A 922,746-nucleotide genomic window follows, 5' to 3' on the forward strand; every position below is an offset into this window, starting at 1 on the left:
CAAATTTGAGAATAGCTAAGAATAGAGATAGCGACCTCAGAGAATTATAGTATATAAAATTGAGGTAGACTATATTGGGTTTACTGAATTGTAATTACTCAATTTAAATGCTATTCTAGTATTGAGGAAAAGGCAACATGACCTTATTTGTAGACTATAGTTAAGATAAAAACAATATGGCAAAACAAGCTAAAGAAAAAAAACAAAAATCAATCGAAGAAACATTATGGGATTCAGCTAATAAGTTAAGGGGAACAGTTGAGCCTTCGGAATATAAACACGTTGTACTTGGGCTTATATTCTTAAAGTTTGCCAGCGACAAATTCGAAGAGCGAAGACAAGAACTTTTTGCTGAGCACAAAGAGAAATATCTGGGCATGGTGGAGTTTTACACTTCTAAAAATGTCTTTTATCTTTCCCCAGAATCTCGTTGGAGTTATTTGATTGAAAATGCAAAGCAAAACGATATTTCCATTCGAATTGACACTGCCTTATTTACAGTTGAGAAAAATAATCCGGTACTTAAAGGTGCATTGCCTGATAACTATTATTCTCGTTTGAATCTTGATGTTAGTAAACTTGCCTCATTACTTGATACTATCAACAACATTGATACATTAAAAGATAAACAACAAGATATTGTCGGAAGGGTCTATGAATATTTCCTCAGCAAGTTTGCATTAGCAGAAGGAAAAGGTAAAGGAGAATTCTATACTCCAAAGAGTATAGTTAATTTAATTGCCGAAATGATTGAGCCATATAAAGGCAAAATCTATGACCCTTGTTGTGGCTCAGGTGGTATGTTTGTGCAATCCATTAAATTTATACAAGCGCATCATGGAAATACCAAAGATGTTAGTATATATGGACAGGAATACACAGCTACCACGTACAAACTTGCAAAGATGAACCTTGCTATTCGGGGTATATCAGCTAATCTTGGTGACGTTCCTGAAAACACTTTTTTCAGAGACCAACACAAAGATCTCAAAGCGGATTTCATTATGGCGAATCCTCCTTTTAATCAAAAGCAATGGAGAGCAGAAAATGAACTAATAAATGACCCTCGTTGGATGGGATATGAAGTACCACCGACAGGAAATGCGAATTATGCATGGATATTAAGTATGGTAAGTAAGCTATCAGAAAACGGTGTAGCAGGATTTGTACTGGCTAATGGTGCATTAAGTGGCGGTGGAGATGAATATAAAATAAGAAGAAAGTTAATTGAAAATAATTTGGTGGAAGCCATTTTGGTTTTGCCACGTAATCTATTCTATACTACCGACATCAGTGTTACACTTTGGTTTTTGAACAAAAACAAAAAAGCACGAACAATTGAACACAACGGTATTATTAAAAAATACCGAAATCGTGAACGTGAAATACTTTTTATGGATTTGCGACAGATGGGAGAACCCTTTGAGAAAAAGTATGTACAATTTTCAGAAACTGATATAAAAAAAGTAACCAGCAACTTCCACAATTGGCAACAAGTCGGATTTGAAAAAACGTATCAAAATACTCCCGAGTTTTGTTTTAGTGCATCGTTTGTTGAAATTGAGAAAAAGGACTTTTCTTTGGTGCCAAGTAAATATATTGAATTTATAAATAGAGACGAGAATATTGACTTTGAAGAAAAGATGAAGGCACTACAATTAGAATTTTCCAATTTACTTAAGGAAGAAGAAAGTTTTAAAAATGATTTATTAAACGTTTTCAAGGAATTAGGCTATGAAATCAAACTATAAACGTCTTGGTAACTTCATAAGGCCACTTGATATACGCAATCGGGATTTGGAAAATAATAATTTAATAGGTTTGAGTATTCAGAAGGTATTTATTCCATCGATATCCAACACAATTGGAACAGATATGTCTACTTATCGAATTATAAACCATAATCAATTTGCATATTGCCCTGTCACATCCCGAAATGGAGAAAAAATAACAATCGCTTTATATGATAAAGATAAGACAGCAATGATTTCCCAAGCGTATGATGTTTTTGAGATTACAAATTCGAGAGAGCTTTTGCCGGAATATCTAATGATGTGGTTCAGAAGACCAGAGTTTGACCGTTATGCAAGATTTATAAGTCATGGAAGTGTTCGAGAAATGTTTAGTTGGGAAGATTTGTGTGAAGTAAAATTACCAATTCCAGCCCTTGAGAAACAAAAAGAAATTGTAAAAGAATACAACATTATCACAGACCGAATTGCACTTAATAATCGACTTATTCAGAAATTAGAAGAAACAGCACAGGCCATTTATAAACAATGGTTTGTCGATATGGAGGATGGAGCTAAAGAAAAAGTACAAATAGAAAAATACTTGCTCATTAATCCCAATTTAAGTATTAAAAAAGATGCATTAGTAAGATATGTTGAAATGAGTGATCTTTCGACAGATAGTATGTGTATTAATGGTTTTATTCGAAGGCCATTTACGGCTGGTTCTAAATTTCAATTAAATGATACTTTACTTGCGCGAATAACACCTTGCTTAGAAAATGGGAAGACAGGCTTTGTCAATTTTTTAGATGAAAATGAAATTGCTTATGGTTCAACTGAATTTATTGTTATGAGAGCTAAGAATAATATAAGTCCTTATTGGGTTTATTGTTTAGCTAAAGATGAAAATTTTCGTTCTTATGCAATTAGCAGTATGGTAGGTTCATCTGGACGCGAAAGAGTACATGAAGATTATTTGAAACATTATTTAATAGGCAAATTAGACTATAAGCTCATTGCAGATTTTCACAACTTAGTTAAACCAATTTTTGAATTAGTCGCTAATAAAAATATTCAGAGGCAAAAACTGGAAATCACAAAGAATCTTTTACTTTCTAAATTGGCAACAATAGAAATTTAAATATGAAAATCAACAAGATATTAATTACAAATTTCAGACTATTAGAGAATGTATCTATTAATATTGAAAATGACATAACTCTAATTGTTGGTAAAAATAATACGGGAAAAACTTCGCTCTTTGAAGTAATAAATATGTTTACTAGTGAAAAAAACAATTTTAGTTTTCATGACTTTTCGCAATCCACCTATTCAAAATTCGAAGAATGTTATAAAATGTATAAATCGATTATTGAAGAAAAGGATGAAAGAAAAAGAGAGGAGCAAGAAATTAATTTAATAAGTTCAATGCCTTGCATTGAACTAACTATTGAACTTGAATATGACAAAGAAAATGATAGCTTAATAAATATTTCTGAATTTATTAGCGATTTAGAAGATGAACGACATAATGCGATAATTAAATTAATTTATAAACCTAAAGAAAGCGTTAGACTTTTTAATCTTTTTGTACAAAGAAAGGAAAAGGAAGACGATTTAATACATTGGCTAAATAATAATTTAACACATCACTATGAAGTAAAGTGCTATGGCGGTGATAATCTAATAGATGATAATTATAAGAAAATGTTGTTTTCTATTATGAGATTTGAATCCATTCAAGCCTCAAGAAAATTTGATGACACAAAATCGGACAACAATAAAACATTAGCTGTTGGATTTTCTGATTACTATCGAGAATCAAATAAAGATAATAATGACGATGTTAACAGACTAGAAACTCAATTAAAAGAAACAGCTCAAGTTCTCAATGAAAAATATGAAAACATTTTAAAAGAATTGCTTGAAAAATTAAAACTATTTGGTGTTGAGCCCCACATAACAATTCCTGAAATTGTATTACAGGCCGAATTTGACCCTGAGAATATTTTAAGAAAAAATATTAAGTACTTTTATAAGCAAGGCAATATCACATTACCGGAAAATTATAATGGATTGGGATATAGCAACTTAATATACCTTGTTTTAAAAGTAGTTAGTTTCATTGACAAATTTCAAAAGGATAATCCACTAAGCAAATCTGAAACGCTTACAATATTGATAGAAGAACCAGAAGCGCATCTGCATCCTCAAATGCAACAAGTTTTTATTTCGCAAATAAAAAAATCTATTATAGAAGCAAGGAATAATGATAATTTATCGGTTCAAGTAATTATAAGTACACATTCAGCCCATATAATTACCGAAGCCGGAATTGATGTTGATAGAAGTTTTGAGAGAATCAGATATTTTTCTAAGATTTATTTTACAGAACAAAAGAGATATATTATTGAAGTGAAAGATTTTAATGAATTCAAGCATAGAGAAAATGATATCGCAACTTTTCGTTTTTTAAAGCAATATATGAGTTTGAATCGGTGTGATATTTTCTTTGCTGATAAGGTAATACTTGTTGAAGGATCAACTGAAAGACTTTTACTCCCTTTAATGATTAATAAAGTCGCAATGAGTTTAAATAATGAATATATTTCAATAATTGAAGTTGGTGGAGCTTATACTGTTAAATTCAAAGAACTTATAAAATTTATAGCGGTTAAAACCCTAGTCATAACTGACATTGATTCTGTCGACCCTGACGATAATCGAAGAGCTTGTCCTACTAATAAAGAGAATGCTAGAAGCTCTAATTCTACATTAATAAATTGGTTGCCTCAAAAAACATTAATTAGTGAACTAATATCATGTCCCGATAAGGCCAAATATGACACTGAACTTATCCGTGTGGCATATCAAATTAAAGAAGTTGATTCAGAATATGTCGCAAGAAGCCTTGAAGAAGCAATAATCAATATAAATAAGGACTTCTTTAATTCCAAATATGCAACCGAAGAGGGCGATTTTAAAGTAAAGGATTCTTTTACCCTTTTTAAAGGTAAGGATCTTTCAGCAAGTCCTTATGAACTTGCACCAAATCCTGGAGATAAAACAAACTTTACATTTGACTTAATGATATTTAATGAATCTGAAAATAGTATTCAGTGGAATGTACCAAAATATATCAAAGAGGGTTTAGAGTGGCTCGCAAGCAATTTTATAGAATAATAATATGAATGCATTTGAAAATATAACTAGATATTTAGAGGAAGGAAAAAGTTTTGTACTTGAAGCCGGTGCTGGTTCAGGAAAGACGTATACGTTAATACAGACCTTGGATTATTTAATTCAAAATTACGGTGATAAGATTAGAAGATCAAATCAGAAGATTGCTTGTATTACATATACTAATGTTGCTAAAAAGGAAATAATAGATAGAATTGATAATAATAATTTAGTTCTTGTATCAACTATCCATGAATTCATGTGGACATCTATTAAGCAATACCAAAAGCAATTAAAATTAGAACTTTGCAAACTTAATGAAATAAATCATGCAAACGATATATCTAAAGGAAAGGCCGAATCTAGATATATCGCAAATCTCGCGGAAAGAATTGATGCAATAGAGAAAGTAGTTTATAACGATACTTCCTTTAATGATTTTGAAAATGGCATTCTTCAACATGATGATGTTATTGAAATCGCCAAATCAATGTATGAAAATTATACCCTTTTGACAGATATTATTGCAGAGAGATTTCCTTATATTTTTGTAGATGAATACCAAGATACGGCAAACGATACAATTTTTTCTTTAATTGAGTGCTTATTAAAGAGAAATACAAACAGCATTATCCTTGGATTCTATGGTGATTCGCATCAAAAAATATACGATTATGGTGTTGGTGACCTAGTAAAGTACTATATATCAAATGGGGGCGAAATTGAACTCGTAAAAAAAGAGGAAAATTATCGTTCATCAAAGGCAGTTGTAGGTCTTTTGAATAACTTCAGGAAGAATATTAATCAAATTCCTCAAAGAAAAGTAGAAGGTAGTTCAAGATTTATTTATTGGAAAAAGCATCCTGAAAAGCCTAAAAAAGATATTCGAAAGTTTAATGAGGAAACATCTATTGTTAAAAATGCTTTGTATGACAAGATGGTGGATAAATTGAAATCAGAAGGTTGGGTTTTTAATGGAGTTTCAGAAGATAAAATTTTAGTTCTTGCAAATCGTCGAGTAGCTCAAAGGGCAGGTTTTGGAAATTTATTTGAGATATTTTCAAATCGCTTTGGACTGGCCACTAAGGAAAGACTTTTAGATAGAACACATCCATTGATAACATTTTTTGTAGGTACGATTGACAAAAAAACATCACAAGAAAGAAAAACTGGACTTGAGCATTTGTTAGACTACTGGGTTGCAAATAATCAGAATGAAGTAATAAGGTTTATCAAGAAAAAAGGTACTGCCCTTAGTGGTGAATTTAAACATATTGACAAAAAGCGGATTTATGAATTAATTGATACTATTTCCAGGATGAGGACAAGTGATTCTGTAAAAGATTTGTTAGAAATTACGAGAGCAAATGGAATTATTTACGACAAGAGGCTTGATGAATTTATTACTAAGACAAACCTTTCCGAGGAACTGGTTCCTGAAGAAGAAAAGGAAACTCATGCAAAAAATAAGATTTTATTAGATTCATTTTTAAGTCTTCCATATTCAGAAATACTTACTTTTTGGAAGCATATTCAAAATTATACTGTATTTTCAACAAAACATGGTACAAAGGGGGATGAATATAGAAATGTGCTTGCTGTCATCGATGATACCGAATGGCCAAGTGAATATAATTTCAAAGACTTTTTTAATGATTCAGATAAAATTGAAGAACGGAAATTGAGGACACGAAATTTGTTTTATGTAGAGTGTTCCAGAGCGATAGATAATTTGGTAGTCTTATGCTTATCTGAACTTGATTCAACTGCTATAACAGCTATTGAATCTTGGTTTGGTAAAGAGAATGTATATGATATAGAGGGTTTTATTAGATAATTATAATTAAAATGAAATTCACTGAAGAAACATTAGAGCAAGCCATAATTGAACTATTTGAAGCTGAAAATTATCAGCATGTAAATGGCATTCACATTCATAAAGAAATGAGTGATGTGATTCTTCGGGATGACTTAAAGGCATTTTTGTTGAATAGATATAGTCATGAAAATATTACTATAGGAGAGATAAATGGCATTATTCGAAAATTGGAACTATTGCCTTCCTCTGCCTTATACGACAGCAATAAAGCGGTAATGAAAATTATTTCGGATGGGTTTACTTTAAAAAGAGAAGACCGTAATAAGAAAGATTTATTCATTCAGCTCATTGACTATTCTATAGTTGAAAAGGCCAATGAGTTTGCCGAAACCGAAAGCTTTAAAATCGCTGCCGAGCCAATACAAGCTTATAGCCTTGGTGGAAATAACATATTCAAAATAGTAAACCAACTCGAAATTCAAGGATACGAAAAAAGAATTCCCGACGGCATAGTATATATAAACGGTTTGCCTTTAGTTGTTCTGGAATTTAAAAGTGCCATTAAAGAAAATTGCACTATACGGAATGCCTATACGCAATTAACCTCACGATACCAAAGAGACATCCCTGAACTGTTTAAATATAATGCTTTGTGTGTAGTAAGTGATGGAGTTAATACAAAGGCTGGTTCTCTTTTTGCTCCTTATGATTTCTTTTACTCATGGAGAAAAGTAGAAGGTGATGAGCCTGTCGAACAGGAAGGCATAAATTCACTCTTCACAATGATTAAGGGATTGTTTAATCAAGAGCGATTACTCGATGTAATTCAACATTTTGTGTTTTTTCCAGACACCAGTACTAAAGAAGAAAAGATAGTGCCAAGATATCCACAATACTATGCTACTAACAAGCTTTTTAATAACATTATTCGAAATATGAAGCCGGAAGGTAGCGGTAAAGGGGGTACTTATTTTGGTGCTACCGGCTGTGGAAAAAGCTTTATAATGCTATATCTTACAAGGATGCTAATGCGGAGCCTCCACTTTCAAAGCCCAACAATTGTGTTAATAACAGACCGCACGGATTTAGATGACCAACTTTCTGGTCAATTCACAAATGCTAAAGAATTTATTGGAGATGACCTAGTGGTAAGCGTTGAAAGCCGAGCGCAGTTAAAAACATATCTACAAGATCGCAAAAGCGGAGGCGTGTTTCTCACTACTATTCACAAATTTAATGAAGATACGGATTTACTGACTGACAGATATAATGTGATTTGTATAAGCGATGAAGCTCACCGTTCACAAATTAATTTAGAACAAAAAGTCAAAATAACATCAAAGGGAGTCGAAAAAACTTATGGTTTTGCCAAACATCTTCATGATTCATTACCAAATGCCACCTATGTTGGATTTACCGGAACTCCAATTGATGCAACTATAAATGTCTTTGGAGGCGTTGCCGATTCATATACCATGAACGAATCCGTCTATGATGAAATAACAGTTAAAATCGTTTATGAAGGTCGAGCCGCCAAAGTGATATTGAACGAAGAAAAACTGAAAGAAATCGAAAGATATTACCAGAAATGTGCTGAAGAGGGAACCAATGAGCATCAAATTGAAGAAAGTAAACGAGCAGTGACTAGAATCGAAGAAATACTCGGTGATCCAGATATTATTAAGGAAATAACGCAGGATTTTATTAAACACTACGAAAAACGAATCGAAGAAGGAGCCACCATAAAGGGAAAGGTTATGTTTGTTGCTCCAAGTCGTCCAATAGCATTTGCTCTTTACAAGCAAATAGTTGAACTAAGGCCACAATGGGTTGAAATCAGAGAATGTGACGATGGTGTAGAATTAACGGAATCTGAAAGGAAAAAGGTTAAACCAATCGAGAAAATTAAAATGGTAATGACCCGCGATAAAGACGACAAAAAGGAATTATATGACTTATTAGGAACCAAGGACAATCGAAAAGAACTCGATAGACAATTTAAAAATGAAAAATCTAATTTTAAAATTGCCATTGTTGTAGATATGTGGCTTACAGGATTTGATGTTCCTTTTTTGGATACAATGTATATATACAAACCTGTGCAATTGCACTCATTAATTCAGACAATTTCCAGAGTTAATCGTGTATATGAGGGAAAGGAAATGGGTTTGGTTGTTGATTACATTGGTATCAAGAGTAGTATGAACCTTGCCTTAAAAAAATATGGTGTCGTTCAAGAGGAAAATTTCAATGGGATTGAAAAAGCTGTAAACATTGTAAAAGACCAATTAGATTTATTGACCAGACTTTTTCATGGTTTTGACAATCGATTATATTTTGAAGGAACCCCATTACAGCAATTACAGTGTCTAAATTTAGCAGTTGAGTTTGCACAGCAGACTGATGACAGGCAAAAGCGGTTTATGGATAATGCTAAAAAATTGCGTTCAGCATTTAATCTATCTTGCAGTAGTGAAGAAATTAGTCAGACAGAAAGAGATTATATTCATTACTATTCTGCTATTAAATCAATCATTCATAAAATAAGCACTGGTGAAGCACCTGATACATCACAAATGAATGAGCATGTACGCAAGCTTATACAAGAAGCATTAATAAGTGACGGCATTGAAGAAATCATTAAAATAGATGATAGCGACCCTAAAAATAGTTTAAACATATTCAGTGATGAATATCTAGCAAAGATTGAGAAAATCAAATTACCAAATATAAAAATTAAACTGCTTCAAAAGTTATTATCCAAGGCAATTGATGAGTTTAAGAAAACTAACAGAATTCAAGGAGTTGACTTTTCAAAGCGGTTAAAAAATCTAGTAGACCTTTATAACGAACGTAAGGATTTTCAAGCATTCCAAAGTGATGTACTTGATGATGTAGCTGATAAATTTGCAGATTTATTCAATGACCTAGTAAAAGAACGCAATTCTTTTGTTGAGTTAGGAATTGATTTTGAAGAAAAATCATTCTACGATATCTTAAAAGCCATCGCAGAAAAGTATCAATTTGAATATCCACATGATAAACTAATCGTACTTTCTAAGGCTGTAAAACAAATCGTGGATGACAAAACAAAATATACAGATTGGGCACAAAAGGAAGATATCAAAGCAGAATTAAAAGTGGATCTTATTTTGACTCTTGCCGAACATGGCTATCCACCAGTGCCAAAGGATGAAGTGTTTAAGGAAATTTTTGAACAAGCTGAGAATTTTAAGAAATATAATTAAACTCATAATTTAAATTATTTATTTTTACAAATGAAATTTCATAAATCTACTTAGAAATCCAGATCATGGAACTCATTGACAACGCTTTTAAACAACTTGAAAAGGTTATTGAAGAAATAAAAACCTATGACAATAGCATTTTTAGCGAACAAGATAGTCGAATTAAAATAATAGATCGTATACTTATAGAAGTACTAGGGTATAGATTTGAAGATATATTAACGGAAGCTAGAGCTGGTATCGGCTTTCTGGACTATAAAATTATCATTGATAATTTACCTAAATTAGCAATTGAAGCTAAAAAGGATGGATTAGATTTTAATATTGACCAGTCATATAGTGGAAGAGCCTTTAATTTAAATGGCCCAGTTTTTAAAGACAAAACTGTTCAAGAAGGATTAGACCAATCTATATACTATTCAGCACACAATGGAATTGAGTTATCATGTTTGACTAATGGAAGAACATGGATTGTTTTTAGATCTAATCGTTTAGGTGATGGAAAACAGGTGCTTGATGGTAAGGGTTTTGTATTTAGCACTTTAGAAAGTGTTCAACATGAATTCAAGTTGTTTTATGAGTTATTGAGTCCTGAAGGAATAAGTGATTTGAGGTTTAGAGCACTTTTCCAAGAAGTGGAAGGTGCCGAAATAAGAAAAAAAGATTTTGCTAAGTCTATCAAAGATGAATATTCTCTTAAGGTCATCCCCAAAAAACAGCACGCTCTTGATTTTGATCGTGTCATGAACGAATTTTTTTCCAAACTGACTGGTGATTCAGATCCTGATTTATTAAAAGAGTGTTTTGTGGAAACAAAGGAAAGTAAAGTAGCAGATAAGGAGCTTTTAAGAATTTCTGAGGACTTAATTAGAAGGGTACATTCACTTGAAACTGAGCAAGCAGAGCTGTTAACAGAAATTATTGAAAAAGTCAGAACTACTAATCGACACGAATTTGTAATATTAATCGGAAGTAAGGGGGCGGGTAAGTCTACTTTCATACAAAGATTTTTTGAAAATGTTATTCAACAAGACTTGAGAGAACAATGTATCGTAATTAGAATTGATCTTGGATTAAGTGATGGCAATCTTTCAACTATTGTTGACTGGTTGAATACTACTTTGCTTGAGGAGTGTGAACGCGTCCTTTATAATGGGAAGCCTTCCTTTGAAGAAATTCAAGGAATGTTTTATTTTGAGTACGATAGATTGCGAACAGGAAATTGGAATAAATTGTATGAAAGAGATAAGGATCAGTTCAAAATAGATTTTGGAAAACATATAGAAGAACGAAGAGAAACTAGGCCGTCAGAATATATAAAGCGGATGATAGGCGATATAACTAAGTCTCGACTTAAAGTTCCGTGTTTAGTTTTTGATAATACAGACCACTACAGCATCGAATTTCAAGAAACTGTATTTCAATATGCTCGATCTATATATGAAAGGGAAATATGTTTAGTTATTGTTCCAATTACTGATAAAACAAGCTGGCAACTTTCACAACAAGGAGCGATTCAATCATTTGAAAATGAAGTGTTATACCTGCCGATGCCTAAACCAAAGAAAATAATCGAGAAGAGAATTGAATTTATACAAAAAAGAATTACTACAACCGGTATCGAAAAAGGAAGATATTTTCTTGACAGAGGAATAAAATTAGAAATATCAAATATTGGTGAATTTGTCAAATTCCTTCAAAGTATTTTTTTATCAGATGAATATGTAGCAAAATGGATTGGTCATTTCGCTAATTATGACATAAGAAGATGCCTTGAATTAACCAAAGATATAATTGCATCTCCGCATCTTTCTTTAGACGAATTGTTGAAAACGTATATTACAGGGCATAGCGAAGAAAACGATAGAAAATATGAAATTAAGCCCTACAAAATTAAAAATGCCTTAATAAAAAGGGTATATACTAGTTATCCGATTAACAACCATCCTTTTATTCAAAATTTATTCTATTTGACAGGAAATCTAAATACTTCTCCAATTCTCTCGTTAAGAGCTTTGCAAGTTTTAATGGATAGAAGGAATGAAAGATCTAAGGAAGATAATTATATCAAAGTAGACCAAATACTTGATTACTTCAATGCTATGGGAATTGATAGATCTATCACTTCGAAACATTTAGATTTACTTTTGAAAAAAGGTTTAATATACTCTTATGATCCGACTATCATTAATGTTAGCGATTCCAAGAAACTAGAGATATCTCCTTCGGGCATTGAACATTATAATTGGTGCTTACATGATAATGAATATCTTTTTGACATGATTGAGGTTACACCAATAACTGAACAATCTATTTTTCAAAATATTGAAAGCAATTATTATTCGCATAACAGAAAAAATGTAATGTTGACTTTTATTGATTATATTCAAACGGAAGATCAAACTTTCTGTCAGGTGCCTTCTCATATTGCTTACAATGGTCAAGATTATATATTAAAGCGATTAAACCAAAGAAGAAAGCAAATAAATGGATGGACTTAAATTAATTCAGATAGTTTAATTCACCTTAATTTATCCAATACCAAACTAATGCCAATGATAAGGTATCAAAAATAGCCATATTCCTATCCTCACTTGTCCAGAGATTGCGTGCTTTAGGCCGACGCGTTTCAAGCTGTTTAAATTCCGTCAATAGCCATTGAGAGATTTCAAATTTTGTACTTACGCCAAAATTTTCAAATACATCCCGGATTTGGTCGCGTGAAATTTGAGCCACTTGTCGGTGGTGCGATTCGGCAAATGCTGTTATTTTATTAATGAGATTCCTGATTCTATTTCCGGTTCTTGATGATTTTGCTTCTGGATTTAATAAGATTAAGACTGTCGGTTGAAAATAATTCATAGAGTCCTTTATTTTATTAAGGATACGAAAGTTGCAAATCGGATTAATTCTAACAACTCCATAATCTAAAAGCTGACGTGGGCCATTCATATAGACATAGCCAAAGCCATTGGCATTGGGATAAATTGCGTACACAATTTTTTGTTTTTCATTTTTTACATTCATTGGATTTTATCTTGTTAATCTTTTAATAGTTTCTTCAAGGAATTTAATTCTTTGGGTGCTCTTTAATGTTATTTGCTCTTTTTTTAATTCAGGTACCAGTTTGATTATCCTCTGTATAAGTTTTAATTTAATAATCTGAGATTCCTGCTCGAAGAAGGATTCAATCGGGACATTAAACAGGTGATGATATAAAAGTAAAAGTTCAATACTAGGTGTTCTTTGTCCTTTCTCATATCTGGATATGTTAGAGTAATCTGGTAGATCCAATATGAAAGCGATATCTTCCTGGATTAAACCTGATCTTTTTCTATAAACTTTTAAATAATTTGGTGGTGAGGACATAAATTAAAATGGGCACCAGGTATGATTTCCCTGATGCCCTAAGTTTATTCCTTTAATGTTATCAATCGTAGACGGTAGAAATTGCCAATTTGTCAATTTTTTCGCCCGAGATCCACGCTTTGTTTTAAATCTATACTTCAAAGAGTATCCGGTTAAGCCAAAATGGTATAACAGGAGCTTCCGCACCCGTCGGAACCCAGATTCTGCGAATATTGAAGGTGATCGCAGATTGCAATCCAACGGTGCAAAGGCACCGTTGCCAATGATTTTAAATCCGATTACACAATTCATAATCGAAGTTAGAGAGGATGTATCTGAAGTCCCGATGTTAAACCATACAGTCCTTCTTGATACTCTTATTTTATCATAGTCAATTGCATATTGTCAAGTCGCAGTTTCCCTATATTTGCTTATTAATGCATTTTTCATTATTTGTGCTAATATAAAAAGTATGAGTCTAGGTAAACTTAAAAAGGTTGAATTAAGAGAAGGATGGAAACATGAAGCTATGGATTTCACCAAATGGTTAGCTCAAGAAGAAAACCTTTTATTATTGAGCAATGAGATTGGATTTGACATCAAGCTAATACAAACCGAAGCGAAAGTCGGTAGTTTTAATGTTGATATTCTTGGTGAAGAAGAAAATACTGGACATAAAATAATCATAGAAAATCAATTAGAAATAACAAACCACGATCATTTGGGTAAAATTATTACTTATGCTTCCGGTTATGATGCCCGAATTATTATTTGGGTTGTAAAAGATGTAAGAGAAGAACACCGACGTGCAATTGATTGGCTTAATGAAAATACGAATGAAGAGATTGGTTTTTATTTATTAAAAATTGAGTTGTGGCAAATTGCAGATTCACCACTCGCACCTAAGTTTGAGATTATCTCTAAGCCAAATGATTGGGCAAAAGCAGTAAAAAATTCTGTGGAAAGTACCGAGCTTACTGATACAAAGATTAAACAATTGCAATTCTGGGATGCATTTAAAAGCTATGCCCAACAAACAAACACAACTCTTCGTTTCCAAAAGAGCTATCCTCAACATTGGACTCACATCAGCATTGGAAGTAGTGATTGTCATATTTCACTTACAATAAATTCAAGGGAGAATCTATTTGGGGTTGAATTATATATTCCTGATAATAAAGACTTATATTCAAAGTTAAGTGGTGTAAAAAGCCAGATAGAAGCTGAGCTTAGTGAAAAGCTAGAGTGGATGGAACTTCCCGAAAAAAAGGCGAGCCGTATTAAAGTATCATATACCGGATATTTCGAACAAGAGAAAAATTGGGAAACCTACTTTTCATGGCTTCTGGGTGTTGCTGAGAAATTCAAATTAGTTTTTCCTAAATATTTTTAATTCTGCTATACTTGTCTGTATTAGTGGGTGGTGTATTAAAAGTTCGGAAACCCACACACTACGCCCGCCAGACCTTGTCAAGACGGTAGAAATTGTCAGTCTGGCAAGTTTGCAAACTTTATGGCATTTGATCAATTATCACAACAAAATAATACTGAAAAAATAAAAAGCGAAAAAATAATCCAAAAATTAGGGTTAAAGGCAGGTATGGAACTTTCGCTCCTCAAACAATCTCTGAGTAGTAATTCAGCTGTAAATGTTGGTTCTAAATTGGAAGGAAAATTAAAACGAGATGTTAGTATCGGCCTTCCTATTGAATTTGATAATAATACAAATACAAGCAATATAAAAAGCATTAGAGTAGAAAAAGGGAAATATCTAGTAGAAACAGCAACATCTATTTATGAAATTTTAAATTATATCCCTGAAAAAGAAGTCAACAACATCTTAAAATTTGACTCGTTTGAAACACAAAAAGGCTCTGTTTATAAGATTCTAGAAAATGGACAAGCTCAGAGAATTAAAAATATTTTGGATGATCCAAATTATATGGGTGAAGATAAGGGCGAGAAGAAAGAAAGAAAGAGAACCTTCAGACATAATGTTGTTTTATGACGAAAAGAAAGCCGGTAGTGGATGGCTTAACGATTTTAGCGCAACGGATGCAAAAAGTGATAAGACTGTTTCGCAGTCAATAGATATCGGGGTATATAAAAAGATTGATGAAAAAACTTACCAATTAGTCAGAAATAACACTGATTTAGATTCTTCATTTATATTTATAAGAGTAAGAAAGGACGACTCTTTTAAATTAAAGGAATCTCTTGACCTTCAAGAACTTAAGGATTTTCAAAAACGAACAATGATGGTTGAAAATAAGGGACTTGGCATTATAATTCCGAGTGAAGGAGGTAATATTACCAATATACCAGCAATAGGCTTAAACACTGTTGATTATAGGTATGGTAGTAATGGAAAAATTTCAAGTATGCATACAGGAAATAAAGTAGTTTCGTTAAAAGAAAGAATTTAAAAAGTATCTTGAAAATCATAAAGACATTAAATAGCAAAACCCCTAAGTTCTGTTATACTTATCTTTACTAGCGAATGGAGCATAATAAGTTCGGAAACCCACACACTAGACCCGCATAATGTGTGTTCGCTTCTTTCAAGAAGCTTAAATCCATTTTTGGCTTTGTATGTAAGGGTATCATCAAATAAATTGAGTTCGGAAAAGACTTTTTGCATGAGTTCTTCTTTTTCAAACGGAAGTGCATAATAATAATATAAATAAGCATCTTTTAAGAGTTCGGAAAGAATCACAAGGTCTTTGACTACTTCATCAATCGCAATGTCGGATGCGTTTTCTTCATTATGCAAATTCTGGAGACGTTCCATTAACTTTGATTCTTCCTGAATGAAGCTTTCCGGAGTGTAAACTGTGCTTTTTAGTAATGGCAATCTGTTTTCTCGAAGGTAAGCAAGGTCTTCACGGACTTTACTCTTTTGGCGTTCAGTTTGCTCTAGGGACTTTTGTCGCTTAGATTCGAGGATTTTCAAATCGGTTTTTAAAAGCTTGTCAATTTCTTCAAGTTCTTGCTCAGAATAATATAGCTTACTCATAAGTTCACCTACCTTACCTTCAATGAATTTTGCATTAATACTTTTATTTGGATTAAGGCAATTCTTTTCACATCTTGCGCCGTAATAAGTTATGCCCTTTTGTACATAGGGTGTATAAATACGCTGACAACTTCCGCAACGAATCATGCCACGATATGGCAATTTGAGTTTTTCGGTATAATGAACACTGACTCGTTTTTTCGCTAAAATTGACTGAACGCGATTAAAAAGTTCTCTGCTTACAATTGGTTGATGACTATTGCTGAGACGTAATCCATTATCAGAATCCTTGTCATTAATCATTCCAATATAGAATGGATTACTAAGAATTCGATGAATTTGTTGATATGTCGGTATTCTGCAAATCGGTTCAAGTTTTATTTCTTCATCAGATAGCATTTCTGAAGAAGTTCTTCTCCGCCTTGAAGGAGACATTGTGAGTCCTTGTTCTTTAGCCCATTCTGTTAAATCATGAAGACTCCATGTGCCTTCAGAATATTTTTCAAACATTGCTTTAATTACTGGAGCTTTAATTGGATCAATTGGTTTATGTTCCGCTTTCCCTACATTTAAATATCCAACCGGAGCACGGTAGGTACAAATTCCTTCTTGACGGAGCTTTTTATTTTGATTTGAAACTTTCTCACTTATTACTCTGGAATAATGCTGAGCAAACATTGAATCCACATCCATGTGAAGCTCTCCGGCACTGCTATCAGAATCATATTGAGCTTGCACAAATCGAATATCAACTCCTTGTTTCATTAATTTACGCAAAACACTATCATCATTTTTATTCCGACTTGCTCTATCCCAACACAGGAAAATAACTCCTTTAAAATATCCTTCCTTCAAGTATTTTATCAATCTCAAGAATTTTGGTCTTTCAATCTTATATGTGACATTTCCAGACGCATCAATTTCAAAATCCTCATCCTCTTTAAATCCAGTATGGCTCTCTCTTATGATACCGCCCTTGCAAAAGTTATCAATATCCACAGAAGCTATTGAAAGATGATTTGTCTTAGCAAATGGAATTGCTTCACTTACTTGGTATGCTAAAGAATTTTTTTGATTATCAACATCATCCGTACTTTTACGATTGTAGCTCAAGTAGTGATTTTTATATGGTTTTTCGATTTCCGTTGTTTTCATTGGCATTATTATATTATACTACATTTTTATCCGATAGTTGCCTTTTTAACTCCTCAATAGAATATCCTTCAGAAACAAGTCTATTTCGTATTTTTTGTAGAAGAGAACAAAGGCCGGAAATATTTTCCAATTCCACATCTGAAAAAATTGTTTCATTTTTGGGATTGAGTTCCATGGCTTTAAATCTTTTCATTATTGGTAATCCTCCTAATCAAAGAATTAAAATATGCTCCACGATTTTTAATTGCGGTCTTTAATTCGTGTTCTTTGAAAACACGCCATACTTTTTCTAGAGTATCTCTGCCATAGTTGTTAAAAGTAGATAAAATGAAATTTATATGTCTTTCATTAAGGCTGGAGGCAATATTTAAGCAAAGTTGTTCATCAAGATTTCGAGGTTCGAAATCCGATAACTTCGTTCTTGGCTTAATTGAAATCGATATATCATTTTCTTTATCATTATCGATATCAGAAGTTCTGCCATCAGTATTGACTGAAAAAGCTAAAGCAACAGATTTTATCTTGCTTTTTAGTTCAATAAAGTTCTGACATTCACAACCAAAGCTCTGCTCATGTTCTGCTTCACTAATGACAGATTGCAAATCAGAAGTTCTGCTTTCATCTGTTTCAAAGAATCTATCGATGGAATTAATTTGCCCTGTAGGTAAAATGAATTCACCAAAACGAACTTCAAAAGAACCTCTGCTTCCGGTTCTTCTCTTATAGTACAGACACTTCTTCTGCTTCAAAGCTAGAAGTATTTTATTGATAGAATTTTCAGACTTCCTTCCTTTATAAAGATCTGTTGAAATGTCTATCAAACTTGTAATGGTAATCCCATAAGGATTAGCATTAAGCCGGAGCCAGTTATATACCTGCATTTCACTAAGAGTAATTACTCCATTGCGAAAATCCGAAGATATTTTTCTTGGAAATGGTATCCAGTTTGAAAGTTTCTTTTCTTCATTGCTCATTCAAATAATTTTAAGCAGGAGAGTAGTAATGACTAGACGGCATTTAATGTCATTCTGGAAATTTCTGCTGTCTACATCAAGTTAAGTGTAATCAATATACTTAATTCATGGACTATGAAAACACCCCTAAAAATTTCAATCCTGAAATTACTTACATTGGAGAAACCACATATCGGAATCAGAATAAACGATTCGGGATTAAGCAAGATGATCGGCTCATGCATACCTACATGATTGGTAAAACCGGAACTGGAAAATCCACATTAATTGAGAATATGATTATGCAAGATATTCAAGTTGGAAGAGGATGTTGTTTACTAGATCCGCACGGTGATCTCGTTGAGAAGGTGGTGAAAGCCATTCCTGAAAACCGGAAGGGTGATTTAATTTATTTTAATATACCTGATGCTGGTTTAAAGTTGAAATATAACCCATTTAGAAAAGTTAGTATTGAAAAAAGATCATTAGTTGCCTCTGGTATTTTAGATGTTTTCTCAAAATTATGGGATAGTGCTTGGGGTGTTAAGTTGGAGCATATCTTAAGGCACGCAATTCTCACTTTGTTAGATCAGCCTAAAGCTACTATTGCAGACATTGTAGAAATATTATTGAACAAAGATTTCCGGACAGATGCATTAAGGTATGTCAAAAGCGAATCAGTAAAAAAATTCTGGGATCGGGAATTTAAAGAGTATCATAAATACGACCTATTGCCTGTATTGAATAAAATTGGTGGAATGCTTGTTCATCCGGTTATTAAACGAGTTTTAATTGATAATCCGGATGAAGTATCCTTAAGAAAAGCAATGGACGATAAGAAAATTGTTCTGGTAAATCTTTCCAAAGGGCATGTTGGAGCTGATGTCTCACACATACTTGGAGCCTTGTTTATTACTTCAATTGCTTCTGCTTCATTCAGCAGAGTAGATACAGAAGAAGACAAGAGAGTTCCATTTATGGTCTATGTAGATGAATTCCATAATTTTACCACCTTATCACTAATCGGAATGTTTTCTGAGCTTCGTAAGTTTAAAGTTGGAATGACAATGGCTCACCAGTATATGGCTCAACTTGATCCTGATATTAAAAGTGCAGTGCTCGGCAATGCTGGAACTATCATTTCATTCCGTATCGGAACGGAAGACGCAATGTTGATGGCAAAAGAAATGTATCCTGAATTTGATGTTGAGGATTTCATTAATCTACCCAACTACAAAATTTATCTAAAGCTGATGATTGACGGCAAGCCAAGTAGGCCGTTCAGTGCGGTTACTATAATATCTTCTTAATTTGAAGTAATAATCTACCACACTATAAAGAGAGGACAATTTTAGACAAACCTAGAGGTTGTTCAAAAAATACTGGCATAGTCGACAAATTTTTCCTTATTTTTGCGCGGTGAAAAGCTTTACGGTCATATTTAGTTTTTACTTCATGGCTTTGACATGGGTGCCTTGTTGTGATAAAGACGACTGTAAATTTGAGAGTACCGAGAAATACACTCTTGCAACGACCGACCATTCAAGCCATGACAACGACACAGAACACTGTTCTCCTTTTTGTATGTGTGTCTGTTGTGGACAATCGGTAACCAATATTTTTTACCCGATTTTTTCTACAAATCTTGCTCCTCTTTTAACACAAGAGTTTCCCATTTATACACTATCCTTTGCTTCTGAGGATTATTACTTTATTTGGCAACCGCCAAAAATCAGTTAAAGAATTCTTAAAATATTCCGGCTACGGAATATAAGCTTGAATGCTTGTTGAGCGAATACTCAACAGGTCATTTCTATATTCTTTAATTTATTTAAATATGTTAGATAAAATCATTGCTTTTAGTATAAAAAATAAATTCATCATAGGATTGATGACACTTACCCTCATTATCTGGGGAGTATGGAGCGCAAGCAAATTACCTATAGATGCCCTTCCTGATATTACGAACAACCAGGTACAAATAATAACACTCTGCCCGACACTTGCCGGACAAGAAGTGGAACAATTGGTAACATATCCCATTGAACAAAGCATTGCCAACTTACCCGATCTTGAGGAGCTAAGAAGTATTTCTCGCTTTGGCCTTTCGGTGATCACCGCTGTCTTTGATGACAAAGTAGATATCTATTTTGCCCGACAACTTATCAATGAAAAACTCAAAGAAGCAGAAGAAAAAATTCCAAAAGGAATTGGTACCCCTGAATTAGCACCAGTAAGTACCGGATTAGGAGAGGTATATCAATATATCATTCATCCGAAAAAAGGCAGCGAAGATAAATATACTGCAATGGATCTCCGCACTATGCAGGACTGGATTGTTGCACGTCAATTATACGGCACTCCAGGTATTGCAGAAGTAAATAGTTTTGGCGGTCAACTCAAGCAATACGAAGTTGCTGTAAATCCAGACCGAATGGTAGCAATGGGAATAAGCATTCCTGAAATATTTTCAGCATTGGAAAAAAACAATGAAAACACAGGAGGAGCATACATTGATAAAAAACCCAATGCTTATTTTATACGAGGAGTTGGTTTGATTGGCTCATTTGAAGATATCAAAAATATAGCAGTAAAAAATAGCCCTAACGGAATACCAATCTTAATTAAAGATGTGGCAGATGTGCGTTTGGGATTTGCGGTTCGTTATGGGGCGCTTACTTATAATGGGGAGGTAGATGCAGTTGGTGGTGTAGTTATGATGCTAAAAGGAGCAAACAGTGCGGAAGTAGTAAACCGTGTTAAAGAGAAAATGAAAACTATTCAAAAATCATTGCCTCCTGATGTAGTCATTGAGCCTTATTTAGATAGAACTGATTTAGTGAATCGTGCTATTTCAACAGTTGAAAAAAACCTTATTGAAGGCGCACTCATAGTAATTTTTATACTGGTTTTGTTTCTCGGAAATCTCCGTGCAGGTTTGATAGTCGCATCAGCTATCCCACTATCCATGTTGTTTGCTTTGGGAATGATGAATGTATTTGGAGTAAGTGTTAACCTGATGAGTTTAGGGGCTATTGATTTCGGTTTAATTGTAGATGGTGCTGTCATTATTGTTGAAAGTATTTTTCACCGAATCACTACAAGTCATTTGCAGAGTGGTAAAACAGAACTTACCACAAGACAAATGGATGAAACCGTTTTCGAAAGCGCAAGACGAATGATGAATTCCGCTGCATTCGGACAAATAATTATTCTTATTGTGTATTTACCAATTCTTTCTTTGATAGGAATTGAAGGAAAAATGTTTGGCCCGATGGCTCAAACTGTTTCGTTTGCGATACTTGGTGCCTTTATACTTTCATTGACTTATATTCCGATGGTATCTTCTCTTTTTCTTAGTAAGAAAATAGTTCATAAAAAAAATATATCCGACAGGATGATGGAATTTTTTCAAAACATTTATGCACCGCTCTTACAAAGAGCTATTAAAGCTAAAATTTATGTCGTGGGATTAACAGTAGCCATATTCTTACTCACATCTTTTATTTTTTCAAGAATGGGCGGTGAATTTATTCCCACCTTAGCTGAAGGTGATTTTGCATTTCATTGCATATTATCTCAAGGCACTTCATTATCTCAAAGTATAGAAACATCTATGCAGGCATCACGATTAATCAAAGAATTTGATGAGGTAAAAATGGTCGTTGGCAAAACGGGTAGTGCCGAAGTTCCTACTGATCCTATGCCACCCGAAGCTAGCGATATGATGATCATTCTTAAACCGCAAAGCGAATGGAAACGGAAAATTTCTTACGATGATCTTGCCGATGAAATATTCGAAAAATTGGAAAACATTCCAGGTGTTTTCTTTGAAAAAAGCCAGCCCATACAAATGCGATTTAATGAACTTATGACTGGTATTCGTCAGGATGTTGCTGTAAAAATATTTGGTGAAAATATGGATACACTTTTATCGTATGCCAATAAGGTTAATAACATAGTCCAAAGAGTGGAGGGTGCCACTGCTCCAAGTGTAGAACGGGTTGCAGGTTTACCTCAAATAGTTATCAACTATAATCGCGCTCAAATCGCCAACTACGGTCTCAATATTGAAGACATTAATCATATTGTAAGTACCGCTTTTGCAGGAGGAGAAGCAGGTGTTGTGTTTGAAAACGAGCGTAAATTCGATTTGGTGGTTAGACTGGACAGTACCCATAGAAACAATATTGAAGATGTAAGCCATTTATACATTCCTACTGCCAATGGAACTCAAATTCCTTTATCACAAGTAGCGGAAATAAAAATGGAATTGGGCCCTGCGCAAATAAGCCGTGAGGATGGTAAGCGCAGAATTGTGGTTGGTTTTAATGTGAAAGATCGAGATGTAGAAAGTGTAGTAAAAGATATTCAAAATCAACTTAATGAAAAGGTCAAATTACCTGAGGGATATTATTATACTTATGGAGGAACTTTCGAAAATTTACAAGCGGCGTCAGCCCGTTTGATGATTGCTGTACCAGTTGCTCTAGCCCTGATATTCATGCTTCTCTATTTTACATTCACATCTGTAAAGCAAGCAACTCTCATTTTCACAGCAATTCCAATGGCTGCCATTGGTGGTGTCTTCGCGTTGTTGCTTCGCGATATGCCTTTTAGCATATCAGCAGGTGTTGGTTTTATTGCCTTGTTTGGCGTGGCCGTCTTAAACGGAATTGTATTGGTCAGCACATTTAATCAATTAGAGAAAGATGGTGTAAACGATATTTTTCAAAGAATTAAAGAAGGAACTAAAATCCGTTTGCGACCAGTCCTTATGACAGCGGCAGTTGCCTCACTTGGTTTTTTACCAATGGCTCTTTCTCATGGTGCAGGTGCGGAAGTGCAAAAGCCTTTGGCAACCGTGGTAATTGGTGGCCTGATTACAGCAACTTTTCTTACACTTTTTGTTTTACCATTACTGTATTTGATTTTTTCTTCGCAACGAAAAAGAAAAGTCAACCAGGGTATTTCAACATTATGCCTACTAGTTTTTGGGTTGTTCTTTTCTCAAAATGCAAATGCCCAGATTTCTCTAAAACAATTAAGTATAGATGATGCATTAAGTGTTGCATTGAAAAACAATTTAGAGCTTCAATCTCGGCAACTCAATGTGCAATCTTCCCGCATTATAAAAAAATCTGTTTTTGAATTGCCAAAAACTAATGTAAACTTTCAATTTGGGCAATACAATAGCATTAATCAGGATAAAGCATTTCAGATCACTCAATCCATTCCATTCCCGACTTACTATACGGCAAAAGCCAGGCTATATAATGCCGAATTACAAGGAAGTCAATTTCAAATGCAAATGTCGGAAAGTGAAATTAAAGCTCAGGTGCAATATTGGTTTTATCAATTACTGTATTTGCAAAATGCAAAAAAACAATTAAAGTCATTAGACAGTTTGTATATTGATTTCGTAAGTGCTGCCGATTTGCGATATAAAACTGGTGAAACAAATTTACTGGAAAAAGCCACTGCTGAAACAAAACGAGGGCAACTATCACTTATAATTAAACAAAATGAAACAGAAGCGATAATGGCTTATGCATCGCTTAAAACCTTATTGAATACGAGTGAAGATTTTGCGATTCGTGCCAATGACAATTATCAACCGTTAATCCTAAATATTTCGTTTGATATATCACTAATAGCTAACAATCCATCACTGTTAGTTTTATATCAGCAGGCTCTCATTGCAGAGCAGAATAGAAAAGTAGAAATCTCATCCACTTTTCCAGATTTGAATGTGGGCTATTTCAATCAGTCTTTAATAGGTACACAAACCGTAAATGGAATGGAAGTGTATTATGATGGGAGCAAACGATTTCAAGGTTTCAATGTAGGTGTAGGCATACCATTAACTTTTTTTAGTAACTCGGCAAAAATAAAATCGCTGGATTACAAACGCGCAGCTTTGCAAATGGAAGCTGATAATGGAAAACTTCAACTCCAAGCTAAACTACAAAATGCTTTTGAGCTATATAATCAGAACTTGTCACAATACAACTATTACAAATCAAGTGCCTTGCCTAATGCAGAAATAATTATTAATACGGCAAAAACAGCTTACAACAGTGGGGCCGTCGGCTATATTGAATACTTACAGGCTTTGCAGACGGCTGCTGATGTCCAATTAAATTATCTGCAAGCCATCAATCAGCTCAACCAATCTATTATCAATATCAATTTCTTAATCAACAAGTAAATTTAAAAAAATGAATAAATTAATAATCATCATATCTTTTGCAACTGCAAGCTGGTTGCTTACTTCTTGTCAAAAACACAAAGAAAAAGACGGACATAATCATGGAGAAGAAGCCGTGCATTCTGAAGAATCGCACATTGAACACGAAAACGAAAATACAACAATGCTGACGGCTGAGCAAATGAAATCCATAAAAATTGAATTAAGTAGTATCGAGAAAAAGCAACTTACTGCATCACTCAAAGTAAATGGACTGCTGAAAGTGCCCAATCAAAATAAAGCTAATGCAACAGCCTTATTGGGTGGTGTAATAAAATCAATATTGGTGCAGACGGGCAATTCCGTTAGAAAAGGACAAGTGCTGGCGACAATCACTAATAATTCTTTTATTACCATGCAAGAAGAATTGATTTCAGTTTCCGCTAAAACTGATTTGGCACAATTAGAATACAATCGCCAAAAAGAATTGATACAAGGTAATGCTGGAGCATTAAAAAACTTGCAAACAACAGAAACTGAATTAAAAATATTGAAATCCCGAAAAGCGAGCTTGCAAAAGCAATTAGAACTTATTGGAATAAATTCCGCCTCACTCACAAGCGAGAACATTCAATCTGTTGTAAACATCACAAGTCCTATCAGTGGCACTATAAGTACTGTTTTGATAAATATCGGTAGCTATGTTGATGCAAGCAACCCCATTGCGGAAATAGTGGATAATAATCAACTTCATTTGGATTTATATGTATACGAAAAGGATTTGAAAAAACTCAAAGTAGGTCAAACCATCCACTTTACGCTTACCAATAATCCAGGTAAAGAATACGATGCTGAGGTCTATGCAATTAGCAATACGTTTGAGCAAAACACCAAAGCGGTTGCTGTGCACGCAATGGTGAAAGGCAACAAGCAAGGATTGATTGATGGCATGAGTATCACTGCATTGATTAGCTTAGAAAACGCTACGGTAGATGCGGTTCCAACAAATGCCATTGTAAACCACGAAGGACAGGATTATATTTTTATCGTTACTGATGCGCATAGCGAAGCAGAACACCATGAACACAATGAAGCCGGAGAAGATACGCAACAACATGATGAGCATGGCCATAAGCACAACGAAAAAGAAAAAAACGGGCATGATGAAAAAGAAGACGGAACGACATTTGAAAAAATTCCAATCCGAAAAGGTACTTCTGATGTGGGATACAGTGAAATAACCTTACTTAAAGAAATACCAAAAGACGCAAGAATAGTTACGAATGGCGCTTTTTTTATTTTAGCGAAAATGACAAATAAGGGAGAAGGACATGAACATTAATATCATTGTGAATTAAAACGAAAACAATTAAATAATTTAAACCAATTTTATGGATAACGATAGGTGCTTTTATTTGTTTATTTTTTATTAGCCCTAAATAAAAAAGGAACTCTTCCTTTAAATAAAAAGGAATATTCAATTCATTTCAATTGATCTTTAGAAAACAAAATAAATAAAAATGAAATTACCGATAAATGACAAGAAATTTTTATTTCTTCTTTTCGCAATTCTTATTGTGATTGCACTAGAGGTATTATCCATTATTGGCATAGAAATTCCCATGCCCTATGCCCCGTTTGTATTCTTAGTTTTTATTCTAGGCTTAGGTTATGGCGTAATCTGGAATGGTCTTAAAGCTGCAGCAAAACTAAATTTTAGCAATATTAACCTCTTGATGCTCATTGCAGTGATTGGGGCATTTTATCTGAAGGAATTTTCTGAAGCTGCAGTATTGACCGTTTTATATGTTTTAGGTGAACGTCTGGAAGATATTGGTATCGAAAATTCAAAATCCGCCTTAGATGATTTAGTTAGTAAAGCGCCGAAAGCTGGTTTTGTGAAGGCAGCAAACACAATGGTTTCAATTGATAAAATTTCTGTTGGAACAATTATTCAGGTAAAGCCAGGTGAAATGATTCCACTTGACGGAAGAATTATAACGGGAGAAACTAGCGTGGATGAGTCTTCTATTACTGGAGAACCCATTCCAAAAGACAAGCACAGAGGCGATTTGCTTTTCGCAGGAACACTAAACAAGAATGGATTTGTTGAAATGGAAACAACAAAACTTTCTGCTGATACTACTTTTTCTAAAATAATCCGACTCACTTTTGAAGCATCAGCCAACAAAAGTGATACGCAAAAATTCATTCAACAGTTTTCAAAGTATTATACTCCTTCCATTATTTTTCTTTCTGTTTTGATGTTAGTAATTCCTGCCTTTGTATTGAACCTTGATTTTGACCATTGGCTCTTGCAAGCCATTACTTTATTGGTAATTGCTTGTCCTTGCGCTTTGGTCATTTCTACACCCGTGGCTATATATTCTGCTATCGGTAATGCATCTGCGAAAGGAGCACTGATAAAAGGTGGAAAATATATAGAAGCGTTGGCAAAGATTAAAGTCATTGCATTAGACAAAACCAGAACCATTACATTCGGAAATCCAATCGTCTCAGATGTATTTCCTCTAAATGATACAAGTCGTGAAGAGCTTTTAGCCTGTACAGCAGGTGCAGAATTATTTTCTGAACATCCATTGGCACAAGCAATTGTAGATGCAAGTAAAAAAGAAGGTTTTGAACCTCACAAAGCAGAATCTTTTAAAAGCATAATGGGAAAAGGTGCTACTGCAAAATGTTTAGTGTGTGAGGATGAAACCATATTTGTAGGTAAACTCGAATTCATAAAAGAACACCAGCCCATAGATAAAGAAGCAGAAAAAATTGTTGAGCAGCTTTCAGCAGAAGGCAAAACAAGTGTAGTTGTTAGTTTTGGTAATGGTGTAGCAGGTATTATCGGATTGATGGACGAAATAAAACCTGAAAGCGCAGAAGCATTAAAACAGTTCGAAGCAATGAATATTGAACCCATCATGCTTACTGGTGACAATGAAAAAGCAGCTCATTATGTGGCTCATCAAGTAGGCATCAAAAAAGTCTTTGGAGGGTTGCTTCCGGAAAACAAGTCCGATAAAATCCAAGAATTATTGAAACAATATCAATATGTAGCTATGGTTGGAGACGGTATTAATGATGCCCCTGCATTGGCTTTAAGTACTGTTGGTATTGCAATGGGTGCGGCGGGTAGCGATTCAGCCATTGAAACTGCAAACATTGCATTGATGAATGATAAACTTTCACTCATCCCATTTCTTATTCGTCTCAGTAAAAAAACATTACAAAGAATAAAATTCAACACCATCGGAGCTATTGCTGTAAAACTTATCTTTATCATATTGGCTTTTAGTGGTTACAGTAATTTAGTTTTAGCCATTGCCGCTGATGTAGGGGTAACATTAATTGTAATCCTGACAAGTTTACGTTTGATGAATTACAAAGAATAAATGAAAATCACTTTATTAAGAAATAAGATTTTTTGAGACAGAGTATTCAAGTGAGGAACAGATTAAATGACATAAAAGTCGTTTCTAACAAACTCCATCAATACATGGGCTAAGCTCTATCTCAATAGTTGAATGTTCAATCGCAAATCTATCGTGAAGTATCTTCTTAACCTCTGTGACTATTTCAACTGATTTCTGTATATCAGATTTTTCTAAGGTGATATGACAACTCAAAGCAGTTTTATTTGATGATATAGACCAAATGTGTAAATCATCAACATTAGTAATTTCTGGAAAAGCATCAAAAATCTCTTTCTTTACCTTTTCAAAATCAATACCCCGCGGTGTGCCTTCAAAGAGAATATGTAGTGCATCTTTCAAAACACCCCATGCACTGAATAGAAGCATCAAACCGATAATAATACTCACGATTGCATCAATGATAAAGAAGTGAGTAAAGTAGATTATGATACCTGCTATTAATGCACCAACGGAGGCAAGAGTATCAAATGCCATACTCAAAAAAGCACTTCGCATATTTAAATCCTTTGTGCTGTTTCGGAACAGAAGTGCAATTCCTCCATTTACGAGAATACCAATGAAAGAAACAATGGCTATTAAACTACCGCTCACTGCCTCTGGGTGCAGTATGCGAGTATATGCTTCGTAGAAGATATAAATAGCAAGAGTAATAAGAATGACACTGTTTATCAAAGCAGATATTATTGTCGCTCTGCCATACCCGTATGTCTTGTCTGGTGTCGATTTTCTGCCAGACATTTTTTGAGCAAAATATGAAATAACTAGACTTAAGCTATCAGTTAGATTGTGTCCTGCATCAGAAATGAGAGCCAAACTGCCAGAAATGATACCGACTGTGAATTGAATTATTGTAAAGATAGTATTTAATAAAATACCAAACTTGAGTTTGGAATTAAGGTTAATTACTTCTTGTGAATGTGAATGTGATGACATAGAATGATTTTAGCATTTTTACAATTAAAATTCATCAAGTTATTATTTCTTATAGTTTCTTGACATTTTTTGTCGCTCCATTTGTTTCTGAATATTACAATTTATCATAAACACATCTTGCCAAATTGGCAATTTCTACCGTCTTTGTCTCAATCCTAATTCCTAATAAACTGGTTTAGAAATATTCTTTAACAATCTAAATCAGTAATTATGAAAAATTTAAATGGCGAAAGCCAAATACCTCCGTTATTGCAGGTAGCAGAAGTAAAAGTTATTTACCAATCCAAATTGCCCTTTACCTATCACCCTAGAGTTAATAGTTCAAACGATGCAGAAAAATTTTTCCGAATTAATTGGGGTGATGACATAGACTTGGTTGAAGAATTCAATGTGTTGTTTCTTAATAGAGCTAATTATGTAAAGGGAATATTGCGATTAAGTCGTGGTGGATTAACTGGAACAGTTGCCGATCCACGAATTCTTTTTGCAACAGCACTCAAAGGTCTTGCCGTGGGAATAATTGCCGGACACAATCATCCATCTGGTTCAATCAAACCAAGTTCTCAAGACATAGAGTTAACAAAAAAGATAAAAGAGATTGGTAGATTTCACGAAATAATACTGATAGATCACCTTATTCTTTCTCCACATTCCGGATTCTATTCCTTCGCTGACGAAGGAATGCTTTAAGTAAATCATTTTTCACTTTTAAAATTTATTGTAATGAAAACAACACCTGAACCTAGGGTTCAACAAACCACTATTGCATCACTTTATGATGAGGTGACAAACAGGATAATTGCCATGATTGAAAAAGGCGTAGCTCCGTGGAGAAAAACATGGAACACTTATGGCATAGCGCGTAATTATGTTTCGGGCAGACTTTACACTGGCATCAATTACATTCTTATGAACAATACCGGACATCCCATTCCATACTTTGCGACATTCAATCAAATCAAAGAATTGGGTGGAACAATTAAAAAAGGAACGGAGGCCAGTATGGTCATCTACTTCAAAATGTATTACAAGGATAGTGATGACAAGACACTTACTCCTGAAGTAGCCAAAGGCAGATACAAAAAAGGAGAAGAAATTAAAGTATTGAGGTTCATTCGGTATTACAATGTCTTTAATGTCGGAGACATCGAAGGTATTGAGATAGACCACAGCCGTTTTCCGGAGGTAAAACTCACAGATAATGAGAAAATAACCCGATGTGAGGAAATCATCATGAATATGCCCAACCCACCAGATTTGAGGCAAATTGACTCAAATAGAGCCTTTTATTCACCAGCTCAGGATTTCATCAACATGCCTTCCGTTGGGCAGTTTGAGACTTCAGAACATTACTATGCAACTTACTTTCACGAGCTGATCCACGCAACTGGTCATGCTTCCAGGCTGGCAAGGGCTGAAGTTATGGACTTTTCCGGATTTGGAACTATACCTTATAGTAAGGAGGAATTGGTTGCCGAAATGGGGGCATCATTTCTATGTTCACATACACAAATTGATTATGATTCCGTAGTGCAAAACAATGCTTCCTATCTGGCTGGTTGGCTAAAGGTGCTTAAGGAAGATTCGAGGTTTATTTTCAAGGTTTCTGCTGAGGCGCAAAAGGCTGTTGAATATATTTTGGATTTCAAATAGGGTGAACCGGATGAATCAAATTTTAATTCCTACTCAATTAGTTATTGGGTAGGATTTTTAATTGGATAAATTAGTGATGCATATTCTCTAGTTCAACCGTTTCAATGTTCACTATAGATTCAGCTTTTAAATTATCAGAAGCTCTTTCCAATGAAGCTTGCTTGAGCAAAATTTGATATTGTTTAAATTCCTGATACTCTGCATACATTGTTGCTAGAATTTCAATTCTTTTATCTTGATTATTATTTAGTAATTCGTTCCATGTTATATCCATAAAATATTAATTTACATTTTTGTTGCAATTAGTTGCTCGAGTTTATCAAAGCAAGTTGATTTATAAGTCGCAACTGTGGCTTTCTGTAATTGCATAATTTCGCCGATTTCCTCATTTGAATAACCTTCATGAAATAAGCTTATAATTTGTCTGCATTTAGGCTCCATTAAATTCAACAGGTACTCTAGATGATCCAACTCCACTTTAGATTCATGCCAATTTTTAGCTGAGTTAGCACTTGATGTATTTGAAAGATCAACTTTTGTTCTCAATCTTTCCTTTTGAGCAAAATTTAAAACATTGTTTTTGAAAATTCTATTAATAAAAAACCTATTAAAATTGGTAAGTACTTGACCTTTATTATTCATTTTCCAGACTTCTTCAAGTGATTCATTAAAAATATCATCCATAAAATGTAAAGGCAGTCCGGCATTTTGCATAATACTCGTCATGGCTCCTATGTTCCCTTTGTAAAATCTATTTACAAGATCCGTAGTGTGTAAGTTATACTGCTCCAATTTGATATATTAAAAAATCGTAATACAAATATATCAAAAGTTTGAATTACAGTATTTTATACTTTATGTTTTTTTACAAATTATTAAAAAATGTAATATAACATATTGATTATCAGAAAAAAAGAATAAAAATAATTGGCTTTTTAAATAAAGAATTGTCGTGCTCGCCGGATATAAAAAGGCTGATCCTTTTCAGAACCAGCCCAAATGTAAATTGAATCCGGACTCCATTTCTTGGCCGAAATTACCGGAATCGATTTAGTCTAGTAAAGATACGACCATTTGTTTGAAAATATACGAACGAATGGTTAAAAATAAAGTCGTTCTGACAAGGGGTTCAGCATATTTAGTAACTAATAAATATGCTTATGAATTCTTTTTACTTTCTTATTTATTTCCTGCTTCTACTCATGATCATCAAGCATGAAAAATGCATTGAAGAGTAGAAAATATACCAAGTTGTTTCATCTAAGGAATTAAAATCAGACAATTAACCTTCATAATCTATTAATTCATTTTTAAAATATTTTATATGCCTAACAATGAATTTTATTTTGGTATTCGGGTTGAATCACTCGAAAACTATATCAAAACAAATCTTACTGAGCTCAGAGAGAAAACTCTCCAAAGCACAGACTTGATAGTTCATCAAGGTCTTAAGGACACGCTTGTTATTCAACATGAAATTGCAACAGCTATTGAAGTTCTCAAGGCTCATGTAAGCAAGACCCTTAATCCAGAGATTGAAAAATTGGCTCAAGAAATTCTTCAAGCTAACCTAGAGGAATTGAAGCTTCAAACTGTACGAGAAGTTGATCTTATTGACCAGAAGATTAATAACATTGAAGTGGATATCAGAAGAATAAAAATCACTTATGATTGGCCAGCATATTATAAGGTGTGGGCTGGTATAATTGCATTGTGCTTTATTGATACAATAATGAATTATTCCAGCTACCAGGTCGTTGCAAGGAATCTTATATTAGCAATTTTGCTTTCCGCTCTAACCGCCTACGGTTTATCAACTTCTGCTGTTACAATTGGTAAACGTATGCAAAAAGCTATGACTGTTAAAGCCAAGTGGATTTGGTTTTTATCTGGTATAGTTGGTGGCGGTATTGCATTTTTTGGATTGGGCTTGCTTAGGCAAACATATTTAAGAGATAACGGCTCACTTGCTAATTCACCTTTTATCTGGATGCTCCTAAATGACTTCTTTTATGCAATCGCCATTTTGCTTGCATATACTAAGCTTCCAACGGATGCTCAAGAAAAAGAAAAGCAATTGAAAGATCAAAAGCTTCAGGAAATTGAAAAGTTAAAAGCTGAGAAGAGACATTTATTGGATAAGCTTGAGAATGAAGTAAAAAGGATTCATGAATGCAAGCAGAAGCTTGAGGGATTTAAAATTTACAGGAGCGATTTATTTAATCAATTGGATAGTGAAAGAGACCACATCGTTTCTAATTGTAATCGCGAGTTTACAATTAAAAGTGGCTCACGTTCACAACAACCACCTCAGTTATTAATTCAAAATAATCAAATGTCATGAAGACGCTTTATTGTTATTGCACACTGCTGATATTTTCAGCAGTGTGTTTTTCATCTTGTAATGAAAAACCGAAAGTTCACAACATAACCATTGTATATGATTTGACCGAAGAGCATTTTAAAGGAATTGCAATGTCAGAATTCAAAAAAGTATCAGCTCTGACTAAAAATTCTATGAATGGAGAGTTGACAAGGTTGGTACCTATAACAGAATTAGGATTTAATCGATCTTATGATGTTGTAATTCAAAAGGACTCAAACCTTTTGATGGGAAATGATTATGAAAGAACTGATTTGGTAAATGAATATTTTTCGAAGATTGATTCCTGTTTAAAATTTATAATTGGAGATAAACATGATCGTTCAGGATCTGTAATATTTAAAGTATTAACAGAAGAACTTAATAGATTAAGTGAATCTACTGCTGATTCAAAGACAGCAATTTTTAATACTGATTTTATGGAAAAGTCTTTTGTTAATTTTTATGACACAGCGACGATGAATGTAATAAGAAAGCATCCGGATGAAATGAGAAAAAGATTACTAAAAAAGTATCCGCTAAAGCAACTACAGGGAATAGATATCTACTTTGTCTATTTACCAAAGGATACCGTTGATAGTAATAGATATGAAGCCTTATCTCTGTTTTACAAAAGGATGTTTGAATCATTTGGAGCAAAAGTGCATATCGTAGGAACTATTTAAATAAATAATTTCTAGGTTATGTCTCAATCAAGTAAAAACATTTTTTTTGAAACACTAAAGTCTTTGATTGTCTCAGCACTTAAATTATTGACTTTGCTATTTGCTTACTCCTGTAAATTAACCGGAACGATCCTTTTAAAAACTGGTGAATTTTTGGAAAAATTATTAGTGAAATGATTAGGGTTATTGGCTTTATACTAGAACTTGTATTTGAAATCCTGTCTGCGATATTTACCGGATTGTTAGAATTTATTGAATCACTCATTGGTCAGGAACGAAAAACGGAGTATGATGCGGATTTCGTTCCGGCCAGTGAGATCTTAAGCAAATTTGATGAAGGATTTTGTCTTAACGGAAGTCATTGCCTGTCAATTACGGAAAGTTATAAAAATGGAGTTGCTTTTGGTGGTTCCGGTTCAGGAAAAACCTCAACCATATTAATAAATAGTGCGCTATTGATGGCGAAGGGAAATTCAAGTTTAATCTTTAATGATCCAAGCCATGAAATCCGGTTATTAGTCAGTGGAGCACTAATTGAAATAGGATATGAAATCCGAGTAATAAATTATAGCAGTTTAAATTCAGAATGTTTCAATCCATTAAAACGGTGCAAAACTATCTCAGATATTCAGAAGCTTGCGTCATTGCTTGTCAGAAACTCATTAGGTGATGCTAAAGATCCGTTTTGGAACAAAAGCGCAGAAGCAATCATCTCCCTTTTCATTAGGTACCTAATTTTTTATGCAGAGCCAGAATATCGAACACTTTACAATGTACTCCATTTAGTCAATGTATTTGCAGGTAATCCAGAAAAAATTGACAAGCTTATTGTAAAGACCAGAGATGAAAAAATGCTTTCAGAATACAAGGCATTTGTTGCATACGGCGTTAAAACCTTGTCTTCTATACTCGCTACAGTAAAAGCCTCACTAACTTTATTTACCGATGAAGTAATTGCATCCATTACATCAATTGATACGATTGATTTTGCTGAGTTTAGAACTAAGAAGGTGGCTCTGTTTATAAACAATTCAGTGCCAGACATGCACTATTATGGAGCCTTGACTTCTCTTTTTTTTCAGCAATTTTTAAATGAATTATTGGTGCGTATTCCAGATAAGAACGAAAATAATATCTTCTTTCTTCTTGATGAAGCATCATCAATGTATTTGCCGGGACTTTCAACGACAATATCAAATATTCGCAAATACAATAGCGGAATACTTTTAATATACCAAGACTATCATCAGTTGGAACATATTTATGGAACTTATGAAGCAAAGAATATTACTGCCAATTGCTACGCCAAAGTCTATCTCCCAGGTCAACCAATTGGAACTTGCAAGGAGCTTGAAACAATTTTAGGACGATTTGAATATCTGGATGAAGATGAAGTAAGACATACGAGGCAACTAATGACTGCCGATGAAATTAGGATGACGGACAAAGCAATTATATTGATTGGAAACAAACCACCAATTCATGCACAACTAAAACCATTTTACAATGACTGGAGGCTAAATTCAAAAACAAAAAGGCCTCCTTATGAACCATCAAATAAACTTTATTTTGATGTACCACCTTTAATTCAATTGGATGAAGAGAAGAAGGCTTAATACCAAAAGCAATTTATATTCCTATTTAAAATCCAGTGGAGTTCTTGAGAATGGCACGCACGAGGAAATTCAAAAGGTTAAGAAAGAATATTGGAAACAATACAAAAAGAAATGGCGTAATAATAAACGAAGACAAGACAAAGAGATTGCCGTTTCTTTTTCAAAAGATGAATTTAGAGAAATTACAACTGAATCAAAAAGACATAAATTAAGTCGTACTCAGTTCATTAAGCAATCGTGTTTTGCATATCTAAATAAATCCTTTATTGTTCCAGACATAAAAGAAGTTAGAAAAATATCTCAACTGCTTTCTCTGACATACAATTCAATTCAAGAACTAATTGAAGAAAATAAAGTCGAAAATAAAGTCGCAAGAACACTTATGGATTCCATCTATAATTTGGAAAGAGAAATACTTCCTGTTTTGAATAATCCAAAGTCATTAGAAGTATTCATAAAAGAGCATATTTCAAAAAATCCGAAGGGCAAACCCAAACTTATTGAATTCATTAATTCATTATGATCTTAAAAAATCTCACCCGTAGAAATAATACCGGACAACTTGTAAACTATCTATTCAAACAAGAAAAAGACAACAAGCCAAAACCAATACTAAAACATAATTTAAAAAGTCGGACAACCAAAGGTTGGACAAAGGAATTGGATAAGAATTTTGAATTGAGAATGCATAGGCGTATAGATAATATCCGGCTTCATCATACAATTATCTCTTTTTCAAACAAGGATAAAAAACAAATCAATCAGGATTTGTTAAAGGACATAACAAAAAAATACATTGAGCTACGTGGTAAGGAGAACCAATATTTGGTTTCAACCCATCATGATAAAGAGCATATTCACCTTCATATAGTTATGTCCGCACACAAATATTTAACCGGAGAATCTAACAGAATCTCTCGACAAGAATTCAAAGACTTAAAACTCGCTCTGGATGAATATCAAAAGGAAAAATATCCAGAGCTTATTAATAGTCTTCCCTCTCATGGAAAATCGCAAAAACTCCAGCTTACAGATCCGGAGCTAAAGCTCCAGGATCGTGAAGGAATATTATCACAAAAGCAAGAACTTTTGGAAACTGTTCAGACAGTTTATAGTCGATCTAAATCGCTTGATAATTTTCTTTCTGAGCTCAAATCCGAGGGATATAATTCGTATAGCAGAGGTGGTAAAGTATATGGAGTAGAAGATGAATCCGGAAGACATTACCGTTTCAAAACTCTCGGATTTGACCTCAATAAGCTGGAGGAATTAAACCGTCAAGCTCAAGAAGAAGCAAGGCAACTTCAAGAGCTTGCCAGTCTAAGGGATACAAAAAATCAGGAGCGCGAGCAGGATAATGATGGGTTCGAAAGGGGGATTGAAGAAGATATTAAAGATGGAAATGAACACCCAGAATCTGACGATTCAGAAGAAGAAGCCGGAATTCAAGACGAGGACGATTTAGATTCTGAATATGCCGAAGATAACTAGGCTGGATGCTATTTTGGGTAAGATGCAAGATTGCATTTCGCCATGGCGATATGAATATCTGCCTTATGGCGAAATGCAATCTTGGCGGGAGACCCGCACCCCTTAAATGCTTAGATCTGAATTCCAAATTAACCATCAGAATAACTCTCTTTAAAATCGTAATTTTGCCCATAATGGCAGACAGGGCATATATAACACCAAACGTTCTTAAATGGGCAAGAGAGTCAGCAAGAATGACAGAAGTGGATTCTGCTACTAAAGTTTCGGTGACGGTCGAGAAACTGAAGGAATGGGAAGCTGGAATAAGTCAACCAACAATTCGACAAGCACAAACATTAGCAAAAGCTTATAAAAGACCATTTGCTTTATTTTTTCTTCCTGAGGTTCCGAGAGACTTCCAACCACTGCAAGACTTCCGGAAAACTGGATCAAAAAAACTGACTACTTCTTCAATTTTTATTATTCGTGAAATACAGCAAAAGCAAGTTTGGCTAAGCGATGTTTATGCTGATGATCCTGAAGCTAAATTGCCTTTTGTTGGACGGTTTACGATTAAAGATAATCCACAAAAAGTTGCTAAAGACATACTGCTAACTCTGAACATTAATCCTGCGAATTATAAAACTGAAAACCCAATAAGAGAATGGATTGATGCTTCCGAAACAAATCGAATATTTGTATCGAGAACAAGTTTTATACACTCCAGACTAAAACTCGATTCTGAAGAACTTCAAGGATTTGCAATTTCCGATCCGTTCGCTCCATTTATTTTTATTAACTCGGAAGATTGGAATGCACCTCAACTTTTTACTCTTGTGCACGAATTAGCTCATATATGGATAGCGGAAACAGGAATTTCAAATAATATAGAACCAGAAATAAAAAATAGAGATAAGTTCCACCCTGTTGAACTTTTTTGTAATGAGGTTGCAGCGAATTCCCTATTGCCTAAAGATATAATGCTAAGTTTCAGACAAGATACTTTTGAAAGTTCCAAAGCGGTTTTCAAAACTGCAAAAATGATGGGAGTAAGTTCTTTTGCCTTACTTGTACGCGCTCTTAATCTTAATATAATTTCAACACCGGTATACAAAAACCTAAAAAAACAAGCTGATGCAGATTATTACGCTTATTTAAAGCGTGAAGCCGAAAAAAAGGCAAAACAAAAAGAAAGAGATAAACCCGGAGGCCCTGATTATTTTCTGCTACAATTAAATAGAAACAGTAGGCTTTTTACGCAGACCGTTTTAGATGCCTTCTATGGTGGTTATATTGAACCTACTTTGGCAAGTAACTTACTAAACGTTCAGGTAAATAAATTTCAAAAATTAGAAGCACAATTAATTAAGTGAGTACAAAGGGAAATAAATATTGTTTAGATGCGAATGTCCTTATTCAAGCATGGGAAAAATATTATAACCCAAAATTTTGTCCCGAATATTGGGATATCCTTAATGAATTAGGAGACGAGGAAATAATTTTTATACCAGAATTAGTTTATGAAGAAATTACAAAGACGGAAGATGAATTATTACAATGGCTAAAATCTAGTAATATACCTATAAAAAAAATCACGGAGCCGGTTACGAAATGTCTTCAAGCTATCTATGATCATGATCCGATACACAAAACTCTAGTTGACAATATAAAATCAAGATCGATTGCTGATCCATGGGTAATTGCCCATTCCATGAATGAAAAAGCAATAGTAGTAACAAAAGAAGAAAAAGTAACCGCGTTAAGTTCTAAAAGAATAAAAATCCCGAATGTTTGTGAAAATATGGGTATAAGATGGATTAATGATTTTGCATTTATTGAGGAGTTGGATATCAAATTTAATTGTACCAGGGGATAATCAAAAGTTGAAGATATTTATTACTAACTTTTAAAGCAAATAATACGCAATCTATTGTGAATTTAAACAACAAAAGAAATTGGGATGAACATATAAAGTATGTTTTAGAACAGGAAGCAATCGATAGTAAGATTAAGGATGAATATATTAAAGCGACACAATTTCTTGAACACGAATTTGGCCAAAACATTCTTGCAAGGGATAAACATGAAAAGAATAATCGAGACGAAAGAAACCCCAAATTTCATCCGCTCACAAATAAGGTTTTTAATAAAGCTGGCTGGCAAATACTTGAATTAATAGAATTTGCGAATAATTTAAAATTGCTTAAATCCATTAATTGCAATTACAATAAATTGAAAGGAAAAATACTTTCATTTGATAAATCAATTATTGAAGGATTCCCATTTGTTGCAGTTGGGAGTTCTTTACTACGTTCTAGCTTTAATGTTAAATACCTCGATGAAAACAAAACTAGAAGAACACCTGATATTGAAATTACCAATCAAGTCAATGATGATTTACTATTTGTCGAAATCACCAGTTTAGGTGAGAGCGATGAGAGGAATAAAATTTGTGGCAATTACAATTATATTAGATATTGTTTTGAATCTGGTGTGTTTTTACCGTTTACTGGAAGGCAAAAAAAGTTAATTGAACAGGAAGATTGGAAAGTAATCTTTGAAGTTATTGCGAAAGCTAAGCAAGATGCCTGTCTTTACAATGAGATAATTACCGTTTCTAACCACCCCAAATTGGAGTTTTCAGTAGCCCCACTACTTAAATTTGATGAATTGAAGAAATTATCTGAAGAAATAGGAACGAACATGAATAATGTCGATGGCCTTATTGTGCCTTTTGATGAAACAAAACGAATTCTGGCTAAGATTCAAGATAAAGCACAACAGATACCACAAAATAAAAATGGGTTGATTTATATTATGATTCATCCTTTGGCTTTTATTACAATGAATACTCCAGAGTTAATGACAACTGTAATTGATTACATTCGGAGCTTCTCTAATATTTTAGGTGTTGTATTACAGACAAGATTCACTCATGAAAGGCAGGAAGATGTATTTCAGGAGGTGGAAAATCATTGTTTGTCAATTCGAGTTATTGGAGATAGTCTATACAATCTTTCCCTATTGATTTTTAATCATGATTGCAATATGGAAATTCATGATTCTACGTTAAGGAATATCCAATCATCAATAAAGTTTTAAGATTATCAATTACAAATTGATAATTTGGGTATGGTACGCATCTACAGTATTATTTTCAAAAGAATCCAAATATACCTGAGTCATCTTTTCAGTTGTATGCCCGAGTGCTTCACTTATAATTGCGGTCGGCACTCCAAGTTTTTTTGCGTTAGTTGCGTATGAATGGCGAGCAACATAACTGGATATTTTAGATTCGATACCACAAAGTTCACCGATTTCTTTTAATGTTCGGTTATAACGTCTAAGTTCATCTCGTATTTCAACAAGCTGTTTCTTTGGATCGGTTGAGTGAATTATATTCAGGATGAATTCATTTTCCTTTTTACCCTTCATATATCCATTTAAAATAGACATCAATTGATTGGAAACAGGAATCGAGTGAAGCTTTCCAGTCTTTTGCCTTTTATATTCAATCCGTCCATTTATAATATTTTTGATTTTAAGGAAGGATATATCAATGAAGGAAGCACCCATGAGATAAAAACTGATTAGGAAGTAATCTTTTGCTCTACTATGCCATCCAATTACTGGCTTAAACTGAAGAAATTTAATTAGGTCTTCCCGACTAATAGCTCTTTTTCTTGTTTCTTCAGTTCTAATGGAATAATCTGCAAACGGATAATATTCTTGAGTAATCTTACTTTGCTTGATTGCTATATTATATAGAGATCTAAGCGTTCGAATATTTACGCTCAAACCGTTCAATGTATTTCCTCTTGATAGATACCAGGACTCGTATTTTTTTAACCAGGTGTAGGTTATTTGTTTTAAGGGAAAATCCTTGCCTTTCATATAACTAGCAATACTCCGAGATACAGTCATATAAACACGAGCATTTCCAAACCTTTTTGCTGTCTCCATTTCGTTGATAACAGAAGAAAAAAACTCAAGGGTCATAACTTCAGTATTCTTCTGCGTAATGTTATTTTTTATATCATTTGCTGAAAGACGGTTTAGATTTCCAGACTCCTCTAATTTGACAAGCTTGCTCAGTACTTTACTCTTCTCGCTCTGAAGCCAGTTATTAAATCTAGTAAGGTTATCAAAATCCTTACAGGAATTACGGACGCTCTGTAATTTGCCATTCCAGTCTTTTGGATGCAGGCTATGACCTAATGAAATTCGGATTGGGTTCCGGTTAACTACCACCAATAATTTAAGTGGGTGTCTACCGTCAGTTCTGGTATTTCTCCGATCTAATTCGATTTTTACAGAGACTGCCATAATCTTTTGTTTTAAGCACTTTTAAAATTTGCCAGCGATTTGCCAGCAGAATGTGAATAATTATGCAAAGATATGGTGCTATTTGAAAATTTAGTTATTGAAATACAGGTATTTACGCATTTACAAATACATAAAAAATCAATTTTTTAACGCCTTGCACGCAGGGGGTCCTGGGTTCGAATCCCTGATCCTCCACAAAAAGACCGGACCTTAGTCCGGTCTTTTTTTTTAACACCCTTTTTTCGAATGTATACCGTTTATATCTTATTTAGTGTTTCACTAAATAAGTATTATGTTGGATCTACACAACATTTTGATATCAGGATTGATGAACATAATCGTAGTAAATCAAAATTTACTAGTAAAGGAATCCCTTGGAAAGTGGTTAAGAAATTTGAATTAAACTCTCGCCCTGAAGCAATCCTCCTTGAAACAAAAATCAAGAATAGAGGCATTGAAAGATATTTAAAAGACATCAACTATTTTTAATTGCTTTTGCTCAGCTGGCTAGTGCATGGCGCTTTAAGCGCAAGGGGCCTGGGTTCTCCTGCTTGCAGCTGGATATGGAATCCCTGATCCTCCACAAAATATTTAATAAGCAATTTTTTAACATCCTGTCTTATATTTACTATACTTGTTGATTGTTTTAAAATTTAGTTTTTATATTCATTCCATAATATTAAAAATCAATTTCGAATGTATGTTTAGCGCACTCCTCAATAAATTGTACTGGCCCTGCTTCTTTTTAATTGCGCTGGTCTTACTGATGTTTATCTTTTTATATTTTTATCAAATTAATAACTGGTCGGATAGAAATTATTACAACTGGATGAATTTTAAACGCATCTTTTTAAGCCTGGGTATCTTAGTTGGTTCTTACTATATGAAACATATTGGGAATGATCGGGCAGCCAACCTTATTTTATACATTCCTATAGGAATCTTTATTCTCGTATTAATCGGTGGACTGATTATCTTACTTCTATTTATGCAATCCGGGAAATAATTTTTCTTTACAATTGGTTTCAAATCATTTTTTAATTGTTCAATTATAATTCCGATTCGTTAAGCAAGTAATTTTTAAAACAGTTAGCCATTATGGAGTTTATTGAAAATTTATTAATTTCCATTGGACCTATTTTAGTCTTATTGGGTACGTATTTATTAATTCTTGCCCATCAAAAAAGCAATGAAATTGCACATACCTTGTCCAAGGGTCATGTTGCTGAAGGAATAGTTATCGAAATGCGCGATGAATCCGGCAATACTGTGGAATCTTTTAATAATCATCCTGTAGCTCCGGTTGTTGAGTTCAAAACCGATCATGGAAAATACTTACATTATTCAAGAACGTTCCAAAACCCGAGTCCCTATAAACCAGGTCAATCTGTTAAAATTTATTATTATATATATAAGTCCATTCAACAGTTTGCTTTGGAAGATGATCAAACAGGAACTTTGCCCATCCGATTATATCGGTGGGGAATTGTTTTTTGTGCCGTCGGGTTTCCAGGGCTGGTAATCAAATTGTCACGACTCTTGTAATTTGGAGGCTTTAAAACGATGCCCAGAGTTATTTTATTGAATCCATTTGTTAAACATTATGCTGGCAGCGTCTTTGATTTAAATGAAGCAGTTTATCCATCTGACTGGGATGTAGATGAACGAAATTTAGAAAAACAATCCCGGTTTGCAAATAAAGTTTACCTGCTTCCAGATGCCGGAAACGGCAGATCCGCTGAATTGTCTGTGCAGGATACAACGCTTTGTCCAGAAGAAATTTTCACGAACATCCATATCAAAAATGGTCCGTGTCGGATTACAGCCGTCAAAGAACATCCAATGGATCCTGAAAATATTCAATTAATTACAACACGATTATTAACAGTACAGTTAGAAGGAACACTATATCCTTTGAATAATAACATTTTATTGCAAAGCACTGGTGAGAAGAAATTCGATACGATTGAAATTTACAATAGCTTAAGCAATCAGATAATCCAGGAGCTCGATGGATTTTCTGACACTAAAACACTTAATTTTCAAGAAGCGCATCCAGGTTTTTATCGGGTTCTGTTATTTAACAGTCAAATGCCTGTTCTGGAGTTGTCCTTATTTAAAAATTTTCCTCTCGTTGTAAGTCCCATTAAATATACAAACAAATTTCAATGCATTCCTACTGTATGGTAATTAGTAATTTATTCCATCTATTATTTATGCTTTAAAGAAAAATCCAATAATTGCATTAACATACGTGCAATTCAAGTTAAAATTCAATACTTAATATAAAGCTTAGTTATAGTTTAATTAAAATGGAATTAAAAACAGGAGTGGATTCCGAATTACTTAATCATAATTCATAGTAGAGATGTAATCAATTTTCCATACACCATTCAATTTGCTCATATCAATTTCATAAGCAAAATCACCTGGTATGGTCGCTACGGCTTTTTGATCTGAAGTCATTTTTACTTCAATTGTCAAACTGTCAATTGCATTCCATACTAACTCGGGTTCCTGGGTGATCAGCACCAAATCAAATTCAAATCCTTCCGGCGGACCTTCTGATACAGGATTCTCTTTCAAATAAGCAGCTTTGGATTCAAAATATTTATTCCACTCTTTAAGATAATCTGGTGATATCAATCCGCTGGATTCAAGATTTTTTAAATACTGAGCGCATTCAGATAAATTTACCTGATAGTTACCTGATTTATCTTTAGCTATAAATTTAACTTGATTAACCATCGTATAGTGTTCTTGATACCAATGGATAAATTTTCGAATTCCCTGTATGATTGCAGTGGTATCATTTTCCGGAGTTTTAATAACTTCAGCTTGAATGGGAGACTCCTGAACAGGAGCACTTACTGATTGCTTACAGGAAACTAATGCAATTAAATAAAGGCAACCATAATAAATTAAGTTCGTTGATTTCATTTGATGTTAAATTAAATAATACCTAATTTGGGAATTAATCGTAACAAAGATAGTTCAGCTTAATTTAACTAAAATTGAAATTGTGTTCCAAAATAAGTCATTTTACCATTTTTCTGAATGTTTGAAATTGTATTATATTTGGACTCCTAATTTATTAATTTTAATAAACCTAAAATATGCTTAGAATATTTTTATTCTTAATTTCTGGCTTTCTTATCAATGGTCTTGCTGCTCAAGGTAACACGAATCCAAACCCTTCCAAATCAAAAAAATCGACTGCCGTCAAACACCGGGTTGTCATGCAACTGACGACAAATGACACCGCATCCTGGAAAGGTTTAATGAATAATCTGAAAAATCTTCGGGAGGGATGGGGTGATGCAGTAGAGATTGAAATAGTCGCTCATTCAAATGGGATTGAATTATTGATGAATGCAAAAACAACCCAAAAAATGAAAATAGAGGAGTTTATTCATTCCGGTGTTCGCTTTGTTGCCTGTGAGAATACCATGAAACAAAAAAATATTAAAAAGGAAGAAATCTTACCTGAAGTTGGTTTTGTTCCAATGGGAATAGGCGAAATTATTATGAAGCAGGAAAAAGGCTGGAGTTATCTTAAGGCTGGATTGTAAAAACAATGCAGTTGTCCTTGCGATTTTATCGTTTGAATCAAATCCCATCTATTATTTCATGTTTGTAGCATTTGGAATGCATGGAGCAATCAGATAAAGACAAGGTTTATATTGAAATGATTAACCGACTAAGCAATTTAGTCGGCTTGCTTAGCATTGCATTAATCGCTGCCATTTTAATAATAATTTTTGGACCCCCTGGATTTATTAAAACTAATAAGTCAACGAATTCTAACTCCACAAATTCTGTAAATGCAACAAATGGAAGTCCATCCGCTCAAAAGCAAATGGATAAAAATAAAATTTGGATGTCACCTGATTTGGATGCCGTTCCAGCTACAGAAGCAAAAGCGATGCTCGAATATGGTCGCGATCTCATTGCTAATACTGCTAAATACTTAGGACCAAACGGCAGTGTTGCAAAAATTACCAATGGAATGAATTGTCAGAATTGTCATTTAGAAGCTGGCACGAAACCATTTGGAAATAATTACAGTGCGGTCGCTTCTACTTACCCAAAATTCAGAGAGCGTTCCGGAAGCATTGAAACAATTTACAAACGGGTTAATGACTGCATCGAACGAAGTCTCAATGGAACTGCACTGGATACCTCAAGCAAAGAAATGCAAGCCATTAAATCATACATTGAATGGTTGGGGAATGAAGTACCCAAAGGTGAAAAACCAAAAGGTTCTGGCATTGTAGATTTACCATACCTGAAAAGAGCCGCGGATCCCCTGAAAGGTAAAACTGCTTATCAAAAGCATTGTACCAGTTGTCATACCGAAACGGGTGGTGGAAAATTAAATGCGGATGGAATCACGTATCAGTATCCTCCACTTTGGGGTCCTAAAAGTTATAATACAGGCGCTGGTTTATATCGTCTTTCCAGATTTGCAGGATACATCAAACACAATATGCCTTTTGGCGCCAGTTATCAAAATATCATTCTTAGTGATGAAGAAGCCTGGGACATTGCAGCATTTGTAAATTCACAAGATCGCCCTCAGAAAGATTTAAAAATGGATTGGCCTAAACTTGCTGGCAAACCCGTTGACCATCCATTCGGACCTTATGCGGATCCGTTTTCAGAACAGCAACACAAATATGGACCTTTTGAACCCATAGCTGCTGCTAAAAAATTAGCTAAAAAGTAACATGACAAAACACCCTACTGATTGCAATTGCGGTTGTAATGAGCCCTTATCCCAAGAAGGTATATCCAGAAAAGATTTTCTAAAAACAATTGGCACCGCTGGAATTGGTTTGGGCATATCCCCCATTTCTTCAATGGCCTTGTGGGAAGAAGGAAAGACAGAAGATATTTTAAAATCTAATTTGGTTCAATCGGGCAAAGTGCAACACATCAGTCTGCTGCATACCACGGACTTGCATGGTCAATTGCAGGTGCATGATGAATTTTTTTTAGAAAATGATCGGGTAGTTTATAAAAAACGCGGAGGATTTGCTCACCTTAAAACCTTGATTTCAGAATTAAGAATGCAAAATCCAAATTCACTCTTGATAGATGGTGGCGATTGTTTTCAAGGCAGCGGAGTTGCATCGCTTTCTGAAGGAAAAGCATTGATTCCTTTAATGAATCTATTAAACTATGATCTGGTACTTCCCGGAAATTGGGAAGTTGCTTATGGCAAACAAATGTTGTTACATGATCTGGGAGCTTATAATGCCCGAAAAGTTTGCACGAACATGACGCATGATGCAACGGATCCGGAGTTTCTGTTTCCTCCTTATCAAATATTTTATATCGCAGGTGTTAAAATGGGTTTCATTGGATACAATGATCCTTTGACACCAACCAGACAACCTCCTGCATATAGTTATGGAATAAAATTTATAAAACCGGAAATCAATATCAGTAAGTATATAAAAATTTTACGCGATCAGGAAAACTGCAAACTAATTTTTGTACTCACCCATATGGGATTGACCCAACAAATACATCTAGCTTCTCAGGAATACACTGAAGGGGTGCATTATATATTGGGTGCTGATACCCATGAACGCATTCGACAACCCTTGCAAGCAAAGTATGCCAAAGTTACTGAACCCGGTGCATTTGGATCGTTCTTAGGTAAATTGGATTTAATAATAGAAGATGGAATTATTAAAGAGGAATCCTATCAATTGATTGAAGTAGATCCGGAAAAATATAAAGCAGATGAAGAAATGGCAGCCATGATCCAAGAAGTCAGCAAACCATATCAACAAAAATTAAATCGGGTCATTGGCAAAACCAAAACACCGCTCATTCGATACTACATTCTGGAAACTCCAATGGATAATATGATAACAGATGCATTGATGTGGAAGTTTACTCCGGACATAGCAGTTTCAAATGGATTTAGATTTTGTCCGCCTTTGAATCCGGATGAATCTGGAACAGCAAATATCACTGTGGACTTTCTTTATTGCATGTTGCCGAGTAATAATAATTTAATTCTTGCTGAAGTTAGTGGTCAGCAAATTATGGATTGGTTGGAAAAAGAATTGGAAAATGTATTTGCATCCGATCCAGCAAAACGCTTTGGCGGTTGGTTGGTACGTTTTCAGGGTATGAAAATTAATTTTACCATTGCTCGTGAATATGGCAAACGCGTGAATGAAATTTTAATAAAAGGCAAAAAAATTGACCTAAAGAAAAACTATCAAATTGTATCCTGTGAACGAGAGGGTGACCCTAAAAATTTGATTTGTAGAATTAAAAATGTAAATAAAATTACCCGATTGCCCAATTTAATCCATGATGTGATGGAAGAATATTTGGCCAAACATTCTCCGGTATCCCCTAAATTGGAAGGACGTGCCACAGCGACAGATGCTCCTGCCAACTTACTAACCCAGGCAAATGGGTTGAATTATGAGTTTAGGTAGTATCCCTTTATTTTATTAAATAAAAGCTCTAGTTTGTTTCATAAATTCACAATTGAATTTGCCAATATTCGAAAATATTTTTAAACATGAAACTAAGCAACATCCTGATCGTTTTCCTGGTTTTATATTCCATTAGAATTTATTCTACCAATTATTACTTTTCCGAAAGTCTTGGAAATGATGCCTGGAGTGGAAGAATTTCCATGCCAAATGGAAGTCAATCAGATGGGCCCAAGAAAAGTTTAACTGCTTTAAATAATTTATTGAATTCTGGTCTGACACCAGGCGACAGTGTTTTCCTTCGCAGAGGAGATCGATGGATCGAAAATTCAGGTATTGCCGTAAATGCAGCACAGGGTAGATTGGATCAATATTTATTTGTAGGTGCGTATGGTACCGGAAGTAAACCACGTATTGAAAAATCAGGAGCAGGTGAAATTTTACTTTGCCGGGGTTCAGCAAATGCTGCAACTTCTTTTATCACGTTTCAGAATTTAGATTTGCTGAGCAATTCACCCATTGGAAGTCGACCAATTGGAGTGTATATTAATGAAAGCTTCTATAATTTAAAACCTCATCACATCATTCTTGACGGATTAAAAATCCAGGGATGTCAGAGTGGAATGATTCTATATCAAAACAATATTATTGTTGAAAATTGCCTGCTCGAAAAAAATGGCAACGACAACCAGGGACAAGGAATTTTCTGCTCAGCTACGGATGTTCAATTTAAAAGCAATGTATTGGACAGCAATGGCTGTGGCAGTGTGTTTGTACACAGCATCTACATCAGCCAATCCAAAAATATTTTGTTCGAAGGCAATGAAATTAAAAATGCGGATGATGGACTAAAACTTCGGGCTTCTGAAAATCTAATTATTCGCAATAATCGCATTCACAATACCTACATCCATACCATGCATGTGGGTGGAGACCAATCTGCGGGTACAAAAAATATAATTATCGAGGGCAATCTAATTTATGATGCACCACAAGGCTTGCGAATTAGTTCAGAATCTGGAACCCAAACCTTGCTTAGTGAAAACATCATGGTGCGAAACAACATTTTTCCTGCCCAGGTTTTTATTTCCGACAATGGTCCGGTTAAGGATATTTACTTTTTCAATAATTTAATTCATACGGGTGCTAATCAACCCTTTTTATTTTTGACAAATGCAATCAATCCGATCAATTTGCAAATTATAAATAACATTTTTTATAAAACAACTGCTACAGTTGTACATAGCTTGCTTGGTTTTATTTCAAACACAGGACTTAATGGCATTACGCTTGACCACAACCTTTATTATTATCCTGCTGGCGGTAGAAATATTCTAAATATTGGTAACAATTATTATACTACTTTGGCTTCATTCCGAACGAATCATCCAACGCATGAACTAAACGGAGTTCAAGGGAATCCAAACTTTGTTTCTGCAACCGATTTTCATTTAACAAGCTCAAGTAATTTAGCAATTGATAAGGGGACATCTTTAACAGGAAGTGTTTCCTCTGATTTCGATGGCCGCATTAGACCCATAGATGGAGATGGCGATGGTACGGTACTTTTGGATATCGGCCCTTATGAATATTGCTGCGCTGTTGCAACGAAACAAGATCTAATTAAACAAGATCAATCCTATGTGTATCCGAATCCTTCCCAGGATCAAATTACGATAATTTCCGCCCAAGGCATTCCAGATAAAATTATTTTAATAGATCTTACAGGAAATGTAGTTATTGAAAATAATGCATCTATGCAACAAACTAATTTAAATGTAACTTCTCTAAACAGGGGTGTCTATATAATTCAAGTGTATAATAGATCAAATTCTGTAGAATCCATAAAGTTTGTGAAATATTAAAAATAATTATTGCTACGAATTGAAGAAAGAATATTAGCCACGAATGCACGAATTAAGGACGAATGAAGATTGGCCACGAATGCACGAATCAAAGACAAATGAAGATTAGCCACGAATGCACGAATTAAAGACGAATGAAGATTAGCCACGAATGCACGAATGGAGGACGAATTAAATATTTTATTCGTCTGTAATTCCTGGCATTTCTTCGTGTCTTCATTCGTGCATTCGTGGCATTTCTTCTTCCTTCTTCATTCGTGCATTCGTGGCATTTCCTCCTTCTTCATTCGTGCATTCGTGGCATTTCCTAAATTATTTTAATAAAATACAAAATCACTTTTTTAGCTTTTTAAACTGTGATTTGATATTCGTTTCATTGCGCTGCAAAATTGATTCTAATAATTTTATATCATTAGTTTTTGAACAAAGTTCCAATAGTATGTCGTTTTCTTCCTCACTCCAAAATTCATAAGCACGGGGAAATTCCTTGCGTTGCTTTAATATATATTCATTGTCAATTGAATCAGAGGGCCTGCTGTTGTCAAAACCTGCAACCGTATCTTTATATGATTGAATTTGATCCGCTGTAAGTTCATTTTTTATTGGAAAGGAAAAATAATTAGCAGCTTCGATTTCTGATGGAGTTCCGGTCTCAACCTGATTGTTCTTAAAATAGGATTGAAGTTTGGGACCTATCATTTTATAATTAGCCTGATTTTTTAACAAACCATAAAAACTGATGTTACGCAATGTTTCCGGATAGCTGTTTTGCTTTGTAGCTAAAAGTAAATTTCCAATGGTAGTATGTGAAATGCGCACCGGATACTTGTTGAGTTCCTCAATATAATTTGCAATTTTCGCATCGCTTAGATACTCATTAATATCTGGTTCCATTTCTACTTGAGAAAGAGCTAGTTTTTGCCTGATTAATTTTTCAAATAAGTGTCCGTATTTTAAATACTTTGTATAGGAGACCCCCGAAATATTAATCATTTGTTCACGTGTTACTGGTTTTTGATCAACCATTTCCAATAAACTGCTATCATGGAAAATCAAATAAGGAGGCAGCGCTTCCCGTTCTGCAATTTGTTTTCGAAGCAATCGAAGTTCTGAAAATAAATCTGTTTCCCCAGAACTTGAGCTCGATTCCTTTTTGGCAAAACTTCTTTTGGGCTTCGCTAATTCTTCTGCCAATTCGATGCTTGCTTCACCGCTGACAATTCGTTTCCCATAATCACTCACTTTCAAAACAAATCCTTCATCATATGCCATTTCAAAAACGCCTGTTTGCAAAAGTTGCAGAATATAAGATTGCCAAACATCATAAGAATACTCTCTTCCCGCTCCGTGCGTTTTAATTTTATTATACCCGGCAGCTACTAAATCTGCATTCATCGAGCCCCTTAAAATATCAATCAACATCCGGATTCCTATGGCTTCTTTGGCCCTTATTAATGCTGATATGGCTTTTTGTGCAAGCTGAGTTTTATCCACATAGTTGGGTGGGTTATCGCAGATATCACAAGAATTGCAATTGTGATTATAATTCTCTCCAAAATAACTCAACAAAATTTTTCGTCTGCAAACCCGGGCTTCCGCATACTGTTGCATGCGTTTTAGTTTTTCGAGATTGAGTTCTGCCTGACCACTTTCTGCTGCAAATTTATTGAGCATCATGAGATCCGAAATGTTGTAGTATAAAATGGTTTTTGCAGGAGCCCCATCCCTGCCTGCACGTCCGATTTCCTGATAATACCCTTCCATATTTTTCGGAAGGTTGTAATGAATGATCCACCGAACATTCGATTTATCAATCCCCATACCAAACGCAATGGTAGCACAAATGACTTTTGTTTTATCATAGATAAAATCTTCCTGAACCTTGGAACGCTCAGCAGAAGTCATGCCTGCATGATAATGATCGGCAGGGATCCCCTGGTTTCGCAGAAAATTGCATATAGATTCTGTGCTCTTTCTGGAAAGGCAATACACGATGCCACATTGTTGGTCATGTGCTTGAATGAATGCAAGAATTTCATCTTGTTTTTGAGCAGCTTTAAGTTGGCTTCGAACTGATAAATGAAAATTAGGTCTGTCAAAAGAAGAAACAAATAATTCCGGGTCAATCAATTCGAGTTGGTTTGCAATGTCTCTCCGGGTCACTTTATCTGCAGTGGCTGTCAAAGCAATTATGGGGATTGCATTCAATTGTTTTCGTAGATTTTTTAATTGGGCATACTCCGGTCTAAAATCATGGCCCCATTGCGAAATACAATGAGCTTCATCGATTGCAATCATGGAGATCGGAAGTTGTTTAAGAAAATTTCCGCTAAGACTTAAGGCTTTTTCGGGCGACAGATAAAGTAATTTTACTTGTTCATTTTGGCATTTACCAATCATCTCAGCTTCTTCTGAAGGGCTCATGCTGCTATTAATAAAACCTGCCGAAATTCCGTTTGCTGCCAATGCCTCAACCTGGTCTTTCATTAAGGAAATTAAAGGAGATATTACCAATGCCATTCCTGGTTTTAATAGAGCAGGAATTTGAAAACAAACAGATTTACCACCTCCGGTCGGCATTAAAACCAATACATCTTTATTCAAGAGCACGCTTTCAATGATTTCCTGTTGCTGGGGTCGGAATTGGCTATAACCAAAATATTGCTTTAGTAATGTTAAAGCTGTGGACATGATTTTTATGTGTTCAATGCACAAAACTAATTTTTAATAACAAGTTTAAGGGCTGAATTTATTAAAAGCGGGTTTTAAATTAGTAAGAGCCGATGTATTCTTATTTAAACCCTGATTTTTTTTACGTTTCGGAGCGAAAGTCAAAAGTTCAATAAAATCAAGCGCTCATAGAATAATTTTTTCGCAAGCACAGTAATAATTATGTTAAGGATGACTGAACGATTTCCGCATAGCGGAATTTCTTACAGCAGTAAGAAAAGTAAAAGAACCGCGAAAGCGGCATAAGTAAGTTCTTGATTTTGAAGGAATTTCGACACGTAAAAGAAAGTTAAGGTCGATTTGTACATCGATGAAATGACATGGGTGAACGAATGGAAAACGAAATTAAGAGGGAGGAAATGCTACGGATGCACGAATGAAAGACGAATTGAAGAAAGGAGGATTGCCACGAATGCACGAATTGAGGACGAATTGAAGAAAGGAAGATAGCCACGAATGCACGAATGAAGGATGAATTGAAGAAAGGAGGATTGCCACGAATGCACGAATGAAGGACACGAATGAAGACACGAATTGAAGAAGCAGGAATTGCCACGAATGCACGAATTAAGGACGAATTTTTAAGGACGTATAAAATCCATTCGTCTTTCATTCGTGCATTCGTGGTAATTCTTCGCATTCATTAAAACGATTCAATCGTTAATAAGACAACCACCTGCCGGTATTTAAAAAATTCTCAGATTTTATTTGCCAAATCAAGGTTCCGGGTATTTGGTTTGGAAAATCTATTTCAATATTTGAGATCCCAGAAGATATATGGTCTATTGTTTTACTAAATACAGTTTCCCCAAATAAATTCCTAAATAGAATTTCTACATGCACTAAATCTTCTTTGAAATTTGTTTGAATTGTTAGCGTTGTCTGAACAGTTCCCGGATTTGGAAAGAGTATAACTTCAGGTTCTTTTGATTCCTTTACATAAGCATCAACCGTTGGAATTTCTTTATCTACTGGAAATTTGTTAAAACATAAAGCGCCCAGTTGATTTTGATTCATCAAATAAGGTCCTTGATAAACGACATTGAAATCATGGTAATAGACTTCCGGTAAATACGTAATGGTTTTTACCTGTGCTGGATTTTTTAGTTCCAGTATTACTTTGTTTCCCTCAATACGCAACTGTTTAATTTGCTTCCATTGGTCATCCAATGCAAAATAATCCTTTAAGGCAATTGGAGTGCCATTGACCAGGGTATCTGCAGGGAGTAGCAAGCTTGACTGCTCTTTACTAAATTCCAGACTAATTTCTGAATAATCCTGTTTACTAAAATACGCTTTTAGAATGTTAGGTGGATAAAATTCAGCACGATCGATTCCCTGATAAAAATCTTTTTGCACGAGCGGAAATATAGTCTTAGCTAAACGAAGGTATCCATCCAGGGTATAATGACATCCATCGTGTCCTGGCAAAGCCATGGTACTGATCAATTCGATATTTGGAAACGTTTCAGGCAATCTTCGTTGAATTTCCCGGAGTGCAGAATGGTCCCCGGCGCCGCACCCATGGTGAATCTGAACAACATAAACCTTTTTAACATTTGGATAATCGTTTTTCCAGTCTTCATATAAGGCCTTGAAGTTTTCAAAATAAAGGGCACTGCCATTGCTTTCACCCTGATACCAAAAAATAGCTTTAACAGCATTTGTTAAATTAGATTTTATTGCTCTGTATAATAAACTACCATATATGTTTGCTGGAAGTGCAGGCTGGATATCATCCCGTTGGTGTTGTTGAATAGAAGTACCTCCAACTCCACCGTTTAAAATACAAACAGGTATTTGATAATTTTCTACGATGGACTTTGCCAGGTCCATACCCCAGGCTCCAATGTCAGGTCCTCCTCCATAGCCAACGGCAGATGCAATTGTCCAATTTGTATCCGATCTATTCAGAGAATAATTTTTACCAAAAGTTCGAATAAACGAATTCGTATAAGGATTCCCACCAAATATGCTGTTGGATTGACCTGAAACAATGTAAACATCGCCTGCAATTAAATTTGTTCGCCGTGCAAGCAAACTGTCATTTGCATCTTGAGTTAATTTAATTTCAATTGCATAATTTGCTAATTCAGCTTTAATTTTTGTGCTCAATAAAAAATTTGCTTTTCCTGAAGTATCAAATTGCAATCGTTGAGTTGATATAGAAAGGAGTGATTGCTCTCTATATAACAGCAACTGGATTGAATCAAAACCAGACTGGATTGTAACTCCGGCAACCTGTATGGTAGCTTCATCATTTGAATCTCTTGGAAAAAATTGATAATCCTGCGGTAATTGTGAAAAACTAGTATCCGGAGGTGGAGGGTCTTTAATTGAATATTTTTGCTTCAAATCGGTTTCTAATTTTTTTCGTTCAGTATGATCCAAATATCGGTCGTACAAATGGATTTCTGAAATATCACCATTGAAGTAATAACCAGCCTGGTATGCAGAAATATAGATGGAATTATCGGTATTTCGCGGACAGTAGGAAGAGTCTTCATAGATACCATTCAAAACCAGCTTGCCGATTTGAGAGCTGTTGTTGTATTGTGCAATAATTAGAACTGGTTCCAAACCTGGATCAAAACCAGAACTAACCTGATTGTTAAAATCCCCATTGTGCAATATTTTAGTACTGGTATTTCCGGCCATCCATAAAGTATGCGTGGTCCCTCCCAGAATATTATTGGAAGGACCATTTGCCTTGCAAACAACTGCAATGGTATAATCTTTATTGACTGGAAACAGCGAAGGCATGTTCATAAAGGTCGAACTGCCATTAAATCGGATGGTAGGCCTGTTGGCAAATCCTGAAGGGATCCATTCCGGTTGATTTTGGTCTGTATTTTGGATTGCCTTTACTTGACGAACGGGATCTAACCATTCCGAAAGTTTATTGCCTGTAGTTTTTACACCGATTGATGCATCTAATATGAAGACGGGCTGTGACTGTTGTGCAAGCAAGCATTTGGTAGTCAGACACAGGCAAATGATGCTTTTAATGAATGGCGCAACCCGCATATTAAATTGTTTTACATTCAAATATACAGGATTCCTTCAGAAATAAGTGTTCCTAAACCATTTGGGTTAGAAACCACTTAAGATTTCTTAACAGCATTTTTACTATCTGCTTTTGGCGAAAAGGTTTTTAAACCACTGGATCCACTGCTTTTACTTTCTGCTTTATAATCAGAAACCACTTTGGCTTTTGATTTATCCGCAGGTGCTTTTTTAATGTTTTTAGTTCCTTTGTCTTTGCTCATGATGTTAAAATTTTAATAGATTTTGAAGATTTTAAAGGTTTAGATGAAATATATCCAATTGCAAATTGAATCAAAGCAATTAGTCTTAAACTTCAAAACTTATTACTTAACGCATAAACACGTTAAATAGTTCCTGAAAAACACTATTTAAATTTTATATCAAAGTATTACGATTGGTTCATAGGGACGTTGTATACAATACAGGGCTATTGCTTGTATCGGGGGATTTTAGCCAAGATTTTTGATTATGAAAGTGGCACTATCCAATGATGTGGTTCACTCTAATTTTAAGTTAGGACGTAGCTGACTTTGGAACACTTATATTTAGTTTATTATAACTCCATTATTGAATTTGTAATTTCAATACTTAGCCATAGCCGTTTTGATACTTCGCAAATTTTGCTTCCATCCTGATTAACAGGTATTGGATTTAATTCACTTCCTTTTACAATTTCAATTTTAAAAATTGTATTATTATAATTTTTTACTATTTTTGAAAATAGGGATGAAGGAATTCCATTCTATATCCAGCTCCCCTAAAAAAAGGATGAATTGATGCAATTATTAAATCAAAAAGTGTTATAAAACTTTACTACAACTGTTATATTAAGTCTATCCCCACATTTAATAAAATTGGTTTAATTGCATAGTGCAATTTGAAATTCCTTTTATCTTGTGTTTTAATTCAAAAATAAAATTTTATTAAATGATACGAATTTCGTCTCTTGCTTTATGTACGTTCTTTCTGTTACAATACCTGGAGGCTCAGGTAAATGCCGGCTTATATCGATTTCCGGATGTTTCCAAGGATCAAATCGTTTTTAGTTACTCAAATGATTTATGGTTGGTACCCAAAACTGGTGGTACCGCAACAAAATTGAGTTCACCGGTTGGTGTGGAAAGTTTTCCAAAATTTTCACCTGATGGAAAAGAAATAGCGTTTTCAGCCAATTATGACGGGAATACGGATGTTTATTTAGTTTCTGTAAATGGGGGCGTTCCTCAAAGACTTACCTATCACAGCATGACGGACCGGGTAATCAACTGGCATCCGGATGGAAGTAAAATTTTATTTGCATCAGGTCGGGAAAGTGAAAAAGAGCGTTTCAACCAATTTTATACAATATCCAGAAATGGAGGCTATCCGGATAAACTACCCCTACCTTATGGAGAGTTTGGCAGCTATTCACCTGATGGAAAACAATTGGCATTGGTATTTCGATCTGAAGTTTTCCGTACCTGGAAACGATACCGGGGTGGAGATGTTGCAGATATTTACCTTTTTAATTTAGAAAATAAAGCATCTGAAAACATATCTTCTAAAATAGATGCTGGTGAAGAATTACCCATGTGGCATGGTTCGAAAATTTACTACTTATCTGACAATGGCCCTGAAAAACGAATGAATCTTTGGGAATACGATCTAAATTCTAAAACACGCAGCCAATTAAGTTTTTTTAAAGAATATGATGTACATTTTCCATCTATCGGACCAGAAGAAATTGTTTTTGAGGCTGAGGGAAAATTATATTTATTTCAACTTAACAACAAACAATTAAAAGAAATAAAAGTAAACATAGTATCAGACCGTATTGCTCTTAAAAATTCAATTGAAACGGTTGATAAATTAATTCAAAATGTATCCATTGCCCCAGATGGAAATCGGGTTTTAGTCGAAGCAAGAGGGGATGTATTTTCATTGCCAGCTGAAAATGGGTTTGTAAAAAACCTTACTGCAAGTTGTGGTGTTGCAGAACGCACTCCTGTTTGGTCTCCGGATGGAAAAACAATTGCATACTGGAGCGACCAATCGGGTGAATATGAATTATGGATCCAAAGTATAGAAGGCAAATTTGAACCCAAAAAAATTACCAGCTACGGTCCTGGTTTCAGATACCAAGCGTACTGGTCACCAAACAGTAAGAAATTAGCATTTATTGACAAAGCCATGCAAATAAAAGTATTGGATATCAATACAGGACTTACCACGGATGTTGACAAGGGAATGCGTATGTCGCATGGTCCTTTACTTGGATTTAAAGTCAATTGGTCAGCTGACAGCCGATGGATGGCTTACCATCGTGATCTTGATAATTACCACAATGCAGTTTTTATTTATGATGTGCAGAATAATAAAAGCCATCAGATAACCAGCGGATATTACGAATGTAACAATCCGGTATTTGATCCTGAAGGAAAATACCTTTACCTGCTAACAAATCAATATTTTCAACCATCATACAGCGATCTGGATAACACCTTTATTTATGCAAATTCCACGCAACTGGCTGCAATTAGTTTATTAAAAACAACTCCTTCCATACTTTATGTAAAAAACGATACGGTTGAAATTAAAAAAGAAGAAAACACAACAGCTGAAACTCCAAAGGATAAAAAGAAATCCAAAGGAGCTACCAAAGACACCGTTGCAGCTAAGAAGCCAGCCATTTCACCTGTAGAAATAGATTTTACTGGAATTGAATCCCGTTTGGAATTACTTCCTCTTAAAGCTGGAAATTATGGGAACCTGAGTGCAGTGAAGGGTAAAATTATCTTTCAAAAATATCCAAATACAGGTGCATCAACAAATAGTAAAGCATCTACTGTTTATTATGACATTGAAAAACGTGAGGAAAAAACCATAATGGATGATTCCGAAGATTACCTGCTCTGTGCAAATGGTTCTAAAATGTTGATTGCAAAAAACGGATCATTTGCAGTAATAAAACCAGAAGAAAATCAAAAATTTGAAAAACCAATTCGTGTAAATGAAATGGAAATGACGATTGAACCTATGAAAGAATGGCGTCAATTACTTATAGATGCCTGGCGTTTAGAGCGAGATTATTTTTACGATGGGGATATGCATGGCGTCAATTGGGAACAAGTTAAACAACGTTATTTAAAAATGCTTGAAGGAGTAACTACCCGCGAAGAATTAAATTTTATTATTGGTGAAATGATTGCCGAACTGAATGCATCTCATACTTATAATGGAGGGGGCGATGAAGAACAGGCGATCCGTAAAAATGTTGGGTATTTGGGAATTAACTGGCAAGCAGAAGGAAATTTTTATAAAATAAAGAACATTATCCGCGCTGCAGATTGGGATGCTGAAGTACGCTCCCCATTAGATGCAGTTGGTTTACAAATTAAAGAAGGGGATTATATTCTGGCTGTAAATGGCAACGCATTAAATACAAGTCAGGAGCCAGCAGCCTTTATGCAAGGGCTAGCAAACAAAGCCGTTGAATTGACCTATAACACCACTCCGGATTGGAAAAATGCAAAGAAAATTATTGTTCAAACAATTGGCAATGAAGCACGTTTAAGACATTTGGCATGGATCGAATCCAATCGCAAATGGGTGGATGTGAATAGCAATGGCGAGGTAGGATATATATATGTTCGCAGTACCGGCTTGGATGGACAAAATGAGTTGGTCCGTCAGTTTAATGCACAATGGCAGAAAAAAGCATTGATCATAGATGAACGTTTTAATAATGGCGGTCAAATTCCCGATCGATTTGTGGAATTACTTAACAGGGAACCTTTATCCTATTTTGCTATACGTGATGGAAAGGTATGGCCATGGCCACCCTACGCTCATTTTGGTCCAAAAGTTATGCTGATCAATGGATGGAGTGGCTCCGGTGGTGATGCCTTCCCGGATTATTTTAGAAAGAAGAAATTAGGACCGCTCATTGGTGCTCGTACCTGGGGTGGACTTATTGGAATCAGTGGGGTCCCCGGATTAATTGATGGGGGTGGAATAACAGCGCCCACTTTTAGAATGTACAATCCGGACGGCACTTGGTTTAAAGAAGGTCATGGAGTGGATCCAGATATCGAAGTTATGGAAGATTTAACTGCACTTTCGAATGGTAAGGATGCGCAATTGATAAGAGCATTGCAGGAAACACAAAGCTTATTAAAAAACAAGGCCTATAAAATGCCGGAAGTTCCTGGTAAGGAAATAAGGTAGTATAATTTTAAGGGTTGAAATTAAAGGTCTGAGGGACTGGAGGTCTGTAGGGCTGGAGGGATGAGGAACTGAGGTCCGTAAGACAAAAATATTAATAAGGATTTTAGGCAATGTAAATTGACTGAGCTCAAAATTTATTTTCCAATTATTTTGGAGGAAAATTTTAGATAAAAAATTAAACACGTAACAATCCACGAAATCCTCTTGCAGCATAATAAGAGGATGCTCCGTTGTGATATATAAATACAGCACCGTAACGAAAATCACCAAATAATGCACCGCCATGTTTTCTAATTGCAGCAGGTGTTTTTATCCAACTCGAAGTTTTTGCATCGAAGGTTCCAAGTTTTTGTAAATCTTGATAATTTTCTTCAGTTAAAAGTTCGATGCCCATAGCTTCTGCCAAATCCATTGCGCTATTTTCAGGTTTAAATTCTTTTCTTGAATTCAATCCTTCGCGATCATAACATAAACTTCGTCTGCCTTTTGGGCTTTCAACCGAACAATCACAAAAAATAAATTCACCCGATTTTTTATCATAATCTATAACATCTGGCTCACCACCTGTTTGCTCCATTTCTTGAAGCGACCAAAGTTTAGCCGGCTGAGCCTTAAGTTTTGTTTGAATTTGACTCCATTCAAGATTCTTATGACGTTGCATGTTTTTTTCAAAGCGACTTTTCAATACCTCAAGCAACGCAGTAATTTGATTTGAGCTCAGCTCCTTTTTAATATTTTTAGACATATTGATCCAATTTTTCAATTATATAAATAGGGCTCATTATTTATTGTCAACGTTCTAATATTCTCTAAAACTCTTTTCATATACCGTTTCCAAAAAGTCTTGGCGAAAATCCAATTTAACGGATAAAGCAATGCATTGTCTGAATACAAGGTATAGGAATACTCAATTAAAATTTTATTAGGCTCAAGTTCAGTTGTTTTCCATTCACCAATAAATTTAGAAAAACCTAACATCCATGATTTGAAATTACTAACTTCAATTTTCCAATATGCATTTTCAATCCGCTCTAAAACTTTATCCGTAGAAGCCCAACCGCCATTTTGTGTGAGTGATTTTGCAACAAAAATATTTTTGGAATAGCCGGGAGTTCCCCAGTACTCATCATTTGTACTATGTGTAACTTTTGGCATCAAACCATAACCTGTGTGTACTTTAGAAACATCGCATAGCATTGGAGTCTTAAAGGCTCGCTCCAATGAACAGTTGTAAATGGTTGACACCTTAATTTTAAAAATCATTCTAAATCATTGAATAATTTGCAAAATTATTAAATATTAATGAAAATTTGGGTTTGAACAGTTCCAAAAATAATCAAAGTATTTTGACGAATCATTTCAAAATGATTTGCAATTATGTTAATACATGACGCTCCTTAAAGTATGCTAACAAACTTTTAATCCTGTTAATTCAAGTATTAACCAAGAACTAGTATATAATCTTAGCTAGTTAACTTAAGCAACAGGTTCAAGTCGGGGCAAATTAGTCTTAATTTAAACTACTTGTGGAGTTTAATTTTAACTCCTCTCATAAGAGGATAAGAGGAACCCAAATAAACTGCGAAATTAATAACTCTTGAATTTACAATCACGAAAGTTTAAATTTTATAAATGAGTTAATTAAACAAGTGTCTGCAAGTTAAACTTATGTGAGCATTCGCTTATAATGAAGCTGAACCAGTCCCTTGTTAAATTGCTTAGTACTTATCAATTTCATAGGAATTTCAAAGCTATCAGATTTAAATAAGCTTAGCCCATTGCCAAGAAGAACAGGAATAATAGAAATGATAAATTCATCAATGAGATTTTCTTTTAATAGTGCATTCACTAATTCTGCACCTCCATCAACAAAAATATGTTTTCCTTCACGTGCTTTGAGCTTAAAAACCAGATCTTTTAAACTTCCGGTATAAAATTGAATATTGCCAATGCTTGGCCTTGGTTTTCTTGTTATAACATAAGTTTCCTTGTTACTATGAGGAAATACAGAAACCTGGTTCATAACCCATTCATAGGTTTTCCGTCCAATGAGTACACAATCTATGCTATCAATAAAGTCATGGTATCCATAGTCTTCACCTGGTTCTTCAACCATTGACAAAAATGATAAGTCGTCATTTTGCTTTGCAATAAAGCCATCTAAACTGCATGCAATATAAAGTATTAAGTTCCTTTCTGATTTCATTTCCAATGTGCTTTTATACAATCCGAAGAAATTCATATACCATACTCAAATATACACAGTTACTAATTATTTTTTAATAAGATATAAATAAGCTGTGCACGGATACTATCAGAAAAATGCTATATAAATACGGGGAATGCTATGCGGCAATAAAATTTAAAAATTATCAAACATAAGGCTTTCAACTGACAAATGCAGTACAAAATTCAAGTAAGCAAAGTTGAAAAACTAAATCCATTTAAAATCATTGAACGTAGGCTTATGTTACATTCCTTCATGGATAAATTATCAAAATAGTTCCGGCATTAAAACTATTCAATAAACGCATTCAAAGTCCGGGCCCTAACTTGAAGGTATATTCTAATGCAAAATTATTATGAAAGCCGAATTGATCCAAATGATATTCCTCAATATTTAAATCATGTTTCGAAAAAGGTCAATTTTAAAGATTTAGGAATCGTTTTATCCAATTAATTATTACACATACGTATTTAAATAGAACAAAAACGCCTAATAATTTCAATTGAATTGAGGAATTACTTTCCTTAAATAAAGTGTCATTGTATTGAAATCAAGAATGGCCTCGCCTGCTCTTAGTAAATCGACACCCATTATACCATACAGATCTTCTTGTGCTCCAATTACAGCAAGTGACTCCCATGCAGATGCTAACGACATGACAGCAATGGGCAAGGTATCTATTTTAAATCCATTAATTTCAATTTTATTGTTATAAGATGGGATGGTTTCAATACTGTGCACCCCAAGCCCTCCACCTGAATAGGTCGCATCATCCATATTAAGTTTTAAATTTAAATTTTCACATTGTTTTGTGTCTACCACAGTTTGTCCAGCTCCTGAGTCAAGAATATATAAACCTTCAACACCATTTATTATCAATTGGCCTGCAATATTCTGAGTAATTGGAACAACAAGGTATCCCATCGAAATGAGCAAGGATGATATATTTTCGGTGCTTTGTGTATTCATATCCATTTTTACAGCTTTTTAATTTATTGAAAATTAGGATTGTTTTCATGTGTTCGTGACCAAATAATAATTAGAGGAACCAACAGAACCGTTGGTAAGAGCCAAGCGATATATCCTGGTAAAAAAGTATTATTAACTACTATAAAAGCGGTAACGGAAGCAATGTAACTTCCTATCATTCTTTGGAGATGGGTTACCAGCCAATAATTCTGAACACTTGACCTGCCTTTAAAATTTATATAGTCCTGGTAAACAAACAAGCAACTAAACCCTCCAAAGACTAAATGAACGATTCCGAAATAATTTCCCAGGAACATTTTGTAACAACCCATAGCAATTAAAACGGAACCGAAAAGCAACATGATTATACTCAAGATCCAGTCAATGTATTTAACATCAAATTGGGATCTTTTTCTCAAATAGCTTTTCCCCGTCAACAACATATAGCTTGTAAAAATTCCGATAGTAAATAAAAAATAACTAGGATGTAAATACGTTATTGCAATTGCCACAAGGGCTGTTAGCAACATTGCATAGAAATAGATTGTTCCAATGTTTTTATGACTTCTGTTGCCTTTCCTGGTAATTAAAATATAGAATCCAAGCAATAGACTGGCCCCACCACAAAAAATATGTATTGCCAACAGAAATTTAAATAGTGTCATAGCCTTTCCCTTATAAATTCTATTTGCTTAATTAAAACTGAACAGCCCAATGTAAAAACAATTTTTAATTTGGAATTGGCTAAAATACGTTCAAATAATTTCAATCAATATTAAATTTAAAATTGCAATATTCACACTTTCGAACTCCATTCCTTCAAAACTGTTTAACTCCATTTAAAACAATGCTTGAAAGTCAATTACTGATATTAATTGGTAACTGGATTCCCCATATCAATTTCTTTTAAAATAAGCGTGAATTAAATTGCAGCTTTTCTGTGAAACAGCTATCTTCGTAAACTAAAATCGAGCAGTTGAAATTTTATTATATATTTTTATTACTTATAGTTAGCTCACTTGTAACTGCTCAGCAAAACCATTTCGTAAATGTACCATCAGGGGGAAATTGTTGCTGTGGGCAATACACAGAAATTTTCTTTCCCAACCTTGATTTTGAAGATCCGCCTTTGCCACCTCCCGGTGGACTGATTTTATATTCTGCGGGTGATTTTTTTGGTGGGTGGACCTGTACGCGGGCTACTATTGATTATAAAGATGCCTTTTTTGGAAATCTGACTTTAGGCAACCCAAATGGGCGCTCCAATTTTATTGATTTACATGGTTCGCCCGGATTTGGAGCGATTGAATACAATCTTACAGGCCTCACTCCAGGTAATATGTACCGAATTGAATTCTGGACCGCGCAAAACGGGAGTGGCTATACATCTACAGGAACTTTAAAAATTGCTGGCGGAGCCTGGTTGAATGAAAACTGGACTGTTTCGGTTGATGGAAGTGTTTTTTGGTTTAAAGTGACCTTTGAATTTATGGCAATGGCAGCTACTGCCAAGATGGAATTCAGTAGCATTGGAGGCAGTGAATGGGGCGGCACTATAATTGATGACATCCGTATTTTTGAGTGTCCTGGCGATCAGGAAGGTCCCATTGTAAATAATCCGCCAGATGATGTTGAAGTAGAATGTGATAAAGACATTCCCAAAGTACCCGTTCTCAATGTAAACGATAATTGCGATTTAAATCCAGACTTTACTTTTAAAGAAAAATTGGAATTGATCGATCCGTGCACCAAGATAATTACACGAAATTGGGAAATTCGGGATGATTGTGGAAATATAACTTATGAAGAGCAAATTATAACCGTTTCAGATAAAACCCCTCCGGAAATAAAAAAGGCACCTGTTGATGCCCGAGTCAGCTGCTCTGGTGATGTACAAAAACAATTTTCCGATTGGATTAAAAACAATGGCAATGCAACTGCATTTGATGCCTGTGGTAAAATTACCTGGCGAAATTCCTACGATCATAATCCGCAAAAATCCTGCGATACCATCCTGGTTGAATTCATCGCACAGGATCCTTGCGGTCAAGAAACCAGTGTATTCGGAAATTTCATTGTAATAGATACCAGTGCCCCTAAAATTAATAAAATAGCCGAAAGCAGAAATTTAAATTGCGATGCAGCCTGGCGCGACTCTCTTAAATTGTGGTTGTATTATCACGCATACGCAGAAGCTATAGATGATTGTGATACTGTATTGTGGACAAGCAACTTTAAAGGCGATTCTACTAAATCACCACTAGATGTTACATTTTATGTGAAAGATAAATGTGGAAATCTTGACAGCACAAATGCCACATTTATCAATCGTAAAAGCAGCGATACTTTTTTAGTAAACAGAACTTCCTGTAGTATTCCGAATTCCATTTCAGATACTATGAAATTCCAGATCGCAGGCTGTGATAGCATTGTGATTGTCAATACCCTCAAAGTCTTTCCAGATACGAGTCGATTTTTCTTTAATACCTGTGATCCACAACAAAAACTATTGGATAGTTTGTACTTTATCAATGTATTTGGTTGCGATTCAATTGTGATCAATTCATACACCTTGCATGCAATTCAAGTAAATCAGGTACAGGATTTTTCATGTAATTATACCAGCCGAACATTTGATACTTTGACCCTTCAGGGAGTCTATTGTGATTCAATTATCATCACTGAACACCTGCCTTTGCGAAAAGATTCGATCCATTTATTGAAAACCAGTTGTGACAGCACACAAAAAGGAACCATTGTATTAAATTTAAAAAATCAATTTGCTTGTGATAGCATTGTAACCATTCAAACTGATTTTTCACCACAAACAATTTCACACGTTCAATCGTATGAATGTGGTTTAGTTGCTACTTATACAGATACAATGCTTTTTACAACGAGTTTGTGTGACAGTTTAGTAATCACAGAACATCTACCATTATTTAAGGACAGCATTTTTATCCAATCACATACCTGTGATCCATCACAAGCAGGCATGCAAAAAAATATATTTAAAAACCAATTTGGTTGCGACAGCATCGTACAAGAGGAAATTATATTAGACCCTAGCCAACAAATCAATCTAATAAAATATAGTTGCCTTCCAGCTGATACAGGAAATCGAGTTCAAATCTTTAAAAATCAATTTGGTTGCGACAGCGTCATCCAAACACATACTGCGTTGTTGAAATCCGACAGCACATGGATTCAAAAATTTACTTGTAAATTAAATGAATCAGGAATTACAACGGCAAACTTAATAAATAGAAACGGTTGCGATAGTTTTATCATTACGAAAACGGATTTTGTTAAAGCAGATACCGCTTATCGAATTCAGAAGACCTGTATCACCAATCAACAAGGAATTGATACATTCAGAATCTCAGGAACCTTCTGTGATAGTGTGCTAATAATTGAAACAAAATTTGTGGCTTCTGATACAAGTTATCAATTCAAAAGCAGTTGCTTTCCAACAAAAGCAGGTTTGGATAGTATGCTATTGATTAACCATCAGGGTTGCGATTCTCTGGTATACATTCAAACAGATTACGCTCCCTTAAAATTGAAAATATCCATTGATTCGATTAGTTGTTTTAATGCGGATGATGGTCAACTCCAAATTACCAATATACAAGATTTTGGAACCAGCTTTGATGTAAACCTAAACAACCAAACTTCAAGCAACCAATCAAATTTAAATAAATTAAAACCCGGCAGCTATCTGATTTACGTGAAAGACAGTTCGGGCTGTATAACAGATACCTTACAATTTAAATTAGACAATCCTCCTGCACTGATTACCGATTTAGGAAATGATCTGGAAGTTAATGCCAATACGGAATTCAATTTAAAATTGAATTACAATCGCAAGCCCCAAATTATACAGTGGATTCCAAACCAACTTACAAGTTGCACGAATTGTGATGAAATTAAATGGACGACCAATCAGGATACTTGGGTGTACACATTGAGTACGGATGAACGAAATTGTCAGTCATTAGATTCTATTTTCATTCGTGTTCGAAAAGAAACCAAGGTATTTGTCCCCAACAGCTTTTCTCCAAATGGTGATAACATCAATGATTATTTTTACCTTATCGGAAATGACGACATTCACATAGAGCTTTTACAAATTTACAGTCGCTGGGGGGAATTATTGTTTTCAACAGAAAACAGCATTCCAAATCGTGCTGAAACCGGTTGGAATGGCAGTTTTAAAAATCAGAAAATGAATCCTGGCGTTTATGTGTATTATGCACGAGTTAAACTAACCAACGGAACACTTCAGGAGTTTAAAGGTGATTTGAGTTTGATAAGGTAAGCGTAGTTCATAGGTGATAGTTGTTAGTTGATAGGTGATAGTTTTTAATAATGTGACTTCTTTGGAATTAACTTCTTCAAAGACTAGCTGAAAAAAGACAGTTTAGAGTTCTTTTATTTTAACTTATTAGAACAATTGCCAATTTTAGAAGTCTTATTGTTCAAAGGCCGATATTTATTTAATTAACAGCATGACAAAGTATTATGTCAGTAAGTTTATTAAACTAAAATATTCTAACATTTCAGGATTGTAACATTGCAGCATTGCGGTATTGTAAACCCCTGTCCATATTTTTACAACACATTTAAATAAATACAATTGACATCTTTAAATAGTGACAATACGATCGAAGCAGCCGAGTCTGATTATTTATACAAAGCCCCATCTCAAATTCAAGATGCCGGCTATGGATTGTTTACAGCCATCGACATTTACAAAGATGAAATCATTGCAATTTATAAAGGAAAAATATTAAGTGAGGCTGAAATAAATAAAAGAGTTAAAGAAGGAAAAGACAGGTACTTCATCAATATGCTGAATGGGAGTATCATGGATTCTATAAATTCCAAATGCTTTGCTAAATATGCAAATGACGCCAATGGCAAATCCAAATCAAAGTTCAAAAATAATGCTGTAATTACACTTACTGACAAAGACAAAGTTTGTCTGATGGCCATAAAGGATATTCGTGCTGGTGATGAAATTTTCTGTAGTTACGGTAAAAAATACTGGAAAAAACATAGTTAATCTATATTAAAAAAAGTCAGCTGAACTAAATTATTGTTATAAAGAGAATACTTAAATATAACGCAGAATTATTAAACTGATTCAATTTGGTTGGATAATCAAATAGTTCAATAAAACTAATTCATCAAATTTACCATCGAAGGAATAAGTATTGTTGCTAAATCCAAATTCAAATAACGGTTGAGATTTGCTCAAATAAAAAATAGAAAGATTTATCCCATTAAGACTTGCTTCATTAAGAAAAATAAACAATGGATTAACTTTGGTATTCCTTACCGGGATTGATAAATGTAAACTATCTCAACCTTATTTTACCCACATTTTGTCAATTTAGCTTTATATTTGGTCTTGTCAAGTGGCAGTATGGAACCAAGCTTGGCCATAATTTGCCCAAACATGCAAACAATTACCACGTTTCCCAAATTATACAAATTTTCATGAGTAATTTAGTATATAAAACCGTCATTACAGGTACCGGGTGTTTTATTCCGCCTATAATTAAAACGAATAGGGACTTTACCGTACATGATTTTTTTGATGAAAATAAAAATAGAATCGAAACAGATCCTTCAGTCGTGGTTGAAAAATTCAGACAAATTACAGGCATTGAAGAAAGACGTTATGCTCCTACCGAAATGAATACTTCTGATATTGGAACGTATGCTGCCAAAGAAGCTTTAGATGATAGCGGCATTGATCCTGAATCCTTAGATCAGATTATCGTAGCTCAAAATTTTGGCAATGTGATTAAGCATACGAATCAATCTGACATGGTTCCCTCCCTGGCTGCTCGAATCAAACATAATCTTAAAATAAAAAATCCCCATTGCGTAGCGTATGATGTATTGTTTGGCTGTCCAGGTTGGATTCAGGGAATGATTCAAGCTGATGCTTTTTTAAAAGCCCGATTAGCGAATAAATGTTTAGTCATAGGTGCAGAAACTTTGAGCAGAGTCATCGATGTGTATGACCGTGACAGCATGATTTATTCAGATGGTGCAGGTGCTTGTGTTGTAGAATATCAGGAAGTAGATGCAATAAATGGAAGTGGCATGTTGAGTTCGGCAAGCGCATCCCATTGCATGGAAGAAGTTTATTTTTTAAATTTAGGAGAATCTTATTTTCCAAATTCAGACCCACGTCAACGTTTTATTAAAATGAAAGGTCGTAAGATTTATGAATTTGCTCTAACCTATGTACCAGCCGCAATGAAAGAATGTCTGGATAAAGCAAATGCCAAAATCCAGGATGTTAAAATGATTTTTATACATCAGGCAAATGAAAAAATGGATGAGGCCATTATTAAAAACTTATACAAATTGTATGGAATCAACCAAACTCCTACAAATACCATCCCAATGAATATTCACAAACTGGGAAATAGTTCAGTAGCTACGGTTCCAACTTTATTTGATACAGTGCGTAAAGAAAAACTTGAAGGATTTACATTAGAAAAAGGAGATTTGGTATTATTTGCATCTGTAGGGGCAGGAATGAATATTAACGCAGTTTGTTATCGAATGTAATCCATATGGGTTTGGATACACGATTTGAATAATCTCTTTTTTTTGAAATGTAATTTAATTTAAATTTAATGAACCTGACAGATTGGATTGGATTCATAGGTGTAAGTTTATTGCTTGCTGCCTTTTTTATGAACCTGAGAGGCATAATTCAAAAAGAAAGTCTAAGCTATTTATTACTAAATATTGGAGGTGCCGGATTAGCTTGTTTTGCTTCAATATTACTAAATTATTTTCCATTTATTATACTGGAAGCTTGCTGGACTTTGGTTTCACTCCATGGTTTGATTCAGTATTTAAAACTTCACTAAACAATAGAAGAAATCAATATAAATGCACTATTGGATCAAAAAATACTTACATTGCACAAAACTTTAAACAAATCAATATTTATGAAAAACCAAATTTATGCCTTTTTAGGTATGCTTACCTTACTTTTAACTTCATGCGCTGCACCGGTTGAACCACCAAAAGCAATTGATATGGATCAATTAAAAGTTGAAATTCAAAAAATGGAAGATGCATTTGCTGCTGCTGAAAAAGCGAAAGATGCTGATGGGGTCGTGGCTTATTACAGTGATGATGCTGTAAGTTATAGCCGTAACGAAGAGCCTGCTTCTGGGAAAGCTGCAATTAAAGAAAAAATTGCAAAAGGAATCGCCAAAGACACAACAGGAAACTACAATGTTTATAAAGTGGTTGATCTGTTTGCAGAAGGTAATACTGCAATAGAAATCGGCTCATGGACCGTTATGAATCCTGCCGGAGCGGAAGTAAAAAAAGGACATTACATGTCTTATTTTCAAAAACGAGATGGTAAATACGTCTGTGTCCGGGATATGAATGTAAGTTCTATGCCTGAATCTGAAAAGCAATAAAATTATACTAATTACAAATTTACTCCAACGAATTATTAAAAGGGTATTACTGCAAAAGAAGAATAAAGCAATTCATCTGATGCGTCCCAATATTCATTAGTTTGGAATAGTATTTAAAAATAAAACCTCGGTTGATAATTTCAACCGAGGTTTTATTTTTAAATACTAAGTACTTTCTGTATTGAGAATGAACTATAGCGAATGTTCAGAAATTATTTATTCCAAATCTTGACCGCAATTATTGCAAAAAATAAAGTATATGCATAGCGAACATATTCATAAAAAGCCGTGCTGGAATCCCAAATCAACATAATTGTAATCCCGGCAGCGCCAAAAATGACAGCAAAATAACCTAACCATTTTGGTAAAAAGGAATCGCGGATAATTCCTATACCCATAGGAAGGAATCCCAAACAGAAAAACATATAACCCATACGCCTTAAGCATAAGACCCATTCATAAGTAACTTCTAAAGTTTTAACAAAGGGTTCTTGTTCAGCTGCTGCAAGTGTTGATGCTTTCCAACCAGCCCATGCACCCATATGCATAAAATAAGCTTCTGCAGTGGTGCCTACAAATAATGCAAGGCAACACACAATGATACCCGGATTGAGAATCGGATGAGCAGGAGATATTCGCATTAAACTGCCTAAAGAAAATAATCCCATGATTCCTAAAAAGACTCCAAAAACAAGTACCCTAAAGGACCAAATAAAAAGTGTTTGGTTGTCATGCGCAGTCAGTAAGGAAGCAAGATTAAATGCATCCTGCAATTGAACCGGTCGCATCAGATATCCGGCATTGATCATAATGGCAGACAGAAACAGTAAGACTGCGGTAAACCGATAATTAAATTTTGAGTTTTCCATTTGTATTCGTTTTGACAAAAGTAATAAGTCTCTTCCTAATTTCCGAATCCCTTAGCGGCCACCTTTTTTCAAATAATCAATCACAGCTAACCGAACATCCTTGCGCAAATCCGATGCAGGGTAGGTGCTGATTTGGCTAACATTTGTAATTTCTGGGTTCTTTGGTGTAAGAAAATCGAGATTTTTTTCTAAGCCGGTCAATAAAAAATCATTGACTGCTATGTGATAGCTCTTTTGACTATTAAGTACTTCTCCAGCTATCAACCACTCAGCGTTCTTGGTTCGGCTGATTTGAGCCCATTGAAGGTATCCACCCGAACCCTGATTGGCCCACCCAATATCCAATACTTTTTTTAACAGCGCTCCGGTAATATCCAGTTCTAAAATACTTCCACCATAAGGCAATGCCCGTAAAATATCATACTGACTTAATTTTCCACTCAGCATATCATCCACCCGTACACTTCCGGAATTCATAATAGCTGCATCTGCTTTCTTCTTTGCGGAAACCAACATGGCTTTACTGATCATTTCACAAAAAGCAGCCGGTTTATTTCGCAAGGTTAATTCTCTTGCATCATAGGGTTCATGCAAACTAACCAACTCTTCATCCGGATCAAATCCCATTTCCCGAATGACTTTATTTTCTATACCCTTCCATTTGCTGACCAATTGAGCAACTTCAGCATCTGGGACTATGCTTGCATCTAACTTTACCAAACTTGAAATAATGCTGGATTTTCTTGATGCCACATTGTATGAAATTCGATGGACATACACAGATTTAGCATTGGCATCTGCTTTAGTCAATACCGTTGATCCTATTTGGTGCTTCATGTTTTCATGTTCATGGCCACCCATAATTAAGTCCAATGCTGGATTTAATTTTGCCATTTTTATATCATCCTCCATATTTAAATGACTCAATGCGATTTGGAGATCGGTAGTGTTTGCCAATGAAGTTAATGCCATTGAAACGCTTTGAAAGACATCATTATAACTAACAAAATTTACTTTATTCGCAGGTAGACAAGGTGCAACAATTCCAATTTTTAATACGGCTCCCTTTTTATTGGAAAATGGTAAAATTCGGGTTTCAGGAATGGCAGTTTTAAGCCCATTAACTTCTTTGTAAAATGATTGCTTTGTATCATTAACTACATGTTGAACATTGCTTGAAACCCATTCAAAACTTGACTCATTAATTCGCTTTTGAAGAGACGCCTCATCGATATCAAATTCATGATTTCCAAAAGTTACCAAATCAAATCCTACCAAATTCATAACATCAACCATTTGCTTTCCTTTGATACGCTCTCCTTCCCACTTTAGTGTACCTATTAATGAAGGGCTTAAAAAATCACCGGCCATTACAGTTAATACATTCGGATTTTCCTGCAACAGTTTTTTTCTGAGGCTTGCAATTCGTGCAGCACCCCCAACCTGACCCTGATCCAATGCAGCGATTTCATAAAAATCGTTTACCTGAAGTATAATTAATGACACCGTTTCTTCTTGCGGAAATGCTTGCTTGTTAAATGCATTCTCCTTTTGAAAAATGGCGCAGGATGTTTGAAATCCAATTGCTATGATTAAAATAAAAATTCGAAAATTAATGTATCGGTTCATATCTATACTTATTGTAAATTTTAATATATTCAAATTAGGGTAATAATGGACTTAACCATTTGGATGCAGTTGCTTCATCCCACCCTTTACGGTTAGCATAATCCTTCAATTGATCTTCTCCAATTTCACTAATTGCAAAATACTTAGCATCCGGATGTGAAAAATACCAACCACTCACAGCAGCTGTCGGAAACATAGCCATACTTTCTGTTAATTGCAATCCAATAAAACGTTCAACTTCCAATAAATTCCAAAGTGTTTGTTTTTCAGTATGATCCGGACATGCAGGATATCCCGGAGCAGGACGGATGCCGGTATAACTTTCTTTAATCAACTCGTCATTTGTAAAATGTTCTGACGGAGCATAAGCCCAGATCTCCGTACGCACTAACTGATGCATATATTCTGCCAATGCCTCTGCCAATCGATCCGCAAGTGCTTTGACTAAAATCGCATGGTAGTCGTCATGTACTTGTTCAAACTGCTTCACCAATTCATCAACACCAAATCCTGCTGAAACAGCGAATGCACCTATGAAATCGCATTGGTCTGAACCAACAGGTGAAATATAATCTGACAAACAAAAGTTCGCTTGACCTGCTGTCTTTTTTATTTGCTGACGTAAATGATGCAGTCTGAGTTTTTCAACAGAACAAGTTTCATCCTCATAGATAATAATATCATCTCCAGATGAATGAGCCGGAAAAATTCCAATGACTGCCTTCGCTGTCAGTAATTTTTTAGTTATTAATTCATCAAGCAATACCAGTGCATCCTCAAATAATTTGCTAGCCTCACTCCCAACAACTGGATCTTCCAAAATAGCTGGATACTTTCCAGCCAGTTCCCAGGTTTGAAAAAATGGAGTCCAATCAATAAATGATTTCAATATTCCGGTATCAACCGATTCGAAAACACGAATGCCAGTTTGTTGCGGTGGATTAAAATAGGTATGATCCCAATCTATTTTTAATTTATTGGCCTGAGCTTCTGTTAAACTCAACAATTCTTTAAATTTCTGGCGTTGTTGTCTTTGAATCCGAACACGCTCATAGTCCTCTTTTAAATTACTTAAAAATTGATTTCTAACTTCCGAGTTGTCGGTCAATAAATTACTAACCACTGAGACAGCTCTTGATGCATCGAGCACATGGACCACAGGAAAATCGTATTGCGGTTCAATTTTTAATGCCGTATGTAATTTTGAAGTAGTAGCTCCACCTATTAATAAGGGTAGGGTAATCTTGTTTTTCTTCATTTCCATCGCTACATGGACCATTTCATCCAGGGATGGTGTAATTAAGCCACTTAATCCAATTACATCTGCATTAATATCTTTCGCGTGTTGCAATATTTTTTCACAGGAAACCATGACACCCAAATCGCTGATTTCGTAATTATTGCATGCCAGTACAACGCCTACTATATTTTTACCAATATCATGTACATCCCCCTTTACAGTTGCAAGTACAATTTTACCTTTTGCTTTTGCAGCTTCAGTTTTATCCTGTTCTAAAAATGGAGTCAGGTAAGCAACGGATTGTTTCATTACCCGTGCGCTTTTAACAACCTGGGGTAAAAACATTTTACCAGAACCAAATAAATCACCCACTTCATTCATTCCATCCATTAAGGGTCCTTCAATGACATGCAATGGTTTTGCAAACTTTAATCTGGCTTCCTCCGTATCTTCAATAATAAAATCTGTAATCCCTTTAACCAAAGCATGTTTCAAACGGTCTTCAACTGATTTTGTTCTCCATTCATCCTGAATTATGGGTATTTTACTTTTAACTTTTATTTTAACTTGTTCTGCAAAGTCTGTCAATCGTTCTGTTGCATCACTGCGGCGATTAAATAATACATCTTCCACCAGCTCTAACAGTTCTTTTGGGATTTCATCGTACACCTCCATTTGTCCTGCATTAACGATGCCCATATCCATACCAGCATGAATTGCATGGTATAAAAATGCCGTATGCATTGCCTGGCGCACGATTTCATTTCCACGAAATGAAAAAGAGAGGTTGCTTACGCCTCCACTGATTTTAACACCTGGACACAGTTGTTTGATTTGCTTGGTTGCCTCGATAAAATTAATAGCATACTCATTGTGTTCTTCAATACCCGTTGCAACTGCAAAAATATTTGGATCAAATATGATGTCTTGCGATTTAAAGCCAACTTTATTTATCAACAAATCATAAGCACGCTTACAAATACTTACTTTACGATCAATTGTATCAGCCTGACCTGCTTCATCAAATGCCATAACGACCACTGCAGCTCCATAGCGTCTTACTTTTTTTGCTTGTTCAATAAATTTTTCTTCCCCTTCTTTCAAAGAAATGGAATTGACAACGGATTTGCCTTGCAAACATTTCAATCCGGCTTCAATCACATGCCACTTTGAAGAATCTACCATAACCGGAACTCTGATAATATCCGGTTCCGAACTAATCATATTGATGTATTCCGTCATGGCTTTCTCTCCATCTAATAGGCCTTCATCCATATTGATGTCAATAATCTGTGCCCCTGACTCAACTTGTTGGCGTGCTACTGAAATGGCTTCATCAAATTGATTATTGAGTATAAGCTGTGCAAATTTCTTTGAACCTGTGACATTGGTTCGTTCTCCAACATTCACAAAATTTAGTTCAGGACGAAACTCCAGCAACTCCAAACCAGATAATGTTGTATACGTGGAACCACTGGGAATTTTTCTGGGTTCAATGGATTGAACCGCTTGGGCCATTAAACGAATGTGTTCAGGAGTGGTTCCACAGCATCCACCAATAATATTTACATAGCCCTGCTCTGCAAAATCCAGCATAAACGCTTTCATTTCAGCAGCCGATTGATCATAGCCACCCAATTCATTTGGCAAACCGGCATTTGGATATGCACTCACCCGGCAATCGGCTCGCTTACTCAAGGTTTCAAGATATGGTCTGAGTTCTTTTGCACCCAATGCACAATTTAAACCGATTGAAAACATGGGTAAATGAGACATAGAAGCCAGAAATGCTTCAACCGTTTGACCTGACAAGGTGCGTCCACTTGCATCGGTTATGGTCCCGGATACCATCAATGGAATCGCATACCCAATTTCTTCAAACAATTCATCGATAGCATATAAAGCTGCCTTGCCATTCAGTGTATCAAATATGGTCTCAACTAAAAAAATATCAACACCTCCTTCTAGCAATCCTTTGGCTTGCGTGTAATACGCTTCTTTTAACTGATCAAAATTTACTGCCCGGAAAGCAGGACGATTTACATCCGGACTTAAACTGGCCGTCCGATTGGTTGGTCCTAAGGCTCCTGCAACAAACCGGGGACTTGAAGGATCTGTCTTTTGAAATTCAAGTACGGCTTCTTTGGCAATTTTAGCAGACTGAAAATTGATGTCATACACCCAACTTTCCAATGCATAGTCCGCTTGAGACAAGGCATTTGCGCTAAACGTATTGGTTTCAATGATATCTGAGCCTGATTTTAAATAATCCAAATGGATCTGCTTAATAACATCAGGACGTGTAATGGACAATAAATCATTGTTGCCCTTTAAATCATTGGGGTGATCCGTCAATCGTTCATTGCGAAAATCTGCTTCCTGCAATTGGTATTGTTGGATCAAAGATCCCATAGCACCATCCAATATCAGGATTTTCTTTGAAGCTAAAGTTTCAAGTGTGGAAAAGATGTTCATGAACTTGCAAAGGTATATACACTGAATGCATATAACCAAAGCTTATTCAGAATACTTGAAATAGATTTAATATTCAAACGAATACAAATTAAGGGGTCTAATCAACGTCTCATTTTGATTTCTTATATGTTTATACATAAATTAGATCTTACTAAATGAAGTCACACAGAGTGAACGTTTGATTTGTTTTCAAGCCAAATTCCTAAACCATGGGTTTAAACCCATGGTTTAGGAATTTGGCTTGAAAACGGGATGCAACAATTTGAAGGATTCTCATAGCCTATTTAAACAGCTATTATTCTCTTAATTAAAAATTACTCTGTGATAATATACTTCCCCTAAAATATTTGACAACTTTAAGAAATAAACTCCGGTAGGAAGCGCATAGCGTTCGATAGTTTCACATTCATCAATCCAACCTTTCCGGTAAACAACCCCTTTTTCATCAAATAACTGATACTGATTGAAATCATCGGTCTTAATCTTTATAAAATCTGTTGCAGGTACTGGGTAAATTGATACTTGAGCATCTCCAAATTTGATATGTTCTTTAATCGTTGATTTCGATTGAATCAATTTTGCTTCCTGCAAAATAAAATGATCATGATCTGCAAACCAAAATGGAATCATTGCAATGCCTGGTTCCGGATTGATTTCTGCTTTTAAATTAAAAGCCAGAAATAAATTGAAACAAATACCGAAATTAAAGATTAGCTTTTTCATAATAAACTTTTAAGTAAGACCTTTCAGTAATACTAAAGTTTAAGAAAAATAAGCCTGGAAAAAATATATTTTTCTAAATTAAACCCATCAAGATATTAGCAGTCTATGCTAATTCAAAGTATACAAGATGGTCAAGCCACCATTAATCCGGACATCCTTAAATTGATTTTGAATATACGGGATCGTCTTTCGGTAATCGCAGAATAAGCGCACATTCAAATTTTTATTCAGGCTATATTTAACTGCAGGAGTAAAGCTTATTTGCTTTGCACCGGCCGTAGTTTGACTTGGAATATTATTATCCAATCTGTGAATTTTTGTAATGTTATCATTAATTCCAAAATCAAAAGTAAATTCCAGGTCATTGCCTTTCGGTGCATTTGCTGCCTGTTGTTCTTCCGTTTTTTTAGACTTTTTCTTTTTCTTCGGAATCTTGACCCCTTTGTTAAGTGCTTTCATGCCTGGGATCCAGCTGATATAATAATCTTTAATGGTATATCCTGCTTTAATGGTATAATTAGTAGCCTTAGTTTCCAGGAGCTGTCCTTCAATGCCATTCTGCAATTTTAAATTTCTGTTTTTATTTAAATCCAATCCCAATTCGATTCCGGATTTGGTTTTGACATTGACTCCAATGAGAGGTGCAAATTGTTCGTTGATTACCATTTCAGGAACTTCGTATTTTGAATGATAAGACGCTTTCAACTCATTGCCCCGGCGACTGATTGGCAATTCATTGGTATTGGTACGATAATCCAAATTGGTTCTAAATGAATTGATCGTAAGCGTATTTTTATAACCATGCCGAATGGATAAATCCTGAAAGATATCTTTCAATTTGGGCAATCGGGCTAAACCGCTGTAATTAACCTGCCAGTTTGGCAATGGAATGGTTTTAAATAAATCCAAATTAAATGAGTTTGGATCTTGTCCGGTATAGGCTGCTAAAAATGCAGGCGTTACAACGTCGATGTGATCTCCTTGAAATCCATCAGAATATTCTGGATTAAACGGACTGACATTTTTTATTCCATAACGATCGGCAACACGTTTAGATATGATGGGTCGGTTATCACTGAATCGTTTGAATACCTTGTCAATATCTTTTTCAAAAATGGTTTGCAATGAAACATACGATATCGTGTACTGACCATTTTCAAACGGTGTGAAATGCTGAAATGCCATTAAATTCGTACCAAATACGGAATCCAATTTAAATGTTTCAGCATGATCCCGCGTGAAATTTCGATCTATGTTTAAGTCAATGTTAAAATCACGAACGGGTTCTACTTTTAATTTGGCGCCAATTGTATTTGATTTCTTCTGAAGCATTTCCTTATTAAAATAACAATTGGCAGAAATCCAACCTTTTTCAGCGATGCGATCCAACCAACCATTTTTTCCAAAATCAGGTTGCTTTCCAGTGATGAAATCCCAGCCTGGAGCTGCAAATCCTCCATTCAGTCCCAAAATTTCAGGTCGTTCCATAAATCCGGGAATGGTTGTAGCCTTGTTCTGACTAAAATTTAATTGCACCCGCTTTAACATGATCAATGGTGTTACAGCAACTTTAATCAATGGATTAACTTTTTCAGATTTCTCTTTTTTATTTTTTGTACCTTTTTCGGTCTCCTCGGGTTTTGCATTTTCACGAGATTTGTTTGCAGGTCTGAATCTTCCGGAAGAAACTCCTTCTCCTGAATATTTTTTCAGAAATTTGGACTTACCATACAAGGTTGTGAAATTAAACTCATTGGTCAAACTGATTGTTTGTCCGTTGCTGATTACAGATCCCAACGAATCGATGCTGTTTAATGAACCCGCTGCCCAATTGTAATTGGCTGTGTATTGCGTACGAATCGTCACAAAATCCAAATACGGGAAAAGTCTCATCGGCACTGCATACGCCAAAGTAAAATTATGCTTGTAATCCTTGTTGCGTCCAAAATCAGCAAGATTCTCCCTTACAAATTTACCGCGTTGAGATGCATCTACTGATTGTCCGGTTATAGGATTTATATACGATTGACGTAGCGGATTAAAGGTGATTTCATCTACAGCTGCTTCATTGCGCGCACTAAAATTAAATTTAAGGGATCTTGTAAAATCCCAGGTCAAGGTATAATCTCTGTTCCATGAAAATTTTCGATCCTCCCAGGTACTGTATTTAGGTGCTGCAAATCGATACACTCTGGTGGAAGATTTTCGATCCAGGGCATTTCTAACAGAAAATGAATTTGGAATAACATTGAAATTAATTTCTGATAAGAATTTTAAGTTGGGATTCTTAATAACTTTTTTCAATGGCTCAATGTATTTTGGAGTCAGTGAAAAATTATAATCCACCCCACCTTGCTGAGATTTTAATTTATCTTCTGCAATTACCGGATTGTGTTTGTTTGAAACCGAATGCGCATAACTGACAGAAAAATTTTCAATATTCCAGGGTTTGGGTTTGCTGGTTCCTTTTCGTTCCCTTCGAATGTTGTTTAAAGCAAAACTCTTGATGTCTGAATAATCAACTGCTAAATCTTTAATCGAATCTTTTTTCTGTTTACTGGACGCTGCTTTTATTTGATCCTTCAATTTTAAGTCGGTGTTATTGGGATCATATTCCGGTGTCCGAATGGTCTTTGAAAGTTGGAGCGCTAAAGGCAAACGGACGCCTACTTTTTCTGGTAAAAATTTATCCAGAGAAATATTCATGGTTCCATCAAACTGCTTGGTATTGTCTCTGGCACGTTGATCAAGTTTTTGATCGATACCTCCCCAACCTACACTTGAATAATTTCCGGCCAAACTTAAATTGCCTAAATCTGCCAATTGCAATTCAGCACGTGCTTGTGCAGCCAGACCTCCTTTTTCTTCCAATCCGGTCAACCGCAATTCATTCAACCATACTTCTAAATCTTCGACATCCTCTCCTCCTTTATTTTTAAATCCCAATTGAACGCCACGCACCAATCCAATGGTTGGATTTCCAATAATTCGTACTCGATTTCCTGGTTTTTCAGGATCCGCAATTTCATACAAACTGTTTAAAGATGCATTGGGATCATTGTTTCGTTTGTTTTTCAAATCCAATAACAACTGCAATGGAAAATCAAATTCATCGTCTTTTGGCCAAATGGAATCCCGGATATTAAAAAAAGCTTCATTGGAATATCGCAAAGGGATTTCGTATTCGTAATAGTTATTAGTAAAATCTTTTCCTAAGCGTATGAATACACACACACTGTCTGTATTTTTCGATTTAATGGATTCTCCATGTACAAACATCTTGATGCGTTTGTATTTACGAATATCTAAATCAATAATTTTATAGATGGAATTTTCGCAACCGGCCAACAAACCTTCTTTTCGAAGCAATAAGGAAGATTCATTTTGTTGAATGTCGGCATATTGGGTGCTGTAAAAACGCTCCCGCTGAATTCCAGGAGGGGTTGTATAATTAAACGGCGTTTTGCCAGAGTTTTCTTCAATATCTACTTTATCAAGGATTAAACTTTTATTTCCATCGTCTTGTCCTGCAGCACAAAAATCTTTATACTTCCTCCAGGAGTTTCTACCCAACTGAAATTTGATAAAACGAAAGGTAACCGTCTGATCAAAACCGGTATACAGCATTCTCATGGATTGAATAGAACGGAAATCTTTGATCTCGCCCACAGCAGTTCCGGATTTTACCGGAATGCGAAAACGATACCAGACTTCTTCCACATTATTTGAATTGGGTGGTCTTACAATTACGGTATCAGTAACATAATTTTTCGGATCCGATGGATCAAAATAAATCTTATTGTCAGCTGTACGCGTTAAGGGAATTTCATAATTGTAATACGATTCAATTTCATTCAGGGACTTATCATAATTCAAATCTTCCTGATCCGGATAACCCGTATAAGCTGTTGATTGCGCATTTCCCGTTTCAATTTGTCCATTCCCTTCTGGCATATTGTAACGTTTGTATTTATCCAATACCGTTTCGTTTCCGGTAAATGTATTGGATCGATACGATACATAATTGTCATTGGATGGGTCTAATACTACTTTCTGCAATGCCTGGGGATTGAGATAGGCTTTTTGTCTATCCAGATAATCTTTAAAAAATGTCAATTCATTTTTCTCCAATTGATCCGACTCACTATTCAATCCGTCGTAACCTAAATCTTGCTGTTCCCTGTCATTGACATCAAAACTACTGGTAATCGGTGGCACTCTTGAAATGTTTCCAAATACACTGACATCGGTTCTCAGCGGAATTGTTTTAGTAGGCAATCCATGTTCAAATTGTTGCTTACCATCCTTTAAAATATCTTCAGAAAATGTACCTAACTGTAAATAGATTCTTCCATTTCCGGTTACAGGATCATTGGGATCTGCTTTTTCCAAAAACGGATTGAGCATCCAGAAGTCGATATATTCCACATTATTGGCTTCAAAATCCACCGTATTTAAACGGGTCATCAAACCGCCCCAACGTGTTTCCGGTTGCAGTAAATTATTGTCTGGATCTATCCCTCCTGTGGTAAAAGTACCTTGCTTTGGATCCGTTGCGGTAAGACCACCAGCGACATCAAAATTATAAGGTCCTTTTTCTCTTGGATAATAGGTCATATCAAAGGTCAACTCCGTACTAAATCCCAAAGGCCTTTGTTTCGTTGGAAAAATTTCAGTCTCATCTACCAATCGGGTATATGAATTCGAAAGATTCCGGCTATCTACCCTTGCATAATCATCAATCCGATACCAACTCAACAAAGCGCGATTGGCATTACTGATTGGATTATCATAAATGCCGGTTCCAAAAAAAGCAGGATCACTTAATCCCTGGGGTGCACTTGCTAAAATCCATTGAGATACGTTAAAGCCCAATCCAATTCCGGATGAACTGCCTTCAAAATCATCGATGTAAACGACGCCCCCTTCACTTCCTTGTTGATTGATGGCTTTAGAGTGGCCAGGTATCAAAGCAGCTGCTTCGGCCTGTGCTGTCCAGGTAGAAGGTTCTTTGGTTGAATACAAAGGCAATTTATCCAAAGCCCTCGTTAACCAGGGTGCTTTTTGTTTAACGTTGAAATCCAATCCAACGATTCGATTGTTGATTGGATCTTCACCAATATTGACTTTTTCTGTAAATGGCTTTTCAAATAAGTGCATGTAGGTGGCACCAAAAGATAAATCCTTTCGCTTGGAATATTCTGCACGCAATCCAATCATGGTTTTAGTCTGAAAACTAAATAACGCATTGTCTTCAAACTTCACGCTGATGGGTACTCCCGATTGCAATAAGGCCTCATTGAGGATGGTTACTTTGCCCAAATTACGATCAACGATATAATCAGAACCTTCATTTAAAGTAAGAGACCCTGCACTTACAATGATTCGGGCATTGGGATCCAGGTTGAATGTATTTAGAGGAATTTCATTTGATTTTCCACTTTTGTAGGTTCCTTTTATTAAAAACTGATTTGATTTCAATTCTCGACGCGCTGCTGTAATTGAAGTATCATACAGCTCGGTATATTTATATTTATTAAAGACAGCGTCCAGTTGATTGGGATCTGTGATGACTTTACCCAATAATTTTTTTAATGAAGCTCCAAATGGTTCAAGCACTGGAAAGATCACAGCACCACTTGCTGGAATTACAGTTTGTCCGCTGACAAAATCAAAAACTCCATCTGGTTGTGGATCATTGGTCTTATTTAAAAAATCCAAATTAAATAAATTCAATAATGGATATCCTTCTACTTCCTGAATATATCTTTTTGAAATACCATCCTGGTCTTCATAAAATATATCCATAGTAAAATCTTCCTGATTTAAATTGAATCCACCGGTCGGATATACGTTCTTCATCATTAATTTGTAAGAAGGTAAATCCGTCCGTTGTCCGGAAGATTTTAACATTTTTACAAAAATGACCTTATAACTCAATGAATCTGATTTCACATCAGAACTCATTTCCCCTACTTTATAAACTGCACCGGTCCGTGGATCAATTTCTCTACCGTTTTGTAAATATTGATAAGACACTGCCAAAACCTGATTGGGCCGCGGTCTGACGCGTAATGAAATAAAACCCAATTCAGCATTGTAATTATATTCATTCGGACTTAAACGTTTTGCACGTACTTTTTCAAAATCGCGTCCTTGTTTTAAATTTAAACCAGCAGGATCTGAAAGATAACGCACCACTTTATTTAAATCCCTTGCTTCATCATTTGAAAGAATCCGATCGAGCAGGGTATTGGAAGTATTGGATGGAACAAAAGCACCTCCTTTGTCACGAGACACTGCGCGACCCGGTAGATAAGTTTGTGCTTGTGTTGGATCCATATCAAAAAGTTCCAATTCAGAAACTCCCAAATCATTTAATGCAACAATATCTCTTAATTCAGTTTCCCGGCTGTTTTGTGCATCCTCTGTCAACCAGACTTCAATGTTTTTAATTTTAAATTGGCTGTTGATTTCTGGCAGATTTGCCAGCGCCGTTTCGTAACTGTTGCGATTGTAGTGACTTAAAAAGAAATGTCGGTTTTCATCGTATTGATCCGGGCGAACTTCATATTCCTGATAGACACCTCCGCCTTTTGTTTGAATGCTTTCTTGTTTAGATTTTTGCTGAGAAACCAAACCGGTCAAACGGAGATAACCAAATTGCCAATCTGTTTTAAAACCAAATAAATTTTGACTGCCCTGAATTAAATTGGTTCTTAATGGCAAACTCACATTTCCCGCTTCAATTTTTTTAATGATGTCATCTTCAGAAAATTTTTCTGAATCGTAAGCCAACTTTAATTTATTCTCAAAATCAAATGCAGCTTTGGTATCGTAGTTTGTATTTAATTTTAATTTATCGCCAATGTTTCCGGTTACATCCATCCGGATATCCATATCAAAATCGGGTGTAAGTTGTCTCTTTTGTCTTTCAGGAATTTGAGGGTTATCCGTAAACGAATAATTCGCTCCTAAAGTAAATCCTATTGAACCTTGAGGTTTGATATCTATTCCAAATCCACCAAATAATTTATCTGCCAGATTTTTCTTTAAATTCAATTTAGTGATTGGATCAATAATTCCTTCAGTATTGCGTCTGGTCGTACTGATCCCGGCAAGATTTTTCATGTATTCACGATCCTGTTGCCTTGCTTTAAAATTCATGAATTCGGTAAAACTGAGATTGCTGGAAGGACGGTAATGTTCGTCACCGATTTTTTCGGTCACTTTGTATTCTCCAGATTCCGGATCGTATTCAATTTTTTGTTCGACCACTTTTGGATCTTTGAGATCAAAAGGATTGTCTTTAGGATTTTGGACAAAATTTCCTGAACGATCCTTGAGTGGAACGGTATCTGCCGAAGTCGAATAAACAACTTCATCCCAGTTAGGTACTGCGTGACCACCTGCCAAAAGCTGGCATTGCAAAAAAATCAGGAAAAACAATAAGATTAGTGTACGTTCCGCACTTAACATAAGAGATTTCAAGTATTTTATAGAAAAAACCGCCTGACTATAACGAAGAAATTGGCGCAAAGGTATGTTTTACAAGACTTCAGGATAATTTTTTTAAAGCCAATTTTATCAGAACTTCAATGGCTATATCTGATTGAGTGGCTTCGGGAATTAATTTAAAAGCCTGATCGATTGCATTCCGGTTAAAACCTAAGGCCAAAAGTGCTGAAATGGCCTCAGATTTTACCTGATTTCCGGCCTGAACCGGATGTGAAGTCCCTACAATCAGGTCCTTTCCTAATTTATCAAATAAATCAATGATGATCCGTTGGGCCGTTTTGGGGCCGACCCCTTTGATTTTACGAAATACCGCATCATCTTTTAAATGGATTGCTGATTTAATTCCTGATGGATCTAAAGACGACAGGATTAACCTGGCAGTATTAGGACCCACTCCATTTACTGATATTAATAAAATAAATAATTGTCGTTCCTCTTCTGTAATAAATCCAAACAAATGATGCCCATCTTCTTTAATAATCAAGTGGGTCAACATTTTCACTTGTTGCAATCCCTCCAGTTGACTGTAACTGTGCAGACTAATAAATATCTGATATCCGATACCCTGCGTTTCAATAACGACATAATTAGGATGTTTAACAGAAATACTACCGCTGACTGAATAGATCATGAAGGCGCAAAGGTAGTAAATTATATATTAAAAATATTTAATATGATCCTAAAATAAAGGCAGTTTATGAACTTTTTTTCTTCAAGAACCTGGGGTTTAAACCCCAGGTTCTTGAAGAAAAAAAATTTGTCTTGAAGGGAGCAAGGTTTTTAGCTGACCAGCGTACCTACATGTTCTCCTAAAATAATGCGTTCGAAATTGCTGGATTGGTTGATATCAAATACTACAATGGGCATGTGATTTTCTTTACACATTGTAAAAGCTGTCATGTCCATCACTTGCAAACCACGAGAGATCACTTCATCAAATCCAAGTCGCTCAAATTTTACTGCATCTGAATGTTTCATAGGGTCTTTATCATAAATTCCATCCACCCGGGTCCCTTTTAATATAACATCTACATTCAGTTCACTTGCACGCAAGGCTGCAGCAGAGTCTGTAGTAAAATAGGGATTTCCGGTACCCGCTGCAAAAATGATTACGCGTCCTTTTTCAAGATGGCGTACTGCTCGCCGGCGAATGTATGGTTCTGCAATTTGGCGCATTTCAATGGCGGTAATCAATCGGGTATAAACTCCTATTAATTCAAGTGCACTTTGCAAGGCCATTCCATTGATACAGGTAGCCAACATACCCATATAATCACCTTGTACCCGTTCAATTCCGGATCCTTCCCCATCCATTCCCCGAAAAATATTTCCACCACCAATGACCACAGCCAGTTCAATCTTATGACTAACCGCCATTTTAATCTGGCTTGCATAATATTTTAACATTTGTGGTTCAATCCCGTATGCCTGATCCCCCATCAGTGCTTCCCCGCTTAATTTCAACAGGATTCGTTTATACTTTGGCATGTTTGAATGTTTGAGTAAATATAGAGATTATTTATAATACCAAGTGGCAGTCAGGGAAAGCCAAATTGCTTGAATTCGTTGATTCGACTTTAAAAAGATTGGAAGTAACATTAACTGACATTTACCCTCGGCGAGGACACCTTTGGGAATTGCTCTTTACGAGCCAATTTAATAAATGCTGAAGGGAATGGGAAATTTTAACTAGCGAATCGGCTAAAAACTCAATTCGTTGAAACGCTACCTATCCTAATTTCACGTGTTTAAACCCTGTAACAGTCAAATCTTTATCAAATGACTTCAGGTAAGACGAGATGGTATGGGATCCGTCTTTTACAAATTGTTGATGCAGCAGCGTACTCTCTTTGTAGAATTTTTCCAGTTTACCGAGAGCTATTTTTTCAAGCATGGCTTCAGGTTTACCTTCTGCTCGAGCTTGTTCTTTTCCGATTTCTATTTCTTTTGCAATAACTGCACTGTCAACGTCTGTTTTATCCAATGCGATTGGTTTCATGGCAGCAATTTGCATGGCAACGTCTTTGCCAGCATCTGTAAATTGATCCCCACTCTTATTTAAACCAACCAAAACACCGGCTTTGTTACCCATGTGAATATAAAATTCTACCTGAGCTGCTTCGAGGGTTTCATAGTTAGACAATTCGATTTTTTCACCAATGGCTGCAACCATATCGGTTATTTTATCTCCGATGCTGGTAGTCCCTTCATAATTTTGTTGAAGTAAGGCTTCAAGACTTGAAGGAAAGGTAGCCAATGCGATATCAGCAATTTTTTTGGTGGTGTTTATAAAGTCTTCATTTTTTGAAACAAAGTCAGTTTCTGAGCTCACTTTTACAACAACGCCTTTAGTCTTTGAATCATTAACTTTTGCAATTACAACTCCTTCTTTGGCTTCACGATCCGCACGTTTAATAGATAATTTTTGTCCTTTCTTACGAAGAATTTCTATTGCTTTTTCAAAATCGCCTTCAGCTTCAGTCAATGCTGCTTTGCAATCCATCATTCCGGCTCCGGTCGTATCTCTTAAATTCTTAACATCCGCTGCTGATAAGGTAAAACTCATATTGTCTTTTTATTATGTATACTATTTATTAATTCGCTTCTTCTTTAACTTCTGCATTGCGTTCTTCCAATCCTTCTTTTATGGCTTCAACCATATAGCGCGTAATAATTTCAATAGATTTAGAAGAATCGTCATTTGCAGGAATTGGGAAATCAACCAAATTTGGATCACTGTTGGTATCAACCATGGCAAACGTACGGATGCCCAGACGATCTGCTTCATCCACTGCCAAATGCTCATTTAAAATATCTACAATAAATACAGCTGATGGCAATCTGTTTAAATTAGCAACTCCACCCAATACGCGTTCCATTTTATCGCGTTCCCGGCTCAATGTCAAACGTTCCTTCTTTGTAATATTGGTAACATTTCCATCTGCCAGCATACGCTCGATGTTGTTCATTTTTTTAACAGAACGACGAATGGTTGTAAAGTTTGTCATCATTCCACCCAACCAACGCTCCGTTACAAAAGGCATGTTGACACTTTTTGCAGCTTCAGAAACGATGTCTCTCGCTTGTTTTTTAGTTGCGACAAACATAATTTTCTTTCCGGATTTTGCAATTTGTTTTAATGCTTGTCCGGCTTTTTCCAAACACTCTGCGGTTCTATTTAAATCAATTAAATGTACGCCTTTGTGTTCTTTAAAAATATATTGACGCATTTTTGGATTCCACTTTTTACGCAAGTGGCCAAAATGTACATTCGCATCAAGGAGTTGATTATAACTAGGTTTTTCCATTTTTCTCTGTAATGATAAATTAAGAAATTAACGTTTACTAAACTGCGTACTACGACGTGCTTTACGTAAACCGAATTTTTTACGTTCTACTTCACGGGCATCTCGTGTCAAAAATTTCTTTTCTTTTAGTGGTGCCCGAAACTCTGCATCAATTTTACAAAGTGCTCTTGATATTGCCAATCGCAATGCTTCTGCTTGTCCTTTCAATCCACCTCCATCTACTACCGCTTTCACAGTATAAGTTTGTTCGGATTGAACAGTTTGCATCGGATCCATTACTTTTTGTGCAATGTCCTTTATTGGAAAATATTCATTTAAAGCCCTGCCATTGATGATTACTTCATTGGTGGCTCCTTTTGTAAGGTACACGCGGGCTACCGCAGCTTTCCTTCTACCTATTGCATTGATCATTTCCATATCGCTTAGATTGTATAAGGTTCAGGTTTTTGAGCAGCATGATAATGCTCCGGACCTTCGTAAACAAATAATTTTCTGAACATGGCATCTCCCAATTTATTTTTTGGGAGCATTTTGCGAACGGCTGTTTCAATCACTCGGGTCGGGTGTTTTTCGAGCATTTGCCGTGGAGTAATGCTTTTTTGACCTCCTGGATATCCGCTATAGGTTAAGTAAACTTTATCATCAAGTTTCTTGCCTGTAAAACGCACTTTAGATGCATTTACAACGATTACACAATCGCCACAATCAACATGAGGGGTATAATCTACGCGATGCTTCCCTCTTAGAATGGAGGCAATCTGGGATGAAAGACGCCCCACAACGAGGGTCTCTGCATCAATTACAAACCACTTCCGCTGGACGTCTTCCGGGCGTCTGTGTTTCGTTTCGTAACTACGTGTATTCACTTTATTGAATTTAAATTAGTACTGGCTTTTTTCAAAGCGGGCACAAATGTAAGTTCTTCTGTCAAATTTTGACTAATTTTTTAGAATATTTTTCACTATTTTTTTTATAACTGCCTGAAAAACAGCTAAATTTTTGTCAATAATGAAAAATTATTGGCCTGAAAAGCCTGGTCGCAAGCAAACTGGCTGGATTTGGATGGGCTCAGCCTGACCCCCTGCAATCTTTGAAAAATTGATTTTTCCTGGCAAAATTCATTCAAATACAATTTTAGCGATTGCCCTGTTTCCCTTGTCATCCTGCAATTGCAAATAATACAATCCAGCGGGCAGGTCATTTCGTTCTATTCTGAATTGTCGGTTAAGCCCCGTGAACTTTTGAATCGTACGGCCATCAGCCGAGTTCAATGATCCGGCAATTCTTTGAAATTGCCAGTCCTGGGGGATATAGACCTCCGCAAATTGATTCATTGGATTGGGAACCGCTATTAAGATTTGTGTGGAATGGGCATCATGGTCAGTCACGCCTGTAGTTTGCTTCAAACGAAGGATGGCTACTTTGGTCAGTATGGGTTCATTAAAATCAAAATAAATGCCTGCGGTATTGTGAATGAATGAACCAACCCGCAATCCTTTTTTGGGTTGAATGCTGTACAAAAAATATCCGTGAGAATGTTGCTCGTTTAGTGTACTGTCGGGTAGCTGAATGTCTTTGAAAATGATCTCCAGGTTTCCATTTTCATCAAGACTGTAGGTATAGGGATGGCTGCCATCAATTGGACTAAAGCTTGACCAATCAAGAGCATAATCGAGTTTATCTACAATACGAACGGTAAATGCAGTATCAGTTCCCGTGTTTTGAAACCGTATCAGATAGTTTAACACACTGTCTTTTGCTTGGAAGGATTCTGCAGACTTTCCACCAACATATGCGGTTTTATCATTGGGATCAAAGGCTCCTCTATTAGTATCACAGATCACAATACTGTCTCTGATTGGAAGTAAACCCTTGCATTCTTGTAGATTGTCAATCCAATATCGAATGCAATGTTCCTGTCCAAGACTAGCTGTACATGAAACTTTAAATTGAAAATTGATCTGCGCTGCGTTTCCAGGTTTTAATTCAGGAATTATAAATGTCCAATCCCTGCCTTGCATTGAGTTAGGAGGAATTGAAGCTTGAATATTTTCAAAATAATCATCGAAAGTAATGGAAACCCTGGTGTTAAAAGCGGAAGCAGAACCTTCATTTCGTATTTTAAATGTTGCAGAATTGTTGTCAAAGCACCGTCTCAAAGTCCCTAAAACAAAACTTGGAAATAAATCGGCACATTGCTCTTTTGCCTGAACCAATAAATTCTCTTTCTGAGTTACTTGATTGACTTGTATGTTTACTTGGGTTGGAAAATTGCAGGGGGTCCAAATTGAAGATGGACTCTTAAGCTGCACATTATAATTACCTGGTATGACATAGGATTTAAATATTCCGGATGGAGAAACTGGAACTGTGACCGAACGGTTATTTTCCCGGAGTACTAACTGAAAGTTTCCAGCCTCATTTTCCATTGTGTCCCGAATACAATCTAAATTGTCATCGTTAAAAACAGTGCCCGAAAATTGTCCACTTGCGCTACTCATTTTTTTAGTATATTTATATAAAGGGGCATTGTTAATAGAAGCATACAAAGTATCGTTATCGCCTCTATATAATCTTATATTGCTGTTGTTATCCACAAAAACATCTCTTAAACTTATTTCGTTAATTTCCTGAGAAAGTACGTTGCTTACATGGATTGAAAAATTAGGTGGATCTCCTGTTAAAGTATAAATATTTTCAAATTCATCTAAATAAAGAAACCGCTCATCATTGGTGATTTCAAACCTATGCGTTGTTTTACCAAAATCAGTTGTGTACATCCAATGGTATTCAAAGTTTCCATCTAAAGCAAACCACCAAAATACATTATTTTGGGTCAATACAATTTCAAAAGTCACATCATCTGCTCCTTCTGCAAAAAATTTATTCCATGAAAGGCCATAATCAAATGAATAATAAATTGTGTCAGAAAAATTCAAAGCATACAATATGTTTTGTCTTGATAATTTCAGATTACTGAGTAAAGGAAAATCAGAATGTTTCCCTATAAAATTCCAACTATCTCCTTTGTCGTAAGAAATATATGTATTGACCGCACTTATATATATAAGATGTCCTTGCATATTCTTAAATAAATTTAATGGCAGCATATCCGGCAATACTTTTTTGAAAGTGGTTTTGAAATTATCATTGCTAAAAAGCATCGTATCACGAATTAAAAACATGAGTGTTCCATCCTCCCATAAATACAATTCATTGTTTTGGTATATGCCTAATTTATTCCATTCATACCCTCCATTAGAAGATATCTGCAGGTTTTTATCCGTTTGACACAAAAGATGATTTCTTCCAATTTGCTGGAAACTACTAATATTTGGTTCCACTAAGGGCAATTCGATGTTATTTAATGTACCCTGTGCATTCCAGTAACATGCATAGGCCCCAAAATCAAATACGATATCATCCTCATTTGAATTTGAAACGCCTGTTTGGAAATATACATTTTTCAACTCTTCAATAGCATAATCCGGATCTTTTATCCAATTGATTCCGCCGTCAATAGACCGGTAAACAGACTGACCAATTCCCATTAAAGTTCCATTTTTAAGAAGAACCAATTTATTAATATAAACTCCTGGCGGTAAAATGCGTTGAGTCCAAGTTTGACCAAAATCTGAAGAAACATACATATTGTAATCATAATCAAATAATGTATTTGAAGCTTCATGGAAAAATAAATTTCTACTACTTGAAGAGTTTGAAATTTTCCTGAGATTGGATCCATCGTCATCAAATTTCCAAATTGCTCCTGAGGCACCCAATGTTTTACGAACAAAATTCTGATTATTTCCCAGGCAAAGAAATTCCACATCATGGGTCCACCAGGATTGCGAGCTTTGTGCACCTGAAGCCATATTAAACAGATAAAAATTATTTAAACTTCCGGAATATATTGTTTGCCCATCTGGAGAAAAATTGTAATCTCTTATCTCATCCAACGAAGAGTCAATCTTCAGCCACAGTTTAGTTTTTGGCTGCCATTTATAGAATTCCTTTTCAGTACATAAAAAAACTTCCCCGATGGGCGATTCTTTAAGTTTTGAACCATAAGGAGCGTTTTTGTCTATTAATCCATTTGAATAATTCTCCCAAGTCTTCCCTTTGTCTGCTGAGTAAAACAATTTACCTGTTGAGGTATAACAAAAGAGCTCTCCTTTGTCGCGCGTAATGATGGCTGTAACTATGGTAGCTCCTACCGGGCCAGGGAGTCTTTCCCAAATTTGTCCAAAAATAGATTGCACACTTGATGCAATAATTAACGCACATACTAAAAGTGAATAATACGTTCTCATAGCTCAGTGCCGGGTTTAAATAAATAAATAAATAAGAAATTCAAATTGCATAGTATAGCACGATTGGTTATTCAAATGCTTTTCAAATATAATATAAATTGTGAAAAAATATGGCCTATTTTAGATAGATACTATTGATGGAGGAGACCATTGGATCAGAATACAGGAGAGAAGGAGACCATAGGACCATGGGACCATAGGACATAGAACCATAGGGCATAGACAATAGGAGCATAGGACATTGACCTTAGGACTTTGGGACCAGGAGAACATAGGACCATAGGACATAGAACATAGGACTTTTGGATCAGGAGACCATAGGAGCATAGGACATAGAACATAGGACCATAGGGCATAGGGCATAGACAATAGGAGCATAGGACATTGACCATAGGACATTGACCATAGGACTTTGGGACCAGGAGACCATTTGACTCGAAAATTCCTGACTAAATTTTATTTAGATTGTATCAGTTGTTTTGTTTATTTATTGCTTTTTTAAAATTTTGCAATTTTTTGAATAACAATTCTGATTTTATGTACAATTGATCAAATTCAAACTTTGAAATATAATTTAATCTTAATGCTAAATATAAACAATTAACACATTCTGCCATAGAACGAATGGCATAATTTATAAACCTGCATTGTTCTTTATTGGATTGGCCAATAGACCCTTCTGAAATATTTAAAGAAATTGAATTTGCTGCTCTCTTGAATTGAATGGATAAATTATAAAATTCTACTTTAGGAAAATTTGAAGTCATTGAATATACATCATGCGAATATTCAATAGACAGTTTCCAAATATCAAGGTTTTCAAATTTAAAGGGCACTTAAAGGGTATTTATACAAATTTATTAAAATTAAATAAACTGGTAAAATAGTAAGCCCTTATTAATATAAAAAAGAATCGGTATTTTCGAAAGCAAGTAACAAAATTAATAATTATTTCGTGCACCCTGTTATAAAGAATTTATAAACTAAATTTCCCATGTAAGCAACTCAAAAATTTAAGCCTATGGTCCAATTCCTATGGTCTCTCAGTCCAATGGTCCTCTATCCTATGGTCTCCAATTCTTATACTTTAATTCAATCTTTCCTAATAAATCCAACCGGCATGTGCTCATCGTAATCGCCAGCAATCATAGGTGATTGAACATTGCCCGTATATTCACGAACATTTTTATAGACATAATCAAATAATTCCTTGATGGTAATGGTTTTGTTTACATCAACATCCGCTTGCCCTTTCAACCCTTTGATTAGAAAATGTGAAAAAATGCCTTGCCGTAATCCACCGTCTTCCAAAGAAAATTCTTTGTTTTTGGAAGACATCAAAAATGCAGTACCGCCGGGTGTGCGGTCGAGTTCGTCATAGAAATACAAAAGGGAATTTGAATAAGGACCTTTAGCGGCCAGCAAACTGCCCGAATAACAGGCATCGAAATAACAGATTTTATGTTTTGCTTTGGAACGACTCAGGAGATCTTTGATTTCTTCGTGGGAGATCAAATTATTGGTACCATCGTAATCGATTGGAATAAAGGTTCCTTCCAGTCCGTGACCTGAATAATACAACATCACGACATCGTTGTCATCCGCTTTTAAAAACACCTCATTCAGTGCTTGTAAAATTTTTAAACGGGTCGCATCTTCATCGATCAAAACCCGAATCTGTTCATCTTTAAGTGCGCCTCCTTCCGGACTTTTTAAAAAGGCATAAATTCGATACGCATCGTCATCGGAATATTTTAAACTGGGCATGTGTTCGTACCGCGCAATCCCAACTACAACCGCCCATATTTTTACTTCCGGATTCTGATCTACTTCTATGTTTGGATTTAACCGAAATTCTTGCTTTCGGGAAAGTTGTTTTTGAACTTTGCCATGATCCCATAAGGCAACATACGTTAAGCCGGAAACGAAATACATGGTTCCTTCTCCATGAGGAGCATGTTTATCCCAATATCCATCGTAACGATCTCCGTTGGCATAAAAACAGATTCCTTTGCCATGTGGCTCACCCAATTCAAATTGCCCAACATATTTGGATCCGTCACTGTAATAGAATATGCCTTTCCCCTCAGCGCAATAACTGGTATTGCAGTTTGGCAATTTTTCCTCCTGCTCACAAACCGGATTTTGAGGTTTGGTTTCATTCTGAACGATCGGTTTTTCTGCGTCCTGCTGTTTGTTTTTGGATTCTAAAACCGTGTCTTTAATAACAGCTGTCTCGTTAATTTTATCTTGTTTGGTGTCCTCTGGTTTATCCTGGACAATAACTTCATCTTTAGCAATTGCTGGGGATTCATCCAACACTTTCAATGGTTTGTCAGCCTCCCATTGGGCTACGATGCTTTTCCCTTCTTTGGTGATTAATTCTCCGTAGCCATGTTTTTTACTTTGTTTCCATTGCCCTAGGTATTTCGCTCCATTTCGGTAATACATGGTTCCTTCCCCTTCAAAACGGGCATCCACAAAATCACCTTCATACCGGTCTCCGGCAGCAAAATAGTAGGTTCCTTTTCCACTTGGTTTATTGAGTTTCCAGTTGCCATCATATCGGTCTTTAGAACCAAATTCCATGACCCCATAGCCTTCCATTTTATCCGCTTTAAAATTACCGCTGTACACATCCCCATTCCGGAAGATGAGTTTGCCTTCCCCTTCCCTTAAATCATTGCGCCATTCGCCCAGGTATTTATTTTGATTGGCATAATAATAGATTCCTTTTCCATTACGTTTTGCCAGCTGAAATTCACCGGTGTATCGCCCTCCATTGCTGTAATAACAGGAGCCGAAACCATTTTTACAATCTCCCTTGATACAGGTTTGACAAAAGAGTTCGAATGGAATGCTAATGAGCAGGAATAAAATGAATCCATATTTCATGTGCTGAAATTTTAAAGGTGTAAAATCAAGGTAAACGTCCTGCTATCTGGTCAAATTTAAATAACGCATTAAACAAATATATACTATAATGGCCGTATTTCCAAATGTATGGTGAATGGGCTATCAATTCCAAACTTGAAAGCACCAGGGATTAGTATCTTTGCGCATCAAAATAAATGTTAATATGAAATATTATGTCTTAGCTACAGCCATCTTGGGTTTAACGGCTTGTAAAACGGAAAACAAACAAGCAGAAGCTCCGGCTGCAGTGAATCCTGCCATGAGCATGGAGTATTATGGGGATACGATTCAAACAACAGACGCAAAATCGGTTGACGAAACCCTGATGAGTTTAAAAACAACTGACAGTACGATCACTTCTGTAACCGGTTATGTTACCGGAGTTTGTCAGATGAAAGGCTGCTGGATGATTCTCAGTCAAAATCCAGATGATACTACTGGATTTTTTGTAAAATTCAGAGACTATGGCTTTTTTGTGCCTAAAGATCTAAGTGGTTCCAAAGTGACCATTCAAGGCAAAGCCTATAAAGAAATTACTGGAGTCGATGAATTAAAACATTATGCCGAAGATGAAGGCAAATCCGCAGCAGAAATTGCAAAAATCACAGCCCCCAAAGAGGAAATGAAATTTATGGCGAATGGGGTTGCTGTTATCGAACGTAAAAAATAATTTGACCGTACCAACGTTTTTTAATTTATGTCAAATAAATCTACTGCAGAAATTTTAGGTGATAAGGCGTCCTTTTATTTAGATCACCAATGCAAGACCATTTCTAAAGAACAATTGCATCTACCTTCCCAGCAGCATCTGGATCAGGTATGGACTGTGAGCAATCGCAGCAATCAGGTATTGAAAAGCATGCAATCGATTTTAAATCAGGGTCGCTTAGGATCCAGTGGATATGTTTCCATCCTGCCTGTAGATCAGGGCATCGAGCACAGTGCCGGTGCTTCGTTTGCTCCAAATCCCATGTATTTTGATCCGGAAAATATCGTTAAGCTGGCCATTGAGGGGGGCTGCAATGCCGTTGCATCCACCTTTGGAGTTCTGGCATCCGTTTCCAGAAAATACGCACATAAAATTCCATTTATTGTAAAAGCAAATCACAACGAATTGCTGACCTATCCAAATAAAGCGGACCAGATTTTATTTGGGAATGTACGGGATGCCTGGAACATGGGAGCCGTAGGTATCGGTGCCACGATTTATTTCGGCTCCGATCAAAGTACCCGTCAACTTGTTGAAATAGCCAATGCATTTGAAGAAGCTCATCAATTGGGCATGGTAACCGTTCTTTGGTGTTACTTGCGCAATGCATCTTTCAAAAAAGATGGAGTAGACTATCACAATGCTGCCGATCTCACCGGACAAGCAAATCATTTGGGAGTTACGATCCAGGCAGATATTATCAAACAAAAATTACCTACCAACAATGGAGGATATACTGCCTTAAATATGGGAGGATCCTCTTATGGTAAGCTCAATCCAAAAATGTACACTGAATTAAGTAGCGATCACCCCATTGATTTATGCCGATACCAGGTAGCCAATTGTTATATGGGCCGCGTCGGTTTAATCAACAGCGGGGGCGAATCCAAGGGAAGTTCAGACTTACAGGAAGCAGTAACCACTGCCGTTATCAATAAACGCGCCGGTGGCATGGGATTGATTTCCGGTCGTAAAGCATTTCAAAAACCAATGCAGGAAGGAATTGAAATTCTGAATGCCATTCAGAATGTGTATTTGGATCGTGGTGTGACTGTTGCCTAATCAGAATAGTTTTTTAATTAATTTTATTTAAACGTTGAATTACTTCAATTCAATTTTTAGTACTTAGCTATTATAGTTAAAAATATATAAATTGAAATAACATATGTTAAAATTCTTTGTAATTAAATAACAAAGAATATATTAGCTATACCAAACAACATATTTCAATATTCAATATCTTATAAGATTTTTCATTTTCCAAATACTTGAAAGCTTAATATTTAATGATCACAGCTTGAATAAATTGATACTACCTATGCAAGTTATTTAATGTCTTGTCCAAGCTATTTAAAAAATTACTATGAAAAATTTATTACTCTTTTACAGCTTAACATTATTTTCAACTAACATATTAAGTCAAAAATACGATTTTAAATGGATCATGGGTTATAGCAGTGCAGACAACCCGCTTGACACAGGATGGGGTTGTGCTATAATGGATTTTAATACCGAAGATGGTAATCCTGTTTTTTATGAAGAGAAATATAAACGAATTGACTTTAACACAAACACAATAAATATTTGTGACGAAAAAGGCGATTACCTCTTTTCGTTTAATGGTGCTTACATTGATGGGCCCAATGACAGTTTAATGGAAAATGCTGATCAACTTACAGACGAACCATTTGAAAAGTATCCTGAATTTGGGACTGCTTCATTTCAAGGAACATTAATTCTACCTTCTCCTGGAAATGATAATCAATATTTGGTCTTTAATAAAGTACCTCATTATTTTGACAATTTTGGATTGAGTCATAGATATCTTGAATATTCAATTGTGGATATGACCAAAAATAATGGTAAAGGAAAAATGATTAAAAGGAGAGTTAGAATATTGCAAGACACATTGGACGACACCGGTTTATCAGCAATTAAACATGCAAATGGGAGAGATTGGTGGTTGATTTGTTGTAAAGATACAAGGCTTGAATATTTTGTATTTTTAGTTTCCCCGAGCGGTGCCCAATTAAAACACCGTTTTGATTTTCCTAAAATAAAGTCTCGAGGAGAAGCCGGCCAAAATGTATTTTCAAGTGATGGTAAATTATTTGCTAGTGCACGTGTTGACCGCCCAAAAGCATTTTACTATCTCAATTGGTTTAATTTTGACCGTTGCAGTGGAATTCTATCTGATTATGTAAATATTAAATTACCCTTTCAGCCTCAACAATGGTATGCAGGAGCTATGTTTTCAAAAAATGATGCGTATTTTTATTATGCATGCGTTGACACTTTGTATCAATTTGAAGTCTTCAATGGCTTGCCACAAAATCGCAAAGTAGTTGACTATTACGATGGTTACAGAGAAGTGATTGGGCCAAATTTTACTGCTTCTACAGAGTTTGGACCCCTTTCTTACGCACCCGACGGGAAAGCATATATGAATGAAATCCTAGGTTTTAGATCTATGCATACGCTACACGAACCTGACCTACCCACTCCTTTATGCAATTTTAAGCAGCATGATATATATTGCCCAACTATGAAAATTAGCATTCCCGTATTTCCAAATTTTAGACTGGGACCCATAGATGGGAGTTCCTGCGATACTTTAGGTATTGATAATGTACCCTGGTGCCATTGGCGGTATAATCAGGATACAGCCAACCATCTGCAATTTTATTTTAAAGATCTCAGTGCTTACAATGTTGAAAATTGGTACTGGAATTTTGGAGATCCTGCAAGCACATCAAATACAAGTACTGAATTAAATCCATCACATAAATTTACTGCCAATGGGATTTATACTGTCTGCTTAATTGTATCAAACCAAAATGGTGCAGATACGCTTTGTAGAAACATTCAAATCGGAACAGTTAATTTACAAAATACTGAAAAAATAAATATCTCTGCTTGGCCCAATCCTTGCAAAGATTTTTTAGTTGTAAATCTTATAGATTACAATCCACAGAATTTAACTCTGGAATTGTATGATTTAAATGGTTGTTTAATTCTCAGTCAAAAAGGATTTCAGGGTAGTAATTTTATAAAATTACCTTCAATTTCTTCAGCAATTTACTTATTAGTAATCAAAGAATTTGGCATGACTTTAAAATCATTCCGCATTATTAAACAATAGTGATAAAAGGCTCAGATTAATCTTAAATACAACTTATTTTGTCTTAGATCATATTCTAAATTAGTTGACAAAGACCTTAGCCTGCAGAATTGCAGAATTGCAGAATTGTAGAATTGTAGAATTGTAGAATTGTAGAATTTATCAATTAAAAATTATCTAATAGGACCATTACTCCAACTCCCCAACCTTTAAAAAAACCTGGGCGGTGGGTCTGTTGTCAACCCGAAATCCAAAGGGCTTGCCTTTAAAAACAAAATTGGTAATGCCATGTCCCACTTGATTGCCGGCAATGACTTGTATTTCCAATCTGGTCAATTTGTTACCATCGTAAATGATTTCCGGATAACTTAAGTTGATTCCTTTTTCGGAAACTGCAGTGCGTATGGAGTCTAGCAATTCACGGGACATCTTTCTGCCGAATTTAATTTCAACATAATCATCCTGAATAATTACCTGATGGGGTTTATAGGTAGGGATGCATGCACAAAAGAATAAAATCAGAAAACATGCTATAAGATTTAAATATTTTGTCATGTTAGAGTGTATTATGCAGTTAGACTGTTAGACTGTTAGTCTGTTAGACTATTAGACTTTTAGGCTATTAGAGCTTATTATTATTTTGTTGTAATACAAGTACTCCAGACTATTAAGCTAAAGACTATTATCTATAGACTCTTCCTATAATTTTTGCTTAACTTCTGTAATCTCGATGGCTTCAATGATATCTCCTACTTTAATGTCATTAAAGTTTTTAACGGAAATACCGCATTCCATATTCTCTTTGACGTCTTTGGCATCATCCTTAAATCGTTTGAGGGAGGCTAACTCACCGGTTGCACCTTCGCGATTTGGAAACACGACGATGCCATTGCGTATCACCCGAATTGGATTGTTACGGGCAATTTTTCCATCAATGACCATACATCCTGCAATGGTTCCAATTTTTGATACCTTGAAAACTTCACGGACTTCTGCCTGACCTACAATTTTTTCCACTTTAGTAGGTTCTAACATGCCCTCCATAGCAGCGCGAATTTCATCGATGGCTTCATAGATGATGGAATACATTTTAATTTCAACGCCTTCTTTTTCAGCCAATGCCCTGGCACTGGGTGAAGGTCGAACCTGGAAGCCTATGATAATCGCATCGGATGCAGAAGCCAACAAAATATCAGAATCTACAATTTGTCCGACCGCTTTATGGATTACACTTACCTTGATGGATTCTACAGAAAGTTTAATCAAACTATCTGAAAGGGCTTCAACAGAACCATCGACATCCCCTTTGATAATTAATTTAAGTTCTTTGAAATTACCTAAAGCCAAACGTCTTCCAACCTCATCCAAAGAAATCCGTTTAGATGCTCTGTTGGTTTGTTCGCGATTGATCTGTGAGCGTTTGCTTGCCAACAAGCGTGCTTCTGCCTCATCCTCCATTTCTTTAAACTTTTCTCCGGCGGTGGGTGCACCTTGTAAACCCAAAACCATAACGGGCGTTGAAGGACCAGCAGTTTTTAGTTTTTGTCCGCGTTCATTAAACATGGCTTTTACTCTACCGGCATGATCACCTGCAAGTATAATATCCCCATTGTTTAAGCTACCGTTTTGGACTAATAATTTGGTTACATAACCACGTCCTTTATCTAAAGATGCTTCGATAACGGTTCCCGTTGCCATCCGGCTTGGATTGGCTTTTAAATTGAGTACTTCCGCTTCAAGCAATATTTTTTCAAGTAATTGTTCGATGCCTTGTCCGGTTTTAGCTGAAATATCCTGAGACTGGTATTTACCGCCCCATTCTTCAACCAATAAATTCATTTGAGACAATTCATTTTTAATTCGCTCTGGATCGGCTCCAGCTTTGTCTACCTTGTTGATTGCAAAAACCATTGGAACATTCGCTGCTTGCGCATGGCTGATTGCTTCCTTGGTTTGTGGCATGATCCGGTCGTCTGCTGCTACAATAATTACAGCAACGTCTGTCACTTTCGCACCCCGCGCACGCATCGCTGTAAATGCTTCGTGTCCCGGTGTATCCAAGAAAGTAATGTGCTTTTTGTCCTTACCGACAACGACTTCGTAAGCACCGATGTGTTGGGTAATTCCACCCGCTTCACCGGATGCTACATTTGCACTTCGGATATAATCCAATAAAGAGGTTTTCCCATGATCCACGTGACCCATTACTGTAACGATGGGTGCTCGTTCTACCAATGCATTTGGATCTTCTTCTTCTTCTTCCGTGTCTTCATCAATTTCTTCTGCACTGATAAATTCTATTTTATGTCCAAATTCTTCTGAAAGTATTTCAATTACTTCTGCATCCAATCGCTGATTTATAGAAACGATAATGCCCATATTCATGCAGGTCATGATAATATCCGTTACCGGTACATTCATCAAGCTTGCCAATTCAGAAACAGTTACAAACTCAGTTAATTGCAATACGGCGTGATCTTCAGCAGATTGTTTCAATTCTTCTTTTTCACGCATCACCACCCGCTTATCTCTTCTGATTTTTGAACGTCTGTTTTTACCTCCTAAATTAAGGCGGGCCATGGTAGCCTTAATTTGATCTTCAATTTCTTTTTGTGTAACCTCTTTTACTGTTTCCTCCGGACGACGCACACCTCCCCGACGATCATCAGATTGAAACTCGTTGGTATTAACTTTTTTGCGTTTGCGTTTGCGTTTCTTTTTATCAGCTTCTGACTCGGCTGTTGATTTAGATTGAGACGCTCCGGGTGTGGAAGAAGCCGCTGGTTTTTTAGCTTCTTCTTTTTTCTTAGAGGGTTCTTTAAATTTATTGGTATCAATTTTACCAAGAATCTTTAGCCCTTTTAATTGAGGAGCTTCAATTCGCGTAATTTCTTCTTCTGCCGGAATTTCTGGTACAACCGGCTCCACTTTTACTGGTGGGGCTTCGACTACTTCTTGCTTTTTTGTTTTTTTCTTAGTCTTGGATTCCGGTTTTTCCAGGTCGATTTTTCCAACAACCTTTATTTTAGGTTTATTTTCTTCATCAACTTTTGCACTGATAACTTCTTCCGGTTTTACTTCCGGAACTACTTCTTTTTTAGTTTCAACTTTCTCCTTTGGTGCAGGAGGTGGAGGTGCTGGTGTTGGATCTCCAAATAAATTTATTTTTGGCTTATCCTTAGTTACTACAGGAGCAGCCGGCATTGTTTTTTGAAGAAGGTCAGCAGCTTCCTTCTCCTTGATAGATCCTTGAAATTCCTTTAACAGCTCGGCATACATTTCATCGGTAACTTTTGCAGTAGGTTTTTGATCAATCTCAAATCCCTTTTTCTGCAAGTGTTCAACGACTGTGTGCAGTCCGACGTTTAACTCCGTTGCTACTTTAACTAATAACTTCATTCAATATAGTTGCAAGCCCTCAGGCTTAATATAAAAATCAATCTTTAAATTCCTCGTCCAGAATTTTGATTACTTCCTGAACGGTTTCTTCTTCCAAATCAGTTCTACGTACCAATTCTTCAACACTTAAATTTAATACACTTCTGGCCGTATCGCATCCAATCTTCTTAAATGCTTCAATAACCCATTCTTCAATTTCATCTGTAAATTCATCCAGATCCACATCATCCAATTCACCTTCTTCCTGATCCCGATATACATCAATTTCATAGCCGGTTAATTTAGATGCCAATTTAATATTTGCACCTCCCTTACCAATGGCCAGTGAAAGTTGATCTGCTTTCAAATATACATTTGCTTTTTTCGTAGCATCATCCAGTTCGATGGTCGTGATTTTAGCAGGAGTCAACGAACGTTGGATATACAGTGTTTGATTATTGGTAAAATTTACAATATCAATGTTTTCATTTCTCAATTCGCGTACAATACCGTGGATTCTGCTTCCTTTCATACCCACACAAGCACCAACCGGATCGATTCGGTCATCAAATGATTCAACGGCAACTTTGGCACGTTCACCCGGTATCCGAACGATTTTTCGTATAACAATCAAACCATCTTCAATTTCTGGTACTTCCTGTTCCATCAATCGCTGCAAGAAATTACTGTCTGTTCTGGAAAGTGTAATTACGGGTAAGCTGTTGCGCAATTCTACTTTTTTAATTACAGAACGTACGATATCTCCTTTTCTAAAATGATCTCCACGGATGGTTTCCGTTTTAGGTAAAATTAATTCGTTACTGGTTGCATCGTCAATAATTAAAAATTCTTTTTTCAATACCTGGTTGACTTCACCAATAACCATTTCACCTTCCCGTTCACTGTATCGCTTGTATACGTCGTCTTTTTCCAATTCCATGACACGAGAAACAAGTGTTTGGCGTGCTGCCATGATGGCCCGTCTGCCAAAATCATCCAGTTCCAACTGCTCGTAACATTCAAGGCCTACTTCATAATCCTCATCAATTGAAAGCGCTTCAGAAATAGCAATTTCTTTGAGATCATCGGTTACCTCGCCATCGGGTACAATTTTGCGAATACGCCAAATTTCCAAATCCCCTTTTTGAGTATTTACGATGACATTGAAATTTTCATCTGAACCGTATTTTTTCCGGATTAGGGAGCGGAATACATCTTCCAACACCCGCATGAGTGTAGGGCGGTCTATATTTTTTCCGGCTTTAAATTCTGCAAAAGTTTCTACAAGTTTCATCTTGCTTAAATTTTGATTACAATTTTTGCTTCTTTAATGATATCGTAAGGTAAATGCGTTTCAATAGTTTCCTTTACTTTCTTTTTTCCTTCTTTGCGAATTTCTTCGCGTGTCACAATCACATGATCGTCTGCAACTTCTTTAATGGTTGCCTGGCTTTCTGTTCCGTCTTTTAAAATCAACTGCAATTCTCTACCAATATTTTTTTTGTATTGTCTAGGAAAGAGCAGGGGTCTGTCGATACCTGGAGAAGAAACTTCCAACAAGTAATCAATCCCAAACCAGTTTTTTTCGTCGAAATGGGATTCCAGATAACGGCTGATTTTTTGACATTTTTCAAAATTAATTCCACTATCCGAATCTATGAATATCCGGATGGATTTTTTTGTTTGCTCTATGCCAACTAAAAAACAATCCTGAAAGCTTTCTTCCTGGAATTTAGCAGTCAGTAAATTGTGAATCTCTTCTGTGTACATGCACCGATTGCTTGAAACAAAAAGAGGGAACTCCCGTCCCCTCCTTTAAAAAGCCCTGCAAAGATAATACTTTTTAGCAGATTTACAAGGTTTTATAAGGCTGGGCTCATGAAACAAATCAAGCCACCGGGCTGTTTGCTATATTTGAGCCCAATTGATGGATCGTTCCGGAAAAACCAAATCACTGTTATTAAAGGCCCTGAATCTCGAATTTCTGAATGCCGAGGAGGGTTTATACCTGTTTAAAGAGGCAGGTTTGGGTGAATTGATGTACGTTGCAAACGCCATCCGGTTTAAAAAAGTTCCCGGAAATACGGTCTCCTGGATCATTGATCGGAACTCTAATACTACGAATGTCTGTGTAGCCAATTGCAAATTTTGCAATTTTTACAGGCCTCCGGGTCATGCCGAATCCTATATCACTACGATCGAGGAATACAAGCAAAAAATAGAAGAAACCTTCCGGTTTGGCGGCGAACAGCTTTTATTACAAGGGGGTCACCACCCGCAACTGGGACTCGAATATTATTGCAATTTATTCCGGGAATTAAAGTCCTTATACCCCAATTTAAAATTACACGCACTCGGTCCACCTGAGGTTGCACATATCACCAAACTGGAAAAATCTTCCCATTTCGAAGTGCTGAAATCCTTAAAAGAAGCAGGTTTGGATTCACTTCCTGGGGCCGGTGCAGAAATTTTATCGGATCGGGTCAGGCGATTGGTGAGCAAGGGCAAATGTGGCGCGGAGGAATGGTTGGAAATTATGCGGACAGCCCATAAACTGGATCTCACCACCTCTGCTACGATGATGTTTGGTCATGTTGAAACCTTGCTGGAACGCATGGAACATCTGGTTTCCATTCGCGATGTTCAGGAGCAGCGCCCCGCAGGATCCAAAGGTTTTCTGGCTTTTATTCCCTGGCCATTTCAAGATGAAGGGACGATGCTCAAGCGGCTTAAACGTGCCTACAACGCCTGTACTGCAGATGAATACATCCGGATGCTTGCTTTGTCGCGGATCATGCTGCCCAATATTATTAATATTCAGGCTTCCTGGCTTACCGTTGGCAAACAAACTGCTCAAGTTTGTCTGCATGCCGGAGCCAATGATTTTGGAAGTATTATGATCGAAGAAAATGTAGTTTCTGCAGCCGGAGCTGCCCATCGTTTTACTGCCAGTGGCATTCAACATGCAATTCGGGAAGCTGGCTTTATTCCTAAACTTCGCAACCAACAATATGAATTTATTGCAATTCCTGAAGCAATCCAGGATCAGCAATTGGATCATCAAAAAATGTTGGTAGATTAATTTCGAAAGCCATGACTGAATTATTTCAACAGGTTGAGCAGAGTGCTGCTTTTATTTCAAAAAAATTTGACCAGTTTCCAGATCACGCCATCATACTTGGCACTGGTTTGGGTTCACTGACCGACCGAATAGAAATCATCCGGGAATTATCTTATAAAGTAATTCCGTTTTTTGTTCCAACCACTGTTGAAACACATATTGGAAAATTGATCTTAGCCAAATGGAAGGGGAAACTGATATTTATTTTATCCGGTCGCTTGCATTATTATGAAGGGTATAGTGCGCAAGAAATTACTTTTCCAATTCGTGTACTCCATCATTTAGGAGTAAAAAAATTATGGATCACCAATGCATCCGGAACTGTAAATCCAAATTTTCAATCCGGTGACATCGTTTTTATTGAAGATCATATTAATTTTCATCCATCCAATCCTTTGCGTGGATTGCATGATCCCCGTTTTGGGGATCGATTTCCGGATTTATCCAGCGTGTATGATAAAACCTTATTAAAAAATGCCGAACAAGCATGCATCCAATCGGGCATTCCTTTTAAAACCGGCATCTATTTTGGCTTGCAAGGACCCAGTCTTGAAACGCCCGCAGAATACCGCATGATCCGTATTTTAGGTGCCGACATCGTTGGCATGTCAACAGTCCCTGAAGTCATCGTAGCGCATCAATGTCAAATGCAAATACTTGCAGTTTCCGTTGTTACAAACTCCACTCCGGAAGCAGGTCATTTTGTAAAGACTACGATGGATTCTGTAATAGAAGCAATTCAAAACGCTTCGGTGAGTTTGTTTGAAGTATTGGAGAAATTGCTGGAAGGGAAGAGCGGATAAGTTGATTGATCAACGTTTAAACTCCAGTTTCCGAAGGCGTCCTCGCCGAGGATTCGTGGAGTACTAAATTGATTTTACCAATAATTCATTTACTGATTAAGTTTAAAATAAAACAAGTTTCCGAAGGCGTCCTCGCTAAGGATTTGTGGAGTACTAAATTGATTCTACTAATAATTCATTACTAGATTTATTTTAAAATAACACAAGTTTCCGAAGGCATCCTCGCCGAGGATTCGTGGAGTACTAAGTTGATTTTAATCAAGATTTCATCTTCATTTATAGTTGAAATTCATTACTCTAAAATTAAAATCCCTTTGCCCTCGGCGAGGATGCATTCAGGAACTTTTCGCTTCGATTGAAATTGAAAAAGAAATTAAATTGCTAATTGAGCTAAATTTAAAATCTGAAAACTTGCTTTATTTCTTTACGTCTCTGCATGAAATTTCTTTCCTAAATTTAATGTAAAAACTAAAAACCTGAATAGCTAAATAAAAACACTGTTCTGGCTATTGTCCTTTCCATTCATAAATATACTTATACAGAGTATTGCGGCCATTGCCCACGGCAGCTAAAAATGCAATTTGCGCACCATGTGTCCCGGTAGGCAAAGATTTTCCATCAATGTAAACAACCATGCTGGAAGCCGGTGAAGGTGGAACTCCTAATCTGTGAGTAAGTGAAATACTACTAATAACCCCATCTGCTGTTTTTAAAAAGGATGGAGCAATTACAAAGCCCGGTTCCACTTCGGGACGGTCGAAAAAAAGAGTAAAATTACCATTTGCCGAATATTGATCTCCGGAATTTACCAATATGGTGACTTCCATATTGATTGGAATTTTATCAGTCGGCCGGATCTTTTTAGGTGGGCTGGTATAATTACATAAAAACACCCATTCATCATTACTTAATGCATATCGTGCTTTAATTACACCATCATTTACTTCGATACCATAGTTCTCTGATCCAGGAGGAAGGGTATCATAAACTCTGGTACTCACAATTTCCCAATATTCAGTATCTACTTCTTCATTCGTCGTATCCTTATTGCATGCAACAACTATCGATACCACCAGTAATAAAAACAAACTTTTCATTCTATTGATTTATGTTTAACAATACTGAAAAGTATGATAATACTGACATCCTGAAACGGATTTAAATCAACAACAATAATGATAGATGTAAATCTATTCAGCTTTACACTTAAAGTCTAATGACGGTATGATCGGATTTTTACCCGGACGGTTTGTTTGAATTACTCCAGGTGGTTTAACAATGTAGAATTCAAGGGTGAGGACTATTTAGCTTAAATACTTTATGTAACAATATGCTCCAGGATTAAACAAGGATCAACTTATTCAAGAACTACACGAAAAATATTATATCAGACTTCCTCAATGAACAAGTTTAAAATCGCTTTTATTAAACATTAAGTCTTTCTTCATAAGCTACGCACTCTCCAAATTCCAAATAGCGTTTTAATAGTCTCAGATACATGGCCCAGCAATAATTTGATATTTTGAAATGCTCATTTAATGTTGGCCAACCGGTATGGTAAAATTTTAATTGGGTAAACTCTCCATCTGGCTCAATCAAAAATCCGACCTTGCTCCCGTTCCAATCCAAATCAGATTGCACAAACTCCAATTCAAATGCTTTGGCAAATTCATAACTTGTTACTTCTGCAATCCACTGATATTCCGGCCCAAAGTCAAATGAATAGTTTGCACCCATTGCTGGATTACCAGAACAATGGTTACTCCACCAGGCATCCAGGCCTCTAGGAGATGAAATGGCTTCAAATAAAAGCTCAGGAGTTGTACGGATTGGAAAATTATGATAAATAGTAAGCATATTGGGAGCTAAAATACCAATAATATTTCGATCAACGATTTTGTTCGTTTTAGCAATTCTACAAAATAAATTGAAATCTCACTTGATAAAACCGCTTGAAAATATAGTTCCTTTCCAAGCATAATAATATTCTTAAATCAATTTACTAAGCCGTTCAATGAATATTAGCTGGTTGAAATAATATTCAACTTACTATTCAAGTCTCTATATGACTTTTTGTTATAAGTTGTGTTCAGTATAGTGCTATCGTATTACTTACGGGAGCTACTAAATTTCACATAGTTCTTTTAACTTGTCAAGTGCCTTTGGGTAGGTCTCGTTCATGAAATCCATAAATTCTTCTGTCATATCTAAATCAACTGTAACTTTAGTAATTCCGTTGTTTACTTCAAACGAATAATTTTCAAACCCATTAGCCCATTTTTCCACCTCTGGTCCCTCAGTAATTTCTACATTTGCTTGTACCAATCCATAATGACGAATTGAAACAAATTGATTGGGAATATTTTCAGCTATCTTAGAAACCATTCCACCTTTTTCTCCCTTCTCATCGGTGCCTATAAAAAGCATTTTGCTGCCTTTAGTCCAATTGCCCTCATAGGAGGAAGTTGGATTAAACAATGCAGTCCATTGCTCATAAGTTGATTTATTTTTAATGCCCAGCATATGGTCAAAGACTTTTTCTAACGGTGCATTAATGCTTATTTTAAATTGAAGTTTTTTCATAATAATATATTTGTTTAAATTAATCTTTCAATTGATTTTTAGTCATTCTATGCGTTTGCTTAACAAAGCCTTTGAGTATCTTTATTCTACAGACTGCTTCTTTGAAGAATTTGTCAACTTGTTAAACTCAATGGTAAGGTTTATCCAATAGTTGACCATTGCGCTAAATTATAATTGATATGCATATTACTTATTTCATTGAATGCAATGCAACTCTGTTTCCCTCTGTGTCTATAAAATGTGCCATAAAGCCATTTTCACCAATTGATGTTTTTGGCATAATTATTTTTCCGCCCGCATTTTCAATCTTTGAAAGCGGAATGCTTAAATCATCTCCCCCATTCAAATAAACAATCGTTCCCTTGTCAGAGGGTACAAACCCTTCACCTTGCGCAATTCCTCCGCCAACACCATTTTGCATATCGGCTGGAAGCATACCGTACTTTCCACCCGGGAATGGCATTTCCATAATTTCTGCACCAAAAAGCGTCTCATAAAATTTCTTTGCTCTTTCAAAATCTGTTACTGGTATTTCAAACCAATTAATCGCGTTTGTCATTTTTTTTATTTTAAAATTGTTAAACCCAAATATAAATAGTAATTGTTTGACCAGCAATTATTTGCTCTTTTTTTCTAATTTCCAATTTTAATGGGAGAATATACGTTTTCCGTTTCGTGTCAAACCAAATTGCCGTTTTCCATTCTGTTGCCCCAACTTTTGCAGTTGCTTTTAATCGACCCCATCCTTCTTCCTCTGATTTTAAGTTTTCTCTAATTTCCTTTGAAAAGTCAAGGGGCAGAGAAACAAAATACCAACTACCAGGTCCATCATAAACCCAAACATTCGCATTAAATTTATATTGTATTCCATTCTTTTCCATAGTCTGTAAATGTAGGTTTCACTCTATAGCTACACATGTGTATAAATTTAACCAAGTGCCAATTTAAATTCACGATCAGTCAAAATACCACTACTTTTTACCAAAAATACGAATGTTTGATTAACCATTGAATCCACAGGATCTTTTAATCTCTTTTTTTGCGTTCGATTTACGCTCGCTTTAAAGTGAATGATGTCAAGGAATGGAGTGCTTTTACTTTACATCTGCTCTGTATTCAATTTGATGGACGCTTCCAATTTTCCATATTCCTTCTTCTTTGACATAAATATCAGCCCATGTCATATACTCATTCCAATTTTTATCCATTGCAATCGTGTCATGCAGAATGCCTTTGTTCTCAACAATGTTTCGATAAGTTAGAACTCCTATATCACCAAAAAACTGCAAAACAAGATTTTCATATTTGACTGCGGTTACTGTATCAGTACAAGTCGTCCGGTCCTTTATATAATCTGCTCTATTATAAAACTCATCCTCTGCACGAAAAGCGAAATTCTTAGCCAAAATCTTGTTGAACAAAGATTCATCTTTTGTCTGCATAGCAAGCGGGAAATTGCGTTTAACTTTCAAGATCTCCTTGGCATCTTTTATCTGCGCCTCAGTGTTATTAGATATTAAAACAAAATGGTCAATGTCAACTGTCGGAGTTAGATTTTCTTCTGCAATTGATGTCTGAACAAATTTATTGTCAGTTTCAAATTTGGATTCATTGTCATTACACCCAAAACAAAATGTCCAAATGCAAATTAATAAAGCCACAATCAATTTCATAAATTAAGTTTAAACTTTCAGGTGATTCCAGTTCAAAGGTAGTGTTGCTGTAGTTAATTTCTTACATTTAGTTTGGGGTTATTATGCCTCCAAAGCATAACGAATTTGGTTTTATGCAACAGCACTAAACATAAGCAAAAGTCAAACGGTATAAATCTGGAAAAAATTATACCATAGAAGCGGGTACTGTAAAGTTAGCACAATAACCTGTCAACTGTGGTTTGCTATTGATGCGGTGTCTGTCAAATTATGCGGTAAACCCGTGGGGTTGCCTGCACGGATTTGTGCGAGGCTGCAAATGCAAGTGCAAATGTGTTGGATCTATATTGATTAATCTTTTTCATTTTATGTAGGGTAATATTTGCCACTAGTACTGAGTTTCTCAGTCCCCGTCTTTTGTTTCTGTTGTTGGGTCTTTTAATGTTGACCAAAGCCATAAATAGCCAAGTGTTCCTGCCACAAGTGAAGCAATTAAAATTGCAATCTTTGACTGCGTGATTAGGTCAGGATTGTCAAATGCAAGTAGCGTAATAAAGATGGACATGGTAAAACCGATGCCTCCTAAAAGTCCGACACCGATTACCTGCTTCCAATTTAAATCGTCTGGCAAAGTACAAAGTCCAAGAGATACAGCTATGAAACTGAAAAGAAAAATACCGAGTGGTTTACCAACTAATAATCCTACAAAAATTCCAATACTGTTTGCTAGAGTTAAACCTGCCTGCCAACCGCTATCAATAGGGATACACGTATTTGCCAAAGCAAATAAAGGCAGAATGATAAACGCAACGGGTTTGTGTAACCAATGTTGCAGTATGTAAGAAGGTGATTTTTCACCACCGTTACCGTATGGAATTGCAAACGCCAATAGCACTCCTGTGATTGTCGCATGAACACCTGACTGTTGCATAAAATACCACATGGCAACACCACCAACGAGATAAGGAATTAGGTTATGCACTTTCAGTCGGTTTAAGATAAGCAGCAGTCCGAAAATTCCAAGTGCAAAAAACAAGTTTGTAAACACTAATGTGCTTGTGTAAAAAATTGCAATAACTATGATTGCTCCCAAATCGTCAATAACTGCCAACGCTATCAATAAAACTTTAAGCGATGCAGGAACACGATTACCCAATAGAGAAAGTATCCCGATTGCAAAAGCAATGTCCGTAGCCATTGGAATACCAGCTCCTGATTGAGTATCTGTCCCAAAATTGAAAAGCAAAAACAGACCTGCTGGAACAAGCATACCACCAAGTGCTGCAAAGATTGGCAGTGCGGCGTTTTTAAAACTTGAAAGTTCTCCATCATAAATTTCTCTTTCTAGCTCTAAACCGATAAGCAAAAAGAAGATGGTCATTAGTCCGTCATTTATCCAATGTATTGAACTATGTCCACCAATTTGAAAATTCCACAATTGTAAATAGTTGTGTTGAAAAAATGAGTTTGCAAGCAAAAGCGAAAGTGTTGCGCTACAAATAAGCAAGATACCTCCTGCCTTCTCGCTTTCAAAAAACTCTATGAATAATTTAGAGAGCTTCATTTATATGAGATTTGCCATTGTTCTAAGAAGGTTTGCAGCCCATGTGTATATGTTGTTTGAAATAATGTCCTGTCTCAACATTTGCATACGGAGTTGTTGTTCGCTTTGGGGCATTTCGAGCGCAAGTTTGATGGCTTCCGCTGTGCGTTCAGTATCGTAAGGGTTGATTATTAATGCACCTTTCATTTGCTGTGACGCTCCTGCAAAACGACTGAGAATAAGCACACCATCATTTTGACTGCGTTCGGCAATAAATTCTTTTGCAACAAGGTTCATGCCATCATGCAGAGATGTTACCATGCACAAATCAGCAGATATATAAAAGGGTTTTATTTCCTGATGGCTGTGATGTTTTTTGAGAAGCAAAATTGCTTTCCAGTTTTTTTGTTTGAAACGATGATTAATTCTTTCTGCTTCCTTTTCAACTGCACTAACCATGTCAGCATAATTTTTAATGAGTGTGCGACTTGGAGCGCCTATCTGAATGAAGGTAAACTTACCTATAAAGTCAGGATTTTTTTCAAAGAAGCGTTCAAGTGCAAGAAACTTTTCAATGATGCCTTTAGTGTAGTCAATGCGGTCAACACCAATACCGAAATGTTCAGCTGTAATACCCTGCTCAGCTAAAATATGTGAGGGATTTGTTTTTTTAGAATGATTCTCGAAATCTTTTGGAGTAAATGCAATGCTGATAGGAAAAGGTTTTACAAGTGTTGTGTGTCCACTCATTCTAACCGAAAAATTTTCCCAAAGGACACGCGATTCAAGCGAGTTATTTACGGTTTCAAGAAAATGATTGCAATGATATTGAGTGTGAAAACCAATTAAATCAGCCCCCAACATGCCTATCAGAATTTCTTTTTGCCAGGGACAAATGCCGAATGATTCGGGATTAGGCCAGGGAATATGCCAGAAAATAGCGACACAGGCTTTGGGTTTTTCTTTTTTGATGAGTTCGGGCAACAGTGCAAAATGATAATCCTGAATTAAAATGAAAGGGGCTTCTTGATTTTTAGTTTCTTCAATTACAGCATCGGCAAAATCTTGATTTACTTTTTTATAATAATGCCAATCGTCTTTTCGGAAAACTGGTCGAGTATGAGCAATGTGACATAGTGGCCAAAGTCCTTCATTTGAAAAGCCGTAGTAGAAATGTTCTTCTTCTTCTTTGGTCTGCCACAATCTTCGCAAAGTGTATTTTGGTTCTTCAGGTGGAACTTGAATTTTATCATGCTTATTAACGGTTTCCCTATCTGCATCACCACTGCCCGAAGCAATCCAAAGCCCACCACATGCCTTTAGAATCGGCTCCATTGCGGTAATCATTCCGCTTGCGGGAACAATACATTTGATTTCTTTTCCTGCATGAATGTGCATATAAGGTTCACGGTTAGAAACTACCACCAAATTTTTGTTTTGTAATAGAGTTTCTACTTCTACTTTGAGTCGTTCAGGTGTCCAAACCGATTCAGCATTTGCTCGTAACCTTGCTTCTTCCTCTGCCGAAAGTTTCGCATCGTGCATGGCTTTGGCAATGTGCGTTATCTCTTTGTGAAGTGGTGCAAGAAAACTTGCTGGTGGGTTTGATTTGAGCTCATCAATGTTTCCGATTCGCGCAGCTTTCACCCAATCAACAATTTTATTTATGGGACTGAAAATTCCCCATCGAACTACAAGTATTGTAATGAATGAAACCAAAAGTGCCTGCATAAACCATCGGAAAAAATTGCGAAGCCAAATTCTGTTGATAATGTTTTCAATGTGGTCTGCTGTAGAATAGCAGATGATAGTTTTATTCAAGAGGTCATTTGTTTTAACCGGCCTGATGTGTTGGTAGATTTTTCTGTTGTTAAAAGAAAAATAATTTTTAACTGTTGTATCGGCAGTTGCAGCCTGAAAAATATAGTCGTTTGACTTTTCGAGTAAAGTAGTGGCAGGGGAACCAATAAAAAGAATGCTGTCAGAGCTGTAGTAAACTGTGATTGCAAGTAAGCGGTATTGGTTGAGGGTTTTATCAATGTATTCTTGTGTAAGTATGCCCGGCATCTTTTCGATTTCGGGCAAGTTGGATTCAATGAATCTTTCAGTAATAAGATTTACTTTTTCTTCTAACTCAACACTTAATCTTTCACGTTCATTTGAAATTTGAAAATACGTGAAGCCGAAAGCAACAAAGCCTACAGCTACAATGATGGATAGTATGAGTGCAAGATTTAACTTCATTTTGTTAATTGCGAAAGCAAGTTTAGAACTTCCGATACGGATTTCAGTTTGTGTTTAGCAAAAGTTTTTCCCTCACCAACCTTAATTGTATAAGCATTGAGGTTGTCCAACAATGCGCGAAACATATCTTCATCAGTCTGGTCGTCACCAATGGATAATACATAATCATAGTTGTTCTGCAAAAACACTTTATTAACCGCTTTGCCTTTATCAATTTCATTATTCATTAGTTCAACAATTTTATTGCCATCAATGATTCGCAAATTGTAAGATCGCACACTGTCCCTCAGTGCGCGAATTAAGTCTCTAGAATATTCATACCCCAACTCTGTTTGAACATTTCTGTAATGCCATGTGAGAGAATATTGTTTCTCTTCAACAAATGAATTGGAACAGGATAAAGTAAAACGCTCAAATATTGGAAGGACTGATTGTTTCCATAAATCGTTTTCAATTACCAGTTTCTTCCATCTTCCGTTTTCTTTTATCATTGCTCCATGCTCAGCTATAATATTTACTGGAAGATCGCCCAAAAAACTATCAATTTCATATTGCCTTCTGCCCGATATAATGATTACGTTGGTTTGATGGTTGTCCGTTAGGGACTTTAAAATTTCTAATAACTGAGCAGATGGTTTTGCTTTATCAGGCATTGACTCAAAATCAACAAGTGTTCCGTCATAGTCAAGAAGAATTAATTTGTTGGCAGCTGTTTTATATTTTTCTGTGAAGATGCTATGCATGTTACTGAAATAATAGTTGTCACCTTTGTTTTGAACAAAGTTAGTATTTTAAAAGGACAATCCGCTATAAAAAAAACGGTCTATGCACTTTGGGCAAAAGTGAAGCAATACTGAGATTGCATTGCATGTGGCCATGCTTCTCTTTTGTTTTTTATAGATTCTTTTTCATTTAGTTGTCAATAGTCATGTTAATGTAAACATGGTGTCTAAAAATGGTCGAGTATAACATACAAATCTACGCAATCATTACACTATGCTACTTATCCACGCATTGCACAATTCCATTCAATTATGAAAAATTTCAACTCAGTAATTCAAGTTGAAACCCACAAAAAAAAGCTGAATTAATATACCAAATGAATTTTTTAATCGATCATTGAATTCATTTCATTTACTGATAGAGTGCATCAGTAATTTAGACAACTTAACTACAGACTTCTTTTCTAAAGACTTCCTCTCTACAGACTTCCTCTCTCTACAGACTTCCTCCCTAAAAAACAACCTTCTTCACCAAAACCTCGTCTTTGCGTTTTACTGTAACTTCCGCTTCCTGTCCTTTTTCAAATTTATTGAGGGCTTCCATATACTGGTACACATCTTTTACCGGATAACTGCCGATCTGTATGATGATATCGCCTCCTAATAAGCCGGCTTTTTGAGCAGGGCGGTTATCCAACACTGCATCAATGCGCATGCCTTCTCCATTAAAAACATAATCAGGCATTAAGCCCATGGTGACTTTAAAACTGCTGGCCTGTTGTTTATTTTCATCTTTTGTTTTTTGGAATGTCAACGTGGGTTTGGCATTCAATTTTAATACTACACCCCAAATGATTTGGCTGACTTCCCAAATGCCATCGTAATTTACCAAAGGACTGTCATCGCTTGGTTTATGGTAATCCTGATGCTGTCCGGTAAAAAAATGAAGGACCGGAATATCTTTTAAATAAAATGAAGTATGATCGGATGGACCAATGCCCCCATCGCTGTAATTAAAGCTGAACCCCGGCATTTTACAACTCTCTAAAATGTCTTTCCATTCCAAAGCAGTTCCTGCTCCACTAATTGCTATAGTTTTTTCTTTGTTGAGTCGACCCACCATGTCCATATTAATCATCCCAAAGATGCTTTCTTTTGGAACAGTAGGATTTTCCATAAATGCCTTTGAACCGTATAAACCGTATTCTTCTCCGGAAAATGCAATGAATAAGACATTGAATTTTAATTTTTTCTCTTTCGTTAATTGGTCGGCTAAATACAATAATGCTGCTATACCACTGGCATTGTCATCCGCTCCATTGTGAATGGAATGATCGTCGGGACGTAAAGATCCTGCCATTCCATATCCCAAATGATCGTAATGTGCTCCAATCACCAGAGTCTTTTTTGCTTTTTTATCTAAAAATCCAATGACATTCTTCCCCATTTTGTCCAATTGACTGCCACCATGTGGATTTGAATTGAATTTAAACGCTTGAAACCATTCTTCACTGCCTTTTGGACTCAAACCCATTTTTAACATGCGTTCGGAGATATAATCTGCTGCCATGGCTTCTCCGACGGTTCCTGTTTGTCGACCTTCCAAATCATCTGATGCCAGATAAACAACATCTACCCGAATCATGGTTTCCGGACTTAATTGGGCCTTTAACGACATACTTGAAGCTAAAAGCCTGAATATCAATAGATAAACTAAAATATTTTTCATGAATTGCAAACTAAATTAAATTGTTATTAGAGTCCAAAGCTACCAAGAAAGCTGCAAAAACCGATTTCAAAGACTTAATTTTGCAATCTAAAATTGGACTATGTCTGCAAAGAAAATTGCCTTATACAGTGTCTTGTTAATTACAGTTATTTACTTGTTACTCTGCCTTTTAGGTCCTTCCTCTTATAAATTTAATAACGATGTAAGAATTAACGGACCTCATAAAATTGTGTACCTGCTTTTAAATGATATTAAGGACTGGTCTAAATGGTTTAGTTGGAAAAAAGATGACCCTGATTTAAAATTTACGCCTGGCAATTTTCAATATGCCGTGGGTGCAAATTTCAGTTTTGAAGGCAAAAAAATGGGTACCGGAAGTGTCATCGTAGAAGAGTCGTATCAGGATTCTTTTATTACTGTGAACTTAAATGCATCCAAATTACCCAGCAACTTAAAACAACGTTGGCAAATTGTTTCTGAAAGTTCTAAAGCAGTTTATGTAAATTTAACAGCCAGACTTCAAGGTGAAATTCCTTTTTATAAACGAGGGTATTATTTTGGATTAAAAAAACAGTTGGATGAAATGCTTACCAATGATTTGGAAGGCATGAAGGGCTATATTGAAAATTTATTGAAAGACAGTTTTGGAATTTCAAAAACCATCTATCCTGGAAATCATTATTTTGGAATTATGAATATAGTTCAGAATAATAAGATTCCTTCATTCTATGCAAAGAGTTATCCAAAAATTTATAATTTTCTAGACTCGCTTAAAATTCCAATTACAGGACCTCCGGCTGGTTTAATTTTAGACTGGGAAGGTTCTACCGGACAGGTTTACATTCTTGCCGCCTTACCAACTGAAAACAAATTACCAAATTATGCAGGTTGGACAACTTTTGATATCCCTCCAATGGAATGTTTTAAATTAGAACATTACGGAAGTTATGCTACCCTTCGAAATGCACACGTAAAGCTGAGTTACCTCATGGATAATTCTCCTTTTACCCTGGCACCTCCAATCATTGAAGAATATGTTACCTCCCCTTCTCAACAGCCGGATACCTCAAAATGGTTGACCAATATTTATTATCTGTTGGATCAAAAAGGAGGCTATTCAAAGACGCTTGAACAAAAGAAAACTTTGGAAGATCAAATTAAAAAGGAAGAAGAAGAGCGAAGGAAAAAATTGAGGGATGTTTATAGATAGTGATACAATTACGAATTACGAATTACGAATTACGAATTACGAATTGGAAATTACATTTAAGAGAGGCTATGAATTAAATTAAAACAAGCATTTCGTATTTCGTAATTCGTAATTCGAAATTCGTAATAATTAATTAATTATCAACCAATACTCAACACTTGACTCCTATACTTTATATAATTAGTTTAAAAATCATCTTACTGTTTCAGATTATGACAGAAAACATGCAACACGTGGTCGAAAATCCAAAAGTGTTAGCTTTGGATGATGCTCGTTACATTGCTGGAAAATTTGACCCTTCTAAAAATCCGGAATTTGTTAGTTTCAATTCAGATACATCTAATAAACTGATGTATTTGAGAACGGAAGTTTATATCGCTTATTTAAAAATGGCACAGGCAGCTGCGGCTGATTCTGTAAAACTGGAAATTGTATCAGCTACCAGAAATTTTGATTATCAAAAAGAATTGTGGGAAAATAAGTGGCTTGGTAAAACTCCTGTCGATGGAAAAAAGCTGCATTTGCATATTAAAGATCCGGTAGCGCGTGCGCTTAAAATTATGGAGTATTCAGCGCCACCTGGTTTTTCAAGGCACCATTGGGGTACTGATATTGATATCAATTCCACAGAATCCGAATATTTTGAAACTCCGGAAGGAAAAAAAGTCTACCAATGGTTATTTAACAACGCCGGAAAATTTGGTTTTTGTCAAACGTATACCGCTTTTGACGAACAACGGGTTAGCGGTTTTCACGAAGAACGCTGGCATTGGTCTTACATGCCCACTGCCAAAACAATTTGGGAAGCTCAACTTCGCAATTTTGATGAATCTTCCATCTTCAGATTTAAAGGATATCAAGCCATACAATCGCTGCATTTGATTGATTTTGTACGAAACGTAAATAATTGCATTCAATAATATGGCACGTACAGAATCCAACATGATCCAATTGGGATCCAAAGCGTTTGATTTTCATTTGCCAGAACCCCTTTCTGGAAAAATCATTCATCTTGAAGATTATAAAAATTACGAAGCTTATGTAATTTTATTTATTTGCAATCATTGTCCTTATGTGATTCATGTGCACGATGAATTGTTAAACATTGGTCGTGAATATCAATCTAAAAATTGTGCTTTTTTTGCAATCAGTTCAAATGATGTTGCAAATTATCCGGACGATGCTCCGGAAAAAATGAAAGAACGCGCAATCCAATTTAATTATCCCTTCCCTTATCTATACGATGAAAGTCAGGAAGTTGCCAAAGCCTACAATGCGGCATGTACCCCTGATATCTACGTATACGATAAAAATAAATTATTGGTTTATCGGGGTAGAATGGATGCATCCCGCCCGAATTCAGGAATTCCGGTAACCGGTATTGATTTGCGCAATGCACTGGATGCTGTTCTTTCGAATCAAGCTATAGATCCTATCCAATATCCAAGTTTAGGTTGCAATATCAAATGGAAAGCATAAACCAGAATAATTCAAAAAGAGGTATTGCTATAAATTTAGGACTGCAAAAGAGCAGGTATAAGTTCCAGACGAATTATATAAGATGAATATCGAAGCTTTATAGACATTATAGGAATTAAATTATTTTTGACTAAATTATTATCTTTGTTATTAGCATGGAAGGAACAATTAAAATTCATATTGAAAAATTGCCTGAAGGTGTTTATTTGGCAACCTCTAACGATATTCAAGGCTTGGTTGCCCAAGGAAGAACCATTACAGAGACTATGGAAATTGCAAGAGATGTGGTCAAAAAACTTATTGAATCCCAAAACTTGACAAGTAATAACGTGGAAATTTTAAAAGATAGCTTTGACTATCCACTTGTTATTTCATTTTAATGGGAAGGTTAGGTGGTTTTAGCTACAGAGATGTTGTAAAAAAACTTAAAATTTTGGGGTTTGAGTTTCATAGACAAGCAGCAGGAAGTCATGAAATTTGGTATAACGAAATAACAAACAAGTACACTACAATCCCTAATCACACAGGAGATATACCTGAAGGAACGCTTTCAGCAATTTTAAAACAAGCAAATATTAATCCTGAAAGCTTTCTAAGCGCAAAAAAGTAACGCCTTATAACATGAGATTGATTAAAGTAGAGCGAACATTTTTTAATCAAGAATATTTTGTAAAATTAACTTGATTTGCTTCTCCAGGCAGAAAACGAAGATGTTTTGCCAGGTTCAAACTCAAAACCGTAAAAATAAAATCAACCGTCATAAACCAATCAATAAAAAAAATCAAATTTGAAATCACATTATCCTTTAGCTGTAGTCACATTGCTTTTTGTAATGGCCTGCAACGACACTAAAAAAACAACAATGTCCCCAAACGATTCAAAAGAAATCATTCAAAGCATTACAAAAAGTTTGAACAGCATCCCGGAACCTGTAGCACCAATGATTGAGAAAAAACTGGTGATGCATGGCGACACGCGGATCGATCCATATTATTGGTTAAACAATCGGGAAGATCCAAATGTGCGAAGCTATTTACAAGCTGAAAATGACTACCTTGAAAAAGTGATGGAACCTGTAAAGACATTACGAAGCAATCTTTACGATGAAATGTTGGGTCGAATTAAACAGGATGACAATACCGTTCCATATAATTACAATCAATACAGTTATTATATCCGATTTGAAACCGGAAAAGAATATCCAATTCATTGTAGAAAAAAATTGCCCGCCGAATCAAATCCCGAAGAAATTGTTTTAAATGTCAATCAATTGGCAGAAGGTCATAAATTTTGCAATGTAATTTCTCCGGAAATTAGTCCGGATAATAAATTGGCAGTTTATGGATTGGATACAACGGGTCGTAACTTACATAAAGCATTTGTTAAAAACCTGGAAACCGGTGCGATCATCGAAGAAAATTCACCTGTCATAGCGGGTGCAATCGTATGGACACCCAATAGCAAAGCATTCTTTTATGAAACGAAAGATCTGACCACCTTGCGGAATGATAAAATCTGGTTACACGAATTAGGAACTCCCTTTGAGAATGATAAATTGGTATATCATGAAACGGACGAAACCAGTTATGCACATCTCTCGTCCTCTAAAGACGAACAATATGCTTTTATTCATTCCGGCTATACTGAAATGGTAGAATGCCATTTTATTCCACTCAATGACTATCATAAAAAACCTATCCTGATTAAAAAACGCATACCCGGTTTTTACTACACCGTTGATCATTATCAGGGATCTTTCTTGATTTTAACCAATGATCATGCACCCAATTTTAAATTGGTTAAGACTCCTGTAAGCAATTATCAATATGAACATTGGATGGACATGATTCCAGGCAATGATGCTGTTTTACTCCAGGATATTGAAATATTTAAAAATCAACTGGTAGTGTTTGAACGAAAAGATGGATTGAATCAAATTCATATTTTACCATGGAATAATTTCAAAGAGGGTCATTATATTAAATTCAGAGATGCCAGTTACGATTGCTGGTTAGGACCTAATTTTGATTTGAATACAGATATACTTAGATTGGAATACACCTCTTTAACAACCCCAAAAACTACCTACGATTATCAAATGCAACAACAACAGTTGCAGGTATTGAAAGAAAGTCCGGTACTCGGAAATTTTAACAAAGAAAATTATCAGAGTGAATACGTTCAGGTCCCATCAAACGATGGAGAAATGATTCCAATGTCTATTGTTTATAGAAAAGGCTTTGAAAAAAATGCCGCCGCTCCTGCATTATTATATGGATATGGTTCATACGGAATAACTATGGATGCCGGATTTAGCAGCAATCTCATATCCCTTTTGGATCGCGGCTTTGTTTTTGCGATGGCACATATTCGTGGAGGCAAAGAAAAAGGATGGAATTGGTATGAGAAGGGAAAAATGTTTCACAAAATAAACAGCTTTACTGATTTTATAAATTGTGGAGAATACCTTGTTCAAAATAAATACACAAGTTCTGCTAAAATGTTTTGCAAAGGTGGTTCAGCAGGTGGCTTATTGGTTGGAGCAGTCTATAATATGCGACCTGATTTATTTTGTGGAATGATTGCAAATGTTCCTTTTGTAGATGTTTTAACCACAATGTCTGATCCAGACCTTCCGCTGACTACCGGTGAATACACAGAATGGGGAAATCCTGAAATAAAAGAACAATACGACTATATGAAATCGTATTCCCCCATTGACAATGTACAAGCTAAAAAATATACCAATCTGCTGGTAACTACAGGTTTTGCAGACAGCCAGGTCCAATACTGGGAACCGGCAAAATGGGTTGCTAAATTGCGAACAGTACGTACTGACAAAACAGATGCCATATTATTTCACACTAATTTAGATGCAGGACATGGGGGAGCTTCCGGACGATTTGAACGATTAAAAGAGATTGCACTGGAATATGCATTCATGTTGGCCTTATTAGAAAAGTAGAAATTAAATCAAAAACGAACCATTCCTGTAAACAACAGTTCCATCTGCCAGAATTTCACCACCCTGTTTCATATCGGTGATTAAATCCCAATGGATAGAGGATGTGTTTTTTCCTCCGGCTTGCAAATAGGATTGTCCTACTGCCATGTGAATGGTGCCACCAATTTTTTCATCAAACAAAATGTTTTTGGTAGCTCGTTGAATGTTATTATTGGTTGCAACTGCAGCCTCTCCAAAAACTCGTGCACCTGGTATTTTAAATACTTTATCCAAAACTTGCTGACCGGTTTCTGCTGACCATTTAATGATATTGCCTTGATCAACAATTAAATGAACACCTGAAACTTCTTCATTCATCATAATGCTCGGATAAGAAAAGTAGATTTCTCCATGTACACTGTCTTCAACCGGACTGGTAAACACTTCGCCGGATGGCATATTAGCCTTTCCATCAGAATTGATCCATTTCCTTCCAATGGTAGAAAATTTGATTTCAAAATTTGGATTTCTGTAAATAAACTGACTGCATTTATTAAAATAATCGACAATGCGTTGCTGATTTAAAGAAAGTATCTTCCATTGATCAGCTGGATGCTCCATATCTAAAAAACAGGCATGCACTATAAACGCTGTGTATTCATCTAAACTCATTCCTGCAATGTTGGCTGCATGCGTTGTAGGATACTGACATAAAGATCTTTTAAGACTTCCGTCGCCAAGTCTTTTAAAATAAATTTGATCGAATGGAGCTAATGCCTGGGAACGGATGGTTCTGTTTTCTTCTAAAATGGAAAAACCTAAACTTGACTCGTGTGGTGCTCTTATAACCAAATAAGCATCAAAGTTCTGGATGGCTTGTTGATATGAAGCCGAAATATAATTTAGTTGCTCTTTCGTTCCATATTGTAATAAAATACGTTCCTGATCTTCAAAACTGATTTCAGTTTCAACCAAAGCTCCTGCTTTGATGGCAGCGGTATAAAATGATTTTACCAAAGGTTCTGCTAAAGTAGTAGCTCGAACAAAAACTTTTTCTCCCTCCTTTAGATACAAGGAATAGTTGACGAGCAACTCTGCATATTTATCAATCCAATGCATCTTGCCTTACCAGGTTTTACTTCTATAAGGATACCGAATCAGATATTGTCTGGATATATGGTCTTTCAATAAAGAACGTAATTTTTCAATATTTTCCTGGGTCTTTGCAGAAATAAAAATAACCGGAACCTTATAGGCATTTTCAATAGAACGTTTTAATTCGTTTTCCAAATCATTTTTAGTTTCTGCATCCAGCAAGGCATCGAAATAATGTTCTCTATATGCATCCATCTTATTGCATATTAAAATACTTGGTTTGTCACCTACCCCCAACTCTTCTAAAGTTTTCAGTACTGTTTGTACATGGTCCTGGTATTGAGGATGAGAAATATCAACTACATGCAATAAAATATCTGATTCTCTGACTTCATCCAGCGTGGATTTAAAACTTTCAATCAAATGGTGTGGAAGTTTCCGAATAAACCCAACGGTATCTGAAAGTAAAAAAGGCATAGCCTCCCAAACCACCTTTCTGACGGTGGTATCCAATGTTGCAAACAATTTATTTTCAGCAAACAAATCCGACTTGCTCAACACATTCATCAAAGTGGATTTACCTACGTTGGTATAACCAACCAGGGATACCCGCATCATTTCATCGCGATTCTTTCGCTGGGTTACACTTTGCTGGTCTATTTTTTCAAGTTTCTTTTTTAGAAAACTAATTTTTTCTTTTACAATCCGGCGATCTGTTTCAATCTCCTGCTCACCCGGACCGCGCATTCCGATACCACCACGTTGACGTTCCAAGTGCGTCCACATGCCCCGAAGCTTTGGGTAAATGTATTGCAGTTGTGCGAGTTCAACCTGTGTTTTCGCTTGAGCTGTTTGTGCACGACTTGCAAAAATGTCGAGAATCAAAAAGCTTCTGTCAATAATTTTGACTTTCAATTCTGACTCCAGATGATTTTGTTGTTTTCCGCTTAGGTCATCATCAAAAATGACCATGTCTGCCGGAAAATGCTCCATATACTTTTTAATCTCATCTATTTTTCCAGAACCTATAAAACTATGGCTGTTGATTGCAGGCAAACGCTGCGTAAATCGTTTAATAACCACAGCACCGGCAGTCTGCGCTAAAAACTCCAACTCATCCAAATGCTCTGTTACTTGCCGTTCATTTTGATCGGGTAGAATCAATCCCACGATGATAGCTTTCTCAGGCTCCTGGTTTTGGAGCTTATGGGTTGTATGTATATTAAAAGAATTTTTCTGCACGTATCAGATTACTTCAGATTTTTAACTTGGTTATATCCACCCAAATTATAAACTTTTTTAAATCCCTTGCCTTTCAAATAATCTGTAGCCGCAGAACTTCTTCCCCCTGCAGCGCAATATAAATAATATGTTTTTGAGGGATCCCATTTAGCGGCCTCTATTTGAAATTGGCCACCATCCCAATCAGCATGAATGGCTCTTGGATGATGTCCGGAATTCCACTCTTCGGGTGTTCGTACATCGACCATGATGCCTGGATCTTTAGCAATTTGCTCTGCTATTGATTTTGGTGTAGCTTGACCCATTGAATCGTTTTTACAAGCTACCAGAAAATTGATCAATAAAAAACTTAATAATAAATTGAATCGCATAAGTAACGGATTAAAATAATTAAAACAAATTTTAGAAAATTTAGCTCCAATAGATGCCTGCTGAAAAACTACTCTAAATATTCCAAAAATAATTAGGAGGGGAATTTTTCAAATAAACATTTGTGAGAGCCAAAATATTTTTAAACATTGAAATCAATATTGTAAATGAGGCATTTATATAACTTGATTTACAAAAAATATGAAAATCGAAAAACTGCCATAAAAAAGATAACGTAAATAAAGGCTTAAAAGTTCAATACAATTCCTTTATAAGTATAAAAATACCCATTGCCAAAATAAAATAGGCAAATAGTGGTTTTAGCTTATCCGAACTCAAAAATTGTGAAAGTTTAGTACCTCCAAACATCCCTAAAATTGCCATACCGGTGAATGCTAAAACAAATGGCCATTCTAACAAGGCAAGACTTTGAATTTTAGAAATCAATGCAACTCCGGTATTAATACTGATAATAATTAAGGAAGTTCCTGCCGATTTTTTAAAATCCAGTTTTTGCAATAAAACTAAAGCAGGAACAATTAGAAAACCACCCCCGGCACCAAGGATTCCTGTAATAATTCCAAGAAGGATCCCATTAAATAATATAAAGAAATAACTTTTGGAATTATTTGCATTACTTGCTTCTAATACTGGAGGTCTCAGCATTCGATAAGCAGCAAAAAATAATAATACACTAAATAAAATTAAAAGAAATGAAGATTTTGAAATGAAATAATCATTCGAATTCCAAATAGGATCCGGTATCCATGGCAATAAAAATGTCCTACTCAACCATACCATGATAACGGATGGGATTCCAAATAAAACCACTGATCGAAAATCTACCTGCGATTTATTATAATAACTAAGTCCACCCAATAAACTAATTACGCAAACAACAAATAGCGAACCGGATATTGCAACTTGTGCATCCATATGGACGAGATATACAAAAATTGGAATGGTCAATACAGCTCCCCCGGCACCCAGCAAACCTAGACTGACTCCCATAATAAATGCACAAATAAAAACAACTAGCAGCAAAATATTTATTTATAAATTCCAATAATCGTATTTCCGGAACTGGATTTGCAAGCACGATACATACCCTCTGTATTGAAGCACATACTGATAGCGCCTGTACTATCAATTGCAATGAGTCCGCCATCGCCTCCAATTGATGGCAGTAGGTTATGAACTACTTCTTTACAGGCCTTTTCGAGACTGCACTTTTTATACATCATCAAAGCGGAAACGTGAAACGCCGCATTCATACGGATAAAATACTCACCAGAACCTGTACAAGAAACCGCACAACTTTTGTTGTTAGCATAGGTTCCGCTTCCGATCATTGGACTGTCACCGATTCTTCCAAACTTTTTATTTGTCATTCCTCCGGTTGAAGTAGCTGCTGCAAGATTTCCGAATTGATCCAAAGCAATAGCACCCACTGTACCAAACTTACGATCCACATGATCCATAAGTACTTTATCTTCTTTTTTAGCCAGTAGCAATTGTTGATATCGGGCTTCAGTATAAAAGTAGGAAGCGTCCATTTTATTCAATCCCATTTTTAATGCAAAATCTTCTGCGCCTTTTCCAGCCAAAAAAACATGACCTGAATGTTCCATGACCATTCGGGCCAATTGAACCGGATTTTTAATTCGTTGTAATAAGGCAACAGCACCTGCATCCAGCGTCTTTCCATCCATTATTGATGCATCCATTTCATGCTTTCCATTTGCAGTAAAAACAGATCCCTTTCCAGCATTAAACAAAGACGCATCTTCCAATATTTTTACTGCAGCTTCCACTGCATCCAGGGCACTTGCTTTTCTCTCTAATAATTTATAAGCGCGATTAATTCCTCTTTCTAAAACTTGATGATAGGCCTTTTCAAGTTTTGGGGTCATACTGGATTTCAAAATGGTCCCTGCACCACCGTGAATGGCTATTGCGAATTGTGGTTTATCGGACATGCCTGCAAAAGTACAAGCAAAAGTTCTATTTTTTAAAATTGATTTAAATCGGTAAATTTTAGCATAAAAACTTCCTTTTATTTTTATCAACTATCCATTTTTCCTAATTGCAGTCCACTCTAAATAGTAGGGTCGCTCCAAAAACAAAAATCAAAGCAAAAATACTTTCCAAAACAAGCTTTCAAATTATTTCAACCGCAATTCGCACACCGAATAAGAATGATGTCCACTACGCTCCCATAATTCTTAATTCTTAACTTTTAATTCCTAATTCTCAATTTCCCAATTGAATACTTCTTTTTAATTTTACAAAATGAAAAACCTCATCCTACTTCACGGTGCTTTGGGTTCTGCATCTCAAATGAAGGAGTTACAGACTGCTTTAGAATCACATTTTAATGTTTACATTCTAGAATTTGATGGACATGGTAGTAAAGCAGCCTCTTTAGACGCATTAGATATAAAGCACATGGCCCTGGAATTAGATCGATTCATAACACAACATGCAATCTCTGATCCGATTGTTTTTGGTTACAGCATGGGAGGTTATGTTGCATTGTATCATGCAAGTAAACTTCCAAATAAAATTGCTAAAGTGATCACATTGGCAACAAAATTTGATTGGAATCCTGAATCATCAGAAAAGGAATCCCGCATGCTCAATCCTGAACAAATGGAAATTCAAATTCCAGCTTTTTGCGATTTACTATATCAAAGACATGGAAGTTCCTGGAAACGGTTAGTCAATAATACTGCTGAGATGATGTTGCGTCTGGGTAAAAATCAAGAATTACCAGATGCAGAATTGAAAAAAATCCGTATACCTGTTTTGATATGTCTGGGTGATAAAGATAAAATGGTAAGCGTTTCAGAAACTAATCATGCAGTTTCAAATCTCGGAAATGGTAATCTTCAAATACTACCAGATACTCCTCATCCCCTCGAACGGGTAAATTGCGATTTGCTGGCAGAATTAATTATTAAGTTTGCTAATTAAGTTAGTTAGAAAATGCTAATTCAAATTTTCTATATTCATCCCAATAATTCGGAAATGACTTTGACACAACTTCCGGATTTTCTATCTCAATTGGATAACGCCACTTTATCAGACTAAATGCCATGGCGATGCGATGATCCATGTAGGATGAATATGCTGATTCAAGATTAAATTGAATAGCGGCCATTTCAAAATAATAAATACCATCATTCTGAGTGGGTCTGATAATGCGCACATGTTGAGATTCCAGAAACCTGGAAATGATATCCAGCCGATTTGATTCTTTGAATTGCAGGTGTTGCAAACCGGAAAAATAACAATTTACCTTGTTCAAAGCACAAAAGATTGCTATAGCAGGAAATAGATCGGGGCAATTTGTAAAATCAAAGGCTACTGAACCCGGAATTTCTATGTTAAATTTTTCGAGTCTGATTCCATCTTCAATACATATTGACTTCAAGCCAAACCATTCAAAAAAAGTGATTAATGTTTCATCGCCTTGCAATCCGGATTTTCTCAAACCAGAAAAATAAATACAAGCCTTTTCTTGCAAACCCAATAAGGCATAGAAAAAAACAGCTGCACTCCAATCCGACTCAACACGATATTCTTTTCCAACATAATTTGATTTATAAATGGTAATCAACGAACGGTCCTGCAATATCTTAATTCCAAAATCACGCATCAACTGAATGGTCATGGTTAGATACGTCGCTGATACTAAATTCCCTGTGACTTCAATACTTAATGTTTTATTCAAACAGGGTGCAATTAATAAAATTGAAGAAATAAACTGGCTGCTTAAGGATCCATCAATTTTCAAAAGATCCGGAATAGGTTCAGAAATTCCCTTTATAATTTTTAATGGCAATTTGAAATCTCCCTCAATAAAATAAAATTCACAATGGAGAGACTCCAATACCTTAATGAGTTCATGTATTGGTCGTTTTCTCAAGCTTTGACCACAATCCAGTATAACCGATTTATTTAAAAGCGTCAAATATGCCAACAAAAATCGCAAGGTTGTGGCCCCTTCCCCTACGTTTAATTTATCAGATTCAACTTCATTCAGACAACGTTGTAAATCGATGGTGTCATCTGCATCAGAAAGATTATCAATTTGAAATTTAGTAGCACACAAGGCTTGTATAATCAGCAGCCGATTGGAAATGCTCTTTGAAGCAGGTAATTGTATAGCAAGGGGATTCATTAAAAAAACCTCTTAGGACCAATGAATGCGCAGAACTTCCTTTAAATCCGGATGCAAACTGCGATTCACTGGACATGCATTTGCAGCTTTCTCAAGAATTACTTTTTCTTTATTGCTGAATTCAAGATCTGGCATATAGATGTCAACTTCAATAGAGGCAATCCGACGCGGATCGCTGGCCATAATTTTTAAAACTTCCGCCCGGGCTCCAACCATATTAATTCCATGCGTTTTTGCAGCAATTCCCATGGTGGTAATCATACAACAAGCTAAAGAAGTTGCTGCCAGGTCGGTAGGTGAAAACGCTTCTCCCTTCCCCTGATTATCAACAGGAGCATCCGTTATAAATGTTTGTCCGCTTCGAACATGGGTTGTCTGCGTACGCAAATCACCGGTATATAATACTTCTGCTGTTTTCATATTACAAATTAAAATTCAAAAATAAAGATTAAATTCTGAAAGTCACGCAAAGAGTTAGAAATAGCAGTATGTATTGCTAAATCAGTTATTATAAATCATTTATACATGCAATAAAAAAAAATCCTTGCTTGTACATGAAATACCCTAATTTTGGAAAAACCAAATGATACGCATTTTAGCTAAGCCATGATAAAAACAGAGCGAAGTCAGATTAAAAAGAAATTATTTACAACCGTAAATGCCTCCTTACGAGGTCTGCTTTCTTATTCAATTTTATTATTAGGTATTCTATTATTACTAGGTACCATATTGGACCAGGCGTCTTCAAGTATCTTTCAACAATATGCTGATCAGATTCATAAGTTTAATGAAGGAATCTATTATTCCTGTATCGGATTGATTTGTGTTGTACTTGGATTGGAGCGCGCATTGGATATTTCACGAATTGATCAAGCCCTTGAAAATCAAAATGAAATTTTAAATTCAATAGATACACATATTTCAACCTACCGACAATATAAATTTATTGAATCTTATCATGAGATTTATAATTTATCATTGCAATTAACCGAACGAGCTAAAACAAATATCCGTTCAGTGGTCTATGCAAATTCACCCAAAGCACCTGATAGTTGGAATGAACGGGTTGCTGAAATATTACGAAGAAAATCAGACGCAGGTGTTCCGGTTCAATTTGATATTGTCATCTGTATCAATAAAGATGACATCAACCAACAATTTATTGAATCAACCGAACGACGTTTTAAAATATTTCAGGATCAGGGATCTGATATTTACTTTCACCGCTACGTCCAATATATGGAAAAAACCATTGGATATGATTGCTTTATTATTGATGACACGGATTTAATCTTAAGTTTTCCAACAATCCTTTCCAATAAAACGCAACGGGCCTTGTACTTTGAAAATCAAACAGACACTGTGAATCAATATATCAATTGGTTTAATTCTTATGCTATGTTTGAAGCGATTTCTATGAAAACAGCTTTAAAGAATGCAAGGACTCTTTTAAATTTACCGAATTAAAATGATCTCATGAAACAACTCCTTATATTATTTTCAATTTTTCTGCTTTTGACTAGTTGCACAAAAGATTCCGAATCAAAAGAAGAAATGCCTTTATTTAGTTTTTTATCCCAAAGCGGCACCTCTATTGATACCATTCGCAATGGTGCTGCGATATGGGAATATGGATTTCGTTTCAAACCCTTGAAAACAGGAAAAATTACAAAGCTTGGGATAAAAGTACCCGCTATTAATACATTCAAAGTTAAATTATATAATTTGACAACGCAAACCATAATCGCGCAAACCAGCATTCAGTCAACTAGTGAAGGGGGTGAATTTTTTGGTGACATTACCGATGTCAATGTTAGTTCTGGTGCGGATCTCGGGGTAGCAATTGTTGCAGATGTGTTTTTTAAAGTGCGCAATTTAAATGGCGATGCATTTTCCTTTCCGATTACAAAAGACAATTTAAGCATCATTTCATTCAATGAAGAAATATGCGGACCCAATGGCTGCAATGCGTTTCCTGGAACGACCAATGGTACGGTAATTGCGCCTTGTGTAAATATTGTATTTGTGAAGGATTAATTTGGCTGTTTTTTCAACCAATCTGTTTTTTGCAATTCCCATTTCCAGATTAAACCATCCTCTGGATCTTCAACAGATGTAATAAATTGCATACCGCAATGTTTGAGGATTGCAGTGGAAGCATTTTCGTGAGGCAATGTATGTGCCACTATGCAATCTACCTGTCGATTTTGAAATGCATCCTGTATTAAGGCTTGTGCAAGCTCCAATCCATAAGCATTCTGACGAAAAGATGGGGCAATTTCATAGCCAATTTCAACCCGATTTAAATCATCTGGTTTTCCTTTATAACCACAGGTTCCAATTATCAAATTTTGTAATTTCAATACGGGTAAATAGGTCCACCAATTCGCTTGAGTAGGATCTGCTAGCTGTTTCAAGGTATAATTCAATGGATCCGTTCCAAAAGAGGTCCACTGATCCACTAAATTTAATCCATAAACGGATTCAAAACGATTTACATCTTCAATCAGAAGCGAAACCATTTGCAGGTCGCAGGCTAGAAGTTTTAATCTTGGCGTTTCAATGATATACATCTTAACGTGTTTGTAATTCTTCTTATTAAATCAACAAATTAGCAGTTTCAATAAAAACTCATGCAAGCTAAATAAGTTGGCATAAATCTAAATACAAAGTTGCATTAGATTTGAATTAAGATCGTTTGCCTATTGGTTCGACCTTATGATATTTATTTAAATTAACACTAAACCCTAAAAAAATGAAGTACTTATTAATTTCCACTTTAATGTGGCTGCTTGTGCATTGCAATTTATTTGGACAATCTTTTGATTTTGAATGCCTTCCTGAAGGATCTGCCATTCAAGAATCTGAAATTTCGAATTGCCCGTTTGGTGATTTAAGCCAGGAAGAAATGGATGCTTTACCAGAAGTGATTGTTTATATCAACATTCATTACATTAAAGGCAACTACGGCAATTTTTATCCGGGAAATTCAAACGGAGATCTGAAGGATGGAAACTATTATGGTCACCTGATGGTAAATCATGCAAACAATGATTTTAAAAATTTAATTCCAAGTCCATCCGGCTTAAGCCATAAAATTGGAGATTCCAGGATACGCTATGTACTCTATACCAATCCAAACGAACCAGCTGACCTGTATGGCGGTATTTGGTATTGGGATCAAGAACCCAACGTTTTTCCATATCCTAATGTAATGAACATAGTAATGTTTAACGGAGGTCCCAACGACGAATTAAAAGGAACTGCCTGCGGTCAAAGCGGTTGTTGCACACGTTTAACTACCATAGGTGCCTATTATCATGTTTGGAAAAATTCCGTGCAACCAAAATTTGGTCATTGGGCTTTTGCTCAACTACTAAACCATGAATTTTTACACACCTTAGGTTTGTGTCATTCATTTTCCATAATCAATCCTTGTAAAGACATCAATCCGGCAGTAGAATGCAAATGTGGACCGGGAACAACAACTTGTGGGGGTCCAGCTTATGGCTGTTGTTCATGGAATGGAAACAGCACCAATATCATGAATTATGCGCCTACTTTAAAATCATTGAGCATGTGTCAATGGGGAACAGCCTATAACAATGCAATTTCCAAAAATTGCCCGTTTTTAACATTTTGCGAAACACAAACTGAACCCTTAATTATTGAAGCAGGTTCAATAATCACCTGGGATCATTTGATGATTATTGATCGCCCGGTAATTGTCATGCCTACAGCAAGCCTGATCATTACTTGTGAAGCGCGATTCAGTACGGAAGCTTATGTGGAAGTTCGGCGCGGCGCAAAACTCACGGTAGATGGAGCTCTTTTAACGAATTTGTGTCCGGATGGTTTTTGGCCAGGCATCCAGGTATGGGGAAACCCGAGTAAATTACAACCAGACCCGGCAAATGGAATTAATGGGATCAACGACGCAGGTATTGTACAAGTAATTAATGGTGCCACCATACAGCATGCGCGCACTGCAATATCAACAGGAGCGTGGGCCCAAGGTGGATCAGTCGCCTGGTCACATTTTGGAGGTGCGATTTATTGCGAAAACAGCAGCTTCATAGACAATCGCCGCGGTGTAGAATTCATGAAATACATTTATCCCAACAAAAGTAAATTTATCAATTGCACATTCAGCGAAAGTGGAAATTATGTAGATAATTCGGTAGGAGTTACTATCTGGGAATGCAATGACATTACATTCAACCGCAACACCTTTCGATTTTTAGATGTCGCAGGAATTTTTGGAGTTGACTTTGGTGCTAAAATTTACGATCACAATCAATTTTGGAATCTCCCAACTGGAATAGAATCGTATAACACCTTATTTTATAAAGGGAACTTAGACATAGGACAAAACAACAGCAATCCAAATTATTTTAAGAATAACACCAGGCACATCTATTGTGCTTCTGGAAATGGTCTTGATCGAGTTAATATTATTAATAACGATTTATTCAATGCTACTGGTAATGGGATTATTATTGAAGGATCCTGTCATTACAGAATTGAAAATAATCGTTTTAGAAATATTCCATTGGCTGTGGTATCTGATGCAAGTGGAGATGATCATAATTTGATTAAATGCAACCAATTTGACAAACATGAAAATGGAATTCTCTTCAGAGATATAAATTTTCAAACACAGTTTCTTGATAACTGTTTTCCTGAAAACATTGACATAGGTGTGGTGGTTAATCCAGGTGCTAGTATTAGATCTGAGCAAGGTGACAATTCGCGAGTAGCCAATAACTGCCTACAATCGAAAGTAGATATTTATGTGCCATCTCCATTTAGTGTATTTGATTACTTTTCAAGGCAACAGCCCGGAGCTTTATATTGTGATCCACATGACATTTATTGTGAAACACCAAGTGATAATTTATCAGATGGGGGGTTCAATAATTACTATTTACATAAAATTAAGGTCAATACTTCAATAAATTGTTCCGATAACAAAGAAGAACAAATTGTACCTACATTGAGTATAACCGAAGCAAGATCTAAAATATATTTTGTGAGTAGCCTGCTAAATTTATATCCACAAAATACGACTCTCCAAAATGAATTTCAATTAGCAACTAATAATTTAAATTCATTAATTAAAGATACCATTTCAACTCTTTTGGAATCAAACTTGTATCAGGAAGCAATTCAATTGTTAAATCCAGAACAATCAGAATTTGAACTAAGACTTACAATTGGTTTATATTTAATGATTCAAAACTTTGAGCAGGCAGAAGAATTATTGAGAAATATTCTAGCGAGTAATGAAAAATTAACTACATTTAAAAATGTACAATTAACAAACATCAAGAGACTTCGGGAAAAATGGAATTTCAAGCCAAATGATATTGATTTTCAAAACTTAAAACATATGGCTGATTCAAAATCACCTGACAGAATATATGCCAAAGCGTTACTTGCTCTGGATACAGGAAAATCACAAGCTGGAATTTATTCACCTTCTTCAATACCGTTAAATGAACGAAATAATAAAACATCGCTAAATGAACAAAATCAATTGGAATTATTTCCAAATCCTGTCAGTGGAATTTTGAATGTTAAGTATAACAATAAATTAATTAAAGCGAGTCGTTTTGAGATTTATAATTTGTTAGGTATAAAAATCAAAACTGGTAACCTGGATCATAGCGGAAATTTGAAATTGAACTTTGAAAAATTCCCAAATGGCATCTATATATTTAACCTTCTCGATTCAAGAGGAAATATAACAAGTAAAATTCGTTTTATTGTAAAACAAAATTAAACTAAGACAAATGAAAATACTCATTCCACATATTTTTTCAATCCTTATACTCATCCAAAATGTAGAAGGACAAAACTATTTTAGTCGACATTTTGATTTTGAGGGAGATAATGACATTGCCTGGAATATTACAAAAGCAGGTGATCGATATGTGGTCTTTTCCGCTAATTATTGCCATCAAAACACAGTAGGCTGCTCTGGCCTACTGTGTTTTAATAAAAATTTAGACCTCATTTGGAGAATTCAATTAGACAGTGTTGGGCCCTTATTTGAAGAGTGCGTGACGGCTGATGATCAATTTATTTATTTGTGTGTTACGCCTGAATACAATCCAAATTATGTTATGAGATTGTATAAAATTGACCTAAATGGCAACTTGATTCATATGAAAGAATTGGGACCCTATAGCAAACGAATCTCTCCTATCGTTATGAATCACCACCAGGATTTGCTCTATATGAATGTATTGTATTGGCATGATAGGAATATAAAAGGGTATGATTCCACAGAAATATGGTATATGGATAAAAATTTTGAAGTGGTTCATAAATTTACTGATACTGATAAAAATAAGTATGAAGATTTAACTGGATTCAGACCAACCTTAGATGGTAATTTTATTGCCAGTAAAACCTACTTTAATAACAACGGAATTGTAAGAGGAATGGTAAAAAAATTTGATCCCAGTGGCAGGAACATACAAAACTTTCACCTTCCATGGACCCATGCAGGCTATTATGATTTAGGATTAGAGCATGTAAAACCAACGCGTGATAATGGATGGGTAGGCTTGTGGCATCAAGAAATAGAAGTTTTTTTTAACGATACATTTCCTAGGCAGCCAATGGTTTATAAAATGGATAGCATGGGAAATGTTGAATGGCTTCAAATTTTTTACAGCAAATATCCAAAACGAATCATCAATCTATTTGAAGCATCAAATGGGGATATCATTCTGGTCGGAGAGAAGGAGAGCTCTGGCAGAGTTAACAAATATGTTTTAAGTGGGTGGGTGGTTCGTATAGCTTCAGATGGGAAAATTCTATGGGAAAAAAGTTACAACGATACAATTTCGATAAATGGATACAGTCATTTTTATGATGGCCTTGAAATGGAAAATGGAGATTTTGTCTTTTGTGGAAGCATTAAACCGTTCCAAGAAGCTGGAATAATTTACAACACCGACAATTGGCTCGTTCACACCGATCGAAACGGTTGCATCCTTCCATCTTGCGATAGTTTTCAACTTTTGACAAAAATTGACTTTCCTAAACAGCAGCCATTTTCAGAAGTTCGGTTTACCAATCCTGTTGCAAATGAACTGGTTGTTGAGAGCGATTCTTTCTCATCACCTGTATCAATTACAATTACTGATCTAAAATCATCCAAAATTCTGGAATTTAAAGAAATGCTCCTGCCTTTAAAATGCAATGTAAGCCAAGTTCCAGCCGGCATCTACCTATTAAAAATCCAGGACATGAAAACACATATTTCTAAAACCTATAAATTCTTAAAGACATGAAGCAAATATTTTACTACTTAACAGAACATAAGATGGTATTTACGTGTATACACTTGCTTTGTTTGACGTCGTTTATTACGAATTCAAGATTACATGCTCAAGTTTTAGTTAGTAAAGAAAATCAATGGAATGTAGCCATATATCCAACATTTTCGCCAGAATACAAATCGTACGCCATTAGACTTCTAGATGACACACTGGTTAATGGACTTCGATATCGCAAGATTTATTATTCATACGACAAACAAAATACACAATGGGAGTATCAGAATGGAATGCTTCGGGAAGATACTCTTAAACGAATCTACTACAAAAGTGAACAAGCCGCAGAAGTACTGCTATATGATTTTAGTTTGAAAGTTAAGGATACTTTTAAAATTCCGCAATTTTGCACCTTACAAGTCGTCGAGATAGATACTATAAAACTGAATGACGGACAACTCAGAAAACGACTGAAACTAATGATAAAAGACCAACCAATTTGGGGACATGAATATTGGATTGAAGGAATTGGCAGTCAATTTGGACTCATTAATCATTTTAATTTTTGTGAAACGGATTATGCAGATGTACTTCTATGCTTTTACATTAAAGGCAATTTAATTTATCCGATGTCCCCATTAATATGTTTTATTACTGAAAATGATGAAGCCTCAAATGAACCTGGAATTAAATTATTTCCTAATCCGTTTCATAGCAAAATTGAACTAAACTCAAACAATTCTAATTTTACTTGCTTCAAAATACTTAACATAGATGGACATCTAATGCATCAAGGGCATATAGACAATCCAATCACAAAAATAAATTTAGAAACATTGGATAGCGGTATTTACATTCTTGTTGTCCAGAAAGACGATGGAAATCAACAGGTTAAAAGAATTATTAAACGATGAAAGTCCCGATGTTTATTTGGAAATTGATACAATAAAAACCAATTTCATTTAATTCACTCTTTTAGAAAGCAATTAAATAAACCAAACTATCCTGGTACTCAAATCAAAAATACAATGAGCTATATAGAAAGTTATGTTGAATTCTTACTTACAAGATGTATTTATATTCTAATAATAAAGAATTCAATAATTGCTAATTATGCCATATTGCATTTAAATGATTATGCATCTTATAAATAATCAATACCCTTCATTTTGTCGCAATGCTTTATTGGTATCAATTTCTCGCTGCGGAATAGGTAAAACCAATCTTGGGTCATTGTATTCGAGGTCATCAATTTTAAAATGGTTTCGCTTACTATCTAAAAGTAAGTTTCCTTCAAAACACAATTCCAATTTACGGTCAACTAAAATACGGTTTAGATCTAGCTGACTCACATCCAATTTAGTTGCACCGGCACGTTCCCTAATTGCGTTAAGATCATCGAGCGGAGCTGCTCCGATGCTTGAATTTAAACGAAAATTGCATTCTGCCCGATTTAAATACATTTCAGCCAATCGGACAATTACAACATCACCTCTTGAATCATTAAACTTATTGGTAAAAAAGCGCATACTGGCTTCGGAAAAGAATTTACCTCTTGGGTCATCAGACTCATACAATCCGAAATGTTTGTTTTGAATCCGAATATCTCCCCTTCCCTGAAAATCTGCAGAAGCAAAGTAGGTATTTAAACCACTGATTCCATCTTGTGCGGTAACTAATATTTTAAAAATACTTTCATTGGACTGTCCGACACTCGCATCCACAAATAATTCATCAAAAGACGGAGATAAATTATGTTTAGCTGATTCTATAATTTTATTGCTTGCTTCCAGGCATGCAGAATAATTTCCTTGCATTAAATACACTCTTGCCAAAAATGCTGTTGCTGCAGTTTTTAATGCAAATCCTGAATTTGCGCCAGCTTCTTGATCAGCTAACAATTGCTCGGCAGCCAATAAATCTTCCAGGATTTGATCGTACACTGCTGCAACTGAAGACCGGGCAATAAAATCATCCTTAGAGATGACTCGTGTTGGCTTGGTAACTAATGGTACTCCTGGATTCAAAAGATTGTCTCCATCATTCCATGTTTTTGCAAATACATTTACCAAACCAAAATAAGTAACCGCGCGAATAAATCGTGCTTCACCTTCAATTTGATTTCGCTCTGCCGCATCCAGTTTATCAAGTGCCGATAAAACATTATTAGCGAGATTAATAGCTTTATATGCCTCAATCCAGGTTTGGCTTACTAAATCATTTCCAGTTGTCAACTCTTTACGCCACATTTCAGATAATTCGTAGAATGAACCACCAAAAACAACTTCTCGGTCATCACCAACAAGTTCAGAAATCAATTGAAAACCGCCACCATAAACATTTTCATTTGATAAGGAGTTATAAGCACCGATTAATGTCACTTTTACATCCTGTGCCGTATTCAACGCTGCGTTCTCATCTATTTCCTGACTTGGTTTTACATCCAATTGATTATCGCAGGATGCAAATACAATACATATAAATCCAACTATTATAAAATTTTTCATTTTGTAAATTTTTTAAAATTGTAAATTAATTCCACCAACAATTGTTCTAGGAACAGGAGCGGTATAAAAATCATAACCCTGTGCAATATTATTATTGCTTAGGGCATCTGAGTTGACCTCCGGATCCCAAAAATGGTATTTGGTTATAGTGATCAGATTTAATCCCGTTATAAATAATCTTACATTGCGAATTCTTGCTTTACTACTTAAACTGGCAGGTAAATTATATGACAAACTAGCGCTTCTTAAGCGCAAAAAGGAACCATCTTTTAAATAACGGCTGGAGGCTTCAGATCCGTTAGTATAATACAATCGTGCTTCTGGGATATCTGTATTTGGATTTTCAATGGTCCATGAATTTAATTGATCAATGGTTTGATTGTCTTCATAGAGTCCATTTGCCGAAGCATATTGTCCGATGCCATAAAAATTAATAAGGTTACCCTGAACGAAATTCCATAACATATTTAACTCAAACCGTTTAAATTTTAATGTACTTGAAATTCCACCAATCCATTTTGGAAGTGCACTGCCAATAACAACTCGTTGCGCTTCTGAATAATCCGCAGTTTTTGTCCGATCTAAACTACCATCCGGATTCAATGTGTTTTTATACCACAATGCATCGCCATTTGTTGGATCAACACCAGCATATTCCGCAGTAAAAAAAGTGCACATTGACTGACCTTCCATTGCACGACTCATACTATTAAATCCAGCTTCAATAATTTGACCTTGAATGTCATTTATTTTATTCCGATTAGCTGCCACATTGAAACCAGCAATCCATTTTAAATTAGGTCGATCCAACACAACTGCATTCAGCACAAATTCAATGCCTTTATTTTCTAATTTACCAACATTTTTTACCTGGCTGGTAAATCCTGTTGTTGCAGGAACATTAACATTTAATAATAATCCACTGGTAGATTTTCTATATAAATCAAGCTCCCCGGTTATACGATCTTTTAAAAAGCCAAAGTCGATGCCTAAATCAACCTGATCTGTAGTTTCCCATTTTAAATCAGGATTGGCCAATTGCGAAGGCCTTTGACCTGCTTGTCCACCATACCCTGCATCACCAGAAAATAGACCCAGCTGTGGGAGATTTCCAATTTCTGCATTTCCGGTACGGCCATAACTTGTGCGAATCTTAAGAAAACTAATCGGACTAACTGAACTCATAAAGCTTTCATCCGATACCACCCATCCAAGTGATGCAGCTGGGAAAAAACCATAGCGGTTATCTGCACCAAATCGTGAAGAACCGTCCACTCGTCCACTTACGCTTGCAAGAAAACGATTCATCAACTTATAGTTCGCCCGAGCAAAATAAGAAACAAATCTAAAATTAGTTTCAGTTGATGTGCCACCAATTATTTCAGCAGCACTGGATATTTTTTTATAGGCATCTGATGGAAAATTTGATCCAGATACATTATTACTTTGCAATTCTGATTGTTGATAAGAAGTTCCCAGGATCAAATCCAATTGATGAATATCAAATTCCTTTTGATAATTTAAAAAATTATTGAAATTATAATTTTCAACACGGTTAAATTGATTAAAACCATATCCAAATTCCTGACCTTGATTTCTTTGCGTTTTACTATTAAAATATGATTCTTCTTGCTGATTTAATAAATCAATTCCAAATTCGGAACGGAAAGTCAATCCTTTGCATATTTTTAAAGCTGCATACGCACTGCTTAGATTTCGATGTATAATCGCATCATGAAAAGCGTTTCCAATATTAATTAATGGATTATAATAAAGTGGGAGATTAATATCACCCGGTGGTGTGCCAATTAATAATCCAGTTGATGGATCCTTAAGTGGAGTCAAAGGAGTCAAAGCGATAATTTGCAACGGCGTATCAAAATTATTATCATAGCTGATACGCTTATTTTTTAAACGACTCAGACCCATATTTAATCCAATGGTCAAATAGGCATTGGCTTCATGATCTACTCCAATTCGTCCGGAAAATCTGGTTAATTGATTTCCTTTCATAATTCCAGTTTGATCCAGATATTGCCCCGAAGTATAAAATTTAGTTTTTGCATTGCCCCCGTCAATACTTAAATCAACCTGGGTTTGAGGAGCATTTTGAAATCCAAGCTCGTCCCATTGAGTATCCGCCTGATCGGCTGTCCCATATGTACCTGCACTGATGGCATCAAAAAATCCTTTAATATAACTGGTATAAGAATCTGGATCATTTGAATCAATCCCATCTATGCGATCTGAGTTTGCAGCTGCCTTTGTATAGTAATCTACATATTGTGCTGCATTTAAAAATTTAACTTTTTTGGCAGCCTCAGCAGAACCGGATTGAATCGTAAAATTTATAGATGTTTTTCCTTCATGCCCCTTCTTGGTTGTAATTAAAACTACGCCATTAGAGCCTCTTGAACCATAAATAGCAGCTGCAGAAGCATCCTTTAAAATTTCGACGGATTCGATATCTTCTGGATTTAAATCAACCAATGAATTGGTTGCACCGTAACCAGTGGCAGATAAATTTGCTGTGGTAATTGGAATTCCATCAACCACATAAAGTGGTTCATTTGACGCAGATACAGATGAATTACCGCGGACCCTGATTTGCATAGCCTGACCTAATTTTCCTGATCCTGCATTCACTTGCACTCCTGCTGCAGTTCCCTGCAACAACTGTTCAACACTATTTGCAGGGATGTCACGAACATCTGTTTGTCGGATTTTAGAAATTGCACCGGTCAAATCTCTTTTTGTTTGTGTTCCGTACCCTGTCACGATAATTTCAGATAACAACTGAAGATCTTCAGCAAGTTGGATTTCAATACTTGTTTGATTATTTATTGCCAATTCCTGACTTACATAGCCAATATATCTGCAAATTAAAGTTGCATTGGTCCCTACTTCCAATCGGAAACTTCCATCAATATCGCTGACAGTTCCGGTATTTGAACCTTTAATTAATACACTTGCACCTACTAATGGGGTTTGATCTTTGGCAGATCGAACGGTTCCTGTGATCTGTCGGTTTTGCGCCAGACATAGCTCACTAAAAAGTAGCAATAGAAACAAAATGACATTTGTTTTCATAATTGGTTTGTTTGTTTGTTTGTTTGAAAATAAATCTTAAAACTCAAAGGTTGCGACCAAAAGTATGAATTGTTTGGTGAAATGGGTGATTTTAATTTATACCTTTTTCCTAAAACACAAAAGCCACCTTTAAGGTGGCTTTTGTTTTGTGGGAGATACTGGGTTCGAACCAGTGACCCTCTGCTTGTAAGGCAGATGCTCTGAACCAGCTGAGCTAATCTCCCTTTTTATTTTATCTCCGTTGATCCTTGACCCTGGCGCTTCTAGCGCCATGCTCTGAACCAGCTGAGCTAATCTCCCGAATTCAATAGGGGCTGCAAATATAATGGAGCTGTCTTTTATTACAAAACAAATTTAAAATTTAAATTATTGTATTGATATTCAGGCCTTTAGAATGATTGGACTTCCGATTTTAAGCGTATAAAATCGCGTAAATCTATCATCTTTAATAAGATTGCCAGGAAAAGGATCCCAACCAAAGATAAGCTCATTCCAATACGCCAATCGTCAATATTGGATTTTAAGAGAGAACTTACACAATAGGCCATGAGCATTAGAAAAATCATTTTTAACCAAAAGATTGATTTTAAATGGATGATTTGTTTTTGCTGTAAGTAAATGATTTGAATACCAAACAAAAAACTATGCGTAATGACCGTGACGTATGCTACTCCAATCAATTGTAAACTTTTAATCAAGTAAACATTTAATATAAAGCTAATAATACCCGCCAACATGTAAAATAAAAACAATTGCCGCTCTTTGTGTATTGCTTGAAATAAGGCTCCAAAAATATAATTTAAACTCGCTGGTAAAAAAGAAAGCATTACTAAACAAAAAATAAACTCCCAATAATTGTTGTTTTGATTGTATAGTAAATTCATGATTTCCTTTGCATAAAAACAACTGCTCATAACCAATGCAATTGTAAATGCAAACAATAAATTCAAAGCCATTTTTAATAACTCTGTCAGTTTTTCTTCATCCTTGTATAAAACTGAAAACATTGCCAGCAATAAACTTCCAAATGCAAGAGAAACCATGCTGGATGCTTCAAAAATACGCATAGAGGCCGCATAAATTCCAGCTTGTTCATCACCATTTTCAAGCCATTTGCCTATTAATAACACATCCAACTTATTATAGATCGTACTAAATAAAAAAATCAGGCTAAATGGAATGCAAGCCTTTATAATGGGCTTCAACTGCATAAAATGGAAAGTCGGCCAGTTTATCCGAATCCCCTTAAATAACAAAAAACAAAGAGCAAGAACCAAGCAACAGCCAATCGAAACGGTTTGAATCCAAACAAATCCTTGAATACTCAAATACTGTTTTAATTCAGGATACCACAAAATTAAAGCCCCAAAAACAATCAACAAGACCCGATCTAAAATGGAAAAGAAACTATCCGTTTTATAATAACCTAATCCGGAAATTACCGATCGAATGAAAAATACCGCACTGATTAAAATCTGATTGAATACTAAATGCAGAATTAATGCAATTTGGATCTTTTCATAATCAAAAACCAGGATAATCAGTACAATACAAATTGTGTACAAAAAAGAAAGTATGATTTTTAGACCTATTAATTGATTGAAATTATTTTCAATGTTGGCTCTGTTTTGACTTACATAACGATTGGTATAATTTTGAATTCCAAAATCATTGATGAACTGAAATAACAAAGTAAAATTGAGTAGTTTATAATATAAACCATAATCCGTCGTACCCAAAACCAATTGAAATTGACGGTCTATCCCCAAAAGGTAGATGGCTTTAACAAACAAATTCAAGCCAAGTAATAAGACAATATTAATTGCAAAGGTCTTTTTCATGAAGGGTTTGCAAGATACAAAGCATTCTCAAGCGATTTGATTCGAATAGACTTATTACATTCAATTGAAATATACTACATTGTCATTAAATTGAATTTATTATGCCACATACCATTCGCATATTTCTTTTTACCATTGTATTATTTATTATAAATCAGGGAATTGCGCAATCAATCCGCTTCCAAAAAACTTACGGCCCACAGGTCTTTGTCCCAGGAAGTAAAAATAACGAAGCCAGTTTTTATGATGTGGAAACACTTTCTGATGATGGATTTGTAACGCTTGGATTTCTGACAGACACTTTGACGCCTCAGCATTCAGAAGGCTTTATTAGTCGTTATGATTGCACCGGCCACGTGCTGTGGACTAAATCCTTGGGTGCTTCAGGAGCTCCTACCAACACCAATGCAGGCATCGTTGAAACTTCGGAAGGCGATATCGTTTTCAGCTTTAACCTTGGAACCGGCTTTTTTCTTGCATCCATTTTAGCAGGACGAATTTCAAAATCAGGACAGGTCATTTGGATGAAACGCATTGGCAACAATACCGAATTCGGGAGAGATTTAGTCCAAACTCCGGATGGAGGTTTTGTTATAGTAGGAAATACTGCTTTCTACGGTACAGATAAAATTGCTGCAGACATTTATATATTGAAACTGGATGCTATGGGAAATATCTTGTGGTCAAAAACTTTTGGCAATCCTGCAGGAACTTATGACGAAGCTTATGCTGTAAAGCTCGACTCAAAAGGAAATCTGATTGTCACAGGTCGATGCATTGCGGATGCTACATTTCAGGCATTTATTTTAAAAGCTGATCCTATTGGGAATCCCATTGCATTTAAAACCTATGGATACACCAATCAGAGTACCAGTGCATTTGATTTATTGGTAGACGCACAGGATAATTATCTGATTACGGGATATACTACCATTTTGGAAATCGACTATACCAGCTCTGCAAGTGACCCATTTTTAATTAAAGTGGATAGTGCCATGAATACCGTATTTGCAAATGTTTATGAAGTTAACTATGGACGAGACCTTAGCACGATCGGTGAGGGTCTTGCATTATTAAACAATGGAGACTATGCAATTGGTGTAAGTACTTTGTCTTTTTCAGCCCATGATATTTCAGGACCCAATGCTCCCAATAAAAATGCATTGTACGTCATTCGAAAAGATGGTAGCATACGGAAAGCATTTTTATACAACATGCACGGCTCTCAGTATACCCGTGTGCGAAAAAGCAGCATGGGCTCTGTTTTATTGGGTGGATTTTCAAGAGCCTATACTGATAAAAATGTCAGTCAGGGTTTGATTATCAAAACGGATAACCAATTTCTTTCAGGTTGCCATGATATTGATGTAACCCCTGAATTAGCAATTTACAAACCCACCTGGCAGATAGCTGACTTTAGCTATCAATTAAAATCAGGACATCGCATTATTGATTATATTAACTACAAGGATTCTTTATTAAAAGAATTCACATTATGCGAAGAAATTCCCTTACTGACACCAGAATTTGATGCGCCTAGTGTGGTGTGCCCTGGCGAAGTTCAGTTCATCGATCAATCTGCTGGTCCTGGAACAGGTTATTGGATCATTGATCAAGATACCATTCGACAGGATGGTGATCTTAAATACTTATTTCATAATCCCGGAACGTATGCCGTGACACGGGTTTTGCAATTTAGCTGTGTGGTAAAAAGCATAACTAAAAATCTGATTGTAAAATCCGGTTTTGTAGATACTGTTTTTGCAAGCATTTGCGAAGGATCTAGTTTCTCTTTTAAAGGAAAAAATTTTGACAAAGAGGGAATTAATTTACTTACAATTCCTGGACAAAGCGGAGTTTGCGATTCAACATATATAATTGATATTAAAAAAATCAAAGTCGATTCAACCACGATTTCTCAGGAATACTGCGGTAAAGAATTTAATCTCCACAATCAAAGCTATACAAATCCCGGTAAATATCAATTGATTCTTAAGAGTCAAGCAGCTTGTGACAGCTTGATAATAAATTTGAACCTTTCTAAGGTTTATAAAACAGATACCCTTATTGAATTAGACACAGTATATTTTTGCGATCATTTTCAATATGGTGATACAATCCTAACCAAATCCGGTATTTATCAAAAAGTTGCCTTTGATACCCTTGATGATTGTGGCATTAAATATTTTAATGCTGTTTTAATAGATGACTGTGATTGCTTAAAATTTCCAAATGTTTTTACTCCCGATAATGGCGATCAATTAAATAATGATTTTAGGCCTGCAAATAAATGTGGGGATGTAATTGAAGAGTATAAGATAAAAATTTACAATCGATGGGGACAAATTATTTACGACTATTCAGGAGATTATAAAATTGGTTGGGATGGGAAATTTAAATCTTTACCAGCTCCCGTCGAAACCTACATGTACCTGGCAGAATATAAAATTCGTTATATTGAAAACCAAGCAGCTGTAACTAAACTAAAATCCGGATCCTTTAGTATCATCAGGTAGATTTTAATCTTAATTACAAGATACAAAGATGATTAATCAGAAGAACATACAAACCGAAGTAGATGCAGGTTTTTTATATTCCTATTTAGCAGAAACAGAAAGTGATCCGAATGTTGCTAAGATTTTTTATGAAATGGCCGACATTGAATCCGGTCATGCAAAAGCTTTTCTTGCCAAAAATAGTATCGGACTTTCAAAATTACCTAAACCATCCTGGAGAGCGAAAACTTTAAAAATGGTTGGAAAATTTTTCGGAAACGATTATGTTCTTGGTGTATTGTTAGATACTGAAAAAAGTATTTCTAATGCTATTTTAAAAACAAGATCTGAAGGGAAAACAAATCCATCTATTTCTGATACTGCGCATGTGAGTATCTTAAAGAATATACTTAACACGAATACCACGATATCTGGAACAAGCCTTGCTCGTTTTGAAAAAAGGCACCGTTCCGTTGGAGGCAATGCATTGCGGGCAGCTGTTTTAGGAGGAAATGATGGACTGGTCTCCAATTTTAGTTTAGTTATGGGGATTGCAGGTGCAACCAGTGGACAAAATGAAGTATTGTTGACTGGCTTGGCAGGATTATTGGCAGGAGCCTTATCCATGTCCTTGGGTGAATGGATTTCGGTTAAAAGTTCGCAAGAGCTCTATGAAAATCAAATGCAATTGGAACTGGATGAATTGGAAAGTAATCCTGAAGGAGAAGAAAGAGAAATGGCTTTAATTTATATTGCAAAGGGTATTCCAGAAGATCAGGCTCGAAAAATGGCCAGTGAATTGATTAAAAATACAAAACAAGCTCATCAATTATTGGTCAAAGAAGAATTAGGGATTAATCCGGAGGAATTAAAAGGTTCTGCAATGGAAGCTGCCATAACTTCATTTATATTATTTGCGGTTGGGGCCGTTATTCCTGTGATTCCTTATTTTTTTATTGGTGGCATGAAAGCCGTTTTCTTTAGTGCCGGATTGAGTGCTATTGGATTATTTATAATTGGTTCGTCCATTACTTTATTCACAGGAAAAAATGTTTGGTATTCTGGTATAAGGCAAGTTCTTTTTGGTTTAATGGCTGCTGCAATAACTTTTGGCATTGGAAGTTTGATTGGTGTTTCAATTGCCGGTTAATTTTCATTCAATGCAATTAATATTGAAGATCACTAAATCAAAAAGATGAATTTAAAAATAAGTTATTACCTATTATTTGCTTTCATGTCCTTTGTATCTTACTCGCAAATAGAACCAGAACGTCATCTGATACCGAAATCAGAAACCTTAAATTCAACTGACAAATTATTAAAGTTTGATTACAAGCAATTGATACTTCCTTCAATTGGAATTGTGTATGGAATTGTAGGCATTGAAAATCATACGTTGCGATTTATTAATGGTACGATACAACATGAGCTTGGAGAACATATAGATCGCAAATTAAGTATTGACGATTTTAGTCAGTATGCACCGGCTGCATGTGGATTGGGTCTTGATATTTTTGGTTTAAATTCTAAACACAGTTTAAAGCAACGAAGTATTGCATTGACCTGTTCCTACATCATTATGACTGCTGTCGTTTTGAGTTTAAAATATAGTACCAAGATTGAACGTCCTGATAAAACTTCATTTAATTCGTTTCCTTCCGGACATACTGCAACTGCATTTGCCGGTGCAGAGTTTTTATGGCAGGAATACAAGGATCATTCTATCTGGATTGGGATAGCAGGTTATACTATTGCAACAGGAACGGGAGTATTTAGAATGCTTAATAACAGACATTGGTTGACCGATATCGCAACAGGAGCCGGTATTGGAATGCTGAGCACGAAACTAGCCTATTGGCTCTATCCGGGTATCAATCGAACCTTATTTAGGCAGACTCAAAAGTCGGTAGGAATGGGTATTTCTCCGGATTTTTCTACTGATTATTTTGGTATAAAGATCTCAATATCAGGAATATAACTCAAATTAAAGGATTTTTTACCCGTATAATTATCATGAATTACTTAAAGGGAAGAATTACTAAATCATTTAAAATATTTAGATGAAACAAGTATATTTGCCCTCCCTTTTAGGTCGGGTGGCCGAGTGGCTAGGCTCAGCTCTGCAAAAGCTGCTACAGCGGTTCGAATCCGCTCTCGACCTCAACAATCACATTTCCCCTTATTCTCCCGGATAAGGGGATTTTTATTTTAGTTTATATTGTTTCAAGGAACAGCAAAATTCCTTTTATTTTATCAACAACAATTTATTGCTAATTGTCTTTCCATTAAATTGGATTAAACAGGAATAATTGCCGGCTGGCATATTGCTAGCATCCCATTCTACTTCATGCGTTCCGCTTTCTTCAATTTTATCAATTAGCTCAGCGCATTGAATTCCATTCGCATTGTAAATGCTAACTTTTACCCTTCCTTTCTCCGGTAGCTGATAACTGATTTTTGTATTGCTATGAAATGGATTTGGAAAATTTTCATTTTTAAAATCTTGGACAGACTTTTCATCGGCAACAGAAGTCAATACGGCTAACACACTGGTTTCCCATGAAGTGCCTACCCGAATGGCGTCGATTTTAATGTCACAACCGAGCATACCTGTTTGTGCATAATTATTGCTTAAACAAACAAATGCTTGTCCTGTGAAATCATCCCCATCAATGGTTCCTGCCAATGGAATATTAGGTTCTTCAGCGGGCACTCCATTTGTAAATACATACAACCTGGATGAATCATTGCTTGTACCTGGATAAATGGCATATTTCAGAACGACGAGGTAAGTTTTATGTATCTCAAAAGTTGAATTACTAAAATCTACAATTCCAATCTTCCGAACACCCAGGTTAAAGCTTGTGTCAGTTAGCCTTTTAATATGTAAAGCAGTATTAAGATTGGTGCCACCTGTATTTGGATTGAAAGAAATGCAGTATCCTTGTGTAAGGGTCGTAGGCAGGCTATCAACTTTAATTAATAAAGACATGTATGCTGCACCTGAAGTAATGTCTGGACTAAATCTTCTCAAAATAACATCTCCTTCACCTGCATTTTTAATTTGGCTGCAATTCCCCCGACCCGATCCAACATATCCATCATATTCAAGTCCGGGAGAAACGACTTTAATATTGAAATCTGAATTTATACCACTGCGATACCAATTGCCTAAATTTTCTAAACTATCAATTGGATCAAAAATAAAATCTTCTGTAAGTACATTTTGGGAATATAAACTGAACCCACCTAGCAGGGTAAAAAATAAAGACAGGTAGCCGTTTTTCATTGCAATATGTTTTTTAATTAATTTTTTTCAAAAGGGGAATTAAAGTCCCTAGATCAGATTTAATAAATTTATTTGGAATATTCCAGAACAAAATTAAAAATATTTTCAATAAACATTAGTTTTTATTAAAATTCTAATCTTAAGGATTCCGCATCCGTTCAATACCATAATTATTAGAATGAGTCTTATTCTAACAAATTAATTCTAAGCTTAGCTTGTTACAACTTAACTTGCGACTGATATTTAATTTCTACCTTTACACAAATCTGTTATCATGCCTATATATAAAATAAGCTTGTATTTGGTATCCTTAACACTTTCCTCCTTTTTCCTTTCATGCGAAAAAGATCCGGAAACCATTATAAAAACAGTAACTGTGACCGATACCTTAGTAATCCATAAAACGGATACGTTAATTCTAAAACAATACATTGAGGATTCTGCAACAACCTTTATTTTGTCCAGGCATACTGAAACTACAGGAATCGGTACAGATCCATCGCTTAGCGCCTTGGGACAAGAACGAGCCACTGAATTGGCCCGGGTTCTAAAAAATACTAAAATTCAGGCTGTGTATTCTACAAACTACAACCGCACCAAAGAAACAAGTTCAAAAATTGCATCCAATAACTCCGTATCCACACAAATTTATGACCCTGCTAAATTGGACGAATTGGTAAACTCCATTTTGAATCAATACCACAATCAGGTAGCTTACATTGTAGGACATTCAAATACCACCAATGTCTTACTCAATATTCTTATTGGTACCAATGTATATGGCAACATACCAGATTCTGAATATGATAATCTCTATATTGTCAATGTAAGTTCAAAGGGACATGCAAAGGTTTTGCATTTGAAATATGGAAAATAATTTTCAACACTATTAATAATAATTGCTGTTTTCTTAATGCCAATTTAATTCCAATAAATTATACTTTTTATGAAACACATCATGCTTTATACCTTATTCTTAATCACAATGAATGGAATTCATGCTCAAACAGTGAATGGGGTTCCTATGGATTCGATTAAAACTGATTATGTTGAGATTGTCGGAACTGAAAAGTTTCTCTCAACCAAAATGAATGTTGAAATTGATTTTGGTCAGCGACAAAAATACTGGTCCCAGAAAGATACCCGGCTGGTTGACGAACAGGGTAAAAGTCTGGAATTAAACAGCATGATCGATGCGCTCAATTTTATGTCCAAACATGGCTATTCATTTATTGATTCATACATCGTTACGAAAGATGGAATCAATGTATATCACTATATACTTAAAAGAATAAACGATTGAATACGCTTGACTTGATTTAAAATCGGATCTGTAACTTCATCTTCTATTCAGAGGATTTCAGTTGCTTATTTAAATTTCTACCAATCCATCTAAATTATTTTCCACAAATAGTGATTGAATTTTGTTGTACTTTTATAGGCAATGGAAATCTCTAAAAGCTTTTGTATTAATATATTACGTATAGAAAAAAGCATTCAAATACTTTTTGTTTTTATACTGTTTAACTTCTTTGCTATACAATCGCATGCACAATGTACAGGCTTGGTCGTTAGTGCGGGGCCAGACTTGGTTAAATGTGATTCAAGTCAAACATTACAATTAATGGGCTCTGTGCAAGGAAACTTTACGAAATTTTATTGGACACCCACCGGAGGATTGAGTAATCCAAATATTTTAGATCCTTTTGTCACTCAAAAAATTCCTGGTCGATATACGTACAAACTGACTGCCGAAGGCATATCAACTACCAATCTCATCAAAAACGGAGACTTCGAAAGTGGTAATTCGAGTTTTAGTTCAAGCTACACCTTTACTCCAGTAAATACTACCGAAGGAGAATACTTTGTTACACCTAATCCTTCTTCATGGAATGGGGGTTTTACCAATTGCGGAGACCATACCACCGGTAGTGGAAATATGCTATTGCTCAATGGGCATCCTGTAGCCGGAACAAATTTCTGGTGCCAGACCATTCCTACAGTTGTTGGAAGAATTTATCAATTTGAATTTTGGAGTCAGTCTGTAGTAGCATTTAACATTGCACAACTCAATGTGAAGGTTAATGGAAATTCTGTTGGCACAACTACAGCAGGTGGTTTGTGCAATTGGGTTCTATACACCGTTCGGTTTACTGCAACGTCAACTTCTACCCAAATCTGTTTAAGTGAATCCACCGGGATTCGGGGTGGCAATGACTTTGCAGTGGATGACATTGCTTTGTATGAAACCTGCATGGAAATGGATCAAGTAGTCGTTGAAATTGTAAACCTGGTTGCCAGAATTGACATTTTGAATCCTCCCAAATGTTCTTCCGATCCATTTGACTTATCTGCGATTGGATCTTCAGCGGGTCCCAACATTCGTTATGAATGGACAACTGACATTGGAAAAATTATTTCAAAAAATGGATTAACTGCTAAAGCCAAAGGTTCCGGTATTTATACCGTAAAAGTAATCTATACCAATGGGGCAGTGATGTGTGAACAGGAAGCCTCCATAGAATTTAATGCTCCCGATGTACTCGCAGGTATTTTGGATATCAATGGGAAAGAAAATTGCCGGAAAGATTCTATCCATCTTAAAGCCTTGATCAATACAGGAAGTGGATTGTATAGTTATAAATGGAGCCCTGATTCCAGTATATTGAGAGGCCAGTCGACGGAAGAAATTATTATTAATACTGCTAAAAAATATTCTGTTACCATTACAGACCAGGGTTCTGGATGCACGCTGGTATTAGACTATGATGTTCCGGCAGATACCTTGAAACCTATAGTTGGAATTTTTGGGGACAGCTTAATTAACTGTAAGAAAAAAACAATTAACATTCATGCAATTCCATCTGATAGCATTAACTATGCAATTACCTGGACCAAACCTAACCTGACCAACACTACGGGCATTTCCACACTTTCAGATTCTTCAACCGGAATTTATAAATTAAAAATTATTGACAATAGAAATTTCTGTAGCGATAGCACATATTGGGTTATTAAGATTGATACCCTAAAGCCGCTTATAGAATTAGGTCCTGATTTAAACATTGATTGTAAAAACAACACAGTTCTTGTTACTAATTTGCAAAATAATAATGCTACCAATTTAAATTATTATTGGAGCTTTAACAATCAGAATAGACCAAAAGAAGACAGTCTTATTAATAAACAATTTACCCAATCTGGAATTGTTCGTCTTAATATACTCGATACCATCAATGGATGCTTTACCAACGATAGTCTGAATGTAATAGACCTAAGAACCATACCACAACTTGATGCCGGTACCGGTGGAACGATAAACTGCAAGACCAATCAAATTCAATTACAAGCACAAATTAATCCAAACGATTCCTTGACCATTCTATGGTCCAGTCCAACCGGAAATGTTGTCTCCGGACAAAATAGCATCAATCCATTGGTTGATAAAAAAGGATGGTATTTCATTCGCATAGTTGATACAACAAATTCTTGTGAAAACATGGACTCTGTTTTTGTCGATGAAAACACTTTAAAACCCATTGCGAATGCAGGGCCTGATTTAGTGTTTAGCTGCAAGGATAGTTTAAAAATTATAGACGGTTCCCTTAGCAGTTCCGGTTTATTCATTTTATACAATTGGACTACTGCCAATGGAACGATTCGCAATGGAAGTACTACCAATCAAATTGAAGTCACGACTCCAGGAACGTACAAATTAATTGTAATGGATACGATGAATGGCTGCAAAGACAGTGCATTGATACAAGTTAATCCAGATTTAAATAAGCCCATAATTCAATTACAAAATCCAGATACTCTTACGTGCATTAAAAAAAGTATCCTTTTATCTGGAACCGCAAGTTCACAAACTGGGAATCCACTAAAGATAATTTGGACAAGCGCTAATGGAAACTTTATCAGTAAAGTAGATTCTGCTTCAGTTTTAATTGACAAACCTGGAACTTATTTATTTACAGCCACTGATCAAATCAATGGATGCCAGACAAGCAGTCAACTGCTTGTCCGAATAGATACCATGGCACCGATTGTCAATGCTGGAGTGGACCAATTTTGGAATTGCGAAACCACACAAATTCAATTAACAGGTTTTGCTTCAGGTGCAGCGAATGATTTTTTATGGCAAACCAGTAACGGTCAATTGTTAGGAAATCCTGCCAATGCCTCGATTCAAATTGGAGGTCCCGGTTTATACATTTTACAAGTGCAAAATTTAATTAATGGATGCAGAGCCAGTGATTCGATCCTTGTTATTCCGGATCTTGTCAAACCCCCTTTGGTATTATTACCTGCCGGAATCCTCAATTGCAAAGTAGATACTTTAACTTTAGTTGCACAAACCGTAAACCCAATAAACAGGTTCCACTATAAATGGTTAAACAGTTCCGGTGGAATTCTTAGCAATTCAAATTTACCTGTGATTCAGATCAATAAACCCGGTTGGTATTATTTTACTGTAATTGATACTGTAAATAAATGCAGCTCAGAAGATAGTTTATTGGTACATGAAGATCGAATAAAACCTATTGTCACTGTTTCGAAACCATTGGAACTTACTTGTTCCAGAACAACGACCCAATTAGATGGTATTATAACCAATGCCGGTCCGAATTTTTCCACAATTTGGACCACATCAAACGGAAACATTGTTTCAAATCCAAATGATATTCATATAGATGCAAATAAAGAAGGTCGGTACTATGTTATTGTGACGAATCCTATTAATGGATGTACGAGTCAGGATTCAGCAGATGTAATTGAAAATAAAAATCTCCCAACAGATTTTCAATACATAGCGCAACAACCAAAATGCCAGGGTGAAACCGGAACAATAATAATATTGGGAGTTACCGGAGGTCAATTCCCATTGAGCTATTATATAGACAATGTTTTGATTGCTGGAAGTAGTGTTTCAAACTTAAGTCCTGGATTGAAAAAGATTAAAATCGTAGATTCAAACGGTTGCGTGCTTGTAAAAGATATTTTTATAAATCAGGCCACACCGGTTGGAGTAAGTTTGCCTCCCAGTGTAAAAATAAATCTAGGGGACCAGCTAACATTAAATCCAATATTTACAAGCCCTCCGGATTCTATTGCAAGCATACTCTGGAGTCCTGCAGATCATTTAAGCTGTACAGATTGTCCAAATCCTGTTGTTAAAAACCTTGAAAATGAAACTTCATTTACGGTTAGCTACATCACAAAGAATGGTTGCACAGCTAGCGCCACGATATTAATACAGATTATAAAAAGAGGCATTTGGCTACCAAATGCATTTAGTCCAAATGGAGACAATATCAATGACTGGTTTTATCCTATTGTTGCTGAAGACAGTTATAAACAGATTAATTACATGAGCATTTACAATCGTTGGGGTGATCAGGTTTATTACAAAACAAATTTTCAACCAAATGATCCTTCCCAGGGCTGGGATGGAACTTTCAAAAATCAAAAATTAAATCCTGGCGTATTTATTTACTTGATTGAAGTGGAATGGACCAACGGAGAAACTAAAAAGCTTTGGGGTGATTTGAGTTTAATCCGTTAATTTTATTCATAGTGATTTTTCAAGTTAGTTCAGAATTATAAATTGATCTGAAATTATACGTATTTCATTTTTACAAAAAAAAAAAAAAAAAAGGATCCAGTTGACTGGACCCTCTTTTTCTTGATAATGAAATATTGTAAAACAAAAATTGCTTTAGTTTATTTCTTCATTTTTAATGATTTTGAATCATCTGTGGCAGTTCCAACTGGTGGAGGTGTAGTTGTTGTTGGTGTAGAGCTGCTTGTTGTTTTCTTTGGAGTCATTTTAGTTGACTTTGCAGATTTCATTTTCTTACAAGCATCACCACATACGTGACCTTTTTCACCATGAACATAAGCATGTGCTCCATCCTTACAAGCAACTGTACAAACGTGATCTTTCATTGCAACTGGAGCAGTTTCAGCTGTTGGTTTTACAGAAACAGCACCTGTTTTTTCTTTTGGAGTTGTAGTTTTTGGAGCTTTTTCAGTTGGAGTTGAAGTTGATTGCGCATTTGAAGAAACGAAAACACATGCAGCCAAAGAGAAGAATAATATTAATTTTTTCATTTTAAAAGATTTAAGATTAAATAAATTTATTTCTATTAAGTACCAAGAATTTAACAAAGGTTAGCATTCCTTAGTGAAATTTATTTCCTGGTTTTTCCCGATTGGTCTCATGTAGTTTTATTTAGACTACAAAAGAACGAAAGCGGTAACTATACATTATAATTCCATTGAATAATATAAGAACTTTAATAACCCGCTATTTTTATGCCATAAATTCTATTTTTTAATAATTACATAAAATCTTAGCGCAACGAAATTAGTAAGAATTTTAAGATTTTAAATTATTTTCGCATCCAGTACAAATGTCTACAGAATTAATATATAAAACCCTCATTAAAAATCGTTTAGTTACAGGAAGACCCAATTTTTTAAAAGCTCCGGGACGCGTAAACCTAATTGGAGAACATACTGATTACAATCAGGGCCTGTGTTTACCGGGTACATTTCAAAAAGCCATCTACTTTGGTTATGTTCCTTCCGGAGAATCTGAAATCATCAGTCTCAAGTACAATGAATCCTGGTTTCCAAAATCGCAACATCAAATTCCCGGTTGGGCAATCTATTTTAAAGGAGTTTGGGACCTTTTGAGACAAAAAGGATATTCCTGGCCTGATTTTAAATTGGCCTTTGATGGCGACCTGCCAGTTGGAGCAGGCCTTTCTTCTTCCTCTGCCATCAGTTGTGGATTTATTACCATATTAAATGAGCTTGGATCTTTAAAACTTACAATTGAAAAATTAACGGAGCTTGCCGTTACTGCTGAAAAAGCATCCGGCCTTGAAGGGGGTATGATGGATCAAATCAGTATATTTAATGGCAAGAAAAATCATGCCCTTTTAATTCAATGCAGTGATTGGAATTTTAAATATATACCCATTCCGGAAGGTCCTGTTTGTTGGTTGATCATTGACACTCGTGTCAAACATCAATTAATTCATACTGATTACAACTCCCGATCAAGATCCTGTAAGGAGCTTTTGAAAATCGTCAAAAACTCAATTCCTGAAATTAACAATTTGAGTGATCTCACATGGGAGCAAATTCAGAGCTTTGAAAAAAAACTGAGCAGCCAATTTTTTAAATACCTTATATATATTAATGAAGAAAATCAACGGGTTCTCGAAATGGTTGATTTATTGGAACTCAAACAATTTGAAAATATCGGACGTTGTTTATTGAATGGACATGAAGGACTGAGGAAATTATACAAAGTGAGTTGCTCTGAATTGGATTTTTTAGTTGATTTTGCAAAAATTAGCCAAATGGCCTATGGCGCCCGAATGATGGGAGGCGGTTTTGGAGGAGCTACTTTGCATTTGATACCTGAAAATTTTAAAACAAGCTATACCCAAGGTATAAGCAACGCCTATGCAAATAAATTTGGCTGTCAACCTGATGTATTTGAACTCAATCTCGAAGACGGCATTCAATTTATTTAATACACACTACCAATCTTGTTTTTTATGAATAAATACATTCTGATTTTATTGATTCTATCTGCTTCCACCTCAAGCTTTGCAAAAAAGAAAAGTGATGCTGAATTATTAAAATCTTATTTAAAAGAAAGTTTTCAGGGAATTCAAATTAATGAATTAGATCCGAAAGATAATTTTCAATTTTTTTGGGAACTTATTATTCAACAAGAATTGGACCATTCAAATCCGTCGAAAGGTCACTTTCCACAAAAAATACTATTATATCATAAAGGATTTAAAAAACCAAATGTTATAGTAACAGAAGGTTATCAAGTGGCCGATCGAATTTATGAAGCCAGTTTAATTTTTGATGCCAATCAATTTTCAGTTGAATACCGGTTTTTTGCTAATTCAAAACCTGCAATTATTGATTGGTCACTGCTCAATCAAAAACAGGCATTAGAAGATTTGAATATCATTCAAACTAAATTGTCAGGCATTTATAAAAAAGCTTGGATTGCAACGGGAATTTCAAAAGGAGGCACGACAGCTGCATTGTACAGTTTAAACTATCCAAAAAATTTAAAAGCGAGCATTGCATATGTTGCACCATTTCCTCTGGCGCAGGAAGATCCCCGAACGGTGATACATTATCAATCAACAGTTGGTACACCGGAATGCAGAATGAAAGTCAGAGATTTTCAACGCATGATTTTAAATCATCGAAAAGAATTAAAACAACTTTTGGTAGAAATGGAACAACGGGATGGAGTCATTTTTGAAATAGATAAAGACCGTATAATTGATTTTGCAGCGATGGAATATCCCTTTTCATTTTGGCAATGGGGATTTGGTTGTCAGGAAATTCCAGGATCCCAGGCTACTGCTAAAATTATTTTTGAGCATATAGAAGAGGTCATTGATTTCAATTATTACGACAAAACTTCCTGCACGGAGTATCTCCCAGCGTATTACCAATTTATGACAGAATATGGATATTATGGATTTGATACAACCGGGGTAAGTGATTTATTAATTAATAAGCAATTGTCCAACTTGGAATTTTGTCCAAAAAATGCGAATCTAAGTTATCATGGCGATTACATGAAAACAATGCATGAAAAAGCTACCCATGAAAGTCGCAACATTTTATATATCTATGGAGGCCTGGATACCTGGACTTCATGCGCAGTAAATCCTGATCCAAAAACAAATGCACTCAAGTATGTCAAATATAATGGTGGGCATCGTACCAGAATCCGTGATTTCGGGGATGCTGATAAACAGCAGATGTTAAAAGCTCTTAAGAAATGGACCGGGTGCAAAACAAATAGCCTTCCCTATTAAAATTCGAATACCCAATCACCCATGGGTTGATTTTTTGCTTATTATTGCAAAAAAAATAATTTATGGACTTAATTGATGGTCAATACAGCATTCAGAACATTCCGGTTTCTGAGTTAATTGAAACCTACCATACACCGGTATATGTATATGATTCTTCAATAATTAAAAGACAAATTGACCGTCTGAAAGCAGCATTTGATGTTCCGGAATTAGGAATTCACTTTGCCTGTAAAGCGCTTAACAACATAAACATTCTGAAGTTGATTGAACAATGGGGTGTTGGTTTGGATTGTGTATCTGTTCAAGAAATCTGGACTGGATTAAAGGCAGGGTTTAAACCATCGGAAATTATTTACACTCCAAATTGTGTAGCCCCAGATGAAGTTGAAATGGCCATTCAATTGGGAGTTCAAATCAACATCGATCACATTGAAACCCTAGAATATATCGGCCACCATCATCCTAATGTAAAAATTGGAATCCGCATCAATCCGCATGTGATGGCAGGTGGACATGAAAAAATTTCAGTCGGGCATATTGACAGTAAATTTGGAATTTCAATTTATCAAATGCCTTTGGTGTTGCGATTGGTTGATACGCTCAAATTAAAGGTTAATGGATTGCACATGCATACAGGGTCAGATATTCTGGATGCCGGAGTATTTGCATTTGCATCAGAAATCATGTATGATACTGCGAAAAAATTTCCCGATCTGGAATTTATTGACTTTGGGAGCGGCATTAAAGTTCCTTACAAGCCAGATGACGTTTGTACCGATGTAGAAGAATTGGGTCAGGTACTTTCTAAATCTTTTAATCAATTTTGCAAAGACTATGGACGAAAATTAAAATTGTATTTTGAACCAGGTAAATATCTGGTGTCTGAATGCGGTTTCTTTTTTGTGAAAACCAATGTAATCAAGCAAACTCCTTCTACTGTATTTGCCGGGGTTGATTCGGGATTAAATCATTTAATCAGACCGATGTTTTATGATGCGTACCATCACATTCTCAATGTTTCCAATCCATCTGGAAAACCTCGTGTATATAATGTTGTAGGTTATATCTGTGAAACGGATACATTTGCCAATAACCGGGTTGTAGCAGAAATTCATCCAGGGGATATTTTATGCTTTAAAAATGCCGGAGCCTATTGTTTTACTATGTCATCTAATTACAATTCGCGATTCCGACCAGCGGAGGTACTGATCCATGAAGGAAAACATTATTTAATCCGTCAACGCGAAAGCATGGAGGATTTATTAAAAAATCAAGTGATGGTGGAAATGAATGGCTAAAGACTGAAATACTTTTTTTATAGCACAGCCTAAATTCCTAATTTATCGTGCACTAACGTGGGATTTCCGCTGCACTCTCATAATTCTTAATTATTCATTCTAAATTATTAATTATTCATTCTTCCCGCGAGTACGCGGGATGTCCGCTGCGCTCCTGCAATTATTAATTTTTAATTCTTAATTATTAATTCTTAATTAATTTCCTTCTCCTTTTTCTTATGCTTTAAGATTTTAGCATCCAGGTAGAATATGATTTCTTCTGCTATGTTCTTAGCCTGATCACCAACCCGTTCAATTTTTCGAATGATAGAGAGCACGTGTAGTGTTTGACGTTTCTCATCCGGAAATTTTTCCAAACATTCCAATGCTTTATAGCTGGCAACATCATTCAACTTGTCGAGCATTTTGTCCTTTTTATAAACTGTTCTTGCCAATTTGGTATCTTCCAAAATATAGGCTTCCCTTAATTCTTTAAGCATTTCAATGGATAGCGTGAGCATCTTATCGGCATCCATCAATTTAATTATTTCAGCATTAAATCGATCGTCTGAATCTGATACAAATTCCGAAATTCCGCAAGCAATATCTGCTATGCGCTCCAGATTGGTATTAATTTTCAAGGTAGACAAAACAAAACGAAGATCAGTAGCCACGGGTTGAAACAAGGCAATAAAATTTTCACATGCACGATCTATTGTTAATTCAAATGCATTTACCCGACGCTCTGTTTGTTGAACTTCCAATGCCAGATCGCGTTCAAAATTTTTAAATGCACTTTCGGTATTATCCAACTGCTTGATGGTAAGATCCCACATCTCAATCAGTTGATCTCTCAGTTCCTGTATTTCATTTTCAACTTGCAACATAGTTCAATTTTTTAACCAAAACGTCCGGTAATGTAATTCTCGGTTTGTTGTTTATCTGGATTTGTAAATATTTTCTTAGTTTCATTAAATTCAACCAATTCACCCATTAAGAAAAAACCGGTATAATCACTAACACGACTTGCCTGTTGCATGTTGTGGGTGACTATTAAAATGGTGAAGTTATTCTTTAAATCATATATTAATTCCTCAATTTTACTGGTAGAAATGGGGTCCAATGCCGATGCCGGTTCATCCATCAGCAATACAGAAGGTTCAATTGCCAATGCGCGTGCGATACAAAGTCTTTGTTGTTGTCCCCCCGAAAGGTCGAAAGCCGATTTTTTTAATTTGTCTTTTACTTCATTCCACAGTGCTGCCTGGTGCAAAGCTTTTTCAACTTGCTCTTCGATCACTTTCTTATCCTGAATCCCATTGACACGTAATCCATATGCAACATTTTCAAATATACTTTTTGGGAAGGGATTTGGCTTTTGAAACACCATCCCAATCTTTCTGCGTAAAGCATCAATGGCTGAAGTACGTATTTTATAAATATCTTTCCCATCCTTGAGAATCTCTCCTGAAATTTTAACCCCTTCGATCAGATCATTCATTCTATTAAATAATCGCAGAAAAGTTGATTTTCCACAACCTGACGGTCCGATTAAAGCGGTTACTGTCTTTTCTGGTATTTGAACAGATACATTCTTTAAAGCGTGAAAATCAGAATAATATAATTCAGCGTGTTTTGTTTCTAATTTAGCGTGCATGCTTTTATTTCATTTTTACTTTCTTCCCAAAATGATTGCGCAAATAATTTGCTGATAAATTTACTATAAATACGATTCCAATTAAAACGACCGCAGTGCCATATGCTATCGGCCGACTTGCCTCAACATTTGTGCCACTGGTAGCAATCACATACAAGTGATATGGCAGCGCCATGCATTGATCAAAAACAGATTGTGGTAATTTTGGTAGAAAATACGCAGCTACCGTAAATAATATTGGAGCTGTTTCACCGGATACCCTTCCGATTCCTAAGATTAACCCGGTAATTATATTTGGAAATGCTATAGGAATTACAACTTTTCGTATGGTATAAAATTTTGAAGCACCAAGAGCATAACTCGCATGGCGAAATGTGGAATCCACGGCTTTTAAACTCTCCTCTGTTGTCCGAATGATTAACGGCAATGCCAACAAAGCCAAAGTAAGTGAACCAGCTAATATAGAAGCACCAAAATTAAGTTTGTTTACAAACAAAGCCATACCAAATAATCCAAAAACAATGGATGGGATTCCTGCCAGATTATTCGTCATCATTTTTATAAAGACCTTCAACTTTCCTTCCTGTGCATATTCATTTACATAAATACCCGATAATACACCAATTGGAAATGCAAATAGCATGCTGCCCAATACCAAATAGACGCTACCAACTATTGCTGGAAATATCCCTCCTTGTGTCATTCCTTCAGTAGGCATTTCGGAGAAAAAATTCCAGGTAACAACGGGCAAGCCTCTTTTTAAAATAAAAAACAAGATTAAAAAAAGTATCCCGATAATAAGAATGGAAATAATTCGTGCCAGCCAAAAAAATATATTTTGCTGCAATTTTTTACGCCGGTCAATATGTTTTGGAAATACCAGCATATACTAACTTATTTTTCGTTTCAGAGTAATCCGCTCCACAATTAAGTTTGTCAATAAAGTTATTAAAAATAACATGCAGGCAAGCGCAAATAAAGATTTAAAATGCAATCCACCAAAAGCAGCTTCTCCCAACTCTGCTGCTATGGTTGCAGGAATGGTTCGTACCGGTTGCACAAGACTGTGTGGCATAATTGCTGCATTTCCGGTTACCATTAAAACTGCCATTGTTTCTCCAATAGCCCGTCCGATACCCAAAATAGCAGCCGCCGTAATACCAGAAGAAGCATTGGGCAGAATTACCTTCCAAATCGTTTGCCAATGTGAGGCTCCTAAAGCAAAACTCGCTTCCTTCATAGCCTGCGGTGTTGTCCGGATGGCGTCTTCTGAAACCGTTATGATCGTTGGCAAGGCCATTATTGCTAATAATATACTACCAGCTAAAGCAGTTTCTCCAACCGGCAAATGAAAAACATTCTGGATCATAGGCACTATAATAACCAAGCCAAAAAATCCATAGACCACAGATGGAATTCCAGAAAGCAACTCAATAATCGGTTTTAAAATGTTACGGACTCGATGGTTTGCTATTTCAGCAAGATAAATAGCTGCAGCCAATCCAAGTGGCAATGCAAATAGAATTGCAAAAAAACTAACAACCAAGGTCCCCATTAATAAAGGAAACGTTCCCATTACTGAAGCAGGATGTGCAGTAGGAAACCATTCACGTCCACTCAAAAAATCCCATAAACTGATTGATTTGATTTCGATTTCACGCGTGGATCCTATCAAACTCAATTGTCGCTCTGAAAAAAATGCAATTGATCCCGGAATGCTGTCTAAAAAATGATTCACGCAAATATTCAGGTATTCATAATTAGGACCAAGCTGTTCTTTTGTAAAATGATCCTCCAGATCATTTACAGTAATTGTAATAATGGGATCTTTTGTACCACCTAAAGATTCCCAGGTTTTAATTTTTTGATCGAATATATCCTTTATCTGTTCTGCAGTCAGCTGTGAAACAGGATTTCCTTTACCAGTAAATAAACCATAATGATTTTCAACTGGTGAAGAACCAATGAAAGAGATTCCTTCTTTAAATAGAAACAATACAATTAATAAAACAATAAAGGCTGATATATATCCACAGCCTTTAATGATCCACTCCATGAGTGTTTCTAAATATTGATTGAGAGGTGTTCTCATTTCATTAGTTCAATGGAATATATCCGACTTCTTCAACAAGTTTTTGCCCTTCAGGAGAAATACAATAATCAATAAATGGTTTTACCTTACTTTCTATTTTTACATCATAAATATAATAGAGGGGTCTGGCAATAGGATAAGTTTTATCTTTTGCTGTTGCAATAGAAGGCGCAACAAATGTTTTCCCTTCATCGTAAGATACTTTAATTGCCTTAACTCCACTTGATAAATAAGCCACTCCAATATAACCAATGGCACCTTTGGTTTGTCCGACTGATTGTACAATAGCTCCTGTTGCTGGCATATTTAAAACGGTACTGGCATAATTCTTTTTATTCATTACATGTTCTTTAAAAAACTCATAGGTACCTGAACTGTTTTCGCGTGAATAAACAACGATGGGTGCATCCATTCCCCCTAAATCCTTCCAGTTAGTAATTTCACCAGTAAAAATTTTCTCCAATTGCTCACGGGTTAATTGCTCTACCTTGTTTTCTGGATGAACAATAACAGCCAATGCATCCACAGCAATTGTTTTAACTTCAATTTGAATTTGTTTCTCTTGAAATTTTAGTTTTTCTTCGCCTTTTATATCTCTGGATGACATGGCAATGTCTGTATTTCCGTCCATAAGTGCAGTTATACCGGTTCCACTTCCACCTCCCACAACTGCAATGGATTGATCCGTATGTGTTTTCATATATTGCTCTGCCGATTTTTGTGCCAATGGCAAAACCGTATCGCTTCCTTTAATATTTAAATTTTTTGATCCTGCGGCTTCTTTCTGCTGATTTGCATTATTACAAGCGCCAAAAAATAAAATACTTAATAATAAAATACTTTTAATGTTCATATCAATTCGTTTTAAAATTTAAATTGTGTTCTAATTGTAAATACATTGTCTTTTAAATCTTCAGCATATCCATTTAAATGGGTGGCTTTCTCATTTTGAATAAATTCATAGTACAGCATAATTCTCATATTGCTCAAATAATAATTAAAACCAAGTCCCAAAGTATTGTATTTAATATCTGTAGCATTCAATTTATTATTATTTCCTATATCATCTGCTTCAACATCTGTATTCGGATCATACCAATCGTATTTTACAACCAACTGTAAATTGGTTTTACCAATGTTTTGCAAAAAATAAGTCGAAAGTGAGTTAAATTTTCTGGAATAAATATCATAATTTGCTATGGTACCACTTCTAGGACTGTCTGAAGTTGAAGAAGATGCTGGCTGGGTTCCATTAATCCATTCCGCTCTCAAGGTCGTGGTTCCTAAATTGGAGTTTATTGCATATTGAATGTCTGCGCCAACGTACTGTCTGAGTGCACCATCTCCTTTCTTGTTTTCAAGAGTATCTTGCAACACAAAAGCCACTAAACCATTTTGTGAACTTGTTTTATAACTATACGGCGTGCCTTGAATCACTTTACCATGATAAAAAGAAACGCCCCCACTCAATTTTGTAGCTTTTATTTTCTTATCAATCGAAATTCTTGCAACTAAATCTTTATAGGAATCAAAATCCGCTACGGTGGCGTTACCATTATAAACTCCTAATTCAAAATTAAAAGGTTTCAACTTGAAATAGTTCACTTTAAACCCAAGATCCGCCTCAGCCGGCAACATGGTTGTAGAAAAACGAGCTCGTTCCGGGCCCTCATGCACCAAAGTTGAATACGATTGTTCGAAACCAAATGGCCTTGGAAAAATCCCTGCAGTGTATTTCAAACCTACTTTATTCATGGTATACGAACCAAAAACATCGTGAAGTGAAATTCCTTTTTCAGTATTTTCAGTTACAAGGACCAACTCATAATCCTCCGTATGGTAAGCAACTTTCACCCGTGCCCTTCGGACACTGAATCGTTTATCAACAGCGGAAGCAAAATCTCCACCCGGATATTTGATTCCTTTGGATTGAGCCCATTGAAATTCCGGTTGGAAATACCCACTGATTTTGACCTTTTTAATATTTTTTATTTCATTTTGCTGAGTATTCAATACAGAATCCAGCATTTCAAGATTTTGCGCATGCATAGAATATACTCCAAGCATGAGCCATAGAAAGACCATTATGTTTTTCATTTCAACTTTTTACACTGCAAAATTAGGATGAAGCGCTTAGTCCAATATTAAGCCAATATTAAGAAAACCAAATTGTCTAAAAATTGGAGCATATTTCTATATTTACCTTAAATAATAAAGATGAAACGAAGAGATTTTCTCAAAACCGGAAGTTTACTAGGCGGAATGGCTCTGGTCGGCCCTGATTTAATTAAATCCAGCTTAAATACTAAGAAAAAACCTAAAAAAGTATTGATTTTGGGTAGCGGTTTTTCAGGATTGGCTGCAGCATATGCGCTCAAAAAGAAAGGAATTAAATACCAAATCCTCGAAGCCCGCAATCGAATTGGAGGCAGGGTATTTTCATTTAATCCAAATCCGGAATTAAATCTTACCATCGAATTGGGTGCAGAATGGGTTGGGGAATCTCACACCCGGATCATAGAACTCTGCAAAGAATTTGGTTTAACACCCGAAAACAACCAGTTTGATACCCATCTCAACTTTGAAGGCAATTATTTTAAAGCCGGGGCTTGGAATTTGAGTCCGGAATTGGAAAAATTCTGGAATGCCAAAACAACCCTCTGGAATGCCTTAACCCCAGTACAAAAACGCAAATTGGACAAACAGGATTGGTGGCGCTATTTATCCAATAAAGGATTTTCAGATCGAGATTTATTGTTGCGTGAATTGATGGATAGTACAGATTTTGGTGAAAGTATTCGGCATACTTCAGCCTATGCAGCATTTGCAGAATATGCAGAGAGCAGTGAAAAGAATGAAATGGATCTTAAAATCAAAGGAGGAAATGGTTTATTGGCAGAAAAATTAGCAGATGCAGTTGGGCGCGAATTTATTTTGACTCAACATACCGCAGTTCAAATCAATCAGGATGCTATAGGCGTTAAGGTGATTTGCGACAACGGAAAAAGTTTTTCTGCCGACCGATTAATTTGTACGGTTCCACTCTATGCGCTTCAAAAAATAAAATGGAATCCAGGATTGCCATCATACCAACTTGACGCCATTAATTCTTTACAATATGCGCGTATCGGAAAATTTCCAATGGTATTTAAAGAGCGCTTTTGGAAGGAAGAAAATTTTGATATGCTAACCGATACGCCTGCACATTATTTTTATCATGCGACTAAAAATCAGGCTGGTCCTTCTGGTGTTTTAATATCCTATGCAATTGGAGAAAAAGCTGATTCTATGGCCTCAGTAACCAAACAACACCGCGAAGAATTAATTTTAAATGCACTTAAGCCCGCTTTTGGTGATGTTCGAAAATACCTCAGTGAAAGTTTGATGTATTATTGGGGAGTGGATAATTATTCTAAAGGAGCTTATGCATTTTATGGGAAAGGACAGTGGTTTGGCACAATGCCGATTTTAAAACAAGCACATCTAAATACACATTTTGCCGGAGAGCATCTGGCGGATTGGCAGGGATTTATGGAAGGCGCAATCAACAGCGGTGAAGAAGCAGCAGAATTTTAAATTGTTGCTTATATGTATAATATAATGCACAATTTTCAATGACTATTGGCTCTTACTTTGATCATTGAACATTGAGCATTGCTCATTGAATATTAAAATGTCTAATCGAAGAATCAAAAGAAATGCTCAATACACAATGCTCAATTTTCAATGACTATTGAAAAATAATAAATTTAATTTGAATCAAGAATATTTTAAACAAAAAAAAATGAAGCAACTAAAAGCTGCTTCATTATAGTCTGGGACAAAGATTGCTTATTCAGCAATATCAATTTTCAAATACTAAAGGTTTATAAGTTCGCTGTCATTTCCAGCTTTAACACGTAAACGGTATTTTTTACCTTTTGCTAATTTTCCTGCATCGATAACAATATCACCTGTTGCATTTTGGCTAATTGCACTTTGTCCGTTTGGTACAACTGCACCTGCAGGATCCAATACATCAAAACTTAAGTCAATTCCTTGATTTTTTCCTTTAAATAAATTGGATGAAACCAATTTTGTAGCTGGTTTAGCACCTTTTTTAATAGAAGGGGTACTAACATAAATTTTTGGACAGCAACTTACGTGAGCCATTGGAGTTGTTGCACCTTGTCCACCAGAAGCAGTGGTAGCTCCTTGACCCGGTTTGCCTTGTGGTTTAACTTCAGTTTGAGCGAATAAACCAGTTGTAATAATAAAAGAGCAGAATACTAATACTTTTTTCATGTTTTAAAAAAATTTAAATTGTTAATGAATATACGTTTATTTTGTTTTAGAACTAATTTTTTTATAATAAGCAATCATCAAATTCTAATTTAGGTTCCATATTTGAAAGAAGGTTATCATGCAATTCGACTTTTTTTTTAATTTCAGAAATCTTGTTAGAAATCTGGTCAATTTTATTTAAAATTTGGTTTAGCTATTCATATCACATGAATACAGCCGCTAAATATAGCTTTAATTCTCTGTTAATTTAGAAGGGCGTCATAAAAAATAGAAGCAGTACCCTGTACTGCTTCTATGATTCACCCGAATCAAATTTCAGAACGCTTGTATTTTAAGTCAATCAGAGTACGCTCACCTGATAGGTGACATCCACCACAAACTCATATTCCTGGATTTCTCCATGGAAATGGAGTAAGTGGTTTCCTTTAGACAATGGCTTTAATAGAATCCAATATCCATCTGACACGGCATCTTGCTTGATCCCTAAAATACATGGATCCAGGCAGGTGCTTAGGTCCGGATCACCAACAAATGTGAATAAATTAGTAGGTACGCGGAATTGCTCCAGTCCACCAATGGGCTTTCCATCCAATTCCACTGAAAGGTTTCCGGCCATATCTATGGCATTTCTTGCACCATCTTTTAGGTAATCTTCCAGCGTTTGTCCTGGAGCCAGGGTGTAATCCAAGTTTGGACAAGGAGCATCATTGATTACATTAATAATTGGAAACAAAATTCCTTTTCCATAGGGTATCACTACTTTTCTGGTTGAAAATCCACCAGAATTGCCTACCAAGAAATAAACCGGACCTTTTTGACCTTTGTCTGCATGGATTCCGGTTTCATCCATCAAAGGGTTAATTTCGCAGGGCAAACTAAACGCATAACGCCACCAGTCCTCCGTCCACGATGCCAATGGTTTACCAAAGGGCTGTGAATTTAACGGAAACACTTTGTTGTTAGCCTGAGTTCGACCATCCAATCCAGTGACGACACGCACTGGCTCTAACTGCTCTTCATCTTTGCAGGCAGTTACGATAACAGCGAGGAATGCAATGACTGCAATTCCCCAATTCAAAATCTTTTTCATAGGGTGTAAAAATTTAAATGATTGCCTACTCTAGCGGATTTTCGGCATCCTCCGCATTCTAATAGTTATATTTAAATTAAATTACTGATTGAGTTGAAAAGTAATCACATGCATGGACACCTTTCTTAAAATGGAGATTAACTATTTTAGAAATTCCAAAAACAAACGCAAGCTATGTTGATACTCAAACACATTTTGAGATTTTAACTCAGAAAGTTCAAAGGCTATTTCATAGGCTTTCTGATTTTTTAATTTATAGGCAGCACAAATTAAAGCGAAATCAATAAATGCTTTTTGACATTTATTAGAAATCGTTTTACTCTTTCCAAATAAGTTGTTGAACTTCTCAATACAATCCTTTTCTGCTATTTGTCTGTCATTTTTATAACTTGAATGAATCATAGCTGTAACCTTGTTTCGAACTTGCCACATTGCTAAAGGTGTATTGCTCCCCAAATTAAATGCAAGATTTGAATCTGTAAAACGAACCAAGATATTCGATGAACTTCTATAGGCTTTATTTTTTTGCATTTTATCAGCCTCGCCTTTTGCCAGTTTATAAAGTTCACGATCCAAAGGTCTAAAACCAAATCGATAGTAAAACCAAAATGCACCGGATTCAATGCCTTCCGGATTATTTAATCCATATTGATAGGGTTCAATTTCAAAATAATCAACAGAAAATAGTTGGCGGTATGTCCTCAATAATTGGGCCATTATAAATCCGGACTCTCCACCACGAAACCAATCAAAAATATTAATGCCAAATAAAGCCCGATTGCCCATAATCCAGGCTCCACCATACGCAGCAGGATAACCATTTTTAAATAAGGTATAACCAACATAGGATTCCAGGGGAAGTTGCCTTTCAGGAACCATCGTAAACACAGCAACAGAAATTCCTCTGTCCAATGGATAATATCGAATGCTGCTTTCATCTAAATACGTTACAGGATCGGTTTCCCTTTGCAGCAGTAATAATTTAATTTTAGAAACCTTTACAATCTGCTGTTTCCAGGCTGAATCGGACAAATAAACTTCAGGCAAAGCTGTATTTAAAATTTCTGTGTAATTCCATTTTTTTTGAATTTCTTGCTGATAATAAATTGCTTGAACTGGTAGGCAGTTATAAGCTTTGCTCAATCTTTTGTTTCCAGTTGTTTGAACTTGAAAGTTTAATTGAAGTTTATCAAATAAATAATCTTTAATTAATGGTGTATTGTTGAACTGCTTGAATTGATTTATTAGAAATGGAAGTAATTTGGCATTACGGATTTGCAGTGCATCCAATATAGATTCATTCGTGTCACATATTGCTGTAAACTCTTTTTCAATATCCGGTAAACTTAATTTTAATAAATCGATCAATTCGGTTCCATTCTGATCCGGCAGATCACAATGAACTTTAATTTTAGAATCCAATAACCAGGAAACCAATTCACAGGAAAGACTTGAATACAAAGCCGTGTACGGAAGACCCGAATTTTCAAAATACTTTTTTTCGATTGGTCTCAGGTTTTTTAGAAATTTTGTAATCCGTAATAATTCCCGCTTACACCAATTTTGTAAGTTATCAGTTTCAGGATGGGCTTGTAGAAATAATAACAGATCATGATATTTAATAAGCAATTTAGTTTTTGGAAGTTGTTGCTTATTCAAAATCTTAAGTAATTGAATTTTTTGTATAGCAGAATCTTGAGAAAATTGGGTTTGAATTTTAAGCAATTTCTTGAGAGCTGATTGGAATGAATGATTCATAAAATGGATTTCAATTTAATACTAATAATGTGGTATACGCTATACATGAATTGTTCAAAAAAACAATTCTAAGATCCTTCACAGTTTTGTAAATATATAAAACCAATTCCTTTAAAAATGGCAAAAAAAAACCCGGAAGTTAATACTACCGGGCTTTCATAATTCAAGTGAGAATGAATTACTTCTTTACAGCATCAGAAAGGCCTTTGCCCGCTTTAAAGCGAACAACTCTTCTCTTAGGTATTTTGATTGGTTTACCGGTAGCAGGATTTCTTCCGGTTCTTGCTTTACGCTCTGCAGTAGAGAATGTACCAAAACCTACCAAAATTACACTTTCAGCTTTTTTCAAACTTTTTTCGATAGAAGTAAGAACTGTATCTAAAGCGGTACCTGCCTGTGCTTTAGTAACTTCTGCTTCTTTTGCGATCGCACTGATCAAATCAGATTTATTCATTGTTTTAAAGTTTTAATGGTTAATTTTACGACACAAATATATATTACATTTTTTGTTTATACAATACATATATAAAAATATTTTATGTTTCAAGAGCTTTAAATTCAGGCATCCCGGCGCAGTTGTCGTTGTAAATGCCTGTAAAATAAGCAACTCTACACTAAAATTCGATATAAAAGCCCGTAAAATGGAGTACTTTTTAACACAAATCCGTACAAGAATAGGCTTAATGGCATTGCTCATTTTTGTCATTTTTACTGCTTGCCACCGGGGAAGTGGTTGTCCATCTGAAGATGCGCAGGTTAAAACGAATAAGAAAGGGATGCCAACCAAAAAATCTGAATCGGGCCTGTTTGACAAAAAAACATCTAAAAAAATGCATCTTAACAAGTAAGGATTCGGTTCAAGAATCTTAATTTTAAATTAAAACACTCTGATTTATAAATTCATACATTTAAATTGCTAATCGCATTCTGAATGGAAAAAAAAGACGTCCTATTAATAAAGGATCTTGCCTCTTTTGAAAAATTGGTTAACAGGGACCAACAGGCCTATGATATTAATATGATGCTTTTGCCTGGAACTCTTGAAGATAAGCACAAAGATGTCGATGCAACCAAAGGGATTCGTGCGCTTAGAAGACAATTTAATTTAATCTACATTCTAACCGAAGGAGAACATGATGTATTATTAGGGGCGGACTATCGATGGCTTAAACCAAATGATCTGGTGATCGTTCCGGAAAACATGGTTTATGCCTCCAAATTTATTCGAAATTGTAAAGGGTATTGCTTGCATTTTAAAACAGAATTCATTCAAAATTTATTGAATGGGCCACTGACAGAAGAATTTCCATACTTTCATTTTGATGCCGAACATATAATTAATTTAAATGATGCGGATACTAAAAGTATTCAACAGGCATTTCAGGATATCATTCGCGAATACCAATCCTTTTCCTATGAAAAAGATTTTATACTTCGCAATTTTTTATTAATCTTACTCCATCGAATTCGTGAAATATACCGACCCTATATTCACAAATTAAATGAACAAAGCAGCAGAGCTTCCCGTCTTGCCAATAAATTTAAACATTTGGTAGAAAAGGAATTTATCAACAACCGATCCGTTCAAGCTTATGCTTCGCAACTTGCCATCAGTCCAAAATATTTATGCGATGTAGTTAAACAAACTTTTGGTAAAACGCCGCGTGCTTTTATAAATGACATGCTTTTATTAGAGGCCAAGGTGCAATTAGGATCCACCGATAAATCGGTATCGGAAATCGCTTATGCATTACAATTTGAGGACCAATCCCATTTTAGCCACTTTATAAAGCAACAAACCGGGCTGAGTCCGCTGGCATTGCGTCAGATTCTCTGATTTTTACATGATAAGGTGTGTTTTGTACACAAAGCTTGCTTCATAGCGCATTTACATTTGCATTATCAATTTTTTTATTAATTTTTTAAATCAATTTATTATGCAAATCAAATTATTTTTATTCATTTTGGCGTGTATGGGTTTTATTTATACAGAGACTTATGCTCAAGCGCCAACAGAAACTACCAGTCACGCAAAAGCTGAAAAAGTAAATTTCTCAAAACCAACAGACGTTCGAAGTTTTCCATTAGGAAAAGTTGACCTGGTACAAGTTGGTGGTGCAACCATTGGTCGCGCTGTTTTTCAACCTGGCTGGAGATGGTCTAAATCAGTAAAACCTTTGGCAAAGACTGAAAGTTGTGAAGCTCCTCATTTTCAATATCACATTGCAGGTACTCTGCGCATCAAAATGGATGACGGTACTACATTTGATTGTAAACCAGGTGACGTATCGTATTTACCTATGGGACACGATGCTTGGGTTGTTGGAAAACAAGCTGTGGTTGTTGTAGATTTTCAAGGAATGATAGACTATGTAAAATCTTTAAAATAAATTTCGCTATTAAACTTAGCGAAATTGATTTAAAAAGATCACCCCGCCTGAAAATATTCAGAACGGGGTGATTTTTTTATGTCATAGAGCCTTAAACCGGGCTCTGAATCATATTATCTGCGTTTAACCCGTGTAGTAGTTCGTGTAGTCTTGGTTTTGCCTCTTGGACCTGTCACAGTAGTTTTGGTACGAGTAACCCGATAGGATTTAACATGAGCTCCATGACGTCTATTGACTGTTACTGATGTAGTTCTTACCGGAGTATAAACGCGATGGGCATGGACCACCCGATGCGTATGAACAACTGCAAATCCAGGTCGGTATCTTGCTCTAAATGGGTGAAAGACCCTCCAGCCTAAAGGCCTCCAGGGACGCCAGTAACTTGGATACACGCGCCATCTCCAGGGAGAAACCCAGGGTCTGTATGCAGGAGCATAAACAAAACGTACACATGGCCAAGGCCAAACATTAATCACAATGGCATCCTCTTCTTCAAAATTTATGGCAGAAGGTCCGCTTTTGGTTCTGGGTTCCATTTTTACATCATCTTTCTGGTCAGTCCCATCTGAAGGTTCAACTATTTGCTGGATTCCGAAAATATCCTCATCTCCAATAATTTGTATTACAGCAGATTCTTTACCATCTTTCTCCAATTCAATCACGGCAATATCTTGACTCTCCGTTTCAGAAATTGGCACCTGCAAAATAAATGCATGCGCATCTTGATCCATTTTGCTTATCACCCGAATGTAATCAATGTCCCCGTCTTCATTTAAATCCAAATTGTTGACATGATTGCTTTCCGTATTCAATAATTTTTCAAAATCCTCCGGTGAACTGGCCATTTTAAATAAATTTAAAGCGCCTTCCAAACTAAAATTGTCACCCGGCAATCCTGTAGAATCGGACATCTCTTGAGCCTTACTCAAAGTACTAATGCTCATAGCACTTAAAAATAAGCTTAGATATAATGTTGTTTTTTTCATATGATTGATTTTTATGTAAGACTGCGAAGTTAGCGAAAAGTTTAATATGCTTTGTAGGTATAATTATAAGTTTTTATAGCCACGAATGCACGAATTGAGGACTAATTGAAATATAAATTATTGCCACGAATGCACGAATTAAGGACGAATTGAAATATGAATTATTGCCACGAATGCACGAATTAAGGACTAATTGAAATATAAATTATTGCCACGAATGCACGAATTAAGGACTAATTGAAATATGAATTATTGCCACGAATGCACGAATTAAGGGACTAATGAAATATATTATTTGTCTTTAATTAGTGGCATTTTTTCGTGTATTCATTCGTGTATTCATTCGTGTATTCGTGGCATTTCCTCCATTCGTCTTCCATTCGTGCATTCGTGGCATTTCTTCCATTCGTCTTCCATTCGTGCATTCGTGGCATTTCCTCCATTCGTCTTCCATTCGTGCATTCGTGGCATTTCTTCTCACTTCTTCATTCGTGGCAAAGATTTATTTTATAACCAGCATGAGACTCGATAGATTCTATACTTGAAGGAATCATTCTAAAAATCCACCAATCCATTTAATTGTCTCAATAGGACGTGTTGTGCGTATTAAAATAGCATACTTTCAAATTGACTAAACTATCAAATAAGCTTTTAGATCTAAATGCAAGGGGAATCTAATGGGTATATCTTAAACTGAGATACAACTTAAGCTTTATACTCTGCCAGCTTATATTAAAGAAAATACAATCAAAAATTACAACTTGCCATCAACTTATAAAACCTAAGAAAATAGTTACAAGCATAATTTCATTTATGTAACTTACAGAAAATCCATAACTTATACATTTAATGGCAAATTAAAATTCACAAGTACCTCGTATTAAATTCAATTTTAGATTCCAATTACGGTTGTTTAAATGGACTTTAGGTCCATGTTATTAAATCTCAACCGATCCATGCTTAAACCCCTTACCATCAGGCAATTCTGGCAGAATCTTTGCAGGGTAATGTATGAACTGCCTCAAGATTCTGGAAACCTACAAACATCAACCTATGAAATTACTGCTTGGCGTTATTTTATTAGTTCCCTACTTACTGAATTCTCAAGTTACCGATGGAGAATTTATCAGTGTTTACAAATCCATTCAAAATAAATCTCGCAATGCATTTATATTAAAAGCAGAAGATTCTACCAGCTATAAAAATTTTGAATTGCTGAAAGAAACCAACCAGCTGTTGGACTTCCTATATGAATACATCGATAGCGAACATCGCCTGAATGGTAAAGGAGGATTTAATTTTGCGGGGAATCAGACTTCAAAAAATAATCTCTTTAAAGTAGGCGCCGGTGTAAGTATCGACCAGGGAGTATATCCCTACGAGTTGGATTTTTCCGCCAATGTGCAATCCCTTTTAAAAGATGGTGACTTTCAGGAAAACTTTTCTGACCTGGATATCTCGTTCGATTTTCACCCTTATACACCCAGTGCATTTTCAAAACAAAAAAAATATGAAGCCAAAATAAATGAACTGGAACACGAAAAAACCACCAACTCCACTGAAGAAGAAAACAAACAATACCTACTCAATAAGTACATGTCCAAAATTGAAAAAGTACAGGATATCAACGGACTTTGGCTTGAAAACTATGTAATTCTGAAACGAAGCAGTGACAGTTATCTCGGATTGGATCAAGCGTATAATCTGGGTGCCGGTTTCATATTCAGCTTCTATTCAAAAGCCATGACCAAAAAAGGACGTGCAAATCAAGAGGAAATGAATCGGAAACCTACTTACGAAATGCACGGCAATGATTTAATCCGATGCCTTACCAATTGTGCACCCATTAATAATGTATTACAACTAAGTGCATCAGAAATTGAAACTTTGATGTCCGGCCGCTATCGGTTTTTGATTTCAAATCGTAAGCAATACAGCCAATTGCGCTTGTCGTTATTAGTTGGTGCTTATTATGAACTGGAAAAATCAACTATAAGTAACACCATCAATTTTAATGGCAAGGATACTACCATGAGTTTTCCTTTTAAACCAACCAATCGACCCTATGGAGAAATACGTCCAGGCATCGTCTGGAAACCAAAAGACAAATACAAATTAAAAATTTATCCATTTCTAAAAATTCCATTGGATCGAATTAAAGACAAAGTAAGTGAGGGGGCATTATCAGATATACGCACCGATTATTTTATCGATTTCCAAAGTTCATTTACGATAGCAATTGAAGATAATTTTGAAATCGGCATCTATTACAACATGCTTTATGACAATACCCCCTATCGGCTATATTTAAAGCAATCAGATAATAGCTTTATCCTGTTTTCAGGAGAAAATAAACGAAGCAGTTTCGGAATTAATTTAAGTTTTGGCTTTTAATTTTAAAATTAACCATGATCATTTACAATGTATCTGTTAAAATTAATCCAGAGATTCAATCTGATTGGATAAATTGGATGCGAACCCATCACATTCCAAAAGTGTTAGCTACTGGCTGTTTTATTAAATCCAGAATGTCAAAATTGGACATTCAGGAACAAGACGGAATCACTTATATCATTCAATACGAATTGTTAAACTCCGATTTACTAAATCAATACATGATACACTATGCTCCAGCACTTCAAAAGGAGCACATCGATCGCTATGCAAATAAATTTGTAGCTTTTCGAACCATCCTGGATGTTCTTGAAGAATTTTATCCAATCGAACGGAATTCCTGAAAATCCAATGGGGTCCCTGTTTTTTAGAAATCTGATCTTTACAATTTTACAACCTGGTGTGGTTTGTATTGGAATTCCCTGGTTGATCCTAAATAATATACCAGAACTATTTTCAAAAACACCCAGTTATATTCTTATAATAACTTGTGGATGCATGCTTGTTGGAGCAAGCATTTTATGCTATGCTATCTATTTATTTGCAACCATAGGGCATGGCACGCTTTCGCCATTAGACCCAACAAAAAACCTGGTTCAAACTGGATTGTATAAATATTCCCGTAATCCCATGTATGTGGGCGTAATGCTGATTCTCCTAAGTGAATGCTTACTATTTCAAAATCAACAGTTATTAAATTATACTTTAGCAGTCTTTATCTTGTTTAATATATTTATCATCTTTGTGGAAGAGCCTCGCCTGGTTCGAGAATTTGGCCAGGACTATGCTAATTATTGTAAACAAGTCCGACGTTGGTTATGAACTATAAAATATGGAATTATAAAGCTTTCACTGCGATATTGTTCATTTTTTTAATATGCGCATGCAGCTCGCCTAAGAAAGCGATTTATGAAACTACTGCAAATGACGTAGCTCAAATTGAATTAGTTCTTCGTAAAAATCAGAAATTCGAATTATACTTCAAAGATCTGAGCGAACGACCGGAGAAACGTTACAAATTTAAAGGGAGTTGGTCCGAACGCAAAGATCGGATCCAGTTGAATTTTCACCTTGATAAAAACGGTTTACCGGATATCAAGGCGCTGTTTGACCCATCACTTACAGAGGTTAAATCAGTTCGAATCATTGATGCTAAAACCGTAGAATTCAAAAAAACAGATAAAATGATTTATATTTGGGGATTGTCGTGCCCAAAATCAGATCTGGATAAAAAATAAACCTCGCTTATGATAAAGATAAGCTGTCCACAATGCAAAAGCATTCTAACGTTTGAACAAGCAGCTTCTGGTTCACAACGATTTTGTTCATCTTGCGGACTCTCCTTAATCATTCCGATTATTGAATCCCAAGATCATGCTACAGATTCGGAAACTGATGCAGAAAAAATTCAAACCATCAATGAGTCATTCCAAAACATCATTGAAAAGAGTTCGAAACAAGCTCAAACTATCTTAAGGGATCTACAACAAATTCCATTAAAACAGGAAATTATCCCGATAGATCACAGCAATATCAATTTGTTACTTAAAGATTTTATCTTTTGGGCAGTAAGCTTTTTAGGAATTATTCCTTTGTTGATAATTACTGTCAATCAAGTCTCCACCCAACTGACCATGTTTGCCTTATTTTTTGCTTTTGTATGGGGTGTGATCTTTAAAAAATTTATTTTGAATGATTCCGGAACAAAACGTCTGGCAGTTCCTGCCTTGTTTTTTACGGGCATTATTGGAATTTGGTTATTGCTTTTTATCTACCGATTCCTTCCAGAATTTTATTTAAATCTAGCTGACAATTCCAATTTAATTGTTTCGCTGTTAGGGTATATTGTTCAGGTTGGGATTTGTGAAGAATTAATCAAAGCATTACCAATCTATATAGCCATAAAATGGTTTCGCAAAGATTTGAACATACTTTCTCTGGTTACAATAGGGGTATTTAGTGGGTTGGGATTTGCAGCTTTTGAAAATTTACATTACGGTGAAACAGCCATTGGATCCGCATACACCAAAACAATAAATTACGGAGTTGAAGGCCTGGTTTCGGGAGTTCAAAATGCCATGGTCCTGGTTATGTTGCGATCACTGTCATTGGTTTTTTGCCATGCAGTATTTTCTGGCATTGTGGGCTACTTTATTACTACAGCTATTATCCGCAAAGAAAAAAAGGGTGCACTGATTGTCATTGGATTTGCTACGGCTTCCATTTTACACGGAGTGTATGATTGGCTTGCCGGTTTACAACCTACTTTAGCAGCATTGCTGGCAGGATTTTCGTTTGCATTATTTTATGGGTATCTCATGAAATTAAAAAATTCAGACCGGCAGATTGCGTTCTAAATTTAGTACTCAGTTTAATTAAGACTTATAAAAAAATTTGACTTTCATGTCATTGACTAAAGTCACTTTATCCAATGAGCAATATCAAATCGGAATATAGGTTCCGTATCGACTTTTGCAAACGAATCGCTTTATTCTGGAAAACAATACACAAATCCAAACCCTTTGCTATCACTGCGGAAGTGAATGCCCAAATCAATCTATTGAAATAGATAACCATTATTTTTGTTGCGAGGGATGCAAAACGGTTTTTCAGGTTTTAAATAATAATCAACTTTGTGACTATTATGCTTACAATTCCCAACCGGGAATTAAGCAAAATAATTCGCAATGGGCTGAGCGGTATGCCTTTTTGGATCGACCAGAATACTGGGATGAATTCATAAGCTTCAAAGAAAAGGACCAATGCAGGGTCCAATTTTACATTCCCCAAATGCATTGCAGTTCGTGCATCTGGTTGTTGGAAAATTTATTTAAACTCAATGAGGGGATCATTAGCAATCGGGTTAATTTTTCCACTAAAGAATTGTTTTTAGTCTTTGACGCCAAAAAAATTAGTTTGCGTCAGCTGGTCGAACTGCTGACTTCCATTGGCTATGAACCAAAACTAGAAATCCAGGATCTTAAATTGGGACTTCAACTTCCAAAAAGAAACCGGGTGCTAAAAATTGGAATCGCTGGATTTTGCTTTGCCAACATTATGATGTTTTCACTACCTGAGTATTTTAATGGTGGGGAATTGGTCGAACAAGATCTCGCAATACTTTTCCGATTGTTTATTTTTATTCTTTCGTTACCTGTCTTGTTTTTTTGCGCTACTGAATTTTTTTCCGGTGCATGGAATGGACTGAAGCTTAAAATGATTACGATTGACCTCCCGATTGCATTAGCATTAATTTTGACATTTTCAAGAAGTATTTATGAAATGCAAATCGGATTAAGCAATGGATATCTCGATAGTTTTTCCGGTATTGTGTTTTTTATGTTATTGGGTCGATTTATTCAGGATAAATCATTTACTTCCTTATCCTTCGACCGTAACTATAAATCATTTTTTCCAATTGCTGTAATGGCAATGAAAAAATCCAAATGGATATCTACACCCATAGAAGCCATTGAAAAAAATGATCGCATCCTCATCCATAATGAGGAAATTATTCCAGTTGATGGTTTATTATTGAATGGCAAGGCTTCCCTCGATTACAGTTTTGTAAGTGGCGAAAGTCAACTAAGTTTTCCAAACTGTGGGGAACGGGTTTATGCAGGTGCACGTCAAACCGGTGAGGCCATTGAAATAAGTGTGATTAAACCTGTTTCACAAAGTTATTTGACCAATCTTTGGAATAATGAAATTTTTAAAACAGAAAAAGCTAAAACATATAAGGAAATTGATCTCATTGCACAATATTTTACATTGGTAGTTATTGTCTTGGCCTTAGCTGCCGGTGTCTATTGGTACACAGAAAATCGACCGGATCTCATGTGGAATGCGGTTACTACGATATTAATAGTTGCTTGTCCCTGTGCGTTATTGTTGGCTGCAAGTTTTACAAATGGAAATTTACTTCGAATTCTTTCCAAAAATAAATTGTACCTAAAGCATCCTTCTGTTTTGGATCAATTGAATCAAATTGATCATCTGGTTTTTGATAAAACAGGTACACTCACTAAAAATGGAAGTCTTAAAGTATTGTATTGTGGAACAAAATTGAGCCAAGATCAGGAAATTCGTTTTTATTCCTTAGCAAAACAATCTACACATCCTTTAAGTCATTCTGTAGCTCAGTATATTCAGGCAAATCAAACAATTCCGGTACTCGAATTTAAACAAATCCCAGGAAAAGGAATTGAAGCATGGATTCAGGAACATCATGTGATTTTGGGCTCCGCTGATTTTGTAAAAGCAGTCGATCCAGAAAATGAAGATCAATCTACAGTCCATATCAAAGAAGATGGAAATTATCTGGGTTATTTTTCCATTGCCCAGGAATTCAGATCAGGTCTTGATGTATTATTTGACAAGTTGAAGTCAAAATACAAACTATCCATGTTAACGGGAGACCAACCCGGAGCAACAACAAAATTGCTTGGCTTATTTCAACAAAAGAATGCCTTGCATTTTGGATTAAAACCCATTGATAAATTGGATTTCATTAGTAAACATCAACAAAAACAGGGTGAAAAAATACTCATGGTTGGCGATGGACTCAATGATTCCGGTGCATTGAAACAAAGTGATGTAGGGATAGCTGTTACAGAAAACCGCAATAATTTTACGCCGGCTAGTGATGGTATTTTAGATGGGTCTTCTTTGCAAAAATTGGCTGATATGCTTCTTTTTGTCAGAGATGGAAAACGTACCATTTACCTGATCTTTATATATTCCATACTTTACAATATAATAGGTGGTTATTTTGCCCTAAATGGAATCCTTTCCCCACTCATTGCAGCTATTTTAATGCCTATCAGTTCGATTTCAATTTTACTGCTTTCCTACGGAATAACTGCTTTTTTAGCCTGGCATCGCAGGCTTTCCTAACTGATAAAAATCATTTAACTGGATGACCGTGGTCTAAGGGATGGTTTTGACCTGCTTTTAATTTTGCTCATCAAATTATGAGCGTATTAATAATTTTAATTTGTGTCAGTGTCTGTATTGCCGGTGCTTTTCTATTGGCATTTATATGGAGTTCAAATGACGGACAATTTGAAGATTTATACGCATCAGCCCATCGTATTTTATTTGAACGAAAAGAAAAAATCAAGAAAGAAGAATGAATGCACAATTAGAAACCGTTTACTATGACAATAAAATGCCAAGACTTTTTGCAATGGCAACCATTTTATGGGGTGCTGTTGGCATGTTGGTAGGAGTCCTGATTGCATTTCAACTTGTATTTCCAGCTCTAAATTTTGATTTATCGTTTACTACATATGGCCGTTTAAGGCCCTTGCATACCAATGCTGTGATTTTTGCATTTGTAGGAAACGGTATTTTCACTGCGATCTATTATGCGTTGCCCAGATTACTGAAAACGTCCATGTGGAGCAGTAAATTAAGCAAAATTCATTTTTGGGGATGGCAATCCATCATTGTATTGGCAGCTTTAACCTTGGTTAGCGGCATCACAACGGGTAAAGAATATGCAGAATTGGAATGGCCGGTTGATATATTAATCACTCTAATCTGGGTGGTCTTTGGTATCAATATGTTTGCTACCATTTTAACCAGAAGAGAACGGCACTTGTACGTTGCGATTTGGTTTTTCATTGCCTCCTGGGTAACTGTGGCTATGCTGCATATTGTCAATTCCATTGAAATCCCAATCAACTTGTTCAAATCTTACTCCTGGTATGCAGGGGTTCAGGATGCTTTGGTTCAATGGTGGTATGGTCACAATGCGGTTGCATTCTTTTTAACTACTCCGTATTTGGGTTTGATGTATTATTTCTTACCAAAAGCTGCTGACCGTCCGGTGTATTCATACCGCTTGAGCATTGTGCATTTTTGGTCTTTAATATTCATTTATATATGGGCAGGTCCGCATCACCTTTTATATACTGCTTTACCTGATTGGGCACAATCGTTGGGAACCGTTTTTTCAATCATGCTGATTTTACCAAGTTGGGGTGGAATGTTGAACGGACTGTTCACTTTAAGGGGAGCCTGGGATAAAGTCCGTGAAGATCCTGTATTGAAATTTTTTGTAGTTGCGGTTACCTGTTATGGTATGTCGACATTTGAAGGTCCGATGATGTCACTAAAAAATGTGAATGCAATTTCACATTACAGTGACTGGACTGTTGCACACGTTCATATAGGTGCCTTAGGATGGAATGGATTTTTAACATTTGGAATGCTGTACTGGTTATTTCCAAAAATGTATAATGTCAAATTGTATTCTCAAAAATTAGCATCCACACACTTTTGGATTGGCACTTTAGGAATTATACTCTACGCAATTCCAATGTATTGGTCTGCTTTCCGGACTTATTTTATGATGAAAACATTTACACCGGAAGGTCAATTGCAATACCAGTTTATGGATGTGGTGCAAACTGTAATGCCTTTTTATTTATTGCGGGCAGTAGGTGGAACCATATTTCTGATAGGTGTATTCATTATGATTTACAATTTAATTAAAACAGTTCGATCCGGAAAATTTATCGAAACTGAATCGATTGAAGCTGCACCATTAAGTAAAAATTACCAGGCACCAAAATCTGCTTTCTGGCACAGTGTCATCGAACGCAAACCCGTATTATTACTAACCATGAGTTTAATCGTAGTCGGTATTGGAGGTTTAGTTGAATTGGTTCCAACATTTTTAGTAAAATCAAATGTACCTACCATTTCAAGTGTAAAACCATACACCCCACTGGAATTGCAAGGTCGTGATATTTACATTCGCGAAGGATGTTATAATTGTCACTCACAAATGATTCGACCCTTCCGATATGAAGTGATGCGATATGGGGATTATTCAAAAGCTGGAGAATTTGTGTATGATCATCCATTTCAATGGGGAAGTAAGCGAACAGGCCCGGATCTCGCACGGGTGGGTGGTAAATATCCTAACAGTTGGCATTTTAATCACATGTTAGATCCTCAATCGGTGTCACCAGGCTCCAACATGCCAAGCTATGTTTGGCTGTTTGGAAACGACTTAAATACGTCCACTACACCGTCTAAAATTCATGCCATGCGCAAAATGGGAGTTCCTTATCCGGCAGGATTTGAATCAACGGCAAATGAGGATTTGAAAAAACAAGCAGAACAAATTTCAAATAGCTTGCGTGATGATAAAATCGGCATACCTGCTGAAAAAGAAATTGTTGCACTCATTGCATACCTGCAAAGATTAGGAAAAGATACACGTGTTAATTCAAAACGATAAGAATTATGAAATTCAATAATTATTTGGAAAAAATTACCGGAATTGAAATTTATCCTATGATTTCATTACTGGTCTTCATACTTTTTTTTATTGCTGTTACCATTTATGCATTTAAAGCAAACAGTGAAATGATTCGTACCATGGAAGAATTGCCATTAGATAAATCTGATACTAAGACTTTATGAAAGCATTACACTTTATAATTAGACCCATTTTATTCCTATTTTTATCAATAGGATGCGCTTTACCTACTTATGCTCAGGGAACTGCTGCTGCTACACAACCAAGTTCAACTGGAAACGGCTTTCACCTGGATTTGGACACGGCGCTTTTTGCTATTTCATTTACATTAGCAATTGTTATTATTGCCCTTTTAGGTGTGTTGCGCTCATCGATTCGTTTTTATATAGATAAAAATAACAACTCGCTAAAAGCAATATTATGGATTGTTATGATTTTCTATAGCAGTCAGGAGGCATTAGCTCAACAAGCCAATCCTGTTGCAGGCAACCCACAAAGCTTTACTTTTTTATTAAGCGTTCAAGGTTGGCTTATGTTAATCATAATTGCTATTGAAATCTATGCGCTGATTTTAATTAGAAAATGGATTCGCTTTTATACGGGCATTGAAAAATTTGAAACCAGAACTGCAGAAACTAAACCAAGTTGGTGGGATCGTATCAATGCCTTTAAATCAATAGACAGCGAAGGTGATATTGATACAGGACACAATTATGATGGAATTCGCGAACTGGATAACATTACGCCTCCTTGGTTTACTGCTGCCTTTCTTGGAACCATCTTATTTGCTGCAGTTTATTTGTATCGATACCACATCGCTCAATCTGCACCGCTCCAATTAAAAGAATATCAAAATGCAATGAAAATTGCAGAACAAGAACAAGCACTTTATTTGAGTGAAAAAGGAGATCAGATTGATGAAAATAATGTGGAATTATTACCTGCTGGTCAATATGAAGAAGGCAAAACCATTTTTAAAACTGCATGTGCAGTTTGTCATGGAGATAAAGGACAAGGATTGGTTGGCCCAAATTTGACTGATGACTATTGGATTCATGGTGGTTCTGTGAAAGAAATTTTTACTGTAATAAAATATGGTGTGATGGATAAAGGCATGCGAAACTGGAAAGATGAATATGGCCCAAATCAAATTGCACAATTGACGAGTTATATAAAATCTCTAAAAGGAACGAATCCTCCCGGTGCAAAAGATGCACAAGGAACTTTATATACAGAAGCAACACCTGCAAAAACGGATGTTAATCAAGATACTTCGAAAACTACCAAATAGATGAACCTTGATGATCTTCAGGAAGGATCCGGATTTAGAGACAGAATCAGTTCGGTTGACGAGGAAGGTAGCCGAAAGTGGATCTTTGCCAGTAAGGTCAGCGGGCGTTTTTATAATTACAGAAATTACAGTTCGTTTGTTTACCTGATTCTCTTTTTTGCAATTCCATTTATTTGGGTACACAATCAACCCTTAGTATTATTTAATATACTAGAAGGTAAGTTTATTTTATTTAGCAAGATTTTTTGGCCTAATGATTTTTTCATTTTTGCGGTGGCCATGATCACATTTATCATTTTTATTGCCTTATTTACGGTTATTTACGGTCGTTTATTTTGTGGTTGGGCTTGTCCTCAAACCATTTTCATGGAAATGGTTTTCCGAAAAATTGAATGGTTGATTGAAGGTTCACCCGGACAACAAAAACTGCTGCAGTCAAAATCCTGGACGAGTGAATGGTGGATTAAAAAATCTTTAAAACATTTTATTTTTCTTGCATTTTCATTTCTTATAGCCAATACCTTTTTAGCCTACATCATCGGGATCGATCAGTTATATAAAATAATACTGAAACCCATTTCAGAAAACATCGGCCTTCTTAGTGGATTAATTGTATTTACGCTCTTATTTTATGGAGTGTTTGCATTTGTCCGTGATATTATTTGCACCACTGTTTGCCCATACGGACGTCTTCAGAGTGTGCTTTTTGACAAAGACACCATGCAAATTTCTTACGATTATACAAGAGGCGAACCCAGAGAACGCCTCCATAAAAATCAACAACGAACCCAAGGAGATTGCGTGGACTGTATGAAATGTGTTCAGGTTTGTCCAACAGGCATTGACATTCGCAATGGAGTACAAATGGAATGCGTTGGTTGTACCGCATGCATTGATGCCTGCGATGAAGTAATGGATAAGGTGGGATTTAAAAGAGGATTAATAAGATATGCATCTGAGAATGAAATATCCCGAAAAACCAGTTTTAAATTCAATAACCGCATGAAAGCATATACTGCCTTGCTCAGTATTTTAATTCTTGCGATGGTCGTTTTAATTGCAACCCGAAATACCATAGATGCCTATGTTCAACGCGTTCCCGGACAATTATATCAGGAGGTTAATGATTCACTGATCACCAATTTATACACTGTAAAGTTTATAAACAAAAGCAGGGACACTCAAACAATGGATATCAAATTAGCAAATTATAACGGAAACATTCAGCTCATTGGAAATCACGAAATTAAAATTAACCCAGAATCTGTTTCTGAATATGAGTTCTTTATTGGCTTATCAAAAGATCAGGTACTTAAAAGAAGTAATGAAATCAAGTTAAATATATTACAAGGCAGTGATTTGATCCATACATTAAAAACTAATTTTTTAGGACCATTTAAATAATCAATATGAGTTGGGGATATAAAATATTATTAGCCTATGCCTTATTCTTTGTGATGATCATCACTTTCTTATACATAGCATCTCAACAAACCAATGAAATGCTGGAAACGAATTACTATGAAAAAGAAATTCAATTTCAAAAAATTCTCAACGGATCGGATAATCTCAATGTTTTAAATGAATCTATCAATTTAAAGTTAACCAGTGAGCAACTTGAAATTAACTTTCCAAAAGAAGGCATAAAGGACCAGCCTCTTATTCATTTAGAATTTATTAAAATGTCGGATCAAAGCAAAGATTTTAATTTAGATCTCAAGACAAATGAAAACGGTCAAATTATAATTCCCACCGAAAAATTCAGTAAAGGCTATTACAGACTTCAGATGCAATGGGAATCAAATGGAAAACCTTATGTGTATAGGGATCAATTTAAATTTTTAGAAGCATGAACCTTTACGAAGCACTGGTAGCCGGTTTTTTAATGGGCTTGATGGGAAGTCTTCACTGCATCGGAATGTGCGGTCCATTGGCTCTAGGAGTGGTCGGATTGCAAACTGATCCAAAGAAAAAACTGCGGACTGCATTAGAATATAATTTTGGTCGGGCAGTTTCATATACAGCCATGGGTGCAATCCTTGGTTTAATTGGAAATCAGGTTTCAATGGCAGGTTTTCAACAATATCTTTCCATCGGATGTGGGCTTTTTATTTTGCTACTTTTTGTTTTACCCTATATTTCAAAAAATAAAACCAGCATTCTTCAATCCTGGAATCAGAAAATACAAAACTTACTGAATGTTCAATTTACCAAAAAACAAAGTCCCCTGTTCCATTTTGAATTAGGCCTTATCAATGCCTGGTTACCTTGTGGATTGGTATATCTCGCATTGGCAGCTGCTTTGGCATCGGGAACTTTCATTGCTTCATGTACCATTATGTTTTTGTTTGGCTTGGGTACGATTCCATTGATGCTAAGCTTACAACTATTAGGAAATTACATTAACCTGCAATGGCGTCAAAAATTGACCAAAGCAATTCCCGTATTTATACTATTGTCTTCCTCTTTACTAATTCTACGAGGTATGAATCTCGGAATACCTCTTATTAGCCCGGTTGTTGAATCAACTGGAACCTGCATTAAACACTGTTGCAAACATTAATTAAATCTCATAAAATATTCATCATGATAGAAATATTAAAAGAATCAAAAGTAGGCGAAGTAGTCGCTTCAAATTTTAAGGTAGCTGAGGTCTTTGAAAAATATGGCATTGATTTTTGCTGTAAAGGTGGAATGAGTCTGGATGCAGCTTGCCAAAGTAAAAACATCGATTCAGAAAAATTTATCAAAGATTTGAAATCTACATTATTAATGAGATCCGATTCAACACAAAATTTTTTGGATTGGCCACTGGATTTATTAGCTGATTACATTGAAAAGAAACACCATAGATACATTCGTGAGAAAACGCCTATGATCCAAACGTATTTGACCAAATTGGTAAATGCTCATGGAAGTCGTTACCCACAATTGATGGAGGTTCAAGAACTCTTTGATCAATCAGTTCTGGATATGCATGTCCATATGCGAAAAGAGGAAATGATCCTGTTTCCATACATTCGCAATAAAGTACAAACCATTGTAAATTCAGGATCAGACAATGTGTTTTCCAGCATACAAACACCTGTGAATATTCTCATGCAAGACCATGAAATTGAAGGATCCCGTTTTGAAAAAATTTCAATGCTTACTAATCACTACGAACCACCTACAGCTGCTTGTATAACCCATAAGGTGTGTCTCTCTATGCTAAAAGAATTTGAAATGGATCTTCATCATCACATTCATCTTGAAAACAATATTTTATTTCCTAAAGCAATTGCATTGGAAAATTGAGAGAAAGGGCATTAAAATTACTGATTCAAGGGTTTAACTGATAATAATTCTAATTTCTTTAGGTTTAGGGGTATAAAACAATTGGCTTACAATTGAATCCAAAATAAATTACTAGTACTCAAAATGCTTTCATTTGAAGATATAAAGTCACCAATAAAAACTGAAATTATATAATCAGCAAGAATTTTAAATCACCGAACAAGAAAGTAAAATTAAAAACAGCAGTCCAAGGGCGATTCGATACCAGCCAAACACCCCAAAGCCATGCTGTTTCAAATGTCTGATTAAAAAGCGAACTGCAATCCAGGCAGAAATAAAGGCACCTATTAATCCAACGCTTAACAAAGTGAGTTGCTCACTATTAAAATGTAATGGTGTTTTTAATAAATCGTAGGTAGTTGCAGCCAACATGGTTGGAACTGCTAATAAAAATGAAAATTCGGTGGCTTGATTTCTATTCAAACCATTGAAAATTCCCCCTATAATACTTGCACCGGCTCTTGAAACACCGGGTATAATTGAGAGACATTGAATAAATCCAATGTAAAATGCATTTTTATAAGAAATGGATTCCAATTCAACCACATTAGATTTTGCTTCTTTTAATTTTTTATCCCAAATGATTAATAATAATCCGCCAAGAATCAAACTAAAGGAAACCACCCATGAATTAAACAAATAAGCTTTAATAATTTTATACATTAAAAAACCAATCGTTGCTGTTGGAAGAAAGGCAACGAACAATTTCCTATAAATTTCTATTCCATTAAAAAATCGTTTGATGTACATGACCGCAATAGCCAGAATCGCACCCAATTGAATTGAAATTTCAAATGTTTTAAGAAATTCTGAATTTTCAAGGCCTAAAAGATGAGAAGTAAGGATCATGTGCCCGGTAGAGGATATTGGCAGAAACTCCGTTATTCCTTCAACGATTGATAGTATCAAGGCATCCAATAAATTCATAGCTAACTAATTTCAAGAATAAGCGGCAAACATAAGAAGAAATTCATTAGTTTATTCAGCCTATACGTTTTCCTTGTGGGCTCTTAAAGTTGCCTTATGATATTCCACATGAATTCATATGATAATGAATGCTTTTCTATATTGAAACATTGCAGAATTGCAACATTTACCCTAAAGACTTTCATGCAATAGACTGTAATTTCCCTAGTGTTGGGTTTGAGGCTTTAATTTTGCCTTATTCTTTTTAGTTACAAAATCATACCAAGCTTTTTTACGCAGTGGGTGATCTTTGGGCTTTGAATACATTTTCGCCTTTTTCATTTTTACTACATAGGCTTTTGGGATAATGTTATTGATCTTGCCTTTGTATTCAATATCCCGATTGTTATTGCGCAGCGCATTTAAATAAGAAGAGGGTAACAAATAGCGACCTTCAGGCAATTTGATTCTGGAAATGATCTGTCCAAAATTTCGCAAAAAATGAAGGCAGTTATTGGCCCTTAATGAATATGCTTTGTGTTCCCATATTTTTTTTAAATGCAAACAGGCAATAAGTTCAAATTCAGAAATTTCCACAACAAAACTGTGCTCACGTTTACTATTCCAGTCATTTTTGATGGATCCATTCATATAACCTACGATCCCCGAAGTTTGCAAACCTCCTTTTGGATAAAAACCCCAGCAAGCTAGCAACAGGTTTTGTTTACTAGCTGTATCTTCTTTGATCAAGCCAACATAGGCATGACCAAACGATTGGCGTAAAGCCCCATCAAAAAATCCATCTTTTGCAAAAAAGACCAACCATTGGCGGGCATAAGATTCCGGATTCCAACTCAGGAATAGGATCGCTAAAATGAAAAATTTCTTAACCATCTCTGGTATTAGACTTCAATAGCTAAGTTATGTTAAATTTTCGACAATAAAAATTGATTTTTTTTTAAAATTCATATTCAGCTCGAAGCTCAGGATTCTTAGAATTCGACCAACAGGTATAGGCCTCTTTCATTAATTTTGAGTCCTAAATTGTAGCTTATGGTCACAGAAGTTGCTGTATATCAGCCAAAACATAAAATTCGCATCCTGACAGCAGCTTCCCTGTTTGACGGGCACGATGCTGCCATTAATATCATGCGTCGGATCATGCAGAGCAGTGGGGTCGAAATTATTCACCTGGGTCATAACCGATCTGCCCTGGAGATAGTAGATGCAGCTATTCAAGAAGACGTACAAGGTATTGCCATAACTTCCTATCAGGGTGGACACAACGAGTTTTTTAAATACATTTTTGACTTGTTAAAAGAGCGTAACTGTGGGCATATCAAGCTATTCGGCGGGGGTGGTGGCACCATTTTACCCTCTGAAATCGCGGATCTGCATCATTACGGCATTAACCGGATTTACAGTCCGGATGATGGTCGTCACATGGGCTTACAGGGCATGATCAATGATTTAATATCTCAATGTGATTTTGCTACCGGCAGCTCTTTAAATGGGGAAGTTAAAGAAATTGCCAATCATGATTTCCGTGCCGTGGCTCGAATGATTTCAGCTGTAGAGAATTTTCCGGATCAAGCAGAGACGATTCTTAAAAACATGCCTCAGGCAAATCCAGATAAAAAGATACCGGTTTTAGGAATCACCGGTACCGGAGGTGCCGGAAAATCCAGTTTAGTTGACGAACTGGTCCGTCGATTTATCTTAGATTTTAGTGATAAACGAATTGCAATCTTGTCAGTTGATCCCTCCAAACGAAAAACAGGCGGTGCACTTCTCGGGGATCGCATCCGAATGAATGCCATTCATCCCGAATTTCATGGAGGAAGGGTGTATATGCGCAGTTTGGCAACGCGTCAGAGTAATCTGGCATTATCCCCTTATATAAAAAATGCATTGCTCATTTTAAAGGCGGCTGATTTTGATTTGATTTTGCTAGAGACTTCCGGTATTGGTCAAAGTGATACGGAAATTGTAGATTTCAGCGATGTTTCAATGTACGTCATGACTCCGGAATACGGAGCCGCCACCCAATTAGAAAAAATTGACATGCTGGATTTTGCAGACATCGTAGCGATCAATAAATTTGATAAACGCGGCGCCCAGGATGCCATTCGCGATGTGCGCAAGCAATTTCAGCGCAATCACAAAGCATTTGATAAAACAACCGATGCTATGCCGGTTTATGGTACCATTGCATCCCAGTTTAATGATCCAGGAACCAATCTGCTCTACCAAAAATTAATTGAACTAATAAGCACTAAAACTCAGGTATCGCTAAAGTCCAATTTAAATTTAGCTACCGGAGAATCAGAAAAAATATTCATCATCCCACCTGGAAGAACCCGCTACCTCAGTGAAATTTCAGACAACAATCGTAAATATGATGAATGGGTTAACCAGCAAGCACAAATCGCACATGAATGGCAAGCTTTAAAAACCAGTTCGAGCCTTGTTGATGATAACAGCTTGCAAGCTGCTATTAAACAATCTGAAGAACAGATTCAGTTAAAACTAGACGGTGAGTCGAGAATCTTATTAGAAAATTGGGACGCATTAAAAAAAGCGTATGCTTCAGATGAATTCATCTATAAAGTTCGAAACAAAGCCATACATGTTCCTACCTATACAAAATCACTTTCTCATACTCGAATTCCACGGGTTGTTTTACCAAAATACAAGGATTGGGGTGATATCTTAAAATGGAATTTACAGGAAAATGTACCGGGTTCGTTTCCTTATACTGCAGGAGTTTATCCATTTAAACGTCAGGAAGAAGATCCGACACGAATGTTTGCAGGTGAAGGCGGACCGGAACGCACCAATCGCAGATTTCATTATGTAAGTTTGGATATGCCGGCCAATCGCTTGAGTACAGCATTTGACTCCGTTACACTTTATGGAGAAGACCCGGATTATCGTCCGGATATTTATGGAAAAGTTGGAAACAGCGGAGTTAGTGTTTGCAGTCTGGATGATGCAAAAAAATTATACAGCGGGTTTGATTTATGCAATCCAAAAACTTCTGTCAGCATGACAATCAATGGTCCAGCTGCAACCATTTGTGCATTTTTTATGAATGTAGCTATTGATCAACAATGTGAAAAATACATTCATGAACATAATCTGGTTTCAAAAGTAGAAGCTGCATTAAAAGCGAAATACGATGATCAAAACATCGCACGGCCAAAATATCAAGGAGAATTGCCACCGGGAAATAATGGATTGGGATTATTGCTTTTAGGTATAACAGGCGATGAAATTCTGGAACCAGCAGTTTACGAAGAATTAAAAACCAAGGCTTTGCAATCTGTTCGTGGAACCGTACAAGCCGATATTCTAAAGGAAGATCAAGCACAAAATACCTGCATCTTCAGCACGGAATTTTCATTAAAATTAATGGGCGATGTACAAGAATATTTTATCACAAAGGGCGTTCGTAATTTTTATTCAGTCTCAATCAGCGGATATCACATTGCTGAAGCCGGAGCCAATCCGATTTCACAATTAGCATTTACACTTTCAAATGGATTTACGTTTGTAGAATACTATCTATCCCGTGGAATGCACATAGATGATTTTGCACCAAATCTTTCCTTCTTCTTTTCAAATGGTGTTGATCCCGAATATGCAGTGATTGGTCGGGTTGCGCGACGTATATGGGCAAAGGCTATGAAGATCAAATACAAAGCTAACGAGCGAAGTCAAATGTTAAAATATCACATCCAAACTTCCGGTCGTTCTTTGCATGCCCAGGAAATTTCCTTTAATGATATTCGGACGACCTTGCAAGCATTGTATGCAATTTACGACAACTGCAATTCCTTACATACCAATGCCTATGATGAAGCCATAACCACTCCAACAGAAGAATCTGTAAGACGCGCCATGGCCATTCAATTAATAATCAATAACGAATTGGGTTTGGCAAAAAACGAAAATCCATTACAAGGTTCCTTTATTATTGAGGAATTAACCGACCTGGTAGAAGAAGCGGTCCTTTCTGAATTTGATAAAATAAGTGAACGAGGAGGCGTATTAGGTGCTATGGAAACAATGTACCAGCGTAGTAAAATACAAGAAGAAAGTCTTTATTATGAAACGCTTAAACATACGGGCGAATATCCGATTATTGGCGTCAATACCTTTTTATCCAAAGATGGTTCACCAACCGTTTTACCAAGAGAAGTGATTCGGGCAACTGAAGATGAAAAAAATGATCAGATTCATTCGCTTGAAAACTTGAAAGAGGCACATAAAGAATCTGGTGTAAGGAGAATTAAAAACTTACAATTAGCAGCATTACACAATAAAAATATGTTTGCCGAATTGATGGAAGCTGTAAAATCATGCTCTCTGGGACAAATTACCACAGCCCTTTATGCCGTGGGCGGTAAATACCGGAGAAATATGTAATTCCAAAATTGATTTTTGTAATCCAAATACCCTAAATCATTCCAGTAAGGATTAATAAAATTAATATTTTAATAAAAAAATAACTCAATATCTACGAATTCTTTCGTAGGTTTGTAATACATTTGTTTTGCTTCTGATATAGAAGCCCTATTTTTTCACTTTAAATTATTAAATCATGATCCGTGTCATGCTTATGGCTTGGCTTTGGCTTTGCCTTGACTCTTATGAATCCAATGCGAAACCATTGTATACCATTATTGGAAAAATTACCGGAATTGATAAACAGTCTATACCATTTGCATGGGTTGGATTATATGCGGTAAAAGACAGTAGTTTGATTAAAGTAACAGCCTGTGATGATCAAGGGGTCTTTAACCTGGAATTTGAAACTTTAAATCCCGAAGCTTATTATATCAAAGTATCTATGACCTTTTATGAAAATTATTATTCCAGCCCCTTTTCCTTTATCAATTCAACGGATCCCATTGACTTAGGATCTATTCAGATGAATGAACGGAATCAATCTATGAACGAAATTACAGTAACTGCAAGTAAACCTTTTATAGAACGCAAATCGGATCGCTACGTCATGAATGTTGAAAGCAGCATCACAGCTGCCGGCAGCAGTGCGTTTGAATTATTGGAAAAAGCACCAGGAGTGACCATCAATTATCTGGATGCGCTTTCAATGAAAGGAAAATCAGGTGTGCAGGTATTGATCGATGGAAAACCGATTGTATTGTCTGGTAGTGAACTGGCCAATTACTTAAAAGCACTGCCTTCGAATATGTTGGATCGAATAGAAATCATTAGCAATCCTCCTGCAAAATATGAGGCGGCAGGCAATGCAGGTATTATTGATATTCGTTTAAAAAAGAATCAGGCATTTGGAACCAATGGATCTGTTAATGCAAATTACGGGCAAGGTGTTTATCCAAAATCAGGTATTGGAATAAATATCAACCATCGCAACAAACGATTTAATTGGTTTGGAAATTCGAATTACAGTTATCGAAAAGGATTAAATAAACTCATATTGTATCGGGAATTCTTTGAAAGCGGACAGCGCACAGGAGCGTATGATCAATATAACTACCTCGTTTTTCCATTTCACTTTGCTTCGCTTCGAATGGGAACAGATTATACATTGCCCAACAACAAAACGACGCTTGGTTTTATCATAAACAGTTCATTGAATCGTTTCAAGCCACATGGACAAAACAATTCCATTGTCGAAAATGAACAATCTTTAGCTGAATCCAGCTTTTCAACCAGCAACCAAAGCAAAGATGTTTGGCCATCTTATTCATTTAATATCAATGGAAAACATGTTATGGACAGTTCCGGAATGGAATTGAGTTTTGATTTAGACTATGTCCAATTTAAAAACACGACCGAACAAAATTTTTTAACCAAATATTTTGATTTAAATCAACAAGTTTTACAGCCGGACTATTACTTATATGGTGATTTGAAAGGCAATTTAAATATAAAATCAATAAAAATTGATTTGAGTAAAAAAATTTCGAACAACAGACAATTCGAAGGTGGAATGAAATCAAGTATCGTTTCAGCTGACAACAACCTGGCTTTCTTTGACAAGAGCAATGCTCAACCTGTTTATGACAGCAGCAAAAGCAATCACTTTTTATATAAAGAACAAATTCATGCGGCATATTTAAATTATAAACAAGACTGGACCAACTTGAGTTTGCAAGCTGGTTTGCGCAGTGAATTCACCAAGGCAAATGGAAATCAACTTGTCAATAATTTTACTTTCGAAAAAAATTATATCAATCTATTTCCTTCTGTGTTTTTAAATTATAAATTCACACCCAACTACGATATGGGCATCAATTTAAGCCGGAGACTGGACCGGCCTAATTATCAACAATTAAATCCATTTAAATTCTTTCTGGATCCCAGTACCTATCGGGAAGGCAATCCATTCCTCAATCCTCAATACAGTTGGATTTTTGAATGGAATCACACCTTGAATAAAAATTACGCTTTCTCAATTTCCTATACACAAACACTTGATAATATTACAGAAGTTATCGGACCAGTGGAAGGTTTGGATCGGGTTACAGTCCAAACTCATGAAAATCTGACACAATTTGAAAATCTTTCTGTAAGTGCTAATGGTACGATTGACATTTTAAAGAATTGGAGCAGTGTGATCAATGTAAGTAGCTGGATAGGAAAATATACCGGAACTTTTGCCAATACACTTCTTAAAGATGGAAATTTAGTGGTGAATCTCAGTTGCAACAATACCATCAAACTTCCAAAAAACTGGAATTCTGAAATAAATTTTAGTTATCAATCGCCAGAAGTTTATGGTTTTATGAAGGTATATTCAATGTGGGGATTGTCAGTTGGTATCCAAAAGCAATTTCTAAATAAAAAACTCAATGCTAAATTATCTGTTAGTGATCTGTTTTGGACTAATTTACCGGAAGCCGATATTAATTACAGAGATTATTATGAGCACTTTGATGTTAAAAGAGAAACACGAGTGGCCTCACTTTCTTTGTCCTATCGTTTTGGTAGTTTAAAACTCGGAAATGCGCCACGGAAAGCTGGTGGTGTGGAGGAAGAAAAAAGAAGGGCGAGCAATGGACAAGGATAAATTGTGGAAAATAAATGTCCAAAATAAAATTGAATGCTAAATTAATTGCTAGCAAAAAATAATTAAAATCGTTTTAATAGGTTAGCCAAATCAATTTAGAATTGAATTGATTATAATAAATTTTTTCATCGAAGCGAGGGTAAAATAGTTCTACGCAATCCTTTTGCTATGCGATCCTATTTGTTTATCATTTTGATTACTATTTATAATTAAATAATATCGATTTGCATACTTTCAAACAGCTGGCTGCATGTTGTAATTGGCTTGTTCAAAATACTGCAAGCCCAAATATATGCTGTATATAAAACTACTTAGATGATTATTTAAAATGCATTGCTTATCTTTAATTCTGTTAGTGCTACAGAAATGAAACAGAATAATTTAAGCTTATTTCAATTATTAACCATTGCGTACGTATGGTTCTTTTCAATGAATCTTTCAATAATCCATGCGCAGACCTATGGTCAAAGGGGAATGGTGGTATCTTCTAATGTAATCGCATCTCAAATTGGTATCGGGATATTAAAAAAAGGAGGCAATGCCATTGACGCCAGCATAGCCACAGCCTTTGCATTGCAAGTTACACATCCTACTGCAGGCAATATCGGAGGTGGTGGATTTTTAGTTTTCATGAACGCCGTTGGAATGGTCACTACCATTGACTTTCGTGAAAAAGCCCCTCTTACCGCAAGTCCAAACATGTTTTTAGATAGCAAAGGTCAGCTGATTCATGAAAGCAATCACGAAACCTTGTTGGCTGTTGGTGTGCCCGGAACCGTTGCCGGTTTGTATTTAGCACATCAAAAATATGGAACCCTTGCCTGGAAGGAGTTAGTCCAACCTGCAGTGAATTTAGCTCAAAAGGGATTTATCATGCCCTGGGGTCTTTATTTAGATGCTCTTGAACTAATTGCTTCAGAACCATCAAATGATTTTATTAAAAACTATTTTAACAATGCGCAAGGAAAAATGACCCGACCCGGTGAAACCTGGAAGCAACCAGCGCTTGCAAAAACATTGGCATTAATTCGTGACAAGGGTCAGGATGGTTTTTATAAAGGATACGTTGCAGAAGAAATCGAACAATTCATGAAAGAAAATGGGGGCATAATAACAAAAAAAGATTTAGAAAAATATACTGCAATCGAACGGCCGCCAATCAAAGGCAGCTTTAAAAATTATGAAGTATATTCTATGGGACCTCCTAGTTCGGGTGGAGTCGCACTTATAGAAATGTTGAATCTCATGGAGCTATCAAATTTAGACTCCATTCCTTTTAACTCAACGGCCTACGTTCATTTAATGGCTGAAGTAATGCGCCGGGCTTTTGCGGATCGGGCTGCCTATTTAGGGGATCCTGATTTTAATCCGGATATGCCCCTGGAAAAATTGTGCTCCAAAGAATTTGCTAAAAAACGCTTTGCATCGATCAATTCAAAGAAAGCTTCTGTAAGTGATCCATCAAAATTTGGTCATCCCTATGATGGCTCCAATACAACTCATTTTTCAGTCGTTGACAAAGATGGCAATGCGGTTTCATTGACTTACACCTTAGAATACGCTTATGGATTGAGAAAGGGTTCCGAAAAATTGGGATTTATATTCAACAATGAAATGGGAGATTTTAATGCCCTGCCAGGCGCAACAAACCAAAATGGTCAAATTGGATCCCCTGCAAATCTGATTGCACCTGAAAAACGAATGTTATCGAGTATGACTCCTACGATCGTCACAAAAAACGGTAAAGCGTATTTAATCATTGGTTCGCCGGGAGGAAGAACCATCATCAATACGGTCTTTCAAACTGTTTTAAATGTGCTTGCCTACAAAATGCCCATTGATCAAGCCATTGAAGCGATGAAAATTCATCATCAATGGCTTCCGGATCTCATTCTCTATGAAAAGAATCTGCTATCTCCCGATACAAAAACTGGATTGGAGGAATTGGGTCATAGACTTTTTCCAGTGGATAATTTGGGTTCACTCATGGGTATTTTATACGATGAAAAATTTAAAGTGTATGTTGGCGCCGCCGATTCCTCCAGTCCGGATGGAGGAGCAGTAGGATATTAAAAATGTTTCAGATTATTCTAAATTTGTTTTAATTCTTATTTTAAAAATAATTAATTGCTAAAAAAATTGCATCCATGATTCGTTTCTCTGAAAAACAAAAATTCACCCAATGGTGGTTTTGGGTATTAATAATTGGAATTACTTCTTTGTTTTTATATGGATTATATCAACAAATTATATTAAAAATACCATTTGGTGACAAACCTGTAAGCGATAATGTTCTATTATTGATTTCAATAATTCCATTATTAATTATTGTAATTTTCTTGGTATCCACCCTTGAAACTGAAATCAATGAATTTGGAATATCCTACAAATTTTTTCCGTTTCATCTAAATAAAAAAACCATCGCCTGGGATTCAATAGACAAAGCCTACATTCGGAAATACAATCCAATTACAGAATATGGTGGCTGGGGATTTCGTTTGGGTCTATTCGGCAAAGGACGTGCATTAAATATGTCCGGCACGATGGGCTTACAGTTAGTTTTAAAAGATGGAACCAAATTATTAATCGGTACTTTAAAATCAGACGAACTAGAACAAATCTTACAAAATTTGATGAAGAATAATATTATAAACAAGCCAGATTAATAATCAATCAGGAGAGAAGAATGCTTTTTTAATTTAATTCAAAATACGCCCAACAACTAATCGCGACGCCCATTAAGCTCTCCTAATTATTAATTCTTAATTTTTAATTCTTAATTAATAATCATCAATCTCCCTTTTTCGCTTTCTCATAATCCGGTTGGATTAAACTATTCTTTATGGCATCATCAAATTTCGTTTTGCCAAAAGAGGCTTTATATGCATTCCAGTTCATGCTGTCAAAATGCAACATCCCATTACGGTATTGCCAGGATTGAAATTGGGAAAATAAAATCAATAATAAAACGACACTGAGAATTGGTATTTTAATTTTTGAAGACTTATTCAAAATGAAACCCATTTCTGCTGCAAATGGAATGGCCAAAAAAGCATATAAGTCAATCATCCCGCGGTTACCAAATCCGACATACCACCAACACCACCATGAAAATACAATGTAACTATAGACTATAAAAAATCCAAGTATAGTCCATTTTAAACTATGTTGTGTGCGAACCAAATGATACATTCCATAAATAGCAAAAACAAAAATTGGGGTATAAATTAACCAGCCATTTCGGAAACTAAACATCCCTGATAAAATATGCGGGTCCAGAAAAAAGAAACGCTCATCCTGGTAAGAGTAATAAAATAAACTACCTGTAACTGCCTTCCAATACATAAGTTGTGGCAACCAAATCAAAGCAATTACGAAACAAATGACAAGAAAATGTTTGTATTGATTAATAAAAAGTAAAGCATTTTTTTGAATATCTTTAATAGAACGCACACCGTAGAGTAAAGGAAACAACGCAAAGGATAAATTGATAGGTCGAATTAAACTCATTAATCCTAAACTGATTCCAATCATAATGGCATAGTTCCATTTGGGTAAATCAAACCATTTGCAAACTGAATATAAAAAAATGGCAGATAAAGAAAAACTATAGGCGTGACTCATAGCTGCCTCTGAACTTGCGTAATAAAATAAATTAGTTCCAAGACTTATTGCGGGAATACTTACAGCCACAGCCCATTCAGAAAACCAATGCAATAATAATTTTCTTAAAAAAATTAATCCAATGATCAGATAAAATAAACAAGACAGATGAATGTATTTGTGATAATACCAACTAAAACCATTTGGATTTGAATGTGCAGCCTGAGACTTCAAATGAGCAGCAAAGAAAAAAGGAGCATACATAACGGACATGCCCATTGAATATTTATTTACCAAATTCCCATTAGGTGTTGGAACCGGCCAAAACATATGCTGCTCTGCGTACTTGGCATCTGTTTTAACAAAATCCATATAAAAATCATGATAAATAAAGCTTGCTGGCAAATAATCGTAATAACCAATAACATCCCAATCAATTGTGCCAAAATTTTTCCATTTTTTAATATTGAAATTGGCAAAACTTAAAATTGCGATGCTCAATATCAGGCTAAGCAGTGAAATAGATTTCAAATTCATCATTGGAATCAAAAATAGTGTAAAAGCTGAATTCCAACGAACAATCTCTGTTAAGGCCTTTTTATAAAAGCAACTAAGCCAACACCAAAACTATTGGCCACCACATCAAAAACATCAAATTGTCTTCCTAATTGCATAATTTCCTGAAAATATTCTAATGCAATGCCCATTATAATTAAAGCGGTGTAAATAAATGAAATTCGGGATGGGTCGGCTTGCGCTAGTTTGTATTTTTTAAAACACCAGGCAGTAGCTCCGTAAAATAATATATGCCCAATTTTGTCAACTTGAATGTGATCCCACCAATTGAGCTTTGGCAAATCGTTTCCAGGCAGTAAGGATAAAATGATAATGGTACAAACTAGCAACCAGGCCAAAATAATATAATACTTTGGCTTCCAGGAAAACATGGATAAATTAAATTACTTACCGATCAGGCTGCGGTAGGATGCCGCATCCAACAATTGATCTAATTCTTCAGCGTTGCTAAGTTCAATTTTAATAATCCAGCCTTTACCATAAGGATCAGAATTAATCAAAGTCGGATCATTTCCATCTTTTTCATCAAGTTCCGGATTAAATTCAATGACTTTACCGGAAACTGGCATAAATAAGTCAGAAGTTGTTTTTACTGCTTCTACCGTTCCAAATATATCGTCCTTTGAAACTTCATCGCCGACAGATTCTACTTCAACATAAACAATATCACCCAATTCGGATTGCGCAAATTCGGTAATTCCAATGGTAGCTTGATTGCCATCGAGCAAAAGCCACTCGTGTTCTTTGGTATATTTCAGATTGTCTGGAAAATTCATAAAACGAAGATCGGATTAATTATTTGAATTTGATAAAAAGCCTTTAATTTCTTCAGTAGTCATTGATTTTGGCCGCTCCAAGGGCAGATTTAATGCACGATCCCAACACAATTGGGCCAATACACCCAAAGCTCTTGAAACCCCAAACATGACTGTATAAAAATTATGTTCTTTCACCCCATAATGCTCCAACAAGGCTCCAGAATGTGCGTCGACATTAGGCCAGGGGTTTTTTACTTTACCTAAACTTTCCAGAATCGGTGGAACTTCTTCAAATACATGCCAAACGATTTGGACCATTGGATCATCTGCACAATGTCTTTCCGCGAAATTCTTCTGGGCTAAAAACCGGGGATCGGGTTTGCGCAACACCGCATGTCCGTAACCAGGGACCACAACGCCATGTGAAAGCGTTGTTTTCACATATTCTGCGATTTGTTCTTTAGTCGGTGTGGGTGTACCCAGATCGCGGATCATATCGTAAATCCAGTCCATCACTTCCTGGTTTGCCAATCCATGTAAGGGTCCGGCTAGCGCATTCATTCCAGCAGCTAATGACAAATAAGCATCACTTAGGGTCGATCCAACCAAATGTACCGTATGGGCAGAAGCATTTCCCCCTTCATGGTCTGCATGGATGGTCATATACAAACGCATCAAATCCTTAAATGCTGGATCATCTTTCCCTAACATGTGGGCAAAATTGGCACTCCAATCGAGTTCCGGATCTGCTTCAATGTGTTGATTGTTGTAAAAAGTCTTCCTATAAATAAACGCTGCAACCAGGGGCAATTTAGCGATGAGATTCATACAATCTTCATACATAATTTCCCAATAACTGGCCTTGGTCATCCCATTTTCATACTCTTGGGCAAATACACTTTCTGATTGCATTGCCATAATTGCAATGCTAAACTGGGTCATGGGATGTGTTTTTTGGACATCCAGATGATCTAAAAGATCTTTTACCGTATCGCTGAGTATGGCGCGACGCTGCCATTCCTGGCTAAGCCACTTGACATCATCTTCCGTGGGTAAAAGTCCTGTCAACATTAACCAGAAAAGGCCCTCAGGAAGTGGTTCAGTTGCTCCATTTATTTTAGGAAGCAATTCGCGGAGTTCGGGTATTGAATATCCCCGAAACCGAATGCCTTCAGAAGAATCCAATGAAGAGGTTTCCCAAATCATACTTTGTATACCACGCATACCCCCGTAAACCTGTTCAATTTGAACATTGTCAATAATTCTTGTACCGTGCGATTTTACAAGGGTTTTAATTTCTTCTACGGAAGAAATTAATTGGGATTTAAATAATGTTTTTAGGCGATCCATCCTACTTACTGTAACTATTCCTGTCGAAAAACAAAGCGCAAAAGTATAATGTTTTTGAATTACGAAAAGAAAAAGATTTTTTTTGTGAAATAGCCCAATTTCAACCAATTGGAAGGAATCTTCCTGATTTTCTAAAATTAATACAAGCTGCTTAGCTTTGCAGGATGTTGATGATCGATAACATCCTGGTCAGTGACGAAGTCCTGGAAAATCAATTTATCTGTGCCTTGGATAAATGCAAGGGCGCTTGCTGTTATGAAGGGGATTTTGGCGCTCCCCTAACACCGGCAGAAAAAACGATTCTGGAAAACTGCTACGAGGACTTTAAGCCTTTTTTGAACACCGATTCTCAAAATCAGATTGAAAAAGTAGGACTTTATAGCTATTATCGGGAAAATAAAACCTGGGGTACCAGCCTTATGGAACATGGTGCCTGCGTTTTTATGAATAAGGATGAACATGGGATTGCTGTTTGTGGTATCGAACAAGCATATAAAGCAGGAGCTTGCGAATTTCAAAAACCCATTTCCTGCCATTTATATCCCATTCGGATCAAAGAAAATAAATCCCAGGGGTTTATTGCAATTAACTACGATGAGTGGGATATCTGTAAAGCAGGATGTAAACTCGGCCAGGAACATAAAATGCCTCTTTTCCGGTTTGTAAAAGCTGCACTGATCCGCCGATTTGGAGAGGCTTTTTACCATCAACTCGATGCGGCTTACGAAGCTTTGAAAAAATAATAAATCTTGCCATACTTCGATTTTAATAGGCTGCAATGATTGCCTGAACTTAATTTGTATTAAACTTTAGGTAATAAAATACTTATTTGAAGATAGCAAGCGATTTGCCTTGATTTAAATTAAAAACGTAATCTTGTTTATTAGAATTATCATTTGGGATTGGTTCCCGTTTGCCTAAAGGTTGCAGGCTTCCATAATATGATCACACACCCTATTAATTTCATTTTGCTCAATGACCAGGGGAGGTGCGATTCTCAAAGCAGTCGGACAAAACAAAAAACTTTCGGCAAGTATTTTACGCTCAAATAATTTTTGAATCGCCTTCATAAGTTTGCTGGTTGATCCGAGTTCAAATGCAAGCAATAAGCCAATTCCGCGCAGTTCATTAGGCGCTTGAAGATTTAATGTATGCCTGAAAAGTTGCTCTTTTTCATTGACAGAATCCAGCAAATTCTGTTGCAATAAATAGTTTAATCCGGCCAATCCGGCTGCACAACAAACCGGATGTCCTCCAAAAGTAGTGATGTATCCCAGAGGTATTTTTTTAGAAAAATGCTGGATCAACTTTTGATTGCAAATCAAAGCGGAAAGTGGCATTCCTGAGCCCAATGCCTTTCCACATAACAACATATCCGGAATAAATTCATATGCCTGAAATGCAAAAAGTGTTCCTGTTCGACCCATTCCGGTTTGAATTTCATCTACCGCCAGTAAACATTGTTGATCATCACAGGTTTTTCGAAGCTTTTTCCAATAGTCCGGATTTGCCATTTTGACACCGGCTTCTGTTTGAATAACTTCTGTAATTACAAGTGCTGTTTGACTGGTAATTTGCTCAAGATCTGCTTCTTCATTGAATCGTATAAATCGAATAGCAGGAATTAGAGGCAAAAATCCCATTTTGTGATATGCATCGCTACGCAACGACTCTGCACCAAGCGTACTTCCATGATATGCCTGGCTGCAAACGATTATCTCAGATCGTCCCGTTGCCAATCGTCCCAACTTAATTGCTGCATCAACGCACTCACTTCCTGAATTTAAAAAATAACATGCGTTTAAAGGCCCTGGCAACAAAGAAATTAATAACTCAGCAAATTGAATTTGTGGACTTTGAATATGTTCTCCATAAACATTGGTATGCAAATACGCATTTGATTGCTTATGAATGGCTTCAATAACTGGAGTAACTCCATGTCCAATATTATTGACCCCAAAACCAGAAAGTAAATCCAGAAACTTATCTCCTGCTTTGGTTTCTAAATAACACCCGTTTGCTGAAGACACCTCAAACTGTTGTGAAATATCACTGGTTTGAGCAATGCGCTCTAAAAATTGGTGGCGTATATACATACTGTCAGTTGACCCTGTAAATGTATGCAACCTTGACAATTCGGATATTTAAAAATAGAAGACTCAAGCACAAGTAAACAACGTGTAGATACAATTTAAACCCTGGTTTTAATGTTTAACTAATCAAAATGAGGTCAAAACCCATCAAAATTTTAAATTAAATTTTTCCTAATTTCTACAACAATTCTCCTGCAACTAAATTTATTAAGATATTTGTGTTCTAATTCAAAGAATTTATGTTAAAAACACTTAAGATCACCTTCTTTTTTGCCTTGATTGGATTAACTCAGGGATTTTGTCAAACAGAAGGAACCGGTTTAAAGGGAATCGACTTTTTTCACGGGACCTTTGCTGAAGCCTTGGAAAAAGCAGGAAAAGAGGATAAGTTAATCTTTATGGATGCGTTTACAACCTGGTGTGGCCCCTGCCGCAGAATGGCTTCAACTGTCTTTGTAGATGAAGCGGTGGGTAATTATTACAATGCCAATTTTATCAATGTCAAAATGGACATGGAAAAAGGCGAGGGCCCGGAATTAGGCAAGCGCTATTCGGTTCGTTCCTATCCTACCTTGCTTTATATAAATTCTGAAGGAAAAATCGTACACAACAGCAGCGGTGCACGTCCAGCGGAATCGTTTATCGAATTAGGACAAGACGCCATTAAAAAATTTGATAAATCTGGAAATTGGGCCAAATTGTATGATGAAGGGAAACGAGATCCTGCTACCGTTCTGGCTTATATAAAATCACTGAATCAGGTTGGAAAGCCATCTTTGCGCATTGCCAATGAATATTTATCCAGTCAAAAAGATTTAACGACTCCGGAAAATCTCGAAATCATTTTAGAATCAGCCACCGAAGCAGATTCCAGGATTTTTGATTATCTGGTAAAATACAAAGAGCCTATTTCAAAATTAAAATCCAAAACTGTTTACGAAAATAAAATTTGGATGGCTTGTACCAAGACCATAAAAAAAGCCATGGAATATCGAAATGAAAGCTTACTGAATGAAGCACAGGAAAAAGCTAAAAACATACCGGATCGATACGACGAATTTAAAAGCACCACCGACATGGATTACTATGGTGCTACTGGTGATGCAGACAAATTTTTAGTTGCCGCAAAACTTTACAGCAATAAGGTTGCTAAAAACGATGCAGCGAAAAATAAAATACTTTCACAACTGTGTTTGAAAAATTTTAAAGACAATAAAAAGATCATGGATTTTGCTGAGAAATCTGCAAAAAAAGCTCTTGATCTGCTTGAACAACAAGACCACTATATTAATTACGGTCGCATCTTGTTTTACAATAACAAAAAAGAAGAGGCGATATCTGTTGTAAAGAAGGGTCTTGAAGTTGCCAAACAAAAAGCTGAACCTACTCAAATGCTAGAAGCCATGCTTCGTGATTGGGGTGTGACAATTTAAGTTGATTCGAGTAAAACGCTATCTGGTTTTACTCGATAGAAAATACTAGGTCCTTCTAAAAATAATCAAATCCGTTTTTGGTGGTTCAATACCAGATTCCCGAAGGCTGCGTGCTATTTGTCCCCGGTGATATGCATAATGATGACTAATATGCGAAAGGATGTCAATGATTTTACTGGAAAAGGATTCGCCCAATTGATTTTTATAAGCTAGTTCATCTTGTAAATCAAATCGATTCAAAATTTGAGCAGTCTCATCTCTGTTTTGAATTATCAACTGTTCCAATTGGATTTTACTCAAAGGCTCCCAGAATTCATGGTCATATTCCAAATTTAATATGCGGTGATTCCAAACATGATGGGCCATGATGCAATGCCGAAACATTTTCAAAGCATATTCATCAAGTTGCTCATGGTCAGAAAATATCACATCCAAAACCAGTTGATTTGCTTGGTCATGATAATCAAAAAGGGAAAGGAAATATTCTTTCATGGGATTTATTGAATGATTAACTACTTACTTTCAAACATGTGTTTGAATCAAGTTGTGCTAAATTATACTAAAATATACTTATTGTATAATTCAGTGCCTCTTAATTTAATAGCTGCTATGTATTCAAAAGGTGTACGAAAGCCAACCGGCAAGTACTTTAATTGGAGCCAATAAATTTTTGATTACACGGCTAAAAAACTTAAATCTCAAATTTAATTCCCTGAGCTAAAGGAACCTGAGTAGAATAATTGATGGTGTTGGTTTGCCTTCTCATGTAAGCTTTCCAGGCATCTGAACCACTTTCTCGGCCACCGCCTGTTTCTTTTTCTCCTCCAAAAGCGCCGCCGATTTCAGCACCACTGGTACCTATGTTTACGTTTGCAATGCCACAATCCGAACCTGAACAGGATAAAAAATATTCTGCTTCCTGTAAATCTTTGGTCATTATGGAAGATGATAATCCCTGAGGCACTTCATTTTGAATTGCAATCGCCTCCTCGAGTGTTTTGAATTTGATCAAATATAAAATGGGCGCAAAGGTCTCGTGATGCACTATAGCGGCTTCGTGGTTAATTTCTGCTACACAGGGTTTGACATAACAACCACTTGAATACGCTTCCCCTTCTAACACACCACCCGCTACTAAAAAACTACCTCCTTGCTTGCTAATTTGATCTAAAGCTGCTAAATAATTAACTACTGCATCCTTGTCAATCAAAGGACCTACATGATTGGTTGGATCTAATGGATCGCCAATACGAAGTTGTTGATACGCATTTATAAGTTTTTGTTTTAAAACATCATAAATGCTTTCATGAATTAGCAATCTTCGGGTGGTGGTACATCGCTGTCCGGATGTACCCACTGCTCCAAATAACACAGACGTTAATACAACATTCATATCTGCACTTGGACAAACAATGATTGCATTATTGCCTCCCAATTCTAAAATAGATTTTCCAAAACGTTTGGCAACTTCAGCACCTACCGCTCTTCCCATTCGTGTAGAACCAGTAGCGGATATCAAAGGAATGCGTGGATCTGCACTCAACCATTGTCCGACGGTATAATCTCCGTTGACAATGTTTGAAATCCCATTTGGCAACTGGTGTTTGTCAAAAACTTTTTGTGCAATCTGCTGACAAGCGATACTGCATAAGGGTGTTTTTTCAGAAGCTTTCCAAATCACTACATTGCCGCACACCCAGGCTAAAGCAGCATTCCAGGACCAAACAGCAACCGGAAAATTAAATGCTGATATAACTCCAACTACTCCCAATGGATGCCATTGTTCATACATTCGGTGCAGCGGCCTTTCTGAATGCATCGTTAAACCATATAGTTGACGAGATAAGCCTGCAGCAAAAATGCAGATATCTATCATTTCCTGAACTTCTCCAAGTCCTTCTTGTAAACTTTTACCCATTTCATAAGAAACCAGTTTGCCCAATGCCGTTTTATGCTTAGCCAATTCATCACCGATTTCTTTAACAAGTTCTCCACGTTTTGGGGCAGGAACGAACCGCCAGATTAAAAATGCTTCCTGAGCTTGTTGCATGATGGCTTCATAATCAGAAGCACTGCTTATTCCAGCTGTTCCAATTTGTTTGCCGTTGACCGGTGAATTGGAAATTAGATATGATTCCGGAGTATATGAAATACTTCCACACCAACTTCCCGGATTTGCTTCGCGGAGTTGGAGTTCTTGAAGAAATGATAAATCCATACTTACTGAATTAGAACCTTGTAAATTTCAGGTTTCTTGTTTTGTTGTTCAATGCTTAGGTAATACAAACCAGGAACACAGGCATTTGTTTTGATTTCCAATAAGTCTTTGTCTAAATTATACTGGATAGCTTGTTTTTTTCCTGCTAATGAAACCAATTCGATTTTCGTATCAGGGTTTAAGTTTTCTTTATGATTCCATTGAACATGAATCTGATCATGTGCCGGTATTGGAAAAACCTGTGAATGCCATTCGCTGACATCATTTAAGTTACGGGTTGTAAGATCTGTGAATACCTCGATTTCATCTACATAATAACCATCCAGGTTTTGATCATTTATTCCGGTGGAAATATAAAATTGGAGATAAATTTCTTTTCCTATATAATCTTTCAAATCGATCCATTCAGAAACCCAGTTGCTTTGTTTGCCACAATAAACCGGTTCACCCAGATCTTGAAACTGACTGCCTGATTTAGTATACCGACCACACAAAGGAATAAAATGATTGGCATCTTCTGAAACGCGTACTTGTGCATAATCCACATCATCTGCCATTTCCCAGTGTGCATTAAATCTCAAATAAGCTACTTTGGCTGTTGTTAAATCGATTGCATTGGTATTTTGAATCAATTTTTGAGAATTGGGATCCATCGGTTTTAATGGTGAATCCGTTAATGAGTTTGGTGGGGTGAAATAACTTTCCTCTGTCAGATTCCAACGTGTATTTGTGTTCCCAAACCAATTCTGATCTGTATTAAACCGTTCATGGAAATAGCTTCCTGCAACATACGCTTTTTTAACCACGGATGATTCTGTATAAAATCCTGTAGTCAAAACAGCAGTAAATTGAATGCTATCTCCTTTTATTGGATTTCCATTTACCAGATAAGGAATAGAAATTTGATGTGTTTCACCTGGTTTTAAGTTTATTGAAATATCATTGTCCAAAAATTGCACTCCTGCAAAATCAGCATCGAGATGAATCTCAATGGGAGCATTTAAAATACCGGTGCGTTGGATAGTGTAATTAAGATAATTAGTATCCCGATTGATGGCTATTGCAGATTGCTCTTGAATTTTTGCACACTCCCCGGCATTCCAGGCAGCTGCAAAATTCATATATTGAGTAGATTGATTGAGCGGTAAAATGTCTTTACGATCAGGCCAGAAACTTCCACCCACTTCCGGAGTAAATGCAAAGGTCTTGTGTTTGAATACTTGTTCGCCATACATCCAATCGTCAGCAACTCCATTCACTTCATAATCCAGTGTTTGTTTGGAAGTACCAATCCTGAAATTGTTATACCGGGTCATATCCTGCGCCATCGCTAAATAATGGGTAGAATCTGCAGTAGGCTTATCAAGATAACCCCATGGAATAATCAATAAATCACCAAAACTATGATAATTCATAGCGATTGAAAAAGGTCTGTTTTCACAAAAATCACGCATTGCTCCTGTTTCTGCTTCAGAAAAAGGTCGTACTCCACGATAAACATCTGAACTACCCAAAGGACTGGATCCGTCATCATTAAATCCCCATCCTGTTTCGTAATTACGGTTTAAATCGGTGCCTATTCCATCAGCATTTGGATTCCGGTTTTTTCTCCAATAACCTCCTCCATTTGGATTGGTCAGGCTATTGTAGCTGTAGCCATCTGGATTGACACAGGGAATAAAAAAGAGCTCCCGGTTATTGATTAATTGGGTTATTTCTGCCTTCTTGCCATAATTTTCAAGCAAAGTCCACATAAAATACATCATTTGTGTCATGCTTATGGGTTCTCTGGCATGATGCAAGGCGGTATATAATACTTCTGGCTCATTTTCATCCTGATTCGGATTGTCAGATATTTTGACATAATAAATCGGATTGCCATTTTTAGTTCGATACGAACCAATCGCTTTTTTAACTGTAATCAGGTTTGGAAACAAATCATTCATGATTTCCAGACTCTCATAAATTTCGTCCAGGGTTAAATAACCATTCATCGAACCATATTGATAATTGCTCGGTAATGGATATTCAGGTTGACTTAATATCAAAGGGTTGCATTCTGTTGGACCCGAACGGCTTTCCAGTTCCTTTTCTGGACTTATTTCAATTTTAAAACCTGCTTTTTGGATGATCTCTAATTCCTCCAGGGTAAAATCTCCATCAAAGGATTGACCTGGGTGTAAATGCCCGTGATCAAAAGCGATACCGGTTTTTATTAAATCTTTGATACTTTTATCCTGCAGTAAAATACGAGCAGACTGCCAGTGTGTCTGGCTGTGGATTGAAATAATAAAAAAACTGAATATGAATACAGGGACTAACCAAAAACGCATACTTTCTTACTTTGCGACCCGCAAATCTAAATAAATTAATGGAAAATTGATTGAAATTGCAATCATATTATAAAAATAGTTTATATGAAGCGGGCTGCGATGAAGCCGGACGTGGTCCCTTAGCCGGACCGGTATTTGCAGCGGCCGTAATGCTGCATCCGGATCGGCCCATTATTGGTCTAAATGATAGTAAAAAATTAAATGAAAATCAACGAGCCAGCCTTCGTCTTGAAATCGAACAAAAGGCAATGGCTTGGGCAGTAGAAAGTATTGATGTGGAAACCATTGACCGAATTAATATTCTTCAGGCAAGTTTAGCAGCCATGAGAAATTGTATCAGCCGCTTGAAAACCAAACCTTCCCTCATTTTGGTAGATGGCAATAAGAAAATCCCCTACCTTCCAATTGAACAACATTGCATTGTAAAAGGAGATGGATTGTATGAAAGCATTGCTGCAGCATCTATTTTAGCTAAATGCTATCGGGATGAATATATGTTGAAAATCCATGAAGCGTTTCCACAATATGGATGGAATGAAAACAAAGGCTATCCTACTGAAAAGCACCGGGAAGCCACTTTAAAATATGGAATTTCTATTTACCATCGAAAAAGTTTCAAAATCAAATCACCTCAAGCTACCTTGTTCGAAGAATGATTTTTAAAAAACCCCACTTGTTTGCATATCCAGTTAAAGATCTAACTATTGCCCGCTATTTGGCAGCAGTTGCAGTAGATTTTATAGGGATCGACTTAGATGAAGCGGATTTTAAAAAACTAAATACGCTTATCAAACAACTGAAAGAATGGATAGAAGGACCCAAACTTATCGGAGTGAGTGCATTCCCAATTCAAGCAGCCCAATTGGATTATGGCTTACATGGATTTTATTCTGATTCCGATTTATCCGAATTTGCTGTTGAATACCGGATTCATAGCCTCGAATATTACAATAGACAAAAGCCTGAAGCCATTGATTTCATTATAATCAATCAAGCAGCACAAGCTGACATTCATATCCCTTGCTTGCTTCAAAGTTCGATCAAACAAATTCCTGAAAGTAATCCATCCATCGCTGGATACCTTTTTGCGCCCGGCATAGAAGAAAAAACCGGATTGTTCGATTTTGAAGAAATGGATTTATGGATTGAACGTGTTAGAGAAAATACCTAAAGAGTAACTATTCTAATTGGGATACGTAAAATAATTTTTATAAACCAGACCTTATAAAAATTTTGCATACAAATAAATATAAGATATCCACAATGTAAATTCCGCTTTCAAGGAGTTTGAATTTTACGGCAAATATTGATGCAAAAAACACAAAAATCTTTTATAAAAAATAAATTTGCTCAGCACTCAAATCAAAAGCCCCTTTCAAGGGGTTGGGGGTTCAGAAAAACATGAAAGAAAAACAAATTTCATTTTCGTTAGGTATTGAGTATTGTAAAGAGTGATTAAATTGAAAAAAAAAAAAAAACAATTGAATTTGAACCCCAAACCCCTTGAAAGGGGCTTTACTTTTTACTCCAATAAATGTTTCTTGTTAAAATTGAAATTTGAATAAAATAAATAAGAATTATTCTTTCACAACACAAATCAAAAGCCCCTTCCAAGGGGTTGGGGGTTCAGAAGAACATGAAAGAAAAGTAAATTTCATTTTCGTTAGGTATTGAGTATTGTAAAGAGTGAAAAAATTGCAAATAACAAACTGCATCCGGAACCCCAAACCCCTTGAAAGGGGCTTTACTTTTTACTCCAATAAATGTTTCTTGTTAAAATTGAAATTTGAATAAAATAAATAAGAATTATTCTTTCACAACACAAATCAAAAGCCCCTTTCAAGGGGTTGGGGGTTCAGAAGAACATGAAAGAAAAGTAAATTTCATTTTCGTTAGATATTGAGTATTGTAAAGAGTGAAAAAATTGCAAATAACAAACAGCATCCGGAACCCCCAACCCCTTGAAAGGGGCTTTACTTTTTACTTCACGAAATGATTCAGCTTACAATTGAAAGTTGAATAAATGCTCTCCTGACAATAAACAAACTCATGACCCTCATTACTCTTCTTTAAATTCCCAGGCTGCAGCTTCTTTAGCTTTCACCATCAAATCATACAAACGTGAAATTCCTAAACTCGCTCCTTGCTCGTAATCGTACCAGGTTTTAGCCGAACCATCCTGATATGCAATTATCATTGTAAAGGTTTTATCTGCACTTTCTTCACCAAATACCTGATTTGTTTTTTGCAATTTCAGATAATTTGCCAAATCAAATATTTGTTTGAACAAGGATTCGTCACTTGTTGCGATGTATTTTCCCGGTTCTTCTTCGTTATTTTTAATATTTGCCAATATCATATTGGATGCACTGTCTATTTTCAATTTGTAATCCGGACAACCGCCAAACTGACAATAAGAATGCAATTGAATAAAACGAATGTCTTTTTTTTCTGGTCGCGGATTGTATTCCAGAATATTTCCAAACTTATAAATCAAAGTGTCCTTTTTAATCAATCCAAGTTTATAATAATCATTATACGTTCGTGGAAGCTTAATTTCCTGCCCATCCCGGATTGATGTGGTTGTTTGTGTTTTAAAATGCCTGAATAAAATCCACAATTCCTTTTTGCGTTCTTCAATAAAGGGAATAATTAAATTTCCCCGTTCCTTGGGTGGATATACAGAAATCATCGAGAAATTACTTTCCTCATCCAATTCATCTTTGCCAAAAATCAGGTAACTCACCTGGTCCTTTTTTTTCGTCCCTGTTACAAATAAATCTGGGATTTCATCGCCATTAAAATCTCCGACATACCAGGGTGAATATTCCAAAGAATCCAGATACCATTGATTTTCTTCTTCAGGACATTTAATTCCTAATTCGAAGTTTTTTAACTCATCAAATGTCTTTTTCAAAAAAATAGAAACTTCTTTATCTAAAGTGAATTCATCAAATGCCTGGGAAAACCCTAAGGTAGTTCTTCCAATCAACAAACCGATTACTGCAGCTTTATAAAACGACATGTTTAATTCAATTTATAATTTAATCCCAACTCTTCCAATTCCGCCAGTAACTCACTGCTGACTGATACTTTTTTAGTTGATACAAATCCAAGTTGTTGTTCTTGCGCCATATCAATCACTTGCAATTTGAGAGGCATTGTTCCTTTGTGTGCTTTTAGTGATTTATCCATTCGTTTTATTAATTCATCGGTTATGGCTTCAAGTCGAATATAAACTGTAAATTTTTTAGTGATGAACGGAATTGCTGAAGATAACAACATCATATTTACTACACGAAATACAATTTCATCATCATTTTGACGGTATTTAGATTTTTCAAAAAATCCATCAACCATAACTGCTTTTCCGTTTTCAAGCAAGCCTTTGTATTGGAGGTATTGTTCTTTAAATAATCTGATGGTAACACTGCCAAAATAATCCTGCAATTTAAATATTGCAAATCCATCTCCCTTTTGAGTCGTGCGGTGTTGAACTTCAGCCATCAAACCACAAATTCGCAGCCTGTTTCCCAATTTAGATTCTTCCATAAATGTTTCAATCTTATCAAGACTGATTGAATTAATATTCCGAATCTCAAGTTGATAATCATCTAATGGATGTGAACTTAAATAAATACCTGCAATCTCTACTTCGTGAGCCAACTTTTCAATACTTGTCCAAGGGGCACACTCCGGTATTTTAGGAATCGAAATGTCATTGGCCAATGAATTTCCAAACAATGAAGCCTGTTGCGAATTAATTGAAGCCTGGTATTGACTGCCCCAACGGATCATACATTCAATATAGCTGGGATATTTATCAATCGGTGCAAAATATTGTGCACGGTGCATGTTGCTAAAACAATCAAATGCACCCCCATAAACAAGACTTTCTATCACTTTTTTATTAAAAACTTTTGAACTGAGCCTTTTTGCTAAATCTGCAAAATCTTTAAACAAGCCAAATTCATTGCGTTCAATTAAAATGTCGCTTACCGGTCCTTCTCCAATCCCTTTTAATGCAGAAAGTCCAAAACGAATCTGCCCCTTTGCATTCACAGTAAATTCCATTTCAGATTCATTGATATCAGGACCCAATACCGTGAGTTTCATTTTCTGACATTCATTTAAATAGACGCGCAAATCAGAGACATTGCTTTTATTGGCAGTTAAAACTGCAGCCATATACTCTGCAGGATAATGTGCTTTAAGATAGGCCGTTTGAAATGCCAATACGGAATATGCCGCTGCGTGTGAACGATTAAATCCATACGCTGCAAATTTAGCCATCACTTCAAAAATATCTTTTGCTTTGGCTTCATCAATTCCTTTTAATCCGGCACGTTCGACAAACAAACTGCTTTGCTTGTCCATTTCTTCTTTCTTCTTTTTACCCATGGCTCTTCGCAACACATCGGCTTCACCGAGTGAATAATCTGCCATGATTTGAGCCGTTTGCATAATTTGTTCCTGATAGACCATAATGCCATAGGTTGGTTGTAACAAAGTTTCCAACCAGGGGTGCGGGTATTCTATTTGTTGTTTTTTATTTTTTCGGTTGATAAATTCATCAATAAAAGCCATGGGACCGGGTCTAAAAAGTGCATTCATGGCGATGATATCTTCAATCCCGTTCGGTTTTAAACTTTTTAGATTTGAACGCATACCCTCACTTTCAAACTGAAATATACCGGTTGTATTTCCCTTTTGAAAAAGCTCTAATGTTAACGGATCATCCAACGGAATTTCATCCAATTGGATTTGCTTTTCTGAACCATGACGTTTTACAATATTGCTCAATGCATCCTGGATAATTGAAAGTGTATTCAATCCAAGAAAATCCATTTTCAGCAAGCCGGTATATTCAATGACATTCCCTTCAACTTGTGTGACCAATAAATCGGTATCTTTTGCGGTACATACCGGAATGAATTTGGCAATGTCATCAGGAGCAATAATAATTCCGGCTGCATGAACTCCGGTATTGCGTACTGAACCTTCCACTTTCATGGCCATTTCCAACACCTCTGATTCAAGATTTTTTAATTTTAAAATATTTCGCAAATCCTGAACCTTGCTTTTTTCTTCGGGTGTAAACTCTTCCAGATTATTGGCTTTATCATCTAAAATATTTTTTAGATTGATGCCGGGTCTGGTTGGGACCAATTTTGCAAGTCTGTCAGAAATTGACAGATCTAATTTTTTAACCCGGGCCACATCACGAATCGAAGATTTGGCAGCCATGGTTCCAAAAGTTACAATTTGAGCTACCTGATTTTTTCCATATTTTTGAACGACATAATCCAAGACTTTTTGTCGCCCGCGATCATCAAAATCAATATCAATATCAGGCCATGAAATCCGCTCCGGATTTAAAAAACGTTCAAAAAGTAAATTGTATTTAATTGGATCAATATCCGTTATCGTCAAACAATAAGCAACTGCCGATCCTGCGGCACTTCCTCTGCCGGGTCCAACACTAACTCCCAATTCTCTTGCAGCACGAATAAAATCCTGGACAATTAAAAAATATCCTGCAAAATTCATTTTCTCAATAACCGATAACTCAAATTGCAAGCGGGTTTCCAATTGTGAATCAATCTGGCCATACCGTTTTTTAGCTCCCGTAAAAACTAAATGTTCGAGGTATTCATTTTGAGTGGTGAATGGCCGTGGAATTGGAAAATTAGGCAACAACACATCGCGTTCGAGGTTTGGATAAAAACAGCGACCTGCAATTTCAGCAGTTTGTTCCACTGCAAATGGAACATCCTTGAATTGCATCAACATTTGATCGGTAGTCTTAAAATAAAAATCCGAACTCGGAAATTGAAAGCGATCTACTTCTTCAACATTGGAGTTGGTATTAATACATAACAAAATATCATGAGGAAGGTAATCGGCTTCTTCAAGATAGTGTACATCATTGGTTGCAATGACTTTTAAATTGTATTTTTTTGCAAATCCCAATAAGGTTTGATTAATCTGTTCCTGACTGACACCGGATCCATCAATGTCATCACAACCTCGATGTCTTTGCAATTCGATATAAAAATCTTCACCAAATAAATCCATCCACCAGTTAAGTTTCGATTCTGCCAAAGCCAGATTGCCTTTGACGATCGCTTGTGGAATTTCAGCTCCGACACAACAACTGGTTGCGATCAATCCTTCATGGTATTTCAGCAATAATTCTTTATCGATTCGTGGAAATTTGCCATAAAGACCTTCGATAAAACCTAAGGAACATAATTTTGAGAGGTTTTCGTAACCCGTTTGATTTTTTGCCAGTAATAATTGATGATACCGTTCGTCTTTCTCGCCAGCGCTTTTCGCAAAACTATGCCTGTGACGATCCGGAACCAGGTAAAACTCACAACCAAGGATCGGTTTTAGTCCGTTGGCTTTGGCTTCTTTCACAAAACTGAAACAGCCAAACATATTGCCGTGATCGGTTAGTGCAACTGCCTTTTGACCATCAGAAGCAGCTTTTTTCATCAAAGAGGCTATATCAGTCGCTCCATCAAGCAAAGAAAACTGGGTATGGCAGTGTAAATGGCAAAATTCGGGCATGGTTTAAATTCTGGTTGGCAAAGGTAGGGAATGGAAATGAGGCTTAAAGATTCTTATAAAAGTAAAAAAAATTGATCGCAAATGGAGCTATTTACCGCCAAAACAATAAATATTGTCTTTTAGGCTTACTTATACCAGACTCGCGAATCCAGATTATCCTTGAATTACAAGAGTTTAATACAATGGTCTCCTTAGATCAAATTCTAAATTGTAAATTTATTTTCGATAATTTATTACAAAAACCTGCTAAGAATTTTCAATTGAAGCTGTTCAAATTAACCAATTCATACAATATTGGAATTGGGATAAAATTCAAACCAATAAATTAAACAGAAAAAAAGTTCTTCAAATAAATAATATTACAGATATTTATTGTTTGATATTTGATTTAGTAATCCATTTATCTTGTTTAATTTCCTCATTTTACCAAATTAAAATTACTTCAATGAAACAAATTCCGAATTCTAGCTCTCGTCCCAAATTCATGGATTTTCTATTGATTTTAATGCTTTTAATTCCAACTGGTATGTTGGTGGCTGCTAAACCGCTAAATGCAATTAAAATTAATAGCACCTCAAACGTATTGAATCTGCCGCCTGGTTGTCCATGTTCTTCGGGTTCCATCAATGGCAGTTTTGAAACCAATTGTGTTTCAAACAGTTCAATTAGTTTCACTGGTTCTTGTTTTGGATGGTCAACGAATGACTCGAATTTTGAAATCTGGGGAAATGGAAATGAAGGAGTTGCCCCTTACCATGGATCCAATTACATTGAAATTAATTCAAATTTTCCAAGTACCATTTATCAGGATTTTGCCACCTGCGATGGGGAGAACTATTATTGGCAAATTGCCCACAGAGGCCGGCTTGGTACTCAAAATGCCGTTTTTGAAATTGGCCCGACGGGAGGTCCTTTTACTACTTTAGCTTCCATGACAGATGGTACTAGTTGGCAATTATACACTGGAAACTATGCAATACCTTCCGGACAAACTATTTCACGTTTGAGAATCAGAGGAGTTTCTGGTGGTTCAGTAGGTAATTTTGTCGATGCCGTTGCTTTTGTTCCAAGTGCTGCTTGTATTTCAACCGACAATGATGGAGATGGCTACAGTCCGGTTTATGGGGATTGCAATGACAACAATTCTGCTATTTATCCTTGCAGGGCTGAATTATGCAACAACATTGATGATAATTGCAATGGATTTGTCGATGAAGGAACTGATTCCGATGGCGATGGCATTACATATTGTTTTGACAATTGTCCAAACAATTATAATCCAAATCAGGCCGATTCAGACTGTGATGGCGTAGGAGATGTTTGTGATGTTTGTCCTGGAGGCAATGATAAAGTAGACAACAACAACGATGGCAGACCGGATTGTAAATATCCGCCTTCCAACATCAATCAAATCATCAATGCCTGGAAATGCAGCAGCAATACCAAAGTACAAGTATGCAGCAAATCACCTGGAGGATATAAAACAGTTTGTACCTATTTATCAGCTGTTCAAAATCACATCAATGCAGGAGGTTATTTAGGCCCTTGCAATAATGCAGGTTGCGGTGGTGGAAATTTGAAAAGCATCGAGAAAAATGAATTTATGTCAGGTGAAGAAGTGGTTTACGAATATGATCTTACCGCTTCAGATTATCAGGGCATCGAACTCTACCCGAATCCTGCTCAAAATATGTTGTATGTTAAAATACAATCCAATTCCGGCGATCCGGTTGTACTCGTTTTATATAATAATATCGGACAAAAACTGTTTGCAGAAACCTATTCAATGAATCATCAAAATGAACTGGTAAATCCAGTTGGAATTTCTAATTTTTCAAATGGTTTGTATTTTGTAAAAATCATGAATGGTACCGAAAGAGAAGTAAAATCATTTACAATTCAAAAATAATTCTGTTGTAAGACAGACTTTATTTGATTTAATAACAAAGGAGGTAAAATTTGCCTCCTTTGTTATTTATATATAATTGAAACAGAAGGTGTCTTGCAATCAAGTTAGCGTGAACACCCTTTTGTATTAAAGTATGTTTCCTTTAATGTTCTTCTGAACCCCAAACACCTTGAAAGGGGCTTTTGCTTTATGTGCTGAGCAAAATATTTTTTTCAAATTACATTAATAATCGAATCATTCAATGAAGTAATATCCTAAGCCCCTTTCAAGGGGTTGGGCGTTCGAGTAATGTCCAATGCTTGCAATTTCTTCTAGATAAAAAACACATTAATATTTCAAAACAAAGTTTGTACTCCATGCATGTTCTTCTGAACCCCAAACCCCTTGAAAGGGGATTTTGCTTTATGTGCTGAGCAAAATATTTTTTTCAAATTACATTAATAATCGATTCATTCAATGAAGTAATATCCTAAGCCCCTTTCAAGGGGTTGGGGGTTCGAGTAATGTCAAATAGTATGAGAAAACCATCCTCATATAGAAAATAAACTCTTCTTGCAGTCCTTATATTCTCAAGATATTTTACATTAAAATTAATTTTGTTAGCGAAATGAAAATTTCAATTAAAATCCATCTCCTGGTAAAAATAAAAATGGATCATTGTGATCATTAGGTTTTTGTAATATCTTTGGAAACAATCATTAAAACCAATTGCAATGAATCTAAAATTTGCCCTTGTGATATTAAGCATGATAAGCTATAAATCCTACAGCCAGGATCCGTTCCCAAACTATCTTAAAGAAGCTACAGATTTTTATACTGCTAAGAATTATAAACAAGCTCAAATGAGTTTGCAGGATGCTATTAACGAACTCAACAAGCTCATGTCTGATCAAATCGGAAATGTACTGCCGGCAGAAATCAATGGTCTGCAATCAGTAGAAGGTGGATCATCCAGTACCGGATTGGGAGCTATGGGCGGTAGCCAAATCAGCAAACAATATAAAAATCCAACGCTTGATGAAAATGAAGCAGAAATTCAGATTTTAGCTAATTCTCCCATGATGAGCGCCATGAGCATGTATTTATCCAATCCTTCTTTAATGGGAGAAGGTGCAAAAAGCGTCCGGGTTGGAACCCAACGAGCCATTTTAAAAACTGAAATGATGGATTATTATGGCAACAACGATGTTTCAAAAAAAATCAGATCTACACAGATCCAAATACCATTAAGCCAAACCTTGATTACAATCCAGGTCAAAGGCTTTGCAAACGAACAAGCTGAATTGGCTTTTGCTGCTAAACTGGATCTTGCCAAAATCAAACAAGCTGTTGGAGAGTAGATTGGGGAGGATGAATTAAGAATTAAGAATTAAGAATTAAGAATTAAAAATTACGAATTATTGGAGCGTAGCGTACATCCCGCGTACTCGCGGGACAAATTACGGGAGTGTAGGGAACATCCTTTGTAACTAAGGAACAAATTAAGCGGCCCTTCAGGAACAAAATTTAATTTATAGAAAGAAAAGACGTGAATTTATACCATAATAAATATTTCAGTTGCAGCAAATTCCAACTACCATATTCCATCAAATAAAGTCCTATGTTTAAAAGGATCTTTCATTGAACATTGCACATTGAGCATTGCTCATTGAACATTAAAAAACTTGCCTAGATAAATAATGCTCAAAAAAGAAAAAGCTACCATCATCAACACGATCTTTAATTTATTTAAAAAATCAAGCTATTTGAAGTAAGGACATCCTATCAACTCTCAACTATCAACTATTTTATACTCCAAAATACATATTACAAAATAAAACACTTTATAATTAATTGTAATATAACATTATATATATTATTACCCCCTTGGCGGTTTCAAAATTGGTATTATTTTTGCATCTGTAAAGCGAATCATTACCAAAATGAAATTAGTGCCCCCATATCATCCCATTTTAAGGCTATTGGTTATGCCTTTCGTTTTATTCCTGATGGTCTCTGCCCGTCCGGTTTCTGTTCAGGAAAAATACATCGAACAATTTAAATTTCTTGCTATCAGCGAAATGGATCGCAGCGGCATCCCTGCCAGTATTAAAATGGCACAAGGACTGCTTGAATCCATGGCCGGTCGCAGTGAACTTGCCATTCAGGCAAATAATCATTTTGGCATTAAATGTAAAAACAATTGGAACGGAGAAACCTATCAATACGAAGATGATGATTACAATGCTTCCGGTCAGTTGATTGCTTCTTGTTTTCGATCCTATTCTTCAGCCATTGATTCCTATAAAGACCACAGCGATTTTTTAATGAATCGCCCCCGTTACAAAGAATTATTTAGTCTTTCTAAAACAGATTATACTTCATGGGCTTATGGACTTAAAAGGTGTGGATATGCAACCGATCCCAATTATGCCGAACGATTAATTCGCACAATTCAAAAATACAATCTGGATTTATTGGATTATAAAACGGAGCTAAAAGAAGAATTGATTGTTGAAACTCCTAAAAGAGAAATTCATACTATGGAATCTCTTCAAAACAAAATGATTAAACCGATTTTTGTTTCAAACCCGGTTAAAAAATCTATTCCTGCAAAAACTATAAAAGGAGTACAAAAGAAGAAACGCAAGTCAAGAATTTAGTAACTTTGCCCCAGCCAAAGTTGTCGGGGTCTAAGTAAACCAATCTCAAACCTAGACGAATGATAATAGAGTGATTTTAACCTACTCGCTCGATTCTTCTGATAGCTTTGGCCTTTTCTTTAATACATTTTCACGCATTTCATGAAAGCCTTTACGCTGTAAGTAAATGTCTTTTGCTGTATATATTGCATGGATCATAGAACGAGGATCTGCTTCATTTTTTCCTGCAATATCAAAAGCAGTTCCATGATCCGGTGAAGTTCGAACAAAATTCAAACCAGCTGTATAATTTACACCTTCGTAATATGACATGTTTTTAAAAGGAATTAAACCTTGATCATGATACATTGCCAAAATGCCATCAAATTTACTGAAATGGCCACTTCCAAAAAATCCATCTGCAGAATAAGGTCCAGCAACAAATAAACCGGCTTTTTTGGCTTCTATAATTGCTGGTCGGATAATTTCTTCATCTTCAGATCCAATGAGTCCTTCCTCGCCAGCATGCGGATTTAAACCCAATACAGCAATATGGGGCTTCTCAATTCCAAAATCCGACATCAGCGATTGTTCCATGATCCGCAACTTACTCAATACACTTTCCTTCGTAATCTGAGAAGCAATCGAAGACACCGCCACATGATCGGTAACCAAACCGATTTTAATCCGGTCTGAAACCATAAACATCAGGCAATCATTTACTTCTGCCTTGTCTTTTAAATATCCGGTATGTCCTGAGTAATTAAACCCGGCCATCCGCATAGACAATTTATTTACAGGACCTGTAACCAAGGCGTCAATTTCAGATTTCAACACATCATCCACTGCTCGTTCTAAGGCAATTTGGGCAAATTTGCCTCCATCTGGACTTGCTTTCCCTAAGGTGATCGTTACATTGTCATTCCAGCAATTGACCAGATTGATTCTACCAGGACGGGGTCTCTCCCCCTGGCCAATTATATTGATACTTAAATTTTCAAGCAGCGCAATGTTTTTATGGTATGATACAATCTTGATATTCCCATAAATGATGGGGATGATGTTCTTAAATATTTGTTCGTTGTTGAGTGCCTTAAGGATTACCTCTAAACTGATACTGTTGATATCCCCACAGCTGATCCCAATTTTTACTTTGTCCATGAACGGAAAATTTGATAGACCGCGAAGATAATGCGGATTTGCCAAGCCTCGCTTGTCAGAAATCAGTCTGGATTTTAAAAACATATAGAAAAATTCTTTATTTAATCTACTTTTGCCTGCGAAATGGAGATAGGAGAATTAAAGCGTATGGCATCCCAGGTTCGCAGGGATATCATCAGACAAACCCACCAATGCGCCAGCGGGCATCCGGGTGGTTCTTTGGGTTGTGCCGATTTTCTGACGGCTTTGTATTTTAATGTGCTCCAAAAAAAATTACCCTTTCAAATGGAAGGCATTGGAGAAGACCTTTTTTTCCTTTCCAACGGTCATATTTCTCCTGTGTTTTATTCCGTATTAGCGCGTTCTGGCTACTTTCCAATTGAAGAATTGAATACGTTTAGAAAAATAAATTCCAGATTGCAAGGTCACCCAACAACTCATGAACACCTACCTGGTGTGCGCATTGCTTCAGGTTCTTTAGGACAGGGTGTCAGTGCTGCATTGGGAGCTGCTTTGGCAAAAAAATTGGATTCAGATCCGGGTTTAGTATATGTTTTAACCGGAGATGGTGAATTGCAGGAAGGCCAAATCTGGGAAGCCGTATTGGCTGCCGCACATTATAAAGCTGACAATCTGATTCTTACCGTTGACTGGAATGGCCAACAAATTGATGGCCCAAACGACAAAGTAATGTCATTAGGTGACCTGCCAGCAAAATGGAATAGTTTCGGTTGGGATGTTATGCATATGAATGGCAATAATATGGAAGATGTCCTTAACGTGCTTACATTGGCAAAATCAAAAACAGGCAAAGGAAAACCAATCGTAATCCTGATGAAAACAAGCATGGGCTTTGGAGTTGATTTTATGATGGGCTCTCACAAATGGCACGGAGTCGCTCCCAATGCCGAACAAACCGCTTTAGCCTTAAGTCAATTGGAAGAAACTTATGGAGACTATTAATCAATTACGAATTTAAAATTACGAATTACGAATTTTTAATTCGTAATTAATATTTAATAAAAAATTATGTCATTTCATTCATATCAATTCGTAATTCGTAATTCGTAATTTTAAATTTGTAATTCTAAATTATCCACCATGTCCTGGGATCTCTACCAATCAACTAAAAAATCTGCAACCCGAAATGGATTTGGGGAAGGTTTTCTTGAAGCCGGTCGATTAGATTCCCGGGTTGTCGGATTGTGTGCTGATTTGGTTGGATCATTAAAAATGGATGCGTTCGAAAAAGAATTTCCAAACCGTTTTTTTCAGACAGGAATTTCTGAAGCAAATATGATGGGAATGGCTGCTGGTATGGCAACGGTTGGTAAAATTCCTTATACCGGAACGTTTGCGAATTTTAGTACCGGAAGAGTGTACGATCAGATTCGTCAATCCATTGCATACTCAGATAAAAATGTAAAAATTTGCGCGTCTCATGCCGGAGTGACTTTAGGTGAAGACGGAGCAACACATCAGATATTAGAAGATATTGGATTAATGAAAATGCTTCCGGGCATGACCGTTATTAATCCTGCAGATGCTCACCAAACCAAAGAAGCTACGAAAGCTATTGCAAATTGGAAGGGGCCGGTATATCTTCGATTTGGTCGTCCGGATTGGCCTGTATTTTTAGAAAATCAACCGTTTGAAATCGGAAAAGGACTGGTTCTGAAAGAAGGAAAAGATTTAAGCATTTTTGCAACAGGACACATGGTTTGGCAGGCACTGGAAGCCTGTCGTGAATTAGAAAAACAAGGAATCGATTGCGAACTCATCAACATTCATACAATAAAACCAATCGACGTAGATTGTATTTTGAAATCCGTTCGAAAAACCAATAAAGTGGTCAGCTGCGAAGAACACCAACGCAATGGGGGCTTGGGCGATTCAATTGCTCAGATCCTTGTGCAGCATCATCCTTGCCGGCAGGAATACGTTGCAGTCAATGATTCCTTCGGCGAATCGGGCAAACCCATGGAGCTCTTGATAAAATATGGTCTGGGAATAGAGGATGTTATCAATGCAGCTAAGAAGGTGCTGGGTTAATTCAATTAAGAATTAAGAATTAAAAATTAAGAATTATGGGAGCGAAGCGGACATCCCGCGTACTCGCAGGACGAATTATGGGAGTGTAACACACATCCCGCACAATCGCAGGATGAATTAATTGGAGTGAGGAGGGCTGGATAAGGAGTCACCAAATGCATTTTAAGAGCATATTACACCTCCCCTTGTTTTCTGGATTTAAAATTTTCTAATACCCTAAATGACTTTAGGCTATTAAGGGTTAAATCAATTTTACTTAAATTTGAACGAAACATTTCTTAAGTTTGTTCGATATACATTATAAGCCCATTTTTCAATTCCCGATTTCCCGACATTTTGATATTAATTTACTAATCATAAATGTTTCTACTATGAACAAAAATTTTACCTATTTATTAAGTTTTTTATTTTTCTGCCTCGCGATGCAACCTGTAAGTGTGCAGGCCGAAAACGGACAAATGATGTTCGTTGCAGAAATGAATACTTCAAATGAAGTTCCACCTGTACGCGGTGATGCATTGGGTCTGATGACGTTTCTGGTTTCTGAAGATCGGAGTGAAGTTTACGTGCATGGTGCTTTTACTAATTTAACTGGAAATATCATTGGTTGCCGTATCCATTTAGGAACGAGTGATACAACCGGTCCAGTTTTTATAGATTTAGGAACAATGATTTCTGGAAGTCGTATTAAAGGAGTTTTTAAGACGCCTCCTGGGTTTTTAGCAGCTTCATTTTTTGGAGAACTTTATGTAAATGTGTTTACCACCGGTTTTCCAAATGGAGAAATCAGAGGACAACTCAATTGGAAATCTGAAATTATTTTATCTACTGTGATCTCTGGTGCATCCCAAATTCCTCCCGTACCAGGACAGGCATTCGGACTGGGTGCCATCCGAATCTCTCCAAATTTAACCCGCATGGAATATAAAATCATGTATTCCGGACTCAGCGGTCCGGTGACAGCAGCACATATTCATGCAGGAGATGCTTTCAGCACTGGCCCTGTCATTGCTGATTTACAAGATGGAATCGTTTTGACTGGAACTATTGAAGATCCCAATGTAGTTCAACAAGTTTTATTTGCTGCATTTTTTACCGGGGCTTATGTAAATATTCGTACTGCCGCAAATCCTGATGGAGAAATCAGAGGTCAATTGCAACTGGATGCATTAGCAAATGGCTATGGGGTAATGAACGGAAGTCAGGAAAATCCACCAAATAACAGTAGTGCTAAAGGATTTGGATACGCAGCACTTAATTATCCGGATATGGATACTTTGTTTTATTTAGTTGGTTTTGATGGCCTGGTTCCTACAGCTGCGCACATTCACAATGGTGCTGCTGGTAAAAATGGGCCTATCTTTACCGCTTTAACTCCTTCAAATTTCCCGGGGATATACTTTGGACAAGCTCCAATCAGTGGAGATATGTTGACTGCCTTTTTTAAAGATGAACTGTATTTTAACATTCATACCGATGCTAATCCAGGAGGTGAAATTCGTGGACAAATTGAAAACAATCTTTTAAAATCATTTGCTTTTGATCTGTGTGGTGACCAGGAAATCCCCGTTAAAAATGTTCCTGCTTATGGAGCAGCTTATGTTGCAGTAAACAAAGCAAATACTGAATTAGATTATGGAATGATTGTTCAAAATTTAAATGGAGATGCAACGTCTGCACAAATTTATAATGCAAATTTTGGTGCAAACGGACCTGTTTTAGTTCCTTTGGATTTACCCAATCCGTTTACAACTAATGTGCTTCCAATTACCGGAACAGTTGCTGGCAAAATTGATAAAGATGGAGCGTATATCAATGTACACACTGCAGCAAATCCTGCCGGAGAAGTGCGGGGTCAGATTCGCAGAACACTTTCATGTAAAATCAATACCTCCATTATTGAATCTGTTATCCAAGAATTAAATCTGAACAATAATTTCATTACTCAAGAATTGTTTTTAGAAGCAACTTTGGATAAATCCATGAGCATTGATTTATTTATAAATGATGCCCAAGGCAAACTAATTCGAAAATGGAAACAATCTTTCTATCCGGGATTTAATAAAATCAATATTCCTGTGGAGCAATTAGCTTCCGGTTTTTATTTATTAAATGTTGCTGAAGGTAATAATCCTTTGAGAAGCTTGAAATTTATTAAAAATTAATAGGAAGAGTTGCCACGAATGCATGAATTGAAATGCGAAGAGCAGCCACGAATGCACGAATGAAGACACGAACGAAAACACGAATGAAGATTCGAAGAATATTTTAATAATTCGTCTTTAATTCGTGCATTCGTGGCATTTCTTCTTTCTTTCATCTTCCATTCGTGCATTCGTGGCTATCCTTCTTTCTTTCATCTTCCATTCGTGCATTCGTGGCTTTTCTTCTTTCTTTCTTCTATTCGTCCTCCATTCGTGCATTCGTGGCTATTCTTCTTTCTTCCATTCGACTTCCTTTTCTGCATTCGAGGCATTTCTTAAGATAACAATTCAGCCAGTTCAGTTTTCAGAAATTGACCCGTATAACTTTCTTTCACAGTGGTCAATTGTTCTGGCGTACCAAATGCAACAATGTTGCCACCGTATTTTCCCCCATCAGGACCTAAATCCAATACATAGTCTGCAACTTTTATCACATCCAGATTGTGCTCAATCACCATAACAGTGTTGCCCCGATCTACCAGTTTTTGTAAAACAAGAATTAGGTGTTGGATGTCTTCAAAATGCAATCCGGTAGTTGGTTCGTCAAGAATATATAAGGTTTGTCCCGTATCGCGTTTAGATAATTCTTCCGATAGTTTTACCCGTTGCGCTTCACCACCTGAAAGTGTTGTAGCCTGTTGTCCTAACGTGATATACGTTAATCCTACATCACAAAGGGTTTTTAATTTTCTATAAATTGCCGGAACATGTTCAAAAAATACTGTTGCCTCTTCAACCGTCATATCCAGAACATCTCCGATGGATTTGCCTTTATATAAAATCTCCAATGTTTCCCGGTTGTATCGCTTTCCATTGCAAGATTCGCAGTGTACATATACATCCGGTAAAAAATTCATTTCTATTACTTTCATTCCACCACCCTCACAAACTTCACAACGACCGCCTTTTACATTAAATGAAAAACGGCCTGGTTTATAACCCCTGATTTTTGCTTCAGGTAAACCGGTAAATAAATTTCTAATCTCTGTAAAAACTCCGGTATAGGTTGCTGGATTCGAACGTGGAGTTCTGCCAATGGGTTCCTGATCAATTTCAATTACTTTATCTAAAAATTCAAGTCCTTCAATTTTCTCATATTGCAATGGGCGCTGCAAACTCTTATAAAAATGCGCCCTTAAAATCGGATACAGGGTTTCATTTATCAAACTGGATTTTCCACTTCCGGAAACTCCGGTTACACATATAAAACATCCCAATGGAAATTTAATGCTCAGGTTTTTTAAATTGTGTCCACACGCTCCATATAAAACCACATAGTTTCCATTTCCCTTGCGTCTTTTTTCAGGAATGGCAATATTTTTTCGACCTGATAAATATTCCGCCGTCAAAGAATTCTTTTTTATAAACTCTTCAGGACTTCCTTCGGCAACCAATACACCTCCATGAACACCTGCGCCGGGTCCGAGATCAATAATATAATCAGAGGCCATCATAATATCCTTGTCGTGCTCAACTACCAACACGGTATTTCCAATATCAGAAAGCTCACGCAATGATTTTATCAATCGGTGGTTATCCCGTTGATGCAAACCAATAGAAGGTTCATCCAAGATATAGGTGATGCCAGTCAATTGCGAACCAATTTGTGTTGCTAATCGCGTGCGTTGCGATTCACCTCCTGACAAACTGATGGCGGATCGATTTAAATTCAAATAATCCAATCCAACGTATAATAAAAATCCGATGCGGGCTTTTATTTCTTTTAGAATATCTTTCGCAATAATTTTTTGTTTTCCTGACAATCGATCTTCCAAATTTTTTAACCAATTATCCAAATCCGAAATATCCATTTGTGCTAATTCAGAAATATTTCGCTCGTCAATTTTAAAGTAAAGGCTCTCTTGTTTTAATCTGCTTCCTTTACATACTTCACAATCGGTAACAACCATAAAGTCTTCAGCAAATTGCCGAATTTTCTCCGAACTGGTGTCACGATACCAACGTTTCAGCATGTTTGTCAAGCCTTCAAAAGCCAAATGGTATGATCCTTCAAACCAAACATTTTCTGTTGGCGCCGGATAGGAATCATCCCCTCCAAATAAAATGGTATCCAGAACTTTCTTAGGTATTTTCTTTACAGGTGTTGAAAACGAAAATTTATGACGGTCCGCAATCTGCTTTAACTGCTTAAACAAATAATTTTCCCGAACTTCACCCAAAGGCACAATGCCCCCTTCATGAATTGTTTTAGAATCATCCGGAATCACTTTGTCCATATCTACCGAATGCATAACTCCTAAGCCTTTACACTCAGGACAAGCGCCATAAGGTGAATTAAAAGAAAAGCTATTGGGTGAAGGTTCATCATAAGACAAACCTGATTCCACATCCATCAATCGCTTGCTGAATGGTATTAATTTGTTTTCATCTTGAACAAGTATAAACAAAACATCCTGACCAATTTTTAATGCAGTCTGAATGCTATAACTCAGTCGTTCCGATTTTTCAGGATTAACCTGGATCCGGTCAATCAATACCTCAATGTCGTGAATTTTAAAACGATCCACTTGCAATCCAGGTTTTAATTCCTGAATAACACCATCTACTCGTACTTTATTAAATCCTTGCTTCCGAATTTGATCAAACAACTCACGGTAATGACCTTTTCTGGAACGCACCAAAGGTGCAAGAATGCTTATTTGTTTATGGACAAACTGTTTTTGGATTAACTCCAACATTTGATCTTCAGAATAGCGAACCATCTTGTTACCCGTAGCATGAGAATACGCATCCGCTGCGCGGGCATAGAGTAAACGAAATAAATCATATACTTCGGTAATGGTCCCAACAGTTGATCGTGGATTCCAACCGGTTGTTTTTTGTTCGATAGAAATCACCGGACTTAATCCATCAATTTTTTCAACCTGAGGTCTTTCGATATTTCCAATAAACTGTCGTGCATAATGGGAGAATGTTTCCATATAACGTCTTTGTCCTTCAGCATAAATTGTATCGAATGCCAAAGAGGATTTTCCACTACCTGAAATTCCAGTAATCACAACTAACTGGTTGCGTGGAATTTTTACAGACACGTCCTTCAGATTGTGTTCTGATGCACCTATAATATCTATAAATTCCTGATCGTAATTGAAGTCCATGAAAAATATATCAAGGGATAATCATGTTAGCTTGCAGTTAAATACTCCGCTTAATTATAAATCCGTTATCTACTGCATCCATTCCAATTTTTGGATAATATTCAATTGCATTTGCTGCAGCCAAAAGTAACAACATACACTGATCTCCAACAATTTTTTTTGTCATGGACACCAATTGTTTTCCTATTCCGGCAGATTGAAATTCCTTGCGGACTGCAAGATCTGAAAGATAACAACAAAACCCATGATCTGTTAAGGCTCGGGATACTCCTATAAGTTGTCCATTCATCCGCGCCGTAACAATCAAATTTGAATTTGCATACATCCTTGCAATACGTTCGGTATCTTCTACAGGCCGTTTAAGTCCAGCGCTTAAATACAAATCAATAATTTCTTCCGTTGTGGGGCGGTCTTGATCCGTGTAAATTATTTCCATTCACTAATTTTCAAATAAAGTCTTCCAGGAAATTTTGTCTGCAATTATTTTCTCAATCGCAGCTATGGATACGCGCTCTTGTTTCAAACTATCCCGATTCCGAATGGTAACTGTATCGTTTTCCAAACTTTCAAAATCAATCGTAACACAAAAAGGGGTTCCAATGGCATCCTGGCGTCGATAGCGTCTGCCAATTGCATCTTTGTCATCGTATTGGCATAAAAAAGCAAATTTTAAGTCTTCAAAAATTGCTTTTGCTTTGTCTACCAATTCAGGTTTATTTTTTAACAAGGGCAAAATGGCGCATTTAACCGGAGCAATGGCGGGATGCAATTTTAATACTACCCGCGTAGAAGCATCGCCTTCAGCATCCGGTACGGATTCTTCAGTATACGCATTACTCAACATAGCTAAAAACATCCGGTCACATCCTATAGAAGTTTCAACAACATAGGGAATGTAATTTTCATTTGATTCCGGATCAAAATACTGCAATTTCTTGCCTGATAATTCCTGGTGACTTTTTAAATCAAAATCTGTACGCGAATGAATTCCTTCCAGTTCCTTAAATCCAAATGGAAAATCAAACTGGATATCAACGGCTGCATTTGCATAATGAGCTAAATTTTCATGGTTATGAAACTTCAGTTTATTTGCAGGTGTACCCAATGCCAAATGCCAGGCCATGCGCTTGGATTTCCAATATTCGTACCATTGCATTTCTTCTCCCGGCTTGACAAAAAACTGCATTTCCATTTGTTCGAATTCTCGCATCCGGAAAATAAATTGGCGCGCTACGATTTCATTTCTAAATGCCTTTCCAATTTGCGCAATGCCAAATGGAATTTTTAAACGACTGGTTTTTTGAACATTTAAAAAATTTACAAAAATACCCTGAGCCGTTTCCGGTCGTAAATAGAGTTTGCCTTCTTCTCCTGCAATGTTTCCTAATTGGGTATTAAACATCAGATTAAACTGACGGACTTCCGTCCAATTTCTTGAACCAGAATCAGGATCTGCTATTTCACAATCTTCTATCAGTTGTTTGAGTCCGGCCATGTCGTTTGAAGCCATAGACTGGACCAATCGATCATTGACTTGATTCCATTTCGTCTTTATTTCCTGAATCCTTGGATTGGTTCCACGGTATAATTTTTCATCGAAACTTTCTCCAAAACGCTTCTGCGCTTTTTCAACTTCCTTATTAATTTTTTCGTCCAGTTTATCAAGATAATTTTCGATCAACTGATCGGCGCGGTACCTTTTTTTTGAATCCTTATTATCAACTAAAGGATCATTAAATGCATCGACGTGACCGGAGGCTTTCCAGGTTTTAGGGTGCATAAAAATGGCTGCATCCAGACCTACAATGTGTTGATGCATTTGCACCATGCTTTTCCACCAATACGCTTTAATATTATTTTTTAATTCAACGCCATTGGGTGCATAATCATATACAGCGCTTAAGCCATCATAAATTTCAGATGATGGATAAATGAATCCGTATTCTTTGCAATGAGAGACCAGCTTTTTAAATAAATCGTCCACACAAAAAAATTAAAACTGTAAAAATGAATTTCAAACTTTAATTCAAGCTAAACTAGATATCAATATTCGCATATACCGCATGTTTTTCTATAAAATCCCTGCGGGGCGGAACATCTTCTCCCATTAAAATTGAAAAATAATAACTTGCATTGGATGCATCTTCAATATCTACCCGGCTTAAGATTCTTCGTGCAGGATCCATGGTAGTTTCCCATAATTGTTCGGCGTTCATTTCACCCAAACCTTTATATCGTTGAATGTGCACACTGTCTTCTTTTCCTTTGCCCAATTCTTCAACAATGGCTATGCGCTCTTTTTCATTCCAGGCATATTTTGCTTCTTTTCCTTTCTTTACTAAATACAAAGGAGGTCGTGCAATAAATAAATGTCCATTCTGAATTAATTCAACCATGTACCTGTAAAAGAATGTAAGAATCAGTGTTGTAATATGCGAACCATCCACGTCCGCGTCGCACATGATCACTACTTTGTGGTAACGAAGTTTATCAATATTTAATTTGCGCTGACCGTCTTCATCTTCAATGATGTGGACGCCCAATGCAGTAAACATATTCTTGATTTCTTCGTTTTCATATATTTTATACTCCAATGCTTTTTCAACATTCAGAATTTTACCACGCAAAGGAAGGATGGCTTGAAAATTTCTGTTACGCCCTTGTTTAGCTGTTCCACCCGCACTATCTCCCTCAACTAAAAACAACTCAGATTCTTCTGCAGAACGCGACGAACAGTCTGCCAATTTTCCGGGAAGTCCGCCTCCGGTTAATACATTTTTCCGCTGAACCATTTCACGTGCTTTGCGAGCAGCATGTCTGGCAGTTGCAGCTAAGATGACTTTATCAATAATACGGCGTGCTTCTTTTGGGTTTTGTTCAAGAAATGCCATCAGGGCATCTCCGACAATTCGTGAAACCACGCCAACCACTTCAGAATTACCCAATTCTCCTTTAGTCTGCCCTTTAAACTGGGGTTCCGGAACTTTGACAGATACTACAGCTGTCAATCCTTCCCGAAAGTCTTCCCCACTGATTTCCATTTTCAACTTACTGAAAAATCCATTGGAATCCCCATATTGCTTAAAAACACGTGCTAGTGCCCGGCGATAACCACTAAGGTGGGTTCCTCCTTCCCGGGTATAAATATTATTTACATAGGACAATACATTTTCCTGAAAACCGGTATTGTATTGCATCGCAATTTCCACTTCAACATTTTCTTCCTTTCCGGTTACATAAATTGGATTTTCTGTTAATGGAGGCCGTCCCTGATCTAAAAACTGAACAAACTCTCTGAGACCCCCTTCTGAAAAGAATTTCTCTTCACGTTGCTGCCCTTCCCGTTCGTCTTTTAAATAAATTGTCAGGCCATTATTTAAAAAAGAGAGTTCCCGGATTCTTTGAGCCAGTGTATCAAAACTATAAATCAGGGTTTCGAAAATTTCTTCATCCGGTCTGAAAATTACCGTCGTCCCCCTGGAATTTGTTTCACCGATTTCACGAACCGATTCTTTTGGCTTTCCTCGCTCATACTCCTGCATATACACCTTCCCTTCCCGGCGAACTTCCACCCGAAGGTAGGCGGACAGGGCATTCACACACGAAACGCCTACTCCGTGCAAACCACCTGAAACTTTATAGGAATCTTTATCAAATTTACCGCCCGCATGCAATACGGTCATAACTACCTCAAGAGCTGATTTCTTGAGTTTCTCATGCATATCAACCGGAATTCCCCGTCCATTGTCTTCAACACGGATGGAATTATCTGGTAGGATATTAACAAGAATATGACTGCAATGACCTGCGAGGTGCTCATCGATCGAGTTATCAATTACCTCCCAAACTAAATGGTGTAAGCCTTTCACATCGGTACTTCCGATGTACATTCCAGGACGTCTTCGTACAGCTTCTAATCCTTCTAATGCCTGTATACTCGATGCGCTGTAATCACTGCCTTTTTGAGTCATATATTTTTATTGAAAATGGACTGCAAAGATAGCAATTTTAAGCCGCAATTTCAGGCTTTTAAATGCATTAAATTAGCTGAAAATTCAGGGTTTTCCAGCGATTTGGTAAAATGAAAATGAATGCAAATTTTTACTTCAAAAATGACTTGAGTTTGTTCTCGAGTTCATATTCATCTCCGGGGGTATACCCATTGTGTGTATAAAGGATCGTGCCGCTTGCATCTACTACAAATGTTTGCGGAATGGATTGAAAATTTAAATTGCGGAGCATGTCTTTATTTGCATCTGAAAGTATCGTATAATCCCATGCTTTTTGACTAACCAATGGTTTCACCTTGTTTAAGGCCTGTGCGTCATCGATCGTTACAGCCACAACTTCTACACCCATTTTCTGCCATTCAGGGTAAAGTGGTTTGATTGCATCCAGTTCTTTTTTACATGGGGAACACCAGGTTGCCCAAAAACTGATAACGGTCAATTTATTTTTTGCAAAGCTCGCATTTAGGTTTACTGCTTTTCCATCCAGGGATTTCAAATTGGCAGTAGGAAATTTCTTATCGCCAATTGTAAAGGATAAAAGTGCAAAACTCAAGATGAGGCCAAAGGCTGAAAAGGTTTTCATTTGATTTAATTGTTTTTTGATGCTGTAAAATTCTTTAAAATATTCCGTTACTTTATCCCAGCATAAATCAATTAACGAATGTTTAACCAGAGTATAAAACTAGCCCTGCTTTGTTGTATTGTATTCAATATCAATCTTATACATGCACAGGACCAATTGATTTTGGGAGGGGGATTTCAAACCAATGCCAACTTATTTATCCGGGATAGTTTGAGGGAAGCCTATAAAAGTCCACAATACTCCTATCAATTGTTTGGATCAGAATCCTGGTTGGATCTTACCGCTTCCTACCAGGGTTTTACCGGAGCCATCCGTTTTGATGCATTTAATAATTCTAATTTACGGAATCCGGTTGCTTCTCATACAGATTTCGGGATTGGAAAATGGTACATCCAAAAAGAAACCGATCAGTTTGAAGTCGCTGCCGGGTATCTCTACGATCAAATAGGCAGTGGAATCATTTATCGTGCTTATGAAGAACGTGCCCAACTCATAGACAATGCGCTAATTGGTGTATCCGGGAAGTATAAATGGAATGACAATTGGTCGGTTCGTGGATTTGTAGGCAAACAAAAAAATTTATTCGACTCCTACAATGCAGTATTAAAGGGAGTTGCTGTTTCGGGATTCTATAAACCAACCGATAGCAGCAGTTGGAGTATTGCCCCCGGTTTTGGATTTGTAAATCGCACATTTGGTGAGGCCATTGTAAACCAATTGACAGGAATTCTTTCAAACTACCATCCGGTAGATCAATTTAATCCCTATTACAACAGCAATTCAGTAAGCATTTTCAATAATTTAAACTGGAAAGATTTTTCCTGGTATTTTGAAACTGCATATAAACCCAAAGATATTTTTGAAGACGACAAAGCCATCAAACGCGATCCAATAGATACCATTACAACAACTACCACCGGTAAATTGGTATCCAAAGAAGGCACTGTATTTTATACGAGCTTGTCTTATGCCAAACATAAACTCGGTATTACTGCTGAATTCAAACGCACGGATGGATTTTTATTCCGTACCGAACCCTTACTCAGTAAAAACAATGGATTGATCGGCTACATTCCACCCATGGCTAAAATAAACACCTTTCGCCTAACTTCCTTCTATTATCCGGCAACCCAATTTTTAGATGAAATGGCTTATCAATTTGACATCAAATATGGATTGGGAGAGCACTGGAATCTGTCTTTAAATCTTTCAGAAATTCGGGATAAAAATTTTGACAAACAATATTATAGGGAGATTTATGCAGAAGCCATTTATAAACACGATCAAAAGTGGCAACTGACTGGAGGTATCCAACATCAGTTTTTTAATTTGGATTTATACTATCAGAAAGTTGGTGAAGCAGATGTAAAAACCATCACACCGTTTGTTGAATATTTATATCGCTTTACACGCAAAACATCCTTGCGTATAGAATCACAATATATGAATAACGACCATGACACCGGTTCTTGGATCTTTGGTTTGGCAGAATTGGGCATTGCACCGCATTTCTTATTTGAAATTTCTGATATGTACAATGCTAAACCTACCAAAGGACATGATGATCTGCATTACATTTCAGGTGGAATGGTTTATACAAGAGGATCCAATCGATTCGGACTGCGATACGTTCAGCAACGGGAAGGCATCATCTGTTCCGGCGGTATTTGCAGATTGGAACCTGCATTTAGCGGGATGCGATTGAGTATTACGAGTACGTTTTGAGGAAGTTGATAGGTGATGGTTGATAGGTGATGGTTGATAGGTGATAGTTGATGGTTGATGGGTGATGGGTGATGGGTGATGGTTGATGGGTGATGGGTGATGGGTGATGGGTGATGGGTGATGGGTGATGGGTGATAGGTGATGGTTGATGGTTGATAGTTGGAATATAATTTCGTTGCGAATTTGCGTCTTTGCGAGAATCAAATTTTGAAAAATGGATTTTTATATTCGTATTTACTACTTGCGAAAATTGTTTTGAGTCTAATAATAATTTCTAATATGAAAAAAATACTTTTCATTTTAATTTCTATTTCAGTTCTCCTTTCTTGTTCGGATTGGGAAGTCGAAATCCCATTAAATAACAACACGACCCCACCTGAAAAAACGAAACGCGTGGTGTTGATTGAAGAATTTACAGGCGCTTCCTGTGTAAATTGTCCAAAAGGAATTGCTCAAACCACTGCGATCCGCAATGCGTATCCCGACAATGTAGTCGTGGTGGCAGTGCATTCCAATTTTCTAGGCGCTCCTGCCACTGCCGGTCAGGTAAATTTAAGAACTCCCGATGCACAAGCCATTGAAGCCTTTTTAGGCAGCTGGTTTTCAAAACCAGAAGCTGCTTTCAACCGAAAATACGATGATGCCAATCAAACCTACCGATATGGTTCACCAGATAGTTGGCGAGGCATCGTAGAAGAGGAATTGAAGAAAGATCCAATGGTCGAATTGATTATAGATAAAAGCTTTAATGAAACCACCCGAGAATTAAAAGTAACATTAAAAGTAAAAGGTCTAGTTGCAATTTCTAAACCATTGCACATCCATTGTGGCATTACAGAATCCGAAATCATTGCGGATCAATTAGATAATACCGGCAAATTAATTGACTTTGTACACAACCATGCTTTGCGTAAAATGCTATCCCCAATTCCTGGTGATAAAATTGCTGATGGAATCGCCGTGAATCAAGCTTTAGAGCAAGAATACAACTTTACTTTACCCATAGACAACATCCTTTGGAAACCAGAACATTGTGAGATTTTTGCCTACGTTTCATTGGATGAAACTGAAAAATACATTCTCCAGGCTGCTGAAGTTAAATTGAAATAATCTTTCCCCATCCCAAAGCTGGGGTTTAAACCCCAGCTTTGGGATGGGGAAGGGAATGGGACTCGTGGTGGACCTTACAATCCATCAAAAACTATTTACCTTAAAAATTCGTTTTAGACCTTATGCGCATGTTTCTTTTGTTTTTTGTTTTGTTTTTGAATTCGGGATTGCAGGCCCAGGATCCGCGTCTTGCTCAACAGTATTTTAATGATGGTGAATATGAAAAAGCGGCTAGCCTGTATCAATCCATGTACCAAAAAAATCCAGGAAATGACAATTTTTTCAGTCGATATCTGGATTGCCTGATGCTATTGAAACGCTATGAAGAATGCGAGAACATTGTTCGCACAGAAATAAATAAGAGACCCAAAGAGGTGAGTTTATATGCTACTTATGGGAATCTGTTAATCAATCGAAATCAACCGGAGAAAGCTGAAAAACAATTTAATGAGGCCATCGATAAATTGGGACCGGATGTGTCGGTAATCCACCGGCTTGCAAATGTGTTCATCCAGAATGCGCGATACGACCTGGCAATTAAGACCTATGAAAAAGGTGAGAAAATTTTAAAACCCCAGGCTTATTTTACCTACAATCTTGCAGATTTGTATCGGAGGAAAGGAGATATCGAAACCATGGTTCGGTATTTATTGGATGGGATCGAAAACAATTCGGTTCAGCTCATGAGCGTCCAGAGTTTATTGATTGCCTATTTAAGTCCGGAACAGTACCAAATTCTGACGGAACAAATTTATCAACGACTTGAAAAAAATCCAGAAGCCATTCCTGAAGCTGAGTTGCTTCAATGGGCTCTAACTCAGATGAAGGAATATGCCGGAGCATTGCGTCAGGCAAAAGCATTGGATCGAAAACTTAAAGAAAATGGAACCCGTGTTTACAATTTGGCGATGGCCGCAGCGGTTGATAATGATTTGCGGACAGCAATCGATGGTTTTAATTACATTAAGGAAGCCGGACCTTCGGGTTCATATTATCACGATGCCAATCGCCAGGTCCTGGCATGCAGACGGCGCATGATTGTAGATCAGAATGATTATAAAACCCAGGATTTGTTATCGCTCGAAACGGATTATCAGAATTATAAAAATGAATTTGGCAGCAATTATTTATCTGCATCCTTATTGATAGAATATGCTGAATTGGAAGCTCGCTATTTAAACAATTTGCCAAAAGCAATCAGTATTCTATTGGAAGTTGTCAACAGCAATTATATTGAAATGCATTTAAAAGCGCAAGCCAAATTGGATTTAGCTGATTATTATTTGATCAGTGGGGAGCGATGGGAAGCCAGTTTATTGTATTCACAAGTGGACAAAGATTTTAAGGAAGACGAGTTGGGTGAAATGGCCCGGTTCCGAAATGCACGACTCTCGTATTTCGCTGGAGATTTTAGTTGGGCACAGGAACAGTTTAGTATTTTAAAGCGTGCTACCAGTAAACTGATTTCAAACGATGCCATTGATTTATCCGTATTTATCCAGGATAATTTAAACCAGGATACCACCGGTGAATCCTTAATGTTGTATTCACAAGCAGAACTCAAAGTATTTCAAAATCAATACGATTCTGCCCTTGTTAAATTAAATCAAATCCCCTTCACCGATCCGGATTCAAAATATCTGGAAGATGATGTTTGGTTTTTGGAAGCGCGTATTTATAATCATCAGAAAAAAACCGAATTAGCTATTCAGAAATACGAGCTGATTCTTGAAAAACATAAAGAAGAAATACGTGCTGACAATTCCCTCTATGAACTTGCAAAAATTTACGACTACCAGCTCAACAATAAAGAAAAATCCAAAGAGCTTTACGAAAAATTATTTGTGGATTTTAGCAACTCCGTTTTAGCTGTAGAAGCTCGCAAACGTTATCGGATATTGCGTGGGGATAAGGTACAATAAAAATGCTCCAACGAATTTTATTTTAATTTATTTCAAATTCATTCTTTTTTTAATTTCATTTACTTTAGTAAATAAAGCATCCTATTCTTGCTACAATTTCAATACTGATTCGTTATCTTATTAAAGCAGCAAGAAACATTAGCTAGTTTAATTACTGCATAGCTTTTACTACTAACTATCCTTTACGAATATGATATCATCATTGCATATACGGCAACGTATGCGGGTTATTGGATTGATCCTATTGGGAAGTATTGTAATGTTAAGACTGGCATTTTACAATTCATTTCCTTTTGTTTATCCAGATACCGGCACCTATATCCGATCAGGATATGAATTGATCCTGCCGATCGACAGACCCATATTTTATGGTTTATTCATTAGGCTGTTAAGTTTTTCTACCACACTTTGGAATGTAGTAATTTTTCAAAGTTTAATCACAGCCTATTTAATTTATTTAACGCTTCGCATTTTTATAAACGATAAACTGTTTAATTTTTATTATTTGCTTTTAATTGCTGGATTAAGTATTACAACGGGCATAAGTTTTAATGTAAGCATGCTGACTCCGGATATATTCACTTCGTGTCTTTTTCTCAGCATGTTTATTTTAATGACAGTTCCAGAAATTAACAACTTTCACAAGGTATCGCTCTATCTTATTTTGATCACAAGCATTCTCACCCACCATTCACATGTATTGATAGCAATTCTTAGTGTATTCATTTCTTACTTTTTAATCGGTTTATTAAAATACAACCGAACAAATAATTATTTAAAGCTATTAATACCCATTGGTTTTAGTTTGGTAATTGCAGTTTTTACAAATTATAGTTTAAGTCATAAATGGAATATCTCCCAGGCATCGCATGCATTTATATTAAATAAGTTGCATGAAAACGAACTTTTAGTACCTTATTTAACCAAGCACTGTACAAAGTCTCCAAGCTATTTATGCGCATTAAAAGACAGTCTTCCCTGGGACTTAATTTGGGATAGTAAAAGTCCGATAACAAATTCCGGTGACTGGAATTTGCATAAATCAGAAGATGAAGGTTTAATAAAAGCAATATTAATTTCACCAGAATTTGGCTCCTTGTTTTTATTAAAAAGTTTTCAACAAACCATAAAACAACTATTTAAATTCAATACCGGAGATGCGCCAACAGGTGATATGGCCATTCCACCATTAATTGAAATTAGAACTCATTTGCCTTCCGAAAGAAAGGAATTTCTTGCAGGACTACAATTCAATAAATTATTGGATTTCAAAATACTCAATGCAATCCAGACGGTTATTGTGTATTTGGCTTTGTGCATCCTATTACTTCCTTTTGTTTTAAAAGAAAATTATTGGGACTTTAAATTAAAACAAGGAATTTTATTCTTGATGGTATTTGAAATCTGCAATGCGTTTATATGCAGCAGTTTTTCAACAGTTTTGGATCGGTATCAAAGTCGGATCATTTGGCTTATCCCCTTATTTGCTTTGATCATTCTGTTCCAAATCCTTTTGAAACAGTATGCTATTCAAAACAGTGGCAACAAACAAGATGAATTATCTTCCTTTAAAAATACTTCCGAGTAATTTACCAAATAAGCCACCAGCCTGAGGAGCTTGTGATTGAGCAGTTTGTTGTTCCTGAGGAGCGGATTGTGAACCTCCTAGCACGCCACCCAATACGGTGCCGATCAAATCTCCAAATCCGCCACCCTGTGCAGATTGTGCTGATCCCATCAAAATAGAAGCAAGATCAAATAAACCTCCTCCAGCACCTTGTCCCTGTGTTGTATTTGAATTGCGCAACTTCCCAATCAATCCCATGACAATGGGTGCCAAAATGGGCATTAACTTCATGATTTGCCCCATATTCAACCCGGAACTCTGACTGACTTGTTGAGCGACTTGTTCTTGTTTTCCTCCTAAAATATGATTTAAGATGCCTAAACCATTGGTTGCAGGCGATGCACCTTGCGCCATACCGCCTACCAATCCCATGATATCATCCAAAACCGAACCGTCATGATCCCGATCCAATGCAGCTGATAATGCAGATAATCCAGAAGGGCTGGCTGCATTGTTTGCCAAACCACCTACCAAAGAAGCAAAAATACCTCCAGCAGCCTGAGCCGTTTGCTCTTCGCTGGCACCAATTTGCTCACTTACTTGTGTCAATACATTTCCACTTAATTGCTCTTGAAGCAGTTGCATCAGATCCATACAATACAAAATTTGGGTTAGGAATATAGGGGAAACAAATTATCAAGGAAAAGGTTCAATTTTTCTTTCTATTTGTCAGACTGGGGATTTAGTCTATAGACTGTAGTCTATGGTCTATAGACTATAGTCTATAGAAAGGAAGCTTATAATTCATTTTAAAATAAACTATTGAAGCCTTAACAAAATCCAATTAAAACATTAGACAATTAAACCATTAAAAATTGAACCATTGCAGCATTGAAAAATTGCAGCATTTCCCTACAGACTTCCTCTCTACAGACTCTCTTTCCTATTCAATTTTTCCAAAAAACTACGAACTGCATTGAAACTGATCGTATTTTTTGCAAAGTGAATTTTGGCTGCTTCAATTTGAGATTCACTGGCTTTAAAATGTTGCAAGATATTGACCAGATGCATTTTCATGTGTCCGTATTGTATGCCGGTGGTAACCAAAGAACGAATGGCTGCAAAATTTTGTGCCAATCCGGTAGCTGCTGTAATCATCATCAAGTTTTCTGCAGATGGATTTTCTAATAATTCAAGGGATCGTTTAGCCATTGGATGTAAAGTTGTTAATCCTCCAACTGTTCCCAATGCAAGTGGAAGTTCTAAAGAAAAATAAAACTGATCGCCATCGATTTTACAATCACTCAAACTGCTGTATTGTCCGTTTCTTGCAGCGTATGCATGACCACAGGCTTCAACGGCTCTAAAATCATTGGCAGTAGCCAATACCACCGCATCAATGCCATTAAAAATTCCTTTGTTGTGGGTGACTGCACGATATGGATCTGCTTTTGCAATTTGTACTGCAGTATAAAAACGCTCTGCAAATTCTGTTGCATTTAAATTGCCAGCAAATTCACCCAATTCTGAAATCTTACATTGCACCCAGGTGCGTACCAGGCATTCGGGTGTGTAATTAGATAATATGCTCATGATAATTTCAACATCCCGAAATTCATCATCCAGCTCCTCCGCATTCATAAAATAGCTTTCTAAACTGCCGCTAAAGGATTCTAAACAGGAATTAATAAAATTTGCCCCCATCGAATCGCAGGTTTGAAATCCAATCAACAATTGAAAATAATTTTCAATGCCATCCAATTGTTTGAGTTCAAAATTTTCAACACCTCCTCCTCGTTCAAACATATTTTTTGTCACATCTTTTGCCTTCTCTAACATCAGCTGTCTGATTGCTGGTAGATGGCTTTGCAATTGATCGAATTGACCTTTCCATTTAAAATGAATCTGACCTAGTTTTTTTGTGTTGATGACTTCTGCATGAATCCCTCCGCGATCCATCCAAAATTTTGCTGCAGATGCTGCGGCAGCAACTACACTGCTTTCCTCGGTAACCAGGGGCACGCAATACGTCTTGCCATTGATTAAAAAATTGGGCGCTACACTGTATGGCAATGGAAAATTAGTAATGGTATTTTCACTAAATCCATCCAATATTTTTTGCTGGTCTTCATTGTGATGCCAATAACTCATAAGTTCATGCATCACATTTTCAGGATCTTTAAAAAAATGCTCTACCATCCATTTGATTTTACCTCGCTTGGATAGTTTTGAAAATCCGGATATTTTTTTCCCGGATTCCGGAGCCGTTTTTTTAGTGTCCAATGATTATTTAACTTTTAAAAAAGAAAATGCAAGATTTAAACCACGAATTTGTTGTTGAATATAATATCGCAACTCTTCATAAGATCCTTGTGCGTATTTTAAAAAACCAGAAGCTTGTCCGTAAAGTGCCGGTATCTTGCTTTTGCTGATATAGTAATACCCATCGAGATAATCGCGAACCCCTCCTGATACAATCAATTGTTTGCAGGCAATGACTTCATTTGCTGCAAGGGCATTGCAATAATGCATCATTTCCTCCGCGGAATGTCCAATTTGAGCCAATCCGGCTAAAAGACTTGGTGTACCTTCTTTGCGATTCAATTCAAGCAATGCAAAATTGGTTCCTCCAAAAGCTCCAAATTCGATGGCCTGTAAAGGTAGTTGCAACAATGCTTTTAAACTTTCAGGTCCCATGCCTTGTCCAACTTCTTTAACAATCACCGGAAAACTAAATTGGTCCAATACTTTTTTTATGGTATCGATAGGCGGATTTTTAAAGCGGTCTCCTTCAGCCTGCATAAACTCTTGCAATGGATTGACGTGAATAATCAATCCATCAGCTCGCAGCATATCCACCAATTTTTTAATTAATTCCTGTTTGGATTGCATAAACCATTGCTCAATTTGTGCAATCCCTAAATTGATATACAAAGGCAAATCATTTCCTATAAGTTCCCGCATATCAAAATCCGGTAACAATTCTGGGTGTTCTATTAATTTTCGACAGGAACCGAGCCCCATGCCTAAACCAAATTCCCGGCAGGCCAAAGCCAGATTTTCATTTATTTTTTTTGCTTGTGCTGTGCCACCGGTCATGCTGGATACCCAGATCGGATAGGATAAAGTCTTATTGCCAAAAGCAATGGCTTGAATTTGATTTTCTGATGGATGCTTGCTTAAAACGGGCTCATAATAAAAACGGGCATCCAAATCCGGAATGCCGGTTTGTGACTTAAAAGCCAGCTCGATATGATCTTTTTTACGGTCGGATCGGTTTTCTGGAAAACTTGCCATTTAGTGATTTGTACATGAATAACAAAACCGTGTAAAATTAGATTAATTAACCCAGAGCCTGGATTTTACGTTATATGTTTATAACAAGAATTTGAACGCCAACAAAATATTCAATAAATTTGCAAAAAATTCAGCGATGAAGCCTTATATATTACTATTTATTTTAATATCTTCTTCCAGCCACTCACAGATTTCGTCTGATTTGTTAAAAAAAATGGAAACAAACCAAAAAATACCGGTTTTAATCCAATTTAAACAACAAGCAGATCTTTCTGGTATCAATTACAATTGGAGTAAAGAACAAAAAGCAGCTTATGCTTATCAGGTCCTAAATCATACCTCGGGATTAAGTCAAAAAAAATGTCAGGAATTACTCCAGTCAAAAGACATCTCCTTCCGATCCTTTTATTTGGTGAATGCACTTTGGGCTGAACTGACGAAGGAAACTATCCTACAAATTGCCACGCTCGAAGAGGTCGACCGGATCAGTTACGATTCTCCGCAACGGGGAGTTCCTCAACAGGATCCAAGCGTTCAATTAACACAAAGGGCTCCAGAGATTACCTGGGGCATCAAACGAGTCGGTGCTGACCAGGTCTGGGATTTGGGAATTAAAGGTCAGGGCATTGTTGTAGCCGGTGAAGATACCGGGGTACGCTGGGATGTCGCCGCTATCAAAGCGCGTTATCGTGGAAATACCAATGGACTGATCGATCACAATTACAATTGGCACGATGCCATTCATCAAATCAGTCCCTTGAGTGGCAATCCAACCAATCCTTGCGGACTGGATCTTAAAGAACCTTGCGATGACAATTCACACGGTACCCACACCGTTGGGACCATGATCGGTGAAACCGCAGAACATGCCATAGGTATGGCTCCGGAAGCTCAATGGATTGGATGCCGGAATATGGAACAAGGAAATGGTGCTCCCTCTACATATATTGAATGTTTTGAGTTTTTTCTGGCGCCTTATGACTTAGATGGAAAAAATCCTAAACCTGAATTGGCACCACATGTCATTAACAACAGTTGGTATTGCAGTTTAGAAGAAGGTTGTGACACCACTGTATTTCCAATTATGGAATTGGTTGTAGAAAATTTACGTAAAGCGGGAGTCGTGGTCGTTGTTTCAGCGGGCAATGACGGTGCCGCTTGCAATACGTTGCGACATGTTCCAGCCATTTACGATGGAAGTTTTTCGGTTGGTGCTTTTCATCCTGACAATCACATCAGCAATTTCAGCAGCAACGGTCCGGTAAATAATTACAAAGCCACACGAATCAAACCAAATGTAGTGGCACCGGGTTCAGATGTATTGTCAACCCTGCCCGACGGCCAATTTGCATCCTGGAATGGAACCAGCATGGCCGGTCCGCATGTCGCAGGCTTAGTTGCCTTGATGATTTCTGCCAATCCGCTTTTAGCCGGACGGGTTGAAACCATTGAAAGCATTATTGAAGAAACCGCCGAACCTTATGTGGCTGATTTTGATTGCTTTCCTTACTCTGGAACCCGCATTCCAAACAATACTTACGGTTACGGTTTGATCGATGCGTTGAAAGCAGTAAAAAAAGCACAATTGTATGTGGGTACCATAGAAAACGAAGCCACTGCATTTCGAATTTATCCAAATCCGGTGTACGATGTGTTGCAAATTGAAATTCTCAAAGGAATGCAAACTGAATTTGTACTTATGGACGCTTTGGGAAAAGAGTTAAAACGCATTTCGTTTAATGACAAACAACACACCGAAAATTTATCGGAGCTGAAACCGGGAGTTTATTTTATCCAATCTGTTTCCGGAACAGAAAAAAGGTCTTTTGTAAAAATGTAAGGCTTGGTTTTTTATGAGAAAACTTTACAATACCATCAACAGGGAAATCTTGATTGAAAAAATGCGAAGCAGTCAGGAAGAACGCATCACCATTTCATTTTATAAATATTGTAAAATTTTAAATCCGGATTTTTTTCGAAATTACTTATTCGAAAAACTGGATGATCTGGGCACCTTGGGAAGAATTTATTTGGCACACGAAGGAATCAATGCACAGATTTCTGTTCCAAAAGAAAATTTAAGCTTGTTTAAAAGCACGCTGGATGAGATCGAATTTTTAAAAAACATCCGTTTGAATTATGCTATAGAAGATGATGGCAAATCATTTTTCAAACTCGTCATCAAACGACGTACTAAAATCGTTGCCGACGGCATTGAGGACCCTGAATTTGATGTAACCCAATGCGGAGTGCATGTCGATGCAGCAGATTTTAATAAGCTGTGCAATCAACCCGATACGCTCATCGTTGACATGCGCAACCATTATGAATCAGAAATTGGTCATTTTGAAAATGCCATCACCCCGGATGTCGTTACGTTTCGGGAATCTCTTCCGATCATTGCCACTCAGTTGGAGGAATACAAGGATAAAAACATACTCATGTATTGTACCGGTGGCATTCGCTGTGAAAAAGCAAGTGCATTTATGAAATACAAAGGCTTTAAACATGTATTTCAATTAAATGGCGGCATCATTGAATATGCCAGACAAGTAAAATCACAAAATCTTGAAAATAAATTTTTAGGAAAGAATTTTGTATTTGACGAACGATTGGGCGAACGGATCACCGATTCAGTAATCAGTCATTGTCATCAATGTGGTGCTGTTTGTGATCATCACGTCAATTGCAAAAACGATCAATGCCATATTTTATTTATACAATGCCCGGAATGTGCAATTAAATACGAAGCGTGTTGTTCGAAGCGCTGTGCAGATTTTATTAAACTCGATGCCATCACACAAGAACAAATCAAACCAACGCTTGAATTTAATGGAAGTAAATTTTCAAAAGGCCGTTACAAAGCTTTGGGAAAAGACGAAGCCCTCAATTTGAGTGAATAATTTGCAGCTATTGGCTAAAGCTTCTAAAGAACCCATTATTAAATTGCAAACATGTCAAAACAGCTGTTAAAAGGAATCTTGAAAAAAAAATCACTTGGCATTAAAAGCCTGGCTGTTTTAATTGATCCCGATTATCTGAAATTAAAAAATCTCGAACAAACCCTTGCATTGTCACAAAAGCAAGGCGTTGATTATTTTTTTCTGGGCGGCAGTTTAATCTTACAGGATCGGATGGATGAAACCATCAAGTTGATTCGTGAGATGACCAATATTCCTATTGTACTCTTTCCCGGAAATAGTCAACAGATACATCCCGGAGCGGATGCAATTTTATTATTGTCATTAATTTCCGGAAGAAATCCCGACTATTTAATTGGTAAACATGTTGAATCCGCCATGCGACTCAAAGCCAGTCAACTGGAAGTCATTTCAACCGCTTACTTATTGATAGATGGTGCGCAAGCCAACACGGCGGCTTATATCAGTCAAACCCAACCCATACCTGCCAATAAGCCGGATATTGCTCTGGCGACAGCCATGGCAGGTGAGTTGCTCAATATGCAATTGCTTTATCTGGATGCAGGAAGTGGTGCCAGAAAACCAGTTCCGGAAACCATGATTCAAAAATTGAGTGCCCACATCCGTTTGCCAATCCTTGTAGGTGGTGGAATTCGCGATGAGGAAACCGTTTACAACATCCTTCAGGCAGGAGCAGATCTGATTGTCGTTGGAAATTTATTGGAAGAAGATCCCAAACAACTCAAAACCATTGCAGAATTGGTAAAGAACCATTCACCGCTACAAGTAAAAAAATCCTGAAATGCATGGATTGATTTTTCGCTCCACAGGAAGTTGGTATGAAGTCTGGGTAAATGAAATTCAAAAAACCATTCCCAGCAGGATTGTCGGAAAACTAAAACTTGATAAAGAAAATTTAACCAATCCGGTGGCCGTTGGAGATGAAGTGGAAGTCGAATTGGAAGATGAAATCAATGGTTTAATTAAATCTGTACTTCCCCGTAAAAATTACATCGCCCGGCAATCGCCGAAATCCCGAATGCAATTGCATTTAATTGCCTGCAACATTGACCAGGCCATTTTAATTACCAGCATTCGCGAACCCGATTTGAAAGCCGGATTTATCGATCGTTTTTTATTGACCACAGAACCTCAAAATATTCCGGTCCTTCTTGTTTTTAATAAATGGGATATTTATACAGAAGTAGACCGAATGATCTTTTCGGATATTAAAAATTTGTACGAAAAAATCGGATATCAAGTTTTGGCGGTTTCTTCCAAAGATCAAACCGGCATCAAGACCCTCACACAATGCATCCAGGGTAAAGTAAATTTGTTTTCCGGTCAATCGGGTGTAGGAAAATCATCCATAATCAACAGCCTGCAACCCGATTTAAAATTAAAAACAAGTCAACTGTCCGGATACAGTGGCAAAGGCATCCATACCACCACTTTTGCAGAAATGTTTCCGGTAAATAAAAACACCTTCATCATCGATACGCCCGGAATTAAATCCTTGTCCTTTAACAATCTTGGCATCATGGATGTAGCCCACAATTACCGTGAATTTTTTGAAGCTTCGGTCGATTGCAAATTTGGTTCTCAGTGCACCCACCGTAACGAACCCGATTGTGCCGTAAAAGAAAAAATGCTCGCCGGAATGATCAGTGAGGTCCGTTATAAAAACTATCTGAATGTATTAGAAGAAATTGATGCGCAAAATTATTGGGAACGGAATAAAAAATATTGAAAGCGCATTTATTTAGTTAATCATTAAAACAGATTACAAATTTTAAACTTGAATCTATTATAAAATTAAATCTGTAGCAATCGATCAAATTTTTTTTTGAATTTTATTTTTAACAGGTGGGAATTAAATTTGAAAACCAGGAGCATAAATCCTTTTAAATTAACTATTAAAGATTAATATTTTATTGGCTTGAAAATTTCATAGGTAACAATTGCAAATTTGCATTTATCCAGATTGTAAATTAAAAGGAGTATCCAACTAGAATTATACTTAATTGCATTTATCTTCTTCATGCAATAAGTCGGTCTTTCTAATTAATCCAATTTTTCACCCGCCTCCCCGCCTTTTAGTATCTTCGCAAAAATTTTAATCCATGTATTTTACATTGACCGAAGAACAGATAGCTGTACGGGATGCAGCAAGGGATTTTGCCCGCAGGGAGCTGTTACCGGGCGTTATTGAGCGGGACGCCAAAATGCAATTTCCCAAAGAGCAGGTCCAGAAAATGGCCGAAATGGGCTTTTTGGGCATGATGGTCTCTCCGGAATATGGCGGCGGCGGCATGGATACCATCTCCTATGTCCTTGCCATGGAAGAAATCAGTAAAATCGATAATTCCTGTTCGGTGATCATGTCTGTAAACAACAGCCTGGTTTGTTGGGGACTCGAAAAAATGGGAACCGAAGAACAAAAACAAAAATACCTGCCCCGCCTGACCAGTGGCGAATGGATTGGTTCGTTCTGTTTGTCAGAACCGGAAGCCGGCAGCGATGCCACCAGTCAAAAAACTATTGCCGAAGATAAAGGAGATCATTACCTGCTCAATGGTACTAAAAACTGGATCACCAATGGGGGCAGTTCCAGCTTACACCTGGTAATGGCCCAGGCCAATCCGGAAGCCGGTAGCCGGGGCATATGTACGTTTATCGTTGAAGCCGGCTGGAAAGGAGTCAGTATTGGTGCCAAAGAAGATAAATTGGGCATCCGTTCTTCCGATACCCACAGCATTATGTACAACGACGTCATCGTGCCAAAAGAAAATTTACTGGGACCTCCGGGAGACGGATTCAAATTTGCCATGAAAACCTTGACCGGTGGGCGAATCGGGATTGCCTCCCAGGCCTTGGGAATCGCTTCCGGTGCCTACGAATTATCTCTAAACTACAGTAAAGAACGAAAAACCTTTGGCAAGCCCATTTCAAGCCACCAGGCCATTGCTTTTAAACTGGCAGATATGGCTACTGAAGTGGAGGCGGCTCGTTTGATGGTTCTAAGAGCTGCCTGGATGAAAGATATGGGTCTTGATTTTGGAACGGCTGCTGCCATGGCAAAATTATTTGCCTCTGATGTGGCCATGCGCCATTCAGTCGAGGCCGTTCAAATCCACGGTGGGTATGGCTATGTAAAAGAATATCATGTTGAGCGTCTGATGCGGGATGCTAAAATTACTCAGATCTACGAAGGAACTTCTGAGGTACAACGCATTGTTATATCAAGAGCCATCCTTCAGGGTCAATTGTACCAACCCATGTGGATTGAATAAATAAAACTATGTTTGAACAAGCCTGGCATGTCGGGACTTTTGCCAAAATACCGGTAAAAATTCATTGGACATTTCTTCTTATTTTGGTTTATGTTGCATCGACTTCTTTTTCACAAGGGGCAGGTTTTGATGCTATTTTTATTGAAATTTGTTTTGTACTGGCCATGTTTTTTTGTGTGGTCCTACACGAATTCGGCCATGCCCTGACCGCACAGCGATATGGCATCCGAACAGAAGACATCATCTTATTGCCCATTGGTGGAGTTGCACGCTTGCGCAACATGCCCGAAAAACCGATTCAGGAATTGATCATTGCGGTCATGGGTCCCATGGTCAATATTATCATTGCTGTACTTGTTTTTATCAGTCTGCTCAGTCTTTATGGATTTCCATATTTTAGTATGGACAATTTTCAAAATCTCGATTTTTCAAACTGGAAAGGCTTCCTTCCCTTGTTGATGATTTCCAATATCATGTTAGTGGTATTTAATATGATTCCTGCTTTTCCAATGGACGGTGGCAGGGTGTTACGTGCTTTGTTAGCAATGGGATTTGGCAGATTGAAAGCGACACGCATTGCATCGATTGTCGGACAAATTATTTGCGTGTTTTTGATCATCATTGGCTTGTATTATGAAGCATATACCCTTGCGATCATCGGAGTATTTATTTTTTTAAATGCCACCCAGGAATATAAAAGTGTAGCACTTGATTCGGCTTTAAAAAATAAAACCATTCAGGATTGTTATCGCAAAGACTTTCACAGTTTCACAGATTATACAACGGTCAGGGATGCATATGAATTTATAATGCATCAAACCAATCGTCATTTTATGGTGATCAATTTGTATGGTCAATACTGTGGTACGGTCTCAGCAAAAGCCATCAAAGCAGCTTATAAACTCAATCCGGAAACCCGCATTTCAGAAATTTATCAACCCAAATTATTAAGTCTTGCAGCGAGTACTTCAGTGGCTCATGCCTTGTTTGCATTGCGCGGCCAAACCAATTTAATTTTAGTCACCGAAGCCGATGCTGTAATCGGTGTTTTAGATCAGGAAAGCGTTCAACAGCTGCTTGATATGGAGGGATAGAAAAGGAGTCAAAATCTTTATGCTTGTATCAACTGCATTTCTTTGCGCAACTGCGAGAAAGTAATTTCAATGAGGCTTTAATTTATAATTGTAATACTATTGCCTAACAATAGCGTTTACTTCTTTTTTATAAATCTGAATGAGTTCGTTCATAAATGTTTCCATTTCTTCGCTGCTCATTTGACGGTCATGATTTTCAAAAGTAAAACTCAAGGCATAGGATTTTTTGCCTGTGCCAATGTGTTCTGCATTTTCATAAATATCAAATAGTTGAACGGATTTTAATAAATTTTTAGAATGTCTGATTGCAATATCTTTCAACTCATTGTAGGTTACTGCTTGATCAATAATTAATGCCAGGTCTCTTTTAATAGGCAAAAATTTACTAAAATCTGCAAACACTGTTGGTTTGTTTAATATCATGGAAGCTAAACCGTCTAAATCAATTTCTGCAAACCATACTTCTTTTTTCAAGTCAAAAATTCCCAAAACTTTTGATTGCAATTTTCCAAATTGGATGATTTCCCTGGAATCAGATTTAAATTCCAGACCCCATTCAAATACATTCTTATTTTCAAAACTTGTAAAAGCAGGAATTGTAAGTTGCAATTGCTTTAAAATACTTTCAACAATAGCTTTAATCTGATAAAAATTTTGCGCGGCAGGTTTAGGATCGGACCAATTTGCAACTTGTTGCAAACCACATAACCAGATTCCCAATTTTGATTTTTCCTGAATCTGGTCTCCATTCCGGATATAGGATTTAGCCATTTCATAAAATGCTAAATCCGTTTGTTGCCGGTTGCTATTGTATTGTATGGCTTCCAGTCCACCAAAACAAATACTTGGTTTCATGGCATTCAAATGAATATTGGAAGTATTGTGTATGATCACCAGATCTTCTTCCCGATATAAACCAGATTGTATGCAAATCCCTGAACGCATCAAGGATAAACTCATAATCTCCTGTAAATTATTTGCACTCAGAAAACTGGCAATTTCTTTTCGGATCGGATACAAGGATCCTTTGGATTTTGGAAAAGAAACTTGCATTTTTTCCGGAATTGGAATATGCTCAAACCCATATACACGGCAAACTTCTTCTACCACATCCGGCATTCGTAAGACATCGGGTTTATTTGTTGGAACAAAAACATGGAGGAATCCATTCTGTAAATCTTCAATCTCCATTTCCAATGCAAACAAAACTTGCTTTAATTTTTCCAAATCCAATTCCATTCCAGATAATTGGATGGCTTGATTTACATTTAATTTTATTTTAGCTGGTGTAATGGGTACAGGATATAAATCGATCAAAGCCGAGCTAATTTGCGCATCACAGGTTTTTTGCAAAAGATAAATTGCACGCTGCAATGCAAAAATCGTTAGGTTTGGATCAGAGCCTTTTTCAAAACAACGGGCAGATTGGGTTCTCAAATTATGTGACATGCTGGACTTTCGTACCGCGCTGGCATTGAAATGAGCAGATTCCAAAAAAATGGTTTTTGTTGAATTACTAATTCCTGAATTCATCCCTCCAAAAACACCGGCCATACACAATCCTTGTTTGCTGCTATCACAAATCATCAGATCATCGGAACGCAGACTGCGTTCAACTCCATCCAAAGTCACAAATTTGGTATCTGCTTCGAGGGTATCTACCAATATGCGGTGCTCTTTTATCCTATCGTAATCAAATGCATGTAAAGGTTGACCCAATTCATACAATATATAATTAGTCACATCTACAACATTGTTTATAGGATTTAAATCCATGCTGCGAATGGAGGACTTCAGCCATTCCGGCGATTCCTTCACTTCAATTCCGGATATACAAATTCCACTATACCGAGGACATAAAGCCAGATTTAAAACTTGCACCTGCATATCCAGTTGGGTTGCTGGATTGGTTATTGATGCTAGCTCAATATCCAGAAGTTGTTTTGAAGGATCTTTATGAACCCGGTACCAGGCTAATAAATCTTTAGCGACCCCTAAATGACTCATGGCATCTGCCCGGTTGGGGGTCAATCCTATTTCAAAATATACATCTGTTTTTAATTTTAAATAGGCTGCTGCTGGTGTGCCCGGAACCGCATCCTCATCTAAAACCAACAAACCCTCGTGGTTATCGCTCAATCCAAGTTCGTCTTCAGCACAAAGCATCCCTTCGGATACTTCTCCCCTGATTTTACCTGCTTTGATTACAAAGGAATCTCCATTTTTAGGGTACATGGTAGCCCCAATCTGAGCAAGTAACACTTTCTGACCTGCTGCAACATTTGGTGCTCCACAAACCACTTGCAATGGGATCCCATTACCAGGATTCACTTTGGTTAAATGCAATCGATCTGCATTTGGGTGTTTCCAGCACTCTAATATTTCCGCAACTACAATATCTTTTAAACCCCCTTTGAGCGCTTCTACTGTTTCGACGCTTTCCACCTCCAACCCCAAAGAGGTCAGTATAGAAGCCAATTCATCCACGCTTTCTGAAATATCAATGTATTGCCTTAACCAATTTAATGAAATACGCATAAATTCATGAGAATGAGGGGCAAAATTAATCCAGATTTTTGGTTAATGCTATTAGAGATTGGAGGAGATAGAAATGGGTGGGTAAGTGGGGAAGCTGTTAGGCTGTTGGGCTGTTGGGCTGTTGGGCTGTTAGGCTGTTAGGCTGTTAGGCTAAATTAAAGAATGGACAAATACCATATCTACAATCTGACAATCGACGCTCCTACGGCATTCAAGCGCTCATCAATGCGTTCGTAGCCACGGTCAATTTGATGTATGGAACGGATCGTGCTTTTTCCATTTGCAGATAATGCAGCGATGAGAAGCGCAACCCCTGCACGGATATCGGGAGAGGTCATGTCAATGCCTCGCAAGCTAAATTTTCTATTCAGTCCGATGACGGTGGCCCTGTGTGGATCGCATAAAATAATTTGGGCTCCCATATCAATGAGTTTATCCACAAAAAATAAACGGGACTCAAACATTTTTTGATGAATCAGTACGCTGCCTTTTGCCTGAATTGCCATGACCAAAAGGGCACTCATTAAATCCGGAGAAAATCCCGGCCAGGGTGCATCGTAAATGGTCATAATGGAACCATCCATAAAACTCTGTATGGTATATTCTTCTTGTTCAGGAATCAGAATATCGTCTTGTTCGAATACCATTCGAACACCCATACGCTCAAATACAAAAGGTATAATTCCTAAATATTCAATCCCTGCATTGGTAATGCGCAATTCTGATTGAGTCATTGCTGCCAGGCTGATAAAGCTGCCAATTTCAATCATATCCGGCAATAAGGTATGTTCGGTGCCCTTAAGTTTTTCTACCCCATCAATAACCAATAAATTTGAACCCAATCCGCTGATTTTGGCTCCCATGCGGATTAACATGTGACATAATTGCTGAATGTAGGGTTCGCAGGCAGCATTGTAAATGGTGGTCGTGCCTTTTGCAAGGGTTGCAGCCATCAGGACATTGGCTGTTCCCGTTACAGAGATTTCATCCATCAGGATGTAGGCTCCCTTTAACTGATCTGCGGTAATCCGGTATTCAGATTTTAAATCATCAAATTGAAAATCAGCATTGAGCTTTTGCAATCCTAAAAAATGGGTGTCCAATCGTCTCCGACCGATCTTATCTCCACCTGGTTTAGGCAATACAGCCCGCTTGAAACGAGCCAATAAGGGCGCCAACAGCATGACAGAGCCCCTGATTTTCCTGGCATTGTTTTGAAATTCGGGTGTGCCGAAATAATCGAGATCTACGGTGCTTGCTTCAAAGGTATAACTGTGGGCATCGTGCTTTATTACCTTCACTCCCAGTCCGGCAATTAATTCAATCAAATGACGAATATCAAGAATATCCGGAAGATTATTAATTCGTACGGCTTGGTCCGTTAAAAGCGTAGCACATAAAATTTGAAGGGCTTCGTTTTTCGCACCCTGTGGTTGCAAACTACCTTTTAATTTCTTACCACCTATTACTTCAAAACAATCATTTCCTGGCATAAAATAAAATTCAGCTCCAAATGTAAGTATTGTCTAACAATTAACTTGCCGGCTCATGGAAGCCAAGGAATTTTGATCCAATCGCTTGTGAAACTTTTTGAAAGAATGGCCTTAAATCAATAAATCGGTAAATTCTTCTAATATCATTCCGGTTGCTCCCCAAATGACCAATTCGTTGATTTGAATGGTTGGCACCGTCATGATAGGCCCTTGGCTTGTTTTAAGTTCCTGGTTTTTTCGATTCTCGGCCAATTGCAATTGATCCAGTTCGATTTCATGAATACTTAAAATTTCTTGTTCTTGAATTTCAAATACGGGCAATCCTTCAAAATATGCAACGTAGGGATAGACCAGGAAATCACTTACCGGTATGTATAACGAACTCAAGGCTCCAATTTTGCGAATTCGATCTTTGGCAACTCCAATTTCCTCCACCGTTTCTCGTAAAGCAGTATCCCAGGTATCCTGATCTGTAGGGTCTACTCGCCCGCCTGGTAGCGCTATTTGCCCTTTGTGCTTATCCTGAGGATGGTTGGACTGGCGGGTTATTAGTGGAAAGTAGAACTTTTGATTTTTTTGGTATAGCAGGATCAATACAGCTGCCTGCTGAGCATTTGTCGGAATCTTATAGTCCAGGCGGGATGCGAAAGGTGCCAGCCTTTGGTGCGCTGCCTTACCTGGAAGTCCGGACAGGATATTATTTGAAATTTTATGAATTCGATCCATGAATAAAACAAGAACCCGGCAAAATGCTACCAGGTTTAAATAAAAGACAGTTGTTGAAAATTATTATTTATTGCTGAGCTTTAAATACTCTTCCAAAGCCATGGTCATGGAAGGCGTTTCGACAGTAGGGGCTTGAATATCAAGTATCAATCCGGCATCAACGACTGCTTTAGCTGCAGCATTTCCAAAAGCGGCAATGCGGGTATCTCCTTGCACAAAATCAGCAAAATTGTCAAACAGGGATTTGATTTCTAATTGGCTAAAAAAAACAATGATATCGTATTTGATTTCTTTTAAATCTGAAAGATTTGCACTCACCGTATGATACATTGGGGATTCATGAAATTTTACTTTCAATGATTTTAAATAATTGGCAACTTCGGGATTGCCCGTTTCAGAACAGGGTATTAAAAAGGGTCCTGTTTCTTTATGTTTGTTGAAGTAGTTGGTTAATTCAGTAACCGATTTGGTCCCATTAAAAACTTTCCTTTTTCTAAAAATAATAAATTTTTGCAAGTAGTTTGCAATGGCTTCCGTTGCACAGAAATACTTATTCATTTCATTGATTTTGAAACGCATTTCTTCTGCAAGTCTGAAGTAATTTTCTATGGCACTCTTACTGGTGAAAATGACATTTGGGTATTCATCGTGCCGTATCCGTTGTCTCCTGAATTCTTTTTCAGTATAACCTTCCACTTGAATGAATGGACGCCAATCCACTGTGACATTAAACTTCGTTTCCAATTCGAAATAAGGAGATCGTTCTGGCTTAGGCTGAGATAATAAGATGGATTTAACCTTCTTATACCTATTTGTTTTTTTTGCAACGATGGCAGTCGGTTTGGTCGGCATTTCCTTCGGCATTCAAAACACGCCCTGCCTTTCCAGAAATTTGAACATTAAGACAAGGGGTGCAATTTCGAAGGTGCAAAGATACAATAAAAAATGAAAAATGTGCTCCCGCCAAATATTTGCCGAAAAGATAATCTCCCGCAATTGCCGGTACAGGTATAGGAAAGCAAACAGGCTGATAATGATATAGATAGACTTCTGGGCAATCGCCGGACTGACAAATGTAATCACAAAATCTGCCGGAATCAGAATAATGGCCATGATACAGGAGAAGATCACTATGCTAAATAAATACCGGTCCGCTTCCTTATAAACTCCATAAATCAAGCCCAATACTTTTAAACTGATATGGCGAATGCTGTAAATCGTTAAAATAAACAGGGTAATATATAGAATGTAGACAGGTTCTCTGAGTCCTTTAAAATGGATAATAGATAGATATAAAAACAGACTGATGCCAATAAAGTATAGTCCGTACAATAGATAATAAATTAAAAAATTCTCCTCTTTACTCTCCCGGTATAACAAACTCAGAAAATTGAGATTCAATAAGCTCCGATATAACTTAATCGTAACATTCCGGTTGATGTTTAATGCAATGGCTAAAAGAAAACTTAAAAACAAGAGTGCCCAAAAAAGCAAGGATTGTACATCCGTGGTATTGATTCTGCTGTTGTTTGGTTCCTGAATCCATTTAAAATATTGGATATCCTGCGCACCAGGGGAGCCTTTTATTTTTTGTGTTTGACCGGGTCTTAATTCAAACGGGTTAATTAAATTGCTTAAGGGTGTTGTATCTATAATTTCTGCAGGGATCTCAGAAGGACTCTTGCTTTTTATTAATTCAAATGGATTTTGGGACTGTCCGTAGATGGGTTGGACAGCCTGAATCAAGGTCAAACAAATTAGTACGCTTAAAATTCGGATCAGGGGCATATAAATTTAAATCCGATTCCGTGTATATTATCAATTTTAATGTCCAGGTCTTCACTTAAATATTTTCTCAATCTGGAAATAAATACATCCAAACTTCTTCCCATAAAATAGTCATCTTCACCCCACAAGGTTTCAAGAATTACTGAACGTTTAATGACTTTATTTTTATTTTTTAATAGAAAACTAAGCAATTCACTTTCGCGCTGGGTTAAAATTCTCGCATCCTCATTAAGGACCAATTGATATTCAAGCGGCATGTAAATATATTTGCCAACCTGAATTTCCTTTTCTTCAGAAGGCGCTTCAAATACTTTACTTCTTCTTAAAAAGATTTCTATTTTAAGGATGAGTTCCTCAATGCTAAATGGCTTTGTCAGATAATCATCCCCACCTAATCTAAGTCCATGGATGCGATCCTCTTTTAATGATTTTGCAGTTAAAAACAAGATAGGTACCTGATGGTCCTTTTTACGGATATTTTCTGCAATAGTAAACCCATCCATTTCTGGTAACATGACATCTAGAATGACCAGCTCGAATTTCTCATTTTTAAATTTTTCGAATGCAGCGGCTCCACTGGAACAATGCACAACTTCATAACCCTGAAGCTCCAGGTGGTCTTTGGTTATGAATGATAAGGTTTCGTCATCTTCTGCGTAAAGTAATCGCGCTTTTTTCATCGATAAGAATTTTTGAGCAATATACGTACAATTGTGCCTTTGTTGTATTCACTGTCTATACTAAGTTCAAAACCATGTTCGTCGCAGATCCTTTTCACATAATACAGCCCAATTCCAAAGCCTTTTACATTGTGAACATCTCCGGTTGAAACCCGGTAAAATTTTTGAAATAAATACGGAAGCTCGTCTTTTTGAATTCCAATCCCTTGATCTTCAATTTCTAATAAACAGCTTCCATTTTGGTCCACCGTACGCACCTTAATATGCGGTTGGTCCTTGCTGTATTTGACTGCATTATCCAATAAATTTGAAAATACATTCATCATATGAAAGCGATCCGCTTTTACTTTATGGTTCAGGGCTTTTAAATCATACTCCATAGTACCTCCGGTGTCCCGGATTCGCATTTGAAGTTGGTTGCAAATTTCTTTTAAATTTTCATGAATATCCATTTCTTCTTTACGCAAACTAAATGAAGATGACTCCATTTTCGCAATTTGCAATACCTTCTCTACCTGATCATTCAATCGTTGATTTTGATCTTTAATGATCTGGGCATACTGCAACAACCGTTTATCTTCTTCAATTAATGGATGATTTAATAATACATCGGCAGAAATTTTTATGGAAGATATGGGCGTTTTAAATTCATGCGTCATGTTGTTTACAAAATCCCGCATCAAATCAGAATATCTTTTTTGACGAAGAATAATAAAAATTGCTCCCGCCAATGTTAAACACGCTGCCAGAATCAATCCTGAAAAGAAAATAACATAGCCTAATTTTTGATATACAAAAGATTCTTTTTCAGGAAACCGAACTACAAAATAATTGGTGATATCCGTCTTGCTTGCTTTTTTCTTTTTGTTGGTAATTTTCTTTTTACCCGGAACATTACAACAGTCACTATAGATTAACTCATTCGTCGAACAATCATAAATACCATATTCGAATGGGATGTTGATTCCTTGTTTATCAAATTCTGTTTCCAGTAAAACAGCCAGTACCGATTGATCGACAGGTGTATTTACATTAACAAGATAAAAGTTACCCGATTCTCTAACAATCAGCCCTTTTTCTGTCAATTTGGCTTTATTGTATTTTGCAATCCCATTGGCTGCATTTCGCAATGCAATGCTTACCGACTGGTGAAAGCTAGCCTCTTCCTTATTAAAATTTTGTTTAATAAAATAAGCCTGCATTCCTAAAATGCCCAGAATGATCAACACACTCAGGATGATTATCGCTGTAATTTTACCAGATGTCAATGCGCTGTTTTATTAATCAATAACTAATTTATACCAGATTGGTTTAAAAATGAATCAAGCTCCCGCATCCACTAATTCCATCCAACGGGCCTCTTTTTGCCGAATGATCTCCTGAATTTCTGTCAACCGCTTGTTGACCTCAGCCATTTGATCAATTTGTAAGGTGCCATCAGAAAATTTGCCAACCAAAACATCCCGCTCTGTCAATAATTTTTCCAGCTCTTTTTCTATTTTAATTAACTCTTTTTTCTCTTGTTGGCCAGTCCGTCTATCTCGGCTTACAGGATCTTTTGGAATATCAGAATTCTTAATTGATTGCTCCTGTTCCTTAACTGCATCCTGCACGTTTCGATAGTTGGTATAATTTCCAGGAAAATCTTCAATCACCCCTTCATCCTTCAATACAAAAATATGCTGGACTATCTTATCCATAAAATATCGATCGTGACTGACTACCAATACACATCCCGGAAAATCTTGCAAGTATTCTTCCAATACGTTTAAAGTAATAATATCCAAATCATTGGTAGGCTCATCCAGTATTAAAAAATTAGGATTGGAAATGAGAATTGTCAATAAATACAATCTGCGTTTTTCACCTCCGCTCAATTGAGAAACAAAAACTTGTTGTTGCGGTCTTGGAAATAAAAATCGCTCAAGCAATGCCTCCGCAGATAGCTTATGTCCTTTCTTTAATGGAATATAATCAGCAATGTCCCGAATGACATCAATGACGCGTTTGTCTTCAATGATCTGCAATCCATCTTGTTGATAATATCCAAATTGAACGGTTTCTCCTAAAATTATTTTACCCTGATCCACTTTAGCAGTCCCGGTAAATAGTTTCAACAAACTCGTTTTACCGGAACCATTTGGACCAATAATTCCAATTCGATCGGTGGGTTTAAATTTATAACTGAAATTTTTTACAATCCATTTATGATCATAAGATTTGGAAATATTGTGCAACTCCAAAACTTTAGTACCTAATCGCGGTTGTTCAATTTCAAATTCAATAATTCCCGCTTCTTTAGGTCCAACCAATGATTCTTTCAGATCATAAAAACGATCTACACGTGCTTTATTTTTAGTTGTCCGGGCCTTGGGCATTCGTCTAACCCAATCCAACTCCTTACGCAATAATTTTTCAGTTTTATCCCGGTAGCTTTCTTCGTTTTGCATACGAATCGCCTTTTTTTCCAAGAAGGTCTCATAATCTCCTTGATACTTGTATAAAACTCCCCGATCCAGTTCATAAATCTGGTTGCAGACATTATTTAGAAAATAGCGATCATGCGTAACCATCAGCAAGGTAATCTGAGAACTTTCCAAATATTTTTCCAACCATTCGATCATTTCCAAATCCAGGTGATTGGTAGGTTCATCAAGAATTAAAAATTCAGGTTTTCCACATAAAATCCGAACCATGGCCAAACGCTTTTTTTGTCCGCCACTTAGATTTCTAACTTTAAAATTAAAATCCGGTAATTGAAATTTTCCAAACAATTCCCGCATGGTAGTATCCAATTCCCAGGCATGATGTTCATCCATTTGGGCCAATGCCTCTTCCATTTCCTTTTGATCGTGGGTATGTTGTGCATGATACAGGGCTTTCAGGGGAGCCATCCAGGCTTCATTGGCATTTAATATCGCATCTAATAAACTGTCATCCGGGCTAAAATCAGGGTCCTGACTCAAATACCCGATCCGAATGTCTTTATTGATATACATGCTTGCCAAATCACCATCCGGACTATCGATTCCGGCAATGATCCGAATCAAAGATGACTTTCCGCTGCCATTCCGGGCTACAATTGCTGCTTTGTCACCCTGACTGATCGCAATTGCCAGATCTTCAAATAAAGTCTTTTCACCAAATTTTTTAGTGATATGTTCAAAATTGAGATAATTCACGGCTGCAAAGAAAAGAAAATCCTCGTTAAGAAGATTGTTATGACTTATAAATAGGATAAATGATTGTCATTTGCTCTAAAAGAATTTAAAAATTAAAATGTAGCTTTTTCCTTCTATGTTTTCTTTATACCAATGTGCCTATATGGTTCAATCATAATTTTTTTTTGAAACACATAGGGACATAGGAACATAGATACATAGAATTGATTTCTTCTTGATTAACTATTGTTTCCTAAATCCCTATGTGCCTATGTGGTTCAATCATAATTTTTTTGAAACACTTAGGGACATAGGATCATAGATACATAGAATTGATTTCTTCTTGATTAACTATTGTTTCCTAAATCCCTATGTACCTATGTGGTTCAATCATAATTTTTTTGGAACACATAGGAACATAGAAACATAGAATTGATTTTATTTTTGATTAACCATTGTTTCCTAAATCTCTATGGTCCTGTATGGATCAATTCCAATCTTTTTTGGAAAACATCGGTATTTCTAATATCGCTCCCCCTGAATCCCGATTTTAAATCCTTCGTTTAAAACTTCTTTTTGGTAACGCTTTGACCAAATTAATGGATTGGTATGATTCATGTGAATGAAAACAATTTTGGATTTACACGCTTTTGATTCGTTGAGGAACAAATCCATAGTTTCTTTAACAGTAGGATGCGGGACCTCCTGAATATTCCGTGATTTTAATTCATCCATTGAATAAAAAGTAGCATCTAAAAAAGCAAGGTCCACATTTTTAACTTCGTCCACTATGTTGCGATTCCATAAATTCCATTTGTCAATATCCGGTATAAACAAATAGGATTTTCCTCCACTGTTTATTTTAAATCCTGCGGTCTCTGAAAACTCATCGCGATGCGGCACAGTAAATGCCGTAACTGATAAAGAAGCAGAAAGTACAATTTTTTGATCCGGATTAATCGCTTGTAATACAATGTTATTAAGTTTTACTAACTGACTCCACGGACCATTCTCTTTAATAAAATTGCAAAAGCGTTCCAAACCAAATACTGGAATTTCTTTTGAATTTTTTACTTCCCTTCCCAATTGCATCAATCCACTGTAATGACCGATGTGTGCATGCGTAATAAAAATGCCATCAGGCATGAGTGGGTATTGATTGTTCGTTAGTTGATTAAACAAATGAATCTGTTTTGAAATATCTGGAGTCGCTTCAAACAAATACCACTTTTTATTTTGTGGATCGATTACAGCCAGTGACACCCCCATGCGCGCTTTTTTGGAATCCTTCCAGGCAGGCTTACAGCAATTGGCTTCACATCCCATATGCGGATAGGATCCATCTTGAGCAATTCCTAATAAGAGAACGGTTGAACTATCTTGAGCGCTTAGGTTCCAATTAAAAGAGAACATAAAAAGAAGAAACCATAATTCACAAAACGACTTCATAGTTAAATTTCTTTCAATCGTTTTTTTAATGCATTCATTTCATCCCGGTGGGAGGCAGCCTGAATGAAATCAAGATCTTTAGCTGCTTGTTTCATTTTTAATTCTGTTTGTTGAATGAGTTTTTCCAATTGATCCCGATTCATATATGCAACCAATGGATCGGCTGCAATATTTGTTTCATCTTTTTCAAAATAAACTTTGGAATGTCCCCTCATATCCAGAATCGAACTCTTATGCATGATTTCTTCCCTCGTTTTACTGAGGGTTTGTGGAGTAATCTGGTGTTCTTCATTGTAAGCCATTTGGATAATGCGCCGACGATTGGTTTCATCAATAGTCCGCTGCATGGAATCGGTGATTTTATCTGCATAAAACAACACCAGTCCGTTGACGTTTCTTGCTGCACGTCCCGCAGTTTGTGTCAGGGATCTGTCATTTCTTAAAAATCCTTCTTTATCTGCATCCAATATTGCTACTAAAGAAACTTCAGGCAAATCCAATCCTTCCCGCAACAAATTAACTCCCACCAGTACATCAAATTCACCCAAACGCAAATCGCGCAAAATTTCTACACGTTCCATGGTATCAATTTCTGAGTGGATGTATTTACACAAAATATTCAATCCTTGAAAATATTTACTCAATTCCTCAGCCATTCGTTTTGTCAGTGTTGTTACCAACACACGTTCTGATTTTGCTTTTCGCTGTTGAATTTCATGCATTAAATCATCAATCTGATTAAAAGACGGACGGATTTCAATTGGAGGATCTAATAAACCGGTGGGTCGTACTACTTGTTCGACAAATACACCTTCTGTTTGTGTCAATTCATAATTCCCAGGCGTTGCACTGACGTAAATAACCTGATTGATTTGTTGTTCAAATTCATCAAAATTTAAAGGTCGGTTATCCAAAGCAGATGGAAGTCGAAATCCAAATTGCACCAGGTTTTGTTTCCGGGCCCGGTCGCCTCCCCACATTCCCCGTATTTGTGGGATTGTTACGTGGCTTTCGTCAACAATTAATAAATAATCATCCGGAAAATAATCCAACAAGCAAAAGGGTCGGGTACCTGGAACTCTGCCATCAAAAAAACGGGAGTAGTTTTCAATTCCACTGCAATAGCCTAATTCGCGAATCATTTCCAAATCAAATTGCGTTCGTTCTTCAATCCGCTTCGCTTCCAAATATTTTCGTTCAGATTCAAAATATATTTTTTGGGCTCGCAATTCATCTTCAATAGAATAAATGATGTTTTTCAAACGGTCCTTAGGTGCTACATATAAATTTGCTGGAAAAATGGCAGCATGATCCATGCTCGTGACCCGTTTGCCGCTGCTTAATTCAATTTGATCAATGTTTTCAATTTCATCTCCAAAAAAATGAATGCGGTAGCCATAATCCGCATAGGGTAAATGAATATCCACCGTATCGCCTTTGACCCTGAATTCTCCCCGGTTTAATTGGGTTTCTGTACGGCTGTATAAACTATCTACCAGTTTGTATAAAAATGCATTGCGGGGATAAACTTGTCCTTTTTGAATCCGGATAATTCCAGTTTTATAATCCTCCGGATTACCCATACCAAAAATACAGGAAACGGTTGCCACAATAATGATATCTCTGCGGCCGGAAAGCAAGGAGGAAGTTGCTTTTAAACGCAATTTGTCGACCTCTTCATTGATCATTAGATCCTTTTCAATAAAGGTATCGGTTACAGACAGGTAGGCTTCCGGTTGGTAATAATCGTAATAGGAAACAAAATACTCCACAGCATTATCCGGAAAAAATTCTTTGAATTCTCCGTACAATTGTGCGGTCAAGGTTTTATTGTGCGTCATCACCAAGGTTGGTTTATTGACCTGGGCGATTACATTGGCAACGGTGAAGGTTTTACCCGATCCGGTTACCCCCAATAAAACCTGTTGACGCTCCTGCTTGTTAATCCCATCAACCAATTGTTCGATGGCCTGTGGTTGATCACCGGTAGGTTTGTAAACAGATTCTAGTTTAAACGTCATAACAAAACGGTAAAAATAAGCCCCGATTGGAACAAGCTGAAATTATAAATTTACATTACAAGAAAACAGGCCAGGGACCGGCTTTGATCATATTGCATGGATTATTTGGAAGTCTGGACAACTGGCAAAGTTTAGCGCGTTTATTAAGTTCAGATTATACAGTTTACTGTCTGGATCTCCGAAATCATGGAAAATCCGCACATACCGATGCGTTTTCTTTCGAACTTATGGCAATGGATGTCTTTAAGTTTATTGAATTACATCAATTGCACCAGCCCGATTTAATTGGTCATAGTATGGGCGGTAAGGTTGTTTTAAAAATGTTGAGTATGCAAGCTCAAAAACTTGGGCGAGCGATGATTCTGGATATTTCCCCTAAAAGCTATAGCCCCGGACATGATGAGATATTTAGAGCACTGTTTAAATTAAAACTTGAGGAACTGCAACGGCGTGATGAAGCCGATTTGATATTGCAAACTGAGATTCATGATTTGGTAGTAAGGCAATTCTTATTAAAAAATTTAGACAGAAAGACAGACGGAGGATTTCGATGGAAGTTTAATTTAAAAAGCCTTTTTCAAAATTACCCACATATTTTAGAAGAAATTAAATTTAGTCAGATTATAAACAACGAAGTTTGTTTTGTAAAAGGGGAATACTCCAATTACATAGATGTAGCTGAATTGAATGAACTAAAAAAAACTTTCATACATGGGCAACTTATAGAAATTAAAGCTGCCGGACATTGGATTCATGCAGATCAGCCTTTAAAATTATTGGAAGCCATTAAAACATTTTTCATTTAAAAATCCACTCATTTGTTTGCAAAAAAATCATTTGGCCAACATTTTCTACACAACAAGCATGTGTTAGAGAAAATTGCTGCATTAGTACAAGCACAAGCAGGAGATTATTTAATAGAAATTGGACCCGGAAAAGGTGCTTTAACCCAATATCTTAAAAATTTAAAACCAAACTTTATTGCCGTTGAAGCAGATCGGGATATGCAGGATTATTTATTGGAACATTCAATTTTAAGTTCAGAACAACTAATAAAACAAGATATTCTAAAACTTGATATTAATGAAGTGTTTGAGGCGCATTCGTTTGTATTGTGCGGCAATTTTCCCTACAACATCTCCTCTCAGATCATCATTAAAACCCTGGAAAATGCCGATCGGATCCCCTGTATGATTGGAATGTTTCAAAAAGAAATGGCTATGAGAATAATTTCCCCACCCGGTTCGAAAGAGTATGGTGGATTGAGTGTAATTACGCAATTGTTATACCATACCAAAAAGTGTTTTGACATTTCTCCAAGCTCCTTTACCCCTCCGCCAAAAGTTATTTCCAGTGTCTTGCAATTAACTCGCAGATCAGATGCCATTTCAAGCATGACTTACCATGCAGTGCAAAAATTGGTAAGACAATCCTTTCAATTTCGGAGGAAAACCTTAAGGAATAATTTAAAATCCTATGTTCAAAATCAGGATATGCTACAAGATCCATTTTTTGACAGGCGGCCGGAAGAACTGGCACCCGAAGAGTACATTCAACTTTTGAAGACTCTTGAATTGTAATTAGTTATTATTTAACCCAAAACAGAAGTTCAGTCGGGATGACTGGATTCGAACCAGCGGCCTCTTCGTCCCGAACGAAGCGCGCTACCAGGCTGCGCTACATCCCGAATTTCAACCAGGTATTTGAGTATGAAATAGAAAACCTGTTTAAAACTATTAATGAACCCATAAAACAGTTCAAAACGAAAAATACCTATTCAAAGATAAAAAAGGGAACCGGAAAGCAAAAAAAACAGAAAGGTCGCATCAAGGCGATGCGACCTTTCTAATCCCTGTGGGAATAAAATCCCGACTTTAACGAAGCTTAAAAACTCTCACTTATTATTTAAAACGCAGCGATTGGCTGCTTGGTTTCACAATCCTGTTAAGATTTTGCTAAAAATGATCGTTGGTGATGAGGATGGGAGCTATTGAAGCACCATGGCCTGCTCTTCCATCATTTTCCGTATATTAATTAGGGCGTAACGCATTCTGCCCAAGGCGGTATTTATGCTTACACGGGTTAACTGGCTGATTTCCTTAAAACTCATGTCGGCATAATGTCTCAAAACCACTACTTCCCGTTGTTCGTCGGGCAGTTGATCTACTAAACTGCGAATTCGGTTGTGGGTCTCCGAGCGAATCATCTGATCTTCCCGGTTTTCATCCGGCAATTCCAAAACATCAAAAATGTCAAAATCATCGCCCCCGGTCACTTTAGTCCGCCTTTTATTGCGTCTGAATTGATCCACACACATATTGTATGCAATCCGGATAGCCCATTGGCCAAATTTCCCTTCATGGTTATAACTCCCTTTCCGAAGGGTGTCAATGATTTTAATAAACACATCCTGAAAAAGGTCTTCAGCCAATTCCCGGTCCTTAACGAACAGGTAGATAGACGTATAGATCTTTTGCTGGTGGCGTTTCAATAATTCAGAAAAAGCTGACTCGTCGCCCTGAAGATACAGATCAATTAAGGCTTGATCTGAAAGATTAATTACTTGCATACCCTTATTTTTAAGATGAATAAAGTGTAGAAGTTTTAATCTATAGGCTTTTTTTTTGTGAGCTGTTAATTACGTGATAAAGATACAATAACCCCTGTAGCTGCTGCATGCTTCCGTTCGTTTTAACGAAATTTTAACCGGCTACATTGATTACCTGATACAAACATATCAAAAAAAATGCCAATCCGTGGTAGTTTTTTCAATCTTATTTAAATAATTGCTCAAAAAACCGTCTTTTTGCAGGTTGATTCGGATCCATGTCAAAACCCCTAAACCCAAAAACAAGCCAATTTATTGAGATTAAAGGCGCCCGATCCAATAATCTCCGGAATGTGGATGCCTTGTTACCTAAATCCAAACTCATTGTGGTAACCGGAGTGTCTGGTTCCGGAAAATCTTCTTTAATCATTGATACGCTCTATGCAGAAGGGCAGCGTCGGTATGTGGAAAGTCTCTCCGCATATGCCCGTCAATTTTTGACCCGAATGAAAAAGCCTGAACTGGATTATATCAAAGGCTTGTGTCCCGCAATTGCGATTGAGCAAAAAGTTACCTCAAGCAATGCTCGTTCTACGGTGGGCTCACTCACAGAAATTTATGATTTTTTAAGGCTCTTGTATGCCCGGTTGGGAAAAACCTATTCTCCGGTTTCTGGCAAAGTAGTTAAAAAACATGAAGTAAAAGATGTGGTTGATTTTATTGTTCAACAAGAAACAGACACTAAAATTTATATCTCCTTTAATTTACAACAAAATTATCCAGATAGAAGCCTCCAACAGGAATTAGAAATTTTGCTTCAAAAAGGATTTAACCGCATTTTTTGGAATCATGAACTTCAGCTGATTGAAGATTTGCTGGTTTCAAAAAAAAATATTAAACATAAAGTCACACATTCGGATTATAAATCCTTCTTTATTGTAGTGGATCGTTTAAAATTAGCTGCAATGGATGAGGATATGCAAAAGCGAATTGCCGATTCCATTTTAACTTGTTTTTCTGAAAGTCTGGGAGATTGTACACTTATATTAAATGATGAAAAAATTCTACATTTTTCATCGCGCTTTGAGTTAGATGGAATAAAATTCCCGGAACCAAGTCCACAGTTGTTTAATTACAACAACTCTTTTGGTGCATGCCCTGTATGTGAAGGATATGGACGTATCATTGGAATAGATGAAAATAAAGTGGTGCCCAATAAATCTAAAACAGTTTATGAAGGTGCTATCGCTTGTTGGTCTGGTGAAAAATCCAGTGAATGGCTAACCCCGCTTATTCAAATCGCTGCTAAAATAAAATTTCCATTACACGTTCCCTATCGTGATCTGAGCGATGCACAAAAAGAAATTTTGTGGAATGGCATTGAACAATTTCAAGGCATCTATGCCTTTTTTAAAGACCTCGAAGAAAAACTTTACAAAATTCAAAACCGGATTATGCTTGCCCGCTATCGCGGGAAAACACATTGTACGGCATGCAAAGGGGCGCGATTAAGAAAAGAAGCGCTATATGTAAAGTTTGCAGAAAAAAATTTCCGGGATTTAATGTTTATTCCAATTGAAGATTTATTAAAATTTTTTAAAACATTAAAATTAGATCCCGGTGATTTTGAAATCGCAAAGCGCCTGTTGCTGGAAATTACCAATCGATTGGAAGTATTGGATAAAATCGGATTATCCTATTTGACCCTTGACCGACTTTCGAGTACTTTAAGTGGCGGAGAGTCGCAACGCATTCACCTAACACGTACATTAGGATCCAACTTAACATCTTCACTTTATATATTAGACGAACCCAGTATTGGTTTGCATCCAAAGGATACCGCAAAATTAGTTGAAGCCTTGCATCATCTTCGTGACCTGGGCAATACGGTCATTGTAATTGAACACGAAGAAGAAATTATAAAAAATGCAGATGAAATTTTGGATATCGGTCCTGGTGCCGGAATTCATGGTGGAACTGTAGTTTATTCTGGATCGTATAAAGAATTTTTAAATCAAAAAACAAAAAATCTTACAGCTTCATACATTACTGGAATCAACAAAATACCGATTCCACTGGTTCGGAAAACCAATTCGGACCAAATTGTACTTGAAGATATCAACTTACACAATCTACAAAACTTAAAAGTTCATTTTCCGCTGCAATGCATGATTTGTGTATCAGGAGTATCGGGTTCTGGAAAAACCAGTTTGATCAAACATGTTTTTCATCCATTACTTCAGGCAAAATTGACGGATGAATTTCAAGCAGATCAAAATTTGGGTACACTAAGCGGTGCGTATAAACGAATCAAACAAGTGGAATTGGTCAACCAACAAGCTATTGGACGTTCTTCGCGCAGCAATCCGGCTACCTATGTCAAAGCGTATGATGAAATACGGGATATCTTTAAGCAACAGCCCTTATCTAAATTACGCCATTATCAACCCAAACATTTTTCTTTTAATGTAGAAGGGGGTCGTTGTGAAACCTGCAAAGGGGATGGTGAAATTATAGTTGAAATGCAATTTCTGGCAGATGTCAGTTTGATTTGTGAAGATTGTAATGGAAAACGATTTAGCAATGAAATTCTGGAAGTAAAATACAAGGATAAAAATATTTTTAATATTCTTGAAATGAGTATTGAAGAAGCATTGCAATTTTTCTCCGATAGAAAAGAACTTGTAAAAAAATTAAAACCCCTGAATGATGTTGGATTGGGTTATTTAAAACTTGGTCAATCTTCTTCCACCCTATCAGGCGGTGAAGCGCAACGTTTAAAACTGGCTTATTACTTAGGCTTGGAAAGCAGTTCGGATCATATCTTTTTCATTTTTGACGAACCGACAACTGGTTTACATTTTGACGACGTTAAAAAATTATTATTTGCACTGCACAGTTTGGTTGAAAAAGGTCATACCGTATTGGTTATTGAACACAACATGGATGTATTAAAAACTGCCGATTGGATTATCGATTTGGGCCCAGGAGGTGGTCGTCACGGTGGACAATTATTGTATGAAGGAAATCCGGAAGGATTGTTGAAAGTAAAAAATTCGCATACTGCATACTATTTGAAAGAAAAGTTAAAGGTTTAATCAATTAAAAATTAAGAGTTAAGAATTAAGAATTAAAAATTATGGGAGCTTAGCATAAACTTTGCGAATTCGCGGGAACAATTAGAAATTAAGAATTAAAAATTATGGGAGCGTAGTGAACATCTCGTGCACTCGCGGGACTAATTTCTTACAAATTTTGCGAACAGGTTTTTGTGTATGTCTATATAACTAATAAAATAGATGCCTTTAGTTAATACTTCTGAATTCAATTGAATCCGGCAAGAAGTATTGCTTAGTTGAATGATGTTTTCTACTCCTTGAATATTCCGTCCATGGATATCCAGTATTCGAAATCCCTGCACCGACTGAATGGGCTGATCCAGTGTAATGATCAATTCATTTTGTACGGGATTAGGATAAATTTGTATGGCTTGAATACCTGGTTCTTGTAAATCAATATTTTTTGTTGGGAGTGGACTGAATTTTAATATTCGGGAAGAGAATTTAAATTCACCAACCCACAATGCATTGTCTAAACTCAATAAGGTGGAAGGCATAAATAATCGGTCGTTGCCAATGGCCGCTTGAGTATTTTGAAAATTGGATTGTCCAAGCACAATCACTTTTGAAAAATCACCCGCATCTTCTATGTTTTTCCATAATAATACCTGATGAAGTCCTCTGTTTGCAACAGCAAGGCTTCCCTGAAATGAAATTGCAGACGCAACTAAATTCAAACGATTGGTTCCAACGGCACTTACAATTTTCCAGGGTATTTTATTTCCCTGTTTGAGATCGCTTATTTTAAAAATTAATATCTGCGAAGGCGGACTTTCAGAACAAACAATCAGGTAGGTCCCATCGCTGTGCATTTGGTTGAATTGAAATCCTGGAAATTCTAAAGACAAAAATGGATTTTCGTTTGAGGTTTTGGGTAAGCCATTCCAGATCCAGATTTTTCCTGCCCGGTCTGCTAACGAGAAGAAATCCGCATCCAATGCAACCCCTCTTAAATCATTGAAAATTGCAGTACCTAAATTTTTTTGAAAAATCTGTTCTGGTTTTAAATGAAGTTTTTCGAGATCGTTCCAAATGCAAATTTTTTGAACACCTACTGTGATAAATTGATTTTTAAACAGTGCCTGATCCCAACAAAACCCATCATAGGCAAGCATGGAATATTTATGATCTGGTAAGATTCCGGATTGGGTAGGAATTTGATTATAAATATAAATAGCACGGTCAAAATCAGAAGTGACGATCAATTTGGATCCATCGCTGGTAATATTTGGATTCTGAATATAACCAAAACTATCCAGTGTATTTATATTAAAATCATATGAGCCCAGTGCCCAATCCGGTGGTTCTTTATCGTTGTTGGGAATCTGATTGTAAACGAGTATGTTATTGCCGTTGTAGTTATTTATATAAATGCGGCCATTGGCTTCAACCAGGTCTGGTCCGTCGCCATTTTTATAATACGGGAATTGAAAATTCAAATCAGCTAATTTGTTATTGGTTCCCGGGATTGTATTATACAAGTAGTAACTCAAAATTCCTCCAAGTATAAATTGCCCGGTATTGAGCTTAAGTCCTTTTATCCATTCATCCTGGTAGTAGTCATAGTTTTGATTGGCTTGTGTTGGATAATTATACCAAAAAAAAGTTCCCGGTTTTCCATTCACTTTTGCATTATGATCTCCTACAAAGAAATAGGACTTCCCTTCCGTGCTGATATTTCTTGGGGTTCCAAATTCATTTAACGCAATGGTATAATCCGGTGTTTGAGCGCTGTGTGTTGGTAAATGATTCCAAAAGAGTATAGCCGCACCTGTGGTAGCTACCACAGCCAGTCGAGTCCCGTCAGTCCAAACGCCCCAGGGCCATTCATAGTGTTTAGAGCTACCATTAGGAGTTAATGAAGGCAAGTTTATTTCAAGATCTGCTGGTTCCCCATTTTGTTTAGGAAAGGACTTCCAGATTAATATCCGATCATTTTCTGTGTCTGCTACAGCAATTACCTGATTTTGGGTACTGACATTTCCAGGCCAATTCATTTGATGCAACCCGCTTCCGGGATTATTAGAACTAAAGTCAGCTTGACCCAATACCAAATCGGGTTCCTGATTCCAATGGTCCGGAGCATTCTTCCATATTAAAACCCGGTTATTAAACCGGTCGCATACCAGCAAGTTCGTTCCATCGCTGCTCAAACCGCTTGGGTGGTTAAATACCAATGGACCGATGCAATCATTAAATCCGGCGCCACTAATCATTAAATCGGCAGATTGACCGGTTGTAAACCAGTTTTGCTGACTAAAACCAGCAATTGTGCACAGACAAAACAAAATTGTAAAACGCATTTTCATAGATTTTAACTAGAAATCAGTGAATCCATCCGATAATGTCATGTACGAATCAGAATGCAATCGGGTTGGTTAAAGCTTTCAAATCTCCAGATTAGTCTGGGTTTCTTCAAAAACAAGTTGAGATTAGCTGTTGATATAATCAATGGAATAATGGACCGGATAGGTTTTTTCACATTTTTTAAAAATAAATTTTAAGTGTTTATTTTATATATATCTAATATTTAATTATTTATATATTATAATAATAAAAATGTAAAATATTTTTTCAAAATCACTTGGAAAATTAGATCCTTCTATTATACCTTTGTGGTGTACTATTAAACTAATACACTAAAACAATAGGATATGATACAAGTAAATGACCTGAGTTTCGGTTACCGCAAAAAACAAGCGCCTTTGTTTGATCATCTGAATTTGGATATTCAGGCAGGTACGATTTGTGGCATTCTGGGAAAGAATGGTGCCGGTAAAACTACTTTACTACGATTAATTTCGGGTTTGTTGTTTCCGGCCTACGGGACCAGCAACATCAATGGTTTTGAAAGCCGGGAGCGTCCGGTCGATATGTTGGCTGACTTATTTTATGTACAGGAAGAATACGTGTTTCCTGAATTGACTATGTATAAATACGTCGATCTCAATGCTCCTTTTTATCCAAGATGGGATCAGCAAAAATTTATTGAGATTGCTGCGGACTTTGAGTTAGGAGGAAATCGCAAAATCAAAGAACTGTCATTTGGTCAAAAGAAAAAATTCCTCATTGCGTTTGCATTAGCTACAGGATGTAAATTATTGATCTTAGATGAGCCCACCAATGGCATGGATATTCCTTCAAAAACGATTTTTAGAAAAGTAGTTTCTGCTTCCTTAGGTGATGACCAATGCTTTTTAATCTCCACACATCAGGTTAAGGATGTTTCAAATTTATTGGATCGGATCGTAGTGATCGAAGGAGGTAAGGTCATATTTAATCAAGATGTATTTTCTATCAGTTCGAAATACCGTTTCGATTTTCAAGCTGGTAACTCCTTGCCTTCTCAGTATCTGTATGCAGAAACAGTACCTGGCGGTCATATGATATTGAACCCGCAGGAAAATCAACAACAGGCAACAGATATCGATCTTGAAATTCTGTTTAATGCCATTATTTCTAAAGCAATTTAATCCGTTAAAATACCTAATATGAATTCATCATTCAGTTTAAAACGAATTGGCTGGTTATCGAGAAAAGAATTTTTCGAATCCTTTCTGCCGCATTTTAAAATCATGACCATCGTTGTCAGTTCACTTGTTTTACTCCGTTGCATTATTGAATACTTTAAAAAAGACATTGGTCCCGGAGTGGTTACTTTTGACTATGAAGGGGTATACATTGTTTTTGGTTTCATTTATACCATCAATTTATTTAGCGAACTTAAATTATTATCTACCCGCGCTGACTTTTTAAGTTTACCGGCGAGTACCGAAGAAAAAGTATTTACCAAATGGCTTTTTGGAAATGTATTCTACTGGTTGGGAGTCATCCTGATATTTACAGTATTTTTCCTGGTACAAAAATTAATTATTGGCTATGGAATGAATAAGCCTACTGAAGCATTCAATCTATTTTCAAAAACGAATCTAACTGGCTTGCATTACCTGATTGTTATTTTCAGTATATACTTTTTTGGAGCGGCAACCTTTAACACAGGAGCCTGGTACAAAGTAATTCTGTGGGGCATCGTGTTGAGTCTTGCTTATATGATTCTGATATTTTTATTTGCTTATGCTTTATTTCCAGAAATGCGGGCTGAATTACACGGTACAACCCATGTGAATTATGGGGTCAACAATGCACCGATAGATTTAATGCTCGAAGACTTCTGGATTATCAAATTTGCTAAATTCTTTATCCAATATCTTGCTGCACCTTTCTTTTGGTTTATGACTTATTTAAAAATTAAAGAAAAGGAGGTTTAATATGGAATTCAAAAAATCATTATCAATATTCGAACAAATAGGTATGTCTGTTCAGGAAAATATTATCAACCAGGATTGGCAGGAAGGAGAACGCATTCCCTCTGTTAGAGATTATGCAACCAGCATTCAGGTCAACCCAAATACCGTCATGCGCACGTATACCTTGTTACAAGACCAGGGTATCCTCGAAAATCGAAGAGGCATTGGATTTTTTGTTGCTCTTGGAGCTAAACAAAAATCAGTACAACATCGCAAAGATCAATTTGCTGAAGAGTTTTTGCCAGAATTATTCAAAAATATGGATCAACTCGGAATCAATTGGGATGAAATGAAACAATATTATCAGAATTGGAAAAATCAAAAGATATCATGAAACTAAGTACTAAATTATTACTGGCACTTTTTGGGACTACAATCCTGCTAAGCTTTATCACGATGTTTAAAATCCAACAATGGCATCGGGAATATGATAAAGGCATTTATAAAGGCAATGAAAATTGGATCGTAAAAGAATTTCCATTACAAGCTTTTAACAGCCTGGAAGTGGGCAGCCATTTTTCAATAGTTTGGCACCAGGGATCCCCCATGGTTAAAATTAAAATAGAAGAAAATCTTCAAAATTTAATCAAAGTAGATCAAACGGGAAACCATGTCTTCATCCATTATGACAGCCTGCCAAATTATCGATCCAACGGCAAGATTATCATCGATGTCTATTCACAAACTTTGGAAAAAATCCATTTAAAAGACTTTATGGAATTTAATGCGGCTGATACCATCCGGGGACCTAAACTAGAATTGGAATTGGAAGATCATTGTGAAGTCAACATGAAAATTAAATTGGATACGCTTCTATTAAATATGTACGACTTTTGTGAATTGAATCTTGCAGGACTATGTTCTACCAGTATCATTCGGATGAGTGGACATAGCCAATTGGATGGAGAAGAAACTAAACTTGAACAGCTTGAAATGCAAATGGATGACTTCACCCAAGCCAACATCCGGATTGAAAAGCTTATTAAAGCATCGCTAAAAGACCATGCTGAATTAGACTACAAAGGGGATTCAGTTGTAGCTGATATCAAAACACGCGATTTTAGCAATGTCAACTCAGATTAGAAAATTTCTAAAATAATTTGACAAAATATAGCCCCAAATCCAAAAATATTATTGGGAAGCGGGTCTAAAAACTTGAATACTTGAAATTTGGTAAAATTGTTTTTTACAGTATATTATTTTGTATAAACGGACATAATTAGGTTTTAACAAAATTTTAGCACTTAAATAATCGATTTTAAAAAATAAATAATAAGCTGTTATAAAAACAATTTCAGGGGTGCAACGTTTTTATAGTGTATCGATCTTTTTAAAGACATGGTACTGAAACCCTGAGAAATGAATTGCCTGGTGTACTGATTAGAACGGTCCCAGTTTTTAAAAAAAACGAATTTTATTAATCCGGATTGGAATAGGACTTCTATTTCGAAAGGGATGCTTTACAAAAATATTAAATATTAAAATTAGATATATGAAAACTCAAATTACAAAAGTTGCGATGATGGTAGGAATCTTTATGATCACCTTCGGAATGCAGTCGAATGCAGCAATTTTACCTTTAAATGGTCCTGAAATCATTAAAGGTGCAGAACTCACTTTTGCAGAAAACAAATGCCAGATCAAGGATTTTTCTGGTAAATTAAATAAGAAAGTACTCTTTTTAGCACAAGCTGATAATATGAAGTACTTATTTCGCAAAGATGGGATCTCTATGCAACTTGCTAAACCTGCCCAAACGATGGAAGTATTGTCTGATGATAAAGTAATCAGCATTCAGTCCCCGGCAGTATATCAAAAATTAGAAATCAGTTTTGAAGGAATGAACCGCGATGCAGATTTGTATGGTGCTGAAGAATTCAGAACGGTTACTTTTAAAAATGATATTAGCAATTGTCAAACCAGAAATTTCCGTAAATTATATTATACTGAAATGTATCCAGGAATTGATTTAAGATACAGCGATTTTGATGCCCGCTTAAAATATGAATTCATTGTGCAACCTGGTTTTAATTATCAGGAAATCCGAATGAAAATTGATAGCGCAAAAGAAATCAGTATCAATAATTTAGGACAATTGGTTATCAATACAACAACCGGCGATTTGGTTGAAGATGCTCCAATAGCCATACAGGATGGAAAACCCTTGCTGGTAAAATGGGTAGTTGACCAACAAACTGTAAGTTTCCGGGTTTTAAATCCGGATCCAGGAAAAGAACTTTACATACAATCCAGCTTTCAATTTAGCAGAAGTTTGGAACCAAAAATCTAATAGCAATCTTTTAGAATTTACATCTGAATCTGAAGATCTAAAAAAATTAAGGTGTAGCAAAAAAGGCAGCGTGCTGAAAAGTGGGCTGCTTTTTTATTTCTGATAGGCAACAATTTTGGAAATAAAACCAGAACCTCATAGTGCTCAAACATTTTATTCTTTCAAGCATGCCTGAAAAAATAAAAACCAAATTTCACTAAAGCTTGAATTTATAACTTAATTGAGCCCCTACTAAATTATACTTTTCCTGAATGTCACTATTTCTATTAAAGGAATTGAAATAGTTACTACAATTCACACTTAAAGAAATGGCATTTCGGTTCGTTAATAAATACGAAACACCAACTCCACCGCTCACGGAAAATCCCAATTGTGATTTTATTTCATTCTGGATTTCCGTATTGCGATTCTCCTTTGTCAGGTAATGGCCGCTGGCTCTTGAAAACAAATTACAGGCAATCGCTGCATTTGCAAAAATTGCCCATTTAGTGCTAAATGGCCTGGTATAGTTTACCCCAAGATTCCAATCCAGAAGATACATCCTTTGATAACTGGTTTGGCGCGTTGTGGTGACACGCCTTACATATTTATCTTCCTCGGAAAAACTGCTGGTACCAGCTAAACTAATGTGCTCGATGATTTGTCCGTTTGGAATCACGAGTTCTTCTAAACTCCTAAAGCTGCCTCTATTTTGAGAAACAATGTGTGTGTATCGAATGCCGCTAAATAATTCAAATTGCTTACTCAATGTTTTAGACAAACTAATTTCTGATTTTAATGCATATAAAACCTTTGTATTTCGAATCGAGGCTGAATCTGAATTAGTATTGAAATTGCGATTAACCAGATCCTGACCAAAGCCAATCTGCAAGTACCAGGGTTTTGTTATAGCTTGTGGTCGCAGGTTAACTTTTGGATTTGGTATCACGCTCAACTTCAACACTAACAAGGGTGAATGAAAGTTCAAGTCTGTCATCAAAACTGGTAATGAGTGCACCAATTCTTGACTTGTTTCAAATTTTGACTGAATTCCAATTTCAGTTTCTGTTTTAGCTATTTGTGAATTATTGGCTTGAGATAGGTCTCCAGAATTTTTTAGAATCCCGGTATTTGAGGATTTATAATTAACAGTAGATTCAAAATCTTTCACGCCCATGGTTTCAATTGACCTGGATTTATTCTGGTTCAGCTGTTTTATTGGAGGTGAAAATTTTTGTGTTAGCTCAGTCATATTTTCTTTAGGGTGTAATATTAAATTCGTTGATTGCTTTAATAGTAATTTTTCATTTTTGTCTGGATTAATTGGCAGGTTTGCCTTGTTGTTTGATTCTCTATTTCTTTCAGCAACTACGGTTTGAGTTGGTTGCGATTCTTTAAATATTTTATCAGCTTTATTTGCAGGATTTAAAAAATAATAAAGTCCAGCCATTGCAAGCAATAGCCCCATACCAGTCCACCAAAATATAAAACCACGTTTTGTGCGTTTCCTTTTCTGGATGTCCTTCCACAATTGTTCTGTATCTACCGGCGAACTGTGATTTTTCATCCGCTCTTTATATTTTAAATCAAACAGTTTCATATTTTTTTATTAGAACGTGATCCATTGTTTTAATTTTTTCCATCAGCAATTTTCTGGCTCGATTCAATTGGCTTCTGGAAGTTCCTTCATTGATTCCTAACTGCGCAGCAATTTCCTTATGAGAATATTCGTCAAAAACATACATATTAAATACTTCCCTACAGCCTTCCGGTAATTCGCACACGTATTTAAATAAGAGTTCCAATTGAAGGGTATCTAAAATTTCAGGTGCTATACCTTCCGGCTCCGAGGCAAATTCTGCAACAAATTCTATTTTTCGTTTACGCTTTTTTAGTTCTTTAAGCGATTGATTGACAACAATCCGATAAATCCAGGCTTCAAGCGGAGCAATTTCTTCCTGATACGTTTTTATATTATTAAAAATAGCGATCCAGGATTCCTGCAAAACGTCATAAGCTAAATGATCATCTGCAAGATACCTCCTGGCTATGCTGAGCATTTTGCCAGAAAAGAAATCCACCAGTTCTTTCTGAACTGATGGATTTCCTTGTTTTAGGGCTGCTATATAATGATTATCAAACAAACAGCTATTTTAATAATTATTTATCAATCTATGTTTTTATTCTGAACTTCCCTGAGACTGAATTTTGTCCTGATGTCCCCCAATATTTACCTATAATATATCCTCCGGTTAAATCAAATTGACTTATTTCAATATTTAGACATTGGGTACATACTAAGTTTAATGAAGTGCCATTTATTAAAGTGCCTACCAGATAAAAATTTAAGAATGGTGAAGGTACATTTAATCCATTGTAAACAAACCTATTGAAACTTTCAAGGCCAGAACCGTAAAAATAAAATGCGTATTCATTGGTAGCTAAACTATCCTGATAAATTCCTATACTAAGGATTCGTCCATCTCTTTTGTAATAATACTCCTGAGACCCATTATAGGATACACTGACGTATTCATCAAAAGCTGTGCAAATCGTTAAATTGGGAACTTGAACATTTTTTTGATTGGTTAATGTCAATGATGTTACTCCGGATTGCAATCCATTGGCATAATCAGCAGCTTCAAAACTGACCGGCTCACCTATGGTTAAACAATTGCTTGTAAAGTTAAAACTGCTGTCCGGATTTACAATTAAATACCTGACTCCCTGATTGGATGTGAATTTTACATAACTTGTTCCCAGATTATTAGGTGGACAAACTTCTACTTTTCCTGTGAATTCATACGTATTAATATTTTGATTATCAACTTGAATCATTCCCAAATCGGTATCAGAAGTTAAAACTCCCAAATTTGCTTCATACAATTTTACTTGCATAAACGTGTCACAGATTTCATTAATTTGAATTTTCAAGTCAACGCCAGCTGGGACTTTCCCTTCAAATTTACCATTTCCATCGGTAACGGCATAACCTGACGGACCACCATTTACAGTAACTGTTACCCATAGATTTGCAACTGTTGCTCCTTGCAAGTTTTTAACTTGTCCTTTAAGGTTTACGTAATTGCCTGGGACATCACAATTCCAAAAAGAGAAATGACTTACTTCAAACTCATAATTGGAATTGACTTTAATTGCTCTTCCCTCTTCTTTCCAAATTCCGGTATTGCTTTGCTCAGCAATATACCAAATAGGCAAACTATTCGGTGCATTTGAAACGATGCTGTTGTCGAGATGCATCGAAATTTTAACTTTTTTACCGGGAGCTATTTGAAGAGCTTGACCATTGCTACCATACAATTCAGTTGCAACCATACCAAAAGAAGTCAAGTAAACGGAATTCCCATCAATGTCATATGCCCTAAGGTCAGCTGGCATCATTGCTCCAAAAAGTGGACTTGTCGGATTTAAATGGCGGGCATAGATATTTACATCACCTTTATATTCCAATCCATTGGCATCTACTAAAGAATTTGCAGGGAATTGATAATTAATACCACTAAAAGAAACCGTAGATGCACTTTGGGATGCAAATTGCACAGAGGATCCTTTAGAAATTAAAAAGAGTTCGATAATCCCCTTATTTGGGTAAATCCTTTTGCCGGTTTTAAAATAAGCCGGATGAGTAATTTGCACCAGGTGGCCGGTATTTTTGAGCGGCACATTCTTTAAAAAAATCAATCCTTCAGTATTACTGGTGTATTGAGTCCCATCTAAGGTCATGACTGCACCAGAAACCAAATCGTTTTTCTCATTTCTAAGTACAATGATTGAATTCGTAGCAATGAGTTGAGTATACTTCTCAAATTCATCATTTACGGTAACTGATTTTTCATCTTTTCTGCAAGAATCAAAAATCAGCAAGCAAGCTAAAAAGCAAAGACATTTCCATGTTTTCATAATGTATTTTAATAATAATACCTCCAGCACACTCAAAACGTTGGAATGGATTGAAAAAAATTTAATTTATTTTCAGAATTATGACTTAACCAACAAGCTATCAAGGAGTTGGATGGATTTTAAAAAACCATTTACATGCTCAGCAATTAAAATAAGATTGGTATTTGATTGCTTAATACTAAATGAACTTCCAGGTGCTGCTACCCGTGCCAGCAGACTTTTAAACAAATCGCTTTCATAAAATGGAGAAGTCGGATTGCTAATAAAATAACACTGTAGCTTTTTCTTTTTTAATATGACTCGTTCGAAACCCAAACGTTTTGAGATCCACCGCAAGCGCAAACCGTTTAATAATTCTTCAACCTGGGTCGGAATCGGACCAAAACGATCTCTAAGTTGATTGCAATAATTTTGAATGCCTTCCTCATTTTCAATTTTATCCAAAGCCTGGTATAAATTAAGGCGTTCCTGAATGCTTGCAACATAAGCATCCGGTATCAGCATTTCAATGTCGCTATCGATGACCACATCCCGGATATAAGTTTTGTCCGGTTTGTTTTCATCTTCAAACAATTCCCGGAATTCATTTTCCTTAAGTTCAAGAATTGCTTCCTCTAAAATTCGTTGATAGGTTTCATATCCAATATCTGCAATAAAACCGCTTTGCTCTCCTCCCAATAGATTGCCGGCTCCACGAATATCCAAATCTCGCATAGCCACATTGAAGCCACTGCCCAAGTCAGAAAATTCTTCGATGGTTTTAAGTCTTTTACGAGCATCCATTGTCAAAGTAGAAGATGGCGGTGCCAATAAATAACAATAAGCTTTTCTGTTTGACCGGCCAACACGTCCACGGAGTTGATGCAGATCACTCAATCCAAATTGGTGTGCATTATTAATTAATATGGTATTGACATTGGGTATATCCAAACCGGTTTCAATGATATTGGTACAAACCAACACATCAAATTTATGATCGATAAAATCTAATAGCACTTTTTCAAGTTTTTCTGCTTCCATTTGCCCGTGTGCAGATGCAATTTCAACAGAAGGACATAGTTTTTGTAAAATTGCTGAAACATCTGCCAGACTTTTCACTTTATTATGCACAAAAAATACCTGACCTCCGCGATAAACTTCATGAAGTATTGCTTCTTTTATTAAATTGTCATTATACACCCTTCGTTCTGTATGAATGGGTTGTCGATTTGGAGGAGGCGTTTGAATAACACTCAAATCTCTTGCAGCCATCAAAGAGAACTGTAGAGTACGCGGAATAGGAGTTGCTGTCAGCGTAAGTGTATCAACATTGTGCTTTAATTGACGTAATTTTTCTTTAGAAGCAACACCAAATTTTTGTTCTTCGTCAATGATTAATAATCCAAGATCTTTAAATTTAATTTTCGAATTCAGTAAGCTGATGGTTCCGATAACCAAATCAATTTTACCTTCTTCCAATTGTTTCATAATTAAATTCTTCTCCTTTGTAGTCCGAAACCTGGATAAATAATTAACATCCACCGGAAACTCTTTGAAGCGATCAGAAAATGTACGATAATGTTGCAATGCTAAAATAGTTGTTGGAACCAGAATCGCCACTTGTTTTCCATCTTGAATGGCTTTGAAAGCTGCTCTTACTGCAATCTCAGTTTTTCCAAAACCCACATCGCCACAGATTAAACGATCCATTGGATGCGGCTTTTCCATATCCCCTTTTACATCCACCGTTGCTTTAAACTGATCAGGAGTATCTTCATACATGAATGAAGCTTCTAATTCAGCCTGCAAATAATTATCAGGAGAAAATGCATATCCCTTTGATGCTTTACGAACACTGTATAGCTTAATTAATTCCTGAGCTATGTCTTTTACTTTCTGTTTGGTTCGCTGCTTTAAAAGTTTCCATTGATCTGAACCTAATTTACTTAGTGAAGGCTCGGTTCCTTCATTCCCAACAAATTTTGAAATTTTATGCAAAGAATGAATGCTGACATATAGAATATCGTTATTTCTATAAATTAAACGCACAGCTTCCTGGAGTTGACCGTTAATATTAATTTTTTCCAATCCGGCAAATCGACCTACGCCATAATCCAGGTGCGTGACATAATCTCCCGATTGCAATTCGCGCAAAACTTTTAGACTTAATGCCTGGTCTTTGGTATAGCCCTGTTTGACTTTATAACCATGAAAACGAGAAAAAATCTGATGATCTGTATAACAAGCCAACTTTAAATCATGATCAATAAATCCTTCGCGCAGTGACTTAATTTCCGGAATATATTGAATTGCTGCTTTTAAGTCTTCAAAAATATTATGAAATCGTTCGATCTGTGCTGCACTGTTAGTACAAATAAACGCTTTATAAAACTTGGAATTTAATTTAGAAATATTTTCAATTAGCAAATTGAAATTTTTATTGAAACTGGGCTGAGCTTCACAATTCACTCTTAAAATTGCCGGCTTTACTGCCGAATCCGGTTTACAATTATAAAATACTAATTTAAAACGCTCCAGGCTTTCAACTAATACCGAAGAATCAATGAATTCCCGGTTTTGGACCATTGAAATAAAACGATCTTCGTCATAATGTTTCATTTTATCAGCCTGGCGGTTGGCCGCTAAAAAACATTTTTCAAATGTCTCAAGACAGGTATGAATATCTTTTACCCAAATCAGGGTATTCTCTGGTATAATTTCAAAAATATTTTTCCGAACTTCAGATTGATATTCGGAATAAATGGTTGGCACAATAGAAAAGTGCGCAATATTTTGTTTTGACAATTGCGATTCAGTTTCAAACTTTCGAATACTTTCAACCACAATATCATTTAATTCAATTCGATACGGTAAATCAGATGCATAAGAAAATACATCCAGGATACCCCCTCGTATAGAAAACTGCCCGGGTTCATAAACAAAATCCGTTCGTTGAAATCCAAAATCATTTAATTGAATCAAAATTTCATCCAAATCAATGAGACTTCCTGTTGAAAATTCAAGCCTGGAACTCTCAATGACCGTACCAGGAATCATTTTTTCAAATATTGCCTCGGGATAAGTTACAATAATTCGAGCTTCCTTTTTACCAAATCGGTAAATAGCTTCTACCCGTTGTTGTACCTGGAAATTGTCCAATTCTTCATATTGACCGGGTCGTCTGAATGAATCGGGAAATAAATAAACAACATCCAGATTAGAAAACTGCTCTAAGTCATTCAGAAGATATGCAGCCTCTTCTTTGTCATTGCAGATCACTAAAGTTGGAGTTTTGGATTGCAGAAAGCTTGAAAAAATCAAAAAGCTATCCCTGGATCCACACAGACCCTCAATTATAATTTTTTGATGCTTGTTTTGATCCAATAAGCCAACAAGTTCCGTTGCTTTTGGATCCCGGGTTAAATAATCGTTTACCCGGATTATATCCTGCTCCACACTGCGAAGGTAAGGAATTAATTAAAAAGAACGAATCCAAATGAACGGTACAAGGTCATGAATTGCTTCCTCTATTTGAAATTAGCTATTTTATAATTACAATTTTTTAATCCTATGATTTAATCTGAATGCGGCCTTATCTTTGAAGGTCTCTTAGTATTGGCTTAATTTCATGAATTCAACAAATTTCTATCCGTCAAAAATTCTTTTAGTAGGAGAATATACCATTCTCTCTGGAAATGCCGGATTGGCAATTCCATATACTAAAAAATACGCTCACTGGAAAAATGAAAGTAGTTCGGAGCATGAAATTTTGAAGGACTTAATCTTATATATTTCAGAGAATCCTACCTTATCAAAATACATTAATCTGCCAGAATTCAGAATTGAAATTGACAATGGCTTGTATTTAGAAAGCACAATCCCTTACGGTTATGGCTTAGGAAGTTCGGGGACTCTTTGTGCAGCTATTTTGGATCGCTATGGAATCAATTTACCTCTTCAAGTTCCTGAAATCTTTTCATTACTAAAAGAATTGGAACATTTTTTTCATGGTCAAAGTTCAGGTGTAGATCCTGCAGTTGCTTATTTTAAAAAATCAATATTCATTGAAAATAATGAGATTCAGATCGTGGACTTGCAATTTGATGATTTTATTGAAAACCATCGCATCCGATTAATAGATAGTAAGCTGGGAAGAAATACAGAAGCACTTGTTTCTGTATTTAAACAAAAATTAAATAATGAAGAATTCAGGCAAGTTCTTATTAATGAACTGGTTCCTGCTAATAAAAACTTAATTGAAGCGATACTGAGAGATCAATCCGATGCCATTTCAAGATACTGGGAACAGGTAAGTCGAATCAGTTATATACTTTTTGAAGAACTAATACCTGATTCAATGAAAGAGTTTTGGTATGAAGGTATACAAACCGGGAGCTATTATTGCAAGCTCTGCGGAGCAGGAGGTGGAGGCTATTTTTTGGTAAAAGATACTGAGTAAAAAAAATCATTGAATTTGACACTATGTGAGTTGCAAATAGGATGTTTTCTCTACAGTCTATCAATTTTGGAATAATAATCAACCTTGCTCTTATAAAAAAATTTTGAATTTGGACTTTGAGTAAATTACAGGTGCTAGCCAATCTGTGTTTTAACATGTAGCAAGGTGTATCGCATATTAATTTTTAAATTAAATTTTCCAATGAGAAGCCAATGATCTTAAGCCTAACATGCATGATTTGCCTATTAATCTCAAGCTTGTTTTTTAGAATGTATGATAAAAACAGGAGGAATATTAAATGCAGCAAATTCAAATGCTACGTTTCCGAATACCTGATTGTATAAATTTTTCTGAAAAAGGGAATAATGGATCTGGAGAAATGATGCACCGGGTTTCAGTAATTTATTGCACAGCGTTAATATTTGCAGATGAAACGTTTCCGGCATAATAGCAAAAGGGATTGAAGAAACGATGGCATCAGCCTGTTGTATTCCTAATTTTTTGAATTGCTCTTCTAAATTTTCTGCTGAATCTAATATAACGTGCAAACGATCGTCGTTTAAAGCTTTTAACTTAGTACAAAAGGTTTCATTGACTTCAAAAACATATAAACGTGCATCTTTATTAAGTTTTTTTAATAGGTGTTTGGTAATTGCTCCATCTCCGCCTCCCAATTCCACTATTATAGATATTTCACTAAAATCAAGCATTCCAGCAAGTGCTTTTCCTGCGTAATTCGAAGTTTGAATTACGGTGCCCATCGTTTTCATGTTTCTAAGGCTCTCCTGTAAAAAACTAAACTTGCTCATTTTTTAAGCCCATTTAAATAGTTAAGATACCGAACTAAATCGGCATTTTCAACAACATGATCGATAATTTGCGTTCTGCTCAATTTGATACCGTCTTTAAAAACATAAATTTCAGGCTTTTCACTAGTTGGAACGGCTACGCTTGAAATTGCTGCAAACGCCTCATCAAAGCCTTTATAGATTCCTAAATAATAATTATAAGCTGCTTCATCTGAATCTTGTTCCATAAAAAATTGCCCACCCAAATTTTTCATGAACGGATGATTTAATACAGCCTGAGATTTTCCTAAAAATAGAGAATAGCTAATCCCTTTTCGCAAACTGCTAAAATTCAATTCCTGGTCTGGAATTAAGGCAGCTGGCATGGGTGATTTTATATAGTTTATTTGAATTGGAAGCTGCTCAGGTACTGTGAATTGATATTCGATTCTCTTATTAAACTTTTCTGAAAGTAAAGAAGGTTTTCCATTGATTTTTACTTTTGCTTTTGGAAAAGAAGCACCTAATCCAAATACTTTAATTCTGGTTTTTTGAATTCCATTTGATTCCAAATAATTTCTAAGCTCATTTGCTTTTTGAATTGAAAAATAAAGATTTATTGGGGTTGGAGATTCTTCAAAAGCATGGCCAAACAGATCAACCGTCAAACCGGGATAAATTTTCATCCATTCAAGCAATTGAGCAGCAATTTTTTGATTTTTAGGATCAGAAAATAATTCTTGATCTTTATAATAAAAGGGTTCAGCGTTAAATTCTTTCCACTCCTGGTCTTTATTACTTTTAAATACCCCACTATTCTTTCCAAACAGTGCGTTTTGGTCATTTAATGCTATATCTACCAGGATGGTCAATGGACTTCCTTTGGGTAACTGCAATTGTTCTTCCAACTCATCGTGAAAAAATGCTTTAAACAAATCGAATCCACCCTGGCTGTTTGATTTTCTATTCGAACTAAAAAAACCTGTCAATCCATCGGTGCTTAATATGAAATTTTTGTCATCACCCGCAGAGTTAATAGGGATTCCTAAATTGATTGGTTTTTCCCATTGTTCTGCTTCAGGATGAAACTTAGTTTTAAAAATATCATAACCACCAATTGCATTTAAATTGTTAGAAGAAAAATAAAGTGTTTGTCCGTCATTTGCAAGAAAAGGATTCTCTTCATTAAAAGGTCCATTTACAGTCGCTCCCAAATTAATTGCAGCGGTCCAAATAGAATCACGCAATATTGATAGATACAAATCATAACCCCCATATCCACCCATTCTGCAACTTGAAAAGATTAAAATGCTGTCTTGAAATAAAGTCATGGAATGATCCCCAATTTCTGGATACAGTGGACCTTTAAATTCCGGGTATTTTATATGCATTTCATCATCTTGGAATGGATCATATATGTAGTTGCATTTTTGATTTGTGCGGTATTGAATTATAATTGGGGAATTATCCATAAAACCTACAACTGCATCATGCATGCTGCTATTCCATCCAGCTTGTAAACGAGGCAATACAGTCCAAACTTCCCCATGTTCTGTTACCTTAAATACATCCGAAAAATAAAAACCATTTTTATCATCTACCAGTCCAAGTTCATTTCGTTTACCACCTTCATTTCCTGTTCGCTTGGCACTTAGAAAATAAATTCCATTTTGTGTTTTATGCGGAAAAATTGCATATTCATCCTCTCGCGAATTAATGGTAGTACTTAGAGGCACTACAAATGCCATGGCAGGTTTTCTTTTTATTAATTTTCCAGATTTACACCGCAACAATTCGTTTTTACAAAATGAAACATCTTTATGTTGTTTTGAAATTTGTTGCAGGTATTTCTTATAGTATCGTTGTGCTTGATCAAATTCATTGAGTTGTTGAAAAATTTGAGCCCGGTAGAACAGGAGTTCCTTTTCGCCTGATAATTTTTCAAGCTGCTCAAAACATTTTGATGAAAATTCTAGATCATTGGCAAAGTAACTACTCATTGCCGCCTCCAATAAATCATCCTTATTTTGAGAATGGCTAACCGCTGTGTTTCGGAAAGCTGCTGTAGCAGCATAGTAATCCTTTATTTTATAGGCCAATCTGGCCTGCTGCAACAAATTGTTATCTGTCTGTGCGATTAAAGAGTATAAATTGCTTGTCAAAAACCACAGACAGGCAATTACTACTAAAATTCGCTTCCAAAAATAACACATTAAACAGTTTGCTTAAAGTCAAATTGCTCAAGATAATCCGCAACCCGCTTGATAAATGAACCCCCTAATGCACCATCAACCACTCTGTGATCATAGGACATGGATAAAAACATCATGTGCCGGATGCCAATGGTATCTCCCTGTGGGGTTTCTATTACCGCTGGTTTTTTTCGAATTGCACCCGTTGCCATTATGGCAACTTGTGGTTGGTTGATAATTGGTGTGCCCATCACATTTCCAAAAGTACCTACATTGGTAAGGGTAAATGTACCCTCCTGAATTTCATCTGGTTTTAATTTATTATTTCGCGCACGTTCAGCAAGATCATTAACCTGATAGGTTAAGCCTGCTAAATTTAAACGGTCTGCATTTTTAATTACTGGTACAATTAAATTTCCAGTTGGCAGGGCAGCAGCCATTCCAATATTAATATCAAGTTTTCGGATGATTTGAGTTCCCTGAACAGAAATGTTAATCATTGGAAAGTCTTTGATTGACTTTGCAATTGCTTCGATAAAAATTGGAGTAAAAGTGATTTTCTGATTGTATTTCTTTTGAAACAAATCTTTAATCTTGTCTCTCCATTGCACTAAATTGGTAACATCCACTTCTACAAATGAAGTAACATGTGGAGAAGTTTGCTTACTCATTACCATATGATCTGCAATCAATTTACGCATTCTGTCCATTTCGATGATTTCAACATTACCCGAAATGGATTTTGCTGCTTGAGGAGCAACTGGTGGAGTAGCTGGAATAAATTGACTGGCTTGTGAAGGAGCTTGAACTGATTTATTTTGGGCAATAAAATTCATTAAATCTCTTTTGGTCAGCCGACCCTCTAATCCGGAGCCTGCAATGCCATCCAGTTGTTGCATGGAAATGTGCTCCTCTTTTGCGATGTTTCTAACAAGTGGAGAGTAAAATCGGGTGGATTCAGATTTTTGAATGCTCGGGGGCATTTGAGGAGTTGGCTGAGTTACTGCCGATCCAGCCTGCTGAGGTGCTTCCTGGATTAAATTGGGTACAATGGCAGGGGAATCCTTAACTGCACTCGCTGCTCCAGCGGTCTCAATAACTGCAATGACCTTCCCGATGGCTACCACGTCATTTTCTTTAAAAAGCAGTTCGGATAGGATCCCCTTTGCAGGCGAAGGAATTTCACTATCTACTTTATCTGTAGCGATTTCAAGGATAGTTTCATCCAATTCTACCGGATCTCCTGGCTTTTTAAGCCATTTAAGTATGGTGGCCTCCATGATGCTTTCGCCCATTTTAGGCATGATAAGTTCGACTTTCGCCATTTTGAAAATTTGGGTAAAAATAAAACAGATTTGGCGGATTCTGAGAATGCAATTCCTTAATTTAGAAGCTTTTAAAATATAACGAAGTCATAATACAGCTTATAAATATTAATTTTATTAATATTTGATTTTTACCAAGCACTAAGACTAATTAAACTTCAGCTAATTAGTGATTGCTTTAGAAGGATTGCCTTTTTAAAAATTTCCAAAATAAGATCATGGCAAACGTCGAACTGGCTTCGATATTTCGAATTCGATCCCGGGTGAACTGAAATTTTTTTGTTTCAATATTCTCTTTGGTTCCATAGGCGATCCAAACGGTCCCAACTGGTTTTTCAGGAGTCCCGCCACCAGGACCTGCAATGCCACTTGTTGCAATGGCAAAATCAGAATTAAATTTCTCGCAAACCCCTTTTACCATTGCAATTACACAAGCTTCACTAACCGCTCCATTGGTTTCTAAAATTTCTGGAGCCACATTTAATAAGGATTCTTTAATATGATTTTGATATGCCACAACTGAGCCTAAAAAATAATCAGAAGCACCAGGTACGGAACTGATTTGATGTGCCAAGTGACCTCCCGTACAACTTTCTGCAGTCACTAAAGTTTTTTTACCATTTCTAAGTAAGTTGCCAATTTCTTTTTCAAGACTTGTTTGACCAATTCCGATAATTGCAGTTTCCAATTCGGTTTGAATCATGTTGATAAAATGATCCAATTCAACCTGGATAAACTCTTTATCATTTCCAGATGTGGTAAGTCTAACTTTTACTTGTCCTTGGGAAGGAAGATAAGCAATCGAAATATGCGCCGGCATGTTGCTCAACAAAGGCTCGATGCGGGCAGCTATTTCAGTTTCTCCCATTCCAACTGTGTACACCGTTTGGTGTATTATATGCTTATCTGATTGAAATGACCTTAGTTTTGGAATTACTCCATGTTGCATAATAAATTCCATTTCATAAGGCACCCCTGGCATAGAAATATAAATTTTTCCTTCCTGTTCAATCCACATCCCTAAAGCTGTCCCCATTTGATTATCTAACAATAAGGATCGGTCCGGCATATAACATTGATGCAATTGCCGTTCTGTAACTTCAATTCCCCGAGGTTTTAAAATTTTTTCAAGATGTTCTTTTTGGATCTCATTAAACACAAGGGGCCGTTTTAAAAAATCTGCCAGTGTTTTCTTTGTAATATCGTCTTTGGTTGGACCCAATCCACCAGTCATTAAAATAATATCCGATTGTTGCGAACTTTCAGTAAGTGCACGTTGGATTTCATCTTCCTGATCTGCAACTGTCCACTTTTTAAAAATTTGAAGGCCTTCCTGATACAATAATTTAGCTATGGATGAAGCATTGGAATCAATAACTTGTCCTAACAATATTTCATCACCTATTACTATTAAAGAAATTTTCATTTGCCTATGATTAAAATTCAAATCGCAATCGATCCAAATTCATTCGAATCCCTGTTGTGAACCAAAAACCAGATTGTTTTTTTAAACTGCTGTTTGAAGATCTGTAAAATAAATTTAAATCAATATAAGATTCCGGAAGTAGTTCATAAGATGTTTCCAAAATAAATGAACTTACTTTTTCCAAAATACCCTGTGTTAAATCATTATTATAATCCTTTATGCGGCTGTTGTAATTTTTTAAAATATTGCCTCCATAATTTAGCTTATTATCATCCTGACCTTTGTGATAATAAATCCATTTGGTTTCAAGGTTTAATTTTTCGATTGGTTTATAATTCATTCTAAAAATAAACTCCTTAAAATTTGCTCCCAGAGGATGTGCTAAGGCCTGATTAAAATGACTGTAGTTTGCAAAACTATCCCTGAATGTATAAGTATATGGCCTTACCAGATTGCACTCAGTTTGTATGTTGAATCTTTCAATGCCAAATGCATTCATATACTTGACACCGAGTTGAATTCCATACTTATTGCCCCACCAGCCGTTTTGCTTAATTAATTCCTTTAAAAGAAATTCATCAAACAAGATTTGCCCATAGATCGAAACTGTCTTTCTAAGAAGGACCTGTGATTGAAATCCCAAAAACACATTGTCTGGGCTCCCAAGTGAATGCTCAATAAATCGATACAGAATTACCGGATTTAAATATTGCAATTCAAATCCTTTACTTCGCTCAAACACAACGGACTCAAAGAATCCTATATTCCAATTTTTTGTCAGATTTGCGCTTAAATAATGACTCGCTGTATACTTTTTGGGTAGCAGCCGATTTCCCTCACTGCCTATTGTTTCCGGACTTAATTCCATAAATAAATTCTGATAATGCAATCGCCATATATTTGTATTAAACCGGAGATAGAATTGTGGCGCTGAAAAGTCCGATAAAAATAAACTCCTTAAACCATTTCCAATAAAATGCTTGCCATGACCCAAACTCAACTGAATGTGTCTGCTGAGATTGAAATTAACTGCTCCTTCTGCAAGCAAATAATCATATCCATGATTAATATTTAATAATTTACTATTATAAGACTTATATAAACCAGTTCCGGGAATTGCATCGTATAAATTAATAAAACTGTCTACATAATTCGGGACTTTAATTTGATTGTCCGTGATATCTGAATAAATACTTACTTTTTTATCAATTGTGAGTTTTAAACGAATTCCATGCCGGTTTGTAAACAATGTATTGCTTTCCTCATTTTGCCAACCACCGTGAATGTCTATCAATGGATTTATAGAAAATTGAAAATCCTTTCTATACACACTAAAAAAATTTCGGCCATCCCGATACAAATAATTCGTACGAGTTTTTTCCCTTAGATTTTGAAAATAAATTTGGACAGCAGAATCTTTACTTGAACTTAGCTCATCAACATGTTTTCTTAGGAAACTTTCTGCCAACAAAGTTGTATTCTTCTGATCCGTATTTAAATATTTAAAAACCTGCTCGGCGGTCTGAAGCGGACTTGCTGGAATGATAGCATTGTGCGTATTGAATAGATTTCCTGTGAGCAATTCAATTTGATCTAATAGTTGCTGATCTGACCTTAAAGGAAAAATCTGAGCATTCATATGCAGTCCCTGAAGAAGAAACCAGACTAGCGCATACTTTTTCATACCTTAAATTCCAGGAGGTAATTTTTAATGTACTGATCAAATTCAATTTTGTTAAAAAAATCTACTTCAATCGGAATTGCATATACTTCTATTTGGTTAGATTCAAAATAATCTTTAAATCCAGTCAAACGGGTTGCATCCTTTTGAGTTGTCAATAACATTTTATTCGGATGTGAAATCTGTTGATGCTTCTGCAAAATTCCTGAAAGTTCAGTTTGTGTAAAATAATGATGATCCTCAAAATTAAAATCAGTTACCGAAGCAACTTCTTTTGATAAATAATTAAGAAGATAAAATGATTGTGCTATCGCACTAATTAAGGTAATATGCAATCCTGGATTTAAAACAAATTTTTGCTCTGGCTTTAAAATATTATAAGGAATCCCATACTGAATCTTTGAGAAAAAAAGTTTCTGGTGTGCTTTAAGTTGCAACTTATCCCTCCAAACGGTTTCATCGGGCATTTCATCCGGACATTTGCTTACAATTATACAGTCTGCTCTGGCTGCTCCAAACCGCCATTCTCGCAATCGCCCACTCGGCAATAAATAATCCTCTGAAAAAGGTTTATTGTATTCAGTTAAAAGAATTGAGAGTCCGGGTTTAACTGCCAAATGCTGAAAAGCATCATCTAATAATATTAATTTAAGATCCGGTAGGTTTCTCAACAATCTTGGAATGCCAATAGCTCTGCTTTCAGAAACTGCAACTGGTATTTCCGGAAAATTTAATTTGATCTGCTTAGGTTCATCTCCGCATTCTGAAACATTGGTATCTGATTCCAATAATAAAAATCCCGCTGTTTTGCGTTTATATCCTCTGCTTAATACTGCGAGTTCAATATAATCCTGCAATAAGCGAATTAAATATTCAATGTGGGGAGATTTACCTGTACCTCCAATTGTTAAATTGCCAACGGAAATTACCGGAAAGCTAAAATGTACAGGCTTAATAAGCCCTGAAAAAAATAAGGCCTGATAGAGACTGACGCCAATACCGTATAGAAATGAAAAAGGACTTAATAAAATGGCAATCAGTTTCTGCAAAATCAAGTTTATAGTTTAAAATGAAAACCTACCTGGGGTAAGCCAAAGGTAAAATTACTTGACGGGCTCCGCAATCCTGGTTTTTTATCTGTTTTTTCTATATCGGTCAAAGAATAATCTGGTCGAATCAATAATCGAATCGCGTATTTGCTAAAATTCATTTGAACTCCTAATCCAAGGACCAGTTCAATGGGGAGCGAATTGTAGAAGTCTTTTACATCTGCCAGTTTCGGACTATATGGACCAAATACCTGAGCTCTGGAGCTTTCAGCATTTAGCAGGACGCTAAACTGGAATCCAATTTGACTGACAATCGAAAACTTTTTGGATGGATCCGTTTGATAATTGAATAACAAAGGAATTTTCAGGTATTCCAAATTTGTTTTGTAATTAGCCAGCGAATTGCCTTCCGTTACATAGCGCTGTCCCTGAAAACTATATATAGCACCAGATTCCATACCGAATTTAGCGTTTAACTGATAGCCTGTATAGAATCCATAAGCTGACTTGATCGTACTTTCAAAGTTAAGTAAGCCCCCTTCATCAAAATCAGTGGATGAAAAAATCCAGGTACTTTGCAATGCAGCATTTGCCCCAATAAAAAAACGTTGTCCGATACCATTTTGGGTACAGCATAATCCAAGTAAAAAAGTAAAAATGATTGTGTTCTTCATATAAATTATTTATTTAAAAAATCAAGTTCAACAAGAGCGATGAACATGTTTCATGGGGTGATTGAGGATTTCATTTCCGATCAGACAAGAACTGCATTTTTTTGCTATGCAATAACAGCGGTATAATTGAATTCCACCCTGACTCTGACCGGCGTGATCCATTGCAAAATTAAAACTTTTCCACATATATACAATATTGTTTTTCTCGGCTTTAAGACATTGCATCCAATCCAATGCCCGTTGGCAATAGGCAGGTTTTTGCTGAACCGTACCATATGCAAATAAAAACGGAATGACCACGTTAATTATCAATATTTCCTTTGTTTGTTTGCCAATAGCTGCCAAATTTTTATACCTGCAAGGTTTGGAGAATCCAACATGATCTTGCCAGTATATTCCTGGTGAAACATCAAAAATTAAATAAATTGATTTTAAATCTCCGGCTTCTACAACTTGTGAAAACAGATGGGGCATTTTGTACAACAAAGCTGCCAATTGTGCAATGCGAAGGGATGGAAAATGGGCCGGTCGCAAGCGCAATAATTTCCATTGAAATGCATCCATAGTTTGCAAATCAAATTTCAATTGCTGATGTGTAAAGTTCTTACAAAGCATCTTGAAATACGCATCCTGACAAGGCTCCGAAAGCAATCCGGATACGCCAAAAAACAAAGATTGCAATTCAATTAAATCCGAACTGTTTTTTAGCACAAGCTGACGTGGTATTTTTGCTGTCAAACTATCCATGGCTCCGGAATTTACCGGCGCGACCATATAATGAGCCAGTTTCTTATAAAATAAATCTTCCCAGTCCCATTGATTTTGCAATAAATCAGCATTGATATTTTCTGTCTTTTGCTCCAGTCGTTCAACCATCATGCGTTCAATCTGTATAGATTTCAATTGAGTTGAAATGCCATCAAGAAATGAATGACAAGCGATAGAATCGTTATGATTCATTAAGTTTTCATACCGATCCAATAGTTCCTGGTCTACAAAGTTTTTTAATTCAAGACAGGGTAAAACTCGATCCTTAAACTGTACCTCTTTATCGTGAATCCAGACGATGTGCAAGATTATGTTTTGATAATTTGGATCAGTATCATGCTGGTGAGCAAGCCAATCAGATGACTTGATATGAATTTCAACATGGCCATTCCAAATAACTCCATCTATTTGGATTTTGGCAAACAAAAAATCAGGTCCTTGGTTTGTGTTAAACAGGCCAGGATTGATTACAGACACAGGAAGTCCATTGGATAAATACAAGGGCTTATCCAATACTGTTTTAGACCTCCAAATGAATTGGATCAGGTCTTCTCGCATAGATTAGAATTTAGGTGTTCTTAAAAAATCGTGTTATCTTTTTACATACTCCTTTATTTTTTATCAAATACTAAAAACGAATAATTCATTTCATTTGAATCATCTTTTGTGAAATGCTGTTCAGAAATCAAGGTCCAATCATTCATTTCCAATTCCGGAAAAAATGTATCGCCTTCACAATCGATATCCACTTTTGTAATATAGAGCCGATTCCAAAGATGCGCAGTTTGCTTGTAAATTTCACCTCCACCGATGATAAATAATTCCGATTCCCCTATTTTTTGAGCGAGATACAGGCCTTCATTGATTGAATGAGCTGTTAAACAATTTGAAACTATAAAATAAGGGTCCCTTGTAACGATAATATTGGTTCTCAACGGCAATGGTCTTCCAATACTTTCATAACATTTTCTTCCCATGAGGATGCAATGGCCTTTGGTAACTTTTTTAAAATACTTAAGATCTGCAGGCAAATACCAGGGGATCTGATTTTCAAAACCAATGATCCCTTTAGAATTCATTGCTACAATACACGAGATTTTCATGTCTTGGGTTTTTTGGAAATGAGGTCTATTTTCATCATCTTTTCCTGCAAATCCAGTCTGTTAATTTTACGTTTCAGGTATTTTTCAATCATCAAAGAGGCGATGGGTGCTGCTACGTTTCCTCCCCATCCCGCATTTTCAACATAAACTGCAATGGCTATTTTCGGATTTTCACGTGGAGCAAATGCAAAAAATACAGAATGGTCATCTCCATGTGGATTTTGTGAAGTTCCGGTTTTTCCACAAGTAACAATTTCCGGATTGTAGGCTTTAGATGCAGTCCCTCCCCGAATTGCAAGTTCCATCCCTTCTACAACGGGTTCAAAATAGTTTTTGTCAATCGGAACCGTATTTGGGGTTCGGTATTTTTCTGGAATTAAAATAGATTCACTATTAAACCCTTTAACCAGATGCGGTGTAAAAAAATACCCTCTGTTGGCAATGATCGCAGCTAAATTAGCCATTTGAATGGTGCTGAGCAACAATTCACCCTGACCAATTCCTACAGAAACAAAATAAGTGGAACGCCATTGATCCGTTTTATACAAACGGGTATAATATTCGGAGGTAGGAATAAATCCACCGCTTTCTGTTGCCACATCGGTGTATAAAGGTTTGCCCAATCCGAATGCATTTAAATACTTTACCAAAAGATCCAAACCAAATTGCGGTTTATTAAATCCTTTTATTTCAATTAAATCTCTGAATGTTTGTATAAAATACGAATTGCATGAATGCTGAAGTGCTACTGAAAGTTTATATGGAGCCGGGTGATTGTGACAACCATAAGATACATTTTTATAATAATAAGCACCCGAACAAGGATGTGCGGTGTGTTCATTCAACACGCCTTCCTGCAATGCAATTAATGCCAAAATTGGTTTGAATATAGAACCGGGTGGATATTTTGCATTAGAAGATCGGTCAAATAAGGGTTTAAGAGAATCTCTTAACAAATATGCATACGCTAAGCCTCGGTTGTTTTGAATGGAAAGTAAATTTGGATTATACGTTGGTGCAGTAATTTGGCATAAGATTTCACCTGTTGCGGGTTCGATTGCTACGATACCACCAACCTTGTTTTTCATCAGGGTATCTCCAAATTGTTGTAATTCCAAATCAATCCCGAGAATCGCATCCAATCCTGAATTTGCTTTTCGGTCCAGCTTACCATATTCAAACGGTCCGACTTCTCGTCCCAGATTATCTTTTAATACAAATTCTACCCCATTGGTACCGCGAATTTCTTCTTCATAAAATTTTTCCAGACCTGCGGTTCCAATATAATCTCCCGGCTTATACAAACCATCCGATCGATCAATATCATCTTTATTTACTTCGCTGATATATCCTAAAAAATTAGAACCATGTGGTTGGGGATATTCACGTATGGACCGGAGCAATCCATCAAACCCCGGAAACCGAAATGCATTTTCCTGAAATGGAAGGAATACATCCAATGGAATGCTTTTCAAAAAAACAAATGGAATCGATTTACTGTATTTTCCTGACTTCCAGTCTTTTTCCATATTTGACTGAAAAGTTTCCTTGCTTATGTGCAAGAGTTCACAAAACATATTGGTATCCATCGATGGACTAACATCCTTATACGTGACATACAAATCATAAGTCGGATAATTTATAACCAATATTTTACCATTCCGGTCATAAAACAGTCCTCTGGGTGGATAGATAATGTTTTGATTTAATGTTATTGAACTTGCCTTATTCGAATAATAAGGATTGAACAACTGAATTTTTGCCAACGTGAAAATCAAACCAATTGCACTGCATATAATAAATCCCATAAGGACTTGGTAGCGCAAAATTCGTTTATCTTCCATGGGCATCAATTGGACTTAAAACTATAAAACAATTGAAGTAAGAAAATGATAATCGTTGATACAAAAAAACTTAAAATCGTTTTCACCATAATTTCTCCAATATAAACAAAGGTGAATACCTGTAAAATAAAATATGAAAGGAAATAAACCAATAACAAGCTGCTTGCATATTTAGCAAACCAAATAATTCCTAAATCACTGATAGTTGGACTCATATCCAATTGATATCCATTTTTAGGTTCAAAAATCCGAAACATCAATGGCCTGAGAACCACCATCCATAAACATGCACCGGCGTGTACACCGGGTGACATGTAAAATAAGTCCACTATAAAACCAACGATGAATGCAATTAAAATTATAAAAAACTGTGGAATTCGAAATGGCAAAGTCAACAAAACAACCGGATAAATAAGAATAAAAATAAAATTCTGATTACTTCCACTTAAATGAATTTCTTTTAATACGAAAACCTGCAATCCTATATAAAACAGGAATCGAAGTGTCGTTGCCATCCAGATATTATTCATAGTGCAGGGATTTTTTTTCCAATCCTTCCTTCTCCCCTTTGTCTTTATTTAAAACGACATATACCTGATCCAGATTGGTCATTGACTGACTGAGTTTAACATTTATTTTATAGGTGAAAGATCCTTCCTCTTTTTTATATACATCTACGACACCAATCATTAAATCCTTTGGAAAAATCACTGAATAGCCGCTGGTAACCACTGTATCCCCCAATCGCACATCCGCATAATTTTGAATGGCCATCAAATTCATAATAGATGGATCCTTTCCATTCCAAACCAAAGGTCCAAAAAATCCACAACGCTTTAATCTGGAGCTGATGTTAGAACCACTATGAAGTAAAGACATGACCAAAGCATAAGATGCACTTGTATCCGTTACAATTCCCACAATTCCTTTAGATGTAATTACTCCCATTCCGGGTGCAATTTGATCCTTGCCCCCTTTATCGAGCGTAATCATATTATTTCTTTTTTCGAGTGAATTGTTGATTACCCGAGCTTGTATGAGTTGATAGGAGGCCCGCACATTTTCAATGAGGCTGTCTGGGTTATGATTTTTATACGGTCGATTTATTTGTTCACTTAAAAGACGTGCATTTTCATTTGCAATGCTATCATACCGTGCGCGCAATCCAAAATAATCAATCGTCTTTTGATATTTATTTTGTATTCCACTTGCCATCAGTTGATAAGAATGGAGGTAAATTTTTTGTTGATTCTGGTTAAACTTTACCACCCAAAACAGACAGAGCGCCTGTAGAAGTACAAACAATACAGCTGAACCGTTTTGGACAATTATATTTAGAATTCTCCACATGGCTTATCGCTTAGCTCATTGCCAGATCAATAATAAATGGCGGACATTGCAGTTAAATGCTCTTCCGGTCAATGAGAAATGAAAAACGGTCTGTATTTTTTAAAGCAATACCAGTTCCTCTCACAACGGCTCTTAAGGGATCTTGTGCTACAATTACAGGAAGTTTTGTTTTTAAAGACAAACGTTTATCCAAACCTCTTAACAAAGCCCCACCTCCTGTCAAATACAATCCGGTCCGATAAATATCTGATGAAAGTTCAGGTGGCGTTAATTCAAGAGCCTTCAAAACAGCCTCCTCAATTTTCATGATTGATTTATCAAGTGCTTCAGCAGTTTCTTCATATTTAATAATAATCTGTCTTGGGATCCCGGTCATTAAGTCCCGGCCATTAATTGGATACGGATCCGGTGGATTATCAAGCGTTTTTAAAGCAGAACCGATGTGTATTTTCATTTGCTCAGCCGTACGCTCTCCAATCAACATATTATGTTCCCGGCGCATGTAATCTATGATATCCCCGGTAAATTCATCCCCTGCAACCCGTATGGATTGATCGCAAACGATACCCGATAAGGCAATTACGGCAATTTCGGTTGTTCCCCCTCCAATATCAATCACCATGTTTCCAATTGGCTCTTCCACGTCGAGGCCAATACCAAGAGCTGCTGCCATGGGTTCATGGATCAAATAGGTTTCTTTAGAATCCACATGGTCTGCTGAATCAAAAACCGCTCTTTTTTCAACCTCGGTAATCCCGGATGGGATACAGATGACCATTCGGAGATGGGTGAAAAAGCGTCGTTTGGTTCCGATCATGTTGATCATTCCCTGAATCATTGCTTCAGCTGCCTGAAAATCGGCAATTACTCCATCTTTCAACGGTCTGATCGTTTCAATGTTTTTATGGGTTTTCTCATGCATTTGCATGGCTTTATTGCCCACAGCGATTACTTCGCCTGATTTTTTATCTATAGCAACAATCGAGGGTTCGTCTACAACGACCTTATCATCTTGTATAATTAAGGTATTGGCAGTTCCCAGGTCAACAGCCAATTCCTGAACAAATAAATTAAATACTTTCATTTATAATAAACTGGTCTAAAAAATAACAATAATCAATCCAAAAAAGGGTAAAATTTAAAATCGTGATGATTTTCAGGGAAAGTCTGCAAAATTACAACAAATTCAGCAAATCAAACAGCTCCGGCGGTTACCAAACTCATGGTTTCAGGATTCAAATAGCGCTGTCCCAATCCTTTGAGTTTTTCTGAGTCTACTGTCAGGATAGCATCCATCAATTCTTCCAAAGAAGCAGTTGAACCGTACTCGGTCACCAGAATTTTTATGAAAACCATGGTTTGAAATGGACCATCCAATAAACGCATGATATTTCCACACAAATAATTTCTGACCAATTCCAATTCCGGTTTAGGTATTTTACGCTCCTGTAAAAGGATTAATTCCTGTTGAATGTTGTGAATGGCATCCTGCATTTTTTCCGGATTCAACTCAGCACTGATATAAAAACACCCATCGTAAACCTGGGCGTCCAGAGTTGAATGAATGTCGTATGTATATCCTTTATCTTCCCTGATGTTTTTCATTAAACGAGAACCAAAATAATCGCCCAAAATGGTATTTAAAACATACATTCCAAAGAAATCAGGATCTTGTTTTCTGAACATGCGTTTGCCCATTTTAAGGCTACTTTGTGCACAATTGGCTATGGGTATCTGTTTTATAAGTCTTTCTGTTGAAGCATGATCCGGAATTGAAATAGGCCCTTTATTTTTAAGTGGAAACAATTCACCAATTTTTTGAAATAAACGGTCCGTTTTAGCATTGAGTTCACCACAGTAAAATACATTCATGTAGTCAGCAATATAATTTTCCTGCTGGTACCTAAACAAATCAGCTGGTTTTACATCATCTATTAAATCTGTTTGTGTATTGTAACCATAAACGGAATCACGCCCATAAATCAATGAGGTAAATTCTCTATAACTGACATAATCAGGTTCTGTCAATTGGTGCTGTAATTGAGATTTGAGAACTTTCTTGGCCCGGTTGAGATCTTCTTCCCGGAATGCAGGATTAGCTATCAAATCACAAATAAATAAAGCCAGGTATTCAAAGTGCTTTTGAAGGCAACTCATGGAAATCACCGTAAAATCCAAATCCGCAAAAATGGCCAATTGGGCTCCATAAAAATCAATAATATCCGCTACTTCCTCAGAATGTAGTTTTAGCGTACCTTCCTGCAATTGATTTGCGGTGAGGCGGGCTACTAATTTTTTATGTTCGGAACAACGGCCATTTCGAAACACGATTTCCATCGAACAAAGGCCTTTTTTGTTGGTTTGGATTTGGTATAGTCCAAAACCCGATTTCCATTCAGTATATTGAAATTCAGGCAGTTTGAGACTTTTCCAGTCCGTTTGAACCTGGGGCAATGTTAAAAAAGCAGGATTCATAAGATTGATCGCGAATATGGCTTCATAAAATAAACGTATTTTTGTGTTCCAAACCCATTTTAAACAGAAAAAAGGTCGCTAAGTTGCACCTGAAATCCTATAGAGCCATTAGAAAACAAGCTTAAATTAAACAAATGAAATTTACCATTTCTTCGGGTCATTTCCTGGAAAAACTAAATAAAGTATCTGCTGCTTTAGCTTCAAACCCGGTCATTCCGGTGTTGGAAGATTTTTTAATTACCTCCAAAGACGGGAGTTTATCTATTACCGCTTCAAATCTTGAATTAACCATTACCACACAGGCGGAAGCTCAAATTTCCAAACAAGGGACCATAGCCATCCCAGGCCGTACCTTGATGGATACTTTGAAGTCATTGGCTGAACAACCTGTTCAGATCGATGTAAATCCTGATACCAATGGCATCGAAATCACGTCTCAATCCGGAAAATATAAATTGGTAGGTGAAAAATCTGATGATTTCCCAGAATTGAGCTTACCAACAAACGAAGACAAAATCACGATGTCTGCCGAAAGTTTGTTGAATGCCATTGATCGTACAGCCTTCGCAACCAGTAATGATGAAATGCGTCAAGCCATGAAAGGCATCTGTGTAAATATAGATTTTAACAGCCTGACTTTTGCAGCAACCGATGCCCATAAATTGGTGAAATACACCTTTCTGAATAATCAAAGTGAAGCTTCATCTACTTTGATCTTAACTAAAAAATCTTTATTGGCTTTAAAATCCATTTTGCCTAAAGACGGCGACATTACCATTCATTTTGGCAGAACCAAAGCATTTTTTAGTTTTGATAATACCGTGTTATCTACCCGCTTGATTGAAGCAAAATATCCGGATTACAATGCGGTAATTCCAACCAACAATCCCTATTTATTGCAAGTCAATCGGATTGAATTGTTGTCGGCATTGCGACGTTTGGTTGTCTATGCAAATAAATCAACCAACCAGGTTGTATTTAATATATTAGATAAAAGTTTGACGATTTCTTCGCAGGATGTGGACATGTCTAATGAAGCCACCGAACAATTGAGTTGTACATATCAAGGAGAGCCCATAACCATTGGTTTTAATGGTAAATTTTTGATAGAAATGTTGTCGGTCATGAATTGTGAAAATATACACATCGAATTATCTCAGGCTAATAAACCCGGTATCATTTTACCGGCTGAACAAGCTACAGGCGAACAACTCCTGATGTTGATTATGCCGATTATGAGCAATTACTAAACGCATGACCATTGGTTTGTTTTTTGGCTCATTCAATCCAATTCATACCGGACATTTAATTATAGCGCAACACATTGCTAATTTTAATGAAATCGACCAGGTTTGGTTGGTAGTAAGTCCTCACAATCCATTAAAAACAAAAAGCAGTTTAGCCAATGATTACGATCGTTTGCATTTAGTCAACCTCGCATTGGAGAACAATCCGAAAATAAAAGCGTCGAGTATTGAATTTAAATTGCCACAACCCTCTTATACGATTGATACACTGGCGCATCTCAAAGAAAAATATCCGGAACATGAATTTGCGCTGATTATGGGTGCCGACAATTTACAGAGTTTACATAAATGGAAACATTACGAATTGCTTTTACAAAATCACACCATTTACATATACCAACGCAGTGGCAGTTTAAAGGAAAATTTATTTCCTGAAGCAAAAAATATATTATTTTGCGAAGCACCCCTATTGGATATTTCCTCAACCTATATCCGAACAAAAATTAAAGAGGGAAAATCCATCCGGTACCTGGTGCCTGACAAAGTATTTGAATATTTGGAAGGAAGCACAATGTATAAGTAGATCAGTTTAAAAGGTGCATAAGGAATTGCATCTAAAATAGTAAAAGATAAAAATATTCCAAAATTTAAAACAAGACAATCTTCTTTTACTGGAATCTCATTCTAAAACCAAGCTATCAATTTTAGAAATTCAAATTTGAATCTTTATAGTAAACATTTAAAATGTAATTACTAAATTTCTTATAGATTCATTAATGAAGTATTTAATTATAAATTAAATTGGTTGGAGATGTGACGGTGTTGAGGTAAGAGAGGGAGGAAATGCTGCAATTTTTCAATGCTGCAATGGTTCAATTCTTTTATGGTTTAATTGTCTAATGTTTTAATTGGATTTTGCTTAAGCTCAATGGTTTATTCTCCAATGAACTGTTTGCCTCTTTGCTATAGACTATAGACTAAAGGCTATAGACTCTAAACCATATTCCCAAGCTCGACAAATTCAAACTTTGAATTCCTATATCAAACGACTTTTGAAATATAATTCAAATGCTAGCGAAACCAAGTCATTTGAATTAATATTTAAACAAGAAAATAATATTGACAATTATACGGTCATAATTTCTTTATCCTTTGCTTCAACGATTTTATCAATTTTAGCGATAAAATTATTGACCTGGTTTTGGATTTCCTGTTCTTTGCTTTTGGCAATATCTTCTGATAAGCCATTCTTTTGTTCTTTCTTTATAACATCCAATATTTTATGCCGGGACGAACGAACGCTGACCTTTGCTTCTTCGCCATAATGCTTTACTTGCTTTACATATTCTTTACGGCGATCTTCGGTCAAAGGGGGAATCGCAATTCTTATTAATTCGCCATCATTTTGTGGAGTAACTCCTAGATTAGATGCAAAAATTGCTTGCTCAATATCGCCTATGATCTTTTTTTCCCAAGGCTGTATTGTAATGGTGCGTGCATCCGCCAAACTCATATTGGATACCTGGCTGATCGGAACCGGCGCACCATAATAATTTACCATAACACCATCCAGCATCGACGTTGATGCTTTTCCTGTGCGCACTTTCACCAACTCTTTTTGAAGATGGTCAATTGCACGTTCAAACTCATCATGACATTTTCTTAGTTGCGATTCTAATTCAGCCGACATAGATTCTATTTTAAAAGGATAATTTAATTTTTTAAATGAATGGTAATTCTTTGGAATACTAAAAGTTTTTAATCAACAAAATTACAAACAGAATTACAGCTGATGTAACTCTGGATAATTTTATTTGATTATTCTCTGTTAATTCCCATATAACGCAAAACTAAATAAAGCAACATGACCAAAGAAGATAAAGCTTGTGCTAAATAGGTTAATCCGGCCCATGTCAATGCGTCTTTAGCTCCAGTATATTCCTGTCCGCTAACAACACCTTGTTCGTTAATCCATACCAAAGCTCTTTTGCTCGCATCAAATTCCACCGGCAAAGTAATCAAACTAAAAATCGTGGTGATTGCAAACGTGAAGATGGTAATCAATAACAAGGATGGAAATGTATTGGCCAACATAAATGCAGCCAACAATAAAAATTGTTGTGCGGTAGATGCAATTTTAACGACCGGAACAATTTTCGAACGCAATTGCAAGAATGCATAAGCCGTATCGTGTTGAACAGCATGTCCGCATTCATGAGCGGAAACGGCAGCAGAAGCTACGCTCCTACCTCGATATACGTCCGGACTTAAATTTACGGTTTTATCCAGAGGGTTGTAGTGATCACTTAAAAAGCCCTGAGATTCCTGTACACGGACATCATGAATTCCATAATACTTTAACATAGATTCTGCTACTTCTTTACCCGATAAATTGGACCGCAGTCCCATCATGGAATAGGTCTTAAATTTGGATTGCAGCCTGTTGGAAACAAACATTCCCACTAAAGACAATGCAATAGTTAAAATATACCAAATCATGTAATCAGCATTTAATACCATATGTGTTTTTTGTATTTATAAACAATAAAGCAAGACAAGAGATTCCAATTTTAACTTTAAATATTTCTTAATAGATCCGGTCAAACCCTGTATAGGGTCTGAGTGCTTCGGGAATTACGATTCCATCGGCATCCTGGTGGTTTTCCAACAGGGCTGCGACGATTCTGGCTAAAGCCAATGCGGAACCATTGAGTGTATGGGCCAAAACAGATTCACCTTTGTCATTTTTAAAACGAAGTTTCATCCTATTGGTTTGAAAGGTTTCAAAATTTGAAACGGAACTCACCTCTAACCAACGTTCCTGGGCGGCAGAATACACCTCGAAGTCATAGGTCATCGCAGATGCAAATCCCATATCACCCCCGCAAAGGCGCAAAATCCGATAGGGCAATTGCAATTTAATCAACAAGCCTTCTACATGAGCCAGCATTTCTTCCAGCACCGAATAAGAACGATCCGGATGTTCAATTCGCACAATTTCAACCTTGTCAAACTGATGAACCCGGTTTAATCCTTTGACATGCGCACCGTAGGACCCTGCCTCGCGTCGGAAACAAGGGGTATACCCACACATTTTTATAGAAAAATCATCCTTCTTTAAAATTACATCCCTGTAGATATTGGTAACAGGGACTTCAGCAGTCGGGATCAGGTATAGATTGTCTTTTTCAGCATAATACATCTGGCCTTCCTTGTCAGGCAATTGACCGGTCCCACGGGCGGAATCTGCATTAACCAACAAAGGAACCTGAATTTCTTCATAGCCGGCTTTCGTGGCCTCATCCAGAAAAAAATTGATTAAAGCTCTTTGGAGTTTGGCTCCTTTGTTACGATATACGATAAAACCGGAACCGGAAATTTTCACTCCCAATTCCATGTCAAACAAATCATACTTTTTTGCAAGCTCCCAGTGGGGTAAGGCTCCCTCCGCTAATTTTGGCAAATCTTCCGTCCAGGCTTTATACACCAAATTGTCTTCCGGGGTTTTTCCCTCAGGTACAAGGATATAAGGTACATTAGGCAATACCAATAAACGTTCTTCAATTCCCAATTTGGCGGCTTCCAGGGCTTCTTCCAATTTTAAATTGGCTTCTTTTATTTGCACTACCTCAAGTTTTCGAGATTCGGCATCAGCGGCTTTTCCGCTTTTAAAAAATTCGCCAATTTCCTTAGACAGAATGTTCAATTTCTCCAGATTTTTATCGACTAAAAGCTGGCTGGCTTTTCGGGTGTCATCCAAGGCAATTATTTCCGGAACCAATGCCAAAAGCTCTTCCGGAAGATTTCGTTTTCGATACCCTTCCAGGACACGTTCCATTTCATTTCGTAATATTCGGAGCTCAAGCATATCTCGGTGTTTCTGTTGGGCAATGTTACTGCAAAAAAGTAAATTTTATTAAAAAAGATGAAAAATCAATAGCTCGTATTATATTTGCAGGGCGAAACCGATAGTTTTTCAATTCTTCGCATCTCCAGAGTTTTTCCTTAGTCTTTTTCAAAAATTAGTTTTGTTATTTGGTTTTTGATTATTGGAAGCCTCTGAAAACAAATCGTTTTTTATTCAAATCATTATTTATTTACTTTTTTCCACCTTCCCATCAATTCAATATTTATGTACGACATTTTGCAGCTAAATGACATGCTGGTTCCTGAACTTCGCGAATTAGCAGAAAAAATTGGCTTAGAAAATTCTAAAAAATTAAGTAAACAGGATTTAATTTATAAAATCCTTGATCAACAAGCTTTAAATAAAAGTACCGTTGCAACCGATACCAATGTGGATTCTAAAGAAAATGCTCAAGCACCAGGGTATGAAATTCTGGAAGACGAACACAATGTTCGTCATCGCAGAAGACGTGTAATTAAAAATGCCGATGCTGTTGCAGAAGAATCCGAAGCGCCCACAAACAATGATATAAAACCTGAAGTAATTCAAGCAACTGAAGTTACTGCTGTTGAAACAACCGAACCTGCGAAAGAAGGGGAAGTTGGAAAAGAGGACCAAAGGCCGCCTTATCGTCACAGAGATCAGCGTCAAGGAAATTATCGTCAAAACAATTACAGAAGACCGAATCGCTATGATTCCGGTGGAAATGAAAATCCAGAAGGGCAAACTGAAAATGGAGATAATTCCGGTCAGCAACATGCAGAAGCCGGTGAATTTCAAAAGCCAGCTGAACCATTATTTGTAGTGGAACTTGAAGGTGTGATTGAAGGAGCGGGTGTATTGGAAATGATGCCGGATGGATTTGGGTTTTTGAGAAGTGCAGATTATAATTATCTATCTTCTCCGGATGATATTTATGTATCTCCTTCACAAATAAAATTATTTGGATTAAAAACAGGTGACTCGGTTGTTGGTGCAATCCGTCCACCAAAAGATGGTGAAAAATATTTTGCCTTATTAAAAGTTTCAAAAATTAACGGACTGGATCCGATTATGATTCGTGACCGAGTTCCGTTTGATTATTTGACACCCTTGTTTCCGAATGAAAAATTTAAATTAACGACCAGCCCAAGTGGAAGAGATTATGGCAATCGGATGATTGATTTATTTACACCGATTGGAAAAGGTCAAAGAGGCTTGATAGTAGCTCAACCAAAAACGGGTAAAACCTTTTTATTAAAAGATATCGCAAACGCTATTTCAACCAATCATCCGGAATGTTTCTTACTGATTTTATTGATTGACGAAAGACCGGAAGAGGTTACTGACATGAAACGCAATGTAAATGCGGAGGTCATTTCTTCTACTTTTGATGAACCGGCAGACAATCACGTACGCGTTGCAAATATCGTGTTGGAAAAAGCCAAACGGATGGTTGAATGCGGTCACGACGTCGTCATTTTATTAGATTCAATTACCCGATTGGCCCGGGCTTATAATACGGTTGCGCCTTCATCTGGAAAAGTACTTTCCGGTGGGGTGGAAGCCAATGCACTTCAAAAACCAAAAAAATTCTTTGGGGCAGCCCGTAAAATTGAGCATGGGGGCTCACTTACCATTATTGCTACAGCTTTGATTGATACCGGATCTAAAATGGACGGGGTTATTTTTGAAGAATTTAAAGGTACGGGCAATATGGAATTGCAATTAGATCGGACTTTATCAAATAAGCGCTTGTATCCTTCCATTGACCTCACCAAATCCAGTACCCGAAGAGAAGACTTATTGCTGGATGATAGCATTATCCAAAAAATGTTTGTACTCCGTAACCACCTCGCAGATATGAAACCAGAGGAAGCGGTGGAATTTGTAAAAAAACACATGGTAGGGACCAGTACCAATGAAGAATTTTTAATTTCTATGAATAGTCGGTAATAATTTAATAAATCGTCGTATATTTGCAGTCCATTTTAATTAAGGCCTTGATAATCATAGTATTATGAAACGTACATTTCAACCTTCCAGAAGAAAAAGAGCCAACAAACATGGCTTTAGATCCCGTATGAAAAGCAAAAACGGAAGGAAAGTTCTTGCTCGTCGCCGCGCTCGTGGAAGACTTCGTCTGAGTGTTTCTGATGAAGGTGGTTCAAAATAAGCCGTCTATCCTAAGCAAATGTGAGCCCAGATCATAAATTTCCTGCCAGGCTCCGGATTAAGTCTCAAAAGCAAATTGATTTATTAATTGCGGAATCAAGTTCCCTCTTTGCTCATCCATTAATTTTAAAATATCATATTTCAAAATTGCCCGAAGAAGCTGAAACTTCACCCCAATTAGCAATTTCTGTACCTAAACGTTTGTTTAAAAAAGCTCACGACCGAAATCTAATTAAACGGCGAATCCGGGAAGTCTATCGCAACTGTTGGAAAGAATACATTCCTGAGTCCAGTAATTCTCAAGTCTTGTTGCTACTGGTTCTAATTGGAAAAATAATACCGGAATATTCCGAATTAGAAAAAGCCATTCATCAATTGTTGAAGAAACTAGGAAAGCTGAATGTTCAATAAAAAATTTTAAAAATCAGAATCCAAAATCCATCCTTGCGGATTGTTTTTCCGACTCATGATTCTTGCTTTTTGACGCTTCCAAATTTCCTCTGATATGGCGGTTGGAAGCTGATTGGCAGATACATTTTTTAATATGGATTGCAGTATGGATTCTTCAACATCCAGTCGATACAAATGACTGAATAAAAGCCCCGGATCTTTCTCCAATAACTCTTCTACACGTTGTTGAATAATAGCCAACCATTTTTTTTCATGATCAGCATCTTCCAGAAATTGTTCGCTGTATTCAGGAAACAAATTGTCTCCCATATGAATTGGTTAAGGTCGTGCAGTACGTTTTAAAACTTTTTGTGTTTTGATAATTTTTTGATTTGCATCTAAAAATTTCACAAAATAAATTCCATCATTTAATTCTGATAAAATAAAAAACTTACTGGATTCATTTACCTGAAATCGTTGCAAGGATTTTCCAAATAAATTTACCAATTCAATTTGTTTGAGATCAGTCCCTGCGCCTTGTAAATAAAATTTATCAGAAAATGGATTGGGGAAAACGCTCAAAGCAGATGAACTTTCAGTTTCTGTTGAAGAAGTTAATTTCTCTTCCAGTTGGACGGAATTTTTTGCAGATCCGTCACCACTGTCATCTCCATTGGAATTCACTCCATTTCCTGAAGCGTAGATTGTTACCGGACCGGAACCAATACCAGGTGCTTTCCATTGGATTTCAAAAAGATTTGGGGTGCTTCGTTCAGGATGTTCGGCATACAAACGACCGTTTCGAACGGTAACTAATTTTACATTTGAACTCAAGGGCAACAAATCCTTTAAATCCGGACCATTGACTCCCTTCGGTGCATTTAATATCGTCATTTGAAAGCCATGGGCTTTAGGGATCGTCCCACCCGTATGATTTACACGGACATGTATTTGATAGGTTTTATCAGGCTCATAAGCTAATATAGTATCTCCCTGCTCCAACACCGTAATCTGAACCCCGACTTCAATCGGACCGTTGTGACAGGATTTACAAACGGTTGCATCATCTCCAGGTGCACCGGTACTTCCTAAGCCGACCGTTGTAGCCCTTCCTTTACGATTTGACATCGTCAAAACACCCAGGGCTGTCATTAAAAATAAAAAGTAAACGTATTTTTTCATAGTCCAAAAGCTTTTCAAAGGTACAATTAGTATTAAGACTCGGAATTTAAAGAAAGGTTAAAAGATGGCAAGCTCAATACCTGAAAATCGTAAAAATGATTTAATCTATTTCAATATCCCGGATCAGACCCTAAATTTGAAATATAATCCATTCAGACGGGTAAGTCTTGAAAAAAGAGCTCTAGTATGACGCTAGCTCAATACGAGCCAGTCTTTTTGTGGAATTACGATAAGATCTCATATAGTTTAAATCTCTCTAAGTCAATTACACTGAATTTTCTATTTATCAAATAATCACATTTTCGAAAAAATTATCTGATGTGCTCCAAATTCTGATTGAATGTATAAATAATATAAACCACCTACTAAACCACTGACATCCACATCTATAACTTTTTTTTCTCCCTCAGCCAGAACTTTCTTTATAACACTTCTACCATGAATGTCTCTGATCATCAAGATAATTTTACCTGAAACGGGATTTAGGAATTGCACAAAAAGTCTCCCTGTAGCAGGATTTGGATAAATTAAGACCGATTGCTTTTGGTTGTTGGTTGTGCTGGATATTATAATCGGCAGACAAAAAGAGGTGTCAATACATGGCGAAATAGTGGTAATCACAGCATAGCTTCCATCTTTATTTGGCTTGTAAATTTTTTCCGTCGCGCCGGGTATAACAGCAAAATTATCATTACAATCAACCCATTGGTAGGAAGCAATACTATCCAATGCGATTAAGGTATTTCCCAATTTGGTGATATTGGTATCCAGGGCAATTATATTCAGATCGAGTTCGATAAGACTGTCACAGCCCTGGCGGTTCCTCAATTTTATATAATACGTACCTCCCTCAGTGTAGACCTTATCATTAAATCCAAATTTTCTACAAGCTGTAATCTGAATAACAGTATCGCTACTTTCGCGAATGGTCAGATTCAGGGTAACAATACTGTCGCAACCACTTGCTGCTTGAAAATGGTTAATAAACGTTCCATTCTCCCGATATACTGTGCCTTGCCAATTAAAACTATCGCAGACGGTTAAAGTCTGCAAACTGCTAACTGTATCAACCATTGTAAGATTGAGGATAGTGATTAAACTATCACAAGCCTTTTCATTGTATAAAGTATGAACATAGCTTCCCTGGACAGTTAGTATGGTGTCATAGAATCGATATTGACTTCCATTACAGATTGAAACAGATATCTTTTCTGTTTTCGGAAACTCTGAGGTATGGAAATAGTTATCTGTATAATCGCATTCAAGGACAGAAAAATCTTTTGGCTCAAATATGCCATTTGCGTTGCGGCTGGTGTTGACCACCATGTAAAGGTCTTTTATTTGTGAAGCCTTAAATTTAAACTGTTGATCAACCAGACTATCACCAGGATTCAATGGAACTATTGAGTAAAATATTCCTAACAAATTACCTGATACAGAAGGATCCCCATTATAAAATGAAACCGGCAGATTAAGTTCAGCCAGAGACGAAGCATCCTTACTGTTAAAAACATCAAAGGCCACTGTATATTCATCTACAAATGGATCGTAGTTTACACAATTAATTTTACCCCACAGATTTGCTGCAGCCACTTTATACATACCATTGCTGTCGAGTAATGAAGCTTGCTGCAAAAAATTATTGTATTTGCCATTATTATAGGTGGCATGATTTTTAATAACTCTTGGCACTGTCAGATCATCATTTATAAATAGTGGGTTATAGGCATACTGATTCCAGACTCCGCGTGAAGGTGCCCAGCCCGGAAGGGTGTCGGGCGACCCGAAGGCGGTAAGGTATCCGAACGATCTAGGAGATTGACTTGCACCACCACATACGACACAAATTTGCGATTTTCCCGAATTATCAATATCGGCAATAATTGGGTATTCCTGAAAAGTTCCAGCAATGCATTTTACACTATCAATAATCTGTGGTGGATTGACACTACCATCAATCACCAATAAATTAAAATGATCGCGGTATATAATTTCCTGGATACCGTCCCCATTGAGGTCAAAGGTTGTAATTCCTGTAAATGCAAAAGTATCCCTTACTCTGAGCGACCATTTTAAATTTAACCTATTGGTCCCATCAAATTCAAAATTATGAATCGAAGTTGTTTTACTTACCAAAATGTTTGGTATGCCATTGCCATCAATATCGGCAATTGAAGGGCAGCTATTCGTGCCATTTACTCCTGGAATATAATTTTGTGCAATCAAGGCAGGCACACCATTATTCAAAGTATAAGCGTAAAGTTTTGACTTCACATCAATATCACCGTAAGCAACAATAACATCTAATTGCCCATCTCCATTAATATCAGCTACGCCTGTTTTTCCATCAAAATAGCCGTTATCCACTTTAATGTTAATGGGGGTCATTAGGTTACCGGCTATTCCTTTCAAATTTATTATATTTACCTTGTAAACACTAAAACCCGCTGCTAATTCCAAATCATTTGAGTCATTATCGAGTTGAGCCGCTACGCTAACTGAGTTTGTTGCAGCACCATCGAAATTTGATCCTACACCATTTATACCTCCTTCTGCCAACAATTTCCCAGTTTGCCCATTAAATATCCGGTTATTGCAATACACCTCTGTCCAACCGTCCTGATTAAAATCGGCAACTCCAAAACTCGGAGCACCAGGATCATAGTTACCATTGTAATAATATGCATCCGACGACCATTTCAGCTTACCTGAAAACTCATAACACCAAATAAAGCCCGCTGGATATGTTGAAGAACCATAACTAGATGAAAATATGATTTCTTTGATTCCATCGTTATCCACATCTGCAATAACGGGGGACAAGTTATAATTTTGAAATCCATTACAATCAAATTTCGTTTTCAAGCTTCCATTTCTTCCGTCAAAGAAATGCACTCTTTGTGTATCGATAATGGTGCCATCCAGTTGATTAATACCTCTTAGTAAGATTTCAGGAATACAGTCTCCATCCATATCCGCAACAAGTGGAACTTGTCTTGTTGATGCTATTTCTGTTGATTCCCATTTTTTTTCAAGGATAATGGGCGGCTTTGTATATTTAAGTAGATAATAACATTTTGCGGTATCATTTACATCAATATAGCAATTAGTATCCTGTCCAAGAATTATTAACGGAATATTGGATAATCCGATAATATAAGCTAAAATTTTGCTAACTTTCATATAGGTATTCATAAAATAAAGAAGGGCGTCTACCATTAAGGTATTCACCCTTCTTATAAGTTAAATTATAATTTAACAAATTTCAAAGTAGCAAATTTGCCATTAGCATTTTTATATCTCAGAAGATACAAGCCACCAGGCAATGAATGGTTAAAATAATGCTCGGATCCATTAAATAAACTAGAAAGAATAAGTTTTCCTGATGAATTAAAAATGTCAAACTCGGTTCTGTTTAATGATGAACTGATAATCCATTCATCCGATGAAACTGGATTGGGGCGAACTTCTACTTCATGCGCTTTCACCAATTTTGATCTTGAAGTAGTGCTCCCAAATTCTTCTCTGCCTAAGCAGTCTTCCGGTTTCCGTATTTTAAACACTTTGTAACAACCTGTGCTTGGACATTCGCAGGTATAAGGTATGGTGCCACAAGAGTAGATTACAAATATTCTTTCAGATTCATTATAAGGCCCTAAAGGATTATGAAATGAACCTTGCTCAGAAACTGGATTATTAGGAACGAAACTGCGGTAACATGGATATCCTGCCCTACTTACATTGAACTCCACCGTGTAGTCATAGGTACCGTTGCCTTTATCAATACAATTAATTCCATCAAAATATGCTTCTAAATCGCAAGATTGATAGTTTCCATTGATGCATGGTTTTGGTGGGCATATATCCAATTGAGCGAAACAAGTTGCAACACCTGGGCAAATTGGCGGCACATACCCAATAGTTGGGTTTTCGCAATTTTGATTATTTACTTGTCCAACTTGAATAGTATACAATATGTTAAATTCTTTATCAGAACCGTTTAATTGCCAGCAATCCCCAATTGGAGGAATAGGACCTGGTATCCTAATATCATACGACCAGATTCCTGTCATTGGGTCGCATTGAATATTGCTGATCTTCATCATGGAAAGCTGCAAACAGCCGGAACAATAATCTGGTGGAATAATCTGGAAAGTATCATTACAACCGCCATAAAATAATGTCAAGACCCATCTACCTTCTTGTATTAAGAAAGGTCCAAGCTTGTAGGTCCCATTTCCATAGCCATCTGTTTTTAAGAAATAGCGTCCAGATTCATCCGGATAAGGATCATCCATGAGTCTTTCCAAGACCCAATGTCTGTTATCTGCATTTGAAATAGTAAAGCTCACATAATAATAATCATCAGAAAAAACATGATTATTTGGATCGTTTTGATTACAATCGCCAATGATTATATCCACATCCGGTATACCAAAGTCTTCAAAACAGATTTCTACTGCATTAGTTGGCACATCTGGTAGGAAATCACCTGATGCATTTTTAAATTTTAAATAAGCTATTACATCCCGGCAAGTTGGATTAGGGCTTTGAAAATCCGTTTTAACAATTCTAAAAGAAAAAGTTTTGGCGGTCGTATTAATATTCAATCCATAAATATTAAAACCAGGAACCGTAATATCATCCAGTATGTTATATCCGTCAATTGTTGGTGTAGTATACCTACCTTTAATGGTTATTGAATCACCATCACAGGATACAATAATTTCGGGCTTATTATCAATTTTACCTGATCCATAGCTGCTGTTATCACAAGATTCACATATTCCATCGATATAAACATAACCCATATGAACACCAAGACCACAATCAGCAGCTATAAATTCTAGAGTGGCTATGTTCCCCACTTCGTTTTTCGGAATATTAATTCTATGGCAAGCCCAGTCTGATGTCTTTATGTGCTGATTTTCAAGGATGCAATCGTCGCTTGGATATAAAGTATTTGCGGGGCTAGAAATGCCATCAAAACATAAATCATAATTCGGAGCGAGATCACAACGAATGCTATAAAATGGTTGCTGATTCATATGTCCTTCCGGGTTCCCTAATACTGCTAAATACCAAACAGTAAAACTCCTATTTTCCTCAGTAACTTTGAATCTTTTAATTAATCTATTAACATCAGCGAAGAAATTACATTTAAGATCTACATTAGGATTATATACATGGCCTCTTGGACTATTCAATCGTAAAGCATATTGACCAAAGCGAACCATATCATATCCAGTTAAATTATCTATGCCATTGGGAACAATTTCAAACCTATTACTTACTGGCAATGTTGATGCTTCGGTATATATAACAGGTGAATAATTAGAATATAATGGTGTACATGTATTGCTCCCGTATCTATATGGTCCAGCATAATAGCCTCTATAGTATATAAATTCATCCTCAAATCCTCCATTATCACAGATCAAAGTATCTTGGCTATTCGAAATTCCAGGCAGTCCAATCATGGGTATTAAAAGGATTTGCTTAAGGTAATCTACGAATGATTTCGTAGAATGAGGGGGTAGAAATAAACCTAACACTACATAGAATATTTCTCATGGTAGAGGTTTTAGTGGTTAAACAATCTGCTAATATATTACTATCTGGAACGAGTGTCATGTTTTTAACACTTGTTTTTTAACTTCGGGATGTTAAATAAGATTTACAAACTTTAGTAAAGGGGATGTAGGCAAGCTGATCCAATTGATTTAATAATTAAAAACTGAGCTCCGGATATTTTCCAGGTCTGTTTTTAAAAAAATTGGTCAGAAAATCAAGGTCACTTTGCTCATTATCTGTGGGATAAAATGGAGTACCAAAATCTACGGATTTTGTTTGGTAGTTCATTATGGTTGGAATGATTGGAACGCCTGCCCCTTTGGCAATGAAATAAAAGCCCGTTTTTAACTTATAGACCTTTTTCCGAGTCCCTTCTGGAGCAATTACAATGGCAAATTCAGGGTGTTCATTAAACGCTTGAATGTATGCATCGACCTGATTGTGATGCTGTTGACGGTTGACAGGAAATCCACCTAAGGCACGAAATAGAAAACCGAAAGGAGGTCTAAACAAACTGTCTTTTCCTAAAAACCGAACTTTGTTAATTCCATAAGCCGACCGTACCAGGATTCCTACAAGAAAATCCCAATTTGACGTATGTGGGCCAATTGCTATAACATATTTGGGTAATTGGTGTAATGATTCGAAACCCGTAGATTTCCATCCCCAGATTTTGAGTACCCAAGCGGCCAACTTTGCTAACATTTCTTAAATATCTTTAGGTTTGCAAATTTAATGGATTCGTTTATTAAAGAGTAGGGATATATATGGCTGAAACAGCAAAAACCGGCGTTCAATTGGACCCAAATAAAGAGGATTTTGGTTTTGGAAAATCGTATTCCCAAACTAAGAATCGAATGATTACGGACCAGGGTCAATTTAACATTGAACGGATTGGTGTTACCGCTAAAAGTTGGTACCACGAATTGATTGAAATGCGTTGGCCCATTTTTCTAAGTCTTATTTTAGCTTATTACGTTGCTATCAATCTGATTTTTGGTTTTATTTACTTCATCGCAGGCTCTGAGCGAATCGTAGGAATTACTAATGAAACGATTTGGAAAGAATTTTATCAGTGCTTTTTCTTCAGCGTTCAAACTTTTACCACGGTTGGATATGGTGGCATGCATCCTGTTGGATTCCTTGCTTCGGGGATTGCAGGATTTGAAGCCTTAGCCGGCTTACTCACCCTGGCAATTATAACCAGTTTGGTGTATGCAAAATTCAGTAAACCCCGCGCTAAAATTTTGTATTCAGATCATGTTTTGATTGCCCCCTTTAAAGGGACTTACGGCTTACAAATGCGAATCGCCAATGCCCTGAGCAATACCCTCATTGATATGGAAGCCACTATGATTGTAGGCTTTACCCCCGAAGAAACCAGCAGCCGTATTTTAAGAAATCTGAGCCTGGAAATCAGTAAAATTGCCCTATTTCCATTAAACTGGACCCTGAATCATATTATTGACGACAAAAGTCCGCTGCATGGATTAGACCTCGCCAATATGGAGAAATACGACATGGAAGTTATGATTTTACTCCGTGGATTTGACGAATCCTACAATCAAAATGTACATTCAATGCAGTCCTATAGTGCTGAACGGGTGGTTTTTAATGCCAAATTTAAACCCATGTTTGAATTTAAAGGAGGGCGCACCCAATTGTACCTACATAAAATTGGAGAATACGAAACCTTGAATTAAACGAATTAACTAAAACAAAGTCTACTTACTGATGGCCGCAACAAAACAAGTGGAGGATTCACAACTCCTGGACTGGATCAAAAAACCGGAAAGCCTGGAAAAAGGATTCAGAGCCCTTGTTGAAAAATATCAACAAAAATTGTATTGGCATATCCGAAGAATGGTGTTGTCCCATGATGATGCTGACGATGTACTTCAAAATACGTTTATCAAAGTGTATCGGAGCATCGAACAGTTTGAACAAAAAAGTAGTTTGTTTACCTGGCTGTACCGGATAGCTACCAATGAAAGCTTGACTTTCCTTGAACGGAATAAGAAATTCCAATATGATTTTGTTGAAGATCAGGATGAACATCCAGCAATCAGTCAATTGAAAGCAGATCCCTATTTTGACGGAAATGAAATTCAATTGGCATTACAAGATGCTTTAAGTCGATTGCCGGATAAACAAAAACAGGTTTTTTTGTTACGCTATCATGATGAGATGTCCTACCGTGACATGTCTGAAGTATTGCAAACTTCAGAAGGCGCATTAAAAGCTTCTTATCATCATGCAGTTAAAAAAATTGAAGAATATTTTAAACAAAAAGAATTAATTTAATAATGAACCACCTAAACAATCCGGAATCAGATCCTAAGTTGCCCATGGAGGACTTGCTAAAAGGAAGTTCGGGATTTGTTATTCCTGAAAATTATATGGAACAGGTTCCTGATTCTATCATCAATCAAATCCGTTTGGATAATAAATTTGATGAATCACAAAATGAACTTTTTAAACTTCCTGCAAATTATTTTGAAGAATTTCCAAATCGAATTTTAAATAAAATTGAAAGCGGTCAAATACCAGAATCGCTACAACAAAATCCATTTAAAGTTCCAGAAAATTATTTTAATAATACGATCCAAAACATTCTTGAAAAAACATCGAATTCAGAATCTAAAGTAGTAGTTAAAACCAATTTTAAACAAGTTTGGTCTTATGCAGCAACAGCCTGCGTCCTGTTAGTAATTTCCTGGTTAGGATTCCGTTTGTATAGCGACCCAAAACCTGTGGATTATTTTAGCAATATAACTGAAGATGAATTATTGGAATATGTTTCAACTTATGCTGTTGATTTTGATCAATCCAGTCTTGCAAGTGTAATCAATGAAGAAGAAATTAATTCACTTGAAATCATGGATGATGATATCGATGACGAAACTTCAGATTTATTAATTCAAATTTTAGAATAAAATATTAAAACGATAGAATCTATGAAACGCTTTTTAATTACCATTTTAATTTTCAACGGTCTGGCTACTTATAGCTGGTCACAAGTTGATCCGGAGAGACGTCCTGATGGAAAGGAACGTATGTTGGAAAAAATGGAATCCATGCGCGTTGCTTTTCTAACCAATAAATTAGATCTTACTACCGACGAATCCACTCGTTTTTGGCCGGTTTACAATGAATATTCCCGTAAACGAATGGAATTGCGTAAAGAAATGGTCCTACAAAAACGCGATGCCCGGAATAAAGAAATGAGTGAGGAAGAATCCAATAAAGCACTCGAAGAGCAATTTAGCATCCAGGAAAAAGAACTCAACCTGAAGAAAAATTATTACGAAAAATTTAAAGCCATCCTTCCTCCTCAAAAATTAGCACAACTTGAACCGGCAGAAATGGAATTTAATCATGAAGTAATCCGAAAATTGAAAGAACGCCGCGAAAACAGAATGGGCGGAAAAGGCATGAACAGGAGGTAAATTCTCTAATTCTGCAATTTTACAATGCTACAATCCTGCAATCCTTCTATTTCACATTGTAACATTGTAGTATTAAACCATTGGAACATTGTAGCATTGTAGCATTGGAACATTGGAACATTGGAACATTTCTTCCAATATATGTCGTAACTTTGCAGCTTATTATCCTTCATGAGCGACCAAATCAAGCATGAATGTGGACTAGCCTTTGTGCGTCTGCTGAAGCCTTTGGATTTTTATCAAAAAAAATACGGAACCTGCTTTTATGGTTTACAGAAACTTCATCTGTTACTCCAAAAACAACGAAACCGGGGCCAGGATGGAGCCGGCCTGGCTACCATTAAATTGCATGTAGAGCCCGGTAAAAAGTATATTTCCCGACGCAGAAGCAATTCCTCAAATTACCTACAAGCCTTGTTTGAAGGCGTTATGCACCATTTTAATAATCTGACTGACGAACAATTGAATGATGCCCAATGGATGAAAGACCATAAACCGTTTATGGGTGAAGTGCTGTTAGGTCATTTACGATACGGTACTCATGGCGATAATACCATTGAAACGGTCCATCCATTTATACGGGAAAACAATTGGATAAGCCGAAATCTGGTTTTAGCCGGAAATTTTAACATGACCAACGTCGAAGAACTCTTTGAAAAATTGGTTTCTTTGGGTCAATTCCCTAAAATTAAAGCAGATACCATTACCGTACTTGAAAAAATCGGTCATTTTCTGGATGAGGAAGTTCAACAATTGTTTAATTGGTATAAACCGGAAGGATTAAGTCAACAGCAAATTAATCCATTGATTTTTGAAAATCTGGATGTTTGCAATGTCTTGAATAAAGCGGCTAAAAAATTTGACGGTGGCTATGTTATTGCAGGCATGATCGGACATGGAGATGCCTTTATATTAAGAGATCCTAATGGCATCCGCCCGGCATTTTATTACCAAGATGACGAAGTAGTTGCCATGGCATCTGAACGTCCGGCTTTGCAAACAGCTTTTGAATTGCAATTAGAAGATATCAAAGAACTAAAACCTGGAAACGCACTCATCGTAAAATACAATGGTCAGGTTAAAGAAGAATTATGCCTCGAGCCCCAGGAAAAAAAATCCTGCAGTTTTGAGCGCATTTATTTTTCAAGAGGCAATGATTCCGATATTTATCAGGAACGTAAAAATCTTGGACGGGAATTGGCCGGACCAGTCATCAAGGCGATCAATGAAGATTTTGAAAACACCGTTTTTTCATTTATACCGAATACGTCTGAAACGGCTTTTTACGGATTGATGGAGGGTTTATACGATCATCTCAACCAACGCAAGGCAAAACATATTTTAGAGCTTCCACAACCCATTTCAAGCGATTCTCTAAATAAAATTTTATTCAGTAAACCGAGAATCGAAAAATTAGTAGTAAAAGATGATAAAATGCGGACGTTTATTGCAAACGATAAGGTCCGTGGTAAAATGGTATCGCATGTTTACGATGTAACTTATGGGGTTGTTCGTCCTGGAATTGATACTTTGGTCGTTTTAGATGATTCTGTAGTTAGAGGAACTACTTTACGAGACAGCATCATTCATATTCTGTCTACTCTAAAACCCAAGAAAATAATTGTGGTTTCTTCTGCTCCACAAATCCGCTATCCGGATTGTTATGGAATCGACATGTCTCAAATTGAAAAATTTGCTGCCTTCAAAGCATTGGTAGAATTGTTGCAGGAACAAAATAAAGAAGACTTATTGGAAGAAACACTCGAAAAATGCCTTGCACAACAACATCTACCCCTTGATAAAATGACTAATTATTTGGCTGATCTTTATAATGTCTTTAGTTATGAAGCAATTTCTAAAAAGATCGGGCAGATGCTTACTCCTGAAAATGCACCTTCTGAAGTTGAAATCATTTTCCAAAAAATTGAAGGCTTGCATAAATCCTGTCCAAATCATACCGGAGATTGGTATTTTTCAGGTAACTATCCGACCCCTGGTGGATACCGTGTAGTGAACACGGCTTTTATTAATTATATGTTGAAAAATGATGTTCGGGCTTATTAAGCGCTCTGATCATTTTTTTGAACACAATAGAAATCCATTTAAGTAATTGATAACAAAGGCATCCCGCTTTTTTTCGTAGTTGATATTTTTAAGAAAAAAACGATATTTAAATTGGCTCGACTCTAAGTCAATGGGTTTTTCCAAGAGTGTATTCGAATGTTCATCAGAATAATTAGCCTCCAATTTTGATACAAGGGATTCTAAAGAAATTGAATCTTTCACCACATTATTTAAAATAAGACACTTACATAGTTGTCCATCCAATTGTATGCTGTCTTGAATTGATCCATCACTTAAATCCACAACAAACATCCATTCTGCCGGAATTAATGGAATGCTGTTGCGATCGTAATAAGACAAATATCGGGTTTGTGAATGCACTGCATTCATTTGGGTGCTATCCATTAAACCCAACTTTTCAAACAATGCATATTCATCCTGATTAACTATTAAACTATCCATCACAAGGCCTGTTGGAATGATATCAGACAAATCGTCAAGTGCGCCGATGCTTTTGATTTCACGAATCATTTCCTTGACTTGCTCTTTTTCATTACCCGGCAAGCTGCTTAAATCAGATTTCATTCGTCCAGCTTCCATCAATTGAAAAGCTTCTAGGTTTTTTTGGATCCGATGCTTCTGATTTCGGACTGTAGTTTCGAATGCATCTATTGGACTCATAGTTCCTACAATTAAAAATCCCATTAAACTTAATGGAATCCATTTGATATTATCTTTTTTTGAAAATATAAAATAAATACAAATTCCTAACAACCAGATCCCTGTTATGAGTACAAAATATCGGGGAGGCGTAAACCCATAATCTGAAAGTCGCCGAAAGATCGCAACAAAAAGCAGGAAGACCAGGGGTAATAATCCGTAGTAAAAATATTTTTTATAAAAACGAGATAGCTTGTTTTCATATAAATCCGCTAATTTAAAATTCAAAAGAAAACTGAATATTCCAACACCAGAAAAACCAAGAACCAGAGAAGAAACCCATCCGTGAGGCAATTGCCAGTTTGCTAAAATTTTAAATCCAAAAGCATATAAAATTACAAAGTAAAGCATGCTCATAGGAATCAGAATGTAATTGACTAATACCTTTAGTGCTTTGATCCATTCAACTTTGTCTTCCGTCTTTAAATTAAATAGTGGGTATCCGCTTAAAAAAAAGATTGGGTGGTAAAAAAACGCGATAATAAAGAAGATATAGATATACAATTTTCCTTCAATATGAATTTCAAACAACTGATCCACTGCAACCAATGCAATTGCGAGTCCTGAATAAATTACCAAAGTATAAAATGCACCGATATACCATTGGATTAGTAAATTTTTATTGTATTCCCAAAACTCAAATGGAGCCTCTGGTTTTAAAAATGGAACTACAGATACGAACAGATGAAAAATTAAAAATATTGAAAGAAAACGAATCGGGCGTCGCAAATGCTCAAATTCAAAATCGGGAGCAATGGCAAAATAAATAATCAACAACAAAGCAATCCCAGAAATTAAGATCAGGTATTTTTGAATGACTGATTTAGCATACAATTCACAACAGGCGTGCAGTCCGATCATCAGGGGCAAACCGGTACCCAGTGTAAACATCAGTCGCTGTTTCCAAATGGTAGAATGATCCACTCCAATATCCATTTGGTTAATTGCTAACAAGGTAAATCCAACAGCACACAGTGCAGCAAGTGGAAACCTTATAATAACATCTTTAGCATTATCCCAAATGACTGGAATCGAAAAATCTGACCATTTCATAAGAAATCCATTTTGGTAAAAAAGTAAATTCGTTCAAATCTACTATAAAAACGGGATGCCAAATTGCCTATTCCTGAGTCGGAAATACAAATCCGGTCATTTTTATAATTTTCATGAGATATTCCCCATAGGTACTTTTGCGCAATAAATAAGCTTGCTCATACAATTGTTCAATACTTATAAAACCCATGAGATAGGCTACTTCTTCAATACATCCTATTTTTAATCCCTGTCTTTGTTCAATAACCTGAATAAATTGCGATGCCTGCATGAGCGATTCATGAGTCCCAGTATCCAACCATGCAACCCCACGACCCAGCACAGAAACTTTAAGTTTTTTTGCTTTCAGATACTCTATATTGACATCTGTAATTTCATATTCACCCCTGGCAGAAGGTTTTAAATTCTCAGCAATAGAAACCACACTGTTATCGTAAAAATAAATTCCCGGTACTGCAAAATGTGATTTAGGGTTCTCAGGTTTTTCTTCAATTGAAATGGCATTGAGATCATCATCAAATTCAACAACTCCATAACGCTCGGGATCTGCAACAGGATAAGCAAAAATTACCCCTCCGCTTGGATCAGAACTTGCTTTTAGTAGATCAGGAATTTTATGGCCGTAAAAAATATTGTCTCCCAATATCAAACATACCGGATCTTTCCCAATAAATTCTTTACCCAAAACAAAAGCCTGGGCCAAACCATTTGGCACCAATTGTTCTTTATAACTGATTTTCATACCCAACTGGGACCCATCTTTCAATAGTTCTTTAAAATGAGGTAAATCCTTTGGTGTTGAAATAATCAATACTTCCCGGATACCAGCCAACATCAGGGTAGACAATGGATAATAAATCATCGGTTTGTCGTAAATAGGCATTAACTGCTTACTCATCGCCAGTGTAAGAGGATATAAACGTGTACCCAATCCTCCAGCTAGTATAATTCCTTTCATTGTATGTGTTCGATTTGATTTTGCAATTGTTTTTTTACTTCAGACAGAATCAGCTTCAGTTGATTTAATTCTAATGCATCTTCTTGTTCTATGAATCGAATGAGCTGTTCACAACTTTGAATTCCTTGTGGACAATGAATCATAGAAAAATTGGTCTTTAATTCATGAACCTTATTAAAAAGCTTTTCAGTATTATTTGTCTTTACCAATTCTGAGATAGCATTCATTTTTAAATCTGAATCTTCAATCCATTCATCCAACATTTCCTTTAAAAGTTGATCATCTCTGAAAACAATTTCCCGGATGAGTTTCAGATCAATTAAGATTTCCATATTCTGTATAAAGTTGATCTGTGCGAGGATAATAAATAAACTGCGCTCCTAATTCGGATAAAACAAAAATGCAAAAATGATTTGAATGGCTTTTATATATTTTTTGAAATTCTGATATTTTATCTTCTTCTATAAGACTTTTCACAACAAATTCTTCCAGGCTGGATGCATGCACAGACCAAATTCCGGTTTCAGATCCTGCTTCAATCAATTTGATACCCATTTCCAATTCCTGTTGGTGAATGATAAAAATAGGATAGTTGCTGACTTCCTGGTCAAGCATGATTTCAAGGGCTTCGTTTAAAGCTTTTCGATAACGTCTTAAATCGTCCTCGAGTTGAAGGTATTTTTCAAAATCTACATTCATTTGTGCAAAGATAATAAGGCCACACTTTCTATATGATTGGTATGGGGAAACAAATCAACTGGTTTAATTTTTATCACTTGATAACTTTCCTTCAATAAAGCAAGATCCCGAGCCTGTGTCCCTGGATTACAACTAACATATACTAAAGTTTCAGGCTGTAATTGTTTGAGATGTTCAATAACTTTCTCATGCAATCCTGCCCTGGGCGGATCGACAATAACTACGTCTGGTTTTCCATACGAAGCTAATAGATTTTCAATTGAAATATCTTTTGCGTCAGAATGAAAAAACCGGCAATTTAATAATTGATTAGCGTCAGCATTAAGACGCGCATCTTCAATTGCTTCGCCAATTTCATCCACTCCAACAATTTGTCGCGCTGAATTTGCCAAATAAATGCCAATACTGCCAACGCCACAATACCAATCATAAACAGTTTCAGTTCCTTTTAATGAACAAAAGTCTTTAACGATTCGATAAAGTTCCGTTGCTTGGCGTGTGTTTGTCTGAAAAAAGGATTTTGGACCGATAAGAAAATTTACATGGTCCATTTGTTCAGTCAGGTAATCTTGCCCAAATACTTTTACAAAATTCAAATCAAACAAACTATCGTTTCGTTTTGGATTAATCACTTTATAAAAACTTACAATTTCCGGAAATTTTTTAGGTAACACTTCAAGAAGGGCATCCAATTTTTCCTGGTCATCAAAAGCAGTTACTAAAATACACATGATGTTATTTTGAGAATTGCTTCGGATAATCAGATTTCTCAAATATCCTTTTTGCTCATGAATATTGTAAAAGTCCCATTCTTGTTGGACTGCAAAATCTTTAATAAAATTTCTTATCTCATTCGAGCGATCAGATTGCAAATAGCATTTCTGAATATCAACTACTTTATTAAAATTACCCGGTCGATGAAATCCCAAAGCAAGTTTATGTGAAGCCTCCAGTTCGGTATGCAACTCCTGCTCCGTTAGCCAGCGTTTATTAGAAAACGTAAACTCCAGTTTATTTCGATAAAATTCGGTTTGAGATGCCCCTAAAATGGGTTCAAATAAGGCCTGATCAATCTTGGCAATACGGGTTAATGCATCATAAACAACCGTTTGCTTTTGATTCAATTGTTCTGTATAATTCAGATGCTGCCAACTGCAACCTCCGCAAATTCCGAAATGGGCACATACAGGATTAACCCGATGAGGCGAAGGCATTAAGACAGATTCTGTTTTACCTTGCCAAACCCCCTTTCGCTTTTTTGTGAGAATCACTTCTACCTGATCGCCCGGAATTGCTTGGTCTACAAAAACAACCAGGCCTTCTGCAGTGCGACCCACAGCAGCTCCTTTGTGTGCAATTCCCGTTACATGCACGATTTCTCTTCGGATTGATTTTTTTCTCATAGTTGAAGTATTTCAAATTCAATCCTTCTGTTTTGATAACGTCCAGCTTCAGAGTCGTTTGATTCAACAGGATTTGATTCTCCTTTGCCATCAAAAATCAGCCGCCCGGATTCGATTCCATTTTTAATTAAATAATTGATGACCGATTGGGCCCTGTTCTTAGATAATATCAGGTTATCTTCATCAGAACCTACATCATCCGTATGGCCAGTAATTTTCAACTTCAAGTTTTTCTGGTTTCGTAAAAAATGAATGAGCTCATCCAATTCAAAAAAACTTTCTTGCTTCAATTTATCGGAACCTGATTCAAAAAAGATGTTTTTCAGAACGATTGGCTTGGAGTTTGGTTGATCTACTTTTCTAAGCTTTTTATAGATTACTAATGGATTATAAATTAAACGAACTTCACTGCATCGAAATTGATCCGGTTCAAACACGTATTCAGGATTTGAAACGTGCAAGGCATAATCTGCTCCGGTAGGTACAGAAATTAATACATGACCTGTTGTTTCAAGTTCCTTGCTAAAATAAATTTTTTTGTTTTTTAAATCAAATACATTTATTGATGTAGCAATGGGTTTATTGGTGTTGAAATCACTTATAAACAACTCAACATAACTAGAGGGTGTTATATGTAAATGTTCAGGCAATTCCAATTCAAATAAATCTATATTAAAGCGAAGTTTGTGATCAACTTGATTAAAATGATTTTGGTCACTTGCAAAGCAAGCATGTTTACCATCAGGATAAACAATAAAAGACGATTCGTCACCTTTTGAATTGATAGGATATCCCAGATTAACTGGCCGTTGCCACTGACCCTGTTCTGAAAGTTTTGAATAAAATAAATCTTTACCTCCCATACCGGGATAAAAATCACTTGAAAAATACAAAATTCCACCATTGGGATGCACAAAGGGACAGTCTTCATTGCCGGTAGAATTGATTGCTTGACCTAAATTTTTTGCTACTGACCAGGACCGGTCTTCTTTGCGTTTACTGTACCAAATATCAAATCCACCCAAGGTGCCTTTTCTGTTGCTGGTAAAAAAAATACTGGATCCGTTCGAACTAAAGCAAGCCTGTGATTCGTAAGCCGCTGTATTAATTTTTTCACCCATATTAATTGGTTCAGTCCAATGATCGGATTTAAAATAACTGATGTATAAATCGCAGCCTCCATAGGAGTTGATACGATCACATGAAGTGAAAACTAAACTTAATCCATCCGGAGAAATTGCAGGTGAGCCTTCATTATTTGGTGAATTCAGTTCATCAATCGGTTCCGCTGGAGTCCATTCATTATTTTCAAAATAACTGATATATAAATCTTCATCATTAAATTTTGTTCTTCGTGTAAAGACCATAATTTTAGCATCTGCAGTCAGACTTGGAAGATATTCTGAGAATTCTGTATTAAGTTTACTGATTGGTTTTGGAACGAGTTTCAATGGATTTTTGAAAGCAGAATCAGCGAAATGCAATTTAGGTAACAGCATACGCGCTTTTGACAATAACTCTTTATGGACTGTATCCAATTCTATAAAACGAAGTAAATTTTGTTCAGCTTCTTTAAATAAATCCAATTGGTATTGACACAATGCCTGGGTATAATAAACTTTAGGATTAAACAATGAATCCAAAGCAAGCACCTGATTAAAATGCACGGCAGCGCAGGAATAATTTTTTATATCATAACAAACAGAAGCTAATTGTAACTGTGCATCAATAAATTTTGGATTTTGACCAATTAATTTTTCAAATAACTTAATTGCTTCTTCAAACTGATTGCTTTGATAATGCTGAACAGCTTTTTGATATAGTTTTAGCTCCGATTTACTTGCATTCTTTGAAGTGACCACATCCTGCCCGTGCAGATTGCATAATAAAATAAAGTGGATTAAAAAAATAAATGAAAGTTTCATCTCAGAATGGTGAAACGAATAAACCTAAAAATTTGTTATAAAAATTAAGCTTGCTCCGCTAATAAAAGTGAGGCTGATTGGGAACCCAGTTCAGCTGCTTTTTGAAGATCGAGAATGTAATCGGCTTTTCCTGCTGCTTTACGAGCCATACCCCGATGCATAAACACTTCAGCTTGATTGGTTTCCTGGTTTAATTCTGCTTTTTCAAGTGATTTATCAAACGCATCCAATGCAGCATCTACCTGACCTAATGCGAATAGCGATTTCCCATAATTAAACCAGGTCTTAGACAAGTATTTAAGATTTGGATCATTTTCAGGAAAATTCCTGGTAATAAATAATTTGTATTCAAATGCGGCTTTATCAAATTGATTCAATTCGAGATGGCAATTTCCCTTCACGCGTCGCGATGCCCAATACAGTGGTTGCAATGCGATTGATTGTTTGGTTGCTTCTTCCAGTGCAGAAATGGCACCTTCCAAATCATTTTTAATCATCAGACTCCTTGCAAGACCGTAATGCGAGGAAGCATTCATAAAATCATACTTGATGCTCTTTTTGAAATCATAGATTGCATCATCATAATTTTTAAGATGAAAATTGATGTAGGCCCTTTTTTCATAAGCTTGTGAATGCCGGTCGTGCTTTTCAATAGCTTCTGTTAATAATTGAATGGCTTCTTGCTCTTTACCGATTTGTTCAGCCATTTTCTTTCCTTCTTGATAAAGCATCACAGAGGTTTTATCCCCCAATGGTTCAAAATGACAGTAATGTAAAATTTTACCGTTATCTGTCATCCAGGCATTGATGCTGCCGGAAAGTGAAAATTGAGCACAATATTCAATTAGACTGATCGTATTTTTCCAAACTTTTTCTGATGAATTTCCGATAAACCGACCAATATTTAAAGATTTGTCTTCCGGAAAAAAGATTGTTTCAGGGGTTTTAAAGAGAATTTCTTTCTTATAAAGAGTCTCTGAGCGTTGAATAAAAAGTTGATAAACCTTTTGAAATGAACGTTCAGTACCAAATTCAAACTTTCCCTGTATGATCACTTTGTAAAACGTGCCATGCATCATAAATATCCTGTTTTTCAGCCCATCCGTAATTATTTATATTGATTTTACTCAATTCAAATGAGAAAAGCAAATAAAATTCCGGTATTTGAAATATTGAAATATGTAGCTGCCTGTATTAAAAGCAGCTAACAAAGATCGTAAGAAATTAATGATAAACCAATTAAAACAGGCCCTAATTGATTAATAATCAAAGAATTAATTTTTTTATATGTATATAATTATGATTTCTTGGTGTTTATATATAGTCTTTTGACTTAATCAATGGTAAAATACGTCCTATCAATGAGCCAATTCTTTCATTTACAGTCTGTTAATCAAATCCAAACGCGTGTACCTTCTGTGCAATTCTTACAAATGGCAACGGCTTTTCTGGAGGACCAAATTTGCTTTCTGAAATTCATATATTCGTTTCCATTCCAAATTGCTTTAAAATTGTCATCTTTCAAACTTCCCAATGGGTGACTGGCATCTTTATCAAAACAACAGGGGACGACCTGCCCATCCCAGGTAATTACAGGTGCATGCCAAAGTTTCCAACACCTGTTTTTTAATTCATTTTTAATTTGAAACTGGCCTGTTTCATTTTTTTGGTAACGGGAATAAACTTGTGATTCTGGAATAAAATCTGAACCATTTTCAAAATCATAAATTTGGGCCGTCTTTAATTTAAGCTCATCAACTCCCAACGAATCTGCAAGTTTTTTTAAATCTGAAATCTGATGTTCATTTGATTTCATAACGATAAACTGGATGATAACATACGGCGTTGCGGACTTCAATTGCCGTTTCATGGCAACGAGATTTTGAATTCCCGCTATTACTTTATCTAATTTGCCTTCTTTTCTATAAATTTCATAAATTTCCTGGGTGGTGCCATCCAAAGAAATGATCAATCGGTCTAAACCGGATTGAATGATTCGCTCTGCGCGTTGTTTATCCAGAAAATGCCCATTGGTTGAACTCATGGTGTACAAACCGAATTTATGTGCAATGGAAATTCCTTCTTCAACATCCGGGTGTATAAAGGGCTCACCCTGAAAATAGAAAGTGACAGCCCAAACTTTATTCTTTATGGGTTCAAGCCATTTTTGAAATTCCTGAATTTTAAGATTTCCGGATGGTCGATTGAAACTTCGCAATCCAGATGGACACTGTGGGCAACGCAAATTACAAGCCGTAGTTGGTTCAACAGCGATTGCAATTGGCAGTCCCCAATGAATGGGCCTTTTAATAATATTAGAGAGATAATATGAAACGAATACCTTGGCTGCATTCCATAATCTTTGCAGACGGATTGTTTTTATAAATATTTTAAACTCTCTAATTTTCAAATTGTGAAATATTATGCAAAGTTGCTTGTTTATTGATGGATTCTTATCAAATAGAAGCAATATTTAATTAATATGCTACGAAATAAAAATTTTGGATTTTAGATTCATTCGTAATCCGAGCCAATTTCACTTATGGTGGGGCAGTTTTAAGAATTTATTAATACAAGTAAATTCAATTTTTTATACCCAAGTTAGTTTTCCCGGCTAATTCAATTTGGCAACTTAAGCAGAAGCGCTTAATTTTGATCGAAATTTCCAATTCAATTTTAAGAAATACAAACCAACCCGGGAAGTAAGTCCATATGAAGTTTTTAATTGCAGGTTTAGGAAACATGGATTCAGACTATTTTGGAACCAGACATAATGTTGGATTTGAAGTTTTGGATTTTATTGCCTCTGGTTTAGGTGTTACATTCAAAGTTTCAAGTTTTGCGCATGTTGCTGAAGCTTCTTATAAAGGAAAAAAATTAATTTTAATTAAACCAAGTACTTACATGAACTTAAGTGGTAAAGCCTTAAAGTACTGGATGGAAAAAGAAAAAATAGAGCTCCAAAATTGCTTTGTTATATTGGATGATTTGAATTTAGATTTTGGAAGCATTCGGATCAGACCAGAAGGATCAGATGGTGGTCATAACGGATTAAAAGATATCCAGGAAAAACTAGCAACTAATAAATATCCACGACTTCGAATTGGAATAGGAAATCAATTCTCAAAAGGAAAACAGGTTGATTATGTTTTGGGAAAATGGAATGAAAAGGAATTAAAATTTCTTCCTGAAATAATTAAATTGTCTGGAGATGCTGCATTAAGTTTTTGCTTTGCAGGTCTAAGCAATACAATGAATCTTTTTAATTCAAAAAAGATTGTGACTGAAAGCATCTAATATTCCAATCTTAAACTAATAATTTATTTTTAATATGCCGATCCAAATGGAATAATAATTTTATTTAATACGGTTCATTTAGAATTTAATATTTATGAAAAGAAACTTTATTAAACTAATATAGGTCTTATCTTTTTTCAATTTTACTGATACGAACAAGTTTTAATTTAATTAAGTTTCGAAAGTAAAGAACGAATTGTTATCATCGAATATGACGAATATAATCAAAACACCATTCCAGTAATAGCGATTTACTAAAATGGAGCAATTAAACAACACATGCAATTTATAATAAATTGTATAAAAAAATCAACAACCACATTTGAAGACATTCCCAATGATGCCGGGTTTTAAAAAAGTCTTAATAAAAAACAGCCATCCCCGGCGTTCGGGGATGGTCTGTTACAAGGGCTTACTTATTACAACAAGAATAATATCCCGAAGCACAGTTCACTGAACATTTAGAACCAATTTGATTCCCGCCAACAACCTGATATCTTGAATCGACCGAACAATTGGAAGATCCAATCCCTCCATTCGCACATTCTGCCGGAATTCCCTGTTGCACACAGATGCAACTTATCCATGAAACATCCGGATCTGCTTTTGGCAAGCCATTAGAATAAAATGCAAACTGATTAGCGGCATCCGACACAGTTACAAGGCTATGACCAACGAAATCAGCTCCTGCATTCACGCTAAACGTTTTAGATGTCCCGTTTGCCAAGTTCACAACCAGCCGATCCCCAAAATCACTCACACTTCTTACAGAAATCGATTGCATTCCACGATCAACAAAAGTTCCCCGAAGCATATATACCTTATTATCCGCCTGATAAAAACCCGGAACCAACAATACATAGTCCGACTTTTCAATCAAAGCATAAAGCAAAGCACTCGCACGTTCCGATGTTTTTAATGTCAATGAATTATTAGATTTGTCACAGGATGCGATTAATAACATCCCCGCAAAACAAAATAGAATTAAAATTGCTCTCATGATGATACCATTTAATAGATGAAAGGATCTCTAAAAACCATTGAATAAAATTTTAAATAGTTTATAACTGAACACTCACTTAATGAATAACAGAATTGCTATAAAAAATTCTACAATAAATTGTCAGTTTGTTAGAAGGTCCTATTAAAATTATTTTTTACAACAAGCGTAAGTCCCTTCTCCACATTTTACACTGCAACGCTCTGTCACACCTGATCCTGCGACGGTTCCGGAAACCTCGACCGAACAATCAGTTGCGCCCATACCGCCTGAATCGCAGGTTTCCTTTTGTGGTAAGGTTTTGCAACCGCACTTAACGGCATCAACATCTGGATTTGAAATTGGTAACCCATTCCGATAAAATCGCTCCTGATTTACAGATCCACTCAATGTTGCTAAACTATAGCCATGATAATTTGCTGGGATGTCTGCACGTGTAGATAATATTAAATGGGATCCGTCAGATTTTAATACATCCAATCCATCCTGGAATTCTGTTACTGCAATTGCCTGTATCGTTTGATTGATTGAATTGTTCTCGTGATTCCGGAATACATAGATAAGATCCTGTGCCATTCCAGATTCTTTTAATAAAACCAAATAAGTATTGCCTCCAAGCAATCTGTATGGCACTGCTGCAGCACTTATTGCAGAATTCGTTGAAATGTGTTCTTCGGCTTCATTTTGACATGCACTCCATAAAATGCCACTGCATACCGCTAATAAAAATAGGTGTTGTTTCATAGTTAGTAATTAGGTGTTAGAAATAATCCTTACTCACGCAGTTGGACGCCTGCGATTTGAATAGCCATGCATGGGTTGTTCTCAAATAATAGCTCAAAGCAAAAACATCCTGATGAAATTAGCACCAACTCAATGCGCTTATTATTTACAAATTTATTGAATGCACTTATTTCATTATTGAAAACGCTTAAAGGTCTTTTTACTGAAATTTACTAGGAGGCTGTTCTTTTCTGAAATTTACCAATTCAGCCTATTTAAACTAAAGTTCTAATTTTCAGCCCTTAAGATTGAAAATAAAACGGAATCCTATTACCTTTGCAATCCTTTTGAATAGCCCTTGTTGGGCTGTTTTTTATTTATAACTATTTGATATTAAATAAGTTAACTATAGATTATGGGAATGATTACCAGTATCCGCAAAAGACTTTGGGTCGTAACTGTCCTGATGGCCCTCGCTTTGATCGGATTTATTGTTATGGATATGTCCTCCGGGAAATCCGCAAGCCTTTTTAATAATCCGGATACCGTTGGCAAGGTTGCCGGACAAACTTTAAGTTGGGCTGAGTTTCAAAACACCGAACGGGTGTTGTATGCCAACTCTGAAGTCGACTATTTTGGTCGTAAAGACTATATGTGGAATCAATTTGTTGAAAAGGCCATCTTAGATAAAGAGGCTGGTTACAATGGAATTGGAGTCAGTCCTGCAGAAATTAAAGAACTTGAATTTGGGTACAATTTGTCGCCGGTAATTCAAAGAAATTTTAAAGATCCTAACACAGGTCAAATAAACCGTGAACAATTAAATACCTTCAAACAAGGAATTGAAGATGAAAATTTGGATCCCCGTCTCCGTGATTTCTGGATGGTTCAGGAAAAGGAAGTCGTTAAAGACCGTATGTATAATAAATTGGGAGCCATCGTTTCCAAATCTTTGTTCATGCCTAATTTTGCCATCGAACGGAATCAATATGAAAGTAATTTCCGCCTGGATTTTAATTACGCAATTATCCCTTATCAGGCAATTCCGGATGAAGAAATTAAAATTGAGGAATCAGATTATATAGCAGAAGCCAATACTAAAAAATCCATCCTTAAAACAGATGAAGAAACCCGTTCTTTAAAATATGTGGTATTAGATATTATCCCGACTGCTGAAGATTCCAGTCTTGCTAAATCTGCCGTTGAATCAAAAATTGAAGGATTTAGAACCAGTACAAATGATTCTAGCTTTGTAGTAAGCAATTTAGGAACCTGGAATGATGCTTATTTAACTCAAGCAGAATTAAGTCCTGCTTTAAGAGATACGATTTACAAATTTCCAAATGGTACAGTTTATGGTCCATATATCGATAATGGAGAATACCGGATTGCAAAAGTTTTAGATAAAAAAGTAATTCCAGATTCCGTAAAGTCAAGTCATATACTAATTCAGGTTAAAACAAGAGAGCAATATCTATCTGCAGTTCGTTTATTAGACAGTCTTGGAAATTTAGTTAAAACCGGAAAAGCACGTTTTGATTCTTTGGCTATGAAATTCAGCCAAGATCAGGGATCTGCCGTTAAAGGTGGGGATCTTGGTATGGTTGCATTAGGTAGAATGGTGAAACCTTATAACGATGCAATATTCTACAGTTTAAATAAAGGTGAAATCAAAACCATTCTTACACAATTTGGAGTCCATTTAATTCAAGTTACCGATACACGTTTTACAACCAATAAAAATGCAATTCATCTGGCTGAAATTGGAGAATCTATATTGCCTGGAGAAACAATCACTAACTCCATATATGATGAAGCCCAAAACCTGATTCAAACCAATCGGAATCTTGAAAGTTTAGAAAAGGCCGTAAAAGAAGGTGGAAAATATACCATGGAGTTGGCCGGTAATTTATTTTTAAACTCGTATCAAATTCCTAAATTAGGTCAAAACTCAAACAATACATCCAGAGAGATGGTGCGTTGGGCTTATGCTAAAGACACTAAGGTCGGTGATGTCAGTACAGAAGTTTATAGCTTACAGGAAGAACAAAAAAAATACATAAACAAATATTTAATCGCTGCCTTATCTCAAATCCAACCTAAAGGAATTGCATCCTATGAGCCTTATAAAGAACAATTAAAGGGCGATATCATAAAGCGCAAAAAATTTGAAAAAATTAAAGAAAAAGTTGGACAAATTGCTGATTTAACCTTGGGTCTTGGCGGCTTTGTTTATACCATTGATACTGCAAAAGATATTTCTCCATTTAGTGGTTACATCACCAATCTTGGGGAAGAATCAAAAGTTGTTTCAAACTGCTCAAAATTAAGTGAAGGGCAAACTTCACAACCAATTATGGGAGAGAAAGGAGTTTTCATTTGTAAATTAAATAAAAAAGTAATTCCACCCGTTGAACCCAATTTAGATCCATTCCGTGCATTCTATGTACATCCGGCTAAAAATGTAGCTATGAGTTATCTCATGAAAGCATTGCAAAAAAAGAATCCGGTTAAAGATTATCGAAGTAAATTTTTCTAGTTAATACTAAGGCCCTTTTCAGGGCCTTTTTTTTAAGCAAGAATTTCATCATTGGAATCTTGCCTGGAGTCAATTCCTATAGTTACCATTTAATAAAACTCTTTACCAGTATTGGATTGTGGTCAGAATAAGAAGTGTGTAACACCCGATGGGTACAAAACTGAACCTTATCAACATCACCTATTATAAAATCTATTCGCAAACCAGGTAGCGCTCCAACGTACGTTGTACCAAGCCCACTTCCACATTTTAGAAAACTGTCTGTACGTCCCTGGAGCAGTAGTTTATAACTATAGGAAAACGGAGTGTCGTTAAAATCACCCGCAATCAAACAGGGATATGGAGATTGTGCCGCATGTTCCTTTAACATACGAGCTTGCTTTGAACGGACAATCGCAGTGTTTTTATATTTGCGAAACATTTTACGGAGCGTACTGATTTTTTCACTATTTTGTTCATCCTCATCATCGGTAATTTGCTCCAGCTCTTTAGTAATCCGGTTACTTTGTAAATGCACACTGTACACACGTAATTTTCTACCTTGTACTAATAAATCTACCCACAGACAGCTGTTGGTTTTAGTTCCAAATTCAACCAGCCCTTTGTCAAGTATTGGAAATCGTGAGTAAATTGCTGTACCGTGTTGAATTAAGTAATGAAAGTAGGGATACAATCCGGTTTTGTTTATAATATCATCTGAGAAAAAATTATTCTCCTGAACGCACAAAATATCCGGTTCATGTTCCCGGATAAAAGCAGTAAATTTTGCTTTTTTGGTTTGCATTTTTGAACTGGAGGTGTCTTTCAATTGCTTTAATCCATAAACATTGTAGCTCATTACAGAAATGGCTTCTTGTTTGCATTTTTTATTAGAAGATTCTTCACCAAAAGCAAACATTTTTTGCCAACAGGTCCATCCAATTAATAAAGTAAGTATGGGAAGCCAGCTATTTTTTATTTGAAAAACTACCCAAAACAGAACAAATAAAATATTAATTAAAAACAGCGCCGGTATAAATAAACTGCTGATTGAAAACAACCAGAAACGTGCGGGATCCAGGCCTACAATAAAATAGCAAATAGCGCAAAGTACAGACCAGACAATGTTGACGGATAATAAAAACCGCAGCATCGCTTAGTCTTTACCAAATTGATCCAAAAATTCTTTTTCTTCCTGACTTAATTTTTCAATGCCCTGCAATCTAATTTTATCCAAAATGGCATTCATCTTTTCTTCTTTTGAAACTGGTGGCTTAAATTGAGTACGCTTTTGAACAGGAGGTCTTTTCTGTTGCATCTTATTCGCATTTTTTGAAAAAAGGTCTAACCAGCTATCCATAGCAACGCCTTTGCGGAGTAAATTGATGTACGCCCATCCCCAAAATGCACCTCCTAGATGCGCAAAATGTCCACCACTGTTGTTGTTTTGACCGGCGAACAATAAATCTAAAATCAAAACAGCCAAGGCAAGATATTTAATTGGAATGTTTCCTAAAAACAACAATCTGATTCCATAATCAGGTGAAATCGTTGCAGCTGCAAACAGGAGTCCTATAACAGCAGCTGAAGAACCTTGCGCATGCACTTCAATGCCTTGATACCACGGCAACACGAGGGTACTTATTAAGAAAAACAAACCCCCAAAAATCGCCGATTCAATAAAAATAATGATGGCTCGTTTTCGTCCAATCAGGTCCTCCACAATGGTAGATAGGCTGTATAACCACAGCATATTCCAAAGCAAATGAAAAAATCCTTCGTGTACAAATACGTGGGTAATCCAGACCCAGGGAAATTTGATATTATGCCAAAGGTCTGATGACAAACTGATGCTGTTGATGATGTCATAATAGACTTCTCCGGGAAATCCTCCATTGGCAAAACTGAAATAACCTTTCAATAAATTGATTGCAATAAAAACAAGGGTACACAATACGATTACCCTCAACCAGAAACCTCCAGTTCGAATCCGATAGCTGAGATCTTTATAAATGGAATCAAACATGCATTACCATTTTTTACGCCAATAGTATAGCATTAAAAATCCAAAAAGGGCCCCACCTAAGTGAGCATAATGGGCAATTCCTGTATTGTAGCCGCTAAGCCCCCAGATTAAATCTCCACCAATGAAGAACAGTGCGAGATATTTTGCTTTGATTGGAATGGGTATAAACATCAAACTCATCGGTAAATTGGGGTACAAATAGGCCAATCCAACAAACAAGCCATTAATAGCCCCGGAAGCACCAACTACCGGTATGTTCATTTCATCTACATTTCCGAAATAGTGTACCAATATGAATTTTGAAACTATATGCAAAACCGCCCCGCCTAATCCACAAGCAAGGTAATAGGTTAAAAATCGCTTCGTACCCAGATCATTTTCCATCATCGGACCAATAAAAAACAAGGTCAGCATGTTAAACAGGATGTGATTGATATTCCCATGCATAAACATGTGAGTAATTGGCTGCCAGGGTCTAAACATGGGACTTTCAGGATAAAACAGGTATAAAAAATACTTGTAATCACCCATCAAGGTCGAAGCAGCTAAAAATAAGATGACATTGATAATGATCAGGTGTTTAACGGCTTCTGTGAGGCGAATCATGTAATTGAATCCAATTTAAGTTAATAAGGAGCTGTAAAGATATTTTAAAATTATTAATATATGTTTTGGATGTCTTAAAACTTAGTATAGTTGACTTACTCCATTTAAGCTTTTAATTCATATTAATTTGGAAATTCATCTCATTAAAATTCATATTAGCAAAAAATAAATATGTTAAAATATTTGGTAATCAAAATAATTACATTAAATTTGGTAAATAAAAAATTATTTCTAAAATTAAAAAACATTTCCAAACTTCCTTAGACACTTTAAAAAGTTATTAAAATTAACTCTAATTAATTCATTACTGCTTTTAATATTATCTGAACTTAAATCTCACACTTATACAACTTGTGATTTATCTGATGGACGTAATAGTTAAGAATTTAATTGACTTAAAATATTCGAAGTTGTTTTTAAATTTCAAGTAACTTCAATGAGAAATTTAGGTTTGGCTATTTTTTTAATTGCCATTAGTTTATTTGACACATTGCAACTTGTTTCTCAAGATAGCATTTGGCCAATAGGAATAAAAAATGAATTTCCCATTGGTGCAGATACTTTTGGTACAGAGTTTCTTTTTTTTAAAGAACGTGGGACTGAGCATTTTTTTATTAAAAAATTTATAAATTTTGCAAGCTGTGTTTCTGCTATAAGTTTGGACTCAAAACTTATTTATTTTTCAAATGGTATTCATATTTATAACAAGGATTTGGATATCATGGAAAATGGCAATGATATTAATCCGGGTCAAGTACAAAAAGATTTTAGTAAGGAAGGCTATCCATCACTGAATTCATTTTTTAGTGTATTAAGTCCAGGGAAAGAGAAAGAAGAAGTGGATTTGATTCACATGCAACAAGAATATCAGGGTGGTAAATGGAAAGATTGCATAGGTTCCTTTTTATACCATACTAAAATTGATATCCATGCAAACAATGGATTGGGTAGAGTCATTTTTAAAAATAAAATAATTGGAAGGGGGCCTTTTAAGAGAGGCAGTTTAGCAGCCTGTCGCCATGCCAATGGCCGGGATTGGTGGTTTGCAGTAAATCCCTGCAATGACTCTTTGCAAGTCTATTTATTAACTCCTCAAGGCCCTAAAATACATCATTTTGACTCGCTCAAATATAGATTGCCAGAAGCTGAAGGTCAAGGTGTATTTAGCCCTGATGGCAGATTTTTTGCCATCAATACCAATAATTATCCACTTAATCAAAGTGAAATTCATCTATTTGATTTTGACCGATGCACAGGCCATTTTTCTAACCATCGTTCCTGGCATTACAGCGACCTTCCTCAAGATCATACGGCAGGTGTGGCCATATCGGCCAATTCACGGTTTATGTATATTATTTCCAGATTGGTAATCCATCAATATGATCTTTGGGCCCCAGATATCATTCAATCAGATCAGGTGGTGGCAACCTATGATGGCTTTGTGGATCTGTATGGACCTACTGTGTTTTTTACGGCTCAGTTGGCTCCCAATAATAAAATTTATATAACTGGCAGAACCTCACTTTTTAAACTAACCGTTATAGAAAATCCAGATTTACCCGGTTTGTTATGTAATGTAAACCAACATTCGCTATCCTTGCTATTTCAAAACAATTTTTCAATGCCTTACTTTCCTTATTATAGACTCGGTGCTGAAAAAAACAGTTCATGTGATACCTTAATTGTAGCTAACAAAAATAATCCGTTCAAACAGCAACTAGAAGTATATCCAATTCCAGCCCATGATAAAATTTATTTAAAATATGATATCTCTGATCCAATTATACAGATAGAGTTATTAAATCTGGAAGGAATCACTATACATATTCAAAAAGATGTTGCCAATCGTGAAATAAATATTAGCAGTTTAGGTCCGGGAGTGTATTTTATGAAATATAAAACAAGACACAATTCAGGTGTTCAAAAAATTTTAGTGAATTAAATCTACTTTATTTCTAATTGAGTCTTTTATCATATTCTTGAGAAGCATATTATTCATTCTATTGAATTAAAGACTTCAGATTCATTCCTGTCAAGCCGTGATTATTTTCGATGTACCTTTATAGCTTAATGTAAAGCTAATGATTCAATCAGACGTTTTAATATTAGGAAGCGGAATTGCCGGATTAAGTACTGCCATTCAATTAGCTGAGAAGAATCCAGAATTGGTGATTCGGGTGGTCAGTAAAACAACTCAGGAAGAATGTAATACACGCTATGCGCAAGGAGGAATCGCGGCCGTCTGGGATCGGATCAAAGATGATTTTCAAAAACATATTTTGGATACCATGGATGCGGGCGATGATCTTTCAGATGAATCGATTGTAAAAATCGTTGTCGAAGAAGGTCCGCAACGGGTTCAGGAATTGATTGACTGGGGTGCACGATTTGATAAGGTGCCAAATGATAAGGATTATGATCTGGCACGGGAAGGAGGGCATTCTGAAAAACGAATTTTACATTACCGGGATTTGACGGGTGCAGAAATAGAACGGGCGCTTATAGAAAAAGCAGCTAGTTTTCCAAATGTAATTCTTCTCGAACATTATTATGCCATTGATGTCATTACTCAACACCATTTAGGGTATAATGTAACGCGCATCATGCCCGACATTGAATGCTATGGAGCCTATTTACTCAATCTCCAAAACCTGGAAGTCGAAACCCATCTGGCAAAAATTACAGTATTAGCAACCGGAGGTGCCGGCCAGATTTATAAAACGACTACAAATCCGATCATTGCTACCGGCGATGGGATCGCCATGTTGTATCGGGCAAAAGGTCATGTAGAAAATATGGAATTCGTTCAATTTCATCCAACGGCTCTATACCAGGCTGCCGGTGAAAATCCGGCTTTTCTGATTTCGGAAGCGGTGCGTGGTTTTGGAGGAATTCTTAAAACCAAAGATGGACAGGAATTTATGCACAAATACGATGATCGACTTTCCTTAGCTCCCAGAGACATTGTAGCGAGAGCCATCGATAGCGAACTAAAAGCACGTGGAGAAGATTTTGTTTGCCTGGACTGCCGGCATTTAGACAAAGATGAATTTGTCAAGCATTTTCCAACGATTTATGAAAAATGCTTAAGCATAGGGATCGATCCAATGAAACAAATGATTCCTGTGGTACCTGCATGTCATTATATGTGCGGAGGAATCAAAGTAGATGCATTTGGCAGAAGTTCGTTAAACCATTTGTATGCCTGCGGTGAATCAACCTGTACCGGTTTGCATGGTGCCAATCGCTTGGCATCAAATTCTTTATTGGAGGCTGTTGTTTTTGCATATCGTATTGCTGAAGCGATTGCACAGGAAATCTCTCACCTTAAAATAAATTATAAAATTCCAGAGTGGGATGCAACGGGTACCGCTCATCCAAAAGAATTGATCTTGATTACACAAAGTATCAAAGAACTCAAAGAAGTAATGTCTTACTATGTGGGTATCGTCAGGAGTAATGTCCGGATTGATCGTGCTCTTAACCGTTTGCATTTATTGTATGAGGAAGCTGAGGATTTATACAATACCACGACCTTATCCGCTGCACTCTGTGAGTTGCGAAATTTGATTACCATTGGATATTTAGTAACTCGTTCAGCAAGTATGCGCAAAGAAAGCAGGGGCTTGCATTATACTACGGACTATCCGGAAAAAAATGATTTTAAACAGAGTAGTTTGTTGTAAAACATTCGAATTCAAGGGTATTTAAAAATATAAATGTTATTCTTATATTTAAATCTATTGTTTTCTAAATCTCTATGTGCCTATGTGGTTCAATCATAATTTTTTTGAAACACATAGAAACATAGGAACATAGATACATAGAATGGATTTTTTATCTAATCTACTGTTTCCTAATTTCCTATGTGCCTATGTGGTTCATTTATCATTTTTTTTGAAACACATAGAAACATAGGAACATAGATACATAGAAAGGATTTTTTATCTAATCTACTGTTTCCTAAATCTCTATGTACCTATGTGTTCCAATAGGAAATTTAAAGCATTTTACCTGCTTCAATAAAATATTTGCAATCCCAATTTTAAAATAAAAAAATTTGTTGATTAAAATACTATAACTATTTTAGTCTTTTAATTAACACCCTAATATATGAGAATCACCAAAAAAATGTTAGATGACCTTAGCTATCAGGTGCTTGGGTGCGCTATTGAAGTCCATAAAACATTAGGACCTGGATTACTTGAAAGCGTCTATGAAAAATGTTTATTAAAAGAATTCAGGCTAAATGGTATTGAATATTCTAATCAAGTTAAAGTTCCATTAAACTACAAGGGGACACTATTGGAAACTGAATTAAGATTGGATATACTAGTTGAAAATATTTTGTGCGTTGAATTAAAAGCGCAAGAAGGTTTTTTACCTATCCATGAAGCTGTTTTACTTTCATACATGCATTTATTAGAAAAACCAAAAGGAATTCTAATAAATTTTCATTCTATAAACATTTTTAAAGGTGGACAAAAAACTTTAGTAAATAAACTATTCTATGACTTATTAGAAATTTAAAGTATAATAAAAAGCGGATTATAATTATTTTTTTTTAAAAATATAGATTGAATCAACATAGAACAGATCTATATATAATAATCTATTGTTTCCTAAATTCCTATGTGCCTATGTGGTTCAATTATCATTTTTTTTGAAATACATAGGACATAGGAACATAGAAAGCATAGAAGAAATTTTTATAGAATAATCTATTGTTTCCTAAATTCCTAAGTTTCTATGTGGTTCAATTATAATTTTTTTGAAACACATAGGTACATAGGAACATAGAAAGCATAGAAGAAATTTTTATAGAATAATCTATTGTTTCCTAAATTCCTATGTTTCTATGTGGTTCAATTATAATTCTTTTGAAACACATAGGTACATAGGAACATAGAAAGCATAGAAGAAATTTTTATAGAATAATCTATTGTTTCCTAAATTCCTATGTTTCTATGTGGTTCAATTATAATTTTTTTGAAACACATAGGTACATAGGGACATAGATACATAGAAGGGATTTCTATGTGCTTTTAGGGTTTACTTACAGTTCTTTTAATTTTAATTCATCTGCTGCCTGATAAATTAAATCAAGTTCATAACCTTTGGAAATCAGGTTATTTATAGCTTTTGCTTTATTTTTATAAGTGGAATAAATTTTTTGGAGTTGAATTTTCAGTTGCTCGTAATATTCATCCGGATCAATCTCGTTGAGCGCTATGGATAATAAAGGTTCTCCAATTCGTTTGGCTTTAAGATAGGTTCGTATTTTAATTTTTCCCCAATGATGGATTCTAAATTTGCCGCGGGCATAGGATTTAGCAAATCGCTCCTCATTTATAAATCCGTCTTTTAATAATTCAAGAAATATCTCATCTGTATATTCTGGATCTACCCGTAATTGTTTTAATTTTTGCTCAACTTCCATTTGACTGCGATCCTGATAAGCGCAATAGTGTTGTAATTGTTTGAGTACTTTATCTTTTGTGGAATACATCTGATATTACAAAATGGAATGAATGGTAACAGCTATCTCCTGAGCAGGATCGTGAAGATGCGTATTAATTCCTAATTGAATTGCGGCATCTATGTTTTCAATCCGGTCGTCTATAAACAGACATTCTTCAGCAATTAATTGTTCCTTCTCAAGAATGTTTTGGAAAAATTCCAATTCCGGTTTACGCATTCCGCATTCAAAAGACAGGTAAACCTGGTCAAACAAAGTCTCAAATTCAGGGCTTTGGTTGTGCAATTGGAGCATTCTTTTAATATATCTCAGATGGGTAATGTTGATATTACTCATAAGAAATAGCCGGTAATTGGGTCGCAATTCACGAAGCATCTGCATCCGGTTTTCCGGAAAATCAAGAATCATTTGATTCCAGGCGCTGAAATAATATTCCCCATCCTGCACTTTTTTTGAGCGCCTTTGGAGCCGGTTAAAAAAAGCTTCTTCTGAGATTTGGCCTTTTTCGAATGGGAAGAGCGCCATTTCAAAGAAATCAGCCATTTTTTCCGGATCTAAAACCGCCATAAGCGCCTCCATGGTCGCCTGTTCGTCCAGATTTACCAGTACATTTCCAAAATCGAAGATGATATTTTTGAGCATTCCTTAGCTTAGAACCTACAAATATGTAAATTTGCCGACTCATTTCAAACCGGGGCAGTCCGGAAAAGAATTGTACACATGTCCATGCCGGTTAAAGCCTGGTATTTTAACGGATTCTGATTAACGTATCAGATTTTTAATTCTTAATTATTAATTTTTAATTCTTAATTGAATTTTGGTCCCATAGCTCAGCCGGTTAGAGCATGGCGCCCAAAGCGCCAGGGTCCCTGGTTCAAGCCCAGCCATTAACCGGATTCTGATTAACGTATCAGATTTTTTTTAATTCTTAATTATTAATTTTTAATTCCTAATTAAATTTTGGTCCCATAGCTCAGCCGGTTAGAGCATGGCGCCCAAAGCGCCAGGGTCCCTGGTTCGAGCCCAGCCATTAACCGGATTCTGATTAACGTATCAGATTTTTTTTAATTCTTAATTATTAATTTTTAATTCCTAATTAAATTTTGGTCCCATAGCTCAGCCGGTTAGAGCATGGCGCCCAAAGCGCCAGGGTTCCTGGTTCGAGCCCAGCCATTAACCGGATTCTGATTAACGTATCAGATTTTTTTTAATTCTTAATTATTAATTTTTAATTCCTAATTAAATTTTGGTCCCATAGCTCAGCCGGTTAGAGCATCTGACTCATAATCAGAGGGTCCCTGGTTCGAGCCCAGGTGGGACCACCTTTCCTTTTATTCTCCCTAAAATTGGAAATAAATAAAACTGCTGGTACTTTCCTGACTTAATAAGATCATAGAAATTAAAAATGCCCAAATAAATCCAGAAAACCACCAGGGCCATTTTTTAAATTCTGTCAAAACGTTTGTGTTTCTGAATAACCAGTGTGTAATGAGCATGCAAACCGTAATAACAGTTACTTTACTGAGATCAACCGCATTGATAAGTGCTTTGGCTTCGTGACTAAATCCAAACATAGACTGCAACATCATCCACGCGCCGCTAAAATCCTGCTCTCTGAAAAAGACCCAGGTAATATTGATTAACATAAAAGTACCCAGGGCTTTTAAAAAATTTAAGCTTAAAAATTGGTTGGTATTTAATTGTACGGCGTGTATTTCATGGAGTGCATGATGGTCGTGATTGTGGGTCTTAAAAAAACGCTCTACTGCTAAATAAATTCCATGCAATCCGCCCCAGACTACAAAGGTCCAGTTGGCACCATGCCATAAACCACCTAACAACATGGTCAACATTAAATTGATGTAGGTTTGCATTTTGCCATTTTTATTTCCTCCCAAAGGGATGTATAAATAATCACGCAACCATTGGGATAAGGTAATGTGCCAGCGTTTCCAGAAATCTGAAAAACCAATTGCAGCATAAGGGTATTTAAAATTTTGTGGGAGTACAAATCCTAAACAAGCGGCGACACCTATTGCACAAGTTGAATATCCGGCAAAATCAAAAAAGATCTGACCTGAAAAAGCAAAAACACCCATCCATGCATCTAAAAACAGCAAACTTTCTTTTGCATCAAATACATCGTTGGCTGTTGGTGCCAAGAAACTATCTGCTAATACCACCTTCATAAATAGACCTAAAGAAAGTAAAAACAAACCATCTATAAATTGGCTTCTGGTAGCCGCTTTCGGATTTTCAAATTGAGGCACTAATTGCGGGGGTCTTACAATTGGACCTGCAACTAAATGCGGAAAAAAAGTAACGAATAATGAAAAATCCAACAAAGATTTAACCGGTTGACTTTCCTTTCGGTACATATCTATGGTATAACACAAAGTAGTAAACGTATAAAAGGAAATACCGGCCGGTAAAATGATGTTTGGCTTGGCAGGATGAAAATCCCATCCAATCAAATTGACCAGATTCACAAAATTATCCAATAAAAATCCACCGTACTTAAAAAAACAGAGCATCCCTAAATTACCAATCAAACTAATTACTAAAAGTAATTTCTTTTTTACCGGATCGTTCTGTTCATATAAGGCTCTGCCAACAAAAAAATCAACAACCGTTGAAAGCCATAATAATAAAATAAAAACAGGATTCCAGGCTGCATAAAAAATATAACTGGCAATAAGTAAATTGACTTTCTTTACCTTCCATGAAAAAGGTGCATAATGCAAACCCAAAAGAATAATAAAAAAAACTATAAATGTAAGTGAATTAAATACCATAAATTTTTAGATTAAATGCGATGAATTGCTTTTTTAAAAATGCTAAAATTGCATATTGAATTTCCAACCACAATCTTGCCTCAATACATCACATAATTTTTTAGTAAAAACTTTTCCACCAGCCAAATCCAAATGTGAATATTCCGGACAACGAAGGCTGGTCAATTCCGGATAATCATAAAAATGAATTCCTTTTAGCTGTGTGGTATCCAGAATACGTTTCCAAAACTTATCTCTTGGAAAAATGATGGCTTCTTCATTCCATTCATCTCCTGTTGAAGGGGTACGTGTTATAACCATCTCAACTCCTCTGCTCTTCAATTTATCTACACAGGTTTTAACAATACCTAATAATGAATCAATTTGAAATGCAGTTGGTGGTGGCTTTTTCTTTCCCATATCTCCGTACAATTTCCAAATGTTTTGTACGACTTTTGTTTCTGCAGTGTCTGCTGCAAATCGATCTGTCATATAGGATTGACGATGTAAATTGACTCGTTCAAATTCCCTTGGAAAAACCGGAAGTACAAAAACATCCTTTCTTCTTGGAATAGGTAATTTATCAATCAAGGGATTGAGTGTAAAGTTTTCCTTATCTAAAAATACCCAATATGATTGCAAGGCCTGATCAATATAAAAGGACATTTTTTGCGCATACGTCTCATCCACTAAATAACTAAGTCCGGCCTGGGGTCTTTTATAAGGATTGGGCCCAAAATTAAAAAACAATTTTTCGGTGATATCGAGTATCAATTTCCCTTTAAAATTTTCATCATTTGCTAAATCTTGTAAAACTGGCAAAGGTGTTGATCCGACATGCGCTAATTGCACTGGAATCTCACCGGTTTCCTGGAACCAGGTTTCAGCATCCAAATCATATTTAATACGGGAAGACCCAATAAAAACAGTTGTTTTGTCTTTGGGTTGATATACTTTACGTCGTTGATGCGCCCAAAATTCTTTGCCATCATCGTATGAAATGTTGTATCCACTTTTACGAAGATAAAATTCCCAGCTTGAAATGGCTGCTATCACAAGGAACAGCGCCCATAAAAATGATTTTACCAGAATTGTTTGAGTTTGCATAAGTTTGATAAGATCGGCTAAAATAAGCCAATTGAATTTATTCATGGAATTTTATTCAAAATCAGAATTAAAAATTAACCATGATAATTTATCAGTGTGTTTTTTAAACTATTGAAATTCTAACTGCCTAAATAGGGTCATTCCATTCAACAACTATCAATAGCTTGGCATTTACAATATCCCAACTTAATTTTATAATCATGAAATGATCCTTAGCAAACTTTACAATTTCAATAAATACCTTTGAATTTCCAGGTTTCTCCTATTATTTATATCTTGTGAATTAAATCTATTGGTGTGCGCTTTATCATCCTCAGTTTAGAATTTCTAGTATGCTTTTTTAATGTGGGTTTTGCACAAAGCCCCAGTTGGCGCTTATGGGCAGATGGATTACCCACCGGAGTTTATCCAAGAATGGTCGTTGCACCAAATCACGATATTTTTTACAGCCTATTAGGAGCCGGTACCAATTTAGGCCTTGTTTTTAAAGCCAACACACAAGATGCTTTGGGTCAATTTACTGCATTGCCTAAAATTCCCAGACCCAGTACGATTCAAAATAATATTGTTGCACTAGGTTACAATAAAAAAAGTGAAGCGATTGTAGGAATATACAGAAGTGATAATACACAGCCCTGGTTGTTTAAGTATAATAAACTAACAGATCAATGGGATACCGCTACTTCAACTGTTACTCCTTCGCTGGGAGGACATTGTATAGCAACTTCAGAAAACGGAACTATTTATGTAGGAACTCGCTGGGCTTACATCTATAAATCAACAGATGATGGAAATACTTATGAAGTACTATATGACAGCAAGTCAGTAAAGTCAGCGCATCCGTGTTATTATCCATCTGCTTTAAATAATTCCGATTCCAACGGGGCTATTTTTTCAATTGCAATAGATCGCAATGGCAGAATTTATGCCGGTACCGAAACAGCCGGTGTAATATATTCTGATGATGAAGGAAGGTCCTGGCATCCTGCTGATATTTTTGCATGTCAAACCAATGACCCCAATCAAAAAGATACCACCAGTTTATATTATCCCCTTTCAATAAGTGGAAATGTAGCTGCCATTGGATTTACGAAAGACAATGCCCTGATTTGGTCCGGCGTAAATATGTGGGCACTCAACTGGAAAAATAAAATGGGTTTTGCCGATTATAAATCACAAACTGTTGCTGAAATTAAAGGACTTCCGGACTATTTAATTCAAACCGGACAGCAGGTTTCTAAATTAGTTACTACAACAAATGGTCAAATCTTTTTTCATTCCGGATCATCAACAGGTGCTTCTCAAATTGGAATTTATACTTCTTTTGATGGCATCCACTGGACCTCATTTAATAATGGCATTACAGGACAAAATGATGGTACCTCCCAGGGATCTCTTGCCGTTGACGGCAATAAGGTTTTTATGGCGACCCGAGATGGTAAAGTATGGATTTACGAAGACAGTTTAGTAAGTAATTCCGATCAGTTTTTATTGAAAAATAAATCTAAAATTAAATTGAGTCCAAATCCTGTTAAAAACTTACTGCAAATCGAACCAGATCCCTCCATTCAAAACGATGTACTTGCATTTATTCTATACGATGCAATGGGGAAAAAAATAATTTCAAAACAGCTTAACAGTTTACAAAAATTGGAATTGGATGTTTCGGAATTTGCATCCGGGCTTTATTATATTAAGTGGGTTTCTAGGAATCAAACTTTTTTAAACTCTTGTTTTATTAAAAACTAAGATTGATTTGAAAAAGGATTGTATTAATAGTATTTAAACCATACTAATTTAATTTTTCCCAAATCGCTGAAATGCATAACGATTTAATTGCTCCTGATGATCCGGATGTGCAATTTTAATCAGCGCTTTTGCTCGTTGTTCCATGTTCATTCCAAATAAATTAACAAGGCCATTTTCTGTTACCACCCAATGGATGTGACCTCGTGTTGTCACAACGCCAGCCCCTTCTTTTAAAACCGGGACAATTCTCGAAAGCCCTTTGGATGTTACTGAAGGCAGTGCAATAATTGGTTTTCCTCCTTCAGAAAGAGCCGCACCGCGAATGAAATCCATTTGTCCGCCAATGCCTGAATATTGCAGTGTCCCTATAGAATCCGAACAAACCTGTCCGGTGATGTCGATTTCAATGGCACTGTTAATTGCTGTAACTTTTGGATTTTGTGAAAGGATGTATGGATCATTGACATAATTTATATCCAGTGCTTTTACTATCGGATTATCATCAACAAAGTCGTATAATTTACGGCTCCCCATGATAAATGAAGTTACATTGTAGCCATGTATGATTTTCTTTTTACTGTTATTAATAATTCCATTTTGAATTAATGGAATCACCCCATCTGAAAACATTTCGGTATGCAATCCGAGATCCTTGTGATTTGCCAAATTGTTTAATACGGCATTGGGTATATTCCCAATCCCTAATTGCAAGGTGGCCCCGTCTTCAATCATGTCAGCAACCAGCTTTCCAATTTTCTGATCTGTTTCACTGGCCGTTAAATCATAACGCACTTCCGGTAAAGCATCTTCCACCCAAACCAAGGCATCAAAACGACGTATGTCGACAAATGCATCCCCATGCACCCGTGGTATGTTTGGATTTACCTGGGCGATTACTTTTTTTGCATTCTGTACCGCTGATCTTGCTATGTCGACCGAAGGACCCAATGAACAATACCCATGTTTATCCGGGGGAGACACATGCACGATAGCCACATCCAATGGAAGAATATTTCGGGTAAACAACTGAGAAATTTCACTTAAAAAAACCGGAATGTAATCTCCCCGATTGCTGTTAACAGCGATCCGATTGCTTTCAGATACAAATAATGAATTAATATAAAAATGTCCTTCCAGAGCAGGATCATTTAAATCAACTTCTTTTAATGAAATGCTGACCAATTCCACTTGCTTTAACCGCTCTTTTTGTTTGATAAGGGCATTGATCAAGCAAACCGGTGTCGCTGCACTGCCATGCAAATAGACGCGCTGGTTGGATTGTATGCATTGCACCGCTTCTTCAGCCGTTATATAATTTATTGGATTCATAACTAAATTATTCTTTAGGTTTACTATCAAAGCAATTCCATAAAGCTACATGATAAATAAAAATCATGTAATATTGTTTTCAATTTCAGATAAAAAGAAAAACTCAAATTTCATTTTAAATATCAAGATGACGAATATAGACCAAACATTTTGGCAGGATCGATGGGAAAATGGACAAACCGGATGGGATGTTGGTTACGCATCTCCCGCTTTAGTAGAATATATGAAGCAATACCCCAATAAAAATGCAAAAATTTTAATCCCGGGCTGTGGAAATGCGTATGAAGCCGCAGCACTTTTTGATTTGGGATTTACCAACATTCATTTACTAGACATTGCTCCGTATGCAGTTGAAAATTTAAAAGAAAAATTTAAAGCTATTCCACAAATTCACATTTGGTGTGGAGATTTCTTTAAACATGAAGAAACTTATGATCTTATCATAGAACAAACCTTTTTTTGTGCATTGGATCCATTACTTCGACCGGACTACGTCAAAAGCTGTTACAAACTTCTCAAACCGGGTGGCAAAATAATCGGCCTTCTCTTCAACATTCATTTTGAGAAAGAAGGTCCACCTTTTGGTGGAACAATTCAGGAATACCGCGAATTATTTTCAAAATATTTTACAATTCAAAAAATGGAAGCTTGTTATAATAGCATTCCGCCCAGAGCAGGAAATGAATTGTTTATTATTATAAAAAAAGAAAACGCTTAGAAAGGCAAAAGTTAAAAACTGATTTTAAAATTTATTTTTCCACATCATGCTTTCCACCGGTTTGTTGTTGCGTTCTGTATATTTAGCATTCTGCTTCTTATTATAAAAATTTTCTATTTCACCATCTACCATAAAGTAAATTAATTGCCCTATGGGCATTCCGGCATAAATTCGAACGGGTTGGACGCAACTGATTTCTAAAGTCCAGTTGTTGCAAAATCCGACATCTCCTTTTCCTGCTGTTGCATGAATATCGATTCCCAAGCGACCTACACTGGATTTTCCTTCCAGAAAAGGAACTGCATGATGTGTTTCTGTATATTCTTCGGTAACACCCAGATAGAGGGTACCGGGTTGAATGATATATCCTTCCGCCGGAATTTCTATGTACTCAATGGCATTGTGTTTTTTAGCATCCAGCATACGTTCGGTATAAACAGCCAGGGTTTTACCTAAATGTACATCGTATGAATTGGTACCTAGACAAGATTTATCATAGGGCTCTATGATAATATTCTTTTGCTCAATTGCTTCTAAAATTTTTTTATCGCTTAATATCATCTTTAACTTGTAATGTGCCAACCGTAAATCATTCCATCGTCTCCTGCGGAAAATAGTATTTGGGATTCCTTGAACCAACACAAACTATTCACACTGTGCGAATGGGCGGCAAATTTAGGTCGGGAAATCTCTTTCACCAAGTCCAATGTTTGTTTTTGCCAGATTCGAATGCTTTTATCTCTGCTTGCTGTTGCTATAAAATCAGTTCCCTCCAGAAAAATAATGTCATTAATCGCAAACCAATGCGCTTTATGTTCAATTTTATTGTTCAGCTTGTTGTCCCAGGTTTTTAATCGCGCATCGATTCCTCCTGAAATTACTAATTCGGGATTTTGTAAACAAGCCATTGAAAAGACCGTTTTGTCATGGGCAGCAATTTTTTTTTCAATCAATTTGAATTCAGGTAATTTTAATTGATAAAGATTGCCATTGCTATCTCCAACATACACCATATTGTTTACTTCATCAACAGTCAGACTGCGCAACTTTGCTGGACTGAGATGCAAATGATGCACCCATTGTCCATCGGTGGTATTCCAAAGTGATATGATTCCATCTCCGGAAATCGAAATCAGAAAATCATTCCACAAGGCAAGTCGATAAATAGATTTAGTATGAAATCGAAAACGCCTAACGAATGCGCTTCCATCTAAACGGATGCTGAATAGATCCCCTGACATCGTGCCAACATACAGTGTTTGGCCTTTGGCATCCAACAACAAACAGAAAATTTTATCCTCCATCCTGGCGATCGAAACGCCATCCTTCTCTTTCCCAATTTGCCAATGGGTAATCAAACCATCACTACCTCCGCTCAACAAATCATTTGGTTTCAGGCCTTGACAAATTGCATACACGGCGCCCTTATGGCCTTTAAATGTATATGTTAAGTCAATGTTGATACCTAGTAGTTAAAGTTTAAAATAATTGTGGCATGCAATTTTCATTAATAATAACAAGCGATCTCGTCCAGGGATTTACGATTTAATGAAGGAACCATTGCAGCATCTGATGCAAATCCAACGGGGATTAATAAATATGGCTTTTCGTTTTCAGGTCTGTTTAAAATTTCCTGTAAAAAATTCATCGGACTGGGTGTATGCGTCAGACATACTAATCCGACATAGTGAATGGCTGCAATTAAAAATCCGCATGCTAAACCGACGGACTCCTGGACATAGTAATTTTTCTTTTTTGTACCATTGTCCAAATCATAGGATTTTTTAAATACTACAATCAAATAGGGAGCTGTTTCTAAAAATGGTTTATGCCAATCTGTACCCAGTGCAGCTAAATCATCCAACCAATCCTGTGGCATTCTTCCATGATAGTTTTCATATTCTTCTTTCTCCGCAGCTTCCCGTATTTGTTTTTTAATTTCAGGATTGCTTACGACACAAAAAGTCCAGGGTTGTTTGTGTGCCCCTGAAGGAGCGGTACTGGCAATTTTTAATATCATATCAATCAACTGCCGGTCAACTGGTCTGTTTGATATATCCCTTACTGTACGGCGGTGATCCATGAGTGCATAAAAATCATCGGCCCGAGCAAACATTTTTTGCTCTGTGAACAGCAGCGGTTGGTAACTGACAAAATTTGGAACTGACATAAACTATTTAATTTATAAATCTCCTTTTTGTGGTCTTAGAATAATTTCTTCGAGTACTGCGGAAGGACTCATTTCAATTGCGCATACGACTGCTTTGGCAACATCTTCTGCCTGCATCAAGCGGTCTTCCGGCAAGTCAACTCCTTTCCAGGAATCAGACCATGCTGCCCCAGGTAAAACTGCCGTAACCCGAATGCCCTGATCTTTTAACTCCAGTCTTAAAGACTTACTGAAACCCAAAAGTGCAAATTTGCTGATTGAATACGAACTGCCACCCGGATAAGCATCGAGACTTGCAATCGAACACATATTTATGATGTGTCCAGTTTGCCTTCGCAACATATTTGGTAACAAACCCCGCGTCAAATGATAAGCACTCATGAGGTTGCAATCCAACAAATAGTTTAGCTGACCATCTGGTTCATCTACCATCGAACCCCCTAGATAATTTCCGGCATTATTTATTAAAATATCTACTTCCCGAAATACGGTCATAATGGATTTTATCAAGGTATCCACTTGAGTTCGAACGGAAATATCACAGGCAAAATAATAAACTTTAATTTCTGAATTTATTTCCAGTAATTCATTCTTTAATTGTTCCAAATCAGATTCAGATCGCGAATGAATAAACAAATTATAATTCTTACGGGCTAATGAAATAGCAATGGCTTTTCCTAAACCCTTACTGGATCCTGTAATAACAACATTCATAATTTACAATTAAAAGCCCCTATTTAATTAGCAGAAGCTCTGTGCCAAGACTTTTTGAATTTCCCATGCAATTTACCAAATACATTCCACTTGATAAATTTCGAATGTCTAGTGGTTCTCCGGAACGAATAAACTGACTGCGAATCAACTTCCCAAACAAGTCGTATAATTTTACTTCGCAAATTTCTTCATCAAAATGAATTTGTATCTGATCGTTCGCAGGATTTGGATTTATATAAAAGCTTGCCTGATTATTAGTAAAGGTTTGCTTTACTCGTAAAGGCAATTGATACACTACTAAATCCTGGTCATACCATTCTGCAGAAAAATCTGGATGAAGCTCCAGATTGCGTTGATCATCTGAAGCGATGTAAAACAAAGGCAATTCCGGATTCCAGTTCAGAGCGCTTCCACGACTCCAACTGACCCGCAGCTTATTTTTTTCAGAGTTAAAAGCAGATTCATCCAATTGAACATTTTTAATCTGGATTGCTGCATCAATTTTGTTTATTAATTCAAATTGGATTCCCAATACAGCATTTTTTGATTTCAAATAAACTGGCACCCAGGTTTTTCCATTTTCCACAATGGAATTTTTTAACTCGAGGTACACCTCTTCTGATTGTTTTCTGAATTCCAGGTTTTTTGACTGGAATCCATTATAACTTAAATCAATATCACCCATTTTCAGCGCAAATACATTTACATTGGTCAATGGTAAATTCGTCACCGCTACGCCTTTAAATTCAATTTCTGCAATTGGTCTATTGGGTTTTGCGACACTTCTCCAATCGCTGCGTAAGAAATACCAGGGTTTTACATTAGTAAAATTTTCTTTGACACCTAAAATCAATCTTCTCAATTCAGTAATATCTGAAGCTGTAATGTTAAAATTGTAATTGACATCAGCAGCAATGTATTGAAGTGTATCTGTAAATTTTGCTAAACCTAATATATGTCTTTGAATCAATACAATATCTTTTGTTGATATGGCATCGCGTGCACCGGTATTTTTTACAAATCGGTAATTATAGGTTCCAGCCTTACGGGTCTTTAGGGTAAAACCATAATGAATGCCGCTTTGCTGAGAGATACAATATTTTGAAATCAAGCTTTCATTTTCAAAAATCAGTGAATCCGGAATCACCCGAATGCCATCATCGGTAGTGATTTTTCCTCCGATGTCTGCACGCTGTGACATGGAAAGTAAATTGTATACAAAATTTCCAGAACAGCCAAAACGATCTGTAATCGTTACGGTGTAGGCGCCTGCCCCTTTGTTATTGATAGAAGGGAGGCTGTCGCCTGTGCTCCATTTGTACTTGTAAGGCAGGAACTCCCCAACAGGTGACAATGAAATAAAACCTTCCTCAGCACAAACTACATCACTTTGCTGATTGAATTGTTTGAAGCTGTTAAAATATTTATGAACATTTATAAATGTTGTTCCACTTCTTATTTGTCCGTTACAAACATCTTCTAAATTCCATTGTCTTCTGATTCGCACCGGAATGTTACAATTTTGAGAAATCCTGGTATCAAAATAGGTAATTTTAACAGAGCCCAAACTGCTTGGAAGTTGCAATAGTTTTTTCTGAAAAGAATTCAGACTATCAGGATAATCCATTGTAGTATCTGATGGCATATAAATATCATCAACACTTAAATGTTTAATCGTGATATATTGGTTGCAACGAACTTGTTCACCCATTGCATTGGTAATCGTAAAAATACGGCTTACTAAATCGGCCCGATTGCGGCAATCGCCTTTCTGATAAACTTCCAAATAGGAAATTGTCACTGCACCCCCCGTATTTTGAGTCACTATAGGAACCCCGGTAACGGTGGTGTCATATTTGGATCCTTCAATCAAGGTGATTGGAGCCGGACAATCGACTGTCAATGTGGTTGGACTTTTAGGGTTAGTAAAAGAACAAAGGATGCACGATAAAGGCAGAAAAACCCAATTCCATGAATTGCTACGTCTCATTTCTCTGGTTTAAAACAGTTTAAAAATAGTAAAGCTTGACTGAATATCAAAATGTCCTAGTGCTCCGTGTGGTTAAATACAAATATGATAACTTAGAACTATTTGTAATTCAGGCATGTGACGAGAATTATCCACAGAGATAATTTGTATATAAACAATAAAAATCTAAGAAAAGTTCCTATAGATAGTTGAAAACTTGGACCTTAAGGAAGCGATAGGCAACCATATAGGTTTATATTTTAAATCTTAACTGAGCTTAATTGAACTGCCAGATTGCTAGTTAAACCCACTTTAGCAGATAGTATGATTTTGCACAGTCAGCAGAGCCAAATTAAATAAGTTTGTTTTTTATACTCACAATTGCTAAATTTACTTATTGCAAATGAATTATTTGACATTAAACATCTAAATAATATTAGAAATGAAATTAAATCTGATACGCGGTGCATTATTCGCAGCAATGTTTGGGTTATTAATTGGATGCGATAAAATTAAAAATGTATCATGTGGCGACGCTACTGAATACATTACTGATTTGGAATCACATTATCTTACTTCGATTCCTGGCAATGGCAGAACCACACTAATTTATGAAAACACAAATGAAGATCCTAGTGATATTTGCAGCTTAGCACATTTAGATGCTTCTTTTTTCGCTAAGTTTACATCTCCTCTACCAGAGGATGCTATTGTATCGGGATTTATCTACTGGTCTGGTTTGCTGGAAAAAGAAGTAATATTACAAAAACAAGGTGATGGCAGCTATTCAGGTCAATTAAATATTGGTCTAAAGCAAGCATTCAATGGAAAACCTGCTTCTGTAGGTGCACAAATTCGGATCAGCTTTAATTCTAATAGAAGTCATGAAGAAAATCTTCAGTTTATCACTTCCAAAGACCCAAAGCTAAGCATTCAATTTGAATATTATTCAACCGATGAAGAAAGGCCTGGATGTGGAAAATTTATTACCAACGATTTTCATATCAATCTTTTAGACTCAAATTCAATTAATCAGGATTCTTTATTCAATTTTGAATATTTCAAAGGCAATGCGCAAGAGTTTTCACAAATAGAAATTTCAAAAGATATCATGCATGTTTGTATTTCAGATAGTATTAGATGTACGGTCTGGGCATTAGATCCTTTGCCTTCTGAACTTGAGCTTACGACTTATATCAGTTGGGCAAATACCCACACTAAATTAATCCCTTTATTAAAAAGTAATGATACACAAAACAGATCCTGGACAGGAAAAACCAGTCTACTTTTATACCCTACTTACACTGGATATGAAATAGGCGATTTCAAAATTAGTACAAATGTTGGTTTTCCATATCAAGGGAGTATACAGTTGGATTCTGCGTATCTAAAAAAGTATTTTTTAAGTTTATTATCCATACAAGTACAATATTCGGATTATTATAAATAGAGTTGTACTTTTGAATAAGTAATTATTTGACTATTGAATAAATCGAATATTTCTTTGTAAGCCCTTTAGACCAGTGCGTTTAATTGCTGATTGATTGAATAATTGATTAAAATCGTCTTCGTTCATTTCCATAAACATTTGATCTGACCGTTTTTTCATTGCATCGGAGATCCAAAGATCCTCAACATCCGTCTGACGTGAAAAACGATTCCAAGGACAAACATCCTGGCAGACATCACATCCAAAAATCCAATCATCCATTTTACCTTTAAACTCCTCTGGAATTTGCGATTTTAATTCAATTGTCAGATAGGAAATACATTTAGATGCATCCAGTAAAAATCCATTTTCATGAATAGCCTGAGTTGGGCAAGCATCGATGCATTTTTTACAAGTTCCGCAATACTCTTTAATTGGCGTATCAGCTTCAAACTCTAAATCAGTTAGAATGCAGGAAAGAAAAAAATAAGAGCCAGTTTTAGGATTTATGGATAAAGTGTTTTTTCCGGTCCAACTAATTCCAGATTCTTTTGCCCAAACCCGCTCTAATACCGGACCCGAATCTACAAAGGCTCGCGCTGCGATGTCGCCATATTGATGCCGCATCCATTGAATGATGGCCTTGGTTTTTGAACGAATTACCTTATGATAGTCCTGGCCCAAAGCATACATGGAGATTTTACTTTGATTTTCATTTGTTGCTCCTGGTTCTTGAAAATAATTCATTGCCAACACGATGATCGTTTTACATCCAGGCATTAATTTTTGTGGGTCAAGACGAAAATCAAAATAACGTTCGAGATAATTCATCTCACCCTGATAGGATTGATTGAGCCACTTTTCAAGACGATCTGATTCTTCTTCCAGGTAACGTGCTCGGGCAAATCCTACATGGAAAAATCCGAAACTGTTGATAAAGTCGATTAATGGTTTTTTGTCTAAATGCAATGGGTTCAATTAGACTACAAAGATAGAAACAACCCGGCCTATTGCTGCATCAATCACTTCAGATGTATCATACAAAAAAAAGAGCCTGCAGTTCCATCGAACTACAGGCTAACCACATTATGAAGAAAGTCAAACGTTTAAACTGATTTTACTCAGGTTGGTATTCCATTTTTAAAAATCAAACCAAAGTCCGCATTCAATATTTCTGATATCATGATCTTTCCATAAATCATTCATATCCATATTTGCAAATAATTTTAAAGCTCCAACATCGATACGAGCTGAAAGACCATATCGAAAATCTTCAAAGCCGAAATCTTCTTCTGTTTCAATTGAACGTTTAGGCTTTTCAGTATCCGTTTCCAACTCTTGATGAATTAATAATCCTGCATATCCACCAAAACCTGCACCGATGCGTCCTAAACCTTTTATTTTATTACTTTGAACATATACACTCAAAGGGATTTGCAATTGGTGAATTACAAACTGGGATTTTTTAATATTATCAAACTTAGTATATAAAAGTGTTTGATTTGGTTCGAAATCCAATTTTTCCTTAAACTCAAATTGACCAATGCGCCATCCAAATCCGGTCATCAACATCAAATTCGGAGTTCCCAAATATATTTTAGTTGGCAAAAAAGTAAATGTTGTACTCCAGGAGCCCCAGTATTTTAATTTCAAATCATCTTTGGTAGATTCGGCAATATCATTTCCAAATTTCAAAAAATTTACTCCCAAATCAATGTCGAGAAAATCTACGTTTGCTGATTTGTTTTTCTTTTCAGTTTTGTATTTACGTTTCTCACCCGGTGCTTTGTTTTCATTATGTTTACCCCCTTTGTGTTCTCTTTCTACTTCTAATTCCATATTTTGCTTTTCGCGTTCCATTTCCAATTTCTCTTCCTCTATTTCCCTTTTAGCATCCTCCAATTCATCTTTTACATCATCCAATTGATCTTCCAGTTCACGTTCTGCTTCAGTTTGTTCATTCGGATCTTTTTTTGATTTTTTGTTGATAATTAAAATTTGTTTATCCCCCAATGAGATCCGGGTTGTATCCTCATTTTCAGCAACCGGAGGCTTTGGCGGAGCTGGAGGAATGGTTGATTCAGCAGGAGGTGGTGGAGGTGGCTTGGGAGATTCCTGTGCCTGAAGGAAGCCTATACTACAAATCATAGCTATGGCTATTAAAAACATATTGCTTTTCATTTTTATTAATTTATATAGTTAAATAATAGATTCCTTTTTTAAAACTAAAAGTGGATTGCTTTTGAAAATTCAAACTTTTCATTTTTAAAATGCAAGGCTAAAATAGTTTCATCTTTCTTGCCCTGATTTTCAATGTTCAAGGCATCGCCTGACCATTTTTTTGCTTTCTTAGATAGAAAATTAAAAAATCCTTTCTTTATAAAACCTTTCAAATTTTGATCTTCAGAAACAGATTCTTTTACTATAGCATCCTTTTGAGTATCAACCAATCCCTGGGTTATTACATTGCTTTCTTTTGCATTTCCCTTTTCGGTTAATGCTTGTGTATTTGGTGTAATCATTAATTTTTCTGAACTGCTACTTTTTTCATTTGCAGCAATTTCTTCTTTATTCACTATTTGTTGTCCACTAATTTCATTCGCATGATTTTGAGAATTCTCCACATTGCTTGCAACATCTGATACTTCAGTTGCCATTTTTAAAGGATCGCTGATTATATTTAATTCAGTTGTTGGTTGATTCTTCTCACCAAGATTTACCACATGATTCAATTCATTCTTTGTACTACCATTCAATGCCACTGTACCTGCTTCCGATTCATTCAAAAGCAGCTCTTTGCTTTGTGAACCCATTGTATTATTATGCGTCGGGGCATCCTTACTATTCATTGCCACTTGTTGATCTGTGTTTGTTATCGTTGCAGGCAAGTGCTCATCACTTTGAGATTGACTGGATGTTTGTTTTTGAGCTAATTCAGGGTTTGTAGTACTTTGCGTATTGAACAATAACACGCCACAAACAATCAGAAAGACTAAGGAAGCGGCCACCGCCAACCATTGAAATGAATAGCTAAAGTTTCGTTTTACCGAAAGAGGTTTCATTTCTTCCTGTTCAAGCTGAGCCAGAATTTTTCCAAACAAATCCGGATCCGGCTGCTCTACATCAAATTGATGTTTAGCTTGCTGAATATACTTTTTCAAAGGATCTGACATTGTTTTTATTTTTTTTAATAAGTTCAATCAATTTTTGTTTAGCTCTTAAGTATTGACTTCTTGAAGTTCCGGAAACGATGCCTAGCATCTTTGCAATTTCCTCATGTGAATAATCTTCCAACACATGAAGTGAAAAAACAATGCGGTATCGATCCGGTAATTTTTTAATCGCTTCATGAATTTCATGAATGTTTTTTTCGAAAGCCGCCTCTTCAACCAGTTCTTGTTCGTCCTGGAGATTGACCATTCCTGGCACATCATCCCATTCTTCCAGGATCATTTTCTTTTTTGTTTTTACTGCTTGAATGGCTGTATTTACACAAATTCTTTTAATCCAAGCTGGAAACAATTCTGCTTTTTGCAATTGATGAATGTTTTGAAACACTTTTACAAAACTCTCCTGTAATACATCATTTGCATCCTGTTCATGGTTCATAATTCGCAAACAGATGTTGTACATAGGCTTGGCAAAGAGATCGTAGAGCTCTTTAAATGCCCTTTGATCTTTTTGTTTCACCCGTTCCACCAAATGCTCCATGTCGGTATTTCGTTTGCTTTCTGAATAAAAGAGAATCCAATGACGGATTCGTTGCATAATTATTTAAAAAAATTTAAAATTTCTACAAAAATATTATAATTCATTGGTTTTCAAGGGAAAATATAATTATGGGGATGAAGGGCGGGAGGGCTGGAAGGCTGGAAGGCTGTTGGGCTGAAGGCCGGGAGGGAATTATAGATAAACATTTACTGACTTCTGACCACTAATTGCTGACTACTGATTTTGGGGCTGGAGGGCTGAGGGGCTGGAAAGCTGTTGGACTATTAGACTGTTTGACTGTTAGGGAGGTGGGTTATTGGTATGGTGAGCATTTTTGAATTTTTGACTACTGACTCCTAATTGCTGACTACTGATTTTGGGCTGGAGGGCGGGAGGGAATTATAGATAAACATTTACTGACTTCTGACCACTAATTGCTGACTACTGATTTTGGGGCTGTTAGACTGTTGGACTGTTAGGGAGGTGGGTTATAAACATTTACTGACTTCTGACCACTAATTCCTGACCACTTCTTTTTGCTGACTACTGATTTTGGGACTGTTGGGTAGTTTGGGTTTTGACTCCAGAAATTTTAGGTAAGGACAATGTGGTTACTGCTTTTTCAAATGTGTCATTCGAGAATGTAAAACCGGAATTCAATAGATTTTGTGGATATACTTTAGCAGAATTTAATAACAAATTGGCTTGCTCACCGAGAATTAGCTTTAATATAAAAGCTGGAACTGGTAAACAAATACAAGTGTCTTTGCTTAATTTGCAAATCGTTTTTACCAGATTCCTATTTTTAACTGCATGTGGTGAAGTAAAATTAAAAATTCCGGATGCATTATTTTGGATAATAAATTCAATGGCACGATTGTAATCTTGTGCATGAATCCAGGAATAATATTGTTCACCTGAACCAAAGTAATTTAAAAAACGCAGTGCCTTCGTTTGGATAAGCTTTGGCCAAACGCCTCCGCTAGTATTTAGATACAAACCGGTGCGAATGATGCTCATGTTTTCAACATAATCTTTCAATTGGGTCGCTTCCTGTTCCCATCGTGCACAGGTTTGTGATAAAAAATCTGGTTCACAACAATCTGAATCTTCATTCAAAGTTTGATCGCCACAATTTCCATAATATCCTATAGCAGATGCTTGAATCAACAGCGGAATTTTTATATTCAAAGTACTTAAATGCTGCTTCAAGGTTTTAATGGATGCGATTCTAGAATTTAAAATTTGTGTTTTTCGATTGGAAGTCCATCGTCCCTCTCCAATTGAGCTGCCTGACAGATTGATTAGAACATCCAGATTTTGGAGTGCTTTGCTGTCCAGCTCCATTTTTTCCGGATTCCAATAAAATGTTGGAAAAGCTTGAGGTGAAGCATTCCTGCTCAACCAGCTTACCTGATAATTTTTTGACGCTAAAAAATCAGACAAACAGGTGCCAATCAAACCACTTCCTCCTGCTATTAAAATCCTTTTCATTTCATTTGTATCTTTGTCGGGTACACCATTGTTAGTCCAGCTGTTTAAACAATTAATTTATGAAATGGATGAATGTTTTGAAATGTATTTTGCTCCTAATTATCATTTCAGGTTTCCATGCTTGTCAGTCAGGATCCAAAGAAGAAGGATTTCATTTGCGGATTCGGTTGAAAGAAGACGTTGATTGTTTGCAGCCAATTGTCTCCCAAACCCGCTCTGCAACACAAATAGAAGCATTGATCATGTTACCACTGATTGAGTATAACATGGATAAAATTGAACTTACGCCGCTTTTGGTTAAAGCGATTCCCGCCCTTGTTTCTACAAATGATAGCAGTGATGTATATGCCAGTGATATTTTGCCAGAAGCTGTTTGGGATAATGGTACCGCCGTTACAGCAGCAGACTATGCATTTTCAGTAAAGGCGGCATTAAATCCATTTATAAAAAATACCAATTGGAAAAGTACTTTAAAAAATATTCGCGACATCCGCTGGAATGAAGCTGATCCAAAACATTTGGAAGTAGTGGTTTCAAAAAATTACTTATTAGCTAAAGAACTCAGTGGAAATATTAATGTGTATCCAGAATATGTTTATGATCCTGAACGAATCATGCAGAAATATTCAATTCGGGATTTATTGACAAAAGACAGCAGCAGTTGGACCTCCGCGGAGTGGATTGAGCTTCAAAAATTTGCTGATCAATTTCAGTCTGCAGATTTTTGTAAAAAAATAATTTCCGGATGTGGGCCCTATCAACTCACTTCGTGGGAGTCGGGATCCAAAATTATTTTAGAGAAAAAGAAAAACTGGTGGGGGGAGAAATTTGCAAACAATCAAGCGATGCTTCAGGCCAATCCGGATAAAATCAGCTATTTAATTATTCCGGATGAAGCAACAGCAGTATTGGCTTTGAAAGATGGAACGGTGGATATCTGTACAGATATTTCACCCAGACAATTTGAAGCATTGCGAATGGATAGCAGCTCAAAAACCAGGTTACAGTTTTTTACACCGGGCATATTTCAATACAATTATATTGATTTCAATACCCGCACGGATATACTTTCAGATTTAAATGTAAGAAGGGCTTTGGCTTTTCTTGTAGATATTCCATCCTTTATTCAAAATGTCATGCAAGGCTTAGCGCAACAAGTAGCAGGACCCGTGCATCCTTCCAGATCCTATTACAATCAACAATTGAAACCCATCGTGTTTTCAATAGATTCTGCAATTAGTTTATTACAGAAATCTGGTTGGAAGGACAGTGATAAAGATGGCATCCTGGACAAAATGATTAAAGGCAAACGTACTAAGCTTTCATTAAATTTAATGGTGAGCAGTGATGGAGGTAAAAAGCTTGCACTTTTATTACAAGAACAAGCAAAAAAAATAGGTGTTGAAATCAATCCTGTCAATAAAGATTTTTCACTAATACTGAAAGATTTAAATGCCTTGAATTTTGACATGGTTGCCTTGAATATCAGTCAGCAACCTTCTTTATACGATCCATTTCAAAATTGGCATAGCAGCAATGCAAAAGCCGGTGGTTCCAATCGATGTGGATTTGCAACACCAGAAACAGATAGTCTAATTCAAGTAATCCGCACCAGTACTGCAGAAGATCTTCGCAATCAAGCATACCTTCGATTTCAGGAAGTTTTATACGAAGCGCAACCTCAAATCTTTTTATTCAGTCCAAAAGAACGATTGATTACTTCTTCACGCATTCAATTAGAACCCAGCAACAGAAGACCAGGCTACTTGGAGAATATGGTTAAGTTAAAATAGAATTAGTGTAGGTGTTAGTTGATAGGTGATAGTTGATAGTGGATAGTGGATAGGTGTTAGGTGATAGGTGTTAGGTGTTAGGTGATAGGTGTTAGTTAATATTTTTCTTTGCGTCTTTGCGTCTCTGCGTGAAATTAATTCGTTTTTCAAATCATGTTTTTTTAATGCTCAATGAGCAATGTTCAATTAGCAATGCTCAGTGAATGATTTCATTTTTCATTGAGCAGTATTTGAGGCTGAAGTTGATTGATTAATTTCTGTTTGCAAATTTTCCACCCAGATAGGCCATTGGAATGTATGCTACCACTAAGTCAAGCATTGTAAACCAAAGCGGAGAAGGAAGCATCATTACATTTGCAATACCACCGGCCAGGAAAATAAAACCGACAATCAAGGCAAATCGGAAGTGATTGTTTGCTGCAATACGGGCAGCAATAAAAGCTCCAATCAAAGTACCCAAAGCATGCGCTAAAAAAGGCATTAAAAAATGCTTGGGTTGAAATAAATGCATGCTTGCTTTAAGTCCTTCCATAGTAGTCACATCAGCGCCTTCAGGAGGAGGGATGACTGAACCACTCATTGTGATGATACTCATATTTACAACGCTGCCAATAACAGCTCCGGTTACAACCGCTAAAATGTTTTTAAGATTTGGATTCATTTGTTTTGTATTATGAAACTAAATAAATTTCGCAAATTTAATAAATTTTTCTATTCGCAATAAAAATCTAATGAATCGTATACTTATTCTATTGTATTAGACTAAATAAATAGTATACCTAGTCAGGATATAGTAGCTTTGTCTATATGATCTTTAAAGTGCTTTTTGAATTTTTATTAATTAAATTATGTTTTTAAACCGATTCTGATTCAAGGAGTCTAAATCCAAATCAACGAGTACCATGAGACCGTTCTATCTAACAATCTGTGCTTTATTATTATTCCAAACCAATTCTGGCATCACTCAAAGCTTGAAACCATTTATAGGTCAAAGCAGCATTCCATCTGAGTCAGATCTCATTTGTCCTATTCAAAATTACCTGGGTAGTTTTGAAAACAGTGGATACCAATTAGGAGATACTGTACATGATTTTACCCTTTATGATACAGCTTTTAGATCGTTTACATTATCTGAATCCCTTAAAAAAGGAAAACCAGTACTTTTAATTTCTTCCAGTTATACCTGCCCCATTTTCAGAGGTAAAATTCCAATTATAAATCAACTGTATGAAAAATACAAAAATCAAGTGGATATGTACGTTGTCTATACTGTGGAAGCCCATCCAAATTTAGATATCAGTCCGTATTTTGGAAAAGTAAACACAGGTGCCACGAATATTAAAGAAAATATTTTATACAGGCAACCAATCCATTACGGAGATCGACTGGCTATCATTAAAGATATGCTACAAAATGTGCAACTGGACGTCCCGGTTATTATTGATGGTCCTTGCAACGAATGGTGGTATCATTACGGACCTGCTCTAAATAACGCCACATTAATTGATACGAATGGAGTGGTTAGAATTAAACATGCCTGGTTCGATAGAGATCCTGATGACATTTTTTGTGATTTAATATCTTATCTTCAACCAGGAACCGTTTGTGATTCCATTCCAACAGGCACGGGAAAATTTACGTTCAGCATGATTTCGGATAGTGTAATTTATGGCCAGTCAGGATCCTCCCTTTATGCTGTTGCCAGAATAGAAAATAATTCCAATGCTACTGTAAAAATTGAGGTGCGTCGTTTACTTAATAATATGCCCGCTCAATGGAGTTCGAGTATTTGTCTGGATGTTTGCTATCCTACCGAGGTAGACAGCACTCAAATCAGTTTGAAACCAAATCAGTCCATGGATCTGATTGTAGATTTTTTTACAGGACCCATTGCAGATGAAGGAAGTGTTCGAATTGGATTAAAAAATATCGACGATTCTCAAAATCGAAGTATTATGAGAGTAAAAGCCATAACTCAAGATGTTACAGACGTTAAATCAATTTCAGAGAATCAGGAAAATTTCATTTCTATATATCCTCAACCTGCAAGGTCAAGTCTTTCTATTTATTCAGATGCATATTCATACTACCAATTATACAGTCCAAATGGTAAGCTAATTTATTCAGGAGCATTTGATGAACACATTTTACTGGATATTCAAAATTTCACTGCAGGAATCTATATATTAAAATTATCAGATGAACAAGGCAAATACACCTTTAGGAAAGTTATAATCCAAACCTGATAAATTTGATTTTATCATTAGTATTTGGATAGTAAAATTTACAAAATTTGAAATTTTTTACGGTTTAAAATTCCTTTAATTGCGAAACTGGAAACATATTATAAAATTGTCTTCAGTCTATCCACCATTAAATACAACCACGTCTTCTCAATAAGCCGGTTGTCCATTCGAATGTCTTCCAGCCATTTTTCCTTTTCTGATTTCTGAATTTGCTTTGTGGAAAACAATCTGTTGGCCGTATTTAAAAAATTATTGTAATACTCTCTGTGATAACCTAATTTTTTGGAACGCTTCATAAGATTAGCTGTCGCCTTAATCTGATTATGCATTAATTCATCTTCCTTTATTTCATAATAAATTTTAATCATCTCCACACGAGCATTTAATTCGATCAATGGATCACGAAATACACTGGTGTTTAATAAATACAATGCCTTTGCATATTCTTTTTGCTCTTTATAAATTTTTGCAAGATTAAAACTGTATATCGGATTTCGTTCTTTAGGATTAACCAAATTTTTATAATCCTCCAATAGTTTAATTGCTAAATCCAGATCATTCATTCGAATGCATAATGAAATAATATTTTTATAAGTCAGCGAACTCATAACTCCATAATCCAGCAGCCAACCAAATTTAACGCAATGTTGAAAAAGCTGGAGCGTTTGTCCAAAAAAACGAGGATCGTTTTGATTGATTTTCCGAATGCTATAATTTAATGCTGTTAAATAAATTTCACGGCCTCGTTCAAAATCAAAGTCCTTTTCATACCGACTAATTAAGTTAAGATAGTCTCTGAAGTATTGCTCTTCCGTTGGATAACGGTACATTTTCAAAGCCATCATGTAAATACCCAATTCCGGCTTTTGATCCCAGGCGTTTTTTTCTGCTAATTCAACCCATGCATCAATTAATGGATATTCAAAACTACTGGCACCAATGGCTTCATGTGAAAGTTGTTCCAAATAGATGCGCAAACGTTTTATTAGGGAATCAATTTCAAGGATTTCAGAACTTTCCTTAAAATCAAAATAACTAAATCGATTTTTAAACGATTCATAATGCAATAATTCCATATCCAGCTGGTGGCGGATCTCATAAATATCAGGATTCCAGGTCTTATTTGCTTTTAATTCATTCCGAAAGCTTTCTGTTTGATTTTCAAAAAGTTTGATTTGCTTGGTCTTCCTCAGAAATCGAATGTAGAAAAGTTCCTTTTCATATTCATTTTGTTGTTTTTCCTCAATAAAAAGGAAATTTTTTAACTGTTTTAATAATTCAGAAAACAATAAACGCAATTTGACATCAGAATAAGCTTCACCGGGATACAATTTGTCGAATAAGGCCGGTTTTAGCAATTCAATTTTTAAATCCGTCAGGTGGTCTAAATAATCAAAACTTAGGCTTAGTTTTTTGTTGGTATTGTAATAAGGGGAAGCCAAATACCTTCTAAATCCTGCTTTTTGCTTCAGATTTAAGTTAAGATAGAGTTCTAAAAATTGAGGATTCTTCATTTTTTTTATACAAATTAATATTTTATAATGTTGTATATCAATGTATTATGATTATATATATTTATTAATTAGGCTACAAATTACAATATTTTTATTTTTTAAGGGCAATTGATTCAGATACTTTTGTATTGAAATAATGGCCAAAGCCATGAATAGATCTATCAGAATTATACTAAGTACAAGCATTTTAATTTTTGGGATTTTCGGATTCCAAAATGCTTTAATTGCACAAAATACCGTAAGTCTTTATTTAATCGATAAGGGCTGGAATCTGGATACCAATATCATCGAGTTGCGAGCTACCCATTTTCAACGAGTGGGAACGATGCATTTTTCTCTTAAAGAAATTAATAATCTAGGTGATTTTGCAGGTGTAGATCAAATTCAATTAATGAATTTTCAGCCGGGTGTGAATATTACCTACAATTCGATTTCAAAAACGATTTCTGTAAGTTGGGATGTTTTATTTATCAATGGATTCAATATACCAGATGGACAATTGGTATTTCGAATACTTTGGAAATCCAATCCAAATTTAGCTCATTGCTATGAATTTGTGCAATCCCCGCTTCCAACGGAGATAAAAGATCCAAACTTAATTTCACAAATTGTCAAACTTTATAATTCCTGTGACGCATTATTGAATGTTCCAAGTTTTTTTAGTGCGTATATTGATATTAATAAAAACTGTAACTACGAATTTCAGGAAGACTTATTTACGCAATACACCATTTTAGATAGTTTTAATAATCAAATCAACACGTATAAAAATCCACAAAACTTGTTTTATACGAAACAGGAATTTGGATTGCATTATTACAAAATACTTCCGGTAACTTCTCTTTGGACTTCTTGTACAAATTTTCAAACTGTGTTGGTAGATTCCACTACAAAAATTATTGGTTTGAGTTATGGCATGCAACCTGTGGTTGATTGTCCGGAATTATCTGTTGAAATAAACACCCCAATTGTCCGCAGATGTGTGGACTACTCCTACTATATACATTATGAGAACATCGGCACCCTGGCAGCTGATTCTGTTAAGGTAATTATTAAATTAGATCCCTTTATGAGTTTGAAGGGTGCCAGCATTCCGATTTCAAATTTTCAAGCACCCTATGCAGAATTTTTAATTGGGAAGCTTGATATTTTTAAACATGGAAATTTTACAATTACAGTAAATATAGACTGTGATTCAACAAGTATTGGTCAAACGCATTGTGTTAGTGCAGAAATATTACCTCATAAAGATTGCATTATTCCGGCGAACTGGTCTGGTGCCAGTATAAAATTAGATGCCAAATGTGAAAATGGAAAAAACAAATTCCGAATTCAAAATATTGGTACTCAGGATATGCCGGATCCGGTTCAATACTGGATTGTGGAAGACGATATCATGCCTGGTTTAAAGAAGGATATCAAATTAAATAAAGCCAGTTTTTTTGATATCGAATATCCGGCAAATGGAAAAACCTATCGACTGATTACTGATCAGGTTAAAAATCATCCAGGCTTATCTTACCCTTCCATAGCCTTGGAAGCCTGTGGTAAAAATGGTTCCGGAGGAATCAGTACGGGTTATTTTTTAATGTTTCCGGAAGATGAAGAAGATCCCAACATTGCTATTGATTGTCAAGCTTCCAGATCCTCATTCGATCCCAATGATAAAACGGCCAGTCCTGTTGGATATCAATCAGAACATTATATTGAATCTCAACGGACTTTAGAATATAAAATCCGTTTCCAAAATACCGGAAACGACACTGCATTTAAAGTAGTTATTGTTGATACATTAAGTGAATGGATGGATCTAATTACGCTGAAGATCCTGAATGCATCGCACCCTTTTAGTTTTAGTTTGATAAATCGGGTATTAAGCTTCCGCTTTGACCCGATTTATCTCCCTTACCAATCGATTGATGATGCCAATTCACAAGGATTTGTTCAGTATTCCATTCGACCAAATGCCAAAGCTCCTTTAGAAACTAAATTACCCAATACGGCTTCAATTTTTTTTGATTTTAATCCACCGATTCAAACGAATACAACACTACATACAATAAACAGGGACTTTATTATTGTTTCAATTAAAGTTGCCGATCCTTCAATACTAAATGTGAACATTTATCCGAATCCGGGGACAGACTATTTAATCTTGGAAACTGACCAGCTGTCTCCGGAAAAGGATATTCAATTGTGTGATTTAAATGGCCGCGTTTTGTTAACACAAAAGTGGATCGGTCAACAAAGCATTCTTCAATTGAATGATCGCTTTCAATCTGGTACTTACATTTTAAACATATATGAAAAATCTAAACTTCTTTATCGAGCAACCATTGCTTTAAAAACTAAAAATTAGTGGCAGCCTGGAACGCTAGGGCTGTAATATTGAAATTTGTGACGAGAAAATCCCGGTATTTCCCTATGGATCTATCGGGATTTCATTTATAAATCCAGGTTAAGGAAATTAATAAAAAATTGAATTAATTATAGAAGTTAAAAAATTATACCCTGCTTAGATTGATAAATTGAGATCGCTTTTTAAATATGAAAAACAAACCGTTTTGTTGTAAAATATACTTACCTATTTTAATGGTTCTCATATATTGGCTCTGAGAACCTCTTCATATTGTGAACGGAACCGGTTGACTTTGTTGACCGGTTTTTTTTATTTATTGGATACCCTTAACAATTAAATCCAAATTAAATTTCAAAATTTGGCTTTAGTTCTAAAAATTGAAATGAATTTACCATTCCTTATTTTGATTTACTTGCCAATTCTTTTTCAATAATCAATTTAATTTGATCGGGTTTTAAATTTTTACCAATGATTTTACGCTCTTTATTCAAAACATAAATTTCAGGAGTGATATCTACAAAATATTTAGCATAGATGCTTCGATTGGTTGGATCGTGAACGTTGATCCATAGATCTGTTTGATATTTTTTTACAAAGTCGCGCCATTTTTGATCCGTTGAATTCAAAACAACGGCAAATACTTCGACTCCTTTTGACTTCCATTCTTTGTAAAACTGAACCAGTTGGGGGGTTTCCTTTTGACAATGGTCGCAATCAGGATCATACATATACACAATCACAAAATCTTCTTTCAACTCATAAATAGAGCGGGTTGCTCCGTTTAAATCTGTAGAAACAATATCTTGACCCTGGCAACCCAAACAACTGGATTGCATTTCATAAACTTTTTTCTTTATTGCAGCTAATTCTTTATCGTCCATCCAAAATGCATTTTCCTTGGTAAAATATTTATCCAGGATATGCACAAAGACCGCTTCTCCATCCATTACTTTTGTCTTTGTTGGTTCATAATTTAGTGCAATCCAATTGCTAACAAACTGAAATATTTCTTTATTGGCCAAGGATTTCTTAATAATAAAATCAGCTTGACGGATGATTGAATCCGGATGTTGCGGAGTTAATTCAACAATAAACTTCTTTAACTTATTGACCAATACCGGTGTATATAACAATCGCTTATCAGACAAATCAACATTGTCCCAATAAGCCTGTCGAAATAATTCAAGTTGTTGATCCCGGTCGATTTCACCATTTGCTTTTCGAACATCTACCAAATCAGGATTTTGACCAGCGCGTTTAAATTTTACAAAAAACACATTGGGATATTTTTTTATAAAGCCATCCAGCTGGTTTTTCTTTTCATCAATGATCTTTTTAACTTCAACATCGTATTTTTTTAATGCAACACTGTCATTGGCTTTTGCATTGCGCATGGCATTGAGGGAATCCATAGCAAATTCATGTCGCAATTGAAGTTTTAAGGTTTCATATAGGAGTTGATTGTCAATGGAACCCTGTATTTGCATGTTCCCTATTAAATCTTCTTTTGTTGTGTGCATTGAAAAATCCTGATCTAAATCCAAAATCATATGGAAATTGGTATAGTCAGGTAGTATCAAATAATAATATCCAGGGTGGTAGGGTTTTTTACGAATCCATTCAAATTCCCCTTGTGCATTTGAAAAGGTAGAATCCACAAATAAATTCTGGTCACCAAACACACTTATTAATTTCACAGTTCCACTTTTAAGGCCCTGGACCTTGCAGCGAATTTCAACACTGTCCTTTTGACTATAAAGTCCTCCTGAACCAACAATCAGCAGTAAAAAAATCAATAATCTCATGGTAGTATTTAATATTCCGGTTAATAATGCAAAGTAAAATAAACTAACGCACTCTATGCCTTGTAGCCTTAGCGGACAGGCCATTTTAGCCTTATTTTAGGATAATTTTAATACTTCCAGGTACCTGGCGCCGCAAAATCATATTAAAAATACATATATATAAACAAATTCCTATCTTCGCCAGGATTTCGAAAATCCAATATTTATTAAAGCTGAATTTTACGCCCGGGGCAAAGTGTTATTAAGTTCAGAGTACCTTGTACTTTTTGGTGCTACCGCTTTGGCATTGCCTACCCGCTTGGGCCAGAAAATGAAGGTTCAGGAATTAAATGGTTCTGAAATTATCTGGAATTCTTACGGACCAGATGGTAAAAAGTGGTTTTCTGCAGAAATTGACCTCATGGGTTTTGATGTAACTGAGTCCAGTCACCCTGAAACTGGTAAATTCCTTAGAAAATTATTAAAGGCCTGTTGTCAAAACAATTCAGAATTTTTATCCCATTGGAAAAAATATAAAGTTGATCACTACCTCGAGTTTCCTAATTCCTGGGGACTTGGATCCAGTTCGACTTTAATTTTTAATATGGCTTCCTGGGCAGATGTCAATCCATACCATTTATATTTTGATGTTGAACAAGGCTCTGGCTATGATGTTGCCTGCGCTGGAGCAGAAGGACCCATACTATATACCTTAGGAGATGGCTCCATTGATTTGGAAGAAATTGATTTCAAACCGAGTTTTCATGACAAGCTGTTTTTTATACCCCTCAATCAAAAAACAAGCAGTAAGGAAGCCGTTGAAAAGGCGAAGCAGCAAAAACCTGATAAAAAAATTATACAGGAAGCCACTGAGCTAACGAATAAATTACTCGACATACACTCTTTAACCCAATTTGAAAACTGGATTGCACAACATGAGTCCTTGATTTCGAATTATACCGGTATCCAACGTATAAAAGATCAAAAGTTTCCGGATTTCCAAGGTGAAATTAAATCATTGGGTGCCTGGGGTGGAGATATTATACTGGCTACAGCAAGCAATGGCAAAGAAGCACTTGTATCTTATTTTAAAACCAAAGGCTACGAAAAGGTAATTCCCTATGCTGAATTAATCCTTTAGGCTGGTTTCCTGTTATATATTCTGAAACCTGAACAATGCCCCCGGCTATTTGGTATCCTCTGCAATTAGATAAAATTATCACTGAAACGGAATTTACCCGTCGTTTCATCTTTCACATAGATTCTGATGGCTTATTTGATTATGAGGCTGGGCAATTTTTAACCTGTGATCTTCCCATTGGAGAAAAAAGAGCACAACGCTGGCGTAGTTACAGCATTGCAAACTGGAATCCAGGAAATCAGGAAATTGAATTTTGCATTTCCTATAAAGAAGGGGGACCTGCATCTGAATACTTTTTTAAAAACATTTCGATAGGCGATCAATTTAAATGCAAAGGTCCGGAAGGTACGTTTATCCTTCCCGATCAAACTTCGCAAAATTTAATTCTAATTTGCACGGGCACCGGACTTGCCCCTTTTAGAGCCATGATTCAAAAAATCATTAAACAAAAAATCACATTTGATTCCATCCATCTAATTTATGGAACCAGAACCCTGAAGGATATCATTTATAAATCTGAATTATTGCAATGGCCTCAAGATGTTTTAAATTTAAATACCCATATTTGTCTTTCGCGTGAAACCGAATTGTTTGAATTTAATTCACCATCTGTTTTTGTCCATTCTGGATATGTACACCCAGTTTATAAAACCATGCTTCAAAACAATCTTATAGATTCAACAAAAAGCAATTTTCTAATATGCGGCTGGAGCGCCATGATTGATGAAGCTGTATTAAATTTATTTTCAGAATATAAAATTCCACGAGAACGTATACGGTTTGAGTTGTATGGGTGATATTGGAAATAGGGAATAGGGAATAGGCTGTTGGACTGCTGGGCTGTTGGGCTGTTAGACTGTTGGACTGTTAGAGAGATAGCTGGAATCGTTGCTTCCTTGCTTCTTAGCTTATTAGCTTATTAGCTTCTTAGCTTCCTTGCTTCTTTTCTACTTTGCGTCTCTGTGAGAAAATAATTAGTTGGTAGGTGATAGAATGTCCTTACCTAAAATAGCTTGAATTTTTAAATAAATTAAAGATCTTGTTGATGAAGCTTGAAGTTTTCTTTTGGGAGCATTATTTCTCCAGAGCACGTATTTAATGTTCAATGAGCAATGCTCAATGAACAATTTTCATTGAAAGATCCCATTATTCATAGAACCATTGGAACATTGCAACATTGCAACATTGGAAAATTGGAAAATTGGAAAATTTTCCCAAATTATTCAATCGATTTAAGTTGTTGATAAATTTCTTTTAGTTCGTCTGGGGTCCAGTCTGTTTTTTCTGATCTGCATAAATTCATCAGCAAGTCATCTTGCAGGCGGCCTTTAATCATAGCATCGCGATAGGATATATCCGGTCTGAAGGTAACCATCGCATATTTAGAATAGTATTCGGGAAATTGTTTTTCCAGTTGCATCTCCAGTTTGCGTTTTCTTTGAAAAACAGGGTCTGCAACTTTATCGCGCATTTCTATGAAATTATCTTCAGCCAAATCGGCTATTGCATCCGAATTTGGTTTTCTTATTTCTGAAAATGTTTTACAGATTGTTTGCCAATCCATTTTCTCATCAAGCAATTTATCAAATACGAAGACATCTTCGAAACCACAATTCATTCCCTGGCCATAAAAAGGAATGATGGCATGAGCTGCATCTCCCATTAAAAGAATTTTATCTTCATCATGCCATGGTGAACATTTTACTGTATAAAGATGTCCGGTAGGATTGTGGAAAAACTCACTCGTTAATTGGGGAATTAATGAAATGGCATCTTTAAAATAGGTTTCAAAAAAGATTAATAACTGATTTTCATTTTTTAAAACTTCAAAGCTTTCAGATCCGTGATAAGGCAAGAACAAGGTTGCAGTAAATGTAGCATCGGGATTGGGAAGTGCAATCATCATAAAATGGCCCCGTGGCCAAATGTGTAACACATTTTTTTCTAATAAAAATTCGCCATTTGCTCCCGGTGGAATCGTTAATTCCTTGTATCCATAATTTTGAAATACTTGTGAATAGTTAAAATGCAAACGGGCAGATTGTTCCATAAAATATTGCCTGCTTGCCGATGCAGCTCCATCGGTACCAATTATTAAATCAAATGAACGTTCTTCGGAATTTTTAGACTCATTTTCAAAAAAAGCTTTATTGGTTTGCGCATTAATTTTTTTCAATTGGGTATTAAACTGAATCGCATTCGGTTTTATTTTTTCAATGGCGTCCATCAAGATCACATTGAGCGTACGTCTTGAAATGGAATTTATATATTCACCGGCTCTTGAACTGTATGCCTGATATACCAATTGACCTTTCAGGTCGTGGATTAAACGGCCTTCCATTTTTATAGCGTTTGCCAGTAATTCCTTTTCGAGTCCAGCCAGTTTTAATGTTTGGATTCCCCGATGGGAAAGTGCCAGATTGATCGATCGTCCAGCACTGATTGCTGCTTTGCGCATATCCGGACGGGATTCGTACACCGTGACATCAAATCCCCGTTGCAATAAACGCAAGGCAAGTAAACTTCCAACCAGGCCACAACCCGCAATTTGAATGGTTCTATTTTGATTAATCATTTAGCGCTTGCTTTAAAATTTGAATGAAATCAAAAATGTCAGTGAAGCTGTTATAAAGTGGGACAGGTGCAAGCCGAATTACATCTGGTTCGCGCCAATCTGCTATGACACCGGCTTCTGTAATTTTATTAAAAATCGTTTTATCGGCATCTTTTAATTGAATGGATATCTGGCATCCTCTTTCTGCTTCTGAACGAGGTGTAATTATTTTCAATTTGGGGTGATCCATTTCATCAATTAAATTAAACAAGACATTTCCCAGCTGCATGGATTTCAATCGCAAATTATCCATTCCGGCTTCATCAAACAATTCAAAGGATGCACGCAAACATGCCATAGGTAATATGGGAGGGTTGCTTAACTGCCAACCTTCCGCACCCGACATGATTTCAAAATGCGGACTCATTTTAAAACGTGATTTTTTATTGTGTCCCCACCAACCGGTAAAACGCGGAATGTCATAACTGTAAGCATGTCGCTCATGGACAAAACACCCGGCCAGGCTTCCCGGTCCGCCATTCAAATATTTATAACCGCACCAGATTGCAAAATCAGGACCCTCTTCATGCAATTTAAGAAGTAAGTTCCCGGCTCCATGTGCCAGATCAAATCCGACCAGACAACCGCTTTGATGCGCTAATTCGGTAATAAATTTTATAGGATATGCTTGTCCGCTGTAATAATTTACAGAACCAATTAAAGCTAATGCAATTTCATCGCCTTGTTTTTTGAAAACGTTTTCAATGGTTTCTTTTGAAACATAAGCTTCACCAGGTTCAGGTTGAAGAATTATCAACTGAGTGGCTGGATCATAACCATGAAATCGAATTTGGGATTCCACAGCATAGCGATCTGAAGGAAAGCAACTGTGCTCAATCAAAATTTTAGTTCGTTTTCCTTCCGGCCGGTAAAAACTAACCAGCATTAAATGCAAATTGACGGTAAGTGTATTCATCACCACCGTCTCAATGGGCTTTGCACCTATAATACGGGCCATAGAATCTGTAAGAAATTCGTGGTAAGGCAACCAGGCATGTTTTGCCTGATGATGACCATGGACACCAAAATTTGCCCAATCCCTTAGTTCTTGTTCGACATAAGCTTTGGTCTTAACTGGTTGAAGTCCTAAAGAATTTCCACAAAAGTAAATGGCATCTTTTTCAGTTTTGGTTTTTGGAAACAGGAATTGGGCTCTAAAATGCTTCAATGGATCCTGTTCGTCCATTTGTTGTGCTGCAGTTCGGTTTAAATCCATACAAATTAAAAAGCCAAAAATAAGCGATTTGAAAGGAAAGAGACTTTTGATTTGATGAATTTTACAAAATCAAAAGAAAATAGTGCTGCCTAAATTAATTCATCTTGCTAAATTTCAAAACGGGCATTTGTAAATTCCAAACTTGGGGTTTAAACCCCAAGTTTGGAATTTACAGCAATAATTGAAATAATTATAAATGTTTACATGAATGTCTTTGCGGTTTAAATGATATTCCCTTTACTTTTACCCTATGGATTGGCATGCTGCACGGGAAGGATTTGTAAATTATTTGAAATTGGAGCGTTCTATGGCCATGCATTCCGTTGATGCATACTTGCGTGATTTAGATAAATTACAACATTATGCTGAGTCAAAGAATCCTATGTTAAGCCCTGAGGCAATTCAGATGGATGATGTCGAAGATTTTTTATCCTGGTTGCAGCAATTTGGTTTAGAAGAACGCTCGCAGGCCCGAATTCTTTCAGGCATCAAAGCTTTTTATAAATATTTATTGATTGAAGAGCTCATACAAATAAATCCAACCGAACTGATTGAGGGACCAAAACTAAAACGTAACCTCCCAGATGTGTTGCATATTGAAGAAATTGAAGCAATTTTTGCTGCAGTAGATTTAAGCAAAGATTTTGGACATCGGGACAAGGCAATTTTAGAAACGCTGTATTCGTGTGGACTTCGTGTCAGTGAATTGGTCGAACTTTTGTGTTCCAATGTTTTTGAAGAAGAGACCATGATAAAAGTGATTGGAAAAGGCAATAAAGAGCGACTGATTCCAATTGGTCAAAAAGCATTAGATCAAATTAAATTATATAAAATATCCTATCGAAATACCTTGCCGGTTGTGAAAGGTTTTGAAGATCATTTATTTTTAAATCGGTTTGGAAAAAAATTATCCCGCACGCTGGTGTTTCAAATGGTTAAAGAAAATGTTGCAAAAGCCGGAATAAAAAAACAGGTAAGTCCACATACGTTTAGACATTCGTTTGCAACCCATTTGGTTGAAGGTGGAGCCAATTTAAGAGCTGTTCAGGAAATGTTAGGACATGAGAGTATTACTACTACAGAAATCTATACGCACCTGGATTTGAATTACCTCCGTGAAACTGTTTTGCAATTTCATCCGATGAATAAAAGGAGCTGAGGGGTTGGAAGGCTGAAAGGCTGTTAGACTGTTAGGCTGTTGGGGAGTTGGGGTGGAGAGTTATTGGTATGTTGAACATTTTTGAATTTTTGACTACTGACTCCTAACTGCTGACTACTGATTTTGGGGCTGGAGGGCTGAAGGGAATGAATGATAAACATTTTTTGACTACTAATTACTGACTGCTAACTACTGATTTTTGGGCTGTTGGGCTGTTGGGCTAGTAGATTGTTAGGCTAAAGGACTTAAGGACTTCTTCTCTATAGACTTCTTAATTTTAACATTAAACCATTGCAGCATTGCACCATTGCACCATTGATTCAATTTCGTTTTCTTATAAATGTAAGGATCAACAAAACGATTGAAAACAGTTTAACAACATTTACCATTAGAAACAATAAAAACGAAGGTCGCTCTGCATCCATGGGTTCGCTCCAGAATCTGAAGTACGGGAAGTAGCGAATGTCGATCTCTACTTGTGGAAATACAGTTCCTTTGCAACGAATGTTTTCCGGAATTTTATAATCCAGTATTTCATTATATCCATCGTATCGCTGTTGGAAGCTATCGCTATTAAAACTGTATTCATATAAATACACACGATCTCCCTCACAGCTGTGGTTATAAATTTTTGCTTTGCCTGGAATTGAAAAGAAACGCAAGGCAATCGATCGGAACGGATCTTCCACTCTGAAAAAAGGCAATAAAAAGAAACAAGCACCAAAAAAGGCAATTATACGTAATAGCCAAATCATACAATTGATTTTCTGCCAAATGTATATAAATTTGAGCAGAGAATATTTATGAAAACGATTCCGAAGAAAATACTCTATTCTGTTAAGTATCAATTGCTTCGGTTCTACCATGCTTACAAATCCTGGGCCTGGTACTACAAGATCTTGACTTGGGTATTGACTATCTTGTCGCTTCATTTTTTATATTTCTTCTATTTGATGCTTTTTTTCCCTCCGATTACAGCCACCCAGTTTGGGAGTTTGGTAAGTGGTCACGGATTAAACAGGGAATACGTTTGTCTTAAAAATATTTCAAGCAATGCCGTTCTAGCGGTTATGGGAGCGGAAGATCAGCTATTCGCTGAACATTATGGCTTCGATTTGGAAAGCATTGAAAAAGCAATGGAATACAATAAAAGAAAGCCTAAAAAAATGCGAGGTGCTTCTACCATAAGCCAGCAAGTTGCTAAAAATGTATTTTTATGGCAAGGGCGATCCTGGGTTCGAAAAGGATTAGAAGTTTATTTCACTTTAATGATTGAAACCTTGTGGAGCAAAAAAAGGATCATTGAAATGTATCTGAACATTGCAGAAATGGGGGATGGTGTCTTTGGAATTCAAGCAGCCTCTAAAAAATATTTTAATAAAGATGCCAAGTACCTGAGCCGGGAAGAAGCAGCTAAAATTGCAGCATGCCTTCCCAATCCCAAGCGCTACAAGGTCAAACCTGTTTCACCCTATGTTTCATTTCGCATTCCATGGATCATGCAACAAATGGATCAAATTGAACCTGATGAGGATATTCAACTTTTATTGAAGAAGGCTTATGTTAGGTAACACCTTGATAAAATTTTTGCAATGATATGATACAATAAAAATCAAGAATTAAAATGTAGGCTTTATAATTAAAATATTTTAATTGATGAAGTATTTATACAATCTACATGTTTTTTTATAAAATCCAACTCTTTAACCAGAGGTAGTAAATATTAATTTCTAAAAATTTAAGTACATTCCGATTATCGTCTTCATTGAATAGTATTACTTTGCCTCATGAAATATTTTGTGAGATTTGAAATTATTTTGCAATTTAGATGCTCTGTATGATCTCTTGAGACAATTCAGGAATAAAAAATAAATTTCATTTCATTTTATCAGGAAAATATTTCTTCATCAATGCATCCCATTCAGACAATGCACGCAGTGTAGTGAGTTCTTCATCTTTTTCCAGTTGCTCAAAGGTACTTCCATTATTAATTGCCTTTTCAACCCAGCCTATGGCATCCTCCGTTTTTGTTTCGGAAACAAGCAGGTAAGCCATTCCGAGCATAGCGCCGGTGTAATTGGGATTAAGTTCAATGGCTTTCAGAAAATTTCGTTTAGCCTCATCGGGGCGTTTGGTTTTGAAATAAACCATGCCCAAATGTTTTCGAGGATTTGCAAACGTCGTGTCGAGAGAACAAATCTTTTTAAAAATAGGTTCTGCATCTGCATAACGATGAGTTAAAAGGTACAATCCACCGAGGTTGTTCCAGGTAAAAGTATACGTTGAATCAAGTTCAATTGCTTTAATTAGCATAGGCTCTGCTTCCTGATAGCGGCGGGTTTGGATGTATGAAAAACCAAGGTTATTCCAGGCTTTATATTGAGAAGAATCCATACTTAGGGCTTTTTTCAAAATCGGCACCGCTTCTTCGTACCGTCGGGTTTGATTGTACAAAGATCCTAGGTTATTCCAAGTGACGATTTGCGTTGAATCAATCGAAATAACTTTTTTAAAAATTGGTTCAGCTTCTGTAAAACGACGTGTTTGATTGTATAATGATCCAAGGTTATTCATTACAGAAATATTTGTTGAATCCATTGACAAGGCTTTATGAAAATTTTCTTCGGCTTCTTTGAATTTACCTATTCCTAAAAAGATCATGCCATAATCATTATACCAACATGGATACATTGGACCTTCAGATTCCTTGTATTTTTCCATTAACCTCAACGCTTCTGCATTATTTCCAAGCAATCGATTCAACAAAGCCCACTGATTAATGACATAAGGGTGTAATGAATCTATTTTTTCTGCGATTTGCAAAGCTTGTTTTGCCAGGTCCAATTTTTTTTGTGCACAAAATATACCTGCTAGATCAGTATAAGGCAGCACCCAATTGGGTGCAAGATTATGAGCTTGTTCAGCACAAATAAAAGCCGAATCTGCTTTCCGAAGATGGTTAATATAAATGATACTCATTCGATGCAAGGGTAAGGGAGACTGCGGTTCCAGTTCAAGAGACTTTTTAAAAAGAGGCAAACATTGTCTAGCAAGCGATTCATCCGGATTCACATGGTGTAATGCATTAATACCCATGAAGAGTAATTTTCGGGCTTGTAAGGATCGATACATATAATGTTCTTTGCCTAGCAGCTCTGAGGCTCTATCCAATAAGCGAGGGATTGGTTGGAGGTTAATGCTTTTGCCAATACATTGTAATTGCTGCACATCAGCTGCCAACCAAATGTTTATGGCTTGTTGTGCATCTTCTTGTAAAGCAGCTGCAAAATTACGCCTCATGGTCGAATGCAATCGCTCTAATTTTGGTTCCAAAAGCAATTGCTCATAGTAACTGTTTGCACATGCATTGGAAGGTTCTAAAAATATTTTATTTTTTAAAGCTGATTTAAATAATTGATAGGTTCTTCTAGTATTCGAATCTAACTTTGAAAGCAGCTCCTCTTCAGTACTTCTTGATTCAATAGCACTTAAAGTCATCATTTGATTTGACTTATCAGATTTAATAGAAGCTAAGATCTTTTCATCCACACTGGTTAAACGTTCATTGCGATTGCCAAGGATCATCGGTACCTGACTAACCGGGGCCACTTCATTGGTCACATGATCTTCCAGGTATCTTCCGACTTCCTGCAATGTCACCCATTGATCCTTATTGCTATCTGCTAAACCATAAAGTGCATCCAGAAGGTGATATGAAAATGCTCCACGACCACCGCCCCATTGTTCGCCTTCAATGCTGTATTCATTGGGTTGGCATGACATGATTTTAATTTCATTTCCAAATTGTTTTGCAAGATTGGCTGCAGTTGCTTGTGATCCATTGACTGAACTTCCGGCAAGGGTGCCTGAGCGACATGCGTCTGTGATCACAATAACTTTTGCCTTATTTTGAATTGAAAGTGTGGAAACTACTTCCTGTAGCATCGGCAAAGCAAATGCACCACCAGCCATATACACCCGGGCAGGCGCATCCCAGCACAATAAAAATCCGGATTGTGTCAAACTTTTTTTCTCTACATCCCCATGTCCGGAAAAATAAATAATCGCTTGATCGCCTTCTTTGCATACTTCCCACAACCAATCAAGGGCATTTGCAAATTGTGCCATGGTTGCATTGGAATTAATCAATACTTTCAAATGGTCGTTGTCGAGATTACCGCCGGTGTTTGATTTGAGATAATTAGCAAATGCTTCTGCGTCTCTATCTGCAAAGCGAAGATCTGGAATGGCAGGATCCTGGTAGTCGGAGATCCCAATGACAACTGCATAGGTTCTGGTTGATAGTTGTTGGTTGCCTGCCCCAAGAGAACTGTTGGGGATAGTTGATAGCGGAGAAGCACCTTTTTGTTGAGAAAATAAAGATTCCGCCAGAAAAGGTATAAAGAATATTAGAACAAGATGTTTCATTTGTTAAACCGGAAGTAATTTTAGTTCAAGATAACTCTTGGTTTGTCTATAAAATACCTAAATAAATTTTAAATATAATCCTTTTATCCAATTATGTCTATTTGATACAGTATTAAATTCTAATTATTGGCCTTCCACTTGGTAAGAAATTATTTTAACAGACTTAAACGTCGCTAAATTCATTAGAAATAATATCCCATCCTTAGTTATGTAAAATACTTTCTCAAAATTTATAATATCCCTCCAAAATTGATGGATAAAACAGAGTCAATCTTTTACCTTACCACTGAAATATTTATTAATCAGCAAGTTCCATTCTTTTAGCTTACGTAGCGATTCCAGTTCTAGCAATGCCATTAAAATAGGATACATGGCTCCATTTTGAATACTTTTTTCCAGCCAATTTATTCCTTCCTGCTCCCTATTAAGCTTAGTTGTTGCAATTGCTAAATAAATCATGGCCATATAATTTCCAGGGTATGTTTTTAAAGATTTTTTGCTCTGTACTATTGCATCTTCAAAATGAGCTTGCTTAATCCGCAAATAGGCAATTTCTGAATAAAGTTCAGCAAGCATAGAATCAAGGCTAAAAGCCTTTTCCAATTGGATATCTGCTGTTAAAATATTTCCGATTTGCAAATTAAAGTGTGCAGCTGCAACCCAATGTATTGCCTTCGTAGAATCCAAATTTATTGCGTGATTGATAGTTTTTTCTGCCAAAGTCGTTTGCCCAGTATATAAATAATATAGCATCAAATGGTACCAGGTGTAGGGTTCAAATGCATTGAGTTGGGTAGCTTTTATATAGTGCTTACCCGCTTCTTTAATTCGTCCTGTTTGAAACAATAAATCAGCCAGACGAATGTGTGTTTCCATAAAATTTGAATCCAGCTCTAAAGATTTTCGAATCAATTTCTCCGATTCAGAATACCGACCCTGTATAAAATATACTGTCCCTAAATTCCGATAAGCCCATTCATGTGAAGGATATTTTTTTATTAAAAAACTAAACAATGGAATGGCTTTGTCATACTGTGCCTTTTGGACATATAAAATTCCTAAATTTATATAAGGTCCACCCATGAGTGAATCCAATTGAATCGCCTTTTTATAATAATATTCCGCATTGTCCAAATCGGAAATATAGGAATAGTACATCCCCCATATGTTTTTAATATCGCTAGAACTTGAATCAATTGTTGCAGCTTTTTCCAGATAATATTTTGCTTTTTCTGGCATACTGAATGGCCAGAGATATGAACCGGCAAGAAGTTCATAGGGTATGACCCAACCAGGTTGCAAATCCATAGCTTTTAATGCATAATATTCCATTGAATCAGCTTGAATTAATGTATATCCATATAATTTACTGATTTGCCAGTAAACTTGCGGGAGATCTTTTTGCCAGCGAAGAGCTTCATTGAATTTTTGCAAAGCCAAATTTCCTGCTTCCTGATTGGGATTCTCATTTTCCAAAGCAATTAAAAATCCTTCAAAAAAACATCGTCTGGCTTGAAGTGTGGAATACATAATATGATCCTCTCCTAATAGTTCTGCCGCACGAGCTAAATAGCTCGGATATCTTTTAAATTTATACCTCCATCCATCTTTAGTATGTAAAAATATTTCCCGATCTCCGGAGATAAATTGATTCATCACTTGTTGGGCATCATCCTGCAAAGCCGCTGCAAAATTTCTCCGCATGCTAGAATACAATTTATTCAATTCTTTTTTAGCGATTAATTGATTGTAATAATAATCCGCACATTTTGTACTGGGTTGCAGAAAAACTTTCTCACGAAGGGAAGTATAAAATGATTGATATAAAATCCTGGTGCTGCTATCCAGTGTCATTAGAATCTGTTCCTCAATTCCTTTTGATTCAATTGGAGACAAAGTAACAATCTGATTCGATTTCCCGGAAGTAACTTCAGCCAATAGCTGATCATCCACCTGCGATAGCATAGCACTTTTATCACCTAAAATCATTGGAAGTTGGCTTACTGGAGCAACTTCAGCTGGTACATGGTCTTCCAGATACCTTCCGATTTCAAAAACAGAAACTGACCCATCTTTATTAAAGTCCGCCAATCCATACAATCCATTAATAAAATTATACGAAAATGCCCCACGACCACCTCCCCATTGTTCTCCTTCAATTGAATATTCGTTGGGTTGACAGGATAATATTTTTATTTCATTGGCATATTGTTTTGCAAGGTTGGCGCCAGTAATTTGCGAACCACCTACACTACTTCCTGCTAATTTACCTGACCTACATGCATCGGTAATAACAATTACTTTTGCTTTGTTTTGAGATGAAAGGGTTGTAATGATATCCTGAAACATCGGTAATGCCATGGCTCCTCCTGCTAAGTAAACTCTTGCAGGCGCATCCCAACATAAAAGATATCCTGGTTGAGTGATGGTTTTCTTTTCTACATCTCCATGTCCGGAAAAATATAAAATCACCTGATCATTTTCTTTTACCACTTCCATCAACCAATCCAATGCAATGGCAAATTGCGCAACCGTTGCTTGTTCATTGATCAATACTTTTAAATGATCATTGTCAAGATTTCCACCAGCATCCGATCTTAAATAATTTGCAAAAGCCTCAGCATCTTTATCGGCAAAACGAAGGTCAGGAATGGCAGGATCTTGATAGTCAGAGATACCAACGACAACAGCGTAAATACTACTAACTACTGATTGCTGACCCCTTATAACTGGTTTTGGTGTGACCCCTTTGGTTTGTGCATGAGAGCTAACAAATGTTAGTACTAATAAAATGTTGCTAATGATGAATCTCATTTATTTTAATCTTCATATTGTTGTAGGAAAAAGAAATTTCAATGCGCTCTTTACTTCTTGTGAGAAGCGCAATTGAATGAGATCGTTGTTGCTTTCGATCCATTTGAAACATGTACAGTCTTTATCAATTGTTTGAACCGGAAATTCCGCATGCTTCTTCAAATCAATCAAGTACCATGCCCAGCGGGCTTGTGAACTGAGCTTGAGAATTTCGGTATCCGCATAGTCTTTTAGCCCATGGATAAAATCAATCTGAGTTATTAGTGAACAGGAATCCTTTATAAGTTTATCTCTCAGCTTTTTAGCATGGGAATTTGCTATCATTTCCTATAGGTCTAGTTGTATTATTAACAATAAAAAGAAACAGCCTGCATTTTAACAAACTTTCTTGTAATATAATTATATTATGTATTAAAAATTATCCTTTTAAAAAATAAAATCTTGCACGCCAAATTCTATCATAAAAAGCAGATCATTCCACCAACACAAATCCCGCCCACTGATATGGATCCAATCCATTGTCCCGCAATTCCTTTTGCGCTTCATGAAAAGCATCCGGAATACTCATTTTTTCAGTTAGCCACTTTTTATAAAAAGTTGTCATCAACAACGAGGTTTGGTTATCCGGAACTTGCCACAATGACATAATCAAATATTTTGCGCCTGCAATTTTGAATGCTCGCTGCAAGCCATAGACTCCTTCGTTGCCTTGGATATCGCCGAGGCCGGTTTCACAGGCTGAGAGGACAACTAATTCTGTATTGGATAAATTCATCTTACTGATTTCATAAGCTGTAAGGATTCCGTCTTCCATGCCTTCCTTAAAAGGTCTGCCTTCCGTCCATGCGTAATTACCACCAGCGAGAATCAAACCGGAACGAATCATCGGGTGATCAGATATTTTGAATGCAGATTCATTTGTTTCAAATTCCTCTTTTACCCTTGGTGAGGTAGCTTTCGCAGTTCCCTCACTTGCCGTCCCGCTAGAATTGGCGGGATCATGCGACATTCTGCCTGTGGCAGAAATCGTTCGGTCAGGAAAGAAAAAACCATGTGTTGAAATATGCAGCACACGAGGAGATGATACTGATTTTCCAATATTTTTAAATGCTTCCTCAGTTGCATAATTACCAGAATACACTATCGTTTCAAATTTTGATTTCTTAAATAATTTGGAGGCACTATTTATTTCATTCTTTGTTCCCGGAAGATAAACCCATTCGCTTCCAGCTTCTTTTATTCCCCGGGATGCATATGAAAAGGAAAGCTCATCAGTTTTTGAAGCTAACAAATTGATCCTATTGGAGTCTAACTTAATTGAAGTAGTGTCCATATTGTAATTAATGCCACCAAATAATACCGCTAAGTTACTGGCATCGACATTGATCAGATCAGGCACTACCAATGATCTTGTACTTCCAAGTCGCACTAATTTAAATTTATCGGAGAGATTTGTTTTATCATCAATCGGAATGGCATTAAAGTTAATTCTATGTAACAAACCAGATGGTGAATAGTAAATTGTTTTCGTATTTGGAAACAAATGAATAAGTGGTTTCCAGAACAATTCATACAAGTGATCAAGATTGTTCCCTGCAACTATAGGTTTCACCCCTCGAGTATAAATTTTCGAAAGCAATTCACTGTTATTCCATTCACCTTTTTTGGATAAAATTTCTTTTAATTCTTTCTCTTCAAACAAGGGTACAAAAACTGGCGCGCTCATTTCATTTATGAGTACAAGAGCAGCGTACATCATACTGTCCGTAATCATCTTATTATAATGTACAAATTCAATAGCTGCTTCCCCTTCTTTCAATTTCGACTTAACTTCCTGCCAGTTTACCTGCCGCATTGCCTCACCATATCCAGCCACCGTGCGTGTCAGGTCCTTTTCCAATACATTGGCTTTTTCTTCAAGTTCTTCGACCCCTCTGCGTTCGGTGATGGGCTTACTGTACTCGATGGCGAGGCGGTGTTCATAGGATTTCAGCAGGTTATATTTTTTAGTAGAAGTAGTGTCGGTAAGCGCCAGGCGTTTGACCTTGTTTGCAGCGTTGAGCAGGAAGCCTTTATAAAAAAGGGTGTTGTCAAAACTGGCAGTTACTGCTTTTTGGCTTTTGGATATATGTACAAAAGAAAGGATTTCGCTTTGGCTTATTGAAAATAAGTTCAAGTAATTATTCAGTTCTTTTTCTGATAGGTGGCGCATTGCTCTTTCAGCAAGCAGCTTGTTGACAGTGGATAGTTCCATGAAAATAGGTTCGGCTTTTTCATATAAATGCATACTACAATAAAGAATCGCCAGATTGTGCTGACTTGCGACATAATCGGGGTGTTCCTTTCCCAGAGCTTTTTCCCGAATGGCTTTGGATTCCAGGTAAAGTGATTCGACTTTTTCGGATTGGCCCATAATCCAATAAAGCTTTGCCAAATTGTTCAGGCTATTGGCAATTTCAGAATGTTCCTTGCCAAATGCTTTTTCCTGAATGGCTTTTGCTTCCAGTAAAAGCGGTTCTGCTTTTACGTATTGGCCCATTTTACCATACAGTATAGCCAGGTTGTTCAGGCTTGAGGCATAGTTGGGGTGATCCTTGCCCAGTGCTTTTTCCTGAATGGCTTTGGCCTCCTGGTAAAGAGGTTCGGCTTTATCATATTGGCTCATTTCATCATAAAGTATAGCCAATAGGTTTAGGCTTTGAGCATAAATGGGATGCTCCTTTCCCAAGGCTTTTTCAAAAATGGCTTTGGATTCCAGTAAAAGTAGTTCTGCTTTTTCGTTTTGGCCCAATTTCGTGTAAATAAAAGCCAGGTTTCCCAGGCTTTGAGCATAATCGGGATGTTCCTTCCCTAATACTTTTTCACAAATGTCTTTAGCTTCCAAATAAAGTGGTTCGGCTTTATCGTATTGACTTATTAAAAAATAGTGACTTGCAAGGTTGTTAAGGCTTGTGATAAAATCGGGATGTTCCTTGCCCAATACTCTTTCACGAGTGACTTTGGCTTCCAGGTAAAGCGGTTCAGCCTTTTCATATTGGCCCCTGTCGCTGTACAAATTTCCCAAGTTGTTCAAACTTTGGGCATAATCAGGATGTTCCTTGCCCAGGACTTTCTCCCGAATAGCTTTGGATTCCAGGTAAAGCAGTTCAGCCTTTTCATATTGGCCCCTTTTGCTGTAAAAAATTCCCAAGTTGTTCAAACTTTGGGCATAATCAGGATGTTCCTTGCCCAGGACTTTCTCCCGAATGGCTTTGGATTCCAGGTAAAGCGGTTCGGCTTTTTCGGCTTGGCCCATGTCATTGTATAAAATAGCCAGACTGTTCAGGCTGTTGGCATAATTAGGATGGTCCTTTCCAAGAGCTTTTTCGCGGATGGATTTGGCCTCGAGATACCATTTTTCGGTTCCCGGGAAGTCCCTTTGCAATTTCAATATTCTCCCATGGTTAAAACAACAATCTCCATATGCCGGCGACTCCTTTCCTAGTTTTTCCAGTGCGATTTTTTCAGCGGCGACATTGACTTCGAGGGCCTGTTCAAAATTCCTTTTAGCTATTAAGCCACGGGAAACCTTAATGAGGCTGTCCACCTGTTTGATGAAAGATGAATCAAGTTGCTGGGCATACATGAGATATGGACATAGAAAGCATACGATCCACAAAGTACTAATTTTCATAAGGTCAATTTACGATCAATAAAGTTATGAATCCATTTTTATTCTCCTAAAATACTTTAGTAAACAAGAATTTTATTTCAGGATTTAGATATGAAAAAAAATAGAATCTTGTAACATTAGATTGATGCAAGAAACAAAATGAGGACCTACTATTTGAGAAAAAGAGTTTTACTCAACTAAAACAAATCCAGCCCAATTGTAGGGATCCAATCCATTGTCCCGCAATTCTTTTTGCGCCGCATGAAATGCATCAGGAATGGTCATCTTAAGCTCTAACCATTTTTTATAAAAAGTCGTCATTAACAATGAAGTTTGTTTATCCGGAACTTGCCATAGTGACATAATCAAATATTTTGCGCCTGCAATTTTAAAGGCACGTTGTAATCCATAAACACCTTCATTGCCTTGTATATCGCCAAGGCCTGTTTCACATGCAGATAACACAACTAATTCTGTATTCGATAAATTCATCTGCGAAATTTCATACGCTGTAAGTACTCCATCTTCCTTTCCTTCTAAAGTTTGTTTTCCCTGCCAGGCTGCATTGCCTCCTGCCATGATTAATCCGGAACGCAACATGGGATGATCAGATATTTTGAAAACAGGTTCATTTTGATTTTCGAATCCACTATTCTTTACTGTCTTCTTGGTATCATTAAAAAAATATCCGTGTGTTGCTATATGCAAAATTCTTGGAGAAGCAGAACCATTCGCTCCAATATTTTTAAAGGATTCTTCTGTGGCAGCATATCCCTTTTTTAAATTCACTTTTAACCCAGATGTTTCCATAATTTTTTCAATAGAATTTACTTCACGTTCTGTACCTGCCAAATAATTCCAACTGCCACCTCTTAATGTGGAATCAACCAATTGAAATGATAATTCTCCTCTTGATCTTGATGCAAGTAATGGTTCACTATTTTGTAATGTACTATCTTGTTCAAATTGAATTCCTCCAAATAGTACTGCATCATTATTGGTTATTTTTACTTTGGAAGGGACGACCAACTGCCGCGTACTGTTGACTTCTATCAAGTTGTATCGGTCTGCTAATGTTTCTGTTTCAGAAATAGGAATCGCATCTAGATTGATTCGATGCAATAATCCACTGGGTGAAAAATAAATGGTTTTGATTCCTGATAATTCTTTATCCAAAGGCTGCCACAAAATTTCATACAAGGATTTTTTTGGAGTTTCTATGGCAATGGCTCCACGATCTGCAAGAGTATATAAGCTATTTACGTAATCTGCTTTACGCTCTGGTTTGGAATGCAACAGGGAGTCCAGAGATTTTTCTTCAAACAGTGGGATAAACTTCGGTTGTTCCAGCTCAGGTAATACCACGAGTGCAGCATAGATTATACTATCTGTAATTTTAGGGAAATTGACTTGAAAATGAACAAATTCAATAGCCGCCTCAGATTTTTTTAATCTCGCTTTCACTTCTTGGTACTTTACCTGACGGATGGCGTCTGCATAACCTACCAGCGATCGGGCCAATTCCTTTTCAGCACCATTTGCTTTCTCTTCCAGATCTGCAACACCCTGCTGCTCGGCCATAGGTTTGGCGTATTCGGCGGCGAGGCGGCGGCGGTAGCCTTTGAGGCGATTGTTGATTTCTGTTGATTCGGGGGATGTGGAGACGGGAAAATTGAGCCGGGAAGCAGCAGTGAGCAAGAAACCTTTGTGAAAAAGGGCATGGTCGAATGCCAATGCGGACATGGTTGCAGTCGAGATAGCGGGCCTTGCGAGCAAATATGCACCCAGCTTTGCCCCGTCAGTTTGGAATTTGGATGCATACATGGCAAGCTCCCGTTCGGAAAGATAGGCGGCAGCTCTTGCAATTCGCTCTTGTTCCAATACTGCTACTGCTGCCAGCAAGGATTCCGATGCTGAAAAATTGCCTTGTTTTTCATATAGACAGGACAGTGCATTCAGGCAGTCTGAATAGCCTTCATGCTCTTTCCCCAACACTTTTTCCCGGATAGCTTTGGATTCAAGGTAAAGCGTTTCTGCTTTTTTATAGTTGTTTAGGTTTATGTACGAATCTGCCAAGTTGTAGAGGCTTTGGGCATAATCAGGATGCTCTTTTCCCAGCACTTTTTCCCGAATGGCTTTGGCTTCAAGATGAAATAGTTCAGATTTTCCGTAATCGCACATTCCCTGATACAAATTCGCCAGGTTGTTTAGAATGCTGGCATAGTCGGGATGCTCTTTTCCTAATGCTTTCTCAAGGGTGGCCAAGGCTTCGAGATAAAGTGGTTCGGCCTTTCCATAGTTGTTGAGGTTTATGTACAAATCAGCCAAGTTATGGAGGCTTTGGGCATAATCGGGATGTTCTTTTCCCAACACTTTTTCCCGGATGGTTTTTGCTTCGAGGTAAATCGGCTCAGCTTTAATGTAGTTGCCCATGTGATCGTAAACAACTGCCAAGCCTTCCAGACTGTTGGCATACAAGGTGTGCTCTTTCCCAAGTTCTTTTCCAAAGACGTCTTTGGCCTCTAGGAAAAGCGGCTCGGCTGCTTCGTACTTGCCCATAGCGACATACAAAACCCCCAAGTTGTAGAGGCTTTGGGCATAATCAGGATGCTCTTTCCCCAGAATTTTTACCTTGATGGCCAAGGCTTCAAGGTAAAGTGGCTCAGCCTTTTCGTAGATGCCCATTACATTATACTGGTTCGCCAGGTTGTTAAGGCTTCCAACATAATCGGGATGCTCTTTTCCCAGTATTTTTTCCCGAATTGTTAAAGCTTCGAGAGAAAGCGGTTCAGCTTTTTCGTGGTTGCCCATTTCCCTGTACAAAATTGCCAGGTTGTTCAGGCTCTTTGCATAATCGGGATGCTCTTTCCCCAGAATTTTTTCCCTAATGGCTTTGAATTCGAGGGCAAGCGACAGGGCCTTTTCATAGTTGCCCAAACCCCGGTACAAATTCACCAGGCTGCTCAGACTGTTTGCATAATCGGGATGCTCTTTCCCCAGCACTTTTTCCCGGATGGCTTTCGCGTCGAGGTAATACTTTTCAGCTTTCTGCACATTGCGCATGAAGAAAAACACATTTCCCCGGTTAAAACAACAAGTTGCATAAGCCGCCGACTCCCGACCCAGTTTTTCGAGGGCGATTATTTCAGCGGTGGCATTCACTTCGAGGGCTTTGTCAAAGTCACGCTTAGCGGTCAGATCTCGGGAGACCTTGATGAGGCTGTCCACTTGTTTGATCGCAATAGAATCAACTGACTGTGCCCTAAGCTCAGATATGGACAAGATGATGAGCAATACAGCAATTGGGAATTTTCCAATTTTGAATTGTGAAAGCATTTTAGTTAAAGATATTTTTAAAAAGCTAAATTTATTGATTTCAACTTATACAATAAAGTCACTCAAATATATTTTAATTGTTTCCAATTATAGATTATAAATTCTAGCTTGAATAGATTTAGATTAGTTTAGTCTTTATACTGTTGTGGAAAATATTTTTTCATTAAGGCATTCCACTGCTTCTTATTCTCACGCAAAAAAGTTAGGTCTTTATCATTCATAAGATAATCGTAGTCATCATCGCCAAGTCGAAAGTTTATTTCAAGATACTTAAATGCCTTCTCGAATTTTTTTTGAATACTGTATAAACATGCAAGATTGTAATTTAAAGCCGCATTGGTTGAGTCGAGTTTTAAAGCTTTGAAGTAATACGTTTCAGATTCTGCATATCTGTTGTTGTAAGAACAAATCAGACCCAGATTGACATAAGAAAAAACAAGCGTTGAATCATATTTAATTGCCTTCTTAAGGTAATGTTCCGATTCTTTATAAAACTTGTTTTCTAAATAAATCATACCCATCGTATTGTAGGTGTTAGCATTTGTAGAATCCAATTGAATGGCTTTGTTGAGTTGCCTGACTCCATCTTCAAAGCGATGTGTATATCTGTAAACCAAACCCAGATTGCTGTATGGAAATGGAAGATTTGGATCCAACTGAATAGCTTTTAGATAATTTTGTTCTGCCGCATCATATTCTTTCCGTTGGCGATAATAATTTCCAAAATTATTCCAGACCATAGCAGAATTAGAATCCAATTTCATTGCTGAATCTAAATATTGTTTGGACTTTTCGAACAACTTAAATTTTTCAGAAAATAAAAATGCAATGTTGCAGTATGGTAATACCCACGATGGTTGCAACTCTATCACTTTATTGGTATACAATTCAGCTGAATCCGCTTGTAAAAGATGGAATCCATAAACATAACTCATCTGCCAATATACTTGCGCCAATTCTGGTTGCCACTGAAGTGCCAAACGAAATTGAATCAGTGCATTTTCACCAATAGTCGTATTGGGATTTTTAGACGATAGTGCAATTAAATAACCTTCGAAAAAATGCACTCTCGCCATTATGAAAGAATACATATAATGATTCACTCCCAATAATTCTGCAGCTCTTTTCAAAAATCTTGGATATTCCCGGTATTTATTCTCCCTTGTTTTTTTAGATAGAGATACTTCACTTACATCCGTTTTTAGCCAGTTGTTCAATACTTGTTGCGCATCATCCTGCAAAGCAGCCGCATAGTTGCGCTTCATCGTCGAATGCAATCGTTCCAGTTTAGGCTCAGAAATCAATTTTTCATAGTAAGTATTCGCACAAGCATTTGCTGGTTCTAAAAATATTTTATCTTTCAATGCCTGTTTGAAAAGTGCATAAACCTTTATTGTATTTGAATCTAATTTTGACAACACATCCTCTTCAATTCCTCTGGATTCAATGGCACTCAACAACTGCGTTTGATTTGTTTTACCAGATTTAATGGATGTTAATAAAGGTTCATCGACACTGGTTAATCTCTCATTGCGATTTCCTATTGTCATGGGCACCTGACTTACCGGTGCCACTTCATTTGTTACATGATCTTCGAGATATCTTCCCACTTCTTGCAGCGTTACCCATTGATCCTTATTGTTATCTGCTAAACCATAAAGCGCATCGAGAAGATGATATGAAAAAGCACCACGACCACCGCCCCATTGTTCGCCTTCAATGCTGTATTCATTGGGTTGACAAGACATGATTTTAATTTCATTTCCAAATTGCTTGGCAAGATTGGCAGCAGTTGCTTGTGATCCATTAACCGAACTACCGGCTAATGTCCCAGAACGACAGGCATCGGTGATCACGATTACTTTTGCTTTATTTTGGATAGACAAAGTAGAGACTACTTCTTGAAGCATAGGCAAAGCAAATGCACCACCAGCCATATACACACGTGCAGGTGCATCCCAACACAATAAAAATCCGGGTTGCGTCAAACTCTTTTTCTCAACATCACCATGTCCGGAAAAATAAATAATCGCTTGATCGCCTTCTTTGCATACTTCCCACAACCAATCCAGTGCATTGGCAAACTGTGCCATGGTTGCCTCTTTATTGATCAATACTTTCAAATGATCATTGTCAAGTTTACCTCCAGCATTCGATCTGAGATAATTTGCAAATGCCTCCGCATCTTTATCGGCAAAACGAAGATCCGGTATGCCGGGATCCTGGTAGTCGGAGATGCCGACGACAACTGCGTACGTATTTTTAGTTGATAGTTGTTGGTTGCCTGCCCCAAGAGAACTGTTGGGGATAGTTGATAGCGGAGAAACACCTTTTTGTTGTGCGTTAATTGCTTCAATAATAAAAGTTAATGCTAAAATTAAAATCAGTTTTTTCATTTATTGTTCTTGTTATAAAATAAAATCAGGAATGTATTTTATCATTAATCATTTTTGCTCTACCTTCTCAGGAAAGTATTTCTTCATCAAGGCATCCCATTCTTTCTTGTTTTTCCGAAGTGGAGCGATATCGGGGTCCACTTGCATCCAGGTATAATCGTCGTAACCCAGTTTTATGGATTGCTCAAAAGCTTTAAATGCATTTGCAATTTCATTCTGCTCAATATAAATATATGCTTTCCAATAGTAATGCAGACTTTCAGTATTAACTCCGTTAGAAGAAAGTTCCACAGACTTTCTGAATTCACTTTCAGCTTCTTTAAACCTTCCCATTTTGGTTAAAACAGTCCCCATCGTACTATGTGAAGAAAAGTTTGAAGGATCTCCATCAATCAGTTTTTGAGCAAGGTCCATCGCCTCATTCAATCTACCAGTTAATAAATATATTTTGGCCAACATATTTTGTGAACATGGCAAACAAACAATTGAAGAAGCATTTTCAATGATTTTTTTTAATACAACTTCCGCCTCGCTGAACCTATTTTGTTCAAAGTAATAGCTTCCTTCGGCTTCCCAATAAAGCGGTGAATCAGGATCTATCTTTGCAGCAATATCAAGATATTCCTTTGCTTTATTAAAATCGAACATAATCGTTGAATATATTTTCGAAAGTTGTACATAAGGCCAAATCCAAGTGGGAGCATTTGAAGTAGCCTTCTTTACGTAATATTCTGCTGAGTCTGCCTTTGCCCAACCATAACCATGAATCCATGCCATACCTAAAAGCGCAAGAGGCATATTTGGATCCCATGAAATGGCTTCATGGAAATTTGCAGCAGCTTTTTTAAGCATCTCTTGTGTAAATTCTCCTCCATAAATTAATGGAAAACCTTCAAAATAAGCTCTTCGGGCCTGTAAAGTTCGGTAAAGATAATGTTGTTGCCCTAGCAAATTTGCTGCACGGTTTAATTGCCGAGGGAAGTCATTGTAACGAACAATTTTTGTTTTTTGCGAAAGACTAATTTCATGAACATCAGCTTTCATGTATTTATTGATGGCCTGCTGAGCATCATCCTGTAATGCAGCTGCATAATTTCTCTTAATAGTGGAATGCAATCTTGCAAATTTTGGTTCTTTAATCAACTGTTCGTAATAGGTATCGGCACAGGCATTGACTGGAACTAAAAATTGTTTATCTTTTAATGCTTGCTTAAATAATTGATAGGTTAATCTCATTGAAGTATCAACCAAAGCCAGTACATCTTCTTCAATGCCTCTTGAATCAATGGAAGATAAAAAGGACAATTGACTTGACTTTCCCGATTTTAATGCGGCAAGTATTTCTACATTTACTTGTGACAACGCGTCCGCTTTGTTTCCTAAAATCATAGGAACCTGACTAACAGGTGCAACTTCTGCACTTACATGATCTTCAATATAGCGTCCTGCTTCCAGTAAGTTTACAATCAGATCATTGTTGTTGTCTGCCATACCATAAAGCGCATCGATAAGGTGATAGCTAAATGCACCACGACCGCCACCCCATTGTTCTCCTTCAATTGAATATTCGTTGGGTTGACAGGATAATATTTTTATTTCATTGGCATATTGTTTCGCAAGATTGGCGCCAGTTATTTGAGCTCCTCCAACACTACTTCCAGCTAATTTTCCTGATCTACATGCATCGGTTATAACGATTACTTTTGCTTTGTTTTGAGATGAGAGGGTTGTAATGATATCCTGAAACATCGGCAAAGCCATGGCTCCTCCTGCTAAGTAAACTCTTGCAGGCGCATCCCAACATAAAAGATATCCTGGTTGAGTGATGGTTTTCTTCTCAACATCTCCATGTCCGGAAAAATATAAAATCACCTGATCATTTTCTTTTACCACTTCCATCAACCAATCCAGAGCAATGGCAAATTGCGCAACCGTTGCTTGCTGATTGATCAAAACTTTCATATGATCATTGTCAAGATTTCCACCAGCATTTGATCTTAAATAATTTGCAAAAGCCTCAGCGTCTTTATCGGCAAAACGAAGATCAGGAATGGCTGGATCCTGGTAGTCAGAGATCCCAACCACAACAGCGTAAGTGCTTTTGGTTGATAGTTGTTGGTTGCCTGCCCCAAGAGAACTTTTGGGGATAGTTGATAGCGGAGATACGCCTTTTTGTTGTGCGTTAATTGCTTCAATTAAAAATGTAAATGATAAAATTAAAATCAGTTTATTCATTTAGTGTTCTTGTTGTAAAATAAAATTAGGAATGCATTTCATCATTAATCACTTTTTCTCTTGCTTCTCAGGAAAGTATTTTTTCATCATTGCATCCCATTTGTCTTTTTGTTTCCTCAACAACTCCATATCAGGATCTTGCTGCATCCATGCGTAATCATCCATTCCTGCTTTTAATGCTTTTTCAAGTGAACTAAAAGATTTATCAATTTGACCTTCCACAGAATCAGCAAAAGCCATTAAATAAAAATAAATAGCATCTTGATTTGAATGCAAAGCATTTAGTTGAGCTACTTTTTCAAAAATTTTATTAGCTTCATCTCTTCGTCCTAAATAAACATAAATTTTTCCAAGGGTAATATAAAAAGTAGAATGGCTAGGGTCTTCCTCAACCAACTTTTTTGCAAGCTTTTCAGCTTCGACCATTCTACCGGTGGCCATGTAAATTTGAACTAATAAATCTTTTGAACAAGGCAAACAGGTGGGATTCTCCTGAATAGAAATGAGTTTATTTAACATCAGTTCTGCTTCTAAATAATCTTTTTTATAAAAGTAATAGGCAGCCTTTGCTTCCAACAGAAAAGCAGAACCCGAATCAATTTTTTCTGCCAGTTCAATGAATTCCTCTGCCTTCTCATATTGACCCAGACCATCTGAATACATTTCGGCCATTCTAATATAGGGCAGGATCCAGGCCGGAGCAGCTTGCATTGCCTTGTGGGCATAAACTTCTGCCGAGTCCGCTTGCAAATAAAAATATCCGTAACAATATTGAATCCCTAAAAGTGCTAGTGGCATATCTGCTTGCCAGTTAAGTGCTTCATGAAAATAGCTGAGTGCTTTATCCATTGAAGTCTTGCTATAATCCCCTCCATAAGCAAAAGGAAATCCTTCAAAATATGCCTGACGTGCTTTTAAATCCTTGTAGAGATAATGATTCACTCCCAAGAGTTCAGCTGCACGCGCTAGTTGCTTTGGAAATGCTTTGTATTTTTCAACTTTGGTTTTGAATGAAAGGCTGATCTCTCCGATTTCAGCTCCCATATATTTATTTAAGGTTTGTTGCGCATCATCTTGAAGAGCAGCAACATATTTTAGCTTCATCAAATTTTGCAAGGGCTCAAACTCTTTCAAACTGGTTAATTCATTAAAATACGTTTCAGCACAATTCTCCTTGGGTTCAAAAAATATTTTGTCACGGACAGCTTTTGTAAAAGCAAGGTATTTAGCACGTAAAGTTTCATTAAATCCGTTCACAATTTGCTCTTGGGGATCGAGATCCTCTAACCCCCAACTATTTTTCATGCCATTGCTTCCCCATCCCGAATTGGAATTAAAAGAATCTTTAAGGTTATTAAATTCTGCTTGCCAATTACCTGAAAGTTTAACCAATTTTTCAATTTTATTTCCTGTGGTCATTGGAACTTGACTTTGAGGCGCAACTTCCTTTACAACATGATCTTCCAAATAGCGATCGATTTCTCCAAGCGTTACCATTAAATCCTTGTTGATATCTGCCTGTCCTGCAAGTCCATTAAGTAAGTGGTAAGAAAAACATCCTCTTCCTCCTCCCCATTGCTCACCTTCCAAACTGAATTCACCGGGTTGACAAGCCAATATTTTTATTTCATTTGAAAATTGCTTTGCAAGATTTGCAGTGGTTAATTGAGCTCCACCAATCTGGCTTCCTGCCAATTTACCTGCATGACATGCATCTGAAATAACTATGACTTTTGCCAAGTTTACTGTAGATAGTGTGTTAACAATTTCCTGTAGATAAGCTAGAGAATATGTTCCTCCACCCATATATACTTTTGAAGGAGCATCCCAGCAAAGTAAAAATCCTGGTTGAGAAACAGTTTTCCGCTCTACATCTCCATGTCCAGAAAAATAGATAATTACACGGTCTCCTTCCTTAACTTTCTCTATCAATCCATCCAATGCAGCAGCTACATTTCCAGCAGTTGCTTCTTGATTTGTCAAGACCTTAATGCGATCGTTGGCTAATCCATTATTGCTTCCAAAAGAACTTCTTAAAAAGTTGGCAAATGCCTCGGCATCTTTGTCAGCAAATCGCAAATCAGGAATGCCTCTGTCTTGATAATCTGAAATACCCACCACTACAGCGTAAGTATGATTAGTTGTTAGTTGTTGGTTGCCTGCCCCAAGAGAACTGTTGGGGTTAGATGATAGCGGAGAAACACCTCTTTGTTGTGCATATAAACACAAAACAAAACTAAGTTGGAACAATAACAACAGATATTTACTTTTCTTCATATTCATAATCCACTGAGAATATCTAACTATTGATATTTTAGCAACTCAATAATAGAGTGTATTCTATATAAAACAAAATTTCCTTAAAGATTTAATTCATGTTTTACAAGTCTTTATTTATCTGCAAAATACTTTTTACTAAGTTCTAACCATTGAATTTGTTTTCGGAAAGCTTCCAAATCAGGATCTGATTTTAAATGTTTGAAATCATAAAATCCATTTTGAATGGCTAATTCCAAATAATTATTTGCCATTTGGAAATCTGCTTGCAAGGATTTAATACAAGCCAAATTATAATAGGCATCTTGAAATTTCTCATCAATTTCAATGGCTTTTAGAAAAGATGATTCTGCTTTATTGTAATTTTTTGATTCCAAATAAACCAATCCTTCTACGTTGTATCCATAACTGTTGTTTGGACTTAATCGGATGGCATGCTTTGCCAATCGCAGGGCTTTATTTAAATCTTCATCCAAATACATTTGACTCAAATTAGCAAAGGGAATACTCCAACTTGGAGAATTCTCGATAGCTTTTTCGTAATTGATTTTAGCTTCATCCTTTTTTCCAAGAAGGCTGCAATTAATTCCAATTTCATTATATATAAAAGCAGCCTGCTTTTCATGCTGCAAGCTTTGTTTTTGTATTAAAAGGGCTTCCTCAATGAATTGATTATTAAAATTGCGTTCACCATCAATTCTTTTTTGAAGGCCTAGAAAATAGAAATATTTTACGGTCAACATTTTATTCAAAAAGTGGTCTTTTCCTAAAAGATCAGAAGCCCTTCGACAATAGTCTGAATAGATAAGATATGCTCCGGTTTTATTTCTTCTTTTGGCTATTTCGCGGTTATCAAAATTTAGATAAGCATTTAAAACCTGTTGGGTCTCGTCTTGAAGGGCAGCAGCCAACCGCCTCTTGATCGCTCCATGAAAATTTATAAAGGGTGACAAACGCAACATAGAATCCAATAACATGGAAGCATTTCGATCCGATGGCGTCATTAAATGCCCTAATTGAATAGCTACTAAAAAATCCTGATACAATGAACGGTCTTTTTCAGCCAGTTGATTCAAACTGAGTTCATTTCGTTTGGTTTCATTGGGTTCTAAAATGGTAGCAGTGAGATGCTTGTCCAATTGTATTAAATTGGTTGAAAGTTTTGGATCGACGCGGATATACCCTTTTTTCCTGGACGAACAACCAGCAAATAAAAAACCCGGGGTATGATCTTCAGACCATTTGGTTTTGTTTAAATATGCATTGAGTTCATTAAAATCTATACTCAGGTCCTGATTGAAATCTGCTTTTCCAATTAGGGCTTCAAGCAGATAATGATTAAAACTTTTTAATTCTCCGGAAATGGATCGTGTCTGTACTTCTTCTGTTGAATTTAAAAAACTGCTTATGGAAAATTTATTTGGAAATGACTCTACTTGAATATTCCAGGTTTTGGTCTGGATAGAATCCTGTGCTAATACCGATGGCGAAACCAAAGGATATAAAATTCCAAAACAATAAAAATTAAGTTTCTTTGATTTTACAATCTTATTAAACTGCCTGAACAAATCAAAAGCATTGGATGTAGATTGTGATGCCGGACTATCGTAATAATAGATCGGTGCATTGGATTCACTTTGTCGAAATTGATAGCCGGCATATCCGGAGAAATAAAATATTACGGTGTCTTTGACTTTGGTATTCTCTGCCAACCAATCTAAAGCGGATGCAACGCCGGCAGCTGTAGCTTCTTTATCAACTAAAACCATTAAATTTTCTTTATCCAGCTTAAAAGAATTATTTGCCAACAGATAGCTTGCAAATAATTCAGCATCCCGTTGTGGAAATGGAAGTTCCTTTATTTCAGGATCTTGATAGTGTGACAATCCAATGACCAGGGCTTTGGTATTTCCGGAAACATGTTGAGCAAGTCCGGATGCAGTTGAAAATAGAAACCAGCAAAGTAGGTATCCCGAAGTAAAAAGTGAGCTGGAATGTATCAGTTTTTTTTTCAACTTTACATGAATTTTATACTAGTTCACAGTTAAAATTAATTGGCTATTTAAATAGGTATTTAAGATCCGTATATTAAAAACAATACGTTACGCACCGAAACTTTAAAATAAATTACACTTAAAAAATATTTCAGGAGGCCTACTTATTAAATAAATAAAAATAGACCTCCTGAAAAAAATTCATTCAATCTTGTTTTAGATTTAATCCATTTTCTTCTCAACAGCAGTTTTATCTTGCTTGCGTTCTGCTTTTACTCCTTCTGCACCACCCATTGACTTGAGTTTAGTAATTGGTTTTTTATTTCCACAATTTCCTTTGCAAACCGGCTTTACACCTTCTGCAATAATGGCTAATGAACCTTTAGGACTTGTTGTCTTTTTAGCTACCAAACCAGCAGCACTTCCGGCTTGTCCATTTCCCATATCGATCGATGCCATGTCGCCCATCATTAATAAATCTGCAGTTGCTTCATCCGAAACCGGATAAAATGCATTATTTACTCCACAATACACTACCGGCGAACCCGCTAAATCAAACAGGGGAGTTCCCTTTGCTGTAGGGGACCACATCCCGGCACTCAGTGTTTTTTGATTGTTGCAGGCAGCTACAGCAAAAGCCGGCCACTTATACATTTGAGCTAAAGTTGCCGGGTCAAAACCCAATACAGAGGCAGCACCGGTTGCTGGTTTTTTTAAATTAATGGCATTCAGGCTGTTTGCTGCATTAAATGCGGCTGTAGCGGCTGTTTTATGGGCAGCGCTTCCAGGAATATAGCTAGCCTGTGATTGGCCATTCAGGATAGCAGCTGTTACTAGTAATCCGATAAATAAGCTTTTCATAAATTTAAATACTTGTTTTTTAAAAAATAATTAGATAGGTTAACATTTAAAGGTACACTTTTTAAGAAAAGCTCATCAGCAATTTGAAAAAATTTTATTAAAAATTGTTGAATTTCTTAACAAACCTTTAAAATCAAATTATTATTAATTATAAACCACTGGATCATTATATCAAAATGAAATAAAAACAAATAGGGGGAATCGTTTTTTGCTAAACCTAATTACACCACTTACTAAATAAAATTCAATGTAACGAGCTCAATCAAATACAATTTTTACTAAATTCAACTTACCATTGTTTTCACTTGGCACCAAAACACTTTGAGCATCTATTTCCATGGCATCTTTAAAGCGCAGGTTTAAGTTTTTATAACTGGTATTCAATATACTTTTCCGGATGAATTCACCGCCGGGTTTTAAAATGTATTCAGATACCGTGCCTTCCGAACTGATGGCATCATTAAATATAATTCGCAAAACAGAATTGGTATGGAAAATAAAAAACGAACTGAATAGCCCTTGATCGTCTTGAGAATATTGTCGTTTGTGAAATACCTTTTCCCATAACAACACACCTTTTTTATCAAAGGAAGCCACAATGATATCATCAAAATAATAATCATACCATCGCGTAGTATAGGCACCCGTTGGGTCTGTTGCACTAAAATAGGGTCTGCGGCTTAACTCTTTGGTGTTTTCATAAAATATTAAGCACCCACTATCTGATTTAAACTCTATGGATCGTGTGTTTAATTCACTATTTGATAAAATTGACTTTTTAGAATTACCGGACCATTCTTTTAATAAGGATGTAGAAAATGGAACAAAATTTATCTCTGATATTTGATTCTCATCATTTATAAAACCAATTGCATAACCTTCCGGGGGTGTATTGCTCCTTTCAGAATATAATCCTCCATAAGCCAAACTTCCGGCAACATTATCAATTTTAGCCATTCCGCTTGTGAAATAATAATCTTTCAATGGCAATTCCTTAGCATCCAATAAGCTACCATCCAATCCAATTTTTGTAATCAGAGTTTGAACTTTTTTCCTATTGGATTCACTTGTTCTTCCAAACAAATAAACTGATCCCTGATCTGAAATTTCAACATCGTAAATATATTGTCGCTCTTCTTGAAATTGTTTCGTCAAGTTAAGTGTATAATAAATTGAATCTGCTTTTCGGTTATACAAAAGCATCAATCGCTCGTCCGATAAATTTTGAAACCCGATGGCCATCCAACTTTTATTTGATGAATATTTAATTTTAATGTCATCATTGGAACTGACCGCAACCCCATCGTAAATTATTTTTTCATGAATTAATGAAGGTTGACTATTATATCTGTTTAAATAAATTCCATAGCTGGATTCCATTTTACTGACATAAAAAATATCGATATCATTTTCCCATTCAAACAAATCAATAATTCTCCATTTCCGACCGGGCAATTCAATAGATTTTTCAATGCCCCATTGAAATTCAGGAGATAAGGTTTGCAAACTTATTTTAAAGGACTTATCTCTTAATAGAGAAATGGTCCCGTTTGGGTGAGGCAATATAAAATAGGAAAAATCATTTTTAATATTTACATCCGGGGAGATATAAATGGATTGTGCTTTTACCAGATTACCCTGCAGGCCGAACAAGCAGATAAAACAGTATATTACTATTAACTTTCTAAGTGATAAGCTCTTAATTTCGCACATATTTACAAAGAACGTATGAAAGCTCTTAAAATCATAGAATGTGTCCCAAATTTTAGTGAAGGTCAGGATGAAAAGCTCATTGAGGCCCTTTCGAAGGCAATTGAACACACGGAAGGCGTCCGTTTACTCCATGTAGATCCGGGTAAATCAACCAATCGGACTGTGGTCACTTTTGCAGGGAATCCGGATGCTGTTATTGAAGCTGCATTTCAAGCAATTAAACTGGCTTCTGAATTGATCGATATGCGATTTCACAAAGGGGAACATCCCCGAATGGGAGCTACTGATGTTTGTCCGCTGATTCCAATTTCTGGCATCAGCATGGAAGAAACGGTTGCGTATTCTAAGAAATTGGCTGCACGTGTTGGTTCTGAATTATCCATTCCGGTATATCTCTATGAAAATTCGGCCACACATCCAAGTCGTAATAATTTAGCAGACATCCGAAGTGGAGAATACGAAGGCCTGGAAGAAAAAATGAAAAATCCGGATTGGCAACCCGATTATGGCCCTAAATCGTTTAATCCAAAATCGGGTGCTACGGTAATTGGCGCACGAGATTTTTTAATAGCCTATAATGTAAATCTCAATACAAAATCTACAAAACTTGCCAATGAGATTGCGTTTGATATTCGTGAAAATGGCCGCCCGGTAAAAGATCCGCAAACTGGAAAACTTATAAAAAACCAACAAGGTGAAATTTTACGAACTCCAGGTACTTGTAAATCTCTTAAAGCCATTGGGTGGTATATCGATGAATACGGTCAGGCACAGGTTTCTATGAATTTAACCAATATGCTGGAAACACCATTGCATAAAGCATTTGAAGAATGCAGAAAATCTGCCGATCGATTGGGTTTAGTCGTGACGGGTTCTGAATTGGTTGGCTTAGTTCCAAAAAAAGCACTATTGGATGCAGGTGTTTATTTTATGAAAAAGCAAAATCGCTCTCTTGGTATTTCCGAAGAAGAACTTATTGATTTAGCTATACAAAGTTTGGGATTAAATTCCTTGGCTTTGTTTGAACCTCAAAAGAGAATTATAGAATATATGTTGGAAGATAAAACAAACAAACTTGTTGATCTAAGTTTAAAAAAATTTGCAGAAGAAACAGCTTCTGAAAGTCCCGCACCCGGTGGAGGTTCTGTTTCTGCTTATTTGGGTGCATTAGGTGCCTCGCTAGGTGCGATGGTTGCTAATCTAACTGCACATAAAAAAGGCTATGAAGATCGATTGGAATTTTTTTCTGATCATGGTGTTCAGGCTCAGAAAAAAATTAAAGAATTGCTTTTCCTGGTTGATGAAGATACCAAAGCATTTAATGCCATCATGGAAGCGTTCCGCCTACCTAAAAACACAACTGAAGAAAAATCGATCCGTAAAAAAGCAATACGCAAAGCAAATATATATGCTATAGAAATTCCTTTGAAAACAATGGAAACTGCCGCATCTTGCTTGCCTTTGTTAAGAGCGATGATTGAAAACGGAAATCCAAATTCAATCAGTGATGCAGGCGTTGGGGCCTTGTGTATTCAGGCTGCAGTAAGTGGCGCTGCATTAAATGTACAAATCAATGCTGCCAGTCTGGATGATGAAGCAAAAAAAGCAGCTTATTTTGAAAAAGCTGAAACAATTGAAACAAGAACAGGCGTTGAAGTAAAAGAATTAATTATTACTATTAAAAAGAAAATTATTTCATAAGTAATTTGAAATAATACAGATCAAATTATTATTCTTTATCTTAATAATTGTAAATCACCTTTTATTTTTATATCAGGACCTTTCTCAAAACCCACAATGGCATAATACACATAAACTCCCGGTAAACAATACTGGTCATTAAACCGTCCATTCCATCCACCTCCCAAACCATTTGCCAGAAACTCTTTGTTTGAATAAACCCGATTGCCCCATCGATCAAAAATTTCCAAGAGTTTTATAGTGCTTGCTGTTCCAAATACTGTAAAAACATCGTTGATATTATCGCCATTTGGAGAAAACACATTGGGTACATACACCTTGTTATCAATAATCCGGATACTAATAGAATCTATTGCTGTACAACCATCCGCATTGCTTATTAAACAATAAATCGTCATGTTTTGCTGTGGCTGCAATCCAGGATTTGTACAATTTGAACAGGATAGATTTTGACCGGAAATCCAATCAATTAATTGATAATTTCCACTTATTAAAGCATTTAATGTTACAGATTCCCCTTTGAAAATTTCCAGGTCGGGACCTAATTCAAGAATTGGGACTTCAGGTGCTTTCCAGACTATCAAAGTATCGGTTTGACAACCTAAGCTATCGATGATGCTGAATAAATGACTTCCAGCTGTAATTTGTTGAAATGAATTGGTATAAGAAAAACTACCCCCATCTAATGCATAGCGCAAGGGTAATTTGGAACTCAGAATTTTTTCGAATGTCAAGGTACCGGTTTGTGGATTTGGGCTACAGGGGATATTGGTACGTATCAGTTCGCTGATCACCGGAGATGCATGAATGGTTAGTTGAATGGTGTCTTTATACTTGCATCCAAAATCATTGGCCTCAAGTATATAATGGTGTGCTCCCAATGTTAAATCTTGTGTATTTACACGATCATTCATAATAAATTCACCCGTCCACTGACCATTAACTACTGGATCTTTCACCCAGTTTTTTAGATCAAATAAAACAGGATTTGAAAAACAAATTTCAATACTGGTATCTATTGCAATATTTTTCGGCGGACAATCAGGTGATTTACACCAGGCGATATCTGAACTTATTTCACTACAAGGTCCTGAATCTTCCAGTGTGAGTTGTATGCTTGCACTGTCATTAAAAAATCGTTTACGTATTAGATAAACAGTATCATTGATAAACATTCCCGAGTTTCCATTTAAAACATTGATTCTGTATTTTTTTACCCGTGTTTCTTTATTCCATTTAAAAGTAATGGTGGTATCTGTTGATTCGCAATCGATCATGGGTTTGGGAAGATGTTCTAGAATTTCAATCGATCTAAATGATTCACTTAAACACTTACTAAAACTCAATGCTAATTTTAACTGCTTTGTTCCAGGAGTATGCCATGAAATTGCTAGTTCCTTATCCGGTACAATAAATTTGAACAAGCCACCATCCAATGCCCAATTAAAACGTGCTGAATCGGCATTACTACCTGTGAATCGAATTAAAATACTAGAATCCTGGCATGCCACGGAATCCATTAGAAAATCAGCAAAAGGATTTTTTCGTACAACAATCAATTGGCTGTCAAAATATTTGCATCCATTAATATCCAATGTTGAAAAAACGCGATGATATCCGGCACCTGAAATGATTGGGTCAAAAATGCCTGCGACTGAATCAATAATTCCCGGACCTCTCCAGGTATAAGTTCCAATTTGCCCGTTTGGATTTGTTTGCGTCGTAAGTTGAATGGATTTACTCAAGTTACTCAAACAAATTGTATCAACAGGATCAATCAATAATTGTATGGGCGGACAAGTTTTGGATTGACATTCTATTTCTGAAAAAACTTCCTTGCAATAGGGATTGCTGGCATGAATTCGGATTTTAATAGTTTCACCCCGATTTAAGTTTGGAAAAAATACACTGGTATCTGTAACTTGTATATAAAAGCCTCCTTGCAGTACTTCAAGCATGTATGTTTCATTGGTGTATTGATTCCAGCTAAACAAAATACTACTATCCGTTGAAAAACAATCTGGAATAGGTATGTTTGGAGGAGCATGAACAAAAACCGAATTGCAGCTACTGTCTATGCAACCCAATCGGTCTGCAGTCAGACAAAGGGTATGCTTGCCTGTGTCAATCCACTGGGTTAAATAGGATGAGTTGCCTGGATTTAATAAAATATTCGTTTGATCTATTTGCAGTTTATAAGTAGTGCTAGTATCAAATTGAATCCATGAAATTTGTCCGGTATCCCCTAAACAATAATCATTTAAATCAGTAGTGAAACCAGCAGATGGATATGGTTTGGCAAACAATTTTACTGAAGTAATTTCCGGACAACGAGCCACATCAGGTAAAATGTATAGAATGGTATCCTGGTTTAATTGAACTAGCTTGTTTTGAATCAAACAATTTGAATCAGCTTCAGGACAATTATAAAACTGTGGTCCACCAATAAATTGACCCTGCTTTTTAAAATTTAAATTCAACAGATTAACCACGCTACCGGCACAAAATGAACTGTCTGTGAATGTAAAATTTTCCTTGTCATTTATTTTTATTGGTATCGGAAGCAAATCTTCACAAGTACCATTAAATGCCTTTAGATAAATAGTGGTATCACGATTTAATAGTATAAAAGTTGAATCAATCCTTTGGGCTGCACTTGCGGATTGATTCCAAAAATAACTATAGGAAGCATTGGTATTATTCAGATCTGCAAATCGGATCGTATTTAAAAAAATGGTATCACCAATGCAATAAGACAAGGAATCCTGTAAAATTAAATCCGGATTGTTTTTTGATCCTTTTACCAAGATGGACTGAATGGAAATGCATGAATGAATGGAATCGACTTCATTAATTAAAACAAGTCTGTAGATTCCAGCCTGACTGACTATAATTTGGTTTCCGGTACCTAAGGTGTCGTTGTTACCATTCAGCCAATATCGTTTGATTGGAGTGTTTTTGGGCATTAAAGAAGAATCTGCAAATAAAGTTACCAGGGTATCTAAACAACTAATATCATTGGATTTGTTGGGAATGGATTTAAGTTTGTTGTATTGCAGATTAAAATATAATATACTATCGCAGAAGGGTGATCTTTTAGACTTGAGAACTTGTTTATATACTCCGGTACTATCATAACGAGTGGATCCGATTTTAAAGCTATCCGGATAACAAACAAAGGTGTCAATAAATGTTTCTATCTGGTCAAATTCTTCTACAATTACAGTAATATTACTATCACAACCAAATCGATTTTTATTAAAATAATTCCAGGTTCCTGCGGTTAAAAAAAGATTTTTAAATTTATAAGTTTCCCCAAAACAAATATAAAATGGACCAAATTCCTGCAAAGGCGTTTCATCTCCGACTTCAACATCCAGACATACTTCATTTCCTGTATTGCAAATATTCGAACCCATTACACAGATTTTTCCATTTCCAGGTTGATCCCAGGTAACTTGGGCTTGATTGTCTTTGGAAAAATTAAGTGTTCCATTTTCAACACGCCATTCATAAGAACAAGCTCCGTTGATGCTTGCAATTTGATAATCTATTGTTTCTCCTTTGCAGACTAATTTCTTACCACTGATTTTAGCGGAAGTATTTGGAACAGGAGCTACGGTGCTTCCTGCTGTAACGACAAAGTCCACATTGCATTCATTGGGTCCATTGCCATCAAAAACAAGATAATAAACGCAACCAATCTTAAGGGGTTCTGTAGTTGAAAAAGACCAGGTTTGGTTGGCATACATATTGGTGTTGCAATTGCTCACCAGTTTAAATGTCTGGCAATCATCCGATGCATAAATTCCCATTTCTACCCCATTTGCTTGCATGCAAGACGATACCGCTACATTGATACTTAAACTGGCTGAACCCGCCACAAATGCGAGCCATTGCATGCTGTGCTGAACCATAGTACAAAAACCGGGAGGCATTTGTCCTGGAGTGATATTAAGTGTTCGAGTTGAAACTCCATTTAAATCACAGACCACACAAGCATCCATGCAAAAACTGGATAATGACACCGGATTGCTACCACATTTGGAATGTGTTTGACTATAAACAAGCTTATAACTTATTAATATAAAGAAAAAGACTAATGTGAATTGTAAAATGCGTGATGGTCGCATTTGACAAATATAGCCTTTCTTACAAAGAACTTAAAATGATTTTAATTAGCCTGGTGATGCTCAAATGAGAATCACATGATGATTTTTTTTAAATTGTACCAGCCTCTTCTCGATAAATCAAGCGTATTAATAGTTTGCCGACCATTTGCAGTGTATAGGGATCAATGACATTCATATTGTCTTTTAATGTATGGTGATAAAATGGAAATTTCTTCCCATCAGGGCGATTGATAATGTCAATCATTTTGATTTTTGCTATTTCATTGACATAATAATGGTCATCCATTACCCCACCTCCGGAGGTTTTTGGAAACGAGCCCCCATAACCTTCTGACTCTGCAAGATTCCAAACTTTTTCTACAATATCTTTTGCATAATAAACAGAATAATCTTCAACATAAAACCCAGGATTTGCTGCGCCAACCATATCAAGCAATACTCCATATTGAGCACGATATCCGGAAACATGTGGATTTCTTGACCAGTGTTGTGAACCCAATCCCCAGGATTCATTGTTTGCCTCCTGTCCATAGTCTTCCAAATCAAAAAGTACAAAATCAATACCTAAACCTTTTATTGGTTGGGATTGAATTACACGGGCAAGTTCTAATAAAACGCCAACCCCACTTGGACCATCATCTGCGCTGTCAAAAGATTTCTTACGATTGGCAGGATCCGGATCTGCATCTGCCCAGGGTCTTGTATCCCAATGTGCTGCGAAGACCAATCGCCTTTTAATTCCTGGATTGATCTGAGCGATAATATTTCGCCCATTTAATAGCGTACCATCAAATGCCTTGACCTGAAATTTTTGATCTATAACTTCTGTCCCAAACGACTTAAATTTTTCAACAAACCAATCGGCGCATTTCTGATGTGCGGGTGTATTTGGAATTCGAGGACCAAACATCACTTGTTGCTTTACATATTGGAATGCACTGTCTTTATTGAATGACGGAAATTTTATTTCAACAGGTGCATCTGCTACTGTTTTTGATTTATTGTCAGATTTACAAGCATGTAATGCGAGCAATACCAAAACTACAAGATTCAACCTAAAATTCCTCATTCCAAATTCTTAATTATTAATTCTTAATTAATTTAAATGCATCCATTCTGTTCCATCTTTACCGTCCTTCAGTTGAATGCCTGCCTCTTTGAGCATATCTCTTATTTTATCAGAACTGGACCAGTCTTTATTCTCACGTGCCGTTTTCCGAAGTTCGATAACCAATTTCATAAGATGTTCAATCGTATTGGAATCATTGGTATCATTTTCGTCTTTCAAACCAAAAATTTCAAAAACGAATTGATCCAAATGTTGAATCAGTTCATTCCAACTTTTAACCGAAATTGCATCCGCCGAAATATGCCCATCTTTTACAGAATTGATAATCGTACACAATTCAAATACAGAAGCCAGTGTTTTCGGAACATTAAAATCATCGTTCATATCCAGATACATCTGGGCTATCAATGAATTAATGGCTTCATCTTTTGATCCGGATTCTTTTGAAAAATCAGCTTGGAATGTTTTAAGTGTGCGCATACTCTCCATGAGCCGGCGATATGCTTTTTCAGCTGCCTGTAAAGAATCATCTGTGATATCCAAGGTCGAGCGGTAATGTGCCTGCAAAGTAAAAAACCTCCAAACCATTGGTGAATATGCCTTGGAAGTATGTGAACTATTTCCGGTTATTAATTCAGTTGGGGAAATTGTATTCCCATCACTTTTGGACATTTTTTTGCTATTCAGCAAGAGCATATTTGTATGAAACCAATAATTTGCAGGTGAAGTTCCACACGCACCCATATTTTGTGCAATTTCATTTTCATGATGTGGAAATTTTAAATCATTTCCACCACCGTGGATATCAAATCGCTCTCCCAAATATTTTGTACTCATGGCCGAACATTCCAAATGCCATCCAGGAAAACCAACACTCCATGGCGAATTCCAACGCATGATATGTTCATCGCTAGCTTTTATCCACAATGCAAAATCCGAAGGATGATTTTTCTCATCCTGATTTTTTAAATCATCCCGTGATTCTGAAAGTAAATCCTCTACAATTCTTCCAGATAATTTTCCATATGGATTTCCGTCTTTTATAAATTTCAGCGTATCAAAATAAACAGACCCGTTTTTCTCATAAGCGTAACCCCTTTTCAAAATATCAGCTACCATTTCAATTTGCTCAATGATGTGCCCGGTTGCTCTGGGTTCAATGGAAGGAGGCAATACATTAAATAAACGCATCATATCATGAAATCCGTTACTATATTTTTGAGCAACTTCCATGGGTTGCAGTTGCTCCAAACGGGCTCCTTTCATCATTCGATCTTCACCATCATCCAACAAATGGCCTACATCCGTAATATTTCTAATGTATCGTACTTTATAACCTAAATGCATTAAATAACGATAAATAACATCGAACGAAATAAAAGTTCTGCAATTTCCAAGATGCGCATCGTAATAAACCGTTGGTCCGCAAACATACATTCCAACACGACCTTCTACAATTGGCTTAAAAAGCTCTTTCTCTCCGGATAAACTATTGAAAACGAATAAATTCATAGCACGCAAAGATAATATAATTACGAATTAATAATTACGAATTACAAATTATGGGAGTGTTGCTTACTTCCCGCGTACTCGTCGGACGATGCAAGAAATTCAATATTGAAATTCTATCGTTTGTTAAAATATTATATTCCATTTGCTTTCAAAGTTAATTGAATTTTACCTATGATTCTGCAGCATTCTTCCGTGATTTTACAAATACTTTCAAATTCATCTTTTGTTAACAAATCCGTTGCGTAGAGTAATTTAACCCAGTACATAGTTTCTCTAGCTTCTTTATACGAAATAGAAAGTTTAGCAAAAAAATCTTTTCTTGATTGTCCTCCAATTGCTTCTTCTATATTTGCTCCAATTGAAGTAGCAGATTTTAATAATTGATTGGATAAAACAAATTCCTTCTTCTCTTCTTGAATTTTACGAACAATTTTTACAGTATGGATTGCCAAAATAAATGATTTTTCCCGAATAATATTTCCACTTTTCATTAGTATTATTTAATTTTAAATACCTCTCGCAAGAAAACGGATTGTTTGCCACGTGCCCATAATTCGTAATCCGTAATTCGTAATTTTTAATTTTTAATTCTTAATTGACCTCATCCCGCCCATCCTTCACGATCCAGGCTTCTGAAATGAATGGCTTCAGCGAGATGTTCAATTTTAATTTCGTCGCTGTCTGATAAATCTGCTATGGTTCGTGACACTTTTAAAATGCGATCATAAGCACGTGCAGATAATTGCAGTTTAGTCATTGCTGTTTTTAATAAACTCATACCGGCCGAATTAATAACACAGATTTCCCGAGCCATGCTGGAAGGAATTTGAGCATTGCAATAAATATTTTGATTTTCATGATATCGTTTTTCTTGCCGAATTCTTGCTGCCATGACGCGATCTCTGATGCTGGAAGAATTTTCGGATCCGCGTTTGTACTCCATTAATTCTTCAGAAGATACCGGCGTTACTTCAACATGCAAATCGATTCGATCGAGCAAGGGACCACTGATGCGACTTAAATATTTTTTAACTGCGCCCGGTGCACAAACACATTCTTTTTCAGGATGGTTAAAATAACCACAGGGACATGGGTTCATACTGGCAATCAACATAAAACTAGATGGATACTCTATTGAAATTTTTGCTCTTGAAATAGTCACTTTTCGTTCCTCAAGAGGCTGGCGTAAGACTTCTAAAACTGCACGTTTAAATTCAGGGAGTTCGTCTAAAAATAATACGCCATTATGCGCTAATGAAATTTCCCCGGGCATCGGATTGGAACCGCCACCAACCAATGCAATGTCACTAATGGTATGATGTGGCGAACGAAACGGTCGACTGGTCACCAATCCCGAATCAGCTGCTAAAATTCCTGCAACTGAATGAATCTTGGTGGTTTCCAGGGCCTCATTGATTCCCAATGGTGGAAGGATCGTTGGCAATCGTTGTGCCAGCATGGTTTTCCCGGCTCCGGGTGGACCGATCAATATTACATTGTGACCACCTGCAGCAGCAATTTCCAAAGCCCGCTTGATATTTTCCTGCCCTTTAACATCGGCAAAATCATGCGCATAATTTGCCTGCTGTTGCTGGAATTCTCGCGTTGAATCTGCCTGAAGGGGTTCAATTTCCAAACGCTTATCCATAAATGCTGCAGCCTCAAAAAGATTTTCGACTGGAATGATTTCCAATCCATCAACGATTGCTGCTTCACGGGCATTAATTTTGGGAACGATGATCCCTTTGTAATTTTCTTTTCGCGCAAGCAAGGCGATAGGCAAGACTCCTTTAAAAGGCCGTAAACTTCCATCCAGACTCAATTCACCCATAATTAAATAATCCTGAAATCGATCCTCTGAAATTTGTCGAGTGGCTGCTAAAATACCCAAGGCAATGGGGAGATCATAATACGATCCTTCCTTTCGAATATCGGCGGGAGCAAAATTGATTACCAGTTTTACACGTGGAAACTGATAGCCTATATTTTTAATTGCCGATTGAATCCGTTGGTATCCTTCCTTAATGGCATTATCCGGAAGCCCAACCATCCAATAACTAATTTTACCGGAAATAACATTTCCTCCGGCATTTACTTCCACAACAATGGTAGAAGCATCCACGCCATGCCCGGCCGCGGAAAACAATTTGACTAACATAGTACAATAATTTTAGGTGTTCCATAAAAAATAAATATTTCAAGTATAAACTTGATCGGAATCTCCTAAAACCACTTAGACTAAGCTTGCATTCATTTTAAGTCTCCAGGTACTGCTTCAATAAAAGACAAATAAATGCATAGCGAACTATCAGGAGTTTTTAGAGCTTCCTTAAATTCATAGTGTTTTCGGCAGCAAGGTAAATAAAAAAATTAAAAAAACTAAGGGTTTAAACACTAAGTTTTTTCGCCAGGAAAGATGTGAATATGTCAATTTTGAAACATCATCTATGCGTCAGCTGCTCTTTTTTTTGAAAAACACAATTGATAAAGGTTCAACTCCTTTACATCATTTGCCAATTGAATGGTTCGAACAAATTCCAGTCCCAATTTTGCTAAAACTTTTTGAGATGGTATATTTTCAGGTGTTGTGATGGCCAATACTTCTTGTAAACTAAAATGATGTTCCGCAAGTTCCAACATTTTTGAAGCAGCTTCAATGGCATATCCCTGTCTTTCAAATTGAGGCATTAAAGCATATCCAATATCAATCCCATCTAATCCTTCCCGGTCATACAATCCACAGGATCCAAGTTTGATTCCGTCAGACTTGCGAATCATGATGTAATTACCAAAACCCAATCGCTCAAACTGGGGTCGCATTTTTATTTCAATATAGGCCTCAGCTTCTTCTATACTGTGTACATTCCGGTCGCCAATATTGTTTATCCATTGAGGGGTATTAAACATTTCTACAATAAATGCGGCATCTTCTTTCCCTACTGGCTTTAATAGGAGCCGCTCTGTTTCAAATGAATCAAGTTTTTTCATCATAATGAGTAAAAATAAAAAATTACACCATGCAGCAGCCATTTCTTTTCAATAGTAATAAAAAAATAAATCAGCGTTAAGCCAACGATGTTTCTTTGTTATTCAAGAAAGATTCTGATCGAACCACATAGAAACATAGATATTTAGAAAACAATAGTTTATTCTTTAGTAATCCCTTCTATGTCTCTATGTTCCTATGTCACTATGTGTTTCAAAAAAAATTATGATCGAACCACATAGAAACATAGATATTTAGAAAACAATAGTTTATTCTTTAGTAATCCCTTCTATGTCTCTATGTTCCTATGTCACTATGTGTTTCAAAAAAATCGTCAATTGAACCACATAGACACATAGGGATTTAGAAAACAATAGTTTATTCTTTGTAATCCTTCCTATGTCTCTATGTTCCTATGTGTTTCAAAAAAAAATTCCAATTAAACCTCATAGACACATAGATATTTAGAAAACTATAGTTTGTTCTGAAAGTATCTTTTTTATAACCGCAATTTGTCCTAAATGATAATGTGAATGCTCTATGATCCCGTGTAGATTTCTATAATATATCCCATATTTCTCTTGTTCAAAATATTCCCAAAGCTTCTCATCCGGTATCTGTTCGATTAGCTCTGCAAATAACCTTGCTTCATCCCAAAGTGTATTTAAAAATTTGTCCCAATCTTCTTGAGATTGAATGGGTGGATGGTCAAAACTATAACTGTCTTTTGAATCTAATATCCCACCTTGCAAAACCTTGAGGACTGCCTGTACAAAATAATGTATGTGATAACTCAACGTAGCTATGGTGTTTAAAGAATAAATTTTTTGAGTCGCCTGCTTCCAGGTGACATCTTTTAATTGGTCTTTTAAATTTGAACAGGTCCAGTTCCCACCAAAATAGACCTCCCGAAAGTGTTTCGCAATTTGATTACTTAGCTGCATAGCGTATACAAATAAATATTAGTGCAATTAATTAGCTTTCACAAATATATTCTAAATCTTTAAAATCATTTTTTACTGACTCTATTCTAGAAAGTTTTGCATCCATATCAATGGCTTCCACCAAAACCAATACTTATTCCAGTATATAAAGACCCATTGAAAAGACCAATTTTTGATTTTCGGAAATCATGCGCTAAAAAAATATTATCATTGATATAGCCAATTCGAAAATACTTCATTTTAAATGAAAGTGAAAAAGCAGTTTGTTTAAATGCAAAACCCGCAGCAATAAGCGTATTATTAAAGGGCACATAATTAATTCCAATGCTGGCGTCGTAGAGTCCATCGCCATTTATCAATAAATCACTTCCCAATTGAATGCGTTTTATTTTGTAGTGAATTCCTAATCCCAATGCGCGTTGATTCAGAATGGGTTTATCATTCTGATTTTGAATAAATGCATCTCCATACAACTGGCTCCCTGCCAGATTCATAAAGTTTAGACCGATACTCCATTGCCTGTTTATCTTATAAATTGCAGAAAGATCCGCATCATAATTTTGTACTTCCACAAGTTTGTCTGTAAACGCCCGCGTTTTTATGGTATCAACTTGTTCGACAAACAATCTACCGGGATTATTAAATTTCTGCCAAACGGATTTAATGCTTATTCCAAGAGAAATTTTATCGCTCAATTTCCACGACGGACTCAGATATAATGCAGATTCTTTCAAACTAAATTTAAAATCCTTCACTGTAAAATCAAGTGGATCATTATCAAAACGATACAATACAGTTCGGAAAGCATCTTGTTTTGTATAAATGAAGCCCAATCCCAAACTAAATTTAGAAGTAAGCTTATAATAGACCGATGCTTTATAATTGTTTTTTAAATTTACCAGGAAACTAAATAATCCTTTCGTTCTTGAAGATTGTATTGATGCCGGATTCCAAAATACAGCCTCTCCCAATTCGCGATACGGACTAAAATTAAAACCGGTATTGGCTGAATGATATAATGGAGAAGCCAATAAAAACTGACCGGTTGTGCTGTTCCCGCTTATAATGCTATCGGCCTCATAAAAACCAACTGGTAAAGCAGGACTGGCAACTGACACCAGGCTGCTAATAAAATTTAAAAAAGATGGCGTACCAACCAATGCACTTGCATTTGATACCTTATCAAGGTCTTCCATCTCTTGTTTCATGACCGCACGCAAAACACTATCTGCTTTAAGAGCTTTAAATTCTGTATTTTGACAATTGGCATCCAACACCCAATCTTTAATAGTACAATACGACAGCTGATCTGCTTTAAACTGACGATCATTATCCTCTGTTACAAAAATCCTACGGGCCAATAAATTACAATCTCTACACTTTGAAACCGCATATAAAGTCACTGTTTTATCTTCCAGCTTTGAATAAGGCAAGTTGGTATTTATTTCAAAATACCCTGTGGGTGCTGAGCTTGTTATAGTGGATTTAGATGGGATGAAATTAGGCACAATGACTACATTTTCAGCTCCTTTGGTTGTATTTGGCATTTGAAGAATGCACTTTACTCTTCCCTTTAATACTAAGATTTGGCCTTCATTTTCCGAAGCAAGAAATATGCAACATACAATCCAAAGCAATCGCGTATTCATATCATTTATTTATTATTTTGGAACTGGATTTAAAAAGATGTCCTGACTTAATAATTCAGGTGCACTAATTTTTAAATTAAAACTTTTGTCTTCATAATCTTTATGTGAGGTAGTAATTGTAATATCATCTCCTAAAGTATATTTCTCAAGTCGGATCTTATACGATCCATCTGTTTTTGATAAATCAAAATACTTTGTACCTTCTACGTTAACTTCTACACCCCGGATAGGAACTTCGGCAGCTGTCTTAACTTTCCCTGAAATAATTACTTCTGTTGAAAACGCCAGACTTAACTCCAAAGGCTTAGTTACGTCCACCATCGTATCAAATGTGAGACTGACAAAACCTGGACTGTTCACTTCGATTTTCATCTTATTCTTTAATGTGTTTTGAGGTATCCCGCTAAAAAATGCCTGACCTGTTTTATCCACAGATTGGGTACGTATATATTGCGGTAAATAGATTTTGATATCACCTTGTGGTATGGGTACTTTTTTCCAGTCGAAAATTCGGATCGTCAAACTGGCTTCAGTGGGTTTATTGACAAAATAAAATACAAAAAATAACAGTACTGAGATAGAAAAGATAGCAAGTACGGGTTTTAAGTTTTTATTAAAAAAGTCCTTAAATACTGAATGCTTGATTTTATTTTTAAATGGTTCAGTCGTACCTGCATTCTGATTTTGAAGTATGGAATGAATCGAATTAAATAACAATTCCAATTCTGGATGCGACGGATCACCTTCCCAGTCATACAGTTTAGCTGTTTCAATCCGCTTAAATGGTAATGGGACTTCCAGTTTCTCCAACAACACCGGCACAAGTTTTTTTACATGAGCGGCTTCTAATGCTTCGTTTTTGACCCATTCCGAATTAACCGACTGCTGTGTCCATACAACTACCACACATCGTGCTTGCTTTAATTCATTTTCAATAACAGTATCATAATGCTGTCCAATAGGTATCTGCCGATCCCACCATACGGACCAACCTTGTTGCTCAAATAAACCAGCCAAGATTTTTATATGCTCCCGATCCGCACTAGAATAACTTATAAATATATCTGCCATTTAAATTCCGTTACTTTAAAAAATTAGTTTTGGGATTCATGGTATTTTGACTTTAATTAAATCCACCTCTTAATTTATCAGACTGCTTTGTGATTAGACTCCTTACTCTCTAACGTTTACTAATAAATTTACACCCGATCAATTTTTGAATTTAGCAGAAGGCCATTGCATCAATTCACATCAACACCAAATGAAAGTCTTACCACTGGGATTCCTGGAATTTCCAATTGAATGTCTTCAAAATATATTGTACTTCCTGCTTGTAAGTTCTGCAAGGCCAACTTTAAGGGTTCATTAAATTTAGACCCCTTATTTGTAAACTTAGTAAGTCCTTGTCCCTTAACCTGGATTGCCATACTGAATGATTGTATAGTCCAATATTCTAATTGTCCTAATGGTTTACAAACTACCCCAATACCTTCACAATTAAGCAGCTCATTCGCGGTTAATTGAATCATTCCTAATGAAACATCAGAACTCAACTCCTTGCAATTATTTAAATCCAAACTGATATTTTTATACTTTAAAATCTTTACCGTTTCAATCAATGTCGCCGGATCAAAAATAATTATAGTATCAATTTGCTCTTTTACGCGTATTTGGTTTACGGTACTAAACGTAAGGGCAGGTTGATCCTGTGCTTGTAGCAAAAAAGTACTGCAAACAAAACCCAATCCTAAAGAAACAAGTTTGTTTTTCATATTAAACTAATTTATAATAAAAAAATAAGATATCCTTTCAAATATACTAAATATACTGGAAAGGAAGAAAATTAGTCCGTAGTCTATAGACTATAAGTCTATAGTTTAAATTTTATTAAGTCTGTGTTCAGCCAGCACAAAGCTATACAAGCGATGCTTTTGAAGATTTGACTCCGATCAATCATATGTCATTGTTTCAGATTGACATTGCAGTGTGTTATCAATAAAACATTTTTTTATCTTTACAAAAAATAAATATGAGATCCACTTGCATCCTGCTTCTTCTTTGCATAAGTCTTGTAGCGAATGCACAAATAACACCGGAAATTTCATCCTGGATTATAAACACAACGGGAGCCACAGGTTACAATAACATTCCTTCCAATGTACAAAAAGTACAGTATTCAGATAGCAATGTATATGTAAGTGCATCTTGCATTCCCGGTTATGATATTGGCCCATGGCAGGGAAATCCGAACACACCAAAAAATCAAAATTTTGTATTTAAAATTACCCGGTTTCCTAAAATGAATCCGGCAACTCCCATAAATACGGGTCTTGGGCATATAGGTGTATGGACCAATGGTGTTTCTATTTACAATCCTAAAGATGGCATGAGCTATAATAACCAAAATGTCTGGAATCAAAATGCGATTGTAGTGGAAGGTCCATCTTTTGATAATTGTTTAGGACATCCAGCACCCAATGGGGAATATCACCATCACCTGAACCCACATTGTTTATACAATGACAGTCTTACTTCTGAGCATGCGCCCATAATTGGCTATGCATTTGATGGCTTTCCGGTGTATGGTGCATTTGGCTATGCAAATCAGAATGGAACGGGTGGCATTAAAAGAATGCAGAGCAGTTATCATTTAAGGAATATTACGAAACGGACAACCCTCCCAAATGGCTTGCCGGCTGCTTCTGCAGGTCCGGATGTTTCAACCCGGTTTCCACTGGGTTATTACGTAGAAGATTTTGAATACCTGGCTGGTTCCGGGGATTTAGATGAACACAATGGGAGGTTCTGCATTACGCCCGAATACCCTAATGGCATCTATGCCTATTTTGTTACTTTAGATAGCAATCTGAAAGCAGAATACCCTTACGTTCTGGGCATAAGTTATTATGGTTTGGTTCCTGCTGGCAATACCGGTCCTGGTAGCGGGCACAACACGATTCGGGAAACAGTAATCACATACAACGGTACCACCGAAATAAAAGAAACTAAATTAAATCTTGATGCTTCGATCTTTGGAAATCCAGCAAAGTCAATAATTTCCATATACATTAATGAAAATGCTCCAAACAATTTAAAAGCAGCCCTCATTAATTTAAATGGACAACCAATTCAGCAATGGAAATACCTTCAGCCTGGTTTCCATTATACATTTGATATTTCTGAATTTGAAAATGGATTGTATTTTATTAAAATATTTAATGATAAATTTCAACAAACAAAAAAAGTCCAGATAGCGCATTAAACTGAATTTAATTTATAACTACTCCATTCCTTAGTGCTTGCTCTTTAATTCCTATTTCTGATCCTTGGAGACAACTCTTAGTGATTGTAATTGTTATTATTAAAGGCTGTTTTCACATCTCTGATTAACTTACTTATATTTAATGTAATTTATATAATGCATTCTGTATCAATCCACTTTAGAAAAACGATTTTTTTCTGTTTCCTTCAGTTAAGTATATTTTCATCCGGTTTTTCTCAGGATGCCATTTCTATTGTCCGTAAAGCAGATGAACATGCCCGTGGTAAGACTTCAATTGCACAAATTACGATACAAACCATCCGACCCAACTGGACACGTGAACTCTCTATGAAATCCTGGAGTAAAGGAAATGGCCTGGCAGCTATTTTAATTACTGCTCCAGCAAAAGACAAAGGAGTTGTTTTCCTAAAACGCTTTAAAGAGGTCTGGAATTGGATTCCATCCATTGACAGAAATATCAAAATGCCTCCTTCTATGATGAGTCAAAGCTGGATGGGAACAGATTTTACCAACGACGATTTGGTTAAAGAAGCATCCATACTTGAAGATTATACACATACCTTGTTAAAAGATACCTTGATCGATAAAAATCCTTGCTATCAGATACGCTTGATTCCCAAATCAAATGCAGCTGTTTTATGGAGTCGTGTGGATATGTGTATAACTAAAATGGATTTCAACTCAATATATGTTACATATTATGATGAAGATGGTCAATTGGTAAATACCCTTCATGCCAGTGAGATTAAAAATTTAGGTGGACGCATGTTGCCATCTCGCCTGGAAATGATTCCAGCCGATAAAAAAGGAAATAAAACAATTTTAATTTACAATTCACTACAATTTGATATGGAATTAAAAGACTCTTTTTTCACTACGCAAAATATGGCTCGTATTAAATGATCCTAAAGCTCATTTGGAGAAATTTATGGCGTAATCACCGACGTACGCTCATTACAACTGCCTCCATCACATTCGCTGTATTGTTTTGCATTCTGATGCAATCATTTCAGAAAGGTGCATTCGACAATCTAATAAAAAATGTAGTTGGCTATTATTCCGGATATGTCCAAATTCATAAATCAGGATATTGGAATGAACGTGTCCTGGATAATTGCTTTGAATTAAATGATTCCCTGATTCAAAAAATTCGTCAACAAAAAAATATACTTGATTTTGTTCCAAGATTGGAAACATTTACACTGGCCTCTTTTAATAATACCACCAAAGCTTGCTTACTGGTAGGTACCGATCCAATCAAAGAGAAACAGCTAACACATTTAGATGAGAAACTAATTGCAGGAACCTATTTTAAACTTGACGAGGAACACGCTTTAATTGCAGAAGGATTAGCGAGTCGATTGAATATTAAACTCAATGATACCCTGGTATTATTTGGTCAAGGTTTTCAAGGCACCTTGGCTGCAGGTAAATATAAAATAATAGGAATCGTCCATTTGGCATCCCCGGAAATGAATAATAGTTTTGTGTATCTTCCTTTGAAGGCTGCTCAAAATGTACTCAACGCTGAAAATCGAATCAGTACCATGGCCTTAATCCTTTCCAATCCTTTAGAAAAATTATCAATTGTTACAAGTTTACGGGCACAATTGACTGCTGATTATGAAATCATGGATTGGGAAGAAATGATGCCTGAAATATCAAACCATATTAAAGCGGATGAGTCTTCATTTTATATCTTCTCCGCTGTGCTTTATTTAATTATCGGGTTTGGATTTTTTGGTACGGTGTTGATGATGACTGCAGAGCGAAAACGCGAGTTTGGAATGTTGATTTCAATTGGATTGAAAAAATTAAATCTCGGTTTGATACTCTTAGGTGAAACGGTATTGATTACTTTATTGGGTGTATTGAGTGGCATTTTACTAAGCTTTCCTTTCGTACTTTATTTAAATAGAAATCCCATTCGATTTACAGGTGAAATGGCAAAAGCATATGAAAAATTTGGCTTTGAACCTGTTATTCCAACTGCCGTGGATAGCAGCATTTTTTTATCCCAATCAAGTTTCGTTTTATTATTAACATTCTTAATAGGAATGTATCCCATTTGGCACATTCATAAATTGGATGCCGTTAAAGCATTGCGTAATTAATCTCAAGCTATGCTGATTAAAATTGCAAGACGAAATATCTGGAGAAGCAAAAAGAGAAGCATTACCCTCTTGATTGCGATCAGTTTAGGATTGTGGTCTGGAATGTTCTTAATTGCATTTTATAATGGCATGATAGAACAACGGGTGGATGCAGCAATTCGGGATGAAATTTCACATATTCAAATACATCATCCGGAATTTCTAAATGACTTTGATACTGAGTTTGTGATTCCGGATGCTTCTAATACCCTTCAATCAATAAATAAAAACCCTGCAGTAAAAGCATCAGCTGGACGGGTCATATTATTTGGAATGATCGCATCTCCTGCTGGTAGTACCGGTATAAAAATAAATGGCATTCAAGCTGAATCAGAAAATAAACTGACTCAACTTTCAACGAAACTGATTGAAGGTCAATTTTTTAATCCGTTAAAATCAAATGAAATATTAATTGGACAGAAACTTGCGAATAAATTAAAACTGAACCTGAATAAAAAAACAATTCTGACATTTCAGGACACTTCAGGCAATTTAGCATCCGCTGCCTTTCGAATCGTCGGAATCTATAAAACACAAAACACACCATTTGACGAAGCCAATGTATTTGTAAATTACGCAGACATCGATTCATTGGCTGGCTTACACGGAGGCATTCATGAAATCGCCGTACTACTACATTCAAATAGTTCATTGGATTCATGCTTGTCCGAATTTAAACAATTATTACCAGATGCGGATGTAAAATCCTGGGTAGAAATTTCACCTGAAATAGGCATTACAGTATCTGCAGGCACCCAAATGGTTTATATCTATATGGGCATCATTTTACTGGCCTTGACTTTTGGAATAATTAATACAATGATGATGTCTGTATTAGAAAGAACCCGTGAAATAGGTATGTTGTTAGCACTTGGAATGAATAAATTTAAAATATTTACGATGATTCTATGGGAGACCTGCTTTTTAATTTTAGCAGGCTGCCCAGTTGGAATGTTGCTTGCGCTTCTTACAATTTCCATCACTCACCATTACGGAATTCATCTTGACAGTTATTCAGAAGTGTATTCAAATTTTGGATACAGTCCGATCGTGTATCCTAATTTAAATAGCGATCAGCTAATTAAAATTATAATCATGGTAATTATTACTGCTTTAGTATCTTCCATCCTTCCTGCTCAAAGAGCACTTAAAATAAAACCTGCATCAGCCATAAAAAATTAAACTATGAGGGAAACTGTTATAGATGCACATTCACTATCTAAAATTTACGACGAAAAAACAATTCCGGTTGTTGCTTTAGACCGGGTGCATTTGCACCTGAATCGTGGAGAATTTACTGCCATTAAAGGGCCTTCAGGATCCGGAAAAACAACTTTGTTAAATATGATTGGAGGATTGGATCAACCTTCATCCGGTTATGTAGAAATCAATGGAACGAATATCACCAAACTTCATGGAAATGCCTTGATCGATTTCAGGTTAAATAATATTGGATTTGTATTTCAATCATATAATCTGATTCCAGTATTAACTGCAAAAGAAAATATTGAATTTATCATGCTGCTTCAAAAGCTTCCAGCTAAACAAAGGGAATTCCGAGTCATGGAATTGCTGAAACAAGTTGGACTGGAAAATAAAGGAGATAAACGACCGGGAGAATTATCAGGTGGACAACAACAACGGATTGCGGTGGCGCGTGCTTTAGCATCCAAACCCCAATTTATACTTGCTGACGAACCGACTGCCAATCTGGATTCAGTATCCGCATCCAATTTATTAGACATGATGCTTAAACTTAATGAAGTTGAAAATATGACCTTTGTTTTTTCCACTCATGATCAACGGGTAATCAGCCGTGCACGAAGGGTCATTACATTGGAAGATGGTAAAATTGTCGATGACACTGCGCCGACTCAAATTACAGTTGACATGTAAATTGGAACAGTTGAAATCCTTTAAACAGTTTTTAGTATTTTATTTGGTATTTAGTTTCAACAATGCCTATACCCAGGATCAACTTGAGAAACAAGCCTGGATCGAATGTTCAGGCTATTTAAAAGATCTTGGATCGTTTAGTTTTTCGGATGGAATAGCTACCAACTATTCCAGCAACCTGATACATAACAGGCTAAATTTTAAATTCAATTTTTCTGAACAACTGATTGCCAAACTTGAACTACGAAATCGGATTATTTGGGGAAATCAACTAAAATTAATTCCGGATTACGGAGAGTACATTAACGCCTATGATGGTTATTTCAATCTTTCAAAACTTTGGATCAATCAATCTTCATTGGTTATGCATTCGGTCGTTGACAGATTGTATTTACAATATACACCTGAACATTGGGATTTTCGAATCGGTCGACAACGCATAAACTGGGGATTAAATACCATTTGGAATCCGAATGACATTTTTAATGCCTACAATTTTCTTGACTTTGACTATGAGGAAAGACCTGGAAATGATGCAATCCGAATTCAGCGATTTTTAAATGATCAAAGCAAATTTGAGCTTGCATATAAACCCGGAAAAAATAAAAATAATCATATTCTTGGCTTCCTTTACAAATTCAATAAATGGACCTATGATATCCAAATGCTTGCCGGTTTGTATCATTCCGACCTGGTCGTTGGGGGCGGATGGGCCGGAAATCTCTTAAACGCAGGATTTAAGGGCGAGCTTAGTTATTTTCATCCAAAACAAGATATTTCAAAGCATTCAGGAGTTTGGACTGCCTCCCTTGTGTTGGATCAAACCTTCAAGAATGATTGGTATGTTTCATTTTCAAGTTTATTTAATAGCAAACCTTCGGGATTGTTATCTGGAGGTCTTGGGTTTTTTGATTCTCAACTATCGGCTAAATCCTTGTTTCCGTTTAAGTTTAGTTTTTATTCGGCAGTTTCAAAATCATTTACTCCTATACTCAGAAGTAGTTTAGCACTCATTTATTCTCCGAGTTATAATACTTTAATAGCAGTCCCTACAATCGGTTGGAATGCCCTTACAAATCTTGACCTTGATTTAACCATACAAGCTGCATTTGCCGACACAGGCTCAGGCTATCAAACAGCAGGAAATTTGTTTGCATTACGAGGTAAATGGTCCTTTTAAAGAAAAAAAATAGCCTTGACGTGTTTCCAAATCAAGGCTATTCTATTCGTGAATTAATAATCTATTTTGCCCTCCAGGAACCTATGATCGCTCCCATTACTGTAAAGAGTAAGAAGGTATAAAAACCATCGACCATTGATAAACTAACTGGATTTCCTGCAAAGCGATTTCCGGTATAAATTCCAAAAAGATGAATGACGCCAATCACTGCACCCACTGTAGCGCCAGATTTTAAATCAAACGAACTGGTTTTATTAATCAACCAATTCATCAGATAAGCATACACCAACATAGATACCGCATTAATGATCATGGGCAAAGAAGACATAGGCATTTCTGCACCATTTTTCATCATTTTTTCTCCTTCCATAGTAATGCCATTACCTGCCATCCATTGATTTGTAAATAACATGCCATACCATAAAAAACCCATCGCAATGCCAACCAAAGCCGCCACTACAAGTGCTAACCAATTTGTTTTTGTTTCCATTTTTTGTTTTGTTTTATTGTGAAAAATTAATTTGAAGCATCTTGAATAAAAACAGGCATCATTTTATTGCCTTTTTTAAAGTGAATCCATAAATTGTGATATCCAGTTTTTTCAAAACTAAAATCCAATTCCAATTGGGAATTATTTAATTGAACGGCTTGCATAGGTTTGCATTTGCCATCAAGTGTACACAATTCAATGTTATTTATTTCTTCTATATAATTTTCCTCTAAACTAAGTATCGCTTTGTTTAGAATGGGATTTGGATATATGTGCGCATTTATGGTATTTCTAAATTCGTTTTTAGCAGCTGATGCCATATCCAATTTTAAAATATGGCCCGTATGCGTACAAATATATCCGGTCGTTTTTGAAATCATGTCAATGGAATACAGGTGCTCTGTTCCAAGTGGACTTACAACTTTAGTCCAGTCTTGTCCACCATTGCTTGTTTGTAAAATTACTCCATTGAAACCACAGATAAAACCATTTTGCTCATCTACAAAGTCAATATCAAATAAAGGATCTTCTGTTCCGGAATCCAAACGTTCCCAGGAGTCTCCTCCGTCCGTTGTTTTATAAATTCGCCCTATATCTGCACAGGCATAACCAATGTTTTCATTCACCATTTTGATACTGCGGATCCAATCTGCCGGAGCTTGAAACGGAAATTGAGAAACCGGATTCCAGCTCAGGCCCATATCCGTTGATTTATATAAGACATTCGAGCCTGAAGCGAATCCAATGCCTTGCTGCGTAAAAAATACATCGTAAAATAAATTAAAAATACCTGATGGAATTTGCACCCAGTCCGATCCACCATTAATTGTTCGAATTATTATCCCATTTGAACCAACAGCAATTCCAATGTTATCATTCAAAAAGCAAATTCCCCACAATTGTTCTTTCGTTCCTGTGTTTACTGTTTCCCAATTTGCACCTCCATCTGTTGATCGAATGATAATTCCTTCGTTGCCACTCATAAAAATCGTCTTGGAATCCAAAATAAAAATATCCATAAACCGCATAGAGGTATAACCGGAATTGGCATTCGTCCAGGTCTTTCCGCCATCGTGTGTGATATGAATATTTTCAAAGGAACCATTGTATAAACTTCCGGCAGTGAATCCGGTTTGGCTGTCTAAAAATTTGATTTTATTGAGCGTTTGAGCCGGTGTAAACCGGTAAATATCTTTCCAGGCTTGACCAATTCCTGCTTGAAAAGTCAAAACCGAGCAAACTAAAAGTAAAAAACGAAGGCCCATACACTTGAATTGAATAAACACAAGCCCTAAAGTACAAAAATTCATTTAATTTCATAATTAACTGTCCAGGAAGCACCCCTTGACAGACTCTTATATTGTTTTAAAACAAAATGGCCAGAAAATTTGCAATTGGTGACATTCATGGTTGTAGCAAGACCTTTAAAAAGCTGCTCGTTGAGATTATAAGATTAAAAAAACAGGACCAGCTAGTGCTTTTAGGAGATTATATTGACCGCGGACCAGACAGTCTTGGGGTCATCCAAACCATCTTAAAACTTCAAAACGCCGGATATGCCGTGCATTGTCTCCGTGGCAATCATGAACAATTGATAATAGATTCAACTACACAAGTGACAGCTTATTTTCAATGGCTTTTAAATGGCGGTGAACAAACTATGACAAGTTTTAAACAAAAGCGATTTCAGGATTTTCCGGAAGTTTATAAAGAATTTTTTTATTCAACAAAATATTACATTGAACTAGATCAATTCATTTTTGTCCATGCAGGAATAAATTTTAAAAACGATGATTTGTTTGAAGATCGGGAAGCCATGCTCTGGACAAGAAACTTTGAAATTGATACAGAAAAATTAGGCTCTAGAATTTTAGTTCATGGTCACACGCCAATTTCGTTGGATAAAATTAGAGCTCAGCAATCAAATTGCTTTAATATTGATGGCGGTTGTGTGTTTAAAAATTCAAAGAAAAATTTAGGACATCTGGTTGCACTGAATTTAGACAGTCTGGAGTTTCATTATACTGAATGCATCGATTGATTAAATTTTATTGGATCTATACATTGCTTTACCTTTAATAAAAACCAACTTTGGAAATCAACTTAAATTTTTACAAAACGTCTTATCCATGTTGATTTCCTTGTTTGTATTTTTAATAAATACACTCCTGATGAAAGATTTTCCAGATTTAAATTTAGAGTGGTGTTTGTTCCTTGATGACTTTGAATGCATTCATTTTTAGGATTCAATAATTGTAAATTCCAAGGGCCAACACCCTCTTGTAATTGAATGCGCAATTCATCTAAAACCGGATTCATTTAAGTGTGGATTCAAAACGGAAACTTGCCATGGTTAAATATATTCATCTCAACATTTTGACATCAACTTTCTGTGCATTTATAAATTGCTAATTATTAGCCGTAGATAAGATTCTATTTTTATAATCTGCGATTATCTTTGTGCCCTAATTTTATAACTATGTATCGTTCGCATACTTGTGGTGAATTAAGAATAGGAGATGTAGGGAAATCTGTTAAACTCTCCGGTTGGGTTCAAATTGTACGGAATCTGGGTGGCATGAGTTTTATTGATCTCCGCGATCGTTACGGTATTACCCAGCTTGCATTTAATATGGAAGAAAATGCAGCCGCTTGTGAAATGGCACGTAGCTGCGGTCGGGAATATGTGATTTCCGTTCAAGGTAAAGTCAGAGAGCGCAGCAGCAAAAACCCAAACAGAGCCACCGGGGATATTGAAATTGCAGTTGAAAGCCTTACCATACTGAATGAATCTCAGGTTCCTCCCTTTACTATAGAAGATGAAAGTGATGGTGGAGAAGAATTGAGAATGCGTTATCGTTATTTGGACATTCGCAGAAATCCGGTAAAGGAAAAAATGATCTTTAGACATCAGGTCGCATTGGAAACACGTAAATATCTTAGCGAACATCATTTTCTAGAAATCGAAACGCCGTATTTAATTAAATCAACTCCTGAAGGAGCCCGTGATTTTATTGTACCCAGCCGAATGAACCCCGGCCAGTTTTACGCACTTCCGCAGTCACCGCAAACCTTTAAACAAATATTGATGGTTGCGGGTATGGATCGTTATTTTCAAATTGTGCGTTGCTTTCGCGATGAAGATTTACGTGCAGATCGCCAACCGGAATTCACACAAATCGATTGTGAAATGGCATTTGTTGAACAAGAAGATATTTTACAAACATTTGAAGGTTTAACTAAATCCTTGTTTAAAAATTGTTTGAATGTTTCCTTGCCAGACTTTCCAAGAATGGACTACGATGATGCGATGGAATGGTATGGTTCAGATAAACCGGATCTCCGCTTTGATTTAAAATTTGTGGAATTGAGCCGCATGAAAGGCAAGGGATTTTCAATCATTGATGGTGCAGAATCGGTTTACGGTTTTATTGTAAAAGAAAAAGAAGCTGCATTTAGCAACAAAGACATCAACGATTTAACTGAATGGCTTAAGAGACCTCAAATTGGTGCTAAAGGCTTGATCTATATTAAATTCGGAGCTGAATCCATAAAATCCAGCATTGGTAAATTTTACAGCGACGAGGAACTAAGAACACTGGGTAATGATATTGGCGCAACAACAGGCGATGTTGTTTTTATTTTATTGGGTGAAAAAGATAAAACCCTGAAACAATTGGGCGATTTCCGATTGGAAATTGCAAGGCGTTTGAATTTAATTCCTGAGGGAGTTTTTAAACCCTTATGGGTATTAAATTTTCCCTTGTTAGAATGGAATGAGGAGGCACAACGCTTTTTTGCCATGCACCATCCGTTTACCAGTCCATTACCTGATGATATGCATAAAATGCAAAGCACCGATAAAAATACCTTATCATCCATTCGTGCAGCTGCCTACGACTTGGTAATCAACGGTGCAGAAATTGGAGGAGGTTCTATTAGGATTCACGATCGTACCATGCAATCCAAAAATTTTGAAATTCTCGGTTTTAGCTCAAATGAAGCGGAAAAGCAATTCGGCTTTTTGTTGGGAGCATTCGAATTTGGTGCACCTCCTCACGGTGGCATTGCATTTGGATTGGATCGTTTGTGTACCATCATGCAGGGCAATACCAGCATTCGGGATTATATAGCCTTTCCAAAAAACAATACCGGTCGTGATACGATGATTGATGCTCCTTCAAGCATTGATGAAAAACAATTAATGGAATTAAACATTCAACTTAAAGTATAGCAGCCATTATAGCTTTTTTCGTTTTGTTTACTGATTATATTATAAAACAAATCGAATGCTACTTACTTTCAAAAACGGTCAGTACCTTTTGTAAAAATGCTTTTGCTGTATTAAAATCCGTTTGAGGGCTTCCTTCTGTCAAAATAATTTCCTTTTTATCATTAGAAAAAACTCTTGCACAGGATGGTTCTATCCATCCAAATCCATTATTGTATGCATAATAAGCAGACGGCTTGTAATCAGCAGAAAAAAAATTGCGACTAAATTCAAAAGCTTTGTTGTTGATATTTAATTCACCCAATAAGCTTGCAGCAATATCATTCTGACTTACGATGGTTTCACTCGTACTGTCAACTGCAACTGCTCCACCTCCAAACCATATTGGGATGTGGAACTTCTCAGGAATATGGTACGCACTGTTTCCAGGAAAGCGACATCCATGATCTGCTACCAGAATCACCAGCAAATCATCCCAAATTGGACGTTGCGATAAACTATCTAAAATTGCTCCAACATATTTATCTGTATAATGCGCAGTATTTAAAAATTGTACTTCTTCCTTTGTTTCAAACCAGGTTCGGGATTCTGGAATATCATAAGGAGGATGACTGCTTAAACTCAAACACAATTTCAAAAAAAGACTGGTATCCGCAATTATATCCGCATACAATCGCTGAAATAAAATATGATCGTGCACACCCCATTTGGCATTGTAGCTTTCTTTTGGGAAATGAGATTTATCAATAATTTCATCAATTCCACCATTGTACAAATAACTGTTCATACTGGCAAAACTGATATCCCCACCATAGTAAAAACTGGTAGTGTACTGTTCGTTTTTAAGTGAACGAATCAAAGAAGGTAATTTCTCAGTCTTTCTAGGATGGTGAACGATTGAAGACTGAGGTTGAGCTGGAAATCCACTCAAGGTACATGCCAAGCCGATTTCTGTTCGATCTCCGGTACTGTATGCATTTTTGAAATACATACCCCGTTTAAACCATTCATTTAATCTGGGTGTAATTTGCTGTTCTTTGTAATTGGCGCCAATCATTTTCGCCGTAAAGCTTTCCAACAGAAAAAATAAAATTTTAGGACGCTTCTTGTTTAAAATACGAGGTTCCGGATTGTCTTTTTGCAATCTCCAGGAATCAAAGAGTTGATTCATTTCTACATCCTCCATAAATTGCAATCGGGCATTTACTTTCCGCGCTTGTGAAAAACTATATGCTAAATTCCAACAAGTATTTAAGGCACAATGATTGGCAAATGGATTGGTGCTGAAATAAACTTTCCCTGGATTCATTGGAATGATTCCCAAACCTCCTCGCATTGGAATGATCAAAGCTGGTAATAAAATTAAATGCAACCAGATACCCGGTGATTTCAATTCAAATTTTCGAATGGTGAAAATTTTCTGATACAAAAATGTGCCGGTGAATGCAATTAAACAAAAGAAACAAACTACCAAGAGAATATTAAAAACAGATACAAAACTGCCGGCCTCCTGGAATTTATCCAAATAACTAAACGCTGTTTTATCTAAACGAAATCCCCATTCCCGGTATAAACTGATATCTCCGGCATAGATCCCTGCAATAATTGCAACCAATACGGTTGAATACCAATATAAAAAAGTTCGAAATGGAATCCATCGATTAATAAAATACATTAAAAATGGTATTGCAACAATAAATGAAGCAAAAGCCAAATCCATGTACAAACCATAAAACATGGAACCCACGAATTCATTTGCTGTCAAACGATATCCAAAAAAATGTTGAAACCCGATAAAATAGCCGCGCAACACACTAAAAAAGATAAGCCAGAAGCCAAAAAATCGAATAATAAACTGGAAATAATTTTTCATGTGTCTGGCCGGAATTTGGCTGGTGCAAAAGTATTATTTTTACATCCAATAAATGCGAGATCTTTCAAGGTGGAAATTAGTTTTAGGTTCGGATTCAGATCCTGAGGATGCTGTGGTATTAAATAAAGATCAAGATGAAGTGGACGAACTCCTAAATGCCATTTACGGAACAACTAAAAAACCTGGTTTTGGTCGTTCCAGTCATAAAATCCGCAAATGGTTGGATGCCATTCGACTAAAATTTCCATCCGATATCGTCCAGATCTTACAGGAAGATGCGCTGACCCGGCAAGGAGTTCAGGAAATGTTGCTCGAACCTGAACTTTTGGAAAAAATTGAGCCTTCTTTAGAATTGGTAGCTGCTATCCTACAATTGCAGCAACTCATGCCTGATAAAAGTAAGGCAGCTGCAAAGTCACTGGTGTTAAAATTAGTTCGTGAAATTGAAAAAAAATTAAAATCCAGGCTACACCTTGCTGTACAAAATTCCGTTCGACTCCATTCTAAAGCAGGTGACCCGAATACCAGTCAAATTGATTGGAAAAAAACCATCTACCGCAATTTAAAAAATTACCGGCCTGAAGTTAATACCATCATTCCAGATAAATGGTTTGGATTTAAAAAAACGCACCAACTTCCTCAAATTATTTTATTGGTTGATAAATCTGAATCCATGGTTCAAAGCATGATTTACGCTTCTATTAGCGGTTCAATTCTTGCTTCTTTAAAAAGTATCCAAACTCATTTAATTTTCTTTGATACTGAAATTACTGATTTAACAAATGCATACCAGGATCCGGTTGACATACTCTTCAGTGTCCCATGTGGCGGAGGAACCGATATTGCCCGTGCCATGCAATACACACAACAACAGATCCGAAATGTAAAGGAATGCATTATCTTTTTGATCAGTGATTTGTATGAATATGGAAATAAAAATGACCTGTATGCTTCCTGCAATCAAATCATACAAAGTGGAAGCAAAATTATAAGCCTGTTAAGTTTAAGTGATGAAGGGACTCCCGATTACGATTTACAAATTGCTAAAAATCTAACTGCATTAGGCGTTCCTTGCTTTGCTTGTCCGCCGGAAAAATTTCCCGACTTACTTCCTCGTTATTTAAATGAATTTTAGACCGATCTAAACCTTGGTTTTTTCTTGCTTAAATTGAAATACCTTTGAGTACAATTTATAAAATGAGTCTAATTGACCTTAGGGTACCCGCAATTGGAGAATCCATTTCAGAAGTGACCCTTTCTAAATGGCTAAAAGCAGATAACAGCTTTGTAAATCTCGATGAAGCCTTGTGTGAATTTGAATCCGATAAAGCCACTCTGGAATTTCCTTCGGAAGCCAAAGGCCGGTTAATACACAAAGCCAAGGAAGGCGATGATTTAAAAATTGGCGCTTTGGTTGCCCAAATTGACACCAATGCACAAAACGAATCCATCTCTTTACCGGAAATTGAGAAAAAAGTAGTCAAATCTGAAATTCCTAAAGATTCAAAAGCAGAAACCTCACATTATGCAAAAGGACTTGCATCTCCTTCGGCAGCCAAAATGATGGAGGAAAACAACTTAAAAACCGAACAAATTCAGCCAAGTGGTAAAGATGGACGAATAACCAAAGCTGATGTTATTCAGGGTCTGGAGTCTAAAGAAAAAGCTGAAAAAATTACTTCCAACATACAAACAAATCCTGCTTCGTTTTCCAGACAAACGCGGGTTGTTAAGATGTCACGCATGAGACGCAGCATTGCTAAACATTTAGTAGCTGCAAAAAATGAAACTGCCATGTTAACAACATTTAATGAAGTGGACATGACGGCTTTGATGGAATTGCGCAGTCGATACAATGAAGAATATCTCAAACGCTATGGGGTTAAAATCGGATTTATGTCCTTGTTTGCGAAAGCCTGTAGCGTTGTGTTATTGCAAATGCCTGAAGTAAATGCTCAACTGGTTGGTGAAGATTTAATTTACCATGATTTTACTGATATTTCCATTGCAATCTCAACACCCAATGGTTTGGTGGTACCACCCATTCGCAATGTGGAATCTTTAAAATTTTATGAAATAGAATTGCAGTTAAAAAACCTTTCAGAAAAAGCCCGCAACAATAAATTGAGTTTAGATGAAATGAGTGGTGGTACTTTTACCATAACCAATGGAGGAGTTTTTGGTTCCCTGATGAGCACTCCAATAATCAACGAGCCTCAGTCAGCAATTTTAGGCATGCACAGCATTAAAGACAGACCAATCGCTCTCAATAACCAGGTAGTGATTCGACCCATGATGTATTTAGCCATGTCATATGATCATCGGGTAATAGATGGTTCGTCATCCGTTACTTTTTTAGTGAAATTAAAAGACTTATTGGAGGATCCTGTAAAATTATTTTTAGAAATTTAATCCAGCCGGCATGACCTTACAACAATTTTTCGAATGGGTCCAATTAAAACCCATATTCATTTTGTATTATTTTGGATTGTTCTTCTTGTTGACCTTGTTGATCTGTGCGGTCGCAGGAAAAGATCTGCAAATGCCACCCTGGAATACTTTTTTATCCGGAATTATTTACGCTGTTTGCATTCCAGGAATTTTTTCAATTACTCTTAATGTGTATTTCTTTTTGTTTGAAAAACGAAGCATCCTTGAAACAGAATTATTATTGCAAGTCCTGCCTGTTTTTATGATGATTTTAACTTTGTACGTTATTAAACGAAATGTTGATTTGGATTATATCCCTGGCTTCGATCGACTCGGAAATTTGATGTGGATCATTGGAATTGTCTTCAGTCTGATGTGGGTTATTGACCGGACACATCTTTATGCAATCAGTTTTGTACCGTTCTATTATGTGTTGTTATTCTTGATTGGAGCCATAATATTTATGCGTTTTTCATTCAAAAAAATGATTCGCTAATACAACCCAGCTAATTTCTTTTTTTTGATGCCTTTGCTTTTGGATTAAAATCGAGACAGGTCTGAATCCAAAATCCCAATTCTTTATCGTGATCAATTGCCGAAGGATGTACAAATAAATATCCCTTCATTGGTTTGCCGGTAAAATCCATCGGTCGGACCCCAGATTTTTTTAACAAAATAGGCTCTTGCTCAGGATCCACCCGACACATCAATTCATTTTTTACGATCCCTATACACATTTTATCATTGACCATAAAACAGAGTCCTCCCATCATTTTTTTTGCTAAATAGTTTACTGAACGCTGATCCAATGAAATTTGAATTCTCTCTGCTAAGGATTCATCGTATGCCATAGTTATTTTTTAATATTTTGAAATTGAATGTATTTTATAAGCCGGCCATCTTCCAGGTGTTTCAATTCATAATGTGTTTTAAGCTGCAGAATAGCCGGAATTTCTGGCAACTTATAAATATCATTAAAATGTTCTATAATTTTATAATCCTCGCGGTTTTTCAATACCTCCAAAGTAAATTCGTACAAAGTTTGATCATCTGTTTTCAAATGAAGCTTAGCATTGGGTTTCAATATTTTCTGATAGATATCAAGAAATAAATCGGAAGTCAATCTTTTTATAGATTTACTATTTTTCAAAAACGGGTCTGGAAAGGTAATCCAGATTTCATCTACTTCCTCAGATCCAAAAAAATTAGAAATCAATTCAATTTTAGTTCGTACAAAAGCAATATTAGAAAGATTTTTTTGAATTGAATTCTTAGCACCACGCCAAATACGCGCTCCTTTGATATCGATACCTATATAATTTCGTTCAGGATCCAGCTGTGCCATTCCAATACAATATTCTCCTCCACCACATGCCAACTCCAATACAAGGGGCCGGTTCCGCTTAAAATAATTTGAATTCCAGCAAGATTTAAAATCAACTTTTTGATTGACATTCTGGTATAATTGCACCTCTTTGAAACTGAAATTTTCAAATACATTGGGAAAAGATAAATTCTCAGAAAATTTTAACAGCTTGTTGCGCTTGCTCATAGTAAATTAAAAACTTAATAATTGATCCATCAACTGTTGGTATTGTTCAAGTTCATAAATTGGCTGACCTTTGGTTTTTTCAAATTGAATCAATCCATTAGGATCTTTTAAGAGGTGCTGCATTTTAATTGCATCTTTAGCATTGCAATTGGCGCTGCCTTGAGGTCTTAAAATATAAACTGGGACTAAACTGTTTGGCAACACATCTGCAATTGTAAAATCATATTTCAATTCATAAGGGAGAATCAGTGCATTGAAGCGATCCCGCATCCAGCTTCGCAATGAAAAAACAGGATCTTCCAATATTAATAAACGACAAGGAAACATGCTGGCTACATAACATGCGGAGGAAGCTGAAAAATCTTTTGCATAAATAATGATACTATCTTCCCGATAGCGCTTTCGGATCCAATCCATACTGGCCAGGGCATCTTCTTGCAAGGTATTCTCATTAACAGAACCCTTTGCCTTTCCAAACCCTCTGAATTCAGGCATCAATACACTAAGATTCCGTTGTTGAAATTGATCAATTAAAACCAGGTGCCGATCCAGATTGCCACCAGCACCATGCAATACCAGTACAATACCCGATTCGCCTTCATTGGGTTTATAAAAAAGAGCAGGGATGCTCTGTTGATCCGGTAAACTGATCGTAACTTCTTCAAGGTTTTTTACATCTTGAAACTTGTAATTACTGACACGCTCTGTTTTAAACAAAATCCCATTTATAAAAATATAGATAGACAGTACACCTACACAGTATAAAATCAGCAAGGTCGCTGCAATACTCAATATATTTTTAAATGTCCAGTTCATCCGTTGGCAAGGTACTTAAAAACACTGAAATCATAAGAAGCAGCGTGAACTCAAAATGTTAAAAACTTCTAAACGATAAATACGATTTTTAGTAAAATTCCATACGGCCAATGACAAAAAATAACAGACCTTTACATTGCTAATAAGCTCCTCAAACAAGAATAAGAATTAATAAGACCATGCAGGAAACAGCCTTTGATTTTAAGCGCGATGTCGTCGATCTCAGTTTTGAAAAGCCCGTTTTGATTGATTTTTGGGCAGAATGGTGCGGTCCCTGCAAAATATTAGCTCCGGTTTTAGAAGCGCTGGAACAAGAAGACAAGGGTAAATGGGCATTGGTTAAAATAAATACAGAAACAGAACCGGAAATTGCTGCTTATTTTAAAATCCAGAGTATTCCCAATTGTAAATTGGTCTATGAAGGTAAACTGGTTGGTGAATTTACCGGGGCAGAATCTAAAGCCAATGTTCAAAAATGGCTCACTGCTCAATTTCAAAAATTAAATTTACCTGAAATCATTGATGCACAAAGTGATGATTTTGAAACGCTGATTCAGGATTCAAATCAGTTTCCCGATCAGCAATTAATTCCTAAACTTGAGCTCTTCTTATTGGGAAATCCAGATCATGAAGAAGCTCAATTACTGCTAACAAAACATGAAATCTTTTTTAATCCGGAACATGCAATTCAAAGATTGCATGCAAAAAAGGATTTAAAAGAGTATGCAGATCATTTTGAAGATTTACATGCCATTTCCACTTGGGTTCAGTTAAATCCTAAAGTACAACACCCTTTGCAAAACGCTAAAAAAGAATTATTCTCTAATAATCTCGCCGGATGTATCGAACAAATTATTGAGGGTTTACAAAAAGATCCGAAATTCGAAAATGAATTATGCCGCAGAGCTGGAATTGCCTTATTTCATTTTTTAGGAAAACAACATCCGGTCACCAGGGAATACCGGAAACTTTTTGATATGAACATTTATTAATGTTGCAAAATTCTGTAGATTGAAATTTCCAAGTCTAACTGTCATCGGACTTATGTCTGGCACTTCAATGGATGGATTGGATATAGTCTGCGTAGAATTTACTTATACAAATCGTTTAAATTACCGTGTAATTGCAAGTCAAACCCTTGCATACACATCCGAGTGGAAATCCAAACTCTCAAATGCTTTTCACCTCAATGAATCCCTGCTCACTCTATTAGATTTAGAATACGGAATCTGGCTTGGAACCATGGTAAATGAATTTATTAAAACAAAAAATCTATCAGCCCATTTGATTGCATCCCATGGACATACAGTGTTTCACCAACCAAAAAACAAAATCAGTTTACAAATCGGAAATGGGCAAAAGTTATTTGATCAAACCAAGATACCGGTAGTAAATAATTTCAGACAACAAGATGTGATGTTGGGCGGACAAGGTGCACCATTGGTTCCAATGGGAGATGAACTCCTTTTTTCTGAATTTAATTATTGTTTAAACCTTGGTGGCTTTTCAAATATCTCATGGAATCATTCCAAACAACGAAGAGCCTGTGATTTGAGTCCATGTAATATTCTTTTAAATGCAATTTGCCAACGCATTCAAATAAACTTTGACGATCAGGGATTGCTGGCGTCTAAAGGAAACATACTTAACGAACTGCTTACCAAATGGAATGCCATTCCATTTTACACGCAAGCTCCTCCCAAAAGCTTAGGACGTGAGTGGTTTGAACTAAATTTTTTATCTGATATTCAAAATACCAATTACAAGGTAGAAGATTTGTTAGCTACATCTGTTCAACACATTAGTTTTCAGATTAATCAATTCATCCATAACACTCAACTGGAAAATTCAGCAACAAATACACCTTCTAAAGAAATAAGCTGTTTGGTTACCGGAGGTGGAGCCTACAACCAGTATTTGATGAAACAATTACAAGAAAATTCATTAAACGGGTTGAACTATGTACTCCCAAAAAACGAATTGATTGATTTTAAAGAAGCCATTTTGTTTGCACTGCTTGGCTATCTCCGTTGGAACAATGAAATCAATGTATTAGCTTCGGTAACAGGCGCCACTAAAGATCATTGCAGTGGGGATGTTTATACCAATTGAGTGTGGCTTGCCAAATTGTACAAATATTCAGGTTTAAAATCTGCTCCATTTGGCCATGCGATAGTCCAACTATTCAAATTGAATTTTTTAAAATAAGCCAAATCCTTTAATGGTTCATACATAGGACCTATCAACGAATTACTTAAATCAACGACTCCTTCTGTATCATCATTGAAAACCAGTTTAATTTTGAAGGCAGATTTATATTCTGCTTTTACAATCCAAAAGATGCTCATAGCGTGAATTTTAATGTCTGGAAATTGCAGACAATTTTCTCAAATTTAATCATTTTAAACCGCATTTTAAATTTAATCCGGGTTAAAATCCCGCATTACCATTTTATATGGAGCAATTCTATTGGTTTAATCAATTTTATGAGCTTGGTGAATGTTGTTATATTTGCACAAATATCAATTGTATTATATGTGTAAAGTTCCGGGAAAAATAAGTTTAGTAACAGGAGGAAGCCGTGGCATTGGCGCAGCCATTGCAGAAAAATTAGCTAAAAACGGTTCACATGTTGCCATCACCTATGTATCATCTCCTGATAAAGCACAGGAAGTCGTTCAACGTTGTGAAGCCTTTGGTGTAAAAGCCAAAGCATATCAATCCAATGCAGCCATTTATGCAGAAGCTGAGCAATTGATTCAACAAGTTATATCAGATTTTGGCGGACTGGATGTTCTGGTAAACAATGCAGGCATAACCAAAGACAATTTAATCTTAAGAATGACTGAAGAACAATGGGACCAGGTAATTACCACCAATTTAAAATCTTGTTTTAACCTTACCAAACACGTAGCCAAACAAATGATGAAATCACGTAGCGGTTCGATTATTAATATCTCTTCTGTTGTTGGTGAATTTGGAAATGCAGGTCAATCCAATTATGCTGCTTCTAAAGCCGGTATGATTGGATTCACAAAATCCATGGCTAAAGAATTGGCATCGCGCAACATTCGATGCAATGCCATTGCTCCAGGATTCATCGAAACTGAAATGACTCATGTGCTGGATGAAAAAACCAAAGAACTCTTTCTTAAGAATATTCCCTTAGGCAGACTGGCACGTCCAGAAGAGGTCGCTGATGTTGTTACCTTTCTGGCTTCCGAACAATCGAGTTACGTAACCGGTCAAGTGATCAGTGTGTGCGGTGGGTTGAATATTTAATTACGAATTAAGAATTACGAAATACGAATTATTTGAGCGGAGTGGACATCCCGCGTACTCGCTGGACGAATTAAGGTAGCATTATGGAAATTCCACGTATTCGCAGGATGGATTTTCAATTAATTAATTCGCATTTCATCATTGTACATGTGCAATTTCTAAAAAACTCAAAGCTTCTGGTTTTGCATTAAATAAAATTTTTGTTTTAGCCCAGGTCGTTTTAAATAATTCAGATTGTCGGTACAATTCAAGGTCGTTTACAGAATTCCATTTGCTAAGTGTTGCTAGAATAGATGGATTGCGATCTTCTTGCAATAAAGATAATTCAATACAACCCTTACTTTGACGAATGAGCGGTGCAGCCTCGTTAAAAATTGCAATAAATTCTTGCAATTGATTTTCATGAAATGACATTTTGACGATTCGAAGAATCATGTGAATTTATTTATGCTCAAAAATAAATCTTTGTATGCATCTCAAACTCAAATTATTTAGAATTGCATTTATTTGTCACTGATTCGAACCGGTTCACTTACTATTTAGCTAACTCTTCAAGCTATACCGATACTTAAAAAAATAATTAATAATAAATTAATTTTACCTGGCTGTTTCATTTATCAACCGAATTTACAAGGCTGCTGATTCAGGTTGGTTTATGAAATGAAGGGTTTATTCTTAATTTTCAAGGTCTCCAATAGTAGATTTGTAAATCCAGAAAATACCAACTAAATTTGTAACACATTATTCTTAATACCAAAATTCTAACTATTTGTCACAAAGTGAAATCATCCTAACCGTCGAAAATGTCGATCCGGTTGCCTTGTTTGGAGAAAACAACAATAAACTCAACCTCATTCGAAAATCCTTTCCTGAAACCACCATTACGTCCCGGGGTTCCTTGTTAAAAATCATCGGTAAGAAAAAAGATACCCAGGCTATTAAGGAAAAAGTTGAATGGATGGTTAAGCTTTTAAAAGAGCGCAAAGAACTTAGTTTACAGACCGTTGAAGAATTGCTTCTGGGTGAAAATCCTTTTCAACAAGTCGCCACACCCCAGGAAAGTAAAATGGTGTTGGTTCATGGACGCGAAGGACGCGTCATCTATGCAAAAACAAAAAACCAACAACTCCTCGTTGAAGCCAGTTCGCAAAACGATGTTGTCTTTGCCATAGGCCCTGCCGGTACCGGTAAAACTTACACAGCCGTTGCTCTTGCTGTACGTGCACTTAAAAATAAGGAAGTTAAAAAAATTATTTTAACACGTCCTGCAGTAGAGGCAGGCGAAAGTTTAGGATTTTTACCTGGAGATCTCAAAGAAAAAATAGATCCCTACCTGCGTCCACTCTATGATGCATTGGATGATATGATCCCTGCTGAGCGACTCCAACACTTTATGGAAACCCGTGTTATTGAAATTGCCCCTTTGGCTTTTATGCGTGGACGAACCCTCGATCATGCTTTTATCATTTTGGATGAAGCCCAGAATTGTACTCCTTTGCAGATAAAGATGTTTCTGACTCGTTTAGGGCCATCAGCTAAATGCATCATTACAGGTGATTTATCTCAGATTGATTTACCATACAACCAAATTTCAGGATTGCGTCAGGCAACCCGGTTGCTTCAAAATATTTACGGCATCACCAGCATTTTTCTAACTCGCGAAGATGTAGTTCGACATCGTTTGGTCAAGGATATTTTAAAAGCTTATGAAAAATCTGACAAAGCAAATCGCAGATCTGATGAAGAAGAATAAAATATCGCTTTTTTCCTTGCTTTTACTTTTACAAATTTCTGTAAATGCTCAAACGGTTTTGCGAGTAGGTCCCGGACAAATTTATTCGAATCCCTTACAAGCGGCTGCTGTTGCAAAACCTGGCGATACTATTTTGATTTATCCCGCCATTTATACCGGGCCTTTTTTTATAGAAAATCTAAAAGGAACAGCAGAAAAATGGATTACACTGAAAGGATTAATCAAAGACCAGGTCATATTTCGTGGAGGATCTGAATCCTTGCATTTTATAGATCCCAATTACCTGCGCATTTCTGATTTGACCATCGAAAGACAAACGGGCAACGGTATGAATATTGATGATGGTGGAACATTTAATACCGTTGCCAAGCAGGTGATCGTTGAAAATTGTACATTTCAGGACATGGCTGCAAGTGGAAACAACGATATGTTGAAACTTTCAGGACTGGATTCTTTTAACATCACAAAATGCAATTTTATTAATGGTTCTGCTGGTGGATCCGGAATTGATATGGTTGGTTGTCATGCAGGTAAAATCGACAAAAATACATTTACAAATCAGGGCAGCAATAGCATCCAGATGAAAGGAGGCAGTTCAAATCTCCATATAGAAGCCAATTATTTTATAAACGGCGGACAACGTGCATTAAATCTGGGCGGCAGTACAGGAACCGCTTTTTTTCGGCCGGCAGGAGCTGATTACGAAGCAAAAGATCTGTTGGTAAGTGCCAATATATTTGAAGGCGCTTATACTCCTATTGCATTTGTAGGTTGTCGCAATGCTCAAGTGATCAATAACACCATCATACGACCTCAAAATTGGATCATGCGCATTTTACAAGAAAGCAGTGACACCAGTTTTTACAAATCGTGTGCAAATAATACATTTAGTAATAACATCGTAGTCGTTACAAATAGCCTATCGACTGATGTTAACGTGGGTCCTTATACATCTCCCGCCAGTTTTACTTTTTCAAATAATTTATGGTATCATTTGGATCGGAGCAATTGGACCGGACCTAATTTACCAAAACAAGAAACCAATGGCATTCGACAACAAAACCCCTTATTTGTTGATCTCAACAATAAAAATTATCATTTACAAACCAATTCTCCTGCTATTGCAAAAGGAATAAATTATCCAGGGGTATTATTTGATTACGAAAATAAAAATTTTAAAAACCCTCCATCTCTGGGTGCCTATGAAACCGGAATGATCATCTTCAATAATGATTTGAACACTTTGGAATCCATTCGTTGGGCTTATGATGCAAACAATCGGACTATTTCAATTTTTAACATTCAACAAGTAAGTCAAATACAATTGTTTGATTTGAATGGAAACAGTTTAAATCGCATCAACAATTATTCAAACCAAATCATACTGGATTTAAAGGATTTAATTCCTGGTTTGTATTTTATCCAATTATTCAATGAGAAAGAACAAAAAGTAATTAAGCTTTTAATTCAATAATTTGGAGGGAATTTTAACTTCAATTATTCAGCATTATCGTTCTAATGATTTCTTGAAGTATTAAATTTAAAACCATCATCAAAAAATAATTATCCATCTTGCTTTAGAATAGAATTAATTAAGTGAATACCCAACAACGAGGTCTTTTTATCCTTGCGGCCATGCTCTGCCTTACCCCATACATTCAAGCTCCAGTTGCGCTGTTTATTGGAATCCTATGTGCACAGACCCTTCGTCACCCGTTTCCAGAAATGAATTCCAAAATAATTTCTTACTTACTAAAAATCTCAGTCATCGGATTGGGTTTTGGTATCAATTTATTTCAAGCCATTCAAGCTGGAAAAGAGGGATTGTTATTTACTATTTGTTCAATTGGCTTAACCATTGTAATTGGCTGGCTTCTTGGTTGTTGGGCAAATATGGACTTCAAAACATCTTATTTGATTTCTTGTGGAACTGCTATTTGTGGAGGCAGCGCCATCGCAGCAATATCACCAATTATTAAAGCCAACGAAAAACAAATGAGTGTAGCATTAGGGACCGTATTTATTTTAAATGCAGTGGCACTGTTTACATTTCCTATTATAGGCCATTATTTAAATATGAGTCAACATCAATTTGGGCTTTGGTGTGCAATTGCCATTCACGATACCAGTTCGGTAGTTGGGGCCGCTGTAAAATTTGGAAACGAAGCCCTTCAAGTGGCAACTACCGTAAAATTAGAACGTGCCTTGTTTATTATACCGCTTGCTGTTTTCACAATACTAATCACAAAACAAGCGACTAAAAAAATAAAATTTCCTTACTTCATCGGTTTGTTTATCGTATCCATTTGTATAGCACATTATTTTCCTCAATTCGAGCAAGTATATACTTCGACAGTTTGGTTTGCAAAACGTGGACTTAACTTAAGTTTATTTTTAATTGGAACAGGACTTAGCATGAATAACATTAAATCAGTTGGCCCAAAGCCATTTGTACAGGGTTTAATTCTATGGTCAATCATCAGCATCATCTCACTGGTATTTATTATTAATACTTAATTCAAATTGTATTGTGGCATATTGTTCCTGGACATAAAATAAGATTAGGGACATTGTGTAAAATAATTTTTGCTAAATTCTTTCCGTAATTTTCCAGAAATTCTGTTTCCTAGCTATGAAAAATGAATGGACTTTATAAACTGAAAATTAATTTTATCCAATGATTTCAAATCTTAAATCCGTTTATTTGCTAGTCTTTGGAATCTTAAGCATTTCATTGGCTCACATGAATGTTTCCATGGATCTTGCGGGCTGAATTGCTTATGTTCCATTTTTAGTTTATCTGAGACAAACTTAGTGAGCTAAATCAAAATGGTTATTTGTATTAGGTCTTATCACGGCCTGGTCTGTATGCATTGCAAAAATTGTCTCTTCTCCAATGCCGTTTGCAATGATCTTTTTATTTTCCATACCCATTAGTTTATTTCAGTTACCCGCATATTGAATTTTGGATCAGTTCAGACAATGAGGCATTAAAAGTCTTTAATATTTCCAGAGAGAAAACATCATCAGTAAATTGTTATTATAATGATTTTCAATGCCTGACAATAGCCTATGGAGATTTAGAAGCAGATCTCATTGCGGATCCATCGTCAGACAGGAGAGGCATTGATCCGCTCCATTCAAGAATGGCTGCATATCTTGCTGTAGAGCAGGGCCATTCCATAATTCGTTCTACAAGATTTGGCATGTCCTCAGCGATCAGTCCGTATGGTGAATTTCTAGCTCAAATGAGCAGTTATGACATTCACGACAAAGTGATGATGGCTCACCTACCAGCTCAGGGAGTCAAAACCATTTACAGTGTGATTGGCGATGCATTGGTCTATTTGTGTTTTGGATTTGTCTTTTATTTCTTTTACAAACAAAGAAACAAGATTTAATCGTGAAGGGATATTAGTAGATAGTCAAGCACGAAGATTCAAAGATTATTCGCCCATACCCAATACTTTTTGGTTCAAAGTTTTCCGTTCCTGCTTCAACCAATTTTATAAAAAAATACTATTTTTGCTTAAATGACCAATCCAATTGACCTAAATTATTCCACATACTGGCAGCGTCTCCGGTATTACTTTTCCATTGCACCAGTGGAATTGAAGGTATTCTTTGTTTTCTCAATAATAGCAGTACTTACATACTTCATTGCTATCTTCTTTTTAAGCAGTATAATTGGTGAGTCTATAAAACCATTGGTAGGAAATGGTATAATTAACCTCTATTTACTGGCTATCGGTTTTATAGCTGAAAGTATGGCAGGAAAAAGTTTTCTACATCCAAATCTAAGATCCAACTATACTTTAATTATATTTCTTCTTATTTATACAACATTTAAAATTTATGATTTTGTGACTTGGAATGGCGAAGATTTTGGAAATCCATCCATAATTAATAATGAATGGCAGCTGGTTTGGACTATCCTGATTCCTGGTTTTTGGATTTTAGTGATGCTGTCTCCCAGAATTAAAAAATATTATCATAACCTAAGGCTTGATTATGAAAAACTTTAATTCAGCTCATCCCGGCATTTTAAAGGATTAAAATAAATTGCATTAAATTTCTAATAATTCATTGGTCCGTGGATCGTTGATCTATTCATTTATTCCTTCCACTAAATTCCAAAGTATAAACCACTCCAGCAAACGACATCAATATAACCAGCGAACCGAATTGCCTCAACCAGAAACTCAAATCCATCAGTGTATAAACCTTTGGAATAGCTATACTGATTATAATACAAACGATGAGGTAACTACTCATCTTCCCCAATTTATATGGTATCGGAAAATACTTTTGTCCCTGATAATACGACATTGCACAAATAAATAAATAGCAAGCAAGATTGGCATATGCTGCCGAAGCATTGCCTAAATAAGGGATTAAAATAATATTTAATAAGATCATTAAAAGCATTCCGGAAAAGCTAATCCAGGCAGCCAGATAATTTTTATCTGCCAATTTATACCAACTTGAAAAATTAGAATAAATCCCTGCAAATATGTTGGCAAGCAATAGAATATTAATCAAAAATAATTCGCTACGAAAATTTTTGTCGAGTAAGTATGCAAACAGATCACGGTATAATACGGTAAACAAATACACAAAACTGCAACTGATTACAAAATACAAGGACAAACGGGCAAAATCTGTTCTGGAATGCTCAGCATGTTTGTGTCTGAAAAAAAATGGCTCTGCTGCATAATTAAATGCAGTGACAAATAAATTCATAATAACCGCAAGTCTCGCAGCGGCGTTGTACGTACTGCTCTTGTCCAGATTTTCCAGAATACTTCCCGGTAAAAAATACTTTAACAAACTGGTTGCACCGTATTGGATAATAATGAATGAAAAACTTACAATGACTAATGGGCTTGCATATCGCATTACTTGCTTGGTCATTGTCCAATCTGCTTTCTGAAAACTTTCCTTTATTTCTGGAATCAAAAAGATAAAACTGATGATCGATGCAATCAGGTTAGCCAGCAACACATATTTTAATTGTTCTGCCGGACTTCCGGCAAAATAGCTGACCAAGCCAATGACTAAAATAACATTTAATAAAATGCTGGACAATTTAATCCAGGCATATCGTTGCGCTTGTTTCTGATAGCGAATCTTCGAAAAGGGAAGTGCACTGATAACATCTAAAACACAAATCCATGCAGCCAGATAGATATGAATTCGCAAATCAGGATAATTCAACAATGTTTCTATTGGTTCAATAAAAAGATAAACACCAGCCAGAAATAGAATACAAGCAATAAAAACAACCTGACTGGCTAATGGATATATTTTTGTCTTTGAATCCTCATCTGATACAAATCGGAAAAAAGTAGTTTCCATTCGCAAACCTAAAATTCCAAGAAACAAAGCAATAAAAAAATAGATTTCCGTATAAATTGAAAAGTATGCACGATTATCAGAAAAAACGCTGGTAAGGAAATTTGTGACCAATAAAAAATTAATCAATCTTCCCAATGAATAACTCATTCCATAGATAAGTGTTTCCTTTGCCAGAGATCTCAAACTTGTCATATGACAAAGGTCATAAAAATCAATCGAATACATAGTACGAAAAGGCATATTTATTGTTTTAACTCAGATCCTTTATTTTTACGTTTCGGAGAATGTTATGGTGGATATTAATTTATTAAAGCAAATTTGTTCTTATCCGGGTGCTCCGGGTTTTGAACATGCCATTCGCAGTTTTTTAAAAGATAGCCTGGTTAACTATTGTGACGATTTGCAAATCGATCCTATGGGTAATTTAATCGCTTTTAAAAAAGGACGAACTGACCATAAACTGATGCTTTCAGCCCATATGGACGAAATTGGCTTCATTGTCCAACACATCGATGAAGAAGGATTTATCCGTTTTCTTCCTTTGGGTGGATTTGATCCAAAAACCTTGACTGCTCAACGAGTGATCATACATGGGAAACAAGATGTTATTGGAGTCATGGGATCAAAACCCATACATTTAATGACACCGGATGAACGTTCCAAGGCACCATTAATAAAAGATTATTTTATAGATACCGGTTTGGAAAAATCTGTATTGCAATCTTTAATTTCTGTTGGAGATCCGATCACGCGCGAACGCGAATTAATTCAAATGGGGAAGTGCATTAATTCAAAATCTTTAGACAATCGAATTTCTGTTTACACATTGGTTGAATGTTTGCGAAGTCAGGAAAAAATAATACCGGAAACGGATTTGTATTTTGTCTTTACCGTTCAAGAAGAACTCGGATTGCGTGGTGCCAAATCAGCTGCGCATCGCATCGCACCAGATTATGCAATAAATGTAGATACCACCATTGCCTTTGATGTGCCCGGTGCGCAACCACATGAAATGGTTACTAAACTAGGTCATGGCGTTGCTATTAAGTTATTTGACAGCAGTGTGATTCCAGATATTCGCATGGTAAATTTTTTAAAAGACTGTGCCTATAAATCAGATATTAAATGGCAGGCCGAATTATTGACTGGAGGTGGAACAGATACAGCTGCTGTGCAAACTTCCGGAAATGGGTGCATTGCAGGTGCCATTTCAATTCCAACCAGGCACATTCATCAAGCCATTGAAATGGTTCATGAAGAGGATGTGCAAGCTGCTTTAAATTTGTTGAATTCAGCCATTCAGAATTTAACAAATTTTAATTTCAAATTTTAAACAAACGAAAAACTAAATAGAATATTATGTGGCGTGAACACAACAACAAACTGGAAGCACGATTAGAATTCAGAGATTTTGGTGAAGCCTTTGCCTTTATGACAGAAGTTGCATTTCAAGCTGAAAAATTGAATCACCATCCAATTTGGACCAATTCCTGGAATATGGTTGATATTACATTGACTACACACGATGAAGGGGATACCATCACCGAAAAAGATCATCGAATGGCCGGTGAAATAGACCGGATATATAAAAAATATACAAAGTAATTTGATTTCTTAAGCATGTCATTAACGATCGAAAGTAAATTGCCGCTGTCTGGCGTTTCTATTTTTGCGCAAATGACTGCAGCCGCCATTCGCAATCAGGCAATTAATTTAGCTCAAGGATTTCCTAATTTCAGTCCACCATCTGAATTATTTGAATTTCTTAACGAAGCTGTACTCAATGGATACAACCAATATGCAGCAATGCCCGGATTGGATTTGTTGCGTAATCAAATTACACAACGAATTCAATGTGACTATCAATTTAATGCAAATCCTGATACAGAAGTCACTGTAACTGCAGGTGCAACTCAAGCAATCTACACAATCATTTCCAGTATCATCCAACCAGGAGACAAAGCACTCATATTCGAACCAGCTTATGATTCGTATGGTCCTTCTGTTTTAGTCAATGGAGGCATTCCTGTTTATTTGCGTTTGGAATTGCCGGATTTTAAAATTCCCTGGGATGAATTGGAAACCATCTTGAAAAAAGAAAAAATAAAAATTATTCTGATTAATAATCCGCACAATCCTGCTGGTCGGATTTTAACATCGGAAGACATTGCACGCATTCATCAACTCACCAAAGATTTAAATACCTTAATTATATGGGATGAAGTGTATGACCTCTTGATATTCGACCAACTCAAACATCAGAGTGCTTTATTGTTTCCCGAATTAATGGATCGTTCGGTCATTGTTTTTTCAATGGGTAAAACTTTACATAACACCGGTTGGAAAGTAGGTTATACCATAGCCAATCCCAAAATCACCAACGAAATTCGAAAACTCCATCAGTTCACTGTTTTTTCAGTCAATACACCAGCCCAATATGCGATTGCAAAATTTATGGAAACTCAATCCACATTTTTTAATTCGCTTCCGGCATTTTACCAACAGAAACGGGATTACTTTTTCGAAAAAATGAAAGTGCTTCCTTTCAATTGGCTTCCCTGTGAAGGTTCATATTTTGCTTTGGCTGATTACAAACACATGAGCAATCTAAGCGACCGTGAATATGCAATGGAACTCGTTGAAAAATATAAGGTAGCTGCCATTCCGCTCTCTCCTTTTTACCATGATGGCTATGATCCTAAACTGCTGCGCTTTTGTTTTGCTAAAAATTCAGAAACCATTGATGCAGCTGCAAGGCAATTAGAAATTACGAGTTCACAAATAAAAATACCTAATTCTTGATTGTGAACTCGTAATGGATTCAGTAGCGTGGGGGAGGGTTGAACTCCCGACCTTGTGATTATGAATCACACGCTCTAACCAGCTGAGCTACCACGCCATCAATTCTTTACGTCTACGCCTTTTATAGGGTAAAACGCTTTATAAACCTGTAATAATCAGTCTTTTGTAAAACATTTGTTACAAAACGGGTTGCAAAAATAGGGGTTTTTGTGAATTTTCTTTAATTTAAACGTGACAATCCTGCTTTGGCTTTTTGGTGGATGGATCGTTGGTATTGATCCGGTTGTGTCTCCAATACTTTTTGATAATACTGTATGGCCTCTTGTTTTTTACTTTGAGTCTCATAAATGATTCCAATTTGTAACAAGGCATTGCAACTCATATAAAATTTATAGCCTGGATCAAATTGCAATGCATCTTCAAATTGATGAATCGCTTCTTTATAGTTTTGTAGCAACTGAAAAATTCTACCCAGTCGGTAAGCATATTCCAATTTTAATTGATCGTTTTGGTAATAAGTATTTTTGTAAGGCACCAAAACCTCTAAGGCTTTATCAGGAAAATTACCATCTGTTAGCAATCGGGCTCTCAATAAAATGGAATCGGGGATCACTCCGGATTTTGCTTCAAAATAGGCTTGCTTATCTTCATCTAATTGTACAGTTCCCCGGCTTAAACATTTTGTCATGTGCAATCGGTACATTCCAATATTTCCACGCATGCGTGAACACCAGGCCAACTTTTGATAACTTTCTTTAAGATGACTTTGTCCCTTATAAATTTGAAGGTATTGATAAAAACTTGCTTCTGCACTAAAATCAAGTTTATTCAATTTACATAAACCAAGTAAATAATGCAAATAAGGAAATTGATCGCGTTCATAAATTGGTAAGGATTGCAAAATATTAATTGCGGCATCTGTATATCCACATCGAATGGCTAATCTGGATTGAACATAAGCATATAAGGGATTGGGATCTGCATATCCCATTTTCTTAACCCAGTAGGTATAGGCCATTTCTGGTTTGTTTTCCAGATAGGCTGTGATAAATGCAAACGCTGCATAGGATTCTTCTAAAAAAAGATCCTGAGTCTGCTCTGCATATTTTATAAATTTCTCTAATTCTTGTTTACCCTGAACGATTTGTCCTTTCAAACCGATCAGGCGGGCTGCCCACTTGTAAGTATCCGGGATACCTGCTAATAAAGCATGCAGGATTCCTGAAGATTTATAACTGTAAATAAAATCAGGAAACTCCTGGATATTTTTTTCCAAGAGCGAGGATGCACTATAAAAATCTTTAAACCCTGAAAATTGTTCGCCTGATTTAAACGACATCATTGCGCTGTGCAATAAGAGTTCGGATTCTAAAAATCGTTGCCACTGAATAGGCAATTCTGATTTCTTTACTGATTCTATGAATTGATCCCGTTGCAGATTCAATGTTTTGGAATCAATCAATTCTTCCAAAATAAAAAAGCGATAAAAATTTAAACTGCTGCGCAGCAATAAATATGCCTTGTTAGCTGAACTGTCTGAACTCGCATCTAATTGCGTTTTTGCTTTTGAAAGTTCTAATGAAATAATTTGATGGTAAATGGATTTTACCTTAGGGCTAAATACACAATAGGCTTGTGAATGAACAGAAAGCGATCCAATAAATAAGAAAAAGTAACTTAAGGCAAACCGGCAGATTCTGCTCAGGTTCATAATACCTTATAAAAATTCCTAGCCTTCAACTTCCATGATCTGGTCATCGACCAAAACGCGTCCACAATGTTCGCAGGCAATGATTTTCTTACGAAGTCCAATTTCAAGTTGAACCTGAGGTGGCACCTGGTTAAAACATCCCCCACAGGCATTTCTTTTAATGGGTACCACTGCCAAACCATTGCGGTATCTCTTCCGAATGTTATTATAGGCAATCAACAAACGGGATTCTATGACTTTCCTGAATTTTTCAGATTTCTTACTCAGAGTAGCTTCTTCTTTTTCAGTTTTTTCAATGATTTTACTGAGCTCTTCCCGTTTTTCTTCCACTTCCTTTTGTTTTCCAACAAAACGCTCTTTTACACCTTCCAAAGAAGCCTGCTTTAATTTTATCTGCTCTGCAATTTCTTTAATTTTCTTCTCAGATAGTTGAATTTCAAGGCGTTGCAGATTAATTTCCTTGTTCAAAGCATCATATTCACGGTTGTTTTTAACCCCGTTTAGTTGCTTTTCATACTTTTTGATGTTTTCTTCAAATTGCTTAATGTTAGTCTTATGGTTTACATGGTCTTTCTCCATGTCCACAATTGAAGATTCCAATTTGGTGATCCGGGTGGTCAAACCAGCGATTTCATCTTCCAAATCACTTACAGCCACAGGTAATTCCCCTTTAACGATATGAACCTGATCAATTTCAGAATCAATTTGTTGAAGCTCGTATAACTGCTTCAATTTCAAGCCAATAGATATTGTTGCCGGTACAGTTGCTTTAGACATAATTAATAATATTGGATTGGATTTGTATTAATTTTCGTACAATGGGTCGCAAAATTACGGAATTTTTGTGAAATTAGCCCGTATAAAAGTTCAATTGTAAATTGCTCACTTTCAAAATGTCCGATATCTGCCAAAATGATCTGATCATTGGATTCAAAAAATTCATGGTATTTCAAGTCAGCGGTAAGAAAGAGGTCTGCCCCCTTTGAAATAGCTTCCCGAATTAAAAACGAACCCGCACCACCACAAACTGCAATCCGCTGGACCATTGGCTTTATAATCGCACTGTGACGAATTGTGTGACACTGCATGCGTACTTTCAGACTGTCTAAAAAATCATAACTTCCTACCGGCTTTTTAAATTCACCTAAAACACCGCTTCCAATCATCGTTTGATTGTCTTTAGGTTTAAGTATTTCAAGATTTTTCAAGCCAATGCGCTGGGCAATTTTTTCATTCACTCCATGGGTCAATACATTATCCAGGTTGGTGTGAATGGCATACAGTGCAATATCATTTTTAATAGCTTTTATAAGGGCCTTTTCAACATAATGAGATCCATTAATTTTTTTAAGACCATAAAATAAAATCGGATGATGACTTACAACAACATTGCACTTTAAGTCAATTGCTTCCTGTATCACCGCTTCCGTACAATCCAATGAGCACAGTACGCCTTTAATTTCCATGGCAGGGTTTCCAACAATTAAACCACTGTTGTCATAGGCTTCTTGCAATTGGATTGGAGCAATGCTCTCTAAGTACTCGGTAAGTTCATGTACAGCCATTAGGATTGGTTTTTAATTTTTTCTTCAATGGATGTTGTTGAAAATCCATTGTAAAATGGTAAAGAGAATACCTGCCCACCCTGTTGTATCACAAAATCCGATCCAACAATTTGATTTACTTCCCAATCTCCTCCTTTCACCAATACATCGGGAACAATTAATTGAATTAACTTCAAAGGGGTATCTTCTTCAAAAACGATGACAGCAGACACACATTCCAATCCGGCAAGTACATATGCGCGACTATGTTGGGGATTGATCGGTCGATGAGGTCCTTTTAATCGGCTCACCGATGCATCTGCATTCAATCCTACTATTAAACGATCTCCTAAATTGCTTGCTTCATTCAAATAGCGAACATGTCCTTCGTGTAAAATGTCAAAACAACCATTCGTAAATACGAGTTTCAATCCTTCTTTTCTCCATTTTGAAACTAATTCCAAAACAGCAGGCTCATTTAATATTTTAGAATCAGGTTTGCGCATTTGAAACGGATGTTTTATTAAACCAACTGATGGCTATTAAAGATACAAATCCAAATATGATTAAAGCAAAAAATTGTCCAAACGCAAATGCAATGTTTGCAAAAGAAAATGAATCAGCCTGATTCAATCCGTACAATCCAAGCCCGATGATAACCATAAAATGATAAGTTCCCATGCCGCCTGGAGATGGAATAAATACACCAAAACTGCCAAACACATAAACCACAAGCATTTGAATTAGGCTTAATTCAGATGTCGGGCCATAAGCTTTACAGGCAAAAACAAACATGAAATAAAACCAAAACCAAATCAGAATGGTATGCAATAAAAATAAATTTCTGTTTTTTAAATTTCGAATGGAAACAATGCCTTCCCAGATTCCAGCCAGCATGTTAATGAGCTTTTTTACAAATACCCAATTCCTTATGATGGTTCTGAAAAAATAAATCGCTGCAAACAGGATTCCGAGCGAAATCAAATAATAAACATTAAAATTTATAGTTGGTACTTGTGCATAGTTTGTAAAAAAATTTTGAAAACTTGCAGTATCCAAAGCGAGTGCCAATAAAACCAAAAATAGAAAAGAAACCATATCGGCAATCCGATCCAATATTACGGTACCAAACACTTTGTCAAAGGCCAATTTTTCATATTTGGCATAAATAACTGCGCGGACAAACTCGCCGATCCGGGGCAATCCCAGATTTGCCAAATAAGCAATATTAATACTCAGATAGGCATTTCTGAATTTGGCATCGTGTCCAATGGTATTCAAAAGGATTTGCCAGCGTTTGGTTCGCGAATAATTTGTCATAAAAAATCCAACAAACACCAAACAAATCCAAAAATAATTTAAGGTGCTAAAATCTGTTTTAAGTTTATTTAATAAACTGCAATCCGACAAAGAAATCTGGTTTGCTTCACAATAAACTAAATAGGATTCCTGATTTTTTTGGTATAAAAAATACATAATTCCTAAGCCAACACCTAGAAATACAATTAGCTGTAAAACTTTTTTAATGATAGATGACAAGCCGTATTACTTTATTCGGTTTTTCTCATCTACATGAATAGATACCGGATGAAAATGTTGTGCTTCTTCCGGACTCATAAAAGCATAAGATATCACAATGATAATATCCCCAACTTCCGCTTTACGTGCAGCAGCTCCATTCAAACAGATCACTCCTGAATTTGGCTCTCCTTTAATAACATAGGTTTCAAATCGTTCGCCATTATTATTATTGACTATCTGCACTTTTTCACCTTCATACAAATTTGCGGCTTGCATTAAGGTTTCATCAATCGTGATGCTCCCAACATAGTTTAAATTAGCTTCTGTAACGGTTGCTCGGTGAATTTTTGACTTAAAAAACTGAAGTAACATGGGGCAAAATTAGCGTATTTATAGAGTAAATCCATATTCACCCTAAATAGTTCATTGCGGGGGACCTTTTAGTACCAAATTATCGATTAATCGAACATCTTCAGCCCAACAGGCAACACATGCCACGATATATGCATGTTTTTCAGGATTTTTAACGTTTTGAAGGCTAATTCCATCAACAATTCGCAAATATTCCATCCGTAGGCCTGCATTCGTCAATTTTTCTATTTCCTGAGCCAACAAATGATCTAAATCCTTTATATATAATTGTTGCTTTAATTCTTGCAAAACGGTAAAAATAATCGGGGCAATTTTTCGCATACTTTCTGACAATCTCAAATTTCGCGAACTCATTGCCAATCCGTCCAGCTCTCTGAGTGTTTCTCCAACAATTAATTTGACTGGAAGCTTTAATTGTTCAATCATATGATACACTAAAGTAAATTGCTGAAAGTCTTTTTGCCCCATAACCAAAACATCTGGCTTTACTATATCCAACAGACGGTAGACAACTTCCAACATCCCTTTAAAATGACCAGGACGAAATTCTCCTTCAAGAACTTCATCCAAAATACCCAGTTCAATAGTTATTGCCGGATTTAAGCCGGGTGGATAAACCTCTGAAACAATTGGAACAAATAAAACATCACATTGGATCGCTTCTAAAAGATATGCATCTTGTTCGAGCATTCGGGGATATTTTATTAAATCCTGTTGGTTGTTAAATTGACTGGGATTAATAAAAATACTTACTACCACGGTATCCGCGTGTTCCTTGGCTTTTTGGACCAAAGACAGATGGCCCGCATGCAATGCGCCCATTGTGGGTACAAAGGCAATTTTTTTTCCGTTGTGCTTACTCTGAGAAATTGAATCCTGAAGATTCCTTACTGTGGTGAATAGCTGCATATGAATTCCAAAGATAGGATTGGAATATTTATTCAACCACGAAATTGAACTAACAATCCGAATTTACATGAAATCAAATGTATTGAATTCTATTTCTTTAGAATAATAAATAAAAACAATTGCAAATAATGGGTATTGAAAATCTCCTAAAGCTTAATTGCGATTGTTGCAGACAAAGTTCTTCCATCAGACGGCCAAATGCCTGGACCGGGATAAAACTGAGGCCTTTTGGTAAAGTAATCTTTGTCCAAAACATTGTTGCAATTCAATTGAAGGCGAATCTGATCATTGAAATAGTAGCTAACATTCACATCCAATAAAAAATAGGATGGGACCAAACCCGAAGCCGCATTTGCTGTTGGTTTGACCGTATTGATTGCATCTGCAAAGGAACTGGAGGTAAAGCTTCCCAAAATGGATGTGCTCCATTTGCTGTATTTAACATTCAAGCCATTGCGACTGATCCATTCTGGAACACTTTCTACTTTATTGCCACTTAAATCAACATTTTCATTTCCATTTCGCAAACTCGCTTTTTTATAACGGGCATCCATATAAGAAGTTGAACTAAAAATACTGATGGCTAATTTTTGACTTGGATAAAAATCAGTTTGAACAAAACATTCTATGCCCTTTGTTTCAGAGTTTCCAATATTGGTTCTGAATATTATTAAATTACCTGCGCTGTCCTTTTGGGCAATCGTACCCAATCTGTTATCGTACTCAATTAAAAATGCACTTAGATCCCATTTCAAAAATTTCCAGTTCCCTCTGAAACCCATTTCCAGATTGTATCCATGGGCATCTTTCAAATTTTTATCGGAAATTTCATACAAGGATCCAGGTATGATATCTTTTAAAATCACAGGTCGATAAGCTTGTGACCAACCTGCATAGATATTATTGTATTCATTGAATTTATATTCTGCATTCAATCCAAACAATGGAAAAGAATGCTTAATTTGATTGGGAAGCTGGTCATCCGGATAGTAATTAATTTTTCCGCTTAAATCACTTTGACCGGTTTCATAACGCATTCCTGCACTGATAGAAAAATCAGTTAAAGGATTCCATTTGTTTTCAATAAAAAGCGCCAGGTTGTTTGTTTTAAAGTGTAAATCCCTTCCCCATCCAGGTGCAACTAAACTGAGGTCAAAATCACTTCCGGTACTGCCTTTCCCCAATTGCCTGCGGTTTAAATCATTTCGGATCAATTGAAAACCTGTGACCACATTGCTGTGTGTATTTCCTATTTTATAATGCTGTAATAATCGGGCTTCTGAGCTAAAACTATGAAAATCATCGATATCTACCTGACGGTTGTTGTATTGTAAAGTTTGTGCATTGATTGTGTCTTTAATATTGGTTGGTTTATCAAATAACACACTGTTTCTTTGGCCAAAAAGATAGGTATTTGTAAAACTAAAATGGGTATTTTTAGAAAGCTTCCAATTCAAGCTTAAAGATGGAACGTGAATGTTTGGATTATAATAATTTCTGTTTCTGGTTGCTTGTCTGGGATCTTCTTCAAATTGAGCATCAGTAAGCGCACCTGCAAGATGAATTGTATAATTTGAATGCGTCCATTCTAACTTAACTGAAAAGTTTTCAGTGGCCTGATACTTTAAATTGATTCCTTCTGCATTGTATTTTGAATCTCCAGATTTTCGATACCCATCCAAAGATTTTTTCACAAACCATCCGCTGTAAGTCCATTTAGAATAATTTCCCGATAGCATATTAAAACTACTGAGCAAACCATAAGAACCCGCAGTATTTATAGATTCAAATGCAAAGGCATCCTCTTTCTTAGGCTGCTTGGTTACATAATTAATCATACCACCAAACTGTGCGCCATATTGCAAAGAACCCGTTCCTCTAACCAATTCAATATGATCTATGGCTTCCATGGGTACATTGTAATGACTGGCAGGATAACCATACATATCTGAATTGGTCATGATGCCATCTTTGCGAATATTAAATTCCCAACCACGGTGTGGATCCAATCCTCTTGTTGAAACATTCAATTGATTTCCGGTTCCGTCCATATCATAAACAAACACACCTGGAATTTTAGCAAAAATCTGACGACCGTATTTTTCTGAAACTGAAAAATCCTTGCGGTTTAAATCAATCCATTCATTTTTTTTCCCTGAATAAATAAAATTGTCTTGAATTCCCGGAAGTCGTTTGATATCCAATTCAGTTCTGGTTGCTTCAATCGTGATTCCATCCAGCATTACTTTTTTAAGTGTATCACTTAATTGCTGTGCCTTATTTTGAAAAGAGATAAATATTATAAAAGAAAAAATCAAAGTATTCCTCATTGCAAAAATTTACCTAGCAAAAATAATATAATTAAATTTCAATTACTCTGAACAATTAAAACTATTATTTGAAAACTGTTAATTATTATTTAAACAGTTTATTAAATCGTGTGTATTAGATAAAACATAATTTGTAATCAATTCAATTAAGCTTATTTACGTCAAAACTTAAAAAATGCTTAGATTATTTGGGTGAAATGAGCGTTTAATTGCAAATTAGTTCGAATTCCTAAAATCAGAAATCTTACGAATAAAGAAAATCTAAACGCAGTTTCCCCTTTCTTCTGAAATTTAATGTAAAGAAATGGTTTATAGAATCGCATTGAAATAATTCCAGATATATAAAATTGATTTTTAAAATAAACTATTTGAGGACTAAATGATTGCTTTAGGAAATTAATTTAACAGTTCCCATCCTTAAATGGCATGGAAAATAGATTGATTTAATTGTTTGATCTGGCCATTCAGCTTTTAGTTTTTCATCTATCCATGGCAATAGATCCGTAGTGTTTTTTGCTCTATAGTGTTTCAAAGCGGACCAGGTACTGATATACCCTGTAAAATGTTCACGGGTCCATTGGTATGCTATGCTAAAGGGTGGGCACTGAATTTCATCAAATGGAAATGGAATGGTGGTATACTCATCTGTGATGTATTGTCGTTCAGGATCCCAATATGCACCCAGGGCATCTTCATAAATTTCCAGAATAATATTATTGAGATTCCCTTCTAATACCGGATTATTATAAGCCCATGCAGCTATAATTCCGCCAGGTTTCAAAACACGATGTACTTGTTTATAAAACACATTAAAATCAAACCAATGAATTGCCTGTGCAACAGTTATTAAATCAATGCTTTTATCTTCTATAGTACATTGCTCCGCTGATTCTAAACGGTATTCAATATTTTCTGATTTAAAAGCCTGATCCAATTGTTGCCTGCTGATATCTGTGGCAATTATTTTTTTAAAATGATGCGCTAACTCCATTGCAACTTGTCCATTACCCGTTCCACAATCCCAGGCTGTATGCTTAGTCTTGCAATGATCCAGGATAAAACGTATCAGTTCTATTGGATAGCTCGGCCTGTATTTTGAATAATCTGCTGCAACTTCTGAAAAATTATCTTTCATAAAACTAAATTTATCAATCTACTGCTGAACACATGACAAGTTGTGTTTAATTTTTAATGGTGAATTTAAATGCATTCTGGAAATAAACTTTGGTCAATTAGTTCGATAATTTGGTTTGAGAGTCAAATGAACAATAAAGATAAAATTTCCCACAGCATTTTGCATGGAGCTGAGTAAAATTTCATTAAGTACAAATTTTAAAGAAAATATTGATTTTGAAAGTACGCTGGTTCATGAAAAGCTTCAATGACATTTCTATGAATAATAATTTACTTGAAAAATAAATTTCATATTAATTGAAGACATCATTGATTGCTGCCATTTTCAGCAGTTGTTTAAAAAAAATTTTAATTCTTGAATAGCTTATGATAAGATCTTGATCTTCCCTAATATTTAAAATAAGAATAGCGAGACTATGTATTCATCTCGCTATTTCGGATATATATGGGAAATTAAAAATAAAGCAGTAAAACTGCTATTTTTTTTTTGATTCAGATAATACTACAAAAATAAGAATTGCATTTAGATCACCAAAATTATTTAATAAATATTTAAAAAAATTAATGGAATTAAAACGATTAAACCAGGCAGTCCTTAAGTTTTATTACTATTTATAAATTTACCAAATATGCCTGAATCATGTCAATCATTAATTCATTATAATTCAATTGATTTTGAATCAAACAGAAGTCTTTGAGCCATGGCTTTTGCAGTTTGCTTAGTAGCCTCAATAGCACCCTGGATTATCCAGGATTATTGCTTCATTTCTATAATTGGCAATCCGCAATAGAAAATTCGTAATTAGTTATCTTCTTCTTCTCCAGCTGCAACCTTTACTAATTTTCCGGTAGCTAATTTCAATTTGATTTTTTCTTCAATTTCTTTAGAAAGTTCAGGATTGTCTTCAATAAATTGCTTTGCTGAATCTCTGCCCTGTGCAATTTTTGTCCCTTCATAACTAAACCAAGAGCCACTTTTTTGAATAACTCCTAAATCTGATCCAAGATCTACGATTTCACCAGATTTTGAAATGCCTTGACCATACATAATATCAAATTCAGCTGTCTTAAACGGTGGCGCCAGTTTATTCTTTACTACTTTAACTTTTACACGGTTCCCTAAAATATTTCCATCCTTATCTTTTATCGCATTACTGGTTCTGCGGATATCCATTCTGAGTGATGCATAAAATTTTAAGGCATTTCCCCCGGTAGTTGTTTCCGGATTTCCAAACATGACCCCTATTTTCTCACGCAATTGGTTGATAAATATGCAGCAACAGCCTGTTTTTCCGATGGTGCCCGTAAGTTTACGCATCGCTTGAGACATCAAACGGGCCTGTAAACCCATTTTGGATTCTCCCATTTCGCCTTCAATTTCACTTTTTGGAACCAAAGCAGCCACTGAGTCGATCACTATGATATCAATAGCACCTGAGCGAATCAGATTTTCAGCAATTTCCAGTGCTTGTTCGCCATTATCAGGCTGTGAAATCAACAAATCTTCGGTATTAACGCCCAATGCTTCGGCATAAGCCCGATCAAAGGCATGCTCTGCATCAATAAATGCGGCAATTCCTCCTTTTTTCTGAGATTCAGCAATCGCGTGAATGGCTAATGTGGTCTTTCCTGAACTCTCCGGTCCATAAATTTCTACAACCCGCCCTTTTGGCAGGCCTCCAATTCCAAGTGCGATATCCAATCCCAACGAACCAGTAGAAATGGAGTCAATTTCATCCAAAACCGGCTTATCGCCCAATTTCATAATACTGCCCTTTCCATAGGTTTTCTCCAAACGGTCAACGGTCAATTGAAGGGCTTTTAATTTTTCATCTCTTTCTTTAGACATATTGTAATTTATTATATAGATGCAAATTTAATATATATCATCGAGCTGGTTTCGGAATGTTTTAAACGGCATTGGAAGGGAGTACGGCTGGACGGCTGGACGGCTGAAGGGCTGGACATTTTTTAACAACTGATTTTGGTTTGTACATTTTTGACCACTGACTACTTATTGCTGACTACTGATTTTGGGGCTGGACGGCTGAAGGGCTGGACATTTTTAACAACTGATTTTGGTTTGTAATTTTTGACCACTGACTACTTATTGCTGACTACTGATTTTGGGGCTGAAGGGCTGGACGGCTGAAGGACTGAACGGCTGAACATTTTTTAACTATTGATTTTGGTTTGTACATTTTTGACCACTGACTACTTATTGCTGACTACTGATTTTGGGGCTGAAGGGCTGAATGGCTGATGGGATGAACGACTAAACATTTTTTAACTATTGATTTTGGTTTGTACATTTTTGACCACTGACTACTTATTGCTGACTACTGATTTTGGGGCTGAAGGGCTGAATGGCTGATGGGATGAACGACTAAACATTTTTTAACTATTGATTTTGGTTTGTACATTTTGCAAGCTTATTAGCTTGTTAGCTTATTCGCTTATTAGCTTATTAGCTTATTAGCTTGCAAGAATTTTTCAACTACTGACCACTAATTGCTGACTACTAATTTTTGGGCTTCTCTCTTTCTGTTGTAAAATAATTTTATTACAAATAGATCAATTGTAAATAATTTGCAAATTCCGGACAAAAAATCAGGGTTTACCCTGAGTGCCCAATCAGGGTAAACCCTGATTTTTCATCTCAAACTTGGAAAATTCAATATTCTATCATAACATTGTAATATCATTTTACGTAATAGTATTATGAGAACACATTTTCGAAAACCGATTTACCAAATTTGGTAAACGTTTCATGAGATAATTTTTCACAGGGATTATGAACCGCCTTCGTTGACAGCAATGAAGGCGGTTTCATTTAATGTAACTGGCTTCTGATTCCAATTAAAAAATCCCGCGATTCCCTTTTAATTCGGTGTCGAAGTTTTACAACCAACCAAAGCAGTGGACAATGATTCCAATACAAATTTTAAATGCGCTTCAATAACCAAGCTACTAAACTCATACAAGACTTACATCAATCCATTCTTCAACCTCCAAATCAAAGACAAATCATTTCGAATTTTTATTCACGTTAATTTTGGTGTCTCTGAATCTTCGTTCTCATTTAATTTGATCATTCTTTAGCTTATCTTTTTAGGGTTAAATAAAATTCTAAAGCGAATGTATAACAAAATACAAATCGTATGATGCTAACTTATTGAATGAAGCTAGATAATTATTGAATCCAGGGTTGGATTGATTTTGAGGCTATCTGACTAAAATAATTCGTTGATGCACCATCTGCTTATTGATTGTATAAACCAGAAAATAAGAGCCATTTGGCAATGGATCCAGTTTTAATTGCATTCTACCAGATTGAATTTCTTTTTCCACTTTATATTGATTTCCCAAAGCATCAAAGAGCAGGTATTCTTTATCTATTGCATCTAAATTAAAACGTTCCCAATTCAACAAATCACAATTCACTAAAATTGCTTTTGATTTTTTGTGTTCTATCGAATTATTTTCTACACCAGTAATCTGCTTACAAGTCACATTATAGATCAATACCCAATATAATTTGAGTTGATTCAAATATAAAACAACATAATCTTGCCCTGCAAATTTTGATTCCGCTTGATACAGTAGCAAGTCATCTACCGGACCCGGCAACAAGCTGGCTTGTCCATGAATCGGTTTATCAGAAAGTTCCGTTTCGTAACGAAAGTCGATTTTAAATGTATCTACGACATCACATTCCGTATTAATAATCAAAAACGAATCAATGCTTGCATTGCAAATTATATCAAGGATGTAAATTCCCGTATCACAGGTGATTTGCGTTGCTTTTGCGCATAAGACCATCAAGGTATCAAAACCATGAAAATATTTTGGAGGTCTGTAATATAAAGTTTGTCGAAGTGATGAATCTTCACGAATTTCAGCAAAGCCAAAATGTGGCTTTTTTATTATTGTTGCCGGATTCCAGGTCGGATAACCTAAATTGTTTCGTATCACACTGTCGTCACAATGCAATTTAATATGTTCACTAAATGTATGTTGTGTGTTGGCTACTATGCAGTTGAATAAAAAGAAACCGATTGTAATTATATTACTTAATTGCATTGTAGATCCTTAAATCAATGCAATCTAATAAACTTAATCCAATTATGCCAGCAAGGATTTTAGACGAATAGACTTCCGGGTTTTAAATTGGTACCACCAAACTGGCATCATTATTCCTCACATTATTAACCATCGAAGAAACTTCATAAGCACGCATCCACTCATCGGGATATGGTTTTAATAAATGCAAGCTGTCTTGAATCGACATCCCTTCTTCCAACCACAGCCTTTCTTCTTCTGGCAATAAGATGCAGGGCATTCGATCATGGATTGGTTTCATAAATTCATTAGCAGGCATGGTAATAATGCTAAAACTTGGAATGGTTTTTCCTTCCGGACTTTTCCAACTGTCGTATATACCTGCCATAAAAAACACCTCTTGATTGGTGGTTTGAATGCGCAGTGGGGTTTTGATTTTTCCGACTCCTTTTTTCCATTCATAAAATCCATCCATGGGTACCAAACAGCGTCGTTTCTCCAAAGCGGATTTGAAAAAGGGTTTTTCCAGTAATCCCTCAATGCGGGCATTGATCATTTTACTGCCAATGCTCATGTCTTTTGCCCAAAAGGGAATGAGCCCCCATTTCAAATAATTATAATGTCGCTTATCTCCTTGTGTAATTACAGGATGCCAATGTGTTGGTGCTATATTAAAACTGGGTAATGGATTGTAACGCTCTAAATCTTCCGAATAAAAATCGGCATCAAAGCGTTCTTCCAGTTCGGATTCCACTTTGGTAAGAGAACCCCTGCCACACATACTTAAAAGGGGCTTATTTCGCTTTTAAAAAGGCTTTTTCTCCTTTCGCTTTTAACTTGCTGACAATTTTATCTGCTTCCTGCCGACTTGCATATTGACCGACTACAGCGGAATAATATTCTGAGGAGCCAAAGACTTTTTTCGTCGCTCCTTTGTAGCCCATTTTCTTCAATTTTACAACTTGCTCATCTGCATGTGCCGGTACGATAAAGCTACCGGAAACCACGTAAAAACCTGCAGAACTTGTGGCACTGACCTTCGTACTTTTCATTTCTGCGGCCTTCTTTGTTTCCGCCTTTGGACTTGCTTTGCTAGCTGTACTTGTATTGGATTTTGAACTTGAATTCGACTTTACTACAGCCGTTTTGCTGCTAGGAACAGACACAGTCTCCGTTTTTTTGGACTCCACTTTTTCCGATACTTTTTGGGCTTTCGGATTGGTATTTACCGCTGCTGAAGGCTCCGCAGCCGCTACCGGCTGACTGTAATCAACCGCTCCATTCAGGGTTTTACTGGCTTCTGTGGTGCTGCCTGCTAAAAGCTTGGATTCTGCAGGTGCCCCTACTTTTTCCGGTAATTGACCGGTTAGGTCCATAATCATACTATCTTCTGATGTAATTGCAGTTTGATTTTGTGGATCCATAAACAGACTGTCCGTCATTTCTGAAGTCGGTGGAATATCGTCCGATGGGGTTTTACTGCGCTTGTAAATCATGACCGCTATAGCAACGACCAATAAGACCAATAAAAGGTATAAAAGGATGCGAATTAGGTTTTTCATTGGGGGTATATCTATTTAAGGGCAAATATACAATTATTTATAAATTAAATAAAATTATTATATATAAATGGGGGATAGTTGATAGGGGATAGTTGTTAGTTGATAGGAGGAGCCAGGAGCTAGTTGATGGGGTAAGCAGTTAGTGAGTGAATCTGCTGTTTATTAATAATTCTCCTCTACCTAATGGTACTATTGGATTGACATTTTGACCCTTTTTTGGGCCAAGTTATTTCAGGTAGTATATTTCATTGAACATTGAGAATTGAGCATTGCTCATTGAACATTAAAAATCTTGATTTGGAGTAACAATGCACCAGAAATGAAAAACCTACCATCATTAAATTAAAAAAAATACAAGTAATTCCACACAAGGACAAACTATCAACTAACAACTATCACCTATCAACTATATTACCCATCAACTATCAATTAATGCTCAATATTCAATGTTCAATGCTCAATGACTAACAACTATCCACTATCAACTAACAACTATCACCTAACAACTATCACCTATCAACTATATCACCTAATTTCCAGCACCATGCCTTTTAAATACGATCCTTCAGGATGAAATAAACTGACAGGATGATCCGGTCCTTGACTTAATTTATGCAATACCCGGATCTCTCGTCCGCTTTCTATTCCGGCGGAAACGATGGTATGATAAAATAATTCTTCGGTGACAACTTGCGAACAAGAAAAGGTGAATAGGATTCCTGCAGGTTTGATTTTTTTCATTGCCAATGCATTGATTCGTTTGTAGGCTTTCATGGCAGTGTGCCGCTTACTCATGTTTTTTGCAAATGCCGGTGGATCCAATATGATCAAATCGTACAAACCGGGATCCATTTTTTCAAGATAATCTATAACGTCCAAACACATGGATTCATGTTTGTCATGATTGATTGCATTTAATTCTAAATTGCGATTTAATATATCCAAAGCTTTGAATGAAATATCAATTGAATGGACCTCCTTTGCACCAGCGGCTAATGCATAAATACTAAATCCACCACTGTATGAAAAGGCATTGAGTATGGTTCGGTCTTTAGAATAAATTCCTAAGAGTTTTCGATTCTCCCGTTGATCCAGAAAAAACCCTGTTTTTTGACCTTCGAGTGCATCGATATAAAATTTATATCCATGTTCCATACATTTAATTTCCAGATTCTTTCCATAAACTATTTTATTGCTGATACCGCGTGCATATTCTTTTGGAAGACTGGATGCACTTTTGTCAATGATGCATAGTTCAGAATTGTCAAGAATTTTGGGAATGCAATTCACCAAACGATCTACAATTTTATGCATTCCGATTGTATGACATTGTATCACTATTGTTTGATCATACACATCAATAATTAAACCGGGCAATTGATCTCCTTCACCATGAACCCATCGATAACAGTTGGTCGATTGATTTGGAAAAAATAAATTCTTCCTTGTTTTTAAAGCTTTGCTTAATTGTTGTTCCCAAAATTCTTCCCGATAATCATCCTTTCCAAAATGCAACATTTTAATTGCAATCGAACCGTGATGAAAATGACCAAAGCCGAGACGATTGTGGTTTGAATCTGCTACATATACTAATTGTCCATCTTCGATTGCATTTGTATTCGTATGAATAGCTCCGGAAAAAACCCATGGATGCTTGCGCAACAAGCTAATTTCCTTTGATTTCTTTAATTCTATAATAGTTTCTTTTGTTAAATCCATTTTCTGTTTAATTTCGTAATAACTAATAAGTAAATTTTTCTTTTTATGAAAAAAGTATTGAAAGTCGTTTTATATATCGTGCTGGTTTTAATAGTGCTCGTGGTATCTTTTGCCGCGTTTATTTATTTCAGAGGAATTCCAACCTACGATCCGCCCCAAATTAATGAATTTACCTTATCCCCAACAGAACAAAAAATTGAAGAGGGTGCGCGTATATCAGCTTTAATCTGCAGTTCCTGCCATATGGGCAGCGATGGCAAACTCAGTGGTGGACTTATGAAAGACCTCGATCCTGCTTTTGGTACGGCATACATTGCCAATATCACCAACCATCCGGTTTATGGTATTGGAAAATGGACCGCTTCCGAACTTGCCCATTTTCTTCGCACAGGTTTACGTGCCGATGGACGGTATGCCCCACCATGGATGCCCAAGTTTAACCATTTGTCTGACCGCGATCTTGAATCTATTATTTGCTTTTTAAAATCTGACCGACCTCAGGTACAAGCATCCGAACAGGTACATCCTGCAAGTCAACCAAGTTTCTTTGCTAAGTTTTTAGGAAATACCGTCTTTAAGCCTCTGGCGTATCCCAATGCTCCAATCGTGGCACCCGATACCAATGATCTTGTAAATTATGGTAAATACATAGCCCACGGTAAGATCGAATGCTATTCCTGCCATTCTGCTGATTTTGCTAAAATGAATCTTGAATTTCCAGAAAAGTCTTTGGGTTATATGGGTGGAGGCAATACCCTGATTGACCTGGATAAAAAGAAAATATTCTCAGCAAATATTACCATGGATACTGAAACAGGAATTGGAAACTGGACTTATGAAGACTTTTACAAAGCCCTCAAAGAAGGAAAAAGACCTGACGGGAAAGCCTTAAGGTATCCTATGCTGCCATTGGGCAACCTAAAAGATTTTGAAATTAAAGGCTTATGGGCTTATTTACAGACTGTTCCTAAAATTAAAAATCCAGTAAACAGAAACTGGAACTAAGCCAAAATTTAAACCTCAAAGTCGAATCCTAAAATCGACTGTACTCCAATATATTTTGTAAACTGGCAGGATGCGCATTAAACATCGCCTTTGGGAGAAACTGTTTTGCTTCTCTTAATAAACGTTGTTCTTCCTGCAATTCAAAATCATTGATCAAACACTCTTCAAGCATTTGATTTTCTGTGACGCTGCATTCTTGATAAACAAAACGGAGTAATTGAAATGATGTAAACGTATCTACCATAGGCATTTTTGTTACTATAAAACAAGATTTTGTAGCTTTTTATTGTTTCACTTTGCTTTTTTTTAAAAGAGAGCCATGAATCCCCTTTTTACCATGCAATCCCTGCTTATCTATTAATTCCAAATAAAATCTCCGACTCAGCTCAAGTCCCCGTAAACATTGGGCTTCCCACAGATTTTAAAATTTATTTATCCGATTTTATAAAAAATTGGCATAGTATTAGAATAATATACAATATGTAACGTAAAAATGATTATCACTAAAAACGATATAAAAGAAGTAGTTTTCTTTATTTGAGACCTTTAGTCACCTGTAAATACGATGGTATTTACAGGTGCTATATTTATATATATATGGATATTTATTTTAGCCAAACATCTCAGAATGGCTTTACTAAATTCTAAATTGCAGATCGGCAACAACTGATTTCAAAATCCATTTAAACGTAAAATGGATTATCAATACCCCCTCCAAATCCGTCCCGCGGTAACGCGGAAAATCCACTCCGCTCGCATAATCCGTCCCGCGAGCACGCGGGATGTCCGCTCCACTCCCATAATTCTTAATTTTTAATTCTTAATTCTTAATTGATTCCTCCGGGTCCCAAAAATACTTTTCCAAATCCTGCACCTTATCCTCTTTAACCGGAACTCCTTCTGCGCGAAGTAAACGAGCCATACGTTTTCCGGCTTCTCCAAACATCAGGCGACCACTTAATTCACCCTTCACATTAACCACACGATGTGCCGGGATATCATGAACATCGCCTTTTAATTGATTCAGCGCCCAACCTACCATTCGTGCTGAACCCAATGAAAGATAATTTGCAATGGCTCCATAATTGCATACACGACCTTTTGGGATTAAACGGACCAAATCATAGACTTGATCAAAATAATGATCCTGTTTTAAAAATTCATTCTTGTAAAATGTGAGAGCCTGGTTTTCTGCATCTCGCATAGCAGTTTTATCTGCATCCGATTTATCTTTAAATCCTATAAAATGCAATATCCCATGAATGATGACTCTTAACAATTCTAAACTTTCATCTTCCTTAAATTTCTTTGCATTGTCTTTGACCCGATCGATGCTGATATACAATTCACCTGAAATTGGTTCTGCACTCAATGGAAAACTTAAGATGTCTGTATAATAATCATGCTGCAGGTATTTCTTATTTAAATCTAAAAGAAATGCATCGTTGCAAAAGATGACTGTGATCGTATCGGCTTTCTTATCATACTGCTGAATTGTTTTCTCAATCCACTGCCTAACTTTTCGGGAATTAAACTCAAAGGGATCGACCTGATATTCAAATGCTATCTTAGCTTTCATACGTTCTTCAAACAAAGGTATAAAGCTTCTGCAGATCTACGAATGAAGAAAATTTACAACGACTAAATTTTACAATGAGTCGGTAAACCCAGCATTTACCAGCCTTGGTGATGTGTTTTAATATAAAATTGGATTACTCCGTAAAATTTGTTTGGCGAGCTTGCTTAAACGATAAACTTAATTTCTACCGTACGCCCATTATCAGAAAAAACAACGCGATCCGATAATTTTTGCATTAAGAAAACGCCTCGTCCGCCGCAGGTTTCAATATTTTCAGGAAGCGTCGGATCCGGAATCGCTGCAGGATCAAATCCCTTGCCTTCATCAGAAATTCGAAAACAAATGTGCTTTCGCTGACGCGTCGTTTTTACACAAACAAACTTACGTGCATCGGACTGATTTCCGTGCAAAATTGCATTATTAACAGCTTCTGTAATGGATACCAATACATTTGGGTATAAGGTATGATCCAATTGATATTCCTTGAATATCTGTTCCAGGTATTCTTCTATCTTGGCTATGTTATCCGGTACAGAAGAAATTTTAATCATCCCTGCTTTTTGAGATTTTGATAATACTGCTCGACCAGTTTCTTGTAAAAAGGTTTTAAATCCGGTGAAACTTGTTTGAACCATTCTGTTTCAGCCTGCCTTTGTTTTAAATATTCTTCAAGGGCTGCTGGCATTTTACGCACAATATTCGTACCAGTTTCTGATTTTCGTTTTTCATCCCAGTCACGCTCGCGTTCTGCACGATCCGCTTCAAGCAATCGGGTTGTGATTTCCTGTTGTCTGCGAAGCATGTCATTGTTCAACTGCTTGTTGACCAATTGCTTTTCCATTTTCTCCATTTCATCTAAAATTTCCTGGGCCTGCTTGGTCCCTCCACCACTTTGCTTTTTCTCATCTTCCTGTTCTTGCAACATCTTTTTCAGCTTTGCTTGCTTGGCAGCCAACTCTGCAAATTCCTGTGCAGTACCTGATTTTCCATTTTGCATTTTCTGCAATTGCTCCTGCATCCCTTTCTGCATGTTTTTCTGGCCTTCCGTTATTTTATCGGATGGGACTTTGCCTTTCTTACCACCTTTGCCACTTTTATTGCCGGGTTTCTTACATGCTTTCTTTCCGGGTTTATCGCAGGAACTGTTGCATTCCTTTTGTTTATCATCCAATGATTCAGAGAGCATTACCGCCAGATCATTCAGATTTTTCATAATCCGTCGTTGATTGTTGGAAGCTTCACCACTCCTTCGCTCTTCTAATAAATCGATGCCTTTTTTAAAGTTCTCATTGATCTCGCTGATCTTTTCCATTACAAAGGATTGAATATCTACAATCCGTTGGCTGAGCACTTCCAGGGTATCCTGTACAATTTTAAAATTATCCTTAATCTTAAACTGATCTTGCAATAAAGTCAGGTAATGCGGTGTTTGCGGATTTAAACTGGCCATTTCATTGGTCACCTGCTCCTGATCAAAAGACAGTCCCACTAAGTTTTCAAGCAACTGCCTTAACATGCGTGCATCTTCTTCTGCCTGCTCCTGATCTGATTCTTGCATCTCTCCTTCCATTTTACTGGCCATTTCCTTCATTTTATCTGAAGCTTGTTTTTGCTTTTTGGATGCACCGCTGTTATTGGATTTACTCAATTCATTTTTTGAATCGTTCAAATCATTTTTAATATCCTTAGTTTGTTCTTTTTGTCTTCCAGTTTACGAGGTGATTTTAATTCCTCGTTTTTCTTTTTGATCTCCTCTTGCTTTTTAGCCAGTTCATCAAATTTCTTATTGATGGAATCTTGTTTGTTTTTCAATGACTCCTGATCTTCAGATTTTTTTTCTGTCTTCTCTGCCAATTGCTCTTGCTTTTCAGCAAGTTTATTTAATTCATTGATCTGGTCTTTCAGATTTTTCTCAACTTCCAATTGTTTAAATAATTGAAGCAGTCGATCCATTTCTTTGGTCAGATCTGTATTTTGTTTTTCAAATTGTTCAGACATTTGAATCGCCTGGTCCTTATTGAGCTCATTCATTAAATTTTGAATTTGCTCCATGAGTTTTTTAATCTCATCGTTGCCGGTTTCATTAAACAGTTTTTGCAATTGCTCTTGCTTCTCCTGCAAACTCTCATCCGGATTGCGTTGTTTCTTTAAATTTTCCTCCAGCTTCTTTTTTGCATCTTCGAATTGTTCCTGCAATTTTTTCTGCTGCTCGGTCATTTTCTCAAGGTCTTTCTTGGTTTGCCAATCCAGACTTTTCTTTTGCCGAAGTTTATCTTTGTAGTCTCCTAATTTTTCTAATAATTTTTTAGATTGTTTAACCGCATCTTCCAAATTATCTTTAATGGCTTCATTGTTGATTTCTTCCTTCTGTGCCAACTCTTCGTCAGAAGCTTCCTTGTATTCTAAAAATTGGCTTCTGGATGATTTGCTGCCATTGATTCCATCATTATCCCAAACTTCAAAATAATAATGGATAGATTCTCCGGGTGCTAATTCAAATTGACTTGCATCAAAAACATAATTAAAACTACCGCTTGCTTTATTGATAGTAGCCTGAACCGCTTTGGTTTGCAGCGCTGATTCGGTACCGTCTTTTTTCTTAATGGAATAGTTAAAATTTAAATTGCGGATTCCGTAATCATCTGAAAAGTCTCCGCTGTAATAACGAACTTTCCAATCGGTACTGTCTTCAAATTGATCGACTTGAATTTGAGGAAACTGATCGGGAATTGTACTGATCTGATAATTTACTGAATCGGTATTTTTAAGTTGGTTGTTTTGAAGATAAAGTGAATACGATTGATCTTTCAGTACTTTTTCGAAAATTGAAAATCGTGTTCACCCTGACGTGAAATCTCAAGTTGCGATTTATCTTCACTGGATTTAAAATACAGATGATCTGTATAAGCCATATTAAAGTTCCATCGAACTTTAGTTCCAACAGGTATGATCAGGTCTCCTGTATTTTCCAACAGTTCATTTTTCTTTCCTATATAGCCTGGGTATTCCAGGTGCACCTGAAACGATTGGATCACCGGTTTCATGATGACTTTCAAAGTATATTCCGGCGAAACGATGTTGCCCGCAAACAATTTAAAAGGAAGGTCTTTCTGAACATTACTAAACGTATAGCTAAATTCATCCGGACGATCTTTCTTTAAACGATATTGAAAATGATCTACATCAATATAAGCTTCAGCGGGTGTTGTGCTTCCGTCAATTTTAATTTTTAATTCAAAAGTACCGTTTTGTTCGACATGCAATTCTTCCGATTCCAATTTGAAATGAAATGGCGCTTCCTTTTCAAAATCCTTATTGATTTGGATTAATCTTTGTGTCGGTTTTTGAATCATTCCGGGAGCCCACACCAGCAAAGAAAATAATATCAATAATGGAGCGATTGCATATTGGATGTATTTGCGGTTTTTTTGCAGGTCAATTGCCTGAACAAACGGAATGGGATTTAACTCAACTGATTTTTGTTGAATGCTGGCTTCAATTAAACTCCGGTCAGAATAATTAACCGATTGCGATTTAAGCTGAAGTACATTTAATAATTTATCCTCGACATCAGAAAAATGCGTGCCTATAATTTTTGCCGCTTCTTCGTGTGAAATCAATTTGCCAAGCTGGAAATAATGCATCAGCGGCGTTATGATCCAATACCAAAGGCTAAATCCAAACAATCCGAGGTATGAAAAACTTAAAACCGTCCGCACCGATTTACTGAAATAAAATTGATTCTCAAGCAGGTTATAAGCCAGAAATACCAGGGTAAGTAATCCGGTAAAATACAGGGCACCCCGGATCAATTGATTGATATAAAATTTCCGGGTAAACTGATCAATTTTTAAAATGAGCTGATCGTAGTAATTTTCATTCCATAGCATAATGAAGCATAAATTATATAAAACGCAAAATAGGTCTAAATAATTTCAAAATTGAATTATTTAACGTTTTGAAATCAGGCTTTCAGACAATAGCAAGAACAACCAAAAAGCCTCCCGGGTTTAGCCGGATACGTCAAAATCGCGAAGGGCACTATTCAAGCTAACTTTCTTATCGGTAGATTCTTTGCGCTGCCCAATAATTAAAGCGCAGGGTACCTGGTAATTGCCTGCCGGGTATTCCTTGGTATAAGATCCCGGAATCACTACAGCTCTTGGGGGCACATAGCCTTTATATTTTACTGGTTCTGTACCAGTTACGTCAATAATATGGGTAGATCCGGTGATCACTACATTAGCGCCCAAAACGGCTTCTGAGCCGATATGGGCTCCTTCCACAATAATGCACCGGGAGCCAATAAAGGCATTGTCTTCAATAATATTGGGTTTTGCCTGCGGGGGCTCCAATACGCCTCCAATTCCGACTCCGCCCGCCAAATGCACATTTTTGCCGATTTGGGCACAAGAACCTACTGTAGCCCAGGTGTCAACCATGGTTCCTGCACCGACATAAGCTCCAATGTTGACAAAACTTGGCATCAGGATGACACCGGGTTCGATAAATGATCCATAACGGGTAATTGCACCCGGCAATGCACGAATTCCAAGTTTTTCAAATTCCCGTTTTGGCATGATCTTATCATAAAACTCCAGATCACCGGCCTGGATCAATTTATTTTCAGAGATAGGAAAATAAAGCAAAATGGCTTTCTTAATCCATTCGTTGACGATCCATTCTTCTCCTTTTTTTCTGCTACCCGAAGCTTACCGGCATCAAGCATAGCAATTACCTGGTGTATGGCCGCTTTTACTAAGGGATCGCTTAAAAGACTCCGGTCTTCCCAGGCATTTTCTATGGTTTGTATGGTTGCATTCATGATTAAAAAATGTATGTAAAGGCCAATATAGAAGAAATTATTCCAACAAAATAACCTAAATAGATTTCATCTGCGGTATGGGCATTTAAATAGAGCCGGCATGTGCCGATCCAGCCTCCGATCACACAAGAAATTGCAATCAAATGATTGACATTAAAAGCAGATAAACCACTTTTAAGAAATCTAAAATTAAGCAATGAGGTCTCTAAATGATTAAAGCGCAGCAAAACCCAAAAAGCGATAAAAGCACCAAAGGCGATGCTGTGCAAACTGATTTTTAATTTGGTATTGATTGCGAAGGCCATAAAAATGGAAATAATCGAAGCCAATATAAAGCAGATCATCAATTTTGGAATTTGCCCCTGCGATTTCAGATTGACATACATCCAAAGATAAAATACGGCACATATAATCAAGGGACCAAATCGATCGGTACGCTCCCGCATTTCAAAACTTTGAATAAATCCCGTAAATCGGAGCAAAGCAAATCCGATAGCCGGAACAAAACAAGTATAAATAAATAATAAAATCAACAACAAGCTTTGTTCACTCCAATGCATGGATCCAAACAAATGCGGATTCAGACACAACACTAAAAATAACGAATAAAACAAAACCAGCAATGGATGAAACAGGTAAGAAGATATGTTGGCGAGTATGCGCATTAATGAATGCAAAGCTAATTAATTTTCAATCGCCATGAATGAAGAAGGAGGAAAAGCCACGAATGCACGAATTAAGGACGAATGAAGAAGTAGGAGTTGCCACGAATGCACGAATTAAAGACGAATTGAAGAAGATAGGAGTTGCCACGAATGCACGAATTAAAGACGAATTGAAGAAGTAGGAGTTGCCACGAATGCACGAATTAAAGACGAATTATTTAATTATACTTCGAATCTTCATTCGTGTCTTCATTCGTGTCTTCATTCGTGCATTCGTGGCTAATCTTCGCATTTCCATTCGTGCATTCGTGGCTAATCTTCCCATATCCATTGTGAAAATTACCTGAATTTTTTAAACAGGTCTTCCAGGCTTAAATGAAAAATACATTTTTTTCCAGACGGACTAGCATACGGTATTTCACATAAAAATAATTGCTCAACCAGCGCTTGCATTTCCTCCTGTGTCAAATTTTTACCACGCTTAATGGAACTACTGATTGCCATAGAACGCGCAATATTTTCCTCCAAAGCCAATTCAAATTCCAGATTGGACTTATACTGATTTAATATCGTCAGAATTAATTCTTGCTCGTTGTATTTCCCTTCAAGCAATGCAGGTATCCCATGAATCACAAACGAATCGGATCCAAAATCTTCCATGTCAAATCCCAATTTCTGCAAGTAAGGAAGCAATTCTTTTAATTGCTGTGCATCTACTGTGCTCAGATGAAGATTCTGCGGAAAAAGTAAACCTTGCGTTTGCCGGTTTTCAGACTTTAAAAGCAATTTGTAGTATTCATACAACACACGCTCATGTGCCAATTGCTGATCGATGATGCTGATCCCAGATTTCAATTGCACCAATAAATAACAAGAATGAAACTGCACAATTTTAATTGATTCCGGAACATCTTCCGCACTTGGTTGAACCATCGTACCAAACGATTGATCCTGGTTTATTTCTGAAGAATAATTGTCCTGTGAAATACCGGAAAAATTCGCCTGCGGACTCAATTGTTCCCATGAAGCATAGCTGCCACTGCTTTGTACCGGACTTCTATGACCAAATCCAATATCCGGACCATCCATAATCTTGCGAATGCCCACATCAGAAGAATCAAAATCAATTTGAGGTGTAAGGGAATGTTGCGCCAAACTAAATCGGACCGCCGCTTTTAAAAACTGATAAATCAGACGCTCGTCTTCAAATTTTATTTCATGCTTGGTGGGGTGGACATTGATATCAATTTGAGTGGGATCAATATTTAAAAACAGGATATAAAAAGGCAAATTTTCAGCAGGAATAATATTTTCAAAAGCAGCTTTCACTGCATGTTGTAAATAAGCACTTCGAATAAAGCGTCTGTTTACAAACAAGATTTGTTCACCTTTAGCTTTTTTGGATAATTCAGGTTTACCAATAAATCCGCTGATTTCTACTACATCGGTTTGCGGTGTAACCGGTATTAAAAAATCCTGATATTTTTTTCCATAGATACCAACGATTCGTTGCTTTAAGCTTCCTGCGGCCAATTGATAAACCAATTGATCGTTGTTAAAAAAACTAAATGATAATTCCGGATATGAAATTGCCTGATAAATAAATTCTTCATGAATGTGACGCGATTCAATGCTGTCGTTTTTTAAAAACTTACGCCGCGCAGGCAGATTATAAAATAAATTTCGCACCTGAATTTGTGTACCCGTCGGACAAGCACAAGGTTCCAAGGATTTAATTTTTGAATCTGAAATTAAAATTTTGGTACCCGTTGCATCTGCTGCCGGCTTGGTTCGCAATTCCACTTGAGCAACCGCTGCAATGGATGCAAGCGCTTCTCCCCGAAATCCTTTGCTTTGAATGTGAAATAAATCTTCCGCAGTATTTATTTTAGAAGTGGCATGACGCTCAAAAGACATGCGTGCATCGGTGGGCGACATTCCACAACCGTTGTCGTTGATTTGAATCAATACTTTTCCTGCTTCGCGAATAAATAATTTGATGTCAGTGGCTCCGGAATCTATGGCATTATCCATCAACTCTTTCACAACGGAAGCCGGACGCTGGATGACTTCACCGGCTGCAATCTGGTTTACAATGTGATCTTTAAGTAAATGAATAATATCGGGCATAGCACTTTCAGAAAGAGCCCAAAGGTAGAAGAAAATAGCTATTTACGGATCCCCTTAATGACTGCCTTCAATCTGTTTATCATAATCAATCCCTTGCTTGAGCAATATCGATTTAACACGCCAGGCGAAAAAAGCCAGGTAACCAAAACATGCTACTGTAATCCAATAAGATTGATGAATGCCAATACTGGATAAATCAGCCAATTTTCCCTGAATAGGTGGAATGATCCCTCCTCCCAGGATCATCATTATTAGAAAAGCCGCACCCTGGCTCTCATATTTTCCAAGGCCCGCTATGGATAATGAAAAAATACACGGCCACATGACAGAGCAATACAAACCTCCACTTAAAAAAGCGTAAATGGAAATCGTGCCCTGGGTCATAAGTCCAATGATCATGGCCAACATCGCTAAACTTGCAAACAACATCAGGGTATATACGGGTTTATCACCTGCTACAAAAAAAGCTGCGATTAAAACTGCAACACAGGCAATGTAATTGTATAGTGGACTCATATCTCTTGCAGCAATGGTATTTACTAAAATCACCACTGCAAATGCGAGAATCGGAATCACAAGCATCATTATTTTTTTCAACTTTGCTTCCAACTTAAAAACAGGAATTGCACCGGTCCATCGCCCAATCATCAAACTTCCCCAGAACATAGAAATATAAGGTGGAATTGCAGAGGTTTGTAAACTACCGTATTCAACACTTTTGAGCAATTCGCCCATATTGCTTTGAATGGTAACTTCCACGCCCACATAAACAAAAATTGCAAACATGCCCAATTGAATTTGTGGAAATTGCAAAGCGCCCCAGGAAGCCGTATTTTTTTTCGAACTAAAATGTACATAAACTAAACCTGCTATTAAAACCAATAGCGCTGATAGCAACCATTTCATGCGCGTCCATTCCAAATCTTGTAAAGCACTTTCGGATAAACCATCAGTCACATTTCGGTAGCTATTAAAAACGGGAATAAAGCAGGCAATCAATCCGATGGTAATTAATACCATAGTCCAAATCGCTTTATTCTCCGGTTCAATCATAGCCGAATTAATACTATCCGGAACTTTCTTTGAAAAATAGAACAGTGCTGCGGCAAATAAAAATAAAAATCCAACCCCGATATATAAAAAGGTAACCCGATTCAAACTCAAAGATTGAATGGCGCTGTCATCGTAATGAGTTGCTCCAAACAAGGCTAATGCCACTACTATAGGCCCAATGGCTGTTCCAAACGAATTGATGCCCCCTCCAAAATTAACCCGGTGCGAACCGGTTGCAGGATCTCCCAAGGAAATTGCAAAAGGATTGGCGGCAGTTTGTTGCAATGAAAATCCTAAAGCCAAAATAAAAAACGAAATAAGAAAAAAACTAAATCCATTTTCAGGGGTCCCTACATTAACAGAAACAATCATTGCGATTGCTCCAAGCAATGAAAACAACAATCCATACACGATGCTTTTTTTATATCCCCAATTCGAAACAATGTCGCGACGTTTGAGCGCTCCAAATACAAACAATGCCAATGCACCGATATAGTATGCACCATAAAAAGCAAAATCAACCAACTGACTTTGAAACTGATCCAGTTTAAAATAACTTTTACAAAAAGGAATAAAAACCCCATTACCCGATGCAATAAATCCCCAAAAGAAAAATACAGTAATTAAAATACTTAAAGCACCATAATTCGTCGGCTTCGTCTGATTAGAATCCATTGCGTCTTGTTTTGTTTGAATTGTAAAAGTAAAATTAATATTAATATTTAAACCAACAATTCTTCGCCCCCATTCATGTCTTCATTCGTGCATTCGTGGCTAATCCTCCCTCCTCAATTCGTGTCTTCATTCGTGCATTCATTCGTGCATTCGTGGCCTTTCTTCCCTTCTTCATTCGTGTCCTCAATTCGTGCATTCATTCGTGCATTCGTGGCATTTCCTCCCTTTTTCTATTCGTCCTCCATTCGCAATTATACCTTAAATCTTAGCCACGAATTCACGAATTAAAGACGAATGGATTTTTATCGCCACGAATGCACGAATTAAAGACGAATTAATACATTTATTTGCGTGTTTTATAATTTATTCTATTTTTGTAATACCCTAATTTTAAAACTATGAGATCATGGATAAAATATTGTATAAAGATGAAAGTTATCTAATTATAAACAAATGCTTTGAGGTACACAAAATATTAGGTCCCGGTTTTCTTGAACTTGTTTATAAAGATGCCCTGGAATTTGAATTTCGCAAATCAGGAATTCAATTTGAACGCGAAAAAAGGTATGATGTAAATTATAAGGGAGCAATCCTTCCTCATAAATATTATGCAGATTTTGTTGTCTATGATAAAATTATTCTGGAACTGAAAGCTGTTTCTGGAATACCAGATGAGTTTGTTGCACAAGCATTAAACTATCTTATGGTTAGTGGCAACAAGCTTGCTCTCGTCGTGAATTTTGGAGCAACAAAACTGCAATCAAAAAGAATTATTTTATAATTCCATTTATCAATTGATACTAAAAAAGAGTTGCCACGAATGCACGAATGAATGCGAAGAGTTGCCACGAATGCACGAATTAAAATGCGAAGAGTTGCCACGAATGCACGAATTAAAATACGAAGAATTGCCACGAATGCACGAATGAAAATGCGAAGAATTGCCACGAATGCACGAATGAATACGAAGAGTTGCCACGAATGCACGAATGGAGGACGAATGAATATGGATATATTAAATCCATTCGTCTTTAATTCGTGCATTCGTGGCCTTTCCTCCTTCCTCAATTCGTGTCCTTCATTCGTGTCTCCATTCGTGCATTCGTGGCTAATCTTCCTTCCTCCATTCGTGTCCTTCATTCGTGCATTCGTGGCTTTTCCTCCTTCTTCAATTCGTCCTCCATTCGTGCTTCAAAAATTAGTAGTAGTTCTGCTTTTCCAAATAATTACAAACGTAATCCTGAATCGCATCTTTAAAAGGCAACATCGGCGTATTATATGAAATGGAATGCAATTTCCTCATATCCGCACAGGTATAATTTTGGTAGGTCTTAATCAAGTCTTCAGGCATTGGAATAAATTCAATGATCGGATGCTTTTCCAAAGCCTCAAACGTATGATGGACCAGATCGATAAAACTGTTTGCTTGACCACTGCCAAGATTGTAAATTCCATTTGGGCGCGGATTTTCAAAAAAGAAAAACAACACATCCAATAAATCACGAATGAAAATAAAATCCCGCTTCTGCTCACCATCCTTAATCTGCGCATCATTCGATTTAAACAAGCGCACACATCCCTTCTCCTGAATTTGATTGTAAGCATGAAATATCACAGAAGCCATTCGCCCCTTGTGATATTCATTCGGACCAAAAACATTAAAAAATTTAAATCCAGCCCATTGCGAAGGATGTTGCTTTTGCATCAAAACCCATTCATCAAAAATTTGTTTGGACTGACCATAAGGATTCAAAGGTTTAAGGCTAGGAATCAATGATTCATCATCCGAATATCCTAAAGCACCATTCCCATAAGTAGCCGCACTCGAAGCATATAAAAAAGGAATATCATGTTGCGCAGCAAGATTCCATAAATTTTTAGAGTATGAAACATTTAATTCTTCAAATATTTGCACATCCATTTCCGTGGTGTCCGTGCGGGCACCTATGTGAAAAATAAAATCAACGTTCGCATGATTTTTTTCCAACCAGGCAATAAATAGCGTTCGATCCTGAAACGAATGGATGTTTTTATTTAATAAATTGGGATGATCCTTTTTATAAATGGCATCGACAGCAAGAATATCCTGAAACCCTTTTTGGTTTAGATAAGAAACCAAACACGAACCAATAAATCCGGAAGCACCCGTTACAACGATCATACTGCGAAGATATAACGGGGAATCATGTCCTGCTTACATATAACTTTCCATCGGCGGACAAGTACAAACCAGGTTGCGGTCCCCAAAGGCATTGTTTACACGACCTACACTCGGCCAAAACTTTGAACCCTGTTTTAGATAAGCCAATGGATAGGCCGCTTTTTCACGAGAATACGGACGATCCCAAACATCTGAAGTGATGACAGCTGCCGTATGAGGCGCATTTGACAAGACATTGTTGTCAGCCGGATAATTGCCCAAAGCGACTTCCAGAATTTCATTGTGAATTTGCAATAAAGCATCACAAAAACGATCCAACTCATCCTGATTTTCAGATTCAGTTGGTTCGATCATAATGGTTCCTGCAACCGGAAAAGATAAAGTAGGCGCATGAAAACCATAATCCATCAAACGTTTGGCAACATCTTCTGCGCTGACTCCGATACTTTTAAATGGACGAAGATCCAATATTAATTCATGCGCAACCCGACCCATTTCACCTGTGTATAACACCTTGAATTTTTCTCCTAATCGAGTCGCCATATAATTTGCATTTAGAATCGCGTGGCAGGTGGCCGATTTCAGTCCATCGGGACCCAACATGCGAATGTATGCATAGGAAATTAATAATATACTGGCGCTGCCATAAGGCGCTGCTGAAACCGGTGGCGTTGCACCTTTTTCCGGATTTACATTTACGTATGGATGGGATGGCAAGAAAGGTTTCAGATGATCGTTTACACAAATCGGACCAACACCCGGACCGCCTCCACCATGTGGAATCGCAAAGGTTTTATGCAAATTTAAATGGCAGACATCGGCTCCAATCCGGGCTGGACTGGTTAATCCTACCTGCGCATTCATGTTTGCACCGTCCATATACACCATGCCCCCATTGTCGTGAATAATCTGACAGATATCCTGAATAGAAGTTTCAAACACACCGTGTGTCGAAGGATAAGTCACCATCAAACAGGCCAGATTTGATTTGTGTTGCTCTGCTTTTGCTTTCAATTCAGAAACGATGATGTTTCCTTGTTCGTCACAAGGAGTTACCACCACATCATAGCCAGCGATGACGGCACTTGCCGGATTGGTACCGTGTGCTGAAGAAGGAATGATTGCAATGTTTCGATGATGATCTCCGCGCGATTCATGGTATCCGCGAATTGCCAATAAACCTGCAAACTCACCCTGTGCGCCGGAATTTGGTTGTAAGGAACAGGCTGTAAAACCAGTAACGTTGCAGAGATAAGCTTCCAGTTCTTTTGCCATTTGGACATAGCCGGAAGTTTGTGATGCCGGAGCAAACGGATGGATGTTTGCAAACTGAGGCCAGCTCACCGGAATTAATTCCGTAGCGGCATTCAACTTCATGGTACAGGAACCTAAAGAGATCATAGAATGCACCAAAGAAAGATCTTTGTTTTCCAAACTCTTGATGTAACGCATCAAGGAAGATTCCGTATGATGTATATTGAAGATCGGATGCGTAAGATATTCTGATTGGCGTACCAAAGCCAGGGGCAATTTTACTTGCGATGAAACAGAAAGTGCAGCAGCCGTTTTTTGTGTAGCCTCTGCAATAATTTTTATAATGGTTGCCAGATCTTCTTCAGTACTTGATTCATCCAGATTGATTTGAACTGCATTGTTTGTGTACCAAAAATTGCACTGATATTTTTCAGCAACGACCTTGATTTTGCTTTGTGTATTCTGATCCGCTTCAATGGAAACCAAATCAAAGAAATGTTCGTTGGACACTTTACATCCCATGGCTTGCAAAGCTTGTGACAAGGCACAAGACATGTCGTGTACCCGGCGAGCAATTGCTTTTAAACCAATCGGACCATGATACACTGCATACATCGATGCCATAATTGCCAATAAAGCCTGAGCAGTGCAGATGTTTGAAGTAGCTTTTTCGCGACGGATGTGTTGTTCGCGTGTTTGGAGTGCCATGCGCAAGGCACGATTTCCGTGTACGTCAATTGAAACGCCGATAATTCTTCCCGGAATATCCCGTTTAAAGTCTTCTTTCGTTGCAAAAAATGCGGCATGCGGTCCACCAAAACCCATTGGAACCCCAAAACGCTGACTGTTACCAAAAGCGATGTCGGCACCCAGTTCGCCCGGACTTTTAAGCAAGCACAATGCGAGTAAATCAGTAGCCATGGCAACGAAAATCCCGGCGGCTTTTGCTTTTTGGATAAAGTCCTCATGGTTGATAACGCCCCCTGATTTGTCGGGATATTGAATCAAAGCACCAAAGCAGTTGTCTGGGATGGCATCGGTTTGACAGTTGCCGCTTACAATTTTGATGCCTTGTGGCCATGCACGCGATTGGAGCACTGCCAGGGTCTGATCGTACACTTTATTGTCAACAAAGAATACATCCGGAGATTCTTCTTTGGTCTTTTTTTCTTTTTGGTGGTAAAACAGCATCATGGCTTCAGCTGCAGCCGTGCCTTCATCCAACAACGAAGCATTGGCAATCGGGAGGCCTGTCAAATCGGTGACCATGGTTTGAAAATTGAGTAAAGCCTCCAGACGTCCTTGTGCAATTTCTGCCTGGTAAGGGGTGTATTGGGTATACCAACCCGGATTTTGAAATACATTCCTCAAAATCGCACTGGGTGTCACCGAACCGAAATACCCTTGTCCGATAAAATTGCGGGTGCTAGTGTTTTGATCTGCCAGTTCTTTGAGCATCAACAAATAGTCGTATTCAGAGAGTGCTTCCGGCGTTTTAAGCTCAGATTTCAGCCGAATCTTATCCGGTACCGTTTGTTGAATCAGTTCATCCAGACTATTCACCCCTATGGTTTTCAACATCGGAGCCAAATCTGTACCCAAAGTCCCGATATGACGGGATTCAAAACGATCGTAACGAGGAAACAAAGCCATACTGCGATTTTAAAATTGGCTGCAAAAATAGGCTTAGTAAGCTTAAAAATTAAGGAATGGTAATAAGAATTAATATCCAGCCGCATTTTAAGTTAAATCGGGAGAAGTCGGTTTGCAGAACTGATATAAAAACTTACTTGCATTTGTCAGTATGGGACCTATCATGTAAGGGTGCTCTTTATAATAAATTTGAAAGTAGGCTATCAATTTACTATTAGATATTAAAATTTAGCTATGTTTATATTGTAAATTAAATAAAAACGAAACTTGTTAGCGTGTTAACACCGTTATCGCACATGATGCAAAAGGATTTAAAAATACATTTGGATTCGGTTAAAATCGTTCTTGCTTAGCTTTGAAGACACTATTGCAGCTATTTTATTTTTTTTTGCTTTAATGCTTTCACTTGTAGGTACAGCATCACAGGACGATAACAGGCAGCACACGCCACACCGCTTGTAACTTTATGTTTTACTCTCAATATTTTTTGGCTGTTTAATAAATCTTTTTTACTTTTGGTTAACATCCTTTTGGCGGTGCAGCGTGTACTGCCAAACCGATATGGGACTTAAGAAGATTGGTATTGCGAGTATAAACAAGTTATGTGCAACCCTATGGCGACAGTGCAAACATTAAACGGACTGACAAGAAATGAGCGCCAGAACAATTTTCGGCAAAGCCGTTTGGCTATCCTTCGCAAAAGCAAATGTGAAGCAACGCCACATACAAGCCAACGCAAGGTTGCTTCACATTTGCTTTTGCCCCAACGCACCATTAACGATTTTTACCTTACTTTGAATCATACTTTTATAATCTATGAGTAAACCGATAAGCGAAAGAGAAAAATTACTTGACTTAAAACCGAATCAGGAGTTTAAGAATTACAAGATTGTGTCAAAGAAACCTGCTGATGGGGAAGAACTTGCAATTCCAATTGGTGAGGGAGGGTCGGGTATCGTTTATTTAGCCGAACAAACTTTTGTTAAACAGGTAAAAGTCAATAGAGCAATTAAATTTTTTGTTTATCGTGACGATATTGCCAGTCAAACAATACACGAATTCTCAGGGAGAATTAGTGCTAAAAACTTTAACGATGAAATTCTAAATATATCAAGTTTTAATCACGAAAACATTATCAAGATAATTGATGGAGGAATAATTGAAAAAGGAGAACATCATGTTCCCTTTATTGTAACCGACTATGTTGAAGGACATACATTAAGGGACTTATTACTAAAGCCAGAATTAATTGATGAATATGCTGCCGATGGACAAGACATCATTGATTTGTTCGGGCAAATTTGTAGCGGTTTGGAATATTTACATAGGAGACATTTTTATCATTGTGATATTGCTCCTAAAAATATATTCATCAAGGGAGAGAAAGGAAATTTTCAAGTTGTGATTGGAGATTTAGGAATTGGAAAAACTCTTCGTAAAGATTTAGCTCCAGTTGATAATAAACTTTTTGTTCATGGGACACGAGATTATATGCCGCAAAAAGTTTACGATGTGAGGAATAAAGAAATTGAGTATAAAGAATTCTTGAAACTTCAACCTGAATGGGATTTATACGCCACGAAAAAAACTTTTCAGGAATTACTGACAGCATTTGAAAAAAGGAATAATATGAACAAACCTTGGTTCAAGTCGTTGAAAAAAATTGTCTCAAAGGAGTTTCGCAATATTTCTGATGTTGCAAAAAATATTGAAAGGCAAAAACCTATTTACAGACAAACCGCAGGAACACCAGAGTTATCAGAAGCGGACAGCACGACTAATGGTTACAAAGAATTGCAACCTATCAAATCCATTTGGGTTACAGATAGAGTAAAGAAAGTAATTAGACATCCACTTTTTTTCAGAATGAAAAAAGTGCCACAACTACTTTCAGCAAATACCTTTAATCCTGGCTCTAATCATACAAGATATGAGCATTCATTAGGCACATACGAAAACATGAGGCAGGTTCTCATATCATTGCTTCGAAATGAAGATTTCATTGAGATACTTGATGAGAAGAATATTGAACTTGCACTTTTAGCTTCATTGCTTTCAAGTATTTCAAAATTTCCTTTTTCTTTTTTAATCCATGAAATCAGAGATAGAGACAGAAACTATTTTTCAAAAATTACAGGCAAGGTAATGCTCACAAAAATCTTAAACTTCAAAGATGAAGAAAAAGGTATAAAGGAAAGTTTGTGGGAGGTGATAGATAAAAATTTTCAAGTTGAATCGCTTGATAAACTCATTGAAATAATAAGTGGAGATTCATCTTCCAACTGGATGATTCAGAATAAAATTATTAGTGCCCTTCTCAATTCCTCAATTGATGTTCGTGTATTAGATTTTCTTCCAAGAGATTCTTACCACTTAGGTATTTCTACAGGGGCTCACATTAATTTTGATAGTTTAATTGAACACATCTGCATTCACGATAATACCATTGCCATAAATGTAAAAGGGGTTACTTATGTTGAACAAGTTATCACATTACGATACTGGCTGTATAAGAGAATTTACTGGAATAATCCTAACAGAGCTTACTCAACAGTTTTGAAATATGTATTCACAAAACTCCATCTTGAGAAAAGCACATTTGAAGATAATCTATTAAATAAGATTTTGTTCTCTGACCCGATTGATATGCTTTATTTTCTTGACGAAGAAAGCAATGAAGAAAAAAATGGAAATACTCATTTAGCGATAAACAAACTTCTTAAAACAATTTTTAGTGACAGACCAACTTTGTTCAAAGACATTTTTGTAATAAACCAAACAGAATCAACAGCCCAACTGAAAAAGATTTGCAAGAAGTTTAGCAAAATGCCGTTTGCGGAATTAGAAGCAATCCGCAAAGAATTGGAAACAGAGTTATCGCAAATATTTAAGTTTAATCCAGACACCATTAATATCATAATTGATATTCCTAACGAGGAGAATAAAAAATTAGGTGAAGATTTATCTGTTATCAAATACGATAAAACTGTAACTGAGTTAAGCAATCTATCAGGAATTATTGATGGAATAATAAAGACCTTTGATAATAATTTGCAATTTCTCAGAGTTTATCTTAATCCTATTTACAAAGACCAACTTCCCAAAGAACCAGACAAAAGAAAAGAGATGCATGATTTAATACAAAACTTCTTAGTGCTACACGGTTAAAATTTCAAACCCTTGGGACACGAACGAATAGGTTATCTTCCAAAGACAAAGCGATGGCTTTCAATTGTTGAAGGCATTGGCAATTTTTCAGGCAACCCTGAAAGTGTTGCTGACATTGCTGCACAAACAACAATGAATGTGCGGAATCGCTTTAAGATGATTGAGGAAGATGGAGGAGTTTTGGCTGCTTTCAAATATCTAATATTACTTTCTGTATCTTCAAAGCAAGACAACTCTTCTGATTTTCTCTCAGAGCAAGGAATTACACTTCCAACGGATTTTAATCTTTTTGACTTATCTCTATCAATAAAAGAATTTGTTGGTAAGGAGCAAGATTCAAAAGAATATTCTGCGTTTGCAATCCAGTCAATGATTGATACAGTATGCGAATGGAGTAAAAAGAATGAATTGCAACAGACATTAATTTTTGACTCAAATAAAAATTCGTTTGATGCTTGGAAAAACGCTGCTGATGGCAGCGGTTTTTGTGAACTGTCCCGAATATTCTTTTCAAAATTCACAGAACGCTATTTGAAATACTTTTTGGAGAGAGAAGCGTCAACCAGTATAAAATCATTATATGACCGAGAACTGTTTTTAGAAAAATTAGAAAATCATGTTCAGGATATTTCCAAACATGCTTTTGAAACTGCAAAGATTATTCAATCACTTTCTGCTGGTTGGTTTAATAAAAGGGCAATGGATAAAATTCCCTCCGAGAAGGAAGTGAAAGGTTTTTTGTCGTTTGCTTTTCAGAAAATTAATAGTGAACTAATAAGAGAAGAAAACATTGGCTGACGAGAAAACACATATCGTTTTATGTGGCGGTTCTCCTTTGCCAAAAAATTACAAAGGAGTTGCCGCCTCTCATCTTCATAGATTTTCGTATGATCACAATTCAAAAGAACGAAATATCAATATTGGACTACCTCATTTTATAAAGACAGTAAATTGTCATTTCCCTGATAGAATTAAAGACCTTGTTGAAATTGCAGGATACATTTATGCTGCTGATAGAATGATAAAAAGAGGAAATCCAGAACAGGTAGAATATCATAGCTGGGCAAGAAAATTTCACTTTCACATAAAAGTTAGAGATTATAATTTTTGGAAGCAGAAGCAAATTTCTGAAAGATTAAATGATGCTTTGTGTTTCATAGCAGGAGATTTAGATTACAAATTTACTTTCATAAAAGGCGGACAGGATGTGGGTCAAAAAAACCTTTTTGATAACGAGAAGATAAAACTTGAAAAGAAAGACAATTCAGTGATTGCACTTTTTTCAGGCGGTTTAGATTCGCTTGCAGGAGCATTAGAAAAATTAGAAACCACAAATCAAAATTTAATTCTGGTCAGTCATCGTTCTAATAACTTCACTGTTTCCCAAATTCAGGAAAATGTTTTCAATCTTCTCAATAATGACTACCCTAACAGAATCCAGTATTTCACATTTTACTGCAATCTTTCAGGTGAAAGAGCAGTTGAAGAAACTCAGAGAACACGAATATTTCTATATTCTTCAATTGCTTATGCCTTGATGTCATTATCCTCTCAAAAACAAATTCTTGTTTTTGAAAATGGAATGACCTCAATAAATTTTTACAAGAGACAAGATGCAATGAATGCAAGAGCAAGTAGGACAACACACCCTCAAACAATCGCTTTACTTGAAAATATATTATCTTTTATTTCAGGTGAGACTATTGAACTAGTTCATCCATTTCTTTACAATACCAAAACTGACATCGTTGAAAAGATTAAGATGTACAAAAAGCAACACTATTTAAACTCCACGATAAGTTGCACAAGAACCTTTCAATCTTTTAGTAATAATTCTCAGGCAACACACTGTGGTGGCTGTTCACAATGTATTGACAGAAGAATCGCTGCTTATGCCTCCCATCAGGAGGACTTTGATGCAATTTATGATGCTGACATTTCAAAAGATTCCATTGAAGATAAAGAAGCGTGGACACATCTTTGTGACTACATCAACCTTGCATATCGGTTTTCAAAAATGAATGGCATGTCATTCAACTATGAATTGTTTGATGTTTTGCAGGATATTATTCCATTCTTGAAAGGCAATGAACGAAACACCGATAAAATGAAAAAGATATTTGAGCTTACACAAAAACATACCGACCAAGTATTTCATGCGCTGCAAAGAATTCGGTTGAATGAAAATATTCGTAAACCGAAAAAAGGAAATACGATTTTCAACTTTATTGATAGCAGAGTTTATTTAAAGCCATCCGTTGAAAGATTGATAGAAAGAATTAGCGAAAAGTTGATGATTGCTTTACCGATTGCTTGCGAACGACAAAAACCTAATAGTGAAAATGCTTTGAACGATTTAATCAAAGCATTAATCATGGCTGAAAGCGATGACTATTCCCGTGAATTTCCTGTAATTAAATTTTCTTATACTAAAACAGTTCCTGACCATTCTTATCTTGACTGCAACTTATTTATTGAGACAAAATATTTGCGAGGTGATACAACAAAAAATGTTGTTACAAAGTCAATTGCTGAAGACCTTGTTAAATACGGAGACAAGCACAAACTTTTTGTTCTTTATGACCCTGAAAGGAAAATTACTGATGAACAAGAATTCAAAAACGATTTTGAGAAATATCCTAACTGCAAAATTTTAAGAATTGGATAGATGGCTAATTTCAATAAAGATTTAATTACAAATAACGCAAACGCATTTGCACTCACATTTGCCTTTGCTCCCTCACACACAGGCATCGCAAGCAAAGTCAAAAGTGAGTGCAAGCCATCGCACCCGACAATGCAGATATTCTTGCAAACTCAACCCGACACTGCAAGAAATGTAACTCGCTTCGGAGAAAGTGTATGCGAACTTGAGACGACACATCTTCGGACGGACAGCAGGGCAGCACATAACATAGGCTTAAACGAAATTTTAAAAATGGAGGTATTGACGGTAATACGAACAGTGGTGCTTCTAACAACCAGTTGTGGTAATACAAACAGTTGTGCTTCTAATCCCCCATTTTTAAAAAATCGTTAAGCCCTTCTTCGTTACTAGTAAGCCTAAAAGACGACAGTGCGACAATAAACAGACGACTAAAACATAAACGAATTAAAATAGACAAACCATTTTGACAGGTAACCAACATACAGACCATATTTCAACTAGACAGCAACTGAGCCGACACTCATTGCCGACCCTTCTGTATTTTTTATTTTGCCCACCGCACATTTTTTTAATTCAATTTTTAGCCAGCCGCACAAATGGCACATTTGGTTTTGCCCGACACACAAAGCCGACCCTTCGCAAAACCAAATGTGCTTGAATTTTCCCCACCGTACGGACGACAACTTTAAAAATAAATCGTACTTTTGACGAATTAGTCCAAACAATAACGACAAGATGAATTCCTTTGGTGAATATTTACGAAGCAGACGAGAACAAATGGGACTTCCACTCAGAAAGGTTGCGGCCGAACTCGATATTGACACTTCCATTTTAAGTAAGATTGAAAGAAGTGAACGTGTGGCGACAAAAGAAATGTTGCCAACACTGGCTAAGACTTTGGAAGTTCTAGAAAAAGAAATAGAAATTGAATTCATCAAAGCATTTATTCTATCGGACTTAGGAGAATTAAAATATTTGAAAAGCGGCTTGGAAGAAACGCTGAACACCATTAAAAGCCGCAATTAGATATGAGCTTAGAAAATAAAATAGACCAAACAGACTTGACTTTCTTCACGAATGAAGAAGGACATACTTTATTAAGCAGGTTTAAATCAACCCTTAAAGACACTCAATTATTTGATGTGTTGGTTGGTTATTTCAGAGCAAGTGGATTTCATCAATTGTATGACGCTTTAGAACCTGTTGAGAAAATAAGAATTCTTGTTGGGCTAAGTGTTGACAGAGATTCATACGAAATGATGCAATACCACGAACAAAATTCAACAATTGATTTTGAGTCGCATCAACGAACAAAAAAACGCTACCAACAAAACTTAAAAGAAGATATTGAAAATAGCAACGAAAACGAAAATCGACTTGAAATAGGAATTAGCAAGTTTATTGAATTTTTAAAAGCTGACTGCCAAGACACTGAATTAGATAAGGCATACAATGGTAACGGAAAGAAACTAGAAATTAGAGCATATCCAACAAAGAACATTCACGCTAAAGTTTACATTGGCAAGTTCAAGCCCGAAGACCGTGACTATGGTTTTGTAATTACGGGTTCAAGTAATTTTTCCGAATCGGGCTTCGTGGCAAACAGAGAATTCAATGTTGAATTGCGGACTAAAAGAGACGTACTTTTTGCCGAAAACCAATTCAATACTCTTTGGAAAGAAGCGGTAGATATTTCAGAAGACTTTGTTGATACAATTCAAAATAAAACTTGGCTGAATAACCAAATTCTGCCTTATGAACTTTATCTAAAACTGATTTATGAGTATCTGGAAGAAGATATCAATTTGGCTGACGAATTTGAGCCATTCCTTCCAGATGGTTTTATGAAATTGAAATACCAAAATCAAGCTGCTATTCAGGCAAAAAAGATTTTGGAAACGTATAACGGTGTTTTCTTGGCAGACGTGGTTGGTTTAGGGAAAACCTTTATCACTGCATTATTGCTTCAACAATTGCAAGGCAGAATACTGGTTATTTGCCCACCTGTGTTGAAAGACTACTGGAAAGATTCTCTTTTTGATTTTGGTATTAGAAGTTTTCAAGTGGAATCTTTAGGCAAACTAGAAAACATCATTAAAAAAGGCTTAGAACGTTACGATTACATTGTAGTGGATGAAGCACACCGATTCCGTAATGAAAACACACAATCTTACGCCAACTTGCTTGACATCTGTCGTGGCAAGAAAGTTATTTTGGTAACAGCAACACCGTTGAACAATACTGTTGACGATATTTTCGCTCAATTAAAACTGTTCCAAGCACCGAAAAACTCCACGATTCCCGGAATACCAAATCTTGAAAAATACTTTGCAGGATTTAGGACTAAGCTAAAAAAGCTCGAAAAAACTGACCCTGATTATAAGAAGCTAATCAAAGAAGTTTCTGATGATATCCGAAACAGCATTCTTCGTTACGTAATGGTTCGCAGAACTCGTAAAGATGTTATGACCTATTTCAAGCAGGATATGCAAATGCAGGGTTTGACTTTCCCTGACTTAGACAATCCGCAAAAAATTGTATATGAGTATGAAGGCGAATTGGAAGAAACATTCATTGAAACAATCAAAACATTAGCTGAGTTTACTTATGCCCGATACACACCATTGCTTTATTATATCGGAAACAAAGCGTTGAGCGAATTTGAAAAGCAACAGCAACGAAACGTTGGGGGCTTTATGAAAGGTATTTTGGTAAAGCGTTTGGAAAGCAGTTTCCACGCTTTTCGTCAAAGTGTTGACCGCTTCATTATCTCTTATGAAAAATTCATTGAGATGTACCACAATGGTACAGTTTACATCAGCAAAAAAGTGGATGTATATGACCTTATTGAAAGCGACAATATTGAGAAATTGGAAGCTTTTGTTGAAGATGAAAAAGCCCACAAGTACGATTCAAAGGATTTTAGAAAAGAGTTTGTTACTAAACTCGAATTTGATTTAGAAATTCTGAAAAAGATTAAAAAGCTTTGGCAAAAAGTTGATGCCGACCCGAAACTAGAACAGTTTATTCGTGACTTAATAGAAACCAAAGCCCTTAAAAGTAATAAACTGGTGGTATTCACCGAATCAAAAGAAACTGGGGATTACATCTACGAAGCATTGATAGATGAATTCCCTGGGCAAGTAATGTTTTATTCCAGCACTGGCGGAAGGCATACAGATAAAAAATTAACTTCTAATCATACAGTTTCAAGAGATTTGATAACCGCCAATTACGACCCCAATCGTAAAGGAAAGGAACAGGCTGACAACTTAAAAATATTGATTGCAACAGATGTGTTAGCTGAAGGTATCAACTTGCATCGTTCTAATGTGCTCGTGAATTATGATTTGCCTTGGAATCCGACAAGGGTATTGCAACGGGCAGGTCGTGTCAATCGTTTGGGTAGCAAATTCCCGAAGGTGCATATTTTCAACTTCTTCCCTACTACCCAGTCAGATGAACATCTAGGTTTGGAATTAAACATCACTAACAAAATCCAAATGTTTCACGACATTTTAGGAGAAGATGCTAAATACCTGAGTGATGGTGAAGAATTCGGAAGTCAGGAACTTTTCAACACTTTGAATAGCAAAACAGCCTACACTGGTGAAGATGGTGAAGGCGATTCCGAATTGAAGTATTTGGAATTGATCCGAAAAATCAGGGACGACCAACCCGAATTGTTTGACAAAATAAAGCACTTGCCAAAGAAAGCTCGTTCAGGTTTCAAAAAGGAAAAGTTAGAATATGATGCATTGGTAACTTTCTTCCGAATTGGAAAACTCAAGAAATTTTACATTAATCAAAGTGGTAAATCAAATGAGATTACCTTTTTTGATGCGGTAAAAGATTTAGAATGTAAGTCCGACACAAAACGTGCAAACATTCCAAACGAATATTTTCATTTGTTGCAGACCAACAAAACACGTTTTGAATTAGACACTACGGTAGGCGATGAACCAACCAAAGGAAGTGGCGGACGTTCAAACGCCAAATACATTGAAACCCGCTTGAAAGACAAGTCTTTCAAAAACTTTAAAGGGTTTACCGATTCCAATGATGAATTTTTAAATGGTGTTCGTGAAATGTTATCACAAGGAACTATTGCAAAAAAAACAGCCCAGTTAATCAAAACAGATTTGGAAAAAACCAACGACCCGTTACAGATTTTGCACATCTTGGAAAAGCATATTCGTTATGTGGCCATTGAAGGAACGAAGAATGCAAAGAAATTTCAAAAACGTGAAGTTATCCTTTCAGGATACTTAATCAAGTAAACAGTATGGATAAGAAAACAGCACAAGAACTCATAGAGAAATCCTTTAACAATGCTTTTAGCGAAGAGCAATTCATTGTTTTTGCTAAAAACCTGTTGAATGACCTTGAAGACAAGGGCAATAGATACAGCGGCAATTTGATTTGGGACGATTATAAAGAGCATATTAATACCTACAAACGCATTGGTAAATATATTGACCCTGATGGCGAAGCATTAGACGTATTGATTGTAGAAGTAAAAAGCGTAACCAAATTAGAGAGAGCCAGAACAGCACTCCGAAATTTTGTCATTAAGCACCTGAGCAAGTTTGAAAAGGATTATGCCTTAGTGGCTTTTTACAGCAAAGAAGATGACGGGGCAGATTGGCGATTCTCTTTCATTAAATTAGAGTACCGTTCTGAACTGGACGAAGAAAAAGGCAAAGTAAAAACCAAGAAAGAGTTTACCCCTGCCAAACGCTATTCGTTTTTGGTGGGCAAATACGAAAAGGCCCATACTGCCAAAAACCAGTTGTTGCCTTTGTTACAAAACATTTCCAACAACCCCACTATTGAAGAATTAGAAGCTGCCTTTAGTATTGAAAAGGTAACAGACGAATTCTTCAACCAGTACAAAGACCTTTACATCAAGCTGTACGAGCATTTTGAAAATGACCAAAAAGTAAAATCTGCCATTGACCAAGCAGGAATAGACAATGCCCGTTTTACCAAAAAGCTACTGGGGCAAATTGTGTTCCTGTACTTCTTGCAGAAAAAAGGTTGGTTGGGTGTAGCTCAAAATAAACGTTGGGGAACAGGCAAAAAACAATTTGTGCAAGAACTGTTTGACCAAGCCCAAAAAGAAAAGGTCAATTTCTTTAAAGACAAGCTGCAATACTTGTTTTATGAAGCCCTTGCCAAAGAGCGAGACAATGTAAATTCCTACTACATGCGTTTTGATTGCCGCATTCCGTTTTTGAACGGTGGTTTGTTTGAAGCGGACTACAACTGGCAGGAAGCCAACATTACTATTCCTGAAAACCTTTTCCGCAACGAAGAAAAAAACAAAGCAGGTGATATAGGAACTGGAATTCTGGATGTATTTGACCGCTACAATTTCACCATCAAAGAAGATGAACCTTTGGATAAGGAAGTAGCCGTTGACCCTGAGATGTTGGGGAAAGTATTTGAAAATATGCTCGACATCACCGAGCGTAAAAGCAAAGGTGCTTTTTATACCCCAAGGGAAATTGTGCATTATATGTGTCAGGAAAGCCTGATACATTATTTGGACAATGCCTTGAACAGCGGCACAAGCAGTTATCAGGAATTGGGATCAGACCAAACCAAATTGTTTGGTGGCAGCACCAACAAAAAAGGAAACCTGAAAATAGAACTAGAGCATACCGACAATATACGAGTTCCTAAAAAAGACATTGAAATCTTTATTCGTGAAGGGCATTTTGCCTTGGAAAATGATGAGCGGGTAGCAACCAAAGGCGAAACCAAAACCTACCAATACCAACTGGCCGAAAGCATTCGCAAAAATGCCGACCTGATAGACCAAAAACTCAGCTGCATAAAAATTTGTGACCCCGCCATTGGTTCGGGTGCTTTTCCTGTGGGCTTGTTGCACGAATTGGTCAATGCAATGTTGGTGTTGAAACCGCATTTGAGTTACAACTACCTGACCGAAAAACTAAAAGGCTTTGGTTTTGCACAACGGGAAAGCATAAGCGACAGCCGATACATATACCGCCTGAAACGTCACATCATACAAGAAAGCATTTACGGGGTGGATATTGACAGCTCAGCCATTGACATTGCCCGTTTGCGTTTATGGTTAAGCTTGGTGGTTGACGAAGACGACTTGGATCCGATTGAAACGTTACCCAATTTGGATTACAAAATTGTAGCAGGAAATTCTTTGATAGGTTTGCCAGATGGAGCAATGAAAGACTTGAAAGTAGAAGCCGAACTGGAAAAACTCAAAGAAATATTCTACGACATCACAGACGAAAAAGAGAAAAAAGCTCTCCGCCATCAGATAAACACCAAAATACGGGAGCTCTTAGACTCTGCCGAACAGTTTGCGGGCTACAAAATAGACTTTGACTTCAAACTCTTTTTCTCGGAAGTATGGTATAAAAAGAAAAGCAAAGATGATAACAAACCTGAAAGAGATGGTTTTGATGTGGTGATTGGCAATCCGCCCTATGTTCAACTTCAAGACAAAGAGAAAATTAGTTCTGAATTATTACGATTGTATGAACTCCAAAAATTTGAAACATTCATTAAATCAGGAGACATTTATAGCTTATTCTATGAAAAAGGATTGAAATTATCTAGACAAAAACTGGGTGTTCTTTCATTCATAACGTCTAATAGATTCTGTTTCACTAATTATGGTGAATCCACTAGAAATTTTCTTTCTAAGCATAATATAAAGGCAATAATTAATCTTAATAAAATAGAAGTATTTAAGGAAGCGAATGTAGGAACCATTGTAACAATTGTAGAAAATAGACCTAAAACAGGGCAAAAATTAAGAGCAGGAGAGTTTAATTCATACAACATAAATGTGTCTTTCATTGAACAAATTTTTAATCAAACAGGCTACATTGATAGTTCGTTCTATGATTCCAGCCAATGGGGATTTTATGAAAGTGGTATTTTAAATCTTCGAAAAAAAATAATTGATAAAGGCACACCTCTTTCCAAAGTCAATGAACTTACAATAAATAGGGGTATTACAACTGGATTGAATAAGGTGTTTCTTATGCCTATCGAAGAAGCACATTCAATTTTTAAGCAACCCAAAAGCTATGAAATATTGAAGCCAGTATTCAAAGGGGCAGAAATAAAGAGATGGAAATGTAAGGAAGCAAAAAACTACATCTTCCATACTTATACAGGAGTTGAAATGAATAATTACCCTGAAATTCTGAAATATTTATCAATTTACAAGGATGATTTAGAGAATGTTTATGAAGCCAAAAATGGACAAAAGAAATGGTATGAGTTAAGGAAATGCTCATATTATGATTCCTTTGAGCAACGAAAGATTATTTGGACAAGACTTTCCAACATAAACTCTTTTGCAATTTCAGAAAATGGCGAATATTCAATTGATTCAACATCTTTTGCTACTGGGTCTAACCTTGAATACTACTGTTCAATTTTAAACTCCAGAATCGTTTACTTTTATTTTAAACTTGGTGGCGTAATATGGGGTAAGGACGGTATTAAATGGTTTGGCGATTATTTTGACAGAATTCCTGTATTGTTGCCTACTGATGAGACTAAACATATTTTCAACATTAAATACAGTTACCTAAAAACATTAGCTGATAAGCAAGCCTTTGAGACTCACTTTAATTTTTTTCAAGAAATAGCTGACAGTGTTGTCTTCGAACTCTACTTCCCCGAAGAAATCAAATCGGCAGGCAAAGAAATCTTAAAGCATTTAGGAGATTTAAAGCCCATCACAGATGATATGAGCGAAGAAAAGAAACTGGCTATCATCCAAAGTGAGTTTGAACGTTTGTATGACCCTAATCATCCTGTTCGCTTTGCTATAGAGACACTGGATAATGTGGAAGAAGTTAGGATTATAAAAGAAGCACTAAAATGAAAATAAAGAAGGTTGAAATACGGGACTATAAAGCATTCTATGGCTTAAATGAGTTTAATGTAGAAGGCAAGAACCTTTTCATCTATGGTGAGAATGGAAGTGGTAAAAGTTCCTTTTACTATGCCTTGAAAGACTTTTTTCAATCATCAACCGAAACTTTGGTATATGATGAAACCGAAAACATTTTCTTGACTAAAGCCCAAAAAGGCAAAGGCTTTATCGAAGTAACATTTAACCCCGATAAAGACGGTACTGCCATAGATAAAAAATACACAGTTAAGAAAAGTTCCAAAAACACCTATGTGGCAGGCGACACTAGCATTCGTGATGCCATCAAACTCAAAAGTTTTTTGACCTATAAACACTTGCTATCCATTCACCACATCAAAAAAGAAAAAGAAATTGATTTGTTTGAATTGTTAGTCAAAGGAGTTCTAAAACATTTCAAGAGTGTAGCAATAACAGGCACAAAAGAATTGGGCGAATTGTGGGAAGATGTTGAGAGTGCAATAAATAAAGAATTAGACGGCAGGAAATACAACATCACTCAAAAGCAAACGGATGTAAATAAAGCGGTTGACGTATTCAACACAGCGTTTAAAAAGCTGTTTGAAAGAACAAGCGTTGAAAACATTATGAAATTTGCTCAACCTATTTTAGACAAGTTTGGGCATAACATCGAAATAGAACTGAATTACACGCAAACTAAACCATCAACTGATTACAATTCAATAGAACGTAATCACGTGAGAGCCAAAGTAAAATACTTGGGCAAAGAAATTCTTAGGCCACATATTTTCTTGAACGAAGCAAGGCTTTCAGCCATTGCCATTTCCATCTATTTGGGAATGGTAAAGCGACACGTTCAAGGCATTCCCTGTAAAATTCTTTTCTTGGATGATATTTTTATTGGTTTGGATATTTCAAATCGACTACCACTGTTAGAAATCCTGAATACAGACTTTTCGACTTATCAGGTTTTTATTACCACCTATGACAAACCTTGGTATGAATTTGTAAGGACAAATTATCTGAACAGAAACAACAAATGGAAATGCTTTGAAATCTATGCAGGTCGGACAAAGAAAGGGTTTACCATTCCTGTTGTAAAAGAAATCAAAGGTCCAGGCAATAATGACCATTTAACTTACTTTATTCAAACAGCAGAAGACTATCACAACAAAGGCGACAACAAAGCCTCAGGAGTTTATCTACGTTCTGCATTTGAAGCCATCTTAAAGCAATTTTGTTTTGGTAAGGTGACTGTGAAATTTATGACAGACCAAAGCAAACTCAAAGCAGACGAATTTTGGAACGCAACGAAGAAATACATTACGGCTCATCCAAGTCCTGCTAACTACAACTTGACACAAAACACCAAAGACGAAATTGACATTCTCTTGCCTTTGGTTTTAAATCCATTGAACCATAATGACATCAATAAAAACGAGCATAGCAGCGAAATCGGGCGGACAGTAAACACATTAAAAACATTAAGAACCGAACTCAATGTATAAGCCGACCCTTAACAGCCACACACATTGCCAAGCCGCACAAGCCCACGCTACAACCCAAGCTTGGCAAAGAGTGTGTCTGTCCAACCGCACCACCAAAACGACCGACAAACCAGCGTACGAAAAAGAACACCGAACCGGTAACAGGCGTTTGGCTCAATGGCGGGTTCAGTGGTTAATTGAACATTCTATCTCGCATCAACTTTTGTGGTATGTTGACAGTTTAGTGCTCCTAAATCCGCCACTCCGCCAGGCCTAAAACTGACATAGCCAAAGTTAAGACAACCCCCCAAACAAATAGTTTTAAATGACAACAGACAAATTAAAAGTGACAATCCATATGGTTTCCAGTCTTGACGGAATTATTGCCAAGAAGGACAATAGCATTTCCTGGTTTGAAACTTCTCACCACTACGATCAAGGCGTAGAAGGTGATGACCCAACGGAATTTTTAAAAACGATAGACTGCTATGTAATGGGTTCAAAAACATACGAACTGGCTTTGGAACTTTCAAAAGATTATGGATGGGCTTATGGAGACAAGCCCACTATTGTGCTAACGAATCGCAACTTGAAAAGCGACAAACAGAATATTGAATTCTATCCGGGTGATTTAAACAAAATCATACATGAGTATTTGAAACCAAAATATAAAAACATTTGGGTGGTTGGCGGCTCTGGTTTGACCAGAGACTTGATTCAACTGAAATTAGTAGACGAAATCCGGGTAAGTATTTTACCAATTATACTTGGTGAGGGGTTACCATTTTTCAATCAGATTAACCAGGAACAGGCATTACACTTAAAAGGTGCAAAAGCATATAAAAACGGGATGGTAGAATTATGCTATGAGATAATAAAATGACTGTTAAAGAAAAAAACACTGCCCGTAACATCGGTTTGGCAATATGGTGGCTGAAGTGCTTCCGGGAGCCATTTATGCTAGGTTCCACAGCGGGAATTCTATCGTAATTTTGTGTTAAAAACATGACACGCTGACAAGCCAGGAACTGTTACCAGCAATTTTGACAAAAATAACTCGATATCAATGGATTTAATTATTATAAAGTAAACTTATTTTGTAAAGTAAATGCTGAATTCAATTCATTAATGCAAGGGTATTGCTAAAATAGACCTCATTCGGTGTTTTATAGTTAAACATTTTCAAGGGTCTGTTATTGAGTAAATGTTCAACTTTGTTTATCTGACTTTCAGATACTTCATCAAAATTAGTTCTTTTCGGAAAAATCTTCTTAATTGTCCAATTCTATTTTCGACACTTCCCTTTTCTTGAGAACTATAGGGATTTGTAAAATAAACATCAATATTTAATTGATGATGATTAGCAAATGCGAGATCATTATCTGTTGTTATACTGCGTATTGGTTTTTCAGTTCTGTTAAGTATTGATTTTATTTTAGAATTTATGTATTTAGCATTTTTGTGCTCAATTTTTTCAACCATGTTTTACGAGATTTTCTATCTTGTATTATTAAAATACCAGGTTTACGATTTTTCCTAAAACTATATCCATTTCTGCATGCCCAAATCGCTTTCTTAAATTAATATGATCTGGCCTTTGGCTGATTGGTATTCTATTTAAAATTCGAGCTCTGTTTTCGTATACATTTCCTCGTTTACGCCTTCTGCCGTAGTGCTTGAGGAATTTATGCAAAGTTTTATATGCCTTACCAGATCTTTTGTTTCCATGTTTTGATGTCCAGATAAACTTATAAATAGTTTCGTGGCTTACCATCTCAACTTTTTCCAACTTAGCTCTGCCGCTTATTAATTCTGGAGATAACCTATCATGTACAATCAGTTTTTTGATTTTGCACTTAAGCTCGTCTGTGAGTTTGATTGCCTTTGGTTATTTTTATGCCTCTGAACTGTTTTCTTTGTGCCGATTCAGCACAATAATGTCCTGATCCTCTTCCCCTTTTAGCAATATTGCGGTTAAACTCTCTACTAATGGTCGATGCAGATCGATTCAATAATTGAGCTATATCTTTTTGAGAATGACCAGTTTCTAACAAAGCCTTAATTTTTAATCTTTCTTCAAAACTCATTTGAGAAAATGTCCTAACTTTACACATACGGAAATATTGAAAGGGAGCAAAACTTTTGATTCGACACCATAAAGTTCTTGCTTCCTTTTAATTTTTACAATATTTCCTTGCATTTATGACTTGAACTTAGAAATATGTTAATTCAAGCTATAACTTTTAGTGTTTCAATTGTCTTTATATCATTCATGGTTGGAATGATTATGACCGCATTAATTAAAAATACAAATTTTTACAAAACAAAACTATCAAATTTAAATTTTATAAAAAGTGATCTTCTCAACCAAATTATTGGTGTTGGTATTGTAAAATGGATCGTGAAGTATACTTTTTTTAAATTTTTAAATCCGAATTTAAAATTTCATAAAAAAACGGGTATTGCAGAAATAAAATCTATTCGCAATGATATGACTAAAGCTGAAGTAGACCATTTATTTGCATTTTTGTTTGTTTCACTATTTATGTTTTCTGCGATTTACAATCAAAAGTTTTTTTTAGCACTCACCTTGTTACTTATAAACATACTAATGAATTTATATCCATCCCTTTTACAGCAACAGAATAAAAGAAGAATTGATAAATTATTATCAAAATTTGAAAAGCGAAAGGAAATAAACTGAATAAATCAAAAAGCTGGTCAAAGCCATTTGGTAAAAGGTGGGGTTTAGTGCTTCTAATGAAGTTCAGTTTCACAAAACCTGCACTTCAGTTAGTCACAAACCATGTTTGGCAATTTTCCGACACCCTGTACAAACAGCCAAACTACTTGATTTTGACAACAACTTTTCCTTTTGACCGACCGGTTTCAACATAAGACAAAGCATTATTTGTTTGCTCAAATGGAAACACCTGATCAACAACAGCTTTTATTTTTCCCAACTCAATTAATGAGCTTATTTGACTTAATTGTTTGCCATCCGCTTTCATAAACAGAAAAGTAAATTTTACATTTAATTTTTTTGCCTTTCTCTTTATACCAAAACTCAATAGTTTTGTTATAAATTTAAGATACCCGGGCAAACCAATTTGTTCTGCAAATTCAGGTGTTGGTGGACCAACCAATGAAATAAGTTGTCCGTTTGGCCTTAAAACCCGCAGCGACTTTTCAAGAATTTTTGTATCCTTATTGCTGTGCAAAACGACATCATACTCTTTCAATAAAGTTTCAAAGTCTTGTGTTTTATAGTCAATAACAATATCTGCCCCTAATCTTTTTACTAAATTAAAATTAGCAGAACTTGTAGTGGTGGCGACAGTTGCCCCCAAATGTTTGGCTAATTGAATGGCGAAGGTGCCCACGCCACCAGAACCCGCTTGAATAAAAACTTTTTGTCCCTTTTGAACATTCGCTAGTTCAACCAATGCCTGCCAGGCTGTCAATCCGACCAAAGGAATAGAGCTTGCTTCTTCCATGCTGAGATTTTTTGGCTTTAAGGCAATCTCATTTTCAGCAATAGAAATAAATTCTGCAAAAGTGCCTACATGATGATTGGCTGAACTTGAATATACTTCATCGCCAACTTTGAAATTGCGAACTTTTGAGCCAAGTTTTACAATAACACCGGCGACATCGCGACCCAATTGAAAAGGGGATTTCAAGGGCAGGAAAAGTTTAAAATCACCATTTCGTATAAGTAAATCGATTACATTGACAGCTGCCGAATGGACTTGCACCAATACATCATTTTCGTTAATTGCTGGTTCTGACAAATCTGTCAAATGCAGTTTTTCTTCTTTGCCGTAGTTTTTTACTATGAATGCTTTCATTACTTTACTTTTTATATTACTAAAATTTACTTTGCTAAAAATACTAAAACACTTTTTACAAACTCTTCGTGATTTTGAAATATACCACCGTGTCCGGCATCTTTATAAACAATTAATTCTGAATTAGCAATTCGCTTTGCTAAATCATAGGTGTTGCTACTTGGTACCATTCTATCATTGTCGCCATTGGCAATTAATACTGGCTGCTTAATTACAGACAAATCTTGTGGTGCTTGCAAACCCCAACTATGAATCGCTTTTAACTGATTTCGAAAAGACTTAATCTTTATTTTTTTATCCCTATTTTCAGTCCGTTCTTTTATTCGAGCTAAAAATTCCTTTGCTGATTTTTTACCATTTTCATTTTGATTAAAGAACAAATAGAATTTAGGGTCTCTAAAAGTTAAATAAGCCCTTAGCATATCCCAATAGGTAATTTTTGTAACATTTTTAATGCCTTCGCCACCGGCGGGACCAGTACCTGTCATTACAGCTTTGCGGACAAGATTCGGTTCTTGTAACATTATTTCCTGTGCTATAAATGCACCCATCGAAAATCCTACAAGATCAACTTTTTCATATCCCATTGCTTTTATAAAACCAATAGCATCTTTTGCCATTTCTGCAATTGTTAAAGGGGTTGTCCCTTCTGTAGTGCCAACACCCCGATTATCAAAAGCAATTAGTTGATGTACAGAAGCGATGCCATCCATAATTCTTGGATCGCAATTATCTAAGCTTGCACCCAAATGATTAAGAAATACTACAGGAATGCTTCCATTTCCATTACCCAGTTTTCGGTAATAAAATTTAGTTCCGTTGACATGAATTGTATCTGTTTTTACATTTTGGAATGTCATACTAACTGAGTTTAAATTCTGTGAGTACATAGTATTGCTCGTTTGCGATGAGTAATCCAAAGCCCGAACTTGCACCCGTAACCAAAATTTTTTTGCTCATTTTTATATGTTTTAAGCTTAAAATTGTAATTTTACTTGCATTTTGCAAGTGCAAATATACATTCTACTTTCAAAATGCAAGTTATTTTTTAAATATTTTAGAATTATTTTATGGAAACTATTAATAAAAGGTCAGAATGCCCCTTAAGTTGCTCACTTGACGTATTTGGCGACAAATGGTCCTTACTTATCATCCGAGACTTAATGTTTGGAAATAAGTGTACCTATAATGACTTTTTAAAATCGGATGAAGGTATTGCTACCAACATTTTAGCCTCAAGATTAAAAGGACTTGAAGAAAATGGCCTAATTGAAAAATCAGCACACCCGGACAGTAAGGCAAAAATTTTATACAAACTGACACAAAAAGGAATTGACTTATTGCCTATCATTATGGAAGTATACATTTGGGCAGACAAATATTTAACGATACCACCAGACATCAAGGCAACAATAAAGGAAGCAAAAAAAGACAAAGACAAATTTGTAAAACGGATAACGAAAGAAATCAAAGCAAAATAATAACAGGAAAAAAACAGCTGAGATCAGGGGCTTTGTATAAGTGAAGCTTTTGTACCAAATGTCTATGTTTGAATGCTAATAAACTTTGGTGCTACATTGAACATTAGTGCTTAGATATCCACAGCTTTGACAAGCCCTAAACCCTTAATCAATTCAAATCTCTTAAAAATACATCTTCTGCACTTCCCGGGGTCGAACGATCGGAGTTTTTGGTAAAAATGCAATGTCCACAAATTCTATTTTTCCGTTGGGTGTTATTTTTAAAAGGACGGACTGATACGGCTTAAATTCAATTTTCAATTTTTGAGTTTTTCCATTCAAACTCAACTTAAACTCCGAATGGATTGATTCGGTAGCCAGCGACTGACCAGAATAAACTGGATACTGCAAATTTTTAGAAGGCCATTGCGCTAAGAATAAATAATGGCTTCCGTCTTTTGTAGTCCGGCACCAATATTCAGGCAAACTATCGCCTTGAATTAGCGCAGGATGATCTATTAACTTCACAAAACTTTTTGAAACAGATTTCAATGATAACAATTCGTTCAGCATGTTTGCAAATTCATCCGATTTGGACTTACCGGGTTGAACAGGCAGCTGTTTAATACAAACGGGTAAACCTTCTTTAGCCAATTTTAAAATTCGCTTGAGTGCCCGGATATCCATATATTTAACATCGAGGTATAACAAGGAAAAGGCAGCATCTCCAACTACCAGTTTATTTTTTACAAACTTTGCTTTTTCTAAAAAATGCCGGTTAATCCATAACGGATGATACCCCGCAACTTCAGCCGGTGGAAAGATGTAGCGCATTTCATATTCACCCCAAACCCAAACCCGCTGCTTTTCCGGTGGGTAAGCTCCTTTCATGACCGCATCTTCATAGGGAATATAAACTGCGACATCGCTATACGTTTTTCCTTTTTGTAAAATTCCCGATACCTTTTCTACATAAGAATTAAATCCAGCGAGCTCATCGGTCAAACTTCCACCCGGACCAAAATAACAGGTTGCAAAAAAATCAATGGTGTCCGAACCTTCAGGATTGAATGGTGTACCACAATAAATATGTTGATTGACTCCATGTGCAAACAATGCATCCGCTACCATTTTTAAATCGGCCGTTTGCTCTTTGCGCAGATAGGTTGCAGGAAATCCGTACATGCAGGTGAATGATTCAGATGATACCATTTTTTTGGAAGCTAAACAGGCGGCAGAACTTACAATTTCAGAATAATTTGGATTGTTAAGCATAGCCTCTGTTTCAGGAATATCTGGCAGGGAATAAGTGGTCATCACATCGGTTGGCGCTCCCAAACATTGCACCCTGGACCAGGCGCCCATTTCTTTACATTTTTTAACATAGGGAACATAAAATCCATTGGTAACGTATTCATCCAGATGCAACATATAATCATACCGCACATCCGGAAAAGAATCAATCCCTAATTTCATAAAAGGGACTATGTCATATCCAAATTTTAACTTAAATGTTGAATCAAAACCGGGTGTCCATATTTTATTTTTTTTATTCAGTTTGATTTCCCACGAATCTGTAAAAAGAATGGCTTTAGAACCCTTTAATACATCCTTCATCGCAGCTTGATAAGGCTTTGCAAATAATTCAAATGCATTTGCATCCAGATGATTGATTACCCGCATCGTCTGGGGCCATGCCCAGGAAAAAGTCAGGAGCTGACTGAATGAAGTATCCCCATAAATTTGAGTACCATATTGTTTATCAATATTGAGTCCTGCAACCGGCCAGGCACTTCCGAACGTGAAATCACAAGCCATGCCAATGGAATCTGCATAACGCTTTGTATACGCAACAATTTCAACCCATTCATTGCTAAGCCACTTTTGTGCACTGGTGTCAACCGGATAATGCCGGTTGTAATCTTTTGCATACCATTCCTGGTAGCGATGCAAAGGATAAAGCCAGGCAATCTCAACACCTCCAAAATTATTTTTCTTTAACCAATCCAATTGAAATTTAACATCGGATTCTTTTATTTTTGAAGCAAACCAAAACCAACGGGTCAAGGGTTTTGAAGAATTATAGAATTTGCTATTGGGCTTAACTTTATCTGGCGGTGAATCTGTTGGATAAATTATACTTGCTAAAGGAACGAATAGTAAAAGAATAAACAATTTTAACAGATTCATTCTGCAAAAATACGAATTCGCTAAAATTCAATCCCGGTTCTTTTGAATACTAAATTCAGAATAAAAATTATGACTATAAAAAACTACTTTTGCAATTCTTGAACTACAGTTACAATAAAATCATTAAGGGATCTCTTTTAAAATGAAACAAAGATTGCTTCGATTGGGATTGGTTTTGCTGTGCATGCTCTTAGGCTGGATCTTTGGATACATAAAAGTGCCTTATTTTGAAACAACGCATTCATTTTGGATCGGTTTTATTGGATGCCTTGGAATCTTTGCGTTTGTTTTTATGCTTTATTGGGCCTGGAATTATAACAAGGCCACTAAACTGATTGAAACCACCAGCAACATAGATGCTGGTTCAGGATTCCAAAGGTTTTTCAAATTTAAATTCTTGCTTTTATTCGCCTGCTCCGTGCTCTTTTTTTATTTTCTATTCTCCCAATTGTTTAATAAAAGTTTATACGAAAAATTAAATCTGGCTAAGGAGGAACTGAAATCGTTTCAGGATAATATTAACCTGGAAGAGCAAAGAAACAATATGGCTTTACTTCTGGCTTTGATTCACGAACTGGATTCTACCGAAGAAAATTTCCAAAATAAAGCAGAAGCTGATGCAATGATTCATCGCATTGCAGCATTGAGTGCTTCGTTTAAAATAACCAAAGAATGGGATATGGAAAACAAAGTATATCAATCCTTGAGTTCGGAAAGAGGGATGCTCTTACTCATTTTAATCACTTCGATAAGGGATTCCAATTACTTTACTAAAATAAAGCAAAACGTTAGTTTTTACGGAGCAGATTTAAGAAATGCTGATTTGAATGGCTTCAATTTAAGCGGCATAGACTTGAGCTATGCAAATTTACAGTACGCAAATTTACAAGGGACTAATTTGAATAATGCCAACCTAAAAGGCGCAAACATGCTTGGAATAAATTTAAACCATGCCAAACTTGTTGAAGCCAATTTAATTGCAGCAAAATTAAATTGGGCTAAAATAAATGAAGCCGATTTACATCTGTCCAAATTAGATAGTTCCGATTTATCAAATACAACCATTCAGAATTCAAATCTAAATCATACAACCTTCATTCAAACTTCCTTATGCAATGCGATCTTGCATCAATCAGATTTAAGTTACAGCACCTTTTCGGGTACAAACATGTCGAATGTAAATCTCACGAAAACAAAATTAAATTATTCCGACGTCTATAATACAAATCTCAGCAATGCCATTCTAAACGATGCCATCATACACGAAAATTGGATCGAACGATTAAGTGAAAGAAATAATGTCGGGGTGAAGGAGATGCTCGAAAAATATCAGATGGTAGCAGACAGCAGCATGTATAAAGATTCAATCATTTATTGTCTAAAACCGAAAATGCAATAAGCGCATTAAATATAATAAATCATTTAATTTGGAATGAATCTCAAGTATTAAAGAATAAAATACTCAGCTTCTATTTAGAAGCACATTGATTTTATTCGCAAATTTAATAACCATGTCGTCCTTAGATCTAAAATTATCCATTCCAATTTCTAAGGCCCACATATAATAGCCTTGAAGATCATTTAAATAGGCTGTTAAGAGATCCGGAGTACAAACTGTGTTTTCATTCAAATTATATTTTTCCTTAAGTTTATATCCCAACTTTTGCCCGATCTCATTATTAATAATATCGATGTAATTATCTTCCGGACTGTTGATCGAATCTTTTAATTGATGCATGCTGAATTTGCCTGATGTAATTTCCGGCATATTATTTCGTTCGTGCAAATCGGCTATGAGATCTGCCAATTCTTCAGAAAAAAATGAAGTAATAATGGCCTGAGCTGTAACATGATTAAACGTATTGATAAATCCCTTTTCCGAACTATCCCGTACCGTTTTGTAAGCTAAATTAGGTGTATTGATATGCCGGAATGATTCCTCGGCGAGATCATAAAAAGACATATCACCAGGACCAAAGAATGCAGGCCTTCTTCGTGATAGCATGTAAATATCGTCTAATTCATCGCGTTGCCTGATGGTAGTTGGATTGGAAAGTACAAATCGAGTCCGGCTTAAAAAATCAGCCTTTTGAAGTTTTAAGATCTCGTTTTGACTTACCCCTGAGCTCATGGATCGGGCTATTGTTTCCCCATTGCTTGTATAACTTATATTGACAACAGAATGAATACATTCCATGCTATCCATTGCCAAATAATCTTTATCGTATTTGATAGATACTACGGTTTTTAAGTGATCTAAATTTTTGAAACGCGTAGACATTAACACTTTGCTCTTCACCCCAAGATTGCAACAATTTTCTAAATCTGATTCGGGTAGTTGAGATTTGGACAAAGTGAGCAATTTAAAGGCAAAGCCCTCCTTCATTCCAATTTGATTGCATGAACTAATACTGTTTGCTGCAAATGCAAGCACTAAAACTAAAAAAAGAAGTTTATAAATTGAATAATTCATGTTTCTATTGAATTGTCAAAGTTATTTAAAATTCGATAAATTTTTATTGAATTAGATTCCTTAAAATATACAATTTATACCTTATCAATTTAAAAAATAGGATCCATTAATTGCCTGCTTCTAATTATGTTTGTATTTCTATTTTTAAATATGAAACAATATATTCTCATTTTATTTCTCATTTTCTCAATCAATGCTTCATTTAGTGCTAACATTTATAACATCAAGTCCTATGGTGCAATTGGCGATGGTCTAAAAATTAATACCGAAGCCATTCAAAAAGCAATTGATCAAGCGCATGCTGCAGGTGGTGGTGTTGTGTTAATACCAAAAGGTAAGTTTGTGTCGGGGTCCATTGTTTTGAAAAATGGCGTGGAACTACATCTCGAAAAACAGGCATACCTACTAGGCAGCATTGAAATTGCTGATTATATAAAACTCAATAGATGGAAAGCTTTAATCATGGCAGATGGCGCTTCAAATATAGCTATTTCAGGAAAAGGGACCATCGATGGGAGAGGCGCAGAACTTGCTTTACACATCGACAGCCTGTTTTATGCCGGAGTAATTGATAGTTTCAATTATTATTTAGCTGAAAAAAGACCCTGGGCCGAATTGAGACCACAAATAATTGAATTCAATCGTTGCAGTAATATTAAAGTTACAAATGTCACTATAAAAAATTCAGCCTGTTGGGTTCAAACCTATGAAAAATGTAAAAATATTGTAATCGACCGCATCCGCGTAGACAGCGATACCTATTGGAATAACGACGGAATCGACATCGTTGATTGTCAAAATGTACAAATCACCAATTGTTATATCAACGCTTCAGACGATGGGATCTGTATAAAATCGGAAGATTTTAGTCTATCACAAATTTGCGATAGCATCTACATTGCGGATTGTACCATTCGCTCCAGTTCGTGCGCAGTAAAATTTGGTACGTCCCTCGTAAGTGGTGCCAGAAATGTCGTCATTAAAAATATTAAGGTATATGATACCTATCGATCTGCAATTGCTATTGAATGTACCCAAGGAGGTTTTATAGAAAATGTTCTTGTTGAAAATATCGTCGCTAAAAATACCGGGAATGCTATTTTTATACGCATAGGGAAAGTGCGCGGTGCACCACAAGCAGGACCTTTGCGAAATGTTACCATAAAAAACATGCATGTTTCTGTTCCATTTGACAAACCGGATAAAAATTATATCATAAGGGGTCCTGATTTAGCAAGTTTTCACAATATATTTCCATCTTCGATCACCGGAAATCCTGGCGTGTATGTCGAAAATGTACATCTTGAAAATATTACGATCAACTATCCGGGAAGAGGCAATAAAGCATATGCCAATCTTCCTTTATATCGAATCAAAGATGTTCCGGAGCTCGAAACTGCTTATCCGGAATTTTCCATGTTTGGTGAGTTGCCTGCCTGGGGTTTTTATGTAAGGCATGTAAAAGGATTAAGTTTTAAAAATATAAATATTAAAATAAAAGATCCGGATTACCGCCCTGCATTTGTCTTTGATGATGTACATGGTTTAAAACTTGAAAATATTAAAGTGAGCGGTGACAACAAATCTTCCCCTATCTTTTACAAAGACAGCAGTATGGTGGAATGTGTTGATTTAAAAGTTAATTTAAAATAGCTTAAAAGATTTTCCTGTTTACAACTTCAAAATTATTAAGTTCAATCTTATTTGTCCTCCAGTTAATATCTGTAGTTGCTGGTTTAAAATAAATAGCATTAAATAGTATGCTAAGGCTTTCAATGCCTATAAATCTTTTCGATTAAATCCACGGATTGCATAAAGGATCGGAATTAGCATCCAAAGCAACATGATCCCGCCGGTATAAAATATTCCTTGTACACTTCCAAAAAATTCTTTGTACAAAGCTCCGGTATAACCCATCAACGCACTGACATCCATTTTAAGCATAACAGAAACTCTTGCTAAATCAATGGGATTTAATGCGGTCAACAAAAGCGTGATTTTTTCTAGCGGATAATCACTGAAATTAAATAAAATCATCAGGACCAGGCCGTCATAAATTAAAGCAAAATAAAACCATAACAATAAGATGATTCCGATTCCTCTGGCTTTATCTCTTGAATGTACGGACGCAAAAAATGCCAGGGAAGTACATACGCTTGTTAAAGCAATCCCTGTCCACAACAATGTAAGACTGCTCTCAGTAGGATTGTAAATTAAAATTGGGATTCCCATGCCTAGCAGCAGGGCCAAAATCAAAGAAGAGGCCGTGCTCAGAAATTCACTCCACAATACGCGACTCCTGCTGAGAGGCTGCGATAACAACATCTCTATAAATTCATACGAGTTGTAATAATGTATGGTCGCAAAGATCATACTAATCAATGGGATGGTAACCAACTGAATGTTGAGCAAACTCAGTACGGCCTTACTGGTATTTTCCTCGAGATTAAATAATAACATACTAACCAAAAAAAGGAATACCGTATAGGCCAATATTACTTTATTGCGAACGATATCATAAAATATGTATTTAGACAATTTCCACATGTGTTGCTTCATTTTTAATCTTCATAAACCTCGCAATTGCCTTTCCAAATTTTTCCTCTCCAGTTTGTTGTTTCAATTCATTTAAATTACCATTAAATTGAATGGTGCCTTCCTGTAAATACAATACGTGTGTGGTTAAATCATCCAAATCACTTAATATATGGGAGGTAATTAAAATCAACTTACCCTTAGCTTTTTCTCGTTGTATTTTTTCCTTAAGCAGTTCAGAAGACAGAGGATCAAGTCCGGCTGTGGGTTCATCCAATATTAAAATTTCAGGATCAAATAGAAATGCAACTGCAGCACTTACTTTTTGTCTGGTCCCACCACTCAAACTTCTCATGGGTTTTTCCCAAATGTCATGTAATTTATAAAGCTCCAGCATTTCTTCATCTAAATTCACCGAACTGCGAATGGACTTCAATAAACTAAACAACTGACCTACCTTCATTTGATCTGGATACCTGCCAATCTGAGGCATATACCCAATTTTTTTGCGATAGCTTTCATCTTTAAAAATAGATGCTCCATCTAACTCAATTTGACCCCGGTCTGGCCTAACCAATCCAAGGATGCATTTTATCAATGTGGTTTTACCAGATCCATTGGGACCAATCAATGAAATCACCTGGCCTTTATTGAATTGTACGTGGATGTCGTTCAATGCAACTAATTTTTTAAATCGCTTCTCTAAACCACTAATCCGAATCATAATTTATTTGGAATTATTTTGGGTTGAATGTCAACTAAATTTTCAGGTGTAAGACTTGGAATAGCCTTTTCCGCTTTATCCAGGGTAGCAATTAAAATACTTCGCAATAAAATTAATGCATTCGGATTTTGCTCTACGATCATTGAATACATGCTTACCGGATGATAGGGTATGTCTCCAAATCCATCTTTGGTTCGGTCGTATCCTTCGTATTTATCCCAGTAGTTTTGACTAAATCGACTCAATACATTGCTTCCGTTAGTGGCAACGTCGAAGGTATTTCCAATAAAATTATTGTGCTGAAACTGGATGTCGTTGCAACTGGCCTGGACTTTTAAAGCCCAGCCATTTTCTTTAAAACGATTCTTTTCAATAACCATTCTGCTGCTGCCTTCCATATGAATGCCTATGGTGTTTTGATCAAACGTATTGCCAAAAATCCAACTGTCTGAAATATCTTTCAATAAGATGCCATAAGATGAGGCACCCCAGTTGTTTTCAAAGTGATTGGATTCCATCGTGACTTCGTGCGAATACATCACAGCAACACCAGCTCCGTTTTTTATAAATGTATTATTTGCATAATAATCTTTATGCGAAAACATAAAATGCAATCCATATCGTACGTTTTCTGTACTGTAATTGTGAAGGATACTGGATTCCGTTACAAACTCAAAATAAATTCCATCTCTGTGTCCACTGATGTGATTGTTTTCAATTAAAGCATGGTTGCATTTCCAAAGATGAATTCCATTACCGGAAGTTTGTTCGCTTTCTGCCTGCCCTGCAATCCAATTGTTTTTAATATGAATTTGACTGGTATTTGAAATATGAATCCCAAAATAAGAATTTTCAATTTTATTATTTTCAATCCGAATATTCTCAGCATCTATACATTTAATTGATGCAAAATCCTTTGTTACCGATTTTCCACAATTTATAAATGTGATCCCGGAAACCACAATATTTTTTCCGCTAATTGTTAGTATTTCAAACTGCGACTTTCCGTCTAAGACCGGATGATTGATACCTGTAAAAACCATTGTTTGCTGAATGATCAGATTTCCTTCTGAATAATGTCCACCATCTACAATCAGGCTATCGCCCGGTCTGACATTTTGGAGTCCTTCCTTAATCGTTTTTATTGGGTGATTGGGTCCTACATAAATGGCGGAAGCGTGCAATGAAATATTTAAGAGAACCAAGCACAAACAAACGGCATAAGCTGAAATTTTAATCTTATTCAATGCTTTGATAAACTGCATTCCAGTCAAATAATTTTGCGTTAGAATTTTCAGCATATTTGTTAGCATTTAATTCATTGGTATATGCAGCAAGGTTAAAATTCATCGGACTTTTGATTCCGTCTCCAAAAACAAATGTACATTGATTTACAGAGATGAATGCATTCGGATTGTCATAATCTGCAACCACCATGGTTTTAATCGTATTGGAATCAAAAGTTCCGGATTTCAATAAACGGATCATGCACCCAATATCATCAAACTTATACAGTTTACCCTTATTGGTTATAATCTGCGAACCAAATTTTGGATCTACAATTCCCATTTTACACATATAGCAAACATCAGTTCCCAATTTAAATGGTTCTGGTTGCACATTGCAAGATGAAACCGACAAGACTACTGGAATAATAAGAATTGCTGAAAATTTTATCGGAATTTTAAATGGAAATTTATGATGTCTGTAATATTCATAAATCCATAGAAGTATCATGATAGATGCTGCTATGATAACAATCCAGCCTCCTATATCCGGGAGGGAATAGGCATCAAAATTTAAGAGTCGTTTATGGCCCAACAACGGTGGTTGATAGGAGAGTCCTGGCACTTTAATAGCTGCCGTTTCATCCAGATTGTGTCCATAATCATAACCCCATCTGTAAAAATCAAACATAGCAAATACCCCACCAAATGCAGTAAATACAATATACCAAAATAAGATTGCCAATCGGCCGAAATAGGCTACTAACAAACCTAACAAAATATAAAATCCCACTACATAAATTAAAAATTCAAATTCAGGAAACATTTCCACTTTGATGTGTCGCATTCCAATATAGTGATTTAAACCATTGATAATTTCTACATCTCCTTTTAAAGTGTTTAGCCAGATTTTCATGGTTAAGCCTTCAGGATACTGCGGTGCAAATAAGTCAATTCGCCATATTGGAACAAAATAAGTAACAATCAATGTAAGGGAAGTCAAGGCTACAATGATCCTGGATTTATTTGTAATTTTTGTCATAGTATAATATTTGAAAAAAATACGGGCCGGGTAATTAATACACCGACCCGTTTACTCAAATTAAATGCTTCTGGAACTCTATGTTCATTTTGTAGGAGGCAATAAGACTCCATCCACGATATATATCAGTCCATTGGTTGCGGGAACTGTTGCTATTACATTTGCATTCCCATTAACCATCATCTTTCCATCTTTCAGTTGAATAGTAATGTCATCACCACTTGCCATTCCAATGGTTTGTCCATCTTGTAAATATTCCTGCTTATAAACTCCAACTGCTACGTGGTATTCGAGAATCCCTTTCAGTGCATCCTTTTTATCAGGTTTCATCAAACCTTCAACAGTGCCTGCGGGAAGTTTATCAAAAGCTGCATTGGTAGGAGCAAAAACAGTAAATGGACCTGCATTTGCAAGATCATTGACATATTCTGCTTGTTTAAGCGCTGCAACCAAGGTGGTATGATCAGGTGAGCCAACTGCAATTTTCACAATATCCTTTTGTGAATCATTGTCCTGTACACCTGCTTGCCCTAAATCTGCTTCTGCAGCGGGAGTAGCTGCAGCTTCGGTTTCTGTTTTTGTTGGTGCATTGCATGCACTAAATAATGCTGCACCCAGTAGAATTAATTTATAAATTTTCATATGGATTCGATTTTGAATGAAATATTATGATGAATAAATTATTTAGCTACAGGAGCTGCTGCCTCAACTTTTTTACCAGTGCTAAATGTAATGGGTACATTGGATCCAGGTGGACTAACCCGAATGTATCCTTGCATTTCCTGGTGCAATGCTGAACAAAAATCAGTGCAATACATTGGAAAAACACCAATCCGATCTGGTTTCCATAGCAAGGTTTGTGTTTCTCCAGGCATAATCAATAACTCAGCATTGTTAGCTCCTTTCACTGCAAATCCATGGGGTACATCCCAATCTTGTTCGAGATTGGTTACGTGGAAATAAACTACATCTCCTAATTTAACCCCTTCAATATTATCTGGAACAAAGTGCGAACGGATTGATGACATGTAAACATGTACTTCATTTCCTTTGCGTTCTACTTTCGCATGTTTTTCACCCAAAGTTGCATATGGGTTTTTATTTTCTTCTATTTTATAAACTTTGACGCTGTTTTTAGAAATAAGTTCTGCCGGAATTGCTTCTGCATAATGTGGCTCACCAATAGTCGGAAAGTCTAACAACAATTTCATTTTATCGCCATCAATAGAATACAATTGTGCACTTTGTGTTAACTCAGGACCTGTGGGTAAATAGCGGTCTTTGGTAATTTTGTTGTAAGCAATTACGTATTTGCCCCAAGGTTTCTTAGTAGGTCCTCCTGGAACGCACAAGTGACCAATGGAGTAATATGTTGGTACCCGATCCAATACTTGCAAATCACTAACTCTCCATTTTACGATTTCTGAAGACACAAAAAATGAAGTATAAGCATTTCCTTTATCATCAAATTCAGTATGCAAGGGGCCCAAACCTGGCTTTTTAACTTCACCATGTAAAACTGCTTCGTATTTCAATACTGGAATTCCTTCGTAATCTCCATCAAAATTTTTAGCAGCAATTGCTTCTTGAATTTTTGTGAATGAAAATACAGGAATCATAGCTGCTAATTTTCCGCTACCCACTATGTATTCTCCTGTTGGATCGGTATCACAACCGTGTGGAGATTTTGGACAAGGCATAAAATAGACCATGTCCGGACAATCTTTTGGATCCAGAACAATCACTTCCGTTTCAATTTTTGATGTTGCACTGTGTGTTTGTTCGCTGTATGTATTGTGAGCATATTTAACTGCTTTTTTCATGCCTTTGCCCTGAGCAAGGTATTCTTCTGCTTTTTTCCAATTGACCGCCATAACAAAATCTTTGTCTTTTTGACTGGCGTTCACTTCCAATAAGGTATTGGCGCGCTCAGAATTATAACAGCTAAAGAAAAACCATCCGTGAGATTTTCCTTTACCGGCACGCGCTAAGTCAAAATTGATACCCGGCAATAGTATTTGGAAAGCTATCTTCATAGCACCGTCATTTTTATCAACACTAATAAAGCTTACAGTTCCTCTAAAGTTTTCTTTATAAGTTGAAATTGCTACATCTTGCTTGTCTCCTATAGGTACACTGAATCGCGTTCCAGCAACAACATATTCTGTGTTCTCTGTAACAAAAGGCGAAGAGTGATTTCCTCCACTATTTGGAATTTCAATTATTTCTGCGGTACGGAATGTCTTTAAATCAAGACGAGCAATCCGCGGAGTATTGTTTGCATTTCCAAATGCCCATCTACCATCATGTACCCCATCAGTTACTGAAAGTGCTGGGTGGTGTAAATCATCCCAAGGCACAAATCCATGAGAAGTATTCAGCATGGGTTTGGTTTCTTCTGCGTATCCATATCCTTTCTCTGGATCAACAGAGAAAACTGGAATTACTCGAAATAGTCTACCAGAAGGCAATCCATAAACAGACATTTGTCCGCTAAATCCCCCGGAAACAAAGTTGTAAAACTCATCGTATTTTCCTGGTGGGACATAAGCCTTAACAGCCGCATCACCGCTTACAGCAGTTTGAATTCCTTTTGGCTTGCAAGCATTCATACACATTGCAAGTGAAAAGAGTCCCAATAAAATGGGAAGATATTTTAGCTTTCTTAGTTTCATTTTAATAAATTTTGTATGATAGATTGTATATTTATTTTTCACCATCATTGGATCTCATAAACTCAATCACCTGGCGTGCTTCTTCTTTGCTTACATTTTGATTGGGCATTCTTACCAAACATTGCTCGAGTAATTTTTGTGCTTCCTCGTCTTTTTCCAACATCATATCGACATTGGTAATCATATTAACAATCCAGGTGGGATTTCTTCTTTTTGTAACACCAGCCCATCCCGGTCCAACCAATTTTTCGTCTGTGAGCTTATGACATGCTAAACATTTGAGGTCATAAATATTTTTTCCTCCGGTTACCCATTCGGCATTCAATGGGCTAGAAAATACTATTTCACCTTCTTTTACTTCCGTTCCATGCACTTCTGGTTGATTTTTGGTTAGTTCTTGTACATCATACATTTTAGCGTCTTTTTTAACGCCTTCACTACAACCGAGAGGAAGCCAAATAAGGCCTAGAAAAAGAGCCGAATAAATTAATAATTTAGTTTTCATGGTCCAGAATTTTTTAATTAAAGATAAAATTGTCTTTTTTAATAATACAAAAATATCCGAATGGCTAATTTTGCCTTATGACCATTGTCAACAGGAGCCATGATTTTTGTCACTTGGGTTTGAATGCCATGATCTTGTTTTGGAAATTCTTCCTGAGGGTTCTGGCTGTCTAATTTATACCTAGGTGGTATTTTTTGATTTGTTCTCCATTAGTAATTTGTCTCCCAATGAAGGTATTTTTGAAACACATAGATACATAGGCACATAGTTTACATAGAAGATTTTGTATTCTCTTTCTATGTTTTTTCTATGTTTCCTATATTCCTATGTGGTAATCTTTTCATTCGTTTCGGAATGTAAATTTATTTACCCTTGAAAGCTTTTTTAAAACACATAGATACATAGGGACATAGTTTACATTGAAGAATATTAATTTGGTTTCTCTTTCTATGTTCTATCTATGTTTTCTTTATTCCTATGTGGTAATTCTTTGATTGGTTTCGGATTATAAATTTAGGTATCAATGAAGATCTTTTTTGAAACACATAGATACATAGGAACATAGATTACATAGAAGAACATTAATTTGTTTTTCTATTTGTTTCATTTATTCTTGTGTAGTAATTTTTTAAATTTTGAATACAGCTAATTTCTTAGATTGCAAGATGAATTTGAAGTCATTTGATTATATTATTGTTGGTGCCGGATCTGCAGGCTGTGTGCTGGCCAATCGATTGAGTGAGAATCCTGCTATAAAAGTTGCCCTTATCGAAGCCGGGGGTATCGATCGGCATTTTTTTGTTCAAACACCCGCAGCGTTTTCTAAATTATTTAAAACCAAAAGAGACTGGGCATTTGAAACGACTCCTCAAACTGGATTAAATAACCAAAAGATGTTTAGTCCACGTGGAAAAATGTTGGGTGGATGCAGCAGTATGAATGCCATGATCTATACCAGACCCCATCCATTGGATATGGAAGCATGGTGCAAATTTGGAGTTCAGGGATTTGAATGGGAAAGCTGTTTACCCTATTTAATACGGGCCGAACAACAAATGGGATTTTATCATGATGAAACTGGTGCCTATTCAAATGAATCTATGTACATCCATCCCTTAACCGAACAATTTGTGCAGACTACACATGAATTTGGTTGGCCGATCAACAAATCAAGTTCGAGCATTCAAAAGGGCTCGCAATTTTTTTTAAAGAACATTCGGAATGGAAAACGCTTTAGTGTAGTTGACGCATACCTTCAACCAATAGCAGATCGCAAAAATTTAATTATTATAAATCACTCACAAGTAAGCAAGCTACTCTTAAATAAAAACGAAGTAACCGGGATTGAATTTGTTCAAAAAAACAAACTGCAGCAATTGCATTGCAATCGTGAAATCATCCTATGTGCTGGTGCATTTCAATCACCCCAGCTTTTAATGCTGTCAGGAATTGGAAACAGTCTTGAATTGGAAACACACGGCATCCAAACAATCCTGGATTTAAAAACTGTTGGTAAACACTTGAAAGATCACTTAATATGTGGTATGGCATTTCGTTTAAAAAAAGGAATTCAATCATTAGATTCCCTCAACCAGCTGGTTCCGGCAGTTACAAGTTTAGTTCAGTATCTTAGAAACAAAACCGGTCCTTTGTGCAGCAACATTGCTGAAGCCGGTTCTTTTATTAATACAAAAGGCAACAGTGATCGTCCGGATTTGGAATTTCATTTTGGTCCGGCGTTTTTTATTCAACATGGTTTTATTCAACCAAAACCTCATGGGATTAGTTTTGGACCAACTTTATTACATCCAAAAAGTCAGGGCGCTGTTCAATTGCAATCAAACAATCCGCTGGATGCTCCAGTAATCAATCCAAATTATTATCAGGATGAATCCGATTTGCAACTCATGGTGGAAGGATTAAAAATAACGCGTGAAATCAGCAAGCAAAAAGTTTGGGAACAAACCATTGATGCAATTGAATTTCCAGCATACGAAGCGCGATCAGATGATGATTACATCAAGCACCTTCGTCAATACAGTCAAACGCTTTATCATCCAACAGGAACTTGCAGAATGAGTGCTTTAGAAGATGGAGTAGTTGATTCTGAATTTAAAGTCAAGGGCATTGCGAATTTTCGAATCGCTGATGCTTCGGTGATTCCGACAACAATTAGCAGCAATACTCAAGCAACGGTATTGATGCTTGCTGAAAAATTAGCTGCTCAAATGGTTTAACCCATATTATGCAATAGGGTTTCGTAATGAAAGTCAAAAGACCAATAAAGACAAGCGCTCCCGCAAGATTTTTTGACAAGCCATAGTAGATCCTATGGTGAAGGAGAAAAATCGAGGAAGTGCTTGTATTTGAAGGTATTTTGGCTTGGAATAGAAATCCTAATGCATAATATGGGTTTAATTCAATTTAAACCCAACCGGCAATACCATCTTTACTGAAACGTTTTTACCATTGTGTTTTCCAGGCGTCCATTTTGGCATGTTGCTCAGGATTCGGTTTACCATTTCATCACATCCACCACCCAGGCCTCTTAATATTTTAACATCCCGAACTTGTCCGTGTTTATCAACAATAAATTCAGCTGTAACACGACCTTCAATGCGATTTTCTTTTGCCATCTGTGGATAGCGAATGTTCTTAGCTAAATAATCCATGAGATCTTTTTCGCCTTTACCAAACTGTGGCATTTCTTCTGCAAACCGAATCGGTTCTTCTTTTGTGATGGTTTCGGATGCTGCATTTATTGATTCAGTTCCTGATGAAGATCCGCCAGAAATGGTTTCATTTGTCAGGCTCAGTCCTTCTTCCTGAGTTTGATTGCCTGTGCTTTCTGGGATTTGTTCGACTTCTTTTTTTATATCAAGCGTACTGTCTTTTACAACTTTAAATCCTTCGGCATTGCTTGGTTTTTTTACTGTTGCAGCCCGCAATTCTTTTGCAGGTGGTTTTACATCCATTGGTTTTTCAATGGGTAAATCTGTTTTCCATTCATGCCAGATTTCCTCCGGACAATTTTCTTCAGCGATCGAAGCATTTTTCATGTTTGCCAGAATTGACGAACTAAATGCAGCCAGTACAAATAAGAAAAAAGCAATCAGCATGGCTTTCGTCATATTACTGGATTGTGCTTGCCGGATCCGGTAAGCTCCATATGCTTTGTTGCGATGCTCAAATACCAATTCGAGCCATTCAAAATCAGAATTCATTGGTGATTTCATGGTCTGTAGGTTTTGTATACTGGGATAACGAATGGCCAGATATTTTCGTGATCAAATAAAAATTATTTTTTATAAAAATTTACAATACTAATACCTCCCATCTTTTACATAAGCCAACTTTTTCATAAACTTCACTTCGATACTTGCAAAATCAAAATCGTCAACGACTTTTCCAGCAATCAGGTAACAGCCTCTTCCCTGAAAAGGAGATTTTTCCAATTCGGGTGGAAAATGGGTGGTATCAAAAAATTGTCCTTCGCGATCCAGCCAGGTTCCAAAAGCCATTAACTTGCCTTGTTTGGTGCGTACCGGTTTTTGCGTGACGTAATAACCAAGCAACTGTACATTGCGGTTCATATACTTTTTTAAATCTTTGGATACGATGCAATCAGATACATCCGCTTCCAACAAGTCAAAAGGATTGCAAAGCGGAAATCCCAATAACTCAATTTCGTCAAAGCTTTGATCAAAAGCTCCTTCTTCTAAACCGGGCATTACAAACGCCTCGCTCTCATCATGAAATAAATAAGAATGGACGATTTGTGTTTTTCCCATTTCGGGCACTGCATTTTTTTCCCACATCAATTCACCCTTGCTCAATCCGGTAAACCGCAAGGCATTTATCCGAATGAGTAATTGCAATTGTTCGCGTCCCATCGGTACACGTCGTATAAAATCTTCCAGATTGAGATACGGACCATTGCATTCGCGTTCACGAACAATGCGTTTTCCGGTTGCTTGCTCAAGTGATTGTATATGAATAAAACCAATCCATACCTGTTGGCCATGAATGTCAGTAAGGTATTTGCTGTTATTGACACAAGGTGCGTGAATCATTGCACCACACATCCGGGCTTCGTGCACATACAATTCCGTATTGTAAAATCCACCAAAATTATTAATCACTGCGACCATAAATTCTAATGGAAAATGCGCTTTCAAATACAAACTTTGAAAAGATTCAACAGCAAAAGATGCCGAATGTGCTTTACAAAATGAATAGCCGCTAAAACTTTCAATCTGTCGCCATACCTCATGTGCTAATTCATCCGGATAACCGCGCTCTTTACAATTTCTAAAATACTTTTCCATCAACAATCGAAACGTATCCGAACTTTTGCGTTTGCCGGTCATGATACGACGCAAAACATCGGATTCATCCAGATCCAATCCGGCAAAGTGATGGACAATTTTCATCACATCTTCCTGATATACCATGACGCCAAATGTTTCGCGCAGATTTTCTTCAAAAACCGGATGCAGGTATTGTACTTTTTCCGGATGATGAAAACGTTCAATGTATTCCCGCATCATTCCGGATTGTGCAACACCCGGTCGTATGATGCTGCTGGCAGCAACCAGATGTACGTAGGTATCACAACGCAGCTTATTTAATAAACCACGCATCGCAGGGGATTCAATATAAAAACAACCAATGCAATGCCCCGAGCGCAATTGCGTTTTTACACGAACATTATTTTTAATGGCCGTGATGTCATGAATCTCTATAGATTTTCCTTGATTGCGCCTTACCAGATCTACCGCATCTTTAATATGTCCCAGTCCACGTTGACTCAGTATATCGAATTTGTGAAAATTTAAATCTTCCGCACCGTACATATCAAAATGGGTGATCGGAAATCCTTTGGGCATTTGAATCAAAGCCGTATGATAACTCAGCGGTCGTTCAGAAATAATAATACCGCCGGCATGGATAGATAAATAGTTGGGAAATTTTTCAATGGCTTTTCCGTATTTAAAAATGTGTTTGGCGTAGGCATGGTGTTTATGACTGGCCAATGGCTGATCTACGATGCAATCAATATCTGCTTTGGGCAAACCAAACACTTTTCCCAATTCGCGAATGATGGATTTTCCTTTAAAGGTGTTGTAGGTTGCTAATAAAGCGGTGTGCTCGCGCCCATACCGCTCAAAAATATATTCTGTAACATCGTCGCGGTCACTCCAGGAAAAATCAATATCAAAATCCGGCGGACTCGTTCGATGCGGATTGATAAATCGTTCAAAGTAAAGATCCAGTTCAAGTGGATCCACATCGGTGATGTACAAACAAAAAGCAACAATGGAATTGGCACCGCTTCCGCGACCCACATGATAATACCCGGCACTTTGTGCATAGCGCACGATATCCCAGGTAATTAAAAAGTAAGCACTAAATCCCATGCGGTAAATGACTTGCAATTCACGACGCACACGATCTTCCGCGCGATCCTGATGCGGACCATAACGTCGGCGACAACCCTGGAATGCCAGTTTGGCTAATAATTTATAATCACCTTCGGTATTTCCCGTAAATGTTTTGCGGTTGTTGTCATTGTGAGCAGGCATTTCAAAATGACAGGCTTCTAAAATGGCTTCTGTATTGCGGATGATTTGTGGATATTGCGAAAACCGATCGCGCAAAATTTCCGGATCAATAAAGAGTTCGTCCGGATCCGCACAGTCCCCGGCTTCTAATTTCCCGAGAACAATATTGAGATCAATGCAGCGAAGTAATTTATGGATGCGAAAGCCCTGCCCATTAAGGAAACTGACTGGGCTGAAAACTACGAGCTTGTCCACGTGAGGACGCAAGGCTGAAGAATAAAGGGCAGGTACTTCCGCAGGCCTTATACCTATATACTCATGGGTAAAGAGATCTTCAATTGCACAGGGTGCTTTTTTATAGATGACGAAGCAGTGCTTCCATTGTGGAGCTCTTGCGGACAACTCGCTTCCGGAGAAAGAAGTTTGGGTGAGCAGTTCGTTGATCTCACGGATGCCATCTGCATTTTGAGCCAGGGCGGTGTAACGGAATTGATTCCCCTGACGGAATTCCAGTCCATAGACGGGCCGGATGCCTTGTTTTTCGCAAAGTTGAGCAAAAGCATAGGCTGCCGAGCAATTGTTGATATCGGTAATCGGCAATATGCGAATACCCTTTTGCGCAGCTTCTGCGACCACCTGCTCGGGAGCAAGGGTACCGTAACGAAGGGAAAAATAAGTATGTACAGAAAGATGCATAGCGAAACCCTGGTTAAACTTATCATAGAACGTGTTTTTGATTTAAAGCCGATGGAAGTCCTGGTTTGCCTTCAGGATCCGGTAGGTTTTTTCCGAAAAACCCACCAAATCCCCTCAGCTATTTGAAATAATCTATTCGTTTTCAAAGATTTAAACACAAAAATGGTTTTTCTTGTGCTCTGTAATAACTCGTCAAAGATAGACGGATTTTTCGACAATGCAATTATTTTATAAAATATTTTTAAAAAAAATAACTGTGGGTCAGCTGAAAGCCTAAACCGCAACCAAACAAGAATCAAAAAACTATTTGATTCGCCAAACATAGAATTAGACCTGCCAAGCATCCAGTTGGATGTGATCCCTGTCCGGATTCTGGCACACTATTCCCCCATCTTTTGTTACCAATGATTTAGAACTACCGGGATGTAGCTCCTGATAAAAAGCATTTCAAAAAAATCAGGTCCAAATAATTTAAATTTGATTTAAATTTGGAAGCACGCGCATAAGACTTTATTTAATCTTTAAACAACCTAGCCATGCTATTTAATTACGATAAATTAGACGATGCAGCATTTCTAACATTCTGGGGGACCATGAGAAAATTTAAATTCCAATTTTTTATCCAGTTCATCTATATAAGCTGGGGTACCCTATTATTTTGTCTCGTTTTTAACTCCGCATTCAATTCTTTTAATCCCATAAGCATCCAGGAAATTGGAATTGGTCTGACTGTCTTCACCATTAGCGGTATAGTGATGGCTGCTATATCCTACAAAAAAAATGAAAAACGATTTCATGAACCACTTACATCCAATACCAGGGTCTTTTAAAATAGAGCAGTCACTGCAATCCAAATCATAGCAACACAAAGCGCAACTTTTAAAACCACTCCAAATAAAAATCCCATAAATGTTCCCCATGCTGCTTTTCTAGCCTGTGCAGATGTTTTACCCACTAAAAGTTCACCCAACAAAGCACCGGCAAACGCACCTATAAATATACCCAAGGGACCTAATCCCATACCCAGTATAAGTCCGATCATACTGCCCCACATCCCTGCTTTCGAACCACCGTATTTCTTTAATCCCAATGCCGGAATTAAATAATCCAATACCGTAATCACAACAGTTAAAATGATCAAGACCCATAAGGTATTCGATGAAAACTCATAGGTTTTGGTCCAGTGAATCAATAAGATTCCTAATAAACTAAGTGGCGGACCGGGAAGCGGTAACACCGCTCCTATTAAACCAATAAGTAAACACACAAAACCAAGAACTAATAACAGGATATCCACAATTGCTTTCAATCATAAACCAAAAATTTAGAAAATTAGTTCGGGAGAATTTTAGGGAAATGTTGCAATTTTCCAATGCTGCAATGGTTCAATGTTGTAATGTTGCAATCGTTTAATGGGTAAATTCTTTAAATAATTTTTAGAAATAAATTTGAATGGACTAGCAAGTTACTGAAGGCGTCCCGCCGAGGTTGGACTGCTTATAATACGAAGGACACATGTAAGAAAGGAGTTTAGTCTTTAGAGAAGAAGTCTGTAGGGAAAATGCTGCAATGTTGAAATGTTGCAATGTTGAAATCGTTTAATGGGTTAATTCTGTAACTAATTTTAGAAATAAATTTGAATGGACTAGCAAGTTACAGAAGGCGTCCCGCCGAGGTTGGACTGCTTATAATACGAAGGACACATGTAAGAAAGGAGTTTAGTCTTTAGAGAAATTTTCCAATTTTGTAATGCTGCAACGTTAAAATTCTGCAATGCTAAAATGGTTCAATGCTGCAATGGTTCATTGATAATACAATGAACTTATTTACGCTTTTTAATCAGATATATAAAACCAACATTACAGCATTGCAGAATTTTAACACTGCAGCATTGAACCATTGTAGCATTGGAAAATTTCCCTAAAGACTTCCTTTCTACAGACTAAAGACCTCCCTCTTCCGCCGCTACATTCTTATGATAAACACTGTACACATAAACCGGAATGCCTAATTCATTCAAATGCTCTTCAAGTATTGGTTTTACTTCAGACCATTCCATGCCTCCAACACCGGTTGATAATTTGGTAATGGCCAAACTTTTAATGCCTTCCTTTTCAATTTGTTTTACCATGTTTTTTAAACAATGCCTGATTGAGGAAGCGGTTGCGCGTCCGGGATGAGCAGAAGCTGCAGGCGCTTGTTCCTGGGTTAACAAATTAAAAATTTTACGCTTGTCTGCACTTTGCCAAAACCAAACTTCGCCGGGTTTAGGATGAAAGGTTTGACAATAATGCCTAAAATCCTTGTACATCGATGGATAATTCTCTCGCAGACTCAATGAAAATCCGGTATCAAAATGATCCATTGGCGCTACGCCATGTGCAATGGCATCTGCATTACTTAAAAGGATATCTCCTTCAACTTCTTTTATCATATTGTTAAATTATACACCAAGGTAAGGGGTCCTTGACCTATAATCCGTGATCCCTGTCATAGTTCGATATGACAAAAATCAAAGCAATCATTAAATCCGACTAAATTGGATTGGGTATTTCGAAAATCCCCATTAAAAAATCATGGAATTGAAATCAATGAGCAATCGAATTTAATAAATCTTCAAGTTGATGCAGTAAATTTTCTTCATCGTGATTGATGCTTTTGAAAACATGGGCAATTGCCATTGAAGTATGAAGTATTTTTTGCTGGGTATCCTTATCAAATAAAGTTTTATGACTAAGCGCAAAATCTTTAAAATCATTAAACGCATCCTTTGAATCATAGCGATTGTCTTCCAACCATTCAAAAACAGCTTCTACCTCAAATACCAAATCCGTATTGAATTCATCAACGGGATCATCTTTTTCTTTCCAAATGGTGTTGATCTCCTGATGCAACATCTGCAATTCCTGCCTTTTTACACGACCATCTGCATTTGCAATCGCATAAAAAAGATAGGCTAATTTCTCATAAAACAGTTCCGGTTTCGTCATGGGATTTATTAATTAAAAAAGGAGGATACCTACTCTCCAGGCATTGTATTCGTAATCTTTGGATTTATTAAACAAGGTACTAAGATCATAATTAAATCCGATATGAATTCTATTGTAACCAATTGAAGTACTTATACCATAAATCGTCTTCGTAAAGTCATAGTTTTTATCAAGAAATAAATTCGCTTCTTCTTTATCAGCCGTATTAAATTCAAGTGATTGCGCATGGCTGGTTAAAAATCCAACATACCCTCCCAAATTGACAGCAAGTTTTTTTCTTTTGAATTGCAGTCCAACCGGAATTCGTAAATAGCCTAAATGAATGGTTGATTCTTCATAATTTGGTACGGAATCCCTACGAAAAATTGCCTCATCTCCTGATGTCGTCAAGATTTGGACTTTATCCGTTTGTGTAAAATGTCGTCTATCAAATCCTATCCCATAATATATAGAAAAAGGTCCTTTATTCTTACCCAATTTTGTCTGCAATAAAATATCAAATTCTCCAAACCAATTAAATGAAGATCCCGTTTTAAATTCAGGGTAATTTATCGCAGCATTTTTTGTACCTTGACTGAGGCCATTCCAATACATTCCGTAACGCAACTTAAATCCAGTTCGACGTCCGGAACCGGTGATCAAACTCATGGGATTCATAGGTGCTTTAAATTCGGGCATTTCAGGCATAGTTTCCGGAATGGTATCTTGTTGGCCTTGATATACAGCATCCACCATAGCTCCCAATGGTGGTGTTGGCGGAGGGGCTACCGTTTCTTCTGCATTAAAATAATCCAATCGGGCATAATTATCATAATTGGAATATGCCAATGAACTTATTTGAGTTAATAATTCGCCACTCATTTCTACAAACTGAAGCGTGTCAATTCCTCCTCTGCTCATCAAACGCTCCAGGTTTTTAAGGCTGTCTGAAAGCTGAAATAAATCCTTGTTTGCATCTCTTAAAGATTGTAAAGGATTCTGAGCCTGCACCAGGCAAGTTCCCATTAAGAATAGACAATAAATTAGATTTTTCATGAATTGCAATTAGTATTTAAATAGATACAAATTTGAAAAAATATAAATTAAAAACGAATATACTCCACTGGATTCACAGTTTGTCCTTTGTACCACAATTCGAAATGCAAATGCGGACCATTGGTCAGGGTGCCGGTATTTCCAATAATTGCAATGGCCTCTCCGGCTTTAATACGGGATCCTGTTTTTTTAAGTAAGGCTGAATTGTGCTTATACATACTTACTAAATTGTTGCTGTGTTGAATGGCTATCGTATGTCCATTTTCTATAGACCAATCGGCTTGAATTACCGTCCCCGACAAGCAGGCTTTAATCGGTGTGTTTTTGGGAGCGATGATATCGACTCCTAAATGACCTTTTGCCGGATCGTATGCGGCCCCTAAGGGACCTCGTATGGGACTAACAAAATTCAGGTCTGTAAAACTTTCCCGTTCGCTGGTTTTCATAGTTACCGGACTTGCTTGAGCCCGATTGCCGCTGTTTTGAGTTTTTGAACGGGCTTCAAGGGCCTGACTGGTTTCAAATTCAGCTCGCAACATGCTGTCTTCCCGTACTTTAGGCAATGGTTCTGGTTTTTCCTGTTTGATGTGGATGTTTTTGGTAACGTCATCCGTGGTTTCCGGATTGCCGGTCAAAATACGCTGAACGCTCTGAATATAGGTATCCCGGGCTTTCAACTCCTCTTCCAAACCACCAATCTTCTTTTCCAGCTTAATAAATTCACTCTGTGAACGCAAATCTCCATATCCGGGAACATATCGTTTGATCGGACTAAAGGCAATCAACAGAAAGAGGAGAATGCCCAAACCCAATAAGAGCGTGCACGACAATAAATAGATATTTTGAAGGGTTAAGCGGTAATTTGCCGTTTCTTCGAAGGTTTCTTCATTGCGGATAATAATTAAGAATTTCTTCTCCAAATGTTCCTGAACCCATTTCTTCGTTTTATTCCAGTCAAAAGCCATCCTTAAAAGTAATTAATTTACAATAAATTTGCCCAATTTTAGTTATAGTAGACATTCCCCGGAAATTCATGAGTTATTCAAGTAGAGTCCTTTGTAGCATTATTTTTATTTGCCTGTTTTTGTCAAATTCCTGTGTCACCCACAGAAAAAAAGGGCATACCTCCGCCTTAGGCCGGTTTTATCACAACACGACCGCAAAATACAATGGATATTTTAATGCCAATGAAATAATGGACGAATGTTTATTGGAAATTGATCAATCTTATAAAGACAATTACAGTAAAACACTTCCGGTCTTTACCTACATCGCTACGGAAAGTGTAGATCCTCAAAAATCAAAACTGGATAAAGCAATTGAGAAAGTTTCTAATGTAGTATTCTCACATCGTGTGAGTCATTGGGCGGATGATTGCTATCTGGTTCTTTGTAAAGCGCAATTTCTCAAAAAGGATTATGAAACTGCTGAAAGTTCGTTCCGTTTTTTTATCGAAGAATTTGACCCGATAAAAAATAAAATTAAAGCAAAAAAAATTAAGGAAAATACCGTTAAGGAAAAGAAAAAAGATGCGGAGGATTTAAAAAAAGAACGTAAAAAAGCAGCCGAACAAAAAGCCAAAGAAAAAAAGCAATTACAAAAAGATCGGGCTAAAGCCAAGAAAAATAGTTCAAAAAACAGTAAAACCAAACCCAGTACAACCACTCCATCAACTCCGGTTGAAACGAAACCACAAGCACTTAAGAAAACAGATTCCGAACTGGACAAAACCAATAAAAAATTACCAATGAAGGTTCCTGGTTATTTCCACATTATCCGGCTTTTTGGGAAGGAGCTATTTGGGCTGCTAAAAATTTAGTCGAACGTGGAAAACCATTTGAAGCAGAACAATTATTAAAACGGGTTGAATCTGATCCATTAGCTCCTAAGAAATTAAAAGGTGAATTGTATGCATCCTATGCTGATTTATATTTAAAAACGGGCAAACAGGAGAAAGCAATTTTAGCTTTGAAAAATGCTGTTGAACATACTAAAAAGAAGCGAATCAAAGCGCGTTATGCATTCATTCTTGCACAGCTCTATCAAAAAGAAAATCGTCTTGAGTCTTCCAATACCTATTTTAAACAATGCATGGAGTGGAAGCCAGGTTATGATTTAGCATTTCATTGCAGAATGAATTTATTGCTGAATGAAGCTGCAGAAGGTGCAGATCCTGAAAAAATTGTCGCCGGCATTGAATCGCTTCTAAAAGATCCAAAAAATAAAGATTTTCAAGGGGAATTGTATTACGCTTTAGGATTGATCAGTTTAAAAAATAATAAAAAACCTGAAGCACTCGATCAGTTTAATCTAGCCTTACAAGCTCCAAATACAGGCAATTCACAAAAAGCAGATGTCTATAGTAAATTGGCCGATATCTATTTTGATGATCAGGATTACCTTAAAGCCAAATTATACTACGATAGTACCTTAACAATGCTGGGTAAAAATGATGAACGCCGGATTAAAGTTTCCAAGTTGGTTGCAAACCTGGAAGAAATAGCCCAGCATTTACAGCAAATTGCATTACAGGACAGTTTATTAAAAATATCCGGACTTTCAGTCAAGGACAAACGTGCATTGGCAATCCAACTTAAAAATGCACGCAAAGCAAAAAATGCAGAGCCAAATACAAACAATCCCAATCGGGATTTGCGAAATCGTTTTGCAGAAATGGAAGCTTTATCAAACGGTCCGTTTAATCGGGAAGTTGAGAAAAAAGCCGATGCCAAAAAACAAACCAGCAGCTTTTTTGCATACGATCAACGATCAATCAATCGAGGTCGTTCTGAATTTGAACAGATATGGGGAAATCGCACTTTAGAAGACAATTGGCGTCGTAAAAACAAAAATACTTTTTCAATAAATGAAATAAAGGTTGAACGTACTGAAGAAGAATCAGATACCCTGGAATCCGATTTAGCTCAAATTTTAAGTACGATTCCCGATAGTCCGGAAGAAATCACAATGGCGAAAAACAAAATTGCGGAATCTCTCTATGCATTAGGCATTTTGTATCGCGAAAAACTTGAAAATTATCCTAAGTCAACAGGCAGCTTAAAAAAATTGTTGGAAGCTTATCCGAAACATGAGCGACGGATCGATGCCCTCTATTATTTATATTTAAATTGTCTTGACCTTCGGGATCAGGCTTGTGCAAATTCGTATTCCGATCAAATTATTTATGAGTTTCCAGGAAGTCACTACGCAAAAATTTTATCTGATCCGGAATATGTAAAAAGTTTATTGGCAAAACGGGATGAGATTTCAAATGATTACATCAATGCATACAAATTGTATTCAGATAAAAATTATGCAGATGCTTACAGTGCCTTACAAATTTTAAAAAATAAAATTAAACCACCCCATGTCTTAGAAGCAAAAGTTGCATTATTGTCCGCTTTATGTTTAGGCAATACGCAAGGCAAGGATGTTTATATCAATGCACTGCGCGATGTAGTCGCAAATTATCCGTCTTCTGCCGAAGAGGTAAAAGCAAAAGAAATTCTTCGGTTTTTAAAAGGAGACCAGGATGCGTTTATTGAAATTAGTCAAAATACGCTGGATCAAACCAATTTTAAATTGGAAGATGATAAAATGCATTTCGTGTTAATCGTACTATTTGATCCTCAGGATAAAGTGGTGGATAAAGCAAAAATTTCTATTTCTGACTATAATCAAAATTACCACAAACCGGAAAATTTAAAAATGACCAGTGTTGAATTGGATATTGAAATTAATCAACCACTCATCCTCATCAGAAAATTTGATACCCGCTCTGCGGCTATGAAATATTATGAAGGCATTCAACGCAAACCCAAAGAATTTATCACCGGATTTGATAATTGGGAATCTTTTGTCATTACTCAAAACAACTACCGCGAAGTATTACGCCTCAAAACCCTGACTGAATACAAGACCTTTTTTAAGAAAAATTATTTGGAGGGCAAATAATTTTTAGGAAATAAAGAAAAATGTAAAATCGGTTTAAAAGACTTTTGGCTTACAAAGCTATATTTTAAGTTTAGGACTCCTAATCTTCATTCCAATGGACCAATCAGCAAATTAGTTTCTAACCGGGGACGATTACTGACATGCTTCATTATTCAAACGATTAGCCTGCTCAGCTTGTCATCGCAATGGTTGCCATGCTGATTGAAACTAATTCAGATTGTTGCAGGGTCAGCGCACAGGACTCCAGAGTAGCACCTGTTGTTAAAATATCATCTACGAGCAAGACATGTCTTCCTTTAACTAAATCAGGTCTTTGCAATTTAAAGGCGGCCTGGATGTTTTGATTTCGTTCGATTCGGTTTTTAGTGGTTTGAGTAATGGTTTCTTTGGTGCGAATTAAAATATCTTCGCGTGTAGGGCATTCTAAGGATTCGGAGAGTCCAATGGCAAATTGAGCACTTTGGTTATAACCCCGTTGATTTTTTCTATTTGGGTGGAGTGGTACCGGAATGATATAATCCAGGTTCTTAAAATTTGCTGCGTTTTTTAATAAGGATCCAAAATGTTGACCAATTCGGATCCCGATTTCATATTCTCCGCGATATTTTAACAGTTCCAATGCTTTTTGAACCCTGGAGCCTTTTGAATAATAATACAAGGAGGCCCCTGCAACCAAAGAAATTCTGCCTTTGAAGTGATTCGTAAATTCATTTTCAGGCCTAAGGTGCATTTGAGTAGGGTAAACCTGGTATTGACAAGTCAGGCAAAAGAGCTCCTCCCGCGCATGTGTTCTTCCACCACAAGCAATGCAGAGATTTGGATAGAGTAAATCCAAAAAACAATTGAACGCATGAGGAAGATCCTGTTTGAAAAACGATAGATCCATAATAGGGTGTTATAAATTATTAGATCAGAATAAATTATATAATGTTAAATAATTTATCTGAAAGAAAATTTAAGAATCTATCCTTCTTGTAAAAAGTAAGCTTGAGAAATAAAAAATCCCGACCACGAATGGCCGGGACCTTCAAACAAAACGAAAAACCAACTTTATAGAAAGCTACAAATGGCTACCTATTTCTTTTATAACATTTTCTTGATTTTGACGGGTATCTCTTTTGCCTGACCATCCCGGATGATCTTGGTATAGAGTGTCTCACCAATCTTGGACAAAGCTACAACTTTTTGTAAATCTTCAACAGTTTTTACAGGCTTATTATTTATTTCAACGATCACATCGTTTGGAAGTAATCCTGCAAATTTAGCCGAACCTTTATCCTCTAATTCTGTAATTACAACGCCGTAATCAACATTTAAGTTCAATTCTTTTTTAATTTCTTCATCAACATTTACAACACCAACTCCAAACCGTCCGCGATCAAAACTTCCGGTACTTATAAGCTCTTTAACTATTTTAGTCATGAGGTTGGATGGGATGGCAAAGGAGTAGCCGGAATAGTACCCTGTTTTAGAAGCGATGGCCGAATTAATCCCCACCAATCGACCCTGTACATCTACCAGTGCACCCCCGCTATTGCCCGGGTTTACTGCGGCATCGGTCTGTAAATATTCTTCAATTCCCGGTGGAGTCGTTTGGGTTTTACGCTCAAACGGATTGTAATAATCCTCATCATTTTGCTGATCCAATAAATTCAAATCCCGGCCTTTTGCACTTACAATTCCGGCGGTTACCGTTGAGGTCAGGTATCCAAAAGGATTACCAACCGCGAGTACCCATTCCCCTACTCGCAATAAATCTGAATTGGCAACCTGCAGGACCGGAAGATTGTTTGCTTCTATTTTCAAAACAGCTAAATCCGTTCTGGGATCTGTGCCAACTTTCTTTGCTTTAAACTTTCGTCCATCTTTTAGAATGACTTCGATGTCATCAGCAAATTCAACTACGTGATTATTGGTTACAATGTATCCATCATTGGAATAAATGACGCCACTGCCACTGCCTTTTTTCTGTTGATAAAAAGGTGCCCCAAACCCAAAACTTCTTAAATCAAATTCCTGAAAAAAGGGGTTGTTGCCAAACGGATTGTTCTGATCCATTTTTTGACGCGCCAGTTTCTCACTTTCCTGGGCATTAATCTGTACCACGACGTTGAGTGCTTTATCCGCAGCATCTGAAAAATCAGGTCCAACCGGAACAGCCAGGCTAGAATTTACCGCATGGACCATAGAATTCGATTCCGGTAAATCAGCTGGTGCGCTTTGAAACCAAATAAATACCGCCATAACCATAAGGCCTCCGGTAATACCTGCTAAGAAAGGGTGGATGTATTTTTTCATACGTATTGTTTTTTGTGTTACAAATTTAAAACGTGAACTGGCCTTGATAGGTCTTAATAAATTTCAGTTTAACATGGATTTAACGCTCGGAGGTAGGAGGGAAGTTTGAAGATTTTTTGCTGGAAAGCTGTTAAGCTAATAAGCTGATAAGCTGTTAAGCTGAAATGCTGTTAAGTTGAAAAGCTGTTAAGTTGAAAAGCTGTTAAGTTGAAAAGCTGTTAAGTTGAAAAGCTGTTAAGCTTGATGCAAGGAACGTGTGATTCGAATTAATCATTAATTTGAATCCAAAATTTCTTTTAGCTTATTAGCTTGTCAGCTTATCAGCCTATTAGCCTATTAGCCTATTAGCTTATTAGCTTATTAGCTTGTCAGCTTATTAGCTTAACAGCTTAACAAGTTCAGACTTCCCTTTCCATCCCATATTCCCGCTCTACTTTACAGATGCGCAAACGATACGATTGATACCAACGATTACGTCCTTCGGATTGTGCTAAAAGATGTTCTTCATTTTGCTTCCATTTTTTTATGGATTCTAAACTATCCCAATAACTGACTGTGATTCCAATTCCATCCCGGGCACTTTCATGTCCGAGATATCCTTCTTGTTTCTTTACCAGCTCAAGCATTTTTTCTGACATGGCTGCATACCCTTCTGCATCATCAGAAAGATAGGAACTAAAAATGACCGCGTAATAAGGTTTGAAGGAATTCATGTAGCGAGGTATTTTATTTCTCCAAATTTAAATTCACGACGCTGCTGTTGGTTATCTAAAAGGATGATCATGCCGGACGGATCTACTTCCTGGATGATCCCTTGCAGCGTGTTTCCATCGAATAAAATAAATTCAGTGGAATTTCCCTTCAGATATAATAGCTCATTGTATCGTTTTAACATGTGATCCCAAACTGCCTCATCGGTTTCCTGTATATTTCTCAACAACTCCTGACGAAGCTTAATCACCAAAGACTCTCTTGAAACGAATTTTCCTGTTTCAAGTTGGATCGAACTCGCATTCAAACTTTCAGGAAATTCGGTTTGATTTACATTAATTCCTATGCCCACAACAGATCCCTGAATCTTGCCGGCTTTGATATTGTTTTGAATTAATATGCCGGCTATTTTACGGTTTCCTGAATAAATATCATTGGGCCATTTGATTCGAAGCCGGGGTAAGGAATATGGTTCCAGACTATCCACAATTGCAAGGCTGCTGGCCAAATGAAGTCGAAAAATCTGCTCCAGTTCGACGTGATGCGGATAGATAATAAAACTGGCTAAAATGTTCTGTCCGGCAGTACTTTGCCAAAATCTGCCATATTGGCCTTTTCCATCTGTCTGATAGTCAGTTATAACTAAAAATCCATGCTCTGGATTGGTTTTTGATAGTAGATCCGATGCAAGCCGATTGGTTGAATCAATTTGATATTCATAAATATGTGGAAATTCAAATTCCATCCTCTTTAGAAAACTTGTATATATTATAAATTGTTTATATATTTACTTTATCTTAAATTTACCCTACACATTGCCACGTACTAAAGCCATTACTTCCGATTCTGCAAAAAACACTGCGGAATTACTAGCCTTGATTATTGACAGTATTCAGGATATCAAAGGTAAAAACATCGTCCAATTAGACCTTCGTCATTTACCGGATGCTCCAGCCAGTTATTTTATAATTACCGAAGGGGAAAGCAGTACCCAGATAAAAGCGATTGCCGGCAATGTTGAACGCAGAGTTAAAACGGAAATGGGACAACGTGCCCATTCTGAAGGACAAATCGGTGCTCGTTGGGTGTTGGTTGATTTTTTTGACGTAGTGGTCCATGTGTTCGATAAAGACACCCGGAAATACTACGAACTTGAAGATTTATGGAGTGATGCAAAGTTTACTGAGTACAAGAATATCTGATAAAAGCAACTAATTGAATTTATAATCGTTATTAAATTTCAACGTAACATAATAGAAATTAATGGAACAACAACCCACTCCCAATAATAATCCGAATAAAAAAAATAATGAAGGCTTCAATGCGTATTGGATTTACGGGATCATCTTATTGATCATCATCGGTGTAAATTTATTTTACATGGTATCTCCAGGCAAAGGAAATATTAATTCCATTCGCTTTGAAGAAATGGCTACCAAAGGGGATATTGAAAAAATTGAAGTAGTCAATTTAAAACAGGCTTACGTTTATTTAAATAAAGATGCTATCAATAAAGAAGAATACAAAGACAAACTCAGTTCTTCTTTAGGTGTCAGACCTAATTTTTATTTTAACATTGGACCTGCAGAAAAATTTCAGGAAAAAATTGATAAATACAACGAACATCTTACCAATAAAATAAGTATTAGTTACGAAGAAAAACAAAACTGGTTGGGACCCATCCTGTCTTTTGTGGTACCCTTTCTGATCATTCTTGGTATCTGGATGTTTTTAATGCGTCGTGTTGGTGGTGGTGGTTCAGGACCCGGAGCGCAAATTTTTAATATTGGTAAATCGAAAGCGACCTTATTTGAAAAAATCAAAATACCAATGTGACTTTTGCCGATGTAGCTGGATTGGAAGAAGCGAAAGAAGAGGTCATGGAGGTGGTTGATTTTTTAAAGAATCCAAAAAAATATACCGCATTGGGTGGCAAGATTCCGAAAGGAGTTTTATTAGTCGGACCTCCCGGAACCGGTAAAACACTCCTGGCAAAAGCCGTAGCGGGTGAAGCGGGTGTTCCGTTCTTTACGATCTCTGGTTCTGACTTCGTAGAAATGTTTGTTGGGGTTGGTGCGTCTCGTGTACGGGATTTGTTTCGTCAGGCTCGTGAAAAAGCACCTTGCATCGTTTTTATTGATGAGATAGATGCTGTAGGCCGTGCCCGTGGAAGAAATACTTTCCAGGGTGGTAATGACGAACGGGAAAACACACTCAATCAATTGTTGGTGGAAATGGATGGATTTAGTACCGATGCCGGTGTTATTCTAATGGCTGCGACCAACCGACCGGATGTGCTGGATTCTGCTTTATTGCGTCCCGGACGTTTTGATCGCCAGATTGGCATCGATCCACCGGATTTAAAAGGCCGTGCAGAAATATTTAAAGTCCACCTTAAGAATTTAAAATTATCTCCAACTGTTACCCCGGAAGCGTTAGCAGAAATGACTCCAGGTTTTGCGGGAGCGGATATTGCAAACATTTGCAATGAAGCCGCATTGGTAGCAGCGCGTCGTGATAAAAAAGAAATTGATCTGGATGATTTCAATTATGCTTTGGACCGTGTTATTGGTGGATTGGAAAAGAAAAATAAATTGATTTCTCCGGAAGAAAAAGAAGTTATCGCCTATCATGAAGCCGGTCATGCTATCATAGGTTGGTATTTAAAATTCGCATCTCCTTTGGTTAAAGTAACCATTGTTCCTCGTGGTTTGGGTACCCTGGGTTATGCGCAATATTTACCTAAGGAAGAATACATCACAAGAACAGAAGCGCTTTTAGATCGCATGTGTATGACCATGGGAGGTCGTGCATCCGAACGAATTGTGTTTGATAAAATATCAACCGGTGCGCAGAGTGATTTAGATCATGTAACTAAAATGGCATACAGCATGGTCAGTGTATTTGGATTAAATGATAAAGTCGGTAACGTTTCGTATTACGGTTTATCACAAGAAGGATTTCAAAGACCCTACAGCGATGAAACAGCTCGTATAATGGACGAAGAAGTTCGCAAACTGATCGAATCTCAATACACCCGGGCACAGGAATTGCTCAAAGAAAAACGTACGGAATTAGAAATTCTGGCACAGGAACTTTTGAAAAAAGAAGTACTTCATAAATCAGATGTTGAACGTTTGATTGGTCCTTCTCCATTTCATAAAGACAAATCTTCCGAGCCAACTCCACACAGCGGACAACATGTAAGTGATGAAAAACCAATAGCTGAAAAAGAACCCGAAAAAGAAGTTTAACTAAGTATTTTTTCCACTCACATATACATTGCCTTTCACATAAAATCGATAAGGCAGGCTTGCAGATTCTCCGGATGATTCAACCCCAATCCGTTTTGAAATTCCAATTTGAGAATCTGAATACTTTTGATTTGATTCAAACAACTGGATGGGACTTTTTCTATCATACAATTTTGTTGCATTTAAATTTTGTGTAATTCCAAGAGCTTGACTCAAACTACCGGGTCCTTTTGTAATGGTATAATTTAGTGCTGACATCTTCCTTCGAATGAGCATGTGATCCAATCCATCCAGGGGTTCAAGAGCCCGTATCAAAACAGCATGTGGAATTCCTTCAACCGCAGTGATTACGTTAAATAAATGATGAATTCCATAACATATATAAACATAGGCATGTCCTCCTTCCATAAACATGGTGCTGGTTCGAGGAGTCCGTCTGTTATTAAAAGCATGTGAGGCTCTGTCTTCGGGTGCTTTGTAAGCCTCTGTTTCAATAATGATTCCTGAAGTTATATGATTATCCACCTTTGATACTATTATTTTTCCTAACAAACTTTTTGCAAGTCCGACGACATCCGGGTTTAAATAATATTCTCTGTCAATGAGTTTCATTGCTACAAAATTAACTGGAATCCATGTATTCTATGAATGATTAACTTTGTTAAAAATTAATTTGCGCAGCTTAATTTATAGTTTATCAGGGATGTTGGTATTATACTTAATACTGAGCTTGGTAAATACTAATAAACCCCTTCAAAAAATAAAAGGGATCAGTATGGTTGCGCCTCCGGAGGTTTTTCCTGAAGATCCGATGCCCTCAATAAAAAACATCGGTGCAAATTGGATTGCCTTGATTCCTTATGCATTTTCTTCTCCACAAAAACCGGAAGTCCGATACCATGGTTTGGATTGGCAATGGTGGGGCGAACGGGAAGAAGGCATTCGGGAAAGCATTCGTTTAGCGAAATTGCAAAACATGCATGTGATGTTAAAGCCACAGGTTTACATTCACAAATCCTGGGTAGGCAGCATGGATTTTCAATTAGAATCCGATTGGCTGATATGGGAACACGATTATCGCAATTACATATTAAAATTTGCCAAACTTGCTGCGGAATTGAATGTGGAAATGGTTTGCATCGCTACAGAATACAATATCGCGGTAATCAAAAGAGAATCCTTTTTTAGAAAACTGATTCTTGAAATCAGATCATTGTATAAAGGAAAAATATGCTACAGTGCGAATTGGGATCATTACTCAGAAGTTCCAATTTGGGATGCATTGGATTATATTGGAATTAGTGCATATTTTCCATTAACTGAACAACAGACACCAACGGCAAATGAACTCAATAAAGCCTGGCAGAATTATCTATACAAGCTGGAAAGTTTTTCCAGAAAACTCAATAAACAAATTTTGTTTACAGAGTACGGTTATCTAAGCGTAGATGGAAGTGGTGGAAAAGGATGGGAAATTGAAAAAATATTGAGGCTTACTCCGTCAATCAAATGGCTCAAGCAGCTACTTACGAAGCATTATTTAAAAATTTATGGGAACATGAATGGTGGGCTGGTGGTTTTTTATGGAAATGGTTTCCAAATGGTCAAGGCCATGAGGGTTATCCTGAAAAAGATTATACACCCCAAGGGAAAGCTGCTGAAAAGGTATTGAGGTCCTGGTATTCCAGGTAATTCGCAATTCAATTTAGAGTAGAATTCTGCCAGAAAACTTTACTTTTGCAAAAATTATAATTTGACGCCCTAATTTTATTGCATCTATTATAAAGTTTCCAATATGAATTTAGAGAATAGTAAGGTAGTTGTCATCGGAGGCAGTGGTTTTATCGGCAGCTTTGTTGTTCAGGAATTATTAAAACATCCCGTAGCTGAAGTGGTCATCTATGATAATTTCACTCGGGGAAAAAAAGAATATTTAACAGAATCTCTTAAAGATCCTCGTTGCAGTATCTTTTCGCATGGTGGTGATATCCGGGATGTAGATATTTTGGATGCTGCATTAAAAGGAAAAGATTATGTAATTTGTTTGGCTGCCATGTGGCTGCTGCATTGCAAAGATTATCCGCGGACCGCATTTGAAGTCAACATAGCCGGAACCTTTAATGTATTGGAAGCATGTGTAAAAAATAATATTAAAAATTAATATGGTCTTCTTCTGCATCCGTTTATGGTGATGCAGTCGAAATCCCAATGACCGAGTCTCATCCCTACAACAATAAAAATTTTTATGGTGCGACAAAAATCGCAGGCGAAGCAATGTGTACGGCTTACAACGATCGATATGGATTGCAGGTTATTGGTCTCCGCTATATGAATGTGTATGGTCCTCATCAGGACCAAACCGCTGCATATACTGGCGTCATTCCCATCATGCTCAATAAAATTGATGCCAACGAACAACCGATAATAAACGGTGATGGTTCCCAGGCTTATGATTTTATTTATGTTGAAGACGTTGCCCGTGCCAATATCTGCGCCCTGACAAGTGAAACTCCTTTCGGCTTTTATAATGTCGGTACCGAAATTCAAACATCCATTCGCGAATTGTGTGACACCATCCTTAAATTGAAACAATCTGATTTAAAAGTTCAATATAAACCTTACTCTGCAGATGATGCGCGTGCCCTGGTACAAAACAGAATCGGTTCCAGACAAAAAGCAGAATCAGAAATAGGATTTAAATATGCCATTGAATTGGAAGATGGACTAAAGAAATTGATCGCATGGAGGAAGGGGAATGAATAATTACGAATTAGTAATTACGAATTACGAATTAATAGTTCTTAGTTTGTATTCGTAATTGATATTTCGTATTTGATATTTCGTAATCGAAAATTCGTAATCGATAACTCGTAATTGATAATTCGTAATTCGTAATTGATAAATGTGTGGCTTAAGCGGAATATATAATCTGAATCAAACTGCAGTATCGGAAGAACTGCTAAAAAAAATGTCTCGTCAACTGGCACATCGAGGTCCGGATGGAGAAGGCATTTTTTGTGAACAAAATATTGGATTAGGGCATCAACGACTTTCCATTTTGGATTTAAGTGAGAATGGAAAACAACCCATGTTCTCCAATAATAAAAATTGGATTGTTGTATTTAATGGGTGCATTTACAATTATCAAAAATTAAAAATCGATTTACAGGCAAAGGGTCATCATTTTAAAAGTACCTGCGATACCGAAGTGATCTGTGAAGGACTAGCCGCGGAGGGTCCTGATTTTTTCAAGAAGATGGATGGGATGTTTGCCATAGCAGCCTGGAATCGGGAAACAAAACAATTATGGCTTTCAAGAGATCGGTTTGGTGTAAAGCCTTTATATTATTTTCAAAAAGACGGTGTTTTTCTGTTTGCTTCCGAAATTAAAGCCTTTTTTGCACATCCGGTATTCAAGTCTGTATTAGATCAGGAATCTCTAAATGAATATTTTACTTTTCAAAATTTATTTAGTTATAAAACACTCTTTAAAGGGGTGCACATGTTGCCCCCTGCCAATACGGTTTGCGTTGATTTAAATAAAGAGCTGCAACATCATTCGTGGTGGGATTATAATTACACAGAACCCGACGAAACCATTAGCCCAACAGATGCCGTTGAAGAAACCAAACGCCTGTTGGATTTGGCTGTTAAAAAACAAATGGTAGCCGATGTCCCAGTGGGTTCTTATTTAAGTGGAGGCATGGATAGCGGTTCGCTCAGTGTGTTAGCCAGTAAAAAAGTAGATCGCTTGTATACATTTACTGCCGGTTTTGAAATGAGTGAGGTTCATGGAAATGAAATGGGCTTTGACGAACGGACCGATGCAGAAATTACTGCGAATTTTATCAAGTCTGAACATTACGAACAGGTACTGAATGCCGGTGATATAAAATGGAGTTTACCGAAAGTAGTCTGGCATTTAGAAGATTTGAAAGTGGGCATGAGCTATTCCAATTATTACATCAGCCGGCTTGCTTCAAAATTTGTAAAAGTCTGCTTGCAAGGAACCGGAGGCGATGAAATTTTTGGTGGATATCCCTGGCGATATTATCGCGTATTTAAATCATTGGATCGAAAAGAATTTTTTGAAAATTATTACGGATTTTGGCAACGTCTGGTGACAGATGAACAAAAATCAAAATTGTTTCATCCGCAGATAGCCAAGAATTTTGACATGAATTTACCCCGTCAGGTTTTTGAAAAAGTCTTTTTGTTTAATCCAAAACTAAAATACAATACTCCGGAAGAGCACATTCAAAACAGTTTGTATTTTGAGAGTAAAACATTTTTACCGGGGCTGCTTTTGGTCGGCGATAAACTGGCGATGGCCAATGGTTTGGAAGAACGCTTTCCATTTTTGGATAATGAGCTGGTAGAATTTGCACAAAAAATACCCATCCGGTATAAACTTGCAAATTTGGAAGCCATGAAAAAATTGGATGAAAACACTGCCGGTAATAAACGGGTTTTATATGGAGATTACTACGATGGCAAAAATGTATTGCGTCAGGCTATGAAGGATATCCTACCCGAACGAATCATTAACCGTAAAAAACAAGGATTTAGTTCGCCGGATGAATCCTGGTACCGGGGTGAAAATGCTGCCTACGTTAAGGAATTGCTATTGGGTAAAAATATTGCCTGCCATGAATTTATCGAACCTGCCTTTATACAAAACATTATCCATGAACATTGCGATCAACGCATCAATCACCGCTTATTGATTTGGAGTTTACTGTGCTTTGAATGGTGGTGCAGGCTGTTTTTGAAGGGAGAAACTATAAAATAAGATAGTTAAGACTTCTTGTAAATTGAATTTTTATACTACTTGTAAACTTCTTTTATAATCTTTATAAATATAATAAGACCAGATTAAACCCAACAATTGAATTCCTGAAAAACTTACATAATTTATCCAGTTTGTAGATTGATAGGTTCCAGAAATAATATTTACATACATAATAAAAAATGGAATGCAAATTAGAACGGCCAGCATTCTTGTCCAAAACGGAAATAATTTACAAAGACTGACCAATAACGCTGCGGGAATCATAGGAATTAATAAAGTGGCCATTTTATCTGCATTCAATTGAGTAAAGGAAAACGATCCAAATGAAATTCCATAAACGATGCCCAGCATATTAAAACTTGCTGCAGATAAATGAAATCCCTTTGCACCAACATATCGACTTGCCAAAATGGATGCAGTGATCCCTCCGGTATCTCCGATTTGCCATAACAAGATCTGCAAATAAGAATTTGTTTCAAAACAAGCACCGACAAATCCTAAAATAAAATTTATGAGGTATCCAATAATTATAATAAGTACCAATAACTGCATGTCCCGTTTCTGATTCATATGGAAGCGATCTAAAGTTTATTACGTTTAAAAATGCTTGATTCTTATCATATACACAAATATTAAATATGTTAGGATCCTATTGCAAAATTCTAATCCTAAATACAAATTTGGCATTTATTATTTAATTTCTTAAATTTGTTTGCCTTAGGGCAATGCTCCAGGTGTAAATGCTTGTTACAAATGCGGAACGTCTCATTATTATTATTCCTCTTCATTGGTTTTAATTCTTTTTCTCAAGTTTCTAATGGGAGTGTGGCCTTAGATTTTTCTGTGACTGACGTCAACGGACTAAACTACAACTTATATTCAAAAATGGGTTCAAACAAATCTGCAGTTGTTGAATTTGGGGTAACCTGGTGTCACTATTGCTGGGATTTTCATCAAAGCCATGTAATGCGTGATATCTATAACAATTATGCTTCCGAAACCACCGTCATTTTTATGGAAGCAGATTATGCCACCAATACAGAATGCCTGTACGGACCTGCAAATTGCAATTACCTGTCCCAAGGGGATTTTGTAACCGGCATGCCCTACACCATTGCCAATTTAAGTCCTAGCAATGGTGCCAATGTCATTGCAGATTACAATGTGATTTATTATCCCTTGCTCTATACCATTTCACCGGATAAAAGAGTTTGGGAACTAAAAACACAAACCTACCTCGAAGTAGAGAATTGGATTCGATATAGTTTTAAATTAAATGCTACCGCAAATCTTACGCATTGTTTTTGTGGATTTAATGGAAAAATTAACCTAAACACGATAGGTGGTTTTGGGAATCTTAAATTTAACTGGAGCAACGGACAAACAAGCCGCAATTTGGAAGATTTAGGTCCTGGCAGCTATCAGGTTACCATTACTGATGACAACGGTTATTATAAAAATTTTGGACCCTGGATCATCAATGCTCCACCAAAAATGCTTGAAATTTCCAGTAATAAATTAAATCACGTGAAATGTTATGGTGACAATACAGGATCTATTGAAATTCAATCCAGATATGGCGTTGCACCCTATTCATATTCCTGGTCAAATGGAAATTCCACTTCAAAAATAGATCAATTAAGTGCAGGTCCTTATAAAGTGACCGTGACGGATCATGTGGGTTGTAGTGTGACCGGTTTTTATGTAATAAATCAAACTGCCGCAATAAATTTCTCAGCAATAACAACTCCCGACATTTGTGAAACAACATCCGGCAGCATTCAACTGATTGCACAAGGAGGAACGCCTCCCTATAAATACGATATCGGGAATGGATATCAAAACAAAGCACTGTTTCAAAATCTAATTGGCGGAAAAACGTATCCAGTTCAACTGATAGATGTCAATAATTGCAGTGATTCACTAAAAGTATATGTCCCACAAACGATTAAACCGATACTAAATATTATCGGAGATTCTATACTTAATTGTAAAATTAAAAATTCAAAACTACAAAGTAAAGAACTTGCAGTAAGCGTAAAATACAATTGGAAAAATTTAGAGGATTCTGCATTTCATTCCAGGGATAGTTTTATTCTGGTTGCAAAAAGTGGACACTATATTTTATCAGTTAAGGATACCCTCACTTCCTGTATGAATGAAGACAGTTTTCAGGTGAAAGTGGATCAATTAATTCCAAACATTGCAATACAAAATCCGGATACTTTAAGTTGTTTTAAAACACAGATACAACTGAATGCTTCTGCTTCATCCACTGGGGCAAATTTTCTGTATCGATGGAGCACATCAAATGGTTTGATTAATGGTCTTTCAGATAGTTTGTTAATCAGCGTTTCAAAAGCTGGAAATTATGAGTTGGAAATTACCAATATTGGAAATTATTGCACTAATAAGGAAGGCATTAGCATTTTGGAAAAGACAAAACCAATTGCTGATTTTATATCAAAAACAGACAATCTTGAAATCGAGCTATTTAATACCTCTTCTGGATTACCTGATCAATTTTATTGGGATTTTGGAGACGGTCATCATTCTTTTGAACCAAATCCCAAACACCGCTATGAAAATTATGGAGAATACAATATCTGCCTTCAGGTTGAAAATGAATGTGGCAACAATACGATCTGTACACCCGTATTTATTTTTAAACCTGGCATCTTATCAATAGCATCCAGCGAGTTAAAGCATGTAGGTTGTTATGGTGAAGCGACTGGCTCCATACAAATTATAACTGAAGGCGGACAGCCACCCTATCGTTACCTGTGGAACAATCAGGATACTACAAGCACTATCAAACATTTAACAGCAGGCAACTATCTGGTAAACATTACGGACCAATTAAATAATACAATTGCACAGGAGTTTACCATTTTACAACCAGATGAAATCATTTTAGATCAAGCTGAAATAAGTCCTGCAAGTGCTGGATTAAATAATGGAAAAATAAAACTGTTTAATTCAGGAGGCATACAACCCTATCAGTACAATTGGTCAAATGGAATGAGCTCCAATCCCATTGAATTGATTAGTGCTGGGACCTATTATGTGGAATTGACGGATGCAAATTTATGTGTGAAAGAATTTGGACCTTTTGTTGTTAAAGAAGTGACTGCTGTGGATGAGAATTATGGATTTGAAGTGATTAAACTCGTCGCAAATCCTTATGAGAAACTAATTTATGTTGAACTGGAATCAAACACCAATGAAAACCTGACTATTTCAATTAAGGATGTATATAACCATAGTTGTCTGCTAAAGCAATTTAGTGAAAAACAAATTCAATCAAAGCTAGATGCTCGAAATTTACCTGCTGGCATCTATTTTATTTGCATTCAATCAGGGAACCAACAAAAAGTTATTAAATTTCTTTGGTATTAAGCCACAGCTTACAATTTTTAATCTAATGATTCGTTAAAAGCCCATGAAGTTCCCTGTCATTTTCGTGCTCACCTTACTGCTTTCGATATCCTGCAAGCAATTGAAAACAGTTGAAAATAAAAATGCAGCTGGCAAGCTGATTGAAAAATACAGTTATAAAATTATTGAAGGGAAGGAACTAAAAGAAGGCCTTTATGAAAAATACGATGAAGAAGGCAGGCTGCTTGAATCGGCTAACTATACAAACGGTAAATTAAATGGCATCCGAAAACTATACCGGGAAGGAAAATTGGAAAGTGAAGAAACTCGTGTAGATGACAAATACGAGGGACCCTTTAAAGCGTATCACCCGAATGGAAGTCTGCAAATTGAAGCAAACTATACCAATGACATCATGGCCGGAGACGTAAAAGTATATTATCCCGGTGGCCAATTAAAAGAAATTGTTAGGTTTGCAGATAATGTGGAAGATGGCCCGTTTGTGGAATACCATGAGAATGGAAAATTAAAAGCAGAAGGCAATTATAAACAATCCGATGGTGCAGTTGAAGATGGTGAATTAAAGCTTTATGATACCACAGGCACTTTAATAAAAATAATGAATTGCGAACTTGGCAAATGTTTTACAAAATGGGCAAAAGATACTACGGCTGTTCAATAGTCTTTTTAATATTCATCCAGTCACTTTGTTCGCAAACAGGTGGCAGACAGATTTTTCAGTTTCTTAATTTATCCTCCGGAGCACGAATTGCAGCCCTTGGAGGAATGCCGATCGCATGGAGAGCAAACGATCCGGGTATTGCTTTTTATAATCCTTCTACGTTAACCAAAGAAATGAGTGGGAAAATTTATTTCGCCCACCAATTTTATTTTGCTGATATTTCAAATGGACATGCAGCATATTCTTATCATGCAGCTAAACCGGATTTAAATTTTCAACTGGGTGTTCATTACATTAATCATGGAGATTTAAATCGAACCGATGTGTATGGAAATTCTCAGGGTTCATTCAAAGCCAAAGAAACTGATTTTTATATTGGGGCATCTAAAATCATAAAAGAACGATTGAGTGTAGGCCTTAATTTGCAAATGATCTTTTCAAATTTAGATGGATATACTTCCAGTGGAATGGCATTTAATTCAGGAGTGAATTATTTTAATCCTGAAAAAAATTATTCGCTGACTTTATTATTTAAAAATGCCGGCTTCCAATTAAGTAAATACAATAACGAATCTGAAAACCTTCCCTTTGAAATTCAATTGGGCTTTGCCAAAAAACTAAAACATCTACCCTTAATTTATCACATCAGCCTTCAACATCTGGAAAAATGGAATGTGCGTTATGATGATCCGGATCTCAATGACAATTCCAACTTATTTGGAGATGTTACAAAAGACAAACCCTTTGAAAAAGCGCTCGGAACGATGTTGAGACATGTTGTGATCGGTGCTGAATTGAATGTCGGCAAAAAGGAAAATTTCTCCTTACGTCTGGGTTACAATCACCTTCGCAAAAGCGACCTTTCCGTAACAGATTATAGAAGCTTCTCAGGACTTTCTGCTGGCTTTGGAATTAAAATCTATAAATTTAAGTTTGACTATTCGTATGCCGTTTACCATCTGGCAGGTGGTACCAGTCAAATTACAATCAGTACAAACCTGAATTCCTTTGTAAAAAAAGAGCTTTAACGCTGGTTCCCTTCAATAATGGGATCGTTTTTCTTTAATTTAAGATGCACATTCTGTATAATGATCCAGCTTTAAACTTCAAATGCTCAAATCCCTTCTTCTAATTTTTATCTTTGCGGACTAATTGTCCATAATGATCTATAAGGAAGTAAAAGGATTGAATTTGCCGGAAATTGACCGAGAAATCCTGGCGTTTTGGCAGGAAAACGACATTTTTAAGAAAAGTATTGAAAATCGGGAAGGACAGGAGTCTTTCGTGTTTTATGAAGGGCCACCCTCTGCCAATGGCAAACCTGGAATTCACCACGTGATGTCACGTGCTGTAAAAGACCTTTTTTGTAGATATCAGACCTTAAAAGGAAAAAAAGTACATCGAAAAGGGGGCTGGGATACCCACGGTTTGCCCATCGAACTCAGTGTGGAAAAAGAATTGGGAATCACAAAGGAAGATATCGGAGTTAAAATCTCCATTGATGACTACAACCATAAATGCCGGGAAACCGTCATGCGATTTAAAAATGAATGGGACGATGTAACTCGAAAAATGGGGTATTGGGTTGATCTGGATCATCCATACATCACCTTTGAAAACGAATACATTGAATCTGTTTGGTATCTTTTAAAAGAAATCTATAAGAAGGGATTTTTATACAAAGGATATACCATTCAACCCTTTTCACCAGCTGCCGGAACCGGTCTTAGTTCGCATGAATTAAATCAACCGGGCGCATACCGTGAAGTAAAAGATGTATCGGCGGTTGCTTTGTTTAAATTAAAACCTGAATCCTATAATGCGGCTCAACAAGCAGTTCTAAATGTTCCAGGTATTTTAGTTGCAGCCTGGACCACTACGCCATGGACCTTACCAAGTAATACTGCATTGGCAGTAGGAGAAACAATTACTTACACTATTGTCGAATGTCATAATCCATATACACACGAATTAAATAGAATTTTACTTGCAAAGGATCTAGTCTATAAATGGTTTAAACCAGAACATGAAGTATTTGATCAACTACTTCCAGCGAATGAGGATAAAAAAATTCATTTTAAAATTCTCATTTCTGAAATTAAGGGAAAACAATTAGAAGGCATTCGATATGAAGCTTTATTTGATTATGCAGTCCCTGATGAAGGCGATGCACATAAAATTCTAATCGGTGATTTTGTTTCTACTGCAGATGGAACCGGAATTGTACACATCGCACCCTCTTTTGGTGCCGATGATATGCGCGTAGCAAAAAAATACGGCATCGGTACACTGACACTTGTAGATAAACAAGGTCGTTTTACAAATGAAGTATATGACTTTGCCGGTGAATATGTAAAAGAAGATTATCTCAGCCCTGAAGAAAAAGCCAAAGAAAAAATCAGACTGGGTCTTGAAAAATATTTATCAGTTGACGAACGCTTGGTAATCAAATTAAAAAAGGAAGGCAAACTTTTTAATTCACAAAAATATCTACACAACTATCCGCATTGTTGGCGTACGGACAAACCCATTTTGTATTACCCATTAGACAGTTGGTTTATCAGAGTTACCGCTGTAAAAGATCGGCTGATCGCTTTAAATAATACCATTCAATGGAAACCTGCTGCGACAGGCACCGGACGCTTTGGGAATTGGTTAGAAAATCTTCAGGATTGGAATCTTTCCCGTTCAAGGTATTGGGGAATCCCATTACCCATTTGGAGAAATGCAGATAATACGATTGAAAAATGCATCGGATCCTTACAAGAATTACAAGCAGAAATTGAACTGGCAAATAAAGCATTTGGACTAAATCAAATGTTACCAAAAGACATCCATCGACCATATATCGATGAAATCATTTTATCGAGTCCGGATGGAAAAGAAAAACTAACGCGTGAATTGGATTTAATTGATGTTTGGTTTGATTCGGGTTCTATGCCCTATGCTCAAATCCATTATCCTTTTTCTAATAAATCTTTAGACGGTTTGTTTCCTGCTGATTTTATTGCCGAAGGCGTTGACCAAACGCGTGGTTGGTTTTACACCTTGCACGCCATATCAACCATGGTATTTGATAGTGTGGCTTATAAAGCGGTTGTTTCCAATGGACTGGTATTGGACAAGAATGGTGAAAAAATGTCCAAGCGAAAAGGAAATGTAGTAGATCCCTTTTTAACCTTAAATCAATACGGTGCAGATGCAACCCGATGGTATCTGATCAGCAATGCAGATCCATGGGAAAATTTAAAATTTGATTTAGATGGAATCACTGAAGTGCGAAATAAGTTTTTCGGTACCTTATACAATACCTATTCCTTTTTTGCCATCTATGCCAACATCGATCAGTTTCAATACGATGCTTCCAAGGCATTGCCCTTGTCATTGCGTTCTGAGTTGGATCAATGGATTGTTTCTCGTTTGCAATCGGTCATTAGCCAATACAGAATGTATATGGATGATTTCGAGCCCACCCAAGCTGCGCGGGTAATTGAAAGTTTTGTTTCTGATGATTTATCCAATTGGTTTGTACGTTTATCACGACGTCGTTATTGGAAATCAGAATCCTCCAGTGATAAACAAGCTGCTTTTGAAACGCTGTATGAATGTTTATACAATAGCTCGATTTTAATTGCATCGCTAGCTCCATTTTTCTCTGACTGGCTTTATAAGAATTTAATTGCAGGACTTTCTGCATCTGACAAAGCCAAAGAATCTGTTCATTTAACAGATCTACCGGATGCGGATCCTGCTTTAAAAGACATGGATCTGGAACGCCGTATGGATTTAGCACAACGCATTTGTTCGCAAGTGCTGTCCTTGCGAAAAGCACAAAAAATTCGTGTGCGACAACCTTTGAAGCAAATTTTAATTCCAATTCTGCAAGAATCTATCCAATCAGATGTACAACTGGTTGAAGACATTATTAAATCTGAAGTTAACGTAAAAGAAATCAATTACATTTCCGGAGATGCCGGACTGGTAAAGAAAAAAACAAAACCAAATTTTAGAACGCTCGGTAAAAAACTGGGTAAACACATGAAAGAAGCGGCAGAACTCATTCAAAACTTTAATGAAGATCAAATTAGCCTCTTGGAAAAAGATTTGAGTGTTTCGTTGGAAATTGATACACAAAACTATTCCATTATAAAAGAAGATGTTGAAATTTTATCCGAAGATATTCCAGGATGGTTGGTAAGTCATGATGGTGAATTAACGGTTGCATTGGACATCAGTATCAGTGAAGAACTCCTGACAGAAGGACACGCACGCGAACTAATCAACCGGATACAAAATATTCGCAAGGATAAAGACTTTAATGTGACGGACAAAATTGTAATAAAGCTTCAGGATCATAAGGATATTTTAAAATCTCTACAACTATTTAAAGAATTAATCAGCATGGAAGTGTTGGCATCATCTATTGAAATTTCAAATGAGCAATTTGATGAACAGTTTGAATGGCTTGAAGAAGAAAAGATAGGGTATCGCATTCAGATAGCATAAGTTTTAAACTATCGTTAATTGAATTGTGAATTGTAAACTTATTTAAAATATTAAAGAATTTTACTCAATAAACTCAAATTGAATTTGTGTAATTCTTAAAATATAGCAACGAATGAAGGCATTGGAAATCTGTAAAACTCTAAGATTTAAAATATAAACAGCATACACCTTTTCTCAACAACAGCTACTACAATTTTGCAACCATAGCAATGGATCTCTGGGGATGTTCTATTAATCTTAATGTGGAATTAAGCTTTATTCTTCCATCGGGCAAGATTTGGAATGCCTTTTGTAAATAATCTTGCCAGAAAACCCGGAAAACCCATTTCCTTTAATTTGCTAGTTGAAAATTCCTGCATCTGCGTTGCTGTCCAATCAGCTTGTTTAAATGCTCCATTTTCATAACAATATGCACAGTACATAGTGCTTATGGATTGATCTGCATTGGTACCACCTCCATTGGGTGATTTTTTTAATGGCATACCACAGCTCTGACAATTTTTATATACTTGATCCATTATAATAAACTTTACATTGTTTAAAATTGTATGTCAAATATAAGAAATTTTATTCAGCATACTTATGATTTCTGCTTGCTTTTATGCTGGTAATCAACACATGTCCTGGGGTTGGTATTTTTTATTAATTACACAGGAAAAACCAAACCGTAATATGAATGAGTAGTCTAAATAAAGACTGGTATAAAACAGCTCGCAAATTCTATTTGCATACCATCTCCTACACCAGCATCCTGACTTTATAATTAGTTCCATAATTAATCAAAACTTACCTGGCATTGTAGTTCTTACAATTTTAGACTTTTTGTCAGAAATTATAAAATTTATAAGTCGTTTCGGCAGAATTTCGGTTAATTTGGCATTTATTCAGCTTTGGAAAAGGATTTGATGTATAAGCTGTAATTAAATTAATTATGACTTACGAAAATTTTACAATAAAAGCACAAGATGCCATTCTCAAAGCACAACAAATTGCTGCTGGTTTAGACCAACAGGTTGTAGACAGTTCGCACCTTGCTAAAGCCATTATCGAAACCGATGAAAAATTGGTGGAATTTATGATTGGCAAATTGGGTGCAAATCTTCAAAAAATCAAATTTGAACTGGATACTGAAATTCGAAAACTGCCCAGAGTTCAAAATGCAGATAAACAATATTTATCCAGTGAAGCCAATGCGATTTTATTAAATGCAAAAAACATCAGTAAGGAATTTGGAGATGAATACATTTCATTGGACTCCATGTTATTGGCGATTTCCAAATCCAGCGATCCTGCATCTAAAATTTTAAAAAATAATCAAATCTCATACGATGCACTCAAAGCTGCAGTCGTAGAATTAAGAAAAGGAAAAAATATCAAAGACAGTGGCGGCGATGAATCTTTTAATGCGCTGAATAAATATGCCATTAACTTCAATGCAGCTGCCGAAAGCGGAAAACTCGATCCGATTGTAGGTCGGGATGAAGAGATTCGAAGAATCCTTCACATCCTTTCAAGACGTAAGAAAAACAATCCCATTCTAATTGGGGAAGCCGGAGTTGGGAAAACTGCCATCGTAGAAGGCATCGCCTGGCGTATCGTTAAAAATGATGTACCGGAAAATTTACGGACTAAAAAAATATTCTCTCTGGATTTGTCTGCATTGATCGCAGGTGCTAAATACAAAGGTGAATTTGAAGAACGGCTCAAAGCTGTTGTAAAAGAAGTCAACGAATCCAATGGAAACATCATCTTGTTTATAGATGAAATTCATACCCTCATTGGAGCAGGCGGTGGACAAGGTGCCATTGATGCTGCAAACATTTTAAAACCTGCATTGGCCCGTGGTGATTTACATACTATTGGTGCAACAACCCTGGACGAATACCAAAAATATTTTGAAAATGACAAAGCACTTGTCAGACGTTTTCAAACAGTACTCATAGATGAACCCTCCGTTGAAGATACCATTTCAATTCTTCGGGGAGTACAGGATAAGTACGAGGTGTTTCATAAAATTGCCATCCAGGATGAAGCTTTAATCGCGGCAGCAGAATTATCCCATCGTTACATTTCTGATCGCCAATTACCAGATAAAGCCATTGACCTAATCGATGAAGCCGCTGCCCGTTTGCGTTTGGAATTAGACAGTGTACCGGATGAAATTGATGAAAAGGAACGCAAGGTACGCCAACTTGAAATCGAACGCGAAGCTGTTAAACGGGAAAAAGATGATAAAAAAGTAAAATTGATCGAAGCTCAATTGGCGAATGCAAAAGAACATCTTGAATCTTTAAAAGCTGCCTGGAAAACTGAAAAAGAAATTGTAGATCATATCCAATCCATTAAAAAGAAAATGGATGAGTTAAATGTTCAGGCTGATAAAGCCGAGCGTGATAGTGATTTTGGTTTAGTTGCAAAATTAAAATACGGCGATCTCAAGGAGCACGAACAACAATTAAAAGAAGCTGAAGAAAAATTAAATGCCTTACCTGAAGGCAGCCGGTTTACCTCCGATACCGTTACTGCAAATGATATTGCAGTGGTTGTGAGTAAATGGACTGGTATACCGCTTACAAAAATGATGCAGAGTGAAAAAGAAAAACTTTTGCATCTGGAAGATGAATTGGCAAAACGGGTCATTGGACAAAAAGAAGCCGTGACCGCTGTGGCGGATGCGGTACGCCGCTCACGTGCGGGATTACAAGATCCAAATCGTCCAATTGGCTCATTTATTTTTCTTGGACCTACCGGGGTAGGTAAAACTGAATTGGCAAAAGCATTGGCGGAAGTAATGTTTGATGATGAAAAAGCAATGACCCGCATCGATATGAGTGAATTTATGGAAGCTCATGCCGTTTCCCGCTTGGTCGGCGCGCCACCGGGATATGTTGGGTATGATGAAGGTGGTCAATTGACAGAAGCAGTTCGCGTTAAACCCTATTCCATTATTTTGCTTGATGAAATTGAAAAAGCGCATCCGGATACCTTTAATATTTTATTACAAGTATTGGATGACGGTCGACTAACAGACAACAAAGGGCGGGTTGCAAACTTTAAAAATACCATCATCATTATGACCAGTAACATGGGTTCTGATTTGATTTTGGAAAATTTTGAAGACCTCGAATCCTTAGGAGATAAACATCGATCAGAAATTATTGAAACGACCAAGATAGAAGTGTTTGAAAAACTAAAAGAAAACCTAAGACCTGAATTCTTAAACAGAATTGATGATAAAATTATGTTTTTGCCACTCAACAAAGTAGAAATAAAAACTATTGCAGGAATTCAATTAAAAGGTTTAACTAAAAATCTCTTAAATCAGGGTATTACATTTGAAGCAAGCGATAAAGCACTAAGTTTATTGGCTGATTTAGGTTACGAACCGCAATTCGGTGCAAGACCTCTGAAACGGGTGATCCAAAAAGAAGTTATCAATGAGTTGGCAAAATTATTGCTCTCCGGAGATTTAATACAAGACGGTATCATTCATTTAGATACAGACAATAAAGGATTCACGTTCAACGGAAAATCTTCCGGTTCAGTCATTGAAATTCCATCCGATCGTCAGAAAAGAATTAATGAATTGACAAAAGCTGCTAAAGAAGTGGAAGATTCAACTAAAAATTTAAAAAATAAATCTTCTGAAAATTAAACTGCTTCTAAATTTTAAAACTTATAATAAGAATTCGTTCCTCGCTAAATTAAATTTCAGATTCAGATAGAAATTAATAATTTTACGCGATGGAAACAAAAGATAGCAACGGAAATATTCTTCAAAACGGCGATGCCGTTTTACTAATTCAAAATTTAAAAGTAAAAGGATTTTCAAAAGATCTCAAACGGGGTACGGTTGTAAAAAACATCCGTCTGACAGATGATCCGGATGCCATAGAAGGCAAAGTAGAAGGCAGTGTACTGGTTTTAAAAACTTGTTACCTGAAGAAAAAGTAAATTTTACCTCCACGAATGGAAGACGAATTGAAGAAAGAAGGATAGCTACGAATGCACGAATGAAGGACGAATTGAAGAAAGGAGGATAGCCACGAATGCACGAATGGAAGACGAATAAATTTAATAATACGATTCCCATTCGACTTTAATTCGTGCATTCGGCAAACGATTTCAATTCCCATTCGTCTTTAATTCGTGCATTCGTGGCAACTCTTCGCATTTCCATTCATGCATTGGTGGCATTTCTTCTATAGATTAGGTAGTAAATCAAAGCAACAATCACACTTCCACCAGTTAGATTTCCTAAAATTACCGGAATTAAATTTTTTGCAAAACCATACCAGGATATTACATCCGTATTTGATAAATCAGGAAAGGATTCTTTAAGTAACATGCCCATTGGGATCAAATACATATTGGCAATGCTGTGTTCATATCCACAAGCAACAAATGTTGTAACCGGAAAAACAATTACAAAAATTTTATCGATGATACTTCTGCCGGCCATAGCCATCCAAACAGCCAAACAAACCAATACATTGCAAAGCATCCCACTAAAAAATGCCTGCTGAAATGAAATGCTGCATTTTGTAATTGCAATTTTTACATATAACTGACCAATCGCCCCATCATTCATCTGCGGATGCTTTGACAAATAAACCAAACAAGCCAATCCACAGGCCCCAAGAAAATTTGATAAACAAACAATGGCCCAATTCCGTAGCAACTCTTTCATACTCAATTTTCCATCTGCCCATGCCATGACCAGCAAATTGTTTCCAGTAAACAACTCCGCACCGGCGACAATTACCAAAATCAAACCCAATGAAAAAACAAGGCCGGAAAGCAGTCGGGCAATTCCAAAACTTAGTGCGGAATCCGATAAAATGAGTACGTAAAACATGGCTCCCAAACCAATAAAGGCACCGGCCATAATGCCCAACATCATCATCGAAACAAAAGGAAGTCTTGCTTTAACAACTCCCAAATTTTCAACTCGCTCGGCAATTTCCTTTGGTGAAAATGCATCAAAACCATAAATTTCTTTCATAGCTACTTATTTATTCATCATTTTGTACACATCAAACCTGCATTCATTTGGATGATAAAGAAAATCAAAGCTAAATTTACACGAATATTAATTTAAAACAATTCAGATTATGGCTCATGCTGAAAACATAGATTGGAAACGCATTTTCTCCTTGCATTCCTTGTTGTTTATGGCATTGGGTGTATTCCTCGCTGCAATAGCATTCAAAGGATTTATGATCCCAAACCGCTTTCTGGATGGTGGCGTTACAGGATTGTCCATACTTTTACACGAATGGTTTCATTGGGACATTAGCTTTTTCCTGATTGTATTAAATATTCCATTTATATATATCGGTTACAGAAAAATAGGTAAAACCTTTGCCATTCAAACTTCCATGGCCATCTTACTCATGGTATTTTGTATAAACTTCATTGAAATCCAACCGATAACCCATGATAAGGTATTGATCGCCTTGTTTGGTGGTTTCTTTATAGGATTAGGAATTGGATTTGTTATAAAAGCTGGCGGGGTCATTGATGGAATGGAGATTATTGCAGATTACACCAATAAAAAATTAGGACTTTCAACCAGTGAAATTGTCATGTTTATAAATTCTGCTATTATTCTTGCTGCAGCATTTACATTTGGAATTGAAGTGGGCATGTATTCCATTTTAACGTATTTCACTGCTATGAAAACTTCAGACTATGTAGTGGATGGTTTTGAAGAATATACAGCCATGACCATAATTTCAGCAAAAGACGCAGAAATTAAATCCTGCATTGTAAATGATTTTGACAAAGCTATTTCAGTTTATAAAGGAGAGCGCGGTTACTTGCCGGGAAGTTTTGATATCAAATACGACTGTGAAATCATCGTCACCATCTTAACAAGACTTGAAATTCACCGCATCAAAACAGCCATACTGGAAATTGATCCGAACGCGTTTTTATATATCTCCTCGATTAAGGAAGTCAAAGGAGGTGTGATTAAACAAAAGTTAAAAAGGTAATTAATCAATATCCCGCTGCTAACGGATCTCAATTCCTGTAATATTTTATTACTTTTACAATACCTATGCCGCTTACGATTACCAATCAGGATATAATCAAGTATTACGATGAATGCGAAAGTGACTACAAACTGCTTTGGCATTTAGGAGAGCAATCTGCCTTACACTATGGCTTTTGGAAAGAAGATACCCGCTTGCTCCGGGACGCGCTTCGCAATATGAATGATTACGTGTTGGGCATTCTGAATCTGAAACCTGGAAATAAATACCTCGATGCCGGTTGTGGCATTGGCGGAACGGCCATGTATGCAAGTTCACTCTGTAAATGCACCGTCCATGGAATTTCTTTAAGTGAAAAACAAATTAATACCGCTAAAACTAAATCAGGATCTAAAAATTTGATTGGTTCGGTTGATTTCTCTGTTCAGGATTTTTGTAAAACGTCTTTTGAGTCGGCCAGCTTCGATGGGGTCTATGGCATAGAAAGCATCTGCCATGCCTTTGACAAAAAATCCTTTTTCCGTGAAGCGCATCGTCTTTTAAAACCAGGCGGGTATTTGGTGGTTGCTGACTTTTTTGAGTCAAAATCAGATATGGACCCGGATGAAAAAAACCTCATGGCCAAATGGGCTGAATCCTGGGCCGTTCCCTCTTTTTCCAATTTTGAAAATTTTATTCAGGATGCTGAAAATATTGGCCTGAAACTTGTTGAAAATAACAATATCAGTCAGGCAATCCAAAAAACTGCCCGTAGGCTCTATTATTGTTTTTTTCCTGGACTCATTTGTCATGGATTTTTGAGAATGTTCGGTCTTCGGAAAAAAACTCAGGGTAGAAACGTGTGGTCAACATATTATCAATATAAAAGCTTACAAAATAAATTGTGGGATTATCGTGTGATGAAATTTGTTAAAAATTAAATGCAACATGGCATCGTTTAGTTTACCAAGCAATCCCAAATTCGAAACATATAATTGCAAATTTTATGAATTCAAACCACCTGGATCTGAGCTTAAAGTCTATGCCCAGGTTTTAAAAGAAGCGATCCCTTCTTTAGATGATATGGTCTATCTTAAAAACGACTACGAACTGGCTCATGAATTGAGTTCAAGCTCTGCTTTGAAAGCAATTGAAATGGTTCGTTCAGATTCTGGATTTATCATTTACAAAGAATATTTTGATGGGATCCCCTTGGAAAATTATTTGACGAATAAAGAATTTAGCATTCCATTATTTCTCCAACTCGCAATACGGATTACTTCACTTTTAAAAGAATTACACAATAAAAAAATAATTGTAAAGGAATTTACGATTGAGAATATACTCATTTCACCTGAAAGTCAGGAAATGAGAATTTGTTGCATGGGGTCTTGCAGTAAATTAAGTCGCGAGCGCATCGAATACAATTCGGAGTTTAATTATTACGGTCCGCTTTGGCACGTTGCCCCTGAACAAACCGGACGCATAGGGCGTACCGTTGATTATCGTTCCGATTTTTATTCTTTAGGCGTTATCCTCTATCAACTTTTATGCTGGCGAAAACCCTTCAATTACACCGACAGTCTGGAATTAATTCATGCGCACATTGCTAAAAATCCGGTTGAACCAAAAGTAATTCAACAAAGCATCCCGGGTCCGATAAATGACGTCGTCATGAAATTAATGTCCAAAAATGCAGAAGATCGTTATCAAAGCGAAGAGGGCATTTTGGAAGATCTTGAACATTGTATCCAGGATTGGCAATTGCATGGAAGTATAAAACCTTTTGGTCTTGGTGAAAAAGATCAATCCAGTATTTTCAGTCTCTCCGAAAAAATGTATGGAAGAAATCAAGAACTAAAACAATTGATTTCTGCCTGGGACCATATCAAAGAAAATAATCTTGAATTATTTTTAGTTTCTGGTTATTCCGGAATTGGCAAAACGCGATTGATTAATGAAATACGCAAACCGGTTCTTGAATCAAACGGATATTTTATCAATGGAAAGTTTGACCAGTTTAATCGTGAAACTCCTTACAGCGCTTTTGGAATGGCCTTCAATGGCTTTATCCAGCAATTACTTTCTGAACAAGACGAACAAATCGCCTTGTGGAGAAATGCAATTAAAGAAAGTTTGGGAGATCACGTGGGCTTATTGCTGGGAGTGATTCCTGAATTGGGAATTCTGGTTGAAAATCAGGAAGCAATTTATGAAATTAGTCATGCTGAAGGTAAAAAACGTTTTTACAATGCCTTCGTTCAATTTTTAAATATTCTTGAAAACGAAAATCGGACCCTGGCTCTTTTTATAGATGATTTGCAATGGGCTGATTCCGGATCCTTAGAACTTATTCAGCATATCTTAAATAGTTCGCTGAAAAATATCCTGGTAATTGGTGCTTACCGTGACAATGAAGTGGATGAATCACATCCATTAATGATGACCTTAAAAATTCTGGAAAAAGATTTCAAAAAGCAAATTATCACTTTGCATTTGACAGATCTTTCACCATTTGATGTGAATAATTTAATTGCAGATTCATTGCATTTAAATACAAAAATTACAGAGGAGTTATCAAAAGCCATTCTAAGTAAAACCCGGGGAAATCCATTTTTCATCCGACAGTTTATGGAAAAAATGGTAGATGAAAAAAGAATCTACTACGATCGCAACATCCGAACCTGGCTTTGGGATTTGAAATCAATCCAATCTCTTGATATAACAGAATACGTTGTTGACTTAATTCTTACTAAACTTAAAAAATTAAGCGAACCAGCTCAGGATGTTATTTGTCTTGCAGCTTCTATAGGCAATTCCTTTGATTTTGATACCCTGGTAATAATTTCTGATAAAAAAGAAAATGAAGTTGCAGAATTGCTTTGGGAAATTGTTGAAGCAGACTTTATTAATCCGGTTGGACAGTGGAGAAAATATCACAGCAACCAGTTGTGGAAGGATTTTGAATTAGCTGAAAATTCCAAAACAAATTTCTCATTTCGATTTCAGCATGACAGGATTCAACAAGCTGCTTATGCAATGATTCCTGAATCTGAAAAACATGCAACACACCTTCGGATCGGTCGTACGCTCTTAGTGAAAATGCCTGAAGAAGAATTTGAAGAAAATCTCTTTGATGTTATCAATCACATAAATATTGGCCGGGATCTTATTGTATCCAAAAATGAAATTCAGGAACTTGCCGGTTTAAATTTAAGGGCTGCTAAAAAGGCATTCCGTAATAATGCCATTCGACCTGCATTAAATCACTATGCCATCGGCATGGAATTAATGGATGATAACCAAAATTCTGAATTGTTTAAAAATTTATTGATCGGTCGGTCCGAAAGCGAGTATTTATTAGGAAATTACTTTGCTTCAGAGGAATTGTTTAATAAAGCCTTGATTAATTCTGATTCTAAATTAAATCAAGCTGATATTCTTTGTAGAAAAATGGCGCTCTATGAAAACACACAACGCCATGAAAAAGCTTTAGAAGCAGCACAGCAAGGATTAAAATTATTGGGAATGCACCTGCCACTTAATGCAGGTCCGCTTACAGTAATGAAGGAATTGCTTACTGTAAAGTTTTTATTGCGCAATAAATCTACTTCTGACTTATTGTTTAATAAAAATATGGAATCTCCTGAAAAAATCATGATGATGAAAATTCTCATGAACCTATGGGGTCCCGTATATTTATTACAACGACAAAATTTATTGGCCTTTAAAATTTTGCGGATGGTAAATCTTTCCATCCGATATGGCAATTCAGTTGAATCTTCATTAGCCTTTGCATTTTATGGTTATGTCATCAGCGCGCAATTGAAAGATTATAAAGCTGGTTACGACTTTGCGAAACTAGGGATGACTTTGAATGAAAAATTCAATGATAAAACTTTGCGATCCAAAGTATTGGTCATTTCCGAAGGTTGTGTAGCCCATTGGCAATTGCCCTTTTCAAAATATCTGCAAAATTTGCGTGAAGCACATCAGGTCGGAGTTGAATCCAATGATATCATCTATGCCGGTTATGCCATCACCTTCTTAAATCGAGCGCAATTTTTAATGGGCGAGTCATTAGACAGTGTCTATGAAAAAATGCTTGGCTATATGCAATTCGCCAACAAAATTCAATCGCTGATTTCGTTGCACCAAATGATGGCCTGGATGCGAATAACAACAGACTTGCTTCAAAAACCAGCCACTAAATCCGTTTTTGGCGATTATGTTGATGATAAAGCACAGGATGCCTTTTATGAGCAATTGCTCATGGAAAAAAATATTCCACTGACGCTGGTAAATTATACAATTGCAAAATCATTTTACTATTATATTTTAGCTGATTACAAGCAAGCATTGGCCTACACAGAACGATCAGTTCCTCATTTGCCAGCTGTCTTGGGTCTTCCGGAATGGCCTGAACATTTTATTATAAATTGTTTATCATCTTTAGCCATTCAATTAGAAGGGCATCCCTTAAGCAAAGCCCAATTAAAAGCATTTAAACAGTCGTTTAAATTACTTGAAGTTTGGGCTCACGAATCTCCTTTTAATTACGAATCAAAATATTTACTTGCCCTGGCTGAGTCACAATTACTCAATAATAATAAAACAGAGGCAAAACAAAATTTCAATAAAGCCTTGGTGTCTTCTCAGAATGCCGGCATGAAATACATGACCGCTCTTATATATGAGCGGATAGCGGCAATGTATGAACGAGAAAAAGAAACAGAATTAGCAGAGCGAAATTTAAATTTTGCAGTTTTGGAATATCAGGATTGGGGTGCACTGGCAAAAGTACATTCACTTCAAAGAAGATATTCGTTTCTTGAAGCCAAAACTGCTGCAAAGGATGCAGCTAAAAAACCTATCAGCTCGAGTTCACTTGACCTGCAAAGTGTTTTAAGAGCGGCAGCATCTCTTTCTGAAGAAGTGGTGCTTGAAAAATTATTGGAAAAACTATTGCTGATTGTAATTGAAAATGCAGGCGCACAAAATGGGTATCTGCTGCGTCCAAGAGAAAATAAAATATTTCAGGATGCGAATAGCAAACTGGAAAACAACAATGTGTGCCTCATTAAGTCAATTCCACTAGACGAAGTCCGGGATGTTTCACATGCTATAGTTCGAAAAGTACACAACACACGGACTCCCATTACCATTGATGATGTAAGGCAAGATCCACTTTATTCAAGTGATAAGGATCTCATTCATTTAAAATCAAAGTCCGTTTTATGTTTTCCAATTATGAGTAAAGGGGAAATGACGGCAATTCTATATTTGGATAATGCTGCCAGTACCCATGCATTTACCCGAAATCGCATGGAAATTTTAAATTTACTCAGCGGTCAAATTGCGGTTTCCATTGAAAATGCACAGTTATATCAAAATTTGGAACAAAAAGTATTAGAGCGTACTTCTACTATTGAAAAACAAAAAGTGCTGCTCGAAGATGAAAAGCAAAAAAGTGAGTCTCTCATACTAAATATTTTGCCTGATGAAATTGTTGCCGAATTAAAAAACAATGGAAAATCTAAACCCCGTCGTCATGAAAGCGTAACCATCATGTTTACTGATTTTGAAAAATTTACCATGATGTCTGAAAAATTGACTCCGGAAGAAATTGTTGAAATTGTGGATCATCATTATAAAGGCTTCGATAAAATCATTGAAAAATATAAAATTGAAAAAATCAAAACGATGGGAGATGCTTACATGTGTGTAAGTGGTTTGCCGCGTTTCAATGAAGAACATGCTGCAAATGCAATAAAAGCAGCCATTGAAATTCTAGAATTTGTAAATGAATATAACCAACAAAGGGAACTTCAAAATTTACCCTACTGTCAAATTCGGATCGGACTCCATACTGGTCCTGTTGTGGCGGGTGTTGTAGGTCTTTATAAATTTGCTTACGATATCTGGGGAGATTCTGTCAACACGGCATCCAGAATGCAAAGTGTGGGTGAACCCGGAAAAATAAATATTTCATCCACTACTTACGAACTGGTTAAAAATCAATTTGAATGCACCCATCGTGGAAAAATTAAAGTAAAATACAAGGATGAATTAGATATGTACTTTGTTGATAATTCTAAATATTAGTATTCAATTTCAAAAGAATAAATATGGCAACTTCTAAATGGACCGATGAATTACTGGACAGGATGCGTCATCAAGGCGATCCCCTGGCAGACCGGGCAGCAAAATTGTTATGGGAAAATCGCAACAGCAAGGAAATACTTGAAGAATTAAGAATTATCAGTCGAAATCACCATGTAAATAACTTAAAAAATGTCAAACCACTTCTTGATTATTTTCAGGAAACGGAAAATGTTAAAGTGAGTCCTGAAGAAATTGAAGCATTTCGAATTTCTGCCAAACTATTTAATAATTATGGCTTTCGGTTTTGTGGCTTATTGTTTTTTAAAGCTTTGCCAACCGGTTATATGTGTCCAAAACCAGGACATGTTTTAGAAAGCACCAAACTGTTGGTAAATTATGCGGCACGACGCGTAATGGAAACAGCGCAATTTGTATTTGCTGTCAATAATGCAAATTGGTACCAATCCGGAAATCCAGGTTTAGAATCTATACAAAGAGTACGCTTAATGCATGCGGGCATGCGTATGGCTCTGTTAAATGACTCACGGCCTGATAAAAAATGGAACATGGAATTAGGTGTTCCTATTAACCAGGAAGATTTGTGTTTGACAAATCACTTGTTCTCGTTAGCAATGATTGATGGACTGGATCAAATGGGTGTGCATCTTACTAACGAAGAGCGCAATGCCATTTTTATAACCTGGCAACGCATCGGTCAAAGCATGGGAATTAGTCCTGAATTGTATTCCAACAACATGGAAGATGGCATGGACCAATTTAAAACCATCCTTAAACGTCAATCCGCTGCTGAAAACCCTGATGGACCCATCCTGACTAAGGCCTTGCTCGAAAGCATGAATGAATTGCTAAGAACTAATATTTCATTAGAGCGCTTAGAAGATCTAACCATTTATTTTTTAGACGATAAAAGGAGTTGGAAATCACTTGGCATGCATAAACCAACAATATTTGATCGGATTTTTGATGCCATCGTTCATTTTTTAACCTCACTCAAAATCTGGCAATGGATTTTCAATCATAACAACAGTTCGATTAAAGGAGGATGGTTTACCCGAATAATAAATTATTTCCTGGCCAAACGATTTAACCTTGAAGAACATTTAAGCCGGTATCCAAAAACCAACTTATTAGAATCAATAACTAAAATCATCCTGGTAGAATTGTCAAAAAAGGATTTACAGAATCCAACTTCTCCTAACTCCGGTGTCGATACATTAGTGCCAGGTAAAAAATTCTTTATGTCAGACGAACTCTATAAAGAATGGGATCTGGGATCTTATGAAATGGATATCAATCCAAAAGATTTATAAATATATACATCGCACACAAATAAAACGACTTATTCTACATGAGTAAAGCAATATCTAAATGAACATCAGTAAATTAAAAAATTATCTGACGGCTAAACTCAAATCAGACTTGCCAAAAAATCTGACATACCATGGTTTACATCATACCATGGAAGTGTTGGATGTTTGCAATCAATATATCAAGCGTTTGCATATTTCTGCGGAGGATGCCTATTTACTACGCACCGCTGCCCTCATCCACGATATTGGTATTATGTGGACTTACAATGGCCATGAAGAAGCATCTGTACGATATTCAAAAGAAATTTTACCAGCATTCGGATATTCCAAAACTGACCTTGCTAAAATTGAACGCATGATATTAGCCACTCAGATTCCTCAAAAACCTAAAAATATATTGGAGAAAATAATTTGCGATGCAGATTTAGATTACCTGGGTACTAAAAACTTTTATAAAACAGGGGAAACGCTTTTCAAAGAATTTATAGCGTATAAAGTTATTGCAAATGAAAAGGAATGGGATGCACTTCAAATTCGCTTTCTAACCAATCACCACTACCATACAGACTTTGCAATTAAAAACAGAGAACCTTTAAAACAGAAATTTTTACAGGAGCTTAAAACCAAGTGGAATATTGCTTGATATTTGCTACATGTATCACAAATTGTCGCCTTCATAAACTTGTTCTTTCAACTGGTTTAGTTCTAATATAAAATCAAATCGACATTCGATTCATTTGTAGATAACTAAAATCTAAGTGGTCTCATAATAATTGAGATCCTTTGCAAAACTCTCTTTAAGATACCAGGTCGATAAGGCACTTAATAGCAAACAAGTAAGTCCTACAACCCAGCTTGCAAACGATATATTGTATTGACCCATTAAATAGTTAAACGATAGTGTAATGGGAATTACTGCCCCTCTTACAAAATTTGGTACCGTTGTCGTAACTGTAGCTCGGATATTGGTGCCAAATTGCTCTGACGCTACGCTTACAAAAAGTGCCCAAAATCCGGTAGCAATCCCTAGCATAAAACTTAAAAAATAAAATTGTTGCGAACTGATTCCCCGCACATTTAAATAAATTAGCATTAAAATAAATGTAAGGAATAAATAAGTAAAAATAACCTTTCGCCTGCTTCGCCAAACCTGACTCAACCACCCGGAAATAAAATCACCAATAGACAATCCAATATAGGAATACATGATTGCATCCCCTGTTGAAATTGGATCCGCAACTTGCATGGTTGCAGCAAATTTAGCGGAAAACTTTACCAATATTCCAATTACAAACCAAACCGGCAGGCCTATTAAAATACATGCCAGATATTTAAAGAAAATAGCTCGCTTTTGAAACAACATTAAAAAATTACCCTTCTTGATATACTTTTCGTCCCGAAGCTTTTCAAACAATCCACTTTCAAAAGTACCAATTCTGAAAACCAATAAAACCAAACCTAAAACTCCTCCTACAATATAAGAAATTTGCCAATCCCATTGTTTCGCTACCAAATTTCCTGCAACCGCTCCTAATGCGCCTGCCGAAACAACGATCATGGTGCCCCAACCTCTGTTTTCCTTGTCGATGATCTCTGAAATTAAAGTAATAGCCGCTCCTAATTCACCACTCAATCCAAACCCCGCGATCAATCGTACAAATTGGTATTGGTGAATATCGGTTACATACGCATTTGCAATATTTGCTAACGAATAAATCAAAATGGAAGAAAATAAAATTGATTTGCGACCAATCTTATCTCCCAAAATTCCAAACACTACACCACCAAGTAACATGCCTCCCATTTGCCATAAAAATAAAATATAATCATAGCGTATGACATCTTCCGGAGATAAGCCCAAACCTTTTTCCAATGACTCTTTTCCAATGATATTAAATAATTGCAAGTCGTATATATCAACAAAATAACCCAAAGCAGCTACCAATACCGGAATATTGAACAGGATACTTCTTAATTTACTTTTTTGATGCTGCATTACGTATAGATTTGTTTTTATAAAATTTGTTCACCCTTTAAAACTAAAAATTTATAAGCTTGGAAAATCTTCCTTCAAGAGACAATATATTAAACTATCTAGAAACTGTCCATTATAAAAATAATTTTCTCTGAAATAAGCTTCTTGAATAAATCCATGATGCTCCAATAAAGTTTTAGAAGCAATGTTTTCAGGATTGACATTTGCCTCGATGCTGTGCAATTTGAGTCCATCGAAACCATAAGGGATAATGGTCTGAAATGTCTCTTTCATAATACCCTGCTTTTGGTATTTTGGTGAAAGCATATAACCAATTTCACCTCGGTGGTTTGCTGTATCTATACGCCAAAATCCAATCGTCCCGATAATTTCGTCTTCCGGCTTTATCGTAATTCCCCAGGAAATGCCTTCGTTGAGCAGTAAACTATCATCTATTTTTTTTATCAGCTCCAATCCGTCTTTTTCACTTGTTGTAAATGGTCTGTCTATGTATTTCATAACCAAAGGATCAGATCGCAGTGCATGAATTGCTGCAGCATCCCTTTTTAAAATTCTTCTGAAGCGCAATCGTGCAGATTCTAATTCAGGAAATGGATAAAAATTTAACTCGAGCATGATGGCAGGTTGAATGAACGATTCAAAGATTTTTCGCTTAGTTTAATTGTTGATTGGGTATTTAAAGAATCTACAAATGAATAATAAAAAGATCTGGCTTATTAAGTTAGCTGCATTGGTGAACTCATTTGCTTTCTGCAATACGGTTTACTTCAAATGCATCTATTCTGTTAATTTATATCGCTCCTTCAAAATTCCTAAATGATGCATGGTGTGTCCTAATAAAATATAAGCAATTGCCCTGGCAGATACCGGACCATCCGCAATAAACTTGCTGCAATCTTCCGAAATCGTTTCAAATAACTTCAAATTGCTTTCGCGAACGGCTTTAAATTCTTCCAAAATATTTTCAAGGCTTCTTGAACTTACGTCCGCATTCGCCGCATATAAATTTTCATCAACGCTGGGTAATGGGGACTTTGAATCTCTCCGTGCCGCTACAAGAGCGCGGTATCCCATCACCCGCTCGGTATCAATAATATGCAATAACATTTCCTTTACGGTCCATTTTTCAGGAGCATACCGGAAATTCTCATGATCCCCCTGATATGTTTTAAATTGATTGTAAGTCTTCTCCGTATTTGCTCTGCTTAATTGAATGATGTCTCCTTCCGGAACCAATTGAATGTATCTTAAAAAATAGTCTCTGTGTTCGTTTGGATTTGGTCTTTGCATTTTTTACTTATTTTAATATTAGATAGATTCATTGTCTTCTTGCACAGTTTTCAAACGATAACTCAATGCACCACTTGGACAACATTTAATTTGATTGACAAGCGCATCGGCATTTGCATTGGATGCAATAATCCAAGGCCTTTCTTTTGGATGGTATACGGCGGGTAACATGCGTACACAAATTCCGGAATGAATGCATAAATCCGGTTTCCAAATTATAGTAATTTCATTGTTGCTGTATTCAAGTTTTTTCTCCATTTCTGAATTGAACTATTGGAATGAATTCATTTTACTTTTTAATTTTAAAAAATAAAATTTTGAAACAATTTCTGCGTTAAATGATTTTGATATTTAAATTTCAGTTTGAAAAACATATCAAATATATTAAGCGGTTTATTAATTTTTTGCATATTTAGTTCGTGCAGCAAAAATGCTCCACAATGTAAAGAACAAATTAAAGCAGATTGCATCTGTACCATGGATTATAATCCTGTTTGTGGTTGCAATCTAAAAACGTATCCTAATGCATGTTCAGCACAATGTTCTGGAATATATGAATTTAAAGCCGGGAAATGCCCCCAGTAAAACATATTATAGATATCTGTTTATACTTAGTATAGATAGTCTAAGTTTTATACATAGCGTGGATAAGTATATGATCGCAGATATTTATACAGCTTATTGAATGATATACTTTTACATATATTAATTATAAAATATTAAAAAAGGACAAAAATTAACAAAAAATCAGGGTAAACCCTGATAAAAATCAGGGTTTACCCTGATTGACAATTCAAAAAGTACTCGTATTTTTGCCTTATTCTTCCCGCACATATCCGTCCCGTTTTTAGGAACAGATTAATACATCTTTAAATATACAGCTAATGCATCTCGTAAAAAACCATTTTTGGGCATTGTTATGCCTTGTATTCAGTTTCGAACTACTCGCGCAGCAAGTTCCTGAATTAAAAGTCCAGTTTAAGGACTTAAGTAAATACTCTAAAGTGGCCCTTCAGGTAACTGAAGCCCGCAATTCCGTCGGGGTATTCCAAAATACGCAACCCCTTCGCCTGAGCCAAAGCTCGGAAACTCATTTTAAAACCAGTCTGGATGGTAAGTACCAGCTATTGGATGTTCTTCAAACAGAAACGCAAAAATTACTTTTAAATAGACCTGAACAACTTACGCTGGTAATCCCAACCAATTCTCAAGAAATTATCAAACTAGACCTTGTACGTGTCAATATATTGGCTGAGGGATTTCATGTTTTTACATCAGATCAGCAAAAGTTGCCATACAATTATAAAGAAGGTGTTTATTATCGCGGGATCATTCAGGGTCGTGAAGAAGGAACCATGGCATCCATTAGTATTTTTGAAAACCAAATCATTGGAAGTATTTCGGATGATTATGGCAATTTGGTAATTCAACCAAATAAAGACACTCCAGGTCAAATGATATTGTTTTATGATCGCGATATCAAGCAGTCTTTTAATTATGAATGTTTGACAGATGATGCAAATACTGTGGTAAAACCCATCGAACAAAGAGGAATTCAAGCTGCAGGCGATTGTGTTAGAGTATATGTTGAATGTGATTATGCTTTATATGTAAATAAAGGAAGCAGCAAAACAGAAACTGTAAACTGGATTTCGGCTGTATTTAATAATCTGGCAACATTGTATGCCAATGAAAGCATCAATACTGCAATTTCTGAAGTGTTTGTTTGGACCAGTCAGGATGGTTATAGTAAAACGGATTCTTATACCGCATTGACACAATTTAGAAATGCACGTACAACATTTAATGGAGACATCGCACATCTTGCTGCTTTAGGTGGCAGTAACATTGGAGGAATTGCCTGGTTGGATGTTTTATGTTCTTCTTATAAATATGCTTATAGCAATATTTACGCTTCATATTCAAATGTACCAACGTATAGTTGGACTGTAGAAGTTATGACTCACGAAATGGGTCACAATCTTGGTTCAAATCACACGCACTGGTGTGGATGGACCGGTGGAGCATTGGATAATTGTTATACGCCTGAAGGAGGTTGTTCAAAAGGACCCGCCCCAACAAACGGCGGAACCATTATGAGTTATTGCCATTTAACCGGTTATGGTATCAATTTCAATAATGGATTTGGTACACAACCTGGAAATAAAATCCGTGCAGAAGTTGCAGCGGCAACCTGCCTTGGAACCAGTTGTGGCGGAGGTGGCTGTAATGCTCCAACCGGATTAAATATTACCAATATTACACAAACAACTGCTACAGGAAATTGGAACGCCGTTTCCGGTGCAACGTCTTATACGTTTGAGTATAAAACTAACGCTGGTACCACCTGGACCACTGCAAATACCAGTAACACCAGCTACAACATGACTGGTTTAACAGCAAACACACTTTACAATACGAGAGTAAAAGCTACCTGCTCTTCTGGTTCATCTAATTACAGTTCAACAGTAAATTTCACCACCAGCAGTTCTGGCTGTGGAACTCCTACTGGTTTAGCCGTTACCAATATTACACAAACAACTGCAACCGTATCCTGGAACGCAGTTTCCGGTGCTTTGTCCTACAATTTTCAATATAAATTGACATCCAGTCCAACCTGGAGTCAATCAAACTTTACCAGTACCAGTGTAAGCTTGACAGGTATGTCTCCAGCTACAAGTTATGATGTACGTGTTCAAACTGTTTGTGCCGGATCAACCAGTGCATTCAGCAACACCGTAACTTTTGTGACACAAGCAAGCAGTGGATATTGTACTTCACGAGGTAATAATTCAAATTACGAATGGGTAAAACGTGTAAACTTAGGAAGCATTGATCGAAATTCAGGTAAAGATGGTGGTTACTATGATGCAACGGCATTAGTTACAGATGTAAGTAAAAGTTCTACATACACCATTAATTATCAAGCTGGATCAACAGGTGGTTCCGGGACCTTGTATTGGAGAGTTTGGATTGATTTTAACAACAACAATTCGTTTGCTGATGCCGGCGAGCAAGTGGTGTCAGTAGCTAACAAAAGCTTGAATTTACTAAGTTCAAACATAACCATTCCAAGTGGAGCCGCTACTGCAAAAGTGCGTATGCGTGTTTCTGTAAAATATGGTGGTTACGCCAGTTATTGTCAAACCTTTGCGTATGGTGAAGTGGAAGATTATTCTGTAAATATCAAAGCAGCAGGTACTTTAGTAAATCCAAACAATACACAAAATGTAATCGATGAAATTTCTTTGTATCCAAATCCATTTTCAAACAATTTCAATTTGGAATTTAATGCTAATGTGGATCAGAAAGTTCAATATTTAATACTTGATCCTCTTGGACGTTTAATTAAAGAAGAGTCCATGGATGCTGTTCAAGGCCGCAATACATTTAAAATTGAAACTGGAAATTTAGTTCCATCAACCTATCTCATTCAAATAAAATCATCCAATGAAAGCTATTATCGCAAGATGATGAAACTTGAATAATCAGATTTAAACAGGGATTTTTTTATCTCATTTCTGAAAATCTGTTCGTCCCAAACGAACAGATTTTTTTTTTTTAAAAATCAATAATCGCATTGTACCATTTCCCTTTAGACTTATTTTCTAAAGACTAAAACTCCTTTCTTACATATATCCTTCGTATTATAACCAGTCTAACCTCGGCGGGACGCCTTCGGTAACTGCCTTGTCCATTCAAATCTATTTCTAAAAATTATTTATAGCATTAATCAATTACATGATTGCAGAATTGCAACATTGCAGTATTGCAGAATTTCCCTAAAGACTTCTTCTCTACAGACTAAACTTCTTTCAAGCACTTATCCTTCAAAAGTCATCCAGTCCTACCTCGGCGGGACGCCTTCGGTAACTGCCTTGTCCATTCAAATTTCTTTCTAAAAATTAATTACAGCAGAATTCAATTATAGGATTTCAGCATTGCAGAATTGCAACATTGAAGCATTGCAACATTTCCCTAAAGACTTCTTCTCTACAGACTAAACTCCTAAAAACGACCTCTACCAAACATACTGCTTTTTATTCATCAACAATGCTTCGCCTGTGAAACACTGCTCTCCGGTTGATTTATCAAAAATTGCGCAATCATATAAGACGCGGTTTTTTTCCGGAAATACTTCTTTAACTGTAATTACCGCTTCGTAATCTGTTTCAACAAACATGGGTTTTAACCATTGCATGCTTTGTTTCAGATAAACATGTCCGTCAGCTTTCCAAAGTGCACCAAATATTTTAGTAAAAACAGATCCACCTAAAAATCCGTGGATAATATTTCTGCCAAAAATGCTGGCTTTTCCTGCTTCCGGATCAATATGCAAAGGATTTACATCTCCTGAAACTTTTGCATATAAATTAACATCTTCCTGTGTATATCGGAAAATATGGCTGAATTGATCTCCTATTTGTAGCATTTTAACGTTTATTAATATATTCTTTACAGTCGCCCTTGGCTGTTGTAGTAAATTTGCAGTGCAATAATAAGAATTCTAAAAAATAAAATTAAAGTATCATGGCAACTAACGGAAACAATTCAAAAAACATGGTAGATTTAATGGTTGAGAACCAAACAAAATTGGTAGATCAGGCCGTTGAAGCAACCAAAAAATTAACCAAAGACATCCCATTTGTAAATGAGACATTGGACAAAGGCAATAACTTATTCAAGACGAATTTACAAAATCAGGCTAGCTTTATTAATAAAACAACTGAAACGATTTCAGAAAGCACAAACGAAATGAACAAAAACACTGAGTTTGCAAAGAATTATTTCGAACAATGGTTTGAAAACCAAACGAACTGGGCTAAAAACATGTTTTCAACAAATCCTATTTCGTCAAATGGTTTTAGTACCAACCCGACTGATTGGATGAATACATGGCAAAATTGGATGACTCAAGCACAGTCCAATATGCAAACAAACCCATGGAATCATATGATGAATCAAAACAACTTCATGAATTTTCAAGGTAAAATGAATGATGGCGTTCATCAATGGGGACAATATGTTAAACAATACATGGATTTGATGAACAGTGGAAATGGTGATTGGTGGAAAGGTATTTCAAATATCACTGCAGCTGATTCTTATAAAGGAATGAATCACATGGCAGATAGCTTGAATAAATTCTATGAAATGTGGCTTCCAATGTTTAAAAGCATTCAGGAAAAGAGTTTCAATTTGGATGTATTCAAACAAAATTTAAGTCCTGAAAAATATAAAGAGTTTATCGATAAATTCTTCAGCTTTATGCCAGAAGATTCCCGCAAAGCATTTGACCAAATGAATCACAATTTCGTTTCTTACATGAAACAAATGAGTGAAGCTGGTTTAAAAAATTATCAAGGTTTCAAAACTGGTTTGAATTCAAATCCGTTTGCAAATACAAATCCATTTAATCAAATGATGGATATGTATGTGAACTGGAGAAATGCAATGACTGAAGCGGTATCTCCATTATCTAAATTGGTTGAAGAAAACAGCAATGTTAAAAATGCAAAAGTTTGGAATGAAATTTATGACCAAATGATGCAATTCAACATTAAGAATAATGAACTGCAATACATGATGTACCAACACGGTATGAAAGTAATGGAAGATGTTGCTGTAGGTGTTGCACAGAAAATAGAAAAAGGAGAAAGTTTTGACAGCATCGTTAAAGTTTACCAGGACTGGTTAATGAAAGGTGATGAAAAATTCAGCAGCTTATTTAATAGTGACGAATACAGTAAATTGATGACCGAGGTTAGTAGCCTTCAGTCAAAAATTAAAATGGAAATGGATAAGCAAATGGAAAAAATGTTTTTTGTAAATCTTCCGGTAGCAACCCGTACTGAAATGGATGAAGTATATAAAAACATTTATGATTTGAAAAAAATGTATAGAAATTTGGAACGCGCAATGGGTGCTGAATCAACAGAAGAAGCAAAACCTGTTTCCAAGAAAAAATAAGAGATTCACAATGAATTTGAAAAAAGCCCGGCCATTCATCCGGGCTTTTTTATTTTTGCAAACTAATTTAAAAACATGATCAATTCAAGTGCGATTTATGATGAGCTTCTTTCAGTAAGCGGCAAAATTCAAAAAGGTTACGACACCTTAAAAGATATTGAAACCGTTGAAGTGGGTACCGCCCCAAAAGAACTCGTATGGGAATGCGATAAGGTTAAACTCTATCATTACATCCGGGAATCTCCTGCTAAATGTAAAATTCCGGTACTCGTTTCATTTGCCATTATGAATCGTCACGATGTATTGGATTTACAGCCAGATCGCTCCTTGATTAGAAAACTAATGGAAGAAGGATTGGATATCTATATTATGGATTGGGGATATCCTACTCGCGCTGACCGCTACTTAACTATGGAGGATTATATTTTGGGCTATTTAAATGATGCCATTGATTTTATCCGCAAGCGTCATAAAGTACCTAAAATCCATAAAATGGGAATTTGCCAGGGCGGATTATTCAGTATGATTTATGCTGCAATTCATCCGGAAAAACTTCAAACATTGAGTACTTATGTAGCTCCTTATGATTTCAGGGATGCAAATTGCAACATGCTGTATAAGTGGACCAAATATGTTGATGTGGACACTATGGTAGATTCAAATGGCTTGATCAGTGCCGAAATGCTAAACAGTGCATTCAGTATGTTAAAACCCAGCATGGAATTATCTAAATTTTTTGGAGTCATGGACATGATGGGCGATAAGGACAAATTAATGAATTACCTCCGCATGGAAAAATGGAAAAATGATTGCCCTGACCTTTCTGGTGAAATGTACCGCAAATACATCAAGGACCTTTTCCGTGATAATAAATTGATTAATGGTAATTTCGAGTTGGATGGTAAAAAGGTAGACCTTAAAAAAATGACCGTTCCCTTCTTGAATATCTATGCCACCGAAGACAATATCATCCCAAATGAATCAACAAAGGCAGTAATGGATCATATTGGAAGTACCGACAAGCAGCTTTATGCATTTCCAGGTGGACATATCGGGGTATTTGTTGGGGCAAAGTCACAAAAAGAACTGGCTCCCAGTGTTGCAAAATGGGTGATCGAACGATCCTAAAAATGCTTCCTGCTGTTAGGTAAATTGGCCTACAGTCTTAAAATCTGATGAAATATGCTCTCGCATTGAGGCGAAGCCGCATAGGACTACCCAGGTTCCTGCTAACATCTTTCAACCTATAACTATCAACTATTTCATTGCTCACAGAGACGCAAAGAACCACTCAAGTTCCTACTAACACCTATCAACCACCAACTATCAACTAGTTTATTGCTCACAGAGACGCAAAGAACCACTTAGGTTCCTACTAACACCTATCAACCAACAACTATCAACTATTTTATTGCACGCAAAGGCGCAGAGTCGCAAAGAACCACTCAAGTTCCTACTAACACCTATCAACCACCAACTATCAACTATTTTATTGCTCACAGTGACGCAAAGAACCACTCAAGTTCCTACTAACACCTATCAACCAACAACTATCAACTATTTTCCAAAAATGTTCCACGTGGAACATTTTGCCAGGCATTAATTTAAAAAGGGGTTTGTCAGTTTCTCTTGGCCAATGGTTGTTGCTCCCCCGTGGCCTGGATATACCATAACCTGATTTCCTAAGGGATACAATCTGGTTTTGATACTATTAATTAGTGTATCGTAATTACCTCCTGGCAGGTCTGTTCTCCCTATACTCCCTTCAAACAAAACATCACCCCCAATCACAAAGTTCTTCTCCCCATTGTAAAAGCACAAACTCGCCGGACTGTGGCCCGGAGCCAAAATACAGCTAAGATTTGCATTACCCAGTGTAATGATTTGATTATCAACTAAATAAACTGATGAATGCTGTGCTTTTTCATACGGAACGCCATACATTTTTGCTACAATCTCTGCAGACTCCAGCACGGGCAGCTCACCAGAATGCATTTCGGCCAACAATCCATATTGCTCAAAAATGAATGAGAGTCCTAAAATATGATCTATGTGTGCATGGGTAAGTAAAAGTCTCTTCAGAGTAATCCCAGTATCACTAATAAAACGCTTTAACTCCTGTCGCTCCCCTGCATTTGAACACCCGGGATCTATAACGATTCCTTCCAAAGCATCGTTATATAAAATATACGTGTTTTCAGAAAATGGATTAAAGCAGAAGGATTTTATATGCATCGAACTAAGTATTTTGCATCAGTAATGAATGTCAGTTGTAAAATAGTATTAACGATTCTGGGAATGATAGTGTTCAGCGCAATTTCGAAATCCCAGAATGCGGCTGAAGTATTTGGCAAAAATAAAGTCCAATACAATGAAGATCAATACGACTGGTGGATTTATGAAACAAACAACTTTGTGTATTACTGGTATGGTAAATCCAGAAACCCCGCACAATTCATTATAGAAATTGCTGAATCAGAAAATAACTATGTCCAAAAATTATTTGAATACCATTTAAAAGATAAAATTGAGATTGTTTTATATGCAGATGCATCCGATCATGCGCAGTCTAATATTGATTTAACCGGCATATTAAATGAAAAAAATTGGAATTCTTCCCCTAAAATAAAGGATCAAAAAATATTACTCTACTTTACCGGTAATCATCAACAACTAAAAAAAGATCTACGTAGTGGTATTGTGCAAATTTATTTCAACTCCATGTTCTCCGGAACGGCTTTGCAGGAAGTCGTTCAAAAAGTGATTTCATTGAAATTACCTGAATGGTTTGAAAAAGGATTGATTGAATATCTTGCTGAAGGATGGTCTGCTAAAGATCAATTAGAATTATCAGAAAAATGGAAACAACGAAATTTTAAAAAATTTTCATCTAAATATCCAGAATTGGCTGGAAAATCCTTTTGGCATTTTCTTACGAATACGTATGGCGAACAATCCATTTCAAACTGGTTGTACATGACCCGGATCCAAAAAGAATTGGGTGAAGCTGCTCAGGCTGTTTTCTCTCAAAGTTTTTCAGATCTCCAAATGGAATGGTATAACTATTACAAAAATAGCAGCGCAGGTAAAAATACCGATGATATTAAACAAACTGCAAATTTTAAATTGCATCCTGAAGAAAAAATTATTTCACTCTTCGATACTGAAAATCAAGTCATCCTTGCTACTCAACAAAATGGTAAGACACGCCTTTTATCATACGATTTGATCACAAAGAACAAAACATGTCAATTTAAAAAGGGGAGCCGGTCAAAATTATATCAATCAGATTATAATTATCCGCTGTATGCGAAATCAAATGAAGATTTGAGAGAATTTTACTTTTTTGAAAAAAGAAATCGCGTGTATGTACGAATCGTAGATCCAAAAACAAAAAATAAAACGGACCTCAAGTTTCCAGAAGACATCCAACGTATTTATAAAGCCAGTGTTTTAAATAAAAACGAACTTTTACTTTCAGCTAATAATTCAGGTTATTCTGATATTTTCATTTTCAATTTAAAAACCAGACAATACAAAAAAATTACGGATGACATTTGGGATGATCTGTGCGTAAACAAAACAAATAAATCAAATAAAATATACTTTTGCTCAAACCGGCCTGACTCCAATGTCCTTGTAAAAAAAGTAGATAGCATTCTTCCACTAGACAATTTTAAATTATTTGAAATTGATTTAAGTCAAGGTCCAGATAAAGCACAAATAAATAAGGTCCTTGATTTGCCAAACTATTCAATTGAATATTGGCAAGAGTTTAATTCAGATCTTATCATTAAAGCAAAACATGGACTTGAATCCAATTGGTTTTTATTTAAAGAAAACAAACTTTATAACATTAACTTCAATGAATCGGTAGAATTCGTATATACTTTAGATGCAGAAAAAACGGTTTTAATAATTCCTATAAAACCTTCTCAATACGCATTTAAAATAATTCCAACGGCTGAAATTCAATTGAATGCTTACTCAAGCGATGAAATCATAACTAAAAAAAATAGTCTTGATAAATCCAAAGATACTCTGATAGAAAACAATCAATCACCGATTACATTCCAGTCAAAATTTGGAGATCCACCAAGCATTAAAAATATTTTATCTGAATTTTATACAAAAAAACTTACGGTAACAAATCCTGGTAAAAGAACCATTCAAACTATTTTATCAGATAAATATCCAAACATAATAGATTTCAATTCAAATCTTGCCATTGCATATCGCAAACGATTTACCATAGAAGAATTGAGTTCTACGGTAAATAATGAAGTTCTCTTTTCAGGACTAAATACGTTTAGCGGATCCTCAGCCAATTATGAACCGCCCACAATTGGAATTCTATTAAAAGCAAAAATTTCTGAAATATTCGAAAATCATTCATTCGAAGGGGGAATTAGAATTCCTACTAATTTCAATGGCATTGAATCTTATGTACTTTTTGAAAATAGAATCAAGCGAATGGACCAAAGCTATGCATTCTATTATAAAACCAATACAGATCTTTCCGGTAACGGATTTGGCTCTAATATTAAAAAACAAACAAATACAGTATTGTTAAATCACCAATTAAAATTTCCCTTTGACCATTACAATGCTTTGAAAGCAATCACAACGATCAGAAACGATCATACCCAATACCTATCAACAAATCCTGCAACCTTAGAAGACAGCATTGATCAATATCAACAACGAATTGGCACACGCCTTGAATATGTTTACGATAACGCGATTGATGTCTCCTTAAATATAAGAAACGGATGGCAGGCAAAATTCTTCCTGGAGTTTTCAAAAAGATTTTCTCTGAATGCTCAAGATAAAACCAAATTTTATACGGGTGCATTGTGGCTTACTGGATTTGACATCAGATACCACTTGCCCGTATTAAAAAAATCCGTTTTCTCCAACAGACTTTATTCTAATATTTCTTTTGGTAAAGAAAAAATTCTATATCATGTTGGCGGTACAGAAAATTGGATACTCGCAAAATACGAAGAACAAAATGCCCTACAAACTAGTGGAACGTATGTCTATTCAGCATTAGCAACTGAAGTAAGATCTTATGGATACGGTGCATTGAAAGCAGGCTCCGTTTGTGGATTTAGCTCCGAACTTAGAATCCCATTTCTTCAATATATCTTAAATCAAAATTGGAAAAATAGTATTTTAAGAAATTTTCAACTCATTCCATTTCTGGATGCAGCTTTCGTTTGGGATGGTTTGCTACCAGATTTTAAAAATAATTCTACTTTGGATTATCATGCAGAAAACCCGGCAGTCATCATCGATTTACAATATACCCGAAAACCCTATATTGCTGGAACTGGTTATGGATTAAGAACTTCTTTGTTTGGATATTACATTCGCTTTGATCAAAGCTGGAAAATAAATGATGCCAAAAAAAGTAAAGCGCGTTACAGTTTTTCTCTTGGCTTGGATTTTTAAAATGCTATTCTGATTATCAACTAATAGTAACTATAAAAACTGCACTTGCATTCCTCTTAAGATATCTACACAGTAAGAAAGTACAAATTAGAAAGCCAGACGTACTGCCGCTCCACCAATAAAAGTATATGGTTCTTTACTCGTTACGAGGCTATTCAGCGAACTAAAATAAGCCTCAGCAAAAAGGTGATTAAATAAATTCAATCCAGCTTTTACCCCTCCATTAAATTTACCATAACCACCATATGAAATTTCTGCTCCTAATATCAACTTAGGACTGAATTTTATATCAACCAATCCTGACCACAATGCATCAGCATAGTCAGATTGAATGTATTGATACTTAAGACCTAGATCTAAAAATCCAGGAACCAACTCATGATAAATTCCAAAATTGAATAGCACCGGTAAATTAACACGCTTTGACAATCCTGTTTTCTCATGAATAAATCTGCTTCTCAAATCTTCTGCATCTTTTATATCCAAAGAAAACGAATCCAGAATACCTGAAATAACGACCCCTTCAAAAACATAGGATGTATCTACAATTCGTTCTTTTAATTGTCCCTTCCATTTCAAATATCCAAGATTATCCAAACCAAAATAGAATCCAAAACGTTTCGAAAATTTATAATCAAATCCAAATTCAGTCTGAATGCCGGATCCTGCAAACTTTAAAAAACCTCCTTGGCCTGCAGAAGCATCCAAAGAAACTAAATTTAAAGTGATATCGACTGATCTTCCATCCTGCTCCGTGTAAAGCAAACCGTTCGTACTTTTTAAATCCAAATAGTTTTTACTTCCTAAATAAGCTAGTTTGCAATAAAAAGAAAATCGATCTGTTTGTTTGCTCATCCCCACCTTAAATGCTGAATAATGAAACAACCTAATATCTAAGGGACTTAAACTGGCTGCTTTACCTTCAAAGCTTTTATTCCCTTTAAACAACAAACTAAATAAATCATTGTGAACCCGTGTCTCATAAAAAATATTCTCTGAAAATTCCAAACCAAAAAAATAAGGTCCGTTACCTAACTTCTTATAAATGGAAAATCCTGAATTAAATCGTTCACCAACCCGGATTTGCTCACTATTAAAATTAGCTATGCACTCATTCTTTTCCGCTTCACTTATATAATTTCCCCTTAAATAATTCCAGGCGAATGAAGAAACAATCGTATTGGATGCAAAATGATTATCTACGTTTACACTAACTATTTTATCCTTCTCTTTGTAATCTTGTATAAAATAATCACGAGGCTTCCATTGCGCTGAAACGGTGTTAATACAAATTATTAGCGTCCAGACTATATTAATTAATTTCATTTAGTATTGTTGTTTAAAACTGAAAAGGCTATTAATCTACTTTATATATAAAATCAGCTGTCATTTGGAAATCTAACTTTCCAGTGTCATAAATGCGGGCACTCTGACCCGTTGGCTGAGTATCCAAGACAGCAATTAAAAGTAATTTTCCAGAATTTAACAATCGATCAATTGATTGCTTATCAACTGGAATGTCAATTCGACTGAGCTGCGGATTGTAATTTGAGCCAGGTAAAATATTGCTTGCGGCTAAAATTTTATTACTACCGTCCAATAATGTATCAATGATTACATTGTTTTGATCCAAAACAAATAACTGTGCCTTTAATTCAAATGGAAATCCGTTATTAAAAAACGTATGCAGATTGCCGCTTTGAATTCCACTTAAATCCCCTTTCGTCAAATCCATTTCCAATGTATCACAAATTGTCAAACCCTGTGATTGCAATATCAGGGGCAATTCCAGATTCATATTTAAATTCATAAATTCATCCTCATAAATAAAATCTTTATGATTACTGACATTTCCCAATGGGTTTGCTTTTAATTGTAAGGCATATGAAATCTGATCCGGAAGATTATTAATAAAATTTGTCAGATTGGAATTGTTTTCATCCAATTTTATATTGGTATACGTTGCATTAATTGGTAATTGGCCATTTTGATCTGTTGCTCTGGGAATAAAAATTGGTTTGTTAATCTCAGATGAATTTAATGCGATAACTTCTTTTGTCTTATTGTTAATCGAATTAAATTCATTCAATTTAAATTCTAAATCAACTCCAACTTTGTTTTCAAAATCAATGGACAATTTTGCCTGATCCAAAAGTAATTTCCCGGATTTTATACGATTAAAAAAATCTAAATCAATCAAACTTGGCCCTGCTAATAAGGTGGTATCTCTAAGATAACCTCTTGCATATTCAGGTCGTAGATCTATAAAACCCAATTCAATGTAAATACTGTCTTCTACAGAAAATGTCTTCATCACACCGGTGCTATCAACTGAACCGATAACTTCATTAAATGCCAAATTAAATGAATCTTGATTTTGACCAGAAAGGTCCCAGGTATAACCACTTAAATCCTCATCCCGTTCAAACCGCGAACTGCCTCCCGGTGGCGCAGGATCAAGCACTTTATAAGCTTTTAAGGGAATTCCGTTTTTAATGGCTCCCGGCAAACTATAGGAAAAGCGAACAGAATCCTGTAAGGTGCTGTAAAGAATTATTCGCGCCTTTCCGGATTTAATTCGAGTCTCTTTAAGCTCAACAGGAAGATTTTTCAACCGAAAATAATATGCCGAGTTGATCAGATTTTGTTTCGGCCAAATAGCTGTGGCCGTTATAGGATGTAAATCATAGACTTTTAAAGTAGCTTTTATTGAATTCGCCGTATCTATTAATACGGGCACTCCTTTACTGCCCGGAGAAGACAAGCTGATTAATTGCGCAATTAATTTCCCTTCCACAGTCTTGCCTGCCAAATCAAAAGTCTGGCTTACTTCTGAATTTACAGCTATTAATGGAAAGGTCCCGAATACAACGACATCTCCTTTTTGCTCATTCTTCAGTTCAAATTTAACATCTGTAATATCGATGGGCAACCCATTAAATAATCGCACATCAAGCTTTCCATCTCTAAGTGACATGGTGGTAAATAAAGTGTCTGCACTGATATTAATAGCTCCAGAACTGATCGACGGGATCGCTGGAATTACCTGGGTACTGCCTTGCAAAAATAAAATCAACTGTCCGGTAGATCCAGCATTTCTTGCAATAGCTCCTAAGGTTATAGGATACTCAACAGAAGTACTATACAACGAAAGAGAGTCTATTTTAAAGGTTTTCCGGGCGCTGGTATCCGTAAAATTAACTAAAGAGTCAATGGATAAATCATACAAACTCTTAGAAAAAACCAAATTTACCAAATGACTGCTGTCCGTTTTATATAAATCGGAATCCAACAGATTATGAATGGTCAAACTGGATTTAACCAAAGGGGTCAATAATTGAGTATCCCAGGTGGGCTCTTGTAGTTTACAAGACCCAATTATCAATAAACACGTTAAAAGCAAAAAAAGGGTATTCCGTTTTCCACAGTCCATAGAAACATCATTTGTATAAAGGTAAATTTGATAGGCGATATTTCAAAATATCCAGTTTAAATCATCGCTTTAAACAGGTTAAAATGGCATGATCAAACAAGATTCGCTGCAATTAATTTTACGTAGAAGGTAACAAGCAGCAGAAAATTAACGTATAGGGTCATAATATCACATCAATTAAAGATTAACTTATGAAAACTATTTACTTTCTCCTTCTATCATTGATCTCTGCCGGCAGTCTTTTTGGTGCCTGTGAACTTTGGGATCTACAAGTTGAAAAAACAGATTGTAACCCGGAAAAAAAGTTTATGGTTACCATCAATTTTAAATATAAAGACGTTGGCGAATGCTTTACAATTAAAGGCAATGGAAAAAATTATGGTAATTTTAAATACAATCAGCTACCGGTCAAATTAACTCTCAGCGGAGATTGCCGCACCGAATATGAATTTGTAATTCGCGATTGTCATACTGAATCTTGCCGGTTAGAATATTTTCTAGGAAAAGAATGCTGTGAAGTAGATTGTGAGTTATCAGAAATGCGCATTGAAAAAACGGAATGTGATGATGATCAAAACTTTTGTGTATTTATTAATTTTAATCATGTAGGAAATTCCTCTTGTTTTAAACTCCGTGGTAATGGCCATGAATACGGTCGTTTTAGCTATTCTCAATTGCCTGTAAAAATTTGCGGACTAAAAGCTAATTGTGAAACAGAATATGAATTTACAGCTCAAGATTGCGAAAATGAAGAATGCAATCTAACCAAAGAATTGGGAATTGTTTGCTGTGAAAAAGTTTGTAAATTATCAGAACTCAAACTAGAAAAAACCAAATGTGATGAAAATGGAAAATTCTTCGTTTTCATAAACTTTAAAAATACTAACACCAGTGACTGCTTTAAAGTCAAAGGAAATGGTAAAGATTATGGAACTTTTCAATACAATCAATTACCAATTAAAATAGGACCCCTTGAAGGCGATTGCAAAACCAATTATGAATTTAAAATCGTTGATTGCAAAGATGAGCGCTGTCAGTTAACTGGTAATTTAGGCATTGTTTGTTGCGAACGAAAACAGTGCAGCATTCGCGATTTAAGAATTAATAAATCAGATTGCGATGAAAATAAAAATTTTTATGTTACAATCAATTTTAGATATAGCGGAACCTCCTCTTGCTTTAAGGTCCGAGGAAATGGTGTAAATTATGGAACGTTTAACTATACACAATTGCCCATTCGCATTGGTCCACTGAAAGGAGATTGTAAAACCGTTTATGAATTTGTAGTATCTGATTGTGAAAATGAAGCCTGCAAAGCATCCAAGAGCATTGGCAGAGTATGTTGCGAAGAACACAAACGGGAGGAACTTCAAAATCAGGATGCAGAATTTCAAGAATCGCCTTCACAAATCACTAATTGGAATTTAAACTACAGTATTGAACAGCCAATTGAATATCAATATTCACAGACTTCTAATCAATTTATCGTGCGATTTAATGAAACAATTCACACGAAAGCCTATTTATACAATGCAATGGGGCTGATCGTCCAATCCGTTCCAATAGAGTCAACAGAAAACCGAATTGAAATAAATAATTCGAATCTATTACCAGGGATTTATTATTTACGATTCGAATTAGAAGGAAAGCAAACCTTATTAAGATTTGTAAAAATGTAGTTGAAAGATGAGCTTAATAAGCTATTTAGCTATTTAGCTATTAAGCTGATAAGCTATTTAGCTATTTAGCTATTTAGCTATTAAGCTGATAAGCTATTTAGGTAAAAAAAATATTGAAGCTATTCTAATTAGCATTTCAATTTTTACATTCCTCTCTTTGCCTTATCAGCTTATTAGCTTTAGCTTTTTAGCTTATTAGCTATTAAGATAAAAAATATATAAAAGCTATTCTAACTAGCATTTCAATTTTTACATTCCTCAATTTGCCTTATCAGCATATTCGCTTGTCAGCTTATCAGCTTAATAGCTGTAGAGCTATTCCTCCATTTCCCCTTTCAGTCTTTCTGCCTGGTCTGCAACTTGAAGGGCCTGTATGATTTCATCTAAATCGCCATTGACGATATCATTGAGATTATAAAGGGTCAAATTGATTCTATGATCTGTAACACGGTTTTGAGGATAATTGTATGTGCGGATTTTATCTGACCGATCACCTGATCCTACCAACGAGCGTCGTTTTGAAGCAACTTCATTCTCATATCTCATAACATGAGCATCTTGCATTTTTTGAAGCATCCTATTAAAGGCAATTTCCCTGTTTTTGTGTTGGCTTCTGCTGTCCATTGACTCAGCAACAATCCCGGATGGAATATGCGTAAATCGAACACCCGATTCTGTCTTATTGACATGCTGCCCACCAGCACCACTGCTTCGGAATGTATCCACACGCAAATCAGCTTTATTGATATTAACTTCTTCCAATTCCATCTTAGGCATAACAACAACCGTTGCAGCAGAAGTATGGACTCGTCCTTGTGCTTCGGTCTTTGGTACCCTTTGAACGCGATGTGCTCCGGATTCAAATTTTAATTTGCCATAAACATTTTCCCCTGTAATCTCCATCACTACTTTATTATAACCACCTACATTGCCTTCGTTTACATCGAGAATTTCATATTTAAGACCGTGTGTTTCAAAATAGCGCGTATACATTCGGTAAAGGTCACCGGCAAAAATTGAAGCCTCGTCCCCACCTGTTCCGGAACGAATTTCTAAAATAACATCTTTCGAATCTTCCGGGTCTTTTGGTATTAACAGGATTTTCAATTCCTCTTCCATTTGCTCCAGCTCCGGCTTCAACTGTTCAAATTCCAATTGCGCCATTTCACGAAACTCAGGATCTGAAAGCATTTCCTTCGCTTGCTTAAATTCTTCAGATTTCTTTTTGTAAACAAGGTAAACACCAACAATTTCCTTTAAATCCTTATACTCTTTGCTAATTTTACTGTACTCAACCATATTGCTCACCACAGAAGGATCAGACATCCGTTCCTCCAGATATTGGTAGCGATCATAAATAGAATGTAATTTATCTAACAGCATGGTTTTTTACTAAAGCGCAAAGATAGAAGGAATTGTGAATAGCTGAAATGCATACTGATTCACATATTCAATGAAGCTAGAAATTTCATACAAGATATATTTATCACATTATGTGAAACCAAAATAAAATACTTAATTTGTAAAGCAATAAAACAAAAACATTTTGAATATCCTATGCTCAATTTTAAGGACCATTCCAGACAACAAAGATTTTCAAAATCTTACCATGGCATTAGATAAAGAATTGGTCATCCGAGATGGTGAATTACACTCCTTTTACCATCAATACAATTCATTAAAAGTACTTGATCATGTGGTGGTAGCATATTATAATGAACGCGCGATTGCTTGCGGCGCTCTTAAAAAGTATCATGAAAATAGTGTAGAAATCAAAAGAATGTTTGTCCTTGAATCCGAACGGGGTAAAGGAATCGCTTCAACTATACTATCTGAATTGGAATCCTGGGCTAAAGAACTTAAATACGAGCGATGCATTTTAGAAACAGGTATTAATCAACCTGAGGCTATTAATTTATATAAAAAAAATAATTACACGACAATTCCAAATTATGGCCAATACGAAAATATTTACAACAGCGTTTGTTTTGAAAAAATTCTTTAACATTATTTAAACCGAAGTTGTATTGTTACCCCTCAATTTAAACAGATCCATTAAAAACATAAAATCAAAGTATAAATTAGAAACTCACGTAACAAGAATATATTGAGAAACTCTTCATCTTGTACATTTAGAATTTATCTCAAATAAAATGAAAAATAGAAATGAAAATTGTACCGAATACTAAGCAATGTTTGAAGATTTAAGGACAACGTTCGAAATAATTAATAGAAATCGCGAATTAAAAAAACCAATTTGAAAATAGTAATAGCCATTGATTCTAAAATACCCGTCAACTTATATGGAGGAACGGAACGAGTGATTTGGTACCTCGGGAAGGAGCTTAGCCAAATGGGGCACACGATTTCATATCTGGCACACGAAGGTTCATATTGTAGTTTTGCTAAAATAATACCCTTACAAAAATCGAAATCGATTCAAGAACAAATTCCAAGAGATACAGATCTGGTCCATTTACATTTTAATCCTGAAGAAATTGACCAGATAAAATCTCCTTTGCTTATAACCATGCATGGTAATACCAATGATCAAAAACCATTGCATTCAAATACCGTTTTTGTCTCATCAAATCATGCTGCCCGATTTGGATCCTCCTGTTATGTGTACAATGGTTTGGATTGGAATGATTATCCTTTGCCAAATTTTAAAAAGGAGCGCAGCTATTTTCATTTCCTAGGAAAAGCTGCCTGGCGAATAAAAAATGTACAAGGAGCCATCGATGTTATCCGAGCAACTCCTAATGAAACATTAAGAGTATTGGGTGGATACCGATTTAATTTTAAAATGGGTTTGCGATTTACCTTCTCCCCTCGAATTTCATTTTATGGAATGGTCGGAGGAACGCTCAAAACAAATCTATTAAATGGATCTAAAGGTTTGATCTTCCCAGTGAGGTGGCACGAACCTTTTGGTTTAGCAATAATAGAAAGTCTTTACTATGGTTGTCCGGTATTTGGCACTCCTTATGGTTCGTTGCCAGAACTGATCCCAAAAGAATTTGGTTATTTGTCAAATCAAAAAAATGAATTGGCTGATGCAATTTTAAATGGATCCGATTATTCCTCCAAAGCCTGTCACGAATATGCCTTAAATACTTTTAACAGTAGAAAAATGAGTTTGGCGTATTTGGAAAAGTATAAAATGATATTGGATCGGCAACAATTGAATTTAACTCAACCTATCTTACAAGAAATACAAAAACAGAAATTTTTAGAATGGCACGACTAATAAAAACTACTATGAATTTGGATGTTATTGTCCCGGATACTTTTTAATGCGATCCTTTATTTGATCTGCAAGGATATTGCTGCGGGTGGGTTTATATAGGTTTTCTTTAATTTTTTCACGAATAGATTTTTCTTTTAGAAAAGCTTGATGACCTGCTGGATTTGATTGAATTTGTTTTAAAAATTCAAGTTCGTCATCCTGATTCATTTGGTGATCAAAAAATTGAGCGATTCTTTTGTTTAAATCATTTCGCAAAAAATCTTTCATAAAAAACCATTTTTAATAAATTAATAGCTAAAAAATAGGGGATTAAGGCAGCATGTTAAAAAGGCAGCATACACCTTAAGGATCAATCTTCAACGACATCCTCAGCTTTAGACCGATCTCCCCTCAAATCTTTATAACCTATACTCGAAGCATATTTCACCAATTTTTCTTTCAACATATTCCTGGCCCGAAAAAGTCTGGATCTTACCGTGCCAATTGGAATGTCAATAATTTTAGAAATTTCCTCGTAACTAAATCCTTCAATATCACAAAGCAAAATGACCGTACGAAATTCCTCCGGCAATAAATTCAATGCAGTAGAAACTTCATCTCCAATCATTTTCTCAAAAACATCTTCCCTAAGGTCATAATAACCACTGACCTGTCCTTCTTCTTCTTCATTATAAACAGCTACATCTTCATAATCTACCCGGGCAGGACGTTTACTCTCCTTCCGGTATTGATTGATGTAAGCGTTCTTTAATATTTTAAACAACCAAGCCTTCGCATTAGTTCCTTCTTCAAACTTATCTATAAATCTAAATGCCTTAAGAAAGGTCTCCTGAACCAGATCATCTGCATCTTCTTCATTATAGCACAAGTGGAAGGCAAAAGAATGCAGTGCTTCTAAATGGGGTAGAAACTCTTTTTCAAAACGCTCGTGTAATGGACTGTTGTGCTGCGGCATTCGAAAATTTCAATCTGCAAAGAAAACAAATTCTTTGGGCTTGATAAGACTGGATTTTATTCGGAAATTTGCCTTCTATTCAAGATTATGGCACAATTTATTAAAATAAGCATTTTAGGAATCTTTTTCTTCGGACTTGGAACTACGTTTACCAGAGCCGGTGATATCGAACTGGGTCGAGTCAATTGGCTTCGCAGCTTAAAAAAAGGACAAGAACTCGCTAAAGAATCCGGAAAACCTCTATTAATCCTATTCCAGGAAGTACCAGGGTGCAGTACGTGTAAAAATTATGGAAGCGGACCACTCAGCCATCCATTGCTTGTGGAAGCCATAGAGCAGTATTTTATTCCAGTTTGCATCCATAACAATAAAAATGGCCCAGATAAAGAAGCGCTTCAGTTATTCCAAGAAGCATCCTGGAACAATCCCGTAATTCGAATTGTAGATAAAAATTTTAAGGATATTCTTGGGCGATTGGCCGGTGATTATAGTGAATTTGGGTTGGTTTCAAAAATCAACGCGGCCCTTGTGGTTTGCGGCATAAAAATTCCCGGTTATTTAAATTTACTAGAACAAGAATTCAGGGTAAAACAATTTGGAAGCTCCCAGGCTACCTTTGGAATGTATTGCTTTTGGTCTGGAGAAAAAACATTTGGCAAGTTAAACGGAGTCATCGCTACAAATGCTGGTTTTATGGGTGGTTCTGAAGTTGTGACGATCCAATATGATCCATCTAAAATCGGGCTCGATGAATTAATTAAAATAGGTAAATCACAAAACACAGCCGATCGATTATTTACAAATGAAAATTTAAAAAATAATTCCATTCCAATAAAAAAACCAAGTGCATTTAGACAAGATCCAGAAACAAAATATTATTTGTATCAATCAGATTACAAATACGTTCCTATGACGGCTATGCAAGCCACTAAATTGAATGCGGTTCTAGGCAATGGCTTGAAAGATGATTCCATGTTATCTCCTAAACAAATCCAATATTACAATTCAATTAAAGACAAGGACAAGTCAAAACTAAAAAATCAGATCGGAAAAGGATTGGAAAATCTATAATAGAATGCTTGTTAGGAATTCGTTGATAGCAAATGCATTCCAGGGATTAATGATTGCTGTTTCTAGAATTTCTAGATTATAGCCTTTTTATCATCTGACAATCGACTTTCCGTCTATTACTTTCTATACAAGCTAAAAAGTCAAAAGATTATCTTTGCAAAATGTCTACACATCGTACCGTTGCATTTCATACGCTGGGTTGTAAGTTGAATTTTTCAGAAACTTCTACTATTGGAAAGCTATTTGAACAAGCAGGTTATCAGGAGGTCGATTTTAATACACCAAGTGATTTGTATATTATCAATACCTGTTCGGTAACGGATGAAGCGGATCGGAAATGTAGAAAGGCTGTACGCGCTGCTGTTCGACAAAATGCGGAGGCGCAGATTATAGTAATTGGGTGTTATGCACAACTCAAACCAGAGGAGATTTCTGCTATACCCGGGGTCAGCATGGTTTTGGGAGCTACAGAAAAATTTAGGATTCTGGATTATATTCACAGAAACGATTTAGCTTCTCCGCACACAGGAATTTATCAACATTCTATTGAAGAAGTTACTCAATTTGTTCCAGGTCATTCAATTGACGATCGTACGAGAAGTTTTCTAAAAGTTCAGGACGGTTGTGATTATAAATGTAGTTTTTGTACCATTCCACTTGCAAGAGGCCGTTCCCGAAGTGGAGAAATTCCTTCCATTGTAAAAGCTGCTTCAGAATTAATAACCCATGGGATTAAAGAAATCGTTTTGACTGGTGTAAATATTGGAGATTTTGGAAATGGCACCGAGGTACTGGAAGGAATTAAACCTAAAAAACAAGCTTTGTTTATTGATTTGGTACAAGCTTTAGATGAATTGGAAGGAGATATCCGGTTTCGGATTTCATCTATTGAACCGAATCTGTGTACTTATGAATTGATAGATTTTGTTGCGGGTTCTAAACATTTTATGCCTCATTTTCACATGCCATTACAATCAGGGGATAATGAAATTTTATCTTTGATGAAAAGACGGTATAAACGTGAATTATATGAAGATCGCGTAAATTATATTAAATCTAAAATGCCACATGCTTGCATTGGTGTTGATCTCATCTGTGGCTTTCCTGGCGAAACAGAAAGACATTTCGATAACACTTACAGTTTTATTGAAAAATTGGATATAAGTTATCTCCATGTATTTACATACTCTGAAAGACCTAATACTGCAGCATTGGAACAAATGGGTAAAGTAAGTCCTGAAGTCAGACACTTGCGATCAAAAAAATTAAGAAATTTATCGGATCAAAAAAAGTTGAACTATTATTTAAAGTTCGAACAAAGTGAACAAGAATTATTGGTAGAAAATAAACTTGACAATGGATATATCAGTGGTTATTCAAAAAATTATTTACGCATCCATTTAAATAAAGAACTTGCTCAAGTAAATCAATTGGTAACAGTAAAATTGGGATCTATTAAAAATGAACCACGCAGAGAGCTTAGTTTCTACGCTGAATTGGTTTAAAAGAAAAACCCAATGCTTACGAAAATATAGTCCGTTTTATAGTCTGTATCGTGGTATAATGCAGTAAGACCTTTTTCAAAATTGAAATCAACCACCAAAGGCCCAAAATCTACTCCTGCACCGACCAGTGCCCCAAAACTTGCATCATTTATACTGTTGTGGTCCAATCCGAGTTCGTTTTCTTCAATAAAAGCTGTATAACTAAATTGGCCACCTCCCATAAGTCGCAGTTTAAAAGCCTCGGTATTGATCAATTTGTATCCAATTTGCAAGGGTATTTTAAGAAAATACGCTGCCGGTAAGTTGGAAAATGGATCCAACATTTCTTTAGACTGTAACTTGACTTTATGTAATTCTAAACCTGGACGTAAAAATAAATTTCGATTGCCAAAGCGACCCGAAAGGCTGGCATGCCATCCACTCATAACTTCATTAGGCTTATTTACAGCAGGATTGTCTGAAAAAGCCATGCTGACCCCTACAGAAGCTACCATTCCGGATTGAGAATAGGACCCAAAACTTAAGAGGATAAGTATTCCAATGAATATAAATCGGTTAATCATAAGGTCAAAAATTAGAAAAAGCCTACATTTATGCATACAAAGATAATTATTATATTTATATATTATAAATTTTTATAATTTGTAATTAACATTATGTGGCCTGACTTTTCATACATTCTTCATAGCCTGATTGGAACGCAACCCGACAATGCGTTTTCGGTTATTAAAACCTTTGGATTCTTTTTAGGAATAGCATTTATAGCAAGTGCTTCGCTACTATACTTAGAGCTAAAAAGAAAGGAAGCACAAAATCTTATCACAGGAATGGTGGAAACCGTTGTTGTGTATAAACCTATTGATTGGCAAGACATTTTAACACAGTCCTTTATCAATTTTGTAATTTTTTACAAAATTGGATATATCGTCAGCCATTTTGAACCTTTCAAGATGGATCCGGCAGCAATAATTTTTTCCACAAAAGGAAACTTTACTACTGGTCTGGTACTTTTTCTGATTACTGCTATCTATCTTTTTTATAAAATGTCTGGAGAAACAGATAAAAAAATAAAAACTGCAGAAGTATTTATACATCCACACCAGCGGCTCACAAACATTACAATTGTTGCTGCTGTTTATGGTTTGATTGGCTCAAAATTATTTTCAGTATTAGAAAACTGGAAATCTTTTGTCAAAGATCCGATTGGTGAATTTTTTTCTGGTAGTGGCCTTACGATTTATGGTGGTTTAATCCTTGCATTTATTATGGTTTACCGCTATGTAGCTAAGCGCGGTATTCGTCCAATTCATATGATGGATGCGGTTGCGCCTTCATTAATGATCGGTTACTGTATTGGAAGAATGGGTTGTCATTTTTCTGGAGATGGCGATTGGGGAATTATAAATGAATTGAGCAAACCGAATTGGTTTATTTTTCCAGATTCCTGGTGGGCTAATTCTTATGCACACAATGTGTTGAATGAAGGTGTTGCTATACCAACCTGCCAATGGCGTTATTGCAGCGAGTTATACCCAAAAGTATTTCCAACACCTTTATATGAAATTATTCTTGCAGGAATAATTACTATAATTTTATGGCTCTTACGTACCAAGCTGCATCGTGCCGGCCTGTTGTTTTTTGTATACTGCTTTCTAAATGGTTTTGAACGATTTTTTATAGAATTTATCCGGGTGAATCCGCGTTATTCTATTATTGGTTTTGATCTTTCTATGGCACAATTTATTGCGCTTGGGCTTATGCTAACGGGTATTGGAGGATTTATCTTTTACTGGAAAAAGAATATCCCTGCGTGATACATGATTAAATCCGGATCCTTTGCAAAAATATTAATCAAATGGTCTACTGAAAATCCAAGAAATTATCCCTGGATCGGTGAACGAGATCCGTACAAAATCTGGATATCAGAAATTATATTACAGCAAACCCGATCAGAACAGGCAAAACCATTTTATGAAAATTTCATTTTGCACTTTCCAACATTGCAAGACTTAGCAAAATCTTCAGAAGATGAAGTTTTAAATCATTGGAAAGGACTTGGATATTATTCTCGAGCACGAAATTTATACCACACTGCACAAATTATTCAAACACATCATCAGGGACTGTTTCCTAAAGAATACCAGGAGATTCTGAAACTTAAAGGAATTGGAATGTATACTGCCGCAGCGATCTGTAGTTTTGCTTACAATCAAGCCTATGCGGTAGTAGATGGAAATGTGATTCGATTACTCTCCAGGGTATTTGGAATCAATAAATCTGCTGTCGATGCTTCTGGTAAAAAATACTTTCAAAATTTAGCTCAAAGCCTGATTGATTCTAAGAATCCTGCTTCATATAATCAGGCTATTATGAACTTTGGTGCAATGGTTTGTATTCCACAGAAACCGCTGTGTCAAAATTGTCCGTTTCATAAAAGTTGCGTAGCATACATGCAAGATGCGATTTCAAAGTATCCCTATAAAGAGAAAAAAATTACAATAAAAGAACGTTATCTACATTTCTTTCTGTTTAAGAATAAACAAGGCAAAATACCAATCCGAAAACGTACTGCAACAGACATTTGGAAACATCTTTATGAATTTCCAATGATAGAAACAAATCAAGAGCATCATTTTAAAAAAGCGGATGTTCAACTCATTCAGAAGCTCGGACTCATAATTCAACCTGATTTTAAATTGATCAATTTAGGTCAAAAAAAGCACAAACTGAGTCACCAGGACCTTAAAATAAACTATTACCTGCTTCAAAATGTAGACTTTAATCCCAAAATAAAGCCCTTGTTTTCCTTTGTTAAACCAGAAAACTTGGTGAATTTTGCATTTCCAAAAGCTACCGATCCATTATTCGCCTATATTAAGCCTTGAATCATGTTAAACAAAGTTACTTTAATTGGAAATTTAGGAAAAGACCCTGAAATACGCGCCTTAGAAAACGGGGTGAATCGTGCAAATTTTACTTTGGCTACAAACGAAAATTATAAAGACCGTAACGGAAACTGGCAAAAAAGTACTGAATGGCATGAAATCATCATGTGGCGCTCAATGGCTGAACGGGCTAAAATTCTGAAAAAAGGAATGCTCGTATATGTAGAAGGAAAATTAACCCATAGAAAATGGGTTGACAAAGAAGGCAGAGATCACTACACAACTGAGATCACTGCTGATGTTTTAAAAATTCTTGAAAAAAGAGACCATTCCGCAAACACACACACTAACCCAACCACCAACACTGAAGAAAAAAAATATGACTCCACTACAACCAACCATCTTGACAGTGAAGAAGATGATTTACCTTTTTAATTAAAAGGTTCAATTCGTGGAAGCTGACCCTTACTATTCGACCCCATTTGCTTTTGTAATAAGCCTTTTACTTTTCATTCCCATTGGAGAGTTAAGCTATCTCTTTACGCTGGTTATCTTATTGCTTTGTTCAGGAATATTTTCTGGAACAGAGATCGCTATGTTTTCATTGCGAAATGAAGATATGGATGAAATTGAGGAAATAAATACACCAGCTTCAAAAGCATTAATCTATTTAAAGCATCACACCAAGAAACTATTGGCCCTTATTTTAATCTGCAACACTTTTGTAAATATTGGGATTGCTTTAGTTTTAGAGCGATTACTTGCTATTTGGTTGCCGATATCCAAATGTACCATCTGGGCGCAGAATGCAATTAGTGTTTTCAATTTGCAATCTTCCAATCCTGATGAACTTGGAAGCATCATCTACTTTAGCATTGCCGTAGTTGGCTCAACCACCTTGATCTTGTTTTTTGGCGAAGTCATGCCTAAAATATATGGAAGGCTTAATCCTATAAGTCTTTCTTTATTATTGGCACTACCCATGCGAACGCTGGATATAATTTTTTCACCAATAACGCGTGTAATGGTTGGTATGACAAATCGCGTTGAAAAAAAATTATTGGAAAAAAAGGTTGGTTTGCAAACAACCAGCAAAGAAGATTTGGATACAGCTATCGATTTAGCAGTAAGTCAGGATATAAACTCCGAAAAGCAAGTTGATATACTAAAAGGGATTATTAAGTTTAATGATGTCTCTACTAAACAAATTATGACACCCCGTACACAAGTGTATGGATTAGACTTTAATTCAAACTATGCCTCGGTTCTGAAAATAGTCCGCGATTGCGGATTTTCCAGACTCCCGGTTTACAATGAAGATTTTGATCAAATTACTGGAATTATATATGCTAAAGATCTTATCGGCCATCTAAACGAATCCGATGATTTTGAATGGCAAAGCTTGATCCGTACCAACACTTTGTATGTACCAGAGTCTCGAAAAATTAATGATACCTTAAACGACTTCCGTGAAAAACACGTTCACATGGGTTTTGTGGTTGACGAATATGGTGGCACAAATGGTATCGTTACCCTGGAAGACATTATGGAAGAAATCGTAGGTGAAATTAAAGATGAATTTGATGAACAGCACGAACTCAATTTTGTAAAAATAGATCCAAACACCTATTTGTTTGACGGGAAAACCTTGATCAATGACATGTGTCGCGTTATTGGCATCGATATTTATCGATTTGAGGAAGCTCGGGGTAATTCAGATTCAATTGCCGGATTGCTATTAGAGCAATCGGGAGAAATGCCACGAAAAGATCAAGAAATCGAAATAGAAAATATTAAATTTAAAGTAACTGCTGTAAGTAAAAGACGCATCGAACAAATTAAAGTAAGTCTATAAATACAGTATTTTAAATAGCTCGATACATAAGCCATTACATGAATCACAAAATTTTACTTTACTTTTTTTATTTAGCGAATTTCATGGCTTTAAGTAGCTGTAAAGAATCCGTTTTTACTCCCAAGCCACGGATGTATCCAAAAATATCTTTTCCTGAATTTACACTGGTTAACTATGAAACTCCTTTTTGCCCATTTACATTTCAATACGCATCTTATATTAAACCAATAAAGGATACATCCTTCTTTGGTGAAAAGCCATTAAACGATTGCTGGCTCAATTTACAAATGGAAATTTTTAATGGAACCATTTTCTGTTCATACCTTCCAATCAACAAATCAGATGAATTAACAAAATACATAAAGGATTCCTATAAGCTCGCGCGTGAGCATCAAGTAAAAGCCAACTTTATTGATGAAATTCCAATTCACAAATCAAAACAGGTGAATGGAATGCTTTATAATTTGGAAGGGCCTACTGCTTCTTCTTTTCAATTCTATCTTACGGATTCAACCAAGCACTTCTTGCGTGCATCACTGTATTTTAATGCACAAACCAGGCAAGATTCTCTGCAACCAATCATCGAGTTTGTAAAAAAAGACCTAATGACTATTATAAATTCCTTTGAGTGGCGTTATTGAATTCTATAACTCAATCCAATATTCAATCCAATGAAAACATATTTTTGACTGATTGGGTTTTCAGTATTTGATAATGAATGCAAATAATATCTCATGGATGGTTCTAACAATAATAGAATCCGCTCATTGTACTTATAATTTAAACCAACACTGGTTATTAAACTAAACCCTGCATTTTTTCTAAAGAAGGAAACACCCGCTTCTTCTCCATTTTTGAGGTCATATACATTTTTAATATCTTCCTTGTAAATTTTACCGCTTTGGCTTGACCAAAGATTTAAACCTATTCCACCATTAAGAGAAAGAATAAAGTCTTTCAGGTCTTTTTCAAAACCAATCGTAATTGGTAAATCCAGGTAATTGTATTGATTGTAAATTTTATCAAGAATTACTTTCTCTTCAACCTGGGTACTTACTACATTTCCATCTTTGTCCTTTATTTCTTTGGTAATTTTTTGACGTTCTTTAACAAAATCGAAACGTTCCTTATTTTTAGCATAAGCTATTCCGCCCCGGAAAGTCAATCCATTGGCTGCTACAAAAGATCCGCGTACTCCAATGCTATAAGACATGATTGGTTTTTCTGAGTTCGATCGCTCAATAGCATATTTAACTAAAGCAGGGTCATTTGTACTTAAAGTACGGTTTGCCAATTCAGGTGAAAAGTAAACATCCATAAAAAAGTGTGGTTTCCTGCTTTTATAAACATTACATCCATCCAGCACACTGGACGCTTTGCTATCTGTATTTGGAATTAAAGATTCTTCACTACTTTTTTTATAATCCTGTAAAATTGGATCAGAATAAACAGCACTATTAGGTCCCGAAACTAGCGTTTCTAAAAAGACTGGATCTGTTGATGCGGTTAAATTTTGCGCAGTATAGGCTGATTCTGTTTGCGTGTTGACATTGGTGGATTTTGACTCTGATTCACTTGACAAACCTGAAGGCGTTTCATGATTCGTTAATTTATTCTGTTCAACACGTCCGGAATGATTTTCTGAAATGAAATTGCTTGTAGAAATGCTTTTTGTTTGACCTGCTATCTTTGTATTGATCTGTTTCCTTTCATTAAGATTTAAATCTTTAATCTCTAGAGAAGCTTTATTTGTGTTTGTAGAAAGCGCAAGAGAAGAATAATCAACTGCTTCAGGAATCATTGGAAGATCCTTGTTACGTTGCTGTTCTTGTTTTTGGAATTTCAACCACTTTGTAACGATATATGTTCCGGCTCCAATAACCATAAAAACAATGAGAGTAGACAATAAGATCGTCCACCAGCTGCCCAATAAATGAGGTCTGCGTTTATCTTCATCGAGTTTTTTGGCTATAGTTTCCCAAACGTGCGGATTCACCTGCATTTCAAAATTTTGAAGTTTCTTTTGAAATAGTTTATCCATCCAGCCCGAATTTATCATATAGTAGTTTTTTGAAGCTTTAATAATTTATCTTGTAATACTTTCCTTGCCTTAACTAATTGAGATCTTGAAGTGCTTTCCTCAATTTTTAAGCTTTCGCTTATTTCTTTATGAGAATAACCTTCTATAGCATATAGATTAAAGACCATCCGATATCCATCCGGTAATTCATTAATCAGCCCGAGTAATTCCCGTTCACTCATGCTATCAATTGCTTCAGGATCTTCAAACGTTTCCGGAAGCTCATCACCCACGGAGTATTCATTTTGAAAACTCTTCCGATGACAATTTTTTATAGCATTATTGATCATGATTCTCCGGATCCATTGCTCGAATGGACCTTCAAATTTATATTGTTCCAGGTTGGTAAATACTTTTATAAAGCCATCCTGTAAGAGGTCTTCCGCTTCCATCAAATGTCTTGAATAGCGGCTACAGACCGCCAACATTTTCCCTGAATAGCGATCAAACAATGCCTTCTGACTGATGCGATCTCCCTTTAGGCAACCTTGTATGATCTGTTCTATTTCCACGAGACCACTAGCTTTATGTTAAGACGCTCTTTCTATTCAAAACGCTGCTTTAAAAGTATTTAATCCTAATAATCAATTAGTTAGCGCTTTCCTTACTAAGAAATTCCTCCAAAATACGGTTAAATTCAACTGGTTTTTCCATCATGGGAGCATGTCCGCAGGAATCAAGGAAAAATAAGCTGGAATTCGGAATCAACTCCTTAAACTTCTCAGCTACAAATGGCGGTGTAACTCCATCGTTTTTACCCCAAATCAATAAAGTGGGGGCATGAATATTTTGCAGCTTATCCCCTAAGTTGTGCCGAATCGCTGATTTGGCAGTGGCTATTACCCGAATTGCTTTGCCGCGATCATTTACTATATCATATACTTCATCCACCAACTCTTTAGTTGCCACCCTTGGATCAAAAAACGTCTCCTCGGTCTTATTCTTAATATATTCGTAATCTCCACGTTTAGGGAAACTGCTTCCCATTCCACTTTCAAACAAACCAGAACTTCCGGTTAAAGTGATTGTATTGATCCTTTCGGAATCGGCAAGGGCATATAATAAGGCAATATGACCCCCTAAACTGTTTCCAACCAGGTTGAGCTTTTCAAACTTTTTAAATTTGACAAAATCCAATACATGCTCAACCAATCCATTTAAAGATGCTTTAAAAATAGGAAGTTCGTAAATCGGTAAAATGGGAATAATTACATTATATCTGTCCTTAAAATGATTGAGAATCCCTTCAAAATTACTTAAAGCACCAAAAAGACCATGCAAAAGCATGAGATTAGGACCTGAAGTGTTTGTCTCTATATATTTAAATTTATCCTCTTCTATTAATTTAAATTCCATATAATGCTTAAGGTTCCGACAAAAATAATCTAATTCCAATAATAATGAAATGCAATTTATCTATTTCACTGAGCTGCCAGCATTCGAAACTATACTTAAAAAATTAATACTGACCAATAATAATACAATTCCGGTCAATTGATGTAATGAACCCAACCAAAGTGGAACTGACCCATGACTGTTTATTAAAGTAAATATTCCCAATAAAATTTGCACAACAACTAAAAATAAAATGGGATATAATTTACTCCTGAATTTAAGGTGATATCTATAAAGTATTAACAGCATTAGAACAAAAATAATATAGGCAATCAATCTGTGAAAAAATTGAATGATTACAGGTGCAGTATGTGATATTTCATACTCAGAAAATAAAAAATTTGAATAATTTGAAAACTGAAAAATTTCTTTAGGAAACCATTGACCTAATAATAAAGGCCATTCAGGTGCTACCAATGCAGCTTTCATCCCAGCCATAATTCCCCCTATATAAATTTGAAAAAATATTAAAGCTGAAAAAATTACAGGTAAATTAAATAAAGTTTTAAATACTTTCCATTTAATTTGATTGCCTTCAACAAACAGAATGGTTGAATAAATATAACTCAGTAACACCACGGCAACACCTAAGTGAAATGACAATTTATATGCATTGACCCATGGATAACTTACTAATCCGCTTGCAACCATAATCCATCCTAAAGAAGCAACTAAAATTGCCAGAATAAAAATCACAAGCACTTTGATTTTTAATTGTGTACTCAGTAAATTCTTAAATAAAAAATAGCAAAGAGGTAAAATAAATACGAGACCCATTAAACGTGCCCAAAGCCGGTGAAAATACTCCCAAAAGAAAATAAATTTAAAACGCTCCAGATCCATCCACGCATTTACTTTGGTATATTGGGGCGTTTGCTTATATAAATCGAAATAGTAAGTCCATTGTTCTTCGCTCAGTGGATACCAAATTCCGGTTATGATATCCCAACGGGTGATACTTAAGCCACTACCGGTCAGCCTGGTAATGCCTCCCAAAATAATTTGGATTAACACAAGCACTAAGCCAGCCCATAGCCATTGTAAAATAAATTTATTGTTTTTAGGCATTTCCACCGTACAAAATTGAGTATTTCTAAGCGGTTTTTCTTCAATTAAATTTTCCCCTTCTTATATATCTTTATTTAAATATAAACTATAAGATAAAAATGAATAAGGCTCTGTTAAAATGTTAATTGGTTCCCCTTTTCAGGTTTTAAACATTTTTTAAACAAGTTTTTAATCAAACTAAATAAATGATTCAGAAGGATTAAAGAAGTTTCAATAAAAATGTTTAAAAAGTAATTGTTTAAAACGGGCTTATAAGAAAATGTTTAAAACTTACGATAAAACCAATCTTTATTCACAATTGAAATAAAAAAAAGATATAATTGAGGTAAAAAAGAGGAACTTATTAAAAAAAGGAGCCCAAATGTTTAAAAACGAAACGAAAGCTTGCGAAAAAATAGATTTTTAAATATTGATAAACAGAAGATTAAGCTTTACAATTAAAATATATGTTTATAAAATAATTATGAGAGTTTTAATTCAACGGGTTCTTTCAGCATCCATATGGATAGAAGGAACTAAATATTCTGAGATTCAAAAAGGACTGCTGGTTTTTTTGGGGATTGGCCAAAACGAACAACAAATGGATGTAGATTGGTTGGTAAATAAAATTTGCAATTTGCGAATTTTTTCAGACGAAAAGGATCAGATGAATTTATCAGTTATTGATATCAATGGAGCCATTTTGTTAGTAAGCCAATTTACTTTATTTGCGAGTACTAAAAAAGGGAACAGGCCCGGATTTACTACAGCAGCAATCCCTTCAGAAGCAACTAATTGGTATTTAGCTTTTATAAAAGCACTCGAACTAGCAAGCCATAAAGAAATTAAAACAGGGGTATTTGGAGCTGATATGAAAATTGAATTGATCAATGATGGTCCAGTGACTATTTTTATAGATTCTAAACAACGGGAATAAATGAAATCAGAACAAGAACTTGTAGATAAGTGGATTCAAAATTTGGGTGTTCGGTATTTTAATGAAACGACAAATACTTTGTTATTAATGGAAGAAGTTGGGGAATTCACCAGACTTATTGCCAGAAAGTATGGAGAACAATCATTTAAAAAAACAGAATCAGAGATTGATATAAACTCACAACTGGAAGATGAACTTTCAGACATCTTATTTGTGGTGATCTGTCTTGCAAATCAATTGAATATTGACCTGGATCAAGCATTTAAGAAAAATATGCTTAAAAAAACAACTCGAGACAACAAGCGGCATTCTGAAAATCCTAAACTTAAAAATTGAAAAAAGCGAGTTTTTATTGCGCCATTGTGTTCTTGTCGGGATGTTGTGTTTTCGCATTCTTAGCTTACCTGATCGTTCCAGACCAAAGCAGGTTTGCCAATAATCAAATTCCAGAATTTTCTTTGATGAATCCAGGCCAAACATATTGTTTGAATAAGCAATTGATAACCGAATCAGACCAAGGATTGGTAGATAGATTCTTCAATGGAAGCAGGTCAGTTTATAAAAACCAGGTCGTTGAATTCAAACAAAACGAACAAACTATTTGCTCCTGTTTTTGGTTTGGTACTGACAAGTTTGGCAGAGATGTCTTAAGCCGAATAGTAGTCGGACTGCGCTATACCTTGATTATAGGATTCGCTTCGGTAGTTTTGTCATTAATCATTGGTTTGGTTTTGGGTGGATTGGCAGGATTTTTTGGTGGAAAGACGGATGCATTCATTTCAATTTTAATAAATGTATTTTGGTCATTACCCACTATTTTATTGGCATTTGCTATCATTTTAAGCTTTGGAAGATCTTTTAGTTCAATTTTTATTGCAATAGCACTTACCATGTGGGGAGATGTAGCCAGACTGGTTCGGGCTCAGGTACTGTATTATAAGGAGATGTTATTTGTTCAAGCCTCAAAGGCCATGGGATTTTCTGAACTTCGGATCTTATTTAAGCATATAATACCCAATTTAATGGGACCGGTATGGGTAAGCGCTGCCGGAAACTTTGCTTTGGCCGTTTTATTAGAATCGGGACTGTCCTTTTTAGGATTTGGACTTCAGCCACCCATTCCCAGCCTTGGAAATATACTTCAGGAACAATATTCGTATGCTATCTCAGGGAAACCCTTATTGGCATTGATTCCTTCGATTGTTGTAGTTTTGCTGATTCTGTCTTTTCAGGTGATAACCGCTCATCTGCGGGATTTAACCGATGTCAGAATGCAAGAAATAAGATGAGCCGGGAAGAAGCAATTTTAACTAAAATGGAAAATGAGCTGAGTTTAAAACAGCTTCAGATTACCTCATTATTAAATATTACCCAGGCGATTAACGAAAACCTTCCCCAGGAGGAACTTTTCAATATGTATAAAAGTTTTTTAACCTGGGAACTCAGCATTGAGCGTTTGGCACTTTTTATCAGAGAAGATGATAACTGGCAACTCGTAGTTACACATGATTTAGATCCGGAATTAGACTTAGCCGGTTTACCCCAATTGTTTATTAAATACAATCGATTACACACAATTAAAAAAACGGATAATGCCAAACTACAGGGATTTGAATTTATTATTCCAGTCTATCATAAAACGGAACCCATTGCGTATTCGTTAATAAGTGGTGTAAAAAGAGGAGATCAGATTTTTAATAATATTCAATTTATTACATCCATCACAAATATTGTTGCAGTAGCAATTGAAAACAAACGATTGGTAAGAAAACAGATCGTACAAGAAAAAGAATGGGAGCTGGCAAAAGAGGTAACCCAAATGCTGATTCCGGAACAAATGCCATGTGGAGCCAACTTTTCTTTGGCCAATGTTTACAGACCTCATTACAAAGTTGGAGGGGACTATATTGATTACTTATGGTTTTCCGAACATAAAATTTGTTTTTGCATTGCAGATGTATCTGGAAAAGGAATTGCGGCGGCCATGATCATGGCAAATTTTCAAGCCTTGTTGCAAAATCTGGGTCAACAATACAAAGATCTTGAAACCCTGGTTATGGTTTTAAACCAAGCGGTTATGAGAATTACAAAAGGAGAAAAATATCTAACTTTTTTTATTGCGGTGGCAGATTTAAAAAATAAGAAATTGTATTATGTCAACGCTGGCCACATACCACCCGTTTTATTTCAAGATGAAAAATTTATTGACCTAAAGGCAACGACAACCATCATCGGTCATTTTGATCAATTACCAGAAATACATGAAGGAATTATAGATTTAAAAGAAAATACGATATTGGTCGCATTTACCGATGGATTAATCGATTTAAAGAACAGCTTAGGGATAAATTTTACTGAAGACATGTTGCGCAGTTATATCTTAGAACATCGAAATGCACCCGCCAAAGAAATGTGTAATTCCATTATGGACTATATAACAGATTTTAAAGGAAAAGAAGAAATTCCTGATGATATTGCTCTGGTTACGTTTAAATTTTCAGAAACATGAAGAAAAAATTTGTAGCTATACTTTTGGCAGTTGTAGCTGGCGGATTTGGAGCCCATAAATTTTATCTACGGCAGCCGGAATTGGGTATATCTTATATAGCACTTTTTATATGGTTGGGTCGTTTTGCAGGAATGCCATTGACCGCGTTTTTAGGTTGGTACGATGCGTATAAACTTTTGACCATGGACAATGCTGAATTTGATAGACGGTACAACAGTTATTTTTTCAGAGATCGATTTGGCAGAAGACTTGAAAAATCCAAAGAGCGGACCATTAATCGCGGGGGTCGCTACATTATGATTGATGATGAATCACCAAAAAGTACCAGGAATTATCCAACCGTAATGAATTTTAAAAAACGAAAAGAAGCGGAAAACCTCAAACAGTCCGGAATAAAAAAATTTAAAGATTTTGACACAAAAGGTGCTATTGCGGATTTTAATTTGGCATTGGAAACAAGCCCCGATGATTTTGCCATTCACTTTAATATTGCATGTGCATATTCTTTAGAAGAAAAAGCAAAGGAGGCTTTTACACATCTGGATTTGGCAGTGGCAAATGGATTTAAGGCTTATGAAAAAATATTAAACCACGAAGCCCTGGCGTATATTCGTGTTTTGTCAGTATTTGAAGGTTTTAAAAAGAATCAATTCCGTTTAAATGAGCAATTGAAAATGCAACTTCAAAATAGTTTGCAAGAAGAACAGGTAAAACAAGAAGAGCAATTTGTATTAGCAAATAAAGTACCGATCGAATTAATAAAAGATAAATGATAGCACTCAATTTTTTAGATAAGAATTTAACTGCGTTTTCGTTTAAAGACGTTGCTGGAACCGCAAAAAAGTATCTTCAACAAACAGGATTTACAGAAGCAATCGTTTTAGAGGGCCAACATTTTGAAGGAATGATTTCGAAAGAGGATTTGTTTGAAAACGACGAAAAAACTCTTTTAAAAGAAATCCCATGCCAAATTCACGATTCCGTTGGACCACAGAGTCATTTTTTTGAGATTTGGACCCGGATCGTTGAAAACCACTTAAGTTGCATAGCGGTTGTTAATGATCATGATGAGTTTATTGGGATTATTTCCAAGCAAAGTCTCATTCAATTTTATGGCCAGTGTTTTGCAATGACTGAACCAGGCTGCATTATTGTTTTAAGCCAGCGGAGAATGGATTATTCCTTAAGTAAAATTGCACGAATAATAGAAGAACAAGATTGTAATGTATTAGGTACGTTTGTGAGCGATGCATCTGATGCTGGAAGTTTATTTATAACTCTAAAATTAAATTGTCAGGATGCTCAAGGCATCGTTAGCTCGTTTCAGCGATATGGCATTGAAGTAGTTGAACTATTTTCGGAAGAGCGATTTAATGATCCTATGCAGGAGCGATTTAATATGTTGATGAGTTATTTAAATCTGTAATTATTTTTAGGCTACTCATAATTCTCCTTTTTGTATTCCTTAATCTAAAAGGAATTTCCCAAAAATTTGATACACTGGTTATCCAGGGATTTGAATTTAATGGTTTGAAAAAAACCAAGGAATGGTATATCAGAAGGGAGCTCCGGTTTAACGATGGAGATAAAATTCTTCAAGATGAAGTAATTCAAACCATGGAGCTGATTACATCAGATTTAAGAAAGACGAATTTATTTTTAAAAATAGAAGTTTATCCGATTTATTTATTTGAAGAAACCGGTGGGGTCCGCTTTAAGGTTGTCTTGCAGGAAAACTGGTATATTTATCCTTCGGTTATATTTGAAATTTCTGACCCGGATTTTAATGTTTGGTGGAACGAACACAATCGGTCATTGAAACGGGTAAATTATGGTCTTGGCTTAAATCATGTAAACTTTACGGGTGTTAGAGATCAATTTAAATTCAAATTGCAAGGAGGTTATTTACGAAAGTTACAATTCTTATACAATCGCCCAGCGCTATTTTCCAATTCTAAATTTGGACTGTATTCTGCTTTAAATTATATTGAGCACAAAGAAATACCTATTCAAATCAAAAACAACAAAGCTGTTTACAAGAAAATTGGCGATACTAAAATTTATTTTAATAAAGAAGTGGTTCTTGGTTTAAATTATAAGCAAAATAAATTTTGGAATTACACATTTGAAGTTCATTATTTTAATAACAAGCTTAATAAACAACTTGCGGTGGAATATCCAGACTATTTATTGACAGGAGATCATTTACAAAATTTTAGTCTTGGAATTGCAACAGCAAGTTTTTTTGATATGGATCATATTTTAAGACCAACACGAGGCTTGCAATTAAACTGGGCGATTAAGAAAGCCGGATTATTAAAGCAAGAGGATTTAAACTATTTTAATTTTGTTCAATCAATTAAAGCCTGTAAAAAATTATTTAATCATTGTTATATACAGACTAATATTACAGGAGAACTTGCATTAGTCCGGAAGAAAAAACCATTAAATATCTATAAAGGATATGATTATAATGATACGGGGATTTCAGGTTATGAATTTTATAGTATTGATGGATTGGATTTTATTTACAATCACAACGAGTTCAGATATTTTATAGGTTCATATACAACGGATTTTTTTAAAAGAGTCTTACGAATTAATAGTTTTTTAATAAAGACTGATTTGGATCTTAGTTTACAAGTCAATACGGCCTATGTAAATGACCCGTTTTATTTTCAATCCAATGATTTAACCAATAAAATTTTGTTTAGTCTGGGTCCAGGACTTAACTTTACAATCAATGAAGTTTTTCAGTTTAATCTTAATTACAGTGTGAACCATTTGAAGGAAGACGGAATCTATTTTCATACAAGAAAGGCATTTTGATGAAAGTACTATTGTTTGGACAGAAAATTAAAGAAGACGATATATCAAATATCCAGTCTTTACTTCACCATTTGGCAGGAGCCAGAGCGGAAATTTACATAAAGGATAGTTTTCTTGAGCAATGCGAAGAAATGGGTATAAAACCGACTGGCCTTTCTACTTGGAATGATTACCAGGATGTGCTGCGGTTGAAGCCTGATTGCATGATTACCTTGGGTGGAGATGGTACCATCTTGAATGCCCTGACATTTATTAGAGAAAGCCGAATACCTATTTTAGGAATAAATTTGGGGAGATTGGGCTTTTTGGCTAGTATTGAAAAACGATTGATCGCAGATGCCGTACATAATTTGATGAACGGAATGTATGAATTGGATGAAAGAACCCTGATTCAATTGGAATGCAACGTGCCACTTTTCGGAGAAACTCCATTTGCGCTGAATGATTTTTCTATTTTAAAGAGGGACAACTCTTCCATGATTACGATTCATACCTATGTCAATGGCGATTTTTTAAATTCCTATTGGGCTGATGGATTGATCATTGCAACACCCACAGGATCTACCGGGTATTCATTATCCTGTGGAGGTCCGATCTTGTTTCCACAAGCCCAAAATCTTATAATTACACCAGTTGCACCCCATAATTTGAATGTACGGCCGGTGGTGTTGCCGGATGATGCGATTCTTAGTTTTGAAGTGGAAGGACGAACGGATAATTTTCTATGCACGCTTGACTCAAGATATGAAGTTATAACTGCGGACTATCAGCTAGGAATTAGAAAGTGTGACTTTTCCATACGCTTAATTCAACTGCAACCATCAAGTTTTTTGAAAACAATGCACGATAAATTAAACTGGGGTTTAGATCAACGCAATTAAGATGAAAATTCAATTTAGCCGGGAACACAAAGTCTATACATGTGATTTAAACCAGGGCATTGATTTGTCTATATCATATAAAGAGGGCCCCCAGCAAGTGAATTGCTTTTATGCCAATTTATTTAGCAGTCAGGCAGTAAAACAAGGCGATTTTATAGGTTCTGTAAAGGAAGGAGGTCCGGTAAACTTTTTTAACACCTTTATAAATATACACGGTGGCGGAACTCACACAGAAGGGGTTGGTCATATTTCAAAAGAACGTCATTCTGTGAATCAAATCATGAATCAGTTTTTTGGAATAGCCTATTTGGTATCTATTTATCCAACGAAAACAGAGAATGGGGATCGAATCATTCAAGCAGAAAGCCTGGAACGATTTTTAGAGGATATTGACCTCCCTGAATTTTTAATTATCCGAACACTTCCAAATGATATTTCAAAAACGAAACAGCATTATTCTGGAACCAATCCACCCTATTTATCCAAAGAAGCCGTAGATTTTATCGTATCAAAGCAAGTTAAACATTTATTGATAGATCTTCCCTCAGTAGACCGAGAACAAGATGGTGGGAAATTGGCGGCACATCATTGCTTTTGGGAAGGGAATCGAGCTTTAAATTGCAGTATCACTGAATTGATTTATATACCGGATCATCTGGAGGATAACTATTATTTAATTAATTTGCAGCTTGCTTCAATGGAACAAGATGCAGTCCCTTCAAGACCATTATTGTTTCGATTGGAAGAACTCGTATGATCACGAATTATAAACAAATCGGCAGCAAGGTTTTTTCCAGATTTAAAAATATTCCGGAAAAGGCATTTTATGATTATTATTATTTTTACCAGCATCATTTTGATCAAATTGTAAAACTGGAATACGATGAGTATGTCGAAATAAAATTCAATTACATAGAAGCCTTATATAAACTAGATAAATACAGCTTATTTTATACACAGGCGGATGCATTTTTATCAGAACTCATCAACCACCGGTTTTTTAATGAAAGACAACAAGCAATTTTTGAAAAAATATTATACTACAAAGCAGAGGCATATAAAAATGAAAACAAAATCGAAGAGGCTTGTAAAATTTATGCAGAATTAGTAAAGTGGAAATCAGGGAATAAAGAGTATAGCAGAAAATTATTTTCAAATTTATTTCAAACTGCCCAGATAAATCAACAAGATAAAATTGCATTGGTTGTTGCCTTTTTACTTAGCTCACTGGTAATAACTGGAGTAAGTGTCTTTATTATTACCCCATTTTATCCGCAGTTCAAGGAGACGATGAATGCTTTTAGAAATCTTGCGTTTGCTGGAGGAATTTTATCATTTGTCGGTTTGCAATTGATGTATTTTCGGAAAGCAAAACAGGAAATGAATCGGATGTTGAAAAAAAACGATGAATTCAGTTAGTAGAAACGCCAACAATGCCAATTGTTGGGGTGCACAATTCTTTGATCACATCATTTGCTGGTTAATCCTGAAATCAAAAAATTGACACTGGAATAAAATTGTACCTAAGATTTTTTGAAAATTCAATTTATCAGAATTTGGAAGCAGCGTATGACATTTAATAATATATTTAATATATTGATAATTAACTTGCAACACAATCATTAATCATACGCGATACGATTTGGTATGATTTTAATCGTCTTGCAGGAATTCAACTTTGATTAATCCATAATAAGTTTATAATTTAGAGTAAAATTTCAACCATGCGTTTTTCAATCCTATTATTTTTTGTTCTAAGTGCCGCATTTTTAAAGGCTCAAAATTACAGTATAAAAGCTTCTGTTCTTATCTGGGTAGAGACACAGGAAAGTCCTGCTAGCATTACACTTAATTGGATTGCAGATCCTGATGCCACGAATTATTATGTTTTCAGAAAGACAAAATCTGCAACAAGCTGGGGCAGTTTTATTGCCAATGTATCGAAAGATTCTACCCGATATGTAGACAAAAACGTGGAAGTGGGTAAAGGCTATGAATATCGGGTCTCCAAGGTTAGTCCTGTGTCAAATGGTTTTGGATACGTGTATGCCGGGATCAAACTACCCGAAACAGATAGTCGTGGAAGTATCTTGTTGTTGGTTGACAGTTTAGTCAATGTTAGCTTGAAAACAGAAATTGATATTTGGAAGGCCGACGTTTCCAATGAATCCTGGAATGTATTGACTTATGTGCCTACTTCTAAAAATACGGTAGTTGAAATACGAACAAAAATTGCAGATTTGAAGCGATCCAATCCGGATTTAAAGTCTGTATTCATTTTGGGTCATGTTAAAGTACCATATTCAGGAGACATAGCACCAGATGGACATACAGACCATGTAGGAGCCTGGCCTTGTGATTCTTACTATGGTGAATTGGATGGAAGCTGGACCGATGTAATTGTTGATGATGTCAGTGCTGGAAGAGCTGCAAATAAAAACATACCAGGTGATGGAAAATTTGATCAAAGCAGTTTGCCCAGTGATGTGGATTTAGAAGTAGGTCGCGTAGATTTTTTCAATATGCCTGCGTTTTCAAAATCTGAAATTGAATTGTTGAGAAGTTATTTAAATAAAAACCACAAATGGCGCACCGGACAAATAAACGCAGTCCGAAGAGGCATTGTATTAGACAATTTTAATTTTGCCGGAGAAGCATTTGGTCAAAGTGGCATGAAAAATTTTTCCGCATTTTTCGGACCCTCAAATGTTGAATACGGTAATTATAGAGATAGTTTATTAAAAAAATCTTATTTGTGGTCTTATGGAGCAGGTGGAGGTTGGTATGAAGGTGCAGGAGGGATCAGTACCACGCAAAACATGGCCGTTGATAGTTTACAATCCGTTTTTACATTCTTATTTGGCAGTTATTTTGGTGATTGGGACAGTCCGAATAATTTTTTACGTGCAGCATTGGCCAGTGGAACCATCCTTAGTAATGCCTGGTCAGGCAGACCTTTGTGGTCTATGCATTATATGGCAATGGGAGATCATATTGGATTGTGTGGTAAATTAAGTATTAATAATTCCAGTCTGTATCAGGCAGGATTTGGAGCGCGGTCCACTCATGTTGCTTTAATGGGTGACCCAAGTTTAATTATGTATCCGATTGCAGCACCTGAAACATTAGAAGCAGTTGAAACAGGTCCGCACATCGATTTAAAATGGAGAAAATCTAATGAGGCAACTCATGGTTATAATGTGTATCGCAGAATTACAGGAAATTCCATCTATGAAGTTTCTGCAAGAAATGTAATGGATACTTTTTATCGAGACATGTGCCCATTTAATGGATTTAAATATGAATATTTGGTAAGGGCTGTTAAGCTTGAAACAACGGCAAGTGGTAGTTTTTATAATTTATCTGCAGGGGTGAGGGATACGCTCACAAAAGTTTTAAGCGTGACCCCAAAAGCAGATTTTACATTTACTAAAGATTATGAGTTTGTACATCTAAAGTCAGAATCTAAAAATTCACGGAGTGTAAAATGGATTATTGGAAAGGACACTTTGGCCGCTACAGAAGTAGATGCCGTTTTGGATTGTGACAAATCCCCTCAAAGCATTTGTTTGATTGCAATTGGTGATTGTGATGAAGATTATACCTGCAAATCAATAAGCTTTGATTGCAGCATTCCTAAAATTTCAAAAATAAAAATTGATAGCATATTATGTCATGGTGATAAAGCTGCAATTGAAATAGAAGACTTAATAGGTGCTGATCCTTTTAGTTTTAAATGGAGCACCGGTGAAACCAGCAATAAAATCGCAAATCTGGTAGCGGGAAATTATGATGTAACGATCACTTCTGCCAAGAATACCAATAAAGTGTATAATTTTAATATAGTAGAACCTGCATCTTTGAATGCAAATTATAGTATTCGATCCGCAACACCTGGTAAAAATGATGGTGGAATTAGTAATCTTATCATTACAGGAGGAGTAGCACCGTATACTTTTAAAATTCTCAATGAAAACCCGGATTCTCTGAAGGCTGGTGACTATAATTTAATCATTACAGATGCAAATAATTGTACAACTACCATTAAAATTACCATTCCGGTACGGACGGCAACAATTAATCCCGATGCATCCTTTGAGATTTATCCAACGATAGCCAAAGAGTATCTATATATTAAGTATAAAAACCAATCTGCGATCCGTAAGATGCGCTTATTAAACCTTCAGGGAGTCCCAATACGAGATATTTCGACATCGGAAAGCAGGATCTATATTGGTAAGTTAAGTCCGGGCTGGTATGTCATTCAATGCATTACCGCTAAAGGAACAGAGGATGTACGGTTTGAAAAACTGTAAAGGATCCTATTAAAGTACACGCTGTAATTTTCAAAATATTATTTTGATTATCAATAAAATAATCATAAATTTCAAATTTATATTTGGTAAAATTAGTTCTTCAGCTTAAAATAATTAGCCTGTGTTTTGAAAATCGTAGGCTTTGGAAATATCCAACCGGACCTTGTTACTATTATGGTACGTTAAAAAAATATTAAATAGTACGAAATATTTCGTAGATTTGTTCACTGTTTTAATATTTGTATCACCAATTGTATATATAACCCATGAATAAATTAATTCATAAACCTACTGACGGCGAATTAGAAATCCTGCAGATTCTTTGGAAACTAGGACCTTCTAGCGTTAAAGCGGTTAATGAGCTTTTAAATGAGCACAAGGATGTTGGTTACACAACAACCTTAAAGATGCTTCAGATCATGTATGAAAAAGGCCTTTGTGTTCGGGAAGCAGAAGGGAAATTGCATATTTATAAACCAGCCATTAAGGAGCAACAGGTAAAAAAGAATTATTTAAAAGATATGATAGATCATGTTTTTGATGGTTCACCGATGGAGATGGTTATGCAGACTTTAGGAAACTATAAGGCATCACCGGATGAAATTAATGATCTTAAAAAATTATTAAAAGACCTGGAATCCAAATAATGAAAACAAGCGGCCACATTGAAGCAACTCCTTGGCAGGAACTTTTTGCCTCAACCTTAATGCACTCCTTATGGCAAGGTGCACTGATCGTATTAGTGATGTGGTTATTGCGTATTTTTTATCGAAAGAACCCAAAGGTTTTATATACGCTATCCCTTTCAGCACTGATTTTAATTGTTATTACAAGTGTTTTAAATTTTGTTAGTTTGGTTTACAAACCCTCTTTGCAATTAATTTCAATTACTGCTTTTATTCCAAATTTAGATCAGGACCTTGCATTACAATATATAAATCAAATATGGTTAATTGGTTGCATTGTTTTTTGTATACGATTTGTGTGGAGCCATATTTACATTAAGCGACTGATTCATGTATCGGATCGATTGGCAAGCGATCCATGGACCCTTGCATTCCAAAAAGTATGCAAACACTATAAAATACAAAGGAATATTTTACTCCTCCAGAGTGATAAAATCGGAAGTGCTTTTTTAACAGGAGTTATTAAACCAGTAATTTTAATTCCAACTGCCTGGATTAATCAGTTAACTGCAAAAGAAGCTGAATGTATTTTAGCTCATGAAGTCTCTCATGCATTGAATAAAGATCATTGGGTCAATTTAATGATGAATTTAATTGAAATTGTTTATTTCTATAATCCGGCAGTTCATATTTTGCTCAGTCATTTAAAACTCGAACGCGAATTATTGGCCGATGCATCTGCTTCCAATTATATTAATTCTAAATTGGAGTATGCAAAATTAATTATTAGAATAGAAGAGAGTTCTGGTTTAATTCCAGCATTTTCACTTCCATTTTTTAGACAGAAAAAACAATTGCGAAAGCGAATTGAAACGGTATTAAATATTTCTGGTACTAAAAATGAAATGTATTCCGGATTTGCAATTATGTTGCTTATGACGGGAATGGCTTTTATAAAAATGAATCCCCTGACACAAGTTTCAGTTTGTAATGAGGAAATTATTACAGAAGCACAAGTGCAAAATGTGGCCTGTCTTGACAACAAAATATTTTACACTAAGCAAACAGATAAAACAACTAAACCTCAGAAAGCAAATATTAAGAAAAGGGTGATTAAAAAGCGCATTTATAAATATGAGCCATTAAATACAAATCAGGACTTGGTTTTTGAGGATCCATCAAATCATGGTTTTAATGTTGAACTAGAAAAAGCGATTCGAAATGAATTGAATCAGAAAACAAAAACGATAGTTAAAATAAAACAGATTGATTCAGAACCAAATCATACAACTGATGGGGGATCCTGGATTGTCACAAAACAAATTCGTTGTTATGCACCTGAAGATGACCGCACCATTATCATTGTACGTATGAATAAGAGCGCAGAAAGTCTTGTTGAACCTGAGCACGAAATGATGGATCCTGGAACGATTCAGCACGACAACAATCAAATAAACTAATTTTTTTCATTAATAAAATAATTGCATATGAAACAGTTAAAATTATTTTACCTAATCATGTTGCTTCCATTAACGGCATTAATAGCGCAAGGGGAGCAAGGTAAATCTAAAACAAAGTACATTATTAAAAAAGTAACCGTTGAGAATATTGACGGAAAGGAAACGCAGAAAGAAGAAATTGATACGGTTGATTTCATGTCAATGGATCCTTCAATGGATAAGGATATTCAGGTAATAATTAAAGATGCAAAAGGAAATACCTTGTCTGACGGTGAAACGCATGAAATGATGTTTCATGGAATGCCGGAAATGGAAAATCAAATGGAATGGCATGAGCTTGAAATGGAAAAAAATGTAACACCGCCTAACAAAGCAGTATTGGGGGTTCAATTAGAAAATGTTAATGGAGAAAACGGAGCCCAGGTAATTGAAGTATTCGAAGGATCTGCTGCAGAGAAAGCAGGAATTATGGAAGGAGATATAATTTTAGCTATTGAGGGTAAGGAAACAAAAAATGTAGATGCCGTAATAGAGCAACTTTCAGATAATAAGCCTGGAGATAAAGTAAAAGTCAATATCTTGAGAGGAACAAAAGTTAAAAACCTTAATGCCAAGTTGCAAGAACGCAAAGAAGAAGCTATCAGTATGAAAAGCTGCAGTCCGGGGATGGCTAAAATGAAATGTTGTAAGCCGGGAGAAGCAGGCTCAGGTGAACGGAAATGCATCATCATTAAGAAAGATAAAGATGGAAAAGAAGTGATTGAAGAGATTAAAGGCTTACCTGGTGCAGGCAGTAATATGAAAAAAATGATCATTATTAATGGTGACGATAAAGATGTTAAAATAATTAATGGTGATGGCGCCAACCAGCAAATCGAGATTATTAAAAGTGAGGGTGGTAAATCTGATTCAAAAGAAGTGGTAGTCCGTAAAGAAAACCAACAATCTTTAAATGTAGAATATTTAACCAGCAGTCCAAATCCCAGCAATGGACAAATGAAAATTAACTTTTCCGGTTTGAAAGTTCCAACCACGATACAGGTACTTGATTTAAATGGAAAAGAAGTTTATAATGAAAAACTGGATGTATTTGACGGAACGTATAATAAGGAAATAGACATAAAAAACGAAGCGAAAGGAACTTTGATTCTTAAAATAAAACAAGGGGATAAAGTTTTAACACAAAAAATTATAGTAGAATAAAATTTGGCTTTCTTCTATCTTTGTTTCAGTAGCATAGTTTAATAAAATTAAACGAAATCCGGGAGGGAACTTCCGGATTTTTTTTTATAAGTTAGCAAGCCGATTTAAATTTTTCAATACAGAGTGATGGTAATTTCAATTGGTATTCGATCGGAATGAATTAAATGGAATTGCTTCCTAACAGCTTTCATACACCCTTCACGGATTCTGATGCGGCTTAAAAAATTTTTATTGTTGAATAAAATATTAAAACGATGCGAATTGAACTAAGGAAAAGAATGCGAATTGTAGCAATTATTTTGGCTTCGATAAGTTTCGCAATTCTTTGTGTAGCGATTTACAAATTGTTTATTGTAAATTAAGCGAATCGTTTATTTATTATAGCTATCAGCAATATCTGGATTTTAATTTCCATTCTATAGATTGATTGCCGTAAGCTTGTTTGACGTTGAAAGCGAATATTATTTCCCTTCAGATTTTCCGATATAATGTTTATGTAATTCAGTGACTTTTTTCTGAATATCTCCCATGCGATCTTCATTCCAGTTTTCAAAGCTGGTTTTGGGTTCGGTGAATGCCAAATGCGCGTGATATTCCCAGATTTCTCGGACATCTTCATAAGCCAATTGAAAAACCGGGTATCGAATATTGTCTGAAATGCAGTTGATGGCCTGATGTTCCTGATTTAATTGCAGTCGCTTATAGACGACCCCGTCTCTTTGGGAAACCACGATGTAAGGTTCGTCGTTTTTAATTTCATTCAATCGTTCGACATATTTGCAGATCACGATTGATCCTGATTCCATTGGGAGCATAGAATCCCCTTCAATTTCAAAAGCCCTGTAAAACCCTTTTAATGCCGGAAAATGCAATCGTGGTAATTCACTGACGAATTCTGGATCCTGAAAATTTTCAATATATCCTGCGGCAGCTTTGGTTCGGACCAATTCAATATTGCCTTTTTCTTTTTGATCAATGGTCATTGCCAGGATTTTGACATTTTTAGTACTCACTTCATCCCAGCTTAGTTTTTCCATTTGCCGGGTGAGCAGGGCTTCAATTTGGACCTCATAAGCTTTTGCGATTTTAATCAACAGGGCCATATCGGGTTCAGTATGTCCTCGTTCATAATCTCCAAGGGTTGTCCGTGGAATGCCGATTTTATCGGCTGCCTGTGCTTGCGAATAGTCCATTTTTTGACGTAGGAAGCGAAGATTTTGTGCCAGGAACATGTAGTTAAACTTTAGTACGGCTCAAGTTAAGGCAAATTTGACAAACAAAAAACTTTTTAACAAAATATCGACTATATTTGCCGATATAATCGACTGATTAATTTAATTATTAGCTATGTACGACCGTGCGATTTTGCACATGGATCTGGATGCTTTTTTTGTCTCAGTGGAATGCATCAAAAACAGCAGTTTGCTGGGGAAGCCAATTATAGTGGGAGGCTATAGTAACCGGGGTGTAGTAGCGGCCTGCAGTTATGAAGCCCGTGCTTTTGGAGTGCATTCAGCCATGCCCATGAAAATGGCCTTGCGGCTTTGTCCGCAAGCGCAGGTTATCCGGGGAGATATGGATTCCTATTCCAAATATTCTGGGATGGTAACCGAAATTATAGCGGAGGAAGCGCCGATATTTGAAAAAGCCTCCATTGACGAATTTTACCTGGACCTCACCGGCATGGATCGCTATTTTGGCTGCATGAAATGGTCGGGAGAATTAAGGCAAAAGTTAACCCGCGAAACAGGACTGCCGATTTCATTTGGGTTATCCGTTAATAAATTGGTTTCTAAAGTGGGGACCAATGAAGCGAAACCCAATGGAGCCATCCAAATTGAGAAAGGAACGGAGCGTTCATTTCTTTCGCCTCTCAGTACTGCAAAAATTCCGGGAATTGGAAAAGAAACCTATAAACGATTAAGTTTTATGGGTGTGCGGACAATTCATATTTTAAGTCAGATACCGGTACCCTTGCTTCAACGGGAATTTGGCAATGACAGTGGCCGCCATTTATGGGAACATGCCAACGCAATTGACGAACGGCCGGTTTTGCCCTATCACGAACAAAAATCCATTTCAAAAGAGCGCACCTTTGAACAGGATACGCTCGATATTAAACGGATTAAAATTTTATTGCTGGATATGTGTGAAAAACTGGCATTCGAAATGCGGCAAAGCAATCGGGTGTGTTCCTGTGTAACAGTTAAAATACGTTATGCAGATTTTAATACCTATTCCAAACAACGGCGCATTGCATATACTTCACAGGATAATACCCTGCGACGTGTGTGTTATGAATTGTTTGACAGCCTTTATGAAAAAAGACAATTGATTCGATTGGTTGGATTAAAATTTAGCGGCTTGGTACACGGTCATTATCAAATCAGTTTATTTGAAGATACAGAAGAACAAATAGCCTTGTTGCAACAACTCGACCACATTCGCAAACGCTGGGGATCCGGATCTGTAATGCGTGCAGCTGTGTTGTGAGAGGTGGAGAGTCTGTAGTCTATAGAGAGGAAGTCTGAAGGCTTAAAGAATTCTACAATTCTACAATCTTGTAATGTTGCAATTTTGAAATAAAAATTGAAAATTGTATTTTGGACTTCGAAGAGAAAAAAGAAATGTTCATTAACCATTTATAATTTACCAGTAACAACTTACAATTATCACCTAACACCTAAGCCGGGATGGAAAGCCAAATTAATTTTCTTTTAGACTTCTTCTCTATAGACTACAGACTTCCTCTCTACAGTCTATCCAAACGAATCACGAAGAAAAAAGGGCCAATTGTTTTGAATTCGATTGTTCCAGTTCCAATAAAAATTTTTTTCGCCACAGTCCGCCTGCATATCCGGTAAGATTTCCATCGGAACCGATGACCCGGTGGCATGGAACCAGTATGGCAAGTTTATTGGTGCCATTAGCATGAGCGACAGCACGAATGGCTGCAAGATTCCCCAAACGAATCGCTTGTTGTTGATAGCTGCTGGTAGTTCCAAAAGGAATTTTTAGCAATTCATTCCAAACCTTTTTTTGAAAATCAGTACCATAAAAAGACAAGGGAACCGTAAATGATTTTCTTAGTCCGGCAAAATATTCATTCAATTCTAAAATGAGTTGATTCAATAAATTAGAAATATTAAAATGAATATCAAGCGGATCTTTTTTTAATCGCAAACTTAATTCAGCAATTGTTAGATCGGAGCCATCGATAAATTCTAAAAAACAAATTCCGGAATGATCAGCACTAGCTAATAATTTTCCAATAGGGGATTCAATATAACAAAAGTCTAATTGCAAATCTTAAAAGTCAATGATAATTGCAAATATAAACGGATTGTAATGGTAAATAAAATGAATCTATTTGAAATAATTAATAAAAATAGATTTAGAACCCCCTTAAATATTTGCTGGTTTGCACATTGGAATTTTTGTGCTATCCCCAATGAATTTTTGTATTGGTAACTCTAATTTTATTAAACTTCCTTGACCTTCTATTAATTTAATACTTTGATTAACGGGTACATTATAAAAGGATTGCGTTTTTTGAGTTCTTGGCCAAGTAATGCTTAATTCGTCTATAACATCCGCTTGACCCAGGCCGATATCTTTTCTCAAAGAAGTGCTTCCAAAACTGCCACCTGAATTTACGACGCGATAAATGGACCTCTTAACTCCATTTTCAGTAATAACGATTTTAATTCTGGCACCAAGCGCAGAGCGATTCGACTCTTTACCTTCTAAAAGCAGATGTAACCATCGATTGTTATTTTGACCAGGATTTAAATAGAGTGAATTATGAAAATAATCACCAGGGTAAGCACCTCCGATAATAACATAAATATCCTGATCACCGTCGTTATCGATATCCGCTATGGCTACCGCATGTCCTTTTTGAAGATTTGCAACACGTGCAACTACAGAAATATCCATAAAACTGCCATTTCCAGTATTTCTGAATAATTTATTTGGAACAATTGCTTCAAATTCAGGATTGCCGGTAGCTAAATACATATCCAGATATCCGTCATTGTCAATATCACCAAAATTGCAGCCCATAGTGAAAACAGGATAATCAAGTCCGGCAGCTTTTGAAACATTGGTAAAAGTTCCGTTTTTGTTATTTTGATACAAGTACATTTTGCTCCCGGTGTGTGGAATTCCTAAAGCATCGGAGCACATCGTATGTGCTATAGATTTGCCAAAAGCATATCCACTCACAAAAATATCCAGCCAACCATCGTTATTATAGTCCCAAAACCAGGTAGGAAATGTTTTGATTTTAATATCATCTAAACCGGCCTGATGTGTCACATCAATAAATTGTGGAATTCCGTTTTTGATTCCGGTATTTCTAAATAATCTTTGATTTCCAGCTGCACTGGATATGTAGATATCTTCTAAACCATCATTATCATAATCACCGGCACTAACTCCTTTTGTAAAATCTATAATCCGACAACCTGCTTTAGCAGCGGATTCTGTAAACGTCCCGTCTGTATTATTAATGAAAAATTGACTTGGGTAGATTGCTTGTTGATTGGATGTTTCATTACCAATAAATAAGTCCAACCAACCATCTTTATTGAAATCTCTCCAAACAGCTGCCTGAGTTGGAAAATAACACAACAAACCTGCTTGAACGGTTACATCTGTAAACGTGCCGTCCCCATTATTTTTAATTAATGAATTCGGTTGTTCGCCAAACTGCTCCATCCATCCACCTCTTAAAACAAAAATATCCAAATAGCCATCATTATTATAATCAACTTGCATGATGTTTAGTCCACCATTTAATTTGCCTAAATTAGAGCTGTTGGACTGATTATTAAAACCACCTTTGCCATCATTGGTAAAAAAATGCATGGGTTCTGTTAATCCCCAGTCAGAAGTTACAGCGTCTAATAAATTATCATTATTAAAATCATCAACAATTAAACCGCCGGCCATGTTTTTTGTATTCAATCCAAGAAAAGGAGCAATGTCTACAAAGGGTTTAAAAGGAACTGTGACAGGATCTTTATCAAGATTTCCAATTAAATATTTTTGAGGTACCGAAGCCGGATATTCTCCAACAGTCATATAGGCAATATTTAATAGCCAACGGGCTGAATAATCATCAGGAGTTCGGTCTAAAATATTTGTAAATAACTTGATGGCAGTTCGCGAACCGGATTGATCTTTATGAATCCCGGTGCCTTGAATTGGTAATAAACAGGATTCAGCAGTATGGTTGTTGATACAATTTTGGCGTTCTCCCATTCTTAAATATGCTAAAGCCAATTTACCCATTAAAGTAGCAGTACCACTGCCATAAGGATCCTTTAATTTACTTGCAACCAATTCAAATGCCTGAATTGCCTCACGTTCTCTACCCAAAGCCAAGAGGGTGGTTCCTTTGCCGAAGAGACATTCCATTGTCTCTTCAAAACTTAAATTAATCTTCAATAAAGAATCATAATATATCAATGCATAATTAGGAAAGTAAAAATTTTCTTTGACTGAATTTTTTTTGAAGGTTTTTTCCAAAAGCCCGACCATGTTAGTAGTGGGATCTACAGTCGGTTTGCATGCGATTATTGAGAAAAAAATAAAGAAAAAAAGTCCAATTTTAAATTGAAATGACTTAATCATATTTGATATAATTAAATATAAACAACATTACATTACTACCTAAAATCCAAAAACCTAAAAAGACAGGTTAAAGGTATTTATTAAATTAAAATTCAAAAGTTAAGATCTACCGGAAAGTAAATAAATTAAATTAAAATCTGTTTAATACCATTCAAATTATAATAAATCAGTATATTTAACTGAGTTTAGTAATTTTAAAATTTTATTGAATAACATTTTTCTAAGATCCGGCAAACTGTTTATTTTATAAAATACTGAATTTGCTTTTGACTATTTTTATAGCAAAACATATTAAATTTAATTGAATAGAATTTATATATTACATTAAGTTCTATGCTTCGTATTTTTCAAATCATTCTAAATTAAAATGAATAAGCAATTTGCAAAATGGAAAGCCTTTTTTAATCCGGAACACTATCAGGGATGGGGTAAATCCAAAAATTATTTTGAAGGGTGGTATTTTAAATTGCTAAATGCAGCTTGCGATCAGGCATTGGCTATTATACCGGGCATCTCCATGGATCCGGAAGGAAAGCAAGAAGCATTTATTCAAGTTTTAGATGGAAAATTGCATAGCTCGAACTTTTATCGATTTGACGGCGAGGTTTTTAAAGCTAAACCAGGAACATTTGATATTCAAATTGAAGGAAATCGCTTTTCAGAAACGGAAATTATCCTGAATTTGCCTGAAATAAAAGGGACCCTTCAGTTTGAAAATTTGGTTGGTTGGCCTAAACCCTGGTATTCTCCGGGAATTATGGGACCTTATGCATTTGTACCCTTTATGGAATGTTATCATGGAATTGTCAGCATGGATCATACAATCAGTGGACAACTGATTTACCATTCTAAAGTACTCGATTTTCAAAATGGGAGAGGCTACATTGAAAAAGACTGGGGACAGTCGTTTCCTTCGTCCTATGTTTGGATGCAATCCAATCATTTTAGTAAACCAGGAATTTCATTTAAGGCATCTGTAGCAAACATACCCTGGATTCGAAATTCTTTTGTTGGGTTTATTGCCGGCTTGTGGTATGAAAATCAGCTCATTCGATTTACTACGTATAATAAAACAAGTCTTCGAAAATGTAAAATAACATTGGAACAGGTTGAACTGATTTTAGAAAACACGAATTATTTATTGGAGCTTAATACACAGAGAAACCAGGCAACTCAACTTGCGGCGCCCATTCAAGGAGTTATGGATGGAAGAATTGAAGAAAGCATGAACTCTCGAATCGCAGTGCGATTGTATTCCAAAAAATTAAGACAGGTTGTATTTGAAGATACCGGTCGTTATGCAGCTTTAGAAGTTGCAGGTGCCATCGAAGAAATTCAGAAGTATTAAAATTTATGAATAGTTAAAATTATTTAGAGCTATGGTTTCTTAATAAAAGATCCTGATAAATTCTTTCATAATTTGGCAAGGTCAGCTGAAGTTTTTTTGCTAAGTGAACTACATAACCCGTGAGGGACTCTAATTCAGTTTCGTTTTTATTGATAAAATCTGAATGCATGGAAGTAGTTGTTTCAGGTGGTAAAAAGAATACCCTGTCCAACACAATATTAACAATATTGGCATCTACAGGAATGTTTAATTTGTCAGCAACGGACCTAAGTTCATTAATTAACAAACGTAAGGTTTCAACATGATTAGTATGTTGACGAAACTCGCCGATGTTTTGATTTAACCAACTGGTTAAACTGGCTACGGGGGAAATGAAGAAAAATTTCTCCCACATTTCTTTTACGATTTCAATTGTATAAATGGAGGGAATAGCGGCCTCGTGCATTAAATTATGGAAAGTACTCAATGCATCAATCGCTTTGGAATCGGTTCCAAAAAAAAATTTTGGTTCAATTCCGCTTACCACAATTTCACCAGGAGCTATTTTTCTTGAAACGATATAAATACAAGCATTCCAAACCGGATTGTCAGGAAATATTTTTTTAATATGCTCAAAACTGTCAACACCATTTAAAAGAGGTATAAAAATGGTATTTCGATGAACACAAGTTTTGATTGAATGCAGTGCGGATTCTAAACCATAGGTTTTGGTACAGCAAAAAAGAAAATCAATAGGTTTTATAGATTCCGGTTTATCGGTCGCATGATTTGGTTTTGCAACAAAATCAAGGCTAGGAGTTTTAACGTGTAAACCATGCTCTTTAATTTGTTGTAAATGATCTCCGCGACATATAAAGCTTATAGTAACATCTGGATTTTTTTCATAGTGTTTTGCAAGCATACCACCCAGATATCCTCCAACGCCTCCCAAGCCTAAGACAGCGAGGTGTTTCATTATATTAAAAATTAAGAATTAAAAGGTTAATAGTAATTTTTAATGCTTATTTCAAATATTTTTCCAACCAGGCTTGAACTTCCTGATAAAAGAATCTGCTGTTTTCTGCTTTGAGTATCCAATGATTTTCTTCAGGGAACACAATTAGTTTGCTAGGAACTTTTTGACGCTGAAGAATATGCCAGTTTTCGATTGAATTATTAAGAGGCACCCGATAATCCAATTCACCAACAGTCACCAGCATAGGTGTTTTAAATTGGTCAGCAAAATTAAACGGATTTTGTTCTTTCCATGTTTTTGCAGCACTCCACGGCGTACCGCCATTCATGGTTTCACGATTGAATATTGCATCACTGGTTCCCCATTGCGAAATGCTGTTTACGAGTCCGGCATGACTGATCAAACATTTGTAATGCGAGGTAGTTGCCTGCAACCAATTTGCTAAATGGCCACCATAACTGGCTCCCCCAGCAGCTTGTTTTGTACCATCGATAAATGAAAATCGCTTTATAGCATCTGCAGCTGCTTCATTGATTTCATCGCCAGGTCCTTTAAAAGGATCCAGTGCAATGTCTTGTGAAAATTTTTCTCCATATCCGGTTGAGCCTGTGAAATCAGTTGCCAACAAAATATATCCAGGTTTTGCTAAAAGCTGATAGTTCCATCGGTAAGACCAGTTATCCATCCAGGATCCCGCCGGTCCTCCATGAATTAATACCAGCAAAGGATATTTTTTTGAAGCATCAAATCCAGCAGGCTTAACCAATACACTTCGGATTTGCTTAGCTCGACTTGATTTAAACCAAATTTCTTCTATTGGATTTAATTCCAGTTCGGAGAGCTTTAGTTTATTAAAATAACTAAGACTGTAATGAGATTTTTCTTCTGTAATGCGAACTACTTCGGGTGGCATGGTAGCCGATTCATAATTTCCAACAACAATTTCAGGAATGGTTTTAGAGCAAGACAAATTTGAATATGAACCAATCGATTCTTTACTCTGTTTATTGAGACCTGAATTTGAAATATTTATAGTATAAATTACATTATGTCCGCGGTCTTCTACTGCTAAATATAATTTATTCGGCGCTACACAATAACTTTGAATGGGTCTGTCTAATTTTGAATTCAAAATTATTTTATTTTTCATTGAAGGCCAATCAAAACGGACAATACGATTTTGATTATATACTTTATTATTATTATTCTGACTGTAAAAACAAATTAAATAATTACCATCTAAACTGAAATCAGGATTTTCATAATTTTCCTGACTGGAAGTTATTTGGTTTGCTTCACCCCCTGATATTGATACGCTAAATAACTGAGAAGTAGGTTCCTGGTAAGCTGCGGTATTGTTGTTTGTTGATGCTGCGAATACAATTTGTTTGCTATCCGGAGTCCAGGATGCACTGAAAAAGGAAAATCCGGCTTCTTTACTAATGGCTACATTTGTAAAAAGATTCAGTGCCATGCTATCCGGATGTACAGCCTGAACAAATAGATGTGTTTGTTTTTCATCCAGCCAGTGGTCCCAATTTCGAATTGGAAAGCTAGTATATACCCGAGCTTTATATTTTATTTTTTTCTTCTCATCAATCATTTTCTTATTAGTAGAATCCGCATAGCATAATGGATAGACCTCACTGGTAAATAATATTTTTGAACCATCGGGACTCCACTTCGGACCGGATGCACCGCCTGATAATTTGGTTAGTTTTTGTGCTTCACCGCCTTGAGCTAAATTAAGTGTATAGATCTGGGATTCTTCTTCTCCATCCCGCTTGGCTACAAAAGCGATAAATCGACTGTCAGGGCTCCAGGAATAAGCGCTTTCTCCGGCTTTTCCAGCAGTAATTTTACGAGGCGGAGCGGATGCATCAGATGGAACGATCCATAAATCATTTATTTGTTCTTTGGAATCATAAGAGGGTTCCAATACACTAAACACAACCCATTTTCCATCCGGACTCATAGCTGGAGCACCGACGCGTTTTAACAGCCACATGTCTTCATGTGTAATGGCATGTTTACTTTGAGCAAACATTAAATGGACACTAAATAGTAGTAAATAGAATGCAATTCTTTTCATGTTGTTAATCTAAATTAATATCTAAAGGAAAAAGTATAAACTACTTCGGATGTTTATTATAATTGTTTTTGATACTATCAACTTCATGTTGATCGGGTGAATTATGTTTTGGTGCTTCTTCTACTTTTTTATTAGAAACACCGCTTACGGTCTTATTTTTAGTACATTGACAGGAATAATTTAACATGCCAACCAATAACATGCTAAAATATAATAATCTTCTTTTCATCTTTGAATTTTTTGTTGCCTACAACTTCCAATAAATAATGACCTGCGATCAAATTGGATTTGCTAAAACTTAAATTGTGAGTTCCGGAAACTAAAAAATCATTGTAAAATTCTTTTACAATTTTTCCTTGATTGTCCAAAAGTCTAATTGATATTTGTTGCGCGGCATTTAAATTGAAACTATAATTAAAACTATTGTTTATTGGATTTGGAAATACAGTTGAATTTAATTCTTTAGGGGTACCATTTTCAGTTGCACTAACAATAGTATAAATTTCAGCGATAGCACTTCGGTATGTGTCGTAACGGCTTTCACTAGGTACATCACTTCCATAGGATCCATTGATCCATATTCTTGGGTAGGTAGAATTACTATATTGCCTGCACGAACCAATATAATCACCCCATCGCTCGGTGGTTCCATTTAAGAGATCAACATAAGATTCACCAGAATTGACTAATACGGAAGCAGACCAATCCATATTCTGATCACAAAAGACAACCCGAAATTGGGGATAAATATCATCTCCACTTCGCAAAAAGCCAATCATTACGGATAAGTCATTTTTATTGTTTGCATAACAGGTAAGGCTAGGATACGCATAGTCATAACTTCCTTGTAAACCAAAGGTGCTGGATTCTGCTTTTAAAGTTTGCACTGTAATTCTATGGTAGTTAATATACCCCCAACCATTTCCTTCATTGGTATTGTGAGTGACGTGTATAATTCCATTTAGATAAAAAGCACCCAATATCCTGCTGTCTCCGGAATCCAACACATCATTGGTTCCAAGTTGTCCGGCATTTCCTGCAGGGGCATATGGGGGTACGGTAATGGTATAACTGGATAGATTTGGATTACCGGTAGTTGCATCATCAATATACCAGAGACGTAATTTATCAGATCCACCCGATTTTGCATTTACAAGATAAATTCCAGGCCCAGAATTACCTTTTAATCCATAGGAAACAGGATAAAGTGAAAACGCATTGATAGGTGTATTGCTTAATCCGGAATAATAATAATATTTCATGGTACCTCTGTTATAAACAGATGTTTTGTCAATTTGATAAATGATGCTTTCATTTGAAACACCATCGTCACTAAAGAGATTGCCGGTAATGACAATATCGCTGGTTGATTGGCCCAAACCCGGATAATCAAACCAGGAATTGCTGTTGGTTGGATCCCCATCAAGCGTATAATAATACCATCCGTCGTTTCTCGGGTTATCGGAATAAGAAATGGCCAACAATACTTTTGAAACATTTGCCTTACTACCATGAAGCACAACCAGAATAAATCGATTTTTATCAGAATCGAAGATTACTTTAGGATCATACAGTTTACTGGTTATATCATTTCCTGTAAAAAAATCAGACCAATACTTCCCTGTGAAATAAGTGCCAGTAGAACTATAATATTCAATTCCATCATTATTAACGGCAACTATATTTCCTCCGGTAGAAATAGCCAATGAATTATCCGGAGGTGTTCCGTTAAGCATCCATGGACCTTCAAATTTTCTTGAAATTACAGGATCAGGAGTTAACAAGGCTGGTTCCTCTGCGGGACCTTTATACGTTTGTTTTTTAGTTTGATTCCATTGTTCTTTAATGGCTTTAACATCCGGACTCTCGTGTTCGGTTACATTAAAACGTGTATTAATTTTAAACCTCCAATCGCCTTCCGGTTTATTATTTGCATCGTGTGCAACAAATTCTTTTTTACTTGAATTCCTTTGTCCTGTTGGTTCAGACGAAGCAGTTGGTGCAATAATCAATTCCTGACTATTGATTATTAAATTATAAAAACAAAATAATGCCAACGTTAAATAATATTTCATTCGTTGAAATTTTATAAAATTAATTTATCAGATTTACTAAAATACCAGGCTAACCAAAAGGAACTTAATGTCCAACCCAGAAGGAGGTCAATCATTTCAGCTTTAATATAATGCCATGGAAAAGAAAACCAATTCATATCATCCAGTATGCCTTGAAATAGTGCAAATAAAGCAAAGCAGATGGAAACAGCAAATCGCATAGAATATTTTTCAAAGGCACCAAAAGTTAAAACAAAAGCAACCAAAAATCCGGAAAGAAGCGCATACAGTAATCCAAGCAGTAAATATGACGCAGACATACCGTCCATTCGTTGATGATAAAATATCATGGCCCAGGGTTTACCCAAATTTGCTATCATGAGTGCTTCTTCATCTTTTTCTTTCGTTGGACTATTTGGGTCGGCACAAGGGATCATATAAAGTCCGTCTTCGGTTAAATTCTGATTTAACACATCCAATATGGCCTTGCTGTTGGAAGTGTATTGACTGAAGTCATTGTGAAAACCACCCATCCACATAATGGATTGAAAGGCAAAATAGATAAAGCCAGCTACCAAGCCGCCAATGGCTATTTTTTTCATTTGTTTGAATTTTCGATTAAAAATAATAAATTCTATCTGAAACTTAAAATACTTCTATTTGGCCGGACAAAAAGTATCCATTTAATAGCCTTATTGATTGCTTAAAACATGTGTTTTCTTTCCGATTAATTTAGTTTCTGAATAACTTATAAGAAATTTTTTAAGCATCGTTGAATCTGCAACCGGTTCTTTTATTAATATATATCGTGGTTTAGATTCTAATATTCGAACTGCTTCCTCATTTAAATTAATTTGAAGTGCTTCCAAATGTTCCGAATTCCAAAGCAAAGAGGCATGAATGTAAGGACTAGGACTTTTTAAATTTAGAAGATAATAGAGAATGTGAGCAGAATTACCAGCGTAAATCCGTTCTCCGGGTTTTAGTTCCTTACTTAAGAAGGTGTACAGTTCAGTAATATCTGTTTTTCGATTATAATAACTTTGTTTTTGAAAGTAGAATATCAGTGGAATTAAAATTATACAAACTGATGCGATCCGTCTTTTATTTTTTATTAATGCATTCATTTTAAAAAGATCAAGACTGCCAAAACCTGCTAAAAGACTTATTGGAATCATCAACTGAATAAAATAATGACTGAATCCCTTTCCAGGTAAAATGATGATAATTAAGTCATACAAAATCCATATATAAAATAAAATAGAGATTAAATCAGAACGTTTCCTTAGTTGAAGTATTCCGGCAATTGCAAGTAAGATCCAAATAAAATAACGACCACAAAAATCACCAATAAATATCAGGCTGTTTGATACAGTAATATCTGAAGGATATCGACTCAAAACATCAAAATTGAAATAAAAAAATTGATCCAATAATTTATAATGAATGAAGTAAGTCAACATCAGACATCCCGGCACAGCAAAACCTATTAGTAATTTAAGAAGTTTGAAAAGGAGTTGGCGGTTCAGGTTATTTTGTAGAAATGATTGAATGATTAAAAACGATCCAATAACACCTGCTTCTGATAAGGCTACATATTTTGTTATGAAGGCAAATCCCAACAACAAGCCGGATAGAATTTCTATGTGTTTGGTTTTATTAAATAAAATCAAATAGATTGCAGCTAAAGTAAACAGATTGAAGTAAATTTCTGTATTTGGGCTTACCCCCCAGTTTTTAAAAATTGAAACAATTAAAATATATGAAATACTTCCGAACCATGATGCATTTGGGTTCTGCGTAGTTTTAAAAATAAATTTAAATATAAATAATGCAGTGATTCCAATCCATAGTGATGCAAGGAATCGCGTTATACCAATTGAACCAAAGCTTAAAAACTCTAATAATTGATAAATCCAAAAGATCCCGATGGATTTGGTGTCAATGACATCTTTTAGATAAATGGAACCTTGTGATAGATCTCTGGCAATAATCAGATAGGTAGACTCATCGTGATCAATAACTGGTGGAAAAAAACTCCAGAACCTGAAAAAGGTTGCTAAAACAGGTAATATAAATCCAGGATGCCTAATAAATTTTTTCAAAGGATCAAATTTCTAATAAGTTTTTATAATACTGCATTAATTGATCCTGAATTGAAGCATTGTTGAAATGTAATTCAGCATACTGATAGGTTTTTTCAATAGATGATTTTTTGAATGCTTCATCTGTAAGTATTTTTTCAATTTGAAAACAAAGTTCTTCCGGACTATCAGGATTAAAATAATTGCAAAAAGGTCCACCAGCTTCCGGTAAGGAAGAACTGTTACTTGTTATAATTGCAGTTTTACTAAATGCAGCTTCAAGGATTGGAATACCAAATCCTTCATAGCGCGATGGATAAATAAAGATTTCGGCCGATTGATACACAGCACTTAAGTCCTGAACACTTCTTAAATTATGAATAAATACAATTTGATTTAATAATTGAAGTTTTTCTGCTTTCTTTAATAATTCTTGTTTGAAGTCAACGTTTTTCCCAACAATAACCAATGGAATTTTGAGCTCATTGGGAAGTAGAGCGTAAGCATCAATTAAAAGTAGTAAATTTTTTCGCGGTTCAATACTTCCCACATATAAATAATATTGACTGGGTATTTTGTATTTTTTCAGGATGCTATTTTTGTGAGCAGCTTCTTTTTCTATATTGAACTCCGGATGGCAGCTTTGATAGAGCACTTTAACTTTATCGGGATTCGTTTCGTAGTACTTGCAAATGTCTTTTTTAGAACTTTCTGAACAAGCCAGGATAAGATCAGCTTGTTTACATGCGTATTTGCATTTTATATTGTAGATTATTCGGTCTGTTAAAGGGTAAGTGTCAGGATATATTTTAAAAATTAAATCATGTATTGTTACAACCGATTTTATTTTATTTCTTGGAAAGTTAAATGGAATTTCATTGCTTAAACCATGGTATAAATGAATTTCATCCTTAATTAGATCTGTGGTGATGCCAAAAGACCGCCAAAACGCTTTTAAAAAGGTGGAAGGGAGGTGTATATTAAATGATTTTGATTGAAAGGAATTTAATAGGTCTTCTTGTTTAATGGAAGGAGTATATAAATGAAAATTAAAATCTTGATTCTGTACAGGCAGTCCATCCAACAAATTCCTGCTGTAATTTCCCAGTCCGGTAAAATTATTGAACAATCTTTTAGCATCAAATCCAATATTCCACTGCATATTATTTACTATTAGGAGAATTTAGATCTGAGACTTTATAAATCGCATAGTCTTGTGAATTAAATATACAAGGATAATCTAATTTAATTTCTGTGCCGAGTACTCTTTTAAGAATTACGACATACTTAAGTCCTAAATTTATAGCTGCCTTCATATAAACTTCGTCCATAATTTTTTCATTTGATTCAACCCAGCCTTTTCGGTGAGCAAAATACATAGGCGTTGGAAACAATCCGCTATTTATCATAATTAAATCTGTCCCGTTAGAAAACTGGTCCAGGTCTTTCTCAAGAGATATCAAGTTGGCAAATGGTTCTTTGATTCTAAAGTCATGTTTTTGATTGACAAAACCTTCGAATCCAATGGCAATTAAAATTAAATATTTGAAACTACTGTTATTAATCAAACTCAATCCGGATGCAGCAAACAAACACATTACAGGCACAAATGGTATGATGTAATATTCGTGATGAGCGAAAGTCCAGCCGGATTTGCACATGACTATAAAAAAAGCACTTGTACAAATGGAAAAAACATAGCGTAATAATTTATTTTTTTCAAAAATAGATTTAATCAAACCGATTGTAAAAAATCCAAATGCAATGTATTTAATTCCTGAGGAATAAAACTTTTTTAAAGATTCTGACCAATCAATAATAAGTTCCTTGAATCCTGCCAAAATGGGTTTTCCCATGAAAAAATGCCAAAAGCCATACTCAGTTACTAAGTTTGGAACCCAGTAAAAATACCAAAAAGCTGGAAAAACGAGCAATATCAAACTGGTTAGAATGAAATTAAGTTTAACTTGAAACGAATGGTTATCCTTGAAAATAAATACCAGAAAAAGTACTAATAAATATCCAGAAGTTAATTTACTAAGAATCCCAATACTTGCTAAAAGGAAATACAATATTAGATTTATTTTTTTTGCGGGATTGTCAAAATAATTTGTACCATAGTATAATGCTGCAAGTATAAAAGACATTGAAAATGTATCTGGCATAATTTTTCTGGAGTAACTAAACCAAATAGAAAATATTAATATAAATGTTGCATTCTTAGCAATTTCTATTGTAAAATATTTTTTAAGGAGGAGGTAAAAATACCACATCCCAATGCTTGAAATAATTAAGTTTATAAGGCGGCCATACCAATGTTCGTAACCAAATATTTTAGATACTATAAAAATTAAATAATTAAATACTGGAAACTCCATTCCAGTAATTCCTGTTTTTTCACCTGCTATATCTAATCTTGGATAGAAAATATTCGCATCAGTTTCAAGGAAATTTCTAGAAACCATGCAAACGGTAGTTTGTCTCCAATTATGAGCAAACTCTAGAGGAGGTCTTGTAATCCCATGGAGACGAACTGCAAAGAACAATACAATCCAAAAACGTATGTCTGTAAGAATATGTAAGAAATTAGTTTTCAATAGACTCCCATATTAATAAATTCAATATGTGGGTCTATAGATTTTAATTCGCCCTCTTTTTAGTGTTTCCAGATCAATTGGGCTGAGGCCAACTTTTTTTCCTGAGTATCCTGTATTTTGGTGTGCCAGGGTAAAAGAGGTATTTGAAAGTACTTCATAAATAATGGCAGTATGATGTTTCATTTCTTCATGAAAGGTGATGCCGTTTTTGATGTACTTGAGTTTTACGCGTTCAAACTGAATGATATCTCCAGGATAAATTGTATCTTTTTCTAATTCAAGCAATTTTCCAAATTTGTATTGATGATTCCATGTGGCCCCGGCAAGTTCTAATGCTTGAGCTGCCAGGTCCCAACATTCACCTCGATCTACTTTTTTTCCGATTTTAGACTGAACGAATTCCAAAATTTTTAAATTAAGTGGTGGAATCGAATCAGAACGCAACAAAGCATCCTGCTGTGCTGAAAGTCCGATGGGAATCCAGCTGCAGAGTAGGAGCAAAAATTTTAGCATGTTTTTTAAACCGTTTACCAATTTTCTTTCAAATTTAAATAATTTTCTTTAGTCAATTGCCAAAGGTTTACTTCTTGTTCGAAATTTAGCCAACCTGGGATTCCGGTATATTGATGGACAAAATTAAATCCTATTTTTTTCAAAAGTTTGTTTGGTCCAGGATTTAAAGCGTACGGTTCGCAATACAATTCTTTCAATTCCATGTTCTTGAAAAAGACGGGAATGCATTTTTGAACAAATTGGATTCCAAGCCCTTTTGTTCGGTGATCTGGTTTCCATAAGTGCAGATGCATATACGCTTTTTCACCAAAACTTATTTTGCTTATATTGGAATGTCCAACTGCTTGACTATTTAATAACCAAATAAGGCAATAGGATTCTTTTTCGTTATAGGCTTGAGTAAGTTGTTTGGATAGAAATGCTCGCCATTCTGATTCCTTAGGCATTTTGCTAAGATCAACACCCATATTTGTTAAAAAGACGGGATCTGCCTGAGTCCAATATGCAATCAACGGATCAAGGTCCTCAATTTGTAATTCACGAATACTTAGTTCAGCTGCTTTTGGATTCATTCATTGTAATTTTTGTCCTTCCAATACCACCAGTTTAATTTTTGGGTTTCGTGTGTTTTTTCAGAAGCAAAGTAAACAGCGCAACGAAAGGTGTATAGCATACAAATATCATGAGTTTGGCCGGTAATTGCATTGAGCTGAAGGTATAATTCAAAGGGATTTTTATCTTTTAGGTCCGACAGATTCCGAATGCCAATATTCCATAAGTCCAATGCACAGGCTTTGCCAATCGAAGGGATTTTTTGTAATTCTTTTAAGGTAATATTTTTTAAATCGGTTTCCATTTGCTGTTATTGTTTCATTTTTCCATACTTATATCGATAACTGGCAGTTTGATAATAGGAAATTATTTTAAGTCTGTTGAGTGAATTCACAGGACTAACTTCTTCTAAATTTTCCAGACTGTCTTTATAGTTCCATTCGTAGCTTTTCTTTCGGTCATTTAAAATTAAAAAATTAGATGGATTTAAATATCCAAGCGTTCTGTAATTTCCAAGCAATGCCCGGTCTTCAGTTTCTTTCATTTTGTAAATATCCTTTCCATAAAATTCAGACTGATAGTTCCAATTTAAAATTCCAAACAAAGTGGGAATTAAATCAATTTGTGAAACCAATCGGGTAATTTTTTCGGATTGTTTACCACTATTATAAATCCAGGCAGGAATTAAATACTTTGAAATGTTGATATCCCACTTTCCAGCACTGCTTGCACAGTGATCAGCAACAATCAAAAACACGGTATTTTTAAACCAGGCTTTTGTTTTGGCTTCTTCCAGATATTTTGCAATAGCATAATCTGTATATTTTACAGCAGCATCTCTGCTTCCCTGAGGCAAATCAATTTTATCCTTTGGAAATGTATAAGGTTTATGATTAGAAGTAGTCATTACAAAATAGAATCCCTTCTGTTGTTTTTTATAATTTTTATCTTGTTCCTTGAGTAGGCGATTATAAATATCTTCATCAGAAACTCCCCATGCATTTTCAAACTGGACTTCATCGTCTGGAATATTTTGACGGGTAGTTTTAATTTTGTCGGTCAATGGATTTCCGCGATTTCTGTCAATGATGTTAAAACCTTGTCCGCCAAAAAAATTATTCATATTATCAAAATAGCCATCTCCTCCATAAACAAAGTAAGATTCATAATTCTTTTTTTGTAAGACCGTGTTAATGGAAAAAAGATTCTGATTGTCTGGTCTTCGAACTATACTGTTTCCGGGAGTAGGAGGCACACACAAAGTCAATGCTTCCATACCGCGCACGGTGCGTGTTCCGGTAGCATACAAATTAGAAAAGAAAATACTTTCGCTTGCCAATTGATCTAAATAAGGCGTTATGTTTTTAGTATTTCCAAAGCTGCCCAGGAAGTCCGCACTAAAGCTTTCCAGGCAGATTAACACAATATCCGGATGTGTTTCTGCACTATCTTGTTTTACATCCCGACTTAAATCCCAAAATTCTGTCCCAATATATGTTTGATTTTCCTGTTTAATTTCCTGTTTTATTTCTGTAAAGGCCTTTTCAATCTGGATCGTATCGTAAAATGTTTCATAATCCAATTCATTGGATCTGAATGCAGCAAAAAATGAGTATACTCCATTTTTTGATAGTTCGTTGTTATAAATATTTTGACTCCAATCGGCTTGTTTATTTTCAACAAAATATAAATAGATACCAGCTACTGCCAAAACAGGAGCCAAAACTTTAAACCGGTTTATAAAATTAACTTTGGATTGAAACGTACCATTAGTTAATTGTAATTTGTAAGTGATATAAAAAAAAGAGAAAATAATTGAAAAGACTGTACCAAATATCAGAGGCAAAGGATAAGATTGTTTAATGTTCTCTATTACTTCAAAGGTGTAAATCAAATAATCAACTGCTATAAAATTGAATCGCGTATTAAATTCAGACCAGAATGGAAATTCAGCCAGAAAACCAAATACAGCAATAAACAATAGAATAAATAGTACAAAATAACTTATAATTTTATCTAGTACCGATCCAATTAAAAATTTTGGAAAGATCAGCAGAAAAATTGTATACACTAAACTCATAAATAGTGCAGCTCCGAGATCAAATAGATATCCGTAAGTAAATATTCTTAAAAAATTAATAAAATTGAGATCGAGTTTATCAAAAGATAGAAAAAAGAAACAAAAACGTATCAGTAAACTGAAAACACAAAAGAATATTATATATGAAAAAAGTAAACCATATCTTCCTAAGTCGATTTTTAGCTTTAAGTTCATATTTTAATTGATTGCTTGAGTTGTTTAGAATCAGTAGAGATATTCCGCAAATTTATTAAGTTTGCTATATAAAGCTTAATTAATTCAAACCAATGAATAGAGTAGGTTTCATTTTCATTGTTAGCTGTCTTTTTCTGATTGTAAATTTATCAGGGCAAGCAAGCTGGAAGCTCTGGGCTAGTGGATTGCCGGCCGGTGTATTTCCCAAATTGGCCATTGCACCAAATCATGATATCTTCTATGGTTTGACAGGAACTCCCGGACCCAAGGGAATCGTATTCAAAAGGAATACTACAGACCCAAACGGTATTTTCAAGCAACTTCCAACAATGCCTGTACCAATCAGTATTACAAATAACATTCAAACGCAGATAGTCAATCAAAAGAATGATTTAATCGTAGGCATATTCAGAAGCAATGCGGCGGATCCGTTTCTTTTTTTATTTTATTAAAAAAGTCAAGCATGGCACTCTGTCCCTGTTGATTTTTTGCTAAATTTAGGTGCATTTTGTATAGCTCAGATAGTTGAATCTGGTTTAGTTAAAAGTAACTATTTAGTAGATTGAATGAAATTCCTATTAAAGATTGTTGTTCTTAGTTCTTCATTCGTCTTTAATTCGTGCATTCGTGGCTAAAAAAAACCCGGATAATATACATTTTGCAAATTCTAACTATTAATTTTATTTTACTCTATTATTTTATAAATATTAAATAAAATGGAAAACAAATCCCTTGCTTTTGACTACATGCAGAAAGCCTTGTTCGAAAACATGAATATAGGCGATACTTTAGACAATGAAACTAAGTTAAATCCGGATGATAAAAATGAATTGCAAACTATTTTGGATTCAATTAAAGGACTGGGTACACAGGCGATGCAAAATAATGCTCCTCAGGAAAATTACCTAAAGGTACAATTAGATGCCATGAATCGAAGCATGCTGAATACCTATGATACGATGGATAGCCTCAAGGAATCATTACAAGATGTTATTAAAGATGCAAAAAGTGCTTATCAATATGTTTTATTAATGTATTTGTTTGCATTTTATCTCGGAGTTGCATTAATAGTAACTTCAATCATTTTTGCAGCCCAGGACAAGGTTTTCTTTTCTATGGCATTTGGTGCCATAGGATTGATTGACATTGTCACACATTTTATCTATAAACCGCCACTTGATTTGCAAAGCAGTCGGGCAAATTTGGCTCAATTGATGGTTATACTTACCAATTGGTTTTCAGACGTTATGAATTTGAATACATTTATGGGCGAACAAGGTAAGAAGCTCACTTTAGATCAATTAAAGGAACTCTCAGATAAGCAAAATGCAAATACGGAGAAGATGCTCGGTCTGATTGAAAGATATTGTGAGCCAACTGTATCAGGTGATAAAAAATGATTTTGTTATGAATAGGATTCATTTGTTTGTTTTAGCAATTCTTAGCATTGGTTACATGCAGCAATCTATAAATGCTCAATGCATTCCACCCACTTCTTTAATGCAACGAGATGAATTTTTTTCAAATCCTGCGTTTGGGATTCATATCTCGATTAAAAAGGATAGACTGGATCGCCCCTATGTTTATATTACCAGTAAAAATGCAGGACTTAAAATATTTGATATTTCATCTGTTAATAATCCGGTACTCATTACAACAATCCCTCCGTCTTTATATGGAAATTTAGATGCCATTCAAGTTGTTCAAGAAGATCACTATCTGTATCTGACGCTTGGAGATATCTGGAACACCAATCAGGAGGCTGGATTAGCCATAATTGATGTAGAAAATCCTTCGCAAGCAAAGGTATTGGATTTTTACACTCATTCAGGGAGTATTGGAGGAGCCGGGAGTGTATTTATAGAAAACGATTTAGCTTATTTGGCTGCAATGCGCAATGGCTTAATTATTTTAGATATCAAGGATAAAAATAAAATCGTTTTTAAAAGTCAAATTAGATTTAGCAACGTGTTTCCACACAAAGATTCTGCGAATGTAGCCGCTTACAATGCTCGTGGTATCTGGGTACAAGATTCAATTGCTTATGTTTGTTATGACCGTGGAGGATTGCGCCTGGTGAATGTAGTGGACCCACTGCGACCAAAACAACTCGTTCAATATTGTTTTGAACCCTTGATCGATAAAGCCACAGCTTACAATGCCATTTGCATTTACAAACAGTATGCTTATGTAAGTCTGGATTATTATGGAATGGAAATTTTGGACATTTCAAATCCACAAAATATTAAGCAAGTCGCATGGTGGCATCCCAATACCTGGGCAGATACCAGCAATAATTTTCAAACCTGGGCCAACTCCCGAGGACATGCCAATGAATTGATTTATGATAGTAGTTGCCACAAAATTTATATGGCTTGCGGCCGTACCGATATCGCAGTGCTGGATGTCGAGGACCCATATCATCCAACTACCTGCGCAGAATTTGGTTCCGATAGTGATGATTACGGAAGCTGGGGAATTGATTTCTTTAAACAAAGGGCTTATGTAAGTTACATCTGGTCGCCATTTTTCCCACCCTATTCAAATTATACCGGATTTCGAAGCTTAGATGTAAAGGACTGTCAATCGACTGCAACAAATCAGCTGTTGAGGAAAAAGCTGATCGAAGAATTCATCGACCGGGATGCTGAAGCTTACATTCAATTAAATTTAAAAGAAACTTGTCAGGAATGCCAGGTAAGTTTATACAATTTGGAGGGACTTAAATTGTTGGATAAGTCTATACGAAACAAACAACATATAAAAATTCCATTTCAAGCAAATCAGGGAATTTATTATCTGGTTTTACAAACTAGAAACCAACAGGAAATTTTAAAATTTTTCCATCGTTAAGCGATTTGCTTTTATTCTAATAATAGAATGAATTTTAGCTATCTCAGGTATCTGATATTTGTTTTATACACAATTCTCTGATTTCCCAAAGTTGTTGATCATTTAAATGATTCATGTTATTGGACAGCAACCATTGCTTTATAAACATTTTGTGAATTACTAGTTTGCGATTGTAAATTTCATCCGGATTAATTTCATGTTCTTCTAAAATTTCATTTTCTATATCCAAATTAATTGCCGTGTTGCCAGTAAAATCAAATCGAAGCTTTTTATACTTTAAGTAGCAATGAGCCTCTGGAACAGCAGATAAGCGATTTGCTTTAAATACATTGCTTAGTATAGGCGTATTGTTTTCATTCATTTCAAAAATGCCAACATACAATTTAAGTTCAGCATGTAAATTTTCATCCGACAGTCTTTTTAATAAAGCATGCTTGCTACTGCAAGTACCTTGTAGTTCGTTAAGCACCGTCAAAGGATCTGTTTTATCAACATTTCGCCTGTAGTTTAGTTCAGCAATAAAATTGCAGGCATCTTTAAATTGGAAAATATTATTATTTCTAAAAGCTGTTGAGTAAATTCCCTGAGCAGTTATAGGAAAATCTGGAATCGCATTCATTTAAATCATATTACAAATGCGTAACGGAATTCATCCACATAGTTTTCATTTTTATAAACAGCTTTGCGAAATACCCCTTCCAAAATATAATTATTTTTTTCAAGCACCCTCATAGATGCTTTGTTGTAAGCATACACTGAAGTAAATATTCGTTCAAAACCTAATTCCTGCGTTGCATATTGTGTGATTAATTTAACAGCTTTGCTTGCAATACCCATGTTCCAGTATTCCTCACCGAGCCAATACCCCATCTCTAAAGATTTCTCATAAACATCTGACTGTTTATTGAGTCCGATGATTCCACAAAATTGATTTTGATGATCAATTGCAAATGTGAGCTTTGGGTCTTCTTGAATTAATTTTTCTAAAAACTGATCTGCATCTGATTGGGTATAAGGATGTGGAAAGTAGTTCCTCAAATTATCCCAAATTTTTTTATTATTTGCTAGGCGAATCAACGCTGCTAAATCTTTCTCACAAAGGGCACGAAGGAGGAGTGGGTGATCAAGTAGCATAAATTCAATTACGAATATAAAAAGATTTAAATTCTTCAGTTTCGTAATTCGCAATTAAAAATTCGTAATTATTTGGCACTCCCATCTTCTTGATACAAACCATGAATATTTCCTTCAGGATCGGTGAAGTAGGAAAGCCATCCAACGGTAGGAATTGCCATTTTGGGGACCACAATTTTTCCTCCCATGCTTACTATTTTGGAAGCGGTCTGTTCTAAATTTTCAACTTGTATGGAATTTACAATGGGTTGACCGGGATGTTTTTTCTTCATAAAGCCCCCATTAATTCCGGGAGTTGAAGCGTCACCGGAACTGCAGGTCCAATATTCATCAGAGAGAAATTGTTGGAATTTCCAATCAAATACTTCTTTAAAAAAATCCATTTGTTGGTTTGGATTCTCACAGGGAATTTCGAAATGTACGATGCGATTCATGGAATTAGTTGATAGTTGATAGTTGATAGTTGATAGTTGATAGTTGATAGTTGATAGTTCAATGTTCAATGTTCAATGTTCAATGTTCAATGTTCAATGTTCAATGTTCAATGTTCAATGTTCAATGTTCAATGTTCAATGTTCAATGTTCAATGTTCAATGTTCAATGTTCAATGTTCAATGTTCAATGTTCAATGTTCAATGTTCAATGTTCAATGTTCAATGTTCAATGTTCAATGTTCAATGTTCAATGTTCAATGTTCAATGTTCAATGTTCAATGTTCAATGTTCAATGTTCAATGTTCAATGTTCAATGTTCAATGTTCAATGTTCAATGTTCAATGTTCAATGTTCAATGTTCAATGTTCAATGTTCAATGTTCAATGTTCAATGTTCAATGTTCAATGTTCAATGTTCAATGTTCAATGTTCAATGTTCAATGTTCAATGTTCAATGTTCAATGTTCAATGTTCAATACATTTTATTGCGGTGCAAAAATAATTAATTTAATTGGATTCGTGAGGATGAACCTTTGGACTGGATAAAGAATAAGCCTTCATGAGGATCTCTAAAAAAGCATCTTTTTCTATGGCTTCAATTTTCACATGGGTCCAACCCAGGCTTCCCCATTTGTTGGAAAGCGGCCAATAGATTTCTGGATTTAATTTATTATAGATGTATTGATCTGCTTCTTCCAATTTGACGCAAACCAGATTGGTTTTAGCATCAAATGTGGCAAAAATTCGTTTCTTGGTTCGGAAGGAAGTTTTTTCAAAATGTGCTTGTTCGGAAACATCTTCTAAACTACCACAAATAGAACGCAAGTCATCAATACTAATCATATTTTTATTTAATCAAAATCTTTTTAAATCCAATTGGAATGTTGCTTTTGGAATCGTAAATTCGGAACAAGTAGATGCCAAAAGGAAGATTCGTTTTATCAAATACGGTTCCGCTTGAAATATACCTTCCTGTAAATGTAAACAAATCGGCGGTTAAATCTGCAACATCTGATTGAATTTGTAGAATATTTTCATTTTCTATAAAAATGTAATCGGTATCAATTTTCAAATTCTTCGTTAAATGTTTGGTTTGGGTTGCTTCTGCCAGTTCGTAACAACCGATATCAAATGCAATTCCTTGAGGACGTTTACGACCCTCCAGATCAAGTTGTACCAAAGCAGAAACGAGATTGCTGCCTGCATTCCAGGCCGGACTGTTGTTTGCCAAATGATAGTCATTGGCAGCAGCATTCAAAAATACGCTGTTGTTATTACTGATTAAGAGGGAGTGCGCATCGTGGCCCAAAGCTTGCCAGCTTGCAAAATTTATATAAGAACTTCCTTGATTGATGGTCATTTTATCATTGAGCAGATTGTAATCTCCAAAATAATTGGTGCATGAACTTTCAATATCCAAACTTCCTTTGGGGGATGCGCTTAGTAAAATATTATTCATCACAAACAGACTGTCGCTTTCTATCGCGAGGATGGCCCACTGGGAACCAGCAGGAACCAGAACCGTATTGTTAAATACTTTTACGTTGTTGCAACCAGTTGCAGCATCTCCATGAAACAAAGTGATGCCATTGCCTCCATTTCCGGATCCATTATTATAGAGCAGATTGTTGTAAACCTCACTGTCATAAATCCCTTGCAAATTGAGTCCGATGCGGTTGTTGTAACAGGTATTGTTATAAATTTTTACATCTACAGAAATTCCCGGAGCTCCGCTGCTGAGATCAGGATTGAGTTGAATGCCGGCTGCCTTATTATTAAAACATTGGTTGTAACGAATGAGCACCCGATCGCTGTTATTGGAGACATAAATCCCATGTTCGCCATAAGAGCGTTTGCAAATATTGTTTTCTGCAAGAAAATCGTCGGTATAACCGGTAAAAATGCCGCGGTAACAGCTGTCCACAATACAATTTCGAACCGTGATGTGGTTGGCAAGCACCGCACGAATGCCATCTTCCCCGGATCCATTGGCATCGGCAATTGCATTTACTTTAAAACCGTTTACTTCGATGTAGTCGCTGCCTTCAACATTCAGTCCATCAAAGCCGCGGCCACAAGATTGATTGATCACCACGGCATCGCCCATTGCAAAATACACGATCTCTTTACCGGGACTGCCACTGGCTTTATAAAAATGATCAAATCCTTTATAAAAACCATTGTAAACCAAAATACTGTCACCGGCTTTTACTTTGTTGGTTGCAGTTTGGATGGTTTTAAAAGCCAGCGCAAAACTCAATCCGGAATTGGCATCATTGCCAGTAGGTTTTACATGGTAGTTTATAGCAAGTAACGGACTGGTAACAATGTAAACAGAAAATAAAAAGCAAAGCAGGTATTTCATTGGTATAAATTTGATTTGCAAGATAGGGAACCAGGAGGAAATTATTTTAAAGACTTTACCGGCGGCAGCAAGTAATGAACACTTGTCTGATTTAAATGAATTTGTAATCCTGATTTATCAGATTATTGCAAATGCCTGGGATATACTGTAAGTATGAAATTTATCAATTAAGCATGCTATTTATTAAATTTTAATAAAATCCAGCATTGGTTATTCTAATATTCGCTATGGATAGTTATAGAATAATGCGATGAATAAGATCGTAGGTTTTATAATTAAAATAGTATATCTTTTCTATAATTGATAGGTACTATTAATTTTTTAGGCATGTTAAAATTTGAATATTATTAAAAATTTGTAATTTTATTTTTTATTATTAGTTTGTATAAAATTATGGTTGCCAATAAATTAATATGCATTTTGTGTATCTTTTTTAGTTTCACATTGAAATATAACTTAACATCTCAAAATCATGCAATTAATTGGATTTTAGGGTATGGTATCAACAACGATACCAGTTTGTATGGTAGAACTATTTTGAATTTTTCGGATACTTCTGTAAATTTAACTAGAAATTCTGGAGGATTTAAATTTGAACTTGGATTTGAAAATAATTTTTATTCGGATAACCAAGGAAAATTAAGATTTTTTTATGACGGATTTAGATTAGGAAATGCAATTGATTTCAATATTATTGAAAACGGAGATACATTAAATCCAGGAAGAATATGGCAATTATATCAGGGAGGTTTTTATCCTATTAGTGATGCTTCAGTTTTTCTACCATCTGAGAAATATGATAGTATTTTAACTTTGGTCCATTTACCAATCGACTTATATATGGGTAAGCCTTTTTCTCCAAGTATTTACCAAACCTTAATAAATATTAATTCCAATGGTGGAAAAGGAAAAGTTATTTTAAAGAACAAAGCAATCTTTAAAGGTAATATCTCACCAATTGGCTTTAGCGGATGTCGGCATTCCAATGGTAGAGATTGGTGGTTACTCTTCAAAAGCAATCAAGGCCCAAAGTACTATAAAGTGCTTTACTCAAAAACTCAAGTTAATAAAATTGATTCACAAGAAATAGGGAGTTCAGTTATTGATTATTCATCGGTTGGTAATGCAGTTTTTTCACAGAATGGGAAAAAATTTGCTAGAATTTCTAATCAGGACGGAATACAAATATTTGATTATGATAGATGCAATGGAAATTTATCAAATTTTATCCAAATTGAGAATGATTCTATAAAACCTTCAATTTGGGTCAATGTGGCGATATCGCCAAATAGTAAATATCTGTATGCGTCCACCAATAGGAAAATATTTCAATACGATTTAGAGGCAGCAAATATTCAAGCAAGTATGGAAATCGTAGGAATTTGGGATGGATTTATCTATGATAGATATTTTACAACCAGTTTTTGTGATATGCAGCTAGCTGCTAATGGAAAAATTTACATATCATGTGCAAGTGGAAATATTTTTTTGCATGTTATAAACAATCCTGATTTAAAAGGTGGAAATTGTAATTTTCAATTACGAGCCTTAGCCTTGCCCAGCTATATTGCATGTGGCTTGGGTAACTATCCAAATTATTTATTGGGACCTGAACAAGGAAGTATCTGCGACAGCTTAACAACAACTTATACTGTTGATACAAACGAACCGTTCCATTTATTTCCAAACCCATCTGATGGTATTTTAAGAATTGAAGGTGAGGCGTTGAATTATTATAAAACAATTGAAATAAGCGTTTTCGATATCTCTGGGACAAGCATTAACAATCAATTTTTAGATGGCAGTTTAACTGCCTGGACTTTGAATTTTGATTATTTGAAAGCCGGTCTCTATTTTATTGAAATAAAATTAGATGGTAAATTGGTTCAGACATTTAAATGGGTAAGGAATTAATTTTAATTTCGAGAATGATTTCAATAATTGAGTTTTTATAATCTTTTAAATTTCTAGTAATTAAAATTCCAATATTATTTTCAAGTTCTGCTTAATACTAAATTGCGTATTCAAAATCATTAAATGTAGAATGAATGGCCAATTTTATAGTTTGGTCTCTTATACTAACTAATTCAACCAAGGATTTAAAATTTGCCAGGATGTACCTTGAATCTTTTCTTTTATATTGAGATTGTGATATGTAATCTATGTTTGCAAAAGAAAGCGATGAGACACAGATTCTAATTTTACCCAATTCCGCCAATCTAAAAAGCTGTTCAGCAGATTGATAAAAAGGTTGACGCCCGTAGAGTAAACCCAGCCAAATAATTGTGTCTATAGTTATTTTTAGATTTTAGTTTGAATATTTTTTTGCAATATGAACTTTGTATAGAGTTTTAAAGTCGGTGGATTTATTGCTGGTTAATAATCCAGAAAGGCTTTTAACGATTGGGGTTATTTCTTTTTGGGCTGGCTTGTTTAAATTAGTGATATGTTCTAAATAAGCTTCAACTAGTTTGGAAAGACTGATATTCCTTTTGCGGGCATAGGATTTAGCTTTTTCAATTACTTTTTCATCCAGACATAGGGTTAATTTTGCATCCATGATATTAAAGTTATACGGACAAAATACAAAATGTTACGTAAAGCAGCTTTTATTTCTTCATTCCCCATTTTCTAACGAATTTGCAGGCTTTAATTCAAAACATGCTAAAAGTAAATTGGATACTCTTACTGGGACTCTTGGTTTTTAAACTCCAGGCCCAGATCAGCTTTCCGGTCAATGGTGTCAGACCACCTGAAAACCGCATCGTATTAATTCAAAATGCGATGTTGCATCCCGACAGTTCAGCAAGGTCTTATTTGGGTGAGATTCTGATTAAAAATGAATGGATCCTAGAAATTGGTGCTACCGTCAGTCATCCGGAAGATGCCGTTCGCTTTGATTTTCAGGGGAAACATGTCTATCCTTCATTTATCGATCCTGTCAGTGACTATGGAATGGGCGAAGTTAAACGCAGTCCTACAAGAAACAATATGGTAAGTTCTAAGGAAGGGGCTTTCTCCTGGAATGAAGCCCTCCGCTCAGAAATTAAAGCAGCACAATTGTTTGTTTATAAAGATGAAGCAGCAAGCAAACTTAGGGAAGCAGGTTATGGGATCGTCCAAACCCACTTTGCAGATGGAATTTCAAGAGGCAGCGCTTGCATCGTAAGTTTAAAACAAGCCAATGAACACGAACTCATTCTTACTCCGGAGTCTGCGCACTGCATGAGTTTTAATAAAGGCAGTTCAACCCAAGATTATCCGAATTCCCTGATGGGTTCTATTGCCTTGTTGCGGCAAGCGTATCTGGATGGTTTGAATTATGAACTTGCGATTAAACCCAAAGAAACCAATTTAAGTATCGAGGCATGGAATCAAATGCAGCAACTGACCCAGTTGTTTATTTGTACCAATCCGCTGGATCTGTTACGGGCTCAAAAAATTGCAAAGGAATTTCATAAGAGCTATCAAATTCTGGGAAGTGGTAAAGAATATCAAATCCTGGATGCATTAAAAAATGATTCAATTAAAATCATTGTGCCGCTCAATTTTCCACCGGTTTACAATGTGGATGATCCCTATGATTTGTTGCGCATTGATTTATCAGATCTCAAACACTGGGAACTGGCCGCTTCCAATCCGGCGATGTTGGCTAAAGCAGGCATTTCATTTGTATTTACCGGACAGGACTTAAAAGATCGCAAGGAGTTACTAACTAACGTACGTAAGTCCATTCAACGGGGTTTGTCTGAATCGCGGGCTTTGCATGCATTGACCATGGGTCCTGCGGAATATCTCAATATTCAAAACAAAGCCGGTAGCCTTGCTAAAAATAAACTGGCTAATTTTATTGTGACTGATCTTCCGATCTTTCAAGATAAATCCAGTATTAAAGAAAATTGGATACAAGGTGCGCGTTATCATTTTTCAAAACCAAAAGCAGATAGCATATCGGGAACGTATGAACTTCGTTTAGAACCCAGTCTGTTTACGCTAAGCATCGAAACAGATGGAGATAAAATGGATTTCAAACTCAAGTCAAAAGATTCATTGAAGTTGAGTCTGAGTGCAAAAATTCAAGAAGGGTACATTTCCGGTAAACTAAATCGCGGCAACCCAAGTGGAGATGTACTTTTTTCTTGTTACAAAACGGAATCAGGATGGACAGGTAATGCACAATTAGAAAATGGATCCTGGCAACCCATGAGCATATTGAGATTGAAACCGGCTACTTCCAACATTAAAAAAGATAGCATTTCAACCAAAACAACAGACAGCATCGGAGCGCTGTTATATCCATTAGGTGCCTATGGATGGAAATCAAAACCACTTGCAAAAACCTATTTAATTAAAAATGCAACTGTTTGGACCAATGAAAAAGAAGGCATCTTAAAAAATACAGACGTCCTGATACAAAATGGTAAAATCACTGCTTTTGCAAAAAATTTACAATCTGCACAAGCCATTGTCATTGATGGCACCAATAAACATTTGACGGCAGGAATCATTGACGAACATTCGCACATAGCAGTGAATGGCGGTGTTAATGAATGTTCGGAATCCAATACATCCGAAGTTCGCATTGGAGATGTAATCAACAGCGATGACATTAACATTTACCGGCAGTTATCCGGTGGAGTTACCACAGCACATATATTGCATGGTTCCTGCAATCCAATTGGCGGACAAACCGCGCTTATCAAATTGCGATGGGGTTATCTTCCTGAAGAAATGAAATTTGAAAAGGCAGATGGCTTTATAAAATTTGCATTGGGAGAAAATGTCAAACGAAGTGGTGGAAATCAAGGCGGCCGTTATCCCGATTCGCGAATGGGTGTCGAACAAGTTTATCTAGATGCATTTACACGCGCTAAAGAATACGACGCACTTCGAAAAGCAGATCCTACGCATACCCGCCAAAATTTGGAACTGGATGCGATTGCTGAAATCATCAATAAAAAACGGTTTATTACCTGTCACTCTTATGTACAATCCGAAATCAATATGTTGATGAAAGTGGCCGAACGATTTAATTTTAAAGTCAACACCTTTACACACATTCTCGAAGGCTACAAAGTTGCAGATAAACTCAAACAGCACGGAGCAGGTGCCGCTGGATTTTCGGACTGGTGGGCCTATAAATTTGAAGTGTATGAAGCCATTCCTTATAATGGAGCTATACTGCACGACCAGGGCGTTGTTACTGCGTTTAATTCTGATGATGCAGAAATGGCCCGAAGACTGAATCAGGAAGCAGCCAAAGCCATTATGTATGGCAATGTTTCTGAAGAGGAAGCCTTGAAATTTGTTACTCTCAATCCTGCAAAACTTTTACACATAGATGATCGGGTAGGAAGTATTAAAAAAGGAAAAGATGCCGACCTGGTTTTGTGGAATGATCATCCTTTATCTATTAAAGCATCGGTCGAAAAAACATTTGTTGATGGAATTTTATTTTTTGATAAAGAGGAGGATTTAATCTTGCGCAAAGAAATTTCAACAGAACGAAATCGGATCGTACAAAAAATGATTAAAGCAAAAGCAGCTGGCGAAGGAGCCGAAAATTTTAGTTCGAGACCGCGTCGTTTATACCACTGCGATTCTATTGGTGAATAATATTATAATAGCAACACATGAACAAATTAGTACTATTGGGTTTCCTACTATGCATTTCTGCAAAGTGTTATTTGCAACCTGCACCTGCAGCAAAGCAACAAGAAGCCATTGCGATTGTTGGAGGAACCATCCATGTAGGAAATGGACAATCGATCACCAACGGATTGATTTTATTTGATAAAGGAGTTTTGCAATATGTTGGGACCGATTTAAGCAAAGCTGCATCGATTAAAAATCGCATCGATGCAAGCGGAAAACAAATTTATCCAGGATTTATCTGCATGGCTACCAACTTAGGCCTGGCTGAAATCGAACAAGTAAAGGCAACCATAGACTACGAAGAATTTGGTTCTTTAAACCCTAACGTACGTTCGTTAACCTCTTACAATACAGACAGCAAGATCATTCCAACAGTAAGGAGCAACGGCATGTTGCTGGCTCAAGTGATTCCAAATGGTGGGATTATTTCCGGACAGTCTTCTGTAATGCAGCTCGATGCCTGGAATTGGGAAGATGCGGTTGTAAAAGCAGATGAAGGAATCTTTTTAAACTGGCCCTCACCCAATCCTCCCCGTCGATTCGGACAAGAAACAGATAAAAATCAGCAAGATCCGGATCGTTATCAAACCGAAATGAATGCACTTAAGGTCTATTTTGATGAAGCCATGGCTTATTCTAAAGTTCCTCATAAAACCAACATCAATCTGGCATACGAGGCCATGATCGATTTATTTAAAGGAACCAAAAAGCTATACATCCGCGCACAAGCAGCAAAGGCAATCATTCATTCCGTGCAATTTGCAGAAAAGTACGGTTTGAAACCGGTATTAGTCGGTGCCAATGAAGCCTGGAGGGTGGTTGATTTTTTAAAAGAACATCAAATTGCGATTATTTTAGGACAAGTGCAAAGTTTGCCTACTCGTGAAGACGATGATTACGATCAGCCTTATAAAAATCCTAAAATTTTACAGGATGCCGGCATTTTATATTGTTTTTCTATCAATGGTTTCTGGGAGCAGCGGAATTTGCATTTTCAGGCAGGTCATGCTTTGGGGTTTGGATTGAATTATGAACAAGCAATTGCAGGTTTAAGTCTGAATCCTGCCAAAATATTAGGCTTGGATCATCGGTTGGGAAGCTTGGAGGCAGGAAAAGATGCAACTTTTATAATCAGCGACGGAGATGTTTTGGATATGCGAACCAGTCGTGTGAGTCGTGCCTTTATCCAGGGAAGAGCCATTGATTTAGATAATAAGCAAAAAGAATTGTACCGCAGATTTTACAGTAAGTATCATCCGGAATAAGATGCAAGCAGTCATTCACGTTTAATGGGTATGTATTTACGCCATCTATTTTTTCTGGTATTCTTTCCGGTTTTTCTGATAGCTCAGGAAGCACCCAAAGAATTTCAAACAATAATTGATGGACAGCCCGTCAAAGTAATTGTAAACAATGGCGATACTTTGTTTGAAATTTTATTAGAAAAAGCAGTCGTTCGACCGTTGATCGTTTTTGATGATTATAAATCAGAGAACCTGTATCATAAATACCGACGTTATGCAGCAGTGGTTTATCCATATGCTGTCCATGCAGTCCGTTTATATATGCAATTGCAAATACTGACAGAAGGACAATCAGACAAAGAGCGAAGAAAAATCGTAAAACAAATCAGCAATACTTTGGAAGAAGAATTTGAAAACCCTTTAAAAAATCTGACAAAAACCCAGGGACTCATTCTTACAAAAATGATCGAGCGGCAATTGGATAAACCCTTTTATGGAATTGTAAAAGAATTGAAAGGTGGATTTTCCGCTTTTATGTGGAATGAAGTGGGTAAAATGAATGGATATAAATTAAAAAATAAATACGAAAAAGGACAAGACAAAATTATGGATGCGGTCCTGGAAGAATTTGATATGACTGTTGATTTAAAATAAGTATGAAAACAAACATAAGCTGGGAAGCACCATCCAATATTGCCATTGTAAAATATTGGGGTAAGCGAGAACAACAATTGCCGATTAATCCTTCGTTAAGTTTTACTTTAAATTATTGTAAAACAAAAACAAGCATCCAATGGGAACAGCGCAACGGACAAGATCATTTGGATTTTGAATTTTTTTATGATGGCCAAAAGAAACCACGTTTTGAATATAAACTCAAAACATTTTTCAACCAAGTTGAACTTCTTTATCCGGAATTCAAGTCAGTTTATTTAAACATTGATTCTATCAACAGCTTTCCACATTCTGCGGGGATTGCTTCTTCTGCATCGGCTATGGCTGCACTTGCACTGTGTGTCATGAGCATTGAAAATGAAATCAAAGGCTTTGTGATGCCGCAGGATGAATTTTTAAATAAAGCATCTTATTTAGCTCGCTTAGGGTCTGGTTCTGCATGCAGGTCAGTGTATCCTTTTGCAGCAGCCTGGGGACAATCAATGCACTTGCCAGGAAGTTCAGATGAGTATGCAATTCCAATGGAAAATCACCTTCATGAAGAGTTCAAAACGTTACAGGATTATATTTTTATCGTAAGTCGTGCAGAGAAAAAAGTTTCTTCCAGTGCCGGACATCAATTGATGGAAAGACATCCTTATCGGGATGCACGTATTTATCAAGCGCATGAAAATTTTAATCAGTTATTATCGGTATTAAAAGCAGGAGACTGGCTTGCTTTTGCAAAAATTTGTGAAACGGAAGCATTGAGTTTACATGGATTGATGATGAGTTCAAATCCATCTTATATTTTATTAGAACCAGAATCCATACACATCATCAATGAATTAAAATTATTTCAACAAGAATCTAAATTACCCATCACCTTTACAATTGATGCGGGTCCCAATATTCATGTATTATTTCCTGAGCGAATCAAAGAAGCAGTAGATGCATGGATTCAACAAAGTTTAAGCAGGTATTGGGAAGAAGAGCACATCATTTTTGATGAAGTTAGTCATCCCAAATTTGGGGTTTAGAATCACAAGCAAGTTTCTCTTTTTCCTTCCCCTTCCCAAACCCAGGGTTTAAACCCTGGGTTTGGGAAGGGGAAGGAAAGAGAAGTTCCTCACCAAATATTTTTTTGTTCCAGATTTACTTTTTCCGGATAGAACAGTTTGGTTGTCCGAAGAAAATTTTCAGAAAAATCGGATACATAGAACTGATCGCTGCCTGTTTTTTGATCACTTAGTAAATTTTGTTCAGCTAAGGCTGTTTTCAATGCAGCAGCGGTGACATCAGTAGAATCGAGCACCGGCATTTTGTTTTTAAAGAAATCTGTTATTTCCTGTCTAATTAGAGGATAGTGTGTGCAAGCAAGCAAGAGGGCATCAATATTATTTAAATGTGGGTCGCTCAAATAAGTTTCCAGGACCGAATGACTAATCGCATTGTTTACAAAGCCTTCTTCAATCATGGGTGCTAATAAAGGTGTGGCTAATGAATACAATTCGACAGATTTTTTTCGAACATGAAATTGTTTGTCGTAAACACCCGATTGAACGGTCGCGTGTGTTGCAATCAGTCCGACCCGATGGTAATCGTGTTGGCAACAATAGTCAACCAAAGGATCGACTACATTGACAAAGACTGCTTTGTCTTTAAAAAATTCCAATAAAACTTCGTAGGCAGCGGTTGAAGCAGAATTGCAAGCAACTACGATGGCTTTGCAATCATTTTCTAATAGAAACCGGCAGATTCGCAATGAATAATAGCGTATGGCATCGTGAGATTTTTCACCATAAGGTAAATGGGCTGTATCTCCAAAATAAATAAAACGTTCGTTGGGTAAATTGTAATGAATAGCAGAAGCAACCGTAAGACCGCCGACTCCGGAATCGAATATTCCAACAGGCCGTCTGGCATTGCTATTCACAAATCAGATTCCTAGTTTTAACTTAACGCTGGCTGTAACATCCATAGAGTCTGCAGCATAGAGTAGAATTCCTGTACTGGAATCAAAGATGTAAGTAAACTGACCTTCTGTTGCCACTTGTTTGATAGCATTATTTACTTTATCAATCAATGGTTGTAACAATTCTTGTCTTTTGGTAGCCAATTGTTTTTGAACCTCTTGCTCGTATTTGGACAATTCGCCTTCTTGTTCTTTTAACTTTTTCGCTTCTTCATCCAATGCTTTTGGGCTTATTTCACCGGATTGTTCACGACGTTGGAGGTCTTTATATTTTCCTTCCAATTCCTGAACCATCATTTGGCCTTTTTTCTCCAATTGGGTCTGAAGTGCCTGTAAGTTGGCATCAGCTTGTTTGACTTCCGGCAATTCAGCCAAAAGGGCTTGTGAATTCAGATAACCAAATTTTTGAGCCTGGAGGCCAGTAAAACTGATCAAAAGGCTGAGCACTGATAAATATAAAAGCTTGATATTCATTCGTTTAAAAATTTAGGAATGCAAAGATAGGACAGCGGAGCGGATCCTTATTATTTCGATTTTAATTTTTTGATGATTGCTTCTGTCTTATCAAGGTCTTTACTGTAATAAATGATTCCTGCAGAGCCACTGGTATCAAACATCGCTTCCAAACCACTACCGGAGGCAAACTCCTGTATAGCGGCATATACGCGATCCTGAATGGGACGCACGAGGTCTTGTCTTCTTCTGAAGAGTTCCCCTTCTTCTCCAAAGCGATCTTTTTGCAGCTTGCGTACTTCTTTTTCTTTATTGGTAATTTCCTCTTCTTTTTGTTTGCGTTGTTCTTCGGTCAACAAGACTTGTTCAGCCTGATATTTGTTATACATGGCTTTTATTTTATCGTATTCAATTGAGATCTCCTGTTTCCATCCGGCCGCTACCCGATCCAATTCATCCTGGGCTTTTTTGTAGTCGTCCAAATTATCCAATACCTTATTGACGTCAACAAGGGCAAAACGTTGGCTGGAAACGGTACTTTGGAACCCCAAAGCCACAAATAGCAAAAGAAACAGTCTGGAAATCATATTTTTCATTTTAATGCTTAGTTAAACGTGTTTGTATTTATAAAATTGCGTAAAAGTAAGGTTTTTGCCGCTTTGGCATGGCCTTGTTTTATACTCAAACTCTAATTTAATTCCTTTCGTTTCTTCAAATCCGTATTTAACCTAAACTTAACGGCAGGATAAGGAATTCTTTGCCTCAGGAATTTTGAGAGCTTTCCTTTGATTACAGTAAGACAATTTGTATTTTTGATTAGATATTCTTATAATAAACTAAAATCCATATTGTGAATAAAAATCTCCTGTTCCTTTTTATTGCAATTATTTTACAAGTTGATTTTTTAATTGCACAATCACCTCGGTCGATTCACGCAAACAAATTTAGTAGCAATTTAAAAATACCAAGAACTAAAATTACAAGTTTTGCAAATTATTACATTCATGCTGATTTTAATAATTTAGAAAATAAAAAAGAATCACAAGTTGTGCCTAAAAGAAAATTGGATAGCATAATAAGCAGAGGAACAGGAATTCAAGATATTCCTGAGAAAAAAACCTATACCTATAATGAGCATGGGAATGTATTGGAAATATCCGAATTTGAGTGGGATGCAAGTCAAAGTAGCTGGTTAAATCTTTTTAAAAATGAATTTACCTATGATCAAAACCAAAATTTAATTAATAGCATTAGTTACCAAGGTGATCAATTTAAATGGAATAAAATACTGAATGCAGAATATATTTATAATTTAAGTAACCAATTGCAACAAGTTATAAGATTCAATTGGGATGATTCAAATTTAAAATGGATTTTTGATACCAGAGATACACTTAGCTACAATCAAAAAAACCAAATCATTTTAGTTGAAAGTTATAAATGGAATGAAAATTCAAAAAATTGGATGATGCAATACAAAGCGATTGAAGAATATAATGCTTTTGATCAATTGATTCAGGAAACTGGCTTTGAATGGGAACAGAGTTCCAGACAATGGGTCAATTTGTTTCGATCTGAATGGACCTTTCATCCAAGTGGTAAGATATATCAGATCCTCTCATCACTTTGGGATGATTCAATTGGAGATTGGAGTTATCTTTCCAAAACAGAAGATATTTATAATGCATCTAATCAATTGGTCAATTTTCTCGATTACATTTTTGATGTAAATTCTAATCATTGGGTGGCAACTACTCGAACTGAATTTATTTATGATCCTAATGGTAATGTTATTTCTGAATTATATTCAACTTATGATGACATTAAATTAAAATGGTCAGTTTTATTAAAATTGGAAAATACTTTTAATAACAATTTTAGTCTACAAGATTTGGTACTACCATTTTCCGATGATTACAACTTGAATAATTTTCATCACATGTTGTTAAAAACGGCTTATTTTGATAATTCACAGGGAAACTTTGTTAATGATGCAAATGATTTATTTTATTATTCACCCATCGATGTTGTAAAGACACAAAATGCAAATCATTTGGATTTTCAAATTTCTCCAAATCCGGCACATGATGTGGTAAAATTTAATTTCGGAAATGAATCGAATTCATATCAATTTGCTGTTTATTCAATAGACGGTCAACTGGTTCAATCAGATGAAATTAAAAACAACTGCATTCTAGATATTCATAAAATTCCAGCTGGAATTTATTTCTATCATATCAGGGATAATCATCAGGAACGAGCAACCGGAAAGCTAATCATACAGAAGTAAGTAGGTATTCCTCAATCAATCGTACGGATACTAATAAATTGTTTTCAATCGGTTCGATCGTTTTGAATATTTTAAAAAACAGTAATAGCTATTTAAAGAGCTGACATTATCTTTAGGCCATGAATTCTGTTTACTTATTGGGAACTGGTGATTGCAGCATCCAGGATATTAAAATGATATTAGATGCAGATTTAATTCTGGACGTAGAACCAGCTTTGAAGTTAAAGTTGCAGCAACAACGAACCAAACTGGAAGCAATTCTAGATGAAAGTGACCAAGCAATTTATGGAATTAATACAGGATTTGGAGCACTTTGCAATACTATTATTGCAGATGACAAGCTTAATGAATTGCAATCAAATCTCGTGAGATCCCATGCCTGTGGTTTTGGAGCATTGGTCCCAATCCCCACAGTTCGATTGATCTTATTATTGAAAATCATTTGTCTTTGTAAAGGATATTCTGCAGTTCGATGGGAGTTGATTGAATTTTTAATTCAGTTATTCAATCAAAAAATCACGCCGTTAATTCCTGAGATGGGTTCTTTAGGAGCTTCCGGAGATTTAGCACCTTTGGCACATCTTTCATTACCCTGTATCGGTGAAGGAATTTTGAATTACGATTCAAACGAGTATTCAAGCTTTGATTTGTTGTCTAAACTAAACATTCCAATTCCATACCTAAGGGCAAAAGAAGGTTTGGCTTTATTAAATGGTACACAATATTCCCTGGCTTTATTGTTTGCTGCGTGGGATTCAGCTGAACGGTCTTATCACAACAGCAATTTAAATGTGGCCCTTTCTATGGAAGCATTTAATTGCAATTCAGGATTTTTGCATCCGAAGATTCATGAGATACGAAAACAAGCCGGACAGATTCATGCTGCCAATGAAATTTCAATTTGGTTGGATGGCAGTGATCTTAATTCAAGAGATCAAAAATCAGTACAAGATCCATATTCTTTTAGATGTTCGCCACAGGTTCATGGTGCAAGTTATGATGCCATACGCTATTGTAAATCCATCATAGAAAATGAAATTAACAGCGTTACAGACAATCCGCTCATGCTTTCTGAAACTGAAATTGTATCGGGTGGAAATTTTCATGCACAGCCCCTGGCACTGGCATCGGATTTTTTATGTTTAGCCGTTGCGGAATTAGCCAATATATCTGAACGGAGATTGTATCAATTAGTTTGTGGATTGCGCGGTCTGCCGGATTTTTTAACTTCAGAAGCTGGTTTAAATTCTGGCTATATGATCGTTCAGTATGCTGCCGCTGCTGCAGTCAGTTTAAATAAGCAGTATTGCAGTCCGTCATCAATCGATTCAATTATCAGTTCGAAAGGTCAGGAAGATCATGTAAGTATGGCAGCAAATGCTGGCATTCGATGTAATAAAGTTACGCAACAAACTGAAATGGTTTTAGCAATGGAGTGGCTTACTGCAACGCGTGCGATGCATTTTAGACCACATTATAAAACAGGTGCTGCATTAAAAAATCTTATAGCAAAATTTCAGGAGATCGTCCCATTTCAAGCGGAAGATCATATTCCTTCCTTATATTATCAAAAGTCCATTGATTTTCTAAAAACCATAGCACATTAATTTGAAAATCGGTATTCTGTTTATTCATTGCATTTTAAGTTGTCAATTGATAGCGCAGGTTTCGAATTGGACTATTCAGGCAGCATACGTTCCGGGAAAATTATCGAAACACACTGAAAAGATGTTGTATGATCCAAGAGGCATTGCAAATTTCGCAGAATTGGATTTCGTGTACCAAACACAAGGAAGTTTTACCTGGGAACGTTATTATAAATTACCCAGATACGGTGTTTCAATGCGTTATCTGGATCTTGGAAAACCACATGAAATTTTAGGGAATGGTTTTTCAATTGCTCCTTATATGGATTTTGGAATCCTGCAACACCAATCCTATTCTTTTCGTTTTATGATTGCTTGTGGATTGGCGTATTTGAATTTACCATATGACATCAAAACAAATTCTTTACAGACAGCGATAGGATCACATTGGAATAATCATACCAGTTTTCAAATCCGATTTGAACATACTCTGATGAAAAAACATGCTGTTTTTTTGGGTGTGAGTTTAAGTCATACCAGTAATGGAGCTTTTAAATCGCCCAATTTAGGATTGAATTATTTATCGGGAGTCATGGGGATTGGCTTGGAAACTCAAAAACAAAAGACGTATGAACGGCTTCAAAATATTCAGGTTTCAGAATCTGAAAAGGGAGCGGCTCATCTTTCATTTCAGTTGGAATGGGGAGCCACCTGGAAAGAAACACGCATTCCCAATGGTCCGAAGTATTTGATCAATTTCTGGACCTCGGATATTGGATATCAATATACTAATTATAAATCCTGGCGGCTTGCAGTGGATATTGAAAACAATCATTTGGCTTCCTATTTTAGTGATTATACAGAATTAAGAAACAATAAGAAACAGGCAGCTAAAGATGGATTGCGTTTGAATGTGTACGGAGGTCATCAATGGTTGTTTGGCGGAATCAGTTTAAGTTTAAAAGCAGGATATCAGTTTCTAAGAAATATCAGTTTAGACGATTATCCCGTTGTAACTAAGCTGGATCTTTGTTATCTTGTGCCTTATGCGTTTCTAAATCGAGTCAAGCCCTATGTAGGAATAAGTTTGAAAACGCATTTTGGCACTGCAGAATATATTGGTGTTATGGCTGGTCTTCGATTGGATCGTTTTACAAAAAAATGAAATTATTAAATATGAAATACCTGATTTTAGCTATGTTTTTGTTTTTGGAATTTAGTGCATGTAAATCTTTGAAAAAAGGTTGGGATAATTTAAATTTATTTCCCGTCAGTCAGGATGTAGAATTGGGAAAACAGGTATATGGAGAGATTATAGCAAACGAAAAAGATTTTCCAAAATTGCCGGAAGCAGGAAATGAAGAATTGTATAAATACATCAATGCCATTGTACACAAAATACTTTTAACCGGCAAAGTAGATTATGCCAAAGACTTTCCCTGGAAGATTACGATTATCAATGATGCTAAAACACAAAATGCGTTTGCAACACCGGGAGGTTATATTTTTATTTATACAGGATTATTAAAATTTTTAGATTCAGAAGATCAACTTGCCGGAGTGCTGGGTCATGAAATTGCACATGCAGCCAACCGGCACAGCACCAAACAACTTACCAAGATTGTTGGTTTGCAGGTGTTGGCTGATGCCGCATTGGGAAATAAGGAGACGATCAAACAGGTAGCAACTGCATTAATAGGATTAAGTTTTAGCCGGGCTCACGAAACACAAGCAGATTCCATGTCTGTTATTTATTTATGCCCAACAGATTATAATGCCAATGGAGCATCTGGATTTTTCAAAAAAATAAAAGGACAAGATTCGCCACCAAGTTGGATGAGTACACATCCCAATCCTTCTAATCGAATTGAAGCAATTGATGGAAAACACAAAGCGATGGGTTGTAAGGGAAATCAAGCCTATGAAAAGGCATATGCCAAAATGAAGTTATTATTGGATAAAATTGAACCACCTATAGTACCGGAAGAAAAAACAATTCCGAACACGAATGCTAATTCTACAAAAAAGGAAAGTAAAACGCCACCACCGGATACCATCATACAAAACAAAAATAAAGTAATAGTCAAACCGAAATAAAGTCTAACAGACTATTAGACTATTAGACTATTAGTCTATAGGGAAGAAGCTTGAAGGAAAAATAGAATGGTTTAATTGTTAAATTTTAGATTGCAAGAAAACTACAATTTTTTGATTGTTCAATGATCCGCTAGAAGTAAAAAGCTCCAGAATCCTAACAGTCTAATAGCCTAATAGCCTAACAGCCCAACAGCCTCAAAATCAGTAGTCAGCAATTAGTAGTCAGTAGTCAAATTCCTCATATCAATTACCAACTAACAGCCCAACAGCCCTAAAATCAGTAGTCAGCAATTAGTAGTCAGTAGTCAAAAATTCCTCATATCAATTACCAACTAACAGCCCAACAGCCCTAAAATCAGTAGTCAGCAATTAGTAGTCAGTAGTCAAAAATTCCTCATATCAATTACCAACTAACAGCCCAACAGTCCAATAGCCATCTTCTCAGCTTTCTCTATTTAGAATCGAGAATTACCGGCGCGTGTTTATCCATCACGATCACCTTTGCATTGGTAGAATGGACTAATCCCTGGTATGCTTTGATCCATTCGTATTGCAGTTGTTTGTCGGTAAGGGTTGCATTGATGATTTTTTGATAATCAGCGATCCCTTGAGCTTCGACGCGTTTACGTTCAGCTTCTTGTTTTTCTTTTTGAAGGATGAAAATCATTTTTTGTGCATCTTGTTCGGCACTGATTTTTTCTTCAATAGTTGTTCTAACCGATTCTGGTAAGGTAATATTTCTAACCAGCAATTGTTCGAGTTCCAGGCCGCGAGATAAAAAATCGGCTTCTATGCTTTTGTAAATACGTTGTTGGAATTCATCCCGTTTTATTGAAAACAATTCAATTGCCTGATAGTATACTGCATTGTCTCTGATTTTTGTACGTGAGATCGGTCTTACAATTTTATCAACGTAATCTGCGCCGATTTCCTGGATGATTCTAGGTGCTTCACTCTTTTTCAAGCGAAATAAAACAGTAAGATCTATGACAACTTCCAAACCGTCAGAAGTAAGAACACGAATCGCATCGTCCCCAGATTTAATTCCTTCATCAAGCACTCCGCTCATGGTATAGTTTTGGGTTTTAACATCAAGACGTACAATTTCCAACAAGGGGTTGACAACATGCAAGCCACTTTCTAAAATGTCAGGTTGAACTTTACCAAACAACTTCTTAACCCCAATTCGTCCTGCATCAATTTGAATGACAGCAGAAAACAGGAAACCAAAAATTATTAACGCGGCACCGAGGGTTCTCAGGATTCGGTTAAACCGGTTAATTGTGTTGTCAGGATTGCGAAGAAAAAAACTGACAAAAAGCAAGATAATTCCAATCGACATTAAAGCCATATTCTGTGTATTTTGATTTAACAACGCTAAGATACTCCCAGGAGTTCCGCAATGTACTGATCTATTTGGATTCTGCCGTTTGCTTTTGGCTTACCTTTGGGCTTTTAATAGGCGAGGCTGTTGATAATTGCTGTAAATGCACGGTTTTTAATTCAGGGAAAACTTGAAGGAATAGGCTGGTATACGTATCAGATATTGAAAAATATGGTTGAAAGCCATCCGGAGCATCAGTACATTTTCTTTTTTGACAGAACCTACGATCCCGAATTTATTTTTAATGATTCTGTAAAACCAGTTGTTTTAAAACCGGCAGCCAGGCATCCCTTTTTATGGTATTGGTGGTTTGAGAAGGCCATACCAGGAGCATTAAAAGCTTGCAAAGCTGATGTTTTTTTGAGTCCTGACGGTTATTTGTCTTTGTCGGTGGATATACCTCAATATTTAGTGGTACACGATATAGCTTACATACATTTTCCAGAACAAGTGCCTTTACTGGTTAGGAAGTATTATCAGTATTTCGTTCCCAAACACATTGAAAAAGCGAAACATATTTTTGCGGTTTCTGAAGCAACCCGAAAAGACATTCTGACACAATTTGGATGTGCTCCAAACAAAATCAGCATTGCTTACAATGGGGTTCGCGCTATGTTTGAACCATTGTCTGAAGCGATTCAACAGGAAGTTCGTGACCGGTACAGTCAATCCAAAAGATATTTTTTATTTGTTGGAGCGATTCATCCGCGTAAAAATCTTGCTAAGCTTATTCAGGCTTTTGATTTGTTTTGTTTAAAAACGAAAACGGATATGCATTTGCTGTTGGTTGGCAGAAAGGCCTGGATGACAGCTGAAACAGAGGCATTTTTGCAAAGCAGTCCAAATAAAATGCGCATTCAATATTACCCTTATATGGAGACTGATCAACTGGCTCAGCTGACTGCCTCCGCATTTGCGGCTATCAATCCATCGCTGTTGGAAGGATTTGGGGTGCCGGTACTGGAAGCGTTGAATTGCGATATACCTGTATTGGTTTCCAATGCATTTTCATTGCCAGAGGTGGCGGGCCCGGGAGCTTATTTGTTTGATCCAATGGATGAAGAATCAATGGCCCAAAGTATGATAGCATCTATTGATGATCCAGGTCGTAAAGAGCGAATAGAACAGGGACGGGTTCATAAAAATTTGTTTGATTGGAAGAAGAGTGCAGAACAGATTTATCAATGCATAACGGGTAATTTGAAAATCTGAAGGATTTATAGTGAAAATTAACGAAGCTAAAATCCTTCATGATACTTCATTATGCATTCATATTTAATCAAGCATTTACAGGATTAAACTCGTGGTTTAAGTAAAAGCAAGCTCCGGTTAAAGAGTTATAAAAATCCTAATAATATAAATAATATTGGTTGTCAATTTATAATAAATACATATTATGTATATGTGTTAAAACGAAAGCTGTTAATAAATTGACAATAAATTCAGGTATAAAATGATTATGTTTGTCTAAAATTTATTCAAATGAAGCGACTTTACCTATTTCTCTCATTTTTATTTTGTTTGGGCATACTGGAAGCTCAATATTATTACCTGCCTTATCCAAAAATTGGAAAAAACCCAGGTGAATTAAACAAAGACAACGAGTATCCTCCTGGTGGTGGACTGCCTGCAGGATGGACTACAATTATGACAGGACCTCAGGCTTCCGGTAACTGGACTGCAGCCATTAATTTACCGATTACCTTTTACTTTAATGGAGCGTTGGTTACTAAATTTAAAGCAAGTAGCAGCGGGGTGGTAACTTTTAATACAAAAACTGCTTTGAAAGTTGATTCGAATAATGTTGCTTTACCAAGCGCACTGATTCCTGACAGTTCAATATGCATTTGGGGATTGCGTTGTGCAACTGGTGATTACATTGTTACCAAAACTTTTGGAACAAAACCAAATCGTCAGTTTTGGATTCAATACAATTCTTATAGTGAACCCAATCTTAAAGCAGGTTGGATTTATGCATCAGTTGTATTGGAAGAAACCACCAATAAAATTTATTTAGTAGATCAACGGACACAATGTGTGTTTAACAGTGCAGTGTGTCAGGATAAAACAAATATTACTTTAGGTGTTCAGGTGGATGCAAACTACGCGGTCATGGTAGATGGATCACCAGATTATAAAAGTGATAATCTGAATAACTTTTTAGTTGATGATAATACTTATTATGAGTTTATTCAGGGTACTCAATCTCAGGAAGATGTACTTGGATTGCAACATGATTTTAAAAGATATTATCTGACCAAAGATTTTCCATTGACGGTAAACGGAACATTCCGCAATACAGGATCGACAATTGTTTCAAAAGTGGTTTATAACTACAATGTAGACAATGGTCCAATTGTATCAAAAGAAATTACGGGACTGAATGCAGCTCCTTTATCAGATTTTCAAGTGAGCCATCCGGATGTTTGGGCTTCTGCAGCAAAAGGAGTTTATACAGTAAAATCCTGGATTAGTTTGGTAAATGATAATCCAACCGGAACCATTGCGGATGATACCATCCGTACGATTGTAAATGTGAATGACACATCTATTACACGTAAATTGATGCATGAGAATTTTTCTTCTTCAACCTGTCCACCTTGTAAACCAGGCAATGAAACCATGCATGCAGTGCAGAGTAATTTTCCGGACTTGTATACTGAGTTAAACTATCATTATTATTTCCCTGGCACAGGAGATCCTTATTATACACAAGAAGCACGTGACCGTGGAAATTATTATGGTGGTGTAAATGCAATTCCTGCTTTGTTTTTAGATGGTACCACAAATATCAATCCGAATGGATATACTGTTCCACAATTTGCTGAATTGCAGGAAATCCCTGCTTTTTATCAAATCAATCCAAGTGGTACTGTAAATGGTCAAAAAATTGATGTAAGCATCGAAATCCAAACTATAGCACCGGTAACTGCAACGACCCGCTTGAATGTAGCCATTGCAGAAAAGCGTACTGTTAAGAATATAAAAACAAATGGAGAAACTGAATTTCCCCATGTAATGAAAAAATTAATTCCGAGTTCTGCCGGAACGCTGGTTGGTGCAGTGCCAGCTGAGTCAAGTAAAACCATAAATCTGACCTGGACCGTACCAGGTGCATATCGGTTACCATTGGATGCGCAAACAGCCAATATTATTAATTTAGCAACAGAACACAGCATTGAAGATTTTACCAATTTGGAAGTGATTGCCTGGTTACAGGAAAGTGATAAGAGCGTTTTACAATCCAATTCAGCAGATCTAGTGTTTGTGGTTGGAACCAATCAAAAAGTTGAGAAAAAGGAAATCAGTGTAAATCCAAATCCTGCGAGTTCTTACTTTTTTATCAATATGAGTTCTTTCAATCGCGATGAATTGCTCCGCGTATTGGTTGCAGATGAAACTGGAAAATTGGTCTATGCTGAAAAGACAGATCTTTCTTCTTTATTTGTCAACACATCGGGATGGACTCCTGGATTATATCATATCAAAGTGGTTGGTAAAAATCAGGAAGCAAATCAGAAGATACTGGTTATAGAATAAATGGCATAGAGCATATTATTCAATAAATTAAAGATTAGCCATCGGTGAATTCACCGATGGCTTTTTTATTGGCATGAAAAATAATTATTGGCTTAATAGATTGGATTAATTTTGTTTCAAGATGAATTTAGCAGACAAACGGTTTATCGTATTTGAAGGAATTGATGGTTGTGGAAAGAGTACGCAAGCAAAACTATTGACTGAGCGATTGAATCTGGTAGGAATTCCCGTGCATTTAACTGCAGAACCCAGTTCGCGTCCAATTGGAAAAATGATTCGTGATATTTTTGCACATCGCATGGAAGCAGATGAGCGAACGATCGCAGCTTTATTTGTGGCCGACCGATTGGACCACGTCATCAATCATGAAGAAGGAATTCGCACTAAACTGGAGCAAGGTTTTACTGTAATCTGCGACCGGTATTATTTATCATCCTATGCTTACCAGGGCAGTTTGGTTCCATTGGATTGGGTCATGAAAGCCAATGCGCTCAGTGTTGAATTAGCCAAACCTGCGCTTCATATTTTTATTGATATCCCAGTTGAACTGAGTATGGAGCGAATTTCAAAGTCCAGAGCTCAGCTTGAACCTTATGAAACCCATGAAAACCTGGTCCGTGTCAGAGCAGCATATCTCAAGGTAATTGAGTTACTAAAAAACGAAGATCACATAGTAACCATTGACGGGACGCAATCTATAGATTGGATTGCAGAACAAATTTGGAAAGCAGTTGAGGAAGTCAGCAGTCTATAATCAGCAGACAGTAAAGTCCAATTAATTTTCTAATGCAGCAATGTCCTCATAAATTGCATAATGACCTGCAATCATATTTTTAAGGGCTTTGCGTGCAAAGAAAATGCGGCTTTTTACGGTACCCAGTGGTAATTTTAGTTCATCAGCAATTTCCTGATATTTATAACCGTGATAATAGCGAAGGAAAGGAATTTTCAAACTATCATCCAGACTTTCAACCATACCATTTAACTCCTTCATCATAATATCTGAATCTGCTCTGTTTAATACAGAGTTATTGATCGAGTTAAGGTAGTATTGATTATCGCTATGATCATTAATAACACCGCCTTTAACTTTCCGGCGATAATTATTAATGAAGATATTCTTCATAATGGTAATTAACCAAGCTTTGAAATTGGTACCAGGTTGAAATTTATCTTTATTAGACAATGCCCGGAATGCAGTTTCCTGACATAAATCTTTGGCATCTTCTGAATCTTTGGTTAAGCTATAAGCAAAATTCTGAAGGGTTTGTGTCTGCTTATCTAACAAATTATAAAACTCTACAGTCGACATATTTACTATTTTCTCTACAAATTTATTATTTTGTTTAATAAAAATGAAATTATACTTAAACAAAACTTGTTAAAATTTTGATAAATTGTATAAAAATTGCCTAATTAATTGAAAATCAATTATTTTAAAAATTCTTACATTTTATCATCCGTTCAATAAAAAATGAAACAAGCTATTTATTGCTGGGCTTTTCCCATTAGATAAGCTGCAATTGCCAGAAATACGAAATTGGGTAACCAGATTGCAAATATGGGAGGAAGCAGGTCATTATTGGCAAATGTGAGGGACATTTTCGACAAAAAGATATAAACGACCCCTAGAATGATGCCTGCAGCCAGATGTAATCCCATCCCTCCTCTAACTTTTCGGGTTGCAATACATGCCCCAATAAAAGATAAAATCAAGGTAGTAATCGGATCAGCGGTACGTCGTTGGCGTTCCACTTCGTATAATTTGCTGATTCCGGATCCTTTTAGCTTTTCTCTTTTAATAAAACGTCCCAATTCGGAAGTTGTCATCATATCTTTTTGATTAGATATAAACACAAAGTCTTCCGGGTGTAAATTGAGTGCGGTATCTATAGAAACGCCCGATTTTACCTCAATATTTTCAGTGCTATCTCCAAAATTCCGAATGGTAATATCTTTTAATGTCCAAATATTGGGTTCACTTTTCCATTTGATGGTTTTTGCTTCCAGGGTTTGAACAATTTTTTCTTTTTCAAATTTCTCCATTTGAAAATCAATTCCACTGCTATCAGCTCCCTGATAATATCGCAAAAAAGCGCCAACATGAGGACCAATAAAAAAATGAATATTTCGGTCTCTGGATTTAATATTTCCAGGTCTAATGTACTTGTTATCAAAATCACGCAATACTTTATTTGATTTTGGAACGTAATAATGATTTCCTATCAAATGTATGGTTGTAAAAATTGCACCGGCCAATAAAAATGGTTTTAGCAATCTTTTAAAAGAAACTCCGGAACTAAACAAAGGAATAATTTCTGTTTGTCCGGCCATTCTTGATGTAAAAAATATAACAGTTATCAATGCATATAAAGGAAATAGAAGTGAATTAATCCAGGGTAGGAAATTGAAATAATATTGCGAACTCACTTCCCAAAAACTTAAACCTTTCGAAATAAATTTATCGATGCGTTCACTTACATCAAAAACAACTGACAACATTGAAAACATCAACATGATAAATAAAAAAGTCCTTACATATTTTCCAATAATGTAACGGTCTACAATTTTAAGTCGCAACAAATCCCACATCAGCGTCTGGCACTAATTACTGGAAGTATTTGATCTTTCCAATGTTTAAAATTATTTTTTAAAATTTGATTTCTTGATTCTTCCATCAACCACAAATAAAATCGCAAATTTTGCAAGCTTGCCAATTGAGCTCCCAATATTTCATTTGACATAATTAAATGTCTAAGATACGATTTACTGTGTTGTTGACTGGTTTGAAGGTCCAGCTTTTCATCAATCGGACTGAAATCATCTTTCCATTTTAGATTTCGGATGTGTATGATACCTTGTGTGGTGTAGATGATTCCATGGCGGGCATTGCGGGTAGGCAAAACACAATCAAAAAAGTCGATACCCCGTTCGATAGAATTCAATAAATTTTGAGGTGTTCCAACTCCCATCAAATAGCGGGCACTCTGCACCGGCATGTGTTGACAACAAATCGCAACCAATCGATTCAATTCTTCTTCTGGTTCGCCAACACTCAATCCACCAATTGCGTAAATCGGATTGCTGTATTGTGTAATTGCCTGAATTGATTCTATGCGAAGGTCTTCATAAACGGAACCTTGTGATATGGGTACATAACATTGACGGTGCCCGTACAGGGAATTTGTTTTTTCAAAATGATTAATACCTGCTTCCAGCCAACGATGGGTAATATTCATTGAGCGTCTGACATAAGCCCGTTCGGATGGATAAGGAGGACATTCATCCAATGCCATCATAATGTCTGAACCTAAACTGCGTTGGATATCAACCACACTGGCAGGAGTAAATAAATGCTTGGAGCCATCGATGTGCGAAGAAAATATCACTCCTTCTTCTTTTATTTTTCGATTTGCGCTTAGTGAAAATACCTGATACCCTCCGCTGTCAGTAAGTAAGGGTTTGTCCCAATTCATGAATCCATGCAAACCACCTGCTTTTTCAATAATTTCAGTACCAGGACGCAGATAAAGGTGGTAGGTATTTCCAAGTATAATTTGGGCTTTTACGGCATGTTTTAATTCTGTTTGGTGAACGGCTTTTACAGTAGCGGACGTGCCGACCGGCATAAAGATCGGTGTTTCGATTACACCATGATCTGTATAAAAGCTTCCAGCGCGAGCCTGGCAATTGGTATCTGTAGCAATCAGCTCAAAGCGAGATTTCATTTAAGCTTTCCTTTGCATTTTTAATAAAACGCCGATCATCAGCGAAAATCCGATAAGGGCCGATCCTCCTTTACTAATAAAAGGCAATGGAATTCCGATGATGGGCACCAAACCCATTGTCATTCCAATATTAATGAGCACGTGAATAAACAACAGACCCGCTACACACAAGGCATAGTTTGAAAAAAACTTTTTTTCGCTTCGCTGACTCATCAGGATGATTCGAAAAATTAAAATAAAAAACAGGATGATTACCGTTAATGAACCTAAAAACCCTTGTTCCTCTCCAATTGATGAAAAAATAAAATCAGTAGATTGTTCCGGTACAAATTTTAGTTTGGTCATGTTTCCATTTAAGTAGCCTTTACCAAAAAATCCACCGGCACCGATTGCTACTTTGGATTGTAAGATGTTGTAAAGAGATCCTCTGGGGTCGCATTGCGACGGGGTCAGCCATACTTTGATCCGCTCTTGTTGGTGCGGTTCCAACCCATTGAAAAAATTTATAGAAGTATAACTAAACAAAGCAAGGATGCCAAAGCCAAAAGCAACGATCAAACTCAAACGTTCTTCTTTCGATTTCCATAAATAAATTAGAGAAACAAAAAGTAAAGCTCCAGCAATTAATAAAACCTGATAAAGCGGAATTATATAATTAAGTCCTATTAAACCGGAAATAAAAAGTAGAAATATGATCCATTGAAATTTAAAAGGTCTAAAATAATACCAACATAGTAAAAGCGATAAAATCAATAAACCCAATAATATAAATGGAATGGGAAATAAAAACGAAAAAATAAATACAGCAAAAAACAATACAATAATCAGATAATAAAACTCATTAAGGCCTTCAATAAAAAGCAAAATAAAAAATGAAAGAAATGTCAAAGCAGAACCGGCATCAGGTTGGAGTAGAATAAAAAACACCGGTGCGAAAATAATTCCAAAAGAAATTAATTGATAATTGAGTTGTTTAAGATTGGTTTTGAAATAACTGAGATACGAACTTAAAGCCAGAGCGGTTCCAAATTTAGCAATTTCAGCAGGTTGAAGTGAAAGTCCACCAACATTTAACCATGCTTTGGCGCCTTTAACTTCTACTCCAAATAGTAGTACAATAAGTAAAAGAAAAATTCCAAATCCATAAATGATATAAGCAAAGGTGTGCCAAAATTTTTCATCAATCCATTGACTTATAAAAAATAGTATTAAAGCGATGCCAATGTATAATGATTGCTTGGTAATTGGAACGGACAAATCAAATAAATCCCGATTAATATTTTGAGAATAGGTAACAGAATAAATGGAAAGCCAACCAATAATTATTAAGCTGAAATAAATTCCCAGTGTAATCCAATCATAATTTGCAGCCCGTGGTTTTCGAATCATGGGTATTAGAATTCATCATAAGCAATTTTATCAACTGATAAAAAAGCACTGGGAAATTTCTTTTTAATTCCTTCAAGTGTTGCTGCGGCTTCCGCCCGGGATAGAAAGGCCCCTGCCTTTAAATAATAATAGGGTTCTTTATATTCCCATTTACTTTTCAAACTAAATTGTTGTTGAAAACTGGATTTTGTATTTTCCATCAACCGGCGGTCGGTGGTTGTAATAATTGTAATTCTCCAACCCGTAATGTGGGTGATGGCACGGTTGGCTTTCATGTATTGATCCATAATTAAACTAACCTTAGGATCTTCATGAATGGTGATGCTTTCCTGTGCATGCAAAGCAATGCTAAACAATAAAAAACAGCAAGCAATTAGCATCCAATGTTTCATTCAGCTCCGTGACAATTTTTAAATTTTTTGCCGCTACCACATGGACAGGGATCGTTTCTTCCAATTTTTGGTCCGGTATTCCGAACCTGTTGGATGGCTGGTTGCTCAGCACGACCTGCGGATTCTGCTGCCCTCCGCATGTTTTCTTCAGAGCGGTTTGTTTTCGTTTTACTGTAATCTGTTCGTTGTGTACGAGCTTCCCGCACTTCCTGGTTTACATTAATCTGTAATTTTCCTTTTGAAAGGTAGGAAGTAATATCCTGATTCATTTTATAGACCAGGGTTTCAAATAATTTATACGCTTCAATTTTATAAATGACTAAAGGATCTTTTTGTTCGAAGCTGGCAGCCTGAACAGATTCTTTTAACTCATCCATATTTCGAAGGTGTTCTTTCCATTCGTAATCGAGTCTTACAAGAGCTACGGAACGTTCGATATCCCGCATGATATTGGAACCGTTTGTTTTAATAGCCGTTTCAATATCAGCTGCGATTGGAAGCGGTTCGGAATGACCATCTGAAAATGGAATTGCAATCCGTTGATATTTTTGCCCCTCGTTTTGATGTATGTTTTTAATAAAAGGCATCAGAACTTCTTTAATGCCTTCTTCTTTTCTGTTATAAAAACTATAAAACTGTTTTGCAAGTTCGTTGACAACATCCTGATCCTTAGATTCACGGAAGAAAGCAGGACCCATTTCTGGTTCGATTCCAAGCGTACTGATGCATTCAAATTCAAAACCTTCGTAATCTCCACTTGATTTAAAACGACTTACTGTATTTTCAATCGTTGAATGAAACATATAACTTAAATCAACAGAAAGACGATCGCCATACAATGCATGATCCCGTTTTTTGTATATGGCCTCCCGTTGAATATTCATTACATCGTCATATTCTAGTAATCGTTTACGAATGCCAAAATTATTTTCTTCCACTTTTTTCTGAGCGCGTTCGATGGATTTAGTAACCATGGAATGTTGCATCACCTCTCCTTCTTTATGTCCGAGTTTATCCATGATGCCAGTAATCCGATCTGAATTAAACAGACGCATCAGATTGTCTTCAAAAGAAACAAAAAACTGACTGGAACCGGGATCCCCCTGACGACCGGCGCGACCTCTCAACTGGCGATCCACCCGACGCGATTCATGACGTTCCGTACCAATGATAGCAAGTCCACCAGCCTGTTTTACCTCTTCTGTAATTTTAATATCCGTTCCCCGACCCGCCATGTTGGTAGCGATGGTAACTTTTCCAGGTTTACCTGCTTCGGCAATGATTTCGGCTTCACGCTGATGTTGTTTTGCATTTAATACATTGTGTGCAATGCCACGCAATTGCAACATGCGGCTTAGTTTTTCTGAAATATCAACAGAAGTAGTACCCACTAAGACAGGTCTGCCTTGATTGGTGCAAACAGCAATTTCATCAATCACCGCGTTGTATTTTTCACGGGCAGTTTTATAAACTAAATCTTCGCGATCATCACGAATAATAACTTTATTGGTTGGAATGACAACTACATCCAATTTATAAATTTGCCAGAATTCGCCTGCTTCCGTTTCTGCTGTACCGGTCATACCAGCCAGCTTATGATACATTCTAAAATAATTTTGAAGCGTGATGGTTGCATAGGTTTGTGTTAACTCACCTACTTTAACCTGTTCTTTTGCTTCGATCGCCTGATGCAATCCATCTGAATACCGGCGGCCTTCCAATAAACGCCCTGTCCCTTCATCCACAATTTTTACATGGCCATCAATTACCACGTAATCTTCATCTATTTCAAAAATTGCATAAGCTTTTAAAAGTTGGCTTACACAATGCAATCGTTTTGATTTGGTAGAATAATCTTCTAGTGCTTTTTCTTTTTGACTGATGATTTCATCTTTATTTAACGAAGTATTCGTTTCAATTTCATGAATTACAGATGAGAGATCAGGTATAATGTAAAATGTAGGATCCGATTCACCTTTAGAAAGATAATCAATGCCCAAAGCAGTTAATTCTACCTGACGATTTTTTTCATCAATGGTAAATAATAAAGGAGCATCAGCAATCCGCATGTTTTTGGATTGCTCCTGCATATAATAATTCTCGGATTTTTGAAGCACGTTTCGGATGCCGTCTTCACTCAGGTATTTTATTAAGGGTCTTGATTTTGGAAGTGCGCGGTAAGATCGCAAGAGCGACATCCCACCTTCACCTTCAGCATAGCCCGTTTTACCTTCAGAAATTAATTTGCGGGCTTCGGTCAGGTAATGATTGGCTAATCGTTTTTGTTCGTTGATCAGTCGTTCGACTTTTGGTTTAAGTACATTGTATTCTTCACTTTCCTCATCAACGTCTACAGGACCTGAAATAATCAATGGAGTTCGCGCATCATCAATTAAAACACTATCAACCTCATCGACCATTGCATAATGATGTTTGATCTGTACTTTTTCATCAACAGATCGAACCATATTATCGCGCAGGTAGTCAAAACCAAATTCATTGTTCGTACCGTAGGTGATGTCACAATTATAGGCTTTGATACGCTGCGGAGAATGCGGTTTATATTTATCAATACAATCAACCGTCAGCAATAAAAATTCAAAAATCGGAGCAATCCATTCAGAGTCCCTACGTGCCAAATAGTCATTGACGGTAACGATATGGACCCCTTCGCCGGGTAAGGCGTTGAGATAGGCTGGCAGGGTTGCCACCAGGGTTTTTCCTTCACCGGTTCCCATCTCAGCAATTTTTCCATCATGCAAGACCATCCCACCAATGAGTTGAACGTCGTAATGGATCATATTCCAGGTAATGTCCCCACCAGCAGCGGTCCATTTATTTGAATACACTGCCTGATCGCCGTTCAGGGTAATGTAGGATTTATTGATGGACAAATCGCGATCGTGATCCGTTGCTTTAAGGCTTAAGCTTTCATTATAAAAGAAGCGGCGGGCGGTTTCCTTGACCACGGCAAATGCTTCCGGAAGTAACTTATGCAGAATTTCTTCTATCTGCTGGTTGCGTTCTTTCTGCTTTTTGTCAATTTCATTGTAAATATCCTCTTTGGTAAACACATCCGGCTCTTGCTCGGCCTGTTCTTTTAAGTTGCTGATTTCCAGATCAATAGCACTTAAATAGTCCGCTATCCGGGCTCGAAATTCAAGTGTTTTATTCCTGAGCTCGTCATTGCTGAGTTGCTGGTAAGCGGTGGCAAAATGGTTAATTTCCTCAATACGAGGGCTATAGGCTCTAACATCTTTATCCTGTTTGCTGCCAAAAATCTTTTTAAGTACTCCGAACATAAATGAGGGTCAAAATTACATATTTCAGTGCCAACTCAGCCTGAATTCCGTGAAGCGGGAACACAAATCATACCATCAAAGATTTAATGACAGAATGGCAGGGGAAATTGTATGGGTTTGGATATTTCATGTAAAGCTACTGGTAAAATCGGGAGAGAAATACTATGTTTGGCCCTTTGAGATCTTTTATTGATAAAATCCGTTTCTATTAGATGTTCCGAAGAATCCGATATGAACTTATTAAAATGTTGCGCAGTCATGGCACCAGTCATGAAATCGCATTTGGCGCAGCAATTGGGGCATTTATAAGCATTTTCCCTACGTTTGGTACCGGTACTTTGTTGGTATTACTGGCCTACCGGTTTTTTAATTTCAATTTAGTATCTGCGATCAGTGGCAGTTTGATTTCAAATGTATTTACCGGACCTTTTTTTATGGCACTGAGTTATAAAATCGGAGCCCTGTTGATCAATAGTAGTTTTGAATTTAATTTTAAAACCTGGTATAAACAATTGGATCAGGTAGGATTAAGTTTGTTGATTGGATCCACCTTATTAAGTACAGCATGCAGTGTGGGAATTTACTTTATGGTAAAAAAAATTGTAAGTAATTATAAAAACCGCTTTCCAAAAAAAGTCATTACTTAATAATTTTATGAAATTTGAAAAACGAAACGCACAAAAATACCTCCGAAGTTTTGCAAAAGCAGATCGTTTAACATTTTTACAAAGCGGCGAAACTTTTTTTAAAGAGTTTATTAAACAAATTGAACACGCACAACATACCATTTCCATTCAGACTTATAAACTGGATGATGAGATTACAGGACAGAAAATTGCAGATGCATTAATTCGGGCAGTAAAGCGCGGAGTAGATGTTGATTTGGTGGTGGATGGATTTGGGTCAATTGAATTAAGCAGTGATTTTGAAAAGTATCTGGTTGAAAACGGGATTCAATTTCGTTTTTTCTCAAAAATATCTTTGTTTAAAAATTTACGAATTGGAAGAAGACTGCATCATAAGATTGCAGTCTTTGATCAACAAACTGCATTGGTAGGAGGTATTAATCTCGCGACCAAGTATGAAGGAACGCCATATCATAAACCCTGGTTAGATTTTGGTGTATTGATCGAAGGGAGTATATGCAAGCAATTTGAGAAAATATGTTTTCTGATAGAAGAAAAAGCATTTGTTGGTATGCCAAAACGTAAGCTTGGAATGCCTACAAATTTCTCAGCATTTAATATCAATATCCGGCAGAATGACTGGTTGCGTAAGCGGAGTCAGATTTTGCGATCTTATTTAATGGCTGTACAGAATTCAGAGAAATCTATTATATTATTTGCAAGTTATTTTTTACCTGGATTTAGGTTGCGGAAAGCTTTAGAGAATGCTTCCAGGCGTGGTGTGAAAATTAAAGTTGTTTTATCCGGAATTTCTGATATTCCATTTTTTCACAATGCGAGCAAGTATTTATACAAATGGTTACAAAAAAATAATATAAGAGTTTACGAATGGACCCCCACTGTATTGCATGCCAAATTGGCTGTGATTGATGGTGAATGGATGACGATTGGTTCATTTAATTTAAATCATTTGAGTGCCTATGCAAGCATTGAATTGAATGTTGATATTTTATCCAAGCCATTTGTGCATCAGGTTACCCAACGACTTCAAGAATTGATAGAAACAGGTTGCGAAGAAATCCTTTACGATCCCGATACCCGATGGTTCTTACGAGCTAAGCAGGCCTCTGCTTACTATTTAGGAAGGGTTTTGATGAACTGGATTACCTTCTTTCCCAATATCAGGAATTATTATTCCAAGATGGTGGATTGATTTCAATTAAGAATTAAAAATTAAGAATTAAGAATTATGGGAGTGTAGCGGACATCCCACGTACTCGCAAGGAATCAATTACGGATTATTAATTACGAATTATGGGAGCGTAACGGATATCTGGCGTGTTCTTGGGAAGTATTGTTTGGAAATTTAATTGAGTGATAAGAATAGCTAAACTAAACCTACCAGTTACAAATTAAATAAAGCCTATAAAATTAAAATTTGGTATTGGGATTAATTTGTTTGAAAAAGAATTCAGGAATTTGCACAAATCATAAAATTCTTTTATAGATTTGATAACCAATCTTAAAATCCGGTTACTTATAACAGATTAGGGATGTTGACCCTAAGATGAAATTTCCATTCCAATTCCCAAAACCAAGGGTTTAAACCCCAGGTTTTGAGAATTGGAATGGAATCGTGGAGAATTAAGTGTTATTACCTAATAACCGATACGTTTCTTTTACTTAAAAATAAAATGCGATGGCTGCAAGTGGAACTGTATTGGCTTTCATCAGGAAGCTTTACTATACATTTACTAAGAACTGGTTTTACATCGTATTGGCTTTTCTTACGCCGATGTTATTATACTATGTATCTCAAGGGACAGAGATTATTGCCATTTTATTTGATGGGGATAATTTTTGGAATGTCTTTTTGATTCTAATTAGTTTTCAATTATTATTTTATGCAATTTGGGTAATACCGCCCTATTCGCTTTCAATAACCAAACGGTTTATCAACTGGAAGAGTCCGGACGATCTTTTTACAAAAGATGGAATCTATATTTTATTTTCAGCATTGGCAAAGGCATACAATACAGAAATAGATCGTAAAGCTGTATTTCCAGTCCGACTTTTTGCAGGTTTGCCTTTATTGATTTTTACTTTAATGTTGATGGAATCCTATCTGGATACCAATGCTGGAGTATTTGGTTTGATTGGATTTTTAATCTTGGGATTGTATTTGTCAAAATGGACGCAACAGCCCATAGAAAATTTACTAATTTCTAAAATAAAAAAGTGGCCGGTTGAACATGCCGGATATATTTTTCATTTGGTTTTTATAATTCTGATTGCTGTTTCGTGGTGGATGGGATTGTATTGGTGTTCTTTTATCCTGATTGTATTATTGTATTTAATTAATAATGCATTTTATTCTTATATCGAAAGCAGCAGTGATTTAGAGAAAATAAAAGCAAACTACAAGGCCAATAAAATCAAGTATTGGATTTTTTCCGGAATGCTGTTGGGATTTTTATCGCTTTTTTCATGGTTGACTTTTTCAGATCACATGCATCATTTTTCCTCAGTGATTGTAATGAATATTTCATTTACAGTTTTTATAGCAAGCATTGATTTGTGGATTAAGACTCCCAACGATGCATTTAAAATGCTTGAAACAGATAAAACCTTACGGGAAGAGGTCATTGTAGAAACAAGAATTCAGGACAAACGACAATTTGTTTCTAAATTAAGTTCAGCTTATGAATTTTTTCAGGCTGCTAAATTTGTAGCCATATTTGGGATGTCATTTTATATATTTTTTGATGCGTTTAATAAACACCGGGTGCGGGTGGAATCTGTAGATAAGAAATCGCATTATAGTTCATATCAACGCGATAGTTTAAAAAACTATTTTAAGCGTTGGGCAAAAGGAATTGATTCTACCAAGCCCATCATTTTAATTGCGGGTCAAGGGGGAGGTTCCCGTGCCGGCGCCTGGATGGTGATGAATTTAGATACCCTTGAGAACCAGGACAAATCGTTTGTTAAAAATGTATTTGCGATATCCACTGTTTCCGGAAGCAGTTCGGGTGCCAATATGATGCTCAACAAATGGAGTTTGGAGCAGGATGGAATTCGGATGGAGACCAGAAGTAATTTAGAATTAGCACAACGGCTTTATACTTATAATTATTTAACTGCCGCTACCTGGGGCATGTTGTGGAGTGATGCCTTACGAAATTTGGTAACGGCTAAAGACAAACCTGCCAGAGATCGTAATTTGTATCGGCAGTATGACGAAGGACGTGCATTCAGTTTGTGTTATTCTAAAGACTACCAGGATACTGCCAGTGCATTTTTCCAATTGGATTTCATGGCCAATTGGGATACAACAAAAACCAAGAAACGACTGCCATTACTATTTTTGAATACAGCAACAACTCAAGCTGGCAAGCGCGCGATTTCTGCACCTGTAATTATAGAACCAAAAATATTTGGTACTGCCATAGACTTATACCATAAAGTCAAACATCAAAAAACAGGAACGGATACCTTATATAATTTTCCATTAGTAACTGCGGTTAATTTAAGTCAGGCGTTTCCATTTGTCTGTGCCTACAATTATGTGGAAGGGGTGGGCAACATGATTGACGGAGGCTTGTATGAAAACTCAGGAGCAAATACTTTATTTGAAATTTATAAATTTCTCACTGACAGTTTTCCACAATTTCAATATCGAATTCTCTTAATTCAAAACAGCAACAACGATAATGATAATACGGCTTCCAACAGTTCGGTATTGTGGAATACCATCACTTCTGCAGCGGCCTCCCCTTTTTCAGGGCACAGCCATTACTGGGAGCAAAAATTAATTTTATCTAAACGCCCTACCGATCTTTTAGAAAAAATTTACCCAAAAACCGGATGCCAATGGACGGATACTCCTTTGGGAATATTATTGAGTAAGAAATCAGTTGATAAATTGTGGGAGTATGTGGGGAGGAGGTGAATATGAATTACAAATTATCAATTACGAATTACGAATTATGGGAGGGGAGTGGACATTCTGTGTGCTTGCGGGAAGAATTAGGAATTGTGGGAGTAGGTATGAATTCACTCTAGCGAGTGGGGGCGTAAAGAGTAGTTAGAAGTTTTTTTTGGGGTGTATTTTGGATGGAATTGCTATGGCTGATTTATTTATAGTTTGGAATTGGGAGGTTTTGTGGTGAAGCGAAGGAGAAATAGGTTGGGAATTGTGGATATAACAAAAGTTATATTTTTATTTATTAATGTTCAAATAACTTTGAGTATATTTTTATAATATTGGATTTATAATCAACTTTTAATCATCAATAAATTTATTAAATTATGAAATCAAATTTCTATTATTTTATTATGTTAATTTCTATCACTATTAGTTATTCTGCTTGCAAAGAGCAGAGTATTAGTTCAACAAAAGATAAAGAAAATTCACAGATTGATAGTGTGTTGAAAGCAAAAGCTGAAGTTTATGATTTACTTTTCTCAAGAGTTGAAGATTCTTCTAAGTTTATGAATGATTTGACCCCAAAGGTAGCTAAAGCCATAGTGAGAAGTAATATTGAAACGAATGACGGCTCAGGAGCAATCAACCTAGATAAAGAAAGGTCTGTTTTTTTTAAAATAAGCGATTTATTACAGGTTGTTAATGGATATTCAAAGGATGATTTACTTAAAATGGGCGTTAGAGTTTATTTAGGAAGATATGGGAGAAAACAAATTATTGAAGATTATTTAGGTTCTAAACAATTTGAATTATATAAAAATAGGAGAACTGTAATAATCCAACTTATGGATAAGGATAATAATGTTTTAATAAGTAAAGATGGTAAATGGGTAAATGCAAATTTAGGAGAACTTTGTCCACCTTGTAGCGATAGCAATTCACCTACTGGAGGAGACAAAGATCCTTATATTCAAGAATAAAAGTAAATTTTAATTTCAATAGTATTAATTTAATACACGGTTTTTGATTCTATACCAATATTTTTTAATATCGGCATTAATTCTTTCGTGGAAATACAAATCGAGTCTAATAAAATTTGAATATTTTATTTTGACAGTTTGTATTTTTGAAGGGATAGGGAAAGTTATGCGTATTATTTACAATAATAATACAATAGTATACAATTTTTATTTTGTTTTTCTTATTTCTTATTATATATATATATTTAGTTATGAAATTAATAAATTATTAAGTAAGAAAATTAAATTGTATGAATTGGGTTTGTTTCTAATTATTAGTTTGATAACATTTTGTTATTACCATAATTTAAATAATTTAAATGCAATAGCTTACAATATTGGGATGTTGATTGTTATTTTACTTATATATAGGTATTTTTATTTATTAATTATTGGTAAAAGTTACTTAAATCTATCAAACACTCCTTTGTTTTGGTTAGCTTCAGGAATATTACTATTTTATTCTTCAGCATTTCCAATTTTGAGTTTTACAAATATATTTATTACTTATGATATTCAATTAGCAAGAGCATTTCAAAAATGGGTTCAATATGGAAATTTATTTATTGCGGTGAGTTATAATTTGGTGATCTTATGTACTTATTTCAAGAAAGTTTAGTCTACCAGGTAATAGGAGTATCCTTTATTATGCCTATTTTATTGTGTGGAATCCTTTTTTGGTTCATTTTTGCTTATCAAAAAAAGAAGTTACAGAATGAAATAGAATCAAGAGAAATTAGATTAAAAGAACAACAACTCATCATTGAAAAGCAAGAATCAATACAAAACGAGCGCAACCGAATTGCATCTGAGATGCATGATGATTTAGGATCCGGTTTAACAACCATCCGTTATTTAAGTGATCGGGCTTTGACGAAGGCTGCTTCGGAAGAGGAGCGGACTCAAATTGGTCGGATTGCAGCACAGAGTAATGCTTTGATACGCAACATGTCTGAGATTATCTGGGCTTTAAATATGCGCTTTGATAGCCTGGATAGTTTGTTGGCTTATTTACGGCGTTATGCTGCTGAGTTTTTAGAGGAACATCATATTGAACTGTCCTGGCAGCAAATGGAACTCAATGAGTTGCATGCATTGAGTGGCGAGATGCGTCGTAACATCCATCTGACAGTCAAGGAAGCATTGAACAACATAGTAAAACACGCTGGAGCCACTAAGGTAAATTTTCTTTTTTCGAAGGAGGAAGGTTTTTTTATCTTGAAACTAATAGACAATGGCACTGGTTTTAATCCGGAATCAATTTCTTCTGATGGAAATGGTCTTTTCAATATGCAAAACAGGATGAAATCGATTGAAGGTGATTTTCAAATTTATTCTAAACCTACAGGTACCGAAGTTATAATACGATTTCCTTTAAGTTTGAGTACTGCCTAACAAAAGTTATATTTTTATACAGCTGGGTTTCCTTGAGCTTTGTGTAAAATTATAATATGAAATTAATTACTGTCTATCTTGAGAATGGAATTCAGTTAGAAATTCAACTTAATTACTTATTAATAGAGCGAATACTTATTAATAACGAATTGGTCAGTTCAAAAGGCTCACTTTTTGGCAGAGTGCATGCATTTAACCATGAAGGACATTTTTATAAAGTGATATTAACAGCAGGAGCTTTTGGTTGGTGGCTTGATATTTACCGGGATGGTATGCCGATCATTGAATCTGCAAAACATGGATGTTTGTTTTTACTTGGAATTGGCATTACATTGATATTACTCTTAGAATTTGTGTATAAACACTTTAATTAGTTTAAATTTGTTGAGCATATCTCATAATAGTATGCCCTAATATGAAAATAGCAATCCTTGAAGACCTGAAAGACGTTGCACTGATGTTGCAAGACTTATTTGCGGATCAGGCAGATATGAGTTGTTCTCAGGTTTATCATACTGCAGAGGATGCTATGCAATTTCTTAAGCAAAATCCTGCAGATATCTTAATAGTTGACATTGGATTGCCAAGAGCTTCTGGAATCGATGCCATTCATTTTCTTACCAAATACTGTCCTGCCATGCAGTATTGTATGTTTACGGTTTATGAAGATGATGAAAAGATCTTTAACTCATTACAAGCAGGCGCAAAGGGATATATTTTAAAAGGCTCGGACTCTAAGAAAATAGTTGAAGCGGTTCGTGAACTATACCAAGGGGGATCTCCTATGAGTCCCAGCATAGCCCGTCGAATTCTGGATGTTTTTCAAAAAATGAATTTAAATCCATCTCCAACAAAATTACCACTTACATCCAGGGAATTGGAATTATTGGATTTGTTAGCAAAAGGTTTGTTGTATAAAGAAATAGCGGATCAAATGGGAATTACAACAGGCACTGTTAAACAGCACATTCATAAAATTTACGATAAATTGCAAGTTACTAATAAGACGGAAGCAATTAATTTGTATCGATTTGGGAAATAATAGTTTTGTTTCCTTCCTTCAATTTTTTATTTAATTAAAGAGTTTACTTATAACAAAGGTTATATTTTATTGCCTTTGAACCCACAATACTTTTGTTTTCATTATTTATTAATTTTTTAAATCTTCTAACATGAAAACAATTTTAAGTATTTTATTCTTTCTGGGATTTTATTATTCCAGTTTAATGTCACAAGTTGATTGTGAAACAGCTTGTCCGGTTCCCTTTGTAAATTGGGATGCAGTACAATGCGAGCACTATGAAAATTTTAATCCGGGAGATCCCCTTTTATCTGCGGATTGGAAAGTTTTTCCAAGTGGGTCAAATCCGCCTTATTATCCTGTGCCTGCAATTGTACAGTTGGGACATGTGGGTCCAAGCTGGACTTACTTTGCAGATTTTACTTGTTCAAGTAGTGCAAAGCCTGTCGATAATTTGTACTATTTTAGAATGCAGCCCAAAGATTATCGGTTTAGTTGTTCGGTTTTTTTAAACAATGGAAATTCTGGTTACTTTTCTATGCTCAATGCCAGTTTAGGGAGAGTGGTTAATTTTTATTTTACGGGTACCAATTTAGTTTCCATTTACAATGCAAGTAACTCGTATTTGGGAAGTTTCAGCTATTCGGAAGGAGAATGGTTCCGTTTGAATTTATTTTACCATGCCAATGATGGAAGAATGGAAATTTTCCGAAATGATTACAAAGTTTTTGAAGTTAAAAATTTACCTAAATCTGTTTCGACTTTTCCATCGGTTGCTAACTTTTTTACTCATAAATTAGGAGAGGCTTTTTTTCTGGGTGGTGTCTGTCTTGTATCAAGAAATGGTATTTTAGTAAACTGTACCCAAAATATTGAGCCGGTTTGTTTAAATGGTAGCAACGAACAGGTTGCAGATAATTATTGTTGGGCGAGTGAAGCTGGTTATTTGAACAGTGAATTGCATTCTTGTGCAGTTACAAATGATCCATGTGATGATTGTGATGAATGCTTTACGTACCGGTTTGATTGTGGAGATCCTAGAACAATCTATTTAAACAGCAGTTATTGCAGGGAAGATGTTCCAACATTTAATTTAGGAGATAGTCATCAATCAGATGAACTTGAATGGGAGTTTAAAAATAGTTCTAATGCTATTATTCAGCCTGAATTTTTAGCTGGCACTTCCTATAATTCTGTAAATCCAGTTTGTAAGTTACCAAGTCCTGGAAATTATACAATTTGTTTTAGAGTTTATAAATACAATGGAACGGGTCGATTTAAATTTTATGAATGTTGTTATGTAGTAAAAGTTGCCGGTTCATGCAGTAAACCACCAAGTTTATATATAACAGCTACCAATCCCAATGCGAACTCTGAAGTCAGTTTGAGTACAACAGGAAGTGATATAGAAACGTATTCCTGGCGGATTGATGATCCTTCAGCTTATTTAAGCAATGTTTCGACAACTGGAAGTACATTTCGTTGTGGAATTCCTAGTGGAAGAACGTGTATTACAGTTTGTCTTACTGTTGGCAATGGATGTGGAATGCTTTCAAAATGTATAAATGTTTGCAGACCCAGTGGCAATTGCGGAACAAAGCCTGCACCACATCCTCCAATTGTTTACACTGTAAATCAAAATGGTGAATTGAGTTTTCAAAACGTACCGGTTATGGATAATTATCATTGGACCTTACCGGCAGGTTGCACATTTACCGGAGGAACCGATGCCAATTCAAGATCACCTATTTGCAAATTACCGGATATTAATTGCAGTTATGTAATTTGTTTAAAGATGCGTTTTGGTTCTTGTTATACTTGTTGTTATTGTTTTACAATCAAACCACAGACCAGCGGGACAGTTACCTTAGATCCTGAAGAAATGAGTTGTGCTAACAGCGGCCAGGAAGTATTGGTGCCAGTACGTGTGAAAAATTTCAATAACATGACATCTCTTGATATTACTGCGCAATTAAATCCGATAACCGTTGCAGATTTTATCAGTGCAAGTGCTGGTCCCAACATCAATCCAAATGCATTTGTTTATCAAATTCTTTCCAGTTCAAAAATCAAGGTAGCATGGGCTGGTGTTTCAAGTGCAGCAACTACCTTGGCTGATAATGATATTTTCTGTTATTTGAAAGTAAAAATGAAAGGAGCTGCAAATTCCACGGCAACAATATCATTTGAACCAAGCAGTGCGATCGTAAAGCAAAACAGAAACCTGGTGGTAGCTGATTTTAAAACTGGTAGTGTTTGTGTAAATGGTTCATTTACCATTTGTGGAAAAATTGTAACTGAAGAAAATAAACCCGTAAAGGACGTGTCAGTTGAATTGATCGGTCAAAATACCCAAACAGTTAAAACAGATGCTTCAGGTTCATATTGCTTTTTGAATGTACCTGCCGGAACTTTTACAATTAAACCCAAAAAATTGACATTTCCCGGTAATGGCGTTGAGATAGCAGATATTGCGGATATACAAGGACATATATTGGGAAGTTTTATTTTGGATTCGCCATTTAAAATAATTGCAGCAGATGTTGACAATAATAAAACGATCAATGCAACCGATATTGCCCGAATAATTCCGGTTTATTTCAATAAGAACCAGGCATTTTCAGCAGTTGAAAGTTGGAGATTTATTCCAAAGTCATTTAGTTTTCCAAATGTAAGTAATCCCTTCCAATCTAGCTTTCCTGAAATACGGACGATTCAAATTTCTAAAAATGAATCGAATCTTGATTTTACCGGAATCAAGATGGGGGATGTTGATCTGGACAACGATCCACAGAAATTTGGTGAAACAGGAGAAGTCATAAGTTTTGATACCAGAACGAGCAAAGATCAAGCTACTTTGGATTTAAAAATAAACAATACTCAGGTCATGCCAGGCAGAAAAATAAAAGTGCCGGTATATGCAAAGGGTTTTAAAGAAGTTCTAAGTTTTGGATTTTCATTGGCATGGAATGCATCTAAAATTAAGTACTCTCAATTAACGGATTTTAATCCAAAATTGAGCATGAATGCTTCAAATTTTACACTGGGAAATGTTGATAAAGGCAGGATGGGAGTCTCCTGGTATGTATTAAATCCAAATGGTGTAAATTTGAATGATAAAGACACTTTATTTTCAATTGAATTTGAAGCAATTGGAAAAGATGGCGACTCTACATTAATTAGTTTTACCGACAATCCAATTGCCACTACTTTTTCCAATAAAACAGAAAATTTTAAACTAAATATTGTAAACGGAGTAGTCAAAATTCGTACCGTGTTAATCGGTGTCAATACCAAGCAATTGCCCGAGAAATTTTCTTTATTTCCGAACCCAGCAAGTAATCAGATTCATTTAGATATGGAAGACGGAAATTTAAATGATGCATCTGTTGTGATTGTTTCAAGTGATGGCAGACAATATCCGGTATCTCTAGATACCTATATGGGACATGGTCTGATGGATATTAGCAATCTGCCAAATGGCTTATACAATTTAAGAATTGTTTATCAAAATAAAAATTACCGAATACCATTCAGTAAATTTTGATGATTTGGAATTGATAAATGGAGGTGAGCAGCAATGCTCGCTTCCATTTAATTGATTCATACATTCTGTATGAATATTGAGATTGTTTAATTTATAACTTATAATAAAAAAATCATGAAAAATATATTTCATTTAGTGCTTTCTTGTTTGGTAGTTTTATTGTTTGAAACTACACAGGCATTCTCCAATTCAGTTGGAATGAACAATTTTATTACAGTCATTGATACCGGTAAAGTTACATTGTCTCTTGGAGCCAATCTCGATTTATCGAATGGCATCACCCTGAATACTTTTTACGGAAGAATAAGTTTTTTATGTCATAATATTTGTAAATCAGAAAAGGGATATTTCCGTCGCAATATTCTTTCTAAAATGGGAATTTATGCTGGACTGTATCAGTCTAAATATATATCAGCTGAAGGCATTCCTTCTGGTTTAAATTATTATTATAATCAAATTGGCCGTATAGATCAATCCAATTATCTGGTTGAAAGAAGCTATTCTAGTTTAAATTCGAATAGCTCATTTAATAATTATGGTTTGGTATTGACCTTGCCGTTTAATATAACAAACCAGGGTTTATTTGGAGACGGTATTAAACACAATGTCTATTTTACACCGTTTGATTTTGAAGCCGTAATGACAAAAGAAACAATTGCATATACATTTGAAGATATTCACAAGGATACTATTTCAGTAACAGGACCTGTATTGGATAGTTTGCATGTACCGTTTACAGTCAATAGGAGTTTTGTTAATTATTATTGGGGATTTACTAATTTCCAATATAATTATGAAGGTAATAAATATAATTTTTTTATAAAGGCGACCCCTTTGGGTATAAGTTGGATGGGTGGAGCATCCAGACCATGTATTAATTACAGTTTCTATTTTGGAATTTCGGAAAACAAATTCGGCATACGAATTGGAGGTGAATTTAAAGGCAATTATGGAAGTTCAAATCCTTATTTTAATCTGTTTATCACCAAAACGTTTGATTTTTCTAAGTTTGGAGATTTGATGAAACCATAATGAAATCGCCGTTTAATATTACATGTTTTAATCTGATAGATGAGAAAAATTATTGTTTGATTAAATAAATTTTACTTATCTATCAGATTAAAGTTTAAGAAGATTTCTAAATTAAGATTATAAATTTTAGTTTATTAGAGTCTGGTTATAAAATTAAAATGCACAAGCAACAGAATGATAATTTTTATCCAAACTCATTTCAAATAGGTTTCGATTGTAGAAATTTTATTTCGGCCAATCAATGAATTATTTTTAATCTGTTCAAATTTTAATTTAGCATCAGAAATATTATTATTCATCAGATCCAGCATACATAAGTAGTATAGGGCTTCTGTTTTGAATGGTTCCTGGTTGGAAGTTGAAAGTTTGTCCAATGCTATTTTAGCTTCGGTGTAATTCTTTTTTTGTAATTGAATGTGAGCAAGGTATTTTAGTGCCAGTACATTGGTGGTATCTGATAAGTGAATGTTATATTTTGAAGCATTTTTTAGATTTAAATTTAATTATATTTCGATTTTATTTAATGAATCTTTTCTTTTTAATTCACCCCCTACACCGGTCAATAAATTTTACCAGTCCATTCATCTCACTGCGGGACAAATAGATGGTTGAACCTCCCCGATTGGTATAAATTCGGAATTTTAAGTCGCGCGCATTTTGAATGTGCCGGATATCGTCTTCATTTAATTTAATGTAAATGCTTGCCCATCGGAATGGAGTTGTTTCAACGGTCGTGTGGGTTGTAGGTACACTTACATTTTCAGTAATGCTTTTTGAAGGAAGGTCCACACTACTGCTTTCTCCTTTAGCATTGGTTACGGTTTCAGATGTGCTGGGGATGGTTACTGTAACGGATTCAGTTTTATATTCTGTACTTGTATTGGAAATGCGTTGCGTTCCGTGCAAATTTTCAATTCTAGTGGCTTTTATTTTAACGATTGAGTCAGTTGCTTTGTAATACAGTTCATCCTGTATGGTATATTCTTCAGGCCTTAATGAGAAATCAATTCTTACCATTAAGGAATCTTTAATAAGGGTATTGTTTTCAAGATAACATTTTATATTGACATTTCTTTGATACCATTTACTTTCCAAGCTTTTATCGTCTTCAATAGTAGTTATATTCACCATGTAAAAAACCAAGCCTTTGGTTGATTTAAATTCATCTTCAACTACATATTGTTTATTTTGAGCGCTTGTTTCAAAAGCGAAAATCAGCAAGCACCACAAGCCAATTGAAAAACCGAATAAATTTTTCATCTTATTTTTGTTTATACTAGTTGTATGACAAATTTTATACAAAGAGATTGGCTTTTCTACTGGAATGAGTGAATTTGTGTTTTTTTTAACTTTTTTTTTGATTTACCATACATTCTTAATAACTTCACCTCAATTCCAGCATTTCATTCCGTTTTTATAGGCTCAATATAAAGAAATATTCCGTTTTCCGGATATTGTATGATGAGCTTTGGCTGCATTCGCAATAGTCTGAGAGAACCCATTTCGAATTTTTAAATACTAATTTAAGCCTCATGATAAGCTTTTTGCGTTTTTTACTAGGGTGCTTTCCTGCTTTACTTTTTAGTCAGGAACAACTGGGATTTGATAACCTCTATTTAAATATCGGGACCACCATTAATATTTATTATCGGGGAGGGACCAATTTTCCGGGGATCAAGGCATTTGTAGGGGTCGGTGGAATTAAACAAATTGATTCTAAATATGGCAACTACATGATGTCAGTTGGCATGAATGTAGGCATTTACAATAAGTCACTTGGCAATAGTTTGATACTTCTCAAGCAGGACAATCAAATTGATTTTACCTCCAGTTTGTTTTTTGGGCCTGCCTCCAGTCATATCAATGAAAAATTTCCACTATATAAAAATCTTCGAACCATAAATAATCTCCCATTTTATAATTTACGTTTTGGAAATGAAGGACTGGCGATGTTGGGGGTCAATTTTATCATGAACAACCACATACGGCATCAAACTGTGGGAGCCATTGTACTCAACTATAAGAACCTAAGTATCAATTATTATAATGATGGAGGAATGCCACTCAATCTATTGGGACTGGGTGATAGTTTTGACCGTTGGTGGACCGGAGGAGGAGGCATTTATTACCATTCCGTCCGAAAAAATAATTTATTTGAGTTGACATTTGATCAATTTACCGGCTATGAACGCCAGTATTTTGAATTGGCAACCCGCCTTGGGATGGATGTACAGGATTATAGTATTTTCTCAGATATAAAACCTGACACCATCGGAACCCGATACAATGTTACCGGTTTTAGAAGTGGAAATAATTACAACTCGTCTTCTTATACCTTGCGTTGTTTTATCAATGAATCCCTTGCAATCAATCTGGGAGTCATAGGTTCTTTAAGGGGCAATAATCCGGAAGGGGAAAGACTATGGGGTGTGCAAGATCTCATTCACAATGCCATGAAAATTGCGATTCACCCAAATTTTGATGCCAATCGCATTTTGGTAGGACTCACTTTTAATCACTTCAATCCTATAAAATAATGTACAAGTATCTGCTACTCCTTGCGGTGCTTTGTTCTTGCTCCCGCAAATATCATAAAGTGGAAGATTTATCTGGTAAACTAGAGCAATATGTTCATAAATGGTCGCCGAATGATTCTTTTTCAAAATTTGAAATGAACCTCATCCCCTATGTTTTTTATCGAAACAAAGTTTCAGAAAAAGTGATGATGACAGAAAATTCAAGAATTCATGATTTAAACATTTACCTGATTAAAGATACCAGCAGTATCAAACACCAGCGATTTATATTTTTTATACCATTTATAAATGACAGCATTCCGGTATTAAATCAAGAGGTTTATTTTTTTTCTATCAAAGGACTTTCAGATGCGAATGACCGCAAAGAAGTCAATCGATTTGAATTGTTGAAAATATATAAAGGTCAAATTAGTTCAGTTGATACTTGTAGAAAAGTAAGTGATACCTGCGAATATATTTTTAAATTGTTTATTTCTGCTGGAGAAGATATTTCCAGCATCAAGCAATTTAATAAAAAAATGAATTCAAACTTAATTACCTGTGCACCTGGTCAATGTAAGAAGAATCAAAATACTTTTGAAGTATTTATTAGCAGAAGACGGGAGGTTCTGAAAGTACATGCATTAATTGATTATGGTAAAAAGCATCGTGACAATCTTAAATCAACCGTTTATGATTTTAATGAAATGTATAAGGAAGTACTTTTTTTTATTAAAAAATAATTTTAATCGTCATGTCTTTTCAAACTAAAAGTCTGCAACAAAAATTGGATTCTAAAACCGGAGTAAAGCGAATCCTAGCTTTAGATGGTGGTGGTGTTCGGGGAATTCTTACCCTGGGATTTTTGGAAAAAATTGAATCCACACTTCGAACGCGTTATGGCAAAAGTGACATGGTATTGAGTGATTATTACGATATGATGGGTGGCACAAGTACCGGGGCCATCATGGCCACAGGTTTGGCATTGGGTATGGAAGTGAAACAAATTATTCAACTCTATTTGGATTTAGGTGAAGTTATTTTTGGTAAAAGGAGTTTTTCATTGATACCAAGAGATTGGACTGGATTCAGGGCAATTTTCAAGGAAAATTACAATTCTGAAAATTTAGAGAAACAATTAAAAAACACCTTTGGTGAAATACTACTTGGAGACACGCAGGCTATTAAATGCGGATTGGCTATCAACACCAAACGCGCAGATACCTACAGCTTATGGACATTTGCAAATCATCCGGATGGGATATATTATAACTCCAATAAAGATATTAAACTGTGGGAATTGTGCAGAGCTAGTTCTGCTGCACCATATTATTTTAAACCCAAACAACTTCCTATCAAAACGCGCAGCGGGAAAATGGTCAAATCTGGCTTTGTAGATGGCGGTGTCAGTTTGGCAAATAATCCCGTCTTTCAATTGTTTCTTACCGCAACCGTATCCAGTTTTGGTTTTAATTGGGTTTCCGGAGAGAATAAATTATTTATGACTTCTTTAGGCACCGGGAATGGTTTATTATTAGAAGATCCGGAAAGTCTTGTTAATTCAAGAGCTGTGGCCTGGGCTTCCAAATTACCAAATCTATTTATGATTGATGCCCTTGAAATGAATCAAATTATATTGCAATATCTTGGAAAAAATTATGGACCGGTTGATTTTATAGATAATCAGTTTGGTAAGTTGGAAGAGCTTAAATATCTAAACGAAAAACTATTCAGTTTTACACGCCACAATGTTAGGTTAACCGCTGAAAGTTTGGCACAACTCGGATTTCAATTCAGTTTAGAGAAAGTTCGTTCTGTGGCTGAAATGGACCACTATGAAAATATACCCGACTTATTGGCAATCGGTCGAAAGGCAGCTGAGCAATTTACAGAAACCCATTTACCAACTTCGTTTGATTTATAATTTATGAAGAAAATTTATTTTTCTTATTCAGACAAGCCAGAAGATCAATCACTTTACAAGGATCTCAACAATCATTTGCAACAATATAAGCGCAAAGGATGGATTGAAATATATGATGAACAGGAATTGTTTAAACAAAATGGAGACCTTGCAAAAAATGAAGAATTTTTAAAATCATCAGATTTAACCATTCCATTAATTAGCATTGATTATCTGAACAACGACGAATGTTTGAAAATTTTAAAGCTGGCTGATATGCAGCACATAAAAATAGTACCCATCCTTCTACGTGAATGCGACTGGACAGCAGATGACATTCTTAAGAAATACAGTAATGAAGTACTACCGGATGAAAAAAAATCAATAGAACATCTCAGTAAAACCTTGCCAGATAAGCAGACTATTTTTAAGGAAATTGGTGATGAGATCAAATGTTTTATTTTTCCTGAATTGCATTCTGTGAAAATGGCGGAAACCGGATCGTCATTTTATTGGATCGTTGCCGGTTTGGTATTGGTAATAGGCATTTTGGCTTCGTTTTATATTTATACCAAAACAGATGAATTACTATTAGCAGTACTGAGTTTTTTATTATTTGGTCTAATAGCCCTGATGTCTGTTAAGAATGTATTGTTTCCCACTAAATTGTCAACCATTTAATCTAAATATATGAGTACAGAACTTAAAGAAAAGAATTTGCAAAGTATTCGTGTTTTAGAAAACCTTTTGGAAAATGAAAAGAAATCTAAAATTTATACGGTCATTGTTGTACTTGGATTTTGTATTTTAGGAGGCCTCATTTTGTATTTGGGATTGGAACTTTCCAGCAAAGCCAATGAACTCAAACAACAATTACGCGAAAAAGAAACACTGATTGCAGAGAAAACCAATTTACTAGCTGAAAAGGAAGCCTTAATTGCTGAGCGGGATTCTGCTTTGATTCGGCTGGATAGTCTTCAAACTTCTTTGGTAAACACCAACAGCCTTCTCAGTCATACTGCTTTAGAGGCAGATTCTATCAAACAACAATCACTGAGTTTATTGACTCAGGTTCAGCAGCAATTTGATAAATTAAATCAGGATTATGTTCAGCTTCAAAAGAAATATAAGCTGGAATCAAAACCAATTGACGATGTAAAACTTAAAGATCAGGTACAGGTTATTGACAAATTGAATAAAAAATATAAATGTTATATACAATTCATGCCGGGGTTTGAAACAGAAGCAAAACGCGCTTATCAGGCACTTTATCAGAAGGATTGGTACAATCAATTTATAGCAGAGAATGAGAAGATAGAAAATCAATCATTCAATACCTATATTAAATATTTTGATAAAAGTGATCAGAAATTGGCATATGAGATGTATCGTACTTTAATGAATGCAAAAATAGAAGTTTCCCGAGAGCCGGTATTGGTAGAAACACCAGGAGCTGCTAAAAAATTTGAAGTTTGGATTGGTAAAGCACAACGGAAATCTGTGGAAGATGTATTAAACAATCCACGGTATCAAAATAAGTTGAATCTTATGAATAAAAAATTATGAGTGCTTTAAAAGTTTTTATTTCGTATGCTCATGAAGACGAAGCAATTAAAAATCAATTTGATAAATTTTTAATTACTTTAAAACGTTCCAATAAAATTGAAGTTTGGCAAGACCGGCAAATCATGGCTGGCGAAAAGTGGGATGATCTTATAAAGAAAGAGCTCACATCGGCTGATATAATCATCTTATTGGTAAGTATTGATTTTATTGCTTCGGATTATATTTGGAGAAATGAATTAGAAATTGCCATGCAACGCCATGAAGCGGGTACTGCCCGAGTGATTCCTATTATTGCAAGAGCCTGTGATTGGAGTACGATGCCCTTTAGAAAATTACAAGCGTTACCTACTGGAGGCATTCCAATTGAGAATGCAAGCAATTTAGATCAGGTATATACCGAAATATCAAAGCAAATAAAAGCGGTGGTTGAATTTTTAGGCACTACTTAATGATATAAAAGTCTTAAAAGGCAAGCTGTAGGAACAGTATACATCTATCATGGGAATTGATATTTTTTAGAATAAACATTCACGTACTTGATTCCATTCGTGGCAACTCCTACTTCTTCAATTCGCGTTTAATTCGTGCATTCGTAGCAACTCCTACTTCTTCAATTCGTGTTTAATTCGTGCATTCGTGGCAGCTCCTACTTTTTCAATTCGTGTTTAATTCGTGCATTCGTGACAACTCCTACTTCTTCAATTCGTGTTTAATTCGTGCATTCGTGACAACTCCTACTTCTTCAATTCGTGTTTAATTCGTGCATTCGTGACAACTCCTACTTCTTCAATTCGTGTTTAATTCGTGCATTCGTGACAACTCCTGCTTCTTCAATTCGTGTTTAATTCGTGCATTCGTGACAACTCCTGCTTCTTCAATTCGTGACTTTATTCGTGCATTCGTGGCGACCTCTTCAAAATTTTACTAAAAGAAAAAATCTTGAAGCGAAGTAATAAGCACATTTATATTTCTTTCTACCATTTACCAACTTAACTTGCCGCGAATGGAAGAACGAATGGAAGAATGAAGAAATGCCACGAATGCACGAATGAATACACGAATGGAAATGCGAAGAAATGCCACGAATGCACGAATGAATGCACGAATGAAGACACGAATGAAGACACGAATGGAGATTCGAAGAATAATTTAATAATTCGTCCTTAATTCGTGAATTCGTGGCGATTCCTCTCCAAAAAGTGGTCAGCAACTAGTAGTCAGGAGTCAAAAATTCCTCCTCCCAAACAGTCTAATAATCTAACAGTCAAACAGTCTAACAAGCCCTTTCTCAAGCTTTGACCAATCCCAATCGCTCCATCCGATAATATTCCCGGAACGTTATCATTCGTTCGGTATTTTCATCCCACAACTTATGTGTTGCAAGTTTTAAACTTTGAAAGAAATTTAATTCTGTGGTGTATTTATGAAACCAAGGGATGGCATCAACACATTTTTTCAAATTGTAGTTAGGAATGGCAGGATTCAGATGATGAATGTGGTGAATGGCTATATTGCCGGTAAACCAATTGAATATTGCCGGTAATTTATAATACGTGCTTCCTTTAATCGCAGCATACATAAACTCCCATTTATTTCTCCAGTGCTTGTAGCCATGTTCGTGTTGATGTTGAACATAAAAAAACCAGATGGCAATAATTGCAAATGAAGAAAGAATTATCAAATGCATCGTAACAAAACGTTTCCAATCTAAAATAAAACAAAGAGCTATAAAAACAGCAGCATAAATAAAATTATTTAAGTACAATCCTGGTTTTGCTTTTTTAAATTCTTCTAAATTCACCAATGGTAAACGATTGTGTATAAAAATATAATAAATTGGTCCTAATACAAACATCACCAGGGGTGTTCGGTATAAACGATATTTAAAACGTTCAAATTTACTCAGCTTGGAATATTCAGCAACTGTCAACGTATTGATATCACCAATGTCACGAACTTCCAACATTCCATTATTCATGTGGTGGAAATGGTGGGATTTTGCCCAATATGAATACGGCACTGAACTTAACATGCTACAACTGTAGCCAATGATTTTACGCCAGCGTGAAGATTCTATAAAAGTATTATGACCACAATCGTGTTGGATGATAAAAATTCGTACTAAAAAAAGTGCATTTAATAATGCCAATAGACAAGCAGCCAAAACGCTGTAATCCCATAAAAAATAAATAGCTATCCAGACCGCAAAAAATGGTCCAATGCTATTTAAAATCTGAATGATTGCTTTGAGATTATCCGTTTTTTGGTAAGGCTTTAATGTTTTCAGCGCTTCTTTAACTTTTCCGGTAAATTCCTTTACTTCAGGATTCATCACTGCGGTTTGATTTTAGGGTGCAAAGATATGAAAAACTACAGAATGAATTTAAAATTAATTTCAAATAATCAATTTAAAATCAAGGGATTACATGATTAAAAAATACCTAATTGATAAGCCCTTGATTAAAAATCAATTTGAACCTTTAACCTGAAATTAATCGGACTGCCGGGTGTAAAATGAATTTCTTCGACAGCTATAGATTCATCCTTTAATCTTGATAACGTTAAAAATTGAGCTTCGTTCCATTTTTGATTGAAAATATTCTCTACAATAAAACTAAAATGCATGTTTTTGTAATTGTATCCTATATTAGCATCCATAATTTCATACCCTTTTGCCTGAACACTGTTGTCTTCGTTTGCTGGCCGGTCTGATAAAATCCGATAGCGTAAGCTGGTAGAAATATTATGGAAATTTTTCAAAGTGATACCTCCAGTATGCGTCCATTTGGCAGCTAAGGGTAAATAATTTTGTCCTTCAGGATCATCAATCGTTCTGGCTTTTGTCAACGATGATTCTGCATCAAATAAAATAAATTTATTTAACTGGTATCTTAGACCTGCTTCCAAACCTTGTCTTTTAGTTTTACCACTGTTTTCAACAATGGCTTCATCTCCAACATAAACCAATTCATCTTTCATGAATAAATACCAGGCAGCTACATGAAGGAATAAGGAACTTCCAATTTTTGTTTGAAACCCAATATCCTGATTAAAACTTCCGGGAAGCAAGGAAATGTCTGGATCCTGAATTAATAATCGGGAATCGTTGGAATGAAATCCGAAACCTGTTTTAGCAAATAATTGTAAGTTTTGATTTACATGGTACTGTGCGGTTAGTTTAGGTGAATATTTAATTTCTGTTTTTGAATTTTCTTTATTTGAACTCACTAAATTGTTAGTATAATTGAAATGAAATAAATCCAATCGATTTTGAACCGACAATTCCAACTGATTCCATTCATAAGCTGCTTTTAAATACGCATAGCTGTTGTTTTCCTGAATCGAACCAAATGCAAGTCTATCCAATAATTTTACTCGATCTTTGGTATGGGATAATTCAATATCATTTACAAGATCTAATCTATTCCCCAAACATGCATTTAAATCAATACCAGCCCAGGTTGCATTATATTGTCCTTCAAATCCAATTAAGTTTCGACGTTCTTTTTGCTTGATTTGGTCGCCATTGATAGAATCTTTTAAAAAGAATGTAAAATTTGAATATAATTCAAAATTATAATTTGAATAATAGGCACTCAGTTTTAAATTTTGGTTTGCAGAAAATGGTTTTATAAAATTTACCATTAAATTACTTCGATCTGTTTGTCCGCCTTCATTTGAATCTATAGCACCAAATCGACTGATTAATCCTTGATCAACAGCCCGTTGAGGAATTTGTCCGGAAGCATTCCATTTACTATTAAAATGGCTGCCTGTTAATTTAAGTTCAGCTGAGTTTAAAAACTTATAATTGTATTTGAACAAGCCATTAATTCTTTTGAAATTCTGGGGTTCATCAAAGTAACCATCTGTACGAACATACTCAGCGGCCAGGTATACATTCTGATGATTGGTATTGAGCAGCTTGAATAAACCTGCAAGCCGATGGGCATCAAACTTGCCGGATTCGAAAATAATGGAATTCATCTGAAGGCGATCTTGTAAAATAAAATCTGCATAGCCGGCATTTGAAAAATTTCCCTTAGCAACATTGTAGCTGCCTTTTTCATAATTGATTCTTTTGATGCTTTCCGGAATAATGAAGTGAAGATCTGAATAACCTTGTCCATGTGCATGGGAAACCATGTTTACAGGCAATAATTGGTCAACAGATAGATTGATATCAGTTCCATGATCAATATCAAATCCTCTTAGGAAAATTTGCTCAGCTTTTCCACCTCCCGCATGTTGTGCAATAAATAATCCAGGAACCATGCGTAATAATTCCTGGCTGTTTTGAACGGGCCTTGTCAAATTGTCTATTAATTGCAAATTGTAATGTAACGGTTCGGTGATATTGATTTGATCCAGTTGGATGGTATTGTTTTCCATTTGTATAGAAAGCGGAGTGTTTAAGTCAGCTTCTTTTACAAAATAAATAACTGGTTTGAAACCCAATAGTGAAAATTCCAGGGTATCGCCAGGCTTGGAAATGACATCCCTAAAGAAACCACGTCCATCCGTATGCGTGTGTGTATTTTTATTTTTATTGAAAATAGTAAGATCCGGGATTGGCTGTTGCTCAAGATTGAACACATAGCCACTGATCTGAGCCATGTTCAAATGAACAAAGAATAAAATGAATGAAGCAATAAATATCGTTTTCATAAGAGAATCAATTGTTGGGATTATATTTTTTGAAGACGTTGATTTAATTCTAATAATTCTGGATTTTTTGAATTCGTACTGTTTGCCTTTAAAAGAAAATTAGCGGCCATTTCTTTGTCTTTTTTTAACAAATAGATGTTGGCAAGGCTTCGATTGATGTCGATATTTTCAGGACGCATGTTCAAGTCTTCCTGAATATAATTCAAAGCTTTATCAGGATCATTTAATAATTCAGAATATACAGCTGCAAATTCCAGGCTCATATTGTGTCCATGTTGGGTATCATCAGTCAACATATCCAATATTTCAGGAAGTAATTTATCAAATGCCTCTTGTTGCTTTGTCTGCTTGTACAATTCTGCCAAATGAATGTAAAATGAAACTTCAGGAATGATAGCGCAAGCTTCTTTAAGTTCTTGTTCGGCTTCTTTAAATTTACCCTGGCTCATATAAACGGTTGCCAGGTTTGCTTTTGCAAATGGATAATCTGGCCGCTCCTCAAGAATTTGATTTAAAATGGAGATTCCTTCAGCGGTCTTATTATAGCGTATGCATAATTGAGCCAATTGTAACGCGGCCCAAGCCTTTTCTTCGCTTCCTGGACTGCCGGCTTCTACTGCCATTTGCATGGCTTTAATTGCATCTTCCGGCATACCATAGATTTCACGCAAATAAGAGACTCTGGAGTACGAACGTAAATCCGGACGCATGGATACCATTTTATCGGCAAGAGAAACTGCATTCTTATAATCACCCAATTCAACGTGCGCATCGATCAATGCTCCATATATCAATGCATTGTATGGATTTTTTTGTTGAGCAATTTCAGCAGTTTTCAGCGCATCTTTAAAATGATGCAGTGAAAGTTGAACACTGGCTTTGGCACTTAATGCTAGAAATTCCTGATCTTTATTAATGTTTTTTTGCTGTAAAGCTTGTTCGATGGTTTTTAATGCAGCCGGATAATAATGTCCGTGTTCCCCGGTAATTCTAGCTTCAGCAATAAAGAGATTTGTAATTCTGATTAAGGCATCTATATGATCCGGATTTTTTGTCAATAAATGTTTGAGATCTGAATAGCTTGTTCGTACTTCAGACCATTCATTAAAATATTGCATTTTTTCTGATCGTTCCAGTAAAACCGGAATTTCAAAATTTGTTTTTGGTTCTTTGGCACAGGATAAAATAAAAAGAGTGCAAATGAGGTACGTTATTTTTTTCATAGTAATTTTTTTTTAATAAAATACCTTGACTCCTAAGAGCCAAGGTATTTATAAAATGATTTTAATTTTTAATTAATTTGGTATAGCCAACGACTGCACCGCGATCAGTAACAGCACTGGCCAGATAAATTCCTGCTGGAATTTTACTTAAGTCCACAGTAAATTCAAACAAACCCTTACCAAAATATTCTGGATTTAAAACTTGAATCGTTTTACCGTCATTGGTTTTTAAATCGAGTCGTATGCTGGTTTCTAACTGATTGTTTATTTTAAATGTGGTTAGTGTGTTTACTGGATTTGGATAATTGATCATGGAAATTTGAGGTCCATTTAATCCAATAATTCCACCGCCACCTTTATTTACTGCACTCACAATTTTTCCACCGCATTCGCCATCTCCTGACCAGGGTGCTGCAAGATTTGGGAATGTATTTGAAAACAATGCATCGTTTTTCTCAACACCTGTTGTATAAGTCAACACGCCTACTAAATTGGGAGTCACTGGATTTGGTGAACCAGCAGTATAATCGTCATACCAGAGTCCGATAGCTGCTAATACAATTCCTGAAACGGCTTGCAATTCAATGCGGGTTACATCATCTTCCAATCGTCTTCCATTGGGAAAACCATCCATATTGGGTATAAACTCAATGTTTGTGTTTGCAAATTTCGGATCTGTTAATCCAAGAACACACGCTTGAACCAAACCCAGTGTGCTAAAGGCAGGATCGTTTCTTGGGGTGACGGGAACCGCCATATTTAATCGCAGCATATCCCCTCCGTTTGGAAGGAAATTGTGAATAAATGGTTTTCCTTCAGCAAGCGGATTTCCATTTTTTCCGGTTGCTAATTGATATGGTTTAAAATTTGGAACGCCGGTATGAAATGCAGGCCATAAGTCGACTGAACGTGCTTTTCCTTTACCAGGTAACAACAAGGTTCCAAAAATAGCATCGTCCAATGCGGTTCCAGCAACTGCAGGATTTCCTTTTAAACCGTACAGTCCATCTTTACCATAACCAAAGTCAAATCCTTGTAATGAATTTCTTTGAATGCGCAATTTAGCCATCGCAGGTACGGCGCCACCAAACAGCGCATCATCCATGTACAGTGCTAATTCCGGATTGAAAAAGAAATTGTCCATTAATGTATCGGCCAACTCTTGATAAGGTGTTAAAGAATTCCAATAGTCTTTATATCCAATTGGAATTACGGCTTCATTGGTCAAAGGCATACCCAATCTAGAAACCTGAATCCAATCACCAGAGTGATTTTCTCCACCTGGAGTTAAGGTGCGGATCGCTTGTCTGCTGGCGGATGCCCAAACACCAATCACATAATCAGGATCTAAAATGGTACGAGGAGCAGCAGGTGCACCTGTTTTTAATAAGGTGCTGATTGGAATTTGAATCGCAATGGCACTCACATTTAAGCAGGCAATTCCATCTCGAGCTTTACCATTTTGACGTGGTAAATTTCCTAAATCGAATACGCCACCTAAATCCACAAAGAATGGATCATCGGTTGGTCCGCAAAACACGCGTTCGCCGGTGTTTGTGTTGCGGATTGCAGACTGCATAAGATTTAAATACGTAGTTCCTAAACCAACTCCTGACTCAATGGAGCGTGCACCAATATTATTGGGTGGCACCGGACCATTGTCGATTAAGGTAATAAAACTTAAACCTCCATCAATGCTGCGTTCAAGCGTGTAGGTAGTTTTTAAATTCTGCTTACCCAAACGGATGTTAAAAAAAGTAGTAGGATCCTCATTGACCTGTTTAAAAGTGAATCGGTAAGTGATTTCATCACCAGGCCTGGATGCATCATTGTCCACATGAATTTCGTAACGAATGTTTTGTCCAAAACTGTAATAGTTTGGACCACCGTGTGGAAATTGAAGCGGAACATAGGTAGCAATAATCGTAATCATATCCGGATTGTCCGGACTCCGGAAAGCATACAAATCCACATTGTCGGCAAGTGGATCGTTTGCAATCAGTGGCGCTTCCCGATGGCTGGAAGCCATCAAAAGCGCAATAAACATGCTAAATAAGCTGGAAAGTACAATTTTTAATTTCATAATTAATGATTTTACTTAGTTACGTTTGGAGTATGCGTTTTGGATTTCGTTTATGTAAATTCTTTTTATAAATTATCTTAGCCAATCATTTGGCAACAACAGAACAGATACGGACCCAATTTTTAGAACTTCGCAAAGGCCCACCGGAGCGGGCTATAAAATTTTTAATGGATCAGTATGGCGATACCTTATATGGAATTGTCTTAAAAATTGTTCGTGAGCAACATTTGGCTGAGGAAGCGATACAAGAGGGATTTGTTAAAGTATGGAAGAATCTGTCTGAATATCAATCTGAAAAAGCTTCATTATTTACCTGGATGTTGACTATAGTCAGAAACACAGCACTGGATTTATTAAGACAAGAAAATCGGCATAAAAACCAAAATCTGGATCCGGGCGTATATGATAGTATAAATCACAGTGTGGAATCACAGATTTCGGATATTGGTTTGATGAATAAAGTCAATAAGCTGGATTCAAAATATAAGGAATTGATTGAATTAATATATATACAAGGTTATACACAACAAGAAGCAGCAGATCATCTGCAAATGCCATTAGGAACTGTTAAAACACGGATCAATGCAGCAATTAAAATGTTGCGTACGATGTTAGCAACTTTTTTCATTTTATTAATGAATGTTTTTAAATGAATCAAAAGATTAACATACAAGAAATCAAGGATTCCGGAATTCTGGAGCAATTTGCATTGGGATTAACAGATGCCAAACAAAATGTAGAAATAAACAGTTGGTTAGCAGCATCGCCGGAATTGCAATCAGAATTAATTGAAATTCAAAATAGTTTGGAAGTTTTTGCATCCCAGTATGCAGTTCCGGTTCCAGATCGAATTAAAACCAATATCATCCAACGCATAGAACAAGAATCAAAATTACTGGATCTTAAAAAGAGTTACCGCAGCATGTTGTATCGAGGCATAGCCGCTGTAGCCATTCCTTTTATTATTATTTCTTCTTATTTATGGATGAACTATCAATCCAGCCAAACAGCAGTTTTGCAATTAAACCAAAAATTAACTGAGCAAACGGCATTGCATCTGCAGGATAGTTTGAATTTAATAGATTGCAACAGTCGTCTGGATGTATTGCGAAATAAGGATGCTAAGAAAATATTGTTAAAAGGCACACCTGTTTCACCTCAATCATTTGCTGCGATTTATTATGATACCATCGCACATAAATCGTATTTGGATGTATCGGATTTACCAAAGCCTCCTACTCAGAAGCAATATCAATTATGGGCTATCGTTGCTGGAAAACCGGTAGATTTAGGTGTATTTGATCTGGACCAAAAACAAATTGCATTTAAAGAAATTGAATTTATAAAAGAAGCGCAGGCTTTTGCAATTACCCTTGAGCCGTCAGGCGGGGTAGCATCTCCAACGATGGATCAGATGTATGTTGTGGGAGCGGTTGATTAATTATAAATTACGGATTACGAATTACGAATTGCGGATTATGGGAAAGTAGCGTACATCCCGCGTACTCGCGGGACGAATTATGGGAGCGTAGTTTATATAAACTAAATTTAATACTCAAATAATATTTTTCCTTCATTGAAAATTGCTCATTGAGCATTGCTCATTGAAAATTAAAATCAAGCTTTGAAGAAATAATGCTTAATATTCAATGTTCAATTTTCAATGATTAATGGAGGAATGCTTAAAATTTAATATTGAACATTAAAATCATGTTTTGAAGAAATAATGCTCAATGTTCAATGCTCAATGTTTAATGGAAGAATGTTTAATTTTCTCATTGAAAATTAAAATCATCCTTTGAAGAAATAATGCTCAATGTTCAATATTCAATGTTCAATGACGAAAAGAGGAATATTGAAAATTCTTCAAAAAAGAATGCTCAATGACTCCTTAAGAATCATTGAGCATTACTAATTGAATTTGTGGGTGGATCTTTATTTTCCTTCGCTTGCTGGTGCTGCTTCTGGCATTGGCATGGCCATAACCGGGGTCATGGAATCAAATTGAATTTGCCAGCCATTTCCTTTCTTTTTTAATACGGCCATTCCGGTTGCTTTGCCACCCATTTGTTGACCTTTAATCACAATATCAGCATCTGAATCCCAGGTAATGATTGCGATTTCCGGAGTTACCATACGGGAAGAAGTAAGTTGATAGGTAAATTTTGGAGTACCATCCACCATGCCATCAAACATTTTCCAGGATGCTTCCAGGTTTTTAATACCCATGATCAACATGCCGTCTGGACCAATTTCTCCTGCCTGCCGATCGTAAATGTTTTTTAATGCTTTATAATCGTGTTTTTCATAAAGCGTGTAAACATCTTTTAGAAAAGTTTCAAAAGTTGTTTTGTTCTCCATGGGCAATTTAGCAGGTTTAGCTTGTGCTGAGATCCAACTGGCTGTAAACAGAAACCCGAATACAAACAAGGCTGTAATTAAATTTTTCATACGTTTTTTTTAAAAATTATTTATTGTTATTAATTTGTTTCTAAGGATTATTTAAACGGATTCAAATATAGATAAAATTGAATTAACTGTGATTCATTTCAGAATCGTCATTTTGTGATTCCATTTTTCATTTAGAATTGAATCTGTTTTAAATGCATTTTTTTATAATTAATCAGAAATGAACGCGCTGTTCTAATTATTAAAAATTGGATGCCCATTCAGAGTATTTATGTTCAGTTTGCAATAACTCTATTGCTAATTTTTCAACCAAATCCAATGCCGGATTTGTTATATATAATAGCAAAAGACTTAAGGCAATTGCCAATCCAATAAGACTCATTAGCTGAACGATTGATTTTCTCATTTTCATTTTTGTTTTATTTTGATAGATCAAAGGTAGGGCCGTTAACTACCATAAGAAATCCGTATGAATTCGTAATTTGACTACGCAGATTTGCGTATTATTTCAGTAATTCTATATTTTTACAAGATCTGAAATAGGATGTCTGATGGATAGAAGGAATATTTGGACTTTCTTACTTGCTTTAGGAGTGCTCGGTACCAGTTGTTTAGTGGCTGCACAAACACCCACAACAGATAGCATTCGACAAAAACTGGCTGTAGAAACAGATCCGGCGAGCCAAACCAGGTATTATTACCTGATTGCGAAAGAGTTGTTGGAAAAGCACTTTGATCAGGCTGCATTCTATACAGATAGCCTCGAGCGGTATGCCCAACATTCAAAAAGTCAGGCCAGCAAAGCATATGTCCTCAATTTTAAAGGACTGATAGCCAAGGAATCCGGAAAATTACAAGAAGCATTGGACTTGTTTTATCAGGATTATCAAATACGCCAACATGATCCGGATGTTCATACGCTTGCCATTACCTGCAATAATTTGGGTGGCACCTACGCAGAAATGTATAAGTCGGATTCGGCGATTCACTATTATTTAAAATCTCTCAAGATTTTTGAAGACCTGAAAGAATACAGCAACCTCGCATCGGCATACAGCAACATTGGAAATCTCTACAACGATCAAAAAATTCACGATAAGGCCATCAACTATCTGGAAAAAGCTTTGGCCATCCGACTGGAGCACGGAGAAGAAAAAAAGTGTATGTTCACCTACAACAATCTGGCGGTAGCCTATGGCACCAGCGAAGGGGATGATGCACATAATTTGTCAAAAGCATTGGAATATTCAAATAAGGGGATTGAAATTGCATTGAAATATAAAAACAATTATGTTGCAGGAGTCATTGATGGAGGAATCTGCCACATTTTATTGGAGAAAGGAAAATATCAGGAAGCCATTCCGCATTGTGAGCAATCTATTAAATTATTAACGGAGGCCAATCGGTTGGTAAATTTAGTCTTTCCGTATGTCAATCTCGCATCAGTTTATAACCGGTTGAATCAACCCCAAAAAGCACTTGATTTTGCAATGAAAGGCTATGCCATCATGGAAGAAAAAAAATTGCTGGATCCCATGGAAGTGTATTTGGAAGAAATTGGAACCGCCCATGAAAAACTGGGAAATCATAAAGAAGCATTGGTTTGGTTTAAAAAATTTATGAAACTGGATGATTCTTTATTTCGTTCTGAAAACGTAAGAAGCCTTGCTGATGTTGAAACAAAATATCAAGCTGAAAAAAAGGAAAAAGAACTAATAATTGAACGTGAAAAAAATTTTAAGAAAACCAGTTGGTTAATTGGTTTTGGAATATTTCTGATCGCGTTTATGGTAATTACATTTTTATTATATAAACGCTATCAATACAAACAAGATCAAAAATTGCAACAAGCAGTGATTGCAGAACAGCAATTGGGATTAAATGCAGTCATTGAAGCACAAGAAGCAGAGCGAAAGCGAATAGCAAAAGATTTGCACGATGGTATTGTTCAGGAATTGGTTGCCACTAAATTGGGTTTTGATGCCATGCATAATTCAATTCAACATTTGGATGAAACACATTCCGTTAAGATAAAAGACTTGAGCAATCAATTGAATGAAGCCTGTACCGAGCTTCGCAACATTTCACATGTCATGTTGCCGCCTACTCTTGAAACAAAGGGTTTAGTACCCAGCCTGGAATTATTATTGCGAAATTCAATCAATCAGGCCGGCATTCAAAGTGAATTTGAGCATTTTGATATTCCAGTTAAACTGGATGAGAAAATTGAATTGGGTTTGTACCGCATTGCCCAGGAATTATTAAATAATATACTAAAACATGCAAAAGCTCATAAGATTGTAATGCAATTATACCACGCAGGCAATTTTTTAATTTTAAGAGTGGAGGACGATGGCGTAGGATTTGATTTTAATGAAGCGAAACATTCCGGCAGCATGGGTTTATTAAATATTTTAAGCAGGGTTCGTACAATGGGTGGTAATTATTTCTCTGAAAAAGGCGATCTCCATGGAACCGTTTCAACCGTAAGAATTCCTATTGGATGAGTGTAAAAATTATTTTAGCAGATGACCATCATTTGGTGCGGCAAGGATTTAGATCGTTGCTATCCGGACATGCAGGATTTGAAATCTTAGCCGAAGCAGCCAATGGAAAGGAACTTATTGCTTTATTAGACCGTGGGCTTCAGCCAGACATAGTGCTTATGGATGTTGAAATGCCTGAATTAAATGGAATTGAAGCATGCCGCATTTTAAACAGAGACCATCCTGCCATCCGTGTCCTGATGATCAGCATGCTTAATGATAAGGATGTAATTCAAGAAGCTGTTGATGCAGGAGCTAAAGCTTATTTATTTAAGAATACATCCATTGAGGAACTTTCACAAGCCATTCAACAAGTTATGAATGGTTCGAATTATTTTGGAAAAGAAATTGCTTTGGCTATGCTGGGAAAAAGCAAAAAAGAAGATGCCTTTGCTTTATCTCAATTGAGCGATCGGGAAATAGAAATATTAAAGTTGATAGCTGAAGGATTTTCAAGTACAGAAATTGGCTCCAAATTATTTATCAGTCCGAGAACAGTTGATACGCACCGTAACAATCTTATCCAAAAATTAAAGGTCAATGGAATTGCAGGATTAATCCGTTTGGCTATCCAGAATAAAATTATCTAAAATAAAAATATCTTCTGCGAAAATCTGCGAGATCTGCGGGCGATTTTTTTCTTGATACTGATAACTATTGCATATGAAGATTATAAAATGTTATCTGCGAAAATCCATTTTACCAAGGAGCATGAAATTCTGTCCCGCAGATTACGCAGATTAACGCAGAGAAAAAAAATTACTTCTGTAAAAATCCATCTTACCAAGGAGCATGAAATTCTGTCCCGCAGATTACGCAGATTGACGCAGAGAAGAAAAAATTACTTCTGCGAAAATCTGCGAGATCTGCGGGAGATTCTACTTTAAGTTGAAAAAAATAGATAAATCCTTTCTCCTATGGCAATATATTAATACGAAGTCTTTCGTAATAAATGTTTTTTCCTTATCTTGAGCCCCATTAGAAAAACCATCTTTATTTTTACAACATGTCAAAGAAAATCTGTTTATTAAGTGTTCTGATTTGCTTTTATAGCTTATCCACTTTTAGCCAAAAGAAATCAAACCCAATTGCTCCTGCGGCAAAAGTGGAAACCAAAGAGTTTATCAATTCCGGTTTATTTGGTGAATTGAGTTTCCGAAGCGTAGGTCCTGCATTAACCTCAGGTCGGATTTCAGATTTAGCTGTAAATCCTTTTAATACCAGCGAATATTATGTTGCAGCTGCATCCGGTGGCGTTTGGAAGACCACCAATTCCGGAATCAGCTTCAATCCGATTTTTGACGGAGAAGGATCTTATTCCATTGGATGTCTGGCCATTGACCCTAAAAATCCCAATGTAGTTTGGGTCGGAACCGGAGAAAATAATAACCAACGCAGCGTAGCCTACGGGGATGGCATTTACAAATCAGAAGATGGAGGTAAATCCTGGAAAAACATGGGTTTAAAACAATCTGAGCACATCGGACGGATCTCCATTGATCCTTCCAACCCGGACATCGTTTATGTAGCAGCTTATGGTCCGTTGTGGACCAATGGAGGCGATCGCGGAATTTATAAAACTACGGATGGAGGAGCTACCTGGAAGCAGGTATTAAAAATCAGCGACTACACCGGTTGTAACGAAGTATTTGTAGATCCAAGATATCCTAATATAGTATATGCTGCGGCACACCAAAGACAGCGAAAAGTTTACAGTTATATTGGAGGCGGACCAGAATCGGCTTTATATAAAAGTACGGATGGAGGAGCAAGCTGGAATAAAATCATGAGCGGCATGCCTGGAGGTGATTTAGGCAGAATCGGATTAAATTATTCACCGGTAAATCCGGATGTACTTTTTGCAGTTGTTGAAGCAGCTGATGGAGAAGGCGGAGTGTATAAAAGCAAAGATCGTGGAGCGAGTTGGGAAAAGCAAAGCGGTTATTCTACATCGGGAAATTATTACCAAAAGATTTATTGTGATCCAAAGGATATCAACAAAGTATTTGTAATCAATACGTATTTCGGTGTCAGTAAAGACGGTGGTAAAAGTTTCTCCATCTTAGGAGAAAAAAGCAAACACATTGACAATCACGCGATCTGGATCAATCCGAATAACACAGATCATTATCTGGTTGGTTGTGATGGCGGATTATATGAAAGTTTTAATGCCGGAGAAGATTGGGCATTTAAAGCCAATTTGCCCATTACGCAATTTTATAAAGTATCTACAGACAATGCGTTTCCTTTTTACAACATCCATGGGGGAACTCAGGATAATTTTAGTATTGGCGGACCTTCACGCACCACCAGCATCAACGGCATTGTCAATTCGGATTGGTTTTTTACCAGTACCGGCGATGGCTTTGAAACTCAAATTGATCCTTTGGATCCCAATGTTATTTATGCACAATCCCAATACGGTGGATTGGTGCGATACGACAAGAAAAATGGGGAGTTTGTAGATATCAAACCAATAGAAAAAAATGGTGAAGCAGCGTATCGTTGGAATTGGGATGCTCCTTTATTGATTTCAAAATATAACAACAAGCGATTGTATTTTGCTGCCAATCGTTTATTTCGTACCGATGATCAGGGACACAGTTGGAAAACGTTGTCACAAGATCTAAGCAGAATGATGGATCGAAATAAACTCATGGTCATGGACCGGGTTTGGAGTGTAGATGCCATTGCAAAAAATGGATCTACCGATATTTATGGAAATTGTACATCCATTGCAGAAAATCAATTTGATGAAAACATTTTATATGTTGGAACCGATGATGGATTGGTTCAAATCACAAAAGACGGTGGAAAATCCTGGAATAAAATTGATAACATACCGGGTATTCCTGAACGATCCTATGTACATCAAATTGTTGCCTCACAACACGATCGCAATACGCTTTTTGTAATATTTAATCATCATCGTTACGGCGATTTTCATCCCTATCTTGTTAAATCTACTGATGGTGGAGTGAGCTGGAAAGCCATTCAATCCAACTTACCGGAGCGAGGATCACTTTATTGTATGGCAGAAGATCACATCAATAAAAATTTATTATTTGCAGGAACAGAATTTGGAGCTTTTTGCAGTTTGGATGGCGGAATGAAGTGGATTGCTTTGAAAGCTGGTTTACCAACGATTGCTGTGCGGGATATGGAAATTCAGAAACGTGAAAACGATTTGGTATTGGGAACATTTGGCAGAGGATTTTATGTATTGGATGATTACAGTCCACTGCGTTACATAAAAAAAGAAGATTCATCACAAATTGCAAAAATCTATCCGATTAAAGATTCCTGGATGTTTGTGCCATCGGTACCTCTGGGCGTGCGCGGAAAAGGATTTCAAGGCGAAGGATTTTATACTGCTCCAAATCCAAAAGTAGGGGCTGTGTTTAGCTATTATTTGCGGGATGATATTAAGACGATTAAGGAAAAACGCCGTGAGCAGGAGAAAGAAAAAATTAAAAACAAAGAAGCTATTTATTATCCAAGTGCCGATTCACTGCGATTGGAAGATGAGCAGCCGGCGCCACACATACTATTTACCATATCAGATGCATCCGGAAATGTAGTACGTAAATTAAAAGCAGCTGCTAAAAAGGGATTGCACCGCATCGTATGGGATTATCGCTATGCACCTTTTGGTCCGATTGATCTGAGCAGCTTTGATGAGTCATTTGTATTTAATGCGCAGGAGACCGGTTACATGGCAATACCTGGTATGTATCGGGTGGCTATCAGTAAATTTGAAGATGGAGTTTATACAGATTTGGGATTGAATGAAAATTTTAAAATTCAGGCATTGAATCAATCCAGTTTACCGGCAGCTGATAAAAAAGCAGTGGATGATTTTTGTAAAAAGGTTGCTGAACTTCGCAGAGTGACCGGTGCAACGGATGCCTATCGTTCAGAGCTACAGGAAAAATTAAAATACATTAAGCGAGCTGTGATTGATGCACCTGCATTGCCTACAGCTGTTTCAAAAACCATCGCAGATATTGAGTCTCGGATGAATGCTGCCAACCTTCAATTAAATGGCAACGGCAGTCTGGCCAGACGCGAGTTCGAAACCTTGCCATCCATCAATGGTCGCATTGGTACCATTGTTGGCGGATTGTGGAGCACAACTGTTGCGCCTAGTGAAACGTATTTGCAATCTTACCAACTTGCTTTGACCCAATTCAATGCTGTGTATAAGGAAATAAAAAGCATTGATGCTGACATTATGCAATTAGAACAAAAATTAGAGATGCATTCAGTGCCATTTACACCGGGTAGATTGCCAGAATGGAAGACGAATTAAAGAGAAAGAGGAAAAGCCACGAATGCACGAATGGAGGACACGAATGAAGACACGAATTGAAGAAGGAGGAAATGCCACGAATGCACGAATTAAGGACGAATGTTTAAGGATGTATAAAATCCATTCGTATTTCATTCGTGCATTCGTGGCAACTCTTCGTATTTCATTTGTGCATTCGTGGCAACTCTTCGTATTTCATTCGTGCATTCGTGGCAACTCTTCGCATTCATTCATGCATTCGTGGCAACCCTTCGCATTTCATTCGTGCATTCGTGGCAACTCTTCGCATTCATTCGTGCATTCGTGGCAATCCTTCGCATTCATTCGTGCATTCGTGGCAATAAAAAATCTTCTTAATAGTTAGATCATATAATGTGAAGTACAAAATATCCCAGTATGTATCAAGATCAAATAAAAACTGAATTACAAGATAGGCATCAAGCGTTTATTAATTTTATCAATGGGCTCAATGAAGATACTTTCAATTTTAAATTTCAAGAGAAGTGGACAGCGGGACAACAATTAGCGCATATTGTAATGTGTATCAAACCGCTGGTTGCAGTTTTTGGTTTGGATAAATTACTTATTGAACAAAAATTTGGCAAATTGGATCGGGAAGGTTTGAGTTATGATCAATTGCTTACATACTATTTGGAAAAATTCACAGCGGGAGGCAAAGCACCGGCAAACTATGTTCCGGATGTAATTCTTTTTGAAAGGCGAGAAAGTTTATGTCAAAATTTAACGGAGCTCATTGTTGATTTGTGCTTGAAGATGGATAATTATTCTGAAGCAGATCTGGATCGTTATTGTATTCCCCATCCTTTATTGGGAATGCTCAGTTTGCGGGAGATGTTGTACAATGCCATTTACCATGTGGAGCACCATCACAAAGCGGCCATTCAAAATTTGCAATACCGCTAGTTTCTGCGTATTCGATTCTACTTATAATCTAAATGATAAGCGAAAACATCATCCTAAAAGAATATGCTCCAGGTTTGGAGGATGCCATTAAAAGATTAAACTATGAATGGTTGGAGCGCTATTTTAAATTAGAAGCCTCAGACATCCGTTCGCTATCAGATCCAAAATCAGAAATTATAGATAAAGGCGGTTTTATTTTTTATGCTTTGCTAAATGATGAAATCGTAGGAACTGCTTCCCTGTTAAAAAAATCGGAATCTGAATTTGAGTTAGGAAAAATGGCAGTAACTGCAAGCGCACAAGGCCTTGGAATCGGAAAACGCCTAATGGAGCATTGCCTGGATTTTGCTAAAAGACAAGGTATAACAAAATTAATATTATACAGCAATACTAAATTGGCATCAGCAATCCATCTCTACCGTAAATATGGTTTTGTTGAAGTTGAATTGGAATCTGGATTGTATGAACGAGCGAATATTAAAATGGAATTGAAGCTTGTGCAATAAAAGTAAATAAAAGGTACATCAAATCAGAAATTCAATCAAATCAAGGCAGATACTTAGATTTTCCAGGTTGTTCCATAGTCAAACAATGCAATCCGCCGCCTTTCCAATTTAGAGGCATGGCATCAATAAATACGATCTGATTGTGTGGAAATTCAATTTTAAAAATTAATCTAACCCGTTCTTCTTTTGATTTAGAAGAGCCCATGTGTGTATAAGTAGGAAGTAAAATCATACCATTGGTAATCACAAAATTTAAATAACTCGCATTGGCCACTTGAATTAATGTATCACCGTGTTGAGGCATTTCAGAAGGGATGAGACCCTGACAGGAAATGTTATTTTTTTCAATTTGCGATTGTAAATCACAATTTGCAATTAATTTTCTGGTGATTAAATCAGGCATAGGCACCTTAATGATATTAAATGGTTTGCCATCCTGATCAACTGCTTTTTCAAGAATTTTAAAATTTTCTTTCATGCGATCGTGATTGATTTGGAGGATGGGATTTCCATTGATCTCCGTTTCGTCAATCCATGCAATAAATACAGTGGTCTCATCCACAAAACGCACAAAACTATCTGTATGTCCGCCGGTACCGCAAGCAATGTAGTTTTGATGAATTCTTCGAAAGCAATGTAAGGGATCTTCAATCAGGCCTTGTTTCAACCAAATGATATTACTCACTCCCAAAACCCGTTTAAATTCGGATTCAATTTCTTTTTTTGAATACCCGGGATTTCTATCCAAGACTGTAGCTTCGCATAAAATCAAACTCCCTTTGCCATTTGCTTCGGTGCCACCGCCTTCTTGTACGATTTTTGTTTTTATAATGGTGGCATTTTGACTTTGAGCAATCAGACTACTGACTTTATTGGTTTCTTTAACCTTTAATTCCATAGCGGCCAGAACGGATTTAATCTGAGCATTGTCTCCAAATTGGCGTTTAAGAAATTCGGGATAACCATAACCATTAAAAATAAAATCAACGATAGCCAATTCGCCCATATCGTTTACTAAAAACTGAGCCCCAAAATCACGAATCCAAAATTGGGATCCTTTAATAATATGAAAATGGATGGTTTCCGGGTCAATGCCTTTAGATGTTAGATAAGCCAAGGCTTGGTGCATCAGGCTATCTGATTCTACTGCCAGATTTATTTCGACTTTATGGTTTATCGATTTAATCATTGAAACTAAAACTGACTGGTATCCGTAGGAAGTATCTGCTTCCCATCCCAACCACAGGGCATCCTGGTGCTCCCAGGCAGCAGGTATATGAAATACCTTTTCTTTATTGTTACAGCTAAACAACAAAAGAATAGCTATACCAAAAGCGATTTCTTTTAGCAACATATTATACTACCTAAAAAACTGACTACTGCTTACAAACTTAAAATCAGAACTGTCAAATCCAATTTAAGCTTGTGTGAAATTATTTCTGCATTCACCCGGGCAAAGTATCGCAATATTTTACAGCGCAAAAAACTTTAACACTACTTAGAAATTGCTTAGAATGCACTCAATGTGGTCTAAAGCTGTCTTTTAAAGGCTGTTCAAAGAGCAAAGCAGATTTAATTTTTAAGAATCTGTGAATACTTGCAATGGCTTCAATTAGGAAGCAAGCAGTTGAATTTGTTTTAATAAAAGGTATTTAAATAATTCTGTTGCTGATAAAGGGAAAAGGATACGGATTGTTACAATTTGAAAATTTGTTTTTTGATTTGAATTGGAATCTGTTGTATGAACGTGCGAATAGGAAGATGGCATTTGTGATTCAGTAATCCGATTGGATGGATGTTTATTTTATTAACTAATTTTAGTTATTTATATAAATTAACTAATTCGGTTTAAAAAACTAAATTTAAAATATTTGCATCACCGAATTAAATTAATAGTTCCTGTTTTAGTCATCTTTTGTCCAGAAGTACCTGCATACTCAATCAAATAAATATAGGGTCCAGGACTAGAATTAAAACCATTTGCAGTTCCATTCCATGATTGAGATTCATCTTGTAAGCGAAAATTTCTTGCATTAAAATATTTATTACCCCAACGGTCAAATATTTCAAAATTATATATAAAGAGATTGTATTTAGCAGTGATACCAAACCAATCATTGATATGGTCGCCATTTGGAGAAAAAGCATTTGGCATCCAAATGTCGTCGTCTGAAATTTTAAGAATGTATTGTACAGAATCAGAAAAAAAACATTGATCGTTTGTAATTACCGTTACTTTAATCAAACTGTCTTGAATAAAATTGAACGTAAATGAATTGTTTTGGTTCGATACTAAATTGTCATTTAAAAACCAATTTATTGAATTTAAAATGTTTAAGTCCCCAGTCAATGTAATAGTTTGATTTGAATTACCTTGAGCCAATACATCCGGACCCAAATTTATTTCAGGATTGGGATAGTAATTTAAAGTGAATAAGATCGTATCAGGAATACATTGCATTCCACGGGTATATAAATACGGATAAGTACCCTTTTTTGTAATTCCAGCATTAATAAATCCGGATTTTAAATCCGAATTCAACCAGTGTCCATTTAATGAAGCCAGGGATGGAATAAATTTATCAATGGAATAGAACTCCCCATCCGGACAAAGCCAAATTGTGGTATTGGATTGAAGTTTTTCAAAAACAGGAATTGAAATCCGGGTATACACAGTGTCATCATACCACGGAATATAAATACAGGTCCTGATCAAGCGCACTCCTGGACTTGGATCTTTCAATTCATTAATATAAACAATGCCATCCAGTATCTTTTCAATTTCAGTAGTGCTTATTTTATTTTGCGATGTAAATAGGAGGGATTGTGTTTTATCACCAATCAGATTCAATCCCTTTGGAATATAATTTGCTTTTAAATACTCATTAGGTGTATCTAAATTGCCTGATAGCAATTCAACCCGAAGAGAATCTAAAGGTCCATCACTGTAATATACCCAGTCCTTGTCATGAATTTTTTGTTCTTCTTGTGGACATTCATAAACAGTACGATAATTATTTGCAGTATCGGATGAATTATTTAGATCAAAATCTATATCAAAACGGCAATCTCTCAAATAATCAAATCCCTTTATACCCTCCCCGAAAAAAAAAGCAAAATAAACTTTAATATCCATATCACAGGCAGGTACAATTTTTTTATTTTTAAAATCCAATTTGTAAAATTTAGTGATGGAATCATGGTTCGTATAACTACTCAAAACCAAATCTGCATGATCGCAGGTTTGATAATTTTTAAATAGTCCCATATACGGAGAAGTAACCATGGGATTATTGTCTTTTACCCAATAACTTGAATCTATTTGAAACAATACCTTAGGTTTAGATAAATCTTGCAAATTTAAATCTACGATATTATAATACCGATAAGGTTGAAGTATTTCTTCTATGCCAATTAATTTATTTCCCAATGCTACAATGCTTCGTACACCTTTTGATACATTTCCTAAAATGGTAAATCTTCCTGTATTGTAATCGTATTCCATAAGATAGGAAATTGAATTATTCCAAGCACGCATTACAATATATATCAAGGATTTTGAATTGATGCTAGCAGATACTGCTCGCTCTAAATGACGATTCATTCCTATATATAAATGTTTTTTTATCGGAGTATAAAAATAAGGTTCCGAAGTATTTAAAAATCCTCCATCAGTTTCTGTCGCTCTATAAAATAGTCCATCTGGGCATTTAAAAACGTTAATTGTAGCCCCTGGATTTGCTGCTGGTTTATCAAATAGCCTAATAATGTCACAATTAGATAAATCTGCAATTCCAAAACCATACCAATCACACCAAGTATAAAATTCCTGTGATTTGATATTTAAACAAAATGTTATACTAATTAAGAATATTAATAAACTTTTCATTTGATACGATTTTAGAATTGCAGAATTTATCACTTTCGATTCTAATGTTTAATCCATTTTTGAATGAATTGCCTTTGGTTATTTTTTATTGTAATAAAATACATTCCGGATAAATAATGCTGTACGGGTATTTTTACTAAGTCTGATCCTTTCTCCTCGACTTGTGTCATTGTTTTTCCCCAATTATTTCTGATTGTAATGGTTGCCGGTAAGGATCCCAAATCTTTTAAAGAAACATTTAGTTCGTTACTCGCAGGGTTAGGATATACAAAATTAGGAGGCCTTTTTAAGCCAAAACTTCCGACTTCTTTAATGAGTTTAATTGGACCTGCATTGCTTGTATTTGAATACCAATTGTTTGTAATCTTACTGGTAATGGTTGAATTTAAGCTAAAATTATTGGTAGAATCTTCTGCTAAAATATAAAATAACAAGGTATCACCGGGAAGATTGATGTATTCGGTAGTATCAATCATCCACATCAAATCCATTGAAGAGCCATTATTTTGTACATTGTAATCTCCACGAATGCTGTTAAAATCCAGATACCAAGAACTTATTCCAACTAATGAAGATTGAGGATCACTTATGCTCAAAGATAAAAGGGTTAAATTAGTATCAACTTTAGTATATACTGGTATTTTAAAATTACTCGTAAATCCTATACGTATGGGATTTCCTAAGGCCAATACTAAAGTATCCGAGTTTGATCGGATTTCGGTTTGATCGGATTGGATAGTTTGACAGTCATCACATGATCCATCTACATCACCCACTTTGTACCCATAAAAATCTTTACCAGTTAAGGCTGTACTACTCACTAAATCATTATAATAAGCATTACGTGCTAATTCAGGGCTGTGATTCAACACATAACTCGCAGTGGTTTCAAATCGCCAACTTTGAGTAAAGTCAGGACAATATTCTTCTGTTGATAATCCAAGTATTGCTTTTCGAATACATGCAATATCAGCAGCTGTGATGCTCTGATTATTGTTGGCATCTGCAGCCAATTTTTTCCATCGAGCGCTGAATGTAGTTAAACCCAGAATATGCCTTTGAATATTAACTATATCTGCAGTACTCACCCCACACAATGGATCTCCTATACCCATTGAATACAAACCAATATCATGCGTATCATTGTATCCTGCAGGAAAACACCATGCACCTTCAAAATCTGCTACAGATTCTACACCTACATCCGGGTCAGGATTGGTAATCGTAATGCTTACACCTACTAAAGGCATTCCATCCGGACAATAGGTATTTGGATCATTAGGCTGTCTTTTGATGCTTCCACTGATATTGTAACTCCCTGAAAATGGATTTACCTCCAATGGGTAGTCTCCCAAAGTTTCATAAAGTTCAAATTCATCTCTAACCCAGGTTGTTGAGTTGGTCCGGTAATCAAAAGTTACTGTTGGTTCAACCATATCTTCAAATTGTACCAAAGCTTCTGTCTCAACATACATATAAATAGTACACAAATCATAAAACGTTCCTTCAACAAATACCATATCCCCATCGCAACAAGAACCATTGGGATTGGTCCCAGATAGTGTCAATTCTTCCTCGTCAGTACCTGGATAACTGGTGCTAAACCATGACTGTGCATTAAGTATGGAATGTAAGGTCGCATCAGTAGTTGCAGGATCAATGCGAACAACATAACCACCTGGTTCGGGGTAAACGTGAATGGGAATATCCATGCCAGCTACGTAAACATTTTCTCCGCTCGTTCCACTTTCATCACCATAAAATTGAATGCGCACTTTTACCTGCACCATATTGCAGGAAATATTCCCAACTTCATCAAATTTCATAAAAAACTTCGGTTCTATATATTGTGCTAAAACACAATCCAACTTTCCATATAGTAATAAAATGCACATCAGTGATTTATATAAAATCGATTTGGGTTTAAAATTAATATTTTTCATTTGATATTTTTTAAATTGTTTTAAAAATTTTTATAAGACTTTTAATTTGATACAGTAAAGCATCAAATTTTCCTTGATAAGTAAAATCAAACGACTAATTAAATGGGTATAAGCCATATCCAGTATGTGTAATTAAAATTGTGCGAAGGCAATAGAAATCTCTTGACCTTGAACTGGCCTACTATCTATGCTGTTTCGAATGAATGTAGCCTGAAACTAATTGCCTGGAACTAAATTACAAATGCAATTCATCCAATCTAATGTTGATCAGGAAATTTGTTTATAGGGTGCTGATTTTTTTATTAGGTGATCTTCATAAATCGTTTTACCTATATTCCATTGCGGATAAAAAAAATCAGCTGAAATAAACTGGCGGAATAGATTGTTCTGGTATCATAGCTATACTATTTTAATAATGAAATAATCAAATGGTCCTATTTCGGAAGCTATGTGACGATATAATATCTAATTATCCTATTGAAATGTTTTATAGTACAAATGTTGAAAAAAAAAAAAAAACATCTCCAAATTTTTAAGCAATTATTTTTTGAAAAATTCAAACTTTAACATATCTAATGAAAATTAATATGATAATTCTTTGGTAAAATAGCGAGTTAAAATAAATACAGATAAAAGACAGCAAGACAACTTAATCCACCTTCAATACTCGCTTTACAATAAACCGATTCAATTTTCGCGAATAGGTTTTTATAAAATAGACTCCATTGACCAAATGCTCTATTGGAATGAAGGTCCGCATTTTATCAATTCGGGTTTGAATCAAGATGCTACCCAATGCATCGTATAGTATGAATGGATCGGATTTATCCGAATTTATTTTTGGAATGAAAATTTCCAGAAAAGTTTGAGCGGGATTGGGATACACTTCAAATTCAAATTCATCCACAGGTTCCTGGTTTTTGGTGGGTTCCAGTTTCATTTCATAAAGATTGCCGCCAATTCGCAGCGTGCTGAAATATTCATCGGTCACATACCAGGTATTTTCTTTTGCATAACAGATTCCTTCTTTTTGGGAGTAGGTCGGCAAGGTAATTAAACTGTTTTTTCCACTAAAAAACCGACTGCCATCAAATCCTGAAAATTTCCAGAGGCGGTCGTGAGACAATAAAATTAACTCCGTATCAATCGGATTGAAGGCGGCACCGGTAATCCAAAAAAACACATCGGGTCCATCACCGGTCTTAAAACTATCCACCGGACTCACGGAATAGGTTCCTGACACTGCAGGGATTTTGTATTGGTAAGTAAATCCAGTAAATGGGTCTGTCCTGTTTTTCGAAAACAGATGCAGTGTATCCTGATACCAGATCATGGCCTCCATGTCAAAATTGCGATAGGCTGCCGCTGGAGGAAATGCAGTTTGATTTTGATAGTTGAATTGGATCAATTCCGGACGCATGCTGTCTCCGGGTTGATTGGCAATGTCCTTGAGGATGTAAATTTTTAAATCGTTTCTGCTGTTGTTGTTGTTACCAAAATCTCCTAAGTAAATGCTTCCTTTAAAATCAGTTGCAATGTCTTCCCAATCCGTTTTTGATACCCCAATGATTTTAACTGTACGAAGGATGTTGCAATTTACATCCATTTCATATAACTCAGCCGGACTGCTGTTGTCAACTTGTGACCAAAATGTCTGTCCCTGGTTGAGCGTAAGAATTCCCGAACTGTGTTGAAGTTTGTTATCTAAGATGCATTTTAAATCCCAGGATGCAGTTTGTGATCCAAGAAGCCAGGGAATAAACAGCATCATGACGAATGCACTCCATCTTTTTGATTTGTGCAGATACTTAACATATGAACCATTGCTTTTCATCCTAATAATTCATTTGCAGAAGTCGCTTCTATCCATACAATCCTAAATTTACTGCCGGCACCTGGATGGCTTTCAATTTCTAAGTGAGCATTTATTTTTTTAAGCATTTGCATCACTAAAAATAATCCCAGTCCGCTGCCTTTTTCCCCTTGGGTGCCAAGTGTTGATTCATTGTTACTGCTTAGAATTGATTGAATTTGTTCACTACTCAGGCCCTTTCCAAAATCCTGCACAATCAATTCAAGTCTGTTGGTATTTTGTTTACTTTCTATAATGATTTGCTGATGTACTTTGCTAAACTTAATGGCATTGGTAATTAAATTACGCAAAGCAATGGAAAGCACATCGGAATTACTGGTAAAAATAATGGGATCAACGCGTTGGATGATTTCAATATCTTTTTGATTTGCCTGCATTTTTAAAATATGAACCACATCTGTTACACATTCATCAAGAGCAATAGGAACCAAAGGCGTTTCAACATTTTTTAACTGAAGGTTTGCCCAGGTCAATAAATTATCGAGTAATTCACCGGTTTGATTTACGGCCTCCATCGTTTGGTTTTTGAACAGTATTTTTTTGTCGGCGGCAATGCTTTCATTATCCGAAAGCATCAAATAACTTTTTAAAGTAATCAAAGGATTTCGAAGATCATGGCTGATGATGCCGAATAAGCGATCTTTGATGTGATTTAATTGCTGCAATTCAGTTTTTTGATTTTCAATGAGTGTATTTTTTATTTCTAAATCCTGGTTCTTTTTTTGAATTTTTCGATAATAATAAAATAAACTTGATAGAAGAATAATTGAAAAGACTGAAAATATCAATAATATATTCCGGTTATTTTTTTGCTTGATGACTTCAAGATTTTTATTAGAAATCAGCTTATCCTTTTTTTCCAACTGGTAATCAGTTTCTAATTGATTGAGTTCATTTTGTTTATCTGAACTAAACAGACTGTCTTTTAAATTGTAATATTTTTTAAGGTAGTAAATTTGTAAATCATATTGTTTATTAAGATCATACATTTCTGCAAGATTCTTGTAATTTTCCAATTCAGTAAGTGTATTTTGGGAGGTTTTACAAAACGCAATACTTTTCTGAAAGTTAACATAAGCTGAATCAAACATATGTTTGGCGCTGTAAATACAAGCCAGGTTATTATAAATACTGGAGAATAAAAAATTTGAATTGTTTGTTTTCTTAAGTATAGTTAGTGCACTGTCTATATAAAGAAAGGCTTCATTCAGCTTCCCCATTTTTTTATACATAAGACCAATATTGGATAAAGAATTCGGTATGGAATAATTATCATCCTTGAGTAACATGGAAATACGATTAGACTCCTGAATGCATAGAATGGCCGAATCATATTTAGCTTGTCTAAAATAGAAGTTGCCCTTTTCCTGTAAAAAAAAATTCAATTCAATGCTATCCTGAATTTGGTCAATTAATAATTTTGCTTTTTCAAAATATTCTCCGGCTTTGGGGTATTGGGCGTATTCGGTATATAGATAAGCAATATCAATATAAACTTTTGTAAGTCTGCGTTTATATTTTAGTTCTTCATAAAGCCTAACTGCTTTTAAATAATTTTCTAAAGACAAATCAAAATTGCCTTTAGTAATATAGCAACTGCCAAGACTGTAATAGCTGGAGGCTAGTTCTGATTTATTGTTTAGTTTTTCTGCCAGTGTTTTGGTTTTTTCAAAATAGTCTATGGCTTTGTTTAAATTTACATTCAAATAGTATTCGGCGATGGTCCTGTTAATATTCAATTGAGTGGAATCGTATGCCTCGTCATTCAATAATTTAAACAGACTATCAATGGATTGATTTTCCTGTGAATGGATGTAAGTTAATCGTAAAGAAATTACGATAATCAAAACTATTTTCAGTACTACTTTCATAAAAATCGTTTAATAGCAGCATTCCCAAGAACCGATTGCAAGACTGCTTCTGAATAAGTCTTTCCAATCAGTAATCTGATTTTTCCAAGACTCATAGTTGTAGGATCCAACGAACTAATTTTATGGGTATTGACAATGTGCGTTCTTGAAATCCTAATAAATGAACTTCCGGGTAATTGAAGTTCCAAATTTTTCAGACTGACCAGGGCTGTTTTTTTTGAACCATCCAACAGATAGATACTTACAAAATCTGCTAGTGATTCAATGTAATTGACATCAGAAAAATTAATTCGTACAAAAGCATTTTTTTCCCGTATAAAAAAACAATCCCCATTTTCAATTTTAAAACCCTCTTGATTGGGAATGTTCCTTTTTAATTCCAGCAAGTTGCGGACTTTGTCAATGGCTTTCATCAGGCGTTCGACCTGAATGGGTTTTGTCAGAAAGTCCACTGCATCCACTTCAAAGGCATCTACCGCATATTGTTTATGAGAACTTATAAATATGACTAAGGGGAGTTGATTTATGCTCTTTACCAGTTGCATACCGTTTAAATTCGGCATTTCCACATCGCTGATCAACAAATCCGGATGGCTATTCTGGATTCCTGTTATGGCCGTCAGGCCATCCTTATATTCGCCAATACATTCTAAGTCCGGAATTAACTTCAAATACTCGAGCGTTAAGGTTCGAAACAGATCGTCATCATCTGCTATAATATACTTGATCTTATAGGGCATATTAAAAGTAAATGTATTCAACTTTATCCAAATTGGGATGGATTCTTGAGGTTTTTTTAAAAGCATATTTTTCCATAAGCTGTATATAATCAACATTTTACATAAGATCCAGGGAAGGTAAAGCGCTCCAGCAAATTCCATTCATTCTACTTAAAACGGAAGTTCATCTACTTTTTCAAAGCTTCAATCTACTTGACAGGGTGTTTACATTCTGACTGGAATAGTTTTGAATTCAAATCTGTAAAAATATAGTTATGAAACGTCAATTCAATGCTTCAATTTCAATTTGGATGTTTTGCCTTGCTTATTTATTAAATAGCAATACAGCAAAGGCTGACCCGTATTCAGAGTCAAACTGGCGCGTGAGTTATGATAATTGCAGCGCTACCATTACCGTGTCATTTTGGATATTAGATGGGCGGGGTGAGGATGATTATTTTAAGAATCTTTCTGTTCGTTATACCAACGCAAATGGTAATTCTAAAAGAATTTTTAGATTGAAATATGGAACGGATTGTTCGTATTGTGATAAAGAATTTACCAGGGATGGGGGAACGCAAAACAGAACGATTGGATATAATGTCGAAGATGGAAATCCATCCTTCAGCGTTGTAGGAGTTTCAGGTTTGGACAATGTGTATGAAGGAAAATTAACTTTAAGAGATTTTGATTTAAACTTATTGGGTGGAAGTATTCAAATTGAAATGTCTGGGCTTTGGTATAATAATGATGCTGGAAATAATGATACAGATATAGATTATTCCAAAACCATTAATTCAACTGTTGACATTCCGGCAAGGACCAATTTAACAAACACATTTGATTGCAATTCTATCACATTGAATTGGACTAACCCAAGTTGGGATTGCGATGATCCTGACTCCAAATGGAAAACTAAAATTTTCAGGACAGATGATCTTGGAAATACACAATATTATGAATTGTTTGGAGACGCCAGACCCAACAATCAATTTACTGATGTAAATGTAGTCGCGGGAAGGATTTACAGCTACTACGTAACTGGAAGCTGGTTTCCCGGATATTCAAGAGAAGTTGGATCTGGCCCGTCTAATACAATTACTGCCCACGTTACGGATTTACCACTTGCTCCGGTGAATGTGCATATTGAAATCAATCCGATACCCTGTGATTCATTAATTGGTATCAGCTGGGATCAGCCCAATATTCAACCAGGTCAATATTATATTTCTAGAAGGCGACATAAACCAAGTCTTTCAGCGTGGACTGTGCTAGATATTATTGATGGTTCATTGACCAGTTATCTCGACTCTTTAAGTGTGTTATCAAATAAAAGCTACCAGTATAAGATACAAGCGGTCTCAGATTGTGGTGTTTCAGCCTATTCAGACATTGTATCAGGTACGGGAGTATTTGAACCTCAGATTCCTGAAAACTTCACTGCCATTCCAGATGGGAATCGTATATTATTAAATTGGAACGATAATAATTCAGATGAAACCGAATACGTAATTGAAAGGACGGGTGGTACAACCAAGATAATTACCTTGCCTGCAGATTCTGAAAGTTATATAGATGTGGATGTAACATTTTGTCAACCCTATCATTATACAATCCGCGCAAATAATTCATGTTTTAAAGCCAGTACTTACCGGGCAAGTGCAGATACCATCCTGGTCTATGACATTAATCAATTGTTTAATGAGCAATCATTGAGCGCATCAAAAGGATATTATTCTGATAAGGTCGTTCTGGAATGGTCCTATAATTTTGGAAGCGATTTGAGTGGATTGCGAATTTATCGCAGAAAATTACAGGATGCTGAATTTATACAAATTGCCAATGAGCAAAGTGGATCCAATATTTATGTGGATGAATATGCAGAAGCTGGACAATTGTATGAGTACAAAATTGCGGGAGAAGTGGAATGTGCAAACCAGGTTTTTCATTCTAATGAAGCCCGGTCGATAGGATTTAGAACACGCACAGGAACGATTACCGGCCAGGTTAGTTATGGGGGCGGGATTGCAGTAAAGGATGTTCAGATCAATGCATCCTCTACATCCGGTATTGCAAATAAGAGTTTAGATTTTACATCCGGAACCATCGTAATTGCACCCCAAGAAAATTTAGATTTAGATACAGCCTTTTTGTTTGAATGTTTTATACAGCCAGAAAATAATACATTCACAGTAATTGAAAAGCAAAACAACTATAAGTTAAGGTTCAATAGTAGTCGTAATTTAGATTTAACAATTTATGATGATAACACTAGTTACAATTTTATTTTAGCTGCAACACAAATTCCAACTACAGGATTCAGTCATATTGCAGTTCAGGTTCAATCAGATACTGTGCGCTTTTTTATAAATGGAATTGAAAGAAAAAAATCCCGAATAACTGTAACCGGTGGTGGTTCATTTCATTTTAGAAATACCAATGACAGTATTATCATTGGTTCAGGTTTTGATGGTAAACTGTGTGAACTTCGTTTATGGAAAGCAGAGAAATCGGCAGCAGAGATTCTCCAGGACAGTAAGCGATTTTTATCTGGTAGTGAAACTGGATTGTTATTTTACTTCAGAACCAATGAAGGAATGGGCAGCGCAGTTTATGATTATTCTAAGCAAGCTCAGGTTTTTAATAAAAATCACGGGATGTTTCGCGGATCAGGAATTGGTTGGTCAACGATTTATCCTACTTCTAGCCAGGTATCATTGTTAGCTTATACCGATGCAATAGGTAATTATATTTTAAACATACCTTTTAATGGTTCTGGAGAAGTTTTTATTGTTTCTCCAAGTTTTTTAACACATACATTTAATCCTTCTTCTTCCGCTTTATTTATTGGTGATGGAGCAACCATCCATAACAACATTAATTTTATGGATCTTTCATCATTTACGGTAACCGGTGATGTGTATTATAAAAATTCAAGTTGTGGTGTTGCAGATGCACCCATTTTGATAGACGGAGTTCCACTTATAGTCAACGGAACGATCGCTAAAACAGATCCAACAGGTGCGTTTTCGATTCAAGTACCAATAGGTAATCACTTTATTGAAGTACAACAAGAGGGTCATGTATATGCAACGAAGCGATTTCCAAGTACAGGTACTTTTAATTTTCAGGAGGCTAAAAGTGGTATTCATTTTATTGATTCTACTTTACTTAAAGTGGTAGGAAGAGTGGTAGGTGGTTTAAGGGAAGCTACTAAAATTCCTGGTTTGGGTAAATCAAAAAACAATATTGGAGTGTCCAAACTCATTTTTACATCTACATTGGGCAATGGATGTCGTAAGGATACCATATATACCAATTCAAGTACAGGGGAGTATGAGCTGTTGTTGCCTCCTTTAAGCTATGTAGTAAATGTTAGTGTACCAAGCAACCCATTAATTAATTTTGGAGTAATTGATTTACTGGATTTAGGTTCAACAACAACTCTTTTAACAAAAATAGATTCTACTTTTGATATCAATGGAAAATTTTTAACAAACAGTCCCTCCATTTCTTACCACAAACAATTGGATTTTATTTGGCGTGAAAAATCAGTTTTAGCTGTAGTGGACAAAGATGGTAGCAATCCATTTATTGGGGAAGATAGCTATACAGATACCTATGGTAATACAAGAAATCTAAGAACGTATCCTTATTTATGGCCAGTTTTTCTTCAAGGGGATGACGAACAATTATATCGATGTTTGATAAAAATATATGAGCCCTATAAGAATTATTCCACAAATAGAATAGATAGCGTTCCAACAACTGAAGGAACACTTAAAATTTACAATGATCTTGCTGAAGAAAGCTTTGCTGAAATTAATGTGTCAGATTATACGAGTCTGGATTCTTTCAAAAATTTGATTTATACATTTAAACCAGGCTTTCCAAATTTTAATGAAAATGTAGCGATTCCAGAGTACAGTTATACTGGAAAAATTGAAATGATTTTAGAAACTGCAGCTGGTACCATATCCTGGTTACCGGCTACAAGCAAAGTTTTTAGTCAACCCAACACGAATACCGGTGTATACCATTATTATTTATTAGGTAAACGTTCGAATGGTCAACAATTTGTCACATTGGGACCACAAGTACCAGAATATGTTTTGAGAGATCCACCTGGAACAGCAAGTTCTGCAAGTCGAAGTATTGGAACAACCAAAGTGGATAAAACCAATTGGTCCTGGAATTTAGGTTTGGAAGCACATACTTCTGATCAAATTTATACAGGCGTAAAAGTAAGCGTTGGAGTAGGTGTAGAAGTTGATAATGAAACAGAGAACAATCTTACTGCAGGATTTAAAGCAAAAATCAGTGGTGGAAGAACAGGTTCACAAACCATTGAAACAACCAATACTAACACGTGGTCAACCTACGGAGAGACTGCAATACCACCGGGCGCAAGCAGTGATTTGTATATTGGAAAATCTCAAAATGTGCAATTTGGAGTGAGTGAGGAACTCGTAATTATTTCAGATCAATTATGCGATACCATCCCTTGTTTATCGGGTAAAAAACCTGCAACTAATTTATCTTTTGCAAAAAAATATGGATTGTCTGTTGTTCCGGGAGGATACAACACCCAATTTATGTTTAATGAATACGATATTAAAAATCTGATCATTCCTAATTTAATTAATTTACGAAATAAATTTCTACAAACCAATCCTAAATACACCAGCAAACTGTCAGTCAATGATGAGAATTATGGAAAAAATAATGATGATCCGGTTTTTGGTGCTGCCGCCTCAACCTATACCCCACAAACAGGAGATTTTGAAGATTACGATGGACCTAGCTATAAACTTTTTGTAAAAGCAAATCCCAGCTATTTAGATTTAATGAATGCAGTTGACTCCGTTAGGTATTTAAATAATCAAATTTATCAATGGGAGCAAGCGATCTATCTCAACGAATGGGAAAAAGTACATATTGGAAATAAAGACACCATAGAAGCATATAAACAAAAGGAGTTGTCTGAATTGGATAAACAAAATGCAGATATCATTATTGCATATGCCGCATTATCTTATGCAGCTGCTGAGGCGATCTATCATTCTTATGGAGCCATTGCAGTTCCTGCAGTTGGTTCTGCTTTTCTAGGATATGCAACCTTTGCAGTAACTACTGCATTTGGAATTGCAGAGGCAGAAATTATTGATGAGTATTTAGAATATAAAGCAAAAAGAAACCGCATCGTTGAGAAATTTGAGAGCTTAGGGAGTCCATCAAATTTTACTTTTACCGGTGGAACCACTTACGAATCTGAAATTTCTCACAGTACAGCCATAGAGCATGGCTCAAGTATTGAATATGAATTGACCGCGGAGTTAGGTTTTGAAGTTTCCGGTAAAATCAATAACAATGGAGTCGGGATTGAAAAAGGTTTAGAAATTGGGTTTACCAATTCACATGATTGGTCATTGGAAGAAGGTGTAACAGAAACTGTGACATTCAACTTAAACGACCCGGATATTGGTGATTTATATTCTGTGGATGTATATCCTTCTATTCTTGGTTGGGGACCTATTTTTAAAAATAAACCGGGTTGCGCTACGGCCTGTCCGTTTGAAGAGGAAACAGTTACAGAGTATTATTTACCTGGAACGGTTGTGAGTGCGCGTACTCAGCAAATAGATAAACCCAAATTGGATGTCAGTCCTTTTCTAATTACAAATGTTCCGGTGGATGAAGCGGCTGTATTTAATTTGACAGTTAGCAATGAATCAGAGGTTGGATACATCATGCCGTATGATATCAGCATTGCCAGTGAAACCAATCCTTTCGGAGCTATTGTCAGAATTGATGGTCTTCCAAGTGCATCCGTTATCATAGCAGGCGGAACCGCAATCAATAAAGTATTAACCATTGAAAAAGGTCCTGGTCCCGTCTATAATTATGATAACATATTGGTATTGGTTCATTCACAATGTCAGTTTACAGGAGGAGCAGGATTTATTTCTGATATTGTTGATTCTGTTTATGTGTCAGCACATTTTCTACCATCCTGTACAAACGTTCGAATAGCCAATCCGGATAATCAATGGGTATTAAACAATGATTTTCATGATACACTTCCGATCTCAATTGTGGATTATAATATTAATTATTTTGATCTAAAAAACCTGCGATTGGATTATAAACCATCCAGTTCAGCGAATTGGATCGGTTTGCAAAAATTTCATGTCGACACAAGTGGTTTGCAAGATTCTAAAGCCATACCCTTGTCAAGAGATAAATCATTTTCATTTTATGATTGGGATGTCAGGCAATTGACAGATGGAGCTTATGATTTACGGGTTAGCTCTACATGTGAATTATCAGAACGCAATTCTGAAATCCATTCCGGTATTATAGATCGAATCAATCCGCATGCATTTGGTCACCCGTCTCCTGCGGATGGAATTTTATCACCCAATGATGAGATCAGTATTAAATTCAATGAACCCATTGATTTAGGATCTATTAGTTCCAGTATAAATTTTGATATCCGCGGTGTTCTAAATGGCGGTCCGGTTGAACATGCAACTTCATTGAGTTTTGATGGCATCGATGATTATCTTGAACTACCAGATGGAATTGCATTGGATCGCCGGGATTTTACCATAGAGTTTAGTTTTAAACGCGATTCATTTGGTGAGCAGACGATTATTAGTCAGGGTAACACGGTTGGTGAACAAATTTATATTGGATTTGCAGCGGATCATAAGCTTATATTTAAAATAAATGGTACTTCTGTAAGCTCCACGAAATTGTTTAACGATAATATTTGGCATACAGTTGCAATTAGTTATAAATATCTTTCAGAAACCGTAGAGATGTTTTTGGCAGATGAACAAACAACTGCCAGTTTAATAAACGTAGGAGCAACTAGTTTGCAACCGGATTATATAGGAGTCAATGCAAAAGCTTTATTTGGTAAGAATTCAGCAACAGCTTCTCAATTTTTCAATGGAAATTTGCATGAAGTTCGGATTTGGACTACGGCGAGAAATTTATCACAGTTTTCCATTTATAAATCCAAATTATTGAGTGGAAACGAAGCCGGATTGCTCTATAACTGGAGAATGGATGAAGCTACAGGCACAACAACTATTGATCTTTCTAAAGGACGTGAAGCGCTGATCAAAGCAGCCACCTGGCAAATTACTCCTAATGGGAAATCTGGTGATTTTAAATCCGCCTCATCCAATTATTTAAAGGCGAGTACAGGCAACATCGCTATTACGGATGAAATGGATTTTACAGCAGAATTTTGGTTTAAATCCGGTCAAACTGGAAATGCATGTTTGTTATCGAATGGAACCGGAACGGGATTGAGTTCTGATTCATTGCAATCCTGGAACATAGATAAAGTTGATAATCTAATTCATATCAAACACAACAAGATTGATTTTACTGCAACAACAAAAAATTATTTTGATAATAATTGGCATCATTTTGCCATGGTCTTAAAACGTAATGCCAGTCTCAGCGTTTATATTGATGGCTTATTTGAAAATTCAATTTCCAGCGATGGATTCCGCGAATGGAGTGGATCTAATATGTGGATTGGAGCGCGCGGATTTAAAATTGGTACTCAAGATAATGTTAGCAATTATTACAATGGTTTATTAGATGAATTCCGTTTTTGGAATGTTGCCCGGAGCTATGAGCAAATTAAACGGGATAAGCAAAATAGAATGATGGGTGATGAAGCCGGATTGCAATTCTACTTGCCTTTTGAACATTATAGCACAGATCCGACAGGTATAAAAATACTTACTGGAGTGATTGCAGATCAGATTACCATACCGCATGTTATTGACAGTGTTAAAGCCAGTTTGTCTTCAAGTACACCAACTATAAAATTACAAAGACCCGTTGAACAAATTGCCTTTAATTATGCTGTAAACAATGATCAGATCATATTAACTCCAATCACTGCCGGGGAATTGATTGAAAATGTAACATTGGATGTTACCGTTCAGGGAATTCATGATTTGCATGGCAATACCATGAAATCACCAATAAGTTGGATTGCGTATATGGATAAAAATCAGGTGGTTTGGCAAGATGAATTATTAAAATACAGTATCACAAGAGGAGAAAATTTAAGTTTTAAATCAGGTATTTACAACCGGGGAGGTGCATCTAAAAAGTTTAATATACTGGATCTTCCATCCTGGATAAGTGTCAATCCAAGTTCCGGTGTCATTGCACCAAACAGTTATATTGAAGTAATTTTTACAGTGGATCCCTCTGTTAATTTAGGAAAATATTTTATTGGCGCAAGTTTATTGACAGATTTTAATTATCGCGAAAAATTAAATATTGAATTGGAAGTAAAAGCAAAAGAACCCAATTGGACCGTAAATCCTGGAGCCTATGATAATACCATGAATATCATTGGAACAATAAAGATAAATGGTATTTTTTCATCAGATATCCGGGATAAAATTGTTGCCTATGTTGGTGCAGAGGTTCGGGGTGTAGCCAATTTGGAATATGTTCCAAAATTAGATGCTTACCGTGTATTTTTAAATGTATACAATTCAACAGGGAATCCTGCAATTACTTTTAAAATTTGGGATGCTTCGGCTGGAAAAGTTTACAGTGATGTAGTTGGAAATAATATCGTGTTTAATTTGGATTCAGTGAGAGGAAGTTTTTCCAATCCAGTTATTTTTGAATCCGGAAGTATTGTCAGTTTAGACATACCGGTTTTCAGTGGTTGGAACTGGATCTGCTTTTATCTTGATAATTTTGCAACGACAACCGATGGGGTATTGGAAAGTGTTGCAGAAAAAGATGCAACTATAAAAAATCTAACAGAATCAAATACCTATAATGGCAGTACATGGAGTGGTAATAAAATCAATGGTTTTTATCCATATCAATTGTGGAAATTAAAGAAAGGGATCAACGACACATTGATTTTACGCGGTACGGTGGTCAATCCAACGACTCGTCCTGTCACCTTAAATGGTGGTGGGTGGAGCTGGATTGGCTTTATTTCCATTCGGTCACAAGAAATAAATTCAGCATTGTCCAATTTAACTCCCGTAGTCGGAGAAATTATAAAAGGTAAATACAATTTTGCTGTTTACAATGGTGCTGCTACCGGTTGGTTGGGAAGTCTTAAAACCATGGTGCCGGGAGAAGGTTATATGTTTAAATCAAAAAGCAATGGCCCAAGAACATTTACCTATCCGATAGCTGGAATGTTTGAAAGCTTCGATGATTTAACAACGCGAACGAATCAAGATTCGTGGTGGCAGGTAAATCATCACCAATACAATAATAACATGACTGCAATAGTATCGGTTCATACAGATTGTCCGGACTTGATTCATGAAAGAGGTTATGGAATAGGACTTCTTGATGCAGGCGGTAATTGGAGAGCCAAGGCGGCAATTGAAACTGAATCTCAACAGGAGCTGGCCTATTTAACAATTGCCGGTGATGCAACAGAAAAATTACAATACAAATTGATTCATCCTGAATCCAATCAACAATTTGATTTAGCTGCGACTGTTCAATTTAAAGCAAACGATCACATTGGAAGTATCGATTTCCCTTATGTACTTACGATGGATGAATCCTTATGTAAAACCATCAAGTTTAGCGATGCAGTATACAATCAAAGGTACGAAGTGTATCCACAGGTCTTTCAAGATTTGATTCATATCGAATATACCACCTTGGAAGCAGATGCTAACGCAAACATTCGAATTACAGATGTATTCGGTCATGAAATCATGCAATCCAGGCAAATTTTGGTGAAAGGATTTAATGATATTCAACTGGATTTAAAACAAATTCAAATACCTGGCAGCTATTTTATCAGTCTAATGACCAATCAAAAACAACTTACAAAATTAATCCAGAAAATAAATTAAAATGTTAGCAATAATAAAATTCACTTTGCGCTATTGCTTAGTAGTTTCGATGTGTTTATCAACTCTAATTGGAAGATCACAGGCTGACTGGATTGTAATCCCATCAGATTATGAATACAACATGAATGTCATTGGTGTGGGTTTTATCGAATGCGATGCCATTCACGATGAACAGGATCGGATTGCAGCATTTGTTGGAGATGAAATCAGGGGTGTTCAGTTTTTTAATGTGGAAAGTAATCAGGGATTGTATGTGTATATGTTTATTTACAGCAATCGATTTTCAGGGGATACCATCCATTTTAAAATTTACGATGCATCAGAAGATCGCATTTATGAGCTTTCCAATATAATGGTATTTTCGGAAAATGCTGTTGTGGGTTCTGAACAAATGCCTGTGCAATTTACAACAGTGAATCAAACATTAAACATTGAGCCAGATACCAATCAAATCCTACGACAGTCAAATGTAGGAGACAAAATCGTAAATTTACAGGTTAAAAATGGAATCGGACAAGTGCTTCTTGCGGGTTTTGAATGGATTCATGATAGCGCAGGAATTCACAATCATTATTTTGAATTTGTCGGGCAAGAACTTTTTATAAAGGAGCGTATTGTAGATTTTCCGGAAAACGAAATCCAAATTCACTTCAAAGTGAATGTATCAGGAATGTGTGTAACAGATCAACTACTCAATTTTAAAATCAGTGATTTGACTGCCACTGAAAATGAAACAGAACAGCCATTGATAGACATTTTTCCTAACCCAACAGCGGATTATTTTCAGATACGCAGTAATGTATTGTTTGACCATGTTTATTTGATGGACCCACTAAAAGGCAGTATGCGAGAAGTAGAGCAGCAGAAACAAATTTATCTGACATCAGGCGAATATGGATTAAAATATATAATCTTTAAAAAGGGAAGCACTATTTGGAAAAAACCTTTGTTACATATTACTGAAATATAAACAATTTATTAAGCATTGATTGCAAATCGATTTTTATAAACCTTATTTATTTCTAAACTTGGTTAATTTTGATTGATCCTAACAGGATTTGAATTCGATCCTGATCCAATTGGGTAATTTATTTTGTCTAAACGATATCAACAATATTTATAAGTTGGATCCTATTTGGTTTAAACAAAATGCATGCTTGATTGTATATAGAATCAAATGCTTAAGTCGCTGTTTCACATTTTTAAATTGAACCGGGAGGATGCACTGAAAATTATAGCTGCCCCTGATCCACCCCATGCCCACGATTATGAAGAACTGATCCTGGGTATGACCGGTAAATTAGAGCATTTTATTGATTTTAAAACAGAAACTTACGAAGCCCCTTTTGCCAGTTTTGTTTCGAAAGGAAAAACGCACCGGGTGATCCCTCATTTGCAAAATGACCAATGCGAGGTATGGGTTATCCGATTCCAAAGTGAGTTTATTCCAGAGACTACGTTTCAATTGTATTCTTATTATCATGATCATGCTACGATCAAAATGCAGGCTGGCAGATGTTTTAACAGATTGCTCAGTTTGTGTGAACTCATGCATGCAGAAATGCAATACAGTACTCCTGATCTGGCGGTTGTCAGGCATTTATTAAGTGCTTTATTTACTATGATTGAGTCTGAGCGAAAAAAGATTTCTGAAGATGCCGGTTCCTATGCAAAAACTCAAAACACTACTTTTAAAAATTTTCTAAAAATTCTGGAGGAAAATTATCTGCGACCCGAAGGTGTGGAATTTTATGCGGAAAAATTATTTATGTCCAGCAGAAATCTCAATTTAATCTGTCAGAATATTTTGCAAAAAAGTGTTTCAGAAATTATTGAAACCCGCAAACTGATTGAAGCTAAGAATCAATTAATCAATACCGATAAAACCGTAGCCGAAATTGCTTTTGACCTTGGATACAACGAGCACGCCTATTTCACCAATGTCTTTAAGAGAAAATCTGGGCAAACGCCAACTGAATTCCGGCAAGAAATACGGCAGTTGGTTTCCTGAAATTACAAGTTATTTACCGAATTCTGATATTTGACGGACTGGTATCGTCAGAACTTTGTACTGTGAATGGGTTAGTTAAGACCAAAGGACCAAAGGACCAAAGGACCATAGCCCATTAGTATTTATTGATGCTATTTATTGCCTTAATATGAATTAAATATAACTATTATATAAAAAAATTTAAACATGCAAACAACAACAGCAAAAGCAATTCAAACGAAGTGGATGCTTGATCCTTCGCACAGTGAACTGGTTTTCAAAGTAAAGCACTTAATGATTGCAAATGTGAAAGGATCATTCAGATCGTTTTCAGCAATTATTGATGGGGAAGATTTCAGAACGGCACCGATTCATGTTACAATTGAGGCAAGCTCTGTGTTTACCAATGATGATAACCGCGACGGTCATTTAAGAACACCGGATTTTTTTGACGTGGAAACCTTTAGAACCATTTCATTTGAAAGCAGCAATTTTAAAAAACTAGATGGAGAGCACTATCAACTGACAGGAATACTTACTATTAAAGGAATTTCACGAGAAGTAAAATTGCAGGTTGAATTTGGTGGCACCAACACCGATCCGTACGGTAATGAAAAAGCTGGGTTTTCAGTGAGTGGTAGTATCAATCGTTCGGAGTGGGGATTAAATTGGAATGCTGCTTTAGAGACAGGAGGTGTTTTAGTAAGTGATGAAGTAAAAATTCAAGCTGAATTGCAATTTGTCAGAAAATCAGATTCAATTTAATAAAGTTTGCATCGATTTTGTACGTCATATAAATTTACTAAATTTAGGGACTTATTTTATGAGGCGAAAACGATTTTTACAAGCTTTAACACTATTGCCAATAGCCGGTGCTGTTATGAAACTGAATGATTTATATAAGGGTTTGCAAGAGTTGGAATATACAGAAAAAATGCCCGTTCTGTTTCTGGGTCATGGCAGTCCAATGAATGCCATTGAAGAAAATGAATTTGTAAGAGGGTTCAGAAACATTGCGAAAGTTATTTCAAAACCAAAAGCGATTCTGTGCATTTCAGCTCATTGGGAAACCAAAGGCACTTTCGTAACAGCCATGGATAAACCTGCAACGATTCACGATTTTGGAGGATTTCCACAAGCTTTATTTGATGTACAATATCCTGCTCCCGGCAGTCCGGAGTTGGCTCAACAAACAAAGGATATCGTGCACAAAACCCAAATCGGAATGGATACGAAATGGGGCTTAGATCATGGGGCCTGGAGTGTCATCAAACATTTATATCCAAAGGCAGATGTACCGGTCATTCAAATGAGTTTAGATTATACACTGAGTCCACAGGCTCATTACGATTTAGCAAGTGAATTGTTTAGTCTAAGACAGAAAGGGATCTTAATCATTGGAAGTGGCAATATGGTTCATAATTTGGGCATGATAGCCTGGGATAAACTAAATTCAGATTCTTATGGTTTTGACTGGGCTTTGGAAGCCCGCGATAAAATGAATCAAGCCATATTAAATGGAAATCATCAAAGTTTGATTGATTTTCGTTCACAAGGAAAGGCATTTGATCTTTCCATTCCAACCCCTGAGCATTATTTGCCTTTGTTGTATGCATTGGCCTTAAAGGATAAAAGCGATCCAATCGAATTATTTAATGACAAAGCAATCGCTGGATCCCTGACCATGACATCCGTAAAAATTGGATGAGGTTATTCAAGGAGAAAAGGCCTGAGAAGGTTTGAACGTATTCAATTTATTAATCTCTTTAGATCCTTGCAAGGATTTTAAAAACCAAATTGTATCTTTGATTGAAAAGCAATGGATAAAACAAAAACAGTGCGGATTCAATCATTTAAACCAGGTTTATGGTCTCTTGGTTTTATACTAAGTTGTATTCTATGTTTTACTCAATGCAGGGTACATTTATTGCCTGAATTTGATGCGGCTATTTTAGATCAGATTGACCAAACGGCAAAGCAAGTTGATAGATTTTATTTAGGATTATTGGAATTGGATCCAGCTAATTTACATAAGCGATCGTATTCCAGTTGCAGTGATACTTACATCGCAATACAATCTGAATTAAATTCACTTTATATAAAAAATAAAATTCGCCCGCTAAACAGCAATACCTTGCGAATAGTGGAAATCACCAAAGAGTTATGGAATAAATATAAAAATGAGCATAAACGAGATCAGGTGCTTACCAACGGAGTGATTGAATTGAACAGACAGTCTATGGAAGAATTGTTTTATACAATGCGTGTTGCAGAAAAAATTAAAAAGCCATAACATTTTAAATCTAAGATCATGGGAACTTTTGACACAGATGCAGTCATAACAGATATGTTGGCTGCTGTCCAATCTACGGTTTCAAAGCACTGGAAGGAAGTTAAAAGCAGCATGCAGCAATTTTTAAATAGCAGAAAGTCAAGATTTGAATTATTGGCTGAATTGAGAATTTCAGGAGAATTAAGCCAGGAACATTTTGAATCCAGACTGGAAGATGAAAAACTAATTGCTGAAGCAGAGATGCAGGCTTTGGAAGTTATCTCAAAAGCCATGGCACAAAAGGCAGCAAATGCAGCCATTGATATATTTCAGAAAGCAGTAGGAACTGCAATAAAGGGGATTTTATAAAATTTGAGAATCTTGTCTTAGGAAAAAAAGAGATTCCGCAAGAAGTGGAATTTTAAATCCAAAAATATCTGTTTAATAAATTGAAATCTTATTTCAATAATTTTATTTGCTGTTTCAATAAATTAATATGGAGAGTTTGTAGAAACAGCTAGCCCCTTTTTAGATTTGTGTAATAACAAATGGGCTATAATCCTAAAATTCATCATCGACGATCCATTCGAATTCAAGGTTTTGACTATTCAAAAGCAGGCTGTTATTTTATCACCTTGGTATGTCAGCATCGCAAAAACTTTTTTGGAAAAATCATACTTGATGCAAATCGTCAAAATAAGGTCAAGTTAAGTCCAACTGGGGAAATCGCACAAAGCTGTTGGTTAGAGATTCCAATTCATTATCCAAATGTTAAATTGCATGAATTTGTGATCATACCAGATCATATGCATGGAATTCTTGAAATAAAACAGCAGGCTGATTTGGAAAGCAATAACCAAAGAATTCCACAAGTCAACAAATATCAGAAAATCATTCCAAAATCTATTGGGTCAATCTTAAGAGGATATAAGATAGGTGTCACAAAATGGTTTCGGGATCAATGTATGAAGGAAGATTGGATTCTAATTGATAGACAAGAAATTGTATTGTGGCAACGAAATTATTATGAGCATATTATTAGAAATCAATTTGAATATTTTGTGTTCTCAAATTATATTCGTAATAATCCTAAAAATTGGAAGGGGAAAATTGAAGAAATTTAATTTAGATATTAAAATCCCAACCAAAAGAATCAGAGGAATATTTTTAACGTAGCTATAAAATTCTTTTAGTTTTGCAGTCATTAATTGGTCAAATGGAAAAAATATTTATTGAAGTTCAAGTAAACGTCGAAGCATCCCTGGACAAAGTTTGGCAATGCTGGAATGGTCCGGAACATATTGTAAACTGGAATTTTGCTTCGGATGATTGGTGTGCACCTAAGGCAGTAGTAGACTTAAAACCAGGTGGGCAATTTGTATGCAGGATGGAATCTAAGGATGGAACGATGGGTTTTGATTTTAAAGGAATTTATAATGTAATTAAACCAATGGAACTCATAGAATACACTTTGGAGGATGATCGTACGGTTCGGATTGAATTTAAAGAAAATGAAAGTGGAGTCCAGCTAATTGAGAAATTTGAGGCGGAACATGAAAATTCTGTCGAATTGCAGCAATTCGGTTGGCAAGCCATATTAAATAATTTTAAGCAGTACGTTGAATCCAATTCTTAAATTAAAATTTATTATATGTCTGATCAATTATATCCATGTCTATGGTTTGATGGAAATGCCAAAGAAGCTGCCACTTTTTATTGTAGCATTTTTAAGGATGGCAGAATCACCGCAGATACCCCCATGGTTGTGAATTTTGAAATCATGGGCAGAAAATTTATGGGACTCAATGCCGGGCCCATGTTTAAATTCAATGAATCCATTTCCTATGTCATTGAATGTGATACGCAGCAAGAAATCGATTATTATTGGGATCAATTGACAAAAGATGGAGGCCTGGAAGTTGAATGTGGTTGGGTAAAAGATAAATTTGGCCTATCCTGGCAAGTCGTTCCAAAAATCTTAGGAAAGCTCATGAATGATCCCCAAAAAGCACCTCAAGTGCTGGCAGTAATTATGAAAACCAAGAAGTTTAATATTCAAGAACTGGAGGATATTTAATTACGAATTGCAAATTACGAATTACGAATTTAATTCGTAATTAGCAATTCGTAATTCGCAATTCGTAATTCGCAATTTGTAATTCGCAATTTGTAATTCGTAATTGATTCAAACTTCCCATTCATAAAAATTATGATCTTTATCCAACACAAATCCGGTTTTAGGATACAGCGCATTTCCAATTACATTTGATTTAGCGGTTTCCAGGGTAAGTGCAACGGCATTCGTTTCACGGGCAAGTTGTTTAGCACGATCTATCAATAATACAGAAATACCCTGACTGCGATATTCTGGAGCTACAAACAGATCATTCAATAACCAGAGTCGTTTTAGACGGGTTGAAGAAAACAATGGGTACAATTGTACAAAACCTGCGATTTTGTTGTCGATTGTTTCTGCAAGGAATATTTCAGATTCATTGTTAGTAATCCTATCGGACAAAAATAATTTTGCAGCATTTATATCTGTTGGTTTATTGTAAAATATACGATAAGCATCAAACAAGATGGAAAGCGCATCGATATCAGTACGTGTGGCTTTTCGAATGATCATTTTAAGTTTTTTTAAAATATTTATTTAAATACGAATTAATTTTAGGAATGGCAAGCACCAAATGAATGAATGCAAATAAAATCGAACCTGGTAAAATCAAGCGAACTAGTTTTTCGAAGCTTTGGAAATTATTTACGTCATTAAAATTGGCTACCAAACTGAATTCGTGTTCTGAAAAATTTATTTTAACGGATAAAAATACTGCAATGAGTGCAAAATGAAACCCATTGACAAATAAATGCAAGATGTATTCCCAACGAGGTAGTCCGCCCATAAAGGCACGACTGTCTTTTTCAGCGTATGCATCGATTCCTAAAACAAGGAGGTCCAATAAAACGATCCCGTTCCCTAATATAAATCCGAAGCTGTGATGATGGTTTAGAAAAAGAAAGTAGAGAATGAGTGGAAAAAAAATAGCCCGTAAGGTGTGGGTTAAATGTTCTAACCGGCTATCAGACTGGTTTTGAAGTTGGTATCTTATTAAATGTAAGTACAAGCCATCAAATAAAGCCAATAGTGCAACCAGTAAGAGTAAAACAGATAGTATCAAAAATGCCATTTCCATAGCCAGGGTAAAAATAGCTTATTTTTATTTTACCCTGGAATAAGCCAGCGATGGCTGAAAGTAATATCTAAATAAGTTCAGAGACTTCATGTATTTTAGTGCTTTTAAAAGCCATATGATTCGTATAGAAAAACAGTTTCAAGCACCCATTACGAAAGTTTGGGATGCCATTTCCAACAAGGATACCATGAAAAAATGGTATTTTGATATTCCTGATTTTGAACTTCAAGTCGGTCATGAATTCAATTTTTTGGCCGGACCACCTGATGGCAAGGAATGGCATCATCGATGCGTAATTCGCAAGCTGGTTCCTGAAAAAATATTGAGTCATAGCTGGACCTATCCCGGATATGAAGGGGAAACCTTGGTTACCTGGGAATTAATTAAGGTATCAGATGAAGTAACGCAGGTTAATTTTTGTCAAGAATTCATCGTGCCTTTTCCGGAAGAAGTCGACGAACTTCATCAAGAAAATTTTCAAGAAGGTTGGACTTATATAATTAATATTGGATTGAAAGAGTTTTTGGAAAACGAATAGATCTAAAAAATTGTGATATAATCTTTGATCACAACGGTTTTGGAGCATTTTTAAATTTCTTATATTTTCCAAGTATATTTCCGATGAAAAAAGTAATTGGTATAATTAGTTTTTTAACAATAAAAGGTAATCCAATCAATCCGTATTCATTTTTATACCTGGTCATAAGATATGCGGAATCAAAAGCTTCTGGTCGGTTTGATCCCGATTTACGTTGTGCAGCATACAGGGTATCTAAAAAGAATACAATGCTGTTAACTGGTTTTACCCAGGCATCGATGATGAGTTCATCATCCCCAACATTCCAAAATCGATGAGGGGTATTTCTATAAAAGATGATGGATTGACCTGCGGTATAAATTTTTGGTTCTTGTCCATATACCTGGCAAGCTGCCTTCCCTTGTAAAATTGTAAAGCCTTCATCTTGTAAATAATGAACATGCATGGCTGGCCCGGCATTTGGAGTACAGTGACCTTCAATAATTATTTTAGAAGCATCTGGTTCATGAACAATTTCTTTAAAAATTATTTTTTCTCCCTGACCGCTTTCAATTGTGTAAGGTAAAAGATATTTCATTTGGTATTGGATTAATTAATTTAATTTGAAGCGCTTACAGTTGGAAGAATTACAGTTTTTTCAATTTTATTTTCCACGGGATCTAAAGAGTTTAAATAGCGATAAATTGCTTTTAAATCCAAATCATCCATTCTGCTAAATGATCCCCAGGGCATGGGACTGCCTTTATGAACGCGACCGGCTCTAAAACGGGCCACAAAGGCATTTTCACCCCAATCAGATATAATTCCGGTTGTTGGATGAGGAGTTAAATTTGGTGAAATGAATGCAACGCCATCACTAAAAGCATCCGCTTCATAATACATGCCTCCTGCAAAAGGTTTTCCAATTAATTCACCAGTCTTCATATCTCGGTTTGTGTGACAACCAACACAATCTGCTACAGAATTTGCTAAGTATTTTCCATAGCTTATGCTGGTATCCCTGATAATTGATTTGGGTGGATTTCCTTTTGTGCCCTCCGGTTTAATTAAATTGAAAGCCACCAAAGCTTTGCCCAGAAAATTTATTTCACTTCGTTTTACCTGATGCTTTACAGGAGCTTGTGATTTTAAAAATGAAACGATTGCTGTTAAATCTTCATCTGTCAAATCATGAAAGGACATAAAAGGGGCAATGAATCGATTGTCATATCCAACCATGTAACGCAACGTACGTGCAATTTCTCCGTCTGTTAAATTCCCGATTCCAGTTTCTTTATCTGGTGTAATATTTGGTGCTCGGAATGTTCCGGGTGGAATTGATAATTCCCAACCTCCGCTTAAAGGCATTAAATCACCTTTTTCCACATCCATGTATTTGTCCATTGGCACATGACAGGTACCACAATGTGCAGGGCCATAGGCCAGATATTTTCCACGCGCAATGACAGCAGAATCGCTACTGGCTATAATGTTTGGATAGGGTGCGGTAAATGTTTTATTTGAGTTGAATTGTACATATGTGAAAAAACCTATTACTAAAAGCAATAAAGTCAGGCCTAGCCATTTTAATACATTCAATATTGTTTTCATGATATGAAATATTTATTAAATTTATGAAGCAAAATTAGTATCAACTTGCTTCGGTTTCAATCAGCAAATCTGCTGAATCTTACTACGCAGATTTTCGTATTCTTGGTGAATAATTTTTAGGGAGTTGTTGCAATTGAACAATGTTGCGATGCTGCAATCCTGAAATGCTACAATGTTTACATGCAAGAATTAATTTTTTTAAATGAATCCGATTGAAATAGCAAGTTACCGAAGGTGTCCCGCCGAGGTAGGAGAGAATGTTTCTTGAATGTCAAAAGTAGGAAGGAGGGCAGTCTATAGAAAAGAAGTCTTTTAGAGAAATGCTGCAATGCTGCAATTCTGCAATTCTGCAATGTTACGATGGATTAATAGAGAATGTTTCTTGAATGTCAAAAGTAGGAAGGAGGGCAGTCTATAGAAAAGAAGTCTTTTAGAGAAATGCTGCAATTCTGCAATGTTACGATGGATTAAAAGAGAATGTTTCTTGAATGACAAAAGTAGGAAGGAGGGAAGTCTATAGAAAAGAAGTCTTTTAGAGAAATGCTGCAATGCTGCAATTATGCAATGTTACGATGGATTAAAAATGCAAATAATTAATGCAATTGCAAATACACTAATTTTTTTTCCTGGAAATAGGCTTCTGGAAATTTTTTATAGATATCGTAGGTTTCAAAATAGGCTTGTTTTTTTATTTCACGAATTTCTTCGACAAGATCACCGCCTTTGTAAGCTATGATGCCATTAGGTAAAGCAGTGACTGAATCTCGAAGCAACAAAGGTTTTGAATATTGAACCAATTGATTTAAACTGCAAACCGCCCGGCTCACAATAAAGTGAAATTTTTCTCTGCAATCTTCTGCCCGAAGATGAAAGGCTTTTAAATTTTTTATTCCTAAATGTTCAGCAATTTCAACAAGAACTTTAATTTTTTTACCAGTCCCGTCAATGGCTGTAAATTGTATTTCCGGATAGTAAATTGCCAAAGGAATGGCTGGAAAACCTCCTCCTGTACCCAAATCTAAGATCTTGCATTTGGCATTCCAGTTTACGAATGCAGTGATGCTTAATGAATGCAATACATGATGCAAATAAAATGATTCCATATCTTTTCTTGAAATGACATTTATTTTTGCATTTTGCTCTTCATACAATGCTTTTAATTTCAACAAAGCCATTCGTTGATCTTTTGTAATATCCGGAAAGTAACGATCGATCGTTTCCATTTACCAATGCTTTTTTTTAATCCAAAGAAATGGAAATTGAAAAATTAAGTGTAAACAATACAAAATTTGCAAAATTGGAAAAAAATTACAAAGATTTTTCTCTTTAAATAGTTTCAATTTAGAACAGAATACCGGCCAGCTAACTAATAAGTGACAAACATACAACGTAGATGCAATTAAATAGTTTTTTTGAATGAGTAAATAAAAAATGCAAGCGTACAATCCGATAAACGAAATAAAATAAAATAGCAGCAGAAGGCGTGACCTCAAATTGTAATGAAGAGCTGCCGCATAGTGTCTCCATCGTTGCCTAAAGTAATCAATATAGCTGGATTTGGCATCCGTAAATATAAATGATTCAGGATTTAGACACAGACCGGTATTATCCGAATTCGAGCGTGCATTAATGAGTAAATCATCATCCCCATACATTCGTTCACTTTGCAAAGCTTGTTGGTTGAATATGGATCTGTGGTACATTAGATTTCGTCCGCTGCCCATATAAGGAAATCCAGCATGCGAAGCAGCAAAAAACTGAAGGGTATTAAAACAACATTCGAATCGAATGAATTGATTTAAAATGCCTGGAACATATAGGTAGGGTGCATACCCAAGTATGATTTTCTGATCTTTAGTAATACCCTGCATCATTGACTGTAACCAGTTTTTTCCTTCAGGCTTGCAATCTGCATCCGTAAGGGCTAACCACTCATAACGTGCATTTGAAATTCCTAAGGTCAGCGCTTGTTTTTTACCAGCCTGTGTTTTCTGATTTTTAAAGTAGCTGATTTTAGGTTCATTTTGAGAAATTTCGCGGATCCATGATTCCAATCCATCGCTTGAATCATCATCAACAATCAAAAGTTCAAATTGAGGATATTGCTGTTCTAGAAACAAATGAAGGTTGTTTTTGAACACAGGAAATTGATTTCGAATACAAATTATAATAGACACCGGAGGCCATTCCGCCTTGGCATTCTTTTGAACAGGTATTATTAACCGGTTGTAAATCAATAACCAATATATTGAGAAAATTCCCAAACATCCAAAACCAATAAATACTATTAAGGTATTCACAGGAATAAAGGTAAAAAATTCAATCAGAGCTTTAAATATTAAAAAAATATGTAATATGTTTGCAGTTGATTCTCTACCAAAAAATCAATTTTAACCTATGATTCGTGCAATTTTATTGACTTTTCTACTCATTTCTGGTTTGAACGCTTTTGCTCAAATGCAATTCCAGGGACAATCACTTTATGGCAATGAATGGATTCGACCCAATCAAAGCTATCTTAAATTTAAAATTTCTGAAGATGGTATGTACCGGATTAGTTACCAGGATTTACATCAAGCTGGTTTTCCATTGGGCGCCGTAGAACTCAACAAATTGCATATAATTACTTTAGCTCAGGATGTAAAGCTCATTCGTTCTACCGATGGACTGATGGGAACGGATGATTACATATTGTTTTATGGAAAGAAAAATCGGGGAGAACTTGATACACCTTTGTTTTCCGACCCAACAGGCTTGATGAATCCGGAATACAGCATGCATACAGATACTGCTGCATATTATTTGACCTGGGACAATACCATCAACCCAAATGGAATTGAGAGAATTCAAAATGATTTATCAGCGCCTTTGCCAAAGGATGCTTATTATTTAAAAACGCAATTGGATGTTTTTTCTGAGCTTTCTTTCAAACGAGGAGTGGGATATGGAAATGCACAAAAATTTCCATTATTTGATGCCTGTCAGGGCTATGCAACGGATCATTTTAAAAGCCGTGAATTTGAATTAAAATTTAAACATTTAAACAAATCAGGTCCGGATGCTAAAATTGTAACACGAATAGGAGGTTATGGTGAAGATAATTCCGCTCACAAACTAAATTTTCTACTTGATGGACAAGCAATAGATGATGATTTATTTGCTGGTTATAAAGTTCGTATAAAAGAAATCAATCGCAATGTTACTGATTTGAGTGAGTCCATGCGTTTGGGAATCGAAGCGGTTTCAAATCCGGAGGATCAAATCGTGGTAGCAAGCATTGAGTACACATATCCTGCAGAGTTTATTTTCGATCAAAATAAATTTGCAAAAATAAAATTAGGTTCAGGCCCCATTCGAAAATATCTTGAAATTGAAGATTTTGATGGAGGAACAGAATTATTTGTATATGATATCACAAACCAATATTATCTAAAAAGTATTCGGGAAGCCAATGGCATATATAAAATTACGATTCCGGAATCATCCGTAGAGCGGGAATTGATCTTGTTTAATGAATCCGCCATTAAATCAATTTCTTCATTGCAATCAATGCAATTTTTAGATATTCAGCCGGGAGATTATAATTATTTAATCTTATATCATCCAAATTTAACGGATGATGGACATGGAATCAATTATGTTCAGGAATACGCAGATTACAGAGCCTCACAAGCGGGAGGTTCTTATAAAGTTGCCTTAGTAAATGTTGAATCACTTTATGATGTATTTGCATATGGAATCCACACCCACCCACTTGGAGTTAAAAATTTTGTTCAATATGCAAAAACGATTTGGCCTAACTTAAATTATTGTTTAGTGATTGGAAAAGGATTGGAATATCCTTATTACCGAAAAAATGGAATAGACCCCAATTTCTTTTTTGTACCGACATTTTCATCTCCAGCAGCAGATATCATGTTGGTAACGGATAATCAAAATGAAGCGCTGTGTGCATTTGGAAGATTGCCGGTCATCAATGGCACAGAAATTAAAAATTATTTGGACAAAGTAAAATCTCACGAAAATTATTTGCGGATTGCAAATCATACCATTGAAGAAAAGGAATGGGAAAAACGTGTGGTGCATTTATCAGGTGGAGATCCTAGCATCTATACACAAATTAGTGGCCAGTTAAATGGCATGGAACAAGTTATAGAGGAAAATTTATTTGGAGCTAATGTTCAAACATTTTATAAGCAAAGTAGCAGTACCATTGAAGTAGCTAATAGTGAGAAATTAAAAAATTCAATCAATGAAGGAAGTTCGATCATTGCTTTTATGGGACATTCAGCTGCAATTCGCCTGGATTTTAATTTGGAGAATGTAGATTCATATAAAAACAAAGACAGATACCATTTATTTATGGCAATGGGTTGTTATGCTGGTTCGATGTTTGCTCCCAATCGATCCATTAGTGAAGATCACAACCTGGCCCCTGAAAAAGGTTCCATTGTTTATCTGGCAAATACCACTGCAGGTTTCCCGGATATTTTGGGAGTTTATGGTTCTGAATTTTATAAACAAATCGGTACTAAATTTTATGGTGGAGCGATTGGAGATGCCATCCGTGAAACCTATCACAACATGAAGAATCAGGGCGGTGAACGATTGTTGACTCAAGCCTATTCTACAAGTTTTAATGGGGATCCGGCAGTAAAATTGAATGTAAATACATTCCAGGATTATACCATTGATGCAAAATCTGTCCGAACAAATCCTGCACTCGTATTTAATAATCAGAAAGAATTTGAATTTAATTTTGAAGTCGTCAATTTGGGCGCTTATACAAAGGATAGTATTCTGATTAATATTGATATCCGCCAGGCAAATGGTAAAATTGTTCCTGTAACAGCTTTCAAAATTGCTACTCCATCAACCCGTCGCCTTGTTAGTGTTAAAATTCCTATGAATGGTGAAGAATCGATTGGTTACAATAGCATTTATGTAAAATTAGACGGAGCCAATGAATTAGCTGAAGGACCTTTAGCAGATGCAGAAAATAATAATGAGTTAATTATTCAAGGACAACGCGGATATAGTTTATATATTTTTGGAAATGAAGCTCGTCCTGTATTTCCTCAGGAATTTTCAATAGTCAGTGAAGACAATTTGAAATTGATAGCTTCGAACGGGAATACACTGGCTGCAAATGGAAGCTATTTTATTGAATTGGATACGACTGAATATTTCAACAGCTCATTAAAACTGTCAACACAAATTCAACAAACCGGTGGAGTAATTAGCTGGACGCCCAATATCAATTTAATGCCAGACCAGGTGTACTATTGGAGAATTGCGCCTGACAGCACCGGATCTGGAGTTTTCGCGTGGAGAAATTCATCCTTCATTTACGTTCCGGGAAGCTCACCAGGTTGGAATCAATCACATTATTTTCAGCATAAGAAAAATGATTTTTATAAAATGAATTTAAACGAACCGGATCGTCAGTTTAAATATGCTGAATCTTTTGTAGAAATTCGTGCAAATAATGGATACATTGAATTGCCAACTTACATCAGACCTCGAGTATATGTTGGCACAGACGTAGCAGCTGATTATGATTATTGGAATTACAGTTCGGATTTTTCAGGGATTGTTGTCAATGTATTTGACCCAATTACAGGAAAAATGTGGATTAATCAAAGTGGTGGAGATTTTAATAGTTTAAATCATCCTGGGTATATTAATAAACCATTTTTTGTATTTAAGACTTCCAACCAGGCAGAGCGCGCCGCATTAATCCAATTTTTAGAACAGTACATTCCAAATGATCACGTTGTGATTTTTAGCACAATGACACAATATCAAAATTCATATTATCCGGAATTGTGGGAATCGGATGGTCCAAATAATTTATACACTGTATTGGAACGATTTGGAGCAAAAGAAATTCGAAGTTTAAGATCTTTCAGCTCTGTGCCTTACATCATGATATTCCGAAAAGGAAGACCAGAGTTTGAAGTAAGGGAAAGTATTGGAAACTTTATGGATGAAAATGAAATTTCTCATTCTTTTACAATTCCGCAAACTTCAGGATCTGTGCAATCCAGAATTATTGGTCCTGCAAAATCCTGGTCAAACTTTTTGTGGGATCATAAAAACTTTAATGGCGCCGAAGATGTACAGGAAATAAATATTTATGGTGTAGATGCTATTGGAAATGAAACCAAGCTCGTTGGTCCAATAACAGATAAATTGTATGATTTATCGGGTGTAAATTCTGCACTGTTTCCAAAATTAAAACTTGAATGGAAAACAACTGATACCATCAAGCGTTCAACACCGGAATTGGATTATTGGCGTGTGCTTTACAAGGGACTTCCGGATGCAGCTTTTAATCCAAGTAAATATTATAAAAAAGCCAAGGATACAATCAATCAGGGGGATGTATTGGATTTGGAAATTCTGGCACAAAATATTGGGGCTGCTGATATGGATAGTTTGTTGGTAAAATTTACGGTTGTTAGTCAAAGCAATCAGCAAACAGTAACTTACAAACGGTTTGCCTCTATGGCAAGCCTGGCTTTCCAAAAAATTCCATTTAGCTTTAATTCATCAAAAATATATGGAGCCTATAAATTGTTTATTGAATTAAATCCAAACAATGATCAGGCAGAGTTAAATACCTTTAATAATACTGTCATTATTCCGTTTTTCGTACGACGTGATAAGTTGAAACCCTATATGGATGTTACTTTTGATCGATTAAAAATATTTAATGCGGAAATCGTTTCCAGTAAATCACACATTGAAATCAGTCTTCAAGATGAAAACAAGGATTTGTTATTAAACGATACCAGTGTATTTACTATACGGATTAAAGAACCGGGAGGTACTCCGCAGCGCGTTTATTTTGCAAATCAACAAGTTCAATTTGTACCCGCAGCAGGAAACAGTAAGACCGTAAGAGCAATAATTCAAGGGGACTTTAAATTGGATGGAATCCATACTTTATACGTCAATGCAATAGACGGTTCAGGAAATACAGCTACTGAACAGGATTATCAGGTAGATTTTACAATTGTAAAAAAATCTTCGGTTGGAAATTTATTTAATTATCCCAATCCGTTTGTAAATAAAACGCGCTTCGTTTATACCTTGACAGGGGATGCGCTTCCTGAAAATTATATGATTCAGATACTTACGATTTCCGGTAAGCTTGTTCGTGAAATTACCAAAGAGGAATTAGGTCCGCTATCAATTGGAACGCACATGACCGATTTTGAATACAATGGAACAGATCAATTTGGTGAAAAATTAGCGAATGGAGTGTATTTATACCGTTTTATTGTAAAAGATAACAAAAACAAATCCTGGGATAAATTTGATACTCATACGGATCAGTATTTCAAAAATGATTTTGGTAAAATGGTCATATTGAGATAAGATAAAATCGGGAGTCAGCCAAAATCAGTAGTCAGGAATTAGTAGTCAGAAGGCAGTAATGTGGCTTGTAGCTCTTAAGCTAACAGTCTAATAGTCTAACAGTCTAATAGTCTAACAGTCTAATAGTCTAAAAGTCTAATAGTCTAAAAGTCTAATAGTCTAAAAGTCTAATAGTCTAACAACCCTCCAGCCCTTCAGCCCTCTTCCCTGACATCTATTTCATCCCATCGCTGACATAGATCCAGGAAAAATTTTACCGTCCAATTCGTATAACGAAATGGAAAATAATTTTTCCAAATGGGTATAGAGGATGGAAACGCTCCTTTATGTTCTGTCGATCCAGATTTTATTTGCCATTGAAGTATAGACGGAATCAACCGTTCGGCTGCTTCTTTATAGTGATTATGATTGGTACGTTGATATGCTTTAAGAAATAATGCACAAATTTGAATTTGACCGGTAACACAAATAAATGAGTAATCACCAGTCATATTATTTTCATAAAATGCCGGTATCTTATTTTGTAAACGGATTTGTTCGCACATTCGATTTAATATTTCAAGTATATATTTTTCAATGCCTTGCTCATTGAGCAGGATGGCAGATTCCAGAAATCCTTCCAATGCATAAGCTACCGGATGACTCAATGCTTTTTTATTGGGTTCAAAGCCGCAATTATCAAAAAACCCGAATTCGTTTTTATTTTTAAATAAATAATTTAAGGATTTTTCAATTTGATCCACATTTTTATTTTCAAAGTATGTTTGATCAATTTGTAAAAGTGGCCAAATGCAACGGCTGTAATAACTTGCAAAATAACCGGGTTGATATAAGTGGGATTTAAATACACCCGCGGGATCGATGTTATTTAGTAAGGCGTGGTAAGATTTTTCCATGGTAAGGAAAATACCAGGATCGGAGCTGTATTTATAAGATGCATGTAGACCAAATAAAATTTGGGCGGTGTTAAAAGCACTTTTGTTATTAAAGGCAACACCCGAATGATAAAAGCCATCTTTTGACTGAATGGATTGCAGCCAATGAGTACATCCTATTCCAACGGAAATTGCTTCTTCATTTTTAGTTGAAAGCAAATTTTCAATTATGTAACCACTTGTTTCTGGATAATCCTTTTGCCATGCTAAGAAAGAGGGTAAATACATCCAACGGCTGTGCGGGAACCCACCCTGTCCGTAATGATGATAACTTGTAAGGAGCCAGTTTAAACTGTCCTGGGCAGCCTGTTTGAGTTGATCGCGCATCACTGGATCCATTTATGCAAAGTAAGTCTTTTTATTGGAATTGTCAGGTTCAGTGTGCTACTTTTGATTTTCAATTATAGACTTGGGACTAAATCAAAAACCTTCAGCAATTACAGTAAATAGGGCATACATTGGCAGTCCAGATAGTTATTTTACAAAAACATTTGTTCCAAAACTATTAGAGCAAGGGCCATTTTTAATGATTTTTATTAACCAAAAACCATTTGTTTTAAAACCTTCAAATGCATCATTTTTTTTGCGATTTATTTTGAGCTTAAAGGCCAATCCGCTGCTCAAAACAGCAAGCTTAATATATTGGAAATATTATACCCATCACCACCACATTCCATTTTTAGTTTTTGATTCATTAAATAATCCCGAACTTATAGGATACTTGAAAGATAAAGAATTCATTTTATCGGCAGGATTGCATGAAAAAGTAAATAGAAATCTCCTGAGAGCCTGCCCTAATGGTTTGATTAATTTTCATTATTCATTATTACCAAAATACCAAGGTCGTTTTCCTGTATTTTGGCAATGTGTTCAAGGTGATTTGGAATTTGGTTATACCTTTCATAAGATGAATGAACGATTGGATGCAGGCCCTATTTTACTTCAAAATAAAATAAGCATTTCAAAGGAAAGCTTGAATTCAGAAAATCCGGTTGCGGCCATATCAGATGAACTCACATTGCATGCTTCCAATCAAATTTATAAAATAGTCCGTGGGGTGAAGGAGTTTGATCTTGAAAACAAGTCCTCCAATTTATTTACAAAAAAGGACTTTATAGATTTCCATAAATTGAATATAGATCAAACTGGATTGGCCTGGCTTGAAAAATGTAAGGTTTCAAAAAGATTTATATTGCAGGATCGCTATTTAATTCATTTAAAACCAGCTGGTATTTCAAACGATTCAACAAATCAGATACGAATCCATGGTATGTCGCTTGTTATTAGTAAAGATTGCCGTAATTTTATCATTCAAAGCATCAATTATCTTCCTGCCTTTATTTATTATTTTCAAATAGCAAAAATTGTCCGAAACTCCTGATCAAAATACAAGTCCTCAACATGCTCTAAACCATCTTTTCAGATGGCAATTTGCCAGTTCGCTCTATATGAGCTTATTGCAATTGGCAAGCCTTGTGTTTTTAGGACAATTTCTAGGGTATAAGGAGATGGGGATTTATACCATATTTCAGATTGTATTCAGATTGGCTATGGCATTATTAGACCCGGGGATGTTTGTTTCTGTCATCCAAAAAACTGGATTTAATAGACAAATACTTAATAAATTGAAGAGTATACAGTATATCCTGTTGTGTATTTGTATCGGATTGCTTTTAGGATTTTATTTATGGGAGTACAATTATCTTATTTCCTACCCATATGTTGTAATAATCTCCTTGGTACTTTTTTCTACCATAGGAATTGGAAGTATGTATCCTTCTCTATTACAACATCATTTAAAGCAAAAACAAATTAGTTTATTTCTAATTCTATCTGGAACAATAGAATTTATTTGGATTATTCTTGCTATTTGGTATGTTGATCCAATTTTAGTATTTTGTATTGGCTTGTTTTTAAGATTTAGCATTTTTTATTCCCTTTCATGGCTATACTCCAAAATGTTAGTTTACAAGGAGCGAATTGATGAATCAGTTCAGGAACATGTTTCTTTTTCATCTTATCAGGTTTTAAATCAAGGGATCAGTTTTGTACAGGGTAATTTTGATACGGTCTTGGTTGGTTCTGTCTTTGGCTTGTTGGTTTTGGGGCCTTATAATATAGCTTCTGAATTTAGCTATCTTTTGTTTTCTAAAATCAATCCAATATTTAATAAAGCAATTTTTCCATTGTTGGCAAAATATCAGAAGGATGTTAAACACCGTCAGGAGATTATTAAAGAAAGTTTATTAAGTCATGCCCTGGTATGCATTACTATATATTTAATTGTCTATTCACATTTGTCTGATATCATTCCACTGCTATTTAAAGATCCTGAATACAGCATTTTGCAGTTTTCTAAATTCATTGTCATCATGGCAATGATTCGTTCGGTCAATAATATCGTTTTCAATCAATTATTAGCATTAGGAGAATCTTCAAGGCTTTTAAAGTGGAATATTGCTGTGCTAATCATAAATTATGTATTTATTGCTTTAGTTTATTGGACGCAAACAGATATATATAAGTTTTTATTGATTAATATATTTCTCAGCTTCTCAGTATTGGTTTATTCAATACACCGTCTATTAAGTTATTTTGAAGATGTGCACTTGTTTTATAAAGCACTGATAAAATATATGATCTATTTAACATGTTGTTGCATCGTATTATTTTTAATTCATATGATGAATCCAAAATTTATTAGTTCTTTGCTTTGTGGAGTTGCAGGCTTATTTAGTATCAATTTTATTTTTTATCGCGATAAAATATTTGAATTGTTCCGTTTGAAAATAATGTGATGTCAAAGGTGTTATTTATTTTTTCGAAGAACAATTCTTTTCAACAATGGAAATTAAAATCAACAGCTTTTAATACAAGCGTGTCAAAAGAGCTGAACCTTTTAATTGAAAAAAGTCATTGGGCTCTATATTATGATCATTTGAACCCGGTAAAGCCAATTAAAATGCAGGCACCTGATACCACTGCATTTATACTGGGTAATTTTTCTTTCCAGAAAAATACATTTATTGAGAGGAAAGAAGAAAAACACTGGCGAATGATAAGCTATCAAGAGCTACCTGATATAAAAACAGTATTCAATCAATTGAATGGAACATATTGTTGTTTTGATTTCAATGAAAATAACAACAAGGTTTCTATATACACCGATTATTTGGGATTTTTTCCCTTGTATTTATATCAGGATGAAGGACAAATTATTGTTTCCAGTGAAATTAAATTGATTAAGGAATTGACTGATGAAAAATTAAGTTGGAATCCTCAGGCAATACAGTCATATCTGGAAAATGGGCATTTAATTTCAAACCAATCCTGGTTTATCGAGATCGTCAGGATGCGTCCAGCCAGTATATATTCACTTGACTGCGAAACAAGACAATTAAATAGAAACTACTATTGGACCTGGTCGGAAGTATCGAAACTAAATAGGCCCATTGAGGAATTATTAGTTTCGTATAATGAATTATTTAAATCAGGAATATCACAGTTAGATCAAGAAGATTGTAATTCATTTGGGGTAAGTCTTAGTGGTGGATTGGACAGTCGGTTGATTGCATACATAGCTTCCAAAACTTGCAATCTTAGTTCATTTAGTTTTGGAAATAAATTAAATTATGAAATTCAAATAGCTCAAAAAGTTGCCAAGACTCTTGATATAAAACATGAATTTATACAGATAGGAATGTCTAATTGGTTAGAAAATCGATTGAGCGCCTTTTGGAAAGTGGATGGCTTGCTTCATTTAGGACATTTACACGAAGTACCTGTCCATAATTACATTGCAGCAAACTATCCTGTTTATTATCATGGATTTTTTGGTGGTGGAATCTATGCGAATCGGAGTGAGGCAAATTTAGCAATGAAGCCTTCTTTGATACCAAAATATCTTAAATTAGGATCCAGCCCGGATGAAAGTGAAGATATCTTTTATTCTAAACACTGTATTGATTCGTATTTAATCGACCAAAAAATTCGCAATCAATCAGCGCATAGTATTTATTTGTTGTCTTCTCATTGTAAGTTAATCCTACCATTTTACAATATGAACTGGATGGTTTTAAATTATAGTATCGATGATTGCCTTCAATTGAACCATAAGTTTTATTTAAATTTTCTAAATAAATATCTACCTAAACAGTTGTTAGACATACCATGGCAACGCACTGGCATACCTCCTCATTTTATTTTTTTAAATTTATTGGCAAGTTCTTCCAGATTGCCATCCATAAGAGAAAAAGTAGCTCAATTTTTTGGCTCTTCAAAGCATTTTATCAATTATAATGAAATTGATCAGGAATTAAACCAATGGCTTTTGCATTTTAAGAGCGAAATTAGAGATTTGGGAATTAATAGAATTCCAGCTTCCAGGGAGATAAAATTCAGATTGCTGTCTCTGGTGCTAATTATTAAAATGATGAATAAGAATACGGCGCATGTCCTTTAAGGTATTGCATATATTGGATAGTTATTTGCCAGAAACTATGAATTGGATTGATTCTATTCTGCAAAGTACCGCATCAAATTGCGAACACCATATTGCCGCCCGATACCATATAAATGATTATAATCTGCAGTATCCGATGGTTCCAGGCAGCCTGGCAAGTAAGTATCCAATTCCAGTTTACAATAAAGTGCTCTGTTCATTCTTGGATATAAGTTCATCAAACCGTCTCCATCATTATGTAATCAGAGAATCCATTGATATCATTCATTTTCATTTTGCAAATACTGCTATCAGACAGATGCAATTAATTGAGAAATTAAAAATTCCAGTTTTGATTTCATTTTACGGATTTGATTATGAATTTCTGGTTAAGAATAAATCAGGAACTTTAGAGGCCTATCAACATTTGGCTCATTTAGGATGTCGATTTATAGTTGAAGGCAGGTATTCAAGAAATGTTTTGTTGGAATATGGAATTCCTCCGGGCCAAATCAGCATCTTGCATTTACTATTTTCAAGAAATGGAAATTTAAAACCTATTAACTGGCAATTGCCAATTCGATTGATACAAGCAGCTAGCTTTACAGAGAAGAAAAATCAATTGGCATTATTGGAAGCATTGCAGAATCGCCACGCGGGTCGATTTCAAATATTACTGATTGGGGAACCGGTTGATAAAAATTACTATGCTGAAATTAAAAAACAATTGGTAAAGAAAGGAAATCATTCGATTCGTATTATGGATAAAATGACTCCGGTTCGTTATTTACATCATTTAATGAAACACCATTTTGCAGTCAATTTAAGTAGGCGTTCTAAAAATTATGATACGGAAGGAGGATGTCCCATTTTTATTAAAGACAGTTTAAATTTAGCTAAACCGGTTATTAGCACCTTTCATTGTGATATTCCTGAATCAGTGGTCCATGGGTTTAATGGATATCTTACAGATGCAATGAACGTAAAATCAATAGAAGATACATTAGACAGGGTATTGCAGTTATCTCAAAAATCATATACTAATTTATGCGTTAATGCATTTCAATCGGTTAATGTAAATTCCTTAAATAATATAACAGGAGAAGAATTGAATAAAATTTATGCTGCTTGTTTATGAGGATAGTAATATTTAGTCACAATTACCCTCCCAAGAGAAATCCCCGATCGTTTCGAATACAGAATTTGGAGCAATCTGGTTTTTTTGGAAAGGACTATTTGATTATTTCAAATTCTAAAAGGCAGGCAAGTCAAAGCATACGTTTCAATGACAATTTATTCAATAAAAAGTGGAATGCCAATAAACTGAAATTTATTGCAAATTTAAAAAATTGGATTAGGTACAATCAATTTGGTAATTTTTTAAGTAAATGCATCATTCCGGATCGTTTTGTATTTATTCAAATTTATTATTTGGTATTGTATTTAGTTAAATATAGAAAGGCAGATGATTTAATCTATACGGTCTCAAATCCGTTTAGCAGTCATTTGATAGGTATTGTGCTTCAAAAATATTTTAAGCATGAATGGCATGCAGACATAGGAGATGTTTATTTTTCTGCTATCACTGCAAATTGGAGCATTCACAAGACAATCGAACGGAAAGTATTGGTATCAGCCAATCGAATTATTTTAAATTCTGAATCCATTAGGAATCACTTTATTAAAATTTATTCAATTGCTGAGAAAAAAACTCAAATTATACCCAATGGAGTTTCTATAAAATTTGAAAACAGCAGTCATATTCCCTCACCAATCCTTAGATTTAGTTATATTGGGAATACATATCATCCGGTTCGTCCTGCAATGCTTGAAGCTGATTTCATTTTAAGATATTTCAACTTACATCCAGATCGGGCTATGGTATTGCAATTATTTGGGAATCAGAGTCCGGAATTAATAAAATTAGCGGTTCGTAATCCACATCTGCTTAAAATCAGTACCTGTAATTCTGATTCGGATTTACTTGAAGCTTATTCTAAAACAGATATTCTAATTAATTTTGCTAATGTAAGTAATCCGGGATTGCCAAGCAAATTGGAAGAGTATGTCCAATGCGGAAGACCTGTACTTAATTTTATTTATTCAGAAAACGACGCAAGTTTTGAATATTTAAATTCGCAAAAAATGATGTGTTTGCATATAAATCTATCAATTCTGGATGAACATTCCTTTGAGAAAGTCGAACGTTTTATTTCAACGTATTATTAATTTAGGTTTACAGAGCGCAATCTCAAGCTGTTGCTTATTACAGATACCGAACTAAATGCCATTGCAGCTCCTGCTATCATTGGATTTAATAGAAATCCATTCACTGGATATAATATTCCGGCCGCAATAGGAATTCCTATAATATTATAAATAAAAGCCCAAAATAGATTTTGACGTATTGTTGTTAGCGTGTATTCAGATAATTTAATCGCTTGCGGAATTTTTCTTAAATCTGATGAAATAATTGTTATTGAGGAAACATCCATCGCAATATCACTCCCCTTTCCCATTGCAATGCTTACATCAGCAAGCGCCAGTGCTGTACTATCATTAATTCCATCACCTACCATTGCGACGACTTTACCTGATTCTTGTAATTTTCGGATGTATGCAGCTTTATTTTCTGGAAGCACTTCGGCTTCAAAATGTTTTATCCCTATTTCTCTGGCTATAATTTCTGCTGTTTTTTTAGTATCACCTGTCAACATATGCACTTCAATGTCTAATTTTTGTAATCCTTGAATCGCTTGTTTTGAACCAGGTTTAAGTTGATCACTTACAGAAAGTATAGCAAGGCAAGTTGTTTCATTTGCATACCAAATAATGGATTTGGCTTCTGATTCCCATTGATTAGACTTAAATATTAAGTGATCTGAGATTTGAATTCCTTTTTCATTTAGATAGTTTTTCGTTCCTATATAATACCAAATATTTTGAAATTGAGCGCGTACTCCTTTACCTGTTTCACTTACAAAGGATGCCATGGGTTTAGATTGTATTTCCGGGAAAAATTTAACAACTGCTTCTGCCAACGGATGTTCTGATTGTTTTTCTATGGAAACCAGTATTTCCTTATGTTCATTAGTTTCTTCTTGCCATTCGATTTGATCTATAGAAGGAATTCCTTCAGTGATTGTTCCCGTTTTATCCAATACCAAAACATCTATTTTCTTTGCTAACTCCAGACTTTCAGCGTCTTTAATAAGGATTCCTAGTTCTGCTGCTTTACCAATACCCGCCATTAATGCTGTAGGAGTTGCTAATCCTAAGGCACAAGGACAAGCAATAACCAAAACGGTTACAAAGGCGAGTAAGCCATGGCTTAATGCATTGCTTCCACCCAAGATCCACCAACTAATAAAACTCAAGAACGCAATGCCAATGACAATAAAAACAAAGACACTGGAAATTTTATCTACTAACTTTTGAACGGGTGCTTTACTTCCCTGGGCTTGTTGCACCATTTGAATGATTTGAGCGAGAATTGTATTCCCGGCCGTTTTTTCAGCAATGAAACGAACGCTTCCTTTTTGATTGATCGTACCTGCATAAACAGCATCCCCTATTTTTTTTTCTACCGGTATCGGTTCGCCACTCAGCATGCTTTCATCAACAAAGCTTGTTCCATGGATAATTTTTCCATCTAAAGCAATTTTTTCACCGGGTTTCACTAATACAATTTGACCTGCTTTTATCAATTGAACTGGCATATCCTTATGTTGATCGCCTTCAAGTATGACATGAACCGTTTTAGGGGCAAGACTCATTAATTTCTTGATAGCAAACGAAGCCTTTCCTTTTGCCCGTTCTTCCAATAATTTTCCTAATAATATAAAACTGATTACAACCGATGCGGCCTCAAAATATACATGTGCATGCAATCCTTGCTTATGCCAAAAGGAAGGGTACAGGGTATTAAATACACTAAACAAATAAGCTACACCTGTGCTCACTGCTACCAGTGTATCCATATTGGCAGATTGGTGTTTTGCCTGTTTCCAGGCATTGATAAAAAATTGTTTTCCAAAATAGGCAAGTACCGGTGTTGTTAAAATCCACATTATGTAATTTGCATACGGGATGTCCATAAAAAACATGGAAAATAAAAAAACAGGAATGGAAAGACATATAGAACCGATGGTTCTATATTTAAGTGAAATGTATTGACTTTCTTGTAGTACTTCAAGTTGGTCTTTGGCTTCCTCCGACTCATCTATAACTAATTCATATCCTATATAGTATAAGGTATCTTTTAATTTTTGTGAACTAATCAGACCGGGAATAAATTTTATATGGGCTAAATTATTCGCAAAATTGACTGATGCAGTCAAAACACCGGGTAGTTTTTCCAAAACGGATTGGATGTGAGCAGCACAAGCGCTGCAACTCATATTTCGAACAGGATAATCTTTAGTCAATACAGGTACCTTGTATCCAAGGGATTCAATGGTGTTTACCGCTAATTGGATGGCTTGTACAGGATTTTCAGTTTCAATTAAAACCCGTTTGTTATTCAGTTCAACTTTGTTGTTTTGAAGTCCTTCCACTTTTGACAAATTTGAATGAATGAGTAGCGAACAGTGTTCACTTTCCATTCCGTCAATGGGCAGATTTAATTGTTCTTTGATTACAGGCATTTCGATTCGTAATAATAGACAAAGTTCTAATAGAAATTCTATAACTGATTATACTATTTTGGTAAAGCTTAATAAAATTTTGAGTAGATGATCTATCCGACCTGATCCAAAGACAGTCTTTTATCAATTCCTAGATTTTTGAAATGACTGGATGTCAATCCGGTAATTTTTTTTAATTGACTAGATAAATGCGCTTCACACCTGTATTGAAGCTTAGTTGCAACTTCACTTAAACTTAATTCATTCTAAATTTTGAGTTCTTTGGCTTTCTCTATTCTTTGAAAAATTAAATAGTTCTCAATGAAAATTCCTTCAACTGATGAAAATAAATACCAGATTCCCTGGGGAAAAAGGTTTATACAATCCGTATTGTATGCAGTTCTTTAGTTTAATTATCTTCGGTAACTATGACCATAACCATCAGAAATCCAATCATACAACATTAATTGTTGATCTTCTATCCAAATGCTTTGCTGAATTCAATTCATTAATGCAAGGGTATTGCTAAAATAGACCTCATTCGGTGTTTTATAGTTAAACATTTTCAAGGGTCTGTTATTGAGTAAATGTTCAACTTTGTTTATCTGACTTTCAGATACTTCATCAAAATTAGTTCTTTTCGGAAAAAATCTTCTTAATTGTCCAATTCTATTTTCGACACTTCCCTTTTCTTGAGAACTATAGGGATTTGTAAAATAAACATCAATATTTAATTGATGATGATTAGCAAATGCGAGATCATTATCTGTTGTTATACTGCGTATTGGTTTTTCAGTTCTGTTAAGTATTGATTTTATTTTAGAATTTATGTATTTAGCATTTTTGTGCTCAATTTTTTTCAACCATGTTTTACGAGATTTTCTATCTTGTATTATTAAAATACCAGGTTTACGATTTTTTCCTAAAACTATATCCATTTCTGCATGCCCAAATCGCTTTCTTAAATTAATATGATCTGGCCTTTGGCTGATTGGTATTCTATTTAAAATTCGAGCTCTGTTTTCGTATACATTTCCTCGTTTACGCCTTCTGCCGTAGTGCTTGAGGAATTTATGCAAAGTTTTATATGCCTTACCAGATCTTTTGTTTCCATGTTTTGATGTCCAGATAAACTTATAAATAGTTTCGTGGCTTACCATCTCAACTTTTTCCAACTTAGCTCTGCCGCTTATTAATTCTGGAGATAACCTATCATGTACAATCAGTTTTTTGATTTTGCACTTAAGCTCGTCTGTGAGTTTGATTGCCTTTGGTTTATTTTTATGCCTCTGAACTGTTTTTCTTTGTGCCGATTCAGCACAATAATGTCCTGATCCTCTTCCCCTTTTAGCAATATTGCGGTTAAACTCTCTACTAATGGTCGATGCAGATCGATTCAATAATTGAGCTATATCTTTTTGAGAATGACCAGTTTCTAACAAAGCCTTAATTTTTAATCTTTCTTCAAAACTCATTTGAGAAAATGTCCTAACTTTACACATACGGAAATATTGAAAGGGAGCAAAACTTTTGATTCGACACCATAAAGTTCTTGCTTCCTTTTAATTTTTACAATATTTCCTTGCATTTATGACTTGAACTTAGATTTGATTTGGAATTCCATTTGAAAATTCAAGATAATAACAACACTTCCATGCAGTACTATCTGTATTAATTTTTAATTCGTAGGTAGTTGAAAATTGTAACTTGTCATCTTGATACTCCTTTATTGTATTTGAACTGATATAAAGCGTTTTAGTATAGTTTTCAGATTGTGGTGTCAGGGTCCATCCTCCAATTCCACCAACAGATTTTTCCCAGTTCCATACACCCAGTATTTGTTCTGCTAAGTCAATGTTATTTTCATTCTGACATGAATTTAATGACAACAAGAATATGCATGCTACATAGTTTAAGTATATTTTCATTAGATAGAAACGTATTACTTAGTTATGAAATTGCATATATATGTAAGTTTGAAATTTATACTGAAATTTAATTATTAAACATCAACCGTTTAATTTTAAGAATAAAATGGAATTAATGGAAAGCAGCATCCAGCAAACAAGTCCTCGAAATTAACTGTAAATTATTGCTTAAAAAATTTATAAATTTTTATGTTTTCCTGCTGTTCCGTTCTAATAAAGTAAACTCCGGAAGCCAAATGTTCAAGCTGATTCAGTGATTTTGCAACAAGATGACCTTGCAAATCGTAAATACTTGCTTTTGTTTCTTGTTGAATCAATTGTTGGGGCGTGTAATTTTCCAGTGGACCAGAATTGAGTTGGAGTTCTCCTTCTGGGTTCCAGGCTTTTTTATATTGATGACAACTTTTCCAATAGCGACCTCTCCAAATACAATCTCCTTTGCGAACCTCAACAGTAAGCGTATTGAAATAAGTACCCATCATCATTACATATGCACCGGAAGAACCCGTTGACCAACGTATTTGATATTGGCTGGGATCAATAAGCTGTCCATTGGTTTCAAATAATCCAACAATAAACATGCAGGAACTACTGCACACGGATTGACAAATGATATCCGGATAGACTAGTTGATGTTCAACATCATAATCATCTTCACACGAAGAGAGAATAAATTCCAATTCCTCACATGGACCGCTGCATTCTATATCAAGCGTATCATAAACACTGCGCTTACAGATATCTGCAAATTCAATGGTTTTAGGTAATCCACTTTTCCAGGAATATATTTTGGACGTTAAACTATATACATCTTTTTTAAATAGTAAAATTGGATTTTGATTTATGATTGTGTACTCCGGATGATTTGCACTTGCAGTGATTTGCCAAAACAATTCATGATTTCTGTTTTTTGGCTGAATTATTTGTTTAAAGGCGTTTAAAGCAGTTACTTCAACCATTCCATTTGGCAAACATTTTTGAATGGTAGTAATGCCGCATGAATCCAAAGTGCAATTTGTCACATTTACATCGATTGTATCGGTGTGCTCACACAACGCATCTTCATAATGTACAAAATATTTTGTAGATTGATTGGGACTTGCTTTTGGATTTGGGCAAGTAACACAACTTAATCCATTAGAAGGAGACCAGGTATAATTGATTGCCGGGTTGAACGATTTAATTAATTCAATGCTATCTCCTCTACAAATGAGATGGTTCTGTGCAATCAATTCCGGTTTTATAGTTTGAATTTTAATCGATTTAAAAATCGTATCGTAACAAGATTCTTTGGAATGGATTACCAACCTGACTTTAGCAATTCCTGAATCTGGCAAAGAGAAAATAGGATTTTTAGTATTTGATTGCAATTGATTGGCATTGAAAAACACCGTCCATTGCCAAAAGTCAATGGTAGAAAACTGATCGGTCGATTCATCAATTAATTGCAACTCAACCGGATTTTTGCAGGTATTGATGGAATACTTAAAAGCAGCTTCTGGAACGGAATTACACAAACGGACATTAATTTGAAAATCACGCCTCAATACAGAAAGTAATTTACCATTTCGATATTCTTCTACGCAATATGCAACGAGGTATTGTGCAATGATTGGAACTGCAAATCCACGCATAATTCCTGTTTTGGAATCTATATGCAAGGCGGGCGACCCACCAATCATATCATTCAAAGTATAATTTTGACTGAAAAGCACAGGATCGTAAGGTGGTTTTGAAGGAAAAGTATCTCTTGGCTTTTGAGGAGTGGCGCCTGAGTTGGGATTGCATAAGGCATACACCAGAGAATCCCCTTCTGCATCTTTAGCAGCTAAATGAAATTCTATGGGCTGATTGCCACAGATATAAATTGGAGGATACGGACTTAATACCGGACTCGAATTACACGATAATAAAGCAGATTCTGTAATATGGGCCGTATAAGTTGCTCCGGTATTTTCAGGATCGACAATGTTAAGGATGGTTTTATTTCTGCAACATCGTTGATAAGCCAGAATATATCCTCCAGCTAAGAAGGGCAATTCCAGCGTGTCTTTGTAAGTAGTGGTATGGACGCAAACATCTCCACCGACGATTCCACAATTTTTAAATGCAACTTCATTTAATGTATCATCGGCTCTGTAAAGCATATCCAGACGACCATTGTTTGCTACATTTATTTGTCGAATTCCCTTGGAATCAAAGACACCCAAATAAGCAGGATCATCAAAGGGCGGTTGGCCGTTGATACAGTCTCGTCTCACGGTCATGGTAATTTCATATTGATTATTACCCAAACAGCGATAACTGATATCACCTCCAATAATATGAGTTGCTCTCAAATGATCGCTAATACCTAAAAAAATTAAAATCAGGATCATTGAGAGCAAATTTTGAGGGAGTCTGTGGATAAGCATTCTATAATAATTTGATTAAGAGCCTATAAAGTTAAACGAACTAAATGAAGATTTGTGAAATTGCAACGGGAAAAATATAGATCCTTTTCCTATGAGTATAGTTGTCTGTAGTTTTTTATATTTTATATGATCTTCACCGAGTAATTGGATTAGAATTTGTAACTTAGAGCATAATCCAAATTATGAAGATTTTAAGCATAGGATGTATATTCTGGTTTTTGTTAAATGGGTTGCAAGGGCAAGGGATCATCGTAGATCACAATTCTGTTGAATTATTTGACAGCATTCCACAACAATATAAAGACGCTGCAGCCCAATTGCATATGATTTTTATGGATCGTTCGGTTGGAGGAAATATCGACGAATATTTAAATTGTCTCGCATCATCCTGGAGTAGTGCCCGAAGTTTTTGTAAAAAATACGATCACAGAGATTCAAATTATGCAGTCTCACCTAAAGAGGTATTTTGGAATGGAATCTGGGATCGAAGCCATTGGCGTTATGAATATTGGCCTACTGCCTGTTCGGAAGATGTCCAGTGTTTTATTGATTTTATGCAAACCCGAATGGATTCTTTTGATGTAATGGGATGTCAGTTTAGTTATTTGGCTGTTACGCCAGGTTCAAAAATTGCGGATCCGGTCAATGGATTTTTTGGAAGTAAAATATCCAGAAACCATGCAAGCGTTTATTCCAAATTTGCAACGGATAATCCAAACAAAAAAATTATTTGGTGGACCAGTTCCCTTGCACGCGGGATCGGCAGTGTAGAATCTGAAGCGTTTAACGATCAAATGCGTAGCTATACCCAACAAAATCAACTGATACTTTTTGATGTAGCGGATATCCTGTCCCATAATCCGGATGGCATTCCTTGTTATGACAATCGGGATGGCATAGCCTATCAGACCGAAAATAATCCAGACGATGGTTTAAATATACCGGCCATTTGTCCTCAGTATACAACCGAAACCGAAGGGGGACATCTAGGATCCATATCGGCAGGCGGAATTCGAGTTGCAAAAGCGTTTTGGGTTTTGATGGCTCAAATTGCTGGCTGGCAAAGAATCACCAGCAAAGCAGAAGAATTTAATAATATTAAGATAAACTATTTTCCTGTGCCAAGCCGGGATGAATTGATATTTAATATTAAGGGGTTGAATTCAAACAGTCTTTTGGAATTTTCCATAATTGATTTAAATGGAAACTTGTTAAAGTTTCAAACAGAAAATTACTATGTAAATTCAAAGCCCCATGAATTGTTAAGCATCCCATTACAGGATCTGGAGAATGGCATGTACATTTTTAAAGTGAGAATTGGTAATTTTTACAAATCCATGAAGATTGTTGTGCTTCATTAATTCGTTTGTTTAGTATGCGTATTAAATTTGTTTTTCTGTTTTTAATTCCTTTTGGTTTAAAATCACAAGCCATCTTAAATTATTTTAATGCGCAGGTGTTAAATGGCCAGGTAATTTTAAATTGGGAAATTCAAACTGGCAATACCTGTGATGGAATTGAAATTCAACATAGCACGGACAGCATTTCATATTATAAAATTGGAGAAATAAAGGGAGTTTGTGGCAGTAAAACAGAAAACATTGCATATCAATTTTCGCACACAGCGCCTCAAAAAAACAGTAAAAATTATTACAGATTGCAACTGGGGGGATCTGCATTTTCTGAATTGGAAACTGTAGAGGTATTAGATTTTAAAAATGGATATCTCATAAGACCCAATCCAACACATGACAAGCTTCAACTTAAATTTGATCGTGATTTGGGAAGTTTTCAAATTCGAATTATTGATTTGCAGGGACATGCGGTTGTAAATACCCAAGGAATGGGATCCGGTATTTATTTAGATGCCAGTGATTGGAGTCCCGGGGTCTATGTATTTATGATACAATCAAAAGATATAGTAATGATTAAAGGGCGTTTAGTCAAATTATAAAATTTACTTCGGATCCTAAAGCATACTAACCAATTTTAGTACTTTGACGAGCCAACAGCTTCCAGCGTTTATGAGATTTAATCCATACCTGGCAAACATGTAAATTCAAGCGGATGGCTTTACCTTGTAAAATAACTTCATGAACAGCCTGAAAGCGGACAATAGCAAATTTTTTTGAAACCTGGCAGTGCATGCTATCAGGTATGATATGCTCATATATTAAATAGTTTGAAAGTAAATGATTTAATACTTCTTGTTTTGTTTCAACCCAACCATTGGAATGACCATATGATAGCCCGGGATGCAAGAGTTCTTCAAGTTGCATCGAATCTTTTTGAATTAAGGCATTATGCAAAGATTTGGCAGCTGAAATGATCGGCAGCGATTGCTGTGCACTTGCGTTAAGGCAACAGAGCACCAGGAAGTATTTAAACATATAATTTATTTTTAAATGTAAAACTACACAAAGGACTAAAATTTTCAATTTTTTATGGATATCAGGGGAAGAATAAATTATTTCATTGTTAATTTTTTGTATCTTGCCTATTCCATTTAAGATATATTATCATTAGTTGAAATATGATTTTTGGAGTCAATTTAATATTCTAATCAAACAATAATTTTAAAGAAATGAAAAGCGCAATTTTATTTTTAATTTTAAGTATATTTTCACTTAGGTGTTTTTGTCAAATTAAAGACCTTGAACTAAATTCTAAAGAGCAAGAACCCAGAACAAAAAATGAATTTGATAAAGCTAAGTTAGCGCGAATCAGTTTCCAAAAATTGGATTTAAATTATAAGACACTGGAATCAGATGCTACAGGATTTCCTAAGAGATTTTCCTGCAAATTAATAAGTACAATCGACGCAAAGCAAAGAACGAACTTTTGGGAACAAAATTTAGTGGATTTGCTTGGCTTGCGGTATGAAACAGGAGTTAGCTATCAGAAAATTTCAGAGGATATAGATAAAGGGGGAATATGGCATGCCAAGTTTGATCAGTTTTACAATGGAATCCTTGTTTTAGGAGGGCAATATTTTATACATGAATATACAGACCGTCAGATTCTGGGTCATGGAAATGTATTAATGCCTGAATCAAGAATCAATGCAAGGATTGATTCATCTCAAATTCAAAATTTTGTTGAAAATTATTTTAAAAATAAAAACCATTTGAATGAACTGATTCACGCATCAAATTTTCAACTGGCATATTGGTTTAATACCAGCGAACAAAAATGGTTTCTGATATACAAAACAACTGTTCGTTGTAATTCATATGAAAACTGGATGGTATATCTGGATGCAAGCACGGGCCAAATTTTGAAATCTACAAAAACCCAGTGTAGTTTTCATATTGAAGATGCCCACGGTGTATGCGATCGTAAAGTTTGTAGTGATGAAATTAAAAATGGAAGCAATTCACCCAATTCAGAAATTGCCGGAGGAGAGACAACCCTGGCAAAAGATTTGAATGGAGTGGACCGTACCATCAATGTTTGGCGTGAAGGAGCAGATGTTTATCTGATTGATGCTTCAAAACCAATGTTTAAAGCCGGTCAATTCCAATTAGCTAATCCTATAGGAGCTATTTGGACGCTGGATGCTAAAAATTCATTCAATCCTATTCCCGGAAAAGATCAGATCAGTTCGAAGACAAATAATTTTACAACGGTGTCCGTTTCCGCACATTACAATGCAGGCCAGGTGTATGATTACTTTTACAATACACACGGGAGAAATTCTATAGACGGAAAAGGAACAACCATTTCTTCTTATGTAAACTTTGGAACCAATTATGTTGGAGCATTTTGGGCCAATGGAGCGATTCATTACGGGAATGGAAATGTTTCCAAAGGATATTTACCTTTTGCTAAAGGAATTGATATCAGTGCACACGAAATTTCTCATGGCATCATTGATGCAACTTCCGGTTTGGAATACGATGCAGAAACTGGTGCAATCAACGAATCGTTTGCAGATATTTTTGGAGTGCTGGTCGATCGAACAAATTGGACACTTGGAGAGGATATCATTGTTCCGGGACATCCAATACGCCCAACAGGTGTGGAGCGAAACATGGCAGATCCCAACCAGGGATTGCCTAAAGACAGTTTTCGAATTGGTTGGCAACCGAAACATGTGAATCAACAATATCATGGTTTAGAAGATGGTGGGGGTGTGCATTGGAATAGCGGAATTCCTAATCATGCATTTTATTTATTTGTTCAGGGTTTAATCGCAACTGCAGGAAGTGAAGAAACTGCAAAGCAATGGGCTGAACAAATTTATTATCATGCACTGAATTTTTATCTCACAAGACAAGCCGACTTTAAGGATCTACGAGCAGCCATAGAACAATCCAGTAAGGATTTATACGCAAATAACACAAATGTTTTAAATGCAGCCATGACAGCATTTGATCAAGTGGGAATTACAAGCAGCAATAATCCGGGAGGTGGTTTGTTTGATTTTAGTGAAAATGATTTACCTGTAAATCCAGGGACAGAGTTTGTAGTATGTACCCGTTTTAATGTAAATGCTAACCGGAATGAAGGAGTTTTTATCAGAGACATGACTACACAATCCTTCCAGCAGTTGAGTAACTTAAATATTGTGAGCAAACCTTCTGTTACAGACGATGGAAATGACATTTATTTTGTTGCGACTGATTTAAAAGTATATAGATTGCATTACAATCCAAGCACATTTACCTATGATCAAAGTTTGTTAATTGACAATCCAATTTACCGAAACGTCAGTGTATCTAAAGACGGACGATTTATTGCACTGCTTGAACTTCCAACTCAGAATAATAATAAGCTAAGGGTTAAAGATTTGCTTACTCAGGATGAGCAGGTGTTTAGTTTGACCAATACTGATTTGCAGGTGGGATTGCAAAGTTCCACGGTCACTCAAATTGGTTCGATGGATTTTGATCCAAGCGGACAGTATATTATGTATGACTGTTTTAGTACCAATGTTATTGTTGGAGGCAATTCATTTCAACAGTGGGATATTGGTGTCCTTCGTTTTTGGGATGCTCTTGGAGATCAATTTGGAGACGGCGCGATTGAAAAATTATTTCGAGCTCCTTTAGCAGACATCAATCAGGATGTGGTATATCAATTTAGAAATCCGGTATTTTCAAAAAATTCACCGTATGTACTGGCTTTTGATTTCTATTTTGCAAGTTTTGCTAATCAAACGTATGCCGGAAGTTTTGGAATTGTAGGCACTAATATTGAAAAAGGAGAATTAAAATATATTCAACAACAACGAGTCGGATTGGCTTATCCAAATTATTCTATGGAAGATGACAGTTTGAGTTTTGATGATGGGTTTCAAACCCCTACGCGACCTACTCGAATTCATACAGTCGGCCTGGCTGCTTCAAAAATAGATTCGAATGGAACATCAAATCGTTTTCTCAATGGCTATCGTTGGGCGAGTCGATTTGGTAATGGGAAAAGAAAATTAATAAATTATTTTCCACTTGCTGTTGCCGATCATTTTGTAACAGACGAAGATCAGCAACTTACTGCAACGGTTGTAACCAATGATCGCCCCAGCATTGATGGCTCGAATAATTGGAAATTGAAAGGAGCCAATGGAGGTGCTTTAAAAGGAACTGTTACCATGATGTCAGACGGTCAATTTGTTTATAAACCCGATCCCAATTATTTTGGATCTGACCAGTTCAATTATGTAATGTGTGATGTTGATTCTGATTGTTCGGAAGCAACTGTTTTGATTGACATAAATTCAGTAAACGACATTCCGGTCGCTGTTTTTGATAATTTTATAACAAATGAAGATCAGAATTTAAATGGAGATGTAGCAACCAACGATCAACCATGCATAGATGGCGGAAATCAATGGAAATTAAAAGGAACCAATGGCGGCGCATTGAGAGGAGTTGTCAGTATGGATGTTGATGGTAAATTTAATTACAAGCCTGACGCAGATTTTCACGGTCAGGATGAATTTACTTATACATTGTGTGATGTAGATTCGGATTGTTCTGAGGCCATTGTTAAAATAGAAATTAATTCTACTAACGATATTCCAACTGCAATTACTGATAATTTTATGTTGGATGAAGATCAGGAATTGAATGCTGATGTTGCTTTAAATGATCAACCAAGTCCGGATGGAGGAAATCAATGGAAATTAAAAGGTTCCAACGGGGGTGCTTTAAAAGCAATTGTAACCATGAGTATAGATGGTAAGTTTAATTTCAAACCTATTTCAAATTATTATGGAATGGATGAATTCACTTATGAATTGTGTGATGCAAATTCTGATTGTGCTCAAACTACAGTAAAAGTAATTATTAATTCAGTTAATGATATTCCTTTAGCTAAGGAAGATAATTTTACAACAGATGAAGATCAATTAGTTTCAGGAACTGTTGCTACCAATGATGAATTAAGCCCCGATGGTTCAAATAACTGGAAATTAAAGGGTGCGAATGGCGGTGCTTTAAAGGGAGTTGTAAGCATGAATTCCGATGGCCAGTTTAGTTACAAACCTGATGCAAATTATTTTGGAACAGACCAATTTGTATATGAATTGTGTGATGGAGAACCCGATTGCGCAGAGGCTTTGGTAAATATTACCATTAATTCAATTAACGATTTACCGATTGCAATTAATGACCAATATAGTACCAAACAGAATCAAATGGTAGTTGGAGATGTTTCTCTCAATGATGTGGCGAGTGGTGACGGTGGCAATTTGTGGTTGTTGGTTGGTGCTAATGGAGGTGCTGCCAATGGAACCGTTAGTTTAGATCCTTTGGGTACGTTTAGTTACCAACCTAAATTGGATTTTGTTGGATCGGATGTGTTTCAATACAGAATGTGTGATACAGATCCGGATTGTGTAACGGCAACTGTAAATATTACCGTTGAACCAACAGTAGGAACCTATGAGAAGGTAGATCCTTTGGTGATAAGCATAAGTCCAAATCCTTTTCAAAATAGACTCTTGATTAAAATAGATTCAAAATCGAGTGGTACTGGTTTGTTAGCCTTTTTTAATATTCTTGGAAAATGTATAGAAGAACAACATGTAGCGATTAATTCAGGGCAGCAGTTGATAAATTTAAATACAAGTGAGTTAAAAGATGGTATTTATATGTTAAGAATACAAATCGAAAATCATAGTCAGCTTTTTAAGTTAATTAAGAGATAGAATTTTTATGAATTTGGTCAAGCAATTAACTTATATAATTGTATTGATTCCTTTTTTGGTAACTGGTCAAAGCAATGATTCCATTGCTATCAAAGAAATAGACAGTTTACTCGAATTGTCATTGGATTTTGCAGAAAATCAAGAGTTTGAAAAGGCTTTTGAAATGAATTCTTATGCGGAGAAAATTGCAATAACAAAAAATGGATTAGAATCCGTTTCGCGTGCTAATTGTTATTTGAACAAAGGAAAGATACATTTTTTAAAAATTGAATTCACCGAAGCTGAAAAATATTTTTATGAATCTAGTCTAATTTATAAAAAGTTGCTGGGCAAAGAGCATTTAGCTTATGCTAAAAGTCTAGTAAACCTTGGAATTCTGTATTCAGATTTAGATAAATATGAACAAGCAGAATCGCTTTTTCTTGAGGTAAAAGAAATTTATCAAAAAACCATTGGAACTGAACACATAAAATATGCAGGCAATCTCAACAATTTGGGCTTATTGTATGAAAAATTCGGTAGGTACGACTTAGCAGAGCCAAACTTTGTAAGAGCTAAAGCTATTGTTGAAAAAGTTTTAGGTAAAAATCATTCGTTTTATGCTGCAAGTTTAATAAGTCTCGCAAGTTTATACGGTAAGATGGGGAAATATGAACAAGCAGAACCTCTTTATTTAGAGGCAAAAAGAATTGATGAAGAAACTTTAGGAAAGGAGAATCCAAATTACGCAATTACGCTTATTAATCTTGGTATTTTATATAAAAATATGGGTAATTTTGAAAAAGCTGAACAGTTTTTTTTAGATGCCATTTATATTGATGAGAAAACCATAGGAAAGAACCATCCAGATTACGCCACTAACTTGATAGTTCTTGCGAATTTATATTATAGTATTGGTAAATATGAAAAAGCTGAAAGTATTTATATCGCTTCTCTGCAGATTGTGCAAAATGCCTATGGTAAGGATCATGCTCTATATGCTACTATACTTCACAATCTGGCCGGAGTGTATGCCGAATTGAAAAATTTTGAAAAATCAGAACCCCTTTATATAGAATCAAAATCTATACGGGAAAAAGTATTGGGCAAACAACATCCAGATTACGCGATGAGTCTACATAATTTGGCTTTTTTGTATTTTGATATGTTGGAATATGATAAAGCGGAGCCACTTTACCTTGAATCTAAAGCGATTCTAGAGGAAGTTGTTGGAAATAATCATCCCGATTATGCTTGGAATTTATTTAACCTGGCTAATTTATATTTTGAGCAAAAAAAATACGATAAAGCAGAGGCACTTTATGAAGAAGCATTTAATAGAAAACGTAAGTTAATTTTATTGGGATATCACCATCTGTCGGAGCTAGAAATGCAAAAGTATTTGTTAAATTTCAAAGAAGAATTAGATATAATTTCTTCCTACGCGCAGCGATTGACCCATTCTTCACGCCTAGCTGAAATTTGTTATGATAATGCGCTTTTTTTTAAGGGGTTCTTGCTCAATGCTGCTTTAACTATAAAGTATAAAATTGAGTCAGATACGATAGCTAAAAAGGTTTATGACGTAAAAATAGCATTGAGTCAACAGCTGGCACAAGAATATTCTAAACCAATTTCAGATCAAAAAGCAATAATTGAAATAGAAGAAAAATTAAATAAAATTGAAAAGGAACTTGCATACACTATAAAGAATTATTATGACATAATCAAACAGGTTAATTTAGAAGAGATTAAGCAAAAACTAAATATCGGTGAAGCAGCAATCGAATTTATTCGTTATCGATATTGCAACAAAATAAAGACAGATAGCTTTATGTATGCCGCGTTACTTGTCGGACCCGGGGCGTTTCAACCCAAAATTATTCCTTTGTTTGAAGAGAAAGAATTTGATTCAATTTTAAATGTTAGTTTGGAAAGAAGAGCAGATTATGTTGCAAGTTTATATGGACCAAATGATCGTGGAGCCATTCAAGTAAAAACGCAAAAAAAATCATTATATCAATTGATATGGAAGCCAATTGAAGCAGATTTAAAAGATGTAAAAACTATTTATTATTCACCTGCTGGTTTGTTAAATCGCATTAATTTAAGTGCAATTCCGGTGGAAAGTTCAAGTAAAATTGGTACTGTAACATTAGCAGACAAGTATCAATTAATTGAGTTGATAAGCACCCGACAATTGGCTGTTGCCAATCAATTGAAAATAGTCAATAATGATATAACCATTTTTGGAGGGATAGAATTTGAACCGGATACTAATTTATTTATTTCACAGTCTAATTTAGCTTCTAGATCAACTCAAGAATTATCATTTTCAATGATTGATTCAACATTAAAAGGGGGTATGTGGGATTATTTACCATGGTCAGAATGGGAAGCAAATTCAATTCATAAATTCTTAATGGATTTTGGATTTAATACAAGGCTATTCAGTGGATTTGAAGGGACTGAAGATTCTTTTAAGAAGATAGGAAGAGCAGGCAATCCTTCACCAAGAGTAATACACATTGCAACGCATGGATACTTCTTTCAAGACCTCAAAGCTAATGGTCAGCATTCAGGAGTCAGCAGTCAGTCAGAAATTGTCTTTAAAATGAGTGATCATCCCATGTTGCGATCCGGACTGATCATGGCCGGTGGCAATGCAGCCTGGAAAGGAAAGCAAACATTGGAAGGAAGAGAAGATGGAATTCTCACAGCGTATGAAATATCACAGATGAATTTGTCGAATACAGAGTTAGTCGTATTGTCAGCATGCGAAACAGGACTTGGAGACATACAGGGAAACGAAGGTGTTTACGGATTGCAACGCGCATTCAAAATCGCGGGAGCAAAATATCTGATCATGAGTTTGTGGCAAGTACCAGATAAACAAACATCACTGTTAATGACATCTTTTTATAAAAAGTGGTTGGAGAATAAGATGCCAATTCCGGATGCGTTTCATGCTGCACAAAAAGAAATGCGCGACATTGGATTGGATCCATATCAATGGGCTGGGTTCGTTTTGGTGGAATAATCTTTTACATTATCATATATCAGAACTGAGTTTTGTTTTCAATCGGGATGCTTGTTAAATTTACATTAATTTGGACGGTTGATTTTTTTAATATTATATATCCAGGAATAATTTATTAATTAGTTAAATATTAGTAATGATTTATTTAAAAGTCTTATGCTTTATTCTCTTTTCCAATTTATTAATTTCTCAAAGTGGCATAGATTCAACTGAATTAAAAAGCCTGGATAGTTTATTAAATGTTTCAAAAAATTTACGTTCTAAAGGTGAGTTAAATCAGTCCTTGGAAATAACTTTAAAAGTTGAGAAACTGGCTTTGGAAAAGTATGGTAGAATTTCTGAAATTTATGCAAATTGTTGTATTAATCATGGAAAATGGTGTATTGCAAAAAGCCAACATCAAGAAGCAGAGAGTTGGTATTTTGAAGCGATTGATATTTTTAAAACATTATATGGAGAGGAACATAATCAATATGGCAAAGCGCTTAATAACTTAGGAGTTCTCTATTATTTAATGGGTAAATTTGATAAATGCGAACCAATTTATTTAAAAGTTCAACAAATTCAGCGCAAGGCTGTGGGAATCAATCATGTTGATTACGGAGTTGCATTAAATAATTTGGCTTTATTTTATAAAGAAATTGGCCGGATCGATAAAGCTGAACCATACTTCCTTGAGTCTTATCAGGTTTTCAAAAATGTTCTGGGCGTTAAACATCCGCAATACGCAAGCAGCATAACAAATTTAGCTGTCTTCTATTTTAATTTAGGAAATCTTCAAAAAGCTGAATCATATTATTTGGAAGCTAAGGAAGTTCGAGAAAAAGTACTTGGTAAGATGCACCCGGATTATGGTGAAAGTTTAAATAATCTGGCAAGCTTGTATATGGATTTAGGCAATTATTCTAAATCAGAAGCGTATTATCTGGAGTCTAATCAAATATTTGAGAAAATTGTTGGAAAGAATCATCCGCAATACGCACAAAGCTTATATAATTTGGCATACTTGTATAATAAAATGAAAAGGAGCAAAGAGGCTTTGGCGCTTTTATTAGAGGCAAAAATGATCATTTCAAGAGAACTTAATCTTAATCATCCTGATTATATAACTTGTATTTCCTTGCTTGCAAATTCTTATAAATTATTGAAACAATTTGATTTGGCAGAAGAATTATTTTTAGAAGCAAAGGTAAAACAGCAAGCACTTACGGGGATAAATAGCCTGGGTTATACAAGAAATATATTGGGGCTTGCTAAGTTTTATATTGACACAGATCGGGATACTTTGGCACTCGAACTGTTGAATCAGGCATATGACATCTTAACGCAATTTTTTGGTCAAGAGCAATCAGAATATTCTTTATGTGTTAATTATCTCGCGATTGCCTATGAAAAATTGCAGAATTTCAAATTGGCAACTAATTTTTTTGAGGAGCGATTGAAATTAAACCAAATCAAGCTTCATCAATCCATTCAGTATTTGTCAGTACATGAATTAAATAAGTATTCTGAGTTGTTTAGTGAATTTAATAGCACTTTATTTTCAGTGAATTATCGAAGATATCAAAATCCAGGGAGTTTAAAAAATCTAAGCAGTGCCAGTCTGAATTCTATTTTGTTTCATAAAGGATTTGTTTTAATGGCGGCAAATCGTTTAAACGCTATGTCAGGTCAGTCTCCTGAAACAAAGGAAATGTATGCAACGATCCAATCAAATAGACGTAGATTGAATAAGGAGTATTTAAAAAAACTTAAAGAGAGAAACAATAATTTAATTGCAGAATTGGAAGAAAATTCAAACAGCCTTGAAAAAAATCTGGCATTGAAAATAGCTGGGTATGATGATGTTAGCAAACAACTAAGTTGGGTCGATTTAAAAAAGAAGTTAAGAAAGGAAGAAGCACTTATTGAGTTTGTTAGTTTCAATTTGGATTTTCCGGTTAAAACAGATAGCATCATGTATGTAGCATTGATATTGAGACCTCAGGATTCGGTACCAATCTATATTCCATTATTTGAAGAGAAGGAATTGACTACTGCCATTTCCCAGTCTCAGGGAGTATCCCCATCAGAATTATATACTAATAGGGGTGTGAAACCAATAAATAGACAGAATTATTCAAATATTTATAATATCATTTGGAAACCTTTGGAACCATATTTGGAAAACTATACTAAAATTTATATGGCAGCTTCTGGTATTTTGCATAGGTTAAATTTAAATGCCGTTGAAATATCGAATGGTGTAATTCTTTCAGATAAGTATAATCTTGTACAATTAGGAAGTACCAGACAAATCAATACAAGGGTAGAAGATAAAAAAGCTATAAAAGATGCCTTATTAATTGGAGGCATTGATTATAACTTCATTAATGCAGTACAAGAGCCGAAGCTTGAGTTTAGTTCAACAGCTGTTAATAATTCTTATTCACCTCAAAATAATCATTTAGTTCATGCATGGAATTATTTACCAGGAACAGAAAGCGAGGTTATTGAGATTCAACATTTATTTAAAAACAATAAGCTGCCTGTTACCATTTTACAAAGTTCAAATGCAACAGAACAAGCTATCAAACAAGTTGGAGTCAACAAAGCATCCCCTTCAATTTTGCATATTTCAACACACGGGTACTTTTTTTCTGATATCCAATCTGGTTTAGCAGATAGTACAGAATTGAGAAGCTATGTTTCAACATTTAAATATAGTAAAGAACCTATGTTGAGATCCGGTTTAATACTGGCAGGCGCAAATCACTCCTGGATGACAGATTCTTATTCAAGTGAATTAGAAGATGGAATCCTTACGGCGTTTGAAATTTCTCAAATGGATTTATCAAATACAGAACTGGTTGTTTTATCAGCCTGCGAAACAGGTTTGGGTGATATTCAAGGGAATGAAGGTGTGTTTGGATTACAGCGCGCTTTTAAAATTGCAGGAGCAAATTACATTATAATGTCCTTGTGGCAAGTACCTGATAAACAAACATCCATGTTGATGTCGACGTTTTATAAAAAAATGCTTACAGACAAAATGAATATACCGGATGCATTCCATGCAGCACAAAAGGACATGAGGGATTTGGGATTGGATCCATACCAGTGGGCGGGTTTTGTTTTAATTGAGTAGGGAATTGACTACTATTCTAAAACTTTATAATATTTCAAAACAATCAGTATCATGATATTTTGTCCTCCCTATTGAGATATGGAAATCAAAACAACTTTGCATGGGTTTGGAGATTATAATTTCAGTAACATATCATTCGGCTATTCTTATTAAAGAATTTCTTGGATTAAATCTAAAATTATTTCCAATTCAATTTTCCAACTGTCTGATAAATAAAATACATTTGTAAATGAATCAACTTAATGCGGAATCGTTTCTCTTGCTAAATTATTGTTGGATTGCATTAGCCATTGTTGTTCATGTTACCATGTTTTACATTAAAGCGCCATTTGGCAGACACACATCCGAACACTGGAGCATTTCAATAAACAATAAATTGGGTTGGTTTATTATGGAACTCCCCTCCTTGTTGATCATGTTGTTTTTTCTAGTTTATGGGAAAGATTCATTGAATTCTTATGTTTGGATATTGTTTTTATTATGGATTCTTCATTATATAAACAGAACGCTCATATATCCGCTTCGAATTAAAGCAACTCCAAAGAAAATACCTGTGTTTATCGTGTGTTCTGCAATTTTTTTCAATGTTGTCAATGCAGGCTTAAATGGATACTACTTATCCGAATTGGCTGGAACATCTCAATACAACGAACAATGGATTTTAAGTTGGAATTTTTGGATTGGATTCGGATTGTTTTTAATTGGTATGTTTATTAATAGAACCTCAGATTCCCTATTAATAAATTTAAGAGCAACAGGAGATACCGGATATAAAATACCCTTTGGTTTTTTATTTAAATATGTTTCGTCACCCAATTTATTTGGCGAACTCGTGCAATGGTTAGGTTTTGCAGTTATGGCTTGGAATGTACCCGCACTTGGATTTTTTATTTGGACTTACGCAAATTTAGTTCCACGAGCTAAAAATCACCATGACTGGTATCACTCAAATTTCCCAAACTATCCAAAAGATAGAAAAATTATTTTTCCGTTTATTTATTAGTAGACTTCCCCGGCATTCATTAAAGCCTACTTTCAATTTTTAAATCAGTTAACTTGGTAATATTGGAGTGATCTAAGCTCAATACAATCAATAAATCGCTCAGATTTTTAAAGTTCCCAATTTTATTTTATATTTAGCTGTCCTAATTGAAATTACCATGGTAAAAGTATTGGTTATATTTTGCCTGTTTTATACTTGTCTCGGGTTCTCACAAGATCAGAATTCTTTTGATCTACAAAAGCAATTAGACAGCCTGAATACTGCTACATCGAATCTAATTGAGCTGGGAAGATATTATTTAGCCTTGCAACTCAATAAAAAGGCAGATTCCATTTTATTAAAAAATTTGGATTCCATTTCTGTTTCAGCTGCTTATTATAGTTTGAATAAGGGTCGAGTTGATGCCTTTTATAATAGAGCAGTTGAAGCAGAGAAAAATTTAATAAAAGCAAAACTAATTTTTAAACAAGAACTCGGATCATCCCATCCTGCTTATATTAAATGCATCCATTCATTGGGAATTTTTTATAGAGGATCAGGATCCTATAATAATGCAGCATTGAGTTACGAGGAGTTAAAAATAGTATTGAGTAAGACGTATGGGAAAAGGGATTCTCAATACATAGCTTGCTTAAATGAAATGGGATTGCTTTTCAAGGATGATCAGAAATACAATAAAGCAGAGCAGTATTTGTTAGAAGCTAAAAAAATTCAAAGCTTAATTCTAAAACCCGACCATCCTGACTTGGCCTCTACCTTAAACAATTTAGCTATTTTGTATAAAAACATGGGTCGATATCCTGAAGCGATTTACAATTATTCTGAAGCATTAAGGATTCGGGAGTTGCATTTAGGGAAACAACATGTTCTCTATACAAGTGTTTTGTTAAATCTGGCTAATTTATACATCGATTTGGGAAATTACCAAATGTCAGAAAAAACATTTCTGGAAGCGATCAAATTGCGTGAAAAAGAACATGGTAATAAGCATCCCTATTATGCCACAAGTATTGAAGGGTTGGCGCTCTTGTATAAGGATATGGGAATTTATTCAAAAGCTATTGAATATTCAATGGATGCAAATAACATTCGAGCAGCAAGTCTCGGAGAATACAGCGTCGTTTATGCTGGTGGATTAAGCAATTTGGCTCAGATTTATACTTTAGCAGGTTATTATAATGAAGCCTTGCTTCAATACCAAAAAGCGTTAGCTATTTATAAAAGTAATTTAGGTAAAGAGCACTTAAAATACCTGGAATGTTTAAATCGAATGGCAGTTTTATACACATATCGGGGAAATTATTCCAAAGCGAGATCAAATTTTGAAGAACTGTTGACTACCCGCGGTCAATTATTTGGAAGTCAAAACACCCAATATGCTGATGCATTGGTAAATCTGGCTTTTTTATACAATGAAATGGGAATTTGCGATTCATCTGAATTAAAATTACTGGAATCTTTGAAAATAAATCAACTCGTTTTGGGTCCACAACATCACAAATGTGCACAAGTGATGGAGAAATTGGCAGAATTATATAAAGTTCCGGGTAAAGTTCAACAGGCCGATTCATTATTGCGAATCGTAAAAAATATTAGAGCCAGGATGCTCGGGAGTAACCACAAATTATATTCGCAAAGTTTAGATCATTTAGCAGAAATCAACGAAATCCAGAAAAAATACAGTGATTCAGACAAGTTTTTAAAAGAGTTAAACGAACTCGATCAGGAGCGCATGCGAAATGCAATTTCGTTTTTATCTGAGGTGGAATTGGCAAATTATTCAGAATCTTTTCAGCATCGGACGAGTGAACTCGGGACATACATCCTATCAAGACCTATCGCTTCAGTTGATAATTTGACAAGACTTGTTTTAGACAATGCCCTTTTCAGCAAGGGATTTCTAATGAGTACAGCAGCGCGATTCAATCAATTAAGTACTGAAGATCCTAGGCTTACTGATTATATTACTTCACTAAGAAGTATTCGCAAACAACTAGCTGTAGAATACACTAAACCGAAAGCTGAACAGAGAAATGTGTCTAAATTGGAATCCAATGCCAATTCCATTGAGAAAAAATTAAGACGTTTAAGCTTAGATTTTTTAAAAGCTACACAAAAAATCCGGTGGCAGGATCTAAGAGATTTGTTAAAACCAGAGGAGGCTGCTATTGAATTCATTCAATTTCAAATGCCCATTGCAAAGAATCAATTCAATACCATGTATGCAGCCATTTTACTGCGATCGGATTCTAAATCTCCTCGATTCATCAGTCTTTGTAATGAATCTGATTTAGATTCACTTATAAAATCAGAACACAAACCAGGAGAGGGATATATTAATGCTATCTATGGTCTGTATAACAGAGGTGCAATGGAAGTAAAAGTTATAAATAAGTCCTTGTATGCATTAATTTGGAAACCCATAGAAAGTGAGTTGAACGGAGTAAAAACAATTTATTATTCACCTGCTGGATTAATTCACCGTATTAATTTAAGTGCCATCCTCAATACGAAATCTTCAATACTCGCTGATCAATATCAATTAATTGAATTGAACAGCACCAGACAACTAGCCTTACCAGATCAATTCCAGAGCACAAACAATGAGGCAATACTCTATGGTGGTATATTTTATGAAATGCAAGATACCGCTCCCGTTACTAAGCCACTGGATAAACAACTTGCTGATAATTCATTTACTTTTTCTGTAGCTTCCAGGGGTTCAGATTCCTGGGACTTTTTAGATGGGACTGAACTCGAAGTCAATGCGTTGCATCCAATCCTTACTGCAGCTGGTTTAAAGGTAACATTAAAAACAGGATTTGATGCAACAGAAGAATCTTTTAAAGCTTTAGGTGCGTGGAATAGCAGTTCTCCCAGAATTATTAATCTATCAACCCATGGATTCTTTTTTTCTGATACTGACCGAACGATTTCTGCCGAAGGCAGAATGTCGCACGATCCCGCCAATTCTAGCGGGACGGCAAGTGAGGGAACTGCGAAAGCAGCTTCATTAAGTTCTAATTTGAACTTAGAGGCAACAGAACCTGTCTTCAAAATATCCGATCATCCCATGTTGCGTTCTGGATTAATCATGTCAGGAGGCAATGCAGCCTGGCAAGGCAAAACAACCGCAACAGGAAGAGAAGATGGAATCTTGACAGCATATGAAATTGCTCAAATGAATTTATCCAATACCGAACTGGTTGTTTTATCTGCCTGCGAAACCGGATTGGGTGATATTCAGGGAAACGAAGGTGTTTATGGATTACAACGCGCATTTAAAATTGCCGGTGTGAAATATTTAATCATGAGTTTATGGAAAGTACCTGATTTAGAAACTGCGGAATTTATGATCTCGTTTTATAAATTTTGGCTGGAACCCGAAGATTCTGAAATGGGAAAAACGAAAAGAAGTATTCCTGAGGCATTTCGAATGGCTCAAAAAGCCATGAGAGAGCGATTCAAGAGGCCTTTTCAATGGGCAGGATTTGTTTTGGTTGAATAAATTTTGAATCGATCTATTGTTGAAATTTGAATGATGAATAGGCAACAAATGATAATATTAGGGACTCTATTGTAAATTATCTTTGATCAATATGAAAAATCTTTTTGTTAAGCTTTTATTCATTGCAGTTTTAGGCTTTGGGCAAATTCAATTAAATGCACAAACTTCTGCGCCAGACCTGGGATCACAAGTAGATGAATCAAGTATTCATGAAAACAATAGCATGAATCCATGTGTCACGGAAGCATGTTATGAAATTATTGAAAATCGTTGCAAAGAAAATTTAAAACATCTAAAAACAGTTCAGTCGATTCATTCGGGGATCGTATCACTTGAGTGGCCGCTTCGTGCAGCCGATAGCCTGACAGATTGTAGTTTTTATCGGGTTTCCGCTTATGTAGACCAAAATACTGCATCCGGATCATTTCAGGATTTTAATTGTGGGATGAATACCTATGATGGTCACCGGGGGACCGATATTTCGACCTGGCCTTACAATTATTTAAAAATGGATCATAAGCTGGTTGAAGTTATAGCAGCAGCTCCAGGAATGATAATAGATAAACACGATGGAGAATTTGATAAAAATTGCGCTACCAATACCATGATGCCTAATTATGTAGTCGTACAACATGCAGATGGATCCAGAGCTTTGTATTTGCATATGAAAAAGAATTCACTGACTGCAAAGGCTATAGGTGAATCTTTGATTACCGGAGAGTTTATTGGAATAGTCGGCAGTTCAGGAAATTCTTCCGGTCCCCATTTGCATTTTGAAGTGTGGGCTGGCGCAACGGTCGCAAGCCGTATAGATCCTTTCAAAGGAAGCTGCAATACATTAAATGCAGCGAGTTGGTGGACGAATCAAAAAATTTATAAGGAAACAGCCATCGTAAAAGTATCAACCAACACCACAGACATTGTAATTCCTGCTTGTCCGGCAACGGAAATCCCAAATGAATCCAATGTTTTTCAAATTCCCTTTCAGGGACCAGGCTTGCCAGCTGGCTTTGCCAAGTTTTACATCTTTTTACGAGATGAAATCAGTGGATTAATAGCCGATATCAGCATATTAAATCCAGATGGAACTGTATTTACCAACTGGACCTACACAAGTGCAGCAGATAGCAAAACGCGCATCCAGGGTTGGTCTAAAAAATTACCTACCAATCCTGGTAAGTATACATTTAAAGCAATTTACAATGGAATAACTTGTGTTTCACAATTTGAGATCACTTTGCCGGTACAGACAAAAACTGAAAAAGTGAATTCCGACTTTATGATTTATCAAAATCCATTTTCAGATTTTCTTAAGTTGCAACTAATTGAATTTGATCAACCCATTAATTATCAAATTATCAGCCAAAATGGAAAACTAATCAGTGGAAGTATTTGGCCCAAAGGACAAAAGGAAATCATTTTGGATTTATTTGGTCTCCCGGCAGGCACTTACTTTTTAAAATTAAATGGGAAACATGGAAGTAAAGTAAAGTTATTTATTAAAATATAATCCTCCTTTTTGAATAATTTAATTATTACTCAAGTTGATCACATTCGCAAGAGCTTGGAATTTGCATTTTAAAAAATATTACTAATAACTGATAGTTCAAATATTGCTCCCATTTAAGGAATCTTAAATCAAACTATTTCAGTAAAAATAAAGCATGTTAAATTTATCTTACAAGGTTTTTTTGTGGCACCTCCAGGAATCCAAGTCAAGCAACATGCATACCGCTTTAGCGGGAGAACTGAGAACCAAGGGACACGGGCGCTTTCAGTCCTGCAGTTAAAGCAGGATGACTTATACTATTTTTTAGTAGCCATATTAAAAATTAAAATAAATATTCCCATATCGGGAACTTTTTTATATTTGCATAAAGATTAGATTTGCGAATAATTGCGAGGAAAACTTTAAAGAATTTTTGGACTAAATATCCAGATAGTGAACAAGCTCTAAAGTCTTGGTTCAAAGAGATTAGTGCAAAAAGTTGGAAAAGCTTGAACGAACTTAAAAAACAATATCCAACCATGAGTATTGTTTCAAATAATAAAGTAGTCTTCAATATTAAAGGAAACAACTATAGACTTTTGGTCAAAATAAACATTGAATTTCAGTTAACCTATATTAGGTTTATAGGGACACATAAACAATATGATAAAATTGATGTAAAAAAAATTTAATATGAAAATAAATCCAATCCATTCAAAGAAGGATTATCAGATTGCAATGAAAAGAATTGACGAAATATTTGATTCTAAAAAGGGCTCACCTACTGGGAATGAATTAGAAATATTAAGTATTCTAATTGATAATTATGAGAGGGAAAATTTTCCCATTGAATCTCCTGAACCCATTGAAGCTATAAAGTTCAGGATGGAACAAATGGGAATGGATCAGAGTGAACTTGCAAAAATTGTTGGACAAAAAAGCAGGGCAAGTGAAATCTTGAATAAGAAACGAAAATTAAGTTTGGAAATGATTAGAAAACTTACAGAAACATTAAATATTCCTAGTGAAGTATTAATCAAACCTTATTAAATACATAGTAAGGTTTAAAATCCGAATACTAACACCGTACTTGCGATCATGACGCTCATCAATTTAGCTTCCACAAAAGGCTTTTATCTTATATAGAGTTGATATTTCTAGTCTGAAAATTTGTATGTCCCATCCAAAATAGCTGTATTTTATATAAGCTCTTTAAAAGAAACGGTTCTATTATTAAAGAAAGCTATGAAAGAAAAAGAGCGATAAAAAGAATAGAATAATTATAAAAAACCCTTGTAAAAATTAACTTACAAGGGTTTTTTTTTGTGGTACCTCCAGGAATTCCTGTCCCGCATCAGCGGGAGAACCAGATAAATGTGTGGTACCTCCAGGAATCGAACCAGGGACACACGGATTTTCAGTCCGTTGCTCTACCAACTGAGCTAAGGTACCTCCTTCAAATAGATGAATTTATAAATTCATCTATTTGAAATCGGGATGCAAATATATATTAAATGTAAAAGACTGGAAAACAAAAACAAAAATAATGAATTCTATAAGCGATATAAAATATAAATAATTGCAAATCAATATATAATGTATATAAAATAAAATTAATCTAAAAAATTAATTCACATAAGATCGTAATCAAAAGCGATAAAAATTGAGAAGGATTTTCAGTCCTCCCGCCCCGGCGGGATGAGCTAAGGTACCTCCTAACTCGATGAAAAATAAGGATCTCCCATCGTTTTAAGGATTTTAGGCTGCAAATATTAACCCAATCCTTAAACATTTAAATCAATTGCAGCTTTCTCTATAATTTTATGCAATATTTTGGAAGCCAATTCATTATATCTTTTAAACTTCTACATGCCAAGCCGAATTGTTCAAACATTGCTCTTAAGCCTTTTTGGAATTATCTTATTATTCATTGATAAAAGCACCGAATCCTGCCTGTGGTTTATAATCCCCTCAGGAATTTTAGCAATCGCAAGTTTTGTATTTGGTAAACTGATTAATCAATATTGGTTTAGTAAGCACAAACCTGTTTTGGATGCCTATGAAGTCAATTGGGTCAGTAAATTCATACCCTATTTTAGTCATTTGAATGAGTCCTTTAAAACAAAATTCCTGTCGCAACTGGCCATGGAATTGAAACATAAGGAATTTGAATCTATGACAGACAAAAAGCTACCGGAAGAATTAAAATTAATGGCACTTGCTCCAGCCATTCGCCTGGGTTTGGATCTCAACAGTCCCCTAGCTGTAAAGTATAACAAGATTATTTTTTATCACACGGCTTTTCCTTCACCACAATTTCAATATCTGCATCTTTCAGAAACATTTCATGAAGATGGAGTTTTAATTTTTGCAAGCGATGCTTTGCAAATAGCGCATGCGCAACCCGATACTTATTTCAATACGGCACTGTATGAATGGGCATCTGTTTTTATTGAAATTTATAATTTGAAAGATAAACTCCCACTAGATGATGCAGATTCCTGGACGCTCATTGAAGGGATCTTGCAAACTGAGAAAAAACGCTTACACGATTACATGGGCATTCCAGAATTAAATGTCGCAGCGATATTAATCTACAGTTACATAATGTATCCGCAAAAATTAGCAGAATCAAGTCCAGAATGCTTTAAGTTTATTAACAGTTTAGTTGATTAATGCGATTTTTTATTATTCTGATTGGTTTGTCATGTTGGCTTAAGTGTGATTCGCAAGCCTTATCACATAATCGTTGGAGTGAGCTATTAAAATTACACGTTGATTCCAGTGGAAACGTGAATTATAAAAGTATCATGAAAGACAGCATTCAATTAAATAATTACCTTGCAAAGCTTTCAAACAATCCACCAAGGCCTTCCTGGACTGTCAATGAGACAAAAGCATATTGGATCAATGCTTACAATGCCTTTACCATTCAATTGGTTTTACGCAATTATCCGATTCGTTCAATTAAAGAAATTGGCAGTCGCATTCCATTTATCAATTCAACATGGGATATTCCATTTATAAGAATTGGATCTGAATTGTTGAGTCTAAATACCATTGAACATTTAATCCTCCGTAAAAAATACAAGGATCCTCGCATACACATGGCTTTGGTTTGTGCATCCAGGTCTTGTCCGGCTTTAAAAAATGAGGCTTATTCAGCAGAGTCTCTGGATTTTCAACTTGACGAACAAAGCTATAAATTTATAATGGATCCTTTTAGGAATAAAATTCAAACATCGGACCTAAAGATTTCCCAACTGTTTAAATGGTATTCATCTGATTTTAAGAAAGGGGGTGGAATCATTCCATTCATCAATAAATACAGTGAAGTAAAAATTCAAAAAAATGCCCAAATCGACTATTTGGAGTATGATTGGTCCTTAAATGAAAAAACAACTCCTGATTAAACCATTTTTTAATTTTAAAGTCTTAATTTAGTATCAACAAAATAAATCTAACATGAAAAATCTATTAAAAGCCATTCAAATCCCACTATTCTTGATGTTGTCGCTGACTTTCATCTATGCTGCTAATACAAATTGTCCAGAAGCCCTTCAGGGTCGTTGGGAGCAATTAGGAAGCCGCTCTGTAAAATTTGGTATGGACCGAGATGAAATTTTGGTTACAGCCAAAGAAGGATTTTTTACCGGATTAAAAATCCGAGTTACTAATTCTGCTTTAAACATGCATAAAATGGTCATTCATTTTGGTGATGGAACCACTCAGGATGTAGAATTAAAAAATAATTTTAAAGCCGGGCAGGAGAGCCGGGTGATCGATTTGGCAGGCAACCGGAGGGTGATTACCAAAGTAGTCTTTTGGTATGATACAAAAAATGCACGCCAAACCAAAGCAGTTGTTGAACTGTGGGGAAAACATTAGGAAATTAAAAATTAGGAATTATGGGAGCGTAGCGTACATCCCGCGTACTCGCGGGAAGAATTAAACAATCTGATTAAAAGTCTAGATGACAGACGTTTCAAAATACGTTTAAAGAACATTGAAAATAAAAAAAAAGTCAGTTCATACATGAACTGACTTTTTTTTTATTTGATGAACCTAACTGATAAATTTAATTGTTTCTATCAGCTAAGTAATTGAACAGCATATCCTTATTTTGTATGATAGGCTGCATTGTGCGTAAGTGGATTTCCGCATTTTGCACAATTTCCTTGAGTACCGGCACCGCCTGGGCAACCTTTACTGCATGTAAAATGCCATACTCCGGCTGCATTTTGAGCTGGTTCAGCTGTACCTGGAGCAGGTGGAGTAATGGTGGTACTGCCACTGGTTCCTTGCGTAGCTGGAGCCGCACCGGCATTAGGATCAGCAGCTGGGGTAGTTGTCTCTGTAGCAGGAGCTGCATCCGCTTTTTTCTCAGATTTACAAGAAATCAGGCAAAGACCTAATGAAAATAAAACAAAATAAAGGATAGATGATTTCATAACTTGAAGGTTTGTGATTAAGCGTCAAAAATACAGATATATTCGTATTTTTTTGAATATATTTTACGCCCATTATCTGTAGTTTCGATTTAATAAAGCTGTAAATTATAGCATAAAATTGATGATCTATTTCTATTTATTTCATAATGTCCTTAATAAGTAAATGTGAATATTAATTGAGTGTATCCCCTGAATTCCTCCAGAAACAATTATAAACATTGGATTTAATAAAAATCTTATCTGTCATCGTGAATTTTTCTTTCAATATTAAAAACACTAAATTGTAAATTTCATTTAGCTTTAAATTTTAAAATTATGTGTATGAAAATTATACTTGTTCTTTGTTTTCTAAGCAATATGTTCATGCTAAAATCAGTAATCATCAATAAGTGGTTAGTATTCAAAAAATGTCCTTACAAAGCCGTCAGCCCTCTTCCCTAACAGTCTAAAAGTCTATCAGTCTAATATTCTAACAGCCCTTCAGCCCAAAATCAGTAATCATCAATAAGTGGTTAGTATTCAAAAAATGTCCTTACAAAGCCGTCAGCCCTCTTCCCTAATAGTCTAACAGTCTAATAGTCTAATAGTCTAATAGTCTAACAGCCCTTCCGCCCAACAGCCCCTCAATCCTCCTAATTTATTTTTTCTCATTCACAGAAAAATTCTATCTTCACAGTTCCTCTCGTCAACTTTTCATTAGTTACAGCCCTGGTTTTTCGCTGCCATAGTTTTTTCAATTTTCAAATTCAAAACTATGGAATCACAAGAGACTTTAATTTTCAAACGGGTATTCCTGCTCCTATTGTTGGTTATCGCAGGCAACCTGAGCTACGGCCAACCCAAAAAATCATTTAATTTTTTACGTGCCAAAACCCGCATTGCTGCATGCACTGTAGCACCGATTATTACCTGTCCTCCTGATTTTAATGCCTGTCCAGGCGTTTCAACCGGTCCGGGTAATACGGGATTTGCAAGTGCAATTCCAGGCGGACCTAATTGCAGTCCACCGTTAATTAGTTTTAGAGATGATATCATCTCCACAGGGCCTTGCACTGGAGCTACAGAAATCAACAGGGTGTGGACTGCCAGTGATCCTCAGGATCCACTTTTAAATACTTCCTGTCTTCAGAAAATTATTCTTAAAGACGAGGAAGCACCTACTATTATTAATTGTCCGCGAGACACCAGCGTCATGGCAAACAGCAATTGTTTTGCAAATGTATTTTGGAATCCACCTTCGGTTTTTGATAATTGTGGTAAATTGTTTTTAAGTGCCAGCCACATTTCGGGCGACCAGTTTCCTATTGGGATCACCGGAGTTTCTTACAATGCCGAAGATCCTTGTGCAAATAAAAGCAGTTGCAGCTTTAATATAACTGTTATTGGTTCTTGTTGCGATACACCACCATTGATTACTTGCCCTGCAGATTATTCCGGTTGTCCAAATGACGGACTGGACCCTACAATCACCGGACAACTTACTGCATCGTCTGGATCTCCCCGTTGCAATCCTCCCGTTTATCGATACCGCGATTCAGTACTGTTTAGAGGATCTTGTCCGGGTGAAATTCGATTGATCCGCATCTGGGAAGCCTTTGATCCGATTGATACTACGAAATATGCATTTTGTTTGCAAACGATTGAATTAAAAGATGATTCCGCACCGGTGATTACTTGTTGTCCTGCTGACATAACAGTAAGTCCGGGAATCAATTGCAAAACAACGGTGCATTGGAAAGCACCTGCCGTAAGTGATGGATGCAGTGGAGTCATTTTAGAATCAAGCGTAGCATCCGGCACCAGTTTTAATGTAGGCACCAGTCCCATACTATATACTGCTACCGACGTTTGCGGTAAATCGGCGACCTGTAGTTTTACAATAACGGTTTCAGAATGTTGTAATGTCAATCCTAAAATAAAATGTCCTGCTGATTATGTGGCTTGTCCGGGTTCTTCTATTGAACCCTCACAAACAGGAATGGCAATAGCTGATCCTGGAAATCCTGGATGTGCAGATCCGATTATAAAATTTGAAGATCTGAAGATTTCTGAGGGGCCATGCTTTGGAGCGGTTCATATTGTAAGGATTTGGACTGCAACCGATCCAAATGATCCAAACTTGAAAGCAAGTTGTTTGCAAAGCATTCAATTGAAAGACAGCATTCCACCACAATTTATTTCTGGACCCAGAGATACCGTTGTAAGCATTGATACATTGACTTGTCAAGCTATAGTAAATTGGGAAGAACCTATCGTTGCTGATAATTGTAAAATTGCATCTTTAACGAGCAATTATAAATCAGGCACTGCATTTTCTCCCGGATTAAATGCTGTTATTTATACAGCAATTGATTCTTGTGGAAATATCAGTTCGTTTGCATTTAAAATACTTGTAACTGGAAATTGTTGTAACAAAGCACCAGTGATCAAATGTCCATCAGATTATTATGGATGCCCTGAAGCAAATTGCAATCCTTCCAGATCTGGAACAGCAACAGCAATTCCTGGTTCGGTTTCATGTGAAATTCCAACGATCACGTATTCAGATATTTTAATAAAAAATTATTCATGTTTGAATGCGAAACGGTTTATGCGAATTTGGCGGGCAACAGATCCTAAAAACAGTAAGTTATTTTCAGAATGTACACAAATTATTGATTTAAATGATACCATAGCTCCAGTTTTTACGTATTGCACACCGGATATTACAGTCGATGCTAAAGGGGATTGTGAAGCAGCTGCCTGGTGGAATCCTCCCATTGCTGTAGATAATTGTGGCATCAAACAATTGACTTCAAATTATAAACCCGGTGCAATATTTCCTGCCGGTACTACAATTGTGGTGTACTCAGCTTATGATCATTGCGGAAACATTACAAATCACAGTTTTAAAGTTACAGTATTGGGTAATGGATTAAAAATTCATTGTCCACCAAATATTACAGTAGATAAAGATCCAAATTTAAATGGAGCCATAGTCAATTGGAATCATCCCAATGTTACTACATGCAAACCTTGCAAAGACACCTTACCCGGATTTGTATACATGGGTACATATTTGGGGAATCGGTATTTCTGTTCTCGACAAACTGCAACCTGGCCCGACGCAAAATATATTTGTGAAAATGTGGGTGGTAAATTATGTGTAATGAATTCTTTGGATGAAAATCAATGGGTAGCTTCAAAATTAATGGGACAAACTGCTTATATTGGATTGCATGATAGTCGCGTCGAAGGATTGTTTGAATGGATCGATGGCAGTCCGTTATTATTTACCAATTGGTATGCTGGACAACCCAATGATGCCAATGGTAATCAGGATTATGTTGAATTAATACCGGATGGAACCTGGAATGATCAATACAATTCTACAACACGAGAATTTATTTGTAAAATGCCATGTTATACCCTTAAACAAATTGAGGGACCACCATGTGGAAGCTTATTTCCATGCGGAACTACGAAAGTTACTTATGTTGCATACCAAGGCAGTGTCAGTGATACCTGTAGTTTTTATGTCACTGTCAATTGTAATACGAACTATTGTCCGTCTAAAGGGTCCGATTGCAGTATCATGTGGATCCAGTGTGTAAAATTGGCAAATGTTGACAACTGTTCTGGTCCAAACGGAGGGTATAAATATTTTCCGAATCCTTGCATAGAAGTTATCACAGGTCAAACGTATAATTTATGTTTAACACCTGGATATTCTGGTACGGCATACACTGCTTATTGGAAAGTTTGGATTGATTTTAATGGCGATGGTGATTTTGAAGATGCGGGCGAATTATTTGCATATGGAAATGGCAATACCCGTATTTGTGGGAATGTAACCATACCTGGATGCAGTCCAAAGTCTACAAGAATGCGGGTTTCTATGTCTTATGGTTCGTATCCACCCAATTCCTGTTGCAATTTTGCATATGGAGAAGTAGAAGACTACTGCATCAACATTGCAAATAATCTTAATGGAGGAACAAGTAGTTTAATAGCAGAAAATAAATCAATGTATCGCTTACTCTGCGCAGCGGATTGTGTCGAAGCAAACGATTTAATTGCAGAAATACCCGTTGACCAACAAAGCAATTTCTTTGAATTAAACGATCAATTAAGTGTTTTTCCAAATCCGGCAACTGATAACATCAGTGTAGCATTAAAAACAGGATTGTTGCGGAGCATTCGAATTTTTAATAATCAAGGCAAACAAGCTGAGTACATTCAATTTGATAATGAGTTAAAATTACATACAATCACTATTCACAATTGGCCCGAAGGATTGTACGTAATTCAGGCAGAAGATCTCAATGGTAAAATGTACACTGGAAAATTTGAATTGATAAGATAAAGAAGAATCAAATCTATTTTCTTAAACCCAGGGTTTAAACCCTGAATTTAAGAAAATAGATTTGGTTCAATTCTACAATTCTACAATTCTACAATTCTACAATTCTACAACTCTACAATTCTACAATTCTATAATTCTACAATGTTGCAAATTTTTCATTTTACAATGAATTCAAATTTTAAAATTACTACATTTCAGAATTGCAGAATTGTAACATTGCAGGATACTATTTTTCTTATTGAATATGATATAAAAACTTCCTTTTATCTAAAGGATCTTGAGTTCTGGAGACTAAGTCAACGCCCCGGATTTTATAATATTCATGATTGATTTCTTTTATTAGATTGGATCGTTTGGATCGCTGAGTTTCTGCAGGGTTGATATGGTCAATTCCAAAGACAATGTCTAATTGTTCTTGACTAAGCGTGTGGCCTGAATATTCCATAAGTCTTATCAGTATGGGATGCTCTAAAGGAGTGGATGTTTGTTTTTGAGCCTGTTTACGTCTAATATTCCAAACAAAGCCTGTTAAGACTAAAAAGAGAAACGCAAACGTATAATAAATTGACTTGGAATTTTTAACAATTGGAAATGAAGCCTCTTGTAAGTTATGATAAATGGAATCCAAATTGAAATGAATTTTTTCTTCATTGTTTAAATCAACAAAAATCGCATCACCCTGGATTAAAATAAATGATTTTGGACCAATCCCGGCCAATTTTACTAATTGGGTAATATCAGAATATTTAAAAGTCATTTCTGATTTATTAATTAGTTGAAATGGATCCCGGGATGATAAATAATAATTTGTAGATTCAAAACGGGTGGAAAATTTAAAAGCATCTAATTTAGGATCCGTTTGAAGGATAGAAACCCGATGAGATTCTAAATCAATTTTATAAAGGCCTTGATGTTTAATCAGGTTATTTATATGTTGATTTCTATAAACCGGATTGATTACATAGAGCACGTTATCCTTGATGAAAGAAACATTCGTACCAATTTCTTCATCTGATTCAATGATTTCAGCCTCCCACTCATTTCGTTCCCAATCGTAGCGGATCAAATCACCGTGTTCACGCCAAAAGCCATATCCGCCAAATGAGTAAATGGAACCGTTGTATACAAACTTCTTGGAAATAAAATTATAGCCATGATAGTTTGACTTGGAAATTGAAACCCAGGCATTCTGTTGCCATTTATATAGATTTAACCGACCATCAGCGGCAAGGTATTTTTCATTATTTAATTCAAGGATTTCAAATGTATTGGTTTGGATACCCTGAAGTAAAAAGCTATCCTGAACTCGCAGCGTTTGATGATATAAGTCCGCTAGTTCGGTGCTATCTGAATATGGAATTTGATCTCGGTAAACAATTTGACTTTGAGTTCTGATTATTATTAGATAATAAAAAACTAAAAGCAGAAATAGGTGACGCATGCGTTGGTTATTATTCAAATATATAAACAGGATTTTATAATTCCGTAGTTTTTCTTAATAAGGGCTGGTTAGACTTTTCAAAATTAGAGTAAAATTTTATAATGAAGCAATTCATTTTGTAATTTTAAATTTATATAAGATGTAGTAAATCAATCATATATAATTATTTAAACCGGTTTAAACCGGTTTTATTTGGTTTCGGGGGGAAGGTGAATTTGTTTTGTATGGAGAATTGAAATAAAATGACTTGCATAAAGTCAAAAGTTCATTGAATAAACTATTTCAATTGTATTTTTAATAACCAGACTTTTGAAATTGTTAAGTCTTTATCAAAGTCAGCAGAAAGGATTGAAGAAATTTTCAATTCGGCAACAATTTTTGCCAATTTTATTTACAGAAATCTCATTAAATTACAATTTAAACATATTTATTACCAATTATTGCAAACAGTTGCCGTATTTAATAAAAATAAATATTCAATTGATTATAATTCTAAACTTTACAAATGTTTAATACAAATATGTTACTAAAGGTTTTGAGGCTTCATACTTTTGTTGTACATTCACCGTATAATCATTTGACAAGATAGAAACACTTAGTTTTTTAGTCCTGATTTCAATGATTCAAAATAACTCAAATCAATCCATTGTTCAATTATTAGAAAGTGTCCTTAGGCCATGTCTATTGACTCGTTCAATGTCTGAATGCTTCCTGAATTTTATACAAAAGCAAATCCCTTCAAAAGCCATTTATAACATTTTGAATTCCATAGGAATTCTTAGATGTTGAATGGATTTTGAGGATTCTAAGCAGATTCTAAGTTTTATGTTTTGAAAAGCAAGAGCAAACTGAATTGTTTCAAGTTTGACTTTTGAATTTTCAGGCTAAAATTTGTAAGCTGCATTTAAGATTAAACAATTATTTAACCAACCTGTATTTAATTTTCAAACGAATTTTATGAGCATAATAACTACACATTCTAAAACATTAACAAAACTTAGTGTTGATTCAAGACGATTTAAACTTGAATTTTGCAAACAATTTTCATTGGTAATATTAAGTATTTTACTTTTAATTTTTACCAAAACGGCTACCGGTCAAGCTGGCGAATCCCTTGATTTTGATGGCACTAATGATATAGTAACCATTGCCGATGCTTCTTGGAATGACTTTGGTTCTAACGATTTTACCATTGAAGTATGGATTAAAAAACAAGCTGGATCCAGTGGATGGTCAAACGTCGCTGGCGTTGGAAAATGGAATACGGGAGGCGTTCCTGGATCAAATGAATGGTTAATAGGTTTAACGAGTGATGGAAACGATGAATTACCAACTTTCTCAGTTGAAATTGGCAGCACAGTTTATGGTTGTAGTGCAACCACAGCTATGGCTGTTGGGACTTGGTATCATATTGCCGCGGTTAGAGTCGGTACTGAATTAAAAATTTATATAAATGGTGTTTTAGAAAAGACAACAGCTGGCGTAACAGGATCATTAAACAATGTTTCCGGAAGAGAAATCTTAATTGCACGATTGGATGGTTTTGGTGGCCATACCAATATGGAAATGGACGAGTTGCGAATTTGGAATGATGCACGCACTGCTTCTGAGATAGCAGCATATATGAATTGTGAGATTCCAACTACGGATGCGGATTTATTAGCGAATTACCATTTCAATCAGGGAGTAGCTGGAGCAAATAATGCAGGAGAAACTACACTCAACGACCTTGCTGGAAGCAGTAGAAATGGTAGTCTTACTGGCTTTGCATTGAATGGATCCACTTCCAATTGGGTGGCACCTGGAAGTCCTGCAACCGGCATTTCTTGTGCACCGGTTCACAATCTGACTCAAAACACCTATTACAACACCATCCAAGCTGCCATCAATGCGGCTAATGCCAACGATGTGATTGAATGCGCTGCTAAAACTTATGGAGAAAAACTTACCATCGATAAGTCCCTCACCTTAAAAGGAATCAGTGAAACAACGTGCATCATCGATGGTACCGGTTTAGGCACAGGCTCTGGTATAAGCATTAACAATGGAATTACCAATGTGAGTATTGAAAAATTTACCATTAAAAATCATGCAGGAACTGCGCCTAACAGTTATGCTGGAATTTATGCAGTAGGTGGTAACAATAACCTCTCCATCAAAGATTGTACTATTAAAGACAATGTTGGTGGTTGTGGATTTTATGCCAATGGTCCGGTAAATGGAGTGACCTTAGACAATCTGGATGTTTCCGGACACACTGCAGCTTTTGGTGCAGCACGAGGGATCGTTATTTGGAATGGGTTTAAACAAAATATTAGCATTACCAACTGCGATGTTTACAATAACAATTGTTGTGGCATTGAGCTTTCTGATGGCACAGCATCCGGCGTTACCTTGAGCAATAACAACGTACATGATAATGCAGATAATGGCTTTGGCTTATTAGGCTTAAAGGCAGGTGCAGGTGCTAACTTAATTTCAAATAATACGGTTGCTAAAAATGGTCGCTTTGGAATCGAAATTAAAAATCCAAATGGCAACGGAACTACTTCTGGAGATGGAAGTATTTATTTAGATAACAATACAGTATCGTTTGTTACTTCTGCAGGCATGAATGTACGGGATCATGCAGGAATAGCAGTCTTTAGACGCTCATTTCAAGCTGGAAATCCGGACGGATATCCGGATGTTCCTACAGGTGTGGTTATAAAAAATAATACAATCGATGGATATAAACATTCGAACCCATCCAGAACAGAAAGTGAAGGATTTGGTATCGTAATAGAAGGAACCAATCATGAAGTCACTGCCAATAATGTAAAAAATAATGATATTGGAATTCAACAACAAGGAGGTGGACATCCAAATCCAAATTACGTCCCCAATGATGCCGGAGATGGGGATCAGATAGATGGATTTTCAGCCACTTACTTTGGCAGAGGCAATGCACCGGTTGCCTGTGGAAATGAAATCAGTGGGAATACATTTACATCCAATGGATTGAATACCAGAAATTCTACACCGGGAAGTGGTGGCAATGGGTTTGTTTTGAATTCAAATACAGGAAAGACCTATTGCACTATCCAGGCTGCCATTGATGATCCTCAAACATTGGATGGGCATGTTATAAATGTAGCGGCAGGAACTTATATTGAAAATCTGGTATTGAATAAATCATTGCAATTAAGAGGTAATAATTTTGGGATAAACCCAAATACTGGAATGCGCAATCCGGAATCCATCATTGTTCCGGCCACTTCAGATCCAGATCCAAACAGTGCAACTGCAGTTACCATTATGTATCTGCCTCCGGCAGCATCCGGTAGCACCATCGATGGATTTACTTTTGATGGAGACAATCCTAATTTAACCAGTGCAGTCAATATAAATGGAGCTAACATCGACGCAATTGAAGCGATGAGTGCGTATGAAGGGTTGTCTAATGTAATGGTTAGCAATAATATTGTGAAGAACCTTAATTATGCAGGCATTGATTTTTACAATTATTACAACGGAGGAGCTTCTACAACCGGGAATTCCATTACAGAAAATAAATTTGACAACATCATTCCAACACAATATGGAATTGGTGCATTGATTTATAATAATTGTTATACCAGTATTACAGACAATGTAATGACTCGTGTGAGAGTTGGTATTCAAACTGGAAATTTTTACAACGCGGATGCAGGAACCAGCCACACCATTTCAGGAAATGATATTGAATCTTCGCGAAGAGGAATTTTTCATAATCTTGCATATACCAACGCCACAACATTTGACATTTCAAACAACGATTTTACAACTGTTGCAGGTGCAACATATAATGATGGAATATCAATTTCATCCATTCAATCTGCAGTAGGTGTCACTTTGACAAATAACAATGTGACCGATGCACGCAGTGGATATAATTTATGGAATTGTCCTACTTCAAATACAGTTACAATAAATGGAGGGGTATTAACCGATTGTCAGATTGGTGTTTTTGCAAATAATTTTGACGGATACGCATCAGATGCATCCTCCAGTCTTTATGCAATGACTGGTGTGACGACCACCAATTGCGATACTGCTATATGGGTACGCGATAATATGTTAAACAGCAATGCGGCTACAGTTGCTTTGCAAATTAATAATGCCACAAATATTGTCAATGGAACGGGTATTGGTGTTTTATTGGAAGGAGCAGATGCTTCTGTCAGTTTCAATGGTGCAGTTCCAGTAAATTTTAATACCTCATTGACAAAATACATCAGTCTGATCTCAAACGGAACCAATGTTCCTGCTGCAGATATCAATGCACAAAATGTTCAGTTTGGAGGGACAAATGGTGCGGGTTTAACGAATGCGCAGTTATTTGCTGTTGAAGATAAAATAGATCATAAAATTGATTGGAAAGCACTAGGCTTTGTTTCTGTAAAAGCAAATAATGATTACGTAACAGATATCAATGCTGGACAATCCGCAACAAATAACGATTACACCAGAATCAGAAATGCAGTTGAACAAGCAGCTAACAATTGGACCGTTAATTTAAAGGGTAGTTTTGATTGGACAGAATCAAATGCAGCCACCGCTTGGTCATTGGGAAATGATGGTGTAGCTTCTACTTCTGATGATTATTCTATATTAGTTCCGGCAAATCTCAACGGAGTAACATTTACTGCACCAGAAGGATTAGGCAATGCCTCGATTAATGGACCAGGAGATTTAGCCACCGCAAATCTTGAAGGAGTATTAATCTTTGATGGAGGCGACAACCAGAATTGGACCATATCCAATATGGAGTTTAAAGAATTTGATTTGGCTATTGGTATGTTTAACGGTGCAGGTGGTTCCGATGCATTTAATGGAACAACAATTACTAATAATACCTTTAACATTGCAACAGATTTAAATGCTGTTGTTGCACCTGCAGATGTTAATCAAAATATTGGAATTCATTATTCTTTTGGAACGAATCAAACAATTTCAAACAATACATTTAATGTACCTGGTGATGGGGTGAGCAACGGTGCGAATTATTCCTCAACCGTTTGCATGCAATCAAATACCAGTGGAGGTTCCGTTTATGATGGTCTTTCGATCACGGGCAATACAATCAATATTTTGAATGCCCAATCTGCGACACCGCAAGTTGTATTGGGTATTTGGGAAAATGCACACGGACATTCAAGTAATATTACGGTTAGTAATAATCAGTTTTTAAATTTAGCAGGGGGAAATAATCCGGCACTCAATTTACAAAGAGCATTCAGAGTAACATCTCATTCAAGTGGTGCAAGTACGGTTACTTATTCTGGAAATACTGCTAAAGGTGCTAATATCGGTTTCCAGTGGATTGCAGGAAGTAATTTTAGTGGAGAACAAGCAGTAAAATTGACCAGCAATAATTTGAATGGAAATGAAATTGGTGTTCTTTTACAATCAAATGGTAAAGCACTCATTACTAACAATGATTTTGATGATGCTACAGATAATACCCTTGATATTCAGGTTCAACTTGGAAGTATCTTAACCACAGGTAATGGAAATCAGTTTGCAGGAGAAACATATTATATAGAAAATTTAAGTGCAACGGGATTAAATATTAGCGCTGATCTTTTTGATCAAAGCAATAATTTCCGTCGCACGGACCGAATTTATGGAGCATTGGATAATGTAGCTTCAGGTTTAATTCGATTCAATGGAGATAATTTATATGTCTCAGCACCAGGGACCGGTAGTTCAGATGAAACGATCCCTAATGCAATCGCAGCCGCTGCAGCAACTGGTGATGTTATCAACATAGAAACAGGAACCTATGCAAGCGGCGCAGATGCAAGCAGCAAGGAAGTTACATTTGCACCGGGATCAAGTCCAGGCTGTGTTACATTAAATGGCAACATGGTACTTACAGCAGGAGATGCACTTGCAATGGAAATCAACGGAACGATACCATGCACAGATCATGATAAATTTATAGTAAACGGAACAGTAACCTTAGGCGGAGCTAATTTAGTAGTAACGCTTGGCTATGTGCCGGCTAATGGAGATCAGATCACCATCATACAAAATGATTTAGCAGACGCAGTCAGCGGACAGTTTGCGCAGGGGAATGTGATCACCGTAAGTGGCTATACTTTTGATATTAATTACGCAGGAGGCGATGGCAACGATGTGGTATTAACGAAGTGTGCAGGAGTTACCAATACGAATACAATGGAGAATTTCTGTACGATCCAGGCCGCGATAGATGATCCACAAACATTGAATGGTCATACATTAACCGTATCACCCGGATTGTTTAATGAAAATGTAATAGTAAATAAAGAATTGACAATCACCGGTGCTGGCAAAGGAAACAATCCAGCGACAAACACAGTAGTAAAACCATCAAGTTCTTGCAGTGGAGTGGGCTTTACAATTACCGCAGCCAATGTAACCATCCAGAACATGTACATTACATCCTTTCAGGATGCAATATTACTCAATGGAGTTGCAAATCCGACACTTAACAATCTAGCATTAATAGATTATTGCAGATACGGTGTAAACTTCGGAGGAAACAATTCAGATGTTGACATTACGAATACAGATATACAGCGCACGAGTTTATTGGCAGGTACAATCGGAATGCGAATTGGAACAGCAAATGCAGTCAATGGTTTATTGATTGACAATTGTACAATAACAGGAAATGCATTGCAGGGGATCGTAAACTTTCAATCAACGACCCCATCTGCATTTGATAATATCAATATAAAGAACAGTACGATCAGTAATAACCTACAAAAGGGAATGTACTTTGAAAAATTGAGCAATGCCACGTTTGAAAAGTTGACGATGGATAATAATGGTACGGATGCGACCTATGGATTTAATAATGGAATAGACATCAATTTAAAATATACCAGTTATTCAAATATAACAATAAAGGAATGTGATATCACCAATTCAGGATATACAGGAACTGCAACGGATCCACAAAATCCAGCAGCCATTGCAATAAAAGCAAGGGATGATGCAGACTCGTACAATACACAACCAGCGACATTAAACAATGTTAGCATAATAAATAATAGGATAACAGGTCCACAAAATGGAATCCGGATAGGAGAATTTGGAAAGATAAACAACACCCCAACGAATTTAAAAATAGAAGGAAATGATTTATCCTATGGATATGCAAACAAAGCAATCGTAAGTAGAATCAATAACAATGTAGAAGTTAAATGTAACTGGCATGGTACCACCAATCTTGCAACGATATTAGCAACATTTGCACAAGCAGGAACGGGAACGATTGTATTATCAACCGTATTGAATACAGGAGTGGATGCAAGTGGAGCAGTTGGATTTCAACCTTCAGGAGATTGTGTATGTCCTAATGGAAATTTAGTTACCAATATAAATACGACAGAAACATTCTGTACCATTCAGGCTGCTATTAATGATGCGAATACTCATAATGGAGATACACTTTCTGTTGGAGCGGGTACTTATATTGAAAATGTCATTGTAAATAAATCACTGGCTATTTTAGGTCCTAATTCAGCAATCGACCCATGTACTGGTACACGAGTAACAGAAGCCATTCTTGTTCCTGCTACTGCAAATATTGCTGGTGGAGAAATTATTCATGTAGCAGCTTCTGATGTTACAATTTCAGGTTTAACTATTGATGGAGACAATACTGCTATTACTTCTGGCTATACAAGTACCAATGGTGCTGACATAGACGCAGCAGAAGGTGTTACTGTTTATGAAACGGGTGTTAATAATTTATCAGTTACTAACAACATCTTTAAAAATCTCTCCTATTTTGGTGTAACTCTTTATGACTATCCGGCAGCAGTTCCATCAAGTGGACATCTCATTGCAAACAATAAATTTCAGGATTTTGGTACCTATGATGCAAGCTCTGGCATTCAATACTGGGGTGGAGGTGTATTATTGTATAATAACCAATATGCACGAGTAGTGGATAACTGTATGAATAATCTCCGGATAGGTGTTCAAACAGGAAATTTCCATTTGGCAAATCCGGAAGCATCAACGTATCAATATATTGGAAATAATACCATGAACGTTAGACGACGGGGTATTTTCCATAATTTATTTTATGGCACTGCTTCGCCGCTTACATTATCTGACAATATCATTACTGGTATTGCCAATGCAAATGAATCTGTTTGGGATGGAATTTTAATAGCATCACAAAGTGTTGCTTCTTATGCTATTGACAATTCAATAAATGGAATTGCCATAGTTGGAAAACCAACTGAAGGATATGAAGTTTGGAATGTTAAAAATACCAGTCCTGCTGAAATTACAGGAGGGACTGTTAGTAATACCAGCATCGGACTTTTTGTAAACAATTATGAAGGATATGTTTCTGATGCAGGTGATGGTGCCCATGCAATTGTAAGTGGACTGACCATCACGGATTGTCCAATAGGTGCAAAAATTTCTGACAGCCCTTTAAGCACCCACGCAGCAGTATCTGCAACAATAAAGGATGACACCGAAATCAGCTATACAGGTACTGGAACCGGTATTTTGGTTGTCGGAGCAAATGCTTCTGCGAATATTGTAGATAACGATGCATCAATTCATGGATTTGCAATTGGTATCGATGTAGATGCAGGTTCAGCAACAATAGATCATAATCATATTTATAATAATGGTATTGGAGTTCGTTTTACAAATAATGGAACGGGTACTGTTAAAACAAATAAATTTTACGATGTTTTACCAAATGGAAAAGACATTCAATCTACTGCTTCTGCAGGTTTGGTAACAGCAACACCTAATAACTGGTTAGCAGGAACAACATACGGTGTCGAAAATTTACATGCAACCAATGTAATAGATGCAACTGCTAATTATTGGAATCATCCTACTGGTCCTGGTCCTATTGCCGGAGGCTCAGGTGCTAATCTGACAACCCGTGTTGAATATTGCCAGTGGCTGGACGATGAGCCAACAATTTATGGTGGAACACCTAATTTGGTTTCTCCAACAGTTACAATAGTTACTACAGATAATAGCGGTAACACAAGTGATGCAACTATTTGCAATGGGGGTACTGCAACTTTAGATGCAACTACAACAGGAGCATTGTCGTATTCCTGGTCAACCATGGAATCCACTGCAAGTATTTCAGTGATGCCGGCAAGTACAACTACATATACAGTAACTGTAAGTTTTGCTGATTGTCAGGTTATCCAAACAAAAACGATTACAGTTAATCCATTGCCATCTTGTACAATTACCGGAGCCAATGGACCTGTTTGTCCAAATACTTCAAATGATTATTTGGCACCAGGTGGTTTATCTTATTCCTGGTCTGTTTCAGGTGCAGCTTCAATTTCAGGAAGTTCATCTTCTCAAACAGTAACTATTGTTGCAAGTTCAAACTGTAATTCAAATTATACAGTGACATTGGTAACTACAGATGGAAATTTATGTAGTTCAAGCTGCAGCAAAGTGGTTTCAGTTTTAGATGATCAGGTTCCCATGGTATCGGCGGGTTCAATCAATAGCTGTTATCCAACTCAAACTGCAGCAGAAAATGCTGCAATCGCTGCAACAACAGCTTCTGACAATTGTCCTGGTGCCCTTAATTATTCAGTTAGCACATCCGGCACATGTTCTGCAGTTATTACTGTAACTGTTACAGATGCGTGTACCAATTCAGCAAGTGTTACATACAATACAAGCATTGACAATACACTACCGACATTTACTTCTTGTCCATCGAATATTACTATAGATGCAGGAATTGGGGTTTGTGGTAGAAATGTTCATTATACCGATCCTACCGCAACAGACAACTGTCCGGGAACTGTTACGATCACTCAGACAGATATGAGTGGTTATGTAAATCATGATTTTTTCCCAGTAGGAACAACAAATCAGTCATTTTTAGCAACAGATGCGTGTGGAAATACAGCAGTATGTAGTTTTACAGTTAAAGTGGTTGATGCTCAGGATCCAATTATAACGGGTTGTCCAGCTAATATTGGACCGCTTAATAATGATCCTGGTCAGTGCGGTCGTGTAGTCACATGGACAGCACCCACCGCGTCAGATAATTGCCCAGGAGTAAGTTTGATGACAACACACAATCCGGGTTCATTTTTTCCTGTAGGAACGACTACAGTTACCTATACAGCAACCGATGCCGGAGGTAGAACGAAAACGTGTCAGTTTACTGTAGTAATAGTTGACAATGAAGGACCGGTGATGAGCTGCGAATCAAATCAAACGATTAGCTTGAATGGTGCGTGTAAATTACTGGTTCCAAATTTATTGGATGGTTCATCAGCAACCGATAATTGTTGTTCAGCTGGGACATTTACCTGGACTCAGAATCCAACAGCTGGTACCGAACTTGCATCTGGAGAAGGATCAACACATACGGTCACAATAACTGTTTCAGAATGTAATGGAAATTCTTCTACCTGTACAGTCGTTTTAACTGGAGATGACACAACACCTCCAGTACCAACATGTGAATTACCACAAACAATCACAGTAAATTCATCTTGTATTTTAGTAGTTCCTGATTTAACAAATGGAGCCAGTGCATTAGACAATTGCAGTACAACATTCAGCTGGAGTCAAAATCCAGTTATTGGTACTGGATTAGCATCCGGTGAAGGAACTACCCATACCGTAACCGTTACGGTAAGTGATGGAAATGGAAATTCTGGAACATGTACAGTAATATTAACTGGAGACGATGTTACTGCACCAATACCAACTTGTGAACCTCCACAAACTATTTCATTAAATGCAAGCTGTCAACTCGCTGTTCCGGATCTTACAAATGGAGCATCTGCAACAGACAATTGCAGCACAACATTTAACTGGAGTCAGAATCCGACAATTGGTAACTTATTGGCATCAGGAGAAGGTACCATGCACACAGTGACAGTAACAGTAAATGATGGAAATGGAAATTCTTCAACCTGTACAGTAAAATTAACTGGAGATGATACAACTCCTCCGACCGTTTATTGTCCAGGTCCTCAAACAATAACATTAAATTCCTTATGTCAAATTTTAGTACCTGACTTAGTAGCAAGTTCATCAGCAAGTGATAATTGTTCGAATTCTTTTAGCTGGAGTCAAAGTCCAGGCGTCGGTACTTATTTAGCTTCAGGGGAAGGAATGACACATACCATTACAGTTACCGCTGACGATGGAAATGGAAATACTGGTTTTTGTTTAGTTGTATTGACAGGTGATGATATTACCCCGCCTGTTCCGACTTGCGAGAATGCACAAACAATTGTTTTAGATGCAACATGTAAGCTTGTAGTACCAAACCTAACAAATGATGCATCGGCAACGGATAATTGTTCAACAAACTTTACCTGGTCACAAAGTCCTGCAATGGGGACTTCATTGTCTTCTGGAGAAGGAACTATGCATACAATTACAGTTACAGTTGACGATGGAAATGGAAATAGCTCAACATGTACTGTGAAATTGACAGGAGATGATGCAACACCGCCCGTACCAACCTGTGAAGCACCACAAACGGTGTCTCTAAATGCTTTGTGCAGACTTCCTGTACCCAACTTAATTGATGGGGCATCTGCAACCGATAATTGTGCAGCTACATTTACTTGGAGTCAAAATCCAACTGCAGGAACAACACTTTCATCTGGAGAAGGAGTTATGCATACCGTTACCATTACAGTAAGCGATGGAAATGGAAATAGCACTACCTGCACGACCAAACTGACAGGAGATGATGTAACTCCTCCTGTGCCAGTATGTGAATTTGCACAAACAATAAATTTAAATGCATCTTGTCAATTAGCTGTTCCAAACTTAACAGATGGCGCATTTGCAGTTGATAATTGTACTTTCAGTTTTAGTTGGACTCAGAATCCAACATTAGGCACCTTGTTGGCATCTGGAGAAGGTGTGATGCATACAGTTACCGTTACAGTAAATGATGGAAATGGCAATACATCTACATGTACTGTTAAATTAACTGGAAATGATGTGACACCTCCGGTTCCAATTTGTGAAAGTCCTCAAACAATTACTTTAAATTCTGCTTGCAAATTAATTGTTCCAGATCTTACAGATGGGGCAAGTGCTACAGATAATTGTTCGACTGCATTTAGTTGGACCCAAAATCCAGTTTTAGGTGCTATGTTAAGTTCGGGAGAGGGAACAACGCATACCGTAACAGTAACAGCAAATGACGGAAATGGAAATACGAGTACGTGCACCGTTGTATTGACTGGTGATGATACTACACCACCCGTTCCAACTTGCGAAAGTCCTCAAACAATCGTTTTAAATTCTAATTGTGAATTGTTGGTTCCTAATCTTATTGATGGTGCATCTGCAACAGATAATTGTTCCGGATCATTTACTTGGTCACAATCACCAACAAGCGGAAGTTATTTACCTTCTGGCGAAGGAACAACGCATACGGTTACCGTTACTGTAAGTGATGGAAATGGAAATAGCACAACTTGCACCGTTGTATTAACCGGTGATGATACTACACCACCGGTTCCAACTTGTGAAAACCCTCAAACAATTGTATTGAATGCATCTTGTCAACTGCTGGTTCCAAATCTTACAGATAATGTTTCTGCTATGGATAATTGTTCGACAAGTTTCAACTGGTCTCAATCTCCAACGAGCGGTAGCTTACTGGCTTCTGGTGAAGGAACGACACATACCGTCACGGTTACTGTTTCCGATGGGAATGGAAATAGCACTACGTGCACAGTCATATTAACCGGCGATGATGCTACGCCACCGGTTCCATCTTGTGAGGTACCTCAAACGATTGTGTTGAATGCATCCTGTCAATTGATGGTACCAAATCTTACTGATAATGTATCCGCCACGGACAATTGTTCAACATCGTTTAACTGGAGTCAATCTCCAACGAGTGGAACTTTATTAGCATCAGGTGAAGGGACTACACATACAGTAACAGTTACCGTTGATGATGGCAATGGAAATAGTTCGACATGCACAGTTGTGTTGACTGGTGATGATACCACACCACCGATACCAACTTGTGAAGGGCCACAGACAATAGCATTAGATGCAAATTGTAAATTGGCAGTACCGGATTTAACCAATGATGCATCTGCAACAGATAATTGTTCAACATCTTTCAACTGGAGTCAATCTCCAACAAGTGGCAGTTTATTGTCTTCAGGTGAAGGGGTAATGCATACAGTTACAGTAACGGTTATTGATGGAAATGGAAATACTGCAACATGCACTGTGGTATTAACTGGTGATGACACTACACCCAATGTAACTACCTGTGAAGGACCACAAACAATTGTTTTAGATGCAGACTGTAAATTGTTGGTACCGGATCTAACGGATGATGCAACAACAACAGATAATTGTTCGGGCTCATTCAGTTGGTCGCAAACTCCAACGGCAGGTTCTTTGTTAGCTTCAGGAGAAGGTACAAACCATACCGTAACAGTAACTGCAAGTGATGGAAATGGAAATAGCAGTACCTGCACCGTTGTGTTAACAGGTGACGATACAACCCCACCTGTTGCAACTTGTGAAGTACCACAAACGATTGTATTAGATGCAAATTGTAAATTGGTAGTACCGGATTTAACCAATGATGCATCTGCAACAGATAATTGTTCAACATCATTTAACTGGAGTCAATCATCAACAAGTGGCAGTTTATTGTCTTCGGGTGAAGGAGTTACACATACCATAACTGTCACAGTGAGTGACGGAAACGGAAACAGTTCAACCTGTACAGTCGTTTTGACAGGGAATGATGCTACTGCTCCAACACCAACTTGTGAAGTTCCGCAAACCATTTCATTGAATCCAAGTTGTCAATTACGGGTTCCAAATTTAATTGATGATGCAACTGCTGTTGATAATTGTTCAACTTCATTTACTTGGAGTCAGAATCCTTCAAATGCAACCATGTTAGCATCAGGTGAAGGAGTAACCCATACAGTTACCATAACGGTAAGCGATGGCAATGGAAATAGCACGACATGTACCGTTGTATTAACTGGTGACGATGTTACGCCACCGGTGCCAACTTGTGAAGGACCGCAAACGATTTTATTAAATCCATATTGTACATTAATTGTACCGGATCTTACCAATGATGCAACAGCTACTGATAATTGTTCTACGTCATTTAGCTGGAGTCAGAATCCTGCAATAGGAGCTGGCCTTGCATCAGGAGATGGAGTAACGCATACCGTTACGGTTACAGCAAGTGATGGCAATGGAAATACAAGTACCTGTACAGTTGTGTTAACCGGTGATGATACTTCAGCACCGGAACCAATTTGTGAAGGACCTCAAACCATCGTGCTTAACAGCAATTGTAAATTAAGTGTACCCGATCTGATTGATGGAGCAGATGTAAACGATAATTGTTTTTCATCATTTAGCTGGAGCCAGAATCCTACGATAGGTACCTTGCTTTCTTCAGGTGAAGGAACCACACATACAGTTACGGTGACTGTAAGTGATGGCAATGGAAACAGCAATACTTGTACCGTCGTATTAACAGGTGATGATACTACACCACCTGTGCCAACCTGCGAAGGACCACAAACAATTGTCTTAGATGCAAATTGTAAGTTGGCGGTTCCTGATTTAACGAATGGAGCAAGCGCCACAGATAATTGTTCTGCTTCATTTACTTGGAGTCAATCAACAACAACTGGCACATTATTATCCTCAGGGGAAGGTGTGACACATACAATAACAGTTACAGTCAATGATGGCAATGGCAATAGTGCTAACTGCACGGTTATACTGACAGGTGATGATACTACACCTCCTGTACCTACTTGTGAAGGGCCACAAACAATTGTCTTAAATGCAACTTGTAAATTGATGGTTCCCAATCTGGTTGACGGAGCAACTGTAACCGATAATTGTGCATCTTCATTTACATGGAGTCAATCCAGTCCTTCTGGAACCTTATTGGCATCAGGGGAAGGAGTCATGCATACAATTACTTTAACGGTTAGTGATGGAAATGGAAATAGTAATACTTGTACAGTTAAATTAACAGGTGATGATACCACACCACCTGTGCCAACCTGTGAAAGTGCTCAAACCATTGCAGTGGATGCAAATTGCAAACTAATGGTTCCTGATTTAACAAATGGAGCAAGCGCAACAGATAATTGTGCTTCAACATTTACATGGAGTCAATCAACTTCTGCCGGTACACTTTTAAATTCAGGGGAAGGAGTTACCCATACAATTACTGTAACAGTCAACGATGGAAATGGCAATAGTTCAACCTGTACCGTCGTATTAACAGGAGACGATACAACACCACCAACAGCCAGCTGTAAAAACATAACCGTTCAATTGGATGGAGCAGGAAATGTTAGCATTCTTCCTGCTGATGTGAATAATAATTCTACAGATAATTGTTCAGGATTGGTATTAACAAGTGTTTCACCCAATAGCTTTACATGTTCAAATAAAGGCGCAAATACGGTTACTTTATTTGTAACGGATGCTGCCGGAAATGTATCTTCTTGTACTTCTACGGTAACAGTTGAAGATAATATTCTACCGCAGATTAGTTGTCCGGGAAATAATACTGTTAATAACACACCAGGCATTTGTGGAGCTGTTTATAACTATACAACTCCTGTTGGAACGGATAATTGCCCAGGAGCGACTACTGTTAGAACCGCAGGATTAGCTAGTGGAGCAACTTTCCCAATTGGATCAACAACTGTTACATACAAAGTAACAGATGGGGTTGGACTGAGTGCAACCTGCAGTTTTACAGTGACTGTAGTCGATAATGAAAAACCAATGATTACTTGTCCGACAAATATTGTAGATAGCACAGGCGTGGATTCATGTATTAAGAAGGTGACATTTGCAGTATCAGCAACAGATAATTGTGAATTGGCTCCTTTGAACTATTCTCATACCAGCGGCAGTACATTCCCGATTGGGACAACAACAGTTACAATTACTGCTACCGATCTTAGTGGAAATTCTAAATCTTGTACGTTTACAGTAACAATAAACCGTCGAACTGAAAAATGCAATGGAAAAGATGATGACTGTGATGGTTTAATTGATGAAGGTTTTGATATGGACAATGACGGAGTAGCAGATTGTTTTGATAACTGTCCAACTGTTTCCAATCCAAACCAAGCAGATTCAGATTGTGATGGAGTTGGAAATGCTTGTGATGTTTGTCCAGGAGGAAATGATAAGATTGACAATGATCATGACGGAAGACCGGATTGTAAATATCCACCCAGCTTTGCAAATATCATTTCATCGTGGAAATGTAGTGGAGGAACAAAGGTTATAGTATGTACAAGGACAAACTCTGGTGGATATAAAACAGTTTGTACTTACTATTCAGCTGTTGCAACTCATATTGCATACGGTGGTTATCTCGGACCATGCAATGAGGCAAATTGTTCAGAATCTCTAAAAAGAATTGCTAGTGAAGATAAAGCATATAGAGAATTAGAGTCACATGATCCAAATACAGTGTATGGAAATAGAAATGACATGACGCTGTATCCAAATCCTGTAAGAGATGAACTTAACATTGAATTTGATAATCCAGTAATTAATGGAACGCTTCAAATATTCAATTGTCAGGGAGAGATTATCTATAAAAAGGAAATTAGTAATATTACCCTTGAATTGCGTGTGGATCTTTCCAATGAGGCACGTAAATTAAATTCAGGAATCTATTTTGTAAGATTTGAGGATGATACACAGCGAATTATTCGCAAGTTTTCAGTTATGGATTAAATAACTAATTAGAACTACTCCAAATATTATTTCATTTAGGTGTTGGAATATTTGGAGTAGTTTTAAATTTATGTTGTATTTTTGAATAGGGATATACCTATTTAAATTCATACTACATGTGGGCTTTTCTTAAATCCTTCCTCTTTTATATCGGATTCGGTATTAATGCAATAGGAATTCTAGTATCATTGGTAATTATAATTTCAGATGCTATTAAAGGTTCCTCCTCAAAAAATGGAACGTGGCTTCTGATTGTTCTTGGCCTATGCCTATGGTTAGCCTTGTGCTGGTATTTAAAAAGTATCGGTAAAATTGGTTTAGCGACCAATATGGTCATGTTGCCTGCAATCCCAATTGGCGGGTATGGATTATTCATACTTCTGTTTATTATTTTGAAACCCGATATGAAGTAGACCTTCAATTCCAGTAAACAGGAAGCACATCAAATAATCGAGTCCAGAAATGCAAGTAAGAAGACTATAAAATTTTCACAGAACACCATTCCGTGATAAAAAGTAATCATTTACGATTTGGAGTATTACTAGTTGATTCAATCTTAATTTAGTCAAAAGGAATTCATACGATTCATTTTTGAATCTAGGGTTTAAACCCTAGATTCAAAAATAGGGAGCATTTCAAATAATCAATTCCAGAAATCAAGTGAGAAGACTATAAAATTATTCCAGAACACCGTTCCATGAAAGAAAGGAATCAATTGCGATTAGGAGTATTAATTGTTGAATCAATCTTAATTAAGTCAAAAGGAATTCATACGATTCATTTTAAAAACTAGGGTTTAAACCCTAGTTTTTAAAATTGATTCAATCAGAAATTTTGCTTATTCAATCATGATTGCCGCAAGTTTGATAGATTTAGAATTCAAAATTTTAATACATGTGTAGCTTTTTATATTTTGTTCTAAATATAATAGCTAAGAAAGTGTCTTTAGTAATGGTATATGTGCATCTTGTTTGGGTAACAAAAAAGCGAATACCATATTTGCGTTCTAAAGAGTTAAGAAAAAAAACCTGGTTTCATATACTCGAATACGCAAAAAGTAAGCATATTAAAATTGATCATATCAATGGATATAGAGATCATTGTCATTGTTTAGTTCAATTAAAGTCAAATCAAAATCTGCAATCAATTGTACATTTATTAAAAGGTGAATCTTCCCACTGGATCAATGAACAGAAATTGTTGGATGAGCTGTTTCAATGGCAAGCAGGATTTTATGCTGCCTCAGTATCCCCTTCAAAATTGAAATTTGTTAGAAAATATATTCAGAATCAAGAACGGCATCATCAATCCGGTTCACTTATAGATGAATTAGATAATCACTTTCCTGATGTGAAATCTGAGGTTTAAACCCCAGATTTCACATCAAGAAACTCACCAAACAATCGAGTGCAGAAATCCACTAACAAGATTGTAAACTTATCAGATAAAATCCCATACTTCTTCATTAGAAAGGGTTCCTTTTCAATTTGGAATTCCAATAGTTGAATCAATCTTAAGTAATTTAAAAGGAATTCACGCCATTCATTTTTAAATCTAGGGTTTTAACCCTAGATTTAAAAATAGGGAGCACATCAAATAATCGGGCCCCGAAATCTAAGTAGCAAGATTGTATAATTATCTAAAATAACCTCAACATTCCTTGTCGGTATGCTACCATTCTAAATTTGAAGTCTCAATGTTAGAATTGCGTTTTATTAAATCAAATGGAATTCACACGATTCTTTTTCAAACCTGGGGTTTTAAATCCCAGGTTTGAAAATAGGAAGTTCATCAAACAATTCTGAGCAAGGATTCACGAAAAAGAATATGTAAATATTTCAAGAGACATCATGTATCATCATGATAAAATTAGCATTCTCAAATTGAGGGAATTAATTTTTTATTCAGACAAATGTTAAGTAAGACGGAACGCACATTATGCTTTTTAAAATCTGGGGTTTAAAACCCCAGATTTTAAAATTAGAAGCAACAATTCGATTGAAAGGAAAAACGTAAAAATTCAGGAAAGTGACATTAAACGACATCTAAAGTGAAAAATCGAACCCAAAAATCATCCTTCATCCCAAATCTAAGGATTCAAAGAATAATTGGAATAGCGTTTAGATTTTCGTTTCAGATTTTTAATAAACACCCAATAAGGATTTTATACGATCTAAAATTTCTAAATTTTTATTTTTTATATTAAATTTTAAACTGAATGTATTAATTGCAATGTGAATTACTTTTATATAGATTAAATGAATCATATGAAATTATTCAAAAAAAGATTAGGTAATTTCGACTACTTCAAACTACATTTACAATTCGTTTAGTAGCACCCACTCTCAACACTTCTTTTAATTTACCCAATTCTTTTGACTCAATAATTTAAAGCCAAATCCAAAACGGATTTAATACCCTTTCTTGAGACTCTAGAAATTTTTTTATTCATACCCTCTTATGGAAAAGCAATTTTACCCCCAGCTAAGGGACTTAGCTTGTATTGTACTAATTATTGGTACATACTTTTCTGGCTTTTGTCAAGTTGGAAAATATCAACAAGTATCCAAAGAACGGATATCCGTTTTTTGTTCAACGCCTCCTAGTATTAACTGTCCCGCTGATTTTAATTCATGTCCCGGAAGTTCAATTCATCCAAATGTTAGTGGTACTGCTGTCGCTCTAAAAGGAAGTCTTGAATGTGATGAACCATTGGTTACTTACAAGGATATAATAGTTAAAACTGGAAATTGTGTTGGTGCTTCTTTAATTCAAAGAGTTTGGACGGCAACAGATCCAAATGATGCCAGCCTGCGAGCATTTTGCATACAATATATTAACACCTTAGATACCACAGCTCCTGAACTTTATAACTGCCCTAAAGATACTGTTCTATTAAGTAATGATAAATGTACAACAAGTTATAAATGGAAAATGCCTTTGGTTTCAGACCATTGCGGTAACTATTGTGTTACCAGTTCTCATGTAAATGGTGGTGAATTCGCAATTGGTACGCATACTGTTATAATTACTGTAACAGATGATTGTGGAAACACAAGCCGATGTATTTTTAATGTGGTTGTAATTTCTAATTGTTGCAATGTACCACCTATTATACATTGCCCTTCAAACTTCCTTGCTTGTTCAGGTAGCTCAATAGATCCAAATACAACAGGGAAGCCGACCGTTTTAAAGGGAAGTCCTGCTTGCAAAGAACCTCTACTAAATTATTCTGATAAATTAAATTATTTTTCTAATTGTAATTATTCAATTGAAAGAACCTGGACTGCTACAGATCCGGATCATTCTAATTTATCAGCACATTGCACTCAGTTGATTCAAATTAAAGATACCATTCCTCCAATATTTACTTTTTGCCCGCCGAATATAACCGTTCAATCAGATGCCGATTGTACAGCCAAGGTGAGTTGGGCAAATCCGATTGCAACTGACAATTGCGGTATTGCTTCAATTACAAGTTCTGTTCCATCTGGATATCAATTTACACTTGGATTGGCAGCGGTTTCAATTATTGCTACCGATAATTGTGGCAATACCTCTAAGTGTGAATTTTTAGTAACAGTTGAAGAAAATTGTTGCAATAAGAATCCTATAATTCATTGTCCATCAGATTATCAAGGCTGCCCAAATAGTTCAACCAATCCGGCTGTAACAGGTCAAGCAACCGCAAGTCCCGGAAGTTCAAAATGCAGACAACCACTCATTACTTACAATGATGATACAATTCACTACAGCGCATGTTTTATTGAAATTCATAGGACCTGGTTAGCAACTGATTTGGATAAACCTAGTTTAATGGATTATTGCGTTCAGAAAATTATTCTGAAAGATGATCATCCACCGGTGATTACATTTTGTCCACCCAACATAACAGTTCAATCAGATGATGATTGCCTTGCTACGGTTCGTTGGAACGAACCAGCTGCAACCGATGATTGTGGTGCTGTTTCTATTACAACATCTGTCCCATCAGGATATCGTTTTACATTGGGTCTTGCAGCAGTTTCTGTCATTGCTACGGATTTATGTGGGAATACTTCTAAGTGTGAATTTTTAGTAACTGTTGAAGAAAATTGTTGTAAGAAAGCTCCGGTATTAAACTGTCCGGCAAATTATAGTTCTTGTCCGGGATCTGATATACAGCCTGCAACTACAGGAGTCGCAAGTGCAACTCCTGGAAGTACGCATTGTGCAAATCCGGTATTATCGTATCAGGATGATACCATTCAAAATGAAAATTGTTTATTACTCTTAAACAGAACCTGGACAGCAACGGATCCTACACATCCTTTGTTATCAACGACCTGTATTCAAACCATTCGTTTGGAAGATAAAACCGGTCCTGTATTAACCAATTGTCCGACAGACATTACGATAAAATCAGATGCAGATTGCACAGCAAGCGTCGCGTGGAATCATCCAATTGCAACGGATGCTTGTGGTGATATTACATTAACTGAATCCATTGCATCCGGATCTAAATTTCAAGTTGGAACAACAAGTGTTTCAATTACCGCAACTGATAAATGTGGAAATACTTCGAGTTGTACATTTAATATTACAGTTGAAGAGAATTGTTGCAAAACCATTCCAATTATTCATTGCCCTGCAGATTATACAAGCTGTCCGGGAGCTGTCATCGAACCAGGAATTTCCGGACAAGCAACGGCATCACCTGGAGATACCAATTGTAGCCAGCCAATTGTTACATTTACTGATGAAATTCTAAGCCAATCCACTTGCTTTACAAGCATCAATAGAATTTGGAAAGCAACTGATCCTGTTTTTCCGAATTTATATACTACCTGCATTCAAAAAATTATTCTTCAAGATATTGAAGCACCGGTATTTACATCCTGTCCGATTGACTTAACGGTTGCATCAAATGATTTGTGCACAGCAGTAGTTAACTGGAATGATGCAACTGCAACCGATGCTTGCAGTCAAGTTGTTTTTACAAGTACCATTGCATCTGGTTCTACCTTCCCATTGGGAACAACACTTGTTGTAATTACAGCCACAGATGCTTGTGGAAATTCAAGCAATTGTAATTTTAATATTACAGTAACTGAAAATTGTTGTAATAATCCACCAGTTATCAGTTGTCCGGAAGATTTTACCGGCTGTCCAGGTTCAAGTTTGGATACTTCTAATACAGGTAGAGCCATTGCAGATCCATTTCAACCAGTGTGTCAAGCAGCTGTCATTGCTTTTACAGATGTAGTTTTATCAAACGACCCATGTCGAACAATCATAGCCCGATTATGGACAGCTACAAACCCAAAAAATAATTTGCAAACGCAATGTACTCAGACGATTTTACTTGAAGATGTGGATCAACCTGTATTTGCAAATTGTCCTGGAGATATTACGGTAGATCCACAATATGATTGCAATGCTAATGTAAGTTGGAACGAGCCTACCGCCAGTGATAATTGTGGAATTCTTTCAGTAGAAAAATCCCATGAACCAGGATCTGTATTTTCAAAAGGAAGCACACGTGTAGTATATACTGCAACCGATTTATGTGGAAATACAAGTTCTTGTTGGTTTTTTATTGAAGTATCTGAAAAATGTTGTTTTAAAAATCCGGTTTTAAATTGTCCTGCTGACTTTCACGGATGTCCTGGATTAGGTGTTGATCCATTTGTAACGGGTATTGCTACTGCTGCTCCTGGAAGTACGGAATGTTTTCAACCAAATATTACCTACTCGGATCGAATTCTTACAGATGGTCCATGTTCCGGTGCAATCAGTCTTGAGCGGACCTGGACAGCAACAGATCCCGCACTGCCAAATTTAAAATCCGAATGTATACAACGCATCGAATTGAAGGATGATATAAAACCAATTTTAATGAATATCCCAGCCAATATCACAGTGGATGCAAATGGAGCATGCAATGTGGCAGTTTATTGGCCAAAACCTGAAGCTGGTGACAATTGTAAATTATTAAGCTTAACTTCCAATTATAACTCAGGAGATTTGTTTCCTAAGGGAACCACAAATGTAATTTATACTGCAATGGATTATTGTGGAAATACAACAACAAATGGATTTCAGGTTTTTGTTGAGGGTACAGAAGTAGCAGTGAAGTGCCCGAATGATACTTCTGTAGTTCGTACAGATCCATTTTTGAATGGAGCGATAGTGAATTGGAACCACCCTACAGTGGCGTATTGTCAGCCATGTCAGGATGATATACCCGGTATGATCTATATGGGAGAATTAAATGGACACAGATATTTCTGTTCGAAAGGTGGGGCTAACTGGAATGCTGCCCGCATATCATGCGAACTCATGGGAGGTACTCTTGCGTGTATAACTTCTGAAGAGGAAAATAAATTCATTGCTTCTAAATTAAATGGTCAAACAGCTTGGATCGGAGGTACAGATGAAAAAGTTGAAGGCTGGTTTGAATGGATAGATAAATCTCAATTTAGTTTTACCAGTTGGATGCCTGGTCAACCAAATAATGGATCGAATAATGAAGACTACATAGAAATGTTTCCAGATGGTAACTGGAATGATCAAAATGCATTAGCAAACAGAGAGTTTGTTTTAGAATTACCATGTTATGAACTAAAACAAATTGGGGGTCCGGTTAAAGGAGATCTTGTGCCTTGTGGAACCAACCAAATTACCTATGTAGCAACAAAAGAAGGTAAATCCGATACCTGTAGTTTTAATGTGTCTGTTGATTGTGACCAAGAAACAATTTATTGCAAACCAAAAGCACAAAGCAGCAGCTACATGTTTATCAATAGGGTTGAATTTTCTACCATTGATACGACTACCGGTAACAATGGGGGATATCATTACTTCAGTAAACCCTGTGGTGTAATAGATGAGGGACAAACCTATTGGTTGTGTGTTACACCAGGTTATTTGAGTACTAATTATAAAGTGTATTGGAAACTTTGGATAGATTTTAATGCAGATGGATATTTTGATCCATTTACCGAAGAGGTTGTATATGGTTATGGCAATACTTCTATGTGTGCAAATATTAAAATGCCTTCCAATTTACCAAGAGCACTTACACGGATGCGTATTATAATGTCTTATTCAGATTACCCACCGAATCCATGTTTTTCGCCTCTCTTCGGAGAAGTTGAAGATTATTGCATTGCAATGGATGGAGCTGTATCATTGGGTTCAGGCATTGGAGTAGGATCTATTCGAGTAAAACCAGAAGAATTGGTTTCCAAAGAATTTAATCGTATGGAAATTGCCGATGAAAAACTTACAATTTATGAGGATCCACAAATTTCATTTTTGGTTGATTTGTTTCCAAATCCAAGTTCCCAGGCTGTAAGTATTAATAGTATTGTCGGTGAAATTTCAGAGTTTGAAATATATAACAGCAATGGAAAATTAATTCTGCATAGTGATCCGCAATTGACTAAAAATGAAAATTTAATATCAGTTGAAGATTGGGCGAATGGAATTTATACCATTATAATTCGAAGTAAATCTTCTGATCAAATCATTAAACGATTTATTGTAAACCACTAGAATCAATTACGAATTACGAATTATGAATTACGGATTACGAATTTCAAATGGGTAATGGTTGAAATAATTCGTAATTGAAAATTCGTAATTCGTAATTGAATTTCTGAAACGGTATGAAGCAAGCCGGTCTATTTTATAATGGATCGGCTTTTTTATTTTGAATCGATATGAAATTGTTATGAATTTTAGTTTTTTGTGAATTAGAGTAGCCCAATTTGGTTTGTCTGGATTTAATAGAATAGGTGTACATTAAATATTATTGTTATTTTAGCATTTCAATAAAAACCAGTATCAATGGCTTACTCTCGTCGTGACGTTTTAAAAACCTTGGGAATTGCAACAGGAGCTTCAGCGTTTCATATTCCGGATTTAGCAAAATTGTTAGGAGAAATTCCAAATCCACTCCATAAAACCTTAGACAAACCAATTACTGCAATAACTTTAGGTGCTGGATCTAGAGGCAATGTGTATGGAAATTATGCAATTTCCAATCCGGATCAAATAGATATTGTTGGAGTAGCAGAACCCATCCCTTTACGAAACGAACGGTATAGTAAGAAACATAAAATTGCAACAGAAAATCGTTTTGTTACATGGGAGCATGTTTTTCAAAAGCCAAAATTTGCAGATGCAATTATCATTACTACACCCGATCATTTACATTATGGTCCGTGTATGAAAGCACTTGCAATGGGATATGATGTTCTTTTGGAAAAGCCAATGGCTCAGACTGAAAAAGAATGTAGGGATATATTAGCCCTTACAAAAAAAACAGGTGCCATTGTAGGGTTATGTCACGTTTTAAGATACGCACCGTATTTTATTAAATTGAAGGAGCTTATTCATAATGGTTCCATCGGTGAACTAATAAGTATTCAACATTTTGAGCCTATTCAACATATTCACATGGCCCATTCGTTTGTAAGAGGGAATTGGCATAATTCTAAAGAAAGTACACCAATCATATTAGCAAAATCCTGTCATGATTTAGATATCATGCGGTGGTTAGTTGGTAAACCTTCTGTTCGTGTTGCAGCATTTGGAAATTTAAAATGGTTTAATAAGCAAAATGCACCGGCGGGAAGTACCGCACGATGTCATGACGGTTGTGCAATTGAATCAACCTGTCCCTATTCTGCAGTGAAAATTTATTTGCGCGAACGAAGTTATACCTATGTGTTTGATTTGCCAGAACAAAAAGAATTGGTTCCGGATGCGATTATGAATTATCTGAAGACAACTAATTATGGAAGATGTGTGTATCGAATGGACAACGATCAATGTGATCATTACGTCATGAGTTTATTGTTTGAAGGAGGAATTACGGCCAGTTTTAATATGGAAGCATTCACAGGCTACCATGGGCGTAGAACGCGTGTCATGGGAAGTATGGGAGATTTGACTGGGGATATGGAACAATTTGTGCACACTGATTTTCGTACCGGTAAAACTACCAATTGGGATAGCAAATCCTTTGATGAAGGAGCCTATAAAAATCATGGTCACGGAGGTGGTGATTACAGGTTGATGCAAGATTGGGTTCAGGCAGTTGCACAAAAAAATCCCAATTTGCTAACTTCTACTATCGACGCATCCATTGAAAGTCACTTGATGGGATTTGCAGCCGAGAAAAGTCGAAAGAATAAAAAAATTGTTGATATTAGATTGTAGTGTTTGTTATTTAAAAAATAACTTACATCCTGATTTTATAAAATTTCAATTATTCAAATATTTTGTGATGCTTTGATATGGGTTTGAATAGAAGAATACCGCTACTTTTAGTTTATTATACCTTGTTTTTATTTGCTTGTACCAATTCAGAGCAAGTTAAAAAGGTCGCAAGCAGTTCAGAACATGCTGAATTAGAACGCTTGAACCAATTAATCTCTCAGCATCCCAATGTGGACTCATTTTATTTTATGAGGGGCCTTTATAATTTTAATCAAGAGGCTTATGAATTGGCGATTGAAGATTTTCAGATGGCTTTGAAAATTGATTCTATCCGGCAACCCAATTATTATTTTTATTTATCAGATGCTTATTTGTACAATTTACAATCCCGGGATGCTTCTCAAGTAATGGATAAAGCCATGAGTTTATTTCCAAATCATGCAGAAACTATTTTGAGAAGTGCCAGACTCAGATTGGTCCTTAAGCAATACATACCGGCAATGACGGTATTAGACAAATTGTTTGTAAGAGATCCACAAAATTCAAAAGCGTATTTACTAGCAGGGCAGATTTTCTATGAGATGGGAGATACCGGAAGAGCAGTAAATGCCTATCAAAAAGCAGTTGATTTTAATCCGGATTTGAGAGAAGCTTGGATTCGACTGGGGGAGTTGTTGTGTGAATTGGGAACCATTAAGTGCATACCCTATTTTAATAATGCAATACGAATGGATAGTTTGGATCCGGAAGTATATCATAAAAAAGCATTTTGTTATGCACAGTTGGGTAAATATAAGGAAGCCATTGAATCTTATAGATCCAACATCATTCGATTTCCTGCTTATGAACCTTCATTTTATAATTTAGGATTGCTCTATCTGGAAATGGATTCATTGGATCTCGCACTGGATCATTTCATGATATCAGTCCAAATCAACCCAGCGGAAGCAAGCAGCTATTATCAGCGAGGAATTGTTTTTCAAAAAATGAAGAAAACGCAAGAAGCAAAAAATGATTTTCAAAAGGCATTGCAGTTAGATAGTAGTTTGATTGAAGCAAAGCAAGCGTTGGAATTGATGAAATAGTAGAATGCTGTTTGATTCTTAAATGGTATCAATACAAACGCACTAATTATTAATTAGTAAATTATAATTTTTCTAGAGTTTTTTATTTGGAGGGAATTAGACTTCCACTACAAAAAAAATATTAATCAAGCATTTATACTTGAGGACTTAAACAAGAACTTACAATTCATGCGAATTTTTAAATGAAAATGGATTTACTAAAATTTAATGCCTTTAATTCCCCGAATACTTCAATATAAATTTTATATACTTTATTTTAGATAATAAAAAAAGTACATCCTGATCTGCATTGCCGCTGGTAGGAAAACTGATTTCTACGACAGAATCAAACGATCCGTTTCCAATTACAAAGGATGGCAATAAATTTACTGTAGCGGTTCCAATCAATAAGGAATTATCATCGAAAAGGGGAATCGGCGTGGTAGTAATCGGGATATTATGTTCTTCTTTGGCAAGTATTGAATATTCTGCTGGATTATAAGGTTCAAAGGTTTTTACGGCAACATTAACCTGAATTAAATCGTAAATGCAAACATCTGTTGTGGTACGATACCATTTATAGACTCGGGTGTTACCGGTTACATACGTATCATAGGTCAATCCTCCTCCATGAGAATTTACCGGCGCTGTGATTTCATAAGTATTATTCTTGTGTTTGGATGCATCGCATTTTGCATCATTTTCATCGCATTGAAAACAGAATAAACATACCAGAAGTAAATAAAGGAAAGATTTAAAATTCATCGCAAGCCATTTTGTAGTTAAGAATTGGTTTTAGGATGATTCTATAAGCAAGATAGCTTAATTTGTTTATTTTATTCTAAAATTTGGAATCATTTTAGCACCAGGCTTGTTATAATTAGATAATTTTCATCTTATTTTCAAAAAAATTTCTACCACATGGCAGTATTAAAAGTTATCGAAATCATGTCCTCTTCCAAAAAATCCTGGGAGGATGCAACCGAAACCGGAATCGCAAAAGCATCTAAAACACTTAAAAACATTCGCTCTGCCTGGGTACAGGACCAATCTGTAGTGGTCGATAAGGGGAAAGTAAAAGAATACCGCGTCAGCCTCAAATTGAGTTTTGAGGTGGTCTAAATTTTATACAAATAGCAGATAATTAATTTAATACGTATTAAATTAATATCAAATATTAAATCGCTTTAAAAGCCTTAACTTTGGCTTTTGAAATTTAGTGTGATGATCCAGATTAGCTTTCCGGACGGAAGAAAACAAGAATACCCTGTAAATACTACAGCTTTAGAAATTGCAAAGTCTATTAGCGAAGGCTTGGCTCGCAATGTTTTGGCAGCAAAAGTAAATGGTGTCGTTGTCGATGCAGATCGCCCCATTGATTCCAATGCTTCCTTGCAATTATTAACCTGGTCTGATAAAGAAGGCAAATCCACTTTTTGGCATTCTTCGGCACATCTTATGGCCGAAGCTTTGGAAACGTTCTTTCCTGGAATCAAATTTGGAATTGGTCCTCCAATCGAACAGGGTTTTTATTATGATGTGGATCCCGGGGATCAGGTAATTTCTGCTAACGACCTTTTAAAAATCGAACAAAAAATTATCGAACTGGCTCGCCAGGCAAATCCCTATAAACGAGAATCGGTTTCTAAAGAATATGCACTCAACTATTTTAAAGATAAAGGAGACGAATATAAACTCGAATTAATTAACGAGCTGCAAGATGGTAACATCACGTTTTATCATCAGGGCAATTTTACAGATCTCTGCAAAGGTCCTCACATTCCAAATACAGGGTTTGTTAAAGCAATTAAATTGACAAGCATCGCCGGCGCTTATTGGAGAGGTGATGAAAAACGCAAACAACTTACACGCATTTATGGAATCAGTTTTCCAAAAGCCAAAGAACTCGAGGATTATTTGATTTTATTGGAAGAAGCCAAAAAGCGGGATCACAGAAAATTGGGACAGGAATTGGAGTTGTTTATGTTTTCTGAAAAAGTGGGAGCCGGTTTACCAATCTGGTTACCTAAAGGAACCGCCTTGCGTCAACGACTGGAAGATTTTTTAAAACAAGAGCAAATTAAACGTGGATACACTCCGGTAATTACACCACATATCGGACATAAATCATTATACCAAACCAGCGGCCATTGGGAAAAATATGGCCAAGATTCATTTCAGCCGATTCATACCCCACGTGAAGGCGAAGAGTTTTTATTGAAGCCTATGAACTGCCCGCATCACTGCGAAATTTATGGGCATAAACCGAGATCGTACCGCGATTTGCCTTTGCGAATTGCAGAATTTGGAACAGTCTATCGATACGAACAAAGTGGGGAGCTGCATGGATTAACCCGTGTACGTTCGTTTACCCAAGATGATGCGCATATTTTTTGTACACCGGAACAAGTCAAAAATGAATTTTTAAATGTGTTGGACTTGACCATGTTGGTTATTAAAAAATTAGGATTCGATCATTTTACTGCCCAAATCTCTTTAAGAGATCCAGAAAATAAAGAAAAATATATCGGCTCAGAAGAAAACTGGGTTAAAGCCGAACAGGCAATTATCGATGCAACAAAAGAAGTGGACCTGGTAACGACCACCGAATTGGGAGAAGCTGCATTCTATGGACCTAAATTGGATTTTATGGTTAAAGATGCTTTAGGTCGTTCCTGGCAATTGGGTACCATTCAGGTTGATTACAATCTACCGGAACGCTTTCAATTGGAATACATTGGTGCTGACAATTCCAAACACCGGCCTGTGATGATTCATAGAGCCCCCTTTGGTTCGATGGAACGTTTTATAGGAGTACTCACCGAACATTGTGCAGGTAAATTTCCATTGTGGTTGACTCCGGATCAATTTGCAATTTTACCAGTAAGTGATAAATATCTCGATTATTCCAATTCGCTGCAATCAAAATTAGAAGCAGCCGGTTTTCGCGGATTTATTGATGATCGTGTGGAATCAATTGGCAAAAAAATTCGCGATACGGAATTAAAAAAGGTTCCTTACATGTTGATTATTGGAGAAAAAGAAGTGGATCAACAAAATGTATCTATACGTCGCCAAGGATCAGGGGATCAGGGTGCAAGCACTTTGGACGAATTCATTGCCTTGCTACATTCCAATTTATAGTTTTTGCATAATCAGACTTCTTTCTTAGAAAAGGTACTTGAATATATTAAGGGTTTTGAACAACAATTACCTGAACTTCCGGATGGGATTCTTCCGTTGCTTCCATACAATCAAGAAGAAGTGTTGGAATTGGCGAAACAGTTTTACCATAAATTTTATTTAAAGAATCATGCGAGATCATTGATTCTTGGAATTAATCCAGGCCGCTTGGGTGCGGGTTCAACCGGCATTCCATTTACCGATGCAAAACGTTTATTAGAGGATTGTGGAATTCAAAATCAGTTAAAATCCTATGAACCGTCTTCGGTTTTTATTTATAAAATGATTGAAGCATATGGCGGTGCGGAATTATTTTATTCCGACTTTTTTATTAGTTCCACCTCTCCCATTGGGTTCGTTAAAAGTGGTAAAAATTACAATTATTACGATGAACCAAACCTATTGACCCGTTTAAAACCGTACATCCAATTTCAATTAGAACGCCTGCTGAATTTAGACCTGAAAAGGAATGTGGTTTTTTGTTTGGGTGAAGGTAAAAATTATCAATTCTTAAACGAATTAAATAAATCGAAGCAATGGTTTGGAAAAATCCATGCACTGCCTCACCCGCGATTCATTGTCCAATATAAGAGCAAGGAGCTGGATGCCTATATTGATCGATATCTACAAGCATTCATATTAAAATAATCCGTATTTGTTTTTGAATTTCCAAATTCATTAACGTTCCATTTACCAATTCTTAAAAGCACTTAACATTGATCAAATAAGAAAAAATTACTTTTGTGGCCTCAAAATTAAACACAATACAAAATGAAAAAATTAATTGCAATTATTACCCCGGTATTATTTTTAGTTTCTTGTAAAAATGTAGAGCAATTCCGTGCTCCTATTGAAGCATTATCTGCTGATTGGGAAAAAGCTACAACTGCTGTAACAGAAGTTGGAACAATGTTAGGCGCTGCACAATCTTCATTGGCTTCTTTAAAAGATAGTTTAATGGTAGATCCAAAAATGGCTGCTAAGATGAAACCTGAAATGACAGCTTCATTAGACTCTATGAAAACTGCATTTATGGCACAAACTGAAATGATCGGTGGAATGGCTTCTGAAGTTACTTCTTTTGCTGGTAGCTGGCAGGAAATGTCAACCAAATTGGCTGCTTTGAAAGAAGGTTTGGCTTCTGGAAAATTAGAAGGCGATGTAATGGCTCAGGTTAACGAACTTAAAACAGCTGTTATGGATGCTTCTACAAAAGCAGATGGTTGGAAATCTAAATTAGATGCTACAAAAGCTGCTGCAATGGCTGCTTACGAAATGTATAAGCAAAAAGCAATGGTAAAGTAATTTTACCAGGAGAAATAAATCGAAATAGATAAATCAAAGGGGATTCTGGAAACGGGATCCCCTTTTTTTTGTGGTTTTTGTGAATCCAATGGGTAAATGATAGATTCCAAAATGGTATTTATTTCAAAGAAAACCTTTAAAAATTAAATTCCTGATTGGAATGTTTATTGTACCAGGGCAGCCTTACGAAATGGCTTGAATTTATAAAAATAATAACTCGCCAAAAGCAAAAAGGGCAACACGGAGGCGATTATTTTAAAATTCATACCTAAGAGTCCCACCAATAATATAAAGAGCACCAGCAAGGAGAGAGCTAGAATTCCAATGCCGTTGAGTTTGGTTAAAGGCTTTGGATATACTATACAAATCAACAAAATAAGCTGGCTGAGAATTCCAGTTAGAATCAGTGGATGGGTCAGCGTATTCAATAGGTCTCCTTCTTTTGTCAATATCGTTAACTCGAGTTGATAGAAAAAAGATGAATGATCACCCGGCCATTCCAAATAACAAAAAGAAAAGCTAACAAGTAATAATATATTTAGTAGTCTTTGAACCAACATCGCTGATTATTTTAGATTAAAAATAATCAAACTTGCTGATTTCAAATAACTATTTAAATTTCTTGGCTGTAAATTTTATTTAACTATTTGCTAGACCCGCTCCAAACTTTTCTTAACGAATTCATGCAGTCCTTCACCTTGCAACATATGTTGATCGAGCAGAGCCAATTTAAACAAGTAATCGGCAACTTCCTTTTGCTTTTCAGGATCTGTTTCTGAAAGAATCTTTTGTGAGACCAACGGATGATTTCCATTGATTACACTTTCAAAGTGATTTAAAAATGGATTGTCTTCAGAATCTCCTTTCATGGCTGACATCATGTATTGCATTTCTGTCATGCGCCGCATAAATTCTGGCTTTACAATAAGTACGGGAGGATCATTTGGGGAAAGGGATTTGACTTCAGTTTTACTGGCTTTATTAGTTGGTAAAGATTTAAATAATTCTTCAATGGTTTTTTGTTCACTCTCCGATAAAACCAATTCTGTTTGATCTCCTTTATCTATCAGATGATTCAGGGTATCTGAATCAACTCGCTTAAAAGTCATTTCAGCTTTCATTTCCAAATGCTGTATAAAATGATTATCCAGTACATTGTTTAAAAGCAATACATCGTAACCATGTTCTTTTGCATTTTGAACACTTCGATAGTGTAATTTTAAATCATTTGTATATAAAGCAATCAGACGATTGTCTTTGTCTTTCTGTGTGTCTTTTATTTTTTCTTTATATTCCTCAATAGTGAAACATTCTTTATCTGAATTTTCCAATAAGGTAAAGGACATGGCTTTTTCAGCAAATTTTTCATCAGATACCAATCCGTATTTTACGAATGTACTGATGTCATTCCATTTATTTTGGAAGTCTTTACGATCTTTTTTAAACAGCTCACTTAATTTTTCTGCCACCTTTTTAGTGATGTAGCCTGATATTTTTCGAACGTTGCTGTCCGCCTGTAGATACGATCTGGATACATTCAATGGAATATCCGGTGAATCAATTACACCGTGTAAAAGCATTAAAAATTCTGGAACTATTTCTTTTACATCGTCGGTAACAAAAACCTGATTGCTGTAAAGGTGAATTTTATTTTTCTGAACTTCAAAGTTTTGTCTGATTTTAGGAAAATACAAAACACCCGTCAGATTAAAAGGAAAATCAATATTCAAATGAATCCAGAACAGCGGTTCTTCTGCGTAAGGATACAATTCATTGTAGAAAGATTTGTAGTCCTCATCTGTTAAATCAACCGGGGTCTTTTTCCAAAGGGGGTCGGTGTTGTTGATAATATGAGCTGTTTCAACCTCTTTTTCAGTTTCGCCTTCTTTAATGGTTTCCTTTTTTGTTCCAAACTGAATGGGGATTGGTAAAAATTTGCAAAATTTTTCGAGCAGGCTTTCAATTTTAGTTTGCTCTAAATAGTCTTTACAGTCTGCGGAAAGATGCAGAATAATATCCGTTCCACGTCCTGCTTTATCTGTGTTTTCAATGGTAAATTCCGTATCGCCATTGCAAGTCCATTTTACCGGAACGGAATCTTCGCGATAAGACTTTGTTACAACTTCAACTCGATCTGAAACCATGAAAGCTGAATAGAAACCTAATCCAAAGTGCCCAATAATTGAGGCCTCCCCTTGATATTTGCTGATAAATTCTTCAGCCGAAGAAAAAGCCAACTGGTTAAGGTATTTTTGAACTTCTTCTTCATTCATGCCAATCCCTCTATCCCGGATGGTTAGCGTACCAGCTTCTTTATCGATAACGACTTCAATTGTTAATTCGCCTAAATCTCCTTTGGCTTCTCCTTTTGAAGAAAGAACTTTTAGTTTTGTTGTTGCGTCAACCGCATTGGAAATTAATTCCCTCAGAAAAATCTCTTGCTCAGAATAAAGAAACTTCTTAATTATGGGGAATATATTCTCCGTTTGGACTGAAATTCTACCGGATTGCATTGTATTAGATTTTTAGTTACAACTGAGCTTGTCAAAGCCTGTGCCATCCTATAAAAACTGTCAATTTGACTCAAATTGTTAGCAGTTTCTGACAGTTGGGGAAAGGTCCCACCCTAAATAAAGCGATTCAGACATGAATTAAAATTCTGCAGATTACACGTATCCTTTGCTGAACGGCTAAAGACCTGTTTTGAGGGCCTATCTATAATGCAAAACTTCCTCAAAACCATTCGAATCAGCCCTTCTCTAGGCGAATAAGCACTCACATTAAAGAAATTGAAATGCAATTACATAATCAAATAACTTAAAATACGAGTTTATTTGAAATAATAATAAGTTGATAATCAATTATTTACATGCAATAAATTTGTTAGAATGGCTAAATATGTAAAAAAAAATTGATTTCTAATAAAATTGGCAAGATTTCTGCATATTACTAGATGTCCGCTTGAAAACCGGACGCGTACCCAAAGAATTGGATACGAGACAATTTTTGAGATCGGTTTGCTGGGGGGTATAAACCGATCTCTTTTTTTTTATCCAAAGTAATTTTTTGGAAGCCCCTAAGGCTAAAATTCCCTGGCCATAAAAATCAACTAAGTTATTCTGCTAGGATCCAACTGCCAACCTCTGGGCATAGAGCTTTAATACTCGGGTCAATTTCAATATATGCTTTTGGGACATTGTTGCCCAACCACTCTTGAAATTTCATATTCTTTTTAAAATCTTTTGCAGCGGATTGAATCTTCGCATAATCTTGCTTTAAGTTTGCCTTATGCGGTGCTGTTTTAGAGAGGAGTTTTACAATCCGGTATGATTTTGAGCCATCAAGATCTGTGGAAACAAATGGTTTTGATATATCTAAAACTTTTAAGCCATCAATTGCAAAAAATACATCGGGATCTAAATCCCCTGTTTCAAAAGTGGCTGTTCCCGTTTTTGGATTTAATAATTGTCCGCCATTGTTAAAAGATTCTGCTTTCTTATCTGAAAAATAACGCACTGCAGTTTCAAATGGAATGCTGTCTTTTATAATAAGATTTCGGATGGAGTCTAAATAGTGTTCAGCTAATTTTAAATCTTCTGTTTCCACTTTAGGCTTAATTAAAATATGTCTGCTTAAAATGGAATTTCCGCGCCGTTCCAACAATTGAATTAGGTGTAATCCGTATTCTGATTCTACGATTCCTGAAATCGAATCTTTCTCAAGATTATAAGCTACTGCTTCGTATTCTGGTACCAGACTTCCTCTTTTCATCCAACCTAAAGCACCTCCATTTTTTGCAGACCCTGCATCGTCTGATACTAAACTGGCAATTTTACCGAAATCTTCACCATTCCGGATACGCATTAAAATTTTCTCTAACTTTTCTTTTGCAGCTTTTTTCTGAGCGGCATTAATTTTTGGTTTATATACAATTTCCGAAATCTCCACTTCGGAATTAAAATAAGGGATGCTATCTTTTGGAATTCTATCAAAAAAAGCTTGCGTTTCTTCAGGGGTTACCCGAATCTCTCCAATGATTTTATTCTGAAGACGTTCTGCAAGCAATTGATTTTTCAAATCTTCTTTAAATCGTTCCCGTGTATCAGCAACACTTTGACCATAGTATTCTTCAAATTTCTGGAAGTCGTTATTAAAATAAGCTAAAATCTGTTCCAGTCTTGCATTGAGTTGTTGTTCAATTTCTTCATCTTTAATTTCAATACTATCCACTTTGGCTCGGTTGATCATAAATTTTTGAATCAATAAATTTTCCAAAATGGGACAAGAAGGATCATCCAATGAAGCTCCTTGCTTATTTTTCATAAAGCTGATTTGTTCTTGCCAATCAGAATATAAAATAATTTCACCACCAACCTTTGCTATTATTTTATCAATTGTTTTGGATTGTGCATTAAGATTTATACTAAACTGAAAAACCAATAGAAATAAAAAAATGAATTTTGATACCTTCATAATTATTTGTTGAGAAACTGGATGTGTTTGTTTTTTAATTCGGATTCATAAAGCTCATTTTTTATTTTCTCCAGCAATTTAATTTTTCGCTGATGAAAAATGGCTTGTGTAGCCTGATCCTTAAAAAAGGAAAGGGGCGGTTCTTGATTAGGTCGGACCACTTCAAAAAATCGAACCCGGTAACTATGATTAAAATCTGCAAAATCACGCGTGATTCCTGATTGAATAGTACTTTCAGATATAAACTTTGAAGGCAAGTGTTGTTTAACTTCATCCCATTTATACCATTTCTGTGGATTTAAATAACAGATGTCAGCATTATTCTGACAATATAGATTCAACAGTTGCAAATTTACAGGGTTGATATTTTTCCATAAATTCTCCAAGGTTTTAGATTCTGCAACTGGTTTATTAATTTTTAATAGTACAAACCTGAAAATTGTACTTTCTAATTTATATTTAGCCTTATTGCTCCGGTAATATTCTAATAATTCCTGTTCAGAAATGCTTGTATCTAATTTTTCACGGATAATTTTTTCTTCAAACTTCAATTGAAGTAATTCATCTCTAAACTTCTCGGTCAATTGATTGATTTCATCCTGATTTGAAAGCTGTTTTCGGGCTTCTTTGACCAGGATTTGATCTTTAAGCCATTTCTCAATATAATTAGTTACAAGTTGAATGCTGTCTTTTGGTGAAAAAGCCTGTTGTGCTTGTTCGTCCAATTCAGACCGTGTTAATTCGTGATCATTATAACGGACCATTACAGAATTCGTAACAGCATCGGTCGCTTCTGCTGTTTTTTTACAAGCCCCTATCAAGCTTATGATAGCTATAAATGAAAGGAACTTTAAAAAAAAACAGCGTTCATTCATGTAATCATTAATTTTTTACCAAACTGTTGAAAACAGTTTCATTAACTTTTACCGGATATTTGCTTTTCAATTCTTCCACCCAAAGCATTTCCAAATGATCTTGATAATCTGCAATAATATATCCACGTGCTTCATCCAAAGTTTTAATACCGGCTGGTAAATTTTCTTCAACTTTACGGAATGAATAACTTGTTAAATCTGAATCAAGGCTTAATTCGGTCATGCTGCCTTTAGTAAAGCCGATTCCTTTATAACTATCAGGTGATTTTTTCTCGGCAATCAATTTTTGAAAAGAAATATACCTTTTCTCTACGTCAAATTTTGCTAAGACCTTGTTGATTGAATTCTTTTTAGCAAACTTATAAATTTCGTCTGCAAGTTTTTTATTGGTAGTATCGATGGTGATTGCATGAATCACTGCCCGTTCATCCCATTTATAATTTTGTTTGTTTTTTTCATAATATAATTTCAGGCCTGTGGTATCTTCTGAAGCACGATCCCATACAACATTCTTTGTAGCTTCAAATAGTAATATGCCTTCACGGTATTCTCTCATAAGGGCTTTAAAGTCTGGATATTTATCTTCCAATTTGCCTTCTTCAAATTGAAGACATTTTTGAGAAGCATATTCTTTCAACATATTTTTCAATGTAGTTGAAACATCTTTTTGGTCACCTCCTTGTAAGCGTTGACGGGTATTTGTTTTTACATATTCAGCAAAATCACGCGTTCCAAAATTTTGATTACCCAATGAGAATAATTTTTCATCTACCAAACTATCTGGTATTCTCCATTTATAAGTAAAAAAGTTTGTATCCATAGCATTGGTAAAGCGCATCAATGCTTCTTTATTTTCCTTGTATCCGGATTCTGTTTTTATTTTTTCTATTAGTGTAGCTTGCGCAATTGCAAATCGTTGATCTCTTTGAATGTCAGCCTGAATTTTACGCTTGGCTCTTTCATAAGGAATTTCCTCATCTTTATGCAATCTTTTAATAATATGCCAACCAATACTGGATTCAACCGGCAAGCTGACGTCCCCATCTTTTGCAAGTTTAAATGCAGCTTCTTCAAAAGCAGGTTCAAATTGATTAATTCCAAAGTAACCAATGTTGCCACCTTGTGGAGCAGTAGTTTTATCATCGCTAAGGGTTCTGGCCAGTTCTTCAAAGCTCTGTCCTTCTTTAATTTTTTTATAAATGCTGTCTGCTTTTGATTGGGCACTTAAATCAGCATTGTAGCGTGAAGATTTTTTAATCAGGATATGTGCTGCTTCCATTCTTCGATAGGCTGGGCGTTCTGATTCCAAACGGAGTACATGATAGCCAAGTTTTGTTCTAATTGGACTCGGGTAAACCTGACCAGGTTTTAAGGAATAGGCTGCATTTTCTAGATCATAAAATCCATCAGGAAACATAGAGGAAAACCATCCGAGGCGTCCGCCTTTTTGTGCAGAATTCATATCATTGGAAACTTTACAAGCATCTTCCCACCGAACACCATTTTTTAAGGTCTTAATTGCATTGGCTGCCAAATCATAAGACTTCATTGTATCCGCTCCCGTTGCATTTGGACTTAAGCTAAATAAAATATGATTGATCAAAACATCCTTTTTTTGACGCTCATACACTTCCCTGGCAAGTCGGTCGGTAACTTCCCGGTCATTCAGGTAATTTGTTGTCAGTTGTTGGCGGTAAACTTCCAATTCTTTAATAAGGGCTGGAATGGTATCGACACCCATATCCCGGGCTGCCTGAACCTTTAATTTAAATTTAGTATAAAGGTTCAAATAATCCAAAAGTGATTTCCTGCTAAAATCAGCTTCTTTTTGGTTATTCTTACTGTAGATGTACTCAAATTCAGAAACCCGAACCTCTTTACCTGATACAGTAAACAGAACAGGATCTTTTTCTTGTGATTGGCCAATCACTGGAATCAATAATAAAAACAGGTAGCTTATAAATCTCATATTTTTTATTTTAAAAACGGTCAAAATTAAGCAGTAGATACGTTTATAGTTTATTTTATTGGGTGCTGAAATGCCGTATTAACGTAATATTAAAGGTATAATTGCAGAAAACAGGCTGTCAATCGAATCAAAACCGGCTGCATTTTGCGGATTCCCTCTAAATAACAGGATTTAGGCTTTAGCCTGATGACTTTTACCGGTCTTAATCCTGTAAAAAAACTCGTTTTACACGTGTAGAAATTCCACATAAGATCTCATAGGGAATGGTATCGGAAACTCTGGCAAGTTCTTCAATGGGACTGGTTTTCCCAAAAATTTCAATTTCCATCCCATCATAGGTCTGATTTACAGCGCTTAAATCGACCATACACATATCCATACAAACAACACCAATTAAAGGCACTGCAATCCTCCCACAGTGGAGTCGATAGGCCCGGCTGCCTGCAATTCTCGGTAAACCGTCGGCATAACCAATAGACAGAACCCCAATTTTACTGGGGTTTATAATTTTCCCGGAGCGATTGTAACTGACCGTTTCTCCCGGAGTGTAAGCTTTTATTTGGCTTACCCGGGTTTTGAGGGTATGAACTTTTTCAAGCTTTTTAGCCAATTCCGGATCAGTATCAATTCCGTAAAGCCCAATACCCAATCGGACCATGTCAAATTGCAAATCGGCATGTCTTGCGATACCGCCACTGTTCAATAAATGCAACAAAGGCTTGTATCCAATAGAGTCAATAATACAATTCGCCATTTCCAGAAAAAGTTGGCTTTGTTCTTTTGTAAAATCATCAAAAGCAGGCTGGTCGCTGGCAGACAAATGCGAAAAAATACTGACAACCTGAATCTGTTTATTTTGATTTAAAATACCACACAAACCCTCTACATCCGCTTTTAAAAAACCTAAACGGTGCATTCCCGTATCAAGCTTGAGGTGAATTTTAATGGGAGTCGCTCTGCCAACTTCCTGAAGCAGCCGTTGCAATTGATTTATCGAAAAAATTTCGGGTTCCAATCTAAAATCAAATAAACTATTAAAATCACTGGTACCTGTATTCATTACCAAAATGGGTAATTGAATGCCTTTTTGACGCAAAAGAATGCCTTCATCAGGATATGCAACAGCCAGATAATCTATTTTTTTATGTTCCAACAGGCGCGCAATTTCATAATGACCGCTTCCGTATGCAGCAGCTTTAACAACGGCCATTATTTTTGTTTCCGGTTTGAGTTTTGATTTATATACATGCAAATTATGGGTAACTGATTTTAAATCAATTTCCAAAATGGTGTCATGTTTTGATAAACTGAGTTGTTGAAAAAAATCTTCTAATCTATAAATTCTTGCTCCTTTGATTAAGATGAGTTCCTGGTGCAGATTAAATAAATTTGAATTTTCTAACAGCGCTTCTGTCGTATTAACAAAATAGGATTTAATATCTTTAGAAAGGTATTTTTGAATACTTCGAATGGCATGACCTACTCCAATTAATTTTTGTATTTTGTATTTTTCTAAAAGGTAGGCAACCGAACTCCAAAGTTCCGCTGGATTTTTTTGCTCTGCAAAATCTGTAAGCACCAAGGTCCTGGCCAATTGTTGATTTTGTTGATCTACAAATTGCAATGCTAATTGAAGTGACTTTAAATCCAAACTGTAACTGTCATTTATTAATATACATCCATTAATCCCTTCTTTTTGTTCCAATCGCATACTCAAATTATGCAAATGATCAAGTCCGGATTGTATTTCAAATTCAGTTAAGCCTAAATCAATACACATAGTCAAAACGTGCATGCAATTTTCAAGGGAGGCTTCGTCTCTAAATGCTAAAGAAAACGAATAGGCTTTTTGATTAAACGATAGATCAATTTGAACACCGGTATTCGTTTTTTTTACTTTTTGAATTTGAAGTGCAGCCTGAAGTTTTTGAGACCAACTTAAATTATTTAAATGGTTTTTACGATGATGGTCTATGCTTTCATAATCTTTACAATAAATTAATTTTTGAACTCCATCAAATAATTTTAATTTTTCTCTGGTCTTTTCATCGATCCCTGAAAATCCGGCTTGATGTGCATCACCAATATTGGTAAGAATTCCCAAAGTAGGTTGAATCATTTCACGCAATGTATCCATTTCTCCAACAGTGGATATCCCAGCTTCAAAAATTGCTAATTCATGTTCTTCGTTTAACTCTAAAACAGATAATGCAACACCGAGTTGCGAATTATATGACTTAGGATTTTTACAAATTTGAAATTTGGTTTGCAATAAACTGGCTAACCATTCTTTTACAATTGTTTTCCCATTGCTGCCAGTAACTCCAATGACGGGGATTAAAAATTTTGAACGGTGATAGCTTGCAAGTTTTTGAAGTGCATGCAATACATTCGCTACTTTTAAAAAACAAAGTTTATCATCGGATACAGGATCATAATTGCTTACAATAAATACCCGAATTCCTTTTTCAATACTTTCGTTAATAAATGCATGACCGTCTTTCTGAATTCCTTGCAGTGCAAAGAAAGCAGATGATTCAGGATGCATGATATAGCGGCTATCTGTTTCGACATGTAAAATTGTAACATCGGATAAAGCACGATTGTAATCTTTTACATTTAAAATTTCAGCAAGTTGACTGACCCGATAATTCATCAATTGAATTTAAGTCAAAAAAGTTTCAAGATCTTTTCCAATGTCTCTTCTGTAATATTTTCCTTCAAATTGAATTTGTTCAGCAATTTCATTACATTTTTGAACTGCTTCTGTAATCGTTTTACCCAATGAACTAACAGCTAATACCCTGCCACCATCAGTTTTCAAGCTGTAATCTTGTTCTTTGGTTCCTGCATGAAAAATCATTTGATCCGGGTCTGATAAAACAGGTAATTGAATTTCTTTGCCTTTTACATAGGTTCCAGGATATCCAGCACTAACTAACATAATGGTTGCAGCATAATCTGGATTGGTTTCGACAGTGATTTCATTTAATGTATGATCATCCATAGCTTGGATCAAGTGGATTAAATCATTTTTTAAACGAGGCATAATAACTTCTGTTTCAGGATCTCCTAACCGGCAATTGTACTCGATCACAAACGGATCACCATTTACATTGATTAAACCAAAAAAGATAAATCCTTTATATGGAATGGATTCTTGCATGAGTCCATTTAAAGTGGGTTGAATTATTTGATCCCGTACTTTTGTTAGCATTGCATCATCCACAAAAGCAACTGGTGAAATAGCTCCCATCCCACCTGTATTTAAACCGGTATCAGCTTCTCCGATTCGTTTGTAGTCTTTGGCTTCCGGAAGTAAAATATATTGACTTCCATTAGTCAAAATGAATACAGAAAATTCAATCCCTTTTAGAAATTCTTCAATAACAACAGTTTGGGATGCCTCTCCAAAACGACCTTTCAACAATTCAACCAATTCTTGTTCCGCGGTTACATGATCTTCACAAATTACCACTCCCTTGCCTGCCGCCAGTCCGGATGCTTTCAAAACGATGGGTGGTGTTAATTCATGAATGTAGTCCAAAGCAGCATCCAGTTCTTCTTGCTCAAATGTTTTGTATGCAGCAGTTGGAATTTGATGTCGTTTCATAAATTCTTTGGAAAAGGCCTTACTGCTTTCCAATTGTGCTCCGATTTTAGTGGGTCCCACCAAAATGGGCTTAAATTCCCAATCAGTTTTTAAAATGGCATCCATCAAACCATCAGCCAACGGAACTTCTGGTCCGCAAAGCACGATATCTATATTAAAATCAAGAATATGTTGCTTTATGAGATCAAAATCGGAGGCATTTCCCGGTAAATTCATGCCTAAGGAGGCGGTCCCGGGGTTTCCAGGTAGGGTAAATAAATTTGCCAACAATGGACTTTGTTTGATTTTAGCTGCCAGAGCATGTTCTCTGCCACCGGAGCCTAATATCATTACGTTTTTTTTCATAATTTTGAACATGCGAAGGTAGGCAATTTAAAAGCCCAAATTCATGAAACGGTGCATTCAAAAATCTTGAAAAAGACTAAAAACATGGCAAAAAACAGCTAATTCAAGCTAATTTTAACCAAACTGGGCAATACTTAAAATTCTGTAATACTTTAGACGTCTCAAACTTAATTTTAATTAATCCAGCTGACAAAAACTGATAACCATTAGGATCGCCAGGGTACTAGTTAATAAATCAATAAATATGTCTTTTAGATTTTGTAAATCCTTTTTTATCATCGCAATTCTCGGCTTGTGCTTATTGAATTCAGTGAATTCCCAAGCGCAAAAGGCGACTAAAAAGGCATTGTTGATTGGAATCGGAAAATATCCGGAGCAAGGGGGATGGGCAACCATCAATTCATCAAATGACCTGGGTTTATTGAGAGAATCGCTTCAGGCTCAAGGGTTTAATAAGGAAAACATCCTTGAATTATCTGAAGAAAGGGCCACTAAAGCCAATATTTTAAAGATGATTAAGGTCGATTTTACTAGTAAATTGTCAAAAGGCGATATTGCTTATTTTCATTTTTCAGGCCATGGGCAACAAATGCAAGATAAAAATGGCGACGAAGTGGATGGTTTGGATGAATGTATCGTGCCTTTTGATTCTCCAAAAAAATATGTCGAAGGCCAATACGAAGGGGAGCGTTTAATATCTGACGACGAACTCAATGGTGCCCTAACAGATGTACGAAAAAAATTGGGACCTAATGGACATTTGATTGTACTCCTTGATGCATGCCATTCTGGAACCGGAACCCGTGGGTCGGCTTTAGCCAGAGGTACTACGGAGATTATGGCATCAAAAAATTACAAAGAGAATTTAAATAAGAAAAGCCTTACTAAAGAATTTAAACAAACGGAACAAGATGGTTCGAATGCAAGCGCTGCCGGATTGGCTCCATTCGTAGCATTTTTTGGTGCAGCTCAAAACCAGCTTAACTATGAAATGACCGATGATAAAAAGGTGAGTTATGGCTCTTTGTCTTATGCCTTTTCAAAAAATCTGGTTCAAATCGGTCAGGAAACATCCTATAGAGGTTTGTTTGATAAGATAAGAAATGAAATGGCAAGCATTGCCCCATTGCAAAATCCTCAAGCAGAAGGTGATCTGGATATGGAAGTGTTAAATGGAAAAGCATTAGCAAATGCAGATTATTATAAAGTGCTGAGCGTAATTGGTCCGGATCAGGTTTTTATTAATGCAGGTCAATTGCATAATTTATTTGATAATTCTAAAGTGGGTTTTTATCCAATAGATACACGCGATATTGAAAAAGCTCATCCATTGGTTACAGGAACAGTTATTTTAAGCAAGCCAGCTCAATCAAAAGTGAAATTAGATAGTATCATTGATCCTGAATTGTTAAAGACTTCCTGGGTATTTGTTTTGGAAAAAAATATGGGCGAAACAAAAGTTAGTTTGAGAATTTTAGTTAATGACCAAACATTAAATACAACTATTCAAGAAAAATTAGCAAGCTTTCCATTTATCGAATTTAAACAAGAAAGTTCTAATTTAAGTATTGAATTCGATAACTTAAATAGTAAAAAACTTTATCTTAAAACATTTGATAATTATTACTTGGATAGTTTGGAGGTTACGCCAACACGGGAATTAAACTTAAAGAGTTTCGTGGCAAAAATTAAAAAATATGCACAGGGTCGATTCATTCGTAAACTCGAAATGCAAGGTCAGGATTTAAAATTGAGTTTCAAAATTATCCCGAGCAGTACAAATCAAAACATCACCAATGTTGATGAATTAAAAGAACTAACGCCTGATTCCTTTGGTGTAAAAAAATTAAAGGTGGGAGAATCTTTTCATATTTTAGTGGTTAACAATGGACTCAAACCAGCATTTTTTACTATCCTGGACATACAACCTGATAATTATTCAAAAGTTATTGTCCCAGGAGAACATCAGACCCCTGAAGAATTCAGAATATTACCGGATCAGAAATTATTTATTAAAGATCCATGGGAAATTGGCCCTCCTTTAGGAAATGAGGTTTTCAAATTGATTGCATCTGACAAACCAATGGATTTGAGATCCGTTTTTGGTACACGCGGAGGAATTGAACAAAGTCCATTTGAAAAATTATATAAAGAAACAATGTCTGATGAAGTCATCGGAACCAGAGGCAGTCGGGTACTTAATCTAGGCAGTTCAGAAATTGATATTAATAAAGAGAGTTTTTTAATCTACGAATAAATCAAATTTATATGAAGTTCAATATACTTTTTATTTTAGTGATTTTTGTAAACCGGATGTATAGTCAGGATTTACACATCTATTATGATGTACATAAAGACAGCATCTGGTATATGAAAAACGGTAAAGGCATCGATGATCCTGTTGTAAAAAAAGGAAAACAAGTGTATTTTCATTTACAGGAGTACAATAATTATATTTACAAGGCCAATTTTGAAGTAGCTCAATATAAAATTGAGAGCAGTGTTTTTGGCCAGGATTCTTCGAATTTTAAAAGTTTGTTGCCTGGAATTTTGAGCAATTTAATGCCGGGTGCAGGCGGTGGAGCCGGTCTTCCTTTTTTTAACATTCCTGTATTTGGTTCGGTATTGTCAAGTCTTACTGGTTTGCAAGGAACAACAGCCGCACGTGGTGAATTAGAAGATCTTGAAAATTTTAAAAAGCAACTGGAATCGATGGAGCAGGAAAAGGCTGCAATCAATGCGGCTATTCTTGAAATTAACAAGCGAAAAAAAGCTGCAGCTATACTGCAAACCAATCCGGATTTTATAAATACACTTTGTAAATTGAATAGCCTGGCCCCGACGGAAATTAAAAAATTAGTACTGACTTATTTTGATGAAATCTTTCTGCTTGATGGCAAGAACTCTTTTGGATTGACAGATATTCCTGCTTTAAATGAGAAATTATTGGAAATTCCGGTCTTGCAAAAATCGTTACAGGGAAGCATTCAAACTTATGAACAAAAATTCAAACAACTAAATTCAATATTAGTAAATTTAAAAAGCACAGATCATGGAATTGATGAGTTGTATCCTTTGTTAAAAAAAGTGGAATTAAGTCAATCACAAAATGAAGGGGCTCTTAAAAATTTAAATCAACTTGTAGAAAATGCAGTTGGCGATACTTCCAGTAAATTAGATTATACTTCCAGTATTCAAAAATATTACTTAAAGTATATAGAAATCAATAATAACCATTTTGTTTTTACACATTATGAAACTGTAAGGGAGCGCTATATAATCTATACGCTTCAGTTGTATCAGTTGGTTTCAGATTCAACAAGTGCCTCCGGTTATTCAGAAGTTTTGTATAAAACAAAAGAAGTGCGAATAAGAACCTATGGAAGTACAGCATTTACTTCAACGATGGGTTTAAGTGGTACCCGCTTTAACCAATTGCCGCAACGATATTTTTTGAAAGGGGACAAATTGGCTGCTCAGGATGCAGATCCCTATTCATTGGTATTGTCGTCTTTATTTAATTTGAGCTTCGATTTTAATTGGAGTGTTTCTCCAGTACTTTCTTTAGGCATCGGAGTTCCAGTTACCAATAGCGAATATGTTGATAATATTACATTTTTAGTGGGTCCCGGTGTTTATGTTGGTCGTAGTCAGTCTATATTACTTTCAGGGGGCATGATGTTTTCGAAAGTTCAACGATTGACTAACGGACTTCAGGTTGGAGAATCTGTTGTCCTCGGAGATGGGGTGATTCCTACAGAAAAGAAATATGGTTTGGGATATTTTTTCGGAGTTTCCTACAGAATAAGTGGTAAATAATTACAAAATACATTTCGATTTATAAGAAACAATGAATCAGTTAGAAGAACATTATCAAGTATTTAAAATGCAAGGCCTAACCCAGGAATTGGATGAGCGTATAAAAAATTTATACAAGCATTATTTTGATGATGTTAAAAATCATATTTTAAAAAATAGTGGGAGCATGGAGGATGCCCGGGATTTGTTTCAGGAACTGGCATTGGTGTATTATAAACAACTTCAGAAACCCGACTTTAAAATAGAAACCAGTGAAAAAAACTATATATACGGTATTTGTAAAAATTTATGGTTAAAAAAATTGCGTGACAGGAAACTGGTAAGCATGCCGGATGACAATTTTATTGAAACAATTAAAGATGGTTCTCAACAAGAAATTCAGCAAAATGAGGAAAAGGACAGTTTGATTGATTTAATTTGTAAAACCATGGATCAAATTACCGAGGAGTGCAGACAAATTATTTATCTGGCATTCTATTTGAAAAAGTCTGCCCTGGAAATTGCGGGCGTAACGGGTTATTCTGAGCAATTTATTAAAGTAAAGAAGCACCGGTGTTTGCAAGGAATGCGTAAAATGATCATTGATTCTCCGGGCTATCGAATCATGAACCAATAATATGGAACTGCCATGAATGAAGATTTAAAATATCAAGTTGAAATTATAAGATACATCGATCAGGAGATGACTGAAGATGAACGAATAGCATTTGAATCCAGTTTGATGACCAATAAAGAACTGGCAAATGAACTCAGGGAATACCAATTGCTGTTAGAGGGAATTGAAAGTTGGGGAGATCAATTAACAAAGGATAAAATTAAGTCTTATGACAAGCAACTGGAGCAGGAAGGATATTTTAATAAAAGTCATGTAATTAAAAGTTTTATTGGAAATGCAAATAATTTGAAGTGGATTGGTTTGGCAGCTTCCATTGCGATTTTAGTAACTGCGTATATATTTTTGAAACCTGATGCTAAGTTAAATCCAGTTATAACCTATGCAACGTATTATAAAGTAGATGAGAAATTACTAACTAAATATCTTACATATTACCAACCTAGCGGTATGGTTAATTCAGATACCTTGCATAAAGACAGCCTTTATCTTGGATTGCAAGCATTTCAACAAAAAAATTATGGCCAGACAGTTTCTTTTTTAAAACCCTTGCAATCTCAATCTGTGCTTAGTGATCCTGGAGCTTTTTATCTTGCATTGGCATTTATTCAGGTAAATGAATTCCAAAATGCAATTGACCTTTTGATTCCATTGACAAATTGCAGAAGTTTTGAATTAAGGGAGGAGTCTAAATGGTATTTAGCATTGTCTAACATGCAGTCGGGCGGTAATATTGAAGGAACTAAAGCTTTGTTAAGAGAGTTGTCTCAGAGTTCGTATTCAGATATGGCTGCAAAAGCCGGTAGTTTGTTGGCAGAACTAAAATGATATCCAGTTTCCCAGGATCGATTCGTAGGCTGAGTTCCATTTTATATTTGGTTTTTATTTTCAGTTTTGGAATGGCCGGTCAGCCTCAGACTTATAAGCAACAAATTGCAAATAAAATACTTGATAGACTTTATGAAGTTTCTGCATATCCTGAAATTCAGAAACCTAAATTAATAATTCTACCTAGTAAAACCCTGGCTGCACAATTTGTTCCATCTTCAAATACCATATTTATTGAGGATGCTTTGTATTTAATTTGCCGATCTTTTGGCAAGGATTCTTTAAATGCACTGGCATTTATTATTGGTCATGAACTGACACATGCAATTTATAAAGATTTAAATCTTGGGTTGGTTCCCAGCAGTTACTTAAATTATGCGGGTTCATTTATTCCAAACGAACGGGAAGAACAAGTTGCAGATTTGCAAGGGTCCTTTCTTGCCACACTTTCAGGTTATCCTACACAACCAGTTCTTTCCGGGTTAATTGAAAAAATTTACGACAGCTATCATATTGAGGATAAGCCAACGGATGCTTATCCACCTAAAAACAAACGAGTTGAATCCGCTCAGAAAGTATTGACCCAACTTCAACATCTATTGGTGGTTTTTGAAAATGCAAATTTGCTGGTTGTAAAATCTGAATATGAATTGGCGCAAAGTCTTTACGATTACATTTTGCAATATTACCAGGGATTGGAAATTTATAATAACAAAGGGCTTGCATTGGCATTGCAAGCAATGCGCTATTACAATGAAGAAACAGATGCATATGTTCATCCTTTAGAGCTGGATCAACATTCCAGGTTAAAAAAATTTAATAAGTCCAGAGGAGATCTGACTCCTGAAAATTTGCAAAAAGGATGCAATTACTTAGACAAGCAAAGACCTGTTTTGAATCAGCACTTAGCCTCAACCAGGAATACTTTCCGGCGAAAATTCACATGATCAGTTGCTATAATTTAATGAATCAACCGGAAGAAGCGGTACGATTTTATGAAAAGGATAAGTTTTTTAATAGTAAAAAAACTAAAACAGGCTCAAAATATTTTCAAATTAATCAGGCAATTGGAATTAGTTATGCCTTGCTAAATAATAAACGTGCCAAACGATATTTTAATTCAAATATTCCAGAGCAACAAGTAGATTTAGCTTCAAATGCAAACTATAATTTGGAATTATACAGAAGCCATCAGAAAAAGAATAAAATTAAGCAACAGCTGTTGCAACCATTCGCATGCATACCATCTGCTGAAGCGAACATAAATAAAACGCAGTTATTTAATGAAAATTTCTCAGAATCGAATTTGATTCATTTTAATTCAGGTTCAAATGTGCTCGAACTTAAATATAAAATTGAAGCCGACAAACAAATTTACTTGTTTAAAAATAATGAGATGCCTTTGCTTTCAATCATAAGAAAAAAAGTAGATGAAAAGGGTATTCTGGATTTTCAAAAAATGAAAAGAGACCTGGATCCAGTTTGTCAATCCCAGCAAATGAGTTCTCTAGGTACGTTTTATTCATTTGAGTCATTCAATAGGGTGTTCCTGACAAATAATCAAGGGATGATTACAGAACAATTCCAGTTTATCTATAATTAGTTTATTTTTGGCCTTTTATTAGTTTTAGTTTGTATCTTCAAGGACTAAAAATCAACTCAGGCTGAATGGAAGACTTTTTTTCTGGGGCTCATATTACACGATCTTGTCTATTTTATAAGGCATCAAGCTTATTTCGTCGCCTGGTGCTGCTTCCATTATTGATTTTTGCAAGTCTCAGCATTTGGTCACAAACACAAATTAAAGGAGTAAAGCCTTCATCAAATAGTACAAAAAAAGATACTGGAACTTTTAGGGCAGTTATCGTGGGTATTTCAGATTATCAAAATCCTAAAATTCCTGATTTAAATTATGCGCATAAGGATGCCGAAGCATTTTCAAATTATTTATTGAACCGTTCGGGCATAAAGATTGATTCAGCAAATGTGGTATTGCTATTAAATGAAAAAGCAACGGCTGGAAACGTTATTAGTAATTTGTTTTGGTTGATGGACGAAAGTAAAGAAGGGGATGTTGCCATCATTTATTTTTCAGGACACGGAGATGTAGAAACCACTACGATGAACCAGCCGGGTTTTTTACTTTGTTATGATGCTCCTGCAAGAGTGTATATGGCTGGCGGCACGTTTGCTTTACAAAATTTACAGGATATCATTGCAACACTTTCAACAACCAATAAGACCAAAGTGCTTGTAATAACAGATGCCTGTCGTGCCGGAAAACTTGCTGGTAGTACCGAAGGTGGTCCTCGCGCCACTGCAGCCAATCTTGCAAAACAATATGCCAATGAAAATAAAATATTGTCTTGTCAGGAAAATGAATTTTCATTGGAAGGAAAATCCTGGGGTGGAGGGCGAGGTGTATTTTCATATTATTTTTTAAATGGAATAGAGGGACTTGCCGATCGCAATAAAGATGGTTTTGTCAGTGTTCAAGAAATTGAACGCTATCTGGATGACGAAGTTCCTGCAGCAGTTGCGCCCCACAGCCAGTTTCCAATAACCGTTGGAAACAAAACGGCATTGATTGCAAAAGTAGATCCGAAAATTCTCGCATCACTTAAATCTGAAATTCAAAAAAACGGATTGGAACAAAGCAGCGACAGAGGAATTTTGGATTTTTTACAATACAGTTCGGATACTTTGATTAAACATTGGTACGATGGTTTTAATAAGGCATTACAAGAGCATCGATTATTATATCCGGAAAACAACAGCGCCTGGTATTATTTCAAGCAATTGAAAGATAACCCTGAGATGATGGCTTTTAAAGGTCTTATGCAGCGAAATCTTGCAGCGGCTCTTCAGGATGATGCCCAACAAGCAATTAATGATTATTTAAAGGCAGATCCGGTAGAACTTGGCAAGAGATGGTCTTACGATGTACGTTATGAACGCTATCCTGAATATTTAACTAAATCGGCTGAATTATTAGGCGAGAAACATTTTTATTTTAAAACGATCCGCGCCAGACAACATTATTTTGATGGACTCAATTTGCGTTTGCAATCAGAACGTACAGGCAACAAGGCATTAATTCAGCAAGCCTTGACGCAACAAGATGCTTGCCTTGCTCTGGAACCCAATGCTCCTTTTGCTTTCAATGAAATCGGAATTTTGTATCGCCGCTTATCAAAATATAAGGAAGCTGTCGAACAATTTGAAAAAGCTGTTAAAATGGCTCCAACCTGGCCGTTGCCCTGGGCTAATTTATGTGGGACCTATGTCGAATTGGATGAATTGGATAAAGCAGAAGCTTGTGGAATAAAAGCCATCCAATTAGACAGTGGATTCGCATTATCCTATTATAATTTGGGGTATGTGTACCAAGCTAAAAAGGATAATCTGAAAGCCAAATCATTTTTTAAAAATTGTTTGGAAGCAGATTCTGAATATAAAGATGCTTATTTCAAATTGGCTTTCATCTCCATAACCGAAGGAAATTATGCGGAGGCTGAAAAAATGGCTTTGCAATATCACAAAAGGGATTCCACCTATATTTATAATTTAATCAATTTAGGGGAAATTAAATTTAATCTTAAAAAAATTGAGGAAGCTGAACTGTTTTATATCAAAGCACTTGAGCAAAATCCAAATTCTGAATATACACTTGAAGAACTTGCCAAGTTTTATTTGAGTATTCAATTATTTACTCAAGCGGATAAGCATCTTTATAAACTCGATTCCCTCCAAAATAAAAATGCAAATACCTATTATTTATTATCAAAATCAAAAGCCATGCAAAATAATAAAAAGGAATGCATTCATTATTTAAGCATGGCTTTAGAAAATGGATACCGGAATGTTGATTCAATTCTTAATGAACCGGCTTTCACCAAAATTTCAAAAAAGCGTTCCTTTAAAAAATTAATGAAACGCTTTTTCGAAATTGATTAATTCAAATACTTTAAAATAATTCGAATTTACTTGGTCATTACTTTCATTGCTTTAGCTTCATTATTAATTCTTAATAATAAAGCAGCTTTATTTATTTGTAACATTTTATCTTTTGGATTTTCGTCCAATAGGCGGTTGTAAATAGTTTCAGCTTCAGTATATAATTGTGCTTGTTCAAAAGCTGCTGCTTCCATCATCCCTTTAACAGAAGGGTTGCCACCTAGATAAACTTTGGAAGTTCTGACACGTTTCAGAATGTTCATGTAATCTTCGTTGGCTAATACCATAAAGTTAACTGATTGAGTAAGCGCATTTTCTCCGGTTCCAAGTTTTTGTCTCCAGGCATAACGGAAATTTTTCTTTAATTTTAATTTTTTCAAGTCAATGGTACATTGTCCATTTTGACAACACTCAGTAGTTTGTACAACTTGATCTCCATCTAATATTTCAACAGTACAAGTTTTTCCTTCTGGTATTGCAGCACATGCACAGGGTACTGTAGTTTCTCTGAGTTTACCAAAAGGCAGGGTATTTTCAACCATAGGTTTTTTATCACCCCAACCATCTTTGCTACGCAATGGGTCCACAGCACCCCAACCATCTTTGCTGCGTAAAGGATCAACTGCTAACCAGCCATCTTTACTGCGTAAAGGGTCAACTGCCAACCAGCCATCTCCATTGATGGATTTACCCAATACCCAACCATCAGCTCCTTGTTTACTGGCAATTAATGCTGCGGAAGATTGGATATAATCAGCAAAATCCGGATCAAAACTTGTGGCACTTTCGGCTTTAGTTTTTTGAAAGGCAGTAGAAAGCTGTGTGGTTCCTTCACTTTTTACTGTTTTAAAGTTTCCTTTTGATAAAAGTACAGCACTGGATCCACCTTTAATTTTTAAACTACCGCTAGATTTTACAACGGTACCAGCTTGTACTTTAATTGGTTTTGAACCATCAGAAGGTATGTATTTTATAGATCCTTCTGAAGCGACAACAATTACAGGGTTTTCATCTTGTGCTGAAATGATGCAATTGATTGCAAACATTCCTAAGAAAATGAGAAGAATTTTTTTCATATGTAATAATTTAAAAGTATAAAATTTATTTAAGATACGTTGCATAATTTATCCAGGATATCACTTTATGATCCCGGTCTGTTATAAATAAAATAGATGGATAAACAATTAATTCTCCAGAACTGGTTCCTATACTATTTATCGGATTCCCATATTTTGATAATACCTCTTCAAAGCTGCTTCCTATTTTAATTCCAAGTGCACTGGATTCTTTATAAGATGAATTGCATTTATTAAATAAAATAAATTGATAAGTTCCATTTACATCTTTCGTACATTTATTGAAAAAGTATTTCGAATTTATTGTTGAATCAGTTTCTATAAATTGTTGACAATAACGGTTGCCTCCATCCAGATATACCATCGATGAGCGGTCAAACTCAAAGCTTTCCGCAATGGCATCTAAACTTAAACCATTGATGGATTCAGGTATTTCACTTTCAATGGGTTTATTGATTGATTTTTCTTTGCCATTTTTTAGTAAAAATAAATTGTTAGTTGCACAAATACCCCCTAAAGCAATTGATTCATTCCAAAGAAGTTCGGCTTTAACAGGATCCCCTTCTTTCAATTTTAAAATTCCTAATAAATTTTTTATGTCACCAATGCTTTTAGAATCTCCTTTTTTAATTGCCAATACCATAGCTTCTTGTTCAGCATAAAATTTGGCCCGAACTGAATCTCCAAGAATTGCATAGACATTGGCTTTATTTAAATAAGCTGGAATGTAATCAGGATCCATACTAATGGCAGCATCGAAATATTGAATTCCTTGTTTTAATAATTTTGTGCGTATGCTCAAAATATCATCATCTCCTCTGGAAGCGGTAGATTCCAAATCTAGCTGGAGTGCATATTGAAATACCAATTCTTCTTTTTTGAAATACGATAATGCTTCTAAAAAACAAGACATGCCGAGATTATTGTACAATTCACGACTTTGATACTGCATTAAAACGTATTTATAATATTCTCTTGATTCTGCATACATACCGATCGCAGAAAGGTAATTGGCCATATCAAATAATTCTACCAATTGTTTTAATTTCAGATTTGTTTTTTTACTGAGTTCCATCCGATCGTGCAAGGCTGGATATCCAGGTATGGGATCTTTTACTTGATAAGTTGCGTATAAGTTTTTGATTACTTCACCCCCTTGGTTAAACAAACCAAAGCCTGCTGAATATGCTAAAAATCCACCGAGGTAATCTGCTTCAGTTTCATAAGCGATTTGATCTTGTAATTTGCTGAGATCTTTTGCAATTTGTAAGTCGCTGAATTCAGATATAAATCCCCTTCTCCAGGCATGTTTTTCATAATAATGAGTCAATTCATGCCCTAGTAAAAATGCAATGGCTGCGTCTCCATAGGGTTCACAAGCCTGATATGCTTTTTCTTCAATAATAATTTCCAATCGATCGTAATCAATACTCGCAACTTTACTCACTTCTCTGCGAAGCACTAAGCTGGGGACAGGAAACCTAAAATCACCTCTCGCTGCAACCAGTTGATTGTATATTTTAAGACACCTGTCATAAGCGGGTGTATTATTTAAATTTTCGACCTGCTTACTTGTAAAATTATCAGCTTGTAACAAAGGCATGGTTGATAAGCTCCTGTTTTGTGCATTACTAAATGGGAGCGAAAGGATTACTGACAATCCAATTAATATGGAAACGATCTGCAATTTTGAAAAGGAGATCACACAGTTTAAATTGATTGGTTTGTTATTCATGGCTTGATTTGAAAGACATTTTAAACTTACTTTCCAATATTATTTTTTAATTGGCTGTAATAAAACGCATCCGTCAATTGCTTTAATTGTTTATTATTTGGATTGTTTATTTGTTGGGCTTTGCCATATAATACAGCATAGTTTATTAAATCAAGTTGCGCAAGCTCTTCCTGGATAAATAGGGTTTTCGGAACTAATTGTAAACTGAGTTGTTGTGATTTTAATTTAGTGTCAATTGCTTTTATTTGATTGTAATAATCACTTTTATCAGAAATTTCAAATCGTTTGGCCTCATATTCTAAATTGGAACCTGGTATTTCTACCTTCCAATAATATTTTTTACCAGGTTTAACATAATTTAAAAATTGCTGCACTTTAAATTGTTTTTTAAGTGTCAACATACTAAATACCTTCACCTTTGTTTCAAGTTCGTAAATAGTAAGATTATACCAACAAGTATCACAGGAATGACTCCATGAAAATTCCATTGAATTAAAATCAGAAGGTAATTTTCCTGTTATTGGAAAATCTAAAACTGGTGCTGCCAATTCACCTCTTGAAATTGCATAAATTGAATTTTTATAACTTTCTTTGGATTCAGAAGATTCATTCGATTCAAAAAAGGAGATAAAGTAATTAGCCAACTGACCTAAAAATGAATTTTCAGAAGGTTTGCTGAATGTCAGACTGCTGATATAGTGTGTTCCCGGAGCAACCACTTCGCATACTTCACCTGAATTTTTTACCAGTTTAACGCGTGCATTTTTACCGGAAATAATGATTTTTTGATCATCGTAAACCGGGCCATATTGTAGATTTTTAGCTTTATTGGATGCTTCTTTAGACTTGCAAATTTTGACAGCCCCTTCTATCTGAATGGCAGCAATTCCTTGACTAAAACCAATGGTAAGACTGATCAAACTAAAGCAAATAAGAATGAAATACTTGTTTATAGCCATATTCGGGGCAATTTAATCGTTTATTAGAGGTACGGCTTTTGAGGATTTGGTTATCAGTTGCCGAAGATAAAAGTTTTCAAACGGTTTAAGTCTTTTTGGTAAAAGAATTTCGTTCAAACCAATCTCGGATGATTTGAAGATAGGCTTCCGGGTACTGTTTTAATTTATGTTCATATAATTCATAAAGCTCATATGAGATGATAATAGTGGTCGTTAAAAAGATAAAACCAAGTTTTATGTTGGCAAACAAAAGTAAACTTAGACAAATCCCCAACAAAGCAAAAAATTCTATAATTTGTATAAAGCGGATATAAGGAATGGATCGAAAATAATCTTTCGGCGACATCTTCTTAAATACGAAATAATTAATAAAGAAAATTAAAACAGAGAGCAGAAATATAATGCTCCCGGGAATATCCATAATAAAATCCTGATCAAGAATCATGGAGATGATATTGGCATGGATCACAACGCCATGCATGTCGGGAAGAGATCGTCCGGTATATTGTTCGTTTAATGGTGTAAAATATCGGTCATTCATAGAAAGCGAATTATCATTCTCTCCACAAAAACCAATCAATACGATTTTGTCTTTAAAATATGCGCTGTCAAATTGGGTGGTGTCTTCTAAAAAACGATCAATTTGAAGCATTACATAATGCACCGCTTGTTTTGAATTAAAGGGAGCTCGCATGTTTTGGACTCCGGGCTGCAATCGTTTAAAATTAATCCATTCCTTTGTGTGTGCTTTAAGATGCGTTAGTTTATTTATTTCAGGATTGTACATCGAAGCAATCTGCATCGCAAATGACTTCGTTTCAATTCCATTTATAATATGATAGGGCTCAAAAGCTCTTACAGAAAACCCATCGTTGGTTCCTAAATTTACGTAAGCCTGGACTTTGTCTTTTGAAAAGAAACTATCAGATTGAAACTCCGACACACTTTCTAAATGATTTTCGGATTCAGCAAACGTATTCCCTAAAACCAACCGTTCTGCAGATACCAATGCTTCTCGCAATAAGGTATCTTGTGCTGTTTGATAAGCCGTATCAAAAAGTAGATCGACCCCAATGACTGCAACCTTATTTCTGCTTAAATAATTTATGGTATTGGCAATTTGTTCCCGATTGGTAACTTTGGAATTAATGATTACAATCCGAGGATCAAATAAGGCAGGATCATTGTGGTTCCTGAATTTGGAAAAGGCGATGTCCATGATATCATGATTCTTGATCGCTTCACTAAAAGGGTCAATAAAAATCTGATTTACAGGCAAATGATGGAGTAAAAACAAAAACAGGGAACCCCCGATAGCATACAATAAGGCGTGTATAGAATGATCTTTCACCGGTTTAAAGATAGAGACTCCGGCCTAATTCAAAAGGAAATTATAGGGGTTCTAAGATGATTCCAGCCAGAACGGAACGATTCGTTAAAGCTCAGAGCCGATTTCACCGCGTATAATCATGCGGAATCCATTTCCATGGATGTTCATGATTTCAATATTTTCATCCTTTGCCAGGTATTTTCTGAGTTTGGTTACAAAAACATCCATACTCCGGGCAGTAAAATAATTATCCTCTCCCCAAATTTTACTGAGAGCCTCCGAACGGGGTAAAATTTGATTTCTATACTGACAAAACATTTTTAACAAAAGAGCTTCTTTTGGAGAAAGCTTGATTTTTTCCGTAATTTCATTGTTCTCCTTTAAATAAAGGATTCGCAAGGGAAAATTAAAAAAATAAATACCAATGGTGAATTCTTTAGCATCATCCTCAGGATCGGACTTTTTCATAGAGCGCTTGAGTATGGCTTGAACCCTGTACAGCAACTCTTCTGAATTGAATGGTTTGGTTACATAATCATCTCCCCCGATTCGAAATCCTTCCAATACATCTTCTTTCAAAGTCTTGGCAGTCAAAAAGATAATGGGTACTTCTGAACTTTTAGATCGAATGTCCTTGGCTAATGAAAAACCATCCTTTCGGGGCATCATAACATCCAATATACATAAGTCATAATTTCCTCTTCGGTATTGCTCAAATCCATCAATTCCATCAACAGCCAAATCCACATCATACCCATGCATTTCAAGGTAAGATCGTAGCACGTCTCCAAAATTGCGATCGTCTTCGACGAGGAGGATTTTAGTAGACATAGAAGTTTCCGTAGTTGCACCAACCATTTTAGACAATTTATATGATAACGATTAAATACGAAGAATGTCGTTGCAAATGTTAATATTTTTTATGCCTTGATCGGAAAAATGAGCTTAAAACTGCTTCCTTTACCTGGTTCACTCTCCACTTCAACCCTACCATTGTGCTCCAGCGTCATGGCTTTGACATAACTCAATCCCAAGCCGAATCCCTTGACATTGTGTATGTTACCCGTAGGGACCCGGTAAAATTTTTCAAAAATCATCTTTTGAACATCCCGGCTCATCCCAATTCCTTTATCTTTTACGAGGATTTCAATGGTACTGCCATTATTTCTTGTTATGACAGAAATTTCAGGTTGGTCTGGTGAGTATTTGTTGGCATTGTCCAGTAAATTATAAATTATATTGCTCATGTGAAGGGGATCGCCCAAGATGGTAGCGTTTAATGCAGACAAATCTTTGGTTATACTTCCATCCCGTTGCTGCACCTGAAGACTAATATTTGAAACAGCCTGGTCTATAATCTCATGGATATTTATTTCTTTAAGGTTTAACTTGAAGTCATGTTTGTCAAGCAATGCCATCTGCAATACCTTCTCAACCTGACTGAGCATCCGTTGATTTTCTTGTCTGATGATTCCGGCAAATCGGCGAATTTTATCTGGGGTATTGATTACCATCGGACTAACAATCGAGTCTGATGCCAACGAGATTGTTGCGATGGGTGTTTTAAATTCATGGGTCATGTTATTGACAAAATCCGTCTTGATATCCGATAACTGTTTCTGACGGAAAACGATATAAATAACATAAGAAAAACAAGCAAGTATGATCAGGCTTAATAAAAGGCTCAAAACCAATAAAGGCCAAACAGAGCGCCAAAGCCAACGGGTCTTGGTTGGAAAAATTACCTTTAAAGTCCCTGGATTTCCGGTCATTCCTGGGAAAAGTCCAATTTCATATTCAGAATTTTGTAGCAGGGATTCAAGTTTTAATCCCGGGCTGGATGCCATATTATTTGGACCTACATCTGCCTGAAAATTCCCATTAAGTATAATCATTTTCTTGCGGACATTATCAATGACACCAAACGAATAATCTAAATCCAGATTTAATTCCTGAAATTCCTGCATCAGGATTTTTTTGAGAAATAAAGGATCAATGCGGCGTTCCAATGGAAATTTTTGAATCCGCATTTCACGGTCTATTAATTCAATTTGCTTTTGTTTTTCATTCCATTGTTCAATAAATAAACTGGAGGACAAACTCATGCTTGGATCATGTTTTTCAAGCCGAACACCGATCCGGTGCAATGCACCAATTATCGATTCGTTAAATTGCTCTTCTTTAAGTCGTACGGACCAGTTTATCCAATACAACTGAACCAGGGTTGTTCCAACCAAGGCCAGTGACATGATGCCGATTACTATCCAAATTGCCCGCTTACTCATTGCTTTAAAACTCAAAAGTCATTAAAAAGATCGTATTCAGACTCTAAATTAACGGCAACTTAACCATTCGACAGGTTTATCGGAAGGCTATCTTTAGCAATTATGCCAATTAAAAGCTTGTAGAACAACCACTTAATAATTAAATATTTTTGTTATTTCAAATTGTTTAAAATTTTTTTAAAAAATATTTGGAATGAATGATATAAATGTACTTAATTTGCAATAGCTATTTGAGAAAGGACGCTAATTCAGCAGAAGTATATTGAAGTATTAGAGATCAAATAGCGTATTAATTTGAATTTTTAGGGTGTTCTCATAGTGTTATTTAAAGGATCGGCCCTCCCAGGGTCGATCTTTTTTTTTGTCCAAAATCCTAAGAATATAATAGCTTTTCTTTCGTTTAGTTGTTACGAATCCATTTTCATTATGATGCGCTTTTTACTTGCTTTATTACTACCCTGTATGATCTATTCTCAATCTGATTTAGCATTGGGTGATTGGGCAACGCATCTTCCATTTAATAGTGGTAATCATGTCACCAGCAGTGATCAATTTGTATATTTTACAACGGGATATGCCATTCTTAAAATAAATCGTTCGGATAATAGCATTGAACGCATTACGCGAACCGAAGGATTGAGTGATACAAGAATAAATACAATCTACTTTCATAAACCCAGTAATACCTTGTTGGTAGCATATGAAAATGGGATTTTGGATTTAATAAGCAGTTCAGGCGTAAAAGCAGTAGTTGACCTTTACAATTTTAATAACATCCCGATTGATAAATTTATAAATTCAATATCATTTGCTGATGATTCCCATGTTTTTATTTCGGGAAATTATGGATTTTCTCAAATGGATGTCAATTCAGGTCGTTTTAATTTTACGCTCTTTACGCCAAATCTGAAAGTATTTGATTGTGCACGAAATGGGTCAGACTATTTTATGGCAACTGAATCCAGCGTATATTATTATCAGGATTCTGGAAATGGAATCATTCAGAATTTTAATGGTTGGAAAAAATTAGATGCAGCTTTTGGACTAAATGATAAACTTGCATACAGCTCATTGGCTAATAGAAACGGATCGGTGTTTGTTTGTAATAAAGAAGCAATCTATCAATGGAACGGCAATCGGTTTAATTCAGTTTTTAGCAATCCAGATTATGAACCGCGTTATTTAAATGCAGGGCCTTATCACTTATTGGCTGGACTTCATTGCAAAACCAATTGTGGGGATCTCGTTGCTTATTTTGATGACGCTTTAAATTACACGACTTCAAATCCGGATTGCACCGAACTAAATTATCATGCAGAAGAATGCATCGATAGCAGTATTTGGTATGCAGATTTTCGCTGGAGTTTTCGCTATTCAGATAAACCCGGAACAAATTGCCAAAGCATTTGGGTTAGTGGACCCATTTCTAATAATTGTTTTGAAATTGCAAGCCTGGACGATGGAATTTACGTTGCAGCAGGAGGAGTCGATGCAACATTTACACCAAGATATTTAGGAGATGGTATATTAAAATATTCAGATAAAACATGGACCGCAATAAATTCTTCGGCCACAAATGATTTGAAATCATACAACATAAACGATGTCATACGAATTGCAGAACATCCAGATAAAACAAAAATATATTTTGCAAGCAATGGCAAAGGACTGATCGAATATGACCGTACAAAGGATGCATATAAAGTATTTAATAAAACAAATTCACCGCTTAAAGGTACCGTAGGCGATACTGGTAATATCAGACTGTCCGGCCTTGCTTTTGATAATGAAAATACTTTGTGGATTACAAATTACCTGTCTTCAGTAGGCCTCGTTTCATTAAACAATCAGGGCATTTGGAAAGAATATGTTTTTCCAAATAATCCAAATTTATTTTCCGAAATTAAAGTGGATTTGAACGGATATAAATGGATCGTCAGTCGATTGAGTGGCGGTGTAATGGTATTTGATGAAGGAGACCCTTCCATTAGTTCAGATGATCGAAGCATTCAACTGAATCAATCCAACACAGAAATGACCAGCAACGATGTTCGAACAGTCGAAGTAGATCTCGATGGCGATGTATGGGTTGGCACCGCAGAAGGCCCCATCGTATTTGAATGTGGTTCTTCGATATTTGACGGGAGCTGTAAAGGCAGTCGTCGCAAAGTCGATCAGGATGGTATCATTTATTATTTACTTTCTTCAGAAGTCATCACCAGCATTGCGGTTGATGGTGCCAATCGAAAATGGTTTGGAACCAGTAATAATGGAATTTATGTCCAATCTCCAGGGGGTGAAACGCAGATTTATAATTTTAATACGGCCAACAGCCCCTTGATGGATAACAATATATTAGACATTACAGTAGATCCAAAATCAGGGGAAGCCTGGATCGCAACAGCACGTGGATTGCAGGTATTCCGTTCCAATGCCACACGCGCAAAAGATTTTTTTACAGAAACTGCAACGGTATTTCCAAATCCGGTTGCACCTGATTACGATGGTCCCATTGCAATCAAAGGATTAGCCAGAGATGCCCGTGTAAAAATTACCGATCTAAGCGGTCGTCTGGTTTTTGAAACCTTTGCAAATGGCGGACAAGCCATCTGGGATGGAAAAGATTATCTAGGTAACAAAGCTGTTTCCGGCGTCTACCTGGTTTTTGCAAATGCAACACAGGATTTCGAAACCACGGAAGCAGTGGTGAGTAAAATTGTAATCAGCAGATAGGAGGGATTAATTACGAATTATCAATTACGAATTACGGATTACGAATTACGGGAGTAGACTATACATCACGCGTACTTGAATTTAAGAATTGAAAATTCGTAATTCGTAATTTGTAATTCGTAATTGAATCTATCTTGTTAAATACATGTAGCGTTTTGCATCAATATCTCTGAAAAAAGGATCGTATAAATCTTTGATAAAATGAATTGCTTCTCCAGTAGATTTCATTTCTGGTCCTAAGCTGATGTCGACACCTGGAAATTTATTAAATGAAAAAACAGGTACTTTGATTGCATATCCTTCCAGTTTGTTGATCATTTTGAAATCTTTTAATTTCTTGGTTCCCAACATCACTTTCGTTGCAATATTCAGATAAGGTACCTGATAGGCTTTTGCTATGAAAGGGGTGGTTCTGGATGCACGTGGATTGGCTTCAATCACAAATACATGATCATCTTTAATAGCAAATTGAATATTGATTAAACCTTTAATTTGTAATTCCAATGCAATTCGTTTGGCATATTCAACCATGGTGTTTACAGCGGTTTCACTTAAACTGTATGGAGGCAATACGGCCGAACTATCTCCGGAGTGAATGCCTGCAGGTTCGATGTGTTCCATAATGCCCATGATATGAACATCTTCTCCATCGCATATCGCATCAATTTCTGCTTCTTTTGCACGTTCTAAAAATTGATCGATGAGCACTTTATTGTCCGGCATGTGTTTAAAAATATTTAATACATGGCGTTCCAGTTCCTCATCATTGATTACAATGCGCATGCGTTGGCCGCCTAAAACATAGGATGGACGAACTAAAACCGGATAGCTGATTTTGCGAGCAACCTCTAAAGCAGAATCTGCATCCGTTGCAACCCCATAGCGCGGATATGGAATGCCCATATCTTTAAGCATGTCTGAAAACCGTCCGCGATCTTCAGCAATGTCCATATTGTTATAATTTGTTCCAATAATTGGGATGCCTTTTTGGTGAATTTTTTCTGCCAATTTTAAAGCCGTTTGACCTCCTAATTGGACAATAATTCCAATTGGTTTTTCATGATCAATGATTTCTTCGATATGTTCCCAATAAATTGGTTCGAAATACAATTTATCTGCGATATCAAAATCGGTAGAAACAGTTTCTGGATTGCAATTCACCATAATGGCTTCCAATCCTTCTTCACGAATCGCTAATACACCATGCACACAACAATAATCAAATTCAATACCCTGACCGATCCTGTTTGGACCCGAACCTAAAACAATAATTTTTTTACGATCGTCTGAAACACTTTCGTTTTCTGTATCAAATGTTGAATAATAGTATGGAGTTTTTGCTTCAAATTCTCCTGCACAAGTATCTACCAATTTATAAACCCGTTTGATGCCTAATTTTTTCCGCTGCTTATAAACATCTTTTTCATCTACACGCATTAACCAGGCAATTTGTGTATCACTATATCCATTCGTTTTCAATTCCAAGAATAAATCGTATGGGATATCTTCTGGTAAATTGTATTTTATAAGTTGATCTTCTAGATTGACTAATTTTTTTATTTCTTTAATAAACCAACCATCAATGCCAGTTAATTTGTGAACAGTCTTTTCAGGAACGCCTAATCGCAATGCATCTTTTAAGCGATAAATCCGATCATCACTGACCACTTCCAATCGTTCCAGAATGTCTTGTGTATTGATCCATTCTTTTTTATCGGCTCCTAAACCATGTCGGTCATTTTCCTGAGATTGACAGGCTTTTTGTAAGGCTTCGGTAAAACTTCTGCCAATTGCCATGACTTCACCAACGGATTTCATTTGCAATCCCAAACGGGGATCTGCTCCATGAAATTTTTCAAAATTCCAACGAGGCATTTTTACAATGACATAATCCAATGAAGGTTCAAATAAAGCTGAAGTTGTTCCGGTTATTTGATTTTTCAATTCATCCAAATTATAACCAATGGCAAGCTTTGCAGCAATTTTTGCAATAGGATATCCGGTTGCTTTACTGGCTAATGCAGACGACCTGGAAACACGTGGATTGATTTCAACAGCAATGATTTCTTCAGTGTCAGGATTCATGGCAAATTGAACATTACACCCTCCTGCAAAATTTCCAAGAGAACGCATCATCATGATGGCATGGTCCCGCATTTTTTGAAATCCGGTATCTGATAAGGTCATCGCCGGTGCAACCGTAATGCTGTCACCGGTATGAATTCCCATGGGATCCACATTTTCAACAGTACAAATAATGACTACATTGTCATTTTTGTCTCGCAATAATTCCAATTCAAATTCTTTCCAACCTAAGACCGCTTTTTCCACCAATACTTCATGCGTAGGAGAAGCATCTAAACCTCTTCGAAGGGCTTCATCAAATTGATCGGGTTTCAATACAAAACTGCCCCCACTGCCGCCCAAAGTATAAGACGGTCGGATTACCAAGGGATAGCCAATATGCTGAGCAGCTTCTTTTCCTTCTAAAAACGAATTGGCAATTTGAGAAGGGGCCACCTCTACACCGATTTCAATCATGTGTTTTCGGAACATTTCCCGGTTCTCCGTTAATTCAATTGCAGCAACGTCGACGCCGATCATTTTTACCCCAAATCGATTCCATATATTTTGTTTTTCAGCTTCGATTGCAAGATTTAAAGCTGTTTGTCCTCCCATGGTTGGTAAAACGGCGTCTATTTGTCGTTCCTCAAGGATCTTAATAATGCTTTCAACCGTTAAGGGCATCAAATAAATATGATCCGCAGTAACGGGATCCGTCATAATGGTTGCCGGATTGGAATTGATTAAGCTGACTTCAATACCTTCTTCTCTTAGGGAACGGGAGGCCTGGGTTCCAGAATAATCAAATTCGCAGGCCTGGCCTATGATGATGGGTCCGCTTCCGATAATAAGCACGGAGCGGATCGATGCGTCTTTTGGCATTAAATGGATAATTTCGCGCAAAGATACAGGATGCTGCCTGTTTTTATGGGTCTATTGCAAAAAAGGAAAATATATTCATCGGAATTGAAAATGAATGCAATTCTACATCCTAAAGCATTTACTTTTCAGCAATTTCGGTAATTTGCATTTGATATATTAAAAAATCCCAGTGACTCAATTAAAAATTCTAATCACGGATGATGTACATCCATTATTGCTTGAGGGACTTGAACGCCGAGGTTTTATCACAGATTACCACCCAGAAATCAGTTTGGAACAGACCCGTGAAATCATCGATTCCTATACCGGTTTGGTGATTAATAGTAAAATCAAAGTAGATGGCTCATTTTTCGACAAAGCCCGGAATTTGAGATGGATCGCCCGATTGGGTTCCGGGATGGAAATTATTGATGCCAAAGCTGCTGAAATGCATGGAGTTCGACTCATCAGTGCACCTGAAGGAAATTGCAATGCCGTTGCAGAGCATGCGTTGGGAGCGCTGCTGGCTTTATTTAGAAACCTGGTTCGGGCTGATCAGGAGGTTCGTAAAGGAATTTGGGATCGGGAAAAAAATCGGGGAGAAGAGCTTTCAGGAAAGACGGTTGGGGTAATAGGATTTGGACACACCGGCAGCCGGTTTGTAGAATTACTCCAGGGTTTAAATGTTAAAGTCCTGGTTTATGATAAATACAAGCAGCTTTCTTCAACAGCGACTCGTTATACAGTCGTTCAGGATGTAAGCGAAATTCAGGAATCGGCCGATGTGATTAGCTTACATGTCCCCCTGACCGCTGAAACGAAGTATTTGCTTGATAAGGAGTTTATTGCGAAAGTCAAACATTCCTTTTATCTGATCAATACATCCAGAGGTCCGGTAGTGAACACAAAGGATTTGCTAGCTGCTTTACATTCAGGAAAAATCCGGGGCGCGTGTTTGGATGTATTCGAAAATGAAAAACCAGCAAGCTTTAATAAGGAAGAAAGCGCTTTTTACAATGATTTGTATCGACTGCCTCAGGTTTTAATCAGTCCACACATTGCGGGATGGACCTACCAGTCAAAACAAAAAATTGCCACCACAATCCTGGAAAAATTAGACCGGATTGCAAATGAAAAAAATATTATAAACTACTGAAAACCAATTAGTTAAATTTAAATTAAAATAAGTCATGCCAATTGGTATTTGAAATCCTTTTAGAAATTCTTAACATTGCAAAATTTTATTTCGACAGAAGCCACAAATTCACATTATGTCCAAACGATACTTACTACTCTTTAGCCTGTCTTTCTTTTGCCTGATTTCATTACACAGTCAAACCTCCCTGACAGGAAAAGTTACTGACGAATCCAACGGAGAAGCCATAATTCAATGTGGAATTATCCTCTATAAAAACGGGATTCAGGTTACCACCATCGTCTCAGATTTTGACGGAAACTACAGCGTACAGCTGGATCCGGGTAAATACGACGTGGAGGCCCGTTATGTGGGCTATAATGCCAAGCGGGTTACCGGCATCAATGTACTTGCCGGCAAAGCAAATACATTAAATATTAAAATAAGTTCCGGAATCCAGTTGGATGCCGTTGAAGTTATTGAATACAAAGCACCTTTAATTGAAAAAGACAATACTACTCAGGGTGGGGTTGTTACAGCTGAAAAAATAAAAAATCTGCCTACCAAGAGTTTGACAGCGATTGCGGCAACTACCGCCGGACTGTCAAGTGTCGATGGAGGTGATATCTACATTCGGGGTGGAAGATCCGATGCAACGGTTTTTTACCTTGATGGTTTACGGATTACAGGCCGACAAATTCCAGTTACCGAATTGGAGCAGATTCAAGTAATCACGGGTGGTGTAGAAGCACAATACGGAGATTTAACAGGTGGTGCAATTTCTTCTACCAGTAAAGGACCTTCCTCTAAATTTTCTGGAGGTGTAGAATACGAAACATCCCAAGGATTGGATGCATTTGGTTATAACCTTTTAAACGTAAATGTATCAGGACCTATTTATAAAAAACGCTTAACAGATTCTACAAAAGGTCGTACCATATTGGGATATCGTTTATCCGGACAGTTTAACATATTAAAAGATGACGATCCACCAGCATATGGTATCTATAGAGCCAAAGAATCTACTTTAAACAGATTAAAATCCGATCCTTTACAATTAATTGGTGGAACCCCATCTGTTTCAGGCCAGTTTTTAGAAACAAATGAAGTGGAATATCTGGATTACAATCCAAATACAAAAAATAAGGCTGTTGACTTAACTGGTAAATTGGATTTCAGACCGGTTGATAATATTGATTTATCTGTTTCAGGAAACTATTCACGCGTTGTAGATCGATTCAATCCGGGAGATGATAACACCACCGGACAAGGTTCCTGGACTTTATTAAACTGGGACAACAATCCAATTACCCAGACTGATATTTATAGAGTGAATGCACGTTTTCGTCATCGCTTGGGTAAACTGACTGACTTAAACAGTCCGCAAGATGCAGAAGCCACAGTTTCAAACATCCAAAACTTATATTATACTTTACAAGGCGGATTCCAAAATTCAAAAACCGAAACTCAGGACTGGAGGCATAAAGACCGGTTTTTTGATTACGGATATATGGGAAAATTCCATGGACGATATGATACGGCTTATAGTGATCAGTTTGTACATACAGGATATAACTTTGCAGTTACTGATTTTGAACAAGGAGGTTATAATTCAAATTTAAATGCATTTGATGCAAATAGTTCACCAAATCCTGCTTATGCGGCCTTAAATAAAATTCCTATCGATGAGCCTCAAATTTTAGATGGTTACCGGGCCTTTAATGGTCTGGTAAGTTCTGCTTATGACAATTTATGGAGTAATCTAAACAATAATGTTGGAGGTGTTTACAATAGATACAACAAGGCGGATAATGATTTAGCAACCTTGCAAGTAACCAGTGGTTTTGATTTCTTGCCAGGGGGATCTAAAAGTGGTCGTCACAACATCCAGTTTGGAATTACTTACGAGCAGCGAACCAATAGATCCTGGACTTTATTGCCTTTTAGTTTATGGAATTTGGCCAGACTTTATACCAACAACCACATCGTCGGGGTTGATACCAATATTGTAATTGGAAGAGTGTATAATCCATTCCTAATGGATTCGATAGACATATACGAAACATTAATTACTCCAGGTTCTGATGCGCGTTTTTATAGAGAAATTCGCTCAAAATTATTTCCAGGAATGGATATTGATCAAGCTGTACATCGTTATGGAAACGTAAACGAATTAAACAATAATGATCTTGCATTAAATATGTTTTCTCCTCGTGAGTTGACAGATCAAAATGTTATTGGATACAGTGGTTTTGATTATTTGGGAAATAAAGCCAAGAGCACCGTTAAGTTTGAGGACTTTTATAGAATCGTAGATCCAGCAACCGGTCGCAAAGCATTTGAGGTAGCACCATTTACACCTGTTTATGTTGGAGGTTATATCCAGGACAAATTTACATTTAAGGATATCATTTTCCGATTAGGTGCCCGGGTTGACTTTTTTGATGCCAATACAAAAGTGTTGAAAGATCCATATTCATTATATGGCTTGTTAGGAGCAAAGTCATTTCATGATATTAATGGTACGACTAAACCAGGATCTATCGGAGATGATTACAAAGTATATGTAACAGGTGAGAAATCTACGGAAGTAAAAGCTTACCGAAATGGAGACCAGTGGTATAATCGCGCCGGTACACCAGTCAACTCATCTGATCAGTTATTTACCAGTAACCTGGTGTATCCTGCTTATGTTCAGCCGGTAGATAGTTTGAGATCTATTAAAGGAAGATATTTTAAAGTGGAAGAATCATTTGATGATTATAAATCACAAATTAACTGGATGCCACGGATGGCATTTTCATTCCCAATTTCTGATAATTCCAACTTCTTTGCACACTATGATATTTTAGTGCAGCGTCCAACATCAAATGCTAACGTAACAGCATTGGAATATTATTATTTTAATGACCAGGGAAGAACTCCGGCAAACAATGCCAATTTGAAACCAAGCCGTACAGTTGATTATGAAGTTGGTTTCCAGCAAAAAATCAGCAATTCATCGGCTATTAAAATGTCGGCCTATTATAAAGAATTGCGTAACATGATCAATCGGATTACGTATAGCCGCGTTGCAACTATTGGAACGTACGACAGTTATGGAAATATTGATTTTGGTACCGTTAAGGGTTTCAACTTTACTTATGATTTAAGACGTACCAATAATTTTGAATTTACTGCAGCATATACCTTGCAGTTTGCAGATGGAACGGGTTCAGATCCAGAAACGCAAAGTGGATTGACACAAAAAGGAATTAACATCCGCAATATTTTTCCTTTCAATTATGATGAAAGACATCGTTTTTCATTTACTGCGGATTACCGTTATGAATCAGGTAAACGTTACAATGGTCCAAGAGTGTTTGGTAAAGACATTTTATCAAATACAGGAATCAACATGTTGGTAACTACTGCTTCCGGAAGACCTTATTCACCAGGTACACAGATTATTCGTTTTGATGGTTCCGGTTACCGCGGAGATATCAACGGTTCTCGTTTACCCTGGAATTTTAATGTGGATATGCGTATAGACAAGAACATTTCTATTGTTCGCGGAAAGCATCCTTTAGATTTGAATATTTATTTAAGAGTTCAAAATTTATTTGATACTAAAAATATAATTGGAGTTTACAGAGGTTCTGGTGGTTCAAAAGATGATGGATATCTTAAATCTGATAAAGGAGCTGCAGAAATTTCTAATGTAACAGGCATTTATGGAGAAGATTATATTGATTATTTTGTAAACCAATATAATTATCGGGTCGTTAATCCGAACAATTTCACACAACCGAGAAGAATCTATTTAGGAGCCATTCTCGAATTTTAATTTAATCATTGAACAAGTTTTGCTTTATGAGATCAATAGTATTATTCTTAAGCATTTTATTCGTGAGTCAGACGATTGGTTTTTCGAACCGACCGGAACATGTGGCTCCCAATCCCAAAACATCTAAAAACTTAAAACCACGTGGGGGTGCCTGTGCTGCTGCTACCAAGCAAATTGACATGGACATCAACAACGTCCGCGCTCGTTTATTAAACGGAGGGGATGTATGGTGGGATTTAAGTAAAGGTTCTTACATCGTACCAAAAGTACCGGAAGGATCCAGTAAAAAACCGGTTTCTGCAATCTATGCAGGTGCTGTTTGGGTTGGTGGATACGATCCATCCCGGAACTTACATTTAATGGCACAGGCATATCGTCGTCCATCGATGAACGACTGTTGGCCAGGCCCATTAACACCTAATACTGGGGAAACAACTGCAGAAGATTGTTTAAATTGGGATCAGTTTTTTGTAGTTCTTGGAAAGAGTATTCGCGACCAGCAAAAAATTTATAAAGAAGTAAAAGGTACGCGTGATTTAACGCTTTCAGAAATCCCGGAAGATGTATTGTACTATCCTGCCAGAGGAAATAAATATTTTTCATCCAAATATGGATTTGAATTGCCCTTTCTTCCTCAAGGTTTAGGTTTGTTTTATGAAGAACCAGGATCACCTTCTGATAATGGAATTTACGAACCAGAAAAAGGAGATTTTCCAATCATCGATATCCGCGGGTGTAATGAGCCTGTTTATCCGGATCAAATGTATTTCTGGGTTTATAATGACAACGGCGGTGGTGCCATTCACACCAATTCAAATGGCGAACCAATCCGAATGGAAGTACAGGTACAGGCATTTGCATTTAACACCGGTGACGAAATCAATGACATGACCTTCCAGCGTTATAAGTTGATTAATCGTGCACCTCAAGAATTGAATGACTGCTATTTTGCGATGTGGATTGATCCGGATTTAGGTTGTTATACGGACGATTATGTTGGTTGTAACAAAGAGCGCAGTTTAATGTATATCTACAACATAGATCCTTCAGACGGATCGAATGGATGTAATTGCGATCAGGGTGTAAATACCTATTGTACAGAAATTCCACTTTTAGGTGTTGATTATTTCCGTGGACCATTGGATGAATTTGGTAAAGAACTCGGAATGTCATCCTTTATGTATTATAATAATGGATCAGTAGGCAATCATCCTGCCGCTACATCTGACCCGGGAACAGCTATTGAGTATTATCGATATCTTACAGGACATTGGAGAGATGGAACACCATTGACTAAAGGGGGAAGTGGTTACAATCCGTCATCTCAAGATACCACACGGTATGCATTGAGTGATGATCCTAACAATCAAGCCGGTTGGAGTATGTGTTCAGCTTCATTGGGTGAAGGAGACCGCAGAACCTTACAAGCTACTGGTCCTATGAAATTATTGCCTGGAGCTATCAATGAATTAATTATCGGTGTGCCCTTTGTTCCTGATCAAAATTATCCATGTCCAAATATGGATGAATTGTATGCAGCTGATAAATTATCTCAGGATCTTTTTGACAACTGTTTTAAAATTAAAGACGGACCGGATGCACCGGATGTAGACATCATTGAGTTGGATCAGGAATTAATTTTGGTTTTGACCAATGACCTGAATTCAAATAATAAATTTGAATCCTATGCAGAAGCAGGCATTGGACTTCCTTTAGGTGTAGATAGTTTATACCGCTTTGAAGGATATCGCATCTTTCAAGTAGCAGATCCATCAATTACTTTAAATGATGCAACGATCGCAGATCCAACCAAAGTACGCGAGATCTTTACCGTTGATTTAAAAAACAATATTAGAAAAATTTACAATTGGGTTGGTCAGAAAAATCCAAGTCCGGATCCTACAACCCATCCGATTGTTTATTCTCCGGTAGAGAAAGTAGCAGGTCCAAACCTCGGTATCAGACATACATTTAAAGTTACTGAAGATCAATTTGCTAAAGGGGATCGCAGACTGATCAACCATAAAAAATATTACTTTACAGTAATTGCTTATGGTTATAATAATTATAAGGATTATAATTTGGTTGAAAATTTAGGTCAACGGATTACGTATTGTCCAGGTCGTTTAAATATTGGCCCAAATGAAGATGGCAAGCCTTACACGGGGACACCGAGACCTCAAGTATATGAAAAACTCAATGCCAAATACGGCAGTAATTTTGAAATTACCCGTCACGATGGAATTGGTATGGGCGGTATTGATTTATTACTCAAGCCTGATATGTATGATAAAATGTTAGCACCAGGTTATGATGGAAAAATTACCTATCAACCGGGACGTGGTCCAATAGAAATTAAAGTCTATGATCCACTTCGTGTTAAAGATGGAGATTATGAATTGAAATTTACTGATTCAAATCCTACCAATACCAAATTGGATGATCCCGTAAATTGGTTATTGGTCAATAAAACTACGAATGATACGACTCGCTCAGAATCAGATATCAATCGCCTCAATGAACAAATCCTCAACAAGTTTGGAATTTCAGTTGTCATTGGTCAAACCATAGAAGCTGGAAGCGATTCTTTAAACACTTGTGGCGTTATCGGTGAAGGGCTTTATTATGACTACAAGGATCCAAACGGTCAAAAATGGTTGATTGCACAACCAGATAATAATGTTGGAGTATCTGATTTTATATTATCCAGTTTGGGACAACCATCCTATACGCTGGATCCAAAAGAGTGTTATTCAAATCTTGGGTTGGGCGACATCCAAGGTACCTGGTATCCGTATAAATTACCTTCAGATACCGTTTACCTTACTCCAGTTTGGATTGATCCGTTATCTAAAGTTACCAGAGGTACTATTAAGATGTCTGATTTAAACAATGTTGATATTGTATTTACTTCAGATAAATCCAAATGGAGCCGCTGTGTGGTTGTTGAAACATGGAATCCAAATGTTGGTGGAAATTTAGTTTCTCCGGTAAGCGGATTGAAAAATTTTGCTTTAAAGAAAAAGCCTTCTGTTACTAAAGATGATTTAGACAATGACGGATTGCCAGATATTGATACCAATGAAGACAGTACCGGACTGGGTTGGTTTCCAGGTTATGCAGTTGATGTAGAATCGGGAAAACGATTGAATATTTTCTTTGGCGAAAATTCATTTTATTCATCAGACAATTCATTATTGGATGGATGTAATTCACGTCCTTTGACAGGAGATGACATGATGTATAATCCAACGGATGAATATCTCATTCAAAATCCATTGTGCCCATTATCTCAAACATTATTTTCATTACTACTTGGAGGTCATCATTATATCTACGTTACAAAAACGCCTTATGATTCTTGCAGAAGTTTCCGCTTGGGATTGAATTCAACAAAAATTGCTGATAAAAACAGATTGTTCAGGGATTTTACCTGGTGCAGTATGTCAGTAATTACACCTGAAGCACAATTGAAATCGTATAAAGACGGAATCATCCCAAATGATGTAACTGTAAGATTGAGAGTTCAAAATCCATATCAATATGCATTGGGTACCAATGAAAACAAAGGCCATAATTTTTATTCATTTTCAATTAAAGGTCACGAAGCGCAAATTGTGACAAAAGAAACTGAATACGACAATGCCCTTGACAATGTGAATGTAGTTCCAAATCCATATTATGGATTTTCAAGTTATGAAACAGGACAATTCAGCAATGTTGTGAAGATTACCAATCTCCCTGCAAATTGTACGGTAACAATTTATTCAGTTGATGGTAAATTCATTAAGCAATACAAACGCGATGAAGTTCCAGTGAGAAGAACAGGTTCCAATCCTGGAGTTGTTGAAACGCAAATTGCTCCAGATCAGGAGTGGGATTTAACAAACTTCAAAGGAGTTCCTGTTTCCAGTGGAGCCTATATTATTCACATTAAAGAAAATTCAACCGGAGCAGAAAAAATTGTGAAGTGGTTTGGTGTAGCAAGAAAATTTGATCCATCCGGATTATAAAAAAAACGAATAGGTGATTCCGGTTGAATCCGGAATCACTTATTTTAAAACCCGATTAATAGAAGACTTATGCGAAAAATAATTTTTACTCTTTTTGCACTTTCATTTTTAAGTACCGGAGCTTTTTGTGGAAATCCGGATCGCCAGGGAGAAGCCGGCGCTTATGAATTATTAATGAATCCATGGGTTCGAAGTGGAGCACTGAATAGTTTAAATGCCTCGTGTGTCCGTGGAGTTGAAGCGATGATGGTAAACGTTGCAGGTATTGCCAGGGTAAACCGGATGGAAATTGGCCTCGCTCAATCGAGATGGCTTGTACCAAGCGGCATTGGTTTAAATGCTGGAGGCTTTGTGACTAAAGTTGGAAAAAATGGAACCTTGGGGATCTCAATCATGAGTGTTGATTTTGGGGACATCCGGGTTACCACCACCGCTGTACCTGAAGGAACCGGTGCAACCTATAGTCCAAAATTCAGTAACATTGGCGTTGGATATGCGCATACGTTTGGAAATAAAATTACGGTTGGTGTATTGTTTCGTGGAATTTCAGAATCAATCCAGGACTTAAGCACGTTTGGATTTGCAATAGACGCAGGGATTCAATATGTATCAGGTTCACAGGACAATTTTAAATTTGGTATTTCATTGCGCAATGTTGGAGGTCCTATGGACTTTAGTGGAGATGGATTGTCAACTCAATTGAAAAGTTCTGAAAACACCGATTTAACCTATAACATTAGACTCAATAAATTTGAATTACCTTCTCAATTGCATATTGGGGTATCTTATGACTTTATTCCTTCAGACATGGTTACGATTACACCGATTGTAAATTTCACTTCAAATTCTTTTGGAAGAGATGAAATTGGTGGAGGTGCAGAAATCAAATTAACAGAATATTTTGCTCTAAGAGCTTCTTATAAGTATGAATTTGACTCAGGAGGCGATGAAATAAATAAAACAGCCCATACCGGTTTAGCAGCAGGTGCCAGTATTTCAGTTCCATTAAAGAAAAAATCAGAAACCCGCCTTGGAATCGACTATGGTTACAGGCATTCTGACCCATTCGAAGGAACTCATCAATTTGGAATTCGTCTGGAATTTTAAATTGATTGAACTAATTTAGGCTCTCATGTTGTTATAATAGAATAATTATTGAATTTGAAGAACGTTTTCCGGTGTTTCCGGTAAACGTTCTTTTGCTTTTTAATCAAAAATAAACAAACTATGAGCAATTTAAATTACATGACCCAGGAAGGTTATGATAAGCTCAAACACGACTTAGAACAATTAAAAACGAACGGCAGACAAGAAGTTGCAAGAGCCATTGCTGAAGCTCGTGAAAAAGGAGATTTATCTGAAAATGCTGAATACCATGCAGCGAAAGATGCTCAAGGTATGCTTGAAATGAAAATCAATGATTTGGAGAAAAAATTAATGAATGTCCGGATCATTGATGAAAGCGATATCGATACATCTCATGTAGTCATGTTGGCCAATGTGCGCATCCGCAATCACAAGGTTAATAAGGAAATGACATACAAAATTGTTTCGGAAGCAGAAGCGGATATTAAAGTAAACCGGATCTCAGTTACGTCTCCGATTGGTCAAGGACTGTTGGGAAAGAAAGTAGGAGACAAGGCTAAAATTCAAACACCAGCCGGTGAAATGATTTTGGAAGTTCTGGAAATCACTGCATCCTAATGGCAAGTATTTTTACAAAAATTATTAATAGAGAAATCCCTTGTTATTTTCTTGCTGAGAATGAGTATTGCTTTTCATTTTTAGATATTAAACCATTGGCTAAGGGACATGCTCTGGTCATTCCAAAGATAGAGCTTGATTATTTTTTTGATTTACCGGATGACATTTTAAACCAGCTCATGGTGTTTTCAAAACGAATGGCTCATGCAATTAAGCAAACCGTGCCATGCACTAAAGTAGGGATGTCCGTAATAGGTTTGGAAGTTCCACATGCGCATATCCATCTGGTTCCGTTGAATGCAATTAGTGAATTAAATTTTTCAAATACGCGCTTGCAATTTACAGAAGCAGAATATAGCGATTTAGCAAGGGAGATTCAAAAAAATTATAATTCAGTCTCTAGTCTATAGCCTATAGTCTATTAGCCTTATTACAGGATTGCAAAATTTTATCATTGCAGAATTATTCCTCCTCTAGGCTTTAGCCATACATTCATAATAGGCATCTTCATACATAGGTAAGATTTGATGGATATCAAATTCTTTTGCACGATTGAATGCAGCGAGTCGAAATGCTGCATGGCGATCCGGATCGGATAAAATGTAAATTGCTTTATCCGACATTTCAGCTACATCAGCTACCGGACAAGCATAGCCGGTTTTGCCTTGTAGGATCACTTCGGTTAAGCCACCAATGTTTGATGCAATAATGGGGACTTCACATGCCATCGCTTCCAAAGCTGCCAAACCAAAACTTTCGTGTTCAGATGGAAGTAAAAATAAATCGGAGATCGCTAACAGTTCTTCAACATTATCCTGTTTGCCTAAAAAACAAACTTCCTGACTAATTTCCCATTCACGACTCAACATTTCCATTCGAGGTCGTTCCGGGCCATCTCCGATCAGCACCAGTTTGGATGGAAGTTGTTGGTTGACCATTTTAAAAACAGCAAGGACATCTTCAACCCGTTTTACTTTTCTGAAATTGGAAACGTGCATCAAAATTTTTTCATTTTCGGAAGCAAATTTTAATCGCAATTCTGGATTCGGTTTTTTAGTAAATCGATCAAAGTCAATAAAATTTGGGATAACGATGATGTCTTTTTGAATCTCAAAGGTATCGTGGGTTTGTTTTTTTAGAGCTTGTGATACTGCGGTAACTGCATTGGATTGATTTATGCTAAATTCAACTACAGGAAAAAAAGATCGGTCAGCGCCCACTAAAGTAATATCTGTTCCATGTAAGGTTGTAACAAAAGGAAGGGCCTTGTTTTTTGAACGAAGTATTTCGCGAGCCAGATAACCAATGGTTGCATGTGGGATGGCATAATGGACGTGTAAGACATCCAGATTTTCATACAGAGCCACATCCACGATCTTACTGGCCAGAGCAGTATCCATGGGCTTAAAATCGAATAATGGATATTCGAAAGGGGCCACTTCGTGATAAAATACATTCGGTAAGAAATGCCCCAGTCTGGCAGGCCTCCGGTAACTTATAAAATGTACCTTATGACCTTTTCTAGCTAAGGCCATGCCCAATTCAGTGGCTACTACTCCACTTCCTCCATAGGTAGGGTAGCACACAATGCCTATATTCAATACGTCGCGCATAAGAATTATTAAACAATTTAATAAGGTAAATGTTAATTACACCTTACATGGTTTGATAATTTAATGGCAATTTACTCTATAGCGGATCTTGAAATGTTGACGGGAATCAAAGCCCATACGATTCGTATCTGGGAAAAACGTTATGGTATAATCAATCCAAAAAGAACGCAGACCAATATCCGGTTTTATGATGATCAGGATCTTAAAAACCTGGCCAATATTGCTTTACTAAATCAAAAAGGATATAAAATTTCACTTATATCTGAAATGCCTCCTCAGGAGATAGAATCCCTGGTTGCAAATATCAGCGATGTTGAGGTTTTTAATAAGGATTCATTGGATGCATTGACATTATCTATTTTACAGCTCAACGAAAAAAATTTTACTCACCTGTTAAACACTAACATTCACCAATTGGGATTTGAAAAGACATTCAATCAAATCTTAATGCCGTTTTTGGATAAATTGAATACCATGTGGTTGAGTGGAAGTATAAAAAAAGTACATGAGGAATTTGTAAATCGGATTATAAAGAAAAAATTGGTTCATGAACTTTGTCATTTAGAAAATCAAGAGCAGGATAGCAATACCTGTTTTTTGATGTTTTTACCTCCGGATGAAAAACAGGAGCTCAATCAGTATTTTGTAGAATTGTTTATTCGAAGAAATCATTTTAGGGCAATTGATTTAGGATCAGATTTAAATCCAACAGATATTTTAGATGGAATTCAAATAATTAAACCTCAATTTTTATTTACGATCATTCATGAAGAAAGTTCTATAAAATTTATTGAAGAATTAGTAGCTTGTTTAAATGAAATTCAAGATCCTCCAATATTATTATTAACAGGATATTTTTCAGAGCATTTTTCAAATCAAACAAAATGTGTTCGGATCACAAGAGGATTTGAGGAATTAGAACAATTTATTACAACCTTGAAGGAGATTAGTTGTATTTGTAAAAAGTAATGTATGTTTAGAATTCGTGTTGTTTTTCAATTGATTGGTGTATTTTTTTTATTGAGTGCGTGTAAACAAAACACAGCTGGCCCAAATCCGCAATCAAATGAGCCGGACACCATGCATACAAGCACTGATTCATTTCAAATCGATACAGCTCAAAGTATTATTTACTGGATGGGTAAGTCGCCTTCTGGCGCTCACAATGGGCATTTGAATTTTAAGTCGGGCATTTTATTTGGAGGCAATTTGCAAATTCAATCAGCAGAATTGTTGATTGATATGAATACCATTCGCAATTTAGATATTGAAGATGCATCCGATCGAAGTGATTTGGAGGAACATTTAAAAAATGAAGATTTTTTTAATGTGACTCAATTTCCGGAAGCAAAATTGAAAGTTGATAAAATAAATGAAATCAAAGATTCTGTAAACAATGCGATGATTTCCGGTATCCTTACAATTAAAGGTATAAGTAATCCAATTGTTGTAAACGGTAAAATCGATTATTCCAATGACGGCGTTTTTATTACAATCCCAGAATTTTTAATTGACCGTACCAATTATAATATCATGTATAATTCGAAAAAGATTTTAGCTTCCTTAAAGGATGGATTTATATATGATGAGATCGCATTAAGTGTAAAAATCGTAGCGAAAAAAATTTAATAATTTCCGGTTTACCGTCCTAAATAAACTAAAAGTATAGAGATATCAGCTGGTGAGACACCGCTGATTCGACTGGCCTGACCGATGGATGATGGTTTAATTCGTTTAAGTTTTGATTTAGCTTCATTGCTTAATGCAGGGATGGAATGATAATCAAATGCATCATTGAGTTTGACATTTTCAAGTCTTGACATCTTGTCAACCAATTCCTGTTCTTTTTTAATATACCCTTCGTATTTTAATTCAATTTCTGCGCATTCTACTGTTTCTAAATCAAATTGATTTAATTCATTCAGAAAGGCTGGATTTAATTTTGACAAATCAGATAGATTTACATTGGGTCTGCTTAATAGTTGGGATAATTTAGATTTTATTTCAATGGGTGACGAACCAATGGATTCTAAATATGGATTTACTTCATCGGGATTTAAAGAAATTTTTTGCAATTGCGTTCTGATGAATTGAATTCCCTGTTCCTTTTGGTTTAAGCGCTGGATGCGGGATTCTAAATTTTGCATTCCAATCTTTTGAGCAATCGGAGTAAGTCTTCTGTCTGCATTGTCCTGGCGTAATAAAATTCGGTATTCTGCTCGGGAAGTAAACATGCGATAAGGCTCTTCAGTACCTTTATTAACCAGATCATCAATCAATACACCGATATAGGCATCCGCCCTTGTGAGGATCAGAGCTTCCTGATCTTTAACACGAAGCGCTGCATTGATTCCTGCCATAAACCCTTGGCATGCGGCTTCTTCATACCCTGTGGTCCCATTGATTTGACCTGCGAAGTAAAGGTTTTTTAATAGATGGGTTTCAAGACTTAAAGAAAGCTGGGTCGGTGGAAAGTAATCGTATTCAATGGCATATCCCGGGCGAAACATTTTCACGTTTTGTAATCCTGGAATTTTTTGCAGGGCTTTGAATTGCACTTCTTCCGGTAACGAAGAGGAAAATCCGTTAATATAAATTTCATGCGTATCCCAGCCTTCAGGTTCAATAAACAGCTGGTGCCGGTCCCTTTCCGAAAAGCGATCGATTTTATCTTCTATAGATGGGCAATACCTCGGACCCAACCCTTGAATACGCCCTGTAAACATCGGACTTTGAGCAAAACCTGTTCGTAAAATTTCATGAACTTCAGGGTTCGTATAGGTGATATGACAATTAAGTTGCTTTTCGGGTAGCTCCGTTTCCAGATAAGAAAATCGGGAAGTCTTAAGGTCGCCTTCCTGAATCTCGGTTTGGCTGTAGTCGATGGTTCGACCATCCAAACGTGGGGGGGTGCCGGTTTTCATCCGTCCACTTTCAAAACCCAGGCTTACCAATTGTTCGGTAATGCCTTTTGCGGCATTTTCACCAGCCCGTCCTCCGCCAAATTGTTTTTCCCCAATATGAATCAGACCATTCAAAAAAGTGCCATTGGTTAAAATAACGGTTTTGGCTTCAATGTGCTGAGCTAAACCAGTTATCACACCGTATACCCTATTTTCTTTGACCAGCAAGCCTTTTACCATGTCTTGCCAAAAATCGATGAGCGGATGGGCTTCCAAAAGAGTTCTCCATTTTCTGGCAAATAAGTTCCGATCTGATTGCGCCCGGGGGCTCCACATCGCAGGCCCTTTTGAGCGATTTAACATTCTAAACTGGACCCTGGTTTCATCTGTAACGATACCGGAATAACCTCCCATTGCGTCAATTTCCCGCACAATTTGACCTTTAGCTACCCCTCCCATTGCAGGATTGCATGACATTTGAGCAATGGTTTGCATATTCATGGTAACTAAAAGCACCCGACAGCCCATATTGGCAGCTGCAGCTGCAGCTTCGCATCCAGCATGGCCGGCACCGACAACAATTACATCATAGGGTTTAAACATAAGATTTGCAAAGGTATGGAATTGTAAATGGATGAATCAGCTTCAACTGGAGTTATCCGACTCCCGGTGTAATTAACTTGATTCAATAGGACATTTTAAACAACAGAATGTTAAATAGCCTGCCTTGCTGATTGCATTAATCCTTCATCCAATAAAATGTCTTATATAAAAATTTTGATTCTATCGTTTTCTGGTATAAATTTGTATTCTATCCGACAGCACCTCGTCCAAATTTCGCTATTCGATTCGGTTACCTTTTTAAATTTACTATTATGAGAAACGTTTTTCTAAAGCGATTGCTGGTATTATTTATTGCAAACTGCAGTCTTTCTATTTTTTCAAATTTATATTCACAATTTCAATGCATTGAGGTCGTCCCGTCAGTCTGTTTAAATGAGTGTTATGCTGTGAATTATATTGGAACAGGAACATCCAATGCAAGTTATAGTTGGACAATCAGTTGCGGCACCATCACAAATCCAAATTTACAAAATCCACACATGGCTTGTTTTACTACAGCTGGATTGTGTACAATCCAGGTGATCTGGCAAGAGCCTGGAATGGCTCCGGAAACCTGTAGTGTCAATGTGGAAGTTTTTCCTTTGCCGCAGGGTTTGTTAAGTCTAACAAAGGATACGATTTGTGAAGGAGAATGCACCAATTTAAATGTTGTTTTAAGCGGTACGCCGCCATTTAGTTTTCAAATTCGTGAAAACAATCAAATTACAAGTCATAATTCCAGTTCTACCTATTACAGTTACCGGGTTTGTCCTACTGTTAAAACAACCTACAATCTGGTAAACATTACCGATCAAAATTGTTCCAATACCTCCCAACCAGCTCCGGTACAATTGGCGGTATTACCTGCTTTAACCGGGATGGTGAGCCAAACAAACAATGCCCTGTGTGCAAGTCCGGATAATTTAGTGTATGCATGGTATGCGTGTAATTCTCCCCTGGTATTGTCAACGCAACAATGCTTTTATCCACCTCAGGATGGATGTTATTGTGTCATTCTAAATAATGGACAATGCAAGGATACCATTTGTGTAAATTTTAAATGTGATTTGACCTGTTCGTTTGATTTTCCGGATACCATTTGCGTTGGAGATACTGCTTTGATTTATTATACCGGAAATGGGGGACCCAATACGATTTTCAATTGGGTATTAAACATTGACAATTTAATTGGTCAACGGTTTTTTGGTGTAGACAGTTTGTGGATAAAATACAGCAAACCCGGATGCTATCCAATTAATCTAACGGTTATAGAAGGTTCTTGTATCAACACCTGCAGTGATACCATTTGTGTAATTAATAAACCATGTGCCTGTGATTCGTTTGTTAAAAATGAAATCAGACCGATAGCCTCTGCATCACCAATCGGTTGTTGCTATGAGGTAAGAGGTGACATCGCATCTTTGGATTGTTTTAATAGCATGCAAATCAGTTTGAGTGCAGGAACATTTTACAATGTACAGGCAAATACCAATCAGGGTTGGATCGTTAATCAAAATAATTTTAAATACATAACCTTTACGCATACCGGTGGATTTATTCCTCCGGGAACTTTTAATGCAGGTTCGTTTTGTGTAAGCGGTGCTTCAAGTTATACAGTTTCTGTATTTTATTTTTATACTCGGAATGGATTTCAGGATACTTGTGAATTTCATTATGTATACGATTGTCAGTTACCTCCTTTCCTAAAAAAATGTGATTCAAGTTTTCAAACCTATCTGGAAAAGCAGCATACCTTACCAGAATTTTGTTGTTATACGATTCACACAGATAACCCTGTTCCCAATTGTTTTACTAAGATTCAGGTGAAACTCAATTCAGGAATGTTTACAAATGTTCTGGCCAATAATTTGCAAGGCTTTCTTTTGGTCCCCGGGGGTGCACAAGATTTTACGATAACGCATAATTCAGGATTTATTCCAATTGGGAAAATTACACCCGCATGGTTTTGCGTTGAAGGTGCTTTTAATCCAATAACCGTTACGGTTTTATATTTTTATACGAGCCCTAAGGGCACCGATACCTGTAGTTATCATTTTACTTTTAATTGTCCCGGACAAAACCCGCCGCCCGATTGTTGCGATTCAACCACAGCGCAATTGCTTACCCTGGGATCACAGGTTGATTGTTGTTTTGATTTACATGCTAACAGCAAATTAAATAAATGTTTTTCTAAAATATGCGTTTCTGTTTCCTCTGGACAATTGACCAATATAGCTCCCAATCCAGGATGGATAGCCAGCTCAACCCCGCAGGGAATTTGTTTTTTACCACAAGGAAGCTTTGTTCCGAGTGGACCAATTAATCCGGGATCATTTTGTGTTAGCGGAGCTGTAAATCCATTTACAGTAAAAGTAGAATTTTATGATAATACAGGTTTAGTATTACCTCGGTGTACAAAACAATTTGTAAGAGATTGTCCGCCGCCCCCACCAGCATGCAATTGCGATTCGTTAAAGAATTTTGTAGTACCCGTTAGCACGGTTCCTGGAAAATGTTGTTATAAAATTCAAGCAAATGTTGCACCTGGAAATTGTTTTTCAAAAATCCTGGTAACAGTAGATGCAGGAACATTTAGCAATTTGCAGGCAAATGCAGGATGGAATTTCTTTACGAATACAAATCAGAGTTTTAGTTTAATTCCAAATTCCGGATTTATACCAGCTGGATTTATAACACCAGGTTCATTTTGTGTAAACGGTGCAAGCAATTATACTGTAACAGTACATTATTTATATACTAATAATGGAATTACAGATACCTGTAGTTACAAATATATTTTTGATTGTCCTAAATTGCCTTCACTTTGTAATTGCGATTCACTTCAAACCAATATCCAACAAAACAGTGTTAATCCGGGAATATGCTGTTATGGGCTGACAGCTAAAATTCCAACTTCAAATTGTTTTACAAAGATTGAATTGAATTTGAGTTCGGGAAGTTTTGCAAATATACAGGCCAATACAGGCTATACTGCAAATTCCAATAGTGCTCAAAAAATAACGATTTTATCAAACAGTGGATTTTTACCTCCGGGTACTATACACCCGATAGATTTTTGCGTAACCGGATCGAGTCTGTATTCCATTCAATTGGTTTATTATTATAATAATAATGGAGCATCGGATACTTGCAGCAGGGTTTTCATGTTCGATTGTCCAAAAGTACCTGACCCATGTAAATGTGATTCATTAACTAATTTTGTAAACCAAAGTTCAGTTCTTCCAGGTTTATGTTGTTATGATATTGAAGGACACATTCCTTATGCTTCTTGTTTTACACAAATGCAAGTCCAGTTAAGTTCCGGAACATTTGTAAATGTTCAATCAGGAAATGGATGGTCCATTTCAAATTCGACGAATTCAAGTTTTTTAATAAATCCTTCTGGTGGATTTATTCCGTCTGGAACAATTTATCCTGCAACATTTTGTGTTAGTGGAGCAAGTGTCTATACTGTGAAGGTGAAGTACTATTTTACAAATAACGGAAAAAGAGATAGCTGTGTATTTAATTATAATTTTGATTGTCCGACAGTTTTGGATAGTTTATGTGATCAATCCGTTTGTGCATCGGGCAATAGAAATTGGCAAAACATTGCCAGTGGTGTCAGTTTTGTATACGATATGGTAGTATATCAATGTAAGTTGATTGTAGCAGGTCAATTTGCACAAGTTGGAAATGTGGCAGCAAATAATATAGCTGCATGGGATGGAACGAATTGGATTCCTCTTTCTCAAGGACTCAATGGCGAAGTACGTGCATTGGCTGTTCATAACGGATTGCTTTATGTTGGGGGAAAATTTTCAACAGCAGGATCGGTAAACAATGTAAATAATATTGCCAGTTGGAATGGCAGTAATTGGGCTTCTTTGGACAATGGGCTCACAGGTTCCGGTTTGACATTTGTGGCAGCTCTAGAAAGTACCCCTGCTGGTTTAGTTGTTGGTGGACAATTCCAAAATGCAGGCCAATCATCTGCATTGGCAACCAATAATATTGCACAATGGAATGGTACAAGTTGGAATAATAATTTTAATACAATCAATCAATTGTTTAATGGTCCCATTTATACATTAAGACAATACAATAATCAGTTGTATGCTGCCGGAACATTTAATTCACCGGCATTAAATTCAACCAGATGGAATGGTTCTAATTGGATTTCCAATGCTGGAGGCATTAATTTATTTAATAATCTTCCTTACAATGGAGTAGCAGCACAGTATGAATACAATGGAAATTTGATAGTTGGTGGACATTATCGGAATGCTGCGAATCTTCCGTTGACTCAAAGCATTTCAAAATGGAATGGAATCAATTGGTCGTCAATGGCTGGCGGAGATGTTCCTGATACCCTTGAAGCTGTCAGAGATTTTATACGGTATAATAATAAATTGTATGCTGCCGGTGAATTTAGTAAAATTGGAAGTGCTCTTGCAAATGGAGTTGCAGAATGGGATGGACAGAATTGGTTTTCTACAAATCATAATAATAAAGTTGCATGGGCATTAGCATCGTACGATTCTTGCGGGGCCATAACTTGTGATTTATATTCTGCCGGTGAAGGATTTGTAAATCGATGGAAGTGCATTACATCGGATGAACAATTTTCAAAGGGACATATATTTAGAATTGTTCCAAATCCTGCATCCAGTTACATTCGAATTTATTTGACGGACTTGGATATAAGTGAAACTCAATTTAGTATTCAGGATATGATGGGAAACACTATTTACAAAGTTGAGACGATGTTGATCGATGGATTTATGGATATAGATATGGATATTTTAGGTGTGCCTTCTGGTATGTATTTTATTGAGGCCAGGCGACACAATCAGCGTGAGGTACAACGTTTAATGGTAGTTAAGTAAATTAGATTTTTTTACAAGGTTAAATTGCGGGAACACAGAAGAAGAGGAGATTCTCTCTGTATTTCTGTGTGTGTATTTTCATTGTGGACTAAGCGTTATAGGATTTTCACGCAGAGACGCAAAGAAATATATCTGCTCTTGCTATCAACCAACAACTATCAACTATCAACTAACAACTATCAACTAACAACTATCAACCAACAACTATCAACTATCAACTATCAACTATCAACTATCAACCAACAACTTTCAACCAAGATATTTCACGACAAGATCACTAAGCAGGAGCACGGTTCAAGAATTGATCTTTTGGTGGAAAATGAAATAATAGTTGAAATTAAAAGCATTGAACATTTAGCTCCTATTCATTTTTTACATTTATGACTTATTTGAAATTAGGACATTTCAAATTAGGTATATGTATTATTAATAATGAAGTCCAATTAAAAACAGGGCTGCGTAGAATCGTAAATGGATATTAATCTATTCTGGTTCAAATCCCAGAACCAAACTAAATTTTGCATAATCCTTTAAGGATGTAGATTTTGGATCCAACCAGGGTTTGTCAAAACCAATTCCGTAATCAAATCCCAGCAATCCGAACATTGGAAGGAATACACGTACGCCAAATCCAACGGATCGTTTGAGTGAGAGGGGATTGTATTCTTTAAATGAATTCCAGGAATTACCTCCCTGTGCCCATATAGAACCAAAAATTGTAGCACTTGGATTTAGAGACAAAGGATATCTTAATTCCATAGTAAATTTATTAAAGATGGTAGCATCTTCAGCATCAGTACGAATGGTTGTGCGTTCATCAACTGTTTTTGCTTTTACATCTTCCACTTCATAGCCTCTTAATGAAAAGATATCTCTTCCGGTAACAGTAAAGGATTGATTGTTAAGTCCATCACCACCTAAAACAAAACGCTCAAATGGAGGTGCTTTAAGTTTTTTATCATAGTATCCCAGGATACCGATTTTTGCATTAAACGCAAGGACTAATTTATTGGCCAAATTGACATACCATTCTCCATCCATACGCCATTTATGATATTCTACCCACTGATATCTTTTATTGACACTGATGCTATCGGGATTCCAGTTGGATCTGAATAAAGAATAAGGAGGTGTTAATTGCAAAGAAACTGAGATACGGGATCCAGACCTTGGATAGAGGGGTTCTGAAACGGTGGAGCGAACCAAGGTTTGTTTAAATGAAATATTATAAAAATCGCCATCTTTAACTGTCACAGGTGGGGTGCCAACACTAAATCCACCATTTTCATATTTAGTTAGACGGATTCGTTCTAAACTAACTGTTCCTGATGTTCCAAAGTTATCATCTGGCCACCTGAGTTGGGTGCCAAGGGCTCCGGTCAATCGGGCAATACTCAAACTACCTGCGCCAGCGCCATAAGCTGAATTATCTATCAAGCTGTAAATACCTCCAACGGTTAATGAGGTCGGTCTTTTGCCACCCAGCCAGGGTTCAGTAAATGAAAAATTATAAGATTGATAATAGCGACCATTCGTTTGAGCACGCAAGGATAATTTTTGTCCGTCTCCTTGTGGAAGTGGGCTCCAACTTGATTTTTTGAAAAAGTTTCTTGTAGAAAAATTATTGAATACAACCCCAAGGGTTCCAATCAATCCGTAGGCGCTATAGCCAGCAGATAATTCCAATTGATCTGAAGGTCTCTCTTCAACTGTATATTCAATATCGACAGTGCCACGTTTAGGGTTTACAGGAGTATTAATTCCCAATGCTTCCGGATTAAAGAAACCCAAAGCTAAAATGGCTCGTTGGGATCGAATGATATCGGAACGACTGAATTTTTGTCCGGGCCGTGTTCGAATTTCACGACGGATCACTTGTTCGTGTGTACGTTCATTGCCCCGAACCACTACTTTATCAATGGTAGCAGGCGGACCTTCAGTAATGCGAATTTCGAGGTCTACAGAATCATTTTCAACAGACACTTCAACGGGTTCTGCTCTGAAAAACAAATACCCTTCATCCATATATAAACTGCTTACGTCCCGGCCATCCTGTGCAAAACTGAGTCGCTTTTGCAATAATTCCTGATCATAGACATCTCCTTTCTGAATCCCTAAAACATTTTTTATGTGACTTTCAGGATATAAAGAATTCCCTTTGATACTGATGGTTCTAAAATAAAATCGATTGCCTTCATTAAGATTTATATGAATGCGTAATTTACCATTTGGCTGGCGCCAAATAGAATCTCCAATAATATCAGCATTCCGAAAACCTTGTCCGTTATAGTATGTAATTAGGTGTTCCTTATCTGCTTGATATTTATCTTCCTGAAATTTTGATTTACTGAATATATGCCAGAAACTTCTGGTTTCTTTCATTTGTTTGCGCAGTTTGCGCGATTTCACCAATTTATTTCCTGAAAAACTAATCTTAGCAATTTTTACCCGCTTATTCTTTTGAAAATCAAAAAGTAGTTTAATAGTATTTGGTTTCTTTTCATCGGGTAGTTGATGTATAACTACTTTAGCATCCAGATAACCTTTTTCTATATAAAAAGCCTGCAAACTAGTTACCAGGGCTTCGTTAATTTCATTGGTATAAACTGAATTTTTTGGAAGATGATTTGAAATAATCACATTCAGGTCTTCATGAGCAGATTTTTTAACTCCTTTGAATGAATGCGTAGAATACCGAGGTTTTTCTTCAACAATAATTTGAAGGCTCACTACATTTTGTACCTGAGTAGCAATTTGAATATTGACTTGAGTAAACAGTCGTTGTTTATAAATTGCTTTAATTGCATTTGGTATGTCTGCACCAGGAATATTAATTTTTTGCCCGATGCGTAAGCCTGAAATTCCAATAATGGCATTTGCATCACTAAATTGGTTTCCGCTGACCGTAATCGCTGAAATTTCATAAATCTTATTGTCGTAAGGAATAAATTCTTCGACTTGAGCAGAAACCTGGAAGCTACACCATAAGAAAAGTAAGGTTGGAGCTATAATCTGTATTAAAAACCTTGGAAACATAGAGACTTATTAACGTTGGCAACCCTTTCCGGATTGTGGGCCCAAAGGTAATTAAATAAGCCTTAGATAGCCCTCACAAACCAATTCAAGGATATGCAATTAAAGACTGATTTTCTTAAAAAGGTTGCATATTAAACCAAAAATTGACCTAATTTTTAAGTTGTTCTTCCGTTTTCCCAAATCGTCTTTGTCTTCCCTGATAGTCCTGAATAGCCTGATAGAGATGCTGTTTTGTGAAATCTGGCCAGAAAACAGGGGTAAAATGCAATTCCGTATAGGCTGCTTGCCAAAGCAAGAAATTTGAAATCCGGTATTCTCCACTGGTTCGAATCATTAATTCCGGATCTGGGATTCCATGGGTACTTAAATACTGGTTAAAACCAGCTTCGCCTATGGGAAGGTCTAAAATACCCGATGCAGCATCCCGGGCAATTTGATTGATTGCATGGAGAATTTCCCATCTGGAACTATAATTTAAGGCTAAAATGAGGTCCATCCGGTTATTATCGTTGGTTTCATCCATGCCCATCATCAAAGCTTGTTGGGTTTTTTCAGGGAGTTGACTCAGGTCCCCGATTGCCCGAAGGCGGATTTTATTCTTTTTTAGAGCATTTAATTCAATTTTCAAGGTTTCAACTAATAAGCTCATCAGGCCTTTGACTTCTAATTCAGGCCGATTCCAGTTTTCAGTTGAAAATGCATAAAGTGTCAGAAATTTAATACCCAATTCAGCAGATGCTTCAGCAATTTCACGTACTGTCTTGACTCCATGGCGATGCCCAAAAAGTCTTGGCATCCCTTGTTGCTTTGCCCATCGGCCATTCCCATCCATAATAATGGCAATGTGTTGGGGAAGATTGTCCTTATTTAAGTGTGGTAAAATGGTCTCTTCCATGCGAATCGTAAAGTTATGTAAAGGATTCTTTTATTTTATATATTAAAATTTTTCAAAATTTGTTTATTTTGCTGTTTCTAAAGGGCTCCTTGAAAGATGTTTTACAGATTAGTACTCAGTTTCTTAACGGCATTTATTTTTACCTATTTGATTATCCCTTCCATAATCAATATAGCCAAGTTTAAAATGCTGACTGAAGAGCCTAGTGAACGTAAGGTCCATAAACGCAGCATTCCAACTTTAGGTGGAATTGGAATTTTTGCCGGTGTTTTATTTTCCATTGTTTTGTGGACTCCCTTTAATGTTTTTGGTGATTTGCAATACATACTTTGTGCGTTTATTATTATTTTCTTGATGGGTGCTAAAGATGATATCATTCCTCTCACTCCTTATAAAAAAATGTTAGGTTTAATTTTTGCATCGTGTATTTTAATCTTTAAAGCGAATATACGAATAACCAGTTTTTATGGGATATTTTATGTGGATGAATTGCCTTATATAATTAGTGTTTTGATTTCATTATTTACCATTTTAGTTATCGTAAATGCATTCAACCTCATTGATGGGATCAATGCCTTAAGTGGAAGTCTTGGTATTTTGATTGCCACTGCATACGGGTCTTGGTTTTATATGGCGGATCAGGTTGTATTAAGTATCATTTCCTTTGCATTGGTTGGGTCACTGATTGCATTTTTAAAATTTAATCTCACCCCGGCAAAAATATTCATGGGAGATACCGGATCTTTATTAATAGGATTGATTTGTGCGATTCTTACAATAAGTTTTATTGAATTGGCATATCGCTCACCCAACCCATTGTATCAAATCATTGCAGCTCCGGCAGTTGCTATTGGTATTTTATTTTTACCCTTGTTTGACATGCTTCGGGTTTTTTTTGTTCGTTTGTTTTCCGGAAGATCACCATTCCATCCTGACAGACAACACATCCATCATTTAATGGTGGATGCCGGCCTGAATCATTTGCAAGCCACCTGTGTATTAATCGGATTGAACGCAGTGGTTATGTTAATAGTAGTGAAAGCCCAGGCTATCGGGAATTTATTGTTATTGGTATTTATTGTTTCATTTGGCCTTGTATTAACAGCTGTATTGCTTTACATAAAAAAATCCAAATCGCAACTTACCAATGACTCTTTCTAATTTGTTATTAATATTCTTGGGAGGTGGAGCGGGTAGTTTGCTGCGATTTTGGATTTCAACAATAAGTTATTTTCAATATTCTAAATTTCCTGTTTCCACATTTTTGTCTAATGTGATTGCTTCAATTATTCTTGGATTTTCGTTTAAATATTTTCAGGCAAACGACTCCCAGCATTGGGTTCGATATTTACTGATGATTGGATTTTGCGGAGGATTTAGTACTTTTTCAACATTCACTGCTGAAAATTTTCAGTTAATTCAACAATCTGAATTCTACTCATGTGCGTTGTATAGTGTTGCCAGTTTATTTGCATGTTTGCTTGGATTTGGATTGGCATGGAAAATTTGAAATTCTAATTTATCTTATTGTCAAGTTCACTATATCCGGCAAGAATCAGGTTTAACTTTGAATGGATACCTTTTTTGCGAAAGGGGTTCTTGGTAATTCTATTTATTTTCTTTGCAAACTTTCTGCTCTTCGCACAAAATTCATCCTTGCGTTGTAAGCAAGTTCGGTCTTCGGGTCAAATAGTTTTAAATGATAGTTTTCTAATTGCTCCTTCCACAATCCAAATTCAAACAGTTGGTGTCCTTGAAGAACAAATTAATTTCAATTTTCAAAGTGACAACAATTTGATATTGATTTCAAACCCGGACACTACAAAAACAATTCAAATATGTTACCGGGTATTTCCAATCATTCCAAAGAAACAGTTTTATTTATTTGATACAGCGATTCGTCAAAATCCGCTCCGTCCTGATTACGCAAATCCGGAATATGTTGTTAAATCAAATGCTGATTGGTGGTCCAGTCCTGGTATAGATTATTCTGGAAATTTTACAAGAGGAATCAGTAGTGGCAACAATCAATCATTGGTATTAAATTCTAGTTTGAACCTGCAAATGAGTGGAGACCTTGGAGATGGATTTTCAATATTAGGAGCTATTTCTGATAACCAAATTCCCATTCAACCGGAAGGAAATACCAGACAGATTCAGGAATTTGATAAATTGTTTATCCGTTTATCTAAAAATATGCAGCATCTAACTGCAGGGGATTTTGAAGTAAATCGACCTGCAGGTTATTTTATGAATTATTACAAAAAAAATAAAGGGGGCGTCTTAGAAACAAAGCACCAATTAAAATCCTGGGAGCTTCAGACTAAATCTGCATTTGCTATTTCCAAAGGGAAATCAAACCGGCTAAGCCTTAAAACACAAAATGGAAATCAAGGTCCATATCGTTTGTATGGAATTAATAACGAGCAATTTATTATCATGCTCGCATCCAGTGAAAAAGTATGGTTGGATGGTGAACTATTGGTGCGAGGAGAAGATGCAGATTATACAGTAGATTATAATTTAGCCGAGATTCGATTTTCAACGCGTCGAATCATTTCTGAAAACAGCCGCGTAATAATTGAATTTGAATATCTTGACCAAAATTATACCAGGAGTCTGGAAGTAATACAGACTCAATTTCAGAATAAGAAATTCAAAACGTATTTTAACGTATTCAATGAACAAGATAGCAAACAACCTGCAATTGATTCTGACCTGGACTCATTAGATCGGGCTGCACTCAATGCAAGTGGAGATAATGTCAAATTAGCAGTTCGTTCCGGAATTCGCAAAGCAGGTTCAGGTTTTAATCTAAACAGAATTTATTATCGCGAGCGGGACACGGTTATTAATATTCAAGGATCTCCAACAGCTTTTAAATACTTACTGTATGATCCAAATGCTGACAGCAGTGCGTTGCAAGTAGGTTTTTCCGAAGTGTTAAATGGACAAGGACATTATATTTTAAAACTAAGTACAGCAAATGGACGCGTATATGAATGGCGTGCACCGGACCCCCTTACTGGAAAATTGAATGGGAATTATGAACCGGTTATACCATTAATCGCTCCCAGGAGACAATTTATGGTAAATGCCGGATTGGAATGGCAAAGAAAACCCAATCAAAGCAGTGGAATAGAAATAGCCCTATCAGATCTGGATAAAAACAGAGTTTCGAGTTTACAGGATAATGATAATACGGGCATTGCTGTAAAAATGTATTCCGGTTTACCAATCTTGAGTTTACGTGATTCAAGCATCCAGTTTAAAAGCTTTATTAGTTATGAGTTAAATCATAAATACTTTAATCCAATCAATTCATACCGGAGCGTTGAGTTTGAAAGAGATTGGAATATTGGATCTCAAATAGGGACTACGGATCATTTACCCAAACTAAACATTACAGCCAACATTGGGAGGCATTTAGAATTAAATTTAGAACAGCAAAGATTGATTCGTTCAAATTTATATAAAGCGACTAAAAATGAGATTTCCGGTATTTGGCAGGATAGTACTTCTATGATTCGATTGAATTATAATTATTTAGTGAGTGAAGATTTAATTGAAAAAAGTAATTTTCAAAGACCCTCAATTGTGATTCAACGCAAATTTTTAAAAAGTTGGAAATTCGCTGCTCAAGCAATCCGGGATAAAAATGAACGAATTTATTTGCAGAATGATTCTTTGTCTTCAAGCAGTTTCTTTTTTGATTCTTATGAAGCGTTGATTGAAAATACGATTGCTACTAATTTTAAAGTAAGTCTTTCTGCAAAACACCGTTTGGATTATGTGGTAGATACCAATCAATTTTCTAAACTAGGTCGTGCAACAGAAGCTCTTTTGGAAAGTCAATGGGAACTAAAAAAGTTAGGTCGTTTAAATTTAAAATTGAGTGGACGAGACTTAAATTACTTTAATAAATCCCTGGATGATTCTTTAGGGAAATTGTATTTCCTTGGAAATGTGGATCATCAAATTCAATTTTTTAAAAAGGCTATTAGTTTAAAAAATTATTACGAATTGCAAAGTGGGGTCGAGCCAAGGCAGGAATATGTTTTTGAAGAAAAACGACCTGGTGAAGGAAATTTCATCTATATGGATTTTAACAAAGATGGAATCCGACAAATTTATGAGTATGTGTACGCGCCTGAAATTGATACTGCCCGATTTGTTCGATTCCAACTCTTTAATTCGGAATATATACAGATTTATCAAGCTTCCTGGAATAACTTTTTTACAATGGATGCAAGAAATTTATTTAGTAAGCCAACAGGTTTCTTAAAATTAATTTCAGGTATTTCATTTGAATCAGGAATTCGGTTTAGTTCCAAAGTTAATACCGATTCTAAAATTCAAAATAGGCTTGACCCAATTTATTTTATAAAAAAGAATCCGGACCTGGTTGCATATGTTGCATCCATTCAACAAAACCTTTATTATAATAGAGCGCATCCGATTTATGAATTGCAGGCTGGTTATTTGTATAATGGACAACGGGTTTTGTTAACATCTGGAATGGATGAAAAAAAATTGTATAATCCCTATTTTAGAAGCAGGTGGAGTTTTTTTGGATTAATGGATTTAAAATTGGAGTATTTTTTTAAATCCGATGAAAAAGTAACCCAATTTTATGTGGATCAAAATTACAAGATCGTATCAAATGGCATTTTGCCGGAGTTAGCGTTTCGATTTAGAAAGGATATTCGATTTAATTTAGGTGCAACATTTAAAAGATCCATTGAGGAAATTCATCGACTGGAGAAAGCTTCAATTTTTGAAGCTAAAAATGGTTTTGCAATGTTTATTAATAATAAGTTGACCGTGCGGTCTGAATTAAAATATATTTCAATCCAATTTGAAGGAACAAAAGGAGGATTGGTGGAGTTTAATATGTTGGATAGTTATAAGGATGGCAATAATTTTAACTGGGAAATCGGATTCGATTATAAAATCAGTTCCTTACTGCAATTACAATTAAACTATAATGGAAGGAAAGCTGCTGAAAATGAAGCTTTACATACCGGAAGGGTGCAGTTAAGAGCTAATTTTTAACTAAATCGATTGGACTTGCCTTGTTTAGAATATTAAATAGAACTCTAAAAATTTCTAAATCAAGGCTTACGATTTTCAAGAAAACCTGGTTTACTGCTGTAAATGAGCTGTTTAAGCCAATTTGCACTAAAATGGTGTAGCAATTTTTTGAGATTACCTTAAGATTTTGCTAAGACTTTTGTAGTTCTGAATGTTTAAATTTGCGACTCTTTAAAATATAACATGATGTATAGTTCGGATGTAGAAGGAATGAATGCCCTGGCACAAGCCTATAAAGATTTAAAATTAGAGATCGGAAAAGTAATTGTTGGGCAAGAAGAAGTGGTTCAGGCTAGCTTAATTTCTTTGTTTAGCAATGGCCATAGTTTATTGGTCGGGGTTCCGGGATTGGCGAAAACGTTATTGATTAACACCATTTCAGAAGTTTTGGATCTCAGCTTTAAAAGAGTTCAATTTACACCTGATTTAATGCCCTCGGATATTACCGGTTCGGAAATATTGGATGAAGAGCGAAAATTTAAGTTTAATAAAGGTCCCATATTTGCAAATATTGTTTTGGCTGATGAAATCAACCGGACTCCACCTAAAACACAATCAGCCTTATTAGAGGCTATGCAAGAGCGAAATATTACCGTCAGTGGTGTAAAGCACAGTCTCCCAAATCCTTTTTTTGTTTTAGCAACTCAGAATCCAATTGAACAGGAAGGGACTTATCCTTTGCCTGAAGCACAGCTGGACCGATTTATGTTTAATATCTTATTGGATTACCCATCGTATGAGGAGGAAGTACAAGTGGTAAAACAAACCACTTCAGATCAAGCAGTTCAATTAAAAAGCATCATTACATCAAATCAAATATTAGAATTCCAAAGATTAATTAAAAAAATTCCAATAGCAGACAATGTCTTAGAATATGCTGTATCCCTGGTTTCAAGAACTCGACCTTCAAGTTCGAATACAATAAAAGAAGTAAATCAATACGTAAGTTGGGGTGCTGGCCCTCGTGCTTCGCAATATTTAGTACTGGGAGCTAAATGTCATGCTGCTCTGAAAGGTAAATTTTCTCCAGACATCGAAGATGTTAAAGCAATTTCAGCTTTGGTATTGCGCCACCGGATTGTACTAAATTATAAAGCAGAAGCAGATGGTCTTAAAATAGATCAGTTTATTCAAACCCTGTTATAGGTTTGATTAATGTAATGAACGGATTTTCATGGTGACATTTTGTGAAGGTCTGTCACCGCGTTCTGTTTTAACAGAAGCAATTTTATCAATTACATCGAGTCCTTCAACAATTTCTCCAAAAACGGTATATTCCATATCAAGAAAGGGAGTGCCACCCAATGTTTTATAAGCATTACGTTGTTCTTCTGAATATTTAATTCCTTTACGATCTTCCATTTGATTTAATGCTTGATCAGTTTGAAGACTGCCCTGAACAATGTAAAATTGTGAACCTGAAGATTCTTTTTTTGGATTAACCTGATCGCCGGTTCTGGCAGCGGCGATGGCTCCTTTTTTATGGATGCAAGCTCTATTAAATTCTGCCGGAATCGTAAAACCAGGTCCACCACTTCCAAGCATGGTCCCAGGTTCTGAATTTCGGGATTGAGGGTCTCCTCCCTGAATCATAAAACCATTGATGACCCTATGAAAAAGCAAATCATTATAATATCCCTGTTCGGCATGCTTATTAAAATTATCCCGGTGTAAAGGCGTTTGATCATATAATTTTGCAATCATCGAGCCCATAGAGGTTTCGATTAATACATAACAACCATCAGGAGGTAACACTTCAATTTTTTGTTGCATTTGATTCACTTTTTTACCATGATATGATTTAAGAACAACCTGGTAAATACCAGATTTTGTGTATAAATGTTTAGGATTTTTTTCAGTTGAACGAGTGCCATCTCCAAAATCCCATTCCCAACGGTCGGATTCACCTGAACTATTAATAAATAGGGCTTTAGCAGGTAACTTCACCTGATTTCCTTCTAAAGAAAATCGTGTGTTTGAATTAGAACAGGAATTGCAATATACTGCAATTGAAATAAGCATTAAAAATCGGTTCATAGGGGTCAATTTGGGAATATTACTGAATGCTGATTTTCATCGGAATGTCAGCCATGGGGCGATTTGCGGCATTGCATTCAACGGCTGTAATTTTATCAATTACTTCTAGACCTTCAAATACTTCTCCAAAAACAGTATAGCCACCATCTAAAAAAGGTGTGCCACCAATTTTTGCATATTTTTCCAAATCAGCCTGACTGTATAAAATATTTTTACCTGCGGTCATAATCGATATATTATTTGCATCTGCGGGTTGGCCTTGTACAATATAAAATTGAGAACCTGAGGATTCCTTTTTGGGGTTGACTGCATCTCCTAAACGAGCCGCCGCCAAAGCTCCTTTAAAATGAAATTTTCCAATTTCAGCAGGAATGGTATAGCCTGGACCGCCATTTCCAAGCATCATGCCAGCAGCTGCTTTTTTAGATTCCGGATCGCCTCCTTGTATCATAAAATTAGGGATGACACGATGAAAGAGCGTTCCATCGTAATAACCTTCTTTAACCAATTTAATCATATTGGCTTTATGTTTTGGCGTGCTGTCAAACAAACGCGCTTTCATTTTTCCCATCGGAGTTTCAATTATTATAATCGTTTCCTGAGAACGACTGCATGCACTTAAACTAAAAAGAGCAAGCAAGAAAAATAACATTCTAAAATTCATATTTTTAATTGTTAAATTCATTTGGAAATTCTGTTTTAAAATAATTGATTACTTTTTCTTTTAAATAATTTTCTTGTTCAGTTGCTCCCTTCAAAGTAAATGGTTTTAACATTTGATAATGTGGCCAACCATCCTGATCCGTTCCTTTAAATTCATAAAAGCCATCAATACTTAAAAGGCGGCATGACGCAATATGCATCAAATCTGTTTTCTCTTCTTTGGTAAAACGTCCCTGTTTGACAAGTCCTAATTCCTGAATGCCAATTAATAACAATACAATATTTAAATCCGGCAAGGCAGTTTTTTCAAATTTGTCCTTAACAAAATGACGAATACGCAACCACTCAAATTCAAGTTCCCATACTTCCATGGACCGCAAAATTAATAATATCTAAGCGTGTCATATATATAAATAAATTATAATATGAAAAATAAATAGCTAATTTGTTGAAAATCAATAAAATAAATTGTTTTTTAAGCAATATTTATCATCATCTGGCCTGTTATTGAACGAAATCCCAGCTTTTTATATATATTTTTTAGAGAACTTAATTGCTAAAACCAACTGGTTTATTCTTCTCTGAAAATGGGTAAAATTTCATAGACTTTCTTCGTGGGGAGCAAGGAAGCCAACAATCCGATTCCAAAAACAGTAAAACTGACCAGAATAAAATCAATCAGGCGAAGTTGGATTGGATAGCTATCTATAATAAATTCATCCGGAACACCGATTAATCCATAATTTTTTTGAAGCCAATAAAATATAAGTGCAAACATAAACCCCAGCACTAAGCCAATGCCACAAATAAGAATTCCTAAATTTAAAAAGACTTGCCGGAGTGATTTATTTGACATTCCCATTGATTTTAAAATAGAAATATCAATTCGTTTTTCCAGGACGATCATCCATAGCGTCCCGACAATTGTAAAGGAGACTAATAATAGCGTCAAACAAAATAAAGAATAAAATAGCCATTTTTCAAGGCGCATAATTTTAAGGAAAGCCTCATCTTGTTTATAACGGTCCTTAATTATAAAGTCAGAACCGAAAATCATTTCAATTTGATGAATGAGGGTCCCAGGCTCATAGGATGGATTTAATTTAAGTTCAATCGAACTCAACTGGTCTGCTTTACCTGTAATTTGTCGAACCCCTTGAATGCTCGTGATTATAGTTGAAAAATCGCTTTCCTGGAGAAATGAATACACGGACTGAGCTTGTAATGGAAAACGTTTTAATGCATTGTTCAGATCAGACGTCTCATTATGATCTGGAATAAACACCCTGATAAATTCTTGAAAATTGTCAAGGTCAACACCCAGTTTATTTCGAATGCCTAAACCTAAATTTGCTAATGGGCGTTGTTCGTTTTCGATTTTAAAACTACCTTCCAGAATTGCTTCGTGAACCGAACAAACTGTAACATAATTGGAATCTACTCCTTTTAATACGCCGAATTCCTGAGCCTCTGCATATTGAAACATTGCAATTTCTTCCAATGTTTTAGTATATCTTAAGATTCCAGGTACTTGTGTCAGTTGAAATAATTTAGCACTGTCTTCTTTAAATGTTTTGCCTTGTTTTATTTCAATTTTTACATCCGGATTGTATTTACTAAACATTCCAGATAAAAGCTCTTCGAATCCATTAAAAACGGATAGAACCAAAATCAATGCAGCAGTACCAACGGCAATTCCAATTATAGAAATACCGGTAATCCAATGAATTGCCTGGGAGGATTTTCTGGAAAACAAATAGCGAACTGCAATTTTTAAACTAAGCATCTTACTTTATTTCAGCGTTTGAGTTTCTGGCGGGATAAGCGCTTTATAAATTTGGTCCTGTATTTTAGTACGGTATCTGTTTTTATGCAAAAGATTTTGTTTCGAATCAGGAAAGGTACGATTTGATAAAAATACATACACAATATTATTTACCGGATCAGCCCAAGCGCAGGTTCCGGTAAAACCCTGATGTCCAAATGTTTTTTTAGAAGCCAGGTTTGATACATAGGCAATGGTGCTATCCCTTAAATCGGGCATATCAAAAACAAGGGCTCGTTTGCCAAATTCTAAATCCCGTTTGATAAATTTGGTGACTGTTGAACTACTAAAAAATTCCTGATCAGCATAAGTTCCCAGATTTAGAAACAATTGCATTAATACAGCTACTTCACTTGCATTCGAAAACAATCCAGCATGGCCGCTAATGCCACCCATCATGGCAGCTCCCATATCATGAACATATCCTTGTATTTTTTGGTGACGAAAATACGTATCAATTTCCGTAGGTGCTATTTGACTTTCTGAAAAATAATGATTTAATGGATTAAAGCAAGTATATCTTAAATTCAAAGGATTAGATATTGTTTTTTCGAAATAATTTTCGAACTGTAAACCTGTTGTTGCATGAACCAGATTAGGCATAAAATAAAAACCAATATCAGAATACCAGTATTTTTTTTCTGGAATGCTTTTAGATTGAATGATTTGCATTAACATGCTATCCCGGTAATCTGATTTTAAATAAATATTTTTACAAATTGGAATATTAAATTGAATGGATGCAGCCGTATCATAGTATGTTGGATTTAAAATATTCAATGAATCCGGATATTTCAACGTGTTTTTATAAAACGGTATCCAGGATACAAATTTTGCCTGGTGTAATAAAACATCCTTTAAGCTTATGTTTTGTTTTTCGCTATTTCTAAATTCCGGAATGTATTTACTTATTCTTGAAGAAGTTTCAATTTTATTTTGATCAACTAAGCTCATTAAAACAGGTGCACTGCCTATTATTTTTGTCAAGGAAGCTAGATCATATATGGTTTTATTGTCCACCCATTCAGTGGAATCATAATCAAAATAACCAAAGGATTTTCGATATACAATTTTTTCATCTTTTGCAATAACAATTTGGCAACCTGGAGCAGCATGGTTTTGAATTAAGTCACCCGCAATGGAGTCGATTTTATTTAATATAGAACTTGAAAGTCCCATAGATTCTGGTATTGCAAAACCCATTCGATGCAATGCTGGGCGATTGATTCCAAATCCTTCTTTTAAATAGGAATTTGTATTTACAGGGGAAACTCCAACAATTGGATCAGTTCCAAATATCATTTGAGCTGAGATATCCTGTGTTCGTTCATTGTCTTCATAGGCCAAAACGATACTGGCAGAAGCAGGAAGAAACATACTAACGTATGGACATCCAAACAAGACAACTATGCATTTTTTATTTGCAATTATTTTATTTAATTGTTGAAGTAATTCAATATTGACGCCGTAATTTTTATTGGATTGATAATTCAGTTTATGTATTGAGACAATAATCAGTTCTGAATTTTCAATAGCCTGAAGGTATTCAGGCTTGCAATCTGCAACGGAATTCATCGAATAGGTATTTATGGATGAATAATCCTGTAACCGACTTTGAAACACATTATTCAATTCGTCATTGATGCTTACACAGCTGATGTTAAAGGGTATTTTTCTAATGGGCACTAGTTTATTACTGTCTCTGGCAAGCGTGAGTGTTTTTCTGTATATTTTATCTTTGAGGACAATGGATCGCTCAATTGATTTATTATAAGAAATACTGTCAAACCCTTCTGAAATCCATGCGTTTAGTCCCAACGTATGTTTAACAATCAGAATGCGTTTTACTTTCTGATCGATTTCTTCCAGGTTCAAAATATTGGAGTCAATTCCCATTTTTATCGCTTGAAAAGCTGCAGGTATATTTTCACTCAGCAACAATAGATCATTTCCTGCATTAAGTGCTTTTACTGCGATCTCACCGGCATTAAAATTTTTAGTAACGCCTTTCATTTCTAAGGCATCAGTAATAAGTAATCCCTTATAGTGGAAACGTTTCTGGAGTATTCCATTTAAAATTTCTTTTGATAAACTGGCGGGGATGTTTTCAGAGCTATCAATAACTGGAACTTTTAAATGAGCAATCATCATGCCGGCGGGTCTTGCATTTAAAATTCCTTCAAAAGGATAAAGTTCTAAACTATCCAGTCTTTTTCTATTGAAATTTAAAACAGGTAAATCTTTATGTGAATCCAAATCAGTATCGCCATGACCTGGAAAATGTTTCACACATGCCAGTACACCATGATCCTGTAAACCTTGCATAAATGCAATAGACTTTAAGAGAACCTTTTGTCTGTTTGATCCAAACGAACGCTCATTGATTACCGGATTATTTAAATTATTATTTATATCAAGGACCGGTGCATAGTTCATGTGGATTCCAAAAAGTTTCATTTGTATGGCCATTTCTTTTCCAAGATCATAGATCAAACGATTTTCTTTTAATGCACCTAAGCTCATTTGTTTTGGAAAAGAAAAAGCATCCGTGATGCGCATTCCAAGTCCCCATTCAGCATCCATACTCACCATGACAGGTATTTTTGAAAGCTTCTGGTACTTTTGAATTAATTCGTATAGGCTTCCTGACGTTCCTTTAAAGAAACAAATACCACCAATGTGATAATCTTGTATCAAGGCACTTACATCTTGAATTTGTTGTTCATTTTGAGTTGAAAAGGACCGAATCACAAACAGTTGACCTAATTTTTCATCCAAGCTCATCGTAGCCAACACACTATCTGCCCATCTCGATGCTGAATAATTTTGCGAATGGCTTGCAGTGCAAAAACTAAGAATGCAAAAGAGAATATTCTGCCAACTCATTTTTTGAATTGGCCATTTTTAATGTAAATGCTGGAATCTAACTGTACCGCCTTATTAAACATGGAATCAGATTTTATAAGTTGATCTACATTCCGGTAAGCAATGCCTAAGTTAAAATAAGCCTGCGCATTTTTTGGGTCTTTCTGTAGTACCTGGTTAAAATAATATAAGGCATTTTCTGTATTGCCTTCTGAGCCTTCTGCAATGCCCATTAACATTAAAGCTTCCAAATCATTCGGATTCATTCCAAGCGATTTTTTTATTAGGTCTTTTGCTTTCTTCACATCACCCGTTTGCATTCCAATCTGTCGACCCCGTTCGCGGAGTGAATATTGTAGATTTTTAAATGCATCTTCATCTTCCGGGGTATGTTGTAAGATGAAATTATATTCCTCTATGGCCTTTTCAAAATTTTTGCTGTAGTAATAACTATTGCCCAATTGAAGGTGTGCCTCCATATAAAGTGGATTTATTTCGATCGCTCTTTCTGCTTCTTTTTTAGCTTCAATTAAAGCGTTTTTTACTTCTAGTGAGTCTTTAGAATCACGCACCCGTTCCAGGTAAACTCCTGCAAGTCCATTGTGTAGTTTGGCGCTCTGAGTTGAAATTTTAATGTCACTTTTAAACAAAGTGGCATTGTCATGCCAAACCGGATTGCGAATAATGGTTTTAATTGAATACAATATAAGTATAGGTGCTAATAAATAAAATGCTTTAGACAGATTATTCCTGAAAAAATAAATCATTAGATAAGAAACATACATGCAAAATCCCAAGGAGGACATAAAAATAAAACGCTCTCCTAAATTGGTTCCTATTGGAAAAAAGATATTGCTGACTAAAATGAGTGGGATTATATAACTGACAATCGCCAAACTTGTAATCGGTGACTTGCGAAATTTTAATAAAGCTAAAATTATTAAACCGCCGTATATAATATATGCTAATATAGATTGGATTGAATAAGGTCCAAGTACCGGAATTTGCTTTGGATAATAGTCGTGTGTCAATGGATGAGGGAATATCAATAATCTGATATATTCAAATAAACTATAACTTATCAATCCAATTTTATCTGCTAAGATCATTGGCACGTTTTCTCCATTTTTATAGCTTAGATAAGGATTGTTCATTAACTCTTTCGAGACACTTCCAAATGGATTGAAGCCCAGAATACTTCCTCTAATAAATAAAAAAACCAAAGTCACACTGAATAGGCATAGACTAACTGCAAGCAAACTTTTCCAGTTTTTTGTATACAAGAGATAACATGCAATTGGGATTATTGCCAAATAAGCAATGGCATTTTCTTTTGAAAGCAAGGCAGTAAAGAAAGCGAGACCAGTCAGTAATAAAAATATATATTTTTTTCGATCAATAAATTCGAGCGCAGCCCACAATCCTAGTAATGAAAATAATAAACTGGCTGTTTCATCCATCCCTTTAATATTTGCAATACATTCAGTGTGTACCGGATGTGCAATAAAAAGTGCTGCTGAAAAGAATGCAAATGGCGTCGAGACGTCAGGGAGTATTTTTTGAAACAGTTTTTTTAAAACTTGATAAATTACAATACCCAAAAAGGCATAAACAAGAATAGAAAAGAAATGAAAAATCGCAGGATCTTCACCAAAGATTTCATAGATGCATGCAAAAAAAACAAGCGTCATCGGTCTGTAGCGGCCTCCGGCAACCACTTTTTCTTTGCCACTTTTTTTAAAAAAACCATGAAATGAATGTTTTGAAAACAAATCGGGGATTCCTGAAATTCCTTTTTTTACATGTTTGTTTTCTTTGATTACAATGCCATCATCTAAAGCAAATTCATGTCCGAGGGTATTGGCATACAAAACGAAAGTTAAAATAAATAATGCAATCAAATGCCATTTTCCTTCATATAAAATACGATGTAGAATCGATGGATTTGCCTGAGACATAAATAAAACTATTTATTCTACTGTACTGTAAACATTCTGAACATCTTCATCTTCTTCTATTTTATCTAACAACTTATTTAAGTCCTCTTCCTGTTCAGGAGTAAGTTTTTTTGTAGCTGTTGGAATTCGGTCAAAACCAGAAGCAATTATTTCAATATTATGAGTTTCAAAATAATTCTGAAGGCTGCCAAAACTGTCGAATGGTCCATAAATTATAATTTCATCTCCATCTACAGACAATTCCTCACACCCTGCATCAATTAATTCGAGTTCCAATTCTTCAGGATCGATCCCTTCGGCTTTTTTAATTCTAAAATTACACTTGTGTTCAAATAAATAATCAACAGAGCCCATGGTTCCTAGACTTCCACCGTATTTATTGAAATAAGAGCGGATATTGGCAACGGTACGGGTTGGATTATCTGTTGCGGTTTCAACCAGGACAGCAATACCATAGGGACCATAGCCTTCATAAGTCAACATTTCCAGGTCCTTTTCGTCTTTAGAAGTGGCTTTTTTAATTGCAGCTTCAACCCGATCTTTGGGCATATTAAAGGAACGCGCATTTTGCAAAGCAGCCCGTAATCTGGAGTTATTATCTGGATTAGGCCCATTTGCTTTTACGGCCATAAATACTTCCTTGCTGACTCTGGCAAATTGTTTACTCATTTTAGCATAGCGAGCAAACATCTTATGTTTTCGAACTTCAAAAATACGACCCATATCTGTTTAAATTAATTTGCAAAGATAGGATTCGAACTCCAATTTAATAGTCATTAGCAGACTAATTTGTTATTAATAAGGGAGTTCGGCCATTCTAAAGTCAAACTATAAACAAATAGTTAAATGAAATTATCTGCAATGTATCAATTGTTAAAACAGCGGGCAACGGGGTATATTTTAAAATTTGGCTCACTATAAGCTGATTTACTGTACAAAAAGGAAAGCATGGCTCCAGCGTTTTTTGCAAACTCTGGATCAGTAGATTTCTTTGTTTCAAATTCCATTCTAAGTTTAGGATCTGATGTTAATAAGTGGTGCGCTGTATCTTCAAATAAATAGTCTGAAAAATATTCCTTACGTTGTAAGATGCCATCAAAAAAGTTCCATGCAAAAAAAGAATCTGGTGCTTCAGGTTCAAGGGTTTCTACCAAATAGCGAACAGCTATTTGATCTGTCGGAATGATGTAATCTCCTTTGTAATATATTTTTTTCAAATGAAGGGTATCCAATTGGATCCCACTGTGCAGAAAATGATTTTCATAAGGAGTCCCCGGAGATTTATATGCCGTAATTCTATAATAAACACCTGTTATCAGAGTATCTTTTGTTAAACGTCGCATTTTTACACCATTCCATTTTAAACGGTCTAAAACTAAAGTGTATGCTGCAGGTATTACATAGAAGTCAGGTTTTTGAACCTCACGGGTCGCCTTGCAATAATTATAATAGGGAATTTTTTTAATATAGGGTTTTTCTTTGTTGTATCTGATTCGATTGAATCCCGTTACCTGACTAATTATTTTTTCTTGAGTATATCCCTTGAAGAGCAAACTATCAAAACGATCGGTTTGGATTTCCCAATCAATCGGAAACGTTTTCATTTTATTATAGCCAGCATTTGCTAAAGCCCGTGTTTGATGAAGTTCATTTTTTAATGTCCCTGCAATTCTTGCCAAACTCTGCATCAGGATTTGATGTGATTTAACCCGGACCGCGTGCGATTTTAACATATGTGATTCGCTTACAAATGAAAGCGTATTAAACAAATTTACATATCCGCTTGAAAACCGAGGACTGTCTAAAAAGTCATAGATTCCATCTGCCGGATCATCATCGGCAAGAACATATGGGGATGTTTCTAAGCCATTTTCCAACATTTGTTGGAGAAATGCAGGTAAAAATTTCTCATGCATAAACTTTCCAAGATCCATCTGCATTTTTTGTCTTTGACTGCTTATTAAAGTCATTGCATAAGGATAATCAGCTCCATCGGTCGTATGGCTGTCTAAAAAAATATCGGGTTTCCAATAGTGAAATATTTTTGTAAAAGTCTCCGCATTTTTTGAATCACATTTTATAAAATCACGATTCAAGTCCAGATTTTGTCTGTTACCTCTAAATCCATATGCTTCTGGTCCATTTTGATTGGCACGGGTTGTACTGTTTCTCATGAGACTGCCTCCAACATTATAAATTGGAATGATTACAAGTACAATTTTTTTCAGAAGTTCAGCATAACTGGTATCTGTTATAAGTTCTCTGGCAAAAAGCATGGCCGCATCAATGCCATCAGGCTCTCCCGGGTGAATGCCGTTGTTATAAAGTAAGATGACTTTTCCTGATTTTCGGGCACGAATTGGTGTAAAATCTCTATTGCCACTTATAAGAATCGTGTGAATCGGGAAAGATACGTCTGACGAACCTGATTCAACTACTTTTATTAAGCTGCTGGACTTGGCAAGTTGTTTATAAAAGGCAATGCATTCTGAATAAGTACAAGTTTGTTGATTGTTTTTTTCAAATGGCGTAAGTATCGATTGTCCTAAAAGCGTATGTTCATTTAAATGAAAAATGAATAAAAACGCTAAGAAGCGAGCGAATGTAAAAGTAAAGGTTTTCAATTTTATTAAATATGAAAAATTGCTGGTGATGAAATCTGGTAAATAAAAATTGTAGTATATTTATTTTAAATAACCCTGCAAAGGTATTTATTATTAAAACCATTTCATAGTGAGGCTCTTTAATCTAGAAATCAATTCGGTATGAGAATTCTCACAAATTGAAAATCCAGCTTGTCAGGCAAATATGAATGTACTACCTTTAGCAAAAATTTGAATATGGCGGTACGAAAGCCTTTTAATATACAAAAATGGGTTGAAGAACATCGGTCGGAGTTGAAACCCCCTGTAGGAAACCGAAATTTATATCAGGATGCTGAGGATTTTATAGTTATGGTGGTCGCAGGTCCTAATGCACGTAAAGATTATCATTACAATGAAACTGAAGAATGGTATTTTCAACTGGAAGGGGATATCAATGTTCGGATCCAAGAGGACGGGAAAGCGGTTGACATACCCATCAAGGAAGGAGAAATCTTTTTGTTACCTGCTAAAACACCCCATTCTCCGATGCGACCTCCTGGTACAATCGGTTTGGTGATTGAGGCCAAACGCAAACAAGGAGAGCAAGACGGGCTTATGTGGTTTTGTGATAATTGCAATACCAAATTGCACGATACCTATTTCCCTTTAACAAATATTGAAAAAGACTTTATACCAAGGTTTAAAGATTATTATAATTCTGAAAAAATGAGAACATGTCCAAATTGTGGACAGATCATGGAAGCAGATCCACGTTTTGTTGATCCATCATAATCTAATTTTTGAGTGCTGTTTATTTTGCTTCTGATTTTCACTTGGGAACTCCGGCTAAACTGGATTCAGTAAGTCGTGAAAAACTTTTAGTGAACTGGCTGGATTCCTGTAAATCAGATATGACGGCATTGTATCTGGTTGGGGATGTATTTGATTTCTGGTTTGATTATAAAAAAGTGATTCCCCGAGGGTTTATTAGAATTTTAGGCAAGCTGGCAGAACTGAAAGATAGTGGAATTTCAATTTATTATTTTACGGGTAATCACGATTTGTGGATGTTTGATTATTTACAGAAAGAATTAGCTATTCCAATCTATCATGAACCCATTGAAACTGAGATTCAAGGTAAAAAATTGTTGATTGGTCATGGAGATGGATTGGGACCGGGAGACCATGGTTATAAAATGATAAAAAAAGTCTTTTCTAACAAAGCAGCTCAATATTTATTTCGATGGATTCATCCGGATGTAGGAATTGCAATGGCTAATTTTTTTAGTTCGAAAAGTCGTGAATCACAGGATGCCATTCAGGAATTTTTAGGTGCAGATAAAGAATGGTTGATTCAGTATGCTGAAACGCAATTGCTTACGAAGTATTATGACTATTTTATATTTGGTCATCGGCATTTGCCAATTGATTTTAAATTAAAAAATGGTAAAAGTCATTATATAAATCTGGGGGATTGGCTCAATTTTCAATCCTATGCAGTTATGAAAGAAGGGGATTTAAAATTACAATTTTATATGAATCCACATGCTTCGATTGCTACTCATTAATTTGTTTGTTTTTCTGATTCAATTTCATGGAATGGGTCAGAAACTCGTCATGGAGCAAAAGGTTGATGCAAATACAGTATACCTGGATCATTTAAATCAAATCTATTTATTAGATAAAAAGGAGCACTCAATTTCTAAATATGATATCTCTTGGAAGCTATTAAACAAAACCAGCTTTAAACAGGGTTGGGATCAGGCACTGCTAGATGTGTCCGATCCTTTTAAAATTCTGATGTTTTATCCGGGAGATTATAAAATCCGAATGCTGGATGCCCATTTAAATGAAATTGGTTCATATGAAGAACCAGATCTCAATGAACAAGCTGCTGTATGTTATTATTCAACAGATCAAATTGCAATTTATACAAATAAAATTCTGAAACTTAAAAATTACCTGGATGGCTCAGAAGTTCAATCCGTACTTTTAATACAATCAGCAAACAATGACCATGCCGGACTTCCAAAATTAATCCAGAGTAATGGGTTTATCTATTTATTTCAACCCGGCATTGGAGTCACCCGATTTAACCAACAACTATTTGAAGACAAAGCCTGGAAATATAGTACGTTGTATGCGGTATCAGTAGTTGGAAATTACCTATATGGTATCGAAGGAATGAATCTACTTCAAATAGAACCTGTAAGCTTGAAGGAAAGCTTGATTTATTCTTTTACGCAACATGCTATTTCCTTTGCTGTTAATTCCAAATATGCAGTGATTTTAGATGGTATTCATTTAAAAGTTTTTGAGTTGTAATTATATTTATTCCGATATAATTAAATTCAAGATTTTTTAATAAGATAGGTGTAATTCACAATTAAAAGCATGAATTCCTTATCGCGCATCCATTGGTTATTGACTTTTTGGATGTTTTTAAAACCCTTATCCGGTCAACATTTCCATCCAGCTAACGTTCTATATGTATATTTAAACCTAAATTCGATTCTATGCACCGTATTTTACTCGTTTTGATCTCTTTTATCTTTTATTTTGAAGGCGCTCAGGCACAGGCCAAACGCTATATTTTTCTGGAGCATTTTACAAATTCACGCTGTGGAATATGTGCCAGTCAGAATCCCGGTTTTTATAGTCGATTAAAGGCCTATAAGAATGAATATCACCACATGACCGTGCATCCTCCAATACCTTATTCTCAATGTTTACTTTATCAGGCCAATGCGGCAGATAATTCAGCCAGGAGTAATTTTTATGGAATTCAAGGAACTCCTACAGTTGTTATTCATGGTCTTAGTTCAAAAACTGCCAATGGAGTTACGAATGCCGTATTAGATGCAGAACTTAACAAGACCTCCCCATTGGAAATAAAGGTTGTAGAAACCGGGACCCAAAATAGATCTGTTAGTGTCGAAGTTAAAACCATTGGAAATCGTCCTGCCGGTACCTATAAGTTAGTAGTCGTTGCGCTTGAAAAAGAATTGAATTATGCTTCACCAAATGGAGAAAAAATTCATTACAATGTATTTCGGGATTTTGTAAGTTCTGTAAATGGTGACGATATTAATCTGGCTGCAACGGGCTCTTCAGTGACTAAAAATTTCACAATTTCAATTCAACCTTCCTGGGTTGAAAATCAGATTTATATGTTGGCCTGGATACAGGATGTCAACACCAAAGAAGTTTTAAACAGTGGGACAAAATTTGATGGCCTTACAGCAACCCATGAAATTTCCGCAGATCAATTCAGTATTTATCCCAATCCGGTAAAGGACCAACTGAATATCCAATTTAAGCAATCCTTAAGTACAGATAGCAAACTGATTATCAACAATCTTTTTGGGAAGGAAATATATGCTTCTCAATTAAAGAATGGACAAAATCAAGTGCATCTTTCTGTAAGTGACTGGAATCGTGGAATTTATTTTGTTAAAATCCAGACTGGGAAAAAACTGGTCACTAAAAAATGGATTAAGGATTAACATTTCAGATTAATTTTTCACAGTTTATTTTTTATTTATTTCCACCCAATCGAATAAAGTTCGCAGCCATCTGGCCTTATTTTTTGTAGCCCTGATCTATGGTGCTAATTTCAGCATTGCTAAATTTTTGATGGATCCGGGTCTTGTTGGTCCAAATGCTTTTATTTTATTTAGGGTGATCAGTGCATTTGTTTTATTTTGGATTTTTACCCCTCCATCAAAGAAAATTGAGAAAGGCGATTTAAAACTTTTGATCATTTGCTCCATTTGTGGAGTTGCAGGAAATCAACTTTTATTCTTTAATGGCTTGCACTTAAGTTCTCCACTTAACGCGGCATTAATTATGGTCTGTACCCCCATTTTGGTTTTATTGATTAAAATGCTTGGTGGTTCTGTTTTGACAACATTGCAATGGATTGGTTGCTTACTTGGATTTACGGGTGCTTGTTATTTGATTCTGCATCAATTGGGTTCGTCTAAAAATATTTCAAGTGGATTGGGCGATATTATGGTTCTGCTAAATGCCAGTTTATATGCATATTATTTAATCAGAGTACCGGAACTGATTTCAAAATACGGTGCATTTCAAACCATGCGATGGACCTTTGGCCTGGCATTTATTCCAGTATTTATTTTTGGAATTGGTGAATCAATGGAAGTTTCCTTTTATAGTTTTAATGTGTATCATTGGCTGGCATTTGCTTTTGTGTTAATTGCCACCAGCTTTATTGCATATGCATTAAATTCTTACGCGTTGCAACACAGCGAAGCGGAGTTAGTAAGCAATTATATTTATTTGCAACCTCTTTTAGCAAGTATCATTGCAATTTTATTAAAAAAGGATGTACTGGAGTGGCAACATTTTCTATCCGGATCCCTCATTTTTACAGGCTTGTACCTTAGCTCCAGAAAAAAAAATAACTAAATGTTGAAAAAAAGCTGTCTTCGTGCTATGCAATGAAAATTAGGCAGTTACGAAATGGTATAAATCACATTTATAAAGTGTGCTAAGTGTAATGAGTTGTAAATCTTATTTTTATTAAAATGTAAAGAAATGCTAATACGTTCGAACTAATTTAAAAAAGCAGCGCCATCAGCAGCATTTCTGGATATTTGTTTTACTTTTACCACGCATTTAATAATCCCCTGAGGAAGGTATGCCGAAAAGAACGAAGCCGGATCATATACTCTCAAAACTTATCACAGAATTTGAAGAACAAGGCCAAATCCTGCACAAGGATCACTGGGAGGAAAAATCGTATATTAGATTGATCCAACATTATGAAAAACAATGCCAGCTCGATAAAGCGCTGGAAGTCACTGGTCTCGCCCTGAGACTCTATCAATACAAGCCAGATTTCTTCTTGATAAAAGCTAAATTATTGCTTTCGTTGCAAAAACCACAAGCAGCAATTTCGGTATTAGATCAGGCCTATGCATTCTCTCCTTTTGACCATGAAATTTCATTGTTAAAAGCAAAAGCATTTGCACTATCCCAACAGTTTGATGAAAGCATCAAAATTATTTACGATTTGAAATGCACATTCTCAAAATCCGATTTGACTGAATTATTATTAGTGGAAGCCTTTATCTACGAAACAATGAAAGACTTTAATAAAATGTTCGACACGCTCAAGGAAGCATTAACCTTGAATCCTAACAATCACGAAGCCCTGGAACAAATTTGGGTCAGTGTTGAGTTTTCTAAAAAATATGATGAAAGTGTAAAACTTCACCAGGAAATCATAGATAAAAATCCATATTCTTATTTAGCCTGGTATAATTTAGGTCATGCCTATTCCTGTTTGGGTGAATATGAAAAAGCCGTTGAAGCGCTGGAATATTCATTTCTGATCAACAGTCATTTCGAACAGGGCTACCTGGATTGTGCAGAATTGTGTCTGCAAGTCAATATGTACGAAAAAGCATTGCGTTGCTATCAGGAAGCCAATGAAATGTTTGGACCAGATGCCGAGCTCATCGTTTACATCGCGGAATGCCTGATTAAATTAAATAGACACAAGGAAGCAAAATTAAAATTACAAAAAGCAATCTATCACGATCCATATAATGAAGAAATTTTCTATTATTTGGGAGAATGTTATATGGCTGAGGAAAGCTGGAAAAAGGCAATTAAAGCCTATTTGGAAGCCATAGACCTGGATGATCAACGGGAAGAATTCCATGCCGGAATCGCTTTGGCATATGAGAAAATTGGCAATCTCCGCAAAGCGGAAACCCATTATCGAAAATCAGCTAATTGTGGCCTTGAACAAAGTCGTTATTGGTGTTTGTTTATTAGCTTTTTATTAAAAAATAAATTATTTGAAAAGGCTGAAAAAACTTTATTGCGGGCTGATAAATATAGCTTTGGTGCTGATTTATTGTATTGCCGGACTGCTTTCTATTTATTGACCGATTCCAGAGAAAATGGATTGGCAACTCTTGAAGAAGCATTGTTGGAAAACTCCAGTGAACATACCCTGTTGTTTAATCTGATTCCTGAATTAAAAGAGGATCGTGAGGTCATCAGTATGATTCGATATTTTTCATTAGAAGAAAACAAGAACTAAATTTTTATAATTCTATCAGTAGGCTTAATCTTTAAACGAATTTGGTTCAAAGAATTTAAGTTTATAAACAGTACAGTTTATTTTTGTAATTTAAATACCAGTACAGCCTGCTTATTTTTAATCCAAATTCCTGAAAGGGATCTGGACCAAACAATTTTAGTTCCTACACCCTTATGCCAAGTACATTTTTAACAGATCTCAATGATGTCCAGCGGGATGCTGTGACCATTACGGATGGTCCTGTAATGGTTATAGCTGGACCAGGATCCGGTAAAACAAGGGTACTGACCTTTCGCCTGGCTTATTTAATTGAAAGTGGGATCAAGCCATACCAAATATTATCCTTGACTTTTACCAATAAAGCCGCCCGTGAAATGACAGAGCGAATCAGTCAATTGGTGGGCCCTGAAGTGCGTAAAGTTTGGAGTGGAACGTTTCACAGTATTTTCGCCAGAATCCTTCGGGTAGAAGCATCTAAAATTGGATATCCACCTTTTTTCTCTATTTATGATACAGAAGACAGCAAAAGTCTTTTAAATGAAATCATTAAAGAATTAAATCTTAATACTAAATCTTATAATGTAAATTCCATTCGATCCAGAATCTCTTCTGCAAAATCAAATCTCATTACTCCGATAATGTATGAGAAAGATTCTATTTTATTAGAGCAAGATTCGGAAAATGGAATGCCTGAAACATACAAGATCTATAGAAAATATACTCAAAATTGTATCAAAGCAGGTGCAATGGATTTTGATGACCTACTCTTGCAATTGTTTCGACTTTTTCAGGAAAATCCAGACCAGGTTCTTGAAAAATACAGGAAACAATTTCGGTATGTTTTAGTCGATGAGTTTCAGGATACCAATTACCTGCAATATGCTATTATAAAGAAATTGGTCTTGTATCCGGGTAGCCCTCGAAATATCTGTATTGTTGGAGATGATGCACAAAGTATTTATGCATTTCGAGGGGCAACCATTAAGAATATTCTGGATTTTGAACAAGATTTTCCAGATGCCAAAATGTTTAAACTCGAACAGAATTACAGAAGCACACCGCATATTGTAAAAGCAGCAAATGATGTAATTAATTACAACGTTCGTCAAATCAAAAAGGAAATCTGGACAGAAAAGGATACGGGTCATAAGATTAAATTATTGAAATGTGCTACAGACGTTGAAGAAGGACGAAAAGTTGCAGATTTTATCGTTGAATTAAAAAATCGATATCATTTAAAAAATCGGGAGATAGCTATTTTATACAGAACCAATGCACAATCCAGGATATTTGAAGAGCAATTGCGCAGACTTAACATTCCCTATAAAGTTTTTGGTGGGATGTCCTTTTATCAGCGAAAAGAAATTAAAGATTTTCTAGCCTATCTTCGATTGATTATTAATTTAAAAGATAATGAAGCATTTAAACGTATAATAAATTATCCCAAGCGAGGAATTGGCGATTCTACAGTTGATAAATTTATTGCCTTTGCTACAGCCAATGATTGCTCTTTATGGGAGGCAACCAATCATTTTGATTTAAGTCCAAGAATTTCTCAGAGTATCAAGCAATTTAAATTGCAGATAGAGGAGGTGAGACAATTTGCTGCAAAATCAGATGCATACAACACAGCAAATTATGCGTTTAAACTTTCTGGATTGTCTACAGAATTAAAGCAAGATATGACCAATGAAGGCATCCAGCGTTTGGAAAACGTCATGTCTTTATTAGATGGTATTAAATCTTTTACCGAGCAGGATGAGTTTGATGAAAATGAATCATCAGACCGCTCATTGGCTGCTTATTTGCATTCTATATCCTTAATTACCGAGTTGGATGAAGCAGACCCTGAGTCCGATTATGTGCATTTAATGTCGGTGCATTCAGCGAAGGGTCTTGAATTTAATGCAGTGATCGTAGCGGGTCTTGAAGAAAATTTATTTCCTAGCTACATGGTGCAAAAAGATCCCGATCAGTTAGATGAAGAGCGAAGACTATTTTATGTGGCAATTACCCGGGCTAAACAACATCTTGCATTGTCTTATGCAAATACGCGTTATGTTTTTGGAAATCTGAGAATGTGTGAAGCCAGTCGTTTTGTTGAAGAAATTGATCCAGAACGAATGGAAATGGATAAATCGATCCGCAATGCGGTTTTTGATTTGACAGATGAAGCAAAAGCACCAAAACAGAAATGGTCTTTGTCCAAACCAAAATTTACCCAAGAGCAGATTCAAAATTTTATTCCAAGTGCATCCGACTTAATTCAAACTGGAATGATGGTAATTCATCAAAAATTTGGAAGAGGTAAAGTAATTGCTATTGAAGGAAATAAAGATAACAAAGTGGCAACCATTCTGTTTTCAGAAATTGACAATCCACAACGTAAAATCATACTTAAATTCGCCAAGTTGCAAATTGTAAATTAAATCCCAAGCCATTGGAAATTTGTAAATTGATTTGCCTCCTTTAGAAAGGCTAAGAATAAAAGAATTGGAAGCCAAAGATTAAAAAACCTGTATCTTTAAATTTCATGCAACAAGCAATTATTTTAAGGTTTATTCGTTTAATCGCTTCATGAATCTGTACGCAAATACCAGCAGGTGGAAAATCATTCTTTTCGGTTTGGGATTGGTTTTTATGATCCTGCCACTTTTCTATTCAAATTATCTTGCTAAAAAACTATCAGCACTCGAACTCAGTAAAGTAAAATTGTTTGAAGCCACATTAGTTGAGATAACCAATACCAATAATTTAAATGAAGACGCGAGTTATGAAATGGATATCCTCAATAAAAGCATCCAGGATCTCCAGGTCGTTTCGATCAATAGAAATAATGAAATCGAGTTTTATAATTTTCCTGAACATACAGATACCCTTAACTTGTTAAACGATCTAAAAGCTAGTGGCCCCCACCGGTTATTAGCGATGATTACACCATTTATTATAGGTATCCAATAATATTAACCTGGTTAAGTTATTTCCCATTAGTGCAATTGTTTCTCTTGTTATTGTATGCTGGAATTGGTTATGCAGTATTTAATGCATCCCGTAAAGAAGAACAAAACAGGATTTGGGTGGGAATGGCTAAAGAGACTGCACATCAATTAGGGACACCGATTTCAGGTATGATGGGTTGGATCGAGCATTTACGAACCAATACCCTGAGTCAAGCAGAACAAGAGCAGGTAATTAATGAGATGGAATACGATGTCCAGAAGCTTCAACAAGTTGCAGAACGATTTTCAAAAATTGGTTCAAAACCGGAGTTGATCTTGACAGATTTATTACCTGTTTTGGAATCTTGTAAAAATTACATAGCAGCAAGGGCATCAAGGAATATTCAGTTTGAAATCTTACAAAAAGACCATTCAAAATTTTTAGCCTCCATAAATATCAATCTATTTTCATGGGTTATCGAAAATTTGCTTAGAAATTCATTGGATGCCATGGATCAGAGTGGACGCATCGAATTTGATTTAATGGAAGATTCTCATTGGATTTATCTGGATATAAAAGATTCAGGCAAAGGGATTCCAAATTCACAGTGGAAAACGATTTTCAAACCTGGATTTACCACTAAAACCCGTGGATGGGGACTTGGGCTTTCATTGGCCCGCCGGATCATTGAGAATTATCATCAGGGAAAGATTTATGTCAAAAACGCAGAGATCGGTAAAGGAACCACAATTTCTATTCAATTACCCCGAACAAATAATTTCTAAATGCCAATTTGCTGGGTTTTCAAGACATTTTGTAAAACATAATCAGGGAACTTATGGCTTTTTATTACAATATGTCATTGTTTCTCAGATAGTTAAATCAATCCATGGTTTTTTGTAATATAATTTAAGTCTGACGTAATTTTTGGATTTTCATGGAAGAAATTATTTTGAAAATTCCCGATTAATGAATCGTTAATTGCTACCTGCTTCTATTCATTTTGATACTACCTTTGCAGGCATTAATCAAGCGGTATAAAATTCGGATGTATGGGTTTTTTTGGGAGAATTTCACCACGATCTTCAATTGAAAGCTTTGGAATAAAAAACACAACCAATCAATATTGTAATTTATCAGCTGAAGAACTTGTTGCGGAGTCTTTAAAACGGCAACAAGGAACACTTAGTAATTCGGGTGCACTTTGCATTCGCACCGGAGAATTTACTGGCCGAAGCCCGGAAGATAAATTTACTGTTGACAATGAACTAACCCACGATGCGGTTGATTGGAATAAATTTAATAAACCTTTTTCGCAGGAGAAATTTGATGCACTTTTAATAAAGATGGCAGCCTATTTTGAAGGCAAAGATGTATTTGTTCAGGATGCATTTGCATGTGCAGATACGCGCTATAGAATCAGAGTACGGGTATTTGCAGAGTATCCCTGGAGCGCACAATTTGCGGGGAATATGTTTATCCGTTTAGAAGAAAACGAGCTGGACGAATTCTTACCAGATTGGTGTATATATTGTGCCCCTGGATTTTATGCTGACCCTGCAGTTGATGGAACACGTCAACATAATTTTTCTATCATCGACTTTAAATCAAAACGGATTTTAATCGGGGGATCTGCATATACCGGTGAGATTAAAAAATCGATATTTACTATTCTCAATTTTATTTTACCATATCAGCAAGAAGTACTTTCAATGCACTGTTCGGCAAATATTGGTAAAAATGGAGATACTGCAATTTTCTTTGGATTATCCGGTACAGGCAAAACGACCTTATCCGCTGATCCCAACCGTGCACTGATAGGAGATGATGAACACGGCTGGTCAGATGAAGGTATTTTTAATTTTGAAGGAGGATGTTACGCAAAGTGTATTGATTTAACTGAAGAAAAGGAGCCTGATATATTTCGAGCCATTAAGCCGGGTGCAATTCTGGAAAATATTGAGTTTTATCCTGGAGGTGATGTCCCGGATTTTTCAAATTCCAGCATCACTGAAAATACCCGGGTATCCTATCCGATTCATCACATTCGAAATGCAAAATTGCCATCTACAGGAGGCCATCCCAACAATATCTTTTTTCTTACCTGTGATGCATATGGAATTTTACCGCCCATTAGCAAACTGACAACAGGTCAGGCAATGTATCATTTTATATCCGGTTATACCGCTAAAGTGGCTGGTACAGAAGCCGGTATTACTGAGCCAAAAGCAACATTTTCCAATTGTTTTGGTGCCCCGTTTCTGCCATTGCACCCAACATTTTATGCTGCAATGCTTGGAAAACGAATTGATAAATACCAACCTAAAATCTGGTTAGTGAATACCGGCTGGACGGGTGGACCTTATGGAACAGGAAGTCGAATTAAATTGGCTTATACCCGTGCATTGATTACGGCAGTTATGAATGGAAGTCTTATTCAATCTGGCTATGAGAAACACGAACTTTTTGGCTTAGAATATCCTACTTCTTGTGAAGGAGTCCCATCAGATATCCTAAATCCCAAAAACACATGGTCTGATAAAAATGCCTATGATCAAAAAGCGAATCAACTGGCAGAATTGTTTATCAATAATTTTGAAAAATATAAAGCAAAAGCCAGTGCAGAAATGCTTGCTGCGGCACCGAGATTACTTTCGGATCTAAAGCAATAGACCCGACTCGAATTTATACTACGTGCGACCTATTTGCGTTGTAGTAAATTTAAGGCGCTGTTGATTGATGCAAATTTCACTTCCAAAGTTTCGGATTTTTTGTATTTTAGGATTGACTTCATTGGCAATTCAGGCTTGTTATAATTGTAAAGAACCCAACACGAACCTTAACCCTGAAGCTAAAGCCTGGACAAACCTCAGCCAGTCTGGTCTGCTCCAATTTAAAAACACACAACAGGAATTGGATACCATTGAAATAAAAAAAATACATGATACTTTTCATTGTGCCGGCGAAGAATGTACAGGCGAATGTGAATATTATCAGATTGATTTTATTAATAATGATCAAAATAGATTTTTTTCAATGCGTTCCTTTAGTAATTATGTCCAGTTTTATATTTACAGTGATCAGGACAACACCAACAATCGATTTGATGAAGAATATACCGGATATATTGATGTGAGTCGAGATACTATCTTTTCATGGAAATATTCAAAAGTATCCTTGCTTGATTCGGCAAATAATAAAATGGTATTGATTGAAGTTGATAATCCAAAACTCAATCAAATTAATATCAGTAAACTTTTCTTTCAGAAACATTTGGGCTTGATTGCATACCAAAATTTGAACAATGAACTTTGGTATTTGCAATAGTAAATTAAGATGGTGCAATTCATTGGTTTGTTTAAAAATTAGCTTCGCTTTTTAATATGAAAAAATTATTACTCACAATAGCTTCGCTATTTTTTCTGTTTAGTTTTTCCTTAACTGCACAGACAACCCTTCAAATTAATGGTGTAGTGGCTGATTCTTCCGGAGAAGCACTCAGCCATGCAAGTATATTAATATTGGATGCCCAGGATAGTACCTACATCGGTTTTACCCAATCAGACAATTCCGGAAATTTTAACATTAAAGAAAAAACAGACAAACCAATTATACTTAAAATAAGTTATCTGGGTTATTTTTCATTTGAGAAACGCATAGATCCTTTACAAACTGCTAAATTGGAATTGGGCACGATCCGCTTAACACCTATAAATAAAGTATTATTTGAAGTAGTTATCAAAGAAGCCAAGGCTTCTTTAAAAATGCGTGGAGATACGATTGAATACGATGCCAGCACTTTTAAAGTCCCAATAGGTTCTACTGTAGAAGATTTATTGAGAAAATTGCCGGGTATAGAAGTGGCAAACGATGGATCAATTACCAGCCAAGGTCAATCAGTCAACAAATTGACAGTAGATGGGAAGCGTTTCTTTGGTGAAGACCCTAGCATGGCTACTAAAAATTTACCTGCAGAAAGTGTTTCAAAAGTTCAGGTTTTTAATGAAAAATCTGAGCAAGAGAAATTGACCGGATTGTCAATTGAAAAAGATCAAAAAACCATGAATCTTGAATTAAAAGATGAGTTTAAGAAAGGTGGTTTTGGAAAAATTCTGGCTGGACTGGGTATTGAACAACGGGACGATTTTCAAACAGGTACCAGCCAAACAGAAGCTAAATGGGAGATGAAGGGTAATTACAATAAATTTAATAAAAAGGAGCAATTCAGCTTAATCGGAGTGCAAAACAATACCGGCAGAAATGGGATGAATTGGAACGACTACCAGGATTTTAGAGGTCAGCAAAGTTGGGAATGGAATTTTGCTGAAGAACTCTTCAGCTTTTCTCAATCATTTAGATTTTATGCTGGTGGAACGGATGAAAGTTCTGATGAATTTGGAGGCTCAGAGGGCTATTTTGGAAATGACGCAGCCGGTATTCCAAAAAATTCGCAAGCCGGATTTAATTACAACTACGATTACAACAAAACAAAAATATCAGGAAGTTATACTTATAAACAGAATAATTTGTTTGCAAAAGCAATACGAAAACGCCAATTTTTTCTTCCGGATCAAAATTATACCACGGATGATCAAAGTGATCTGGATCGAAAAAATGGATCTCACAGGGCAGAATTGATTTTTGAGAAGGAGCTGGATTCCTTACACACCATTTTATTTAAGTTGCGTGGAAATGGAATATTTACAAATCAAATCAGCCATGGTAAATTCTTGAATTTATCTGAAGAAGGAAACTTAACCAGTTCATTAAACCTGGACCGAAACGCAGATCGCAAAAATCTGGGCTGGCAGGGAGTTGCTTATTTTAAAAAGAAATTTGAAAACAAGCGCAGGAATTTAGGGGTCAATTTTATATACAGCGAAAATGATCGTGAAACAGACGAAGATCTGTATTCCAATAATAATTATTATGGATCCGGAGGTATGGATTCAATTGTAAACCTGGATCAGTTTATTGATTTTAATACAAACATACGTTCTATAAAATCAAGTGCTTTGTATGTAGAACCTTTAGGTAAAAATTTCGCACTGCAATTTTTAGGAAATTACATTCAACGGAATGATCAATTGGTAAGGGATGTATTTGATAAGTTGACTGATACCCTGGTAGCCAATCAGGACTATACTTATGACAATGATCATTTGTTCCGCATGGGTAGAGTGGGGACCTCTCTTCAATTTGGAAAAGCTGGGTTCAATGTTTCGGGAGGATTAGCGGTTCAATCTATTTACTTGAATGGCCAATTTCAGCAGGGCATCCAGAATTTTTCAAAAATTAACAAGGATTATCTGGATGTATTGCAAACCGTTTCATTAAACTATCAGCTTGCTACCAACAAACGAATGAGTCTTAATTACAGCAGTAATGTTCAAGAACCAAGTTTTAAAAATTTATCTCCTATCATAGACAATACGAATCCATTTTTTATTCGAATAGGCAATCCAGAATTAGATCCGGAAGTCTTGCACCAATTTTCTGGAAATTACAATGGCAATAATCAGATTAAATTCACAAATTATAATATAAATCTGAATTACACTTATTACGAAAATCAGCATATAAATGAACAAACTATAGATAGTTTTTTAGTAAGCACCTCTCGGGCTGTAAATTTCAAAGGCGGTCAACGCATGGGAACCTTCCTTTTCTACAGTTTTCCAATCATAAAGAATCGTTTTACTGTTCGGACTAGTTTAAATTACAGTTTCAATCTTTCAAAAAGCATCATCAATAGCGTTTTAAATGATTCCAAAGGAAATTATACTGGATTTGGGGTAAATTTATCCTGGACCCCTAATGAAATTTATTCTATTTACTCAGAAAACCGATGGAATTATTCCAAAACATCTTACTCGATTCAATCTGATCAAAATTATACCATCTTTAGCCAGACCTATAATTTACAAGGCAATGCGCGTTTATTGTGGGATGTATTTTGTAATGCGTCGCTTGATTACAGATTGTATAACAATGATCAATTTAACGTAGCTTATAACATTCCCATTCTGAATGCATCTGTGTATAAATTATTTTTGAAAAACAAAGGACTTGAACTCAGGTTATCAGCTTATGACTTGTTGAATAAGAATATTTCAATTCAACAACAGGCAAGTGGAACGCAGATCTCAGATACACGGACCTATACCCTGGCCCGTTATTTTATGCTGAGCTTGAGTTATAATATGAAAGGCATTAAAGCAAGCGTCAAACGATCCAATGAATGGATGTATTAAAATGAAATATAAATCAGTATGTATAAAGACATTAAGATTAAAACCCTGATTCTGTGTTTGTGTAGCTTTTACTTCAACACTACGGAGCAATTAATGGCACAGTCTGTTTTTGGGGAAGTTCAGTATTCTCAAACAAATGATTGGACAAAGATTGCAACCGCATTGCCTTATTTAAGTCAGGAGGAAAAAGACCGGATTCAATACAGTTGGGGAAAAGGTCGGGCCTATTCTGAAAAAATGAGGTTGATATTTAATGATACGGCATCGTTTTATTCATATATCAGGGATGATAAAAGTGAGGAATCGATCTGGAGCTATAAGAAAAACACTTTTGAAATTAACCGCAATTTTCGCTCGAATAAAATGCAGGATCGAATCGGATTGCTAGGTAAAAATTACATTGTCAAAGATGAAATTCCTAAGCGAAAATGGAAAATACACAATGAAATTAAAGAAGTCAGTGGCTACGTTTGCATGAAAGCAGAAACCTACGATTCAGTCAAATCCCAGCGAATCATTGCCTGGTTTACAGATAGAATTTTAGTGCCCGCAGGACCGGCTGAATTTGGTGGATTGCCGGGACTAATACTTGAAATAGATATTAATGATCAATCCAGTTTAATTGTAGCAGAGGAGGTTAAACTCAATCAGCAGTCTCAATGGCCTTCGATTAATTCAAAAGGGAAGTCGATTGATTATAAAAAGTATCAAGGCATCGTTAAAACCTATATTGCTGATTGCATTGAAAGACGAAGAAATCCATTTTGGGATTTGAGGTATTGACACACTTCAATAAGCACAGCATCATTATGCCTAAATAAATTTTACTTAAAAAGAGTGTCTAAACCTGGTTTTTCTGGTTTTCGGTATTCCGGAAATGTAATTTCAGGTTGATCTGGCCGGATGGAATCATACGGGATTGTCAAACTATCGTACTTAATGCGTTTTGCCATAACAATTAAAATAGAATCTGATTCCAATTCAATTTTATGCATTAACTCTTCGATGCATTTTGTTTTTCGATCTTCAATAAATTTTTTACGCAATTCTGTTAATCTGGTTTGAACCAGATCTTGTGTTTGTTCTTGTTTTGATTTGCAAGAACCTAATCCTACAATGACGCAAAAGGCTGCAAGTTGAATTAATTTCATAATCCTTGTTGTAATTGCAGAATTTCTTTTTTACGGAGTGCTACAATAGAATCTAAAAAGACAGGATGATTCAATTGATGAAAAATACGGCAGAAAGAATCAGCTTCCCGGCTTAAATTATTGATTTCTAATTGCAGCAAACTGTCTGCTTTAAATTCAATGATGCGATTTAGTTTTGGAGATTCATCAATACAAGAAGTAAGCAGAAACATCATAATCAAACCCCTAAAGATTCTATTGATTTTAATATTGCTTTGCACTTGTTTCATTGGATTGATTTAAAAAATCTCAGCTCATTTTAGAACGTAGTACAAAATTCTGACCTAAATAAACCCTTCTCACGGTTTCATTGGCTGCTAATTCTTCAGCGGTGCCCGACATAAGAATTTTACCATCTACGATCAAGTAAGCCCGATCTGTAATGGAAAGGGTCTCCTGTACATTGTGATCTGTAATCAGAATTCCAATGTTTTTTGCTTTTAATTTTTGTACAATCAATTGAATGTCTTCAACAGCAATGGGGTCAATACCAGCAAAAGGTTCGTCCAATAAAATAAAGTGTGGATCCGATGCCAATGAGCGTGCAATTTCTGTTCGTCTGCGTTCGCCTCCACTTAAAGAATCTCCAGGATTTTTACGGACCCGGTTTAAATTAAATTCTGCCAACAAGGTTTCCAGTTTGTCTCGCTGCGCTTCCTTTGTTAAAGCAGTCATTTCTAAAATGGCTCGAATGTTATCCTCAACACTCAGTTTGCGAAAAACGGATGGTTCTTGTGGTAAATAACCCAATCCTTTGCGAGCTCTTAAATACATGGGATCCCGTGTGATTTCATCTTCGTCCAGGTGGACCGATCCCTGATTGGGTGTTATAAACCCAACAATCATATAAAAGGTAGTTGTTTTTCCGGCACCATTCGGTCCTAGTAATCCAACAATTTCACCTTCCTGTACCTCTACCGATACCCCATTGACAACAGTTCGCGCTCCAAATGATTTAACCAGCTCTTTTGTGAATAATTTCATGTTAGGGTTTTATAGTCACAGCAATGTCCCAATCCGCTCGTAATTCCGGTAAACTAAAATTCCACACCGTTTCAGCCTGAATTTTTAGTTCATAATTGGCAGCATCCCATCGTTGGTTTTGATTTTTATCTTCAATTAATCGAAGTTTGTAATTTCCAGGTAGCAAGTTAGGAAATAATAATTCCTTTGCCTGCTCAAATTTAGACAGAATTCTCGTTGCACGAACTTGTTCTCCTTCAACAAGTTCAAGAATGTAGGCTGTATTCGTATTTAATGAATCTAATTTTAAAGTCAACTGACTTAGTGCAGATTTTTCAAGATATCGAATTGTAAAAGTATCTGCTTTATTTTCTAAATCCGGCCATAGAACGACCGATGCTTTTTCAAAAATGAGTTTAAACTCCGATTTATTATTAAAATTTCCAAGTACGCTAAAAGATCTTGGATCCAGGCTATCCATTTGAACATTTATATTGGTAATACTGGAATCTGTAGTGGAAATTTTTGAATTATAAATATTTAATACAGGATCCTTAAAACTAAATATAGGAAACTCACCGGGCTTTAAAATGCGTTCTTTCAAATTAAGTGAAACGGGAACCGGAGCATTGGATTTGATGCGTGCTGAAATTATAAAGCTATCGAGATGTCCGGGAAATTGAATACGTATACTATCAGGATCTGATTTTAAATTCCATATCAGCAAACTATCGGCCGTTTGAATCCATTGAAATTTTGTTTCATTATTAAAGAAAAGTTTTAAAGAGTCTGGCTTCTCATTAAATTGTAATTTTAATTTTCCGTTACCTGAAACTTTGTCTTTAATAAATAAGGGTGGTTTGGATTCTGAAAGGTATAGATTAAACTGTTTTTGCAAGCTGTCATTGATTTGGATGCTTTGATCAAGAAAAGCAATCGATTCACCAAATTGATCAAAATAATAATTTTGATTTTTATCTAATAAAGCATAAAGTTTATAAGTACCCGGACTCAAATTTTCTAATTTAAATCGTCCTGCGGTATCTGTAAAGCAAAAGTAAAAGGGTTTTAATTTTTGAAAAGCGCTGTCGTGCAAGTTATTGTACAAACCTACCAGAATTTTTTCTTTTACCTGATTAGAATATGCATCTTTTACCTGGCCTTCAATTTTTAAGGAATCAATAAAATTACCCGTAGAAAAAATGTATCTCAAATCCCTTTGTACATTTCCAACGGTAATGTCTTTGATTGATTCTCCAAATTGAATGGAATAGGTTGTATTTTCTTTTAATTGTTCGCGTGAATCAAATTCAATAATTAATTCCTTTCCTTTTAAAATGTATTTGGGCGGATATTGCAAACTGGGTGAAATACTAATATTTGACTGCGGACTTTCCAATCGGATCCATTCATCAAAATAAAAGTACAGGCTGTGTTCTTTAAAATTTTTTTGTTGGGCTGGACTGGATTTGGCAATCAGTAAACCGGGAGCCTTTTTATCTTCAGGTCCGCCACTAATTCCTTTAATATTGGCACAGGAATTTAAAAGGATAGCAATTAGTATTAAAAGGGAGCTCCTTAGATTCATATTGCAAAAGTACACAGGATTAGGGATTGCTCCGGCCTTTCCATTCGATGCTTACAGGCAACCAGGATGCAATTCCCAGTAATATGAAATAAATTGTATGTAATGGCTCCAGAATGATAAACCAAATTTGCCATTTTGAAATGGTATAGAAGCGGCAAGCATCGTATTGTAATAAGAAATCCAACAATAATTGGAGTATAATTGCAGTAATACTTGCTAAGATATAATTAACGGATCCTAAAGAAATTGCAACAACCAGAAAACTGAACAATAAGATTCGTTGAATCCAAATCAATGCAGGAATCCATTTTAAATTCCAATCTGATATATGGCGCATTTTACCTGCCCAACGCAGTCTTTGTTTGATTAAATCTGTCCAATTGGAAACAGCCTGTGTTTCTACCATGCTGTTCGCTAACTTGGAAAAAACGATTCCATCCGGATAAACGGATTTTATTTTTTCTAATAGGAAGATATCATCTCCGGAAGCTATATGATAATTGTCTTCATAAACATTATGTTCTAGAAAAACCTGTTTACGGTACGCTAAATTTGCACCACTGCACAAATAGTGTAATCCGGATTTAATACCAGCCGCATTGACCAATCCATTTGCTGAAAAATCCAGCGCTTGAAACTTAGCAATTAATGAAGATTGGTTAGTAATTTTTACTGGACCAGAAACTAATTTAACTTTCGGATCATTAAAGAAAGGGATCATAGATTGAATCCAGTCAGGAGCGACCCTGCAATCCGCATCCGTGGTAAAAATGAGTTCACCTTTAGCATGATTGACTCCATAGGCGATTGCTTTTTTCTTGGATCCTTTGATGGTAGTTCTTTTATAAACACCCAGCCGCATGTGTACGAAGCGAGGATCTTCAATGGATTCCAATAATTCATTGGTATCATCTTCAGATTGATCATCAACGACGATCACCTCTAATTTATTTGGAGGATAATTTTGATTAAGGCACGATTGAATGCAGGCTAAAATTGAATCTTCTTCATTGCGTGCGGCGATGAGTATTGTCACCATGGGCAATTCGGCAGATGTTGGTATCAATGGTGGGTTGATCCGATTCCAATAATAAATGTAGTAAGCAATAAGACAGAGATAAATAAACGTACTGATGACTGTAGCTAAGCAGAATATGAACACCTTATTTTTTTATTCAAACAAATCGTCATACCTGCTGTCTGCAAGTTGCACTTTTTTAGAATTTTGAGGAGCTTGTTGAGTCGTTTCAACATCTTCGTAGCTGGTAAACTTATCATCAAATTCCTCTGGATGAACCTGTTGGTTGATTTGACCAAATTTGCGATAAATCCAGGCTTTAAAAATCAGGCCAATACTGACAAATGGCAATCCAACCAGATTAATGAGCGCCTGAATCAAACCAGAAACTGGTGAAACAACGATTTGTTTCCATATCGTTTTAATATAAGACCAAACCAGTTTGGGTTCTAAAATAAAGGCTATCAATAGCAATACCGGACAGGCATACCACATCAATTTGTAAACCTGAAAAAACAAGTAAAAAAAGCCTGCGATAAAAAGCAGGAATATGAGGCTTCCAAAGAATTTTTCTGCAAATCCTTTTCCGGAAGAATAATGATATGTCCTTAATATGGCCATCCCGTGCAAAGATAATAAAATGTATTAAAAAAATAACTAATATGTAAAACTAATTGATTGTAAATTTCTCAATCGTTGACGGATGCCGTTACTGTTTGAAAGTAAGTCTCGTAGAGCTTCTTATATAAACCATTATCCCGGGCAAGAAGTTCCGCAGGAGGGCCAAATTCTTTAATTTCTCCATGTTCTAAGGCCATCACATAATCAGCATGCTGAATGGTTGACAATCGATGGGCAATCACAATCGAACTCCTCTTTGCAATTAGTTTTTCGATGGCATGCTGCAATATGGATTCGGTTTCTGTGTCGAGGGAGGAAGTTGCTTCATCCAAAATCAAAATATCAGGATCGACCAACAGCGCCCGTACAAAGGAAATTAACTGCCTTTGGCCTACCGATAAGTTGACGCCTCGCTCGGCCAGTTGGTAGTTGTAATTGCCAGGAAGGTTCATAATGTATTCGTGGGCTCCAATTATTTTTGAGGCTGCAATTACTTGTTCGAGGTAAATTTCCGGATTTTTCAGACTCATGTTTTCATAGATGCTGCCTTGAAACAAAAACACGTCCTGTAAAACAACCGCAATCCGTTTGCGTAAAAAATCAATTTTATAATCTGAAATGGAATGATTTCCAATCTGAATACTGCCTTGATTGATTTCATACAGACGATTGATCAGGCTGATTAAGCTTGACTTACCGGATCCTGTGCTCCCCACAAGGGCCAGTGTTTTTCCGGGTTCTAAGCGGAAAGAAATATTCTTTAAAATATATTCATCAGGCCGGTATCCAAAACACACCTGTTTAAATTCAAGGGCAGCTTTGAGATCTCCCTGATCAATCGTGCCTTGATCCTGGGTTTGTTCTTTGGTATCCAGGGTTTCAAACACCCTTCCACCCGCTACCAAACCCATTTGTAAGGTATTGAATTTATCAGCCAGGGTGCGGACCGGTTGAAACAAACGCGACAAATACATAGGGAATGCAACCAGTTGACCGATGGTTACAACGCCTTCCAAAACTCCCTGAGCACCCCACCAAACCATAAATCCAAGGGAAGCTGCAGAGATGATTTCAACAACTGGAAAAAATACAGCATAATAAAAGATTCCATCGAGATTGGCTTGCGTGTATTCGCGGTTTATTTCCTTAAATTTTTTGGCAACCCGTTTTTCTGCGGCAAAAATTTGAACCGTTTTAATTCCTGAAATATGTTCTTGTAAAAAGGCATTCATACGAGCCACTTGAGCCCGAACCCTCTGAAATGAATGTTTGACTTTTTCTTTGAATATATAACTGGCCACCAATAATAAAGGAAAGGTCACCAAGCAAATCAAAGTCAGTTTTACACTGGTCCAAAACATCAGTGCCAGCACGGTAATCAAGGATAGTATATCTGCAATGATCGTAATAAGTCCTTCTGAAAATACAGAATTGACGGTTTCCAAATCATTGATTACACGGGTAGTATTGGTGCCAATCGGGGTTTTATCAAAATAAGACAAACGAAGCGATAAAATATGATCGTACATCTTATTACGTAAATCATAGATGATATTTTGGCCCATGGTATTGGTCAAAATGGTAAAACTGTACCT

The 922,746-nt window shown here is 36.0% G+C and carries 697 protein-coding genes, 6 tRNA genes and 4 pseudogenes (2 of these 707 only partly in view); 344 read left to right on the forward strand and 363 right to left on the reverse strand.

Annotation, left to right across the window (positions count from 1 at the left end; translation table 11 throughout):
* From IPJ80_03790 to IPJ80_03820, 7 genes are all read left to right on the forward strand, one after another.
* Nucleotides 1-50 carry the 3' portion of a hypothetical protein gene (locus tag IPJ80_03790; protein ID MBK7912599.1) on the forward strand. Its footprint begins 178 nt before the window's first position, so only the last 50 of its 228 coding nucleotides appear in the window; its start codon lies off the left edge, out of view; its stop codon occupies nt 48-50.
* A 126-nt stretch (nt 51-176) separates the two neighbouring features.
* Entirely contained in the window at nt 177-1,751 is a 1,575-nt protein-coding gene (locus IPJ80_03795) for an SAM-dependent DNA methyltransferase (protein MBK7912600.1), read from the forward strand.
* Complete coding sequence (locus tag IPJ80_03800; GenBank protein MBK7912601.1) at nt 1,735-2,874, forward strand: restriction endonuclease subunit S; 1,140 nt, start codon at nt 1,735-1,737, stop codon at nt 2,872-2,874. The genes IPJ80_03795 and IPJ80_03800 overlap by 17 nt, the downstream gene beginning before the upstream one ends.
* Nucleotides 2,875-2,876: 2 nt before the next feature.
* Complete coding sequence (locus IPJ80_03805; GenBank protein ID MBK7912602.1) at nt 2,877-4,916, forward strand: AAA family ATPase; 2,040 nt, start codon at nt 2,877-2,879, stop codon at nt 4,914-4,916.
* A 4-nt stretch (nt 4,917-4,920) separates the two neighbouring features.
* A complete protein-coding gene (locus IPJ80_03810; protein ID MBK7912603.1) occupies nt 4,921-6,750 on the forward strand; it encodes an ATP-dependent helicase in 1,830 nt (609 codons plus the stop codon).
* A gap of 11 nt (nt 6,751-6,761) precedes the next feature.
* Complete coding sequence (locus IPJ80_03815; GenBank protein MBK7912604.1) at nt 6,762-9,980, forward strand: type I restriction endonuclease subunit R; 3,219 nt, start codon at nt 6,762-6,764, stop codon at nt 9,978-9,980.
* Between the two features lie 65 nt (nt 9,981-10,045).
* Nucleotides 10,046-12,481: an AAA family ATPase gene (locus IPJ80_03820; protein ID MBK7912605.1), complete on the forward strand. Its 2,436-nt coding sequence runs from the start codon at nt 10,046-10,048 to the stop codon at nt 12,479-12,481.
* Between the two features lie 25 nt (nt 12,482-12,506).
* Here IPJ80_03820 and IPJ80_03825 read toward each other — a convergent pair whose 3' ends face one another.
* The gene (locus tag IPJ80_03825) at nt 12,507-13,007 is read right to left on the reverse strand and encodes a hypothetical protein (GenBank protein MBK7912606.1); all 501 of its coding nucleotides are present in this window, start codon (nt 13,005-13,007) and stop codon (nt 12,507-12,509) included.
* A 6-nt stretch (nt 13,008-13,013) separates the two neighbouring features.
* On the reverse strand, nt 13,014-13,349 hold the full coding sequence (locus IPJ80_03830; protein MBK7912607.1) for a helix-turn-helix transcriptional regulator: 336 nt from the start codon (nt 13,347-13,349) through the stop codon (nt 13,014-13,016).
* A gap of 451 nt (nt 13,350-13,800) precedes the next feature.
* Here IPJ80_03830 and IPJ80_03835 point away from each other — a divergent pair, with 451 nt between their 5' ends.
* The 3 genes from IPJ80_03835 (at nt 13,801) to IPJ80_03845 (ending at nt 15,754) form a co-directional block, all read left to right on the forward strand.
* Nucleotides 13,801-14,721 carry a DUF4268 domain-containing protein gene (locus tag IPJ80_03835; protein MBK7912608.1) on the forward strand — a complete coding sequence of 307 codons (921 nt, stop codon included), beginning with the start codon at nt 13,801-13,803 and terminating at the stop codon, nt 14,719-14,721.
* A 120-nt stretch (nt 14,722-14,841) separates the two neighbouring features.
* Complete coding sequence (locus IPJ80_03840; protein ID MBK7912609.1) at nt 14,842-15,336, forward strand: hypothetical protein; 495 nt, start codon at nt 14,842-14,844, stop codon at nt 15,334-15,336.
* Nucleotides 15,257-15,754 carry a hypothetical protein gene (locus tag IPJ80_03845; GenBank protein ID MBK7912610.1) on the forward strand — a complete coding sequence of 166 codons (498 nt, stop codon included), beginning with the start codon at nt 15,257-15,259 and terminating at the stop codon, nt 15,752-15,754. Before IPJ80_03840 ends, IPJ80_03845 begins: the two co-directional genes overlap by 80 nt.
* 26 nt (nt 15,755-15,780) lie before the next feature.
* Here the strand turns inward: IPJ80_03845 and IPJ80_03850 are convergent, their stop codons facing one another.
* Genes IPJ80_03850 through IPJ80_03860 form a run of 3 tightly spaced genes read right to left on the reverse strand, consistent with a single transcriptional unit; the run spans nt 15,781 to nt 18,473 of the window.
* Nucleotides 15,781-17,499 carry a recombinase family protein gene (locus tag IPJ80_03850; protein MBK7912611.1) on the reverse strand — a complete coding sequence of 573 codons (1,719 nt, stop codon included), beginning with the start codon at nt 17,497-17,499 and terminating at the stop codon, nt 15,781-15,783.
* A gap of 13 nt (nt 17,500-17,512) precedes the next feature.
* Nucleotides 17,513-17,692: a hypothetical protein gene (locus IPJ80_03855; GenBank protein ID MBK7912612.1), complete on the reverse strand. Its 180-nt coding sequence runs from the start codon at nt 17,690-17,692 to the stop codon at nt 17,513-17,515.
* The gene (locus IPJ80_03860) at nt 17,679-18,473 is read right to left on the reverse strand and encodes a hypothetical protein (GenBank protein MBK7912613.1); all 795 of its coding nucleotides are present in this window, start codon (nt 18,471-18,473) and stop codon (nt 17,679-17,681) included. The genes IPJ80_03855 and IPJ80_03860 overlap by 14 nt, the downstream gene beginning before the upstream one ends.
* Before the next feature lie 107 nt (nt 18,474-18,580).
* On the opposite strand from IPJ80_03860, the gene IPJ80_03865 reads away from it, so the two are divergent.
* The 5 genes from IPJ80_03865 (at nt 18,581) to IPJ80_03885 (ending at nt 28,049) form a co-directional block, all read left to right on the forward strand.
* Nucleotides 18,581-19,762: a type IV secretion system DNA-binding domain-containing protein gene (locus IPJ80_03865; GenBank protein MBK7912614.1), complete on the forward strand. Its 1,182-nt coding sequence runs from the start codon at nt 18,581-18,583 to the stop codon at nt 19,760-19,762.
* 109 nt (nt 19,763-19,871) lie between these two features.
* Nucleotides 19,872-20,192 carry a hypothetical protein gene (locus IPJ80_03870; GenBank protein MBK7912615.1) on the forward strand — a complete coding sequence of 107 codons (321 nt, stop codon included), beginning with the start codon at nt 19,872-19,874 and terminating at the stop codon, nt 20,190-20,192.
* Between the two features lie 97 nt (nt 20,193-20,289).
* Nucleotides 20,290-24,663, forward strand: a complete 4,374-nt coding sequence (locus IPJ80_03875) for a CusA/CzcA family heavy metal efflux RND transporter (protein ID MBK7912616.1) — start codon at nt 20,290-20,292, stop codon at nt 24,661-24,663.
* A gap of 10 nt (nt 24,664-24,673) precedes the next feature.
* Entirely contained in the window at nt 24,674-25,984 is a 1,311-nt protein-coding gene (locus tag IPJ80_03880; protein MBK7912617.1) for an efflux RND transporter periplasmic adaptor subunit, read from the forward strand.
* A gap of 178 nt (nt 25,985-26,162) precedes the next feature.
* Entirely contained in the window at nt 26,163-28,049 is a 1,887-nt protein-coding gene (locus IPJ80_03885) for a cation-translocating P-type ATPase (protein MBK7912618.1), read from the forward strand.
* 84 nt (nt 28,050-28,133) lie between these two features.
* On the opposite strand, the gene IPJ80_03890 is transcribed toward IPJ80_03885, so the two are convergent.
* Complete coding sequence (locus IPJ80_03890; GenBank protein ID MBK7912619.1) at nt 28,134-29,024, reverse strand: cation transporter; 891 nt, start codon at nt 29,022-29,024, stop codon at nt 28,134-28,136.
* Between the two features lie 210 nt (nt 29,025-29,234).
* On the opposite strand from IPJ80_03890, the gene IPJ80_03895 reads away from it, so the two are divergent.
* Together IPJ80_03895 and IPJ80_03900 are read left to right on the forward strand one after the other, a co-directional pair.
* Nucleotides 29,235-29,714, forward strand: coding sequence for a JAB domain-containing protein (locus IPJ80_03895; protein ID MBK7912620.1), 480 nt, complete (start codon nt 29,235-29,237; stop codon nt 29,712-29,714).
* A gap of 33 nt (nt 29,715-29,747) precedes the next feature.
* Nucleotides 29,748-30,677 (forward strand): DUF1738 domain-containing protein, encoded by a 930-nt coding sequence (locus tag IPJ80_03900; protein ID MBK7912621.1) that lies wholly within the window; start codon nt 29,748-29,750, stop codon nt 30,675-30,677.
* Between the two features lie 70 nt (nt 30,678-30,747).
* Here the strand turns inward: IPJ80_03900 and IPJ80_03905 are convergent, their stop codons facing one another.
* A complete protein-coding gene (locus IPJ80_03905; protein ID MBK7912622.1) occupies nt 30,748-30,951 on the reverse strand; it encodes a hypothetical protein in 204 nt (67 codons plus the stop codon).
* An 11-nt stretch (nt 30,952-30,962) separates the two neighbouring features.
* On the reverse strand, nt 30,963-31,469 hold the full coding sequence (locus IPJ80_03910) for a sigma-70 family RNA polymerase sigma factor (GenBank protein MBK7912623.1): 507 nt from the start codon (nt 31,467-31,469) through the stop codon (nt 30,963-30,965).
* Nucleotides 31,470-32,001: 532 nt separating this feature from the next.
* Here IPJ80_03910 and IPJ80_03915 point away from each other — a divergent pair.
* From IPJ80_03915 to IPJ80_03950, 8 genes are all read left to right on the forward strand, one after another.
* Nucleotides 32,002-33,021, forward strand: coding sequence for a hypothetical protein (locus IPJ80_03915; protein MBK7912624.1), 1,020 nt, complete (start codon nt 32,002-32,004; stop codon nt 33,019-33,021).
* Nucleotides 33,018-33,725, forward strand: a complete 708-nt coding sequence (locus IPJ80_03920; GenBank protein MBK7912625.1) for a hypothetical protein — start codon at nt 33,018-33,020, stop codon at nt 33,723-33,725. Before IPJ80_03915 ends, IPJ80_03920 begins: the two co-directional genes overlap by 4 nt.
* A 173-nt stretch (nt 33,726-33,898) precedes the next feature.
* Complete coding sequence (locus IPJ80_03925; GenBank protein MBK7912626.1) at nt 33,899-35,341, forward strand: type IV secretory system conjugative DNA transfer family protein; 1,443 nt, start codon at nt 33,899-33,901, stop codon at nt 35,339-35,341.
* On the forward strand, nt 35,322-35,864 hold the full coding sequence (locus IPJ80_03930) for a hypothetical protein (GenBank protein MBK7912627.1): 543 nt from the start codon (nt 35,322-35,324) through the stop codon (nt 35,862-35,864). Before IPJ80_03925 ends, IPJ80_03930 begins: the two co-directional genes overlap by 20 nt.
* On the forward strand, nt 35,861-36,832 hold the full coding sequence (locus IPJ80_03935) for a relaxase/mobilization nuclease domain-containing protein (protein MBK7912628.1): 972 nt from the start codon (nt 35,861-35,863) through the stop codon (nt 36,830-36,832). Before IPJ80_03930 ends, IPJ80_03935 begins: the two co-directional genes overlap by 4 nt.
* A 173-nt stretch (nt 36,833-37,005) precedes the next feature.
* On the forward strand, nt 37,006-38,184 hold the full coding sequence (locus IPJ80_03940; protein ID MBK7912629.1) for an ImmA/IrrE family metallo-endopeptidase: 1,179 nt from the start codon (nt 37,006-37,008) through the stop codon (nt 38,182-38,184).
* Nucleotides 38,181-38,687, forward strand: coding sequence for a DUF4411 family protein (locus IPJ80_03945; protein ID MBK7912630.1), 507 nt, complete (start codon nt 38,181-38,183; stop codon nt 38,685-38,687). Before IPJ80_03940 ends, IPJ80_03945 begins: the two co-directional genes overlap by 4 nt.
* A gap of 56 nt (nt 38,688-38,743) precedes the next feature.
* On the forward strand, nt 38,744-39,913 hold the full coding sequence (locus IPJ80_03950) for a hypothetical protein (GenBank protein MBK7912631.1): 1,170 nt from the start codon (nt 38,744-38,746) through the stop codon (nt 39,911-39,913).
* A 9-nt stretch (nt 39,914-39,922) separates the two neighbouring features.
* Here the strand turns inward: IPJ80_03950 and IPJ80_03955 are convergent, their stop codons facing one another.
* On the reverse strand, nt 39,923-41,137 hold the full coding sequence (locus IPJ80_03955; protein ID MBK7912632.1) for a site-specific integrase: 1,215 nt from the start codon (nt 41,135-41,137) through the stop codon (nt 39,923-39,925).
* A 246-nt stretch (nt 41,138-41,383) separates the two neighbouring features.
* Between IPJ80_03955 and IPJ80_03960 the strand changes: the two genes are divergently transcribed.
* The 4 genes from IPJ80_03960 (at nt 41,384) to IPJ80_03975 (ending at nt 43,327) form a co-directional block, all read left to right on the forward strand.
* Entirely contained in the window at nt 41,384-41,626 is a 243-nt protein-coding gene (locus IPJ80_03960) for a GIY-YIG nuclease family protein (GenBank protein ID MBK7912633.1), read from the forward strand.
* Nucleotides 41,627-41,837: 211 nt separating this feature from the next.
* Complete coding sequence (locus tag IPJ80_03965) at nt 41,838-42,143, forward strand: hypothetical protein (GenBank protein ID MBK7912634.1); 306 nt, start codon at nt 41,838-41,840, stop codon at nt 42,141-42,143.
* Nucleotides 42,144-42,235: 92 nt separating this feature from the next.
* On the forward strand, nt 42,236-42,682 hold the full coding sequence (locus IPJ80_03970; protein ID MBK7912635.1) for a DUF3592 domain-containing protein: 447 nt from the start codon (nt 42,236-42,238) through the stop codon (nt 42,680-42,682).
* An 18-nt stretch (nt 42,683-42,700) separates the two neighbouring features.
* Nucleotides 42,701-43,327 (forward strand): hypothetical protein, encoded by a 627-nt coding sequence (locus IPJ80_03975; GenBank protein ID MBK7912636.1) that lies wholly within the window; start codon nt 42,701-42,703, stop codon nt 43,325-43,327.
* 156 nt (nt 43,328-43,483) lie between these two features.
* Here the strand turns inward: IPJ80_03975 and IPJ80_03980 are convergent, their stop codons facing one another.
* Nucleotides 43,484-44,077, reverse strand: a complete 594-nt coding sequence (locus IPJ80_03980) for a hypothetical protein (GenBank protein MBK7912637.1) — start codon at nt 44,075-44,077, stop codon at nt 43,484-43,486.
* 176 nt (nt 44,078-44,253) lie between these two features.
* Here IPJ80_03980 and IPJ80_03985 point away from each other — a divergent pair, with 176 nt between their 5' ends.
* From IPJ80_03985 to IPJ80_04000, 4 genes are all read left to right on the forward strand, one after another.
* Nucleotides 44,254-44,709 (forward strand): DsrE family protein, encoded by a 456-nt coding sequence (locus tag IPJ80_03985; GenBank protein ID MBK7912638.1) that lies wholly within the window; start codon nt 44,254-44,256, stop codon nt 44,707-44,709.
* A 116-nt stretch (nt 44,710-44,825) separates the two neighbouring features.
* Nucleotides 44,826-45,866, forward strand: a complete 1,041-nt coding sequence (locus IPJ80_03990) for a c-type cytochrome (GenBank protein ID MBK7912639.1) — start codon at nt 44,826-44,828, stop codon at nt 45,864-45,866.
* A gap of 1 nt (nt 45,867) precedes the next feature.
* Nucleotides 45,868-47,604 (forward strand): 5'-nucleotidase C-terminal domain-containing protein, encoded by a 1,737-nt coding sequence (locus IPJ80_03995; protein ID MBK7912640.1) that lies wholly within the window; start codon nt 45,868-45,870, stop codon nt 47,602-47,604.
* A gap of 86 nt (nt 47,605-47,690) precedes the next feature.
* Nucleotides 47,691-49,469, forward strand: coding sequence for a right-handed parallel beta-helix repeat-containing protein (locus IPJ80_04000; GenBank protein MBK7912641.1), 1,779 nt, complete (start codon nt 47,691-47,693; stop codon nt 49,467-49,469).
* A gap of 333 nt (nt 49,470-49,802) precedes the next feature.
* Here the strand turns inward: IPJ80_04000 and recQ are convergent, their stop codons facing one another.
* From recQ to IPJ80_04015, 3 genes are all read right to left on the reverse strand, one after another.
* Nucleotides 49,803-52,160 carry a DNA helicase RecQ gene (gene recQ, locus IPJ80_04005; protein MBK7912642.1) on the reverse strand — a complete coding sequence of 786 codons (2,358 nt, stop codon included), beginning with the start codon at nt 52,158-52,160 and terminating at the stop codon, nt 49,803-49,805.
* A gap of 699 nt (nt 52,161-52,859) precedes the next feature.
* The gene (locus IPJ80_04010; GenBank protein MBK7912643.1) at nt 52,860-55,226 is read right to left on the reverse strand and encodes a hypothetical protein; all 2,367 of its coding nucleotides are present in this window, start codon (nt 55,224-55,226) and stop codon (nt 52,860-52,862) included.
* A gap of 77 nt (nt 55,227-55,303) precedes the next feature.
* The gene (locus IPJ80_04015) at nt 55,304-55,468 is read right to left on the reverse strand and encodes a hypothetical protein (GenBank protein ID MBK7912644.1); all 165 of its coding nucleotides are present in this window, start codon (nt 55,466-55,468) and stop codon (nt 55,304-55,306) included.
* Nucleotides 55,469-56,174: 706 nt separating this feature from the next.
* Here IPJ80_04015 and IPJ80_04020 point away from each other — a divergent pair.
* Entirely contained in the window at nt 56,175-59,453 is a 3,279-nt protein-coding gene (locus IPJ80_04020; protein ID MBK7912645.1) for a PD40 domain-containing protein, read from the forward strand.
* Between the two features lie 175 nt (nt 59,454-59,628).
* Here IPJ80_04020 and IPJ80_04025 read toward each other — a convergent pair whose 3' ends face one another.
* The 5 genes from IPJ80_04025 to IPJ80_04045 all read right to left on the reverse strand — a co-directional run bounded on the left by IPJ80_04025 (nt 59,629) and on the right by IPJ80_04045 (nt 63,314).
* Complete coding sequence (locus IPJ80_04025) at nt 59,629-60,198, reverse strand: DUF4256 domain-containing protein (GenBank protein MBK7912646.1); 570 nt, start codon at nt 60,196-60,198, stop codon at nt 59,629-59,631.
* A gap of 14 nt (nt 60,199-60,212) precedes the next feature.
* The gene (locus IPJ80_04030; GenBank protein MBK7912647.1) at nt 60,213-60,716 is read right to left on the reverse strand and encodes a hypothetical protein; all 504 of its coding nucleotides are present in this window, start codon (nt 60,714-60,716) and stop codon (nt 60,213-60,215) included.
* Between the two features lie 403 nt (nt 60,717-61,119).
* Complete coding sequence (locus IPJ80_04035) at nt 61,120-61,659, reverse strand: dihydrofolate reductase (protein ID MBK7912648.1); 540 nt, start codon at nt 61,657-61,659, stop codon at nt 61,120-61,122.
* Nucleotides 61,660-62,178: 519 nt separating this feature from the next.
* Nucleotides 62,179-62,649 (reverse strand): aspartyl protease family protein, encoded by a 471-nt coding sequence (locus tag IPJ80_04040; protein ID MBK7912649.1) that lies wholly within the window; start codon nt 62,647-62,649, stop codon nt 62,179-62,181.
* A 23-nt stretch (nt 62,650-62,672) separates the two neighbouring features.
* Nucleotides 62,673-63,314: a hypothetical protein gene (locus IPJ80_04045; GenBank protein MBK7912650.1), complete on the reverse strand. Its 642-nt coding sequence runs from the start codon at nt 63,312-63,314 to the stop codon at nt 62,673-62,675.
* A gap of 311 nt (nt 63,315-63,625) precedes the next feature.
* Between IPJ80_04045 and IPJ80_04050 the strand changes: the two genes are divergently transcribed.
* The 5 genes from IPJ80_04050 (at nt 63,626) to IPJ80_04070 (ending at nt 70,118) form a co-directional block, all read left to right on the forward strand.
* Entirely contained in the window at nt 63,626-66,970 is a 3,345-nt protein-coding gene (locus IPJ80_04050) for a gliding motility-associated C-terminal domain-containing protein (GenBank protein ID MBK7912651.1), read from the forward strand.
* 411 nt (nt 66,971-67,381) lie between these two features.
* Nucleotides 67,382-67,717, forward strand: coding sequence for an SET domain-containing protein-lysine N-methyltransferase (locus IPJ80_04055; GenBank protein ID MBK7912652.1), 336 nt, complete (start codon nt 67,382-67,384; stop codon nt 67,715-67,717).
* A 437-nt stretch (nt 67,718-68,154) separates the two neighbouring features.
* Nucleotides 68,155-69,243, forward strand: a complete 1,089-nt coding sequence (locus IPJ80_04060) for a ketoacyl-ACP synthase III (protein MBK7912653.1) — start codon at nt 68,155-68,157, stop codon at nt 69,241-69,243.
* 68 nt (nt 69,244-69,311) lie between these two features.
* Nucleotides 69,312-69,551, forward strand: a complete 240-nt coding sequence (locus tag IPJ80_04065) for a hypothetical protein (protein MBK7912654.1) — start codon at nt 69,312-69,314, stop codon at nt 69,549-69,551.
* 81 nt (nt 69,552-69,632) lie between these two features.
* Entirely contained in the window at nt 69,633-70,118 is a 486-nt protein-coding gene (locus tag IPJ80_04070; GenBank protein MBK7912655.1) for a nuclear transport factor 2 family protein, read from the forward strand.
* A gap of 212 nt (nt 70,119-70,330) precedes the next feature.
* On the opposite strand, the gene IPJ80_04075 is transcribed toward IPJ80_04070, so the two are convergent.
* The 14 genes from IPJ80_04075 to IPJ80_04140 all read right to left on the reverse strand — a co-directional run bounded on the left by IPJ80_04075 (nt 70,331) and on the right by IPJ80_04140 (nt 95,088).
* On the reverse strand, nt 70,331-70,987 hold the full coding sequence (locus tag IPJ80_04075; protein MBK7912656.1) for a hypothetical protein: 657 nt from the start codon (nt 70,985-70,987) through the stop codon (nt 70,331-70,333).
* Nucleotides 70,988-71,038: 51 nt separating this feature from the next.
* Nucleotides 71,039-72,616, reverse strand: coding sequence for a bifunctional metallophosphatase/5'-nucleotidase (locus tag IPJ80_04080; protein MBK7912657.1), 1,578 nt, complete (start codon nt 72,614-72,616; stop codon nt 71,039-71,041).
* A gap of 34 nt (nt 72,617-72,650) precedes the next feature.
* Complete coding sequence (metH, locus tag IPJ80_04085) at nt 72,651-76,331, reverse strand: methionine synthase (protein ID MBK7912658.1); 3,681 nt, start codon at nt 76,329-76,331, stop codon at nt 72,651-72,653.
* A gap of 303 nt (nt 76,332-76,634) precedes the next feature.
* Nucleotides 76,635-77,054, reverse strand: a complete 420-nt coding sequence (locus IPJ80_04090; protein MBK7912659.1) for a T9SS type A sorting domain-containing protein — start codon at nt 77,052-77,054, stop codon at nt 76,635-76,637.
* Nucleotides 77,055-77,162: 108 nt separating this feature from the next.
* Nucleotides 77,163-84,545, reverse strand: coding sequence for a cell surface protein SprA (gene sprA / locus IPJ80_04095; protein ID MBK7912660.1), 7,383 nt, complete (start codon nt 84,543-84,545; stop codon nt 77,163-77,165).
* A 67-nt stretch (nt 84,546-84,612) separates the two neighbouring features.
* Complete coding sequence (ruvA, locus tag IPJ80_04100) at nt 84,613-85,203, reverse strand: Holliday junction branch migration protein RuvA (protein ID MBK7912661.1); 591 nt, start codon at nt 85,201-85,203, stop codon at nt 84,613-84,615.
* A gap of 149 nt (nt 85,204-85,352) precedes the next feature.
* Nucleotides 85,353-86,060, reverse strand: a complete 708-nt coding sequence (locus IPJ80_04105) for a UMP kinase (protein ID MBK7912662.1) — start codon at nt 86,058-86,060, stop codon at nt 85,353-85,355.
* 241 nt (nt 86,061-86,301) lie between these two features.
* A complete protein-coding gene (locus IPJ80_04110) occupies nt 86,302-87,138 on the reverse strand; it encodes an elongation factor Ts (protein MBK7912663.1) in 837 nt (278 codons plus the stop codon).
* 28 nt (nt 87,139-87,166) lie between these two features.
* Complete coding sequence (gene rpsB / locus IPJ80_04115; GenBank protein ID MBK7912664.1) at nt 87,167-87,880, reverse strand: 30S ribosomal protein S2; 714 nt, start codon at nt 87,878-87,880, stop codon at nt 87,167-87,169.
* A gap of 27 nt (nt 87,881-87,907) precedes the next feature.
* Nucleotides 87,908-88,297 carry a 30S ribosomal protein S9 gene (gene rpsI, locus IPJ80_04120; GenBank protein ID MBK7912665.1) on the reverse strand — a complete coding sequence of 130 codons (390 nt, stop codon included), beginning with the start codon at nt 88,295-88,297 and terminating at the stop codon, nt 87,908-87,910.
* Between the two features lie 5 nt (nt 88,298-88,302).
* Nucleotides 88,303-88,746 (reverse strand): 50S ribosomal protein L13, encoded by a 444-nt coding sequence (rplM, locus tag IPJ80_04125; protein MBK7912666.1) that lies wholly within the window; start codon nt 88,744-88,746, stop codon nt 88,303-88,305.
* Between the two features lie 252 nt (nt 88,747-88,998).
* Nucleotides 88,999-92,193, reverse strand: a complete 3,195-nt coding sequence (locus IPJ80_04130; protein MBK7912667.1) for a hypothetical protein — start codon at nt 92,191-92,193, stop codon at nt 88,999-89,001.
* Nucleotides 92,194-92,663: 470 nt separating this feature from the next.
* A complete protein-coding gene (locus tag IPJ80_04135; GenBank protein MBK7912668.1) occupies nt 92,664-93,029 on the reverse strand; it encodes a four helix bundle protein in 366 nt (121 codons plus the stop codon).
* 256 nt (nt 93,030-93,285) lie between these two features.
* Nucleotides 93,286-95,088 carry a caspase family protein gene (locus IPJ80_04140; protein MBK7912669.1) on the reverse strand — a complete coding sequence of 601 codons (1,803 nt, stop codon included), beginning with the start codon at nt 95,086-95,088 and terminating at the stop codon, nt 93,286-93,288.
* Nucleotides 95,089-95,272: 184 nt separating this feature from the next.
* Here IPJ80_04140 and IPJ80_04145 point away from each other — a divergent pair, with 184 nt between their 5' ends.
* From IPJ80_04145 to IPJ80_04155, 3 genes are all read left to right on the forward strand, one after another.
* Nucleotides 95,273-95,779 carry a DUF4920 domain-containing protein gene (locus IPJ80_04145; GenBank protein ID MBK7912670.1) on the forward strand — a complete coding sequence of 169 codons (507 nt, stop codon included), beginning with the start codon at nt 95,273-95,275 and terminating at the stop codon, nt 95,777-95,779.
* Between the two features lie 27 nt (nt 95,780-95,806).
* Nucleotides 95,807-96,880 carry a class I fructose-bisphosphate aldolase gene (locus IPJ80_04150; GenBank protein ID MBK7912671.1) on the forward strand — a complete coding sequence of 358 codons (1,074 nt, stop codon included), beginning with the start codon at nt 95,807-95,809 and terminating at the stop codon, nt 96,878-96,880.
* A gap of 301 nt (nt 96,881-97,181) precedes the next feature.
* Nucleotides 97,182-98,960, forward strand: a complete 1,779-nt coding sequence (locus tag IPJ80_04155; protein ID MBK7912672.1) for a T9SS type A sorting domain-containing protein — start codon at nt 97,182-97,184, stop codon at nt 98,958-98,960.
* Nucleotides 98,961-99,128: 168 nt separating this feature from the next.
* On the opposite strand, the gene IPJ80_04160 is transcribed toward IPJ80_04155, so the two are convergent.
* The 4 genes from IPJ80_04160 to IPJ80_04175 form a co-directional block, all read right to left on the reverse strand.
* The gene (locus tag IPJ80_04160; GenBank protein MBK7912673.1) at nt 99,129-99,494 is read right to left on the reverse strand and encodes a hypothetical protein; all 366 of its coding nucleotides are present in this window, start codon (nt 99,492-99,494) and stop codon (nt 99,129-99,131) included.
* 144 nt (nt 99,495-99,638) lie between these two features.
* Nucleotides 99,639-102,338, reverse strand: coding sequence for a translation initiation factor IF-2 (gene infB / locus IPJ80_04165; protein ID MBK7912674.1), 2,700 nt, complete (start codon nt 102,336-102,338; stop codon nt 99,639-99,641).
* A gap of 37 nt (nt 102,339-102,375) precedes the next feature.
* A complete protein-coding gene (nusA, locus tag IPJ80_04170; protein MBK7912675.1) occupies nt 102,376-103,611 on the reverse strand; it encodes a transcription termination/antitermination protein NusA in 1,236 nt (411 codons plus the stop codon).
* Nucleotides 103,612-103,616: 5 nt separating this feature from the next.
* On the reverse strand, nt 103,617-104,087 hold the full coding sequence (locus IPJ80_04175) for a ribosome maturation factor (GenBank protein MBK7912676.1): 471 nt from the start codon (nt 104,085-104,087) through the stop codon (nt 103,617-103,619).
* 157 nt (nt 104,088-104,244) lie between these two features.
* Between IPJ80_04175 and mqnC the strand changes: the two genes are divergently transcribed.
* Nucleotides 104,245-105,399, forward strand: coding sequence for a dehypoxanthine futalosine cyclase (gene mqnC, locus IPJ80_04180; GenBank protein MBK7912677.1), 1,155 nt, complete (start codon nt 104,245-104,247; stop codon nt 105,397-105,399).
* An 11-nt stretch (nt 105,400-105,410) separates the two neighbouring features.
* Nucleotides 105,411-106,241, forward strand: a complete 831-nt coding sequence (locus IPJ80_04185; protein ID MBK7912678.1) for a purine-nucleoside phosphorylase — start codon at nt 105,411-105,413, stop codon at nt 106,239-106,241.
* Nucleotides 106,242-106,747: 506 nt separating this feature from the next.
* Here the strand turns inward: IPJ80_04185 and IPJ80_04190 are convergent.
* The 10 genes from IPJ80_04190 to IPJ80_04235 form a co-directional block, all read right to left on the reverse strand.
* Complete coding sequence (locus IPJ80_04190) at nt 106,748-107,338, reverse strand: hypothetical protein (GenBank protein MBK7912679.1); 591 nt, start codon at nt 107,336-107,338, stop codon at nt 106,748-106,750.
* 328 nt (nt 107,339-107,666) lie between these two features.
* The gene (locus IPJ80_04195) at nt 107,667-108,098 is read right to left on the reverse strand and encodes an SRPBCC domain-containing protein (protein MBK7912680.1); all 432 of its coding nucleotides are present in this window, start codon (nt 108,096-108,098) and stop codon (nt 107,667-107,669) included.
* Between the two features lie 267 nt (nt 108,099-108,365).
* Nucleotides 108,366-108,824 (reverse strand): SRPBCC domain-containing protein, encoded by a 459-nt coding sequence (locus tag IPJ80_04200; GenBank protein MBK7912681.1) that lies wholly within the window; start codon nt 108,822-108,824, stop codon nt 108,366-108,368.
* 190 nt (nt 108,825-109,014) lie between these two features.
* Nucleotides 109,015-109,383: a VOC family protein gene (locus IPJ80_04205; protein MBK7912682.1), complete on the reverse strand. Its 369-nt coding sequence runs from the start codon at nt 109,381-109,383 to the stop codon at nt 109,015-109,017.
* Between the two features lie 19 nt (nt 109,384-109,402).
* Nucleotides 109,403-109,705: a DUF1905 domain-containing protein gene (locus IPJ80_04210; GenBank protein MBK7912683.1), complete on the reverse strand. Its 303-nt coding sequence runs from the start codon at nt 109,703-109,705 to the stop codon at nt 109,403-109,405.
* 213 nt (nt 109,706-109,918) lie between these two features.
* Entirely contained in the window at nt 109,919-110,497 is a 579-nt protein-coding gene (locus IPJ80_04215) for a nuclear transport factor 2 family protein (GenBank protein MBK7912684.1), read from the reverse strand.
* A 382-nt stretch (nt 110,498-110,879) separates the two neighbouring features.
* On the reverse strand, nt 110,880-112,040 hold the full coding sequence (nhaA, locus tag IPJ80_04220) for a Na+/H+ antiporter NhaA (protein MBK7912685.1): 1,161 nt from the start codon (nt 112,038-112,040) through the stop codon (nt 110,880-110,882).
* Entirely contained in the window at nt 112,041-114,263 is a 2,223-nt protein-coding gene (locus tag IPJ80_04225) for a trehalose-6-phosphate synthase (GenBank protein ID MBK7912686.1), read from the reverse strand.
* On the reverse strand, nt 114,260-115,006 hold the full coding sequence (otsB, locus tag IPJ80_04230; protein MBK7912687.1) for a trehalose-phosphatase: 747 nt from the start codon (nt 115,004-115,006) through the stop codon (nt 114,260-114,262). Before otsB ends, IPJ80_04225 begins: the two co-directional genes overlap by 4 nt.
* A 490-nt stretch (nt 115,007-115,496) precedes the next feature.
* A complete protein-coding gene (locus IPJ80_04235) occupies nt 115,497-116,714 on the reverse strand; it encodes a M20/M25/M40 family metallo-hydrolase (protein ID MBK7912688.1) in 1,218 nt (405 codons plus the stop codon).
* A 100-nt stretch (nt 116,715-116,814) separates the two neighbouring features.
* Here IPJ80_04235 and IPJ80_04240 point away from each other — a divergent pair, with 100 nt between their 5' ends.
* From IPJ80_04240 to IPJ80_04265, 6 genes are all read left to right on the forward strand, one after another.
* The gene (locus IPJ80_04240; GenBank protein ID MBK7912689.1) at nt 116,815-117,924 is read left to right on the forward strand and encodes a hypothetical protein; all 1,110 of its coding nucleotides are present in this window, start codon (nt 116,815-116,817) and stop codon (nt 117,922-117,924) included.
* A 212-nt stretch (nt 117,925-118,136) separates the two neighbouring features.
* Nucleotides 118,137-118,844, forward strand: a complete 708-nt coding sequence (locus IPJ80_04245) for a M15 family metallopeptidase (GenBank protein MBK7912690.1) — start codon at nt 118,137-118,139, stop codon at nt 118,842-118,844.
* 1 nt (nt 118,845) lies between these two features.
* A complete protein-coding gene (locus IPJ80_04250; GenBank protein ID MBK7912691.1) occupies nt 118,846-119,403 on the forward strand; it encodes a thioredoxin family protein in 558 nt (185 codons plus the stop codon).
* Between the two features lie 155 nt (nt 119,404-119,558).
* Nucleotides 119,559-119,783, forward strand: a complete 225-nt coding sequence (locus IPJ80_04255) for a DUF1902 domain-containing protein (GenBank protein ID MBK7912692.1) — start codon at nt 119,559-119,561, stop codon at nt 119,781-119,783.
* Entirely contained in the window at nt 119,783-120,013 is a 231-nt protein-coding gene (locus IPJ80_04260) for a type II toxin-antitoxin system HicA family toxin (GenBank protein MBK7912693.1), read from the forward strand. The genes IPJ80_04255 and IPJ80_04260 overlap by 1 nt, the downstream gene beginning before the upstream one ends.
* Before the next feature lie 252 nt (nt 120,014-120,265).
* Nucleotides 120,266-122,368, forward strand: coding sequence for a S9 family peptidase (locus tag IPJ80_04265; protein ID MBK7912694.1), 2,103 nt, complete (start codon nt 120,266-120,268; stop codon nt 122,366-122,368).
* Between the two features lie 3 nt (nt 122,369-122,371).
* Here the strand turns inward: IPJ80_04265 and IPJ80_04270 are convergent, their stop codons facing one another.
* From IPJ80_04270 to IPJ80_04290, 5 genes are all read right to left on the reverse strand, one after another.
* Nucleotides 122,372-123,466 carry an aminopeptidase gene (locus IPJ80_04270; GenBank protein MBK7912695.1) on the reverse strand — a complete coding sequence of 365 codons (1,095 nt, stop codon included), beginning with the start codon at nt 123,464-123,466 and terminating at the stop codon, nt 122,372-122,374.
* Between the two features lie 6 nt (nt 123,467-123,472).
* Nucleotides 123,473-124,684, reverse strand: a complete 1,212-nt coding sequence (gene hflX, locus IPJ80_04275) for a GTPase HflX (GenBank protein ID MBK7912696.1) — start codon at nt 124,682-124,684, stop codon at nt 123,473-123,475.
* Between the two features lie 8 nt (nt 124,685-124,692).
* Entirely contained in the window at nt 124,693-125,055 is a 363-nt protein-coding gene (locus IPJ80_04280) for a rhodanese-like domain-containing protein (GenBank protein ID MBK7912697.1), read from the reverse strand.
* 253 nt (nt 125,056-125,308) lie between these two features.
* The gene (locus IPJ80_04285; GenBank protein ID MBK7912698.1) at nt 125,309-126,097 is read right to left on the reverse strand and encodes a sulfite exporter TauE/SafE family protein; all 789 of its coding nucleotides are present in this window, start codon (nt 126,095-126,097) and stop codon (nt 125,309-125,311) included.
* A 5-nt stretch (nt 126,098-126,102) separates the two neighbouring features.
* Nucleotides 126,103-127,032, reverse strand: coding sequence for an isoaspartyl peptidase/L-asparaginase (locus IPJ80_04290; GenBank protein MBK7912699.1), 930 nt, complete (start codon nt 127,030-127,032; stop codon nt 126,103-126,105).
* A 313-nt stretch (nt 127,033-127,345) separates the two neighbouring features.
* Here IPJ80_04290 and IPJ80_04295 point away from each other — a divergent pair, with 313 nt between their 5' ends.
* Entirely contained in the window at nt 127,346-128,029 is a 684-nt protein-coding gene (locus IPJ80_04295; protein MBK7912700.1) for an alpha/beta hydrolase, read from the forward strand.
* Nucleotide 128,030: 1 nt separating this feature from the next.
* Here the strand turns inward: IPJ80_04295 and IPJ80_04300 are convergent, their stop codons facing one another.
* Both IPJ80_04300 and IPJ80_04305 read right to left on the reverse strand, forming a co-directional pair.
* A complete protein-coding gene (locus IPJ80_04300; GenBank protein ID MBK7912701.1) occupies nt 128,031-129,239 on the reverse strand; it encodes a hypothetical protein in 1,209 nt (402 codons plus the stop codon).
* A 12-nt stretch (nt 129,240-129,251) separates the two neighbouring features.
* Complete coding sequence (locus tag IPJ80_04305) at nt 129,252-129,659, reverse strand: OsmC family protein (GenBank protein ID MBK7912702.1); 408 nt, start codon at nt 129,657-129,659, stop codon at nt 129,252-129,254.
* A gap of 186 nt (nt 129,660-129,845) precedes the next feature.
* Between IPJ80_04305 and IPJ80_04310 the strand changes: the two genes are divergently transcribed.
* Nucleotides 129,846-130,706 carry a hypothetical protein gene (locus IPJ80_04310; protein ID MBK7912703.1) on the forward strand — a complete coding sequence of 287 codons (861 nt, stop codon included), beginning with the start codon at nt 129,846-129,848 and terminating at the stop codon, nt 130,704-130,706.
* Between the two features lie 9 nt (nt 130,707-130,715).
* Nucleotides 130,716-131,276: a hypothetical protein gene (locus tag IPJ80_04315; protein ID MBK7912704.1), complete on the forward strand. Its 561-nt coding sequence runs from the start codon at nt 130,716-130,718 to the stop codon at nt 131,274-131,276.
* Here IPJ80_04315 and IPJ80_04320 read toward each other — a convergent pair.
* Entirely contained in the window at nt 131,273-131,812 is a 540-nt protein-coding gene (locus tag IPJ80_04320) for a GNAT family N-acetyltransferase (GenBank protein MBK7912705.1), read from the reverse strand. The two genes, IPJ80_04315 and IPJ80_04320, sit on opposite strands and share 4 nt — an antisense overlap.
* A 182-nt stretch (nt 131,813-131,994) precedes the next feature.
* On the opposite strand from IPJ80_04320, the gene IPJ80_04325 reads away from it, so the two are divergent.
* Genes IPJ80_04325 through IPJ80_04335 form a run of 3 tightly spaced genes read left to right on the forward strand, consistent with a single transcriptional unit; the run spans nt 131,995 to nt 137,442 of the window.
* Nucleotides 131,995-135,024: a T9SS type A sorting domain-containing protein gene (locus IPJ80_04325; protein ID MBK7912706.1), complete on the forward strand. Its 3,030-nt coding sequence runs from the start codon at nt 131,995-131,997 to the stop codon at nt 135,022-135,024.
* Between the two features lie 10 nt (nt 135,025-135,034).
* Complete coding sequence (locus tag IPJ80_04330) at nt 135,035-136,546, forward strand: T9SS type A sorting domain-containing protein (protein MBK7912707.1); 1,512 nt, start codon at nt 135,035-135,037, stop codon at nt 136,544-136,546.
* Nucleotides 136,543-137,442, forward strand: a complete 900-nt coding sequence (locus IPJ80_04335; protein MBK7912708.1) for a T9SS type A sorting domain-containing protein — start codon at nt 136,543-136,545, stop codon at nt 137,440-137,442. Before IPJ80_04330 ends, IPJ80_04335 begins: the two co-directional genes overlap by 4 nt.
* Before the next feature lie 240 nt (nt 137,443-137,682).
* Here the strand turns inward: IPJ80_04335 and IPJ80_04340 are convergent, their stop codons facing one another.
* From IPJ80_04340 to IPJ80_04355, 4 genes are all read right to left on the reverse strand, one after another.
* Nucleotides 137,683-139,035 (reverse strand): RagB/SusD family nutrient uptake outer membrane protein, encoded by a 1,353-nt coding sequence (locus tag IPJ80_04340; protein ID MBK7912709.1) that lies wholly within the window; start codon nt 139,033-139,035, stop codon nt 137,683-137,685.
* A 12-nt stretch (nt 139,036-139,047) separates the two neighbouring features.
* Nucleotides 139,048-142,125, reverse strand: a complete 3,078-nt coding sequence (locus tag IPJ80_04345; protein ID MBK7912710.1) for a TonB-dependent receptor — start codon at nt 142,123-142,125, stop codon at nt 139,048-139,050.
* Between the two features lie 149 nt (nt 142,126-142,274).
* A tRNA-Val gene (locus tag IPJ80_04350) sits at nt 142,275-142,349 on the reverse strand.
* A gap of 165 nt (nt 142,350-142,514) precedes the next feature.
* The gene (locus tag IPJ80_04355; protein MBK7912711.1) at nt 142,515-143,966 is read right to left on the reverse strand and encodes an oligosaccharide flippase family protein; all 1,452 of its coding nucleotides are present in this window, start codon (nt 143,964-143,966) and stop codon (nt 142,515-142,517) included.
* 101 nt (nt 143,967-144,067) lie between these two features.
* Between IPJ80_04355 and IPJ80_04360 the strand changes: the two genes are divergently transcribed.
* The 4 genes from IPJ80_04360 to IPJ80_04375 all read left to right on the forward strand — a co-directional run bounded on the left by IPJ80_04360 (nt 144,068) and on the right by IPJ80_04375 (nt 148,622).
* Nucleotides 144,068-146,482 (forward strand): gliding motility-associated C-terminal domain-containing protein, encoded by a 2,415-nt coding sequence (locus tag IPJ80_04360; GenBank protein MBK7912712.1) that lies wholly within the window; start codon nt 144,068-144,070, stop codon nt 146,480-146,482.
* Nucleotides 146,483-146,510: 28 nt separating this feature from the next.
* Entirely contained in the window at nt 146,511-147,611 is a 1,101-nt protein-coding gene (locus IPJ80_04365) for a VIT1/CCC1 transporter family protein (GenBank protein ID MBK7912713.1), read from the forward strand.
* Between the two features lie 45 nt (nt 147,612-147,656).
* Nucleotides 147,657-148,439, forward strand: a complete 783-nt coding sequence (locus IPJ80_04370) for a phosphatase PAP2 family protein (protein MBK7912714.1) — start codon at nt 147,657-147,659, stop codon at nt 148,437-148,439.
* A 112-nt stretch (nt 148,440-148,551) separates the two neighbouring features.
* Nucleotides 148,552-148,622, forward strand: a tRNA-Cys gene (locus IPJ80_04375).
* 84 nt (nt 148,623-148,706) lie between these two features.
* On the opposite strand, the gene IPJ80_04380 is transcribed toward IPJ80_04375, so the two are convergent.
* Nucleotides 148,707-149,750, reverse strand: coding sequence for a T9SS type A sorting domain-containing protein (locus tag IPJ80_04380; protein ID MBK7912715.1), 1,044 nt, complete (start codon nt 149,748-149,750; stop codon nt 148,707-148,709).
* Between the two features lie 274 nt (nt 149,751-150,024).
* Between IPJ80_04380 and IPJ80_04385 the strand changes: the two genes are divergently transcribed.
* The 3 genes from IPJ80_04385 (at nt 150,025) to IPJ80_04395 (ending at nt 155,316) form a co-directional block, all read left to right on the forward strand.
* Nucleotides 150,025-150,627 (forward strand): histidine phosphatase family protein, encoded by a 603-nt coding sequence (locus tag IPJ80_04385; protein MBK7912716.1) that lies wholly within the window; start codon nt 150,025-150,027, stop codon nt 150,625-150,627.
* 69 nt (nt 150,628-150,696) lie between these two features.
* Complete coding sequence (locus IPJ80_04390; GenBank protein MBK7912717.1) at nt 150,697-151,053, forward strand: hypothetical protein; 357 nt, start codon at nt 150,697-150,699, stop codon at nt 151,051-151,053.
* Between the two features lie 321 nt (nt 151,054-151,374).
* Nucleotides 151,375-155,316, forward strand: coding sequence for a gliding motility-associated C-terminal domain-containing protein (locus tag IPJ80_04395; protein ID MBK7912718.1), 3,942 nt, complete (start codon nt 151,375-151,377; stop codon nt 155,314-155,316).
* A gap of 158 nt (nt 155,317-155,474) precedes the next feature.
* On the opposite strand, the gene IPJ80_04400 is transcribed toward IPJ80_04395, so the two are convergent.
* Entirely contained in the window at nt 155,475-155,864 is a 390-nt protein-coding gene (locus IPJ80_04400; protein MBK7912719.1) for a hypothetical protein, read from the reverse strand.
* Between the two features lie 302 nt (nt 155,865-156,166).
* Between IPJ80_04400 and IPJ80_04405 the strand changes: the two genes are divergently transcribed.
* The 3 genes from IPJ80_04405 (at nt 156,167) to lysA (ending at nt 159,924) form a co-directional block, all read left to right on the forward strand.
* Entirely contained in the window at nt 156,167-157,303 is a 1,137-nt protein-coding gene (locus IPJ80_04405; GenBank protein ID MBK7912720.1) for a hypothetical protein, read from the forward strand.
* Between the two features lie 24 nt (nt 157,304-157,327).
* On the forward strand, nt 157,328-158,626 hold the full coding sequence (locus tag IPJ80_04410) for a hypothetical protein (GenBank protein ID MBK7912721.1): 1,299 nt from the start codon (nt 157,328-157,330) through the stop codon (nt 158,624-158,626).
* 62 nt (nt 158,627-158,688) lie between these two features.
* Nucleotides 158,689-159,924, forward strand: a complete 1,236-nt coding sequence (gene lysA, locus IPJ80_04415) for a diaminopimelate decarboxylase (GenBank protein MBK7912722.1) — start codon at nt 158,689-158,691, stop codon at nt 159,922-159,924.
* A gap of 191 nt (nt 159,925-160,115) precedes the next feature.
* Here the strand turns inward: lysA and phoU are convergent, their stop codons facing one another.
* From phoU to IPJ80_04445, 6 genes are read right to left on the reverse strand one after another with little or no spacing between them, the layout of a single operon-like run.
* Nucleotides 160,116-160,790, reverse strand: coding sequence for a phosphate signaling complex protein PhoU (gene phoU, locus IPJ80_04420; GenBank protein ID MBK7912723.1), 675 nt, complete (start codon nt 160,788-160,790; stop codon nt 160,116-160,118).
* 11 nt (nt 160,791-160,801) lie between these two features.
* Nucleotides 160,802-161,560, reverse strand: coding sequence for a phosphate ABC transporter ATP-binding protein (locus IPJ80_04425; protein ID MBK7912724.1), 759 nt, complete (start codon nt 161,558-161,560; stop codon nt 160,802-160,804).
* Between the two features lie 4 nt (nt 161,561-161,564).
* A complete protein-coding gene (gene pstA / locus IPJ80_04430; protein ID MBK7912725.1) occupies nt 161,565-162,446 on the reverse strand; it encodes a phosphate ABC transporter permease PstA in 882 nt (293 codons plus the stop codon).
* A gap of 3 nt (nt 162,447-162,449) precedes the next feature.
* Complete coding sequence (gene pstC, locus IPJ80_04435; protein ID MBK7912726.1) at nt 162,450-163,652, reverse strand: phosphate ABC transporter permease subunit PstC; 1,203 nt, start codon at nt 163,650-163,652, stop codon at nt 162,450-162,452.
* A 4-nt stretch (nt 163,653-163,656) separates the two neighbouring features.
* Nucleotides 163,657-164,505: a phosphate ABC transporter substrate-binding protein gene (locus IPJ80_04440; protein MBK7912727.1), complete on the reverse strand. Its 849-nt coding sequence runs from the start codon at nt 164,503-164,505 to the stop codon at nt 163,657-163,659.
* Between the two features lie 11 nt (nt 164,506-164,516).
* Entirely contained in the window at nt 164,517-165,749 is a 1,233-nt protein-coding gene (locus IPJ80_04445) for a hypothetical protein (GenBank protein ID MBK7912728.1), read from the reverse strand.
* Nucleotides 165,750-165,869: 120 nt separating this feature from the next.
* Between IPJ80_04445 and IPJ80_04450 the strand changes: the two genes are divergently transcribed.
* Nucleotides 165,870-167,228 (forward strand): FAD-dependent oxidoreductase, encoded by a 1,359-nt coding sequence (locus IPJ80_04450; GenBank protein ID MBK7912729.1) that lies wholly within the window; start codon nt 165,870-165,872, stop codon nt 167,226-167,228.
* Between the two features lie 282 nt (nt 167,229-167,510).
* Here the strand turns inward: IPJ80_04450 and IPJ80_04455 are convergent, their stop codons facing one another.
* From IPJ80_04455 to IPJ80_04470, 4 genes are all read right to left on the reverse strand, one after another.
* Nucleotides 167,511-167,936, reverse strand: a complete 426-nt coding sequence (locus IPJ80_04455) for a hypothetical protein (GenBank protein MBK7912730.1) — start codon at nt 167,934-167,936, stop codon at nt 167,511-167,513.
* 340 nt (nt 167,937-168,276) lie between these two features.
* Complete coding sequence (locus IPJ80_04460; protein ID MBK7912731.1) at nt 168,277-169,026, reverse strand: hypothetical protein; 750 nt, start codon at nt 169,024-169,026, stop codon at nt 168,277-168,279.
* A gap of 141 nt (nt 169,027-169,167) precedes the next feature.
* Nucleotides 169,168-170,784, reverse strand: a complete 1,617-nt coding sequence (locus IPJ80_04465) for a hypothetical protein (GenBank protein MBK7912732.1) — start codon at nt 170,782-170,784, stop codon at nt 169,168-169,170.
* A gap of 178 nt (nt 170,785-170,962) precedes the next feature.
* Nucleotides 170,963-171,238 (reverse strand): HU family DNA-binding protein, encoded by a 276-nt coding sequence (locus tag IPJ80_04470; protein ID MBK7912733.1) that lies wholly within the window; start codon nt 171,236-171,238, stop codon nt 170,963-170,965.
* Between the two features lie 187 nt (nt 171,239-171,425).
* On the opposite strand from IPJ80_04470, the gene IPJ80_04475 reads away from it, so the two are divergent.
* From IPJ80_04475 to IPJ80_04485, 3 genes are all read left to right on the forward strand, one after another.
* Nucleotides 171,426-171,632, forward strand: coding sequence for a hypothetical protein (locus IPJ80_04475; GenBank protein MBK7912734.1), 207 nt, complete (start codon nt 171,426-171,428; stop codon nt 171,630-171,632).
* An 83-nt stretch (nt 171,633-171,715) separates the two neighbouring features.
* The gene (locus IPJ80_04480) at nt 171,716-172,621 is read left to right on the forward strand and encodes an AraC family transcriptional regulator (protein MBK7912735.1); all 906 of its coding nucleotides are present in this window, start codon (nt 171,716-171,718) and stop codon (nt 172,619-172,621) included.
* Between the two features lie 136 nt (nt 172,622-172,757).
* Entirely contained in the window at nt 172,758-173,174 is a 417-nt protein-coding gene (locus IPJ80_04485; GenBank protein MBK7912736.1) for a cupin domain-containing protein, read from the forward strand.
* A 113-nt stretch (nt 173,175-173,287) separates the two neighbouring features.
* On the opposite strand, the gene IPJ80_04490 is transcribed toward IPJ80_04485, so the two are convergent.
* On the reverse strand, nt 173,288-174,160 hold the full coding sequence (locus IPJ80_04490) for a hypothetical protein (GenBank protein ID MBK7912737.1): 873 nt from the start codon (nt 174,158-174,160) through the stop codon (nt 173,288-173,290).
* A 301-nt stretch (nt 174,161-174,461) separates the two neighbouring features.
* The gene (locus tag IPJ80_04495; protein ID MBK7912738.1) at nt 174,462-174,641 is read right to left on the reverse strand and encodes a hypothetical protein; all 180 of its coding nucleotides are present in this window, start codon (nt 174,639-174,641) and stop codon (nt 174,462-174,464) included.
* Between the two features lie 572 nt (nt 174,642-175,213).
* On the opposite strand from IPJ80_04495, the gene IPJ80_04500 reads away from it, so the two are divergent.
* The 14 genes from IPJ80_04500 to ric all read left to right on the forward strand — a co-directional run bounded on the left by IPJ80_04500 (nt 175,214) and on the right by ric (nt 188,418).
* Complete coding sequence (locus IPJ80_04500; protein MBK7912739.1) at nt 175,214-176,554, forward strand: hypothetical protein; 1,341 nt, start codon at nt 175,214-175,216, stop codon at nt 176,552-176,554.
* A gap of 14 nt (nt 176,555-176,568) precedes the next feature.
* Nucleotides 176,569-176,898: a DUF4286 family protein gene (locus IPJ80_04505; GenBank protein ID MBK7912740.1), complete on the forward strand. Its 330-nt coding sequence runs from the start codon at nt 176,569-176,571 to the stop codon at nt 176,896-176,898.
* Complete coding sequence (locus IPJ80_04510; GenBank protein ID MBK7912741.1) at nt 176,858-177,376, forward strand: isoprenylcysteine carboxylmethyltransferase family protein; 519 nt, start codon at nt 176,858-176,860, stop codon at nt 177,374-177,376. The genes IPJ80_04505 and IPJ80_04510 overlap by 41 nt, the downstream gene beginning before the upstream one ends.
* On the forward strand, nt 177,373-177,792 hold the full coding sequence (locus IPJ80_04515) for a hypothetical protein (protein ID MBK7912742.1): 420 nt from the start codon (nt 177,373-177,375) through the stop codon (nt 177,790-177,792). The genes IPJ80_04510 and IPJ80_04515 overlap by 4 nt, the downstream gene beginning before the upstream one ends.
* A 9-nt stretch (nt 177,793-177,801) precedes the next feature.
* Entirely contained in the window at nt 177,802-178,911 is a 1,110-nt protein-coding gene (locus IPJ80_04520; protein ID MBK7912743.1) for a PrsW family intramembrane metalloprotease, read from the forward strand.
* A 115-nt stretch (nt 178,912-179,026) separates the two neighbouring features.
* Nucleotides 179,027-181,450: a heavy metal translocating P-type ATPase metal-binding domain-containing protein gene (locus IPJ80_04525; protein ID MBK7912744.1), complete on the forward strand. Its 2,424-nt coding sequence runs from the start codon at nt 179,027-179,029 to the stop codon at nt 181,448-181,450.
* A gap of 77 nt (nt 181,451-181,527) precedes the next feature.
* Nucleotides 181,528-181,689 carry a cbb3-type cytochrome oxidase assembly protein CcoS gene (ccoS, locus tag IPJ80_04530; protein ID MBK7912745.1) on the forward strand — a complete coding sequence of 54 codons (162 nt, stop codon included), beginning with the start codon at nt 181,528-181,530 and terminating at the stop codon, nt 181,687-181,689.
* On the forward strand, nt 181,686-183,809 hold the full coding sequence (gene ccoN, locus IPJ80_04535) for a cytochrome-c oxidase, cbb3-type subunit I (protein ID MBK7912746.1): 2,124 nt from the start codon (nt 181,686-181,688) through the stop codon (nt 183,807-183,809). Before ccoS ends, ccoN begins: the two co-directional genes overlap by 4 nt.
* Nucleotides 183,810-183,814: 5 nt before the next feature.
* A complete protein-coding gene (locus tag IPJ80_04540; GenBank protein MBK7912747.1) occupies nt 183,815-183,994 on the forward strand; it encodes a CcoQ/FixQ family Cbb3-type cytochrome c oxidase assembly chaperone in 180 nt (59 codons plus the stop codon).
* The gene (locus IPJ80_04545) at nt 183,991-185,121 is read left to right on the forward strand and encodes a c-type cytochrome (protein MBK7912748.1); all 1,131 of its coding nucleotides are present in this window, start codon (nt 183,991-183,993) and stop codon (nt 185,119-185,121) included. The genes IPJ80_04540 and IPJ80_04545 overlap by 4 nt, the downstream gene beginning before the upstream one ends.
* Entirely contained in the window at nt 185,122-186,525 is a 1,404-nt protein-coding gene (ccoG, locus tag IPJ80_04550) for a cytochrome c oxidase accessory protein CcoG (protein ID MBK7912749.1), read from the forward strand. It begins immediately after the preceding gene.
* Between the two features lie 5 nt (nt 186,526-186,530).
* On the forward strand, nt 186,531-186,974 hold the full coding sequence (locus IPJ80_04555; protein ID MBK7912750.1) for a FixH family protein: 444 nt from the start codon (nt 186,531-186,533) through the stop codon (nt 186,972-186,974).
* Complete coding sequence (locus tag IPJ80_04560; protein ID MBK7912751.1) at nt 186,971-187,684, forward strand: sulfite exporter TauE/SafE family protein; 714 nt, start codon at nt 186,971-186,973, stop codon at nt 187,682-187,684. The genes IPJ80_04555 and IPJ80_04560 overlap by 4 nt, the downstream gene beginning before the upstream one ends.
* A gap of 23 nt (nt 187,685-187,707) precedes the next feature.
* Nucleotides 187,708-188,418 (forward strand): iron-sulfur cluster repair di-iron protein, encoded by a 711-nt coding sequence (gene ric, locus IPJ80_04565; GenBank protein MBK7912752.1) that lies wholly within the window; start codon nt 187,708-187,710, stop codon nt 188,416-188,418.
* A 186-nt stretch (nt 188,419-188,604) separates the two neighbouring features.
* Here the strand turns inward: ric and IPJ80_04570 are convergent, their stop codons facing one another.
* The gene (locus tag IPJ80_04570; protein MBK7912753.1) at nt 188,605-189,384 is read right to left on the reverse strand and encodes an undecaprenyl-diphosphate phosphatase; all 780 of its coding nucleotides are present in this window, start codon (nt 189,382-189,384) and stop codon (nt 188,605-188,607) included.
* 204 nt (nt 189,385-189,588) lie between these two features.
* Nucleotides 189,589-190,257, reverse strand: coding sequence for a hypothetical protein (locus tag IPJ80_04575; GenBank protein ID MBK7912754.1), 669 nt, complete (start codon nt 190,255-190,257; stop codon nt 189,589-189,591).
* A gap of 159 nt (nt 190,258-190,416) precedes the next feature.
* Here IPJ80_04575 and IPJ80_04580 point away from each other — a divergent pair, with 159 nt between their 5' ends.
* From IPJ80_04580 to IPJ80_04595, 4 genes are all read left to right on the forward strand, one after another.
* Nucleotides 190,417-193,794, forward strand: coding sequence for a methylmalonyl-CoA mutase family protein (locus IPJ80_04580; GenBank protein MBK7912755.1), 3,378 nt, complete (start codon nt 190,417-190,419; stop codon nt 193,792-193,794).
* 175 nt (nt 193,795-193,969) lie between these two features.
* Nucleotides 193,970-196,426, forward strand: a complete 2,457-nt coding sequence (locus IPJ80_04585; protein MBK7912756.1) for an outer membrane beta-barrel protein — start codon at nt 193,970-193,972, stop codon at nt 196,424-196,426.
* 366 nt (nt 196,427-196,792) lie between these two features.
* Entirely contained in the window at nt 196,793-198,499 is a 1,707-nt protein-coding gene (gene ggt, locus IPJ80_04590; protein ID MBK7912757.1) for a gamma-glutamyltransferase, read from the forward strand.
* A gap of 74 nt (nt 198,500-198,573) precedes the next feature.
* A complete protein-coding gene (locus IPJ80_04595; protein MBK7912758.1) occupies nt 198,574-199,092 on the forward strand; it encodes a hypothetical protein in 519 nt (172 codons plus the stop codon).
* Nucleotides 199,093-199,216: 124 nt separating this feature from the next.
* Here the strand turns inward: IPJ80_04595 and IPJ80_04600 are convergent, their stop codons facing one another.
* The 4 genes from IPJ80_04600 to IPJ80_04615 are packed head-to-tail and all read right to left on the reverse strand — an operon-like array spanning nt 199,217 to nt 202,713.
* Nucleotides 199,217-200,569, reverse strand: a complete 1,353-nt coding sequence (locus tag IPJ80_04600; GenBank protein MBK7912759.1) for a hypothetical protein — start codon at nt 200,567-200,569, stop codon at nt 199,217-199,219.
* 47 nt (nt 200,570-200,616) lie between these two features.
* Entirely contained in the window at nt 200,617-200,976 is a 360-nt protein-coding gene (gene vanZ, locus IPJ80_04605; GenBank protein ID MBK7912760.1) for a VanZ family protein, read from the reverse strand.
* A gap of 12 nt (nt 200,977-200,988) precedes the next feature.
* A complete protein-coding gene (gene gcvH, locus IPJ80_04610) occupies nt 200,989-201,381 on the reverse strand; it encodes a glycine cleavage system protein GcvH (GenBank protein ID MBK7912761.1) in 393 nt (130 codons plus the stop codon).
* 15 nt (nt 201,382-201,396) lie between these two features.
* The gene (locus IPJ80_04615; protein MBK7912762.1) at nt 201,397-202,713 is read right to left on the reverse strand and encodes a citrate (Si)-synthase; all 1,317 of its coding nucleotides are present in this window, start codon (nt 202,711-202,713) and stop codon (nt 201,397-201,399) included.
* Nucleotides 202,714-202,877: 164 nt separating this feature from the next.
* On the opposite strand from IPJ80_04615, the gene IPJ80_04620 reads away from it, so the two are divergent.
* Entirely contained in the window at nt 202,878-203,456 is a 579-nt protein-coding gene (locus tag IPJ80_04620) for a DUF3109 family protein (GenBank protein MBK7912763.1), read from the forward strand.
* Between the two features lie 174 nt (nt 203,457-203,630).
* On the opposite strand, the gene IPJ80_04625 is transcribed toward IPJ80_04620, so the two are convergent.
* Nucleotides 203,631-204,848, reverse strand: coding sequence for an aspartate aminotransferase family protein (locus IPJ80_04625; protein MBK7912764.1), 1,218 nt, complete (start codon nt 204,846-204,848; stop codon nt 203,631-203,633).
* Between the two features lie 197 nt (nt 204,849-205,045).
* On the opposite strand from IPJ80_04625, the gene IPJ80_04630 reads away from it, so the two are divergent.
* Nucleotides 205,046-206,239: a DUF255 domain-containing protein gene (locus IPJ80_04630; GenBank protein ID MBK7912765.1), complete on the forward strand. Its 1,194-nt coding sequence runs from the start codon at nt 205,046-205,048 to the stop codon at nt 206,237-206,239.
* Between the two features lie 45 nt (nt 206,240-206,284).
* Here IPJ80_04630 and IPJ80_04635 read toward each other — a convergent pair whose 3' ends face one another.
* The 3 genes from IPJ80_04635 to IPJ80_04645 form a co-directional block, all read right to left on the reverse strand.
* A complete protein-coding gene (locus tag IPJ80_04635; protein MBK7912766.1) occupies nt 206,285-206,731 on the reverse strand; it encodes a hypothetical protein in 447 nt (148 codons plus the stop codon).
* Between the two features lie 199 nt (nt 206,732-206,930).
* Entirely contained in the window at nt 206,931-208,457 is a 1,527-nt protein-coding gene (locus tag IPJ80_04640; protein ID MBK7912767.1) for an aldehyde dehydrogenase family protein, read from the reverse strand.
* A 2-nt stretch (nt 208,458-208,459) separates the two neighbouring features.
* Entirely contained in the window at nt 208,460-210,790 is a 2,331-nt protein-coding gene (locus IPJ80_04645) for an immune inhibitor A (GenBank protein ID MBK7912768.1), read from the reverse strand.
* 56 nt (nt 210,791-210,846) lie between these two features.
* Here IPJ80_04645 and IPJ80_04650 point away from each other — a divergent pair, with 56 nt between their 5' ends.
* Together IPJ80_04650 and IPJ80_04655 are read left to right on the forward strand one after the other, a co-directional pair.
* Nucleotides 210,847-211,446 carry a ribonuclease HII gene (locus IPJ80_04650; GenBank protein ID MBK7912769.1) on the forward strand — a complete coding sequence of 200 codons (600 nt, stop codon included), beginning with the start codon at nt 210,847-210,849 and terminating at the stop codon, nt 211,444-211,446.
* A 17-nt stretch (nt 211,447-211,463) separates the two neighbouring features.
* Entirely contained in the window at nt 211,464-211,961 is a 498-nt protein-coding gene (locus IPJ80_04655; protein ID MBK7912770.1) for a hypothetical protein, read from the forward strand.
* An 888-nt stretch (nt 211,962-212,849) separates the two neighbouring features.
* Here the strand turns inward: IPJ80_04655 and IPJ80_04660 are convergent.
* Both IPJ80_04660 and dnaE read right to left on the reverse strand, forming a co-directional pair.
* Nucleotides 212,850-213,815 (reverse strand): hypothetical protein, encoded by a 966-nt coding sequence (locus IPJ80_04660; protein MBK7912771.1) that lies wholly within the window; start codon nt 213,813-213,815, stop codon nt 212,850-212,852.
* Nucleotides 213,816-213,817: 2 nt separating this feature from the next.
* Nucleotides 213,818-217,366, reverse strand: a complete 3,549-nt coding sequence (gene dnaE, locus IPJ80_04665) for a DNA polymerase III subunit alpha (protein ID MBK7912772.1) — start codon at nt 217,364-217,366, stop codon at nt 213,818-213,820.
* A 445-nt stretch (nt 217,367-217,811) separates the two neighbouring features.
* Here dnaE and IPJ80_04670 point away from each other — a divergent pair, with 445 nt between their 5' ends.
* From IPJ80_04670 to IPJ80_04680, 3 genes are all read left to right on the forward strand, one after another.
* The gene (locus tag IPJ80_04670; GenBank protein ID MBK7912773.1) at nt 217,812-219,275 is read left to right on the forward strand and encodes a T9SS type A sorting domain-containing protein; all 1,464 of its coding nucleotides are present in this window, start codon (nt 217,812-217,814) and stop codon (nt 219,273-219,275) included.
* 713 nt (nt 219,276-219,988) lie between these two features.
* Nucleotides 219,989-220,615 (forward strand): hypothetical protein, encoded by a 627-nt coding sequence (locus IPJ80_04675; GenBank protein MBK7912774.1) that lies wholly within the window; start codon nt 219,989-219,991, stop codon nt 220,613-220,615.
* A 648-nt stretch (nt 220,616-221,263) separates the two neighbouring features.
* Entirely contained in the window at nt 221,264-221,917 is a 654-nt protein-coding gene (locus IPJ80_04680; GenBank protein MBK7912775.1) for a glucosaminidase domain-containing protein, read from the forward strand.
* Nucleotides 221,918-221,998: 81 nt separating this feature from the next.
* On the opposite strand, the gene pdxA is transcribed toward IPJ80_04680, so the two are convergent.
* Nucleotides 221,999-223,057, reverse strand: coding sequence for a 4-hydroxythreonine-4-phosphate dehydrogenase PdxA (pdxA, locus tag IPJ80_04685; protein ID MBK7912776.1), 1,059 nt, complete (start codon nt 223,055-223,057; stop codon nt 221,999-222,001).
* Between the two features lie 123 nt (nt 223,058-223,180).
* Between pdxA and IPJ80_04690 the strand changes: the two genes are divergently transcribed.
* The 3 genes from IPJ80_04690 (at nt 223,181) to IPJ80_04700 (ending at nt 227,274) form a co-directional block, all read left to right on the forward strand.
* The gene (locus IPJ80_04690; GenBank protein MBK7912777.1) at nt 223,181-224,020 is read left to right on the forward strand and encodes a transketolase; all 840 of its coding nucleotides are present in this window, start codon (nt 223,181-223,183) and stop codon (nt 224,018-224,020) included.
* Nucleotides 224,021-224,158: 138 nt separating this feature from the next.
* Complete coding sequence (locus IPJ80_04695; GenBank protein ID MBK7912778.1) at nt 224,159-225,109, forward strand: transketolase family protein; 951 nt, start codon at nt 224,159-224,161, stop codon at nt 225,107-225,109.
* 371 nt (nt 225,110-225,480) lie between these two features.
* Nucleotides 225,481-227,274 (forward strand): CHRD domain-containing protein, encoded by a 1,794-nt coding sequence (locus IPJ80_04700; protein MBK7912779.1) that lies wholly within the window; start codon nt 225,481-225,483, stop codon nt 227,272-227,274.
* Between the two features lie 117 nt (nt 227,275-227,391).
* Here the strand turns inward: IPJ80_04700 and IPJ80_04705 are convergent, their stop codons facing one another.
* From IPJ80_04705 to IPJ80_04730, 6 genes are all read right to left on the reverse strand, one after another.
* Nucleotides 227,392-227,532 carry a hypothetical protein gene (locus IPJ80_04705; GenBank protein ID MBK7912780.1) on the reverse strand — a complete coding sequence of 47 codons (141 nt, stop codon included), beginning with the start codon at nt 227,530-227,532 and terminating at the stop codon, nt 227,392-227,394.
* A gap of 56 nt (nt 227,533-227,588) precedes the next feature.
* Nucleotides 227,589-230,432 (reverse strand): excinuclease ABC subunit UvrA, encoded by a 2,844-nt coding sequence (gene uvrA, locus IPJ80_04710; protein ID MBK7912781.1) that lies wholly within the window; start codon nt 230,430-230,432, stop codon nt 227,589-227,591.
* A gap of 37 nt (nt 230,433-230,469) precedes the next feature.
* Nucleotides 230,470-230,868, reverse strand: a complete 399-nt coding sequence (locus IPJ80_04715) for a GNAT family N-acetyltransferase (protein ID MBK7912782.1) — start codon at nt 230,866-230,868, stop codon at nt 230,470-230,472.
* A gap of 3 nt (nt 230,869-230,871) precedes the next feature.
* On the reverse strand, nt 230,872-232,416 hold the full coding sequence (locus tag IPJ80_04720; protein MBK7912783.1) for a glycine--tRNA ligase: 1,545 nt from the start codon (nt 232,414-232,416) through the stop codon (nt 230,872-230,874).
* A gap of 52 nt (nt 232,417-232,468) precedes the next feature.
* Nucleotides 232,469-234,403, reverse strand: coding sequence for a DNA topoisomerase (ATP-hydrolyzing) subunit B (gyrB, locus tag IPJ80_04725; protein MBK7912784.1), 1,935 nt, complete (start codon nt 234,401-234,403; stop codon nt 232,469-232,471).
* A 130-nt stretch (nt 234,404-234,533) separates the two neighbouring features.
* Entirely contained in the window at nt 234,534-235,025 is a 492-nt protein-coding gene (locus IPJ80_04730; protein ID MBK7912785.1) for a TlpA family protein disulfide reductase, read from the reverse strand.
* Nucleotides 235,026-235,103: 78 nt separating this feature from the next.
* Here IPJ80_04730 and IPJ80_04735 point away from each other — a divergent pair, with 78 nt between their 5' ends.
* From IPJ80_04735 to IPJ80_04750, 4 genes are all read left to right on the forward strand, one after another.
* Nucleotides 235,104-236,750 carry a hypothetical protein gene (locus tag IPJ80_04735; protein ID MBK7912786.1) on the forward strand — a complete coding sequence of 549 codons (1,647 nt, stop codon included), beginning with the start codon at nt 235,104-235,106 and terminating at the stop codon, nt 236,748-236,750.
* 279 nt (nt 236,751-237,029) lie between these two features.
* Nucleotides 237,030-237,860 (forward strand): Omp28-related outer membrane protein, encoded by an 831-nt coding sequence (locus IPJ80_04740; GenBank protein ID MBK7912787.1) that lies wholly within the window; start codon nt 237,030-237,032, stop codon nt 237,858-237,860.
* A gap of 122 nt (nt 237,861-237,982) precedes the next feature.
* A complete protein-coding gene (locus IPJ80_04745; protein MBK7912788.1) occupies nt 237,983-239,782 on the forward strand; it encodes a tetratricopeptide repeat protein in 1,800 nt (599 codons plus the stop codon).
* 190 nt (nt 239,783-239,972) lie between these two features.
* Nucleotides 239,973-241,370, forward strand: coding sequence for a hypothetical protein (locus IPJ80_04750; GenBank protein ID MBK7912789.1), 1,398 nt, complete (start codon nt 239,973-239,975; stop codon nt 241,368-241,370).
* On the opposite strand, the gene IPJ80_04755 is transcribed toward IPJ80_04750, so the two are convergent.
* The 3 genes from IPJ80_04755 to IPJ80_04765 form a co-directional block, all read right to left on the reverse strand.
* Nucleotides 241,341-242,003 (reverse strand): DUF937 domain-containing protein, encoded by a 663-nt coding sequence (locus tag IPJ80_04755; GenBank protein ID MBK7912790.1) that lies wholly within the window; start codon nt 242,001-242,003, stop codon nt 241,341-241,343. The two genes, IPJ80_04750 and IPJ80_04755, sit on opposite strands and share 30 nt — an antisense overlap.
* Nucleotides 242,004-242,276: 273 nt before the next feature.
* Nucleotides 242,277-243,548, reverse strand: a complete 1,272-nt coding sequence (locus tag IPJ80_04760; protein MBK7912791.1) for a hydroxymethylglutaryl-CoA reductase — start codon at nt 243,546-243,548, stop codon at nt 242,277-242,279.
* A gap of 87 nt (nt 243,549-243,635) precedes the next feature.
* A complete protein-coding gene (locus tag IPJ80_04765) occupies nt 243,636-244,646 on the reverse strand; it encodes a type 2 isopentenyl-diphosphate Delta-isomerase (protein ID MBK7912792.1) in 1,011 nt (336 codons plus the stop codon).
* Nucleotides 244,647-244,860: 214 nt separating this feature from the next.
* Here IPJ80_04765 and IPJ80_04770 point away from each other — a divergent pair, with 214 nt between their 5' ends.
* The 6 genes from IPJ80_04770 (at nt 244,861) to IPJ80_04795 (ending at nt 251,954) form a co-directional block, all read left to right on the forward strand.
* Nucleotides 244,861-246,486 (forward strand): S8 family peptidase, encoded by a 1,626-nt coding sequence (locus IPJ80_04770; GenBank protein MBK7912793.1) that lies wholly within the window; start codon nt 244,861-244,863, stop codon nt 246,484-246,486.
* A 13-nt stretch (nt 246,487-246,499) separates the two neighbouring features.
* Nucleotides 246,500-247,549, forward strand: coding sequence for a rhodanese-related sulfurtransferase (locus tag IPJ80_04775; GenBank protein ID MBK7912794.1), 1,050 nt, complete (start codon nt 246,500-246,502; stop codon nt 247,547-247,549).
* A gap of 51 nt (nt 247,550-247,600) precedes the next feature.
* Complete coding sequence (locus IPJ80_04780) at nt 247,601-248,368, forward strand: geranylgeranylglyceryl/heptaprenylglyceryl phosphate synthase (GenBank protein ID MBK7912795.1); 768 nt, start codon at nt 247,601-247,603, stop codon at nt 248,366-248,368.
* A 1-nt stretch (nt 248,369) separates the two neighbouring features.
* Nucleotides 248,370-249,317, forward strand: coding sequence for a ribosome small subunit-dependent GTPase A (gene rsgA, locus IPJ80_04785; GenBank protein MBK7912796.1), 948 nt, complete (start codon nt 248,370-248,372; stop codon nt 249,315-249,317).
* A 373-nt stretch (nt 249,318-249,690) separates the two neighbouring features.
* Nucleotides 249,691-250,860, forward strand: a complete 1,170-nt coding sequence (locus tag IPJ80_04790; GenBank protein ID MBK7912797.1) for an acyl-CoA dehydrogenase — start codon at nt 249,691-249,693, stop codon at nt 250,858-250,860.
* An 8-nt stretch (nt 250,861-250,868) separates the two neighbouring features.
* Nucleotides 250,869-251,954, forward strand: a complete 1,086-nt coding sequence (locus IPJ80_04795) for a site-2 protease family protein (GenBank protein ID MBK7912798.1) — start codon at nt 250,869-250,871, stop codon at nt 251,952-251,954.
* A gap of 96 nt (nt 251,955-252,050) precedes the next feature.
* Here the strand turns inward: IPJ80_04795 and IPJ80_04800 are convergent, their stop codons facing one another.
* From IPJ80_04800 to uvrB, 10 genes are all read right to left on the reverse strand, one after another.
* Entirely contained in the window at nt 252,051-254,492 is a 2,442-nt protein-coding gene (locus IPJ80_04800; GenBank protein MBK7912799.1) for a phenylalanine--tRNA ligase subunit beta, read from the reverse strand.
* A gap of 179 nt (nt 254,493-254,671) precedes the next feature.
* On the reverse strand, nt 254,672-255,985 hold the full coding sequence (murA, locus tag IPJ80_04805; protein MBK7912800.1) for a UDP-N-acetylglucosamine 1-carboxyvinyltransferase: 1,314 nt from the start codon (nt 255,983-255,985) through the stop codon (nt 254,672-254,674).
* Nucleotides 255,986-256,096: 111 nt separating this feature from the next.
* Nucleotides 256,097-256,711, reverse strand: coding sequence for a CoA pyrophosphatase (locus IPJ80_04810; protein ID MBK7912801.1), 615 nt, complete (start codon nt 256,709-256,711; stop codon nt 256,097-256,099).
* Nucleotides 256,712-256,774: 63 nt separating this feature from the next.
* Nucleotides 256,775-257,563: a uroporphyrinogen-III synthase gene (locus tag IPJ80_04815; protein ID MBK7912802.1), complete on the reverse strand. Its 789-nt coding sequence runs from the start codon at nt 257,561-257,563 to the stop codon at nt 256,775-256,777.
* 12 nt (nt 257,564-257,575) lie between these two features.
* Nucleotides 257,576-258,499, reverse strand: a complete 924-nt coding sequence (locus IPJ80_04820; protein ID MBK7912803.1) for a DUF4271 domain-containing protein — start codon at nt 258,497-258,499, stop codon at nt 257,576-257,578.
* Nucleotides 258,490-259,179, reverse strand: a complete 690-nt coding sequence (locus tag IPJ80_04825) for a response regulator transcription factor (GenBank protein ID MBK7912804.1) — start codon at nt 259,177-259,179, stop codon at nt 258,490-258,492. The genes IPJ80_04820 and IPJ80_04825 overlap by 10 nt, the downstream gene beginning before the upstream one ends.
* Complete coding sequence (locus tag IPJ80_04830) at nt 259,176-260,447, reverse strand: HAMP domain-containing histidine kinase (protein MBK7912805.1); 1,272 nt, start codon at nt 260,445-260,447, stop codon at nt 259,176-259,178. The genes IPJ80_04825 and IPJ80_04830 overlap by 4 nt, the downstream gene beginning before the upstream one ends.
* A 54-nt stretch (nt 260,448-260,501) precedes the next feature.
* On the reverse strand, nt 260,502-262,361 hold the full coding sequence (locus IPJ80_04835; protein MBK7912806.1) for an ABC-F family ATP-binding cassette domain-containing protein: 1,860 nt from the start codon (nt 262,359-262,361) through the stop codon (nt 260,502-260,504).
* 501 nt (nt 262,362-262,862) lie between these two features.
* Nucleotides 262,863-263,789, reverse strand: coding sequence for an MBL fold metallo-hydrolase (locus tag IPJ80_04840; GenBank protein ID MBK7912807.1), 927 nt, complete (start codon nt 263,787-263,789; stop codon nt 262,863-262,865).
* A 2-nt stretch (nt 263,790-263,791) separates the two neighbouring features.
* On the reverse strand, nt 263,792-265,810 hold the full coding sequence (uvrB, locus tag IPJ80_04845; protein ID MBK7912808.1) for an excinuclease ABC subunit UvrB: 2,019 nt from the start codon (nt 265,808-265,810) through the stop codon (nt 263,792-263,794).
* Between the two features lie 26 nt (nt 265,811-265,836).
* On the opposite strand from uvrB, the gene IPJ80_04850 reads away from it, so the two are divergent.
* Together IPJ80_04850 and rsmA are read left to right on the forward strand one after the other, a co-directional pair.
* The gene (locus IPJ80_04850; protein MBK7912809.1) at nt 265,837-266,616 is read left to right on the forward strand and encodes an alpha/beta fold hydrolase; all 780 of its coding nucleotides are present in this window, start codon (nt 265,837-265,839) and stop codon (nt 266,614-266,616) included.
* Between the two features lie 12 nt (nt 266,617-266,628).
* Complete coding sequence (gene rsmA, locus IPJ80_04855) at nt 266,629-267,390, forward strand: ribosomal RNA small subunit methyltransferase A (GenBank protein MBK7912810.1); 762 nt, start codon at nt 266,629-266,631, stop codon at nt 267,388-267,390.
* A 33-nt stretch (nt 267,391-267,423) separates the two neighbouring features.
* Here the strand turns inward: rsmA and IPJ80_04860 are convergent.
* Nucleotides 267,424-267,497 (reverse strand) — tRNA-Pro (locus IPJ80_04860).
* 300 nt (nt 267,498-267,797) lie between these two features.
* Complete coding sequence (locus IPJ80_04865; protein MBK7912811.1) at nt 267,798-268,379, reverse strand: sigma-70 family RNA polymerase sigma factor; 582 nt, start codon at nt 268,377-268,379, stop codon at nt 267,798-267,800.
* A 257-nt stretch (nt 268,380-268,636) separates the two neighbouring features.
* Between IPJ80_04865 and uvrA (IPJ80_04870) the strand changes: the two genes are divergently transcribed.
* Complete coding sequence (gene uvrA / locus IPJ80_04870; protein MBK7912812.1) at nt 268,637-271,456, forward strand: excinuclease ABC subunit UvrA; 2,820 nt, start codon at nt 268,637-268,639, stop codon at nt 271,454-271,456.
* A gap of 140 nt (nt 271,457-271,596) precedes the next feature.
* Here the strand turns inward: uvrA (IPJ80_04870) and IPJ80_04875 are convergent, their stop codons facing one another.
* Nucleotides 271,597-273,780 carry a T9SS type A sorting domain-containing protein gene (locus IPJ80_04875; GenBank protein ID MBK7912813.1) on the reverse strand — a complete coding sequence of 728 codons (2,184 nt, stop codon included), beginning with the start codon at nt 273,778-273,780 and terminating at the stop codon, nt 271,597-271,599.
* A 351-nt stretch (nt 273,781-274,131) separates the two neighbouring features.
* Between IPJ80_04875 and IPJ80_04880 the strand changes: the two genes are divergently transcribed.
* The 5 genes from IPJ80_04880 to IPJ80_04900 all read left to right on the forward strand — a co-directional run bounded on the left by IPJ80_04880 (nt 274,132) and on the right by IPJ80_04900 (nt 278,074).
* Complete coding sequence (locus tag IPJ80_04880; protein MBK7912814.1) at nt 274,132-274,950, forward strand: ABC transporter ATP-binding protein; 819 nt, start codon at nt 274,132-274,134, stop codon at nt 274,948-274,950.
* Nucleotides 274,951-274,968: 18 nt separating this feature from the next.
* Entirely contained in the window at nt 274,969-275,745 is a 777-nt protein-coding gene (locus IPJ80_04885) for a hypothetical protein (GenBank protein ID MBK7912815.1), read from the forward strand.
* Between the two features lies 1 nt (nt 275,746).
* The gene (locus tag IPJ80_04890) at nt 275,747-276,118 is read left to right on the forward strand and encodes a GntR family transcriptional regulator (GenBank protein MBK7912816.1); all 372 of its coding nucleotides are present in this window, start codon (nt 275,747-275,749) and stop codon (nt 276,116-276,118) included.
* Nucleotides 276,115-276,867 carry a DUF2807 domain-containing protein gene (locus IPJ80_04895; GenBank protein MBK7912817.1) on the forward strand — a complete coding sequence of 251 codons (753 nt, stop codon included), beginning with the start codon at nt 276,115-276,117 and terminating at the stop codon, nt 276,865-276,867. The genes IPJ80_04890 and IPJ80_04895 overlap by 4 nt, the downstream gene beginning before the upstream one ends.
* A 409-nt stretch (nt 276,868-277,276) precedes the next feature.
* Entirely contained in the window at nt 277,277-278,074 is a 798-nt protein-coding gene (locus tag IPJ80_04900; protein ID MBK7912818.1) for a hypothetical protein, read from the forward strand.
* Nucleotides 278,075-278,270: 196 nt separating this feature from the next.
* Here IPJ80_04900 and IPJ80_04905 read toward each other — a convergent pair whose 3' ends face one another.
* From IPJ80_04905 to mfd, 4 genes are all read right to left on the reverse strand, one after another.
* Nucleotides 278,271-279,653, reverse strand: coding sequence for a hypothetical protein (locus IPJ80_04905; GenBank protein ID MBK7912819.1), 1,383 nt, complete (start codon nt 279,651-279,653; stop codon nt 278,271-278,273).
* Nucleotides 279,640-280,197 carry an RNA polymerase sigma factor gene (locus tag IPJ80_04910; protein ID MBK7912820.1) on the reverse strand — a complete coding sequence of 186 codons (558 nt, stop codon included), beginning with the start codon at nt 280,195-280,197 and terminating at the stop codon, nt 279,640-279,642. Before IPJ80_04910 ends, IPJ80_04905 begins: the two co-directional genes overlap by 14 nt.
* Nucleotides 280,198-280,225: 28 nt before the next feature.
* The gene (locus IPJ80_04915; protein ID MBK7912821.1) at nt 280,226-281,974 is read right to left on the reverse strand and encodes a hypothetical protein; all 1,749 of its coding nucleotides are present in this window, start codon (nt 281,972-281,974) and stop codon (nt 280,226-280,228) included.
* Nucleotides 281,975-282,052: 78 nt separating this feature from the next.
* Nucleotides 282,053-285,409 (reverse strand): transcription-repair coupling factor, encoded by a 3,357-nt coding sequence (gene mfd / locus IPJ80_04920; GenBank protein MBK7912822.1) that lies wholly within the window; start codon nt 285,407-285,409, stop codon nt 282,053-282,055.
* A gap of 172 nt (nt 285,410-285,581) precedes the next feature.
* On the opposite strand from mfd, the gene IPJ80_04925 reads away from it, so the two are divergent.
* Complete coding sequence (locus tag IPJ80_04925) at nt 285,582-286,412, forward strand: hypothetical protein (GenBank protein MBK7912823.1); 831 nt, start codon at nt 285,582-285,584, stop codon at nt 286,410-286,412.
* Nucleotides 286,413-286,663: 251 nt separating this feature from the next.
* On the opposite strand, the gene IPJ80_04930 is transcribed toward IPJ80_04925, so the two are convergent.
* The 14 genes from IPJ80_04930 to IPJ80_04995 all read right to left on the reverse strand — a co-directional run bounded on the left by IPJ80_04930 (nt 286,664) and on the right by IPJ80_04995 (nt 303,087).
* A complete protein-coding gene (locus tag IPJ80_04930) occupies nt 286,664-287,221 on the reverse strand; it encodes a methyltransferase (protein MBK7912824.1) in 558 nt (185 codons plus the stop codon).
* On the reverse strand, nt 287,218-289,413 hold the full coding sequence (locus tag IPJ80_04935) for a PD40 domain-containing protein (GenBank protein MBK7912825.1): 2,196 nt from the start codon (nt 289,411-289,413) through the stop codon (nt 287,218-287,220). Before IPJ80_04935 ends, IPJ80_04930 begins: the two co-directional genes overlap by 4 nt.
* A complete protein-coding gene (locus tag IPJ80_04940) occupies nt 289,413-290,717 on the reverse strand; it encodes a 2-oxo acid dehydrogenase subunit E2 (GenBank protein MBK7912826.1) in 1,305 nt (434 codons plus the stop codon). The genes IPJ80_04935 and IPJ80_04940 overlap by 1 nt, the downstream gene beginning before the upstream one ends.
* A gap of 178 nt (nt 290,718-290,895) precedes the next feature.
* Nucleotides 290,896-292,143, reverse strand: a complete 1,248-nt coding sequence (locus tag IPJ80_04945; protein ID MBK7912827.1) for a CinA family nicotinamide mononucleotide deamidase-related protein — start codon at nt 292,141-292,143, stop codon at nt 290,896-290,898.
* Nucleotides 292,144-292,153: 10 nt separating this feature from the next.
* A complete protein-coding gene (locus IPJ80_04950) occupies nt 292,154-293,827 on the reverse strand; it encodes a hypothetical protein (GenBank protein MBK7912828.1) in 1,674 nt (557 codons plus the stop codon).
* The gene (gene lpxK, locus IPJ80_04955) at nt 293,824-294,879 is read right to left on the reverse strand and encodes a tetraacyldisaccharide 4'-kinase (GenBank protein MBK7912829.1); all 1,056 of its coding nucleotides are present in this window, start codon (nt 294,877-294,879) and stop codon (nt 293,824-293,826) included. Before lpxK ends, IPJ80_04950 begins: the two co-directional genes overlap by 4 nt.
* Nucleotides 294,880-294,881: 2 nt before the next feature.
* Entirely contained in the window at nt 294,882-295,547 is a 666-nt protein-coding gene (locus IPJ80_04960; GenBank protein MBK7912830.1) for a PorT family protein, read from the reverse strand.
* A gap of 27 nt (nt 295,548-295,574) precedes the next feature.
* Nucleotides 295,575-296,873 carry a DUF2851 family protein gene (locus IPJ80_04965; protein ID MBK7912831.1) on the reverse strand — a complete coding sequence of 433 codons (1,299 nt, stop codon included), beginning with the start codon at nt 296,871-296,873 and terminating at the stop codon, nt 295,575-295,577.
* 53 nt (nt 296,874-296,926) lie between these two features.
* Nucleotides 296,927-297,418 carry a dihydrofolate reductase gene (locus IPJ80_04970; GenBank protein ID MBK7912832.1) on the reverse strand — a complete coding sequence of 164 codons (492 nt, stop codon included), beginning with the start codon at nt 297,416-297,418 and terminating at the stop codon, nt 296,927-296,929.
* On the reverse strand, nt 297,415-299,262 hold the full coding sequence (locus tag IPJ80_04975; protein ID MBK7912833.1) for a penicillin-binding protein 2: 1,848 nt from the start codon (nt 299,260-299,262) through the stop codon (nt 297,415-297,417). The genes IPJ80_04970 and IPJ80_04975 overlap by 4 nt, the downstream gene beginning before the upstream one ends.
* A gap of 5 nt (nt 299,263-299,267) precedes the next feature.
* The gene (locus IPJ80_04980) at nt 299,268-299,792 is read right to left on the reverse strand and encodes a hypothetical protein (protein MBK7912834.1); all 525 of its coding nucleotides are present in this window, start codon (nt 299,790-299,792) and stop codon (nt 299,268-299,270) included.
* Nucleotides 299,785-300,612 carry a rod shape-determining protein MreC gene (gene mreC, locus IPJ80_04985; GenBank protein ID MBK7912835.1) on the reverse strand — a complete coding sequence of 276 codons (828 nt, stop codon included), beginning with the start codon at nt 300,610-300,612 and terminating at the stop codon, nt 299,785-299,787. The genes IPJ80_04980 and mreC overlap by 8 nt, the downstream gene beginning before the upstream one ends.
* 52 nt (nt 300,613-300,664) lie before the next feature.
* Complete coding sequence (locus IPJ80_04990) at nt 300,665-301,696, reverse strand: rod shape-determining protein (GenBank protein ID MBK7912836.1); 1,032 nt, start codon at nt 301,694-301,696, stop codon at nt 300,665-300,667.
* A 110-nt stretch (nt 301,697-301,806) separates the two neighbouring features.
* Nucleotides 301,807-303,087, reverse strand: coding sequence for an insulinase family protein (locus IPJ80_04995; GenBank protein ID MBK7912837.1), 1,281 nt, complete (start codon nt 303,085-303,087; stop codon nt 301,807-301,809).
* A gap of 134 nt (nt 303,088-303,221) precedes the next feature.
* Here IPJ80_04995 and dnaN point away from each other — a divergent pair, with 134 nt between their 5' ends.
* Both dnaN and IPJ80_05005 read left to right on the forward strand, forming a co-directional pair.
* Nucleotides 303,222-304,337 carry a DNA polymerase III subunit beta gene (gene dnaN, locus IPJ80_05000; protein MBK7912838.1) on the forward strand — a complete coding sequence of 372 codons (1,116 nt, stop codon included), beginning with the start codon at nt 303,222-303,224 and terminating at the stop codon, nt 304,335-304,337.
* A gap of 4 nt (nt 304,338-304,341) precedes the next feature.
* Nucleotides 304,342-304,917, forward strand: coding sequence for a nicotinate-nucleotide adenylyltransferase (locus IPJ80_05005; protein ID MBK7912839.1), 576 nt, complete (start codon nt 304,342-304,344; stop codon nt 304,915-304,917).
* Between the two features lie 543 nt (nt 304,918-305,460).
* On the opposite strand, the gene frr is transcribed toward IPJ80_05005, so the two are convergent.
* The 3 genes from frr to serS form a co-directional block, all read right to left on the reverse strand.
* The gene (frr, locus tag IPJ80_05010; protein MBK7912840.1) at nt 305,461-306,024 is read right to left on the reverse strand and encodes a ribosome recycling factor; all 564 of its coding nucleotides are present in this window, start codon (nt 306,022-306,024) and stop codon (nt 305,461-305,463) included.
* Between the two features lie 128 nt (nt 306,025-306,152).
* On the reverse strand, nt 306,153-306,833 hold the full coding sequence (locus IPJ80_05015) for a zinc metallopeptidase (GenBank protein MBK7912841.1): 681 nt from the start codon (nt 306,831-306,833) through the stop codon (nt 306,153-306,155).
* Nucleotides 306,834-306,921: 88 nt separating this feature from the next.
* On the reverse strand, nt 306,922-308,202 hold the full coding sequence (gene serS, locus IPJ80_05020; GenBank protein MBK7912842.1) for a serine--tRNA ligase: 1,281 nt from the start codon (nt 308,200-308,202) through the stop codon (nt 306,922-306,924).
* Between the two features lie 264 nt (nt 308,203-308,466).
* On the opposite strand from serS, the gene rho reads away from it, so the two are divergent.
* From rho to rnpA, 3 genes are all read left to right on the forward strand, one after another.
* Entirely contained in the window at nt 308,467-310,176 is a 1,710-nt protein-coding gene (rho, locus tag IPJ80_05025; GenBank protein ID MBK7912843.1) for a transcription termination factor Rho, read from the forward strand.
* A gap of 64 nt (nt 310,177-310,240) precedes the next feature.
* Nucleotides 310,241-310,396: a 50S ribosomal protein L34 gene (gene rpmH, locus IPJ80_05030; protein MBK7912844.1), complete on the forward strand. Its 156-nt coding sequence runs from the start codon at nt 310,241-310,243 to the stop codon at nt 310,394-310,396.
* A gap of 20 nt (nt 310,397-310,416) precedes the next feature.
* A complete protein-coding gene (rnpA, locus tag IPJ80_05035; GenBank protein MBK7912845.1) occupies nt 310,417-310,806 on the forward strand; it encodes a ribonuclease P protein component in 390 nt (129 codons plus the stop codon).
* Between the two features lie 6 nt (nt 310,807-310,812).
* Here rnpA and IPJ80_05040 read toward each other — a convergent pair whose 3' ends face one another.
* From IPJ80_05040 to IPJ80_05060, 5 genes are all read right to left on the reverse strand, one after another.
* Nucleotides 310,813-311,115 (reverse strand): hypothetical protein, encoded by a 303-nt coding sequence (locus IPJ80_05040; GenBank protein ID MBK7912846.1) that lies wholly within the window; start codon nt 311,113-311,115, stop codon nt 310,813-310,815.
* A gap of 9 nt (nt 311,116-311,124) precedes the next feature.
* Nucleotides 311,125-311,967, reverse strand: a complete 843-nt coding sequence (locus tag IPJ80_05045; GenBank protein MBK7912847.1) for a T9SS type A sorting domain-containing protein — start codon at nt 311,965-311,967, stop codon at nt 311,125-311,127.
* Nucleotides 311,968-312,261: 294 nt separating this feature from the next.
* Entirely contained in the window at nt 312,262-315,150 is a 2,889-nt protein-coding gene (locus IPJ80_05050; protein ID MBK7912848.1) for a VCBS repeat-containing protein, read from the reverse strand.
* Between the two features lie 65 nt (nt 315,151-315,215).
* Entirely contained in the window at nt 315,216-317,447 is a 2,232-nt protein-coding gene (locus IPJ80_05055; GenBank protein MBK7912849.1) for a T9SS type A sorting domain-containing protein, read from the reverse strand.
* A gap of 250 nt (nt 317,448-317,697) precedes the next feature.
* Nucleotides 317,698-318,246, reverse strand: a complete 549-nt coding sequence (locus IPJ80_05060; GenBank protein MBK7912850.1) for a 1-acyl-sn-glycerol-3-phosphate acyltransferase — start codon at nt 318,244-318,246, stop codon at nt 317,698-317,700.
* Nucleotides 318,247-318,308: 62 nt separating this feature from the next.
* On the opposite strand from IPJ80_05060, the gene IPJ80_05065 reads away from it, so the two are divergent.
* The 5 genes from IPJ80_05065 (at nt 318,309) to IPJ80_05085 (ending at nt 323,054) form a co-directional block, all read left to right on the forward strand.
* Nucleotides 318,309-319,244 (forward strand): Inward rectifier potassium channel Irk, encoded by a 936-nt coding sequence (locus IPJ80_05065; protein MBK7912851.1) that lies wholly within the window; start codon nt 318,309-318,311, stop codon nt 319,242-319,244.
* 31 nt (nt 319,245-319,275) lie between these two features.
* On the forward strand, nt 319,276-319,845 hold the full coding sequence (locus tag IPJ80_05070) for an RNA polymerase sigma factor (GenBank protein ID MBK7912852.1): 570 nt from the start codon (nt 319,276-319,278) through the stop codon (nt 319,843-319,845).
* Between the two features lie 2 nt (nt 319,846-319,847).
* On the forward strand, nt 319,848-320,477 hold the full coding sequence (locus IPJ80_05075; GenBank protein ID MBK7912853.1) for a hypothetical protein: 630 nt from the start codon (nt 319,848-319,850) through the stop codon (nt 320,475-320,477).
* Nucleotides 320,478-320,498: 21 nt separating this feature from the next.
* Entirely contained in the window at nt 320,499-320,990 is a 492-nt protein-coding gene (locus IPJ80_05080) for a hypothetical protein (protein ID MBK7912854.1), read from the forward strand.
* A gap of 171 nt (nt 320,991-321,161) precedes the next feature.
* On the forward strand, nt 321,162-323,054 hold the full coding sequence (locus IPJ80_05085; GenBank protein ID MBK7912855.1) for an amidophosphoribosyltransferase: 1,893 nt from the start codon (nt 321,162-321,164) through the stop codon (nt 323,052-323,054).
* A gap of 9 nt (nt 323,055-323,063) precedes the next feature.
* On the opposite strand, the gene IPJ80_05090 is transcribed toward IPJ80_05085, so the two are convergent.
* The 8 genes from IPJ80_05090 to IPJ80_05125 form a co-directional block, all read right to left on the reverse strand.
* The gene (locus IPJ80_05090) at nt 323,064-324,827 is read right to left on the reverse strand and encodes a DUF4153 domain-containing protein (protein MBK7912856.1); all 1,764 of its coding nucleotides are present in this window, start codon (nt 324,825-324,827) and stop codon (nt 323,064-323,066) included.
* 67 nt (nt 324,828-324,894) lie between these two features.
* Complete coding sequence (gene rfbA / locus IPJ80_05095) at nt 324,895-325,785, reverse strand: glucose-1-phosphate thymidylyltransferase RfbA (protein ID MBK7912857.1); 891 nt, start codon at nt 325,783-325,785, stop codon at nt 324,895-324,897.
* A complete protein-coding gene (locus IPJ80_05100; protein ID MBK7912858.1) occupies nt 325,782-326,117 on the reverse strand; it encodes a hypothetical protein in 336 nt (111 codons plus the stop codon). The genes rfbA and IPJ80_05100 overlap by 4 nt, the downstream gene beginning before the upstream one ends.
* Complete coding sequence (locus IPJ80_05105; GenBank protein ID MBK7912859.1) at nt 326,101-326,484, reverse strand: hypothetical protein; 384 nt, start codon at nt 326,482-326,484, stop codon at nt 326,101-326,103. The genes IPJ80_05100 and IPJ80_05105 overlap by 17 nt, the downstream gene beginning before the upstream one ends.
* A complete protein-coding gene (gene rlmD / locus IPJ80_05110) occupies nt 326,481-327,887 on the reverse strand; it encodes a 23S rRNA (uracil(1939)-C(5))-methyltransferase RlmD (protein ID MBK7912860.1) in 1,407 nt (468 codons plus the stop codon). The genes IPJ80_05105 and rlmD overlap by 4 nt, the downstream gene beginning before the upstream one ends.
* The gene (locus IPJ80_05115) at nt 327,884-329,812 is read right to left on the reverse strand and encodes a PD40 domain-containing protein (GenBank protein ID MBK7912861.1); all 1,929 of its coding nucleotides are present in this window, start codon (nt 329,810-329,812) and stop codon (nt 327,884-327,886) included. Before IPJ80_05115 ends, rlmD begins: the two co-directional genes overlap by 4 nt.
* A 44-nt stretch (nt 329,813-329,856) precedes the next feature.
* Nucleotides 329,857-330,891 carry a tetratricopeptide repeat protein gene (locus IPJ80_05120; GenBank protein MBK7912862.1) on the reverse strand — a complete coding sequence of 345 codons (1,035 nt, stop codon included), beginning with the start codon at nt 330,889-330,891 and terminating at the stop codon, nt 329,857-329,859.
* 314 nt (nt 330,892-331,205) lie between these two features.
* Nucleotides 331,206-332,222 (reverse strand): SPASM domain-containing protein, encoded by a 1,017-nt coding sequence (locus tag IPJ80_05125; protein MBK7912863.1) that lies wholly within the window; start codon nt 332,220-332,222, stop codon nt 331,206-331,208.
* Between the two features lie 302 nt (nt 332,223-332,524).
* On the opposite strand from IPJ80_05125, the gene IPJ80_05130 reads away from it, so the two are divergent.
* Entirely contained in the window at nt 332,525-333,109 is a 585-nt protein-coding gene (locus IPJ80_05130; GenBank protein ID MBK7912864.1) for an aminoacyl-tRNA hydrolase, read from the forward strand.
* Nucleotides 333,110-333,521: 412 nt separating this feature from the next.
* Here the strand turns inward: IPJ80_05130 and IPJ80_05135 are convergent, their stop codons facing one another.
* Together IPJ80_05135 and IPJ80_05140 are read right to left on the reverse strand one after the other, a co-directional pair.
* On the reverse strand, nt 333,522-334,109 hold the full coding sequence (locus tag IPJ80_05135) for a hypothetical protein (GenBank protein MBK7912865.1): 588 nt from the start codon (nt 334,107-334,109) through the stop codon (nt 333,522-333,524).
* A 150-nt stretch (nt 334,110-334,259) separates the two neighbouring features.
* Nucleotides 334,260-334,853 carry a hypothetical protein gene (locus IPJ80_05140; protein MBK7912866.1) on the reverse strand — a complete coding sequence of 198 codons (594 nt, stop codon included), beginning with the start codon at nt 334,851-334,853 and terminating at the stop codon, nt 334,260-334,262.
* Nucleotides 334,854-335,253: 400 nt separating this feature from the next.
* On the opposite strand from IPJ80_05140, the gene IPJ80_05145 reads away from it, so the two are divergent.
* Nucleotides 335,254-337,371: a peptidylprolyl isomerase gene (locus IPJ80_05145; GenBank protein ID MBK7912867.1), complete on the forward strand. Its 2,118-nt coding sequence runs from the start codon at nt 335,254-335,256 to the stop codon at nt 337,369-337,371.
* Between the two features lie 82 nt (nt 337,372-337,453).
* Here IPJ80_05145 and IPJ80_05150 read toward each other — a convergent pair whose 3' ends face one another.
* Genes IPJ80_05150 through IPJ80_05160 form a run of 3 tightly spaced genes read right to left on the reverse strand, consistent with a single transcriptional unit; the run spans nt 337,454 to nt 339,982 of the window.
* Nucleotides 337,454-338,503: an endonuclease/exonuclease/phosphatase family protein gene (locus tag IPJ80_05150; GenBank protein MBK7912868.1), complete on the reverse strand. Its 1,050-nt coding sequence runs from the start codon at nt 338,501-338,503 to the stop codon at nt 337,454-337,456.
* Between the two features lie 3 nt (nt 338,504-338,506).
* Complete coding sequence (locus IPJ80_05155) at nt 338,507-339,376, reverse strand: rhomboid family intramembrane serine protease (GenBank protein MBK7912869.1); 870 nt, start codon at nt 339,374-339,376, stop codon at nt 338,507-338,509.
* A gap of 3 nt (nt 339,377-339,379) precedes the next feature.
* Entirely contained in the window at nt 339,380-339,982 is a 603-nt protein-coding gene (locus IPJ80_05160; protein MBK7912870.1) for a rhomboid family intramembrane serine protease, read from the reverse strand.
* Nucleotides 339,983-340,418: 436 nt separating this feature from the next.
* On the opposite strand from IPJ80_05160, the gene IPJ80_05165 reads away from it, so the two are divergent.
* The 3 genes from IPJ80_05165 to IPJ80_05175 all read left to right on the forward strand — a co-directional run bounded on the left by IPJ80_05165 (nt 340,419) and on the right by IPJ80_05175 (nt 344,512).
* Complete coding sequence (locus IPJ80_05165; GenBank protein MBK7912871.1) at nt 340,419-341,924, forward strand: T9SS type A sorting domain-containing protein; 1,506 nt, start codon at nt 340,419-340,421, stop codon at nt 341,922-341,924.
* A 139-nt stretch (nt 341,925-342,063) separates the two neighbouring features.
* Entirely contained in the window at nt 342,064-343,668 is a 1,605-nt protein-coding gene (nadB, locus tag IPJ80_05170) for an L-aspartate oxidase (GenBank protein ID MBK7912872.1), read from the forward strand.
* A gap of 427 nt (nt 343,669-344,095) precedes the next feature.
* Nucleotides 344,096-344,512 (forward strand): GxxExxY protein, encoded by a 417-nt coding sequence (locus tag IPJ80_05175; GenBank protein MBK7912873.1) that lies wholly within the window; start codon nt 344,096-344,098, stop codon nt 344,510-344,512.
* 526 nt (nt 344,513-345,038) lie between these two features.
* Here the strand turns inward: IPJ80_05175 and IPJ80_05180 are convergent.
* Together IPJ80_05180 and IPJ80_05185 are read right to left on the reverse strand one after the other, a co-directional pair.
* Nucleotides 345,039-345,491, reverse strand: coding sequence for a RecX family transcriptional regulator (locus IPJ80_05180; protein MBK7912874.1), 453 nt, complete (start codon nt 345,489-345,491; stop codon nt 345,039-345,041).
* A 6-nt stretch (nt 345,492-345,497) separates the two neighbouring features.
* The gene (locus IPJ80_05185; protein MBK7912875.1) at nt 345,498-346,103 is read right to left on the reverse strand and encodes an HAD family phosphatase; all 606 of its coding nucleotides are present in this window, start codon (nt 346,101-346,103) and stop codon (nt 345,498-345,500) included.
* A 606-nt stretch (nt 346,104-346,709) separates the two neighbouring features.
* On the opposite strand from IPJ80_05185, the gene IPJ80_05190 reads away from it, so the two are divergent.
* Nucleotides 346,710-346,783, forward strand: a tRNA-Ile gene (locus IPJ80_05190).
* Nucleotides 346,784-346,801: 18 nt separating this feature from the next.
* On the opposite strand, the gene IPJ80_05195 is transcribed toward IPJ80_05190, so the two are convergent.
* The gene (locus IPJ80_05195; protein MBK7912876.1) at nt 346,802-348,256 is read right to left on the reverse strand and encodes an MBOAT family protein; all 1,455 of its coding nucleotides are present in this window, start codon (nt 348,254-348,256) and stop codon (nt 346,802-346,804) included.
* A 42-nt stretch (nt 348,257-348,298) separates the two neighbouring features.
* Nucleotides 348,299-349,387 (reverse strand): hypothetical protein, encoded by a 1,089-nt coding sequence (locus IPJ80_05200; protein ID MBK7912877.1) that lies wholly within the window; start codon nt 349,385-349,387, stop codon nt 348,299-348,301.
* 252 nt (nt 349,388-349,639) lie between these two features.
* On the opposite strand from IPJ80_05200, the gene IPJ80_05205 reads away from it, so the two are divergent.
* Nucleotides 349,640-351,091 (forward strand): T9SS type A sorting domain-containing protein, encoded by a 1,452-nt coding sequence (locus IPJ80_05205; protein MBK7912878.1) that lies wholly within the window; start codon nt 349,640-349,642, stop codon nt 351,089-351,091.
* Between the two features lie 48 nt (nt 351,092-351,139).
* Here IPJ80_05205 and IPJ80_05210 read toward each other — a convergent pair whose 3' ends face one another.
* Nucleotides 351,140-352,420: an acetyl-CoA hydrolase/transferase family protein gene (locus IPJ80_05210; protein MBK7912879.1), complete on the reverse strand. Its 1,281-nt coding sequence runs from the start codon at nt 352,418-352,420 to the stop codon at nt 351,140-351,142.
* Nucleotides 352,421-352,547: 127 nt separating this feature from the next.
* Between IPJ80_05210 and IPJ80_05215 the strand changes: the two genes are divergently transcribed.
* Complete coding sequence (locus IPJ80_05215; protein MBK7912880.1) at nt 352,548-353,138, forward strand: methyltransferase domain-containing protein; 591 nt, start codon at nt 352,548-352,550, stop codon at nt 353,136-353,138.
* Between the two features lie 24 nt (nt 353,139-353,162).
* On the opposite strand, the gene IPJ80_05220 is transcribed toward IPJ80_05215, so the two are convergent.
* The 5 genes from IPJ80_05220 to IPJ80_05240 all read right to left on the reverse strand — a co-directional run bounded on the left by IPJ80_05220 (nt 353,163) and on the right by IPJ80_05240 (nt 358,012).
* Nucleotides 353,163-353,699 carry a dCTP deaminase gene (locus tag IPJ80_05220; GenBank protein ID MBK7912881.1) on the reverse strand — a complete coding sequence of 179 codons (537 nt, stop codon included), beginning with the start codon at nt 353,697-353,699 and terminating at the stop codon, nt 353,163-353,165.
* 2 nt (nt 353,700-353,701) lie between these two features.
* On the reverse strand, nt 353,702-354,556 hold the full coding sequence (locus IPJ80_05225; GenBank protein MBK7912882.1) for a hypothetical protein: 855 nt from the start codon (nt 354,554-354,556) through the stop codon (nt 353,702-353,704).
* A gap of 89 nt (nt 354,557-354,645) precedes the next feature.
* Entirely contained in the window at nt 354,646-355,308 is a 663-nt protein-coding gene (locus IPJ80_05230) for a nitroreductase family protein (protein ID MBK7912883.1), read from the reverse strand.
* A 12-nt stretch (nt 355,309-355,320) separates the two neighbouring features.
* Entirely contained in the window at nt 355,321-356,022 is a 702-nt protein-coding gene (locus IPJ80_05235) for an SDR family oxidoreductase (protein ID MBK7912884.1), read from the reverse strand.
* Nucleotides 356,023-356,041: 19 nt separating this feature from the next.
* Nucleotides 356,042-358,012 (reverse strand): T9SS type A sorting domain-containing protein, encoded by a 1,971-nt coding sequence (locus IPJ80_05240; protein MBK7912885.1) that lies wholly within the window; start codon nt 358,010-358,012, stop codon nt 356,042-356,044.
* 421 nt (nt 358,013-358,433) lie between these two features.
* Between IPJ80_05240 and IPJ80_05245 the strand changes: the two genes are divergently transcribed.
* Nucleotides 358,434-359,441 (forward strand): hypothetical protein, encoded by a 1,008-nt coding sequence (locus IPJ80_05245; GenBank protein MBK7912886.1) that lies wholly within the window; start codon nt 358,434-358,436, stop codon nt 359,439-359,441.
* Between the two features lie 30 nt (nt 359,442-359,471).
* On the opposite strand, the gene queG is transcribed toward IPJ80_05245, so the two are convergent.
* The 5 genes from queG to IPJ80_05270 all read right to left on the reverse strand — a co-directional run bounded on the left by queG (nt 359,472) and on the right by IPJ80_05270 (nt 364,625).
* Complete coding sequence (gene queG, locus IPJ80_05250; protein MBK7912887.1) at nt 359,472-360,389, reverse strand: tRNA epoxyqueuosine(34) reductase QueG; 918 nt, start codon at nt 360,387-360,389, stop codon at nt 359,472-359,474.
* 171 nt (nt 360,390-360,560) lie between these two features.
* Nucleotides 360,561-361,601 (reverse strand): hypothetical protein, encoded by a 1,041-nt coding sequence (locus tag IPJ80_05255; GenBank protein MBK7912888.1) that lies wholly within the window; start codon nt 361,599-361,601, stop codon nt 360,561-360,563.
* 44 nt (nt 361,602-361,645) lie between these two features.
* Nucleotides 361,646-362,593: a hypothetical protein gene (locus IPJ80_05260; protein ID MBK7912889.1), complete on the reverse strand. Its 948-nt coding sequence runs from the start codon at nt 362,591-362,593 to the stop codon at nt 361,646-361,648.
* Nucleotides 362,556-363,188, reverse strand: a complete 633-nt coding sequence (locus IPJ80_05265) for an RNA polymerase sigma factor (protein MBK7912890.1) — start codon at nt 363,186-363,188, stop codon at nt 362,556-362,558. Before IPJ80_05265 ends, IPJ80_05260 begins: the two co-directional genes overlap by 38 nt.
* 486 nt (nt 363,189-363,674) lie before the next feature.
* The gene (locus IPJ80_05270; protein MBK7912891.1) at nt 363,675-364,625 is read right to left on the reverse strand and encodes a TIGR01777 family protein; all 951 of its coding nucleotides are present in this window, start codon (nt 364,623-364,625) and stop codon (nt 363,675-363,677) included.
* Nucleotides 364,626-364,684: 59 nt separating this feature from the next.
* Here IPJ80_05270 and IPJ80_05275 point away from each other — a divergent pair, with 59 nt between their 5' ends.
* On the forward strand, nt 364,685-366,418 hold the full coding sequence (locus tag IPJ80_05275) for a hypothetical protein (protein ID MBK7912892.1): 1,734 nt from the start codon (nt 364,685-364,687) through the stop codon (nt 366,416-366,418).
* A gap of 250 nt (nt 366,419-366,668) precedes the next feature.
* Here the strand turns inward: IPJ80_05275 and IPJ80_05280 are convergent, their stop codons facing one another.
* Nucleotides 366,669-367,079: a hypothetical protein gene (locus IPJ80_05280; GenBank protein ID MBK7912893.1), complete on the reverse strand. Its 411-nt coding sequence runs from the start codon at nt 367,077-367,079 to the stop codon at nt 366,669-366,671.
* A gap of 241 nt (nt 367,080-367,320) precedes the next feature.
* Between IPJ80_05280 and IPJ80_05285 the strand changes: the two genes are divergently transcribed.
* Entirely contained in the window at nt 367,321-368,664 is a 1,344-nt protein-coding gene (locus IPJ80_05285; GenBank protein ID MBK7912894.1) for a T9SS type A sorting domain-containing protein, read from the forward strand.
* A 98-nt stretch (nt 368,665-368,762) separates the two neighbouring features.
* Here IPJ80_05285 and IPJ80_05290 read toward each other — a convergent pair whose 3' ends face one another.
* Nucleotides 368,763-370,178, reverse strand: coding sequence for a hypothetical protein (locus IPJ80_05290; GenBank protein MBK7912895.1), 1,416 nt, complete (start codon nt 370,176-370,178; stop codon nt 368,763-368,765).
* A 148-nt stretch (nt 370,179-370,326) separates the two neighbouring features.
* On the opposite strand from IPJ80_05290, the gene IPJ80_05295 reads away from it, so the two are divergent.
* The gene (locus IPJ80_05295) at nt 370,327-372,537 is read left to right on the forward strand and encodes a T9SS type A sorting domain-containing protein (protein ID MBK7912896.1); all 2,211 of its coding nucleotides are present in this window, start codon (nt 370,327-370,329) and stop codon (nt 372,535-372,537) included.
* A 398-nt stretch (nt 372,538-372,935) separates the two neighbouring features.
* On the opposite strand, the gene IPJ80_05300 is transcribed toward IPJ80_05295, so the two are convergent.
* On the reverse strand, nt 372,936-374,342 hold the full coding sequence (locus IPJ80_05300) for a TlpA family protein disulfide reductase (protein MBK7912897.1): 1,407 nt from the start codon (nt 374,340-374,342) through the stop codon (nt 372,936-372,938).
* Between the two features lie 235 nt (nt 374,343-374,577).
* Here IPJ80_05300 and IPJ80_05305 point away from each other — a divergent pair, with 235 nt between their 5' ends.
* Both IPJ80_05305 and IPJ80_05310 read left to right on the forward strand, forming a co-directional pair.
* Nucleotides 374,578-375,462, forward strand: coding sequence for a GHMP kinase (locus IPJ80_05305; protein MBK7912898.1), 885 nt, complete (start codon nt 374,578-374,580; stop codon nt 375,460-375,462).
* Between the two features lie 35 nt (nt 375,463-375,497).
* Complete coding sequence (locus tag IPJ80_05310; GenBank protein MBK7912899.1) at nt 375,498-376,259, forward strand: FAD-dependent oxidoreductase; 762 nt, start codon at nt 375,498-375,500, stop codon at nt 376,257-376,259.
* Between the two features lie 422 nt (nt 376,260-376,681).
* Here IPJ80_05310 and IPJ80_05315 read toward each other — a convergent pair whose 3' ends face one another.
* Both IPJ80_05315 and kynU read right to left on the reverse strand, forming a co-directional pair.
* The gene (locus tag IPJ80_05315) at nt 376,682-378,034 is read right to left on the reverse strand and encodes an FAD-dependent monooxygenase (protein ID MBK7912900.1); all 1,353 of its coding nucleotides are present in this window, start codon (nt 378,032-378,034) and stop codon (nt 376,682-376,684) included.
* Nucleotides 378,030-379,292 (reverse strand): kynureninase, encoded by a 1,263-nt coding sequence (kynU, locus tag IPJ80_05320; protein ID MBK7912901.1) that lies wholly within the window; start codon nt 379,290-379,292, stop codon nt 378,030-378,032. Before kynU ends, IPJ80_05315 begins: the two co-directional genes overlap by 5 nt.
* Before the next feature lie 250 nt (nt 379,293-379,542).
* Between kynU and xerD the strand changes: the two genes are divergently transcribed.
* Nucleotides 379,543-380,451 carry a site-specific tyrosine recombinase XerD gene (gene xerD, locus IPJ80_05325; GenBank protein MBK7912902.1) on the forward strand — a complete coding sequence of 303 codons (909 nt, stop codon included), beginning with the start codon at nt 379,543-379,545 and terminating at the stop codon, nt 380,449-380,451.
* Nucleotides 380,452-380,771: 320 nt separating this feature from the next.
* Here xerD and IPJ80_05330 read toward each other — a convergent pair whose 3' ends face one another.
* Nucleotides 380,772-381,206: a hypothetical protein gene (locus IPJ80_05330; GenBank protein MBK7912903.1), complete on the reverse strand. Its 435-nt coding sequence runs from the start codon at nt 381,204-381,206 to the stop codon at nt 380,772-380,774.
* 48 nt (nt 381,207-381,254) lie between these two features.
* Here IPJ80_05330 and mtgA point away from each other — a divergent pair, with 48 nt between their 5' ends.
* Nucleotides 381,255-382,022: a monofunctional biosynthetic peptidoglycan transglycosylase gene (mtgA, locus tag IPJ80_05335; protein ID MBK7912904.1), complete on the forward strand. Its 768-nt coding sequence runs from the start codon at nt 381,255-381,257 to the stop codon at nt 382,020-382,022.
* 304 nt (nt 382,023-382,326) lie between these two features.
* Here the strand turns inward: mtgA and IPJ80_05340 are convergent, their stop codons facing one another.
* From IPJ80_05340 to IPJ80_05390, 11 genes are all read right to left on the reverse strand, one after another.
* Complete coding sequence (locus IPJ80_05340) at nt 382,327-384,879, reverse strand: tetratricopeptide repeat protein (GenBank protein ID MBK7912905.1); 2,553 nt, start codon at nt 384,877-384,879, stop codon at nt 382,327-382,329.
* A gap of 267 nt (nt 384,880-385,146) precedes the next feature.
* On the reverse strand, nt 385,147-387,693 hold the full coding sequence (locus IPJ80_05345) for a caspase family protein (GenBank protein ID MBK7912906.1): 2,547 nt from the start codon (nt 387,691-387,693) through the stop codon (nt 385,147-385,149).
* A 12-nt stretch (nt 387,694-387,705) separates the two neighbouring features.
* Nucleotides 387,706-388,017, reverse strand: a complete 312-nt coding sequence (locus tag IPJ80_05350; protein ID MBK7912907.1) for a hypothetical protein — start codon at nt 388,015-388,017, stop codon at nt 387,706-387,708.
* A gap of 148 nt (nt 388,018-388,165) precedes the next feature.
* Nucleotides 388,166-391,366, reverse strand: a complete 3,201-nt coding sequence (locus IPJ80_05355; GenBank protein MBK7912908.1) for a CHAT domain-containing protein — start codon at nt 391,364-391,366, stop codon at nt 388,166-388,168.
* A gap of 168 nt (nt 391,367-391,534) precedes the next feature.
* Nucleotides 391,535-394,681 carry a tetratricopeptide repeat protein gene (locus IPJ80_05360; GenBank protein MBK7912909.1) on the reverse strand — a complete coding sequence of 1,049 codons (3,147 nt, stop codon included), beginning with the start codon at nt 394,679-394,681 and terminating at the stop codon, nt 391,535-391,537.
* A 128-nt stretch (nt 394,682-394,809) separates the two neighbouring features.
* Nucleotides 394,810-397,077: a tetratricopeptide repeat protein gene (locus tag IPJ80_05365; protein ID MBK7912910.1), complete on the reverse strand. Its 2,268-nt coding sequence runs from the start codon at nt 397,075-397,077 to the stop codon at nt 394,810-394,812.
* Between the two features lie 48 nt (nt 397,078-397,125).
* Nucleotides 397,126-399,312 carry a caspase family protein gene (locus IPJ80_05370; protein ID MBK7912911.1) on the reverse strand — a complete coding sequence of 729 codons (2,187 nt, stop codon included), beginning with the start codon at nt 399,310-399,312 and terminating at the stop codon, nt 397,126-397,128.
* Nucleotides 399,313-399,360: 48 nt separating this feature from the next.
* Complete coding sequence (locus IPJ80_05375; protein MBK7912912.1) at nt 399,361-401,589, reverse strand: caspase family protein; 2,229 nt, start codon at nt 401,587-401,589, stop codon at nt 399,361-399,363.
* Between the two features lie 113 nt (nt 401,590-401,702).
* On the reverse strand, nt 401,703-403,604 hold the full coding sequence (locus IPJ80_05380) for a caspase family protein (protein MBK7912913.1): 1,902 nt from the start codon (nt 403,602-403,604) through the stop codon (nt 401,703-401,705).
* Nucleotides 403,605-403,805: 201 nt separating this feature from the next.
* Nucleotides 403,806-404,444: a hypothetical protein gene (locus IPJ80_05385; protein ID MBK7912914.1), complete on the reverse strand. Its 639-nt coding sequence runs from the start codon at nt 404,442-404,444 to the stop codon at nt 403,806-403,808.
* Nucleotides 404,445-404,702: 258 nt separating this feature from the next.
* Nucleotides 404,703-406,097, reverse strand: coding sequence for a hypothetical protein (locus IPJ80_05390; protein ID MBK7912915.1), 1,395 nt, complete (start codon nt 406,095-406,097; stop codon nt 404,703-404,705).
* Between the two features lie 75 nt (nt 406,098-406,172).
* On the opposite strand from IPJ80_05390, the gene ftcD reads away from it, so the two are divergent.
* Nucleotides 406,173-407,858, forward strand: a complete 1,686-nt coding sequence (gene ftcD, locus IPJ80_05395) for a glutamate formimidoyltransferase (GenBank protein MBK7912916.1) — start codon at nt 406,173-406,175, stop codon at nt 407,856-407,858.
* A gap of 35 nt (nt 407,859-407,893) precedes the next feature.
* Here the strand turns inward: ftcD and IPJ80_05400 are convergent, their stop codons facing one another.
* From IPJ80_05400 to IPJ80_05445, 10 genes are all read right to left on the reverse strand, one after another.
* Nucleotides 407,894-411,991, reverse strand: coding sequence for a gliding motility-associated C-terminal domain-containing protein (locus tag IPJ80_05400; GenBank protein ID MBK7912917.1), 4,098 nt, complete (start codon nt 411,989-411,991; stop codon nt 407,894-407,896).
* 88 nt (nt 411,992-412,079) lie between these two features.
* A complete protein-coding gene (locus tag IPJ80_05405; GenBank protein MBK7912918.1) occupies nt 412,080-413,060 on the reverse strand; it encodes a M28 family peptidase in 981 nt (326 codons plus the stop codon).
* A 27-nt stretch (nt 413,061-413,087) separates the two neighbouring features.
* Nucleotides 413,088-414,572 (reverse strand): cysteine--tRNA ligase, encoded by a 1,485-nt coding sequence (locus IPJ80_05410; GenBank protein ID MBK7912919.1) that lies wholly within the window; start codon nt 414,570-414,572, stop codon nt 413,088-413,090.
* A 131-nt stretch (nt 414,573-414,703) separates the two neighbouring features.
* On the reverse strand, nt 414,704-415,063 hold the full coding sequence (locus IPJ80_05415; protein ID MBK7912920.1) for a four helix bundle protein: 360 nt from the start codon (nt 415,061-415,063) through the stop codon (nt 414,704-414,706).
* Between the two features lie 110 nt (nt 415,064-415,173).
* Nucleotides 415,174-416,730, reverse strand: a complete 1,557-nt coding sequence (locus IPJ80_05420; protein MBK7912921.1) for a YifB family Mg chelatase-like AAA ATPase — start codon at nt 416,728-416,730, stop codon at nt 415,174-415,176.
* A 287-nt stretch (nt 416,731-417,017) separates the two neighbouring features.
* On the reverse strand, nt 417,018-417,560 hold the full coding sequence (locus tag IPJ80_05425) for a GNAT family N-acetyltransferase (GenBank protein MBK7912922.1): 543 nt from the start codon (nt 417,558-417,560) through the stop codon (nt 417,018-417,020).
* A 462-nt stretch (nt 417,561-418,022) separates the two neighbouring features.
* Nucleotides 418,023-418,502, reverse strand: a complete 480-nt coding sequence (locus IPJ80_05430; protein ID MBK7912923.1) for a DUF1572 domain-containing protein — start codon at nt 418,500-418,502, stop codon at nt 418,023-418,025.
* 107 nt (nt 418,503-418,609) lie between these two features.
* On the reverse strand, nt 418,610-420,151 hold the full coding sequence (locus tag IPJ80_05435; GenBank protein ID MBK7912924.1) for a hypothetical protein: 1,542 nt from the start codon (nt 420,149-420,151) through the stop codon (nt 418,610-418,612).
* A 12-nt stretch (nt 420,152-420,163) separates the two neighbouring features.
* Nucleotides 420,164-421,222 carry a toll/interleukin-1 receptor domain-containing protein gene (locus IPJ80_05440; GenBank protein MBK7912925.1) on the reverse strand — a complete coding sequence of 353 codons (1,059 nt, stop codon included), beginning with the start codon at nt 421,220-421,222 and terminating at the stop codon, nt 420,164-420,166.
* A 170-nt stretch (nt 421,223-421,392) separates the two neighbouring features.
* A complete protein-coding gene (locus IPJ80_05445) occupies nt 421,393-421,923 on the reverse strand; it encodes a hypothetical protein (GenBank protein ID MBK7912926.1) in 531 nt (176 codons plus the stop codon).
* Nucleotides 421,924-422,180: 257 nt separating this feature from the next.
* On the opposite strand from IPJ80_05445, the gene IPJ80_05450 reads away from it, so the two are divergent.
* The 6 genes from IPJ80_05450 to IPJ80_05475 all read left to right on the forward strand — a co-directional run bounded on the left by IPJ80_05450 (nt 422,181) and on the right by IPJ80_05475 (nt 428,663).
* Nucleotides 422,181-423,413, forward strand: coding sequence for a YHYH protein (locus IPJ80_05450; GenBank protein MBK7912927.1), 1,233 nt, complete (start codon nt 422,181-422,183; stop codon nt 423,411-423,413).
* A 156-nt stretch (nt 423,414-423,569) separates the two neighbouring features.
* Complete coding sequence (locus IPJ80_05455) at nt 423,570-424,337, forward strand: outer membrane lipoprotein-sorting protein (protein MBK7912928.1); 768 nt, start codon at nt 423,570-423,572, stop codon at nt 424,335-424,337.
* Entirely contained in the window at nt 424,334-425,548 is a 1,215-nt protein-coding gene (locus IPJ80_05460) for an ABC transporter permease (protein MBK7912929.1), read from the forward strand. Before IPJ80_05455 ends, IPJ80_05460 begins: the two co-directional genes overlap by 4 nt.
* 9 nt (nt 425,549-425,557) lie before the next feature.
* Nucleotides 425,558-426,769 carry an ABC transporter permease gene (locus tag IPJ80_05465; GenBank protein ID MBK7912930.1) on the forward strand — a complete coding sequence of 404 codons (1,212 nt, stop codon included), beginning with the start codon at nt 425,558-425,560 and terminating at the stop codon, nt 426,767-426,769.
* A 3-nt stretch (nt 426,770-426,772) separates the two neighbouring features.
* A complete protein-coding gene (locus tag IPJ80_05470; protein ID MBK7912931.1) occupies nt 426,773-427,483 on the forward strand; it encodes an ABC transporter ATP-binding protein in 711 nt (236 codons plus the stop codon).
* Between the two features lie 10 nt (nt 427,484-427,493).
* Complete coding sequence (locus IPJ80_05475; protein MBK7912932.1) at nt 427,494-428,663, forward strand: hypothetical protein; 1,170 nt, start codon at nt 427,494-427,496, stop codon at nt 428,661-428,663.
* A 61-nt stretch (nt 428,664-428,724) separates the two neighbouring features.
* Here IPJ80_05475 and IPJ80_05480 read toward each other — a convergent pair whose 3' ends face one another.
* The gene (locus IPJ80_05480) at nt 428,725-429,153 is read right to left on the reverse strand and encodes a DUF1761 domain-containing protein (protein MBK7912933.1); all 429 of its coding nucleotides are present in this window, start codon (nt 429,151-429,153) and stop codon (nt 428,725-428,727) included.
* Between the two features lie 26 nt (nt 429,154-429,179).
* Nucleotides 429,180-430,418, reverse strand: coding sequence for a hypothetical protein (locus tag IPJ80_05485; GenBank protein ID MBK7912934.1), 1,239 nt, complete (start codon nt 430,416-430,418; stop codon nt 429,180-429,182).
* A gap of 110 nt (nt 430,419-430,528) precedes the next feature.
* Between IPJ80_05485 and IPJ80_05490 the strand changes: the two genes are divergently transcribed.
* Complete coding sequence (locus tag IPJ80_05490) at nt 430,529-431,194, forward strand: serine/threonine protein phosphatase (GenBank protein ID MBK7912935.1); 666 nt, start codon at nt 430,529-430,531, stop codon at nt 431,192-431,194.
* Nucleotides 431,195-431,256: 62 nt separating this feature from the next.
* On the opposite strand, the gene IPJ80_05495 is transcribed toward IPJ80_05490, so the two are convergent.
* Entirely contained in the window at nt 431,257-431,472 is a 216-nt protein-coding gene (locus tag IPJ80_05495; protein MBK7912936.1) for a T9SS type A sorting domain-containing protein, read from the reverse strand.
* 160 nt (nt 431,473-431,632) lie between these two features.
* Between IPJ80_05495 and aspS the strand changes: the two genes are divergently transcribed.
* Nucleotides 431,633-433,387, forward strand: coding sequence for an aspartate--tRNA ligase (gene aspS / locus IPJ80_05500; GenBank protein ID MBK7912937.1), 1,755 nt, complete (start codon nt 431,633-431,635; stop codon nt 433,385-433,387).
* A gap of 58 nt (nt 433,388-433,445) precedes the next feature.
* On the opposite strand, the gene IPJ80_05505 is transcribed toward aspS, so the two are convergent.
* Complete coding sequence (locus IPJ80_05505; GenBank protein MBK7912938.1) at nt 433,446-435,257, reverse strand: sulfatase-like hydrolase/transferase; 1,812 nt, start codon at nt 435,255-435,257, stop codon at nt 433,446-433,448.
* 52 nt (nt 435,258-435,309) lie between these two features.
* Between IPJ80_05505 and IPJ80_05510 the strand changes: the two genes are divergently transcribed.
* The 3 genes from IPJ80_05510 to IPJ80_05520 all read left to right on the forward strand — a co-directional run bounded on the left by IPJ80_05510 (nt 435,310) and on the right by IPJ80_05520 (nt 438,183).
* On the forward strand, nt 435,310-436,392 hold the full coding sequence (locus IPJ80_05510) for a VWA domain-containing protein (protein MBK7912939.1): 1,083 nt from the start codon (nt 435,310-435,312) through the stop codon (nt 436,390-436,392).
* Between the two features lie 62 nt (nt 436,393-436,454).
* On the forward strand, nt 436,455-437,669 hold the full coding sequence (gene odhB, locus IPJ80_05515) for a 2-oxoglutarate dehydrogenase complex dihydrolipoyllysine-residue succinyltransferase (protein ID MBK7912940.1): 1,215 nt from the start codon (nt 436,455-436,457) through the stop codon (nt 437,667-437,669).
* Between the two features lie 10 nt (nt 437,670-437,679).
* Nucleotides 437,680-438,183 (forward strand): hypothetical protein, encoded by a 504-nt coding sequence (locus IPJ80_05520; protein MBK7912941.1) that lies wholly within the window; start codon nt 437,680-437,682, stop codon nt 438,181-438,183.
* A gap of 10 nt (nt 438,184-438,193) precedes the next feature.
* On the opposite strand, the gene IPJ80_05525 is transcribed toward IPJ80_05520, so the two are convergent.
* Genes IPJ80_05525 through IPJ80_05535 form a run of 3 tightly spaced genes read right to left on the reverse strand, consistent with a single transcriptional unit; the run spans nt 438,194 to nt 440,055 of the window.
* A complete protein-coding gene (locus IPJ80_05525) occupies nt 438,194-438,538 on the reverse strand; it encodes a TfoX/Sxy family protein (GenBank protein MBK7912942.1) in 345 nt (114 codons plus the stop codon).
* Between the two features lie 2 nt (nt 438,539-438,540).
* A complete protein-coding gene (gene trmB, locus IPJ80_05530; protein MBK7912943.1) occupies nt 438,541-439,239 on the reverse strand; it encodes a tRNA (guanosine(46)-N7)-methyltransferase TrmB in 699 nt (232 codons plus the stop codon).
* A 6-nt stretch (nt 439,240-439,245) separates the two neighbouring features.
* The gene (locus tag IPJ80_05535; protein ID MBK7912944.1) at nt 439,246-440,055 is read right to left on the reverse strand and encodes a hypothetical protein; all 810 of its coding nucleotides are present in this window, start codon (nt 440,053-440,055) and stop codon (nt 439,246-439,248) included.
* Nucleotides 440,056-440,234: 179 nt separating this feature from the next.
* On the opposite strand from IPJ80_05535, the gene IPJ80_05540 reads away from it, so the two are divergent.
* Complete coding sequence (locus tag IPJ80_05540; GenBank protein ID MBK7912945.1) at nt 440,235-441,047, forward strand: tetratricopeptide repeat protein; 813 nt, start codon at nt 440,235-440,237, stop codon at nt 441,045-441,047.
* A gap of 19 nt (nt 441,048-441,066) precedes the next feature.
* Nucleotides 441,067-442,167: an anhydro-N-acetylmuramic acid kinase gene (locus tag IPJ80_05545; GenBank protein ID MBK7912946.1), complete on the forward strand. Its 1,101-nt coding sequence runs from the start codon at nt 441,067-441,069 to the stop codon at nt 442,165-442,167.
* Here IPJ80_05545 and IPJ80_05550 read toward each other — a convergent pair.
* Nucleotides 442,155-442,403 carry a DUF2442 domain-containing protein gene (locus tag IPJ80_05550; GenBank protein ID MBK7912947.1) on the reverse strand — a complete coding sequence of 83 codons (249 nt, stop codon included), beginning with the start codon at nt 442,401-442,403 and terminating at the stop codon, nt 442,155-442,157. The genes IPJ80_05545 and IPJ80_05550 overlap by 13 nt on opposite strands.
* Nucleotides 442,404-442,590: 187 nt before the next feature.
* Between IPJ80_05550 and fabG the strand changes: the two genes are divergently transcribed.
* On the forward strand, nt 442,591-443,337 hold the full coding sequence (gene fabG, locus IPJ80_05555; GenBank protein MBK7912948.1) for a 3-oxoacyl-[acyl-carrier-protein] reductase: 747 nt from the start codon (nt 442,591-442,593) through the stop codon (nt 443,335-443,337).
* A 138-nt stretch (nt 443,338-443,475) separates the two neighbouring features.
* On the opposite strand, the gene IPJ80_05560 is transcribed toward fabG, so the two are convergent.
* On the reverse strand, nt 443,476-443,772 hold the full coding sequence (locus tag IPJ80_05560) for an antibiotic biosynthesis monooxygenase (protein MBK7912949.1): 297 nt from the start codon (nt 443,770-443,772) through the stop codon (nt 443,476-443,478).
* A gap of 334 nt (nt 443,773-444,106) precedes the next feature.
* Between IPJ80_05560 and IPJ80_05565 the strand changes: the two genes are divergently transcribed.
* From IPJ80_05565 to IPJ80_05585, 5 genes are all read left to right on the forward strand, one after another.
* Nucleotides 444,107-445,090 carry a PhoH family protein gene (locus tag IPJ80_05565; GenBank protein ID MBK7912950.1) on the forward strand — a complete coding sequence of 328 codons (984 nt, stop codon included), beginning with the start codon at nt 444,107-444,109 and terminating at the stop codon, nt 445,088-445,090.
* Nucleotides 445,077-446,564 (forward strand): T9SS type A sorting domain-containing protein, encoded by a 1,488-nt coding sequence (locus IPJ80_05570; GenBank protein MBK7912951.1) that lies wholly within the window; start codon nt 445,077-445,079, stop codon nt 446,562-446,564. Before IPJ80_05565 ends, IPJ80_05570 begins: the two co-directional genes overlap by 14 nt.
* A gap of 161 nt (nt 446,565-446,725) precedes the next feature.
* Complete coding sequence (locus tag IPJ80_05575; GenBank protein MBK7912952.1) at nt 446,726-447,607, forward strand: putative sulfate exporter family transporter; 882 nt, start codon at nt 446,726-446,728, stop codon at nt 447,605-447,607.
* A 629-nt stretch (nt 447,608-448,236) separates the two neighbouring features.
* Nucleotides 448,237-448,491, forward strand: a complete 255-nt coding sequence (locus IPJ80_05580) for a hypothetical protein (GenBank protein MBK7912953.1) — start codon at nt 448,237-448,239, stop codon at nt 448,489-448,491.
* 132 nt (nt 448,492-448,623) lie between these two features.
* Nucleotides 448,624-449,115 (forward strand): hypothetical protein, encoded by a 492-nt coding sequence (locus tag IPJ80_05585; protein MBK7912954.1) that lies wholly within the window; start codon nt 448,624-448,626, stop codon nt 449,113-449,115.
* 85 nt (nt 449,116-449,200) lie between these two features.
* Here IPJ80_05585 and IPJ80_05590 read toward each other — a convergent pair whose 3' ends face one another.
* Nucleotides 449,201-450,688: a polysaccharide biosynthesis C-terminal domain-containing protein gene (locus tag IPJ80_05590; GenBank protein ID MBK7912955.1), complete on the reverse strand. Its 1,488-nt coding sequence runs from the start codon at nt 450,686-450,688 to the stop codon at nt 449,201-449,203.
* A gap of 49 nt (nt 450,689-450,737) precedes the next feature.
* Here IPJ80_05590 and IPJ80_05595 point away from each other — a divergent pair, with 49 nt between their 5' ends.
* From IPJ80_05595 to IPJ80_05605, 3 genes are read left to right on the forward strand one after another with little or no spacing between them, the layout of a single operon-like run.
* On the forward strand, nt 450,738-451,781 hold the full coding sequence (locus IPJ80_05595) for a M42 family metallopeptidase (GenBank protein MBK7912956.1): 1,044 nt from the start codon (nt 450,738-450,740) through the stop codon (nt 451,779-451,781).
* 26 nt (nt 451,782-451,807) lie between these two features.
* Nucleotides 451,808-452,053: a 4a-hydroxytetrahydrobiopterin dehydratase gene (locus tag IPJ80_05600; GenBank protein ID MBK7912957.1), complete on the forward strand. Its 246-nt coding sequence runs from the start codon at nt 451,808-451,810 to the stop codon at nt 452,051-452,053.
* Between the two features lie 15 nt (nt 452,054-452,068).
* Nucleotides 452,069-453,250, forward strand: a complete 1,182-nt coding sequence (locus IPJ80_05605; GenBank protein MBK7912958.1) for an aminotransferase class I/II-fold pyridoxal phosphate-dependent enzyme — start codon at nt 452,069-452,071, stop codon at nt 453,248-453,250.
* A gap of 23 nt (nt 453,251-453,273) precedes the next feature.
* Here the strand turns inward: IPJ80_05605 and IPJ80_05610 are convergent.
* From IPJ80_05610 to IPJ80_05680, 15 genes are all read right to left on the reverse strand, one after another.
* Nucleotides 453,274-453,347 (reverse strand) — tRNA-Met (locus IPJ80_05610).
* A gap of 123 nt (nt 453,348-453,470) precedes the next feature.
* Entirely contained in the window at nt 453,471-454,961 is a 1,491-nt protein-coding gene (locus IPJ80_05615; GenBank protein ID MBK7912959.1) for a tetratricopeptide repeat protein, read from the reverse strand.
* 18 nt (nt 454,962-454,979) lie between these two features.
* Nucleotides 454,980-455,738 carry a hypothetical protein gene (locus IPJ80_05620; protein MBK7912960.1) on the reverse strand — a complete coding sequence of 253 codons (759 nt, stop codon included), beginning with the start codon at nt 455,736-455,738 and terminating at the stop codon, nt 454,980-454,982.
* Between the two features lie 2 nt (nt 455,739-455,740).
* Nucleotides 455,741-456,526, reverse strand: a complete 786-nt coding sequence (locus tag IPJ80_05625; protein ID MBK7912961.1) for a Nif3-like dinuclear metal center hexameric protein — start codon at nt 456,524-456,526, stop codon at nt 455,741-455,743.
* Complete coding sequence (gene rfaE2, locus IPJ80_05630) at nt 456,526-457,011, reverse strand: D-glycero-beta-D-manno-heptose 1-phosphate adenylyltransferase (GenBank protein ID MBK7912962.1); 486 nt, start codon at nt 457,009-457,011, stop codon at nt 456,526-456,528. The genes IPJ80_05625 and rfaE2 overlap by 1 nt, the downstream gene beginning before the upstream one ends.
* Nucleotides 456,998-458,044 carry a flippase-like domain-containing protein gene (locus IPJ80_05635; protein ID MBK7912963.1) on the reverse strand — a complete coding sequence of 349 codons (1,047 nt, stop codon included), beginning with the start codon at nt 458,042-458,044 and terminating at the stop codon, nt 456,998-457,000. Before IPJ80_05635 ends, rfaE2 begins: the two co-directional genes overlap by 14 nt.
* 6 nt (nt 458,045-458,050) lie before the next feature.
* Nucleotides 458,051-458,398: an aspartate 1-decarboxylase gene (locus IPJ80_05640; protein ID MBK7912964.1), complete on the reverse strand. Its 348-nt coding sequence runs from the start codon at nt 458,396-458,398 to the stop codon at nt 458,051-458,053.
* 51 nt (nt 458,399-458,449) lie between these two features.
* A complete protein-coding gene (locus IPJ80_05645) occupies nt 458,450-459,307 on the reverse strand; it encodes a pantoate--beta-alanine ligase (protein MBK7912965.1) in 858 nt (285 codons plus the stop codon).
* A gap of 146 nt (nt 459,308-459,453) precedes the next feature.
* Nucleotides 459,454-461,637 carry a TonB-dependent receptor gene (locus tag IPJ80_05650; protein MBK7912966.1) on the reverse strand — a complete coding sequence of 728 codons (2,184 nt, stop codon included), beginning with the start codon at nt 461,635-461,637 and terminating at the stop codon, nt 459,454-459,456.
* Between the two features lie 388 nt (nt 461,638-462,025).
* Complete coding sequence (locus tag IPJ80_05655) at nt 462,026-462,772, reverse strand: class I SAM-dependent methyltransferase (GenBank protein MBK7912967.1); 747 nt, start codon at nt 462,770-462,772, stop codon at nt 462,026-462,028.
* An 801-nt stretch (nt 462,773-463,573) separates the two neighbouring features.
* Complete coding sequence (gene recA, locus IPJ80_05660) at nt 463,574-464,620, reverse strand: recombinase RecA (protein MBK7912968.1); 1,047 nt, start codon at nt 464,618-464,620, stop codon at nt 463,574-463,576.
* 1,376 nt (nt 464,621-465,996) lie between these two features.
* A complete protein-coding gene (locus IPJ80_05665) occupies nt 465,997-466,854 on the reverse strand; it encodes a hypothetical protein (protein MBK7912969.1) in 858 nt (285 codons plus the stop codon).
* 82 nt (nt 466,855-466,936) lie between these two features.
* Nucleotides 466,937-467,614, reverse strand: coding sequence for an SOS response-associated peptidase (locus IPJ80_05670; protein MBK7912970.1), 678 nt, complete (start codon nt 467,612-467,614; stop codon nt 466,937-466,939).
* A 13-nt stretch (nt 467,615-467,627) separates the two neighbouring features.
* Nucleotides 467,628-468,395: an SPOR domain-containing protein gene (locus tag IPJ80_05675; protein ID MBK7912971.1), complete on the reverse strand. Its 768-nt coding sequence runs from the start codon at nt 468,393-468,395 to the stop codon at nt 467,628-467,630.
* Between the two features lie 525 nt (nt 468,396-468,920).
* Nucleotides 468,921-470,114 (reverse strand): class I SAM-dependent rRNA methyltransferase, encoded by a 1,194-nt coding sequence (locus IPJ80_05680; protein ID MBK7912972.1) that lies wholly within the window; start codon nt 470,112-470,114, stop codon nt 468,921-468,923.
* A gap of 45 nt (nt 470,115-470,159) precedes the next feature.
* On the opposite strand from IPJ80_05680, the gene IPJ80_05685 reads away from it, so the two are divergent.
* Nucleotides 470,160-471,119, forward strand: a complete 960-nt coding sequence (locus IPJ80_05685; GenBank protein ID MBK7912973.1) for a c-type cytochrome — start codon at nt 470,160-470,162, stop codon at nt 471,117-471,119.
* 28 nt (nt 471,120-471,147) lie between these two features.
* Here the strand turns inward: IPJ80_05685 and IPJ80_05690 are convergent, their stop codons facing one another.
* From IPJ80_05690 to IPJ80_05725, 8 genes and pseudogenes are all read right to left on the reverse strand, one after another.
* On the reverse strand, nt 471,148-471,369 hold the full coding sequence (locus tag IPJ80_05690; protein MBK7912974.1) for a hypothetical protein: 222 nt from the start codon (nt 471,367-471,369) through the stop codon (nt 471,148-471,150).
* 570 nt (nt 471,370-471,939) lie between these two features.
* Nucleotides 471,940-472,698: an rRNA maturation RNase YbeY gene (gene ybeY / locus IPJ80_05695; GenBank protein MBK7912975.1), complete on the reverse strand. Its 759-nt coding sequence runs from the start codon at nt 472,696-472,698 to the stop codon at nt 471,940-471,942.
* A gap of 164 nt (nt 472,699-472,862) precedes the next feature.
* Entirely contained in the window at nt 472,863-473,249 is a 387-nt protein-coding gene (locus tag IPJ80_05700) for an ATP-binding protein (GenBank protein ID MBK7912976.1), read from the reverse strand.
* A complete protein-coding gene (locus IPJ80_05705) occupies nt 473,246-474,367 on the reverse strand; it encodes a hypothetical protein (GenBank protein ID MBK7912977.1) in 1,122 nt (373 codons plus the stop codon). The genes IPJ80_05700 and IPJ80_05705 overlap by 4 nt, the downstream gene beginning before the upstream one ends.
* Nucleotides 474,364-475,074, reverse strand: coding sequence for a hypothetical protein (locus IPJ80_05710; protein MBK7912978.1), 711 nt, complete (start codon nt 475,072-475,074; stop codon nt 474,364-474,366). Before IPJ80_05710 ends, IPJ80_05705 begins: the two co-directional genes overlap by 4 nt.
* Nucleotides 475,075-475,505: 431 nt before the next feature.
* Nucleotides 475,506-476,588 (reverse strand): hypothetical protein, encoded by a 1,083-nt coding sequence (locus tag IPJ80_05715; protein ID MBK7912979.1) that lies wholly within the window; start codon nt 476,586-476,588, stop codon nt 475,506-475,508.
* Between the two features lie 120 nt (nt 476,589-476,708).
* Nucleotides 476,709-477,523 (reverse strand): annotated as a pseudogene (locus tag IPJ80_05720) (2,3,4,5-tetrahydropyridine-2,6-dicarboxylate N-succinyltransferase).
* Nucleotides 477,524-477,525: 2 nt separating this feature from the next.
* Nucleotides 477,526-478,200, reverse strand: a complete 675-nt coding sequence (locus IPJ80_05725) for a hypothetical protein (protein ID MBK7912980.1) — start codon at nt 478,198-478,200, stop codon at nt 477,526-477,528.
* Between the two features lie 26 nt (nt 478,201-478,226).
* On the opposite strand from IPJ80_05725, the gene IPJ80_05730 reads away from it, so the two are divergent.
* Nucleotides 478,227-478,370, forward strand: coding sequence for a hypothetical protein (locus IPJ80_05730; GenBank protein ID MBK7912981.1), 144 nt, complete (start codon nt 478,227-478,229; stop codon nt 478,368-478,370).
* A 157-nt stretch (nt 478,371-478,527) separates the two neighbouring features.
* Here the strand turns inward: IPJ80_05730 and mutL are convergent, their stop codons facing one another.
* Nucleotides 478,528-480,318 (reverse strand): DNA mismatch repair endonuclease MutL, encoded by a 1,791-nt coding sequence (gene mutL, locus IPJ80_05735; protein MBK7912982.1) that lies wholly within the window; start codon nt 480,316-480,318, stop codon nt 478,528-478,530.
* 54 nt (nt 480,319-480,372) lie between these two features.
* Complete coding sequence (locus IPJ80_05740; protein ID MBK7912983.1) at nt 480,373-482,046, reverse strand: MFS transporter; 1,674 nt, start codon at nt 482,044-482,046, stop codon at nt 480,373-480,375.
* Between the two features lie 406 nt (nt 482,047-482,452).
* Here IPJ80_05740 and IPJ80_05745 point away from each other — a divergent pair, with 406 nt between their 5' ends.
* Nucleotides 482,453-482,827: a GxxExxY protein gene (locus IPJ80_05745; protein ID MBK7912984.1), complete on the forward strand. Its 375-nt coding sequence runs from the start codon at nt 482,453-482,455 to the stop codon at nt 482,825-482,827.
* Nucleotides 482,828-483,244: 417 nt separating this feature from the next.
* On the opposite strand, the gene rfaD is transcribed toward IPJ80_05745, so the two are convergent.
* Both rfaD and gcvP read right to left on the reverse strand, forming a co-directional pair.
* Entirely contained in the window at nt 483,245-484,207 is a 963-nt protein-coding gene (gene rfaD / locus IPJ80_05750; GenBank protein ID MBK7912985.1) for an ADP-glyceromanno-heptose 6-epimerase, read from the reverse strand.
* A 33-nt stretch (nt 484,208-484,240) separates the two neighbouring features.
* Nucleotides 484,241-487,114, reverse strand: a complete 2,874-nt coding sequence (gene gcvP, locus IPJ80_05755; GenBank protein ID MBK7912986.1) for an aminomethyl-transferring glycine dehydrogenase — start codon at nt 487,112-487,114, stop codon at nt 484,241-484,243.
* A gap of 816 nt (nt 487,115-487,930) precedes the next feature.
* Between gcvP and IPJ80_05760 the strand changes: the two genes are divergently transcribed.
* The 8 genes from IPJ80_05760 to IPJ80_05795 all read left to right on the forward strand — a co-directional run bounded on the left by IPJ80_05760 (nt 487,931) and on the right by IPJ80_05795 (nt 503,223).
* Nucleotides 487,931-490,282, forward strand: a complete 2,352-nt coding sequence (locus IPJ80_05760) for a protein kinase (GenBank protein MBK7912987.1) — start codon at nt 487,931-487,933, stop codon at nt 490,280-490,282.
* A 156-nt stretch (nt 490,283-490,438) separates the two neighbouring features.
* Nucleotides 490,439-491,080: a hypothetical protein gene (locus IPJ80_05765; protein ID MBK7912988.1), complete on the forward strand. Its 642-nt coding sequence runs from the start codon at nt 490,439-490,441 to the stop codon at nt 491,078-491,080.
* The gene (locus IPJ80_05770; GenBank protein ID MBK7912989.1) at nt 491,073-492,950 is read left to right on the forward strand and encodes a 7-cyano-7-deazaguanine synthase; all 1,878 of its coding nucleotides are present in this window, start codon (nt 491,073-491,075) and stop codon (nt 492,948-492,950) included. The genes IPJ80_05765 and IPJ80_05770 overlap by 8 nt, the downstream gene beginning before the upstream one ends.
* 735 nt (nt 492,951-493,685) lie before the next feature.
* Nucleotides 493,686-493,976, forward strand: coding sequence for a helix-turn-helix domain-containing protein (locus IPJ80_05775; GenBank protein MBK7912990.1), 291 nt, complete (start codon nt 493,686-493,688; stop codon nt 493,974-493,976).
* A gap of 2 nt (nt 493,977-493,978) precedes the next feature.
* Nucleotides 493,979-497,230 (forward strand): helicase, encoded by a 3,252-nt coding sequence (locus IPJ80_05780; protein ID MBK7912991.1) that lies wholly within the window; start codon nt 493,979-493,981, stop codon nt 497,228-497,230.
* A gap of 5 nt (nt 497,231-497,235) precedes the next feature.
* Entirely contained in the window at nt 497,236-500,844 is a 3,609-nt protein-coding gene (locus tag IPJ80_05785) for an Eco57I restriction-modification methylase domain-containing protein (protein ID MBK7912992.1), read from the forward strand.
* Nucleotides 500,841-502,361: an ATP-binding protein gene (locus IPJ80_05790; protein MBK7912993.1), complete on the forward strand. Its 1,521-nt coding sequence runs from the start codon at nt 500,841-500,843 to the stop codon at nt 502,359-502,361. The genes IPJ80_05785 and IPJ80_05790 overlap by 4 nt, the downstream gene beginning before the upstream one ends.
* A gap of 304 nt (nt 502,362-502,665) precedes the next feature.
* The gene (locus tag IPJ80_05795; protein MBK7912994.1) at nt 502,666-503,223 is read left to right on the forward strand and encodes a dihydrofolate reductase; all 558 of its coding nucleotides are present in this window, start codon (nt 502,666-502,668) and stop codon (nt 503,221-503,223) included.
* Between the two features lie 335 nt (nt 503,224-503,558).
* Here IPJ80_05795 and IPJ80_05800 read toward each other — a convergent pair whose 3' ends face one another.
* The 3 genes from IPJ80_05800 to IPJ80_05810 all read right to left on the reverse strand — a co-directional run bounded on the left by IPJ80_05800 (nt 503,559) and on the right by IPJ80_05810 (nt 504,427).
* Entirely contained in the window at nt 503,559-503,822 is a 264-nt protein-coding gene (locus IPJ80_05800) for a hypothetical protein (GenBank protein MBK7912995.1), read from the reverse strand.
* 28 nt (nt 503,823-503,850) lie between these two features.
* Nucleotides 503,851-504,114 (reverse strand): hypothetical protein, encoded by a 264-nt coding sequence (locus IPJ80_05805; GenBank protein ID MBK7912996.1) that lies wholly within the window; start codon nt 504,112-504,114, stop codon nt 503,851-503,853.
* A gap of 82 nt (nt 504,115-504,196) precedes the next feature.
* Nucleotides 504,197-504,427, reverse strand: a complete 231-nt coding sequence (locus IPJ80_05810; protein MBK7912997.1) for a helix-turn-helix domain-containing protein — start codon at nt 504,425-504,427, stop codon at nt 504,197-504,199.
* Nucleotides 504,428-504,561: 134 nt separating this feature from the next.
* Here IPJ80_05810 and IPJ80_05815 point away from each other — a divergent pair, with 134 nt between their 5' ends.
* Entirely contained in the window at nt 504,562-505,044 is a 483-nt protein-coding gene (locus tag IPJ80_05815) for a hypothetical protein (GenBank protein MBK7912998.1), read from the forward strand.
* A gap of 142 nt (nt 505,045-505,186) precedes the next feature.
* Here IPJ80_05815 and IPJ80_05820 read toward each other — a convergent pair whose 3' ends face one another.
* Nucleotides 505,187-506,191, reverse strand: coding sequence for an NADP-dependent oxidoreductase (locus IPJ80_05820; GenBank protein ID MBK7912999.1), 1,005 nt, complete (start codon nt 506,189-506,191; stop codon nt 505,187-505,189).
* A gap of 26 nt (nt 506,192-506,217) precedes the next feature.
* Nucleotides 506,218-507,081: an alpha/beta hydrolase gene (locus IPJ80_05825; GenBank protein ID MBK7913000.1), complete on the reverse strand. Its 864-nt coding sequence runs from the start codon at nt 507,079-507,081 to the stop codon at nt 506,218-506,220.
* 180 nt (nt 507,082-507,261) lie between these two features.
* On the opposite strand from IPJ80_05825, the gene IPJ80_05830 reads away from it, so the two are divergent.
* Nucleotides 507,262-507,672, forward strand: coding sequence for a helix-turn-helix transcriptional regulator (locus IPJ80_05830; GenBank protein MBK7913001.1), 411 nt, complete (start codon nt 507,262-507,264; stop codon nt 507,670-507,672).
* Between the two features lie 162 nt (nt 507,673-507,834).
* Here the strand turns inward: IPJ80_05830 and IPJ80_05835 are convergent, their stop codons facing one another.
* Nucleotides 507,835-509,841 carry a hypothetical protein gene (locus IPJ80_05835; GenBank protein MBK7913002.1) on the reverse strand — a complete coding sequence of 669 codons (2,007 nt, stop codon included), beginning with the start codon at nt 509,839-509,841 and terminating at the stop codon, nt 507,835-507,837.
* 142 nt (nt 509,842-509,983) lie between these two features.
* Between IPJ80_05835 and IPJ80_05840 the strand changes: the two genes are divergently transcribed.
* Nucleotides 509,984-511,240 (forward strand): pentapeptide repeat-containing protein, encoded by a 1,257-nt coding sequence (locus tag IPJ80_05840; GenBank protein ID MBK7913003.1) that lies wholly within the window; start codon nt 509,984-509,986, stop codon nt 511,238-511,240.
* 63 nt (nt 511,241-511,303) lie between these two features.
* Here the strand turns inward: IPJ80_05840 and IPJ80_05845 are convergent, their stop codons facing one another.
* Entirely contained in the window at nt 511,304-512,314 is a 1,011-nt protein-coding gene (locus IPJ80_05845) for a hypothetical protein (GenBank protein ID MBK7913004.1), read from the reverse strand.
* Between the two features lie 150 nt (nt 512,315-512,464).
* Here IPJ80_05845 and IPJ80_05850 point away from each other — a divergent pair, with 150 nt between their 5' ends.
* Nucleotides 512,465-513,967, forward strand: coding sequence for a right-handed parallel beta-helix repeat-containing protein (locus IPJ80_05850; protein MBK7913005.1), 1,503 nt, complete (start codon nt 512,465-512,467; stop codon nt 513,965-513,967).
* A gap of 126 nt (nt 513,968-514,093) precedes the next feature.
* Here the strand turns inward: IPJ80_05850 and IPJ80_05855 are convergent, their stop codons facing one another.
* The 7 genes from IPJ80_05855 to IPJ80_05885 all read right to left on the reverse strand — a co-directional run bounded on the left by IPJ80_05855 (nt 514,094) and on the right by IPJ80_05885 (nt 521,021).
* Nucleotides 514,094-514,861 carry an ABC transporter permease subunit gene (locus IPJ80_05855; GenBank protein ID MBK7913006.1) on the reverse strand — a complete coding sequence of 256 codons (768 nt, stop codon included), beginning with the start codon at nt 514,859-514,861 and terminating at the stop codon, nt 514,094-514,096.
* Complete coding sequence (locus IPJ80_05860) at nt 514,845-515,573, reverse strand: ABC transporter ATP-binding protein (protein ID MBK7913007.1); 729 nt, start codon at nt 515,571-515,573, stop codon at nt 514,845-514,847. The genes IPJ80_05855 and IPJ80_05860 overlap by 17 nt, the downstream gene beginning before the upstream one ends.
* Nucleotides 515,570-516,838 (reverse strand): nitrous oxide reductase family maturation protein NosD, encoded by a 1,269-nt coding sequence (gene nosD / locus IPJ80_05865; protein ID MBK7913008.1) that lies wholly within the window; start codon nt 516,836-516,838, stop codon nt 515,570-515,572. The genes IPJ80_05860 and nosD overlap by 4 nt, the downstream gene beginning before the upstream one ends.
* The gene (locus IPJ80_05870) at nt 516,813-517,841 is read right to left on the reverse strand and encodes a nitrous oxide reductase accessory protein NosL (GenBank protein ID MBK7913009.1); all 1,029 of its coding nucleotides are present in this window, start codon (nt 517,839-517,841) and stop codon (nt 516,813-516,815) included. Before IPJ80_05870 ends, nosD begins: the two co-directional genes overlap by 26 nt.
* An 84-nt stretch (nt 517,842-517,925) precedes the next feature.
* On the reverse strand, nt 517,926-518,483 hold the full coding sequence (locus IPJ80_05875; GenBank protein ID MBK7913010.1) for a fasciclin domain-containing protein: 558 nt from the start codon (nt 518,481-518,483) through the stop codon (nt 517,926-517,928).
* A 38-nt stretch (nt 518,484-518,521) separates the two neighbouring features.
* Nucleotides 518,522-520,516: a Sec-dependent nitrous-oxide reductase gene (gene nosZ / locus IPJ80_05880; GenBank protein MBK7913011.1), complete on the reverse strand. Its 1,995-nt coding sequence runs from the start codon at nt 520,514-520,516 to the stop codon at nt 518,522-518,524.
* A gap of 31 nt (nt 520,517-520,547) precedes the next feature.
* Nucleotides 520,548-521,021: a cytochrome c gene (locus IPJ80_05885; GenBank protein ID MBK7913012.1), complete on the reverse strand. Its 474-nt coding sequence runs from the start codon at nt 521,019-521,021 to the stop codon at nt 520,548-520,550.
* Between the two features lie 665 nt (nt 521,022-521,686).
* On the opposite strand from IPJ80_05885, the gene IPJ80_05890 reads away from it, so the two are divergent.
* Nucleotides 521,687-523,258, forward strand: a complete 1,572-nt coding sequence (locus tag IPJ80_05890; GenBank protein MBK7913013.1) for a GMC family oxidoreductase N-terminal domain-containing protein — start codon at nt 521,687-521,689, stop codon at nt 523,256-523,258.
* A 177-nt stretch (nt 523,259-523,435) separates the two neighbouring features.
* Here the strand turns inward: IPJ80_05890 and IPJ80_05895 are convergent, their stop codons facing one another.
* The 7 genes from IPJ80_05895 to IPJ80_05925 all read right to left on the reverse strand — a co-directional run bounded on the left by IPJ80_05895 (nt 523,436) and on the right by IPJ80_05925 (nt 532,271).
* Nucleotides 523,436-524,257: an energy transducer TonB gene (locus tag IPJ80_05895; GenBank protein ID MBK7913014.1), complete on the reverse strand. Its 822-nt coding sequence runs from the start codon at nt 524,255-524,257 to the stop codon at nt 523,436-523,438.
* An 87-nt stretch (nt 524,258-524,344) separates the two neighbouring features.
* Nucleotides 524,345-527,281, reverse strand: coding sequence for a DNA polymerase III subunit alpha (locus IPJ80_05900; protein ID MBK7913015.1), 2,937 nt, complete (start codon nt 527,279-527,281; stop codon nt 524,345-524,347).
* A gap of 826 nt (nt 527,282-528,107) precedes the next feature.
* Complete coding sequence (locus tag IPJ80_05905; GenBank protein MBK7913016.1) at nt 528,108-528,578, reverse strand: DUF456 domain-containing protein; 471 nt, start codon at nt 528,576-528,578, stop codon at nt 528,108-528,110.
* Between the two features lie 645 nt (nt 528,579-529,223).
* On the reverse strand, nt 529,224-529,715 hold the full coding sequence (locus IPJ80_05910; GenBank protein MBK7913017.1) for a macro domain-containing protein: 492 nt from the start codon (nt 529,713-529,715) through the stop codon (nt 529,224-529,226).
* A 154-nt stretch (nt 529,716-529,869) separates the two neighbouring features.
* Nucleotides 529,870-530,271, reverse strand: a complete 402-nt coding sequence (locus tag IPJ80_05915) for a TerB family tellurite resistance protein (protein MBK7913018.1) — start codon at nt 530,269-530,271, stop codon at nt 529,870-529,872.
* 12 nt (nt 530,272-530,283) lie between these two features.
* The gene (locus tag IPJ80_05920) at nt 530,284-531,306 is read right to left on the reverse strand and encodes an outer membrane beta-barrel protein (GenBank protein MBK7913019.1); all 1,023 of its coding nucleotides are present in this window, start codon (nt 531,304-531,306) and stop codon (nt 530,284-530,286) included.
* 47 nt (nt 531,307-531,353) lie between these two features.
* On the reverse strand, nt 531,354-532,271 hold the full coding sequence (locus IPJ80_05925) for a M23 family metallopeptidase (protein MBK7913020.1): 918 nt from the start codon (nt 532,269-532,271) through the stop codon (nt 531,354-531,356).
* A gap of 119 nt (nt 532,272-532,390) precedes the next feature.
* Between IPJ80_05925 and IPJ80_05930 the strand changes: the two genes are divergently transcribed.
* Both IPJ80_05930 and IPJ80_05935 read left to right on the forward strand, forming a co-directional pair.
* Entirely contained in the window at nt 532,391-533,125 is a 735-nt protein-coding gene (locus tag IPJ80_05930) for a hypothetical protein (GenBank protein MBK7913021.1), read from the forward strand.
* A gap of 86 nt (nt 533,126-533,211) precedes the next feature.
* A complete protein-coding gene (locus IPJ80_05935; protein MBK7913022.1) occupies nt 533,212-535,260 on the forward strand; it encodes a hypothetical protein in 2,049 nt (682 codons plus the stop codon).
* Nucleotides 535,261-535,429: 169 nt separating this feature from the next.
* Here IPJ80_05935 and IPJ80_05940 read toward each other — a convergent pair whose 3' ends face one another.
* The 4 genes from IPJ80_05940 to IPJ80_05955 all read right to left on the reverse strand — a co-directional run bounded on the left by IPJ80_05940 (nt 535,430) and on the right by IPJ80_05955 (nt 539,014).
* Nucleotides 535,430-536,146, reverse strand: a complete 717-nt coding sequence (locus IPJ80_05940) for a ComF family protein (protein ID MBK7913023.1) — start codon at nt 536,144-536,146, stop codon at nt 535,430-535,432.
* A gap of 197 nt (nt 536,147-536,343) precedes the next feature.
* Complete coding sequence (locus IPJ80_05945) at nt 536,344-537,558, reverse strand: trypsin-like peptidase domain-containing protein (GenBank protein ID MBK7913024.1); 1,215 nt, start codon at nt 537,556-537,558, stop codon at nt 536,344-536,346.
* A gap of 398 nt (nt 537,559-537,956) precedes the next feature.
* Nucleotides 537,957-538,271 carry an antibiotic biosynthesis monooxygenase gene (locus tag IPJ80_05950; GenBank protein MBK7913025.1) on the reverse strand — a complete coding sequence of 105 codons (315 nt, stop codon included), beginning with the start codon at nt 538,269-538,271 and terminating at the stop codon, nt 537,957-537,959.
* Nucleotides 538,268-539,014 carry a biotin--[acetyl-CoA-carboxylase] ligase gene (locus IPJ80_05955; GenBank protein MBK7913026.1) on the reverse strand — a complete coding sequence of 249 codons (747 nt, stop codon included), beginning with the start codon at nt 539,012-539,014 and terminating at the stop codon, nt 538,268-538,270. The genes IPJ80_05950 and IPJ80_05955 overlap by 4 nt, the downstream gene beginning before the upstream one ends.
* A gap of 88 nt (nt 539,015-539,102) precedes the next feature.
* Between IPJ80_05955 and rsfS the strand changes: the two genes are divergently transcribed.
* Nucleotides 539,103-539,471: a ribosome silencing factor gene (rsfS, locus tag IPJ80_05960; protein ID MBK7913027.1), complete on the forward strand. Its 369-nt coding sequence runs from the start codon at nt 539,103-539,105 to the stop codon at nt 539,469-539,471.
* 61 nt (nt 539,472-539,532) lie between these two features.
* A pseudogene (gene ftsH, locus IPJ80_05965) lies at nt 539,533-541,523 on the forward strand (ATP-dependent zinc metalloprotease FtsH).
* Here ftsH and IPJ80_05970 read toward each other — a convergent pair.
* Entirely contained in the window at nt 541,524-542,135 is a 612-nt protein-coding gene (locus IPJ80_05970; GenBank protein ID MBK7913028.1) for a DNA-3-methyladenine glycosylase, read from the reverse strand.
* A gap of 61 nt (nt 542,136-542,196) precedes the next feature.
* Here IPJ80_05970 and IPJ80_05975 point away from each other — a divergent pair, with 61 nt between their 5' ends.
* The 3 genes and pseudogenes from IPJ80_05975 (at nt 542,197) to asnB (ending at nt 546,315) form a co-directional block, all read left to right on the forward strand.
* Nucleotides 542,197-543,195, forward strand: coding sequence for a hypothetical protein (locus IPJ80_05975; GenBank protein MBK7913029.1), 999 nt, complete (start codon nt 542,197-542,199; stop codon nt 543,193-543,195).
* 123 nt (nt 543,196-543,318) lie between these two features.
* Nucleotides 543,319-544,286: pseudogene (locus tag IPJ80_05980) on the forward strand (NAD-dependent epimerase/dehydratase family protein).
* A gap of 139 nt (nt 544,287-544,425) precedes the next feature.
* Nucleotides 544,426-546,315 (forward strand): asparagine synthase (glutamine-hydrolyzing), encoded by a 1,890-nt coding sequence (gene asnB / locus IPJ80_05985; protein MBK7913030.1) that lies wholly within the window; start codon nt 544,426-544,428, stop codon nt 546,313-546,315.
* A gap of 30 nt (nt 546,316-546,345) precedes the next feature.
* On the opposite strand, the gene IPJ80_05990 is transcribed toward asnB, so the two are convergent.
* Nucleotides 546,346-546,885, reverse strand: coding sequence for a hypothetical protein (locus tag IPJ80_05990; protein MBK7913031.1), 540 nt, complete (start codon nt 546,883-546,885; stop codon nt 546,346-546,348).
* 315 nt (nt 546,886-547,200) lie between these two features.
* On the opposite strand from IPJ80_05990, the gene IPJ80_05995 reads away from it, so the two are divergent.
* From IPJ80_05995 to IPJ80_06010, 4 genes are all read left to right on the forward strand, one after another.
* Entirely contained in the window at nt 547,201-549,714 is a 2,514-nt protein-coding gene (locus IPJ80_05995) for a T9SS type A sorting domain-containing protein (protein ID MBK7913032.1), read from the forward strand.
* A 43-nt stretch (nt 549,715-549,757) separates the two neighbouring features.
* Nucleotides 549,758-550,375, forward strand: coding sequence for a toxin-antitoxin system YwqK family antitoxin (locus IPJ80_06000; protein ID MBK7913033.1), 618 nt, complete (start codon nt 549,758-549,760; stop codon nt 550,373-550,375).
* The gene (gene porQ, locus IPJ80_06005) at nt 550,345-551,403 is read left to right on the forward strand and encodes a type IX secretion system protein PorQ (GenBank protein MBK7913034.1); all 1,059 of its coding nucleotides are present in this window, start codon (nt 550,345-550,347) and stop codon (nt 551,401-551,403) included. Before IPJ80_06000 ends, porQ begins: the two co-directional genes overlap by 31 nt.
* 133 nt (nt 551,404-551,536) lie before the next feature.
* Nucleotides 551,537-554,881 (forward strand): isoleucine--tRNA ligase, encoded by a 3,345-nt coding sequence (locus IPJ80_06010; GenBank protein ID MBK7913035.1) that lies wholly within the window; start codon nt 551,537-551,539, stop codon nt 554,879-554,881.
* Nucleotides 554,882-555,129: 248 nt separating this feature from the next.
* Here the strand turns inward: IPJ80_06010 and IPJ80_06015 are convergent, their stop codons facing one another.
* A complete protein-coding gene (locus IPJ80_06015) occupies nt 555,130-555,399 on the reverse strand; it encodes a zinc ribbon domain-containing protein (GenBank protein MBK7913036.1) in 270 nt (89 codons plus the stop codon).
* 413 nt (nt 555,400-555,812) lie between these two features.
* Here IPJ80_06015 and IPJ80_06020 point away from each other — a divergent pair, with 413 nt between their 5' ends.
* Both IPJ80_06020 and IPJ80_06025 read left to right on the forward strand, forming a co-directional pair.
* Complete coding sequence (locus tag IPJ80_06020) at nt 555,813-558,536, forward strand: AAA family ATPase (protein ID MBK7913037.1); 2,724 nt, start codon at nt 555,813-555,815, stop codon at nt 558,534-558,536.
* Nucleotides 558,537-558,625: 89 nt separating this feature from the next.
* Complete coding sequence (locus tag IPJ80_06025; protein MBK7913038.1) at nt 558,626-558,835, forward strand: alkylphosphonate utilization protein; 210 nt, start codon at nt 558,626-558,628, stop codon at nt 558,833-558,835.
* Between the two features lie 226 nt (nt 558,836-559,061).
* Here the strand turns inward: IPJ80_06025 and IPJ80_06030 are convergent, their stop codons facing one another.
* The gene (locus IPJ80_06030) at nt 559,062-559,886 is read right to left on the reverse strand and encodes a formate/nitrite transporter family protein (protein MBK7913039.1); all 825 of its coding nucleotides are present in this window, start codon (nt 559,884-559,886) and stop codon (nt 559,062-559,064) included.
* A gap of 109 nt (nt 559,887-559,995) precedes the next feature.
* Between IPJ80_06030 and IPJ80_06035 the strand changes: the two genes are divergently transcribed.
* From IPJ80_06035 to IPJ80_06055, 5 genes are all read left to right on the forward strand, one after another.
* On the forward strand, nt 559,996-560,880 hold the full coding sequence (locus tag IPJ80_06035) for a YitT family protein (protein ID MBK7913040.1): 885 nt from the start codon (nt 559,996-559,998) through the stop codon (nt 560,878-560,880).
* A 65-nt stretch (nt 560,881-560,945) separates the two neighbouring features.
* Nucleotides 560,946-561,800 (forward strand): methyltransferase domain-containing protein, encoded by an 855-nt coding sequence (locus IPJ80_06040; protein ID MBK7913041.1) that lies wholly within the window; start codon nt 560,946-560,948, stop codon nt 561,798-561,800.
* Nucleotides 561,801-561,807: 7 nt separating this feature from the next.
* Nucleotides 561,808-566,964, forward strand: a complete 5,157-nt coding sequence (locus IPJ80_06045; GenBank protein MBK7913042.1) for an AAA family ATPase — start codon at nt 561,808-561,810, stop codon at nt 566,962-566,964.
* Between the two features lie 23 nt (nt 566,965-566,987).
* Nucleotides 566,988-568,295 (forward strand): DUF2236 domain-containing protein, encoded by a 1,308-nt coding sequence (locus tag IPJ80_06050; GenBank protein ID MBK7913043.1) that lies wholly within the window; start codon nt 566,988-566,990, stop codon nt 568,293-568,295.
* Between the two features lie 58 nt (nt 568,296-568,353).
* A complete protein-coding gene (locus IPJ80_06055; GenBank protein ID MBK7913044.1) occupies nt 568,354-568,938 on the forward strand; it encodes an HD domain-containing protein in 585 nt (194 codons plus the stop codon).
* Nucleotides 568,939-569,049: 111 nt separating this feature from the next.
* Here IPJ80_06055 and IPJ80_06060 read toward each other — a convergent pair whose 3' ends face one another.
* The 4 genes from IPJ80_06060 to IPJ80_06075 form a co-directional block, all read right to left on the reverse strand.
* Nucleotides 569,050-570,291, reverse strand: a complete 1,242-nt coding sequence (locus tag IPJ80_06060) for an MFS transporter (GenBank protein MBK7913045.1) — start codon at nt 570,289-570,291, stop codon at nt 569,050-569,052.
* Nucleotides 570,292-570,342: 51 nt separating this feature from the next.
* Nucleotides 570,343-570,906 carry a GNAT family N-acetyltransferase gene (locus IPJ80_06065; protein ID MBK7913046.1) on the reverse strand — a complete coding sequence of 188 codons (564 nt, stop codon included), beginning with the start codon at nt 570,904-570,906 and terminating at the stop codon, nt 570,343-570,345.
* A 162-nt stretch (nt 570,907-571,068) separates the two neighbouring features.
* Nucleotides 571,069-571,581 (reverse strand): DinB family protein, encoded by a 513-nt coding sequence (locus IPJ80_06070; GenBank protein ID MBK7913047.1) that lies wholly within the window; start codon nt 571,579-571,581, stop codon nt 571,069-571,071.
* Nucleotides 571,582-571,599: 18 nt separating this feature from the next.
* The gene (locus IPJ80_06075; GenBank protein MBK7913048.1) at nt 571,600-571,839 is read right to left on the reverse strand and encodes a (4Fe-4S)-binding protein; all 240 of its coding nucleotides are present in this window, start codon (nt 571,837-571,839) and stop codon (nt 571,600-571,602) included.
* Between the two features lie 105 nt (nt 571,840-571,944).
* Between IPJ80_06075 and IPJ80_06080 the strand changes: the two genes are divergently transcribed.
* A complete protein-coding gene (locus tag IPJ80_06080; GenBank protein MBK7913049.1) occupies nt 571,945-572,166 on the forward strand; it encodes a hypothetical protein in 222 nt (73 codons plus the stop codon).
* Between the two features lie 299 nt (nt 572,167-572,465).
* Nucleotides 572,466-575,069, forward strand: coding sequence for a fibronectin type III domain-containing protein (locus tag IPJ80_06085; protein MBK7913050.1), 2,604 nt, complete (start codon nt 572,466-572,468; stop codon nt 575,067-575,069).
* A gap of 533 nt (nt 575,070-575,602) precedes the next feature.
* Here the strand turns inward: IPJ80_06085 and IPJ80_06090 are convergent.
* Complete coding sequence (locus tag IPJ80_06090; protein MBK7913051.1) at nt 575,603-576,013, reverse strand: MaoC family dehydratase; 411 nt, start codon at nt 576,011-576,013, stop codon at nt 575,603-575,605.
* A gap of 98 nt (nt 576,014-576,111) precedes the next feature.
* On the opposite strand from IPJ80_06090, the gene IPJ80_06095 reads away from it, so the two are divergent.
* Together IPJ80_06095 and phaC are read left to right on the forward strand one after the other, a co-directional pair.
* Nucleotides 576,112-577,551, forward strand: a complete 1,440-nt coding sequence (locus IPJ80_06095) for a hypothetical protein (protein ID MBK7913052.1) — start codon at nt 576,112-576,114, stop codon at nt 577,549-577,551.
* A gap of 75 nt (nt 577,552-577,626) precedes the next feature.
* Nucleotides 577,627-578,679, forward strand: coding sequence for a class III poly(R)-hydroxyalkanoic acid synthase subunit PhaC (phaC, locus tag IPJ80_06100; GenBank protein MBK7913053.1), 1,053 nt, complete (start codon nt 577,627-577,629; stop codon nt 578,677-578,679).
* Between the two features lie 471 nt (nt 578,680-579,150).
* On the opposite strand, the gene IPJ80_06105 is transcribed toward phaC, so the two are convergent.
* The gene (locus tag IPJ80_06105; GenBank protein ID MBK7913054.1) at nt 579,151-579,786 is read right to left on the reverse strand and encodes an MBL fold metallo-hydrolase; all 636 of its coding nucleotides are present in this window, start codon (nt 579,784-579,786) and stop codon (nt 579,151-579,153) included.
* Between IPJ80_06105 and IPJ80_06110 the strand changes: the two genes are divergently transcribed.
* Nucleotides 579,781-583,008, forward strand: coding sequence for a hypothetical protein (locus IPJ80_06110; protein ID MBK7913055.1), 3,228 nt, complete (start codon nt 579,781-579,783; stop codon nt 583,006-583,008). The two genes, IPJ80_06105 and IPJ80_06110, sit on opposite strands and share 6 nt — an antisense overlap.
* A gap of 87 nt (nt 583,009-583,095) precedes the next feature.
* Here IPJ80_06110 and IPJ80_06115 read toward each other — a convergent pair whose 3' ends face one another.
* Nucleotides 583,096-584,334 (reverse strand): hypothetical protein, encoded by a 1,239-nt coding sequence (locus IPJ80_06115; GenBank protein ID MBK7913056.1) that lies wholly within the window; start codon nt 584,332-584,334, stop codon nt 583,096-583,098.
* Nucleotides 584,335-584,365: 31 nt separating this feature from the next.
* Nucleotides 584,366-586,441: a hypothetical protein gene (locus IPJ80_06120; protein ID MBK7913057.1), complete on the reverse strand. Its 2,076-nt coding sequence runs from the start codon at nt 586,439-586,441 to the stop codon at nt 584,366-584,368.
* A 191-nt stretch (nt 586,442-586,632) separates the two neighbouring features.
* Here IPJ80_06120 and IPJ80_06125 point away from each other — a divergent pair, with 191 nt between their 5' ends.
* Nucleotides 586,633-588,120 (forward strand): T9SS type A sorting domain-containing protein, encoded by a 1,488-nt coding sequence (locus IPJ80_06125; protein MBK7913058.1) that lies wholly within the window; start codon nt 586,633-586,635, stop codon nt 588,118-588,120.
* A 315-nt stretch (nt 588,121-588,435) separates the two neighbouring features.
* On the opposite strand, the gene prfA is transcribed toward IPJ80_06125, so the two are convergent.
* Nucleotides 588,436-589,503 (reverse strand): peptide chain release factor 1, encoded by a 1,068-nt coding sequence (gene prfA, locus IPJ80_06130; GenBank protein ID MBK7913059.1) that lies wholly within the window; start codon nt 589,501-589,503, stop codon nt 588,436-588,438.
* Between the two features lie 226 nt (nt 589,504-589,729).
* Here prfA and IPJ80_06135 point away from each other — a divergent pair, with 226 nt between their 5' ends.
* The gene (locus IPJ80_06135; protein ID MBK7913060.1) at nt 589,730-590,125 is read left to right on the forward strand and encodes a GNAT family N-acetyltransferase; all 396 of its coding nucleotides are present in this window, start codon (nt 589,730-589,732) and stop codon (nt 590,123-590,125) included.
* A gap of 252 nt (nt 590,126-590,377) precedes the next feature.
* On the forward strand, nt 590,378-591,370 hold the full coding sequence (locus IPJ80_06140; protein ID MBK7913061.1) for a glycosyltransferase: 993 nt from the start codon (nt 590,378-590,380) through the stop codon (nt 591,368-591,370).
* Nucleotides 591,371-591,394: 24 nt separating this feature from the next.
* Here IPJ80_06140 and IPJ80_06145 read toward each other — a convergent pair whose 3' ends face one another.
* Together IPJ80_06145 and IPJ80_06150 are read right to left on the reverse strand one after the other, a co-directional pair.
* Nucleotides 591,395-591,637: a hypothetical protein gene (locus IPJ80_06145; GenBank protein MBK7913062.1), complete on the reverse strand. Its 243-nt coding sequence runs from the start codon at nt 591,635-591,637 to the stop codon at nt 591,395-591,397.
* Between the two features lie 82 nt (nt 591,638-591,719).
* Nucleotides 591,720-592,325, reverse strand: a complete 606-nt coding sequence (locus tag IPJ80_06150; GenBank protein ID MBK7913063.1) for a sigma-70 family RNA polymerase sigma factor — start codon at nt 592,323-592,325, stop codon at nt 591,720-591,722.
* 87 nt (nt 592,326-592,412) lie between these two features.
* Between IPJ80_06150 and IPJ80_06155 the strand changes: the two genes are divergently transcribed.
* Both IPJ80_06155 and mtaB read left to right on the forward strand, forming a co-directional pair.
* Complete coding sequence (locus IPJ80_06155; protein MBK7913064.1) at nt 592,413-593,396, forward strand: peptide-methionine (S)-S-oxide reductase; 984 nt, start codon at nt 592,413-592,415, stop codon at nt 593,394-593,396.
* A gap of 161 nt (nt 593,397-593,557) precedes the next feature.
* Nucleotides 593,558-594,901 (forward strand): tRNA (N(6)-L-threonylcarbamoyladenosine(37)-C(2))-methylthiotransferase MtaB, encoded by a 1,344-nt coding sequence (gene mtaB / locus IPJ80_06160; GenBank protein MBK7913065.1) that lies wholly within the window; start codon nt 593,558-593,560, stop codon nt 594,899-594,901.
* Here the strand turns inward: mtaB and IPJ80_06165 are convergent.
* Entirely contained in the window at nt 594,898-595,464 is a 567-nt protein-coding gene (locus IPJ80_06165; protein MBK7913066.1) for an outer membrane beta-barrel protein, read from the reverse strand. The genes mtaB and IPJ80_06165 overlap by 4 nt on opposite strands.
* Nucleotides 595,465-595,557: 93 nt before the next feature.
* Between IPJ80_06165 and IPJ80_06170 the strand changes: the two genes are divergently transcribed.
* From IPJ80_06170 to IPJ80_06190, 5 genes are all read left to right on the forward strand, one after another.
* On the forward strand, nt 595,558-596,715 hold the full coding sequence (locus tag IPJ80_06170; GenBank protein MBK7913067.1) for a prolipoprotein diacylglyceryl transferase: 1,158 nt from the start codon (nt 595,558-595,560) through the stop codon (nt 596,713-596,715).
* Between the two features lie 3 nt (nt 596,716-596,718).
* A complete protein-coding gene (gene mutY / locus IPJ80_06175; GenBank protein ID MBK7913068.1) occupies nt 596,719-597,786 on the forward strand; it encodes an A/G-specific adenine glycosylase in 1,068 nt (355 codons plus the stop codon).
* A 3-nt stretch (nt 597,787-597,789) separates the two neighbouring features.
* The gene (gene ssb, locus IPJ80_06180; GenBank protein ID MBK7913069.1) at nt 597,790-598,221 is read left to right on the forward strand and encodes a single-stranded DNA-binding protein; all 432 of its coding nucleotides are present in this window, start codon (nt 597,790-597,792) and stop codon (nt 598,219-598,221) included.
* A 16-nt stretch (nt 598,222-598,237) separates the two neighbouring features.
* Entirely contained in the window at nt 598,238-599,641 is a 1,404-nt protein-coding gene (gene gldE / locus IPJ80_06185; protein ID MBK7913070.1) for a gliding motility-associated protein GldE, read from the forward strand.
* Nucleotides 599,642-599,724: 83 nt separating this feature from the next.
* Nucleotides 599,725-600,282 carry a hypothetical protein gene (locus IPJ80_06190; GenBank protein ID MBK7913071.1) on the forward strand — a complete coding sequence of 186 codons (558 nt, stop codon included), beginning with the start codon at nt 599,725-599,727 and terminating at the stop codon, nt 600,280-600,282.
* On the opposite strand, the gene IPJ80_06195 is transcribed toward IPJ80_06190, so the two are convergent.
* From IPJ80_06195 to IPJ80_06210, 4 genes are all read right to left on the reverse strand, one after another.
* Nucleotides 600,276-601,682 carry a hypothetical protein gene (locus tag IPJ80_06195; GenBank protein MBK7913072.1) on the reverse strand — a complete coding sequence of 469 codons (1,407 nt, stop codon included), beginning with the start codon at nt 601,680-601,682 and terminating at the stop codon, nt 600,276-600,278. The genes IPJ80_06190 and IPJ80_06195 overlap by 7 nt on opposite strands.
* Nucleotides 601,683-601,696: 14 nt before the next feature.
* Nucleotides 601,697-602,233, reverse strand: a complete 537-nt coding sequence (locus IPJ80_06200) for a sigma-70 family RNA polymerase sigma factor (GenBank protein MBK7913073.1) — start codon at nt 602,231-602,233, stop codon at nt 601,697-601,699.
* Between the two features lie 76 nt (nt 602,234-602,309).
* Nucleotides 602,310-603,077, reverse strand: coding sequence for an alpha/beta hydrolase (locus IPJ80_06205; protein MBK7913074.1), 768 nt, complete (start codon nt 603,075-603,077; stop codon nt 602,310-602,312).
* A gap of 60 nt (nt 603,078-603,137) precedes the next feature.
* Entirely contained in the window at nt 603,138-604,184 is a 1,047-nt protein-coding gene (locus IPJ80_06210; protein ID MBK7913075.1) for a COX15/CtaA family protein, read from the reverse strand.
* A 463-nt stretch (nt 604,185-604,647) separates the two neighbouring features.
* On the opposite strand from IPJ80_06210, the gene IPJ80_06215 reads away from it, so the two are divergent.
* The 14 genes from IPJ80_06215 to IPJ80_06280 all read left to right on the forward strand — a co-directional run bounded on the left by IPJ80_06215 (nt 604,648) and on the right by IPJ80_06280 (nt 618,924).
* Nucleotides 604,648-605,100, forward strand: a complete 453-nt coding sequence (locus IPJ80_06215; GenBank protein ID MBK7913076.1) for a D-tyrosyl-tRNA(Tyr) deacylase — start codon at nt 604,648-604,650, stop codon at nt 605,098-605,100.
* Nucleotides 605,101-605,436 carry a nucleotide pyrophosphohydrolase gene (locus IPJ80_06220; protein ID MBK7913077.1) on the forward strand — a complete coding sequence of 112 codons (336 nt, stop codon included), beginning with the start codon at nt 605,101-605,103 and terminating at the stop codon, nt 605,434-605,436.
* Nucleotides 605,433-606,389 (forward strand): ABC transporter permease, encoded by a 957-nt coding sequence (locus tag IPJ80_06225; protein ID MBK7913078.1) that lies wholly within the window; start codon nt 605,433-605,435, stop codon nt 606,387-606,389. The genes IPJ80_06220 and IPJ80_06225 overlap by 4 nt, the downstream gene beginning before the upstream one ends.
* Complete coding sequence (locus IPJ80_06230; protein MBK7913079.1) at nt 606,386-607,609, forward strand: SpoIIE family protein phosphatase; 1,224 nt, start codon at nt 606,386-606,388, stop codon at nt 607,607-607,609. The genes IPJ80_06225 and IPJ80_06230 overlap by 4 nt, the downstream gene beginning before the upstream one ends.
* On the forward strand, nt 607,606-608,382 hold the full coding sequence (locus IPJ80_06235; GenBank protein ID MBK7913080.1) for an NINE protein: 777 nt from the start codon (nt 607,606-607,608) through the stop codon (nt 608,380-608,382). The genes IPJ80_06230 and IPJ80_06235 overlap by 4 nt, the downstream gene beginning before the upstream one ends.
* On the forward strand, nt 608,379-609,035 hold the full coding sequence (locus IPJ80_06240; GenBank protein MBK7913081.1) for a CBS domain-containing protein: 657 nt from the start codon (nt 608,379-608,381) through the stop codon (nt 609,033-609,035). Before IPJ80_06235 ends, IPJ80_06240 begins: the two co-directional genes overlap by 4 nt.
* Nucleotides 609,036-609,139: 104 nt before the next feature.
* A complete protein-coding gene (locus IPJ80_06245) occupies nt 609,140-610,438 on the forward strand; it encodes a hypothetical protein (GenBank protein MBK7913082.1) in 1,299 nt (432 codons plus the stop codon).
* Nucleotides 610,438-611,319 (forward strand): NAD kinase, encoded by an 882-nt coding sequence (locus IPJ80_06250; GenBank protein MBK7913083.1) that lies wholly within the window; start codon nt 610,438-610,440, stop codon nt 611,317-611,319. The genes IPJ80_06245 and IPJ80_06250 overlap by 1 nt, the downstream gene beginning before the upstream one ends.
* Nucleotide 611,320: 1 nt before the next feature.
* Nucleotides 611,321-612,076 (forward strand): cyclase family protein, encoded by a 756-nt coding sequence (locus IPJ80_06255; GenBank protein MBK7913084.1) that lies wholly within the window; start codon nt 611,321-611,323, stop codon nt 612,074-612,076.
* Nucleotides 612,073-612,738, forward strand: a complete 666-nt coding sequence (locus IPJ80_06260; GenBank protein MBK7913085.1) for a hypothetical protein — start codon at nt 612,073-612,075, stop codon at nt 612,736-612,738. The genes IPJ80_06255 and IPJ80_06260 overlap by 4 nt, the downstream gene beginning before the upstream one ends.
* Before the next feature lie 305 nt (nt 612,739-613,043).
* Nucleotides 613,044-615,635 (forward strand): T9SS type A sorting domain-containing protein, encoded by a 2,592-nt coding sequence (locus IPJ80_06265; GenBank protein ID MBK7913086.1) that lies wholly within the window; start codon nt 613,044-613,046, stop codon nt 615,633-615,635.
* Nucleotides 615,636-615,901: 266 nt separating this feature from the next.
* Complete coding sequence (locus tag IPJ80_06270; GenBank protein ID MBK7913087.1) at nt 615,902-616,282, forward strand: BlaI/MecI/CopY family transcriptional regulator; 381 nt, start codon at nt 615,902-615,904, stop codon at nt 616,280-616,282.
* Nucleotides 616,282-617,721 (forward strand): M56 family metallopeptidase, encoded by a 1,440-nt coding sequence (locus IPJ80_06275; protein MBK7913088.1) that lies wholly within the window; start codon nt 616,282-616,284, stop codon nt 617,719-617,721. The genes IPJ80_06270 and IPJ80_06275 overlap by 1 nt, the downstream gene beginning before the upstream one ends.
* 27 nt (nt 617,722-617,748) lie before the next feature.
* A complete protein-coding gene (locus tag IPJ80_06280; GenBank protein ID MBK7913089.1) occupies nt 617,749-618,924 on the forward strand; it encodes a PDZ domain-containing protein in 1,176 nt (391 codons plus the stop codon).
* A 461-nt stretch (nt 618,925-619,385) separates the two neighbouring features.
* Here IPJ80_06280 and IPJ80_06285 read toward each other — a convergent pair whose 3' ends face one another.
* Entirely contained in the window at nt 619,386-620,117 is a 732-nt protein-coding gene (locus IPJ80_06285; protein MBK7913090.1) for a helix-turn-helix domain-containing protein, read from the reverse strand.
* A gap of 154 nt (nt 620,118-620,271) precedes the next feature.
* On the opposite strand from IPJ80_06285, the gene dinB reads away from it, so the two are divergent.
* A complete protein-coding gene (gene dinB / locus IPJ80_06290; GenBank protein MBK7913091.1) occupies nt 620,272-621,417 on the forward strand; it encodes a DNA polymerase IV in 1,146 nt (381 codons plus the stop codon).
* Nucleotides 621,418-621,696: 279 nt separating this feature from the next.
* Here dinB and IPJ80_06295 read toward each other — a convergent pair whose 3' ends face one another.
* A complete protein-coding gene (locus IPJ80_06295; GenBank protein ID MBK7913092.1) occupies nt 621,697-622,230 on the reverse strand; it encodes a methylated-DNA--[protein]-cysteine S-methyltransferase in 534 nt (177 codons plus the stop codon).
* Between the two features lie 99 nt (nt 622,231-622,329).
* Nucleotides 622,330-624,564, reverse strand: coding sequence for a VCBS repeat-containing protein (locus IPJ80_06300; GenBank protein MBK7913093.1), 2,235 nt, complete (start codon nt 624,562-624,564; stop codon nt 622,330-622,332).
* Between the two features lie 367 nt (nt 624,565-624,931).
* On the opposite strand from IPJ80_06300, the gene IPJ80_06305 reads away from it, so the two are divergent.
* Nucleotides 624,932-625,912: a hypothetical protein gene (locus IPJ80_06305; protein ID MBK7913094.1), complete on the forward strand. Its 981-nt coding sequence runs from the start codon at nt 624,932-624,934 to the stop codon at nt 625,910-625,912.
* Nucleotides 625,913-625,931: 19 nt separating this feature from the next.
* Here IPJ80_06305 and IPJ80_06310 read toward each other — a convergent pair whose 3' ends face one another.
* The 12 genes from IPJ80_06310 to IPJ80_06365 form a co-directional block, all read right to left on the reverse strand.
* A complete protein-coding gene (locus IPJ80_06310; GenBank protein MBK7913095.1) occupies nt 625,932-626,867 on the reverse strand; it encodes a 2-dehydropantoate 2-reductase in 936 nt (311 codons plus the stop codon).
* Nucleotides 626,868-626,913: 46 nt separating this feature from the next.
* Nucleotides 626,914-628,959 carry a S9 family peptidase gene (locus IPJ80_06315; GenBank protein ID MBK7913096.1) on the reverse strand — a complete coding sequence of 682 codons (2,046 nt, stop codon included), beginning with the start codon at nt 628,957-628,959 and terminating at the stop codon, nt 626,914-626,916.
* Between the two features lie 40 nt (nt 628,960-628,999).
* Nucleotides 629,000-629,188, reverse strand: a complete 189-nt coding sequence (locus tag IPJ80_06320) for a hypothetical protein (protein MBK7913097.1) — start codon at nt 629,186-629,188, stop codon at nt 629,000-629,002.
* Nucleotides 629,163-631,034, reverse strand: a complete 1,872-nt coding sequence (locus IPJ80_06325) for a T9SS type A sorting domain-containing protein (GenBank protein MBK7913098.1) — start codon at nt 631,032-631,034, stop codon at nt 629,163-629,165. The genes IPJ80_06320 and IPJ80_06325 overlap by 26 nt, the downstream gene beginning before the upstream one ends.
* 11 nt (nt 631,035-631,045) lie before the next feature.
* A complete protein-coding gene (locus tag IPJ80_06330) occupies nt 631,046-631,615 on the reverse strand; it encodes a hypothetical protein (protein MBK7913099.1) in 570 nt (189 codons plus the stop codon).
* Nucleotides 631,616-631,705: 90 nt separating this feature from the next.
* Nucleotides 631,706-633,118: a hypothetical protein gene (locus IPJ80_06335; protein ID MBK7913100.1), complete on the reverse strand. Its 1,413-nt coding sequence runs from the start codon at nt 633,116-633,118 to the stop codon at nt 631,706-631,708.
* 4 nt (nt 633,119-633,122) lie between these two features.
* Nucleotides 633,123-634,259: a glycosyltransferase family 4 protein gene (locus tag IPJ80_06340; GenBank protein ID MBK7913101.1), complete on the reverse strand. Its 1,137-nt coding sequence runs from the start codon at nt 634,257-634,259 to the stop codon at nt 633,123-633,125.
* Between the two features lies 1 nt (nt 634,260).
* Nucleotides 634,261-635,694 carry a glycosyltransferase family 39 protein gene (locus IPJ80_06345; protein ID MBK7913102.1) on the reverse strand — a complete coding sequence of 478 codons (1,434 nt, stop codon included), beginning with the start codon at nt 635,692-635,694 and terminating at the stop codon, nt 634,261-634,263.
* 21 nt (nt 635,695-635,715) lie between these two features.
* The gene (locus IPJ80_06350) at nt 635,716-636,207 is read right to left on the reverse strand and encodes a CHAP domain-containing protein (protein ID MBK7913103.1); all 492 of its coding nucleotides are present in this window, start codon (nt 636,205-636,207) and stop codon (nt 635,716-635,718) included.
* A gap of 14 nt (nt 636,208-636,221) precedes the next feature.
* Entirely contained in the window at nt 636,222-636,779 is a 558-nt protein-coding gene (locus tag IPJ80_06355) for a GNAT family N-acetyltransferase (GenBank protein MBK7913104.1), read from the reverse strand.
* The gene (locus IPJ80_06360) at nt 636,776-637,063 is read right to left on the reverse strand and encodes a helix-hairpin-helix domain-containing protein (GenBank protein MBK7913105.1); all 288 of its coding nucleotides are present in this window, start codon (nt 637,061-637,063) and stop codon (nt 636,776-636,778) included. The genes IPJ80_06355 and IPJ80_06360 overlap by 4 nt, the downstream gene beginning before the upstream one ends.
* Nucleotides 637,064-637,069: 6 nt before the next feature.
* Nucleotides 637,070-639,034, reverse strand: coding sequence for a sulfatase-like hydrolase/transferase (locus IPJ80_06365; GenBank protein MBK7913106.1), 1,965 nt, complete (start codon nt 639,032-639,034; stop codon nt 637,070-637,072).
* A 92-nt stretch (nt 639,035-639,126) separates the two neighbouring features.
* Here IPJ80_06365 and IPJ80_06370 point away from each other — a divergent pair, with 92 nt between their 5' ends.
* The 3 genes from IPJ80_06370 to IPJ80_06380 all read left to right on the forward strand — a co-directional run bounded on the left by IPJ80_06370 (nt 639,127) and on the right by IPJ80_06380 (nt 641,887).
* Entirely contained in the window at nt 639,127-639,486 is a 360-nt protein-coding gene (locus IPJ80_06370) for a hypothetical protein (GenBank protein MBK7913107.1), read from the forward strand.
* Between the two features lie 264 nt (nt 639,487-639,750).
* The gene (locus IPJ80_06375) at nt 639,751-640,434 is read left to right on the forward strand and encodes a hypothetical protein (protein ID MBK7913108.1); all 684 of its coding nucleotides are present in this window, start codon (nt 639,751-639,753) and stop codon (nt 640,432-640,434) included.
* Nucleotides 640,435-640,441: 7 nt separating this feature from the next.
* A complete protein-coding gene (locus IPJ80_06380; protein ID MBK7913109.1) occupies nt 640,442-641,887 on the forward strand; it encodes a hypothetical protein in 1,446 nt (481 codons plus the stop codon).
* A gap of 43 nt (nt 641,888-641,930) precedes the next feature.
* On the opposite strand, the gene IPJ80_06385 is transcribed toward IPJ80_06380, so the two are convergent.
* The 5 genes from IPJ80_06385 to IPJ80_06405 all read right to left on the reverse strand — a co-directional run bounded on the left by IPJ80_06385 (nt 641,931) and on the right by IPJ80_06405 (nt 645,819).
* Nucleotides 641,931-642,506 carry a hypothetical protein gene (locus tag IPJ80_06385; GenBank protein MBK7913110.1) on the reverse strand — a complete coding sequence of 192 codons (576 nt, stop codon included), beginning with the start codon at nt 642,504-642,506 and terminating at the stop codon, nt 641,931-641,933.
* 5 nt (nt 642,507-642,511) lie between these two features.
* Nucleotides 642,512-643,021, reverse strand: a complete 510-nt coding sequence (locus IPJ80_06390; protein ID MBK7913111.1) for a GNAT family N-acetyltransferase — start codon at nt 643,019-643,021, stop codon at nt 642,512-642,514.
* A 68-nt stretch (nt 643,022-643,089) separates the two neighbouring features.
* Nucleotides 643,090-643,455, reverse strand: a complete 366-nt coding sequence (locus IPJ80_06395) for a VOC family protein (protein MBK7913112.1) — start codon at nt 643,453-643,455, stop codon at nt 643,090-643,092.
* Nucleotides 643,456-643,961: 506 nt separating this feature from the next.
* Nucleotides 643,962-644,297 carry an MmcQ/YjbR family DNA-binding protein gene (locus tag IPJ80_06400; protein MBK7913113.1) on the reverse strand — a complete coding sequence of 112 codons (336 nt, stop codon included), beginning with the start codon at nt 644,295-644,297 and terminating at the stop codon, nt 643,962-643,964.
* A 4-nt stretch (nt 644,298-644,301) separates the two neighbouring features.
* Nucleotides 644,302-645,819: a right-handed parallel beta-helix repeat-containing protein gene (locus IPJ80_06405; protein ID MBK7913114.1), complete on the reverse strand. Its 1,518-nt coding sequence runs from the start codon at nt 645,817-645,819 to the stop codon at nt 644,302-644,304.
* Between the two features lie 444 nt (nt 645,820-646,263).
* On the opposite strand from IPJ80_06405, the gene IPJ80_06410 reads away from it, so the two are divergent.
* Complete coding sequence (locus tag IPJ80_06410; GenBank protein MBK7913115.1) at nt 646,264-647,733, forward strand: T9SS type A sorting domain-containing protein; 1,470 nt, start codon at nt 646,264-646,266, stop codon at nt 647,731-647,733.
* A gap of 394 nt (nt 647,734-648,127) precedes the next feature.
* Here IPJ80_06410 and IPJ80_06415 read toward each other — a convergent pair whose 3' ends face one another.
* Nucleotides 648,128-648,379 (reverse strand): hypothetical protein, encoded by a 252-nt coding sequence (locus IPJ80_06415; protein MBK7913116.1) that lies wholly within the window; start codon nt 648,377-648,379, stop codon nt 648,128-648,130.
* Between the two features lie 101 nt (nt 648,380-648,480).
* On the opposite strand from IPJ80_06415, the gene IPJ80_06420 reads away from it, so the two are divergent.
* The 4 genes from IPJ80_06420 to IPJ80_06435 are packed head-to-tail and all read left to right on the forward strand — an operon-like array spanning nt 648,481 to nt 654,412.
* Nucleotides 648,481-651,435, forward strand: coding sequence for an amidohydrolase family protein (locus IPJ80_06420; protein ID MBK7913117.1), 2,955 nt, complete (start codon nt 648,481-648,483; stop codon nt 651,433-651,435).
* 17 nt (nt 651,436-651,452) lie between these two features.
* Complete coding sequence (locus tag IPJ80_06425) at nt 651,453-652,739, forward strand: amidohydrolase family protein (GenBank protein MBK7913118.1); 1,287 nt, start codon at nt 651,453-651,455, stop codon at nt 652,737-652,739.
* Nucleotides 652,740-652,763: 24 nt separating this feature from the next.
* Complete coding sequence (locus tag IPJ80_06430) at nt 652,764-653,372, forward strand: DUF4294 domain-containing protein (protein MBK7913119.1); 609 nt, start codon at nt 652,764-652,766, stop codon at nt 653,370-653,372.
* Between the two features lie 2 nt (nt 653,373-653,374).
* Entirely contained in the window at nt 653,375-654,412 is a 1,038-nt protein-coding gene (locus IPJ80_06435; GenBank protein MBK7913120.1) for a diphosphomevalonate decarboxylase, read from the forward strand.
* Nucleotides 654,413-654,501: 89 nt separating this feature from the next.
* Here IPJ80_06435 and murI read toward each other — a convergent pair whose 3' ends face one another.
* From murI to IPJ80_06450, 3 genes are read right to left on the reverse strand one after another with little or no spacing between them, the layout of a single operon-like run.
* Nucleotides 654,502-655,308 carry a glutamate racemase gene (murI, locus tag IPJ80_06440; protein MBK7913121.1) on the reverse strand — a complete coding sequence of 269 codons (807 nt, stop codon included), beginning with the start codon at nt 655,306-655,308 and terminating at the stop codon, nt 654,502-654,504.
* A 3-nt stretch (nt 655,309-655,311) separates the two neighbouring features.
* Entirely contained in the window at nt 655,312-655,821 is a 510-nt protein-coding gene (locus tag IPJ80_06445) for an OmpH family outer membrane protein (protein MBK7913122.1), read from the reverse strand.
* A gap of 50 nt (nt 655,822-655,871) precedes the next feature.
* Entirely contained in the window at nt 655,872-656,387 is a 516-nt protein-coding gene (locus IPJ80_06450) for an OmpH family outer membrane protein (protein MBK7913123.1), read from the reverse strand.
* Nucleotides 656,388-656,650: 263 nt separating this feature from the next.
* Between IPJ80_06450 and IPJ80_06455 the strand changes: the two genes are divergently transcribed.
* The 4 genes from IPJ80_06455 to IPJ80_06470 all read left to right on the forward strand — a co-directional run bounded on the left by IPJ80_06455 (nt 656,651) and on the right by IPJ80_06470 (nt 661,773).
* Nucleotides 656,651-658,090, forward strand: a complete 1,440-nt coding sequence (locus IPJ80_06455; protein ID MBK7913124.1) for a T9SS type A sorting domain-containing protein — start codon at nt 656,651-656,653, stop codon at nt 658,088-658,090.
* A gap of 119 nt (nt 658,091-658,209) precedes the next feature.
* Nucleotides 658,210-659,697: a histidine ammonia-lyase gene (locus IPJ80_06460; protein ID MBK7913125.1), complete on the forward strand. Its 1,488-nt coding sequence runs from the start codon at nt 658,210-658,212 to the stop codon at nt 659,695-659,697.
* A 1-nt stretch (nt 659,698) separates the two neighbouring features.
* Nucleotides 659,699-660,841: an acyloxyacyl hydrolase gene (locus IPJ80_06465; protein ID MBK7913126.1), complete on the forward strand. Its 1,143-nt coding sequence runs from the start codon at nt 659,699-659,701 to the stop codon at nt 660,839-660,841.
* Between the two features lie 11 nt (nt 660,842-660,852).
* Nucleotides 660,853-661,773, forward strand: a complete 921-nt coding sequence (locus IPJ80_06470) for a M48 family metalloprotease (protein ID MBK7913127.1) — start codon at nt 660,853-660,855, stop codon at nt 661,771-661,773.
* A 451-nt stretch (nt 661,774-662,224) separates the two neighbouring features.
* Here the strand turns inward: IPJ80_06470 and IPJ80_06475 are convergent, their stop codons facing one another.
* Entirely contained in the window at nt 662,225-663,124 is a 900-nt protein-coding gene (locus IPJ80_06475; protein ID MBK7913128.1) for a prohibitin family protein, read from the reverse strand.
* A 120-nt stretch (nt 663,125-663,244) separates the two neighbouring features.
* Here IPJ80_06475 and IPJ80_06480 point away from each other — a divergent pair, with 120 nt between their 5' ends.
* The 3 genes from IPJ80_06480 (at nt 663,245) to tmk (ending at nt 667,451) form a co-directional block, all read left to right on the forward strand.
* On the forward strand, nt 663,245-664,369 hold the full coding sequence (locus tag IPJ80_06480) for a glycosyltransferase family 4 protein (protein MBK7913129.1): 1,125 nt from the start codon (nt 663,245-663,247) through the stop codon (nt 664,367-664,369).
* Between the two features lie 270 nt (nt 664,370-664,639).
* Entirely contained in the window at nt 664,640-666,697 is a 2,058-nt protein-coding gene (locus tag IPJ80_06485) for a T9SS type A sorting domain-containing protein (protein ID MBK7913130.1), read from the forward strand.
* A 121-nt stretch (nt 666,698-666,818) separates the two neighbouring features.
* Entirely contained in the window at nt 666,819-667,451 is a 633-nt protein-coding gene (gene tmk, locus IPJ80_06490) for a dTMP kinase (GenBank protein MBK7913131.1), read from the forward strand.
* A gap of 21 nt (nt 667,452-667,472) precedes the next feature.
* Here the strand turns inward: tmk and IPJ80_06495 are convergent, their stop codons facing one another.
* The 6 genes from IPJ80_06495 to secA all read right to left on the reverse strand — a co-directional run bounded on the left by IPJ80_06495 (nt 667,473) and on the right by secA (nt 675,508).
* On the reverse strand, nt 667,473-668,009 hold the full coding sequence (locus IPJ80_06495; GenBank protein ID MBK7913132.1) for an RNA polymerase sigma factor: 537 nt from the start codon (nt 668,007-668,009) through the stop codon (nt 667,473-667,475).
* 176 nt (nt 668,010-668,185) lie between these two features.
* Entirely contained in the window at nt 668,186-669,289 is a 1,104-nt protein-coding gene (locus IPJ80_06500; GenBank protein MBK7913133.1) for an LptF/LptG family permease, read from the reverse strand.
* Entirely contained in the window at nt 669,289-670,425 is a 1,137-nt protein-coding gene (tgt, locus tag IPJ80_06505) for a tRNA guanosine(34) transglycosylase Tgt (protein MBK7913134.1), read from the reverse strand. The genes IPJ80_06500 and tgt overlap by 1 nt, the downstream gene beginning before the upstream one ends.
* Complete coding sequence (gene rodA / locus IPJ80_06510) at nt 670,426-671,814, reverse strand: rod shape-determining protein RodA (protein MBK7913135.1); 1,389 nt, start codon at nt 671,812-671,814, stop codon at nt 670,426-670,428.
* Nucleotides 671,815-671,819: 5 nt separating this feature from the next.
* The gene (locus IPJ80_06515) at nt 671,820-672,206 is read right to left on the reverse strand and encodes a hypothetical protein (GenBank protein ID MBK7913136.1); all 387 of its coding nucleotides are present in this window, start codon (nt 672,204-672,206) and stop codon (nt 671,820-671,822) included.
* Nucleotides 672,203-675,508, reverse strand: a complete 3,306-nt coding sequence (gene secA, locus IPJ80_06520; protein MBK7913137.1) for a preprotein translocase subunit SecA — start codon at nt 675,506-675,508, stop codon at nt 672,203-672,205. Before secA ends, IPJ80_06515 begins: the two co-directional genes overlap by 4 nt.
* Nucleotides 675,509-675,720: 212 nt before the next feature.
* Between secA and IPJ80_06525 the strand changes: the two genes are divergently transcribed.
* From IPJ80_06525 to IPJ80_06565, 9 genes are all read left to right on the forward strand, one after another.
* Complete coding sequence (locus IPJ80_06525) at nt 675,721-676,155, forward strand: DUF2062 domain-containing protein (protein MBK7913138.1); 435 nt, start codon at nt 675,721-675,723, stop codon at nt 676,153-676,155.
* A gap of 7 nt (nt 676,156-676,162) precedes the next feature.
* Nucleotides 676,163-677,347, forward strand: a complete 1,185-nt coding sequence (locus tag IPJ80_06530; protein ID MBK7913139.1) for a hypothetical protein — start codon at nt 676,163-676,165, stop codon at nt 677,345-677,347.
* A gap of 486 nt (nt 677,348-677,833) precedes the next feature.
* Nucleotides 677,834-680,086, forward strand: coding sequence for a hypothetical protein (locus IPJ80_06535; GenBank protein ID MBK7913140.1), 2,253 nt, complete (start codon nt 677,834-677,836; stop codon nt 680,084-680,086).
* A gap of 359 nt (nt 680,087-680,445) precedes the next feature.
* Nucleotides 680,446-681,042, forward strand: a complete 597-nt coding sequence (locus IPJ80_06540) for a hypothetical protein (GenBank protein MBK7913141.1) — start codon at nt 680,446-680,448, stop codon at nt 681,040-681,042.
* Between the two features lie 633 nt (nt 681,043-681,675).
* The gene (locus tag IPJ80_06545; protein ID MBK7913142.1) at nt 681,676-682,476 is read left to right on the forward strand and encodes an ATP-binding protein; all 801 of its coding nucleotides are present in this window, start codon (nt 681,676-681,678) and stop codon (nt 682,474-682,476) included.
* Nucleotides 682,477-682,532: 56 nt separating this feature from the next.
* Entirely contained in the window at nt 682,533-682,850 is a 318-nt protein-coding gene (locus tag IPJ80_06550; protein MBK7913143.1) for a hypothetical protein, read from the forward strand.
* Nucleotides 682,851-682,891: 41 nt separating this feature from the next.
* Nucleotides 682,892-683,518, forward strand: coding sequence for a response regulator transcription factor (locus tag IPJ80_06555; GenBank protein ID MBK7913144.1), 627 nt, complete (start codon nt 682,892-682,894; stop codon nt 683,516-683,518).
* Between the two features lie 130 nt (nt 683,519-683,648).
* Nucleotides 683,649-687,044, forward strand: coding sequence for a T9SS type A sorting domain-containing protein (locus IPJ80_06560; GenBank protein MBK7913145.1), 3,396 nt, complete (start codon nt 683,649-683,651; stop codon nt 687,042-687,044).
* Between the two features lie 114 nt (nt 687,045-687,158).
* Nucleotides 687,159-688,076 (forward strand): hypothetical protein, encoded by a 918-nt coding sequence (locus tag IPJ80_06565; GenBank protein ID MBK7913146.1) that lies wholly within the window; start codon nt 687,159-687,161, stop codon nt 688,074-688,076.
* A gap of 543 nt (nt 688,077-688,619) precedes the next feature.
* Here IPJ80_06565 and IPJ80_06570 read toward each other — a convergent pair.
* Nucleotides 688,620-689,336, reverse strand: coding sequence for a hypothetical protein (locus IPJ80_06570; GenBank protein ID MBK7913147.1), 717 nt, complete (start codon nt 689,334-689,336; stop codon nt 688,620-688,622).
* Between the two features lie 272 nt (nt 689,337-689,608).
* Between IPJ80_06570 and IPJ80_06575 the strand changes: the two genes are divergently transcribed.
* From IPJ80_06575 to IPJ80_06605, 7 genes are all read left to right on the forward strand, one after another.
* Complete coding sequence (locus tag IPJ80_06575; GenBank protein MBK7913148.1) at nt 689,609-690,613, forward strand: hypothetical protein; 1,005 nt, start codon at nt 689,609-689,611, stop codon at nt 690,611-690,613.
* On the forward strand, nt 690,613-691,335 hold the full coding sequence (locus IPJ80_06580) for a hypothetical protein (protein ID MBK7913149.1): 723 nt from the start codon (nt 690,613-690,615) through the stop codon (nt 691,333-691,335). The genes IPJ80_06575 and IPJ80_06580 overlap by 1 nt, the downstream gene beginning before the upstream one ends.
* Nucleotides 691,336-691,346: 11 nt before the next feature.
* A complete protein-coding gene (locus tag IPJ80_06585) occupies nt 691,347-692,516 on the forward strand; it encodes a patatin-like phospholipase family protein (protein ID MBK7913150.1) in 1,170 nt (389 codons plus the stop codon).
* A gap of 3 nt (nt 692,517-692,519) precedes the next feature.
* Complete coding sequence (locus tag IPJ80_06590; protein ID MBK7913151.1) at nt 692,520-693,176, forward strand: toll/interleukin-1 receptor domain-containing protein; 657 nt, start codon at nt 692,520-692,522, stop codon at nt 693,174-693,176.
* Nucleotides 693,177-693,185: 9 nt separating this feature from the next.
* The gene (locus tag IPJ80_06595; protein ID MBK7913152.1) at nt 693,186-694,061 is read left to right on the forward strand and encodes a hypothetical protein; all 876 of its coding nucleotides are present in this window, start codon (nt 693,186-693,188) and stop codon (nt 694,059-694,061) included.
* On the forward strand, nt 694,058-694,510 hold the full coding sequence (locus IPJ80_06600) for a toll/interleukin-1 receptor domain-containing protein (protein MBK7913153.1): 453 nt from the start codon (nt 694,058-694,060) through the stop codon (nt 694,508-694,510). The genes IPJ80_06595 and IPJ80_06600 overlap by 4 nt, the downstream gene beginning before the upstream one ends.
* A 574-nt stretch (nt 694,511-695,084) precedes the next feature.
* Complete coding sequence (locus IPJ80_06605) at nt 695,085-695,228, forward strand: hypothetical protein (protein ID MBK7913154.1); 144 nt, start codon at nt 695,085-695,087, stop codon at nt 695,226-695,228.
* Nucleotides 695,229-695,349: 121 nt separating this feature from the next.
* On the opposite strand, the gene IPJ80_06610 is transcribed toward IPJ80_06605, so the two are convergent.
* From IPJ80_06610 to IPJ80_06625, 4 genes are all read right to left on the reverse strand, one after another.
* Nucleotides 695,350-696,393: a fatty acid desaturase gene (locus tag IPJ80_06610; GenBank protein ID MBK7913155.1), complete on the reverse strand. Its 1,044-nt coding sequence runs from the start codon at nt 696,391-696,393 to the stop codon at nt 695,350-695,352.
* Nucleotides 696,394-696,521: 128 nt separating this feature from the next.
* On the reverse strand, nt 696,522-698,729 hold the full coding sequence (locus IPJ80_06615; GenBank protein MBK7913156.1) for a carboxypeptidase-like regulatory domain-containing protein: 2,208 nt from the start codon (nt 698,727-698,729) through the stop codon (nt 696,522-696,524).
* A 20-nt stretch (nt 698,730-698,749) separates the two neighbouring features.
* Nucleotides 698,750-699,952 (reverse strand): tetratricopeptide repeat protein, encoded by a 1,203-nt coding sequence (locus IPJ80_06620; protein ID MBK7913157.1) that lies wholly within the window; start codon nt 699,950-699,952, stop codon nt 698,750-698,752.
* Between the two features lie 61 nt (nt 699,953-700,013).
* A complete protein-coding gene (locus IPJ80_06625; GenBank protein MBK7913158.1) occupies nt 700,014-702,035 on the reverse strand; it encodes a DUF4331 family protein in 2,022 nt (673 codons plus the stop codon).
* 89 nt (nt 702,036-702,124) lie between these two features.
* On the opposite strand from IPJ80_06625, the gene IPJ80_06630 reads away from it, so the two are divergent.
* Both IPJ80_06630 and IPJ80_06635 read left to right on the forward strand, forming a co-directional pair.
* A complete protein-coding gene (locus tag IPJ80_06630) occupies nt 702,125-702,688 on the forward strand; it encodes a sigma-70 family RNA polymerase sigma factor (GenBank protein ID MBK7913159.1) in 564 nt (187 codons plus the stop codon).
* Entirely contained in the window at nt 702,685-703,476 is a 792-nt protein-coding gene (locus IPJ80_06635) for an anti-sigma factor (GenBank protein ID MBK7913160.1), read from the forward strand. Before IPJ80_06630 ends, IPJ80_06635 begins: the two co-directional genes overlap by 4 nt.
* Nucleotides 703,477-703,970: 494 nt before the next feature.
* On the opposite strand, the gene IPJ80_06640 is transcribed toward IPJ80_06635, so the two are convergent.
* A complete protein-coding gene (locus IPJ80_06640) occupies nt 703,971-704,486 on the reverse strand; it encodes a nuclear transport factor 2 family protein (GenBank protein MBK7913161.1) in 516 nt (171 codons plus the stop codon).
* Nucleotides 704,487-704,685: 199 nt separating this feature from the next.
* Complete coding sequence (locus tag IPJ80_06645) at nt 704,686-704,850, reverse strand: hypothetical protein (GenBank protein ID MBK7913162.1); 165 nt, start codon at nt 704,848-704,850, stop codon at nt 704,686-704,688.
* A gap of 145 nt (nt 704,851-704,995) precedes the next feature.
* Here IPJ80_06645 and IPJ80_06650 point away from each other — a divergent pair, with 145 nt between their 5' ends.
* The 5 genes from IPJ80_06650 to IPJ80_06670 all read left to right on the forward strand — a co-directional run bounded on the left by IPJ80_06650 (nt 704,996) and on the right by IPJ80_06670 (nt 712,732).
* A complete protein-coding gene (locus IPJ80_06650; GenBank protein MBK7913163.1) occupies nt 704,996-706,951 on the forward strand; it encodes a sensor histidine kinase in 1,956 nt (651 codons plus the stop codon).
* Nucleotides 706,948-707,580: a response regulator transcription factor gene (locus tag IPJ80_06655; protein ID MBK7913164.1), complete on the forward strand. Its 633-nt coding sequence runs from the start codon at nt 706,948-706,950 to the stop codon at nt 707,578-707,580. The genes IPJ80_06650 and IPJ80_06655 overlap by 4 nt, the downstream gene beginning before the upstream one ends.
* A 416-nt stretch (nt 707,581-707,996) precedes the next feature.
* Nucleotides 707,997-711,302 carry a glycosyl hydrolase gene (locus IPJ80_06660; protein ID MBK7913165.1) on the forward strand — a complete coding sequence of 1,102 codons (3,306 nt, stop codon included), beginning with the start codon at nt 707,997-707,999 and terminating at the stop codon, nt 711,300-711,302.
* 396 nt (nt 711,303-711,698) lie between these two features.
* Nucleotides 711,699-712,226: a DinB family protein gene (locus tag IPJ80_06665; protein MBK7913166.1), complete on the forward strand. Its 528-nt coding sequence runs from the start codon at nt 711,699-711,701 to the stop codon at nt 712,224-712,226.
* 32 nt (nt 712,227-712,258) lie between these two features.
* Nucleotides 712,259-712,732: a GNAT family N-acetyltransferase gene (locus IPJ80_06670; protein ID MBK7913167.1), complete on the forward strand. Its 474-nt coding sequence runs from the start codon at nt 712,259-712,261 to the stop codon at nt 712,730-712,732.
* A gap of 40 nt (nt 712,733-712,772) precedes the next feature.
* Here the strand turns inward: IPJ80_06670 and IPJ80_06675 are convergent, their stop codons facing one another.
* The 6 genes from IPJ80_06675 to IPJ80_06700 form a co-directional block, all read right to left on the reverse strand.
* A complete protein-coding gene (locus IPJ80_06675) occupies nt 712,773-714,008 on the reverse strand; it encodes an agmatine deiminase family protein (GenBank protein ID MBK7913168.1) in 1,236 nt (411 codons plus the stop codon).
* Between the two features lie 600 nt (nt 714,009-714,608).
* A complete protein-coding gene (locus IPJ80_06680; GenBank protein ID MBK7913169.1) occupies nt 714,609-716,621 on the reverse strand; it encodes a gliding motility-associated C-terminal domain-containing protein in 2,013 nt (670 codons plus the stop codon).
* Nucleotides 716,622-716,662: 41 nt separating this feature from the next.
* Entirely contained in the window at nt 716,663-718,564 is a 1,902-nt protein-coding gene (locus IPJ80_06685) for a T9SS type A sorting domain-containing protein (GenBank protein ID MBK7913170.1), read from the reverse strand.
* 649 nt (nt 718,565-719,213) lie between these two features.
* Nucleotides 719,214-720,398, reverse strand: coding sequence for a T9SS type A sorting domain-containing protein (locus IPJ80_06690; GenBank protein ID MBK7913171.1), 1,185 nt, complete (start codon nt 720,396-720,398; stop codon nt 719,214-719,216).
* Nucleotides 720,395-722,308: a tetratricopeptide repeat protein gene (locus tag IPJ80_06695; GenBank protein MBK7913172.1), complete on the reverse strand. Its 1,914-nt coding sequence runs from the start codon at nt 722,306-722,308 to the stop codon at nt 720,395-720,397. The genes IPJ80_06690 and IPJ80_06695 overlap by 4 nt, the downstream gene beginning before the upstream one ends.
* Nucleotides 722,305-723,189 carry a response regulator transcription factor gene (locus IPJ80_06700; protein ID MBK7913173.1) on the reverse strand — a complete coding sequence of 295 codons (885 nt, stop codon included), beginning with the start codon at nt 723,187-723,189 and terminating at the stop codon, nt 722,305-722,307. The genes IPJ80_06695 and IPJ80_06700 overlap by 4 nt, the downstream gene beginning before the upstream one ends.
* Before the next feature lie 113 nt (nt 723,190-723,302).
* Between IPJ80_06700 and IPJ80_06705 the strand changes: the two genes are divergently transcribed.
* The 10 genes from IPJ80_06705 (at nt 723,303) to IPJ80_06750 (ending at nt 739,253) form a co-directional block, all read left to right on the forward strand.
* Nucleotides 723,303-732,914 carry a hypothetical protein gene (locus tag IPJ80_06705; GenBank protein MBK7913174.1) on the forward strand — a complete coding sequence of 3,204 codons (9,612 nt, stop codon included), beginning with the start codon at nt 723,303-723,305 and terminating at the stop codon, nt 732,912-732,914.
* Nucleotides 732,915-732,963: 49 nt separating this feature from the next.
* Nucleotides 732,964-733,884 (forward strand): hypothetical protein, encoded by a 921-nt coding sequence (locus IPJ80_06710; protein ID MBK7913175.1) that lies wholly within the window; start codon nt 732,964-732,966, stop codon nt 733,882-733,884.
* A 207-nt stretch (nt 733,885-734,091) separates the two neighbouring features.
* Nucleotides 734,092-734,925 carry a helix-turn-helix transcriptional regulator gene (locus IPJ80_06715; GenBank protein ID MBK7913176.1) on the forward strand — a complete coding sequence of 278 codons (834 nt, stop codon included), beginning with the start codon at nt 734,092-734,094 and terminating at the stop codon, nt 734,923-734,925.
* Nucleotides 734,926-735,111: 186 nt separating this feature from the next.
* Nucleotides 735,112-735,669, forward strand: a complete 558-nt coding sequence (locus tag IPJ80_06720; GenBank protein ID MBK7913177.1) for a polyisoprenoid-binding protein — start codon at nt 735,112-735,114, stop codon at nt 735,667-735,669.
* Nucleotides 735,670-735,727: 58 nt separating this feature from the next.
* Nucleotides 735,728-736,612, forward strand: coding sequence for a 4,5-DOPA dioxygenase extradiol (ygiD, locus tag IPJ80_06725; GenBank protein MBK7913178.1), 885 nt, complete (start codon nt 735,728-735,730; stop codon nt 736,610-736,612).
* Nucleotides 736,613-736,723: 111 nt separating this feature from the next.
* Nucleotides 736,724-737,197 carry a hypothetical protein gene (locus tag IPJ80_06730; GenBank protein MBK7913179.1) on the forward strand — a complete coding sequence of 158 codons (474 nt, stop codon included), beginning with the start codon at nt 736,724-736,726 and terminating at the stop codon, nt 737,195-737,197.
* Between the two features lie 18 nt (nt 737,198-737,215).
* Nucleotides 737,216-737,545 carry a hypothetical protein gene (locus IPJ80_06735; protein MBK7913180.1) on the forward strand — a complete coding sequence of 110 codons (330 nt, stop codon included), beginning with the start codon at nt 737,216-737,218 and terminating at the stop codon, nt 737,543-737,545.
* 179 nt (nt 737,546-737,724) lie between these two features.
* Nucleotides 737,725-738,300: a hypothetical protein gene (locus IPJ80_06740; protein ID MBK7913181.1), complete on the forward strand. Its 576-nt coding sequence runs from the start codon at nt 737,725-737,727 to the stop codon at nt 738,298-738,300.
* Between the two features lie 92 nt (nt 738,301-738,392).
* Nucleotides 738,393-738,812: an SRPBCC family protein gene (locus IPJ80_06745; protein MBK7913182.1), complete on the forward strand. Its 420-nt coding sequence runs from the start codon at nt 738,393-738,395 to the stop codon at nt 738,810-738,812.
* Between the two features lie 15 nt (nt 738,813-738,827).
* Nucleotides 738,828-739,253 carry a VOC family protein gene (locus IPJ80_06750; protein ID MBK7913183.1) on the forward strand — a complete coding sequence of 142 codons (426 nt, stop codon included), beginning with the start codon at nt 738,828-738,830 and terminating at the stop codon, nt 739,251-739,253.
* A gap of 108 nt (nt 739,254-739,361) precedes the next feature.
* Here the strand turns inward: IPJ80_06750 and IPJ80_06755 are convergent, their stop codons facing one another.
* On the reverse strand, nt 739,362-739,805 hold the full coding sequence (locus tag IPJ80_06755) for a GNAT family N-acetyltransferase (protein MBK7913184.1): 444 nt from the start codon (nt 739,803-739,805) through the stop codon (nt 739,362-739,364).
* A 1-nt stretch (nt 739,806) separates the two neighbouring features.
* On the reverse strand, nt 739,807-740,370 hold the full coding sequence (locus tag IPJ80_06760) for a hypothetical protein (protein ID MBK7913185.1): 564 nt from the start codon (nt 740,368-740,370) through the stop codon (nt 739,807-739,809).
* Nucleotides 740,371-740,485: 115 nt separating this feature from the next.
* Between IPJ80_06760 and IPJ80_06765 the strand changes: the two genes are divergently transcribed.
* Nucleotides 740,486-740,908: an SRPBCC domain-containing protein gene (locus IPJ80_06765; GenBank protein ID MBK7913186.1), complete on the forward strand. Its 423-nt coding sequence runs from the start codon at nt 740,486-740,488 to the stop codon at nt 740,906-740,908.
* Between the two features lie 28 nt (nt 740,909-740,936).
* Here IPJ80_06765 and IPJ80_06770 read toward each other — a convergent pair whose 3' ends face one another.
* The 4 genes from IPJ80_06770 to IPJ80_06785 form a co-directional block, all read right to left on the reverse strand.
* Nucleotides 740,937-741,485 (reverse strand): cupin domain-containing protein, encoded by a 549-nt coding sequence (locus IPJ80_06770; protein MBK7913187.1) that lies wholly within the window; start codon nt 741,483-741,485, stop codon nt 740,937-740,939.
* A gap of 20 nt (nt 741,486-741,505) precedes the next feature.
* The gene (locus IPJ80_06775) at nt 741,506-742,498 is read right to left on the reverse strand and encodes a cytochrome C (protein MBK7913188.1); all 993 of its coding nucleotides are present in this window, start codon (nt 742,496-742,498) and stop codon (nt 741,506-741,508) included.
* Between the two features lie 593 nt (nt 742,499-743,091).
* Nucleotides 743,092-743,721: a 16S rRNA (guanine(527)-N(7))-methyltransferase RsmG gene (gene rsmG, locus IPJ80_06780; protein MBK7913189.1), complete on the reverse strand. Its 630-nt coding sequence runs from the start codon at nt 743,719-743,721 to the stop codon at nt 743,092-743,094.
* Nucleotides 743,722-744,798 carry a glycosyltransferase gene (locus tag IPJ80_06785; GenBank protein MBK7913190.1) on the reverse strand — a complete coding sequence of 359 codons (1,077 nt, stop codon included), beginning with the start codon at nt 744,796-744,798 and terminating at the stop codon, nt 743,722-743,724. It lies immediately after the preceding gene.
* Nucleotides 744,799-744,895: 97 nt separating this feature from the next.
* Here IPJ80_06785 and IPJ80_06790 point away from each other — a divergent pair, with 97 nt between their 5' ends.
* Nucleotides 744,896-749,884, forward strand: coding sequence for a hypothetical protein (locus IPJ80_06790; GenBank protein ID MBK7913191.1), 4,989 nt, complete (start codon nt 744,896-744,898; stop codon nt 749,882-749,884).
* Between the two features lie 194 nt (nt 749,885-750,078).
* Here IPJ80_06790 and IPJ80_06795 read toward each other — a convergent pair whose 3' ends face one another.
* A complete protein-coding gene (locus tag IPJ80_06795; GenBank protein MBK7913192.1) occupies nt 750,079-751,146 on the reverse strand; it encodes a hypothetical protein in 1,068 nt (355 codons plus the stop codon).
* Nucleotides 751,147-751,228: 82 nt separating this feature from the next.
* On the opposite strand from IPJ80_06795, the gene IPJ80_06800 reads away from it, so the two are divergent.
* From IPJ80_06800 to IPJ80_06820, 5 genes are all read left to right on the forward strand, one after another.
* Complete coding sequence (locus IPJ80_06800) at nt 751,229-752,200, forward strand: hypothetical protein (protein ID MBK7913193.1); 972 nt, start codon at nt 751,229-751,231, stop codon at nt 752,198-752,200.
* Nucleotides 752,184-753,617, forward strand: coding sequence for an oligosaccharide flippase family protein (locus tag IPJ80_06805; GenBank protein MBK7913194.1), 1,434 nt, complete (start codon nt 752,184-752,186; stop codon nt 753,615-753,617). Before IPJ80_06800 ends, IPJ80_06805 begins: the two co-directional genes overlap by 17 nt.
* Nucleotides 753,617-755,281 carry a 7-cyano-7-deazaguanine synthase gene (locus IPJ80_06810; protein ID MBK7913195.1) on the forward strand — a complete coding sequence of 555 codons (1,665 nt, stop codon included), beginning with the start codon at nt 753,617-753,619 and terminating at the stop codon, nt 755,279-755,281. The genes IPJ80_06805 and IPJ80_06810 overlap by 1 nt, the downstream gene beginning before the upstream one ends.
* Nucleotides 755,271-756,398 (forward strand): glycosyltransferase family 4 protein, encoded by a 1,128-nt coding sequence (locus IPJ80_06815; GenBank protein ID MBK7913196.1) that lies wholly within the window; start codon nt 755,271-755,273, stop codon nt 756,396-756,398. The genes IPJ80_06810 and IPJ80_06815 overlap by 11 nt, the downstream gene beginning before the upstream one ends.
* A 65-nt stretch (nt 756,399-756,463) precedes the next feature.
* Nucleotides 756,464-757,489, forward strand: a complete 1,026-nt coding sequence (locus tag IPJ80_06820) for a glycosyltransferase (GenBank protein MBK7913197.1) — start codon at nt 756,464-756,466, stop codon at nt 757,487-757,489.
* On the opposite strand, the gene IPJ80_06825 is transcribed toward IPJ80_06820, so the two are convergent.
* The 4 genes from IPJ80_06825 to IPJ80_06840 all read right to left on the reverse strand — a co-directional run bounded on the left by IPJ80_06825 (nt 757,486) and on the right by IPJ80_06840 (nt 764,191).
* Nucleotides 757,486-759,906 (reverse strand): copper-translocating P-type ATPase, encoded by a 2,421-nt coding sequence (locus tag IPJ80_06825; GenBank protein ID MBK7913198.1) that lies wholly within the window; start codon nt 759,904-759,906, stop codon nt 757,486-757,488. The two genes, IPJ80_06820 and IPJ80_06825, sit on opposite strands and share 4 nt — an antisense overlap.
* Nucleotides 759,907-760,385: 479 nt before the next feature.
* Nucleotides 760,386-761,360 (reverse strand): IS30 family transposase, encoded by a 975-nt coding sequence (locus IPJ80_06830; protein ID MBK7913199.1) that lies wholly within the window; start codon nt 761,358-761,360, stop codon nt 760,386-760,388.
* 126 nt (nt 761,361-761,486) lie between these two features.
* Nucleotides 761,487-761,813, reverse strand: coding sequence for a hypothetical protein (locus IPJ80_06835; protein MBK7913200.1), 327 nt, complete (start codon nt 761,811-761,813; stop codon nt 761,487-761,489).
* 161 nt (nt 761,814-761,974) lie between these two features.
* On the reverse strand, nt 761,975-764,191 hold the full coding sequence (locus IPJ80_06840; GenBank protein ID MBK7913201.1) for a T9SS type A sorting domain-containing protein: 2,217 nt from the start codon (nt 764,189-764,191) through the stop codon (nt 761,975-761,977).
* 218 nt (nt 764,192-764,409) lie between these two features.
* Here IPJ80_06840 and IPJ80_06845 point away from each other — a divergent pair, with 218 nt between their 5' ends.
* Nucleotides 764,410-765,588, forward strand: a complete 1,179-nt coding sequence (locus IPJ80_06845) for a T9SS type A sorting domain-containing protein (GenBank protein MBK7913202.1) — start codon at nt 764,410-764,412, stop codon at nt 765,586-765,588.
* Between the two features lie 14 nt (nt 765,589-765,602).
* A complete protein-coding gene (locus IPJ80_06850) occupies nt 765,603-766,181 on the forward strand; it encodes a T9SS type A sorting domain-containing protein (protein ID MBK7913203.1) in 579 nt (192 codons plus the stop codon).
* A gap of 25 nt (nt 766,182-766,206) precedes the next feature.
* Here the strand turns inward: IPJ80_06850 and IPJ80_06855 are convergent, their stop codons facing one another.
* The gene (locus tag IPJ80_06855; protein MBK7913204.1) at nt 766,207-766,617 is read right to left on the reverse strand and encodes a nuclear transport factor 2 family protein; all 411 of its coding nucleotides are present in this window, start codon (nt 766,615-766,617) and stop codon (nt 766,207-766,209) included.
* Between the two features lie 194 nt (nt 766,618-766,811).
* Between IPJ80_06855 and IPJ80_06860 the strand changes: the two genes are divergently transcribed.
* The 8 genes from IPJ80_06860 (at nt 766,812) to IPJ80_06895 (ending at nt 784,576) form a co-directional block, all read left to right on the forward strand.
* Nucleotides 766,812-771,380, forward strand: coding sequence for a tandem-95 repeat protein (locus IPJ80_06860; GenBank protein MBK7913205.1), 4,569 nt, complete (start codon nt 766,812-766,814; stop codon nt 771,378-771,380).
* Nucleotides 771,381-771,387: 7 nt separating this feature from the next.
* Nucleotides 771,388-774,399: a CHAT domain-containing protein gene (locus IPJ80_06865; protein MBK7913206.1), complete on the forward strand. Its 3,012-nt coding sequence runs from the start codon at nt 771,388-771,390 to the stop codon at nt 774,397-774,399.
* 136 nt (nt 774,400-774,535) lie between these two features.
* On the forward strand, nt 774,536-777,526 hold the full coding sequence (locus tag IPJ80_06870) for a CHAT domain-containing protein (protein MBK7913207.1): 2,991 nt from the start codon (nt 774,536-774,538) through the stop codon (nt 777,524-777,526).
* A gap of 229 nt (nt 777,527-777,755) precedes the next feature.
* A complete protein-coding gene (locus IPJ80_06875; GenBank protein MBK7913208.1) occupies nt 777,756-778,529 on the forward strand; it encodes a DUF1295 domain-containing protein in 774 nt (257 codons plus the stop codon).
* A gap of 157 nt (nt 778,530-778,686) precedes the next feature.
* Entirely contained in the window at nt 778,687-782,037 is a 3,351-nt protein-coding gene (locus IPJ80_06880; GenBank protein MBK7913209.1) for a CHAT domain-containing protein, read from the forward strand.
* Nucleotides 782,038-782,128: 91 nt separating this feature from the next.
* Nucleotides 782,129-783,547, forward strand: coding sequence for a peptidoglycan DD-metalloendopeptidase family protein (locus tag IPJ80_06885; GenBank protein MBK7913210.1), 1,419 nt, complete (start codon nt 782,129-782,131; stop codon nt 783,545-783,547).
* A gap of 377 nt (nt 783,548-783,924) precedes the next feature.
* The gene (locus IPJ80_06890; protein MBK7913211.1) at nt 783,925-784,218 is read left to right on the forward strand and encodes a type II toxin-antitoxin system HigB family toxin; all 294 of its coding nucleotides are present in this window, start codon (nt 783,925-783,927) and stop codon (nt 784,216-784,218) included.
* A 1-nt stretch (nt 784,219) separates the two neighbouring features.
* The gene (locus IPJ80_06895; protein ID MBK7913212.1) at nt 784,220-784,576 is read left to right on the forward strand and encodes a helix-turn-helix domain-containing protein; all 357 of its coding nucleotides are present in this window, start codon (nt 784,220-784,222) and stop codon (nt 784,574-784,576) included.
* Between the two features lie 329 nt (nt 784,577-784,905).
* Here IPJ80_06895 and IPJ80_06900 read toward each other — a convergent pair.
* Nucleotides 784,906-784,978 (reverse strand) — tRNA-Phe (locus IPJ80_06900).
* A 417-nt stretch (nt 784,979-785,395) separates the two neighbouring features.
* Here IPJ80_06900 and IPJ80_06905 point away from each other — a divergent pair.
* From IPJ80_06905 to IPJ80_06915, 3 genes are read left to right on the forward strand one after another with little or no spacing between them, the layout of a single operon-like run.
* A complete protein-coding gene (locus tag IPJ80_06905) occupies nt 785,396-786,202 on the forward strand; it encodes a hypothetical protein (GenBank protein MBK7913213.1) in 807 nt (268 codons plus the stop codon).
* Entirely contained in the window at nt 786,202-786,939 is a 738-nt protein-coding gene (locus IPJ80_06910) for a DUF547 domain-containing protein (protein ID MBK7913214.1), read from the forward strand. The genes IPJ80_06905 and IPJ80_06910 overlap by 1 nt, the downstream gene beginning before the upstream one ends.
* A gap of 52 nt (nt 786,940-786,991) precedes the next feature.
* Complete coding sequence (locus IPJ80_06915; GenBank protein ID MBK7913215.1) at nt 786,992-787,414, forward strand: hypothetical protein; 423 nt, start codon at nt 786,992-786,994, stop codon at nt 787,412-787,414.
* 230 nt (nt 787,415-787,644) lie between these two features.
* Here the strand turns inward: IPJ80_06915 and IPJ80_06920 are convergent, their stop codons facing one another.
* Entirely contained in the window at nt 787,645-787,977 is a 333-nt protein-coding gene (locus tag IPJ80_06920; protein ID MBK7913216.1) for a hypothetical protein, read from the reverse strand.
* A 754-nt stretch (nt 787,978-788,731) separates the two neighbouring features.
* Between IPJ80_06920 and IPJ80_06925 the strand changes: the two genes are divergently transcribed.
* A complete protein-coding gene (locus IPJ80_06925; protein MBK7913217.1) occupies nt 788,732-792,322 on the forward strand; it encodes an HYR domain-containing protein in 3,591 nt (1,196 codons plus the stop codon).
* Nucleotides 792,323-792,557: 235 nt separating this feature from the next.
* Here IPJ80_06925 and IPJ80_06930 read toward each other — a convergent pair whose 3' ends face one another.
* Nucleotides 792,558-793,763 carry a hypothetical protein gene (locus tag IPJ80_06930; GenBank protein MBK7913218.1) on the reverse strand — a complete coding sequence of 402 codons (1,206 nt, stop codon included), beginning with the start codon at nt 793,761-793,763 and terminating at the stop codon, nt 792,558-792,560.
* Nucleotides 793,764-794,720: 957 nt separating this feature from the next.
* Here IPJ80_06930 and IPJ80_06935 point away from each other — a divergent pair.
* The 5 genes from IPJ80_06935 to IPJ80_06955 all read left to right on the forward strand — a co-directional run bounded on the left by IPJ80_06935 (nt 794,721) and on the right by IPJ80_06955 (nt 820,852).
* The gene (locus IPJ80_06935; protein ID MBK7913219.1) at nt 794,721-810,557 is read left to right on the forward strand and encodes an HYR domain-containing protein; all 15,837 of its coding nucleotides are present in this window, start codon (nt 794,721-794,723) and stop codon (nt 810,555-810,557) included.
* A 939-nt stretch (nt 810,558-811,496) separates the two neighbouring features.
* On the forward strand, nt 811,497-811,925 hold the full coding sequence (gene tnpA / locus IPJ80_06940) for an IS200/IS605 family transposase (GenBank protein ID MBK7913220.1): 429 nt from the start codon (nt 811,497-811,499) through the stop codon (nt 811,923-811,925).
* A gap of 1,092 nt (nt 811,926-813,017) precedes the next feature.
* On the forward strand, nt 813,018-818,096 hold the full coding sequence (locus tag IPJ80_06945; GenBank protein MBK7913221.1) for an HYR domain-containing protein: 5,079 nt from the start codon (nt 813,018-813,020) through the stop codon (nt 818,094-818,096).
* Nucleotides 818,097-818,390: 294 nt separating this feature from the next.
* Entirely contained in the window at nt 818,391-819,767 is a 1,377-nt protein-coding gene (locus IPJ80_06950) for a Gfo/Idh/MocA family oxidoreductase (GenBank protein MBK7913222.1), read from the forward strand.
* 77 nt (nt 819,768-819,844) lie between these two features.
* A complete protein-coding gene (locus IPJ80_06955; protein ID MBK7913223.1) occupies nt 819,845-820,852 on the forward strand; it encodes a tetratricopeptide repeat protein in 1,008 nt (335 codons plus the stop codon).
* A gap of 213 nt (nt 820,853-821,065) precedes the next feature.
* Here IPJ80_06955 and IPJ80_06960 read toward each other — a convergent pair whose 3' ends face one another.
* Entirely contained in the window at nt 821,066-821,596 is a 531-nt protein-coding gene (locus IPJ80_06960) for a hypothetical protein (protein ID MBK7913224.1), read from the reverse strand.
* Nucleotides 821,597-821,752: 156 nt separating this feature from the next.
* Here IPJ80_06960 and IPJ80_06965 point away from each other — a divergent pair, with 156 nt between their 5' ends.
* The 4 genes from IPJ80_06965 to IPJ80_06980 all read left to right on the forward strand — a co-directional run bounded on the left by IPJ80_06965 (nt 821,753) and on the right by IPJ80_06980 (nt 825,319).
* The gene (locus IPJ80_06965; GenBank protein MBK7913225.1) at nt 821,753-821,953 is read left to right on the forward strand and encodes a dodecin domain-containing protein; all 201 of its coding nucleotides are present in this window, start codon (nt 821,753-821,755) and stop codon (nt 821,951-821,953) included.
* Nucleotides 821,954-822,055: 102 nt separating this feature from the next.
* The gene (gene thrS, locus IPJ80_06970) at nt 822,056-823,975 is read left to right on the forward strand and encodes a threonine--tRNA ligase (protein ID MBK7913226.1); all 1,920 of its coding nucleotides are present in this window, start codon (nt 822,056-822,058) and stop codon (nt 823,973-823,975) included.
* A 3-nt stretch (nt 823,976-823,978) separates the two neighbouring features.
* Entirely contained in the window at nt 823,979-824,662 is a 684-nt protein-coding gene (locus IPJ80_06975; protein ID MBK7913227.1) for a DUF4918 family protein, read from the forward strand.
* 123 nt (nt 824,663-824,785) lie between these two features.
* Nucleotides 824,786-825,319, forward strand: coding sequence for a hypothetical protein (locus tag IPJ80_06980; protein MBK7913228.1), 534 nt, complete (start codon nt 824,786-824,788; stop codon nt 825,317-825,319).
* A 164-nt stretch (nt 825,320-825,483) separates the two neighbouring features.
* On the opposite strand, the gene IPJ80_06985 is transcribed toward IPJ80_06980, so the two are convergent.
* From IPJ80_06985 to purD, 7 genes are all read right to left on the reverse strand, one after another.
* Entirely contained in the window at nt 825,484-825,879 is a 396-nt protein-coding gene (locus tag IPJ80_06985) for a hypothetical protein (GenBank protein ID MBK7913229.1), read from the reverse strand.
* 90 nt (nt 825,880-825,969) lie between these two features.
* Nucleotides 825,970-827,832 (reverse strand): molecular chaperone HtpG, encoded by a 1,863-nt coding sequence (gene htpG / locus IPJ80_06990; GenBank protein ID MBK7913230.1) that lies wholly within the window; start codon nt 827,830-827,832, stop codon nt 825,970-825,972.
* A 601-nt stretch (nt 827,833-828,433) separates the two neighbouring features.
* On the reverse strand, nt 828,434-829,792 hold the full coding sequence (locus IPJ80_06995) for a peptidylprolyl isomerase (GenBank protein MBK7913231.1): 1,359 nt from the start codon (nt 829,790-829,792) through the stop codon (nt 828,434-828,436).
* 2 nt (nt 829,793-829,794) lie between these two features.
* On the reverse strand, nt 829,795-830,667 hold the full coding sequence (locus IPJ80_07000; protein ID MBK7913232.1) for a hypothetical protein: 873 nt from the start codon (nt 830,665-830,667) through the stop codon (nt 829,795-829,797).
* A 7-nt stretch (nt 830,668-830,674) separates the two neighbouring features.
* Entirely contained in the window at nt 830,675-832,636 is a 1,962-nt protein-coding gene (locus tag IPJ80_07005; GenBank protein MBK7913233.1) for a peptidylprolyl isomerase, read from the reverse strand.
* A 202-nt stretch (nt 832,637-832,838) separates the two neighbouring features.
* Entirely contained in the window at nt 832,839-835,292 is a 2,454-nt protein-coding gene (locus tag IPJ80_07010) for a bifunctional UDP-N-acetylmuramoyl-tripeptide:D-alanyl-D-alanine ligase/alanine racemase (GenBank protein ID MBK7913234.1), read from the reverse strand.
* A 9-nt stretch (nt 835,293-835,301) separates the two neighbouring features.
* Nucleotides 835,302-836,594 carry a phosphoribosylamine--glycine ligase gene (purD, locus tag IPJ80_07015; GenBank protein MBK7913235.1) on the reverse strand — a complete coding sequence of 431 codons (1,293 nt, stop codon included), beginning with the start codon at nt 836,592-836,594 and terminating at the stop codon, nt 835,302-835,304.
* Nucleotides 836,595-836,838: 244 nt separating this feature from the next.
* Here purD and IPJ80_07020 point away from each other — a divergent pair, with 244 nt between their 5' ends.
* The 7 genes from IPJ80_07020 to IPJ80_07050 all read left to right on the forward strand — a co-directional run bounded on the left by IPJ80_07020 (nt 836,839) and on the right by IPJ80_07050 (nt 845,811).
* Nucleotides 836,839-838,851, forward strand: coding sequence for a caspase family protein (locus IPJ80_07020; GenBank protein MBK7913236.1), 2,013 nt, complete (start codon nt 836,839-836,841; stop codon nt 838,849-838,851).
* A gap of 11 nt (nt 838,852-838,862) precedes the next feature.
* Entirely contained in the window at nt 838,863-840,413 is a 1,551-nt protein-coding gene (locus IPJ80_07025; protein MBK7913237.1) for a hypothetical protein, read from the forward strand.
* Nucleotides 840,414-840,444: 31 nt separating this feature from the next.
* Nucleotides 840,445-841,029 (forward strand): sigma-70 family RNA polymerase sigma factor, encoded by a 585-nt coding sequence (locus IPJ80_07030; GenBank protein ID MBK7913238.1) that lies wholly within the window; start codon nt 840,445-840,447, stop codon nt 841,027-841,029.
* A gap of 12 nt (nt 841,030-841,041) precedes the next feature.
* Complete coding sequence (locus IPJ80_07035) at nt 841,042-841,854, forward strand: hypothetical protein (GenBank protein ID MBK7913239.1); 813 nt, start codon at nt 841,042-841,044, stop codon at nt 841,852-841,854.
* Nucleotides 841,851-842,801, forward strand: a complete 951-nt coding sequence (locus tag IPJ80_07040; protein ID MBK7913240.1) for a hypothetical protein — start codon at nt 841,851-841,853, stop codon at nt 842,799-842,801. Before IPJ80_07035 ends, IPJ80_07040 begins: the two co-directional genes overlap by 4 nt.
* Nucleotides 842,802-842,818: 17 nt before the next feature.
* Complete coding sequence (locus IPJ80_07045) at nt 842,819-843,457, forward strand: hypothetical protein (GenBank protein ID MBK7913241.1); 639 nt, start codon at nt 842,819-842,821, stop codon at nt 843,455-843,457.
* Between the two features lie 65 nt (nt 843,458-843,522).
* Nucleotides 843,523-845,811, forward strand: coding sequence for a caspase family protein (locus IPJ80_07050; protein ID MBK7913242.1), 2,289 nt, complete (start codon nt 843,523-843,525; stop codon nt 845,809-845,811).
* 26 nt (nt 845,812-845,837) lie between these two features.
* Here the strand turns inward: IPJ80_07050 and IPJ80_07055 are convergent, their stop codons facing one another.
* The 6 genes from IPJ80_07055 to IPJ80_07080 form a co-directional block, all read right to left on the reverse strand.
* Nucleotides 845,838-846,887 carry a hypothetical protein gene (locus IPJ80_07055; GenBank protein MBK7913243.1) on the reverse strand — a complete coding sequence of 350 codons (1,050 nt, stop codon included), beginning with the start codon at nt 846,885-846,887 and terminating at the stop codon, nt 845,838-845,840.
* A 25-nt stretch (nt 846,888-846,912) separates the two neighbouring features.
* Nucleotides 846,913-848,622 (reverse strand): hypothetical protein, encoded by a 1,710-nt coding sequence (locus IPJ80_07060; protein ID MBK7913244.1) that lies wholly within the window; start codon nt 848,620-848,622, stop codon nt 846,913-846,915.
* 26 nt (nt 848,623-848,648) lie between these two features.
* On the reverse strand, nt 848,649-849,581 hold the full coding sequence (locus IPJ80_07065; protein ID MBK7913245.1) for a hypothetical protein: 933 nt from the start codon (nt 849,579-849,581) through the stop codon (nt 848,649-848,651).
* 85 nt (nt 849,582-849,666) lie between these two features.
* Entirely contained in the window at nt 849,667-850,932 is a 1,266-nt protein-coding gene (locus IPJ80_07070; GenBank protein ID MBK7913246.1) for a CHASE2 domain-containing protein, read from the reverse strand.
* An 84-nt stretch (nt 850,933-851,016) separates the two neighbouring features.
* Complete coding sequence (locus IPJ80_07075; GenBank protein MBK7913247.1) at nt 851,017-851,742, reverse strand: response regulator transcription factor; 726 nt, start codon at nt 851,740-851,742, stop codon at nt 851,017-851,019.
* An 89-nt stretch (nt 851,743-851,831) separates the two neighbouring features.
* Nucleotides 851,832-853,196 (reverse strand): HAMP domain-containing histidine kinase, encoded by a 1,365-nt coding sequence (locus tag IPJ80_07080; GenBank protein MBK7913248.1) that lies wholly within the window; start codon nt 853,194-853,196, stop codon nt 851,832-851,834.
* Between the two features lie 426 nt (nt 853,197-853,622).
* Here IPJ80_07080 and IPJ80_07085 point away from each other — a divergent pair, with 426 nt between their 5' ends.
* Nucleotides 853,623-855,929 carry a hypothetical protein gene (locus IPJ80_07085; protein MBK7913249.1) on the forward strand — a complete coding sequence of 769 codons (2,307 nt, stop codon included), beginning with the start codon at nt 853,623-853,625 and terminating at the stop codon, nt 855,927-855,929.
* 129 nt (nt 855,930-856,058) lie between these two features.
* Here IPJ80_07085 and carB read toward each other — a convergent pair whose 3' ends face one another.
* Entirely contained in the window at nt 856,059-858,875 is a 2,817-nt protein-coding gene (carB, locus tag IPJ80_07090; GenBank protein ID MBK7913250.1) for a carbamoyl-phosphate synthase large subunit, read from the reverse strand.
* Nucleotides 858,876-859,044: 169 nt separating this feature from the next.
* Between carB and IPJ80_07095 the strand changes: the two genes are divergently transcribed.
* The 6 genes from IPJ80_07095 to IPJ80_07120 all read left to right on the forward strand — a co-directional run bounded on the left by IPJ80_07095 (nt 859,045) and on the right by IPJ80_07120 (nt 869,942).
* On the forward strand, nt 859,045-860,010 hold the full coding sequence (locus IPJ80_07095; GenBank protein ID MBK7913251.1) for a hypothetical protein: 966 nt from the start codon (nt 859,045-859,047) through the stop codon (nt 860,008-860,010).
* Nucleotides 860,011-860,125: 115 nt separating this feature from the next.
* Nucleotides 860,126-863,815 (forward strand): TonB-dependent receptor, encoded by a 3,690-nt coding sequence (locus tag IPJ80_07100; GenBank protein ID MBK7913252.1) that lies wholly within the window; start codon nt 860,126-860,128, stop codon nt 863,813-863,815.
* A gap of 26 nt (nt 863,816-863,841) precedes the next feature.
* Nucleotides 863,842-867,828 carry a hypothetical protein gene (locus IPJ80_07105; protein ID MBK7913253.1) on the forward strand — a complete coding sequence of 1,329 codons (3,987 nt, stop codon included), beginning with the start codon at nt 863,842-863,844 and terminating at the stop codon, nt 867,826-867,828.
* A 69-nt stretch (nt 867,829-867,897) separates the two neighbouring features.
* Entirely contained in the window at nt 867,898-868,935 is a 1,038-nt protein-coding gene (locus tag IPJ80_07110) for a PorV/PorQ family protein (GenBank protein ID MBK7913254.1), read from the forward strand.
* Nucleotides 868,936-869,055: 120 nt separating this feature from the next.
* Nucleotides 869,056-869,532, forward strand: coding sequence for a transcription elongation factor GreA (gene greA, locus IPJ80_07115; protein MBK7913255.1), 477 nt, complete (start codon nt 869,056-869,058; stop codon nt 869,530-869,532).
* Nucleotides 869,532-869,942, forward strand: coding sequence for an HIT family protein (locus IPJ80_07120; protein ID MBK7913256.1), 411 nt, complete (start codon nt 869,532-869,534; stop codon nt 869,940-869,942). The genes greA and IPJ80_07120 overlap by 1 nt, the downstream gene beginning before the upstream one ends.
* A gap of 63 nt (nt 869,943-870,005) precedes the next feature.
* On the opposite strand, the gene bshA is transcribed toward IPJ80_07120, so the two are convergent.
* Complete coding sequence (gene bshA, locus IPJ80_07125) at nt 870,006-871,133, reverse strand: N-acetyl-alpha-D-glucosaminyl L-malate synthase BshA (GenBank protein MBK7913257.1); 1,128 nt, start codon at nt 871,131-871,133, stop codon at nt 870,006-870,008.
* A 75-nt stretch (nt 871,134-871,208) separates the two neighbouring features.
* On the opposite strand from bshA, the gene IPJ80_07130 reads away from it, so the two are divergent.
* Nucleotides 871,209-872,114 carry a MerR family transcriptional regulator gene (locus IPJ80_07130; GenBank protein MBK7913258.1) on the forward strand — a complete coding sequence of 302 codons (906 nt, stop codon included), beginning with the start codon at nt 871,209-871,211 and terminating at the stop codon, nt 872,112-872,114.
* Nucleotides 872,115-872,117: 3 nt separating this feature from the next.
* Nucleotides 872,118-872,774 carry a YceI family protein gene (locus IPJ80_07135; GenBank protein MBK7913259.1) on the forward strand — a complete coding sequence of 219 codons (657 nt, stop codon included), beginning with the start codon at nt 872,118-872,120 and terminating at the stop codon, nt 872,772-872,774.
* A gap of 11 nt (nt 872,775-872,785) precedes the next feature.
* Here IPJ80_07135 and mnmG read toward each other — a convergent pair whose 3' ends face one another.
* Complete coding sequence (gene mnmG / locus IPJ80_07140) at nt 872,786-874,651, reverse strand: tRNA uridine-5-carboxymethylaminomethyl(34) synthesis enzyme MnmG (protein ID MBK7913260.1); 1,866 nt, start codon at nt 874,649-874,651, stop codon at nt 872,786-872,788.
* A gap of 272 nt (nt 874,652-874,923) precedes the next feature.
* On the opposite strand from mnmG, the gene IPJ80_07145 reads away from it, so the two are divergent.
* Nucleotides 874,924-879,540, forward strand: a complete 4,617-nt coding sequence (locus tag IPJ80_07145; protein ID MBK7913261.1) for a T9SS type A sorting domain-containing protein — start codon at nt 874,924-874,926, stop codon at nt 879,538-879,540.
* Nucleotides 879,541-879,732: 192 nt separating this feature from the next.
* A pseudogene (locus tag IPJ80_07150) lies at nt 879,733-880,022 on the forward strand (GxxExxY protein).
* A gap of 1 nt (nt 880,023) precedes the next feature.
* Here the strand turns inward: IPJ80_07150 and bamA are convergent.
* Nucleotides 880,024-882,576: an outer membrane protein assembly factor BamA gene (gene bamA, locus IPJ80_07155; protein ID MBK7913262.1), complete on the reverse strand. Its 2,553-nt coding sequence runs from the start codon at nt 882,574-882,576 to the stop codon at nt 880,024-880,026.
* 148 nt (nt 882,577-882,724) lie between these two features.
* A complete protein-coding gene (locus tag IPJ80_07160; GenBank protein ID MBK7913263.1) occupies nt 882,725-883,471 on the reverse strand; it encodes an isoprenyl transferase in 747 nt (248 codons plus the stop codon).
* 96 nt (nt 883,472-883,567) lie between these two features.
* Between IPJ80_07160 and IPJ80_07165 the strand changes: the two genes are divergently transcribed.
* From IPJ80_07165 to IPJ80_07180, 4 genes are all read left to right on the forward strand, one after another.
* The gene (locus tag IPJ80_07165; protein ID MBK7913264.1) at nt 883,568-884,632 is read left to right on the forward strand and encodes an undecaprenyl/decaprenyl-phosphate alpha-N-acetylglucosaminyl 1-phosphate transferase; all 1,065 of its coding nucleotides are present in this window, start codon (nt 883,568-883,570) and stop codon (nt 884,630-884,632) included.
* Nucleotides 884,619-884,981 (forward strand): fluoride efflux transporter CrcB, encoded by a 363-nt coding sequence (gene crcB, locus IPJ80_07170; GenBank protein MBK7913265.1) that lies wholly within the window; start codon nt 884,619-884,621, stop codon nt 884,979-884,981. The genes IPJ80_07165 and crcB overlap by 14 nt, the downstream gene beginning before the upstream one ends.
* A 146-nt stretch (nt 884,982-885,127) precedes the next feature.
* The gene (locus tag IPJ80_07175) at nt 885,128-888,526 is read left to right on the forward strand and encodes a hypothetical protein (protein ID MBK7913266.1); all 3,399 of its coding nucleotides are present in this window, start codon (nt 885,128-885,130) and stop codon (nt 888,524-888,526) included.
* A 222-nt stretch (nt 888,527-888,748) separates the two neighbouring features.
* On the forward strand, nt 888,749-889,711 hold the full coding sequence (locus IPJ80_07180; protein ID MBK7913267.1) for a MoxR family ATPase: 963 nt from the start codon (nt 888,749-888,751) through the stop codon (nt 889,709-889,711).
* A gap of 6 nt (nt 889,712-889,717) precedes the next feature.
* Here IPJ80_07180 and IPJ80_07185 read toward each other — a convergent pair whose 3' ends face one another.
* The 8 genes from IPJ80_07185 to IPJ80_07220 form a co-directional block, all read right to left on the reverse strand.
* Complete coding sequence (locus IPJ80_07185; GenBank protein MBK7913268.1) at nt 889,718-890,602, reverse strand: peptidylprolyl isomerase; 885 nt, start codon at nt 890,600-890,602, stop codon at nt 889,718-889,720.
* 19 nt (nt 890,603-890,621) lie between these two features.
* Nucleotides 890,622-891,266: a peptidylprolyl isomerase gene (locus IPJ80_07190; GenBank protein ID MBK7913269.1), complete on the reverse strand. Its 645-nt coding sequence runs from the start codon at nt 891,264-891,266 to the stop codon at nt 890,622-890,624.
* Nucleotides 891,267-891,270: 4 nt separating this feature from the next.
* Nucleotides 891,271-891,636: a hypothetical protein gene (locus IPJ80_07195; GenBank protein MBK7913270.1), complete on the reverse strand. Its 366-nt coding sequence runs from the start codon at nt 891,634-891,636 to the stop codon at nt 891,271-891,273.
* Between the two features lie 200 nt (nt 891,637-891,836).
* Complete coding sequence (locus tag IPJ80_07200; GenBank protein MBK7913271.1) at nt 891,837-893,051, reverse strand: ABC transporter permease; 1,215 nt, start codon at nt 893,049-893,051, stop codon at nt 891,837-891,839.
* A 6-nt stretch (nt 893,052-893,057) separates the two neighbouring features.
* Nucleotides 893,058-895,976 carry a serine hydrolase gene (locus IPJ80_07205; GenBank protein ID MBK7913272.1) on the reverse strand — a complete coding sequence of 973 codons (2,919 nt, stop codon included), beginning with the start codon at nt 895,974-895,976 and terminating at the stop codon, nt 893,058-893,060.
* Nucleotides 895,973-897,913, reverse strand: a complete 1,941-nt coding sequence (locus IPJ80_07210) for a tetratricopeptide repeat protein (GenBank protein MBK7913273.1) — start codon at nt 897,911-897,913, stop codon at nt 895,973-895,975. The genes IPJ80_07205 and IPJ80_07210 overlap by 4 nt, the downstream gene beginning before the upstream one ends.
* Before the next feature lie 12 nt (nt 897,914-897,925).
* The gene (locus tag IPJ80_07215; GenBank protein ID MBK7913274.1) at nt 897,926-898,636 is read right to left on the reverse strand and encodes a YebC/PmpR family DNA-binding transcriptional regulator; all 711 of its coding nucleotides are present in this window, start codon (nt 898,634-898,636) and stop codon (nt 897,926-897,928) included.
* A gap of 143 nt (nt 898,637-898,779) precedes the next feature.
* A complete protein-coding gene (locus tag IPJ80_07220) occupies nt 898,780-900,537 on the reverse strand; it encodes a hypothetical protein (protein ID MBK7913275.1) in 1,758 nt (585 codons plus the stop codon).
* 216 nt (nt 900,538-900,753) lie between these two features.
* Between IPJ80_07220 and IPJ80_07225 the strand changes: the two genes are divergently transcribed.
* The 13 genes from IPJ80_07225 to IPJ80_07285 all read left to right on the forward strand — a co-directional run bounded on the left by IPJ80_07225 (nt 900,754) and on the right by IPJ80_07285 (nt 916,554).
* Complete coding sequence (locus IPJ80_07225) at nt 900,754-901,290, forward strand: 3-hydroxyanthranilate 3,4-dioxygenase (protein MBK7913276.1); 537 nt, start codon at nt 900,754-900,756, stop codon at nt 901,288-901,290.
* Between the two features lie 8 nt (nt 901,291-901,298).
* A complete protein-coding gene (locus IPJ80_07230; GenBank protein MBK7913277.1) occupies nt 901,299-902,066 on the forward strand; it encodes a UDP-2,3-diacylglucosamine diphosphatase in 768 nt (255 codons plus the stop codon).
* Nucleotides 902,067-902,097: 31 nt separating this feature from the next.
* On the forward strand, nt 902,098-902,823 hold the full coding sequence (locus tag IPJ80_07235; GenBank protein ID MBK7913278.1) for a hypothetical protein: 726 nt from the start codon (nt 902,098-902,100) through the stop codon (nt 902,821-902,823).
* 191 nt (nt 902,824-903,014) lie between these two features.
* Nucleotides 903,015-904,004, forward strand: a complete 990-nt coding sequence (locus tag IPJ80_07240) for an Omp28-related outer membrane protein (protein ID MBK7913279.1) — start codon at nt 903,015-903,017, stop codon at nt 904,002-904,004.
* A 127-nt stretch (nt 904,005-904,131) separates the two neighbouring features.
* Entirely contained in the window at nt 904,132-904,929 is a 798-nt protein-coding gene (locus IPJ80_07245; GenBank protein ID MBK7913280.1) for a DMT family transporter, read from the forward strand.
* A gap of 232 nt (nt 904,930-905,161) precedes the next feature.
* Entirely contained in the window at nt 905,162-906,577 is a 1,416-nt protein-coding gene (locus IPJ80_07250; protein MBK7913281.1) for a tetratricopeptide repeat protein, read from the forward strand.
* Nucleotides 906,578-906,750: 173 nt separating this feature from the next.
* Nucleotides 906,751-909,006, forward strand: coding sequence for a UvrD-helicase domain-containing protein (locus IPJ80_07255; GenBank protein MBK7913282.1), 2,256 nt, complete (start codon nt 906,751-906,753; stop codon nt 909,004-909,006).
* A 148-nt stretch (nt 909,007-909,154) separates the two neighbouring features.
* Complete coding sequence (locus IPJ80_07260) at nt 909,155-909,538, forward strand: hypothetical protein (protein ID MBK7913283.1); 384 nt, start codon at nt 909,155-909,157, stop codon at nt 909,536-909,538.
* A gap of 29 nt (nt 909,539-909,567) precedes the next feature.
* Nucleotides 909,568-910,302, forward strand: coding sequence for a HAMP domain-containing histidine kinase (locus tag IPJ80_07265; protein MBK7913284.1), 735 nt, complete (start codon nt 909,568-909,570; stop codon nt 910,300-910,302).
* Nucleotides 910,303-910,569: 267 nt separating this feature from the next.
* Nucleotides 910,570-912,189, forward strand: coding sequence for a phosphoenolpyruvate carboxykinase (ATP) (pckA, locus tag IPJ80_07270; protein ID MBK7913285.1), 1,620 nt, complete (start codon nt 910,570-910,572; stop codon nt 912,187-912,189).
* A gap of 67 nt (nt 912,190-912,256) precedes the next feature.
* The gene (locus tag IPJ80_07275) at nt 912,257-912,844 is read left to right on the forward strand and encodes a hypothetical protein (GenBank protein MBK7913286.1); all 588 of its coding nucleotides are present in this window, start codon (nt 912,257-912,259) and stop codon (nt 912,842-912,844) included.
* Between the two features lie 56 nt (nt 912,845-912,900).
* Nucleotides 912,901-915,771 carry a TonB-dependent receptor family protein gene (locus tag IPJ80_07280; GenBank protein MBK7913287.1) on the forward strand — a complete coding sequence of 957 codons (2,871 nt, stop codon included), beginning with the start codon at nt 912,901-912,903 and terminating at the stop codon, nt 915,769-915,771.
* An 18-nt stretch (nt 915,772-915,789) separates the two neighbouring features.
* Nucleotides 915,790-916,554, forward strand: a complete 765-nt coding sequence (locus IPJ80_07285) for a GLPGLI family protein (GenBank protein MBK7913288.1) — start codon at nt 915,790-915,792, stop codon at nt 916,552-916,554.
* 41 nt (nt 916,555-916,595) lie between these two features.
* Here IPJ80_07285 and IPJ80_07290 read toward each other — a convergent pair whose 3' ends face one another.
* From IPJ80_07290 to IPJ80_07320, 7 genes are all read right to left on the reverse strand, one after another.
* Nucleotides 916,596-916,922 carry a hypothetical protein gene (locus IPJ80_07290; GenBank protein ID MBK7913289.1) on the reverse strand — a complete coding sequence of 109 codons (327 nt, stop codon included), beginning with the start codon at nt 916,920-916,922 and terminating at the stop codon, nt 916,596-916,598.
* A complete protein-coding gene (locus IPJ80_07295) occupies nt 916,919-917,191 on the reverse strand; it encodes a hypothetical protein (GenBank protein ID MBK7913290.1) in 273 nt (90 codons plus the stop codon). Before IPJ80_07295 ends, IPJ80_07290 begins: the two co-directional genes overlap by 4 nt.
* A gap of 19 nt (nt 917,192-917,210) precedes the next feature.
* Nucleotides 917,211-917,945 carry an LPS export ABC transporter ATP-binding protein gene (gene lptB, locus IPJ80_07300; GenBank protein ID MBK7913291.1) on the reverse strand — a complete coding sequence of 245 codons (735 nt, stop codon included), beginning with the start codon at nt 917,943-917,945 and terminating at the stop codon, nt 917,211-917,213.
* A 1-nt stretch (nt 917,946) separates the two neighbouring features.
* On the reverse strand, nt 917,947-919,512 hold the full coding sequence (locus IPJ80_07305; protein ID MBK7913292.1) for an Ig-like domain-containing protein: 1,566 nt from the start codon (nt 919,510-919,512) through the stop codon (nt 917,947-917,949).
* 19 nt (nt 919,513-919,531) lie between these two features.
* Nucleotides 919,532-920,674, reverse strand: a complete 1,143-nt coding sequence (locus IPJ80_07310; protein ID MBK7913293.1) for a glycosyltransferase — start codon at nt 920,672-920,674, stop codon at nt 919,532-919,534.
* Nucleotides 920,675-920,683: 9 nt separating this feature from the next.
* Nucleotides 920,684-921,151: a hypothetical protein gene (locus tag IPJ80_07315; protein MBK7913294.1), complete on the reverse strand. Its 468-nt coding sequence runs from the start codon at nt 921,149-921,151 to the stop codon at nt 920,684-920,686.
* Between the two features lie 68 nt (nt 921,152-921,219).
* On the reverse strand, nt 921,220-922,746 hold the 3' portion of the coding sequence (locus IPJ80_07320) for an ABC transporter ATP-binding protein (GenBank protein MBK7913295.1). Its footprint extends 225 nt past the window's final position; 1,527 of the gene's 1,752 nt are visible here — the last part of the coding sequence; its start codon lies beyond the right edge, outside the window; the stop codon is at nt 921,220-921,222.

Source organism: Saprospiraceae bacterium, from assembly GCA_016714025.1.
Taxonomy (GTDB): domain Bacteria; phylum Bacteroidota; class Bacteroidia; order Chitinophagales; family Saprospiraceae; genus Vicinibacter.

Coding starts and splice junctions, on each gene's coding strand:
- IPJ80_03795 (MBK7912600.1), top strand. CDS start 177: ATGGCAAAACAAGCTAAAGAAAAAAAACAAAAATCAATCGAAGAAACA.
- IPJ80_03800 (MBK7912601.1), top strand. CDS start 1,735: ATGAAATCAAACTATAAACGTCTTGGTAACTTCATAAGGCCACTTGAT.
- IPJ80_03805 (MBK7912602.1), top strand. CDS start 2,877: ATGAAAATCAACAAGATATTAATTACAAATTTCAGACTATTAGAGAAT.
- IPJ80_03810 (MBK7912603.1), top strand. CDS start 4,921: ATGAATGCATTTGAAAATATAACTAGATATTTAGAGGAAGGAAAAAGT.
- IPJ80_03815 (MBK7912604.1), top strand. CDS start 6,762: ATGAAATTCACTGAAGAAACATTAGAGCAAGCCATAATTGAACTATTT.
- IPJ80_03820 (MBK7912605.1), top strand. CDS start 10,046: ATGGAACTCATTGACAACGCTTTTAAACAACTTGAAAAGGTTATTGAA.
- IPJ80_03825 (MBK7912606.1), bottom strand. CDS start 13,007: ATGAATGTAAAAAATGAAAAACAAAAAATTGTGTACGCAATTTATCCC.
- IPJ80_03830 (MBK7912607.1), bottom strand. CDS start 13,349: ATGTCCTCACCACCAAATTATTTAAAAGTTTATAGAAAAAGATCAGGT.
- IPJ80_03835 (MBK7912608.1), top strand. CDS start 13,801: ATGAGTCTAGGTAAACTTAAAAAGGTTGAATTAAGAGAAGGATGGAAA.
- IPJ80_03840 (MBK7912609.1), top strand. CDS start 14,842: ATGGCATTTGATCAATTATCACAACAAAATAATACTGAAAAAATAAAA.
- IPJ80_03845 (MBK7912610.1), top strand. CDS start 15,257: ATGATCCAAATTATATGGGTGAAGATAAGGGCGAGAAGAAAGAAAGAA.
- IPJ80_03850 (MBK7912611.1), bottom strand. CDS start 17,499: ATGAAAACAACGGAAATCGAAAAACCATATAAAAATCACTACTTGAGC.
- IPJ80_03855 (MBK7912612.1), bottom strand. CDS start 17,692: ATGAAAAGATTTAAAGCCATGGAACTCAATCCCAAAAATGAAACAATT.
- IPJ80_03860 (MBK7912613.1), bottom strand. CDS start 18,473: ATGAGCAATGAAGAAAAGAAACTTTCAAACTGGATACCATTTCCAAGA.
- IPJ80_03865 (MBK7912614.1), top strand. CDS start 18,581: ATGGACTATGAAAACACCCCTAAAAATTTCAATCCTGAAATTACTTAC.
- IPJ80_03875 (MBK7912616.1), top strand. CDS start 20,290: ATGTTAGATAAAATCATTGCTTTTAGTATAAAAAATAAATTCATCATA.
- IPJ80_03880 (MBK7912617.1), top strand. CDS start 24,674: ATGAATAAATTAATAATCATCATATCTTTTGCAACTGCAAGCTGGTTG.
- IPJ80_03885 (MBK7912618.1), top strand. CDS start 26,163: ATGAAATTACCGATAAATGACAAGAAATTTTTATTTCTTCTTTTCGCA.
- IPJ80_03890 (MBK7912619.1), bottom strand. CDS start 29,024: ATGTCATCACATTCACATTCACAAGAAGTAATTAACCTTAATTCCAAA.
- IPJ80_03895 (MBK7912620.1), top strand. CDS start 29,235: ATGAAAAATTTAAATGGCGAAAGCCAAATACCTCCGTTATTGCAGGTA.
- IPJ80_03900 (MBK7912621.1), top strand. CDS start 29,748: ATGAAAACAACACCTGAACCTAGGGTTCAACAAACCACTATTGCATCA.
- IPJ80_03905 (MBK7912622.1), bottom strand. CDS start 30,951: ATGGATATAACATGGAACGAATTACTAAATAATAATCAAGATAAAAGA.
- IPJ80_03915 (MBK7912624.1), top strand. CDS start 32,002: ATGCCTAACAATGAATTTTATTTTGGTATTCGGGTTGAATCACTCGAA.
- IPJ80_03920 (MBK7912625.1), top strand. CDS start 33,018: ATGAAGACGCTTTATTGTTATTGCACACTGCTGATATTTTCAGCAGTG.
- IPJ80_03925 (MBK7912626.1), top strand. CDS start 33,899: ATGATTAGGGTTATTGGCTTTATACTAGAACTTGTATTTGAAATCCTG.
- IPJ80_03930 (MBK7912627.1), top strand. CDS start 35,322: ATGAAGAGAAGAAGGCTTAATACCAAAAGCAATTTATATTCCTATTTA.
- IPJ80_03935 (MBK7912628.1), top strand. CDS start 35,861: ATGATCTTAAAAAATCTCACCCGTAGAAATAATACCGGACAACTTGTA.
- IPJ80_03940 (MBK7912629.1), top strand. CDS start 37,006: ATGGCAGACAGGGCATATATAACACCAAACGTTCTTAAATGGGCAAGA.
- IPJ80_03955 (MBK7912632.1), bottom strand. CDS start 41,137: ATGGCAGTCTCTGTAAAAATCGAATTAGATCGGAGAAATACCAGAACT.
- IPJ80_03960 (MBK7912633.1), top strand. CDS start 41,384: ATGTATACCGTTTATATCTTATTTAGTGTTTCACTAAATAAGTATTAT.
- IPJ80_03965 (MBK7912634.1), top strand. CDS start 41,838: ATGTTTAGCGCACTCCTCAATAAATTGTACTGGCCCTGCTTCTTTTTA.
- IPJ80_03970 (MBK7912635.1), top strand. CDS start 42,236: ATGGAGTTTATTGAAAATTTATTAATTTCCATTGGACCTATTTTAGTC.
- IPJ80_03975 (MBK7912636.1), top strand. CDS start 42,701: ATGCCCAGAGTTATTTTATTGAATCCATTTGTTAAACATTATGCTGGC.
- IPJ80_03980 (MBK7912637.1), bottom strand. CDS start 44,077: ATGAAATCAACGAACTTAATTTATTATGGTTGCCTTTATTTAATTGCA.
- IPJ80_03985 (MBK7912638.1), top strand. CDS start 44,254: ATGCTTAGAATATTTTTATTCTTAATTTCTGGCTTTCTTATCAATGGT.
- IPJ80_03990 (MBK7912639.1), top strand. CDS start 44,826: ATGATTAACCGACTAAGCAATTTAGTCGGCTTGCTTAGCATTGCATTA.
- IPJ80_03995 (MBK7912640.1), top strand. CDS start 45,868: ATGACAAAACACCCTACTGATTGCAATTGCGGTTGTAATGAGCCCTTA.
- IPJ80_04000 (MBK7912641.1), top strand. CDS start 47,691: ATGAAACTAAGCAACATCCTGATCGTTTTCCTGGTTTTATATTCCATT.
- recQ (MBK7912642.1), bottom strand. CDS start 52,160: ATGTCCACAGCTTTAACATTACTAAAGCAATATTTTGGTTATAGCCAA.
- IPJ80_04010 (MBK7912643.1), bottom strand. CDS start 55,226: ATGCGGGTTGCGCCATTCATTAAAAGCATCATTTGCCTGTGTCTGACT.
- IPJ80_04015 (MBK7912644.1), bottom strand. CDS start 55,468: ATGAGCAAAGACAAAGGAACTAAAAACATTAAAAAAGCACCTGCGGAT.
- IPJ80_04020 (MBK7912645.1), top strand. CDS start 56,175: ATGATACGAATTTCGTCTCTTGCTTTATGTACGTTCTTTCTGTTACAA.
- IPJ80_04025 (MBK7912646.1), bottom strand. CDS start 60,198: ATGTCTAAAAATATTAAAAAGGAGCTGAGCTCAAATCAAATTACTGCG.
- IPJ80_04030 (MBK7912647.1), bottom strand. CDS start 60,716: ATGATTTTTAAAATTAAGGTGTCAACCATTTACAACTGTTCATTGGAG.
- IPJ80_04035 (MBK7912648.1), bottom strand. CDS start 61,659: ATGAAATCAGAAAGGAACTTAATACTTTATATTGCATGCAGTTTAGAT.
- IPJ80_04040 (MBK7912649.1), bottom strand. CDS start 62,649: ATGAATACACAAAGCACCGAAAATATATCATCCTTGCTCATTTCGATG.
- IPJ80_04045 (MBK7912650.1), bottom strand. CDS start 63,314: ATGACACTATTTAAATTTCTGTTGGCAATACATATTTTTTGTGGTGGG.
- IPJ80_04060 (MBK7912653.1), top strand. CDS start 68,155: ATGAGTAATTTAGTATATAAAACCGTCATTACAGGTACCGGGTGTTTT.
- IPJ80_04065 (MBK7912654.1), top strand. CDS start 69,312: ATGAACCTGACAGATTGGATTGGATTCATAGGTGTAAGTTTATTGCTT.
- IPJ80_04070 (MBK7912655.1), top strand. CDS start 69,633: ATGAAAAACCAAATTTATGCCTTTTTAGGTATGCTTACCTTACTTTTA.
- IPJ80_04075 (MBK7912656.1), bottom strand. CDS start 70,987: ATGGAAAACTCAAAATTTAATTATCGGTTTACCGCAGTCTTACTGTTT.
- IPJ80_04080 (MBK7912657.1), bottom strand. CDS start 72,616: ATGAACCGATACATTAATTTTCGAATTTTTATTTTAATCATAGCAATT.
- metH (MBK7912658.1), bottom strand. CDS start 76,331: ATGAACATCTTTTCCACACTTGAAACTTTAGCTTCAAAGAAAATCCTG.
- IPJ80_04090 (MBK7912659.1), bottom strand. CDS start 77,054: ATGAAAAAGCTAATCTTTAATTTCGGTATTTGTTTCAATTTATTTCTG.
- ruvA (MBK7912661.1), bottom strand. CDS start 85,203: ATGATCTATTCAGTCAGCGGTAGTATTTCTGTTAAACATCCTAATTAT.
- IPJ80_04105 (MBK7912662.1), bottom strand. CDS start 86,060: ATGCCAAAGTATAAACGAATCCTGTTGAAATTAAGCGGGGAAGCACTG.
- IPJ80_04110 (MBK7912663.1), bottom strand. CDS start 87,138: ATGAGTTTTACCTTATCAGCAGCGGATGTTAAGAATTTAAGAGATACG.
- rpsB (MBK7912664.1), bottom strand. CDS start 87,880: ATGGAAAAACCTAGTTATAATCAACTCCTTGATGCGAATGTACATTTT.
- rpsI (MBK7912665.1), bottom strand. CDS start 88,297: ATGGAAATGATCAATGCAATAGGTAGAAGGAAAGCTGCGGTAGCCCGC.
- IPJ80_04130 (MBK7912667.1), bottom strand. CDS start 92,193: ATGAGAACGTATTATTCACTTTTAGTATGTGCGTTAATTATTGCATCA.
- IPJ80_04140 (MBK7912669.1), bottom strand. CDS start 95,088: ATGAAATATGGATTCATTTTATTCCTGCTCATTAGCATTCCATTCGAA.
- IPJ80_04145 (MBK7912670.1), top strand. CDS start 95,273: ATGAAATATTATGTCTTAGCTACAGCCATCTTGGGTTTAACGGCTTGT.
- IPJ80_04150 (MBK7912671.1), top strand. CDS start 95,807: ATGTCAAATAAATCTACTGCAGAAATTTTAGGTGATAAGGCGTCCTTT.
- IPJ80_04155 (MBK7912672.1), top strand. CDS start 97,182: ATGAAAAATTTATTACTCTTTTACAGCTTAACATTATTTTCAACTAAC.
- IPJ80_04160 (MBK7912673.1), bottom strand. CDS start 99,494: ATGACAAAATATTTAAATCTTATAGCATGTTTTCTGATTTTATTCTTT.
- infB (MBK7912674.1), bottom strand. CDS start 102,338: ATGAAGTTATTAGTTAAAGTAGCAACGGAGTTAAACGTCGGACTGCAC.
- nusA (MBK7912675.1), bottom strand. CDS start 103,611: ATGAAACTTGTAGAAACTTTTGCAGAATTTAAAGCCGGAAAAAATATA.
- IPJ80_04175 (MBK7912676.1), bottom strand. CDS start 104,087: ATGTACACAGAAGAGATTCACAATTTACTGACTGCTAAATTCCAGGAA.
- mqnC (MBK7912677.1), top strand. CDS start 104,245: ATGGATCGTTCCGGAAAAACCAAATCACTGTTATTAAAGGCCCTGAAT.
- IPJ80_04185 (MBK7912678.1), top strand. CDS start 105,411: ATGACTGAATTATTTCAACAGGTTGAGCAGAGTGCTGCTTTTATTTCA.
- IPJ80_04190 (MBK7912679.1), bottom strand. CDS start 107,338: ATGAAAAGTTTGTTTTTATTACTGGTGGTATCGATAGTTGTTGCATGC.
- IPJ80_04195 (MBK7912680.1), bottom strand. CDS start 108,098: ATGCTTACTATTTATCATAATTTTCCAATCCGTACAACTCCTGAGCTT.
- IPJ80_04200 (MBK7912681.1), bottom strand. CDS start 108,824: ATGAAAAAACTTCAATTTAAAATAAGCATTAATGCACCGTTAGAAAAA.
- IPJ80_04205 (MBK7912682.1), bottom strand. CDS start 109,383: ATGACAAACGCGATTAATTGGTTTGAAATACCAGTAACAGATTTTGAA.
- IPJ80_04210 (MBK7912683.1), bottom strand. CDS start 109,705: ATGGAAAAGAATGGAATACAATATAAATTTAATGCGAATGTTTGGGTT.
- IPJ80_04215 (MBK7912684.1), bottom strand. CDS start 110,497: ATGAAATTGATTGTGGCTTTATTAATTTGCATTTGGACATTTTGTTTT.
- nhaA (MBK7912685.1), bottom strand. CDS start 112,040: ATGAAGCTCTCTAAATTATTCATAGAGTTTTTTGAAAGCGAGAAGGCA.
- IPJ80_04225 (MBK7912686.1), bottom strand. CDS start 114,263: ATGAAGTTAAATCTTGCACTCATACTATCCATCATTGTAGCTGTAGGC.
- otsB (MBK7912687.1), bottom strand. CDS start 115,006: ATGCATAGCATCTTCACAGAAAAATATAAAACAGCTGCCAACAAATTA.
- IPJ80_04235 (MBK7912688.1), bottom strand. CDS start 116,714: ATGAAAAATATTTTAGTTTATCTATTGATATTCAGGCTTTTAGCTTCA.
- IPJ80_04240 (MBK7912689.1), top strand. CDS start 116,815: ATGTCTGCAAAGAAAATTGCCTTATACAGTGTCTTGTTAATTACAGTT.
- IPJ80_04245 (MBK7912690.1), top strand. CDS start 118,137: ATGACAGAAAACATGCAACACGTGGTCGAAAATCCAAAAGTGTTAGCT.
- IPJ80_04250 (MBK7912691.1), top strand. CDS start 118,846: ATGGCACGTACAGAATCCAACATGATCCAATTGGGATCCAAAGCGTTT.
- IPJ80_04255 (MBK7912692.1), top strand. CDS start 119,559: ATGGAAGGAACAATTAAAATTCATATTGAAAAATTGCCTGAAGGTGTT.
- IPJ80_04260 (MBK7912693.1), top strand. CDS start 119,783: ATGGGAAGGTTAGGTGGTTTTAGCTACAGAGATGTTGTAAAAAAACTT.
- IPJ80_04265 (MBK7912694.1), top strand. CDS start 120,266: ATGTCCCCAAACGATTCAAAAGAAATCATTCAAAGCATTACAAAAAGT.
- IPJ80_04270 (MBK7912695.1), bottom strand. CDS start 123,466: ATGCATTGGATTGATAAATATGCAGAGTTGCTCGTCAACTATTCCTTG.
- IPJ80_04280 (MBK7912697.1), bottom strand. CDS start 125,055: ATGCGATTCAATTTATTATTAAGTTTTTTATTGATCAATTTTCTGGTA.
- IPJ80_04290 (MBK7912699.1), bottom strand. CDS start 127,032: ATGTCCGATAAACCACAATTCGCAATAGCCATTCACGGTGGTGCAGGG.
- IPJ80_04295 (MBK7912700.1), top strand. CDS start 127,346: ATGAAAAACCTCATCCTACTTCACGGTGCTTTGGGTTCTGCATCTCAA.
- IPJ80_04300 (MBK7912701.1), bottom strand. CDS start 129,239: ATGAATCCCCTTGCTATACAATTACCTGCTTCAAAGAGCATTTCCAAT.
- IPJ80_04305 (MBK7912702.1), bottom strand. CDS start 129,659: ATGAAAACAGCAGAAGTATTATATACCGGTGATTTGCGTACGCAGACA.
- IPJ80_04310 (MBK7912703.1), top strand. CDS start 129,846: ATGATAAAAACAGAGCGAAGTCAGATTAAAAAGAAATTATTTACAACC.
- IPJ80_04315 (MBK7912704.1), top strand. CDS start 130,716: ATGAAACAACTCCTTATATTATTTTCAATTTTTCTGCTTTTGACTAGT.
- IPJ80_04320 (MBK7912705.1), bottom strand. CDS start 131,812: ATGTATATCATTGAAACGCCAAGATTAAAACTTCTAGCCTGCGACCTG.
- IPJ80_04325 (MBK7912706.1), top strand. CDS start 131,995: ATGAAGTACTTATTAATTTCCACTTTAATGTGGCTGCTTGTGCATTGC.
- IPJ80_04330 (MBK7912707.1), top strand. CDS start 135,035: ATGAAAATACTCATTCCACATATTTTTTCAATCCTTATACTCATCCAA.
- IPJ80_04335 (MBK7912708.1), top strand. CDS start 136,543: ATGAAGCAAATATTTTACTACTTAACAGAACATAAGATGGTATTTACG.
- IPJ80_04340 (MBK7912709.1), bottom strand. CDS start 139,035: ATGAAAAATTTTATAATAGTTGGATTTATATGTATTGTATTTGCATCC.
- IPJ80_04345 (MBK7912710.1), bottom strand. CDS start 142,125: ATGAAAACAAATGTCATTTTGTTTCTATTGCTACTTTTTAGTGAGCTA.
- IPJ80_04355 (MBK7912711.1), bottom strand. CDS start 143,966: ATGAAAAAGACCTTTGCAATTAATATTGTCTTATTACTTGGCTTGAAT.
- IPJ80_04360 (MBK7912712.1), top strand. CDS start 144,068: ATGCCACATACCATTCGCATATTTCTTTTTACCATTGTATTATTTATT.
- IPJ80_04365 (MBK7912713.1), top strand. CDS start 146,511: ATGATTAATCAGAAGAACATACAAACCGAAGTAGATGCAGGTTTTTTA.
- IPJ80_04370 (MBK7912714.1), top strand. CDS start 147,657: ATGAATTTAAAAATAAGTTATTACCTATTATTTGCTTTCATGTCCTTT.
- IPJ80_04380 (MBK7912715.1), bottom strand. CDS start 149,750: ATGAAAAACGGCTACCTGTCTTTATTTTTTACCCTGCTAGGTGGGTTC.
- IPJ80_04385 (MBK7912716.1), top strand. CDS start 150,025: ATGCCTATATATAAAATAAGCTTGTATTTGGTATCCTTAACACTTTCC.
- IPJ80_04390 (MBK7912717.1), top strand. CDS start 150,697: ATGAAACACATCATGCTTTATACCTTATTCTTAATCACAATGAATGGA.
- IPJ80_04395 (MBK7912718.1), top strand. CDS start 151,375: ATGGGCTCTGTGCAAGGAAACTTTACGAAATTTTATTGGACACCCACC.
- IPJ80_04400 (MBK7912719.1), bottom strand. CDS start 155,864: ATGAAAAAATTAATATTATTCTTCTCTTTGGCTGCATGTGTTTTCGTT.
- IPJ80_04405 (MBK7912720.1), top strand. CDS start 156,167: ATGTCTACAGAATTAATATATAAAACCCTCATTAAAAATCGTTTAGTT.
- IPJ80_04410 (MBK7912721.1), top strand. CDS start 157,328: ATGAATAAATACATTCTGATTTTATTGATTCTATCTGCTTCCACCTCA.
- lysA (MBK7912722.1), top strand. CDS start 158,689: ATGGACTTAATTGATGGTCAATACAGCATTCAGAACATTCCGGTTTCT.
- phoU (MBK7912723.1), bottom strand. CDS start 160,790: ATGTTGCAAGTTGAAAATGAAATACAGGAACTGAGAGATCAACTGATT.
- IPJ80_04425 (MBK7912724.1), bottom strand. CDS start 161,560: ATGCACGCTAAATTAGAAACAAAACACGCTGAATTATATTATTCTGAT.
- pstA (MBK7912725.1), bottom strand. CDS start 162,446: ATGCTGGTATTTCCAAAACATATTGACCGGCGTAAAAAATTGCAGCAA.
- pstC (MBK7912726.1), bottom strand. CDS start 163,652: ATGAGAACACCTCTCAATCAATATTTAGAAACACTCATGGAGTGGATC.
- IPJ80_04440 (MBK7912727.1), bottom strand. CDS start 164,505: ATGAACATTAAAAGTATTTTATTATTAAGTATTTTATTTTTTGGCGCT.
- IPJ80_04445 (MBK7912728.1), bottom strand. CDS start 165,749: ATGAAAAACATAATGGTCTTTCTATGGCTCATGCTTGGAGTATATTCT.
- IPJ80_04450 (MBK7912729.1), top strand. CDS start 165,870: ATGAAACGAAGAGATTTTCTCAAAACCGGAAGTTTACTAGGCGGAATG.
- IPJ80_04455 (MBK7912730.1), bottom strand. CDS start 167,936: ATGAAAAAAGTATTAGTATTCTGCTCTTTTATTATTACAACTGGTTTA.
- IPJ80_04460 (MBK7912731.1), bottom strand. CDS start 169,026: ATGAAAAAGATTTTGAATTGGGGAATTGCAGTCATTGCATTCCTCGCT.
- IPJ80_04465 (MBK7912732.1), bottom strand. CDS start 170,784: ATGAATCATTCATTCCAATCAGCTCTCAAGAAATTGCTTAAAATTCAA.
- IPJ80_04470 (MBK7912733.1), bottom strand. CDS start 171,238: ATGAATAAATCTGATTTGATCAGTGCGATCGCAAAAGAAGCAGAAGTT.
- IPJ80_04475 (MBK7912734.1), top strand. CDS start 171,426: ATGGAGTACTTTTTAACACAAATCCGTACAAGAATAGGCTTAATGGCA.
- IPJ80_04480 (MBK7912735.1), top strand. CDS start 171,716: ATGGAAAAAAAAGACGTCCTATTAATAAAGGATCTTGCCTCTTTTGAA.
- IPJ80_04485 (MBK7912736.1), top strand. CDS start 172,758: ATGGGTTTTATTTATACAGAGACTTATGCTCAAGCGCCAACAGAAACT.
- IPJ80_04490 (MBK7912737.1), bottom strand. CDS start 174,160: ATGAAAAAAACAACATTATATCTAAGCTTATTTTTAAGTGCTATGAGC.
- IPJ80_04500 (MBK7912739.1), top strand. CDS start 175,214: ATGAAATTACTGCTTGGCGTTATTTTATTAGTTCCCTACTTACTGAAT.
- IPJ80_04505 (MBK7912740.1), top strand. CDS start 176,569: ATGATCATTTACAATGTATCTGTTAAAATTAATCCAGAGATTCAATCT.
- IPJ80_04510 (MBK7912741.1), top strand. CDS start 176,858: ATGTTCTTGAAGAATTTTATCCAATCGAACGGAATTCCTGAAAATCCA.
- IPJ80_04515 (MBK7912742.1), top strand. CDS start 177,373: ATGAACTATAAAATATGGAATTATAAAGCTTTCACTGCGATATTGTTC.
- IPJ80_04520 (MBK7912743.1), top strand. CDS start 177,802: ATGATAAAGATAAGCTGTCCACAATGCAAAAGCATTCTAACGTTTGAA.
- ccoS (MBK7912745.1), top strand. CDS start 181,528: ATGAGCGTATTAATAATTTTAATTTGTGTCAGTGTCTGTATTGCCGGT.
- ccoN (MBK7912746.1), top strand. CDS start 181,686: ATGAATGCACAATTAGAAACCGTTTACTATGACAATAAAATGCCAAGA.
- IPJ80_04540 (MBK7912747.1), top strand. CDS start 183,815: ATGAAATTCAATAATTATTTGGAAAAAATTACCGGAATTGAAATTTAT.
- IPJ80_04545 (MBK7912748.1), top strand. CDS start 183,991: ATGAAAGCATTACACTTTATAATTAGACCCATTTTATTCCTATTTTTA.
- ccoG (MBK7912749.1), top strand. CDS start 185,122: ATGAACCTTGATGATCTTCAGGAAGGATCCGGATTTAGAGACAGAATC.
- IPJ80_04555 (MBK7912750.1), top strand. CDS start 186,531: ATGAGTTGGGGATATAAAATATTATTAGCCTATGCCTTATTCTTTGTG.
- IPJ80_04560 (MBK7912751.1), top strand. CDS start 186,971: ATGAACCTTTACGAAGCACTGGTAGCCGGTTTTTTAATGGGCTTGATG.
- ric (MBK7912752.1), top strand. CDS start 187,708: ATGATAGAAATATTAAAAGAATCAAAAGTAGGCGAAGTAGTCGCTTCA.
- IPJ80_04570 (MBK7912753.1), bottom strand. CDS start 189,384: ATGAATTTATTGGATGCCTTGATACTATCAATCGTTGAAGGAATAACG.
- IPJ80_04575 (MBK7912754.1), bottom strand. CDS start 190,257: ATGGTTAAGAAATTTTTCATTTTAGCGATCCTATTCCTGAGTTGGAAT.
- IPJ80_04580 (MBK7912755.1), top strand. CDS start 190,417: ATGGTCACAGAAGTTGCTGTATATCAGCCAAAACATAAAATTCGCATC.
- IPJ80_04585 (MBK7912756.1), top strand. CDS start 193,970: ATGATCCGTGTCATGCTTATGGCTTGGCTTTGGCTTTGCCTTGACTCT.
- ggt (MBK7912757.1), top strand. CDS start 196,793: ATGAAACAGAATAATTTAAGCTTATTTCAATTATTAACCATTGCGTAC.
- IPJ80_04595 (MBK7912758.1), top strand. CDS start 198,574: ATGATTCGTTTCTCTGAAAAACAAAAATTCACCCAATGGTGGTTTTGG.
- IPJ80_04600 (MBK7912759.1), bottom strand. CDS start 200,569: ATGATGAATTTGAAATCTATTTCACTGCTTAGCCTGATATTGAGCATC.
- vanZ (MBK7912760.1), bottom strand. CDS start 200,976: ATGTTTTCCTGGAAGCCAAAGTATTATATTATTTTGGCCTGGTTGCTA.
- gcvH (MBK7912761.1), bottom strand. CDS start 201,381: ATGAATTTTCCAGACAATCTGAAATATACCAAAGAACACGAGTGGCTT.
- IPJ80_04615 (MBK7912762.1), bottom strand. CDS start 202,713: ATGGATCGCCTAAAAACATTATTTAAATCCCAATTAATTTCTTCCGTA.
- IPJ80_04620 (MBK7912763.1), top strand. CDS start 202,878: ATGTTGATGATCGATAACATCCTGGTCAGTGACGAAGTCCTGGAAAAT.
- IPJ80_04630 (MBK7912765.1), top strand. CDS start 205,046: ATGTTAAAAACACTTAAGATCACCTTCTTTTTTGCCTTGATTGGATTA.
- IPJ80_04635 (MBK7912766.1), bottom strand. CDS start 206,731: ATGAAAGAATATTTCCTTTCCCTTTTTGATTATCATGACCAAGCAAAT.
- IPJ80_04640 (MBK7912767.1), bottom strand. CDS start 208,457: ATGGATTTATCATTTCTTCAAGAACTCCAACTCCGCGAAGCAAATCCG.
- IPJ80_04645 (MBK7912768.1), bottom strand. CDS start 210,790: ATGCGTTTTTGGTTAGTCCCTGTATTCATATTCAGTTTTTTTATTATT.
- IPJ80_04660 (MBK7912771.1), bottom strand. CDS start 213,815: ATGTCGTTTTATAAAGCTGCAGTAATCGGTTTGTTGATTGGAAGAACT.
- dnaE (MBK7912772.1), bottom strand. CDS start 217,366: ATGCCCGAATTTTGCCATTTACACTGCCATACCCAGTTTTCTTTGCTT.
- IPJ80_04670 (MBK7912773.1), top strand. CDS start 217,812: ATGAAACAAATTCCGAATTCTAGCTCTCGTCCCAAATTCATGGATTTT.
- IPJ80_04675 (MBK7912774.1), top strand. CDS start 219,989: ATGAATCTAAAATTTGCCCTTGTGATATTAAGCATGATAAGCTATAAA.
- IPJ80_04680 (MBK7912775.1), top strand. CDS start 221,264: ATGGTCTCTGCCCGTCCGGTTTCTGTTCAGGAAAAATACATCGAACAA.
- pdxA (MBK7912776.1), bottom strand. CDS start 223,057: ATGGACAAAGTAAAAATTGGGATCAGCTGTGGGGATATCAACAGTATC.
- IPJ80_04690 (MBK7912777.1), top strand. CDS start 223,181: ATGGAGATAGGAGAATTAAAGCGTATGGCATCCCAGGTTCGCAGGGAT.
- IPJ80_04695 (MBK7912778.1), top strand. CDS start 224,159: ATGTCCTGGGATCTCTACCAATCAACTAAAAAATCTGCAACCCGAAAT.
- IPJ80_04700 (MBK7912779.1), top strand. CDS start 225,481: ATGAACAAAAATTTTACCTATTTATTAAGTTTTTTATTTTTCTGCCTC.
- IPJ80_04705 (MBK7912780.1), bottom strand. CDS start 227,532: ATGCACGAATGGAGGACGAATAGAAGAAAGAAAGAAGAAAAGCCACGA.
- uvrA (MBK7912781.1), bottom strand. CDS start 230,432: ATGGACTTCAATTACGATCAGGAATTTATAGATATTATAGGTGCATCA.
- IPJ80_04715 (MBK7912782.1), bottom strand. CDS start 230,868: ATGGAAATAATTTACACGGATCAAGACCGCCCCACAACGGAAGAAATT.
- gyrB (MBK7912784.1), bottom strand. CDS start 234,403: ATGACTCAAAAAGGCAGTGATTACAGCGCATCGAGTATACAGGCATTA.
- IPJ80_04730 (MBK7912785.1), bottom strand. CDS start 235,025: ATGAAAACCTTTTCAGCCTTTGGCCTCATCTTGAGTTTTGCACTTTTA.
- IPJ80_04735 (MBK7912786.1), top strand. CDS start 235,104: ATGTTTAACCAGAGTATAAAACTAGCCCTGCTTTGTTGTATTGTATTC.
- IPJ80_04740 (MBK7912787.1), top strand. CDS start 237,030: ATGAAAAAAATACTTTTCATTTTAATTTCTATTTCAGTTCTCCTTTCT.
- IPJ80_04745 (MBK7912788.1), top strand. CDS start 237,983: ATGCGCATGTTTCTTTTGTTTTTTGTTTTGTTTTTGAATTCGGGATTG.
- IPJ80_04750 (MBK7912789.1), top strand. CDS start 239,973: ATGATATCATCATTGCATATACGGCAACGTATGCGGGTTATTGGATTG.
- IPJ80_04755 (MBK7912790.1), bottom strand. CDS start 242,003: ATGGATCTGATGCAACTGCTTCAAGAGCAATTAAGTGGAAATGTATTG.
- IPJ80_04760 (MBK7912791.1), bottom strand. CDS start 243,548: ATGGTAGAGCATTTTTTTAAAGATCCTGAAAATGTGATGCATGAACTT.
- IPJ80_04765 (MBK7912792.1), bottom strand. CDS start 244,646: ATGGCAAGTTTTCCAGAAAACCGATCCGACCGTAAAAAAGATCATATC.
- IPJ80_04770 (MBK7912793.1), top strand. CDS start 244,861: ATGGAAACAAACCAAAAAATACCGGTTTTAATCCAATTTAAACAACAA.
- IPJ80_04775 (MBK7912794.1), top strand. CDS start 246,500: ATGAGAAAACTTTACAATACCATCAACAGGGAAATCTTGATTGAAAAA.
- IPJ80_04780 (MBK7912795.1), top strand. CDS start 247,601: ATGTCAAAACAGCTGTTAAAAGGAATCTTGAAAAAAAAATCACTTGGC.
- rsgA (MBK7912796.1), top strand. CDS start 248,370: ATGCATGGATTGATTTTTCGCTCCACAGGAAGTTGGTATGAAGTCTGG.
- IPJ80_04790 (MBK7912797.1), top strand. CDS start 249,691: ATGTATTTTACATTGACCGAAGAACAGATAGCTGTACGGGATGCAGCA.
- IPJ80_04795 (MBK7912798.1), top strand. CDS start 250,869: ATGTTTGAACAAGCCTGGCATGTCGGGACTTTTGCCAAAATACCGGTA.
- IPJ80_04800 (MBK7912799.1), bottom strand. CDS start 254,492: ATGCGTATTTCATTAAATTGGTTAAGGCAATACATTGATATTTCAGAA.
- murA (MBK7912800.1), bottom strand. CDS start 255,985: ATGCCAGGAAATGATTGTTTTGAAGTAATAGGTGGTAAGAAATTAAAA.
- IPJ80_04810 (MBK7912801.1), bottom strand. CDS start 256,711: ATGGATCGAATTCATAAAATTTCAAATAATATCCTGTCCGGACTTCCA.
- IPJ80_04815 (MBK7912802.1), bottom strand. CDS start 257,563: ATGCCGACCAAACCGACTGCCATCGTTGCAAAAAAAACAAATAGGTAT.
- IPJ80_04820 (MBK7912803.1), bottom strand. CDS start 258,499: ATGCCCCTGATCCGAATTTTAAGCGTACTAATTTGTTTGACCTTGATT.
- IPJ80_04825 (MBK7912804.1), bottom strand. CDS start 259,179: ATGAAAAAAGCGCGATTACTTTACGCAGAAGATGACGAAACCTTATCA.
- IPJ80_04840 (MBK7912807.1), bottom strand. CDS start 263,789: ATGAAGTCGTTTTGTGAATTATGGTTTCTTCTTTTTATGTTCTCTTTT.
- uvrB (MBK7912808.1), bottom strand. CDS start 265,810: ATGACGTTTAAACTAGAATCTGTTTACAAACCTACCGGTGATCAACCA.
- IPJ80_04865 (MBK7912811.1), bottom strand. CDS start 268,379: ATGCAAGTAATTAATCTTTCAGATCAAGCCTTAATTGATCTGTATCTT.
- uvrA (MBK7912812.1), top strand. CDS start 268,637: ATGTCAAAACCCCTAAACCCAAAAACAAGCCAATTTATTGAGATTAAA.
- IPJ80_04875 (MBK7912813.1), bottom strand. CDS start 273,780: ATGCGTTTTACAATTTTGTTTTGTCTGTGCACAATTGCTGGTTTTAGT.
- IPJ80_04880 (MBK7912814.1), top strand. CDS start 274,132: ATGATACAAGTAAATGACCTGAGTTTCGGTTACCGCAAAAAACAAGCG.
- IPJ80_04885 (MBK7912815.1), top strand. CDS start 274,969: ATGAATTCATCATTCAGTTTAAAACGAATTGGCTGGTTATCGAGAAAA.
- IPJ80_04890 (MBK7912816.1), top strand. CDS start 275,747: ATGGAATTCAAAAAATCATTATCAATATTCGAACAAATAGGTATGTCT.
- IPJ80_04895 (MBK7912817.1), top strand. CDS start 276,115: ATGAAACTAAGTACTAAATTATTACTGGCACTTTTTGGGACTACAATC.
- IPJ80_04900 (MBK7912818.1), top strand. CDS start 277,277: ATGAAAACTCAAATTACAAAAGTTGCGATGATGGTAGGAATCTTTATG.
- IPJ80_04905 (MBK7912819.1), bottom strand. CDS start 279,653: ATGAAACTGTTTGATTTAAAATATAAAGAGCGGATGAAAAATCACAGT.
- IPJ80_04915 (MBK7912821.1), bottom strand. CDS start 281,974: ATGAAAACATGGAAATGTCTTTGCTTTTTAGCTTGCTTGCTGATTTTT.
- IPJ80_04925 (MBK7912823.1), top strand. CDS start 285,582: ATGAATTCAACAAATTTCTATCCGTCAAAAATTCTTTTAGTAGGAGAA.
- IPJ80_04930 (MBK7912824.1), bottom strand. CDS start 287,221: ATGAGCAAGTTTAGTTTTTTACAGGAGAGCCTTAGAAACATGAAAACG.
- IPJ80_04935 (MBK7912825.1), bottom strand. CDS start 289,413: ATGTGTTATTTTTGGAAGCGAATTTTAGTAGTAATTGCCTGTCTGTGG.
- IPJ80_04940 (MBK7912826.1), bottom strand. CDS start 290,717: ATGGCGAAAGTCGAACTTATCATGCCTAAAATGGGCGAAAGCATCATG.
- IPJ80_04945 (MBK7912827.1), bottom strand. CDS start 292,143: ATGAAAATTTCTTTAATAGTAATAGGTGATGAAATATTGTTAGGACAA.
- IPJ80_04950 (MBK7912828.1), bottom strand. CDS start 293,827: ATGAAAAAGTATGCGCTAGTCTGGTTTCTTCTTCAGGGACTGCATATG.
- IPJ80_04960 (MBK7912830.1), bottom strand. CDS start 295,547: ATGAAGAACACAATCATTTTTACTTTTTTACTTGGATTATGCTGTACC.
- IPJ80_04965 (MBK7912831.1), bottom strand. CDS start 296,873: ATGCGAGAAGACCTGATCCAATTCATTTGGAGGTCTAAAACAGTATTG.
- IPJ80_04970 (MBK7912832.1), bottom strand. CDS start 297,418: ATGAAAATCTCGTGTATTGTAGCAATGAATTCTAAAGGGATCATTGGT.
- IPJ80_04975 (MBK7912833.1), bottom strand. CDS start 299,262: ATGGAAGATAAACGAATTTTGCGCTACCAAGTCCTTATGGGATTTATT.
- IPJ80_04980 (MBK7912834.1), bottom strand. CDS start 299,792: ATGAATAATATCTGGATGGCAACGACACTTCGATTCCTGTTTTATATA.
- mreC (MBK7912835.1), bottom strand. CDS start 300,612: ATGTGGAGAATTCTAAATATAATTGTCCAAAACGGTTCAGCTGTATTG.
- IPJ80_04990 (MBK7912836.1), bottom strand. CDS start 301,696: ATGAAAGTATTTAATTTATTTGTTCAGGAATTGGCTGTTGACCTGGGA.
- IPJ80_04995 (MBK7912837.1), bottom strand. CDS start 303,087: ATGAATCCTGCTTTTTTAACATTGCCCCAGGTTCAAACGGACTGGAAA.
- dnaN (MBK7912838.1), top strand. CDS start 303,222: ATGAAATTTACCATTTCTTCGGGTCATTTCCTGGAAAAACTAAATAAA.
- IPJ80_05005 (MBK7912839.1), top strand. CDS start 304,342: ATGACCATTGGTTTGTTTTTTGGCTCATTCAATCCAATTCATACCGGA.
- frr (MBK7912840.1), bottom strand. CDS start 306,024: ATGTCGGCTGAATTAGAATCGCAACTAAGAAAATGTCATGATGAGTTT.
- IPJ80_05015 (MBK7912841.1), bottom strand. CDS start 306,833: ATGATTTGGTATATTTTAACTATTGCATTGTCTTTAGTGGGAATGTTT.
- serS (MBK7912842.1), bottom strand. CDS start 308,202: ATGCTTGAGCTCCGAATATTACGAAATGAAATGGAACGTGTCCTGGAA.
- rho (MBK7912843.1), top strand. CDS start 308,467: ATGTACGACATTTTGCAGCTAAATGACATGCTGGTTCCTGAACTTCGC.
- rpmH (MBK7912844.1), top strand. CDS start 310,241: ATGAAACGTACATTTCAACCTTCCAGAAGAAAAAGAGCCAACAAACAT.
- IPJ80_05040 (MBK7912846.1), bottom strand. CDS start 311,115: ATGGGAGACAATTTGTTTCCTGAATACAGCGAACAATTTCTGGAAGAT.
- IPJ80_05045 (MBK7912847.1), bottom strand. CDS start 311,967: ATGAAAAAATACGTTTACTTTTTATTTTTAATGACAGCCCTGGGTGTT.
- IPJ80_05050 (MBK7912848.1), bottom strand. CDS start 315,150: ATGAAAGTTAGCAAAATTTTAGCTTATATTATCGGATTATCCAATATT.
- IPJ80_05055 (MBK7912849.1), bottom strand. CDS start 317,447: ATGATTGGACTGCCTGGAATTTCGAATAGCCAAGATACTTTGATCTGT.
- IPJ80_05060 (MBK7912850.1), bottom strand. CDS start 318,246: ATGTTAGCAAAGTTGGCCGCTTGGGTACTCAAAATCTGGGGATGGAAA.
- IPJ80_05065 (MBK7912851.1), top strand. CDS start 318,309: ATGGCTGAAACAGCAAAAACCGGCGTTCAATTGGACCCAAATAAAGAG.
- IPJ80_05070 (MBK7912852.1), top strand. CDS start 319,276: ATGGCCGCAACAAAACAAGTGGAGGATTCACAACTCCTGGACTGGATC.
- IPJ80_05075 (MBK7912853.1), top strand. CDS start 319,848: ATGAACCACCTAAACAATCCGGAATCAGATCCTAAGTTGCCCATGGAG.
- IPJ80_05080 (MBK7912854.1), top strand. CDS start 320,499: ATGAAACGCTTTTTAATTACCATTTTAATTTTCAACGGTCTGGCTACT.
- IPJ80_05085 (MBK7912855.1), top strand. CDS start 321,162: ATGAGCGACCAAATCAAGCATGAATGTGGACTAGCCTTTGTGCGTCTG.
- IPJ80_05090 (MBK7912856.1), bottom strand. CDS start 324,827: ATGAAATGGTCAGATTTTTCGATTCCAGTCATTTGGGATAATGCTAAA.
- rfbA (MBK7912857.1), bottom strand. CDS start 325,785: ATGAAAGGAATTATACTAGCTGGAGGATTGGGTACACGTTTATATCCT.
- IPJ80_05100 (MBK7912858.1), bottom strand. CDS start 326,117: ATGGAAATCTTAATTGATCTGAAACTCATCCGGGAAATTGTTTTCAGA.
- IPJ80_05105 (MBK7912859.1), bottom strand. CDS start 326,484: ATGAATGTAGATTTTGAAAAATACCTTCAACTCGAGGACGATTTAAGA.
- rlmD (MBK7912860.1), bottom strand. CDS start 327,887: ATGAGAAAAAAATCAATCCGAAGAGAAATCGTGCATGTAACGGGAATT.
- IPJ80_05115 (MBK7912861.1), bottom strand. CDS start 329,812: ATGAAACTTTCATTTATTTTTTTAATCCACTTTATTTTATTATGCAAT.
- IPJ80_05120 (MBK7912862.1), bottom strand. CDS start 330,891: ATGATGCATGGCACGTTTTACAAAGTGATCATACAGGGAAAGTTTGAA.
- IPJ80_05130 (MBK7912864.1), top strand. CDS start 332,525: ATGAAGTTTTTAATTGCAGGTTTAGGAAACATGGATTCAGACTATTTT.
- IPJ80_05135 (MBK7912865.1), bottom strand. CDS start 334,109: ATGAGAGCAATTTTAATTCTATTTTGTTTTGCGGGGATGTTATTAATC.
- IPJ80_05140 (MBK7912866.1), bottom strand. CDS start 334,853: ATGAAACAACACCTATTTTTATTAGCGGTATGCAGTGGCATTTTATGG.
- IPJ80_05145 (MBK7912867.1), top strand. CDS start 335,254: ATGATTACCAGTATCCGCAAAAGACTTTGGGTCGTAACTGTCCTGATG.
- IPJ80_05150 (MBK7912868.1), bottom strand. CDS start 338,503: ATGCTGCGGTTTTTATTATCCGTCAACATTGTCTGGTCTGTACTTTGC.
- IPJ80_05155 (MBK7912869.1), bottom strand. CDS start 339,376: ATGTTTGATTCCATTTATAAAGATCTCAGCTATCGGATTCGAACTGGA.
- IPJ80_05160 (MBK7912870.1), bottom strand. CDS start 339,982: ATGATTCGCCTCACAGAAGCCGTTAAACACCTGATCATTATCAATGTC.
- IPJ80_05165 (MBK7912871.1), top strand. CDS start 340,419: ATGAGAAATTTAGGTTTGGCTATTTTTTTAATTGCCATTAGTTTATTT.
- nadB (MBK7912872.1), top strand. CDS start 342,064: ATGATTCAATCAGACGTTTTAATATTAGGAAGCGGAATTGCCGGATTA.
- IPJ80_05175 (MBK7912873.1), top strand. CDS start 344,096: ATGAGAATCACCAAAAAAATGTTAGATGACCTTAGCTATCAGGTGCTT.
- IPJ80_05180 (MBK7912874.1), bottom strand. CDS start 345,491: ATGTATTCCACAAAAGATAAAGTACTCAAACAATTACAACACTATTGC.
- IPJ80_05185 (MBK7912875.1), bottom strand. CDS start 346,103: ATGCTCAAAAATATCATCTTCGATTTTGGAAATGTACTGGTAAATCTG.
- IPJ80_05195 (MBK7912876.1), bottom strand. CDS start 348,256: ATGGTATTTAATTCACTTACATTTATAGTTTTTTTTATTATTCTTTTG.
- IPJ80_05200 (MBK7912877.1), bottom strand. CDS start 349,387: ATGAATAAATTCAATTGGCTTATTTTAGCCGATCTTATCAAACTTATG.
- IPJ80_05210 (MBK7912879.1), bottom strand. CDS start 352,420: ATGAATCCAATAAATTATATAACGGCTGAAGAAGCGGTGCAATGCATA.
- IPJ80_05215 (MBK7912880.1), top strand. CDS start 352,548: ATGACGAATATAGACCAAACATTTTGGCAGGATCGATGGGAAAATGGA.
- IPJ80_05220 (MBK7912881.1), bottom strand. CDS start 353,699: ATGATATTAAGCGATAAAAAAATTTTAGAAGCAATTGAGCAAAAGAAT.
- IPJ80_05230 (MBK7912883.1), bottom strand. CDS start 355,308: ATGTCAGTTCCAAATTTTGTCAGTTACCAACCGCTGCTGTTCACAGAG.
- IPJ80_05235 (MBK7912884.1), bottom strand. CDS start 356,022: ATGAATGTTGTTATTACAGGATCCAGTAAGGGTTTAGGAAAAGCCATT.
- IPJ80_05240 (MBK7912885.1), bottom strand. CDS start 358,012: ATGAGACGTAGCAATTCATGGAATTGGGTTTTTCTGCCTTTATCGTGC.
- IPJ80_05245 (MBK7912886.1), top strand. CDS start 358,434: ATGAAATTAAATCTGATACGCGGTGCATTATTCGCAGCAATGTTTGGG.
- IPJ80_05255 (MBK7912888.1), bottom strand. CDS start 361,601: ATGAAAAGCAATATGTTTTTAATAGCCATAGCTATGATTTGTAGTATA.
- IPJ80_05260 (MBK7912889.1), bottom strand. CDS start 362,593: ATGTCAGATCCTTTGAAAAAGTATATTCAGCAAGCTAAACATCAATTT.
- IPJ80_05265 (MBK7912890.1), bottom strand. CDS start 363,188: ATGCAACGAATCCGTCATTGGATTCTCTTTTATTCAGAAAGCAAACGA.
- IPJ80_05270 (MBK7912891.1), bottom strand. CDS start 364,625: ATGAAAAGGATTTTAATAGCAGGAGGAAGTGGTTTGATTGGCACCTGT.
- IPJ80_05275 (MBK7912892.1), top strand. CDS start 364,685: ATGAAATGGATGAATGTTTTGAAATGTATTTTGCTCCTAATTATCATT.
- IPJ80_05280 (MBK7912893.1), bottom strand. CDS start 367,079: ATGAATCCAAATCTTAAAAACATTTTAGCGGTTGTAACCGGAGCTGTT.
- IPJ80_05285 (MBK7912894.1), top strand. CDS start 367,321: ATGAGACCGTTCTATCTAACAATCTGTGCTTTATTATTATTCCAAACC.
- IPJ80_05290 (MBK7912895.1), bottom strand. CDS start 370,178: ATGAAGAATCCTCAATTTTTAGAACTCTATCTTAACTTAAATCTGAAG.
- IPJ80_05295 (MBK7912896.1), top strand. CDS start 370,327: ATGAATAGATCTATCAGAATTATACTAAGTACAAGCATTTTAATTTTT.
- IPJ80_05300 (MBK7912897.1), bottom strand. CDS start 374,342: ATGAGATTATTGATTTTTTTACTGCTGATTGTTGGTTCAGGAGGACTT.
- IPJ80_05310 (MBK7912899.1), top strand. CDS start 375,498: ATGCCCCCGGCTATTTGGTATCCTCTGCAATTAGATAAAATTATCACT.
- kynU (MBK7912901.1), bottom strand. CDS start 379,292: ATGGATTTAAACCGAACTGCAGCACAACAAATGGACGAACAGGATCCA.
- xerD (MBK7912902.1), top strand. CDS start 379,543: ATGGATTGGCATGCTGCACGGGAAGGATTTGTAAATTATTTGAAATTG.
- IPJ80_05330 (MBK7912903.1), bottom strand. CDS start 381,206: ATGATTTGGCTATTACGTATAATTGCCTTTTTTGGTGCTTGTTTCTTT.
- mtgA (MBK7912904.1), top strand. CDS start 381,255: ATGAAAACGATTCCGAAGAAAATACTCTATTCTGTTAAGTATCAATTG.
- IPJ80_05340 (MBK7912905.1), bottom strand. CDS start 384,879: ATGAAACATCTTGTTCTAATATTCTTTATACCTTTTCTGGCGGAATCT.
- IPJ80_05345 (MBK7912906.1), bottom strand. CDS start 387,693: ATGAGATTCATCATTAGCAACATTTTATTAGTACTAACATTTGTTAGC.
- IPJ80_05350 (MBK7912907.1), bottom strand. CDS start 388,017: ATGATAGCAAATTCCCATGCTAAAAAGCTGAGAGATAAACTTATAAAG.
- IPJ80_05355 (MBK7912908.1), bottom strand. CDS start 391,366: ATGAAAATTAGTACTTTGTGGATCGTATGCTTTCTATGTCCATATCTC.
- IPJ80_05360 (MBK7912909.1), bottom strand. CDS start 394,681: ATGCTTTCACAATTCAAAATTGGAAAATTCCCAATTGCTGTATTGCTC.
- IPJ80_05365 (MBK7912910.1), bottom strand. CDS start 397,077: ATGAAAAAACTGATTTTAATTTTAGCATTAACTTTTATTATTGAAGCA.
- IPJ80_05370 (MBK7912911.1), bottom strand. CDS start 399,312: ATGAATAAACTGATTTTAATTTTATCATTTACATTTTTAATTGAAGCA.
- IPJ80_05375 (MBK7912912.1), bottom strand. CDS start 401,589: ATGAAGAAAAGTAAATATCTGTTGTTATTGTTCCAACTTAGTTTTGTT.
- IPJ80_05385 (MBK7912914.1), bottom strand. CDS start 404,444: ATGAAAAGCTTATTTATCGGATTACTAGTAACAGCTGCTATCCTGAAT.
- ftcD (MBK7912916.1), top strand. CDS start 406,173: ATGAAAGCTCTTAAAATCATAGAATGTGTCCCAAATTTTAGTGAAGGT.
- IPJ80_05400 (MBK7912917.1), bottom strand. CDS start 411,991: ATGCGACCATCACGCATTTTACAATTCACATTAGTCTTTTTCTTTATA.
- IPJ80_05405 (MBK7912918.1), bottom strand. CDS start 413,060: ATGAGGAATTTTAGGTTGAATCTTGTAGTTTTGGTATTGCTCGCATTA.
- IPJ80_05410 (MBK7912919.1), bottom strand. CDS start 414,572: ATGAATTTATTCGTTTTCAATAGTTTATCCGGAGAGAAAGAGCTTTTT.
- IPJ80_05415 (MBK7912920.1), bottom strand. CDS start 415,063: ATGAAAAGTGGAAATATTATTCGGGAAAAATCATTTATTTTGGCAATC.
- IPJ80_05420 (MBK7912921.1), bottom strand. CDS start 416,730: ATGTTAGTCAAATTGTTTTCCGCGGCCGGGCATGGCGTGGATGCTTCT.
- IPJ80_05425 (MBK7912922.1), bottom strand. CDS start 417,560: ATGAAAAAACTTGATTCATTTGAAACAGAGCGGCTCCTATTAAAGCCA.
- IPJ80_05430 (MBK7912923.1), bottom strand. CDS start 418,502: ATGCAGCTAAGTAATCAAATTGCGAAACACTTTCGGGAGGTCTATTTT.
- IPJ80_05435 (MBK7912924.1), bottom strand. CDS start 420,151: ATGAATACGCGATTGCTTTGGATTGTATGTTGCATATTTCTTGCTTCG.
- IPJ80_05440 (MBK7912925.1), bottom strand. CDS start 421,222: ATGGCAGATATATTTATAAGTTATTCTAGTGCGGATCGGGAGCATATA.
- IPJ80_05445 (MBK7912926.1), bottom strand. CDS start 421,923: ATGAAAAACAAACTTGTTTCTTTAGGATTGGGTTTTGTTTGCAGTACT.
- IPJ80_05450 (MBK7912927.1), top strand. CDS start 422,181: ATGAGATCCACTTGCATCCTGCTTCTTCTTTGCATAAGTCTTGTAGCG.
- IPJ80_05455 (MBK7912928.1), top strand. CDS start 423,570: ATGCATTCTGTATCAATCCACTTTAGAAAAACGATTTTTTTCTGTTTC.
- IPJ80_05460 (MBK7912929.1), top strand. CDS start 424,334: ATGATCCTAAAGCTCATTTGGAGAAATTTATGGCGTAATCACCGACGT.
- IPJ80_05465 (MBK7912930.1), top strand. CDS start 425,558: ATGCTGATTAAAATTGCAAGACGAAATATCTGGAGAAGCAAAAAGAGA.
- IPJ80_05470 (MBK7912931.1), top strand. CDS start 426,773: ATGAGGGAAACTGTTATAGATGCACATTCACTATCTAAAATTTACGAC.
- IPJ80_05480 (MBK7912933.1), bottom strand. CDS start 429,153: ATGGAAACAAAAACAAATTGGTTAGCACTTGTAGTGGCGGCTTTGGTT.
- IPJ80_05485 (MBK7912934.1), bottom strand. CDS start 430,418: ATGGGCCTTCGTTTTTTACTTTTAGTTTGCTCGGTTTTGACTTTTCAA.
- IPJ80_05490 (MBK7912935.1), top strand. CDS start 430,529: ATGGCCAGAAAATTTGCAATTGGTGACATTCATGGTTGTAGCAAGACC.
- IPJ80_05495 (MBK7912936.1), bottom strand. CDS start 431,472: ATGAATCCGGTTTTAGATGAATTGCGCATTCAATTACAAGAGGGTGTT.
- aspS (MBK7912937.1), top strand. CDS start 431,633: ATGTATCGTTCGCATACTTGTGGTGAATTAAGAATAGGAGATGTAGGG.
- IPJ80_05505 (MBK7912938.1), bottom strand. CDS start 435,257: ATGAAAAATTATTTCCAGTTTATTATTCGATTTTTTGGCTTCTGGCTT.
- IPJ80_05510 (MBK7912939.1), top strand. CDS start 435,310: ATGCGAGATCTTTCAAGGTGGAAATTAGTTTTAGGTTCGGATTCAGAT.
- odhB (MBK7912940.1), top strand. CDS start 436,455: ATGAGTCTAATTGACCTTAGGGTACCCGCAATTGGAGAATCCATTTCA.
- IPJ80_05520 (MBK7912941.1), top strand. CDS start 437,680: ATGACCTTACAACAATTTTTCGAATGGGTCCAATTAAAACCCATATTC.
- IPJ80_05525 (MBK7912942.1), bottom strand. CDS start 438,538: ATGGCATACGATGAATCCTTAGCAGAGAGAATTCAAATTTCATTGGAT.
- trmB (MBK7912943.1), bottom strand. CDS start 439,239: ATGAGCAAGCGCAACAAGCTGTTAAAATTTTCTGAGAATTTATCTTTT.
- IPJ80_05535 (MBK7912944.1), bottom strand. CDS start 440,055: ATGAACTGGACATTTAAAAATATATTGAGTATTGCAGCGACCTTGCTG.
- IPJ80_05540 (MBK7912945.1), top strand. CDS start 440,235: ATGCAGGAAACAGCCTTTGATTTTAAGCGCGATGTCGTCGATCTCAGT.
- IPJ80_05550 (MBK7912947.1), bottom strand. CDS start 442,403: ATGAGCATCTTTTGGATTGTAAAAGCAGAATATAAATCTGCCTTCAAA.
- fabG (MBK7912948.1), top strand. CDS start 442,591: ATGTGTAAAGTTCCGGGAAAAATAAGTTTAGTAACAGGAGGAAGCCGT.
- IPJ80_05560 (MBK7912949.1), bottom strand. CDS start 443,772: ATGATTCTTCGAATCGTCAAAATGTCATTTCATGAAAATCAATTGCAA.
- IPJ80_05570 (MBK7912951.1), top strand. CDS start 445,077: ATGAAGAAGAATAAAATATCGCTTTTTTCCTTGCTTTTACTTTTACAA.
- IPJ80_05575 (MBK7912952.1), top strand. CDS start 446,726: ATGCTCTGCCTTACCCCATACATTCAAGCTCCAGTTGCGCTGTTTATT.
- IPJ80_05580 (MBK7912953.1), top strand. CDS start 448,237: ATGGCTGCATATCTTGCTGTAGAGCAGGGCCATTCCATAATTCGTTCT.
- IPJ80_05585 (MBK7912954.1), top strand. CDS start 448,624: ATGACCAATCCAATTGACCTAAATTATTCCACATACTGGCAGCGTCTC.
- IPJ80_05590 (MBK7912955.1), bottom strand. CDS start 450,688: ATGCCTTTTCGTACTATGTATTCGATTGATTTTTATGACCTTTGTCAT.
- IPJ80_05595 (MBK7912956.1), top strand. CDS start 450,738: ATGGTGGATATTAATTTATTAAAGCAAATTTGTTCTTATCCGGGTGCT.
- IPJ80_05600 (MBK7912957.1), top strand. CDS start 451,808: ATGTGGCGTGAACACAACAACAAACTGGAAGCACGATTAGAATTCAGA.
- IPJ80_05605 (MBK7912958.1), top strand. CDS start 452,069: ATGTCATTAACGATCGAAAGTAAATTGCCGCTGTCTGGCGTTTCTATT.
- IPJ80_05615 (MBK7912959.1), bottom strand. CDS start 454,961: ATGAACCTGAGCAGAATCTGCCGGTTTGCCTTAAGTTACTTTTTCTTA.
- IPJ80_05620 (MBK7912960.1), bottom strand. CDS start 455,738: ATGTCTAAAGCAACTGTACCGGCAACAATATCTATTGGCTTGAAATTG.
- IPJ80_05625 (MBK7912961.1), bottom strand. CDS start 456,526: ATGGCTGTACATGAACTTACCGAGTACTTAGAGAGCATTGCTCCAATC.
- rfaE2 (MBK7912962.1), bottom strand. CDS start 457,011: ATGCGCAAACCTGATTCTAAAATATTAAATGAGCCTGCTGTTTTGGAA.
- IPJ80_05640 (MBK7912964.1), bottom strand. CDS start 458,398: ATGTTACTTCAGTTTTTTAAGTCAAAAATTCACCGAGCAACCGTTACA.
- IPJ80_05645 (MBK7912965.1), bottom strand. CDS start 459,307: ATGCAGCTATTCACCACAGTAAGGAATCTTCAGGATTCAATTTCTCAG.
- IPJ80_05650 (MBK7912966.1), bottom strand. CDS start 461,637: ATGAGGAATACTTTGATTTTTTCTTTTATAATATTTATCTCTTTTCAA.
- IPJ80_05655 (MBK7912967.1), bottom strand. CDS start 462,772: ATGAAAGATAATTTTTCAGAAGTTGCAGCAGATTATTCAAAATACAGG.
- recA (MBK7912968.1), bottom strand. CDS start 464,620: ATGTCTAAAGAAAGAGATGAAAAATTAAAAGCCCTTCAATTGACCGTT.
- IPJ80_05665 (MBK7912969.1), bottom strand. CDS start 466,854: ATGCAATTAAGTAATATAATTACAATCGGTTTCTTTTTATTCAACTGC.
- IPJ80_05670 (MBK7912970.1), bottom strand. CDS start 467,614: ATGTGTGGCAGGGGTTCTCTTACCAAAGTGGAATCCGAACTGGAAGAA.
- IPJ80_05675 (MBK7912971.1), bottom strand. CDS start 468,395: ATGAAAAACCTAATTCGCATCCTTTTATACCTTTTATTGGTCTTATTG.
- IPJ80_05680 (MBK7912972.1), bottom strand. CDS start 470,114: ATGGATTTAACAAAAGAAACTATTATAGAATTAAAGAAATCAAAGGAA.
- IPJ80_05685 (MBK7912973.1), top strand. CDS start 470,160: ATGAAAAAAGTATTGAAAGTCGTTTTATATATCGTGCTGGTTTTAATA.
- IPJ80_05690 (MBK7912974.1), bottom strand. CDS start 471,369: ATGCCTATGGTAGATACGTTTACATCATTTCAATTACTCCGTTTTGTT.
- ybeY (MBK7912975.1), bottom strand. CDS start 472,698: ATGAAAGCTAAGATAGCATTTGAATATCAGGTCGATCCCTTTGAGTTT.
- IPJ80_05700 (MBK7912976.1), bottom strand. CDS start 473,249: ATGATTAAAATTTCTTCTGTACCGGATAACATAGCCAAGATAGAAGAA.
- IPJ80_05715 (MBK7912979.1), bottom strand. CDS start 476,588: ATGCTATGGAATGAAAATTACTACGATCAGCTCATTTTAAAAATTGAT.
- IPJ80_05730 (MBK7912981.1), top strand. CDS start 478,227: ATGAAGAAGGAGGAAAAGCCACGAATGCACGAATTAAGGACGAATGAA.
- mutL (MBK7912982.1), bottom strand. CDS start 480,318: ATGCCCGATATTATTCATTTACTTAAAGATCACATTGTAAACCAGATT.
- IPJ80_05740 (MBK7912983.1), bottom strand. CDS start 482,046: ATGGATTCTAATCAGACGAAGCCGACGAATTATGGTGCTTTAAGTATT.
- IPJ80_05745 (MBK7912984.1), top strand. CDS start 482,453: ATGGATAAAATATTGTATAAAGATGAAAGTTATCTAATTATAAACAAA.
- rfaD (MBK7912985.1), bottom strand. CDS start 484,207: ATGATCGTTGTAACGGGTGCTTCCGGATTTATTGGTTCGTGTTTGGTT.
- gcvP (MBK7912986.1), bottom strand. CDS start 487,114: ATGGCTTTGTTTCCTCGTTACGATCGTTTTGAATCCCGTCATATCGGG.
- IPJ80_05760 (MBK7912987.1), top strand. CDS start 487,931: ATGAGTAAACCGATAAGCGAAAGAGAAAAATTACTTGACTTAAAACCG.
- IPJ80_05765 (MBK7912988.1), top strand. CDS start 490,439: ATGATTGAGGAAGATGGAGGAGTTTTGGCTGCTTTCAAATATCTAATA.
- IPJ80_05775 (MBK7912990.1), top strand. CDS start 493,686: ATGAATTCCTTTGGTGAATATTTACGAAGCAGACGAGAACAAATGGGA.
- IPJ80_05780 (MBK7912991.1), top strand. CDS start 493,979: ATGAGCTTAGAAAATAAAATAGACCAAACAGACTTGACTTTCTTCACG.
- IPJ80_05785 (MBK7912992.1), top strand. CDS start 497,236: ATGGATAAGAAAACAGCACAAGAACTCATAGAGAAATCCTTTAACAAT.
- IPJ80_05790 (MBK7912993.1), top strand. CDS start 500,841: ATGAAAATAAAGAAGGTTGAAATACGGGACTATAAAGCATTCTATGGC.
- IPJ80_05795 (MBK7912994.1), top strand. CDS start 502,666: ATGACAACAGACAAATTAAAAGTGACAATCCATATGGTTTCCAGTCTT.
- IPJ80_05800 (MBK7912995.1), bottom strand. CDS start 503,822: ATGGTTGAAAAAATTGAGCACAAAAATGCTAAATACATAAATTCTAAA.
- IPJ80_05805 (MBK7912996.1), bottom strand. CDS start 504,114: ATGGTAAGCCACGAAACTATTTATAAGTTTATCTGGACATCAAAACAT.
- IPJ80_05810 (MBK7912997.1), bottom strand. CDS start 504,427: ATGAGTTTTGAAGAAAGATTAAAAATTAAGGCTTTGTTAGAAACTGGT.
- IPJ80_05815 (MBK7912998.1), top strand. CDS start 504,562: ATGTTAATTCAAGCTATAACTTTTAGTGTTTCAATTGTCTTTATATCA.
- IPJ80_05820 (MBK7912999.1), bottom strand. CDS start 506,191: ATGAAAGCATTCATAGTAAAAAACTACGGCAAAGAAGAAAAACTGCAT.
- IPJ80_05825 (MBK7913000.1), bottom strand. CDS start 507,081: ATGTACTCACAGAATTTAAACTCAGTTAGTATGACATTCCAAAATGTA.
- IPJ80_05830 (MBK7913001.1), top strand. CDS start 507,262: ATGGAAACTATTAATAAAAGGTCAGAATGCCCCTTAAGTTGCTCACTT.
- IPJ80_05835 (MBK7913002.1), bottom strand. CDS start 509,841: ATGAATCTGTTAAAATTGTTTATTCTTTTACTATTCGTTCCTTTAGCA.
- IPJ80_05840 (MBK7913003.1), top strand. CDS start 509,984: ATGAAACAAAGATTGCTTCGATTGGGATTGGTTTTGCTGTGCATGCTC.
- IPJ80_05845 (MBK7913004.1), bottom strand. CDS start 512,314: ATGAATTATTCAATTTATAAACTTCTTTTTTTAGTTTTAGTGCTTGCA.
- IPJ80_05850 (MBK7913005.1), top strand. CDS start 512,465: ATGAAACAATATATTCTCATTTTATTTCTCATTTTCTCAATCAATGCT.
- IPJ80_05855 (MBK7913006.1), bottom strand. CDS start 514,861: ATGTGGAAATTGTCTAAATACATATTTTATGATATCGTTCGCAATAAA.
- IPJ80_05860 (MBK7913007.1), bottom strand. CDS start 515,573: ATGATTCGGATTAGTGGTTTAGAGAAGCGATTTAAAAAATTAGTTGCA.
- nosD (MBK7913008.1), bottom strand. CDS start 516,838: ATGCAGTTTATCAAAGCATTGAATAAGATTAAAATTTCAGCTTATGCC.
- IPJ80_05870 (MBK7913009.1), bottom strand. CDS start 517,841: ATGACAAAAATTACAAATAAATCCAGGATCATTGTAGCCTTGACTTCC.
- IPJ80_05875 (MBK7913010.1), bottom strand. CDS start 518,483: ATGAAAATTTATAAATTAATTCTACTGGGTGCAGCATTATTTAGTGCA.
- nosZ (MBK7913011.1), bottom strand. CDS start 520,516: ATGAAACTAAGAAAGCTAAAATATCTTCCCATTTTATTGGGACTCTTT.
- IPJ80_05885 (MBK7913012.1), bottom strand. CDS start 521,021: ATGAAAACTAAATTATTAATTTATTCGGCTCTTTTTCTAGGCCTTATT.
- IPJ80_05890 (MBK7913013.1), top strand. CDS start 521,687: ATGAATTTGAAGTCATTTGATTATATTATTGTTGGTGCCGGATCTGCA.
- IPJ80_05895 (MBK7913014.1), bottom strand. CDS start 524,257: ATGAAATCACCAATGAATTCTGATTTTGAATGGCTCGAATTGGTATTT.
- IPJ80_05900 (MBK7913015.1), bottom strand. CDS start 527,281: ATGCATCTTTCTGTACATACTTATTTTTCCCTTCGTTACGGTACCCTT.
- IPJ80_05910 (MBK7913017.1), bottom strand. CDS start 529,715: ATGATAAAAGAAGTTGAAGGAGATATCCTTTTAAGTAATGCAGATGCC.
- IPJ80_05915 (MBK7913018.1), bottom strand. CDS start 530,271: ATGACGAAACCGGAACTGTTTTATGAGAAATTAGCCTATCTTTTTTAT.
- IPJ80_05920 (MBK7913019.1), bottom strand. CDS start 531,306: ATGAAAAATCTAATTTATTGTCTATTCTTAATGGGAACTTGCCTGGTG.
- IPJ80_05925 (MBK7913020.1), bottom strand. CDS start 532,271: ATGGCTTTTGACTGGAATAAAACGAAGAAATGGGTTCAGGAACATTTG.
- IPJ80_05940 (MBK7913023.1), bottom strand. CDS start 536,146: ATGGATCTATCGTTTTTCAAACAGGATCTTCCTCATGCGTTCAATTGT.
- IPJ80_05945 (MBK7913024.1), bottom strand. CDS start 537,558: ATGAAAAAATACATCCACCCTTTCTTAGCAGGTATTACCGGAGGCCTT.
- IPJ80_05950 (MBK7913025.1), bottom strand. CDS start 538,271: ATGAATTCCTTCAAACCTTATTACGCGGTCATTTTTAGTTCCTATCTT.
- IPJ80_05955 (MBK7913026.1), bottom strand. CDS start 539,014: ATGGAATTTGAATTTCCACATATTTATGAATATCAAATTGATTCAACC.
- IPJ80_05970 (MBK7913028.1), bottom strand. CDS start 542,135: ATGAAACTCATTGACAGAGAATATTATTTAAACCCGGATGTCGTCGGA.
- asnB (MBK7913030.1), top strand. CDS start 544,426: ATGTGTGGCTTAAGCGGAATATATAATCTGAATCAAACTGCAGTATCG.
- IPJ80_05990 (MBK7913031.1), bottom strand. CDS start 546,885: ATGAATCAGAAACGGGACATGCAGTTATTGGTACTTATTATAATTATT.
- IPJ80_05995 (MBK7913032.1), top strand. CDS start 547,201: ATGGGTTCAAACAAATCTGCAGTTGTTGAATTTGGGGTAACCTGGTGT.
- IPJ80_06000 (MBK7913033.1), top strand. CDS start 549,758: ATGAAGTTCCCTGTCATTTTCGTGCTCACCTTACTGCTTTCGATATCC.
- porQ (MBK7913034.1), top strand. CDS start 550,345: ATGGGCAAAAGATACTACGGCTGTTCAATAGTCTTTTTAATATTCATC.
- IPJ80_06010 (MBK7913035.1), top strand. CDS start 551,537: ATGATCTATAAGGAAGTAAAAGGATTGAATTTGCCGGAAATTGACCGA.
- IPJ80_06015 (MBK7913036.1), bottom strand. CDS start 555,399: ATGGATCAAGTATATAAAAATTGTCAGAGCTGTGGTATGCCATTAAAA.
- IPJ80_06020 (MBK7913037.1), top strand. CDS start 555,813: ATGACTTACGAAAATTTTACAATAAAAGCACAAGATGCCATTCTCAAA.
- IPJ80_06025 (MBK7913038.1), top strand. CDS start 558,626: ATGGAAACAAAAGATAGCAACGGAAATATTCTTCAAAACGGCGATGCC.
- IPJ80_06030 (MBK7913039.1), bottom strand. CDS start 559,886: ATGAAAGAAATTTATGGTTTTGATGCATTTTCACCAAAGGAAATTGCC.
- IPJ80_06035 (MBK7913040.1), top strand. CDS start 559,996: ATGGCTCATGCTGAAAACATAGATTGGAAACGCATTTTCTCCTTGCAT.
- IPJ80_06040 (MBK7913041.1), top strand. CDS start 560,946: ATGCCGCTTACGATTACCAATCAGGATATAATCAAGTATTACGATGAA.
- IPJ80_06045 (MBK7913042.1), top strand. CDS start 561,808: ATGGCATCGTTTAGTTTACCAAGCAATCCCAAATTCGAAACATATAAT.
- IPJ80_06050 (MBK7913043.1), top strand. CDS start 566,988: ATGGCAACTTCTAAATGGACCGATGAATTACTGGACAGGATGCGTCAT.
- IPJ80_06055 (MBK7913044.1), top strand. CDS start 568,354: ATGAACATCAGTAAATTAAAAAATTATCTGACGGCTAAACTCAAATCA.
- IPJ80_06060 (MBK7913045.1), bottom strand. CDS start 570,291: ATGCAGCATCAAAAAAGTAAATTAAGAAGTATCCTGTTCAATATTCCG.
- IPJ80_06065 (MBK7913046.1), bottom strand. CDS start 570,906: ATGCTCGAGTTAAATTTTTATCCATTTCCTGAATTAGAATCTGCACGA.
- IPJ80_06070 (MBK7913047.1), bottom strand. CDS start 571,581: ATGCAAAGACCAAATCCAAACGAACACAGAGACTATTTTTTAAGATAC.
- IPJ80_06075 (MBK7913048.1), bottom strand. CDS start 571,839: ATGGAGAAAAAACTTGAATACAGCAACAATGAAATTACTATAATTTGG.
- IPJ80_06085 (MBK7913050.1), top strand. CDS start 572,466: ATGCATCTCGTAAAAAACCATTTTTGGGCATTGTTATGCCTTGTATTC.
- IPJ80_06090 (MBK7913051.1), bottom strand. CDS start 576,013: ATGCTACAAATAGGAGATCAATTCAGCCATATTTTCCGATATACACAG.
- IPJ80_06095 (MBK7913052.1), top strand. CDS start 576,112: ATGGCAACTAACGGAAACAATTCAAAAAACATGGTAGATTTAATGGTT.
- phaC (MBK7913053.1), top strand. CDS start 577,627: ATGATCAATTCAAGTGCGATTTATGATGAGCTTCTTTCAGTAAGCGGC.
- IPJ80_06110 (MBK7913055.1), top strand. CDS start 579,781: ATGCATCGAACTAAGTATTTTGCATCAGTAATGAATGTCAGTTGTAAA.
- IPJ80_06105 (MBK7913054.1), bottom strand. CDS start 579,786: ATGCATATAAAATCCTTCTGCTTTAATCCATTTTCTGAAAACACGTAT.
- IPJ80_06115 (MBK7913056.1), bottom strand. CDS start 584,334: ATGAAATTAATTAATATAGTCTGGACGCTAATAATTTGTATTAACACC.
- IPJ80_06120 (MBK7913057.1), bottom strand. CDS start 586,441: ATGGACTGTGGAAAACGGAATACCCTTTTTTTGCTTTTAACGTGTTTA.
- IPJ80_06125 (MBK7913058.1), top strand. CDS start 586,633: ATGAAAACTATTTACTTTCTCCTTCTATCATTGATCTCTGCCGGCAGT.
- prfA (MBK7913059.1), bottom strand. CDS start 589,503: ATGCTGTTAGATAAATTACATTCTATTTATGATCGCTACCAATATCTG.
- IPJ80_06135 (MBK7913060.1), top strand. CDS start 589,730: ATGGCATTAGATAAAGAATTGGTCATCCGAGATGGTGAATTACACTCC.
- IPJ80_06145 (MBK7913062.1), bottom strand. CDS start 591,637: ATGAAAGATTTTTTGCGAAATGATTTAAACAAAAGAATCGCTCAATTT.
- IPJ80_06150 (MBK7913063.1), bottom strand. CDS start 592,325: ATGCCGCAGCACAACAGTCCATTACACGAGCGTTTTGAAAAAGAGTTT.
- IPJ80_06155 (MBK7913064.1), top strand. CDS start 592,413: ATGGCACAATTTATTAAAATAAGCATTTTAGGAATCTTTTTCTTCGGA.
- mtaB (MBK7913065.1), top strand. CDS start 593,558: ATGTCTACACATCGTACCGTTGCATTTCATACGCTGGGTTGTAAGTTG.
- IPJ80_06165 (MBK7913066.1), bottom strand. CDS start 595,464: ATGATTAACCGATTTATATTCATTGGAATACTTATCCTCTTAAGTTTT.
- IPJ80_06170 (MBK7913067.1), top strand. CDS start 595,558: ATGTGGCCTGACTTTTCATACATTCTTCATAGCCTGATTGGAACGCAA.
- mutY (MBK7913068.1), top strand. CDS start 596,719: ATGATTAAATCCGGATCCTTTGCAAAAATATTAATCAAATGGTCTACT.
- ssb (MBK7913069.1), top strand. CDS start 597,790: ATGTTAAACAAAGTTACTTTAATTGGAAATTTAGGAAAAGACCCTGAA.
- IPJ80_06190 (MBK7913071.1), top strand. CDS start 599,725: ATGGCTTTAAGTAGCTGTAAAGAATCCGTTTTTACTCCCAAGCCACGG.
- IPJ80_06195 (MBK7913072.1), bottom strand. CDS start 601,682: ATGGATAAACTATTTCAAAAGAAACTTCAAAATTTTGAAATGCAGGTG.
- IPJ80_06205 (MBK7913074.1), bottom strand. CDS start 603,077: ATGGAATTTAAATTAATAGAAGAGGATAAATTTAAATATATAGAGACA.
- IPJ80_06210 (MBK7913075.1), bottom strand. CDS start 604,184: ATGCCTAAAAACAATAAATTTATTTTACAATGGCTATGGGCTGGCTTA.
- IPJ80_06215 (MBK7913076.1), top strand. CDS start 604,648: ATGAGAGTTTTAATTCAACGGGTTCTTTCAGCATCCATATGGATAGAA.
- IPJ80_06220 (MBK7913077.1), top strand. CDS start 605,101: ATGAAATCAGAACAAGAACTTGTAGATAAGTGGATTCAAAATTTGGGT.
- IPJ80_06230 (MBK7913079.1), top strand. CDS start 606,386: ATGAGCCGGGAAGAAGCAATTTTAACTAAAATGGAAAATGAGCTGAGT.
- IPJ80_06235 (MBK7913080.1), top strand. CDS start 607,606: ATGAAGAAAAAATTTGTAGCTATACTTTTGGCAGTTGTAGCTGGCGGA.
- IPJ80_06240 (MBK7913081.1), top strand. CDS start 608,379: ATGATAGCACTCAATTTTTTAGATAAGAATTTAACTGCGTTTTCGTTT.
- IPJ80_06250 (MBK7913083.1), top strand. CDS start 610,438: ATGAAAGTACTATTGTTTGGACAGAAAATTAAAGAAGACGATATATCA.
- IPJ80_06255 (MBK7913084.1), top strand. CDS start 611,321: ATGAAAATTCAATTTAGCCGGGAACACAAAGTCTATACATGTGATTTA.
- IPJ80_06260 (MBK7913085.1), top strand. CDS start 612,073: ATGATCACGAATTATAAACAAATCGGCAGCAAGGTTTTTTCCAGATTT.
- IPJ80_06265 (MBK7913086.1), top strand. CDS start 613,044: ATGCGTTTTTCAATCCTATTATTTTTTGTTCTAAGTGCCGCATTTTTA.
- IPJ80_06270 (MBK7913087.1), top strand. CDS start 615,902: ATGAATAAATTAATTCATAAACCTACTGACGGCGAATTAGAAATCCTG.
- IPJ80_06275 (MBK7913088.1), top strand. CDS start 616,282: ATGAAAACAAGCGGCCACATTGAAGCAACTCCTTGGCAGGAACTTTTT.
- IPJ80_06280 (MBK7913089.1), top strand. CDS start 617,749: ATGAAACAGTTAAAATTATTTTACCTAATCATGTTGCTTCCATTAACG.
- IPJ80_06285 (MBK7913090.1), bottom strand. CDS start 620,117: ATGGACTATTCGCAAGCACAGGCAGCCGATAAAATCGGCATTCCACGG.
- dinB (MBK7913091.1), top strand. CDS start 620,272: ATGTACGACCGTGCGATTTTGCACATGGATCTGGATGCTTTTTTTGTC.
- IPJ80_06300 (MBK7913093.1), bottom strand. CDS start 624,564: ATGATTAAGTCATTTCAATTTAAAATTGGACTTTTTTTCTTTATTTTT.
- IPJ80_06305 (MBK7913094.1), top strand. CDS start 624,932: ATGAATAAGCAATTTGCAAAATGGAAAGCCTTTTTTAATCCGGAACAC.
- IPJ80_06310 (MBK7913095.1), bottom strand. CDS start 626,867: ATGAAACACCTCGCTGTCTTAGGCTTGGGAGGCGTTGGAGGATATCTG.
- IPJ80_06315 (MBK7913096.1), bottom strand. CDS start 628,959: ATGAAAAGAATTGCATTCTATTTACTACTATTTAGTGTCCATTTAATG.
- IPJ80_06320 (MBK7913097.1), bottom strand. CDS start 629,188: ATGAAAAGAAGATTATTATATTTTAGCATGTTATTGGTTGGCATGTTA.
- IPJ80_06325 (MBK7913098.1), bottom strand. CDS start 631,034: ATGAAATATTATTTAACGTTGGCATTATTTTGTTTTTATAATTTAATA.
- IPJ80_06330 (MBK7913099.1), bottom strand. CDS start 631,615: ATGAAAAAAATAGCCATTGGCGGCTTGGTAGCTGGCTTTATCTATTTT.
- IPJ80_06340 (MBK7913101.1), bottom strand. CDS start 634,259: ATGCAGTGGAATATTGGATTTGATGCTAAAAGATTGTTCAATAATTTT.
- IPJ80_06350 (MBK7913103.1), bottom strand. CDS start 636,207: ATGCTAAAATTTTTGCTCCTACTCTGCAGCTGGATTCCCATCGGACTT.
- IPJ80_06355 (MBK7913104.1), bottom strand. CDS start 636,779: ATGAATCCAAAAGCAGCTGAACTAAGTATTCGTGAATTACAAATTGAG.
- IPJ80_06360 (MBK7913105.1), bottom strand. CDS start 637,063: ATGGAAACCGATTTAAAAAATATTACCTTAAAAGAATTACAAAAAATC.
- IPJ80_06365 (MBK7913106.1), bottom strand. CDS start 639,034: ATGAACTTAAAGCTAAAAATCGACTTAGGAAGATATGGTTTACTTTTT.
- IPJ80_06370 (MBK7913107.1), top strand. CDS start 639,127: ATGAATAGAGTAGGTTTCATTTTCATTGTTAGCTGTCTTTTTCTGATT.
- IPJ80_06375 (MBK7913108.1), top strand. CDS start 639,751: ATGGAAAACAAATCCCTTGCTTTTGACTACATGCAGAAAGCCTTGTTC.
- IPJ80_06380 (MBK7913109.1), top strand. CDS start 640,442: ATGAATAGGATTCATTTGTTTGTTTTAGCAATTCTTAGCATTGGTTAC.
- IPJ80_06385 (MBK7913110.1), bottom strand. CDS start 642,506: ATGAATGCGATTCCAGATTTTCCTATAACTGCTCAGGGAATTTACTCA.
- IPJ80_06390 (MBK7913111.1), bottom strand. CDS start 643,021: ATGCTACTTGATCACCCACTCCTCCTTCGTGCCCTTTGTGAGAAAGAT.
- IPJ80_06395 (MBK7913112.1), bottom strand. CDS start 643,455: ATGAATCGCATCGTACATTTCGAAATTCCCTGTGAGAATCCAAACCAA.
- IPJ80_06400 (MBK7913113.1), bottom strand. CDS start 644,297: ATGATTAGTATTGATGACTTGCGTTCTATTTGTGGTAGTTTAGAAGAT.
- IPJ80_06405 (MBK7913114.1), bottom strand. CDS start 645,819: ATGAAATACCTGCTTTGCTTTTTATTTTCTGTTTACATTGTTACCAGT.
- IPJ80_06415 (MBK7913116.1), bottom strand. CDS start 648,379: ATGGATGCAAAATTAACCCTATGTCTGGATGAAAAAGTAATTGAAAAA.
- IPJ80_06420 (MBK7913117.1), top strand. CDS start 648,481: ATGCTAAAAGTAAATTGGATACTCTTACTGGGACTCTTGGTTTTTAAA.
- IPJ80_06425 (MBK7913118.1), top strand. CDS start 651,453: ATGAACAAATTAGTACTATTGGGTTTCCTACTATGCATTTCTGCAAAG.
- IPJ80_06430 (MBK7913119.1), top strand. CDS start 652,764: ATGGGTATGTATTTACGCCATCTATTTTTTCTGGTATTCTTTCCGGTT.
- IPJ80_06435 (MBK7913120.1), top strand. CDS start 653,375: ATGAAAACAAACATAAGCTGGGAAGCACCATCCAATATTGCCATTGTA.
- IPJ80_06445 (MBK7913122.1), bottom strand. CDS start 655,821: ATGAATATCAAGCTTTTATATTTATCAGTGCTCAGCCTTTTGATCAGT.
- IPJ80_06450 (MBK7913123.1), bottom strand. CDS start 656,387: ATGATTTCCAGACTGTTTCTTTTGCTATTTGTGGCTTTGGGGTTCCAA.
- IPJ80_06460 (MBK7913125.1), top strand. CDS start 658,210: ATGAATTCTGTTTACTTATTGGGAACTGGTGATTGCAGCATCCAGGAT.
- IPJ80_06470 (MBK7913127.1), top strand. CDS start 660,853: ATGAAATACCTGATTTTAGCTATGTTTTTGTTTTTGGAATTTAGTGCA.
- IPJ80_06475 (MBK7913128.1), bottom strand. CDS start 663,124: ATGGCTTTAATGTCGATTGGAATTATCTTGCTTTTTGTCAGTTTTTTT.
- IPJ80_06485 (MBK7913130.1), top strand. CDS start 664,640: ATGAAGCGACTTTACCTATTTCTCTCATTTTTATTTTGTTTGGGCATA.
- tmk (MBK7913131.1), top strand. CDS start 666,819: ATGAATTTAGCAGACAAACGGTTTATCGTATTTGAAGGAATTGATGGT.
- IPJ80_06495 (MBK7913132.1), bottom strand. CDS start 668,009: ATGTCGACTGTAGAGTTTTATAATTTGTTAGATAAGCAGACACAAACC.
- IPJ80_06500 (MBK7913133.1), bottom strand. CDS start 669,289: ATGTGGGATTTGTTGCGACTTAAAATTGTAGACCGTTACATTATTGGA.
- tgt (MBK7913134.1), bottom strand. CDS start 670,425: ATGAAATCTCGCTTTGAGCTGATTGCTACAGATACCAATTGCCAGGCT.
- rodA (MBK7913135.1), bottom strand. CDS start 671,814: ATGATTCGAAAACCACGGGCTGCAAATTATGATTGGATTACACTGGGA.
- IPJ80_06515 (MBK7913136.1), bottom strand. CDS start 672,206: ATGAAACATTGGATGCTAATTGCTTGCTGTTTTTTATTGTTTAGCATT.
- secA (MBK7913137.1), bottom strand. CDS start 675,508: ATGTTCGGAGTACTTAAAAAGATTTTTGGCAGCAAACAGGATAAAGAT.
- IPJ80_06525 (MBK7913138.1), top strand. CDS start 675,721: ATGTTCCGAAGAATCCGATATGAACTTATTAAAATGTTGCGCAGTCAT.
- IPJ80_06530 (MBK7913139.1), top strand. CDS start 676,163: ATGAAATTTGAAAAACGAAACGCACAAAAATACCTCCGAAGTTTTGCA.
- IPJ80_06535 (MBK7913140.1), top strand. CDS start 677,834: ATGGCTGCAAGTGGAACTGTATTGGCTTTCATCAGGAAGCTTTACTAT.
- IPJ80_06540 (MBK7913141.1), top strand. CDS start 680,446: ATGAAATCAAATTTCTATTATTTTATTATGTTAATTTCTATCACTATT.
- IPJ80_06545 (MBK7913142.1), top strand. CDS start 681,676: ATGTACTTATTTCAAGAAAGTTTAGTCTACCAGGTAATAGGAGTATCC.
- IPJ80_06550 (MBK7913143.1), top strand. CDS start 682,533: ATGAAATTAATTACTGTCTATCTTGAGAATGGAATTCAGTTAGAAATT.
- IPJ80_06555 (MBK7913144.1), top strand. CDS start 682,892: ATGAAAATAGCAATCCTTGAAGACCTGAAAGACGTTGCACTGATGTTG.
- IPJ80_06560 (MBK7913145.1), top strand. CDS start 683,649: ATGAAAACAATTTTAAGTATTTTATTCTTTCTGGGATTTTATTATTCC.
- IPJ80_06565 (MBK7913146.1), top strand. CDS start 687,159: ATGAAAAATATATTTCATTTAGTGCTTTCTTGTTTGGTAGTTTTATTG.
- IPJ80_06570 (MBK7913147.1), bottom strand. CDS start 689,336: ATGAAAAATTTATTCGGTTTTTCAATTGGCTTGTGGTGCTTGCTGATT.
- IPJ80_06575 (MBK7913148.1), top strand. CDS start 689,609: ATGATAAGCTTTTTGCGTTTTTTACTAGGGTGCTTTCCTGCTTTACTT.
- IPJ80_06580 (MBK7913149.1), top strand. CDS start 690,613: ATGTACAAGTATCTGCTACTCCTTGCGGTGCTTTGTTCTTGCTCCCGC.
- IPJ80_06585 (MBK7913150.1), top strand. CDS start 691,347: ATGTCTTTTCAAACTAAAAGTCTGCAACAAAAATTGGATTCTAAAACC.
- IPJ80_06590 (MBK7913151.1), top strand. CDS start 692,520: ATGAAGAAAATTTATTTTTCTTATTCAGACAAGCCAGAAGATCAATCA.
- IPJ80_06595 (MBK7913152.1), top strand. CDS start 693,186: ATGAGTACAGAACTTAAAGAAAAGAATTTGCAAAGTATTCGTGTTTTA.
- IPJ80_06600 (MBK7913153.1), top strand. CDS start 694,058: ATGAGTGCTTTAAAAGTTTTTATTTCGTATGCTCATGAAGACGAAGCA.
- IPJ80_06605 (MBK7913154.1), top strand. CDS start 695,085: ATGAAGAAATGCCACGAATGCACGAATGAATACACGAATGGAAATGCG.
- IPJ80_06610 (MBK7913155.1), bottom strand. CDS start 696,393: ATGAATCCTGAAGTAAAGGAATTTACCGGAAAAGTTAAAGAAGCGCTG.
- IPJ80_06615 (MBK7913156.1), bottom strand. CDS start 698,729: ATGAAAACGATATTTATTGCTTCATTCATTTTATTCTTTGTTCATTTG.
- IPJ80_06620 (MBK7913157.1), bottom strand. CDS start 699,952: ATGAAAAAAATAACGTACCTCATTTGCACTCTTTTTATTTTATCCTGT.
- IPJ80_06625 (MBK7913158.1), bottom strand. CDS start 702,035: ATGAAATTAAAAATTGTACTTTCCAGCTTATTTAGCATGTTTATTGCG.
- IPJ80_06635 (MBK7913160.1), top strand. CDS start 702,685: ATGAATCAAAAGATTAACATACAAGAAATCAAGGATTCCGGAATTCTG.
- IPJ80_06640 (MBK7913161.1), bottom strand. CDS start 704,486: ATGAAAAATTTAATTACAGCCTTGTTTGTATTCGGGTTTCTGTTTACA.
- IPJ80_06645 (MBK7913162.1), bottom strand. CDS start 704,850: ATGAGAAAATCAATCGTTCAGCTAATGAGTCTTATTGGATTGGCAATT.
- IPJ80_06650 (MBK7913163.1), top strand. CDS start 704,996: ATGGATAGAAGGAATATTTGGACTTTCTTACTTGCTTTAGGAGTGCTC.
- IPJ80_06655 (MBK7913164.1), top strand. CDS start 706,948: ATGAGTGTAAAAATTATTTTAGCAGATGACCATCATTTGGTGCGGCAA.
- IPJ80_06660 (MBK7913165.1), top strand. CDS start 707,997: ATGTCAAAGAAAATCTGTTTATTAAGTGTTCTGATTTGCTTTTATAGC.
- IPJ80_06665 (MBK7913166.1), top strand. CDS start 711,699: ATGTATCAAGATCAAATAAAAACTGAATTACAAGATAGGCATCAAGCG.
- IPJ80_06670 (MBK7913167.1), top strand. CDS start 712,259: ATGATAAGCGAAAACATCATCCTAAAAGAATATGCTCCAGGTTTGGAG.
- IPJ80_06680 (MBK7913169.1), bottom strand. CDS start 716,621: ATGAAAAGTTTATTAATATTCTTAATTAGTATAACATTTTGTTTAAAT.
- IPJ80_06685 (MBK7913170.1), bottom strand. CDS start 718,564: ATGAAAAATATTAATTTTAAACCCAAATCGATTTTATATAAATCACTG.
- IPJ80_06690 (MBK7913171.1), bottom strand. CDS start 720,398: ATGAAAAGCAATGGTTCATATGTTAAGTATCTGCACAAATCAAAAAGA.
- IPJ80_06695 (MBK7913172.1), bottom strand. CDS start 722,308: ATGAAAGTAGTACTGAAAATAGTTTTGATTATCGTAATTTCTTTACGA.
- IPJ80_06700 (MBK7913173.1), bottom strand. CDS start 723,189: ATGGAATTTGCTGGAGCGCTTTACCTTCCCTGGATCTTATGTAAAATG.
- IPJ80_06705 (MBK7913174.1), top strand. CDS start 723,303: ATGAAACGTCAATTCAATGCTTCAATTTCAATTTGGATGTTTTGCCTT.
- IPJ80_06710 (MBK7913175.1), top strand. CDS start 732,964: ATGTGTTTATCAACTCTAATTGGAAGATCACAGGCTGACTGGATTGTA.
- IPJ80_06715 (MBK7913176.1), top strand. CDS start 734,092: ATGCTTAAGTCGCTGTTTCACATTTTTAAATTGAACCGGGAGGATGCA.
- IPJ80_06720 (MBK7913177.1), top strand. CDS start 735,112: ATGCAAACAACAACAGCAAAAGCAATTCAAACGAAGTGGATGCTTGAT.
- ygiD (MBK7913178.1), top strand. CDS start 735,728: ATGAGGCGAAAACGATTTTTACAAGCTTTAACACTATTGCCAATAGCC.
- IPJ80_06730 (MBK7913179.1), top strand. CDS start 736,724: ATGGATAAAACAAAAACAGTGCGGATTCAATCATTTAAACCAGGTTTA.
- IPJ80_06735 (MBK7913180.1), top strand. CDS start 737,216: ATGGGAACTTTTGACACAGATGCAGTCATAACAGATATGTTGGCTGCT.
- IPJ80_06740 (MBK7913181.1), top strand. CDS start 737,725: ATGGGCTATAATCCTAAAATTCATCATCGACGATCCATTCGAATTCAA.
- IPJ80_06745 (MBK7913182.1), top strand. CDS start 738,393: ATGGAAAAAATATTTATTGAAGTTCAAGTAAACGTCGAAGCATCCCTG.
- IPJ80_06750 (MBK7913183.1), top strand. CDS start 738,828: ATGTCTGATCAATTATATCCATGTCTATGGTTTGATGGAAATGCCAAA.
- IPJ80_06755 (MBK7913184.1), bottom strand. CDS start 739,805: ATGATCATTCGAAAAGCCACACGTACTGATATCGATGCGCTTTCCATC.
- IPJ80_06760 (MBK7913185.1), bottom strand. CDS start 740,370: ATGGAAATGGCATTTTTGATACTATCTGTTTTACTCTTACTGGTTGCA.
- IPJ80_06765 (MBK7913186.1), top strand. CDS start 740,486: ATGATTCGTATAGAAAAACAGTTTCAAGCACCCATTACGAAAGTTTGG.
- IPJ80_06770 (MBK7913187.1), bottom strand. CDS start 741,485: ATGAAATATCTTTTACCTTACACAATTGAAAGCGGTCAGGGAGAAAAA.
- IPJ80_06775 (MBK7913188.1), bottom strand. CDS start 742,498: ATGAAAACAATATTGAATGTATTAAAATGGCTAGGCCTGACTTTATTG.
- rsmG (MBK7913189.1), bottom strand. CDS start 743,721: ATGGAAACGATCGATCGTTACTTTCCGGATATTACAAAAGATCAACGA.
- IPJ80_06790 (MBK7913191.1), top strand. CDS start 744,896: ATGATTCGTGCAATTTTATTGACTTTTCTACTCATTTCTGGTTTGAAC.
- IPJ80_06795 (MBK7913192.1), bottom strand. CDS start 751,146: ATGCGCGATCAACTCAAACAGGCTGCCCAGGACAGTTTAAACTGGCTC.
- IPJ80_06810 (MBK7913195.1), top strand. CDS start 753,617: ATGTCAAAGGTGTTATTTATTTTTTCGAAGAACAATTCTTTTCAACAA.
- IPJ80_06815 (MBK7913196.1), top strand. CDS start 755,271: ATGTCCTTTAAGGTATTGCATATATTGGATAGTTATTTGCCAGAAACT.
- IPJ80_06825 (MBK7913198.1), bottom strand. CDS start 759,906: ATGCCTGTAATCAAAGAACAATTAAATCTGCCCATTGACGGAATGGAA.
- IPJ80_06830 (MBK7913199.1), bottom strand. CDS start 761,360: ATGAGTTTTGAAGAAAGATTAAAAATTAAGGCTTTGTTAGAAACTGGT.
- IPJ80_06835 (MBK7913200.1), bottom strand. CDS start 761,813: ATGAAAATATACTTAAACTATGTAGCATGCATATTCTTGTTGTCATTA.
- IPJ80_06840 (MBK7913201.1), bottom strand. CDS start 764,191: ATGATCCTGATTTTAATTTTTTTAGGTATTAGCGATCATTTGAGAGCA.
- IPJ80_06845 (MBK7913202.1), top strand. CDS start 764,410: ATGAAGATTTTAAGCATAGGATGTATATTCTGGTTTTTGTTAAATGGG.
- IPJ80_06850 (MBK7913203.1), top strand. CDS start 765,603: ATGCGTATTAAATTTGTTTTTCTGTTTTTAATTCCTTTTGGTTTAAAA.
- IPJ80_06855 (MBK7913204.1), bottom strand. CDS start 766,617: ATGTTTAAATACTTCCTGGTGCTCTGTTGCCTTAACGCAAGTGCACAG.
- IPJ80_06860 (MBK7913205.1), top strand. CDS start 766,812: ATGAAAAGCGCAATTTTATTTTTAATTTTAAGTATATTTTCACTTAGG.
- IPJ80_06865 (MBK7913206.1), top strand. CDS start 771,388: ATGAATTTGGTCAAGCAATTAACTTATATAATTGTATTGATTCCTTTT.
- IPJ80_06870 (MBK7913207.1), top strand. CDS start 774,536: ATGATTTATTTAAAAGTCTTATGCTTTATTCTCTTTTCCAATTTATTA.
- IPJ80_06875 (MBK7913208.1), top strand. CDS start 777,756: ATGAATCAACTTAATGCGGAATCGTTTCTCTTGCTAAATTATTGTTGG.
- IPJ80_06880 (MBK7913209.1), top strand. CDS start 778,687: ATGGTAAAAGTATTGGTTATATTTTGCCTGTTTTATACTTGTCTCGGG.
- IPJ80_06885 (MBK7913210.1), top strand. CDS start 782,129: ATGAAAAATCTTTTTGTTAAGCTTTTATTCATTGCAGTTTTAGGCTTT.
- IPJ80_06895 (MBK7913212.1), top strand. CDS start 784,220: ATGAAAATAAATCCAATCCATTCAAAGAAGGATTATCAGATTGCAATG.
- IPJ80_06905 (MBK7913213.1), top strand. CDS start 785,396: ATGCCAAGCCGAATTGTTCAAACATTGCTCTTAAGCCTTTTTGGAATT.
- IPJ80_06910 (MBK7913214.1), top strand. CDS start 786,202: ATGCGATTTTTTATTATTCTGATTGGTTTGTCATGTTGGCTTAAGTGT.
- IPJ80_06915 (MBK7913215.1), top strand. CDS start 786,992: ATGAAAAATCTATTAAAAGCCATTCAAATCCCACTATTCTTGATGTTG.
- IPJ80_06920 (MBK7913216.1), bottom strand. CDS start 787,977: ATGAAATCATCTATCCTTTATTTTGTTTTATTTTCATTAGGTCTTTGC.
- IPJ80_06925 (MBK7913217.1), top strand. CDS start 788,732: ATGGAATCACAAGAGACTTTAATTTTCAAACGGGTATTCCTGCTCCTA.
- IPJ80_06930 (MBK7913218.1), bottom strand. CDS start 793,763: ATGCGTCACCTATTTCTGCTTTTAGTTTTTTATTATCTAATAATAATC.
- IPJ80_06935 (MBK7913219.1), top strand. CDS start 794,721: ATGAGCATAATAACTACACATTCTAAAACATTAACAAAACTTAGTGTT.
- IPJ80_06945 (MBK7913221.1), top strand. CDS start 813,018: ATGGAAAAGCAATTTTACCCCCAGCTAAGGGACTTAGCTTGTATTGTA.
- IPJ80_06950 (MBK7913222.1), top strand. CDS start 818,391: ATGGCTTACTCTCGTCGTGACGTTTTAAAAACCTTGGGAATTGCAACA.
- IPJ80_06955 (MBK7913223.1), top strand. CDS start 819,845: ATGGGTTTGAATAGAAGAATACCGCTACTTTTAGTTTATTATACCTTG.
- IPJ80_06960 (MBK7913224.1), bottom strand. CDS start 821,596: ATGAATTTTAAATCTTTCCTTTATTTACTTCTGGTATGTTTATTCTGT.
- IPJ80_06965 (MBK7913225.1), top strand. CDS start 821,753: ATGGCAGTATTAAAAGTTATCGAAATCATGTCCTCTTCCAAAAAATCC.
- thrS (MBK7913226.1), top strand. CDS start 822,056: ATGATCCAGATTAGCTTTCCGGACGGAAGAAAACAAGAATACCCTGTA.
- IPJ80_06980 (MBK7913228.1), top strand. CDS start 824,786: ATGAAAAAATTAATTGCAATTATTACCCCGGTATTATTTTTAGTTTCT.
- IPJ80_06985 (MBK7913229.1), bottom strand. CDS start 825,879: ATGTTGGTTCAAAGACTACTAAATATATTATTACTTGTTAGCTTTTCT.
- htpG (MBK7913230.1), bottom strand. CDS start 827,832: ATGCAATCCGGTAGAATTTCAGTCCAAACGGAGAATATATTCCCCATA.
- IPJ80_06995 (MBK7913231.1), bottom strand. CDS start 829,792: ATGAAGGTATCAAAATTCATTTTTTTATTTCTATTGGTTTTTCAGTTT.
- IPJ80_07000 (MBK7913232.1), bottom strand. CDS start 830,667: ATGAATGAACGCTGTTTTTTTTTAAAGTTCCTTTCATTTATAGCTATC.
- IPJ80_07005 (MBK7913233.1), bottom strand. CDS start 832,636: ATGAGATTTATAAGCTACCTGTTTTTATTATTGATTCCAGTGATTGGC.
- IPJ80_07010 (MBK7913234.1), bottom strand. CDS start 835,292: ATGAATTATCGGGTCAGTCAACTTGCTGAAATTTTAAATGTAAAAGAT.
- purD (MBK7913235.1), bottom strand. CDS start 836,594: ATGAAAAAAAACGTAATGATATTAGGCTCCGGTGGCAGAGAACATGCT.
- IPJ80_07020 (MBK7913236.1), top strand. CDS start 836,839: ATGTCTTTTAGATTTTGTAAATCCTTTTTTATCATCGCAATTCTCGGC.
- IPJ80_07025 (MBK7913237.1), top strand. CDS start 838,863: ATGAAGTTCAATATACTTTTTATTTTAGTGATTTTTGTAAACCGGATG.
- IPJ80_07030 (MBK7913238.1), top strand. CDS start 840,445: ATGAATCAGTTAGAAGAACATTATCAAGTATTTAAAATGCAAGGCCTA.
- IPJ80_07035 (MBK7913239.1), top strand. CDS start 841,042: ATGAATGAAGATTTAAAATATCAAGTTGAAATTATAAGATACATCGAT.
- IPJ80_07040 (MBK7913240.1), top strand. CDS start 841,851: ATGATATCCAGTTTCCCAGGATCGATTCGTAGGCTGAGTTCCATTTTA.
- IPJ80_07045 (MBK7913241.1), top strand. CDS start 842,819: ATGAATCAACCGGAAGAAGCGGTACGATTTTATGAAAAGGATAAGTTT.
- IPJ80_07050 (MBK7913242.1), top strand. CDS start 843,523: ATGGAAGACTTTTTTTCTGGGGCTCATATTACACGATCTTGTCTATTT.
- IPJ80_07055 (MBK7913243.1), bottom strand. CDS start 846,887: ATGAAAAAAATTCTTCTCATTTTCTTAGGAATGTTTGCAATCAATTGC.
- IPJ80_07060 (MBK7913244.1), bottom strand. CDS start 848,622: ATGAATAACAAACCAATCAATTTAAACTGTGTGATCTCCTTTTCAAAA.
- IPJ80_07065 (MBK7913245.1), bottom strand. CDS start 849,581: ATGGCTATAAACAAGTATTTCATTCTTATTTGCTTTAGTTTGATCAGT.
- IPJ80_07075 (MBK7913247.1), bottom strand. CDS start 851,742: ATGTCTACTAAAATCCTCCTCGTCGAAGACGATCGCAATTTTGGAGAC.
- IPJ80_07080 (MBK7913248.1), bottom strand. CDS start 853,196: ATGAGTAAGCGGGCAATTTGGATAGTAATCGGCATCATGTCACTGGCC.
- IPJ80_07085 (MBK7913249.1), top strand. CDS start 853,623: ATGATGCGCTTTTTACTTGCTTTATTACTACCCTGTATGATCTATTCT.
- carB (MBK7913250.1), bottom strand. CDS start 858,875: ATGCCAAAAGACGCATCGATCCGCTCCGTGCTTATTATCGGAAGCGGA.
- IPJ80_07100 (MBK7913252.1), top strand. CDS start 860,126: ATGTCCAAACGATACTTACTACTCTTTAGCCTGTCTTTCTTTTGCCTG.
- IPJ80_07105 (MBK7913253.1), top strand. CDS start 863,842: ATGAGATCAATAGTATTATTCTTAAGCATTTTATTCGTGAGTCAGACG.
- IPJ80_07110 (MBK7913254.1), top strand. CDS start 867,898: ATGCGAAAAATAATTTTTACTCTTTTTGCACTTTCATTTTTAAGTACC.
- greA (MBK7913255.1), top strand. CDS start 869,056: ATGAGCAATTTAAATTACATGACCCAGGAAGGTTATGATAAGCTCAAA.
- IPJ80_07120 (MBK7913256.1), top strand. CDS start 869,532: ATGGCAAGTATTTTTACAAAAATTATTAATAGAGAAATCCCTTGTTAT.
- IPJ80_07130 (MBK7913258.1), top strand. CDS start 871,209: ATGGCAATTTACTCTATAGCGGATCTTGAAATGTTGACGGGAATCAAA.
- IPJ80_07135 (MBK7913259.1), top strand. CDS start 872,118: ATGTTTAGAATTCGTGTTGTTTTTCAATTGATTGGTGTATTTTTTTTA.
- mnmG (MBK7913260.1), bottom strand. CDS start 874,651: ATGTTTAAACCCTATGATGTAATTGTTGTCGGTGCCGGCCATGCTGGA.
- IPJ80_07145 (MBK7913261.1), top strand. CDS start 874,924: ATGAGAAACGTTTTTCTAAAGCGATTGCTGGTATTATTTATTGCAAAC.
- bamA (MBK7913262.1), bottom strand. CDS start 882,576: ATGTTTCCAAGGTTTTTAATACAGATTATAGCTCCAACCTTACTTTTC.
- IPJ80_07160 (MBK7913263.1), bottom strand. CDS start 883,471: ATGGAAGAGACCATTTTACCACACTTAAATAAGGACAATCTTCCCCAA.
- IPJ80_07165 (MBK7913264.1), top strand. CDS start 883,568: ATGTTTTACAGATTAGTACTCAGTTTCTTAACGGCATTTATTTTTACC.
- crcB (MBK7913265.1), top strand. CDS start 884,619: ATGACTCTTTCTAATTTGTTATTAATATTCTTGGGAGGTGGAGCGGGT.
- IPJ80_07180 (MBK7913267.1), top strand. CDS start 888,749: ATGATGTATAGTTCGGATGTAGAAGGAATGAATGCCCTGGCACAAGCC.
- IPJ80_07185 (MBK7913268.1), bottom strand. CDS start 890,602: ATGAACCGATTTTTAATGCTTATTTCAATTGCAGTATATTGCAATTCC.
- IPJ80_07190 (MBK7913269.1), bottom strand. CDS start 891,266: ATGAATTTTAGAATGTTATTTTTCTTGCTTGCTCTTTTTAGTTTAAGT.
- IPJ80_07195 (MBK7913270.1), bottom strand. CDS start 891,636: ATGGAAGTATGGGAACTTGAATTTGAGTGGTTGCGTATTCGTCATTTT.
- IPJ80_07200 (MBK7913271.1), bottom strand. CDS start 893,051: ATGCTTAGTTTAAAAATTGCAGTTCGCTATTTGTTTTCCAGAAAATCC.
- IPJ80_07205 (MBK7913272.1), bottom strand. CDS start 895,976: ATGAGTTGGCAGAATATTCTCTTTTGCATTCTTAGTTTTTGCACTGCA.
- IPJ80_07210 (MBK7913273.1), bottom strand. CDS start 897,913: ATGTCTCAGGCAAATCCATCGATTCTACATCGTATTTTATATGAAGGA.
- IPJ80_07215 (MBK7913274.1), bottom strand. CDS start 898,636: ATGGGTCGTATTTTTGAAGTTCGAAAACATAAGATGTTTGCTCGCTAT.
- IPJ80_07225 (MBK7913276.1), top strand. CDS start 900,754: ATGGCGGTACGAAAGCCTTTTAATATACAAAAATGGGTTGAAGAACAT.
- IPJ80_07235 (MBK7913278.1), top strand. CDS start 902,098: ATGGGTCAGAAACTCGTCATGGAGCAAAAGGTTGATGCAAATACAGTA.
- IPJ80_07240 (MBK7913279.1), top strand. CDS start 903,015: ATGCACCGTATTTTACTCGTTTTGATCTCTTTTATCTTTTATTTTGAA.
- IPJ80_07250 (MBK7913281.1), top strand. CDS start 905,162: ATGCCGAAAAGAACGAAGCCGGATCATATACTCTCAAAACTTATCACA.
- IPJ80_07255 (MBK7913282.1), top strand. CDS start 906,751: ATGCCAAGTACATTTTTAACAGATCTCAATGATGTCCAGCGGGATGCT.
- IPJ80_07260 (MBK7913283.1), top strand. CDS start 909,155: ATGAATCTGTACGCAAATACCAGCAGGTGGAAAATCATTCTTTTCGGT.
- pckA (MBK7913285.1), top strand. CDS start 910,570: ATGGGTTTTTTTGGGAGAATTTCACCACGATCTTCAATTGAAAGCTTT.
- IPJ80_07275 (MBK7913286.1), top strand. CDS start 912,257: ATGCAAATTTCACTTCCAAAGTTTCGGATTTTTTGTATTTTAGGATTG.
- IPJ80_07280 (MBK7913287.1), top strand. CDS start 912,901: ATGAAAAAATTATTACTCACAATAGCTTCGCTATTTTTTCTGTTTAGT.
- IPJ80_07285 (MBK7913288.1), top strand. CDS start 915,790: ATGTATAAAGACATTAAGATTAAAACCCTGATTCTGTGTTTGTGTAGC.
- IPJ80_07290 (MBK7913289.1), bottom strand. CDS start 916,922: ATGAAATTAATTCAACTTGCAGCCTTTTGCGTCATTGTAGGATTAGGT.
- IPJ80_07295 (MBK7913290.1), bottom strand. CDS start 917,191: ATGAAACAAGTGCAAAGCAATATTAAAATCAATAGAATCTTTAGGGGT.
- lptB (MBK7913291.1), bottom strand. CDS start 917,945: ATGAAATTATTCACAAAAGAGCTGGTTAAATCATTTGGAGCGCGAACT.
- IPJ80_07305 (MBK7913292.1), bottom strand. CDS start 919,512: ATGAATCTAAGGAGCTCCCTTTTAATACTAATTGCTATCCTTTTAAAT.
- IPJ80_07315 (MBK7913294.1), bottom strand. CDS start 921,151: ATGGCCATATTAAGGACATATCATTATTCTTCCGGAAAAGGATTTGCA.